General features: G+C 69.5%; 811 protein-coding genes, 4 tRNA genes and 1 riboswitch (2 of these 816 only partly in view). Of the genes, 463 read left to right on the forward strand and 352 right to left on the reverse strand.

From position 1 onward, the window contains the following. Positions 1-1,990, forward strand: partial view of a PEP/pyruvate-binding domain-containing protein gene (locus tag ACFVAE_RS10260; protein ID WP_378891363.1) — the 3' portion only. Its footprint begins 653 nt before the window's first position; only the last 1,990 of its 2,643 coding nucleotides appear in the window; the start codon falls outside the window, past its left edge; the stop codon is at positions 1,988-1,990. A 99-nt stretch (positions 1,991-2,089) separates the two neighbouring features. Here ACFVAE_RS10260 and ACFVAE_RS10265 read toward each other — a convergent pair whose 3' ends face one another. Beyond that, positions 2,090-5,119, reverse strand: coding sequence for a family 20 glycosylhydrolase (locus tag ACFVAE_RS10265; protein WP_378891365.1), 3,030 nt, complete (start codon positions 5,117-5,119; stop codon positions 2,090-2,092). Between the two features lie 142 nt (positions 5,120-5,261). Between ACFVAE_RS10265 and ACFVAE_RS10270 the strand changes: the two genes are divergently transcribed. Then, positions 5,262-6,284 carry a LacI family DNA-binding transcriptional regulator gene (locus tag ACFVAE_RS10270; RefSeq protein WP_378891367.1) on the forward strand — a complete coding sequence of 341 codons (1,023 nt, stop codon included), beginning with the start codon at positions 5,262-5,264 and terminating at the stop codon, positions 6,282-6,284. Positions 6,285-6,288: 4 nt separating this feature from the next. On the opposite strand, the gene ACFVAE_RS10275 is transcribed toward ACFVAE_RS10270, so the two are convergent. Together ACFVAE_RS10275 and ACFVAE_RS10280 are read right to left on the reverse strand one after the other, a co-directional pair. Continuing rightward, on the reverse strand, positions 6,289-6,993 hold the full coding sequence (locus ACFVAE_RS10275; RefSeq protein WP_378891370.1) for a ZIP family metal transporter: 705 nt from the start codon (positions 6,991-6,993) through the stop codon (positions 6,289-6,291). A 48-nt stretch (positions 6,994-7,041) separates the two neighbouring features. Next, positions 7,042-7,578 (reverse strand): hypothetical protein, encoded by a 537-nt coding sequence (locus tag ACFVAE_RS10280; RefSeq protein WP_378891372.1) that lies wholly within the window; start codon positions 7,576-7,578, stop codon positions 7,042-7,044. A 108-nt stretch (positions 7,579-7,686) separates the two neighbouring features. Here ACFVAE_RS10280 and argG point away from each other — a divergent pair, with 108 nt between their 5' ends. The 6 genes from argG (at position 7,687) to ACFVAE_RS10310 (ending at position 18,411) form a co-directional block, all read left to right on the forward strand. After that, positions 7,687-9,132 carry an argininosuccinate synthase gene (gene argG / locus ACFVAE_RS10285; protein ID WP_378891375.1) on the forward strand — a complete coding sequence of 482 codons (1,446 nt, stop codon included), beginning with the start codon at positions 7,687-7,689 and terminating at the stop codon, positions 9,130-9,132. Positions 9,133-9,248: 116 nt separating this feature from the next. Then, positions 9,249-9,866: a TetR/AcrR family transcriptional regulator gene (locus ACFVAE_RS10290; RefSeq protein WP_378891378.1), complete on the forward strand. Its 618-nt coding sequence runs from the start codon at positions 9,249-9,251 to the stop codon at positions 9,864-9,866. Further along, positions 9,863-12,694, forward strand: coding sequence for a YhgE/Pip family protein (locus tag ACFVAE_RS10295; protein ID WP_378891380.1), 2,832 nt, complete (start codon positions 9,863-9,865; stop codon positions 12,692-12,694). Before ACFVAE_RS10290 ends, ACFVAE_RS10295 begins: the two co-directional genes overlap by 4 nt. After that, positions 12,691-14,874, forward strand: a complete 2,184-nt coding sequence (locus ACFVAE_RS10300; RefSeq protein WP_378891382.1) for a YhgE/Pip family protein — start codon at positions 12,691-12,693, stop codon at positions 14,872-14,874. Before ACFVAE_RS10295 ends, ACFVAE_RS10300 begins: the two co-directional genes overlap by 4 nt. A 105-nt stretch (positions 14,875-14,979) precedes the next feature. Further along, on the forward strand, positions 14,980-17,637 hold the full coding sequence (locus ACFVAE_RS10305; RefSeq protein WP_378891385.1) for a penicillin acylase family protein: 2,658 nt from the start codon (positions 14,980-14,982) through the stop codon (positions 17,635-17,637). A gap of 9 nt (positions 17,638-17,646) precedes the next feature. Then, positions 17,647-18,411 (forward strand): alpha/beta fold hydrolase, encoded by a 765-nt coding sequence (locus ACFVAE_RS10310; protein WP_378891387.1) that lies wholly within the window; start codon positions 17,647-17,649, stop codon positions 18,409-18,411. Positions 18,412-18,426: 15 nt separating this feature from the next. Here the strand turns inward: ACFVAE_RS10310 and ACFVAE_RS10315 are convergent, their stop codons facing one another. The 9 genes from ACFVAE_RS10315 to ACFVAE_RS10355 form a co-directional block, all read right to left on the reverse strand. Further along, positions 18,427-19,254, reverse strand: coding sequence for a DUF2510 domain-containing protein (locus tag ACFVAE_RS10315; RefSeq protein ID WP_378891389.1), 828 nt, complete (start codon positions 19,252-19,254; stop codon positions 18,427-18,429). Between the two features lie 107 nt (positions 19,255-19,361). Next, positions 19,362-20,873 (reverse strand): carbohydrate-binding protein, encoded by a 1,512-nt coding sequence (locus ACFVAE_RS10320; protein WP_378891392.1) that lies wholly within the window; start codon positions 20,871-20,873, stop codon positions 19,362-19,364. A 77-nt stretch (positions 20,874-20,950) separates the two neighbouring features. Then, positions 20,951-22,279 (reverse strand): MFS transporter, encoded by a 1,329-nt coding sequence (locus tag ACFVAE_RS10325; RefSeq protein WP_378891395.1) that lies wholly within the window; start codon positions 22,277-22,279, stop codon positions 20,951-20,953. 31 nt (positions 22,280-22,310) lie between these two features. Beyond that, positions 22,311-22,700, reverse strand: coding sequence for a monovalent cation/H(+) antiporter subunit G (gene mnhG / locus ACFVAE_RS10330; protein WP_378891397.1), 390 nt, complete (start codon positions 22,698-22,700; stop codon positions 22,311-22,313). Beyond that, positions 22,697-22,966, reverse strand: a complete 270-nt coding sequence (locus ACFVAE_RS10335; protein ID WP_378891400.1) for a monovalent cation/H+ antiporter complex subunit F — start codon at positions 22,964-22,966, stop codon at positions 22,697-22,699. Before ACFVAE_RS10335 ends, mnhG begins: the two co-directional genes overlap by 4 nt. Further along, the gene (locus ACFVAE_RS10340; protein ID WP_378891403.1) at positions 22,963-23,562 is read right to left on the reverse strand and encodes a Na+/H+ antiporter subunit E; all 600 of its coding nucleotides are present in this window, start codon (positions 23,560-23,562) and stop codon (positions 22,963-22,965) included. The genes ACFVAE_RS10335 and ACFVAE_RS10340 overlap by 4 nt, the downstream gene beginning before the upstream one ends. After that, on the reverse strand, positions 23,559-25,118 hold the full coding sequence (locus tag ACFVAE_RS10345; protein ID WP_378891405.1) for a Na+/H+ antiporter subunit D: 1,560 nt from the start codon (positions 25,116-25,118) through the stop codon (positions 23,559-23,561). The genes ACFVAE_RS10340 and ACFVAE_RS10345 overlap by 4 nt, the downstream gene beginning before the upstream one ends. After that, complete coding sequence (locus ACFVAE_RS10350; protein ID WP_378891407.1) at positions 25,115-25,663, reverse strand: Na(+)/H(+) antiporter subunit C; 549 nt, start codon at positions 25,661-25,663, stop codon at positions 25,115-25,117. Before ACFVAE_RS10350 ends, ACFVAE_RS10345 begins: the two co-directional genes overlap by 4 nt. Then, positions 25,663-28,590 (reverse strand): Na+/H+ antiporter subunit A, encoded by a 2,928-nt coding sequence (locus ACFVAE_RS10355; RefSeq protein WP_378891409.1) that lies wholly within the window; start codon positions 28,588-28,590, stop codon positions 25,663-25,665. Before ACFVAE_RS10355 ends, ACFVAE_RS10350 begins: the two co-directional genes overlap by 1 nt. A gap of 91 nt (positions 28,591-28,681) precedes the next feature. Between ACFVAE_RS10355 and ACFVAE_RS10360 the strand changes: the two genes are divergently transcribed. Then, entirely contained in the window at positions 28,682-30,169 is a 1,488-nt protein-coding gene (locus ACFVAE_RS10360) for a hypothetical protein (protein ID WP_378891411.1), read from the forward strand. A 10-nt stretch (positions 30,170-30,179) separates the two neighbouring features. On the opposite strand, the gene ACFVAE_RS10365 is transcribed toward ACFVAE_RS10360, so the two are convergent. Further along, a complete protein-coding gene (locus ACFVAE_RS10365; protein WP_378891413.1) occupies positions 30,180-31,244 on the reverse strand; it encodes a LacI family DNA-binding transcriptional regulator in 1,065 nt (354 codons plus the stop codon). A gap of 59 nt (positions 31,245-31,303) precedes the next feature. Between ACFVAE_RS10365 and ACFVAE_RS10370 the strand changes: the two genes are divergently transcribed. The 3 genes from ACFVAE_RS10370 (at position 31,304) to ACFVAE_RS10380 (ending at position 34,251) form a co-directional block, all read left to right on the forward strand. Next, entirely contained in the window at positions 31,304-32,530 is a 1,227-nt protein-coding gene (locus tag ACFVAE_RS10370; RefSeq protein ID WP_378891415.1) for an MFS transporter, read from the forward strand. Positions 32,531-32,539: 9 nt separating this feature from the next. Beyond that, on the forward strand, positions 32,540-33,235 hold the full coding sequence (gene nucS, locus ACFVAE_RS10375) for an endonuclease NucS (protein ID WP_378891417.1): 696 nt from the start codon (positions 32,540-32,542) through the stop codon (positions 33,233-33,235). Positions 33,236-33,429: 194 nt separating this feature from the next. Then, entirely contained in the window at positions 33,430-34,251 is an 822-nt protein-coding gene (locus ACFVAE_RS10380; protein ID WP_378891420.1) for a type IV toxin-antitoxin system AbiEi family antitoxin domain-containing protein, read from the forward strand. A gap of 107 nt (positions 34,252-34,358) precedes the next feature. Here the strand turns inward: ACFVAE_RS10380 and ACFVAE_RS10385 are convergent, their stop codons facing one another. Beyond that, positions 34,359-35,516, reverse strand: coding sequence for an AI-2E family transporter (locus ACFVAE_RS10385; RefSeq protein WP_378891422.1), 1,158 nt, complete (start codon positions 35,514-35,516; stop codon positions 34,359-34,361). Between the two features lie 142 nt (positions 35,517-35,658). Here ACFVAE_RS10385 and ACFVAE_RS10390 point away from each other — a divergent pair, with 142 nt between their 5' ends. From ACFVAE_RS10390 to ACFVAE_RS10405, 4 genes are all read left to right on the forward strand, one after another. Then, on the forward strand, positions 35,659-36,639 hold the full coding sequence (locus ACFVAE_RS10390; RefSeq protein WP_378891425.1) for a DUF389 domain-containing protein: 981 nt from the start codon (positions 35,659-35,661) through the stop codon (positions 36,637-36,639). 19 nt (positions 36,640-36,658) lie between these two features. Next, positions 36,659-37,321 carry an HAD hydrolase-like protein gene (locus tag ACFVAE_RS10395; RefSeq protein ID WP_378891427.1) on the forward strand — a complete coding sequence of 221 codons (663 nt, stop codon included), beginning with the start codon at positions 36,659-36,661 and terminating at the stop codon, positions 37,319-37,321. An 82-nt stretch (positions 37,322-37,403) separates the two neighbouring features. After that, positions 37,404-37,829 carry a hypothetical protein gene (locus ACFVAE_RS10400; protein WP_378891429.1) on the forward strand — a complete coding sequence of 142 codons (426 nt, stop codon included), beginning with the start codon at positions 37,404-37,406 and terminating at the stop codon, positions 37,827-37,829. 48 nt (positions 37,830-37,877) lie between these two features. Continuing rightward, entirely contained in the window at positions 37,878-39,203 is a 1,326-nt protein-coding gene (locus ACFVAE_RS10405; RefSeq protein WP_378891432.1) for a hypothetical protein, read from the forward strand. A gap of 83 nt (positions 39,204-39,286) precedes the next feature. Here the strand turns inward: ACFVAE_RS10405 and ACFVAE_RS10410 are convergent, their stop codons facing one another. Together ACFVAE_RS10410 and ACFVAE_RS10415 are read right to left on the reverse strand one after the other, a co-directional pair. Continuing rightward, positions 39,287-39,493: a cold-shock protein gene (locus ACFVAE_RS10410; protein ID WP_236126218.1), complete on the reverse strand. Its 207-nt coding sequence runs from the start codon at positions 39,491-39,493 to the stop codon at positions 39,287-39,289. A gap of 483 nt (positions 39,494-39,976) precedes the next feature. Further along, on the reverse strand, positions 39,977-43,753 hold the full coding sequence (locus ACFVAE_RS10415) for a S8 family serine peptidase (protein ID WP_378891435.1): 3,777 nt from the start codon (positions 43,751-43,753) through the stop codon (positions 39,977-39,979). 141 nt (positions 43,754-43,894) lie between these two features. Here ACFVAE_RS10415 and ACFVAE_RS10420 point away from each other — a divergent pair, with 141 nt between their 5' ends. Genes ACFVAE_RS10420 through ACFVAE_RS10435 form a run of 4 tightly spaced genes read left to right on the forward strand, consistent with a single transcriptional unit; the run spans position 43,895 to position 48,800 of the window. Beyond that, positions 43,895-44,860, forward strand: coding sequence for a helix-turn-helix domain-containing protein (locus ACFVAE_RS10420; RefSeq protein ID WP_378891437.1), 966 nt, complete (start codon positions 43,895-43,897; stop codon positions 44,858-44,860). Positions 44,861-44,914: 54 nt separating this feature from the next. Continuing rightward, positions 44,915-46,234: an amidohydrolase family protein gene (locus ACFVAE_RS10425; RefSeq protein ID WP_378891440.1), complete on the forward strand. Its 1,320-nt coding sequence runs from the start codon at positions 44,915-44,917 to the stop codon at positions 46,232-46,234. A 32-nt stretch (positions 46,235-46,266) separates the two neighbouring features. Beyond that, complete coding sequence (locus ACFVAE_RS10430; protein ID WP_378891442.1) at positions 46,267-47,256, forward strand: FUSC family protein; 990 nt, start codon at positions 46,267-46,269, stop codon at positions 47,254-47,256. Continuing rightward, positions 47,244-48,800, forward strand: coding sequence for an SLC13 family permease (locus ACFVAE_RS10435; RefSeq protein ID WP_378891444.1), 1,557 nt, complete (start codon positions 47,244-47,246; stop codon positions 48,798-48,800). The genes ACFVAE_RS10430 and ACFVAE_RS10435 overlap by 13 nt, the downstream gene beginning before the upstream one ends. A 22-nt stretch (positions 48,801-48,822) precedes the next feature. Here the strand turns inward: ACFVAE_RS10435 and ACFVAE_RS10440 are convergent, their stop codons facing one another. The 4 genes from ACFVAE_RS10440 to ACFVAE_RS10455 all read right to left on the reverse strand — a co-directional run bounded on the left by ACFVAE_RS10440 (position 48,823) and on the right by ACFVAE_RS10455 (position 51,198). Next, positions 48,823-49,641, reverse strand: coding sequence for a hypothetical protein (locus tag ACFVAE_RS10440; RefSeq protein WP_378891447.1), 819 nt, complete (start codon positions 49,639-49,641; stop codon positions 48,823-48,825). After that, a complete protein-coding gene (locus ACFVAE_RS10445; protein WP_378891449.1) occupies positions 49,638-50,333 on the reverse strand; it encodes an ABC transporter ATP-binding protein in 696 nt (231 codons plus the stop codon). The genes ACFVAE_RS10440 and ACFVAE_RS10445 overlap by 4 nt, the downstream gene beginning before the upstream one ends. Then, complete coding sequence (locus ACFVAE_RS10450; protein ID WP_378891451.1) at positions 50,330-50,725, reverse strand: GntR family transcriptional regulator; 396 nt, start codon at positions 50,723-50,725, stop codon at positions 50,330-50,332. Before ACFVAE_RS10450 ends, ACFVAE_RS10445 begins: the two co-directional genes overlap by 4 nt. 98 nt (positions 50,726-50,823) lie before the next feature. Then, entirely contained in the window at positions 50,824-51,198 is a 375-nt protein-coding gene (locus ACFVAE_RS10455; RefSeq protein ID WP_378891454.1) for an SHOCT domain-containing protein, read from the reverse strand. 122 nt (positions 51,199-51,320) lie between these two features. On the opposite strand from ACFVAE_RS10455, the gene ACFVAE_RS10460 reads away from it, so the two are divergent. Next, positions 51,321-52,463 (forward strand): S1C family serine protease, encoded by a 1,143-nt coding sequence (locus ACFVAE_RS10460; RefSeq protein ID WP_378891457.1) that lies wholly within the window; start codon positions 51,321-51,323, stop codon positions 52,461-52,463. 9 nt (positions 52,464-52,472) lie between these two features. Here the strand turns inward: ACFVAE_RS10460 and ACFVAE_RS10465 are convergent, their stop codons facing one another. Both ACFVAE_RS10465 and ACFVAE_RS10470 read right to left on the reverse strand, forming a co-directional pair. After that, the gene (locus ACFVAE_RS10465; protein ID WP_378891459.1) at positions 52,473-52,934 is read right to left on the reverse strand and encodes an ASCH domain-containing protein; all 462 of its coding nucleotides are present in this window, start codon (positions 52,932-52,934) and stop codon (positions 52,473-52,475) included. A gap of 9 nt (positions 52,935-52,943) precedes the next feature. Continuing rightward, entirely contained in the window at positions 52,944-53,375 is a 432-nt protein-coding gene (locus ACFVAE_RS10470) for a VanZ family protein (protein WP_378891461.1), read from the reverse strand. 124 nt (positions 53,376-53,499) lie between these two features. Here ACFVAE_RS10470 and ACFVAE_RS10475 point away from each other — a divergent pair, with 124 nt between their 5' ends. After that, positions 53,500-54,441 carry a capsular polysaccharide synthesis protein gene (locus tag ACFVAE_RS10475; RefSeq protein WP_378891463.1) on the forward strand — a complete coding sequence of 314 codons (942 nt, stop codon included), beginning with the start codon at positions 53,500-53,502 and terminating at the stop codon, positions 54,439-54,441. A gap of 95 nt (positions 54,442-54,536) precedes the next feature. On the opposite strand, the gene ACFVAE_RS10480 is transcribed toward ACFVAE_RS10475, so the two are convergent. Continuing rightward, positions 54,537-54,620: transfer RNA gene (locus ACFVAE_RS10480), tRNA-Leu, on the reverse strand. Between the two features lie 254 nt (positions 54,621-54,874). Between ACFVAE_RS10480 and ACFVAE_RS10485 the strand changes: the two genes are divergently transcribed. The 7 genes from ACFVAE_RS10485 (at position 54,875) to pknB (ending at position 63,768) form a co-directional block, all read left to right on the forward strand. After that, the gene (locus tag ACFVAE_RS10485) at positions 54,875-55,579 is read left to right on the forward strand and encodes an FhaA domain-containing protein (RefSeq protein WP_378891466.1); all 705 of its coding nucleotides are present in this window, start codon (positions 54,875-54,877) and stop codon (positions 55,577-55,579) included. Beyond that, positions 55,576-56,064, forward strand: a complete 489-nt coding sequence (locus ACFVAE_RS10490) for an FHA domain-containing protein (protein ID WP_378891469.1) — start codon at positions 55,576-55,578, stop codon at positions 56,062-56,064. The genes ACFVAE_RS10485 and ACFVAE_RS10490 overlap by 4 nt, the downstream gene beginning before the upstream one ends. An 8-nt stretch (positions 56,065-56,072) precedes the next feature. Next, positions 56,073-57,365 carry a PP2C family protein-serine/threonine phosphatase gene (locus ACFVAE_RS10495; protein WP_378891471.1) on the forward strand — a complete coding sequence of 431 codons (1,293 nt, stop codon included), beginning with the start codon at positions 56,073-56,075 and terminating at the stop codon, positions 57,363-57,365. Then, positions 57,362-58,744 (forward strand): FtsW/RodA/SpoVE family cell cycle protein, encoded by a 1,383-nt coding sequence (locus tag ACFVAE_RS10500; RefSeq protein WP_378891474.1) that lies wholly within the window; start codon positions 57,362-57,364, stop codon positions 58,742-58,744. The genes ACFVAE_RS10495 and ACFVAE_RS10500 overlap by 4 nt, the downstream gene beginning before the upstream one ends. A 69-nt stretch (positions 58,745-58,813) precedes the next feature. Further along, complete coding sequence (locus tag ACFVAE_RS10505; protein WP_378891477.1) at positions 58,814-60,271, forward strand: penicillin-binding transpeptidase domain-containing protein; 1,458 nt, start codon at positions 58,814-58,816, stop codon at positions 60,269-60,271. Next, positions 60,268-62,007 (forward strand): serine/threonine protein kinase, encoded by a 1,740-nt coding sequence (locus ACFVAE_RS10510; RefSeq protein WP_378891479.1) that lies wholly within the window; start codon positions 60,268-60,270, stop codon positions 62,005-62,007. The genes ACFVAE_RS10505 and ACFVAE_RS10510 overlap by 4 nt, the downstream gene beginning before the upstream one ends. A gap of 66 nt (positions 62,008-62,073) precedes the next feature. Next, complete coding sequence (gene pknB / locus ACFVAE_RS10515; RefSeq protein WP_378891482.1) at positions 62,074-63,768, forward strand: Stk1 family PASTA domain-containing Ser/Thr kinase; 1,695 nt, start codon at positions 62,074-62,076, stop codon at positions 63,766-63,768. A 32-nt stretch (positions 63,769-63,800) separates the two neighbouring features. On the opposite strand, the gene ACFVAE_RS10520 is transcribed toward pknB, so the two are convergent. Genes ACFVAE_RS10520 through ACFVAE_RS10530 form a run of 3 tightly spaced genes read right to left on the reverse strand, consistent with a single transcriptional unit; the run spans position 63,801 to position 65,322 of the window. Further along, the gene (locus ACFVAE_RS10520) at positions 63,801-64,394 is read right to left on the reverse strand and encodes an anthranilate synthase component II (RefSeq protein ID WP_378891484.1); all 594 of its coding nucleotides are present in this window, start codon (positions 64,392-64,394) and stop codon (positions 63,801-63,803) included. Then, positions 64,391-64,546 (reverse strand): hypothetical protein, encoded by a 156-nt coding sequence (locus tag ACFVAE_RS10525; protein WP_378891487.1) that lies wholly within the window; start codon positions 64,544-64,546, stop codon positions 64,391-64,393. The genes ACFVAE_RS10520 and ACFVAE_RS10525 overlap by 4 nt, the downstream gene beginning before the upstream one ends. Next, entirely contained in the window at positions 64,546-65,322 is a 777-nt protein-coding gene (locus tag ACFVAE_RS10530; protein WP_378891490.1) for a class E sortase, read from the reverse strand. Before ACFVAE_RS10530 ends, ACFVAE_RS10525 begins: the two co-directional genes overlap by 1 nt. A gap of 58 nt (positions 65,323-65,380) precedes the next feature. Here ACFVAE_RS10530 and ACFVAE_RS10535 point away from each other — a divergent pair, with 58 nt between their 5' ends. Further along, positions 65,381-65,620 (forward strand): cell division protein CrgA, encoded by a 240-nt coding sequence (locus tag ACFVAE_RS10535; protein WP_378858665.1) that lies wholly within the window; start codon positions 65,381-65,383, stop codon positions 65,618-65,620. Positions 65,621-65,744: 124 nt separating this feature from the next. Here ACFVAE_RS10535 and ACFVAE_RS10540 read toward each other — a convergent pair whose 3' ends face one another. Together ACFVAE_RS10540 and ACFVAE_RS10545 are read right to left on the reverse strand one after the other, a co-directional pair. Further along, the gene (locus ACFVAE_RS10540; protein ID WP_378891492.1) at positions 65,745-66,632 is read right to left on the reverse strand and encodes a rhomboid family intramembrane serine protease; all 888 of its coding nucleotides are present in this window, start codon (positions 66,630-66,632) and stop codon (positions 65,745-65,747) included. 18 nt (positions 66,633-66,650) lie between these two features. Continuing rightward, positions 66,651-67,208 carry a peptidylprolyl isomerase gene (locus ACFVAE_RS10545; RefSeq protein WP_378891495.1) on the reverse strand — a complete coding sequence of 186 codons (558 nt, stop codon included), beginning with the start codon at positions 67,206-67,208 and terminating at the stop codon, positions 66,651-66,653. Between the two features lie 106 nt (positions 67,209-67,314). Between ACFVAE_RS10545 and ACFVAE_RS10550 the strand changes: the two genes are divergently transcribed. Then, positions 67,315-67,809 (forward strand): DNA helicase, encoded by a 495-nt coding sequence (locus ACFVAE_RS10550; RefSeq protein ID WP_378891497.1) that lies wholly within the window; start codon positions 67,315-67,317, stop codon positions 67,807-67,809. Between the two features lie 41 nt (positions 67,810-67,850). After that, the gene (locus ACFVAE_RS10555) at positions 67,851-68,312 is read left to right on the forward strand and encodes an aminoacyl-tRNA deacylase (RefSeq protein WP_378891499.1); all 462 of its coding nucleotides are present in this window, start codon (positions 67,851-67,853) and stop codon (positions 68,310-68,312) included. Positions 68,313-68,452: 140 nt separating this feature from the next. Here ACFVAE_RS10555 and ACFVAE_RS10560 read toward each other — a convergent pair whose 3' ends face one another. Together ACFVAE_RS10560 and ACFVAE_RS10565 are read right to left on the reverse strand one after the other, a co-directional pair. Beyond that, the gene (locus tag ACFVAE_RS10560) at positions 68,453-69,640 is read right to left on the reverse strand and encodes an amidohydrolase family protein (RefSeq protein WP_378891502.1); all 1,188 of its coding nucleotides are present in this window, start codon (positions 69,638-69,640) and stop codon (positions 68,453-68,455) included. Positions 69,641-69,660: 20 nt separating this feature from the next. Further along, positions 69,661-70,083: an NUDIX hydrolase gene (locus tag ACFVAE_RS10565; protein WP_378858659.1), complete on the reverse strand. Its 423-nt coding sequence runs from the start codon at positions 70,081-70,083 to the stop codon at positions 69,661-69,663. A gap of 86 nt (positions 70,084-70,169) precedes the next feature. On the opposite strand from ACFVAE_RS10565, the gene ACFVAE_RS10570 reads away from it, so the two are divergent. Beyond that, complete coding sequence (locus ACFVAE_RS10570) at positions 70,170-70,628, forward strand: hypothetical protein (protein ID WP_378891505.1); 459 nt, start codon at positions 70,170-70,172, stop codon at positions 70,626-70,628. A 6-nt stretch (positions 70,629-70,634) separates the two neighbouring features. Here the strand turns inward: ACFVAE_RS10570 and ACFVAE_RS10575 are convergent, their stop codons facing one another. From ACFVAE_RS10575 to ACFVAE_RS10585, 3 genes are read right to left on the reverse strand one after another with little or no spacing between them, the layout of a single operon-like run. Further along, positions 70,635-71,774, reverse strand: coding sequence for an aminotransferase class V-fold PLP-dependent enzyme (locus ACFVAE_RS10575; RefSeq protein WP_378891507.1), 1,140 nt, complete (start codon positions 71,772-71,774; stop codon positions 70,635-70,637). Between the two features lie 33 nt (positions 71,775-71,807). Next, positions 71,808-72,083, reverse strand: coding sequence for a hypothetical protein (locus ACFVAE_RS10580; protein ID WP_378891510.1), 276 nt, complete (start codon positions 72,081-72,083; stop codon positions 71,808-71,810). A 9-nt stretch (positions 72,084-72,092) separates the two neighbouring features. Then, complete coding sequence (locus ACFVAE_RS10585; protein ID WP_378891513.1) at positions 72,093-72,851, reverse strand: IclR family transcriptional regulator; 759 nt, start codon at positions 72,849-72,851, stop codon at positions 72,093-72,095. Positions 72,852-72,943: 92 nt separating this feature from the next. On the opposite strand from ACFVAE_RS10585, the gene ACFVAE_RS10590 reads away from it, so the two are divergent. From ACFVAE_RS10590 to ACFVAE_RS10625, 8 genes are all read left to right on the forward strand, one after another. After that, positions 72,944-74,398 carry a GntP family permease gene (locus ACFVAE_RS10590; RefSeq protein WP_378891516.1) on the forward strand — a complete coding sequence of 485 codons (1,455 nt, stop codon included), beginning with the start codon at positions 72,944-72,946 and terminating at the stop codon, positions 74,396-74,398. Positions 74,399-74,412: 14 nt separating this feature from the next. Further along, positions 74,413-75,633 carry a CaiB/BaiF CoA transferase family protein gene (locus ACFVAE_RS10595; protein ID WP_378891519.1) on the forward strand — a complete coding sequence of 407 codons (1,221 nt, stop codon included), beginning with the start codon at positions 74,413-74,415 and terminating at the stop codon, positions 75,631-75,633. Further along, complete coding sequence (locus tag ACFVAE_RS10600) at positions 75,630-76,544, forward strand: hydroxymethylglutaryl-CoA lyase (protein ID WP_378891521.1); 915 nt, start codon at positions 75,630-75,632, stop codon at positions 76,542-76,544. Before ACFVAE_RS10595 ends, ACFVAE_RS10600 begins: the two co-directional genes overlap by 4 nt. A 47-nt stretch (positions 76,545-76,591) precedes the next feature. Then, positions 76,592-76,924: an ArsR/SmtB family transcription factor gene (locus ACFVAE_RS10605; protein ID WP_378858655.1), complete on the forward strand. Its 333-nt coding sequence runs from the start codon at positions 76,592-76,594 to the stop codon at positions 76,922-76,924. Further along, the gene (locus ACFVAE_RS10610) at positions 76,921-77,400 is read left to right on the forward strand and encodes an SRPBCC domain-containing protein (RefSeq protein WP_378891524.1); all 480 of its coding nucleotides are present in this window, start codon (positions 76,921-76,923) and stop codon (positions 77,398-77,400) included. Before ACFVAE_RS10605 ends, ACFVAE_RS10610 begins: the two co-directional genes overlap by 4 nt. 86 nt (positions 77,401-77,486) lie before the next feature. Further along, positions 77,487-78,086 carry a hypothetical protein gene (locus tag ACFVAE_RS10615; RefSeq protein WP_378891527.1) on the forward strand — a complete coding sequence of 200 codons (600 nt, stop codon included), beginning with the start codon at positions 77,487-77,489 and terminating at the stop codon, positions 78,084-78,086. Next, positions 78,086-78,283: a DUF6186 family protein gene (locus ACFVAE_RS10620; RefSeq protein ID WP_378891529.1), complete on the forward strand. Its 198-nt coding sequence runs from the start codon at positions 78,086-78,088 to the stop codon at positions 78,281-78,283. The genes ACFVAE_RS10615 and ACFVAE_RS10620 overlap by 1 nt, the downstream gene beginning before the upstream one ends. A 17-nt stretch (positions 78,284-78,300) precedes the next feature. Further along, positions 78,301-78,786, forward strand: coding sequence for a GNAT family N-acetyltransferase (locus ACFVAE_RS10625; RefSeq protein ID WP_378891532.1), 486 nt, complete (start codon positions 78,301-78,303; stop codon positions 78,784-78,786). A 6-nt stretch (positions 78,787-78,792) separates the two neighbouring features. Here ACFVAE_RS10625 and ACFVAE_RS10630 read toward each other — a convergent pair whose 3' ends face one another. Beyond that, a complete protein-coding gene (locus ACFVAE_RS10630) occupies positions 78,793-79,257 on the reverse strand; it encodes a winged helix-turn-helix transcriptional regulator (RefSeq protein WP_378891534.1) in 465 nt (154 codons plus the stop codon). Between the two features lie 74 nt (positions 79,258-79,331). On the opposite strand from ACFVAE_RS10630, the gene ACFVAE_RS10635 reads away from it, so the two are divergent. After that, the gene (locus ACFVAE_RS10635; RefSeq protein WP_378891537.1) at positions 79,332-80,741 is read left to right on the forward strand and encodes an MFS transporter; all 1,410 of its coding nucleotides are present in this window, start codon (positions 79,332-79,334) and stop codon (positions 80,739-80,741) included. Here the strand turns inward: ACFVAE_RS10635 and ACFVAE_RS10640 are convergent. The 6 genes from ACFVAE_RS10640 to ACFVAE_RS10665 all read right to left on the reverse strand — a co-directional run bounded on the left by ACFVAE_RS10640 (position 80,713) and on the right by ACFVAE_RS10665 (position 86,923). Next, on the reverse strand, positions 80,713-81,582 hold the full coding sequence (locus ACFVAE_RS10640; protein WP_378891540.1) for an NAD(P)-dependent oxidoreductase: 870 nt from the start codon (positions 81,580-81,582) through the stop codon (positions 80,713-80,715). The genes ACFVAE_RS10635 and ACFVAE_RS10640 overlap by 29 nt on opposite strands. 39 nt (positions 81,583-81,621) lie before the next feature. Then, entirely contained in the window at positions 81,622-82,485 is an 864-nt protein-coding gene (locus tag ACFVAE_RS10645; protein ID WP_378891543.1) for an ABC transporter ATP-binding protein, read from the reverse strand. Next, positions 82,482-83,303: an ABC transporter ATP-binding protein gene (locus ACFVAE_RS10650; RefSeq protein ID WP_378891545.1), complete on the reverse strand. Its 822-nt coding sequence runs from the start codon at positions 83,301-83,303 to the stop codon at positions 82,482-82,484. The genes ACFVAE_RS10645 and ACFVAE_RS10650 overlap by 4 nt, the downstream gene beginning before the upstream one ends. Then, complete coding sequence (locus tag ACFVAE_RS10655) at positions 83,300-84,208, reverse strand: ABC transporter permease (protein ID WP_378891548.1); 909 nt, start codon at positions 84,206-84,208, stop codon at positions 83,300-83,302. The genes ACFVAE_RS10650 and ACFVAE_RS10655 overlap by 4 nt, the downstream gene beginning before the upstream one ends. Beyond that, on the reverse strand, positions 84,205-85,272 hold the full coding sequence (locus ACFVAE_RS10660) for an ABC transporter permease (RefSeq protein WP_378891550.1): 1,068 nt from the start codon (positions 85,270-85,272) through the stop codon (positions 84,205-84,207). The genes ACFVAE_RS10655 and ACFVAE_RS10660 overlap by 4 nt, the downstream gene beginning before the upstream one ends. Positions 85,273-85,339: 67 nt before the next feature. Beyond that, the gene (locus ACFVAE_RS10665) at positions 85,340-86,923 is read right to left on the reverse strand and encodes an ABC transporter substrate-binding protein (RefSeq protein ID WP_378891552.1); all 1,584 of its coding nucleotides are present in this window, start codon (positions 86,921-86,923) and stop codon (positions 85,340-85,342) included. Between the two features lie 130 nt (positions 86,924-87,053). Here ACFVAE_RS10665 and ACFVAE_RS10670 point away from each other — a divergent pair, with 130 nt between their 5' ends. Then, entirely contained in the window at positions 87,054-87,629 is a 576-nt protein-coding gene (locus tag ACFVAE_RS10670) for an Lrp/AsnC family transcriptional regulator (RefSeq protein ID WP_378891555.1), read from the forward strand. 6 nt (positions 87,630-87,635) lie between these two features. On the opposite strand, the gene ACFVAE_RS10675 is transcribed toward ACFVAE_RS10670, so the two are convergent. Further along, positions 87,636-87,977 (reverse strand): hypothetical protein, encoded by a 342-nt coding sequence (locus tag ACFVAE_RS10675; RefSeq protein WP_378891557.1) that lies wholly within the window; start codon positions 87,975-87,977, stop codon positions 87,636-87,638. 194 nt (positions 87,978-88,171) lie between these two features. On the opposite strand from ACFVAE_RS10675, the gene ACFVAE_RS10680 reads away from it, so the two are divergent. Beyond that, positions 88,172-89,293, forward strand: a complete 1,122-nt coding sequence (locus tag ACFVAE_RS10680) for a M24 family metallopeptidase (protein ID WP_378891560.1) — start codon at positions 88,172-88,174, stop codon at positions 89,291-89,293. A gap of 3 nt (positions 89,294-89,296) precedes the next feature. On the opposite strand, the gene ACFVAE_RS10685 is transcribed toward ACFVAE_RS10680, so the two are convergent. The 6 genes from ACFVAE_RS10685 to ACFVAE_RS10710 all read right to left on the reverse strand — a co-directional run bounded on the left by ACFVAE_RS10685 (position 89,297) and on the right by ACFVAE_RS10710 (position 93,002). Continuing rightward, a complete protein-coding gene (locus ACFVAE_RS10685; protein WP_378891562.1) occupies positions 89,297-89,833 on the reverse strand; it encodes an RBBP9/YdeN family alpha/beta hydrolase in 537 nt (178 codons plus the stop codon). Positions 89,834-89,894: 61 nt separating this feature from the next. Next, positions 89,895-89,967, reverse strand: a tRNA-Ala gene (locus ACFVAE_RS10690). 39 nt (positions 89,968-90,006) lie between these two features. Continuing rightward, positions 90,007-90,080, reverse strand: a tRNA-Ile gene (locus ACFVAE_RS10695). Between the two features lie 62 nt (positions 90,081-90,142). Then, complete coding sequence (locus ACFVAE_RS10700) at positions 90,143-90,940, reverse strand: hypothetical protein (RefSeq protein WP_378891563.1); 798 nt, start codon at positions 90,938-90,940, stop codon at positions 90,143-90,145. After that, positions 90,937-91,614 (reverse strand): LuxR C-terminal-related transcriptional regulator, encoded by a 678-nt coding sequence (locus ACFVAE_RS10705; RefSeq protein ID WP_378891566.1) that lies wholly within the window; start codon positions 91,612-91,614, stop codon positions 90,937-90,939. The genes ACFVAE_RS10700 and ACFVAE_RS10705 overlap by 4 nt, the downstream gene beginning before the upstream one ends. Then, positions 91,602-93,002, reverse strand: coding sequence for a histidine kinase (locus ACFVAE_RS10710; protein ID WP_378891569.1), 1,401 nt, complete (start codon positions 93,000-93,002; stop codon positions 91,602-91,604). The genes ACFVAE_RS10705 and ACFVAE_RS10710 overlap by 13 nt, the downstream gene beginning before the upstream one ends. 119 nt (positions 93,003-93,121) lie before the next feature. On the opposite strand from ACFVAE_RS10710, the gene ACFVAE_RS10715 reads away from it, so the two are divergent. Then, a complete protein-coding gene (locus ACFVAE_RS10715; RefSeq protein WP_378891571.1) occupies positions 93,122-93,844 on the forward strand; it encodes a VIT family protein in 723 nt (240 codons plus the stop codon). On the opposite strand, the gene ACFVAE_RS10720 is transcribed toward ACFVAE_RS10715, so the two are convergent. The 10 genes from ACFVAE_RS10720 to dnaA form a co-directional block, all read right to left on the reverse strand. Beyond that, complete coding sequence (locus ACFVAE_RS10720) at positions 93,841-94,410, reverse strand: TetR/AcrR family transcriptional regulator (protein WP_378891573.1); 570 nt, start codon at positions 94,408-94,410, stop codon at positions 93,841-93,843. The two genes, ACFVAE_RS10715 and ACFVAE_RS10720, sit on opposite strands and share 4 nt — an antisense overlap. Continuing rightward, positions 94,403-96,850 (reverse strand): PEP/pyruvate-binding domain-containing protein, encoded by a 2,448-nt coding sequence (locus tag ACFVAE_RS10725; protein WP_378891575.1) that lies wholly within the window; start codon positions 96,848-96,850, stop codon positions 94,403-94,405. Before ACFVAE_RS10725 ends, ACFVAE_RS10720 begins: the two co-directional genes overlap by 8 nt. 316 nt (positions 96,851-97,166) lie before the next feature. After that, positions 97,167-97,571: a DUF3566 domain-containing protein gene (locus ACFVAE_RS10730; protein ID WP_378859665.1), complete on the reverse strand. Its 405-nt coding sequence runs from the start codon at positions 97,569-97,571 to the stop codon at positions 97,167-97,169. After that, on the reverse strand, positions 97,568-100,120 hold the full coding sequence (gyrA, locus tag ACFVAE_RS10735; protein ID WP_378891578.1) for a DNA gyrase subunit A: 2,553 nt from the start codon (positions 100,118-100,120) through the stop codon (positions 97,568-97,570). Before gyrA ends, ACFVAE_RS10730 begins: the two co-directional genes overlap by 4 nt. Before the next feature lie 47 nt (positions 100,121-100,167). Next, complete coding sequence (gene gyrB / locus ACFVAE_RS10740) at positions 100,168-102,234, reverse strand: DNA topoisomerase (ATP-hydrolyzing) subunit B (protein WP_378891581.1); 2,067 nt, start codon at positions 102,232-102,234, stop codon at positions 100,168-100,170. A 118-nt stretch (positions 102,235-102,352) separates the two neighbouring features. Then, positions 102,353-102,847, reverse strand: a complete 495-nt coding sequence (locus ACFVAE_RS10745; RefSeq protein ID WP_378891585.1) for a DUF721 domain-containing protein — start codon at positions 102,845-102,847, stop codon at positions 102,353-102,355. After that, positions 102,840-104,051 carry a DNA replication/repair protein RecF gene (gene recF, locus ACFVAE_RS10750; protein ID WP_378891588.1) on the reverse strand — a complete coding sequence of 404 codons (1,212 nt, stop codon included), beginning with the start codon at positions 104,049-104,051 and terminating at the stop codon, positions 102,840-102,842. Before recF ends, ACFVAE_RS10745 begins: the two co-directional genes overlap by 8 nt. A gap of 325 nt (positions 104,052-104,376) precedes the next feature. Beyond that, complete coding sequence (locus tag ACFVAE_RS10755; protein ID WP_378891590.1) at positions 104,377-104,829, reverse strand: GNAT family N-acetyltransferase; 453 nt, start codon at positions 104,827-104,829, stop codon at positions 104,377-104,379. Further along, complete coding sequence (gene dnaN, locus ACFVAE_RS10760; protein WP_378891592.1) at positions 104,826-105,968, reverse strand: DNA polymerase III subunit beta; 1,143 nt, start codon at positions 105,966-105,968, stop codon at positions 104,826-104,828. The genes ACFVAE_RS10755 and dnaN overlap by 4 nt, the downstream gene beginning before the upstream one ends. A 469-nt stretch (positions 105,969-106,437) precedes the next feature. Then, a complete protein-coding gene (gene dnaA, locus ACFVAE_RS10765) occupies positions 106,438-107,829 on the reverse strand; it encodes a chromosomal replication initiator protein DnaA (protein WP_378891595.1) in 1,392 nt (463 codons plus the stop codon). Between the two features lie 334 nt (positions 107,830-108,163). On the opposite strand from dnaA, the gene rpmH reads away from it, so the two are divergent. From rpmH to ACFVAE_RS10820, 11 genes are all read left to right on the forward strand, one after another. Continuing rightward, positions 108,164-108,301 (forward strand): 50S ribosomal protein L34, encoded by a 138-nt coding sequence (gene rpmH, locus ACFVAE_RS10770; RefSeq protein ID WP_116241601.1) that lies wholly within the window; start codon positions 108,164-108,166, stop codon positions 108,299-108,301. A gap of 22 nt (positions 108,302-108,323) precedes the next feature. Then, on the forward strand, positions 108,324-108,668 hold the full coding sequence (gene rnpA, locus ACFVAE_RS10775; RefSeq protein ID WP_378891598.1) for a ribonuclease P protein component: 345 nt from the start codon (positions 108,324-108,326) through the stop codon (positions 108,666-108,668). Continuing rightward, entirely contained in the window at positions 108,665-109,030 is a 366-nt protein-coding gene (yidD, locus tag ACFVAE_RS10780; RefSeq protein WP_378891600.1) for a membrane protein insertion efficiency factor YidD, read from the forward strand. Before rnpA ends, yidD begins: the two co-directional genes overlap by 4 nt. After that, positions 109,020-110,105, forward strand: coding sequence for a membrane protein insertase YidC (gene yidC / locus ACFVAE_RS10785; RefSeq protein WP_378891603.1), 1,086 nt, complete (start codon positions 109,020-109,022; stop codon positions 110,103-110,105). The genes yidD and yidC overlap by 11 nt, the downstream gene beginning before the upstream one ends. Beyond that, on the forward strand, positions 110,102-110,593 hold the full coding sequence (locus ACFVAE_RS10790; RefSeq protein ID WP_378891605.1) for a protein jag: 492 nt from the start codon (positions 110,102-110,104) through the stop codon (positions 110,591-110,593). Before yidC ends, ACFVAE_RS10790 begins: the two co-directional genes overlap by 4 nt. An 84-nt stretch (positions 110,594-110,677) precedes the next feature. After that, a complete protein-coding gene (rsmG, locus tag ACFVAE_RS10795; protein ID WP_378891608.1) occupies positions 110,678-111,313 on the forward strand; it encodes a 16S rRNA (guanine(527)-N(7))-methyltransferase RsmG in 636 nt (211 codons plus the stop codon). 5,320 nt (positions 111,314-116,633) lie between these two features. Further along, positions 116,634-117,503 carry a ParA family protein gene (locus tag ACFVAE_RS10800; protein WP_378891611.1) on the forward strand — a complete coding sequence of 290 codons (870 nt, stop codon included), beginning with the start codon at positions 116,634-116,636 and terminating at the stop codon, positions 117,501-117,503. Next, entirely contained in the window at positions 117,503-118,522 is a 1,020-nt protein-coding gene (locus ACFVAE_RS10805) for a ParB/RepB/Spo0J family partition protein (RefSeq protein ID WP_378891614.1), read from the forward strand. Before ACFVAE_RS10800 ends, ACFVAE_RS10805 begins: the two co-directional genes overlap by 1 nt. 51 nt (positions 118,523-118,573) lie before the next feature. Next, entirely contained in the window at positions 118,574-119,641 is a 1,068-nt protein-coding gene (locus ACFVAE_RS10810; protein WP_378891617.1) for a ParB-like protein, read from the forward strand. A gap of 271 nt (positions 119,642-119,912) precedes the next feature. Then, positions 119,913-120,233, forward strand: coding sequence for a tryptophan synthase subunit alpha (locus ACFVAE_RS10815; RefSeq protein WP_378891620.1), 321 nt, complete (start codon positions 119,913-119,915; stop codon positions 120,231-120,233). Beyond that, the gene (locus tag ACFVAE_RS10820) at positions 120,230-120,742 is read left to right on the forward strand and encodes a GrpB family protein (RefSeq protein ID WP_378891623.1); all 513 of its coding nucleotides are present in this window, start codon (positions 120,230-120,232) and stop codon (positions 120,740-120,742) included. Before ACFVAE_RS10815 ends, ACFVAE_RS10820 begins: the two co-directional genes overlap by 4 nt. A gap of 93 nt (positions 120,743-120,835) precedes the next feature. Here the strand turns inward: ACFVAE_RS10820 and trxA are convergent, their stop codons facing one another. The 5 genes from trxA to ACFVAE_RS10845 all read right to left on the reverse strand — a co-directional run bounded on the left by trxA (position 120,836) and on the right by ACFVAE_RS10845 (position 126,647). Further along, positions 120,836-121,159, reverse strand: a complete 324-nt coding sequence (trxA, locus tag ACFVAE_RS10825; protein WP_116241612.1) for a thioredoxin — start codon at positions 121,157-121,159, stop codon at positions 120,836-120,838. An 82-nt stretch (positions 121,160-121,241) separates the two neighbouring features. Continuing rightward, entirely contained in the window at positions 121,242-122,198 is a 957-nt protein-coding gene (gene trxB / locus ACFVAE_RS10830; RefSeq protein ID WP_378891626.1) for a thioredoxin-disulfide reductase, read from the reverse strand. An 82-nt stretch (positions 122,199-122,280) separates the two neighbouring features. Next, positions 122,281-123,900: a murein biosynthesis integral membrane protein MurJ gene (gene murJ, locus ACFVAE_RS10835; RefSeq protein ID WP_378891629.1), complete on the reverse strand. Its 1,620-nt coding sequence runs from the start codon at positions 123,898-123,900 to the stop codon at positions 122,281-122,283. Then, entirely contained in the window at positions 123,897-126,011 is a 2,115-nt protein-coding gene (locus ACFVAE_RS10840; protein ID WP_378891633.1) for a DUF6049 family protein, read from the reverse strand. The genes murJ and ACFVAE_RS10840 overlap by 4 nt, the downstream gene beginning before the upstream one ends. Before the next feature lie 147 nt (positions 126,012-126,158). Next, positions 126,159-126,647 carry an aromatic ring-opening dioxygenase LigA gene (locus ACFVAE_RS10845; RefSeq protein WP_378891636.1) on the reverse strand — a complete coding sequence of 163 codons (489 nt, stop codon included), beginning with the start codon at positions 126,645-126,647 and terminating at the stop codon, positions 126,159-126,161. Between the two features lie 110 nt (positions 126,648-126,757). On the opposite strand from ACFVAE_RS10845, the gene ACFVAE_RS10850 reads away from it, so the two are divergent. From ACFVAE_RS10850 to ACFVAE_RS10865, 4 genes are all read left to right on the forward strand, one after another. Beyond that, complete coding sequence (locus ACFVAE_RS10850; RefSeq protein WP_378891639.1) at positions 126,758-128,350, forward strand: class I SAM-dependent methyltransferase; 1,593 nt, start codon at positions 126,758-126,760, stop codon at positions 128,348-128,350. Between the two features lie 29 nt (positions 128,351-128,379). Further along, a complete protein-coding gene (locus ACFVAE_RS10855; RefSeq protein WP_378859599.1) occupies positions 128,380-129,438 on the forward strand; it encodes an LLM class flavin-dependent oxidoreductase in 1,059 nt (352 codons plus the stop codon). Positions 129,439-129,539: 101 nt separating this feature from the next. Continuing rightward, entirely contained in the window at positions 129,540-129,836 is a 297-nt protein-coding gene (locus ACFVAE_RS10860) for a hypothetical protein (RefSeq protein ID WP_378891642.1), read from the forward strand. Positions 129,837-129,973: 137 nt separating this feature from the next. Then, the gene (locus tag ACFVAE_RS10865) at positions 129,974-134,842 is read left to right on the forward strand and encodes a lamin tail domain-containing protein (protein ID WP_378891645.1); all 4,869 of its coding nucleotides are present in this window, start codon (positions 129,974-129,976) and stop codon (positions 134,840-134,842) included. A gap of 72 nt (positions 134,843-134,914) precedes the next feature. Here the strand turns inward: ACFVAE_RS10865 and ACFVAE_RS10870 are convergent, their stop codons facing one another. Beyond that, the gene (locus tag ACFVAE_RS10870) at positions 134,915-136,681 is read right to left on the reverse strand and encodes an alkaline phosphatase family protein (protein WP_378891648.1); all 1,767 of its coding nucleotides are present in this window, start codon (positions 136,679-136,681) and stop codon (positions 134,915-134,917) included. A gap of 69 nt (positions 136,682-136,750) precedes the next feature. Between ACFVAE_RS10870 and ACFVAE_RS10875 the strand changes: the two genes are divergently transcribed. Together ACFVAE_RS10875 and ACFVAE_RS10880 are read left to right on the forward strand one after the other, a co-directional pair. Then, complete coding sequence (locus ACFVAE_RS10875; protein ID WP_378891651.1) at positions 136,751-138,178, forward strand: CCA tRNA nucleotidyltransferase; 1,428 nt, start codon at positions 136,751-136,753, stop codon at positions 138,176-138,178. A gap of 133 nt (positions 138,179-138,311) precedes the next feature. Next, a complete protein-coding gene (locus ACFVAE_RS10880) occupies positions 138,312-138,974 on the forward strand; it encodes a GntR family transcriptional regulator (RefSeq protein WP_378891654.1) in 663 nt (220 codons plus the stop codon). Here the strand turns inward: ACFVAE_RS10880 and ACFVAE_RS10885 are convergent. Further along, positions 138,932-139,900: a LysR substrate-binding domain-containing protein gene (locus tag ACFVAE_RS10885; protein ID WP_378891656.1), complete on the reverse strand. Its 969-nt coding sequence runs from the start codon at positions 139,898-139,900 to the stop codon at positions 138,932-138,934. The two genes, ACFVAE_RS10880 and ACFVAE_RS10885, sit on opposite strands and share 43 nt — an antisense overlap. A 206-nt stretch (positions 139,901-140,106) precedes the next feature. On the opposite strand from ACFVAE_RS10885, the gene ACFVAE_RS10890 reads away from it, so the two are divergent. Then, positions 140,107-140,673 carry a hypothetical protein gene (locus tag ACFVAE_RS10890; RefSeq protein WP_378891659.1) on the forward strand — a complete coding sequence of 189 codons (567 nt, stop codon included), beginning with the start codon at positions 140,107-140,109 and terminating at the stop codon, positions 140,671-140,673. On the opposite strand, the gene ACFVAE_RS10895 is transcribed toward ACFVAE_RS10890, so the two are convergent. The 3 genes from ACFVAE_RS10895 to ACFVAE_RS10905 all read right to left on the reverse strand — a co-directional run bounded on the left by ACFVAE_RS10895 (position 140,660) and on the right by ACFVAE_RS10905 (position 143,955). After that, complete coding sequence (locus tag ACFVAE_RS10895) at positions 140,660-141,229, reverse strand: TlpA family protein disulfide reductase (RefSeq protein ID WP_378891661.1); 570 nt, start codon at positions 141,227-141,229, stop codon at positions 140,660-140,662. The two genes, ACFVAE_RS10890 and ACFVAE_RS10895, sit on opposite strands and share 14 nt — an antisense overlap. Beyond that, the gene (locus ACFVAE_RS10900) at positions 141,229-141,735 is read right to left on the reverse strand and encodes a hypothetical protein (protein WP_378891663.1); all 507 of its coding nucleotides are present in this window, start codon (positions 141,733-141,735) and stop codon (positions 141,229-141,231) included. Before ACFVAE_RS10900 ends, ACFVAE_RS10895 begins: the two co-directional genes overlap by 1 nt. A gap of 81 nt (positions 141,736-141,816) precedes the next feature. After that, positions 141,817-143,955 (reverse strand): peptidase M6, encoded by a 2,139-nt coding sequence (locus ACFVAE_RS10905; RefSeq protein WP_378891665.1) that lies wholly within the window; start codon positions 143,953-143,955, stop codon positions 141,817-141,819. A gap of 411 nt (positions 143,956-144,366) precedes the next feature. On the opposite strand from ACFVAE_RS10905, the gene ACFVAE_RS10910 reads away from it, so the two are divergent. The 4 genes from ACFVAE_RS10910 (at position 144,367) to ACFVAE_RS10925 (ending at position 149,967) form a co-directional block, all read left to right on the forward strand. Further along, positions 144,367-146,001: an ABC transporter substrate-binding protein gene (locus ACFVAE_RS10910; RefSeq protein ID WP_378893541.1), complete on the forward strand. Its 1,635-nt coding sequence runs from the start codon at positions 144,367-144,369 to the stop codon at positions 145,999-146,001. Positions 146,002-146,080: 79 nt separating this feature from the next. Next, entirely contained in the window at positions 146,081-147,160 is a 1,080-nt protein-coding gene (locus ACFVAE_RS10915) for an ABC transporter permease (RefSeq protein WP_378891667.1), read from the forward strand. 1 nt (position 147,161) lies between these two features. Beyond that, positions 147,162-148,163 (forward strand): ABC transporter permease, encoded by a 1,002-nt coding sequence (locus ACFVAE_RS10920; protein WP_378891670.1) that lies wholly within the window; start codon positions 147,162-147,164, stop codon positions 148,161-148,163. A gap of 31 nt (positions 148,164-148,194) precedes the next feature. Next, positions 148,195-149,967, forward strand: coding sequence for a dipeptide ABC transporter ATP-binding protein (locus tag ACFVAE_RS10925; protein ID WP_378891673.1), 1,773 nt, complete (start codon positions 148,195-148,197; stop codon positions 149,965-149,967). Positions 149,968-150,068: 101 nt separating this feature from the next. Here ACFVAE_RS10925 and ACFVAE_RS10930 read toward each other — a convergent pair whose 3' ends face one another. Then, positions 150,069-150,662 (reverse strand): hypothetical protein, encoded by a 594-nt coding sequence (locus ACFVAE_RS10930; RefSeq protein ID WP_378891676.1) that lies wholly within the window; start codon positions 150,660-150,662, stop codon positions 150,069-150,071. Positions 150,663-150,838: 176 nt separating this feature from the next. On the opposite strand from ACFVAE_RS10930, the gene ACFVAE_RS10935 reads away from it, so the two are divergent. Then, positions 150,839-152,875 carry an ATP-dependent helicase gene (locus ACFVAE_RS10935; protein ID WP_378891679.1) on the forward strand — a complete coding sequence of 679 codons (2,037 nt, stop codon included), beginning with the start codon at positions 150,839-150,841 and terminating at the stop codon, positions 152,873-152,875. A gap of 145 nt (positions 152,876-153,020) precedes the next feature. Here the strand turns inward: ACFVAE_RS10935 and ACFVAE_RS10940 are convergent, their stop codons facing one another. Together ACFVAE_RS10940 and ACFVAE_RS10945 are read right to left on the reverse strand one after the other, a co-directional pair. Further along, complete coding sequence (locus ACFVAE_RS10940; RefSeq protein ID WP_378891681.1) at positions 153,021-154,055, reverse strand: hypothetical protein; 1,035 nt, start codon at positions 154,053-154,055, stop codon at positions 153,021-153,023. Further along, the gene (locus tag ACFVAE_RS10945) at positions 154,052-154,429 is read right to left on the reverse strand and encodes a PadR family transcriptional regulator (protein ID WP_378891684.1); all 378 of its coding nucleotides are present in this window, start codon (positions 154,427-154,429) and stop codon (positions 154,052-154,054) included. The genes ACFVAE_RS10940 and ACFVAE_RS10945 overlap by 4 nt, the downstream gene beginning before the upstream one ends. Positions 154,430-154,772: 343 nt before the next feature. Here ACFVAE_RS10945 and ACFVAE_RS10950 point away from each other — a divergent pair, with 343 nt between their 5' ends. Continuing rightward, positions 154,773-155,912 (forward strand): GAF domain-containing protein, encoded by a 1,140-nt coding sequence (locus tag ACFVAE_RS10950; RefSeq protein WP_378891687.1) that lies wholly within the window; start codon positions 154,773-154,775, stop codon positions 155,910-155,912. A gap of 183 nt (positions 155,913-156,095) precedes the next feature. On the opposite strand, the gene ACFVAE_RS10955 is transcribed toward ACFVAE_RS10950, so the two are convergent. From ACFVAE_RS10955 to ACFVAE_RS10965, 3 genes are read right to left on the reverse strand one after another with little or no spacing between them, the layout of a single operon-like run. After that, positions 156,096-157,223: a hypothetical protein gene (locus tag ACFVAE_RS10955; RefSeq protein ID WP_378891690.1), complete on the reverse strand. Its 1,128-nt coding sequence runs from the start codon at positions 157,221-157,223 to the stop codon at positions 156,096-156,098. After that, on the reverse strand, positions 157,220-158,152 hold the full coding sequence (locus tag ACFVAE_RS10960; protein ID WP_378891693.1) for a hypothetical protein: 933 nt from the start codon (positions 158,150-158,152) through the stop codon (positions 157,220-157,222). The genes ACFVAE_RS10955 and ACFVAE_RS10960 overlap by 4 nt, the downstream gene beginning before the upstream one ends. A gap of 21 nt (positions 158,153-158,173) precedes the next feature. After that, positions 158,174-159,103 (reverse strand): LLM class F420-dependent oxidoreductase, encoded by a 930-nt coding sequence (locus tag ACFVAE_RS10965; protein WP_378891696.1) that lies wholly within the window; start codon positions 159,101-159,103, stop codon positions 158,174-158,176. Positions 159,104-159,180: 77 nt separating this feature from the next. On the opposite strand from ACFVAE_RS10965, the gene ACFVAE_RS10970 reads away from it, so the two are divergent. From ACFVAE_RS10970 to ACFVAE_RS11015, 10 genes are all read left to right on the forward strand, one after another. Then, the gene (locus tag ACFVAE_RS10970) at positions 159,181-160,329 is read left to right on the forward strand and encodes a glycosyltransferase family 2 protein (protein ID WP_378891699.1); all 1,149 of its coding nucleotides are present in this window, start codon (positions 159,181-159,183) and stop codon (positions 160,327-160,329) included. A 217-nt stretch (positions 160,330-160,546) separates the two neighbouring features. After that, positions 160,547-161,899, forward strand: coding sequence for a polysialyltransferase family glycosyltransferase (locus ACFVAE_RS10975; RefSeq protein ID WP_378891702.1), 1,353 nt, complete (start codon positions 160,547-160,549; stop codon positions 161,897-161,899). 100 nt (positions 161,900-161,999) lie between these two features. Next, positions 162,000-163,154 carry a cytidylyltransferase domain-containing protein gene (locus ACFVAE_RS10980; protein WP_378891704.1) on the forward strand — a complete coding sequence of 385 codons (1,155 nt, stop codon included), beginning with the start codon at positions 162,000-162,002 and terminating at the stop codon, positions 163,152-163,154. Between the two features lie 202 nt (positions 163,155-163,356). Continuing rightward, on the forward strand, positions 163,357-164,229 hold the full coding sequence (locus ACFVAE_RS10985) for an N-acetylneuraminate synthase family protein (protein WP_378891707.1): 873 nt from the start codon (positions 163,357-163,359) through the stop codon (positions 164,227-164,229). After that, complete coding sequence (locus ACFVAE_RS10990; protein WP_378891710.1) at positions 164,226-165,608, forward strand: DUF6716 putative glycosyltransferase; 1,383 nt, start codon at positions 164,226-164,228, stop codon at positions 165,606-165,608. Before ACFVAE_RS10985 ends, ACFVAE_RS10990 begins: the two co-directional genes overlap by 4 nt. A gap of 115 nt (positions 165,609-165,723) precedes the next feature. Then, the gene (rpsF, locus tag ACFVAE_RS10995) at positions 165,724-166,089 is read left to right on the forward strand and encodes a 30S ribosomal protein S6 (RefSeq protein ID WP_378855382.1); all 366 of its coding nucleotides are present in this window, start codon (positions 165,724-165,726) and stop codon (positions 166,087-166,089) included. Between the two features lie 5 nt (positions 166,090-166,094). Beyond that, the gene (locus ACFVAE_RS11000; RefSeq protein ID WP_378891713.1) at positions 166,095-166,607 is read left to right on the forward strand and encodes a single-stranded DNA-binding protein; all 513 of its coding nucleotides are present in this window, start codon (positions 166,095-166,097) and stop codon (positions 166,605-166,607) included. A gap of 49 nt (positions 166,608-166,656) precedes the next feature. Then, the gene (gene rpsR, locus ACFVAE_RS11005; protein ID WP_040168021.1) at positions 166,657-166,911 is read left to right on the forward strand and encodes a 30S ribosomal protein S18; all 255 of its coding nucleotides are present in this window, start codon (positions 166,657-166,659) and stop codon (positions 166,909-166,911) included. An 11-nt stretch (positions 166,912-166,922) separates the two neighbouring features. After that, the gene (gene rplI / locus ACFVAE_RS11010; RefSeq protein ID WP_378855378.1) at positions 166,923-167,375 is read left to right on the forward strand and encodes a 50S ribosomal protein L9; all 453 of its coding nucleotides are present in this window, start codon (positions 166,923-166,925) and stop codon (positions 167,373-167,375) included. A 162-nt stretch (positions 167,376-167,537) separates the two neighbouring features. Next, positions 167,538-168,245 (forward strand): GntR family transcriptional regulator, encoded by a 708-nt coding sequence (locus ACFVAE_RS11015; RefSeq protein ID WP_378891716.1) that lies wholly within the window; start codon positions 167,538-167,540, stop codon positions 168,243-168,245. A gap of 23 nt (positions 168,246-168,268) precedes the next feature. Here the strand turns inward: ACFVAE_RS11015 and kynU are convergent, their stop codons facing one another. Genes kynU through ACFVAE_RS11060 form a run of 9 tightly spaced genes read right to left on the reverse strand, consistent with a single transcriptional unit; the run spans position 168,269 to position 176,547 of the window. Beyond that, entirely contained in the window at positions 168,269-169,543 is a 1,275-nt protein-coding gene (gene kynU / locus ACFVAE_RS11020; protein WP_378891718.1) for a kynureninase, read from the reverse strand. Then, positions 169,543-170,565 (reverse strand): amidohydrolase family protein, encoded by a 1,023-nt coding sequence (locus tag ACFVAE_RS11025; RefSeq protein WP_378891721.1) that lies wholly within the window; start codon positions 170,563-170,565, stop codon positions 169,543-169,545. The genes kynU and ACFVAE_RS11025 overlap by 1 nt, the downstream gene beginning before the upstream one ends. Positions 170,566-170,571: 6 nt before the next feature. Next, a complete protein-coding gene (locus ACFVAE_RS11030; RefSeq protein ID WP_378891724.1) occupies positions 170,572-171,096 on the reverse strand; it encodes a 3-hydroxyanthranilate 3,4-dioxygenase in 525 nt (174 codons plus the stop codon). Then, complete coding sequence (locus ACFVAE_RS11035) at positions 171,093-171,533, reverse strand: RidA family protein (RefSeq protein WP_378891727.1); 441 nt, start codon at positions 171,531-171,533, stop codon at positions 171,093-171,095. The genes ACFVAE_RS11030 and ACFVAE_RS11035 overlap by 4 nt, the downstream gene beginning before the upstream one ends. Next, complete coding sequence (locus ACFVAE_RS11040; RefSeq protein ID WP_378891730.1) at positions 171,530-172,288, reverse strand: 2-keto-4-pentenoate hydratase; 759 nt, start codon at positions 172,286-172,288, stop codon at positions 171,530-171,532. The genes ACFVAE_RS11035 and ACFVAE_RS11040 overlap by 4 nt, the downstream gene beginning before the upstream one ends. Further along, complete coding sequence (gene dmpG, locus ACFVAE_RS11045; protein WP_378891732.1) at positions 172,285-173,316, reverse strand: 4-hydroxy-2-oxovalerate aldolase; 1,032 nt, start codon at positions 173,314-173,316, stop codon at positions 172,285-172,287. Before dmpG ends, ACFVAE_RS11040 begins: the two co-directional genes overlap by 4 nt. After that, positions 173,313-174,242 carry an acetaldehyde dehydrogenase (acetylating) gene (locus ACFVAE_RS11050; RefSeq protein WP_378891735.1) on the reverse strand — a complete coding sequence of 310 codons (930 nt, stop codon included), beginning with the start codon at positions 174,240-174,242 and terminating at the stop codon, positions 173,313-173,315. Before ACFVAE_RS11050 ends, dmpG begins: the two co-directional genes overlap by 4 nt. Next, positions 174,239-175,042, reverse strand: a complete 804-nt coding sequence (locus ACFVAE_RS11055; RefSeq protein ID WP_378891738.1) for a 2-keto-4-pentenoate hydratase — start codon at positions 175,040-175,042, stop codon at positions 174,239-174,241. Before ACFVAE_RS11055 ends, ACFVAE_RS11050 begins: the two co-directional genes overlap by 4 nt. After that, positions 175,039-176,547: a 2-hydroxymuconic semialdehyde dehydrogenase gene (locus ACFVAE_RS11060; RefSeq protein WP_378891741.1), complete on the reverse strand. Its 1,509-nt coding sequence runs from the start codon at positions 176,545-176,547 to the stop codon at positions 175,039-175,041. Before ACFVAE_RS11060 ends, ACFVAE_RS11055 begins: the two co-directional genes overlap by 4 nt. 83 nt (positions 176,548-176,630) lie before the next feature. Between ACFVAE_RS11060 and ACFVAE_RS11065 the strand changes: the two genes are divergently transcribed. The 11 genes from ACFVAE_RS11065 to ACFVAE_RS11115 all read left to right on the forward strand — a co-directional run bounded on the left by ACFVAE_RS11065 (position 176,631) and on the right by ACFVAE_RS11115 (position 188,868). Next, on the forward strand, positions 176,631-177,587 hold the full coding sequence (locus ACFVAE_RS11065; RefSeq protein ID WP_378891744.1) for a LysR substrate-binding domain-containing protein: 957 nt from the start codon (positions 176,631-176,633) through the stop codon (positions 177,585-177,587). A 129-nt stretch (positions 177,588-177,716) separates the two neighbouring features. Then, positions 177,717-179,327, forward strand: coding sequence for an LVIVD repeat-containing protein (locus tag ACFVAE_RS11070; RefSeq protein WP_378891746.1), 1,611 nt, complete (start codon positions 177,717-177,719; stop codon positions 179,325-179,327). A gap of 1 nt (position 179,328) precedes the next feature. Next, the gene (locus tag ACFVAE_RS11075) at positions 179,329-180,498 is read left to right on the forward strand and encodes an ABC transporter ATP-binding protein (protein WP_378891749.1); all 1,170 of its coding nucleotides are present in this window, start codon (positions 179,329-179,331) and stop codon (positions 180,496-180,498) included. A 62-nt stretch (positions 180,499-180,560) separates the two neighbouring features. Further along, positions 180,561-181,736, forward strand: a complete 1,176-nt coding sequence (locus tag ACFVAE_RS11080; RefSeq protein WP_378891752.1) for an ABC transporter substrate-binding protein — start codon at positions 180,561-180,563, stop codon at positions 181,734-181,736. A 2-nt stretch (positions 181,737-181,738) separates the two neighbouring features. Further along, positions 181,739-183,628, forward strand: a complete 1,890-nt coding sequence (locus tag ACFVAE_RS11085; RefSeq protein WP_378891755.1) for an ABC transporter permease — start codon at positions 181,739-181,741, stop codon at positions 183,626-183,628. A gap of 118 nt (positions 183,629-183,746) precedes the next feature. Beyond that, a complete protein-coding gene (locus ACFVAE_RS11090) occupies positions 183,747-184,739 on the forward strand; it encodes a TIGR03557 family F420-dependent LLM class oxidoreductase (protein WP_378891758.1) in 993 nt (330 codons plus the stop codon). Beyond that, a complete protein-coding gene (cofE, locus tag ACFVAE_RS11095) occupies positions 184,736-185,566 on the forward strand; it encodes a coenzyme F420-0:L-glutamate ligase (RefSeq protein ID WP_378891760.1) in 831 nt (276 codons plus the stop codon). The genes ACFVAE_RS11090 and cofE overlap by 4 nt, the downstream gene beginning before the upstream one ends. 14 nt (positions 185,567-185,580) lie before the next feature. Then, entirely contained in the window at positions 185,581-186,594 is a 1,014-nt protein-coding gene (gene fgd, locus ACFVAE_RS11100; protein WP_378891762.1) for a glucose-6-phosphate dehydrogenase (coenzyme-F420), read from the forward strand. 126 nt (positions 186,595-186,720) lie between these two features. Continuing rightward, positions 186,721-187,326 carry a 2-phospho-L-lactate guanylyltransferase gene (cofC, locus tag ACFVAE_RS11105; RefSeq protein WP_378891764.1) on the forward strand — a complete coding sequence of 202 codons (606 nt, stop codon included), beginning with the start codon at positions 186,721-186,723 and terminating at the stop codon, positions 187,324-187,326. Between the two features lie 100 nt (positions 187,327-187,426). Further along, positions 187,427-188,428 (forward strand): 2-phospho-L-lactate transferase, encoded by a 1,002-nt coding sequence (gene cofD / locus ACFVAE_RS11110; RefSeq protein WP_378891767.1) that lies wholly within the window; start codon positions 187,427-187,429, stop codon positions 188,426-188,428. A 152-nt stretch (positions 188,429-188,580) separates the two neighbouring features. After that, positions 188,581-188,868 carry a hypothetical protein gene (locus ACFVAE_RS11115; RefSeq protein WP_378891770.1) on the forward strand — a complete coding sequence of 96 codons (288 nt, stop codon included), beginning with the start codon at positions 188,581-188,583 and terminating at the stop codon, positions 188,866-188,868. Between the two features lie 52 nt (positions 188,869-188,920). Here ACFVAE_RS11115 and ACFVAE_RS11120 read toward each other — a convergent pair whose 3' ends face one another. From ACFVAE_RS11120 to ACFVAE_RS11130, 3 genes are read right to left on the reverse strand one after another with little or no spacing between them, the layout of a single operon-like run. Further along, positions 188,921-189,712: an ABC transporter ATP-binding protein gene (locus ACFVAE_RS11120; protein WP_378891772.1), complete on the reverse strand. Its 792-nt coding sequence runs from the start codon at positions 189,710-189,712 to the stop codon at positions 188,921-188,923. Then, the gene (locus ACFVAE_RS11125; protein WP_378893544.1) at positions 189,709-190,731 is read right to left on the reverse strand and encodes an iron chelate uptake ABC transporter family permease subunit; all 1,023 of its coding nucleotides are present in this window, start codon (positions 190,729-190,731) and stop codon (positions 189,709-189,711) included. The genes ACFVAE_RS11120 and ACFVAE_RS11125 overlap by 4 nt, the downstream gene beginning before the upstream one ends. Before the next feature lie 59 nt (positions 190,732-190,790). Beyond that, the gene (locus ACFVAE_RS11130) at positions 190,791-191,771 is read right to left on the reverse strand and encodes a putative F420-0 ABC transporter substrate-binding protein (protein WP_378891775.1); all 981 of its coding nucleotides are present in this window, start codon (positions 191,769-191,771) and stop codon (positions 190,791-190,793) included. Positions 191,772-191,925: 154 nt separating this feature from the next. Here ACFVAE_RS11130 and ACFVAE_RS11135 point away from each other — a divergent pair, with 154 nt between their 5' ends. From ACFVAE_RS11135 to ACFVAE_RS11190, 12 genes are all read left to right on the forward strand, one after another. Further along, positions 191,926-192,876: an alpha/beta hydrolase gene (locus tag ACFVAE_RS11135; protein WP_378891778.1), complete on the forward strand. Its 951-nt coding sequence runs from the start codon at positions 191,926-191,928 to the stop codon at positions 192,874-192,876. Then, positions 192,873-194,285: a dihydroorotase family protein gene (locus ACFVAE_RS11140; RefSeq protein WP_378891781.1), complete on the forward strand. Its 1,413-nt coding sequence runs from the start codon at positions 192,873-192,875 to the stop codon at positions 194,283-194,285. The genes ACFVAE_RS11135 and ACFVAE_RS11140 overlap by 4 nt, the downstream gene beginning before the upstream one ends. Before the next feature lies 1 nt (position 194,286). Beyond that, a complete protein-coding gene (locus ACFVAE_RS11145) occupies positions 194,287-195,279 on the forward strand; it encodes an LLM class flavin-dependent oxidoreductase (protein ID WP_378891783.1) in 993 nt (330 codons plus the stop codon). A 156-nt stretch (positions 195,280-195,435) separates the two neighbouring features. Beyond that, positions 195,436-196,257, forward strand: a complete 822-nt coding sequence (locus tag ACFVAE_RS11150) for an ABC transporter ATP-binding protein (RefSeq protein ID WP_378891785.1) — start codon at positions 195,436-195,438, stop codon at positions 196,255-196,257. Continuing rightward, a complete protein-coding gene (locus tag ACFVAE_RS11155; RefSeq protein WP_378891788.1) occupies positions 196,254-197,087 on the forward strand; it encodes an ABC transporter permease in 834 nt (277 codons plus the stop codon). Before ACFVAE_RS11150 ends, ACFVAE_RS11155 begins: the two co-directional genes overlap by 4 nt. Next, complete coding sequence (locus ACFVAE_RS11160) at positions 197,084-197,911, forward strand: ABC transporter permease (protein ID WP_378891790.1); 828 nt, start codon at positions 197,084-197,086, stop codon at positions 197,909-197,911. Before ACFVAE_RS11155 ends, ACFVAE_RS11160 begins: the two co-directional genes overlap by 4 nt. A gap of 43 nt (positions 197,912-197,954) precedes the next feature. Beyond that, the gene (locus tag ACFVAE_RS11165; RefSeq protein WP_378891793.1) at positions 197,955-198,971 is read left to right on the forward strand and encodes an ABC transporter substrate-binding protein; all 1,017 of its coding nucleotides are present in this window, start codon (positions 197,955-197,957) and stop codon (positions 198,969-198,971) included. Between the two features lie 60 nt (positions 198,972-199,031). Beyond that, the gene (locus ACFVAE_RS11170) at positions 199,032-200,039 is read left to right on the forward strand and encodes an alcohol dehydrogenase catalytic domain-containing protein (protein ID WP_378891796.1); all 1,008 of its coding nucleotides are present in this window, start codon (positions 199,032-199,034) and stop codon (positions 200,037-200,039) included. Between the two features lie 21 nt (positions 200,040-200,060). Further along, entirely contained in the window at positions 200,061-201,215 is a 1,155-nt protein-coding gene (locus tag ACFVAE_RS11175; RefSeq protein WP_378891799.1) for a CaiB/BaiF CoA transferase family protein, read from the forward strand. Next, on the forward strand, positions 201,212-202,075 hold the full coding sequence (locus ACFVAE_RS11180) for an amidohydrolase family protein (RefSeq protein ID WP_378891802.1): 864 nt from the start codon (positions 201,212-201,214) through the stop codon (positions 202,073-202,075). Before ACFVAE_RS11175 ends, ACFVAE_RS11180 begins: the two co-directional genes overlap by 4 nt. 12 nt (positions 202,076-202,087) lie before the next feature. Further along, positions 202,088-202,933, forward strand: coding sequence for a hypothetical protein (locus ACFVAE_RS11185; protein ID WP_378891805.1), 846 nt, complete (start codon positions 202,088-202,090; stop codon positions 202,931-202,933). Continuing rightward, positions 202,930-203,250: a hypothetical protein gene (locus ACFVAE_RS11190; protein ID WP_378891808.1), complete on the forward strand. Its 321-nt coding sequence runs from the start codon at positions 202,930-202,932 to the stop codon at positions 203,248-203,250. Before ACFVAE_RS11185 ends, ACFVAE_RS11190 begins: the two co-directional genes overlap by 4 nt. 65 nt (positions 203,251-203,315) lie before the next feature. Here the strand turns inward: ACFVAE_RS11190 and ACFVAE_RS11195 are convergent, their stop codons facing one another. Continuing rightward, the gene (locus ACFVAE_RS11195; RefSeq protein WP_378891811.1) at positions 203,316-204,722 is read right to left on the reverse strand and encodes an FAD-binding oxidoreductase; all 1,407 of its coding nucleotides are present in this window, start codon (positions 204,720-204,722) and stop codon (positions 203,316-203,318) included. Positions 204,723-204,951: 229 nt separating this feature from the next. On the opposite strand from ACFVAE_RS11195, the gene ACFVAE_RS11200 reads away from it, so the two are divergent. After that, on the forward strand, positions 204,952-206,151 hold the full coding sequence (locus ACFVAE_RS11200; RefSeq protein WP_378891814.1) for a hypothetical protein: 1,200 nt from the start codon (positions 204,952-204,954) through the stop codon (positions 206,149-206,151). 84 nt (positions 206,152-206,235) lie between these two features. Then, on the forward strand, positions 206,236-212,850 hold the full coding sequence (locus tag ACFVAE_RS11205; RefSeq protein WP_378891816.1) for a beta strand repeat-containing protein: 6,615 nt from the start codon (positions 206,236-206,238) through the stop codon (positions 212,848-212,850). A 956-nt stretch (positions 212,851-213,806) separates the two neighbouring features. Here the strand turns inward: ACFVAE_RS11205 and ACFVAE_RS11210 are convergent. Together ACFVAE_RS11210 and ACFVAE_RS11215 are read right to left on the reverse strand one after the other, a co-directional pair. After that, entirely contained in the window at positions 213,807-214,934 is a 1,128-nt protein-coding gene (locus ACFVAE_RS11210; protein WP_378891819.1) for a hypothetical protein, read from the reverse strand. A gap of 412 nt (positions 214,935-215,346) precedes the next feature. Next, positions 215,347-216,525 (reverse strand): hypothetical protein, encoded by a 1,179-nt coding sequence (locus ACFVAE_RS11215; RefSeq protein WP_378891822.1) that lies wholly within the window; start codon positions 216,523-216,525, stop codon positions 215,347-215,349. A gap of 610 nt (positions 216,526-217,135) precedes the next feature. On the opposite strand from ACFVAE_RS11215, the gene dnaB reads away from it, so the two are divergent. Then, positions 217,136-218,503, forward strand: a complete 1,368-nt coding sequence (gene dnaB, locus ACFVAE_RS11220; RefSeq protein ID WP_378893547.1) for a replicative DNA helicase — start codon at positions 217,136-217,138, stop codon at positions 218,501-218,503. A 246-nt stretch (positions 218,504-218,749) separates the two neighbouring features. Beyond that, a complete protein-coding gene (locus ACFVAE_RS11225) occupies positions 218,750-221,497 on the forward strand; it encodes a beta-N-acetylglucosaminidase domain-containing protein (RefSeq protein WP_378891825.1) in 2,748 nt (915 codons plus the stop codon). A gap of 98 nt (positions 221,498-221,595) precedes the next feature. On the opposite strand, the gene ACFVAE_RS11230 is transcribed toward ACFVAE_RS11225, so the two are convergent. Both ACFVAE_RS11230 and ACFVAE_RS11235 read right to left on the reverse strand, forming a co-directional pair. Continuing rightward, the gene (locus ACFVAE_RS11230) at positions 221,596-222,735 is read right to left on the reverse strand and encodes an RNA polymerase sigma factor (RefSeq protein ID WP_378893550.1); all 1,140 of its coding nucleotides are present in this window, start codon (positions 222,733-222,735) and stop codon (positions 221,596-221,598) included. A gap of 14 nt (positions 222,736-222,749) precedes the next feature. Then, positions 222,750-223,157 (reverse strand): YciI family protein, encoded by a 408-nt coding sequence (locus ACFVAE_RS11235; RefSeq protein ID WP_378891828.1) that lies wholly within the window; start codon positions 223,155-223,157, stop codon positions 222,750-222,752. A gap of 183 nt (positions 223,158-223,340) precedes the next feature. On the opposite strand from ACFVAE_RS11235, the gene ACFVAE_RS11240 reads away from it, so the two are divergent. The 4 genes from ACFVAE_RS11240 (at position 223,341) to ACFVAE_RS11255 (ending at position 226,725) form a co-directional block, all read left to right on the forward strand. Beyond that, a complete protein-coding gene (locus ACFVAE_RS11240; RefSeq protein ID WP_378891831.1) occupies positions 223,341-223,916 on the forward strand; it encodes a dihydrofolate reductase family protein in 576 nt (191 codons plus the stop codon). A 74-nt stretch (positions 223,917-223,990) separates the two neighbouring features. Further along, the gene (locus ACFVAE_RS11245) at positions 223,991-224,509 is read left to right on the forward strand and encodes a hypothetical protein (RefSeq protein ID WP_378891834.1); all 519 of its coding nucleotides are present in this window, start codon (positions 223,991-223,993) and stop codon (positions 224,507-224,509) included. Between the two features lie 93 nt (positions 224,510-224,602). Then, a complete protein-coding gene (locus ACFVAE_RS11250) occupies positions 224,603-225,160 on the forward strand; it encodes a GNAT family N-acetyltransferase (protein WP_378891836.1) in 558 nt (185 codons plus the stop codon). Then, positions 225,157-226,725 carry a Na+/H+ antiporter gene (locus ACFVAE_RS11255; RefSeq protein ID WP_378891839.1) on the forward strand — a complete coding sequence of 523 codons (1,569 nt, stop codon included), beginning with the start codon at positions 225,157-225,159 and terminating at the stop codon, positions 226,723-226,725. The genes ACFVAE_RS11250 and ACFVAE_RS11255 overlap by 4 nt, the downstream gene beginning before the upstream one ends. Before the next feature lie 48 nt (positions 226,726-226,773). Here ACFVAE_RS11255 and ACFVAE_RS11260 read toward each other — a convergent pair whose 3' ends face one another. Then, on the reverse strand, positions 226,774-227,559 hold the full coding sequence (locus tag ACFVAE_RS11260; RefSeq protein WP_378891842.1) for a DNA/RNA non-specific endonuclease: 786 nt from the start codon (positions 227,557-227,559) through the stop codon (positions 226,774-226,776). Between the two features lie 53 nt (positions 227,560-227,612). Between ACFVAE_RS11260 and ACFVAE_RS11265 the strand changes: the two genes are divergently transcribed. From ACFVAE_RS11265 to ACFVAE_RS11305, 9 genes are all read left to right on the forward strand, one after another. Then, the gene (locus ACFVAE_RS11265) at positions 227,613-228,158 is read left to right on the forward strand and encodes an AAA family ATPase (protein WP_378891844.1); all 546 of its coding nucleotides are present in this window, start codon (positions 227,613-227,615) and stop codon (positions 228,156-228,158) included. Positions 228,159-228,267: 109 nt separating this feature from the next. Continuing rightward, entirely contained in the window at positions 228,268-230,736 is a 2,469-nt protein-coding gene (locus ACFVAE_RS11270) for a family 20 glycosylhydrolase (RefSeq protein WP_378891846.1), read from the forward strand. A 132-nt stretch (positions 230,737-230,868) separates the two neighbouring features. Beyond that, the gene (locus ACFVAE_RS11275) at positions 230,869-232,143 is read left to right on the forward strand and encodes an ROK family protein (protein WP_378891848.1); all 1,275 of its coding nucleotides are present in this window, start codon (positions 230,869-230,871) and stop codon (positions 232,141-232,143) included. Then, positions 232,140-232,970, forward strand: a complete 831-nt coding sequence (locus tag ACFVAE_RS11280) for an ABC transporter permease (protein WP_378891851.1) — start codon at positions 232,140-232,142, stop codon at positions 232,968-232,970. The genes ACFVAE_RS11275 and ACFVAE_RS11280 overlap by 4 nt, the downstream gene beginning before the upstream one ends. Continuing rightward, complete coding sequence (locus tag ACFVAE_RS11285) at positions 232,967-233,776, forward strand: ABC transporter ATP-binding protein (protein ID WP_378891854.1); 810 nt, start codon at positions 232,967-232,969, stop codon at positions 233,774-233,776. Before ACFVAE_RS11280 ends, ACFVAE_RS11285 begins: the two co-directional genes overlap by 4 nt. A 23-nt stretch (positions 233,777-233,799) precedes the next feature. Continuing rightward, positions 233,800-234,825, forward strand: a complete 1,026-nt coding sequence (locus ACFVAE_RS11290; RefSeq protein WP_378891857.1) for an aliphatic sulfonate ABC transporter substrate-binding protein — start codon at positions 233,800-233,802, stop codon at positions 234,823-234,825. An 88-nt stretch (positions 234,826-234,913) separates the two neighbouring features. After that, positions 234,914-236,362, forward strand: a complete 1,449-nt coding sequence (locus tag ACFVAE_RS11295) for a sulfatase (RefSeq protein WP_378891860.1) — start codon at positions 234,914-234,916, stop codon at positions 236,360-236,362. 148 nt (positions 236,363-236,510) lie between these two features. Continuing rightward, complete coding sequence (locus tag ACFVAE_RS11300; protein ID WP_378891863.1) at positions 236,511-240,122, forward strand: family 20 glycosylhydrolase; 3,612 nt, start codon at positions 236,511-236,513, stop codon at positions 240,120-240,122. Positions 240,123-240,196: 74 nt separating this feature from the next. Beyond that, a complete protein-coding gene (locus tag ACFVAE_RS11305; RefSeq protein ID WP_378893552.1) occupies positions 240,197-243,976 on the forward strand; it encodes a beta-galactosidase in 3,780 nt (1,259 codons plus the stop codon). A gap of 85 nt (positions 243,977-244,061) precedes the next feature. Here ACFVAE_RS11305 and ACFVAE_RS11310 read toward each other — a convergent pair whose 3' ends face one another. From ACFVAE_RS11310 to ACFVAE_RS11325, 4 genes are all read right to left on the reverse strand, one after another. After that, positions 244,062-244,676, reverse strand: coding sequence for a DUF4328 domain-containing protein (locus ACFVAE_RS11310; RefSeq protein ID WP_378891866.1), 615 nt, complete (start codon positions 244,674-244,676; stop codon positions 244,062-244,064). Between the two features lie 232 nt (positions 244,677-244,908). Then, entirely contained in the window at positions 244,909-245,538 is a 630-nt protein-coding gene (locus ACFVAE_RS11315; protein ID WP_378891868.1) for a response regulator, read from the reverse strand. Beyond that, positions 245,535-246,644 (reverse strand): sensor histidine kinase, encoded by a 1,110-nt coding sequence (locus ACFVAE_RS11320; RefSeq protein ID WP_378891871.1) that lies wholly within the window; start codon positions 246,642-246,644, stop codon positions 245,535-245,537. The genes ACFVAE_RS11315 and ACFVAE_RS11320 overlap by 4 nt, the downstream gene beginning before the upstream one ends. A gap of 10 nt (positions 246,645-246,654) precedes the next feature. Next, positions 246,655-247,086, reverse strand: coding sequence for a hypothetical protein (locus tag ACFVAE_RS11325; RefSeq protein WP_378891873.1), 432 nt, complete (start codon positions 247,084-247,086; stop codon positions 246,655-246,657). Between the two features lie 115 nt (positions 247,087-247,201). Here ACFVAE_RS11325 and ACFVAE_RS11330 point away from each other — a divergent pair, with 115 nt between their 5' ends. After that, positions 247,202-247,873 (forward strand): GAP family protein, encoded by a 672-nt coding sequence (locus ACFVAE_RS11330; RefSeq protein ID WP_378891876.1) that lies wholly within the window; start codon positions 247,202-247,204, stop codon positions 247,871-247,873. A gap of 3 nt (positions 247,874-247,876) precedes the next feature. Here the strand turns inward: ACFVAE_RS11330 and ACFVAE_RS11335 are convergent, their stop codons facing one another. Continuing rightward, positions 247,877-249,160, reverse strand: coding sequence for an ion channel protein (locus ACFVAE_RS11335; protein WP_378891878.1), 1,284 nt, complete (start codon positions 249,158-249,160; stop codon positions 247,877-247,879). Between the two features lie 204 nt (positions 249,161-249,364). Between ACFVAE_RS11335 and ACFVAE_RS11340 the strand changes: the two genes are divergently transcribed. After that, positions 249,365-251,014 carry a SulP family inorganic anion transporter gene (locus ACFVAE_RS11340; RefSeq protein ID WP_378891881.1) on the forward strand — a complete coding sequence of 550 codons (1,650 nt, stop codon included), beginning with the start codon at positions 249,365-249,367 and terminating at the stop codon, positions 251,012-251,014. A 16-nt stretch (positions 251,015-251,030) separates the two neighbouring features. Here ACFVAE_RS11340 and ACFVAE_RS11345 read toward each other — a convergent pair whose 3' ends face one another. Continuing rightward, entirely contained in the window at positions 251,031-251,690 is a 660-nt protein-coding gene (locus ACFVAE_RS11345) for a histidine phosphatase family protein (protein WP_378891884.1), read from the reverse strand. Between the two features lie 25 nt (positions 251,691-251,715). Next, entirely contained in the window at positions 251,716-252,492 is a 777-nt protein-coding gene (locus ACFVAE_RS11350; RefSeq protein WP_378891886.1) for an alpha/beta fold hydrolase, read from the reverse strand. A gap of 94 nt (positions 252,493-252,586) precedes the next feature. Between ACFVAE_RS11350 and ACFVAE_RS11355 the strand changes: the two genes are divergently transcribed. The 4 genes from ACFVAE_RS11355 to ACFVAE_RS11370 all read left to right on the forward strand — a co-directional run bounded on the left by ACFVAE_RS11355 (position 252,587) and on the right by ACFVAE_RS11370 (position 255,655). After that, positions 252,587-252,919 (forward strand): hypothetical protein, encoded by a 333-nt coding sequence (locus tag ACFVAE_RS11355; RefSeq protein WP_378891888.1) that lies wholly within the window; start codon positions 252,587-252,589, stop codon positions 252,917-252,919. Beyond that, positions 252,906-253,487, forward strand: coding sequence for a carboxymuconolactone decarboxylase family protein (locus ACFVAE_RS11360; RefSeq protein ID WP_378891890.1), 582 nt, complete (start codon positions 252,906-252,908; stop codon positions 253,485-253,487). The genes ACFVAE_RS11355 and ACFVAE_RS11360 overlap by 14 nt, the downstream gene beginning before the upstream one ends. Before the next feature lie 74 nt (positions 253,488-253,561). Continuing rightward, complete coding sequence (locus ACFVAE_RS11365) at positions 253,562-254,137, forward strand: dihydrofolate reductase family protein (RefSeq protein ID WP_378891891.1); 576 nt, start codon at positions 253,562-253,564, stop codon at positions 254,135-254,137. Positions 254,138-254,212: 75 nt separating this feature from the next. Further along, the gene (locus tag ACFVAE_RS11370) at positions 254,213-255,655 is read left to right on the forward strand and encodes a DUF1254 domain-containing protein (RefSeq protein WP_378891893.1); all 1,443 of its coding nucleotides are present in this window, start codon (positions 254,213-254,215) and stop codon (positions 255,653-255,655) included. A 6-nt stretch (positions 255,656-255,661) separates the two neighbouring features. On the opposite strand, the gene ACFVAE_RS11375 is transcribed toward ACFVAE_RS11370, so the two are convergent. Beyond that, entirely contained in the window at positions 255,662-256,561 is a 900-nt protein-coding gene (locus ACFVAE_RS11375) for a DnaJ domain-containing protein (RefSeq protein ID WP_378891894.1), read from the reverse strand. Positions 256,562-256,621: 60 nt separating this feature from the next. Between ACFVAE_RS11375 and ACFVAE_RS11380 the strand changes: the two genes are divergently transcribed. Further along, the gene (locus tag ACFVAE_RS11380) at positions 256,622-256,801 is read left to right on the forward strand and encodes a hypothetical protein (protein WP_378855217.1); all 180 of its coding nucleotides are present in this window, start codon (positions 256,622-256,624) and stop codon (positions 256,799-256,801) included. Here the strand turns inward: ACFVAE_RS11380 and ACFVAE_RS11385 are convergent, their stop codons facing one another. Then, complete coding sequence (locus ACFVAE_RS11385; RefSeq protein ID WP_378891896.1) at positions 256,802-257,557, reverse strand: sulfite exporter TauE/SafE family protein; 756 nt, start codon at positions 257,555-257,557, stop codon at positions 256,802-256,804. Between the two features lie 40 nt (positions 257,558-257,597). On the opposite strand from ACFVAE_RS11385, the gene ACFVAE_RS11390 reads away from it, so the two are divergent. The 3 genes from ACFVAE_RS11390 (at position 257,598) to ACFVAE_RS11400 (ending at position 260,780) form a co-directional block, all read left to right on the forward strand. After that, on the forward strand, positions 257,598-258,665 hold the full coding sequence (locus ACFVAE_RS11390; protein WP_378891899.1) for a DUF998 domain-containing protein: 1,068 nt from the start codon (positions 257,598-257,600) through the stop codon (positions 258,663-258,665). 115 nt (positions 258,666-258,780) lie between these two features. Next, the gene (locus ACFVAE_RS11395; RefSeq protein WP_378891901.1) at positions 258,781-260,259 is read left to right on the forward strand and encodes an MATE family efflux transporter; all 1,479 of its coding nucleotides are present in this window, start codon (positions 258,781-258,783) and stop codon (positions 260,257-260,259) included. A gap of 137 nt (positions 260,260-260,396) precedes the next feature. Next, the gene (locus tag ACFVAE_RS11400; protein ID WP_378891904.1) at positions 260,397-260,780 is read left to right on the forward strand and encodes a hypothetical protein; all 384 of its coding nucleotides are present in this window, start codon (positions 260,397-260,399) and stop codon (positions 260,778-260,780) included. A gap of 6 nt (positions 260,781-260,786) precedes the next feature. Here ACFVAE_RS11400 and ACFVAE_RS11405 read toward each other — a convergent pair whose 3' ends face one another. Both ACFVAE_RS11405 and ACFVAE_RS11410 read right to left on the reverse strand, forming a co-directional pair. Beyond that, positions 260,787-261,677, reverse strand: coding sequence for a DMT family transporter (locus ACFVAE_RS11405; protein WP_378891906.1), 891 nt, complete (start codon positions 261,675-261,677; stop codon positions 260,787-260,789). 158 nt (positions 261,678-261,835) lie between these two features. Beyond that, positions 261,836-263,548, reverse strand: a complete 1,713-nt coding sequence (locus ACFVAE_RS11410) for an AMP-binding protein (protein WP_378891909.1) — start codon at positions 263,546-263,548, stop codon at positions 261,836-261,838. A 201-nt stretch (positions 263,549-263,749) separates the two neighbouring features. Here ACFVAE_RS11410 and ACFVAE_RS11415 point away from each other — a divergent pair, with 201 nt between their 5' ends. From ACFVAE_RS11415 to ACFVAE_RS11425, 3 genes are all read left to right on the forward strand, one after another. Further along, entirely contained in the window at positions 263,750-265,810 is a 2,061-nt protein-coding gene (locus ACFVAE_RS11415) for a hypothetical protein (RefSeq protein ID WP_378891912.1), read from the forward strand. An 89-nt stretch (positions 265,811-265,899) separates the two neighbouring features. Continuing rightward, on the forward strand, positions 265,900-266,520 hold the full coding sequence (locus ACFVAE_RS11420; RefSeq protein WP_378891915.1) for a ClpP family protease: 621 nt from the start codon (positions 265,900-265,902) through the stop codon (positions 266,518-266,520). Continuing rightward, positions 266,517-267,104 (forward strand): ClpP family protease, encoded by a 588-nt coding sequence (locus ACFVAE_RS11425; protein ID WP_378891918.1) that lies wholly within the window; start codon positions 266,517-266,519, stop codon positions 267,102-267,104. The genes ACFVAE_RS11420 and ACFVAE_RS11425 overlap by 4 nt, the downstream gene beginning before the upstream one ends. A 91-nt stretch (positions 267,105-267,195) precedes the next feature. Here the strand turns inward: ACFVAE_RS11425 and ACFVAE_RS11430 are convergent, their stop codons facing one another. The 3 genes from ACFVAE_RS11430 to ACFVAE_RS11440 form a co-directional block, all read right to left on the reverse strand. Beyond that, positions 267,196-267,522: a helix-turn-helix domain-containing protein gene (locus tag ACFVAE_RS11430; RefSeq protein WP_378891921.1), complete on the reverse strand. Its 327-nt coding sequence runs from the start codon at positions 267,520-267,522 to the stop codon at positions 267,196-267,198. 83 nt (positions 267,523-267,605) lie between these two features. Beyond that, a complete protein-coding gene (locus ACFVAE_RS11435) occupies positions 267,606-268,517 on the reverse strand; it encodes an HAAS signaling domain-containing protein (protein WP_378891924.1) in 912 nt (303 codons plus the stop codon). Continuing rightward, the gene (locus tag ACFVAE_RS11440) at positions 268,514-268,852 is read right to left on the reverse strand and encodes a PadR family transcriptional regulator (RefSeq protein ID WP_378891926.1); all 339 of its coding nucleotides are present in this window, start codon (positions 268,850-268,852) and stop codon (positions 268,514-268,516) included. Before ACFVAE_RS11440 ends, ACFVAE_RS11435 begins: the two co-directional genes overlap by 4 nt. A 124-nt stretch (positions 268,853-268,976) precedes the next feature. Here ACFVAE_RS11440 and ACFVAE_RS11445 point away from each other — a divergent pair, with 124 nt between their 5' ends. Further along, positions 268,977-269,606: an acyl-CoA synthetase gene (locus ACFVAE_RS11445; RefSeq protein WP_378891929.1), complete on the forward strand. Its 630-nt coding sequence runs from the start codon at positions 268,977-268,979 to the stop codon at positions 269,604-269,606. Beyond that, positions 269,603-270,007 (forward strand): hypothetical protein, encoded by a 405-nt coding sequence (locus ACFVAE_RS11450; RefSeq protein ID WP_378891932.1) that lies wholly within the window; start codon positions 269,603-269,605, stop codon positions 270,005-270,007. Before ACFVAE_RS11445 ends, ACFVAE_RS11450 begins: the two co-directional genes overlap by 4 nt. 23 nt (positions 270,008-270,030) lie before the next feature. Here the strand turns inward: ACFVAE_RS11450 and ACFVAE_RS11455 are convergent, their stop codons facing one another. The 6 genes from ACFVAE_RS11455 to ACFVAE_RS11480 all read right to left on the reverse strand — a co-directional run bounded on the left by ACFVAE_RS11455 (position 270,031) and on the right by ACFVAE_RS11480 (position 277,888). Beyond that, positions 270,031-271,083 carry a PQQ-dependent sugar dehydrogenase gene (locus ACFVAE_RS11455; RefSeq protein WP_378891935.1) on the reverse strand — a complete coding sequence of 351 codons (1,053 nt, stop codon included), beginning with the start codon at positions 271,081-271,083 and terminating at the stop codon, positions 270,031-270,033. Positions 271,084-271,160: 77 nt separating this feature from the next. Continuing rightward, the gene (locus ACFVAE_RS11460; RefSeq protein ID WP_378891938.1) at positions 271,161-273,308 is read right to left on the reverse strand and encodes an alpha-N-acetylglucosaminidase TIM-barrel domain-containing protein; all 2,148 of its coding nucleotides are present in this window, start codon (positions 273,306-273,308) and stop codon (positions 271,161-271,163) included. Then, a complete protein-coding gene (locus tag ACFVAE_RS11465) occupies positions 273,305-274,690 on the reverse strand; it encodes a Gfo/Idh/MocA family protein (protein ID WP_378891941.1) in 1,386 nt (461 codons plus the stop codon). The genes ACFVAE_RS11460 and ACFVAE_RS11465 overlap by 4 nt, the downstream gene beginning before the upstream one ends. Then, entirely contained in the window at positions 274,687-275,556 is an 870-nt protein-coding gene (locus ACFVAE_RS11470) for a carbohydrate ABC transporter permease (RefSeq protein ID WP_378891944.1), read from the reverse strand. Before ACFVAE_RS11470 ends, ACFVAE_RS11465 begins: the two co-directional genes overlap by 4 nt. Beyond that, positions 275,553-276,512: a carbohydrate ABC transporter permease gene (locus ACFVAE_RS11475; protein WP_378891947.1), complete on the reverse strand. Its 960-nt coding sequence runs from the start codon at positions 276,510-276,512 to the stop codon at positions 275,553-275,555. The genes ACFVAE_RS11470 and ACFVAE_RS11475 overlap by 4 nt, the downstream gene beginning before the upstream one ends. Next, positions 276,509-277,888, reverse strand: coding sequence for an ABC transporter substrate-binding protein (locus ACFVAE_RS11480; RefSeq protein ID WP_378891950.1), 1,380 nt, complete (start codon positions 277,886-277,888; stop codon positions 276,509-276,511). Before ACFVAE_RS11480 ends, ACFVAE_RS11475 begins: the two co-directional genes overlap by 4 nt. Positions 277,889-278,062: 174 nt before the next feature. Between ACFVAE_RS11480 and ACFVAE_RS11485 the strand changes: the two genes are divergently transcribed. Beyond that, positions 278,063-279,043 carry an Lrp/AsnC family transcriptional regulator gene (locus tag ACFVAE_RS11485; RefSeq protein ID WP_378891953.1) on the forward strand — a complete coding sequence of 327 codons (981 nt, stop codon included), beginning with the start codon at positions 278,063-278,065 and terminating at the stop codon, positions 279,041-279,043. A 22-nt stretch (positions 279,044-279,065) separates the two neighbouring features. Here the strand turns inward: ACFVAE_RS11485 and ACFVAE_RS11490 are convergent, their stop codons facing one another. Further along, complete coding sequence (locus tag ACFVAE_RS11490; RefSeq protein ID WP_378891955.1) at positions 279,066-281,108, reverse strand: PQQ-binding-like beta-propeller repeat protein; 2,043 nt, start codon at positions 281,106-281,108, stop codon at positions 279,066-279,068. Between the two features lie 457 nt (positions 281,109-281,565). Between ACFVAE_RS11490 and ACFVAE_RS11495 the strand changes: the two genes are divergently transcribed. Together ACFVAE_RS11495 and ACFVAE_RS11500 are read left to right on the forward strand one after the other, a co-directional pair. After that, positions 281,566-282,876: an alkaline phosphatase family protein gene (locus tag ACFVAE_RS11495; RefSeq protein WP_378891958.1), complete on the forward strand. Its 1,311-nt coding sequence runs from the start codon at positions 281,566-281,568 to the stop codon at positions 282,874-282,876. A 62-nt stretch (positions 282,877-282,938) separates the two neighbouring features. Further along, the gene (locus ACFVAE_RS11500; protein WP_378891961.1) at positions 282,939-284,378 is read left to right on the forward strand and encodes an MFS transporter; all 1,440 of its coding nucleotides are present in this window, start codon (positions 282,939-282,941) and stop codon (positions 284,376-284,378) included. 48 nt (positions 284,379-284,426) lie between these two features. On the opposite strand, the gene ACFVAE_RS11505 is transcribed toward ACFVAE_RS11500, so the two are convergent. The 4 genes from ACFVAE_RS11505 to ACFVAE_RS11520 form a co-directional block, all read right to left on the reverse strand. Further along, complete coding sequence (locus ACFVAE_RS11505) at positions 284,427-284,984, reverse strand: DoxX family membrane protein (protein ID WP_378891964.1); 558 nt, start codon at positions 284,982-284,984, stop codon at positions 284,427-284,429. An 87-nt stretch (positions 284,985-285,071) separates the two neighbouring features. Continuing rightward, positions 285,072-285,365 (reverse strand): DivIVA domain-containing protein, encoded by a 294-nt coding sequence (locus ACFVAE_RS11510; protein ID WP_378891967.1) that lies wholly within the window; start codon positions 285,363-285,365, stop codon positions 285,072-285,074. After that, positions 285,362-286,738 carry an adenylosuccinate lyase gene (gene purB / locus ACFVAE_RS11515; RefSeq protein ID WP_378893554.1) on the reverse strand — a complete coding sequence of 459 codons (1,377 nt, stop codon included), beginning with the start codon at positions 286,736-286,738 and terminating at the stop codon, positions 285,362-285,364. Before purB ends, ACFVAE_RS11510 begins: the two co-directional genes overlap by 4 nt. A 17-nt stretch (positions 286,739-286,755) precedes the next feature. Then, entirely contained in the window at positions 286,756-287,265 is a 510-nt protein-coding gene (locus ACFVAE_RS11520) for a low molecular weight protein-tyrosine-phosphatase (RefSeq protein WP_378891969.1), read from the reverse strand. A 104-nt stretch (positions 287,266-287,369) separates the two neighbouring features. Between ACFVAE_RS11520 and ACFVAE_RS11525 the strand changes: the two genes are divergently transcribed. Both ACFVAE_RS11525 and ACFVAE_RS11530 read left to right on the forward strand, forming a co-directional pair. Next, a complete protein-coding gene (locus tag ACFVAE_RS11525) occupies positions 287,370-287,657 on the forward strand; it encodes a hypothetical protein (protein ID WP_378891972.1) in 288 nt (95 codons plus the stop codon). Between the two features lie 59 nt (positions 287,658-287,716). Further along, complete coding sequence (locus tag ACFVAE_RS11530) at positions 287,717-289,087, forward strand: hypothetical protein (protein WP_378891974.1); 1,371 nt, start codon at positions 287,717-287,719, stop codon at positions 289,085-289,087. Position 289,088: 1 nt separating this feature from the next. Here the strand turns inward: ACFVAE_RS11530 and ACFVAE_RS11535 are convergent, their stop codons facing one another. Then, the gene (locus tag ACFVAE_RS11535) at positions 289,089-289,493 is read right to left on the reverse strand and encodes a phage holin family protein (protein WP_378891976.1); all 405 of its coding nucleotides are present in this window, start codon (positions 289,491-289,493) and stop codon (positions 289,089-289,091) included. Between the two features lie 104 nt (positions 289,494-289,597). On the opposite strand from ACFVAE_RS11535, the gene ACFVAE_RS11540 reads away from it, so the two are divergent. From ACFVAE_RS11540 to ACFVAE_RS11560, 5 genes are all read left to right on the forward strand, one after another. After that, a complete protein-coding gene (locus ACFVAE_RS11540; RefSeq protein WP_378891979.1) occupies positions 289,598-290,776 on the forward strand; it encodes a MalY/PatB family protein in 1,179 nt (392 codons plus the stop codon). A 66-nt stretch (positions 290,777-290,842) separates the two neighbouring features. After that, positions 290,843-291,922: a histidinol-phosphate transaminase gene (locus ACFVAE_RS11545; RefSeq protein WP_378891982.1), complete on the forward strand. Its 1,080-nt coding sequence runs from the start codon at positions 290,843-290,845 to the stop codon at positions 291,920-291,922. Between the two features lie 141 nt (positions 291,923-292,063). Next, positions 292,064-293,191, forward strand: a complete 1,128-nt coding sequence (locus ACFVAE_RS11550) for a thiamine pyrophosphate-dependent dehydrogenase E1 component subunit alpha (RefSeq protein WP_378891984.1) — start codon at positions 292,064-292,066, stop codon at positions 293,189-293,191. Positions 293,192-293,202: 11 nt separating this feature from the next. After that, a complete protein-coding gene (locus ACFVAE_RS11555; RefSeq protein WP_378893557.1) occupies positions 293,203-294,168 on the forward strand; it encodes an alpha-ketoacid dehydrogenase subunit beta in 966 nt (321 codons plus the stop codon). An 11-nt stretch (positions 294,169-294,179) separates the two neighbouring features. Further along, positions 294,180-295,553: a dihydrolipoamide acetyltransferase family protein gene (locus ACFVAE_RS11560; protein ID WP_378891987.1), complete on the forward strand. Its 1,374-nt coding sequence runs from the start codon at positions 294,180-294,182 to the stop codon at positions 295,551-295,553. 72 nt (positions 295,554-295,625) lie between these two features. Here ACFVAE_RS11560 and ACFVAE_RS11565 read toward each other — a convergent pair whose 3' ends face one another. Then, positions 295,626-296,828, reverse strand: coding sequence for an ROK family protein (locus tag ACFVAE_RS11565; RefSeq protein WP_378891989.1), 1,203 nt, complete (start codon positions 296,826-296,828; stop codon positions 295,626-295,628). Between the two features lie 118 nt (positions 296,829-296,946). On the opposite strand from ACFVAE_RS11565, the gene ACFVAE_RS11570 reads away from it, so the two are divergent. The 7 genes from ACFVAE_RS11570 (at position 296,947) to ACFVAE_RS11600 (ending at position 304,587) form a co-directional block, all read left to right on the forward strand. Then, a complete protein-coding gene (locus ACFVAE_RS11570) occupies positions 296,947-298,230 on the forward strand; it encodes an ABC transporter substrate-binding protein (RefSeq protein WP_378891992.1) in 1,284 nt (427 codons plus the stop codon). After that, positions 298,227-299,138 carry a carbohydrate ABC transporter permease gene (locus ACFVAE_RS11575; protein ID WP_378891995.1) on the forward strand — a complete coding sequence of 304 codons (912 nt, stop codon included), beginning with the start codon at positions 298,227-298,229 and terminating at the stop codon, positions 299,136-299,138. Before ACFVAE_RS11570 ends, ACFVAE_RS11575 begins: the two co-directional genes overlap by 4 nt. Then, complete coding sequence (locus ACFVAE_RS11580; RefSeq protein ID WP_378891998.1) at positions 299,138-300,046, forward strand: carbohydrate ABC transporter permease; 909 nt, start codon at positions 299,138-299,140, stop codon at positions 300,044-300,046. The genes ACFVAE_RS11575 and ACFVAE_RS11580 overlap by 1 nt, the downstream gene beginning before the upstream one ends. A 42-nt stretch (positions 300,047-300,088) precedes the next feature. Continuing rightward, positions 300,089-301,756 carry a glycoside hydrolase family 13 protein gene (locus tag ACFVAE_RS11585; RefSeq protein WP_378892001.1) on the forward strand — a complete coding sequence of 556 codons (1,668 nt, stop codon included), beginning with the start codon at positions 300,089-300,091 and terminating at the stop codon, positions 301,754-301,756. A 139-nt stretch (positions 301,757-301,895) separates the two neighbouring features. Then, positions 301,896-302,855 (forward strand): metal ABC transporter solute-binding protein, Zn/Mn family, encoded by a 960-nt coding sequence (locus tag ACFVAE_RS11590; protein WP_378892004.1) that lies wholly within the window; start codon positions 301,896-301,898, stop codon positions 302,853-302,855. Continuing rightward, on the forward strand, positions 302,852-303,730 hold the full coding sequence (locus ACFVAE_RS11595; RefSeq protein ID WP_378892007.1) for a metal ABC transporter ATP-binding protein: 879 nt from the start codon (positions 302,852-302,854) through the stop codon (positions 303,728-303,730). The genes ACFVAE_RS11590 and ACFVAE_RS11595 overlap by 4 nt, the downstream gene beginning before the upstream one ends. After that, on the forward strand, positions 303,727-304,587 hold the full coding sequence (locus tag ACFVAE_RS11600) for a metal ABC transporter permease (protein WP_378892010.1): 861 nt from the start codon (positions 303,727-303,729) through the stop codon (positions 304,585-304,587). The genes ACFVAE_RS11595 and ACFVAE_RS11600 overlap by 4 nt, the downstream gene beginning before the upstream one ends. A gap of 3 nt (positions 304,588-304,590) precedes the next feature. Here ACFVAE_RS11600 and ACFVAE_RS11605 read toward each other — a convergent pair whose 3' ends face one another. Next, positions 304,591-305,277: a DUF899 family protein gene (locus ACFVAE_RS11605; protein WP_378892013.1), complete on the reverse strand. Its 687-nt coding sequence runs from the start codon at positions 305,275-305,277 to the stop codon at positions 304,591-304,593. Positions 305,278-305,352: 75 nt separating this feature from the next. Here ACFVAE_RS11605 and ACFVAE_RS11610 point away from each other — a divergent pair, with 75 nt between their 5' ends. The 4 genes from ACFVAE_RS11610 (at position 305,353) to ACFVAE_RS11625 (ending at position 309,640) form a co-directional block, all read left to right on the forward strand. Then, entirely contained in the window at positions 305,353-305,925 is a 573-nt protein-coding gene (locus ACFVAE_RS11610; RefSeq protein WP_378892015.1) for a TetR/AcrR family transcriptional regulator, read from the forward strand. A gap of 343 nt (positions 305,926-306,268) precedes the next feature. After that, the gene (locus ACFVAE_RS11615; RefSeq protein WP_378892018.1) at positions 306,269-306,673 is read left to right on the forward strand and encodes a Fur family transcriptional regulator; all 405 of its coding nucleotides are present in this window, start codon (positions 306,269-306,271) and stop codon (positions 306,671-306,673) included. A 34-nt stretch (positions 306,674-306,707) separates the two neighbouring features. Continuing rightward, positions 306,708-308,972, forward strand: a complete 2,265-nt coding sequence (locus tag ACFVAE_RS11620) for a hypothetical protein (protein WP_378892021.1) — start codon at positions 306,708-306,710, stop codon at positions 308,970-308,972. Positions 308,973-308,974: 2 nt separating this feature from the next. Further along, positions 308,975-309,640: a DNA-3-methyladenine glycosylase gene (locus tag ACFVAE_RS11625; protein WP_378893559.1), complete on the forward strand. Its 666-nt coding sequence runs from the start codon at positions 308,975-308,977 to the stop codon at positions 309,638-309,640. Between the two features lie 121 nt (positions 309,641-309,761). Here the strand turns inward: ACFVAE_RS11625 and ACFVAE_RS11630 are convergent, their stop codons facing one another. Next, a complete protein-coding gene (locus ACFVAE_RS11630) occupies positions 309,762-310,763 on the reverse strand; it encodes a LacI family DNA-binding transcriptional regulator (RefSeq protein WP_378892024.1) in 1,002 nt (333 codons plus the stop codon). Continuing rightward, positions 310,756-311,964, reverse strand: coding sequence for a Gfo/Idh/MocA family protein (locus ACFVAE_RS11635; RefSeq protein ID WP_378892026.1), 1,209 nt, complete (start codon positions 311,962-311,964; stop codon positions 310,756-310,758). Before ACFVAE_RS11635 ends, ACFVAE_RS11630 begins: the two co-directional genes overlap by 8 nt. Positions 311,965-312,108: 144 nt before the next feature. On the opposite strand from ACFVAE_RS11635, the gene ACFVAE_RS11640 reads away from it, so the two are divergent. The 8 genes from ACFVAE_RS11640 (at position 312,109) to ACFVAE_RS11675 (ending at position 318,701) form a co-directional block, all read left to right on the forward strand. Then, on the forward strand, positions 312,109-313,359 hold the full coding sequence (locus ACFVAE_RS11640; RefSeq protein WP_378892029.1) for an ABC transporter substrate-binding protein: 1,251 nt from the start codon (positions 312,109-312,111) through the stop codon (positions 313,357-313,359). Beyond that, complete coding sequence (locus ACFVAE_RS11645) at positions 313,359-314,288, forward strand: carbohydrate ABC transporter permease (protein ID WP_378892032.1); 930 nt, start codon at positions 313,359-313,361, stop codon at positions 314,286-314,288. Before ACFVAE_RS11640 ends, ACFVAE_RS11645 begins: the two co-directional genes overlap by 1 nt. Further along, positions 314,285-315,115: a carbohydrate ABC transporter permease gene (locus ACFVAE_RS11650; RefSeq protein ID WP_378892035.1), complete on the forward strand. Its 831-nt coding sequence runs from the start codon at positions 314,285-314,287 to the stop codon at positions 315,113-315,115. Before ACFVAE_RS11645 ends, ACFVAE_RS11650 begins: the two co-directional genes overlap by 4 nt. A 135-nt stretch (positions 315,116-315,250) precedes the next feature. Continuing rightward, positions 315,251-315,487 carry a 50S ribosomal protein L28 gene (rpmB, locus tag ACFVAE_RS11655; protein WP_116243601.1) on the forward strand — a complete coding sequence of 79 codons (237 nt, stop codon included), beginning with the start codon at positions 315,251-315,253 and terminating at the stop codon, positions 315,485-315,487. Continuing rightward, on the forward strand, positions 315,487-315,657 hold the full coding sequence (rpmG, locus tag ACFVAE_RS11660; protein ID WP_046014935.1) for a 50S ribosomal protein L33: 171 nt from the start codon (positions 315,487-315,489) through the stop codon (positions 315,655-315,657). The genes rpmB and rpmG overlap by 1 nt, the downstream gene beginning before the upstream one ends. A gap of 3 nt (positions 315,658-315,660) precedes the next feature. Further along, positions 315,661-315,966 carry a 30S ribosomal protein S14 gene (rpsN, locus tag ACFVAE_RS11665; protein ID WP_116243600.1) on the forward strand — a complete coding sequence of 102 codons (306 nt, stop codon included), beginning with the start codon at positions 315,661-315,663 and terminating at the stop codon, positions 315,964-315,966. 244 nt (positions 315,967-316,210) lie between these two features. Continuing rightward, positions 316,211-316,498, forward strand: a complete 288-nt coding sequence (locus tag ACFVAE_RS11670) for an HU family DNA-binding protein (RefSeq protein WP_378855119.1) — start codon at positions 316,211-316,213, stop codon at positions 316,496-316,498. A 220-nt stretch (positions 316,499-316,718) separates the two neighbouring features. Continuing rightward, positions 316,719-318,701 (forward strand): cytochrome c oxidase assembly protein, encoded by a 1,983-nt coding sequence (locus ACFVAE_RS11675; RefSeq protein ID WP_378892037.1) that lies wholly within the window; start codon positions 316,719-316,721, stop codon positions 318,699-318,701. A gap of 7 nt (positions 318,702-318,708) precedes the next feature. Here ACFVAE_RS11675 and ACFVAE_RS11680 read toward each other — a convergent pair whose 3' ends face one another. After that, positions 318,709-319,791 carry a hypothetical protein gene (locus ACFVAE_RS11680; RefSeq protein ID WP_378892039.1) on the reverse strand — a complete coding sequence of 361 codons (1,083 nt, stop codon included), beginning with the start codon at positions 319,789-319,791 and terminating at the stop codon, positions 318,709-318,711. Positions 319,792-319,869: 78 nt separating this feature from the next. On the opposite strand from ACFVAE_RS11680, the gene ACFVAE_RS11685 reads away from it, so the two are divergent. Beyond that, positions 319,870-321,255 carry an ATP-dependent RecD-like DNA helicase gene (locus ACFVAE_RS11685; RefSeq protein ID WP_378892042.1) on the forward strand — a complete coding sequence of 462 codons (1,386 nt, stop codon included), beginning with the start codon at positions 319,870-319,872 and terminating at the stop codon, positions 321,253-321,255. A gap of 31 nt (positions 321,256-321,286) precedes the next feature. Then, complete coding sequence (locus ACFVAE_RS11690) at positions 321,287-322,576, forward strand: serine hydrolase domain-containing protein (protein WP_378892044.1); 1,290 nt, start codon at positions 321,287-321,289, stop codon at positions 322,574-322,576. A 57-nt stretch (positions 322,577-322,633) separates the two neighbouring features. Here ACFVAE_RS11690 and ACFVAE_RS11695 read toward each other — a convergent pair whose 3' ends face one another. Next, positions 322,634-323,698 carry a YeiH family protein gene (locus ACFVAE_RS11695; protein WP_378892046.1) on the reverse strand — a complete coding sequence of 355 codons (1,065 nt, stop codon included), beginning with the start codon at positions 323,696-323,698 and terminating at the stop codon, positions 322,634-322,636. Between the two features lie 83 nt (positions 323,699-323,781). Between ACFVAE_RS11695 and ACFVAE_RS11700 the strand changes: the two genes are divergently transcribed. From ACFVAE_RS11700 to ACFVAE_RS11760, 13 genes are all read left to right on the forward strand, one after another. Then, on the forward strand, positions 323,782-324,699 hold the full coding sequence (locus ACFVAE_RS11700) for a LysR family transcriptional regulator (protein ID WP_378892048.1): 918 nt from the start codon (positions 323,782-323,784) through the stop codon (positions 324,697-324,699). 108 nt (positions 324,700-324,807) lie between these two features. Next, positions 324,808-325,482, forward strand: coding sequence for a sirohydrochlorin chelatase (locus ACFVAE_RS11705; protein ID WP_378892051.1), 675 nt, complete (start codon positions 324,808-324,810; stop codon positions 325,480-325,482). Between the two features lie 155 nt (positions 325,483-325,637). Continuing rightward, the gene (locus ACFVAE_RS11710) at positions 325,638-327,359 is read left to right on the forward strand and encodes a nitrite/sulfite reductase (protein WP_378892054.1); all 1,722 of its coding nucleotides are present in this window, start codon (positions 325,638-325,640) and stop codon (positions 327,357-327,359) included. Beyond that, positions 327,356-328,099 carry a phosphoadenylyl-sulfate reductase gene (locus tag ACFVAE_RS11715; protein ID WP_378892056.1) on the forward strand — a complete coding sequence of 248 codons (744 nt, stop codon included), beginning with the start codon at positions 327,356-327,358 and terminating at the stop codon, positions 328,097-328,099. The genes ACFVAE_RS11710 and ACFVAE_RS11715 overlap by 4 nt, the downstream gene beginning before the upstream one ends. Next, positions 328,096-329,031, forward strand: coding sequence for a sulfate adenylyltransferase subunit CysD (cysD, locus tag ACFVAE_RS11720; RefSeq protein WP_378892059.1), 936 nt, complete (start codon positions 328,096-328,098; stop codon positions 329,029-329,031). The genes ACFVAE_RS11715 and cysD overlap by 4 nt, the downstream gene beginning before the upstream one ends. A gap of 14 nt (positions 329,032-329,045) precedes the next feature. Further along, entirely contained in the window at positions 329,046-330,428 is a 1,383-nt protein-coding gene (locus ACFVAE_RS11725) for a sulfate adenylyltransferase subunit 1 (RefSeq protein ID WP_378892062.1), read from the forward strand. A 44-nt stretch (positions 330,429-330,472) separates the two neighbouring features. After that, positions 330,473-331,540 carry an ABC transporter substrate-binding protein gene (locus ACFVAE_RS11730; protein ID WP_378892065.1) on the forward strand — a complete coding sequence of 356 codons (1,068 nt, stop codon included), beginning with the start codon at positions 330,473-330,475 and terminating at the stop codon, positions 331,538-331,540. After that, positions 331,540-332,391 carry an ABC transporter ATP-binding protein gene (locus ACFVAE_RS11735; RefSeq protein ID WP_378892067.1) on the forward strand — a complete coding sequence of 284 codons (852 nt, stop codon included), beginning with the start codon at positions 331,540-331,542 and terminating at the stop codon, positions 332,389-332,391. Before ACFVAE_RS11730 ends, ACFVAE_RS11735 begins: the two co-directional genes overlap by 1 nt. Next, positions 332,381-333,271, forward strand: coding sequence for an ABC transporter permease (locus ACFVAE_RS11740; RefSeq protein ID WP_378892070.1), 891 nt, complete (start codon positions 332,381-332,383; stop codon positions 333,269-333,271). Before ACFVAE_RS11735 ends, ACFVAE_RS11740 begins: the two co-directional genes overlap by 11 nt. Next, positions 333,268-334,041, forward strand: coding sequence for a uroporphyrinogen-III C-methyltransferase (gene cobA / locus ACFVAE_RS11745; RefSeq protein WP_378892073.1), 774 nt, complete (start codon positions 333,268-333,270; stop codon positions 334,039-334,041). Before ACFVAE_RS11740 ends, cobA begins: the two co-directional genes overlap by 4 nt. Before the next feature lie 16 nt (positions 334,042-334,057). Continuing rightward, entirely contained in the window at positions 334,058-335,452 is a 1,395-nt protein-coding gene (locus tag ACFVAE_RS11750; protein ID WP_378892075.1) for an FAD-dependent oxidoreductase, read from the forward strand. After that, positions 335,449-335,796 (forward strand): ferredoxin, encoded by a 348-nt coding sequence (fdxA, locus tag ACFVAE_RS11755; RefSeq protein WP_378892077.1) that lies wholly within the window; start codon positions 335,449-335,451, stop codon positions 335,794-335,796. Before ACFVAE_RS11750 ends, fdxA begins: the two co-directional genes overlap by 4 nt. Further along, the gene (locus tag ACFVAE_RS11760; RefSeq protein ID WP_378892079.1) at positions 335,789-336,715 is read left to right on the forward strand and encodes an NAD(P)/FAD-dependent oxidoreductase; all 927 of its coding nucleotides are present in this window, start codon (positions 335,789-335,791) and stop codon (positions 336,713-336,715) included. The genes fdxA and ACFVAE_RS11760 overlap by 8 nt, the downstream gene beginning before the upstream one ends. A gap of 6 nt (positions 336,716-336,721) precedes the next feature. On the opposite strand, the gene ACFVAE_RS11765 is transcribed toward ACFVAE_RS11760, so the two are convergent. Then, positions 336,722-337,183, reverse strand: coding sequence for a phage tail protein (locus ACFVAE_RS11765; protein ID WP_378892081.1), 462 nt, complete (start codon positions 337,181-337,183; stop codon positions 336,722-336,724). A 56-nt stretch (positions 337,184-337,239) separates the two neighbouring features. Then, entirely contained in the window at positions 337,240-337,863 is a 624-nt protein-coding gene (locus ACFVAE_RS11770) for a TetR/AcrR family transcriptional regulator (protein ID WP_378892083.1), read from the reverse strand. Positions 337,864-337,964: 101 nt separating this feature from the next. Between ACFVAE_RS11770 and ACFVAE_RS11775 the strand changes: the two genes are divergently transcribed. The 5 genes from ACFVAE_RS11775 (at position 337,965) to ACFVAE_RS11795 (ending at position 340,807) form a co-directional block, all read left to right on the forward strand. Next, positions 337,965-338,507, forward strand: coding sequence for a dihydrofolate reductase family protein (locus ACFVAE_RS11775; RefSeq protein WP_378892085.1), 543 nt, complete (start codon positions 337,965-337,967; stop codon positions 338,505-338,507). A 101-nt stretch (positions 338,508-338,608) separates the two neighbouring features. After that, positions 338,609-339,004: a VOC family protein gene (locus ACFVAE_RS11780; RefSeq protein ID WP_378892087.1), complete on the forward strand. Its 396-nt coding sequence runs from the start codon at positions 338,609-338,611 to the stop codon at positions 339,002-339,004. A gap of 45 nt (positions 339,005-339,049) precedes the next feature. Continuing rightward, positions 339,050-339,589, forward strand: coding sequence for an SRPBCC family protein (locus ACFVAE_RS11785; protein ID WP_378892090.1), 540 nt, complete (start codon positions 339,050-339,052; stop codon positions 339,587-339,589). A 31-nt stretch (positions 339,590-339,620) separates the two neighbouring features. After that, a complete protein-coding gene (locus tag ACFVAE_RS11790; protein WP_378892093.1) occupies positions 339,621-340,025 on the forward strand; it encodes an NUDIX hydrolase in 405 nt (134 codons plus the stop codon). Continuing rightward, positions 340,022-340,807: an aspartate dehydrogenase domain-containing protein gene (locus tag ACFVAE_RS11795; RefSeq protein WP_378892095.1), complete on the forward strand. Its 786-nt coding sequence runs from the start codon at positions 340,022-340,024 to the stop codon at positions 340,805-340,807. The genes ACFVAE_RS11790 and ACFVAE_RS11795 overlap by 4 nt, the downstream gene beginning before the upstream one ends. A gap of 12 nt (positions 340,808-340,819) precedes the next feature. Here the strand turns inward: ACFVAE_RS11795 and ACFVAE_RS11800 are convergent, their stop codons facing one another. Further along, complete coding sequence (locus tag ACFVAE_RS11800; RefSeq protein ID WP_378892098.1) at positions 340,820-341,398, reverse strand: NADPH-dependent FMN reductase; 579 nt, start codon at positions 341,396-341,398, stop codon at positions 340,820-340,822. Between the two features lie 235 nt (positions 341,399-341,633). Between ACFVAE_RS11800 and ACFVAE_RS11805 the strand changes: the two genes are divergently transcribed. Next, a complete protein-coding gene (locus ACFVAE_RS11805; RefSeq protein ID WP_378892100.1) occupies positions 341,634-343,277 on the forward strand; it encodes a hypothetical protein in 1,644 nt (547 codons plus the stop codon). Between the two features lie 68 nt (positions 343,278-343,345). Here ACFVAE_RS11805 and ppsA read toward each other — a convergent pair whose 3' ends face one another. Both ppsA and ACFVAE_RS11815 read right to left on the reverse strand, forming a co-directional pair. Next, entirely contained in the window at positions 343,346-345,730 is a 2,385-nt protein-coding gene (ppsA, locus tag ACFVAE_RS11810) for a phosphoenolpyruvate synthase (protein ID WP_378892102.1), read from the reverse strand. 26 nt (positions 345,731-345,756) lie between these two features. Next, positions 345,757-346,599 carry a pyruvate, water dikinase regulatory protein gene (locus ACFVAE_RS11815; RefSeq protein ID WP_378892105.1) on the reverse strand — a complete coding sequence of 281 codons (843 nt, stop codon included), beginning with the start codon at positions 346,597-346,599 and terminating at the stop codon, positions 345,757-345,759. 119 nt (positions 346,600-346,718) lie between these two features. Between ACFVAE_RS11815 and ACFVAE_RS11820 the strand changes: the two genes are divergently transcribed. After that, a complete protein-coding gene (locus tag ACFVAE_RS11820) occupies positions 346,719-347,420 on the forward strand; it encodes a VIT1/CCC1 transporter family protein (protein WP_378892107.1) in 702 nt (233 codons plus the stop codon). Positions 347,421-347,507: 87 nt separating this feature from the next. On the opposite strand, the gene ACFVAE_RS11825 is transcribed toward ACFVAE_RS11820, so the two are convergent. Then, complete coding sequence (locus tag ACFVAE_RS11825; protein ID WP_378892109.1) at positions 347,508-348,497, reverse strand: LacI family DNA-binding transcriptional regulator; 990 nt, start codon at positions 348,495-348,497, stop codon at positions 347,508-347,510. 167 nt (positions 348,498-348,664) lie between these two features. Between ACFVAE_RS11825 and ACFVAE_RS11830 the strand changes: the two genes are divergently transcribed. From ACFVAE_RS11830 to ACFVAE_RS11850, 5 genes are all read left to right on the forward strand, one after another. Then, entirely contained in the window at positions 348,665-349,954 is a 1,290-nt protein-coding gene (locus ACFVAE_RS11830; RefSeq protein WP_378892112.1) for an extracellular solute-binding protein, read from the forward strand. After that, entirely contained in the window at positions 349,951-350,871 is a 921-nt protein-coding gene (locus ACFVAE_RS11835; protein ID WP_378892116.1) for a carbohydrate ABC transporter permease, read from the forward strand. Before ACFVAE_RS11830 ends, ACFVAE_RS11835 begins: the two co-directional genes overlap by 4 nt. A gap of 1 nt (position 350,872) precedes the next feature. Further along, on the forward strand, positions 350,873-351,760 hold the full coding sequence (locus ACFVAE_RS11840) for a carbohydrate ABC transporter permease (RefSeq protein ID WP_378892119.1): 888 nt from the start codon (positions 350,873-350,875) through the stop codon (positions 351,758-351,760). A 68-nt stretch (positions 351,761-351,828) separates the two neighbouring features. Further along, positions 351,829-353,025: a glycoside hydrolase family 1 protein gene (locus ACFVAE_RS11845; RefSeq protein WP_378892121.1), complete on the forward strand. Its 1,197-nt coding sequence runs from the start codon at positions 351,829-351,831 to the stop codon at positions 353,023-353,025. A gap of 96 nt (positions 353,026-353,121) precedes the next feature. Continuing rightward, entirely contained in the window at positions 353,122-353,958 is an 837-nt protein-coding gene (locus tag ACFVAE_RS11850; RefSeq protein ID WP_378892123.1) for an oxidoreductase, read from the forward strand. Positions 353,959-353,971: 13 nt separating this feature from the next. Here the strand turns inward: ACFVAE_RS11850 and ACFVAE_RS11855 are convergent. Further along, a tRNA-Gly gene (locus tag ACFVAE_RS11855) sits at positions 353,972-354,045 on the reverse strand. Between the two features lie 187 nt (positions 354,046-354,232). On the opposite strand from ACFVAE_RS11855, the gene ACFVAE_RS11860 reads away from it, so the two are divergent. From ACFVAE_RS11860 to ACFVAE_RS11880, 5 genes are all read left to right on the forward strand, one after another. Next, entirely contained in the window at positions 354,233-356,686 is a 2,454-nt protein-coding gene (locus ACFVAE_RS11860) for a polysaccharide lyase 8 family protein (protein ID WP_378892126.1), read from the forward strand. A 126-nt stretch (positions 356,687-356,812) separates the two neighbouring features. Further along, on the forward strand, positions 356,813-357,724 hold the full coding sequence (locus ACFVAE_RS11865) for an ABC transporter ATP-binding protein (protein ID WP_378892129.1): 912 nt from the start codon (positions 356,813-356,815) through the stop codon (positions 357,722-357,724). After that, positions 357,721-358,539 (forward strand): ABC transporter permease, encoded by an 819-nt coding sequence (locus ACFVAE_RS11870; RefSeq protein ID WP_378892131.1) that lies wholly within the window; start codon positions 357,721-357,723, stop codon positions 358,537-358,539. The genes ACFVAE_RS11865 and ACFVAE_RS11870 overlap by 4 nt, the downstream gene beginning before the upstream one ends. Positions 358,540-358,564: 25 nt before the next feature. Next, on the forward strand, positions 358,565-359,866 hold the full coding sequence (locus ACFVAE_RS11875) for a sensor histidine kinase (RefSeq protein WP_378892134.1): 1,302 nt from the start codon (positions 358,565-358,567) through the stop codon (positions 359,864-359,866). Continuing rightward, positions 359,863-360,516: a response regulator gene (locus ACFVAE_RS11880; protein ID WP_378892136.1), complete on the forward strand. Its 654-nt coding sequence runs from the start codon at positions 359,863-359,865 to the stop codon at positions 360,514-360,516. Before ACFVAE_RS11875 ends, ACFVAE_RS11880 begins: the two co-directional genes overlap by 4 nt. Before the next feature lie 112 nt (positions 360,517-360,628). Here ACFVAE_RS11880 and ACFVAE_RS11885 read toward each other — a convergent pair whose 3' ends face one another. From ACFVAE_RS11885 to ACFVAE_RS11910, 6 genes are read right to left on the reverse strand one after another with little or no spacing between them, the layout of a single operon-like run. Further along, positions 360,629-361,120: a DUF1269 domain-containing protein gene (locus tag ACFVAE_RS11885; protein ID WP_378892139.1), complete on the reverse strand. Its 492-nt coding sequence runs from the start codon at positions 361,118-361,120 to the stop codon at positions 360,629-360,631. Between the two features lie 49 nt (positions 361,121-361,169). Then, a complete protein-coding gene (locus tag ACFVAE_RS11890; protein WP_378892140.1) occupies positions 361,170-362,399 on the reverse strand; it encodes a sensor histidine kinase in 1,230 nt (409 codons plus the stop codon). Then, positions 362,392-363,093 (reverse strand): response regulator transcription factor, encoded by a 702-nt coding sequence (locus ACFVAE_RS11895; RefSeq protein WP_378892142.1) that lies wholly within the window; start codon positions 363,091-363,093, stop codon positions 362,392-362,394. The genes ACFVAE_RS11890 and ACFVAE_RS11895 overlap by 8 nt, the downstream gene beginning before the upstream one ends. Before the next feature lie 44 nt (positions 363,094-363,137). Continuing rightward, positions 363,138-364,949: an Ig-like domain-containing protein gene (locus ACFVAE_RS11900; protein WP_378892145.1), complete on the reverse strand. Its 1,812-nt coding sequence runs from the start codon at positions 364,947-364,949 to the stop codon at positions 363,138-363,140. A 43-nt stretch (positions 364,950-364,992) separates the two neighbouring features. Then, a complete protein-coding gene (locus tag ACFVAE_RS11905; protein WP_378892148.1) occupies positions 364,993-365,556 on the reverse strand; it encodes a signal peptidase I in 564 nt (187 codons plus the stop codon). A 57-nt stretch (positions 365,557-365,613) separates the two neighbouring features. Further along, a complete protein-coding gene (locus ACFVAE_RS11910; protein ID WP_378892151.1) occupies positions 365,614-366,177 on the reverse strand; it encodes a TasA family protein in 564 nt (187 codons plus the stop codon). Between the two features lie 155 nt (positions 366,178-366,332). On the opposite strand from ACFVAE_RS11910, the gene dcd reads away from it, so the two are divergent. Beyond that, positions 366,333-366,938, forward strand: coding sequence for a dCTP deaminase (gene dcd, locus ACFVAE_RS11915; RefSeq protein WP_378892154.1), 606 nt, complete (start codon positions 366,333-366,335; stop codon positions 366,936-366,938). A 176-nt stretch (positions 366,939-367,114) separates the two neighbouring features. On the opposite strand, the gene ACFVAE_RS11920 is transcribed toward dcd, so the two are convergent. Beyond that, the gene (locus tag ACFVAE_RS11920; protein ID WP_378892156.1) at positions 367,115-367,726 is read right to left on the reverse strand and encodes a MarR family winged helix-turn-helix transcriptional regulator; all 612 of its coding nucleotides are present in this window, start codon (positions 367,724-367,726) and stop codon (positions 367,115-367,117) included. Between the two features lie 87 nt (positions 367,727-367,813). Here ACFVAE_RS11920 and ACFVAE_RS11925 point away from each other — a divergent pair, with 87 nt between their 5' ends. Both ACFVAE_RS11925 and ACFVAE_RS11930 read left to right on the forward strand, forming a co-directional pair. Further along, the gene (locus tag ACFVAE_RS11925) at positions 367,814-368,353 is read left to right on the forward strand and encodes a MarR family winged helix-turn-helix transcriptional regulator (RefSeq protein WP_378892159.1); all 540 of its coding nucleotides are present in this window, start codon (positions 367,814-367,816) and stop codon (positions 368,351-368,353) included. A 73-nt stretch (positions 368,354-368,426) separates the two neighbouring features. Further along, the gene (locus ACFVAE_RS11930) at positions 368,427-369,632 is read left to right on the forward strand and encodes an MFS transporter (RefSeq protein WP_378892162.1); all 1,206 of its coding nucleotides are present in this window, start codon (positions 368,427-368,429) and stop codon (positions 369,630-369,632) included. A gap of 54 nt (positions 369,633-369,686) precedes the next feature. On the opposite strand, the gene ACFVAE_RS11935 is transcribed toward ACFVAE_RS11930, so the two are convergent. Beyond that, entirely contained in the window at positions 369,687-371,594 is a 1,908-nt protein-coding gene (locus ACFVAE_RS11935; protein WP_378892165.1) for a CocE/NonD family hydrolase, read from the reverse strand. Positions 371,595-371,716: 122 nt separating this feature from the next. Next, positions 371,717-372,598, reverse strand: coding sequence for a helix-turn-helix transcriptional regulator (locus ACFVAE_RS11940; protein WP_378892168.1), 882 nt, complete (start codon positions 372,596-372,598; stop codon positions 371,717-371,719). 127 nt (positions 372,599-372,725) lie between these two features. Here ACFVAE_RS11940 and ACFVAE_RS11945 point away from each other — a divergent pair, with 127 nt between their 5' ends. Further along, positions 372,726-374,846 carry an acyltransferase family protein gene (locus ACFVAE_RS11945; RefSeq protein WP_378892171.1) on the forward strand — a complete coding sequence of 707 codons (2,121 nt, stop codon included), beginning with the start codon at positions 372,726-372,728 and terminating at the stop codon, positions 374,844-374,846. A 108-nt stretch (positions 374,847-374,954) separates the two neighbouring features. Beyond that, the gene (locus tag ACFVAE_RS11950) at positions 374,955-377,669 is read left to right on the forward strand and encodes a glycosyltransferase (RefSeq protein WP_378892174.1); all 2,715 of its coding nucleotides are present in this window, start codon (positions 374,955-374,957) and stop codon (positions 377,667-377,669) included. Here the strand turns inward: ACFVAE_RS11950 and ACFVAE_RS11955 are convergent. The 8 genes from ACFVAE_RS11955 to ACFVAE_RS11990 all read right to left on the reverse strand — a co-directional run bounded on the left by ACFVAE_RS11955 (position 377,666) and on the right by ACFVAE_RS11990 (position 390,286). After that, the gene (locus ACFVAE_RS11955) at positions 377,666-380,242 is read right to left on the reverse strand and encodes a CDP-glycerol glycerophosphotransferase family protein (protein ID WP_378892176.1); all 2,577 of its coding nucleotides are present in this window, start codon (positions 380,240-380,242) and stop codon (positions 377,666-377,668) included. The two genes, ACFVAE_RS11950 and ACFVAE_RS11955, sit on opposite strands and share 4 nt — an antisense overlap. Then, the gene (locus ACFVAE_RS11960; RefSeq protein WP_378892178.1) at positions 380,235-382,160 is read right to left on the reverse strand and encodes a glycosyltransferase family 2 protein; all 1,926 of its coding nucleotides are present in this window, start codon (positions 382,158-382,160) and stop codon (positions 380,235-380,237) included. The genes ACFVAE_RS11955 and ACFVAE_RS11960 overlap by 8 nt, the downstream gene beginning before the upstream one ends. Positions 382,161-382,164: 4 nt before the next feature. Beyond that, positions 382,165-383,556, reverse strand: coding sequence for an SDR family NAD(P)-dependent oxidoreductase (locus ACFVAE_RS11965; protein ID WP_378892180.1), 1,392 nt, complete (start codon positions 383,554-383,556; stop codon positions 382,165-382,167). Beyond that, positions 383,553-384,731: a CDP-glycerol glycerophosphotransferase family protein gene (locus tag ACFVAE_RS11970; RefSeq protein ID WP_378893561.1), complete on the reverse strand. Its 1,179-nt coding sequence runs from the start codon at positions 384,729-384,731 to the stop codon at positions 383,553-383,555. Before ACFVAE_RS11970 ends, ACFVAE_RS11965 begins: the two co-directional genes overlap by 4 nt. Positions 384,732-384,736: 5 nt before the next feature. Beyond that, a complete protein-coding gene (locus ACFVAE_RS11975) occupies positions 384,737-385,876 on the reverse strand; it encodes a CDP-glycerol glycerophosphotransferase family protein (RefSeq protein ID WP_378892183.1) in 1,140 nt (379 codons plus the stop codon). 72 nt (positions 385,877-385,948) lie between these two features. Further along, positions 385,949-387,349, reverse strand: a complete 1,401-nt coding sequence (locus ACFVAE_RS11980) for an MFS transporter (protein ID WP_378892185.1) — start codon at positions 387,347-387,349, stop codon at positions 385,949-385,951. 67 nt (positions 387,350-387,416) lie between these two features. Next, the gene (locus ACFVAE_RS11985; RefSeq protein WP_378892188.1) at positions 387,417-389,585 is read right to left on the reverse strand and encodes a VWA domain-containing protein; all 2,169 of its coding nucleotides are present in this window, start codon (positions 389,583-389,585) and stop codon (positions 387,417-387,419) included. A gap of 143 nt (positions 389,586-389,728) precedes the next feature. Then, positions 389,729-390,286 carry a hypothetical protein gene (locus tag ACFVAE_RS11990; protein WP_378892190.1) on the reverse strand — a complete coding sequence of 186 codons (558 nt, stop codon included), beginning with the start codon at positions 390,284-390,286 and terminating at the stop codon, positions 389,729-389,731. 143 nt (positions 390,287-390,429) lie between these two features. Between ACFVAE_RS11990 and ACFVAE_RS11995 the strand changes: the two genes are divergently transcribed. From ACFVAE_RS11995 to ACFVAE_RS12005, 3 genes are all read left to right on the forward strand, one after another. Next, positions 390,430-390,897, forward strand: a complete 468-nt coding sequence (locus ACFVAE_RS11995) for a DUF3817 domain-containing protein (protein WP_378892193.1) — start codon at positions 390,430-390,432, stop codon at positions 390,895-390,897. A 25-nt stretch (positions 390,898-390,922) separates the two neighbouring features. Next, positions 390,923-391,543 (forward strand): ATP-dependent endonuclease, encoded by a 621-nt coding sequence (locus ACFVAE_RS12000; RefSeq protein WP_378892196.1) that lies wholly within the window; start codon positions 390,923-390,925, stop codon positions 391,541-391,543. A 125-nt stretch (positions 391,544-391,668) separates the two neighbouring features. After that, positions 391,669-393,897 carry a cell wall-binding repeat-containing protein gene (locus tag ACFVAE_RS12005; protein ID WP_378892198.1) on the forward strand — a complete coding sequence of 743 codons (2,229 nt, stop codon included), beginning with the start codon at positions 391,669-391,671 and terminating at the stop codon, positions 393,895-393,897. Positions 393,898-393,933: 36 nt separating this feature from the next. Here ACFVAE_RS12005 and ACFVAE_RS12010 read toward each other — a convergent pair whose 3' ends face one another. Beyond that, a complete protein-coding gene (locus ACFVAE_RS12010) occupies positions 393,934-394,872 on the reverse strand; it encodes a DUF1214 domain-containing protein (protein ID WP_378892201.1) in 939 nt (312 codons plus the stop codon). A 180-nt stretch (positions 394,873-395,052) separates the two neighbouring features. Here ACFVAE_RS12010 and dnaK point away from each other — a divergent pair, with 180 nt between their 5' ends. Genes dnaK through ACFVAE_RS12030 form a run of 4 tightly spaced genes read left to right on the forward strand, consistent with a single transcriptional unit; the run spans position 395,053 to position 398,948 of the window. Beyond that, complete coding sequence (dnaK, locus tag ACFVAE_RS12015; protein ID WP_378892203.1) at positions 395,053-396,915, forward strand: molecular chaperone DnaK; 1,863 nt, start codon at positions 395,053-395,055, stop codon at positions 396,913-396,915. Between the two features lie 2 nt (positions 396,916-396,917). Further along, positions 396,918-397,505 carry a nucleotide exchange factor GrpE gene (locus ACFVAE_RS12020; RefSeq protein WP_378892205.1) on the forward strand — a complete coding sequence of 196 codons (588 nt, stop codon included), beginning with the start codon at positions 396,918-396,920 and terminating at the stop codon, positions 397,503-397,505. Between the two features lie 7 nt (positions 397,506-397,512). Continuing rightward, positions 397,513-398,499, forward strand: coding sequence for a DnaJ C-terminal domain-containing protein (locus tag ACFVAE_RS12025; protein WP_378892208.1), 987 nt, complete (start codon positions 397,513-397,515; stop codon positions 398,497-398,499). Then, positions 398,496-398,948, forward strand: coding sequence for a heat shock protein transcriptional repressor HspR (locus ACFVAE_RS12030; protein WP_378892210.1), 453 nt, complete (start codon positions 398,496-398,498; stop codon positions 398,946-398,948). Before ACFVAE_RS12025 ends, ACFVAE_RS12030 begins: the two co-directional genes overlap by 4 nt. A gap of 3 nt (positions 398,949-398,951) precedes the next feature. Here ACFVAE_RS12030 and mgtE read toward each other — a convergent pair whose 3' ends face one another. Next, entirely contained in the window at positions 398,952-400,313 is a 1,362-nt protein-coding gene (mgtE, locus tag ACFVAE_RS12035; RefSeq protein WP_378892214.1) for a magnesium transporter, read from the reverse strand. Positions 400,314-400,480: 167 nt separating this feature from the next. Next, the gene (locus tag ACFVAE_RS12040) at positions 400,481-401,401 is read right to left on the reverse strand and encodes a hypothetical protein (protein ID WP_378892216.1); all 921 of its coding nucleotides are present in this window, start codon (positions 401,399-401,401) and stop codon (positions 400,481-400,483) included. 275 nt (positions 401,402-401,676) lie between these two features. On the opposite strand from ACFVAE_RS12040, the gene ACFVAE_RS12045 reads away from it, so the two are divergent. The 4 genes from ACFVAE_RS12045 (at position 401,677) to ACFVAE_RS12060 (ending at position 405,576) form a co-directional block, all read left to right on the forward strand. Beyond that, positions 401,677-403,047, forward strand: a complete 1,371-nt coding sequence (locus tag ACFVAE_RS12045) for an ABC transporter substrate-binding protein (protein ID WP_378892218.1) — start codon at positions 401,677-401,679, stop codon at positions 403,045-403,047. 73 nt (positions 403,048-403,120) lie between these two features. Then, positions 403,121-404,047 carry a carbohydrate ABC transporter permease gene (locus ACFVAE_RS12050; protein WP_378892220.1) on the forward strand — a complete coding sequence of 309 codons (927 nt, stop codon included), beginning with the start codon at positions 403,121-403,123 and terminating at the stop codon, positions 404,045-404,047. After that, on the forward strand, positions 404,047-404,943 hold the full coding sequence (locus ACFVAE_RS12055; RefSeq protein WP_378892222.1) for a carbohydrate ABC transporter permease: 897 nt from the start codon (positions 404,047-404,049) through the stop codon (positions 404,941-404,943). Before ACFVAE_RS12050 ends, ACFVAE_RS12055 begins: the two co-directional genes overlap by 1 nt. Before the next feature lie 9 nt (positions 404,944-404,952). Next, the gene (locus ACFVAE_RS12060; RefSeq protein ID WP_378892224.1) at positions 404,953-405,576 is read left to right on the forward strand and encodes an AAA family ATPase; all 624 of its coding nucleotides are present in this window, start codon (positions 404,953-404,955) and stop codon (positions 405,574-405,576) included. Here ACFVAE_RS12060 and ACFVAE_RS12065 read toward each other — a convergent pair. After that, positions 405,573-407,621 (reverse strand): HelD family protein, encoded by a 2,049-nt coding sequence (locus ACFVAE_RS12065; RefSeq protein ID WP_378892226.1) that lies wholly within the window; start codon positions 407,619-407,621, stop codon positions 405,573-405,575. The two genes, ACFVAE_RS12060 and ACFVAE_RS12065, sit on opposite strands and share 4 nt — an antisense overlap. Before the next feature lie 258 nt (positions 407,622-407,879). Between ACFVAE_RS12065 and ACFVAE_RS12070 the strand changes: the two genes are divergently transcribed. Then, positions 407,880-409,328, forward strand: coding sequence for a DUF222 domain-containing protein (locus tag ACFVAE_RS12070; protein ID WP_378892228.1), 1,449 nt, complete (start codon positions 407,880-407,882; stop codon positions 409,326-409,328). A gap of 78 nt (positions 409,329-409,406) precedes the next feature. On the opposite strand, the gene ACFVAE_RS12075 is transcribed toward ACFVAE_RS12070, so the two are convergent. The 6 genes from ACFVAE_RS12075 to ACFVAE_RS12100 form a co-directional block, all read right to left on the reverse strand. Beyond that, entirely contained in the window at positions 409,407-409,952 is a 546-nt protein-coding gene (locus tag ACFVAE_RS12075) for a hypothetical protein (RefSeq protein ID WP_378892230.1), read from the reverse strand. Beyond that, positions 409,945-410,550, reverse strand: a complete 606-nt coding sequence (locus tag ACFVAE_RS12080; protein WP_378892232.1) for a DUF2441 domain-containing protein — start codon at positions 410,548-410,550, stop codon at positions 409,945-409,947. Before ACFVAE_RS12080 ends, ACFVAE_RS12075 begins: the two co-directional genes overlap by 8 nt. Positions 410,551-410,614: 64 nt before the next feature. Next, positions 410,615-412,150 carry a DUF4185 domain-containing protein gene (locus ACFVAE_RS12085; protein ID WP_378892234.1) on the reverse strand — a complete coding sequence of 512 codons (1,536 nt, stop codon included), beginning with the start codon at positions 412,148-412,150 and terminating at the stop codon, positions 410,615-410,617. Between the two features lie 51 nt (positions 412,151-412,201). Continuing rightward, the gene (locus ACFVAE_RS12090) at positions 412,202-413,314 is read right to left on the reverse strand and encodes a DUF4185 domain-containing protein (RefSeq protein WP_378892237.1); all 1,113 of its coding nucleotides are present in this window, start codon (positions 413,312-413,314) and stop codon (positions 412,202-412,204) included. A 1-nt stretch (position 413,315) separates the two neighbouring features. After that, complete coding sequence (locus ACFVAE_RS12095) at positions 413,316-414,059, reverse strand: SDR family oxidoreductase (protein WP_378892239.1); 744 nt, start codon at positions 414,057-414,059, stop codon at positions 413,316-413,318. Then, positions 414,056-415,177, reverse strand: a complete 1,122-nt coding sequence (locus tag ACFVAE_RS12100) for a glycoside hydrolase family 172 protein (RefSeq protein WP_378892242.1) — start codon at positions 415,175-415,177, stop codon at positions 414,056-414,058. Before ACFVAE_RS12100 ends, ACFVAE_RS12095 begins: the two co-directional genes overlap by 4 nt. Positions 415,178-415,295: 118 nt before the next feature. On the opposite strand from ACFVAE_RS12100, the gene ACFVAE_RS12105 reads away from it, so the two are divergent. The 4 genes from ACFVAE_RS12105 to ACFVAE_RS12120 all read left to right on the forward strand — a co-directional run bounded on the left by ACFVAE_RS12105 (position 415,296) and on the right by ACFVAE_RS12120 (position 422,032). After that, on the forward strand, positions 415,296-416,267 hold the full coding sequence (locus ACFVAE_RS12105) for a LacI family DNA-binding transcriptional regulator (protein ID WP_378854954.1): 972 nt from the start codon (positions 415,296-415,298) through the stop codon (positions 416,265-416,267). An 85-nt stretch (positions 416,268-416,352) separates the two neighbouring features. Further along, complete coding sequence (locus ACFVAE_RS12110; protein WP_378892245.1) at positions 416,353-417,840, forward strand: FGGY-family carbohydrate kinase; 1,488 nt, start codon at positions 416,353-416,355, stop codon at positions 417,838-417,840. Next, complete coding sequence (locus tag ACFVAE_RS12115) at positions 417,837-420,377, forward strand: GH116 family glycosyl-hydrolase (RefSeq protein WP_378892248.1); 2,541 nt, start codon at positions 417,837-417,839, stop codon at positions 420,375-420,377. The genes ACFVAE_RS12110 and ACFVAE_RS12115 overlap by 4 nt, the downstream gene beginning before the upstream one ends. Before the next feature lie 23 nt (positions 420,378-420,400). Beyond that, positions 420,401-422,032, forward strand: a complete 1,632-nt coding sequence (locus ACFVAE_RS12120) for a fucose isomerase (protein WP_378892250.1) — start codon at positions 420,401-420,403, stop codon at positions 422,030-422,032. Here the strand turns inward: ACFVAE_RS12120 and ACFVAE_RS12125 are convergent. Continuing rightward, positions 422,022-423,368: a DUF2252 domain-containing protein gene (locus ACFVAE_RS12125; protein WP_378892253.1), complete on the reverse strand. Its 1,347-nt coding sequence runs from the start codon at positions 423,366-423,368 to the stop codon at positions 422,022-422,024. The two genes, ACFVAE_RS12120 and ACFVAE_RS12125, sit on opposite strands and share 11 nt — an antisense overlap. Positions 423,369-423,465: 97 nt before the next feature. On the opposite strand from ACFVAE_RS12125, the gene ACFVAE_RS12130 reads away from it, so the two are divergent. Together ACFVAE_RS12130 and ACFVAE_RS12135 are read left to right on the forward strand one after the other, a co-directional pair. Further along, entirely contained in the window at positions 423,466-424,554 is a 1,089-nt protein-coding gene (locus tag ACFVAE_RS12130; RefSeq protein ID WP_378892256.1) for a DUF998 domain-containing protein, read from the forward strand. Continuing rightward, the gene (locus ACFVAE_RS12135; RefSeq protein ID WP_378892259.1) at positions 424,551-425,606 is read left to right on the forward strand and encodes an AI-2E family transporter; all 1,056 of its coding nucleotides are present in this window, start codon (positions 424,551-424,553) and stop codon (positions 425,604-425,606) included. Before ACFVAE_RS12130 ends, ACFVAE_RS12135 begins: the two co-directional genes overlap by 4 nt. Here the strand turns inward: ACFVAE_RS12135 and ACFVAE_RS12140 are convergent. Next, positions 425,603-426,169, reverse strand: coding sequence for a TetR/AcrR family transcriptional regulator (locus tag ACFVAE_RS12140; RefSeq protein ID WP_378892262.1), 567 nt, complete (start codon positions 426,167-426,169; stop codon positions 425,603-425,605). The two genes, ACFVAE_RS12135 and ACFVAE_RS12140, sit on opposite strands and share 4 nt — an antisense overlap. Positions 426,170-426,241: 72 nt before the next feature. Between ACFVAE_RS12140 and ACFVAE_RS12145 the strand changes: the two genes are divergently transcribed. Then, entirely contained in the window at positions 426,242-426,811 is a 570-nt protein-coding gene (locus ACFVAE_RS12145) for a dihydrofolate reductase family protein (protein ID WP_378892264.1), read from the forward strand. Positions 426,812-426,911: 100 nt separating this feature from the next. Here the strand turns inward: ACFVAE_RS12145 and ACFVAE_RS12150 are convergent, their stop codons facing one another. Then, positions 426,912-427,496 (reverse strand): hypothetical protein, encoded by a 585-nt coding sequence (locus ACFVAE_RS12150; protein ID WP_378892267.1) that lies wholly within the window; start codon positions 427,494-427,496, stop codon positions 426,912-426,914. 114 nt (positions 427,497-427,610) lie between these two features. On the opposite strand from ACFVAE_RS12150, the gene ACFVAE_RS12155 reads away from it, so the two are divergent. Then, a complete protein-coding gene (locus ACFVAE_RS12155; protein WP_378892270.1) occupies positions 427,611-428,792 on the forward strand; it encodes a glycosyltransferase in 1,182 nt (393 codons plus the stop codon). A 140-nt stretch (positions 428,793-428,932) separates the two neighbouring features. Here the strand turns inward: ACFVAE_RS12155 and ACFVAE_RS12160 are convergent, their stop codons facing one another. From ACFVAE_RS12160 to ACFVAE_RS12190, 7 genes are all read right to left on the reverse strand, one after another. After that, on the reverse strand, positions 428,933-431,257 hold the full coding sequence (locus ACFVAE_RS12160) for an arylsulfatase (RefSeq protein WP_378892273.1): 2,325 nt from the start codon (positions 431,255-431,257) through the stop codon (positions 428,933-428,935). A 165-nt stretch (positions 431,258-431,422) separates the two neighbouring features. After that, entirely contained in the window at positions 431,423-433,747 is a 2,325-nt protein-coding gene (locus tag ACFVAE_RS12165) for a sulfatase-like hydrolase/transferase (protein ID WP_378892276.1), read from the reverse strand. A gap of 73 nt (positions 433,748-433,820) precedes the next feature. After that, positions 433,821-436,157: an arylsulfatase gene (locus ACFVAE_RS12170; RefSeq protein ID WP_378892278.1), complete on the reverse strand. Its 2,337-nt coding sequence runs from the start codon at positions 436,155-436,157 to the stop codon at positions 433,821-433,823. A gap of 104 nt (positions 436,158-436,261) precedes the next feature. Next, complete coding sequence (locus ACFVAE_RS12175; protein WP_378892280.1) at positions 436,262-436,627, reverse strand: GNAT family N-acetyltransferase; 366 nt, start codon at positions 436,625-436,627, stop codon at positions 436,262-436,264. 13 nt (positions 436,628-436,640) lie between these two features. After that, positions 436,641-437,636: a pirin family protein gene (locus ACFVAE_RS12180; RefSeq protein ID WP_378892283.1), complete on the reverse strand. Its 996-nt coding sequence runs from the start codon at positions 437,634-437,636 to the stop codon at positions 436,641-436,643. Further along, positions 437,633-438,106: a carboxymuconolactone decarboxylase family protein gene (locus ACFVAE_RS12185; protein WP_378892286.1), complete on the reverse strand. Its 474-nt coding sequence runs from the start codon at positions 438,104-438,106 to the stop codon at positions 437,633-437,635. The genes ACFVAE_RS12180 and ACFVAE_RS12185 overlap by 4 nt, the downstream gene beginning before the upstream one ends. 40 nt (positions 438,107-438,146) lie before the next feature. Beyond that, a complete protein-coding gene (locus tag ACFVAE_RS12190) occupies positions 438,147-439,058 on the reverse strand; it encodes a formylglycine-generating enzyme family protein (RefSeq protein WP_378892288.1) in 912 nt (303 codons plus the stop codon). A 41-nt stretch (positions 439,059-439,099) separates the two neighbouring features. On the opposite strand from ACFVAE_RS12190, the gene ACFVAE_RS12195 reads away from it, so the two are divergent. Genes ACFVAE_RS12195 through ACFVAE_RS12205 form a run of 3 tightly spaced genes read left to right on the forward strand, consistent with a single transcriptional unit; the run spans position 439,100 to position 442,434 of the window. After that, complete coding sequence (locus tag ACFVAE_RS12195; protein WP_378892290.1) at positions 439,100-439,849, forward strand: potassium channel family protein; 750 nt, start codon at positions 439,100-439,102, stop codon at positions 439,847-439,849. Positions 439,850-439,879: 30 nt separating this feature from the next. Next, complete coding sequence (locus ACFVAE_RS12200; RefSeq protein ID WP_378892293.1) at positions 439,880-440,809, forward strand: HAD family hydrolase; 930 nt, start codon at positions 439,880-439,882, stop codon at positions 440,807-440,809. Then, on the forward strand, positions 440,806-442,434 hold the full coding sequence (locus ACFVAE_RS12205) for a SulP family inorganic anion transporter (RefSeq protein ID WP_378892295.1): 1,629 nt from the start codon (positions 440,806-440,808) through the stop codon (positions 442,432-442,434). Before ACFVAE_RS12200 ends, ACFVAE_RS12205 begins: the two co-directional genes overlap by 4 nt. Before the next feature lie 188 nt (positions 442,435-442,622). Here the strand turns inward: ACFVAE_RS12205 and ACFVAE_RS12210 are convergent, their stop codons facing one another. Both ACFVAE_RS12210 and ACFVAE_RS12215 read right to left on the reverse strand, forming a co-directional pair. Then, entirely contained in the window at positions 442,623-443,294 is a 672-nt protein-coding gene (locus ACFVAE_RS12210) for an NRDE family protein (RefSeq protein ID WP_378892298.1), read from the reverse strand. Between the two features lie 131 nt (positions 443,295-443,425). Then, on the reverse strand, positions 443,426-443,554 hold the full coding sequence (locus ACFVAE_RS12215) for a hypothetical protein (protein WP_378892302.1): 129 nt from the start codon (positions 443,552-443,554) through the stop codon (positions 443,426-443,428). Between the two features lie 89 nt (positions 443,555-443,643). Between ACFVAE_RS12215 and ACFVAE_RS12220 the strand changes: the two genes are divergently transcribed. The 8 genes from ACFVAE_RS12220 to ACFVAE_RS12255 all read left to right on the forward strand — a co-directional run bounded on the left by ACFVAE_RS12220 (position 443,644) and on the right by ACFVAE_RS12255 (position 450,883). Beyond that, on the forward strand, positions 443,644-444,609 hold the full coding sequence (locus tag ACFVAE_RS12220; protein ID WP_378893563.1) for a GlxA family transcriptional regulator: 966 nt from the start codon (positions 443,644-443,646) through the stop codon (positions 444,607-444,609). Between the two features lie 42 nt (positions 444,610-444,651). Continuing rightward, complete coding sequence (coaBC, locus tag ACFVAE_RS12225) at positions 444,652-445,857, forward strand: bifunctional phosphopantothenoylcysteine decarboxylase/phosphopantothenate--cysteine ligase CoaBC (RefSeq protein WP_378892305.1); 1,206 nt, start codon at positions 444,652-444,654, stop codon at positions 445,855-445,857. Positions 445,858-445,946: 89 nt separating this feature from the next. Then, positions 445,947-446,807, forward strand: coding sequence for an HpcH/HpaI aldolase/citrate lyase family protein (locus tag ACFVAE_RS12230; RefSeq protein ID WP_378892308.1), 861 nt, complete (start codon positions 445,947-445,949; stop codon positions 446,805-446,807). A gap of 30 nt (positions 446,808-446,837) precedes the next feature. Further along, entirely contained in the window at positions 446,838-447,305 is a 468-nt protein-coding gene (bcp, locus tag ACFVAE_RS12235; RefSeq protein WP_378892311.1) for a thioredoxin-dependent thiol peroxidase, read from the forward strand. A 170-nt stretch (positions 447,306-447,475) separates the two neighbouring features. After that, on the forward strand, positions 447,476-447,979 hold the full coding sequence (uraD, locus tag ACFVAE_RS12240; RefSeq protein ID WP_378892314.1) for a 2-oxo-4-hydroxy-4-carboxy-5-ureidoimidazoline decarboxylase: 504 nt from the start codon (positions 447,476-447,478) through the stop codon (positions 447,977-447,979). After that, positions 447,976-448,317, forward strand: coding sequence for a hydroxyisourate hydrolase (gene uraH / locus ACFVAE_RS12245; protein WP_378858553.1), 342 nt, complete (start codon positions 447,976-447,978; stop codon positions 448,315-448,317). Before uraD ends, uraH begins: the two co-directional genes overlap by 4 nt. A gap of 8 nt (positions 448,318-448,325) precedes the next feature. After that, complete coding sequence (pucL, locus tag ACFVAE_RS12250; protein WP_378892317.1) at positions 448,326-449,219, forward strand: factor-independent urate hydroxylase; 894 nt, start codon at positions 448,326-448,328, stop codon at positions 449,217-449,219. 134 nt (positions 449,220-449,353) lie between these two features. After that, positions 449,354-450,883 carry a nucleobase:cation symporter-2 family protein gene (locus tag ACFVAE_RS12255; protein WP_378892320.1) on the forward strand — a complete coding sequence of 510 codons (1,530 nt, stop codon included), beginning with the start codon at positions 449,354-449,356 and terminating at the stop codon, positions 450,881-450,883. A gap of 188 nt (positions 450,884-451,071) precedes the next feature. On the opposite strand, the gene ACFVAE_RS12260 is transcribed toward ACFVAE_RS12255, so the two are convergent. Then, entirely contained in the window at positions 451,072-451,818 is a 747-nt protein-coding gene (locus tag ACFVAE_RS12260; protein WP_378892323.1) for an SDR family oxidoreductase, read from the reverse strand. A 77-nt stretch (positions 451,819-451,895) separates the two neighbouring features. Here ACFVAE_RS12260 and aceE point away from each other — a divergent pair, with 77 nt between their 5' ends. After that, the gene (gene aceE, locus ACFVAE_RS12265; protein WP_378892326.1) at positions 451,896-454,601 is read left to right on the forward strand and encodes a pyruvate dehydrogenase (acetyl-transferring), homodimeric type; all 2,706 of its coding nucleotides are present in this window, start codon (positions 451,896-451,898) and stop codon (positions 454,599-454,601) included. A gap of 205 nt (positions 454,602-454,806) precedes the next feature. Here aceE and ACFVAE_RS12270 read toward each other — a convergent pair whose 3' ends face one another. Further along, on the reverse strand, positions 454,807-455,577 hold the full coding sequence (locus tag ACFVAE_RS12270) for an IclR family transcriptional regulator (RefSeq protein WP_378892329.1): 771 nt from the start codon (positions 455,575-455,577) through the stop codon (positions 454,807-454,809). Positions 455,578-455,734: 157 nt separating this feature from the next. Here ACFVAE_RS12270 and ACFVAE_RS12275 point away from each other — a divergent pair, with 157 nt between their 5' ends. The 4 genes from ACFVAE_RS12275 to ACFVAE_RS12290 all read left to right on the forward strand — a co-directional run bounded on the left by ACFVAE_RS12275 (position 455,735) and on the right by ACFVAE_RS12290 (position 460,450). Beyond that, positions 455,735-457,126 (forward strand): NAD-dependent malic enzyme, encoded by a 1,392-nt coding sequence (locus ACFVAE_RS12275; protein ID WP_378892332.1) that lies wholly within the window; start codon positions 455,735-455,737, stop codon positions 457,124-457,126. Positions 457,127-457,131: 5 nt separating this feature from the next. After that, entirely contained in the window at positions 457,132-458,400 is a 1,269-nt protein-coding gene (locus ACFVAE_RS12280; protein ID WP_378892335.1) for a DUF6986 family protein, read from the forward strand. Beyond that, positions 458,397-459,206 carry a bifunctional allantoicase/(S)-ureidoglycine aminohydrolase gene (locus ACFVAE_RS12285; protein WP_378892337.1) on the forward strand — a complete coding sequence of 270 codons (810 nt, stop codon included), beginning with the start codon at positions 458,397-458,399 and terminating at the stop codon, positions 459,204-459,206. Before ACFVAE_RS12280 ends, ACFVAE_RS12285 begins: the two co-directional genes overlap by 4 nt. Before the next feature lie 278 nt (positions 459,207-459,484). Then, complete coding sequence (locus ACFVAE_RS12290; RefSeq protein ID WP_378892340.1) at positions 459,485-460,450, forward strand: hypothetical protein; 966 nt, start codon at positions 459,485-459,487, stop codon at positions 460,448-460,450. 21 nt (positions 460,451-460,471) lie between these two features. On the opposite strand, the gene ACFVAE_RS12295 is transcribed toward ACFVAE_RS12290, so the two are convergent. From ACFVAE_RS12295 to ACFVAE_RS12305, 3 genes are all read right to left on the reverse strand, one after another. Then, positions 460,472-461,524: an alcohol dehydrogenase catalytic domain-containing protein gene (locus tag ACFVAE_RS12295; protein WP_378892343.1), complete on the reverse strand. Its 1,053-nt coding sequence runs from the start codon at positions 461,522-461,524 to the stop codon at positions 460,472-460,474. A gap of 38 nt (positions 461,525-461,562) precedes the next feature. After that, on the reverse strand, positions 461,563-462,528 hold the full coding sequence (locus tag ACFVAE_RS12300; RefSeq protein ID WP_378892345.1) for an alpha/beta hydrolase: 966 nt from the start codon (positions 462,526-462,528) through the stop codon (positions 461,563-461,565). Between the two features lie 184 nt (positions 462,529-462,712). Next, positions 462,713-464,116 carry an MFS transporter gene (locus ACFVAE_RS12305; RefSeq protein WP_378892348.1) on the reverse strand — a complete coding sequence of 468 codons (1,404 nt, stop codon included), beginning with the start codon at positions 464,114-464,116 and terminating at the stop codon, positions 462,713-462,715. A 207-nt stretch (positions 464,117-464,323) separates the two neighbouring features. Here ACFVAE_RS12305 and ACFVAE_RS12310 point away from each other — a divergent pair, with 207 nt between their 5' ends. The 4 genes from ACFVAE_RS12310 (at position 464,324) to ACFVAE_RS12325 (ending at position 469,086) form a co-directional block, all read left to right on the forward strand. Then, the gene (locus ACFVAE_RS12310; RefSeq protein WP_378892351.1) at positions 464,324-465,121 is read left to right on the forward strand and encodes a hydroxypyruvate isomerase family protein; all 798 of its coding nucleotides are present in this window, start codon (positions 464,324-464,326) and stop codon (positions 465,119-465,121) included. A gap of 31 nt (positions 465,122-465,152) precedes the next feature. Continuing rightward, positions 465,153-466,031: a 2-hydroxy-3-oxopropionate reductase gene (locus tag ACFVAE_RS12315; RefSeq protein ID WP_378892353.1), complete on the forward strand. Its 879-nt coding sequence runs from the start codon at positions 465,153-465,155 to the stop codon at positions 466,029-466,031. Between the two features lie 130 nt (positions 466,032-466,161). Continuing rightward, positions 466,162-467,949 (forward strand): glyoxylate carboligase, encoded by a 1,788-nt coding sequence (gcl, locus tag ACFVAE_RS12320; RefSeq protein WP_378892356.1) that lies wholly within the window; start codon positions 466,162-466,164, stop codon positions 467,947-467,949. An 18-nt stretch (positions 467,950-467,967) separates the two neighbouring features. Next, the gene (locus ACFVAE_RS12325; RefSeq protein ID WP_378892358.1) at positions 467,968-469,086 is read left to right on the forward strand and encodes a glycerate kinase; all 1,119 of its coding nucleotides are present in this window, start codon (positions 467,968-467,970) and stop codon (positions 469,084-469,086) included. 73 nt (positions 469,087-469,159) lie between these two features. Here the strand turns inward: ACFVAE_RS12325 and moaC are convergent, their stop codons facing one another. Genes moaC through ACFVAE_RS12340 form a run of 3 tightly spaced genes read right to left on the reverse strand, consistent with a single transcriptional unit; the run spans position 469,160 to position 471,154 of the window. Continuing rightward, on the reverse strand, positions 469,160-469,642 hold the full coding sequence (moaC, locus tag ACFVAE_RS12330) for a cyclic pyranopterin monophosphate synthase MoaC (RefSeq protein WP_378892361.1): 483 nt from the start codon (positions 469,640-469,642) through the stop codon (positions 469,160-469,162). After that, the gene (gene glp / locus ACFVAE_RS12335; RefSeq protein WP_378892363.1) at positions 469,635-470,903 is read right to left on the reverse strand and encodes a gephyrin-like molybdotransferase Glp; all 1,269 of its coding nucleotides are present in this window, start codon (positions 470,901-470,903) and stop codon (positions 469,635-469,637) included. The genes moaC and glp overlap by 8 nt, the downstream gene beginning before the upstream one ends. 2 nt (positions 470,904-470,905) lie before the next feature. Next, on the reverse strand, positions 470,906-471,154 hold the full coding sequence (locus ACFVAE_RS12340) for a MoaD/ThiS family protein (protein ID WP_378892366.1): 249 nt from the start codon (positions 471,152-471,154) through the stop codon (positions 470,906-470,908). Positions 471,155-471,245: 91 nt separating this feature from the next. Here ACFVAE_RS12340 and ACFVAE_RS12345 point away from each other — a divergent pair, with 91 nt between their 5' ends. From ACFVAE_RS12345 to ACFVAE_RS12355, 3 genes are read left to right on the forward strand one after another with little or no spacing between them, the layout of a single operon-like run. Beyond that, positions 471,246-472,391, forward strand: a complete 1,146-nt coding sequence (locus tag ACFVAE_RS12345; RefSeq protein ID WP_378892368.1) for a ThiF family adenylyltransferase — start codon at positions 471,246-471,248, stop codon at positions 472,389-472,391. After that, positions 472,388-472,795 carry a molybdenum cofactor biosynthesis protein MoaE gene (locus ACFVAE_RS12350; protein ID WP_378892370.1) on the forward strand — a complete coding sequence of 136 codons (408 nt, stop codon included), beginning with the start codon at positions 472,388-472,390 and terminating at the stop codon, positions 472,793-472,795. Before ACFVAE_RS12345 ends, ACFVAE_RS12350 begins: the two co-directional genes overlap by 4 nt. A 33-nt stretch (positions 472,796-472,828) precedes the next feature. Continuing rightward, positions 472,829-473,503, forward strand: coding sequence for a GAP family protein (locus tag ACFVAE_RS12355; protein ID WP_378892372.1), 675 nt, complete (start codon positions 472,829-472,831; stop codon positions 473,501-473,503). An 11-nt stretch (positions 473,504-473,514) separates the two neighbouring features. Here the strand turns inward: ACFVAE_RS12355 and moaA are convergent, their stop codons facing one another. The 5 genes from moaA to ACFVAE_RS12380 form a co-directional block, all read right to left on the reverse strand. Then, entirely contained in the window at positions 473,515-474,552 is a 1,038-nt protein-coding gene (gene moaA, locus ACFVAE_RS12360) for a GTP 3',8-cyclase MoaA (RefSeq protein WP_378893567.1), read from the reverse strand. 246 nt (positions 474,553-474,798) lie between these two features. Next, positions 474,799-475,878: a sulfate/molybdate ABC transporter ATP-binding protein gene (locus ACFVAE_RS12365; RefSeq protein ID WP_378892374.1), complete on the reverse strand. Its 1,080-nt coding sequence runs from the start codon at positions 475,876-475,878 to the stop codon at positions 474,799-474,801. Continuing rightward, positions 475,875-476,678, reverse strand: a complete 804-nt coding sequence (locus tag ACFVAE_RS12370; protein WP_378858528.1) for an ABC transporter permease — start codon at positions 476,676-476,678, stop codon at positions 475,875-475,877. Before ACFVAE_RS12370 ends, ACFVAE_RS12365 begins: the two co-directional genes overlap by 4 nt. Then, positions 476,675-477,466: a molybdate ABC transporter substrate-binding protein gene (gene modA / locus ACFVAE_RS12375; protein ID WP_378892377.1), complete on the reverse strand. Its 792-nt coding sequence runs from the start codon at positions 477,464-477,466 to the stop codon at positions 476,675-476,677. Before modA ends, ACFVAE_RS12370 begins: the two co-directional genes overlap by 4 nt. Continuing rightward, a complete protein-coding gene (locus ACFVAE_RS12380) occupies positions 477,463-477,873 on the reverse strand; it encodes a molybdopterin-binding protein (protein ID WP_378892379.1) in 411 nt (136 codons plus the stop codon). The genes modA and ACFVAE_RS12380 overlap by 4 nt, the downstream gene beginning before the upstream one ends. Positions 477,874-478,115: 242 nt before the next feature. Between ACFVAE_RS12380 and ACFVAE_RS12385 the strand changes: the two genes are divergently transcribed. Both ACFVAE_RS12385 and ACFVAE_RS12390 read left to right on the forward strand, forming a co-directional pair. After that, positions 478,116-478,628: a nucleoside deaminase gene (locus tag ACFVAE_RS12385; RefSeq protein WP_378892382.1), complete on the forward strand. Its 513-nt coding sequence runs from the start codon at positions 478,116-478,118 to the stop codon at positions 478,626-478,628. A 68-nt stretch (positions 478,629-478,696) separates the two neighbouring features. Continuing rightward, the gene (locus ACFVAE_RS12390) at positions 478,697-480,259 is read left to right on the forward strand and encodes an NCS2 family permease (protein WP_378892385.1); all 1,563 of its coding nucleotides are present in this window, start codon (positions 478,697-478,699) and stop codon (positions 480,257-480,259) included. 127 nt (positions 480,260-480,386) lie between these two features. Here the strand turns inward: ACFVAE_RS12390 and xdhC are convergent, their stop codons facing one another. From xdhC to ACFVAE_RS12415, 5 genes are all read right to left on the reverse strand, one after another. Continuing rightward, positions 480,387-481,205: a xanthine dehydrogenase accessory protein XdhC gene (xdhC, locus tag ACFVAE_RS12395; protein WP_378892388.1), complete on the reverse strand. Its 819-nt coding sequence runs from the start codon at positions 481,203-481,205 to the stop codon at positions 480,387-480,389. A 35-nt stretch (positions 481,206-481,240) separates the two neighbouring features. Continuing rightward, entirely contained in the window at positions 481,241-483,628 is a 2,388-nt protein-coding gene (gene xdhB / locus ACFVAE_RS12400) for a xanthine dehydrogenase molybdopterin binding subunit (protein ID WP_378892391.1), read from the reverse strand. After that, positions 483,625-485,160 (reverse strand): xanthine dehydrogenase small subunit, encoded by a 1,536-nt coding sequence (locus ACFVAE_RS12405; RefSeq protein WP_378892393.1) that lies wholly within the window; start codon positions 485,158-485,160, stop codon positions 483,625-483,627. The genes xdhB and ACFVAE_RS12405 overlap by 4 nt, the downstream gene beginning before the upstream one ends. A 354-nt stretch (positions 485,161-485,514) precedes the next feature. Then, complete coding sequence (locus ACFVAE_RS12410) at positions 485,515-486,081, reverse strand: TetR/AcrR family transcriptional regulator (RefSeq protein WP_378892395.1); 567 nt, start codon at positions 486,079-486,081, stop codon at positions 485,515-485,517. 9 nt (positions 486,082-486,090) lie between these two features. Further along, entirely contained in the window at positions 486,091-486,666 is a 576-nt protein-coding gene (locus tag ACFVAE_RS12415; RefSeq protein ID WP_378892397.1) for a hypothetical protein, read from the reverse strand. A 138-nt stretch (positions 486,667-486,804) separates the two neighbouring features. Here ACFVAE_RS12415 and ACFVAE_RS12420 point away from each other — a divergent pair, with 138 nt between their 5' ends. After that, on the forward strand, positions 486,805-488,958 hold the full coding sequence (locus tag ACFVAE_RS12420) for an ATP-dependent Clp protease ATP-binding subunit (RefSeq protein ID WP_378892399.1): 2,154 nt from the start codon (positions 486,805-486,807) through the stop codon (positions 488,956-488,958). Positions 488,959-488,964: 6 nt separating this feature from the next. Here the strand turns inward: ACFVAE_RS12420 and ACFVAE_RS12425 are convergent, their stop codons facing one another. After that, positions 488,965-489,747 carry an alpha/beta fold hydrolase gene (locus ACFVAE_RS12425; RefSeq protein WP_378892401.1) on the reverse strand — a complete coding sequence of 261 codons (783 nt, stop codon included), beginning with the start codon at positions 489,745-489,747 and terminating at the stop codon, positions 488,965-488,967. Positions 489,748-489,802: 55 nt separating this feature from the next. Between ACFVAE_RS12425 and ACFVAE_RS12430 the strand changes: the two genes are divergently transcribed. From ACFVAE_RS12430 to ACFVAE_RS12440, 3 genes are all read left to right on the forward strand, one after another. Further along, positions 489,803-490,459, forward strand: a complete 657-nt coding sequence (locus tag ACFVAE_RS12430; protein ID WP_378892404.1) for a TetR/AcrR family transcriptional regulator — start codon at positions 489,803-489,805, stop codon at positions 490,457-490,459. Positions 490,460-490,626: 167 nt separating this feature from the next. Further along, a complete protein-coding gene (locus ACFVAE_RS12435; RefSeq protein ID WP_378892406.1) occupies positions 490,627-491,994 on the forward strand; it encodes an 8-oxoguanine deaminase in 1,368 nt (455 codons plus the stop codon). A gap of 41 nt (positions 491,995-492,035) precedes the next feature. Next, a complete protein-coding gene (locus ACFVAE_RS12440) occupies positions 492,036-493,496 on the forward strand; it encodes a nucleobase:cation symporter-2 family protein (RefSeq protein WP_378892408.1) in 1,461 nt (486 codons plus the stop codon). A gap of 102 nt (positions 493,497-493,598) precedes the next feature. On the opposite strand, the gene ACFVAE_RS12445 is transcribed toward ACFVAE_RS12440, so the two are convergent. Then, the gene (locus ACFVAE_RS12445; RefSeq protein ID WP_378892411.1) at positions 493,599-494,072 is read right to left on the reverse strand and encodes a DUF1772 domain-containing protein; all 474 of its coding nucleotides are present in this window, start codon (positions 494,070-494,072) and stop codon (positions 493,599-493,601) included. A 55-nt stretch (positions 494,073-494,127) separates the two neighbouring features. On the opposite strand from ACFVAE_RS12445, the gene ACFVAE_RS12450 reads away from it, so the two are divergent. Then, positions 494,128-494,694, forward strand: a complete 567-nt coding sequence (locus ACFVAE_RS12450) for a TetR/AcrR family transcriptional regulator (RefSeq protein ID WP_378892413.1) — start codon at positions 494,128-494,130, stop codon at positions 494,692-494,694. A 197-nt stretch (positions 494,695-494,891) separates the two neighbouring features. Here ACFVAE_RS12450 and ACFVAE_RS12455 read toward each other — a convergent pair whose 3' ends face one another. Beyond that, positions 494,892-496,274 carry a glucose-6-phosphate dehydrogenase gene (locus tag ACFVAE_RS12455; protein WP_378892415.1) on the reverse strand — a complete coding sequence of 461 codons (1,383 nt, stop codon included), beginning with the start codon at positions 496,272-496,274 and terminating at the stop codon, positions 494,892-494,894. Positions 496,275-496,312: 38 nt separating this feature from the next. Here ACFVAE_RS12455 and ACFVAE_RS12460 point away from each other — a divergent pair, with 38 nt between their 5' ends. Beyond that, entirely contained in the window at positions 496,313-498,100 is a 1,788-nt protein-coding gene (locus tag ACFVAE_RS12460; protein ID WP_378892417.1) for a glycoside hydrolase family 15 protein, read from the forward strand. 1 nt (position 498,101) lies between these two features. Here the strand turns inward: ACFVAE_RS12460 and ACFVAE_RS12465 are convergent, their stop codons facing one another. The 4 genes from ACFVAE_RS12465 to ACFVAE_RS12480 all read right to left on the reverse strand — a co-directional run bounded on the left by ACFVAE_RS12465 (position 498,102) and on the right by ACFVAE_RS12480 (position 502,416). Next, on the reverse strand, positions 498,102-499,619 hold the full coding sequence (locus ACFVAE_RS12465) for an APC family permease (RefSeq protein WP_378892419.1): 1,518 nt from the start codon (positions 499,617-499,619) through the stop codon (positions 498,102-498,104). A 127-nt stretch (positions 499,620-499,746) separates the two neighbouring features. Further along, positions 499,747-500,334, reverse strand: a complete 588-nt coding sequence (locus ACFVAE_RS12470; protein ID WP_378892421.1) for a nitroreductase family protein — start codon at positions 500,332-500,334, stop codon at positions 499,747-499,749. 97 nt (positions 500,335-500,431) lie between these two features. Further along, positions 500,432-501,526, reverse strand: coding sequence for an ABC transporter permease (locus tag ACFVAE_RS12475; RefSeq protein WP_378892423.1), 1,095 nt, complete (start codon positions 501,524-501,526; stop codon positions 500,432-500,434). Next, on the reverse strand, positions 501,523-502,416 hold the full coding sequence (locus ACFVAE_RS12480) for an ABC transporter ATP-binding protein (protein WP_378892426.1): 894 nt from the start codon (positions 502,414-502,416) through the stop codon (positions 501,523-501,525). Before ACFVAE_RS12480 ends, ACFVAE_RS12475 begins: the two co-directional genes overlap by 4 nt. 159 nt (positions 502,417-502,575) lie before the next feature. On the opposite strand from ACFVAE_RS12480, the gene ACFVAE_RS12485 reads away from it, so the two are divergent. Continuing rightward, positions 502,576-503,151 carry an NADPH-dependent FMN reductase gene (locus ACFVAE_RS12485; protein WP_378892429.1) on the forward strand — a complete coding sequence of 192 codons (576 nt, stop codon included), beginning with the start codon at positions 502,576-502,578 and terminating at the stop codon, positions 503,149-503,151. 64 nt (positions 503,152-503,215) lie between these two features. Here ACFVAE_RS12485 and ACFVAE_RS12490 read toward each other — a convergent pair whose 3' ends face one another. From ACFVAE_RS12490 to ACFVAE_RS12500, 3 genes are read right to left on the reverse strand one after another with little or no spacing between them, the layout of a single operon-like run. Further along, positions 503,216-505,087: an endonuclease/exonuclease/phosphatase family protein gene (locus tag ACFVAE_RS12490; RefSeq protein ID WP_378892431.1), complete on the reverse strand. Its 1,872-nt coding sequence runs from the start codon at positions 505,085-505,087 to the stop codon at positions 503,216-503,218. 50 nt (positions 505,088-505,137) lie between these two features. Next, the gene (locus ACFVAE_RS12495) at positions 505,138-505,824 is read right to left on the reverse strand and encodes a response regulator (RefSeq protein WP_378892434.1); all 687 of its coding nucleotides are present in this window, start codon (positions 505,822-505,824) and stop codon (positions 505,138-505,140) included. Further along, positions 505,821-507,134 carry a sensor histidine kinase gene (locus ACFVAE_RS12500; RefSeq protein ID WP_378892437.1) on the reverse strand — a complete coding sequence of 438 codons (1,314 nt, stop codon included), beginning with the start codon at positions 507,132-507,134 and terminating at the stop codon, positions 505,821-505,823. The genes ACFVAE_RS12495 and ACFVAE_RS12500 overlap by 4 nt, the downstream gene beginning before the upstream one ends. A 72-nt stretch (positions 507,135-507,206) precedes the next feature. Here ACFVAE_RS12500 and ACFVAE_RS12505 point away from each other — a divergent pair, with 72 nt between their 5' ends. The 4 genes from ACFVAE_RS12505 to ACFVAE_RS12520 all read left to right on the forward strand — a co-directional run bounded on the left by ACFVAE_RS12505 (position 507,207) and on the right by ACFVAE_RS12520 (position 510,242). After that, complete coding sequence (locus ACFVAE_RS12505; RefSeq protein WP_378892439.1) at positions 507,207-508,379, forward strand: MFS transporter; 1,173 nt, start codon at positions 507,207-507,209, stop codon at positions 508,377-508,379. 108 nt (positions 508,380-508,487) lie between these two features. After that, on the forward strand, positions 508,488-508,931 hold the full coding sequence (locus ACFVAE_RS12510) for a VOC family protein (RefSeq protein ID WP_378892441.1): 444 nt from the start codon (positions 508,488-508,490) through the stop codon (positions 508,929-508,931). Between the two features lies 1 nt (position 508,932). Next, the gene (locus tag ACFVAE_RS12515; protein WP_378892442.1) at positions 508,933-509,622 is read left to right on the forward strand and encodes a winged helix-turn-helix transcriptional regulator; all 690 of its coding nucleotides are present in this window, start codon (positions 508,933-508,935) and stop codon (positions 509,620-509,622) included. Beyond that, positions 509,619-510,242 carry a dihydrofolate reductase family protein gene (locus tag ACFVAE_RS12520; RefSeq protein WP_378892444.1) on the forward strand — a complete coding sequence of 208 codons (624 nt, stop codon included), beginning with the start codon at positions 509,619-509,621 and terminating at the stop codon, positions 510,240-510,242. Before ACFVAE_RS12515 ends, ACFVAE_RS12520 begins: the two co-directional genes overlap by 4 nt. 15 nt (positions 510,243-510,257) lie before the next feature. Here ACFVAE_RS12520 and ACFVAE_RS12525 read toward each other — a convergent pair whose 3' ends face one another. The 11 genes from ACFVAE_RS12525 to ACFVAE_RS12575 form a co-directional block, all read right to left on the reverse strand. Beyond that, positions 510,258-511,226, reverse strand: coding sequence for an acetylxylan esterase (locus tag ACFVAE_RS12525; protein ID WP_378892446.1), 969 nt, complete (start codon positions 511,224-511,226; stop codon positions 510,258-510,260). Positions 511,227-511,250: 24 nt separating this feature from the next. Beyond that, positions 511,251-512,180 carry a carbohydrate ABC transporter permease gene (locus ACFVAE_RS12530; protein ID WP_378892448.1) on the reverse strand — a complete coding sequence of 310 codons (930 nt, stop codon included), beginning with the start codon at positions 512,178-512,180 and terminating at the stop codon, positions 511,251-511,253. Then, complete coding sequence (locus ACFVAE_RS12535; RefSeq protein ID WP_378892450.1) at positions 512,170-513,111, reverse strand: carbohydrate ABC transporter permease; 942 nt, start codon at positions 513,109-513,111, stop codon at positions 512,170-512,172. Before ACFVAE_RS12535 ends, ACFVAE_RS12530 begins: the two co-directional genes overlap by 11 nt. A 4-nt stretch (positions 513,112-513,115) precedes the next feature. Beyond that, on the reverse strand, positions 513,116-514,423 hold the full coding sequence (locus ACFVAE_RS12540) for an ABC transporter substrate-binding protein (RefSeq protein WP_378892453.1): 1,308 nt from the start codon (positions 514,421-514,423) through the stop codon (positions 513,116-513,118). A 62-nt stretch (positions 514,424-514,485) separates the two neighbouring features. Next, positions 514,486-516,111, reverse strand: coding sequence for an FAD-dependent oxidoreductase (locus ACFVAE_RS12545; protein ID WP_378892456.1), 1,626 nt, complete (start codon positions 516,109-516,111; stop codon positions 514,486-514,488). Beyond that, positions 516,108-517,190 carry a LacI family DNA-binding transcriptional regulator gene (locus tag ACFVAE_RS12550; RefSeq protein ID WP_378892459.1) on the reverse strand — a complete coding sequence of 361 codons (1,083 nt, stop codon included), beginning with the start codon at positions 517,188-517,190 and terminating at the stop codon, positions 516,108-516,110. Before ACFVAE_RS12550 ends, ACFVAE_RS12545 begins: the two co-directional genes overlap by 4 nt. Before the next feature lie 216 nt (positions 517,191-517,406). Beyond that, entirely contained in the window at positions 517,407-518,216 is an 810-nt protein-coding gene (locus ACFVAE_RS12555; protein WP_378892462.1) for a Cof-type HAD-IIB family hydrolase, read from the reverse strand. A gap of 24 nt (positions 518,217-518,240) precedes the next feature. Next, positions 518,241-519,086, reverse strand: a complete 846-nt coding sequence (locus tag ACFVAE_RS12560; RefSeq protein ID WP_378892465.1) for an exodeoxyribonuclease III — start codon at positions 519,084-519,086, stop codon at positions 518,241-518,243. A gap of 113 nt (positions 519,087-519,199) precedes the next feature. Further along, positions 519,200-521,371, reverse strand: a complete 2,172-nt coding sequence (locus ACFVAE_RS12565) for a malate synthase G (protein ID WP_378892468.1) — start codon at positions 521,369-521,371, stop codon at positions 519,200-519,202. Further along, positions 521,368-521,799 (reverse strand): heme-binding protein, encoded by a 432-nt coding sequence (locus ACFVAE_RS12570; protein WP_378892471.1) that lies wholly within the window; start codon positions 521,797-521,799, stop codon positions 521,368-521,370. Before ACFVAE_RS12570 ends, ACFVAE_RS12565 begins: the two co-directional genes overlap by 4 nt. A 151-nt stretch (positions 521,800-521,950) precedes the next feature. Next, on the reverse strand, positions 521,951-522,487 hold the full coding sequence (locus ACFVAE_RS12575; RefSeq protein WP_378892474.1) for a YbhB/YbcL family Raf kinase inhibitor-like protein: 537 nt from the start codon (positions 522,485-522,487) through the stop codon (positions 521,951-521,953). Positions 522,488-522,547: 60 nt separating this feature from the next. Between ACFVAE_RS12575 and pyrE the strand changes: the two genes are divergently transcribed. Both pyrE and ACFVAE_RS12585 read left to right on the forward strand, forming a co-directional pair. Further along, positions 522,548-523,111: an orotate phosphoribosyltransferase gene (pyrE, locus tag ACFVAE_RS12580; protein ID WP_378892477.1), complete on the forward strand. Its 564-nt coding sequence runs from the start codon at positions 522,548-522,550 to the stop codon at positions 523,109-523,111. Continuing rightward, complete coding sequence (locus ACFVAE_RS12585; protein WP_378892480.1) at positions 523,108-524,013, forward strand: ROK family protein; 906 nt, start codon at positions 523,108-523,110, stop codon at positions 524,011-524,013. The genes pyrE and ACFVAE_RS12585 overlap by 4 nt, the downstream gene beginning before the upstream one ends. Positions 524,014-524,112: 99 nt before the next feature. Here ACFVAE_RS12585 and ACFVAE_RS12590 read toward each other — a convergent pair whose 3' ends face one another. The 4 genes from ACFVAE_RS12590 to ACFVAE_RS12605 are packed head-to-tail and all read right to left on the reverse strand — an operon-like array spanning position 524,113 to position 528,309. Continuing rightward, positions 524,113-525,294, reverse strand: coding sequence for a sugar ABC transporter permease (locus tag ACFVAE_RS12590; RefSeq protein WP_378892483.1), 1,182 nt, complete (start codon positions 525,292-525,294; stop codon positions 524,113-524,115). Then, positions 525,291-526,055 (reverse strand): ATP-binding cassette domain-containing protein, encoded by a 765-nt coding sequence (locus ACFVAE_RS12595; protein ID WP_378892486.1) that lies wholly within the window; start codon positions 526,053-526,055, stop codon positions 525,291-525,293. Before ACFVAE_RS12595 ends, ACFVAE_RS12590 begins: the two co-directional genes overlap by 4 nt. After that, complete coding sequence (locus tag ACFVAE_RS12600; protein ID WP_378892489.1) at positions 526,052-527,134, reverse strand: substrate-binding domain-containing protein; 1,083 nt, start codon at positions 527,132-527,134, stop codon at positions 526,052-526,054. Before ACFVAE_RS12600 ends, ACFVAE_RS12595 begins: the two co-directional genes overlap by 4 nt. Next, complete coding sequence (locus tag ACFVAE_RS12605; RefSeq protein WP_378892492.1) at positions 527,131-528,309, reverse strand: ROK family transcriptional regulator; 1,179 nt, start codon at positions 528,307-528,309, stop codon at positions 527,131-527,133. The genes ACFVAE_RS12600 and ACFVAE_RS12605 overlap by 4 nt, the downstream gene beginning before the upstream one ends. Before the next feature lie 180 nt (positions 528,310-528,489). Here ACFVAE_RS12605 and ACFVAE_RS12610 point away from each other — a divergent pair, with 180 nt between their 5' ends. From ACFVAE_RS12610 to ACFVAE_RS12620, 3 genes are read left to right on the forward strand one after another with little or no spacing between them, the layout of a single operon-like run. Then, positions 528,490-529,773: an ABC transporter substrate-binding protein gene (locus tag ACFVAE_RS12610; protein ID WP_378892495.1), complete on the forward strand. Its 1,284-nt coding sequence runs from the start codon at positions 528,490-528,492 to the stop codon at positions 529,771-529,773. Between the two features lie 53 nt (positions 529,774-529,826). After that, positions 529,827-530,729, forward strand: a complete 903-nt coding sequence (locus tag ACFVAE_RS12615; protein ID WP_378892498.1) for a carbohydrate ABC transporter permease — start codon at positions 529,827-529,829, stop codon at positions 530,727-530,729. Next, positions 530,726-531,616, forward strand: coding sequence for a carbohydrate ABC transporter permease (locus ACFVAE_RS12620; RefSeq protein ID WP_378892501.1), 891 nt, complete (start codon positions 530,726-530,728; stop codon positions 531,614-531,616). Before ACFVAE_RS12615 ends, ACFVAE_RS12620 begins: the two co-directional genes overlap by 4 nt. A 24-nt stretch (positions 531,617-531,640) precedes the next feature. Here the strand turns inward: ACFVAE_RS12620 and ACFVAE_RS12625 are convergent, their stop codons facing one another. The 7 genes from ACFVAE_RS12625 to ACFVAE_RS12655 all read right to left on the reverse strand — a co-directional run bounded on the left by ACFVAE_RS12625 (position 531,641) and on the right by ACFVAE_RS12655 (position 535,693). Beyond that, the gene (locus ACFVAE_RS12625) at positions 531,641-531,805 is read right to left on the reverse strand and encodes a hypothetical protein (RefSeq protein ID WP_378892503.1); all 165 of its coding nucleotides are present in this window, start codon (positions 531,803-531,805) and stop codon (positions 531,641-531,643) included. Further along, the gene (locus tag ACFVAE_RS12630) at positions 531,802-532,374 is read right to left on the reverse strand and encodes a YdeI family protein (RefSeq protein WP_378892505.1); all 573 of its coding nucleotides are present in this window, start codon (positions 532,372-532,374) and stop codon (positions 531,802-531,804) included. Before ACFVAE_RS12630 ends, ACFVAE_RS12625 begins: the two co-directional genes overlap by 4 nt. Beyond that, positions 532,374-533,156 carry an HAD-IIA family hydrolase gene (locus tag ACFVAE_RS12635; RefSeq protein ID WP_378892508.1) on the reverse strand — a complete coding sequence of 261 codons (783 nt, stop codon included), beginning with the start codon at positions 533,154-533,156 and terminating at the stop codon, positions 532,374-532,376. The genes ACFVAE_RS12630 and ACFVAE_RS12635 overlap by 1 nt, the downstream gene beginning before the upstream one ends. A gap of 27 nt (positions 533,157-533,183) precedes the next feature. Beyond that, the gene (locus tag ACFVAE_RS12640; protein WP_378892511.1) at positions 533,184-533,975 is read right to left on the reverse strand and encodes an alpha/beta fold hydrolase; all 792 of its coding nucleotides are present in this window, start codon (positions 533,973-533,975) and stop codon (positions 533,184-533,186) included. Between the two features lie 90 nt (positions 533,976-534,065). Next, positions 534,066-534,698, reverse strand: a complete 633-nt coding sequence (locus ACFVAE_RS12645; RefSeq protein ID WP_378892514.1) for a metal-dependent transcriptional regulator — start codon at positions 534,696-534,698, stop codon at positions 534,066-534,068. Next, positions 534,698-535,021, reverse strand: a complete 324-nt coding sequence (locus ACFVAE_RS12650; protein ID WP_378892516.1) for a hypothetical protein — start codon at positions 535,019-535,021, stop codon at positions 534,698-534,700. The genes ACFVAE_RS12645 and ACFVAE_RS12650 overlap by 1 nt, the downstream gene beginning before the upstream one ends. A gap of 87 nt (positions 535,022-535,108) precedes the next feature. Next, entirely contained in the window at positions 535,109-535,693 is a 585-nt protein-coding gene (locus tag ACFVAE_RS12655; protein WP_378892519.1) for a hypothetical protein, read from the reverse strand. A 51-nt stretch (positions 535,694-535,744) separates the two neighbouring features. Between ACFVAE_RS12655 and ACFVAE_RS12660 the strand changes: the two genes are divergently transcribed. After that, positions 535,745-537,151, forward strand: a complete 1,407-nt coding sequence (locus ACFVAE_RS12660) for a glycoside hydrolase family 5 protein (RefSeq protein WP_378892521.1) — start codon at positions 535,745-535,747, stop codon at positions 537,149-537,151. Positions 537,152-537,282: 131 nt separating this feature from the next. Here ACFVAE_RS12660 and ACFVAE_RS12665 read toward each other — a convergent pair whose 3' ends face one another. Continuing rightward, positions 537,283-538,515 (reverse strand): Nramp family divalent metal transporter, encoded by a 1,233-nt coding sequence (locus ACFVAE_RS12665; RefSeq protein WP_378892524.1) that lies wholly within the window; start codon positions 538,513-538,515, stop codon positions 537,283-537,285. 42 nt (positions 538,516-538,557) lie between these two features. Here ACFVAE_RS12665 and ACFVAE_RS12670 point away from each other — a divergent pair, with 42 nt between their 5' ends. From ACFVAE_RS12670 to ACFVAE_RS12685, 4 genes are all read left to right on the forward strand, one after another. Then, a complete protein-coding gene (locus tag ACFVAE_RS12670; protein WP_378892526.1) occupies positions 538,558-539,184 on the forward strand; it encodes a TrmH family RNA methyltransferase in 627 nt (208 codons plus the stop codon). A gap of 86 nt (positions 539,185-539,270) precedes the next feature. Next, the gene (locus ACFVAE_RS12675) at positions 539,271-540,404 is read left to right on the forward strand and encodes a sensor histidine kinase (RefSeq protein ID WP_378892528.1); all 1,134 of its coding nucleotides are present in this window, start codon (positions 539,271-539,273) and stop codon (positions 540,402-540,404) included. Next, positions 540,401-541,069 (forward strand): response regulator, encoded by a 669-nt coding sequence (locus tag ACFVAE_RS12680; RefSeq protein ID WP_378892531.1) that lies wholly within the window; start codon positions 540,401-540,403, stop codon positions 541,067-541,069. Before ACFVAE_RS12675 ends, ACFVAE_RS12680 begins: the two co-directional genes overlap by 4 nt. A gap of 57 nt (positions 541,070-541,126) precedes the next feature. Further along, positions 541,127-542,308 (forward strand): hypothetical protein, encoded by a 1,182-nt coding sequence (locus ACFVAE_RS12685; RefSeq protein WP_378892534.1) that lies wholly within the window; start codon positions 541,127-541,129, stop codon positions 542,306-542,308. Between the two features lie 9 nt (positions 542,309-542,317). Here the strand turns inward: ACFVAE_RS12685 and ACFVAE_RS12690 are convergent, their stop codons facing one another. Further along, positions 542,318-543,649 carry an MATE family efflux transporter gene (locus ACFVAE_RS12690; RefSeq protein ID WP_378892537.1) on the reverse strand — a complete coding sequence of 444 codons (1,332 nt, stop codon included), beginning with the start codon at positions 543,647-543,649 and terminating at the stop codon, positions 542,318-542,320. A gap of 91 nt (positions 543,650-543,740) precedes the next feature. Here ACFVAE_RS12690 and ACFVAE_RS12695 point away from each other — a divergent pair, with 91 nt between their 5' ends. Continuing rightward, on the forward strand, positions 543,741-544,613 hold the full coding sequence (locus tag ACFVAE_RS12695; protein WP_378892540.1) for a VOC family protein: 873 nt from the start codon (positions 543,741-543,743) through the stop codon (positions 544,611-544,613). Positions 544,614-544,764: 151 nt separating this feature from the next. After that, positions 544,765-545,211 (forward strand): DUF1992 domain-containing protein, encoded by a 447-nt coding sequence (locus ACFVAE_RS12700; protein WP_378892543.1) that lies wholly within the window; start codon positions 544,765-544,767, stop codon positions 545,209-545,211. On the opposite strand, the gene ACFVAE_RS12705 is transcribed toward ACFVAE_RS12700, so the two are convergent. Both ACFVAE_RS12705 and ACFVAE_RS12710 read right to left on the reverse strand, forming a co-directional pair. Then, positions 545,129-545,641, reverse strand: coding sequence for a DoxX family protein (locus ACFVAE_RS12705; protein ID WP_378892546.1), 513 nt, complete (start codon positions 545,639-545,641; stop codon positions 545,129-545,131). The genes ACFVAE_RS12700 and ACFVAE_RS12705 overlap by 83 nt on opposite strands. Then, positions 545,638-546,090, reverse strand: a complete 453-nt coding sequence (locus ACFVAE_RS12710) for a DM13 domain-containing protein (protein ID WP_378892548.1) — start codon at positions 546,088-546,090, stop codon at positions 545,638-545,640. The genes ACFVAE_RS12705 and ACFVAE_RS12710 overlap by 4 nt, the downstream gene beginning before the upstream one ends. Positions 546,091-546,233: 143 nt before the next feature. Between ACFVAE_RS12710 and ACFVAE_RS12715 the strand changes: the two genes are divergently transcribed. Next, the gene (locus ACFVAE_RS12715) at positions 546,234-546,929 is read left to right on the forward strand and encodes a response regulator transcription factor (RefSeq protein ID WP_378892550.1); all 696 of its coding nucleotides are present in this window, start codon (positions 546,234-546,236) and stop codon (positions 546,927-546,929) included. Further along, complete coding sequence (locus tag ACFVAE_RS12720; RefSeq protein WP_378892552.1) at positions 546,929-548,089, forward strand: sensor histidine kinase; 1,161 nt, start codon at positions 546,929-546,931, stop codon at positions 548,087-548,089. The genes ACFVAE_RS12715 and ACFVAE_RS12720 overlap by 1 nt, the downstream gene beginning before the upstream one ends. Positions 548,090-548,101: 12 nt before the next feature. Here ACFVAE_RS12720 and ACFVAE_RS12725 read toward each other — a convergent pair whose 3' ends face one another. Further along, positions 548,102-548,836 carry an SDR family NAD(P)-dependent oxidoreductase gene (locus ACFVAE_RS12725; protein ID WP_378892553.1) on the reverse strand — a complete coding sequence of 245 codons (735 nt, stop codon included), beginning with the start codon at positions 548,834-548,836 and terminating at the stop codon, positions 548,102-548,104. Between the two features lie 134 nt (positions 548,837-548,970). Between ACFVAE_RS12725 and ACFVAE_RS12730 the strand changes: the two genes are divergently transcribed. The 8 genes from ACFVAE_RS12730 to ACFVAE_RS12765 all read left to right on the forward strand — a co-directional run bounded on the left by ACFVAE_RS12730 (position 548,971) and on the right by ACFVAE_RS12765 (position 558,988). Continuing rightward, the gene (locus ACFVAE_RS12730; RefSeq protein ID WP_378892555.1) at positions 548,971-550,824 is read left to right on the forward strand and encodes a lipase family protein; all 1,854 of its coding nucleotides are present in this window, start codon (positions 548,971-548,973) and stop codon (positions 550,822-550,824) included. A 30-nt stretch (positions 550,825-550,854) separates the two neighbouring features. Then, positions 550,855-552,810: a M13 family metallopeptidase gene (locus ACFVAE_RS12735; RefSeq protein WP_378892558.1), complete on the forward strand. Its 1,956-nt coding sequence runs from the start codon at positions 550,855-550,857 to the stop codon at positions 552,808-552,810. Positions 552,811-552,960: 150 nt separating this feature from the next. Beyond that, positions 552,961-553,899, forward strand: coding sequence for a serine hydrolase (locus ACFVAE_RS12740; protein ID WP_378892561.1), 939 nt, complete (start codon positions 552,961-552,963; stop codon positions 553,897-553,899). 9 nt (positions 553,900-553,908) lie between these two features. Then, positions 553,909-554,310, forward strand: a complete 402-nt coding sequence (locus tag ACFVAE_RS12745; RefSeq protein WP_378892564.1) for a hypothetical protein — start codon at positions 553,909-553,911, stop codon at positions 554,308-554,310. 199 nt (positions 554,311-554,509) lie between these two features. Beyond that, positions 554,510-556,084, forward strand: a complete 1,575-nt coding sequence (locus tag ACFVAE_RS12750; protein ID WP_378892567.1) for an MFS transporter — start codon at positions 554,510-554,512, stop codon at positions 556,082-556,084. A 49-nt stretch (positions 556,085-556,133) separates the two neighbouring features. Continuing rightward, positions 556,134-557,453, forward strand: a complete 1,320-nt coding sequence (locus tag ACFVAE_RS12755; protein ID WP_378892570.1) for an alpha-hydroxy-acid oxidizing protein — start codon at positions 556,134-556,136, stop codon at positions 557,451-557,453. Positions 557,454-557,491: 38 nt separating this feature from the next. Beyond that, entirely contained in the window at positions 557,492-558,325 is an 834-nt protein-coding gene (locus ACFVAE_RS12760) for an LLM class flavin-dependent oxidoreductase (RefSeq protein WP_378892573.1), read from the forward strand. Positions 558,326-558,367: 42 nt separating this feature from the next. After that, complete coding sequence (locus ACFVAE_RS12765; protein ID WP_378892576.1) at positions 558,368-558,988, forward strand: hypothetical protein; 621 nt, start codon at positions 558,368-558,370, stop codon at positions 558,986-558,988. 14 nt (positions 558,989-559,002) lie between these two features. On the opposite strand, the gene ACFVAE_RS12770 is transcribed toward ACFVAE_RS12765, so the two are convergent. Both ACFVAE_RS12770 and ACFVAE_RS12775 read right to left on the reverse strand, forming a co-directional pair. Further along, on the reverse strand, positions 559,003-559,413 hold the full coding sequence (locus ACFVAE_RS12770) for a VOC family protein (RefSeq protein WP_378892579.1): 411 nt from the start codon (positions 559,411-559,413) through the stop codon (positions 559,003-559,005). Between the two features lies 1 nt (position 559,414). Next, complete coding sequence (locus tag ACFVAE_RS12775; protein WP_378892582.1) at positions 559,415-560,884, reverse strand: peptide MFS transporter; 1,470 nt, start codon at positions 560,882-560,884, stop codon at positions 559,415-559,417. 108 nt (positions 560,885-560,992) lie between these two features. Between ACFVAE_RS12775 and ACFVAE_RS12780 the strand changes: the two genes are divergently transcribed. Both ACFVAE_RS12780 and ACFVAE_RS12785 read left to right on the forward strand, forming a co-directional pair. After that, positions 560,993-562,378 carry a glycine--tRNA ligase gene (locus tag ACFVAE_RS12780; RefSeq protein ID WP_378892585.1) on the forward strand — a complete coding sequence of 462 codons (1,386 nt, stop codon included), beginning with the start codon at positions 560,993-560,995 and terminating at the stop codon, positions 562,376-562,378. A gap of 179 nt (positions 562,379-562,557) precedes the next feature. Beyond that, positions 562,558-563,292 carry a hypothetical protein gene (locus ACFVAE_RS12785; protein ID WP_378892588.1) on the forward strand — a complete coding sequence of 245 codons (735 nt, stop codon included), beginning with the start codon at positions 562,558-562,560 and terminating at the stop codon, positions 563,290-563,292. A gap of 6 nt (positions 563,293-563,298) precedes the next feature. On the opposite strand, the gene ACFVAE_RS12790 is transcribed toward ACFVAE_RS12785, so the two are convergent. Together ACFVAE_RS12790 and ACFVAE_RS12795 are read right to left on the reverse strand one after the other, a co-directional pair. Then, positions 563,299-564,186, reverse strand: a complete 888-nt coding sequence (locus ACFVAE_RS12790) for an RNA polymerase sigma-70 factor (RefSeq protein WP_378892591.1) — start codon at positions 564,184-564,186, stop codon at positions 563,299-563,301. Beyond that, complete coding sequence (locus ACFVAE_RS12795) at positions 564,183-564,779, reverse strand: carboxymuconolactone decarboxylase family protein (protein ID WP_378892594.1); 597 nt, start codon at positions 564,777-564,779, stop codon at positions 564,183-564,185. Before ACFVAE_RS12795 ends, ACFVAE_RS12790 begins: the two co-directional genes overlap by 4 nt. Positions 564,780-564,869: 90 nt before the next feature. Between ACFVAE_RS12795 and ACFVAE_RS12800 the strand changes: the two genes are divergently transcribed. Continuing rightward, entirely contained in the window at positions 564,870-565,697 is an 828-nt protein-coding gene (locus ACFVAE_RS12800; RefSeq protein WP_378892596.1) for a serine hydrolase domain-containing protein, read from the forward strand. Here the strand turns inward: ACFVAE_RS12800 and ACFVAE_RS12805 are convergent, their stop codons facing one another. Further along, positions 565,698-566,654, reverse strand: a complete 957-nt coding sequence (locus ACFVAE_RS12805; RefSeq protein ID WP_378892598.1) for a helix-turn-helix transcriptional regulator — start codon at positions 566,652-566,654, stop codon at positions 565,698-565,700. It abuts the gene before it with no gap. Positions 566,655-566,722: 68 nt separating this feature from the next. Between ACFVAE_RS12805 and ACFVAE_RS12810 the strand changes: the two genes are divergently transcribed. Continuing rightward, positions 566,723-567,862, forward strand: coding sequence for an epoxide hydrolase family protein (locus ACFVAE_RS12810; protein ID WP_378892600.1), 1,140 nt, complete (start codon positions 566,723-566,725; stop codon positions 567,860-567,862). A 129-nt stretch (positions 567,863-567,991) separates the two neighbouring features. Further along, a complete protein-coding gene (locus ACFVAE_RS12815) occupies positions 567,992-568,630 on the forward strand; it encodes a hypothetical protein (RefSeq protein WP_378892603.1) in 639 nt (212 codons plus the stop codon). A gap of 301 nt (positions 568,631-568,931) precedes the next feature. Here ACFVAE_RS12815 and ACFVAE_RS12820 read toward each other — a convergent pair whose 3' ends face one another. Beyond that, positions 568,932-571,931, reverse strand: coding sequence for an alpha-mannosidase (locus ACFVAE_RS12820; protein ID WP_378892605.1), 3,000 nt, complete (start codon positions 571,929-571,931; stop codon positions 568,932-568,934). A gap of 83 nt (positions 571,932-572,014) precedes the next feature. On the opposite strand from ACFVAE_RS12820, the gene ACFVAE_RS12825 reads away from it, so the two are divergent. Next, on the forward strand, positions 572,015-573,046 hold the full coding sequence (locus tag ACFVAE_RS12825; protein ID WP_378892608.1) for a LacI family DNA-binding transcriptional regulator: 1,032 nt from the start codon (positions 572,015-572,017) through the stop codon (positions 573,044-573,046). A 6-nt stretch (positions 573,047-573,052) separates the two neighbouring features. Here the strand turns inward: ACFVAE_RS12825 and ACFVAE_RS12830 are convergent, their stop codons facing one another. Genes ACFVAE_RS12830 through ACFVAE_RS12840 form a run of 3 tightly spaced genes read right to left on the reverse strand, consistent with a single transcriptional unit; the run spans position 573,053 to position 577,073 of the window. Next, positions 573,053-574,357, reverse strand: a complete 1,305-nt coding sequence (locus ACFVAE_RS12830; RefSeq protein WP_378892611.1) for a sulfatase-like hydrolase/transferase — start codon at positions 574,355-574,357, stop codon at positions 573,053-573,055. Beyond that, the gene (locus tag ACFVAE_RS12835) at positions 574,357-575,649 is read right to left on the reverse strand and encodes a glycosyl hydrolase (protein ID WP_378892614.1); all 1,293 of its coding nucleotides are present in this window, start codon (positions 575,647-575,649) and stop codon (positions 574,357-574,359) included. Before ACFVAE_RS12835 ends, ACFVAE_RS12830 begins: the two co-directional genes overlap by 1 nt. Beyond that, on the reverse strand, positions 575,646-577,073 hold the full coding sequence (locus tag ACFVAE_RS12840; RefSeq protein WP_378892617.1) for a sulfatase: 1,428 nt from the start codon (positions 577,071-577,073) through the stop codon (positions 575,646-575,648). Before ACFVAE_RS12840 ends, ACFVAE_RS12835 begins: the two co-directional genes overlap by 4 nt. Before the next feature lie 110 nt (positions 577,074-577,183). Between ACFVAE_RS12840 and ACFVAE_RS12845 the strand changes: the two genes are divergently transcribed. The 6 genes from ACFVAE_RS12845 (at position 577,184) to ACFVAE_RS12870 (ending at position 583,779) form a co-directional block, all read left to right on the forward strand. After that, positions 577,184-578,473: an ABC transporter substrate-binding protein gene (locus ACFVAE_RS12845; protein ID WP_378892620.1), complete on the forward strand. Its 1,290-nt coding sequence runs from the start codon at positions 577,184-577,186 to the stop codon at positions 578,471-578,473. A 29-nt stretch (positions 578,474-578,502) separates the two neighbouring features. Then, entirely contained in the window at positions 578,503-579,450 is a 948-nt protein-coding gene (locus tag ACFVAE_RS12850; RefSeq protein ID WP_378892623.1) for a carbohydrate ABC transporter permease, read from the forward strand. Continuing rightward, positions 579,447-580,406: a carbohydrate ABC transporter permease gene (locus tag ACFVAE_RS12855; protein WP_378892626.1), complete on the forward strand. Its 960-nt coding sequence runs from the start codon at positions 579,447-579,449 to the stop codon at positions 580,404-580,406. The genes ACFVAE_RS12850 and ACFVAE_RS12855 overlap by 4 nt, the downstream gene beginning before the upstream one ends. Further along, positions 580,403-581,899 carry a family 20 glycosylhydrolase gene (locus tag ACFVAE_RS12860; protein WP_378892629.1) on the forward strand — a complete coding sequence of 499 codons (1,497 nt, stop codon included), beginning with the start codon at positions 580,403-580,405 and terminating at the stop codon, positions 581,897-581,899. The genes ACFVAE_RS12855 and ACFVAE_RS12860 overlap by 4 nt, the downstream gene beginning before the upstream one ends. Positions 581,900-581,942: 43 nt before the next feature. Beyond that, positions 581,943-583,205 (forward strand): hypothetical protein, encoded by a 1,263-nt coding sequence (locus tag ACFVAE_RS12865; protein ID WP_378892632.1) that lies wholly within the window; start codon positions 581,943-581,945, stop codon positions 583,203-583,205. A gap of 97 nt (positions 583,206-583,302) precedes the next feature. Then, positions 583,303-583,779 carry an adenylyltransferase/cytidyltransferase family protein gene (locus tag ACFVAE_RS12870; RefSeq protein WP_378892634.1) on the forward strand — a complete coding sequence of 159 codons (477 nt, stop codon included), beginning with the start codon at positions 583,303-583,305 and terminating at the stop codon, positions 583,777-583,779. A gap of 35 nt (positions 583,780-583,814) precedes the next feature. On the opposite strand, the gene ACFVAE_RS12875 is transcribed toward ACFVAE_RS12870, so the two are convergent. Then, positions 583,815-584,756, reverse strand: coding sequence for an Lrp/AsnC family transcriptional regulator (locus ACFVAE_RS12875; protein WP_378892637.1), 942 nt, complete (start codon positions 584,754-584,756; stop codon positions 583,815-583,817). Between the two features lie 243 nt (positions 584,757-584,999). Here ACFVAE_RS12875 and ACFVAE_RS12880 point away from each other — a divergent pair, with 243 nt between their 5' ends. Genes ACFVAE_RS12880 through ACFVAE_RS12900 form a run of 5 tightly spaced genes read left to right on the forward strand, consistent with a single transcriptional unit; the run spans position 585,000 to position 591,643 of the window. Beyond that, positions 585,000-586,352 (forward strand): MFS transporter, encoded by a 1,353-nt coding sequence (locus ACFVAE_RS12880; RefSeq protein ID WP_378892640.1) that lies wholly within the window; start codon positions 585,000-585,002, stop codon positions 586,350-586,352. 3 nt (positions 586,353-586,355) lie between these two features. Next, positions 586,356-588,029, forward strand: coding sequence for an amidohydrolase (locus tag ACFVAE_RS12885; RefSeq protein ID WP_378892643.1), 1,674 nt, complete (start codon positions 586,356-586,358; stop codon positions 588,027-588,029). Beyond that, complete coding sequence (locus tag ACFVAE_RS12890) at positions 588,026-589,645, forward strand: thiamine pyrophosphate-binding protein (protein WP_378892646.1); 1,620 nt, start codon at positions 588,026-588,028, stop codon at positions 589,643-589,645. The genes ACFVAE_RS12885 and ACFVAE_RS12890 overlap by 4 nt, the downstream gene beginning before the upstream one ends. Positions 589,646-589,658: 13 nt before the next feature. After that, the gene (speB, locus tag ACFVAE_RS12895; RefSeq protein WP_378892649.1) at positions 589,659-590,621 is read left to right on the forward strand and encodes an agmatinase; all 963 of its coding nucleotides are present in this window, start codon (positions 589,659-589,661) and stop codon (positions 590,619-590,621) included. A 17-nt stretch (positions 590,622-590,638) separates the two neighbouring features. Continuing rightward, a complete protein-coding gene (locus ACFVAE_RS12900; protein ID WP_378892651.1) occupies positions 590,639-591,643 on the forward strand; it encodes a C-terminal binding protein in 1,005 nt (334 codons plus the stop codon). Here the strand turns inward: ACFVAE_RS12900 and ACFVAE_RS12905 are convergent. Further along, positions 591,633-592,055, reverse strand: a complete 423-nt coding sequence (locus ACFVAE_RS12905) for a DUF1801 domain-containing protein (protein ID WP_378892654.1) — start codon at positions 592,053-592,055, stop codon at positions 591,633-591,635. The genes ACFVAE_RS12900 and ACFVAE_RS12905 overlap by 11 nt on opposite strands. Further along, the gene (locus ACFVAE_RS12910; protein WP_378892656.1) at positions 592,052-592,624 is read right to left on the reverse strand and encodes an HhH-GPD-type base excision DNA repair protein; all 573 of its coding nucleotides are present in this window, start codon (positions 592,622-592,624) and stop codon (positions 592,052-592,054) included. The genes ACFVAE_RS12905 and ACFVAE_RS12910 overlap by 4 nt, the downstream gene beginning before the upstream one ends. A gap of 77 nt (positions 592,625-592,701) precedes the next feature. Between ACFVAE_RS12910 and ACFVAE_RS12915 the strand changes: the two genes are divergently transcribed. Continuing rightward, positions 592,702-593,265: a dihydrofolate reductase family protein gene (locus ACFVAE_RS12915; protein WP_378892659.1), complete on the forward strand. Its 564-nt coding sequence runs from the start codon at positions 592,702-592,704 to the stop codon at positions 593,263-593,265. Positions 593,266-593,345: 80 nt separating this feature from the next. Here the strand turns inward: ACFVAE_RS12915 and ACFVAE_RS12920 are convergent, their stop codons facing one another. Next, a complete protein-coding gene (locus ACFVAE_RS12920; RefSeq protein ID WP_378892662.1) occupies positions 593,346-594,806 on the reverse strand; it encodes an MDR family MFS transporter in 1,461 nt (486 codons plus the stop codon). Next, positions 594,803-595,168 carry a DoxX family protein gene (locus ACFVAE_RS12925; RefSeq protein WP_378892665.1) on the reverse strand — a complete coding sequence of 122 codons (366 nt, stop codon included), beginning with the start codon at positions 595,166-595,168 and terminating at the stop codon, positions 594,803-594,805. The genes ACFVAE_RS12920 and ACFVAE_RS12925 overlap by 4 nt, the downstream gene beginning before the upstream one ends. A gap of 131 nt (positions 595,169-595,299) precedes the next feature. Here ACFVAE_RS12925 and ACFVAE_RS12930 point away from each other — a divergent pair, with 131 nt between their 5' ends. Further along, on the forward strand, positions 595,300-595,710 hold the full coding sequence (locus ACFVAE_RS12930; protein ID WP_378892668.1) for a winged helix-turn-helix transcriptional regulator: 411 nt from the start codon (positions 595,300-595,302) through the stop codon (positions 595,708-595,710). Here ACFVAE_RS12930 and arr read toward each other — a convergent pair. The 4 genes from arr to ACFVAE_RS12950 form a co-directional block, all read right to left on the reverse strand. After that, positions 595,707-596,117, reverse strand: a complete 411-nt coding sequence (gene arr, locus ACFVAE_RS12935; protein WP_378892671.1) for an NAD(+)--rifampin ADP-ribosyltransferase — start codon at positions 596,115-596,117, stop codon at positions 595,707-595,709. The genes ACFVAE_RS12930 and arr overlap by 4 nt on opposite strands. Positions 596,118-596,275: 158 nt before the next feature. After that, positions 596,276-597,565, reverse strand: coding sequence for a glutamyl-tRNA reductase (locus tag ACFVAE_RS12940; RefSeq protein ID WP_378892674.1), 1,290 nt, complete (start codon positions 597,563-597,565; stop codon positions 596,276-596,278). A 65-nt stretch (positions 597,566-597,630) separates the two neighbouring features. After that, entirely contained in the window at positions 597,631-598,461 is an 831-nt protein-coding gene (locus ACFVAE_RS12945) for a serine protein kinase RIO (RefSeq protein WP_378892676.1), read from the reverse strand. Between the two features lie 196 nt (positions 598,462-598,657). After that, positions 598,658-599,188: a VOC family protein gene (locus ACFVAE_RS12950; protein WP_378892679.1), complete on the reverse strand. Its 531-nt coding sequence runs from the start codon at positions 599,186-599,188 to the stop codon at positions 598,658-598,660. An 84-nt stretch (positions 599,189-599,272) separates the two neighbouring features. On the opposite strand from ACFVAE_RS12950, the gene ACFVAE_RS12955 reads away from it, so the two are divergent. The 15 genes from ACFVAE_RS12955 (at position 599,273) to ACFVAE_RS13025 (ending at position 612,387) form a co-directional block, all read left to right on the forward strand. Continuing rightward, positions 599,273-600,214: a helix-turn-helix transcriptional regulator gene (locus tag ACFVAE_RS12955; RefSeq protein ID WP_378892681.1), complete on the forward strand. Its 942-nt coding sequence runs from the start codon at positions 599,273-599,275 to the stop codon at positions 600,212-600,214. Positions 600,215-600,274: 60 nt separating this feature from the next. Then, entirely contained in the window at positions 600,275-601,288 is a 1,014-nt protein-coding gene (gene hemE / locus ACFVAE_RS12960; protein WP_378892684.1) for a uroporphyrinogen decarboxylase, read from the forward strand. A 92-nt stretch (positions 601,289-601,380) separates the two neighbouring features. Further along, positions 601,381-601,662, forward strand: a complete 282-nt coding sequence (locus ACFVAE_RS12965) for a hypothetical protein (protein WP_378892687.1) — start codon at positions 601,381-601,383, stop codon at positions 601,660-601,662. Position 601,663: 1 nt separating this feature from the next. Then, positions 601,664-602,980 carry a C2 family cysteine protease gene (locus ACFVAE_RS12970; protein ID WP_378892689.1) on the forward strand — a complete coding sequence of 439 codons (1,317 nt, stop codon included), beginning with the start codon at positions 601,664-601,666 and terminating at the stop codon, positions 602,978-602,980. An 86-nt stretch (positions 602,981-603,066) separates the two neighbouring features. Continuing rightward, a complete protein-coding gene (locus ACFVAE_RS12975) occupies positions 603,067-603,828 on the forward strand; it encodes a hypothetical protein (RefSeq protein ID WP_378892691.1) in 762 nt (253 codons plus the stop codon). A gap of 61 nt (positions 603,829-603,889) precedes the next feature. Beyond that, positions 603,890-605,350 (forward strand): protoporphyrinogen/coproporphyrinogen oxidase, encoded by a 1,461-nt coding sequence (locus ACFVAE_RS12980; protein WP_378892693.1) that lies wholly within the window; start codon positions 603,890-603,892, stop codon positions 605,348-605,350. A 108-nt stretch (positions 605,351-605,458) separates the two neighbouring features. Further along, entirely contained in the window at positions 605,459-605,866 is a 408-nt protein-coding gene (locus tag ACFVAE_RS12985) for a hypothetical protein (protein WP_378892696.1), read from the forward strand. Between the two features lies 1 nt (position 605,867). Then, entirely contained in the window at positions 605,868-606,299 is a 432-nt protein-coding gene (locus ACFVAE_RS12990; RefSeq protein WP_378892698.1) for a phage holin family protein, read from the forward strand. After that, positions 606,286-606,564, forward strand: coding sequence for a hypothetical protein (locus tag ACFVAE_RS12995; RefSeq protein WP_378892701.1), 279 nt, complete (start codon positions 606,286-606,288; stop codon positions 606,562-606,564). The genes ACFVAE_RS12990 and ACFVAE_RS12995 overlap by 14 nt, the downstream gene beginning before the upstream one ends. Positions 606,565-606,676: 112 nt before the next feature. Next, on the forward strand, positions 606,677-607,354 hold the full coding sequence (gene hemQ, locus ACFVAE_RS13000) for a hydrogen peroxide-dependent heme synthase (RefSeq protein ID WP_378892703.1): 678 nt from the start codon (positions 606,677-606,679) through the stop codon (positions 607,352-607,354). Positions 607,355-607,358: 4 nt separating this feature from the next. After that, positions 607,359-608,345, forward strand: coding sequence for a hydroxymethylbilane synthase (gene hemC / locus ACFVAE_RS13005; RefSeq protein WP_378892706.1), 987 nt, complete (start codon positions 607,359-607,361; stop codon positions 608,343-608,345). A gap of 6 nt (positions 608,346-608,351) precedes the next feature. Next, complete coding sequence (locus ACFVAE_RS13010; protein ID WP_378892709.1) at positions 608,352-609,158, forward strand: uroporphyrinogen-III synthase; 807 nt, start codon at positions 608,352-608,354, stop codon at positions 609,156-609,158. 112 nt (positions 609,159-609,270) lie between these two features. Beyond that, a complete protein-coding gene (hemB, locus tag ACFVAE_RS13015; protein WP_378892711.1) occupies positions 609,271-610,245 on the forward strand; it encodes a porphobilinogen synthase in 975 nt (324 codons plus the stop codon). A 129-nt stretch (positions 610,246-610,374) separates the two neighbouring features. Further along, complete coding sequence (locus tag ACFVAE_RS13020; protein WP_378892714.1) at positions 610,375-611,721, forward strand: glutamate-1-semialdehyde 2,1-aminomutase; 1,347 nt, start codon at positions 610,375-610,377, stop codon at positions 611,719-611,721. A 213-nt stretch (positions 611,722-611,934) separates the two neighbouring features. Next, positions 611,935-612,387 (forward strand): hypothetical protein, encoded by a 453-nt coding sequence (locus ACFVAE_RS13025; RefSeq protein WP_378892717.1) that lies wholly within the window; start codon positions 611,935-611,937, stop codon positions 612,385-612,387. A gap of 52 nt (positions 612,388-612,439) precedes the next feature. Here ACFVAE_RS13025 and ACFVAE_RS13030 read toward each other — a convergent pair whose 3' ends face one another. Further along, complete coding sequence (locus ACFVAE_RS13030; RefSeq protein ID WP_378892719.1) at positions 612,440-615,037, reverse strand: ATP-binding cassette domain-containing protein; 2,598 nt, start codon at positions 615,035-615,037, stop codon at positions 612,440-612,442. Positions 615,038-615,155: 118 nt separating this feature from the next. On the opposite strand from ACFVAE_RS13030, the gene ACFVAE_RS13035 reads away from it, so the two are divergent. Next, positions 615,156-616,220 carry an enoyl-CoA hydratase/isomerase family protein gene (locus tag ACFVAE_RS13035; protein ID WP_378892722.1) on the forward strand — a complete coding sequence of 355 codons (1,065 nt, stop codon included), beginning with the start codon at positions 615,156-615,158 and terminating at the stop codon, positions 616,218-616,220. A gap of 54 nt (positions 616,221-616,274) precedes the next feature. Next, a complete protein-coding gene (locus ACFVAE_RS13040) occupies positions 616,275-617,225 on the forward strand; it encodes an alpha/beta fold hydrolase (protein ID WP_378892725.1) in 951 nt (316 codons plus the stop codon). 171 nt (positions 617,226-617,396) lie between these two features. On the opposite strand, the gene ACFVAE_RS13045 is transcribed toward ACFVAE_RS13040, so the two are convergent. Continuing rightward, positions 617,397-618,182 carry a glycosyltransferase family 2 protein gene (locus ACFVAE_RS13045; RefSeq protein WP_378892728.1) on the reverse strand — a complete coding sequence of 262 codons (786 nt, stop codon included), beginning with the start codon at positions 618,180-618,182 and terminating at the stop codon, positions 617,397-617,399. A 75-nt stretch (positions 618,183-618,257) separates the two neighbouring features. Beyond that, the gene (locus ACFVAE_RS13050; RefSeq protein ID WP_378892731.1) at positions 618,258-619,409 is read right to left on the reverse strand and encodes a glycosyltransferase family 4 protein; all 1,152 of its coding nucleotides are present in this window, start codon (positions 619,407-619,409) and stop codon (positions 618,258-618,260) included. 125 nt (positions 619,410-619,534) lie between these two features. On the opposite strand from ACFVAE_RS13050, the gene ACFVAE_RS13055 reads away from it, so the two are divergent. Both ACFVAE_RS13055 and ACFVAE_RS13060 read left to right on the forward strand, forming a co-directional pair. After that, positions 619,535-621,262: an ABC transporter ATP-binding protein gene (locus ACFVAE_RS13055; protein WP_378892734.1), complete on the forward strand. Its 1,728-nt coding sequence runs from the start codon at positions 619,535-619,537 to the stop codon at positions 621,260-621,262. Beyond that, the gene (locus ACFVAE_RS13060; protein WP_378892737.1) at positions 621,259-623,511 is read left to right on the forward strand and encodes an ABC transporter ATP-binding protein; all 2,253 of its coding nucleotides are present in this window, start codon (positions 621,259-621,261) and stop codon (positions 623,509-623,511) included. Before ACFVAE_RS13055 ends, ACFVAE_RS13060 begins: the two co-directional genes overlap by 4 nt. Positions 623,512-623,577: 66 nt before the next feature. Here the strand turns inward: ACFVAE_RS13060 and ACFVAE_RS13065 are convergent, their stop codons facing one another. Next, positions 623,578-626,040 carry a D-alanyl-D-alanine carboxypeptidase family protein gene (locus ACFVAE_RS13065; RefSeq protein WP_378892739.1) on the reverse strand — a complete coding sequence of 821 codons (2,463 nt, stop codon included), beginning with the start codon at positions 626,038-626,040 and terminating at the stop codon, positions 623,578-623,580. Between the two features lie 62 nt (positions 626,041-626,102). Further along, positions 626,103-626,212: riboswitch (TPP riboswitch) on the forward strand. Here ACFVAE_RS13065 and ACFVAE_RS13070 point away from each other — a divergent pair. The 8 genes from ACFVAE_RS13070 (at position 626,206) to ACFVAE_RS13105 (ending at position 632,831) form a co-directional block, all read left to right on the forward strand. Next, positions 626,206-626,853 carry an ECF transporter S component gene (locus ACFVAE_RS13070; RefSeq protein WP_378892742.1) on the forward strand — a complete coding sequence of 216 codons (648 nt, stop codon included), beginning with the start codon at positions 626,206-626,208 and terminating at the stop codon, positions 626,851-626,853. It overlaps the preceding riboswitch by 7 nt. 2 nt (positions 626,854-626,855) lie before the next feature. Next, positions 626,856-628,310 (forward strand): ABC transporter ATP-binding protein, encoded by a 1,455-nt coding sequence (locus tag ACFVAE_RS13075; RefSeq protein ID WP_378892745.1) that lies wholly within the window; start codon positions 626,856-626,858, stop codon positions 628,308-628,310. Next, complete coding sequence (locus ACFVAE_RS13080) at positions 628,307-629,095, forward strand: energy-coupling factor transporter transmembrane component T family protein (protein WP_378892748.1); 789 nt, start codon at positions 628,307-628,309, stop codon at positions 629,093-629,095. Before ACFVAE_RS13075 ends, ACFVAE_RS13080 begins: the two co-directional genes overlap by 4 nt. A 34-nt stretch (positions 629,096-629,129) precedes the next feature. Next, the gene (locus tag ACFVAE_RS13085) at positions 629,130-629,720 is read left to right on the forward strand and encodes a hypothetical protein (protein ID WP_378892751.1); all 591 of its coding nucleotides are present in this window, start codon (positions 629,130-629,132) and stop codon (positions 629,718-629,720) included. Between the two features lie 35 nt (positions 629,721-629,755). Next, positions 629,756-630,361 carry a hypothetical protein gene (locus tag ACFVAE_RS13090; protein WP_378892753.1) on the forward strand — a complete coding sequence of 202 codons (606 nt, stop codon included), beginning with the start codon at positions 629,756-629,758 and terminating at the stop codon, positions 630,359-630,361. A gap of 123 nt (positions 630,362-630,484) precedes the next feature. Then, positions 630,485-631,108: a copper resistance protein CopC gene (locus tag ACFVAE_RS13095; RefSeq protein WP_378892756.1), complete on the forward strand. Its 624-nt coding sequence runs from the start codon at positions 630,485-630,487 to the stop codon at positions 631,106-631,108. Further along, on the forward strand, positions 631,105-631,614 hold the full coding sequence (locus ACFVAE_RS13100) for a copper chaperone PCu(A)C (RefSeq protein ID WP_378892759.1): 510 nt from the start codon (positions 631,105-631,107) through the stop codon (positions 631,612-631,614). The genes ACFVAE_RS13095 and ACFVAE_RS13100 overlap by 4 nt, the downstream gene beginning before the upstream one ends. After that, positions 631,614-632,831: a Dyp-type peroxidase gene (locus ACFVAE_RS13105; RefSeq protein WP_378892761.1), complete on the forward strand. Its 1,218-nt coding sequence runs from the start codon at positions 631,614-631,616 to the stop codon at positions 632,829-632,831. The genes ACFVAE_RS13100 and ACFVAE_RS13105 overlap by 1 nt, the downstream gene beginning before the upstream one ends. A 93-nt stretch (positions 632,832-632,924) precedes the next feature. On the opposite strand, the gene ACFVAE_RS13110 is transcribed toward ACFVAE_RS13105, so the two are convergent. Together ACFVAE_RS13110 and ACFVAE_RS13115 are read right to left on the reverse strand one after the other, a co-directional pair. Then, on the reverse strand, positions 632,925-634,682 hold the full coding sequence (locus ACFVAE_RS13110) for a glycoside hydrolase family 3 protein (RefSeq protein ID WP_378892764.1): 1,758 nt from the start codon (positions 634,680-634,682) through the stop codon (positions 632,925-632,927). Next, a complete protein-coding gene (locus tag ACFVAE_RS13115) occupies positions 634,679-635,983 on the reverse strand; it encodes an MFS transporter (RefSeq protein WP_378892767.1) in 1,305 nt (434 codons plus the stop codon). Before ACFVAE_RS13115 ends, ACFVAE_RS13110 begins: the two co-directional genes overlap by 4 nt. A gap of 165 nt (positions 635,984-636,148) precedes the next feature. Between ACFVAE_RS13115 and ACFVAE_RS13120 the strand changes: the two genes are divergently transcribed. The 4 genes from ACFVAE_RS13120 (at position 636,149) to ACFVAE_RS13135 (ending at position 639,831) form a co-directional block, all read left to right on the forward strand. After that, positions 636,149-637,381, forward strand: coding sequence for a TetR/AcrR family transcriptional regulator (locus tag ACFVAE_RS13120; RefSeq protein WP_378892769.1), 1,233 nt, complete (start codon positions 636,149-636,151; stop codon positions 637,379-637,381). A gap of 2 nt (positions 637,382-637,383) precedes the next feature. Beyond that, the gene (locus ACFVAE_RS13125; protein ID WP_378892772.1) at positions 637,384-638,121 is read left to right on the forward strand and encodes a phosphotransferase; all 738 of its coding nucleotides are present in this window, start codon (positions 637,384-637,386) and stop codon (positions 638,119-638,121) included. A 103-nt stretch (positions 638,122-638,224) separates the two neighbouring features. Next, complete coding sequence (locus ACFVAE_RS13130) at positions 638,225-638,980, forward strand: SDR family NAD(P)-dependent oxidoreductase (protein WP_378892776.1); 756 nt, start codon at positions 638,225-638,227, stop codon at positions 638,978-638,980. Positions 638,981-639,000: 20 nt separating this feature from the next. Beyond that, positions 639,001-639,831 (forward strand): SDR family oxidoreductase, encoded by an 831-nt coding sequence (locus tag ACFVAE_RS13135; RefSeq protein WP_378892778.1) that lies wholly within the window; start codon positions 639,001-639,003, stop codon positions 639,829-639,831. A gap of 45 nt (positions 639,832-639,876) precedes the next feature. Here the strand turns inward: ACFVAE_RS13135 and ACFVAE_RS13140 are convergent, their stop codons facing one another. Continuing rightward, the gene (locus ACFVAE_RS13140) at positions 639,877-640,638 is read right to left on the reverse strand and encodes a GntR family transcriptional regulator (RefSeq protein WP_378892781.1); all 762 of its coding nucleotides are present in this window, start codon (positions 640,636-640,638) and stop codon (positions 639,877-639,879) included. A gap of 229 nt (positions 640,639-640,867) precedes the next feature. Here ACFVAE_RS13140 and ACFVAE_RS13145 point away from each other — a divergent pair, with 229 nt between their 5' ends. The 19 genes from ACFVAE_RS13145 (at position 640,868) to iolD (ending at position 663,930) form a co-directional block, all read left to right on the forward strand. After that, positions 640,868-642,019, forward strand: coding sequence for an extracellular solute-binding protein (locus ACFVAE_RS13145; RefSeq protein ID WP_378892784.1), 1,152 nt, complete (start codon positions 640,868-640,870; stop codon positions 642,017-642,019). Positions 642,020-642,027: 8 nt separating this feature from the next. Beyond that, the gene (locus ACFVAE_RS13150; protein WP_378892786.1) at positions 642,028-642,975 is read left to right on the forward strand and encodes an ABC transporter permease; all 948 of its coding nucleotides are present in this window, start codon (positions 642,028-642,030) and stop codon (positions 642,973-642,975) included. Beyond that, positions 642,975-643,889, forward strand: a complete 915-nt coding sequence (locus tag ACFVAE_RS13155) for an ABC transporter permease (protein ID WP_378892788.1) — start codon at positions 642,975-642,977, stop codon at positions 643,887-643,889. The genes ACFVAE_RS13150 and ACFVAE_RS13155 overlap by 1 nt, the downstream gene beginning before the upstream one ends. A gap of 31 nt (positions 643,890-643,920) precedes the next feature. Further along, the gene (locus tag ACFVAE_RS13160) at positions 643,921-644,964 is read left to right on the forward strand and encodes an ABC transporter ATP-binding protein (RefSeq protein ID WP_378892790.1); all 1,044 of its coding nucleotides are present in this window, start codon (positions 643,921-643,923) and stop codon (positions 644,962-644,964) included. Positions 644,965-644,966: 2 nt separating this feature from the next. Continuing rightward, on the forward strand, positions 644,967-646,493 hold the full coding sequence (locus tag ACFVAE_RS13165) for an inositol monophosphatase family protein (RefSeq protein WP_378892793.1): 1,527 nt from the start codon (positions 644,967-644,969) through the stop codon (positions 646,491-646,493). Next, positions 646,494-647,201, forward strand: a complete 708-nt coding sequence (locus ACFVAE_RS13170; RefSeq protein WP_378892797.1) for an MgtC/SapB family protein — start codon at positions 646,494-646,496, stop codon at positions 647,199-647,201. It abuts the gene before it with no gap. 91 nt (positions 647,202-647,292) lie between these two features. Then, on the forward strand, positions 647,293-648,201 hold the full coding sequence (locus tag ACFVAE_RS13175) for a TIM barrel protein (protein ID WP_378892800.1): 909 nt from the start codon (positions 647,293-647,295) through the stop codon (positions 648,199-648,201). Further along, positions 648,198-649,361 (forward strand): Gfo/Idh/MocA family protein, encoded by a 1,164-nt coding sequence (locus ACFVAE_RS13180; protein WP_378892802.1) that lies wholly within the window; start codon positions 648,198-648,200, stop codon positions 649,359-649,361. The genes ACFVAE_RS13175 and ACFVAE_RS13180 overlap by 4 nt, the downstream gene beginning before the upstream one ends. Positions 649,362-649,421: 60 nt before the next feature. Further along, a complete protein-coding gene (locus ACFVAE_RS13185) occupies positions 649,422-650,831 on the forward strand; it encodes an extracellular solute-binding protein (RefSeq protein WP_378892805.1) in 1,410 nt (469 codons plus the stop codon). Between the two features lie 4 nt (positions 650,832-650,835). Then, positions 650,836-651,774, forward strand: a complete 939-nt coding sequence (locus ACFVAE_RS13190) for a carbohydrate ABC transporter permease (RefSeq protein WP_378892808.1) — start codon at positions 650,836-650,838, stop codon at positions 651,772-651,774. Further along, positions 651,771-652,625 (forward strand): carbohydrate ABC transporter permease, encoded by an 855-nt coding sequence (locus ACFVAE_RS13195; protein ID WP_378892811.1) that lies wholly within the window; start codon positions 651,771-651,773, stop codon positions 652,623-652,625. Before ACFVAE_RS13190 ends, ACFVAE_RS13195 begins: the two co-directional genes overlap by 4 nt. Beyond that, a complete protein-coding gene (locus ACFVAE_RS13200) occupies positions 652,625-653,698 on the forward strand; it encodes an ABC transporter ATP-binding protein (RefSeq protein WP_378892814.1) in 1,074 nt (357 codons plus the stop codon). The genes ACFVAE_RS13195 and ACFVAE_RS13200 overlap by 1 nt, the downstream gene beginning before the upstream one ends. After that, positions 653,698-654,954 carry a CehA/McbA family metallohydrolase gene (locus tag ACFVAE_RS13205; RefSeq protein ID WP_378892817.1) on the forward strand — a complete coding sequence of 419 codons (1,257 nt, stop codon included), beginning with the start codon at positions 653,698-653,700 and terminating at the stop codon, positions 654,952-654,954. The genes ACFVAE_RS13200 and ACFVAE_RS13205 overlap by 1 nt, the downstream gene beginning before the upstream one ends. A gap of 35 nt (positions 654,955-654,989) precedes the next feature. Further along, a complete protein-coding gene (locus ACFVAE_RS13210) occupies positions 654,990-657,692 on the forward strand; it encodes a hypothetical protein (RefSeq protein WP_378892820.1) in 2,703 nt (900 codons plus the stop codon). After that, entirely contained in the window at positions 657,689-658,645 is a 957-nt protein-coding gene (iolC, locus tag ACFVAE_RS13215) for a 5-dehydro-2-deoxygluconokinase (RefSeq protein ID WP_378893569.1), read from the forward strand. The genes ACFVAE_RS13210 and iolC overlap by 4 nt, the downstream gene beginning before the upstream one ends. Position 658,646: 1 nt before the next feature. Then, positions 658,647-659,558, forward strand: a complete 912-nt coding sequence (locus ACFVAE_RS13220; protein WP_378892823.1) for a deoxyribose-phosphate aldolase — start codon at positions 658,647-658,649, stop codon at positions 659,556-659,558. Positions 659,559-659,567: 9 nt separating this feature from the next. Next, entirely contained in the window at positions 659,568-661,091 is a 1,524-nt protein-coding gene (locus tag ACFVAE_RS13225) for a CoA-acylating methylmalonate-semialdehyde dehydrogenase (RefSeq protein WP_378892826.1), read from the forward strand. A 15-nt stretch (positions 661,092-661,106) separates the two neighbouring features. Continuing rightward, positions 661,107-662,021, forward strand: a complete 915-nt coding sequence (gene iolB / locus ACFVAE_RS13230; protein ID WP_378892829.1) for a 5-deoxy-glucuronate isomerase — start codon at positions 661,107-661,109, stop codon at positions 662,019-662,021. A gap of 1 nt (position 662,022) precedes the next feature. Continuing rightward, positions 662,023-663,930: a 3D-(3,5/4)-trihydroxycyclohexane-1,2-dione acylhydrolase (decyclizing) gene (iolD, locus tag ACFVAE_RS13235; RefSeq protein ID WP_378892832.1), complete on the forward strand. Its 1,908-nt coding sequence runs from the start codon at positions 662,023-662,025 to the stop codon at positions 663,928-663,930. Between the two features lie 10 nt (positions 663,931-663,940). On the opposite strand, the gene ACFVAE_RS13240 is transcribed toward iolD, so the two are convergent. The 4 genes from ACFVAE_RS13240 to ACFVAE_RS13255 form a co-directional block, all read right to left on the reverse strand. Beyond that, positions 663,941-664,672 carry a sulfite exporter TauE/SafE family protein gene (locus tag ACFVAE_RS13240; RefSeq protein WP_378892835.1) on the reverse strand — a complete coding sequence of 244 codons (732 nt, stop codon included), beginning with the start codon at positions 664,670-664,672 and terminating at the stop codon, positions 663,941-663,943. Next, a complete protein-coding gene (locus ACFVAE_RS13245) occupies positions 664,669-665,262 on the reverse strand; it encodes an ankyrin repeat domain-containing protein (RefSeq protein WP_378892838.1) in 594 nt (197 codons plus the stop codon). The genes ACFVAE_RS13240 and ACFVAE_RS13245 overlap by 4 nt, the downstream gene beginning before the upstream one ends. A gap of 73 nt (positions 665,263-665,335) precedes the next feature. After that, positions 665,336-665,773 carry a hypothetical protein gene (locus tag ACFVAE_RS13250; RefSeq protein ID WP_378892840.1) on the reverse strand — a complete coding sequence of 146 codons (438 nt, stop codon included), beginning with the start codon at positions 665,771-665,773 and terminating at the stop codon, positions 665,336-665,338. 8 nt (positions 665,774-665,781) lie between these two features. Continuing rightward, positions 665,782-666,420: a bifunctional 4-hydroxy-2-oxoglutarate aldolase/2-dehydro-3-deoxy-phosphogluconate aldolase gene (locus tag ACFVAE_RS13255; protein WP_378892843.1), complete on the reverse strand. Its 639-nt coding sequence runs from the start codon at positions 666,418-666,420 to the stop codon at positions 665,782-665,784. A gap of 142 nt (positions 666,421-666,562) precedes the next feature. Between ACFVAE_RS13255 and rlmN the strand changes: the two genes are divergently transcribed. After that, complete coding sequence (gene rlmN, locus ACFVAE_RS13260; RefSeq protein ID WP_378892846.1) at positions 666,563-667,843, forward strand: 23S rRNA (adenine(2503)-C(2))-methyltransferase RlmN; 1,281 nt, start codon at positions 666,563-666,565, stop codon at positions 667,841-667,843. 35 nt (positions 667,844-667,878) lie between these two features. On the opposite strand, the gene ACFVAE_RS13265 is transcribed toward rlmN, so the two are convergent. After that, positions 667,879-668,232 carry a hypothetical protein gene (locus tag ACFVAE_RS13265; RefSeq protein ID WP_378892849.1) on the reverse strand — a complete coding sequence of 118 codons (354 nt, stop codon included), beginning with the start codon at positions 668,230-668,232 and terminating at the stop codon, positions 667,879-667,881. A gap of 19 nt (positions 668,233-668,251) precedes the next feature. On the opposite strand from ACFVAE_RS13265, the gene ACFVAE_RS13270 reads away from it, so the two are divergent. Beyond that, entirely contained in the window at positions 668,252-669,700 is a 1,449-nt protein-coding gene (locus ACFVAE_RS13270; RefSeq protein WP_378892851.1) for a PLP-dependent aminotransferase family protein, read from the forward strand. Between the two features lie 5 nt (positions 669,701-669,705). Here the strand turns inward: ACFVAE_RS13270 and ACFVAE_RS13275 are convergent, their stop codons facing one another. Beyond that, the gene (locus ACFVAE_RS13275; RefSeq protein WP_378892854.1) at positions 669,706-670,314 is read right to left on the reverse strand and encodes an NAD(P)H-dependent oxidoreductase; all 609 of its coding nucleotides are present in this window, start codon (positions 670,312-670,314) and stop codon (positions 669,706-669,708) included. Between the two features lie 65 nt (positions 670,315-670,379). Here ACFVAE_RS13275 and ACFVAE_RS13280 point away from each other — a divergent pair, with 65 nt between their 5' ends. Beyond that, entirely contained in the window at positions 670,380-670,946 is a 567-nt protein-coding gene (locus ACFVAE_RS13280) for a TetR/AcrR family transcriptional regulator (protein WP_378892857.1), read from the forward strand. A 3-nt stretch (positions 670,947-670,949) separates the two neighbouring features. Here the strand turns inward: ACFVAE_RS13280 and ACFVAE_RS13285 are convergent, their stop codons facing one another. Further along, a complete protein-coding gene (locus ACFVAE_RS13285; protein ID WP_378892860.1) occupies positions 670,950-671,426 on the reverse strand; it encodes a SixA phosphatase family protein in 477 nt (158 codons plus the stop codon). Between the two features lie 103 nt (positions 671,427-671,529). Between ACFVAE_RS13285 and ACFVAE_RS13290 the strand changes: the two genes are divergently transcribed. From ACFVAE_RS13290 to ACFVAE_RS13305, 4 genes are all read left to right on the forward strand, one after another. After that, a complete protein-coding gene (locus ACFVAE_RS13290; RefSeq protein ID WP_378892863.1) occupies positions 671,530-673,248 on the forward strand; it encodes a DUF4407 domain-containing protein in 1,719 nt (572 codons plus the stop codon). 12 nt (positions 673,249-673,260) lie between these two features. Beyond that, on the forward strand, positions 673,261-673,752 hold the full coding sequence (locus ACFVAE_RS13295; protein WP_378892866.1) for a hypothetical protein: 492 nt from the start codon (positions 673,261-673,263) through the stop codon (positions 673,750-673,752). Positions 673,753-673,882: 130 nt separating this feature from the next. Then, on the forward strand, positions 673,883-674,443 hold the full coding sequence (locus ACFVAE_RS13300; RefSeq protein ID WP_378892869.1) for a HEAT repeat domain-containing protein: 561 nt from the start codon (positions 673,883-673,885) through the stop codon (positions 674,441-674,443). 44 nt (positions 674,444-674,487) lie between these two features. Continuing rightward, positions 674,488-675,501, forward strand: coding sequence for an aldo/keto reductase family protein (locus tag ACFVAE_RS13305; RefSeq protein WP_378892872.1), 1,014 nt, complete (start codon positions 674,488-674,490; stop codon positions 675,499-675,501). 75 nt (positions 675,502-675,576) lie between these two features. Here ACFVAE_RS13305 and ACFVAE_RS13310 read toward each other — a convergent pair whose 3' ends face one another. The 3 genes from ACFVAE_RS13310 to ACFVAE_RS13320 all read right to left on the reverse strand — a co-directional run bounded on the left by ACFVAE_RS13310 (position 675,577) and on the right by ACFVAE_RS13320 (position 678,859). Next, entirely contained in the window at positions 675,577-676,965 is a 1,389-nt protein-coding gene (locus ACFVAE_RS13310) for an FAD-binding oxidoreductase (protein ID WP_378892875.1), read from the reverse strand. Positions 676,966-677,118: 153 nt separating this feature from the next. Beyond that, positions 677,119-677,628: a glycine cleavage system protein R gene (locus tag ACFVAE_RS13315; protein ID WP_378892878.1), complete on the reverse strand. Its 510-nt coding sequence runs from the start codon at positions 677,626-677,628 to the stop codon at positions 677,119-677,121. A 181-nt stretch (positions 677,629-677,809) separates the two neighbouring features. Continuing rightward, positions 677,810-678,859 carry a PLP-dependent cysteine synthase family protein gene (locus ACFVAE_RS13320; RefSeq protein ID WP_378892881.1) on the reverse strand — a complete coding sequence of 350 codons (1,050 nt, stop codon included), beginning with the start codon at positions 678,857-678,859 and terminating at the stop codon, positions 677,810-677,812. A gap of 78 nt (positions 678,860-678,937) precedes the next feature. Here ACFVAE_RS13320 and ACFVAE_RS13325 point away from each other — a divergent pair, with 78 nt between their 5' ends. Further along, positions 678,938-679,300, forward strand: a complete 363-nt coding sequence (locus ACFVAE_RS13325; RefSeq protein ID WP_378892884.1) for a VOC family protein — start codon at positions 678,938-678,940, stop codon at positions 679,298-679,300. A 1-nt stretch (position 679,301) separates the two neighbouring features. Here the strand turns inward: ACFVAE_RS13325 and ACFVAE_RS13330 are convergent, their stop codons facing one another. From ACFVAE_RS13330 to ACFVAE_RS13340, 3 genes are read right to left on the reverse strand one after another with little or no spacing between them, the layout of a single operon-like run. Next, entirely contained in the window at positions 679,302-680,084 is a 783-nt protein-coding gene (locus ACFVAE_RS13330) for a GntR family transcriptional regulator (RefSeq protein ID WP_378892887.1), read from the reverse strand. A 2-nt stretch (positions 680,085-680,086) separates the two neighbouring features. Then, on the reverse strand, positions 680,087-680,485 hold the full coding sequence (rbsD, locus tag ACFVAE_RS13335; RefSeq protein ID WP_378892890.1) for a D-ribose pyranase: 399 nt from the start codon (positions 680,483-680,485) through the stop codon (positions 680,087-680,089). A gap of 23 nt (positions 680,486-680,508) precedes the next feature. Further along, entirely contained in the window at positions 680,509-681,453 is a 945-nt protein-coding gene (locus ACFVAE_RS13340; RefSeq protein ID WP_378892893.1) for a ribokinase, read from the reverse strand. A 110-nt stretch (positions 681,454-681,563) separates the two neighbouring features. Between ACFVAE_RS13340 and ACFVAE_RS13345 the strand changes: the two genes are divergently transcribed. After that, positions 681,564-682,220, forward strand: coding sequence for a transaldolase family protein (locus tag ACFVAE_RS13345; protein ID WP_378892896.1), 657 nt, complete (start codon positions 681,564-681,566; stop codon positions 682,218-682,220). A 7-nt stretch (positions 682,221-682,227) separates the two neighbouring features. Here the strand turns inward: ACFVAE_RS13345 and ACFVAE_RS13350 are convergent, their stop codons facing one another. After that, on the reverse strand, positions 682,228-682,908 hold the full coding sequence (locus ACFVAE_RS13350; RefSeq protein ID WP_378892898.1) for a FadR/GntR family transcriptional regulator: 681 nt from the start codon (positions 682,906-682,908) through the stop codon (positions 682,228-682,230). 48 nt (positions 682,909-682,956) lie between these two features. Here ACFVAE_RS13350 and ACFVAE_RS13355 point away from each other — a divergent pair, with 48 nt between their 5' ends. Next, positions 682,957-683,838: an amidohydrolase family protein gene (locus ACFVAE_RS13355; RefSeq protein WP_378892901.1), complete on the forward strand. Its 882-nt coding sequence runs from the start codon at positions 682,957-682,959 to the stop codon at positions 683,836-683,838. A 26-nt stretch (positions 683,839-683,864) separates the two neighbouring features. Next, complete coding sequence (locus tag ACFVAE_RS13360) at positions 683,865-685,382, forward strand: arylsulfatase (protein WP_378892904.1); 1,518 nt, start codon at positions 683,865-683,867, stop codon at positions 685,380-685,382. 59 nt (positions 685,383-685,441) lie between these two features. Here the strand turns inward: ACFVAE_RS13360 and ACFVAE_RS13365 are convergent, their stop codons facing one another. Both ACFVAE_RS13365 and ACFVAE_RS13370 read right to left on the reverse strand, forming a co-directional pair. Beyond that, the gene (locus tag ACFVAE_RS13365) at positions 685,442-686,209 is read right to left on the reverse strand and encodes an SDR family NAD(P)-dependent oxidoreductase (protein ID WP_378892907.1); all 768 of its coding nucleotides are present in this window, start codon (positions 686,207-686,209) and stop codon (positions 685,442-685,444) included. Next, entirely contained in the window at positions 686,191-687,051 is an 861-nt protein-coding gene (locus tag ACFVAE_RS13370; protein ID WP_378892910.1) for a fumarylacetoacetate hydrolase family protein, read from the reverse strand. The genes ACFVAE_RS13365 and ACFVAE_RS13370 overlap by 19 nt, the downstream gene beginning before the upstream one ends. Before the next feature lie 89 nt (positions 687,052-687,140). Here ACFVAE_RS13370 and ACFVAE_RS13375 point away from each other — a divergent pair, with 89 nt between their 5' ends. From ACFVAE_RS13375 to ACFVAE_RS13385, 3 genes are read left to right on the forward strand one after another with little or no spacing between them, the layout of a single operon-like run. Beyond that, positions 687,141-688,427, forward strand: a complete 1,287-nt coding sequence (locus tag ACFVAE_RS13375) for an L-fuconate dehydratase (RefSeq protein WP_378892913.1) — start codon at positions 687,141-687,143, stop codon at positions 688,425-688,427. Further along, positions 688,417-689,367: an aldo/keto reductase gene (locus ACFVAE_RS13380; RefSeq protein ID WP_378892915.1), complete on the forward strand. Its 951-nt coding sequence runs from the start codon at positions 688,417-688,419 to the stop codon at positions 689,365-689,367. Before ACFVAE_RS13375 ends, ACFVAE_RS13380 begins: the two co-directional genes overlap by 11 nt. Then, on the forward strand, positions 689,360-689,779 hold the full coding sequence (locus tag ACFVAE_RS13385) for an RbsD/FucU family protein (RefSeq protein WP_378892918.1): 420 nt from the start codon (positions 689,360-689,362) through the stop codon (positions 689,777-689,779). The genes ACFVAE_RS13380 and ACFVAE_RS13385 overlap by 8 nt, the downstream gene beginning before the upstream one ends. 26 nt (positions 689,780-689,805) lie before the next feature. Here ACFVAE_RS13385 and ACFVAE_RS13390 read toward each other — a convergent pair whose 3' ends face one another. Further along, positions 689,806-690,801 (reverse strand): LacI family DNA-binding transcriptional regulator, encoded by a 996-nt coding sequence (locus tag ACFVAE_RS13390; RefSeq protein WP_378892920.1) that lies wholly within the window; start codon positions 690,799-690,801, stop codon positions 689,806-689,808. A 115-nt stretch (positions 690,802-690,916) separates the two neighbouring features. On the opposite strand from ACFVAE_RS13390, the gene ACFVAE_RS13395 reads away from it, so the two are divergent. The 4 genes from ACFVAE_RS13395 (at position 690,917) to ACFVAE_RS13410 (ending at position 695,542) form a co-directional block, all read left to right on the forward strand. Next, positions 690,917-691,786 carry a sugar phosphate isomerase/epimerase family protein gene (locus ACFVAE_RS13395; protein WP_378892923.1) on the forward strand — a complete coding sequence of 290 codons (870 nt, stop codon included), beginning with the start codon at positions 690,917-690,919 and terminating at the stop codon, positions 691,784-691,786. A 168-nt stretch (positions 691,787-691,954) separates the two neighbouring features. Further along, positions 691,955-693,457, forward strand: coding sequence for a sugar ABC transporter ATP-binding protein (locus ACFVAE_RS13400; protein ID WP_378892926.1), 1,503 nt, complete (start codon positions 691,955-691,957; stop codon positions 693,455-693,457). Continuing rightward, a complete protein-coding gene (locus tag ACFVAE_RS13405) occupies positions 693,457-694,500 on the forward strand; it encodes an ABC transporter permease (RefSeq protein ID WP_378892929.1) in 1,044 nt (347 codons plus the stop codon). Before ACFVAE_RS13400 ends, ACFVAE_RS13405 begins: the two co-directional genes overlap by 1 nt. 46 nt (positions 694,501-694,546) lie before the next feature. Then, the gene (locus ACFVAE_RS13410; protein WP_378892931.1) at positions 694,547-695,542 is read left to right on the forward strand and encodes an ABC transporter substrate-binding protein; all 996 of its coding nucleotides are present in this window, start codon (positions 694,547-694,549) and stop codon (positions 695,540-695,542) included. Positions 695,543-695,709: 167 nt separating this feature from the next. On the opposite strand, the gene ACFVAE_RS13415 is transcribed toward ACFVAE_RS13410, so the two are convergent. Then, on the reverse strand, positions 695,710-696,006 hold the full coding sequence (locus ACFVAE_RS13415) for a putative quinol monooxygenase (protein WP_378892933.1): 297 nt from the start codon (positions 696,004-696,006) through the stop codon (positions 695,710-695,712). Next, the gene (locus ACFVAE_RS13420) at positions 696,006-696,611 is read right to left on the reverse strand and encodes a glucose-6-phosphate isomerase family protein (protein WP_378892935.1); all 606 of its coding nucleotides are present in this window, start codon (positions 696,609-696,611) and stop codon (positions 696,006-696,008) included. Before ACFVAE_RS13420 ends, ACFVAE_RS13415 begins: the two co-directional genes overlap by 1 nt. An 80-nt stretch (positions 696,612-696,691) precedes the next feature. Here ACFVAE_RS13420 and xylB (ACFVAE_RS13425) point away from each other — a divergent pair, with 80 nt between their 5' ends. Genes xylB (ACFVAE_RS13425) through ACFVAE_RS13440 form a run of 4 tightly spaced genes read left to right on the forward strand, consistent with a single transcriptional unit; the run spans position 696,692 to position 701,014 of the window. Next, complete coding sequence (gene xylB, locus ACFVAE_RS13425) at positions 696,692-698,182, forward strand: xylulokinase (RefSeq protein ID WP_378892938.1); 1,491 nt, start codon at positions 696,692-696,694, stop codon at positions 698,180-698,182. Further along, positions 698,182-699,138, forward strand: coding sequence for an NAD(P)-dependent oxidoreductase (locus tag ACFVAE_RS13430; protein WP_378892940.1), 957 nt, complete (start codon positions 698,182-698,184; stop codon positions 699,136-699,138). The genes xylB (ACFVAE_RS13425) and ACFVAE_RS13430 overlap by 1 nt, the downstream gene beginning before the upstream one ends. Beyond that, the gene (locus ACFVAE_RS13435) at positions 699,135-700,058 is read left to right on the forward strand and encodes a shikimate dehydrogenase family protein (RefSeq protein WP_378892943.1); all 924 of its coding nucleotides are present in this window, start codon (positions 699,135-699,137) and stop codon (positions 700,056-700,058) included. The genes ACFVAE_RS13430 and ACFVAE_RS13435 overlap by 4 nt, the downstream gene beginning before the upstream one ends. Then, entirely contained in the window at positions 700,058-701,014 is a 957-nt protein-coding gene (locus ACFVAE_RS13440; protein WP_378892945.1) for a phosphotriesterase, read from the forward strand. Before ACFVAE_RS13435 ends, ACFVAE_RS13440 begins: the two co-directional genes overlap by 1 nt. Here ACFVAE_RS13440 and ACFVAE_RS13445 read toward each other — a convergent pair. Further along, positions 701,011-701,988: an acetylesterase gene (locus ACFVAE_RS13445; protein WP_378892949.1), complete on the reverse strand. Its 978-nt coding sequence runs from the start codon at positions 701,986-701,988 to the stop codon at positions 701,011-701,013. The two genes, ACFVAE_RS13440 and ACFVAE_RS13445, sit on opposite strands and share 4 nt — an antisense overlap. Before the next feature lie 98 nt (positions 701,989-702,086). On the opposite strand from ACFVAE_RS13445, the gene ACFVAE_RS13450 reads away from it, so the two are divergent. Further along, on the forward strand, positions 702,087-702,875 hold the full coding sequence (locus ACFVAE_RS13450; RefSeq protein WP_378892952.1) for a DeoR/GlpR family DNA-binding transcription regulator: 789 nt from the start codon (positions 702,087-702,089) through the stop codon (positions 702,873-702,875). 26 nt (positions 702,876-702,901) lie between these two features. Here the strand turns inward: ACFVAE_RS13450 and ACFVAE_RS13455 are convergent, their stop codons facing one another. The 6 genes from ACFVAE_RS13455 to ACFVAE_RS13480 all read right to left on the reverse strand — a co-directional run bounded on the left by ACFVAE_RS13455 (position 702,902) and on the right by ACFVAE_RS13480 (position 710,737). Next, positions 702,902-703,807 (reverse strand): LacI family DNA-binding transcriptional regulator, encoded by a 906-nt coding sequence (locus tag ACFVAE_RS13455; RefSeq protein WP_378892955.1) that lies wholly within the window; start codon positions 703,805-703,807, stop codon positions 702,902-702,904. A 68-nt stretch (positions 703,808-703,875) separates the two neighbouring features. After that, entirely contained in the window at positions 703,876-706,125 is a 2,250-nt protein-coding gene (locus ACFVAE_RS13460) for an FAD-dependent oxidoreductase (protein ID WP_378892958.1), read from the reverse strand. A gap of 69 nt (positions 706,126-706,194) precedes the next feature. Further along, the gene (locus tag ACFVAE_RS13465) at positions 706,195-707,595 is read right to left on the reverse strand and encodes a BNR-4 repeat-containing protein (RefSeq protein ID WP_378892961.1); all 1,401 of its coding nucleotides are present in this window, start codon (positions 707,593-707,595) and stop codon (positions 706,195-706,197) included. Beyond that, positions 707,595-708,920 (reverse strand): ABC transporter substrate-binding protein, encoded by a 1,326-nt coding sequence (locus ACFVAE_RS13470; protein WP_378892964.1) that lies wholly within the window; start codon positions 708,918-708,920, stop codon positions 707,595-707,597. Before ACFVAE_RS13470 ends, ACFVAE_RS13465 begins: the two co-directional genes overlap by 1 nt. A gap of 51 nt (positions 708,921-708,971) precedes the next feature. After that, positions 708,972-709,886 (reverse strand): carbohydrate ABC transporter permease, encoded by a 915-nt coding sequence (locus tag ACFVAE_RS13475; RefSeq protein WP_378892966.1) that lies wholly within the window; start codon positions 709,884-709,886, stop codon positions 708,972-708,974. Continuing rightward, positions 709,883-710,737, reverse strand: a complete 855-nt coding sequence (locus ACFVAE_RS13480) for a carbohydrate ABC transporter permease (RefSeq protein WP_378892968.1) — start codon at positions 710,735-710,737, stop codon at positions 709,883-709,885. Before ACFVAE_RS13480 ends, ACFVAE_RS13475 begins: the two co-directional genes overlap by 4 nt. Before the next feature lie 348 nt (positions 710,738-711,085). Here ACFVAE_RS13480 and ACFVAE_RS13485 point away from each other — a divergent pair, with 348 nt between their 5' ends. From ACFVAE_RS13485 to ACFVAE_RS13495, 3 genes are read left to right on the forward strand one after another with little or no spacing between them, the layout of a single operon-like run. Continuing rightward, complete coding sequence (locus tag ACFVAE_RS13485; protein WP_378892970.1) at positions 711,086-715,123, forward strand: Ig-like domain-containing protein; 4,038 nt, start codon at positions 711,086-711,088, stop codon at positions 715,121-715,123. 8 nt (positions 715,124-715,131) lie between these two features. Continuing rightward, positions 715,132-715,749, forward strand: a complete 618-nt coding sequence (locus ACFVAE_RS13490; RefSeq protein WP_378892973.1) for an SGNH/GDSL hydrolase family protein — start codon at positions 715,132-715,134, stop codon at positions 715,747-715,749. 18 nt (positions 715,750-715,767) lie between these two features. Beyond that, positions 715,768-716,418 carry a GntR family transcriptional regulator gene (locus ACFVAE_RS13495; protein WP_378892975.1) on the forward strand — a complete coding sequence of 217 codons (651 nt, stop codon included), beginning with the start codon at positions 715,768-715,770 and terminating at the stop codon, positions 716,416-716,418. 255 nt (positions 716,419-716,673) lie between these two features. Here the strand turns inward: ACFVAE_RS13495 and ACFVAE_RS13500 are convergent, their stop codons facing one another. The 8 genes from ACFVAE_RS13500 to ACFVAE_RS13535 form a co-directional block, all read right to left on the reverse strand. After that, positions 716,674-717,090 (reverse strand): GIY-YIG nuclease family protein, encoded by a 417-nt coding sequence (locus tag ACFVAE_RS13500; protein ID WP_378892977.1) that lies wholly within the window; start codon positions 717,088-717,090, stop codon positions 716,674-716,676. Between the two features lie 128 nt (positions 717,091-717,218). Further along, positions 717,219-718,016: an amidohydrolase family protein gene (locus tag ACFVAE_RS13505; protein WP_378892979.1), complete on the reverse strand. Its 798-nt coding sequence runs from the start codon at positions 718,014-718,016 to the stop codon at positions 717,219-717,221. After that, positions 718,016-718,963, reverse strand: coding sequence for an aldo/keto reductase (locus tag ACFVAE_RS13510; protein ID WP_378892981.1), 948 nt, complete (start codon positions 718,961-718,963; stop codon positions 718,016-718,018). The genes ACFVAE_RS13505 and ACFVAE_RS13510 overlap by 1 nt, the downstream gene beginning before the upstream one ends. Then, positions 718,933-719,733 carry a ribonuclease activity regulator RraA gene (locus ACFVAE_RS13515; protein ID WP_378892983.1) on the reverse strand — a complete coding sequence of 267 codons (801 nt, stop codon included), beginning with the start codon at positions 719,731-719,733 and terminating at the stop codon, positions 718,933-718,935. Before ACFVAE_RS13515 ends, ACFVAE_RS13510 begins: the two co-directional genes overlap by 31 nt. After that, on the reverse strand, positions 719,730-721,652 hold the full coding sequence (locus ACFVAE_RS13520; protein ID WP_378892986.1) for a hypothetical protein: 1,923 nt from the start codon (positions 721,650-721,652) through the stop codon (positions 719,730-719,732). The genes ACFVAE_RS13515 and ACFVAE_RS13520 overlap by 4 nt, the downstream gene beginning before the upstream one ends. Positions 721,653-721,656: 4 nt before the next feature. Continuing rightward, positions 721,657-722,511: a carbohydrate ABC transporter permease gene (locus ACFVAE_RS13525; RefSeq protein ID WP_378892989.1), complete on the reverse strand. Its 855-nt coding sequence runs from the start codon at positions 722,509-722,511 to the stop codon at positions 721,657-721,659. Beyond that, positions 722,511-723,425 carry a carbohydrate ABC transporter permease gene (locus ACFVAE_RS13530; RefSeq protein ID WP_378892992.1) on the reverse strand — a complete coding sequence of 305 codons (915 nt, stop codon included), beginning with the start codon at positions 723,423-723,425 and terminating at the stop codon, positions 722,511-722,513. Before ACFVAE_RS13530 ends, ACFVAE_RS13525 begins: the two co-directional genes overlap by 1 nt. Before the next feature lie 106 nt (positions 723,426-723,531). Next, positions 723,532-724,803, reverse strand: coding sequence for an ABC transporter substrate-binding protein (locus ACFVAE_RS13535; RefSeq protein WP_378892996.1), 1,272 nt, complete (start codon positions 724,801-724,803; stop codon positions 723,532-723,534). Between the two features lie 113 nt (positions 724,804-724,916). On the opposite strand from ACFVAE_RS13535, the gene ACFVAE_RS13540 reads away from it, so the two are divergent. Next, complete coding sequence (locus ACFVAE_RS13540; protein WP_378892999.1) at positions 724,917-725,888, forward strand: DMT family transporter; 972 nt, start codon at positions 724,917-724,919, stop codon at positions 725,886-725,888. A gap of 3 nt (positions 725,889-725,891) precedes the next feature. Here ACFVAE_RS13540 and ACFVAE_RS13545 read toward each other — a convergent pair whose 3' ends face one another. Next, on the reverse strand, positions 725,892-727,040 hold the full coding sequence (locus tag ACFVAE_RS13545; protein ID WP_378893003.1) for an epoxide hydrolase family protein: 1,149 nt from the start codon (positions 727,038-727,040) through the stop codon (positions 725,892-725,894). Positions 727,041-727,101: 61 nt separating this feature from the next. Here ACFVAE_RS13545 and ACFVAE_RS13550 point away from each other — a divergent pair, with 61 nt between their 5' ends. The 4 genes from ACFVAE_RS13550 to prpB all read left to right on the forward strand — a co-directional run bounded on the left by ACFVAE_RS13550 (position 727,102) and on the right by prpB (position 731,341). After that, positions 727,102-728,058, forward strand: coding sequence for a helix-turn-helix transcriptional regulator (locus ACFVAE_RS13550; RefSeq protein WP_378893006.1), 957 nt, complete (start codon positions 727,102-727,104; stop codon positions 728,056-728,058). A gap of 70 nt (positions 728,059-728,128) precedes the next feature. Continuing rightward, the gene (locus tag ACFVAE_RS13555; protein WP_378893008.1) at positions 728,129-728,767 is read left to right on the forward strand and encodes a GntR family transcriptional regulator; all 639 of its coding nucleotides are present in this window, start codon (positions 728,129-728,131) and stop codon (positions 728,765-728,767) included. Beyond that, a complete protein-coding gene (locus ACFVAE_RS13560; RefSeq protein WP_378893011.1) occupies positions 728,764-730,290 on the forward strand; it encodes an MmgE/PrpD family protein in 1,527 nt (508 codons plus the stop codon). The genes ACFVAE_RS13555 and ACFVAE_RS13560 overlap by 4 nt, the downstream gene beginning before the upstream one ends. A 151-nt stretch (positions 730,291-730,441) precedes the next feature. Further along, the gene (prpB, locus tag ACFVAE_RS13565; protein WP_378893014.1) at positions 730,442-731,341 is read left to right on the forward strand and encodes a methylisocitrate lyase; all 900 of its coding nucleotides are present in this window, start codon (positions 730,442-730,444) and stop codon (positions 731,339-731,341) included. A gap of 8 nt (positions 731,342-731,349) precedes the next feature. Here prpB and xylB (ACFVAE_RS13570) read toward each other — a convergent pair whose 3' ends face one another. The 3 genes from xylB (ACFVAE_RS13570) to ACFVAE_RS13580 all read right to left on the reverse strand — a co-directional run bounded on the left by xylB (ACFVAE_RS13570) (position 731,350) and on the right by ACFVAE_RS13580 (position 735,116). Further along, complete coding sequence (gene xylB, locus ACFVAE_RS13570) at positions 731,350-732,732, reverse strand: xylulokinase (protein WP_378893017.1); 1,383 nt, start codon at positions 732,730-732,732, stop codon at positions 731,350-731,352. Between the two features lie 119 nt (positions 732,733-732,851). Continuing rightward, complete coding sequence (xylA, locus tag ACFVAE_RS13575; protein ID WP_378893020.1) at positions 732,852-734,042, reverse strand: xylose isomerase; 1,191 nt, start codon at positions 734,040-734,042, stop codon at positions 732,852-732,854. 75 nt (positions 734,043-734,117) lie between these two features. Beyond that, positions 734,118-735,116, reverse strand: a complete 999-nt coding sequence (locus ACFVAE_RS13580) for a LacI family DNA-binding transcriptional regulator (protein WP_378893023.1) — start codon at positions 735,114-735,116, stop codon at positions 734,118-734,120. A gap of 153 nt (positions 735,117-735,269) precedes the next feature. Between ACFVAE_RS13580 and ACFVAE_RS13585 the strand changes: the two genes are divergently transcribed. From ACFVAE_RS13585 to ACFVAE_RS13615, 7 genes are read left to right on the forward strand one after another with little or no spacing between them, the layout of a single operon-like run. Next, positions 735,270-736,562, forward strand: a complete 1,293-nt coding sequence (locus tag ACFVAE_RS13585) for an extracellular solute-binding protein (RefSeq protein ID WP_378893026.1) — start codon at positions 735,270-735,272, stop codon at positions 736,560-736,562. A gap of 8 nt (positions 736,563-736,570) precedes the next feature. Beyond that, positions 736,571-737,596 carry a carbohydrate ABC transporter permease gene (locus tag ACFVAE_RS13590; RefSeq protein ID WP_378893029.1) on the forward strand — a complete coding sequence of 342 codons (1,026 nt, stop codon included), beginning with the start codon at positions 736,571-736,573 and terminating at the stop codon, positions 737,594-737,596. Continuing rightward, positions 737,593-738,483 (forward strand): carbohydrate ABC transporter permease, encoded by an 891-nt coding sequence (locus ACFVAE_RS13595; RefSeq protein ID WP_378893032.1) that lies wholly within the window; start codon positions 737,593-737,595, stop codon positions 738,481-738,483. The genes ACFVAE_RS13590 and ACFVAE_RS13595 overlap by 4 nt, the downstream gene beginning before the upstream one ends. A gap of 35 nt (positions 738,484-738,518) precedes the next feature. Continuing rightward, positions 738,519-740,906, forward strand: coding sequence for a glycoside hydrolase family 3 N-terminal domain-containing protein (locus ACFVAE_RS13600; RefSeq protein ID WP_378893035.1), 2,388 nt, complete (start codon positions 738,519-738,521; stop codon positions 740,904-740,906). Further along, the gene (locus ACFVAE_RS13605) at positions 740,903-742,486 is read left to right on the forward strand and encodes a glycoside hydrolase family 43 protein (RefSeq protein ID WP_378893037.1); all 1,584 of its coding nucleotides are present in this window, start codon (positions 740,903-740,905) and stop codon (positions 742,484-742,486) included. The genes ACFVAE_RS13600 and ACFVAE_RS13605 overlap by 4 nt, the downstream gene beginning before the upstream one ends. Continuing rightward, complete coding sequence (locus tag ACFVAE_RS13610; RefSeq protein ID WP_378893039.1) at positions 742,483-743,637, forward strand: ROK family protein; 1,155 nt, start codon at positions 742,483-742,485, stop codon at positions 743,635-743,637. The genes ACFVAE_RS13605 and ACFVAE_RS13610 overlap by 4 nt, the downstream gene beginning before the upstream one ends. Positions 743,638-743,660: 23 nt before the next feature. After that, the gene (locus ACFVAE_RS13615; RefSeq protein WP_378893041.1) at positions 743,661-744,908 is read left to right on the forward strand and encodes an FAD-binding protein; all 1,248 of its coding nucleotides are present in this window, start codon (positions 743,661-743,663) and stop codon (positions 744,906-744,908) included. 17 nt (positions 744,909-744,925) lie between these two features. Here ACFVAE_RS13615 and ACFVAE_RS13620 read toward each other — a convergent pair whose 3' ends face one another. Genes ACFVAE_RS13620 through ACFVAE_RS13640 form a run of 5 tightly spaced genes read right to left on the reverse strand, consistent with a single transcriptional unit; the run spans position 744,926 to position 750,944 of the window. After that, positions 744,926-745,738 (reverse strand): HpcH/HpaI aldolase/citrate lyase family protein, encoded by an 813-nt coding sequence (locus ACFVAE_RS13620; RefSeq protein WP_378893044.1) that lies wholly within the window; start codon positions 745,736-745,738, stop codon positions 744,926-744,928. Next, complete coding sequence (locus ACFVAE_RS13625; RefSeq protein ID WP_378893047.1) at positions 745,735-746,202, reverse strand: MaoC family dehydratase; 468 nt, start codon at positions 746,200-746,202, stop codon at positions 745,735-745,737. Before ACFVAE_RS13625 ends, ACFVAE_RS13620 begins: the two co-directional genes overlap by 4 nt. Positions 746,203-746,207: 5 nt before the next feature. Continuing rightward, complete coding sequence (locus ACFVAE_RS13630; protein ID WP_378893050.1) at positions 746,208-747,356, reverse strand: acyl-CoA dehydrogenase family protein; 1,149 nt, start codon at positions 747,354-747,356, stop codon at positions 746,208-746,210. A 19-nt stretch (positions 747,357-747,375) separates the two neighbouring features. After that, positions 747,376-749,376 (reverse strand): acetyl/propionyl/methylcrotonyl-CoA carboxylase subunit alpha, encoded by a 2,001-nt coding sequence (locus ACFVAE_RS13635; RefSeq protein ID WP_378893053.1) that lies wholly within the window; start codon positions 749,374-749,376, stop codon positions 747,376-747,378. Positions 749,377-749,381: 5 nt separating this feature from the next. After that, a complete protein-coding gene (locus tag ACFVAE_RS13640) occupies positions 749,382-750,944 on the reverse strand; it encodes a carboxyl transferase domain-containing protein (RefSeq protein WP_378893055.1) in 1,563 nt (520 codons plus the stop codon). Between the two features lie 181 nt (positions 750,945-751,125). Between ACFVAE_RS13640 and ACFVAE_RS13645 the strand changes: the two genes are divergently transcribed. Next, positions 751,126-751,914: a thioesterase family protein gene (locus ACFVAE_RS13645; protein WP_378893058.1), complete on the forward strand. Its 789-nt coding sequence runs from the start codon at positions 751,126-751,128 to the stop codon at positions 751,912-751,914. Positions 751,915-752,107: 193 nt separating this feature from the next. Beyond that, complete coding sequence (locus ACFVAE_RS13650; protein WP_378893060.1) at positions 752,108-753,235, forward strand: bifunctional 2-methylcitrate synthase/citrate synthase; 1,128 nt, start codon at positions 752,108-752,110, stop codon at positions 753,233-753,235. On the opposite strand, the gene ACFVAE_RS13655 is transcribed toward ACFVAE_RS13650, so the two are convergent. From ACFVAE_RS13655 to ACFVAE_RS13665, 3 genes are read right to left on the reverse strand one after another with little or no spacing between them, the layout of a single operon-like run. Then, complete coding sequence (locus tag ACFVAE_RS13655; RefSeq protein WP_378893063.1) at positions 753,236-754,162, reverse strand: TAXI family TRAP transporter solute-binding subunit; 927 nt, start codon at positions 754,160-754,162, stop codon at positions 753,236-753,238. It lies immediately after the preceding gene. Next, complete coding sequence (locus tag ACFVAE_RS13660) at positions 754,159-755,538, reverse strand: sensor histidine kinase (protein ID WP_378893066.1); 1,380 nt, start codon at positions 755,536-755,538, stop codon at positions 754,159-754,161. Before ACFVAE_RS13660 ends, ACFVAE_RS13655 begins: the two co-directional genes overlap by 4 nt. 8 nt (positions 755,539-755,546) lie before the next feature. Beyond that, positions 755,547-756,203, reverse strand: coding sequence for a response regulator transcription factor (locus ACFVAE_RS13665; protein WP_378893068.1), 657 nt, complete (start codon positions 756,201-756,203; stop codon positions 755,547-755,549). 158 nt (positions 756,204-756,361) lie between these two features. Between ACFVAE_RS13665 and ACFVAE_RS13670 the strand changes: the two genes are divergently transcribed. Further along, the gene (locus ACFVAE_RS13670; protein ID WP_378893071.1) at positions 756,362-757,708 is read left to right on the forward strand and encodes an MFS transporter; all 1,347 of its coding nucleotides are present in this window, start codon (positions 756,362-756,364) and stop codon (positions 757,706-757,708) included. Between the two features lie 79 nt (positions 757,709-757,787). Then, the gene (locus ACFVAE_RS13675) at positions 757,788-758,780 is read left to right on the forward strand and encodes an LLM class F420-dependent oxidoreductase (RefSeq protein WP_378893074.1); all 993 of its coding nucleotides are present in this window, start codon (positions 757,788-757,790) and stop codon (positions 758,778-758,780) included. A 99-nt stretch (positions 758,781-758,879) separates the two neighbouring features. Here ACFVAE_RS13675 and ACFVAE_RS13680 read toward each other — a convergent pair whose 3' ends face one another. The 7 genes from ACFVAE_RS13680 to ACFVAE_RS13710 form a co-directional block, all read right to left on the reverse strand. Beyond that, positions 758,880-760,415: an alpha-N-arabinofuranosidase gene (locus ACFVAE_RS13680; RefSeq protein WP_378893076.1), complete on the reverse strand. Its 1,536-nt coding sequence runs from the start codon at positions 760,413-760,415 to the stop codon at positions 758,880-758,882. Between the two features lie 44 nt (positions 760,416-760,459). Then, entirely contained in the window at positions 760,460-761,356 is an 897-nt protein-coding gene (locus ACFVAE_RS13685; RefSeq protein WP_378893079.1) for a carbohydrate ABC transporter permease, read from the reverse strand. Beyond that, positions 761,353-762,309, reverse strand: a complete 957-nt coding sequence (locus ACFVAE_RS13690; protein WP_378893081.1) for a carbohydrate ABC transporter permease — start codon at positions 762,307-762,309, stop codon at positions 761,353-761,355. Before ACFVAE_RS13690 ends, ACFVAE_RS13685 begins: the two co-directional genes overlap by 4 nt. Then, positions 762,306-763,637, reverse strand: a complete 1,332-nt coding sequence (locus ACFVAE_RS13695; protein ID WP_378893084.1) for a substrate-binding domain-containing protein — start codon at positions 763,635-763,637, stop codon at positions 762,306-762,308. Before ACFVAE_RS13695 ends, ACFVAE_RS13690 begins: the two co-directional genes overlap by 4 nt. Positions 763,638-763,731: 94 nt before the next feature. Continuing rightward, on the reverse strand, positions 763,732-764,775 hold the full coding sequence (locus ACFVAE_RS13700; protein ID WP_378893087.1) for a LacI family DNA-binding transcriptional regulator: 1,044 nt from the start codon (positions 764,773-764,775) through the stop codon (positions 763,732-763,734). Positions 764,776-764,833: 58 nt separating this feature from the next. Then, on the reverse strand, positions 764,834-765,679 hold the full coding sequence (locus tag ACFVAE_RS13705; RefSeq protein ID WP_378893089.1) for an NAD-dependent epimerase/dehydratase family protein: 846 nt from the start codon (positions 765,677-765,679) through the stop codon (positions 764,834-764,836). Positions 765,680-765,734: 55 nt separating this feature from the next. After that, positions 765,735-766,346, reverse strand: coding sequence for a cyanamide hydratase (locus tag ACFVAE_RS13710; protein WP_378893092.1), 612 nt, complete (start codon positions 766,344-766,346; stop codon positions 765,735-765,737). A gap of 135 nt (positions 766,347-766,481) precedes the next feature. Here ACFVAE_RS13710 and ACFVAE_RS13715 point away from each other — a divergent pair, with 135 nt between their 5' ends. From ACFVAE_RS13715 to ACFVAE_RS13735, 5 genes are all read left to right on the forward strand, one after another. Continuing rightward, positions 766,482-767,513, forward strand: coding sequence for a LacI family DNA-binding transcriptional regulator (locus ACFVAE_RS13715; protein WP_378893095.1), 1,032 nt, complete (start codon positions 766,482-766,484; stop codon positions 767,511-767,513). A gap of 87 nt (positions 767,514-767,600) precedes the next feature. After that, positions 767,601-768,308, forward strand: coding sequence for an L-ribulose-5-phosphate 4-epimerase (locus ACFVAE_RS13720; RefSeq protein WP_378893098.1), 708 nt, complete (start codon positions 767,601-767,603; stop codon positions 768,306-768,308). Then, on the forward strand, positions 768,305-769,885 hold the full coding sequence (locus ACFVAE_RS13725; protein ID WP_378893100.1) for a xylulokinase: 1,581 nt from the start codon (positions 768,305-768,307) through the stop codon (positions 769,883-769,885). The genes ACFVAE_RS13720 and ACFVAE_RS13725 overlap by 4 nt, the downstream gene beginning before the upstream one ends. A gap of 14 nt (positions 769,886-769,899) precedes the next feature. Next, a complete protein-coding gene (gene araA, locus ACFVAE_RS13730; protein ID WP_378893103.1) occupies positions 769,900-771,423 on the forward strand; it encodes an L-arabinose isomerase in 1,524 nt (507 codons plus the stop codon). Further along, entirely contained in the window at positions 771,423-772,370 is a 948-nt protein-coding gene (locus tag ACFVAE_RS13735; RefSeq protein ID WP_378893105.1) for an aldose 1-epimerase family protein, read from the forward strand. The genes araA and ACFVAE_RS13735 overlap by 1 nt, the downstream gene beginning before the upstream one ends. A gap of 20 nt (positions 772,371-772,390) precedes the next feature. Here the strand turns inward: ACFVAE_RS13735 and ACFVAE_RS13740 are convergent, their stop codons facing one another. Next, entirely contained in the window at positions 772,391-773,206 is an 816-nt protein-coding gene (locus ACFVAE_RS13740) for an aldo/keto reductase (RefSeq protein WP_378893107.1), read from the reverse strand. Between the two features lie 30 nt (positions 773,207-773,236). After that, positions 773,237-773,410, reverse strand: a complete 174-nt coding sequence (locus ACFVAE_RS13745) for a hypothetical protein (protein ID WP_378893110.1) — start codon at positions 773,408-773,410, stop codon at positions 773,237-773,239. A 101-nt stretch (positions 773,411-773,511) separates the two neighbouring features. Between ACFVAE_RS13745 and ACFVAE_RS13750 the strand changes: the two genes are divergently transcribed. The 5 genes from ACFVAE_RS13750 (at position 773,512) to mmsB (ending at position 779,872) form a co-directional block, all read left to right on the forward strand. After that, positions 773,512-774,690 carry a thiolase family protein gene (locus ACFVAE_RS13750; protein ID WP_378893112.1) on the forward strand — a complete coding sequence of 393 codons (1,179 nt, stop codon included), beginning with the start codon at positions 773,512-773,514 and terminating at the stop codon, positions 774,688-774,690. Positions 774,691-774,909: 219 nt separating this feature from the next. Continuing rightward, complete coding sequence (locus tag ACFVAE_RS13755) at positions 774,910-776,007, forward strand: ScyD/ScyE family protein (RefSeq protein WP_378893115.1); 1,098 nt, start codon at positions 774,910-774,912, stop codon at positions 776,005-776,007. 306 nt (positions 776,008-776,313) lie between these two features. Further along, positions 776,314-777,819, forward strand: coding sequence for a CoA-acylating methylmalonate-semialdehyde dehydrogenase (locus ACFVAE_RS13760; RefSeq protein WP_378893118.1), 1,506 nt, complete (start codon positions 776,314-776,316; stop codon positions 777,817-777,819). A 2-nt stretch (positions 777,820-777,821) separates the two neighbouring features. Next, a complete protein-coding gene (locus ACFVAE_RS13765; protein ID WP_378893572.1) occupies positions 777,822-778,991 on the forward strand; it encodes an acyl-CoA dehydrogenase family protein in 1,170 nt (389 codons plus the stop codon). Continuing rightward, on the forward strand, positions 778,988-779,872 hold the full coding sequence (gene mmsB, locus ACFVAE_RS13770) for a 3-hydroxyisobutyrate dehydrogenase (protein WP_378893120.1): 885 nt from the start codon (positions 778,988-778,990) through the stop codon (positions 779,870-779,872). The genes ACFVAE_RS13765 and mmsB overlap by 4 nt, the downstream gene beginning before the upstream one ends. Positions 779,873-779,881: 9 nt before the next feature. On the opposite strand, the gene ACFVAE_RS13775 is transcribed toward mmsB, so the two are convergent. Then, the gene (locus ACFVAE_RS13775; RefSeq protein ID WP_378893123.1) at positions 779,882-781,165 is read right to left on the reverse strand and encodes a threonine/serine exporter ThrE family protein; all 1,284 of its coding nucleotides are present in this window, start codon (positions 781,163-781,165) and stop codon (positions 779,882-779,884) included. 97 nt (positions 781,166-781,262) lie between these two features. On the opposite strand from ACFVAE_RS13775, the gene ACFVAE_RS13780 reads away from it, so the two are divergent. Both ACFVAE_RS13780 and ACFVAE_RS13785 read left to right on the forward strand, forming a co-directional pair. Next, complete coding sequence (locus ACFVAE_RS13780) at positions 781,263-782,039, forward strand: enoyl-CoA hydratase-related protein (RefSeq protein WP_378893126.1); 777 nt, start codon at positions 781,263-781,265, stop codon at positions 782,037-782,039. Next, the gene (locus ACFVAE_RS13785) at positions 782,036-782,485 is read left to right on the forward strand and encodes a putative immunity protein (RefSeq protein ID WP_378893129.1); all 450 of its coding nucleotides are present in this window, start codon (positions 782,036-782,038) and stop codon (positions 782,483-782,485) included. The genes ACFVAE_RS13780 and ACFVAE_RS13785 overlap by 4 nt, the downstream gene beginning before the upstream one ends. A gap of 81 nt (positions 782,486-782,566) precedes the next feature. On the opposite strand, the gene ACFVAE_RS13790 is transcribed toward ACFVAE_RS13785, so the two are convergent. Genes ACFVAE_RS13790 through ACFVAE_RS13800 form a run of 3 tightly spaced genes read right to left on the reverse strand, consistent with a single transcriptional unit; the run spans position 782,567 to position 784,019 of the window. After that, on the reverse strand, positions 782,567-783,013 hold the full coding sequence (locus tag ACFVAE_RS13790) for a YdeI family protein (protein WP_378893131.1): 447 nt from the start codon (positions 783,011-783,013) through the stop codon (positions 782,567-782,569). Between the two features lie 26 nt (positions 783,014-783,039). Then, a complete protein-coding gene (locus ACFVAE_RS13795) occupies positions 783,040-783,474 on the reverse strand; it encodes an SRPBCC family protein (protein ID WP_378893133.1) in 435 nt (144 codons plus the stop codon). An 11-nt stretch (positions 783,475-783,485) separates the two neighbouring features. Next, positions 783,486-784,019 carry a MarR family winged helix-turn-helix transcriptional regulator gene (locus ACFVAE_RS13800; protein ID WP_378893135.1) on the reverse strand — a complete coding sequence of 178 codons (534 nt, stop codon included), beginning with the start codon at positions 784,017-784,019 and terminating at the stop codon, positions 783,486-783,488. Positions 784,020-784,125: 106 nt separating this feature from the next. On the opposite strand from ACFVAE_RS13800, the gene ACFVAE_RS13805 reads away from it, so the two are divergent. From ACFVAE_RS13805 to ACFVAE_RS13815, 3 genes are read left to right on the forward strand one after another with little or no spacing between them, the layout of a single operon-like run. Continuing rightward, positions 784,126-784,899 carry an electron transfer flavoprotein subunit beta/FixA family protein gene (locus ACFVAE_RS13805; RefSeq protein ID WP_378893138.1) on the forward strand — a complete coding sequence of 258 codons (774 nt, stop codon included), beginning with the start codon at positions 784,126-784,128 and terminating at the stop codon, positions 784,897-784,899. A 2-nt stretch (positions 784,900-784,901) separates the two neighbouring features. Next, a complete protein-coding gene (locus ACFVAE_RS13810; protein WP_378893142.1) occupies positions 784,902-785,870 on the forward strand; it encodes an electron transfer flavoprotein subunit alpha/FixB family protein in 969 nt (322 codons plus the stop codon). 5 nt (positions 785,871-785,875) lie between these two features. Then, a complete protein-coding gene (locus ACFVAE_RS13815) occupies positions 785,876-787,459 on the forward strand; it encodes a cytochrome b/b6 domain-containing protein (RefSeq protein WP_378893144.1) in 1,584 nt (527 codons plus the stop codon). A gap of 361 nt (positions 787,460-787,820) precedes the next feature. Here ACFVAE_RS13815 and ACFVAE_RS13820 read toward each other — a convergent pair whose 3' ends face one another. Continuing rightward, positions 787,821-788,327 carry a GNAT family N-acetyltransferase gene (locus tag ACFVAE_RS13820; RefSeq protein WP_378893147.1) on the reverse strand — a complete coding sequence of 169 codons (507 nt, stop codon included), beginning with the start codon at positions 788,325-788,327 and terminating at the stop codon, positions 787,821-787,823. 120 nt (positions 788,328-788,447) lie between these two features. Here ACFVAE_RS13820 and ACFVAE_RS13825 point away from each other — a divergent pair, with 120 nt between their 5' ends. From ACFVAE_RS13825 to pntB, 3 genes are all read left to right on the forward strand, one after another. Continuing rightward, the gene (locus ACFVAE_RS13825; RefSeq protein ID WP_378893150.1) at positions 788,448-789,008 is read left to right on the forward strand and encodes an acyl-CoA thioesterase; all 561 of its coding nucleotides are present in this window, start codon (positions 788,448-788,450) and stop codon (positions 789,006-789,008) included. Between the two features lie 216 nt (positions 789,009-789,224). Beyond that, positions 789,225-790,766, forward strand: a complete 1,542-nt coding sequence (locus tag ACFVAE_RS13830) for a Re/Si-specific NAD(P)(+) transhydrogenase subunit alpha (RefSeq protein ID WP_378893575.1) — start codon at positions 789,225-789,227, stop codon at positions 790,764-790,766. After that, positions 790,763-792,163 carry a Re/Si-specific NAD(P)(+) transhydrogenase subunit beta gene (gene pntB / locus ACFVAE_RS13835; RefSeq protein WP_378893153.1) on the forward strand — a complete coding sequence of 467 codons (1,401 nt, stop codon included), beginning with the start codon at positions 790,763-790,765 and terminating at the stop codon, positions 792,161-792,163. The genes ACFVAE_RS13830 and pntB overlap by 4 nt, the downstream gene beginning before the upstream one ends. 113 nt (positions 792,164-792,276) lie before the next feature. On the opposite strand, the gene ACFVAE_RS13840 is transcribed toward pntB, so the two are convergent. Both ACFVAE_RS13840 and ACFVAE_RS13845 read right to left on the reverse strand, forming a co-directional pair. Further along, positions 792,277-792,933 carry a response regulator gene (locus tag ACFVAE_RS13840; protein ID WP_378893156.1) on the reverse strand — a complete coding sequence of 219 codons (657 nt, stop codon included), beginning with the start codon at positions 792,931-792,933 and terminating at the stop codon, positions 792,277-792,279. Continuing rightward, a complete protein-coding gene (locus tag ACFVAE_RS13845) occupies positions 792,930-794,546 on the reverse strand; it encodes an ATP-binding protein (RefSeq protein WP_378893159.1) in 1,617 nt (538 codons plus the stop codon). Before ACFVAE_RS13845 ends, ACFVAE_RS13840 begins: the two co-directional genes overlap by 4 nt. A 153-nt stretch (positions 794,547-794,699) precedes the next feature. On the opposite strand from ACFVAE_RS13845, the gene ACFVAE_RS13850 reads away from it, so the two are divergent. From ACFVAE_RS13850 to ACFVAE_RS13860, 3 genes are all read left to right on the forward strand, one after another. After that, entirely contained in the window at positions 794,700-796,229 is a 1,530-nt protein-coding gene (locus ACFVAE_RS13850; protein ID WP_378893578.1) for a CitMHS family transporter, read from the forward strand. Positions 796,230-796,502: 273 nt separating this feature from the next. Continuing rightward, complete coding sequence (locus tag ACFVAE_RS13855; protein WP_378893162.1) at positions 796,503-796,985, forward strand: hypothetical protein; 483 nt, start codon at positions 796,503-796,505, stop codon at positions 796,983-796,985. A gap of 277 nt (positions 796,986-797,262) precedes the next feature. After that, on the forward strand, positions 797,263-798,606 hold the full coding sequence (locus ACFVAE_RS13860) for a hypothetical protein (RefSeq protein WP_378893165.1): 1,344 nt from the start codon (positions 797,263-797,265) through the stop codon (positions 798,604-798,606). Here ACFVAE_RS13860 and ACFVAE_RS13865 read toward each other — a convergent pair. The 3 genes from ACFVAE_RS13865 to ACFVAE_RS13875 are packed head-to-tail and all read right to left on the reverse strand — an operon-like array spanning position 798,537 to position 800,346. Next, positions 798,537-799,127, reverse strand: coding sequence for a hypothetical protein (locus ACFVAE_RS13865; protein WP_378893168.1), 591 nt, complete (start codon positions 799,125-799,127; stop codon positions 798,537-798,539). The genes ACFVAE_RS13860 and ACFVAE_RS13865 overlap by 70 nt on opposite strands. Continuing rightward, complete coding sequence (locus ACFVAE_RS13870) at positions 799,127-799,684, reverse strand: hypothetical protein (protein WP_378893170.1); 558 nt, start codon at positions 799,682-799,684, stop codon at positions 799,127-799,129. Before ACFVAE_RS13870 ends, ACFVAE_RS13865 begins: the two co-directional genes overlap by 1 nt. Next, positions 799,678-800,346: a hypothetical protein gene (locus tag ACFVAE_RS13875; RefSeq protein WP_378893172.1), complete on the reverse strand. Its 669-nt coding sequence runs from the start codon at positions 800,344-800,346 to the stop codon at positions 799,678-799,680. The genes ACFVAE_RS13870 and ACFVAE_RS13875 overlap by 7 nt, the downstream gene beginning before the upstream one ends. Before the next feature lie 70 nt (positions 800,347-800,416). Between ACFVAE_RS13875 and ACFVAE_RS13880 the strand changes: the two genes are divergently transcribed. The 6 genes from ACFVAE_RS13880 to rocD all read left to right on the forward strand — a co-directional run bounded on the left by ACFVAE_RS13880 (position 800,417) and on the right by rocD (position 808,218). Then, positions 800,417-804,205, forward strand: a complete 3,789-nt coding sequence (locus tag ACFVAE_RS13880; RefSeq protein WP_378893174.1) for a proline dehydrogenase family protein — start codon at positions 800,417-800,419, stop codon at positions 804,203-804,205. An 86-nt stretch (positions 804,206-804,291) separates the two neighbouring features. Next, positions 804,292-804,741 (forward strand): hypothetical protein, encoded by a 450-nt coding sequence (locus ACFVAE_RS13885; RefSeq protein WP_378893177.1) that lies wholly within the window; start codon positions 804,292-804,294, stop codon positions 804,739-804,741. Beyond that, positions 804,741-804,956, forward strand: a complete 216-nt coding sequence (locus ACFVAE_RS13890; protein ID WP_378893179.1) for a helix-turn-helix transcriptional regulator — start codon at positions 804,741-804,743, stop codon at positions 804,954-804,956. The genes ACFVAE_RS13885 and ACFVAE_RS13890 overlap by 1 nt, the downstream gene beginning before the upstream one ends. Before the next feature lies 1 nt (position 804,957). Beyond that, positions 804,958-805,941, forward strand: a complete 984-nt coding sequence (locus ACFVAE_RS13895) for an NAD(P)-dependent alcohol dehydrogenase (protein ID WP_378893181.1) — start codon at positions 804,958-804,960, stop codon at positions 805,939-805,941. A gap of 158 nt (positions 805,942-806,099) precedes the next feature. Continuing rightward, positions 806,100-806,996 carry a dimethylargininase gene (gene ddaH / locus ACFVAE_RS13900; protein WP_378893183.1) on the forward strand — a complete coding sequence of 299 codons (897 nt, stop codon included), beginning with the start codon at positions 806,100-806,102 and terminating at the stop codon, positions 806,994-806,996. 13 nt (positions 806,997-807,009) lie between these two features. Beyond that, positions 807,010-808,218, forward strand: a complete 1,209-nt coding sequence (rocD, locus tag ACFVAE_RS13905) for an ornithine--oxo-acid transaminase (RefSeq protein ID WP_378893184.1) — start codon at positions 807,010-807,012, stop codon at positions 808,216-808,218. A gap of 87 nt (positions 808,219-808,305) precedes the next feature. Here the strand turns inward: rocD and ACFVAE_RS13910 are convergent, their stop codons facing one another. From ACFVAE_RS13910 to ACFVAE_RS13950, 9 genes are all read right to left on the reverse strand, one after another. Next, positions 808,306-808,581, reverse strand: a complete 276-nt coding sequence (locus tag ACFVAE_RS13910) for a hypothetical protein (RefSeq protein WP_378893186.1) — start codon at positions 808,579-808,581, stop codon at positions 808,306-808,308. A 98-nt stretch (positions 808,582-808,679) separates the two neighbouring features. Further along, a complete protein-coding gene (locus ACFVAE_RS13915; protein ID WP_378893187.1) occupies positions 808,680-810,557 on the reverse strand; it encodes a BCCT family transporter in 1,878 nt (625 codons plus the stop codon). 70 nt (positions 810,558-810,627) lie between these two features. Continuing rightward, positions 810,628-811,131 carry a GbsR/MarR family transcriptional regulator gene (locus ACFVAE_RS13920; protein ID WP_378893189.1) on the reverse strand — a complete coding sequence of 168 codons (504 nt, stop codon included), beginning with the start codon at positions 811,129-811,131 and terminating at the stop codon, positions 810,628-810,630. Positions 811,132-811,224: 93 nt separating this feature from the next. Continuing rightward, positions 811,225-812,835, reverse strand: a complete 1,611-nt coding sequence (locus tag ACFVAE_RS13925) for an ABC transporter permease (protein ID WP_378893192.1) — start codon at positions 812,833-812,835, stop codon at positions 811,225-811,227. Beyond that, positions 812,835-813,824: an ATP-binding cassette domain-containing protein gene (locus tag ACFVAE_RS13930; protein ID WP_378893195.1), complete on the reverse strand. Its 990-nt coding sequence runs from the start codon at positions 813,822-813,824 to the stop codon at positions 812,835-812,837. Before ACFVAE_RS13930 ends, ACFVAE_RS13925 begins: the two co-directional genes overlap by 1 nt. Positions 813,825-813,878: 54 nt before the next feature. After that, entirely contained in the window at positions 813,879-815,621 is a 1,743-nt protein-coding gene (locus ACFVAE_RS13935; RefSeq protein WP_378893197.1) for a molybdopterin-dependent oxidoreductase, read from the reverse strand. A 90-nt stretch (positions 815,622-815,711) separates the two neighbouring features. Further along, positions 815,712-816,902: a multidrug effflux MFS transporter gene (locus ACFVAE_RS13940; RefSeq protein WP_378893199.1), complete on the reverse strand. Its 1,191-nt coding sequence runs from the start codon at positions 816,900-816,902 to the stop codon at positions 815,712-815,714. Between the two features lie 3 nt (positions 816,903-816,905). Then, a complete protein-coding gene (locus ACFVAE_RS13945) occupies positions 816,906-818,276 on the reverse strand; it encodes an MFS transporter (RefSeq protein ID WP_378893581.1) in 1,371 nt (456 codons plus the stop codon). Between the two features lie 17 nt (positions 818,277-818,293). Beyond that, positions 818,294-818,734 (reverse strand): MarR family winged helix-turn-helix transcriptional regulator, encoded by a 441-nt coding sequence (locus tag ACFVAE_RS13950; RefSeq protein WP_378893202.1) that lies wholly within the window; start codon positions 818,732-818,734, stop codon positions 818,294-818,296. A 74-nt stretch (positions 818,735-818,808) separates the two neighbouring features. Here ACFVAE_RS13950 and ACFVAE_RS13955 point away from each other — a divergent pair, with 74 nt between their 5' ends. The 4 genes from ACFVAE_RS13955 to ACFVAE_RS13970 all read left to right on the forward strand — a co-directional run bounded on the left by ACFVAE_RS13955 (position 818,809) and on the right by ACFVAE_RS13970 (position 822,434). Then, entirely contained in the window at positions 818,809-819,531 is a 723-nt protein-coding gene (locus ACFVAE_RS13955; RefSeq protein WP_378893205.1) for a copper homeostasis protein CutC, read from the forward strand. 21 nt (positions 819,532-819,552) lie between these two features. After that, a complete protein-coding gene (locus ACFVAE_RS13960; RefSeq protein ID WP_378893207.1) occupies positions 819,553-820,431 on the forward strand; it encodes an alpha/beta fold hydrolase in 879 nt (292 codons plus the stop codon). 69 nt (positions 820,432-820,500) lie between these two features. Continuing rightward, positions 820,501-821,550 (forward strand): lipoate--protein ligase family protein, encoded by a 1,050-nt coding sequence (locus ACFVAE_RS13965; RefSeq protein ID WP_378893210.1) that lies wholly within the window; start codon positions 820,501-820,503, stop codon positions 821,548-821,550. Further along, positions 821,529-822,434, forward strand: coding sequence for a DNA-methyltransferase (locus tag ACFVAE_RS13970; protein WP_378893212.1), 906 nt, complete (start codon positions 821,529-821,531; stop codon positions 822,432-822,434). The genes ACFVAE_RS13965 and ACFVAE_RS13970 overlap by 22 nt, the downstream gene beginning before the upstream one ends. Before the next feature lie 58 nt (positions 822,435-822,492). On the opposite strand, the gene ACFVAE_RS13975 is transcribed toward ACFVAE_RS13970, so the two are convergent. Next, the gene (locus ACFVAE_RS13975) at positions 822,493-823,062 is read right to left on the reverse strand and encodes a TetR/AcrR family transcriptional regulator (protein ID WP_378893214.1); all 570 of its coding nucleotides are present in this window, start codon (positions 823,060-823,062) and stop codon (positions 822,493-822,495) included. A 142-nt stretch (positions 823,063-823,204) separates the two neighbouring features. Here ACFVAE_RS13975 and ACFVAE_RS13980 point away from each other — a divergent pair, with 142 nt between their 5' ends. Together ACFVAE_RS13980 and ACFVAE_RS13985 are read left to right on the forward strand one after the other, a co-directional pair. Beyond that, positions 823,205-824,506, forward strand: a complete 1,302-nt coding sequence (locus tag ACFVAE_RS13980) for an MFS transporter (RefSeq protein ID WP_378893216.1) — start codon at positions 823,205-823,207, stop codon at positions 824,504-824,506. A gap of 30 nt (positions 824,507-824,536) precedes the next feature. Further along, the gene (locus ACFVAE_RS13985; RefSeq protein ID WP_378893221.1) at positions 824,537-826,012 is read left to right on the forward strand and encodes a carboxylesterase/lipase family protein; all 1,476 of its coding nucleotides are present in this window, start codon (positions 824,537-824,539) and stop codon (positions 826,010-826,012) included. 115 nt (positions 826,013-826,127) lie between these two features. Here the strand turns inward: ACFVAE_RS13985 and ACFVAE_RS13990 are convergent, their stop codons facing one another. Both ACFVAE_RS13990 and ACFVAE_RS13995 read right to left on the reverse strand, forming a co-directional pair. Further along, positions 826,128-827,873 carry a PHP domain-containing protein gene (locus ACFVAE_RS13990; protein WP_378893227.1) on the reverse strand — a complete coding sequence of 582 codons (1,746 nt, stop codon included), beginning with the start codon at positions 827,871-827,873 and terminating at the stop codon, positions 826,128-826,130. A gap of 111 nt (positions 827,874-827,984) precedes the next feature. Continuing rightward, positions 827,985-828,866, reverse strand: coding sequence for a LysR substrate-binding domain-containing protein (locus ACFVAE_RS13995; RefSeq protein ID WP_378893230.1), 882 nt, complete (start codon positions 828,864-828,866; stop codon positions 827,985-827,987). 90 nt (positions 828,867-828,956) lie between these two features. Here ACFVAE_RS13995 and ACFVAE_RS14000 point away from each other — a divergent pair, with 90 nt between their 5' ends. Beyond that, on the forward strand, positions 828,957-832,397 hold the full coding sequence (locus ACFVAE_RS14000) for a bifunctional proline dehydrogenase/L-glutamate gamma-semialdehyde dehydrogenase (RefSeq protein ID WP_378893233.1): 3,441 nt from the start codon (positions 828,957-828,959) through the stop codon (positions 832,395-832,397). A gap of 146 nt (positions 832,398-832,543) precedes the next feature. On the opposite strand, the gene ACFVAE_RS14005 is transcribed toward ACFVAE_RS14000, so the two are convergent. Beyond that, positions 832,544-834,952, reverse strand: coding sequence for a polysaccharide lyase 8 family protein (locus tag ACFVAE_RS14005; RefSeq protein ID WP_378893235.1), 2,409 nt, complete (start codon positions 834,950-834,952; stop codon positions 832,544-832,546). A 110-nt stretch (positions 834,953-835,062) separates the two neighbouring features. Here ACFVAE_RS14005 and ACFVAE_RS14010 point away from each other — a divergent pair, with 110 nt between their 5' ends. Continuing rightward, positions 835,063-836,421: a sulfatase gene (locus tag ACFVAE_RS14010; RefSeq protein WP_378893238.1), complete on the forward strand. Its 1,359-nt coding sequence runs from the start codon at positions 835,063-835,065 to the stop codon at positions 836,419-836,421. Here ACFVAE_RS14010 and ACFVAE_RS14015 read toward each other — a convergent pair whose 3' ends face one another. Genes ACFVAE_RS14015 through ACFVAE_RS14030 form a run of 4 tightly spaced genes read right to left on the reverse strand, consistent with a single transcriptional unit; the run spans position 836,422 to position 841,370 of the window. Continuing rightward, positions 836,422-837,780: a sulfatase gene (locus ACFVAE_RS14015; RefSeq protein ID WP_378893240.1), complete on the reverse strand. Its 1,359-nt coding sequence runs from the start codon at positions 837,778-837,780 to the stop codon at positions 836,422-836,424. It abuts the gene before it with no gap. Between the two features lie 28 nt (positions 837,781-837,808). After that, positions 837,809-839,239, reverse strand: a complete 1,431-nt coding sequence (locus ACFVAE_RS14020; RefSeq protein ID WP_378893242.1) for a sulfatase-like hydrolase/transferase — start codon at positions 839,237-839,239, stop codon at positions 837,809-837,811. Further along, positions 839,236-840,225 carry a Gfo/Idh/MocA family protein gene (locus tag ACFVAE_RS14025; protein ID WP_378893244.1) on the reverse strand — a complete coding sequence of 330 codons (990 nt, stop codon included), beginning with the start codon at positions 840,223-840,225 and terminating at the stop codon, positions 839,236-839,238. Before ACFVAE_RS14025 ends, ACFVAE_RS14020 begins: the two co-directional genes overlap by 4 nt. A gap of 26 nt (positions 840,226-840,251) precedes the next feature. Continuing rightward, positions 840,252-841,370 carry a substrate-binding domain-containing protein gene (locus ACFVAE_RS14030; RefSeq protein WP_378893246.1) on the reverse strand — a complete coding sequence of 373 codons (1,119 nt, stop codon included), beginning with the start codon at positions 841,368-841,370 and terminating at the stop codon, positions 840,252-840,254. Positions 841,371-841,599: 229 nt separating this feature from the next. On the opposite strand from ACFVAE_RS14030, the gene ACFVAE_RS14035 reads away from it, so the two are divergent. From ACFVAE_RS14035 to ACFVAE_RS14050, 4 genes are read left to right on the forward strand one after another with little or no spacing between them, the layout of a single operon-like run. Continuing rightward, entirely contained in the window at positions 841,600-842,901 is a 1,302-nt protein-coding gene (locus ACFVAE_RS14035; RefSeq protein WP_378893249.1) for an ABC transporter substrate-binding protein, read from the forward strand. Beyond that, entirely contained in the window at positions 842,898-843,860 is a 963-nt protein-coding gene (locus ACFVAE_RS14040) for a carbohydrate ABC transporter permease (RefSeq protein ID WP_378893252.1), read from the forward strand. Before ACFVAE_RS14035 ends, ACFVAE_RS14040 begins: the two co-directional genes overlap by 4 nt. Before the next feature lie 8 nt (positions 843,861-843,868). After that, positions 843,869-844,804 carry a carbohydrate ABC transporter permease gene (locus ACFVAE_RS14045; RefSeq protein ID WP_378893254.1) on the forward strand — a complete coding sequence of 312 codons (936 nt, stop codon included), beginning with the start codon at positions 843,869-843,871 and terminating at the stop codon, positions 844,802-844,804. Continuing rightward, a complete protein-coding gene (locus ACFVAE_RS14050; RefSeq protein WP_378893257.1) occupies positions 844,801-846,147 on the forward strand; it encodes a sulfatase in 1,347 nt (448 codons plus the stop codon). The genes ACFVAE_RS14045 and ACFVAE_RS14050 overlap by 4 nt, the downstream gene beginning before the upstream one ends. A 6-nt stretch (positions 846,148-846,153) precedes the next feature. Here ACFVAE_RS14050 and ACFVAE_RS14055 read toward each other — a convergent pair whose 3' ends face one another. Then, a complete protein-coding gene (locus ACFVAE_RS14055; protein WP_378893261.1) occupies positions 846,154-847,599 on the reverse strand; it encodes a carboxylesterase/lipase family protein in 1,446 nt (481 codons plus the stop codon). Positions 847,600-847,713: 114 nt separating this feature from the next. Here ACFVAE_RS14055 and ACFVAE_RS14060 point away from each other — a divergent pair, with 114 nt between their 5' ends. From ACFVAE_RS14060 to ACFVAE_RS14070, 3 genes are read left to right on the forward strand one after another with little or no spacing between them, the layout of a single operon-like run. Continuing rightward, positions 847,714-848,850 (forward strand): ROK family protein, encoded by a 1,137-nt coding sequence (locus tag ACFVAE_RS14060; protein WP_378893264.1) that lies wholly within the window; start codon positions 847,714-847,716, stop codon positions 848,848-848,850. A gap of 7 nt (positions 848,851-848,857) precedes the next feature. Beyond that, positions 848,858-849,772: a ChbG/HpnK family deacetylase gene (locus ACFVAE_RS14065; protein WP_378893266.1), complete on the forward strand. Its 915-nt coding sequence runs from the start codon at positions 848,858-848,860 to the stop codon at positions 849,770-849,772. Then, entirely contained in the window at positions 849,769-851,097 is a 1,329-nt protein-coding gene (locus tag ACFVAE_RS14070) for an MFS transporter (RefSeq protein ID WP_378893269.1), read from the forward strand. Before ACFVAE_RS14065 ends, ACFVAE_RS14070 begins: the two co-directional genes overlap by 4 nt. 6 nt (positions 851,098-851,103) lie before the next feature. Here ACFVAE_RS14070 and ACFVAE_RS14075 read toward each other — a convergent pair whose 3' ends face one another. Both ACFVAE_RS14075 and ACFVAE_RS14080 read right to left on the reverse strand, forming a co-directional pair. Continuing rightward, complete coding sequence (locus tag ACFVAE_RS14075) at positions 851,104-851,625, reverse strand: GNAT family N-acetyltransferase (RefSeq protein WP_378893272.1); 522 nt, start codon at positions 851,623-851,625, stop codon at positions 851,104-851,106. Between the two features lie 30 nt (positions 851,626-851,655). After that, positions 851,656-852,630 carry a LacI family DNA-binding transcriptional regulator gene (locus ACFVAE_RS14080; protein ID WP_378893274.1) on the reverse strand — a complete coding sequence of 325 codons (975 nt, stop codon included), beginning with the start codon at positions 852,628-852,630 and terminating at the stop codon, positions 851,656-851,658. 159 nt (positions 852,631-852,789) lie between these two features. On the opposite strand from ACFVAE_RS14080, the gene ACFVAE_RS14085 reads away from it, so the two are divergent. The 5 genes from ACFVAE_RS14085 to ACFVAE_RS14105 are packed head-to-tail and all read left to right on the forward strand — an operon-like array spanning position 852,790 to position 857,624. Further along, complete coding sequence (locus ACFVAE_RS14085; protein ID WP_378893277.1) at positions 852,790-853,614, forward strand: ABC transporter permease; 825 nt, start codon at positions 852,790-852,792, stop codon at positions 853,612-853,614. Further along, positions 853,611-854,408, forward strand: a complete 798-nt coding sequence (locus ACFVAE_RS14090; protein ID WP_378893280.1) for an ABC transporter permease — start codon at positions 853,611-853,613, stop codon at positions 854,406-854,408. The genes ACFVAE_RS14085 and ACFVAE_RS14090 overlap by 4 nt, the downstream gene beginning before the upstream one ends. Next, on the forward strand, positions 854,405-855,403 hold the full coding sequence (locus ACFVAE_RS14095) for an ABC transporter ATP-binding protein (RefSeq protein ID WP_378893282.1): 999 nt from the start codon (positions 854,405-854,407) through the stop codon (positions 855,401-855,403). The genes ACFVAE_RS14090 and ACFVAE_RS14095 overlap by 4 nt, the downstream gene beginning before the upstream one ends. 35 nt (positions 855,404-855,438) lie before the next feature. Then, complete coding sequence (locus ACFVAE_RS14100) at positions 855,439-856,521, forward strand: extracellular solute-binding protein (RefSeq protein WP_378893284.1); 1,083 nt, start codon at positions 855,439-855,441, stop codon at positions 856,519-856,521. Beyond that, positions 856,518-857,624: an adenosine deaminase gene (locus ACFVAE_RS14105; RefSeq protein WP_378893287.1), complete on the forward strand. Its 1,107-nt coding sequence runs from the start codon at positions 856,518-856,520 to the stop codon at positions 857,622-857,624. Before ACFVAE_RS14100 ends, ACFVAE_RS14105 begins: the two co-directional genes overlap by 4 nt. Before the next feature lie 85 nt (positions 857,625-857,709). On the opposite strand, the gene galK is transcribed toward ACFVAE_RS14105, so the two are convergent. After that, a complete protein-coding gene (gene galK, locus ACFVAE_RS14110; protein ID WP_378893290.1) occupies positions 857,710-858,888 on the reverse strand; it encodes a galactokinase in 1,179 nt (392 codons plus the stop codon). A gap of 17 nt (positions 858,889-858,905) precedes the next feature. After that, positions 858,906-860,051, reverse strand: coding sequence for a galactose-1-phosphate uridylyltransferase (gene galT, locus ACFVAE_RS14115; protein WP_378893292.1), 1,146 nt, complete (start codon positions 860,049-860,051; stop codon positions 858,906-858,908). A 59-nt stretch (positions 860,052-860,110) separates the two neighbouring features. Here galT and ACFVAE_RS14120 point away from each other — a divergent pair, with 59 nt between their 5' ends. Next, complete coding sequence (locus ACFVAE_RS14120) at positions 860,111-861,076, forward strand: LacI family DNA-binding transcriptional regulator (RefSeq protein WP_378893294.1); 966 nt, start codon at positions 860,111-860,113, stop codon at positions 861,074-861,076. A 20-nt stretch (positions 861,077-861,096) separates the two neighbouring features. Here the strand turns inward: ACFVAE_RS14120 and ACFVAE_RS14125 are convergent, their stop codons facing one another. From ACFVAE_RS14125 to ACFVAE_RS14140, 4 genes are read right to left on the reverse strand one after another with little or no spacing between them, the layout of a single operon-like run. After that, positions 861,097-861,477 carry a nitroreductase family deazaflavin-dependent oxidoreductase gene (locus ACFVAE_RS14125; RefSeq protein ID WP_378893297.1) on the reverse strand — a complete coding sequence of 127 codons (381 nt, stop codon included), beginning with the start codon at positions 861,475-861,477 and terminating at the stop codon, positions 861,097-861,099. A gap of 2 nt (positions 861,478-861,479) precedes the next feature. Continuing rightward, on the reverse strand, positions 861,480-862,502 hold the full coding sequence (locus tag ACFVAE_RS14130) for a zinc-dependent alcohol dehydrogenase family protein (RefSeq protein ID WP_378893299.1): 1,023 nt from the start codon (positions 862,500-862,502) through the stop codon (positions 861,480-861,482). 22 nt (positions 862,503-862,524) lie between these two features. Beyond that, positions 862,525-864,417, reverse strand: a complete 1,893-nt coding sequence (locus tag ACFVAE_RS14135) for a DUF2264 domain-containing protein (RefSeq protein ID WP_378893302.1) — start codon at positions 864,415-864,417, stop codon at positions 862,525-862,527. Next, entirely contained in the window at positions 864,414-865,418 is a 1,005-nt protein-coding gene (locus ACFVAE_RS14140) for a hydroxyacid dehydrogenase (protein ID WP_378893304.1), read from the reverse strand. The genes ACFVAE_RS14135 and ACFVAE_RS14140 overlap by 4 nt, the downstream gene beginning before the upstream one ends. Positions 865,419-865,511: 93 nt before the next feature. Here ACFVAE_RS14140 and ACFVAE_RS14145 point away from each other — a divergent pair, with 93 nt between their 5' ends. The 3 genes from ACFVAE_RS14145 to ACFVAE_RS14155 all read left to right on the forward strand — a co-directional run bounded on the left by ACFVAE_RS14145 (position 865,512) and on the right by ACFVAE_RS14155 (position 868,234). Next, positions 865,512-867,239 (forward strand): MDR family MFS transporter, encoded by a 1,728-nt coding sequence (locus tag ACFVAE_RS14145; protein WP_378893307.1) that lies wholly within the window; start codon positions 865,512-865,514, stop codon positions 867,237-867,239. Between the two features lies 1 nt (position 867,240). Further along, a complete protein-coding gene (locus ACFVAE_RS14150; protein WP_378893309.1) occupies positions 867,241-867,699 on the forward strand; it encodes a MarR family winged helix-turn-helix transcriptional regulator in 459 nt (152 codons plus the stop codon). Between the two features lie 76 nt (positions 867,700-867,775). Next, positions 867,776-868,234, forward strand: a complete 459-nt coding sequence (locus ACFVAE_RS14155) for a MarR family winged helix-turn-helix transcriptional regulator (RefSeq protein WP_378893312.1) — start codon at positions 867,776-867,778, stop codon at positions 868,232-868,234. 16 nt (positions 868,235-868,250) lie between these two features. On the opposite strand, the gene ACFVAE_RS14160 is transcribed toward ACFVAE_RS14155, so the two are convergent. Further along, positions 868,251-868,841 carry a TetR/AcrR family transcriptional regulator gene (locus tag ACFVAE_RS14160; protein WP_378893315.1) on the reverse strand — a complete coding sequence of 197 codons (591 nt, stop codon included), beginning with the start codon at positions 868,839-868,841 and terminating at the stop codon, positions 868,251-868,253. A 73-nt stretch (positions 868,842-868,914) separates the two neighbouring features. Here ACFVAE_RS14160 and ACFVAE_RS14165 point away from each other — a divergent pair, with 73 nt between their 5' ends. The 10 genes from ACFVAE_RS14165 to ACFVAE_RS14210 all read left to right on the forward strand — a co-directional run bounded on the left by ACFVAE_RS14165 (position 868,915) and on the right by ACFVAE_RS14210 (position 879,388). Further along, a complete protein-coding gene (locus ACFVAE_RS14165) occupies positions 868,915-870,057 on the forward strand; it encodes a hypothetical protein (protein ID WP_378893318.1) in 1,143 nt (380 codons plus the stop codon). 76 nt (positions 870,058-870,133) lie between these two features. After that, positions 870,134-871,309: a Gfo/Idh/MocA family protein gene (locus tag ACFVAE_RS14170; protein ID WP_378893321.1), complete on the forward strand. Its 1,176-nt coding sequence runs from the start codon at positions 870,134-870,136 to the stop codon at positions 871,307-871,309. Beyond that, positions 871,306-872,496 carry a dihydrodipicolinate synthase family protein gene (locus ACFVAE_RS14175; protein WP_378893324.1) on the forward strand — a complete coding sequence of 397 codons (1,191 nt, stop codon included), beginning with the start codon at positions 871,306-871,308 and terminating at the stop codon, positions 872,494-872,496. The genes ACFVAE_RS14170 and ACFVAE_RS14175 overlap by 4 nt, the downstream gene beginning before the upstream one ends. Positions 872,497-872,614: 118 nt before the next feature. Then, a complete protein-coding gene (locus ACFVAE_RS14180) occupies positions 872,615-873,478 on the forward strand; it encodes a sugar phosphate isomerase/epimerase family protein (RefSeq protein ID WP_378893326.1) in 864 nt (287 codons plus the stop codon). 113 nt (positions 873,479-873,591) lie between these two features. Next, positions 873,592-874,347 (forward strand): sugar phosphate isomerase/epimerase family protein, encoded by a 756-nt coding sequence (locus ACFVAE_RS14185; RefSeq protein ID WP_378893329.1) that lies wholly within the window; start codon positions 873,592-873,594, stop codon positions 874,345-874,347. Between the two features lie 69 nt (positions 874,348-874,416). Beyond that, positions 874,417-875,445 (forward strand): LacI family DNA-binding transcriptional regulator, encoded by a 1,029-nt coding sequence (locus ACFVAE_RS14190; protein WP_378893332.1) that lies wholly within the window; start codon positions 874,417-874,419, stop codon positions 875,443-875,445. Further along, positions 875,442-876,542, forward strand: a complete 1,101-nt coding sequence (locus ACFVAE_RS14195; RefSeq protein ID WP_378893335.1) for a glycerate kinase — start codon at positions 875,442-875,444, stop codon at positions 876,540-876,542. The genes ACFVAE_RS14190 and ACFVAE_RS14195 overlap by 4 nt, the downstream gene beginning before the upstream one ends. An 81-nt stretch (positions 876,543-876,623) precedes the next feature. Beyond that, positions 876,624-877,493, forward strand: a complete 870-nt coding sequence (locus ACFVAE_RS14200; RefSeq protein ID WP_378893337.1) for an ABC transporter permease — start codon at positions 876,624-876,626, stop codon at positions 877,491-877,493. 43 nt (positions 877,494-877,536) lie between these two features. Beyond that, positions 877,537-878,574, forward strand: coding sequence for an ABC transporter substrate-binding protein (locus tag ACFVAE_RS14205; RefSeq protein ID WP_378893340.1), 1,038 nt, complete (start codon positions 877,537-877,539; stop codon positions 878,572-878,574). 28 nt (positions 878,575-878,602) lie between these two features. Beyond that, a complete protein-coding gene (locus ACFVAE_RS14210; RefSeq protein ID WP_378893344.1) occupies positions 878,603-879,388 on the forward strand; it encodes an ABC transporter ATP-binding protein in 786 nt (261 codons plus the stop codon). A gap of 192 nt (positions 879,389-879,580) precedes the next feature. Here the strand turns inward: ACFVAE_RS14210 and pgm are convergent, their stop codons facing one another. Next, a complete protein-coding gene (pgm, locus tag ACFVAE_RS14215) occupies positions 879,581-881,239 on the reverse strand; it encodes a phosphoglucomutase (alpha-D-glucose-1,6-bisphosphate-dependent) (protein ID WP_378893347.1) in 1,659 nt (552 codons plus the stop codon). A gap of 84 nt (positions 881,240-881,323) precedes the next feature. On the opposite strand from pgm, the gene pheA reads away from it, so the two are divergent. Further along, positions 881,324-882,265 carry a prephenate dehydratase gene (gene pheA, locus ACFVAE_RS14220; protein WP_378893350.1) on the forward strand — a complete coding sequence of 314 codons (942 nt, stop codon included), beginning with the start codon at positions 881,324-881,326 and terminating at the stop codon, positions 882,263-882,265. Between the two features lie 312 nt (positions 882,266-882,577). On the opposite strand, the gene ACFVAE_RS14225 is transcribed toward pheA, so the two are convergent. After that, positions 882,578-883,504, reverse strand: a complete 927-nt coding sequence (locus ACFVAE_RS14225; protein ID WP_378893353.1) for a hypothetical protein — start codon at positions 883,502-883,504, stop codon at positions 882,578-882,580. 245 nt (positions 883,505-883,749) lie between these two features. Continuing rightward, positions 883,750-884,793: an LLM class flavin-dependent oxidoreductase gene (locus ACFVAE_RS14230; protein ID WP_378893356.1), complete on the reverse strand. Its 1,044-nt coding sequence runs from the start codon at positions 884,791-884,793 to the stop codon at positions 883,750-883,752. Positions 884,794-885,128: 335 nt separating this feature from the next. Here ACFVAE_RS14230 and ACFVAE_RS14235 point away from each other — a divergent pair, with 335 nt between their 5' ends. Together ACFVAE_RS14235 and ACFVAE_RS14240 are read left to right on the forward strand one after the other, a co-directional pair. Beyond that, entirely contained in the window at positions 885,129-885,755 is a 627-nt protein-coding gene (locus tag ACFVAE_RS14235; RefSeq protein ID WP_378893359.1) for a phosphoribosyltransferase, read from the forward strand. A 38-nt stretch (positions 885,756-885,793) separates the two neighbouring features. Beyond that, on the forward strand, positions 885,794-887,551 hold the full coding sequence (locus ACFVAE_RS14240) for a cation:proton antiporter (RefSeq protein ID WP_378893362.1): 1,758 nt from the start codon (positions 885,794-885,796) through the stop codon (positions 887,549-887,551). A gap of 212 nt (positions 887,552-887,763) precedes the next feature. Here the strand turns inward: ACFVAE_RS14240 and ACFVAE_RS14245 are convergent, their stop codons facing one another. The 3 genes from ACFVAE_RS14245 to ACFVAE_RS14255 form a co-directional block, all read right to left on the reverse strand. Beyond that, positions 887,764-889,269, reverse strand: a complete 1,506-nt coding sequence (locus ACFVAE_RS14245) for a dicarboxylate/amino acid:cation symporter (RefSeq protein WP_378893365.1) — start codon at positions 889,267-889,269, stop codon at positions 887,764-887,766. Between the two features lie 130 nt (positions 889,270-889,399). Then, positions 889,400-889,741 carry a hypothetical protein gene (locus tag ACFVAE_RS14250; RefSeq protein WP_378893368.1) on the reverse strand — a complete coding sequence of 114 codons (342 nt, stop codon included), beginning with the start codon at positions 889,739-889,741 and terminating at the stop codon, positions 889,400-889,402. Between the two features lie 77 nt (positions 889,742-889,818). After that, complete coding sequence (locus ACFVAE_RS14255; protein WP_378893371.1) at positions 889,819-890,139, reverse strand: hypothetical protein; 321 nt, start codon at positions 890,137-890,139, stop codon at positions 889,819-889,821. Positions 890,140-890,273: 134 nt separating this feature from the next. On the opposite strand from ACFVAE_RS14255, the gene ACFVAE_RS14260 reads away from it, so the two are divergent. Then, a complete protein-coding gene (locus ACFVAE_RS14260) occupies positions 890,274-891,476 on the forward strand; it encodes a M20 family metallopeptidase (RefSeq protein ID WP_378893373.1) in 1,203 nt (400 codons plus the stop codon). 3 nt (positions 891,477-891,479) lie between these two features. Here the strand turns inward: ACFVAE_RS14260 and ACFVAE_RS14265 are convergent, their stop codons facing one another. From ACFVAE_RS14265 to ACFVAE_RS14275, 3 genes are read right to left on the reverse strand one after another with little or no spacing between them, the layout of a single operon-like run. Further along, positions 891,480-891,719 carry a helix-turn-helix domain-containing protein gene (locus ACFVAE_RS14265; protein ID WP_378893376.1) on the reverse strand — a complete coding sequence of 80 codons (240 nt, stop codon included), beginning with the start codon at positions 891,717-891,719 and terminating at the stop codon, positions 891,480-891,482. Further along, complete coding sequence (locus ACFVAE_RS14270) at positions 891,716-892,309, reverse strand: hypothetical protein (RefSeq protein ID WP_378893379.1); 594 nt, start codon at positions 892,307-892,309, stop codon at positions 891,716-891,718. Before ACFVAE_RS14270 ends, ACFVAE_RS14265 begins: the two co-directional genes overlap by 4 nt. Beyond that, entirely contained in the window at positions 892,306-892,920 is a 615-nt protein-coding gene (locus ACFVAE_RS14275; protein WP_378893382.1) for a hypothetical protein, read from the reverse strand. Before ACFVAE_RS14275 ends, ACFVAE_RS14270 begins: the two co-directional genes overlap by 4 nt. 219 nt (positions 892,921-893,139) lie before the next feature. Between ACFVAE_RS14275 and ACFVAE_RS14280 the strand changes: the two genes are divergently transcribed. The 7 genes from ACFVAE_RS14280 to ACFVAE_RS14310 all read left to right on the forward strand — a co-directional run bounded on the left by ACFVAE_RS14280 (position 893,140) and on the right by ACFVAE_RS14310 (position 899,249). Further along, entirely contained in the window at positions 893,140-895,656 is a 2,517-nt protein-coding gene (locus ACFVAE_RS14280) for an ATP-dependent Clp protease ATP-binding subunit (RefSeq protein WP_378893385.1), read from the forward strand. Between the two features lie 106 nt (positions 895,657-895,762). Beyond that, positions 895,763-896,266, forward strand: a complete 504-nt coding sequence (locus tag ACFVAE_RS14285; RefSeq protein WP_378893388.1) for a MarR family winged helix-turn-helix transcriptional regulator — start codon at positions 895,763-895,765, stop codon at positions 896,264-896,266. 2 nt (positions 896,267-896,268) lie between these two features. Further along, a complete protein-coding gene (locus ACFVAE_RS14290; RefSeq protein ID WP_378893391.1) occupies positions 896,269-897,069 on the forward strand; it encodes an SDR family NAD(P)-dependent oxidoreductase in 801 nt (266 codons plus the stop codon). A gap of 113 nt (positions 897,070-897,182) precedes the next feature. Beyond that, positions 897,183-897,686: an amino-acid N-acetyltransferase gene (locus ACFVAE_RS14295; protein WP_378893393.1), complete on the forward strand. Its 504-nt coding sequence runs from the start codon at positions 897,183-897,185 to the stop codon at positions 897,684-897,686. A 9-nt stretch (positions 897,687-897,695) separates the two neighbouring features. Further along, positions 897,696-898,352: a hypothetical protein gene (locus tag ACFVAE_RS14300; protein ID WP_378893397.1), complete on the forward strand. Its 657-nt coding sequence runs from the start codon at positions 897,696-897,698 to the stop codon at positions 898,350-898,352. 256 nt (positions 898,353-898,608) lie between these two features. Next, a complete protein-coding gene (locus ACFVAE_RS14305) occupies positions 898,609-899,013 on the forward strand; it encodes a dehydrogenase (RefSeq protein WP_378893399.1) in 405 nt (134 codons plus the stop codon). Then, positions 899,010-899,249, forward strand: a complete 240-nt coding sequence (locus tag ACFVAE_RS14310) for a hypothetical protein (RefSeq protein WP_378893401.1) — start codon at positions 899,010-899,012, stop codon at positions 899,247-899,249. Before ACFVAE_RS14305 ends, ACFVAE_RS14310 begins: the two co-directional genes overlap by 4 nt. 5 nt (positions 899,250-899,254) lie before the next feature. On the opposite strand, the gene radA is transcribed toward ACFVAE_RS14310, so the two are convergent. Both radA and ACFVAE_RS14320 read right to left on the reverse strand, forming a co-directional pair. Next, on the reverse strand, positions 899,255-900,622 hold the full coding sequence (radA, locus tag ACFVAE_RS14315) for a DNA repair protein RadA (protein WP_378893404.1): 1,368 nt from the start codon (positions 900,620-900,622) through the stop codon (positions 899,255-899,257). Between the two features lie 52 nt (positions 900,623-900,674). After that, the gene (locus ACFVAE_RS14320) at positions 900,675-901,898 is read right to left on the reverse strand and encodes an MFS transporter (RefSeq protein WP_378893407.1); all 1,224 of its coding nucleotides are present in this window, start codon (positions 901,896-901,898) and stop codon (positions 900,675-900,677) included. Between the two features lie 188 nt (positions 901,899-902,086). On the opposite strand from ACFVAE_RS14320, the gene ACFVAE_RS14325 reads away from it, so the two are divergent. After that, positions 902,087-905,809 carry a nitrate reductase subunit alpha gene (locus ACFVAE_RS14325; RefSeq protein WP_378893409.1) on the forward strand — a complete coding sequence of 1,241 codons (3,723 nt, stop codon included), beginning with the start codon at positions 902,087-902,089 and terminating at the stop codon, positions 905,807-905,809. After that, positions 905,806-906,488: the start of a nitrate reductase subunit beta gene (gene narH, locus ACFVAE_RS14330; RefSeq protein WP_378893411.1), read on the forward strand. It continues 964 nt past the right edge of the window; only the first 683 of its 1,647 coding nucleotides appear in the window; its start codon is at positions 905,806-905,808; the stop codon falls past the right edge of the window. Before ACFVAE_RS14325 ends, narH begins: the two co-directional genes overlap by 4 nt.

A 906,488-nucleotide genomic window follows, 5' to 3' on the forward strand; every position in this document is an offset into this window, starting at 1 on the left:
GCCTGACGAGTACACCGTGCACGGCGATGCCGTCGACCGCCGCATCGCGACGAAGAAGGTCATGACCGTGCGCGTCGACGGCGGCTCGGAGCAGTCCGAGGTCCCGTCGTCGCAGGCGGATGCCGCCACCCTCACAGACGCTCAGGCACGCGAGCTCGCGGAGATCGGCGCCGGTGTCCAGGACCATTTCGGCGCCCCGCAGGACATCGAGTGGACGCTCTCCGACGGCGCGTTCCAGATCGTGCAGGCACGGCCGATCACCGCTCTTCCCGAACCCGTCGGGGACGTGCCCGCAGACTGGCCGCTGCCGCGCAAGGGCAGCCTGTACTTCCGCGCCAGCATCGTCGAGCAGATGCCCGATCCGCTCACTCCGCTGTTCGCCGATCTCGTGAGCGACGCGGTGCCGTTCGGCCTGCGCTCGATGCTCAGCGATGTCGCGCCGGACCTGTCGACGCTGGACATGGCCTTCCCGACGATCAACGGCTACGCCTACTACGACTATCCGCAGTCGACCTTCTTGGCCATGCTCAAGGCCACGCCGCCGTTGATGCGGTTCATCCTGCGCAAGGGCTATGTGATGGACAAGTGGCACGACCAGGCGCTGCCCGCCTATCGCGCCGTCGTGAATCGCTACGCGGACATGGATGCCTCGCAGCTGTCCGCCGCCGAGCTGATCGCCGGCGTTCGGGAACTGCTCGACGCGGCCTGCGCGTACTACAGCATCGTGCAGATGGTGATGCCACTGGCCGGCATGAGCGAAGTGCTGTGGACGAAGCTGTACGACTCCACGATGCGCCGTGAGGGCGACCCGCAGGCGTCCGACTTCCTGCTCGGATTCGATTCGGCACCGATGCGATCGGAGCGCGCACTGCACGAGCTGGCCGTGTGGTGCAGGACCCAGCCGGGGCTGGCGGAGCAGCTGGATGCCGGTGACGATCTTCCGGCGTCGTTCCAGGAGCGGCTCGATGTGTATCTCGCCGAGTACGGCCACACCGTCTACAACCTCGACTTCATCAATCCGGTGCCCGCCGACGATCCGGCACCCGTCATCGAGACGCTCAAGCACACGATCGCGGGGAACGCCGCCGACCCGGCCGAGCGGCAGAAGGCATCCGCGACGCGGCGCGAGCGCATCACGCGCGAGCTCATCGCACGGCTGGATCCGATGCGCCGCGGTCTCGTCGAGCGCCGTCTTCGATCCGCCCAGCTGTGGGCACCCGTGCGCGAGGATGCGCTCGCGGCGATGGGATTCGCCTGGCCCGTCCAGCGCAGGCTGCTGCGCGAGTTCGGCGCCCGGCTCGCGGCATCCGGCGCGCTGGACTCCGCCGAGGACGTCTTCTGGATCACCGCGGCGGAGGCGGACGCCGACGCCGCGGCGCTGGACAGGGGCGCTGCGCTGCCCGATCACCGCGCCGACGTCGACGAGCGCCGCCGCACCTGGCGCGGCCGACGGCTCGCCACCCCGCCCCAGTACCTGCCGAAGGGCGGGTGGATGACGTCGATGGAGCGCTTCATGCCCGCGAGGGAGAGCGACGAGACCGGGCCCGTGCTGCACGGCACCGGCGGGTCGGGCGGCCAGGTGACCGCACCCGCACGCGTGCTCGGCGGCACGGCGGATTTCGCGAGCTTCCAGCCCGGCGAAGTGCTCGTGGCGTCCATCACCACTCCGGCGTACACCCCGCTCTTCGCCCTGGCCTCGGGTGTCGTCACCGACATCGGGGGCGTGCTCAGCCATGGCTCGATCGTGGCGCGGGAGTACGGCATTCCCGCGGTGCTCGGCACCGGCAGCGCAACCAAGCGGATCTCCACCGGAGACGTGCTGACCGTGAACGGAGCGACCGGCACGGTGCGACTGGACGGAGCACCGGCCGGCGACGCGGACGCCTCAGTCGCGCCGTCGAAGCGCCGCAGGCTGGTGGGCATCGCGCTCGGCATCGCGGCCGCCGCCGGGGTCGTGCTGCTCATCGCACGCCGGCGCCGGCGGCGCTGACCAGGGGCTTCCCCACCGCTCCGAGACGAGTCGACGACCCGCAGGAAGGGCGCCGGCCCGGATGCCCGGAGCCGACGCCCTCCTCGCCTGCTGTTCGCGCTACTTGATCTCGCGCACCTTGATCGCAGCGCTGTCGGTCGCCTTCGAGAGCGTTCCCGTCGCGATCAGCTGATGCGGGCCGCCGGCTGATGTCGCCGGGATCGTCACCTCGCCGGAGAGCCGGCCCTCGGCATCCGCAGTCAGCGTGCCGACCGCGATGACGGTGCCGGGGCCCTCCTTGCGCAGCGTGACCGCGACCGGCTCACCCGGTGCGAAGCCGGTCCCCGTGACCTTCACCGCGGTGCCGGCACGGACGTTCGCGGCGCCTGCTTTGACGGATGCCGTGTAGGTCGGCGGCGCGATCACCGGTCCCGCGGCGGCCAGCTCGCCCGCCGTCGCCCATGGGTTGCCGTTCACCTCGGACAGGGCGACCAGCTTCAGGTAGCGCACGGGCTGCGGCGCGAACGACGCCAGCTGCGCGGCGGCGGAGTTCTGGAAGGTTCCGGCCGTGACCGCCTCGCCCCAGTCACCGTCGATCGCACTCACCGTCTGCGAGGCGTACACCTCGTAATCGCCGATGCGTCCGTTCGCGCCACCCGTGCCGGTGCTGCTGCGGCCGGTGTACCAGAGGCCGCAGATCGACTGGGCCTCGCCCAGATCGAGCACGATCGAGTGCGGGTACGTCGCGGTGGTCGGCGACCACTGCGAGTGCCAGTACGTGGCCGGGTTGCCGTCGATAGCCGCGGCTGCGGGACCGTTCGGCGCCGGCTCGCCCGACATCTGCTGACTGGACACCGCGGCGATCGCCTTCGGCTGCAGGGTGCCGGCGGCGCAGGTCGCGTTCGCCGGAGTCTCGGCGTGGGCGATGGCCTTGCCGTCGCCGTCGACGAGGTCGAAGCCGAACACCCCGGCGCCGATCTCGGCCGCGATGTTGAACACCTTCACCTCGGCGTCGATGCTGTCGTGCGAGGCGACGTCACCGATGGCGACCTCGGCGGGAACCGCGGTCCACCCCTCGGCGGCCTTCACGCGCAGGCTCGCCTCGGCCACGGCGCGATCGGTCATGTTGCTGACCGTCACGGTGAAGGTGCCCGACCCGCCGGGGGCCGCCGAGACCGCACCCGGCGAGACCGTCAGCGACACGTCGCCGTTCAGCTTCCACACCGTGCGGCCCCAGTCCGCCGGGGTCTGCACGACACGGCCGTCGGCCACGTCCTTGAACCCCTTGTATGCGACGGGCACGTGCGTCAGCCCCTTGGAGATCGAAAGGAACTGCTGGCTCGCCGCATTCGCGACCGTGTATCCACCGTCGACCTCGCGTACCTGCCACTTCTGCAGCGTCGTGGTCGCACAGTTCGCGAGCGTCACGTCCGCGCCGATCTCGACGGGCACGTTCAGGCGCATCGTCCCGGAGCGCGACAGGTCGAGGCAGCGTCCGTCCGCGGCGCGGATCGTGTAGTAGCCGTCGTCGGTGCGGGTGAACGTGAACGTGTCACCGGCATCCGCCAGCACCGTGCCGGAGCCGGAGCCTGCGGCGAGCGCGCCGCCGTCGGTCTGCAGCGTGTACGCACCGGCCGGCAGCGGCTGCCGGTCGGCGTTCTCCCACAGCGGGGCCCGGCCCACGACGTCCATGGCCTTCTTGAAGTCGGCGTAGGTCGCCCAGGGGCGATCGTTCGTCCAGGTGGTCTGCGCGACCAGGCGCAGCGGTTCGAACATCCGCTTCTCGGTGGTGTTCTCGGCCTCGGCCGGCGTTCCGCCGTCGGGCCAGATGCTCATGCGGGCACCGAGGATCTTGTCCGTGCCGCTGGTGACCTTCTGTCCGTAGAACTGCGCGGGCGTCCAGCCGCCCTCGTACAGGCCCTTGCTGTCGACGCCGTAACCGCCGCGCACCATGTAGAGCGAGTTGGAGATGTTGTTCACCTCGTGGCCCCAGTCGATGAACTGCTGCGGCCTGATGGTGGACCCCGCCTGGTTCCAGTGCTCGATGATGATGTCGGTGTCGAAGCGCACGAACTTGTTGTCGGTCATGACGCCGTCGTTCCAGATGCGCATCGTCTTGCCCTTGGACTTCACGTAGGCGTTGACCTTGTTCGTGTACCAGGCGACGACGTCGTTCTCGGTGGCTCCGGCGCCGAACTTCTCCTCGGCGAAGCGCTTGATCTGCGGGTAGTTCTTGTAGCCGCTGCCGAGCATGTACTCGTCAGCCCCCATGTGCCAGTACTTCGTGGTGAACACGTCGGCGTACTCGTCGATGAGGTCGGTGTAGAAGTCGAAGGACGCGTCCTTGGTGATGTCCATGCGCACCTCGTCCTTGGCGCCGGTGCTCTCGTTGGTGAGCTGCAGCTCCGGCATGTTCTCGAGCCAGATCTCCATGTGTCCGGGCGAGTTGATCTCGGGGATCACGTCGATGCCGTGCTTGTTCGCCTTCTTCACGAGCGCGCGGATGTCGTCCTTCGTGTAGTACGACCAGGTGTTGGTCTGCGGGTAGCCGTCGACCTTCACCTTGAGCTCGAGCATGAGCGTGTTCATCTTCAGGTACGCCATGTCCTCGATGAGGCGGTCGATGAAGTCGGTGGAGATGTTGATGACGCAGGCGCACACGGTCACGCCGCGCTCGGCGTACTCCGGCACGTCCACCACCGAACCCCGCGGCAGCGTGTCCTGTTGCGTGAGCATCTGCAGCACGGTGCGGGTGCCGTTGAACACGCCGGCCCGGTCGGCGCCGGTGACGACGATGCTGTCGCCGACGGTGAGCTCGTAGCCCTGGTCGCCCAGATCATCGCGGCCGGCGTCGACCCGCAGCTCGATGTCGCCCGCACCCGCGTCGTCGGCGACGACCTTCGTGGACGGATGCCCGGCGGCGAGCTCGCTGCGCAGGAGGTCCGCCGCAGAGGTCAGGCCCGCGTCATCCGGATCGGCGACGATCGCGAGATCGTCGGCCGCCGTGAACACGCCGTCGGCCGCCTGCCACCCCTCGATCGAGGGGATCACGTCGGGAAGCGGTGCAGATGCGGCGGATGCCGGCGCAGCGAGCAGGAGCGAGCTCACGGCGAGCACGGTCGCGGTGACCGTTGCGGACAGGGCGCGCATCCTGCGCGCTCTCGGGCTTGTGGGTCTCACGGGACTGCCTCTCTGGACGACGATGTCCGGCGCCGGGCGGCGTCGAGCGGTTATGGCATCGATAACATATCGAGCGCGACTAAGCTGTGTCAACGGATTCGAAGGAGGGCCCGTGACCGGAAGCGAGACCTCGCAGCGACCGCCGGGGATGCTCGACGTCGCTCGCGTCGCCGGCGTGTCAGCGCAGACCGTCTCGCGCGTGCTGCGCGATCACCCCTATGTCTCCGATGAGAAGAGGCAGCGCGTGCTCGCCGCCGTCGAGCAGCTCGGCTACCGCATGAACACCGCAGCCCGCGCCCTCTCGTCCGGCCGCACCAGAACGATCGGCCTGGTCAGCATCGCGACCGAGTCGTACGCCGGCGCCATCACGCAGTCCAGCGTCGAGTACGCCGCGGATGCCGAGCACTACAGCGTCGTCGGGGCTCAGATCTCCACGCCCGACGCCGAGTCGATCAGCGGTGCCCTGCGGCGCCTGGAGCGACTCGGCGCCGAGGCCATCATCCTGGCTGTGCCGCTGCGCACCCCCGACCACCGCATCGAGCAGGTCGCCGAGCACCTCCCCACCGTGACGATCGGCGGATCGCCGGTGGGGAAGGCGCGCGCGCTCGACGTCGATCAGCGCGCCGTCGCCCGTCTCGCCACCGAGCACCTGCTCTCGCTGGGGCACCGCACCGTGCAGCACGTCTCGGGTCCCGGCGACTGGATCGACGCGGTCGAGCGCACACACGCCTGGCACGACGTGCTGACCACGGCCGGCCGCGAGGCACCCCCCGTGATCCACGGCGACTGGAGCCCGGAATCCGGCTATCAGGCCGGCCTGCGCCTGGGCGCGGATCCAGCCGTCACCGCCGTGTTCGTCGCCAGCGACGAGATGGCCTTCGGTGTCGTCCGCGGGCTGCATGAGGCCGGCCGGCGCGTCCCGGAGGACGTCTCCGTGGTCGGCGTCGACGACATCCGCCTCGCGGCCTACTGCACTCCGGCTCTCACCACGGTGGCGCAGCCGTTCTCCGAGCTGGGGCGCGGGGCCGTGGCATCCGTCACCGCGCGGCTGGAGGGACGCGACGACCCGACCAGCGACGTGCGCCTCTCCCCCCGGCTCGTGGTGCGCGGGTCGACCGCGGCTCCCCCGGCCTGAGGTCTCAGCCGGCGAAGGACAGGCCGGCCGCGACGGTGAAGCCGAGCACCGTGAACAGCCCGGTCGACTCCTGCGCCTTGGACTGCGCCTCGGGCACCATCGAGTCGACCAGCATCACCAGCAGCGCGCCGGCGGCGAAGCCGTCGACGGCTGCCTGGAACGCCGGGCCGACGGCATCCGTGATCGCGTAGCCGGCGACGGTCGAGAGCATGCAGATCACGGTGACGCCTGCCCACAGCGCCAGCATCCGTCCCCGCTTCATGCCGGATGCGAGCAGATCGGACGCCGAGCCGATCGACTCCGGCAGGTTCGAGACCAGGATCGCGATCACGAGCGCCAGACTGACGCCGTCGCCCGAGGCGAGCCCGATGCCGAGCACGAGCTGCTCGGGGATGCCGTCCAGCAGCGCGCCCACGGCGAGCGGCATGCCCGACGGGCCCTTCGCCGCCGCGGCCCTGGCATCGACGATCCGGTCGGCGACGTAGTACGTGAGCGCGCCGACGGCGAGGCCGCCGACGAGGGGCATCGGACCACCGATGCCCAGGCCCTCCTGCACCAGCTCGAACGAGATCGACGAGATCAGTGCGCCGGCGCCGAAGCCCAGCACGATGCCGAGTAGTTTCGGCGGCCAGGTGCGCACCATCGACAACAGCGCACCGAGGAACAGCGGCGCCGCAGCGACCGCACCCCACAGCCAGGCCTGACCCATGCGCTCACCGTAGCCCGAGCGCGCACCTCTATGGGATCAGCGCCCCGGTCAGCGCAATACGCAGGAGGCGGTGCCGGCGACCTGGTTGCCTGTGCCGTCCGCGCGCACGCCGTCGCAGTTCAGGTCGCCGCCGACGGTGTTCTTCACGAGCGTCGCGTGCTGAGCATCCGAGATGTCCAGCGTGCCGCCCACCGTCGTCAGCTTCACGACAACGCCCTGGATGCGCGTGATCGACAGGTCGCCGCCGATCTGCGAACCGGTCACGACGAGGTCGCGCAGACCGCCCGCGGCGACGGCGCCGTCGACGGTGCTGTCGATGAGCTTCACGACGTCGTAGCCCTCGAAGGACAGGTCGCCGGTCACCTTCTGGCCGGTCACGACACAGGCCTGGTCGCCTGCAGCGGGACCCGCCTGGCAGAGCGCGTCGGCACGCTCGGTGGGAGTGGCGCCGGCCTCGGGAGCATCCGTCGTGTGCGTCGCCGACGGGACCGGCGGCTTCGCGGCGTCCTCCGGCTGCGGTGCGCAGGCCGACAGGCCCAGCGCGAGAAGCGCGGTGACGAACAGGATGCCGGTGGTGCGGCGCATTGCGATCTCTCCAGAGTTCCGCGGCAGAGGATCCAGGGTAGCCCGGCGCCGATCCCCGCTGCACAGGCGGGCCGTTCTGCGCGACGCGCCGCCGATAGACTTGATCGCATGTCCAAGGTCCTGCAGTCCCTCCCCGTCGGCGAGCGCGTCGGCATCGCGTTCTCCGGAGGTCTCGACACCTCCGTCGCCGTCGCCTGGATGCGCGACAAGGGTGCGATCCCCTGCACCTACACCGGCGACCTCGGTCAGCCCGACGAGGACGACATCGAGTCGATCCCCGGCCGTGCGCTGGAGTACGGCGCCGAGGTCTCGCGCCTCGTCGACGCGAAGACCGCTCTGGTCGAGGAGGGCTTCGTCGCCCTGCAGTGCGGTGCCTTCCACATCCGCTCCGGCGGCAAGACCTACTTCAACACGACGCCGATCGGCCGTGCCGTGACCGGCACCATGCTGGTGCGCGCGATGAAGGAGGACGGCGTCGACATCTGGGGCGACGGCTCTACCTACAAGGGCAACGACATCGAGCGGTTCTACCGTTACGGCCTGCTGGCCAACCCGCGCCTGCGGATCTACAAGCCCTGGCTCGACGCCGACTTCGTCACCGAGCTCGGCGGCCGCCAGGAGATGAGCGAGTGGCTCGTCGAGCACGGCTTCCCGTACCGCGACTCCGCCGAGAAGGCGTATTCGACGGATGCCAACATCTGGGGCGCAACGCACGAGGCGAAGACCCTCGAGCACCTCAACGTGTCGCTCGAGAGCGTCGACCCGATCATGGGCGTGAAGTACTGGGACGACTCGGTCGCGATCGCCACCGAAGACGTCACGGTCACCTTCGAGGCCGGCCGCCCCGTCGCCCTGAACGGCCAGGAGTTCACCGACCCGGTGGCGCTGGTGTTCGAGGCCAACCGCATCGGCGGTCGCCACGGTCTGGGCATGAGCGACCAGATCGAGAACCGCATCATCGAGGCGAAGTCGCGCGGCATCTACGAGGCGCCGGGCATGGCGCTGCTGTTCATCGCCTACGAGCGTCTCGTCAACGGCATCCTGAACGAGGACACCCTCGCGACGTACCACGAGCAGGGCCGGCGCCTGGGCCGCCTGATGTACGAGGGCCGCTGGCTCGAGCCGCAGTCGCTCATGCTGCGCGAGTCGATCCAGCGCTGGGTCGGCCTCACCATCTCGGGCACCGTCACGCTGCGCCTGCGCCGCGGTGACGACTGGACCATCCTCGACACCGTCTCGCCGAACCTGTCCTACGGGCCGGAGAAGCTCTCGATGGAGCGCGTCGGCGACGCGGCCTTCGGCCCGGTTGATCGCATCGGCCAGCTGACCATGCGCAACCTCGACATCGCCGACTCGCGCTCGCGCCTGGAGCAGTACGCGGGCCTCGGCCTGGTCGGCGGCGCCACCGGCGAGCTGGTCGGACGCGTCACCGCCGGCGAGGCCGCCGAGATCACCGAGCAGGTCGAGGGCTCGGTCTCCGAGGCGGACGAGAAGCTGACGGATGCCGTGGACGTGGCGTCCGAGGGCGCTGCGTTCGACTCGGGCACCGACTGACACGAGGTTCACGAACGAAGGGCGGATGCTGCGGACTGCGGCATCCGCCCTTCGTCGTCCCCGAGCGGAGCAGAAGTTAACTTGCACAACAGTGTGCAGGTTAGTATTCTTGACCCATGACCACCACCCGCGTGCCCCGCAGCGACGCCCGTGCGAACCGTGCCGGCATCCTCGACGCGGCTCGCACGGCGCTCGCGGCCGACCCGCACGCCTCCGTCGACGTCATCGCCCGCGCCGCGGGTCTCTCCCGCCGCACGCTGTACGGCCACTTCGACGATCGAGACGCCCTCATCCGTGAGCTGATCGTGATCGGCGCGCAGCGCTTCAACGCGATCGCCGAGTCGGTCGCCGACACCGATTCCCGGCTGGCGCTCGCGCGCCTGGCCGCCCGCCTCTGGCAGGAGGCCGCGCACGTGCAGTTCGCCGCTGTGCTCGCTCTCGACGAGGCGCACGTCGAGCACACGGCCGAGGCGCTCGCGCCGCTGCGCCGCACGGTCGCCGGCCTCGTGAGCCGCGGCCAGGAGGACGGCAGCTTCCGCACCGACCTCGCCGCCCCGACCGTGGCGCGGCTGATCGAGGAGATGGCCCGCACGGTCGTCGCCAGGACGGATGCCACGAGCGAGGGCGCCGCGGATGTGGCTGTCCGCACGGTGCTGAGCATCGCCGGCCTGTCCTGGCGCGAGGCGGATAGTCTGCTGGCAGCACATCCCGACATCGCGGAGGTCGCTGCATGAGCCCGGTCGGCACTCCGAACGCCTGGACCGTCTTCCGGCGCGACCTCGGTCGTCTCGCACGCGTGAGCAAGGCGTGGATCATCATCGTCGGCGTCATCGTCACGCCCTCGCTGTACGCCTGGTTCAACATCATCGCGTTCTGGGATCCGTACTCCAACACGCAGAACGTCAGCGTCGCGATCGTCAATCAGGACGAGGGCGCGACCTCCGACCTGACCGGCCCGATCGACGTGGGCGGCGAGCTCGTCACCGAGCTGAAGAAGGACCACCAGCTGGGGTGGACCTTCCTCGACGAGGACGACGCGATGGACGCCGTGCTCAGCGGCGACAGCTACGCCGCCATCGTCATCCCGCCGGACTTCAGTCGCGACTTCCTCAGCGTCACGACCGGCGACATCACCCGTCCGCAGCTGAAGTACTACGTCAACGAGAAGGCGAATGCGATCGCCCCGAAGATCACCGACGTGGGGGCGTCGACGCTCGACAAGCAGATCAACAGCACCTTCGTCTCGACGGTCTCGCGCGTGATCACCGAGCAGCTGAAGGCCGCCGGCATCGACGTCGAAGGCAGGCTGACCGAAGCCCGCGACGGCTCGATCACCGCCCTGGACGAGGCGACCGCGAAGCTCGCTGCCGCTCGGACGAACCTCGCCGACCTGCAGTCCGCGCTGACCGACGCACAGGGCCGACTCGACAGTGCGGGCGGCACACTGAGCAAGGTAGACAGGACGCTCGCCGACGTGCAGCGCTCGATCGCCCAGGCGCAGACTCTCGCCAAGGAGGCGCAGCAGGAGCTGCTGACCGTCACCGACAAGGTCACCTCGGCATACGTCGAGGGGGCGGGCCTGCTCGCCGATGCCTCCGGCAAGATGAGCGCGTCGATCGCGACGCTGTCGGCCGGCCTGCAGCAGGCGAACGTCGCGGTGGGCACGGCGATCGACGACATGACCGCGGTGATCAAGGCCAACAGCACGGCTCTCGACGAGCTGCAGGCGGCGCTCGATCAGCTCGACCCGGCCTCGGATGCCGCGCAGAAGCTGCGCGCCGCGATCGACGCGCTGCAGCAGCGAAATGCCGACGATCAACAGGTGCTCGCGCAGCTGAAGACACTGAACGGCGACGTCTCGAACACCCTGAAGTCCCTCGACGCGGCATCCGGCAAGGTCGATGCCGCAGTCCAGCAGGCGGCGACCTCGGCGGGCGACATCCGCAAGGCGCTGATGAACAACGTCCCCGAGCTGAACCGCGCCATGTCGGCGCTGTCGGCCAGCGCCGAGGGCTTCTCGGCGGCCGTGGGCGCGCAGCGCTCGCAGGTGGCGCAGGCCCAGAACCTGCTGGCCGGGCTGAAGACACAGCTCGCCTCGACATCCACGGCGCTCACCGCCCTCGACGGCAACCTGGCCACGGCCGAGGAGGGCCTCGGCACTGTGCGCACCGACGTGCTCGCGCTCGGCTCGGCCGACCTGTGGAACAGGCTCAGCGAGATCAGCGGACTCGATCCCGAGCAGATCGCCGCCTTCATGGCCTCGCCGGTCGAGGTGCACGAGAACGTGATGTTCCCCACCCAGGCCTACGGCTCGGCGATGGCCGCGCTGTTCACGAACCTGTCGCTGTGGATCGGCGCCTTCGTACTGATGGTCATCTTCCGCCTCGAGGTCGACACCGAGGGCGTCGAGGGCGTCTCGGTGCGACAGGCCTACATGGGTCGCTGGATGCTGTTCGCCGCCATCGTCTTCTTCCAGTCGCTGCTGGTCTCGATCGGCAACCTCGTGATCGGCGTGCAGACCGCGAACGCCTTCGCGTTCGTGGGCAGCAGTGTGCTCATCGGCCTGGCCTACCTCAGCATCATCTACGCCCTCTCGGTGGTGTTCGGCTACGTCGGCAAGGGCCTGTGCATCCTGCTGGTGATCTTCCAGATCCCCGGGGCATCCGGCCTGTATCCGATCGAGATGATGCCGGACTTCTTCCGGGGTCTGTATCCGTTCCTGCCGTTCACCTACGGCATCGAAGCGCTCCGCGAGACCATCAGCGGCTTCTACGACGGCACCTGGTGGCGCGCGATGGGAACGATCGCGATCTTCGTGATCCTCGCCTTCGTGCTCGGCCTGGTCCTGCGCCGCTGGCTGGGTAACTTCGCGCTGCTGTTCAACCGCAAGCTGGCCGAGAGCCGTCTGCTGGTCAGCGAGGACGTGCAGATCATCGGCCGCCGCCGCACCCCGCAGATCATCCGCGCACTGACCGACGGCGACGGCTTCCGTGCCGAGAACGCGGCGCGGGCGCGCCGGTTCACCGAGCACTACCCGACCCGGCTGCGCCTCACCGTGATCATCGGAGTCGCGGTGATGGCGGTGATCGGCGTCGCGGCCTGGCTGCTGCCCGACGCGAAGGCGACCATGCTCGGCCTGTGGGCGCTGTGGTGCCTGATCCTCATCGCCGCGCTGGTGACGCTGGAGTACATCAAGCAGAGCATCGCACAGGCATCCGAGCTGGGCGCGATGCCCGAGGCCGATCTGCGCCAGGCGCTGATCGACGAGACGACGGAGGCCGGCATCCTGCACGCATCCGCGCCGGCGGGCGTACCGCAGGAGGCGGATGCCGCGGCGAGCGCCGCACCGGCCACGGCGGCGGCCGCGACGGCGGTGCTCGAGCGGCCGGAGCCCGAGGTCGAAGCCGAGCCGGACGACGACACGGTCTCGCTCGAGGAGCTCTTCGAGACGGATGCCGGTGACGAGCCGAGCCACGAAGAAGCGCCCGACACCGACGAAGCACCCGACACCGACGAAGCACCCGACTCCGACGAAGAGGACGAAGAGGAGGAGCAGAAGTGAAGAACATCCTCGCCGTGCTCCGCTTCGACCTGCGTCGGGCGACCAGCAGCGTCATGGCCGTCATCGTGCTGTTCGGGCTGGTCGTGATCCCCTCGCTGTTCACCTGGTTCAACGTGATCGCGAGCTGGAACCCGTTCGAGAACACCAAGAACCTCAAGGTCGCCGTCGCGAGCGTCGACGAGGGCTACCAGAGCGACCTGGTTCCGATCCGTCTGAACGTCGGCGATCAGGTGCTCTCGGCGCTGCGCGCCAACGACGACCTGGACTGGGTGTTCACGTCGAAGGAGGACGCGATCGACGGCACCCGCTCCGGTGCGTACTACGCCGCGATCGTGCTGCCCCCCACGTTCAGCGAAGACATGATGACGTTCTACTCGAACGGCGCCGAGCCGACCCGCATCGAGTACTACACGAACGAGAAGAAGAACGCCCTCGCCCCGAAGATCACCGAGCAGGGCGCCGGCGAGGTGTCCACGAGCATCAACGAGGTCTTCACCGAGAAGCTCAGCGAGGCCGGGCTGAACATCATCACCTCGCTGTCGTCGTACCTCGACGACGCCGACACCCAGGCGGCGCTCTCCCGCCTGCAGGCGCACGTCGCGTCGGTCTCGGCGCAGCTGCGCGCCGGGGCGTCGACGGCCGACATGTTCACCGCGCTGCTCGAGTCCAGCCGTCCGCTGCTGGACAGCGCATCCGGCCTGGCATCCTCGTCGGCCGACACCCTGCGCAGCGCGAAGGGTGCCATGGGCGACGGCAAGCAGGCCGCGAAGTCGCTGAAGCAGACTCTGTCCACCACCACCGCGGCGCTGGGCAAGGCGCTGTCGGCCACGGCCGACAGCTATCAGGCCGTCGCCGACAGCGTCGACGACGTGTTCGCCTCGATGGATGCGCAGTCGGCGAGCTCGGCGGATGCGCTGCGCGCCATCGGCGCACGCGTGCAGACCCAGGTCGACCAGCAGCAGAAGGTGCGCGACGACCTCGTGAACAACGTGCGGCCTCTGCTGCCGGACAGCGCACTGGACGCCTTCGACGCGACCATCGCGCGGATCGACTCCGCGATCGCTCGCGAGCAGGCTCTGCAGGTGCGCCTCGATGACGCCGCCTCGCAGATCGTCGCCGGCAACGCCGACCGCCAGGCCACCCACGCAGAGATCTCGAAGCTGATCGCCCAGGCGAAGGCGGCCGTGAAGGACGCCGGCAGCGCGTTCGAGAAGAGCCTGCAGCCGAAGCTCGACGCCCTGGCCTCCACGCTGGCCGACATCGGCCGCGACGTGGACTCGATCGGTGACGACCTCTCGGCGGCGGCCAGGTCGTTGTCGGGCTCGGATTCGCTGAGCAGTGTCCTGACGAAGGGCGAGACGCTCACCTCGGGGATCTCGGCGTCGCTCATCGAGACCGCCGACCGCTTCGACGAGCTCGACGCCGCACTGACGAAGGCCGTCGACACGGGCGACCTGAGCGATCTGCGGAAGATCATCGGCTCCGATCCGCAGGCTCTCGCCACCTTCGTCGCCGAGCCCGTCGAGCTGGACCGGGTGCCGGTGTACTCGGTGGTCAGCTTCGGCGCGGCGATGACCCCGATGTACACCGTGCTGGCCCTGTGGGTCGGTGCACTGCTGACCGCGGTGGCCATCCGCGTGGACCCGCCCCAGGACGAGGAGTCCGGTCTTCCGCAGCTCTCCCCCACACAGACGTACCTCGGCCGGTTCGGCATCTTCGCGATCGTGGGCTTCCTGCAGAGCTCGCTGGTCTGCCTGGGCAGCATCCTGTTCACCCAGGTGCAGCCGCAGCATCCGTTCCTGCTGATCCTGGCGGGCTGGGTGAGCTCGCTGGTGTTCATGCTGATCATCTACACGTTCGTGGTCACGTTCGGGAACGCCGGCAAGGCGCTGTCGGTGCTGCTGCTCGTGATCCAGATCTCCAGCTCGGGCGGCGCCTACCCGCTGCAGGTGCTGCCGCAGTGGTTCCAGAACATCAGCCCGTGGCTGCCCGCCACGCACGCGGTCAGTGCGATGCGTGCGGCGATCGCCGGCATCTACCGGAACGACTACTGGGTGCAGCTGGGCTGGCTGGCGCTGTTCGCCGTTCCGGCGCTGCTGCTCGGCCTGGTGCTGCGCCTGCCGCTCATCCACGGCAACCAGAAGATGCTGCGCGCGCTGGAGTCCACGAAGCTCATGTGAGCGGGGTTAGGATGCCAAGGCGTGCGTCTTCCCCCCGGACGCCGGCCCTTGATCGCGTGAGCCCCCGACTCACCGCCCCGACCTGTATCGAGAGTGTTCCCTCTGATGTCCACAGAGACCCCGGCATCCGCCGTACGCCCCTCCGCCGGAGTCCGCTTCGGCCGCGCACTGTTCGTCGTCGTCGCGATCATCCTGGTGATCGCCACCGCCGCCGCGTTCTTCCTGGCGTGGACCGCGCAGCGGTCGTTCCCGCAGACCGACGGGCGGACCTCGCTCAAGGGCCTGCAGTCTGACGTGGTGGTGCAGCGCGACGACCGCGGCATCCCGACGATCACGGCGAACTCGACCGACGACCTGTTCTTCGCCGAGGGGTACACGCACGCGCAGGACCGGTTCTTCGAGATGGACTTCCGCCGGCACACCACCGCCGGTCGGCTGTCCGAGATGTTCGGCGAGTCGCAGGCCGGCACCGACGCGTTCCTGCGCACGCTCGGCTGGCGAAAGGTCGCCGAGCAGGAGGTCGAGAACCTCGACGAGACCACCCGCGGCTACTACGAGGCGTACGCGAAGGGTGTGAACGCCTACCTCGCCTCGCGCAGCGGCGCCGAGCTCTCGCTCGAGTACGCTGTCCTCGGCATCCAGAACCCCGGCTACAAGCCCGAGCCGTGGGAGCCCGCGGACTCCGTGGCCTGGCTGAAGGCGATGGCCTGGGACCTCCGCACCAACATCGAGGACGAGACCACGCGCGCCCAGCTGGCCGCGACACTCGACCCGGCCGAGGCGAAGCAGACCCTCCAGCAGCTGTATCCGTCGTACCCGTTCGACCGGAACCCGGTGATCGTGCCGACGATCTCCGCCGCGCCGCCGGTCACGGGCCCGTCGGCCACGACCACCGCCGACACCGCCGCTTTCACCGGCAGCGAGGGTGAAGATGCCGCGCAGGCGCTGAACTCGGTGGAGTGGAAGCAGGCCGACACCGTGATCGATGCCGCGAGCATGCTGCTGGGCAACGTCGGCGAGGGCATCGGCTCGAACTCGTGGGTGGTGTCGGGCGCACTCACCGAGAGTGGCAAGCCGCTGCTCGCGAACGACCCGCATCTCGGCGCCGCACTGCCCTCGGTCTGGTACCAGGTGCAGCTGAAGTGCGCGAAGGTCAGCGAGAAGTGCCCGTTCGACGTCGGCGGATACTCCTTCTCGGGCCTGCCGGGCATCGTGATCGGCCACAACGCGAAGATCGCGTGGGGCTTCACCAACCTGACCACCGACGTGACCGACATGTACATCGAGAAGGTCGAGGGCGACAAGTACTGGCGCGACGGCAAGCTCGTGCCGATGGACGTGCGCGAGGAGACGATCAAGGTCGCCGGCGGGAAGGACATCCCGCTCACGATCCGCTCGACCGTGCACGGGCCGATCATCTCCGGGCTGACGCCCGACTTCACCGGCATCGCGAAGAAGCCCGAGCTGGAGCAGGGCAAGGCGACGGATGGCGGGACGGTGGTGCCCGGCGACGCCGCCGGTGCCCCCGCGACCGGCGACTACGCGGTCAGCCTGCGCTGGACGGCACTGGATGCCGGCACCACGGCGAGCGCGATCTTCGCTCTGTCCGAGGCGCAGGACTTCGGCGAGTTCCGCTATGCGGCATCCCTCTTCGACGTGCCGGCGCAGAACCTGATCTACGCCGACAGGAAGGGCAACATCGGCTACCAGGCGCCGGGTCGCCTGCCGATCCGTGGCGCCGGCGACGGCTGGCTGCCGCAGCCCGGCTGGGACAGCAGCTACGACTGGACCGGGTACATCCCGTTCGAGAAGCTGCCGGTGTCGTACAACCCGACATCCGGATACATCGTGACCGCGAACAACGCGATCGTGACCGACGACTACGCCTACTTCCTCTCCAAGGACTGGGACTACGGCTACCGCGCGGGACGCATCGCGCACCTGATCGAGCGGAAGTCCGCCGCAGGCCCTCTGACGGCGCAGGATCTGCGCGACATCCATATGGATGACGAGATGTGGATCGGCAAGCAGCTGACCATCGCGATGCAGGACGTCACCGTCGAGGGCAAGGGTCCCAAGGCGGCCGTGAAGCTGCTGCGCTCCTGGGACGCGCAGAACACCGCCGACTCGTCCGCCGCGGCCTTTGCCAACGTGCTGTGGTCGAACCTGGTGCAGAACATCTTCTCCCGGCGTGACAACCCGATGCCGATCACCGGCCAGGGCCGCCTGTTCACCGTGGTCGGCGGGATGCTGGAGAACCCGGACGACCCGCTCTGGACCAACAAGAAGCTGCGGGTGAACAGCATGGACGAGATGCTCGCCTTCTCGGCGGAGCAGGCGTACACCGAGCTGGCGCGCCTGCAGGGCGAGAACATCGCGCAGTGGAACTGGGGCGGGCTGCACGCCCTCACGCTGCGCAGCGCCACGCTGGGCAAGTCCGGCATCGCCCCGATCGAGATGCTCTTCAACCGGGGGCCGTATCGCGTCAGCGGCGGAGCATCCGTGGTGAACGCGACCGGCTGGAACCTCGGCGAGTCCTATGAGACGACCACCGTGCCGTCGATGCGCATGGTCGTCGACCTGTCGGACTTCGACCGGTCGAGCTGGATCCACCTCACCGGTGCCAGCGGGCACGCATTCAACGAGCACTACACCGACCAGACCGAGGACTGGGCGGCGGGCCGTCAGGACCGCTGGGTGTTCTCGAAGAAGGCCGTCACGAAGGCGACCGTCGACACGCTGGTGCTCACCCCGAAGGGGTAGATTCGCGGCATGCCGGAACGTCTGCTCGCCCCTGACGGCGTCCCCGCGCGGGTCGCGGAGTTCGCGTACGGCGGGGCGGTCCTGGTCGCGGAGGACCTCGGCGAAGGATCCCTGCCGTTCGTGCTGCTGCACGGCATCGGGATGGGTCGCAGCGTCTATGTCGACCTGGTCGCGCGACTGCGCGGCCGGGTGATCGGCATCGACCTGCCGGGGTTCGGCGAGGCGCCCGAACCGCAGCGCACGCTCACGATGGAGCGTCACGCCGACCTCGTGGCCGCGTTCCTGCGCGATCGCGGCATCTCGGATGCTGTGCTGATCGGCCACTCCATGGGCAGCCAGATCGCCGCCGAGGTCGCCGCGAGGCATCCGCAGGTCGTGGCCGGGCTGGTGCTCGCCGGCCCCACGGTCGACAGCGCCTCGCGCAGCATCCGGGTGCAGGCGCGGTACCTGTTCATCGATCTGCTGGGCGAGAAGCCCCTCGTGCTGTGGCGCGGAGCGAGGGAGTACCTGCGCGGCGGACCGAACCTCGTGCGCAAGATGCGTGCGACCATCGTGCACCAGCCTGAGAAGGCCTATGCCGGGGTGACGTGCCCGACGCTCGTCATGCGCGGCGAGCGCGACCCCCTCGCACCGGTGTCGTGGTGCCGGCAGATCCTCGAGGCCATCCCCGGTGCCCGGCTCGTCGAGATCCCGGATCACGGTCACGGCACGCTGATCAGCGACTCCGAGCTGGCCGCGGCCGCGATCACGGCCTTCGCCGACGAGGGATCCTGAGTCGCGCGGTCGGTCTCACTTCTGCGCCGGAGCCGCCTTCGGCAGGATGAGGGCGTAGCGGCGCAGCCACACGCTGACGACGATGACGCCGGCGAGGAACAGCAGGAGCACGCCGAGCGCGGTCAGGATCGGGGCGCCGACGTCGTCGCCACCGGCGGTCAGCACGATGCCGATCGTCATGACGACCAGCGCGAGGACGCCGACGACGGCGCCGACGATCATCGCCGACAGGTAGGCGCGCGGTCCTGCCTGCGTGGGGCGCACCCGTCCCCGGTCCGAGATGTAGGCGGCCCAGCGCGTTCCGGTCCACCAGCGATGGAGCGTCCTTCCCGACACCGGATACCAGCCGGCGCCGTCCCCCTCAGCCTCACCGGGCAGGGGGCGCAGGACATCGTCGAGCAGCGGGACGGTCGTCGGGGCGGGGATCTTCTGCCGTGCGGCAGCACGACCGGCGCCGACCATCCACAGCGCTCCGAGCAGCAGGAAGAGCGCCGCCAGCAGGAGGTTGCCGGGCTCGAACAGACCGATGAACAGATACAGCAGCCCCGCGACCGCGAACAGTCCGCCGATCGCCCAGCCGAGACCGGCGGGCTCCATGGCGTACGCATCGGCGCCCGGCTTCCCGTTCCTCACCCGGTAGGGGGTCCAGTTCAGGCCGTCCCACCAGCGCGCCTCGCCCGATGCGGAGAAGGAGTACCAGCCCATCGGGATCTGCTGCGGCAGCGTCGCCACGGGAGCGGCGGATGCCACGGCGTCCCGCTCGTACGACGTCCACTGCAGACCGTCCCACCAGCGCTCCCTGCCGGGAACGCCCGCGGGGTACCATCCCGGTGCTGCTGCCATGTCGCCCCTTTCCGTTCTCACCCTATTGGCTCGCGCGGGCTCCGCTCGGCCCGCGCAGGCGGATGCCCGAGGGCGCGAGCCCCCGGGCATCCGCGTGTCATCAGTGTTCAGCTGCAGGCGCCGAGCGCCTCCCAGGCACCCCACGCCTGCGAGCCGGGTGCCTCGCCCTGGGTCCACCACTTGGCCCTGTACTGCGCGCCCTGGTAGGTGACCGTCGCGCCGCTCGCGTACGCCGCACTCGCGCTCCACGCCGCCGCGCAGGTGCCGGGGTCGGTGCCGGGGCCCGTTCCGGGATCGGTGCCTGGGCCCGTTCCGGGATCGGTTCCCGGCGCGCAGTCCGAGACCCTGCTCCACACCGCGTTGCTGTCCGGAGTGTCGCCCTGGGTCCACCATTTGGCGGTGTATTCGACGCCCTTGTACGAGACCTTCGCGCCCCCGTTGTAGACGGCCGAGCTCGACCACGCCGGTGCCCCGCAGGTGCCCGGGTCGGGGGTCGGGTCGGGGGTGGGCGTAGGCGTAGGCATCGGTGTCGGGTCGGGAGTCGGCGTCGGGTCGGGATCCGGCGTGGGCGTGCCCGAGCCGCTGCCCAGCCGAGCGCCGACGGTGTTCGCGACCGCCCAGCCGCCGGTCTTGTCCCAGTTGATCGACCAGGTCATCACGCCGCCGATCGGCCCGTAGGGCGTGGCGGGCGTGAACGTGCCGCAGTTCGCACCGGTCTCGAGGCAGTCGACCGCCTTCACGACGTTCGCCATCGGCTGGTAGCCGCCGCCGGCGGCCTTCTGCACCGCGGGAACGCCGATGCCGACCTGGTCGGGCCGCAGGCCCATGTCGAGCTGGATCGCCGCCAGCGCGGTGAGGAAGTCGACCGTGCCCTGCGAGTACACCTTCTGGTCGGCGCCCATCATCGTGCCCGAGTTGTAGTACTGGGTGTTGACGATGGTGAGGATGTCCTTCACCTTCAGCGTCAGCTGGTAGTACGGCATCGTCGTCGCCTGGTAGTCGATGGTCTGCGGCGCCATCGTCAGCACGAACCCGGCACCCGCCTTCGCGCGCAGCTGGTGCAGTGCGTCGCTCATGTACTGCGCGTTGATGCCGTGCTCGAGGTCGACGTCGATGCCGTCGAAGCCCCACTCCTGCATCAGCGCGTAGGCCGTGTCGGCGAAGTTCTTCGCCTCGGTCGCGTTCGACACGATCACGTTGCCGCGCTCACCGCCGACCGACAGCACGACCTTGCGGCCCTCGGCGCGGATCGCCGCGACATCCGCCTTGAACTGCGCGGCGGTGTAGCCGCCGAGCTCGGCGCTCGCGACGTCGAACGTGATGCCGCCCGGCGTCGTGGCCAGGTTGTCGGCGAACGCGATCGCGACCAGGTTGTACGCCTTCGGGATCTCGCTGACCTTCATCGTCACCGAGCCGTTGTCGAAGTTGTGCCAATAGCCGGTCAGCCACTGGTGGGCGGTGCTCGTCGCCGCTGCGGATGCAGGGGCGGCCACCGGGGCGGTGGCCGCGTTCGCGATGGGGATGGTCAGCAGCGCACCGGCGATCACGGTCGTCGCGGCGGCGATGCCGGCGGCGAACCTCTCTCGCCGGGTGCGCAGCGGGTCGTGCGCTCTGATCACGGGATCTCCTCGGAGTCGGGGGAAACCGTCACGCTACGCGGGCGCTCCGCTCCCCCGCATCCGTGATGTCCACATTCTCACGCGACGACAGGAACGGATGCCGCGCTCGCGCGCCGCGCGATCGCCCAGATGCCGACCGCTGCGGCGAGGAAGATCAGTCCGAGCATCACCCAGCCGGCGAAGCCGAAGGTGATCGCCGTCGCGTTCACCACGATCGGCGCTCCGAGTGCTCCCAGCGAGAACCCCATGCCGAACACGCCCTGGTACGCGCCGGCACGCACGGGATCGGCCAGCTCGAAGCTCAGTCCCCACGCGCCGGCCTGCGAGAGGATCTCGGCGAAGGTGTGCGTGATGGTGGCGACCAGCAGCACCACGATCGCCGTCCAGGCCGGCAGCCCTGCGGCGAGCGCGTAGATCACGCAGGATGCCGCCATCAGCCAGCCCGCGATCATCGTCACCCTGCCCGCCACGCGCACGTCGTGCGTGCCTCGGGATGCTCGCACCTGGAACAGCACGACGAGGGTGGTGTTCACCACCACGAGCACCGCGACCAGCACGGTCGGAGCGTTCGTGTCGCGGGTGATCCACAGCGGCACGCCCAGCTCGGCGACACCGAACTGCATGCCGAAGACCGCCGACAGCGCGCTCAGCAGCAGATAGCGCGGGTCGCGCCACGGTGAGCGCCGATGCCAGTTCCTGCGCTCGGCTGCCGCTGCCGCGGTGGCATCGGTGTTGATCGACCCCGTCGCCGTGCGGATGGTGTCGGTCGTGGGCCGCGGCGGAGCATCCACCGCGGATGACAGGCGCAGCAGCGGCAGCGAACCCGCCGCGCAGAGCAGACCGGCGACGGCGATCACGATGCGGTACGCCTCGGGCGTGCCGAGCGCCAGGGCGATCGCGCCGACGCCTGCGCCGAGCGCGATCGACAGGTTGGTCACGGTGCGCAGCACCGCACGGGCGTGCACGCGCCGCTCGGGCACGAAGCCGCGGGCGATGATCGCCGACCGCGAGGCGTGGCTCATCGAGTCGAAGAAGCCCGAGAGCGAGGCCAGCACCAGGGCGGTGACGAAGTCGCCGGCGAACGCGTAGCCGGCCAGCAGCAGACCGCCGAGCGCCTCGAAGGCGAACGTCATCCGACGGGCGCTCCAGCGGTCGGCGAGCCAGCCGCCGAGGAAGGATGCGACGACGCCGCATCCGCTCGACACGGCCAGCACGATCGCCGCCTCACCGGCGCCGAGGCCGAGGATCTGTGTGAAGAACAGGACCGTGACGGCGAAGAACACGCCGCGTCCGATGCGGGACACCACGGTCGACAGCACCAGCGCGCGCAGCACCGGGTCGTCGAGGCTCGCGATGATCCGCGAGCGGAGGGAGGGCTTCTGCGCGGTGTCGGGAGCGGAGGTCACCCTCAATCCTCGCACGCGCGCTGTCGGCGGATCAGCCCGCGCCGGGCGGCGTGCTCTTCGATTCGGCGTACTCGTCTACCACCAGCTCGCGCTCGTCGACCGAGCCGTTGCGATACGCCTGTCGGCCGACGATGTGGGCGGACAGCGGCGCGGTCGCGAACTGCATGAGCACGATGGGCGCGACGATCACCAGCCCGATCAGGATGCCGCCGACGCTGCGCTGCCCGAGCGCGATCGCGATGCAGATCAGCAGCAGGCCGAGCACCTGCGGCTTGGTCGCGGCGTGCAGGCGGGATGGTACGCCGCGGAAGTGCAGCAGCCCGACCGCGGCCGACAGGCACAGGATCGCGCCGATCAGGATCAGCACCAGCACGACGACATCGAGGACGGCGTCGGGGATCTCGAGTCCGAACACGTTCATGAGGGGGTGTTGTCCCTTCGTGCCACGAACCGCGCCACCGCGATCGATCCGAACACGCCGATCATCGCGATCACCAGCAGCACCGGGATGTTGCGGGTGTGCCCGTTGATCGCCATCTCGGCGCCCAGCACGCACATCACCTCGGTCAGCAGCACGTCGCTCGCGACGGCCCGGTCGAGGATCGACGGCCCCCGCACGATGCGGATGAGCGTGAGGATGGCGGCGATCCCGAAGATCACCAGGATGATGCCCAGCAGGATGTTCATCGGACCTCCCTCCGCGGTTCCTGAGCGAGCGAAGCGAGACGAAGGGCGTCCGCGCGCAGCGCGCGGTACTGCGCGGGCGTGCCCAGCGCACGCACGATGCGGCGCTCCCAGGTGAGCACCTCGGCCCGGAACTTCTCGACATCGGCCTTGGTGTGCACGCCGATCACGTGCAGATAGAGGATGCCGCGGTCGCGATCGGCCTCGATCACCAGCGATCCCGGGATGAGGGAAGAGGTGACCGCGACGTGCGTCATGATCAGGTCGTCGGCGTACTGCAGCGGTACGGCGATGATCGCCGCCCCGGGCTGACGCCGGAAGTCGAACACCTGGATGGTCACGCTGAGCGCGCCCATCACCACGGCCCAGAGGAACTGCACCACGAACAGGAACGCGTACCAGAGGTTGATCCGGCCGGACAGCTCCACGGTCGGCAACCGGAACACGCGGGTGACGAAGATCGCGACGGCCACGCCGGTGACGAAGGCGAGGGGCGTGAACTGGTGCCAGAGCAGCATCCAGAGCACGACGAGCCAGGCGAGGAAGGGCAGCTGCACCCAGATGTCGTGGGCGAGGCCGCGACGCGTCTCAGGACTCATCCGCCCGCCTCCTCATCGAGCTGCACGAGGGTCACCGGCTGCAGCAGGCCGCTGCCGATGCGGTCGCACAGAGCGTACAGCGGGCCGGCGAAGATCGTCAGGACCAGTGTCACCCCGACCATGCCCCCGGTGGCGATCGTCATGATCGCGGGGATGCGGCGGCGCTCCTGCTGCTCGTCCGCGGCCGGCGCACCGGCCAGGTAGCCGTGCCGGGTCTCGCCCTCCTCCGCCGTGTCGTCGTCCTCGCGCCAGAACGCGAGGTTCCAGGCGCGCATCAGCGCGTACAGCGTGAGCAGAGAAGTGAGGATGCCGCCGCCGATCAGCACGTACAGCAGCGGCGTGCCGACATCCGCCGCGGCCTGGAACAGGCCGATCTTGCCGATGAACCCCGAGAACGGCGGCAGGCCGCCGAGGTTGATCGCCGGCACGAAGTACAGCACCGCGAGCAGCGGCGCCGCCTTCATCAGGCCCTTCACCCGCAGGATGCTGGTGCTGCCGGCTCTGCGCTCGATGAGGCCGACGGCCAGGAACAGGGTCGTCTGCACGACGATGTGGTGCACGATGTAGTACACCGTGGCGCCCACGCCGGCCTCGGTCGCGATCGCGAGACCGAAGATCATGTAGCCGACATGGCTGACCAGGGTGAACGACAGGATCCTCTTCAGCTCGGCCTGCGCGACCGCGCCGAGGATGCCGATGATCATCGTCGCCAGGCCCACGACCATCAGCAGGGTGTCGATGCTGTTCTGCGCGAACAGCTGCGTCTCGGTGCGGATCAGCGCGTACACGCCGACCTTTGTCAGCAGGCCGGCGAACACGGCGGTGACCGGCGCCGGAGCGGTCGGATACGAGTCGGGCAGCCAGAACGACACCGGGAAGATCGCCGCCTTGATGCCGAACGCGATCACCAGCAGCAGGTGCAGCACCAGCTGGGTCTCCTGCGGCAGCTGCGCCACCCGCTCGGCCACCTGCGCCATGTTCACGGTGCCGACCGCGCCGTAGATCGCCGCGATCGCCGCGAGGAACAGGATCGACGACACCAGCGAGACGACGATGTAGACCGATCCGGTGCGGATGCGGGACTCCGTGCTGCCCAGCGTGATCAGCACATAGGACGCGACCAGCAGGATCTCGAAGCCCACGTAGAGGTTGAACAGGTCGCCCGCGATGAACGCGTTGAAGATTCCGGCCGCGAGGATCAGGTACGACGGGTTGAAGATCGACGTCGGGGTGTCCTCGGCGCCGTCGGCCGCGCCCTGGCCGATCGAAAACAGCAGCACCGCGAGCAGCACGATCGCCGAGGTGAGCACCAGCAGCGCCGCGAGCCGGTCGACGTAGAGCACGATTCCGAACGGCACCGGCCAGCCACCCACGGACACGGCGATCGGCGTGCCGCTGCGGTCGACGACCACCAGCAGGATCGCCGCGATCACCGAGACGGATGCCAGAGTGATGGCCGAGACCAGCACCTGCAGACGCGGGCTGCGGCCGAACACGAGCGTGATGGCCGCTCCCAGCAGCGGCAGGGCGACGAGCAGCGGGACGAGCGCGGTCATGTGCGGTCCCCCTCGTCGTCTCGGCGCTGCTGGTGCGGCGCGGCATCCGGGACATCCACCGGCGCGTCATCCCGGATGCCGGGCACGTCGCGCATGTGCAGCACGGTGATCGGCGCGGTCTGCTCGCCGACGAAGTCGGTGGTCGCGTCGTCGTCGCCGATGTCGGACTCGTCGTCGAAGACCTCCTCCTCCGAGATCGTGCGCTCGCGGATGGCGATGTCCTCCTCGTCGTCCTCGACAGTGTCGGCCTGGCCCAGCTGCCAGGAGCGGTAGATCAGCGCGAGCAGGAACGCGCTCACGGCGAAGGTGATGACGATCGCAGTGAGGGTCAGCGCCTGCGGCAGCGGATCGCTGAGGTCACCCTCCTCGCCGAAGAACGGCGCCTTGCCCGGCACGCCCATCACGATCAGCAGCAGCAGGTTCACGGCGTTTCCGAGCAGCAGGAACCCGATCAGCACCCGGGTCAGCGAGCGCTCCATCATGGCGTAGACGCCGCAGGCGAACAGCACGGCCATCACGATGATGAGGGTGAGCGAGACGTCCATCAGATGCGCACCCCCCGCTCACGCAGTGCGGCGGTCTGCCGGTCGACCTCGGCGCCGAGGCTGCGCAGCACGTCGAGCACCAGACCGATGACCACCAGGTAGACGCCGATGTCGAAGATCGTCGACGAGACGAACTCCAGGTGACCCAGCACCGGGACATCCGCCTCCCACACCACGCTCTGCAGCGGCGCGAGGCCGAAGAACAGCGGGACCACGGCGTCGCCGACGGCGAGGATGAGGCCGGCGCCGAGCAGACGACCGGCATCCGTCGGCGCGGCGGCGCCCAGCTCCCAGCGTCCGCCGGCGATGTACCGCATGACCAGCGCCATGCCGGCGACCAGGCCGCCCGCGAAGCCGCCGCCGGGGCCGTTGTGCCCGGCGAAGAGCAGATAGATCGACACGACGATGATCGTGTGGAACAGGATGCGCACGATCACCTCGAGCAGGATCGAGCGGTTCTCGGGCTTCTGCTGCTGGCTGCCGATCAGCCATGCGCGGTTGCCGGAGCGGTTCTCCGGAGTCTGGAAGCGGGGTCCGTCGACGGTCTCGATGAGCGGGCGGCGGTCGCCGCGGCGACGTGTCGCCGCTGGCAGCGCACGGGTGCTGGAGAGCAGGTCGGCGCGGTGCGAGACGAACACCAGGGATGCCACGCCGGTCGCCGCGAGCACGAGCACGCTGAGCTCGCCCATGGTGTCCCAGCCGCGTAGGTCGACCAGGGCCACATTGACGACGTTCTTGCCGTGACCGAGCTCGTAGGCCAGCTGCGGGAAGGCTGCGGAGATCGGGTCGGTGATGCGCGCCTGGGTGGCGACGATCGCGACCAGCGCCATGGTCGCCCCGGCGCCGATCGCGAGCAGGGCGCGGGGCAGCCGGCCGACCGAGGCGTTGTGCTCCCCCATTCGCGACGGCAGCCGGCGCAGCACCAGCGCGAACGTGACCATCGTGACCGTCTCGACGAGGATCTGCGTCAGCGCGAGGTCGGGGGCGCCGCTGGTCGCGAAGAGCACGACCATGCCCAGGCCGGTGACCGAGACCAGCACGACTCCGGTGTATCGCTTGCGCGCACGGACCGCGACGATGCCCGCGGCCGCCATGATCGGGGCGACCACGATCTGCGCGGGCGTGTGCCACGCAGAGAGCTGCATCGCCTGCGGGGTGCCGGTCATCACCAGGGCGGTCGCCTCGGCCGCGATGAAGACCACGAAGATCGTGCCGACGTAGATCGGCAGCGAACCGCGCTGGGTGAGCGTGGTCGTCAGCACCGAGAGCCGGTCGACGCCGCGCATGACCAGGTAGTAGACATCGGCGGCGGTGAACGGCAGCAGTCGCGGCTTCGCGTCCCAGCCGGTGCGGCGGGACAGCAGGAAGATGCCGATGCCGATCAGGATCGACAGGATCGAGATCGCGAGCGCCGGTTCGAAGCCGTGCCAGAGCGCGAGGTGGCCGGGACCGACGCCGTCATCGGGCGCGGTGACGGCGTAGGCGTGCACCATGATGTCCAGCGCCGGGGCGGCGATGCCGACGCCGATCGTCGCGCCCGCCAGCAGGATCGGCGCGGAGAGGAAGCCCACCGGCGGGTCGGGCCACGCGGTGTCCGGCATCCGATCTCCGCTGCGGTCGCGCTTGGTCCAGAATGCGCCCCAGAGGAAACGCGTGCCATACGCCGCGGTCAGCATGGAGCCGAGGATGACGCCGATCAGGGCGACCAGACCCCAGGGCTCCCCCGCCTGCGCGGCATCCAGCAGGGCCGTCAGCGACGACTCCTTCGCGACGAAGCCGATCGTCGGGGCGATGCCCATCATCGAGGCGACCGAGATGAACGCGGTCGTCGCCATCACCGGCGCCTGCCGGCCGACACCGGACAGCTCGCGGATGTCACGGGTGGAGAGCTGGCGGTCGATCACGCCGACGATCAGGAACAGCGCCGACTTGAACAGGGCGTGCCCGATCACCAGGGCGAGGCCGCCGAGGGCGGCGGCCTGCGTGCCGAAGCCGATCACGACCGCGAAGAAGCCCAGCTGGCTGACCGTTCCGAACGCCAGGATGCGCTTCAGGTCGGTCTCGCGCAGTGCCTGGATGCCGCCGAGCAGCATCGTGAACACGCCGAGCGAGACGACGATCGGGCGCCAGGGGCCCGCGTTCCCGAACACCGGAGCGAACAGGGCGATCAGGTAGATGCCGGCCTTGACCATCGCCGCCGCGTGCAGATACGCGCTGACCGGAGTGGGCGCTGCCATCGCACCGGGCAGCCAGAAGTGGAACGGGAAGATCGCCGACTTGCTGACCGCGCCGACCAGCAGCATGACGATCGCGGCGTTGACCAGGGCACCCGACGGCGGGTCGGCGAGCAGCGCGGTGATGCTCGAGGTGCCCGCGACCACCGTCAGGATGATCGCACCGACGAACAGCACCAGTCCGCCGAGGGTCGTCACCAGCAGGGCCTGGAGGGCGGCACGACGGCTGGCCGCGCGGCGCCGGTAATGGCCGATCAGCAGGTACGACAGGATGCTGGTGATCTCCCAGAACATCACGAGCATGATCAGGTCGTCGGTGAGCACGAGGCCGTACATGGCGCCGGCGAAACCGAGCAGCACGCCGGCGAACTGGCCGACCTCGCGGCCCTCGTCGAAGAAGTACCAGCGGCAGTAGAACAGGACGAGCGCGCCCACTCCGGTGACGATCAGCGTCATCACCCAGCTCAGCGGTGTCATCCGCATCGACAGGTTCAGCCCCAGCTGCGGGATCCAGGGGAAGGACTCGTAGGGGATGCTCGCGGGGTCGAGCACCTGAGGCGTCAGCAGGAGCGCGTGGACGAAAGCGATCGCGGGAATGAGGGCTCCGACGGCGAACGCCCGGGCTCCCAGCCAGCGGATCAATGCGGGAAGCAGAAGCGAGCCCGCAAGGAACACGGCGAGGAGCAACGTCATAAGCGGCTCCTCACGCTCGTCGGGCCTTCCGGCCTAGGCGGGCTGTACTTTCCCAGTGTACCGACCGCGCGCGTCGTGCAAGAGTGGTCACGTGCGCGGGGGATGGCGTGAAGCGGCGGGATGGGCCGCCGCACTGGGGGTGGCGGTGTTCGTCGCTGCCCAGTCGGCCGCGTCCGCGCGCTCCGAACTGCTGTTCCGCGACGGCGACTCTCTGGTCGTCGCCATGTACGTGCGCTCGGTGCTGGAAGGGCAGCCCCAGGACTGGGCGTTCTCCAGCGTGCTCTTCATGCCCGAAGCGGTATGTTTCGCGCTGCTCCGGCTGGCACTCCCCTGGCTCGGCATCGGTGCACTGTTCGCGGTGAACGCCGTCGTGAACCTGCTGGCCTTCTATGGCGCGCTGCGTCTGGTCGCGGGCCGGCGCGGCGACGGTCGGTCCCCCGTCACGTGGACGCTCCTCGCGTTCGCGGCGTTCTGCCTGCTCGTCGTTCTCGAGACCTCGCCCTCTCGTGACGCGCTGGAGCCGGCATCCCTGCTGCTGACCACCACGTACTACTCCGCGACCGTCATCGCCGTGGTCGCCGTCGTCGGGCTGATCCGCCGGCACGTCGACGGCGGATGGGCCGGCATCCCGTACGTCCTCGGCGTGATCGCCGGGGTGTCGACGCTGTCGAATCCGCTCTTCGCGGCGTGGGCGACCGTGCCGCTCGGGCTGCTGCTCGGACTCGGCGCCCTGCGCCGCCGCCCGCACGCCCTGGCCCCCTTCCTGGCACTCGTCGTGGGGACGTGCACCGGGTTCCTCGCACGCATTCCGTTCGCGGAATGGATCGCGAACACCGGGGCCGGGTATGCTCAGCCCTCGCAGTGGACGCAGTCGCTGCAGTACTACGCCGGCCTCGCCGGCGAGCGTCTGACGGCGCCCGGAGGCGTCGCAGGCGCGCTTCTGATCGTCGCGCTGCTGGCGTTCTGCGTCCGCCGCACGGTGCGCTGCACCGGCGGAGCGCGCATCGTGGGAACGGCCGGATGGCTGATCCCCCTGCTCGTCGTCATCGGAGCGATCGCGCTCGGCACCCATGCCGCGCGCTACCTGCAGCCGATCGCCTTCGCGCCGGTGCTCTCGCTGGTCGCCCTCCCCCGCACCGTGGGAATGCCACGGGTCGCGGTGCGCATCGCGATCGCCGCGTCGACGGCCATCGTGCTGGTGTTCACGGTCGTCTCGGCGCCCCGCCTGGCGGCATCCGCGAACGCCGACGACCGTGACCTCGGCTGCGTGACCGACTGGGTGGACCAGTCCGGGCGCACCGGTGCCGGGCAGTTCTGGACGGTGCGACTGCCGAAGCTGCATCTGAAGGATCCCGCGCGACTGGTGCAGGTCGACCACGCCCTCCGCGGGTACGCGTGGCTGGTGAACCGCACCGACTTCGACGTGGGCGAGGTCACGTTCCTGGTAGAGGATGCGCAGACCCAGACGTGGGAGCTGCCCCCGCCCGGCGCCGTGCCCGACGCCGTGATCCCGTGCGGCCGCTACACGATCCTGGACTTCGCCCGGCACCCGCTGCCGCTCGGGTCGCAGCGGTCCTGAGGAACGGGGCTCAGGACGGCGGAGCCGCCGTCGTGGACCCGGCGCGGAAGCGACAGGTCAGATGCACCGACTCCCCCGGTTCACCGTCGAGCATCCGCACGACCTGCTCGCCGGCGGCCCGCCCCTTTCGCACAGCGGGCTGCACGGTGGTGGTCAGGCGGTAGTCGCCGAGGCCGTCCACGGCGATGCCGTCGAAGCCGGCGACGCTCACATCCTCAGGAACGCGCAGTCCGAGCTCCTCCGCGGCACGGATGACGCCGACGGCCAGCAGGTCGCTCTGCGCGAGCACCGCGGTCGGCCGGGTGGCGGGGTCGGACAGCAGTGCCCGGCCGGCGATCATGCCCTCGTCGATCAGGCTGCCGGCGGCACTGATGGCCGGCGCATCGGGGTAGACCTGGCGCGCTCCGTCCAGGCGGTCGAGCGTCACATCGACGGTCGCCGCGGCGATGTGCTCCGCGGTCACAGGACCGCGCCGTCGCTCGGTGTCCAGCGACAGCGTCACCAGCGCGACATTCTCATGCCCCAACTGGAATACATGCCGTGCGACCTCGGCCTCCGCCTCGCGATTGTCCAGCGTGACCTGGGGAATCCCCTCCCCCGCATCGCCCTCGATGACCACGACCGGCAGGCCGCGCCCTCGGACGATCTCCAGCGCCTCGCGCGTGCGGGCCGAGCATCCGATGAGTACGACCGCGTCGACCGGCGCCTCGGTGACGGGGTGCGGCCCCTCGGCCTCGGGGTCGTCGCGCAGCAGCAGCAGACCGGCTCCGGCTCCAGCACCGGCTCCGGCGAGCGCGTCGGTCAGACCGTCCATCATCGCGGTCGTCACCGGGTCGAGGAACGCGTGCCGCAGGTGGCCGCCGAGCACGACGGCGACGATCCCGCTGCGTCCCAGCCGCAGCGAGGCAGCGCGCGGGTCCGGCCCCGTGTAGCCGAGCTCGGATGCGGCGGCGAGCACTTTCTCGCGAGTCGCCTCGGCGACGTTGACCTTGCCGCTGAACACCACGGATGCCGTGGATGTCGACACCCCGGCGGCGTGCGCCACGTCGGCGAGGGTCGCTCGGCGGTCGTTCATGCCTTTGAGCATAACCCGGTGGTTCTCAACCTTCGAATCGATTCGATACGATGTGGGACATGGACTCCGCCCTCACCCGCTCACAGTTCGTGCGCTGGCGCGCCGCGATCTTCGCCATCTTCCTGGCCAGCGGCCTGTCGATCGCGACCTGGGCGTCCCGCGTGCCCGACATCAAGGTCGCGCTCGACATCGACAAGGCGCAGGTCGGTCTGCTGCTGCTCGCCGCCGGCATCGCCTCGATCATCGGCATCTCGACCAGCCCCGCGATGATGGCGCGCACCGGCGCACGCCGGGGGATGCTGCTGATGATGCTGATCTTCGGCGTCGGCGTCGCCCTGATCGGCCTCGGCACCAACGTCTTCGGCTCGGTGCCCATGGTGATCGCCGGCCTGGCCATGTTCGGGTACGGCAACGGCAACCTCGACGTGATGATGAACGTCGAGGCGACGGCCATCGAGCAGCAGATGGGCCGGACGGTGCTGCCGGTGTTCCATGCCTTCTTCAGCCTCGGCACGGTGCTCGGCGCCGGCGCCGGCGCACTGGCCGTCAGCATCGGCGCCGACGTCGCCTCGCACGGAATCACGATGGCCGCAGTCATCGTCGTCGCCGCGGTCGTCTGCTACCTCAACGTCCCTGTGCGCGAGGCCGCGCTCGACCCCGAGCCGCAGGAGAAGCCGCACTGGCGCGAGCGGATGCACGTCGCGCTGTCGGCCTGGCGCGAGCCGCGCACCTACGCGCTCGGCGTCGTCATGCTGGGCATGTCCTTCGCCGAGGGCGGCGCGAACGACTGGCTGGCCCTCGGCACCGCAGAGGACCACGGTGCTGGAGCAGCGGCGGGCGCGGCGGCTCTCGCTGTGTTCTCGATCGCGATGACCGTGGTGCGCGTGTTCGGCGGCCCGCTCGTCGACCGCTTCGGCCGCGTGGTCGTGCTGCGCGTGCTCGCGGTCACCGCCGCCGGCGGCATCCTGCTCTTCATCCTCGCCCCGAACACTCCGCTGGTGTTCGTGGCGGCCGCGCTGTGGGGGATCGGCGCCTCGCTCGGCTTCCCGCTCGGGATGTCGGCGGCGGCCGATGACCCGGCGAAGGCCGCGGCCAGGGTGAGCGCAGCGGCGACCATCGGGTACATCGCGTTCCTCGGCGGCCCTCCGGTGCTCGGCTTCATCGCCAACCACATCGGCCTGCTGAACACCCTCTACGTGCTCGTCGTGCTCGCCGTGCTCTCCGGCCTGTTCTCCGGTGCTGCCCGCCCGCTCCGTCAGGACGAGATGAGCACGACGACGAAGTAGGCTCTTCGGGTGCGTCTCGTCATCGCCCGCTGTGCCGTCGACTACTCCGGCCGCCTCAACGCCCATCTGCCCCCGGCCACCCGTGTGCTGATGCACAAGGGCGACGGGAGCCTGCTCGTGCACTCCGACGGCGGCAGCTACAAGCCGCTGAACTGGATGAGCCCGCCGTGCTCGCTCACCACCGAGGAGCCCGGCGAGGAAGAGGCGTCCGCCGGCGTCGTCGAGGTCTGGCGCGTCACGCACAAGAAGACCGGCGACGCGCTGCGCGTGCAGATCTACGAGATCCTGAGCGACTCGAACCACGACCTGGGCATCGACCCCGGCCTGCAGAAGGACGGCGTCGAGGCCGACCTGCAGCGGCTGCTCGCCGAGCAGGTCGAGCTGATCAGCGAGGGCGCGACACTGGTGCGCCGCGAGTTCCCGACGGCGATCGGCCCGGTCGATCTCTTGGTGCGGGATGCCGGGGGAGCGGCCATCGCCGTCGAGGTGAAGCGCCGCGGCGACATCGACGGCGTCGAGCAGCTCACCCGCTACCTCGAACTGCTCGGCCGCGACCCGCACCTGGCTCCCGTGCAGGGCGTGTTCGCCGCGCAGGAGATCAAGCCGCAGGCCCGCGTGCTGGCCGAGGACCGCGGCATCCGCTGTCTCGTCCTCGACTACGAGGACATGAAGGGCATCGAGTCGGGCGCTCCGCGCCTGTTCTGACCGCCCGTCCGTCCACCCGCAGGGTCGAACCCCGCTCGCAGGCCGCAACCGTGGCGTGTCACCCTGCATCCGGAACTAGACCCTGCAGACGGAACCGGACCACTCCTCCTCCATAATCGAGGATCTCCGGAATCCATCCACAAGGGTCCGTTCTCCGGTGCGGCGCCCGCCGGCTTCGGGACAAGCTCGACGGCATGATCGAGCACATCATCGACCGGCTCGGCGGCGTCGTCCGCGGAACCCAGCTGCGGCCGTTCGGCATCACGCGACACCGGATCGCGCGCGCCGTGAGAACCGGCTCGGTGCAGCGTCTCCGGTCGGGCGTCTTCGCGGTGCCTCGTGCCTGTGAAGATGTCGTGACGGCGGCGCGGCATGGCGGAGCCCTCACCTGCGCGCGAGCGCTGCAGCAGCATGGTGTGTGGACGCTGTCGGATGACGACGAGGTGCACGTCTGGCATGGACCCACCGGCCGCGTGCACGCGCATGAGCCGTGCGGCTGCGTCAGCCACTACCATCCGGGGCGGATGGTGCTGGGCATCGCGCCGCTCCCGCGCGCACTGGTGCACGCCTTCCACTGCCACGGAGAGGAACTCTTCTTCGCAGCGTTCGAATCCGCGTGGAACAAGCGGCTTCTCTCCGCGGCGGATCGTAGGGCCGTGCGCGCAGCACTCCCGGCATCCGCTCGATGGCTCGTCGACTTCGCACGCGAAGACGCCGAAAGCGGACTGGAGTCGCTCGTCCGGCTGCGCCTGCACCTCATCGGCATCTCGGTGCAGACGCAGGTCGAGATCGACGGCGTCGGACGGGTCGACTTCGTGATCGCCGGTCGGACCATCCTCGAGGCCGATGGCAAGGAGAACCACGCGGGCTCCCGGCGCCACAACGACCTGCTCCGGGACGCCGCCGCCTCACGCCTCGGCTACGAGACTCTTCGCTTCGACTACGCCATGATCATCTACAACTGGCCCATCGTCGAAGCCGCGATCCGGGCCGCCCTCCTGCGCGCTGCGGCCTGATCCGGTGCCGCTGCATCCCACCTGCAGGGCCGAATCGCGCTCGCAGGCCAGATCCGCGGTTGTCACCCTGCATCCGGAACTAGACCCTGCAACCGGGACCAGCCCGCCTAGCCGGCTTCTGGCGCGATCGTCTTCGCGTCCTGCGCGGGGATCGTCACCTGACGGATGATGATCAGCACCGACGCGGTGATCGGGATGGCGACCAGAGCGCCGAGCAGTCCCATCAGGGCCGCGCCGGTCATCGCGCCGATGATCACGAGGATGCCGGGCACCGCGACGGCCTTGCCCATCACGCGCGGGGTCACGTAGTACGCCTCGATCTGGATGTACACCAGGTAGCCGACCAGGAAGATCAGGGCCTGCCACGGTCCGACGAAGAGGGCGGCGACGGTGCCCACGACGAGGAAGATCATCGAGCCGATCATCGGCACCAGCGTGATGAAGAACGCGCCGATGGCCAGCAGCAGCGCGATGTTCGAGCCGATCACCAGCTGCAGGACGAGCACAACGGCGGCGTTGATCGCCGAGAGCGTGACGCCGCCCGCCACGAATCCGCCGACGGATGCGGTGATCTGGTCGGTCAGATCGGAGAAGGTCCTGCGCCGGTACTGCGGCACCAGAGTCGCCAGCGCCCTCTTCATCGTCTCGAGCGAGGCGATGAAGTACAGCGTCAGCACGACGACGAGCACGGTGCTCGAGATACCGGAGACGATGCCGCCGGCCGCCTTGAGGACGCCTCCCGAGATCGCCAGGAACGACGAGAGGCTCGTCACCGAGGCCACACCTTGCGCGATCACCGCGTCGAGGTCGACACCCAGCGCGGCTTCGATGTCCTGGAACCAGTCCGTGGTCTGTGCATGGGCGTACCACTCGGGCGCGGTCTCGATGATGTGCACGAACTGCTTCACCATGTTCGGGACGAGCACCAGAACGATCACCACCGCGAGCGCGAGCACCACGACGGCGACGGTCGTGATCGCCCAGGGCCGTTTCATACCGGTGCGCTGCAGCTGCCGCACGGCCGGATCGAGGCCCAGTGCGATGAACAGCGCGAGGAAAAGCGACATCAGCACGGACGACAGCGAGACGAACACCAGAGCGAGCGCGATCGCGAGCAGCACGCCGATCGCGACGAGGAAGCCGGAACGGAGGGGAGCGGCGGGAAGGACGCGACGGGGGCGGGACGAGGTCGACGAGCGCTGCGCGTCGCTCTCGGCGACCGCTGCGGCGGCCGGATCCTGCTCGCGCTCTTCGCTGTTGCTCACTCAGGCACAGTATCCCGGCGCGGTGACCGGCGTCACCGGACTCGCCCGGCGGGGATGACCTGCTTGCGCGCTCGGCACTCCGGGTGTCAGGATTCCGCCACCCGGAGGCGGACGGCGCCTCCTGTCACCCGCAGGAGGGGCAGTGAACACTCTCGCCGCCATGCGCGATTCCGTGTTCTTCGAAGGGCCGGATGCCAGGCACCGCGACTCCCGGTTCTGGATGCTGCTCGTGCTCGCGAGCATCATCGCGAGCGCCGGCGTGGTCGGCGACTCGACGGCCACGGTGATCGGCGCGATGATCGTCGCGCCGCTGATGACACCCATTCTCGGGATCGTCCTGGCGACGGTGCTCGGCAGCCGTCGCAATCTCGTCCGCTGCTGGGCCCTGGTGATCACCGGCGCGCTGTGCGCGATCGCGATCGGCTATCTCGTCGGCCTGTTCGTGCAGTCGCCGATCACCGCGCAGACCGATTCCCAGGTCGCCGGGCGCATCTCGCCGCATCTCATCGATCTGCTCGCCGCGCTGGCCACCGGCGTCGTCGGTGCGGTCGCCCTGGTCCGCAAGGACATCTCCGACACGCTGCCCGGCGTCGCGATCGCGATCTCGCTGGTACCGCCGCTGTGCGTGGTCGGTCTGACGATGGAGTCGGGGGCCTGGAACGAGGCCGGGGGAGCGCTGCTGCTGTTCGCCACGAACGTCGCCGCGATCCTCGGCTCGGGCATCGTCATTCTGGCGCCGCTGCGCGGGAAGTGGGAGGGTATCGCCGCAGAGGACGCCGCGACACCGGCGCGCCCGTACCGTGCGCTGATCTCGATCATCGTGTCCCTGGTGATCATCGCCATCCCCCTGGCCAGCACCTCGGTGCGGTTCACCACGGATTCCGTACTCGAGTCGAAGGTGCGGGCCGCGGCGGAGCCCTGGGCTGATCACAGCGGCTTGCAGATCGATGCGCTCACCACCAGTGGCGGCCGCGCCGAACTGACGCTCACCGGAGCTCCGCCCCTGCCGAGCACGGATCAGCTCGCGCAGGACCTGCGCGACGCCGGCGTGGACCCCGCCGATGTCGACATCGAGTTCGTGCCGGCCTACCGGGTGAACCTCGGCGACGAGCCCGCGGACTGACCGCCCATAGGGTGGACGCATGCCCGAATTCTCCTGCGTCCTCTGGGATGTCGACGGCGTGATCGCCGACGCGTCCGCCGGCATCCTGCCCCGCCTGCGCGAGGTCTTCACCTCGTACGGCATGCAGCCGCCGGCGCCTGAGGAGCTGGCGCGCTGGATCGGACCGCCGATGTACGAGTCGTTCCAGCGCTCGGGCATGACCGTGGACCAGTCGCTGGAGGCGGTCGCCCGCTATCGCGAGCTCGCGGCGCGCGACGGATACGCGGCATCCGTCGCCATCTATCCGGGTGTGCCCGAGGTGCTGCGCGCGGTGCGGGATGCCGGCATCCCGCAGTCCACGGCCAGCTCGAAGCCCGAGAACCAGGTGATCGCGATCCTGGATCACTACGAGCTGAAGGATCTGTTCACCGTCGTGGCGGGCTCGCTGCCCGATCCGCGCACCGGCGGCAACGAGGACAAGGCAACGGTGATCGGGCGCGCGCTGACGCTGCTCCAGGCCGCGGGGGCCGATGTCTCGCGGCCGGTGCTGATCGGCGATCGGGTGCACGATCTCGAGGGCGCAGCGCACTACGGCATCCCGGTGATCTTCGCAGAGTGGGGCTTCGGCGAGCCGGATGAGGCCGAGGGCGCGATCCTGCGGGTCTCGAGTGCCGCGGATCTGAGCCGCGAACTGCTCTCCTGACAGCGGGGTACTGTACCGTGATCTAGGGCGTGTCGACGTTTGTCGAGCGATGCGGAGCGCGATCAGAGACGAAGGAGCAGCAGTGGCTGAAGTGCCATCCACTCGCAAGGTGCAGATCACCGTCCCTGTCGCCGACACCAGCGTGATCGAGTGGCTCGACCTGCAGTACTCCGCATCCGACTCGTTCCGCCGGCTGATTCGCGAGGCCATCGCGCGCGAGGGCTACGTCGACGTCGCGAACCGCCCCGTGCGGCCGCCGGCCGAGCCGGTGCACGTCGCGGAGGAGTTCGCCGCCGACGTCGAGGCCCCTGCCGCGGTGCCGAAGGCCGTCACGACGGCTCCGACGACCGAGACGAAGGCCGCCGAGGCCAAGGCCCCGAAGCCCGAGGCGAAAACCGCGAGCGTCAAGGCCGAGAGCCCCGGTGCCCCGCCGGCGAAGGTCGCCAAGACCTCCGCTCCCAAGGCCGAGGCCGCCTCGGCCACGATCGACGATCTCCTCGGTCTGTAACCCGCTTCCCCCATCTCTCCCCGACACTCGGAACGAAAGGTCTCCCCCATGAGTTCGGACATCATCAACCTCACCGGCGGCATCGACGTCGGCAACGGCTACGTCAAGGGCATGATCCTGAACACCGACACCGGTGTGCGCGATCGCATCGACCTGCCCAGCGCCATCGTGGCCACCCCGCGGCAGTCGCCGAAGGTGCCGCTCGAGGACGCCGAGGCCGCTCAGACCATGAACGACGCCGAGGAGGACTTCTACAACCGTCTCGACGCATCCTTCTCGTCGCCGCTGGTCTCCGACAGCGACCGCCGCATCTTCGGCCGCTCCGCGCTCAGCGTGCGCGGCTCGGTGTTCAGCGAGTTCGAGGTGCACGACGGTCACGCCAGCAAGGCCGACCAGCAGCTCAGCAAGATTCTGGTGCTGGGCGTGTACGCCGCCAAGGCGCTGCGCGACTACGTGCGCGAGCACGACGCGCTGCCCGACCACGAGCTGCGCGTGAAGGTGCGCACCGGCCTCGCCCTGCCGATCAGCGAGTTCGTCGCGCGTCGCTACGGCTACGCCGGTGAGTTCATCGGCTCGAAGGGCTCGGCCGTGCACCTGGTCACGATCAAGAACTTCAACACCCCGGTCAGCATCCGCCTCGAGTTCGTCGACGTGCAGGTCGTCGCCGAGGGCGCCTCGGCGCAGTACGCGATCTCCGACAAGGGCGAGCCCCTCGCCGATGCGCTGCTCACCGACCTGCGCTCCCGCGAGGTCGACGTGCTGCCCGGCGTGACCGGCGCCGACCTGGTCGCCGCGCAGAACACCATCGGCATCGATGTGGGCGAGGGCACCGTGAACTTCCCGGTGTTCACCAACGGCCGCTTCAACGCCGAGGCCGCGTCGACGCTCGACATGGGCTACGGCACGATCCTCGAGAACGCCCTCGACCGTCAGGACGAGGCGGAGTTGCGCTTCACCAGCCGCAAGCAGCTCGCCGACTTCCTGCAGTCGACCCCGTCGGTGCTGCAGCGCAACCGCCACCAGCGCGCGGTGGTCCTGGTCGAGCCCGACGTGAAGCACCTCGTCGAACAGATCCGCCGCTCGTTCAGCGAGACGCTCAGCCAGTCCGGTGAGTCCACCGAGGTCGTGTACGTCTACGGCGGTGGCTCCGGCCCCATCAAGGACGAGCTCTACCCTGAGCTGATCCGTGCCGCCGGCGACGTGCCCGTGCTCTACCTCGACGCCCGCTACTCGCGTCACCTCAACCGTGAGGGCCTGTTCCTCGCGGCGCGCGCCGCCGAGGAGGCGGCCGAGGCTGCCGCCGCGGCCGTCGAGCAGGTGGCCGCCGAGAACAGCCGTCGTGCCGCCAGGAAGAGCGAGAAGGCCTCTGCCTGACCGGCATCCGGACAGACAAGAACCCCGCCGCGCTGCGCGAGCAGCCCGGCGGGGTTCTTCGTTCCGTCTGGGAGGATTCCTCCTCAGAGGGGACGGATGTTCTCCGCCTGCAGGCCCTTGGGACCCTGCGCGATGTCGAACTCGACGCGCTGGTTCTCCTCAAGAGTGCGGTAGCCGGAAGACTCGATTGCGGAGTAGTGCGCGAACACGTCGGCGCCACCCTCATCAGGGGAGATGAAGCCGAAGCCCTTCTCCGAGTTGAACCACTTGACCGTGCCCTGGGTGCTCATGTACTGCCGTTCTGCTTGTTGCGAAGCCGACGCGGGCTGCACCGACTGTAGAGCCAACGCTAGCCGAGACAGGGGAGCGGTGGACATCCCCATTTCGAAGGTGACGAAAACGTTGCATCCGGAGAAAGTGATGGCCCTCATCGCGGGGGGAGCGATGAGGGCCGAAGACGACCGGAGGGTGCGTCAGGTACAGCGTACAGCCTCTGTCCCCCTTTTGGGGGACATTTGTCCCCCAAAAGGGGGACAAAATCCGAAAAAAAGTGGCATCATGGATGCACGACCTTCCGAGCGGTCCAGTGGGGACTGGGGCGCGGAGCAGGACGTCAGGGATTCCCGCACTCGTTTCTGGGGAGCGAGATTCATCTTCTGGGGAGATGAGGGGATCCGGGAGGCGGGGAGAAGCCGGGGGGAGGGCCCGACGCAACCGCAGACACAACGAAGGCCGGGAGAGACGCCTCCCGGCCTTCGATGTATCTCAGGGGATCACTTGGCTCCGCGCGCCGCGGAGACCTCGACCGCCTTCTCGATCTGCTGCGAGACCGTGTTCCCCGCTTCGTCGACACCGGTCACACGCAGGTCGATGAACCCGCCCGCATCCGGCACCGGAAGCCGGGCCGAGAAGGATGCCACGAACACGTGCCCGTTCGCGAAGATGCCGGTCATCTTGCCCGGCCCGTCCTTGCTGATGGACTCGGTCTTCAGGTCGACCTTCTTCCACTCGCCGCCCGGCAGGCGCATCTCGAGCGTCGCGGACTTGACCGGCGCGCTGCCGATCGCCCCGTCGAGGTGCGAGAGCTGCAGGGTGAACGGCACGGACTGGCCCTTCTTCCTGTTCGCGCCCGTGGTGCCGTCGGCAGCGAGGTCGAGGCCGTAGTAGGCCTGCAGCATCGGCAGGAAGCCATCGCCCAGGTCGCCGCCCGACTCGAACTCCCATGCGGTGTCGACCTTCGTGCTGGTGCTCAGCCAGGTGCCGTCGTGGCCGGTGCTGATCTCGTACCGCAGCCGGTGCTGGCCTGCGGGCACATCGGTCCACGGCGGGGCCTGACCCGTGACGTCGCGCACCTTCTGACCGTCGGCGTACAGCGCACCCGTGTAGGTGGTGCCGTCGCCGTCGAGCGCCCCGGTGCGGTCGGGGTTCGCCCCGTCGGCCTGGGCGGGGATGTTGATCGACAGCGAGTCGTCCTGGCGCCGCGGCGCCCAGTACCCGTTGCCGATGTACGGCCGGACGACCGGTCCGAAGTAGGAGGTGCTGACCTTCTGGCCCGGCTTGTACGAGCGCACGATGTCACGCACGTTCCACTGGCCCTCCGCGGCGTACGCGTCCTGGTACCACCGGATGTTCTCGGTGCTCACCCAGTCCACGCGATCGGTTCCGCGCTCCACGGCGTTGGCCGGTCCGGTGCCGTGAGTGGTGCCGGGCACCATGTCGACGCGCACCTCAGCGGCATCCTGCCCCTTCTTGCCGTAGTAACGGGTGTCGATCCGAGCGAGCTTCGGCTTCCATCCGGTGAGATCCTGCGGGATCTCGCCGTCGGCGTAGCGCGCGATATCCCAGATCTCATCGGCCAGCGGCGTCCCTGACGCCACAATCTGCTGGTTGCGAGCGATCTTCTTGATCAGGTCGCGACCCTGGATGCCGCTGATGCCGGCCACCGGGATCGCCGTCTCACCGACCCAGGTGAAGTACTCCTGGTCGGCGCTGTTGATCAGCACCAGCATCCGTGCCCCGGCTTTCGCGGCGCGCGCAGCGACCTCTTCCGGCGTCGTCTCGGACGAAAGCGTCGCGACCGCGACCGAGCCCTTGACCGACTTGCCGGCGAACCCGGCATCCGTGCCCGTGCCGACGTCGACGCCTTTGGCCTTGAGCCGGCCGTCGAAAGGCACGGCACCGGCCTGCGGGATCACGTCGAGCCTGGTGCCGCCCACCGACAGCGTGAGCGCCGGGTGCTGCATGCGCCAGCGCGCAGTGAAGCCGAAGCTCTCGGCGTCGGCGACCTTCTGCGGCTGGGCGTAGATGTCGTCGGCCCAGATCGGCACGACGGCGGTTCCGCCGATGCCGTCGGCGGTGTAGTCCATCCGCCGGTAGGTCGGCTCGGCATCGGCATCGCCCACGTCGGCGGTGACCTTGACGGCTGTGCGGGCATCGAGCGAGACGGACTTCGTGCCGTCCAGCACCACGTCCGGGTCGCCGACGAGCGCAACGCCCTGGGCGTCCGGCTGCGGGAAGATGTCCATCATCGACATGATCCCGTAGCGGCCGGCCGGCATCCGCAGCGTCGTCTCGCCGTCGACGGCGATCACGCCGGCGATCTCCTCGGGGAAGCTGCTCGTGATCCACGCGTAGGTGCTGGTCGGCGTGCCGTCCAGGCCGGTGGCCGAGACCTTCAGGTCGTAGCGCTCGGCCTCGACCGAGACGCCGAGCGCACTGCGGGTGACCGCCTCGCCGTCGATCGACCCGATCAGGTAGCCGGTGAACCGTGCCCCCGCGGGCACCTCGGCGGGGTCGACGTCGATCGTGACCGAGCGGGTCTCGCCCGCGGGCACGACCAGCGAGTCGGCGCTGAGCTTCAGAACTCCGCCGGTGTCACGGCCGCCGCCATCGCCGGTCGCGTCGACCAGCTTCGCGTCCAGCGCGACCGTCACCTCGGCGTCGCCGCGGTTGGTGTACTCGAAGGAGCGCCGGACCGGCTTCGCGTCGCCGCCCCACGGCACCATGCCGAAGTCGCCGGAGCCGGACGCCACGACATCCGTCTTGATCGCACGGGCGACATCCAGCACGCCGGCGCCGATCTGGTACGAGCTCAGCGCGCCGTCCTCACGGGTGCTGCTGGTGAGCAGCGTGCGCAGCTGCGCACCGGTGAAGTCCGGGTGCTGCTGCTTGAGGATCGCCGCGGCGCCCGCGACGTGCGGGGTCGCCATCGACGTGCCGCTCATCGTCACGTAGTCGCCACTGCCGGAGCTCATCGACGAGCGGGCCGCGGTGACATTGTTGCCGGGACCGGCGATGTCGGGCTTCAGCGCGCCCGAGCGGAACACCGGGCCCTGGCTGGAGAACCACGACAGGTCGCCGGAGGGGTCGTCGACCGAGCCGACGGTCAGTGCGCCGGTTGCGGCGCCGGGAGAGCCGACACTCTCGGGTGACGAGGCGTTGCCCGCGGCGACGATGAACAGCGTGCCGTTCTTCTCGGTGAGGCTGTTCAGCGCCTCCGACATGACGTCGGTGCCGTCGGAGGGCTCCTGGGTGCCGAGACTCATCGACACGATCGGGGCGTTCTGCGACGCCCATTCCATGCCGGAGATGATCCAGGACTCCTGGCCGTACCCGTCGTTGCCGAGCACCTTGCCGAACAGCACGTCGGCACCGTCGGCGACGCCGCGGTTCTTCCCGTCGGATGCCGCACCCGTGCCGACGACGGTCGACACGACGTGCGTGCCGTGCCCCTGCACGTCGTCGGTGTAGGCCTCACCGGGCACGAAGCTCTTCGAGTCCGCCGAGACCTTGTCCTTGAGGTCGGGGTGGGCGGTGTCGACACCGGTGTCGAGCACGGCGACGGTGACGCCGTCGCCGTCGAAGCCAGCCGCCCAGGCCTCGGGCGCGCCAATCCACGGCACGCTCGAGTCGAGGGTCGCGGCGACCTTGCCGTCGAGGTGGACCTTGGTGATGCCGCCGGCGAGCTGACCGGGCTTCGCCGCCCTGGCCTTCGAGGTGGTCAGCGCCTGCCAGGTCTGCTCCGCCGCATCCTTCTCGGTGCTGGCGGCGGAGCCCTTGACGCTGGGCAGGGCCTTGCCGAGCTCCAGTCCGGGAACAGGAGCGGAGCGCTGCTTCGGATTCTGCTCGACGATGAGCGGGATCGCGTCGACGGAGGCGTCGTCGTAGCCGTCGGCGATCAGCTTGGTGACGTTGAAGAGGTCCTGGTCGATGGAGTCGGCCGCCAGGAACGGCATGGCGGCATCGGGCACGACAAGCAGGTCGTCGCCGGCCTGGATCTTCTGCCAGCCGGCGCCCGGGATCACGGTGTCGACGTCGACCGTGGTGATCCCGCCCGCCTCGGCGATGTGCACGACGTCACCGGTGAGGAGCGTGATGTCATGCTCCTCACCGTCTGCCGCATCGATGTTCGGCTGGGTGGCGGGCGGCTGCGCCGGCGGCTGGGCGAAAGCCGGGGCGACGCCGAGACCGGCGACGCCGATGGCGATCGTTCCGACGCCGGCGACGAGGGCTCTGCGCCCGCGCCGTGGCTGTCTGGGGGAGGTGGACATGCCTGGGTCCTTCCTTGCTGGGGAATCTGCACTGGGGATGCACTCAAGAACCTGTCACAGCGGCATCATTGGTTGGGTGGCGTTCTGACGCCATGACGACGATCCGCCAGCTTCCGGCGGCTGCACGCTCGAGGAGGCGCTGTGCTCGATCCGATCGGTCTCGATGAGCTTCAGGTCGCGGCGTACCGCGCACTGCTGAGGGTCCCTTCCGCGACCGTCGACGAGGTGGCTGTGGCCGCGCGTCTCACGCGCGAGCGCGCGCTGCAGGTGCTGGGCGCGCTCGAGGAGCAGGGGCTGGTCGCGCGCCGAGCCGCCGATGCGGGCCGCTACGTGGCATCCCCTCCCGGCCTGTCGCTCGGGCCGAGGCTGGATGAGCAGAAGCACCGCCTCGCGCAGGCGCAGGAGACGCTGGAGTCGCTCGCCGAGCTGTACCGCGAGGGCGCGGCGCACCGCGTGGCGCCGGATGTCGTGGACGTGGTCGTGGGCGCCGATGCGCTGCGTCAGCGCGTGTTCCAGGTGCAGAGCTCGGCGGATGCCCGGATCGACGTATTCATCCTCAGCGACGTGGCCGTCGTCTCGGCCGAGGAGAACGAGGCCGAGGCCGAGGCTCTCGCCCGCGGGGTGCGGTATCGCGTGCTGGTCGAGCCGGATGTCGTGGCTCGGCCGGGCTTCATCGAGGCCGCGCGCTCCGTCGTCTCACACGGCGAGGAGATCCGCGTGCTGTCCGGGCTTCCGACACGGCTGATCATCGCCGACGGCCGGCTCGCGCTGCTGCCGATGTTCTCGCAGGCGGATGAGGGCGTGATCGGCGGCCTGCTCGTGCGACCGAGCGGTCTGCTCGACCTGGTGAACGGCATGTTCGAGCGGTGCTGGGAGGCGGCGACCCACCTGATCGATGACGACACCAACACCCTCGCCCGCGAGCACGGCATCGACCGTGAGCTGCTGTCGATGCTGCTGCTGGGCATGACCGACCCGGCCATCGCCGATCAGCTCGGCGTCTCGGCACGCACGGTGCAGCGGCGCATCGCCGAGCTCATGGAATCGGCGGGCGTGAGCACCCGCATCCAGCTCGGCGCCGCCGCGGTGCGCCTGGGCTGGGCCTGAGTAGAGTCGGAGCACGCATCGTCCCGCCGGTTCGTCCCTGAAGGAGCATCCGTCATGAGCACACCGTTCGCCATCGTCGGCACGACCATCGTCACCGGGGATCGCGAGGGCACGCTCCTGACGGATCACACCGTCGTCGTCGACGGCGCGGGCACCATCACCGCCGTCGGGCCGAGTGCCGAGGTCGCCGCGCCGGCGGGACATCGGTCGATCGATGCGGCAGGCCTCTTCCTCACCCCCGGACTGATCAACGCGCACGCGCATCTCTTCGCCGACGGCAAGCCGCTGCCGGCGTTCATGACCAGCGAGGCGATGGAACAGGCCGTCGCGTGGTTCATGCACGGCCCGCTCGGACGGCCGCTGCTGGACTCGCGCACGAAGAAGAACGTCGTCACGCAGCTGAACAGCGGCGTGACCACCATCCGCAGCCTGGGTGACGCCCGCTACGAGGTGGTCCGCGCCCGCAACGCGATCGAGGCCGGGAAGTACCTCGGCCCGCGGCTGTACCCCTCGGGTCCGCTGCTCGCGGTCAGCGGCGGTCACGGCGCCCCGCAGATCGCCCTGATCAGCGACGACCCGTGGACGGCGCGCAAGAACGTGCGCATCAATCTGCGCAAGGGCGTCACGGCGATCAAGATCGCCGCGACCGGCGGAGTGACGGATGCCAGGGCGATCGGCGAGGCCGGGCGGCCGCAGATGACCGAGGAGGAGATGCTCGCGATCTGCGAGGAGGCGCACAATGCCGGCATCCTGGTCGCCGCGCACGCGCAGAGCGCGGAGGGCATCGCCGCCTGCCTGCGGGCCGGCGTCGACACGATCGAGCACGGCGCGGGCATGAACGACGAGATCATCGCGCTGTTCAACGACAACCCGCGATCGCTGCACGGCCGCTCCGCGCTGATCCCCACGCTGCAGGCCTGCCTGCCGCTGGTGAAGCTCGACCGCAGCGTCACCGGTGTCAACGAGATCGTCAAGGCCAACGCCGAGATGATTCTCGACGAGATGCTGCAAGGCATCGCCGACGCGCTCGCCAACGATGTCACGATCGGGATGGGCACCGACTCGGCGCTCACCTACGTCACGCACTACAACACGTGGCGCGAGATCGACTTCCTCACCCGGCACGGCGGCCTGACCCCCGCGCACGCGCTGAACGCGGCGACGCAGACCAACGCGGGGCTGCTCGGGATCGACGGCATCACCGGGTCGATCGAGACGGGCAAGGCGGCCGATCTGGTGCTGCTCGAGAGCAACCCGCTGGACGGCTTCCGCGCCTTCGACGAGCCGATCATGGTCGCCGCGCGTGGCGAGCTGATCGAGACGCCGACCGTGACCCGGTTCCCCGAGATCGACCGGCTGCTCGACGGGCTCTGAGCCCCGCCTCAGAATTCACCGATGAGTGCACGATGAGCGGTTCAGAGGGGGCACCCGCCGACGGGCGCCGCCTTCTGCTGCTGTCGGCCGTGGCCGTCGTGGTCGCGATCATCCCCGTCGGCGCCGCCTGGCTGCTCGCCGGCGCCCTCGCGGCACAGGCGCTCTACCTCGGCATCGTGCTCACCTCGGCGGTCGTGCGCTCGCTTCCGCTCGGGATGCAGGCGGCGAGCGCCGTCTGGTTCGCCGCGGTCTCTGCGGCCGGTGTGCTGATCGGCCCACGCCCGGTGCCGCTGCTGATCGCAGTGGTGCTGTGCTGTCTGGCTCAGGCGCCGATCACCCGGATGGATGCCAGAGCCGTGGCCGTCGCCCCGGCGATCCTGGTGTTCTACGCCTTGATCCCGCCGGCGGGGAGCTCGGCGTGGACGGTGGCAGTCGCCACGCTGATCGGTGCCGCGTTCATGATCGGCGTGGCCAGGCTCGCGAAGATCGTGCCGGTGGCGCAGCCGCTGGACACGACCCGCGCCATGGTGCACTCGGTGCTGCTCGCGATCGGATGCGCTGTGCTTCTCCTGCTCGGGCCGGCGCTGGGCATGGGGCGGATCAACTGGGGACTGCTCGCGTTCTGCCTGGTGTTCGTGCCGGGTCGCGGCTCGACCGCCGAGGCGCTGCGGTACGCCGCGGCGACCGCGGCGGGCGCCGTCGCCGCGGTGCTCATCGGGCTGCTCACCCCGCCGTGGCTGGTGCTGATCGCCGTGTTCGCCGGCGCCGTGCTCACCGTCGCCTACTCGCTGCAGCGCCGCGCCACCTTCGCGATCGCGTTCATCGCCGGCACCGTCATCCTGCTCGGCACGCTCGTGCCGGGTGCGGATGCGACGCTTCTGGGCGCCCAGCGCCTGACATCCGCTCTTCTCGCCGTCGCGATCGCGATCGTCCTGATGGCCGTCGCCGACCCCGCCGAGCGGATGCTCGCGCACCTGTTCTCCCGAAACCGGCCGGAAGGATCCGCATCGTGGACCCGCTGATCACCACCTTCGTCGTCCTTGGGGCGTCGATCGTCGTCTTCATCTCGAACCGCCTGCCCGCGCCCCTCGTCGCGCTGCTGGTGGCTCTCGCCCTGTACGCCTTCGGCGCGGTGACCTTCGAGCAGGCCATCGCCGGGTTCGGCGATCCGATCGTGGTCTATCTGGCGGGGCTGTTCGTGGTGAGCGAGTCCCTCGAGGCCACCGGCGTCACGGCCTGGGCGGGTCAACAGCTGACCAGGCGCGTCGGCGATCGGAAGTCGGCGGTGCTGATCGCGCTGATGCTGCTGTCTGCACTGCTGACCGCGCTGATCAGCGTGAACGGCGCGGTGGCCGCGCTGGTGCCCGTGGCCGTCGCGCTGGCAGCGCGGATCAAGCAGCCTCCCTCGCAGATGCTGATGACGGTGGCCTTCGCCGCGCACGCGGGTTCGCTGCTGACCATGCTGGGCACGCCGATCAACGTGCTGGTCTCGGAGCTGTCCGTGAACGCCGGCGACCGGGCGTTCGGCTTCTTCGAGTTCGCGATCGTGGGCGTTCCGCTGCTGGTCGGCGTGATCATCATCTGCGTGCTGCTCGGCCCGAAGCTGCTGCCGCACCGCACGCCGGCGAACGCCCCCTCCGACCTCAGCGATTATGCGGCGACGATCGCGGCGCAGTACGGGCTGGACCCGAAGGTGGCGGTTGCGGGTGCGGACTACGGCCTCGCCGAGATCGTGATCCCGCCGCGGTCGCCCTACATCGGCGACCACGTGTTCCCCGGCATGCAGATGGAATCGGCGAACCTCATGATCGAGGCGGTGCAGCGCGGCGGATCGCAGGTGGAGGCGACCGACCTGCGCGCCGGCGACGTGCTCGTCGTGCGCGGGGCCTGGGACGAGCTCGGCCGCGGCGCGACGCAGCGCGGTGTCGTCAGCGTGGAGGACCCCGACCGGCTGCGCCGCAGCACCGTCGCCTGGAACACGCGCGCCACGGTGGCCGTGTCGATCCTCGGCGCGATGTGCGTGCTGCTGGCCACCGGTCTGGTGCCGCCCGCGATCGTGGTGATGGGTGCCGGCGCGCTGCTCGTGGGCCTACGGGTGATCACCGTCGGCCAGGCGCAGCGCTCGATCTCACTGACCACGCTCGTGGTGGTGGCCGGCATGATCCCTCTGTCCACCGCGATCCAGACCAGCGGCGCCGCCGACTTGATCTCCGACACCCTGCTGTCGTGGTTCGGGCAGGGCTCCCCGACGATGCTGCTCGCCGGCATCGTCGTGGTCGTGATGGTGCTGGGCCAGTTCATCAGCAACCTCGCCACGGTGCTGATCGTCGCGCCGATCGCGATCGCCGTCGCCGAGTCGGCGCAGGTCTCCCCGCTTCCCATGATGATGGCGATCACGGTCGCGGGCGCGGCATCCTTCCTGACCCCGGTCGCAACGCCCGGCAACCTGATGGTGCAGGAGCCGGGCGGCTACCGGTTCGGCGACTACTGGAGGCTCGGCCTGCCGTGCCTGCTGCTGTTCGCCGCGGTCGCGATCTTCGTCGTGCCGCTGATCTGGCCGTTCTGAGGCGGCCGGGTGGTCAGCGTGCTCAGCGCAGCGAGGTGTGCCGCTCGACCGAGCGCGCGCCCCACCAGGCCAGCACCACCATCACGACGAGGGTCGTGATCACGAAGCCGAGACCCAGCACCTCGGGCTGGTAGCCCGGGTTGTCGATCGCCTTCATCACGTCGTCGAGCATGCTCTGCGGCACCAGCTGCCCGGCATCCGGTCCGCTCAGGCGGATGCCGAACGGGATGAACAGGATGCCGATGAACGTGACGATCTGCATGACGAGGTACAGCACGATCGCGCCGATGACCGGAGAGCCGAACCCGAGGTGGTTGAAGCGGCCCTCGGCACCGATCGTCATCATGGCGGAGCCTGCGACGACCAGATAGGCGAGCTGCAGGACGATCGAGAGCGCGCCGAGCCAGACCATCCACGGTTCGACAGCGGAGAGGCCGTCGACGACGAGCCCCCAGGGGTCGTCGCTCTGCGGCATCGCGAAGACGACGGCGCCCACCAGCAGCCCGGCCGCAGTCACGACGAGCGCGATCAAGGAGCCGACCAGCCCGTAGAGCAGCTTCGCGGTGAAGAGCGTACGACCGCGCACCGGGATGGCCATCGTGAAGTAGCCCTCGCGGCCGTACATCGTGCGCCAGTAGTTCTCGGCGAGCACCACCAGCACGATGGGCACCAGCAGGATGAAGGCCACGATGCCGAGGTACAGGCCGATGCCGCCCAGGATCGGCACGTTCAGCGCGGCGAACACGAGCGAGACGGCGGCGACCAGCACCACGGTCCCGATCACGGCGAGCAGATTCTTCCTGGTGGAGCGGAACTCCTGCCCGAACAGGGTGGCGATCATGATGCGTACACCTTTCGGAAGAGGGCGTCGAGGCTGACGCCGTGCTCGCCGCGCAGCTCGTCGGCGCCGCCCTGCAGCAGCACTGCGCCCTCGCGGAGGAACAGGACGGAGTCGACGATCTGCTCGACGTCCTGGATGAGATGGGTGGAGATGAGCATGAGCGCGTCCTCGTCGAAGTTCGACAGGATGCCGCGCAGGATCACGTCGCGCGAGGCCGGGTCGACGCCCGAGATGGGCTCATCGAGCAGGTAGACCTTCGCGCGGCGTGACATGGCCAGCGAGATCTGCAGCTTCTCGCGCATGCCCTTGGACATCTCCTTGAGCGTGCGGTCCCAGGGCAGGCCGAAGAAGTCGACCATCTGCCGGGCCTTGGCCTCGTCGAAGTCGGCGAAGAACCGGGCGAACTGGGCGATGGAGTCGGCCGGCCTGTGCGAGTCCGGCAGGAACGAGGCATCCGGCAGGAACGACACCAGCGCCTTGGATTCCGGTCCGGGAATATATCCGCTCACCCGCACCTCGCCGTCCCACTCGGCGAGCACGCCGGCGAGGATCTTCAGCAGGGTGGTCTTGCCCGAGCCGTTGTCACCCATGAGGCCGACGATCTGGCCCGGCGCGAGCGAGATGTCCAGGCCCGCCAGCGCGGGCCGGCCCCGGTAGGACTTGGTGAGGCCCGTGATCTCGATGGCGTTCATCGGGCATCCTTTCTGTCGATGTCGTGGGGTGCGTCGCCCTGCGTCCAGCGCAGGGCGAGCAGGTCGGATGCCTCGGCGAGGGTCATCCCGATGCCGCGTGCCGCCGCGACGAAGCCGTCGGCGGTGGCTGCGGCGAGCGCGGCGCGTCCGTCGGCGACGGCATGCTCGTCGCGGGTGACGAAGCGGCCGGCGGTGCGCTCGGTGGTGGTCAGGCCCAGTCGGTCGACCTCGCCGAGCGCCTTCTGCACGGTGTTGGGGTTGACGCCCAGCTCGAGGGCGAGTTCGCGCACGGAGGGCACCTTGGTCCCGGGCGCCCATTCGCCCGCGGCGATGCGCCGACGGAACTCGTCGACCAGCTGCGCCCAGATGGGCCGGGACTCGTCGATCTGCATGTGTCTTACTGTATTACGACACTAATACAGATGCAAGCAGCCGGACATGAAAAGACCTGCCGCCGCCGGATGCCCGGTCGGCGGCAGGTCGCAGGTCGTCAGGCGAGAGCCTTGGCCTTCAGCTTCTCGTACTCCTCGGTGGTGATGGTGCCCGCGGCAAGCAGCTTCGCCGCATCCGCGATCTCGTCCGCGGCGCTCTTGCCCGCCGCCTGACGGATGTACGCGTCGGTGGCCTGCTGCGCCTGTCGTGCCTGCGCAGCACTGCGCTCGGCCATGCCCTTGCCGCGGGCGATCAGATAGACCAGCGCGGTGAGCCACGGCACGAAGATCAGGAAGATGATCCACACCGCCTTCCACCAGCCGTTGAGTTCACGGTCGCGGAACAGGTCGCTGAAGATGGTGAACAGAACCATCAGCAGCGCGATGAAGATGAACATCTCGAAGAAGATCCAGAGCCAGTCCCAGAAGTTCATGTCGATCCCTTTCGTCGGTGGAACCCGTTGTCTCGAACGTTAGCGGTTTCGGTGTTCGATGTGGGGTGCGAAACGAGCGATCCGGGCCATAATCGAGCCAGAAGAGGCGGGACGGAGCCATCATGAGCGACGTTGAGTCGGGTTCGACAGGAGCGGATGCCGCGGAGCCGGATGCCGCGTCCGTCCGGGCACCGTGGTGGCGACGCCCGTGGGCACTGGCAACCGGGGCCGGCGTCGCCGTTGTCGCGCTCGGCATCGGCGGCGGGCTCATCGGCTCCGGCATCCTGAACGGGTCGGCAGGTGCGGGCGCCTGTGACGCGATCTCGGTCTCGGAGCGCGCGCTGCCGTCTGTGGTCACGGTGTGGGCGACCGGGCAGCGGGGGAGCGGTAACGGCAGTGGTGCCGTGATCGACTCCGGCGGGCTGATCGTCACCAACGACCACGTGATCGCACCCGCCGTCACCGGCACGCGGGTCACCGGCACGCTGGCGGTGACCCTGGCGGACGGCGAGCGGCTGGACGCGGAGCTGGTAGGCCGCGATCCGCAGACCGACCTCGCGGTGCTGCAGGTCTCGCGAGACGGCGGGCTGCCGCAGATCCGCTTCGGCGACTCCGCGCAGGTGCGCACCGGTCAGCCGGTGGTGGCGCTGGGCGCGCCGCTGGGGCAGTCGAACACCGTGACGGCCGGCATCATCAGCGCGCTGAACCGCTCCCTGACCCTGCCCACCGGCGACGGCGGCGTCACGGTCATCACGGGCGCGCTGCAGACGGATGCCGCGATCAACCCGGGCAACTCGGGTGGCGCGCTGGTCGACTGCGACGGGCGCCTGATCGGCGTGAACACGGCGATCTCGACCGTTCCCGACAGTGAGGGCAACGGCTCGGGCGGCAGCATCGGCATCGGGTTCGCGGTGCCCTCGGACACGGTTCAGGCGATCACCGACGAGCTGGTCGCGAGCGGTCGGGTGGATCATCCGTCGTTCGGGATCGAGGTCAGCACGCTGACGCCGCACGCCGCCGCGCAGTTCGGCGTGCCGCCGGGGCTGGTCATCACCTCGGTCGTCGACGGCGGCTCCGCCGACCGTGGCGGGCTGCGGGTCGGCGACCTGATCACCCGGATCGGCGGTCAGTCCGCGCCCACCGCCGCGCACCTCGCGGCGGTCACCGTGCGCGCGGCACCGGGCGACGAGGTCGAGGTGACGTTCCTGCGCGAGTCGAAGACCCGCTCCGTGAAGGTCACGCTGCAGCCGAACCCGGCGTCCTGACCCCGGGCGTCAGCTCGGGTGCACCACTCGGAAGATCTCGCAGACGACGGGCATGTCGGGCTCGTAGCCGCGCGGGTTCTCGGAGTTCTCGCGCCAGTACTGTTCGTGGATGTGGCGCCAGGCCCGCAGCGTGCGGTCGCCCTCGCCCTCGGCGAAGGCGTGCTCGGCGCCGACCTGGTCGAAGGGGACGGTGCGCACCGAGATGGTCTGGATGACCGCGCGAGGGGAGCCCGCCCCGTCGAGGATGATGCTGTAGTCGCCCTCCGCGGGCAACGGCTCATCCGTCGCCTCGTAGTCCCAGAGGGAGGACGCGGTGCCGGTCTTCACGCCGGCGAGGACGAGCTCGAGCAGGCTGTCGGCATGCTCGGGTGTCGCGCCGAAGCCCCACGCCTCGGGTACGGCATCCGGCAGTTCGGGGTGCGCGGCGCGCGCCGCGCGCCAGTACGCGTCGATCTCGGGGTTCTCTTCCACAGGACGACTCTACGGATGCCGCGGATGCTGCATCGCATCGCCGACCAGGCGGATGAGGCCGGCCAGCGCCGCGCCGACGACCGCGCCGACGGTGTTCCAGATCACGTCGCCGATGTCGGGCACGCGGCCGGGGATGCGGTTCTGCATCATCTCCACCCCGAACGAGATCGCGAACGCGATGATCGGCGCGAGGATCCACCATCGGCGGCTCAGCAGCAGTGCGAGCGCGGCGCCGAGCGGCACGAACAGGAGCGCGTTGAGCGTGCTCTCGACCTGCAGGAAGGTCATCGGCTCGACGACCGGCCCCGCCCAGCCACGCGCCACTCGCATGAAGAGCCCTCTCGCCGGCGCCACGATCCACCGGGGTGAGAACGTGAGTGCGAGGACCGCGCCAAGGGTCATGAACGTGGCGACGATGCGGGGGCCGAAGGAAGTGCTCATGCTTTCAGTTCACGCGAGCGGATGTTGCGGGAGCGTATGCGTTTGAGAGGGCAGACGGCACTAGGCTCGGATCGAACGATGGGGTCATCGTGCCCGTCGAGCAGGCCGATCGAGAGGCCGGGGTATGTCCGGGCACGCGAGCAAAGTCACACCGGAGAGCGTCCTCACCGGCGTGCAGGCGCAGCTGCAGCGCGCCGGACGGTTCGTCGACACGATCGATCCTGCCGCCGCGTTGAAGACGTACGGCCGGCTCATCGACCTGCTCAAGCCTCGACTCGCAACCCTGCGCGTCGCCGCCGGCCTGCCGCCGGAGCCTCCCGTCTGGGCGAGCTGGCGTGCGAGGGAGGATCACCGCTACCGCAACCTTCCTGCGCCCTCCGATCGCGTCTTCACCTACTGGGACAGACCGATCCACACTGCGCCGCCCCTCGTGCAGGCCTGCGTCGCGCAGTTGCGCAGCGTCTACCCCGCACTGCGGGTTCTCGACGGGGCGTCGGTTCGGGAGCTGATCACCGTGCCGAAACGGATCGAGCAGCTGCTGGAGAAGGAGCGCCCCGCGCACTTCTCCGACTACCTCCGTACCAGACTGCTGGAGGTGCACGGCGGAATCTGGGTCGATGCGACCGCCTGGGTGGGTCGCAGCCTCGACGGGGAACTGCAGGGAAAGTACCTTCGGAGCGGCACGGTCTTCCCGCGCTGGACGCGACGGGCCATTGCGAACTGGTTCATCGCGTCGCATCCTGGTTCGCCGCTGATCGCGATGCAGCGCATGGCGCTGGAGACCTGGTGGGACGAGAACGACGATCTGCCGGAATACTTCCTCTATCACCGCGTGTTCGAGGTGCTCCAGGCCCTGGTCCCCGAATTGCGCGGACAGTGGAGCGCGACACCGTTCTTGTCCGCCGCCGACGCTCACCTGCTGCAGCTGGAGATGATGCAGCCGTGGCGGCCGCAGACACTGGACACGATCGTGAACATTGCCCCGCTGCAGAAGCTGAGCTACAAGTACGACACGGTTCCGGAGGGATCCGTCCTGGAGCACCTCACACGGGACTATCTGGGGTGATCCGTCGGCCGCGTGGCGCCCTGTTGTCGAGGTGCCATCCACGGCACGCAAAAGAGGAGGACCCCGGGTCATCGACCCGGGGTCCTCCTCGTCTGTGCGCGAGGGGGGACTTGAACCCCCACGCCCTTGCAGGCACTGGCACCTGAAGCCAGCGCGTCTACCTATTCCGCCACTCGCGCATGTCGGTCCGTGACGAACCAACCGCACAAGCCTAACACGCGTTTTCGGCGTCGCTGAACACGCCCGAGCACTGGCCCGCGCCGCACGAGAACAGGAGGAACGCCCGGAACAGGGTGAGATCTCGACAAACATCCTGGTCCCGCGGAATGTCCTGTTCTCGCGGGCACATCCGCGCCACGACCAGGGGCAGAGGCGTTCACTCAGCCGGGCTGGCTACGATGTGCGTACCGGTCAGCCATGCCTTAGGAGCCCAGTGGGACTACTTGACAGCTTCGAGAAGGGTCTCGAGCGCGCCGTGAACGGCGCGTTCGCGAAGACCTTCCGCAGCGGCGTCCAGCCGGTCGAGATCGCCTCGGCCCTGCGTCGCGAGGCCGACACGACGGCCGCGGTCGTCAGCCGCGACCGCATCATCGCGCCCAACGAGTACCTGGTGCGCCTCGCCTCCGACGACGCCCAGCGGATGCAGGCACTCGGCAGCGCCCTCACCGACGAACTGCTCGCGCTGATGACCTCGCACGCCACCGCGCAGGGCTACAGCTTCGCCGGCCCGCTCACCATCCGGCTCGAGGCCGACGACAAGCTCAGCACCGGCACGGTCCGCGTCGACTCCGGCTCCGTGCAGGGCAAGGTCTCCTGGCAGGGCGTGGTCGAGGTCGGCGGTCGCCGTGTTCCGCTCACCAAGGCGCGCACCGTCATCGGCCGCGGCAGCGACGCCGACATCACGATCTCGGATGCCGGTTCCAGCCGGCGTCACGCCGAGATCCTCTGGGACGGCGAGCGTGCGCTGCTGCGCGACCTCGGCTCCACCAACGGCACGAAGATCGACGGGCAGAAGATCCGCGAGGCGGCGCTGCCCACCGAGACGACCTTCATGATCGGCCGCACAGATCTCACCTTCCGCGTGATCGCCGTCGCGGGCCGCGACGACGCCACCCGCGCGATGGGCACGATCTCGTGAGCGAACTCGTCCTCCTTCTTCTGCGCATCGCGTTCCTCGTGCTGCTGTGGTTCTTCGTGTTCGGCGTCATCTACTCCCTGCGGGCCGACCTGTTCGGCGTGCGCGTGCGCAAGATGCCCGCCGGCGAAGCCGCAGCATCCGCTCCCGCCGCGCCTGCCAAGGCGCGCTCGACGGGACCGGCGACCACGGCGACCGCCACCAAGCTCGTCATCACGTCCGGCCCGAAGGCCGGGCTCGAGGTGCCGCTCGGCACCGAGCCGCTGAGCATCGGCCGCTCCAGCGAATCCGGCCTCGTCATCCGCGACGACTACACGTCCAGCCACCACGCGCGCCTCGTGCCGCGCGGCGGCACCTGGACCATCCAGGACCTCGAGTCCACCAACGGCACCTACCTCAACGGCCAGCGCCTCACCGGTCCGCCCGTCCCGATCTCGATCGGCATGCCCATCAAGGTGGGCGCCACGACCTTCGAGCTGCGAGCCTGACCGCGGACATGGTCTTCGAGGGCTCGAGCGCAGCGATCTCCCACACCGGGAAGGTCCGCTCCAACAACCAGGACTCCGGATACTCCGGGGCCAACCTGTTCGTCGTCGCCGACGGCATGGGCGGCCACGCCGGCGGAGACGTCGCGTCGAGCATCGCCATCCACCGCATCGAGGGCCTCGACCACGCCTACGAGTCCACCGACGACGCGCAGGCGGAGCTTCAGGCGGCGGCCACGACCGCCGCGGCCGATCTGGTGCGCGCCTCGAAGGACCGCCCCGAGCTGGCGGGCCTCGGCACCACGCTCAGCGCGATCATCATGGTCGACGACTACGCCGTCATCGGCCACATCGGCGACTCGCGCATCTACCTGTTCCGCGACGACGAGCTCACCCAGATCTCGGCCGACCACACCTTCGTGCAGCGCCTGGTCGACTCCGGCCGCATCACTCCCGAAGAGGCCCGCTACCACCCGCGTCGCTCCGTGCTCATGCGCGTGCTCAGCGACATGGACATCGACCCCGAGCTGGACATGTTCGTCATGCCCACGCATCCGGGCGACCGCTGGCTGATCTGCTCGGATGGCCTCTCCGGCGTCGTCGACGAGCTGCACATCGCCAAGGCGATGCGGCTGGGCCTCGCACCCGGTCGCACCTCCGACATCCTGCTCAAGCAGGCGCTCGACGGCGGCGCCCCCGACAACGTCACCATGGTGCTCGTCGACGTCGGCGGGGCGCACCCGCTGTCGTCCGGCACGCCCACGGTCGTCGGCTCGGCCGCCAACCCGCAGGGCGTCATCGTGCCGGCCGCCCGGTCGACGCTCACCGGATGGCTGCACCCGGTGCGTCAGGCCGCCAACGAGCCCACCCACTTCGAGCCGGCCGCCGACTACCTCGAGGAGCTCATCGAGGAGGACCGCCGCCGCTCGCGCCGCCGCCGGATCGGCTGGATCACCGCGCTGGTGGCCGCACTCGCGCTGCTCGTGGGCGCCGGATTCATCGCCTACAACTGGACGCAGACCCGCTACTTCGTCGGCGCCGACGACGACAGCGTCGTGATCTTCCGCGGCGTGCAGCAGAGCATCGGGCCGTTCACGCTCTCCACCGAGATCGAGGACACCCAGATCCTGCTCGCCGACCTGCCGCCCTACCAGCGCTCGGCCGTGGAGCGCACGATCAACGCCCGTTCCCTCTCGGATGCCGAGGCGATCGTGAACCGTCTGCGCGCCAATGCCGACGAGGTCACCGGCGAGACCCCGACCCCCACGCCGACTCCGACTCCGAGCGGGGTGCCGACACCATGACCTCCGTGACCGCCGACACCACCGTCGTCAAAGCGCTGAAGAAGATCCGTCAGCCGCAGAAGCAGCGCAACCGCGAGTTCTGGCTGCTGCTGTTCGCGTGCGCGATCTCCGGCTTCGCCCTCACCCTCGTGCAGCTGGGCGCGCTGGACCGCATCGACCCGATGATCCTCGTGATCGGCGGCGGTCTCGCCGTGCTGGTGTTCGCCCTGCACATCGTGCTGCGGGTCGTGGCATCCGACGCCGACCCGTTCGTGCTGCCCATCGCGACCCTGCTCACCGGGCTGGGCATCGCGATGATCTACCGCCTCGACATCGCCGAGAAGTTCATCGGCTGGGCCGCGTACTCGAACAAGCAGCTGGTCTGGACGGCGATCTCGATCGCCCTCGCGATCGCGCTGGTGATCGCGCTGCGCAACTACCGTGTGCTCTACCGGTACACCTACATCTTCGGCCTCGCCGGACTCGTACTGCTGATCCTGCCGTTCATCCCGGGTCTGCGCATCGCCGACGCGAACGCGCAGGTGTGGGTGTCGGTCGGCGGACTGTTCTCGTTCCAGCCCGGCGAGCTGGCGAAGATCTGCCTGGCGATCTTCTTCGCCGGATATCTGGTGCGCACCCGCGAGAGCCTGGCGACCGTGGGCAAGAAGTTCCTCGGCATCACCTGGCCGCGCATGCGCGATCTCGGCCCGGTCATCGTGGTCTGGGCGCTCTCGCTCGGCATCATCGTCATCCAGCGCGACCTCGGCACCGGAATGCTGATCTTCGGCATGTTCATCGCCATGCTCTACGTCGCCACCGGCAAGACCAGCTGGGTGCTGATCGGCCTGGCCGGCGTCGCGATCGGCGTCTTCCTCGCCGCGCAGGTGCTGTCGTACGTGCAGGGCCGCTTCTCGGCCTGGCTGCACGCCTTCGATCCGGCGCTGATCGAGAGCCTCGGTGGCAGCTACCAGCTGGTGCAGGGCATCTTCGGCCTCGCGCACGGCGGGCTGATCGGCACCGGATGGGGCCAGGGTCGCCCCGACATCACCCCACTCGCGCACAGCGACTTCATCATCCCCAGCCTCGGCGAGGAGCTCGGCATCGTCGGCCTGTTCGCCATCCTCTGCCTGTACATGGTGTTCGTCAGCCGCGGCATCCGCATCGGCCTCGCAGGTCAGGACGACTTCGGCAAGCTGCTCGCGATCGGCCTGTCGTTCACCATCGCCCTGCAGGTGTTCATCATGGTCGGCGGCGTGACCCGCGTGATCCCGCTGACCGGCCTGACCACGCCGTTCCTCGCGGCCGGCGGTTCGTCGCTGGTCGCCAACTGGCTCATCGTCGCGCTGCTGCTGCGCATCAGCGATGGCGTGCGCCGCCAGCCCAGGGTGGTGATCGGATGACCACCCTTCGTCTCGTCGCTCCGCTCCTCGCTCAGGGACCGGCTTGCACTCCACCCCAGGGGGTGTCGCATGACTAAAGAACTGCGCCGCCTCACCGTCGTGATCCTCGCGATGTTCCTCGCTCTGTTCGTCGCGACCAGCTGGATCCAGGTGGTCGCCGCCGATTCGCTCGCGCAGAACGCCGAGAACACCCGCACCCGGCTGGACAGCTACCAGATCCAGCGCGGCGCGATCATCGCCGGCGGCACGGCGATCGCCTCGTCGACGCCGGCAGACGACAAGTACCAGTACCAGCGGGTCTACAAGGACGCCCCGATGTGGGCGCCGGTCACCGGCTACTTCAACCCCGCGCTCGGCTCTGCGACGGGCATCGAGAAGGCCCTCAACGCCGAGCTCTCCGGCACCGGCTCGAGCGCCTTCTTCGCCGAGATCGAGCGCATATTCTCGGGCCAGCCGCAGCAGGGCCTCAGCGTCGAGCTCAGCCTCGACCCGAAGGTGCAGAAGGCCGCCTGGGACGCGATGGGCGATCTGCAGGGCGCTGTCGTCGCGATCGAACCGAAGACCGGTCGCGTGCTCGCGATGGTCTCGAAGCCCAGCTTCGACACGAACACGCTCGCCGTGCACGACGCGGATGCCGCGAATGCGGCCTACAACGCGCTCGACGAGAACCCCAAGAACCCGCTCTACAACCGCGGGATCGGCGGCGACCTGAACCCTCCCGGTTCCACGTTCAAGGTCGTGGTCGCGGCCGCCGCCGTCAACGGCGGCGACTACACGATGGAGTCCACGCTGCCTAACCCGGCCCGCTACACGCTGCCGGGCACAAAGACGCAGATCTCGAACGCCTGGGGCGGCACCTGCGGCTCGGGTCCCACCGTGACGATCGCCCAGGCGATCAAGCTCAGCTGCAACATCCCGATGGCGGAGCTGGCGGTCGAGCTCGGTGACGAGCGCATCCGCAAGACCGCCGAGGCGTTCGGCTTCAACAGCTCCTTCGAGACGCCGCTCAAGTCGACGCCGTCGTCGTACCCGAAGGACCTCAACAAGCCGGAGACCGCGCTCACCGGCTTCGGCCAGGGGCAGGTCACCGCGACGCCGCTGCAGATGGCGATGGTGTCGGCCGGTCTCGGCAACGGCGGCGTCGTCATGAACCCGCGGATGGTGGACTCCGTGATCGGCGATGACTTCGCCGTGCACAAGGAGTACGAGAACACCGAATACGGCCGCGCCGTGGACGCGGACACCGCTGCTGCGGTGACGGCGGCGATGGTCGCGAGCGTCAAGGATGGCGCCGCGCAGAATGCAAGAATAGACGGAGTCGATGTGGCCGGTAAGACGGGCACGGCAGAGAACGGCAAGTCCAAACCGTACACACTGTGGTTCACGGGATTCGCTCCGGCGGTGAACCCCGAGGTGGCGGTTGCAGTCGTCGTGGAAGACGGCGGTGGTAAGGGTCAGTCCGGATCCGGCGATGCGATCGCCGCTCCGATTGCGAAGAAGGTCATAGAGGCGGTGCTGGGCAGATGAGGCCGACGCAGGGTGTGTCGTTCGGTGGTCGCTACGAGCTGCAGTCGCGGATCGCGATCGGCGGCATGGGCGAGGTGTGGGAGGCGACGGATCACGTCATCGGACGCATCGTCGCCATCAAGATCCTCAAAGACGAGTACATGGGCGACCCGGGCTTCCTCGAGCGCTTCCGCGCCGAGGCCCGCCATGCCGCGCTCGTCAACCACGAGGGCATCGCGAGCGTGTTCGACTACGGCGAGGAGAACGGCTCCGCCTACCTCGTCATGGAGCTCGTGCCCGGCGAGGCGCTCTCGACGCTGCTCGAGCGCGACGGCGAGCTGAGCGCCGACAAGACGCTCGACATCGTCGCGCAGACCGCCTCCGCGCTGCAGGCCGCGCACGCCGCCGGCCTGGTGCACCGCGACATCAAGCCCGGCAACCTTCTGATCACGCCCGACGGGCGCGTGAAGATCACCGACTTCGGCATCGCCCGCATCGCCGACCAGGTGCCGCTGACGGCCACCGGCCAGGTGATGGGCACCGTGCAGTACCTGTCGCCCGAGCAGGCATCCGGCCACCCGGCGTCCCCGGCGACCGACATCTACTCGCTCGGCATCGTCGCCTACGAATGCCTGGCAGGCAAGCGCCCGTTCACGGGCGAGTCGCAGGTCGCCATCGCGATGGCGCAGATCAACGAGCAGCCGCCGCCGCTGCCGGCGACCGTGCCGCAGCCGGTGCAGAACCTCGTCATGGCGATGATCGCCAAGAAGCCGGCGGACCGGCCGTCCTCGGCCGCGACGGTGGCCCGCGCCGCGCAGGCGCTGCGCCGCGGCGACCTGAACTCCGCTGCGATCGCCGTGCCTGCCATCGCGGCCGGTGCTGCGGCGGCAGGCGCCGATGACGCCACCCGCATCCTCGGCGTGGACGACTCGACCAGCATCATGCCGACCACGGCCCCGCTGCCCGCAGAAGAGGCTGCCGAGGCGGCTGAGGCCGAGAAGAAGAAGCGCAGCCCGTGGACGTGGCCGCTGATCGCTCTGATCGTCCTGCTGCTGCTGGTGCTCGGCGGCACGCTGTTCGCGCTGTTCAACAACCAGGGCACGCCGGAGCCGAAGAAGACCACGCCGACGGCGACGCAGACCACTGCGGAGCCGCCGACCACGCCGACGCCGACCACCCCGCCGGCGCCCACGCGCGCGGATGTCCCCGCCGGCCTGGTCGGACTCAGCTGCGACGCGGCCACCGCCAAGGTGAAGGCCGCGGGCCTGGAGGCCAACTGCACCACCGGCAACACTCCGGCCGACTCGCAGGAGAAGGTCGGCACCGTGCAGAGCGTCAACCCGACCGGCACCGTGAAGCTCGACACGATCATCACGCTGACGCTCTTCGCCGACATGGTCTCCGTGGGCGCACCCACGACGGCGCCGACCTTCAGCACCGACCCGGTGGTCGAGGGCCAGCCGGCGACCCTGAACTGGGCCGCCTTCAGCTGCCCGTCCGGCGCCGGCGACGTCACCTCCTACGAGGTCACGCTCACCAACGCGGTCTTCGAGGGCGGCACCGAGACCGTGAAGAGCTTCGGTCCCGGCGAACTCACCGCACAGGTGACCGCCGGCGCGGCTGGACAGCCGATCACCGCGACCTACAAGGCGTTCTGCAACAACCGTCCCTCGGGCGCCTCGCCCGCCGGCCAGTCCGGCCCGGTGCAGGCCGCGCTGATCGGCGATGGTTCAGGCGACCAGCCGCCCGCAGGCTAATCTGGATCAGTCGTCACCGAGGTCAACATCACGCAGTCAGAGATCGTCACAGAGGGGAAGCAGCCCGTGTCAGCAGAGCCGCAGATCCTCGCCGGTCGCTACCGTGTCGATGAGATCATCGGCCACGGCGGCATGGCGAAGGTGTATCGGGGATACGACCTGACGCTGGGCCGCCAGGTCGCCATCAAGATCCTCGATCCCGAGCTGGCGAGGGATGCCGCGTTCCGCACCCGTTTCCGCCTCGAGGCGCAGGCCGCGTCGCGGATGTCGCACCCGTCGATCGTCCGCGTCTTCGATGCGGGTGATCCTTCCGACGGCAGCACGGCCGGCGAGCCGCCGTACATCGTGATGGAGCTGGTGCACGGCACCCTGCTGAAGGACATCATCGCGGCGGGCCCCGTGCCGCCCGAGGTCGCGGTGCGCTACACCGACGGCATCCTCGAGGCGCTGGACTACTCGCACCGGGCCGGCGTCGTGCACCGCGACATCAAGCCCGGCAACGTGATGATCACCGAGACCGGTGCCGTCAAGGTGATGGACTTCGGCATCGCACGCGCGGTGTCGGACTCGTCGTCGACGGTCGCCGAGACCACGCAGATCATCGGCACCGCCGCGTACTTCTCGCCCGAGCAGGCGAAGGGCGAGCCGGTCGACGCCCGCACCGACGTGTACTCCACCGGCGTGGTGCTCTACGAGCTGCTCACCGGCCGCCAGCCGTTCCGCGGCGATTCGCCGGTCGCCGTGGCCTACCAGCACGTCAGCGAGACCCCGGTGCCGCCCACCGAGGTCAACGAGGCCCTTCCTGCAGGCCTCGACGCGATCGTGCTGCGCGCGATGGCGAAGGATCCCTACCAGCGCTTCCCTGATGCCGCGAGCTTCCGCAAGGCACTCGACGGTGCGGTCTCCGGCCGCGCGCCGAGCAAGAAGGAGATCGGCGCGCTCACCAGTGAGCTCTACGGCCCGAACCCGCGCCAGGCGCAGGAGACGGCCCGATCGCTGCGTCAGCTGAGCACAGACACGACGATGACCCGCACGCAGTCCGGCCCGCCGGTGGCCTGGATCTGGGCCGGCGTCGCGCTGCTCGCCGTGCTGCTGGTCTCGGTGCTGTTCTGGGTGATCAGCATGAGCATGCGTCCGCCCGAAGTGCCGAGCACCTCGCGCACCGTGCCGAACCTGATCGACCAGACGTCCGAGTCCGCGCAGAAGCAGCTCGAGAACCTCGATCTGTTCTCGAAGGTCGTCACCGAGTCGAACTCCGAGTACGACGAGGATCACGTGTTCCGCACCGATCCGGTCGCGGGACAGACCATGAACAAGGGCGAGACCGTCACGATCTACGTCTCCACGGGTGCCGAGCTCGTCACCGTTCCGGTGCTGGAGGGCCTGTCGCAGGATGCCGCGAAGCAGGCGATCGAGGGCGCGGGCCTGGTCTTCGGCGAGGTGCGCACCCAGAACAACCCGACGGCCAAGGCCGGAACGGTGCTGCAGGCGAGCCAGGACGCCGAAGCGGAGGTGCCGCCGGAGACCGTGGTCGACCTCGTGGTGGCGAGCGGCGTGATGACCGTCGACAACATGACGGGCTGGACTCTCGACGCGGCCACCGCGCGGCTGAAGGAGCTCGGCATGACGGGCAACCCGGTGAAGGACGACAGCTGCCCGGCGTCGAACCCGCCGACGGTGAAGTCCATGTCGGTCGCCCCCGGCGACGTGCCGATCGGCACCACGGTCGACCTGAAGTACTGCAGCGGCGGCGGCGAATAGCCCGTTACGTCTCGGTCGCTGCGCTCCCTCGCTCAACGACCGGCGAGCGTGTCCAGCCAGTTGTCCAGCAGCCGGTGACCGCTCTCGGTGAGGATGCTCTCGGGGTGGAACTGCACGCCGACGATCGGCAGGCTCTCGTGCGCGAGCGCCATCACCGTGCCGTTCGCGGTGCGTGCGGTCACGCGGATCTCGGGCGGCAGGTCCGCCTCGTCGAGCGCCAGTGAGTGGTAGCGCCCGGCGTCGAAAGGCGAGCGGATGCCGCTGAACAGCCCGGTTCCGTCGTGCTGCACCTTCGACACCATGCCGTGCATGAGCTCGGGCGCCGCGACGATGGGAGCGCCGTAGGCAGCGCCGATCGCCTGATGCCCGAGGCACACGCCGAGCAGCGGCATCCGCCTCTCGGCCGCGAGACGGACGATGTCGACGGATGCCCCGGCATCCGCGGGTTCTCCCGGGCCGGGGGAGATGAGCACGCCGTCGTACTCGTCGATCAGGCCGGCGAAGAACGCCACGTCACCGGCATCCGCCTCGATCATCGTGACCTCGGCGCCGAGCTCGCGCAGATAGCCGATCAGCGTGTGCACGAAGCTGTCGTGGTTGTCCACGACGAGGACGCGCGCGGTCACTGGACGTCGACCTCGCCGGGCGTGATGAACGGGCTCACCCACGGGAAGACGTAGAAGAACAGGCCGTAGAGCACGGCCGCCAGAACGACCAGAAGGATGACTGTGCGCACCCACCAGGGTCCGGGCAGCAGGCGCCAGAGGGCGGCGTACATCAGCGGGCTCCTTCGGCAGATGGGGTGGCGACGTCGACCGGCGCCAGCGATGCCGGCGGGCCGTCCGCGCGGGGCTGGAAGCCCTCGAAGACGCCGTAGGCGACGATGCGCTCGGCCAGCGAGTAGAGCGGCGAGCAGGCGGTCATCGTGATGTACCGCTCGCCTGTGGACAGATCCGGCATCTGCGGCACGTCCAGCAGCACGTCGGTCTGGGTGGGCTTGACGTACTCGAGCGTGCGGAACCGGTAGGTGTACCAGCCGTCGCGGGTCTCGACCACGATGGCGTCGTTCAGCTTCAGCTTGTCGAGTTTGTTGAACGGCTTTCCCCAAGTGGTGCGGTGGCCGGCGAGGGCGAAGTTCCCCACCTCGCCGGGCATCTTCGACTCCGTGTACAGGCCGATGCCGATCTTGTCGAGGGTGCGTGCGCGGCTGGTGCCGCCCGCCATGTTCACGTCGTAGTCGTCGCCGAACCGGGGGATGTGCATGTTGGCGAAGATCTCGGCATCGGCCGGATGCGGAGGAGTGGCCGGCAGCGCGACGGCGGTCGTGCCGTCGGGCGCCTTGGTCGGGGCGGGCGGTTCGGGCGGCGGCATCGCCTCCCACTGCTGCGACAGCGCCGCGCCCTTGGCGTTGTTCTGCGCTCCGATGATGATGTCGCCCACCCACAGCTGCCAGACGACGAACAGCAGCACCAGCGCGCCGGCGGTCAGCAGCAGCTCGCCCAGCACGCTCGCGAACGTCGCGCGCGAGCGACGTCGGGGAGGTGCGTCGGCCATGATCGGAAGTCTAATCCGGCGCGTGAAAGCGCCAGGTGCGCGCAGGTAGACTGTCCGCATGGCACGTTCCCGCAAACCCGAAGAGCCCGCCGTCGAGCGCGCCGAGGGCGATGACGCCCCCAACGCCGTCTGGTTCAAGCCCGTCATGGTCGGCTTCATGCTGCTCGGCCTGATCTGGATCCTGGTCTACTACATCTCCGGGCAGGGCTTCCCCATCCCCGGGATCGGCGCCTGGAACCTGGCCATCGGCCTGGGCATCGCGCTGATCGGCTTCCTCATGACCACACGCTGGCGCTGACCGGCATCCGCATCTCGATACGAAGAAACCCCCTCAGCGAGGGGGTTTCTTCGTATATGCGGGCTGTGGAATCACATGTGTGTAATTCTCCCCATGCTGTGCACAACCCTGTGGATAACTCTGTTCAACCGTAGACGCCGGCGAGCAGCAGAGCGGGCGGCACGAAGGCGACGATCACCAGCAGAGCGACGACCACGGCCGACAGGAGAGCGATCTGCAGACCTCGCTGCTTCGGCCGCTTCGTGCGCGTGTAGATGAACGCGATCAGAGCGCCGACCAGCATCCCGCCCAGGTGCGCCTGCCAGGCGATGCCGGTGACGAAGAATCCGTAGGCGAAGTTGATCACCAGGATCACCAGGATGCCGGTGACGTTCGCCCCGAGGTGCCGGCCGACGATGAGCAGGGCCGCCATCAGGCCGAAGATCGCACCGGATGCTCCGACCGTCGCCTGGGTCGGATCCAGGCACGCCACCGCGACCGAGCCACCGAGGCCGCTGATCAGATACAGCGTGAGATAGCGCCAGCGCCCCAGCATCGGCTCCAGGCTGCGCCCGATCATCCACAGCGCCAGCATGTTCAGCGCAAGGTGGATGAAGCCGCCGTGCACGAGCGTGGCCGTAAGCAGGCGCCAGGGCTCGAACGGATACGGCGAGATACTCGGGTAGAGGTAGACGCCCGAGAAGAGCAGCGCGTTCGTGATCTGCCGGCCGATCCCGGGGATCATCGCGATCAGGCTGACCAGGCTGGTCACGGCCATGATCGCGTAGGTGACGATCGGCTTGCCGTCGGCGGCCGACGACATGCCCCACTGCCGGCGCGCGCGGCGCTGGGCGGGGGTCTCGGCCTTGCGCTGGGCCTTCAGGCACTCAGGGCAGATGACGCCGACCGGCCCCTGCGTCTGGCACTCCGGGCAGATGGTGCGGAGGCAGCGCTGGCAGAGCACGAAGCTCTGCCGATCCGGATGCCGGTAGCAGAAGTTCTCACGGTTGGCCGTGAACTCGGGCGTGGTCATCCGGATCGGCGGGCGCGATCAGGCCGCGACGATGTCGACTGACTGCAGCACGACCGGCTCGATCGGACGGTCGCCCGCGGCGGTCGGCACGGCGGCGATGGCGTCGACGACGGCCTTCGAGGCGTCATCGGCGACCTCGCCGAAGATCGTGTGCTTGCCCTGCAGCCAGGGCGTCGGGTCGGTGGTGATGAAGAACTGCGAGCCGTTGGTGCCCTCGGCCTGGCCGGTGATGGCGTTGCGGCGCAGGCCCGCGTTCGCCATGGCGAGGATGTACGGAGCATTGAAGTTCAGCTCCATGTTGATCTCGTCGTTGAAGGTGTAGCCGGGTCCGCCGACGCCCTGACCGAGCGGGTCGCCGCCCTGGATCATGAAGTTCGGGATGATGCGGTGGAAGATGACGTCCTTGTACAGCGGACCCTCGCCGGGCTTGCCGGTGGCGGGGTCGGTCCAGGAGCCGGTGCCGTCGGCGAGGCCGACGAAGTTCTTGACCGTGTTCGGGGCGTGGTCGCCGAACAGGTTGATGACGATGTCACCGTGGTTGGTGTGCAGGGTTGCGACGTGCGAAGCGTGAGCCATGCCCTCCATTCTCGCAGAGGATGCTTTGAATGCGGCCGGTTCTGTGCCGCGCAGGGAATGCATCTGGCAGGATGGGGACAACGAACTCCGATCGACGGGAGAGAACGTGAACGTCAGCCGCAAGCGCAAGAAGGAACTGCGCAAGCTTCAGGAAGACGCAGGCCGGCTCTGGGAGTCGCAGCAGGTGCTCGTCGGTCAGGCCGCCGACGTCGCGCGCGAGGCCAGCCGCCAGCTCGGCAACTTCAACCGTGAACAGGTCGTGCCGGTCGTGCAGGACACGTACAACCGCAAGGTCGCTCCTGTGGTCGATCAGAGCGTGCGCTACGGCCGCCACGTCGTCGACGACAAGGTCGTCCCGATCGTCGGTGGTGTCGTCGGCACCGCACTGTCGGCCTGGGATGTCGCCAACGCCAAGCGTCAGGGCGTCGCACGCCAGGCCGCGCCGGTGCCGGCGAGCAGCGGACTCGGCCTCGGTCGTGTCATCGCTATCATCCTCGGCGTCGCGGCGGCGGTCGGCGTGATCGCCGCCGCCTGGCAGGCGCTGCGTGCCGACGACGAGCTCTGGGTCGCCGACGACCCGCTGTCGCCGCCGAACGCGTGACATCTTCTTCGGTCCCTGAACCGGCCGAAGGGCACTCCCGGGTGCGTGACGCCGCGGCCGCCCGTGGACTCGAGATCGAGATCCGCGAGCGTCCCGCGGCGAACAGCCTGCAGGAAGCTGCCGACATCCTCGGCATCCCGGCATCCGGCATCGTGAAGACGCTGGTCGTGAAGCGGTCGGACGACACCTACCTGTTCGCCCTCGTGCCCGGCGGCCGGTCGATCTCCTGGCCGAAGCTGCGCGCGATCGTGGGCGTGAACAAGCTGCGCCTGCCCGAGGCAGAGCTGGCGCTGGCCGCCACCGGCTACGAGCGGGGGACGATCACCCCGGTCGGCAGCACCACGGACTGGCCGGTGTTCGCCGACGAGAGCATCGTCGGGCAGCGCGTCGCGATGGGCGCCGGCGCGCACGGCTACAGCCTGTTCGTCGACGCCGACGCCCTCATCGCCGCCTACGGCGCGACCGTCGCCGACATCTCCGAGCCGGAGAAGCCCCGCGACTAGGGCGAACGTCCTTCGTCTCGCTTCGCTCGCTCAGGACCCGGGCAGATCCGGACCCTGAGCGAGCGAGGGACGAGCGACTCCGCCCCGGGTCCTGAGCGAGCGAGGGACGAGCGAGACGAAGGGCGTCCCGCATCACGCTCTCAGCGCGCGAACAGCAGCTTCCCGCCGCCGATGACGCGCTCGCGGGGGAGCGTGCGCACCAGCGCATCCATCGGGTTCTCCGCGTCGATGAGCACGATGTCGGCGCGCGAACCGGCGGCGAGATCGTTCTGCGCGACGCCGGCGAACGGCGCGGCGGCCGAGGTGGCCAGCTGCACGACGCGGAGCAGGTCCTCGTCGCGCACGATGCCGGAGCCGCGGGCGTACTGCCAGGCGATTCCCATCAGGTCGCCGGTGCCGTACGGGCTCCACAGGTCGCGGATGCCGTCCGTGCCGAAGCCGAAGCGCACGCCGGCGTCGTCGAACTCGTGCAGGCCGAACTGCGTCATCCGCACCGGCGCGACCGTGGTCATGGTGATGTCGAGCTCGGCCATCTGTGCGAGCAGCTCCGCGCGCCGCTGCGGAGTCTGGTCGACGATCGCGAAGCCGTGCGCGATGTTGACCTTGCCCTGCAGGCCCAGCGTGCGGGTGCGGTCGATGATGAGGTCGAACTGGAACGCGCCCAGCGAACCGCCGTCGTGCAGGTGGATGTCGACGCCGGTGCCGTACTCGGCGGCGAGGCCGAGGATGGCATCGATCTGGCCGACCGGGTCGCGGTCGATGCCGGCCGGGTCCAGGCCGCCGATGTGCTCGACGCCCGCCTTCGCGGCATCCTCGAGCAGGGCGAGCACGCCGGGGCGACGCAGCACGCCGTCCTGCGGGAAGGCGATGATCTCGCAGGCGAGCGCGCCGTCGTAGGCGGCGACGGCCTCGCGCACGGCCTCGATGCCGCGCAGGCCGAGGCCGAGGTCGACGTCGACGTGGGTGCGGATCTCGGTGGTGCCGGTCTTCACCGACTCGGCGAGCACGGCACCGGTGATCTCGACGCTGGGGATGCCGAGCTCGTCGCGACGGGCGCGCTCGTGACGGATGCGGCCGTCGGTGCCGCCCTCGCCGCCGTAGGACTGCCACGGGTGCCCCCACCACGACTTGTCGACGTGGGCGTGCGTGTTCACCAGGCCGGGAATGGCGAGCAGGCCGCGCCCGTCGACCTCGGTGTCTGCGATGGGAGCATCCGTCGCGGGGACGACCCGCGTGATCTCGGAGCCGTCGATGAGGATGTCGCTTGCCTCCCCTCCCCAGGGGCGGACGTTGCGGACTGCGGTGACTGCGGGGAAGGAGGTGCTCATCGCTCCATCCTCGCCGAAGTTCAGCGGATGCCCGCCATCCGCAGGGCGATGTCGACGAGCTTCACGCGGTGCAGCGATTCGACGCGCGCCGGCGTGAACCATCCGGCGCGGTCCGTGGAGCCGTTCTCCTCGAAGCGCAGCTTTCCGCCGGTGACCTCTGCGCGGTACACGATCCGCAGTGTGTGCAGCGGTTCCTCCGAATGGGTGATCCGGCGCGTCGCGGGGATCACCCGGGAGTGGATGCCGAGCAGCTCTCGCACCGCGATCGAGTAGCCGGTCTCCTCGCGGACCTCGCGGCGCACGGCATCCTCGGGATCCTCGCCGTCCTCGAGACCGCCGCCCGGCATGGTCCAGGCGATGCGTCGCCCCTCCGTCCAGCGTGCGAGCAGGATCCGATCGCTGTCGTCGGTGACGACGGCGTAGGCGGCCACGCGCAGATCCATGAATTCACAGTAGCCGTCAGGAATCGAGAAGCGCCTCCCTGTGACCCGGCCGTAGCGTGAGAGCACACCCCAGGAGAGGACCCATCATGGACACCACGACCGAGAGCACCGTGAACTTCACCGACACCGAGCGCGCCGCCATGAAGGAGCGCACCAAGGAGGCGCGCACCGCGCGCAGCCGGGCGAAGAAGTCGCCCGAGGAGGTCTACGCCGAGGGCCTCGCCGAGGTGCAGGAGAAGATCGCCGGGCTCCCCGACGAGGATCGGATGCTGGGCGAGCAGGTGCAGGCCCTCGTCGCCGAGAACGCGCCGCACCTGGTGCCGCGCACCTACTACGGCATGCCCGCGTGGGCGAACGCCGCCGGCAAGGTGGTGTGCTTCTTCAAGCCGAAGTCGAAGTTCAAGGTGCGCTACGCCACCTTCGAGTTCGAGTCACCCGCGGCGCTCGACGACGGCAACGTGTGGCCTGTGTCGTTCGCGCTCACCCGCCTCGAGGACGCCGACCGCGAGTTCCTCGCAGCGCTCGTCCGCCGCGCGGCATCCTGAACAGGCTCAGACCGGCGTGACGCCGATCCGGTCGAGGGCGTCGGCGAGGCGGGCGACCGTCCCGTCGATGTCGCCGAGCTTGTCGAGACCGAACAGACCGATGCGAAAGGTCGAGAAGTCCTCGGGCTCGCCGCAGTGCAGCGGCACGCCGGCGGCGACCTGCAGCCCGGCCTCGCGCAGGCGCGCGCCGGTGCGCAGGCCCGGGTCGTCGGCGTGCACGACGACGACGCTGGGCGCCGCCCAGTCGGATGCCGCGACAGAGGGCAGCCCGCGAGCGGCGAGCACCTCGCGCACCTTGGCGCCGAGCTCGACCTGCGCGTCGCGGACGGTCGTGAAGCCCCGGTCCCGGGTCTCGATCATCTGGGTCAGGTTGTGCGCGATCGAATCGGTCGGCATGGTCGCGTGGTACGCGGCGCGGCCGTCGACGTAGGCGTCCGCCATCGCCAACCAGGTGCGCAGATCGAGGGCGAAACTGCTGGACTCCCGGGCCTCGACGACCTCGCGGGCGGCGGCACTGAGCATGACGTACCCGGTGCCCGGCGTGCCGCTCCAGCCCTTCTGCGGTGCGCTGATCAGCACGTCGACGCCGAGCTCCTGCATGTCGACCCACATCGCGCCCGAGGCGACGCAGTCCAGCACGAACAGGCCACCGACCTCGTGCACGGCGGCGGCGAGCGAACGCACGTAGTCGTCGGTGAGCATGATGCCGGCGGCCGTCTCCACGTGCGGCGCGAAGACCACCTCGGGCTCGCGGGCGCGGATGACCTCGACGACCTCGTCGATGGGCGCCGGGCTCCAGGCCGCCTGGTGCTCGTCGGAGTCGGGCCTGGCCAGGCAGACGGTGACATCGGAAGCGAACTCGCCGGCATCCAGGATCTGCGACCAGCGGTACGAGAACAGGCCGTTGCGCACGACCAGCGCGCGGCGGCCGGCGGCCAGGTGCCGGGCCACCGACTCCATCGCATAGCTGCCGCCGCCGTTCACGATGGCGACGCTGTGCGCGTTGTACGCCTCGCGCAGGATGCCGAGGGTCTGCTTCATCACGCCGATGAAGCGCTGCGACATGTGGTTCAGGGAGCGGTCGGTGAAGACCACCGAGTACTCCAGCAGGCCGTCAGGGTCGATGTCAGCGTGGGGAAGACTCATGCTCCCCAGCTTGCCACGGCGGTGCGTGCGGCGTCAGACCTCGCGGACGCTGAGCAGCTGGTAGCCCTCGGGGACCTTCGCCTGCAGGGCCTCGAGGTCGTCGGCCTCGATCTCCTGCAGGCCGTCGCGGCGCTCGATGCGGGCCTCGGCGGTGAGGACGGTGTCCTTCTTCGCCATCGCCACGGGGGCGTGCACGAGCAGCCACCCCGGAGGGGTCTCGGCGGCGATCAGGTCGTTGATCTCGTCGAACTCGTGCCCCTGCACGGTGACGTTCTTGAATTCGACAGGACGGACGACACCGATGAGCACGCTTCGATCCTATGCGGGATGCCGGCCGCCCAGTGCCGCGGTGAGCAACTCGCCGGCCTCGACCACGGCATCCACCAGCTCTTCGCAGCGTGCCCACGGCATCCGCAGCGTGGGCCCCATCAGCGTGACAGCGCCGACCAGCGCGGAGTGCGAGTCGAAGACCGGCGCCGCGAGGCCCGAGGTCGCCTCGAGCCGTTCGCCGACGGTGATCGCGTAGCCGGCGGCGCGCGTCTCGGCGACGGCACGCCGCAGCTCCTGCGGATCGGTGATCGTCGCCTCGGTGAGCGCGGGCAGCGCCTGCGCCGTGATCTCGTCGAGCAGATCGTCGCGCCAGGCGAGGATGACCCGGCCCGAGCTGCCCACGTGCAGGGGCTGGATGCGCCCGACGTACATCTCGCTGCGCAGGGCGTGGTGCGTCTCGGCCAGGCCGATGCACACCCGCGACCCCTGCTCGGCGCGGAAGAAGCAGGCGGTCTCGCCGGTCTCGTCACGCAGCGCGTTCAGACGCGGTGTGAGCAGCTCGGTGAAGTCGCGGCTGCGCGCGGCGGGCCCTGCCCAGAAGGCCATCCGGGCGCCGATCCGGAAGTCGTCGCCGGTGCGGTCGAGGAATCCGTGCTGCACGAGGTTCCCCAGCAGCCGATGCGTCGTCGAGGTCGGCAGCCCGGTGATCGAGCGGATCTCGGCCGCCGTTCGCGTCGGTGCGGTGAGGGTGAAGGCGTCCAGGATCGCGGCGATCTTGCCCAGAACCAGGAGCGGCTGTTCTGCCATGCACTGATCCTACGGCTCGCGCGACCGCTCTTCTCAAATAGTGAGAATCAACTTAGTATGTGAGAACTGATTCCTCGAAGGGGAGGCTTCTCATGCCCGACTGGTACACCATGGGTGTCGTCGCGCTCGTCATCATCGCCGTCGTGCTCGCCATCGTCAGATTCCGCATCAACCCCGTGATCGCCCTCGCCGTCGGCGCTGCCGGCATCGGGCTGCTCACCGGCCTCGGCCCCGTGGACACCGTCAAGACCATGACCACCGGCTTCGGCGAGGTCATGATGGATGCCGGTCTCCTGATCGCCTGGGGAGTGCTGATCGGCGCGATGCTGAACGAGATGGGCGCGATCACCCGGCTGGTGGACGCACTGCTGCGCACATTCGGTCCCAAGGGCATCCCATACGCACTCGGCCTGTCCTTCGCGACCTACCTGCAGACGATCTTCATCGACGTCATGATCGTGATGGCCGCGCCACTGGCCCGGCGCATCGCGCCGCGTCTGGGCAAGGCCGGCACCGGCATCATCGCCGCCACCTTCGCGATCAGCCTCGAGACCGGCATCGTGCTGATGGTCCCGGGCTTCGCCGCCGTCGCGCTGGCCGGCCTTCTGAATGTTCCCCTCGGCATCATGATGCTCGGCGGCTTCGCCGTGGTCGTCCCCACCGTCATCCTCGCGATCATCGTGATGACCGTGCTGTTCCGCGCCGGATTCTGGAACCCGCTCCGTGACGAGGAGGAGACGATCCAGGACGAGGATGTCGAGCGTGAGCCGTCCCTGGTGCGCGCCTCCGCGGCGGAGGACGGCGTCGAGCTGGACTCCACGCGCACCGGCACCCTGCGCACGGCGATCGGCGGCACTCCGAACCGGCACGCCTCGGGCGGAGCGGTCGCCGAGACCCGCGAGCCCCCGCTGCTGCTCCTGTTCGGACCGATGCTCGCCGCCCTCGCGCTCATCGCCGCCCAGGCCGTCCTCACCGTGATGGGCGTCGAGAACCCGGTGATGCAGTTCCTCGGCGACCCGGTGATCGCCCTGCTGCTCGCCGTCATCGCGACCGGACTGGTCGGCCGCGCGGCCGTGGGGATCAAGCGCATCGAGAAGTCGCTGGTGAAGGGCTTCCAGGACGGCGGGCAGATCTTCGTTCTCACCGGCATCGGCGGATCGCTCGCCGCGGTGATCGCCAAGGGCGACCTCGGCGAGGTGCTCAAGGGCTACTTCCAGGCGACCACATGGGCGCCGATCCTCGTCGTCTGGGTCATGGCCGCGCTGCTGCACATCGCCGTCGGGTCGGTCACGCTCTCGGCCATCACCGCCGCAGGCATCATCGCACCGGCCGCCGCGAGCCTCGGCCTGAACCCGCTGATCATCGCACTGGCCGCCGGCGCCGGCGCGCTGTTCTGCATCCACGTCACGTCGAACACGTTCTGGCTGCTCAAGTTGTTCCTCGGCCAATCCGTGCGCGGCGCGCTGAAGACCGTGACGGTCGGCGTCTCCGTGGCATCCGTCATCGCCCTCGGCATGACGCTGATCCTGTCCGTCTTCGTGCACTGAGAGAACCGCACATCATGACCGCATCGCCCCTGCACGGCGTCCGTGTGATCGAACTCGGCAACTACATCGCCGCGCCGACCACCGGGCGCCTGCTCGCCGACTTCGGCGCCGACGTCATCAAGATCGAGCGGCCCCGCACCGGTGACGAGCTGCGCCGCTGGCGGCTCTACGCCGGCGACACATCGATGCTGTACCGCACCACGAACCGCGGCAAGCGCTCGCTGGTGGTCGATCTGCGCAGCGGTGAGGGACGCGCGATCGTGCTGGACCTGATCCGTGGCGCCGACGTGCTGCTGGAGAACTTCCGGCCGGGCACGCTCGACCGATGGGGCCTCGACGCCGACACGCTGCAGGAGGCGAACCCGCGACTCGTCGTCGCGCGGATCTCGGCCTTCGGGCAGACCGGGCCGCTCTCCGCCCGGCCCGGGTTCGCCGCGGTGGCCGAGGCGTACGGCGGCTTCCGCGAACTGGTCGGCGAACCGGGTCGCCCGCCGAGCCGCACCGGCGTCTCGATCGGCGACACCATCGCCGGCATCTACGCCGCCTTCGGCGTGATGATGTCGCTGTTCGAGCGGGAGCGGGGCGAAGAGGACGTCACGCTGCCCCTGGACCGCCGCACCATCGACGTCGCCCTCAATGAGACGATGCTCTCGGTCACCGAGTCGCTGATCCCGGAGTGGGAGGCGTACGGCATCCGCCGCGAGCGCACCGGCGGACGGATGCAGGGCATCGCGCCGTCGAACGCGTATCTCTGCGGCGACGGGAAGAGCATCGTGGTCGCCGGCAACGGCGACGCGATCTTCCAGCGGTACATGACCCTGATCGGGCGGCCCGACCTCGGATCCGACCCCGACCTGCAGTCGAACGAGGGTCGCTGGGAGGCCCGCGACACACTCGACGACGCGATCGGCGCATGGGCGGCGCAGCGCACCAGCGCCGAGGCGCTGCAGACGCTAGACGATGCGGGCGTTCCCGCCGGTCCGATCTACACGGCGGAGGACGTCACCACCGACGAGCAGTATGCCGCTCGCGGCATGATCCAGAGATTCGACGTGCACGACGGTGATCAGCTGCGCCGAGACGTCGGTTTCCCGGGCATCGTCCCGGTGATCGGCGGGGTCTCGCGCCCCATCACGGCGCTCGGCCCCGACCTCGGCCAGCACACCGCGGAGATCCTCGCTGAGCTGGGCTGGGCGCAGGAGCGGATCGACGACTACGAGACGAGGATGCGATGAGCGTGCAGTACCGGGATGTCACCCTACGGGACGGCCTGCAGCTGGCGGGGAAGAATCTGCCGACCGATCGCAAGATCGCCCTCGTGCGGGAGCTCTTCGCGCTCGGCGTCGAGCACCTCGAGGTCGGGTCGATGGCCAGGCCGGATCTCGTTCCGACGATGGCGGACACCCTCGACGTCGTCGCGGGACTCGATGCCGCCGATCGCGAGCGGGTCTGGATCTGGACCGCGACGCCCCGGCACGTCGAGCGCGCGGCGGCCGCAGGCGTCCGGGGCTTCCAGTACTGCTTCTCGGCGTCCGACAGCCACAACCGGGCGAACATCGGCCGCGACACCGAGGCGTCGCTCGCCGCGATGCCCGATGCGATCGCCGCGGCATCCGAAGTGGGCGGACGCGTGCAGCTGTGCATCGCGACCTCGTTCACCTGCCCGTTCGAGGGCGTCGTGCCGATCGACCGGTTCCAGGCGATCCTCGACGATCCCCGCACGGAGGGCGCCGTCGACGTCGTGGTGTGCGACACCCTCGGCCAGGCCGATCCCGGTGAGGTGCGCCGGCGGGTCGCGCTTGCCAAGGAGCGCCGCCCAGAGCTCGGCATCGTCTACCACGGGCACGACACCTGGGGTCTGGGCGTGGCCAACGCCGCGGCCGCAGTGGAGGCCGGCGCCGATGTCGTGGACGGCGCGCTCGGCGGGCTGGGCGGATGCCCGTTCGCCCCCGGCGCCTCGGGGAACACCGCGCTGGAGGACCTCGTCTTCGCCTTCCGCCCCGAGTGGCTGGACGTGGGGACGTTCGAGACCCTCGTGCATCTCGGCGAGGAGATCACCGGGGCGGTGCAGGAGCCGAACCGCTCACGCGCACGGGCCGGCGCACGGAGCGAGGCGCACGCCTTCCCCTGGGTGCTGCCGGCTTGACGCGCTGAGGGTTGCGTTCGGGCATCCGCCGAGCAATACTTAGCCACATGGCAAAGTATGACGGGCTCGACGAAGTCTTCGTCGCCCTCGCCGACCCCACCCGTCGCGCGGTGATCCGCCGGCTCGGCGGAGGCCCGGCGAGCGTGAGCGAACTGGCTGCGCCGTTTCCGATCACCCTTCCGTCGTTCATGAAACACGTGCGGATGCTGGAGTCCAGCGGATTGATCCGCACCGCGAAGACCGGACGGGTGCGCCACTGCACCCTCGACCGGGAGCGGCTCGCGCTCGTGGACGACTGGCTCGCGGAGCAGCGCGACCTGTGGGCTCGGCGCACCGACCGCCTGGAACGATTCGTCACAGACCTGGAGGAGACCCCATGACCACCTTCGACCCCGCGCTCGACCTGTCGCTGGAGCGCACCATCCGCGCTCCACGCGAGACGATCTGGAACGCCTGGACCGACCCCGCGCAGCTCGCGCAGTGGTGGGTGCCCGCTCCCACCGTCGCCCGCGTCGAGCGGCTCGATGTGCGACCAGGCGGGGCATTCGTCACGAGCATGAGCGATGACGGCACGGCGTTCGTGCCGCACACCGACGGCATCTTCCTCGTCGTCGAGCCGGGGGAGCGCCTGGTCTTCACGAACGCGATCGACAGTGCCTGGCGGCCCGCGACCCCGCAGCCGGTCGCGATGACCGCCGAGATCACGCTGTCGCCGGATGCCGCCGGCACCGCCTATCGGGTGGTCGTCCGGCACCGCGATCCTGCGACACGCGACCGCCACGAGGAGCTCGGGTTCTTCGAAGGATGGGGCACCGTGACCGCTGCCCTCGCCGCCCTCGCTGAAGCGTCCGCCTGAGTCGACGCAGCCTCGCCGACCGCTGATCCCGTCGCAGTCCGGCGCGGTGTTCGGCCCCGGGTCTACCATGCGTAGCGGAGCAGCTCATGGACCCGCACGCCGAGCAGGATGCCGCGGGCCGCGACGGGGATCGCCGCGGCCGTGCCCTGCGCTGGCCGATGCTGTGCTGGGTCACGATCCTGCTGCTGATCGGCGTCGTGCAGATCGTGCGTGCGCAATGGTTCGACACCGCGGTGTTCCTGACCGCGGCGGTGTCCGTCGCCGCGAGCGCCGCGCTGCCGCGCCACGTGCCCGCCGCCGCGCCGCTGCGTCCGCTCCTCGCCACGGCGGTCCTGCTCGGCGCGTTCCTCTGCCTGATGCCGCGACACAGCCCGGGGATGGCGGCGGTCGTACTCCTGACCGGTGCCGGCGCGGTCGTGGTCGCCTGGTCCGGAGCATTCGCGGGCCCTCACCGATGGACGCCTGGCCTGCGGCGCCTGGGCACCGTGTGGGCGGCGGCGCTGATCGCCGGATGCGTGTGGGAGCTGGTGCAGTTCATCCTCGGCGAGATCGCACCCGATCGTCCGACGTACGCGCTCAGCGACCTCATCGATCCGCTGCTCGACAGCGCCGCAGGGCGCTCGGCGTTCATCGCGGCCTGGCTGGCGTGCGGGGTCTTCCTGCTTCGCCGGGGAAGGCGCCGATGATGCTGCTCAGCACAGCGTTCTTCGCACTCTGCGCGATCACGCTCTGGCTCGCGTCCTGGGGCATCCGCATGCGGCATCCCGAGGCGACGGTGACCGAGCTCTTCGACCTTCTGCTCGACGATCGATCGGTCCGGCTCGCGGTGATCGTGATCTGGTGGTGGCTCGGCTGGCACTTCCTCGCCGGCGCGACCCTGTGAAGCGGAAGGAGCATGAGATGACCGCATCCGATGTGACCGTCGACCTCGCCGAGTCGGCGGATGCCGAAGCGCTGACGCGGCTGCAGATCGCGTTCGGTGACGAGTTCGACTCGGCGGAGCCCGACTTCGACGTGCTGCTTCCCCGCTTCCGCAGATTCCTCGCGCACCCAGCGGCGTTCGCCCTGCTCGCGCGGCATGCCGGAGAGCTCGTCGGCTACGCCGTCGTCGCTCTGCGACCGGCGATCTACAACGAGGGCGGCCAGGTCGCCACGCTCGATGAGCTCTACGTGCGGCCGGAGCATCGCGCGCAGGGGATCGGCGCCCTGCTGCTGGACCGTGCAGTGCAGGAGTCTCGCGCACGGGATGCAGGCGAGATGCACATCAACGTCGACTCGGTCGACGTCGATGCCCGCCGCTTCTACGAGCGGCACGGCTTCCGCAACTCGCTGCCCGGCACCGACGATCCGGTGCTCTGGTACTTCGCCGAGTGGGACGAGGACTGAATCGCCTCAGGCCGAGGCGACGATCTCGGCGGTCTGGGCGCGGTCGAACGACTCGCGCGCGTACGCGATCTGGTCCTGGTGCTCCTCGGTCCAGTCCACCAGGGTCTGCACGGTGCGGTGCAGCGTGCTCCCCATCGTGGTGAGGCGGTACTCCACGCGCGGAGGCACCTCGGCGTAGATGGTGCGGTGCACGAGACCGTCCCGCTCGAGATTGCGCAGTGTGACCGTCAGCATCCGCTTGCTCACGCCGTGGATCTCGCGACCGAGTTCACCGAAGCGCATCGACCTGGTGTCGAGCAGGGCGATCACCAGCAACGACCACTTGTCGGCGATGCGGTCCAGAATCTGGCGCACCTCGCAGTCCTCGCGCACGTCCCACTGGAACGGGTCGCCGGCCTCGACGCAGTCCCGCTCGGCGGGGGTGGGTACTTCGAGGGAACCCGGGAACGTTGAAGTGCCTTCTTGTGCCATGCCCCAATGGTGACTGAACATGATCGAGGTTACAAGAGGTAACCGTGAATCGATTCATGATCGAGGAGACGAAAGTGACTGATCTGAAGAACCCGCCGCTGCCGTCGGCGGTCGCCTCGAAGGGGCCATGGGGTGTGCTCGCGGTCGTGACCGGCGCCCTCTTCCTGGAGGGCATCGACGTCGCCATGCTGAACGTCGCAGTGCCCAGCATCGCCGCGGACATCGGACTGGCGACGGGCTCGGCGCACTGGATCATCAGCGCCTACGTGCTGGCCTACGGCGGCTTCATGATCCTCGGCGGCCGGGTCGCCGACCTGCTCGGCCGCCGCCGCGTGTTCCTCACGGCTCTCGCCGTGTTCGCCGTCTTCTCCGCGTTCGGGGGCTTCGCGCAGGAGTCCTGGATGCTGATCGCCGTGCGTCTGGTGACCGGTGCTGCGGCCGGGTTCATGACCCCGGCCGGGTTCAGCCTGCTGACGACGAGCTTCCCGGAGGGGGAGCGGCGGGGCAGGGCGCTGGCGATCTACGGCGCGATCGGCGCCGCGGGCTTCTACCTCGGCGTCGTCGCGGGCGGGGTGATCACGTCGTTCGGCTGGCGCTGGGTGTTCTTCGTGCCCGCGGGGATCGCCCTCGTCTTCCTCGCGCTCGGCGCGCGCAGCATCCCTCGGTCGGATGCCGGAGCGCGGCCGCTTCGCGGCAGCTTCGACGTCGGCGGTGCGGTGACGCTGACCGCCGCGATGATGTCGTTCATCTACGGCGTGGTCAGCGTGGGCGAGCATCCCTCGGATCTGGTGGGCTACGGCGCACTCGCGCTCTCGGTCGCGCTCTTCCTCGCGTTCCTGGTGATCGAGCGCCGCGTCACCGACCCGCTCGTGCCCGCCGGCGTCATGACGCAGGGGCGACTGCCGTGGATGAGCGTCGTCGGCATGCTGTTCATCGGCGGCTTCTTCGCCTGGCAGTTCCTTCTGACGCTCTTCCTGCAGCAGCACCTGGGCTGGGGGCCGCTGGAGACCGGACTCACCTTCACGGCGATGGCCCTGGAGCTGCTGATCGCGCCGACCCTCACTCCGAAGATCGCCGCACGCTTCGGCAATCTGACCACTCTCATCGCCGGCATGGTGTCGATCTCGGCGGCGTTCCTGCTGACGCTGCGGCTGGACGGCTCGGCCGGATTCCTCGACCTGCTGCCCTCGCTGATCCTGGTCGGGGTCGCGTTCGCCCTCATCTACGGCCCGCTGACCGCTGCGGCGGTAGAGGGCGTCGACGAGGAACAGCACGGCGTCGCCGGAGGCATCGTCTACACCGGGTTCCAGTTCGGTGCCGCGCTCGGGGTGTCGATCGTGACGATCGTGCTCCTCGCTGGCGGGGAGGATCCGAGCGGAGCCGACTACACGCGAGCGCTGTGGGTGCCCTTCGCCGCAGTGATCGCCGGACTGGCGGTGGCGATGCTCGCGCGGATCAGTTCCCGCGGGGCTGGAGCTCGCTGATCGATGCCCAGTCGTCGTGGGCGAGGCCGTCACGGATGGCCTGCTCGAAGACCGAGCGGAGCAGCTCGCCGACCGGCAGCGGCACCTCGTGCTCCGCTGCCGTGTCGAGCGCGAGATGGAGGTCCTTCTGACCGAGCTCGGTCGTGAACCCCGCCGGCCGGTATCGACGCTCGGCGATCAGCATGCCGTAGGAGGAATACACCGGTCCGGGGAACAGCGTCGAGGTGAGCAGCTCCACCAGCTGGTGCGCGTCCACACCGCTGGCCTCAGCCAGGCTCACCGCTTCGCCGAGGGACTGGATCGCGGCGGCGATCAGATAGTTGCCGAGGATCTTCACGAGGTTCGCCTGCTCCGGGGCCTCGCCGAGTCGCCAGGTGCGGGTGCCGATCACGTCGAAGAACGGCTGCACACGGTCGATCAGATCTGCGGGTCCTGCGGCGAGCACGTTGAGGGCTCCCGCTTCGGCGACCGGCACCCTGCCGAAGACGGGAGCGGCGACATAGCCTATGCCGTTCTCGGCATGCACTTCGGTCGCGCGGCGTGCCAGCGCCGTGCTGACGGTGGCGAGGTTCACATGCACGGTGCCGGACGGCAGGTCTGTGAGCACGTCCGAATCGAGGAACGTCGCCGCGACAGCGGCATCGTTCGACAGCAGCGACAACACGGTGCCCGCCTGCATCGCCTCGGCGACGGTGTCCGCGGGGCGGGCGCCCTCAGCGACGAGCTCGGCGACCGGCTCGGGTGAGCGGTTCCAGACCGTGACCTCGTGTCCGGCGGCGAGAAGGTTGCGGGCGATCGGTCGCCCCATGGCTCCGAGACCGACGACGGCGATGCTGCTCATGTCGGCCACACTACCGGCGAGCCCGGCGGGCGGCACGGGTCAGGCGACCCGATCCAGTGCCTCGGGGATCCGCATCGACCACTCGGCCGGCGCGTCCGTCGCCGGTGCCTCCGGCAGCGTTCCCTCGCCGTCCGGCTTCGGAATGGCCGAGAGCAGCGACTCGGTGTACGGATGCGCCGGCTGCGACCACACCAGGGGCGTCGGCCCCGACTCCACGATCCGTCCGCGGTACATCACCGCGACGCGATCGGCCATCAGTCGCACAACCGACAGGTCGTGCGAGATGAACAGCATCGCCGCGCCCGACGCCACGCACAGCTCGCGCATCATGCCCGCGACGGATGCCTGGGCCGAGGCATCCAGCGCCGAGATCGGCTCGTCCGCGACGATCAGGTCGGGTCGTGCGGCCAGCGCGCGAGCGATCGCGACGCGCTGTCGCTGCCCGCCCGACAGCTGATACGGATAGCGGTTCTCCAGCGCGGGGGACAGGCCGACGGCCTTCAACCAGTGCGACGGTGCCTCGATGTCGAGCCCGCGTGCACGGGCTGCACGGGAGCCTGCGCTGATCTGCTGGGCGACGCGGACACGAGGGTTCAGCGAGGAGTTCGGGTCCTGGAACACCATCTGGATCGCGGTGAGCTCCTTCGGACGGGTGCGCATGCCGAGCGGCCGCACCGCACCACCGCGGTACTGCACCGTGCCCTCGCGCGGCGTCTCCATGCCGATCACGGCGCGAGCCGTCGACGACTTGCCGCATCCGCTCTCGCCGACCAGCGCGAGCACCTCGCCGCGCGCGATGTCGAACGAGACCCCGTCGACCGCGCGGAACGCGGCCCGCCCGCCGTACTCGACGACGAGACCGTCGACGTGCAGCACGGGTCCGCTGTCGTTCGTTTCGGTCATGAGAAGTCCCCCTCGTCGAGGTCGAGCATCGATTCCTGCGCGTCCGGCATCGCGTCGAGCAGTTCGCGCGAGTACGGATGCTGCGGATCCGTGAACACCTGCCGGCGGGTACCGGCCTCGACGATCAGGCCGCCGCGCATCACGGCGACGTCATCGGCCACCGCGCTCATCACGCCGAGGTCGTGGGTGACCAGCAGGATGGCGAGGTCGCGCTGCTCGGCGAGATCACGCAGCAGATGCAGGATGCCGGCCTGCACGGTGCCGTCGAGGGCGGTGGTCGGCTCGTCCGCGAGGATCACCTCCGGGTCGCACGCGAGCGCGATCGCGATCGCGATGCGCTGCCGCTGCCCGCCGGAGAACTGGTGCGGATACTTGTGCAGCGCCTCCTCAGGCGATGGCACGCGCACCAGCGCGAGCAGTTCGGCGGCGCGGGTCCTGGCGGCGGCCTTCGACAGTCCGAGGTGCGCTCGCATGCCGTCGGCCAGCTGCGCGCCGACGGTGATCTGCGGATGCAGGCTGGCGGACGGATCCTGGAAGATCATGCCGATCCGCGCACCGCGCACCCTCCGGTACTCCTTGGTGCTCATCCCGACGAGTTCCGTGTCGCCGAGCCGGATCGATCCGGATGCGGTGCCGCCTGCGGGCAGCAGGCCCAGGATCGCCATGGCGGTCATGCTCTTGCCGGAGCCCGACTCTCCGGCGAGGCCCTGGATGCGCCCGGGGGTCAGCTCCAGGTCGATGCCCTTGACGACCTCGGTGCGGGAGGCCTTGCTCTGCCCGAGTACCACGTGCAGATCGCGGATGGTCAGAGCGCTCACAGCGTGGCCTCCACGTCGGTCGGGGTCTCCGCCTCGCGTTCGCGGGCGGCCAGCGGGTCGAGTGCGTCGCGCAGCGAGTCGCCGATGAAGTTGAACGCCATCACGACGCTGAGGATGGCGAGACCGGGGAACAGGCCGAGCCACCAGGCCGACGTGTTCTGCATCGCCGAGGAGATCATCGTGCCCCACTCCGGGGTGGGCGGCTGCGCGCCGAGGCCGAGGAACGACAGGCCGGAGAGCAGCAGGATCGCGGTGCCGATGTCGAGGGCCGCGAGCACGAGCACCGGGCCGGCGAAGTTCGGCAGCACATCCCGCAGCAGAGAGCGGATCGGCGACGAGCCGAGCAGGCGCCCGGCGACGACGTAGTTCTGGCTGCGCAGCGAGAGCACCAGGGAACGCGTGATGCGCGCGTACGGCGGCCAGGCGACGATGATGCCGGCGATCACGGCGTTCATGATCGAGGGGCCGAGGGATGCGGCGATCACCATGGCGAGGATCACGGTCGGGAACGCCATCACCATGTCGGTGATGCGCATCAGCACCTCGTCGAACCATCCGCCGAGGTACCCGGCGACGGCACCGACCACGGTGCCGATGAGCATCGCGAACACGACGAGCATGAGCGCGAGCGGAAGCGTCGTCTGCGCGCCGACGATGAGCCGGGAGAACACGTCCCGACCGTTCGCGTCGGTGCCCATGATGGCCTCCGCGCTGGGCGGCGCGAGGCGCGGCAGGTCCTGGGCGAGGGGGTCGTGCGGCGCGATCCAGGGAGCGAAGATCGCGACCAGGATCCAGCCGACGGCGATCACGGTGCCGACCACCGCGAGCGGGGTGCGCCAGGCGCGCGGCACGAGGGGGCGGCGACGACCCGGTGCCGTCTTCTTCTCGGGGACGAAGAGCTTCACGACAGCCTCACTCGCGGGTCCAGGAAGCCGTAGAGCACGTCCACGACGAGGTTGATGACGAGATAGATCACGCCGACGACGAGGCCGACGCCGGTGACGGCGAGCAGGTCGAGGTTCTTCGAGGCGTTGTAGGCGTAGGTGCCGAGGCCGGGCCACGCGAACACCGCCTCGACGAGGACGGTGCCGGAGAGCAGGCTGCCGAACGCGATTCCCACCAGGGTGAGGATCGGCAGCGCCGCACCGCGCAGCACATAGCCCATCACCACACGCCGCCCGCTGAGGCCCTTGGCGCGCGCGGCCCTGGCGTAGTCCATGTCGAGGACCTCGAGCACCGAGGTGCGCACGAAGCGGGTCAGGGTGGCGATCGTGAACAGGCTGAGCACGAGAACGGGCAGCGCGAGATGGCTCACGGCATCGAAGAAGCCGACGGAGTCGCCGTTCAGCAGATAGTCGATCGTGTAGAAGCCCGTGATCTTCGGCGGCGGGGTGATCGTGGGGGAGATGCGACCGGATCCGCTCACCCAGTGCAGGTTCATGAAGAACAGCTGGTAGCAGAGGATCGCCATCCAGAAGGTCGGGATGCTGAGACCGATCAGCGTGACCACCCGGACCACCTGGTCCGTGGCCTTGCCGCGGCGGTACGCGGCGAGCGTGCCGAGCACGACCGCGACGGAGAGGCTGATGATGATCGCGTAGAACGCGATCTCGCCGGTGGCGGGGACGGCCTTGGCCAGGTCCTCCGAGACCGGGCGTCCGGTGGTCAGCGACGTGCCGAGATCACCGTGGAGCAGGTTGCCGATGTAGACGAAGAAGCGCTGCCAGACGGGCAGGTCAAGCCCGTACTGCTCCCGGTACGCCGCGACCGTCGCCGGATTGGATGCCGCGCCCTCGCCGAGGGCCGCGGTGATCGGATCGCCCGGCACGAGCACGGTGAGCGAGAACGTCACGAACACGATCCCGAACAGCAGGATCACGCTGGTCACCGCGCGTCTGGCGAGGAAGCGCAGCAGGGTGTGCTGCGACTGCCGCACCTTGCGCGCGGCGATCGTCTGGGTCTGCGTCATGGTCGGCGCTTTCGGGTTCGAGGCCGTGGACGGCGGGATCGGACCGAACCGATCCCGCCGTCAGTGGTCACTTCGCGGGGTGCGCGGTCCGCAGGTCGAGCGTCCAGGTGACGTCGTACTGCAGACCGGCGACCGAGTCGTCGCTCGCCAGGTTGATGCCGGGGACGATCAGCGGCACGAACGGGCCACTCTCCTGCATCGCCTTGGCATAGTCGCCGAACAGGCCGTTGCGCTCATCGACGGTCGTGGCGTTCTGCGCCTTGGTGACGAGGTCGGCGATCGCGGAATCGGCGGTGGCCGGCCATCCGGCGCGCAGGCCGACCTTCTGGCCGGGGCCGAAGGGGAGGAACGACGTCGTGTCGGCGTAGTCCGGACCCCAGTACCAGAGCGAGAACGCCTCCTTGCCGCCGACGTACGGCTCCACCTCGGTCGCGAACGGCGCGGGGGCCAGCGAGGCGTTGATCCCGGCGGCCTTCAGCTGCTCCTGCACACGCTCGGCGACCGGCGTGAACTCGACGCCGCCGACGGGGTTGTCGTTCGGGAACTGCAGCTTGATCTCCTCGCCCTTGTAGCCCGAGTCTGCGAGTGCGGTCTTGGCCCGATCGAGGTCCTGCTTCACGCCCTCCTTGTTCGCGCCGGCGAACATCGGCGGGATGACGCCGGTGGCCTGCACGGAGCCGGCGCCGGCGAGCTCGAGCAGCTTGTCGTAGTCGAGGGCGTAGCGCACGGCCTCGGCGAACTTCGGAGACGCGGTGACCCCGCCGACCGCCTTGTCCTGGTTGATGAGGAGGAACAGCGTCTGCGCGGAGGGCGCGGAGTCCACGGTGAAGCCGTCGCCGAGATCCTTGACCTGGTCACCGGAGAGGTCGACCGCGATGTTCGAGTCGCCGCCCTTGAGGTTGGTCAGCTGGGTCGAGGACTGCGAGATGTTGCGGACGACGATCTTGTCGTAGGCGGCCTTGTCCTCGCCGTCGTAGTCCTTGTTCTTGACCAGCACGACCTGCGAGGTGAGGTCGAGGGAATCCAGCGTGTACGGCCCGGATCCCGCCGAGTTGGCGTCCAGCCAGCTCTTGGCACCGTCGGACATGTCCGCTGTGCCGCCGTTCTCCTTCACGAGCTTGGAGTTGAGGATCGACAGCGACGGGTTCGTCACGATCGCCGGCAGCTGCAGCGACGGGGTCTTGGTCGACAGCTTCACGGTCTTGTCGTCGACCTTCGTGACGGTGATCCCCGTCATGAGGAAGTTCGCCTTGGAGTCGGTGATGCCGGCCACGCGATTCAGCGAGAACACGACGTCGTCCGCGGTGACCGGGGTGCCGTCCGAGAACGTGCGGCCGTCCTGGAGCGTGAACGTGAACTCGGTGGCATCCGCGTTCTGCTCCATGGTCGCGAGGTCGGGCTCGGGAGTGGTCGAGTCGCCGTGGAAGGTGAGCAGCGTGTCGTAGACCGCGTGCAGCACCATGTTGCCGGTCGGGACGTAGTTGCGACCGGGGTCACCGGTCTCGAGCGAGAACGCGGTGTCGACGACCAGGGTGCCGCCCACGGAACCGGCGTCGTCGTTCTTCGCGGAGTTGCCTCCCGAGCAGCCGGCGAGCGCGAGGGCGGCCACGGCGACGATGGCGGCCGCGACGTGGCGAAGGGAACGTGCCACAGGAGTACCTCCTCAGTGAGATGGACAGGTCAGAAGACCTGAACGGGTTTGGACGCACTATATCCGAGGTATCGTCGGCAATTCGAGCAATCCATTGTCTCGATTCGGCCAATACGGCAATATGTCCAGCATGAATGAGATTCCCCCGCCCGCGTCTGGACGATCCGCTCCCGTCATCGACGAAATCGCGTACGACATCCTGCGGGTGCTGCGACGGAACGGACGGATCTCGATCGCCGCACTGGCGACCGAGGTGGGCATCTCCCGCGCGAGTGCGTACTCGCGGGTCGAGGCGATGACGCGCGCCGGGATCATCACCGGGTTCACGGCGCAGGTCGACACGAGCCGCCTCGGCCTCGGCGTGAGCGCCCTGGTCTTCTGCACCATCCAGCCGCAGAGCTGGTCGCCCTTCCTGCAGGCGATCAGCGAACTGCCCGATGTGGAGTCGGCGCGGGTGATGACCGGCGAGCACGACATCATGCTGGTCGTGCACAGCACCGACGTGGAGGCGATGCAGTCGCTGGTGATCGGCACGATCGCCGCCCTGCCCGAGGTGACCAAGATCGAGACCGTGATCGTGCTGAGCGAGGTCTTCCGCCGCCCCTATGTGCTGCCGGACGACATCCCTCAGCGTGCGTCGATGTCGGTCGACAGCGGCCTCATGCGGTTCACCCGCACGGATCAGGGGCGACCGCACCGGGTGTGAGGGGCCTCAGACCTGCACACACACGCTCACGTGCGGTTCGTCGCCGACGAGGAAGTCCTCGATCAGGCGGATGCGGCCGTCGTCGTCGCTCTCGGCACGGCTGACCGCCTCCCCGCGCACGACGGAACCGTCGCTGACGAGGGCGTGGGCGAAGGAGATCCGCACCTCGGGGCCGGCGACCTCGCCCACGAAGCGTCCCTCGGTGACGGTGTCGCCGAGGTACTCGCCCCAGACGAGCCGACCGTCCTGGTGGTACTCGAAGGTCGTCGGGTGATGGGGATCGACCGCACTCGCCGTGGACGAGACCATGGCGAAGCGCAGCCCGTCGAGAGACAGATCTGCAGGCATGAGCACGAGTATCACCCGATCACCCGGGTGTCGCGCAAGCTGAGCGCAGAACGTCCAACCCGAGCGCCGTCGCAGGAGGTTCGGGAAGACGAATTCCGCTCAGTTCGACACCCGCGGCGCAGTTCATCCCGATCTCGGAATATGCGTGGCGGCGACGCTGGCGTCCGGCCCGAGGAGCGACGTACCGTGGACGCGTGAGCACCCCCTTCCCCGCATCCGTGTACGCCGCCCGCCTCGACCGCGCTCGCGCGCTGACGGCCGAAGCCGGCCTCGATGCGATCGTCGTCGGACCGGGACCCGACCTGACCTACCTCGTCGGCGTCGAGGGCGACACGATCGAGCGGCTCACGGCGCTGGTCATCCCTGCGGCCGGGGATCCGACCGTCGTCGTGCCGCGCATGGAGCTCGCCAAGGTGCGCGACACCGCTGTCGGCTCGCTGGGCCTGGCCATCGCGGACTGGGTGGACGGCGAGGATCCGTACTCCCTCGTCACGGCCGCGATGAGTGGAACGGTGGCCCGCTTCGGTGTCGCCGATGCTTTACCCGCTCTGCACACCATCCCGCTGACGGACCGTCTGGGCGTCCGTCCTGAGCTGGCCACTCCTGTGCTGCGCGAGATCCGCATGATCAAGGATGCGGCCGAGGTCGCCGAGCTGCGCCGGGCCGGCGATGCGATCGACGCCGTGCATCGCCGCGTGCCCGGCCTGCTGCGCGCGGGCCGCACCGAGCGCGAGGTCGCTGCGGACATCGCCGCGGCGATCGTGGAGGAGGGGCATCGCACCGTCGAGTTCGTCATCGTCGGATCGGGCCCGAACGGCGCCGATCCGCACCACGAGGTGTCGGATCGGGTGATCCAGGACGGCGACGTCGTCGTCGTCGACATCGGCGGTGCCGTGCCCGCGGGCTACAACTCCGACAGCACGCGCACCTACACCGTCGGTGCTCCGGATGCCGAGGTGGCGCGACGGATCGGCGTGCTCGTGCGCGCCCAGCAGGCCGCCGTCGACGCGGTGCGCCCCGGTGTCACCGCCGAGCAGGTGGATGCCGCCGCCCGCGACGTGCTCGCCGCAGAGGGCCTGGCCGACGCCTTCCTGCACCGGACCGGGCACGGCATTGGTGTCACGACGCACGAGGAGCCGTACATCGCACCCGGCAATGCGCTGCCGCTGCGAGAGGGCATGGCGTTCAGCATCGAGCCGGGGATCTACTTCCCCGGTGAATGGGGCGCCCGCATCGAGGACATCGTCGTCGTCACCGCCGACGGCTGCGTGAACCTCAACAACACCCCGCACGACCTCACGCGAGCCGGCGACTGACGGCTACGGGATGAGCCGGTCGACCAGCTCGAAGGTGTCGTAGCGCTGGTCGTAGTCGCCGAAGTGGCCCTCGTCGCGGACGATCTGCGTGCCGCCGAGGTGGTCGAACATCAGCCGGCCCTGACTCGCGTCGCATCCGTACGGATCGGTCACGGAGTTGATGAAGTACAGATCTCCGGCGTTCGCACGAATCCGGTCCCAGTCGTAGAACTCCTGCAGCACGGGCTCCTCGGAGTCGTTCACCCTGGTGGCGTATCCGGCGACCAGGATCGACTGGGCGACCGGCGTCTCGAGGTGCTCGATCAGCGCGAGCAGCAGAGCAGCTCCGCCCGAGTGCCCGACCAGCACCGTGTCGGCATCGAAGTCGTGCACCGCCAGCACGCCGGGCAGGAACTCCGCGATCGGATCGACGTTGATGCGGGGAAAGGAGGGCCGCTCCACGCGGTACCCGCGGGCGGTCAGCCGGCCGTCGAGCCAGGGGTACCACGCGACATCCGGGCTTCCGCCGGTGCCATGGAAGATGATCGCGCTCCTGGTCATCGGTCGATGATAGCGAGAGATGAGAGAAGCCCCCGGCTTTCGCCGGGGGCTTCTCATTCTGTGGAGCCTAGGAGATTCGAACTCCTGACATCCTGCTTGCAAAGCAGGCGCTCTACCAACTGAGCTAAGGCCCCGAGCGGGATGATTCCCGCGGGTGATCCGCGAGCGGAGTGTGGGGCTACCAGGACTTGAACCTGGGACCTCTTCATTATCAGTGAAGCGCTCTAACCGCCTGAGCTATAGCCCCGTCAACCTCAAAGACTTTACCGGACTACGCCGGAAAATCCGAATCGAGGCCGACCCTCCCGATCAGCGGCTCGTCCGCAGGTTCGCGGTGCCCGCCGAAACCGACACCTCGACCTGGTTCGGCGAGGACGAGGACTCCCGCAGATCGCTGTTCAGCGAGCCTGCGGAGACGTCCTTCCGCACGCTGTACTCGTCGTCGGGAAGCGTCAGCGTCAGCTGCCCGGCAGACACATCCGCGGTCACGTTCTGCGGCACCGTGGACAGGTCCGCTGTCAGCCGTCCAGCCTGCACGGTGAACTCGGCGTCCTGCACATCGGTCAGGACGATGTCCGCCCGGCCGGCGTTCACCTCGGCGTCGAGGCTGCGCGCCGAACCGTCCAGGTTCAGCGCACCCGCGTTCACTGTGGCATCCAATGAGCCGAACTCGCCGTCCACGCGCAGCGCGCCCGCGTCCACGTCGAAGTCGGCGTCCAGTCCGCTCAGCGACTCGGGCAGCAGCAGAGTGACGGTCTCGCCGTCGTTCAGCCAGTCGGGCAGGAACCAGTTCCATCCGCGATCGGGGCTGCGCAGCTTCAGCTCGTCGCCGTCGCGGTACAGCCGCCAGCCGTCCAGGTCGCCGTTGTCACTCTCCAGGCGGGCCTGCGTGCCCTCGTAGAACTCGACCCGCACGTCGGCGGCGTCGACCGTGACGTTCAGGTCGGTCACCCCCGTGACGCCGGCCGACGTGGACGTCGGTCCTGTCGTCAGCTCGTTCGCTCCCGTGAATGCGGCGGATGCTGCGGTGCCGGCGATCGCCACACCGCCGACCACTGCGGTCACGATCGTGATCGCGCCGATCCCTGCCTTCGTCGTGGTGTTCATCGGATGCCTCCTGTTTGCGGCTTCTCGGTCTGGTTCTCGATGTGGGCGAGAGCCGCGAGCACGCGGCGGTTGCCGGACTCGTCGGGCTCGAACCCGAGCTTCTGGAAGATCGAGGTGATGTGCTTCTCGACGCTCGCCTCGCTGAGGAACAGCGCACCGGCGATCGCCTGGTTCGACTTGCCCTCGGCGATCAGGGCGAGCACCGTCCGCTCGCGGTCGGTGAGCCGCAGCATCCGCTCGTCGCGGTTGCGCCGCGTGAGCAGCTGCGCGACCACCTCGGGGTCGAGCACGGTGGCGCCGTCGGCGATCCGCTGCACGGTCTCGACGAAGTCGGCGACATCCGCCACCCGATCCTTGAGCAGGTAGCCGAGCGGCCCGCCCTGCGCGGCGATCAGGTCCGATGCGTAGCGCTCCTCCACGTACTGCGAGAGCACGAGCAGGGGGAGCTGCGGATGCGTGGCCCGCAGGCCGAGCGCCGCGCGGATGCCCTCGTCGGTGAACGTCGGCGGCAGCCGCACGTCCAGGATGCAGAGCTGCGGATCCTTCTCGGCGACGGCGTCCGTGAGGTCGTGGGTGTCGGGCAGGGCCGCGACCACCTCGTGGCCCGCGTCCTCGAGCAGCCGCACCAGGCCCTCGCGCAGCAGGACGGAGTCCTCGCAGATCAGGACGCGCATGGCACCGTCACCTCCAGTGCAGTGGGACCGCCCGCAGGGCTGTCCAGCCGGAACGTGCCACCGGCGGCGAGCACGCGATTCGAGATGCCGTCCAGACCGCCTCCTGGCTGCACCTGTGCGCCGCCCATGCCGTTGTCCTCGACCCGTGCCCAGAGAACGCCACCCTCCCGGGTGCGCACCACCACACGGCATTCGCTTGCTCTGGAGTGCTTGGCGGCGTTGGTCAGCGACTCGGCGATGGCGAAGTAGACGGCGGCCTCGGCATCCCGGCATCCGCTGTTCGCTCCGGTCGAGCCGGGCTCGAGACGCACGTCGAGCTGCACAGGGATGTGCGAGCGGCTCGCCAGCGCCGACAGCGCGGCGTCGAGGCCGCGGTCGTCGAGCACGGAGGCGTGGATGCCGCGGGCCAGTTGACGCAGCTCGGTGATGGCGGCCTTGGTCGAGGTGTGCGCCTCAGCGATGAGCGCCTTCGCCGCTGCCGGATCGGAGTCGATCTTCTGCTGGGCGAGGCCCAGCGTCATGCCGACCGAGACCAGGCGGGGCTGGACGCCGTCGTGCAGATCGCGCTCGATGCGGGTGCGCTCGACGTCAGCGGCGCGCACGGCGCCCTCGCGCTGCGCGCCGACGGTGCGCACCTGCTCGGTGAGCTCCGCCTCGCGGCTGGGGACGATGAGCGCACGGGTCAGCACGCGGTGCAGCAGCGCCAGTCCGACGATCGCCGCGGCGCACACGACCGCGCCGAGGATGCCCGCGAGCGGAGCCCAGGATGCCAGGAACCTGCCGCCCCACGGCCCTTGGACGGTCTCGGAACCGGTCAGCGGAGCGAAGGCCGTGATCGCCCAGAGGATGCCGCTCCACAGCAGCCGCAGCACGATCGCACCGGCGATGCAGGCGAGGGTGAAGTTCACGAGCGCGCGCCACATGCGGCCGTCGATCGACTGCCGGCCGATGGCGCGCAGCCATCCGCCGAAGCCCGGACGGGTCTGCGGGCGCAGCCGCAGGCGCTCCACCCCGAGGTCGTACAGGCCGTCGGCGCGGGCCACCTCGAACCAGCCGACGCCGAACAGGGCGTACACGAGGCCGACGAGGATGACGAGGCCGATCCCGAAGACAAGGGCGGTCGCGAGTCCTGCGGCGAGCAGGCTGCTGAGAGCGGTGAGCACTCCGGCGCCGATGACGCCGAGGCCCGCGAGCTGCAGGACGGTCAGCAGGATGCGCAGTCGCGGCGTGGGACGCTCGGGTGCGGATGCCGCGGGGACGGTGTCCGCGACGGTCGGCGCCGCGGACGCCGGCGCACCGGGTGCCCTCACTCCGGATGCCGAAGGTGCCGGGGTTCCCGGCGTCACGCCCGCCGGCGGCGGCGTGAGGGGTGTCGGATTCGTGGTCATGGCCTCCACGCTACGCAGGCGCGTGTTTCCGCGATACGGAGGAACCCCCACACCTCGTTTCGGGTTTTCCCTACTGTGCCCCTGCCGCTGCGTGCGACGTTCGTGGTTCACTGGGCGTCATGGCCGATCAGCAGGGGGTGCATGCGGACGAGCCGCATGCCGGCGGTGTCAATCAGCGACTGAACTGGCTCCGCGCCGGTGTGCTCGGCGCGAACGACGGCATCGTCTCGGTCGCATCGCTCGTGGTCGGCGTCGCGGGCGCGACCACCGACAACGCGGCGCTTCTGGTGGCCGGCATGGCGGGCCTGATCGGTGGGGCCATCTCGATGGCGCTCGGGGAGTACGTGTCGGTGAGCAGCCAGCGCGACAGTGAGCGGGCGCTGATCGCGAAGGAGACGCACGAGCTGCGCACGATGCCCGACGAGGAGCTCGAGGAGCTCACCGAGCTGTACCGGCAGCGCGGTCTGAGCACCGAGACGGCCCGACAGGTGGCGGTCGAGCTGACCGCGCATGACGCCCTCGCCGCACACCTCGAGGTCGAGCTCGGCATCGATCAGGATGACCTCGTCAACCCGTGGCACGCCGCGTTCTCCTCCGCCATCGCGTTCACCGTCGGTGCACTGCTGCCGCTGCTCGCGATCCTGCTCCCGCCTCCTGGCTACCGTGTTCCCGTCACGTTCGTCGTCGTGATGATCGCCCTCGCCGCGACCGGCTTCATCTCAGCCAAGCTCGGCAGTGCCCCTCCCGGCCGCGCGATGGTCCGCCTGCTCATCGGAGGCGCCCTCGCCCTCGTCGCCACCTGGCTGATCGGCACCCTCCTCGGCACCACCGGCATCGCCTAGGGCTGCGGGACCGAGCGAAACACCGGCATCAGCACCGAATCGACGATCTCCTCGACATCGACCCCGTCGAGTCCACGGAACAGCAGCCGATCCCGCAGCACCGCCTGCCCGACATCCAGCCGCAGGTCTGTCACGGCCTCGGCGGAGATCTCCCCCCGCTCGACCGCACGCATCACGACCTGCCGCGTCATCCTGCGCCCCATGCCCCGAGACAGTTCCTCCATCCCGCCCCGGTCGCTCAGCGCCTCCGACAGCACTGCCCGCATCGCCTCACCCAGCGGCCCCGACAGCAGCTCCGCTGTCCGGCCCAGCAGTGCGCACAGATCATCGCGCAGGCTCCCCGTGTCCGGCACGCTCTCGGCATCGTGCATCTGCGCATAGGCCGTGTCGCGCACCAGTTCGGCCCGTGAGTTCCATCGCCGATACAGCGAAGCCTTGCCGGCGCCGGCCCGCTCCGCCACGCCCTCCATGGTCAGCCCTCCGTAGCCGACGTCGGCGAGCTCGGCCAGCACCGCCGCATGGATCGCCTCGACCAGCGCGTCGCCGCGCCGCCGCCTCTCAGCCACGGGTGACCCGCCCGGTCGTCCCGTCGACCGTCACGGTCTCGCCGTCGACGAGCACCGCTGTTCCGTCACCCGTTCCCATCACTGCGGGCAGCCCGTATTCGCGGGCGACGATGGCGGCATGCGAGGCGATCGATCCGGTGTCGACGACGACGGCGGCCGCTCGAAGGAACAGCGGCGTCCAGGCCGGATTCGTGTACGGACAGACCAGCACGTCCCCGTGCTGCAGTCGGTGGAAGTCGGTAACGTCACGGATCACGCGCACGGGCCCGGTCGCGCTCCCGCCGCCGGCGGGAGCGCCGGTCACGACGGCATCCGCTTCATTCCCGCGACGGAACACGTCTCGCACATCCACGACCGGGATGCCGGCGAGCTCAGCGCGCCGGGCGGCGCGAGCGATGACCAGGCCGCGGAGCCGCTCCACCGTCGCGGGTGTCATGGTCGCGACGTCAGGGATGCCGGCGACCTCTTCCCAGCGCAGGTGGAACACATCGAAGGGTTCGTCGAGCACCCCGGCGTCCTGCATCCGCCGGCCGATCTCGAGCAGCGCGCGGCGCAGCGCGGGCAATGAGGCGGTGAAGAAGAAGTGGCTGTCCTCGCGGTAGGCGACGCCGGCCTGGGCGGCGCGCACCCAGTGCCTCGCCGCCTTCTGCAGCCGCTTCGGCCGGAGGAGCGGATGCCGCAGCAGCAGAGCCAGCGCGTCGTCGGAGCGCGAGCGCCGGTCATCCTGCGGGGGGTTGTCTATGAGTCCGGCGACCATCCCGATGATGACGTCGGGGGACTCCGCCAGCGTCGGCGGGCTGACCAGCAGCGGAGACGCGGTCTCCTTGCGCCCGAAGTCGTGCCGGAAACGGTCCAGGGCGGTCCTGAACGCGGGGAACAGGTCCAGTTCGGACACGACCTCGGCCGGCGTCCTCGTCGTGAAGAGCTCGCGCAGCGCGGCATCCGCCCGCGCCGTCCCCGCCATCTCGGCCAGCGCGCGCTCCGACGCGGCGGTGCGGGTGGGCGCGCCGCCGGTGAGCTCGGCGAGCAACTCGCGTCGGCCGAGCAGGACGGTCACGACACCCAGACGGGCGACCGCGATGGCCGTTCCGGGCAGGTAGTCGATGCGCATGTCGCGGCTGAGGTCCATCAATGCGAGAGCGCGGTCCGGAACCTGCAGCAGCTCGGGCCACTCGAGGTCGCGCAGGGGGAGGGCGTCCAGTTCGTCGGCGCTCCCGAGCAGCCGGGCCAGGCGCGGATCGTCCGGAGCATCCTCCGGATGAAAGCGCAGCGCCTTGCGGGCGACCTTGAACGGGGTGAGCAGCACCGCGGGCCCCGGGCGCATGTGCGGCGGGACGAAGCCCGTGACGACGCCGTCCTCTTCGATCAGGTAGTCGGTGAACGCGCCGCGGATGCCGAAGTACACGGTGATCTGCCGCATCATGTCGGCAGGTCCCCGGCCGAGCCAGGTGGTCACGTCCATCGGGTACGGCCGCACCGGCAGGTATTCGCTGAAGATCATGCTCTGCACGCGCTCGCGCCGGTTCAGCCTGCGCGGTTCCGGGGGCAGCGCGGTCATCGGTCGCGCCTGCAGGATGTGTACGGCGCCGTCGGCGATGGCCCACTCCATGTCCTGCGGGCGACCGAAGTGCTCGGCCGCCGCACGGGCGTAGCGAGCGAGCGTCACGAGGCGGCTCGCGCTGAGCAGGCGTCCTCCGGTCTGTGCCGGCGCGTCATGGCGGATGCCGCCACCGGCATCCGTCCGGATCGCCATGTCGGCGCGCCCCGGCGTCCATTTCTGCAGGACGCCGTCCCGATCGAGTTCGTAGTGCTCGGGCGTCACCATGCCCGAGACGACCGCTTCGCCGAGCCCCGCCGCGGCGTCGACGATGATGCGATCGCGCCGGCCGCTGACCGGATCGGCCGAGAACATCACCCCGGCGACGTCGGCGTCGACCAGCTTCTGCACGACGACGGCGATGCGCACGGTGTCGGGGTCCACTCGCCGCTCGCGCCGGTACGACACCGCGCGGTCGGTCCACAGCGACGCCCAGCATCGGCGGACCGCCTCGAGCACGTCGTCTACTCCGACGACGTTCAGGTAGGTGTCCTGCTGCCCCGCGAAGGCGGCGCCCGGCAGGTCCTCCGCGGTCGCGCTCGATCGCACCGCGACCGCGACGTCGTCCCCGAGGTTCGCATAGGCGTCCGCCACGGCAGCTCGCAGGTCGTCCGGAATCGGTGCCGCCTCCAGCATCGCCCGCAGTTCTGCAGGCTCGGCCTCGCCGACGCGCGCCGCCAGCCCGACGGCCTCCGCCGCCCGCGCGTAGGCGTCGGTCGTGACCACGAACCCGTCCGGCACCGGCAGTCCCGCGCGCCGCATCTCCCCGAGGTTCGCGCCCTTCCCCCCGACCCCCGCGAGCTCCCGGGCCTCGTCCAGCCCCACCACCTTAAGAAACGTCACGTTCCTTACGGTACGCCCCCTGTTTCCGTCCCACCACCCCTCCGGCGGGCACCTCACCACGTTTGGTCTCGCTCCTCCGTCACTCGCTCAACGACCGTGAAGAGACGCACCTTTCCAGAAGCACGAGCGGGCGGGGAGGTTCCTGAAGCGAGCATTGGGAGGGTCCCACTCTGCGAGCGCAGGGAACCTCCCCGCCCGCGACCCACCCCACTCTGCGAGTGCAGGGAACACCTCGCCCCGCGCCCCGGAGTTCAAAAGCCCCAGACACACAGGAAGGGCGGATGCCGAAGCATCCGCCCTTCCAGGAGACAAGTCCTCAGTTCGACATGAACCCGACGAGCAGCCCGCCCGTCACCTTCACCGCCACGTTATAGATCCCCGCCACCACCGCGCCCAGCACCGTGAACACGATGAGGTTCAGGATCGAGACGACGGCCGCGAACGCCATGACCTGCGGCAGGCCGATCAGCTCGGACAGGTTGACCTGTCCGTCGGTGAAGCCGTCCAGGAAACTGCCGACCTGCGTGATGACGCCGGTTGACTGCAGCACTAGGAAGATCAGGAAGAACGACACCATCGTGACGACCGCGAGCGCCACGGCGCCGAGGAACGACAGCTTCACAGCCGACCAGAAGTCGATGTAGACCAGCCGCAACCGGACCTGCTTGCCGCCGGTCTTGCGGGTGGACTTCTTCGCGAGCTTGTCGGCTACGGTGCTCATGCGTCTTGGCTCTCTTCGGGGGTCGGGGTCTCAGGGGCCTCGGGGTCGGTGTCCGCCTCATCCTCTTCTGCCAGTCCGCGCTCTGTGTTGCGGGCGATGGCGAGGATCCGATCATCGTCGGTGGTGCGGGCGAACAGGACACCCATGGTGTCGCGGCCCTTGGCGGGCACCTCGGCCACGGCAGAGCGTACCACCTTGCCGCTGGACAGAACCACCAAGACCTCGTCGTCCTCTGAGACGATCAGACCGCCCGCCAGAACGCCTCGATCGTCGTTCAGCTTGGCCACCTTGATGCCGGTTCCGCCGCGTCCCTGGACCCGGTATTCCTCGATCTTGGTGCGCTTGGCGTAGCCGCCGTCGGTGACGGTGAACACGTAGGAGTCCTCGTCGACGACGGATGCCGAGAGCAGGCCGTCGTCTTCCTTGAACTTCATGCCGCGGACACCCTCGGTGGCTCGTCCCATCGGGCGCAGCGCGTCGTCGGTCGCATTGAACCGCACCGACATGCCCTTCTTGCTGATCAGCAGGATGTCGTCGGTGCTGTCGACCAGCATGGCGCTGACGAGCTCGTCGCCCTCACGCAGGCGGATGGCGATGACGCCGCCCTGACGGTTGGTGTCGTAGTCGCTGAGGCGGGTCTTCTTCACCGTGCCGCCCGCGGTCGCGAGCGCCAGGTACTCCTTGGCCTCGTAGTCGCGGATGTCGAGGATCTGCGCGATGTTCTCGTCGGGCTGCAGCGCGAGCAGGTTGGCGACGTGCTGTCCCTTCGCGTCGCGGCCGGCCTCGGGGATCTCGTACGTCTTGGTGCGATAGACCCGGCCCTTGTCGGTGAAGAACAGCAGCCAGTGGTGGGTCGTGGTGACGAAGAAGTGCTCGACCACGTCATCCGCGCGCAGCTGCGCGCCCTTCACGCCCTTGCCGCCGCGGTGCTGCGAGCGGTAGTTGTCGCTGCGGGTGCGCTTGACGTAGCCCTCACGCGTGACGGTGACCACCATCTCCTCTTCGGGGATGAGGTCCTCCATCGACATGTCGCCGTCGAAGCCGTGCAGGATGTGGGTGCGACGCTCGTCGCCGAACCGTTCGACGATCTCGGTGAGCTCGTCGTGGATGATGCCGCGCTGACGGGCCGGGGTGGCGAGGATGTCCTTGAAGTCGGCGATCTTCAGCTCGAGGGCGGCCGCCTCGTCGATGACCTTCTGGCGCTCCATCGCCGCGAGGCGACGCAGCTGCATCGTGAGGATGGCGTCGGCCTGATCCCAGTCGATGTCGAGCAGCTTCTGCAGGCCGGTGTTCGCCTCTTCCGCGGTGGGGGAGCGGCGGATCAGGGCGATGACCTCGTCCAGGGCATCCAGCGCCTTGAGGTAACCCTCGAGGATGTGCATGCGCGCCTCGGCCTTGGCCAGGCGGAACCTGGTGCGCCGCACGATGACGTCGATCTGGTGATCCAGCCAGTGCATGATGAAGCCGTCGAGCGCCAGCGTGCGGGGCACGCCGTCGACGATCGCCAGCATGTTGGCGCCGAAGTTCTCCTGCAGCTGGGTGTGCTTGTACAGGTTGTTCAGCACGACCTTCGCGACGGCGTCGCGCTTGAGCACGACGACCAGGCGCTGACCGGTGCGGTCCGAGGACTCGTCACGGATGTCGGCGATGCCGGAGATCTTTCCGTCGCGGGCCAGGTCGCCGATCTTCACCGCGAGGTTGTCGGGGTTGACCTGGTACGGCAGCTCGGTGATGACCAGGCAGTTGCGGCCCTGGATCTCTTCGACCTCGACCACGGCGCGCATCGTGATGGAGCCGCGGCCGGTGCGGTACGCCTCCTGGATGCCCTTGGTGCCGAGGATCTGCGCGCCGGTCGGGAAGTCCGGGCCCGGGACGCGGCGGATGAGGCCCTCGAGCAGCTCCTCACGGGGCAGCTCGGTGTTCTCCAGCGCCCAGAGGGCGGCCTCCGACACCTCGCGCAGGTTGTGCGGAGGGATGTTCGTGGCCATGCCGACCGCGATGCCGACCGAGCCGTTGACGAGCAGGTTCGGGAACCGCGCCGGCAGGACGTCGGGCTCCTGGGTCTGGCCGTCGTAGTTCGGCGAGAAGTCGACGGTCTCCTCTTCGATGTCGCGCACCATCTCGAGCGCGAGCGGAGCCATCTTGGTCTCGGTGTATCGAGGGGCTGCGGCGCCCATGTTGCCGGGCGAGCCGAAGTTGCCCTGGCCGAGTGCGAGCGGGTAGCGCAGCGCCCACGGCTGCACGAGGCGCACGAGGGTGTCGTAGATCGCGGTGTCACCGTGCGGGTGGTACTGACCCATCACCTCGCCGACGACGCGGGCGCACTTCGAGAACGACTTGTCGGGACGGTAGCCGCCGTCGTACATGCCGTAGATCACACGGCGGTGCACGGGCTTGAGCCCGTCGCGCACGTCGGGCAGCGCGCGCCCCACGATGACCGCCATGGCGTAGTCGAGGTACGACTTCTGCATCTCGGTCTGCAGGTCGACCTGCTCGATCCGGCCGTGGTTGTGCTGGTCGGCCGGGTCGGGACGTTCTTCGTCAGTCATGTTTTTCTTTCAGATTCCGGTCGTCGTGCGAAACGAAGAGGGATGCGTCAGATGTCGAGGAAGCGGACGTCCTTGGCGTTTCGCTGGATGAAGGTGCGTCGGGACTCGACGTCCTCACCCATCAGCACGCTGAAGATCTCGTCGGCCGCGGCCGCGTCGTCGATGGTGACCTGCTTCAGGGTGCGAGTGGTGTGATCCATCGTGGTCTCCCACAGCTCCTTCGGGTTCATCTCACCGAGACCCTTGTAGCGCTGGATTCCCGCATCCTTCGGGAGACGCTTGCCGTTCTCGCTGCCGTACTTCAGCAGCGCGTCGCGCTCGTCGTCGGTGTACACGTACTCGTGCGGGGAGTTGGTCCACTTCAGGCGGTACAGCGGCGGCATCGCCAGGTAGACGAACCCGGCCTCGATGAGCCCGCGCATGTAGCGGAACAGCAGGGTCAGCAGCAGCGTGGCGATGTGCTGGCCGTCGACGTCGGCATCCGCCATCAGCACGATCTTGTGGTACCGGGCCTTCTCGATGTCGAAGTCCTCGCCGATGCCGGTGCCGAAGGCCTGGATCATCGCCTGGACCTCTTTGTTGCCCAGCGCCTTGTCGAGTCGTGCGCGCTCGACGTTGAGGATCTTGCCTCGGAGCGCCAGGATCGCCTGGGTGTGCGGGTCTCGGCCCTGCACGGCGGAGCCGCCGGCCGAGTCGCCCTCCACCAGGAAGATCTCACTGATCGACGGGTCCTTGCTGGTGCAGTCCTTGAGCTTGTCGGGCATCGCGGCCGACTCGAACACGCTCTTGCGACGCGCGGTCTCGCGCGCCTTGCGCGCCGCCATGCGCGCGGTCGCGGCGTCGATCGCCTTGCGCACCACGTTCTTCGCCTGCGCGGGGTTGCGCTCGAACCAGTCGCCCAGCTGATCGTTCACGATCTTCTGCACGAACGCCTTGACCTCGGTGTTGCCGAGCTTGGTCTTGGTCTGGCCCTCGAACTGCGGCTCGGAGAGCTTGACCGAGATCACCGCGGTCAGCCCCTCGCGCACGTCGTCGCCGGAGAGGTTGTCGTCCTTCTCCTTGAGCAGGTTGTTCGCCCTGGCGTACTTGTTGACCAGGGTGGTCAGCGCAGCGCGGAACCCCTCCTCGTGCGTGCCGCCCTCGTGCGTGTTGATCACGTTCGCGTAGGTGAACACGTTCTCGGTGTACGAGGTGGTCCACTGCATCGCGATCTCGACCGACATCTTGCGCACGGTGTCCTCGGACGAGAAGTCGATGACCTCATCGTTGACGACGTCGGCGTGACGCACCTTGTTCAGGTACTCGACGTAGTCGACCAGACCGCGCTCGTAGTGGAAGTCGTCGCTGCGCTGCTTGGTGACGGTCACGCCGTCGACCTCGACCTCGTCGGCCGCGGAGGGGCGCTCGTCGAACAGCCGGATGCGCAGTCCCTTGTTCAGGAACGCCATCTGCTGGAAGCGGGTGCGCAGGGTGTCGTAGTCGAACTCGACCGTCTCCTGGAAGATCGAGGCGTCCGGCCAGAACGTGATCGCCGTTCCGGTCTCGGTGGTCTCCTCGCCCCTCTCGAGGCCCTGCTGGGGGAAACCGCCGTCGGCGAAGAGGTGCCGCCACACGTACCCCTTCTGCTTGACCTCGACCTCGAACCGCGTGGACAGCGCGTTCACGACCGACGAGCCGACGCCGTGCAGACCGCCGGAGACGGCATAGGCGCCGCCGCCGAACTTTCCGCCGGCGTGCAGGATCGTCAGCACCACCTCGACGGTGGACTTGGTCGGGTCGGAGGAGTGCGGGTCGACCGGGATGCCGCGGCCGTTGTCGACCACGCGCACACCGCCGTCGGCCAGCAGCGTCACGGTGATGGTGTCGGCATAGCCGGCCATCGCCTCGTCGACGGAGTTGTCGACGATCTCCTGCACCAGGTGGTGCAGACCGCGCGGGCCGGTCGAGCCGATGTACATGCCGGGACGCTTGCGCACGGCCTCGAGGCCCTCGAGGATCTGGATCGAGTCCGCACCGTACTCGCCGGGCACCTGTCCGGCCGCAGCGGATCCACCGTCTGGCGTCCCTGAGGTGGTCGAAGGGTCGTTCGCGTCTTCAGGGAGTTCAGGCGTCATCAGAGGGCAATCTCCAGATCGATATCTCGAACTCCCATTCTAGCGGTTTTCCACGGTCGAATGGCGCTCAGAGGCCGTGTGTGGCGTTCTGAGCGCGTTGAGGTCGTCTCACGGTGACCTACCCGTAGGTGTCCCGTGGACCCCGCCCAGGGACAGTGCGCGGTCCCCACTTCCAGCTCGGAACGTCCGGACCGATGAACCGCACGTCGATCACTCCGGCATCCGGATAGCGGTTGCCGATCTCGGTCATGATCACGGCCCGCATGTACTGCAGGTTCTTCGCCCAGGCCGTGGAATCGCACTTCACGGTGAGCATTCCGTGCTGCAGCGACACCGGCTCGGAGTGCCTCGCGGTCTCGCCGCCGACCAGTTCGGCCCATTGCCGCACGAGGTCCTCCGCGGCAAGGGTCTTCTCCCAGCCGGACTCGCGGCTGAGCTTGTCGAGGACGGCACCGAGCGATCCGGGATCGCGACCCGGCGTGAACGGCGCGTTGTCGTCGTCGTCTCGGATGCGCTTCTTGCGCTTCCAGTTCTTCGAGCTCGGCTTCAGGCCGCGCAGCCGCAGGTAGGTGGCGACGGTCTCCGGGGTCTCGGGGGTCTCCGGATCAGTCATCGCTCTCAGCCCCTGAGGTCGACGCAGGATCCCTGTCATCGGTGATCGTGCCGGCTTCGATGCGCACGACGTGCCTGTGCAGCACCTCGGGGATGTCGGACTCCACTGCCGCCGTGACGACGACCTGCTCGTAGCCCGCGGTGATCTCGGCCAGACGCCGGCGCCGATCGGCATCCAGCTCGGCGAACACGTCGTCCAGGATCAGCACCGGGTCGCCCGCCGGCGACTCGGCGCGCAGCAGCTCGGCCGACGCGAGCCGCAGCGCGAGCGCGACCGACCACGACTCCCCGTGAGACGCGTAGCCCTTCACGGGGAGGTCGTTGATGCGCAGGATCAGGTCGTCGCGATGCGGCCCGACCAGCGTGATCCCGCGCTCCAGTTCGCTGGCGCGCTTCGCCTGCAGTGCGATGCGGAACTGCTCGGCGATCTCGCCGCGACGATCGAGGACGTCCTTCGTGTCGCTCCGCTCGCTCAGGTCCCGGGTGGGATCCTCCTCTGGATCGCCACCCTGAACGGACAGCGCCCACTCCAGCTCAGGCCTGTGGTCGGCGCCGGCGATGGTCGCGTATGCCTGGGCCAGCGGATGCTGCAGATCCGCGGCCAGCCGGATGCGGGCGTCGATGATCTCCGAGCCCAGCGCGACGAGCTTGTCATCCCAGACGTCGAGCGTGCTCAGCCCCTCGCCGCGGACACCCCGGGCCCGGGCAGACTTCAGCAGCGCCGTGCGCTGACGGAGCACCCGGTCGTAGTCCGCCAGCACCCCCGCCATCCGCGGGGTGCGCTGGATCAGCAGCTGATCCGCGAACCGCCTGCGGGCCGAGGGATCGCCGCGGACGATCTGCAGGTCCTCCGGAGCGAACAGCACGACGTGCGCGTACCGCGGGAGCTCGTTCGTCTTCGACGGCGACCCGTTGATGCGAGCCTTGTTCGACCCCTGCCGGTTCAGCTGCACCTCGACGAGCACCTTGCGCTGCGCATGCCCCAGGCGGGCACGGATGACCGCGAACTCCTGCCCGTCACGCACCATCGGAGCGTCGGAGGACACTCGGTGCGAGCCGAGAGTCGCGAGGAAGACGATGGCCTCCGCGAGATTCGTCTTGCCCTGGCCGTTGCGGCCGACGAGGACGTTAGGGCCGCTGTGCAGGGTGAGATCCGCGGTCGCGTAATTGCGGAAGTCGACCAGGTTCAGGTGCTCCACAATCACTGGGACAGCCTATCTGGGGGTGGGGACAACCGGGTCCTGAGCTTCCGGGTCCTGAGCGAGCGAAGCGAGACGAAGGGCGGGGTTTTGGTCCGGGGTGCGGGACGGGACGTTCCCTGCGCTCGCAGAGCGGGTTCCTTCCCGCTTCGCGGGCCCCTCCCGATGCTCGCTCCGGGAACGTCCCGTCCCGCTCAGGCTTCCGGAGAAGCGCAATTGCTCTGGGTGGCGGAGAGGTATGGGGGTGGAGTCTCTGGGTACTGCGACCTCATCCGGATCCTGAGCGAGGAGCGCAGCGACGAGCCGGTCTCAGATCCGTGGATGCTTCGCGTCAGAGGTGCTGCGCGAAGAAGACCTTGTCGGCGGAGCGGTGGGTCTCGATCAGTCCGGACTTCTCGAGGACGCGGATCGACGCGTGGTTGTCGAGGTCGGTGTCGGCGATCGCACGGGTCGCACCGTGGGATGCGGCGATGCGAAGGCCCTCGGCCACGGCATCCGTCGCGAGGCCCTTGCCTCGGGCGGCGGCGATCAGGCCGTATCCGAACTCCACGGTGCCGGAGTCGTCCGGCGGGCCGAAGAACCCGAAGCCGCCGACGGCGAGACCGGAGTCGTCGCGGATCGCGTAGAGCGTGAACACCGGATCAGCGTCGTCCTGAGCCGCGAGCATACGTAGCGGAACCAGCTCGTCCTCGAACGGGTAGTCCGGGTGCCAGTCGTCGCCGGCCTGCTCGTCGCGCGCGACGATCCGGGCGGCGAGCTCGGGAGTCAGCGGCTCCAGCGTCAACGGAGGAGCAGGTTCGGCTGCAGCAGGTACTTGAACGAGTCCAGACCGGCCTGGTCGACCGAGGTCTGGCTGGTCACCAGCACCGGGCTGAGCTTGTTGGCGTTGTCGGACGAGGTGAACGTCACGCGCACGAACTCGCTCTTCACGGCGCCGAGCGCCTCGAGCAGGTACTGCGGGTTCAGGCCGAGCGTGACCTCTTCGCCGCCGTTGAGGTGCGCGTCGACCGACTCGGATGCGCGGGCCTGCTCGCTGCCCGAGGCATCCATCGTCACCGACGAGGCCGAGAAGGTGAAGCGCAGCGGGGCAGAGCGGTCGAGCACCAGAGCGACACGACGAACGGCCTCGATGAGATCGGCGGTGTTGATCACCGCGTAGTGGTCGGTCTGCTCGGGGAAGAGCCTGCGAACGGGCGGGAAATTCCCCTTGATCAGGAGAGATGTCACGGTCTTGTTGCCGGCGGTGAATGCGATGATCTCGCGATCGCCCGCACCGGAGAACGCGATCTCGATGGTGCCGGCGTGGCCGAAGGTCTTTCCGACCTCGGTCAGGGTGCGTGCGGGGACCAGCGCGGTCTGCTCGGCGCCCTCGCCGTCCCACGGCACGTCGCGGAGCGAGACGCGGTAGCGGTCGGTGGCGACCAGGCTGAGGTTCGTGCCCGAGACCTCGAGCTGCACACCGGTGAGCACGGGAGTCACGTCGTCGCGCGAGGCGGCGAAGCCCACCTGCGAGATCGCGGTGCCGAAGTCCTCGGCGGGGACCACGCCGGTGGAGCCGGAGACCTCGGGGATCGAGGGATATTCCTCGACCGGCATGGCGGCGAGGGTGAAGCGCGCGGAACCGCAGGTGACGGCGATGCCGCCGTCCTCCTCGACGGCGATCTCGATCGGCGCGTTCGGCAGCCGGCTGGCGATGTCGCTGAGCAGTCGTCCGTGCACGAGGATCGTGCCCGGCTCGTCGACGGTCGCCTCGATCGTCGTGCGCGCGGATGCCTCGTAGTCGAATGCCGACAGGGTCAGGCCCTGTTCGCCCGCCTCGATGAGCACACCGGCCAGGATCGGCTGCGGGTTGCGCTGCGGCAGCAGTTTGACGACGAAGGACACTGCTTCGCTGAACACATCGCGGTTGACCTGAAACTTCACGGCCGCTCCTTGTCGTTGCCGAACCCGACAGTTGCGTCAGGCGATCCCATGCTAGTCGCAAGCGGCAAGGGGACCGCCACTCCCGTCCCGCCCGAGTTTCCACACCTTCGTGGTCATCGGAGTCCCCGAATCATCTAGAGATCTCTTAACGATGTTAACAACTGTGGATTCTGTGGATAAGTCGGTGGAAAGCTGGCGAGAGTAGGAAACTACAGCGATGTCACTTGTGGAAACCCTGGGGAATCCGCGGGAATCGAGGGGCCGACTCACACGGATGTAGTTCGAAGTTATCCACAGCATGCCGTCTCCGGCATCCGATCATCCCGATCTGAGCAGACTTTCTCCACAAGTTATCCACATGTGGGAAGTTGCATAGTCAACAGCACGACGAAGGCCGCCGTCAACCCGGCCTTTCGGGGGACAGCGGCCTTCTGGAAGCGGCGCGAACGCCTGCGTGGAGCCCGGCGCGTCAGCGCCGGCCGAGCTGAGTGGTGATCTCCGTCACCTGGTTGTAGATCGAGCGACGCTCCTTCATGAGCTCACTGATCTTCTTGCATGCGTACATGACGGTGGTGTGGTCGCGGTTGCCGAACAACTGGCCGATCTTCGGCAGCGACAGGTTCGTGCGCTCACGGCACAGGTACATGGCGATCTGTCGAGCCGTGGCGATCTGCTGAGAGCGGCTCGAACCGTAGAGGTCGTCGACGGTGAGCTTGAAGTACTGCGCGGTCGCCGTGATGATGTCGGTCGGCGAGATGATGTTGTCCTCGGCCTGATCGACGATGTCGCGCAGCACGGTCTGCGCGAGGGCGATGTCGAGCGTCGAGCGGTTCAGGCTCGCGAACGCCGAGACGCGGATGAGTGCGCCCTCGAGCTCACGGATGTTCGAGGACACCACGGTGGCGATGTACTCGAGCACCTCATCGGGGATGTGCAGCGCATCGCTCTGCGCCTTCTTGCGCAGGATCGCGATGCGGGTCTCGAGGTCGGGTGCCTGCACATCGGTGATCAGACCCCACTCGAAGCGGCTGCGCATCCGGTCCTCGAAGCCGGTGAGGTGCTTCGGCGCCACATCGCTGGTGATCACGACCTGCTTGTTGTGATCATGCAGCGTGTTGAAGGTGTGGAAGAACGCCTCCTGCGTCTCGGCGCGTCCCTGCAGGAACTGGATGTCGTCGATGAGAAGGATGTCGACCTCGCGGTAGCGCGCCTGGAACGCGGCGCCGCGGTTGTTGGCGATCGAGTTGATGAAGTCGTTCGTGAACTCCTCGCTCGACACGTACCGCACCTTGACCCCCGCATAGAGGGACTGCGCGTAGTCGCCGATCGCATGCAGGAGGTGCGTCTTGCCGAGTCCGGAGTCGCCGTAGATGAACAGCGGGTTGTAGGCCTTCGCGGGAGCCTCGGCCACGGCGACGGCCGCCGCGTGCGCGAAGCGGTTGGACTGGCCGATGACGAAGTTGTCGAAGGTGTACTTCGGATTCAGTCGCGACTCGTGCCGCGTGGGGATGGGCTGCTCGCGAGGAGAATCCGGACGGTTCGCCTCGGCGTGCCCGAAATCGGGGATCTCGACCGGCGCGGTCGGCTGGTCGGCGAGCTCGTGGTTGACGACGACGCGGTACGAGGTGACCTCGTCGCCGATGACGCCGAGCGCCTCCATGATCGGGATGCGCAGACGCTTGTTGATCTGAGCGGCCGTGAGATCGTTCGGGACATCCAGATAGAGAGTGCCGCTCATCACGCCCGCAGGCACCGCGAGGCTGAGGAATCCGTGCAGCTGAGGAGTGACGCGATCGTCCTCCAGAAGGCGGTCCAGCAGCTCCGACCAGATCGGGACGTCGGATGTTGCTGCAGTGGACATGGGGCTCCGGCCGTTCGCTGAGGGTCGCCGAACTCGGATTCCCCCTGTGGATAACTTCGGATGCCACGGTAGTCACCCATGCTGTGAACGGCAAGCTGTGCACGGAAACACGCGGGTGTGTCGGAGATCGACGAGGTGGGAAAGGTTGTGGATAATGGCTGTGCGCTACGAAGAGGAAGAGCTGCTCGCGACCGGATGCCGGCGGGAGCGGTGTTCTGTCGTGATTTGCCCTGCGCGGCGGCAGGTCGTACCCTTAATCGGTTGACTTATGCCCTAGAGGCAGTACCCCCGTCTCCGGTCTTTTCTCCGGTGACACCGATCCCGGAGTGATTCCATGAGCAAGCGCACTTTCCAGCCCAACAACCGTCGTCGCGCCAAGAAGCACGGCTTCCGCGCCCGTATGCGCACCCGCGCCGGCCGCGCCATCCTTTCGGCACGCCGCTCGAAGGGCCGCGTCGAGCTCTCGGCGTAACCGCTTCTTTCCCGACGGCCTAGTGCTCGCTCGCCCCAATCGCCTGACCGACGGCGCCGACTACCGACAGGTGGTCCGACGCGGACAGCGATGCGGCGGACCGCGACTGATCGTCTCGCTGCTTCCCCGCAGCGATGAGCGGGCACCCCGTTTCGGGTTCATCGTCAGCAAGCAGGTAGGGACCGCAGTGGTTCGCAATACCGTCCGTCGTCGCCTCAAGGCGATCTGTGCGGACCTGCTGAGCGCGATTCCTGAGGGCACGGATGTCGTCATCCGTGCCCTCCCTGCATCCGCCACCGCCGACTTCGGCGATCTTCGCGCCGACGTGGACCGCTGCTTCCGGCGGCTCAGTCCGGTGACGCGATGAGCGCCCTGCCCCAGTACGCCTACGGGAACGCGACGCTGCACCCGAAGGATCTGCTGCGCAGCATCCCCGCGATTCCGCGCAACCTGGTACTCGCCTTCCTCACCGCCTATCGCGCGGTGGTCTCCCCGCTCTATGGGGATGTGTGCAGGTACTACCCCTCCTGTTCCGCATACGCTGTAGGAGCCGTGCAGCAGCACGGTGCCGTGAAGGGGAGCCTGCTCTCCGGATGGCGCATCCTGCGGTGCAACCCCTGGAGCGAAGGCGGCGTCGACGACGTCAAGCCCCACGCTCACTTCCGATACGACCTGACTCCGCACGGATTCGTCGTACCCGCTCGAAAGGACATGAACAGTGGGTCTTGACCTTCTGCTCGCAGCCAGCACGCCGACGCCCACGCCGCCGGCCTCCAGCGGCGGCTTCGACCTGCTCGGCACGATCATGTGGCCGTTCAAGTGGCTCGTCGAGGCGATCCTGGTCGGGTGGCACTGGCTGTTCACCGCATTCGGCATGGAGGCGGCGTCCGGTCTGACCTGGGTTCTGTCCATCGTCGGCCTGGTGATCGTGATCCGACTGGCGGTCTTCCCGCTGTTCGTGAAGCAGATCAAGAGCCAGCGCAAGATGATGGAAATCGCTCCTGAGATGAAGAAGATCCAGGAGAAGTACAAGGGCAAGCGCGATCAGCTCTCCCGCGAGGCGATGAGCCGCGAGACCATGGCGCTGTACAAGAAGCACGGCACGACGCCGATGTCGTCGTGCCTGCCGCTGCTGGTGCAGATGCCGTTCCTGCTCGGCATGTTCTACACGCTGAGCGACGTGGCGAAGCACGCGGTCGCGGGCGTCGGCGGTGTGGGTCTGCTCAACGCTCAGCTGACGCAGCAGTTCTACGATGCGACGCTGTTCGGGGTCGCGCCGCTGCACGTCAGCCTGAAGGATGCCGTGACGACCAAGCCCGATGGTTGGGAGGTCACCGTCACCATCCTGGTGGTCCTGGTGATCCTGATGATCGGCTCGCAGTTCTTCACCCAGCTTCAGCTGATCTCGAAGAACCTGTCGCCTGAGGCCAAGACCGGCCAGGCGTACCAGATGCAAAAGATCATGCTCTACATCCTGCCGTTGGGCTTCATCTTCTCGGGTGTGTTCTTCCCGCTCGGCGTGGTCATCTACTGGTTCATCTCGAACCTCTGGACCATGGGCCAGCAGTTCCTCGTCATCCGTGAGATGCCGACGCCGGGGTCGGAGGCTGCCAAGGAGCGTGAGGAGCGTCTGGCGCGCAAGGGCAAGGCCATCAACTCGCAGGGCAAGATCGTGCCGATCGCGGCGTACGAGGCCGAGCAGCAGAAGATGCTCGAGGATGCGGAGCGCCTGAAGGCCTCGCAGCCCAAGCGTGAGCAGCCGATGAGCAAGAAGCGTGCCAAGAAGAAGGGCGGCAACTCGTGAGCGAAGATCTGAAGAACCACACCGAGACGACGGTGGAGCAGCTCGAGCACGAGGGCGACATCGCCGCGGACTTCATCGAGGAGCTGCTGGACATCGCCGACATCGACGGCGACCTGACGCTCGATGTGCGTCAGGGCCGTGCCTACGTGTCGGTCGAGGCGGACGGTGACGGCCTGTCCGTGATCTCCGCCCCCGACACGGTGCAGGCGCTGCAGGAGCTCACGCGCCTGGCGGTGCAGAGCAAGACCGGCGCGTTCTCCCGGATGATCCTCGACATCGGTGGGTCGCGCGACACGCGCCGCCGGCAGCTCGAATCGCTGGTGGATGCTGCAGTCGCGAAGCTCGACGAGGGTGCCTCGCAGGCGTCGCTGCCGTCGATGTCGAGCTACGAGCGCAAGCTGGTGCATGACATCGTCGCCGATCGCGGGCTCATCTCCGAGTCCTACGGTGAGGGCAACGACCGTCACACGGTGATCCGCCGCGGCTGAGTCTTCGGAAGCCGGACTGCCGGTCGTTGCGGTCGTCGCGAGCGAACCCGGCATCCGGTCATTGAGCGAGTGAAGCGAGACGAAATGCCTTCCACTGATGCAGAGCTCGAGGCCGAGCCGGCTGTCGCCGCCGACCTGTTCGGCGACCGTCTCGAGCTGGCTCGACAGTTCACAGAAAACCTCGCTGATCAGGGAGAACTTCGCGGCCTGATCGGTCCTCTGGAGCTTCCGCGGCTGTGGACCCGGCACGTGCTGAACAGCGCGATCGCGGCGCCGCTGTTCTCGGGATCGGTGGCGGATGTCGGTTCGGGAGCGGGTCTGCCCGGCATCGTCCTGGCCATCGCACGCCCGGATGTGCAGTGGACGCTGATCGAGCCGATGGAGCGCAGGACCGACTGGCTCAGCGAGCAGGTCGACGTACTGGGGCTCGACAACGTGACTGTCATGCGCGCGCGTGGCGAGGACGTCGGCCTCGAGTTCGACATGGTCACGGCTCGAGCCGTCAGCGCGCTGCGCACGCTGGTGCCCGTTGTCGCGCCGCTGGTTCGTGACGGGGGAGAGGTGGCGCTCCTCAAGGGGCAGGGCGCACCGGCCGAGATCGAGGCCGCGCAGAAGGCGCTGCGCAAGTACAAGGTGACCGACGTGCGTGTCGAGGTGCTCGGTGAGGGCGTACTGACGGAGACGACGCGCGTCGTGCGTGGAGTGGTCCGCGCTTCTTAGCAGGGGCCATAGGGGACTGCGGTTGCCTGACCTTCAGTCTTTCCGCGCCCATCACGTGCGGGATCTGCTGCCGTTCTAGCGGGAGAAGAGCGCTCACTTTGCGGCGTCGGTGCCGGATCGAGGTGATGAGTCCTTCGCCGATTTCGACGCGGGCCTCGGACGGCAGGTGGTTGGGACGGACCGCGTCCACGTGGGCTTCGATGGAGCCGGTGCGATTGTGGGACGGATGAATCCGGTCGATGTCACGGCGGGGTCCGCGGGTTTCGGTTGTCGGATCGCCGAGGATTGCGCCGGACAGGAGTCCGTCGGACAGGGGTGGGCATGGCTGCGGTGGTCGAGGGACGCGGCCTCGGGTCCGGCACGATGGATTGTGCGGAGTGACCGTCATGTCGAGCGCCGATACTCCCGCATCCCAGCGCGCTCGGGCGCACGGGCTTCATCGTTTCTCGTGAGCTGGTCCGCATGGGTGGGCCGGCAACATCGTGCTTTTGCGAGGGGCGCTGAGAGGGTCGCCCTTGGTCGGCGGCTTGCAGGACTTGAGGTTGTGTACAGGCGATGGCGGGTCCGCGGGAGGTCCGTCGATGCAGGGCATGTAGCGATAAGCGAGAGGGAAGTGGTGGCTAGGGGCACTTCTTGCGCACACACGAGGATGGGTGGCAGCGTTGCGGCGTGCGTGGGAGTCGGAGATTCACGTGCGCGACGGCTATTGACGAGGCCGTTCACGTGAAACCTGGCGACCGGATGGGGCTGAAGTGGGGTGGTCGGTGGCGTCGAAGTGCCACCAGCGCTGAAGCCAGGATCCCGCGCGGTGCCGCTCGCAGGAGCGTGAAGCGTGTGTTCGCGTGGTGCTGCGGTCTCTCGGAACGAGGAGTGGTGATGTTTCACGTGAAACGGCGGCCGGGGGCGGATGTTCGACATGGGTGTGTTTCGCTCTGCCGCGGCGCACTTCTGCGCCCGTGAACCTTCGGGCGAGCTCGAGCCTGGAGCCGTGATCCTGCAGGGGCGGGATACGAGCACGGCTGCACTTCTCGGCGTTGTCGATTGCAGGAATCTGCGGGACTGGTGGGGCAGCTCATGACGCGGCTGGCATCTGGGTTGCTGCCCGTATGTCTCTTGTACGGACGGTGCCGTGCGGTGGTCAAGGCTGTTTGGCTACCGTGTTCTCCCGGGCTTTGCGCCGATTCCACCCCGTGGTTCTCGCTGGCGGATAGGGATACGCCCACGTCGGTGGCTTCGGAGCTGAGTGCGGCTGAGAACGCACGATGCCGGCGCTGACGGCGCGGGAGCAGATGACACTCTTCGTGCGGAAGGTGTTCAGTTGAGATCTGAGTGCGGCGCTGGCCGACGTGGAACGGGTCGCGGTTCTCCGAGTACGTCATGGTTCCACGTGAAACGCGGTCGCTCGGTCAAGGGCTCTCTACGGGTGCCGCCGCCGACATTCGTGACGGTCGACTGCTCACACGGGGTGATGCCGGTGCACTATCGGCCGTCGTTTCCAGCACGAAGGGGGGGTACTGCATGAAGGGCCTTAGCGTGGTGATCTGCGGGGGGCATTCCGAGCAGCCATCGTCCAGGGGTGCAGTGAGAGATGGTGCACGTGAGGGCGGACACCACGAGGCAGGAGGATTCGCTGGCGCGCGCAAACCCGGGAACGTCGGGCTATGGGGGAGTGCGCAAGGTGTCGACTTGCTGTGGCGCGACCCATGATTGTGCAGGCGTTCGGCGGCCGAGGCGATAGGCCACGCGTGGACCGGAAGAAGGTCTGGTGGGCGCTGACACGCGAGTAGCCATGGGGCCGAGCAATGGCAAGTGCTCTGCTTCACTCGGTGAGAAGTCATGGAGTGACAGATCGTATTGCGGGATGAAGTGCGCGGTTGGGTGTTTGTCGTCGGCGTTTCACGTGAAACATGGTCGACGGGCTGTCGTTCTCACCTCGACTGAGTCGGCGGCCGAGGCGATAGGCCACGCGTGGACCGGAAGAAGGTCTGGTGGGCGCTGACAGTCGAGTAGCCATGATGCCGAGTAATGGCAAGTGCTTTGCTTCACTCGGTGAGAGGTGATGGTGGTGCGCGTCGCTGCAGAAGTCAGTGGGCAAATGCACTGTTGGGCGGTTTTTGGTGGGCGTTTCACGTGAAACATGGTCGACGCGCTGTCGTCCTCACCCCGACGGAGCCGGCGGCCGGGGCGAAAGGCCACGCGTGGAGGAGCGGAAGATCTGTGGGCGCAGATCATCGCTTACCCATGGATCCAAACAATGGCAAATGTTCTGCTCCACTCGGCGAGAGTGATGGTGGTGCGCGTCTCTGCAGAGATCAGGCATGGAGTGACAGACCGTGTTGCGGGTGAAATGCACGTCTGGGCGCTTATGGTCGGCGCTTCACGTGAAACGATGCCGACGCGCTGTCGATCGATCCTGACGGAGTCACGCTGTGGGTAGTTGGTATGTGAGGGAGTGCGGTTGTGGTGCGACGAGCTTGCCGTAAGGGCTCGATGTCTCGGAAGCCGGCAGCGTAGCGGGAACCCTCGAGGGCGTTCAGCTGATGGTTGGGCGACCGGAGCCGGCACTGGCTCTCTCGTCGACGCCGCGGACAGGTGGAGCCTGTCAGTAACTCCTTCGCCAGCGGAGTGGCGTCGCTGACTCGTAGGAGCTGTGTGTCCCACGCGCATCTCACGTCAAGCGAGGGGAGCGCGAGAATCGCTCTCCTCAGTTGTCTCATCCGGGAGAGTGTTACGGGCCCCGCGAGGGGTGTCGGGTATCAGCGATGCGGCAGACCGCTCAGCCGTCCTTGCCCCGGCCGAACTGCCGCCGGTCGTATGTGGCGATCGGTATCCATTGTTCCCTTCGTGTTTCACGTGAAACACGAAGGGAACCCATCGGTCACGACTGGAGGTGGTGGGTGACCGGGTCAGCGTGTGCCATGTGAGGAAGCAGCCTCGCATCCTGTCGTTTAGGTGCGACAGTCCCAGGGACTGCGTTGCGTGTTCTCCGCGGGATGTCCTCATGGACAAGCGGTGACGCCTTGCAACCGTCCTCAGCGGCGTGCCGATGCCCGTGGACCAGCACCGGAGACTCCGATGTTTCACGTGAAACAACATGCAGTGGCAGCGCCGCGATGGCTACGAGCTTGGGTTCGCGCGGCCCACCGGTGATGCGACGTGGCGACACGCACGTCGCCGAGCGGGAAGGGCCGAAGGTCGCGCAGCGGGAGACAGGGGCATGCAGGAGTGCAGGCAACTGTGCTGAGGTGAGGCTCCGGTCTCGTTCGCGTACGAACCGCTGTGTGATTCTGCGCTCGGATGAACGCAATGGCTCGGGTCGGGTCTTTGTCTGTTCCGCGGTGGGGAGGGGGACTTACGACCTTTCGCCTCACTCAAGCTTCTCGACATTGTGCCGCGGGTTCTGGGTGGCGAGGCTTGCTCAGGCCTCGGCGTTGACTGACAAACGCTCGGGCCCCGGTCCGGGTGGAACCAGTGACCTTCCCTACCGGAAACGGCTTCCTCGTCGCTGTTGCCAGTGGCGGAAAGCGAACTCACTCAACCCAGACCGGTCAAGCTCGGCGTCCCACCGTTTCACGTGAAACGGTCGTCCGGGGTGTGTGTCCGGGAGCGAGCCGGAATGAGTGGCTCACCCGTGGCGGACGGGCGAACGTATGAAGTGACGGAGGTATCGCGTCCAGGGAGGTCCGTGAGGGCAACACTCACCAGGCAGGCGAGGAAGGGGTTCGAGATCTGGCTTCCGGAAGGACGCCTTGCGTGCAGAGTAGCTGCCACAGAGCAGTCTGCGTGGTGCGAACTCATGTGCGCGGTGATGGCGCCCTTAGTGCTCAGCGGTTCACGTGAACCTCGGACGTATGCGCTGTGGAGGATTTCACAGAGCCCGGGGTGGTGCGCTGGTACGGTGCCCCTGAGCAACCGCGACAGGCATGCAGCGCCCCACGCGAGCGAAAAGGTCGACCATCCGGCAGGGGCCTGATGTTTCACGTGAAACGTGAGCCTGTGCGCTGCTGAGATCGAGAAGACACCGGGCTCGCTCATGCGGTGGCGTGTTGGGCTGCACTGACCCAATCGGAGGGTAGAACCCAGCGACAGGATGCATGTTTCACGTGAAACTCAGCCTCGGCCCGGGCAGCGATGAAGAGTTCGGTTGCGTCACGCCACAGTCAGCGGCGGCCGCTACTGCCGATCCTTGAGGACGGACCGATACGATGCTCGCGATCCACCAGGAGGGCTCAGCAACCTGGGGCGTAGCGCCCACAGAGAGCGATCCCCGGCCTGATTGACCTCCACCTCTTCGACGCCCACGGCGCTCCGGGCATCCGGGCCCGCAGTTCACGCGAAGCTCGGCTGTGCGAAAGTGTGCTCTCGTGCGACTTCCACGGGCTCGGGAGGATAGGTCCCAGCATGACGGGCGGAGCCGGGGCGTTCGAGCTGAGAGCGAGGTTCCGTCAACAGAGAACCACTGCCGACGGGGCGGACAGTCGACGCAGCGCCATCCACCGCTGTTTCACGTGAAACGCTGGTGACCGACTTGTCCCTGGCGACTCATTTCGATCACCCGTGCTGACGGAAGCGGGAAGGCTTGCACCGCGCTGCGGAGCTCACGAAGGGACGTGGTGATGCTCAACGGCGGCGGAATCCGCCTCCTCACAGGGAGCAGTACCCCGCGAACGACGCCACCCCCGACTGACCCGCGGGTCGACACCTGGAGAAGGCGAGGCGTAGAAACATCGGCTGCGGTTCGACGGACGCGGGACGCGCTTGATGCCGCGAGATACGCAGGAGCGGGCAAAGGTGCCTTCCGTCGTTCCGACGCAGACAGCCGATGTCGACGCGATCCCCGTGTGCATCGCGGAGGAGGAGGGTCCGAGGCGATGACGAATGTCGGCATCGATCAGGAACGGGCGGCCGCGCTCCCATTCGTCCGAGTGTGATTCTGGCGCAACACGTCGCGCCCCGTTCACCGCGCTGAAGTGGCGTCCTCGCGGACATCCATTTCGACATCCGCCCTGTGGAGACCTACCTGTACGCGTCGGGAAGCCCAGGCGGCAGGCGGCCGAGCATCCAATGCCTAGCGCTGGGGGAGCGTGTGAGCGCGGCATGACCGTGCCGCATCAACCTCGCTGCACAGTCCTGCGGATCGGCGCTGCGGTTGCCTGCTGAACCTGCCGGATTCCGCAGAATGACGCGGAACCCTCGCCCTTCCGGTGTGCCCGTCCTTCATCAGCCCAGGCCAGTCGATTAGAGTGGAACACGGTCCCGGAAGGAGTCGATGTTTCACGTGAAACAGTCCGAAAAGGCATCGCCGAACGACGATTTCGGGATGGATACCCCCCTTGCTCGAGAACTTGCAGACCTGTCCTCCCGTAGGCGCGCCCTGGAGGGCGTCACGGTCGAGTTCACCGGTCCCACCCGCGTCTTCACGGTGTCGAACCAGAAGGGCGGCGTCGGCAAGACCACGACGACGGTGAACATCGCGTCGGCTCTCGCATCTCTCGGCGCGCAGGTTCTCGTGATCGACCTCGACCCGCAGGGCAACGCCTCCACGGCCCTCAGCGTTCCGCACTCCGCCGACGTGCTCAGCGTCTACGACGTGCTCATCAACGGCACGCCCCTCGCTGACGTGGTGCAGGTGAGCCCCGAGCATCCGAACCTCCGTTGCGCGCCGAGCACAATCCACCTCGCCGGCGCGGAGATCGAGCTCGTCGCGCAGGTCGCCCGCGAGTTCCGCCTGCGGCGCGCTCTCGAGCTCTACCTCAAGTCGCATCCGACCGACGTCGTCATCATCGACTGCCCGCCGTCGCTGGGACTGCTGACGATCAACGCCTTCACCGCCGCATCCGAGGTGTTCATCCCGATCCAGGCCGAGTATTACGCGCTCGAGGGGCTGAGCCAGCTGCTCGGCAGCATCCAGATGATCCAGCAGCACCTCAACCCCGAGCTTCACCTCTCCACGATCCTGCTGACGATGTTCGACGGTCGTACCCGTCTCGCCCAGCAGGTCGCCGACGAGGTGCGCAATCACTTCCCGGATCAGGTGCTCGAAACCGTGATCCCGCGTTCGGTCCGCGTATCCGAGGCCCCGAGCTTCGGACAGTCCGTCATCGCTTACGATGGGACGTCGGCCGGGGCGATCGCCTATCAGGAGGCAGCTGTCGAGATCGCGTCACGGACGCAGGGTAAGGAGAACTGATGGCGAAGCGCACGGGTCTGGGTCGGGGTATCGGGGCTCTCATCCCCACGACTGATCAGGCCGCCGAGCGGCCGGTGGATGTGTTCTTCCCCGGCGGGTCCAAGACGACCGACGTCGTCGTCGAGATCCCGAAGCCGTCGGCGGGAACCGCGCCGGCGGAGCCGGTCGTCGAGACGCCGGCAGAGGCGGATGCCGCCGACCTGGCCGCCGTCCCCGGTGTGCGCCTCATCCAGGTGAACCCGCTCGACATCGTGCCGAACCCGCGCCAGCCGCGCACCCACTTCAACGAGGACGACCTCGCCGAGCTGGTGCACAGCGTCAAGGAGTTCGGCGTGCTGCAGCCCGTCGTCGTCCGGCGAAACGCCGACGGCGAGTACGAGCTGATCATGGGGGAACGGCGCACCCGCGCCGCGCGTGAGGCCGGCCTCGAGGCGATCCCCGCCATCCTGCGCGAGACCGCTGATGAAGACCTGCTGCGCGATGCGCTGCTCGAGAACCTGCACCGCTCGCAGCTGAACCCGCTCGAAGAGGCCTCCGCCTACCAGCAGCTGCTGGAGGACTTCGGCATCACCCAGGACGAACTGGCCACCCGCATCGGGCGCTCCCGTCCGCAGGTGAGCAACACCATCCGACTGCTGAAGCTGCCCGTCCCGGTGCAGCAGCGCGTCGCCGCCGGAGTGCTCTCCGCCGGCCACGCCCGCGCGATCCTCTCGCTCGAGGATCCGGAGCGAATGCAGCGTCTCGCCGACAAGGTCGTCAATGAGGACCTCTCGGTGCGCGCCACCGAGCAGGCCGCCAAGACGATGCCAGAGAGCACGGAGAAGTCGGTCAAGCCCCAGCCCGGTGCACGGCGCGCCTACCTCGATGAGGTCGGAAGCAAGCTCGGTGACCGCCTGAACACCCGCGTCCACGTCACGCTCGGTGCCCGGAAGGGCCAGGTCAAGATCGATTTCGCCTCGATCCAGGACCTGAACCGCATCCTCGGTGAGCTCGGCGAGGAGGAGTACGGCACGCGCTGACGTCAACCTGACGTTCACGGCCGGTTCACCGGCATCCGCCACGCTGGGCGCATGTCGATCACCACACGTCCCGCGGTTCGTCGTGCCACGACCGCTGCCCTCGCCCTCGCCGTCGCGGGTGCCTCGTTCTTCCTGACACCGGCGGCGCAGGCAGCGCCGAAGTGCCCCACGCCGGCAGGCGGCACGCGTGCGGTGAACATGTGCGCGCAGCCGGGTGATCTGCTCGACGTGCGTATCGGCGATGTGCTGCCCACGCAGCCCTCGCTCGGATACGACGAGGTCTACTACAAGCTCGGTCGCTACACGCTGGGCAAGGACAAGATCAACAAGAAGTTCGACGACTGGTGCGAGGCGAACGGCCAGGGCGAAGCGGCCACGGCCGAGAAGGACGCCAGTCTGCGGGACCCGAGCAGCTTCACCTGTGCGATCCCGCTCGGGCAGGAGACCGCCGAGAGCATTGCCCCCATGAAGACCGTGGTGATCGGCCCCGGCGGGAAGCTCTACCTCACCGATGGGCACCACACGCTGACGTCGTTCTTCGAGCTCGCCGACGGCGGTGCAGACCTGCACGTCCGCCTGCGCGTGCTGGGCAACCTGAGCGGTATGGGCCAGCCTCAGTTCTGGGCCGCGATGCAGCAGAACGGGTGGACATACCTGAAGGATGCCGAGGGCGACGCGATCACGCCGAAGCAGCTGCCCACGTCCGTCGGCCTGGACAACTTCGAGGACGACAGACTCCGCAGCCTGCTCTACTTCGGCCGCGACATCGGATACACCGCCGGCTCCGTGCCCTTCCAGGAGTTCTACTGGGCGGACTGGGTGCGCGAGTCGGGCGTCGTCGACCTGAACGGCTGGGACCGCGACGACAGCGCGAGCTATCTGGACGCGATCGAGCAGCTGACCCGGGCACAGGTGGCGCTGGACAAGGACCTGGTGATCGCGGGTGGTCACACGGCTGGCGAACTGGGGGCACTGGACGAGTGGAACGACGGCAAGGCGGCGACGGGCGGTGAGTTCGCGAAGCTGTCGAAGCCTTATGAGGATGCGAAGCCGGGGAAGCTGGCTTATGCGCTGGAGTTCAAGCAGCTGAACGGGTTGGTGGGAGAGCGCGTCGGCTAGTTCTCTTCGGGGAAGCGGGCGGGGAGATCCCTGCGCTCGCAGAGTGGCGTGGTACGCGGGCGGAGGTGTTCCCTGCGCTCGCAGAGAGGGACCCTCCGCTGGCTGACGCGGGCAAGCCCGCGTCAGCCAGCGGCCCCTCCCTATGCTCGCTCCGGGAACACCTCCGCCCGCTCATGCTTCTGGAGGGCGTGACCTTCCTGTGGAGGAGGTATGGGGTGGTGTCGGTCGGTGCCGGGAGCCGCGCGTCGGTGGGGGCGTTTAGGCTTGAGGGGTGGAACTTCCTTTCCCGCGGCGGGCCAGCCTCGAAGTGCTGAGAGCAGAGGCTGCTGACGAGCGCTCGGTGCTCGTGCATGAGCGCCTACGGTTCGGGGAGGACCCCTGGGAGTTCATGAGCGAGCTGCCCACGACCGACGAGCTCGTCGTGCTGCTGCTGCGCACCGACTGGATCGAGGCCCACGGCGGAAACATCCGCGATCGGGACTGGAACAACGGCGTGCTGCGCCGGATCGCCCTCGAGTACCCGCAGCTGTCGACGACCGTGTGGCAGATGATGCGGCCGGCGTCCACCGGGTCGGCGACACGTCGGCCATGATTCTCGTCGCCCACGATCCCGACTGGCATCGCCGGTTCGAGGAGATCGCGGACGAGCTCCGGCGAGTGGGCGACCGGGACTGGAAGATCGAGCACATCGGGTCGACGGCGGTCCCGGGCATCCGCGCGAAGCCGATCATCGACCTCGCGGTGCGTCTGCACGGCGAGGACGATCTCGAGCATCATCGGCTCGCGCTCGAGGGCCTCGGCTGGCGAATCGGCAGCCGCGTGCGCTCCCACCGCGTGATGGTGTTCGAGACGGACGGCGTGCGCACTCGGATCGCGCATTTCTTCGCCCCGGAGCAGTGGGAGCACGCTCACCAGCGCGTGTTCCGCGACTGGCTGCGGCAGCATCCCGACGACGCCGAGCGCTATGAACGGGGCAAGATCGAGGCATCCGCCGACCCGTCCAGCTACAACTCGGCGAAGACCGAGGTCGTCCAGGAGATCATGGATCGCGCTCGCGCGGCCCGGGGACTGCCCTCGGTCGACGTCTACGACAAGCGCTGACGCACCACATTCCGCAACCGGCATATGACGCTGAAGGCCCGCCCCGCGAACGGGACGGGCCTTCTTTCGTCAGGGCTCAGGAACCCGGGCAGGTCAACCGATGAAGGCGGCCAGATCCTGCTCGAGAGCGAACTTCGGCTTGGCGCCGATGATCGTCGTCTTCACCTCGCCGCCCTGGAAGACCTTCATCGCCGGGATCGACGTGATCTGGTACTTCATGGCCAGCTCGGGGTTCTCGTCGACGTTCAGCTTGAGAATGGTGATCTTCTCGGGGTTCTCGGACTGGATCTCGTCGAGGACCGGCGCGACCATCCGACACGGACCGCACCACGCGGCCCAGAAGTCGACGAGCACGGGGCCATCGGCCTGAAGCACGTCCTGCTCCCAGGTCGCCTGGCTGGTTGCCTTGGCAGTCATGGATTCTCCTTGTTTGAAAAGTTCGTGGAGCGGAATCCGCTCATCGGTCACAACAGCAGGACCCCGCGGAATGTTCCCTGGCTCAGACCGCGACGGGCTCCGCCACCGGCGCACCGTCGGCGAGGTCGGCGAGGAAGTGCTCGGCATCCAGTGCGGCGATGGTGCCGGTGCCGGCCGCGGTGATCGCCTGACGGTAGGTCGGGTCGATCACGTCGCCGGCGGCGAACACACCGCGCTGCGAGGTGCGGGACGACCGGCCGTCGACCCAGATCGTGCCCTCGGACGTCAGGTCGAGCTTGCCGTGCACCAGGTGCGTGCGGGGGTCGTTGCCGATCGCGATGAACAGGCCGTCGAGCGCCAGATCGCTGACCGAGCCGTCGACGGTGGAACGCAGACGCACGCCCGTGGTCTCGGCGTCGCCGAGGATCTCCTCGACCTCGCTGTTCCACACGAACTCGATCTTCTCGTTCGCGAACGCACGCTCCTGCATGATCTTGGACGCGCGCAGCGAGTCCTTGCGGTGGATCACGTAGACCTTCGACGCGAAGCGCGTCAGGAACGTCGCCTCCTCCATCGCCGAGTCGCCGCCGCCGACGACGGCGATCGTGCGCTCACGGAAGAAGAAGCCGTCACAGGTGGCGCACCACGAGACGCCGTGACCGGAGAGGCGCTCCTCGCCCTCGACGCCCAGCTTGCGGTAGGCGGAGCCGGTGGCGTAGATCACCGAGGATGCCTCGTGCTCGGCGCCGCTGCCCAGGACGACCTTCTTGACCGGGCCGTCGAGCTCGAGCGAGACCACGTCGTCGTAGAGCACCTCGGTGCCGAACTTCTCGGCCTGCTCCTGCAGCTTGGCCATCAGCTCGGGACCCTGGATGCCCTCCGGGAAGCCGGGGAAGTTCTCGACCTCAGTGGTGTTCATCAGCTCTCCGCCGACCTCGACCGAGCTGGCGACCAGCAGCGGCTCGAGGTTCGCGCGCGCCGCGTAGATGGCGGCGGTGAACCCGGCGGGGCCGGAGCCGATGATGATGACCTGACGCATGTGCTCTCCCTTGTGACCGCGAACAGCGCAGTCATTCGACTGAACCAATGGTAACCGCGAGACATTCCCCGGGCCCGAGCGATCACCGGGAGGGCAGGAACCTCTTCATGAGGCCCTTGGCGACCTGCATCTCAGGTGCGCGAAGCAGAGCCAGCGCCGCCACGTAGACGATCACGACCACCACGGCGATGATGCCCGAGCCGATCACACCGAGGATCTTGTCGGCGGTCGTCCATCCCGAGACACCGCCGAGCAGCAGGAACACTCCCCAGCCGGCCGCGGCGGCAGGCACGGCGGCGACGAGGAAGCGGACCAGGGCGCCCATCCAGCGCCGCGCGTCCAGCAGGCCGAGCCGGCGGCGCAGCAGCAGCGTCGCGACGATCGTCTGCACGATGCCGGCGAAGGACTGGCCGAGGGCCACCGCGGCGGCGAGCAGCGTGATCGGCAGCACCTCGGTCGCCGACATCCACCAGGCGACGGTCGCGGTCAGAGCGACGAGCACGCACTGCAGCAGCGTGAAGAAGAACGGCGTCCTGGTGTCGCCGTAGGCGTAGAAGGTGCGCTGCACGATGAACAGCACCGCCAGCGGCAGCAGTCCCACGAGGTAGCAGATCAGCACGACGGCCGCGTCCACAGCATCCGACGACGAGTTCGTGAAGACGCGCGACGCCGGCACGGCGGCCGCGACCACTGCCGCCAGCGCGCCGACCAGGAAGAACCCGAGCGTCCGGATGCTGCGCGAGATGTCGGCGCGCACGTCGGCGTCGCGCCCCGCGTGCGCATGCTCGGACAGCTGCGTGAAGTAGGGGGTGCCGATCGAGTGCACGATGATCGAGTACGGCAGCATGAAGATCAGCCAGGCGTTGTTCATGACCGTCAGGGCCGCGCCCTCGCCGGACGCCGCGTTGGCCACCCAGTTCTGGTAGAAGCCGGCCGCCATGCTGGAGAGCGCCATGAGCAGTGTCCAGCTCGCGATGCGTCCGACGTTGCCGAGACCCACGCCGCGCCAGCGGAAGTCGACCTTGAGCGCGAGCCCTGTCTTGCGCCAGAACACCAGCAGGATGCCGGCCTGCACCGCGATACCCGCCGTCGCCGTCCCACCGAGCCAGGCCACCATGTCCGGCGTCCAGTCCGACACGTTCACCAGGTTCTCTCCGAAGACGGCGCCGATGACGAGGAACCCGACGATCGAGATGATGTTGTTCGCGACCGGCGCCCACGTGAACGGGCCGAAGATCCGGCGGGCGTTGAGAGTCTCGCCAACCAGGGCGTAGAGGCCGTAGAACAGGATCTGCGGCAGGCACCAGTACGCGAACGCGGTCGCGAGCGCGAGCTGTGCGACGTTGTCGGCCCTCAGCTGCAGTGAGACCAGCCATGGTGCGGCGATCATCGCGATGCCCGTGGCGGCCACGAGCACCACCGTGCCCAGCGTGAACAGCTTCGAGATGAACGCGTTACCACCGTCGGACTGCGTGCTCGCGCGCACGATCTGCGGCACGATCACCGCCGTCAGAACACCGACCGAGATCAGATTGAAGACGCTGTTGGGCAGCTGGTTCGCGACGGCGAACGCGTCGGCGGCGGCCGACGCATTCGAGCCGATGACACCGACGAGCACGATCGTGCGCACCAGTCCGGTGATGCGCGAGACGAGCGTCCCGGCCCCGAGGATGGCACTGGCGCGTCCGAGACTGCTGCTCACTCCGACTCCTTCTCGGATGCCGGTCCTGAGGCATCCGTGTCTGCGGCATCCGGTCCCGGGGAATCCGCACCTGCGCGCCTGCGGCGGCGCACGGTGCGCCAGATTCCGACACCGAGCAGCACGACGATCACGCCGCCGAGGATGCCGAGGCCGATGCCCTCCCAGTCGGCGCGGACGGTGACGGTGGCCGATGAGGGCGCGCCGATCGGCACGCCGGTCGGACTGGTCAGCCGGAACAGCACCTCGAGCTCGCCGCTGCCCACCCGCGCCTCGACAGGGACGGTGACGCGGGTGTTGCTCGCCGCACCCGCCACGACCGTGGTCTGCTCCTGCACGCTCAGACGCGGGTCCGAGGGCTCGGTGAAGAGCGTCAGGTTCACCGGCCAGGGCAGATCATTGCGGATCCACACCGGCAGGGGAGCGGCCGAGGTGAACAGCTGCACGGGGCCAGGGTCCTGGATTCCGACCGCGCCCAGCGTCTCGACCGTCGCGGAGCGATGCGCGATCACCTGCTTGGGGAACGCCTTCTCGCTGACACCGACGCCGATGACGCGCAGCACCTGGGTGCGCTCCGGCGCGAGCAGTACAAGGGGCTGCTCGAGGATCGTCGAGAACGCGCGCAGCCGGCTCTCATCGTCGAGCATCCCCTGCAGCGATGCCGCGCGGCCCTGCTCGGGGGTGGCGGTGCTCTGCACCTTGACGGGAGTCGCGTCGCGCAGCCCCGCGATGCCGGTGGGTGAGGTCGAGACGGCCGCCAGCGCGGCGTGCAGGTTCTCGGCCGTGCGCTTCTCCGACCGGTCGAGCCCGATCAGCAGGGGACGGTTCGGCGTCGCGGCTGCGGCGAGGAAGAGCTGTCCCTGGGCGGCGGCGATACCGGCGTCGCGGGCGGTCGCGTCGTCGGCTATGACGGCGTCGGAGAGACGCCGGGAGATCGCGTCGTCGACGACCAGCACGTCGCGACCGTCCGCCGTCGCCCGGGCACCGGCGGAACCGGTGAGAACGGTGTCGGGCAGCACGGTGAGCGCGTCATCCCCGAGATACCTGCCGAACATCGCCAGGTCGTCGTCGGTCACGTCGCTGCGCGGCCAGAGGATGCCGGGGGTCGCACGGTGCACCTCGGTGAGCACGGCGTTGTCGGGCAGAGCGGGCTCGGTCTGATCCGGTGTCGGCGTGGGCGTCGGCGTCGGCGTGGCGGCCGCGAAGTCCGAGGGTTTGATCAGCCCGGTCAGGTCGGCGGGGCCGAGCAGGTCGTCCAGCTTCGCGTGGGCCTGCGTCGCCGCATCCGCATCGCCGAACTGCAGTGCGAACCTGTCGTTCGGCAGAGTGTCGAGGCGGGTGAGCCAGTCGATTGCGCTGACGGGCGCCGAGGTCCCGAGCACGCGGATGGCGGCGGGGATCGACGGGTCGATCGCGAGGATCGCGCCGGTGCCGGCCACGCCGTCGAGCTGAGCGGTGAGGGCGCCGGCGGGTGCGGTGAGGTCGGCGAGCTCATCGGCGGTGAGCAGGCTGCCGTTCTTCGGTGTGGCCGTGATCGGCACGAGGACGCTGACCGCCGCGGGCTTCGCCGCCTGGATCACGACCACGCTGCCGGCGCTCGGGCTCCAGGTGCTCAGGTTGTCGCCGACGCCCGTGGTCGCACCGTTGAGCGTCGCACGAAGCGGATACACCCCGGGCGCCAGGCCGGTGAGCGCGGTCGCGGGCACTTCGATGCCGGTCGTGCCGGTCTCTCCCGCGCGCACGGCCTCGGTGGGCTGAGTGGCGAGAGTCTCGAACACGCCGGGGGCGGTGCCGTCGTCGAGCCACGAGTCCAGCGCATCCGCGTCGGTCAGGGCCGTGCGATCGATCGCCAGCGTCAGCACGCCCTCGGTGAGGCGATCCGGGGTGTCGTTGTGCAGCGAGAGGCCCGCGCTGAGCGGAGCATCCGGCAGGATCGCGCCCGCGGGGGCGACCTCCACGGTGACGGTCGGATCCGGTTCGTCGTCAGCTGCCGAGGCCGGGGCGACGGCCGCGGGGAAGGTGAGGAGTGACGCCACGACCGCGACGGCGCCGAGTCGCCCGACGAGCCGCCGTGCGCGCGCGCGGAGGCCGGGAATGGGGGAGGTCGCGGTCATAGGATCTTCCTCGAACGCCGACGGCGCCCGTGAGTGTGCTGCCCCTGATTCTAGGGCGACCGGTTTCGGGAACACTGAAGGCGCGGGGATCACGGAACGCCTTCCATGATCCCCGCGCCTTCATCCAGCGATCTCGGGCGAGCGAGGTCAGGCTGCCGGTACGCGCCCGATCGCCCCGCGCACCGTGGCGACTCGGCGCAGCGCCCAGCCGAAGAGGATCGAGAGCACGCCGATCCCCATCGCGAACGCGGCCACGCCGAAGGAGACGACCGAGGTGAACAGCGACGCTCGCAGGAACGAGGCGTTCATCAGCGTGGCGCGCAGCGGGTCATCCATGTCGAGCTCCGCATAGGTCTTGCCGTCCGACATCTCGAGGGCGTGGTGCTGGATGATGTCGGCCTGCACGTAGGCCGTGAAGGGCCCGGCGACCTGCTGGCCCTGGAAGGCCATCGCGTCGTCGGGAACCGTGATGTTCTCGGCACGCAGCTGTGACGATACGACGACCCAGACGACGATTCCGGCCACGATGAGCAGGATGCCGGCGAGGATGCCCAGCACGCCGATGACCTTGACGGAGCCGAGCCGGCTGGCGGGTGCGGGGGAGCGGTCGGAAGAATCGGCGACCTGATCGGACATTTCGTGCCTCCAGAGGGGGAAGGAATGCTGTCGCGGTCAGCGTACTCAGCAAGCCGCAGATATCTCGGGCGATCGACGGAGAAAATCCGAAGGCGCGTAGAGTGTCGGCCGTGCATCTCGCCCCTCGCCCCGAACCGCAGCTCGCACGCGCTCTCGCCGCCGACCTGGATGCGGCGGACTTCCGCTCCGACCCACTGCGGCGGCTGTGGGGTGAGGAGGCCGACGACGCGCTGGCGCGCGGACTCCGTGAGCCGATCCTTCGCGCGCTCGGCGACGCCGACAGCCCGCTCGCGACGCTGGGCCGGTTCTTCGTGCTCGGGATGCCGCAGCCAGCGCCTGCTCTCGAGCGGGCGCTGCCGCGCCTCGGACTCTCGGGACTGGCATCCCTCGGCCTCGGCGTCGCCGACGGCGACGACGTGCGACCCGAGGTGCTGGTGCGGCCGCAGTCCTTCGTCGACCTCGACGGCGTGGGTGAGTGGTGGATCGCGAGCGACCTCGACGAGGTCGCTCTCGGCGCCGCTCTGCCCGCCGACCACGTGCTCGGCGTGGGCGGAGCATCCCGCACACTCGCCGAGCTGGTCATCCCCGCCCCTGTCGAGCGTGCACTCGACCTCGGCACCGGATGCGGCATCCAGGCCCTGCTCGTCGCCCGGCACGCCGGCCGGGTGGTCGCGACCGACATCTCGGAGCGGGCCCTCGCCTTCGGTGAGCTGAATGCGCTGCTGAACGGCGTCGCGAACATCGAGTTCCGGCTGGGCAGCATGTTCGAGCCGGTCGCGGGCGAGGCGTTCGACCTGATCGTGTCGAACCCGCCGTTCGTGATCACGCCGCGCGCCCAGGGCGTGCCCGAGTACGAGTACCGCGACGGTGGGCTGATCGGCGACGCGCTCGTGGAGCGCTTCCTACGCGCCGCGCCCGCGCATCTCACGCCCGGCGGAGTGGCTCAGCTGCTCGGCAACTGGGAGTCGCGCGGGCGCTCCGGCCTGGAACGGGTGGAGTCCTGGATCCCTGAGGAGCTGGATGCCTGGGTGATCCAGCGCGAGACGCTCACGCCGCTCGGCTACGCCGAGTTGTGGATCCGCGACGGCGGCACGCTGCCGCGGGATGCCGGGTTCACGCCGCTGCTCTCGGCCTGGCTTGACGACTTCGCCGAGCGCGGGGTGACCGCGATCGGCTTCGGGTACGTGCTGCTGCGGCGGCCTGCCTTCCCGGCTCCTGAGCGCCCTTCGGAACCTGAGCGCCCTTCGGACCCTGAGCGCCCTTCGGACCCTGAGCGAGCGGAGCGAGACGAAGGGCGCCCACGAGACGAAGGGCGCCTCCGCCGCTTCGAGCACCTCGCCCAGCCGCTGGCCAACACCGGTCGGGCGCTCGAGGCGGGCCTCGCCGCCCACGACCTGCTGCTGGACGGCCTGCCGGACCGGCTCGTGGTCGCAACGGATGTCACGGAGGCCAGGCATCTCATGCCGGGCGACGACGATCCGACCGTGATCGAGCTGCGTCAGGGTGGCGGCTTCGGGCGGGTCGTGTCCGTCGACTCCGGCCTGGCCGGATTCGTCGGCGCCTGCGACGGCGAGCTCACCGTCGGGCAGATCGTCGGCGCCCTCGCCGACCTGTTCGACGTGCCGCTCACCGACCTGTGGGCCGATCTGGAGCCGCGCATCCGTCGTCTCGTGCGCGACGGCTTCCTGCTGCCCGCGGAATAGCCCGCGGCATCCATGCGTTCGCATACATCGTGAAGGCTTTCGGATTCCTCTCTTTCGGGCACTACGGCGATGTGCCCGGTTCGGCGACCCGCACGGCGGGCGACATGCTCAAGCAGACCATCGAACTCGCCGAGGGCGCCGACGAGATCGGGGTGAACGGCGCGTACGTGCGCGTGCACCACTGGGCGCGGCAGGCGGCGTCGCCGATGCCGCTGCTGACGGCGATGGCTGCCCGCACCAAGCGCATCGAGGTCGGCACCGGCGTGATCGACATGCGCTACGAGAACCCGTTCCAGTTCGCGGAGGAGGCGGCCGCGCTCGACTTCATCGCCGACGGGCGGATCGCGCTCGGCGTGAGCCGTGGCTCACCCGAGACCGCGCTGCGCGGCTACGAGACCTTCGGCTATCACGACGGCGAGGACGAGGAGCGCGGCAGCGTGATGGCGCGCGAGAAGTTCGACCTGTTCCTGCGCGCGATCGAGGGGGAGCGGCTCGCTCCGGCCGACCCGCGGATGGCCGGCGCCGGCCGGTACCTGCACGTCGAGCCCTACTCGCCGACCCTGCGCGACCACGTCTGGTGGGGCTCCGGTTCCCGCGCTACCGCCGAGAGCACCGGGCGGATGGGCCTGAACATGATGAGCTCGACGCTCGTCACCGAGGCCACCGGCCAGCCGTTCCACGAGCTGCAGCGCGAGCAGATCGACCTGTTCCGCGCCGCGTACAAGGAGGCGGGGCACACCGGCCGCCCGCGCGTATCGGTGAGCCGCAGCGTGTTCCCGCTGATCAACGACATGGACCGCGCGTATTTCGGGCTGCGCTCCGAGGAGAGTGACGACCAGATCGGCATCATCGACGGGCTGCGGTCGACCTTCGGCAAGACCTACGCCGCCGAGCCCGATGCGCTGATCGAGCAGCTGAAGCGCGACGAGGCCGTCATGGCCGCGGACACGCTCATGCTGACCATCCCGAACCAGCTGGGTCCGGAGTACAACCTGCACGTGATGCAGGCGTTCGCCGAGCACGTCGCCCCCGCGCTCGGCTGGAAGCCGAACACCGAGGGCCCGGTGCAGGGCGACGCCGTCGCGTAGCATCCGCTGAGAAACCAGATCCCGCACGAGAAACCGGCTGACGCAGGGTTTCTCGTGCGGGAAGTGGTGTCTCGCGGTGGAGCACACGTAGATTGAGCGCCATGGATGCCGAGAACGACACCTCGATCGAAGGGCGCATCGCCCGTGCGAACCGCGATGCCATGCAGCGGCAGCAGAAGCTGTTCGTGCGCTTCGCCATCGTCGAGGGGCTGGTGCTCGCGCTCGCGGTCGTGGCGATCTACGTGCTGAAGCTCGTCGATCCCGACGCCGGGATCTTCGTGATCCTCGGCGTCGCCGTGGTGGGCGCGCTCGTCCTGTCGCTGCTGCTCATCCGCGAGGTGAAGCGCCGCCAGCGCGAACTCGCCGAGGCCAAAGGTGAGACCCCCGGCGTCTGGTGATCTCGGAGCGACGTTCGCCGAGAGTTCACTTTCGGGATGCGGGCGTCGCCTGACGGACACCTGCGGGTCACCTGAGATCCCTAGACAGAGAGCGGCACGTCTGCCGCAACTCCTCGTCGAAACAGGTCTCTTCCGTCATGCTCCCCACAGCTCTCCGCCGCGCCGGCGCGGGTGCGCTCGCCGCGGTGGTCGCCGCGACGCTGTGCGCCGCCGCGCTTCCGACATCCGCCGTTCCGGCCTACGCCCAGGACGACCCGAGCGTGAGCGAGGGGGCGACCCCCGCGCCGGAGCCGAGCCCCACAGAGCCGGCGCCGGCTCCGACGGCCGACCCGACCGAGACCCCCGCGCCGGAGCCGACTCAGGCCCCCGCTCCCGAGCAGACCGCCCCGGCTCCCGCCGAGACGACCGCGCCCGCGCCGGAGCAGACGCCGGATGCACCGGCCCCGGCCCCGACCGAGAGGGCCGCGGCACCGGTCGCGGGCACCGACGGCAACGCCGGCGCGCACTGGCCGCTGGTGATCACCGAGATCCAGGGTGACAACCCGGGCGCCGACGAGTACGAGTACCTCGAGGTCACGAACACCACCGACAAGCCGATCGACCTCGACGCCGCCGGCATCCAGGTCAGGTACCACACGTCGAAGTGGAACGCCGGCACCGTGCAGCCGCTGATCCACCTCGACGGCGAGGAGGATGCCCCGGCAGTGATCCCGGCCGGCGGCGTCGCCGTGTTCTGGATGAACTACGCCGACGGCGACCCCCGCCGGGCGCTCACGAAGGATCAGTTCCGCGCGTTCTACGGCCTGACGGATGCCGCCGCGCCGGTCTTCCGCTTCGGCCCGCAGGGCGGGTTCGCGAACAGCGGCAACCGCGGGTTCAGCCTGACGGATGCCGCGGGCAAGACCCTCAGCCGGGCGTGGGTGCCCGCCGACGACGGCAACGGCTCGACGCCGTGGAACGCGCAGTTCGGTGTGCCCGATCTGATCGGCAGCCCGGATGCCCGCCTCCTGGACTACGACGTGACCGGCGCGGCCGCCGCGCCGACGCCCGGCACGATCACCGTGGCGCAGGTGACCAGTGCGCTCACCAAGCCGACCGACCCCGACTCGGACGGTCCGCTGCTGCAGATCACCGAGGTGGCGCCCGACACCGCGAACGTCGCCGGCTCCGACGCCTACGAGTACATCGAGGTCTACAACGCCTCGGACAAGCCGGTGGACTTCGGCGACTACGTGCTCGCCTACCTCACCACCGACAACGACCTGACCAGCCCGAAGGCGCTCTCGTCGACCCTGTGGCCCGCAGGTCCCGGCGAGCCGACGATCGCCGCCGGAGGGACGCTGGTGCTGTGGATCCAGAACCCGGCCGTCGTGGCCGCCGGACTCACCGTCGCCGACTTCAACACGGCGATGGGCAGCGACCTGAAGCTCGGCGAGAGCATTCTGACCATCGCATCCGGCGGTATGGCCAACGGCGGATCCCGCGGCCTGCAGCTGCAGACGAAGTCGGGCCACGTGGTCTCGCGCGCCTTCTACTTCGATGACGCGCAGACCACGCCGACGACCGCCATCCAGTACGTGTGGAACCCGGCCGACCCGGCGACGATGTGGACTCCGGCCGATCCGGCCGGCAGCACGCAGGCGATCCTGGGTCTTGCGGCCCCGACGCCCGGGAAGGTGACCGACGCGCAGGTCGCGCCGTCGTTCGTGCCCTACCCGGATGCCGGGACGGCGCCGAAGATCGTCGATCTCACGGGCGGGTCCGAGGTGCCCGATTCGGGCGGCATCGAGCTCGGCTTCGACATCACCGACGACGTGCTGGTGCGCCGGGTGACGCTCACGCTGAAGGACAGCCTGGGCGGCACCGAGCAGCGCAACCTCACCTTCAGCGCGGCGGGACGCTATCTCTACTCGATCCCGGCCGTCGACGTGTACGGCAAGCGCTGGGTGGAGTACTCGGTCACCGCCGGCGACGGCATGCTCGAGACCACGCTCGGCCCGGTGCGGATCGTGCTGGACGACTCGCCCATCGAGCCCGTGCGGCTGAACGTGGCCGACGGGCAGTACGTCAACGCCCAGACGCCGATCGTCGGCACCACCGACGGCGACCCCGGCAAACTCACGACCGGGGTCGATGGCACGCCGTTCGGCGACGCCCGCCCGTCGCTCGAAAGGGCGCCGAGGTTCGCGATCGAGGCGACCAGCACCGATTCGTTCTTCCGCAACGGTCTCAAGCTCGGCGACGACGTGCTGAAGATCTTCGACGAGGGCTACTACGACCGCATCGTCACGGTCGACGCCGAGGTGCCCGTGGACCAGGTCGTCCGCGGCGAGAAGCTCACCCTCGGCGTGTACGCCGGTACCAAGGCCTGGCCCGAGCCGAACCTCGACGAGAACAACGACGACTTCGTCATGATGAACCCGCGCCTCGTGCTGCCGGACGGCCGGGTGCTGCATCCGACGCTCTGCACCGGAGCGGGCGAGGGCAAAGAGCCCGTCGAGCGGGCGTGCCCGGCGGATGCCGCGGAGCGTATCGCGCTCAGCGACGCGAACCTCGTCTACATCCTCTTCACCTTCGACATCCCCGAGGACGCCTTCGACTCGGTCTCGACGCTGTGGGACACCACGACCGTCGCGGACGGCGAGCACGTCGTCACGGCATCCGAGGGGGAGCGCACCGCGACGCGCACCGTGCGTGTCGACAACACCGCGCCCCGCATCGACAGCACGATCACCGACGGCCGCCAGTACCGCGGCGACTTCACGATCGACGCGGCCGTGACCGACGAGGGCTCCGGTTTCGACAGCGTCAGCGCGACGCTCGACGAGAAGGAGATCACGCTGCCGCTGAAGACCTCTTCGCTGACTCTCGAGCCCGGCGACCACGTCGCCGTGATCACCGCGAAGGACAGGGTCGGCAACAGCTCCACGAGCACGATCGCGTTCTCGACGGCGGACGAGAAGCCGCACACCACGCTGATCAGCCCGGCCGACGGCGCGAAGATCGACGCCGACAAGGTCGACCTGGTCGCCAGCCCCGGCTCCAACGTCGACGACCGCCTCGAGCTGTGCTTCGCGGAGGGCTACCGGTACGTCCCCACGGATGCTGCCGTGCAGGTCGCCACGGGCACCACGACAGACAGCCGCTCGAGCGACCGCGGCGACGCGAAGCCGCTCAGCGCCGACGACCTGGCGAAGCTGACCCGGATGGACGGCATCGAGGTCGCGGAGACCTCGAAGACCGCCATGCCGTATCAGCTGTTCACGATCGACGTCCCCGCAGGCGCGAAGGACGGATCGGATGCCAGGGTCGCCTGGGAGGGTTCCGCGAACGCCGACGCCAAGGTGCTGCTCTACGTGCAGGACGTGAAGGGCGGCTGGCAGGAGGTGGATCGCCACGTCACCACCGGCGGCGCACCCACCTCGTTCACCCTCGAGGCGCAGGTGCCCGTCGCCGGCCATGCGAAGGACGGCAGGATCACGTTCCTGGTGCAGCACTCCGAGGGGTGGGCCGCGACCGACCTCAGCGGCCGCGACTCGCAGGTCACGCCGTACAACGAGGGCGCGACGCCGCGCGACCAGTACGACTTCACGCTGGCCTGGGAGTCGGACACACAGTACTACAACAGCAACGAGGGCAAGCGCGCCGGCACCGGGGGAACGGATGCCTGGTACCAGCACCAGCTGAAGATCAACAGGTTCCTCGTCGACCAGCGCGACGACCTCAACCTGCAGTACGTCACGCACACCGGCGACATCGTCGACAACCAGAACGAGGAGCACCAGTGGCAGAACGCGGATGACGCGTACAAGATTCTCGACGACGCGGGAATGCCGTACGGCGTACTGGCCGGCAACCACGACGTCGGCCACTTCGAGGGGAACTACGGCCCGTACAGCTCGTACTTCGGCGAGAAGCGGTTCGCGAAGAACCCCTGGTACGGCGGCTCCTACAAAGACAACCGCGGGCACTACGACCTGGTGAGCGCCGACGGCGTCGACCTGCTCATGCTCTACATGGGCTGGCCCGATCCGAACGACACCGCCTCGAACTCCGAGGACATCGCCTGGATGAACCAGGTCATCCGGCAGTACCCGGAGCGCAAGGTGATGATCAACCTGCACGAGTACATGCTCACCACCGGCGGCCTCGGCCCGTTCCCGCAGCGGATCTACGACGAGGTCGTGGCGCCGAACGCGAATGTGATCGCGGTGGGCTCCGGGCACTACCACGACGCCTACACGCGCCTGGACGAGTTCGACGACGACGGCGACGGCGTCGCCGACCGCACCGTCACCTCGATGCTGTTCGACTACCAGGCGCTGCCGGAGGGCGGCCAGGGCTACCTGCGCCTGCTGCACTTCGACAACGAGAAGGGCCGCATCATCGTGCGCACCTACTCGCCCTCGCTGGACGACTTCGACTCGGATGAGGCGTCGCTGAACAGCCCGGCCGGGATGCAGGAGTTCGAGATCCCCTACGCCGCGGGCGGCATCCGCTCGGTGGCGAAGACCCTGTCGACCGACTCGTTCCGCGCCGACATCCTCACCACGAACCAGATCGACTGCGTGAAGGACGTCGTCAGCGGTGAGAAGACCTCCGTGACCTGGAAGGGCATCGGCCCGGCCAAGGGCAAGGCGGTGGCCCGCGCCGCCGCTGCTCCGGCCGAGCACGGCTGGTACGTGCGCACCACCGGCCCCTACGGCGGAGTCGAGTACAGCGAGGTCCGCACCTTCACCGCGACCGGCAAGCACGGCGGGAACAACGGCGGTGGCAACAACGGCGGTGGCAACAACGGCGGTGGGAACGGCGGCGGGAACAACGGCAACGGGTCGGGCGGCAAGGGCGGCGACGCCCAGGGCTCGGGCTCCTCGTCGTCCGGCGCCCTGGCGACCACCGGCGGTTCGACGGCCTGGCCGATCGCACTCGGCGCTGGCGCTCTCCTCGCGCTCGCCGCAGGCGGCATCCTGGTCGTCCGAGGACGACGCGACCGCCGGGTCGGCTGACCAGCGGCACCCGCCCTGCGCCGACGCCCCTCCTGAATCGCGAGATTCGGGAGGGGCGTCGTGCGCGCGACCTCAGCGCCCGAACAGTCCCTTGCCCTCTTCGTCGAGCAGTTCGTAGGCCTGGGCGAAGGTCTTCGGCATGCGGGAGGGCGGCAGGCCGGACTTCGCGAGCAGAAGACCCAGCACGCCCTGCGCCGGTGGTGTGAGCGGCTTGTCTCTGTTCGCGTGCGCCGGATGCGCCGGGGTCGCCTCCGGGTTCGGGGGAGTGAACGCCGCGGTGGTCTCGGGCCAGTCGGCGGGATGACGCGGTTTGGGCAGGTTCACCACCGAGAGCAGAGTGTTCGCGCCGGCATCCCGCGCGTTCAGCGGCTCCAAGCCGTGCAGCCGGTTCAGCGTGGCGATCACCGACCCGTGATGCATCTCGTCATGGATGATCGTGTTCCGTGCGGTGTAGGCGGACACCGCGATCGCCGGAACGCGGCATCCGAGTCGGTCGAAGCCGAAGCCCATCTCGCCGGCGCCGGCGTCGTCCGGCGGCGTCGCGGCAGGCGGGGGCACATGGTCGTAGCATCCGCCGTGCTCGTCGAAGGTGATCAGCAGCAGGGTGTTCACCGCGTTCGAGCCCTTCGCCGACGCACTGCGGCGGACCGCCGAGTAGACGTCGTGCACCAGTGCATCACCGGCCCGCACATCCGATTCGGCACTGTCGACGAACGTCGTGCCGTCGACCGCGCTCTCGCGCAGGGTGCCGAACGGCGGGTGGAAGTCGTTGTGGTCGTAGATCATCCGCGGTTCGATGAACGCGTACGCCGGGAGGGTGCCGTTCTTCGCGTCGGCGTAGAAGTCCTCCATGGTGCCGAAGCGGTCGGTCTTCCAGAACTTCTCCAGTACGGGCGCATGGATGAACCCGGTGAACGACACGATCTGCAGCTTGTCGAAGTAGATGCGCCATGACTTGCCGGCGCCTTCGAGGCGGTTGAAGATCGTCGGCGCGGGATCGGCCGTGAGCCACTTCTCATAGCCGCCCTCGAAGTGGTTCGTCACGAAGCCGTGCGAGGTGGAGGCGTGGAAGAAGGAGCGGTTGCAGAACGTCTGCGACGGCACCCCCGCGTACCAGTGGTCGAATACGGCGAACTCGCGCGCGAGGGTCGACAGCACCGGCAGCATGTCGGGCGAGAACGAGCCCATGATGTGCGAGACCTTCTCTGTGGACGGCGCCTCCCCGCGGCCGAGCTGGGTCAGGTGATGCGCGTAGTCGGTGACGAAACCGTCCATCGTCGGCTTCTTCGCCTGCTTCGGCGCGTTGTACGGCGCCTTCATCCTTTCCGCCGACACCGTCGCGTTCCCCGGCGGGTCGACCGTGCCGAAGAGCTGGGTGTTCACGTGCGGATACTCCTCGCCCGGATCGGGGTCGGGGAAGCTCATGATTCGATCGGTGGGACCCGAGTACACGTGCGCCGGCACGCGGGTGCCGTCTGGCGCGGTGTTCGCATGCTCGCCGAACGCCAGACCCGCGAACGTCTCGCCGGCGGGCAGGTCGTCCTTCGAGTACAGATAGCCGAGCAGGTTGTCGAAGGAGCGGTTCTCGCCCATCAGCACCACGATGTGGTCGAAGCCCGGCTGATGCCGCGGCGCGAGCGGCACGAAGTCGGGGTCGGCCTCGAACCGCTCGTCGCGCTGCGCGATCGAGGTCGCGATCGCCGCGCCTCCGACTCCGCCGACCGCGGCCCCGGCCACCGCCGCGCCGCCCAGCTTCAGGAACCCGCGACGGGAGGTGCGCCGCTGCGCGGCATCCGGCTCGGCGTTCTCGGCCTCCGGGACCGCGTCTTCCGCATCCATGCGCCGATCCTAGGGGCGCCGATGCGCGCGGTGGGGGATCCCGCCCCGTGCCCCGGTACCCTGGAACCCATGCTCAACATGGCCGAGGGCCTGTCCCGACTCGGCGCGCTCGCCGCGCATCCGGTCGTCCGCACCCTGGCCGACGCGTTCGCCGAGGCGGGCTTCGAGCTCGCCGTCGTCGGCGGCCCGGTGCGCGACGCGCTGCTCGGCCGGCCCACGCACGACCTCGACTTCACCACGAACGCGCGCCCCGACGACATCCTGCGCATCGTCACGCCGATCTCGACTGCCCAGTGGGACATCGGCCGTGCCTTCGGCACGATCGGCGCCCGCGTGCAGGGCGAGCAGGTGGAGATCACCACCTACCGCGACGACAGCTACGACGGCACCACCCGCAAGCCGGTCGTCGAGTTCGGCGAAGACATCTCGGGCGACCTGCTGCGCCGCGACTTCACCGTCAACGCGATGGCCCTGCAGGTGCCGGAGGTCAAGCTCGTCGACCCGACCTCCGGCGTCGAGGATCTCGTCGCCGGCGTCCTGCGCACCCCGATCGACCCGGCGGTCAGCTTCGGCGACGACCCGCTGCGGATGCTGCGCGCCGCGCGGTTCAGCGCCCAGCTGGAGTTCTCCATCGAGCAGGGCACCCGTCGTGCGATGGAGGAGCTGCGCGACACCCTGCGGATCGTGAGCCCCGAGCGCATCCAGGGAGAGCTGATCCGGCTGATGCAGACGGACGATCCGGTGCGCGGCATCCGGGTGCTGGTCGACACCGGTCTGATCGACCTTTTCCTGCCCGAGGTGCCGGCGCTGCGCCTCGAGGTGGACGAGCACCACCACCACAAGGACGTCTACGAGCACTCGCTGACCGTGCTCCGCCAGGCCATCGCACTGGAGAAGTCGCGCAACCCGGGGGCGGAGCCCGACGTGGCGCTGCGCATCGCGGCTCTGCTGCACGACATCGGCAAGCCCCGCACCCGCAGGCTCGAGCCCGGGGGAGGGGTGACGTTCCACCACCACGACGCCGTCGGCTCGCGGATGGCGCGCAAGCGCCTGCAGGCGCTGCGCTTCGACGGCGACACCATCGACGCCGTCGCGAAGCTGATCGAACTGCACCTGCGCTTCTTCGGCTACGCCGAGGGCGCCTGGACCGACAGCGCGGTGCGCCGCTACGTGCGGGATGCCGGTGATCTGCTGGAGCGGCTGCACATCCTCACCCGCGCCGATGTGACGACGCGCAACAAGCGCAAGGCCGCCCGCCTCGCGGGCGCGTACGACGACATCGAGCGCCGGATCGTCGAACTGCGCGAGCAGGAGGAGCTCGACAGCATCCGTCCGGAGCTCGACGGCAACCAGATCCAGCAGATCCTCGGCATCGCGCCGGGGCGCGAGGTCGGCGAGGCGTACCGCTTCCTGCTCGACCTGCGGCTGGACGAGGGCGTCGTCGGCCCGGATGCCGCGGAGCAGCGCCTGCGCGACTGGTGGGCCGCGCGCGCCTGAAGCTGTGGATGAAGAGCCCCGGCGCGGAGCCCTCATCTATGCTGAAGTGCCGAGAGTGCGGCGACGGTGCCGCACGCACGCGCACGCGCGCAGGAAAAGGCGGCAGATCGCGTCGTGAAGAAGGGGGTGCGCCGTGGAGAGCAGACGCACGACCCGAGGTGACGGGCACGGCAACCTCCGCAACGAGGTCGAGAGCATGCTGAGCACGGCCATCGTGACCGGTGAGCTCGCACCGGGGACGCTCGTCTCCGTCCCGTCGCTGGCGGCGCAGTTCGCCGTGTCGGCCACGCCGGTGCGCGAGGCCATGGTGAACCTGCAGAACCGCGGCTTCGTCGAGCCTGTGCGCAACAAGGGCTTCCGCATCACCCGGATGAGTGAGCGCGAGACGCGGGAGATCACGACCCTGCGTGCCTGGATCGAGTCAGATGCCGTGGCCGCGATCGCCCAGGACTTCCCGCGGGAGCGGATCGCGGAGTTCCGCGCGCTCGCCGACCTCGGAGTGCAGGCGGTAGACCAGGGCGACCTCGCCGGCTACCTCGACGCCGACCGGAACTTCCACCTCGAGGTGCTGGCGCTGCTCGACAACCGGCGACTGCTGCAGCTGGCCACGACGCTGCGGCAGGAGACACGACTGGGCTGCCTGGCTTCCCGCATCGGAACGCCCGAGCTGCGGCAGTCCGCCACGGAGCACCACCTGATCCTGGATCGGCTGATGGACGGTGACTCCGCCGGCCTGTCCGCCCTGATGCGCGATCACGTGCTGCGCGACGCGCCCGCCGTGCCCGCCGCGGACTGACCCTCCGCGCCCGCGGGTTCCGCGCGGGTGCCCGCCATCGCGACGGCGAACGCGCGCGCGAGCGCCTCCCGCACCACGGTGATCATCGGGGTGTCGGCGGTCGTCTCGCGTGCGGCGCTGAAGATCTCGCGCCCCGACGTCATCTGCAGCCGCTGCCGCGCGGCATCCGCGTGCACCGATGACAGGATCAGCTGCGGCAGGATGCTGACCGCCTGACCCGCCTCGATCATCCGCAGGTGGGTGACCAGGTCGTTCGTCTCGTATCGGACGTCGGGCTCGAAACCCGAGGCGCGGCACAACTGGGTGAGCCAGATGCGAGACGCGGTGCCGCGGGGTTCGGCGATCCAGGGATGCTCCGCCGCCGCTGCGAGACCGGTGACGTGCAGCGGGCCGCTGCGCGGGGTCACCAGGTACGGGGCATCCGCCCCGAGGGTGACGTGATCGAGCCCTGCGCGACGGGGCCGGAGCACGCCGGGGTACTGCTCCGCGATGACGAGGTCGAACTCACGGGCGGCGGTCTCGAACAGGCCCTGCTCGGGTTCGCGCTCGACCAGCTCGACCCGCAGCTGCGGGTGGTGCTGCGCCAGATCGGCGATCGCGCGCGGCAGCACGGTGTGCGAGACGGACTGGAAGACGGCGATCCGGCAGGTGCCGGTCACGGTGTCGGCGTGTGCGCTGAGTTCGGCGGATGCCCGTTCGATCCGGTCCAGGATGTCCGCGGCCCTGTTCGCCAGAAGCTCTCCCTGCGGGGTCAGCTGCGCGCGCCGCCCCGTCCTGCGCAGCAGTGCGGTGCCGGCCTCGCGCTCGAGCATGGCGATCTGCTGCGAGATGAACGACGGGGAGTATGAGAACGCTCGAGCGACCGCCGACAGGGTGCCGCGCTGCTGGAACTCGTAGAGGAATCGCATCCGGCGCAGATCGAGCATGGATCGTATCCTCCGTTGTGAAGTATGAGTTCACTGCATTGGTGAGATTCTGCCACTTTCGCTTAAGGCTGGGGCCCGGGCACACTGGGGCACAAGACACCGGCCCCGGCTTCCTCCTGGGCGCCGGACCCCGGGGTGAAAGAGGACTGATCATGAGCGTGGCCCTCACATCGACCGCTCTTCGACGTACGTCAGCGGCAGGATCGGTGAGCATCGAGCCCACCGGCGTCGATCGCGTGCTGTACGACATCGTCGACGCGGCCCACGAGTCGCTGAGTCATGCGGTCGCGGACGACCTGCGCGGTGCCATCCTCACCGACCGTCGGGCATGGCAGGCGCTGTCCGTCCGTCCGCCGCTCAGGGAGCCGCTCGCGATCCGCGCCGCGGAGGGAACCCAGCTGCGCGAACTGCTGCGGGTGCTGCTGGCCGTGGTGCGCACCGGCTCTCCCGCTGACGTCAGCTTGAGCTGGCCTCTGTCGGACCGCCTTCACCGCACCCTGCAGCGCGCCGGCGCCGAGGTGCGCGTGGAGACCCTGCAGACCTGGGGATGCCGTGTCGCGCACGGCGGACACCGCCTGCGCGTCGTCGGGCCGCGGCTGTCGCGCTCGACCGTGCTGCGGCGCGCCAGGCTGGACGCCGAGGCCTGGACGGCGGGAGCGGACACCGCCGACGTCGACATCGCGGGGCCGGGTGAGATCGAGCGGCTGGCGCTGTCCGCCGCCTCGCTGCGGTCGTCGTCCGACCGGATCGGAGCGGTGCTCAGCCGGCGGTGATCGTCGCCAGCGCCTCGCGCAGCTGGTCGCCCGAGGCGCCGCCAGGCCACATGCGCACGATGCCGCCGGAGGTGTCGACGAGTGCCGTCATCGGCGGCTCCTTGACCGCGTAGTCCCGCCAGATGGCGCCGGTGCGGTCGACCAGCACCGGGCCGGTCACGTCGCTGTCCTTCAGATACGTCTGGATCGTGTCGCTCGGCTCGTCGAGGGCGATGTGGACCACCAGCACGTCGTCGCCCAGTTCGCTGGAGAGCGCGCTCAGGTCGGACTCGAGGTCCGTGCACTGGGTACACCACGTCGACGTGAACTGCAGCACCAGCGGGCGCGCCGTCCACAGCGACGCGAGGTCGACCTCCGTGCCGTCGACCAGCTCGCCCGTCGCCTTCGGTGCGGGCACGGCATCCGCCGCGGCCACGAAGCGGTCGGCAGAGGGTGTCTGCGACGGCAGTGCGTCGGCGCCGCCGCGAGGGCTCTGAGAGCAGCCCGCCAGCATCAGGGAGCCGATCAGCAGAGCTGCCGCCGCGAAGCGGGCAGCGGCGCGGGTGCGTGCGGTCATCATTCGCCTTCCTGCACGGACGAGGGATCGCCCAGTGCCGGGTATCCGAGCCGGAAGGGCCCGGAGTCGTCTCGCTGGTACTCGGCCTCGCCGAGGGATCGGTCCCCGATCCGGAACGTGTAGGTCGTGCCGGCCGTCAACTCGGCAGCAGAGAAGGAGAACTCGCAGAAGGTGGGGACGCGTGCGACGGTGCCGTAGTCCTTGTCATCGGCGCGCTGCGCCGTGCCCGGCTGCAGGGTGAGCTCGGTCACCACGTCCTCGCCCTCGGAGATCGTCAGCACCGCACCGGAGTGCACGAAGAGGTATCGGGCAGAGCCCGAGCAGTCGGAGTCGGGCGCGCGCAGAGCGCCGTCCCGGACGATCAGGACCGCGTCGCCGTCGCCACCCGCGGCGTCGGCGGGTCCGGCGCATCCGGTCAGGCCGCCGATGAGCGCACCGACGGCGGCGATGGTCGCGAGCGAGCCGGCGCCGGCGCGTGCGGGTCGCCGCTGCGTCGGAGTGGTCATCCTGACATCCTTCCCGATGCACGTGGTGCCCCGCCCTGCGGCGGGACACCACGTGCTCATCGATCGCGAAGTGCGCTCGGGTCAGTTCCCGTTCGCCGCGTTCATCTTGTAGGTGACGGTCTGGGTGGCCGTCGGGTCGTTCTCGCTCGTGATCGTGACGGTGACCGTCCCGCTCGCGTTCGAGGAGTTCCCCGTGCGCTTCACGTACACCGGCACCTTGATCGTCTCGCCCGCCTGGGCGGTGACGATGGAGCTCGGAGTCTGCACCTCCCAGGCGCCCTTCGCCCCGCTGAACGAGGTGGTCACCCGGTAGATGTCGCCGTTCGCACGGGCGTCGGACACGGCCGCGCCGGTGTTGGTCACCGGAACAGTCAGCGCGCGCAGGCCGTCCTGCATCTTGCCCGACCACGCGCCCTTGCCGATCTGCACGCCGCGGGCCTGCGGGCCCGCGCCGTCCAGCGAGCGCACGGCGACCTTGTAGTGCAGGATGCCGCGGTCGTCGACCTTGCGGTCCACGATGTAGAAGTGCAGGCGGTTGACCTCGTCGACGTACTCGAACTCCGAGCCCGAGTCGTTGCCGGCGTGGAACAGCGCGTCGTTCAGCTGACGCTGGTCACCGCGGGTGATCGGCACCGGCACGCCGTCGGCGCGCACGTAGTCGAGCGTGTCGATGTCCTGCGGGTTGGCGTCGATCGTCCAGATGAACGGGTTGCGGTCGGCGTTCTTCGTCTTGGCGATCATCACGCCGCTGTCGGGCTGGAACGAGTCCGTGCCCATGCGGTCGATCACCTCGAGCGTGTAGTTGTCGTACCCGCCGCCGTCGCAGTCCCAGAAGCCCTTCGCACGGCGGTCGCAGACGTTCTTGTCTCCGCCGTCGAGCTTCAGGTTGACGCCGAGCGTGACGCCGTCCTCCTGCAGCTCGCGGGACTGCAGATCGGTGGTGATCGAGCCCAGCGCCGACAGCTCGCTGCGCGTCAGGTCGATGTAGCTGGACGTGTCGATCATGCCGAGCTTGATGCGGTTGCGCAGCGCGACGCCGGCCGGCTGCGAGCCACCCGCGACCGAGGGGACGTTCCAGCGCGTGTGAGTGCCGCCGGGGCCGTTGAACGATCCGCGGGCGAGCACGTCGAACGGGCCGGAGGTGTCGCGCAGCGGTCCGCCGTCGGCGTTGTCGGTGCCGTACGGGTTGCCGTAGTTGTCCGCGATCCCGAGGATGTGCGAGAACTCGTGCGCGAACGTGCCCATGCCGCTGGACTCGGCCTGCGTCGAGTTGCCGGCGCGGATGACGTTGCCGCTGCCGTCGGTGACGGGGAAGTTGGCGTTCGGCCAGTGGCTGACGGCTGCGGCCCAGCTCGTCCACGGGACGTACCGGGTCTTGACCCAGTTGGCCATCTCGTTGCCGTTCTGGTCGTAGGCCTTGCCGTCGGCATCGCGCGGCGGACCGAACTCGTCGGTCACGTCCTCCTTCGTCGGGAAGAGCATCTGACCGAACTCCTCCCACGTGCTGGACTCGTCGTGTCCGGCCGTGACGTAGAACACCTCGTCGAACTCGCCGAGCGGGTTGGAGTTGCCGATGTCGGCACCCCAGAGCTTCAGCGCGTCGGTGCGGATGTCCTTGTTGCAGGTGTCGCCCTTGGGACAGAACGCGGCGTTCGGCTTGTTGAACGAGTCGTTCAGGCCGTACTCCTCGATGTTGCCCGGCATCCGGTAGGGACCGAACGCCTTCAGGTCGACGCTGAGGCGTCCGCCCGTCTGCTCCATCCAGTACTCGTTGATGGTGCGCCCGTGGTTGAGCTCGTTGGGGGTGTTCAGCAGGTTGCGGTAGAACTCCGGGACGTCTTCACGGGGGACGGAGTTCGCCAGTCCCGAGGGCGTGCCGAAGACGTCGGCGTTCTCCTTCTGGCTGATCACGAAGTCCTGGTTCTGGAAATCGAGCAGGACGATCGCGCCGTTGAAGTGCCGCTTCGAGCCGGTGGTCTTGTCGGCCCAGTCGGTGCCAGGGATCGGGGTGTAGTCGTCCCAGGTCATGTCGTCCATGTTGACCCAGTTCTGCGGGTCCACCGGATTCAGGACGTCGGGATCGATGCCGCGGTCATTCGCCGCTTGGGCGCCACCGCCGCCGAGCAGCATCATGCTGGCCGCTGTGGCGGCGACGACCAGCGCGGCAGCCGCTCGGCGTCTGCCTGACCGCGGAAGGCGGTCGGTCGATGAGGATGCCAAGGCTTTCTCCATTCGCTTCGGTTCGGTGTTGCGCGCGACTCGCCTCGTCGTCGGTTGACGAGCGGATCGAGAGATCCTCGGTGACCTCGGGCAACGTCAGTAGCATTGCACTGATCTGCGAGTTCATGAAGAGAAATCTAGGAATCAGATGTGAGGCCTGCGGGAATGAGGCGTCAAAACGACGATAAAAACCAGCTCAAGTCATATAAATACAGAAAGCGCCCGAGATCAGTGTCAAAGCAGACACCCGACCTCTAGGCGCAAGTAGAATATTAGTATAAGCTGAACCCACGTCGGCTCCACCGGCGCACACAGCAACGAACGACCGCCGCTGGGTGGTGCTGCAGGGTGAAGCCGCTCTGCGGGCACTGGCGGTGATCGGACCCGACACCAAGGGATACATCTATGTCAATGCAGACATCCAGGCGTGGGCGCCTTCTCACCACGGTCGGAGCGCTCGGAATCACCGCACTGGTGCTCTCCGGCTGCGCCACCAGCACCGGTGACACCGGTGACAAGGTCGGGGACTCCGGAGGCGGCGGCGACGTCGTCGTCGGCACCACCGACAAGATCGTCTCGCTCGACCCGGCCGGTTCGTACGACAACGGCTCCTTCGCCGTGATGAACCAGATCTACCCGTTCCTGCTGAACAGCAAGTACGGCACCGCCGAGGTCAGCCCCGACATCGCCGAGTCGGCCGAGTTCACCGCGCCGACCGAGTACACGGTCAAGCTCAAGTCGGGCCTCAAGTTCGCCAACGGCAACGACCTCACCTCGAGCGACGTGAAGTTCACGTTCGACCGCATGCTGAAGATCGCCGACCCGAACGGCCCGTCCTCGCTGCTGAACAACCTCGCTTCGGTCGCGACCCCCGACGAGACCACCGTCGTCTTCACGCTGAAGAACGGCAACGACCAGATCTGGCCGCTGATCCTCTCCAGCCCGGCCGGCCCCATCGTCGACGAGGACGTCTTCTCGCCCGACAAGGTCACCAGCGACGACGACATCGTCAAGGGCAAGGCGTTCGCCGGTCAGTACACGATCGACTCCTACAAGGTGAACGAGCTCGTCTCGTACAAGCCGAACCCCGACTACAAGGGCAGCCTCGGCGCAGCGGAGAACACCAGCGTGCAGGCGAAGTACTACGCGGACGCCTCGAACCTGAAGCTCGCGATCGGCAACGGCGACATCGATGTGGCGTTCCGCAGCCTGTCGGCCACCGACGTCGAGGACCTCGGCAAGAACGACAAGGTCAAGGTCGTCGACGGACCCGGCGGCGAGATCCGCTACATCACGTTCAACATCGACACGATGCCGTTCGGCGTGAAGACCTCCGACGCCGACGCGGCCAAGTCGCTCGCCGTGCGCCAGGCGATGGCCGACCTGATCGACCGCGCCGCGGTCGCGAAGGACGTCTACAAGGACACCTACAGCCCGCTGTACTCCTACGTGCCTGAGGGCATGCCGGGTGCGACCACGCCGCTGAAGGACCTCTACGGCGACGGCAACGGCGCACCCGATGCCGACAAGGCGGCCAAGACGCTGGCGGATGCCGGCGTGCAGACCCCGGTCACGCTGAACCTGCAGTACAACGGCGACCACTACGGCCCGTCCTCGGGTGACGAGTACGCCGCGTACAAGACGCAGCTCGAGAAGGGCGGCCTGTTCAAGGTCAACCTGCAGCAGACCGAGTGGGTGCAGTACTCCAAGGACCGCACCGCCGACGTGTACCCGATGTACCAGCTGGGCTGGTTCCCGGACTACTCGGACGCCGACAACTACCTGTCGCCGTTCTTCATGACCGAGAACTTCCTCGCGAACCACTACGACAACAAGGCCGTCAACGACGCCATCGTCAAGGAGCAGACCGAGACCGACCAGGCCGCGCGCCTCGACCAGATCGGTCAGATCCAGGAGATGGTGGCGAAGGACCTGTCCACGCTGCCGATCCTGCAGGGCAAGCAGGTCGCGATCGTGGGCAAGGACGTGAAGGGCACCACCCTCGACGCCTCGTTCAAGTTCCGGTACGCGCCGCTGACGAAGTAACGCGTTCCGCTCCCGGGGATGCCGCAGCGATGCGGCATCCCCGGGATGCGCTCGCCCGAAGAACGCAAGAAGGTACCCCATGACCGTCGATTCCGTCGACGCCCTCACACCGGTTCTGCCCCGCAGCCGCTCCGCCGGCGGCGGACTGTGGCGCTACATCGTGATCCGGCTGCTGCTCATCATCCCCACTGTCCTGATCCTCGTGACGACGGTCTTCTTCCTGATGCGGATCACCGGCGATCCCATCACCGCCGCACTCGGCGGCCGTCTTCCCGCCGATCAGCTCGCCCAGCGCATCCACGATGCCGGGTACGACCGTCCGCTGTTCGTGCAGTACTTCGAGTACCTCGGCAACCTGCTGCGCGGCGACTTCGGCACGACTCTCACGGACCGGCGTCCTGTGACCGAGATCCTGCTCCAGTACGGCTCGGCCACGTTGGAGCTCGCGATCTACGCCCTCATCGTGGCGCTGCTGATCAGCATCCCGCTCGGCCTGATCGCTGCCTACCGTCGCGACCGCTGGCAGGATGCCACGCTGCGCGTGATGGCGATCCTCGCCTACGCCACCCCCATCTTCTTCGCGGGTCTGCTGCTCAAGCTGATCTTCGCGGTGTGGCTGGACTGGCTGCCCGTCTCAGGCCGAGGGAGCACCCGCACCGAACTGCTCATGGCAGGGATCGACACCCCCACGGGCATCTATCTGCTCGACGCGATCCGGCTCGGCAACGGCGCCGCGATCGGCGACGTGCTGCAGCACGCCATCCTGCCGGCGATCGCGCTGGGCCTGCTGACAGCCGGCGTGTTCCTGCGCCTGATCCGCACCAATGTCATCGGCACGCTCGGGCAGCAGTACGTGACGTCCGGCCGTTCCCGCGGTGTCAGCGAGTACCGTCTGCTCACCAAGCACGCCTACCGGCCCGCGCTGATCCCGATCATCACGGTGATGGGCATGCAGATCGCGATGCTGCTCGCCGGCGCCGTGCTCACCGAGAGCACCTTCGAGTGGAAGGGCATCGGGTTCATGCTCGCCGAGTACCTGAAGGCGCGTGACTTCGTCGCCGTGCAGGGCATCGTCGTGATGATCGCCGTGGTCGTCGCGGTGACGAACTTCATCGTCGATCTCGTCGCCGCGGCCATCGATCCGAGGGTGAGGTACTGACATGGGTGTCATCCCCGAATCCACCGACCTGCCCACCCCGAAGACGGAGGCGCTCGCCTCGGTTCCGCCGCAGAAGAAGCGCTGGACCGAGCGGCTGCCCGTGGTCTCGCACCTGCGGCAGAGCGTCGGCCTGCAGCGCGGGATGCTGGTCACCGGCCTGGTCATCTGCACCGTGTTCGTGCTCGTCGCCGTGTTCGCCGGCGTGCTCGCCCCGTACACCTGGGCGCAGCAGCAGACCGCCGACGGAGTCTCGTTCGGCACGCAGCAGCCGCCGAACGCGATGAACCTGCTCGGCACGACCGTCTCGGGCTTCGACGTGCTCTCGCGCGTGATCTGGGGTGCGCAGACCGCGCTCCTGGTCATCATCGCCGCCATCGTGTGCTCGATCTTCCTGGGCATCGCGCTGGGCCTGATCTCGGGCTACTTCGGCGGATGGCTCGATCGCATCCTCGTCGTGATCGCTGACGCGATCTACGCGTTCCCGTCGCTGCTGCTCGCGATCGTCATGTCGATCGTGATCAGCCAGGGCAAGTCGACCCTCTGGGGCGGCATCATGGCGACCGCGATCGCGATCACGGTGGTGTTCGTTCCACAGTACTTCCGTGTGGTCCGCGCCGAAGTGGTGCGCGTGCGCGCCGAACCGTTCGTCGACTCCGCGAAGGTGATCGGCGTCCCGACCCACCGCATCCTGCTGCGCCACGTGCTGCGCAACTCGGTGCGCACCCTGCCCGTGCTGATCACGCTGAACGCCTCGGAGGCGCTGCTGACCCTCGCCGGTCTCGGCTTCCTGGGCTTCGGCATCGAGGCGACGGCCGCGGCCGAGTGGGGCTACGACCTGAACCGTGCCATGGGCGACGTCACCAGCGGCATCTGGTGGACGGCTGTCTTCCCCGGTGTCGCGATCGTGCTGGTGGTGCTGGGCATCACCCTCGTGGGCGAGAGCCTGAACGACCTGAGTGATCCGCGATTGCGCACCCGTCGTCGCGCAGGAGGCAAGAAGTGATGCGCGTACTGAGCGACCGGAGGGAGCCGAAGTGACCGATGTCGCAGAGATCCGCGACCTGCGGGTCGTGTTCGCCACCGACGGCGAGCCCGTCGAGGCGGTGAAGGGCATCTCGCTGAGTGCGAGCGCCGGTGAGGTGCTCGCGATCGTCGGCGAGTCCGGGTCGGGCAAGACCGTCACCGCGAACACCCTGCTGGGCCTGCTGCCCGAGACCGCCACCACCTCGGGCGCCGTGATCGTGCGGGGCCGTGAGGGCGGGGAGACCGACATCGTGCACGCCTCCCACGCGAAGCTGCGCGCGATGCGCGGGCGCGATGCCGCGATGGTGTTCCAGGAGCCGTCGACCGCGCTGAACCCGGTGTACACCGTGGGCTGGCAGATCGCCGAGGGCATCCGCGCGCACACGAAGCTGTCGAAGAAGGATGCCCGGGAGCGGGCCATCGACATCATGCGGCGCGTCGGCATCCCCTCGCCCGAGCAGCGCGTGGACGACTACCCGCACCAGTTCTCGGGCGGCCAGAAGCAGCGCATCGTGATCGCGATGGCGCTGGTGCTGAACGCCGGGCTGATCATCGCCGACGAGCCGACCACCGCGCTGGACGTCACCGTGCAGGCCGAGATCCTCGACCTGCTGCGCACCTGCCGCGACGAGTTCGGCGCGACGATCGTGCTGATCACGCACAACATGGGTGTGGTCGCCGACCTCGCCGACCGCGTGATCGTGATGTACCAGGGCGACATCGTCGAAGAGGCCCCCGTGCGGGAACTGTTCGCGAACCCCCGCGAGGAGTACACCAGGAAGCTGCTGGCCGCCGTCCCGCACGTCGGGCAGGGCAAGTCCGCGTCGGTCGCTTCCTCTCCGGTCGTTGAGCGAGCGCAGTCCACCACCTCGGATCCTGAGCGAGCGCAGTCCACCACCTCGGATCCTGAGCGAGCGCAGCGAGACGAAGGACCGCACGTGGCGCCGCCCGTCCCCGCGGGCAGTCTGATCGTGGCATCCGCCGCCGAGATCGGGTACCCGGGCCGCTTCGGCCGGGGTGCGGTCGTGGCCGTGAAGGGTGTGGACTTCCACGTCGCGCCCGGCGAGGTCGTCGGTCTGGTGGGGGAGTCCGGATCGGGCAAGACCACGATCGGGCGCGCGGTCGTGGGCCTGACCACGGTGCTCGGCGGATCGCTGACCGTGCTCGGGCACGAGATGAAGGGCGCGAAGCCGCGCACTCTCACGCCGCTGCGCCCGCAGATCGGATTCGTGTTCCAGGACCCGGCGACCAGCTTCAACCCGCTGCTGACGATCGCGGAGTGCGTCGCCGAGCCGCTCGTGGTGCACGGGCGGGCATCCAGCCTGTCGGCCGCCCGTCCGCGGGTGAACGAGCTGCTCGACGCGGTGCGACTGCCCACGAACTTCGGTGACCGGTACCCGCACGAGCTGTCCGGCGGTCAGCGTCAGCGCGCGTCGCTGGCCCGTGCCCTCGCGCTCGACCCGAAGCTGCTGATCGCCGACGAGCCGACCAGTGCGCTGGACGTGTCGGTGCAGGCGACGGTGCTCGAGCTGTTCACGCAGCTGCAGGCCGAGCTGGGCTTCGCGTCGCTGTTCATCAGCCACGACCTGGCCGTGATCGATGCCGTGTCGGATCGCATCATCGTGCTGCAGCAGGGCGAGATCAAGGAGCAGGGCACTGCGGCCCAGGTGCTCGGTGATCCGCGCGACCCGTACACCCGCGAGCTGCTCGCGGCACTGCCCGTGCCCGACCCCGTGACTCAGGCCGAGCGTCGCGCGCAGTGGGAGTCGGTCCGCCGGCGGTAGCCCGCGCGCATCCCTCGAGAAACCAGTTCCCGCACGAGAAACCGCTCCGCAGCGTGTTTCTCGTGCGGGAACTGGTTTCTCAGCATCCGTGCCCTGGGGCCTCAATAGGCGGGAGGGCGCCACCGAACTGCGGGATCGGGGCGAAGGATGAGGACGTCTCCGGGTTGGAGGCCGCGGTACGCGGGGCGACTGCGCAGCGGCTCCAGGCCGTTGTTGTAGCTGATGACGCTGTAATAGTCGGTGAAGCAGAAGCGCTCGTAGATCAGGTCGTACACGTCGCCTGGCGCGACCGTGTAGCTGACGATCTCACCTGCCGCGTTGCGCTTCACGGTGCCCTTTGCGAACTCCCGCGGCCCGAGGTCGGTCAGCTCGCCGTCGAGCACCCCGGTGACGGTGCCGCCACCCTCGTTGTAGTAGCCGGTCCTCCTGCCGTCCTGCACCAGCGAGATCGACGGGCGCGGCGATGGGCACGGGTCTTCGGGGGCGGCGACCGGCGTCGGCGTGGGCGTGGGACTGACGCGCACCTCTGCGGGCGTCGTCGTGACCGGAGTGGGCTTCTCCGAGGAGCCCGAGGCCCGGGTCGGGGAAGGCGAGGAGGCGAGCATCCCGCCGATCGCGGGCGAGGCGATGGCGACCAGTCCCGCCACGATGGCAGCCGACGCCACCCAGGTGGCGATCCTGGCCGTGCGGTTCATGCGTTGACGCTATCGAGTGCTCACCGACATCGCCAGTGTCGGGTCGCACGCGCTCCGGCGGAACTCGCGGGCGCGGGAGGAGGACCGCGGTAGAGTCCTCCTCCCGAAGGCGAGGCCTCCTCCCGTGGGCGAGCGGGGCGCCCTCGATGTCCGAGCCCTCGCGTACCGTCGCTCGCGTGACCGACACCACCCTGACGAACGACAGCGACGCGCTCGCCGGACTCGACGCCGCCCAGCTGCAGGCCGTCGAGCACGGGGACGGGCCGCTGGTGATCGCCGCCGGCGCGGGCACCGGCAAGACGCGGGTGCTCACCTCACGGGTCGCGCGGCTGCTGCAGGCGGGGGTGGCGCCGGAGCGCATCCTACTGCTGACGTTCACCCGACGCGCAGCGGCATCGATGATCGGCCGTGCGGCCGCGCTGTGCGATGACCCGCAGGCGGCCCAGCGCATCGCGGGCGGCACGTTCCACGCGGTGGCGCACCGCATCATCGCCGAGCACGCGCAGCACCTCGGGTTGGCGGATGTCACGGTGCTCGACCCCGACGACGTCATCGACCTGCTCGACCTGCTCAGGTCGGAGTTCGGCCTCGATGGCACCGAGAAGCGGCTGCCGACCACCCGCACCATCGCCGACATCGGCTCACGCGCGATCAACACCGGGATCCCGGCGCGGAAGGTCATCGAGGAGCAGTTCCCCTGGGGGCTCGAGCACGCCGACGACATCCTCGCGCTGCTGCGGCACTACAGCGCCCGCAAGCGTGAGCGCGGCCTGCTCGACCTCGACGACCTGCTCATCGCGTGGCGGGCGCTGGTGCGCGATCCCGACGTCGGTTCGCGACTGCGCGCGCGGTGGGACTGGGTGCTCGTCGACGAGTACCAGGACGTCAACAGCCTGCAGGTCGACATCGTGCGCGGACTCGCCCCCGACGGGCGCGGTCTCACAGTCGTCGGCGATGACGCACAGGCGATCTACGGCTTCCGCGGCGCCAGCGCCGGGCACCTGCTCGACCTGGCATCCGCCTTTCCCGACACCACTCTCGTGCGGCTGGAGCGTAACTTCCGCTCCACCCAGCCGATCCTCGACCTCGCGAACGAGGTGCGCCCCGGCGAGCTCGGGCTGCGGCTGCGCGCAGATCGGCCGGATGCCGGCATGCGGCCCTCCCTCGTCGTGTGCCGCAACGCCGACGACGAGGCGCGCACCGTCGCCGACCGCATCCTCGAGGCGCACGCCGACGGCCTGCCGCTGCGCGAGCAGGCGGTGCTGATGCGCACCGGCTCGCACAGCGCGCTCCTCGAGGTCGAGCTGAAGGTGCGGAACATCCCGTTCCACAAGTTCGGCGGCATCGGCTATCTCGAGACGGCGCACGTGCGCGACCTGCTGGCCGGATTCCGGGTGGTGCTCAACCCCTCCGACGAGGTGTCCTGGTACCGGCTGCTGACCCGGCACCGCGCGATCGGCAAGTCCTCCGCGCGCGGCCTCGCGGCGATCCTCGCCGACGGCGGCATGGAGCGGGCATCGGATGCCGTCGCCGCAGCGCCTGCGAAGGCGCGCACCGGCCTTGCGTCGACGCTTTCCCTACTGGGCGCCGTGGATGCCACGACGACCGTGCCAGAGCTGGTCGAGGCGTGCCGGGCGGCGGTCGACCCGCTGCTGCGCGCGCACTACCCGGACTGGCAGCGCCGGGTGACCGACGTCGACGGCATCGCCGAGGCAGCGGCCCGGCAGCCGGACCTGCGCACCTTCGTCAGCGAGCAGGCCATCGACCCGGTCGATGTCTCAGGCGACTGGGCCAAGAAGCCGCACCTCGACGAGGACTGGGTGACGCTCTCGACGATCCACTCGGCGAAAGGGCTGGAGTTCAGCGCCGTGCACGTGATCCGCGCGACCGACGGCGCGATGCCCTCGGACATGGCGCTGTCGTCACCGGCCGGACTCGTCGAGGAGCAGCGGCTGTTCTACGTGGGCCTCACCCGTGCCCGCGACACCCTCGACGTGTACGCGCCGGCGCGGCTGCCCACGCATCCGACCTCGTTCCTGGCCAAGCACGTCATCGCCAAGCCGAGCCGCTTCCTCACCGCCGAGGCCCGGGCACTGATGGACGCCGTCGACACCGCGACCGGCGAGGTGCAGGGCAGCGAGCCGGTGCCGGCCGGTGCGTCGGTGCCGGCCGCCCGCGTGCGACTGGACGAGTTCGACGACCTGTTCGCGTGACCGCGAGGGCCACCGGCCCCCAGCCCGTGCCGCGGTCAGAGCTCCTCGGAGAGCTCCTCGGTGTCGGGAAACGTGGAGGCGGCGGCATCCCCCCGCAGCGCCGCCTCCACGAGATAGGAGATGTCGATCGACACGATGCGCTCGGTCATGGCGCCGGCGTCTCCGGTGCGGTGGTCGGCAGCAGCGTGGGTTCCGGTGAGGCCGTGGGGGTCGGTTCCGGGGACTCCTGCCGTTGCGGCGCTCGTACGAACGGGGGCGTGGGCGCCTGCGCCTGCGACCCGTCGGCCTCGCCGGTGGTGTCGTCGAGGGGCGCGACCTGAAGCGGGTAGATGTTCCACAGCGGCTTGCCCGCGAGATCGCGCTCCGGCACCGTGTAGGTGCCGTCACCCTGGTCGTCCCACCCGTTCTGGAGGTCGCGGCTCTGCTTGCCGTACAGATTCAGAGGCGTGCCCTTGCCGGTGTAGATCTGCGCGCCGTCGATGAGCATGCCCTCGCGGTCGTACACGAACAGGTTCCCCACCTGCGCGCCGTCCAGGAGCAGGCCGTCCGGCGGCGTGTACTCGTAGCCGTCGTAGGCGTTGTACGTCGTCGCGCGGTTGCTGATCTCGGAGATCGCCCACGGGATCAGCAGCACGGCGGCGATCGTCGCGACCGTCGCGATGTGCCGGAAGACGTTGTTCGGCAGCCACCGGCCCCGGCCCCACTGCACGCTCACCAGCACGGCGACGATCACCGCGATCCACGCCACCAGATCGCGGGGCCAGATGTCGAAGCCCACCGCGAGTCCCAGGAACCCGTACAGGATCCAGCCTCGCGCCACCCACCACACGGGGCGCAGCGCGGCGAGAAGATCGAGCAGCCACGCGCCGAAGGCGGACGAGCGGATGCGGGCCGGCAGGCGCCCGATCCATCCGCTGAGGCGCGCATGCCAGGGGAGGTCCTGCACCGGAGCATCCGCTCGCTCCGGCAACCCGGCGGCCGCCCGCAGCTCCCGGGCGTACTCGACAGGATCACCCAGTTCGATGTCGCCGCCGCTGTCGGCGGCCTGATCGGTGAGGTCGCCGACCAGCCCGCCGGCCAGATCCTCGATGTCGTCCTCGGGGAGATCGGCGAGCTCGTCGCGGACGGCCGCGGCGAAGGCGCGGATGCGCTCGGCCGGCGAGGTGGTGAGGTCGTTCATCGCTGCGCTCCTGCTTCGGGTCGGGGCCGGAAGATGGCCGTGTCCTGCGTCTTGGCGTGCGGATGCAGCAGCCCCGACATCGCCACCGCGAACTGCACCCAGGTGTCGGTCTGCTCCTCGAGCATCCGCCTGCCCTGCGGGTTGATCGCGTAGTACTTGCGGTGCGGGCCGCCCTCCGAGGGGACGACGTAGCTCGACAGCGCTCCGCCCGAGTACAGCCGCCGCAGCGTGCCGTACACGGAGGCATCGCCCACGTCGCCGATGCCGGCATCCCGCAGGCGGCGCACGATGTCGTAGCCGTATCCGTCCTCGTCGCGCACCACGGCGAGGACGGCGAGATCGAGCACGCCCTTCAACAGCTGCGTCGTATCCATCGAGCCTCCTTCGGCACCGATCGGTGCGTTGCTTGGCACACTACCACGCGATGCACAGTAGTGCGGGAAAGACAAACGCGGAGGGTGTGTCACAGAGCCGACTGCGTCCCTATGATCAGTCTCAACGGCAGTGTGGGGGGATCGGAGGTCTGGCGTGCCCTCGTCGTGGTCGTCTTCCCGCGATGCATCCAGCGCGGCGTCGCGGATGCTGGTGGCGCGCGCACACGAAGAACTTGCCGCAGGCGAGCCGAGCGCCGCACATCTGCAGCAGGTGCGTCCGCTCGTACGCGAGTCGTGGGAGCGTTCGCTGGCGATGCGGGTGGGCATGGAAGATGAGCCCGTCTTGGAACTGCCCCACGGTGATCTGGAGGAGTTCCGCGCCGAGCATCCGTTGGCCGGGGTGATCGAGATGGTCCGCCGCCTGCTCTTGCCCGGCTCCCGAGAGGACTCCGGTGTGGTGATCGCCGTCGGTGATCGGGCCGGACGGATGCTGTGGATCGACGGAGACCTGGGCATGCGGGTCGGCTCCGGCGAGGTCGGCATCGTCGAAGGGGCGAACTGGGCGGAGGAGAGGATGGGGACGACGGCTCCTGGCACCGCACTGGTGCTGGGGCGTTCTGTGCAGATCCACGAGTACGAGCACTTCAACCGATCTATCCAGCCATGGTCCTGCTCGGCCGCGCCGGTGTTCGACCCGGAGACCCGGGAGATCCTCGGCGTCATCGACGTCACCGGCCGCGCGGAGGCGGCTTCGCCGCAGGCCGGCATGCTGATCGATGCCACCGCGCGCGCTGTCGAGGCGGAGCTGCTTGTGGCTCGTCTGCGAGCACGGGCACTCGCACCGGCGCGACCTGCGCCGGCGCACGCCGCGCGGCGCAGCACCTCCATCGCGCCGCCGACGCTGCAGGTGCTGGGCCGTTCGCGCGCGCGTCTGGAGAGTTCCTGTGGCGGGAGTGCCGTAGACCTGTCGCTGCGGCACGCCGAGATCCTGCTGATGCTCGCCGTGCACCCTCAGGGGCTGTCCGCCGAGCGGCTGGGAGAGGTCATCTACGGTGATCGCTCCTGGAGCGACACGCTGCGGCCCGAGATGGTGCGGTTGCGCAAGGTGTTGGCCGGGCTGGCCCTCGACCTGCACATCGAATCTCGGCCGTATCGCCTCACCGGGCCGATCGAAACCGATGCTCAGAACGTGCTCTCGCTGCTCGGACGCGGAGCGCACCGGGTCGCTCTTTCGGCATACAGGGGAGCGGTGCTCCCCGACTCGAGAGCGCCCGGCGTGGAGGAGTTCCGCGAAACGGTGCGCGCTTCTCTGCGCGAGGTGATGGTCGGCGAGGCCGCTCTGGATGTTCTTCTCAGCTATGCCGACACGGACGACGGGGCGGATGATCCGGAAGTGCTGCGCCTCTGTCTGAGGATGCTGCCGGCGCGATCGCCGAAGCGCGCCGCTCTGGTGGCGAGGGCTGAGCGTCTCGAGCGCGACTGATCCGAGATCGTTCGCAACCTCTTGCAACGTGTGCGGGCCTACCCTGTGTCCTGACGCACAGTCCCCAGCTGTTCACGTCACAGGCGAGGTGTTCTCATCCTCGCGACCGGGGGGACGGGGTGGGAGTCGTCCCCAGCGGCACCCACCCCCGAATCCTCCCGGTTCTGCGCTCCGATCGCAGGATCAGCGGAAGAAGAGCGCCATGCCGCCGAACAGTTGCGGCAGGATCCACAGCCCGGCGATCAGCGCGAAAGCGATGATCGTGATCCAGGGGATGCCTCGGCGCAGCCGGCGCCCCTGCGGGGCGACGCCCGGCGGGGGCGCCAGCATCCCGACCGGGGGAGCGAACGGCAGAGCGGATGCCGGAGCAACCGGGCCGACCGCGGCCGGCGCCGCCGCGGGCGGTAGATGGTCGTCCCGCCAGCGGGCCCACTGATCGAACTTCGTCAGCAGCGCACCGACCGTGCCGAACAGCCATGCCCAGGTCGCCGGGTCGAGCGTCGACACGGGACGCTGCATGTACAGGAACATCCAGTCGTCGACGATCTCCACATCGAGCTGCGCGGCGTGGTCGATGAAGCGCGCCATGATGTCGGGCGTGAACAGGTAGAGCGCGTCGCGCTCGTACCCCGCCGGACAGTACAGCGTGAAGTACCGGTCGAAGTCGCCCTCGAGGGACAGCCGCTGGTCCTTCGAGAACGACGCCGGCAGGTTGCTGCCCAGGGCGTTGTTGCCGAGCGCGTCCAGCACGATGTTCGGCAGCGGCACGTCGAGCTTGACGGCGATGTAGCCCCAGCTGTGCGTCGTGGAGTTCTTGCCCGAACCGGTCGTGTACTGGTAGTTGCCGAACTCCACGAATCGGGGCTGACGTCCGCGCAGTGCGAGGTCCGCATGCCGGGAGTGACCGTTCTGGAAGATCATCCCCGGCAGCGGCGGGTCATCGATGCGCCCGACGAACTCCATGCCGTTCGCGGCCGCGAACCGCGACAGGCGATACGCCTGGATGCGGCCGTTGCGGAGATTCACGATCAGGATCACGACGACGACGATGAAGACCGCACCGATCAGCAGGAAGGGAAGCAGGCCGACGATCCCGAAGCCGAGATCGCCCGAGATCACGCCGAGCACCATCGGTATGAAGACCAGCGGGATGACGGTGACCGCGAGCAGGGCGAACACGACGATCACGATGACCGTCGAGGCAGTCGCGCCCGTACTGCGGTTCGCGCGCTGCTCCCTGCCGAAGGCGCGCACGGCCTGCATGTCGACCGGATCGGTGAGCGGGCGCGCGTCGAACGTGGCGCCGGTCACCTGTTGACCTCGTCGCCGTCCCAGGTGAGGTCGGCGTCCTCTGCGATCGCGAACGCTTCGAGTGCCGGGTCGGCGATGATCGTGGCGATCAGGTCCGCCGAACCTGCGACGACGGTGGAGTCGAAGTCGATCTCGCTCACCATCACCCAGGACCGGTCCTCGGGCCACAGCAGATTCGGATGCTGCGCGTCGCCGCCGTCTCCCCAGGGAGCGCTCGCGCCCCAGCCCGGGTCGGCGAAGGCCGAGGCGCCCGCGGCGAAGGTCACGTACTCGCGGCCCGGCAGCTCCAGCCGCGGAGACTTCGAGATCTCGTCGGAGAGGATGCCCGGCTGCCAGGTCGGTTTGCGGAACGGGTTGTTGAACGCGTCATGGATGCTCTGCTGCAGCATCCGCTCGTTCGCCGGATCCGCGCCGAACTGGAAGTAGGCGCTCGATGCGGCCTCGCCGAAGAAGCCGACCAGGCCGCCCCAGCCGTCCCAGATCGCCGCGACCCCGGCCTCCGGCGTCGTGGTGTGCGCGGCGAGGTGCCGCGCGATCCCGGCGAACAGGTCCGGGTCGATGACGCCCTCTTCGGGCGAGGTGAACTCGCGCCCGTCTGGCGCGATCCGCACGTGCCAGTCGCCCTCGGGCGGGGTGCGCACGATGCGCTGCCACTGCGCAAGCGAGTGCAGGGTCGTGCCGAAGGCGGCAGCGGTCTCGGCCCAGGTCGCGGGCCCGTCGACGAAGCGGCCGATCAGGTCCACCTGCTCGGCATCCGACATCCGATCCCACTCGTCGAAGGAGGGAACCGCGCGATCGGGCAGTGAGCGCACCTGCGCCGGATGCAGGATGCGCGCGTATGCGGGGAAGCCGTGCGGCACGACGCCGAGGTCGTCATCGAGCAGAGGGCGCAGCCAGTCGCCGATCGCGGGGTCGCCGATCCAGTCCATGGGCTCCACGGTACCGGGGTGCTACGACCGCACGAGCGGCAGCACCTCGTCGCCCAGATACGCGACGTGCTCGGTGTCGCACAGATCCATCAGCTGGAAGTGGATGCGGTCGACGCCGAGCGCGCGAAGGCCATCGATGCGCTCGGCGATCTCGTCCGCGTCGCCGGTGAGCGTGGCACTGCCGCGCACGTCGTCGAGGGTGCGGCCGGCAGCCTCCGCCCGTCGTCGGATCTCGGATTCGGTCGCGCCGGCGAACGTCGGCAGCGCGACGGACATCTTCAGCGTCCTCGGATCGCGCCCGATCGCCTCGCAGGCAGCACGAACGCCGGCGAGCTTCTCGGCGACGACATCGTTCGGCTGGAAGCCGATGTTGAACTCGGTGGCGAAGCGCGCGGCGATCGCCGGCGTGCGGCGTGGTCCGCCTCCTCCGACGATCACGGGCATCCGGCTCTGCACCGGCTTCGGCAGCGCGGGAGCGTCATGCAGCGAGTAGTGCTCGCCGGAGAACGAGAACGTCTCGCCGACGGGCGTCCGCCACAGGCCGGTGATGACGGCCAGCTGCTCCTCCAGCATCCCGAAGCGGCGTGCCGGGAACGGGATGCCGTAGGCGCGATGCTCGTCCTCGAACCACCCGGTGCCGAGCCCGAACTCCACCCGCCCGCCGGACATCGCGTCGACCTGCGCGACCTGGATCGCGAGGATCGCGGGCGCGCGGTGCGTGGCCGACGAGACCAGCGTGCCGAGCCGGATGCTCGTGGTCTCACGGGCCAGACCGGCGAGAGTGATCCAGGCGTCGGTGGGACCGGGCAGGGGAGAACCGGCGCCCATGCGCATGTAGTGGTCCGAGCGGAAGAAGGCATCGAATCCGTGCCGCTCCGCGGCGAGGGCGCAGGCCAGCTGGTCGTCGTAGCTGAAGCCCTGCTGCGGCTCGGTGAAGATCGTGAACTCCATGGGATCACGCTAGCGGCGTCACCTCGCGTTCATCTCGTCGTCGCCCTCGCGTCAGGTCGGTGACGCACGATCGGCTGATGGCCGCACCGCTCGTGACCGTGATCCTGCCCGCGAAGGATGCCGCGGAGTACATCGGCACGACGCTGGAGACCCTCACGCGGCAGTTCGATGACCCCGGCTCGCTGAAGCTGGTCGCGATCGATGACGGCTCGACGGATGCCACGGGCGATCTCATGCGCAAGTACGCCGCGCGCTTCGACCGGGCGGAGGTCGTGGTCAATCCGCAACCGCGAGGGCTGGCGACCGCTCGCAACCAGGGTCTCGCGCACGTCGAGGGCGATGCGCTCTGCTTCCTCGACGGCGACGACTGGATGCAGCCGCGCCGGCTCGAGGTGCTGGTGCGCAGGCTGCACGAGTTGCGCTGCGACTTCCTGCGCACCGACCACATCACGGTGAAGAAGGGGGAGCGCCGGCTGGTGCGTGCGCCGTTCACGCACCGCGGCGTGCCGGCGGACCCGCGGGCCGGGATCCTGCCCGCGGACGATCGCACGATGGTCGACTACCCGTACGCCTGGGCGGGCATACTGCACCGTCGCGTGCTCGACGAGGGCGTGGCGGGCTTCAGCGACGGGCTCTTCACCGCCGAGGACCGTCCCTGGATCTGGCGGCTGCACCTGCAGGCGTCGTCCTTCGGGGTGGTCGACGCTCCGCACCTGCTGTACCGGCGAGGGGTGACCGACTCGCTGTCGAGGACGCTCGATCGCCGCCAGCTGGACTTCAGCCGCGCGCTCGGCGAGGTGCTCGACCTGGTTTCGCGCGACCAGGAAGCCGCACGGCTGATGCCGAAGGCGGTGTCGACCGTGCTCGCGCTGAGCGCGCACCACCTCGTGCGCGCCCGCCGGATGCAGCCCGCTGTGCGCAGGGAACTGCGCGCCGGCATCCGGGACCTGCTCGCCCGGCTGCCCGCCGACGCGACGGCCGAGGCGATCGCGCAGCTCGACGGCCCTCGCCGCCGCGTGCTCGCGCGCACCCTGCGGGAGGCCGCGCGCGACGGCGCAGCGGCGGATGCCGCCCCGCATGCTGCGTCCTCGCCGGTGGCCTCTTCGCCGGCGGCCCCCGCACCGTCCCGATCTCACTCGTCGCGGGTGTCGGGGCACCCGGACCCGCAACGAGTGCGACCGGAACCGCCGGAACGCTCGCTTCGGTCGCAGGGAGCCGCACGATGATCCGGGTCTCGGTGCTCGGCGCGCCGGTCCGCCGGATCCTCCGCGTGCCCCTCGCGGGCTCGACGTCGGACGGACTCCGGGTGACGGTCAGCGCCGCGATCCCGACTGCTGTGACGGCGAGGCGCGCCCCTTCGGTCCTCTCGCATCGTCTGCGGGTACGCAGCCAGGTGGACCCGCAGCGAGTGCGACCGGAACCCGTTCAGCAGGAGGCGCGGCGATGATCCAGATCTTCGCGCTGCACAGCGGGTACGGGCTGATGACTGCCGCCGCGGCCATCGACGCCGGCCTGCTCGGCGACGCCGAGCGGATCCTCGTGCCGATGAACACGGCGAAGGTGCCCGAGACGGCGATCGACCTCGCGACCACGCCGCGGATGCGCACCCTGCGGACGCGGTTCGATCGGATCGAGCCGCTGAACCCGCTCGTCGATCCGCGGCATCCGACCGCCTGGCAGCCCGAGGAGCAGGACCTGCCGATGCTGGAGAGGCTCTTCCGCCGTGCGTGGGAGATCGGCGAGGAGCGCGTCGAGCTGTACGTGCAGTCCCCGCAGGTCGCGCCCGCACTCACGCTGATGAGGCTGTTCCGCGATGCACGACTCGGCGTGATCGGCGACGGCCTGATGACCTACTCGCCGATCCGCAGCCGGCTGCCGCGGCAGGTCACCGAACGGGTCGCGCGGGTCGTGTACCCCGACGTCGTGCCCGGCATCGCGCCGCTCGTCTTCACCGAGACGGGAGCCGAGCGGATGCCGGTCCCGCCCGCCGCCTTCGGCGCCGCCCTGCACGAGATGGGTGACGCCACCCCGGACGCGGCGCTCGACGCGCTCGCCGCAGACGGAAGCCGGACGGCACTCGTGCTCGGGCAGTACCTCTCCGCACTGCGCCTCGTGTCGGCGGAGGAGGAGACGGCCATGCAGGTCGCGATGGTCGATCGCGCGGCATCCGCCGGTGCCGAGCGCATCGTCTTCAAGCCGCATCCCTCCGCGCCGCCCGCTCTGCGCGACGCGCTCGCGACCCGGGCGGCGGAGCGGGGCGTCGCGTTCGCGGCCTATGAGGGCGACCAGCCGGCCGAGTACGTCGCGCAGCAGCTCGGCGCGACCGATGTCGTCGCCGGGTTCTCGACCGCGCTGCCGACTCTGCGCGCCCTCTCCGGCATCCGCACGCACGCCGTCGGCACCCGCACGGTGCTCACCAGGCTCGCGCCTTTCGAGAACAGCAATCGGATGCCGGTCACGATCGTCGATGCCCTGGAGCGCGATGCGTTCGCCGCGCCGGGCGCGCTGCAGCGACTCGTCGACGCCGTCGGCTACGCGATGCAGCCCGAGATCATGGCTCACCTGCGGGAGGACGCGGTGTCGTGGCTGGCCTCCGTGCCGGCATCCGTGCGGGAACGGTACGTGCCCGCGGAGCGCCTGCGCGCGCTCGACCTGCCCGGCGCCCCCGCGCCCACGACGACGCAGCGGATGCTCGAGTCGACCGGTGGCGTCGGACGCGTCGAGGAGCTGCGTCTCCACGCGGCCGGCGCGAAGCGCCGTGCCCGCCGCGCCTGGAAGGCGGTGACCGGTCGGTGAACACGGCACTCGCACTGTTCCGGCCTCAACCGTTGCGCGTGCGGCAGCGGCGGGACCCGCAACGAGTGAGACCGGAGCTGAAAGGGCAGAGGAGCCGAGGATGAACGACAGCGGACTGACGGTCGCGATCATCCCGGCGCGCGGCGGATCGAAGGGCGTGCCGGGCAAGAACCTGCGCCGGGTCGGCGGGATGCCGCTCGTCGAGCGGGCGGTGCGGGCCGCGGCACCGGCCGTCGACCTCGTCGTCGTGAGCACCGACGACGCGGCGATCGCCGCCGTGGCCGCGGATGCCGGGGCGCGGGTCGTCGACCGACCCGCCGAGCTGTCCGGCGACGAGGCGACGTCGGAGAGCGCGCTGCTGCACGCTCTCGACGTGCTCGAGGCCGAGGGGCTACGGGTCGGCACCGTCGTGTTCGTGCAGGCGACCTCGCCGTTCATCCCGACGGAGGGCGTCGCCGAGGCGGTCGCCCTGATCGAGGGCGGCACCTACGACAGCGTGTTCTCGGCGTACGAGACCTACGGATTCCTCTGGCGGAGGGATGCCGGGGGGAGGGCCTCCGCGGTCAACCATGACGCCGCGCACCGTCCGCGCCGCCAGGACCGCGAGCCTCACCATCTGGAGACGGGGGCCTTCTACGCCTTCGACGCGATCGGCTTCCGGCGCTTCCGGCACCGCTTCTTCGGGCTGGTGGGCATCGTGACCGTGCCCGAGAGCACCGCGATCGAGATCGACGACGAGCAGCAGCTCGCCCTGGCCGAGGCGCTCGCCTCCGCACCGGCGCCCGCGCCGATCCCGGCCGTCGCTCTCGTCACCGACTTCGACGGCGTCCACACCGACGACACCGCGACCGTCGACGAGCACGGGAACGAGTCCGTCCGCGTCAGCAGGGAGGACGGCATGGGCGTCGCGCGGCTGCGCCGGGCAGGGGTTCCGATGCTCATCCTCTCCACCGAGCAGAACACCGTCGTGGCCAGACGAGCCGAGAAGCTCCAGGTGCCCGTGCTGCACGGCATCGACGACAAGGCGGCCGCGCTGGCCGCCTGGGCTGCGGAGCGCGGCATCCGTCTCGAGGACATCGCGTACGTGGGCAACGACGTGAACGACCTCGGCCCGCTCGGACTCGTGGGCTGGCCGATCGCCGTCGCGAACGCGCATCCGCAGGTGAAGGCCGCGGCTCGCGTCATCCTGACCCGCCGCGGCGGCGAGGGCGCGGTCCGCGAGGTCGCCGAGCGGATGCTGGCCGCGCGGGTCTGATCACGGGCCGTCACGCCTGCAGGCATGACGCACGCCCGTGGGCAGAGACAGGCCCGTTTCTGCCTGCATCCGTGCATCCTGCCTGCATCCGTGACGACCTCCGACTGACATGACCCCGTCACCGCCCCGCCGCCTGGGGTTCACCTGCCGCCCGTAGACCGGAGGGGTGGGGGACCGGAGACCCCAGGAACGGAGCGTCATCATGACCGTCAGCATCGGAGATCGTGTGGTCGGCGGGGGCCGCCCCACGTACGTCATCGCCGAGATCGGCCTGAACCACAACGGCGACGTCGAGATCGCCAAGAAGCTCATCGACGTGGCCCGCGAGGCCGGCGCCGACGCGGTGAAGTTCCAGAAGCGCACCCCCGAGATCGCCACGCCGGAGCACATGCGCGACGTGCCGCGGGAGACGCCGTGGGGCACCATGACCTACCTCGACTACCGCCGCCGCGTGGAGTTCGGCCGCGACGAGTACGTCGAGATCGGCGACTACGCCACGATGGCCGGGCTGCACTGGTTCGCCTCGCCCTGGGATGTGCCGAGCGTCGAGTTCCTCGAGGACCTGGGCGTCGTCGCGCACAAGGTCGCCTCGGCGAGCCTCACCGACACCGAGCTGCTGCTCGCCCTGCGCGAGACCGGCAAGCCCGTCATCCTCTCCACGGGCATGTCGACGACGGAGCAGATCGACAGGGCGCTGGACACCCTCGGCACCGACCGCACGATTCTCATGCACGCCACGTCGACGTATCCGATGGAGCCCGGCGAGGCGAACCTGAAGATGATCAGCACGCTCCGCGACCGCTACGCCGGTGTGCCGGTCGGGTACTCCGGGCACGAGCGCGGCCTGCAGATCTCCCTCGCCGCCGTCGCCCTGGGCGCCGTGGCCGTCGAGCGGCACATCACCCTGGACCGCGCGATGTGGGGATCCGACCACGCCGCCTCGCTCGAGCCGGGCGGGTTCGAGCGCCTGGTCCGCGACATCCGCGTGATCGAGGAGGCGCTCGGCGACGGCGTCAAGCGCGTCTACCCCGGCGAGCTCGCCCCGATGGCCAAGCTGAGGCGCGTGGGAGCATGACCTACCCCGGCAGCCGGGCCCCGCGACTGCGGGTGGTGGCGATCGCAGACGCGGACTCGTTCGTGAAGTGGTCGGCCGCGCTGCTGGACCGGGTGCCCGACATCAGCCAGCACATGCTGCTGGTGCGCACCCCGCTGGTCGTCAGCGACGCGCAGAAGCGCTCCGCGCTGGCCGGCACCCGCTTCGCCGAGGATGCTCGATCCGTCACCCGCATCGCGCACGCCGAGGTCGCGTCGTGGCTGGCCCGCGACCGCGCGGACGTGGTCGTGCTGGCCGGCCGTGCGCCGTTCGTGCGGCTGATGGGCCGCGAGATCGACCGCCTCGCCGAGCGCCCGATCGTCGTGAGCGGCCTGCCCGGCATGTCGATCCCCGCGCTGCGCGGCGCGCTCGAGTACCGCCGGCACAGCGACCTGGTCGTCGTGCACTCGCGCCGCGAGGTGGCCGCGTACTCCCGGCTCGGGCGACGGATCGGCGTCACCGTGCCGATCGCCCTGGCGACCCTGCCGTACGTGCCGGATGCGGATGCCGCGGCCGAGGGCGCTCCGCGCTCGCCGCTGCGCGGCACCGAGGCCGAGCTGCTGAACGGTCCTGGCACCGACCTCGTCTTCGCGGCGCAGGCCCTCGTGCCCGCCGCGCACGAGGAGCGCCGCCGGATGGCCGAGATCCTGCGTCTCGCTGCAGTCGCCGACCCGAGCAGACGCGTGGTCGTGAAGCTGCGCTCGCGCCCGGGCGAGGTCGAGACGCACGAGGAGCGCGACCCCTACACCGATCTGCTCGAGGACGCACCGGAGAACCTCGTGCTCTCCTACGCGCCGATGGCCGAGGCGCTCGTCACCGCACAGGGGCTGGTCACCGTCAGCTCGACGGCGGCGATCGAGGCACTCGGCCACGGTGTGCCGGTGATCGTCCTGGACGAGTTCGGGGTGCGTCCAGAACTGCTCAACAAGGTCTTCGAGGGCAGTGAGCTGACGGGCTCGGCCGAGGACGTGATCGCGCGTCGGTTCCGGCATCCCGATGCGCTCTGGGCCGCAGCCAACTACTTCCACCGGCCCGACGAGTCGATCTGGTGGGACGAGGTGCGCGATCTCGTGGCGCTGCGCCGGCGAGGGCTGCTGCCCGCGCGCACCGTGCCGCGCCCGCGCGGCGGAGCGCTGCACACCGCCTGGCACCGCAAGAGCGTGCTCGGCGCCGAGGACCGCACGATCACCGGCGCGATCGCCGGGTTCGTCGGGGCGCCGATCGCCAGTGCACTGCTCGCCAGGAAGCGCCGCCGCGCGGCATCCGATGGCAGGGAATGGCGCGATGACGCGAGCGATTTCACGCTCGCTCCGTCGCCGCTGTCCGAACCTGTGCAGAGGCACGGCCTCGTCATCCGCTAGACTGTTGTGGTTGTCTGCCCGGCGGCACTCTGCTGAAGGCGCGGATGACGTGCAACACACCCTCCTGCTTCCGGGAAAGTCCCGGGAGCCGTTCTAGTCCGAAGGAGGTGGGTAAGTGACGCACCAGTACGAGCTCATGGTCATTCTGACCCCTGAGCTGGACGAGCGACAGGTTGCCCCCAACCTCGACAAGTTCCTGAAGGTCATCACTAACGATGGTGGCTCGATCGACAAGGTCGACATCTGGGGCAAGCGCCGTTTCGCCTACGAGATCAACAAGAAGACCGAGGGCATCTACGCCGTCGTCAACTTCACCGCGACCAGCGAGGCCACGCAGGAGATGGACCGCCAGCTCAAGCTGAGCGAGCTCGTCTTCCGCACCAAGGTCCTGCGTGCCGAAGAGGCACAGGCCATGGTCGCCGCAGAGGCCAAGCGCGCCGCTGAGAAGGCTGCTCGCAAGCCCAAGGCTGCGAAGGCGTAAGCGCCATGGCCGGCGAAACCGTCATCACCGTGGTGGGGAACCTCACCGCCGACCCCGAGCTGCGCTACACGCAGAACGGGCTGCCGGTGGCGAACTTCACCATCGCCTCGACCCCGCGCACCTTCGACCGTCAGGCGAACGAGTGGAAGGACGGCGAAGCGCTGTTCCTCCGCGCCTCGGTCTGGCGCGAGTTCGCCGAGCACGTGGCGGGCTCGCTGACCAAGGGCATGCGCGTCATCGCTCAGGGTCGTCTGCGTCAGCGTTCGTACCAGGACCGGGACGGCAACAACCGCGTCTCGATCGAGCTCGAGGTCGATGAGATCGGCCCCTCGCTCCGGTACGCGACCGCTCAGGTCACGCGCGCAGCATCCAACAACAGCGGTGGCGGCAGCTTCGGCGGCGGCGGGCAGTCCCGCCCGCAGCAGCAGGTCTCGGAAGAGCCGTGGTCGACCCCCGGCTCGTCGAGCGCCGACGCCTGGAGCACTCCGGGCAGCTTCGGCGACGACACCCCGTTCTAAAGAACTGCGGATGCCGCAGGCATCCGAACTCATCTCGTAAGGAAAACTCATGGCTGGAAAGTCGAGCGGCGACCGCCGCAAGCCGCGGAAGGGCGCGAAGAACGCCGCTCCCGCGAAGTCCATCCGCGTGGGCGTCATTGACTACAAGGACGTCGCCACGCTTCGCAAGTTCATCTCGGAGCGTGGAAAGATCCGCGCCCGTCGTATCACCGGTGTCTCGGTGCAGGAGCAGCGTCTGATCGCCAAGGCGATCAAGAACGCGCGCGAAATGGCGCTCCTGCCCTACGCTGGCGCTGGCCGCTGAGGGGTACCGACATGGCAAAGCTGATTCTCACGAACGAGGTCGCCGGGCTCGGTAGCGCAGGCGACGTCATCGAGGTCAAGAACGGGTACGCCCGTAACTACCTCATCCCGCAGGGCTACGCCGTGGCGTGGACCCGTGGCGGTGCCAAGCAGGTCGAGTCGATCCAGGCGGCCCGCAAGGCCCGCGCGATCCACGACCTCGACGAGGCCAAGGACCTCAAGGCGAAGCTCGAGGCCGGACGGGTTCGCCTGTCGGTCAAGGCCGGCGCCGAGGGTCGTCTGTTCGGTTCGGTGAAGCCGGCCGACGTGGCCGACGCCGTCTCCGCCGCAGGCATCGGCTCGATCGACAAGCGCAAGGTGCACATCACCGCTCCGATCAAGTCGGTCGGCGACCACGAGGCCACGATTCGTCTGCACGACGACGTGACCGCCGTGATCACCCTCCAGGTGATCGCCGCGAAGTGATCCCCTTCCCTCGCCTCGGCTGCTGAGCGAGCGAAGCGAGACGAAGTACGGATGCCCCGTTCTCCTCGGAGAGCGGGGCATCCGGCGTATCCGGGGTCCTGCGCACGGATGCCGCGGGATTGGCTCTTGGATCCAGAATGCAGTTTCCACTACGCTCTGAGCATGGCCACATCCGCAGATTCCGGTTCGTCCCCTCAGGAGCGCGCCGACGCGCTGCAGCAGATCGCCCGCCGTCACGGTGCGGGCTACCGCTCGGTCGGCGAGATGGCCTACGACATCATCCGGGAGGGCATCCTCGACGGCACCCTGCCTCCCGGCACCAAGCTGCGCCAGGAGACGCTGGCCGACACCATCGGCATCTCGCGGCTGCCGATCCGCTCGGCGCTGATCCAGCTCGAGGCCGACGGCCTGGTCGAGTTCCACGCCCGCCGCGGCGCGATGGTCCGCGCGCTGACGGTGCAGGAGGCCACAGAGGTCTACCACCTGCGCTCGGTGCTCGAGCGCGAGGCGCTGCGCCTGGCGATGGCCGAGATGACTCCCGAGCGCATCGCGCGACTGCGTGAGCTGGCCGCAGAGGCCGACGCGACGTCGGAGGGCGGTGCGTTCGTCGAGGCGCGCTCCGAGTTCTACGCGACGCTGTACGACTCGGCGGCGCGACCGCTGCAGTGGGAGCTGATCGAGCAGCTGCGCCTGAAGCTCGGCCGCTACGTGCTGGGCTGGCGGATGGTCTCGACCGAGGGGCACCGGCACTCGCACGAGGAGCTCGTCGAGGTGGTCGCGACCGGTGACGCCGAGAAGGCGGATGCTGTGCTGGCGCACCACCTCGACCACGTCCGCGACGGCGTGCTCGCCCTCCTCGGCGTGGAGTGAGCAGGGCGAGCACGCCCGGGTGATCAGGTCACCGCACCCCGCTGTGAGAACCGCGGCTCGCGCCACACCTCGGTGCGCAGGATGTCTTCGAGCGCTGCGATCGCGTCCCACACGTCGGCGTGCGACGTGTACAGCGGCGTGAATCCGAACCGGATCAGATCAGGGGCGCGGAAGTCGCCGATCACGCCGCGTTCGATCAGCGCCTGCATGATCGGATAGCCGTCGGAGACTCGCAGCGACACCTGGCTGCCGCGCCGTGCGGACTCCCGGGGCGTCACCACCTCGACGTCCCAGTGCGGGCTGAGTCGGGCGTCCACGAGCGCGATGAACAGCTCGGTGAGCCGCAGGCTCTTCTCGCGCACCTCCGCCATGTCGACCTCGGCCCACATGCGCAGCGACGCCTCGAGACCGGCGACCGAGAGCAGCTGGGGTGTGCCGACGCGGAACCGCGTGATGCCCGCGGCGGGCGCGTAGCCGACGGTGAAGTCGAACGGCCTGGCGTGTCCGTGCCATCCGGTCAGCGCTGGCCGGGCATCCGCCTGATGCTGCCGCGCCGCCCAGATGAACGACGGCGAACCCGGCCCGCCGTTGAGGTACTTGTAGGTGCATCCGACGGCGAAGTCCGCGTCGGCGCCGCGCAGGTCCACAGGCACCGCGCCGGCGCTGTGACAGAGGTCCCACACGACCAGCGCGCCGGCGGCGTGCACCCTGCGGGTGACCTCGGCCATGTCGTGCATCCGCCCCGTGCGGTAGTCGACGTGCGTGAGCACGACCACCGCCACGTCGTCGTCGAGCACCTCGTCGAGGGTCGGACCGTCGTCGGCGATCAGCCGGCGCTGCCGCGGCTCCGCGCCGCCGAGCAGCTCCTGAACGCTCTCGAGCATGTACAGGTCGGTGGGGAAGTTGCCGCGCTCGGCCGCGATCGTGCGCCGGCCGGGCCGAAGCCTGGCGGCCGCGACGACGGCTTGGAAAAGGCTGGCTGAGGTCGAGTCGCCCAGCACCACCTCACCGGCGCCCGCACCGACGATCGGGGCCACCAGATCTCCGACCGCCTGCGGCTTGTCGAACCAGCCGGCATCGTTCCAGCTGCGGATGAGGCCGGTGCCCCACTCCTCGCGGATCACGTGCTGCACGAACTCCGGGGTGTCGCGCGGCAGCGCCCCCAGCGAGTTGCCGTCCAGATAGACGACGCCCTCGGGAAGGTCGAACCGCTCGCGGAACTGCGCCAGCGGGTCGGCGGCGTCCAGCGCCTCGCAGGTGCCCCGGTCGATCGCTGGGCGGGTGTCGGTCGTGGTCATCACGGGGTCCTCTCACTCAGGACGTCGGCGTGCAGATTCAGGAATCGCAGGGCGTTGCCGCGGCGGATGGCGTGCCGCTGCATGTCGTCGAGGAACTCGGCGCGCTCCACCACGCCGCCCACCGGACGCTCGCCGAGCGGGTAGGGGTAGTCGCTGCCGACCATCACCTGGCTCGCGCCGAGGGTGTCCACCAGCATCCGCAGCGCATTCGGGTCGAAGACGACGGAGTCGACGCTGAACCGGTCGAGGTACTCCGCCGGCGGGCGCTCACTGACGCCGATGACATCCGGGCGCTGCTGCCAGGCGTTCTCGAAACGGCCGAGCCAGAACGCGAACGACCCGCCGCCGTGCGCGAACGCGAGCCGCAGCGTCGGCGGAACACGGTCGAACACCCCGCCGAGGATCATCGCGATGATCGACAGGTGCGTCTCGGCCGGCATGCCGGTCAGCCAGCGGGCCATCCAGCGGTCCAGTCGCGGCGAGCCAGGCATGTCCCAGGGGTGCACGAACACCGGGATGCCGGAGTCCGCGCAGTGCTGCAGGAACGTCACCGTGCCCTCGTCGTCGAGGTCGCGGTCGCCGACGTGGTTCCCGATCTCGACGCCGGCGTGGCCGGAGGCCATGGCCCGGTCGGCCTCGGCGCACGCGGCATCCGGATTCTGCAGCGGAACCTGCGCGAACGGGATGAGCCGGTCACGGGCGGGTGCGCAGATCTCCAGTGCGAGGTCGTTGAAGATGCGGGCGACCTTCACGGCCTCGTCGCCGGTCTTGTCGTAGGAGAAGAACAGCGGTGTCGGAGAGACGACCTGCATGTCCACGCCGTCGGCATCCATGTCGGCGAGCCGGGTCTGCGCATCCCAGCACTCGATGCCGATGCGGCGGAATTCGGTCTCGCCGAGCATGATCATCGCCTCGCGCTCGGAGTCCACACGGAGCGTCGGCCAGAGGCCCGGCCCGACCTGCGCGGACAGGTCGGGCCAGGAATCCGGCACGAAGTGCGTGTGGACGTCGATCGTGCCCAACTCGGTTCAGCCCTTGCCGGGGTGGATGGCGCCGCAGCTCGGGCAGGTGCGGCCCTCTTCGCTCTCGTAGAACGCTGTGAACACCGGCGGCAGGTCCTCGACGATGTCGCGCACCTGCAGCTCGACCTCGTGCACCTTGGTGTTGCACTCCGGGCAGAACCAGGCGAACTTCTCCAGCGTGCCTTCCTCGCGGATGCGCTCGATGACGATGCCGATCGAGCCGGCCTCGGGGCGCTGCGGGGAGTGGAACACGTTGCCGGGCAGCAGCCACATCTCGCCCTCGCGGATGTCGATGCGCTTCAGGCCCTCATCCGTCTGGATGTTGACGTGCATGTTGCCCTTGTACTGGTAGAACCACTCCTCGTAGGGGTCGAAGTGGAAGTCGGTGCGCTGGTTCGGGCCGCCGACGACCTGAACGATGAAGTCGTTCATCGGGATGAACGCCTGCTTGTTGTTCACCGGAGGCTGGAGCAGGTGCTCGTTCTCCTTGATCCACGCCGGGAAATCGATGACGGGTGGGATGGTGGTCATTTCTCCTCCTTGAGTACAACGGGGTTCTGCGGACGCATCGCGATCGCCTGGATCTCGATGCGCAGGTGCGGGTGCGGCAGCTGGTGCACGGCTACCGTCGTGCGTGCCGGGCCCTGCTCGTCGAAGTACTCCGCCCAGACGGCGTTGTACTCGGCGAAGTCGTTCATGTCGACCAGGAACGCGGTCGTCTGCACGAGATCCTCCAGGCCGCAGCCGGTGGCGGCGAGGATCTCGCGGATGTTCTCGATCACCGCGCGGGTCTGCACGGCGATGTCCAGTCTGGTGGCTCCGAACTCGTCGGCGTCCGCGCCGGCGATCGTGTTGTCCGGACGGCGGCTCGAGGTGCCCGAGACGAAAACCATCGCCCCCGCGACCTTGGCGTGCGGGAACCGCCCGCGCGGGGTCGCCTTGCCGGTGACCATGACGCCCTCGCTCATCGGATGCTCCTCTCGATCCGTACCGACACCCGGCCGAGCCCGGTGATCGTCGCCTCGACGACGCCCTGTGCGGGCACCTCGACCGCGGCGGTCGCGGCACCGGCGAGCAGGATGCCGCCGGCGTGCGCCGGGAAACCCTGAGCGGATGCCAGCCGCAGCGCGGCCTGAGGAGCGCGCGCCGGGTCGCCGAGGATCGCTGCGGTGGATCCGGTCTGCACCAGGCGTCCGTCGATCTCGAGCAGCACCGCGCGATTGCCGAGAGGCCCGACCTCGGCCGGATCGCGCCACTCGCCGATCACGAACGCGCAGGCGGAGGTGTTGTCGGCGACCACGTCGGACAGGTCGAAGCGGAAGTCGCGGTAGCGCGAGTCGATGATCTCGAGCGCCGGCGCGACCGCCGTCACGCGCGTGGGATCCTCGGGGTCGAGCAGGTACGCGACCTCGGGCTCGATCCGGGGATGGATGGCGGATGCCGGGTCGAAGGCACCGCCGTCGGAGATGCGCATCCCGTCCGTCAGACTGCCGAGGATGATGTCGTCGACGCCCATCTGCACGGCCTTGGCGCGGCTGGTGAAGCCCAGCTTCAGGCCGACGGCCCGCTCGCCACGCGAGATCCGGCGGGTCAGCAGCGCGTGCTGCACGGCGTAGGCGTCGGAGAGGTCGAGAGCGCCGCCGGCGGAGAGCTGCTCGATCGCCGCGGCATCCTGCTGGGCGCCGTCGAGACGTGCGGCGAGAGCCGCGAGCTCCGTGCTCATGCCGCACCGTTCTCTGCGGCACCGTCACGTGCCGCGACCAGATCCAGCGCGACGTCGACGATGAGGTCCTCCTGGCCGCCGACCATCCGGCGCCGGCCGAGCTCGACCAGGATGTCGCGGGTGTCGAGGCCGTACCGCTGCGCGGCGCGCTCGGAGTGCAGCAGGAAGCTGGAGTACACCCCGGCGAAGCCGAGGGTGAGGGTCTCGCGGTCGACCCGCACCGGGCGGGTCTGCAGCGGACGGATGAGCTCCTCCGCGGCATCCTGCAGGGCGAACAGATCGCAGCCGTGCTCCCAGCCGAGCAGGTTCGCCACGGCGATGAACGGCTCGATCGGGCAGTTGCCCGCCCCTGCGCCCTGCCCGGCGAGGGAGGCGTCGACGCGGTACACGCCGTGCTCGACGGCGGTGACCGAGTTCGCCACCGACAGCGACAGGTTCTCGTGCGCGTGGATGCCGATCTGCGTCTCCGGACGCAGCACCTCGCGGTAGGCGTCCACGCGGTCGGCGACATCCCTCATGGTCAGCCGGCCGCCGGAGTCGGTGACGTACACGCAGTGCGCGCCGTAGGACTCCATCAGCCCGGCCTGCGCGGCGAGCGGCCGGGGGTCGTTCATGTGGCTCATCATCAGGAAGCCCGACACGTCCATGCCGTGCTCGCGCGCCCAGGTGATGTGCTGAGCCGAGACGTCCGCCTCGGTGCAGTGCGTGGCGACGCGCACGCTCTGCACGCCGAGGTCACGGGCCCGCTCGAGGTCGTCGATGGTGCCGATGCCGGGCAGGATCAGCGTCGTCAGCTTCGCGTTCTTCACGACGGATGCCGCGGCCTCGATCCACTGCAGGTCGGTGGCGGCGCCGTGACCGTAGGTGACGCTCGAGCCGCCCAGGCCGTCGCCATGGGCCACCTCGATCGCGTCGACCCCCGCAGCATCCAGTGCGCCGGCGATCGCGCGCACGTCGTTCAGCGAGTAGCTGTGCCCGACGGCGTGCATCCCGTCGCGCAGGGTCACATCCTGTACGTAGACCTTCATGCCGCCGCCTCCGTCCGGGTCGCGACCAGGTGCTCCGCGGTGCGCAGCGCCGCACTGGTCATGATGTCGAGGTTGCCGGCGTACTCCGGCAGGTAGTGTCCGGCGCCCTCGACCTCGAGCAGCACGGTGACCTTCGTCCCGCGGAACGGGCGGTCCAGCGCGGGCACGTAAGCGTGGTCGACGGCATCGAACTGCACCTGCTGCTTCAGGCGGTACCCGCCGACGTAGTCGCCGACATCCGTGACCATCCGCTCGATCGAGTCGCGCACCGCGTCTTCGTCCACGTCGCCCTCCACCAGGCAGAGCACCGTGTCACGCATCATCAGCGGGGGCTCGGCCGGGTTCAGCACGATGATCGCCTTGCCGCGGCCTGCACCGCCGACCTGCTCGATCGCGCGGGCGGTGGTCTCGGTGAACTCGTCGATGTTGGCCCGGGTGCCGGGTCCCGCCGACTTCGAGGCGATGGACGCCACGATCTCGGCGTAGGCCACAGCGGCGACGCGGGACACGGCGGCGACGATCGGCACGGTCGCCTGCCCGCCGCAGGTGACCATGTTCACGTTCGAGGCGTCGCGATGCTCGTCGATGTTCACCACCGGCACGACGTAGGGGCCGATCGCGGCGGGCGTCAGGTCGACCATCAGAAGGCCGTGCTCGCGCATCAGGGCGTCGTTGCGGGCATGCGCGCCTGCCGAAGTGGCGTCGAAGACCAGGGCGACGTCGTCGAACTCCGGCATCCGCAGCAGCCCCTCGACGCCCTCGTGGGTCGTCGCGACGCCGAGCCGGCGTGCGCGGGCGAGGCCGTCGGAGGCCTCGTCGATGCCGACCATCGCCACCACGCGGAGCGTGTCGGACAGCCTCTTGATCTTGATCAGCAGGTCGGTTCCGATGTTGCCGGAACCGATGATCGCCACGCCGACGCTCATGCCGCCGTCCTTTCCGAGGGGATGAAGTCCGCGCGCACCTCGCCGAGGCCGTCGAGGCGGGCGCGGTACACACCGGCGGCTGCCGCGACCATGGGACCCAGCGCCCCGGACAGGATGATCTCGCCCGCGCGCAGCGGCCGGCCGTGCCTGGCGACCGCGCGTGCGAGCCAGGCGACCGCGATCACCGGGCTGCCCAGGCAGGCGGCGCCGGACCCGGTCGACACCGGTTCGCCGTCGTGGTCCAGGCTCATCCCGAGCGCGGTCAGGTCGAAGCCGTCCAGCGATCGGGGCGTGGTGCCGAGCACCACGGCTCCGCTGGAGGCGTTGTCGGCGATCGTGTCGGTGATGCGGATGTCCCATCCGGCGATGCGCGAGTCGACGACCTCGATCGCCGGCAGCACGAACTCGGTCGCGCGCAGCACGTCCGCGACGTTCGCAGTGGGGGAGTCAAGGTCGCGGCCCAGCACGAAGGCGACCTCGGCCTCGACCCGCGGCTGCAGGAAGCGGCCGAGGTCGAGAGGCTCGCGATCGGCGGCGATCATGTCGTCGAAGAGCACCCCGTAGTCCGGCGAGTACACGTCGAACTGCGCCTGCACCGACGGCGAGGTGAGGCCGATCTTGCGGCCCGCGACGCGCGCACCGGCCGCGATGCGGCGATCGGTCTCCACGGACTGCGCCGCGTAGGCGGCATCCTGATCCGTCTCGCCGAGCAGGTCGCGCACCGGGGCGCACGGCGTGCCGGAGCCGGAGGCCGCGCGCAGCCGTGCGGCCGCCTGGTCGATCGCGGATGCGCCGCTCACAGCTGCACGCACACGTTCGTCGGCTCGGTGTAGAAGTCCAGCGAGTGGGTGCCGCCCTCTCGGCCGATGCCGGAGAGACCGACGCCGCCGAACGGGCTGCGCAGATCGCGCAGGTACCAGGTGTTCACCCAGGACATGCCGACGTTCATGCGCTGCGCGACGCGGTGGCCGCGGCTGAGGTCGGTGGTCCAGGTCACCGCGGCGAGGCCGTAGTCGGTGTCGTTCGCGAGCGCGACGGCCTCGTCCTCGGTGTCGAACGGGATGAGGGCGGCGACGGGGCCGAACACCTCCTCGCGCACCACGCGGTGCGAGTTGTCGAGCCCCGCCCACAGGGTCGGCTCGATCCAGGAGCCGCCGTCGAGACCGTCGCCCAGGGTGGGGACGCCACCGCCGGCGAGCACGGTCGCGCCCTCCTCGACGGCCAGCCTCAGGTACGACTGCACCTTCTCGCGGTGGGCCTGCGAGATCAGCGGACCGGTGGTGGTCGCCGGGTTCTCCGGGCGGCCGAGGCGGAGGCGGGAGGCCTGCTCGGCGAGGCCGGCCGCCACGTCGTCGAAGATCGCGCGCTGCACGTAGATGCGCTCGGTGCACAGGCACACCTGCCCGGTGTTCAGGTAGGTGGAGCGGGCGAGGCCGGCGATCGCGGCGTCGAGGTCGGCATCGGCGAAGACGACGGCCGCGTTCTTGCCGCCCAGCTCGAACGACACAGGGCGCACCCGCGGCGCCACGGCGCGCATGATCGCCGAACCGGTCGAAGACTCACCGGTGAAGGTCACGCCGTCGATGCCCGGATGCCGGGTGAGCATCTCGCCCGCGGAGTCGGTGCCGAATCCGTGCACGACGTTGACCACGCCGGCGGGCACGCCGGCCTCGGCGAGGATCTCGGCGAGCAGCGTCGCCGACGACGGCGTCTCCTCCGAGGGCTTGATCACCACGGTGTTGCCCGTGGCCAGCGCCGGTGCGAGCTTCCAGGTGAGCAGGAGCAGCGGCAGGTTCCACGGCACGATCACGGCGACGACGCCGAGCGGCTTGCGCACGGCGTAGTTCAGCGCATGCCGTCCGTCGGGCAGATCGGTGAGGTACGAGTCGAGTCCGGCGGTGGAGACCGTGTCGGCGAACGAGCGGAAGTTCGCGGCGGCGCGGGCGACGTCGAGGTCGCGGGCCAGCGTCTCCGGCTTGCCGGTGTCGCCGACCTCCGCGGCGACCAGCTCATCTGCGCGACGGTCGATCGCGTCGGCGACACGGCGCAGCAGCCGGGCGCGCTCGGCTACCGGCATCCGTCCCCAGGGGCCGTCGAAGGCGGCGCGCGCGGCGGCGACCGCGCGGTCGACCTGCTCGGCGCCGGCCTCGTGCACCTCGCCGATGACGCTTCCGTCGACCGGGTTCACCTTGAGGAACGTGCGGATGCCGTCGACCGGCTCGCCGGCGATCATGTTGCGGATCGCTCGCGGGTTCCCGCTGCGCTCGGCGGCGGGGAGGGGAGGCGTCATCGTCTCGGGGGCCATGTGCTCAGGCTAGGAACCGGCGAGGGATGCCGACAAATACTCTCTTGATGAGTTGCCATGCCCATACGGCTATAGTCACCGTCATGGCCGCCGATCACATCCTGGACGGCCGGGTGAAGATCCGGCACCTCGTCCTCGTCACCGCCGTCGCCGACGCCGGCACCCTCGTCCGCGCCGCCGAGGCGCTGCACATCACCCAGCCCGTCGTGACCCGCGGACTGCGCGAGCTGGAGGAGGTGCTCGGCGTTCCTCTCTTCGAGCGGATGCCCCGCGGCGTGGTGCCCACGGAGTACGGTGTGGCCTTCATCGAACGCGCCCGCTCGGTGCTCGCCGAGCTGCGCGCGGCGGGGGAGGAGGTGCGGCTGCTGCAGTCCGGGCAACTCGGCACCGTGACCGTCGGCACCCACCTGGCCGGCTCCAACCTGCTGCTGCCGCGGGCCATCGCCGGGCTGAAGCGCGAGCATCCGCGTCTGACGGTGGTGGTGCGCGAGGGCACACCCGACCACCTGCAGCAGCTGCTGCTGAGCGGTGACCTCGACCTCACGGTGGGGAGGCTCTCGCCGACGGTGCCGGGCAGGCTGGAGCAGGAGCGGCTGCATCACGAGCCGATCCGCCTGGTGGCCAGGGCCGGGCATCCGGTGGTCGGCACGGTCAAGGCCGCGTCGCTGGCCGAGCTGCTCGCGTACCCGTGGATCTTCCCGGTCGCGCAGACCGCACTGCGCGCCGAGCTCGAGGCCGTGTTCTTCCACGAGGGTCTGCCACTGCCGCCCGACCGCGTGGAGTGCACCTCGATGCTCACGCTGCGCAACCTGCTCGTGAACACCGACGTGATCGCGGCGCTGCCGATGTTCATCGCCACGGATGACCGCGAGCTGAGCCTGCTCCCCACCCCCCTCAGCTCGATCCGCCGGGCCGTCGGCGTCACCATGCCGAAGGACCGCGCACCGTCATCCGCTGCTGCCGCGCTGCTCGCCCACCTGCGGGAGGAGGGCGCTCGCATCGCCGAGCTGGAGCGGGAGTACTCGCAGCCCATGCGCTGAGCCGGTATGCCCATTCGGTCATGGCTGTGACCGATATGGATATTGGACAGCATCGCTACCTCCGGACGACGCTGAGGGGACGACACGACGTCGTGACGAACCCCACCCGAATCAGCCAATGGAGGCGACATGGCCGGCTCACCCTACGTGCCGAACGCGAAGAAGTACCGTCCCGAGGACTTCCAGCGAGTCGAAGGAGAACCGTCCGACCCGGACCCCTCCTCGTGGGGCATGCAGCCCGACGGCACCTTCCTGCCGCCCGCGCACACGCCGTCCGTCCCCCGTGACGTCTTCGTCGACTGGCCCGGCCAGCTCGAGCACTACGACCAGGAGACCTACACCCTGAACGCGAAGGCCGAGGCCTTCTATCCGATCGTGGTCAACACCAGTCACTCCTGGCAGTGCATCTACGACTTCGACGGCAAGCGCTACATGCTGCACTACGGCGGCGGCAACCACTGGAAGCTCTACGACATCACCGATCCTCGTGCGCTGACGATCGTCGACGAGGAGCAGTGGGGATGGGGGGACCCGCGGCCCGAGTTCGGTGCGGTCACGGTGCAGTACAACGAGCGACTCGGCACGCACATCGCTGTGCAGGCCAGTGAGACGCCGCGCTACTTCCTCAAGGGGCGCGTCGCCAACAAGTGGATCGATGACACCGTCGAGGGTCAGCTCAAGGAGTGGGAGGGCCTGCGCGGGTTCCGCACCTATGAGATGAACGGACCGAGCCCGCGTGACTGGACCGTGCTGACCGAGGTCTCCACCGACCCGAACCACGGGCCGGACGAGATCCAGGAGGGCAACGGCGTGCTCGACCTGCCGGTGTACTACGGCGACAAGTACCTGTTCGTCGCCACCGCGCCCGACAACACCTTCACGAACCAGCCCTACAAGACCACGCTGTGGACCGCCGGCCACGCCGCCTACGACGTCTCCGACCCCGCCAAGCCCGAGCTGCTCTCGACCTGGTGGGTGCCGGGCTCGCGCGCCGGTGAGGAGACCGACTCCGAGTACCTCGCCACCAACGAGCGCTGGAACAACAAGACCTCCTGGTTCGGCTCGCGCATGGGCGTGTTCATGCCCCGCTCGGTGGAGTCCGGCTACAGGCACGCCTACGCCGCCCAGGGCGGACAGGGCTTCTTCGTGCTCGACGTCAGCGACCCGGCGAACATCCACCACGTCGGCTGGTGCCACCTGCCGGTGAGCGTCGCGGGCACCGAGGGCGACAACGTCGACACGACCCAGGTCGAGGAGACCGGCTACGTCTACGTCTCGGGCTACCCGATGAACACCGACTGCTACGAGCCCGCCAAGGAGATCTACCAGATCGATGTCAGCGACCCGACGAACCCGCGCGTGGTGCGCACGCTGCCCCGCCCGGTCCCGCCGGCGGGTGCGAAGTTCACCGACTACGCGCAGCGCCGCGGCTCGTTCGGGCCGAAGCGCTCCGGCTACTTCACCAACACCGGCACGCCGCACGGGAACGTCATCCCCTACGCCTTCTACGCCGGCGGGCTGCAGATCTTCGACGTCCGTGACCCCGAGAACCCGAAGGTCGGCGCGTACTTCGTGCCGCCGATGGGCCTGAAGGAGGACGACGACATGGCCGCGCCCGTGCACGGCATCTTCGTCGAGTGGGACCGCAACATCATCTGGCTGTTCGCGAACCACGGCATCTACGCGGTGTCGACCTCTCTGCTGGGCGAGCCCGTCGTCGGGCTGCCCGCCGGAGCGTGACATGACCGTCATGCTCGAGACCGCCGTGAAGGGAGAGTCCGTGAAGACGTCTGATGCCACCGCCGGAGGCCGGCTCGTGGTCGACGCCCTGAAGAAGGACTACGAGCTCGACGGTGCACCCGTGCCGGTCGTGAAGGACGTCACCTTCACGATCGAGCCCGGCACGTTCTACTCGCTGCTCGGACCGTCGGGATGCGGCAAGACGACCACCCTGCGCTGCGTGGCGGGTCTGGAGAAGAGCAACGGCGGGGTGATCTCGCTGGACGGGATGACCATCTCGACCGGCACCGTGCACGTCAGCCCCGACAAGCGGGACATCGGCATGGTGTTCCAGAACTACGCGATCTGGCCGCACATGACCGTGTTCGCCAACGCCGTGTTCCCGCTGCAGGTGTCGAGCACCCGCATCCCGAAGCAGGAGGCCCGCAAGCGCGCCATGGAGGCGCTCGAGCTCGTGCAGCTGGATCACCTCGCGCAGCGTCCGGCCACGGCGCTGTCCGGTGGGCAGCAGCAGCGGCTGGCGCTGGCGCGTGCGCTGGCGCACCGGCCGCGCCTGCTGCTGCTCGACGAGCCGCTGTCGAACCTCGACGCCAAGCTGCGCGACACGATGCGCAACGAGCTGCGCAGCCTGCAGCGCTCACTCGGCATCAGCGCCCTGTACGTCACGCACGACCAGTCCGAGGCGCTGTCGATGTCGGATCGGGTCGCCGTCATGAACGGCGGCCGGATCGTGCAGGAGGCGGCGCCCCGCGAGCTGTACGACCAGCCCGCCGATCGCTTCGTCGCCGACTTCGTCGGGCGGGTGAACATGATCCCCGCCGTCGTGCGCGAGGTCGACGGCGCCGCGGATGCCTCGGTCGAGGCCCTGGGCACCCGGCTGACCACCCCCGTGCCCGACGGCGTCGGCGCCGGCGACGAAGTCACGCTCACGTTCCGCCCGGAGAGCCTGCGCTGGCACGCCTCCGAGGTCGAGCGGCCGAACGTCGTCGCCGCGCAGGTCGTACGCGTCGAGTTCCTCGGCGAGATGGTCGAGTACGAGACCGAGGTGCGCTCGGGCGACGACGTCGTCGGCCGCATCGTCGGCCGCGGCGCGCCGCTGAACAGCCCGCGCGAGGGGGACCGGGTCTTCCTCGAACTCGCGCCGCACGCCTGTCGTGTGCTGACCGACTGACCCTGCACAGAGCACCATCCCGCAACACACACCCGAACGATGTCAGAGAGGACATCAGAACCATGAAGAGAACTGCAACGAAGACGGCCCTGGGGGCCGCCGCGCTGGTCACGGCGTTCGCGGTCACCCTCACCGGCTGCGGGTCGTCGAACGACGCCGGCAAGGGAAGCGATCTGAAGGGCGACGTCGAGGCATCCGCCACGTGCGACGCCGTCGAGGTCGGCGCGTTCACGCGCTGCGAGAACTTCTACGAGGACTACTGGCCGGGCATCGACAAGCAGCTGGACAAGCTCTACGAGGAGGCGAAGAAGACCGACGGCGGAAAGCTCGTCATCTGGGACTGGTACGAGCTCGCCCCCGAGGTGATCGCCGAGTTCAACAAGCGCTTCCCTGACATCAAGGTCGAGACCCGCGGCATGACCTACAACCTGTCGTCCGGCATCATCTCGGCCAAGGCGACCGGTGCCCGCAACACCGACGTGGTGTCGGGTTCGATCACCTCGATGACCGCCATGTACGACGAGGGCTTCTGGGAGAAGATCGACTGGCAGAGCTACGGCGTGCCGAAGGAGTTCTTCACCGTCGGCGCCCCCGAGCTCATGCCGGACAGCATCAACGGCACCCTGATGCAGTACAACACCGACAAGGTGGAGTCCGTGCCGGACAGCCTGGACGGCCTGCTCGACCCGAAGTACAAGGGCCAGGTCTCGGTCGCCGGGTACAACGCCATCGTGTTCGCCGGCTACGGCATGGCCGAGGGCCAGGGCAAGATGGAGAAGCTCATCGGCGACCTGAAGTCGTCGGGCAACCTGAAGCTGCTCGAGGACCAGGGCGCGCCGCTGTCGAGCGGCGACGTGCCGATCGCGCTGAACCAGACGCTGTTCAACCCGAACCCATCGCTGAAGGTGGCGCCGTTCGAGCACTCCGGCGTCTTCGCCCAGTTCTCGGGTGTCAACACCGAGGCGAAGAACAAGTCGGCGGCCGCCCTCTGGGTGCTGTGGAACGCGTTCGACCCCGACTGGATCAAGCTGCGCATGACCGATGAGCGGTTCGCCAGCACGCAGGTGCCGTTCGCGGGCCTGCCGACCAAGACGTTCGACGAGGCGACCGGTCTGATGAAGACCAACGCCGACGCCCTGCTGCTCGGCCTGAAGAACGGCGCCGAGACCGAGACGCAGGACACCCGTGACAAGTGGAACGACATGATCAACGCCGCCGACAAGGCGCTGAACGGATAACGATGTTCAAGGCAGGACGGACCGCGGCGCCGAGGACGCGCCCCACCTCGATGAAGATCGCGATGATCATCGCGGGCACGGTGATCTTCCTTCTGCTCGGGCTGCCGCTGATCGTGCAGATCATCACGGCGTTCCGCGGCCCGTTCCTGCCGTTCGGCGTCTCCTCCGCGCAGTGGGGCGTCACGAACTTCATCACCCTCTGGGAGCTCCGCGAGGACTTCTGGGGCGTGCTCGGCGCGACCGGCGCCTTCGTCGGCGGGTCGACTGTGCTGAGTCTGCTGATGGCCTTCGGCCTGGCCTGGATCACGGTCAGGACGGATGCCCCGGTGCGGCGCCTCATCTCGGTGCTGGTGATCGTGCCGTACATCATCCCGCCGATCGTCAAGGCCCAGGCCTACCTGCTGATGCTCTCGCCGGAGTCGGGCGTGCTCAATCAGCTGCTCCGGCTGCTGCCGTTCACCGGCGACGTGCCGATCGATCCGTACTCGTTCGGGTCGCTGATCTTCATCCAGTCGCTGACCAACGTGACCTTCCCGTTCCTGATGATGGTGCCGATCCTCACCAACATGGACGGCTCGCTCGAGGAGTCCGCGCGAGTGTCGGGGGCGTCCTGGCCGAAGACGCTGCGCCGGGTGACGCTGCCGATGCTGTGGCCCGGGCTGCTGGGCGTCACGGTGCTCACCTTCATCCTCGGGCTGGGCAGCCTGGAGGTGCCGCTGCTGTTCGGGCAGGAGTCCGGCAAGAACATCTTCTCCCTCAAGCTGTGGACCCTGATCAGCTCCAGCTCGGGGCAGTTGCCGCAGTACGGTCTCGCTGCCGCCTGGGGTCTGGTGTTCCTCGTGATCACCACGATCGCCTTCGCGGTCTACCTGCGCGCGACCAGGAACGCCGAGCGGCGGGCATCCGTCTCGGGCAAGGGCTTCCGCCCCTCGACCATGAGGATGGGCGGCTGGAAGATCCCGTCGATGATCCTGGTGACGATCTTCATCCTGCTCACCGCGATCCTGCCCCTGCTGGCGCTGCTGTGGGGCGCCATCACTCCCTATCCGGTGGCGTTCTCGTTCGACGCGATGCTGAACCGCACCAGCTTCGCGGCCTTCGGCACCGTGCTGGCCGACCCGGACTTCTGGGTCGCTCTGGGCCGCACCGTGGTGATCGCCGGCGGCAGTGCGACCCTGGCCGTGGTCGTGGCGACGGTGTTCGCCTACGGCATCGCCCGCAGCCGGAAGACGCCCTGGGTGAAGGCGGCCGACCTGTTCGCGTCGTCGTCGGTGGCGATCCCCGCGACGATCGCCGGTTTCGCGATGTTCCTCACCTTCATGGTCCTGAACCCCTACATCCCGCTGGCGGGCACGCTGATCGCGCTGATCATCGCGTACTCGTACCGGGTGTCGATCGCCTACCGCTCGTCGTACAGCGCGACGCTGCAGATCCGGCCGGAGCTGGAGGAGGCGGCGCTGGTCAGCGGCGCCAGCCAGCTCACCGGATTCCGCCGGGTGGTCGGGCCGCTGCTGATGCCGACCGTGATGGCGGTGTGGATCCAGATGTTCATCCTGGGCACCAATGAGTTCACGCTGCCGGCCTTCCTCGCGGTGCCCGAGACCCGGCCGCTGTCCATGTACATCTACGCGATGATCAACCCCCGCTCGGCGCAGCTGTACGCGCCCGATCAGGGCGCCGCGATGGCGCTGATCTTCACGCTGATGGTGTTCGCGATCGGCTACGGGCTGCAGTGGTTGCTGGCGCGGAGGGCGATCGGACGGGCGCGCAAGGCGGTCGCCGCGCCCGACCTGACGCCGCTGTCCGCGGCTCCGGGCGGTGGCGGGGAGGACCCTTCCGCCACCGTGACGATCGCGGTCGCGAAGCGTCGTGCCCGGGCTCGGGTTCGCTGAGACGCATCCTGGGAGCTCGGCGTCTCTGCTCCTGTCTTGACTTTTGGATCCAGTATCCATTTGACTGGAACGGTGCCCGACGTCCGCGCACAGGGAAGAATTCGGTGAGGAGGTGGCGATGAAGATCGGATATGCCGCGATGCTGGAACAGGTGGCCCCGGCCGCCGTGATCGAGAACTGCGTCGCCGCCGAGGCCAACGGCTTCACCGGGGTGATGGCGACCGACCATTTCCAGCCCTGGCTGCCGAGACATCGCACCGCAGCGCACGTGTGGACGATGCTCGGCGCGATCGGCGCGCACACCAGGGGTCCGCTCGGCCCCGGCGTCACCACTCCCGGTGCGCGGGCGCACCCCGCGGTGGTCGCGCAGGCGGCCGCTACCCTCGCGACGCTGTACCCGGACCGCGCCTGGCTGGGCGTGGGCTCGGGGGAGGCGCTCAACGAGCACATCACCGGGCAGTACTGGCCGGAGCCCGCCGAGCGCATCGACCGCATGTTCGAGGCCATCGACATCATCCGCCGCCTGTTCGCGGCATCCATCTCCGGACGCGACATCCGGCACCACGGTGAGCACTTCCGGCTGGAGAGCAGCCGGCTGTGGACCATGCCGCCCACCGCGCCGCCGGTGTATGTCGCCACCGCCGGGCCGATCACGGCGCGCCGGGCCGGGCGCAATGCGGACGGGCTGATCACGGTCGCCGCCGACGAGGAGCGCCTGGTCCCGCTGCTGCGCCGGTTCGCCGAGGGTGCCCGCGACGGAGGACGCGATCCGGAGGGGATGCCGCGGGTGCTGCAGGTGCCGCTGTCGTGGGCGCCGACCGAGGAGGAGGCGCTGCGCAACGCCCTGGACGGCTGGCCGATCGCCGGAGTGCGGATGCGTCGTGGCGATGTGCGCTCTCCCTACGACTTCGAGCAGCTCGTGCGCGGGGTCACCGCGGAGGACATTCGCGCGGGCATGCTGATCTCCGCAGACCCCGACGTGCACCGTGCCGCACTGCAGCGCTATGCGGATCTCGGTTTCACCCACATCTACCTGCACAACGTCGGGCCGAACCAGAGCGAGTGGCTCGAGGTCTTCGGCCGCGACGTGCTCCCCAAGGTGCACGCATGAACGGGCTGAGTGTCTTCGCCCTGTCCGGCATCGGCGAGGTGCGCCCCGGCGACGACCTCGCCGAGCTGATCCTCGGCACCGGGGTCGAGCTGGAGGACGGTGACATCCTGGTCGTGACCTCGAAGATCGTCTCGAAGGCCGAGAACCGCTATGTGCGGGCCGCCGACCGGGAGGACGCGATCACCGCCGAGACGGTGCGCGTTGTGGCATCCCGCACCCGTGACGGGCACACCATGCGGATCGTGCAGAACCGGCTCGGCATGGTGTCGGCCGCCGCGGGCGTCGACGCCAGCAACACGCCGGACGGCTGGATCCTGCTGCTGCCCGTCGATCCGGATGCCTCGTGCCGTGCTCTCGCAGCGCGGCTGCGCGAGGCCACAGGACGCCGGGTCGGGGTGCTGCTCAGCGACACCCTGGGCCGCCCGTGGCGGGTGGGGCAGACCGACGTCGCGATCGGCGCCGGGGGAGTGCACGTCATCGCCGACCTGCGCGGCACCGTCGACAACGGGGGCAAGGCGCTCAGCGTCACCATGCCGTGCGTCGCCGACGAGCTCGCCGCCGCGGCCGACCTGGTCAAGGGCAAGGCGAGCGGGATGCCGGTCGCAGTCGTCCGCGGCCGCGGCGACCTGGTGGGCGATCTCGATCTGCCCGGCGCGGCCTCGATCGTGCGCATCGGCCCGGACGACATGTTCCGGCTCGGCACCGACGAGGCTCTGGCCGAGGGGCGCCGAGCCGGCATGGCGCAGGGCCGCCGCGAGGGATATCGAGAGGGCTTCGCCGCTGGTGCGGCGCAACGACCGGATGCCGGCGCCGCCGGCGTCCGATGATCCGAAGGAGAACCATGGCACTGAAACTGGGGTACAAGGCGAGCGCCGAGCAGTTCGACCCGCGCGAACTCGTCGAGCTGTCGGTCGAGGCCGAGCGGCACGGCATGGAGTCCGTGTTCGTCAGCGACCACTTCCAGCCGTGGCGGCACACCGGAGGGCACGCGCCGTTCTCGCTCGCCTGGATGGCGGCGGTGGGCGAGCGCACGTCGTCGATCCAGATCGGCACCTCGGTGCTGACGCCCACGTTCCGGTACAACCCGGCCGTGCTGGCGCAGGCGTTCGCCAGCCTCGGATGCCTGTATCCCGAGCGCATCATCCTCGGAGTGGGCACCGGCGAGGCGCTGAACGAGATCGCCACAGGCTTCCGCGGGGCGGGCGAACAGGACTGGCCGGAGTTCCGCGAGCGGTACGCACGGCTGCGCGAGTCGATCCGCCTCATGCGCGCACTGTGGTCCGGCGACCGGGTCAGCTTCGACGGCGAGTACTACTCCACACACGACGCGTCGATCTACGACCGCCCCGACGGCGGCATCCCGATCTACATCGCCGCGGGCGGTCCCCAGATGGCGAAGTACGCGGGCCGCGCCGGCGACGGGTTCATCTGCACCTCAGGCAAGGGCGCCGAGCTCTACGTCGACCAGCTCATCCCCGCCGTCAAGGAGGGCGTCGAGCTGTCCGGGCGGTCCTACGACGCCTACGACCGGATGATCGAGATCAAGCTCTCCTACGAGGAGACGACCGAGCAGGCGATGGAGAACACCCGGTTCTGGTCGCCGCTGTCGCTCTCGAAGGAGCAGAAGCACGACATCACCGACCCCGTCGAGATGGAGCAGGCGGCCGACGCGCTGCCACTGGAGACCATCGCGAAGCGCTGGATCGTGGGCAGCGACCCCGATGAGGTGGTCGCGCAGATCAACCAGTACGTGGACTGGGGCTTCAACCACCTCGTGTTCCACGCGCCGGGCGGTGACCAGCGCCGTTTCCTCGACCTGTTCGAGCGCGACCTCGCGCCGCGACTGCGCGCCTGAGAGCTCCCGGCCGTGAGCGAGCGGAACGGGACGGAAAGCCTCGGCGGGGCGACGTCCGACGGGGGTGCCGTCGGGGGTCGGGTCGCTGAGCCTGTCGAAGCGTCCCCGGCGCAGGCCTGGACCGTCGTGATCCCGGTCAAGCCGGCGGCGGTCGGCAAGTCGCGGCTGGACCTGCCCGGTGTGCGGCGCGAGGACATGGCGCGGGCGATCGCGCTGGACACGATCGAGGCGGTCACGGGCTGTGATCGCGTCGCGCAGGTGATCGTGGTCACTCGGGACGACGAGACCGAGCGGATGCTCCGCGGGCTGGACCGTGTGCGCGTCGCGCCGGATCCCGGTGACGGGTTGGATGCCGCGATCGCGCTCGGGCTCGCGAGTGCGCGAGGCGATCGCGCGGTGCTGCTCGGCGACCTGCCGGCGCTGCACCCGCATCAGCTGTCATACGCGCTGGATGCCGCCGGGGCGTTCGCGCGCGGTTTCGTGCCCGATGCCGACGAGGTGGGTACCTGCCTCGCGACGGCGCGCGCCGGCGCGGCGTTCGAGCCGGCGTTCGGTCCGGACTCGGCTGCGCTGCACAGGGCGCGCGGTTTCGTCGAGTTGCGGCTGCCGGTGTCGTGGGGCCTGCGGCGGGATGTCGACACGGCCGAGCACGTCGCCGTCGCCCGGCGCTGGGGCCTGGGCCCGCGGACTGCGGCGCTCGTCGGGGCGGCGCTGGTCGGGAGTGCGGCGTGAAGCTGTCGTCGGGAACAGGAGCGTTGCCGAGAACAGGACGGATGCCCGACATGGGTCCTGTTCTGGCGTGTTCTCCTGTTCCGGCTGATGGAGTCGACCGATGAGCGCCGCCCCGCGCGTGGTCGTACTGGCTGGGGGCGTCGGCGGATCGAAGTTCACCGTCGGCGTGCGCGAGGCGCTGCGGCGCCGGTGGCCCGACGGGCAGGGCGGCAGCGCCGCCGAGCTCACCGTGATCGTGAACACCGGCGACGACATCTGGATGAGCGGCCTGCGGCTGCAGCCCGACGTGGACTCGCAGATCTACGCGCTCGCCGGAGTCAACGACACCGAGCGCGGCTGGGGGCGTGCGGGGGAGAGCGAGCGGGTCTCCGCCGAGATGAAGGCACTGGGCGCGGGATGGCCATGGTTCACCCTCGGCGACCTCGACCTGGGCGCGCACATCGCCCGCACCGGCTGGCTGCGCGACGGTGTGCCGCTCTCGGAGGTCGTCGCCCGGCTCGCCGCCCGCTGGCCGCTGGGCGCGCGACTGCTGCCGATGACCGAGGCAGAGGTCGACACTCAGGTGCTCACCGACGACGGGCGCATGCACTTCCAGGAGTGGTGGACGCGGCACCGCGCGAGCATCCCCGCGCGAGGGTTCGTCTCACCGGGCATCGAGGATGCCGTGCCGGCGCCCGGCGTGCTCGAGGCGCTCGCCGCAGCCGATGCGATCCTGTTCGCCCCCTCGAACCCTGTGGTGTCGATCCACCCGATCCTCGCCGTGCCAGGAATCGCGGATGCGGTGCGCGCGGCGCGGGGTGGGGTCGCCGGCGTCTCGCCGATCATCGCCGGGTCTCCGGTGCGCGGCATGGCGGATGCCTGCCTCGACGCGGTCGGCATCCGCACCGCCGCCGACGCGGTCGGCCGGCACTACGGCTCCCGCCGTGACGGCGGACTGCTGGATGCCTGGCTGATCGCCGAAGAGGATGCCGTGCTCGCACCGGGTCTGGTGGCGAGCGGGGTGCCCGCGTCGGTGCATCCGCTCTGGATGCGCGACCTCGACACCGGTGCCGCGCTGGCGTCCGCCGCGCTGGACGCGGCGCTGGCGACGGACGGACGTTAGGCGAGGCGCCTCGACGGACCGGCCAGAGGGCTGTCGGGATGTGAAGATGTACGGTGGCGCGACACGACGGAGGATCCGGACGGCCCGACCACGTCGTCAGCGTGCGGGCACGAATCGCGTTCGTGGGAACTCAGCGCACCGAGGAGGACGACATGGCACGTCGCCGTCTGCACGTCATGGCGGAGTGGGGAGACACATTCCCCGTGTGGGAGCGGACACCCGGCATGAATGTCGGGGGTATCGATCCCGCCGAGTCTGGACTCTCTGAGCAGCTCGTTCAGGACCTGATCGCGTGGAACGCGCAGTGGGAGATCCTTTTCGCCGCGGAGCCGCCCGGTACCGAGGAAGAGCAGCGTGTCTGGATGCGGGCCGGGCGAGGTCTTGCCAAACGGGTAGGACTCGAAATCGGAGGCGATGTCATGGTCACTTACCAGCCCTGACGACGAGCCGAGCTTCATCCCGCGGCCAAGGCCTCGCGGGAGCCCCGCCGGGTCAGATCACCGCGGGCAGATCCACCGGCTCCCCGAAGACGATCAGCGGATGACCGTCGTGCTCGACGATGTCGGCGGAGACCCGCCACACGGCCTGCACGCACTCCGGCGTGAGCACCTCCGCCGGCGAGCCGGCGACGCGGACGACGCCGTCGGCGATCACCACGACGTGGTCCGCGAATCGCGCCGCGTGGTTCAGGTCGTGCAGCGCCGCGATCACGGTCAGGCCATCGTCGGCGAGCTCGCGCAACAGGCGCAGCGAGGTCAGCTGCGCGTGCACGTCGAGGTGGTTGGTGGGCTCGTCGCAGAGCAGCAGCCGGGGCTGCTGGGCGAGTGCCCTGGCCAGGTTCGCGCGCTGGCGCTCGCCGCCGGACAGCGTCGACGCGTCGCGCTCGGCGAACGCGTCCGCCCCGGTGCGGCGCAGGCTCCGCGCCACGATGTCCTCGTCGTCGGCGCTCGCCGCGGACAGCCAGCCCTGGTGCGGTGTGCGGCCCAGTTCGACGATCTCGCGCACGGTCAGTCCGTCGGCTTCGGCCCACTCCTGCTCGACCAGGGCGATGCGGCGGGCGCGTGCGCGCCTGCTCAGGCTCCGCAGCTCGTCGCCGTCGTGCTCGATCGTGCCCTCCTGCGCCGCCAGCACCCCGGCGATGAGCCGCAGCAGCGTGCTCTTGCCCGCACCGTTCGGACCGAGCACGGCGGTCACGGCACCTGCGGGAGCCGTGATGTCGATGCCGTCCGCGATCAGGCGTCCGCCGCGGCTGTACCGCAGCCGGTCCGTACGCAGCCCGCTCATCGGCGTGCCATCCGTCGGCGACCCATGCGGGTCAGCAGCAGCATGAACACCGGCCCGCCGATCAGCGCGGTGACGATGCCGACGGGCAGCTCGCGCGGATCGAACGCCGTGCGCGCGATCGTGTCGGCCCAGAGCAGGAACACCGCGCCGACCAGGAAGGATGCCGGCAGCAGCACCCGGTGCCGCACGCCGACGACGGCGCGGGTGGCGTGCGGCAGGATCAACCCGACGAAGCCGATGGATCCGCTCACGGCCACGAGCGCACCGGTCAGCAGCGCGCAGCATCCGAACAGGGCTATGCGCAGCCGGTCCACCGGCACGCCCAGCGCAGCCGCGGCCGAGTCACCCAGCGCGAGGCTGTCCAGCACACGGGCCGAGGCGAGCAGCGGCAGCGCGCACACGGCGGCGACGATCGCCGCGAGGGCGACGTCGGCCCAGCCCGCGCCGGACAGCGACCCGAGCAGCCAGCCCAGGATCTCGCGGTAGGTGTCGTTGTTCGAGCTCCAGAAGATCACCAGGCTGGTCAGCGCCGACAGCACGGCGGACACGGCGAGTCCCGCGAGGATCGTTGACGTCGGAGACCCGCCGCCCGCAGCCCGCGTGATGCCGAGAGTCAGCAGCAGCGCCAGCATCGCGCCGGCGAACGCCGCCGCCGGCAGCGCGATCGCCGCGCCGAGCACCAGCACCAGCACGGCGCCTGTGGATGCCCCGGATGAGAGCCCCAACAGGTACGGATCCGCGAGCGGGTTGCGGGTGAGCGCCTGCATCACCGCGCCGCAGAGGGCGAGTCCGCCGCCGACGACCGCGGCGGTGAGCACGCGCGGAGCGCGCAGGCGCCAGACGATGGCGTCCTGAGTGAGGGGGAGGACGGGGTTCGCCCCGGTGAGGTGCGCCCACAGCGTGCCGGCGACGTCGCCCGGCGCGATCCGCGCCGGGCCGATGCCGATGGCGACGACGACCGACACGACCAGCACCGCGACCAGAGCCAGCAGGATCGCGGCCGTCCGCACCCGCGGCATCCGCTTCGGTGCATCCGTGCGAGAGGGCGTCGCGGGGGCGACCCGCACCGGGGCGGAAGTCACAGCGTCCCCAGTTGGTCGATCAGCGAGGCGACGGCGTCGACGTTGCGCACGCCCGATTCGGTGGCGGGGAAGTCGACCGTCAGGAAGCTGTCGTTCTTGACGGCCTTCAGCGTGGCGGTCGCCGGGTTCTTCTTCAGCAGGTCGATCTTGTGCTGAGCGGTGTTCCAGGTCGAGTCGACCAGCACGATCACGTCGGGGTCGAGGTCGGCGACCTTCTCCCACGAGGTGGAGAACCAGCTCTCCTTGACGTCGGCGAACGCGTTGGTGAGTCCCGCAGTGTCCATGATGAGCTGCGGGGCCCCGATGCCGGCGCCGACGAACGGCTGGTCGCTGCCGGAGGAGTACCAGATGGCGGTCAGGCCCCGGGTGTCCGGCTTCAGTTCTGCGAGCTGCGCCTTCTGCTCCGTGACGAGCTTCTTCGCGGCAGTCTTCTCACCGAGCAGATCGCCGGCCTGCAGGAACGTGTCGAACACCGCGTCGAAGGTGAGCGGGTCGGGCTGGTACTTCTTCTCCTGGCAGGCCGCCGGCGCGACGTAAGTGGTGACTCCGAGATCGGCCAGGGAGGACCGCTCGCCGGCGCCGTCCGCGGAGAAGTTCGACTCCCAGCCGGCGAAAACGAAGTCGGGGTTCAGTGCCAGCACGGCCTCCTGCGAGGGGACCTTGTCGGAGATCACCGGGATGCCCTTGCCCGCCGAGGCGAGGTCGGCGGGAAGCGGCCCGTCCGAGTAGGCGCTTCCGACGATCCGGTCGCCGGCGCCGAGCGCCAGGGCGAGCTCGAGGGTGGACGACTTCACAGTGACGATGCGCTGCGGCGGACTGTCGACGGTGATCTCGGTGCCGCAGTTGTCCACGGTCACGGCGGATGTCCTGGCCGAGGGCTCCGGCGCGGCGGACGCTCCGGAGGAGCAGGACGCCAGGGCCGGCACGGCGAGCACGGCGAGGGACAGGGTGGCGAGGGTGCGCAGGGTGCGCGACATGGTTCCTCCGAGGGGTCGACGAAAGCTGTGACGCAGTCCAGTTCGGACCACCGGAAGGCCGGCCAATCGGGTCGGCGGAACCATCATCCCATCTGGATGACGTCCTTGAACAGTAACACTGGATTTTGGATCCAGGATACGACATGATGATCCCATGCAGACCACACCCGTCGAGTTCTTCAGTGAAGGACACCGCATCTCCGCCCTCTGGCGCACCCCCGAGGCCCCCGGTCCGTATCGCGCGATCGTGCAGGGTCCGGGCTGGCTCGGCCTCAAGGACGCCAAGCTCTACGTGCGCTACCACGAGGCCCTCGTCGCCGCCGGCTTCGCCGTGCTGGTGATCGACTACCGCGGGTTCGGGGACTCCGAGGGCGACCGCGGCTACCTCTCGCCGGCCTGGCAGCTGCAGGACCTCATCAATGCGGTCACTTATCTGGGCACCCGCGAGGACGTGATCGCGGACGCGATCGGCGTCTTCGGCACCGGCGGGACCGGCGGCGGCAACGCCGTGCTGCTCGCCGACGCCGACCCGCGCATCAAGGCCGCCGTCAGCCAGGTTCCCGTGGCCGACGGCGAGGACTGGTTGCACCGGATGCGCTCCGAGTACGAGTGGCTCGACTACCTGAAGGCACTCGACGAGGACCGCCGGCAGCGCGTCGTCGCCGGCAGCGGACGCATCGTGCACCCGCGCGAGGAGATCATGATCCCCACGGCGGAGCGCCGCGCCACCAAGGTCAAGGCCGACGTCGACGACCGCATCCCCACCGCCGTGCCGCTCGCCTGCGCCGAGGGCATCATCGCCTACCGGCCGATCGACGCGGCATCCCGTCTGACGACGCCGCTGCTGGTCATCGGCGTCGACGGCGACGCGACAACACCCACCGACCACGCCGAGGCGCTCTACCAGGCCGCGCGCGGGCCCAAGCAGCTGATCATGCAGCGGCACACCACGCACTACGCCGCCTACGACACGTACTGGGAGCAGACCACGCCGGTCATCGTCGACTGGTTCGACCGGCACGTCCGCGCGGCGCACATCATCACCCGTTCCGTCTCGTCCCCGGCATCCGGGGACTCCATCACCCCTCAGGAGGTACAGCGATGACCGTCGCACTCAGGATCACCGGTGGCACCGTCGTCACCCCGGCCGGACCCGTCCGCGCCGACCTGCTCGTCACCGACGGCAAGGTCTCGGGTCTGGTCGCGCCGGACACGGCGGTGGCCGCAGACCGCGTGATCGACGCGAGCGGAAAGCTCGTGCTGCCCGGCATGGTCGACGTGCACGTCCACACCCGGGAACCCGGGTACGAGCACAAGGACGATATCTACACGACCAGCCTGCAGGCCGCGGCCGGTGGCGTGACGACGATGTTCGGGATGCCGAACCTCAAGCCCCCGACGACGGATGTCGCGACGCTGACCGACGTGTTCGAGCGCTATCGCGACTCCTCGATCGTGGACTGGAACCACAACCCCGCGCCGACGAAGTTCGACGAGATCGCCGGGATGAGCGAGATGGGCATCCGCGCCTACAAGATCTACATGGTGGTCGACACCGGACGCGACTACCCGCACCCCTCCGGCACCGGCATCCACGACCACGGGCACCTGCTCGAGATCATGGATCACATCGTCAAGACCGGCAAGCGCTTCATCGTGCATCCGCACGACCAGGCGCTGATGGACTACATCGAGGGGGCCTACCTCGCCCGCGGCGAGAACACTCCGCAGGGCTACGCCTCCGCGTACGCCGCCCGTGAGGGCGTCATCTGGGACACCGCGATCGACGTCGTGCTGCGCCTCGCAGAGGCATCCGGATGCCCGGTGCACATCGCGCACATCCAGACCCGCCGCTCGATCGAGGCCGTGCGCCGCGCCAAGGAGCGCGGCATCGACGTGACCTGTGAGGTCAACCACTGGGCGCCGTTCCTCTCGACCTGGAACGACGTCGAGACCCTCGGCCCGTACGCCTTGAGCTACTGGGTGCCCGACGACAACCGCGCCGCGGTGTGGGAGGGCATGCGCGACGGCACCATCGACATCGCCGCAAGCGACCACGCACCGCACACGCGCGAGGAGAAGGAGGTCGGCTGGACGCAGATGTGGAGCTCGCACACCGGCACACCCGGCATCCAGTACTACTACGAGCTCATGCTCGACGCGGTCAACAGAGGCGAGCTCGACCTGCAGCGCGTGGTCGACATGGTCGCCCACGTCCCGGCGGCGAAGTTCGGCCTCGAGGGCGTCAAGGGCGCGCTGACAATCGGCGCCGATGCCGACATCGTCATCGCCGACATGAACGAGGAATGGACCATCACCAACGACGACGTGCTCTCGAAGATCGGGTGGACGCCGTATGACGGACGCACGATCAGTGCCCGCATCGAGCGCACGCTCGTGCGCGGGGTCGACGTGTACGTGGGGCGCGAGGTCGTCGGCGACCGCGCGTTCGGACAGCTCGCCGCATCGGCGGAGGACAGGGCGGCGGCACTCGTCGCCGCAGAAGGGAACTGAGATGAAATTCGGACTGCTGCTGCCGCACTTCGGCGAAGAGGCGAGCAAGGAGAAGCTGCTCGAGGGCTCGAAGCTCGCCGAGAGCTACGGCTTCGACTCGGTGTGGGTGCGCGATCACCTGGTGTTCGAACCGCACGGCGAGATGGAGAAGCCGAACCGCACCTTCTACGACGCGCTCACCACGCTGACCGCGATCGGCGCCGTCACCGACAAGCTCGAGCTCGGCACCGGATCGCTGATCCCGTTCCGGCATCCGCTGGTCACCGCCCTGATGGCGGGCACGATGACCCAGCTGCTCGGCCCGCGTCTGATCCTGGGCTTCGGCGCCGGCACGTTCGACCACGAGTTCGAGGCGATCGGCTGGGGCGACCTGGATCGCGTCGAGCTGGTGCGCTCGAACGCCGAGATCCTGAAGCGCGTGTTCACCGAGAACGACGTCAGCTACGACGACGGCGTCTTCACATTCGACAACGTCACGATCGAGCCGAAGCCGGTCGGCGGCCGGGTGCCCTTCTGGTACTGCGGCGCGACTCCGCGCTCGGCCCGCCTCGCGGCCGAGTTCGCCGACGGATGGATGCCGGGACGCACCGGCCTGCTCACGATGGAGAAACGCATCCAGACCATGCGCGACATCACCGCCGAGAACGGCCGGCCGATGCCGACCGTGGCCGTCATCCCGCCGACCTCGATCGAGGACACCCGCGAGGAGGCGCTGAAGCACGTGAACATCCCCGGTCTGCTGGCCTGGGCGAACAAGGCGAAGTTCGCGGTGAAGCCGCCGTCCGGCTCGTTCGAGACCGTCGAGGACCTCGAGGGACAGCTGATCGTCGGAGACCCCGACCAGGCCGTCGAGCAGATCAAGCGGTTCGAGGAGGTCGGCACCGAGCACCTCGTGTTCGACTTCCGGTTCAAGTTCGACCGCTTCTTCGAGCAGATCGAACTGCTCGGCGCCGAGGTGCTGCCCAAGCTGCGCGATCAGCAGAAGGCGGCGTAACTCGCCTCGGTCCGGTCGTCGCCCGCGTCGCCGCAGCCGGCGTGGGCGACGACCGGACCCCGCACCCGTCATGTCTGGACTCTGGATCCAGAATCCAAAGACTGCTATCCTCCTGAGAACCCGATCGACGAAGACCGCGGCAAGGAAGTGCACCCCATGACCGATTCCCCTCTCACACCGACCCCCGGGCGCCCCCTGATCGAGGTGTCGCACCTGACCGTCCGCTACCAGATCGCGCGCACCGGGCAGACGCTGACCGCCGTCCAGGACGTGAACCTCGCCGTGAACGCGGGGGAGTTCGTCACGGTGCTCGGCCCGAGCGGATGCGGCAAGACCACCGTCATGAACGTCATCGCGGGCCTGGTCGACGCCACCGAGGGCACCGTGCTCGTCGACGGGAAGCCCGTCACGGGTCCCGGCCCCGACCGGGCCGTCGTCTTCCAGGACTACGCGCTGCTGCCGTGGCGCACCGTCGCCGACAACGTGCGCTTCGGCGTCGAGATGCAGCCGCGGTTCCGCGGCGTCGACACCGCCGACAAGGTGCAGGAGGCGATCGAGCTGGTCGGCCTCGGCGGATTCGAGAAGTCGTATCCCAGAGAGCTCTCCGGCGGCATGCAGCAGCGGGTCGGCCTGGCCCGCGCGCTCGTCGCCGACCCGCAGGTGCTGCTCATGGATGAGCCGCTCGGCGCCGTCGACGCGCTCACTCGCGAGGTCATGCGCGCCGAACTCGAGAAGATCATCCAGCAGACCGGCAAGACCGTGGTGTTCATCACGCACTCGATCGAAGAGGCGATCCTGCTCGGCGACCGCGTCGTGGTGTTCAAGAGCCACCCCGGCTCGGTCCTCGAGGAGCACACGGTCGACCTGCCGCGTCCGCGTTCCGAGCGCGGCGCGCAGAACGATGCCGAGTACCTCGGGCTGCGGGACCACCTGTGGGACGCGCTGGAGCGCGAGGCGACCGACGCGGTGCGAGCATGACCAGCGCCACTCTCACGGTCGCCACGCAGCGCGCACCGAAACCGCGGCGACGCGTCCCCGGTTTCCTGCGCAGCAGGAGGGTCTGGTTCTCGATCATCGACTTCGTCGTCGTGATCACCGTGTGGCACCTCGCCGTCGTCACGTTCGGTGTCGTCAACAAGGTGTTCCTGCCGGCGCCGATGGACGTGCTGCTGGGCTTCGGCCAGCTGGCGCAGGCCGGACTGCTCTGGTCGAACATGGGCTTCAGCGCGGTGACGTGGGTGATCGGCTTCGTGCTCGGCGCAGTCGCCGGCATCGTCACCGGTCTGGTCGTGGGCAGCACCCATATCGCGTACAAACTGGTGATGCCGCTGATGTGGGCGGCGTGGGCGACCCCGCTGGTCGCCATCCAGCCGATCATCGGCGTCTGGTTCGGCTTCGGGATGACCCCGAACATCGTGCTGGTCTTCCTCAGCACCGCCATCCCGATCTCGCTGAACACCGTCGCCGGAGTCAGCGGCGTGAACCCCTCGCTGCTGCGTGCGGCCAGCGTGTACGGCGCGTCAGGGCTGCAGGCGTATCTGAAGGTGCGCCTGCCCTGGACCTTCCCCTACATCGTCGGCGGCATCCGCCTCGCGATCCCGACAAGCCTGATCGGACTGCTCATCGGCGAGATGGTCTCCAGCCCGATGGGCATGGGGTCGCTGATCGTGACCTCGCTCGCGCGATTCCGCACCAACCAGGCGTTCTCCGCGATCCTCTTCTTCATCATCGTCTCGGTGGTGCTGGTGTCTGTCGCCGACCTGCTGGAGCGCAAGGCCGGAGCCTGGCGGGAGGTGAGTGCCCGATGACCGCTCCCGTGCTCACCGCCGCCCCGGGCGGGTTCCGGCTGCGCGCCGCGTGGGATGCCACGCGGTGGCAGCTCGCGGTACTGGCCGAGCTCGTCGTCATCCTGCTGGTCTGGCAGTACCTGCAGGCCGTCGTCGGCTTCTGGAACCCGGTGTTCCTGCCGCCGCCCACCCAGGTGTGGGAGGCGCTCGTCGGCATGTCAGAGTCGGGTGTGCTGTGGGCCAGCCTGCTGTACAGCTCCGGTAACGCCGTCGTGGGGTTCGTGATCGCCGCGGTGTTCGGTGTCTTCACCGGACTGCTGCTCGGCTCGTCGAAGCTGTTCTACGACATCGCCGGCGGCCCGTTCTGGACGCTCTACGCCACGCCGCGCATCGCGTTCCAGCCGCTGCTCGTGCTCTGGATGGGGTTCGGCAACGGACCCAAGATCCTGATCATCTTCCTGATGGCGTACTTCCCGATCGCGATCAGCACGATGGACGGCATCCGCGGTGTCGACGCGTCGGTGGTGAAGGCGGCTCGGGTGTACGGCGCGTCCCGGGCGCAGGTGTTCTTCAAGGTGCAGCTGTGGGCTGCGCTGCCGATGATCCTGACCGGTCTGCGCATGGGCGTCGCCCGCGCGATGATCGGCATCGTCGTCGGCGAGTTCATCGGCGGCTCCGAGGGCCTCGGCTACCTGATCCGCAAGAAGGCGGGCGAGCTGCAGCTGGACGCCGCGATCGGGATCACCATCATGCTCGTGGTCATCGCCGTGATCGGCATGGCCGTGCTCAACCTCGTCAAGAAGACCGTCGCCCCCTGGTACATCGAGGGCGTGGTCCGCAGATGAGTGTCCCGCTGCCCGCGGGACCCGACTCGAGAAGGCAGGAATCATGAGAAGGAGCATCATCGTCGCTGCTCTCGTCGGCGCGCTGATCCTGAGCGGCTGCTCGGCTTCGCCGGGCGCCGGGGGAGGCGACTCCGACGTCAGCGAGGACACGCCGATCGGCGCACCCGAGAAGACGGAACTGACGATCGCGCTGTCCGCCCCGAACCTGGACAGCCAGGCTCCGGTGTACATCGCGATGGACAAGGGCTACTACGAGGATGAGGGGCTGAAGATCAAGGTCATCGACGCGGACAACATCCGCGAGGGACTGATCGGCGGCAGCCTCGACGTCGCAGTGGAGGACGCGATGGCGGTGGTCGACGCTGCGAACGCGGGCACCGGCCTGAAGGTCGTCGCCGGCTATCGCGCGCGGCAGCCGTACATCATCGCTGCGAGCGAGGACATCGAGAAGCCGTCCGACCTGAAGGACAAGCAGATCATCCTCGGGGACGCCCCCGGCGTGCCGATCAACGACGTCCGCATGAACATCATGGCGGAGGAGGGCGACTTCGACATCCGGGACGTCTCCTGGAAGGACGTCTACCCGCCCGGATTCTCGAACGCCTGGGTGGAGAACTTCGTCGCCGGGCAGGTCGAGCTGACGCCGGTGTTCCCGCGGCACATCCCGATCATCGAGGAGGCCGGCGGCCACTTCGTCGTCAACACGATGAAGGAGTGGCCGAACGACGTGCTCACGGCGTCCGAGGGGTGGATCGCGGCGAACCCGAACACGCTCGCCCGGTTCATCCGTGCGACCACGAAGGGCATGGCGCTGTACAAGGACGTGTCCCAGCAGGAGTACGTGCAGTCGATGATGGAGAAGCACGACTTCACGGTCACCGACGCGGAGCGCGACCCGGAGATCTACGCCTACGGGCCCGAGCTGTACAACGAGGACATGACGCTGGACAAGGACCACTTCGCCGACGCGCTGAAGGCCTTCGGCATGGAGATGCCCGAGTGGGACTCGTTCGTCGACACGACGAACCTCGAGCGGGCGAACGCCCAGCTGAACGACTGAACACGGTGAGGGGTGGCGCGCAGCTGCCACCTCTCACCTCCTGGAGAAGAGAAGGTGCACATGCGCGCAGCGGTGCTGAGCGGACACGATCTGCGAGAGCTGATCGTGCGGGACATCCCCGATCCGCAGCCGGGCCCTGGCGAGGTGGCCGTCCGCGTCGAGACCGTCGGCGTCAACCAGCTCGACCTCAACGTGATCGCCGGGGTGGGCCCTGGCGCGCGCGCCAGGCTGCCGCGGGTGCTGGGCATCGATCCGGCGGGCACGATCACGGCGGTCGGCGAAGGGGTGGATGCCGGCCGCGTGGGCGAGTCCGTGGTCGTCAAGCCCAACATCCCGTGCGGGAACTGCTCCGCCTGCATCGCGGACCATGAGGAGGACTGCCCGCGGCAGATCGTCGTCGGCGTGCATCGCGACGGCGGCGCCGCCGAGATCGTCATCGTCCCCGCACGCAGCGCCTTCGACCGGCGAGGCCTGGATGCCGCGCAGGCCAGCGCCGTGGTGCACAGCGCAGCGATCGTGCTGAACGCCGCCGAGGCCGTCGGCCTCGGCTCCTCCGACCGCGTGCTCGTGATGGGTGCCGGCGGCACACTCGGCAGGGCGGCGACCGCGATCGCGCTGCACCGTGGCGCCGACGTGGTCGCGGCATCCCGCCGCCCGCTCCGGCGGGTCGGCGACGAACGCACCGTGACCGCCCCTGACACCGTGGCCCTCGAGGCCGCACTGGGCCGCCTCGGCACGGAGTTCGACGTGCTGCTCGACGTCACCGGCAACGCCCCGACGCTCGGCATCGGCATCGCCGCGCTCGGCTGGGGCGGACGGGCCGTGTTCTGCTCGGCATCGGTGAGCTCCGACCTGCGCATCGACGCCCGCGACTTCTATCTGCGGCGCAAGGTGCTCCGCGGCGCCGCCAGCGCCGGGTACCGTCATGTGGCAGAGGCTCTCGACCTGGCGGCATCCGGCGTGATTCCCGATCTCGTCGGCCAGCGGCACCCGCTCGCCGACATCGCCCAGGCGTACACGGCGTTCCCGACGAAGAAGGACGGCAAGGTGATCATCGATGTGCAGTGAGTCGACCGGGAGGATGCCGGCATGAGCGGTGCGAAGAACGGCGGTGCCCTCGCCGGCGTCGTGGTGATCGAACTCGGTCAGTACATCTCCGGGCCGTACGCCGCCAAGCTCCTCGCGGACCTCGGCGCAGAGGTCATCAAGATCGAGTCGCCGGAGGGCGACCCGATGCGGCGCTGGGAGGGGCGGGCCAGGATGAGCCCGCAGTTCGCGGCCTACAACCGCGGCAAGCGCAGCGTCGTGCTCGACCTCAAGGACGAGGGCGACCTCGCACACCTGCTGCGCCTGGTCGACGACGCCGACGTGGTCATCGACAACTTCCGGCCGGGGGTCACCGACCGGCTCGGCATCGGCGCCGCTGCGCTCGCCGCGCGCAACCCGCGGGTGATCACCTGCTCGATCACGGGGTTCGGACCCGACGGCCCGTACGCGAAGCGGCCCGCCTACGACACGGTGATCTCGGCGGTCGGAGGTATGTACAGCCAGGTGGTGCCCGCCGACACCGTGCGGCCGATGGGCCCGGCGTTCTCGGATCTGCTGTCCGGCATCCAGGCGACGCAGTCGGTGCTCGCCGCGCTGCACGCCCGCAACGCGACCGGCGTCGGCGAGCACATCGAGGTGTCGATGGTGGGCGCCCTGGTCGACTTCCTCACCGAGTCCGCATCGTCGTTCCTCGAGACCGGACAGGTCTCGGGGCCCGACTCGCGTCCCCGCCGTGCACAGGCCTATGCCTGCAACGGCTCCGACGGAAGGGCGTTCGTCATCCACATGTCGGTGCCAGAGAAGTTCTGGACCGGCCTCCTCGATGTCCTGGAGCGGCCCGACCTCGGCGACGACCCGCGGTTCGCGACCCGCGAGCAGCGCGTGCGCAACTACGACCAGCTCGACGCGGTGCTGAAGGAGATCGCCCTCACCCGGCCGCGCGCCGAGTGGCTGGAGCGCCTCGCCGCACACGACATCCCGCACGGCCCGCTGAACACCGTCGCAGACCTGTTCGACGACCCGCAGATCCGCAGCATGGCGCTCGTCGAGCCGGTCGACGGGCCGGACGGGCCGGTGAACGTGCCGATGCCGAGCACCCGTTTCCACCGCAGCGGCCGCCCCGAGCTGACCTACGCCCCCGATCTGGGCGAGCACACCGCGCAGCTCACCACGCAGGAAGAAGGAGTCCAGGCATGACCTCGCTCGACGACCTCGTCGCCATCGACGTGCACACCCACCCGCAGACCGAGGAGTTCATCGCGGCGATGGGCAGCAGGCACACGCAGATGGCGAAGCACTTCGGCCGCGAGCGGCCGATCGTCTCCTTCGCCGAGCAGGCCGATCAGTACCGCGACCGGAAGATGATGGCGGTGATCGTGAACTCCGACTCGGAGACCACCTCCGGCATCAAGGGCGCGCCGAACGACCTGCTCGGCAAGGCGCAGCAGGACCACCCCGACGTGTTCCTCGCCTTCGCCGGCATCGATCCATGGAAGGGTCAGGCGGCGGTCGCGGAGATCCGCCGCATGCACGACGAGTACGGCATCAAGGGCGTGGGGGAGCTGAACCCGGCCAGGCAGAAGTTCCTGCCCAACGACCGCCGGTTCTACCCGATCTGGGAGACCTGCGCCGAGCTCGGCCTGGTGGTCATGTTCCACTCCGGGTTCCCCGGTGCGGGTGCCGGCACCCCCGGCGGCGGTGGGTACCGGCTCGAGAACGCTCGGCCCATCCCGTACATCGACGACATGGCGGCGGACTTCCCGGAGCTGAACATCATCAGCGCGCATCCGGCCTGGCCCTGGCATCTGGACAACCTCGCCATGGTCTGGCACAAGTCGAACGTCTACCTCGACCTGTCCGGCTGGGCGCCCAAGCACCTTCCCGCCGACGTGCGCCAGTACGCGAACTCGGTGATCACCGACCGGGTGCTGTTCGGCTCGGACTGGCCGGTGATGACGGTGGAGCGCTGGATGAGCGAGTTCGACGAGCTCGGGTTCAAGCCGGAGTCCCGGCAGAAGATCCTGCTCGACAACGCGCGCAAGCTGTTCCGGCTCTGAGAGGGATGCACCGTGGCTGACCTGGTCATGGCGGCGATGACGCCGCACAACCCGTTGCTCTGGCGCGCGATGCGCGAGCCGATGCCCGACGACCTCGCACCCGTCGCGCAGAACTTCGCCCGCATCCGGGCATCCGTCGCTGCGCACCGGCTGGACGCGCTGATCGTGATCGGCACCGACCATCTGCGGCAGTTCTACTACGACAACTCGCCGGCGTTCGTCGTCGGCACCGCGGAGTCGTACCACGGCACCTGGCAGAACGAGGTGCGCACGTTCGGGATGGAGTACCGCGAGATCGCCGGGCACACCGCCCTCGCCGCGCAGATCGCCGGCGGTTCGCTGCTGCCCGAGGCGATCGACTTCTCGATCAGCAGGGAGTGGCGCCTCGACCACAGCTACGTGATCCCGCTGCAGTACACCAGGCCGGAGTTCGACATCCCGGTGGTGCCGATCCACACCAACGCGTCGCTGCCGCCGGTGCCGTCCGCGCGCCGGTTCGCCGCGCTCGGCGCGCACCTGCGCGATGCCGTCGCGCGGTGGGAATCGGATGCCCGTGTCGGCATCCTCGCCTCGGGGCACATGGCCAACGACGTGGGCGGGCCGCGGACGTTCGCCGGCGCCCCCGACCCGGACTTCGACCGCAGCGCGTGGGAGTGGATGCGCGACGGTGACCTGGACGCCGCGATCGCTGGATGCCTGGACGTGAACCGTCTCACCGAGGCCGGGTCGATGACCTATCAGTACCTGAACGCCATCGTCGCGCTCGCCGCCATGGGCGGGCGGCCCGCGGACCACGCGGATGCCACACCGTCGCGCTTCGCGAGCAGTCCCTTCTTCCTCTGGGAGGAGCAGTCATGACCGACTACATGATCGGCAAGTTCATCCGCAGCGTCGAGATGGACGACGCGGTCCTGGCCCGGTACGTGGCCGACCCCGCCGCGTACGTGCAGGAGTGGATGGCAGGCGCGGCCGGCCCCGAGGCGCCGACGGACGATCGCATCCTCACCGCCGACGAGCAGGCGGCCTTCGCCGCCCGCGACTACGGCGCGCTGTTCCGGCTGGGCGCGCACCCCTACCTGCTCTGGCACTTCACCGAGGCGATCTACGAGCACGAGTACACCGAGGGCTTCGGATGGCGCGAGCTGGTCGAGAGGTATCGCGCGGCGATCGCCTGATCGATCGCACGAAAGAGTGGATGCGGCATGCTGATCGGCATGCCGCATCCGCTCTTCCGCCGGGGTCAGAGCACCGGCACGGGCTTGCTGGAGCGGAACACACCCTCCGGGTCGTATCGGGTGACGATCTCATTCAGCCGCTCGAGCGACCCGGAGGGGAACAGTTCCTCCGGGTCGCCGATCGCCTCGATGAATCCGGCGAATCTGCCCACCAGGAACGGCGCGACGATCTCGTCGAGCGCCGCCTGATCCGCGAGCACCGCGGGACGGGCATCCGGATTCGCGAGGATCCCGACCGAGTACATCGTGAGGTCGCCCGGCACGGTCTCGCGCACGCCGCCGCCGGGAGCCGGGCGGTGCAGCGCACCGCCGACGTGGCGGAACTGCACGAGCATGAGCGCCTTGCGCGCCATGAGTTCGACCACCTGTGCGATGGTCTCCGGCGTCAGCTGCGACATCTGGGCCGTCGTGCCGCGCGAGGAGACCGGGCCGGGAGGGTCGGTCGTGATGCTCGGGATGTCGACGGGCGACATCGGGGCGAACGTGTCGCGGAACGGGCCGAGAGACAGGAACGGCTCCAGCAGACGGCGGGCCTCGGCCTCGAGGGATGCGTCGTCGGCGTCGGCTCCGGCGCCCAGGTAGACGCCCATGATCGAGACGAAGGAACGGCCGCGGATGGCATCGGGCAGGTGCGGCGCATCCGGGAAGTTGTACAGCGTCGCCCAGGTGGTGAGCTCCTCCGGCGCATCGGCGAGCGAGTCCGTCCAGGTCTGCAGCACCTCGGCCGCCTTGTCGATCGAGAACGAGAGCCCTCCGCCGTAGACGCGCGGCTGGCGCACGGTGTCGAACTCGATCGCGGTGACGACGGCGGCATTGCCGCCCGCTCCGCGCAGCGCCCAGAACAGGTCGCTGTGGTTCTCGGCATCCGCCCTGACCCGGGTGCCGTCGGCGAGAACGCAGTCGATCGCCGTCACCGCGTCGGGCTGCAGCCCGTGCTTGCGGGACAGCCAGCCGATGCCACTGCCGAGCGAGTAGCCGACGATGCCGACGGTCGGCGACGAGCCGTGCCTGGCGGCGAAGCCGGCCTCCGCGAGCTGCGGCACGACCGCGCTCCAGCGCACGCCGGCACCGACGCGCACATGACCGGTCGCCGGGTCGACGTCGACCTCGTCGAGCTCGAGGGTGCGCACCAGCAGGGTGTCAGCGAGGTCGCCCAGCGTGGTCGCGCCATGCCCCGTGGCCTGCGCGGCGACGCGCAGGCCGTGAGCGCGCGCGTAGCGCACGGCGGCGGCGACCTCGTCGGCATCGTGCGGGACGGCGATCGCGGCAGGCTGCTGGTCGAGCAGCAGGCTGTAGGTCGCGCGCAGTTCATCCCACTCCGGGTCGGAGGCGTGCACGATGCGCACGCCGTCCGGATGGGGGTCGGAGCCGGGCAGGTCTGCTGTCGCGGGCAGGAATGAGGTATCGGTCATCACGCCTCCGGGTTCAGTGGACACGTTTCTGTATCCAGAATCCAATCATGCCACGGCGGAGCGAAGAAGGGGTGGGCGTGTCCGTGAGAACGGTGACGGGCGCCGTGAGCAGAGCCAAGAGCCGCGGGATACCGCGGAAAAACGGGACCTTCACTTCCGCACAAGTCCTGGTGTAGTCTCCGAGTGGGACAGCCGGGGGGCGTCCAAGGATTGGCCGGGGGGTGATCCGATGTCGGCAGATGAGTACTCGCCTCGTCGAGTCGCGCTTCATCCTGCGGCACGCATCGGGCTTCTCGGCGTCGCCATCGGTACTGCCTGGCTCGCCATCAGCCTGTTCACCGGGGGGATGGGTGCCTCTGCGGCGACCGGCGATGATGAGGGTCGCCAGAGCGTCGCCCAGACAGTGAGTGCCCCCGAGACGCGAGTTCCCGCGCCGGTCGAGAAGATCCTGGCTCCCGTTCAGAAGGTTCTGTCTCCCGTCGTGCACGAGGTCGCCGCTCCGGTGAAGAAGGTCGTGGCTCCGGTCGCGCGTGAGATCGCGGCTCCGGTGAAGAAGGTCGTGGCTCCGGTGGCGAAGTCGGTGGCTCCGGTCGCGCGGGAGATCGCGGCTCCCGTGAAGGCGGCCGCGAGGCCGGCCGTTGCCGTGGTCGAGCAGCCTCCGCACGCCGTGACCGCTCCGGCGCCGGGCGTCGTGAAGAGCGATTCGTCACCGCTGGTCAGCACCCTGCGTGCTACGACGGGCGCCGTGAAGAGTGTGCCCGGGGCTGCTGTCACGGTCGTCGAGTCCGCACCGGCGATCCTCGCCGCCGTTCCCGCCGCGCTGGACGCGCTGGAGGTGGCGGACGTGACCGGATCGGTGACCGGCCTCCTCGACCATGTCGTCGGCGGAGTTCCGATCGCCGGGGACGTCGTGACCGGGCTGCTCGGCACCGAACCGACGGGGGATCTGATCACTCCGGTGGCACGCGGGGTCGACGGCCTCGTCCACGGCGTCGTCCACAGCGACCCCGTGGCCGTGCCCACCGCGCCCGACTCCGTGCTGCCGGCGACTGCGGATCTGGCGGCACCGGCCGCTGCTCCGGCACCCGCCCCGGCTGTCGACCGTACGGGGGCGGCATCCGCACCGATCGTCCAGACGACTCTTGCGCGCTCCGCGGACGACTTCTTCTCCGCGCAGACGAGCGGCTCCACCGGTCCCGCCGATTCTCCGCTGGGCGGCTCCGTCCCTCCTGCAGCCCCTGCCGCGCCGTCCCCGGCCGGCAGCGCGGGCTCCACGGCAGGCGGCGGGGGATCGGCCGGAGCCTCCATGATCTCGGACGCGGCGTCTGCTGCGGTCCTCCACGAGGCCACGGCCTCCTTGGCGTTGAGCACTGTCTGCGACGAGCTGCCTTCGTCGCCGGTGTTCGACACCGACTCCACCCCCGACTGAGCGAGGGAGGCGTCGCGCTGTATGCGCGACGTGCGCGATTCATTGCATGGATCCACTCTTCTTCGTACTCAGAAAGGGTTAGGCATGAACAGGTATGTATCGCGAAGCCTGCTTTTCGTGGGCTTCGTCGGCGGCCTCTGGGTCGCTGGTACCGGTGTCGCCGCCGCCTCAGAACCTCCGGGGGACGACTCCCCGGCGGTCGTCAATGTCCAGCTGCCTCTCACGCTCGAGGGCCAGGCCGTCTCCGCCACGGGTAAGTCCGCACAGGACCCGCCCGCGGCGAAGCCCAAGCCTGCTCCGATCGTGTCCATCGATCCGAAGGCCGTGAAAGGCGTTCTGACCGGTGACAAGGCGGTCGCGAAGGTCTCGACTCCGGTGACGGTGTCGGGCAACGCGGTGAGCGTGACGGGTAATGCCTCGTCGACGAAATCGTCGGTGAAGCAGGCTCCTGCCAAGGCGAAGGACGCCCCGAGCTCGAACGACCCTGTGGGAGTGCTCTCGGGCGCCCAGGGGCTCGTCGACGTTTCCGCTCCGGTGACGGTGTCGGGCAACGCGGTGAGCGTGTTCGGCGATGCGAAATCGCAGGGCTCGACGGTGACGACGACAGGTGCAGGCGGCGATGCGGGCGGCAGCGCTCTCGCTAACGAGGGTGTCGGGGTGGGCACGGGCTGGCAGGCTGCCGGCGACGTGACCGCACCGGTGACCGCGTCGGGGAACGCCGCGAGCGTGTTCGGGGATGCATCCTCGAACGGCTCGCACGTCGATGTGAAAGACGCTGAAGGCACAGCGCCAGGTGCGGGGGTGATCTCGAATTCGGGGATCGGCCTCAACACCGGGTGGCAGGTGCCCGCAGATGTGACGACGCCGCTCACGGCGGCCGGCAACGCCGGCTCCGTGTTCGACGATGCCGCATCGAACGGTTCGCAGGTCGCGATCGAGGATCGTTCCGGGGTCACCGACTCCGGCGGTCGGGTATCGAACTCGGGGATCGGCAAGGACACGGGTTGGCAGATCCCCGCGGACGTCGCCGCTCCGGTGACGTTCTCGGGCAACGCGATCTCGGGCACGGGTGAGGCAGTCACCTCGGGCTCGGATGTCGCGGTCTCCGATCGCGCCGGTGTCTCCAACGGCGGCGGTGAGGTGTCGAACACCGGTATCGGCTGGCTCGTCGGCTGGCAGATCCCGGCAGACGTGACCGCTCCGCTGACGGCATCCGGCAACGCCTTCTCGGCGACCGGCGACGTCGCGAGTCGTGACTCGGACGTGACGGTGGTCGATTCGGCCGGCGTCGCGAACAGTGGCGGCAAGGTCGGCAACGCCGGCTACGGCGTCGGATCCGGCTGGCAGATCCCTGCTGACGTGATCGCTCCCGTGACTGTGGCCGGCAATGCCGGTTCGGTGCTCGGCGATGCGGGAACGGCGGGCTCGGATGTCGCGATCGTGGATCGCTCCGGTGTCTCGGACGGCGATGGTGAGGTGACGAATGCGGGGTACGGTGTCGGCGCCGGCTGGCAGATCCCTGCGGATGTCACGGCTCCGCTGACGTTCTCCGGCAATGCGGTGTCCGGTTCCTGTGACGCGGTCACGACGGGATCGGGCGTCTCGGTGCTCGACAACGCCGGTGCCGCTGACGGCGGTGCGATCTCCAACGCCGGTTACGGTGTCGGGGCCGGCTGGCAGATCCCCGCGGATGTGACGATGCCGGTGACGGCCTCGGGCAACGCAGGGTCGCTGCTGGACAACGCCACATCGACCGGGTCAGAGGTTGCGATCGTCGACAACGGCGGCGTGGCCGAAGGCGGCAGCGAGATCGGCAATGCCGGCTTCGGACTCAACTCGGGTTGGCAGATCCCGGCCGACGTCACCGCTCCGGTGACGTTCTCGGGCAATGCCGTCTCGGGCGCGAACGAAGCCGTCACTTCCGGTGCGGCCGTGGGCGTTCTCGACGACTCCAGCGTCGCGGACGGCTCCGGTGAGATCTCGAACGTCGGCGTCGGAAAGGACAGCGGCTGGCAGATCGTCACCGACTGGACGACTCCGGTGACCGCTTCGGGCAACGCCGTCTCGGGCGCCGGTGACGCAGTCACCGCCGGTTCGGGCGTCGGCATCGTCGACCGCGGTGACGCGGTGAGCGGTTCGGGCGAGGCGTCGAACACCGGCATCGGCTGGCTTGTCGGCTGGCAGGTGCTCGGCGACGTGACCGCTCCGGCCACGGCGTCCGGCAACTCGGGCTCCGTGCTCGGGGATGCCGGCACCACCGGCTCCATGGTCGCTGTCGCCGACAACGCCGGTGTCGTGAACGGTGATGGTGACGTCTCGAACGCGGGGTACGGTGTCGGCGCAGGCTGGCAGGTGCTCGGCGACGTGACGGCGCCGGTGTCGGCGTCGGGCAACGCGCTCTCGGGCAGTGGTGACTCGTTCACCGCAGGCTCGGGCGTCGCGGTGGTCGACGACGCCGGAGTCATCGACGGTGACGGCGACGTGTCTAACACCGGGATCGGCCTCAACTCCGGTTGGCAGGTCGTGACCGACTGGACGACACCGGGAACGGCATCCGGCAACGCGATCTCGGGCGTCGGCGATGCCCGGACCGCGGGTTCGGATGTTGCCGTGGTCGACCGCGCGGGCGTCCTCGAGGGCGACGGGCAGATCTCGAACATCGGCATCGGCAAGGACTCGGGCTGGCAGATCGCCGGCGACGTGACCGCGCCGCTGACGGCTTCGGGCAACGCCGGCTCCGCCTTCGGAGATGCGGATGCCGTGCAGTCGGGCGTCGGCGTCGTCGACGAGACAGCCACGGTCGGCCCTGCCGGCCAGGCGACGGACAGCGGTGTCGGTTTCGGCACCGGCTGGCAGGTCGTCGGCGATGTCGTCGTGCCGGTCACCGGATCGGGAAACGCGGCGTCGGGATTCGGCGATGTGGTGACGGACGGCTCCGACGTCTCCGTCGTGACCGAGGACGGCTCGATCGTCTCCGGTGACGCGGACGACTCCGGTGTCGGAGTCGCTTCGGGCTGGCAGGTCGTGGGCGGCGTCGTCGCTCCGATCACCGGCTCTGGCGACGTCGTCACGGTCGCCGGAGACACCGCATCGCGCGACTCGTCGGTCACGGTGCACGGCTCGAACCCCAACGGCGATCTCGGCAACGAGGGCGTCGGTATCGGTTCGGGCTGGCAGCCCGTCGTGGAGGTCACGACTCCGGTCACGGCCTCCGGCGACGCGGTCGCTCCGATCAGCGCGGAGTCCGATGGCTCCGCCGTCGTCATCGAGCCCGGTGCCACCGGTTCGCTGAACCCGGGTCTTCCCGGTGTTCCGTCGCTCCCGGTGCCAGACCTCGGTAACGCTGCGGGGCACATCATCGGCAACGTCCACGGACTGCCGGCACTGCCCGGCAGCGAGCTGGTGGGCAAGACGATCGGCGATCTCATCGGCGTCGGTGAGCCTGGAGACCCGGCGATCCCGGGTGCCGGACACCTCGTCGACGGCGTGATCGGCGCTGTCCCCGGACTTTCCTCGACCCCCGGCGTGCCGGAGCTCGGAGGATTGCTCGGTGACGCCGTCGACTCGATCGGCACCGTCATCGGCGGCGGTCTGCCCGAGGTTCCCACGGCGCCCACGGCGCCGGGTGCCCCGAGCATCCCGTCGCTGCCCGTCATCGACGACCTGCCCGGCGTCGGTGAAGTCGTCGGCACCCTGCCGGGTGTCGGCGGCGTGATCGGCGGCCTTCCCAGCATCCCGGCTCTGCCGGTCCTGCCGGGCGAGCCCCACGGTCCGGTTCTCGACTTGGGCGACCTGGTCGGGGACATCACCGATTGCCCGTGCGACACGATCGACACGGTCGTGGATGTCGTCGGGGATCTGGGCGGCACCGTCGGTGACGTCGCCGGTTCCATCGGCGACATCACCGGTGCGCTGCCGGGTCTTCCGGGTGGTGAGCCTGGTGGTCCCGGTCTTCCGGGCCTTCCGGGGCTGCCGGATCTGGGTGGTGTTGTCGGTGGTGTCGTTGACACGATCGGTGGCCTGCCGGTGATCGGTGGTCTGGTTCCGTCGCTGCCTGATCTGGGCGGTGTCGTCGGTCAGTTGCCGGTGATTGGTGATCTGGTTCCGTCGCTGCCGGGTCTTCCCGGTGGTGAGCCTGGTGGTCCCGGTCTTCCGGGGCTGCCTGGTCTTCCCGATCTCGGTGGCGTTGTTGGTCAGCTGCCGGTGATCGGTGATCTGGTTCCGTCGCTCCCGGGTCTCCCGGGTGGTGAGCCCGGCCTGCCGGGCCTGCCGGACCTGGGTGGCGTTGTCGGTGGTGTCGTTGACACGATCGGCAGCCTGCCGGTGATCGGTGGTCTGGTTCCGTCGCTGCCGGGTCTTCCCGGTGGCGAGCCGGGGCTGCCGGAGCTGCCGGGCCTGCCCGATCTGGGTGGTGTCGTCGGTGGTGTCGTTGACACCATCGGGGGCCTGCCTTTGATCGGTGGCCTGATCCCCGGGACTCCCGGCGGTGGTCCTGGTCTTCCGGGTCTGCCTGGTCTGCCTGATCTCGGTGGCGTTGTTGGTCAGCTGCCGGTGATCGGTGATCTGGTTCCGTCGCTGCCGGGTCTTCCCGGTGGTGAGCCTGGTGGTCCCGGTCTTCCGGGGCTGCCGGGCCTGCCTGATCTGGGTGGTGTTGTCGGTGGTGTCGTTGACACTGTCGGCGGCCTGCCGGTGATTGGTGATCTGGTTCCGTCGCTGCCGGGTCTTCCCGGTGGCGAGCCTGGTGGTCCCGGTCTTCCGGGCCTGCCTGATCTGGGTGGTGTTGTCGGTGGTGTCGTTGACACCGTCGGCAGCCTGCCCGTGATCGGTGGCCTGGTTCCGTCGCTCCCGGGTCTCCCGGGTGGTGAGCCCGGCCTTCCGGGCCTGCCCGATCTGGGTGGTGTTGTTGGTGGTGTCGTTGACACTGTCGGCGGCCTGCCCGTGATCGGTGGCATGGTTCCGTCGCTGCCGGGTCTTCCCGGTGGTGAGCCTGGTGGTCCCGGTCTTCCTGGTCTGCCTGGTCTGCCTGATCTGGGTGGTGTTGTTGGTGGTGTCGTTGACACGATCGGCGGCCTGCCCGTGATCGGTGGTCTGGTTCCGTCGCTGCCGGGTCTTCCCGGTGGTGAGCCTGGTGGTCCCGGTCTTCCGGGCCTGCCGGGCCTGCCGGGCCTGCCTGATCTGGGTGGCGTTGTCGGTGGTGTCGTTGACACCGTCGGCAGCCTGCCCGTGATTGGTGATCTGGTTCCGTCGCTGCCGGGTCTTCCCGGTGGTGAGCCTGGTGGTCCCGGTCTTCCGGGTCTGCCTGGTCTGCCGGATCTGGGTGGTGTTGCTGGTGGTGTCGTTGACACCGTCGGCAGCCTGCCCGTGATTGGTGATCTGGTTCCGTCGCTGCCGGGTCTTCCCGGTGGCGAGCCTGGTGGTCCCGGTCTTCCGGGGCTGCCTGGTCTGCCGGATCTGGGTGGCGTTGTCGGTGGTGTCGTTGACACTGTCGGCAGCCTGCCGGTGATTGGTGGTCTGGTTCCGTCGCTGCCGGGTCTTCCCGGTGGTGAGCCTGGTGGTCCCGGTCTTCCGGGTCTGCCTGGTCTGCCGGATCTGGGTGGCGTTGCTGGTGGTGTCGTTGGCACTGTCGGCAGCCTGCCGGTGATTGGTGGTCTGGTTCCGTCGCTGCCGGGTCTTCCCGGTGGCGAGCCTGGTGGTCCTGGTCTTCCGGGGCTGCCTGGTCTTCCCGATCTCGGTGGCGTTGTTGGTCAGCTGCCGGTGATTGGTGATCTGGTTCCGTCGCTGCCGGGTCTCCCGGGTGGTGAGCCTGGTCAGCCGGGTCTGCCGGATCCGAGCGGTGTTGTGGGTGGTGTCGTTGACACGATCGGCGGCCTGCCGGTGATTGGTGATCTGGTTCCGTCGCTGCCGGGTGTTCCCGGTGGCGAGCCTGGTGGTCCCGGTCTTCCGGGTCTGCCTGGTCTGCCTGATCTCGGTGGCGTTGTTGGTCAGCTGCCGGTGATCGGTGATCTGGTTCCGTCGCTCCCGGGTCTCCCGGGTGGTGAGCCTGGTCAGCCGAGTCTGCCGGACCCGAGCGGTGTCATCGACACCGTCGGGAACGTTGCGGATGCTCTGCCTGTCATCGGTGGTCCCGTGGGCGAAGTCGTCGACACTGTCGGCGACCTCGTCCCGGGGGCTCCCGGCGGTCAGCCCGGAGAACCCGGCACCCCCGGCACGGGCGTGATCGGTGAGGTCGTCGACGGCGTCAGCGGCGCAGTGGCGACACTCCCCGTCGTCGGCGAGACCCTGGCGGGTGTCGTCGACGCTGTCGGAGATGCCGTAGCGGCTCTGCCCGTCGGCTCACCGGGCACCCCCGGTGAGCCGGGCACTCCGGGCACTCCGGGCACTCCGGGTATGCCGGGCACTCCCGGTACGCCGGGCACTCCCGGTACGCCTGGCACGCCTGGCACGCCTGGCACGCCTGGCACGCCTGGCACGCCCGGCACGCCGGACGCCCCCGGGAGTTCCGGAGTCGGGGAAGGAACGGGGAACGACGGCGGTCACGCGCTGGCAGCGATGCATGGCGCGGCACCCCTCGGTTCCGGCTCGTCGAGCGGCGCTACCGCTCTGGCGACCACAGGCGGCAGCCCGTCGATGCTCTGGCTGGCTGCCCTGCTCCTGGTGCTCGGCTCGCTCTTGATCGCGAGGCCGCGGCACCGGGTGTGACTGGAGGGTCACACGGCCGTGGGGCGTCTGCAAAGGCGCACCACGGCCGTCAGCCATGCCCGCAGAGCGTCGTCGCGCGGGTGTCTCCTCCTCCCGAGGAGCTCCGGGCTGAGCCGTCGCGCCGGTGATCCTGCGCGCTCCCGGGACACGGCCGGCGCCGCGATACCGATACAGACGACAGGCCGAGTCTGAGCACGACGCTTCGCGTCACGCTGCATCGACCGGATCGCGCGATGCCGGCTCCGCACGTGGCCTGCGTGGGCTCAGGGCCGATTGCGGGATGGTCCGGGCGAGCCGGCCGTGCATTGCAGCCGGCGAGGATGCCGGTCTCGCACCGCCGCATCCGTGCGTCTCGAGCCGGTCCTGGACGAGCGCCGAGGACGCAGCCGCGTGAGATGACGACATCCCGATCGACGGTGCGAGCGCCGCAAGGCGACGGTCTCCCACCCAGGCGTAGGCAGTGGCGTCCCCGTGCGGCATACGCCTGCCGCTTCGAGCCGGCAGGCGGCCGGTGCGACACGAGGCGCAGCGATAGCTGCAGGCACTGTGCTCGCCCTCGCGCACGAAGAGGCGGGCGCCTCGCCTGGGATCGCGAGGCGCCCGCCAGAGGGCGGTTGCCGGATTAGGGGATCCGGCAACCGCCCCGGGTGCGGTGCCGTGGAGAGGGAGCTCCACGGCGCCGCATGGACGCTGAGAAGGCGCAGGACGCTGGGAGGAACGTCACGGGGCGCAGAGTCTCGGCGTCCGATCCGCCGGCGACGCAGACTTCCCCCGAAGGCTGCGCGATGCCGACGGAAGTCATCGTTCCGTGTTGAGACGGTGGTCGTCGCGATGGACGAGGTGTGCGAAGGACGTGCTCATCAGAAGTTCTCCCTGAAGGATCGACGGGGTCGCTGACAGCGCGCGTGAAGGCGCGACCGCAGGGCGGACGACGCACTCGTCCACCGGAACCCTGATCAGTCGGGAGAGACTTCGGTGCTGGCCGTGACGCCCCCGGGGAGCGGGTCGTGACCGGCGCGCGGGATCGTGCCCGTCAGGCCGGTGGCGCTCGTCATGTCAGCGGCGCCGGGAAGAGCCCCTGCACTCGAGGAACCGCCGGACGCGCTGCCGGATGCCCCGGGCGGAGTGCTGGACGTCGTCGGGCGATCGTCGACGCCGGGCACCGGCTTCGGCGCGGAAGGAATCGGCGCCGTGACGAAGGCCCGGTCGGCACCCCGTTCCGGGCTCGGAGCGCCGGTGACCACGGATACAGCTGCTATCGCGAACGCAGGAGTCGCGGGGAGGGCGGCCGCGCCTGCGGATGCACTCGATGGGGCGACCGGCGGCGTGATGGTCGTTGTTCCCAGCTGTCTCGTCGAGGTCTCTGTACGGCGGTCGCCGAGCGCGGACATCCTGTCGACTGTCTGGAGCAGAGGATCGACCAGGGTGGAGAGCAGAGACACGGGCGGGAGCCCCGTCACCGGCATCGTCACGGCCTTGACCGTGCTCACCGCAGCGCGCGCCACGGGCGCGATGACCTCGCCCACGAGAGGAGCGCCGGACACCGTCGCCACGGTCGAGTCGAGGAGAGTGAAAATCGCGCCTGGAACCGGCGCCGCGACGGGCGCTGTGGTTTTCGCAAGGGGAGTGGTAGCGGCCTGCGCGACGGGCGCTGCGGCCGGTACGACGGCCTGCTCGGCGTGCACGACGGGTGCCGCTGCACGCGCGACGGGTGCCGTGGCTTTCGCAGCAGGAGTGACTGCGGCCTGTGCGACGGGCGTCGTGGCCTTCGCAACAGGAGCCGCTGCCGTGCGCACGACGGGGGCGACGACGTCGGCGACCACGGGTCTCACTGCTGCAGTCACCGCTGTCACCGCGGGAGCGACCTTCTGTGTGACCGGGGCGACGGCCTGTCCCACCGGAGCGGTCGCGGAGCTCACCGTGCTGGAGATCGTGGAGATGAGCGGGTCGAGCGGCTTCGCGGAGTCGTCGGCGTGCGCGGCGGAGCCTCCGACGAGAAGCGTGATCGCGGCCCAGGCCAGCACTCCGAACGCGCCCCAGAGAGCGACCGCGGCGACGCGGCGCGGGCGTACCACGACGTTCACGCGTTCATCCCCTCCGCAGAACCGACGATGGCGGCGATGCACAGCACCTCCGCGGGGAGACTACCCGGGACTTCGGGTCCGTGTCCACACACCGAACCCGGGCCTTTGCATGTCTCCGGAGAAAGAAGGGGGCGGATGTCTCTCGGGAGGTGAGAGACATCCGCCCTGAGGACGCCGGCGGCGGGGAGGCCGGCCGGCATCCTTGGGGCGATCGCGAGGGAGGGGGGAGGGGGTTCGCGATGCCCCGAACTGCGGACGGGGACGGGCGTCGGGACGGGGGAGGGGGAGGTGTCCCGACGGGTCCGCGCATCCGCACCGGTGGTCCGGACCGGAGGTCGACGGAGGCACCGGATGCCGCGATGCGGGAGGCACCGCAGCATGTCGGACGAGCCGCACGGATGCGGCTCGACGATCAGTCGGGTGAGACGTCGGTGGTGAACACCGGCGCTGCAGGCACGACGGACTGCGTGGCCTCGGCAGCGCGCACGGGAGTGCCCTCGTGGACCGGCATGTCGTCGCCGACCGCGGATGCCAGCGCGAGCGGACCGCTCGCGTTGCTCAGCGTCGTCGTCGACGGCGCGGCCGGAGTGTATGGCCCGGGGAGCTCGATGTCCGCGGACGTGTCATCGGACGGAGCCGAGCCGTGCGCCTCGGGCGGTGTCGTGCTCTGCGCGGCCGTGGCCGTGGCCGTGGCCGTCGCATCGGAGTGGTGCGCGGCGGTCGCTCGAGTCCAGGACGAGGCGACAGCGCTGGGCGCTGCGGGAGCCATGCGGAGAGGGGAAGCGGGCGCGCGGTGCTTGCCGGGACGGGCGGCGTCGGCGTTGCCGTGATCGTGGCCGTGGTGCCGGCCGCGGTCGCTCCCGGTGCGGGAGTCATCGCCGCTCCAGTGGTGGCGTGCGTGATGCGTGGCGGCCTTGTACGCGTTCCCGATGCTGTTCGTCGTCCACTCGGTGACGGTCGTGACCGCGTCCTTGGCGGCGTACGCGTGGACGGGGTGGTCGCCGGCGTCGTACTGCGCGGCGTACGTCGCGAGGCCCGTGAACATGGCGAGCTTCCCCGACGTGGTCCGGGCTGCGGTGTCCGTCGCGTCGTCGGAGCTGTGGACCATGGACGCGGCGACCGCAAGGGGCTGCGGGACGGTGGACCCCGTGCGCTGCGCGCTCTTCTTCGGGGCGGCAGTCGTGGCGGAGGCTCCGGCCCTGGGCGCGTGGGTCGCCGGCGCGAAGCCGCGGGCCTGCTCGGGGGCCGCAGGTGCCTTCTTCGCAGGGGCCAGCGCCCGCTCGGGCGCGTGCGAGGGGACCGGTGCCTTCGCACGCGCCCGGTGATCGCCATGGCGCTCGCGCTCCTGCTGCTTGCCCGTCTGCCGGTCGTGCGAGGCGGTCGGCCTCTCCGTCCGCGCGGTCGCCGGGTGAGCGGCGCGGTCCGCGCTCTGGCCGGAGTTCGCGGCCGGACGATCGTGCGGGGTACCGCGATCCGAGGCGTGCGCCGCGCCGCCGCCGAAGAGGGCGACCAGCAGGACCCAGGCGAGTACGCCGAGTGCACCCCAGAGGGCGACCGTGGGCACACGGCGCCGGGAGGTGACGGCAGTCATTCGACTGTCTCCGTTCGGGTTGAGACTCGGGTCTCGGATCGTCGTTCAGGGTGTTGCGCATCGCGGGCCGCTGCACACGCAGATTCCGTAAAGGGTACGACACGAAGCTGAGTCCCGTCGAGGGGGACTTTCCCGTCGGAATGCGGATTCCGGGCGTGTCGCGTGCGTCGTGGTGCGGCATGTCGCGCGGTAGGGCGCGGATCGACGGTTCTCCCCAGGTTGTGCACACCGGCACGCGCGGGGAACAACCTTCAAGCATCGCTTTAGATCGATTTCCATCCACAGGGTGAGGAAAATGAAACTTCCTGTTCATGCCGAATAAATGGGTCTCGTACCTGGACTCTCCACTGGGTTGTCCACAGGGGTTCTTCACAGACACTCCGACGTTGTCCGCACCCTGTCCACAGAGTTATCCACAGGCTGTGTTGCAGTGTGGAAAGCGGACTTCTAGCGTTGTCGAGCGACCGGATGTCGGGGGTGCGTGATTCGCTGTTCACAGCGGCCCGCAACGAGCATCCGATCGTCATCGCGCGACCCTCGAGTCGTGCGATTCGGAGTGGCCGGAGCCGGAGGGAGCACAGTGTCGATCGCCGACATCACCGAGGACCGGATGGGCGCACCCCGCGGACCGGAGCGCGTGCCCCCCCACGATCTGCTCGCAGAGCAGAGCACCCTCGGCGGCATGATGCTCTCGCCCGATGCCGTGGCCGACGTTCTCGAGACACTCAAGGGCGCCGACTTCTACGTGCCCAAACACGAGCTCATCTTCGAGGCGGTGCTGTCGCTGTACTCCCACGGCGAGCCGACCGACGTCGTCGCCGTCACCGACGAGCTCATCAAGACCGGCGAGCTGGGCCGAGCCGGCGGAGCGGACTACCTGCACACGCTCACGTCGATCGTGCCGACCGCGGCGAACGCCGGCTACTACGCCGAGATCGTCGCGGAGCGCGCCATCCTGCGCCGCCTGGTGGATGCCGGCACCCGCATCGTCCAGCTCGGGTACGACGGCCAGGGCGACGCGACCGAGATCGTGAACAGTGCCCAGGCCGAGATCTATTCGGTCACCGGATCGGAGACGGCTGAGGACTACGTCCCGCTGACCATCGCCGTCGACGCCGCGCTCGAGGAGATCGAGGCGGCGAGCGGCCGCGACGGCACCATGACCGGCGTGCCGACCGGATTCAAGGAGCTCGACGACCTGACCAACGGCCTGCACGGCGGCCAGATGATCGTCGTCGCCGCGCGCCCCGCAATGGGCAAGTCGACGCTCGCGCTGGACTTCGCCCGCGCGGCATCCATCGCCCACGGCGAGCCGTCGATCTTCTTCTCGCTCGAGATGGGCAAGGCCGAGATCGCCATGCGTCTGCTCAGCGCCGAGGGCGCGGTGCCGCTGCAGAACCTGCGCAAGGGAACGATGGACCAGCGCGACTGGACCACCGTCGCGGCCACGCGCGGTCGCATCAACGATGCGCCGCTGTACATCGACGACAGCCCCAACATGACGCTGGTCGAGATCCGTGCCAAGTGCCGCCGCCTCAAGCAGCGAGCCGGGCTGAAGATGGTGATCATCGACTACCTGCAGCTGATGACCAGCGGCAAGCGCGTCGAGTCGCGCCAGCAGGAGGTCTCGGAGTTCTCGCGTGCGCTGAAGCTGCTTGCGAAGGAGCTGCAGGTTCCGGTCATCGCGCTCTCGCAGCTGAACCGTGGACCGGAGCAGCGGCAGGACAAGAAGCCCGCGATCAGCGACCTGCGCGAGTCGGGCTCGATCGAGCAGGATGCCGACATGGTGATCCTGCTGCACCGCGACTCCGTCTACGACAAGGACGTGCGTCCTGGCGAGGCCGACCTGATCGTCGCCAAGCACCGAAACGGCCCGACCGCGACGATCAATGTCGCCTTCCAGGGTCACTACTCCCGCTTCGCCGACATGGCCCCCGGCGACTTCGGCGGCGGTGGCGGAGGCGGCGACTTCAACTGAGACAGGACGACGGCGGTCCGTCTGAGCTGCCCCGTTCCGCTCTCTCCGATCGCACCGGATGTCCGCGCGGTCGTAGCCGGTGATCGCCCTTGCGCCGACGGCTGCGGGCAACCTAGGGTTTTGTCGACGTTATGTAATGGCTAATTACAAAACGATAAGTAATGACTAATTACTAATTAATGGCGCGCCCGGAAGGGATATTCGCCGTCGATTCGTCACCAGCGTCGGTGGCGCGAAAGGACCGTCATGAAACGTCCGATCCTGTCAACTCTCGCCGGTGGGCTCGCCATCGCCCTGGGCGCATGCGCGTTCGCCGCCGCACCGGCATTCTCGGCGGACGTGGCCGCGCCCGCCGCGCCACCGCCGCAGATCCTGCCGACGCCGCAGAAGGTCAGCGTCGAGGGAGTGTCGTTCGGACTTCACGGGAAGGTCCGCGTCGTCGTGGGGCCGAACACCGATGCCCCCGCGAAACAGGCGCTTGCGGACATCATCGAGGATTCTCACGGCCACGTCGACTTCGTCACGTCGATGCCGAAGAACGGTGACGTGATCGTGCTGGGCGGGAGCGCCGACAACTCGGCGATCGACGATGTCGCGTCGGGTCTCGGCGTCGAGAGCGCCGCAGGGCTCGTCTCCGGCGGATACGTCATCGCCAGCGGGGCGATCGGCAACCGCAAGGTGCTTCTCCTCAACGGTGTCGACGGCGCCGGCGCCTACTACGCCGTGCAGAGTCTTCGTCAGGTGGTCAGCAAGAACACCGTGCCGGCGCTGAGGGTGCGGGACTGGCCGCAGATGTCCATCCGCGGTGCGATCGAAGGGTTCTACGGCATCCCCTGGTCGCAGCAGGCGCGACTCGACCAGCTCGCCTTCGACGGCGCCCACAAGCTGAACACGTACATCTACACCCCCAAGGACGATCAGTATCTGAGGTCGAAGTGGCGGGAGCAGTATCCGGCGGACGGGCTCGCAGACCTCAAGGCACTTGTCGATCAGGCCAACGCCCACCACGTCAACTTCACGTACGCGCTCTCTCCCGGAAATGACGTCTGCTACTCCTCGGATGCGGACTTCGCGGCGACCACGGCGAAGTTCGACCAGCTGCGCGCGCTCGGCGTGACATCGTTCTACGTCGCGCTCGACGACATCCCTCTGCAGCTCAACTGCGCGGAGGACAAGGCCAAGTTCACCAAGGGCAACTGGGGATGGCTCGCCGACGCCCAGACGTACTATCTCAACCGACTGGTGAAGGAGTACATCGAGCCGAACCGGCTCGCACCGCTCCAGACCGTGCCCACCAACTACAACGGAAGCGGCAAGGACCCGTACAAGGACGAGTTCGGCCTCACCCTCGATCCTTCGGTGCGCGTCCAGTGGACGGGAGAGGGCGTGTTCAGCGACCAGATCACGTTGAAGTCCGTGACGGCTGCGTCGGCCAACTACCACACGGATCACCTGTACATCTGGGACAACTTCCCGGTCAACGACGGCCAGCGCGGGCGCCTGTTCCTGAACCCCCTGACCGGTCGCGATCCTCAGCTCCACACGAAGATCGACGGCATCACCTCCAACCCGATGATCGAGCCCTACGCCTCGATGATCGCCCTGGCGGGCTATGCCGACTACACGTGGAATGCCGCGGGGTACGACCCGGATGTGACGCAGGCCGCCATCATCCGGGAGCTCGCCGGCGATGACCCCGCGGTCATCCGGGCTCTCGAAGTGTTCGTCGATCTCAACCAGAACTGGAAGCCCTACCGGCCGAGTTCGCAGGATGCACCGAAGCTGAGCGCCGACATCGACGAGTACTGGAGTGCCTTCGCCGCCGGCGACAGCGCGGGGATGCGGCCGCTGCAGGACCGCCTCGCCACGATCGCCGCACTGCCGCAGACCCTGAAGCCGATGGCACAGGCGGGCTTCTACCGCGACGCTCAGCCGTGGATCGAGGCGGCATCGCTCTGGGCGCAGGGGCTGCAGCAGGAGCTCATCGCACTGTCCGCGATCGGTTCTCGAGACGGCGCCGCGGCGACGGACGCCATCGAGAAGGCCGTTGAGCTGCGCGCCAAGGCGCTGGCACCGACGGTCTCCGATCTCGCGGGCGACGGGACGGTGTCGCCCGACGTCATCGTGCCCTCGGTCGGCGACGGTGTCTTCGCCGCGTTCTTCACGAAGGCGCTCGGCGCGTACAGCGATTGGCTGGAACTGACGCCTCAGGAGCCTCTTGCGGCGTATCCCGCCAGCGCGACCACGACCATGGGCACCTACAGCGGGTATGCGATCAGCCGAGCCGTCGATGGCGATCCGTCGAGCCTCTACTGGTCCAACGCCGCCCCGAAGGCCGGCGATGCCGTGTCGATCGATCTGGGGTCTGTGCGCGAGGTCGGCTCGATCGCCGTGCACCAGTCGGACTCGGACACGGCCACGGGGGACATGCTCTACCACGCCACCCTGCAGTACTCGCAGGACGGCGCCACCTGGCAGGACGTGCCGGGCACCTTCGACTCCACCCCGCTCATCCAGTACTCGTTCGCCACTCCTGTGGAGGCGCGTTACGTGCGGGTCGCGGCGACCGCACCGAACCCGGGCGGCCAGTGGGTGAAGATCCGAGAGTTCCAGGCGCTCCCGGCCGACACCGGCATCGCCTCGAACCTGACCCCTGCAGCCGGTTCGTCACCGGCGGCCGCGGTCGACGGAGACGTGACGACCGCATTCACGGCCTCGGCGCCTGCGGCAGCCGACGCCTACGTGACCAGGACCTTCTCCGCCCCGCAGCATCTGGGATCGGTCGCGGTGCTCGGGTCCGTCGCCGGGACGCTGCAGGTGCAGGACCAGTCCGGCTGGCACGATCTGGCGACTCTGCGGGAGGGGCTCGCATTCCAGGAGGTCCCGGCGGATGTGGACGGCGCGACCGCGGTGCGCATCCTCGTCGCGGAAGGCACGACTCCGGTGATCAACGAGCTCGCCACTCGAACGATCGGACCCGTGGCAGGATCCTGAGTCCCCTCGAACAGCAGAGGGCCCGCAGGCGCACCGACGCCTGCGGGCCCTCTTCTCGAGCGCACAGTCCCGGCGAATCGAGCCCGCGCGACTCGCGTTCAACCGAGCCCGGCCCGCAGCCGCTCCGCCTGACGCAGCAGATGCTGCTGCTCGAGCACACTGGTCGCGCGGCGCGCGGCCTCCGCGTACTCCGCGGCAGCGGCATCCGCCTCTCCCGCGCGCTCGTGCAGATAGGCGAGCGCCGCGTGGTACCGCGGCACGTCCTCGTCCACCGCGGCCAGGGCGGCGAGGCCCGCCTGCGCGCCGTCGGCCTCGCCCACGGCGACGGCGCGGCCGAGCCGGATCACGGGTGAGTCCCCGAAGGCCAGGAGCTCGTCGTACCACTCGACGATCTGCACCCAGTCGGTCTCGGCGGCGGTCTGCGCGTCGGCGTGCAGCGCCGCGATCGCCGCCTGCGCCTGGTACTGCCCCAGAAGATCCCGTGCGAGGGCGGACTGCAGGACGTCGACGCCCTCGGCGATCGCGTCCTCGTCCCAGAGTGAGCGGTCCTGTTCGGCCAGCGGGATGAGCTGCCCGTCGATCACCCGTGCGGGGCGCCGCGCGTGGTGCAGCAGCATGAGAGCCAGCAGTCCGTGCACCTCGGGCTCATCTGTCAGCGCGGCGAGCTGCCGGGTGACGCGGATCGCCTCGGCGGCGATGTCGATCTCGCCCGAGTAGCCCTCGTTGAACATCAGATAGAGCACGCGCATCACCCGGGAGAGGTCGCCGGACTCGTCGAGCGGGATGCCGGCCAGTCGCTGCTTCGCGCGACTGATGCGCTGCGCCATCGTCGCCTCTGACACCAGATACGCGTCGGCGATCTGCCGTGTGGTCAGCCCGGCGACCGCCCGCAGAGTCAGGGCGATCGCCGCCGCCGACGTCAGCACGGGATGCGTGCAGAGGAAGTAGAGCGCGAGCGTGTCGTCGTGCTGCGGCACCGGTCCCGGCTCGGGCTCGTACGAGATCCGCTCCTCGCGGGCCGCACGCGCCGTGTCGCTGCGCACCTGATCGAGGAACGCGCGCCACGCGACGGTGACGAGCCAGGCCCTGACGTCGCGGACCTCCTCCTGCCCTGGCCGCTCGAGCGCGCGCAGCAGCGCCGTCTGGGCGGCATCCTCGGCCGACGCGAAATCCGCTCCGCGTCGGACGAGGATGCCCACGACATCCGGGATCGCGCGGCGCAGCGCCGCAGCATCCATCGGAGTCATCCAGCTCACGCGGCGTCGGCGGGCGGCGCGCTCATCACCTCGCGCAGCTCCAGCCACTCGCCGAGCGGCTCGCCGCCGGCCCACGGGGCGGCGGACAGCTCGGAGGCGATCTCGAGCGCCCGCTCGTACGAATCGACCTCGACGAGCATCCATCCGGCGATGAGATCCTTCGTCTCGGCGAAAGGTCCGTCGACGACCGGCGGGCGCCCCTCGCCGTCGTACCGGACCCAGGAGCCCGCCATCGAGAGGCCCTCGGCGGAGACCAGCTCGCCGGACTCGGTGAGCCGTCGTTCCATGTCATGCATGTGCTGGATGTGCGCGTTCCACTCGACGGGAGTGAGCTGGTCCATCGGGACATTGTTCGTCGCCGGACGTCCGCCGCGGTAGTGCTTGAGCATCAGATACTTGGCCATGATGACCTCCTGTTCGGTGCGGCCCCATTCTGGCCGCTTCACAGGGGAGACGGAACAGGCTGGGCGTTCTCGACATCGCTCCGGCATGTTTCTTGATCTTTTTTGAAGCCGTGTCGATCCGCTACGGTCCTGTTCGACGTCTGAGTGAGGCCCCATCACGGCCGTCACCATCAAGGGAGCATCATGACCAGCAAGCTCGTCTACACCGGATTCATCACCGTCGACGGCATCGTCGACTCACCCGGGTCCGTCCGCGAGGGACACCCCGGTGGCGGCTGGGTGTTCGACACGCCGTTCCTGCCCGAGGTGTTCTCGCTGAAGGGCGAGGAACTGGCGGACACGACCGCGCTGCTGTTCGGGCGCCGCAGCTATGACGCGTTCTCGGCGGTGTGGCCCGGCTCAGAGGACCACGCCGACTACCGCGACCTGCCGAAGTACGTCGTCTCGACGTCGATCCGCGAAGAGGATCTCGTCAGCGGCTGGGGTCCGCAGCACATCCTGCGCAGCACAGAGGATGTCGCGCGTCTCAAGGAGACCACCAAAGGCGGCATCTTCATCCACGGCAGCGCCGAACTCGCCACCCGCCTCGGCGACGCCGATCTCATCGACCAGTACAACCTGCTGATGTTCCCGTTCCTGCTCGGCGGAGGCAAGAGCGTCTTCCGTTCGGACGAGCTCGGGCGGCGGAACCTGAAGCTGCGCGAGTCGGACGCCTACGAGAACGGCGTCGTCAAGCTCGTCTACGACGTGCAGCGCTGAGGCGGCGAGGGGACGTGGCTCGTCCTGGGAACCGAGGGGTTCCGGCATCCGCCCCGCTGTGATTCGATGAACGGATGATCGCGAGGGTGCGGGAGCGCGCGACGAGCGCGCTGCTCGCGTGCGCGGTCGCGGTGCTGCTCGGCGGATGCGCCGGTGCTGCGGCGCCCCGGACTGCGGAACCGACCCCGACAGCGACCGACGCCTGCCCGCAGCAGGAAGGTGTGGACCTTCCGCCCGGGTGCGCACCCTACGATCCCGACGACGCGATGGCGCAGAACGAGCGCTTCCGCGACCGGACGGAGATGCCGGCCGAGAGCCGCGCGGCCGCCGAGGAGGCGATCGTCGCGCTCCGTCCCGCGCTCGAGAAGCTGCGCAGTGCCGGCGACGTGTCGCCCGAGGCGGTGCAGACTGCGCTGCGGGATGCGGGACTCGACGGCATCCAGCTGATCGGCGACGAGCGCGGCACCGAGTTCAGCGCGAACGGCCCCGAGGGCGGCTGCATCTTCGGAGTGGTGTCGGGGGAGCCGCTCACCGTCGAGGCGGGCGGGTACGTCCTGGACGGCGGCTGCTTCACGCCCCGCGGCGGGCACTGATCCGCTCGGACAACTCGAATCGACCCCGAACCGTTCCACCGCCGAAACGCCCTCGCAACAATCGGAGGCTTCACTGGGCGTGAGGAGGCCGGGATGACGACATGGCGGGTGGCTGAGGAACCGGAGCTGGACGTCCCGGCCGTGGTCGGAGGCGTCCTGCTCCGCAGCGCCACCGCGGCGGATGCCCGCGGCCTGGCCAGGGTGCTCGCCGACAGCGACACCACGGGCATGCAGACCGCGCGCCGAGTGGTGCCGGCCGGCGGGGCCGGACTGTCCCGCTACCTGGTCGGCTGGAAACGCGCAGGCGACTACGGCGTCATGGCGATGGACCCCTCCGGCGCGGTGGCCGGAGCCGCCTGGGCGCGGGTGTTCACTCCCTATGAACCGGGCGACGCCTTCATCGCCGCCGGGGTGCCCGAGATGAAGTTCGGCACAAGGTCGGCGTGGCGAGGCCGGGGAATCGGCCGTGCCCTCACCCGATCGATGATCGACAGGACCCGCGCGGCCGGGCACACGCGCCTCAGCCTCGCCGTGGACAGCCAGAGCACGGCGCACGTCCTGCTGCTGCGAGAGGGATTCCGGGTCGTCAGGGAGCAGGAGGGGCGATCGATCCTGCTCCGCGTGATCGACGAGCGCGGGAGCGGTGGATGATCGAGCCGCTCGCTGTCGTCGCCATCGTGGGGCTGCTCCTCGTGACCGCCTCCTGGCTCGCGCCGAAGGTGCGGATCCCGCCGCCGTTGATGCAGCTCCTGTTCGGCCTGCTCGCGGGCTTCGTCCCGGCGGTGAGAGAGATCCACCTTCCGCCCGACGTCGTGCTGGTGCTCTTCCTGCCGGCGCTCCTGTTCTGGGAGGCGCTCACGACCTCCCTCCGGGAGGTGCGGCGGGACATGCGAGTGATCCTCCTGCTCAGCATCCCCCTCGTCATCGTCACCGCCGCGGGCGTCGCTGCGACCAGCGTGCTGCTCGGCTGGGGGATCCTCGCGGCCGTGATTCTCGGGGCGTCGCTCGCGCCGACGGATGCCACCGCTGTCGGCGCCCTCGCGCGCTCCCTGCCGCACCGGAACATGACCGTGCTGCGGGCGGAGAGCCTGGTCAACGATGGAACTGCGCTCGTGCTGTTCAGCCTCGCCACAGCCGTCGCCGTCGGCACGAACGTCGTGTCCGGATGGCAGGTCACGGAGATGTTCGTCGTCGCCTATCTCGGCGGTGTGGCGATCGGGCTGGCATGCGGCTGCATCGCATCCTGGGCGGTGCGCCACGTGCACGACGCGACCCACCACACCATCGCGCTCTTCCTCGTTCCGTTCATCGCATTCCTCATCGCCGAACAGGTGCACTCCTCCGGGGTGATCGCGGTGGTCGTCGCGGGACTCCTGCTCAGCCGGAGCGGCCCTCGCACCGGGAGTCCGTTGTCGCGCAGGCAACTGCACTTGGTCGGTGCGCTCGTCACGAGCGTGCTGAACGGGGCACTGTTCGTGCTGATCGGCATCGAGGCGCAGTCTGCGATGCGCAGCGTCCCGGCGGGCTCGATCCCCGGGCTGCTGCTGCTCTGCCTGCTGGTGTGGCTGGCGATCCTCGCCATACGGTTCGTCTTCCAGGTGCTCATGGCCTGGTGTCTGCGCCTTCTCGATCGACGGCCGTCGCAGCGCGAGCGTCGCATGACTCATCGAGCACGCGCGGTGTCGACGATCGCGGGGTTCCGCGGGGCGGTGTCGCTCGCGGTCGCCCTCGCCGTCCCGGTGGGCGTGGAACAGCGCGACGAGATCATCTTCGTCGCGACCGGCGTCGTGATCCTCACGCTCGTGGTGCAGGGGGCATTGCTGCCAGGGGTGATCCGGTGGGCCGGATTCGAGCACGACACCTCCGTGGCCGATGAGATCACCGCAGCGCAGCGCGAGACCACAGCGTCCGCTCTGGAGGTGCTGCCCGGGCTCGCCGAGCAGGTCGGAGCGCCGCCGGGCGTCCGAGACCGGATCGCGCGCGAGCATCAGGAGCGACTGGCGCGTCTCGGGGCGGCGACCGACCTCGACGGCCTGGATCTCTGGGCGGCCGACCAGGACTACGCGGCGCTCGAACTGGCAGTGCTGGAGCACAAGCGCCGCGTCCTCGTGCGGCTGCGCGACGAGCGCAGGATCAGCGACACGGCGCTGCGCATCGTGCAGGTGAGGCTCGACCGCGACGTCCTTCGGCTCGCACCGCCGCATGTGACCGAGTGAGCGGCATGGACGGGCGAACGCCCCGGCGTTCGACGGAGCGCCTGCCGCTCACAGCAGGATGTCGCCGGCCTCGGTCAGCTCGGGCCACGCCTCTCCGCGCAGCGCCCTGCCGCGGAGCACGTCGGCGTCGACGAGCGCGCCGAGATCGACTCCGGTCATGTCCGCGATCGCCGACACCGGCACCTGGAAGGTGTGGAACGCACCGAGCGGCGGTGCGGCGAGTCTGCCCTCGGACACGTCGATGAGGGCGGACTGGTCGAGCACGAACCCCGCGCAGGCGAGCCCGGCATCGCCGCTCCAGGCGGCGATCTTCCAGAACCGCAGCGGGATGCGGATGCCGCGGTACACCGGATCGTCGTCGGAGAGGACGGGGCCGGTGAAGACGGACAGGCGCTGATCGGTCGACTCGGCATAGGCGAGCACGTGGTCCTCCAGCCCGAGCCAGAGCTCCTTCGACTGGTTGAAGCCCGCCGCCTGCGGTGCCGCGTTCGGATAGACGAAGGTCGCAGACATGGCCGCTCGCGCGGCATCCGGCTCGCCCCAGCCCGGGTCGCGCCTGCGCACGAGATGTCCGCGGTCCAGGTCGTTGCCGGCGTAGACCTCCGGGCCGGTCTGCTCGCCCTCGGGGACCCGGGAGTCGAGATGCCAGTCGCCCTCGCGGGGCAGATCGCGCATGGTCCGCCCGTCGATGTTGACCGCGGTGGCGGCCGCGAGACGCCGCTCCGGATCGAGCAGCACCGCGAACCGCGGATACGTCAGCGTGCGCACCGCCTGCCGCGGCGCCGGCAGCGGCAGCGTCGTCACGAGGAATCCCGGGTCGTATCCGTCGGCCATAGCCCCATCGTGCCCCATCCCGCCGACAACCGGGCATGCTCTAGATTCCTCGCATGCGCATCGTCGTCTCGGGAACCCACGCGAGCGGGAAGAGCACACTGATCGAAGCCTTCGCAGCCCGGCATCCCGAGTACCGCGTCCTGCCCGACCCGTTCGAGGAACTCCTGGACGTCGCGCTCGGCGAGCGCGACGCGACGCTGTTCGAAGAGCAGCTCGAGATCGCCGCACGGCGTCTCGTCGCACTGCCGGCCGGCGCCGCCGTCATCGCCGAGCGCGGCCCGATCGACTTCCTCGCCTACCTCGACGCACTCGATCGTCTCGGCCGTCCGGGGCGACCGCATGGCTCGTGGGATGCCGGGATGCAGTGGGCGGCGGCCGCCGCCGCGCACATCGATCTGCTCGTCGTGCTGCCGCTCGGCGCCGATCCGGCGATCCGGGCAGGCGACGACGAGGACCTGGAGCTGCGCGAGGAGACCGACCAGGCGCTCCTCGAACTCGCCGAGGACCCCGATCTGACCGGCGCGCAGGTCATCGAGCTCGGCGGCTCGCCGGATGCCCGACTCGCAGAGCTGGAGCGCGTGCTCCGCGACGCGCGCTGACGACCGGGGCCGGTCGTGCGTGAGCATCATTTCGTCGGTGGGTTGACGGAAAAAATTGGTCCGGTCGATGCTGGCCTCTCGCACGTTCGTGTCTCGAGGAGGAGAAGCAATGATCCGTTACCGCTCCGCGCCGGCGGCGATCGCAGTCGCGGCCGCCCTGGCGCTCGCAATGACTCCAGGAGGTGCTGCATCGGCGGCATCGTCGGGCTCGACGCAGCAGCCGGCGGCGACCTCGACGGTCGCCGCCGGTGTCGACGTCGCCCGAGACGCCGTCGCCACTGCATCGTCCGTCGAGCTGGACCAGGACCGCTTCGCGGCGGCGCTCGTGAACGACGGTGATCCGTCGACGCGGTGGTCGTCGAAGTACATCGACGGCAGCTGGCTGCAGCTCGCGCTGGCGAAGCCGTCGCCCGTGCACTCGGTCGAGATCGACTGGCCGAACGCCTGCGCCCGCGCCTTCTCGCTGCAGACCTCGGTCGACGGCGTGACCTGGAAGACCGTCGCCGTGCGCACCGGTCAGACCACCTGCCCCCGCACGGACGAGATCGTCGTCGATACCGATGGGCCGGTCTCCTTCGTCCGGATGCAGGGCGCTCAGCGCTGGTCGCAGTACGGCTACTCGATCTCGGAGATTCGGGTGTGGAACGGGCCGAAGCCCGAGCCGGTGCGCGAGCTCCCGCTGGTGCCGCAGCCGGTCGATGTGCAGCGCGAGGACGGGACGTTCACACTGCCCTCCGACGCGCGGATCGAAGCGAGCGGTGCCGCCCGCGGGGCCGCCAAGGTGCTCCGCGAGGTGCTGCATCCGTCTACCGGGTACAGGCTGCCCGTGGTGGCATCCGATCCCGCAGTCGAGTCCGCGATCGAGATCGAGGTCGCCGACGGGCTCGCGCCGGCCGGTCACGCGGAGGAGGGATACGTGCTCGACGTCGACGCCGACGGTGTCCGCATCGGCGCCGACACCGCGGCGGGCGCGCTCAACGGAGTGCAGACGCTTCGTCAGCTGCTTCCCGCCTGGTCGGAGTCTGGCACCAGGACGGACATCGCCTGGACCGTGCCGTACGTCGCCATCGAGGACTACCCGCGCTTCGCACACCGCGGCCTCATGGTCGACACCGCCCGCAGCTTCTACACGGTCGACGAGATCAAGCGGCTCATCGACTCGGCGGCTCCGCTCAAGCTGAACCGCCTGCACCTGCACCTCACCGACGACCAGGGCTGGAGGATCGCGATGGACACCCCCGCCGAGAATCCCTCCGGAATCGACTACGGCCTGCTCACCGAGGTGAGCGGGGCCACGGCGATGACCTACAACGCCGCGGGCCAGCTGATGGGCACGGAGCTCGGACACACGGGCTTCTACACGAAGGACGACTACCGCAGCATCGTCGACTACGCAGCACGCAACGGGATGACGGTGATCCCGGAGGTCGACCTGCCCGGGCACACCAACGCCGCACTGCACGCCATTCCGCAGCTGAACTCGGCGGGCTCGTTCCCGAAGCCGGCACCGGGCAGCGGCACCGCGCCGCACCAGGGCACGGGGGATGTGGGACGCTCGACCTTCGACTCCGAGAACGACGCGACGTACGAGTTCATCGCCACCGTGCTGCGCCAGCTCGCCGAGCTGACCCCCGGGCAGTACCTGCACATCGGCGGTGACGAGGCGCACACCACCGGTCATGACGACTACGTGAAGATGGTCGACTTCGCCAACGCCCAGGTCGCCGCGCTCGGGAAGACCGTCGTGGGGTGGAACGAGTACGCCGGGACCGACCTGCCGCAGGACGACGCCGTCGTGCAGTTCTGGAACGGTGGTGGCGCCGCCGTCGCCTCCGCGGTGAAGGATCACGGTGCCAAGGTCATCATGTCGCCGGCGAGCAGGACCTACTACCCCCAGAAGCAGGATGCCAGGCAGACTGCCGGCGGAACCTGGGCCTGCGGCGGGCCGTGCACGCTGGAGAACGCGTACAACTGGAACCCCGCGACCCAGATCGCCGGAGTCGGCGAGAACGACGTTCTCGGCGTCGAGGGCGCTTTCTGGGGCGAGTTCATCCGCGGTGTGGACCAGGCGCAGTTCTTCACCTTCCCGCGCCTGCTCGCGACGGCCGAGACCGGCTGGACCCCGCAGGGTGAGAAGAACACCGCAGAGTTCCTGCAGCGGGTGGCGGACAGTGGGCCACGCCTGGCGGCGCAGGGCGTGAACTTCTTCCCGACCGCCACAGTCGACTGGGCGGTGTCCGCCGCGCCGCGCGTGACCGTGTCGAACGCGCTGAACTCCGCACCGGGATCGAACGCACGGGCCACGGTCACGCTGAAGTGGCGGATCGCAGCGCCGGGGACCAAGAGCGGTGACGTCACCGCCCGGATCGTCTGGGCGGACGGCACCACCGCGGATGTGCCGCTCACCGCGGACGGCACCACCGACATCGCCGCGATGACGCTGAACCCGCTGTACAGCGGAGAGACGCAGCGCAAGGTGTCGACGGCGGGCGACTACGCCGCCCAGCTCGAGGTGTCCGTGGCGGGGCAGAAGGTCTCGACCACGGCGATCTCGGTCGCGGTGCCCGGAGCCCGCTGAGGTGAGAACAAGGGGGTGCGGAGCCGGCTCGGCTCCGCACCTCTTCGTCTTTTTGGACCGTTACGCGACCTTTATCTCCCCTATTTATGTCGGTGGGTTGTCGGAATAAATCGGCGCCCATAGCGTGGCCTCATGCCACAGCCCACCGGAGTGCAAGCGCTCGTCCGCCGGACCCACGAGGACAGAGTCCTCCAAGTGCTGCGCGAGCATGGCGGCCTCACCCGCGGCGAGCTCGCCGCGCACATCGGACTGTCGCGCACGACACTCTCCGAGATCACCGCGAGCCTCCTCGCACGCGGGGTCATCTCGGTCAGCTCGCCCAGCGAGCCCCTGCCCGGCCGGGGGCGCCCCGCCGAGACTCTGCAGCTCGATCCGTCGGCCGGTCAGTACATCGGCGTCGACTTCCGGCACAGTGTCGTACGGGTCGCCGTCGCGAACGCCGCCCGGGAGCTGATCGCGTCGGATGTCGCAGGCTACGAGAGCACCCAGGGGTGGGACGGTCGCCTTACCGTCGCCCTGCAGCTGATCGAGGAGATGCCCCGCCGCCACGGAGTGCACCTGAGCAGCGTGCTCGGCGTGGCGGTCGGGCTGCCGGGGCCCTTCTCCCCGCGGGTTCCGCGGGACGAGTCCGAACCCATCGCGGAGGCCCGCCGTGCCGGCGCCGAGCGCGTCCGCGCGGCGTTCCGCCACAGGTTCGGCACCGAGGTGATCCTCGACAACAACACCCGGCTCGCCGCGCTCGCCGAAGCAGCATGGCGGCCGACGGAGGGCGTCGGCGATCTGCTGTACATCCGGCTCTCCTACGGCATCGGCGGGGGCCTGGTGATCGACGGCCGCCTCGTCGCCGGCTCGACGGGTCTCGCCGGCGAGTTCGGCCATCTGCCCGTCGGCGACGCCTCCGCCCCCTGCCGGTGCGGCAAGCGCGGATGCCTGGAGACGATCGCCTCGATCGACGCCATCCTCGACGCATGCCGTGAGGCCGGCGTCCAGGTCGGGACCCTCGCAGACGTCGAGCAGGCCGCGGCGAAGGGCGACCCGCTGGTCCTCGGCGTGCTGCGCGCCGCGGGCAGTGCCGTCGGCAAGGTGCTCGGCTCCCTCGCCGTGGCGCTGAACCCCGCCGAGATCGTGATCGGCGGAGAGGTCGCCATGGCCTCCGACGTCATCGTCGCGCAGATCGCCGAGACCGTGACCTACGAGCTCCTCCCCGTCGGACAGTACGGCCCCCTGATCAGGCGCACCGATCTGGGCGACGAGGGCGGCGCGATCGGCGGGATCATCGCCCTGCTGCGTCGCACCCCATTGCTGACCGACTACCCGAACACCGCGCCATCCGACGCCCCGCCCGAGGGCACGACACGAAGGACCCCGATCATGACGACCCCCGCATACCGAGGAGGGCGACGATGAGCACCATCTCGCGCACAGCACCGCCCGAGACGGCGACGTCGACGATGGCGGCGCCGGCGACCCGGCGCCGGAGGAAGGCGGCGTTCGGACGCCCTCCCGTCCTGCTGACGACGATCAGCATCATCGTCGGCATCGGCATCTGGTGGCTGCTCTCGCTCGCCGGCTTCCGCCTGCCGACTCCGCCGGAGGTCGTCACCCGGTTCGGCGAACTCCTCGCCGACGGCACCCTGGTCACCGACCTGCTCGCCAGCCTCACGCGCGTGCTGATCGGCTTCCTGCTCGGCTCGATCGCCGCGATCCCGGTGGGCTTCCTGATGGGCTGGTACGCCTGGGCGCGCGGCCTCATCGACCCGTGGATCCAGTTCTTCCGCATGATCCCGCCGCTCGCGCTCATCCCGCTCGCGATCGTGCTGCTCGGCATCGGTGAGGAGCCGAAGATCCTGGTGATCTTCCTGGCCGCGTTCTTCTCCTGTGTGGTCTCCACCTTCCAGGGCGTCGTGAACGTCGACCGCACGCTCATCAACGCGGCGCGCGTGCTCGGCGCGAAGGACGGCGCCATCTTCATCCGGGTCGTGGTGCCGGCATCCGTGCCCTTCATCCTTGTCGGCATGCGCGTCGGCCTCGGCGCCTCCTGGGCGACCCTGGTCGCCGCCGAGCTGATCGCCGCGCAGGCCGGTCTCGGCTACCGGATGCAGCAGGCGCAGATCTACTACGACCTGCCGACGATCTTCGTCGGCCTCATCGTCATCGGCGTCTTCGGTCTCGTGATGGACCGCCTGCTGCTGCTGGCCGAACGCAAGCTCACAGGATGGCAGGAGCGCCGATGAACACCTCGACAGCGACCGACGCGCGCATCAGCGTGCAGAACGTGACCAAGACCTTCGACCTCAAGGGCGAGAGCTTCGTCGCCCTCGACGGGGTGTCGCTGGATGTCGCCGACAACGAGTTCGTCACGGTCGTCGGCCCATCGGGCTGCGGCAAGTCGACGCTCATGAACATCCTCGCCGGTCTCGACGAGCCGACGTCCGGCGAGGCGCTGGTCGACGGCGTGCGGGTGGACGGCCCCGGTCCCGACCGCGGCGTGATCTTCCAGCAGTACGCACTCTTCCCGTGGCTCACCGTGCGCAAGAACGTCGAGTTCGGCCTGAAGACCGCCGGCCTCCCCGCGGCGGAGCGCCGGGAGCGCGCGCAGCACTTCATCGATCTCGTCGGCCTCACCGAGTTCGCCGATGCTCTGCCGAAGATGCTCTCCGGCGGCATGAAGCAGCGCTGCGCGATCGCCCGCGCGTACGCGGTGAACCCCAGCATCCTGCTGATGGACGAGCCGTTCGGTGCCCTCGACGCACTCACCCGCGTCACTCTGCAGGAGCAGCTGCTCGAGACCTGGAGCGCCGACAAGCGCACCGTGATGTTCATCACGCACGACGTCGACGAGGCGGTCTTCCTCGCGAACCGCGTCATCGTGATGGCCGCCCGGCCGGGACGCATCTACGAGATCGTCGACGTCGATCTGCCCTACCCGCGCACCGAGGAGATGCGGCTCAGCCCCGAGTTCGCCGCCCTCCGCAACCGCGTCTGGAACGCGGTCTACCACCAGACCCCCGGCCACCGTGCCACCACCGCCGTCGCCTGACGGCTCTGATGATGAGGAACACCATGACCCGATCGATCCGCGCGCGCGGCACCGCTGCCGCCGCCGCTCTCATCGTGGCCGCGCTGGCTCTGGCCGGCTGTTCGGCCTCCGCCTCCGGAGACAAGGGGGATGCCGGCTCCGGCGAGGACTCGCCCAAGGTCCGCTTCGGCTACATCGCCGACTTCAACGGCGCCAGCCTGCTCGCCATCGCCGACGACCAGGACCTGTGGAAGAAGCACGGCCTGGAGGTCGAGACCCCGGTCTTCACCAACGGCCCGCTGCAGATCCAGGCGCTCGGCACGAACGACCTCGACTTCGGCTACATCGGCCCCGGTGCGATGTGGCTGCCGGCGTCCGGCCAGGCACAGGTCGCGTCGATCAACAGCCTCGGCAACGCGGACCGTGTGATCGCCCAGCCCGGAATCGACTCGATCGAGGAGCTGAAGGGCAAGAAGGTCGCCGTGCCGGAGGGCACCTCAGGCGACATGATCCTCACGATGGCGCTGAAGTCGGCCGGCATGACGATCGACGATGTGCAGAAGGTCGCGATGGATCCGTCGACCGTCGTCGCGGCGTTCTCGTCGGGCCAGGTGGATGCCGCGGGCATCTGGTACCCGCTCATCGACACCATCGAGAAGCAGGTGCCCGACCTGGAGATCCTCGCCGAGAACGAGGACTTCTCCGACGAGGTGGCCTTCCCCAGCGCCTTCGTGGCCAACCCGGCCTTCACGAAGGAGCACCCGGAGACCACCGAGAAGGTGCTGGCCGTGCTGCGCGACGCGATGGACTACCGCGCGGAGAACCTCGACGACACCGTGAAGATCACCGCGACCATGCTCAAGGGCGACCCCGCGGCGTTCGCCTCGGACGCGAAGAACGCCAAGTACCTGACCTCGTCCGAGCTGGACTCGCTCACCGAGGACGGCACCGTGGCGACCTGGCTGACGGGCCTGAACGAGTACTTCGTGTCGGCCGGAAAGCTCAAGGAGGCGACCGACGCCTCGACCTACTACCTCGGTGACGCGTTCGTCGCAGCCGGGAAGAAGTAGGACCACGATCGGCCACCGGCCGCGGGACACCGCGGCCGGTGGCGCCAGCCCGCCCTGCGCACGAGCGCACCTCCGACGAATGAGAAGCATGACCTCCCAGCAGAAACGTCCGAACATCGTCGTGATCCTCACGGATGATCACGCCTCGCATGCGATCAGCGCGTACGGGTCGGTGGTCAACCGCACCCCGCGCATCGATGAGATCGCCGGTGCGGGGGTGCGGTTGGAGAACTGCTTCTGCACGAATGCGCTGTGCACGCCGTCGCGGGCATCGATCCTGACCGGTACGTACAGTCACGTGAACGGGGTGACGACGCTGGAGACCCCGATCGATGCGTCGCAGCCGACGTTCGTGTCGGCGCTCCGGGAGGCGGGGTATCGCACCGGGATCGTGGGCAAGTGGCACATGGGCGAGGGGCCCGGGCATGACCCGGAGGGGTTCGACTACTGGGCGGTGCTGCGCGACCAGGGCGAGTACTTCGACCCGCAGATCCTCACCGAGGACGGCGTGGAGATCGTCCCCGGGTACGCCACCGACGTGATCACGGATCTGTCGCTGGGCTGGCTGGAGTCGCTGGCGGGTGAGGAGCCGTGGTGTCTGCTGATCCACCACAAGGCGCCGCATCGGCCGTGGGAGCCGGATGAGAAGCACCGTGGCATGTATGCGCAGGGTCAGATCCCGCTGCCGGCGACGTTCGACGACGACTACGCGACGCGCGGGTCTGCGGCGCATCGCGCGGCGATGCGGATCGCCGATCACCTCACCCTGACGGATCTGAAGGTGGCGCCGCCCGAGGGGCTTACATACGAGCAGGCGGCGGTGTGGAAGTACCAGCGGTACATGGAGGACTACCTGGCGTGCGTGGCGTCGGTGGACGACAACGTCGGCCGGGTGATCGACTGGCTGCGCGAGCGGGACGTGTTCGATGACACCCTGTTGATGTACACGTCGGATCAGGGGTTCTTCCTGGGCGACCACGGCTGGTTCGACAAGCGGTTCATGTACGACGAGTCGCTGCGGATGCCGCTGGTGATCAGCTGTCCGTCCCGCATCCCCGCCCGGCAGGAGCCGATGGGTCAGATCGTGACGAACGTGGACTTCGCGCAGACGATCCTGGACGCGGCGGGAGTGGATCCGCACCCTCGGATGCAGGGGGTGAGCGTCTGGCCGCAGCTGACCGACGATCCCGACGCCCCGACGCGGGACGCGATGTACTACCGGTACTTCGAGAACGACGACATCAACCATCACGCCTTCGCGCACTACGGCATCCGCACGGAGCGGTACAAGCTGATCTACTTCTACAACGACGGGATGGGCCTGCCCGGGTCCTCGGGCCACACCTACCCGCCGGAGTGGGAGCTGTACGACCTGGAGGCCGACCCCGAGGAGCTGCACAACATCTACCTCGACCCGGCGTACCTCGAACTGCGCGAAGAGCTCAAGGCGAGGCTGTGGCGTCTGCAGGCCGAACTGCTGGACACCCCGCATCCGTCCCAGCCCGCGCCCGAGCGTCTCGCGATCAGCGCCGGGTGAGAAAGGGCGCGGTCTGGGCGGGACGCTCCGGAGCCTTTTCGCCGGAGCGTCCCGGAAGAATTAGCGCAACCATTGACGAATTTGTTAACCGTCCGTATCGTACGATGCACCGCGTGTTTGCGAAAACATTCCAGCGAAGGTGACCTCGATGATGAGAACTCCGAAGTACGTCCGCCGACTTTCAGCCGGTGGGGCGGTGGTCGTGACCGGCCTCGCGCTCTTCCTCGCCGCACCCGGGTCTCCGGCCGTCGGCGCATCCGCCGGCGCGGCAGCTGATGGGGTGAACGTCGCTCTGGCGTCCGCCGGCGGCAAGGTGACCGCGACGGGGCAGGAGGTCGCAGGGCAGTGGGGTCCGGCGCTCGTCATCGACGGTGTCAAGAACCCCGGTGCGGCGTCGCGCGACCAGTCCCGCTGGTCATCGAACACGGCCGACGACGCCGCGGTCACGGTCGAGCTCGCGCAGCCGACGGTGATCGACCACATCGCCATCGAGTGGGAGGCGGCCTGCGCGGCGAAGTACAAGCTGCAGGTCTCCACCGACGGCACGACCTTCGTGGATGCGACCGGCGTGATCGCCCCGGTGTGCGGCACGCGCGACGTGCAGAAGGTCACCGCCGCGGATGCCGGCACCGCCTACCGCTTCGTGCGCATGCAGAGCATCGAGCGCACCCCGATCGGCGGCCAGAAGTACGGCGTCTCGCTGTGGGAGTTCGAGGTGTGGAACGGCGCCGAACCCGTCGTCGCGACATCGCGCGCGGACTCGCTGGTGCCCCTTCCCGTCAACGTCGCGGTCGAGGACGATGCCGCTCCGTTCGTGCTCGGACGCGATTCGCGCATCGTCGCACCGGCATCCCTCGCGCCCAGCGCGAAGTTCCTCGCGAAGCTGCTGCGCGGCTCCACCGGCTTCGACGTGCCGGTCGTCGACGGCGGTGCGCGCGACGGAGACATCGTCTTCGCCGAGGGCGATGTCGACGGTTTCGCCGGCAAGGACGAGGCCTACGCGCTGAACACGAGCGCGACTGCCGTCACCCTGACCGCGCCGACCGATCAGGGCGCCTTCAACGGCGTGCAGACGCTCCGGCAGCTGTTCCCGGCTTTCGTCGAGTCCGACACCGTCGTACAGGCGGACTGGACCGCGCCGGCCGTGAGGATCACCGACGCCCCGCGCTTCTCGCACCGCGGATCGATGCTCGACGTCGCCCGCTCCTTCCTCACAGTCGATGAGGTCAAGGCGTACCTCGACTCGATGGCGGCGTTCAAGCTCGACACGCTGCACTTCCACCTGGCGGACGACCAGGGCTGGCGACTCGAGATCACCAACGAGGGCCGGGCCGCCGGTGACACCATCGACTACTCCCAGCTGACCGCCCGCTCCGGCGCGACCGCGATGACCCAGCAGGGGTTCAAGAACGAACTGGGCCGCACCGGCTACTACACGCAGGAGCAGTACAAGGACATCGTCGACTACGCCGCCGCGCTGCACATCACGGTCATCCCCGAGATCGACACCCCGTCGCACACCAACGCGGCGCTGCATGCCATCCCCGAACTGAACACCGCAGGGAGTCGTCCCGGTGTGGACGAGAGCGGGCGGGTGCCCGCCAACGGCACCGGCAACGTCGGCTACTCGACGATGGATGCGAACTCGGATGCCACGTGGGTGTTCCTCGAGCACGTGCTGAAGCAGGTCGTCGCACTCACCCCGGGGGAGTACGTCCACGTCGGCGGCGACGAGTCGCACGTCACCCCGCACGACGACTACGTCACCTTCATCACCAAGTCGGTGCAGCTCGTGCACAGCCTGGGCAAGAAGATGATGGGCTGGAACGAGGCATCCGTCGGCGGCGTGCAGGCCGATGATGCGATCCAGTACTGGGTCGGCGGCACCGCCGACACCCTCGACGCCGTGAAGAACAAGGGCGCGAAGCTGGTGCTCTCGCGCAGCAACAGCGCGTACCTCGACATGAAGTACAACAGCAAGACGCCGATCGGGCTGACCTGGGCGGGCATCGGCGACTTCCCGGCGTACTACAACTGGGATCCGGCAGGCGTCGTCACCGACGGCGGCCAGAAGCTGCCCGACGAGTACATCCTCGGCGTCGAGGGGCCGATGTGGGCCGAGACGATCCGCGGTGGCCAGCAGGCGGAGTTCCTCGGTTTCCCGCGCGTGATCTCGCACGCGGAGATCGGCTGGACCCCGCAGGCACAGCGCGACGTCACGGACTTCACCACGCGGATGGCCTCGGTCGGCGAGCGACTGCTCGCGATGAACACCAACTTCTACGACGGCGCCGCCACGAAGTGGGAGTGGTCCGCGGCCGGGCTGCCGGTCGCCGTCTCGCCTGGTCACGACGTGTCGCTCACCGTGGCGAAGGTCGCCGCCCCTGGTACGAAGGCCGATCAGGGCGGCACCGGGATCGCAGTGGACGCCGTCGACGACGCCGACGGCGTCAGCGCCTCCGCACTGCAGGGCACGGTCACCGCAACCGTCGACTGGGGCGACGGCAGCGAGCCGACCGCCGCGACGTTCCGCACGTCGGAGGAGCGGAACTCGCTGCGCGCAGCCGGGCTCTACGAGGTGCGCGGCACGCACGCCTACGCGGCGGCCGGCACCTATCGGGGCACGGTGACGTTCTCGGATGGCACGTCGACGTCGTTCACGTCGACGGTCGCGGCCGGCACTCCCGACCCCTCCGATCCCGCGCCGTGGGACTCCTCCGTGACACCGAAGATCGACGTCGCCGCCAAAGTGGATGCCGGTGATCGTCTGCCCGGAACGCTGAGCGGCTTCGAGCCCGGGTCGTACGTGGAGATCTCGATCGGAGATCGCCTGCTCGGAACGGTCCGGCCCGACGTGAAGGGTGAGTTCGCCCTCTCTCTTCCGGTGGTGCCCGAGACCTACAGCGGAACCTATCCGGTGACCGCGAAGGTCGGTGAGCGCACGGCATCCGACGAGGTCGTCGTCTCGTCGCACCTGGTGCCGCTGCAGAACCGCATCGACACCACCGAGCTGTCCCTGGCCGGCGTCGACTCCGAGGAGACCGTCGGCGAACAGGCCGGCGGCGCCAAGGCGATCGACGGCGACCCCGCCACCTTCTGGCACACCCAGTGGCAGGGTGCGAGCCCTGCCTACCCGCACTGGATCACGATCGACCTCGGCGCCGAGTACGACGTCACCGGGTTCGGGTACACCCAGCGCGGCGGCCAGTCGAACGGCCGGATGAAGGACTACGAGGTCTACGTGAGCGACTCGCCCGACGAGTTCGGCGAGCCCGTGCAGACCGGCTCGTTCCTCGACCTCAATCGCGAGCAGGTGTTCGAGTTCGCCGCGCCCGCGCGCGGGCGCTACCTGAAGCTGGTCGGCACCTCGTCGATCAACGGCAACGCGTTCGGCGGCGCCGCCGAGATCAGCGTCGGGGGCGTCGAACCGGGCACGGAAGAGCCCACGCTCGCACTCGGGGCGACCGAGATCGCCTCCGGTGCATCGCTGCCACTGGTGGCATCCGGTCTTGCAGCTGATACGGCGACCACCGTGCAGCTGATCCAGGTCGCGGCGCCTCGGGGTGCGAAGCCGGCGAAGCCCGTGACGCTGGCCGACGGGGTCAGGACCGACGCCGACGGGCAGCTCGACATCGAGGTGACCGTTCCGCGCAAGGTCAAGGGCGGTGACTACCTCGTGGTCGTCACCCAGATCGTGGACGGAGTGACCACCGAGCTCCGCGCGGATCTGACCGTGAAGCCGAAGAACGCGAAGGGCTGATGGTGCGAGCACGCGGGCAGGGATGGATGAGTCGTGCAGGACGCACGGTCTTGATAGGGTCGCTCGCTGTGGCGATGGTCGGCAGCGCGGTGGCACTGACGGCCTCCACGGCACCCTCGGCCACCGCCGCATCGAAGCCGGCAGTCGTGCCGTTCCCCGGCAATGACGGCGCGCCCCATCGGGTGACCTGGGACGAGCACTCCTTCAAGGTCGACGGAGAGCGGCTGAACATCTGGTCGGGTGAGTTCCACTACTGGCGGCTGCCGGCACCGGAGCAGTGGCGCGATCTCCTGCAGAAGCTGAAGGGCGCGGGGTTCAACGCGGTCTCGCTGTACTTCTTCTGGGGTCTGCACCAGTCCGAGCGCGGCGGAGAGTTCGACTTCTCCGGCATCCGGGACGTCGACAGGCTGCTCACCATGGCCGAGGAGGAAGGGCTGTACGTCATCGCCCGGCCCGGTCCGTACATCAACGCCGAGATCTCGATGGGCGGTCTGCCCGCCTACATGACGAATGTGAACACGCCGCTGCGCGGGTCGGAGGACCCGCAGGTGCTCGCGGACTCGAAGGCCTGGCTGAGCGCGGTCGATGCGATCATCTCGAAGCACCAGGTCACCGACGGGGGCGGCTCGGTGCTGATGTACCAGGTCGAGAACGAGCTGCTCAGCGACAGCCCCGCGCGCAAGAGGTTCCTCACAGACCTGACCGCGAGCGTCAAGGCGGACGGCATCACCGTGCCGGTCTTCCACAACGACTGGGGCATGGGCGGCCGATTCCGCGACGTCGACACCTACGGACTCGACTTCTACGCGTACGACAACTACCCGTTGGGCTTCAACTGCGGCGCCCAGCGCAACCGGATCGGCGAGTCGGAGACCGCGTTCCGCGCGATCGCCCCCGACACCCCGCAGTTCATCACCGAGTCGCAGGGCGGCGCCTTCACTCCCTGGGGCGCGGCCTTCGACACCGAGAAGTGCTACGAGTACACCGACGAGGGGTTCACCCGGCAGTGGGGAGCGCGCAACGTCGGCAACGGGGTGACCGCGTACAACTCGTACATGGCCTTCGGCGGCACGAACTGGGGCTGGACCGGCTCACCGTCATCCGGGTTCACCAGTTATGACTACGGTGCGGCGCTGAACGAGGACCGCACGATCACTCCGAAGTTCTCCGCGCAGAAGGAGATCGGGTACTACCTGCAGGCGGTGCCCGACCTCGCCTCCATGCGCCCTCTGACCGCACCGACCGCGGACGTCGCATCCGGCAGCGCCGTGCAGTCGTATCAGCGCATCGCAACGGATGACGATGCCGCATCCGCCACCGAGGACGGCAGCACGCGCTTCCTCGGGTTCCGGCTTGCCGACTCGAACGACACGACGAAGACCGACTTCGCCTTCCCGCTGATCCTCGGCGCGGCGGATGACGGGAACGACTCCGGAATCATCACCACCGACGACCGCGACTCCGTCGTGACGTACACCGGCGCCTGGAAGCAGGTCGCCGACGGCGGGGCGAGCGGCGGCACGCTCAGCACCTCGGCGGACGCCGGTGCCAGGGCCTCGTTCACGTTCACCGGCACGTCCGTGAAGGTGGTGACGTCCACCGGAACCGACCACGGCACCGCACGCGTCACCATCGACGGCGTGGACAGGGGCACGTTCGACTCGCACGTCGACACCGACCAGAACAAGCCGGTGCAGCAGGTGTCCTTCGAGGCGAACGACCTCGCTCCCGGGACGCACACCATCGTGATCGAGAACCTCGGCACCCCCGTCGCCGGCGGCGACGGGACCGTCATCGCGATCGATGCATTCCAGGTGCCCGACGACGCCAGGACCCAGTGGAACGACGACAGCGACCGGATCCGGTTCACCGGCTCGTGGGAGCACGCCAGCGGCAAGAACTGGACGGCAGGCGACATCGGCGGCGACGAGACCTTCTCGGCGAAGGCCGGCGACTCGTACGAGTTCACCTTCACGGGCGCGGGCTTCGAGTTGATCGGGCCGCACTCCGAGAACCACGGGCCGGCCGAGGTGTACATCGACGGCGAGAAGGCGGGACGGACCGTCGAGCAGACCACGTCCTCGGCGCAGCCGCAGAAGGTGCTGTTCGCGAAGCGCGACCTCGCCTACGGCGAGCACACCGTGAAGGTCGTCGTCACCGGCGAGAGCTTCGAGGGCTCGACGGGAGCGTTCCACTCGATCGACGCCGTGAACCTCTACCGTGACGCCGACACCGGCAGCGCGATCCCCGAGGGGAAGGTCGGCTGGGAGCGGGTGCCGCAGAAGGAGGGCACCTCGCTCACGCTGCACGGGCGCGACGCCCTCATGCTGACCGCCGACACCCGCATCGGGGGTCACGCGCTCTACTACACGACCAGTCAGCTCTTCGGAGCTCCGCTCGAGCGGCGCGGGGGTGTCGTGCAGTACGCGATCGGCTACGCCGGCGACGACGGCGAGACGGTGCTGCACTACGACGCCGCACCGAAGGTGACGCTGCCCGATGGGGTCGAGAAGACCTGGGACGCCGCGCGCGGCGAGCTGCGCCTGAACTACGTGCACGGCGCTCCGGCGGACATCATCGTCGACGACGGCGCCTCGGTTCTCACGCTGCGCGTGATGGATCGCGAGCACGCCGCGACCGTGTGGTTCATCGACGGCGGCGACCGGGGCACGGTCGCGGTCGAGGGCGCCTACCTGCCGCGCGGGGTGCAGTTCCGCGGAGCCGTCGCGATGCTGACGGGATCGATGGAGGATGCCGGCTCGCTGCGCATCGACGTGCCGGACGGCATCAGGCAGGTGCGCTGGAACACCACGACGGCCTCGGCCTCCCGGGGTATCGCCACGGTGGCCGCCCCGGGCCCGAAGGCCGTCGCGGCTCCGAAGCTGACTTGGGTCACGGCATCCGACGATGCCGAAGCGGAGCCGTCCTTCGACGACTCGGGGTGGACGTCAGCCGACGACACCGCGGGGTCCACGCGCTGGCAGGGGCCGGGCGGCAACCAGAAGGTCGTGCTCGACTCCAACCACTACGGCTTCTACGAGGGGTCGGTCTGGTACCGCGCGCACTACACCGCGGCGCAGGACGGCGGCACGCTGAGGCTCCAGGGCAACGGCGGCAGCGGCCAACCGGGGCACGGCAAGGCGCCCGCATTCATGCAGGTCTGGGTGAACGGCGTGTACGCCGGTTCGCCGCGGGCAGCAGGCGGGTGGCAGGACGTCGCAGTGCCCGCAGGGGCGGTGAAGGCCGGTGAGGATGTCGTCGTCTCCGTGCTCGTGAACAACCTCGGGCAGAACCTGGACTGGTCCGACGACGGACTCTCGCGCCAGAACCGCGGCCTGTACGACGCCGTGCTCACCAACGGGTCGAACGCGGTCGACTGGAGGATCGAGGGCGCCACGGCGGCCGAGGCCGACCCGGTGCGCACGATCTACAACAACGGCGGGCTCTCCGGCGAGCGCAAGGGCTGGCACCTGGCCGGCTTCGACGACAAGGGCTGGAAGGCCGCATCGTCGCTGGTGGCCGACGCACCCGGTGTGGACTGGTACCGCTCGTCGTTCACGCTCGACGTCCCCAAGGGACAGGACACGACGTTCCGGCTGACCCTGAACTCGCCGAAGTTCGATGCCGGGCGCACCGACGGGTCGCAGGCGACGATCTTCGTGAACGGCTGGAACACCGGCGTCTACATCGGCGACATCGGACCGCAGAAGCAGTTCACGATCCCGAGCGCGTTTCTGAACATGCGCGGCGACAACGAGATCTCCATCGCCGTGTCCGCGAAGGCCGAGGGCATGGGACCGGAGTCGGTCACCCTCGAGGCCGTGCACTCCACCACCGGGGGAATCGGAGGCTGACCCGATGCGAACGGGTCGGCAGGATCTCACATCCGACCGCCCCGGTCGCGTGCGCGCGATCCGTGACGTGCGCTGACGCGGGGGGTCAGCGCGCCACCGGGTCGAGCGCGTCGGTGATCCGCTTGACGATGATCCAGGCGAACGCGGCCGTCACGATCAGCAGCGCATCGCCCAGGATCGAGAACGACAGCGCTGCTGAGAAGGACTCCGGCGTCTCCGCTGCCAGGAGCTGCCGACTGGCGAACACCGACACCAGGTTCGCGGCGAGCCACAGCGCCCACCACACGCCCAGCACCGCGGGTTTCACGGCTGCGCGCGATCCCCAGACCAGGTCCTTCACGTTCTGGAAGGGCCACCACCAGTTCATGAGGGGGACGAACCACGAACCGACGTGCCATCCCTTAGAGCGCTGCAGATAGATGGGATCGACGGATGCGGCTGCACGGTACTGCCAGACGAGCCAGCAGACCGCGGCCGCGATGTACACAGCGCTCCAGGCGAGCGCCGCAGGCTGGGATGCCCGATCGTAGGCGTCCAGTGCTTCGACGCCGGCCGTCCCCGCGACGAAGGCGTCGATCGCCGCCAGGCCAGAGGCGTCCACCGCGATCGTCACCACAGACATGAGTGCGGTCGCCGCGACCAGCCAGCGGGTGGCTGCGCCGATGCTGCGCAGCGGACGCAGGACGGCCGGCTCGGGCATTGCCGGCGGCCCGCCGTATGCCGGAGGGGCGAAGGCCGGCGAGAGGTAGGCAGGACCCGCTGTCGGGGAAGGAGGAACAGGGGCCGGAGTCGGAGCAGGCGGCACCGGGGGCAGCCCGGAGGACGGCTGTCCGGGCGGCGGAGGGGGCGGGGGAACGGCGTCGCTCATGGTGATCCTCTGTGATCGTCAGGCGAGTGAAGGAAGCGAATTGCAGAACAGTATCAGGCCGGATTCACACGTCGAGCAGCCCCCGGCGGAACCCCTCCGCCACGGCCGCCGCTCGGTCGCCGACACCGAGCTTCGCGTAGATGCTCAGCAGGTGCGTCTTCACGGTCGCCTCGCTGAGGTGCAGCCGCTCCCCGGCGGCGCGGTTGGTCGCGCCGTCGGCGACGAGGCCGAGGATCTCCAGCTCCCGAGGGGTGAGCAGAGTGGCCTCCGGCGCGCGCACCCGCCCGACGAGGCGCGACGCCACCGCCGATGCCAGCACGGTCTTCCCCGCGGCGGCTCCGCGGATCGCGTCCAGCAGCTCGGCGGGCTGCGCATCCTTCAGCAGGTAACCCGCCGCCCCGGCGGCGATTGCCGGCAGCACGTCGGCGTCGGCGTCGAAGGTGGTCAGCACGACGACGCGGCTGCGGATGCCGAGCCGCGAGAACTCGCGCAGTGCGGCGACGCCGTCCATCCGCGGCATCCGAAGGTCCATCAGCACCACGTCGGGGTCGAGCACCTGAGCGAGTGAGACGGCCTCAGCGCCGTCGGATGCCTCGCCGACGACTTCGATGTCCTCCGCGGCGGAGACCATTCCGACGATCCCGTCACGCACGATCGGATGGTCGTCGACGACGAGCAGCGTGAGCGCGCTCATGCGGGCACCTCCGCGCGTACGGTCGTGCCGTGCCCGGATCGCGACTCGACCACCAGATCGCCGGACGCCGCGGCCAGCCGCTCGCGCATGGCGATGAGACCGTACCCGCCGGAGTCGGAGGTCCTGCCGACCCTCTCCACCGGGTCGAATCCGCGGCCGTCGTCGCGCACCTCGAGACGCACGGTCGCGGCCTCCATCCGCAGCTCGATCGCGACCCGCTTCGCAGCGGCGTGCCTTTCGACGTTCGCGAGCGCCTCCTGCGCGGCGCGCAGCAGCGCCACCTCGGTCTCGGTCGGCAGCGGCCGGGCCGTGCCGGTCGATGTCACTGGCGCCGGGATGCCGGTGCGTGCCGTCCACGCATCCGCGACTCCTCTCAGAGCATCCGAGAGCGAGGTCTGCTCCAGAGCGGTCGGGCGCAGCGCCTGCACCGAGCGGCGGGCCTCGGCGAGTCCGTCGCGGGCCAGCGCGAGCGCGGCATCCGTATGCCGGCGGCGCACGTCCTCGTCGCCGGTCTGCTCCGCCGCCTGCAGTTGGGTGATGATGCCGGTGAACCCCTGGGCGAGGGTGTCGTGGATCTCGCGGGCCAGGCGGGTGCGCTCGTCCTGCACGGCCGCATGGCGCAGGTTCCGCTCGGCGATGTGCAGTCCGTACGACACCCCGCACATCACAACGACGTTCAGCAGGATGACGGCGATCGTGCCGGCGACGCCGGCGGGATCGTGCCCGAAGCTCGAGCTCTGCGCGAGACCCGCCACCACGGCCGTGCCGCCGACAGCGAGCAGCTCCCAGGGCCACTCGGCGATCGAGTAGGCGAACGAGAAGGTCGCGATGGCGAGGAAGCCGAAGGTGCTGTCGCGCAGCACGAGTGCGAGGTTCAGGGCGATCGCCCCGGCCAGGAAGACGGCGATCGCCGCCGGCCGGTCCCGCCAGGCGAAGGGCAGCGTGCGCATGACCAGCACCCACAGGCCGTACCCACCGCACAGGATCAGCTCGGACACCAGCTGCGTCGGGTCGTCTCGCTGAGTGAGCAGCACATAGACGACCAGCATCCCCAGCACGATGTACGGAGCGACCGCGAGCACGGTCCGCCAGCGGGTGTCGATCACGGGCCCGACCCTACGCCTTCGCGGGGTACAGCGCCCGGGTTCGACGCAGGTTCACGATGATCGCGACCGGAAGCAGCAGCAGGCCGCACACAGCCTGCTCGAGCCGCACCCAGTCCGGCAGGAAACGGGGAATCGAGACGATCACGATCACCGCGGCGACGATGATCGGGCTGACGATGCGCAGCCGCACCCAGGCGCCGCGCGAACCGCGCGCCGCCGAGACGGCGAACAGGAGCACGACGATCGCGCTGGCCAGCACCAGTGAGCAGCGCACCCAGATGGCCGGTTCGAACCGGATGCCGGTCGCGCTCGTGACCGCGAGGTAGGCGATCATCGCCGCGCTGAGCACGGTGAACGCCGAGGTGAGGATGAGGACGGGGCGGAACGTCGCATGACGCGAGGCCGTGACGCGATCCGCGGGGAGGTCGACTGTGGTTTCCATGTCCTCCAGCGTCGTCACACCCCGGATGCTGCGGATCGACCGATCGGTCACACTCGGTCACCGATCGGTGGATCCGCCTCGCTCGCCCCGCTCTCCGACCACTAGTGTCAGTGGCATGGGAGATGTCATCGGTCAGATCCTGCCGCAGGCGGTGGGAGTCGCGATCAGCCCGATTCCGATCATCGCGGCGATCCTGATGCTGCTCTCGCCGAAAGCCCGGGTCACCAGCGTCGGCTTCCTGCTGGGCTGGGTCCTCGGCATCGTCATCGCGACGACGGTGTTCACTCTCCTGTCCTCGGTGCTCCCTCAGGGTGACGATGGCGGATCCAAGCCGATCCAGGGCATCATCCAGCTCCTCCTCGGCGCCGGACTGCTGCTGCTCGCGATCGGGCAGTGGCGCAAGCGCCCGAAGGACGGCGAAGAGCCGGCGATGCCGAAGTGGATGCAGGCGATCGACAAGATCACCTTCCCCGTGGCGCTCGGGCTGGGTTTCCTGCTCTCCGCGGTCAACCCCAAGAACCTGCTGATGACCGCGGGCGCCGGCGTCACGATCGGATCGGCGTCGCTGAGCGGCGGTGACATCACCCTCGTCATCGCGATCTTCACGATCATCGCCGCCTCGACCGTGCTGATCCCCGTGATCGGCTACCTGTTCGCCGCCGAGAAGCTGCGCGGAACCCTCGACGCGATGCGTGTCTGGCTGACCAAGGAGAACGCGGTGATCATGGCGGTGCTGCTGCTGGTGATCGGCGTGCAGATGATCGGAAAGGGCATCGGCAGCTTCTGAGGTTCAGGCCTTCGCTGCGGCCGACTCCGGCTGGGCGTGCACGACCAGTTCCGGCGCCTTCGTGACCATCAGCCAGACCGGCAGCACGATGATGCAGAGCATCGGCAGCACCACCGGGTCACCGACCAGCGCGGCCCCGAGGAAGATGGCGATCCAGCCGTCACGGGTGGCGGCGAGCACGATGCCCAGGCAGCCGCACGCGATGGCGAGCGACAGCGGGATGCCGGGGAACAGCACGTGTGCGAGCACGCCGAGCGCCACACCGATGAACACCGCCGGGAAGATCCGGCCGCCGCGGAAGCCCGCGGCCGCCGCGACGAGCAGTGCGAGGACCTTCACCCCGGCGAACAGGGCGAGCTGCCCGGCGCTGTAGTCGCCCGGGTGCCTCAGCAGCTCCGTGGTCTCGTCGAGACCCTTGAACAGCGTCATCGGCCCGCCCCACATGCCGAGCAGACCCAGCACCACACCGCCGGCGAGACTGATCAGCAGCGGGTTGCGCAGCGCGTGGAATCCGCGGTGCACGTACGGCAGAGCCCACGCCAGCAGGATGCCGATCAGCGCGGATGCGGCGGCGACGAGCAGTCCCCACAGCAGCATCCAGCCGTCGGTCTGATCGATCGGCGTCACCTGGAAGGAGAGCGCCTTGCCGCCGAGGAGGTGCATGGTGACGGCGCCCGCGCCGGCGGCGGCGACGGGAAGGAACAGCTTGTCCCACAGCGCCCCGCCGCCCTTCGCGGCCGCGACGGCGCCGGTGAACAGCAGCGCGGCGGCGATCGGTGTGCCGAACAGTGCGCCGATCGTGGCGGAGGACGCCAGCATCATGGCCAGCGGCAGCGGGATCGCCTTCACGAAGCGGGCGAGCAGTGCCACGGCCAGTGCGGAGTTGACCGCGATGATCGGGTTCTCCGGGCCAAGGCTGACGCCGCCGGCCAGGCCGATCACCGTGGCCAGGAGCAGGCCTGGCAGCACTCCGGGCCTCAACGGCGCCTCGACCAGTTCGGTGGTCGCCGAGTCGGGGCCGGCATGGCCGGGCACCGACCAGATGACGAGGCCGACCGCGGCACCGGTGACGGTCAGCACGGTGAAGATCCACCACGGCGTCGCCTCGGTCGCGCCGAAGGACTGCGGCAGGGTCGTCCACAGGATGTGCTGGAGCCCCTCCGACATGAGGTCCAGCAGCCACAGCACGAGCGCCGAACCGACACCGACGAGGATGGCCGGCACTGCCATGATCAGCAGCGATCTCACACTGGGCGAAGGCGCCTCCGCGGCCGCAGTATCCGACATCTCGACTCCCTCCGCCCGACGAGACATCGTCGGCACGCACCCTGCGCGGATGAACCAATAGTGCCCGAGCGGCGCGCCCAGTGACAGCTGCGGCACGGCGCTGGGCGAATGAGGCCCGCGGGGACGCCGCCGACGCGCGGAAATCGCCCGGAACGGGTGACCCCTGCGGCGATAGGGTGAAGCATCCGATCACTGGGAGGTCCCGTGCAACCGCCGCTCGCCGGTCTGACCCGCAAGAACCTCGGTCGCGAACTGCTCGCCGGGGTGACGCTGATCGCCATCGCCATCCCGCTGAACATCGGCTACGCGCAGATCGCGGGTCTGCCGGCCACGGCGGGCCTCTACGCGCTGATCGTGCCGACCCTCATCTGGGCGCTGATGACGTCGTCGCGCCAGTTGGTTGCGTCGCCGGATGCCGCGGCCGCGGCGCTGGTGGCTTCCTCGCTCGGCGGCCTCGCGACGGCCGGTTCCGCCGGCTACGCGACGATGGCGCTCGCCCAGGCGGTGATCGGCGGTGTGCTGTTCCTCCTGATGGGGGTGTTCAAGCTCGGGTTCCTGGCGAACTTCCTCTCGAAGCCGATCCTCGTCGGCTTCGTCGGCGGTCTTGCGCTCGACATCCTGGTGTCGCAGATCGCGAAGATGCTCGGCGTGCACATCGACTCGGGCGGCGAGTTCGTCGAGAAGCTCACCGGGCTGATCACCGGGCTCGGCACGATCAACCTCTGGTCGGCGATCATCGCCGTCGGCTCGCTCGTCGTGCTGATCTTCGGCCGCATGCTCGCGCGCGCCGTGCCGTGGGCGCTGATCGTGCTGATCGTCGCGACGGTCATCGTGGTGCTCACGCATGCCGACAAGGTCGGCGTCGACGTGCTCGGCGAGGTCCCGGCCGGCCCGCCCGCGCTGACCTGGCCGATGCTCTCGTGGCAGGAGTGGTTCGCGCTGATCCCGTCGGCGATCGCCCTGACGATGGTCACCACGGCCGAGGGCCTGCTGGTCAGCCGGTCGTACGGCGAGAAGCGGCACTACCCGACCAACGCCAACCGTGACCTGTTCGCCTTCGGATTCGCGAACCTCGCTGCCGGCGCGAGCGGCACCTTCACTGTCGGCTCGTCCACCTCCCGCACGGCGGCGATGGACGCGGCGGGTTCGCGCACGCAGCTGCCTTCGGTCGTGCTGGCGGTCGGCACGTTCCTGCTGCTCATGTTCGGCACCGCGCTGCTGACCGACATCCCCTCACCCGCGATCGGCGCGATCGTCGCCTTCGCGGTTGTGCCGCTGCTGGGCATCGCCGACTTCCGCAGCATGTGGAAGCTGGACCGGTTCGAATTCGTCATCGGCATCGCGTGCTTCGCCGTGACGCTGTTCGTCGGCGCGATCCCCGGCATTCTGGTGGCGTTCGTGCTCGCGCTGATCAACATGGCCAAGCGGGCCGCTGCGCCGGCGATCGACGTGCTCGTCAGCGAGCCCGAGACCGGCGAGCTGGCCGCGGAGACAGAGCCCGGCGGAGTCACCGCCCCCGGCGTCATCGTGGTGCGGATGGCTGCACCGCTGTTCTTCGCCAACGGTGAGGTCTTCGCGGGGGCGATCCGGTCGGCGGTGGCCGATGCGGGCGGATCGGACGCCGTGCACGATGTGGTGATCGACATGGAGGCGGTCACCGACGTGGACGTCACCGGCAGCGAGTCGTTCGAGAGCGTGCGCGAGTGGCTGGAGCAGCAGTCGATCGGATTGTCGTTCAGCCGCGTGCGCAGTGGAGCGAAGGCGCGCCTGGCCAGGTTCGGCGTCGTCGAAGACGGCGACACCGTCTACCGGACCAACCGCGCTGCGGTGTCGGCGCTCGTGAAGAGCGAGTGACCCCCGCGGGTCGGGCTCAGGACTCGGACGGACGCAGCGGCAGTTGAGGGCCGTGGTTCCAGGCCAGGATCGCCGGCTGCTCGCGATAGAACCCGAGCACCGACACGGAGCCGGCATCCAGCGTGATCCGCGCGCCGAACCGGGGCGCCTCGCGCAGGAACACGGCGGTGAGGATGCGCAGGAAGTGGCCGTGCGCCACGAGCGCGACGTCGCCCTCGACCATCGCCGGCAGCACTCGGGTGAGCACGCGTGAGGCACGGGCGGCCACCTCCTCGACAGTCTCGCCGGGAGTCCTGCCACGGATGACGCCGTGGGTGAAAGCAGTCCAGTTGTAGCCGAGCTCGGCCCGGATGTCAGAGCTCGTGCGCCCCTCGTAGCCGCCGTAGTCCCATTCGATCAGCAGCGGATCGACCTGGGCGTCGAGTCCGGCGAGCTCGGCGGTGCGCCGTGATCGCTGCAGCGGCGAGGTCAGCACCAGGCCGAAGTCGTAGCCTCGCACCAGCTCGCCGGCCTGCCGCGCGAGGTCCTCGCCGTGCGCGGTGAGCGGGATGTCGCTCAGGCCGGTGTGCCGTCCTTCCCGCGACCATTCGGTCTCACCGTGCCGCAGCAGCACGAGCTTGCCCTGCGGGTTGTCGGGTGCAGGGCGATCGGGCAGCGGGTCGGAGGTGGCGTCCACAGCGCCAGAGTAACGGCCGACGGCTTCAGAGACGCGCGGCGATGACCCGCGCCGTCGCGACCGGGTCGGCGCGGTGCATGACCGACTCGGGCACGACCACCAGCTCGGCACCCGGGATGTGCTCGGCTGCCCAGTCCGACGCGGCGATCAGGAACGGGAACGTCTGCTGGCCGCGCAGCACGGTGACCGGACGGTCGACCGCGAGCAGGTCTGCGCTGGGCTGCCGCATCCGCCAGACGAGACGCGTGTCGTAGACCGTCGACTGCGCGAGCGGTGTCAGCGCGGCGAGCATGCCGTTGCTGCGCCCAGCCTCGACCATCTCGCGCGGCAGGCCCACCGCCTCGAGCTGGAAGGTCTCGACGGCCTCGCCCTGCTGCCCGGCGTCGACGAGTGCCTGCAGCCGATCCGAGAGGTCGGCCGACTGCACACCCGATCCGTCGAAGTCGAGCGGCGGTTCGGAGAGGAACAGCGCCCCGGTCGGCACACCCTGGGAAGCCGCGAAGAGCGAGAGCACCGCACCCGAGGAGTGTCCCAGAGTCGCATCCGCGCCGCCTACGGCGGCGATGACCGCCGCCAGGTCGGCCGCCTCGTCTTCCGGCGCCGATCCGCGGCGATCACCGCTGCCCGCGCGGGCGCGGCGATCCCAGGTGACGGCGCGGTACCCCGCATCCACCAGGGCCTGCGCCAGCGGCGCGGCATCCGCCGCGGTCGAGAGCGCGCCGTTCACGATCACGACCGTGCGGCCATCACCGGTCGCGGAGTATTCGATGGAGGTGCCGTCTGCCGACGTCGCGATGCTCATTCGGCCATACAACCACCGGGGTCCGACATCGGGAAGACGATATCGGGAAACCCGTCGCTGTCGTGCGTCGCCGGGTCGGCGTAGGGTTCCGCACATGGCCGCAGAGACCGATCATGCCGTGCTCGCCGAGCAGCTGCGCCGTCGCGTGGCGGAGTCGGGCGTCGTCGCGCAGTCGGTGCGGATGTCCGCTCTGCGCGCGGGTGCGGGGGAGGAGGGCGCCGGCGACGAGCCGCATGTCGCGCTCGCGCGGACGATCGGCGAGGCCTCCTACCGGGTGACGGATGAGATGGTCGCCGACGTGCAGACCGGGACCGGATCGGACAGAGCTTCGTTCGAAGTGGTCATGTCTGCGAGCATCGGGGCGGGTCTGCGGCGCTGGGATGCCGCCCTCGCCGTGATCGAGGAGGCGACGGATGCGGCTCGCTGAGGTCGAGCGCGGTGACACCCCCGCGCATCGGCTGTTGATCCGCATGATCTCGAGGATGGCCGGGTACCGGCTGCCGGATGCCGCTCGCGTCGCGTTCTACGACAAGGCTTTCGCCGGACCGGCCCTGGGTCGCTGGACCCAGCGCGCGATGCGCGGGCCGAGCCCGTGGACGGTGTCCGAGCGGGAGCTGATGGCCGCGATGGTCGCGTCCTGGAACAGCTGTCCGTTCTGCGTCGGTGCGCACCGCGCGATCGCGGTGCGCGGCATGGATCCCGCGGTGGCGGATGCCGCACTCGCCGACTTCCGCGCCGCGCCGATCGGCGACCGGCTGCGTTCGGCGCTGGTGTTCCTCGAGCGGATGACCACCGACCCCGACGGTCTCGGTGCAGGCGATGCCCGGGCGGCCCTCGCCGCGGGCCTCACGGCCGCGGAGCTCGAGGACGTCGCCGCCGTCGGCGCGGTGTTCGCGATCATCACCCGCAACGCGAACGCTCTCGACTTCGAGATCCCGTCCGCCGCCGACTTCGACAGCGCGGCGGCGATGCTGCTGCGCCGCGGCTACGCCTGAGCGCCGGCATCGGATCGGGGTACCGTCACGCGCGCCGCTCGCCTACGCTCGGGCACGACGGCAAGGAGACGGCGATGCAGAGACTCACGATCGACTTCATCATCTCGCTGGATGGCTACGGGTCCGCGCGAGGATGGCCGGGGTGGTGGGGTCTGGAGGGTCCCGAATACCTCGGCTGGCTCGAGGAGCTGCCCGAGCAGGACCACCCGGTGCTCATGGGAGCGAACACGTATCGCGTCATGTCGTCTCTCACGGCCGGTGGCGAACCGGGCACCGACGTGCTGAACGACGTGCAGAAGTACGTGTTCTCGTCGACGCTCGAAGACCCGCTCGGCTGGCAGAACTCCACGCTGGTGCAGACGGATGCTGTGGAGTACGTGCGCCGGCTCAAGGAGGAGTCCGACCGTCCACTGCGCACGCTCGGCAGCGTCTCGCTGTGCCGGTCGCTGCTGAAGGCCGGACTCGCCGATCGCTTCCGGGTCGTCGTGTTCCCGGTGATCACCGGCGCCACCGGGAGCGAGCGCATCTTCGACGGCTACCCCGACGTGCGCCTCGAGCTGGTCGAGGCGCGCACCTTCGACAACCGCAGTCAGCTGCTCGAGTACGTGCCGACGGTGATCGACGCCCCGCCGGGGCACGCCATGCAGTAGGAATAGCAGTGGTGCGGCGCGCGGATGCCCGGGGAGTCCGGGACGCTCCCAGCCGCGTACGGGAGAGGGAGCATCATGACCGACGACGCGCAGGAGACCCGCGGTCTCACGCCGGAGCAGCTGCAGGCCGAGATCACCAGGATCGCCGTGCCCGACACGATCGAGTCGCCGTTCGGCACGTTCGAGTTCTTCGATGGTGTCCCGCGGCCCGAATCGGTGTCGAAGATGTACGACGCCCTGGATCTGATGCGCGGCATCGACGTGTTCCTGAACGCCGTGCCGGGCGCCTCGCTCGTCGCTCTTCGTCGCGGGCTGCGATCGGTGGGGATCACTTCGCCGCGGGTCATCGGGTACACCGATCCCTGTGCGAACTCGAAGGGGCTCGGCCTCACGCCGAACACCGAGACGACCTACGGGACCACCTTCCTCGACCTCAAAGCCTGGGGGCCGACCGTCATCGAAGCGCCGGCCGACTCGCTGTGCGTCGTCGACGACTTCTGGTTCCGCTATGTCGCCGACATGGGCATCGCCGGGCCAGACCGCGGCAAGGGCGGCAAGTACCTCTTCCTGCCGCCGGGCTACGAGGGGGAGGTGCCGGACGGCTACTTCGTGCACCGCACGCCGACCTTCACCAACTGGGTCGTGCTGCGCGCCCTCGGCGGCGTCCCCGCCATGAAGACCACGAAGATCTATCCGCTCTCCGAGGCGGAGGACCCCACACCGAACGAATGGGTCGACTGGGCGGAATGCGTCTTCAACAGCATCCACGCGAATGACTTCAGTTTCTACGAAGAGGTGGACGACGTCGTGCAGGAGGAGCCCGTCGAGGCGCTCGATCCCGAGCGCGCCGGGCAGCTGGCCGCGATCGGCATCGTCAAGGGCCGGCCGTTCGCTCCTGACGAGCGGATGCGGAAGATCCTGTCCGAGGCTGCCCGCATCGGTGCGGGGATGTCGCGAGCCATCTCCTACGCCCCGCGCGACCCCGATGCGGTCCTCTACGGCTCCTGGCGGAACGTCTTCGTCGGCGGCAGCTACGAGTTCCTGCGTGATGGGGCGCGGTTGCTGGACGCCCGCACGCAGTTCCACTACATCGCCACGGTGATCACGCCGGCGATGGCACACGCCCAGGTCGGCGCCGGGTCCGCCTACGCGTACACGGTGCACGACGCAGACGGAGAGGTGCTCGACGGCGGACGCACCTACCGGCTGCACGTCGACCCGAACCCGCCGGCGAAGAACTTCTGGGCCGTCGACCTCTACGACACCCAGACCCGGTCGCTGATCCAGGTGCCTTCGACGATCTGGCCAGCGCTGGCCAGCAATTCCGGCACCGTTCAGCAGAACGAGGACGGCTCGCACGACCTGTACTTCGGCCCGAAGGCGCCCGAGGGCAAGGAGTCGAACTGGGTCGAGACGATCCCAGGCAAGTCCTGGTTCCCACTGTTCCGGCTGTACGGTCCGCTCGAGCCGTGGTTCGACCAGACCTGGAAGCTCAACGAATTCGAGCTGGTGGGCTGAGGCCGTTCACGACGTGCGCACCGTCTGCTGCAGCCGGGTGCGCACGTCGAACAGCTCGTTGCCGCCGATCACGCGCGTGCCGGCGATGCCCGTGCGCAGCACCGTGCGCAGCACGCCGCGCCGCACCACGACGACCGGGATGCCGCGCACCGTGCCGAGCGGCACCGCGGCCTCAGCGAGATCGTCGTCCGGGAACACGAAGAGCGCCGCGCTGAACTTCACGCGCGCAGCGCGCGAGACCAGCCGGATGCGGGAGAGCAGATCGCTCACCGGGGCATCCGGTCCCGCGATCTCGCCGCTGCGGAACCGCACGTCGGTGCCGAGGTCTGCCGACATCACGCCGTACAGGCCCGATGGCCCGAGCACGACGTGGTCGATCTTGCCGCCGTCGCCCGGCCCGGCCGGGGCCGCGACGTCGTGCCACACGGTGAACCCCATGCCGAGATCGGCGAGGATGCGCGAGGTCGCCTCCTCGGCGAGGGCATTGGCCAGCAGCATCCGCAGTTCGACGGGGACGGTGCGCACGAACGCGGGGTCGTAGGGATCAGGCACCGCGGCACCCGCCCAGCTCTGCACCCGCGCGACGTACTGCGTGCGGAGCCACCCTCCTGCCGTGCCGTGGAACCGCGCGCGGGGCCGGGTGTCGGTGCGCGCGGGTGCGCGCCATCCGCTCCACTCCGACTCGCCCGCGAAGCCGTGCCCGCGGTCGTAGGCGGCGCGATCCTCCGGTGTGCCGACCAGCTCCCAGGCGCGCTGCACCCGGATGAACACGGCGGCGTCGCCGCCGGTGTCGGGGTGCGTGCGGCGCAGCTGCAGCCGGAACGCTCGCCGCAGGTCGTTGTCGGTGGCGTCGGGCGCGACGCCGAGCACCTCGTACGCCGATGCGGAGAGCGGGCTGTCGAACATGCGGCTCCTCGGATCGGCGGACACATCAGGCTAACCGGCGGCGCCGTCTAGATTGGAACGGTGAACAAGACCAGCATCTGGACCGTCCTCGGCGTGATCGCCGCCGTGGTGATCGCATGGTGGATCGTGAGTGCACTGTTCTCGGTCGTCTGGTTCATCGTCAAGCTGGCGATGGTCGCGGTCGTCGCGGTGCTCGTCTACGCCGTCATCCGCATGCTCACGCGGTCACGCGAGGACTGATCAGCCCAGCCCGCCCGTCAGCAGTACGACGAAGAGCACCAGCCCGAACGCGACGATCGACCACCGAAGGGGAGTGGGCGGGATCCTCCGTCCCACCCGAGCGCCGATCCAGCCGCCGACAAGGCCGCTGACCGCCATGATGATCGCCGCGGGCCATGCCACCGTCGCGAAGGCGACGAAGAAGATCAGCGAGACCACGCTGGCGACCGCCGACATCACGCTCTTCAGGGCGTTCAGCCGCTGGATGCCGTCGTTCAGCGTCATCCCCATCACGCCGAGCATCATGATGCCGAGCCCGGCGTTGAAGTAGCCGCCGTAGACGCCGACGCCGAGCTGTCCGAGGCTGGCCCAGGTCAGTCGCTCGGGTCCGTCCGATCGCGCGGTCAGCCGCGCGATCGCGGGCTGCACGGCCAGCAGGAGGGTGGATGCCAGGATCAGCCACGGCACGACGGCGGTGAAGGTGCCCTCGGAGCCGAGCAGCAGGAGCGCCGAACCGGCCACCGCGCCGAGCGCGGTGGCGACGGCCAGCGGCAGGATGCGCCGGCGCTGACCGCGCAGTTCGGCGCGGTATCCCCACGCGCCGCCGACGTAGCCGGGGAAGGCCGCGACGGTGTTGGTCACGTTGGCCAGCACCGGGGGGTAGCCCAGGGCGAGCAGGGTGGGGAAGGTCACGAGCGAGCCGCCGCCGGCGAGGGCGTTGATCGCGCCGGCCGCGGTTCCGGCTCCCGCGATCAGCACGCCTTCGAACAGCTCCATCTGTCTCCACTATTCCATCTCGTGCGGTACACCTGAGTACATGCACACCACGTTCCGCGACAGAGTGCGGATGGAGTCGGTCGCCACCCGCTGGGCGGTCGCCGCGTTCGCGATCGGGGCACTGCTGACGATCGTGGTCATGTGGGGCGATCGCTGGCCGCTCGCCGTCGAGACGCGCTCCGTAGGCAACCTCGCCGCGTGGACGGCATCCGGGTTCGCCGGAGCCGCCTTCGCGGCATCCTTCATCATCGAGTCCCGGCGCGGCTACGACTCGTGGCGACGGGGGATGCCGCTGATCAAGCGCATCATCGACGTCGGAGCCATGACCACCGCGATGGCGATGCTGTCGTACCTGGCCGTGCTGGCAGTGGCGAACCTCTTCCAGCAGGGCTTCCGCGGCATGAACATCGATCCGGTGGGCGGCGGCGCCCTCGTCGGGGCGGCCACCGCGGCCTTCACGTACGCCGCCTATCTCTCCGGATCGCGAGTCACCGCGGATGGGCTCGCGATGCTCGCGACCCTTGTGCTGTTCACCGGCACGATGGCCAGCATGCTGAGCACACCGGACGCCTCCTGGTGGCAGCTGCACTTCTCGCAGCTCGGCAACATCAGCCAGAGCTCCGGCTACAAGTTCAACTTGGCGCTCATCTTCACCGGGCTCGTCGTCACCGTGCTCGCCAACTACGTGGGCCGTGACGTCGAGCTCGGACTGATCGCCCGCGGCGCTGAACCGAAGACGCTGACCAGGCAGTTGTCCTGGCTGTTCGCCGGCATCGGCATCTGCCTCATGATCGCCGGTCTGGTTCCCGACGCGGTGAGCTTCCCGATCCATGTCGGCGCGGCATCCGGCATGGTCGTGCTGTTCGCCGTCTTCGTGTTCTGCGCCCTGCGCTTCCTGCCAGGGCTGCCGAAGGAGGTCTCCGGGTTCTCGCTGCTGGTGATCATCGGCATCGTGGTGGCCATCGCGCTGTGGATTCCGATCGGCTATTACAACCTCACCGGCATGGAGTTCATCGCGGCGGGGCTGCTGTTCGCCTGGCTGCTCTACTTCGTGCGCGCGATCGGCGTGTACGCGAAGTCGGATGCTCCAGTGTCAGCTTCCGTCTAGTAATCGTCCGAATCGATTCGATACAATCGAACCACCGGCGTCGTGACCTTTCACGGTGCCGGTGTCGTGTTCCGGCATCCGCCCTCTGTCGCCCTCCTCCTTCCCTGGATCCCGCATGTCCACCACCCTCACCACGGGACGCCCCTGGCGCGTCATCCTGGCCTTCTCCGTGCCCCTGCTCATCGGCAACGTCGTGCAGCAGCTGTACCAGTTCACCGACGCCGTCGTCGTCGGACGCCACCTCGGTGTGAACTCGCTCGCGGCGGTGGGCGCGACCGGCAGTCTGATCTTCCTGCTGATGGGCTTCGCCTGGGGCATGTCGAGCGGCTTCGCGATCCCGACCGCGCAGGCCTTCGGCGCCAAGGACGCCGACGGCGTGCGCCGATCCGTGGCGACGGGCACCCTGCTCACCGGCGCGGCGAGCATCCTGCTGACGATCGCGGGTCCGCTGGTCGCCGAGCCGCTGCTCGTGGTGATGCAGACTCCGCCCGAGCTGCTCGCCGAGGCGACCGTGTTCACTCAGGTCACGCTGGTGACCGGCAGCGCGGTGATGTTCTTCAACTACCTCGCAGCCATCATCCGCGCCATCGGCGACTCCCGGACGCCGCTCATCTTCCTCATCGTGTCGTGCGCGCTGAACGTGGGGCTGGTCATCCTCCTGGTCGGCACGCTCGACTGGGGCGTCGCGGGCGCCGCCTGGGCGACCGCGATCGCGCAGGCGATCTCGGTGCTGGCCTGTCTCGAGTACGCGCGGCGCAGGCTGCCGGCGCTGCACGTGCGGCGTGCGGACTGGCGGATCAGCCGGGCCGACGCCAAGGAGCACCTCCGTCTCGGTCTGCCGATGGGCTTCCAGGCGTCGATCATCGCGATCGGGCTGCTCATCGTGCAGGTCGCGCTGAACACCATCGGCCCTGACGCCGTCGCCGCCTACACGGTGTTCGCCCGCATCGGCAGCCTGGCCAGTGCACTGCTCGCCTCGCTGGGTCTCGCGACGTCGATGTACGTGGCGCAGAACCTCGGTGCACGCCGGCCCGACCGCATCCGTCGCGGTGTGACCCAGGCGATCTGGATGTCGATCGGCGCCTCGGTGCTGCTGGGCGCGCTCATGATCGCGCTCGGCGAGCCCGTAGTGCGCATGTTCGTCGGCGACGGATCCGAGACGGTGGTCGAGATGGCGCACCTCATGCTTGTCGTGAACGGCCTCACCTACGCGCTGCTCGGCGTGCTGTTCGTGCTGCGCGGTGCGCTGCAGGGGCTCGGGCAGGCGCTCATCCCCACCGTCACCGGGGTGATCGAGCTGGCCATGCGCGTGGCCGCGGCGATCGTGCTCGGTCAGCTCTGGGGCTTCATCGGCGTCGCGCTCAGCGATCCGCTGGCCTGGCTCGGCGCGGTCGTGATCCTGGTGCCTGCGTACATCAGCGCCCACCGCCGGCTCAAGGCGCTGCCGGTCAACCCCGAGTTCGCGACCGAGACCTCGGCGATGGCCGTCGTCGGCCCGCACGAGGCGGCGAACGCGGTCGACCTCGTGGTCACCGGATCCATCCCCGTGGTCGCGTCGAAGCGGAAGCGACGGAGGGCACGCACCGGCAACTGACTCGTCACGCATCGTTCTCTGGACTGATATCGAATCGTTCTGAAGGAGGATGCCGGACGCGAGGCGAAGTGCGTACGCTTATACCAGAGGCGCACGGGGGTGCGTCCGAGGACACGGGGGGTCGTGTTATGTCGTCGTTGGCCGTTTCGAACACTCTGGCATCGTTCTTCATGCCGATCGGGATCATCGGAGCCGTTCTGGCCGTGATCTGCGCCGTGGTCGCAGGCATCGCGCTCGCCGCAGGCGCGGCAGGGTTCTTCGGTGGCGCCGTCGGCGTCTGGATCGTCGCGGCAATGCTCAGCACGGCAGCATCCTTCAGCAGCGTGTGGACGCCGCTGATCGTGTCGCTCGCGGCAATGGCCGTCGCGCTGGTGCTCGGCGGGATCATCCACGCCGTGCTGCTGTCCACCCCGACGCGGATGCCGGCCGTCGAGACGGTCGAGGCAGAGGCGGCGACTCCGGTCGCGAAGACCCGTCCCGTCGGCGTGCAGACGTCGTCCGTTCCGGCCGTCGCGTCCTGAATCCGGTCAGGATCGGTCTCGTCGCCGGACGAGCCTGATCTCGCTGGCGAGCGTGCCCAGCACGACCAGTGCGCCGCCGATCAGCGCGGTCACGGGCAGTCGCTCGCCGGCGATCCGCCCGATCACGGCCGCCCACACCGGTTCGCCGGCGTAGATGATCGTGGCGCGGGTGGGGGAGACCTTCTTCTGCGCCCAGTTCATCGTCAGCTGGATGATGCAGCTCGCCGCGCCGAGCCCGAGCGCCGCGCCCAGCCAGACCCATGAGAACGAGGGCAGCGCCTCGCCCACCAGCGGCATGGTCGCGAGCCCCAGCAGTCCGGCGGTGAGCAGCTGGACGACGGTGATCCGGCCCAGGTCGATGCGGTTGGCGAACAGGCTGATCAGGATGATCTCGCCGGCGATCGGCAGGGTGCTGATCATCGTGGCGATCTCGCCTGCGCCCAGCGTCAGCGCGAACGCGTCAGGTCCGGCGATGAGCAGCAGCCCGACGAAGGCGAGCCCCGCTCCGACGAATGCCATCGCCGGCGGCCGGTTGCGGAACACGGCCCACTGCAGCAGCGGCACGAGCGGCACGTACAGGGCGGTGATGAAGGCGGACGTGCTCGACTCGATCGTCTGCAGGCCGAAGGTCTGCAGACCGTAGCCGGCGTAGATCATCACGCCGATCGCGACGCCCGCACCGAGGTCGACCCACCGGATGCCGCGCAGCGAGCGCCGGAAGATCGCGACGCTGATCGCGCCCGCCACCAGGAACCGGATGCCGACGAAGAACCACGGCCCCGTGTGCTCGACAGCCCAGTGCACGAGCAGGAACGTGCCGCCCCACACCGCGGTGATGGCGAGCAGAGCGATCTCCTGCGGGCGCAGTCGCAGGAAGCGCAGGCGGGTCGGGGTCATGGGTCTCTTCGGGTCGGAGTTCGTACCGGCATCCGATCGTATCCGCGGTTCAGATCGCAGTATGCGTCGGTGTCCGCTCGCTGTTCCGGCGCATTCTCCGACCCGGATGCCGCGGGTCGGCGGCGTCCGGGTCGAAGTGCGACTGGAACGGCGTCGCGTCAGCGGTGGTCGCGGTCGTGGTGCTGGCCGGCGGGGTCGCCGGCGGCGACCCGGTCCGCCTCGCGGGCGCGAAGCTCGACGCGGCGGATCTTGCCTGAGATCGTCTTCGGCAGCTCCGGCACGAACTCGATGATGCGCACCCACAGGTGCGACGACAGTCGTTCGCGCGCGTACGCGAAGATGGCGGATGCCGCGGCCGTCTCGTCCTGCGCCGCCGCGGCCGTCAGACACACATACGCCTTCGGCACGGCCAGGCGGGTCGGATCGGGGCTCGGTACCACGGCCGCCTCGACGACGTCCTCGTGCTCGAGCAGCACCGACTCCAGCTCGAACGGCGAGACCTTGTAGTCGGACGCCTTGAAGACGTCGTCGGCACGGCCGATGTAGGTGAGGTAGCCGTCGTCGTCGCGCACGGCGATGTCGCCGGTGTGGTGATAGCCGCCCTCGCGCGACTCGGCCGTCTTCTCGGGATCCTCGTAGTAGCCGGTCATCAGCCCGAGCGGCGCCTGCGACAGGTCGAGGCAGATCTCGCCCTCGCGCTCGGCGAGCTCGCCGGTGGCCGGGTCGACGAGCACCACGGGGTAGCCGGGCGTCGGGCGTCCCATTGAGCCGTCCTTCACGGTCTGGCCGGGGGAGTTGCCCACGCAGCAGGTCATCTCGGTCTGGCCGTACCCGTCGCGGATCGTGCCACCCCACGCCTCGCGCACCCGGCTGATCACCTCGGGGTTCAGCGGCTCGCCCGCGCCGACCAGCTCGCGCGGCGGGTGGGTCAGGCGCGAGAGGTCGGCCTGGATCAGCATCCGCCAGACGGTCGGCGGGGCGCAGAACGAGCTGACCTGGTGCGTGTCCATCACCTGCATCAGGGTGTCGGCGTCGAACCGGTCGTAATTGAACACGAACACGGTCGCCTCGGCGAGGAACGGCGAGTAGAAGTTCGACCAGGCGTGCTTCGCCCAGCCGGGGGAGGAGATGTTCAGGTGCACGTCGTCGGGTCGCACACCCAGCCACCACATCGTCGACAGATGACCGATCGGGTACGAGGCATGCGTGTGCTGCACCAGCTTCGGGCGGTTCGTGGTCCCCGACGTGAAGTACAGCAGGCAGGTGTCGGAAGCCGGCGTCGCGGCATCCGGCTCGTAGTCCTGCGGGGCGTCGTAGGAGTCCGAGAACGCGCGCCATCCGTCCGGCACGGCGTCGCCGACGCCGATCCGGAGGACGTCGTCGGGGATGCCGGAGAGCCGGGCCTCGAGGTCGCCGGTGGTGACCACCGCGCGGGCGCGCCCGTGGTCGGCGCGGTAGGCGAGGTCGTCGGCGCTGAGCAGTGTCGAGGTGGGGATGGCGACCGCGCCGACCTTGGTGATGGCGAGCATCGTCTCCCAGAGCTCGATCGTGTTGCCCAGCATCACGATGACGTGGTCGCCGCGGTGGATGCCGGTGCTGCGCAGCCAGTTCGCGACCTGATCCGAGCGGCGGGAGAGCTCGCCGTAGGTCCAGCTGGCGCTGCTGAGGTCGGCCGAGACGATCTGCACGGCCGGGCGGTCGGGATTCTCCGCGGCGACGACGTCGAACCATTCCAGGGCGAAGTTGAACTCCGCAGGATCCGGCCAGCGGAACCCGGCGCGCGCCCCGTCGTAGTCGGTTCCGTGTGCGAACAGGAAGTCGCGCATCTCGCGGACGGCGGCGGTTGCTGAGGTGGCGGGGCGTGTGCTCATTCGGGACTCCTTCGTCGGGTTCCATCTTGCTCCCCAAATCCTTGTTGACTGACGGTCAACAGCATTTGTGGCCTGTCTACAAGGAACTGAAGATCGCGTCCGCTGGAACTTGGTTCCAGGGCGCAAAGTCCGGAGGAGGCGGGGGCGCCGCCCATACGATCGCCCGAGGCAATGATGCCCCTACCCTTCCAGGAGTTCTCAATGACGAGTGCACAGCCCCATGCCCATGCCCACGGACTGGGCATGCGCATCGCCGTGATCGTGCTCAGCATCCTGCTGGCCGCGATGGTGATCCTGTTCTTCCTCACGACCGCCAAGATCGCGGCAGGTGCCGCCGAACTCGCCGGCGGAACCACCACCGCCAAGGACGGCTCGACGGAGCTCGCCGCAGGCGCGACCACGCTCGCGGGCGGCACCGGCGATCTGGCATCCGGAGCCGGTGACCTCGCGGCCGGTGCAGACTCGGCGGAGGCAGGAGCGTCGAAGCTCGCCGCCGGCGCGACGAAGGCCGCGGCCGGCGCGACCACGCTGTCCGAAGGCACCGGCACGCTTGCCGCGGGCACCTCGAGTGCCGTCGCCGGCGCGAGCAAAGTCGACGCCGGTGCGCAGCAGCTCCTCAGCGGAGCGCAGGATCTGAAGGCAGGCACAGCGCGGGCGGATGCCGGTGCGGGGTTGGCCCGCAACGGCGCCGCGACGCTCTCCGAGAAGATGCGCCTGGCGGATGCCGGTGCGCAGAAGGCCCGCTCGGGTGCGATCACGCTCGCCGAGAAGATGGCACTGGCCGATGCCGGTGCACAGACGGCTCTCGCCGGCGCCCAGCAGGTGTCCCAGGGTGCGCAGGACGCGGCGGTCGGCGCGACCGCCCTGAACGAGGGCGTGCAGCAGGTCGCCGCCGGCGCGAAGTCGGTCGATCTCGGGGCGCAGCAGGCGATCGTCGGGGCGGACTCCGTCGCGGCGGGTGCAGCGGTGCTTGACGCGGGTGCGTCGCAGCTCGCCGCCGGCGCGAAGTCGCTTGCCACCGGAGTCGACGGGGCGCACCAGGTCGCGAGCAAGGTGAAGGCGGGCGCCGACTCGCTCAATTCCGCTATCGGCGCGGCTGTCACCCCGCAGCTGCGGGCCCTTGCCGACAACCAGGCAGCGATTACAGGCGCCGCGCAAGCTGCTCCGGGCAACTCGCAGAAGCTCGCCGACGCCCTCGCGCAGTTGGCTGCGGTCGACCCGTCGAACGCGCAGCTGCAGAACCTCGCGGCGCTGGCAGCCGGGCTCGACCAGCAGGTGGACGGAATCGCCGGCGCCGCGGCCGCCGCCCCGCAACTGGCCAAAGGCACTCTGGACGCTGCGGCCGGCGCCCAGTCCGTCGCCGCAGGCGCGAACGCACTTGTGAACGGCGACGACTCGCAGGGATGGCCGGGCACTGTCGTCCTCGCAGACGCCAGGACCGGAGCATCCGCGTTCGCCGCCGGAGTGCAGACGCTCAAGGACGGCACGGCCAAGGTGGCCGGTGGCGCGGCGCAAGTCACGGCTGGGCTGAAGAAACTGCGCACCGACGGCACTGTGAAGGTGTCCGGTGGAGCGGAGCAGCTTGCCGAGAAAGCTCCGTTGCTCGCCGGTGGCGTGACGAAGATCGCCGCGGGGGCGGAGAAGCTGTCCGCCGGACTCGTTCCGCTCGCCGCCGGCACCACGCAGCTAGCCGAGGGCGCGACCCGCCTTGACGGTGGTCTCGCTGAGCTGAGTGCCGGTACGACGCTGCTCTCCGAAGGATCGGCGACCCTCGCCGGCAAGCTGGGCGAGCTCCAGGCCGGCACGGCGAAGTTGAACGCCGGGTCGACGAAGCTCGCCGGCGGCCTCGGGACGCTGGCGGAAGGCGCATCCGATCTGCACGCCGGCACGATCCGTCTCGATAGCGGTGCCACGCGACTCGACGAGGGCGCGACCTCACTGGCCGAGGGAACGGCGACGCTGCAGTCCGGAGCATCCGACCTGTCCACCGGGCTGGGCGCCCTGTCGGATGGCGCCACGGCCCTCTCGGACGGCACCCAGCAGCTGGCCACCGGCGGCGACAAGCTGAAGACCGGTGCTGCCGCCCTGGCCGAGGGCAACGGCAAGATCGCCGTCGGCTCGGGCACGCTCGCCTCGGCGACGGCGGGTGCCGCGCCGTCGATGCTGCCCTGGATGCTGGTGATCGCCCTGCTCGGGCTCATCGCGATCGGATTCTGGATCGGCCATCGCGTCAGCCACAGGCGGGCGCTCGCCGCGGCCTGACCGCACGTGAAACAGGGATCCGCTGTGGGCAGAACAGCCCACAGCGGATCCTCGTGCGTGCGGGGTCTGATGCGACGCATCCTGATCCCATGACCGATGAGAAAGCAGTACCGCAGTTCGGGCCGGATGCCCGTCGGGCGCTGTACCACGAGCGCGTCCTGGTGCTCGACGGCGTGCTCGACGACGACAACGGCGCCCTGCTGATGACCCAGTTCCTCGCGCTCGCCGCAGAGGATCCCGTGACCGACATCGCCCTGTGGATCCACTCGCCCGGCGGCTCGGTGCCGTCGATGCTGGCAATCCGCGACATCATGCGCACCATCCCCAACGACGTCTCGACCGTCGCCCTCGGGCTGGCCTGCAGCGCCGGGCAGTTCCTGCTCTCGGCCGGCACGAAGGGCAAGCGCAAGGCGCTGCCGCACGCCCGCATCCTGCTGCACCAGGGGTCGGCAGGCATCGGCGGGTCCGCCGTCGAGATCGAGGTGCAGGCCGGCGACCTGCGGCACATGCGCGACACCGTGCTCGGCATCATCGCCGACGACACGGGGCAGCCGGTGGCGAAGGTCTTCGAGGACTCGCTGCACGACCACTGGTACACCGTCGACGAGGCGCTGGACTACGGGTTCATCGACAGCGTCGTGGCATCCCTCGGCGACGTGTATCCGCGCAAACGATCGCGGATCGGACTCGGAGCGGAGGTGGGGGCATGAGCGGCTACACGATCCCCAACGTGATCTCGCAGAACCCGCGCGGTGACCGGATCATGGACGTCTACTCGAACCTGCTCGCCGAGCGGATCGTCTACCTCGGGACCGAGATCGACGCCAGCGTCGCGAACACGATCATCGCGCAGCTGCTGCACCTGGACTCGGCCTCGCCCGACGCCGACGTGCAGTTCACCATCAACTGCGCCGGCGGCGACCCCAGTGCGGCGCTGGCGATCTACGACACCATGCAGCACATCCGCCCGAGAGTCTCGACGACCTGCGTCGGGCAGGCGATCGGCCCCGGTGCGATCCTGCTCGCCGCGGGAGCACCAGGCATGCGGTCGGCGCTGCCGCACGCGCGGATGGTGCTGCACCAGCCCGCCGGGCAGAGCCGGGGCGCCGTGCCCGACCTGATCCTCGCCGCCGACGAGGTCGTGCGGGTGCGCAGCGAGATGGAGACGGTGCTCGCGCAGCACACCGGCCGAACCATCGCCGAGCTGCGATCGGACACGGATCGCGACCGCGTGCTCACCGCCGATGCCGCCGTCGAGTACGGCCTGATCGATCAGGTGCTCGGCCCGCGGTGACCATCACGTCCGTCACGCCTGCAGGCAGAAACCACGGATGCCGGCAGCTCTGCGGCATCCGTGCCTGCAGGCGTGACGGGTGCCGGCGGCCTCAGGCCGCGAGCGCGAAGGCGCTCGGCGCCTGACGGACCGGCGCTGCGGCGGGGGTGAGGCCCTCGGCCACCGCGCTGGTCAGGTCGAGCAGACTGAGATCGAGTGCCCCGGCGACAGCCGCCATCATCTCGCTGGACGGATCCTTCATCCCCCGCTCGATCTCGGAGAGGTACTGCGGGGAGATGCCCGCGGCATCCGCCGTCTCGGTGAGGGTGTCGCCGCGCTCGTGCCGTCGTCGGCGCAGCTCCGCGCCGACGAGCTGCCGCCAGAGCGGCTCCGGTTCACGCGGTGCGCGGGGCTGGGGGAACGGGACGATCTCGGCCATGCCTCACGGTACGACGCGGGTCTCGCCCGTCTCCACGTATTCCGCTCAGAGCAGAAGTCCTTCGATTCGAGAGTGGATCTTGATCACCCGCGGCCGCGAGCGGGCGTTGCGACGGCGTGAGCGAGGCCGATCGTCAGCCACCATGCGCCCATCAGGTTGAACGCGCCGAGCGGGGCGGCGAGGACGAGGCCCTCGGGTAGGACGACGAGGCCGAGCGCTGCAAGCGCCCAGCCGGCGGCACCGACGCCCCGGGCGATCAGCAGCGCGAGCACGACCGCAATCGCGAGACCGCCCCACAGCAACGGGCCGAGCCGGTACAGCAGCGACCCGAGCATCACGAAGGCGACGAGCACGGCAACCGGAACCAGAGCGAGCACCATTCCCGCGATGCGCCAACCGCGTCCGAACCCGGGGCCCCGCAGCCGCGTCCAGACCACGGCCGCAGCCCAGGCGAGCATGCACGTCGGGACGAAGAACATGCCGATGGTGAACCCTGCGATCAGTGCGGCCAGCGTCAGGACGACGCCGGTCGTCACCGCGGCCGTGGTTCGCGCTCGTCGGGGAACCAGCAAGGGGATCAGCGTCAGCACCCCTGGCACGAACGCGGCCAGGGGTGCCCACGGATCGCCCATGCCGGCCAAGGTCCTGGTTCCAGTGACCGTCGCCCCGTTCGAGTCGGCCTGCGCGACGGAGTAGAGGGGCAATATGTAGGCCACCAGCACGCCGAGTACGAGAGCCGAGAGCGCCGTAGCGCCCTGCAGCACCCACCATGCCCGCTCGGCCGCGCTGTCATCCGCGCCGAACTCCTCGCGGGCCCGCTCCGCGATCTCGGCCGGAGCGCCCAGCCCGACGACGACCTCGTCGACCGGCCTGCCCAGGTCCGCGGCATCCGCGAAGTGCCCGCGCAGGTCGTCGAGGACGGTCTGCCGGTGGTCGGGGTCGATGCCGCGCAGCATTCGCTCCACGTCCCGCAGATACTTCTCCTCGGTGGTCATGATGCTCCCTCCAGGACGGCGTCGACCTCGGCGCCGATGCTGCGCCAGACGTCGGTGAAGACCCGCAGCTGAGCGGATCCGGCGGCGGTGATCGTGTAGTAGCGGCGCGGCCGGCCGCCGCCGACGGCTTCGGTGCGGGTGTCGACCAGACCGTTCTCGCGCATCCGCGTGAGCAGCGGATAGAGGCTTCCCTCGCTCGCGATCAGCCGGCGGGCCTGCAGATCGGTGGCGAGCTCGAGCCCGTACCGCTCAGAGGTCGCGAGCAGCGCGAGCACGCAGTATTCCAGCACTCCCTTGCGGAGGTTGGTGGCGATGCGCTCGGCGTTCTCGGACATGTCGAGAACACTAACCTTGCGACGCAAGTATTGCAATACAAGGATGCATCTGATGCGCCCTTCCGCCCGGGGCTATCCCATAGGGTCCGCGGCGTAGACTGGTGAGGATTCTCGGAGGACTGTCATGCCTGCCCCTACGCGCACGTTCGGAGTGCGTCACCTGCAGCTGTTCCGTGCCGCGCTCGCGGCCATCGCAGCGCTCATGGTGACCTTCTCGAACGACCACTCCGCACAGGTCGGGCTCTCGATCTTCTCGGGCTTCGCGATCGTCTCCGCGCTGGTGCTGGCGCTGTCCGCGTGGCTGGTCTACCCGGAGGGCAAGCGCTGGTGGGTCCTCACCGTCGGCGCCTTCGACTTCATCGCCGGCATGGCCGCCGGCATCCCGTCGATGCGCACCGACGACATGTTCTTCGCCCTCGTCATCTCCTGGGCGCTGGTCACCGGCGCCTTCGAGCTCGGAGCCGGCTTCCGGCTCAAGAGGTACGACGGCGCCCGCGACCAGATCATCACCGGCGGACTGGGCATCCTGCTCGGCATCCTGCTGCTGCTGATCCCCGCCGGGTTCCTGCAGAACTACACCATCGCCGAAGCCGGAACCTTCCAGCTCACCGGCATCATCATCGGCGTCGGACTGTTCGGCGGCTACGCCGCCATCGTGGCGGTGCTGCTCGGCATCGCCGGGCTCACGCCGCGCCCCGCCGACGCCGAGACCCCGGCCTCCGTCACCGAGGCCGATCGTGGAGGAGTGTCATGACCGACCACAAGCCGACCCGTCGCGAGATCATGAAGCCGATGCAGCTGGTGGGCATCGCGCTCACCGCGGGCATCTTCGCCGGGATCGTCACGATGGTCTCCACCGGAGCCTTCACCGACCGGGTGAACCGCGCGATCGCGAAGGGCACCTACCAGGGGATGCCGCCGGTCGAGCTCGGTCTGGTCGTCGCAGGAGGCGCGTTCATCGTGACGCTGCTCGGCATCGCGCTGCTGATGCTCGCGGTCGACCCGGCCGACGTCGTCAAGCGCCACGACACTCCTGTGCTGTACGACCCCGAGACGCCGGACCAGCCGGCATCCGGTCCGCTGCTCAACGCCGACGGCACCGAGGCCGACCCGGCGAAGCCGGATGCGGCGAAGCCGGACGCCCCCACGGCCTGACGCCGGTCGCGCCGCTCGCGGGCTCATCCCTCCGGGAAGGTCATCTGCAGCAGCTTGTCGTCGCCGTCGCGCGGTGTGCCTCGGCCGTCGGTGTTGTTCGTGAGCACCCACATCGTTCCGTTCGGGCCGGGGACGACGTCGCGCAGCCGACCGTACTCGCCGGTGTACATGGACCACGCCTCCTCCGGAGAGCCCGTGCTCACGACCCACAGCCGCTCTCCGCGCAGCCCGGCCACGATCACGGTGCCGCCGATCACAGCGATGCCGCTCGGGCTGGCCTCCTCGGGCTTCCACTGCACCACCGGGTCGACGAACCCGTCCGCATGGGCGATGCCCTCGTGCAGCGGCCAGCCGTAGTTCTTCCCGGGCTCGATGCGGTTCAGCTCGTCCCAGGTGTCCTGACCGAACTCGCTCGCCCACATCGTGCCGTCGGCGTCCCAGGCCAGTCCCTGCACGTTGCGGTGCCCGAGCGAATATACGACGGTGCCGAACGGGTTGCCAGGCGCCGGATCTCCCTCGGCCGTGAGACGCAGGATCTTGCCGCCGAGGTAGTCCCGGTCCTGGGCCCGGTCGCGCGCACCGGCATCGCCGGTCGCGACGTACAGCAGGCCGTCCGGCCCGAAGGCGATCCGCCCGCCGTTGTGGTTCGCGGCGACCGGGATGCCGGCGAAGATCGTCTCCGGGGCGCCGAGCTCGAGGCTCCCGGGAGTACCGGTGACCGGCAACCGCACCACCCGGTTGTCCTCGGCGGTGGCGTGGTAGGCGTACAGCCAGTCGTCGAGCAGTGCGATGCCGTTCAGCCCCGCCTCGCCGCCGGACACGACGTCGGGAACCGTGCCGGCGACGCGTGTCGAACCCGACGGCGTCAGCTCGATGATCTTCCCGTCGTCGCGCTGCGAGATGAGCGCACCGCCGTCGCCGGTCGGGGCGATCGACCACGGCGCCTGCAGGCCTGAGGCCACAGTGGTCGTGATCGTGACCGTCGACGTGCTCGTCTCGACAGGCGCAGGCTGTGGAGAGCACGCGGTCAGCGCCAGCAGTGCCGCCGACGCGACCGCGATCCGGATGCTTCGCATGATGCCAGCATCCCCCGCGAGCGCCCCGCGCGGGCGAATGGGTACCCAGTCGTGACCTGCGCAGCGCGGATTCTCGGTCACATCCCGATGTTCTCCAAGATCTTCGCGGCGGCCTCGAGCGGATCATCCTCCGAGGCGTCATCGCTGCCGTTCGCATCGCGCCAGGTCTCCTCGATCTCCACGATGACGCGGCGCAGGGCCTCCTCGTCCGGCTCCTCGCCGTGCTCTACAGCCTCGGCGAGCCATTCGGTCCACGCCGACCAGCGTGGCAGGTAGAGGTCTCGGATCAGGCCGGACCAGTGTCGTCCGGAGTAGTCGTGCAGTCCGCTGGTCTGATGGCCCCACACGGAGAGCAGGCTGCGCGCGTCGCGCTCCATGACGTCGCGTTCCGCTGTCGTGTCACCCCACGAGCGTGCCGACTCGATCCAGGTCGACATCCGGGTCTCCCGGCGCGTCGCGGCCAGGTCATCGAGCGTCAGTAGGTCTGCGCGCAGCGCGGCACCGTGCTCGCGCAGCGCAGGGGCATCCGCTGCGGCGAACGCGCCAAGCACGCCACGGATGCGGCGACGGATATTCTGCGCGAGCACATGGCCAGCGAGCTCCGTGACATCGCGTTCCAGCGACGTCCGCTGCTTCGCGTCGCGCAGACCGATCAGCAGCCGCGCCGCTCTCGCGATCGAAGGCAGGTCTTCGAACACGGTCGGGTCGTTCTCGGCATCGATGTTGGCAGACATGCGCGTCGGCTCCGGCAGCGCTTCGCCGGCCAGCCGCTGACCGGCGAACGGGGCCGCCGCGCTCCACGGCCGGGCGATCACCGGTGACGGGATCGACCGGGTGCGGCCCGGTCCGTACAATGTGTCGCCCAACAGACGCCAGGCCTCGACTGCAGCAGCGTCGTCGGTGCCGTACCGCTGGCGCGCGAACTGCGGCAGCCACGCGTCCACGTCGATCGGACCCCAGGTGAGATCGGTGGCGGCCTCGTAGAACACGGTGTTGTTCTCGATCGCTTCCGGGGCGACGCCGACTCCCTCCAGGCCCTCCGGATGCAGCGCGGCGAGCTCATCGACGTCGTGCGCGAGCCCGCGGAGATCACCGAACAGGGCGAACCTGCCACCGAAGTTGTGCACGGCGGTCCAGATCCACCGCCGGCCGTGCATGCCCTCACGCCACATAGGTGCGTGCTCGCCCCAGAGATCGATCAGGAGCAGCCGGTCGCGCGGAATCCCGGACAGATAAGCGGTGACCCGCTCGTGCGTCCAGAACCGTCGGTGGTAGTGGAACGGCCAGCCCTGCAGAAGCCAGGTGGCCCGCGGATGCACCGCCGCGATCGCGCGGTGCACGCCGGCGCCCGCCGCTGCGAGATCTGCCGGCTCTTCCGACGGCGGGAGCGACTCGATGTACGGGTCGACGGCGAACACCGGCTCGGCCCCGGGATCGCCGAGCAATTCGCGCTGCACCTCGAGGAACAGGCCGAGGAATCGTGCGTAATCATCGGATGCCGGATCGAGCATCGGCGTCCGCCAACCCTGCCATTCGATCTCCTCCGCGTCCTCGCCTGCGAGCGACCGCGGCACGTGGCCGCCGGGCAGCGGCAGAACGGGCGTCATGCCGAATGCGCGTGCCCTGGCGAGGATGAGGCGCGCCAGCTCGAGCCGCCGCTGTTCCCAGCGTGCCGGAAGCGGGCCGCCGAAATCGTGCATCCCGCCCATCGACATCCACGGCACGTGCGCGGCGCTCCCGATCCAGGCACGGGCGACGTCGTCGTCGACGCCGGCCCGGCGCAGGGTCTCCGCGAGGACAGCCTCGTACCCCGTGAGCACGAGCGGATGCGTCACGCCGTGCAGCGCCATCCAGTCGAGTTCACGCTCCCACCGCTCCCAGTCCCAGAACGGCGTCGAGTAGCCGTGGGTCACGACGTTGAGGTGATAGCGGATCGTGAACGGTGTGCGCATCCGCGTCAGCGGGGCATCGGCCCAGGCGCCGGGATCGATGGCCGGCGACTCCCAGGTGATCCGCCGGCCCTGCTCGTGCAGGTATCGGGACAGGGCGCTCGCCGCGGCGACGGGATCCGAGCCGCACAACGTCAGTACCCCGCCGCCTGCTTCGTACGCCGCAGACGCGCCGGGCCCACCGGCATCCTCGATCCGCACGTGCAGCCGGTCGGCGTCGCCGCCGATTCTGCGCACGAGTCCGTGCAGTGCGGGCTCCGTATAGGGATCGGTCACGAGCTCGGCTCCGCGACCGGGACGGCGATCCCCGCCGACCAGTCGGCGAAGTCGATCGGACGCCCCGACAACCGGGACTCCTCGGCGCTGAACGCCATTAGGTGGCTGTCCAGGGCGGTCTCGAAGGACAGTTCGCCGGTGCCGACGGTACCTTGCCGTACCGCCTCCACGAACTCCGACATCAGCCCGGCGTCGCCGCCGCCGTGGCCGGCATGGTCGCCGAGGTCGGCGTTCGGGATCGCCACCCGGAGCGTGTGCCTGTCATGCCCCATCGGCGCCTTGCTGCTCACATCGTGCAAGACCAGCGGCAGCCCTTCGGGCAGCACGGCCTCGGGGGAGAACAGGTCGACGATCAGTTCGCCGCTCTCCATGTGCCCTGACAGCTGGCCAGCCGAACCCGTGATCGTGACGTTACGGGTGTTCTCCGCGGTGAACGCCGATGCGGTCAGAGTGGCGGTCACACCGCCAGGGAACAGCATGGTGGTCTGCTGATGATCGGCCACGTCATTGTCGCCGCGGTACACGCACCGACCGTAGTCTCCGGTGCTCAGAGCCGCCATCCGCCCGGCGGGCGAGGTGTCGGTGCCGAGCAGGTGCACTGGATGCCCCGAGACATCGGCGAGCGCGTCGACGTAATAGCGCGGGGCGAAGAACGGGCAGCTGTCCGCCACTGGGCAGCCCTGCACGCAGAACTCCGGGGCGCCGGCGGGGGCATTCTCCGATCGGAACCAGGTCAGATCGCCGATGCTGTACACGGACTCCGGCGCATGCCCGGCCAGCCAGCGGATCAGGTCGAGGTCATGCGAGGTCTTGGTCAGCACCATCGCCCCCGATGTCTCGCTGCGGCGCCAGTTGCCGCGCACGTACGAGTGCGCGAAGTGCCAGAAGCCGATGTTCTCGCGGATCTCGATCGTGATGGTGCGGCCGATCACACCGGAGTCCACGATCCGCTTCACCGTGCGCCAGAACGGAGTGAAGCGCAGCACATGGCCGATCGCGAGCGCCGATGACCTCTCCCTGGCGTGGCGGGCGAGCCGCTGCAGCTCGGCGATGGTCGGCGCCGCCGGCTTCTCCAGCAGGAAGGGGAGTCCCGCATCGGCGACGGCGATCGCCACGTCGACGTGCAGCGCATCCGGAACGGCGATGATCACTGCATCCGCCTTCAGCGGTCCGAGATCGGCGACCGCACCCTGCCAGTCGTCGTACTCGGCCGCTCCTCCCGCCGCGGTCGCCAACGCGGTGCGGCGGGCGGCGTCAGGGTCGGCCACGGCGACGACGCGCGCGCGGTCGGGGTGCTCGATCGCCCACCGTCCGTAGGCGTCGCGGCCCCGGCCGCCTGCGCCGATCACGACGATTCGCTGCGGATGGTCGGATGTGCTCATTTCTCGGCTCCTGCCGTCAGTCCCTCGACGAGATAGCGCTGCGCGAGGAAGAAGAGGATGACGATCGGGACCGTCACGGCGATCGCGCCGGACAGCAGCACCGTCACCGGCACGTTGAAGTCGGACAGCTGCGAGATGCCGAGCGGCGCCGTCCACAGTGCGCGGTCCTGCACGAGGAACAGCAGCGCGTAGAAGTACTCGTTCCACGCGATCATGAAGACGTAGATGGCGGTCGCGACGACGCCGGGCAGCGCGATCGGCAGCACGACGCTGCGCAGCATCTGCGGCAGGGAGGCGCCGTCGACGATTGCGGCCTCCTCGACACTCTCGGGCAGGGCCTGGAAGTAGTTCCGCAGCATGTAGATCGACACCGGCACGGTGGCCGCCACGTAGACCAGGAACAGGCCGACCAGCGATCCGGTCAGCCCCGCCTTCGCGAGCAGCACGAACAGTGGCACCGAGAGCACGATCCCGGGGAACAGGTACACGCCGAGGATGATCGCGTTCACGCCGCCGCGGCCGCGATAGCGCAGCCGCGCGGCGGCGTACGCACCGAGGATCGACACGAGGATCGACAGCGCCACGGTGCCGAGCCCGACCAGCAGCGAGTTGATCACGAAGCGGCCGAGGCCGAAACCTCCCTGGGACGGATCGAGCATCGCCGTGGTGTAGCCCGAGAAGTCCAGTTCGCCCAGTGAGGGTATGAGGTTCAGCGGCTCGCGCACGATAGCCGAGTAGGGCCGCACTGACAGCACGAAGCCGTACAGCACAGGCCCGATCGCGAAGAACAGTGCGAGCGCGATGAAGACGACCCTGCCGGCCGTGGCGGCCCGGCGGGGACGGAGGGGCGAGCGGCGGCGGGTCATTCGGTCTCCACCTTCCTGCGCGAGAGCACGACGTAGACGGCCAGGAGGGCGATGAGCACGATCGACATGAGCAGGCCGTAGGCGGCTGCACTGCCGATGTCGGCGCGAGTGACGAGCTCGGTGTACACCTTCAGCGCCATCAACTGGGTACCGCCGGCGCCCTCGGTGAGCAGGTACACCTCGCTGAAGCTCTGGAAGGTCCAGATGAACCTCAGCAGGCACAGCAGCAGGATGACACCTTTGAGCTGCGGCATCACGATGCGCCACAGAATCTGCCTGCCGTTCGCGCCGTCGAGGGCGGCGGCCTCCTCGATGCTCGGCGACACTCCCTGCAGCCGGGCTGTGATGAACAGGAACGACAGCGGCGCGGACGTCCAGATCTCGAACGCGACGACGACGAGCAACGACACTGGGATGCTGACACCGAACACCTCGGCCGAGGCCGTGTTCAGGAACCCGATCGAGCGCTCCCAGCCGAGCACCTCGCGGCCGAACGCGTTCACGACGCCGTACTGGGGGTTGAGCATCGTCTGCCAGATGGTGACGGCGGCGATCAGCGGGAGCACGTAGGGCACCAGCAACAGTGCGCGCACTACGCCGCGGCCGGGGAACGGGCGCCGCAGCGCCAGGGCGAGTGCGAGACCGAGCCCGACCGATCCCACCATGGTCAGCACCGAGTAGAGAAGTGTGGTCCCGAGTGCCCGCCAGAACGCCGGGTTGTTCAGCGCCCGCTGGAAGTTGTCCAGCGACCACTCGATCGGCTCGGTGCCGAGCCGCGGGATGTCGACCAGCCGGATCTCGCTGAAGGCGAAGACGATCACCATGATCAGCGGGATGATCGAGGCCAGCAGGATGACGAGGAAGGTCGGCGCCGTCAGAAGCAGGCCGTTGCGGTTGTCCCGCCGGGAGCGGCTGCTGAGCCGCCCCCGGCGCAGACGTGGTGTTGCGGTGGTCACAGGCTTGCCTGGACCTCCTCGACCGCCTTCTTCATGGCGTCGGTGACCTCCTCCGGCGACGCGCCGCTGTAGAGCTGCTCGATCTGGTTCGACAGCACGCCCTGCGTGAAAACGAGCCCGGCGAGTGTGGCATCGTCGGTTCCCATGCCCCACAGGTAGATGGCGTTGATTCCGTCGGCCATGCCCTTGACGAAGTCGTCGCCGTAGATCTCGGCCGACGTCTTCTCCTGAGCGGGGCCGATGCCGAGGCCGCCCCAGGCGTCGAGGAACTTCGTCGGCTCGTCGGCGGTGCCGTTGCGCAGCGGGATGCGGCCCTCGGTCGCGACTGCGAGCGTGTCCTCATACCCCTCACCCATCACGTACTCGATGTACTGCTGGGCGGCCTCGGTGTGCGCACCGGTGGGGATGCCGTAGCCGAGGATCGCGCCGTACTGGTGGGGCTCGTCCTCGTCGAGCACGGTGATGAACTTCGTGTTGTCCGAGAGGAACGTCGGTGTCGCCTTGCACTCGGGGCATGTCGCCGGGGTGGCGGGGTCGAGGCCGGCCAGCTCGTCGAGGATGTGCGTGGAGAACAGCAGCATCGCCGCATCGCCGTTCATGTACGCGGCGCGGGCGCTGGTGACGTCGAAGTCGCCGGCAGCCGACGAGTTCCGCAACCGCAGGAACTGCTCGGCCGCGTCGTCGCAGGCATCCGAATCGATCGTGACCTCGCCGTCCGTGACCAGCTCGCAGCCGGCGCTCTGGAACAGTGACTGGATGCCCTCGGTGGCGGACGCGGTGCCGGCCTGAGTGCCGAACGCGAGGCCGGTGATGCCGAGCTTGTCCTTGACAGCGGTGGCGGCGTCGGCGAGCTCGGTGATGTCGGTCGGCACGTCGACGCCGGCTTTCTCGAGCAGGTCGGTGCGGTAGGCGACCACGTGCGTCCAGCCGTCACTGGGCACGGCGGAGATCTTGTCATCGATCGTCACGGCCTTCACCGCGTTCTTGTTGAATGTGTCCTCGCCGAGAGACTTCACCGTCGTGGCCGCGGCGTCGGTGTCGAGCAGGCCCTGCGACGTCCAGGCGCCCGTCTGCGTCGATGCGTGCAGGATGACGTCCGGTACGTCGCCGCTGGCGGCGCCGGTGACGAGCGCCTGGTCCTGGTCGGCTCCGGCCATCGGCACGACATCCACCTTGATGCCGGTCTTCTCGGTGAAGCCCTCGGCGACCTTCTCCTGTGCGGCGAGCCGCTCCGGGGTGGTCTGCGGGGTCCAGAACACGATCTTGTCCGGCTTCTCGGCCGTCCCGTCGCCGCCGCCGGTGCAGCCGGCGAGGATGGTCAGCGCGGCGAGCGCCGCGATCGGGGCCGCGATGCGCTGCGCGGATGGTCGGGTCATGGTGCGTCACTCCTCTTGTCATGGCGCTGGGCGCCGGGGTGGGAGAACCGATGCGGCGTCGATGTCCATCGGTCGTGCGATCTTCCCGCGAAGCGAGCGATGATAATGAGATCGCGTGTGTGATTGCAAGAAATCACCCTTGTTGAGGCTATCGATGAGGGTATGGTGCATGCTGTGGATGATCTCGACCGCCGCATCACCGGTGCTCTGCTGGCCAGCCCTCGGGCGACCAACGCGCAGATCGCCGAAGCGGTGTTCACCTCGGAGGCAACGGCGTCCCGTCGGGTGGCCCGTCTGATCGGCGAGGGCGCTGTGCGCGTGATCGGAGTGCTCGACCGTGAGGCCACCGGCAGGGAGCGGTCGCTGTTCGTGCGGCTGCGCTGCCGGCCGGGCGATGCGAATCGGTCCGCGCAGCGTCTGGCGAGCTGGCCCGAGTGCGGTTCGGTCAAGCTCGTCACCGGCAGTGTGGACTGCATCGCCGAGATCAGCTACACCTCGAACGATCATCTGCTGGCGATCACGCTCGAGCAGTTGCCGGCGCTCGACGGAGTGCTCGCGGTGTGGAGCAATCAGGTGATGCGTCGGTTCGCGACACCTCACAGCTGGCTGCCAGAGCTGCTTCCCGACGTCGTCGTCGAGAAGCTGCGGGCGCAGCGCCTGGATCCGTGGAACGATCCGCTGCCCGACGAGCGGGTGCGGATCGATCCGCTGGACGAGAGGATCGCCGCGGCGATGGCCGACGACGGGCGGCTGGGGTGGCAGCAGCTCGCCGAGATCTGCGGGGTCAGCCCGGTCACGGTCCGCCGCCGCGCCGAGGCGATGATGTCGGCTGGTGCGCTGCGGATGCGAACGGTGGTCGAGCCGGAGCGCATCGGCCTACCGGTGAACGCGTTCGTGTCGCTGAGTGTGAACCCCACCCAGCTCGGGAAGGCGGGGGAGATGCTCGCGGAGCATCCGTCCATGCTCATGATCGCGGCGACGACGGGGGACAGGAACCTCTGCGGCGAGGTCGCGCTCGCCTCCGATCGCGAACTGTACGAGTTCATCTCCGCGACGATCGGCGGGCTGCCGGGGCTGCAGCACGCGGACGTCGCGGTGGCGCTGCACTCCGTGAAGCGTGCAGGCCGGACCAGCGACCTCGTGCCGGCGGTCTGAGTACCGGCACGAGGCCGGGCGGTCAGATCGTCAGCCCGCGGAGGATACCGTCCTGAGCGGCGACGATCAGCTGCCCGCCCACGACGACGGGTGTCGAGAAGGTGTTCGCGGCGAACAACTGCCGGTCGACGGTGACGGCGCCGAGAGACGTGTCGATCGCGGCGAGCAGCCCGCCCACCGAGACCAGCCACGCCGTTCCGGTGCGCGGGTCGAGCACAGGGCCGGCGTTCACCACCCGGGGCACGGCCTGCGAGCTCCAGCGGGGAGCTCCCGTCGCCGGGTCGAGCACGGTGGCCACGCCCCACTCCGTCACCATCAGCACCCCGGCGTCGTCGAGCACGACGCTCGGCGCGAAGATGTAGCTCCCGGCGGCGCGCCACACCTCATGCCCGGTGGTCGGATCGACGGCGATGCCGTCGGTGACGGTGCTGAACAGCACCGCACCACCGGGCAGCACCTCGATCCAGTCGTCCCACGGACCGTAGATCAGTTGCCGGTACTTGTCGGGCCTGTCGGTGGTGAGCAGCGACCACAGAGTCTTCCCGGTGCGCAGATCGTAGGCGTATCCGCGCCCGTCTCCGGCGCCGACGTACACGCGCTCACCGTCGGATGCCGCGCGACCGGCCGTTCGCACCGGCACTGATGCCTCCCAGAGCGTGGCGCCGGCGGCGTCGAGGCAGCGCAGCCGATCCTCGGCGGTCACGAGGATGCGGTCACCGGCGTCGGTCGGGGTGACCAGGGGCGTGGTGAGTACCGGCTTGTCGAAGCGGCTCGTCCACCGGGTGCGCCCGGTTCGCGCATCCAGGGCGTACAGCCGGTGATCGGCGCTGGGCACGATCACCAGGTTGCCGTCCGAGGTGAACGCCGCACCGCGATGGACCGGCCCGAGCCGCGCACTCCAGAGCGTCTTCGGCCGCCGCCCTCGGGATGCCGCGTCGACGGCGATCACGCGGCCGGAGGTCGATCCGGACACCACGACGGATCCGTGCGCGGCGAGCGCGCCCTGCAGGCGTCCGCCCACTTCGATCTCCCAGGCTGGCCGCGCGCGGCTTGGCCCCTTCTTCTCGACGGCGACGGTCTCGTAGCGGTGACCGCCGGCGGCATCCTTCGCGCGCACCTGCACGCGGTGGTGGCCGGGCGCGAGTGCGCTCGCGTCCACCGTTCCCTGCCAGGAGCCTCCTCGCTTCGCGAGCGGCGTCCAGGCCCCGGTGTCGGCGAGGCCGAACACGCTCTGCGGATACACGCGCGCCTCGACCGTTTCGGCCGCCTCGCCGCGGGGCACAGCGGTCAGCGAGACGGCGGAGGACGACGGTCGCGCTGCCACGTTCATCCGCTCCGTGCCCGAGGACGCGGTGTCCAACGGGATCGCCGCCAGCCGCTGCACGGCCGGCTGCTCGTCATCCGTCGTCCCCAATGTCACCTGCTCGACGACGAGTGCCCTGCCCTGCGCCGTGCTGCTCTCAGTGACGCGCAGATAGTACGGGCCGAGCCTGGAGGCGATCGCCGCAACCTGCGTGAGTCCGTTGAAGGCGGTCACCTCATTGCGGTGGATGTGGCCGGCGAAGATGCCGCGCACCGGGTACGGGTCGATGGTGCGCAGGAAATCCTCGGTGTCGTTCGCGTAGTAGTTGCTCCCGCCGAGGGGGTAGTGCAGGAACAGCACCGACGGGGTGTCCCCTGCGCCGTCGAGGTCGTCGCGGATCGTCTTCAGGTCGTCGGCGAAGAGTGCCGGCTCCTGCAGCAGCTGGGTGGGATCGAGTGCCATGAAGTGCACGCCCCCGGCGTCGAAGCTGTAGCTCGTCGGACCGAACCAACGCTGGAAGCGCTCGCGAGCACTGGTGTCCCAGCGGATCTCGTGGTTGCCGGGTGCATGCCGGATGCGATCCCACAGAGCATCGGGGATCAGGCCCCGGTAGGCCTCGAGACCGGCGTCGCTGCCGTAGTCGGTGATGTCGCCGCAGTGCAGCACGAACTGCGGGTCCTCCGCCTCGATCGCCGCGAAGATGCGGCGCAGATTGGCCAGCCTCGCGGCCTCCTCCTCATTCGCGTGGGTATCGGTGAGCACGACGAACCGCAGGCTGCCTTCGGTCGCGCGCGCCGTCTCCACCGCTGCCCCGGGCCAGGGCCCCACGCCGCGCCGGAGAGCCCGAACCCCAGCCCGACCGCCGAAAGCCCGAGGAAGCCTCGTCTGCTCAGCGGGGTGCGTTCCGGCATCCGCGCGTGTGTTCCATCCGTCATGACCGCTCCTTTGCTCGTGGGGGAACTCTGTCTCGCACCCAACCGGGGAAGCGGGGCGCGCGCCAAGCGCGTCAGCGGTGAATGCGAGGGAACGACATGCGCATCGCCGGGCGCGCAAGAAAGCGACCACCTGAGGATGCTTGAATCTCTCAGTGCACTCCGCGGCAGAGGCGATTCCTTGCACGGATGGCGGCGAGTGTTGTCCCGCTCGTCGTCAGGCGGCCAGCGTCGTTCGAGACCGGCCGATGACGGCCGGCTCTCGCGCAGACATCCTGGAGGGACCCATGAGCATTCATCCGTCGAACCGCTTCCGCCGCGCGTCCGTGATCGCGGGCGGCGCCGTGGCGGCACTGGTAGTCGCCGTCTCCGTGGCGACCCCGGCAACCGGGGCCCCGCCGGCGGCTCATCCCGCGCCTGCCGAGCACGTCGTGCTGATCGCGCTCGACGGTCTCGACGTCGACTACCTCGACGGAGGGGCGATGCCGAACCTCCGGTCACTCGCTGGACACGGCAGCCTGAGCACGTCCACCGGGGTGATGACCTCGATCACCAACCCGTCGTGGTCGTCGATCGCCACAGGCGCCTGGCCCGAGACCCACGGCAACACCGCGTACTGGTACGACCCCGCCGCCGGCACGGCGGTCGGACAGCAGCGCGACCTCGCCGTGCCCACGATCGCGGAGGCGATCCGCGACCAGGGCGGCACAGTGCTGTCGTCGCAGTGGTTCATCGTGCAGAATCACGGCACGGCGTTCGGCGACCCGCAGGGCCTGTACACGCAGCCGGGCGGCGACTGCGCCCGGCGAGCTGACGATGCGGTGGCTGTGATCAACGGCGAGCCGGTGATGAGCGCGGGGAAGTCCGTGCAGATGGACGGCATCCCTGACCTGATCGCGGTGTACTGCGACCGACTCGACGCGCTCGGGCATGCCGACGGCGATCGCGCGCCAAACATGCCTGCGGCGATCGCCGAGGTCGACGCGCAGATAGGAAGGCTCGTACAGGCTACGAAAGACGCCGGGATCTACGGGCGCACGGCGTTCGTGGTGACCGGCGATCACGGCATGGAGACGTTCACGAAGGGCATGCGCGACGACTTCCTCGCCGCGATCTCGGGCGCCGGATATCAAGCCGAGATGCTCAATGCAGGTCAGTTTCCTCAGCCGGGCACCGACGTGGTGGTCGTCGTCGGCGGCGTGGGTTCGCTGCACTTGGTCGGCGATGCGGCCGACGACCCGGAGGCGGCCGCGCGGATCGACGCCGCGGTCTCGGCATTGCCCCACATCTCGGCGGTCTACGACAAAGCCGAGCAGAAGGCCATGCACATGTCGCCGAAGTACGGCGAGCTGATCGTGGAGCCGGAGGAGGGCTGGAGCCTGGGCGACGACCCGTCCGACGGCGTCTCCGGGCTGCACGGTACGTCGCGCGAGGCGCTCACGGCCCTCGTGATCGCGGGGTCGGGGGTGCGCTCGCACGTGGCCCCGAAGAATCCGCGGCACATCGACCTCGCGCCGACGATCGCCGCGCTGCTCGGCATGGGCGGGCCGTCGGCTGCCGACGGCCGCGTGCTCAGCGAGGTCGTGCGCCCGCGCTGAGCCGCGATGGCGGCACGCTCGTGACCAGAGCCCATGTCCGCGCCCGGGCATAGGCTTCTGAGGTGACAGCCTCTCCAGATCGCGCTTCGGTCGGCCTCCGTTCCGAGCGCGGGCCGGTCCTCGGCGCTCTGATGCTGGCCACCGGACTCATCGCGATCGACGCGACGATCCTCGCCACCGCGGTGCCCACGATCGTGGGCGACCTGGGCAGCTACCAGCAGTTCCCGTGGCTGTTCTCGGTGTACCTGCTCGCGCAGGCGGTCAGCGTGCCGATCTACTCGCGGTTCGCCGACACGATCGGCCGCAAGCCGATCATCATGATCGGGATCGCCCTGTTCCTGCTCGGGTCGGTGCTGTGCGGCGTCGCCTGGAGCATGGGCTGGCTGATCGTGTTCCGCATCGTGCAGGGGCTGGGCGCGGGTGCCGTCGCACCGATGGCGATGACGATCGTCGGTGACATCTACACCGTCGCCGAGCGCGCGAAGGTGCAGGGCTACATGGCCAGCGTGTGGGCGATCTCGTCGGTGATCGGGCCGTCGCTGGGCGGCATCTTCTCGCAGCTGGACGCCTGGCGATGGATCTTCTTCGTGAACGTCCCGCTGTGCCTGCTGGCCGCGTGGATGCTGCTGACGCACTACCACGAGGACGTCGAGCACCGTCGGCACCGGATCGACTACGCCGGGGCCGTCCTGCTGACCGTCGGCCTCACCGGCGTCATCCTCGGACTGCTCGAGGGCGGCACGGCCTGGGAGTGGTTCTCAGTGCCGAGCGCGGTGTGCTTCATCGGAGGTGCGCTCGCCCTGGTCGTGTTCGCCTTTGTGGAGCGCCGCGCGGCCGAGCCGATCATCGACCTCGCGCTGGTCTCCCAGCGGCTGATTCTCACGACGACGCTGGTGTCGTTCGGGATCGGCGCCCTCATGATCGGCGTGACCAGCTTCGGCCCGGCGTTCCTGGAGGGATCGATCGGCGTCGCCCCACTGCTTTCCGGACTTGCCGTCGCCGCGATGAGCCTCGGCTGGCCACTCGCCGCGGCGAACGTCGGGCAGCTCTATCTGCGGATCGGATTCCGCCGCACCGCGCTGATCGGCCTGTCGATCGCGAGCGTCGCCGCCGTCGTGCTCGCCGTGACCGCCCAGTGGCCGAGCCCGTGGATCTTCGCCGCGGTGGCCTTCTGCCTCGGCTTCGGCCTCGGCTGGTCCGCCGCGCCCACGCTGATCGCCGCGCAGTCATCCGTCGGCTGGGGCGAGCGGGGCGTCGTCACCGGCATGAACGCGTTCGCCCGCTCGGCGGGCAGCGCCGTCGGCGTCGCCGTGCTCGGTGCGATCTCGAACGCGGTGATCGCCGGTGGTGGCGGGGCGGACGATCCGGACACGATCGTCTCCGCATCGACGGGCGTCTTCATCGCGGCGGCCGTCGTCGCGGTGCTGACCCTCGTCGCGGCATCGGTCATGCCGCGCGACGGCGCGATGTCCGGCGACGAGATCTCGACCGCCGGGCGCTGAGCGATCGCATCGCCGGACGCCGCCCCCCGCGGCATCCGGCGACGCGGCTCAGGCGAGCCAGCCGAAGCGCTTCACCAGCGGCGTGGAGCGCCACCAGCGCCCGAGGCCCAGGTGGTCACCGGCCGGCGAGAACGCGAGCAGCAGCGCGGCGGCCACGGCGAAGAGATGCTCGTCCAGGAACGGGTTGTTGGCCAGCGGGAACGCCGAGACCCAGAGCAGCAGCATGAATGCCGCCGCGCCCAGCCCCGCGATGCGCACGCCGACCCCCAGCAGCAGGGCGAGCCCTGCGCCGACGGTGCCGAGCAGGAAGAGCACGTCGACCACCGGGTGACCGGCGATCGGGTGGAGCGCGCCGAAGGCGAAGCCGGCGGGATCGAGGCCGAACTCCAGGTATCCGCGCGTGGGCGAGAACCCGTTGATCACGGCCTTGCCCGGCTCGGTGGCGAGACCGAGGCCGAACACCTTGTCCAGCCCCGACCAGAGCAGCTGCCAGCTGAGGGCGATGCGGAGCACGCCCAGCAGGACACCGGGCACCTGGGCTTTGGCGCGTTCTCTTCGGGGCGTGGCGTGCGCCGTATCCGTGGGGGCGATGGTCACGTCCGTCATATGTTCCTCCGGTTGGTTAGGGTTACCTAACCAACGTAGAGTGCGACGGGATCCTCCCCGGAATGTGACGAAAAGCGACGGCGATCGTCAGAAGTTGCGCTCGTACTCCGCCAGCTGCGCCGCGACGCGATCGAGGAAATCGTCCACGGCGTTCGCGTCGTAGCCCGACGTGAACGCTCTCGTGCGGGGGATCTCCCGCTCCACGACATCCTTCGCGCGCAGCGACGCCTCGTCACCGCGCTCCCACGACTCCAGCGCCGCCTGGCAGTCGTCGAGCAGCTCATCGACGCCCTCCACCGCGTAGACGGGCGTGCGCGCGGTGGCGAACAGGGTGTGCGGAAGCTGGGCCGCGGCGACGTCGGTGCTGTGCACCGCCTTCATCGGGCGAGCTGCTCGGCGATGCCCGTGTAGGTCGCCGGGGTCAGCGCGAGCAGGCGCTGCTTCGCGGCGTCCCCGATCTCGAGCCCCTCGACGAAAGCCGCCAGGTCCGACGGGCCGACGCGGTGGCCGCGGGTGAGCTCCTTGAGCAGCGCGTACGGGTCGGCGATCGTGGATCGCCCTGCGACGACCTCGGCGCGGATCACGGTCTGGATCGCCTCGGCCAGCACCTCCCAGTTGGCGTCGAGATCGGCCAGCAGCACCTCGCGCGAGAGCGAGACCTCGTTCAGGCCGCGGCGCAGGTTGTCGAGAGCGAGCAGCGAGTGCCCGAGCGCGACGCCGATGTTGCGCTGCGTGGTCGAATCGGTCAGGTCGCGCTGCATCCGGCTGGTGACCAGCGTCTGCGAGAGCGAGCCGAGCAGCGCGGCAGAGAGCTCGAGGTTCGCCTCGGCGTTCTCGAACCGGATCGGGTTGATCTTGTGCGGCATGGTCGACGAGCCGGTCGCGCCCGCGACCGGGATCTGCGCGAAATAGCCCATCGAGATGTAGGTCCACATGTCGGTGGCGAGGTTGTGCAGGATGCCGCCGGCGTGACGGATGCGGTCGTACAGCTCGACCTGCCAGTCGTGCGACTCGATCTGGGTGGTCAGCACGTTGAAGCCGATGCCCATGCCCTCGATGTACTCGCGGGCGACGGTCGGCCAGTCCACGTCGGGCTCGGCAGAGAGGTGCGCCGACCAGGTGCCGGTCGCGCCCGAGAACTTGGCCAGGTAGTCGGATGCCGCGATCTGGCTGCGCACGCGCTCCAGGCGCCACGCGAAGACGGCGAGCTCCTTGCCCATGGTCGACGGCGTGGCCGGCTGACCGTGCGTGTGCGACAGCATCGGAGCATCCGCGTGCTCCACGGCCAGTTCGCGCAGCTTGGCGATCACGGAGTCGAGGGCCGGCAGCCAGACCTCTTCGACGGCGCGCTTGACGGTGAGCGCGTACGAGGCGGAGTTGACGTCCTCGCTGGTGCAGGCGAAGTGCGTGAGCTCGGCGATCGCGTCGAGGCCCAGCGTCGACAGGCGGTCGCGCACCAGGTACTCGACCGCCTTGACGTCGTGGCGGGTGACGGCTTCCTTGGCGGCGAGCCAGTCGATCTCCTCCTGACCGAAGTCCAGGTAGAGCGCACGCAGCTGCTCCTTCTGCGCGTCGGTCAGCGGCGAGGTGCCGAAGATCGAGCGGTCGGTGAGGGCGATGATCCACTCCACCTCCACCTCGACACGGGCGCGGTTCAGGCCCGCCTCGGACAGGTAGTCGGCGAGGCCGGTCGTGGCGGCGCGATAGCGTCCGTCGAGCGGGCTGAGCGGCTGGGCGGGAAGCTGCGTGGACAGGGGAGTACCTCCGGTTTTCAGGCCCGCGCGCGCGGAAGTCGCAGCGCCGGTTCGAGCTGTCGGAACAGGCCGCGGGTCGCGATGTCAATCATATCCAGCACCGAATCGAACATCTCGGGGCCGGCATAGTACGGATCGGGCACATCCATGCTGGACGCGTGCGGGTCGAAGGAGCGCAGCAGCGTGACCTTGCCTTCGTCGTCGTCGGTGCTCGCCCATTCGCGCAGGATGCGCTCATGCGTGCGGTCGAGCGCGATCACCAGGTCGTTCTCGCGCCAGGATGCCGCGGAGAACTGCTTCGCGCGGTGCAGCGATCCGTCGTAGCCGTAGCGCTCCAGTGCGTCGAGCGTGCGCTGGTCGGCGCGCTCGCCCAGGTGCCAGTCGCCGGTGCCCGCGCTGCGGGACACCAGACGGGAGCCCAGACCGTGCTCTTCGGCGAGGGCGCGCAGGACGACCTCGGCCATCGGCGAGCGGCAGATGTTGCCCGTGCACACGAAGATGACGCGGAAGGGCTCCGGGTCGGTCATCGTCCCATTCTGCTCTCCGCACGCGGCGACCCGCATCCCACAGGCGCAGTTCATCCCGAGTTCTGCACAGGTTCGCACAGCTCGCGGGACGGGCGGAGGAGCGGATGCCGTCCCCGAGCATCCTGGTGGACATGATCGACATCACCGCAGCCGACGTGTCGGCACAGCAGGACGCCTGGGCATGGGTCGTGGCGTCCGCGGCACTGGAGGAGGCCGTGAACGGGCTGTATTCGGCCGGTGTGCTCCTGGACGCGCTCGCGGATGCGGTCGGCTGGCAGGTGGCGGCGGGGCACTACCTGCGGGTGCAGATCCTGTCCGTCCGTCAGGACGTGCAGCAGAGCATCGTCACGACACGTGACCTGCACAGCCGACTCGAAGGGGTGATGGGCTGATGGCGGGGGTGGCAGAGCCGGAGTCGTACGGGGCGGCCGCAGGATTCGAAGGGGCGCCGATGCCCGATGGCAGCAGCATGCAGGAGATGCTCGGGGAATCGAACGAGCTGCAGATCTTCTCGGGCGGAGCGATCGCCGTGAACACGGAGGACATGCGGGCGGTGGCGGTGCAGCTGGACGCGGTCGGAAGCACTCTCGGCGACGCGGTCGCCTCTCTTCACCGAGCATGGGAGGCGGTCGATGCGGCGCCGACGCTGCGCACCAGAGTGGATGCGGGATCGTTCTGGGACTGCACGACGAGACTGGATCGGACGCGCGACGCCGGGCAGGACTACGCGAGCCGGGTGCGGCTCATGGCCGACGCCTTCGAGTACGCGGACCTGCGCGCGCGAAGGGAGACGCTCGGTGTCGGGTTCCCCGCCGACCTGCAGAAGCGGCTCGACCTCCTGGCCTCCGATTCGCAGGTGACCGAGGAGGCCGACAGATGGCTGGGCATCTGGGACGGCAACCGGTATAGCGGGGGAGAGGTCGCGGGGGATGCGGCGCCCTGGGCTTCGGCCGTTCTTCCGGCCCTTCTCGGCTCGGGGCCGGGCGGGTTCCTGGCGGGCTTCCTGCCGGTCGCGATCGGTGCGGGCGTCGAGCTGGTGCGGGCGCTCGGCATGGGCGCGGTCGGTCCTGGGGAGCGGTTGATCGAAACCGGGGTGCAGGTGTCGCTGGAGCGGACCGTGAATCTCGACAGGAGCGCAGGGCCGGTCCGACCGCCCTCGGGCACGAGAGCGGCGTTCGAGCGCACTCGGGAGAACGGTGGCGATCAGCAGATCCGGATCGACAAGTACACGATGCCGGACGGCACCACGCAGTATCAGGTGTTCATCGACGGGACAGAGGACAAGCTCAACGGTGACGACAACCCCTGGGACATGCGCTCGAACATCGACATGTACTCGTACCGCCACGTGAGTGCGTCGTATGAGGCGGTGCGCCAGGCGATGGCGGATGCCGGCATCGAACAGGGCGACACCATCGACATCGTCGGCTATTCGCAGGGCGGGATGATCGGGTCGTTCCTGGCCGCCGGGGGAGACTTCGACGTCCGCTCGCTGACGACGTTCGGAAACCCGACGCCACCGGCGCTGGGGGAGCGGACGCTGGTCGCAGAGCTGCGCAACACGAACGACCTGGTCGGGGGCGCGCTCTCCGCCAACGGGTCTGCCGGCATGACGGGGTCCAAGGACAGCTTCGTCGCGATGCGTGACACGGGGTCGCACACGGTGATCGGCGCACACCTCGATGAGGCCTATCTGAGGACGGCCGAACTGGTCGACGACTCGGGCGACCCCCGTTCCGAAGCACTGCAGGCCAGGTGGGGTGAGCTGAACGCGGCGACCAAGGTCGAATCCTTCTCATACCGCGCGCATGAGAAGGCCTGAGTCAGCGGCTGTCGGCAGCCTTGCGCTGCGGGCGCAGGATGATCGAGAAGATCCAGTTGATGAGCGAGATCACGATCGCCGCCACGACGCCCCACCAGAACGAGTTCACCTCGAGGCCCCAGCCGAAGAAGTGCGTGATCCAGGCGGTCAGCCACAGCAGGAAGCCGTTGATGATCAGGCCGATCAGCCCGAGCGTGAGGATGTACAGCGGGAACGCGATGATCTTGATCACCGTGCCGATGATCGTGTTCACCAGCGCGAAGATCAGGGCGATGCCCAGCAGGGTGATGATCATCTGCAGGTCGCGACCAGGTGGGAAGGGGCGCACGCTCACCTGGAGTACCGGCATGAGGGTGACGACCCAGATGGCGAAGGCGTTGACGACGACGCGGACGATGAATCGCATGCCCCGAGTCTGACATCCGAACCGTCTCGGCGCATCAGCCACGCGTGTTGCTCCCGGTGTCCGGCGGCATCCGGCGCTCGCGCCGGACATGGAAGACTCGACCCATGGCCTACGACTTCGAGACGATTGTCGACCGCACCGGCACCGGTGCCGCCAAGTGGGAGGAGATGCGCGAGGCGAACCCCGACGTTCCTGCGGGCATCTCGCCGTTCTCGGTCGCCGATCTCGACCTGCCCATGGCCCCCGAGATCACCGAGGGCCTGCTCGAGCACCTCCGCACAGCCGTGCTCGGGTACACGATCGCCACCGACGACTACTGGGATGCGGTGACCGGATGGTTCCAGCGTCGTCACGGGTGGACCGTCGATCGTGAGCACATCTCGCTCGCGCCGGGTATCGTGCCCGCCTTCTTCACCGCTATCCGCGCGTTCACCGAGCAGGGTGACGGCGTGATCGTGCAGACCCCGGCGTACTACCCCTTCTACCGCGGCATCCGTTCGAACGGGCGCACCGTCGTCGGCAACCCGCTGGTGCTGCGCGACGGACGCTGGCGCCTCGACCTCGAGGACCTCGAGGCCAAGGCGAAGGACCCGCGCAACAAGGTGCTGCTGTTCTGCAGCCCGCACAACCCCACGGGGCGTGTCTGGGAGCGCGACGAGCTCGAGGCCGTCGCGCGCATCGCGCTCGAGAACGACCTCGTCGTGATCAGCGACGAGATCCACTTCGACCTTGTGCTGCCCGGCAGCACGCACACCGTGTTCTCCGAGCTGAGCCCCGAGATCGCCGCCCGCACGATCGTGTGCACCGCGCCGAGCAAGACGTTCAACCTGGCCGGCATGCAGACCAGCAACATCGTCATCAGCGACCCCGCGCTGCGCGAGGCGTACAACGACGAGCGCACCCGCACCGGCTTCTTCACGCTGAACGCGCTCGGCTTCGAGGCCTGCCGTCTCGCCTACACGCAGGCCGAGCCGTGGCTCGACCAGCTCATCGAGCTGGTCGCCTCGAACCACGCCCTGGTGCGCGCATTCATGGCCGAGCGGATGCCGGAGGTCGTGGTGTTCGATCTCGAGGGCACCTACCTGCAGTGGATGGACTTCCGCGCCTACGGTCACGACGCCGACGAGCTCAAGCGCATCAACGAGCAGGAGGCGCTGGTGTTCTTCGACGAAGGTGCCGTGTTCGGCCCCGAGGGCGAGGGCTTCGAGCGGATGAACCTCGCAGCCCCCGCCCACGCGATCAGTGCCGCACTGGAGCGCCTCGCCACCGCCTACGGTCATTGATCCCGGCGGTCGCATGGGGCGATGCCGGCGATATGCGCTCGTCGCCCCGACTCTTAGACTCGTACCGTGACTGAGCCGATCCTGCCCCGCATCCGTCCCGAGATCGCGGCGCTGCCGCCGTATCGCCAGGGCAAGCAGGCGGGCGCCGACGCATTCAAGCTGTCCAGCAACGAGAACCCGTTCGAGCCGCTGCCGTCGGTCGTCGCCGCCCTGCAGCACACGACCCCGGTGAACCGCTACCCGGATGCCTCGGCCGGCGCGCTGCGCGCGCGACTGGGCGAGAAGTGGGGCGTGGCCCCGGACTCTGTGCACGTGGCCGCCGGCTCGGTGTCGATCCTGCACCAGCTCGTGCTCGGCACTTCGAGCGTGGGCGACGAGGTGCTCTACGCCTGGCGCTCCTTCGAGGCCTACCCGAGCCTGCCGCTGGTCGCCGGCGCCACCGGCGTCGAGGTGCCGCTCGCGCCCGGCGCGAAGCACGACCTCGACGCGATGGCCGATGCGATCACCGACCGCACCCGCGTCGTGATCGTGTGCACCCCGAACAACCCGACCGGCCCGATCATCACCAGCGCCGAGTTCGCCGCCTTCCTCGAGCGGGTCCCGCAGGACGTGCTGGTGATCCTGGACGAGGCCTACGCCGAGTTCGTCACCGATCCCGAGGCCGTCGACGGGCTGAAGGAGCGTGTCTTCGAGACGCATCCGAACGTCGTCGTGCTGCGCACGTTCTCCAAGGCCTACGGGCTGGCCGGCCTTCGCGTGGGCTACGCCATCGGTCATCCGCGCGTGCTCGACGCGGCCCGCACCACCGGCATCCCGCTGTCGGTGACCAGCGCCGCCGAGAACGCGGCGATCGCCAGCCTCGACGCAGAGGAAGAACTGATGGAGCGTGTCGCCGTGATCGTCGAGCGGCGCGAGCGCCTGGTCGCGGGGCTCCGCGAGCTGGGCTGGAAGGTGCCCGACTCGCAGTCCAACTTCGTGTGGCTGCGCACCAAGGAGCGCACCGATGAGATCGCGGCGGCCTTCGTCGAGGCCGGTCTGATCGTGCGCCCGTTCTCGGGCGACGGCATCCGCATCTCGGTCGGCGAGGAGCAGTCGCTCCCGCGCGTGCTCGAGGTCGCCGCCGCCGTGCGCGCCTCCGGCCGTTGAGCGCCCTTCGTCTCGTCGCTGCGCTCCTCGCTCAGGATCCGCGAAGCCGGAAGAAACGCCGGATTCTCCGGGTTCCGAGCAGATACTAGGGCCCCCGAACTATGCGTGACCGGGCATGCGGGCGCGGGTACCGTGGAGCGGGTGACCTCTCCTGAGACCCCCCTCGTACGCGTCCTCGACGCCGACGGACGGTTCGCCCCGACGGATGCCGCGCAGCAGTACCTGCCCCTGATCGAGGCGCTCACCGACGCCGAGCTCGAGCAGTTCTACCGCGACATGGTCGTCATCCGGGCGATCGACACCCAGGCCACCAACCTGCAGCGTCAGGGCCAGCTGGCTCTGTGGCCGCCGAGCCGCGGGCAGGAGGCCGCGCAGGTCGGCTCGGCCTACGCCGCCCGCACGCAGGACACGATCTTCCCGTCGTACCGCGAGCACGTCGTCGCCCGCATCCGCGGCGTCGACCCGGTCGACATCATCAAGTTGATGCGCGGCGTCTCGCACGGCGGCTGGGACCCGACCGACCCGAAGAACGGAAACACCCGGCTGTACACACTGGTGCTCGGCTCGCAGACCCTGCACGCCGCCGGCTTCGGCATGGGTCTCGCCTTCGACGGCAGGTGCGGCACCGGCGACCCGGAGCGCGACGAGGCGGTCGTGGTCTACTACGGCGACGGCGCCTCCAGCCAGGGCGACGTGCACGAGGCGATGGTCTTCGCCGCCAGCTACGACGCACCCGTGCTGTTCTTCCTGCAGAACAACCACTGGGCCATCTCGGTGCCGGTCGCGACGCAGTCGAAGGTCCCGCTGGCCGGGCGCAGCGCCGGCTACGGCATCCCGTCGGTGCGTGTGGACGGCAACGACGTGCTCGCCAGCTACGCCGCCTCGCGGATGCAGCTGGACGAGGCCCGTGCCGGCGGCGGCCCCCGGGCGATCGAGGCCGTGACCTACCGCATGGGCGCGCACACCACGAGCGACGACCCCACGAAGTACCGCGGCAGCGCTGAGGAGCAGGAGTGGGCGCTGCGCGACCCGGTCGCGCGCATGCGGACCTACCTTCTCGGCAGGGGAGCGTCGGAAGCCCTGTTCGCCGACGTGGACGCCGAGGCGGCGGATGCCGCGGAGGACCTGCGCTCGCGCAGCGTGGCGCTGCCCGAGCCCGGACCCGACGCGATCTTCCGGCACGTCTACAGCGAGCCGCATCCGCTGATGGTCGAGCAGGAGAAGTGGCTGGCCGACTACGAGGCATCCTTCGAAGGGGGCGCACTGTGACCATCGAGACGATGCCGCTCGCGAAGGCGCTCAACGCCGGTCTGCGCAAGGCCATGCAGGACGACCCTCGCGTGCTGCTGATGGGCGAGGACATCGGCCCGCTCGGCGGCGTGTTCCGCGTCACCGAGCACCTGCAGGCCGAGTTCGGCGACCGCCGCGTGCTGGACACCCCGCTCGCCGAGTCCGGCATCGTCGGCTCCGCGATCGGCCTCGCCATGGCCGGGTTCCGACCCGTCTGCGAGATCCAGTTCGACGGGTTCGTGTTCCCGGCGTTCGACCAGATCACCACGCAGCTGGCGAAGCTGACCAACCGGCACGAGGGCGCGCTGTCTCTGCCGGTCGTGATCCGCATCCCCTACGGCGGCCACATCGGCGCGATCGAGCACCACCAGGAGAGCCCGGAGGCGTACTTCACGCACACCCCGGGCCTGCGCGTGGTCAGCCCGTCGACGCCGAACGACGCGTACTGGATGATCCAGGAGGCCATCGCCTCGAACGATCCCGTGATCTTCTTCGAGCCGAAGAGCAAGTACTGGCAGAAGGGCGAGGTCGAGCTGGATGCCTCGGCCGCACCGCTGCACGCGACCCGGATCGTGCGCCGCGGCACCGACGTCACCCTCGTCGGCCATGGCGCCATGGTCACCACGCTGCTGCAGGCCGCGGCGCTCGCCGAGGCGGAGGGCACCAGCTGCGAGGTCATCGACGTGCGCTCGCTCTCGCCGGTGGACTACGGCCCGATCCTCGACTCGGTGCGCTCCACCGGGCGCATGGTCTACGCGCAGGAGGCCCCGCAGCACACCAGCCTGGGCAGCGAGATCGCCGCGACCGTGATGGAGCGGGCGTTCTACGCGCTGGAGGCGCCGGTGCTGCGCGTCTCGGGCTTCGACACCCCGTTCCCGCCGGCCAAGCTCGAGGGCGCCTATCTGCCCGACGCAGATCGCGTCCTCGAAGCCGTCGACCGTTCCCTCGCCTACTGACAGGACAAGTCATGAGCACTCAGACCTTCACCCTCCCCGACGTCGGCGAGGGCCTCACCGAGGCCGAGATCGTCAGCTGGAAGGTCGCCCCCGGCGACACCGTCGCTGTCAACGACGTCATCTGCGAGATCGAGACCGCGAAGTCGCTCGTCGAGCTGCCTTCGCCGCACGCGGGCGTGGTCGGCGAGGTGCTCGTCGAGGAGGGGAAGACGATCGACGTCGGCACCCCGATCATCACGTTCGTCACCGAGTCCGCTTCATCGGATGCTGCGCCCGCGAGTGCCTCGGATCCTGAGCGAGCGAAGCGAGACGAAGGGCTGGCCGCCGAGCGCGGCGGTGCGGTGCTGGTCGGCTACGGCACCGGCGGCGGGGCGACCTCGCGGCGCCGCAAGCCGGCCGAGCGCCCGGTGCGCTCCTCGGTCGGCGTGATCGCCAAGCCTCCGATCCGCAAGCTCGCGCGCGATCTCGGCGTGGACCTGGCATCCGTCTCCGCGACCGGCGCCGACGGCGAGGTGACCCGCGACGACGTCATGAAGCACGCCTCGCAGGCCAGCGTGTTCCGCAACATCGAGACACCGGAGTGGGGCGACGTGCGCGAGGAGGTGCTTCCGGCGCCGGCTGCCGCACCGGTCGGTCTCGCGCGTGGGCTGAATCCGGTTCCTGAGCGAGCGCAGCGAGACGAAGGACGCACCGAGGCGATCCCGGTGAAGGGCGTGCGCAAGGCGAGCGCCAACGCCATGGTGCAGAGCGCTTACTCCGCTCCGCACGTGACGGTGTGGAAGGAGATCGACGCCACTCGCACGATGGACCTCGTCAAGCGGCTCAAGGCGTCGCCCGACTTCGCCGACATCAAGGTGTCGCCGCTGCTGATCATGGCGCGCGCCGTGATCTGGGCGCTGCGTCGCACGCCGATGGTCAACGCCGCCTGGGTCGACACGGCCGACGGCGCCGAGATCGCCGTGCGGCACTACGTGAACCTCGGCATCGCCGCGGCGACGCCGCGCGGACTGATCGTGCCGAACATCAAGGACGCCCAGACGCTCGGCATGAAGGACCTCGCCCGCGCGCTGAACCGCCTCACGCTCACCGCCCGCGAGGGCAAGACGGCACCTGCGGATCAGCAGGGCGGCACGTTCACGATCACGAACATCGGCGTCTTCGGAATGGATGCCGGCACCCCGATCATCAACCCGGGTGAGGCGGGCATCGTCGCCATGGGCACGATCGCGCAGAAGCCCTGGGTGGTCGACGGCGAGGTGCGCCCTCGGTGGGTCACCACCGTCGCAGGTTCGTTCGACCACCGTGTGATCGACGGCGACGGCATGAGCCGCTTCATCGCCGACGTCGCCGCGATCCTCGAGGAGCCCGCGCTGCTCGTCGACTGATCCCGGCCGCAGCCGGGGTCCGTCGTCCGTCGGTCGGTGTCCGCCATCTGCAGGCGGAGATCTCGAGAGCGGTCAGGCCTGCAGCCGCTCTTGCACCAACGCGGGCACGGCGCGGGTGCGCGCAGCATCCCGGGCCGTGGCGACGGCGCCGAGCGAGACGACATCGGCGCCGAGTGTCGAGGCGAACAGCTCCGGCGCCGGCAGATGAAGCTGTGACGGCAGGCTGCGTCGGGCCGCCGCCAGCACCGGCTCGATGCTGTCGGCGATCGCGCCGCAGACGATGACGCGCGACGGGTCGAACGTGCTGCCGAGCACGCCGATGATGATGGCGACGGTCTCGCCGACCCGGTCGGCGATCAGCGCGGCATCCGCATCTCCGGATGCCGCGAACTCGAGCACGGTGCGCGGATCGATGTCCTTGCCGTCGGCGAGCGCTCCGACGGCGCCGGACCGATCGAGATCACCGGCGGCGACCGCGCCGCGCACTTCCCGCTCGATCGCGTAGCGCAGTCCGTACGCGGTGCCGACGCCGACCACATGGTCGAACACCACGCCCTCGCCGACACCGCCGTGCGCGCCGTGCAGCAGGTGGCCGTCGACGACAACGCCGGCGCCGAAGCGCTCACCGGCGAGCAGGGCGACGTAGTCCTGGCATCCGGTCGCGGCGCCGCTCGCCCCCTCCGCGGCGGCGGCGAGGGACGCGTCGTTCTTGACCTCGACGACGGGCGCCCAGTCGCTGAGCAGGTCGGCGAGCTCGGGGTTCGTGCGTGCCCAGAATCCCTCCGGATGCGGGGGAGAGATGCCGTCGCGGTTGACCGGAGCTGCGACGCCGGCGCAGACTGCGAGCACGCTCGCGCGCTCCGCCCCGGCATCGTGCAGCGCCTCATCGAGCAGCCCGCCCAAAGTCCTCCGCCGCGCGCCCGCCGATGCGGTGCGGGGCACCTCGATACGCCGATGCGCGAGCACGGCGTCGAAGGGATCGGCCACCGTCACCGCCAGGTGCGAGAGTCCGGAGTCGATGCCGATCACCACGCCCAGGTCGTCGGCGATCTCGAACCGTCGCGCCGGACGCCCGCCGCGGTACTCACCCGCGGAGCGGGCGTTCGGGAGTTCACGGAGGAGGCCGATGCCGGCCAGCGTGTCGATCGCCTCGATCACGGTCGACCGGGTCAGCGCGGTCTCGTTCATCGCGTCAGTGGCGGTGAACACGCCGGCCCTCCAGGCGAAGTCGAGCACAGAGCCGACACTCGCGCGGCCGGCGGCGGAAATCGTCATGGGTCTTGACCCTCCTCCCTCTGTGAGGGTACCGTCTTGACCAGTTGATTCGATGACTAGATTTAATCAAGGAATCTAGCGCGACGGAAGGACGACGGTGTCTCGACGATTGACACGGATGCGGCGGATGGTCGCTGCCGGGGCGGTGATGGTCCTCGGCGGGGCCCTCCTGGCCGGCTGCTCGGCCGACGGGCGCGAGACGATCCGGTTCACGTTCAGCAAACGCGAGGCGATCGCGTTCATGACCGATCTGGTCGCGAAGTACAACTCCTCACAGGACAAGGTCCGCGTCGTCATCGACACCTCGGGGGTCGACGTGGTGTCGGCCAGTTTCGTCAGAGGCAACCCGCCCGACATCATGCTGGCGAACTACAACATGGAGGTATCGCGCTTCGTCGAGCGATGCGCACTGAGCGACCTGGGTGACACGGAAGCGGCATCCGAGGTCAAGGACGACTATCAGCCGCTGCTGGACCAGTACGGGGTCTGTGCAGGCCGCACCAGCGCCCTGCCGTACTCGGTGATGGCGGCATCCGTCATCTACAACAAGCAGATCTTCGCCGACAACGACGTCGAGGTGCCGAAGACCTGGGACGAGCTGCTCGCCGCCTGCGAGAAGCTGAAGGAGGCCGGAGTCACGCCGTTCGAGGCGACGCTGAAGGACGACTGGACCGTCGGCCAGGGCTGGTTCGACTACACGGTCGGCGGCTCGCTGGACGTGATCGACTTCTTCGACGCGATGAAGGCCGAGGGCACGGAGGTCGGGCCCGACTCGGAGACGTCGTTCTCGAAGGACTTCGCCGAGCCGATGGACCGGATGCAGCAGCTGCTGAAGAACTACGTCAACAAGGATGCGCCGAGCCGCGGATACAACGACGGCAACCTCGCATTCGCCCAGGGCAAGGCCGCGATGTACCTGCAGGGCCCGTGGGCGTTCAGCGAGATCGCCAAGACCGCGCCCGACCTCGAGCTCGGCACCTTCCCACTGCCGATGACCGACAGCGAGGACGACCTCGCAGTCCGCGTGAACCTCGACCTCGCCGCGATGATCCCCGAGGGTTCCCGCCACAAGGACGCCGCACGGGACTTCCTCGAGTACCTGTATCAGCCCGAGAACATCGAGGAGTACAACGCCTCGCAGCTCGGGTTCACCCCGACCGAGAGCGCTCCGGCCCCCGATGACCCCCGCATCGAGGGGATGATCGACTACGTCGACGCCGGTCGCATCTACCAGGGCCCCTCCGTGCTGGTTCCGAAGACGATCCCGGTCTTCAACTACGCACAGGCCATGGCGCTCGGCGCCGATCCGGCATCCGTGCTGGCCACGATGGACGCCGACTGGGCTCGCGTGGCGCTCCGCGCACCGGTGCTGAAGAGCGAGACGAAGGAGTCCGCGAAATGACCACCACGACGAACATCGTCACGGCGGGTGACCGGAGGGTCCGCCGCAGCAGCCGCAGAGTCGAGCCGATCTACTACCTGTTCCTGCTGCCGAGTCTGCTGCTGTTCACCCTCGCGATCACGCTGCCGGGAGTCATCGGCATCTTCTTCAGCTTCACCGACTCGATCGGCATCGGCGAATGGAGCTTCAACGGCCTCACCAACTACGTGGCGCTGTTCAGCGATCCGGCCATCCTGCAGAGCTACCTGTTCACCTTCGGCTTCTCGATCGCGACGGTCATCGTCGTCAACGTGATCGCATTCCTGCTCGCTGTGGGGCTGACCTCCCGCATCCGGTTCAAGACCGGCCTGCGCACCGTGTTCGTGATCCCGATGGTGATCTCGGGCATCATCATCGCCTACGTCTTCAACTTCCTGTTCTCGAACTCGATCCCCGCCGCCGGCACGGCGCTGGGCATCCCGTGGCTGTCGACCAGCCTGCTCGCCAACCCCGACCTCGCCTGGACCGCGATCGTCGCGGTGACCGCCTGGCAGGCGATCCCGGGCACGCTGCTCATCTACATCGCCGGGCTGCTGTCCGTCCCGGGCGACGTGTACGAAGCCGCAGCCATCGACGGGGCATCCAAGACGCAGCAGCTCACCCGCATCACTGTGCCCCTCGTCGCCGGCTATGTCGTCATCAACGTGATCCTCGGGTTCAAGGGCTTCCTGAACGCCTACGACATCATCGTCGGCCTCACCAACGGCGGCCCCGGCACCTCCACCCGCAGCATCGCGATGACGATCATCGCGGGCTTCAACGGCGGCGACTACGCCTACCAGATGGCCAACGCGACGATCTTCTTCGTCGTCGCCGTCCTCATCTCCCTCCTTCAGCTCTCGCTGACCCGCGGAAGGAACGCACTCTGATGTCAACGCAGACACTCATCGCCGTCGAGGTCGAGGCCGCCCGCGAGGGCCGGGCCGGTCGAAGGGCGCGCGCCCCCCGCATCCGGATGGAGCGGGTGAACTGGTCGGGCACCGTCATCCTGATCCTGTGCGCGGTCACGGTCCTGCTGCCGCTGTACGTCACCATCTCGATGGCGTTCAAGACGACGAATCAGGCCGTCGACGGCAACGCCTTCTCGCTGCCGGCGCCGTTCTCGATCGATGGCTTCGTGCAGGCCTGGAACCTTACGAAGTTCCCTGTCGGCGCGAGCATCTCGCTGCTGGTCACCGCGGGGACGGTGGTCGCCACGATCGTCCTCGCCGCCTTCGCGTCCTACGCGATCGTGCGCAACTGGGACCGCCGGCTGTTCCGGTACTCGTTCTTCTACCTGCTCGCGGCGATGTTCATCCCGTTCCCCGTCGTCGCTCTGCCGCAGATCCAGCTCACCGGCCGGGTCGGACTGGACAATCCGTTCGGCGTGATCATCCTCGCGACGATGTTCCAGCTCAGCTTCAGCGTGCTGCTGTTCACCGCGTTCCTGCGGTCGATCCCGCTCGAGCTCGAGGAGAGCGCGCGCATCGACGGCGCGAGCACCTGGCAGACGTTCTGGCGGATCATCTTCCCGCTGCTCGGCCCGATGAGCGCCACCGTGGGCATCTTCGCGTTCCTGTACGCGTGGAACGACTTCATGATGCCGTCGCTGATCATCTCCGATCCTGCGCTGCAGACGCTGCCGGTGCGGCAGAACCTGTTCCAGACCCAATTCAGCAACAACTACAACGTGTCGTTCGCCTCGTATCTGATGGCCATGGCCCCCGCGATCGTCGCCTACCTGTTCACGCAGCGCTGGGTGATGGAGGGTGTCACGCAGGGTGCCGTCAAGGGCTGAGACGACCCCCACCCACCCCGAAAGAAGGAGGACACCCCTCTCATGACCGATGCGATCCTCACCGAGAGCCGCACGACGGATGCCGCCGCCTGGTGGCGTCAGGCCGCCGTCTACCAGATCTACCCGCGCAGCTTCGCCGACGCGAACGGCGACGGGATCGGCGACATCCCCGGCATCCTGTCACGGGTCGACTACCTCGCCGATCTCGGGATCGACGCGGTGTGGCTGAGCCCGTTCTACCCGTCGGCGCTCGCCGACGGGGGATACGACGTCGCCGACTACCGCGACGTCGATCCGCGACTGGGCACGCTCACGGACTTCGACGCCATGGTCGCCGCGCTGCATTCGCGGGGGATCAAGGTCGTGGTGGACATCGTGCCGAACCACACCTCGGATCTGCACGCATGGTTCCAGGAGGCGCTCGCCGCGGGACGCGGATCGGCGGCCAGGGAGCGGTACATCTTCCGAGACGGCACCGGACCCGACGGTGCGGAGCCGCCGACGGACTGGCAGTCGACGTTCGGTGGCGGGGCATGGGAGCGGGTCGAGGACGGCCAGTGGTACTTCCACCACTTCGCCGTCGAGCAGCCCGATCTGAACTGGGCGAACCCCGAGGTGCGTGCCGACTTCCTGACGACGCTGCGGTTCTGGTCGGACCGCGGCGTGGACGGCTTCCGCATCGATGTCGCGCACATGCTGACGAAGGACCTCACCGAACCGCTGCCGCAGACGGCCGAGCTCGAGGCGATCCCGCGTGACGGGAACCATCCGCTGTTCGACCGGGATGACGTGCACGAGGTGTACGCCGAGTGGCGGCGGGTGTTCGACTCCTACGATCCGCCGCGGACCGCCGTTGCGGAGGCCTGGGTGGAGACTCCCGAGCGCCGCGCCAGGTACGCGTCGGCGGAGGGGCTGGGGCAGGCGTTCAACTTCGACCTGCTCGTGGCCGACTTCGACGCCACGCAGTTCCGCACGATCATCGCGGACAACCTCGCGCAGGCCGAGGCGACAGGATCGTCGACGACCTGGGTCCTGTCGAACCACGATGTGACCCGGCATGCGACCCGGTACGGCCTGCCCGCGCTGAACGGCCGACGGGTGAAGCAGGGCACCGAATGGGTGCAGGCCGGTGGGCCGGCGGAGCAGCTGGATCGTGACGGCGGGCTGCGCCGCGCGAGGGCTGCGACCCTGCTCCTGCTGGGCCTGCCCGGCAGCACCTACCTGTACCAGGGCGAGGAGCTCGGGCTGCACGAGGTCGCGGCGATCGGGCCGGACCAGCGCCAGGATCCGGCGTTCTTCCGCGGCTCGGAGTTCGACCGGCTCGGCCGGGACGGATGCCGGGTGCCGCTGCCGTGGACGGCAGCCGGCTCTTCCTTCGGGTTCGGCGCCGACGGCGCGCACCTGCCGCAGCCGGACTGGTTCGCGGAGTACGCGGTGGATGCCGAGGCGGCTGATCCCGAGTCGACGTTGAACCTGTACCGCCAGGCACTGCGGCTGCGACACGAGCTGCAGACCGGCGAACAGATGGAGTGGATCGAGACCGGCCGCGATGACGTGCTGCGCTTCGCCCGCCCGAACGGCTGGCAGGTGCTGACGAACTTCGGCACCGCACCGTACCCGTTCGAGGGTGAGGCTGTGCTGTCCAGCGTGCCGACCTCGCCGGGCATCCTGCCGGCCGAGAGCACGGTCTGGCTCGCGCCTCAGAGCTGAACCACTTCGGGGGCCGACACGCCACCCGTCGGACGCTTTCCCTGATCGCGTCCGACATCTGGCGTGTCGGCCCCCGTTCTGTGACATGTGACCCGCGTCTCTTTTGAGAATGATTCTCACTTCCAGTAGTGTTGTCGTCATGAGGAAGACGGCATGGGCGATTCTGACGGCGACGACCATCGGCGCACTCGCGCTGAGCGGATGCTCGGCGCCTGCGGCATCCGACGACGGACGGGTGCAGGTCGTCGCGTCGACCAACGTCTACGGTGACATCGCGGCGACCGTGGGCGGCGATCGCGTCGCCGTCACGAGCATCATCGATGACGCCGCGAAGGATCCGCACTCCTACGAGGCGTCCGCCCGTGACCGGCTCTCCGTGAGCAAGGCTCAGCTCGTGATCGAGAACGGCGGCGGCTACGACGCCTTCATGGAGTCGCTCCGCGAGGGATCGGATGCTCCGGTGATCACCGCCGTCGAGTTCTCGCACGACTACCCCGGAGCCGAGGAGGAGCACGGTGACCACGCCGCCGACCACGACGGTGAAGAGGGTCACGAGGGGCACGACCACATCGAGGGCTTCAACGAGCACGTCTGGTTCGACGTGCACACGATGATCCATGTCGTGGAGCACGTGTCCGAAGACCTCACCGAGCTCGACCCGAAGGGGAAGGCCGAGTACGCGAAGAACGCCGAGAAGCTCGTCGCCGAGCTCGAGGCCTTCGAGAAGGAGCTCGGCACGCTGCACGAGGCGAACGAGGGGCGCCCGATCTTCATGACCGAGCCGCTGCCCGGTTACCTCGCGGCCGCGATCGGACTCGACGACGTCACTCCTGATGGCTTCTCCGAGGCGGTCGAGGAGGGCAACGACGTCGCCCCGGCGACCCTGCTCGCCGCGCGCAAGCTGATCGACTCCCGTCAGGTGGACGCGGTGCTCACCACCGTGCAGACCTCGGGGGGCGAGACCGGTGCAGTCACCGGAGCCGCCGAGAAGGTCGGCATCCCCGTGGTGCCGTTCAGCGAGCTGCTCGCCGCGGATCAGTCGTACGCTGAGTGGATGCACGACGCGATCCAGAGCCTCGCCGACGCGCTCGACCGGTGAGCGGCGCTGCACGCCGGCGGGTTCCGGGGTCCGCCATCGACCGTCCGCCCATCCTCGAGATCCGCGGTGCCGCGCTGCGGCGCGAGGACCGAGAGCTCTGGTCGGGCCTCGATCTCGACGTGCACCCCGGCGAGCTGATCGCGGTGCTCGGCCCGTCCGGCTCGGGAAAGACCACTCTGCTGCGCGCCGTCCTCGGCCTGCAGGCCCTCTCGGCCGGCGACATCCGCTTCGAGGGCGAGTCGATCCATACCGGGAACAAGCGCGTCGGCTACATCCCTCAGCAGCATCCGTTCCCCGTCGACACGTCGATGCGTGCGCGCGACCTCGTCGCGCTGGGCGTGCACGGCACGCGCTTCGGGCTGCCGATCCCGCGCCGCGGCGAACGCGAGCGCGTCGACGAGCTGCTCGCGGCCGTCGGCGCGACCGACTTCGCCGACCGGCCGGTCGGCCTGTTGTCCGGCGGTGAGCAGCAGCGGCTGCGCGTCGGCCAGGCCCTGGCGGACGACCCCGCGCTGCTGCTCTGCGACGAGCCGCTGTCGAACCTCGACCTGGCCAACCAGCGCGCGGTGATCGACATCATCGATCGTCAGCGTCACGAGAAGGATGCCGCGGTGCTGCTGGTCACGCACGACATCAACCCGCTGCTGGGCAAGGTCGACCGCATCCTCTACATCGCCTCGGGCCGGTTCGTGCTCGGGCGCCCGCAGGAGGTGCTGCGCAGCGACGTGCTCACCGACCTGTACGGCACCGCCGTCTTCGTGCTGCGCGCCGGCGACCGCCTCGTCGTGGTCGGGGCGCCGGATGCCGAGACGCGGCATGAGCACGAGCACGATCATGAGCACGAGATCGGCGACGTGCCGGGAGGTTACGCATGATCCCCCTCGCGCTCGACTGGAGCGACATCTTCTCGTTCCAGGACTACGGCGAGCTGGTCGCCCTGCTGTCGAACTCGATCATCGCCGGAGCGGTGCTCGGGCTCGTCGGCGGCCTCATCGGTGTGTTCGTGATGCAGCGCGACCTCGCGTTCGCGGTGCACGGCATCAGCGAGCTCTCCTTCGCGGGCGCCGCCGCCGCGTTGCTGTTCGGCGGCAGCGTCGTGGCCGGATCGATCGGAGGGGCGCTGGTCGCCGCGATCGTGATCGGCCTGCTCGGCACGAGGGCGCGGGAGCGCAACTCCCTGGTCGGCGTGCTGATGCCGTTCGGCCTCGGCCTCGGCATCCTGTTCCTGTCGCTCTACGACGGCCGCAGCGCCAACCGGTTCACCCTGCTGACCGGGCAGATCGTCGCGGTCTCGAGTCCCGACCTCGGCTGGTTGATCGGCATCGGCGTCGTGGTGCTCGCCGGACTCCTGCTGATGTGGCGGCCGTTGCGCTTCGACTCGCTCGACCCCGTGTCGGCGGCGGCGCGCGGCGTTCCCACCCGCGTCGTGGGCCTGCTGTTCATGGTGCTGCTCGGCCTGATCGTCGCGGTCGCGGTGCACATCATCGGTGCGTTGCTGGTGATGGCGCTGCTGGTGACTCCGGCCGCAGCCGCGATGCGCGTGAGCGCCGGCCCGGTCGCGGTGCCGCTGCTGGCAGCGCTGTTCGGGTTCGTCGCCGCCGTCGGCGGCATCCTGCTGGCGCTCGCCGGCACGCTGCCGGTGAGCCCCTACATCACGACGATCTCGTTCCTCATCTATCTCGGATGCTGGGCCGTGCAGCGCATCCGCGGGCGGGTGCGGCGCACGGCCTGACCCTCACGCGTTCGGATCGCCGTAGCGCTCGGCGATGTCCTTCGACGACGGCCAGCCCTCATAGGTCGCGTGCTGCGGCCACCCCTCGGGCACGTCCTGCCACTCCTCCTGGCGGCCGTAGGGCAGCACGTCGGCGATGGCGAAGCTGAGCATGAACTGCTCGGCACCGCGGCCCGTGGTGTGCCAGGTGCGGTAGACATCGTCGCCGTCGCGCAGGAACACGTTGTACGCGAAGCCCTCGCCGGGGCCCGCATCCACATCGGCGCCGAACGGGCTGCCCGCCGACGAGTACCAGGTCATCTGATTGCCGACCCGCTTCTTGTAGGCGAGGATCTCGTCCATCGGCCCGTTCGTGACCGCGACGAAGCGGACGTCGAGCGGCTCGACGATGTCGGGGCGGGCGAACTGCGCGGTTCCGCCGGTGCAGCCGGAGCACTGCCAGGTCGCGCCGTCCGTCCACATGTGGTTGTAGACGACGAGCTGGCTGTGTCCGTCGAAGATGTCGGCGAGTGTGACGGTCGATCCGTCCTCGGCGGTCAGGCGATACTCCGGCATCTTCACGGCGGGCATCCGCCGGCGTGCGGCGGCGATCGCATCGAGCTCGCGGGTGGCGGCCTTCTCGCGCACGCGCAGCTCGGCGAGCGCATCGCGCCAGGTCTGCTCATCGACGACGGGGGGAAGCGCGGTCATGATCACTCCTATGTTCACGGCGTCCACATCTGATATGTTCACACCGTACACATCGGGCGGCGGGAGGGCAAGAGCGTGGCCTACCATCACGGCGATCTCGCAGCGGCGCTGGTCGAGGCCGGCCTCGACGCCACCCGGGAGGGCGGCGTCGACGCGCTCTCGATCCGCGAGGTCACCCGTCGCGTGGGGGTCTCGCCGAACGCCGCCTACCGGCACTACCCCAACCTCGCTGCGCTGCGCGAAGCCGTCGCGACGGCGATCCTCGAGCAGGTGGCGGCGTCGATGGCCGCCGGTGCGGCACCCGACCCCGCTGCACGCCTGCGCACGATCGGCCTCGCCTACATCGACTTCGCCCTGCAGGAGCCGGGCTGGTTCTCGGTCGCGTTCTTCGGCGGCCGAGCCCTCGGGCCGGAGGACATCGCGACCACGCCCGCATTTCGCGCGCTCGCCGCTGCGCTCGGCGACCTCGTCGCGCAGGGGGAACTGCCGGCGGATGCCGCACCCGCTGCGGCCTGGTCGTGCTGGGCGACCGTGCACGGCTTCGCCGAGCTCTGCCTGCACGGACCGCTCGCCGCCATGCCGCCGGCCGAGCAGCGCCGCCTCGCGGCATCCGCCGTCGACGCGATCGTCGCGGGTATCCGCGCCTGACTCGCGGGCGATCGCCTCGCGGCACGCGACCCCCGGATGCTGCGGACTGAACCGCTTGCTGTCGAGTGAACCAGGTGTCGGTGTCGACATGCAGTGCCCTCGTAGGCAAGAGGTTCACTCGGGTGGAGCCGTTCGTGTGTGACGTCAGGAGCGCTGCGTGAAGCGGGTGCCTGCGACTGAACCACTTGTCGCCGACCGACCCACTTGCCGTCGAGCGAACCAGGTATCGACGTCGATAGGGGGTGCACTCGTCGTCGAGGGGTTCATTCGGGCGCGACCCGTGCCGTTCCGCGGCCGACCCGCAGCCCAGGCATCGCACACCCACGCGGCCTAGACTCGGAGCATGGCTCAGCGGAACACCTGGCAGCGGGAACGCGTGCGCGATGCGCTCGGCGACACGCAGGGCTTCGTGAGCGCGCAGAGCCTGCACGCGGCGCTCCGTGACGCCAACACCGGCATCGGACTCGCCACGGTCTACCGTGCGCTCGCCGGTCTCGCGGCATCCGGTGAGGCCGACTCGCTGCAGAGCCCCGAAGGTGAGGCGCTGTACCGTGCCTGCACCACCCAGGGCCACCACCACCATCTGATCTGCCGCTCCTGCGGCCTCACCGTCGAGATCGAGGCCAAGGACGTCGAGCAGTGGGCGCAGCGCACCGCTGCGCAGAACGGCTTCCGCGACGCCGAACACGTCGTCGACATCTTCGGTCTCTGCGCCGACTGCGCCGCCCGTCAGGACGCGAGCGCGTGACGGCCCGGATGCTGCAGTGCACGGAGCCCGTCGCGTGAGCGGCAACGGTGACGCCCCTCTGACGCGCGCGCAGCTTCGCGCGCAGCGCGAGGCCGCGGAGGCTGCGGCGAAGGCCGCCGCCACCGGGCAGCCGATGAATGCGGCGGATGCTGGAACGCCGCAGGCCCCTTCCGATGAGCGGCCGGTGTCGCCGGCACCCGCGACGGCGACCGGAACACACGAGACAGGTGTCCCCGCGGGCGGCACGCCCGTGACGGGTGCTCCTGCGGCTGGAGTACCTGTGACCGGTGCCCCTGCGACCGGCACGCAGGCCCCCGCGACTCCTGCTGGTGGTGCGCCCGCGCCCGGTGCGTCCGTCACCGACAGTCCTGCGGCGAGTACCCCTGTAACCGGCGGCCCTGCAACCGGCGTGACGCCGCCTGCATCTGGTGCCCCTGGCGGCGTCTCCGATCCCGGCGCCGCGGCGCCTGCCTCGGGCCTCTCGGCCCTGAGCGCATCCGAGCGGGCGAGCCGGGAGCCGATCCGCCCCGAGATCATGGGGCCGGAGCCCGAAGACGGTGAACCCGTCTCCCCGGCACCCGCCCCGGTCGAGCCCGAGCGAGAGCCCCGCATCCCGGCGATCATGCGCCGACGTGGTGCGGGCGGCGAGCCCATCCGTCCAGAGCTGATGGATCAGGAGACCGACGCCGCGTCGGAGACCGACCCGCAGCGGGCCGCCGTCTTCGCTGCTGCCGCTGCTGCCGCCGCCGCGGCTGAGGAGGCCGCTGCCGAGACCGCTTCCGGCCCGCGCCGATCCACCTCGCCCGGCCCGCGCCGGTCGTCGGCGTCCGAGCCGCACGACGTTCCACCCATTCCCACGCCCACGTCCCCGGTCTCCCGTCTCGATCCGGTGCCGTGGGAGCCGTCCGCCGAACCGGAGTCCGACGGGTCGGCGTACAAGCGCCGCCGCACGCTCTACATCGTGCTGGCCGCGATCGCCGCCGTGCTGCTGATCGCCGGCGGGGTGTTCGCGTTCGTGTTCTCGCAGTCGCTGCGCGTGCTCGGCGTCGACTTCGATCCGTCCCGCGCCATCCAGTCGCCTGGCACGACGCTGACCTTCGACACGAACCACGACCTCGACACGGTCGACGCCTCGCAGGTGACGGTCGAACCGGCCGTGCCGTTCACCGTGAAGGCGGACGGCGGCAGTCTCGGCATCCGGTTCACCGACGCACTCGACGACAAGACGAGCTTCACCGTCACGGTCAAGGACGCCGCGGCGAAGGACGGCGGCCCGACAGCTGACCTGATCACGACCTTCACGACGCCGAAGTCGCAGATCTTCATCCTGCAGCGGAGCGCGAAGAAGGACGACAAGATCTTCACCTCCGACCTGTCCGGCGAGAACGGCGTGCCGGTCTTCGCCAGCCCGAAGATCGTCGACTTCCGGGCCACCCCGGACAACCTCGTGGTCGTGGTCGAGGAGAAGGGCGGATCCCGCCTGATCGTGATGGACCGCAAGGGCGACAAGCAGCGCGACCTCAAGATCCCCGGCAAGGGCTACATCTCCAGCCTGCAGGTTTCCGATCGCGGCGGTCTGGTCGGCTACACGTACTCCGACGCCGACCTCACCGAGACCAGCGGGCGGGCCAGCGTGCTGGTGACCCAGCCTCTCGACGGCTCCAGCGGACCCTCGATCGTGCAGGTCGACGGGAAGGACGTCGGCGTCTCGGACTGGGAGTTCGTGCCGGACTCCTCGAAGGCGCTGTTCGTGGACTTCTCGAACGCCCTGACCCTCGAGGACCGTGCAGGTGACTCCCCGACGCAGGACCTCGGCCTCGTGGCCGAGCTGCTCGGCACCACTCATGACACGGCGATCATCGAGCGCACCGAGGGCGCGTTCGTCGAGCTCTCGCTGAAGGACGGCGCCGAGCAGCCGCTGCCGGCCACCGACCCCGATTACGGCACGCCCTCCGAGATCGTGCTGTTCCCCGGGGGCACCCTGCAGCACGTCGTGCAGGCCGACGATGCCGGGGTGTCGACCGGGCAGGCCGTCATCCGGGTCGATCCAGACGGCAAGGCGCAGCCGATCTTCGAGGTGGGCGCCGACGCCTCGATCATGCAGATGTGCGCATCGCCGAGCGGGCAGTACGCCGCCGTCACCGTCGCGCCCGACATCGCGAACAACCTCTACGACGAGATGCTGCTGTCCCTGCCGAAGACGCTTCACACGACCCTGCTCGATCTGCGCACCGGCAAGCAGCTGGTGACGCTCTCCGGCTTCGACGTGTCCTGGTGCAGGAGCGCGCCCCAGCCGTGAGCATGCTGCGCCCGGCGACTCGCGGCGACCTCGCCGGTCTGCCGGCCGATGTCGCGCCCGGACTGCTCGGCGCCGAGCTGATCACCGTCGTCGACGGCGAGCAGGTGCGCCTGCGCATCACCGAGGTCGAGGCGTATCACGGCAAGGGCACCGGCCCGGTTCCCGATCCCGGCTCGCACGCCCGGATGGGGCCGACCGCCCGCAACGCCACGATGTGGGGCGAGCCGGGTCACCTCTACGTGTATCTCAGCCACGGCATCCACTCCTGCGTCAACGTTGTGTGCGGCCCGGATGGCGAGGCCGGCGGAGTGCTGCTGCGCGCCGGCGAGATCGTCGAAGGTGTGGATGTCGCAGCTGCGCGCTCCGGTCGCACCGGCCGCGACCTGGCCCGCGGTCCCGGTCGGCTGGGGCAGGCGATCGGCCTGCGGCACGGGCTGCACGACGGGATCGATGCGATCACCGGCATCCCGCAGCACGGCGCGACCGCCGCACTGCTGCTCGGCGAGCCGCTCGCCGAGATCGCGGCGGGGCCGCGCGTCGGCGTCGCCGGGCTCGCCGGCACGGATGCCTACCCGTGGCGCTTCTGGATCCCCGGCGACCGCACGGTCTCGCCGTTCCGCTGGGGCCGCGGCGCAGCCGAGGCCGCCACAGCGCGCACCGGTCGTTGACCGTGTGCGCCGAGTGAACCACTTCGCGACGAGTGAACCGGCTATCGACGTCAATATGTGGTTCAGTCGTCGGCAAGAGGTTCAGTCGACGGCAGGGGGTGTGCTCAGCGACGCTGCGAGCTCACTCGCAGCCGCAGGAACGGCGCACGACCAGCGTGGTCGTGAAAGCCCGGTAGCCCGGCTCCGCGTCTCCCGCGTGCAGCAGCCGGATCGCCTCCTGAGCCATCTCGGCCATCGGCTGCGCCGCCGTGGTCAGCGGCGGCCAGGTGTACTCGGCCTCGGCGGTTCCGTCGAAACTGGCGACCGCGACATCCTCCGGCACACGCAGTCCCCGTGAGTGCAGTGCGGCGATGAGGCCGACTGCGACCTGGTCGGATGCCGCGAAAGCGGCACGTGGCCGTTCCGCGGCATCCGCCAGCGCGATCCCCGCCTGATATCCGCCCTCATAGGAGAACGGCGCGTGGATCCGGGCCCCCAGCGGAAGACCGGCCGCCGTGAGCGCGTCTCCCCAGCCGCGCTCACGGTCGTCGAAGATGCTCGCGCTGCCGATGAACGCGATGCTGCGGTAGTCGTGCCCGATGAGGTGCTCGACTGCCTTTCGTGCCCCGTCGCGGAAGTCCGCGCCGAGGGCGGGCACGCCGACCGCGCCCTGGTACTGGTTGATCAGCACCACCGGGATGCCGAGGTTCTCGACAAGGGCCTGCTCGGCGGCGGTGAGCAGATCGGCGATGATCAGACCGCCGATCTGGCGTGCGGTGAGGTCGTGGATCTGGTCGGCGGCAGAGGTGTGCTCACGGTCGGTGTTCACGATCAGCAGCGACCTGCCCTGCTTCGCGGCGGCCTGCCCGAGCGAGTGGCACAACTGGGCGAAGAACGGGTTGCGGCTGTCGACCACGAGCATGCCGAACATGTCGGACGAGCCCTTCGACAGCGCGCGGGCGGCGGCGTTCGGCCGGTAGCCGAGCACCCTCACCGCGTCCAGCACGCGCTCCTTGGTGAGCGGCGCGACCGGCTTCGGACCGTCGTTGAGCACGTAGCTGACCACGGCCGTGCTGACGCCGGCGTAGCGGGCCACGTCCGCGCGCGTCACCGTGCGCGCACGGATGGTGTGCTCATCAGACATGGGAAGCTCCGGGTGCATCACCCAGGTCGGGGATGATCAGCCTCTCGCCGCCGCGCCGGGCGGACTCGTGCGCGATCACGCCGGGCAGCGTGAACCGCGCGGCCTGCCAGGCGTTCACCGGCGGCAGCGTCTGGTCGACGACGGCGCGGACGAAGTCGTCCACCAGGAAGTGGTGGCTGCCCTCGTGCCCGTTGTGCAGCGAGCGGATCTCGGCGGGGATACGGTCCCGGTCGTGGATCTCGGCATAGCCGGACACGAAGGCGTCGCGCAGCGCCGGCGCGACGTGCGCCAGCGACGGGTCGTCGGGGGAGAGGGATGCGTGGGTGTCGATCTGCGCGGAGATGTCCTGCACGCCCTCCCTGTTCTGCCACACCGTGGTCAGCGCGAGCTGCTCGAACGAGCCCTCGGTGCCGAACCAGCGGAACCGCGACTCGCGCAGGTGCGACGGGTACCCCACCCGGCGGAACTCGTTGATGCGCATCGACCCGCCCGCGGCGAGCTCGAACAGGGCGGTGGCATTGGAGAAGTCGTTGTCGAACTGACTGACGGCCTTGTCGAACACCCCGTCGCCGCGGTCGTCAACGACGCCGACCGCCGTGACCGCCGTGGCGTGCGTGGGCCATGCCCCGAGCACACCGCCGATGGAGTGCGTGGGATACAGCAGCGGAGGATAGCTGGCGGTGGCCTTCCAGTTCTCGCCCCCGGAGTACTGGTACGCCTCGTAGAAGCCGAGGTCCATGTCGTGCACGTAGTCACCCTCGCCGTAGAACAGGCGGCCGAACTCCCCGGCGGCGAGCTTCTTGCGGGCGAACACCGTCGCGGGGTTGTAGAAGCTGGTCTCGCCCATCATGTAGGTGAGACCGGTCTCGCGCACGGTGTCGATGATCTCGGCGATCTCCTCCGCCGAGATGGCCATCGGCACGGCGGAGTACACGTGCTTGCCGGCGCGCAGCGCCTTGATGACGAGCGGACCGTGCGTCCAGCGCTGGGTGAAGATGGCGACCGCGTCGACGGGCGAGGCGAGCATCTCGTCGAAGTCGGCGAAGGTTCCGGCGAAGCCGGCGGTGCGCACGAGCTCGTCGGCGCGCTCGGCGATCAGGTCGGTGACGTATACGGCTGAGACATCGGGGTGGTGATGGAAGAGCGTGGCGAACTGGCCCGAGAACTGGCCGGCACCGACGATGCCCAGAGAGAACGACATGCACCGAGTGTGACACCACCGTTCTACGCGTGTCAACTGATACAGATGCCCAGGTTTCTGCGGAATAACGACGATGAACTGCCTCTTGCGCTTTCCAGGTCTACGCGGGTAACCTGACCGGCATCCGATCAGTGAGGAAGAACGATGAAGTCCACCCTTGCGGGCGTCGCGGCTCTCGCCGCCATCGCCCTCGCGCTCACCGGATGCTCGGGATCGGGCGATTCCGGTGATTCCGGCGGTACCGCGAAGCTCGAGATGCAGACCAACTTCGGTGCGACCGATCCGTCGCTCAAGGTCCTGACCGAGATCACGAAGAAGTTCGAGTCCGAGCATCCGAACGTGAAGATCGAGCTGGTCCCCTCCACCGACACCTACGAGGCAGACATGAAGGTGCGCCTCGCCTCCGGCGACGTGCCCGACATCTGGGCCACGCACGGCTGGTCGTTGCTGCGCTACAGCAAGTTCCTCGAGCCCCTCGACAAGCAGCCGTGGGCGAAGAACTTCAACGAGGCGCTCGCGCCGGCGATGAAGAACGACAAGGGTCAGTTCTTCGCCATGCCGATCGACACAGACGTCGCGGGCGTCATGTACAACCGCGACGTCCTGAAGGCCAACAGCATCGACCCGGCATCGCTGAAGAGCTGGGGCGACTTCGACGCCGCGCTGAAGACCCTGAAGGATGCCGGGGTCACGCCGATCTCGTCATCGGGCAAGGACAGCTGGTTCGCCGGCAACATCACCGACTTCATCGGCTCGGGGGACTTCACCGAGGCGCAGTTCGACGGTTTCAAGGACGGCACCTTCGACGAGGCCGGGTACACCGACATCCTCGACAACGTGGCCACCTGGCAGAAGGCGGGCTACTTCAACCCCGACTACTCGGCGGCCACGACCGACGACCTCGGGCGCGCACTCGCCGAGGGCAAGACCGGCTTCGTCTTCGTGCAGAACTACCTCGCGGCCACCGCCCTCGGCTTCAACCCGAAGGCGAACATCGGCTACATGCCCATCCCGTCCAAGGAGGGCAAGCCGTTCCTGGTCGGCGGTGAGGGCCGCGCCTACGGTGTGGCCAAGGACGGTGCGCACAAGCAGGACGCGCTGGACTACATCGCCTTCCTGGCCGAGCCCGAGAACGAGTCGAAACTCGCGAGCTCGATCGGCGGCATCCCTGGCCTGACGAACGCCACCAGCGACCTCGGCGTCCTGACCGAGAGCTACGAGACGTTCGTGAAGCCCGGTGACTACCCGCTGATGCCCTACTTCGACCGGGTGTACCTGCCGAACGGCATCTGGGACACCATGGTCACCACGACGGACGGTGTGATCACCGGCCAGATGTCACCGGAGGATGCCACCAAGCAGATGAAGTCGAGTTACGACTCGCTGCAGAAGTGATGACTGCCACCGCCTCTGTGACGGTGCGTAGACGCAAGCGGGGAGCCGGGGGGACTCCCCGCTTCGCGGGGCGCGGGCTCAACCTGCTGTACCTGCCTGCCGTCGCGCTGCTCGGCGTCTTCATGCTCTGGCCCCTGGTCAACGGCGTCATCCTGTCGCTGACCGACTGGGACGGCTACACCCCCGACCGCTCCTTCGTGGGCGCGGCGAACTACCTGCGGCTGTTCCAGGACGAGAACTTCCGCACCGCGCTGTGGAACACCGTGATCTACGGCGTCGGGTCGACGCTGCTGCAGCAGATCATCGGTCTCGGCCTGGCGCTCGCTCTGGATCGGGCCATCCGGGGTCGCAACGTCGCGCGGGCCATCATCTACCTGCCGGTGCTGGTGTCGCCCGTGGTCATGGGAACGATGTACTACCTGTTCCTCTCCTACAACTCCGGCGGGCTGAACGACCTCGTGATCGCGCTGGGCGGGGAGCGCACGGCCTGGCTGGCCGACCCCGGTCGCGCCGTCATGCTCATCGTCATCGTCAACTCGCTGCAGTTCGTCGGAATCTCGATGGTGATCTACCTGGCGGGGCTGCAATCCATCCCGACGATGTACTTCGAGGCGGCCACGCTCGACGGGGCGTCCGCCTGGCAGTCCTTCCGGCACGTCACGGTGCCGATGCTGCAGCCGGCGTTCGCGACCAGCATCGTGCTGAACCTGATCGGCGGGCTGAAGCTCTTCGACGTGATCCAGGTGCTCACCGGCGGCGGTCCGGGCTACTCGACCAACTCGGTGTCGACGCTGATCGCCAAGATGTACTTCGACAACCAGAGCGCCGGCTACGCGTCGGCCATGGGCGTCGCCCTGTTCGTGCTGATCGCCCTGTTCACCCTGGTGCTGAACACGGTGCTGAACCGCCGTCGCCTGGAGCAGCTGTGAACCGGCGGCTGTCCTGGGGCGCGAAGCTCGCGATCGGCGCCGGCCTGCTGCTGGCCGTGCTGCTGCAGCTGCTGCCGTTCTACATCACCGTCACCACGTCGCTGAAGGCGAAGAGCGACCTGTCGTCGCAGTGGGCGTTCCCCTTCGGCGACTGGTACCTGCAGAACTTCGCCACCGCCGTGGACCAGGGCCACATCCTGCGCGCGATCGGCAACAGCGCCCTGGTCACGGTGGTCTCGACCGTTCTGGTGTGCGTGATCGGCGCGCTCGCCGCATATCCGCTCGCGCGCCGCGCGACGGTCGGCAATCGGCTGGTGCTGGCCGGCATCGTCGGGCTGATCATGGTGCCGCCGCTGTCGATCCTGGTGCCGCTGTACTCGATGCTCGTGCAGATGAAGGGCGTCAACACCTACTGGGGGACCATCCTCGTGATGACCGCCATGCAGCTGCCGCTGGCGATCTTCCTCTACACGGCGTTCATGCGCGGGCTGCCGATCTCGATCGAGGAGGCCGCGTCGGTGGACGGCGCGAATGCCGTGCAAGTGCTGTTCCGCATCGTGTTCCCGATGCTGAAGCCGGTGACGGCGACGGTCGTCATCCTCACCGGCGTCGCGGTGTGGAACGAGTACGCGCTGAGCGTCTTCCTGATGCGCAGTCCGGAGATGCGCACGATCGCACCGGCGATCGGCTCGTTCTTCGCGACATCCTCCAGCGACCTGGGCGCCGCGGCCGCGGCATCCCTCATCTCGGTGCTGCCGGTGCTCGTCGTCTACCTGGTGCTGCAGCGCTACTTCATCAAGGGCATGGTGGCCGGTTCCGAGAAGTGATCCGCGTCGTGCTAGGATTGCTCTTTGTCTGCGCGCTCTCCTGGCGTGCAGTTCGTGTGCTGGTCGCCGACCGGCACGCAGACAAGGGATCTTGGGTGAGGCCGTCCGGTCTCACGGTATAGAAGGAGTCACAACATGGCAGCAGTGTGCCAGGTGACCGGTGCTGTTCCCGGCTTCGGTCACAACGTCTCGCACTCGCACCGCCGGACGAAGCGTCGCTTCGACCCGAACGTGCAGAAGAAGACCTACTTTGTTCCGTCGCTCGGCCGTAAGGTCACGCTGAACGTGTCCGCCAAGGGCATCAAGGTGATCGACGCCCGCGGCATCGACAAGGTCGTCGCGGACCTCCAGGCGAAGGGTGTGAAGCTCTAATGGCCAAGAAGGCACAGGACGTCCGTCCGATCATCAAGCTCCGCTCGACGGCGGGCACCGGTTACACCTACGTGACCAAGAAGAACCGTCGCAACACCCCCGACCGCCTCGTGCTGAAGAAGTACGACCCGGTGGTCCGCAAGCACGTCGAATTCCGAGAGGAGCGTTGATCCATGGCTAAGAAGAGCAAGATCGCCAAGAACGAGCAGCGCAAGGTGATCGTCGATCGGTACGCCGAGCGTCGCGCCGAGCTGAAGAAGGCGCTCGTCTCGCCGAACTCCACCGACGAGCAGCGTGAGGCCGCCCGCGTCGGCCTGCAGAAGCTGCCGCGCAACGCCTCGCCGGTGCGCGTGCGCTCGCGCGACGTCATCGACGGCCGCCCCCGCGGTGTCCTCACGAAGTTCGGCATCTCGCGTGTCCGCTTCCGTGACATGGCACACCGTGGCGAGCTGCCCGGCGTGACCAAGTCGAGCTGGTAAGCATCCGCTTCAGAAGGGGCGAGGATCTTCGGATCCTCGCCCCTTCTGGCGTCTGCGGCGCCGGATCGTGTGACGGATGTGACGAATGAGGCGCGACACACCACGAAAATCGCCCGAAACCCGCGAAATGACGCGGGAAACACTGGTCCGGTTGGTACTGTCGTCACGGTCGTACCGACCAACCGGGGGGCAGCCGCCTTCCGCACACCAACGAATGCGACGGATCTCGTCGCTGGAGGATGACATGGCTGACAAGTCCATCACCAAGACCGAGCTCGTCGCGAGCATCGCTTCCGCAACCGGCCAGAGCCAGGCCACCGTCTCCGGTGTCCTCGACGCGCTGTTCGCTTCGGTCTCCGACGCCGTCGCCAAGGGCAGCAAGGTCTCGATCCCGGGCTGGATCGCGTTCGAGCAGGTGGCGACCGCTGCCCGCACCGGCCGCAACCCGCAGACCGGCGCCGAGATCAAGATCCCGGCCGGCAAGCGCGTCAAGGTGACCGCCGGCTCCAAGCTGAAGGCCGCCGTCAAGTAAGACCGCTGCGTCGCAAGGCCGCCGTCCTCCGGGACGGCGGCCTTCGTGCATCCCTGCCCGGTCTGCCCAGACGGGCGTCATGCCTGCAGGCAGAGACGACGTCGGTGGGCCGAATCGGGCCATCCCCGCCTGCATCCGGTCGTCCTGCCCGCAGGCGTGACAGGGTGCAGCCGCTGTACCGGCGGCATCCGGGGATGCGGGGACAACTTAGGCTGGAGGGGTGAACTCCTACCGCCTCGCGGGCATCGCGACCCTGGTTCTCGCCGCCTCCGCGGCGCTGGTGGTCGCCCTCGTCCTCGGCGGCGGTGCAGCCGAGCTGGTCTTCGCCGATCCCGGCGCGCTCGTGCGCTGGGCGCTGCCCGCCAGCAAGATGATCGCGAACCTCGCCGCCGCGGCGATGCTGGGGCCCCTGGTGCTCGCTCTGTTCGCGCTGAAGTCGGGTACCAAGAACTTCGAGCTCGCCGTCGACACGGCATCCGTGGGCGCGGCGATCTTCACGATCGCGTCGGCCTTCGGAGCGTTCTTCACCTTCCTCGCCGCCTTCAACGCCAAGCTCAGCCTCGGCCCGCAGTTCGGTGAGCAGCTCGGCCGCTTCCTCATCGAGCTGCCGCTCGGGCAGGCCTGGCTCGTCACGGTGCTGATGGGCGCGGCCGTGACCGTGATCGCCTTCGCGGCGCGCGGGTGGACGGCCGTGTTCTTCACGGCGATCCTGGCTGCGGCATCATTCCTGCCCAACGCCACGCAGGGCCACTCCGGCGACGTCGCCGGCCACAACATCGCCGTCAACGCGATCCTGCTGCACACCGTCGGCGCGGCCGCCTGGATCGGCGGACTGCTGCTGCTGATCGTGCTGCGCGGGCGGGTGTCGGGCCTGGCCACCTTGGTGCGCCGCTATTCGTCCATCGCCCTCGCCGCCTACATCGTGGTCGCGGTCTCGGGCATCGCCCGCTCCGTGGTCGCGATCGGCACCTGGGACGAGCTGCTCAGCCCGTACGGCCTGATCGTGATCACCAAGGCCGTGCTGCTCGGCACGCTCGGCCTGCTCGGCGCGGGGTACCGCACGCGGCTGATCCCGCATCTCGAAGGGGAGAAGCCGCGGCGCACGTTCTGGATGCTGCTGCTCGGCGAGCTCGCCCTGATCGGCCTGGCCTCCGGCGCCGCGGCAGCACTGGCCCGCACACCCCCGCCCGTGGGCGAGGAGGCGGCGATCAATCGCACTCCGGCGGAGCGGCTGACCGATTCGCCGCTGCCGCCCGAGCTGACGCCGATCCGCTGGATCACGGCGTGGGACATCGACATCCTGTGGCTGGTCGTGGCCGGCTTCGGGCTGGTGTTCTACCTGGTCGGCGTGCACCGGCTGCGCAAGCGCGGCGATCGCTGGCCGATCCACCGCACGATCTTCTGGGTGCTCGGCATGCTCATGCTGGTCTGGGTCACCAGCGGTGCGGTGAACGCCTACCAGGAGTACCTGTTCAGCGTGCACATGCTCGGTCACATGCTGCTGAGCATGGCGATACCGCTGCTGCTGGTCTCGGGTGCGCCCATCACGCTCGCGCTGCGCACGATCCGCAAGCGCGACGACGGCACCCGCGGTGGACGCGAGTGGATCATGTGGGCGGTGCACTCGCCGTTCGCACGCGTCATCACGCATCCGTTCGTGGCCGCGGGCCTGTTCGTGCTGTCGCTGTGGGCGTTCTACTTCACCGATCTGGTGCGCTGGTCGATGTACGACCATCTCGGTCATGAGTGGATGGTGATCCACTTCCTGCTCACCGGCTACCTGTTCGTGATGTCGCTGATCGGCATCGACCCCGTGCCGTACCGGCTGCCGTACGCCGGCCGGCTGATCACGCTGATCGCCGTGATGGCGATGCACGCGTTCTTCGGCATCGCGATCATGATGCAGACCGGTCTGATCGTGGCCGAGTGGTTCGGCTCGATGGGCCGCACCTGGGGCGCCCCGCCGCTGGAGGACCAGTACGTCGGCGGCGGCATCGCCTGGTCGATCGGTGAGATCCCGACGCTGATCGTCGCGATCACGGTCGCGATCCAGTGGTCGCGGTCGGACGAGCGGATGCAGCGGCGCCAGGACCGTCAGGCGGATCGCAGCGGTGACGCCGAGCTGGAGGAGTACAACGCGAAGCTCGCGGCGCTCGCCGAGCGCGACCGGCGCGACGCCGAGCGGGAGCGCGCCGGTCGCTGAGTCGCGGTCAGTTCGGGTCGGTGCCGCCGGGGGTGCCCGGGGAGCCGACCCGGATCGACGCGGAGCCGTCGGGGAGGATCGTGATCGTCCCGTCGACGGAGAACGGCACATCCTCGGAGACGTGCTCGATCGAGCCGTCGAACAGCGACTGGATGTCGACGTCGATGTGCGCGACCGCATCGGAGGGCTCGATCCGCCAGTAGGCGCCGTCGGGCGTGACGGACACCTTCGGCTGTGTGGTGATCGACCAGTTCGGCAGCGAGTCAGGGGCGAGCCGGTTGCGCACCTCGAGCCCGAAGGGGCAGGCGGTCGGCTGAAGCACCTTCTGCGTCGTGCACTTCGTCAGGAACTGCTCGACGCGCTGCTGCACGACGTCGCGGAACTCCTTCGTCGGCTGCGTCTGCACGTCGACGGGCGTGTGGGTGAGCGGGGCGTCGGCGAGCACGCTGACGCCGGGTGACGAGGCGATCGGGGTGTCGACTGTCACCGAGTACACCCCTGGCGTGAACACCAGCAGGTGCACCGGTTCGAGCGGCGCGGACTCCGCACCGGCGATGGCCACCTGGCGCCGGTCCAGTTCGAAGCCGTTCACGGCGAACGTGTCGGCGCCGCGCACGACCAGCTCCACCTCGGCGAGCGGGCTCTTTGCGAACCGCCAGTTCGGGGTCACGCCGGCCCAGCCGTCCTGGACGATGTCGAACACCGTCGTGCCCTCGTGGCCGGCGGCCTTGTAGTCGGCCGTGACGTGGTAGACGTCGCCGTCCTGCTCGGTCTCGAGGTGGACGTCGGTGAGCGGGGCGAGCGCGGCCCGTCGCAGCAGCGCCTCCGATGCGTTGCCGTCGATGCCCGCGTCTTCGAGTGCGGTGCGATCGACGGCGACGCCGGGTACGCGCAGCGCGTCGGCCGCGCGGCCGGAGGACAGCATGTCCAGGTAGCGCGAGACGAACGCCGAGGGGCTGTAGAACTGCTGGTACAGCGTGACGCCACCTGCTCCGATCGCGGCGATGAGCAGCACTCCCACGAGGGCCAGGATCGTCAGATCGGCGCCGAGGCGCGAGCGCCGCGGCGCTGTCCCCTCCGGCTGCACCATGGCGTCAGTCTAGGAGCGGGCCGCTGGGACGAAGCCGAGCGTGAGCGTCGCCCCCGGCATCCGTCTTAACATGGTGGCGTGTCTCTCCCGCCGCTCTCCGAGGAACAGTCCGAGCTGTTCCGGCTGATCGAGGACTCGTCAGACCACGTGTTCATCACCGGTCGTGCCGGTACCGGGAAGTCGACGCTGCTGCAGTATTTCGCGTGGAACACGAAGAAGCAGATCGCCATCTGCGCACCGACGGGCGTGGCCGCACTCAACGTCGAGGGGCAGACGATCCACTCGCTGTTCCGGCTGCCGATCGGGCTGATCGCCGACAGCGACATCGAGCAGAACGACGGCACCCGCCGCATCCTGAACGCGATCGAGACTCTCGTTATCGACGAGGTGTCCATGGTGAACGCCGACCTGATGGACGCGATCGATCGCTCCCTGCGGCAGGCCAGGGGCCGCCGCAGCGAGCCGTTCGGCGGGGTGCAGGTGGTGATGTTCGGCGACCCCTATCAGCTGGCGCCGGTGCCGCCGCGGGGTGACGAGCTGCGCTACATCCAGGATCACTACCGCTCGTTCTGGTTCTTCGACGCGAAGGTGTGGACCGGCGGGCAGGCCGACGCGGGCGGGATGCTGGACATCGGCGCGCACGGCGCGCAGCTGCACGTGCGCGAGCTCGTGCACATCCACCGGCAGTCCGATGACGGGTTCAAGCAGATGCTGAACGCCGTGCGGTACGGACGGGTGACGGCGGAGATCGCCGGTGTGCTCAACACGCAGGGCGCGCGGCCGGCACCCGAGCCGGAGCCCGGCGAGGTGCCCATCATCACTCTCGCCACCCGCAACGACATCGTCACAAGGATCAACACCCGCCACCTGCAGGCGCTCGGAGGGCGTGAGCAGACCGCCGCAGCCGAGGTCAACGGCGACTTCGGCCGCGGTGAGGGGAACTATCCGGCCGAGCTCGAGCTGAAGCTCAAGGTCGGCGCGCAGGTGATGTTCCTGCGCAACGACACCGCGATGCAGGGCGAGCCGCCGCGCTGGGTGAACGGGTCGATCGGCACCGTCACCCGCATCCTGGGCGGATCTGTGCGGGTCGAGCTGGACGGCGAGGAGGTCGACGTCGAGCCCGCCGTCTGGGAGAGGTTCCGCTACGCCTACAACCCGGGCACCAAGACCCTCAGCCGTGAGGTGGTGGCGGAGTTCACTCAGTTCCCGCTGCGGCTGGCCTGGGCGGTCACGATCCACAAGTCCCAGGGCAAGACCTACGACCGTGCGGTGATCGACCTCGGGTCAGGGGCGTTCGCGCCGGGACAGACCTATGTCGCGCTCAGTCGCCTGACCTCACTCGACGGGCTGTACCTGAGCAGGCCCCTGCGGCCCAGCGACATCCGAGTCGATCCGGACGTCACGCGGTTCATGCGCGAGGCGTGGGAGGCGCGGCAGGGCTCGCTCCCAGCATCGTCATCCTAGAATCAGGGGCATAGTCACGGGAGAGGCATCCATGCAGCATCGTTCGTCGCGCCGTCTGCGCGCTGTCATCGGCGCGTCCGCGGCACTCGCTCTGCTCCTCACCGGATGCTCCGGCGGTGATGCCACCTTCAGCTACACCCCGCCCGAGCAGGTCGACGCGCACCTGCCGAAGGCCACCACCGACCAGATGCAGAACGCCGTGCAGGACGCGATGAAGGCAGCCGGGGCCTCCGGTGCGATCGTCGGCGTCTGGGCGCCGTGGAGCGGCACCTGGGTGGAGGCGTTCGGCACGCAGGGCGCCGGCAGCGACGCCAAGGTGACGACCGACATGTCGTTCCGCGTCGCGGACGTCACCCGGCTGATGACCTGTGATGTGCTGTACGGCATGGCCGATGCCGGTGACATCGAGCTCGACGCCAAGGTGCCGAAGTACGTCTCGGGGGTCGCCGACCTGAAGGACGTCACGCTGCTCGACCTGTGCAACGGCACCTCGGGCATCGGATCCTCCGAGGCAGCTGCCAAGGCTGCGTGGCTGAACACCCCCGATCGCCAGTGGCAGCCGCTGCAGCTCGCGAGCTACGGGCTCGGCCAGGCACGCACCGAGCCGCACACCACGTTCCGCGACTCGGACACCGCGTACCTGCTGCTCGGCCTCGCGCTCGAGCGCGCCTCCGGTCTGGACGCCCGCTCCCTGATCGCGCAGTACGTGACGGAGCCGCTGGCCCTGGAGAACACCCAGCTGCCGTCGAGCAGCTCGTCCGAGCCGAAGCCGTCGCCCGCGCTGACCGGAAGCTACCTGCCTGCCGTGCAGGGCGGCTACAACTGCACCGCGCCGGTCAACATCACCAAGATGTCGTCGAGCGCCGGCTTCACCGACTCCGGTGTCACCTCCACGATCGAGGACCTGGGCCGGTACGCGCAGGCGGAGGCCCAGCAGGGGCTCCGCGGCGAGAAGGCCGAGAAGAAGCGTTTCGACGCCCCGCTCAAGGTGAGCGCTGACGGAGCCTCGTGGTTCCAGGCCACCGGCGGCGCCTACGTCGTCGGCTCGATGATCGGCCAGCACGGCTGGACGCCGGGCTACGCGACGGCGGCCTACTCCGACCCGAAGACCGGCTTCACGGTCGCCGTGACGCTGAACAACTCGACGTCGGGCAGCGTGATCGCCCGTGACCTCGCCTGGCAGCTCGCGGCCCTCGGTTCCAAGGCGCCTGCGGCGAAGGGGCAGAAGGCCCCCGAGTTCGCCCTGCCGTTCACCGCCGAGCAGTACAAGAACGAGGTCGCCAAGTCGGCGGTCGTCTGCGTGGCGCCGCCCAAGAAGTGACGGTCCAGCCCTTCGTCGCGAAGGGTGCTCAGGACCCGCGGGCCGGACGAAGGGCGCTCAGGAGCCGGACAGCGCGCCGGTCACCGCGATCGTCGCGAGCGACGTCAGCGTCACGAGAGCCCAGAGGATCGCGCCGAGGGCGAGCGGGCGCCAGCCTGCGCGGCGCAGGGCCGGGATGTCGGTGGACAGGCCGATGCCGGCCAGCGCCATCGCGATCAGGAAGATGCTCGCCTGCACCAGGAAGTCGCGCGGCCCCTGCGGGATGACGCCGAGTGAATTGATCACCGCGATGATCACGAAACCGATCAGGAACCACGGCACGAGCTTCGCGATGCGGCGTCCGGTGAGGCGCCGGCCCGCGGCATCCTTCCTCGCCTCGATCACGGACAGGCCGATGCTGATCGGGATGATCATCAGCGTGCGCACCAGCTTGACGACGACGGCGAAGCCGAGTGCTGCGGTGCTGAACACGCTGGCCGCGGCGACGACCGAGCTGGTGTCGTTGATCGCGGTTCCGGCGAGCAGGCCGAAGGTGTGCGGATCCATGTTCAGCGCATGCCCGAGCAGCGGGAACAGGATCACGGCGAGGATGTTGAACAGGAAGATCGTCGAGACGGCGTAGGCGATCTCGGCGCTGGCAGCGCCGATCACCGGCGAGACGGCGGCGATGGCGGATGCGCCGCAGATGCCGGTGCCCACGCCGATCAGCGTGCGCAATCTGCCCTCGACTCGCATCGCCTTGCCGATCCACCACGCGCCGAGCAGGCACACGGTCAGGGTGGTGAGCATGATGGGCAGCGACTCGAGGCCGACCTGCAGGATGCTGCCGATCGACAGCTGCACGCCCAGCAGCACCACGGCCAGCTGCAGCAGGAACTTGCTGGAGTACTCGATGCCCGGTCGGATGCGGGCGTTCGCGCGCTCCGGCAGCATCCGTGTGCGCAGCAGCGACAGCAGCACGCCGATCACGATCGCCGGCACGGCCGAGCCGAGCACCGGCACGAGGGTGCCGATGCCTGTGGAGACCACCGCGATCCCGGCGGTGACGAGTACGCCGGGGAGAACCTCGGCGCCGCGTCGGGTGAGCCGCTGGGGAAGGGTCTGCGGAGGCGAGAACAGCATGATTCCAGCGTTCCTGCAGCGGGTCACGGCCGGTAGACGGCGCCTTCCGATAGGGGTACAGGCTGGAGTTGTAACATGGGGGGATGCGAGACGTCCCCGACCTCGACGCGCTCGAGCTGCTCGCCGCCGCCGCTCGACTCGGCTCGATCTCCGCCGCCGCGCGCGAGTGCGGCATCTCGCAGCAGTCGGCATCGGCCCGGCTGCGCAGCGTCGAGCGGATGCTGGGCATGGAGCTGTTCCTGCGTACGCCGCAGGGCGTCGTGCCCACCCCGGAGGGCGAGACCGTCGCATCCTGGGCGGGGGAGGTGCTCGCCGCTGCCGAGAGGTTCCGCGCGGGTGCCGAGACGATGCGTGACGAGCGCCGCCGCGAACTCGTCGTCGCCGCCAGCCAGACCGTCGCCGCACACATGATCCCGCGGTGGCTGGTCGCGCTGCGCGAGCGGCAGGTGCGCGCGGGACGAGTGCCGACCGCCGTGCGCCTGCTCACCGCCAACAGCGCCGAGGTCGAGCAGCTGGTGCGCGAGGGACGGGCCGAGCTCGGCCTGATCGAGTCGCCGGTGATCCCTCCCGGTCTGTCGCACGCCACCGTCGGACGCGACGAGATGGTGCTGGTCGTCGCCCCGGAGCACCCGTGGGCGCGACGGCGCGTTGTGCTCGACGAGCTCGCCGGCACGCCCCTGGTGGCGCGCGAACCCGGCAGCGGCACCCGGCAGGCCTGGGAGGACGAGGTGCGCACCCGCCTGTACCGCGAGCCCGCCGGTCCCCTCGCGGTGATGTCGACCACCGCGGCGGTGCGCTCGGCTGTGGCGGAGGGGCTCGCTCCCGCGGTGCTGTCGCGGCTGGCCGTCGCCGACGACATCCGGCTCGGTCGCCTGGTCGAGGTACCGCTGGCGGATGCTCCGCTGCTGCGCCCGATCACGGCCCTCTGGCGCGGCGGTGACGGGGACCTGGGCCTCACCAGCCGCGAGCTGATCGAGGTCGCAGTCGCCAGAACCGCCTGACGTGCGTCACGCCTGCAGGCACGGATCACGGATGCAGGCACGGATCGCGCGTGTCGCGCCGGCCATCGGGCATGCTGCCTGCAGGCGTGACGCGTCTAGACTCCGAGCATGCCCGCCCTCCTCGCCGTCTCGCATGGAACCTCCGACGCGCAGGGCGCCGCGGACGTGCGGGCCCTTGTCGCCGCCGTGCGGAGCGCCGTGCCGCACCTCGCCGTGCATGAGGCGTTCGTCGACGTGCAGGATCCGGAGGCCGCCGCGGCTCTCGCCGCGATCGAGGGCCCTGTCGTCGTCGTGCCGCTGCTGCTGTCGAGCGGCTTCCACGTCTTCCACGACCTGCACGGGATCGTCGCCGGACGAGCGGATGCCGTTGTCGCCGACCCTCTCGGACCGGATCCGCGCCTCGCCGAGGTGCTGGCCCGTCGCCTGCCGGCAGGCGACGACGTCGTGATCGCGGTCGCAGGCTCGCGCGACGACCGGTCCGCGGTCGACGCGGAGGGCATGGCGGATCAGCTCTCCGCGCGCCTCGGGCACCCGGTGCACATCGGCTATCTCGCGGCCCGGGAACCCGAACTGGGGGCGCTGCTCGCGCAGCATCCGGATGCCGCGGTGTCGACCTATCTGCTCGCGCACGGGTACTTCAACGACCTCACCCGGAAGCGTGCCGAGGGGCATCCGATCTCGAAACCCCTGCTGGACGGCTCCGAACCGCCTGCCGAGCTCGTGGAGCTCGTGCTTGAGCGCTTCAGTGCCGCTGCCGCACAGCTTGATCGCGCGCACGCATAACACGTCGCGGCCTCTGAACCGCTTTTCTTTCGAAGCATGACGGGGCGTGACAGACGCCTACGCCATAAGTCATTCGGCAGTTCCCCTGCGCGATCCTGCGATCTAGTGTCCTCTCGTGGCGATGCCTCCCGACGCATCGTGTAGGAGAGCGAACCATGACCGTTGAGCAGCAGGCACCCGTCCGCGGGGCGAGGACGCGCACCTCGCGGGCACCTTCCAAGCCGCACGGACAGTGGGCGGTCGACGGCAACGAACCGCTGAACGCCAACGAGGAGTTCAAGCTGGCCGACGGCGGACTGAACGTCCGCGAGCGCATCGAGCAGGTCTACGCCAAGGGCGGTTTCGCCTCGATCGATCCCACCGACCTGCACGGCCGGTTCCGCTGGTGGGGTCTGTACACGCAGCGCAAGCCGGGCATCGACGGCGGGCGCACCGCTCAGCTCGAGCCGCACGAGCTCGAGGACGAGTACTTCATGCTGCGGGTCCGCATCGACGGCGGACAGCTCACCACCGAGCAGCTCCGCGTGATCGGCGAGATCTCCACCGAGTTCGCGCGCGACAGCGCCGACCTCACAGACCGGCAGAACGTGCAGCTGCACTGGGTGCAGGTCGAGGACGTCCCCGAGATCTGGCGCCGGTTGGAGGCTGTCGGGCTGAGCACCACTGAGGCGTGCGGCGACGTTCCACGAGTGATCCTCGGCTCGCCGGTGGCCGGCATCGCCGCCGATGAGATCATCGACCCCACCCCGCAGATCCGTGAGATCGCGGACCGATTCATCGGCGACCCGACCCTCGCGAACCTGCCCCGCAAGTACAAGACCGCGATCACGGGGCATCCCAGCCAGGACGTCGTGCACGAGATCAACGACTGCGCGTTCGTCGCCGTCGAGCACCCCGAACTCGGCATCGGATACGACATCTGGGTCGGCGGCGCGCTCGCTGCGGTGCCCCGGCTGGGCGAGCGTCTCGGCGCTTTCGTCGCCCCGGAACGGGTCGGCGAGGTGTGGCACGGCGTCACGCAGATCTTCCGCGACTACGGCTACCGCCGGCTGCGCAACAAAGCCCGGCTGAAGTTCCTCCTCGCCGACTGGGGCGTGGAGCGGTTCCGCGAGGTGCTGGAGAACGAGTACCTCGACGCTCCGCTGCCGGACGGCCCCGCCGCTCCGACGCCCACCACGATCGGCGACCACGTCGGCATCCACCGGCAGAAGGACGGCCGCTTCTACGTCGGCGCGGCTCCTCTGGTGGGCCGGGTCTCCGGCACGACGCTGACCGCGCTGGCCGATCTGGCGGAGGTGCACGGATCCCGGCGCGTCCGCACCACCCCTCACCAGAAGCTGCTCGTGCTGGACGTGCCGGAGGACGAGGTCGACTCCCTCGTCGCGGGGCTCGACACGATCGGGCTCTCGGCGCGGCCCAGCCTGTTCCGCCGCGGGACGATCGCCTGCACCGGCATCGAGTACTGCAAGCTCGCCATCGTCGAGACCAAGGTCAACGCCGCTCAGGCGATCGCGCAGCTCGAGGAGCGCCTCGGCGCACTCGAGCCCGAGATCGGCCGACCGATCACGCTGCACGTGAACGGATGCCCGAACTCCTGCGCCCGCATCCAGGTGGCCGACATCGGGTTGAAGGGCCAGCTGGTGACCATCGACGGCGAGCAGGTACCCGGCTATCAGGTGCACCTCGGCGGCGGTCTCGCCGGGGTCGGTCGCGGGGAGGCCGGGCTCGGCCGCACCGTCCGAGGCCTGAAGGTGCCGGCCGACGGAATCGCCGACTACGCCGAGCGCGTCATCCGCCGCTACCTCGCCGATCGTGACGGTGCGGACGAGACATTCGCGAGCTGGGCGCACCGCGCCGACGAGGAGGCGCTGCAATGAGCGTCAGCCTCGCCCCACGCGTGCAGGTCAGACGAAGCAGGGAGGATCTCGCCGCGCTCGCCGAGCAGGGCAATGCCGAGCTCGGCAGTCTGACCGACCACGAGGCATCCGCCGCGGAGGTCGTCGCCTGGGTGGCACGGAACTTCGGAGCAGAGGCTGCGGCCGTGGCGTGCTCGATGGCGGATGCCGCCCTGCCGCACCTCGTCGCCGAGCAGCTGCCCGGCGTGGACGTGCTGTTCCTCGACACCGGATACCACTTCACCGAGACGTACGCCACGCGTGACGAGGTGGCCCGCGCCCTGGACGTGCGCATCGTGGATGTCACACCCGAGCAGACCGTCGCCGAGCAGGACAGCGAGTTCGGCGCGAAGCTGTTCGAGCGCGACGCGGCCCTGTGCTGCGCGCGACGTAAGGTCGCCCCGCTGCAGGAGGCCCTCGGCGGCTACGAGCTGTGGTTCACCGGCGTGCGCCGGGACGAGGCGCCCACCCGCACGAACACCCCGCTGGTGACCTTCGACGAGCGCAACGGGCTGGTCAAGGTGAATCCCGTCGCCGCGTGGAGCTTCGACGACGTGCTCGCATACGCCGCGGAGCACAAGGCGCCGGTCAACCTCCTGGTCGGCTTCGGCTACCCGTCGATCGGATGCCAGCCGTGCACCAAGCCGGTCGCCGCCGGCGAAGACCCCCGCTCCGGCCGCTGGGCCGGGCAGGCGAAGACAGAATGCGGGCTTCACGTATGAGCACCATCACCACCCACCCGGCGGATCCCGAGCGTCTGTCCGGACTCAGCGCCCTCGACCTGCTCGAGGCCGAGGCGATCCACATCATCCGCGAGGTCGTCGCCGAGTTCGAACGCCCTGTGCTGCTGTTCTCCGGCGGTAAGGACTCCGTGCTCGTGCTGCATCTGGCCGCGAAGGCGTTCGCTCCTGGCCGGGTGCCGTTCCCCGTGCTGCACGTCGACACCGGGCACAACTTCCCCGAGGTGATCGCGTTCCGCGACGAGACGGTCCGCCGGCTCGGTCTCACGCTCGAGGTCGCCAGGGTGCAGGACTACATCGACGACGGCCGCCTGGCCGAGCGCCCCGACGGCACCCGCAACCCGCTGCAGACCCAGCCGCTGTTGGACGCGATCTCGCTCGGACGGCACGACGCCGTCTTCGGCGGCGCTCGCCGCGACGAGGACAAGGCCCGCGCCAAGGAGCGCATCATCTCGCTGCGCGACGAGTTCGGGCAGTGGGATCCGCGCAACCAGCGCCCCGAGCTGTGGACCCTGTACAACGGCCGGCATCTGCCAGGTCAGCACGTGCGCGCGTTCCCGATCTCGAACTGGACGGAACTCGACGTGTGGCGCTACCTCGAGCGCGAGAGCATCGCGCTGCCGCCGCTGTACTTCGCGCACGAGCGGGACGTGTTCCGCCGCGACGGCATGTGGCGCGCGGTGGGCGAGGTCTCGCAGCCCCGCCCCGACGAGCAGGTCGAGCGTCGCGTGGTGCGGTACCGCACGGTCGGGGACATGAGCTGCACGGGCGCCGTGGAATCGGATGCTGCGGATGCCGCATCCGTCGTCGCCGAGGTCGCCCGCTCCACGATCACCGAGCGCGGAGCGACCAGGGCGGACGACCGCATCAGCGAGGCCGCCATGGAGGATCGCAAGAAGGACGGGTACTTCTGATGAGCATCGACAACGTGACCGAACGTCCTTCGTCTCGCTCCGCTCGCTCAGGAGCCGCGGAGGGGGGACTTCTTCCGGGTCCTGAGCGAGGAGCGCAGCGACGAGACGAAGGGCGTGCCACCCTGTTCCGGTTCGCGACCGCGGGATCGGTCGACGACGGCAAGTCGACGCTGGTCGGCCGGCTGCTCCACGACGCGAAGGCGATCCTCGCCGACCAGCTCGAGCAGGTGCAGGCCACCAGCCGCCAGCGCGGTTTCGCGCACGGCGACTTCGACTTCGCACTTCTCACCGACGGCCTGCGCGCCGAGCGCGAGCAGGGCATCACGATCGACGTCGCGTACCGGTACTTCGCGACCGACCGGCGCAGCTTCATCCTGGCCGACTGCCCCGGGCACGTGCAGTACACCCGCAACATGGTCACCGGCGCCGCGACAGCCGATGCAGTGGTCGTGCTCGTCGACGCGCGCAAGGGCATCGTGGAGCAGACCCGCCGGCACCTCGCGGTCGTCTCGCTGCTGCGCGTTCCGCACGTGATCATCGCGGTGAACAAGATCGACCTGATCGACTTCGACGAGGACCGCTTCCTCGAGATCGAGCTCGAGGCGGAGCGCGTGGCCGAGCAGCTCGGGCTGCGCGGGATCCATGTGCTGCCGGTCTCCGCGCTCGAGGGCGACAACGTCGTGGAGCGCTCCGAGCGCACCCCGTGGTTCAACGGCGACACTCTCATCCAACTGCTCGAGACGCTGCCCAGCGCCGATGAGGCCGATGCCGTGGCATCCGATCTCCGCCTGCCGGTGCAGCTCGTGCTGCGGCCGCAGGGCGGGCTGTCGCCCGAGATCCCGAACCCCGAGCGCTACCGCGACTTCCGCGGTTTCGCGGGGCGCATCTCGTCGGGGCAGGTGGCGGTCGGTGACCGCGTCGAGGTGTTCCCCGGCGGGCACCGCACGACCGTCACCGGCGTCTTCGTCGCCGGTGAGAGAGCGGATGCCGCGGCTGCGCCGCAGTCGGTCACCCTGACGCTGGCACACGAGCTGGATGCCGCGCGCGGCTCGGTCATCACGGCCGCCGGCACCGCCCCGGACGGGCAGCGCGAGGCCGTCGTCGAACTGTTCCAGCTGGACCAGCGCGAGGTCATCGCCGGCGCGAAGGTGCTCGCCAAGCACGGCACCGCGACCGTGCAGGCGCTGATCGCCGAGGTGCTCGACCGCCGCGACCTGGAGACGCTGGCACACGAGCCGGCATCCGTGCTGGCCGTGAACGAGATCGGGCGGGTGCGGCTGCGGTTCGCGGCCGAGCTGCCGCTCGAGCCGTACACGACCGATCGCGCGGGCGGCTCGCTCGTGCTCATCCACCCGGGCGACGGGGCGACGCTGGCCGCCGCGACCGTCGTCGTCTGAACCCGACATCACCCCGCAACACCTATGCCGAGGAGGCGAAAACCGTGAAGAATGCTCGCAAGACCACCGCTCTGACCGCCCTGGGACTGGCCGTCATGATGCTCGCGGGCTGCGCCGCGGCATCCGCCGATCAGAGCTCGACCAAGAAGGATGACCTCGCCGAGCTGCGTCTGGGCTACTTCGCCAACGTGACCCATGCACCCGCGCTGGTCGGCGTCTCGGAGGGCATCCTCCAGGACGAGCTGGGCGACACGAAGCTGAAGACCGAGGTGTTCAACGCCGGGCCCGCCGCGGTCGAGGCACTCTCGGCGGGCGCGATCGACGCCGCCTACATCGGCCCGAACCCGGCGATCAACACGTTCATCCAGTCCGGCGGGGAGTCGGCGAACGTCATCGCCGGTGCGACATCCGGGGGCGCCGCGCTGGTGGTGAGCGACAAGATCTCGGATGTCTCGGACCTGAAGGGCAAGACCCTCGCGACCCCGCAACTGGGCAATACGCAGGATGTCGCTCTGCGCAGCTGGCTGGCCGATGAGGGGCTGAAGACCTCGGTCTCGGGCGGCGGCGACGTGAACATCACACCCACGGAGAACGCGCAGACGCTCACGCTGTTCCAGGACGGCAAGGTCGACGGAGCCTGGCTGCCCGAGCCCTGGGTCTCGCGGCTCGTGGTCGACGCCGGCGCGAAGGTGCTGGTCGACGAGAAGGATCTCTGGAAGGACGGGAACTTCCCCACCACGGTGCTGCTGGTGCGCAAGGACTTCGCGAAGGAGCATCCGGAAGCGGTCGACGAGCTGCTCGCCGGGCACATCGCCTCGGTGCAGTGGCTCGACGACAACCCCGACAAGGCGCCGGCCGTGATCAACGGCGCGCTGGAGGATGCCACCGGCAAGGGCCTTTCGGACGAGGTGCTCGCTCGCGCGCTGCAGAACGTGACCTTCACGGTCGACCCGCATGCGGAGACCTTCGAGAAGCTCGTCAGCAACGGGCTGGCCGCCGGCACGCAGAAGAAGGGGTCGATCGACGGACTGTTCGACCTGCGAGCGCTGAACGCGCAGCTGAAGAAGGACGGCCAGGAGCCGGTCTCGGCAGCGGGACTCGGAGAGGACTGATGAGCGCGCTCACCGAGGAGGCCGCACGGGAACAGGCGCGGTCCGCCGCGCCGGCGGGCCGGCTGACGCCGAGCTTCGACTTCGCCGCGCCGGCGCCGTCGCCCGCTCCCGTCGTCGCCCCCTCGGTGCGCGTCTCGCACGTCACCAAGCGGTACGGCGCGGGTCCGGTGGTGCTCGACGACATCTCGCTGGACATCGCGCCCGGCGAGTTCGTCTGCCTGCTCGGAGCATCCGGCTGCGGCAAGTCGACGCTGCTGAACCTGATCGCCGGGCTCGAGCCGGCGACTGCGGGCAAGATCTCCACGCCCGAGTCGGGCGCTGCGGTCATGTTCCAGGACTCCGCGCTGATGCCCTGGCTCACCGCCCGCAAGAACGTCGAGCTGGCACTGCGGCTGCGCGGCCTGCCGCGCGGCGAGCGGCGTGAAGAGGCCGAGCGGCTGCTCGGCACCGTGAACCTCACCGAGGCGGCCGACAAGCGCCCGCACGAGCTCTCCGGCGGGATGCGGCAGCGCGTGGCGCTCGCCCGCGCCCTGGCCCAGGACCGCTCTGTGCTGCTGATGGACGAGCCCTTCGCTGCGCTGGACGCCATCACACGCGACCTCCTGCACGAGGAGCTGGAGCGGGTCTGGCGCGCCACCGGACGGACGATCGTGTTCGTGACGCACAACGTGCGCGAGGCGGCGCGACTGGGCCAGCGGGTCATCCTGCTCTCCAGCCGCCCCGGCCGCATCGCGGGGGAGTGGCGCATCCGCAACACCAGCGGACGCCGCATCGAGTCGCCCGAGGTGGCCGCGCTGGCCACCGAGATCACCGCCGAGCTGCGGAAGGAGATCGCCCGCAATGCCTCCTGAAGTTTCTGCTGAGACCAAGGACGAGCTGTCGGCGCTCTCCGCCGGTCTCGACCGCCTGCAGTCCGACGAGGTGCAGCGCCCGTCCGTCGTGCGCGAGGTCCTCTCGAAGGCGCTGCCCCCGGTCATCCTGCTGCTGGTGCTGCTCGCGGCCTGGCAGCTGTACGTCACGCTCGCGAACCCGCGGCCCGACAAGGCGCCGAGCCCGGCGCAGGTCGTGGCGGCGCTCGGCGACGCGTGGGCGTCCGGCCGTCTGCAGGAAGCGCTGGTGACCAGTCTCGAGCGGGGTGTCATCGGCTTCCTCATCGCGATCCTCGTCGGCACGCCGCTCGGCCTGCTGCTGGCAGAGGTCAGGCCGCTTCGCCGCGCCGCCGGTCCGCTGATCTCAGGTCTGCAGGTGCTGCCCTCGGTCGCCTGGGTTCCCGCGGCGATCATCTGGTTCGGGCTCTCCGACGCGACGGTCTACTTCGTCATCCTGATGGGAGCCATCCCCTCGATCGTGAACGGCCTGCTCTCCGGAGTCGACCAGGTGCCGCCGCAGCTGCGCAGGGTGGGAACCGTCCTCGGCGCGAGCCGCTGGCAGCTCGCCACCGAGGTGGTGCTGCCGGCGTCCCTGCCCGGGTACGTCGCGGGCCTCAAGCAGGGCTGGGCGTTCTCGTGGCGGTCGCTGATGGCCGCCGAGATCATCGCGACCGGTGGATCGATCGGCTTCGGCCTCGGTGCCATGCTGCAGCAGTCCCGTGAGCTCGTCGATCTGGCTGCGGTGCTCGGCACGATCCTGCTGATCCTCGCGATCGGAATCCTCATCGAACTCGTGATCTTCGGCCCCCTGGAGCGGCGGATGCTGCGCAGCCGGGGCCTCATCCTGGGAGGTGCCAAGTGACCGGACGCGTCACCCTCGTCGGAGCGGGCCCAGGCGATGCCGGGCTGCTCACCCTGCGCGGTCTGCGGGCCCTGCAGCGGGCCGACGTCATCGTCGCCGACCGCCTCGGTGCCCGCGCCGTGCTGGAGCAGCTCGCGGCCGAAGGCTTCGAACTCACCGCCGACGTGGTCGACGTCGGAAAGCTGCCGGGGCACCACAAGGTGCCGCAGGACGGCATCAACGCGCTGCTCGTGCAGGAGGCGAAGGCTGGACGGAACGTCGTGCGCCTGAAGGGCGGCGACCCGTTCGTGCTCGGCCGCGGCCGGGAGGAGCAACTGCACTGCGAGGCCGCCGGAGTGCCTGTCGAGGTCGTCGCCGGAGTCACCAGTGCGATCTCCGTGCCGGCCGCCGCCGGCATCCCTGTGACGCATCGCGGTGTCGCGGCATCCTTCACCGTCGTCAGCGCGCACGACCAGATCCAGCACCTGCCCGGCGGAGCCGACCACACCGTGATCTTGCTGATGGGCGTGAACACGCTCGGCCACTCCGCGCACGTGCTCGCCGCAGGCGAGCGTGGCGCGGACTGCCCGGTCGCGATCGTCGAGGACGGCTACGGCGAGGGCCAGCGCGTGACGATCGGCACGCTCGGCACGATCGCGCACCTCGCCGCCGCGCGGCAGGTGCGCTCACCCGCGGTCGTCGTCGTCGGCGACGTCGTGCGGCTGAGCCCGGATGCCGCAGCCGCGGCCCCGCACTGGACCGACGCGCTGCTCACCCTCTCCTCACTCTGAGTACGAAAGAACCACCATGACCTCTCCTCTGCACCTCCGTGTCGCGATCGTGGGATCGGGCCCGGCCGGCATCTACGCCGGGAACCTGCTGGCGAAGGCCGTCTCCGAGCGCGGCGGCAGCGTCGAGATCGACCTGTTCGAGTCGCTGCCCGCGCCCTACGGCCTGATCCGCTACGGCGTGGCCCCCGATCACCCGCGCATCAAGGGGATCGTCACCTCGCTGCACGACATGCTGGACGCCACGGCAGACACTTCGTCAGGCTCAGTGTCCGGAGAGCGCCGCACCATCCGCTTCATCGGCAACGTCGAGGTGGGCAAGGACCTCGGTCTCGACGAGCTGCGCGAGCGCTACCACGCCGTCATCCTCGCGACCGGTGCGATCCGCGACGCCGAGCTGGACGTGCCCGGCGTGGACCTGCCCGGCTCTTTCGGCGCCGCCGACTTCGTCGCCTGGTTCGACGGGCATCCGGATGTCGCGCGCACCTGGCCGCTGGATGCGACATCGGCGGCCGTCATCGGCAACGGCAACGTCGCGCTCGATGTGGCGCGCGTGCTCGCCAAGCACGGCGAGGACCAGCGCAGCACCGACGTGCCGGACAACGTGCTGGAGGGCCTGGAGTCGTCCGCGATCACCGACGTGCACGTGTTCGGGCGTCGGGGCCCGGCCGACATCAAGTTCACGCCCATCGAGCTGCGCGAGCTCGGCGAGGTGCGCGACGTCGACATCGTGCTGCACGACGAGGACTTCGAGGGCGTCGACCCGGCATCCGCGTCGAACAACCAGCTGAAGGTCATGCTGCGCACGCTGAACGGCTGGCGAGACCGCGAGGTCGGCGCGGCGAGCCGCCGGCTGCACCTGCACTTCTGGCAGCGTCCGGTGCAGATCACCGGCGACGACCGGGTGGAGGGCATCCGGTTCGAGCGCACCCGCATCGAGGACGGGCAGCTGGTGGGCACCGGCGAGTTCCGCGACTACGACGTGCAGGCGGTCTACCGCGCGGTCGGCTACTACGGCACGCGCGTCGAGGGGGCGCCCTTCGACGAGCGTCGGGGCGTGGTGCCGAACGACGCCGGCCGCGTCGACGGCGAGCCCGGACTCTACGCCACCGGCTGGATCAAGCGCGGCCCGGTCGGCCTGATCGGCGCGACCAAGTCGGACGCGCTGGAGACCATCACGAACGTCGTGGCCGACGCCGAGGCGGGGGCGCTCACGGCGATCGAGGTCGACACCGACATCCTCGATCTGCTCGACGAGCGCGACACCGAGTACACCACCTGGGACGGCTGGGTGGCGCTGGACGCGCACGAGCGGCACCTCGGCGAGACGCACCGGCATGCCCGCGAGCGGGTCAAGGTCGTGCCGCGCGAGGAGCAGGTCGCCGTCTCGCGCGACGGGGCTCTCGTCCGATGACCTATGTGATCGCCCTGCCCTGTGTCGATGTGAAGGACCGTGCCTGCGTCGACGAGTGCCCGGTGGACTGCATCTACGAGGGCGAGCGCTCGCTGTACATCCACCCGGACGAGTGCGTGGATTGCGGCGCCTGCGAGCCGGTGTGCCCGGTCGAGGCGATCTACTACGAGGACGACCTGCCCGACGAGTGGCAGGACTATTACAAGGCCAACGTCGAGTTCTTCGACGAGATCGGCTCGCCCGGCGGCGCGGCCGGCGCGGGGGTGTACCACTTCGACCACCCGGTCATCGCCGCCCTCCCGGTCCCTGAGCCTGACGAAGGGCAGGGAGAAGGCCATGACTGACGAACCCTACGACGTGCTGATCGTCGGCGGGGGACCGGCCGGTCTCTCCGCCGCGCTCAACCTCGGCCGCGCGCTGATGCGGGTGCTGCTGGTCGACGCCGACCGTCCGCGCAACGCCGCCACGCTCGTCTCGCACGGCTTCCTCACCCGCGACGGCGTTCCGCCGCATGAGCTGCGCCGCATCGCCCGCGAGGAGCTCGCCGGGTACTCGAATGTCGAGGTGCGCACCCGGCAGCGGGTGTTCGGCATCGACGAGACGGATGCCGGGTTCTCGGCATCTCTGGGCCGCCGCTCCCCGGAGGAGACGGTGACCGCGCGGGCCGTGCTGCTGGCATCCGGTCTGCGCGAGACCCTGCCCGACGTGCCGAACCTGCGCGGCTTCTACGGTGTCAGCCTGTTCAGCTGCGTCGCGTGCGACGCGTGGGACCTGCGCGGCCGCCGGCTCGCGCTGATCGGCGAGAGCGCCGATCTGGCGGCCCGTGCCCGCCTGATCTCGCGGTGGACCGACGCGCTGACCGTGTTCACGCACGGATCCGACGCGATCGCGCCCGACGAGGAGGCCGAGCTGCTCGCGCAGGGGATCGCCGTCGAGCGCGCCCCGATCACGGAGCTGCGCGGGGAGAAGGGCGTGATCACCGGCATCCGTCTCGAAGGCGGCGCCGAGCACGCGATCGACGGCGGCTTCGTGCAGCCGTGCTGGGATGCCGAGCTCGGCTACCTGCAGGGGCTCGCGCCGGATGCCGACGAGGCGGGGCACCTGGTCGTCGATCGCTCAGGCCGCACCTCGCGCGCCGGCGTCTACGCTGCGGGCGACATCGCCTCTCCCGGTCCGCAGCAGCTCATGGTCGCGGCCGGTGCGGGTGCCAGGGTCGCGGCGGTCATCGTGCACGACGCGGTCGGCATCACGACGACGCACTGAGTCTGGTCAGTACTCGCCCTTGACCACGAAGTACGAGCCTCGGATGGTGCCCGCCAGCTTGGACTTCTGACGGGCGAACTTGAACTCGCCCAGCTCGTCGGGAACGTCCATCCCGTCGGAGAGCTTGAAGCCGACGGCGCGCTTGCCGCCCTCGGCGAGCTCGTAGAGCAGGTTGATCGCGAGTCCCGATTCGTAGAACACGTACGACCAGCGGATGCTGGGCACATCGGGCTCGGCGACCTCGAGTGCGGGGGAGGCGATGACGATGCCGCGCTCCTCGGCGAGCACGCGGGTGACGAGGTCGAGGATCTCGGCTCCCTCGGATGCGGGGACGGTGGTGAAGTCCACGTCGTACTTGTTGTGGAAGTAGCGCGCCTCGTTGGCGCGCAGACCGGCGAGGGCCTCGGCGACGGGCGAGGACTCCAGGCCCACGGTGGACACGTTCACGAAATCGACGACGTAGGACATGGGCTCAGTCTGGCACCGCGGAGGACCATTTCGCCCGGCGACTTCCGATCTGCTGGTCAGGAAGCGGCGTAACGGGCCTCGATGGTCCGAGCGGCCTCCTCGATGGCCTGCTCGCGCTCATCGTCCGTCATCGACCAGGTGCCGTGGACGAGGCGAGGCCAGAAGATCGATGACGCGATCATTCCGAGGAACTGGGCGGATGCGGTGTCGGGGTCGTCGATCTCCGCGACTCCCGTCGCGTGCGCGTCGCGGAGGTAGCGCGCCAGCGCCTTGAGCACCGGCAGCGTCCCGAAGTCGAAGGTGCGGGTCCGCAGCTCGGGGAACCTGGGTGACTCGGCGATCACCGTCCGCATCAGCGCGGTCATCTCGGGTCGCATCAGGAGGTCGCCGTATGCCCGGCCGAGCATCACGAGTCCGGCGCGGAAGTCGTCCGTGGGGACGTCGAGGGGAACCAGGTCGGGCGTCGAGCCCGCTGCGAGCACGGTCGCTTCGAACAGTTCCGCCTTGGTGGGGAACTGCTTGAACAGCGTGGCCTTCGAGACGCCCGCCTCCTGAGCGATGCGCGCGAGCGAGGTGCGGTCGTAGCCGTTCTCCAGGAACAGGGCGGCACCGGCGGCGAGTACCGACTGGCGGTTCGCCTCGGCCATCGCGCGATGGTAAGCGGAGTCGCCGCGGGTCATGCGACCAGTATCCCATAGAGGTGGGTGCATTGACTTACCTCTTGGTCGACCGTACGGTGTAGAGGTGAGTCAACAGACTCACCTCTGACGAAGGAGCAGCAATGGCCACCGTGATCGTCCACGCCACCGTCACCCTCGACGGATACCTCGCAGACCCGGACGGCCGGGTCGACTGGATGTTCGGCAGGCCATCTGCACCCGAGGACGACGCGGTCGTGGAACGGGTCATGAGCCGTATCGGAGCAGTCGTCGGGGGTGCGAACAAGACCCGGACCATCGAGGACGGCGAACTCCCGTACGGCGGCATGCTGAAGGTGCCGGTCTATCTGATGACCCACAGCGAGCATGAGCCGATCCACCACGAGGGAACCACGTACACCTTCGTCGTCGATGACATCGGGGAGGCGGTGGCGCAGGCCTCACGGGCCGCGGGCGACGACTGGGTCAGCCTGCTCGGCGGCAGCATCTCGCGCCAGTGCCTGCGACTCGGGCTCGTCGATGAGCTGCATCTGGACATCGCTCCGGTACTGCTCGGCAGCGGCATCTCCCTGTTCGAGGGTCTGGGTCAGCGGATCGAACTCGAGCGCCTCGAGACCTCCGCATACGCGAGCGAGACGCACCTTCGTTACCGAGTGCTCCGGTAGGGCCTCGTCGCGGTCGGACCTGGCGTGGCGAGGCGCGCGGCCGGTAACGTCGGCGGGTGTCTCCGCGCCGTCCGGCCGGAGGACGAGGACAGAGGAGTTCCATGGTCTCGCGCATCGACGCCATCAACATCACCGCCCGCGATCACGAGTCGCTGGGGGCCTTCTGGCAGCAGCTGCTCGCGCTGCAGGAGGACCCGCACAACCCGAACAATCCCGGTGACCCGGTGACGGTGCTCCTCACCGGACCGATCGAGGTGCGGTTCGAGTTCCAGCCGGTCGACGAGGGCAAGGAGTTCGCGCCGCGCATCCACTTCGACCTGAATCCGGTCGGCAGCACCCGCGACGAGGAGGTCGAGCGGCTGCAGGAGCTGGGGGCCACCGTGGTCGCCGACCGCCGTCGAGACAACGGCAGCGGCTACGTCACGATGAGCGACGTCGACGGCAACCAGTTCTGCATCCAGCGCAGCCCCGAAGAGGTCGCTGCCACCGGACACTGACCGAGGCCTCGCGCGACGGTCCGGGGCGGAGTACGGTCTGACCGCATGGGCGCGACCTACCACTTCGTGACCACGTTCCGCGTGGCCGGCGACCCGGTGCGGGTGTGGGAGGTGCTCAGCGATGTCACCGGATGGGCGCGCTGGTGGCCCGAGCTCGAGCGCGTCGAGGTCATCGCCGGTCCGGATGGTGCTGCGGAGGTCGGGTCGGCGCATCGGCACACGATCCGCACGCCCCTCGGCTACCGGCTGAGGTACGAGATCGAGATCACGGCACTCGACCGGATGCGATCCGTGGATGCCGCGGTGCGCGGCGAGCTCGCCGGGCGCGGCCGGGCGGCCGTCGGCGCGGCATCCGACGAGGAGGCGACCATCTGGTTCGCGTGGCTCGTCGAGACGACCAAACCGTGGATGCGTCGGCTGTCGCCGGTCGCCCGTCCGGCGTTCACCTGGGCGCATCACCGGCTGATGGCGGACTTCGGGTCCGGGTTCGCGGCGGCGGCCGGCGCACGGCTCCTCTCGATAGCGCACCTCGAGGTCCGGCCGGGGGAGCCGGGGTTCCTGGTCATGCCGGAGGTTCCGGCATGACGCGAAAGGCAGACCGGGATAGTCTCCGGCCATGATGTCCAGAACGGTGATCGCGACGGCGGCGCTGGTGCGCGACGGGCGGATGCTGCTGGTGCACCGGCATCCGCGACGTGACACGCACCCCGATCGCTGGGCGCTTCCCGGCGGGCACGTCGAACCGGGCGAGCGGCCCGACGAGGCCGTTGTGCGGGAGTGCCTCGAGGAGCTCGGCGTGCGCATCCGCGACCCGAGACCGATCCCGATGACCGTCGACCATCCTGGCGTCGACACGTACGCCTTCCTCACCACGGCGTGGGACGGCGAGCCTGCGAACACGGAACCGGACGAGCACGACGACCTGCGATGGTTCCGCCCCGACGAACTCGCGGGGCTGCGCCTGGCGCATCCGGAATCGCTCGCCGACCTCGTCGCCGCGGTCGCGACGGCGGAGGGATGACCATGCTGCGAGTCGGGTTCCTCGGCGACGGACACATCAGCGGTGTGCTCCGCCGCACGGTCGAGGAGACGCGCCCCTACCGGGTGGCCGGCACCTTCGGCCGCGATGGCGTGCTGCCGGGGCCTGCCGAGATCGACGTGATCGTGGAGGCCGCGACGCAGCAGGCGGTCCGCGAGCGCGTGCCAGGGCTGCTCGCAGCCGGGACCGACGTGATCCTGCTGTCGGTCGGGGCGCTCGCCGAACCCGCGCTGCGCGCGGAGCTGCTCCATCGTCCGTCCCCCGGGCGAGGCAGGCTCATCGTCTGCACTGGCGCGATCGGCGGTCTCGATCAGGTCAGGGCGCTGCGCGCCGCCGGCCCGCTGCGGACCGTCTCGATAGAGAGCCGCAAACTGCCGGCGACACTCCTCCAGCCTTGGATGCCCGAGGAGCTGCAGGCCGCGCTGCGCGACGGCGGCACCGAGATCGTGCTCGCGGACGGGCCCGCCGGCGAGGTGGCGCAGCGGTTCCCGGCATCCGCCAACGTCGCCGCCGCACTCGCGCTCGCCGCGGATGCCTGGGGCTTCGCCACGGCACGGATCGTCGCCGACCCCGCCGCCGACCCGACCCGGCATGAGGTCCACGCCGCCGGCGACCTCGGCGAGGTGCGGGCGGTCGTCGAGAATGCGCCCTCGTCCGAACGCCCGCGGTCCAGCGCCGTGGTCGCCTGGGCGGCGCTGCGCGCGCTGGACGACTATGCCCGGCTGCGTGGATTCCCCACCGTCTCGGGTGCGGCTTTCCTCTGAGAGCCGCCTTGCTCAGGCCGCCTCGAGTGCTCCGATGCGGGACTCGAGGGCGGCGCCGACGGCCGTGAGCTCGTCGGCGTAGCGTGCGATGACTGCGTCGGGGGCGCCGAGGTGCCAGTCGGTGGTGTAATCCTCGCGTTGGATCACGAGCTGCGGCTGCTCGTCGGTGAGGTCCATGCGGATGAACTCGAGCACCTCGCGCAGTTGCTTGGCCGCCTTCGGGCCACCGTGCCCGCCGTAGCTGATGATCGCGGCGGGGCGATCCTGCCACTCGGCGAAGATGTAGTCGATGGCGTTCTTCAGTGCGGCCGGGTAGCCGGCGTTGTACTGCGGTGTGAGGAACACGATCGCGTCGGATGCCCGGATCTCCTCAGCCCAGGCCAGCGTGTGCGGGTTGGCGTACTGGTTCATGCCGGCCATGAGCGGCTCGTCGAGCATCGGCAGGTCGATCTCGCGCAGGTCGAGGATGCGGACGTCGGCGGATGTCGATCCCCTGAGCACCTCTGCGATCGAGTCTGCGAGCTGACGACCGATCCGGACCGGGCGGGCGCTGCCCACGATGATGCTGATCCTCGGCTGGGTTTCCGACATGGCGTGACCTTTCTGGCTAGTGATTGATATGTCAACTCGAAGAGCGGTCGCGGTATTCCGTGGGATGCGGGGTCGGGAATCGTTGACGCGCAGAGATGTGAGCGCTAACATCGCAGAACGACGGAATCTGATTGTTGCAATGATAAAACGTCAAATGCATGCACAAAGGCGTGAATCGGCTCGGACTGGGGACCTGGCGGGAACGCTCTCGGAACAGTTCAAGGAGCCGGAACACATGAAGCACACCGTGAGAGCCGGGGGTCTGCTCGTCGGAGCGGCTGTCGTCGTCGGACTCGTCGTCGCCCCGGGCGTCGCCCAGGCGCAATGGGCCGACGTGCACTACGTCGACGCCGCGGCGGGAGACGACAGCAACAGCGGCACGTCGCCCGGAGAGGCCTGGGCGTCACTCGATCGGGTCAACCAGGAGGCCTTCACGCCGGGTGATGAGATCCTGTTCCGCTCCGGGGAGACATGGACCGGAGCACTGTCGCCCAAGGGATCCGGCGCGCCAGGATCCCCGATCGTCGTCGGCAGCTACGGCACCGGCGAGAAGCCGCTCCTCCAGGGCGAAGGACGAGTCGAGAGTGTTGTGCACCTGTACAACCAGGAGTACTGGGACATCGGCGGTCTCGAGATCACCAATCACGGGGCCGCACCGGCCACGGCGCCGCGCCGTGGCATCCACGTCCAGGGTGAGGACGTCGGCGTCGGGGCGCAGACGGACCTGTCAAAGGTCTCGACGCTGACCGGCATCCGTCTTCACGACCTCTACATCCACGACGTGAACGGCGAGGACAAGAAGGACGGCGGCGGCAGCGCCGGCATCCAGGTCAGCGTGAAGATCGCCGGGCTCGACGACCAGAACCACCCGGCACCGGATGCCGCGCACCAGCGCACCCGCTTCGACAAGGTCACGATCGAGGACAACGTCATCGAGAACGTATCCCGTTCGGGCATCATCACCTGGAGCGACTGGAAGAACCGCCCGGAGCTCGGCGACGGCATCGGGTACGGCGAGAGCGCGCTCACGCCGTTCACCCCGTTCACGAATGTGGTGATCCGCGGCAACGACCTCGCGCACATCGGCGGCGACGGCATCGTGCCGCACATGACGAAGGACGCGCTCGTCGAGCGCAACACCCTCGCCGGGTTCAACGAGACCTCGACCGGCTACAACGTCGGCATGTGGACCTGGGACGGCGACGGCACGCTCTACCAGCGCAACGAGGTCTCCGGCGGCCACTCCACCAGGGACGGCAACGCCTTCGACTTCGACCACGCCTCGCGGGGCATCGTCTACCAGTACAACTTCAGCCACGACAACGACGGCGGCGCGCTGCTGCTCTGCGCTGACGGCAGGGCGGGCGGCGTCTACGACGGGACCTTCCGGTACAACGTCAGCCAGAACGACCGGTACAAGCTGTTCACGATCTGCGGCGGGGCGAACCTCTACAACATGAAGATCCACAACAACGTCTTCTCCGTCGCGCCCGGGATGAGCACAGGCATCCTCGACGCGCAGGGCGGTCGCAACGACGTGACGCTGAGCAACAACATCTTCTACAACCTCGGAACCGGCGGCTACACCGCGAAGCCCGGGTGGACCTACGACAGCAACGTCTACTACGGCCCCGACGCGCCCTCGTCGTCGGTGATCCCGGATGCCCGCGCCCTGACATCCGACCCGATGCTCGTCGCGCCGGGAACGGCGACCGGCGTCGACGAGCTCGACGGCTACCGGCTGCTGAAGCAGTCTCCCGCCCTGCGCAGCGGAGCGAAGATCAACGGCGGCGAGCGCGACCCGTGGGGCGTCGTGATGCCCGGCGGCAAGCCCAACCGCGGCGTGTACGCCGGACCGGGAGAGCCCGCCCGCGGCTGAGCCGCGGGACGACGACTTCCTCCTGCCGGGTGATGCCACAAGGCTCCCCGGCAGGAGGATGCCAGCCCTCAGGCTCCTGCGGGCTCCAGCTTCGCCAACCGCAGCCAGGTCTCCACGACCGTGTCCGGGTTCAGCGACACCGACTCGATGCCCTGGCCGACCAGCCACTCCGCGAGCTCGGGGTGGTCGCTCGGGCCCTGACCGCAGATGCCGACGTACTTGCCGTGGCGGCGGCACGCCTCGATGGCCATCGACAGCAGCTTGAGCACGGCGGGGTCGCGCTCGTCGAAGGTGTCGGCGACGAGTGCGCTGTCCCGGTCGAGGCCGAGCGTCAGCTGGGTCATGTCGTTCGAGCCGATCGAGAAGCCGTCGAAGTGCTCGAGGTACTCGTCGGCGAGCAGCGCGTTGGTGGGCACCTCGCACATCATCACGACCCTCAGGCCGTTCTCCCCGCGGCGCAGCCCGTTCTGGGCGAGCAGCTCGACGACCGCCTGCCCTTCGGCGACGGTGCGCACGAACGGCACCATCACCTGCACGTTGGTGAGACCCATCTCGTCGCGCACGAACTTCAGCGCCTCGCACTCCATCTCGAAGCACTCGCGGAAGTCGGGGGACACGTAGCGCGAGGCGCCGCGGTACCCGATCATCGGGTTCTCCTCGTGCGGCTCGTAGCGCTCGCCGCCGAGCAGGTTGGCGTACTCGTTCGACTTGAAGTCGCTCATCCGCACGATCACCGGCTCCGGGGCGAACGCGGCGGCGAGCATCGAGACGCCCTCGACCACGCGCTGCACGAAGTAGTCCCGCGGCGACGGGTAGGCGGCGATCCGGGCATCCACCTGGCGGCGCAGGTCGTCGGGCAGGGTGTCGCGCTCGAGCAGCGCGCGCGGGTGGATGCCGATCTGACGGTTGATGATGAACTCCAGCCGTGCGAGGCCCACGCCGCGGTTGGGCAGACGTGAGAACGAGAAGGCCTGGTCGGGGGTGCCGACGTTCATCATGATCTTGACCGGCGATTCCGGCATCCGATCGAGCTCGGTCTCCTCCTCGCCGAAGGCGAGGATTCCGTCGTAGACGAAGCCGGTGTCGCCCTCGGCGCACGAGACCGTGACGGGCTGGCCGTCGCGAAGCGCCCGGGTCGCGTCGCCGGTGCCGACGACGGCCGGGATGCCGAGCTCGCGGGCGATGATCGCGGCGTGGCAGGTGCGGCCACCGCGGTTCGTGACGATGGCGGATGCCCGCTTCATGATCGGCTCCCAGTCGGGGTCGGTCATGTCGGCGACGAGCACGTCGCCGGTCTGGAATTCGCTCATCTGCGTGGCATCCCGCAGGATGCGCACCGGGCCGGCGCCGATGCGCTGTCCGATCGCGCGGCCCTCGGCCGCGACCGCGCCCTTCTCCTGCAGGCGGAACCGGTGGATGACGTTGGCGGATGCCCGGGACACGACGGTCTCGGGACGGGCCTGCAGGATGTACAGCTTCCCGTCGACGCCGTCCTTGCCCCACTCGATGTCCATCGGGCGGCCGTAGTGCTCCTCGATGATCAGCGCGTGCTGCGCGAGCTCGGTGAGCTCGGCATCCGTGATCGAGAACAGTACGCGCTGGTCGGCCGGCACGTCGACGAAGGCGGTGCTGGCGCCTGCCTGCTGGGAGTCGGTGTACCGCATGGCGACGGCCTTCTCGCCGACCGCGCGCTTGAGGATGGCGGGGCGTCCGGCGCGCAGCGCCGGCTTCGAGACGTAGAACTCGTCGGGGTTCACGGCGCCCTGCACGACTGCCTCGCCGAGGCCGTAGGAACTGGTCACGAACACGGCCTGGTCGAAGCCCGACTCGGTGTCGATGGTGAACATCACGCCGGATGCCCCGACGTCGGAGCGCACCATCCGCTGGACGCCCGCGGAGAGGGCGACCTCGTCGTGCTCGAAGTCCTGGTGCACGCGGTAGGCGATCGCGCGGTCGTTGTAGAGCGAGGCGTACACGCTGCGGATCGCGGCGATGATGTTGTCGATGCCGCCGACGTTGAGGAACGTCTCCTGCTGACCCGCGAACGAGGCGTCCGGCAGGTCCTCCGCGGTGGCGGAGGAGCGCACCGCCCAGGTGACGGTCTCGGGCTCGGCATCCGCCTGTACGAGGCGGTCGTAGGCCGTGCGGATGTCGGACTCGAGATCCTCCGGCAGCGGGTGCTCGGCGATCCAGGTGCGGATCTCGGTGCCGACCAGCGCGAGGCGGGTGACGTCCTCGACGTCGAGTCCGGCGATCGCGTCGCGGATGCGGCCGCGCAGGTCGCCGTGCTCGAGGAACCGCCGGTAGGCGTCGGCGGTGGTGGCGAAGCCGCCCGGTACGCGCACGCCGAGCTCGGAGAGATGGGAGATCATCTCGCCGAGGGAGGCGTTCTTGCCGCCGACCTGGGGGAGATCGGTCATGCCGATCTCGTCGAACCAGAGGATGTTGGTCATGAGGTGCTCTTTCGTCTGAAGGGTGATCAGCGGCGGAGGCCGAGGGTCTGCAGGATGACGGCGGACATCTCCTCGACGCTCTTCGTCGAGGAGTTCAGGAACGGGATGCTGTTGCGGGCGTAGAGCTTCTCGGCACGGCGGAGCTCGGTGGTGCACTGCGCGAGGCTGGAGTAGCGCGAGTCGGGGCGGCGCTCGTGCCGCACCTGGCTGAGACGCAGGGGAGTGGTCGTCAGACCGAAGCAGCGCGCGGCGTACTTCGCGATCAGCGGCGGCAGCCCCTCGGTGGGGAAGTCGTCGTCGGTGAGCGGGTAGTTGGCGACGAGCAGGCCGTACTGCAGGGCGAGGTACATGGTGGTCGGAGTCTTGCCGCAGCGGCTCGGCGCGACGATGATCACATCGGCCAGGTCGAGGGCGCGGGCGCTCTGGCCGTCGTCGTGCTCGATGGCGTACTCGACGGCGCGCATGCGGGCGAAGTACTCGGTGGTGTCGCCGAGCATGTGGAACTGGCCGAGCTGCTCGGAGGCGGTGGTGCCGAGCGCCTGCTCGAGCTCGCCGAGGTGCCCGCTGAGCAGGTCGATGTGCGTGGCGGGGACGGCGGTCACGACCGCACGGACGGCGGCGTTCTTCGCCGTGGTGAAGACGATCGGCTCGAGTCCGGAGGCGTCGTCGGCCGTGATCTGCCTGGCGACGCCTGCCGCAGCATCCACCGTGTCGACGAACGGGATCGTGTGCTTGCGGAACACGAACCCGGGGAAGTTCGCCAGCAGGGCGTTGCCGAGGGTCTCGGCGGTGATGCCGGTGCTGTCGGAGACGAAGTACGCCGAGCGCACCGGGTGGGTGGGCACGGCGGCGGCGGGGGTGGCGGCCATGCCACGACTCTAAGTGTGAGTCGAGGTGATCTTTCGTCAGATTCGGGGGTCAAGAAGTGGAGAATTTAACCGAACCGCAAAGGCTGTCGAAGACGCCGCCGCAGTTGGCAGGATGTCGGATGAGAGGGGGCGACGGCATGGCGGCATCCTGGTGGCGGAGGGCGCTGAGATCGATGCGCGAGACCTCGTGGGCGATCGACGCGAACGACGGCATCATCTCCACGGCCGGTCTGCTGCAGGGCTTCGCCGGCGCCGGCGCCGGCGACCGCCTGCTGCTCTTCACCGCAGTGGCCACCCTGATCGCCGGTGGTTTGAGCGCCGGCGGGGCGAAGTGGGCCGAGGTCGCCGCCGAGCGCGAGGAGGAGCAGCGCCTCGCTGCGCAGGAGCGCGATCAGCTGGCTGCCGATCCGAGGCACGAGCGCGAACTGCTCGCCGCGCACTGGGAGGAGCAGGGGCTGACTCGCGACCTCGCCGAGCAGGTCGCGGAGCAGCTCAGTGCGCACAACGCGCTGGCGGCCCAGCTCGACGCCGAGCACGGCATCGAGGAGCTGATGCCGCGGTCCGCGCCCGTGCTCCTGGGGCTGAGGACCATGCTCGCCTTCATGCTCGGGTCTGCGATCCCGCTGACCATCACCTTCGTCGCGCCGGTGGCGATCGAGGAGGCCGCGATCATCACCGCGGTCATCATCTCGCTGGTGCTGACGTCGCTGGTCGCTGCGGTCGTCGGACGGCTCTCGGCGAGAAGGATGCTGGTGCGCACGCTGGTCGTCGGGCTGGGGACGATGGGCGTCAGCTACGTCGCGGGGCTCGTGTTCTTCTAGGCGTGCAGTGCCGCCGGATCAGTGCCCGCGCGCCCAGGGTGAAGAACGCATTCCGATCGGCACGGCCGGGCTGCGCGACCGGTGACGCTATGCCGGGGGTGCGGTCGAGGAGCGCACGACGAGGCTGGTCGACAGCTCGGTGTGCGGTGCCACCGCGAGGCCGGCCCTGAGGCGGAGCAGCAGCTCGACCGCGACGTCGCCCATCTGCGCCAGCGGCTGACGGATCGTGGTGAGCGGGGGATCGGTCCACTGGGAGTGCGGCAGGTCGTCGAACCCGATCACCGAGATGTCTTCGGGGACGTGCAGGCCGTGCTCGCGGATCGCCCGGATCGCGCCGAGTGCGCTGTCGTCGCTGGCCGCGAAGATGGCGGTGGGCCGGGTCCCGCCGTCGAGCATCGCGCGCGTCGCGTCGTATCCGTTGGTGATCCCGTATCCGGATCGATCGACGAGGGCGGGATCCACCTGCTGACCCGCCTGCAGCATGGCCGCCTGGAAGCCGGCGAAACGGGCGATGGCGTTGTCCTGATGCAGTGGGCCGGTGATCGCGGCGACACGTCGGTGCCCGAGGCTGAGAAGGTGACTGGTCGCGTCGAACGCGCCCTGGAAGTTGGTCGCCGAGATCGAGGTCGTGCCGTCCGGAGCCCGGTGCAGGGGGTCGACGACGACCAGAGGGACTCCGCTGTCGGCCAGGTCGTTCCGCGCGTCCTCGCTCGGCACGGCGACGAAGCTCACGAGCCCGTCCGTGCCGCGTGCCATCGCCCTGCGGGCCCATCCGTCGCAGTCGTCGGGATCAGGGTCGACGGTGAGCACGAGGTCCTTGCCGTGACGTTGCGCGGAGGCCGCAGCGCCGCGGACGACGGTCTCCGCCCACGCGCCGTCCAGATTGACGATGCGCACGTCGAGGAGCCCGGTGCTGGAGCGCGCGCGAGGGCGGATCGTGAGGCCGTGCTTCAGCAGGGCGGCGGTGACGCGCTTCCGCGTCGCCGCCGAGACGTCCGGCCTCGCGTTCAGCACCTTGGAGACGGTGGGAACGGACACTCCGACCTCCGCGGCGATCTCCGCCAGTTGCGCGGCCATCTGGACACTCCCTCGGATTTTCCGAAAATTCTAGCGAACCGAGTGGCGAAAGTGTGACCTGAAGGTGGTCAACTTTCGCTGGACACTCGATGATCCTGACCCTATTCTCTTTCGTACACGGTCATCGAAATTTCGAAGGCATCTGTCGAAAACACAAAGGAGTGAGCATGCGCAGGTCGAGAGTTGCGACGGCCGCGGCGGTAGCCGTCGCCGCAGCCCTGGTACTCAGCGGTTGCGGACGCGCTGAGGACACCGGCACATCGGGAGCCGGCGGGGGCCCCGCCGCCGAGGGGAAAGCATCCGGTGAGATCCAGGTGTGGACCGCCGGCGGACACGCGGACAACCTCAAGAAGCTCGCGGCGACGTGGCTTAAGGAGAATCCGAAGGCGTCGCTGACCGTCACGGACGTGCCGTGGGACCAGGTCATCACGAAGCTCCAGACGGCCACTGCCGCGGGGAAGGGGCCGGACATCATCATGACCGGCGCTGATCAGACCGCCACCGCCATCGGTATGGGCGCGTTCGACCCGCTGCCCGACGGCGTCTACAAGGACAGCGACTTCTATCCCGCCGCGGTGGACTCCGTCACGGGCGACAAGAAGAAGCTGTACGCGATGCCGTGGTACGTGGAGACGCGGTTCCTCTTCTACCGCAAGGACATCGCGAACCAGCTCGGCCTCTCGGCGCCGACCACGTGGGATGAGATGCAGAAGATGTCGGCCGCCTTCAAGGCGCGTCAGGGCGGCACCTACGGGATCAGCCTTCCGAGGCCCACCGAGCAGCCCGCACAGGTGATCGTGCCCTTCGATGCCCAAGCCGGCGGTGAGATGACCGACGGCAAGGAATGGACGATCGACACCGAGGAGTTCGTCAGCGCACTGGACTACTACGCCGGGTTCTTCCAAAGGGGCGAGGCGCCGATCGAGGCGTCGACCGACGCCACCTTCGAGAACGGCGGCACTCCGATGTTCATCTCAGGACCGTGGATGCTCGGCATCTACAAGGACGAGATCGACAAGGGCACTGCGCCGGCCGGGTTCACGATGGACTCCGTCGGCTACGCGGTCGCGCCCACCGGCCCGGGCGGGAACAACAACCAGTACATCGGCGGCGGCAACCTTGGCGTCTTCTCGGCGGCCAAGAACAAGGAGGCCGCCTGGTCTCTGGTGTCGTGGATGGGGCAGGTCGACCAGCAGGAGAAGTGGTACGACCTGCAGGGCGAGCTTCCGGCCAACAAGGGCGCGGCCGAATACGCGCCGATCCAGGACAACCCGGTGACGAGCACGCTGATGGATCAGATGAAGGACACGGTGGCGACACCCAACTACCCGACGTGGTCGCAGGTGTCCGATCTGATCAGCAAATACTCCGAGATGGTCGCCCGAGGCAAGATGTCGGCTGAGGATGCGGCCAAGGAGATCCAGGCCAAGGCGACGTCGATCGGCTTCGGGTGGTGACGATCGCCCAGGGGCGGTCGGGGAACGTGGGTTCCCTGGCCGCCCAGCGGCGCCGCTCGAGTCTGATCGCCTGGATCTTCGTCTCGCCCTTCGTCCTCACCTTCGGCGTCTTCGGGCTCATCCCGCTCGTGAGCTCGCTGGTGATGTCCTTCACCGACCTCAGGGCGCGGGACATCCGCAACCCGTTCAACGTGAACTTCGTCGGGGTGGACAACTTCATCGCCGTGCTCACGGACGAGACGTTCCAGCGCGCGCTGCTGAACACGCTGGTCTTCGTCGCGATCGGTGTGCCGACGACCCTGCTCATCGCGCTGGTGCTCGCCGTCATGCTCAACTCGGTGAGTCGCCGGGTGGCCACGTTCTTCCGGGTCGGGTACTACACGCCGGTGATCACGACCATCGTCGCCGTCGCGATCGTGTGGCGCATCATGTACCAGAACACCGGTGTGTTCAACACGATCCTCGGCTGGTTCGGGATCACCGGGCCGAACTGGCTGTCCGATCCGAACACGGCGCTGCTGGCCATCACGATCATGGCGATCTGGCGCAACATCGGCGGATCCATGGTGATCTTCCTCGCGGGGCTCCAGGGAATTCCGAGCGATGTCCACGAGGCGGCCGCCCTGGACGGAGTGAACCCCGTCCAGAAGTTCTTCCGCATCACGATCCCGATGATGATGCCGACCATCCTGCTGAACGCGATCCTCGTGACCACCGGCTACATGCAGTTCTTCGACGAGCCCTTCGTGATGACCGAGGGCGGACCGCTCGACTCCACGACGTCGGTCGCGCTGCAGGTCTACAACCAGTTCAAGTACGGCAACTACTCCGTCGGCGCCGCCGGCGCCTACGTGCTGTTCGTGCTGATCGGCATCCTCGCGATCGTGCAATTCCGCTTCTTCCGGCAGAGGACCTGACGTGACAACAGTTGAACAACGCGCAGAGGCCACCACGGTCGTCGCCGGCGGTCGCCGGCGGAAGCCGGTCCGGTGGGGCAACCTCCTCATCCTGCTGATCCTCTCGGTCGGACTCGCCGCCACGATCCTCCCGTTCGTGTGGATGGTGCTCGGGTCGTTCAAGTCGAACGCCGAGCTGATGTCGCGGCCGATCACCTGGTGGCCGGTGGCGCCCACACTGGACAACTTCCGGGCCTGGCTCTTCGAGTTCGACATCCTGCGTCCGTTCCTGAACTCCGTGTTCGTCGCGCTGATCACGGTGTGCACGACGCTGCTGTTCTCGTCGATGGTGGGCTGGGCGCTCGCGAAGATGACCTTCCCGGGCAAGAAGGTGATCACCGTCGTCGTGCTGTCCACGCTGTTCGTGCCGGGAATCGTGCTGCTCATCCCGCAGTTCGTCCTGGTCGCGAACCTCGGCATGGTCAACACCTATTGGGGGCTGATCCTGCCCGGCATGGTCGGTGCGTTCGGGGTCTTCCTGATGCGCCAGTTCATGCTCGAGATCCCGGACACTCTGCTGGACGCCGCGCGCATCGACGGTGCGGGCGACTTCCGGATCTTCTTCCAGATCGTGCTGCCCCTGTGCAAGGCGCCGCTGGCGACTCTCGCGATCTTCACCTTCATGGGTTCGTGGAACGGCTTCGTCTGGCCGCTGATCATCGCCCAGGACGACTCGATGTACACCCTCCCGGTTTCGCTCGCGCTCTTCTCGGCGGAGTCGGGCGGGCACGGAACCGACTTCGGACTGCAGATGGCCGGGTCGTTCCTGATCGTCATCCCTGTGCTCGTGCTGTTCGTCGCCATGCAGCGGCACTTCATCCAGGGCATCTCGATGACCGGGATCAAGTAGCCCGCGCTGTCGCACCCCCACCCATCCGGAGCCGTACGGCTCGCAGAACGCAGAAACTGAGGAAACCGATGACCGGAACCGTCACTGTCCCCGCTGGCTTCCTGTGGGGCGCCGCAACCGCCGCCCACCAGGTCGAGGGCGGCAACGTCAACACGACGAACTGGGCGGATGAGTACCATCCGCGGGCGACGGTCTCAGAACCCTCCGGCGATGCCTGCGATTCGTACCACCGCTACCCGGAGGACATCGCGCTGCTCGCCGGCGCCGGCCTCACCGCCTACCGGTTCTCGATCGAGTGGGCGCGGATCGAGCCCGAGGAGGGGGTCGTCTCTCACGCCCAGCTGGCGCACTACCGGAACATGATCGAGACGTGCCGGCAGCTCGGCGTCGAGCCTGTCGTGACCCTGCATCACTTCAGCTTCCCGCGCTGGTGGCGGGCACGCGGAGGGTGGGGGGCGCCGGACAGCGCAGCGGTGTTCGCGAACTACGCACGGATCGCCAGCAGCATCCTGACGGACGTCACCTGGGTCATCACGATCAACGAGCCGAACATGATGGTGGTCAACAGCGAGTCGACCGTCGACACCGGCACCGGGGTCAACGCGCCTGACGAGCCGGACCCCTCGCTGGCCCGCGCGATCGCGGCGGCCCACCACGCCGCGACAGAGGTCCTGCACGAGCAGCTGCCGGGGGTGAAGGTGGGATGGACCATCGCCAACCAGGTCTACCAGGCGGTGCCGGGCTGGGAGGCGCAGCGCGATGCCTGGCAGTACTGGCGGGAGGACTTCTATCTGGAGCAGGCCAGGGAGGACGACTTCATCGGCGTGCAGTCGTACCTGCGCACGGTGATCGGCCCGACGGAGGATGCCCGCGGTTACGGACCGCAGGAGTGGCCGGAGGGCACGGACCGCACGCTGACGGGGTGGGAGTACTACCCGGAGGCCCTCGGACATGCGCTCCGGCACACCTGGGACGTCACCGGGGGCGTCCCGATGATGGTGACGGAGAACGGCATCGCGGCATCCGATGACGAACGTCGGATCGCCTACACGACCGGAGCGCTCGCGGCCATGGGTGATGCCATGGCCGACGGGTGCGATGTGCGCGGATACCTGCACTGGTCGCTGCTGGACAACTACGAATGGGGATCGTTCGCGCCGACGTTCGGGCTCATCGCGGTGGACCGCCGCACCTTCGAGCGCACGCCGAAGCCGAGCCTGGTCTGGCTGGGCGGGATCGCGCGCGGGGGCGCGCTGCCGGGGTGATCGGTTCGTGGCCCGGTCCGTGACGATCCCGGGTTCACTACGTTGGGACCAGCGGTCCGGCGCATGGTCGATCCGGCCCGGGAACGGAGCACGCACATGACCTCGAACGTCGCACTCGTCACCGGCGCCTCGGCGGGCATCGGCGAGGCAGTCGCCCGCCGGCTGCAGGACGCCGGATTCACCGTGTATGCGGCGGCGCGGCGCGTCGATCGGATGGCCGGTTTGCGGGATCGCGGAGTACGCACGATCGCTCTCGACGTGACGGACGATGCCTCCGCGCGCATCGCGATCGAGCAGATCATCGCCGAGCAGGGGCGGATCGACATGCTCGTGAACAACGCCGGCTACGGATCGTACGGCGCCCTCGAGGACGTCCCGCTCGCCGAGGCGCAGGCGCAGCTCGACGTCAACGTGCTGGGACTGGCGCGGATGGCGCAGCTGGTCCTGCCGCACATGCGCGAGCAGCGCAGCGGACGGATCGTGAACGTCAGTTCGATGGGCGGCAACTTCACGACTCCGCTCGGCGCCTGGTACCACGCGAGCAAGTACGCCGTCGAGGCGATCAGCGACGCGATGCGGATGGAGCTGGCGCCGTTCGGCATCGACGTGGTCGTGATCCAGCCGGGATCGATCCGCACCGAGTGGGGTGCGATCGCCGCCGACAAGTTCCTCGAGACCTCGGGGAGGGGCGTCTACCGGAGCCTGGCCGAGGCGGTCGCCAAGACGCTCGGGAACAGCTCGTTGCCGGGAGCGCGAATGACGTCGTCACCAGACGTCGTCGCCCGCGCGATCACGAGGGCCGCGACCGCACGCCGCCCGCGAACCCGATATCGGATCGGCTTCGGAGCGAAGCCACTGGTGTTCGCGAAGCAGATCCTGCCAGACCGCGCCTTCGACAGGCTGATCAAGTGGGGCACGGGGGCGACGGGCTGACCTTCGGGATTCGTGGAGGGGCTGACGGGAATCGAACCCGCGCTGTCTGCTTGGGAAGCAGAAGTTCTGCCATTGAACTACAGCCCCGAGGCCCTGACGTGCCAAGGCTTGGACCAAGCCTAACGCACGCGCTCGAGTCCCACGGTGCAGATGATTCCTACTATCCCTTCGGTAGTTCGGATTATCCGATTGACAGTGCTCAGGCCCGTCACGAGCATCGGTGGGTGAACGGATGCCGGATGCACAGTGGCATCCGCACACCCTGGAGGTTCGAATGACACCGGAGGCTCTGCCCTTCACCCTCTCGCGCCGGACGCTGATGGCCGGCGCGGTCGCTACCGCGACGCTGGTGGCGGCCGACATGTTCGCCGGGCCCTGGACGGCACCGGCGCGCGCCGCCACGGACGACGACTTCGACAGGTTCCGCCTGCAGTGGCGCGCCACGCTGGTCTCCGACTACGACGCCGCGGATGCCGTGCTGGTGAAGTACGTGCAGGACACGGCAGCCGTCGCCAGCGAGTTCTGGCGCGGGTCGACCCCTCTGAACACCTCTGCCACGCGCACGTACCTGTGGGCCGATCTCGACATCGAGGTCAGCCGCACGTCTGCACTGATGACGAGCATGATCGTCCGGCTGCGCCAGCTCGCCCTCGGGCTGAAGACGCCGGGATCGTCGCTGACCAAGCATCCGCAGCTGCAGGCCGACATCCTCTCGGCGCTCGACTGGTTCCTCGCCAACGTCTACAACACGGTGAACCGCACCGGGAACTGGTGGGACTGGCAGATCGGCACCGCCCAGGCGCTCAACGACGTCTGCGTGCTGATGTACGAGGACCTCTCGAGCGAGCAGCTCGCGACCGCCATGGCGGCGATCAAGCACTATGCACCGGACCCGGCGATCACCGGAGGCGCCACCTCCACCGGTGCGAACCGCAATTGGGCCTGTTCCATCGCGATGCTGCGTGGCGCGCTCAGCCGTGATCAGGCGACGATCGACGATGCGCGGAAGAAGCTCGAGACGATCTTCCCCTACTCCACCTCGGGTGACGGCATGTACCCGGACGGCGGATTCGTCCAGCATGTGAACTACGCCTACACGGCCGGCTACGGGGTGTCTCTGCTCCAGGTGCTCAGCTACATGATGGTGTCCGCCGTCGGCACGCCGTGGGCGTTCTCGACGGCGCAGACGGCAGAGGTGTTCGACTGGACGCAGAACAACTTCGCCCCGTGGATCTACGGCGGCGGATTCATGGACATGCTGCACGGCCGCGGTATCTCGCGCTTCTACGAGACCGATCGCCGCATCGGCAGGCTGGCGCTCGGCGTGCTGCTGCTGCTCGCCGGTGCCTTCCCCGCCGAGAACGCGCGCCTGCTGCGCTCGCAGCTCAAGGGGTGGCTCACCGCCTACGACTCGTACACCTTCGCGGGCAAGACTCCGGGTGAGAAGCAGCCGGGCTTCTTCGAGTACGACTCGGTTCCGATCCAGCAGGTGGCGCTGCCCTCGGTCGTGCTCGGCCGGCAGCTGATCGGCGACGCCGGCGTCCCCGCCGCGCCGGAGTCCACCCGCACGGTGGTCGCGACCTCCATGGCCCGGGTCGTGCACCGCCGCCCGCGTTTCGCCATGGGGTTCGCGATGGAGACCACGGCGATCCGTCCCTACGAGTCCGCCAACGGCGAGAACCTCATGGGGTGGTACCAGGGCGAGGGTGCCGTCTACATGTACCTGCCGAATCAGCTCGGTCACTGGGCGAACGAATGGTGGCCGACCGCGAACAAGTGCCGGATCCCGGGGACCACGGTGGTGCAGAAGCAGCCGGTGCTCGGCAAGCCGCAGCGCTCGACCGTGACCAACACGTGGGCCGGTGGCGCCCTGCTGGACGGCAACGCGGCGGTCGGAATGGGCCTCCTCTTCAAGACCCAGCCGCTGAGGGCCCGAAAGTCCTGGTTCTGCCTCGAGGACGCCGTCGTGTGCCTCGGGGCCGGCGTCACGAGCACCGACGGCAACACCATCGAGACCATCATCGAGCAGCGGAACATCGGGCCGAACGGCAGGACGATCCCGGTGATCGACGGCGCCCCGTTCACGAAGGTCGGCAGCGCGCCGACGTCGTTCACACCGCGCTGGGCGCACATTCCGAACACCGGCGGGTACCTGTTCCCCGTCCCTGGCACGAGCATCCGGGCGATTCGCGAGGATCGCACCGGGCGCTGGACCGATATGGACAACCGCGGTACCTACGAGGACGAGACGGCCTACAGTCGCCGCTTCATCACCTTCTGGTTCGATCACGGCGTCGACCCTCACGACGACACCTATGCGTACATCCAGCTTCCCGGTGCCGGGCGGCAGGAGGTCGAGGCGTCGGCCGAGACGATGGCGGGCGTCACCGTCCACTCGAACACCGGACTGGTGCACGCGGCGAGCCGCGACGGGCTCACGATGGCCAACTTCTGGGACGCGAGCGCGCCCATCACGAACGGCATCTCGGTCGATGCACCCGTCTCCGTCGTCGTCGACCGCAGGGGTGGCCGGCTGGCGATCGCGGTCAGCGACCCGACGCAGCGGCTGACAGACGATGTGACCGTCACCGTCCAGGGGTCCGCGGCTCGCGTCGTCTCCGTCGACGACGGTGTCAGCGTGCTCCAGATGAAGTCCCGCGTCAGCATCCGCGTCGCCGTCAAGGGCGCCGCGGGGAAGACCTTCGTCGCGCGCTTCAGCAGGTCCTGAGCGCGTGGCCGTGGGGCGCGGCATCGGTGACGCCGCGTCCCATGGCACCCAGGTACCACTCATCTCCCGGAGGATCATCCGGCAGGCGGACGCGCCAGGTCCCTCGCCGCGAATAGCGTCGAAGACATGATCACAGCAGAAGGCCTCGGCAAGAGGTTCGGAGACAAGAAGGCCGTCGACGACGTGTCGTTCACCGTGCGGCCCGGTATGGTCACCGGGTTCCTCGGGCCGAACGGCGCCGGCAAGTCGACCACGATGCGCATGATCGTCGGACTCGACAAGCCGACCTCGGGCCGCGTCACCGTCAGCGGTCAGGAGTACCGCCGGCTGCCCGCGCCGCTCACCGAGGTGGGCGTGCTCCTCGACGCCAAGGCCGTGCACACCGGCCGCACCGCTCGCAACCACCTGCGCGCGATGGCGGCGACGCACGGCATCCCGTCGTCCCGCGTCGACGAGGTCATCGACCTCGCCGGCATCGGCTCGGTCGCGAACAAGCGCGCCGGCAAGTTCTCGCTCGGCATGGGCCAGCGGCTCGGCATCGCCGCGGCGCTGCTCGGCGACCCGCACACGCTCATCCTCGACGAGCCGGTCAACGGCCTCGACCCCGAGGGCGTGCGCTGGGTGCGCCAGTTCGTCCGCCACGCGGCATCCGAGGGGCGCACCGTGCTGCTCTCCAGCCACCTGATGAGCGAGATGGCCCAGACCGCCGACCACGTCATCGTGCTCGGCCGCGGCAAGGTGCTGGCGGATGCTCCGCTGGACGAGCTCGTCCGCGCCTGGACCAGCACCACCGTGCGCGTGCGCACCCCGCGCGCCGCCGACCTCGCGGCCGTCGTCGCGGGCCCCGCCACCGAGATCGTCAGCACCGGGCCCGAGACTTTCGACGTCGTCGGCGTACCGGCATCCCGCATCGGCGACCTCGCCGCCGAGCACCGTATCCCGCTGCACGAACTCACACCGACCAGCGGCTCGCTCGAAGAGGCCTACATGGCCCTCACCGGCGACTCCGTCGAGTACAAGAGCAAGGACATCGCATGAGCGTCCAGACCGCGCCGGCCCGGCGCACGCACACCGAGACGTCGGCCTACCGGCTCTCCTTCGGCCGCGAACTGCGCAGCGAGTGGATCAAGCTCGCCACAGTTCGCTCCACCTGGTGGTCGATCGCGATCACCGCCGCTCTGACGGCGGGCATCGCGGTGCTGATCGCCGCGTCCGTCCCCGCTGACAGCGGCTTCCCCGGCATCCAGGCCGTCGTCTCGCCCATCCAGTTCACGATGCTGCTGGCCGGCATCCTCGGCGCGATCGCGGTGACGGGCGAGTACTCCACCGGCATGATCCGCTCCACCCTCACAGCGAACCCGGTGCGGGGCGGTGTGCTCGCCGCCAAGGCGACCGTACTCGCCGCATTCATGTTCGTGGCCTCGCTGGTCATGTTCGCGGTCTCGGCGGCCATCGTGACGCCGATTCTGGCCGGCAAGGATCTCGGCATCGACTGGGCCGACTTCGAGGGCGCGATCCTCCCCGTGCTGGTCGCCTCGGTGACGATGGCCGTCTTCGCCCTCATCGGCGTCGCCTTCGGGTTCATCATCCGCAACGGTGCCGGCGCGATCGCTGCGACGGTCGGCCTGCTGTTCGTGCTGCCGGTCGTGACGAGCATGTTCGGCATGGCGGGCGAAGCGTGGAAGTGGATCCAGGACGCCGCCAACTATCTGCCGGCCGCCGCTGCGCAGAACGTGATCCTGCCGCAGGACGACTGGGGTCTGACCTGGCAGGTCGCCTCTCTGACGCTCGCCGGCTGGGTCGTCGCGGGCATGCTCGGCGCCTGGGCCGTGCTGCGCAACCGCGACGCCTGATCCCCCTGCGAGCAGAATAGTCAGCGTGACCTCCGACAGCCGCAGCTCTTCCGTCCCTCAGGATGAGGAGCTGCGGCTGCCGCGTACCCCCGGCGTGATCCGGCGGTTCTGGGCGCGGCATCCGCTCTTCGCCGACATCCTGATCGCGATCCTCTGCCTGATCCTCTCGATCTCGCCGGCCGCGACGTTCAGCGGCCCCGGCAGAGGGACCATCGTCGGCGTGGCGATCGCGCAGGGTGTCGCGCTCACCGCGTGCGTGCTGGTGGTCTGGCGGCGGAAGTGGCCGTACGCCCTGTTCGTCGTCTCGATGCTGGTCGCATCGATCTACCTGTTCGCGCAGTACCCGGTCGGCGGTCCGCTGCTGCTGGTGTCGACGTACGCGCTCGCCGTGTACCGCTCCGCACGCGCCTGCTGGACGGCGCTGGGCATCGGGTTCGGCATCCTCATCGTGCTGACGATGCCGCTCGCGATCACCGACGTCGTGCCGTGGAGCACGGCGATCAACGCGATCCTCAGCGAGGCGGTGCTCGGCCTGATCGGCGCCCTCATCGGCGTCAACGTCGGCAACCGCAAGCGCTACATCGAGGCCGTGCTCGCCCGGTCGCGGCAGCTCTACATCGAGCGCGACCAGCACGCCCAGCTCGCCGCGGCGGCCGAGCGCGAGCGCATCGCCCGCGAGATGCACGACATCGTCTCGCACTCCCTCACCGTCGTCGTCGCACTGTCGGAGGGTGCCGCCGCGACCGGTGACCCGGATCGCGCGAGGGAGGCCTCGCTCGCAGCCGCAGACACGGCCCGCAGCGCACTCACGGAGATGCGCTCGATGCTCGGCGTGCTCCGCGCCGGCGACGCGCCCCTCGAGCCCGCCGTGCCGATCGATCCGGCCGAACCCGTCGCCGCCGCGCGCAGCGCCGGATTCGTCGTGTCGCTCGTCACCAAGGGCACCCCGGAGGTGCCGCCGGCCGTCGCCTTCGCCGTCGGCCGGATCGTGCAGGAGGGGCTGACCAACGCCATGCGGCACGCGCCGCGCGCGACGGCGATCGACGTACGCCTGGACTACACCGCCGATCCGGTCGTGATCGAGATCGCCAACGACGGCGCGACGACGAGCACGGATGCCCCGGGCTTCGGTCTGCGCGGCCTCGCCGAGCGCGCCGCGCACCTGGGCGGGTCGTTCCACTCCGGCGCCGTCGGGGGAGGACGATGGATGCTGCGCGCGGAACTGCCGCACCCCTCGTCGAGCTCGGGGGCCGAGCCCGACACCGGGACGCTCAGCCTGGAGCGCCTCTTCGAGGACCCTCCGTCACACTCAGGGAGCGATGCATGACCGAGCCGATCCGCGTGCTCCTCGTCGACGACCAGTCGCTCATCCGCATCGGGTTCCGCATGATGCTCGAGGCCGAGGGCGACATCGAGGTCGTCGGAGAGGCCGGCGACGGCGCCGTCGCCGTTCGACAGGCAGCCGCGCTCTCGCCCGACGTCGTCCTGATGGATGTGCGGATGCCGGGCATGGACGGCATCGCGGCCACCGAGACCATCGTGCGCGAGCATCCCGGCATCCGGGTGCTGGTGCTGACGACGTTCGATCTTGACGAGTACGCGTTCGGCGCGATCCGTGCCGGCGCGAGCGGGTTCCTGCTCAAGGACGCCCAGCGTGCGGAGCTCGTCGCCGCCGTGCGCGCGGTGCACCGTGGCGATGCGGTGCTGGCGCCGCGGGCCACGCGCGCGTTCCTGGACCAGCTGTCCGCGCAGCCCGCGCCGGCGTCATCCGGCCCCGATCCGACGACCGCGCTGACCGAGCGCGAGCGCGAGGTGTTCCTCGCGATCGCGCAGGGGCTCACCAACGCCGAGATCGCCGATCAGCTCTTCCTCAGCGAGTCGACCGTGAAGACGCATGTCGGCCGCGTGCTCGCGAAGCTCGACGCCCGCGACCGCATCGAGGCCGTGATCATCGCGCATCGGTGCGGGCTGGTCTGAGACCCGGGGCGTCCTTCGTCTCGCTCGGGTCGCGGGTCCTGAGCGAGCGAAGCGAGACGAAGGGCGCTCAGGATGCGGAGGCGGGACGACGGGCGCCGAGATGCGGGACAGGTCAGTCCTGGAACGACTGGCGCACGGTGTCCTCGTCGACCGAGACGAGGTTGCTCGCGATGAGCGTGCCGTTCAGGCCGTGGAAGCGCTCGGCGAGACGATCGCGGTCGGTCTCGGCCTCGGCGTTCACCACGAACAGGGCGGAGGTGCCGGGCACGACCTCCTTGCCGATGCGCTCGAGCTGCTCCTTGGAGATGCCGGCGTCATCCATCCTCTTCACCAGCAGCCCGATCGCGGCACCGGCCGCGGCGCCGATCAGAGGCAGGAAGAACAGGATGCCGACGAGTGCGCCGAGCAGGGCGCCCCAGCCCGTCGCGCGCCAGTCGTCGCGGTGCTCGTACTTGACCTTGGGCCGGTCCTCACCGGTCGTCCACTCGATGACCGCGTAGTCCTCGATCTTGATCAGTCCCTCGCTCGCGGCCTCACGGAGGATGCCGGACGCCGTCTCTGCGCCGTCGACTGTCTCGAACTTCCAGGCGGTGAATGTCGTCATTGATCTCTCCTCAGGAAAGCGACTGCTGTCAGGACCATCCTGGCAGCGCCTACTGCTTGGCGGGCAGCATCAGCGAGAAGGTCGTGGTGGGCGCGCTGTCCAGCAGCAGGTGCCCGCCGAGCGACTCCGCGAGCTCGGCGGACAGGGCGAGCCCGATCCCTTCACCCGAGGTGGCGGTGCGCTGCTCCGGCCGACGCTGGAAGACGGCGTTGCCGCTGGGGCGCGGCCCCTCGTCGGCCACCTGCACGGTGACGTACTCGGCCCGCCGGGTGCCGCTCACGGTGATGGCCCCGCGGCCGTGCGCGATCGCGTTGTGCAGCAGGACGTCGAGGATCTGCGATGCCGCCGAGGGCGCATCGCCGAGCGAGGCCTCGATTCCCGAGAGGCGGATGCTGCGCCCCGTATCCTCGGCCGCGGGACTCCAGCGCTCGACCGCCGCGCGGATGACCGCGTCGAGCGGTTCGCTCGTCGCCGCGCCCGGTGCATCGCCGCGGGCCATCTCGAGCAGCTGCGTGATCGCGTCGGCGAGCCGGTCGATCTCCTTCACCGCATGACCGAGCTGCTCACGCACGGCGGGCGGAGTCTGCGGCCACAGCGAGAGGTCCTCGAGCTCGAGCCGCACCGCGGTGATCGGGGTGCGCAGCTGATGCGAGGCGTTCGCCGCGAACTCGTGCTCGCGCCGGATGCGCGTCTGGAGGGTCGCGGCGCTCTCGCGAAGGGCGGCGTCGATGGCGCGAGCCTCGGGGATGCTGAAATCCTGCGGCTCGCTGCTGAGCGGGCCCTTCCCGACGGCCTTCGCCGTCTCGGCGAGCTGCACGAAGGGGCGGGACATCCGTCGCGCGAGGAGCACGGCGGCCACGGCGGCCACGGCGATGGTGAGCAGTCCGAACCAGATCACCGGCTGCAGGGCGGTCTGCACGCGGGAGTCGATCAGCTGGTCCGAGCGCGCGAAGGTGACCGTGCCGCCGTCCGGCACCGCCACGGTCGCGGCGATGTCGTCGGCGCGCGCCGGGATGCCGGCATCCACGACCGAGCCGTCCGCGGCGGTGTACGCGACCCGCTCCTGGTCCTGCAGGAGCGGATCGAGGAAGTCCTCGGTGATGGGGGATGTGCGCTCGTGCTCGGCGATCAGCGCCGAGAACAGTTCGGCGGCGCGCTGCACCCGCTGCGTCTCGGTGGTGTGCACGAGGTCGGGGATCATCAGGGCGCGCGGAACGCCGTACAGCGCGACGATGCCCACGGCGAGGGCGATGAAGACGATGACCAGCCGGTCACGCATCGGCCGTTCCCTCGTCGAGCCGGAACCCGACTCCGCGCAGCGTGGTGATGCGCACCTGCGCTCCGGCCTCGTCGAGCTTCTGCCGCAGCCGGGCCATCGTCACGTCGAGCGTCTTCGTCGAGCCGAACCAGTTCTCGTCCCACACCTCGTCCATGAGGTGCTCGCGGGTGACCACGGCACCTCGATGCGCGTCCAACTGGGCGAGCAGGTCGAACTCCTTGGTGCTGAGCGGCAGCTCGCGCCCGCCGGCCAGGGCGCGGCGGGCCGCGGTGTCGACGGTCAGCGGCGACCGGGCATCCGCCGGTTCGCGGGGCGCGGATGCCGGTGCAGAGCCCGCGCGGCGCAGCAGTGCCCGCAGCCGGGCGAGCAGCTCGGCCAGGGCGAACGGCTTGGCGATGTAGTCGTCGGCACCCACGTCGAGGCCGACCACGCGGTCGAGTTCGCCGTCGCGTGCGGTGAGGATGACGATGCCGCCGGTGAAGTCCTGCTCGCGCAGGCGGCGGCACACGTCGAGACCGTCCATGTCGGGAAGGCCAAGATCGAGGACGATCAGATCGACATCCGCACCGGCTCGCTCCAGCGCCGCACCGCCCTCTGCAACCCGCTCGACCTCGTATCCCTCCCGGTCGAGCGTACGCAGCAGGGGAAGCGCGATGCCGTCGTCGTCCTCCACGACCAGGATGCGTCGTCCCACGAGGTCGAGGCTATCGTCATCCTCGGGAAATGGGATACCAGGCATCAGAACTCCCTGTCCGAAGGGCCGGTCTCGGTGACCGGGGCGGTCGAGCAGGCGGTGCCGGCGAGGTCGGTGGCCGTCGCGGACGGCGACCAGACCATGTTCGCCGCGGTCGTCGCGGTGCGCAGCGTGCCGCTGCCGCCGGTCACCGTGCCCAGCACGATGCGGACGACGGTGACGGGCGTCCCGCCGACGGTCTCGGTGGTGGCGGTCATCGTGGCGGGGAACGTCGCCGTCTTGTTCGCCTTGATGTAGTCGCCCCGCAGATTGACCGTCCCGACGCGGACGGATGCACTCCCGACCAGCACGTCGATCTGGTCGGCGGTTCCGCTGCTGCCGAGGAGGGCGCCGTCGCGAAGCCGCACGGTCACCGCCAGGCTTCCGCCGTTCCAGCCGGCGGCGATGCTGCCGGTGGACATCTGCTTGCTGTACGTGAGGGTGATCGTGTCACCGGCATCCGCTCGTCCTGCGACGGCCCCGCCGTTCGCCGTCTGCACGTCGAGTCCGCGCACCGGGGTGTTGTCGACGCGGCGGCCGGTCACGGTCGACACTGTCTGCTTGCCCGAGCCGTCGACGAGGATCACGCGCAGGTCGTACAGTCCGTCGGGCACCGCGGTCGTGTCCCACGAGCAGGCGTACGGCGCCGTGGTCGTGGTGCAGGCGGTGACCCACGCGGTGGTGCCGGTGGGCGCGTACTGCATGGTCACCGAGGTGACGCCGGCTGTTGAGTCGGCGGATGCCGTGAGCCGGCTGGTTCCGGACAGGTAGGCCCCGGGGTCCTCGAGCGACACCGAGGAGATCGTGTTGTCGATCGTGCGAGTGATGGTCGCCGAGGTGCTGGTGTTGCCCGCGGCATCCGTCGCGATCGCGCGGAAGCCGTAGCTGCCGCCGGTGAGACCGGTGGTCTTGAAGCGGCACGAGTACGGGGCGTCCACCACGGTGCAGATCGTGGTCCAGACTCCGCCGAGCCCGTACTGCAGCGCGACGGATGCCACACCGGAGTCCGCATCCGACGCGGATGCCGCGATCGTGACGGTCCCGCTCAGCGGAGAACCGGGGTCGACCATGCCCACCGTGGGCGCGGTGTTGTCGACCAGCACGTCGGTGAGGACGGGCGAGACGGCGGTGGTGAGGGTCTGCGTGGCGACCGCGCGGAGGTCGTAGAAGCCGTTCGCGAGGCTCGTGGTGTTCCAGCTGCAGCCGTACGGCGGCGTCAGCAGGTTCAGGCAGAGCGAGCGCCAGTTGCCGCTGCCCGCGACGGCGTACTCGATGCGCACGGTGTAGACCCCGAGGCCGGCGTTCTGCAGCGTGGCGCTCAGCGCGACGGTGCCGCGCACGATGTCGCCGGGGTCTGAGAGGGTGACGCCGAAGTTGTTGCTCACGGTGACCCGCACCGATGCCGAGGTCGTGGAATATCCGGCGTTGTCGGTGGCGATCGCGCGCACGTCGTAGGCACCGTCCGGCACCGCGGAGGTGCTCCAGCTGCAGCTGTACGGTGCGGCGTTGGCGGTGCAGAGCGGAGTCCAGGTGCCCGTTCCGGCGGCCTGCACCGAGAGTGCGACGCTCTTCACGCCGGTCTCGCCGTCGGCAGCGGTCGCGGTGAGGGTGACGGTGCCCTTGAGGGCGGTGCCGGGGGCCTGCATACTGACCGTCGGCGGAGTCCAGTCCGCGGCGGCCGTCGCGGTGCTCGGAGCATTCGTGCTCGACGAGATGTATGCGGCGGTGGAGAACTGCGGGCCGTTCATTGCGGAGAACGCGATGAGCGCGATCGCGAGAACGGCGAGCGCCGTCGTCCTCAGGGTCGTGCCGATCATCGTGGTCCTTCCGGGTTCTCCTCCGACGCTACGGAGGCGAGGGTTACAGCTGGGCAACAGCGGGTGCTCGACGCGGCCACAGTCTCAATCCGCGCAGCAGATCGCGCAGGTACAGCAGGGCGATCAGCGCGGCCGGCACGCCGATCGCCAGCATCCGGATGCCGGGCAGCGAGAGTGCGATGAACACCCAGCCGACCGTCGGGACCCAGCCCTCGACGCGCGGCTGCTGAGCCGCGGCGAGGGTGAAGGTCCACGGGTCGGCGCTCGCGTTGGCGTCGCCCTTGGTGCGGAGGACGCGGCCGCCTGCGGCATCCGTCTTCTCGCTGATGTCGACGATCCGGTGCGTCACCAGTTCGGTGACGCCGGAATCCGTCGGCGGCAGGTACGTGATCACGTCTCCCACCCGCAGATCATCGACCGGCACCTGACGCTCGAGGACGAGCGTTCCCCTCTCGAAGGTGCCGGACATCGATCCGCCCGTGATCACGTACCGGTCCATGCCGAGCATTCCCGGAACGAGCATGAGCGCCACGAACCCCATGGCGACGACGGCCCCAATCGCGACCAGACCCCTGCCGATCGCGCGGGTCGTCCTCGTGGTGCTCATGCTCGTTCCTTCCCCGGCCTTCGGGTGGCCGGTTTGTTCAGTGAATCGGAGGGAGACTCACTGCTCGGTGGTGGTCGCGGCGGTCTGCGTCGCGTTCCACGAGTAGGTGGCGGTCGCGCTCTTGCCCTGCTCGGCGTTGGTGGCCGACTGGGCGAGCGTGATGCTGAAGGTGTAGTCGTGGCTCTCGCCGGCGGCGTAGGTGCCGAGGTCGAGCGGGCCGGCGGTGGTCAGGTCGCCGAAGGTGCCCGACCAGACCGGCGTGGAGGTTCCGGCCTTGGTGATGACCAGGCCGAGGTTCGACTTGGTGGCGAAGCCGTTGACGGCGTCCTCGGTGAGGGCGAACTTCGCGGGCAGGCTGCCCGAGTTGGTGATGGTGACCTTGCCGTTCAGCGTGTCGCCGGGCTTCAGGTTCGCGGCGTTGAAGATCGCGCTGCCCGCCTTGGAGTTCGTCTGGGTGAGCGTGCCGGTGCTGTACGCGTTGGCGGTGTTCACCGAGTTCGAGATGAAGTCCGCACCCGATCCGACGGCGACGGCGGCGGCGACCAGCAGGCCGGCCAGCGGCACGATCAGCCGCTTGCGCGACGGGGTGGTGGTGGGCGTCTCAGTGATGTTGTCGTTCATGTGCGGCATCCGTTCTGGAAGTGGGAAAGCTCTTGAGAACGAAGCTATTGAGGCGGGGTCAACGGGCGATCCACAGCAGGGCAACGGGCGGGCCAGCGTTCGGCCACACGTGCACGCCCGGGTAACAGCGCGGTGACGCCGGGTACGCTGAACTCGTGCTTCTCAGCGATCGCGACATCAGGGCAGAACTGGCATCCGAGCGCGTCGGGCTCGATCCGCTCGATCTCGGGATGGTGCAGCCGTCGAGCATCGATGTGCGTCTCGACCGCTACTTCCGGCTGTTCGACAACCACAAGTACCCGTTCATCGATCCCGCCGAGGACCAGCCCGAGCTGACGCGCCTGATCGAGGTCGACCCGGACGAGCCGTTCGTGCTGCATCCGGGGGAGTTCGCGCTCGGCGCGACCTTCGAGCAGGTCACGCTGCCCGACGACATCGCCGCACGGCTGGAGGGAAAGTCGTCGCTGGGACGCCTCGGGCTCATCACGCACTCGACCGCGGGATTCATCGACCCGGGGTTCACCGGGCACGTGACCCTCGAGCTGGCGAACGTCGCGACGCTGCCGATCAAGCTGTGGCCGGGCATGAAGATCGGCCAGCTGTGCTTCTTCCGGCTCTCGTCGCCCGCGGAGAACCCGTACGGCTCCGGCGCCTACGGCAACCACTACCAGGGGCAGCGCGGACCGACGGCATCGCGGTCGTTCCAGAACTTCCACCGCACCGACGTCGGCGTGACCGACGCGGGGGCCACGGGGAACTGACCCGCTTTCCCGCACTGCAGGCCGAGTGAACCGGTTGCCGACGAGTGAACCGGGTATCGACGTCGACAACCGGTGCAGTCGTCGGCAGGTGGTTCGGTCGTGTGCGGCTCTGATGACGAGAAGAGGGCCTCGATCACGGAAGTGATCGAGGCCCTCTCGTCTGAGCGGGTCACGGCTCAGTGCGTGTGGACGTGGATGTGCTGCACCTGCGGGGCGTGGCCCCAGTGCGCGCGGCCGGGGCCCCAGTGGCCGTGTCCGCGGTGTCCGCCCTCGAACGGCGCGTCCTCCGGCATCCGGCGCTCGTAGTGGCCGTGTCCGCGGCCGTGCGGGCCGAAGCGGTGTCCGCGGTGTCCGCCGTGGCGGTGATCGCCGCGGTGGCCGTGACCGCGGTGGCGACGGGGGAGCGGGGTGCCCTCCTCGTAGCCGAAGGCGCGGGCGATGTTCTCAAGCGACGCCGTCATCACGGCGAAGTCCTCGGGGGTGACGACCTCGGCGACCTGCGCGCGGATGCCGTCGACGACGGCGCCCAGGCGCTCCTTGGCGGCGCGACCGGAGTCGGTGAGCTGCCAGGTGCCTTCGGTGCGGGTGACCCAGCCGCGCTCGGCGAGCCGGCGGATCTTCGGAGTCTGGGGATCGCCGCCGTCGGCGACGAGGTTCAGCAGCCGCCAGTCGCGGCGGGTGAGCCCTTCGCTCTCGAAGGCGGTGGCGAATCGGTCGGCCATCAGGCGGTCGATCGCCGTGATCCAGAAGCCGAACGGGTGGGTGGTGTTGTTCTCAGAGCTGTTCATGGGAAGTCCTTTACTTGTCATGTTGCATGTATATGCAGTGTGACATGCAATGCGGGTGTATGTCAAGTCACATGTAAAATCGGATGCATGACCAGCCCGACCCCCGACCCCGCCGACCTCATCGCCGACGCCCTCTCCCGTCTGCGCGGAAGGGGCCCGTCCCGCGCGCATGAGGGGCGCGGCCACGAGGGGCACGGCGGTCCGCACGGACGCGGCGGGATGCACGGGCATCCCGGCCCGCACGGGGCGGGGCCGTGGGGCCGCCACGGCGGCTGGGGCGGCCCCGGCGTGCGCGACTTCCCGGCGAGGCTGCGGATGCTGGAGGCGCTCGCCGCGGCATCCGATCCGCTCGGCGTGAGCGACCTGGCGGAGGCGATCGGCGTCGACCAGCCGCGCGCATCGCGGCTGGTGCAGCAGGGCGTCGAGAACGGCTGGGTGCGGCGCGAGGCCGACCCCGACGATGCGCGCCGCACGCGGATCGTGCTGACCGACGACGGCCGCCGGATGCTGGGCGGCGTGCGAGGGCAGCGACGCGACCGGCTCGACAAGGCGCTCGCCGCGCTGGACGAGGGCGAGCGCGCCGAACTCGCGCGGCTGCTGGGCAAGCTCGCGGACAACTGGGAGTGAGCGCCGGACGATCGGTCGGATGCCCCGGACGCACGGTCGGGCGGCCGCACCCCGCAGACGGGATGCTTAATACATGACCACGACCGCGCCCGTCCCTGTGACGACCCCCGCTCTGCCCAGGCTGCGCTACGGCGCCCTCATCACGATGATGGCGATGAGCTTCCTGCTGGTGACGGCGGAGTTCCTGCCCGGCGGAGTGCTCACCGAGATCGCCGCCGACATCGGGGTGACCCCCGGTCAGGCCGGGCAGATGGTGGCGGTGACGGCGCTGGCAGGCCTCATCGTGGCGCCGACGATCGGCCTGATGCTGCCGCGGCTGAACCGGCGGGCGCTGCTGGTGTGGATGGCCGTCGGAGCCACCGTGTCGAACGCGATCGTCGCGATCGCGCCGAGCCTGCCGCTCCTCCTGGCCGGTCGCGTGCTGCTGGGCGCGGCGCTCTCGGGGTTCTGGGCGATGTCGATCACTGTGGCCGCGAAGATCGCAGGACCCGAGCGGCTCGGCAAGGCAGTGATGTTCACGTCGGCGGGCACGTCGCTCGCGACCGTCGCGGGTGTCCCGATCGGCGTGATGCTCAGCGAGGTGCTGGACTGGCGCGCGGTGTTCGGCTTCGCCGCCGTCGCCACCGCGCTGCTCGCCCTCGCCCTGCGGATGCTGCTGCCGAGCGTGCCTGCGGAGAGCTCGGCCTCGCTGTCGACGCTGCTCGGCACGCTGCGTCTGCCCGGCATCGGGCTCGGCGTCGCCGGCCACGTGCTGGTCGTGCTCGGCCACTTCCTCGCGTTCACCTACATCCGGCTCGCGCTGGAGAGGGTGACGGATGCGGGGCATCCGATCGATGCGTCGGCGATCATCGTGCTGCTCGCCCTTTTCGGCGCGGGCGGGCTGGTCGGCAACCTCGTGATCGGCATGATCATCGACCGCACCTATCGCGTGTTCGCAGTCGTCTCGCCGCTGGTGATCGCGTTCGGCACGCTGGCGGTGATCGCGGCATCCGGTTCGCCGGTCCTCGTCGGCGTCGCGGCGTTCGTGTGGGGCTTCTTCTTCGCGTCCTGGCTGCTGATCGTGAACACCTGGGTGGGGCACCGGATGCCGGACCGGCTGGAGGCCGGCGGAAGCATCGTGGTGGTCGGGTTCCAGGCCGCGATCATGATCGCCGCGGGGTTGGGCGGGGTTCTGGTCGACGGGCTCGGCATCGTGCCCGTCTACGTCCTCGGTGCGGTGCTGCTGGCGATCGGTGCGCTGCTGTTCGGCCTGTCGAACCGGGCGGGCGCGCGCGCCTGAACCACGAGCGATGCCCCTCCCCGGGAGTCCCGAGGAGGGGCATCGCTGCGCTGGTCAGTCCTCCAGACCCCGCAGCAGATCCCGGACGGTCGGCAGGGTGCCGTCCACGAGGTTCTCGGTGTCCTGGACCTTCAGCTTCCCGGGGCCGAATCCGCTCATCGGGCCGGAGACCGGCAGGTTGAGCTTCGTCTGCGCGAGATCGAAGGTGTAGGGGTTGCGAGCGGTGTCGGGCATGATCACGCCGTTGTTGCTGCCCGTGATGACCAGGCCGAGCTGGTGCCCGGCCGGGACCACCACGTCGTTGGCGGCCAGCTCGACGGTGCCCTTGTGGTCACCGGCGCCGTCCAGTCGCATCCAGCCTCGGGCCAGCACCTGCAGGTTGCTGGTCTGCACACGCTTGGCGACGTCGATGTAGCAGGCGTCGTCGGTCGCGGTCTCCGCACCCCAGCACGACTCGGTGCCGAGGTTCATCGCCCCGTCGCCGCTGGCCGAGACGCGATCCATCGTGCCGTAGTCCACCAGCATGACCGACACCTGGCCGACCGGTGCAGAGTGGTTGACGGCGATGTCGACGGTCGGAGTGCCCGAGATCCGGAGCTCGTGCTTCGTGGTGCCCGTGGTCCACAGCAGCCGGTTGGGGTTGTCCGCCAGCGAGACCGCGGACGACTCCGACACGCGCCCGGTGTTGATGTAGCTCGCGGTTCCGCTGTCGGCCTTGCCGAGCGCCATCGTGCCGTCTCCCTGCAGGCGCAGCTGCATCGTGCGGGCCGAGGCGATCGGCCAGACCTTGGACTGCTCCCACCGGTCGGGGCCGACCTCGACGCTGACGGCCGGTTCACGGTCGATGCCGTTGTCGATGCCCATCAGCTCGGAGTCGAACCAGCGGTTCAGTGTCTTGACCCAGAGCGCCCGTTCGGAGTCGAAGGGGTCGACGTGGCCGAGACGCGTCAGCCACATCTTGCGCTTGACGCCGGTCTGCTCCAGGTCCTCCCACCACTTCGAGGCGTTCATGGTCTTGACGTTGTTGTCCTGCAGGCCGTGCACGAGGAACACGCTCGCCTTCACGTTGCCGACGTCGTAGTGCGATCCGCTGCGGTAATCGCGCTCGGCCCAGAAGTCGGTGTAGGCACCGGACTCGTCGCCGTCGTTCGCGTTCATCCAATTCAGCTTCGCGCTGCAGTCGGTGGGGACGGTGCGGTTCGCGGCGACGGCGCTGGACAGGTAGCCGGCGTAGTTGTTGGACTTCACCGCGCCCTGCCACCGGTTGTAGTCGTACCAGGAGCTGATCGCGCTGATCGGGACGATGGTCTTCAGACCCTCGACTCCGGTCGCGGCGACGCCGTTGGCCAGCGTGCCGTCGTAGGACTTGCCGATCATGCCGGTCTTGCCGTTGCTCCAGTCGGCGCTCACCGGATCGCCGTCGGCGTCGTAGCCGGTGGCGTTCCCGTTCAGCCATTCGATGACGGCCTTGACCGACTCGACGTCGGAGACCCCGCCCTCGTCGACGCATCCGGTCGAGCGGGCGGTTCCGGCCATGTCGACCGCGACGAACGCATAGCCGCGCGGCACGAAGTAGTTGTCGTAGTAGAGCGGCATCTTCTCGACGACGCCGTTCGCGTCGTACTCCTTATGTTCGCCCTCGTTGCCGCGCCCGCTGCTGAGGTAGTAGGGACTCGCGTCCATGACCACCGGCACCTTGGCGCTCCCGTCGAGTTCCTTCGGCCGGACGATGTCGGCCGCCACGCGTTCGCGCTGCCCGTCACCGTCGAGGTCGGGCGCATCCACCCAGACCGTCTCGCGTATCGCGCCGGCGTAGTCGTACACCGGCTGGGTGGTCCCGTCCTTCACGACGACGGGTGGATTCTCATCGGTGGCAGCATTCGCCGGGCTGCCTGCGGCGCCCAGGGCCAGGGGCGCGACAACTGCCGCCGACCCGAGCAGGGCAAGGAAATTCGTCTTCATTGATGAAACCTTCCGTAGGAGACTGCTGTGTTTCCTCTCGGTGTCAACTGTGACGTTTCACACACTACCGGGCGGCGCGGGCGCGCCAGGGGCCGTCTTGCCGCGGTCGGTCGGGTGCGGGTTCAGGCGGTCGCGAGACGCCGCTGCGCGCGCCAGGCGGAAGGGGTGGCGCCGACGTGGCGGCGGAACGCGCGGCTGAAGCCCTCATCCGATGCGTAGCCGAGCTCGCGCGAGACCGCGCTCACACCCAGGCCGCGGGAGAGCAGTTCCTGTGCGGAGCGCATCCGCACCGAGGTGACGTAGCCGGCGGGTGAGAGTCCGTACGCGTCGCGGAATCGCTCGGCGAAGACCGAGCGCGACATCGCCCCGAGTGCGGCGAGGGTCTCGACCGTCCAGTCCCTGCCCGGCTCGGCGTTGATCGCGTCGACGACGCGGTCGAGGAAGGGATCAGATGCCGCGGTCGGCCATCCCGCCGGCGCGCAGCCGATCGCGACCCAGGCGCGGATCACCGACGCGAGCACCGTCTTCGCCATCATCCGGCAGATGACCCGGTCGCCGCGCCGGCTCGCGCAGGTCTCGGCGGAGTCGATGCCCATCACCTGGGCGAGCGCGGCCGCCGCAGGCTCGCGGGTCGCGAAGTCGGCGATCCAGGCGAGCTCGGGCAGCAGCGCCGCGATGTGCGCGGCTTCGTCGGCGAAGTCGAGTTCGGACACCAGGACGGATGCTGCGCCTTCGGCGACGATCGCGGTGTCGTGGCGCCTGCTCGCCAGCAGCACGTCACCGGCGGTGAGATGCTGCACAGGTCGGCCGGGGGAGCGGACCTGCACGTCGCCGGCGAGCACGTACGCGAAGGCGAGCGCGGTCGGGTCGAGCATGAGCATGTCGTCGTCGAGCCGATAGCGGACTTGTTCGCGGATGCGCACCTCGACGGCGTCGAGCAGCACCTCGAGCGCAGCCCCGGGGTCGTCGGCCGGGGCAGGGTCGCTCACGCGCGCGGGCGTCATCGCGATCAGGCTCATGAAGGTGCGAACCGCGGGGGAGGGGGTGGTATTCCTGGGGCTTTCAGGCGACATGACGGCGCCTGTCTAGGATGGTCAGGTCTCTCCCCGCACGTCGACGATCGGTTCCCCCTTGGCATTAGTCACTGGCAAGGATGCGTCCGCGCGCACGGAATCGGGCCGTACTCCGCGTGAACCGCGCGCGGTCCGTGCCGACATCCAGGCGCTGCGTGCGCTCGCTGTGGGCCTTGTCGTGCTCTATCACTTCTGGCCGAAGCGCCTCACAGGAGGATACGTCGGCGTCGATGTGTTCTTCGTGATCTCGGGCTTCCTGATCACCAGTCACCTGATCTCTAAGCCACCCCGGAACCTGCTGGACCTGGGCAACTTCTGGGGTCGGCGAGTGCGTCGTCTGCTCCCGGCGTCGTTCCTCGTGCTGCTCGTGACGCTCGGCGCGAGCCTGATCTGGGCGCCCGCGACGATGTGGTCGAACATCGCCAAACAGGTGGCCGCTTCCGCGATGTACGTGGAGAACTGGTTCCTGGCCGCGGAGTCGGTGGACTACCTCGCGGCGGACAATGCCGCAACGCCGGTGCAGCACTTCTGGTCGTTGTCGGTGGAGGAGCAGTTCTACATCGTCTGGCCGCTGCTCATCGCGCTGGCGCTGCTGATGGCGGCCCGGGCGGGGTGGAAGGGTGAACGACGGGTGATGACGCTCGCGGTCGGTACCGTCGTGGTGCTCTCGTTGGGCGTATCCATCGTGCTGACGGCGACGGATCCGGCCGCGGCCTACTTCGTGTCGTGGACGCGGTTCTGGGAGTTGGGCGTCGGAGGTGTGATCGCCGGAGTCTTCCCGCTGATCCAGCGGTGGCTGGACCGCGCACCCGTTGCGCGTCCTGTGCTGGCTCTCGCCGGTCTCATCGCCGTGGTGATCTCGGCCGTGGCCTATGTGCCAGCGACACCGTTCCCCGGTGTCGCGGCGATGCTGCCGGTGCTGGGCACGGCCGCCGTGATCGCCGCTGCCGTCGACGAGCGACGCTGGGCGGTGACCAGGCCGATCGGGTGGCGGCCGGTGCAGACCCTGGGAGATGTCTCGTACAGCCTGTACCTCTGGCATTGGCCTGCTGTGATCCTGCTGCCGTTGGCGCTGGGGCATTCGCTGCGCTGGTGGCAGAAGCTCCTCGCGATCGCGGTGCTGATCGGACTGTCCTATGCGACGAAGGTTTTCGTCGAGGACCGCTTCCGTGGCGCGAGGTCGATGGGCAAGGGGCTCAAGGGCACGTTCGCGTTCATGCTGATCGGCATCGTCGTCGTCGCTGGTGCCTCGTTCGTGACCGTGCGCGGCGTCGCGTGGAGTGAGCAGTCGGCTGCCGCAGCCGCTCAACGAACGTTCACCACCGATGAGTGCTTCGGCGCTCGCGCGATGGCCAACCTCAACGCCTGCACGCCGCACGGCGAGAAGCTCATCACCGATCCCGCCTTTATCTCGCAGGACAGGGCCGCGGCGTATGAGGACAAGTGCTGGACCACAGGCGATTTCTCGGTACAGAAGGTATGCCATTACGGATCTGATGATCCGAAGGCTCTAAAGGTCGCTCTGGTCGGCAACTCGCATGCGGGGCATCTGCTCCCGGCCCTCCAGCAGATCGACAAGGGCACCCCGTGGAGCATCACAACCTATTTGGCTCCGGAGTGCTATACCGTCGACGCTGAGATCCAGTTTGAGACGCCGCAGAAAACAAGGAACTGCCTCGACTGGAACCGGCGGCTGATCGCGGAGGTCGCCGACAAGGGTTTCGACCTCGTGGTGATCTCGAACCGTACCGTTCGCCGCATTGACGACCTCTCGTGGGACGGCACGGTCCGGGCGGCGAAGACGGCGTCGCTCGAGGTGCTTCGCAAGTGGTCAGCATCCGGTATCCATGTGCTCATCATCCGAGACACGCCCTATCCGACAGACCTGCAGAACGTCCCCGATTGCGTCGCCGCCCACCTCGAGGACCTGTCCGCGTGTGACGGGTCGCTCCGACGGAAAGCCCCAGACCCGATGGCGGACATTGCACTTGAGAATCCGGATCCAAGGGTCGCGGTTCTGGATCTCACGGACCGCTTCTGTCGCGCGGACACCTGCTATTCAGTCATCGGCGGAGTCATCGTCTACTTTGATCGAGGGCATCTGTCGGCTACCTTTGCCCGGACGCTCGCAACTGACATCCTGCATGCGTCCCTGGAGCTACTCGCGCGCAGCGACTAGATCCGGACTCGGTGAGAGGGGCGCGACACGCCGTCAGTTAGACTCGTTTCTTGTTGTTCGGCGCCCCCTGCCACGGGTTTGCGCCGGTGCTTTGTGTGAAGGGCTAACATGCCGACCTCGACTGGCTACGACGTGTCGCTGATCGTACCGATCTATAACGTCGAGGAATTCTTGGCTGAATGCCTGGCCTCGATCGAGGCCCAGACCATCTTCGAGCGTGTCGAAGTGCTTCTCGTCGACGACGGATCGACGGACAGCAGCGGCGCTATCGCTGCTGACTTCGCGGACCGTCACCCGAACGCGCGACTCATCACTCGTGCAAATGGCGGCCTTGGAGCCGCGCGAAACACCGGTGTCGCATCGGCATCGGCACCGATGCTCGCCTTCCTTGATTCGGATGACGTGTTGCCTCCGCGCAGCATCGAGATCCGATTGGCGGCCATGACAGAGGACGTCGAGCTGGTCGTGGGGAACATGGAGACGTTCCCTTCGCCCACTCGATGGCCCTGGTCGGCCCGGGTAGCCGAGGGTGACGCAGTCCTGGCTGGAGTCGAGACGTTCCCCGAGCTCATCCACAACACGAGCGCTTGCAACAAACTGTTCAGAGCTGAGTCTTTCCCCGAGTCTGGGTTCCCAGAACGTATCCACTTTGAAGACGCGTTCCTCGTGATCCCAGAGGTGCTCCGCGCCAAGCGAATCTCTATTCTTACCGAGACGGTCTACCTCTATCGGCGGAGAGTTCAAGGGGGGTCGATCATGGATTCCCTGTTTACTAGGGCGGGGAATTACTGGGACCACCTCGCGCTTGCGGAGCATCTGACGCGTGAGATGAAGGGGCATCTGGAAGAGCGTCAGAGTGCCGTGCGCCGCTTCCTTGTCAGGTCCACGCAGGGATTCCTGACGCGTGCTCCTGGTGTGCTCTCCGCTGAACGTCTCCCCACGTTCTATGCCCGCATGCAGGCGATCTTCCGCCATTTTCCTGTGGAGGAGATCGTCGAGTCCACTCAGGGGCTGAACGGTCGGATCGCGTTCGCTGCGTTTGCGCTTGACGATTACGAACTGTTTTCGGATCGCTGGACCCACACGGAAGGTCTTGAAGCGGTCGGCGGTCTCCCGTACCTGAAGGTGCACGCTGACGTCGACGAAGCGATCCTGCCGATGCTCGCAGCTAAGGGAACGGAGGTGTACATCGAGCGCGTCGCGGGAAGCGCCGCTGAGAAGTTCCTCACGGTGTCCGGCCGCGTGGATCTTCCAGGCGTCCCGGCAGCGGGAGTCGCCGGGCGCGTCAAGGTGCGTATCGCAAGCAAAGGCGAGGCCTTGTGCGCACCTACGACCACCCAGGTACGTCGTGTTGCGGACGTTGTCAGGGCCGTGACAACGCTCGAATGGACGGCAGAAGTACCGGCAAGCAAGCTCAAGACCGGGCGTTGGACGCTTGACGCTCACGTTCTCGTGCCAGGATCCCAATTCACAGTCCGAGCGCGTCCTTCGCTCGGTCTTCGTAGGCGGAGCGCCATGGTGCGGACGAGATCTACCCGATCGCTCTTCGTCCCCGGCTCCCAGGCGCGACTGACTATCCTGACTCGGAGGAACTCCCGGCGAGCGAATCGACTGCGGTGGAAGCTCATGCTCATCCGCGAAGATCTACGGGGACTGTGGGAGCGTCGCCCGTTCGCCTGGACGCGGATCGGGCGACTGCTGACTTCTCCGTTCGCGGGCAGCTCGCCGCTATGGCTCGTCGGTGAACGTGGCGACACCGCTCAGGACAACGGATATCGCTTCTTCGAGTGGGCTCGAAAGAACACCGATGGCATCCGGGTGCGCTACGTCCTCGACCGGAAGAGCGATGCGTGGAAGAGTCTCGCTGATCGGAAGGGCGTGGTGCGTCGAGGTAGCCTTCGTCACAAGCTCCTGTTCCTCCACTCAGATGCTCTAATCTCGAGCCAGGATTTCGATGCTTATATGATTCCGCCGAAGTGGAATCGGGAGCACTACCGCACGCATCTTGCTCATCGTCTTGATCAGAAGCGCATTTTCCTGCAGCACGGGATCATCTTCAACGATGTCGCCGCTCCCCTCGCACGCGAGCACACGGGTCTGGACATGTTTGTGACGAGCGTGGAGCCCGAATACGAGTACCTCCGCCAGCACACGCGGTTCACCCATGAGCTCAAACTGACGGGGATGCCTCGATACGACACGCTCGTGCGCACGCCATCGAAGCAGATCCTGCTCATGCCGACTTGGCGCAAGTACCTCGTACTCCCGTCATACGCGAGTGGCGGGAACGACCCGGGGACTTTCCACGGGTCAGCTTATGAGCGCTTCTTCACAGACTTGCTCCAGAGCCCGCGTTTGGCAACTGTGTTGGAGAAGCATGACCACTCGCTGGCGTTCGCACCTCACTACGAAGTTGTCGACCACTTCGCGGATATCGAAGTCGCGTCTACTCGGATAACCGTAACGGGCGCCACCGGAGTCCGTACTCAGGAAATGATCCGCTCGGCCGCGGTATTCATGACCGACTACACCTCGGTGATGTTCGATGCCGCCTACCTCGGGGTTCCTGTCCTTCAGATGCCGTTCGATCTGGAGGAGTTCCATGAACGGCACTATGGCCAAGGCTGGCTCGACAACGGGGGCGGAGAATACTGGCCGGTCGCTCGTACCGTAGAGGAAGCTGTCGATGCTCTCGATGCGATCCTTTCTGCCGGAGCAGTCGTCGCCTCTGAACACCAGGCAAGGATCGACCGGCTGTTCCCTCGGCGGGATCGTGAGAACAGCCGCCGCGTGTACGAAGCGATCCGCGCTCTTCCCGACTAGATCTGCCAGCCGTCACGACTGGCTCCGGTTGTCCGCTCGGCCAGCGGCCGCATCGTCCGAGCCTCGAGCATCGCCTCGTAGACGCGCTCGCGATTGTGTCCGTCGCGAACAGGGAAGGCACGCTGCATCCGCTCTGCGAACTCCGGATCAAGTCGGTCGGTGAGGATCGATTCGGCAGCACGAGCGGCCTCGGCGACGTCCTCGGCCACCGGCCCGAACCCGTCGCGCCGGTAGTCGAAGTACCCGGGTCGTTCGGTATGCCCGGCCAGATACTGCTCGCGATCGAACTGGTAATACATCACGGGTGTGCGAATGTACGCGGCGTTGAAGGCGATCGACGAGTAATCGGTGATCAGAAGCCGAGCGCGCACGATCATCTCGCGCACGTCGGTGTCCGCGTACGACCGCACTTCTACAGCCTCCGGAAGGTCGAACGATGACAGATACGGCTGCATGTTCGGGTGCGGCATGAAGACGATTCTCGCGCCGGTTCGCTCCGCGGCGTCGAGCAGGGTCGGGTCGTTCAGCAGTCCTGATATGCGGACCGCGTAGTCAGTCCCGGCGAAATCGTCGATCGGCTCCCGGTCTGCGGAGTCCTTACCCATCCGCCCGACCAGGTAGTCCCGCCAGGTGGGCATGACGACGATGAGATCGCGTTCCTCGTCGGGCAGAGCGCGTGCGCGCTCCAGGAGCACATCGAATCGAGGGAGACCGGTCAGTCGCACTTCCTTGCGGGACGCGCGATATGCCGGCGACTCAGTGAGATAGCGATATTCGTCGGGCGTCGAAGCCACGAACACCTGGATGTCCTTCGGATTCAGCCAATGCGAGATATCCCCCTTGATCACGCCGTGCTGCAAGAACGTGAAGGCGTACTCGGGCGGGCGCATCTTCAGCGGCAGCGCATGCGTGATGAACCTGTCCGCATGGCTGGATGCGAGATGATCTGCGTGCTTCAGCAGGGCGTAGAACTCGGGAGTGCCATATCCGACCAGACGGGCGCCGGCAGCCGACATCCGCTTCCAGTCTTCTGTGCCTTCACGCACCACGAACCACGAATTGTGTTCCGGATGGTGTTCAGCCATCCACCAGTACATGTCCTCGGCGCTGTCGCCAGCGTCCACGTCGCGGTCGATGAACACCCACGCATGGGCGAAGCGCTGTGCGAGTCGCTTCGACCTCACAGCCTGGTCACGCCGCAGGTAGTGGAGCCCTCCACGCCGGAGGCGACGCACAACAGCCTTCTGTGTCTTCCGCAGTAGTCGTGCTGCCCTGTTCGGCGGTGTCTTCTCCGCCTTGAATGCGGCCGGAACCGCCGGGGGGCGTTCGTGGACTTCCTGTCGAACACCGTCGAGCAGCACTTGCACGTTCGCTTCATCGGGGATCCAGAGGACCTCCTGCATGACTATGGGGCGCGCGGCGTACTCCAGCCCGAATGCCTTGGCGGCGAAGGGCGTCGCTTCTGCACCGTTGACCAGCAGAGTGATTGAGGGTGCCGCTCCGCGGTACCGGTAGACGACAGAGCGCAGCCCCCTTGCTCGGTCGCGTCGGCCTCCCTGGTACACGGGCCCGTGCCCGCTCCCGTGTTTCGTCAGGGTCAGAGCCTCGCGCATCCACGGTGCGACATACATGAGGTTGAATTCAGCGATCGCGTCGTCGTCGACGTGCTGCAGGAAGGCGGGAAGCAGGTCGTTCAGGTCGGCATACATGCTCTCCGGGAATCGCGCATTGCGCACGGCGGGAGACTGCGAGGCCCTCAAGATCCAGAACTGGTCGTACAGGAACAGATTCTGAAGCCAGCGCGGGATCTCCCCTCGCTGTGCCAGCGCGTAGTCGATGACCGGGAGGAATCCGTACCGGATGGTGTCGGTGTATTTCCGCGGGTCAGCGCTGCTGGACTGGATTGTCGACGAGTTGTCCGAGCGCTGCCGGTACAGGTAATCCGCTTCGGGCAGGAAGGTGACCGTTGGGCTTGCGAACCCGAGCAGATAGCGCGACACGAACGCGCCATCCTCGAAACGCAGTCGGAGGTCCTCGGGAAATGTGAGCCCGGCGTCCACGACCAAGCGACGCTGCACGAAACCGGAAGTGATGTGCGGCTGAACCCAAGAGGGCGAGACACTGAGATCCTTCGTCACTCGGCCCTCTCGGAACCGACCAGACAGCGCGTGGGTGTCGCGAATGTCGTCGTCTTCGTCGAACCAGAGCAGCAGCCGCGTGGAGAGCATCGAAGGCAGAGCGCCGGGCGTGATTGCCGACGCGACCTCGGCAAAGTAGTTATCCGAGAGCACGTCATCGGGGTCGGGGAACGTGAGCCACGTGCCGGTGGCGAGCGGAAGCGCCGCGTTGCGTGCCGATGCCTGCCCGCCGTTGTCCTTGCGAAGGACACGCACATTCGGATGCCGCGCGGCGAACGCCTCGGCCACCTCGGCAGTGTCGTCGGTTGAGCCGTCGTCGACGAGGATCACCTCGATGCGATCGAAACCGTACGTCTGGCGCTCCAGCGATGCGAAGTACTCCGGGAGGTACCGGGAGACGTTGTACATCGGCGAGATGACGGTGAACTCAGTCAAGCCTCGTGTCCTTCCTCGAAGCGATCCGTTCATCGACGCGGACCCGTGCGATCAGTGCGGCGGTGATGGTGCCGGGAGAGTCGTCAGTGACGACCAGCACATCGTGGCCCGGGATGCCGGCCGCTCTCAGCCGAGCCAAATCGGTCTCCTCAGGCGTGATCACCAGATCAGGTGCGAATCGGCCGACAGCCAGAGCATCCGACCTGCTCAGTCCGCCGTCGATCACGAGTACCCGCAGCCCGCGAAGTCGGGCACGCAGCGAGGGGCGTCCCTTCGGTTGCACCGTCACAAGAACGCGAGCTTGCGCTCGGGCGACACGGTGCGCGACCGAGCCGAAGAGCAACCCACCGTCGACGGCGGCGCCGCCCTTCGGACTCACCTGCCTCACAGGCGAGAACGAGCTCAGGCTCGCGAAGAGAGCGGCAGAGCGCTCGACCCCCTCGGCGTGATGCTCGACGAGCACCTCGCGCCCGGGGCGGAACAGCCGACCGATCATGGCGTCCTTCGACCACAGCCCACGACGCCGCATCTCCGCGCGGAGGGCACGTCGATCGGCGACCGAATCGGCCCAAGGCCTGGTCCGCCGCACGTAGACCTCGCCCTGCTCGCCCGGGATCGACAGAGCACGTTCCCCGGCCATCCGCCGCCGATGCCGGTCCTGTGTCTGCACCAGCGACTCACCCGGGAGGGGCCACACGATCTTGCGGCCGGACACCCGGCGGACGCGACGATCCGCGCGCAGCCGCGTCGCGACCAGCGCCTGCTGCCCGAAGACATCGGGGCGCCAGACCAGAAGCCGCCGCACCGGAGCATCCGCCGTGAACACCGTCGCAGGACCGGCGGAGTAGGCGATCACGTCGGCGGTGCGACGCCACGCTCGCGGCATCGTGCCGTAGGCGAGCGCCCAGTCCCAGAGCGGTCGCCCTGTGAGCGCGAGGATGATCAGCCGCGACTCGAGCGGCAGCGCGCTCGCGTCGTAGCGCAGCAGCCGATCCTCGCTCACGTGCCGCAGGCACACCTTCAACCCCGCCAGCGTTTCGGCGCGCTGCGCCTCGTCGAGGTTCTCCGCATAGCGCTGCGGGTCGAGCTGCACCGGCAGCAGCCACTGCATCTCGTACAGCAGCACGGACTGCAGCCAGCTCGGCACGCCGCCGCTCGTCGCGGCCTTCTCGAGCAGCGGGGCGTAGCCCTCTTGGAACCGCACCATGTAGGTGCTGGGATCCGAGCGATACCGGTCGACCGCCGATGTGCGCGCGGCGCGCTTCCGATAGCCGTAGCGCGCGTCCGCGACGAAGCCGGCCATCGGCGCATGTCCCAGGCTCAACAGGTACTCCGCGACGAACAGCGCGTCCTCCGAGGCGTGCAGACCTGTGCGGAAGCGTGCCCCGGACGCCCGCACCGCGGCAGTGGGGAAGGCCACTGAAGCGGCATTCATCACGAACACGTCGTCGGCCAGCTCGGCGACCCGGTTGCCGCCCGCGAAGCGGAAGCGCAGGGGGTGGTTGTCTCGAAGCCGGTGATCGGGCTCCTGCATGCGCAGCAGGTTCGTTGCGGCGACATCGATGTCGGGATGTTCGCCGATGAAGGCCAGCAGCGCTTCGAAGTAGCCGGGGGCCACCACATCGTCGGGATCGAGGAACAGAATCCACTCGCGGGACGCCTCGTCGAGCCCGCTGTTCCGAGCCGCGCTCACGCCCCGGTTCTCGGTGCGGATGAGGCGGGCACCCGGATGCACGTCCGATATCCACGCCGCGATGAGTTCGGCGCTCGAGTCCTCCGAGCCGTCATCGATGAAGATGAGGTCCGTCGGCAGCGCCGTCCGCTGCGAATCGAGCGAGCTGAGGAACTCAGGCAGGTACTCAGCGACATCATGCACGGGCACGACGACACTGATTGCGTCCGGGGAGAGCGTGCTCACGGAATCAGGACGCCCCTTGTGCGGCTTCCTCGACGCGCACGGCGACGATCTGACCCGTGAGACCGCTGTCGAGAACCTGCAGACTGACGGCGGCGACCTTCTCGGGCGCGAGCAGCGAGCCCTCCGGCTCGTCGCCGAAGGCCTGGATCCGCATCGGTGTGCGCGTGCGCTGCGGGTTGATGCAGTTGATCTGCACGCCGTCCTCGGCCCACTCCTCGGCGAGCGCCTGGGTGAGGTTCACGACCGCTGCCTTACTGGCGGAGTAGATGCCGTAGTTGGCGCGGCCGCGCGTGTGCGAGCTCGAGGTGAACAGCAGCACCTGGCCGCCGGTCTCCTTGAGGTACTTGTGCGCAGCACGGGCGACGATCACCGGTGCGGTGAAGTTCGTCTCGATGCTCGACTCGATGTGCTTGACCTTGGTCTGCGTCAGCGGACCCATGCGCAGCACGCCGGCAGACATCACGACGGCATCGATGCGCCCGGATGCCTCGTGCGCCTGCTTCAGAGCCTCCTTCACCTGCTTGCGCGAGCGCACGTCGGTGCCGGTCGTGGAACGGCTGAACTCGTGCACGGTGGCGCCGGCGTGTTCGGCCAGGTCGACGATGCTCTCGCCGATGCCGTAGCTGCCGCCGAAGACGACGACGACCTTGCCCTCGAAGTCGGGGAGCGGGGCATCCGCCGTCAGGCTCGCGGACTGCAGTTGGAAGAGCTTGTCGGCGATGTGCACGTCGATCGGCTCGGTGACCTTCATATTCTGCGCGGTGCCGTCGACCACGAAGATCGGCGTCTCGGGCAGATACGTGAACACGACACCGCAGTCGTCGGTCGCATGGAACGTCTTGTCCAGTCCGGCGAGCTCGTAGGCCCTGCGGATCGTTCCGAGGCGGAAGCCCTGCGGCGTCTGACCGCGGCGCAGCGTCGAGCGATTCGGGATGCCGGTGATGTGTGACGCCGAGTCGACCTGGACGATCGTGTCGGCCGAGGGGATGGCCGTGTCGACCGCTTCGTAGTGGTCGAGGGCTTCGACGCACTCCGCCAGGATGCGGTCGTCCACGAAGGGCCGCACGGCGTCGTGGAAGAGCACCTTGGTGTCAGGGTCGTCGCCGAGCGCGGCCAGCGCCGCCTGCGTCGAGTCGTTGCGGGTGTCGCCGCCGGGGATGATGCGGGTGAGTTTCGGGAACCGCTCCTGGTCCTTCAGCGGTTCCAGCTGCTCGATCGCCCCCGCGTTCATGACGATGATGATCTCGTCGATCACGGGACTGGCGTTGACGACCTCGAGCGTGTGCTCGACGATCGCCTTGCCGGCGATCTTGATCAGCTGCTTGGGGATGCCGAGACCGACGCGGACACCGATGCCTCCGGCGAGGATGACTGCGACTGTGCGGGGCGTGCTCATGTGTGGACTTCCTCGCTCTTTGCCGGAGTCGCGGTCGCCAGCGCGACCTGTGCCAGCCGATCAGCCGCCGCTGTCACGCCGTCTCCGTCGACATCAGCCACGAACTCCTCCCGCAGCCGCTCCATCGTCGCCGCATCCGCTTCTCCGCCCTTCACCTGTGCGACCAGTTCGTCGAGCGTCTCCGCGAGCGGCAGGCCCAGGTCGTCGGGGAAGGCGATGTAGAAGTCGCGGCGCTGCGCGTACTCGTTCAGGTCGGGGGCGATCAGGTACGAGGGAACACCGGCGACGGCGGCCTCGAAGACGGCCGACGAGTAGTCGGTGATGAAGACGTCGGCCACCATCAGCAGCTCCTGGGTCGACATCCCGGGTGCGGTGCGCAGACCGGCGCCCGTCGGGGCCGGCACGAGCGGATGCAGCTTCGTGATCGTCGAGTAACCGGCATCCGACATCGCGTGCGTCAGCTCCAGCGGATCCACGGTCGGCTCGAGGCCCTCGGTGCGGAAGGTCGGGGCGTACAGCGCGACCTTCGTGCCCACCAGATCCGGATACAGGTAGTCGAACTTCTTCCGGGCGCGCGCCCGCACCGCCGGGTCGCGCAGGCGATCCACCCGTGGCAGCGGGGCGACGACCACCTTCGACACGTCGACGCCGAACGCCTCGGCGAACGGCGCGCGGCAGCGCTCGGCGCTGGCGATCACGATGTCGTAGCCGTCGTGCATGCGCATCGCCCTGGCGAGCTTCGGGTCGCGCCCGCCGCGCCGCCCGAGGATGCTCACTCCGAACTTCTTCAGCGACCCGAGCGCGTGCCACAGCTGCACCACGGTCAGGCCCTCGGAACGGGGCGTCGCCGACGCGATGATCGAGTAGCCGTCCACGACCAGCACCCGCGACGTCGACACGTGGTAGATCTCCACCAGCAGATGCAGCGCGTAGCCGAACTTGCGGATCACGCCGGGCGGCACCATCTTCGCGATCACCTGCACCTCGACGCCGGGGTCGGCCCGCAGCAGCGCCTGGCTCAGCAGCACGAAGTCCGATGGCGGCCGGTTGCTCTGCCGTGTGAGCATCGTCACCTTGTTGCGTCGAGGCAGGACCCGCATCACCAGGCTGACGAGCGTGAGTGCAAGGCGCGCGACATACGCGGCCAGGATATCCAGTCGCAGCACACGGATCATCCGGTTCACGAAGCGACCCCCAGCAGTTCCCGTGCGATCCGCTCGCTGGAGCGACCGTCCAGTGCGCTGCAGAACTCCTCGCGGAACGTCGACAGCCGGGCCTCGTCGACCGCGGCATCCCTGATCGCGTCGGCCAGCTCCGCGTCGTCGGCCACGACCGGTCCCACCGAGTAGTGGTCGAAGGGCCGGTAGAACGATCGCGCGGCGGTGTAGTCGGCGAGATCGGGCACGAAGAACAGGATCGGGCGCTCCAGCAGCGCGAACTCGAAGATCGCCGACGAATAGTCGGTGATCAGCACGTCGGTCGCCATGAGCAGGTCGTTCATGTCTGGCACGACGGATGCATCGATCGTGCCGTCGGGCACGCCCTTCGCGGCGACGAACGGATGCTGCCGCACCCCGATGCGCCAGCCCTCGCCGAGCTCTGCCGCGATGCCGGTCCAGTCGGCTGACGGGGCGGCCTCCGCGCTGCGCTGCCCGTTGCCGCGGAAGGTCGGTGCGTACACGATGAAGCGCTCGTCGTCGCGGACACCCAGTTCGCGTCGCACGCGCGCCCGCGTCGTGGCCACGGTATCCGGGGCGAAGAACACGTCGGTGCGCGGCATCCCCCACGCGTGCACGCGGTCGAGAGAGATGCCGAACGCCTCGGCGTAGTCGGGACGGATGTCCTGCGAGCTGACGATCGCGTCGGTGTAGTTGCGGTGGATCTCACTGCCCGGCGTCGGTCCGCCCGGCAGCCCGGCGCGGCTGTGCCCGACGCGCTTGAACGCTCCGGCCGCGTGCCAGAGCTGCACCAGTCGCGCACCTCGTCGGATGCGGAAGCGGTAGATCAGCGGGTAGAAGTCGTCGAGCACGATCACCCGGCTGGTCGCGATCAGATACGGCAGCCTCAGCACGTCGCGCAGCGAGCGCCGGGCGGCGAGGTTCGGCTTGAAGACGCCGATGATGTCCGCACGCGAATCGATCTTCAAAAGCGCATCGCGCAGGTGCGCCATGTTGCCCGCGAAGTCGCGGTGCGAGTCCGAGAGGAACAGGATGCGGTCGGCCTTGACCGGTACGAGGAGTCGCCAGAACCCATAGGGGATGCTGTACGGCAGGAATCGGACCGCACGAAGCAGTCGACTCCTCCGGAGCCACTGTCGCATGGAGTCGTTTACCAGTCGTTCATCTCTCGGGGGTTGATCCGAGTATACGAAACCCGCCTGGCAGTTCCCGAGTCAGAGCCGTTCGTGCTTGGGCAGCCGGACCAGAAGCAGCAGCACCAGACCGACTCCCAGCACGATCGCCAGGCCGAGCACGCCCCAGTACGTCGCTCCGAACGCCGCGATGAACAGGGCCCACATGCCCGGCGCCATGAAGCTCGCCACGCGGCCGGTGGTTGCGTACAGGCCGAAGATCTCGCCCTGCAGCCCCGGGGGCGTCACGCGGGCGAGCAGGGAGCGGGATGCCGCCTGAGCGGGCCCCACCGCCGCGGAGAGCACCAGGCCGGCGATCCAGAACGGCAGCTTGCCGCTGTCGTGCAGCAGGAACACGACCACTGCCATGGCCAGCAGCGTCGATAGCGCGACGACGATCACCGCCTTCGCGCCGTACCGGTCGTCGAACCGGCCCGCGATCACCGTCGAGATGCCGGCGACCACGTTCGCCGCGATCGCGAAGATGATCACCTCGTTCGAGGAGAAGTGGAACACCGCCGCAGCGAGGATCCCGCCGAACGCGAACACGCCGGCCAGGCCGTCGCGGTAGACCGCGCTGGCCACCAGGAACCAGAACGTGGGCCGATGCGTGCGGAACAGTCGAGCGATGTCGCGGATCAGCTCGACGTAACTGGCGAAGAAGCCGACCCGCTTCAGTCCCGGCGCCGCGGGCGGCTCGGGCACGTTGCGGAACAGCGGGATCGAGAACACGATCGTCCACACACCGCAGCCGACCGCGATCAGCCGGTATGCCAAGCCGTTGGAGGTGTCCATGCCGAACCAGTCGAAGGTCGTGAACACCACGATGATCGTCAGTGCCACGATGCCGCCGATGTACCCCAGCCCCCAGCCGAGTCCGCTCACTCGGCCGACTGTCTTCGGGGTGGAGACGCTCACCAGCATCGCGTTGTAGTTGACGCCCGCGATCTCGGAGATCACGGCGCCGATCGAGATCACGATCGCGCCGTACCAGAAGAACTTCGGGTCGGCGAAGGTGAAGAACAGAGCGAACTGGGCCAGCGCCAGCAGCATCGTCGACGCGAACAGCCACTTCTTCTTCGACCCGGTGCGATCGGCTGCCTGGCCCAGCACCGGCGCCAGCAGCAGGATCAGGATGCCCGCGAGCATCGACACGAACCCGTAGCCGCTGGTCAGGTCGGCGACAGCGCGCTCACGCACCGGATCGGTCTCGGGCAGTGCCGCGATCTCCGGCGGCAGGAAGCTGCTGCCGGTCAGATACAGCGAGACGAAGACGAACGTCAGAAGTACCGAGTTGAACGGCTGTGTCGCCCAGTCCCAGATCGCCCAGGAGAGCACCCGCTTCCGCGGGATCGGCGTCTCGTCACCGCTCTCGGCGAACGTCGCGCCGAACGCCGCGAGGGCGCCGGTGTTGGCGGTGGGCGGCGGAACGTCGGCGGTCATGGGCGTCACGCTACCGGATGGCGGTGACCGGCGTGCGAACGGGAAGATCCGTGGATTCAGGCACGGTTCAGAAGCTGGTGACGAGGTCGCCGAGGACCTCCTTCAACTGCGTCGGATCGGTCGCGTCGTAGTAGTGCGCACCGGTCGCACCGGAGATGTCCTTCAGCGCCTTCACGTCCGCCTGCTCGCCGTAAGCGAGCGTGAAGATGAGCACCGGGGTGTTGTCGTGGTGCAGCCCCTCAAGGGTCTTCAGCATCTGCGCCGCGGTGGTGGTGTCGTGGTTGGTGTCGTTCTCGCCGTCGCTGAGCAGCACGATCGCGTTGATGTGGTCGCTCGCCCACGACGAGGCCTGCTTCTTCGCGAAGGTGTCGACCGCCTCGTACAGCGGGGTGTCGCCCATCGACGTGATGCCGTTCAGCTCGCTGACGAATTTCTTCTTCGTCTGGCGGATGTCGGCGACCGGCGTCAGCTGGCCGGGCACGAGCTTGCCGTCCTGGTTCTGTGCGAAGGCGGCCAGGCCCACGTCGTCGCCCTCGGTGAAGTGGTCGAGCGCAGCGCTCACCGCCTTCTTCGCCAGGGTCAGCCGGGTCTCCTTCCCCGTGACCGGCTCGTCCATCGAACCCGAGACGTCGAGCAGGAACAGCACGTTCGCGCGCTTGCGCACGTCGGGGAACGCCTTCTGCGCGGCCTCCATCACGACGGCCGTGGTGGACAGCTGGGCGGAGGCGCCTTCGGCGCTGAGATGAGCGGTCTCGGCGACCTGCTCGTCGACGTCGCGGTTGAGGTCGCGATAGCCCGCCTGACGCACGACACTCTGTCCCTCGGCGGACTGCGTGAAGCGGATGAAGTCCGCCGAGGCGGCCATCTCGTCGCCGTCGAGCCAGTCCCCGGTCACTCGCACGGCGGGGTTGTCGGCGGCGTAGGCACCGTCGGTCGGGTAGATCGGCACGAGCGGATCCGCCGGCGGCCGGCCGACGGCACGCGTGACGCCGTCGCGGCTGGTGATGCCGCGGTTGTAGTCCCAGATCGACTTCTCGTCGACGATGACGGCGGACAGGTAGTCGGCGGAAGACCCCTTCTCCTCCGCCTGGCGAGCGTGCCAGAGGAAGTGCTCGGGAGTGGCCATGTAGTGGCTGGTCGCGAGCTCCTGGTCGTGCACTCTGCGGCGCACATCCGGGTCGGCGATGTCGTCGGTGGTGACTGCGCCGACGTCGCCTGCGGCCACTCCGTATGACGCGAGCATCGCCGCGGCACCGGAGGTCGCGACGAGGGGACTCGTCTTGCCCAGCTTGAACGTGCCCCACTCCGGATGGCCGGCGTCGGTCCACACGTCGGGGTCGCCGGCGGCCCGGAAGATCTCGGCCCAGCTCGGCGCCTTCTTCGACCAGCCGATCGCGTCGACCAGCGACTGCGGCATCGCGGGGACGAGGTCGGAGTACGCGGTCAGGGTGCGCTTACCCAGCGGGGCCGTCTTGCCGGCGGACGCGATCCACATCGACGAGTCGGGCAGCCACACGGTGGGCCGGACGTCGGCCGCGAGACGGGCGAAGCCCTCGGCGGCGTCATCGGCGGCGACACCGGACTTGGACTTCGACGTCGTGACGCTCACGCACCTGCCGCCCACATCGCGCGGCTTCCCGTTGTAGGCCTTCGCGAGGTTCTCCACCATCTCGGCGTTCTCGAAAGACGACAGCACGCGCACCGCGGTGCACGGGCCCGCCCCCGCGGCAGCCGCCGGGGCATCCTTCGCGAACTCGATCGGCGCCGGGTCCTTCGCGACCGGTGCAGGCGGGGCCGCTGCTTCGGCTGCCCGGTCGTTCATCGACGACGCGATGCCGGCGGTCACCGCGGCCAGTGAGCCGAGCAGCACCGCGATGACTGCCACCATCGCGATCAGCACCGTGCGGCGGCGCTTCGCGGGCGGCGCGTCCGCCGTGCCGTCTGGCGGGGTCGCGCCGTGTCCCTCGATCTCGGCCAGTGCGAGGGGAAGAGTGGGAACACCCGAGGCCGGCCTGGTGCGCAGGCCGGATGCCGGAGCATCCGCTTCGGTGGCGCGGGCAGCGGATCCGACCGCGGCCGAGCGGGGCAGCGGACCGGATGCGGGCAGGTGCGGGCGCGGGCGAGCGCGCACCTGTGGCTCGTGCGTGATCGGCTTCGCGGGCAGCGCGACGTCACCTGTCGTCGGGTCGAACTCGATGTGCGTCGAGCGGCGCGGCGGAAGGGGGGTTTCGGGCATGGCGAGAGAATTCCGGTCGGGGGATCGGGCTCACGACCCACTGCAGCCTTCGGGTGACGGCGGGGGCGGTCGGCTTGATTATAGGGCGGCGCGCGGGCGGGAAAACAGGGGCGACGGCCGCGGATCTGGTATACCTCTGCGGTTCAGGCGCCGGAGGTGTTCAGCATGCCGATGATCACCGCCGTCCACCAGGCGACCTGCGAGGTGGACGCGCTGGACAGGCACCACAGCTTCAGGCGGGTCGGCGTCGCCGCGAAGCGGGTGTCCGGCGGCATCCTGTGCAGTTCGTCGGTGAGCCTGCCCAGCGCGACGCCGTTCATGGCGGCGACGAAGACCGCGGCCATCTTCAGGACGGTCAGCGGCGAATCCAGGGTCGGTTGCAGGAACGCGCCGGTGAACAGCAGCCCGACGATGCCGGCCCACGCCAGCGGCGTGACTGACTTCTCGAACACCCACAGCTCGCTGAGCTGCTGGGTGCCCATCACCCAGCGCAGGGCCTTCACGTCGAGCATCACGGTCGCGCCGAGTCCGGCGATGACGGATGCCAGGTGAGCGAACAGCATCGGCAGATGCATCCAGGGGGCGGGCTGGATCTGCGTGCTGATCCACAGCGACGCGAACATGCCCAGTGACACCATGAGATAGCCGACGGCACGGCGATGGCGGGCGAGCGATCGTTGCTCGTCGAGTGCGATGCTCACGAGCGACGCGTCTCCTCGGGTACGGAGTGGTGCATGAGCACCGCGCTGATTCTATTGCCGCATCGATCGAAAGATCGATGCCTAGGAGAGGTTTTTGGTAACGATCCTGCCTAACCTGGAGGGGACCCGACCCGAGGAGACCCGTGTTCACTGCTCCCGCGCGCCTGTTCCGCGTGCTCGCGATCGCCGAGGCGATCACCTGGACCCTGCTCATCAGTGCCCTGATCGCCCGCGCCGTCGGGGCTCCGCCGGTGCTGGTCACCGTGGCCGGCGGCATCCACGGCTTCGTGTTCCTCTCTTATGGCGCGACCGCCGTGCTGCTCGCCTTCCACCAGCGCTGGCACGTCGGCGTCGCGATCACCGCGATCGCCAGCGCGATCGTGCCCTATGCGACGATCCCCGCCGAGATCTGGCTGCACCGCACCGGCCGGCTGAAGGGCGAGTGGCGTCTGGAGGAGACCGACGACCCGCGCGACCGCACCTGGTACGACCGCACCATGCGCTGGTTCCTGCACCGGCCGTGGGTGCTGGCCGTGTTGATCCTCGTGGTCGTCGCGGCGATCTTCGCCGTGCTGCTGATGGTGGGGCCCCCGCAGCTTCCGGGGAAGTGAGGGCAGGCGCGCGTAGGGTCGAGCCATGTCTGTCGCCGCTGAGGAGCCGCGGACGGTCGTGCTGTTCGAGGGCAGGAGCGACCGGCTCGCGTTCGAGGCCGTCGCGCGCCGGCTCGGTGTGGACGTGGCGGGGGAGACGCTCGTCGAGCTGGGCGGCATCACCAACCTGCGCAGCTTCCTGACTCCGAGGCAGGGTACGGATGCTCAGGCGCTCGGACTGTACGACGGCGCGGAGCGCCAGTACGTCGCCCGGGTGCTGCGCGACATCGGAATGCTGCGCGGCGACGACCTCACTGTCGCCGGCTTCTTCGCCTGTGAGCGAGACCTCGAGGAGGAGGTCATCCGGGCCGCCGGACCTGAGCTCGTGCTCGAGACGCTCGCCGCCCGTGGCGAGCTCACGCGGTTCCGGGTGTTCCAGCGGCAGCCCGCGCAGCGCGTGCGCAGCCTCGAGGAACAGCTGCACCGGTTCGCCGGCACGGCATCCGGCCGTAAGTCGCGGTTCGCCGCCGACGTGATCGAAGCGGTGCCGATCGAGCGGATGCCGGGGCCGCTTGTCCGGTTGCTGGATTCGGTGCTGTCGGGAGTCGAATCCGCAGCTTCGCGTACCGCGTCACAAGCCGAATCGCACCGACCTGGGCCGTCTTGAGGCCGTCGTTCTTTCCCGCATAATGAACTCGGCGCCGATCTGTGATGTGTCGCCCGAATTCCGCGTTCACGATCGTCAGAAGGCCTGCAATGATGCTGCGTTTCTCAGCCCACCCACTTGTCGCAGTGGCCACCGCCCTCGCCCTGCTCCTCTCAGGAGTTGCGCCTGCTGCCGCCGCCGAGACGACGGGCAGCATCCAAGGCAGGATTCTGGATGCGTCGGGCGGGCTGCTCGTGCGCGGCGAGCGGAACATCACGATCGATCTCTACGGCGGAGACGAGGTGAAGACGCCGACGCTGAGCAAGGATGTCGTACTCACATCCGATGGCAGGTTCGAGGTGACAGGCGTTCCGGCGGGACGCTATGCGATCGCCTTTCGACCTGAGGATCCCCACCTGGCCGGGGAGTGGTGGGGCGACACACGCCATGCAAGAGATCGAGCGTTCGTCGACATCGCGTCCGGAGGTGCGGCACATGTCGAGGCGCGCCTGTCGGGCACCGTCGTGCTGGGCGGGGACATCACGCTTCGCGACATCCCGCACGACAGCCCATCCATCACGATCGCGGCCACGAGTGGAGACGCTGAGGTGGACGGCTGGCTAAGGTGGCGAATCACCAAAGGGCAAGCTGATCGGAGTTATCAGTTGTTCGTGATTCCCGGCGTCTACGATCTCTCGTTCGCGGACGAGTCCGGCGCATACAGGCCGCTCACGGTGCGCGGCGTGCAAGTGGGAGACCAAACGGTGGACAGAGACGTGACGCTGGCCGCCGCACGGGCATCGATCTCGGGGACGCTCAGCCTGAGGACGGCGACAGGTATGGTGCCGCTGCACGGCGGCTACCTCAAGACCTTTCAGTGGTCCGTCAGCCAGAACCGCTGGGTGCCGATCGACGCCTGCGGGGGGCGCGCATACCGTTCGGGCGACGTTGCCTGGTACGTCGAGGATTGCCTTGGACCGGGGCGCTACAAGCTGGCCATGGATTACAAGGGCCTGCTGACCTTCAGAGGGGGCGGAGATCTGCAGAGTGCGCCCGAGATTGTGCTGGCGGATTCACAGACACTGGTCGGTGTCGACTTCGTCGTGGACGATCCGGCGACGGTGTCAGGGATCGTCGCCACGAGATCCACTGACGGCACCGTCTCGACGATCTACGGCGGGCACGTCACCATCTGGCGGAAGACCGCGAACGGCGGACACGTTCGGGTGACGGGCGCGCTGCGCACCTACGGCCCGAACGACGAGACAACCGCGCAGGACGGTGAGTTCGAGGCGGCACTGGCACCCGGCACGTATGTGTTCAAGGTCTGGAGTGAAGGCTGGACCGAAGGTGCCACCTACCTGAACGGGTCGCGATTCTTCGAGGATGCCGCGGAGATCACGCTCGGGCTGGGGGAGAACCGCAGTCTGGGAACGGTCCTTCTGCCGAGACCGTCCTTCACCGTCGGCCGCGTCGCCGGCGCCGACAGGTTCGCCACGGCAGTCGCTGCCTCTAAGAAGGTCGTACCAACCGGGTCGCACGCGCGCGTCGTCTACCTCACCAACGCCTTCGACTTTCCGGACGCGCTGGCGGCGGGCCCCGCCGCGATGCGTACCGGCGGGGTAGTGCTCCCCGTCGCGAAGGCCACCGTGCCGAAGAACGTCGCTGATGAGCTGCGTCGGCTGAAGCCGACGAGGATCGTGCTCGCCGGCGGTGTAGGAGTGATCTCCGAGTCCGTGCGCGCGACTGTGACCGGCCTGCTCCCGTCGGCGACGATCGTGCGCCTGGGCGGAGCCGATCGGTACAGCACGGGCGACAAGATCGTGCGCGATGCGTTCGGCGGAGGCAGCAGATACGCGATCGTCGCGACGGGGGCGACCTATCCGGACGCGCTGGCGGCTGGACCGGCTGCCGGGCATCTCAAAGCGCCGGTGCTTCTGGTGGACGGCGCCAAGGGGCTGACCGCTGCGACCAAGGCCACACTCGCGAAGCTCGGGGTGAAGGATGTCTACATTGCGGGTGGTGTGGGCGTGGTGAGCAAGAGTATCGAGTCGGGGCTGCGAACGATGCTCGGCTCCGCGCACGTGAAGCGACTCTCCGGCAGCGACCGGGTGTTCACGGCTATCGCCATCAACGACGGGATCTTCGCCGACACGGATTACGGCTTCATGGCGAGTTCGGCGGGCTTCGCCGACGCGCTTGCCGGCGGAGTGCTGGCTGCGGCCAAGGGCGGCCCGCTGTATTTGGCGAACAAGGAATGCGTCAATGTCTACACACTCCAAAGTCTTCATGAGCGCAAGGTCGCGGGCCTGACGCTCCTCGGCGGCTCAGGCGTGCTCGGACGAGGTGTGGAGAAGTCCACTCAATGCCGGTAGAAGTCATCGCGGCGCACCACGAACGCTTCTACGTGCTCAGGCGCTCAGCGTAGGGAAGCTCCAGCTGCCGTCGGCGATCTCCGGGCGCGGGCGGTACAGCCGGACGAGGTAGTTCCAGCCCTCGGTGATCGGCAGCGCGTTCGGGGTGCCCTCCGGGTAGTCGCCGAACCGCACGGTGATCGTGCCGTCGTCGTTGCGGACGCCCGTGATGTTGTTGATCGTGTACGCGTCGCGGTCGTTCTTCTCGAAGAAGCCGCCGGCGTTGTAGACCGAGAGCGACCAGAATCCGTCGACCGGGACCTCCCCGACCGTGAGCTCGTACTGCCCTACCGGCAGGCGAGGGTCGACGCCGATGTAGGTCGCTTCGGAGGAGGGCAGGCCGCCCCAGCCCGCGGCGGTGCCGATCAGGTGGCGCACCGGGTCGACCTCGTCGCGCGTGCCGAACGTGCGATCGAAGGCGGCGAGGTTGCGGGCGAGCGCCAGCAGCGCGTTGCGCGTCTCGTCAAGGCTCGTGGCGTCGTAGTCGGGGGATTCGAAGGGTACGGCCGAGGCGCTGCTGAGCCCGATCTGGTCCTGCATCGAGGCGACGGCCGCCAGGTCGGCAGCATCGGCGGGGTCGACCAGGGTGCGCACCGCGACGACGACGTACGGGGTGTCGAACTGCTGCACGGTGAGCTCGTACTCGCCGGCATCATGGAAGATCTCGTTGATGTAGTGGTGCTCGTTCACGATCATCGCCGACAGATAGCGGTCGCCGTGCTCGGGGATCGTCAGTGTGGCGCCGGCGCTGATGTCGACGACCGCGAAGCTGTACAGGGTGTCGCGGTTCAGCCGGATCACGGTCTGCTTGTCGATGTCGGCCGGACGCCGGTTGTGCAGGAACCTGTTCACCCCGCCCGCGTCGCGCTGCAGGTCATGCATCATCCGGTGGGTCTCTGCAAGGGCGAAGTTATCGACGTTCACATGCACGCTCATGTGTTGATCGTGGCACAGACGGGGCGAGTTCAGGGCACTCCGGCGGGACATTCGAACTTGAGTGAACATCTATCAACTTTGAATTGACACCATCCGAGCCCCGGCGTACACTTGAGTCATCGCGACTCAGGTTTCTGGGTCGCAGCAGACTTCCCAGACAACAACCACAAGGAGAATCACATGGCACGTGCTGTCGGTATCGACCTCGGAACCACCAACTCCGTCGTCAGCGTCCTCGAGGGCGGCGAGCCCAAGGTCATCGCCAACGCCGAGGGTTTCCGCACCACCCCCTCGGTGGTCGCGTTCACCAAGGACGGGGAGGTGCTCGTCGGCGAGACCGCGAAGCGCCAGGCCGTCACCAACGTCGACCGCACGATCTCTTCGGTCAAGCGCCACATGGGCACCGACTGGACCACCGAGATCGACGGCAAGAAGTGGACCCCGCAGGAGATCTCCTCCCGCATCCTGCAGAAGCTGAAGCGCGACGCCGAGTCGTACCTGGGCGACACCGTGACCGACGCGGTCATCACCGTCCCGGCGTACTTCAACGACGCCGAGCGTCAGGCCACCAAGGAGGCCGGTGAGATCTCGGGCCTCAACGTCCTGCGCATCATCAACGAGCCCACCGCGGCCGCCCTGGCCTACGGCCTCGACAAGGGCAAGGAGGACGAGCTCATCCTCGTCTTCGACCTCGGTGGCGGCACCTTCGACGTCTCGCTGCTCGAGGTGGGCAAGGACGACGACTTCTCCACCATCCAGGTCCGCGCGACCGCCGGTGACAACCGCCTCGGCGGCGACGACTGGGACCAGCGCCTGGTCGACTACCTGATCAAGCAGTTCAAGGAGACCACCGGCGTCGACGTCTCGGGCGACAAGATCGCTCTGCAGCGTCTGAAGGAGGCCGCTGAGCAGGCCAAGAAGGAGCTCTCCTCCTCGACCAGCACCAGCGTCAACCTGCCGTACCTGTCGCTGACCGACAGCGGCCCCGTCTCGCTGAGCGAGACCGTCACCCGCGCCAAGTTCGAGGACCTCACCAAGGACCTCCTCGACCGCACCAAGAAGCCCTTCGAGGACGTCATCCGCGAGGCCAACATCAAGGTGTCCGACATCGACCACATCGTGCTCGTCGGCGGCTCGACCCGCATGCCGGCCGTGGCCGACCTGGTCAAGGCCGAGACCGGAAAGGACGCCAACAAGGGTGTCAACCCGGACGAGGTCGTCGCCGTGGGCGCCGCGCTGCAGGCCGGTGTGCTGAAGGGCGAGCGCAAGGACGTCCTGCTGATCGACGTCACCCCGCTGAGCCTCGGCATCGAGACCAAGGGCGGCATGATGACCAAGCTCATCGACCGCAACACCGCGATCCCGACCAAGCGCAGCGAGACCTTCACCACCGCCGACGACAACCAGCCGTCAGTGGCGATCCAGGTCTTCCAGGGCGAGCGCGAGTTCACCCGCGACAACAAGCCGCTGGGCACCTTCGAGCTGACCGGCATCGCGCCGGCTCCGCGCGGCATCCCGCAGATCGAGGTCACCTTCGACATCGACGCCAACGGCATCGTGCACGTGTCCGCCAAGGACAAGGGCACCGGCACCGAGAAGTCGATCGTCATCTCGGGCGGCTCGTCGCTGTCGAAGGACGACATCGAGCGCATGGTGCGCGAGGCCGAGGAGCACGCCGCCGAGGACAAGAAGCGTCGTGAGTCCGCCGAGACCCGCAACCAGGCCGAGACCCTGTCGTACTCGATCGAGAAGCTGATCAAGGACAACGAGGACAAGCTGCCCGAAGACGTGAAGACCGAGGTCCAGGCCGACGTCGACGCACTGAAGGCCGCGCTGGCCGGCGAGGACGACGACGCTGTGAAGACCGCGTTCGACAAGCTGAACCAGTCGCAGTCCAAGCTCGGCGAGGCGATCTACGCGCAGGGCCAGGCGGATGCCGCGGCCGGCGCCGCGCCCGAGGGCGACGCGCCCGCCGGTGACGCCTCCTCCGACGAGGACGTCATCGACGCCGAGGTCGTGGACGACGAGGACGAGAAGAAGTAACGATGACCGATAAGAACTTCGACGAAGTTCCTGAGGACGAGGGGTCGGATGCTGCGGCATCCGGCCCCGCGCCGCAGGACGACGCATCCGAGGCCGAAGAGCTGACGATCGACGACATCCTGAACGCCGAGCAGACCGCCGAGGCGGCTGCGGAGGACCACGCTCTGGAGGACGCCGAGAACGCCCTGCTCGTGGACCTGAAGCGCCTGCAGGCGGAGTACGCGAACTACCGTCGCCGCACCGAGGAGCAGCGCCACATCGAGATCCAGCGCGCGAAGGGCGAGGCCGCCAAGGGCCTGCTGCCCGTGCTGGACGACCTGGCGCGCGCCGAGCAGCACGGTGACCTCGGCGAGGGCTCGCCGTTCTACGCGATCGCGGAGAAGCTCCGCACCGTCGTCGAGCGCCTCGGCGTGGTCGCCTACGGCGCCGCCGGCGAGGAGTTCGACCCGCAGCAGCACGAGGCGATCTTCCAGCAGCCCACCCCCGGTGCCACCACGTCGACGATCCTCGAGGTCGTCGAGGTCGGCTACCGGCTGGGCGAAGTCGAACTGCGCCCGGCGAAGGTCGTGGTCGCCGTACCCGTGGAGTAGGTGATCGATGGCTAGTCAGGACTGGTTCGACAAGGACTTCTACAAGACGCTCGGCGTCAAGAAGGATGTCACCGACGCCGACCTCAAGAAGACGTACCGCAAGCTGGCGCGCAAGTACCACCCGGACTCCAACCCCGGTGACGCGAAGGCCGAGGCGACGTTCAAGGAGATCAGCGAGGCGTACTCGGTGCTCAGTGACCCTGAGCAGCGCAAGGAGTACGACGAGATCCGTGCCATGGGCTCGGGTGCGCGCTTCACCGCGCCCGGTGCCGGTGGGGCCGGCGGCTTCGAGGACGTGTTCAGCCGGTTCGGACAGAGCCGTGGGCAGCAGGCCGACTTCGACGACATCTTCGCGATGTTCAATCAGGGCGGTGGTGGCGGCTCGTTCGGCTCCGGCCGGTTCGGGCAGACGTCCGGTGGATTCCGCGGCTTCGGAGGCCCGCAGCGCGGCGCCGACGTGACCGCGCGCACCACGCTCGACTTCGTCACCGCGGCCAAGGGCGAGACGATCTCGCTGCAGTCCGAGGACGGCAAGCCGTTCAAGGTGAAGATCCCCGCCGGCGTCGCCGACGGACAGAAGATCCGGCTGCGCGGCCGCGGCCGTCCGTCACCGGACGGCGGAGAGAACGGCGACATCGTGGTGCAGATCACGGTGCGCCCGCATCCGGTGTTCACCCGTGACGGGCAGAACCTGCGTCTGACCGTCCCGGTGACGTTCACCGAGGCCGCACTCGGCGCGACCATCGAGGTGCCGACGCTGGACGGCGAGAACGTCAAGCTGCGGGTCGCCCCCGGCACGCCCTCGGGGCGGGTGCTGCGCGTCAAGGGCCGCGGCATCACCACGAAGAAGGGCACCGGCGACCTGCTCGCCGAACTGCAGGTGGCGGTTCCGTCGCACCTCGACGAGGCCGCCAAGGCTGCTCTGGAGGCCTTCCAGGCCGCCGAGCCGAAGGAGAACCCGCGCGCCGAGATGATGGCGAAGGCGCGGGCATGAAGGTGATGGGGATGGATGCCGACGAGGATGCTCCGGTCTACGCGATTGCGGTCGCGGCCGAGCTCTCCGGCATGCATCCCCAGACCCTGCGGCAGTACGACCGCATCGGCCTGGTCGTGCCCGGCCGCACACGCGGCGGCTCGCGCCGCTACTCGCCGCGCGACATCGTGCAGTTGCGCGAGGTCGCCCGGCTCTCCGCCGACGGCATGAGTCTGCCGGCGATCGCGCGCCTGCTCGATCTGGAGGACGAGGTGCGCGCGCTGCGCCACCGCGTGCGCGAGCTGGAGCAGACGCTGGATGCCGAGCGGCGCAGCCGCCCCGGCGTCCGGGTGTTCGCCGCGGCGACGAGCGGTCAGGTCGTGACCGTGCCGTCCGGCCGCCGCATCCGCCGCTCCACCGAGGTCATGCTGTGGAGCCCGCACCTGCCGTCCGAGGGCCCCGAGGACTGAGCCTCAGAGCCCCAGCACGGCCTTCGCGATCAGGAAGTAGATCACCAGGCCGGTGGCGTCGACGAACGTCGTGATGAACGGGTTCGAGAACACGGCAGGATCGACCCTGATCGCCCGCGCGGCGAGCGGCATCATGCCGCCGACGGATGCCGCGACGGTGCAGACCGCCACCAGCGTCAGCCCGATCACCAGGCCGACGTGCCACTCGTAGACGAGGCCCGCGATCGCGAAGCCGAGCAGTCCGAGCAGCAGCCCGAGGCAGAATCCCGTGCGCACCTCCCGGGAGAGCACCTTCAGCACGTCGCGCGGAGCGACCTCGCCGAGAGCGAGCGAGCGCGTCACGGTGGTCGCGGCCTGGTTTCCGGTGTTGCCGCCGGTGCCGATCAGCAGCGGCACGAACAGCGCGAGCACGGTCATCTGGGCGAGCGTCGCCTCGAAGGTGTCGAGCACCTGCACGGTCAGCGTCGCGCCGACCGCGAGCACCAGCAGCCACACCACGCGTGAGCGCACCAGCCTGGTGATCGGCGTGGACAGGTACGAGCGGCGCAGCGGCTCCACGCCGCCCTGCCGTGCGGCATCCTCGCTCTCCTCCTGCTTGAGGATGCGTGCCGCGTCGTCGATCGTGAGGATGCCGACCAGCCGGTCCTCGCCGTCGACGACGGGCAGCGCGAGCAGACCGTAGTCGGTGGTGCGGCGAGCCGCTGTCTCGGCGTCCTCCGAGACGACGGCGATGTGCGGATCGTCGTTCATGAGGTCGCCGATCAGCGCGTCATCCGAGGCGCCCATCAGGTCGCGCAGGCTGACCACGCCGACCACCCGGCGGCCATGGTCGGTCACCGGCAGCGTGTAGATCGTCTCGGCGTCCTCGAGCGCGGCGCGCACGCGCGCCATCGTCTCGGCGACGGTGAGCTGCGGGTGCGTCGTCACGAACTCCGGGCTCATCCGGCGCCCGATCGAGTCCTGCGGGTAGCCGAGCATGCCCGAGGTGAGGTCGCGCTCCTGCCTGGTCAGGCCGCGCAGCAGGCGCGGGGCGACGGATGCCGGCAGCTCGTCGAGCAGCCAGACCCGGTCATCCGGGTCCATCTCGGCGAACAGGGTGGTCACCTCGGCATTGCGCAGCGCCTGCACCAGGTCGCCCTGCGTGCCGGGCGAGAGCGCCTCGAACACCTCGAGCGCCCTGCCCTTCGCGAGCAGACGGTAGACGATCGCGGCATCCTCGATGCTGAGCCGGTCGACGAGTTCGACGACCTCGGGGACCGCGAGCGGGGTGAGCACGGCGGATGCGCCGGCGAGATCGTTCTGGGAGAGGAGCTGGCCGATCGTGTCGGCGGCCTCGGCCACGTTCTGAAGCTGCGTGGGGGTCATGAGTGTGCCTTCGCAGAGAAAGCCGCCCCACCGCGGCGATCAGTTCGGGCTGATCAGCGGTGCGGAGCGGAAGCGGATGGGTGAGACGCGTCTGCGACTGTGACTGTCACTGGACATGGGGCACCACCTCGCTTCCTGGTTCTTCGGAGGAACAGACCGCCTACAGCTTAGTCCAGAGGCTCGACCGCGAACCTGAATGTGGCGCCCTGCCGGAAGGGCTCGACGATCTCGAAGTTCTCGTAGGCGGGACCGCCGGGGATCTCGGATGCGCTCGCCCAGTACGACCAGCGTGCGTTGACCTGGGCCCGCAGGTCGGGATGCGGGTGATCGACGCGCCAGATCTGCCGTGCGCGCCGACCGACGAAGCGCCAGTGGTCGGCGGTGTCGCCGGCGTACGTCACGGACCACGGGTCGCTCTCGTCGCCGGTGGCGCTCACCTCCGCGGTGGCGCCGTCACGGTGCAGTTCGGCGAGCCGGAACCCGGCATGCTCGGTGAATCCGGTGCCGGAGAACTCCGGCCACAGCGTCCGCGGCTCGACGACTCGGTCTGCGAGTTCCAGTCGGCGCAGCCTCGCCCAGTTGCCCATCGTCGCCGAGAGGATCAGCCGGTCGAGCGGGGCCGAGCCCTCGTTGGCGAACCCCGCGACCTCGACCTCGTGCGGACGGTCGGCGCGGAAGCGCACTCGCACATGCACGTCGGCGCCGTCATCGAAGCGCTCCACCCCGATCCAGACCGTCAGATGCTCGATGCCGTCGACCTGCTCGACCGTGCCGCGGGCAGGTGCAGCGGGATCGCCTGGCATCTCGGTGTCGGGACTGTCAGAGGACCAGAACCGCTTGCCCCGTTCTCCGGGGTCGAGAGTGCTCGGCTCGAGCTCCGAGTAGCCCCTGGTGTCCGAGCCCTCGACAACGGGTTCGACGGCGATGAAGTTCACCAGCCGTTCGCGCGGATGGTCCAGGTAGGGCGTGAACACGCGCAGCAGACCACGCGGCCCTGGGATCGGGTGCAGGCCGATCTGCAGGCCCTCAGGATGCCCCCATCGCGGCTCGGCCGGGCGCTCAGCGGTGGGTCGCAGCCATACGGTCACGGGTGTCGCCTTCGTTCGAGAGCGGGTGATCAGAGCCACGGTAACGGATTGAAATCGATTTCTCAACGGGTTGCTGCTGCGTCAGTAAGCGCGGTGTATCGGCGGGGAGCATCCGCTCGTGCGCCCGTTGGTTCCGCATGCGGCACTCTCTTGTGCCTGAAATCGATTTCGTCTAACGTGGCGTCTACCCGGTCGACGGCGCCCGTCGGCCGAGCCTCGGCACCTGCCGATCACAGCAACGATTCGAGGACGAGTCGAGTTCCTGAGGAGGAACCATGGCAATCAACACTTCCCGGACGCGGAGGGCGGCCCTCTCGGCCCTCGGCGTCATCACGGCCGTCGGTCTGCTCGCCGGCTGCGGCTCTGGCACTCCTGGCGAAGCGGCCGGCGGCGGCGGTGGCAGTGAGGGCGTCACGACCATCCAGTTCTGGCACCGCACCTTCACCCCCGTCGAGAACGACTGGTACAAGGACATCGTCAAGAAGTTCAACGCGTCCCAGAAGGAGATCAAGGTCGTCGACACCGAGGTGCCGGCCGACGCCTGGGACCAGAAGATGAAGGCCGCCCAGGCCGCAGGCAAGGCACCCGACATCTACACGCACTCCGGCAGCATCCAGGATGCCGTGAACGCCGGCCAGCTCTATGAGCTGAACAAGGTGGTCGACCAGTCGAAGCTCGATGAGATCATCGACCCCGCGCAGCCGGTCTCCCAGATCGGCGGCAAGTACTACGCCTACCCGCTGCTGCTCGAGCCGCAGACCGTGCTGTTCTGGAACAAGGCGATGCTCGACAAGGCCGGCGTCGACTCCACGAAGGGTCCGGAGACCTGGGACGACCTGCTCGCGGCCTGCGCCAAGATCCAGCCCACGCTCGCGAAGGGCACGTACTGCATCTCACCGGCATCCGATGCTGCGACCTTCGCGTGGTCGACCGTCGGTCAGCAGTACAACTTCGCCGGGCACACCGCTCTGACCGATGACTGGACCAAGCCGGACATCAACAACGACGGCTACAAGGACCTGATGTCGAAGTACAAGACGCTCTGGGACAAGGGCTACATGCCGAAGCAGGCGCTCGCCGCCTACGTCGAGGGCAAGGACTTCGGTCAGCAGAAGGTCGCCTTCAAGGTGTCCGGCTCCTGGATGATGTCCGAGATCGGTTCGGACTACAAGGACATGCTCTCCAACACCGGCGTCGGTGCCTTCCCGAACGCCGCGAACGCCGATGGCCGCACCGCGACCACGCTGGGCAACTTCAAGTGGGTCATCGACGCGAAGAGCAAGAACGCCGAGGCGGCAGGCAAGTTCCTGGAGTGGTCGCTGGCCGGTGACCCGCAGAACCTCGTGCCCTTCTTCGTGGGCACGCAGTTCACGAAGGTGCCGGTGCGCGCATCGGTGCAGGAGGCCGTCGCAGCGGATGAGAAGGCTGCGGATGCTCCGTGGTCGAAGGTCGTCATCGATGACATCGCTCCCACGGCGATCCCTGAGCCGACCTACCCCTGGGATGTCTCGCTCGCCGTCGGCACCGCGATGGAGACCGTGATGAAGGGCGCCGCATCGCCGGACAAGGCGATCGCCACCGCCGAGGCCGCCATCCAGAAGGTCATCGACCGCGACAAGCTGCCCGAGAAGGCACCGAAGAACTGATCAAGGACGGTGCCGGGGGGCGGGACCCGACCCACCCCCGGCACCGGCATGCACGGACGAGACGGGATCGACGATGACGACCGCTGTGAGAGAAGACCGCCGGCAGCAGCGCCTGCGACACGACCGCTACCAGTACCGGGACACGAAGCTCGCCTTCCTGATGCTGGCCCCGCTGCTGATCCTGCTGGGGATCTTCGTGATCTGGCCGGCGATCTACGCCGGATACCTGTCGTTCCAGGACTGGAGCTTCTACAAGGATCCGGTGTTCGTCGGATGGAAGAACTTCGCCGACGTGCTCAGCGATCCGCTGTTCCTCGCGACGATCGGCCGCGGATTCGTCTTCGTCCTGATGACCGTGCCGCCGATGCTCATCCTGGCCTACCTCTTCGCCAGCCTGGTTGTGAGCGTGTCGAAGAAGTTCGCCAGCATCCTCAAGGTCAGCATCTACATCCCGACGATCATCTCCTCGGTGATCGCCTCGATCATCTTCGTGCTGATCTACGACTACTCCGGCGGTCTGCTGAACGCCTTCCTCGGCCTCTTCGGCATCGAGCCGATCGCCTGGCTGGGCGATCCTTCCTGGGCGCTGTTCGCGATCGCGATCCCGGCCATCTGGCTGGGCATGGGGCTCACCTCGCTGATCATGGTCGCGGCGATGGTCGACATCCCCACCGAGTACTACGAGGCGGCCGCCATGGAGGGCGCCGGGTGGTGGCAGAAGACGCGGTACATCACCATCCCGCAGATGAAGAACGTGTTCCTCTACCTGCTGGTGACGGGATTCGTCGCGGCCATCCAGCAGTTCGAGCTGCCGCTGGTGATGACGCAGGGAGGGCCGCTGGACTCGACCACGCTGCCGAACCTGTTCATCTTCAACCACTTCCGCAACGACATCAACGTCGGCTACTCGATCGCCGCGGCGCTGCTGCTGTTCGTCGTGCTCGGCTCGGTGTCGGCACTCGTGTTCAAGTTCGTCAACTCCGAGAGGCTGGTCGACTGATGGCCGTCATGCAGGGTGAGACCACCCGGATCGTCCTCGCAGGCAAAGAGCCGCGCAAGACCCGGATGCCGAGGACCTCGGGCGGCTGGGTGACGCTGGTCTTCAAGGTGCTGGCCGGCGCCGCCTTCGTACTCGCCGCACTGTTCCCACTGGCCTGGATGGTCATCGCCGGCTTCAAGTCCAAGACCGAGGTCATCCAGACGCCGTTCCAGTTCTTCCCCGAGGTGTGGAAGTGGCAGAACTACGCGCAGATCCTCGCCGACCCGACCTTCGCCACGACGATGGGATGGACCTTCCTGGGCGCCGTGCTGTTCACGGTGCTGAGCCTGACGGTGAACTCCTTCGCGGCGTACGTCTTCGCCAGGCTGGACTTCCGGTTCAAGCGCACCATGTGGGTGATCGTCATCACCACGATGTTCATCCCCGGCATGACCATCCTGCTGACGAGCTTCATCGTGGTGACGAGGCTGTCGATGCTGGACACCCTTGCGGTGCTGGTGATCCCGGGCGCCGCGTCCGCCGCATCCGTGTTCTTCATCCGGCAGTTCTATCTGAACATCCCGGCCAGCCTCGAAGAGGCGGCGATGCTCGACGGCTGCGGGCGTTTCGGCATCTTCTGGCGCATCTTCCTGCCGCTGTCGAAGCCGCCGTTCGTCGTGATGGGCATCACCGCGTTCCTCGCCTACTGGAACTCGTATGTCTGGCCGATCATGACGATCACCACGCCGGAGCGGTTCGTGGTGCAGCAGTACCTCGCGACGTTCCGCTCCGAGCGCAGCACCGAACTGGGCCTGCTGATGGCGGGCTCGGTGCTCGCCGCTGCGCCGGTCGTGATCCTGTTCCTCATCTTCCAGCGCCAGATCATCGGAAACATCAAGATGGCCGGGCTCAAGTAGTCTCACCGGATGCTCCTCTCCGTCACCGGCGCCAGCGGCACAGGCAAGTCGACCGCTCTGGACGCACTGAGCCGAGTCGACCTCGGCCGGCAGGTGACGTGTGTCGAGTTCGATTCGATCGGTGTGCCCGAGGGAGCGGATGCCTCCTGGCGGCACGGAGCGGTCGAGCACTGGGTGCGGTTCGCGATCGATGCTCAGGGGCGCGGTGAACACGTCCTCCTGTTCGGGCAGGTGCCGCCGGGGGAGCTGCTCGCCGCCCCTTCCTCCGATCGCCTCGACGGCATCGTGATCTGCGTGCTGCACTGCTCGCCGGACGTCCAGGAGCAGCGTCTGGCCGATCGCGGCGAGCCGTCCGACTCGATCGTCCACCACGTGCGATTCGGGGAGTGGTTCCGCCGTCATGCGGCGGATCCGTCCTACGCGCCGGAGGTCATTCGCGTCGAAAGCGCGGTGCCGATGCAGTGGTCGCGCTGGGAGCGGCTGACAGGGGACGATCCGCGATGGCCGGTGAGTATCCTCGATGTGGATTCGCTCTCCCGCGCGGAGCTGGCCGCGCAGGTCGAGAAGTGGGCGCGAACTGCGCTCGCCGGCTCCGTCGTCGGCGCACCCGGAGCCGGCGGGCGGAAGTCCTAGCCGGTCACGAAAGTGAAGAGCCGCTTCGTCGCCCTGGTCTGCGCGACGTAGAGATCGCGGATGCCGGCTTCGCCGGCCGATTCGATCTCATCCGGTTCGATCAGGATCACGGTGTCGAACTCCAGTCCCCGCGCGTCGGATGCCGGCACGATCGACGCGTCGTGGATGCCGGCATCCAGCTCGGCCGCACGGTGCGCGGCGGCGATCACGCCGATCAGTTCTGCCGGGTGGGCGTCGCGGAGCTCGCCGATGAGGTCGTCGAGTGCCGCGGCGAGGCCGCCGGCATCGACGGCGATCCGGGTCGGACGGTCGCCGTGCCGGATCGAGCGGGAGAGCCGCTGAGCGGGGGCGATGCGGGCGAGCGCGGGCTCGCTCGCCTGCAGGATCTCGGCGGTGGTCCGGTAGTTCACGGTGAGCGTGTGGTGCGCGAACCGGTCCGCGCCGAACGGGTGCAGCGCTTCATCCCAGCTGCGGACGGTCGTGGCGGGGCCGGCCTGCGCGAGGTCGCCCACCACAGTCATCGATCGGCTCGGGCAGCGGCGCAGCAGCATCCGCCACTGCATCTCGGAGAGCAGCTGGGCCTCGTCGACGACGACGTGCCCCCACACCGTGTCAGGCGGTCCGTCGACGAGCGCGCGCGCCTCATCGAGCAGCACCAGGTCGGCGTCCGACCATCCGGCTGACCCGGGCGGGGTCAGGGCGGCGATGTTCTTTGCTCCTGGCAGCATCCGCTCCAGGGCGGCCCGGTCGGAGAGCAGGCCGCGGACGACCTGCTCCGGACGGAGACGCGGCCAGACGCCCTCGACGATCCGGTCGACGCCGGGATCGACGAGCAGTTCGTCGCGGATGCGGTCCCAGTCGATCTCCAGCTCGCCCGCGGACTCGCCGTCGCCGTCCTCGGCGAACATGCCGTCCAGGTCGATGCCGAGCACCTCCCTGATCTCATCCTCGAACTCCGTGACCTCCCGTGCGGTCTGCTGCTCCAGCTCGTCGACGAGGTCTTCGACCACGTACTCGAGGAACAGCTCTCTGGCACGGTTGTGCGCGGAATGCCCCTGCAGCGCACTGCGCCGCGCGGCGTCGATCCGAGCGGCGTCGAGCACGACGGCGCCATGCGCGGTGTGCAGCGTCAGCGACCGGCCGTGCGGCTGCCGCTCCTGCACCCAGCGCGCGAGCGCGTCGGCGAACGATGCGCCGCCCTTCACCCGGGCGACCCGCTCCTGGTCCTGTGCAGTCGCCTCGGCCCCGATCAGATCGGATGCCGTCGCCAGCTGCACGTCGTTCTCGCCCAGCGACGGCAGCACCTCCGAGATGTACGTCAGGAAGCGCCGGTTGGGGCCGAACACCAGCACGCCGCGCTCGGCGATCGCAGGAAAGGCGTAGAGCACGTACGCCGCGCGATGCAGAGCCACGATCGTCTTGCCGGTGCCAGGGCCGCCGTCGACCACCATGATCCCGCGATGCGGCGACCTGACGATCTCGTCCTGCTCGGTCTGCAACGTCGAAGCGGCCTCGCGCATCCGGCCCGTCCGTGCACCGCTCAGGGCGGACAGCAGCGGGCCGTCGCCGACGAGATCATCGCCGGTCGGCGCCGTGCCGTCGAGGATCTCGTCCGTGACATCGCTCACCCGGCGGCCGTCGAGGCGCAGATGCCGGCGCCGCCGCAGGCCCAGCGGTGACGCCATCGTCGCGGCGTAGAACGGGCGCGCGGCTTCGGCCCGCCAGTCCACGAGCAGCGCCTCGCCCGCTGCCGAACTCAGCCCGATCCGCCCGATGTGCAACGATCCGCCCTGCGCGTCGTCGATGCGCCCGAAGCAGAGCGCGTGCTCTGCGCTGCGCAGCCGCCGCACGCCGTCACGCAGCCGGGCGAGCTCGGCATCGCGTGCGAACAGATCCTCCGGGCCCTCGACCGGGGCCGCCATCACCCTCGCCTGCGCGGCGAGCCCGCTGCAGACCCCGTCGTCGAGCAGCCGGTACATCTCATCGATCGTGTTCTGCTCATGCTCCACCTGTCGCGCCGTGACGACGCCCGCATCCACCCGCATCCCGCTCCCTCGTCCGGAGTCCACCTTGAGGGGTCGGGCCGCGGAACACAACGTTGACTTCGTAGGAGAGACGTGGCCTTGCGGAGCGCGCTGGCGGCCCGGTTCGGGGTCGGCGATGTGTTCTGCCGCGGGCATCCGACCGGAGATCCTTGGTCCGACTCTTTCTCCACAGCGGGTTGTTCTCCGGACTTGTCCACAGTTCATATTGAGCGTCTGACCGGGGATTCCAATGTCGGTGGCCCTCTGTTGAATGGAAGCATGACCTCGACGGTGAACGCCTCTCTCGAGCAGCTGCACACGCTGCTCGAAGAGGTGTGTTCGTCGGCCGAGGTCGAGCGCCAGTTCGACGTGGCGTCGGCGTCCGAGCTGATCGACACCCTGGTGCTCGCCGGGCGCGTGCAGCGCCGGCTCGACGCGGTGATCGTCGAGGCGACGGCGCAGGTGCTCGACCGCGACCTGCGCGAGCGGGATGCGCGGGTGTCGACCCGTGCCGGATGCCGTGATGCGGAAGAGCTGCTGCGTCGCACGCTGCGTGTGGACGGGCAGGCCGCGCGCAAGCATGTGTCGGCGGCCGGCGGGGTGCATCGCGAGGTGGAGCTGACCACGGGCGCCCAACTGCCGGCGAAGTACGAGCAGCTGCACGCAGCACTGCTCGACGGCGAGCTGTCGCTGAGCGGTTTCGTCGCCTGCACGGCACCGATCGATGCCGCGCATCCACGGCTGAGCCGCGACGAGATCGCCCGGGCCGATGCCGTGCTCGCAGACGCCGCTCGCGGGCACGATCTCGAGACGGGTGAGGCGGGAGGTCCGCCACCCACGACCGACGAACTCGCTGCCTTCGCGCATCGCATCGTCGCGCATCTGGACCCCGACGGTGAAGACTCAGACGGCACGCAGGCAGACAGGCGCCGCGGCATCACTCTGGGCCGACTCCGTGACGGGTGCGTGCCGGTGCGCGGCTCATTGCTGCCCGAGGTCGCCGGTCAGCTGCAGCGCATCTGGGACAGCATCCTGAATCCGAAGGCCGACGCGGCCGCGACCACTGGAGTCTCGTTCCGCCCCGCCGGCGAGCCCGACGCCGACGAACCGGTCGATGAGCGCACGCCTGCTCAGAAGAGGCACGACGCTCTGGCCACCGCGCTGAACGTCGCGGCCGCATCTGGCCGGCTCCCCACTCTGGGTGGCGCGGCACCGACCCTGGTGGTCTCGGTGTCGGCCTCCGACTACGCCGCGGGCGCGGGGCGGGCGACCATCGAGGGCACCGGCTGGGACGTTCCGATCGCCGTGGCGAGACACACCGGCTGCGCCGGCGGCATCCAGCGCGTGCTGTTCGACGGACGGGGCGCGATCGTCGGCATCGGCACCTCGGCGCGCATCTTCAACGCCTTGCAGCGCCGCGCGATCGTGCTGCGCGACCGCGAGTGCCTCATTCCCGGCTGCCACGTCCCCGCCACCTGGTGCGAGGTGCACCACGTGCGCGAGCATGCCGACGGCGGCCCGACGCACACCGACAACGGCGTCGCCCTGTGCTGGCACCACCATCGCACCCTCGATGTCAGCGGGTGGCGGATCCGGATGCGCGCCGGTGTGCCGGAGATCCGCGGCCCAGGGTGGTGGGACCCGAGCGGCCGATGGCGACGCCCCCGTGCACGAGCGGGGTCCGACGACGGGCTCGCCGCGGCGCTCGCCAGGGAACGAGTTCCGTAGACGCAGGCTGACAGGGTCGTCGCCAGTTCCGGCGTCAGCGAGCGTCGCGGAGACCGCCACGGCCGCCGGCCGCCGCGATCACCAACCCGCGGCGTCGGCGACGCGCTCGGCGACCTCGCGTGGTGTCAGGGCGTCCACGTCGATCACGTGGTCGTCGAGCGCTGCTTCGTCGAGCGCGCGCGAGAGATCTTCGTGCCCGGCGAGGAATCCTTCGAGTTCCCACGGTGCCTCCGTGGCGTGCCGCGTCCGGAGCCTCTGCTCGACGACGGCTCGCGAAGCGCGCAGCCGGATGAGCGGAGCCTGTGACGCGGATGCCGCGCCGAGCGCCGCCCGGCAGTCGGCGAGGTTCGCCCTGTCGGTGAACACGTGCGCGACCGCGAAGCGGGCGATCCCGCTCCTCCGGTAGTTCTCCGTGACCGAGGCCAGGTTCTCGTAGGCGATCCGGCTGCCCCACCGGTCGTCCTGCGGTCGCGGCCACGACAGCGTGAGGAAATCGAGGTCGACCAATGCATGGGACTGGCCCCTCTCGGCAAGCAATGCGCCGAGCTCCTGCAGCGTTCGCGATTTTCCGACCCCCGACGAGCCGTTCAGGATCACAGCCGTCGCCGGTGCCGAATCAGTCATCGCAGTCGCTCCTCCCGATGCCCGGTTCCTCGGCCGCCGGCACAGGATCTGGGAGGTTCGCGTTGACAGTGCGAACGATCTCCACGACGTCGATCTCGCCGTCGACCAGCGTCTCGACGATCGGCTCACCGGCCTGTTCGCTGTCATGACCGGCCCAATACTGCTCGGCGAGCCGCAGGTTCTCCGTCCGATCGGCCGTGCCCGTAAAGCAGTTGCGCGCGTCCCCGCTGAACCGCCGGCCGGTGATCTCCAGCCGGACGATCTGATACGTCGGGCGACCCCACGAGATGAACAGGGCACACCAGGACTCGGCGTCCGCGAGCGTCTCGGAGACGTACAGACTGCTCAGCCTCGACGGGTGCTGCGGGAACCGGACGAGCCGTACCTCCTCCATGGCCAGCTCGCGGAATGCGACTGCCAGAAGGTGGTCGAGCGCGGGCGGCGCCTGCTCCGCATCGGCGTAGATGCGCGCGACCTCATCCGCCTGCTCCTGAACACGCCGCCAGACCCCGCTGCGGTTCGTCTCGTCGAAGGCGATCCGCTGACCGACACTCATCGGTCGCTCGGTCACGACATGGAAGGCGATCATGGACGTCATCCGACTCCTCTCTCCGTGGGGGAGGCCCCGTCCTCATGCGAGACCTCCCCCGACGGCTGCATCCTCAGCGCACCTTCGTCAGCGACACGTCGTCCAGCTGCATCCAGATGTCGCCGCTGTTCGTCCACACGCCGCCGAACACCTGCACGGCATCGTTGTCGCCGCTGTCGAACTCCACTGTGAAGCGCGTCCACGCGCCCACCGAGTGGAAGTTCACCTCGCCGATCGGCACACCCGCCAAGGTGCGGGCGCCGAAGAACCCGTTGTCGCTGTTCACCGAGGTGCGCAGGAAGCCGGTCACCCGGTACTTCGTGTGCCGCTCGACGGCGACGTCCTGCCAGATGTCCCGCCATCCGCTGTTGTACCTCACGAACGCTCGCCTGTCACCGGTGAAGCCGGCCGCCGGAGACGTGTCGACGCCGGAGTTGGGCTTCGCGCCCCAGGTGCCGCCGGTCCCGTCGCCGAGCGCAGCAGAGCGCTCGAAGCTCGCATCGGTGACGAGGTTCGGATCGATGATGTTGCCCTGGCGGTCGATGCGCAGGTGCATCAGGTACGCGTTGTACGGGTTCCACTGCGACATCGTGAAGTAGATCTCGCCGTCCTTGTTCCACGGGTGGAAGTAGCCGCCGTACAGCGCGGGATAGTCGGTCGAGCTCGCCACCGTCTGGGTCGGAGTCCACGGTCCTTCAGGCGCGAGGGCGGTGCGCATGACGATGTCCTCGCCGACGAGCGACATCATCAGGAAACGCCCGCTGTACTCGTCCCACTGCACCGACATCTCGCTCATCGGGGCGTCCATCACCGGCTCGGCATCCGCTTCGTCCTTGCTCCACGATGAGCCGGCCCAGTACCGGTACGCCGTCTTGTCGAGCAGCTTCTTCGCCGGGACCTTGGCCACGGATGCCGGGCCGTTACGACCGTTCTGCGTGCCGAACACGTAGATCGTCCCGCCCTTCTGCACCCAGGCCTGCATCTGGAACGGGTCGTTCCCGGACGGGTTATCCCACTGGGTGTCCGAGACCTTCCACGTGCTGCCGCCGTCGTCGGAGTAGGCGATGCCGGCGTGGTTGGTGTCCCAGACCCCGGGCGGACCCCACTGCCGCACCGACATGAACCCGAGGTACTGCCGCTTGCCGACCGAGATCCCGGTGGTGGGGATGGTGGTGATCTCGTCGCCGTTGATCTTCTTCGACGGGATGATCTGCCGCGCATAACCGTCCGGTCCCTGCGCGGCCCAGTCGAACAGCATCCCGTCCGCGAGATCGGCGTCGGACGACCGCACCAGCACGTTGCTGCGCCAGTTGCCGTTCGGCGGGGCGCCGCCGCCGGGGCCCGTCCAGGAGTTGCCGAACGTGTCGCCGAATGCGGTCAGCACGTGACCGCTGCCGTCGTCCCACATGATGCCGAGGTCGGTGGACTTGATGTCCCACCGTCCCCAGGTGTTGTTCGGCGCATCCGGGCCGGTGAGCTTCTCGACCACAGTGGCCGGCGTGCGCGCCGTGGTCGCTTCGGCGGGCGGGGGAGCGGCGGTCGTCGTCAGCGCGACGACGGCCAGGGATGCCGCTGCGGCACCCGCCAGAACCTTGTTCAGGGGCGTCATTGCCTTTTCCTTTCTCGAGTCGCCGATCGGCGACGCAGGGTCTCGGCGACATCAGTCGCTGAGCGTCATCTCCCTCAGCCCGAACCAGTACGAGCTCACGCCCGCCGGAGCACACGGGCAGACGTTCGACTGCACCCACACGGTCTTCTCGTCCTCCGCGACGAACTTCGAGGGGACGGTGGTGCTGTAGCCGCCTATCCGTTCCTCCTGCCAGGGGTATTCGCCGAAGTCCTCGGAGAGGAACGTCTTCCACGGGCCCCACGGCTGCGGAGCCTCGTAGAACTCGAAGGAGTACTCGGTCCAGGACGTGTAGACGTAGCGGTCGTGCTTCGGCAGGTACGTCACCCCGCCCTGCGACAGCACGCTGAGGTCGTGCACACGGCGGTCGTCGACGAGCACCGGTCGCTTCTTCGCGATGTCATCGGTCCAGGTCGGCTGCTCCTCGATCCCTGAGGTTGACGAAGGGCCGGCGTAGAACTGCCAGGTCGCGGCATCCTGCACGGACTTCACCGGAACCCGCGCGAGGAACAGCTCGGTCGGGTCGGGCACGATGTCGGTGAACGAGTCGCGCCAATTGCCGTCCAGGCCGTAGGCGTACACGTACTCGTCATCGGGTCGCCGTTCAGCCTCTTCTCCGTAGTCGGCGAACCAGATCGTGGTGAACGTCCCGTCGGCGAACATCGGCGCATCGGTGTCCCACGACCAGGTCTTCCCGTGATCGTCGCTGCGGGCGATCGTCGCGTTCGGGGCCGCGTTGAAGTCGGGCGCGAGATCCTGCACCGCCAGGTACAGCGAGCCGCCGACGCACAGCATGCCGGTCGGCTTGCGGGTGTACCCCTCTTCGGTGGTCCACACCTGCCCGAGCTCGTCGCCGGTCGCGAGCCCCACGCCGGTCAGGTCGGATGCCGGTGACCCGTCGATCCGGTTCATCACGATGTCGCTCGTGACGCTGCCGAACCCCGCGCCGTCGCCGTTCGCGGCGTACAGCGCGCCGTCGCCCGACCAGCAGTTCGGCCACAGGTCGCCGTCCGAGACGCCGATCGCGGTCGGGGCATCCGCCACCGAAGCGGAGGCGATCGGCGTCGACGACGCGGCGCACCCGGCGAGCGCGAGCACGAGCAGTCCGGCGGCCGTGGCCGCGGAGACCGCTCGTCTCGCGCTCATGTCACCAGACCGTGTATCCGCCGTCGGCGATGAGGTCCGACCCGGTCATGAAGCTCGACTCGTCGGAGGCCAGGAAGAGGATCACCGACGCGACCTCGTCCGGCGTACCGAGCCGGCCCATCGGGGTGCGCTCGCGCCAGGTCTCGCCCAGCGCGGGATCGTCGGCCAGCACTTGTGCGGTGAGGTCGGTCGCGATGTATCCGGGCGACACGGAGTTCACCCGCACGCCACGGTCGGCCCACTCGCCGGCCAGTGTCCTGGTGAGGTGCACGACCCCGGCCTTCGCCGCGTTGTAGCTGGACTGCTTCTGCGGGAAGTTGCTGATCGAGCCGCTCATCGATGCGATGTTCACGATCGAGCCGCGGCCGGCCTCGAGCATCAGCCGCCCGAACGCCTGGCAGACGTAGAAGGTGCCGTTCAGGTCGATGTCGACCACTCGCCGCCAGTCGTCCGCCGACATGTCCTCGGCGGCGGAGGAACGCACGATCCCGGCCGCGTTCAACACCACATCAGGGGCGCCGAGACGGGCGGCGATGTCGGATGCGACGGATGCCACGGCCGCGGCATCCGTCACGTCGACCTCCACGAATTCGGCATCCACGTCCGCGGTCATCGCGAGGTCGAGCACCACCACGCGGCATCCCTGCGCGAGGAACCGGCGTACGGTCTCGAGCCCGATGCCGCGCCCGCCGCCGGTGACGACGACGAGCCGGCCGGCGAGCGAGGGATGGGTCGCGTGCGTCATGACTGCGGCTCCCGCGGCGGCGTCGCACCGATGTCGGGAACCGGAGCGGTTCCTAGGTGCACCTCCATGTCGTCGGCGCTGGGGATTTTCGGGCGTCGCGCCGTCGGGCGGTCCAGGTAGAACATCGCGGTCGAGGCGATGTCGTCGCGCAGCGGCAGGTATCGCCAGCCGCTGCGCCAGCCGAGCGCCTGGATGTCCACCTTCGGGATGCCCGTGGCGAAGTGGATCGGGTCCTGTAGATGCCAGCGGTACATGCCGAAGCGCTGCTGGCTGACGTACAGCCCGTCGGGGCGGATCACCTGCGGCATCCCGAGGTAGGGAGTCGAGAACGCCGTGTACCCCTGCCCCGGGATGTCGAAGTTCCACGCGCCGCCGAAGTAGTCCTCGGTGCCGGTGCCGCAGATCGTCGGGTACTCGTCATCGTCGTCGAGGTAGAACTTGATCTCGCCCTCGCCCCACCAGCCGTTGGAGTTCACGCCCCAGGCGATGTAGGTGCCGACGTACTGCCCCTGGCCCTCGATGCCCTCGAGGATGACGTGCGGGGTCAGCTCCTCCAGCGGGTTCGAGCGGCGCCACTGCGCGTGGAAGTAGCCATCGTTCGAGTAGTCGCCGCCGGTCTCGTAGGTGACCTGGTAGTAGACGCGCACGTCGACGACCGAGGTGTTCTCGACGGTCAGTCGCGCGCCGTCGCGGAACGGCATCGGCCAGTACGAGTTGAAGCCGCCGTGCGGGTTGGCCGCGATCGCCTGCGAGTTCACCTGCGCGAACACGCCCCAGCCGTTGCAGAAGAAGTCGCCGTAGGGCACTTCGACGGCCGGCTCGTCAGCGCCGTCCCAGAACGCACGCAGGATGAGGGTCCGCCAGTTGTCGGTGTGCGTGGTGATCCAGATGTGCGTGATCTTGCCGGCGCCGGCGATGGATGCCAGCTCGAAGGTCTCGCCGGCCTTGATGTCGACGCTGGGGGAGATCTTCCATCCCGGCCCGAGGTCGCGCGCGCAGTCTGCGCCGGTTCCCTCGGTGGCCCGCCCGCCGCCTCCGACGGCGCCGTCGAAGTTCTCCGGAGAGATCGAACGGGTCTGCACCTGGCGGAGCGTGGAGATCGAGTTCAGGTCGGGCATGCGTGCACATCCTCGTGTCGACGGGTTGGGATGCTCGCCACAGTACCGATTCGGCCGCCCTGTTGCAATCGATTTCAACACGATAAAGTTTCCTGACGATACAAGTCATGGGGGAGCCGTGTCCACGATCTACGACGTCGCGCAGCTCGCCGGGGTGTCCCCGGCGACGGTGTCGCGCGTGTTCAACGGCGCGGGGGTGTCCGATGCGAAGGTCACCGCGGTGCGCAGCGCCGCCAAGCAGCTGAACTTCACCCCGAACCGGGCCGCCCGCACGCTGCGCAGGCAGAGCTCCGAGGTCATCGCGCTCGTCATCCCCGACATCGAGAACCCCTACTTCACCGAGATGGCACGCGGCGTCGAGGACGTCGCGAGCGAGGCCGGCTACTCGGTCGTGCTGTGCAACTCGGATGCGCAGATCGAGAAGGAGTCGACCTATCTCCGCATCGCGATGGCGGAGAACATGTCGGGCGTGATCCTGGCCGCGGCCTCCGACCACACCAGCCTCGACGCGATCCTCGCCACGGGGCGCCCGGTGGTCGCTGTCGATCGCAGCACCGGCTACGACATCGACGGCGTGGTCATGGCGAACCGTGACGCCGGACGCCAGGCCACCGCGCACCTGCTCGAGACGCACCGCCGGGTCGCGTACATCGGCGGACCGGAGAACATCGAGACCTCCGCGGATCGCGCGGAGGGGTGGCGACTCGCGCATCGGAACGCCGGCGTCGCCGTCCCGGAGGATCTGCTGCGCTTCTCGTCGTTCCGGGTCGACGGCGGCCGCGCCGTGATGGAGGAGCTGCTCGCGCTGCCCGAGCCGCCCGATGCCGTGGTGGCCGGCAACAACCTCATCGGCGTCGGCGCCATCCAGGTGCTCACAGAGCACGACCTCACGCCGCCGCGCATCGGCGTCGCCGTGGTCGGCTCGCTGCCGTTCACCACGCTCTCGCCGAGCGCCGTCACCGTCGTGCGGCTGCCCGCAAGGCACATGGGCGTGACGGCCGCGCGGATGCTGCTCGAGCGCATCCGCGGCGACGAGCAGCCGGCCCGCACGGTGGTGCTCCGCAACGACCTGCAGGCCGCGACGCGCTGAGACGCGTCGCCCGGGTCGGTTCTTCGGTTGCATCATGAAATCGATTTCGCGTACTGTGAGCGTGAGATCTCGTCGAGGAGGACACATGCGCTGCACCCTGGGTGTGGACGTCGGCACATCGAGCACCAAGGGGGTGCTGACGGACGCCGACGGCGTCATCCTCGCGACCGCGACGCGGGCGCACGATGTCGATCGTCCGCGGTCCGGATGGGTCGAGATGGACGGGCGCATCTGGTGGGACGAGTTCATCGCGATCGCGCGTGAGCTGCTCTCCGCGCACCCGGATGCCGAGATCGCGGGCGTCGGGGTCAGCGGCATGGGGCCGTGCGTGCTGCTCGCCGACGAGAACGACGAGCCCGTGCGGCCGGCCATCCTGTACGGCGTCGACACCCGCGCGGCAGCGCAGATCACGCGGATGACCGAGGAAATCGGCGAGGACGAGATCGCCCGTGTCGGCGGTTCGATCCTCACCTCGCAGGCCGCCGGAGCGAAGATCGCGTGGATCGCCGACGAGGAGCCCGAGGCGTTCGCCCGCGCGAAGCGGCTCTTCATGCCCGCGTCCTGGCTGGCCAGAAGGCTCACCGGCGCGTACGTGCTCGACCACCAGTCGGCCAGCCAGACCTCGCCCCTCTACGACATCGAGGGCGAGCGCTGGCACGAGCCGTGGTGGCAGCGCTATGCCGAGGGCATCGAGCAGCCGCCGCTGCTGTGGGCCGGCGACATCGCGGGCGGGGTCTCCGACGAGGCATCCGTCCTCACCGGCATCCCGGCCGGAACCCCGGTGATCGCCGGAACCATCGACGCCTGGACCGAGGCGGTCAGCGTCGGCGCGCACGAGGTCGGTGACCTCATGCTCATGTACGGCACGACGATGTTCCTCATCGCGACGGGCGAGCAGACGCTGCGCACCCCGTCGATGTGGACCACGGCGGGCGCCTTCGTCGGCACCCGCAACCTCGCCGGCGGACTGTCCACCTCGGGCGCCCTCACCGCCTGGCTGAAAGACCTCAGCGGAGCCGACTACGCGCAGCTGCTCGCCGAAGCCGAGGCATCCGGCCCCGGTGCGCGCGGCCTGCTGATGCTGCCGTACTTCGCGGGGGAGCGCACCCCGATCCAGGACCCGGATGCCCGTGGCGTGATCGCCGGGCTCACCCTGGAGCACAGCCGCGGCGATCTGTACCGTGCGGCGCTGGAGGCCACCGCGCTCGGCGTGCGGCACAACGTCGAGACCATGCGCGCGGCCGGCGCCGAGATCCGCCGCATCGTCGCCGTGGGCGGTGGCACTCAGGGCCGCCTCTGGCTGCAGGTCGTCTCCGATGTCACGGGCCTGGTGCAGGAGGTGCCGAGGACCACGATCGGCGCGAGCTACGGCGCCGCCTTCCTCGCCGCCGTGGCCACTGCCGACGGCGATGCCCCGCTGATCACGGGTTGGAACCCGGTGACCGACCGCATCGAGCCCGACCCGGCGCTTCGCGAGACCTATGACGCGCTCTTCGACCGCTACCTGCGCCTCTACGCCGGCACGAAGGACGTCGCGCACGAGCTCGCCGCCGAGCAGCGGAGGCCGTCGTGACCCGCCGCGCCCGTCCCATCCCGCACACGGCCGAGCGAGCGGCATTCCTGCTGGGCGGCATCGGGACCGGCAACGTCTCGCTCGGCGCCCGCGGGGAGCTGCGCGACTGGGAGTTCGAGAACCTGCCCGACAAAGGCCGCAGCAACCCCCGGTCGCTCTTCGCGATCCACGCCGCTCCGGAGGGTGCCGATCCGGTCACGCGCGTGCTCGAGGCGCGTGACACCGGTCGACGGGACTACGACGCCGGCTACTCCTTCGACGACCTCGCCGGACTCCCGCGGCTCGCCGGCGCCACCATGCACGGCGAGTACCCGGTGGTCGACATCGACTTCACCGACGACGTCCTCCCGGTCGAGGTCTCGCTGCACGCCTTCACCCCGCTGGTGCCCCTTGACGCCGACGAGTCCGGCATCCCCGCCGCCGTGCTCCGCTACCGCGTCACCAACCCCGGCACCGTTCCGGTCGCCGTCACGGTCGCGGGCAGCGTCACGCACACGGCCGGCCGCGGGACCCCGGGCCCGGACGCGCCCTGGGGCATCCGCGGGATGCAGACCGTGCGTCGGCGCGACGAGGACGGCATGCACGGGCTGGACTTCGGCATCGACCTGCCCGCCGACGACCCCGGCTACGGCACGCTGAGCCTCACGACCACGGATGATTCGGTGACGATCAAGCCGCAGTGGGTGACCAGCTACTGGCCCGACGGCGCACGGATGTTCTGGAGCGACTTCACCGACGACGGCCTGCTCGAACCCGAGCCGCGGCTCACGCTCGAGGACAAGCCAAGGGGCCTGTTCGCAGAGATGGACGCGGACCCGGATGCTCCGCCCTTGACCGAGGAGGAGATGCTCGCCAAGCTGCCGCGGCTGCGCACCGGCTCCCTCGGCATCGTGCACACGCTCGCCCCGGGCGAGTCCCGCGACTTCGAGTTCGTGCTGTCCTGGAGCTTCCCGAACCGCATGCGCGGTTGGCGGGGGCACATCGTCATGGACGACCCGCACGTCGACGACGTGGTGCTCAACCACTACGCGACCCTCTGGCCGGATGCCTGGTCGGCCGCCGCGCACCTGCACGCCGAACTTCCCGCCCTCGAGGCCGCCACCGACGCGTTCGTCGAGGCGCTGTACGGAGGCACCCTCGATCCGGTGCTCGCCGACGCAGCCGGAGCCAACATCGCCGCCCTGCGCTCCACGACCTGCTTCGTGGTGGAGTCGCCCACCCCCGAACTGGGGGAGGGGCCGGTATTCGCCGCCTGGGAGGGGTCCTTCGACCACGGCGGATCCTGCGAGGGCACCTGCACGCACGTGTGGTCGTACGCGCAGACCGCGGCCTGGCTGTTCCCGTCGCTGGAGCGCAGCGCCCGGCGCGCCGAGTTCCTGCTCGAGACCGACGCCGAGGGCGCCCAGAAGTTCCGCGGCAACCGCATCTTCGGTTCGCCGCCCTGGTTCATGGGCCCCGCGGTCGACGGTCAGCTCGGCACGTTCCTGCGCCTGCACCGCGAATGGCGGTTCTCGGGCGATGACGACTTCCTGCGCGAACTGTGGCCCGCGGCGGTGCGGTCGCTCGAGTACGCCGCCCGGGAGTGGGATCGCGACGGCGACGGCCTGCTCGACGGTGAACTGCACAACACCTACGACATCGAGTTCCACGGGATCGACCCGCTGGCGAACGGGATGCACCTGGCGGCGCTCCGCGCCGGCGTGCGCATGGCCGCACACCTCGGAGAGAAGGAGCGCGCCGCCGAATGGAGCGCGAGGGCCGACCACGTCGCCGCCGCGATCGACAGCACGCTCTGGAACGGCGAGTACTACCGGCAGGTGATCGACGACCTCGATGCGCACCGCTACCAGTACGGCGACGGCGTGCTGTCGGACCAGCTGCTCGGCCAGTTCCATGCGTACCTGAACGGGCTCGGGCCCCTGCTCGACACGGAACACATCGAGTCCGCGCTCGCCGCGATCGTGCGGCACAACCACCGCGCCGACCTCACCGCGCACGAAAGCACCCAGCGCGTCTATGCGCTGAACGACGAGGGCGGTCTGCTGCTGGCGTCCTGGCCGAACGGCGGCCGCCCGGCCATCCCGTTCGTGTACTCCGACGAGGTCTGGACCGGCATCGAGCATCAGGTCGCGGCATCCCTGCTCTTCGCGGGGCGCGTCGATGACGCGCTGCGCATCGAGCGCGCGCTGCGCGCGCGATACGACGGCGTGCACCGCAACCCCTGGAACGAGATCGAGTGCGGAAACCACTACGCCCGCTCGCTGGCCTCGTGGGCGCTGCTGATCGCCGCGAGCGGCGCACAGTGGGATGCCCCGACCCGCACCCTCTCGTTCGATCCCGCCGACGGCGGGGCGCAGTCCTTCCTGTTCACCACCGGCGCCGGCTGGGGGCGGGTCGAGATCGACGGCGACTCGATCACCCTGCACCTGCTCGGCGGCGCACTTGCGATCGATGACCTGCGGTTGCACGGGCGCAGCGCCGGTGCCGGCATCCGACTCGAAGCGGGCGAGAGCCACACCGCCCGCGCACGCCACTGACCACTCACCAACGGAGAACCCTCATGAGCTACACCCTCCCCGCCCCGGCATCCCGCCCGGCATCCGCGCCGAAGACGGCGTACATCATCACCTCGGGCGACCTGCGCGAGTCGGCGAACGTCGCCGGCTGGCCGGTGCAGGCGGCCACCGAGGCGGCGGTCACGAAGGCCTTCGAGAGCCTCGGCTGGAGCGTCATCCGGCCGTTCGGCATCGATCCCGAGACCGGGCACGGCTACATCTCCAGCCAGCGCATGGGCATGGAGGTGTTCAAGAACATCCCCGTGGATGCTCCGCTGATCGTCGCGATCGCCAACTGGCACTACTCGCACCACGTGCTCGCCGGACTCCGCACGCACCAGGGGCCGATCCTCACCACCGCGAACTTCGCGCCGGACTGGCCCGGCCTGGTCGGTCTGCTCGGACTGAACGCCGGCCTCACCAAGATGGGCAAGGACTACGCCACGATCTGGTCGGTCGACTTCACCGACGACTGGTTCCTCGCCGGCATCCGGGAGTGGACCGAGACCGGCCGCATCACCCACGACGCCTCGCACGTGCGCGACCTGCCCGCCCTGCCGGACAGCCCCGAGAAGGAGCTCGGCGAGGCGCTCGCCGCGCAGCTGCGCGACGAGAAGGCGATCATCGGCGTCTTCGACGAGGGCTGCATGGGCATGTACAACGCGATCTTCGATGACGAGCTGCTCAACGGCACCGGCATCTACAAGGAGCGCCTGTCGCAGTCGGCCCTGTACGCCGAGATGCTGCGCGTCACCGAGGACGAGGCGGATGCCGCCTACGACTGGCTCATCGAGCACGGCATGACCTTCACCTACGGCGAGGACGCCGCCACCGAGCTCACCCGCGAGCAGGTGCAGTGGCAGATGAAGATGTACATCGCCGCCCTCCGCATCGCCGACGACTTCGGGCTCGACGCCGTCGGCATCCAGTATCAGCAGGGCCTGAAGGATCTCGTCCCGGCGTCCGACCTCGCCGAGGGCATCCTGAACTCCACCGAGCGTCCTCCGGTGACCAGCCGCGACGGCTCCCGCATCCTGCACGAGGGGCGCGCGTTCCCGCACTTCAACGAGGCCGACGAGGGCGTCGCGGTCGACGCGCTCGTCACCGACCGAGTGTGGCGGGCGATGGGCCTGGTGCCCGACAACACCCTGCACGACGTGCGCTGGGGCGAGGAGTACGACGGCGAATTCGTGTGGGTCTACGAGATCTCCGGCTCAGTGCCGGCCTCGCACCTGGGCGGATGGCAGAACGCCGAGGGCTGGCGGCAGGGGCACGTGTTCTTCCCGGCCGGGGGTGCCACGATCAACGGCGTCTCCAAGCCCGGCGAGGTCGTGATCTCGCGCGTCTACATCGCCGACGGCGTGCTCAACGCCGACGTGTTCCGCGGCACGGTCGTAGAGCTGCCCGCCGAGGAGACGCAGCGCCGCAAGGACGCCACCAACCCGGAGTGGCCGATCGCGAACGTGGTGCTGCACGGCCAGAGCCGCGACCAGTTCATGGCGCGCCACAAGGCCAACCACGCCCAGGTCGTCTATGCACCCGACGCCGAGACCGCCGACAAGGCGCTCATCGCGAAGGCGGCGATGTTCGCCGGCATGGGCATGCGGGTGCACCTGGTCGGCGACGTCACGGTGTGAACGCGCGGAACGCCTCGTAGTCGGCGAGGGACGCATCGGCGTAGGCGTACGACCAGGCCAGCAGCGCCTCGGTGATCCGTTCGCCGTCGCCGATGTATCCCACCGCCATTGTGGATGCCACCGACTGACTGTGCGCGCGGGCGAGCGTGGCCGCGCACGCCTGCGCGTACGTCGCATAGGGCGCATCGTCGAGCTGCTCGACCTCGACGCCGCCCTTCATGTCGTGGAACTGCCGCACGTAGTAGTCGGACCCACGGCTGCGCAGGTGCCCGAGGAACGGATCCGACAGACCCTGCAGGACCTTCTGCATCGTGACCACTCGGGCGCCCTCGCCGAACGACGCGACCCGCTCCCGCAATCCCTCAGGCTGCGAGATACGACCGTACTCCTCGAGTACGCTCCGGCCCGCCTCCTTGGGCTGCATGAGCAGCGAATTGCCGTCGCCGTCCTGCAGCAGCACCAGGTAGCAGCGGGTGCCGACACTGCCCACGCCCACAACGCGCCGGGCGATGTCCGCCACCCGGTAGTGCTCGAACAGCTGCGCGACGTCCGGGCTGGTGGTGCGCCGGAACTCGGTCACAAGACCGTCCACGAGATCGCGGGTCTCCTCGCCCACCGGTCCCATCGCCGGCGGCTCGTGCGCGAAGCGCAGGCGCCCATCGGCATCCGGCGAGGTGAGGCGGCGCACGGCGCGCTCGCCCGTGCGCCGCTCGGCCTGCTTCACCGCCCGGCGGATGGCCTGGCGCGACGCGTCGTCGAGCACGGCCATCGATGCGGCCACGGTGAAGTGTGAGAAGTACCTCTCGGTCGGGCTGAGCTTCGTACCGCGGCGCAGGCCGCGCACATAGGAGGTGATCGCCGCCCGTGCCGCCTCCTCGGTTGCGGCCTCCGAACGCCCGGCCGCGCGCCCGCCGATCACGACGCTGGTCACCAGGCGCTTCACGTCCCACTCCCACGGAGCCGCCGCCGCCTCGTCGAAGTCGTTCAGGTCGAACACCAGCGAGCGCTCAGGCGAGGCGTAGAAGCCGAAGTTCGACACGTGCGCGTCCCCACAGGAGGCGACCAGGATGCCGCTGTGCGGAGCATCCGCGAGATCGGCGGCCATCAGAGCGGCCGTGCCGCGGAAGAACGCGAAGGGGCTGGCCGCCATGCGCTCGCGGCGCAGCGGCACGAGGTCGGGCACGCGCGTCGCGTTCTGCGTCGCGAGGATGCCGAGCGGATCGCGTTCGCCGGTCGCCCGGCCGGCCAGCCCCGACCGGGGCCGCTCGCGGCGCACCCGCCGGCCACGCTCGAGCAGTTCGGCACGCGACGGCGGGGCCGCCCAGGTGTCTGTCATGTGCTCATCTTGCCGCTCTGCGCGGCCGGTGCACCAGCACGCCCGCCGCGGGCGAGGCGCCCGTCGTTCCGCGTCATCGTGACGATATCCTCAGCGCATGACATCATCCCCCGCAGCGCTGCACGTCGAACGTCCCGGCCGCAGCGCCACCGCTCTGGAGTCGCTGTCTCTCGGTGTCGGAGCGGTCGCGTTCGTCCTCACCGCGCTCGTCGCGCTCCCGGTTTTCGGGTTCCAGGACGCCCCGATCTCGGGTCCGGGGTCGATCGGTCAGTACGCGGCGATCGCCTCGGCGGTCGTCGCGGTGCTCGCCTTCATCGCGGGGCGCTACGTCATCCGCGAGCGCGGTGAGAAGGTCACGTTCCTCGAGGTCACGGATGTCGCGGCGCTGGCGTTCGCGCACGCGGTGATCGCGCTGCTGGGCTGGACGCTGCTCGCCGACATCCTGGAGCGCGGGTTCATCGGCGCGACGGTCTTCGCCTTCCCGCTGCTGATCCTCTCGGGGGCGGCGGCCGCGGTGACCGCCTACGTCGTGTTCTTCTCGGCGACCCACATGGATCTCTCGCTGCTGGCCACCGTTCTGGCGGTGTTCCTCATCTTCGGCGTGATGGCGAGCATGCTCACCTCGAGCGACCCGAAGTGGTGGGAGGAGAACCTCAGCGCCCTCGGCATGACCGACGACCTCTCGGCGATGGCGTTCAACCTCACCCTGATCGTCGCCGGTTTTATGGTCACGATCCTGGTGCGCTACGCCACCAAGACCCCGTCGATACGCAACGCCCCCGGCATCGTCTGGGTGCGGACCCTGCTCGTGATCGTCGGTGTCTTCCTCGGCTGCGTCGGGGTGTTCCCCGTCGACGAGTTCTTCCTGGTGCACAACAGCGTCGCCACCGGCATGGCCGTGGCGTTCACGGCGATCGTCATCGGCCTGCGCTGGTGGGTGCCCCGGATGCCGCGCGGCTTCCTTCTTCTCGGCTACCTCTTCGTCGCGGTCGTGGTGCTCGTGGGAATCTTCTTCGCCACCGGGTACTACACGCTCACGGCGGTCGAGCTGGTCGCCGGCATCCTGGTGTTCTCCTGGATCGTCCTGTTCATCCGCGCCGCCGCGGCGGTCGAGTCGGATGCCGGGGCCGATGACGCGGCGCAGGCCGCCGCGCTCGATCGGGCTGCAGCGGCGGCCGGCGCATGAGCACCCCGCAGCCGGCATCCGCCGGCCTCTCGCCCACCCTGCGGGTGCTGATCGGTCTCGCCGCCGGCGTGATCGCGCTGGCCGGCATGCACGCCGCGCGCGAGCTGATCGGGCCACTCGCACTCGGCGCGGTGCTCGTGATCATCTGCCACCCGCTGCGTCATCCGCTCGAGCGCGCCGGCTGGCCGCGGTGGCTGGCGACGACTGCGGTGATCGCGCTCGGCTGGGTGGTGCTGATCGTGATGGCGCTGCTGCTCGGGTACGCCGGCGCGCAGTTCGTGCGGATGGTCGCCGACTATTCCGGCGAGCTGATGGACACCTGGACCTCGCTGTCCGCGCAGCTCACGTCGCTCGGACTCGACCCGTCCACGGGCGCGGAGCTCATCAAGCCGGAGGCGATCCTCGGCTTCGTCACCTCGCTCGCCGGCAGCACCGTGAACGTGCTCACCGCGCTGTTCTTCGTGTTCGCCTACATCCTGTTCATGGCCTTCGACGCCTCGCGGTACGGCCGGGCCGAGGCGCTGTTCGGGCCCGAGGCGGGACCCGCGATGCGGCGCTTCACCGACTACAGCAGCAACGTGCGGCGCTACTACGTCATCAACGCGTCCTTCGGCCTGGTCGTCGCGATCATCGACGGGCTGGCTCTCTGGGCGGTCGGCGTTCCCGCACCCATCGTGTGGGCCATCCTCGCGTTCGTGACCAACTTCATCCCGAACATCGGCTTCGTGATCGGCCTGATCCCGCCCGCGATCCTGGCACTGGTGGTGGGCGGCTGGCCCCTCATGCTCGCCGTCATCGCGATCTACATCGTGGTGAACGTGACGCTGCAGGTGCTGATCCAGCCCAAGTTCGTCAGCGATGCGGTCAGCCTCAGCCTCACGCTGAGCTTCGTGTCGGTGGCGTTCTGGACGTTCATCATCGGCCCGCTCGGCGCGATCCTCTGCATCCCGCTGACTCTGCTGCTGCGCGCGCTGGTGCTCGAGGGCGACCCGCAGCAGCGCTGGCTGCGCTGGCTCTCCGGCGACACCACGGTCGGACGTGTGGGGACCTAGGGAAGCAGACCCTCGACCAGGGCATCGACCACGTCGTCGGTGGGCGTGTCCGGATCGATCGGCGAGGTGAGGCGATCGAGCAGCAGCCCGTCGAGGGCGTAGTGGAACAGTGCGATCTCCCGGCGACCGCCGGGCAGGCCCGCGGCCTGGTTGAAGGCGATGTCTCCCTCGAAGGCGGCCCGCTGCCAGGCGGCCATCGTCTCGGCGAGCTCCGGGCGACGGGCCGATTCGAGCCGCAGCTCGAACAGGGCGAGGGTCACTTCGCGCTCGGTGGACAGGCGGCGCACGATGTCGCGCATGTAGTCCGCGAACAGGGCGCGGCTCGGCTTCTCGGACGCCCGGGCGGCCAGGTCCTCGGATGTCGGACCGAGGCGGGCGCCGATGCGCTCGAAGAGCCCGGCGATCAGGGCGTCGCGGCTGCGGAAGTAGTTGGACGTCGTGCCGACGGGCACGCCAGCCCGTTCGTCGATCGCCCGGTGCGTGAGCCCGCGTGACCCTTCAGCCGCCAGCACCGCGATGCCGGCATCGGCGAGTGCGTTTCGTCGTGCCTCGTTCTTCGCCATGAATTGACCCTAGCGTAACCACTGCATCTGTCGTAGTCTCTAACCACTGCACCTGTTGTGAATGGAGAACGTATGCGAGAACTCACCTACTTCGTCGCCGTCAGCATCGACGGATTCATCGCCGGTCCCGAAGGGGAGTTCGACTTCTTCGACGGAGCGGGCGACCACATGGCCGTCGTCGGCGAGCGGTTCCGTGGAACCGTGCCGACGGCCCTTGCCGAGATGGCCGGTGTCCCTGCCGAGGGCGGTCCGTTCGACACCGTCGTCATGGGCTGGAACACCTACGCGGTCGGGCTGCCCATGCTGCCCAGCCCCTACAACCACCTGCGCCAGGTCGTCTTCACCAGCCGCACACCCGAACCCGTCGAGGGCGTGGAGTTCACCGACCGCGACCCGGTCGAGGTGGTCCGCGAGCTGAAGACCGAGCAGGGCAAGGGCATCTGGCTGTGCGGCGGCGGCGCGCTCGCCGCAGCTCTCGCCGACGAGGTCGACCGCCTCGTGCTCAAGGTCAACCCGGTCGTCCTCGGCAGAGGCATCCCGCTGTTCGGAGACCGCGGCTTCGCACCCACCGCACTCACCCGCACCTCGACGACGGCCTTCAATTCGGGCGTGGTGCTCGCCGAGTACGCCCGCGCCGCCTGATGTCAGCGTCAAGGATGGGTTTCGGTGCTTCCCAGGAGTGGGAAGCACCGAAACCCATCCCTGCGCATGGCCGCCTTCTCGGCGAGGGATGCCCGGCGCGTCAGGCCGGCGGCAGTCGCAGCACCTGCGACTCGCCGCCGGTCACGTCATCCGCGATGCGCAGGCTGCGCGCGAGGTCGTCGAGAGCGCCCTCGAGCGTGCCGAACCGCTCGCGGTCGCCGCACACCGCGTTCAGCGTGATCAGGTGCGTGCCGGTGTCCCACGTGTAGGTGGCGAACGGGGGAGTGCCCGGAGTCGACGGCAGCGCCATCATCAGCTTCTCGCCCACACCCAGAGGGGTGGCGAAGCTCTCGGTGTCGTCGTACTCCATCGGCATCATCGCCCGCGCCGTGCGCAGCTGCGGCGTCAGCTCCTGCGTCGTCGCGATTGCGACCACCAGATCCGGATCGGCCTTCCACGTCCACGCCAGCACGCGGCCGTCGGCCTTGCGCATCGCGAACGGCGCAGCCTGGCTCGCCAGCCAGGAGCCGAAAGCCGAGCCCTTCCTGGCCTCGCCGCCCATCGCCGAACCGGCCTGCCCCAGCAGCATCCGGATGGCGGCCTTGCGATGCCGACGTCCCTTCCAGCCCAGCGAGCCGGTGACGGGGATCCAGAGGTCGGGATCGGCGGAGGAGACGAGGCGCATGACAAGAGGGTAGAGGATGCCGCTCGGTGCGGGCTCCGAGGGCATCACAGTGCGCTCGGGTAGAGTTACCTGCGCCCGACCGGGCATTCTCCGGCCACTGGGAGCGACTACTCCGTGACATCCGAAGCCCGCCCGCTGACCATCCTCATCGGCTGCGACACTTTCTACCCCGACATCAACGGGGCCGCCCGCTTCGCCGAGCGCCTCGCCGCAGGCCTCGTCGAACGAGGGCACGACGTGCACGTCGTCGCGCCGAACACGAAGTACCGCCGCTCCGAGACCCACACCGAGGTCATCGAGGGGCAGCCCCTGACCATGCACCGGCTGCCGTCGGTGCGCTGGCTGCCGCACGACTGGCTGCGGTTCGTCTGGCCGTGGCGCTCGAAGCACTACGCCCGCAAGGTGCTCACCGAGGTGCAGCCCGACGTAGTGCACATCCAGTCGCACATCGTGATCGGCCGTGGCCTCGCCCGCATCGCGCGGCAGCGCGGCATCCCGATCGTCGCGACCAACCACGTCATGGCCGAGAACATCCTCGACCACACCACGATGCCCGACTTCGTCAACGCCCCGATCCTCAAGCTGGCCTGGGCCGACGCCGACCGCACGCTGCACATGGCGCGTGCCGTCACGACGCCCACCCGCAAGGCGGCGGACTTTCTCGAGAAGACGATCGACATCACCGGCGTCGTGCCGGTGTCGTGCGGCATCGACCGGCGCAACTACACGCCGGTGATCGCTCCGCGCGAGAAGAACCGGATGCTGTTCGTCGGCCGCCTCACCGGTGAGAAGCAGGTCGACGTCGTGCTGCACGCCATGACGAAGCTCGACCCGGCGCTGGACGTGCACTTCGACATCGCCGGCGGCGGCGATCAGCGCAAGAACCTCGAGCACCTCGCCGAGAAGCTGGGGCTGTCCGACCGGGTCACCTTCCACGGACGCGTGAGCGACGAGGAGCTGCGCGACCTCTACTCCCGGGCATCCGTCTTCGTCATCGCGTCGATCGCCGAGCTGCAGTCCATCGTCACGATGGAGGCGATGGCCTCGGCGCTGCCGGTGGTCGGAGCGGATGCGGTGGCGCTGCCGCACCTGGTGCACGACGGTGAGAACGGCTACCTGTTCGAGCCGGGGAACGTCGACGATCTCGCCGAGAAGGTCACCCGCGTGCTCACCGCCTCTCCAGCGGAGTACGAGCGGATGCAGCGGGCGTCGCTCGACGGCGTCGCCGTGCACGACATCAACCGCACCCTCGACACCTTCGAGGCGCTCTACCGCGACGAGCCGCTTCCGGACTGAGCCCCGCTGGTCGCCGGAGGGCGTCCTTCGTCTTGTCGCTGGCGCTCCTCGCTCAGGAGCCGTGGGAATGGGGGCGGGCACGCGACGCGAACGGGGCGGGAGGACCGAAGTCCTCCCGCCCCGATCGCGTCTCCAGCCGGTTACTCGCGCGCGAGTGCGGCGAGTGCCTCGAGCTCGAGGTCGAGGTACTGCTCCTCACTGACGTCGACACCCACGCCGAGCAGCTTGCCGCCCGTGAACGGGAAGCCGTCGCTGTACTGTCCGCTGACCGCGTCGCCGCTGTCGTAGCCGATGCACAGGCCATCGCCGGCCAGCGTGAACTTGCCGACCTGGGCGCGCATCGGGCCAGAGGCGACGGCCTGGTCGTCGACGTACAGCGTCGCGGTGCCGATCGACTCGCCGTGCTCGCCGGCACTCTCGCGGATGAACTCCACGCCCAGCGCGTGCTTGCCGGGCGTCAGCTCGCCCGACGTGAACGTCTGCTCCGGCGGGATGCCGAGGAAGTTGTACACGTAGTTGAGCTTGTTGTCCTTGATGAACAGCGAATGACCGCCGAATCGGGAGCCGTGAGCGAACAGCACGCCCTCGGCGCCCTCCTCCAGCACGACATCGGCGATGATCTTGTAGGACCGGCCTCGGACGTTCACCGCGACACTCTCGGCCACGGCCGTGGTGTCGGGGTAGTAGATGTACCGGGTGCGCGCCGGCTCGGCCTGCGGACGCTCGACCGTGAGTTGGTCACGTGCGGAGCGGTCGTCCAGAGGCAGGGCGTTGTTGCGCTCGGCCTCGGAGAACCACAGGTCGATGAGCTCCTGCAGCTTCTCGGGATGCTCGGCGGCGAGGTCCTTCGACTCCGACCGGTCGCTCTCCACGTGATAGAGCTCCCAGCGGTCCTCGTCGAACTTTCCGTGCCCGGTGAGCGGTGCGTGGATGGCGGCGGCCTTCCAGCCGTCCTTCCAGATGCCGCGGGTGCCGAGCATCGTGTAGTACTGCACCTTCTTCTCGGTCTGACCATCGGGCGCCGCGTCGAAGGAGTACCTCATCGAGACGCCGTCCAGCGGACGCTGCTCGATGCCGCGGAACGTCGACGGCATCTCGATGCCGGCGACATCCAGCACCGTCGCGACGATGTCGGTGGAGTGGTGGTACTGGTGCCGGACCTCTCCCTTGGCCTTGATGCCGGCCGGCCAGTGGATGATCATCGGGTCGCAGGTGCCGCCCGAGAACTGCGAGTAGCGCTTGAACATCTGGAACGGGGTGGAGAACGCCGTCGCCCACCCGGTGGGGTAGTGGTTGTACGTCTCAGGGCCGCCCAGCACGCCGATCTTGTCGAGGTTCTCCTTCAGGTCGTCGGGGAACCCGTTGAAGAACTTGTTCTCGTTGACCGAGCCGTCGGGTGACCCCTCGCCGGAGGCGCCGTTGTCGGCGCAGTAGAAGATGAGCGTGTTGTCGAGCTGCCCGGAGTCCTCCAGGTAGTCGATGATGCGGCCGATCTGCGTGTCGGTGTACTCGCTGAAGCCGGCGAAAACCTCGGCCATGCGGGCGAAGAGGCGCTTCTCGTCGTCGGACAGCGTGTCCCACGGCTTGACGTAGTCGGCCTCGTTGGCCTGGTCCTCCGGCATCGGATTGATCGGCGTCAGCGCCGTGTCTGCGGGCAGGATGCCCCGCTCGATCATGCGGCCGAGCACCCACTCGCGATAGGCGTCGTAGCCGTCGTCGAACTTGCCCTTGTACTTGTCGATGTAGTCCTTGGGCGCATGGTGCGGGGCGTGGTTCGCGCCGGGGCAGAACCAGGTGTACCAGGGCTTCGACGGGTTCGACGCGTTCTGGTCGCGGATCAGGCGGATGGTCTGGTCGGCGAGGTCCTTGGAGAGGTGGTAGCCCTCCTCCGGCGAGTACGGGGGCTCGATGAAGTGGTTGTCCTCGACGAGGTCGGGGTACCAGTTGTTCGTCTCGCCGCCGAGGAAGCCGTAGAAGCGGTCGAAGCCCTGCGCGAGCGGCCACTGCTCCTTGCTGCCGCCGGTGGAGATGTCCTCCTCGGGCACGTTGTGGTTCTTGCCGACCCAGAACGTGGAGTAGCCGTTCTTCTGCAGGATCTGGCCGACCGTGGCGCAGTCCTCGGGGATGTGGCCCGAGTAGCCGGGGAAGCCGTTGGTGGCCTCCATGATCGAGCCCATGCCGACCACGTTGTGGTTGCGCCCGGTGAGGAACGTGGAGCGGGTCGGTGAGCACAGCGCGGTGGTGTGCCACTGTGTGTAGGTCAGGCCGTTCGCAGCGAGGCGGTCGAGCGTGGGCATGTTGATGCGGCCGCCGTAGGGCGACCACGAGGCCATGCCGGTGTCGTCGTAGAGGATCACGAGGATGTTCGGTGCGCTCTCCGCAGCCCGCGTGGGCTCGTACGGCCCCCAGTCGGCCACCGAGTCGCGCACGTCGAGCGCGATCTTCCCCTGGAATTCCTTGGTCATGGTGCTCCCTTCCCATGCCGGATGCAGCCCCGGTGGGCATCCGATGGTCTCACGCTATCCGCCGCCAAGCCTCGGGCGGAAGGACTCATCCGCGCCGGGCGAGTCGCGCACGCCGAACGGGCTGGAGGGCCGAAGCCCTCCAGCCCGTTCGGCGTCGGCTGCCCATCATTCGCGGGCGAATGCCGCCTGCGCCTCGAGCTCGAGGTCGAGGTACTGCTCCTCGCTGACGTCCACGGCCACACCGAGGATCGTGCCACCGGTGAAACGGTAGGGCGACTGATACGAGCGGCTCACCGAATCAGCGCTGTCGTAGCCGATGCAGAGACCGTCGCCGCAGAGCGTGAACTTGCCGACCTGGGCGCGCATCGGGCCGGATGCGACAGCCTGGTCGTCCACGTAGAGCGTGGCGGTTCCGACGGACTCCTTGTGCTCTCCGGCGCCCTCGCGGACGAACTCCACGCCCAGCGCGTGCTTGCCCGGCGTGAGCTTCCCCGAGACGAAGGTCTGCTCCGGCGGGATGCCGAGGAAGTTGTACACGTAGTGCAGCTTCCCGTCCTGGATGAACAGGGAGTGGCCGCCGAAGCGCGAGCCGTGCGCGAAGATCACCCCTTCCGCGCCCTCCTCGATCTCGACGTCCGCGATGATCTTGTACGAACGACCGCGCACACTCACTGCGACGCCCTCCGGCACCGAACCGCTGTCCGGGTAGTAGACGTAGCGACTGCGCGGCGGCTCGGACGAAGGGCGCTCGATCACGAACTGCTCCATCGCGGTGCGGTCGTCGATCGGCATGCCGTAGTTGACCTCGGCCTCCTCGAACCACGCGTCGACGAGCTCTTTGACCTTGTCCGGGTGCTCGGCGGCGAGGTTCTTCGATTCGGAGCGGTCCTCGTCGACGTGGTAGAGCTCCCAGGCGTCCTGGTCGAAGTGGCCCTTCCCGGTGATCGGGGCGTGGGTGGCGGCGACCTTCCAGCCGTCCTGCCACAGTCCGCGGGTGCCGATCATGTTGTAGTACTGGCGCTTCTTCTGCGTCGGCCCATCGGCCTCGGCGTCGAAGGAGTACCGCATCGACACGCCCGGCAGAGGCTCCTGCTTCACCCCGCGGTACACCTCCGGCATCTCCAGCCCCGCGACATCGAGGATGGTCGGCACGATGTCGGTGACGTGGTGGTACTGGTGCCGCAGCTCGCCCTTGGCGTTGATGCCGGCGGGCCAGTGGATGATCATCGGGTCGCAGGTGCCGCCAGAGTACTGGCTGTAGCGCTTGAACATCTGGAACGGGGTCGAGAACGCCGCCGCCCACCCGGTGGGGTAGTGGTTGTAGGCCTCGGGGCCGCCGAGATCATCAAGGCGCGTGAGGTTCTCGGCGAGGTCATCGGGGTAGTTGTTGAAGAACTTGTTCTCGTTCACCGAGCCGTCCGGCGACCCCTCACCGGATGCCCCGTTGTCGGCGCAGTAGAAGATGATCGTGTTCTCGAGCTGCCCTGTGGCCTCGAGGTAGTCCACGATCCGGCCGATCTGCGCGTCGGTGTACTCGCTGAAGCCCGCGAACACCTCGGCCATCCGACAGAACAGCGTCTTCTCGTCGTCGGACAGCGAATCCCACGGCTTGACGTAGTCCGCGGCGTTCGACTGGCCCTCCGGCATCGGGTTGAACGGTGTCAGGTCGGTGCCTTCGGGCAGGATGCCGCGCTCGAGCATGCGCCCCAGCACCCACTCGCGGTACGCGTCGTAGCCGTCATCGAAGGCGCCCTTGTATTTGGCGATGTACTCTTCCGGTGCCTGGTGCGGAGCGTGATTCGCGCCGGGGCAGAACCACATGTACCAGGGCTTCGACGGGTTCGTCGCCTGCTGCGCGCGCAGCATCTGCAGTGCCTGATCGGCGAGGTCCTTGGAGAGGTGGTAGCCCTCCTCCGGTGTGTAGGGCTGCTCGATGAAGTGGTTGTCCTCCGCCAGATCGGGGTACCACTGGTTCGTCTCGCCACCGAGGAAACCGTAGAAGCGGTCGTAGCCCATCTGCAGCGGCCACTGCTTCCGACTGCCGCCGGCGGCGTTGTCCTGCTCCGGCACGTTGTGGTCCTTGCCCAGCCAGAACGTGGAGTAGCCGTTGTCCTGCAGGATGTGCGCCATCGGCGCGCAGTCGTCCGGAATGCGGCCGGAGTTGCCGGGGAAGCCGTTGGTCGACTCCATCAGCGAGGCGATGCCATTGCGGGTATGGTTGCGGCCGGTGAGGAACACCGAACGCGTCGGCGAGCACAGCGCAGTGGTGTGCCACTGCGTGTAGGTCAGCCCGTTCTGCGCCAGGCGGTCGAGCGTGGGCATGTTGATCCGGCCGCCGTAGGGCGACCAGGAAGCCATGCCGGTGTCGTCGTAGAGGATGACCAGCACGTTCGGCGCACCCTCCGGCGGGGTGGGGAGAACATATGGCCCCCAATCCGGCACCGAATCACGCACATCGAGCGCGATCTTCCCCTGGAATTCCTTGGTCATGATGCTCCCTTCCTACCCTCAAAATAGGGGCGAGGAGACTCCCGTGGGATTTTCCTCGCCCCTTTGGGATGAATCAGTCGCGTGCCATTGCGGCGGCGAGGTGCGTCTCGAGGTCGATGTAGGTGTCGTCCGCGATGTCGAACACCACCCGCTCGATCGTGCCGCCAGTGAAGTCGAACCCGTGACCGTACAGCGACGACACCGGGTCGGCGCTGTCGCGGCCGATGGTCAGGCCCTCGCCGCAGAGCGAGAAGTGGCCGAGCACGGTGCGGATCTGCTTCTCGCCGACCTGCTGATCGTCGATGTACAGCTTCACCGGGCCCTTGGGTTCGCGGTAGTCGCCGACACCCTCCTTGGTGAACTCGACACCGATGATGTGCTTGCCCGACGCCGGCACCGGTGCGGACACGTGGTCCTCCGGCGGGATGCCGAGGAAGTTGTACACGTAGTGGACCTGCCCGTCCTTGACGACCAGCGCGTGCCCGCCGAACCGTGAGCCGTGCGCGAAGATCACGCCCTCGGTGTCGGCGGTGAACTCCACTTCCGCGGCGATCTTGTACGAGCCGCCGTGCACGTTCGCCGCCGACCGCTCGGGGATCTCACTGGTGCCGGGGTAGTAGATGAACTGTCCCGACGGGGGTGCCGGCTGATGGAACTCCATGGACACGAAGGTCTCGAAGTCCTTCGGGTTGCCGATGATCTGCAGGTCGTTCAGCGGCAGGACGTCGTTGCGCTTCGCCTCCGACATCCACAGTTCCTTCAGCTCCTCGAGCTTCTCCGGGTTCTCCGCGGCCAGATCGTGCGCCTCGGAGCGGTCGACATCGGTGTGGAACAGCTGCCACTGGTCCTTGTCGAACCCGCTCATGCCGCTCACCGGCCCGTGCACGGTGACGGCCTTCCAGCCGTCCTGCCAGATGCCGCGGTTGCCGAACATCTCGTAGTACTGGTTCGGCTTGCGGGTGGGGCCGTCGGCCTCGAAGCTGTACTTCATCGAGACGCCGTCGAGTGGGCGCTGCTTCACGCCGTTGTACTCGTCGGGCATCTCCACACCGCAGACGTCGAGGATGGTCGCGACGATGTCCGTGGAGTGGTGGTACTGGCTGCGTACCTCGCCCCTGGCCGTGATGCCCTTGGGCCACGAGATCACCAGCGGGTCGCACACACCGCCCTGGTACACGTAGCGCTTGAACATCTTGTACGGGGTCGAGAACGCCGCCGCCCAGCCGGTCGGATAGTGGTTGTACGTGTCCGGCGAGCCGAGCTTGTCGACCAGACGCAGGTTCTCCTCGAGGGAATCCGGGTAGCCGCCGAAGATCTTGCCCTCGTTGACCGAGCCGTTCGGCGAGCCCTCGCCGGACGCCCCGTTGTCGGCCGCGTAGATGACGAGGGTGTTCTCGAGCTGTCCCGACTCCTCGAGGTAGTCGATGATGCGGCCGACCTGCGCGTCGGTGTACTCGCTGAATCCGGCGTACACCTCGGCCATGCGGCTGAACATCCCCTTCTGCTCATCGCTCAGCGAGTCCCAGGGGAGCACCTCGTCGGTCTGGGAGAAGGTTCCGTCGGGCATCGGGTTCAGCTCGGTGAGCACGGTGTCGGCGGGCAGGATGCCCTTCTCGATCATCCGCGGCAGCACCCACTCGCGGTAGGCCTCGTAACCGTCGTCGAACTTGCCCTTGTACTTGTCGATGTACTCCTGCGGAGCGTGGTGCGGGGCGTGGTTGGCACCGGGGCAGAACCACAGGTACCAGGGGCGGTCCGGCTCGGTCTGCTTGACGTCGCGGATCATCTTCAGCGCCTGGTCGGCGAGGTCCTTCGACAGGTGGTACCCGTCCTCCGGCAGGTACGGCTGGTCGATGTAGTGGTTGTCCTCGGCGAGCGAGGGGTACCAGTTGTTGGTCTCGCCGCCGATGAAGCCGTAGAAGCGGTCATAGCCCTGTGCGAGCGGCCAGTTCTTCTTGTTCGCACCGGCGGTCCACTCGTCGATCGGCACGTTGTGGTTCTTGCCCACCCAGAAGGTCGACCACCCTGCATCCCGCAGGATGTTCGCCATCGTGGCGTTCGTCGGCGGGATGTGCGAGTTGTACCCAGGGAAGCCCGTGGACGATTCCGAGATCGATGCGAACCCGTTCGCATGGTGGTTGCGCCCGGTGAGGAACGTCGACCTGGTCGGCGAGCACAGCGCCGTGGTGTGCCACTGCGAGTACGTCAGGCCGTTGGCTGCGAGCTTGTCCATCGTCGGCATGTTGATCCGGCCGCCGTACGGGGACCAGGCGGCCGTGCCGGTGTCGTCGTAGAGCACGACGAGTACGTTCGGCGATCCCTTCGGCGCCTGATCGGACAGGAAGGCGGGCCAATCACCCACCGAGTCCCGCACGTCGAGTTCGATCTTCCCCTGGAATTCCCGCGCCATGATGCTCCCTTTCTCCGGCGTTGCTCCCTTGCCCACGAACCTAGCGATCGGCCCGGTGGCGCGGAAGAGGCGGGAACGAGATCACCCGGGTGGGATCGAGCCGGTCAGCCCTTCAGCTGGTCGCGGATCGCCTGCTTGTGCACCGGCGTGGGCTGCACGACGTGCTCGGCGTACTCCGGGTGCTTCGGCAGCCAGGCGACGACGTAGGGGCAGACAGGTACGATCGCGGCGCCCGAGGCGACCACGTCGTCGACCGCCGCGCGCACCAGTACCGAGGCCAGGCCCTTGCCGCCGTACTCCTCCGAGACGCCGGTGTGGAACAGCACACGCTGGTTCCCGCCCTCGGCCGCGACGTCGACGTAGGACTCCTCGCCGATCTCCTTGTCGCCGGTGCCGTCCTCGCCGGTGTCCAGCAGCACGTAGCGCGACTCCTCCGGGCGGTCCCGCACGATGTAGCGGTCGTTCGTCATGTTCGTCTCCTGATCACTCGCGCGGCCGCAGCCGGATGGTGGGCATGGGTGGGGCGGGGAGCGGAGCCCGCTGCCCGGGTGGGAACTCGCCGAAGAGCGCCGGCTTGCCGGCATCCGCGGCATCCGCCGGCTCGAAGCCGAGCTCGGCCTGGTACCGGCGCCGGAACTCGACGATCTCGTCGTGACTGCGGCCGACGAAGTTCCACCACATCACGATCTGCTCGCCCAGCGGCACTCCGCCGAGCAGGATGATGCGGGCGCCATCGGCGCCGGCCGTGACGTGCATGGTGTCGGACCCTGTCGGCATATACCCGAGCTCGCGATGCGCGATAGGAGTGCCGTTCACCTCGAACCCGCCGGTCTCGGCGAGCAGGGCGTGCTCGAAATCGGTGCGCACGGCCAGCGTCACGGACGTGCCCGGTTCGAGGATCAGCTCGGCGCCGAGCAGATCGGGCGTACGGGTGTCGACCGGCGAGATCGAGCCCAGCAGCGATCCGATGAACACCCGTGCCGTCATCCCCGGCACCGTCACCGGCGCCGGTGCGTAGTGGTCGAAGTGGTTCTGCGAGAACCGGGTGTGCTCCGGCAGCGCATACCAGAGCTGCACGCCGTGCAGCGTGCGGGTTTCGGGTGTGCTGATCTCGGAGTGCGTGATGCCGCTGCCCGCGATCATCAGGTTCAGTTCGCCGGGCCTCACAGCGGCCGCGTTGCCGCCGGAGTCCAGATGGTCGATCTCGCCGGTGAACAGCCAGCTCACGGTCGCCAGCCCGGTGTGCGGATGCCGCGGCACCTCCATGCCCCCGGACACCGCGACGTCATCCGGCCCGTAATGATCGAGGAAGCACCAGGCGCCGACGAGCGACCGCTGCTTCTGCGGCAGCGTGCGGTACACGGTCATCGCCCGCGGGCCGCCGAGCGGAACCTCGCGCGGCTCCAGCACCTCGACGCCGGTGCAGGGCTGCCCCGGCTCGAGCACCTCGACCTGCGGATCCTTCTCGAGGTCGCTCACTTGAGCACCTTGCCCTCCGCATCGCGCGGCCGCACCGGGTGCTCGCTGAGGATGGAGACGCGGTTGAACAGGTTGATGGCGACTGCGACCCACTCCGCGGCCGCGAAGGCCTCGTCGCCGAGCAGGTTCCGCGCGCCCTCGAGGTCGGCGACCGCATCCTCCGTGAGCGGCATGCGGGTCGCGGCCTCGGCGATCGCCAGCATGGCGGCCTCGCGCTCGGTGAACAGCGTCGACTCGCGCCAGGCGGGGATCAGATCGAGCTTCTGCTGAGTGATCCCCGCGGCCCGCGCCTCCCGTGAGTGCAGATCGAGGCAGAACGCGCATCCGTTCAGCTGCGAGGCGCGCACCTTGATGAACTCCGTCTCGGCCACGGAGACGCCCGCGGCGGCGGCTGTCGCGGCGATGACAGGCGACATCGCGGTGACCGCCTTCCAGGTGTCGGCGGCGGCCTTGTCGAGATAGGGGCGCATGTTCTCTCCTCGTCGTGAGTCGGATTCCGTGGTGATCGGGTCAGGCGTCGGATGCCAGTCGGAAGCCGACGTGCGACATCCCGGTGTCCTCGGCCTGCGGCGAGCGCGCCGCCGGCCGGAAGCGCAGGCAGTAGTCCGGAGAGCACAGGAACGACCCGCCCTTGAGCACCCGGCGCGGGATCTGCTCACCCTCGCGGGCGCTCGCCGTGGCCAGCAGGTTGGCCCGCTTGCCGGCATCCACCGGCTTGTCGGTCGGCACGATGTGCCGCGGGGCGTAGAAGTCGGTGGTCCACTCCCAGGTGTTGCCGATCATGTCGAACAGTCCGTAGCCGTTCTCGGGGTACGAGCCGACCGGGGCGGTGCCGCCGACGCCGCGGTTGTCGTACGGGAACCGGCCCAGCCACGAGTTCGCCAGCGCGCGTCCGCCCGGATACGGGTCCTCTCCCCAGGCGAAGCGGGAGCCGTCGACGCCGCCGCGGGCGGCGTACTCGTGCTCGGCCTCGGTGGGCAGACGCCGGCCTGCCCACTCGGCGTAGGCCGTGGCATCCTCGAACGCGACGTGCACGACAGGGTGGTCCATCCGATCGTCGATGCTCGAGTCGGGGCCGAACGGCGCGCGCCAGTGCGCGCCCGGCTCCCAGCGCCACCAGTTGCGCCAGTCGCGCAGATCGGTCGGGCCCTTGGTCGGGGTGAACACCATCGCTCCGGGTGCGAGATCCTCCTCGGCGACGCCGGGGTACAGAGCCGGGTCCATCGGCCGCTCGGCGACCGTCACGTAGCCGGTGTCCTCGACGAATCGTGCGTAGTCGGCGTTCGTGACGGCGTACCTGTCGATGCGGAACGCCTCCACCCGGCGCTCGTGCACGGGCTGCTCGTCCGGATAGAACTCGGTGGAGCCCATCCGGAAGGTGCCGCCGGGGATCAGTACCGTCTCGCGCGAATCGTCCGCCATGGCTCCACCGTAATGCTCGCAGCGGATGCCAGGACGCTGGCATGATTCAGGATGTGGACGAGCAGACCTGGCGGAAGCGCACCGGACCGACGCTGCTGGTCGCGTCCATCGCGTTCCTGCTCGCCTACTCATGGCGGGTGATCACCGAGGCGGACGGCACTCTGGCGCTGCTCGCGAACATCGTGGTGCTGGTCACCTGGGTCATGTTCGTCGTCGACTACCTGGTGCGGCTGTCGATCGCCGCCGACCATTGGCTGTGGTTCCGCACCCATCTCGCGGATCTGGCGATCACGCTCATCCCGGTGCTGCGGCTGGTGCGCATCGCCCGCGTCTTCACGCATCTGCCGGGTCTGCGGCGCACCAAGGCGGCGGCGCTGCGCACCAGGATCATGGTCTACGGGCTGTTCTCCACGCTGATCCTCATATACATCGCCTCGCTGCAGGTGCTCGACGCCGAGCGCCGCGTGCCGGATGCCACGATCACGAGCTTCGGCGACGCGCTGTGGTGGGCGTGCGTGACCGCGACGACCACCGGATTCGGCGATCTCACACCGGTCACGATCCGCGGACGGATCGTCGGTGTCATCCTCATGTTCGGCGGGGTCGCCCTGGCCGGCGTGATCACCGCGACGCTCGCCTCGTGGGTGTTCGAACGCGGCGCGCACGGTGACGACAGCGCGGATGCCGCGACGAAGGCCGAGGTGCGTGCGCTGCGCGACGACATCGCGGCACTGCGGGCTGCGCTCATCCCCCCGGGTGAGGAGCCCCCGTCGGATGACCGTGTCCCGTAATCTGACCTCATCGACACCGGAGGAGTCATCATGACCGACCTGCCCTCGTGGCGCGACACCGCCACCCGCAAGACGATCGTCGACTTCGTGGAGTCGGTCACGACGGGAGCGGCCGCCGTGCCCGTGGTGGAGCGCATCGCGGTCTTCGACAACGACGGCACGCTGTGGTCCGAGAAGCCGGTCATCATCCAGCTCGACTACATCATCGGCCAGTGGGCGGCCGAGCTGAAGGCCGACCCCTCGCTCGCCGAGAAGCAGCCGTACAAGGCGGTCGCCACCGGCGACCTGGGCTGGATCGGCGGCGCGGTCGAGAAGCACTACGGCGGCGACGACAGCGACCTGAAGGTGCTGCTCGGCGCCCTGGTCGGGCTCACCGACGGCCTGACGGTCGACGAGTACGCGGCATCCGTCGCGGAGTTCTTCCGCACCGCGAAGCACCCCACGCTCGGCACGCTGTTCTCGGGCGCGGTCTACGAGCCGATGCGCGAACTGCTCCGCTACCTCGAGGCGAACGGCTTCACCTGCTACATCGCCTCGGCCGGCGAGCGCGACTTCATGCGCAGCGTCACCGAGGAGTACTACGGCATTCCGCCGGAGCGCGTGATCGGCTCGGCCTACGGCCTCACCTACGACGCGGATGCCCGTGCCGTGAAGTACTCCGCGAACCTGGACTTCCTCGACGACGGGGCGATCAAACCGGTGCGCATCTGGAGCAGGACCGGTCGTCGTCCGCTGCTGGCGGCCGGCAACGCGAACGGCGACCTGCCCATGCTGCAGTTCGCCGTCGGAGACGGCACGGGCCGTCGCGGGCTCGCGCTGCTCGTGCATCACGACGACGACGGCCGCGGCGACACTCCTTACGACAAGGGTGCCGAGCTGGCGCTCGCCGCAGATGACATCACGGTGATCAGCGTCGCCGACGACTGGTCGCAGATCTTCCCCTCGACGGATCCGGAATGAGCGCCACCGCATCCGCGCCCACGCGCGGCTGGCTCGCCCCCACGCTGCACGGGTACAAGCCGGCCTGGCTCGGCGCCGACATCGTGGCCGGGCTGTCGGCCGGCGCGGTCGTCGTCCCGCAGGCGATGGCCTACGCGACGATCGCGAACATGCCGGTACAGGTCGGCCTGTACACGTGCATGGTGCCGATGCTCGTCTACGCCCTGCTCGGCGGATCGCGCGCGATGAGCGTGTCGACGACGTCGACCATCGCGACGCTGACGGCCACCACGCTGGTCTCGGCCGGCGTCGCCGCGAACTCCGACAACCCGGTTCCCGACCTGATGGCGCTGACCCTCATCGTCGGCGTGATCCTGGTGCTGGCCAGGCTGCTGCGTCTGGGCAGCACGGTGGACTACATCTCCAAGCCCACCATCCTGGGCGTGCAGGTCGGGGTCGGCGCGACCGTCGCAGTGGGTCAGCTGCCGAAGCTGCTCGGCGTCGACAGCGAGTACTCCGGGCACGGTTTCATCCGGTCGATCCTGGGCGTGATCGAAGCGGTCCCGGGCATGAACGTGCCCACTCTGCTGCTGTCGGTCGGATCGATCGTCGGACTCGTCCTGCTCAAGCGCTTCCTGCCCAGGGTTCCCGGACCGCTGCTGGTGGTGGCCGCCGGCATCCTGCTCATGGCGTTCACCGGCCTGAAGGACGCAGGGGTCGCCCTGATCGCGCCGGTGCCGACCGGGTTCCCCCCGTTCCAGTTCCCGTCGTTCGCGCACATCCAGGGGATGCTGCCGGGGGCGTTCGCCATCGCCGTGATGGCCTTCCTGGAGTCGAGTGCGGTCGCGCGCGGCATCCGGGAGGCGGGCGAGACCCAGATCGACAGCAACCGCGAGCTGTTCGCGACCGGTGCCGCGAACACGATCGGCTCGTTCTTCCAGGTGCTGCCCGCCGCGGGCGGCTTCTCGCAGAGCGCCGTGAACAAGAACGCCGGTGCGAAGTCGCAGGTCGCCGGGATGGTGACCGTCGGGCTCGCGGTGCTGGTCGCGCTGTTCCTCGGTCCGGTGCTCAGTCTCATGCCGCAGGCGACTCTCGCCGCGCTGGTGTTCGTCGCCGTCGTCGGCCTGATCGACGTGGTCGGCCTGGCCCGGCTGTGGCGGCTGAACCGCCCCGACTTCTGGGTCGCCGCGGTGACCGCGTTCATCGGCCTCACGGCCGGCCTGCTGCTGGCCGTCGCCGTGGGGGTGATGGGCACCTTCGTGGTCGTCTTCCGCGAGCTGAACCGCGTGCGTCTGAACGTGGGCGAGGTGCGCGACGGCGTGCTGCCGGTGCACCTGATCGGCGCGGTCTACACGGCGAACGCTCTGAACTACGAGTCGGCGATCCTGGATGCCGCTGATGCGGCGCCCGGGCTGAAGGCGCTGGTGCTGGAGACGGCGCAGATGCGGGTGGTCTCGGTGACCGTGCTCGACACCCTCACCGATCTGGACCATGAACTGAAGGCGCGCGGCATCGAGCTGCGGCTCGCGGCGGTGCCGCACTCGGCCGCCGTCGTCGCGAGGCGCGGAGGCTGGTTCGAGGGGCTCGAGAACGAGGGGCGCGTGTACGGGTCCCTCGACGAGGCGATGCGCGGGCCCGTGCACTGAGGTCAGCCCCCGAGCATGTGAGGCGGGGCGGGCGACTACCGGCGGCTCACGCGTTCGCGCGCCTCACGCATTGAGTCGCTGGGCGGGTCAAAGCGTGAGCAGCGCGAGAGGGTGCGGAGCGGGCCGGGTTCGCCGTCGGGGGACCGGTCGTGCGAGGGCGCATCGCCCGGGGCGCGGGTGATGCCCGCTCAGTCCCAGTGGCCGGGGCGCTGCAGCACGTGCGACGACACGGTCGCGCCGTCGAGGCCGACCTCGGCGGTCGCGTACAGCAGCGACAGCGTCGGGTAGCCGTGCGTCGTGTTGTCGCGGATGATCGCGCGATCGTCGTCGGGATCGAGCGCCGCGGTCTCCTGGAGCAGCGCGAGCCAGGCATCCGGATCCGATGCCGCGAAGCGCGGCAGCCAGGCGGCGATCCGCGCCGTGCCCGGGTCATCGAGATCGTCGTGCGCGATCATGTGCACGCCGGGATCGACGGGCGTCTCGCGCAGCGAGGCGCCGTCCCAGCTGAGCACGCGAGAGCCCTCGGGTGAGACCTCGAGCAGGTTGAAGCCGTGCATGCTCGGCGAGCCCTGAGGTGACCGACCGGCGACCGACTCCAGCGCCAGGGAGCCGCGCGAGAGCGCCTGATCGGCCGGCAGAGCGAGTACATCGGCCCGGTTGAGCAGCACGGCCAGGCGACGGGATGCCGGGTCGACGGCGAGCCACGCGCCGCCGGCGCGGCGGTCGCGGATGCCGATCACACCGGGGTAGCGCTCGGGCCACCAGGGGCCGAGATCGTCCCAGTCGCGCTGCGGGTCCTCGTCACGGACGGCCAGCAATCGGGCCGAGCCCGGTTCGGTCTCGATGACGACGGTGCACACCCGGCCAGTCTATTTCCCGGAAGCGCCCGGGTCCTGACGTCCTTCGTCTCGCTGCGCTCGCTCAGGATCCGTGACGGGTGTCGTGCTTCCGGGTCCTGAGCGAGGAGCGCCAGCGACGAGACGAAGGATGTTCAGTGCCGGTCGGGCGAGACCCGGGACCAGTCCGTCGGGGCGGCCCTGTAGCCGTCGCGGCGGAGCTCTACGACGGTGGAGATGAGACCCCACAGGGCCACTGCACTGAGAAGGATCACGATGAACATGGCAGTAACGCTACGTCTGGCGGAAAAGTGACACGAGTGGCATGATGGACAGCAATCGCAGGAAAACTGCCAACCTGAATCGAGTGTCGATGAAGACCGTCGCGTGCATCATCCAGCCGGGGTTCGCCCCCTTCGAATTCGGCATCGCCTGCGAGGTGTTCGGCCTCGACCGCTCCGATGACGGTGTGCCGAACTTCGACTTCCGCGTGGTCGCAGCCGACGCCGGCGAGGTGCCCTCGAAGCTGGGCTTCACGGTCGGGGGAGTGGGCGACCTCTCCTTCGCACGGGAGGCCGACGTGCTCGTGATCTGCCCGTTCCCGAAGGAGCAGTGGGATTCCGTCGATCCCCGCATCCTCGATGTGGTCCGTGAAGCGGACGCGCGCGGCGCGTGGATCCTGAGCGAGTGCAGCGGCGTCTTCGCGCTCGCCGAGGCCGGCGTGCTCGACGGGCGCCGCGCGACCACGCACTGGATGTACGCCGATGTGCTGGCGGATCGGTACCCCGCCGTCACCGTCGACCCCGACGTGCTCTTCGTGCACGACGGTCGCATCATCACCAGCGCGGGCACCGCGGCCGGCATCGACGCCTGCCTGTCGCTGCTGCGCATCGAGCTCGGCGCCGAGCTGACCAACCGGGTCGCCCGCCGCATGGTGGTGCCGCCGCAGCGCGACGGCGGGCAGGCGCAGTTCATCGACCGGCCGATCCCCGTCGTCGCCGAGGCGTCGCTCTCGAGCCTGGCGAACTGGGCGGTCGAGCATCTCCACGAGGACCTCTCGGTCGAGCGGCTCTCCGCGCACGCGCACATGTCGCCGCGCACGTTCGCCCGGCGCTTCAAGGCCGAGCACGGCGTCACGCCGGCGGTGTGGCTCACCCGGCAGAGGGTCATCCAGGCGCAGCGGATGCTGGAGCGGACCGACGAGGGCATCGACCAGATCGCGGCGGAGTGCGGATTCGGCTCGGCGGCCGTGCTGCGGCAGAACTTCGCCCGCATCGTCGGCACCAGCCCCACCGCCTACCGCGCGACGTTCAGTTGCGTCGAGGAGTCCGCCGCCTGAGCTCCGGAGCGCGAGAACGGCAACTGAGGCAGACTTGAGGGCGTGAACATCGTCGTCGGGGTCACGGGCGGGATCGCCGCCTACAAGGCCGTGCACCTGGTCCGGCTGCTGACCAAGGGGGGCCACGACGTCACCGTCGTCCCCACCGAGGACGCGCTGCGCTTCGTCGGGCTGCCCACCTGGGAGTCCCTCAGCCGCAACCCCGTGACCACGAGCGTGCACGAGGACGTCGCCCGCGTGCGGCACGTCGCCCTCGGGCAGAACGCCGACCTCGTCGTGATCGCGCCGGCCACAGCGAACACGATCGCGAAGATGACCGCCGGCATCGCCGACGACCTGCTCGGCACGACGCTGCTCGCCACCGAGGCGCCGGTCGTGATCGCCCCGGCGATGCACGCCGAGATGTGGCGGCATCCGGCGACCCAGGCGAACATCCGGACGCTGCGCGAGCGCGGCGTGATCATCGTCGGCCCCGCCGAGGGCGAGCTCGCGGGCGGCGACTCCGGCCCCGGCCGGATGTCGGAGCCGGAGCAGATCGTGGATGCCGCGCACGCGGCGCTCGCGCCGCAGGACCTGACCGGGCTGACCGTCGCGGTGTCCGCAGGCGGCACCCGTGAGCCGATCGACCCGGTGCGCTTCCTCGGCAACCGCTCCAGCGGCCGGCAGGGGGTCGCGCTCGCGGCGTCCGCCGCCGCGCGCGGTGCCGACGTCGTGCTGGTCGCGGCGAACGTCGAGCAGGATGTGCTGGCGGATGCCCGGCATCCGGGCATCCGCGTCGAGGCCGTGGAGACAGCCGCCCAGCTCGCCGACGCGATGCGCGCCGTCGCGCCGGACGCCGATGTGATCGTGATGGCCGCTGCCGTCGCGGACTACCGGCCGGCAGAGGCGGCGACGCAGAAGCTGACCAAGGAGGACGGCGTGCTCACGCGCATCGACCTCGTCGAGAACGAGGACGTGGTCGCGGGCCTGGCCGCGAACCGTCCCGGTGAGCAGACGATCGTGGCCTTCGCGGCCGAGACGCTCACCGATCCGGAGCAGCGCCGCGAGCGCGCCCGCCGCAAGAGGGAGCGCAAGGGCGTCGACCTGCTCGCGGTGAACCGCGCGGATGCCGCGCACGGCTTCGAGCGCGCCGACAACGCGGTCGAGATCATCGGTGACGGCGGTGAGGTCGTCGCCGAGCGCTCCGGCTCCAAGCGCGAGGTCGCCGACGCCATCTGGGACGCGGTGCTCGTCCAGCGCGCAGAGTGAGCGGGTACAGTTGCCCGCTGGCGCGCCCCGAAGCGCCGCGCTAAACTTTTCGTACTGTAGAAATCTACTTCCATGAAATGGAATCACTAATGAATGCTCCGCTGCCCGCCTCGACCACGCGCGAGATCGCGCCCGAGCTGGCCCGTTCCTGGCTGCTCGTCGCGGCGACGCGCCCCGAGACCTTCGACGATGCCGCGGCGTCCCACGCCGACGCCGTCGTGCTCGACATCGAGGACGCCGTCGACGCCAGTCACAAGGACGAGGCCCGCGAGGACGTCATCCGCTGGCTGAACACCGAGGGCAACCGCGCCTGGGTGCGCATCAACGACGCCACCAGCGACCACTGGAGCGCCGACCTCGAAGGGCTGCGCTCGGCTGCCGGCCTGAAGGGCGTGATGCTCGCCAAGACCGAGTTCGGCAGTCAGGTGGAGGACACCTTCAACCGCCTCGGCGCCCGGGTCCCCGTCGTCGCGCTCGTGGAGTCCGCGATCGGCATCGAGAACGCCACCGAGATCGCGCGCGCCAAGGGCGCCTTCCGCCTGGCCTTCGGCAGCGGTGACTTCCGTCGCGACACCGGCATGTCCGCCGACCGTGAGGCGATGGCCTACCCGCGCGCCCGCCTGGTGATCTCCAGCCGCGCCGGCGGCCTGCCGGGCCCGATCGACGGCCCGACCGTCGGCTCCAGTCACCCGATCCTGCGCGAGCAGTCGGCCATCACCGTGTCGATGGGCATGACCGGCAAGCTCTGCCTGCAGACCGACCAGACGCCCGTCGTCAACGAGGTCATCAGCCCGACCCGCACCGACGTCGAGTGGGCGTACGAGTTCCTCGAGGACTTCGACGCCCGCGGCCGCATCGTCCGCGACGGCAGCGACCTGCCGCGCCTGGGCCGTGCCCGCAAGATCATGCAGCTCGCGGAGGCATTCGGCGTCACGCCGAACGGCCGCTGAGCGAACCCTGTCGAGGAAGAAGGAGACACCATGACCGAACGACTCTCCCCGGGCGACGTCGCCCCCGCATTCACCCTGTCCGATGCCGAGGGCGTCACGACCTCGCTCGCGGACTACCGCGGGAAGAACGTCGTCGTGTACTTCTACCCGAAGGCCGCGACCCCGGGCTGCACCACCGAGGCCTGCGACTTCCGCGACAACGTGTCGTCGCTCGCCGCCGCCGGCTATGCCGTCGTGGGCATTTCGCCCGACGAGGTCGCCGACATCAAGTCGTTCTCGGATGCCGAGGGGCTGACGTTCCCGCTGCTGGCCGACACCGACGCATCCGTGGCACGCGCCTGGGGCGTCTGGGGCGAGAAGACCGTGGGCGACCGCACCTTCGACGGCGTCATCCGCTCGACCTTCGTGCTGGACGGCGAGGGCGTCGTGCAGCGTGCCGAGTACGGCGTCGAGGCGACCGGCCACGTGGCGCGACTGCGCGAGGAGCTCGGCGTCTGAATTCTCGCGTCGCGGAATATCGTTGGCGGGAGGGGTTGACAAACCCCTCCCGCCTTCTGCATACTAATTACACATGCTGAAAGAACAGTTCCGGGATACGGAATCAGATCTTCTCGAAGGTCTCCGTATAGCCTTACACCCCGGATGCCAGCATGGCTTGAGGTACGAAGATGTCGCTCGAGGAGTTCAACGCGCTTCCGCGTGAGGACGCCATCACCATCGTGAAGCCGGCGCTCGATGTCGCCCGCTGGATCGATGCGATCGTCGATTCCCGCCCCTACGGGTCGGTCGACGAGATCACCGCAGCCGCCGCCGTCGTGGCCGCCCCGCTCTCGGAGGCGGAGATCGACGGCGCGCTGGCGCACCACCCCCGAATCGGGGAGCAGCCGAAGGGCGCCACCGCCGAGGCCGCGCACTCGCGCAGCGAACAGGCCGGCGTGGACGCATCCGCCGCCGCGGCGCTCGCCGAGGGCAACCGCGCCTACGAGGCGAAGTTCGACCGGGTCTACCTGGTGCGCGCCGCCGGCCGCTCGGCCGACGACATCCTCGCCCTGCTGCAGACGCGGCTCGGCAACACCCCCGAGCAGGAGCTCGCCGTCATCGACCAGCAGCTGCGCGAGATCGCCGCGCTGCGCCTGACGGCGGCCATCGAGACTGAAGGAGCACGCGCATGAGCGTCTCTCACGTGACCACCCACATCCTGGACACATCGATCGGGCGCCCGGCGTCCGGCGTCGCCGTCGTACTCGAGGCCCGAGTCGGCGACGGATGGTCCGAGATCGGTACGGGCCTCACCGATGCTGACGGGCGGGTGAAAGCGCTCGGCCCGGAGCGGCTGGAGAGCGGTGCCTACCGCCTCCGGTTCGACACCGCGGCCTACTTCGCCGGCATCGAAACGGACACCTTCTTCCCGGAGGTGGCGCTGACCTTCTCGGTCGACGCCGCACAGGAGCACTACCACGTGCCGCTCCTGCTGAGCCCGTTCGCCTATTCCACTTACCGAGGAAGCTGAGTACGAAAATGACCAACATCATTCTGGGCAAGAACCAGTACGGCAAGGCCGAGGTCCGCGTCGTCCGCATCACGCGCGACACCGACCGTCACGAGATCGAGGACCTCAACGTCACCTCGCAGCTGCGCGGCGATCTCGACAGCGCGCACTTCGACGGCAACAACGAGCACGTCGTCCCCACCGACACGCAGAAGAACACGGTCTACGCCTTCGCCAAGGACGGCGTCGGCAGCCCGGAGGAGTTCCTTCTGCGCCTCGGCCGTCACTTCACCGGTGAGTTCGACTGGATCACCGGCGGTCGCTGGGAGGCCGAGCAGTACACCTGGCTGCGCATCGAGGGCGACAACGGCGAGCACGACCACTCGTTCGTGCGCGGCGGCACCGAGACCCGCACCTCCGTGGTGCAGATCGACGGCGACGACACGGTCGTCATCGCCGGCCTGCAGGACCTCAAGGTCCTGAAGTCCACGCAGAGCGGCTTCGTCGGCTACCCGAAAGACAAGTACACGACCCTTCCCGAGACCGAGGACCGCATCCTCGCGACCTCGGTGACGGCCAAGTGGCGCTACAACCGCATCGACATCGACTTCAACGAGGTCTTCGCCGACGTTCGTCGCCTGCTGCTCGCGGGCTTCTCGCGCAACTACTCGTACGCCCTGCAGCACACGCTGAAGGAGATGGCCGAGGCCGTGCTCGAGGCGCACCCCGAGATCGACGAGATCCGCTTCTCGACCCCGAACAGCCACCACTTCGTCGTGGACCTGTCGCCGTTCGGGTTGGAGAACCCCAACGAGGTGTTCTTCGCCGCCGACCGTCCTTACGGTCTGATCGAGGCGTCGTTCCTCCGCGAGGGTGCGGACACCGACCACTGGTCGTGGGACGGCATCGCCGGCTTCTGCTGAGCCGGCGCAGCTGACCCGGCGCACGCCGGACAGCACAGGGTGAGCCCGCGGGGGCGGGCTCACCCTCTACTTCCCATGCCCCCGACACGCATGCCCACCCCGAATAGCGGGTCACCGGACGAGGAGGTCCACCAATGACTGCTGCACGCAGCTCAGCCAAGAGCACGACCACGACAGAATCCGCCCGTCCGGAGGACGAGAAGCTGAGCATCGGCTCGGCGTTCACCTACGGGCTCCAGCACGTGCTGACCATGTACGGCGGCATCATCGCCCCGCCGCTCATCATCGGCAGCGCCGCGGGTGTCGACCCGCAGATGATCGGCGTGCTGATCGCCGCCTGCCTCTTCGTCGGCGGTCTCGCCACGCTGCTGCAGACCCTCGGCCTGAAGTTCGGCAAGAACGTGCCACCGCTCTTCGGATCGCAGCTGCCGCTGGTGCAGGGCGTCTCGTTCGCCGGCGTCGCGACCATGCTCGCGATCGTGAACGGCAACAAGGAGACCGGCCTCACCGACATCTTCGGCGCGGTGATCATCGCCGGTCTGATCGGTCTCGTGATCGCCCCGTTCTTCGCGCAGATCGTGCGGTTCTTCCCCGCCGTCGTCACCGGCGTCGTGATCACCACGATCGGTCTGTCGCTGATGCCGGTGGCCGGCAAGTGGATCACGGGCCAGAACCCGGAGGCCCCGGGATGGGCCGACCCGGTCAACATCGGCATCGCCGCCTTCACGCTCGCCGTCATCATGCTGCTGAGCAAGGTCGGCAACGCGTTCATCTCGCGGCTCTCGATCCTCATCGCGATGATCGTCGGCACGATCTTCGCCGTCGTGATCGGTCGCGCCGACTTCTCGAAGGTGCTCGACGGTCCGGTGTTCGCCTTCCCGACGCCGCTGGCGTTCGGTGTTCCGACGTTCAACATCGCGGCGATCCTCTCGATGACGATCGTGGTGCTCGTGATCCTCACCGAGACCACCGCCGACATCCTCGCCGTGGCCGAGATCACGGGCTCCAAGGTCGACCGCAAGCGCATCGCAGCCGGTCTGCGGGCCGACATGGTCTCGACCGCCGTCGCGCCGATCTTCAACTCGTTCACCCAGAGCGCGTTCGCCCAGAACGTCGGCCTGGTCGCCGTCACCAAGATCAAGAGCCGCTACGCCGTGGCGGCCGGCGGCGGCGTGCTGATCGTCCTCGGCCTGTTCCCGGTGCTCGGCCGCATCGTCGCCGCGATGCCCACCGCCGTTCTCGGCGGCGCCGGCATCGTGCTGTTCGGAACGGTCACGGCCTCCGGCATCCGCACGCTGGCGAAGGTCAAGTACGACGGCAACATGAACCTGATCATCGTGGCCACCTCGATCTCGGTCGGCGTGCTGCCCGAGGTCGTTCCGGGCATCTACTCGCACTTCCCGAGCTGGTTCCAGGTCATCTTCAACTCGGGCATCAGCTCGGCCGCGGTGATGGCGATCCTGCTGAACCTGATCTTCAACGTGTGGACCAAGGGCAACTCGGAGAACCCGTCGGTCTTCGGCGCCGCCCCGGTGCGCTCGGTCAAGACCGATGTCATCCGGGTGCTGAAGGAGGGCGACCGCGTGCAGAACGGCAAGCTGGTCGACGCCGAGGGCAAGCACGTGCCCGTGCTGGACGACGACCAGGTCGACTCCTCGCACTGACCAGGGACGCACACGGATGCGGGGTTCGCGGGCGTCGCAAGGCGCCGGCGGGCCCCGCATCCGTCTTGACAACGGCGGCACCCAGGGCGCACACTGGTTTACGTATGATGAAAGCTTTCTTTCACATTATGAAAGAGGCCGAAGAAGTGGGCGAGGAGGTCCGCATGATCGGCTCCCCGCTCCGCGGATCAGCCGCGACCGCCGAACGGCATCCCCGCCGCGGTCACCACCAGCTCGCCGATGTTCGCCTCGGGCGGCAGCTGCGCCATGAACACCACGGCCCTGGCCGCATCGGCCACGTCGAAGGTCGGCTCCACCAGGCGCGAGCCGTCGGGCTGCAGAGCGCCGGACCCCACGCCGATCTCGGTCATGATGCTCGTGGCCGCGTTGCCGATGTCGATCTGGCCGCACGAGATGCCGTCGGCACGGCCGTCCAGATCGATCGACTTCGTCAGGCCGCTGATGGCGTGCTTGCTCACCGAATAGGCCACCGACTGCGGGCGCGGCACGTGCGCCGAGATCGAGCCGTTGTTGATGATGCGGCCGCCGCGCGGCTGCTGCGCGCGCATCGTCCGCATCGCGGCACGCGCGCAGAGCAGGGTGCCGGTCACGTTCACCTCGAGCGTCGCGCGCCAGGCATCCGCCTCCACGTCGGCAGCGGATGCCGCGGGGCCGAACGTCCCGGCGTTGTTGAACAGCACGTCCACGCGGCCCCACTCGGCCACGACGGCCGCGAAGGCGGCATCCACGTCGGCCTCCGACGTCACGTCGGCCGGCAGCACCAGCATCCGCTCCCGGCCCTGTGTGGTCTCGCGCAGCGCCGCCTCGCGGCGCCCGATCAGGGCCACCCGGAATCCGGCGTCGTGCAGTGCGTGCGCGGTCGCCCGACCGATCCCCGAACCCGCGCCCGTCACAACGGCGATGCGCTCTTCCACTTCTGACCTCCACGTTTCGACTTGCTCGCTCGCGAAGCGACCGGGCTGATTCCTACATCTAACAAGAAAGGCCGACCATGTATGCAGATCGCAGCAACGGCGCACTCGGCTCCGACACCGCGGACCACGACCCCGAAGAGACCGCCGAATGGCTCGAGTCGCTCGATGCGCTGATCGCGCAGCGCGGCTCGGACCGGGGCGAGTACATCGTCCGCGAGCTGGTCGACCGCGCCGGCATCACCGCTGAGCCCAGTGCGACCACGGACTACGTCAACACCATCCCGGCATCCGCAGAGCCGGAGTACCCCGGCGACGAGGAGCTGGAGCGGCGCTACCGCGCCTGGATGCGGTGGAACGCCGCCGTCCTGGTGCACCGCGCGCAGCGCCCCGGCGTCGGCGTCGGCGGGCACATCTCCACCTACGCCGGAGCGGCGACCCTGTACGAGGTCGGCTTCAACCACTTCTTCCGCGCCAAGGACCACCCGGGCGGCGGCGACCAGGTGTTCTTCCAGGGCCACGCCTCGCCGGGCATGTACGCCCGCGCCTTCATGGAGGGGCGACTGACCGAGGAGGACCTCGACGGCTTCCGCCAGGAGAAGTCCCGCGAGGGCCACGCGCTGAGCTCGTACCCGCATCCGCGCCTCATGCCGGAGTTCTGGGAGTTCCCGACCGTGTCGATGGGCATCGGCCCGATGAACGCGATCTACCAGGCACAGAACAACCGCTACCTGCACAACCGCGGACTGAAGGACACCTCCGACCAGCACGTCTGGGCGTTCCTCGGCGACGGCGAGATGGACGAGCCGGAGAGCCGCGGCCTGCTGCAGCTCGCCGCCAACGACGGCCTCGACAACCTCACCTTCGTCGTGAACTGCAACCTGCAGCGCCTGGACGGCCCTGTGCGCGGCAACGGCAAGATCATCCAGGAGCTCGAGGGCTTCTTCCGCGGTGCCGGCTGGAACGTCATCAAGGTGGTCTGGGGCCGGCAGTGGGACGACCTGCTCGAACGCGACACCGAGGGCGCCCTGCTCGACATCATGAACACCACCCGAGACGGGGACTACCAGACCTACAAGGCCGAGTCGGGCGGATTCATCCGGGAGAACTTCTTCGGCCGCGACCCGCGCGCGAAGGCGCTCGTCGAGAACCTCACCGACGACGAGATCTGGGGTCTCAAGCGCGGCGGCCACGACTACCACAAGGTCTTCGCGGCCTACCAGCAGTCGATGCAGCGCAACGGCAAGCCCACCGTCATCCTGGTGAAGACGGTGAAGGGCTACGGCCTCGGCCCGCACTTCGAGGCGCGCAACGCGACGCATCAGATGAAGAAGCTCACCCTGCAGGACCTGAAGGACTTCCGCGACCACCTGCGCGTGCCGATCACCGACGCGCAGCTCGAGGAGAACCCGTATCTGCCGCCGTACTACCACCCGGGTCAGGACGCCCCGGAGATCCGGTACATGCAGGAGCGGCGTCGCGCCCTCGGCGGTTACCTGCCCGAGCGCCGGCCGGGCGCCTCTGGCGAGATCGCCCTGCCCGAGGCCAAGGCGTACGAAGTCGCCGCGCGCGGCTCCGGCAAGCAGCAGGCGGCCACCACGATGGCCTTCGTGCGCGTGCTGAAGGACCTCATGCGCGACAAGGAGTTCGGCAAGCGCATCGTGCCGATCATCCCCGACGAGGCGCGCACGTTCGGCATGGACGCGTTCTTCCCGACCGCGAAGATCTACAACCCGAACGGCCAGAACTACCTCGCCGTCGACCGCGACATCGTGCTCTCGTACAAGGAGTCCGAGGCCGGGCAGATCCTGCACGTCGGCATCAACGAGGCGGGTTCGATCGCGGCGTTCACCGCAGCCGGCACCAGCTACGCCACGCACGGCGTGCCGCTCATCCCGGTGTACGTGTTCTACTCGATGTTCGGCTTCCAGCGCACCGGCGACTCGCTCTGGGCGGCCGCCGACCAGATGGCGCGCGGCTTCCTGATCTCGGCCACTGCCGGCCGGACCACGCTCACCGGCGAGGGCCTGCAGCACGCCGACGGGCACTCGCCGCTGCTGGCGGCGACGAACGCCGCCGTGGTCACCTACGATCCGGCATTCGGCTATGAGATCGGGCACATCGTGCGTGCGGGCATCGAGCGGATGTACGGGCCGGATTCCACCGACCGCAACCACATCTACAACATCATGGTCTACAACGAGCCGATCGTTCAGCCCGCCGAGCCCGAGGGCGTCGACGTGGCCGGCATCCTCGGTGGCATCCACCGGATCGCGCCCGCGGCCGCGCCGAAGGCGCACCTGCTGGCATCCGGGATCGGTGTGACCTGGGCGCAGGAGGCTCAGCAGCTGCTGCGCGACGACTGGGGCGTGGACGCCGACATCTGGTCGGTCACCTCGTGGACCGAGTTGCGCCGCGACGCGGTCGCCGCCGAGGAGGACGAGTTCCTCGGGAAGGGCTCTCGAGTGCCGTTCATCCAGCAGCAGCTGGCGGACGCGCACGGTCCGATCGTCGCGGTCAGCGACTACGCGAAGGACTGGGCCGACTCGGTGCGGCATTTCGTGCCGAACGACTGGGCGACGCTCGGCGCCGACGGCTTCGGCTTCTCGGACACCCGCGCCGCCGCCCGCCGGTTCTTCAAGATCGATGGACCGTCGGTCGTCGTGCGCACCCTGCAGCTGCTCGCCAAGCGCGGCGAGGTGGATGCCGCGGTGCCGGCGCAGGCCGCGGAGAAGTACCGCCTGCTCGACGTGAACGCCGGCAGCAGCGGCTCCGACGCGGAGTGACGCATACCGGTCGTTGAGCGAGCGTCCTTCGTCGCGACGCGTCGCGTCGCGTCGCGTCGCTGCGCTCCTCGCTCAGGATCCGAACCGCATCCGGCTCCTGAGCGAGCAGAGCGAGACGAAGGGCGCTCAACGACCGGCGGGGGAAAACCCCGGACACGCAGAAGGCCCCCGGAATGCTCCGGGGGCCTTCGTTGTGGACGGGTCGTCAGGCCGCGAGGTCGGCCGAGATCGCCTCGGCGGCCGAACGCAGCAGCGGGATGGCCCGCGAGGCGAACTCCTCGGTGACGCGCGAGATCGGACCCGACACCGATACGGCGGTCAGCGTCGGAGCATCCGGCACAGCCATCGCGTAGCACCGGACGCCGATCTCCTGCTCCTGCTCGTCGATCGAGTATCCGCGCTCACGGATGCGGTCGAGCTCGGCGATCAGGTCGTCGACCGTGCCGATGCTGTACTCGGTGGGCGTCGCCATGCCGGTGCGTCCGACGATGCCGCGCACCGTGTCGTTCGGCAGCTGCGCGAGGATCGCCTTGCCCACGCCGGTGTCGTGCACGTTGGCGCGGCGGCCCACCTCGGTGAACATGCGCATCGAGTGCTGGGACTGCACCTGTGCGACGTAGACGACCATGTCGCCGTCGAGGACGGCCATGTTGGCGCTCTCGCCGAGCTGGTCGACGAGGTTCTTCAGCTGCGGGCGCGCGAGCGCGCCGAACTGGCGGGCGGCGCCCTCGCCGATGCGGATCAGCCGCGGGCCGAGCGCGTAGCGCCGGTTGGGCAGCTGGCGCGCGTAGCCGAGTGCGACGAGCGTGCGCAGCAGGCGGTGGATGGTGGGGAGGGGCAGGTCGGTCGAGGCGGAGAGCTCGCTCAGCGTGACGTCGCCACCGGCATCCGTTATCAGCTCGAGCAACTCGAACACGCGCTCAACGGACTGCACTCCAGATCCGGAGCTCTTGGCGGGCTTCGTCGCATCGACCATGGTCTCTCCCTCAACATTCGTCACTGTAATTCCATCATGCGAAAGGCGGATGCCGGAAACCGGAGTGTCCCAGAACTCGCAGGTTGCCAAAAACTTTCGCTAAGTAGATAATAGTGTCCACGATACGAAAAACAACAGCCCTCGAAGGGGAGGCATCATGGCGAACCCGGGTCCTGGCAACTCGATCACCCTGCGCATCGACGCTCCGTCCAACTTCAGCGTGACCAGCGAGCTCGCGGCGACCGCCGCCGCTGCCGGCGCTGTCATCACCGCACTCGACGTCGTCGAGTCGCACCCGACGACCATCGTCGTCGACCTGACCTGCAACACCACCGACGAGGCACACGCCGAGAGCATCCGCGACGCGGTTCAGGCGCTCGACGGCGTGCACGTGCGCCAGGTCAGCGACCGCACCTTCCTCATGCACCTCGGCGGCAAGCTCGAGGTCGTCCCCAGCGTGCCGCTGCGCAACCGCGACGACCTGTCCCGTGCGTACACCCCCGGTGTCGCCCGCGTCTGCATGGCGATCGCCGAGGACAAGAGCAAGGCCCGCAAGCTCACCGTCAAGCGCAACACCATCGCCGTGGTCACCGACGGCTCGGCCGTGCTCGGCCTGGGCAACATCGGCCCCGAGGCCGCACTGCCCGTCATGGAGGGCAAGGCCGCCCTGTTCAAGCAGTTCGCCAACGTCGACGCCTGGCCGGTCTGCCTCGACACCCAGGACACCGAGGAGATCATCAAGATCGTCAAGGCGATCGCCCCGGTCTACGGCGGCGTGAACCTCGAGGACATCGCCGCGCCCCGCTGCTTCGAGATCGAGGCCCGCCTGCGCGACGAGCTCGACATCCCCGTCTTCCACGACGACCAGCACGGCACCGCGATCGTCACCCTTGCCGCGCTGCACAACGCGCTGAAGGTGGTCGACAAGAAGATCGAGGACGTCCGCATCGTCCTCTCCGGAGTCGGCGCCGCCGGCAACGCCATCGCGCAGCTGCTGCTCGAGCAGGGCGCCGTCGACATCGTCGCCTGCGGCCGCAACGGCGCCATCAACCGCGACGACGAGTACACCGACGCGCACCGCATCGAGCTCGCCGCCACCACCAACCCGCGCAACTTCAGCGGCTCGCTGAAGGAGGCGATCGTCGGCGCCGACGTGTTCATCGGCGTCAGCGCCCCGAACGTGCTCGACGAGGCCGACATCGCCGCGATGGCGGACGACGCGATCGTGTTCGCCATGGCCAACCCGACCCCCGAGGTCGACCCGGTCGTCGCGTCCAAGCACGCCGCCGTGGTGGCCACCGGCCGCAGCGACTTCCCGAACCAGATCAACAACGTGCTGGCGTTCCCCGGCTTCTTCCGCGGTCTGCTGGACGCGGGCGTGTCCGACATCACGCCGCCTATGCTGGTCGCAGCCGCCGAGGCGATCGCCAGTCGCGTCGACGATGAGGAGCGCAACGCGAGCTTCATCATCCCCAGCGTGTTCGACCCCGAGGTGGCGGGCGCCGTCGCCGAGGCGATCGTGCGCGTCGTCAAGGCCGGCAAGGAGTGAATGATTTGACCGTCAACGGAACCCTGGGCGAGCAGGACCTCGCAGACGTCGACACCGCGCTCAGCGGCACCGACACGCTGCTCGCGACCGAGTACCCCGGTGATGACGGCTCGCGTCAGCCCGTGCACACGCTGTACGTGCCGGCCGACCGCTTCACCCCGGAGCTCACCGCACAGCTCGGAACGGATGCCGCGGCTGCGGCATCCGCGTTCGGAGGGGTCGCCGCATTGGCCGAGGCGGTCGGTCTCGGCCACCTCGCCGGCGAGCTCGCCCCGCTGGTCGAGGCCAAGCTGGCGAACGAGCCGGTCGAGGACCTGCGCCTCGACTTCGAGGACGGTTACGGCGCACGCCCCGACGGCGAGGAGGACGCCGACGCGGTCCTCGCCGCCGAACGGGTCTCCCAGGCGGTCGCCACCGGTGTCGCACCGCCCTTCATCGGCATCCGCTTCAAGTGCTTCGAGGCGCCGACGCGGCGCCGCGGCATCCGCACTCTCGATCTGTTCCTGACCACGCTCGTCCGCAACGGCGGGCTGCCGGACGGTCTTGTGCTGACGCTGCCGAAGGTGACGACCGTCGAGCAGGTCGAGGCGATGGTCTCGCTCTGCGAGATCTTCGAGGAGCGGCTCGGCCTTCCCGCCGGGCGTCTGCGGTTCGAGGTGCAGATGGAGACACCGCAGCTGATCGTCGCCGCAGACGGCTCCGTGCCGGTCGCGACCCTGCTGCACCGGTCGAGCGGCCGCGTCACCGCCCTGCACTACGGCACCTACGACTACAGTGCCTCGCTGCAGATCGCCGCGGCCTACCAGTCCATGGAGCACCCGGCCGCCGACTACGCCAAGCAGGTCATGCAGGTCGCGGTCGCCGAGACGGGCGTGCGTCTCTCGGACGGATCGACCAACGTCATCCCCGTCGGCGAGAACGCGGAGGATGCCTGGAAGCTGCACGCCCGCCTGGTGCGGCGCTCGCTCGAGCGCGGCTACTACCAGGGCTGGGACCTGCACGCCGCACAGCTGCCCACGCGGTATCTCGCGACCTACGCGTTCTACCGCGAGGGCTTCGCCGCCGCCGCCAAGCGCCTGGACAACTACCTGCACGGCAGCGACGCGACGATCATGGATGAACCTGCCACCGCCCGCGCTCTGGCGCGGTTCGTGGTGCGCGGCGCCGAATGCGGCGCGATCACCGAAGACGAGGTGCGGTCCGCGACGGGTGCTGAGCCCGCCGAGCTCGTCCGCCTCGCTCACCCGAAGCTCGCAGCCAAGGAGAACGCATGAGCTATTACACCCCCGCCGGAGGCCTGCCCCCGCAGACCGACCTGCTCACCGACCGCGCGATCGTCAAGCTCGCCTACACGGTCATCCCGAAGGGCGTGCTGCGTGACATCGTCACCAGCAGCCTGCCCGGGTTCACGAACACCCGTGCATGGATCATCGCCAAGCCGACCCCGAGCTCCGCGATGACGTTCTCGCAGCTGATCGTCGAGATCTCCCCTGGCGGCGGGGCGGCGAAGCCCGAGGTCGAGGCCGGCGTCGAGGGCGTGGTGTTCGTCACCACCGGTGCGCTCACGCTGACGCTCGAGGGCGAGACCCACGTGCTCGAGGAGGGCGGCTACGCCTTCCTCGCGCCGGGCGCGAACTGGTCGCTGAAGAACGAGGGCGACGAGATCACCAGCTTCCACTGGATCCGCAAGGCCTACGAGTGGATCGACGGGGTCGACGCCCCGGCATCCTTCGTCACCCGCGACCAGGACATCGAGCCGACCCCCATGGTCGGCACCGATGCCTGGCTGACCACCCGGTTCGCCGACTCGAACGACATGGCGCACGACATGCAGGTGAACATCGTCACCTTCAAGCCGGGCGGATCGATCCCGTTCGCCGAGACGCACGTCATGGAGCACGGTCTGTTCGTGCTCGAGGGCAAGGCCGTCTACCGCCTCAACGACGACTGGGTCGAGGTCGAGGCCGGCGACTACATGCTGCTCCGCGCGTTCTGCCCGCAGGCCTGCTACGCCGGCGGCCCTGGAGACTTCCGCTACCTGCTGTACAAGGACATGAACCGGCAGATCAAGCTGACCTGACGTTCGGTCCCGTGAACGCCGTCCGCCGAACGGGTGGGCGGCGTTCGTGCATCAGGGGTCGCTCGGCAGCTCGGCCGGTCCGCGAGAACAGGACGTCTCGCGAGAACAGGACAGATCCCCGGCATCCATCCTGTTCTCGCACGTTGTCCTGTCTTCGAGGTGGGGATGCCGGGATCTATAACCCCGGCATCCCGTGGCTGCGTCATCAGATCGCCGAGACCGCGTAGGGACGTCGTCCGGTCGGCTTAGGGTGGTCGTACACCCGCACAGGAGCGCGCATGCAAGAACTCGTGGGCAAGCTCTCCGCACTCGACCCGGAGGCGAGCGATGCCCTGAAGGTCGTCGCCTACTTCGACGCCCTGATCTCGAACCGGGTCGGGCCCGCAGGGCTGCTGCGCGGCGCGGCAGTGCTGTCCGGGGCCGTGATCGGGCTGGACCGGCACGGCTCCATCATGCGCTGCGATCCCCAGGGAGTGCGGATGCCCGAGCAGCCGCAGCCCGACGGCGTCATGAACGCAGCCACGAGCGGCGGGGTCGTCTGGCTGGAGCGCAGCGGTTCGCCGCACGCCAATGACCGGATCATCCTGGAACGGCTCGCGCTCGGGCTGCAGCTGCTGGACAGCTCCGGCGCCGAATCCAACTCTCTCGCGGTCGCGATCGACTCCGGACGTCCGCTGGAAGAGCGCGTCGCGGCGCTCGGGCGTCTGAAGCTCGAGCCGCACGACAGCATCCGACTGGTCGCAACCGCCGTCGAGAGCAGCCCCGGTCCCGGTCCCACGGTCGTGATGCCCACCCGCTACGGCATGATGCGAGCGACGATCGAGACCGGGACGACGGCAGGCGGGCGTGCCGGACTGGGGTTGCGCGCACGCGCAGACCACGCACCGGACTCCTGGCTGGGCGCTGTCATCGCCCTCCGTCTCGCGACCGATCTGACTCCGGTCGTGGACGCCGCCGATCTCGGTGCGATGCTGCTGCTTGCGACGGCCTACGACCCGGATGCTCCGCATGAAGACGTTCGGGCGCTCGCCTCCCTCGATCCGCGGAACGCGGAGATCCTGCGGGTGATCGTCGAATCCGACAGCATCCGCAGCGCCGCGACGGAGCTCGGGATGCACCACTCGACCGTGCAGGCGAAGCACGATTCCCTCACTCGCGCGCTCGGGTACGACGTACGGACGACGTCGGGGCGGATGCGCTACATCGCGGCCGAGATGCTGCGTCGCGTCACCGAGGGAGTCTGACGCAGCATCCCGGCATGCGGATCAGAGCCGCATCAGGATCTTGCTCGCCCCGGTCCCGGCGCGCAGAGCGTGCAGGGCATCGACCACTTCGTCGAGCGAGCGCTCCTCGACCCAGCCGGAAGTGTCGTAGAAGCCACCGGCCATGCCGGCGATCACCGCATCGAACTCCTCCGGGCGGTAGCCGACCGCGCCGGCGATCTCCGTCTCGCCCATCATCAGCCCGGTGAGGGCCAGCTCCGCCGGATGCTCGTGCAGCGCGACGACCACGACCCGGCCGCCGGGCGTGAGCGATGCCAGAGCGGACGAGACGGCGGGGCCCGCTCCCGCGGCGTCCACCGCCGCATCGACGCCGTTGCCGTCGGTGAGGGCCGCGACCGCAGTACCGAGGTCCTCGTGCAGGGGGTCGATGACCTGAGCGCCGAGGGCGGCGATCGCTGCACGACGGTCGGCGCTGGGCTCGGAGACCAGCACCTTCTCGACCCCGAGCGACTTCAGGGCGAACCAGGCGCCGAGACCGATCGGGCCGGCGCCGGCGATCAGCGCGGTTCCGCCGGCTTGGACCCCCGTGCGCGCGACGGCGTGCCAGCCGACGCTCATGGGCTCGACCAGCGCGGCCATCCGCAGGTCGACGCTGTCGGGCACCACGTGCAGCAGTGAGGCGTCGAAGACCGAGTACTCGGCCAGGCCGCCGCTCGGCGAGCTCGCACCGAGCGATCCCATCTTCAGGCACGAGAAGGGCAGCCCGCGCCTGCACGCCAGGCATTCGCCACAGGAGACCTCGAGCGGGAACACCGCCCCGCGCTCGCCCACCTTCACGCCGGTCACACCCTCGCCGACTTCGACGACGGTGCCGGAGAACTCGTGGCCGAGGATCTGGGGCAGCGAAGCTCCTGTCAGCGGGTGCGGCCTGCTCGGGTCGAACGGCAGCGATTCCGGGTAGAAGTAGAAGTGCAGATCCGACCCGCAGATGCCCGCGTACGCGTTGCGCAGCTTCACCTGCCCAGGTCCCGGGCTCGGCTCCGGGACCTCCTCGACCCGCAGATCCTCCTTGCCGTAGAAACGGGCAGCTCTCATGTCCTTCTCCTGCCTTTCGATTGTCGTGTCCGTCGGCGTCAGCCGAGGATCCTCGCGACCCAGTCGTTCCGCGCGGCGACGGCCGCCTGCGAGACGGCGGCGTGGGGCGCGATCATGTCGAATCCGTGGAAGCCGCCCGCCCACACGTGGAGCTCCGCCTGCACCCCGGATGCCCAGAGCGTCGATGCGTATGCGACGTCCTCGTCCCGGAAGACCTCGGCCGATCCGACATCGATGAAGGCGGGAGGGAGACCGGACAGGTCGGTCGCGCGCGCCGGCGCCGCGTAGATCGAGACATCGTCCGTGCCGCGGCGCTCGCCGAGCAGCGCGGTCCAGCCCATCACGTTGCTCTCGCGCACCCACGAACCGGCGTCGTCGTACTGCTGAGTGGAGACGGTCTGGTCGCGGTCGTCGAGCATCGGGCAGATGAGCACCTGCCCGATCAGCTTCGGCCCCAGGCGATCACGCGCGAGCAGGGCTGTGCCCGCGGAGAGACCGCCGCCGGCACTCGCGCCGGTGATCAGGATGCGGTCGGGGTCGATGCCGAGCTCGTCCGCGTGTTCGGCCATCCACACCAGCCCGGCGTAGCAGTCCTCTACGGGAAACGGGTCGGGGAACTCCGGTGCCAGGCGGTACTCCACCGTCACGGCGACGGCATCGTGCTCGACGACCCACGGCAGGACCCCGGGCATCCCGATCATCCGCTCGCCGGCGACCATGCCGCCGCCGTGGATGTTGTAGATACCGGCACCGAAACCCTGGTGGTCGGTGCGGTGGAAGATCGAGGCGACCAGCTCGGCGCCCTCGTATCCGGGCACTGTCACATCGCGCCTGGTCACGCCCATGGTGGCGAGCGCCTCCTCCGAGACGTCGAAGAATGCTCCGGGCTCGCGGGCGGCCGGGACCGCATCGAGGGTCATCACGAGCGGGACCTGTGCCGAGAAGACCTCGTAGACCGCGTCGAGCTCGGGATCGAACGGCGGCCTGGTGGTGGTGATGGTCATGTGCTTCCTCCTGCTCTCCGGCCGCCTCGTTGCGGCCTCTCTCTCGATGCTCGCAATGCGCGGAGGCCCGGGAGTACCGCCGAACGTGGCGGATCGGCGGCATCCTGACCGCCGGATGCGCGTTGTCCTCGCACGCACAGCGAAGCGGGGCCCGCCGGACGGCGGACCCCGCTTCGGGTGCGGGTCAGGCCGCGGCTGCGGCGGCGGCCTTCTCCTCGGCGGTGGGGATCTGCTCGATCCGGCCGAGCACCACGGTGTAGAAGATGATGCCGACCACGAGCATGACCGCGGCGATGACGAACGCCATCGCGAAGCTGCCGGTGAACTGGACGACGAAGCCGGTGACGATCGGCGCGGTCGTGCCGATGAGGTTGTTCACGGTGTTCATGACCGCACCGGTCGCACCCACGGCACCTTCCGGGGCGATCAGGGCGGGGAGGGAGTTCGTCACGCTGAATGCGATCGTGATGCCCGTGATCCCGAGCGTGATCCAGACGAGCGACCAGAAGAGGCTGTGCGTGAACGCCGTGCCGACGATCGTGGTCGCGAGCAGCATGCCGCCGATGATGAACACGCGCCGCACGAGAGTGCTGGACTTGCCGTTCTTGATCAGGCGGTCCAGGAAGAAGCCGGGCAGCAGGTACTGGACGACCACGGCGACCAGCCAGGGGACGGCCGTGTAGAGGCCGGATGAGGCGACATCCATGTCCATCTCGGCCTGCAGGAAGCCGGGCAGCCAGGTGAGCAGCATCCACTGCACGTAGCCGGCGCAGCCCAGACCCAGGGACATGCCCCACACCTTGCGCTGGCGCAGGATGTAGCCGAGGCTCGCGAGCGGGTTCGGGGTGGGGGCGTCCTCGTGCTGCGCGCCACCGTCGAGGATGTGCTTCAGCTCGGCGTCGCTCAGCTTGCCCGCACGGTTCATCTCCTTCGGGTCGCGATAGCGGATGAAGAAGAGGATGGTGCAGATGAGGCTGAGCACACCGATGGCGACGAACGCGCCACGCCATCCGAACAGGGCGACCGCGGCCCCGACGATCGGGAAGCCGACCACGTTCGACAGACGCTGGCCGCTGTCGAAGATGACGGTCGCCATGCCTCGTTCTGTTCGCGGGAACCAGTAGCTGGTGACCTTCATCGCGCCGGGGAAGATCGGCGCCTCGGCGAAACCGAGGATGAGGCGGGCGATGAGCAGCAGCCCCATTCCGCTGATCATGGCGGTGAGGAAGCAGGAGACCGCCCACAGCACGGTCGCGGTTCGCATGACCCACTTGATGCCGATCTTGTCGAGCAGCATGCCCATCGGGATCTGCATCAGTGCGTAGGACCAGCCGAAGCAGCCGAGGATGATGCCCATCTGGCCGGCCGTCATGCCGAACTCGAGTCGCATCTCATGCTCGGCGACCGACATCGAACTGCGATCGATGTAGTTGACCAGAACGGCGAAGAAGAGGATGAAGGCGATCCCCCAGCGCACCCGGCCGATCTTCTTCGGGCTCGGGATGATCAGCCCGGTCTTGGGGATCTTGGCGGGGTCAGGGGAACTGATGGAAGACATGGTGATGCAGAGACCTCTCTTGCTCGTCATCGAGTTGAGTCTGGACGCTCCTGTTCAGGGCGCGTCAGCACTGTAACCCCGCATCGCAGGTTTTCACAATAGAGAATTTAATATTCGGATTGTGGAAGTACCGAGAGCAGGCTTCAGGCCACCCGCTCTTGACACCCCTTCGCTCCCGCGCGTAGAATTTCACGCACAGGAAGAAAACTTCCACGATTTGAAATCAAGGGTGATCACATGAGCTACACCGTCAACGCCTCGATCCTGCTGACAGACCTGCCGGTGAACGAGCGTCCGGCTGCCGTCAAGGCCGCCGGCTTCGACGCCGTCGAGTTCTGGTGGCCCTTCTCGACCGCCGTCCCCGCGGCATCCGAGGTCGACGCCTTCGTCACCGCGATCCAGGATGCCGGCGTGCAGTTGACCGGCCTGAACTTCTTCGCGGGCGACATGCCCGCCGGCGACCGCGGGCTGGTCTCGTGGGTCGGCCGCGAGGACGAGTTCCGCGCCAACGTCGACGTCGTCGTCGCGATCGGCGAGCGTACCGGTACCAAGGCCTTCAACGCCCTGTACGGCCTGCGCCAGGAGGGCGTGTCCGAGCAGGAGCAGGACGACCTCGCCGTCGAGAACCTCGCGATCGCGGGCCGCGCCGTCGCCGAGCTGGGCGGCATCGTGCTGCTCGAGCCGGTCTCGGGTGCCGATGCCTACCCGCTGAAGACCGCTGCCGACGCGCTCGCGATCATCGAGCGTGTGAAGAACGAGCAGGGCGTGCACAACGTCAAGCTGCTCGCGGACTTCTACCACCTGGCTGTCAACGGCGACGACGTCGCCGCCGTGATCGCCGGTCACGCCGCCGAGTTCGGCCACATCCAGATCGCGGATGCCCCGGGCCGCGGCGAGCCCGGCACCGGTGACCTGCCGATCGCGCAGTGGATCGCCGATGCGCAGGCCGGCGGCTACCAGGGCGTCATCGGCCTGGAGTACAAGGCCACGCAGGCCGACCCGTTCGCCTGGACCGCGGCCACCGCGCAGGCCTGACCCCACCACCTTTCCGCGAAGGAGCGAAGACATGACCAGCATCGCATTCATCGGACTCGGCATCATGGGCCTGCCGATGGCCAAGAACCTCGTCACCGCCGGCTACGACGTGACCGGCTTCAACCGCAGCCAGGAGGCGATCGACAAGCTCGTCGCCGCCGGCGGCAAGGGCGCCACCAGCATCGCCGACGCCGTGAAGGACGCCGACGTCGTCATCACGATGGTCCCGGACTCCCCGGATGTCGCGGGCGTCGTGCAGGGGCCGGACGGCGTGTTCGCCAACGCCAAGGCCGGTGCGCTGTGGATCGACAACTCGTCGATCCGCCCCGACGTCGCCAAGGAGCTCGCCGAGGAGGCCGTGGCCGCCGGCTTCGGCGCCGTCGACGCCCCCGTCTCGGGTGGCGAGCAGGGCGCCATCGACGGTGTGCTCTCGATCATGACCGGCGGTTCGCCGGAGGACTTCGCCAAGGCGGAGCCCGTGCTGAACGCGGTCGGCAAGACCATCGTGCACGTCGGCCCCGCCGGTGCCGGTCAGACCGTGAAGGCCGCCAACCAGCTCATCGTCGCCGTCAACATCCAGGCACTCAGTGAGGCGATCCTCTTCCTCGAGGCCTACGGCGTCGACACGGACGCCGCACTCAAGGTGCTCGGCGGGGGGCTGGCCGGCTCGAAGGTGCTCGACCAGAAGGGGCAGAAGATCCTCGACCGCGACTTCACCCCCGGCTTCCGCCTGGCCCTGCACAACAAGGACCTGGGCATCGTCACCGCCGCTGCACGACAGGCAGGCATCTCCGTTCCCCTCGGCTCCGCTGTCGCGCAGCTGGTCACCTCGCTCGTGGCCCGCGGCGACGGCGGCCTCGACCACTCCGGTCTGTTCAAGCTCACCGCCGAGCTCTCCGGTCGCGACTGAATCAACCAGCATCCATCACCGGTCGTTGAGCGAGCGAAGCGAGACGAAACGCGGTGACGCAGACGTGACGCGTTTCGTCTCGTCGCTCCGCTCCTCGCTCAACGACCGAATCTGAACCTAAGGACTTCTCATGACTCGCATGCGCGCAGTGGACGCCATCGTCCAGATCCTGATCAAGGAGGGTGCCGACGAGGCCTTCGGCCTCCCCGGCGCCGCCATCAACCCGCTGTACTCCGCGATGCGCGACAACGGCGGCATCCGGCACACCCTGGCCCGTCACGTCGAGGGCGCCTCGCACATGGCCGACGGCTACAGCCGCACCGGCGACGGCCGTATCGGCGTCTGCCTCGGCACGTCCGGCCCCGCCGGCACCGACATGATCACCGGCCTCTACGCCGCGATCGCCGACTCCATCCCGATGCTGTGCATCACCGGCCAGGCGCCGGTCGCGAAGCTCGACAAGGAGGACTTCCAGGCCGTCGACATCGCGTCGATCGCGAAGCCGGTGACGAAGTTCGCCAAGACCGTTCTCGAGGGCGCGCAGGTTCCCGGTGTCTTCCAGACCGCCTTCCAGATCATGCGCTCCGGCCGCCCCGGCCCGGTGCTGATCGACCTGCCCTTCGATGTGCAGATGACCGAGATCGAGTTCGACATCGACACCTACGAGCCGCTCCCGGTGGCCAAGCCGGTCGCGACCCGCGCGCAGGCCGAGAAGGTGCTCGACATGCTGACCTCGTCGAAGCACCCGGTGATCATCGCCGGCGGCGGCATCGTCAACTCCGGAGCATCCGACAAGCTCGTCGAGCTGGCCGAGACCCTCGGCGTGCCCGTCGTCCCCACGCTGATGGGCTGGGGCGCCATCGCCGACGACCACCCGCTGGCCGCAGGCCTCGTCGGCATCCAGACCTCGCAGCGCTACGGCAACGCGAGCTTCCTGGAGAGCGACTTCGTGCTCGGCATCGGCAACCGCTGGGCCAACCGCCACACCGGCGGCCTTGACACGTATCGCAAGGGCCGCACCTTCGTGCACGTCGACATCGAGCCCACCCAGATCGGCCGCGTCTTCGCACCCGACTACGGTGTGGTCTCCGACGCCGGCGCGTTCATCGACGCCCTGCTCGAGGCTGCCCGCGACCGCGTCGCCGAGCTGCCCGACTACAACGGCTGGGCGCAGGAGTGCCGCGACCGCAAGGCGCGCCTGCAGCGCAAGACCAACTTCGACAACGTGCCCATGAAGCCGCACCGCGTCTACCAGGAGATGCTGTCGGCGTTCGATCGCGACACCACCTTCGTGACCACGATCGGCCTGTCGCAGATCGCCGGCGCGCAGCTGCTGCACGTCTACGGACCGCGCAAGTGGATCAACGCCGGACAGGCCGGTCCGCTGGGCTGGACCGGCCCCGCGGCCCTCGGCGTCGTCCGCGGCAAGCCGGGCGAGCAGGTCGTCGCGCTCTCGGGCGACTACGACTTCCAGTTCATGATCGAGGAGCTCGCCGTGGGCGCGCAGCACAAGCTGCCCTACATCCACGTCGTGGTGAACAACAGCTACCTGGGCCTGATCCGCCAGTCGCAGCGCGGCTTCGAGATGGACTACGAGGTGTCGCTGGCGTTCGACAACGTCAACACCCCGCAGGACTCGTCCTCGATCGCCACCGGCTACGGCGTCGACCACGTCAAGGTCGCCGAGGGCCTGGGCTGCAAGGCACTGCGCGTCGAGCGCCCCGAGGACCTCGCCGCCGGCTTCGCCGAGGCGACGCGCCTGCGCGACGAGTTCCAGGTTCCCGTGGTCGTCGAGGTCATCCTCGAGCGCGTCACGAACATTGCGATGGGTGCCGACCTCGACACCATGAACGAGTTCGAGGACCTCGCCACGACGCCCGCAGACGCCCCTGAGGCGATCTACGCGCTGCTCGACTGAGTTCCGCCGACGCTGATCATGCGCATTCTCATCGCCTCCGACAAGTTCAAGGGCTCCGCGACCGGCGCCGAGGTCGCCGCCAGTCTCGGAGAGGGGATCCTGTCGGTCCGTGCGGATGCGGTGATCGAGTCGGTACCGGTCGCCGACGGGGGCGAGGGCACGGTCGACGCCGCCCTCGCCGCCGGATTCACGGCGGATGCCGCAGAGGTGACGGGCCCGGTGGGGGATCCCGTCACCGCGCGGTTCGCTGTCCGAGGCTCGCAGGCCATCATCGAGATGGCCGCCGCGAGCGGGCTGGACGCCCTTCCGGGCGGCGTGCGCGCCGCCCGGGAGGCCACCAGCCGCGGCACCGGAGATCTGATCCGCGCCGCGCTGGACCGCGGCTGCACACAGGTCGTGCTCGGCATCGGCGGCAGCGCCAACACCGACGGCGGGGCCGGGATGCTGCAGGCGCTCGGCGTCTCTCTGAAGGATGCCTCGGGGGAGGAGCTTCCCGGTGGGGGAGCGGCGCTCGCGTCGCTCGCGACCGTCGATGTGTCCGGCCTCGACCCGCGTCTTGCCGGCACCGAGTTCGTGCTGGCCAGCGACGTGGACAATCCGCTGCTCGGCGAGCGCGGCGCAGCAGCCGTGTTCGGACCGCAGAAGGGGGCATCCGCCGCGGATGTCGCGGAGCTGGATGCCGCGCTCGCGCACTTCGCCGCGCTGCTGGAACAGCGGCCGGGCGTGCGCCCGTCGATCGCCGCTGCGGGGGCCGGTGCCGCCGGCGGCGTGGGCTACGCAGCCCTCGCGGTGCTCGGTGCGCGCCGCGAGCCCGGCGTCGAGGTCGTGCAGCGCCTGACCGGGCTGGCCGACCGCGTGGTCGGCGCCGACCTCGTCATCACCGGCGAGGGCAGCCTCGACGACCAGAGCCTCGGCGGCAAGACGCCGCTCGGCGTCGCCGCCGTCGCCCGCGCAGCGGGTGTGCCCGTCATCGCCGTGTGCGGCCGCTCGACGCTGGATGCCGCAGCCGTGGCATCCGCCGGATTCCAGCGTGTGTACGCGCTGTCCGAGGTCGAGCCCGACGTCGAGAAGAGCATCGCGAACGCCAAGACCCTCCTGGTGGACGTCGGGCGCACCGTCGCCCGTGACATCCTCTGACCCCAGACTCGGCGGGGCGAGGACAACGGCGTCGTCCTCCCGTCGTGCCCCCACGGTCCAGATCGCGATACGCCTACTCGCGGGACCAATCGCCGGACTTGCCGCCGGACTTGGCGAGCACCTGGATGTCGGTGATCACGGCGCGGTTGTCGACCGCCTTGATCATGTCGTAGAGGGTGAGCGCGGCGACGCTCGCAGCCGTCAGCGCCTCCATCTCCACACCGGTCACGCCGTGCGTGACGGCGGTGGCGACGATGCGCACACGGTCGTCGCCCGGCTCCAGATCGACAGCGAGCTTCGTCAGCGGCAGCGGGTGGCACAGCGGGATGAGATTCGAGGTCTGCTTCGCGCCCATGATGCCGGCCAGCCGGGCGGTGCCGAGGGCCTCGCCCTTGGGCAGTGTGCCGTCGGCGATCGCCGCGACGACCTCGGGCGTGGTGATGAGCACGGCCTGCGCCTTCGCCTCGCGGCGGGTGACGGCCTTCTCGGTCACGTCGACCATGTGCGCCGAGCCGTCGGCACGCAGGTGGGTGAGCTTGGGCTGCGTCTCAGTCATCGATCCTCCAGATTTCGACCTCGGCGCCGGCGGGCAGGGAGTCCACTCCGACCGGAAGCTGCACGAGCGCGTTCGCGGTGGCGTACGCGTGCAGCAGGTGGGAACTCGGGGCGCCGACCTCGACGCTACCGTCCGCGCGCACGGTGCCGCGTCGCACCTGGTGCCGCGCGGACGGTGACGTGACCGCGTGGGCGAGCACACCGCGCTCCGTGCGACGCCGCGCAGGCAGCCCGGCGAAGCCGCGCAGCAGCGGACGCAGGAACAGCTCGAAGGAGATCAGAGCAGACACCGGATTGCCCGGGAACGCCAGCACCGGCATCCGCCGCCCGCTCGGCAGCAGCGCGGTGCCGAGGCCCTGCGGACCGCCCGGCTGCATCGCGACGGGCCCGAACTCGACGCCGAGCGGCTCCAGCGCGTCGCGCACGACCTCGAAGGCGCCGGCGCTGACGCCGCCGGTCGTCACGACCAGGTCGACATCCGGATGCTGCTCGACGGCGTCCACGACCGCGTCGGCGTCGTCCGGCGCAGAGGCGGTCACGGCGATCGCACCGGCGGCCGTGACGGCGGCGGCCATCATCGTCGAGTTGGAGTCGTAGATCGCGCCGCTGTCGGCGACCGGGTCGAGCCGGGCGCCGGGAGAGCGCAGCTCATGCCCGGTGGAGAGGACGAGCACCCGGGGTACCGGTCGGACCGGCGCCCCGATGATGCCGGCGGCCGCGAGCGAGCCGAGCTGTGCCGGTCCCAGCCGGGTGCCGGCGGGCAGCAGCAGCGCACCCTCCCGGATGTCGGTGCCGACGGCCCGGACGAAGGTGCCCGGCGCCACCGGTGCGGAGAATCTGACGGTGGTGCCGGTGGGTGCGTCGTGGGCGTCGCCGCCGATGCCCACGAAGTGCGCTGGATCGCACTGCTCGATCGGCACCACGGCATCCGCGCCGTCCGGCACGGCCGCACCGGTCATCACCGGGGAGGCCGTTCCTGGCGCCAGCGTTCCGACCGGATCTCCCGCGGCGCTGGTCGGGCCGACCGGCAGGCGCACGGGGGCTCCGGTGGATGCCGCGGCGAGGTCGGCCGCCCGTACGGCGTAGCCGTCCATCTGCGAGTTCGCGAAGCGGGGGAGTGAGATCGGAGAGGTCACGTCCACCGCGAGCACGCGGCCGACGGCATCCGAGAGTGGCACCGTCTCGCTGAGCAGCTCCAGTTGCGTCGCGAGCGGCGCGAGCAGCTCCGCCGCAGCGGCGGCGTGCTCGATGTGCGTGCGCATCGTCATCCGCCCGCGAACGGCGGCAGCACGTCGACGTTCGCCGAGATCGGCGAGGTCGGGTCGCGGCGCACGATGCCGTCGACCAGGAACGACCCGGAGCGCAGCACCTTCTCCATCGCAGCGCCGTAGCGTGCCTGCAGGGTGTCGCGCAGCAGACCGACGGTCGCGCCGGCGTCGAGATCGAGCTGCTCCTGCTCGCAGCCCGCGGCATCCGCCGCCGCCGCGAAGTACCGCACTGTCACCATCGCCATACCTCCATCGTACCCGCGATGCGGAATCCAGCCTCCGCGAAGTGGAAGTGAATATCCGCCAGGTGGACAGCGAACGCGTAGACTCGGGACCATGTCTCCGCTCGTCGAGCCGGGTCCGCCGCTGGACTCCGACCGGGTCTCCCGGTACAGCCGTCAGCTCATGCTGCCCGGGTTCGGCGAGGTCGCGCAGCGGCGGCTGCGGAACGCCCGGGTGCTGGTGATCGGAGCCGGCGGCCTCGGCAGCGCCGTCGTCCCGTCGCTGGCCGCGGCGGGCATCGGCACGATCGGCATCGTCGACGACGACGACGTCGAGCTCTCCAACCTGCACCGTCAGCTCAGCCACGGGGTCGCCGACATCGGCAGGCCGAAGGTCGACTCGCTCGCAGAGTCCGTCGCCGCCATCGACCCGGAATGCCGGGTGAACCGGCATCCGGTGCGCGTGACCAGCGCGAACCTGCCCGAGATCCTCGCCGGCTACGACCTGCTGATCGATGGCAGTGACAACTTCCCGACCAGGTACCTCGCGAACGACGCCGCCGTGCTGGCCGGCATCCCGCTGGTCTGGGGCGCGATCCTGCGCTTCCACGGCCAGGTCGGCATCTCGTGGCACGGCCACGGCCCCACCTGGCGCGACCTGTTCCCCGCGCCGCCGCCCGCCGACGAGGCTCTCTCCTGCGAGCTCGGCGGCGTGCTGCCGACGCTCTGCCCGGCGATCGGCTCGTTCCTCGCCACCGAGGCGATCAAGCTCATCACCGGCATTGGAGAGCCGCTGATCGGCCGCGTGCTCGTGTACGACGCGCTCACCGCGCGCACGCGCGAGATCCGCTACGGCGTCTCCGATGAGACTCCCGAGGTCACCGAGCTGATCGACTACGACCTGTTCTGCGGAGTCGGCGCCGACGACGACCTCGTCCCGGTCGCCGCCGCCGATCTGCTGCGGCGGATGCGCGCCGGCGAGCGGCTGCGCCTGCTCGACGTGCGCGAGCAGCACGAGGCCGACGCGCGCCGCATCGACGGCAGCACACTGCTGCCGATCGGCGACCTGCGCGGCGGCACGCTGCCGGATGCCGGTGACGAGACGCTCGTCGTCTACTGCGAGAAGGATCCGCGGTCGCGCAGCGCCGCCCGCATCCTCATCGAGAGCGGCTTCGACGACGTCGTCTATCTCGCCGGCGGCATCCAGGCCTTCGCCGGCGTGGGCGGCGAGACCGTGACCAGCGTGCAGGAGGCACTGTGACTTTCGACCTGATCTCCGAGACGCCCCTCGACGAGGCGGCGATCCGGCGGGCCGTCGAGGCCGACGCGAGCGGTGCTGTGGTGATGTTCTGCGGGGTCGTGCGCGACCACGACGGCGGCAAGCCGGTGCGCTCGCTGGACTATCGTGCGCACCCGGATGCCGCGCGCTTCCTCGAGGCGTGCGTCACGCGGATCCACGAGGAGACGGGCTTCGCGGTGGCCGCGTCGCATCGCGTGGGCGACCTGCGCATCGGCGACGTGGCGCTGTTCGCCGCGGCATCCGCCCCGCACCGCGCCGAGGCTTTCGACGCCTGCGAGCGCCTTGTCGAGATCATCAAGCACGAGGTGCCGATCTGGAAGCGCCAGCACTACGACGACGGCGTCTCGGAGTGGGTCGGGCTCTGAACAGCCAGCACAGCGTCGTGGGAGGATGGCGGCGTGATCGACGCGCTTGCCGAACTCCTGCCCATGGCCTTCGTGCTCGCGCTCAGCCCGCTTCCGATCATGGCGGTGATCCTGGCGCTCATGGCGCCGGCGGGACTGCGCGGCGGAATGATGTTGGCGCTTGGTCGGCTGATCAGCCTGCTCGTCGCGGTTGCGCTGGCGGGTGTCGCGGCCGAGTACCTCGCTGAACTCTCCGGGGGCGGCGCCTGGGGTGCTGTGCTGCAGCTGCTCCTGGGGGCGGGGCTCGTCATCGCGGCCTTCGTGAGCTGGTCTCGTCGCCCGCGCGACGGCTCGGCCCGCTTGCCCGCCTGGCTGGCGTCGATGACGCGGGCCACACCGGCTCGGGCCTTCGGGCTGGGCCTGCTCGTGACGGTGACGAATCCGAAGGATGTCGCGATCGCAATCGGTGCCGGACTGACGATCGGGGCCACCGTCGATGACATCCCGGGCGCGTTCGGTGCGGCGGCCGTGTTCGCGCTGCTCGCGACGCTCACGGCGATTGCGCCTCTCGTCGCCTTCGTGATGCTGGGCGATCGCGCGGGCGATGTGCTCTCCGCGGTCCGCGACTGGTTGACGGCGAACCTGAGGCTCGTGGTGTCCGTGATCCTGTTGCTGATCGGTGTGCTGCTGATCAGCGATGGCCTTGCCTTCTTCGGCGACGACGTCTGAGCCGCGGGGGATCAGCCCCCGATGTAGCTCATCTCGATGCGCTTGCGCTGCTCGCGCAGCTCGGGAGTGAGGCTGGAGCGGATCTCGGAGTAGCGGTCCTCGCGACCGCCCCAGATGGACGCCATAGCGGCGGAGAGCTCCTCATCGGATGCTCCGCCGCGCAGCAGCGCGCGCAGATCGTGCCCCTCCGAGGCGAACAGGCAGGTGAACAGCCTGCCCTCGGTGGAGATGCGCGCGCGGTTGCAGGTGCCGCAGAAGGCGTTGGTCACACTGGAGATCAGACCGATCTCGCCGGAGCCGTCGGCGTACCGCCAGCGCTTCGCGGTCTCGCCGTGCACGGCTTCGCCGAGCGGCTCGAGCCGGAACACCTCATTGATGCGCGCCACGACCTCGGACGACGGGACGACCTCGTCGAGCGACCAGCCGTTGGTGTTGCCGACATCCATGTACTCGATGAACCGCAGCGTGTACGGGGTGCCCTTGAACCGCCGCGCCATGTCGATGATCTCGCCGTCGTTGAGTCCTCGCTTGACGACCATGTTCAGCCTGATCGGTCCGAGGCCGGCCCCATGCGCGGCGTCGATGCCGTCCAACACACGGCTGACGGGGAAGCGCACATCGTTCATCTTCTGGAACAGCTCGTCGTCGAGGGAGTCCACCGAGACGGTCACGCGGGTGAGCCCCGCGGCCTTCAGCGCGTCGGCCTTCACCGCCAGTGCCGAGCCGTTCGTGGTCAGCGCGATGTCGAGCTTCTCGCCCTCGGGGGTGCGCAGCTCGGCGAGCTGCGCGATGAGCTCCTCGATGCCGCGGCGCAGCAGCGGCTCACCTCCGGTGAGGCGGATCTTGTGCACGCCGTGGGCCGCTGCGACCCGCGCGATCCGCGTGATCTCCTCGAAGGAGAGCAGTTCATTCCGATCAAGGAATGTGTAGTCGCGACCGAATACCTCTTTGGGCATGCAGTACACGCAGCGGAAGTTGCAGCGGTCGGTGACCGAGATCCGCAGATCGCGGAGCGGCCGGCGGAACCTGTCGGTCAGCGCGATGGGCATGCCAGTGGACGGCAGTCGCTGGGCCCTGCTCGGCGTTTCATCGTGCGTGATCGACATCGGTCACCCCCTTACGGATCGCAACGGTAGCACCGGTTCCCGGGTGCCGGATGCCACGGGTGCCGGATCATCTCCGCACCCATCGCACCGGATGCCGCCGAGTGAACCGGTTGTCGACGAGCGAACCGGCTATCGACGTCGACAGGTGGTTCGGTGGTCGGGAAGTGGTTCACTCAGGGGGCGCAAGGGTCAGACCCGGCGCACGGACACTTCGTCGGGATGCACGGAGAAGCGCAGCCGCACCCCCGGGACGATGCCGGCGGCGACGGCCACGGTCGACGGGCAGTCCACGGCAATGCCTGGCTGTTCAGCGGTACGCAGACGCATGCCGCCCGGCATCGGCTCGAGCGTCGAGACGGTGCCCTCCCACGCGTTCGAACCGACGGATGCTGCAGACGCCGGGGCATCCGCCCGCTGCATCCGAACAGAGCCCGGTGCGAACGCGATCGTCGCGACCGCTCCCGCCGGCACGGCGTCGCCGACGCCTCGCCAGAGCATGTCGTCGCCACGGACCGAGCCGTCCGCGGCACCGGTTCCCGATACGAGGTTCACTCCGGCCAGCGCCGCGACGAACGCCGATCTCGGATGCCCGAGCACCTCGGAGGTCGGCCCCTGCTGCACGATCCGGCCGTCGTGCACGATCGCGGTCCGTGCCGCGAGCACGACGGCATCGAGCGGATCGTGCGTGACGAGCACGAGCGGGATGCCGGCGCTGTCGCGCTGCTCGGCGACCAGACGGCGAGCCTGCGCGGCGGTCTCCACGTCCAGCGCGGCGAACGGCTCGTCCAGCAGCAGCGCTGCGGGCCGCGCCGCCAGCGCCCTCGCCAGCGCGACGCGCTGCTGCTGCCCGCCGGACAGCAGCGCGGGGCGATGCCCGGCCAAGTCGCCGAGCCCGACCCGATCGAGCCAGCTTCCCGCATCCGCCCGCGCCTCCGCGCGCGGCTCCCCCTGCGCGCGCCGGCCGAACGCGACGTTCTCGAGCGCGGACAGATGTGGGAAGAGCAGGGGTCGCTGGCCGAGCAGGCCGACGCGGCGCTGCGCGGGCGGCACGCGCACAGCGCGGTCGCCGATGGTCGCGTCGAGCGTCCGTCCGTCGAGGGCGATGTGCCCCTGGTCGATCGGCAGGTGCCCGGCGAGACCGGCGAGCAGCGTGGACTTGCCGGAGCCGTTGGGCCCGAGCACGGCGAGCACCTCGCCGGGGGCGGCATCCAGTGCCATGTCCACCTGGAACCCGCCGATGTGCGCGCGGAAGTCAGCCGAGAGCGTCATCGCACGGCATCCGCTCGCCAGCCGCGCATCAGCACGAGCACTGCGATCGCCACCAGGATCAGCATCAGCGAGAGGGCGATCGCGGTGTCCTCGCCGACGCCGGCGCCGTTGAACGCGGTGTAGATCGCGAGCGGCATCGTGCGCGTGACCCCCGCGGCGTTGCCGGCGAACAGCGCCGTCGCGCCGAACTCGCCGAGCGCCCGCGCGAAGCAGAGCACGGTCCCCGCGATGAGGCCGGGGGCGACCAGCGGCAGCGTCACCCGGCGGAACACCGTGAACGGCCGGGCGCCGAGGGTCGCCGCGACCAGTTCGTGCGCGGTGCCGCCGGTGCGCAGCGAGCCCTCCACCGAGATCACCAGGAACGGCATCGCGACGAACGTCTGCGCGATCACCACGGCCGCGGTCGTGAACGGAACGCGGATGCCGACCTCGGCGAGCAGGTCGCCGAGCACGCTCTGCCGCCCGAGTAGGGCCAGCAGCGCGATGCCGCCGACCAGCGGCGGAAGCACCAGCGGCAGCGTGGTCAGGGTGCGCAGCACCGCGGCCAGCCAGCCCGGCGCGCGGGCGATGAGCATCGCCAGCGGTACGCCGAGCAGCAGGCAGAGCGCGGTCGCGATCGCCGCCGTGCCGAGTGACAGGCCGAGCGCCTGCAGCGCGGCATCCGAGGTGATCGCGGCCGGTACTCCGGCCCAGTCCAGTCGCGCCAGCAGGGCGACGAACGGCAGCACCAGCAGCGCCGTGCCCAGCGCCGCCGGAGCGATCAGCCAGGCCGGCAAGCGGGTGCCGGACGCCTGACTCACGGCGCCTGGAACCCGAACTCCGCAAGCACCGCGCGGCCCTTGTCGCCGGTGACGAACGCCACGAACGCGGCGGCCGCATCGGCGTTCGGCGCGTCCTTCAGGGCGACGATCGGATACACGTTCGTCGCGGCATCCGCGCCTTCGATGTCGACGCCGGTGACGGCGTCGCCCGCGGCCTTGACGTCGGTCACGTACACGAGGCCGGCATCCGCCTCGCCGCTCTTGACCTTGGTGAGCACGGCGGTGACGTTCTGCTCCTCGCTGGCCGGCGTGAGCGTCACGCCGGCGTTCTTCAGCAGCGTCTGGGAGGCCGTGCCGCAGGGCACCTCGGGTGCGCACAGCACGACCGTGAGGTCCTTCGCCGTCAGCGACGCCAGATCGGTGATCCCCTTCGGGTTGCCCGGCGCTGTCACGATCTGCATGACGTTCGCGGCGAAGTCCACCGGGTCAGCCGCGAGCCCGGCATCCGTGACCTTCGCCATGTTCTTCTCGTCGGCCGAGGCGAACACATCGGCGGGCGCGCCGCCGATCAGCTGGGTGGCGAGCACGGACGATCCGTCGTAGTTGATCGGCTTGACCGTCACGCCTGGATGCGCGGCGGTGAACTCCTTCGCGAGCTCGTCGAAGGCGCCCGACAGGGATGCCGCGGCGTAGACCGTCAGGTCGCCGGAGAGCGAGTCCTCCGTCTGTGTGGCCGTGGGCTCGGCGGCGGGCGAGCCGGAGCATCCTGCCAGCAGCAGGACGGCGGTCACGGCGGCGGCGAGGATGCCGGTGCGGCGGATGTTCACGGGTGGGTCTCCTTGGCGGTGGCTTCGATGATGACGGTGGTGGCCTTGACGATCGCGACTCCGCGATCTCCGACCTCCAGACGCAAGTCGCGCGCGGCCTCGGCCGACATCAGCGACACGACGCGGAACGGCCCGCACTGCAGCTCGACCTGGGCCATCAGGCCCTCGATCTCGACCCGGGTGACGAGCCCGACGAACCGGTTGCGCGCGCTGAGCCGCCGGTCGCCCGCCTCGTCGGCCGCGTTGGCCAGCCACTGCGCGTGCGCGGCCAGCTCGTCACCGGGCACGACCTGCCGCCCTGCCTCGTCGTGCGACACGGTGAGCAGCCCGTCGCGCACCCAGCGCCGTACGGTGTCGTCGCTCACGCCGAGCAGGGTCGCCGCCTCAGCGATCCGATAATGCGTCATGAGAGCGACTGTAGCTCCGCAGATGCGGAAGCGCAAAAGGAAATACCGCGATGCGGTAATGGACTTTCAAAATCGCTGGACGGAATGCGAATCAATTGTTATGCTCTTCACGCCACCGCGCTCACGAAAAGCGCCCGGCGAAGAAGCACAACCTAGCGGTTCGACGTATATCTCGTGGAACGACCCGATCCGGGTCCGACCCGATAAGCCGTATCACTGCGACGACAGCAAGGGAGCTTTCCGTGCACAGCACCGCTATATCCGATTCCGCCACGCAGCAGACGCCCGCGGAGTACCTCGCCCAGGCGGTCCGCATAGCCGTCGACAACGTCCGCAACGAGGGCGGCCCGTTCGGGGCCATCGTCGTCACGGCAGACGGGCGGGTCTTCGAGGGCGTGAACCGCGTCACCGCCAACCTCGATCCGTCCGCGCACGCCGAGGTCACCGCGATACGGAACGCCTGCCAGGGACTCGGCACCTTCGACCTCTCCGGCGCCACGCTCTACACGAGCTGCGAGCCCTGCCCGATGTGCCTCGCGACGTCGCTGTGGGCTCGCCTGGACCGGGTGTACTTCGCGGCCAGCCGGGACGACGCCGCCGACGGCGGCTTCGACGACGCCGTGTTCTACCGCTACTTCGAGGGCGATGCGTCCGATCGCGAGATCCTGCCCGTCGCTCAGGAGTCGTTGCCGCCGGCAGAGCGCGTGGCGCCCTTCACCGAGTGGAACCTCACCACCACCCGCGTCGAGTACTGACGCGCGACCCCACCACCGCGTCGAGTACTGACGCGTAACCGAAACGTACTGACAACCCGGAGCCGATGATGTCTTCAGAACGCCCTGTTTCCGCACGCCCATCCGCCCCCGACACGTCGTCGAATGCCGTCCCCGGCAACGACGCGACGGGGCTCTTCACCCGCAGCGAGGAAGAGCTGCCGCCCCTGTCCACCGGTGCGACCGCCACGGTCGACGCCGAGCCGAAGGGTGCCATCGACCGCTTCTTCGAGATCACCCGCCGCGGGTCCACGCTCGCCCGTGAGATCCGTGGCGGCATCGTCACCTTCGTGACGATGGCGTACATCGTCATCCTCAACCCGCTGATCCTCGGCGGCGTCGACGACGTCGCCGGGAACGCGCTCGACGCGGCGCAGATCGGGGCGGCCACCGGCCTCACCGCCGGTGTGATGACGATCCTGTTCGGCGTGATCGCGCGGCTGCCGTTTGCACTCGCCGCCGGCCTCGGCATCAACTCGTTCCTGGCCGTGTCCGTCGTCGGGCAGGTGACCTGGCAGGAGGCCATGGGCCTGGTCGTGATCAACGGCATCCTGATCGTGATCTTCGGTGCCACCGGCATCCGGACCGCGATCTTCAAGGCCGTGCCGCAGCCGCTGAAGGCGGCGATCACGGTCGGCATCGGCCTGTTCATCGCCTTCATCGGCTTCGTCGACTCCGGGTTCGTGACGCGCACCCCGGGTGGGCCGCCGGTGCAGCTGGGCACCGACGGATCGATCACGTCCGTCCCGACGCTCATCTTCCTGTTCGGTCTGGTGCTCATCGGCATCCTGGTCGCGCGCAAGGTGCCCGGCGGCATCCTGATCGGCATCGTGGTGAGCACGATCGTCGCCCTGATCGCGCAGGCCGTGCTGCACCTCGGCCCCTCGGTGAAGGACCCGAACGGCTGGCACATGACGATCCCCGAGCTGCCCAGCTCGTGGGTGACGATCCCCGACTTCGGGCTGATCGGCCAGTTCGACCTGTTCGGCGCCTTCGGTCGTGTGGGCGCACTGTCGGCCACGATGCTCGTGTTCACCCTGGTGTTCTCGAACTTCTTCGACGCGATGGGCACGATGACCGGCCTGGCCAAGAACGCCGGCCTGGCGTACAAGGACGGCACGTTCCCGCGTCTGCGCTCCGCGTTCGTCGTCGAGGGCTTCGGTGCCGTCGCCGGCGGCATGACCTCGACGTCGTCGAACACGGTCTACGTCGACAGCGCCTCCGGCATCGGTGAGGGAGCGCGCTCCGGCGTCGCGTCGCTCGTCGTGGGCGTGCTGTTCCTGCTGTCGATGTTCCTCACGCCGCTGACGCTGGTGGTGCCGATCGAGGTCGGCTCGGCGGCACTGGTCGTGGTCGGCGCGATGATGATGGCGCAGATCCGCGAGATCAAGTTCGACAAGTTCGCGGTGGCGCTGCCGGCGTTCCTCACGATCGTCACGATGCCGCTCACGTACTCGATCGCCAACGGCATCGGCATCGGCTTCATCTCGTGGGCGCTGGTCAACGCGCTGTCCGGCCGTGCCCGCAAGGTGCACTGGCTGATGTGGGTGGTCGCGGCGGGCTTCGCGCTCTACTTCGTCCGCGGTCCCATCGAGGCGATGCTGGGAGGCTGATCCCGGATATCGAAAAGAAGACCCGGTCCCGAAAGGGCCGGGTCTTCTTCTGCGTGCGCTTTTCTTGCGAAAAGTGAAACGCGAATATCCCGCAGCGGAATTCGCTGCGGGGAATGCCGAAAAGAATTCAGGCGGATGCCGCGGGCGCGGCCTCCTCGATCAATTGCAGAATTCGCGCCGCGACGCTCACGGCGATGACGGCGGGCTGCTTTCCGGAGACCTCGGGAATGCCGATCGGCGTGGTGACCCGTTCCAGGTCCGCGGGGGAGTGCCCGGCCTCGCCGAGTTTCTTGCGGAACCTGGCCCACTTCGAGGTCGAGCCGATCAGGCCGATCGAGGCCGGAGCATCCGATCGCAGGGCCTGATCGACGATCGCGAGATCCTCGACGTGGTCGTGCGTCATGACCAGCACGTGCGCGCCGGCCGGGATCTCGGCCAGCGCCGCCTCCGGGACGGGGGAGTGGTGCACCTGCACCCGGGCGACGGCGCCGGCGCGCACGGGGTCGAGTCGCGCGGCATCCAGCATCTCGGCGCGGGAGTCGACCAGATGCAGGTCGAGCTCGTGCCGGGACAGGATGCGGGCGAGTTCGACGCCGACGTGCCCGAGGCCGAAGACGGCCACCGTCGGCACGACGCGGACGGGTTCCAGCATGATGGTGACCTCTCCTCCGCAGCACTGCACGCCGTACTCGGTCGTCGCTCTGTCGCTCAGCGTCAGCGTGAGCAGCTCGGGCTCGGCGGTGCCCGCGGCCAGCATGGCTCGGGCACGGTCGACGGCGGTCGCCTCGAGGTTCCCGCCGCCGATCGTGCCGAACATCCGGTCCGGCGAGACGACCATCTTCGCGCCGCCGTTGCGGGGCGCGTGCCCGCGCACCATGGCGAGCGTGACGATCACCGCAGGGGTGCGCGCGTCACGCAGGTCGCGCAGCGCGTCCAGCCAGTCCATGATCGTGTTTCCCGTCCAGGTCGCCGACTTCGTCGCTACGCGCGAGTCAGAACGACATCCTCTGCGACCTGGACGTCGTCGGATGCCCGGGAATCGGTCGCGGCACGTGCTGCTTCGACAGCCCAGAACACCGCCTCGGGCGTGGCCGGCGATCCCAGTTCGACCGAGTGACCGACGGGGCCGAAGGCCGCGACAGCGTCACGGATCGCCTCACGGGCGCTGAACGCGAGCATGAACGGCGGCTCGCCGACGGCCTTCGAGCCGTACACGGCGCCCTCCTCCCTGGCGTTCTGGAACAGGCGCACGTGGAACTCCTCGGGCATCTCCGAGAAACTGGGCAGCTTGTACGTCGACGCGGACTGGGTCTGCAGGCGACCGCGGTGCGGGCCTGAGCTCTCGTCCCAGCGCAGCTCCTCGAGCGTGAGCCAGCCCACGCCCTGCACATAGGCGCCCTCGATCTGTCCGATGTCGAGCATCGGCGAGAGCGAGTCGCCCACGTCGTGCACGATGTCGACCCTGCGCACCCGGTAGGCGCCGGTGAACTCGTCGACCTCGACCTCGGTGGCCGCCGCGCCGTACGCGAAGTACTTGAACGGAGAGCCCTGCATGATCTCGGGGTTCCAGTGCAGGCCCTCGGTGCGGTAGTACCCGGCGGCGAACAGCTGCACGCGCTGGAAGTACGCCGCCTTGACGACCTCTTCCCAGGAGACGCGGTTCACCGGTGCGCCGAGCGCCGTCACGAAGCCGCCGCCGAAGCGCACGTCGCGCTCGTCGACGCCGAGCATGCGCCCGGCGACCTTCGCGAGCCGATCGCGGATCTGCTCGCAGGCGTTCTTCACGGCGCCGCCGTTGAGGTCGGCACCGGAGGATGCCGCTGTGGCGGACGTGTTCGGCACCTTGTCGGTGCGGGTCGGGGCGAGTCGCACCTGGTGCAGCTCGACCCCGAGCGCGGTCGCCGCGACCTGCAGCATCTTCGTGTGCAGACCCTGGCCCATCTCGGTGCCGCCGTGGTTGACGAGGATCGAGCCGTCCTTGTAGACGTGCACGAGGGCGCCTGCCTGGTTGAAGGCCGCGAAGTTGAACGAGATCCCGAACTTGATCGGCGTCATCGACAGGGCGCGCTTCACATGCGGGCTCGAGGTGTTGAACGCGCGGATCTCGTCGCGGCGTGCTGCCACATCCGCCTCGTCCGAGAGCTGGCCCCAGATGGTCTCCAGGCGGTCGGCGTCCTTGATGAGCTGGCCGTAGGGGGTGCTCTGGCCGGGCTTGTAGAAGTTGCGCCGGCGCAGCTCGAGCGGATCGATGCCGAGGGTCGGCGCGACGCGGCCCAGGATGTCCTCGATGAGGAAGACGCCCTGCGGGCCGCCGAAGCCGCGATACGCGGTGTTGGACGTCTTGTTCGTCTTCACGATCTGCCCGTAGGCGTGCACGTTCGGGATCCAGTAGGAGTTGTCCAGGTGGCAGAGCGCTCGGCCCAGCACCGGCTCCGACAGGTCGATCGACCAGCCGCCGTCGCAGGTCAGGGTGGCGTCGAGGGCCTGCAGCAGGCCGTCCTCGTCGAAGCCGACCTTCCACGCGATGTGGAAGGGGTGCCGCTTACCGGTCATCGTGATGTCCTGCGTGCGGTTCAGGCGGAGCCGCACCGGGCGCCCGGTGAGCTTCGCGCCCAGTGCCGCGATCGCGGCGAACCCGTGCGGCTGCATCTCCTTGCCTCCGAAGCCGCCGCCCATGCGCAGGCACTGCACGGTGATCTCGTTCGCGGGGATCCCGAGCACGTGCGACACCAGATCCTGCGTCTCGGTGGGGTGCTGGGTCGAGCACTGGATGAAGTACTGCCCCTCGGAGTCGCGGACGGCGAACGAGGCGTGCGTCTCGAGATAGAAGTGCTCCTGGCCGCCGAACTCGGTCACGCCCTCGAAGACATGCGCGGATGCGGCGAGGCCGGCCGCCGCATCGCCGCGCTGCACGGTGCGCGGAGTGCCCTGGAAGGACTGCGCCTGCAGAGCATCCTGCACGGTGATCAGCGAGGGTAGCGGCTCGTACTCGACGGTGACGGCGGCCGCGCCGAGGCGCGCGGCCTCCTGCGTCTCTCCCAGCACCCAGACCAGCGCGTGGCCGTAGAACATGGCCTCGCTGGGGAACAGCGGCTCATCGTTGCGGATGCCGGCATCGTTCAGCCCCGGCACATCGTCGGCGGTCAGCACGCGGACGACCCCCGGCACGTCGTAGGCGCCGGAGACGTCGACCGTGACCCGCGCATGCGCGTTCGTCGACTGCACGGGCCAGGCGGTGAGCACGCCGGCGGTCAGCTCGGCGACGTCGTCGGTGTACATCGCCGCTCCCGTGACGTGCAGGGCGGCGCTCTCGTGCGCGGCCCTCCGGCCGACGACGGGGTTCTCGGGGCGGTCGGCGAGAGCGCTCATGCCGACACCTCCTTCGATGCGATGACGGTCTGGCTGTAGAACTTCAGAAGTGCGGTGCCCAGCATGTGGGACCGGTATTCGGAGCTGGCGCGGTGGTCGGACATCGGCGTTCCCTCTCCCCGCAGCGCGGCGGATGCCGCCTTGACCGTGGTGAGATCCCACGGGCGACCGATCAGGGCCTGTTCGGCGGCGTAGGCGCGGATCGGCGTGGCGGCGACGCCGCCCAGACCGATGCGTGCGGCGGTCACGACGCCGCCGTCGATGTCGAGGGCGAAGCCGATCGCGACCGACGAGATGTCGTCGAAGCGGCGCTTCGCGATCTTGTGGAACGCGGTGGTCTTCGCGAGCGGGAGCGGGATGCGCACCGCGGTGATCAGCTCGTCCTTCGCGCGCACGGACTGGCGGTAGCCGGTGAAGTACTCCGCGAGGTCGACCTCGCGCTCGCCGTCTGCGGATGCCAGCACGAGGCGCGCGCCCAGGGCCAGCAGCGCCGGCGGGGTGTCGCCGATCGGCGATCCGGTGCCGAGGTTGCCGCCGAACGTGCCGCGGTTGCGGATCAGACGCGAGGCGAACTGCGGGAACAGCTGGGCCAGCAGCGGGATACGGCCCTCCAGCCGGCGCTCCACCTCGGACAGCGGCAGGGCCGCACCGATCTCGACGTACTCGTCGGTCTCGGTCAGGCCGCGCAGCTCGTCGAGCTGGTCGATCGCGACGACGAACGGGGCGCGGGTGCCGCGGATGTTCACCTCGACACCCCAGTCGGTCGATCCGGCGACGACGAGAGCGGTGGGCTCATCACGCAGCACCTGCAGGGCCTCGGCGAGGGTCGCGGGGCGCAGGAAGCGGGCGCCGTCCACGACGGCATCGGTCGCGATCGCGACCGGAGCCGGCTCGGCGAGGCGCTGCTGCAGCGGGTCATCCGCCTCGGGGAAGCCCAGCGTGTATGCGGCATCCCGGATCGGGCGGTAGCCGGTGCAGCGGCACAGGTTGCCGCTCAGGGCGTGCAGGTCGAAGCCGTTCGGGCCGTGCTCCGCGTCATCGTGCACCGGGCATGCCTCGGCGCTCGGTTCCTGAGCGTGACGAAGGGCCGACTCCGCGGCATCCGCTCTCGGCACCGCGCGATCGACGCCGTTCCGGTCGGCGCGGTAGTACTCACCCGCCATCGAGCAGGCGAATCCGGGGGTGCAGTACCCGCACTGCGAGCCGCCCGCCTCGGCGAGCTTCTCCTGCACGGGGTGCAGGTCGTCCACCGTGCCGAGTCCCTCGGCGGTGACGATCTCCTGGCCGTCCAGCGCGTACACCGGCACCAGGCAGGCGTTCACCGGAGTCCAGGCGGTGCCGCCCGCGGTATCCGGCGTCGCGAGCAGCATCGCGCAGGCGCCGCACTCGCCCTCGGCGCAGCCCTCCTTGCTTCCGGACAGGCCTGTCTCGCGCAGCCAGTCCAGCGCCGTCGCATGCGTCGCGACGCCGTCGAGCGGGCGGGGGCGCCCGTTCACGGTCACGGCGGGAACGGTGACAGCGATGTCAGTCATTCTGTGTCTCCTCAGGTCCTGCGCCGAAGCGCTCTGGCGGCACGTCCACACGTGCCATCTGGAGATCCCGAGGTCCCGCTCCGGCGGGCTGATCAGACGGCGCGCGCGGATGCGGTGAGTCTACGCCGCTTCGGCGCAGGGGTGGAGGCCTCGGAATCGCGGGGATTCCGGGCCTGTTCAGGCGCCGTGTGCGTACCAGTTGCCCCACGCGAAGGGGCGCTCGGAAGAGGGGGCGGCGGCATCGATGTGCGGCATGACACTCCCTCTCTTCATCGAGTTCCAGGATATGGAAGGCCAGTTCTGACCAATGGACATCGTAAGCGGTCGGGCTACGCCCGGTCAACCGTTCAGGGCTCAGCGTCGCAGCGCCGCGATGATCTCGTCGGTGCGGCGCAGCACCATCGCGCGCGCCCGCTCCGCCGGCATCCGCGCGGGTTCGTCGAGGACGGCGACGGCGAGGCCGTCGCTCAGCGCGAGCAGCTCGGATGCCGCGTCGTCGATGGCCGCGGCCGTGGCCTGCGGCGCCGCCTCGGCGAGCCGGCGGACAAGACCGTGCTGGATGCCGGCCCAGAGCTGCTCGTACCGCGCGCGCACCTCGTCATCGGCGACCGCCTGCGCGGCGAAGGCGAGCCAGACTCTGCTGACCTTGCTCTCGCGGCCGGTCGGCACCAGCAGGGCGACGGTCTCGCGCAGGCGCTCGGCCGGATCATCCGCCACGACGGCCTGCCGGTAAGCGCTGTCGGCGATGACGCCGATGCGGTCCATCGCGGCGAGCAGCATCGCGCTCTTGGTGGGGAACCAGTGCTGCACGGTGCCGATCGCGACGCCGGCCCTGGTGGCGACGGTGCGGACGCTGAGGCCGCCCATACCGTCGTCGGCGATCACGTCGACGACGTGATCGAGCAGGCTCTCGCGGGACATCCTCCGATGCTACCGACGGTCCTCGCGTGTGCTCTGCACGCGGCGGGCGATGGCGCCGGCATAACGGACGGCGTCGTCGAGCGGCTCCGGGCCGTCGTCGCGGCCGCTGATCACGGCAATGCCGAGCAGCAGCACGCCGAGGCCGAGCAGCCCGAACTGCACCAGGTCGACGGTCGTGGTGACGACGAACTTCGCGAAGCCGCCGTCGCCGGCGTCGAGGTGCACGAACCGCATCGCGCCGCCCAGCACGGCGGCGGCGATGCCTCCGATCGCGAGCGGAATGCGGGGGACAGGGCGGCCCTCGCCGACGAGTGCGGCGATCGCGAGCAGCACGATGCCGCCGGTGATCAGTGCGAAGCGCACCAGGCTCGCACTCTCGAGCCGTTCGATGCCCTCCGCCATGTCGGAGACGCCGAGCCAGCTCACCCGCGATCCGATCAGCTCGGCGACCGAACCGCACCCGGCGAGGGCTGCGCCGGCCATGCCGAGCCACGCCGGGCCCGGTGCACGCCGCCGATGCAGGAACAGCAGCACCAGGGCGGCGAACGGCGCCAGCATTCCGACCAGTTCGATGAGCTTCGACATCCACGCCTCCATACGAGTGTATAAGGTCAAGCATACGATCGTATGAAGAACTGTCAACGGTTGATCTGCGCGGGGCCACGCGGTAAACTTGAGTCATCTTAACTCAACTTTGATAAGGAGTCTCCTCAGGAGGAACGAATGACCAACCCCAGCCAGCAGCAGGAAGAGCAGCAGAGCGCGCTCGAGCAGTTCGGAATCAACCTCACCGATCGCGCCCGTCAGGGCAAGCTCGATCCGGTGATCGGCCGCGACGGTGAGATCCGTCGCGTGAGCCAGGTGCTCACCCGCCGCACCAAGAACAACCCCGTGCTCATCGGTGAGCCCGGCGTCGGCAAGACCGCCGTCGTCGAGGGGCTCGCCCAGCGCATCGTCGCCGGAGACGTCGCGGAGTCGCTCAAGGACAAGGAGCTGATCAGCCTCGACATCTCCGCCCTGGTCGCCGGTGCCATGTACCGCGGCCAGTTCGAGGAGCGCCTGAAGAGCGTGCTCAAGGAGATCACCGAGTCCGACGGCAAGGTCATCACCTTCATCGACGAGCTGCACGTGCTGATGGGCGCGGGCGGCGGCGAGGGATCGGTCGCGGCATCCAACATGCTCAAGCCGATGCTCGCCCGCGGCGAGCTGCGCATGATCGGCGCCACCACGCTCAACGAGTACCGCGAGTTCATCGAGAAGGACGCCGCTCTGGAGCGGCGCTTCCAGCAGGTCTACGTCGGCGAGCCGTCCGTTGAGGACACGATCGCGATCCTGCGCGGGCTGAAGGGCCGGTACGAGGCGCACCACGGAGTGACGATCGCCGACAGCGCCCTCGTCGCCGCCGCGGCGCTGTCGAACCGCTACCTGCCCAGCCGGCAGCTGCCCGACAAGGCCATCGACCTCATCGACGAGGCCATGTCGAGGCTGAAGATGGAGATCGACTCCTCGCCGGTCGAGATCGACGAGCTCAAGCGCCAGGTCGACCGGATGAAGCTCGAGGAGCTGGCCCTCAAGAAGGAGAAGGACGACGCCTCGAAGGAGCGTCTGGCCACCCTGCGCGAGCAGCTCCGCGATCTCGAGAAGGAGCTCGCCGTGCTGCAGGAGCGCTGGTCGCGGGAGCGCCAGGGCCTGAACCGCGTGGGCGAGTTGAAGAAGCAGCTCGACGACGCGGTCACCCAGCGCGACCTCGCCATGCGCAACGCCGACTACACGAAGGCGTCCAAGCTCGAGTACGAGACCATCAAGCGCCTGGAGCGCGACATCGCCGAGGCTGAGGCGGCCGAGCAGGCCGTGTCGAGCGAGGGCCGCATGGTCAACGAGCAGGTCACCGACGAGGACATCGCCGGCGTGATCGCCGCGTGGACCGGCATCCCGGTCGGCCGTCTCATGCAGGGCGAGAGCGAGAAGCTGCTGCACCTCGAGAACGAGCTGGGCAGGCGGCTGATCGGGCAGAAGGATGCCGTTCGTGCGGTCTCCGACGCCGTGCGGCGCTCGCGCGCCGGCATCAGCGACCCCGGTCGACCCACCGGATCGTTCCTGTTCCTCGGCCCCACCGGCGTCGGCAAGACCGAGCTGGCGAAGGCTCTCGCCGAGTTCCTCTTCGACGACGAGCACGCCATGGTGCGCATCGACATGTCGGAGTACGGCGAGAAGCACTCGGTCTCGCGACTGGTCGGCGCCCCTCCCGGGTACGTCGGCTACGAGCAGGGCGGCCAGCTCACCGAGGCCGTGCGACGGCGTCCGTACAGCGTGGTGCTGCTCGACGAGGTCGAGAAGGCGCACCCCGAGGTGTTCGACGTGCTGCTGCAGGTGCTCGACGACGGGCGACTCACCGACGGCCAGGGCCGCACGGTGGACTTCTCGAACGTCATCCTGATCCTGACCAGCAACATCGGCTCCCCGATCCTCATCGACCCGACGATGTCGACGGAGGTCAAGCGCGAGCAGGTGATGGCGCTGGTGCGCCAGTCGTTCCGCCCCGAGTTCCTGAACCGTCTCGACGACATCGTGATGTTCCAGGCGCTCAGCGAGGACGACCTCGCGCAGATCGTCTCGCTGTCGGTCGACCAGCTGCAGAAGCGGCTGCACGAGCGCCGGCTCTCGCTCGCCGTCACGCCGGATGCCCGGTCGTGGCTGGCCGAGCGCGGCTACGACCCGGTGTTCGGGGCGCGTCCGCTGCGTCGCCTCATCCAGACCGAGGTGCAGAACCGCCTCGCGACGGCGCTGCTGTCGGGCAACGTGCACGACGGTGACACCGTGCGAGTGGATGTCGCGGCCGACGGATCGGGCCTGGTGCTCACCAGCGCCGCGGTCTGACCCCGCTCAGAGCGCCTCGTGCACCAGTTGCGCGAGGCGCTCTGCCATAGCGTCCGGGTCCCAGGAGTGCTCGGAGCCACGCAGCTGCTCGGCGCTGCCGAGTGCGGCCGTGGCGGCGATCCCGTCCGCCGTCTCCTGCATCCCGGGGTAGGTCTCGGTGCCCGTCAGCGCGAGCACCGGGGCCGTCACTCCGGCGAGGACGTCCGTGTTCCCGCGCTGCTCGACCAGGGCGAGCGCCTCGCCGTCGGGCACCCAGCCGAGCACGAGCTGCGGGTACGCGGGTGAGGACTTGAGCTCCTCCAGCCACTCCGGCGGCATGCCGACCATGTAGCCGGCCACGGCCTCCTCGAGGTCGCCGTCGTCGATCGACGATCGCACCGCGCTCCACCAGGCCGGGGCGCCCTCGGGGAACAGGCCGAGTGGTGCCTCCCAGAGCACGATGCCGGCGATCGTCGGCACACGCGGCGCCGCGAGCATCCCGATGGCGCAGCCCGAGGAGTGCCCGACGAGGATGACCGGTGCCTGGGCGACTGCAGCGAGCTCGGCGATCGCCGACAGCTGCGCGTCCAGTGAGATGTCTCCGGCGGACGTGCTCTCGCCGCGTCCGAGGCGGTCGGCGAAGAACGAGCGGATGCCGCGTGCGGCCAGCGCCTCGGCGGTGGCGAGTGTGATCGGATCGTCTGCCCGCGTCGGGCCGGCGCCGGTGATGAACAGTACGGTGGGCGCGCCCTCCGGGCCGAGGTCGTCGTAGACGATGCGGTCGCCGCGACGGGTGGTCATGGTGCTCATGATTCCTCACTTTCAAGACTGGTCAGTATGATTTCTCTAAACTAGACTCACGAGTATGAAGACGTCAAGAGGCGAGAGGACGCTGCGCCCGAGCTCGATTGCCAAACGCGAGGCGATCCTCGATGCGGCACAGGCGGCGTTCCTCGCGCACGGGTACGACGCGGTGACGATGGACTCGATCTCCCGCGACTCCGGCGTCGCGAAGCAGACGCTCTACGGTCACTTCGGCAGCAAGGAGGCGCTGTTCCTCGAGCTCGTCCGGTCGCAGACGCGCGGGGCCAGCGAACGCGTGCTCAGCGAGCCGCCCGTCGTGGCGCCGGGTGACGACGCCCGTGCCGTGCTGGCCCCGGTGCTGCGCGAGCAGCTGGCGACCGTGCTCGCTCCGAATCTGCTGGCACTGCGCCGGCTGGTGATCGGACTGCTGCCGCAGTTTCCCGACCTGGCGCGCGAGCTGTACGAGCACGGTGCGCAGCGCGCGATGCGGTCGCTGGCGGCGCTGATCGCCGACCTCGAGAGCATCGGCGCGCTCGCCGCTGATGATCCCGACCGTGCCGCGGTCCAGCTGAACTGGCTGGTGATGGGCGATCCGGTGAACCGGGCGATGCTGCTCGGCGACGAGGCCGCTACGGGCGGGCTGGACATCGCGGCCCATGTCGACGCCGCCCTCGACGTCTTCCTCGCCGCGTATGCCACGCCCTCCGCATCCGCATAGTGAGAATCTGCATCCGACATCCGGAAAAGTCTTGACCTGAGGGTGGACATCGGTCATCATCGGTAATGCCTTCGACGCCGAAGGCCCTGGATCAGCAGACAGGCGAACTGAGCTGGCTCATACGGAGCCGCGCAGCGGCCCCGCCGATCCGACGATGGAGCCACCGCATGCCCGCCCCACTGCACACCACCTGGCTGAAGAACCCGCTCGGGATCCACACCGGCGACGCCGCCGACGCCCGCGGAGGCGTCGTCATCGCGGGCGACCGCGTGCTCGAGAGCGTTCCGCTCGGGGGAGAGCCGTCGCAGCCCGTCGACGAGGTCTTCGACGCCTCGAGGCACGTGATCATCCCCGGCCTGATCAACACGCACCACCACTTCTACCAGACCCTCACCAGGGCCTGGCGGCCTGTCGTCAGTGCCGAGCTGTTCCCCTGGCTGAAGGGCCTGTACGGCGTCTGGGCGGGGCTGACCCCGCGCGATCTCGAGCTCGCGACCACTGCCGCGCTCGCCGAGCTGCTGCTCTCCGGATGCACCACCGCGGCCGATCATCACTACCTCTTCCCGAACGGGCTGGAGGAGGGCATCGATGTGCAGGTCGAGGTCGTGCGCAGCCTCGGCATGCGGGCCACGCTGACCCGAGGATCGATGTCGCTCGGCGAGAAGGACGGCGGTCTGCCGCCGCAGAGCACCGTGCAGGACGCCGACACGATCCTCGCCGACAGCGAGCGGCTCATCGGCGCGTACCACGAGCGCGGCGAAGGTGCGCAGGTGCAGATCGCCCTGGCGCCCTGCTCACCGTTCTCGGTGACCACCGGCGTCATGCGCGACACCGCGGACCTCGCCGCCCGGCACGACGTGCGCCTGCACACCCACCTCGCCGAGACCCTCGACGAGGAGGACTTCTGCCGCGAGATGTTCGGCCTGCGCACCGTCGACTACCTGGAGAGCGTGGGCTGGCTGGGTGACCGCACCTGGCTGGCGCACGGCATCCACTTCGACGACGCCGAGATCGCGCGACTGAGCGCAGCGGGCACGGCCGTGTCGCACTGCGCGACGTCGAACATGCGACTCGCATCCGGCATCGCCCGCGCCGTGGAACTCGAGGAGGCCGGCGTGCCGGTCGGCCTCGGCGTCGACGGCTCCGCGTCGAACGACGGATCGAACATGATCCAGGAGGTGCGCCAGGCGCTCTACCTGCAGCGGCTGCGCTACGGCGCGGCATCCGTCACGCCGGAGCGCGCGCTGGACTGGGCCACGGCGGGATCGGCGCGCGCCCTCGGGCGCAGCGACATCGGCGTGCTCGCCCCGGGCAGGCAGGCCGATCTGGCCATGTTCACGCTCGACGAGCTGCGCTTCTCGGGCAGCCACGACCCGGTGGCCGCCCTGCTGCTGTGCGGCGCAGAGCGCGCCGACCGCGTCATGGTCGGCGGCACCTGGCGCGTGCTCGACGGACAGATCGTCGGGCTGGACGTGCCGCAGCTGATCGCCCACCACAGCGAAGCGGCGAACGCGCTGCTCGCCCGCCATTCCTGAACCACCCGAAACCCCACCCACAACGACGAAGAGGTCGAACAATGTCACAGAGAGAGAAGAAGGTCGCGGCGCGGCCGGAGGACGAGCGCCTGCCGATCAGTGCCACCATCGGCTACGGCATACAGCACGTGCTCACGATGTACGGCGGCATCATCGCGCCGCCGCTGATCATCGGGCAGATCGCCGGCCTCAGTCAGGGCGAGATCGGCGTGCTGATCGCCGCCTGCCTGTTCATGGGCGGTCTGGCCACGATCCTGCAGACCGTCGGCGTGCCGTTCTTCGGATCGCAGCTGCCGCTCGTGCAGGGCGTCTCGTTCGCCGGCGTCGCGACGATGGGTGCGATCGTCACCAGCGGCGGCGGGCTTCCCGCGGTGTTCGGATCGGTGATCGCGGCATCCGTGATCGGCCTGCTCATCGCACCGGTCTTCGCGACCGTCATCCGGTTCTTCCCGCCAGTGGTGACCGGCACCGTGATCACCACCATCGGTCTCACCCTGCTGCCCGTCGCGGCGGGCTGGATCATCGGCTCGGGCGAGGATGCCTCGAAGGGTGCGACTCCCGACAACCTGCTGCTCGCCGGCATCACCCTCGTCATCGTGCTGGTGCTCAGCAAGGTCCCCGTCGGGGCGATCTCGCGGCTCGCGATCCTGCTCTCGATCGTGCTCGGCACGATCGTCGCCGTGGTCCTCGGCAAGGCCGACTTCAGCTCCGTCGGCGATGGGCCGATCTTCGCGTTCCCGCAGGTGTTCGGCTTCGGTCTGCCCACTTTCGAGCTCGCGGCGATCATCTCGATGTTCATCGTGATCCTGGTGACCCTCACCGAGACCACCGCCGACATCCTCGCGGTGAGCGAGATCGTGGGCACCAAGGTCGACTCCAAGCGCATCGCCGCCGGTCTGCGCGCCGACATGCTCTCCAGCGCGGTCTCTCCGATCTTCGGCACCTTCACCCAGTCCGCGTTCGCGCAGAACGTCGGCCTGGTCGCGATCACGGGCGTGAAGAGCCGCTTCGTGGTCACCGCCGGCGGTGGCGTGCTCGTCATCCTCGGCCTGCTGCCGGTGCTCGGCCGCGTCGTCGGAGCGATCCCCTCGCCGGTGCTCGGCGGCGCCGGACTGGTGCTGTTCGGATCGGTCGCGGCATCCGGCATCCGCACCCTCGCCAAGGTCGACTACAAGGGCAACATGAACCTCGTGATCGTCGCCACGTCGCTCGCGGTGGGCATGCTCCCGATCGCCGTCCCGACGATCTACGAGCAGATGCCGGCCTGGTTCGTGACGATCTTCCATTCCGGGATCAGCTCGGCCGCCGTCACCGCCATCCTGCTGAATCTGCTGTTCAACCACCTCGGCAGCACGCAGCAGAAGAACGCCTTCGTCGCGGCTCCGACACGCAGCATCCCTGTGGCGTATCTCGAGGCGTTCGAGGACGGCGACTCGATCGTCGACGGCAAGATCGTCGACCGCGACGGCAACGAGGTCGAGCTGGCCAGACCCGAGCACTGAGCGCCGCGCCCCGCGCTGAGGCCCCGGATTCTGCACGAGGCCGATGTTCCTGACATCGGTCTCGTGCGCAGCCCGGGGTCTCGTCGCGTCGCGCCCGGATGCTCAGATCAGCGCGAGGGTCGCCGCCAGCAGCGCGATCGTGACGCCGATCAGCGTGACGCGCAGCGGGAGGAGCGCCTCCCAGCGGGCCTGCAGGGCGCGGGCGTCGGCGGGCACCTCGTCCGCGAGGGCGGCGGCGGTCAGCGCGGTGTTGATCGGCTTCGCGAAGCGGGCGTAGACGAGCAGCCAGGTGACGAGCAGCACCAGGCCGACGGACGAGAGGATGCCGGTCAGCAGCGACCCCCAGAGAAAGGCGGCCGCGGCCGTGAGCGCGGTGAGGATCGTCGCGGGGATGCCGATGGCAGGCATCCGGCGGTCGGCGTAGTAGTGGCCGCGCCCGACCACCTGCACCAGGGTGCGGTCGTCGAGGTCGGCGTAGACCGAGCGCTGGACCAGGACGCCGACGACGTCCGCGCCGAAGATGACGGCGAGGCCCAGGATGGCGAGCGCTCCGGTGATGGCGATGATGACGGTCATGATTCCTCCGGGTGGTGTTAGCAGTGCTAAGTGTTAGCGGTGCTAATATAACGACATGCCTCGATCTGCGCAAGACATCGAACGGATCCGCGAGCGCGAGCTGCGGATCGTCCGCGCCGCCCGTGATATCGCGGAGCAGGAGGGCTGGCAGGCGGTCACCGTGCGCCGCCTCGCCGATGCGATCGGGTTCAGCCAGCCGATCCTGTACCGGCATTTCCCGCGCGGGCGGGACGAGATCGTCGAGCACGTCGTCATCGACGGCTACACCGAGCTTCTCGCGGCGATCAGCGCCGGCGGTGAGGGGCTGCCGGCCCTCGTCACCGCATACCTCGCGTTCGCCCGGGAGAATCCCGCCGTCTACTACGCGATGACCACGGCACGCACCGGCATCGTGTTCGCCGCCGACGAGACGCCGGAGCTCCTGCGGCAGGGGTTCGCGATGTTCGAGCGGGCCGTCGGCGGTGAGACGCCCCAGGAGCGCGCGGTGCGTGCCGAGCTGCTCTGGAGCACGCTGCACGGCGTCAGCCGGTTCGCCGCGGACGGCCGACTGGATGCCGCGCTCGACGACGTGCGCGATGGGGAGATCGTCAGGCTGTTCAGCGCGCCCGCGTCCGGCTCCTGACGCCCTTCGTCCCTTCGTCCCTTCGGCCCTTCGTCCCTTCGTCTCGCTGCGCTCGCTCAGGACAGCGCTCGCTGCGCTCGCTCAGGACAGCGCTCGCTGCGCTCGCTCAGGGTGCGGGGCGCGTCCCGGCTCCTGAGCGAGGAGCGCAAGCGACGAGACGAAGGACGCCCTTCCGTTCGCTCCCGGCCCGGACAGGACTACTTCGACGTCGCCCAGTCCTTCGGCCCCGTCGAACCCGCCGGGTAGTCATCGATCGGGACATCCCCGCGGTTCCAGGCATCGCGCACCGGCTGGATGATGCGCCAGCACTGCTCCGCGGCATCCGCCCGCACCGACAGCGCGACGTCGCCGTCGAGGATGTCGCTGATGACCTCGGTGTAGGCCAGCAGCGTGCCCTTGCCCAGCTTGGTGGACAGCACGTCGCGGCGCAGCGCGAAGGGGTCGTCGCCGCCGTTGACGTTGAGCTCGAGGTCGATCCGGTCAGGGCCGAGCACGAAGCGCAGCACTCCGCCGTCGTCCGGCTTGCCGGTGAGCCCTTCGGGGATGTGCCGCACCGGGCGGAACGTCACGACGATCTCGGCCCGGCGGTCGGTGAGCGCCTTGCCGCTGCGCAGGGTGAACGGCACGCCGGCCCAGCGGGCGGTGCGCACCTCGCAGGTGATCTCGGCGAGCGTCTCTGTGTCGAGGGCGGGGTCGACGCCGTCCTCGTCGACGTAGGACGGCACCTCGCGGCGATGCTCCTTGTCACCGATCGTCCCGGCGGTGTACCGGCCGCGGCGGGAGGAGCGCACCGGGTTGTCGTCCCAGATGACCGTGGCGCGCAGCGCGGCCGCCATCGCGTCGCGCAGGTCGATCTCGTCGAGGTCGGCCGGCTGCTCCATCGCCAGGATCGCGAGCACCTGCAGCAGGTGGCTCTGGATCATGTCGATCATCGCGCCCGCCTTGTCGTAGTACCGCGCGCGGTTCTCCAGCGCCAGCGACTCGTCGTAGCGGATCAGGACCTCCTGCACGTGATCGGCCGACCACACCGGCTCGACCAGCCGGTTCGCGAACCGCACGCCGATCACGTTCAGCAGCGTCGACCTGCCCAGGAAGTGGTCCACGCGGAAGATCCGCTTCTCGGGCACCAGCTGCTGCAGCAGCTCGTTCAGCTCTCGAGCGCTCTCCTGATCGCTGCCGAACGGCTTCTCGAGCGCGAGCACCGTGTTCTCGGGCAGCTTCACGTCGCGCAGCACCTCGCAGGCGGCCACGGCGACGGCCGGCGGCAGCGCGAAGTAGATCACCAGAGGTCCCTCGACCCCCTCGACCAGCCCGGCGAGGGCGTCACGGTCGGTGACATCCGCCTTGGTGTAGGTCGTGCCGGCGACCCGCGGCACCTGGTCCGCGGCATCCGATGACGCGAACGCCGTCTGCACGGCCTCCTGCCAGCGATCCGCGCTCCAGTCATCGGATCCGGCTCCGCGCAGCGTGAGCTTTCTGCTCGGCTCCCGGCGCAGCAGCTGGCCTATCGCAGGCAGCAGCAGCCGAGAGGTGAGATCGCCGGAGGCGCCGAGGATGAGCAGCGTGGTGTCGCGTGACATGCCTTCACGATAGGCCGCGAGGATGCCAGACTGCGAGGATGAGCGTGCCGATCGAGGACTACGCGCTGCTGAGCGACTGCCGCACGGCGGCGCTCGTCTCGCGAGAGGGCAGCATCGACTGGTTCTGCCCGCCGCGGCTGGACGCGCCGTCGGTCTTCGGCGCGCTGCTCGGCGACGCCGAGCACGGATGCTGGTCGCTGCGGCCCGCCGACCCGGATGCCGCGGCGACGCGGCGCTACGACGGCGACACGTTCACGCTCGTCACCCGATGGGAGACCGACGACGGCGTCGCCGAGGTGCGGGACTGGATGCCGGTGGCCGGCGACCGTCCGGATCGCACCGACATCGTGCGTGAGATCATCGGAGTCTCCGGTCGTGTGGAGTTCGCGCAGGAGCTGCGGCTGCGTTTCGACTACGCCCGCGCGCTGCCGTGGGTGCATCAGAGTGGCACGGCGGATGCCCCGGAGCTGACCGCCGTCGCCGGGCCGGACGCCGTGGTGGTGCGCGGCGCACCGCTGCGCCCGCACGGGCACCTGCACACCGGCGCGATCGCCGTCGCGTCGGGGGAGCGCGTGGCGCTGACCCTCACCTGGCACCCGTCCTTCCTGCCCGTGCCCGACGGGCTCGACCTGTCCGTCGCCGACCTGCGCACCAGGGACTGGTGGCAGGAATGGGCGGCGGGCATCGCGCCGGACGGCCCGGACGACGCCGCGGTGCGGCGGTCGCTGCTGATCCTGCGCGCCCTGACCAACCGCGACACCGGGGGCATCGCCGCCGCGGCGACCACCTCGCTGCCGGAGGACTTCGGCGGGGAGCGCAACTGGGACTACCGCTACGTCTGGCTGCGCGACGCGGCCCTCACCCTCGAGGCGCTGCTGGATCACGGGATGATCGACGCGGCCTGGCACTGGCGCGACTGGCTGGTGCGGGCCGTCGCCGGCGACCCCGCCGACGCGCAGATCATGTACGGGCTGGCGGGGGAGCGCGAGCTCGCCGAGCACACCCTGCCGTCGCTTCCCGGGTATGCGGCGTCCGCCCCGGTGCGCGTCGGCAACGGGGCATCCGGGCAGTACCAGGCCGATGTCGTCGGCGAGGTGATGGTGACGCTCAGCGCCGCCCGGCGGGCGGGACTCGCCGAGTCGCACCGCTCCTGGGCGGTCGAGCGCGCGCTGCTCAAGCACGCCGAGACCCAGCTGGACCGACCGGACAACGGCCTCTGGGAGATCCGCGGCGAACCGCGCATGTTCACGCACTCCCGCGTGATGATGTGGGCGGCGTTCGACCGCGGCGTCCGCGCGGTGGAGGACTTCGGCCTGCGGGGACACGAGGACCGCTGGCGCGCGGCGCGCGACCGGCTGCGCGCCGAGATCGACGCGCACGGCGTGCGGGGCGGCGCCTTCGTGCAGCACGCCGACACGGACGAGGTGGATGCCTCGCTGCTGCTCATCCCGCAGGTCGGCTACTGCGCGGCCGACGACCCGCGGATGCTGGCCACGGTCGACCGCATCGAGAAGACCCTCATGCGCGACGGGCTGCTGCTGCGGTATCGGACTTCATCCGGCGTCGACGGGCTCGCAGGTGCGGAGCATCCGTTCCTGGCCTGCTCGTTCTGGCTCGTCGAGCAGTACGCCGCGACCGGTCGGCTGGCCGAGGCGCGGGAGCTGATGGACCGGCTGTGCGCGTTCCGCAACGACGTCGGGATGCTCTCCGAGGAGTACGACCCGGTGGGCATGCGGCAGGTCGGCAACACCCCGCAGGCGTTCTCGCACCTCGCGCTCGTGCGCGCGGCCGACGCCCTCGCCGCGGCCGCCCAGCGCGGGCGGTGATTCAGAGCCGCGTGTCGCGGATCGCGCGGGCGCCGGCCGCGGCATCCTTCTCGAGCTGCTGGCCGAGCAGAGAATGCCGGCGCGAGTAGCCGAAGTAGATCACGAAGCCGATCAACAGCCAGATCACGAATCGCAGCCAGGTCTCGGTGGACAGGTTCAGCATCAGCCAGAAGCAGGCGATCGCCGAGATCCAGGGCAGCCACGGCGACAGCGGCACCGTGAACGGACGCTGCAGGTCGGGGCGGGTCCTGCGCAGGATCGGCACGCCGACGCTGACCAGCACGAACGCCGACAGGGTGCCGATGTTGATCATGTCGCCGAGCACCTGCACGTCGGTGAAGCCGGCGATGAGCGCGATGATCACGCCGACGATGATCTGGATGCGGATCGGCGTGCCGCGCTTGGCGTCGGTGACGCTCAGCGACCGGGGCAGCAGGCCGTCGCGGCTCATCGCGAACACGATGCGGGCCAGGCCCAGCAGCAGCACCATGACGACGGTGGTCAGGCCGACCAGGCTTCCGATCGAGATGATCTTCGCCGCCCACGTCGCGCCGACGATCTCGAAGGCGCTCGCCAGTGACGGCTCTTCGAGTTTCGCCAGCTCGGTGTACGACACCATTCCCGTGATGGTGATCGCGACCAGCACGTAGAGGACGGTCACGATGCCGAGGCCGAGCAGGATGCCGCGGGGCACGGTGCGCTTGGGGTCCTTGGCCTCCTCGGCGCTGGTGGCGACGACGTCGAAGCCGATGAAGGCGAAGAAGACCAGTGCGGCACCGGAGAGGATGCCGAAGACGCCGTACACCTGCGGAGAGGCGCCGGTGAGCAGCGAGAAGAACGACTGGGTCCAGGCGCTGTCGGCCGCGGGACCGGGCTGCGCCGGCGGCACGAACGGTGTGAAGTTGGTCGGGTTGATGAAGAAGAGTCCGACCACGATCACGAACAGCACGATCGCGACCTTGATCGTGGTGAACACCGCGTTCACCCGGCTGGACAGGCGGGTGCCGAGGGCGAGCAGCAGCGTGAAGATCGCGACGATCACCACCGGACCCCACTCGAACTGGAGCGGTCCGACCGGGACGGTCATCGGGATGTCCAGGTTGAACAGCGACACCGTGTCGCCCAGATAGACACCCCAGTACTTCGCGATCACCGCGGCGGCCATGAGCATCTCGAGGATGAGGTCCCAGCCGATGATCCAGGCCAGGAACTCACCGAGCGTCGAGTACGTGAAGGTGTACGCGGAGCCTGCGACGGGGATGGATGACGCGAACTCGGCGTAGCAGAGGATCGCGAGGCCGCACACGACCGCGGCGATGACGAACGAGACGATCACGGCGGGCCCGGCGTGGTGGGCGGACGCCTCGGCGCCGACCGAGAAGATGCCCGCTCCGACCGCGACGGCGACGCCCATGACCGCGAGGTCCCAGGTGTTCAGGGCCCGTTTCAGCGAGCGCTTCTCGTCATGCGTCTCGGCGATGGACTGCTCGACGGTCTTGATCCTCCGCGTGCTGCTCATCCCGGTAGCGTACGCGGGGGTGCGCCGGGGAAGCGGACGGCGGGGCCCGCCTCCCGGAAATGCCGAGACCCCTCCACGGACGTCGACGCGGAGGGGCGCCGCCCGGGAGGGGCCTCGGAGCCGGGGATCAGGCGCTGAGCAGTACCGTCTCGTCGAGCGGGCGACGCACGCGCGGTGCGACCTCGCGCTGCTGCAGCGGCTCGGGCAGGATGCCGGCGTCGCCGAGCTCGCCGAGGGCGAGGACGGTGGTCGGAGCGAAGCGCTCGTCGAGGTCGGCGATCTCGCGGATCTGCTCGGCGACGAAGCCGCTCATCTGGTGCACGACGAGGCCGTCGTGGTGGGCCTGCACCGAGAGGTGCGCGACCGCCTGGCCGAGGTCGTACACGGCGTGCGTGATCGGGGTGCCCTGCTCATCGGTGGTCTCGGCGACCGCGACGATCAGCACCGCGGCGTTGCCGGCCCAGACCTGGTTGAAGCCCATCAGCGCCGCGTGGATCTGCTCGTGCAGCGCGGTGCCACGGCGCGCGACGATGAAGCGCCACGGCTGGGTGTTGTTGGCCGACGGCGTCCAGCGGGCGGCCTCCAGTGCGGATGCCAGCTTGGCCTCGTCGATCGCGGTCTCGGCGTCGAAGGCGCGCGGGCTCCAGCGGTCGGCGAGCACGTCCAGGACGGGGTGCTCGGTGTCGGCGGTGCGGGTGGCGGTGGCGGTGCTCATCGGGTCCTTCGAGGGGTACGGGGTGTCTCGCAGTACCCCGTTGTCCGCGCTCAGCACACTGTAACTCATGCGGCTGAATGCATATTCCGAGGAGTTCTCAGCCGCGCAGCGCCTCGCCGAGCTTGACCCGCGCACCCATCCGCAGCAGCGAGTTCTCGTAGATCTTCGCGCCCACCAGAATCGCCGCGATGCAGGTCGCGACCAGGATGACCAGGCTGAGCAGCGGCTCCCACCACTGCGCCTCGCCGACGAACAGCCGCACCGGCATCGCGACCGGTGCCGAGAACGGCACGTACGACATGATCGTCATCACCACGGGGTTGTCGTTGAAGAAGATCACCAGGAAGTACGGCGCCATGATCAGCATCATCAACGGCATGGTCGTGGAGCCGATGTCCTCCTGGCGCGACACCATCGAGGCCGCCGCCGCGTAGAGCGACGCGAGCAGGATGAAGCCGAACAGGAAGAACACGGCGAACCAGAGGATGGGCGCGCCGATGCCGCTGAGCACCTCGTTCTGCCCGGTGACGATCAGGCCGACCACGGCGATCGCGGCGAGCAGGATGATCTGCACCATGGCGAGGACCGTGTTGCCGATCACCTTGCCCGCCAGCAGCGCACGGGTCGGGATGGCGGAGATCAGCAGCTCGACGACGCGGGTGGACTTCTCCTCGACGACGCTCTGCGCGATGGTGGTGCCGAACGTCGACGCCGCCATCAGGAAGATCACGCCGAATCCGATGGCGACCAGGTAGCGCACCAGAGGGTTGGTGCCGGCGGGCTCGAGGATGACGACCTGCGGCGCCTTCGACAGCGCGCCGACCAGTCCCTGCGGGGCGTCCTGCTTCGCGAGCACGACGAAGCCGAAGCCGTCGTCGCCCTCACCGGGCACGACCGCGGCGGTGACCTTCTCGCTCTTGACCAGCTTCTCGGCCTCGGCGCGGTCCTGGACCTCGACGACCTTCACGTTCGGCAGTGCCGAGACGATCTGGGAGGTCTGGGAGGTCGCGGCGATCTCGTCGGGAGCCGCCGTCTTGCTGGCGAAGCCGCCGATCAGCACACCCGCGAGGGCGATCAGCAGCAGGATGCCGGTGGAGATCAGGAACGCCTTGCTGCGCAGCTTCGACGCGATCTCCCGCTCGGCGACGAGCCAGACCGCGGACGACGTGGATGCGGGGGAGGGGGTGCTCATGAGATGACCTCCTTGAAGATCTGGGCGAGAGACGGATGCTGCGGGGTGAAGCCCGTGACGGGGCCGCGCTCGACGGCGCTGCGCAGCACGCGCTGAGCGGTCTCAGGGCTGTCGACGTCGAACACGGCCTCGCCGCCCTCGAAGTCGACGACGGTCACGCCCGGCTCGGCACGCAGCCATCCGGCATCCGCCGACGAGACCAGCTCGTAGCGCGGGGCGGAGTGCGCCGCTCGCAGCTGCTCGCGGGAGCCGGCGGCGCGGATCGTGCCGCCGGCGATGATGACCAGGTCGTCGCACAGCCGCTCGACCACGTCGAGCTGGTGCGAGGAGAACAGGATGGCGGCGCCCTGCGCCGCGCGGCTCTGCAGCACGCCGGCGACCACATCGACGGCGATCGGATCCAGACCCGAGAACGGCTCGTCGAGGATGAGCACCTCGGGGTCGTGCACCAGGGCCGCGGCGATCTGCGCGCGCTGCTGGTTGCCGAGCGAGAGCGACTCGATCAGGTCGTGCAGGCGCTCGCCGAGGCCGAGCTCGGTCAGCAGCGCGGTGGCTCGGGCCGTGGCATCCGCCTTCTCGAAACCGTGCAGGCGGGCGAGGTAGACCACCTGCTCGAGCACCTTCATCTTGGGGTACAGCCCGCGCTCCTCCGGCATGTAGCCGAATCGGCGGCGGTCGGCGGTGCCGACCGGTGCGCCGCCCAGCAAGACGGATCCGCCATCGGCGGCGAGCACACCGAGGATGATGCGCATCGTCGTGGTCTTGCCGGCGCCGTTGCCGCCGACGAAGCCCGTGAGCCGCCCGGGGGCGACATCGAAGCCGATGTCGTCGAGCACGCGCCGCGAGCCGTAGCTCTTGGTGATGCCTTCGAGGTGGAGCTGTCCTGTCATGCCTCAAAGCTATTGACGGGGGACACCGAGCCGCATCCCCCCGGAGGGGGATCGTGCGGCATCCGCCGCGCGGAGGAGCTCAGGAAAGTTCCATTCACGGGAATGCACCGCGCGGATGTCGCGTTGCAGACCCTCGTCAGACCAGAAAGGGACACCCTCGTGACTCACAAGATCGGCTACATCGTCGGCAGCATCTCGTCCACCTCGATCAACCGCCAGCTGGCCACGGCACTGGCGAAGCTCGCCCCGGAGGGTGTCGAGTTCGTGGAGATCCCGATCAAGGACCTGCCCTTCTACTCGCCCGACCACGACGCCGACTTCCCCCAGGTCGCCCGCGACTTCAAGCAGGCGATCGCCGACGTCGACGGCGTGATCATCGTCACCCCGGAGTACAGCCGCTCGATTCCCGGCGTGCTCAAGAACGCCCTGGACTGGTCGGCCCGCCCGTACGGTCAGGCCTCCTTCGACGGCAAGCCGGTCGCCGTCATCGGCGGCTCCGGCGGCGGCATCGCCACCGCCGCAGCGCAGCAGCACCTGCGCGCGATCCTCGGCCACTACAACGCCGTCACGATGGGACAGCCCGAGGGCTTCATCCAGATCACGCCCGGCCTGATCGCCGAGGACGGCACCGTCACCGTGGACAGCACCCGCGAGTTCCTGAGCGCGTTCGTCGCCGCCTTCGACCTGCTGATCCTCCGCGCCGAGGCTGCACGCGCGCACGTCGTCGTCGCCTGACCACCGCGTCACACCCGGATGCCCGGAGCCGCACGGCTCCGGGCATCCTTCGTTCGGAGGAGCGTCAGCGCAGGGTCGTGACGATCATCAGATGGTCGGACAGCTGCGACGGCACCACCTTCGCGTCGACCACGGTGAGCCCGGCGACCAGTAGGTGATCGATCTCCTCCTTCGGCGCATCCGCGGGAGAGGTCGGCGCCGGCCGGATGCCGGCCAGCGCGTCCTCCGCACCGGTGGAGAGCAGGGCGTTCCAGGCATCCGAACCCGGGGTGGTGTTCAGATCGCCGCCGCCGACCACCGGGCCGTCGCCCGCGCCGAGCTGATCGGCGAACACCTGCGCGGCGCGCTCGGTGGCGTTCGTCTCGTTGCCGTCGGGCTGCAGATGCGTCGCGAGCACGCGCACGGGAGTGCCGTTCCAGTCCACTGTCGCCATCGTGACGCCCGCACCGGTCAGCGCATCGAACATCGGGTACTTGACCGAACTCGCATCGCCCACGGGCAGGCCGGTCAGGATCGCGTCGCCCCAGACCGGATCGGCCGCGGGGCCGAACACCGCCCGCATGCCCAGCATCCTGGCGAGGATCGCGAGCTCGTCCTGGCCGCCGTTGAGCAGCCAGCCGCGGTCGACCTCGCTGAGCAGCACCACCTGCGCGCCCGTGCCGCGGATCTCCGCCGCGACGGCCACCGGGTCGAACCGCCCGTCGATGCCGTAGCCCATCCGCAGGTTGTACGCCGCGACGGTGAGATCGTCGCCCTGCGCCGTCGACGAGGATGCCGGGACCGTGGCGAACGGACCCACCAGCGCGAGCACGGCCGCGGCGACCGCACCGATCGCGACACCGGCGACCGCAGGCCCGCCGGAGTCGTCCATCCGGCGCTCACTCGCCCGCACCTGGGCGGCCGAGACCGGACCGCCGGGCCGGTACGCGAGCATCCACCCCGCGACGAGGACGGATGCCGCGACCAGTGCGACATCCGCGCGATAGCCCAGGTCGTACCCGGCGTAGTAGGCGAAGAAGAGCACGGCCCAGAGCACGGAGCCGAGTCCGGCCGCGAGCGCGGTGCCGCGCGGCGAGCGACCGGGGCCGGAGTGCAGCAGCAGCCGCGCTGCCGCCGCGGGACCGACGAGGAAGGCGAGCAGGGTCCACGGGGGAAGCGAGCCCGCGAAGCCGTTCCAGGTGATCTCGCCCAGCAGCGACAGGGCGATCGATGAGACGAACAGCACGGCGGAGATCCACGGTCGCCGGCGCGGAGCGGGCAGCAGGGCCACCACGGCCGCGGCGCCGCAGCCCAGCACCGCGACGACAGGGCCCCAGACGGTCTCGACCGTCGAGGAGCGGCCGATGTCGCCGAGGGCCAGCAGCACCAGCAGCAGAGTCGGCGGCAGCAGCAGGGCGGTCCGTGGCGAGACCGGTTCGCGGGGCGCCAGATCGGCGGTGCGGACGGCGAACACCAGCAGGACGGCCTGGAGCGCAAGGAGCGTCACGTCCCAGGCATCCGAACGCCAGACCGCACCGTAGCCGCCCAGCATGGCGTGCGTCGCGGCGCTGAGCAGTACTCCGAGGAACACACTCGGCACCAGCGTGCGGCCCAGCGACCCCGCCGCCAGGCACAGCGCGGACGCGGTGAGCACGACTCCGAGCGAGCTGCCGTACAGCTGCACGTCGCCGCCGTCGGGATTCATGCGCAGCAGCAGGCGCACCGCGAACGCGGCGACCAGAAGCCAGGCCGCGAACACCGGCGCCGCCCGGCGCACGAACACGACGACCGCGAGCGGCAGCGCCATGACCAGCAGCGCGTACGCTCCCATGATCTCGGGCGGCGTCTCGGCCGCACGGCCGAACAGCGTGATGAGGGAGGGCGTCCAGAGGCGCCACAGATCGATCAGCAGCCACGCGGCGACGATGCCGGTCAGGCTGAGCGAGAGCCTTCTCATGGCCAGAGTCTGGCCGAACGCGGTGGCCGGCGGGTGGTGGGCGCGCCGGTCTACGCCAGCCCGTGCCGGTGTGCCAGCACCACGGCCTGCACGCGGTCGCGGGCGCCGAGCTTCTGCAGGACGCGTGACACATGCGTCTTCACGGTCGCCTCGCCGATGTACAGCTCCGTCGCGATCTCGCCGTTGCTGCGGGCATCCGCCATCAGCGCCAGCACCTCGGCCTCGCGCTCGGTGAGGGGTTCGGCGAGGATGCTCGTGTCTCGCGCAGTACGGCGCTCGTCGCCGCGTTCCTCGCTCAGGGGCCGGTGGGAGAGCGGGGACGAGAACCGCGTCAGCACCCGCCGGGTGACCTCGGGTGCCAGCATCCCGTCGCCGGCGGCGAGCGCACGCACGGCGGCGAGCAGCTCCTCCGGGCCGGCGTTCTTCAGCAGGAAGCCGCTCGCGCCGGCATCCAGAGCGTCGAAGAGGTAGTCGTCGCGGTCGAAGGTCGTCACGATGACGACGGCGGATGCCACGGACGGGTCGGCCACGATCCGCCGCGTCGCCTCGAGCCCGTCCATGTCGGGCATCTGCACGTCCATGGTGATCACGTCGGGCCGCAGCGCGGATGCCGCGGCCACCGCCTCCGCGCCGCTGGAGGCCTCACCGATCACCTCGATGTCGGGCTGCGTGCCGAGGATCGTGCGGAACCCCGCACGCAGCATCGCGTGGTCGTCGACCAGCAGCACCCGGATCATCGAGCCGCCTCCATCCGCTTCGAATCGCTTGCCTTGCTGTGTTTCGGCGCCGAATGCAGCAATTTGCGCGATTCGAAGGCGGGGGAGTGGAGCGGCACGGTGGCCCGCACCCGGAAGCCGCCCTGCGGACGAGGGGCGAGCTCGATCGTGCCGCCCGAGGCGTGCGCGCGCTCGCGCATGCCGAGCTGGCCGAGTCCGGGCCGCAGTGCGGTGATGGTGCGCCCGGTGTTGACGACCTCCAGCTCCACGGCATCCGGCTCGTACCGCACGCGCACGTCGGCGGTCGCGCCGATGCCGGCGTGCCGACGGGCGTTGGTGAGCGCCTCCTGCGCGATCCGGTACAGGTTCACCGAGACGACGCCGGGCACCGGGACGGGGTCACCGACGACCGTGTACGCGGTCGGCAGTCCGGCATCCGTCGACGACGAGACGAGCTGCGCGATGTCATCCAGCGAATGGGTCGAGGCGGGCTCGTCGGTCTCGCCGCCGGGCGCGCGCAGCGTCTCGAGCAGCTGCCGGAAGTCGCCGATGGCCGCACGGGACGCCTCTTCGATGCTCCCGAGCAGACGCTTCGCCTGCTCCGGATCCTGGTCGACGACCAGGCGCGCGGCGCCGGCCTGCACACCCATCACCGACACGTGGTGCGCGACGACGTCGTGCAGCTCGCGGGCGATCCGCACGCGGTCCAGCGCGACGGCCTGCGCGGCCGACACCTCGCGCTCGGCCTCGAGCTCGGCCGTGCGGCGGGCGAGCGTGTCGCGCTCCTGCGCGGCGTGCCAGGAGCGCTCGCCGAAGTAGTACGCCCCGCCGAAGTACAGCACGTTCACAAGCAGGTTCAGCATCATCATCGCCACGTAGGGCGAGAACAGCCCGGCCGCGACATCCACCTTGTCGGCCTGCTCGATCGCATCGCGGTACATCACGATGATCAGCCAGACGAACATGCCGACGATGATCGCGACGCGCACGTACATCGCGCGGCGCCGGTCGTTCATCCAGGCGCCGACCGTGTACAGGGCGATGAACATCGCGATGTTGCCGACGTACATCTCGGGGATGCGCAGCGTGACGGCGATGAAGTATGCGAGCGAGACGACGATCGCGACCGTCGCCGGGTACCGGCGCCGCAGCGCGAGCGGACCGGTGACGACCAGCACGTAGGGCAGCGCGGTCCACGGCTCGGCCTGCGCGTCGCCGTAGATGCCGGCGATCGAGCTGAGCGCCGCGCTGAGGATGCCGCCGACGAAGAGCACGCCGGCCAGCAGCAGGTCGCCGCGCCGATCGTGCTCGGACGGGGTTCGGGTGAACATGCCTTCCACGCTAGGGCCAGGTGGGCGCCCCGGCATCCCCCGCGAGGCGGATGCCGGGTGCGAGAATCGAGCGTGACCAGACCGCGGCTCGCGCCCCTGTATCTCGCCGGGTTCACCACCGCCTTCGGCGCGCACGGCATCGCCGCGGCGCTCGGCGCCGAGAGCGAGGACATCGGCTGGACCCTGCTGGCCTTCGGGTTCACGCTCGCGCTCTACGACCTCGCCGAAGTGCTGCTCAAGCCGGTGTTCGGCGCGCTCAGCGATCGGATCGGGGTTCGCCCGGTGATCGTCGCCGGGCTGCTCGCCTTCGCCGCGTTCTCGGTCGTCGGCGCGCTGATGCCCGGAACCATCGGACTCGTCGTCGCGAGGTTCGGGCAGGGCGCCGCGGCATCCGCCTTCTCACCGGCGTCCTCGGCCGCGGTCGCGCGGCTCTCCGACGATTCGTCGCGGGGGAAGTACTTCGGCCGGTACGGCTCGTGGAAGAGCCTGGGCTATGCGCTCGGTCCGCTGATCGGCGCGGTGCTGGTCATCTGGTCGGGACTGCCCGCCCTGTTCTGGGCGCTCGCGGTTCTGGGCATCGCGGCCGCCGGCTGGGTGCTGTTCGCCGTGCCGAAGGTTCCGGTGCTGCCGCGCAAGCGCGTCACGCTGGCCGATCTCGGCCGCGAGCTCACCGCCCCCGGATTCCTGCTGCCGACCGTCGTGCTCGCCGCGACCACCGGCGCGCTCGCCGTCGCGGTCGGCTTCCTGCCGCTGCTCGGCCGGCAGATCGGCATCGGGACGATCGGCAGCATGGCGCTGGTGACCGTGCTCGCCGTGGTCTCGAGTGTCGCGCAGCCGTGGGCCGGCGCCAGGCACGACAGGGGACGGATGCCGGTGCGTGCAGGCGCCGTCGGAGGACTGGGACTGATCGTGGCGGGCATCGCGCTCGCCGCCGGCGCTGCGTTCGCGGCATCCGGATCCTGGGTCGTGATCGCCGCGCTCGTGGCGTCCGCCCTCCTCGTGGGAGCAGGCGTCGGGACGGCGACGCCCGTCGCCTTCTCGCATTTGGCGGCATCCACTCCGGCCGACCGGATGGGCCGCACGATGGGCAGTGCCGAGCTGGGGCGCGAGCTCGGCGATGCCGGCGGACCGCTCGTCGCGGGCGCGGTGGGCGCGGCATCCGTCCCGGGGTTCGGCCTGGCAGTGGTCGCGGCGCTGACCGCCGGTGCCGGGGTGCTCGCGGCAGTCGGACTGAGACGCCGCTGACCGATTTCTCACTTGCTATTGACAAGCGAGATTGTTTTTAACAAGTATGGTTTTCGACAGGCTCACCAACCGCTCAGAGCCGCGACCGTCATCGACAGAGGAGTCATCATGACCAAGGTCTTCGTCAACCTGCCCACCACCGACCTGGAGCGCGCCAAGGCGTTCTACACGGCGCTGGGCTGCACCATCAGCCCCGAGTTCACCGACGAGAACGCCGCCTGCATCGTGTGGAGCGACGACATCTACTTCATGCTCATCACACGCGCGTACTTCGAGACGTTCACCGACAAGCCGATCGCCGACCCGAACCAGATCCTTCAGGTCTCCACCGCGTTCAGCCAGGACTCCCGCGACGAGGTCGACGCGATCATCGCCAAGGGCCTCGCGGCCGGCGGCGTGGAGCCCAAGCCCGCGCAGGACTACGGCTTCATGTACTCCCGCGACCTGGACGACCCGGACGGCAACTCGCTCGGCTTCATCTTCATGGAGCCGGCGGCGGCAGAGCAGGGCCCCGAGGCGTACATGGCCGCGCAGGCGGACGCGTCGGCCTGAGATGGCGGCGCGCAGCTACGGCCAGTACTGCGGAGTCACGACGGCCGTCGAGCTGGTCGGGGAGCGGTGGGCGATGCTCATCATCCGCGACCTGCTCGTCGGCCCTCGGCGCTACACCGATCTGAAGCAGGGACTGCCGCGCATCCCCACCAACATCCTGTCCACCCGGCTGAAGGAGCTGCAGGAGGGCGGGGTGGTGCGGCGTGTGCCGCTGCTGAACTGCGGACTGGTCTACGAGCTGACCTCGTACGGCAGGGCGCTCGAGCCGATCATGCTCGCGCTCGGGCGGTGGGGATTCCAGGCCATGGGAGACCCCGACGAGGGCGGCGTGGTCACTCCCGATTCGCTCACCATGGCTCTGCGCACGTCTTTCGCGGACGGCGCCGATGACCTCGACATCGAGCTGCACGTCGGCGATGTGTCGCTGCGCGTGCAGGTCACGGCCGGTGAGCTGCGGGTCGCGCAGCTCGCCCCGCCGGCTCCGCCCGTGGGCGGCCGGCTTCCCGACGGCGAGGCGGATGCGGTGATCGTCGCCGGTCCCGGCATCCGCCGCCTGATCGCCGGAGAGGTGACCGCCACCGAGGCGATCGCTCAGGACCTCGTCGCCGTGGTGCGCGGCGACGAGCGGATGCTGGATAGCTTCGCATCCGCCTTCCACATCGCACCGATACCGATGGGAGTTCTCTCATGACCGGACGCATCATCATCGACCTGTTCACCACCCTCGACGGCGTCGCCCAAGCACCGGGCGGGCCGGAGGAGGACGAATCGGGAGCCTTCCCGTACGGCGGCTGGCAGGCCGGCTACCCGAGCGAGGCCGTCGGCGCACGCGTGGCGAAGGGCATGGAGACGCTCGACGCACTGCTGCTCGGCCGGCGCACGTACGACATCTTCGCCGGCTACTGGCCGCACCACACGACCGGGCCGGAGGGGTTCATCGGTCAGCTGTTCGACCGGGTGCCGAAGTACGTCGCCTCGCGGGATGCCGCGATCGAACTCGACTGGCAGGGCTCGACGCGGGTCGGCGGCGATCTGGCCTCCGATATCGCAGGCATGCGCGAGAGGCACCAGGAGGTGCACGTGATCGGCAGCATCGACTTCGTGCAGACTCTGCTCGCCGACAAGCTGTACGACGAGCTGAACCTCTGGGTCTACCCGGTGGTGCTCGGACAGGGCAAGAAGGTGTTCCCCGACGGCGCGGCGCCCGCGAACATGCAGCTGCTGAGCGCCGAGGAGGGCGACGGCGGAGCCGTGCTGCTGCGCTACGCGCCGCTGCCGGGGGACGTGCGCACGGGCGTCATGGGGGTGTAGCGCTCAGTCGCCGTTTCAGCCCTGAGCCTTCGCGAGGAAGGCGGCCTGCCGCTGCCACTGGACGCCGAGCCCGCCCTCGTGGCCGTTGAAGGCGTACTCGACGATCTCGGCGTCCGCTCCCCAGCGGTTGCGGGCGGCGTACACCGTCGACGGCGGGCAGGTCTGATCGAGCAGCGCGACCGAGAACAGCGCCGGGGCCATCGCCCTCGCCGCGAAGTTCACGCCGTCGAAGTACGAGAGAGTGCGGAACGCGGTGTCCGCGGCGTCTCTGTGCACCGCGAGATACCGCACGATCTCCTGGTACGGGTCGCGATCGGTCATCCCGACCGCACGCTCGAAATGGCACAGGAAGGGCACATCGGGCATCGCGGCCACGAGGCCGTCGCTCAGGCCCGCGACCGCGATGGTGATGCCGCCGCCCTGGCTGCCGCCGGTCACGGCCACTCGGCTCGCGTCGATGCCCTCGATGCTGCGGATGGCATCCACGGCGAGCACGCCGTCGGTGAACACCCTGCGGTAGTAGTACTCCTCCGGATCGAGGATGCCACGGGTCATGAACCCCGGCCCGGCTGGTCCGGAGCCGTGCGGATCCGGCGTCGCCCCTCCTGTGCCCCAGCCCGAGCCCTGTCCGCGCGTGTCCATCAGCAGATGCGCGTAGCCCGCCGATGCCCAGGCGAGCTGCTCGTGGGGAAGCCCGCGCCCGCCGCCGTAGCCGATGAACTCGACGACGGCGGGCAGCGGCCCGTCGATGCCCACGGGCAGCGTCAGCCATGCGCCGATCGGATCCCCTCCGAAACCGGAGAAGGTCACGTCGTAGACCTCCACCGTGCGCAGCGGCGAGTCCACCCGCGTCATCTGCACCGGCTGTGAGCTCCGGCGCGCCTCGGCCAGCGTGCGGGTCCAGAACTCGTCGAAGTCCGACGGCTCGGACACCTCCGGACGGTAGGCGCGCAGTTCTTCAGGACTCAGGTCGAAACGGGGCATGCGATCATCCTTCCAGGTGCGCGGTCAGCCCTTGAGCCCGGTGTTCGCCAGACCCTGCACGAACTGCTTCTGCGCGACGAGGAACACGAGCAGGACCGGGACGACGGTGAGGGTCGTGGCGGCGAGCTGCACGTTCCACATCGGCCCGCCGTACGCGTCGACGTACTGGGTGAGCGCCTGCGGGAGCGTGAACCTGTCCTTGCTGGACAGGTACACGATCGGCTCCAGATACAGGTTCCACGACTTGAGGAACGTGAAGATCGCGACGGCGGCCAGCGCCGAGCGGGACAGCGGGAACGCGATGCGCCAGAAGATGCCCCAGCGCCCGAGCCCGTCCATGCGGCCGGCCTCTTCGAGCTCCGCGGGAAGGCCGAGGAAGAACTGGCGCATGATGAACACGGCGAGCACGGCGGGGGCGCCGAAGATCGGCACGATGATCAGCGGCCAGTGCGTGTCGATGAGACCGAGGGCGTTCACGAAGCGGAACAGCGGCACGATCGTCACCTCGCTCGGCACGAGAAGCCCCACGAGCACCACGAGGAACAGCGCGTTCGCGCCGGGGAACCGGATGCGCGCGAACGCGTACCCCGCCATCGCGGCCACCAGCATCGTGCCGATCGTGACGAGGGCGGCGATGTAGAGGCTGTTCCAGTACTGCTGCGCGAACGGCTGCAGGCGGAAGACCTCGCCGTATGCGGCGGCGGTCGGGTCCTGCGGCCACAGCGTCGGGACCTTCTGCAGGATCTCCCGCATCGGCTTGAAGCTGCTGGTGATCATCCACAGTGTCGGGAAGACGAACGGGATGCTGAGCACCGCCATCAGCACGATCAGGCCGGCGGCGATCCAGCGCCGCTTCCGCTTGGCGCCGCTCCGCGGACGACGGTCGTCGCCGCGGCCGGTGACGACGGCGTGAGTGGTCACGGCGTCGGTCTGCTCGAGCACGTCAGTTCTCATGGAACACCCACCTCTTCCTGGTCTGCCATTGGATGAGCGTCAGCACCAGGACGATGAAGAACAGCAGCACAGCGATCGCACTCGCGTAGCCGAAGTCGTTGAAACGGAATGCCTGCTGGTACAGGTAGTAGACGAGGACGGTGGTCGAGTCGCCGGGTCCGCCGCCGGTGAGCACGGCGATCTGCGCGAACACCTCGAGCGAGCCGACGATCGTCAGGATCATCACGAGCAGGATGGTCGGGCTGATCATCGGCAGGGTGATCGAGCGGAACCGGCGCCATGCGCCTGCGCCGTCGATGCGCGCGGCCTCGGCGATCTCCTCCGGCACTCCCTGGAGTGCGGCGAGGAACAGGATCATGTTGAGGCCGACGTTCTTGAACACCTGCACGACGATCACCGAGATCATCGCGGTGACGTCACCGCGCAGCCAGTTCGGTCCCTCGATGCCGAAGAGCGACAGGAACCCGTTGATGCCGCCGTCGGCCTGCAGCAGGAAGCTCCAGACGATGGTCCACGCGACGAGCGAGACGACCACGGGGGAGAAGAAGAAGGTGCGGAAGGTCGTCGTCCCGGGGAGCTTCTGGTTGAGCAGCACCGCCAGGAACAGCGCGAGCGTCACATTCAGCACCACCAGGCCGATCGAGAACCACAGGCTCACCAGCAGCGAGTTGTGCAGCCCGGGATCGGTGAGCATCCGCTCGTAGTTGTCCGTTCCGGAGAACACGAAGGTGTTCGCGAGCACGTTCCAGTCGTGCAGTGAGAACCAGAACACCGCGATGAGCGGCGCGATGACGAAGGCGAGGGACCCGAGCACGACCGGAGCGACCATCGTGTAGCCGACGATCCAGTCCCGCCGCGCCACCGTGGAGCGGCGGGGACGAGGTCCCCTCCGCTCCACGGCGTCCACCGCCTGAAGGGCGGATGCAGTCATCCGATCAGTCCTTCAGCAGCGGTTCGATCGCCTTGCACGTCGAATCGAGCACCGACTCGACGTCGGCATCGGCGACCCAGAGCGCGTCGAGCTGCGACCGCACGGCGTCCTGGAGCTTGGCGAAGTTCTTGTGGGTCGGCTTCGTGACCGCGTCCTGGATGCCGTCCACGACGACGGCCTGAAGCTGGTCCTCGCTCAGGCGCGGGTTCGCGGCAGCCAGCGTCTCGGAGTTCAGCAGCGACTCACGGGGCGGCGGGAAGTAGGTCGCGAGCTTCTCGGCGTTCTCCGGGTTGGTGAAGTACGCGAGGAAGTCTGCCGCGATCTTCGGATGCTTCGCATTCGCGAACACTCCGATGCCGGCCTGGCCGATCACGTTCTGCTCGCCCTTCGGGCCGGCGGGCAGCGGCACGACGTCCCATTTGAACGAGTCGTCCAGCGCCGAGGCGCGGCTGATCTGCGTGATCGTCATCGCGGCGTCGCCGGCGAAGAAGTCCGCGGTGACGCCGGGGCCGGGCATCGCCTTGTCGTCGAACGTCGCGTCATGGATCCAGGTCAGCGCGTCGACCATCGCGGGGTCGGTGAAGGTGCAGGTGGTGCCGTCGGCGCTCCAGGGCTCGGCCTTCCATCCGCCCCACACGCTGGCGAGCACCTCCCAGGCCTTGTAGTCGAAGTCGCGGACGACGAGACCCTGCTTGCCCGACTTCTCGGCGGCCGCGGCGGCCTCGTCGCGGGCCGCGTCGAAGGTCCAGTCGCCCGAGGCGACCAGGTCGGCGGGGTTCTTCTGGCCGGCTGCCGCGAGCTGATCGGTGTTGACGAAGACCGCGAACGGGCTGTTCGAGAACGGGTACGCGTAGAGTTTGTCGTCCTTCTGCCACAGCTTCAGCGACGAGTCGAGCAGGTCGTCGTACTCGTAGCCCTCCGTGTTCTTCAGCGTGTCCGTGATGTCGGCCAGTGCGCCGGAGTCGACGAACTCGGGGGCGTAGCTCTCCAGGATCCAGCCGAGGTCGGGGGCGTTGCCTCCGGCGAGCTGCGTGGTCAGGCTGGTCGTGTAGTCCTCGAAGGGCACGGGCTCGAAGGTCACCTTCGAGACCAGCTCCGGGTGCTCCTCGACGTAGGCGTCCGCGATGTCCTGGAACATCGACAGCTGCGTCTCGTCGGCGGTCCAGACGGTCATCCGCAGGGCGACCGGCTTGTCGGGCGTCTCGGTGCCGCTGGGGCTGCCGCTGCATCCGGCGAGGACCAGGGCGGTGGCGGCGATGCCGCCGCCCAGCGCCAGTGCGGTGCGCCTGCGGCGCATGGATGTGGGGGTCATGCTCACTCCTTCTGGTGATCGGGTTTCATTCAGTGGTGCAGGGTTCGGGCGTCGGGGAGGTATCAGTACGCATATGCGCGTCCTTCCGGCCAGTGCCGCTCGACGCCCGTCTCGTCGAGCTCGCTCTGGTAGTCGGAGAGCAGGTCCTCGTCGCCGTGCACGGCGTGCGGGGTCGTGTCCTTGTCGAGGCAGAACGCCGCGAGGTGACCTGCTGCCTCGCCGATGTTCCACTCCACCGGATGCAGCCGGTAGCAGCCGTTCGTGATGTGCGTCGTGCCGATGTTCTTACCGGCGGCGAGCAGGTTGGTCATCCGCTGGGGGATCAGTGCGCCCAGCGGGATCTCGAAGGGCGTGGATGCGACGTCGATGTACGTGTCGCCGCCGGTCGAGGGATGCAGGTCGATGCGGTACATGCCTACGCCGACCGAGTCGGCGTAGCGGGTGGCGCCCGCCTCGCCGCGGATCTCGTAGGACACGTCGTTCTCGGTGATCGTGGTGAGGGCGCGGATGCGTCGCGACTCGCGGTGGTACGGGGCCTGGGCGAGCCCGTCCGCCGAGCCCATCACGTCCGGACGCAGCCGCAGCCCGCGGAATCCGACGCCGCCGTCGGGGCGCGGAGCCTCGGTCTGCATCCAGTAGAACATCGACAGGCTCAGCTGGCGCGCTCGCTCGTAGTGCGCCAGTTCCGTCTCGCGGTCGACGTCGAGCACCGGGGCGAGGAAGTAGTCGATGCTCGGCCAGTTCACCAGGCAGATGTCGCTGTCGTAGAAGCCCTCGGCGAAGAGGTCGCGTGCGGCGATCCGGCGGAAGGTCCACAGGTTGGCGTCGCCGGCGTTGCGGGACTGGTCGGCATCGACGTCGAGCACGTCGTCGCCCGGGTTGGGATCGAACCCGCGGGTGCCCATCTCGAGGGTGCGCGGGTTCGGGGCCCGCCACGACAGCATCCGCTCGCCCTGCCAGGCGGCGGGCGCGTACTCGCGCCAGAAGTCGTACTCGGCCGGGCGCTCGATCGTGTGATCGCCCTCGGTGTGCTCGATCGCGAAGCAGACGCTGAACGCCTGCACGTTCTCGGGCTGCGCGGTCTCGGGGGCGCTGGGCTCGCCCGTCTCGGCGCGCGACTCGAACCCGGTGACGTGCTCGACTCCCGCGAGCGGCAGCAGTTCGCCGGTCTCGGTGGCGTCGAGCACGTATCTGGCACGCACCACGGTCTCGGTGCCGTCGACGACGGATGACAGAGTGACCGAGCGCACGGCATCGCCCTCGACTTCCGCCGCGACCGGGCGGGTGCGCTCGAGCAGGCGGATGCGTCCTGAGGAGCGGTGCGGGAGGAGCATCTCCTCGAGCACGCCGACAGCGATGCGCGGCTCGTGGCAGAGCTTCGACACCCAGCCCGCGCCCGGGTTGAGCTCCGCGCGATCGCGTGCGGCGTCGACCAGCGGGTACCGACGGCGGTAGACGTCGCGGATGCCGTCGCGCAGCGCGCGATAGCGTGCCGTCACGCCGAATTCCTCGACCCAGGGATGCTCGTCGGGCGGGACGGCCTGCGACGTCAACTGACCGCCGATCCACGGGAACTCCTCGGTGAGCACGACGCGGGCACCCCGATCTGCGGCGGCGAGGGCGGCGGCGACGCCGCCGAGCCCTCCTCCGACGATGAGGATGTCGGTCTGGATGTCGTGCGTGGTCACTGAGCGGTCCTTTCGGAGGTGGCAGGGGCGGCGATGGAGGCGCCGTCGACGTCGGGGCAGGGGAGCAGCTGGTGGTAGTCGTCATCGTCGAGCGGGGCCGGGCCGCGGGTGGCCGAGGCGGACTTCGCCTCCTGCTCGACGATGCGGGACAGCAGCACGAGCGCGCGGGCCCCCATCTCCTCGCGCGGCACGACGAACCCCGACCAGTGCCGGCCGTCGTGCCGCGGGTGCAGCGGCTGACCGAGCAGCAGCATCGACACGTCGTCCGGCACCCGCAGCCCTCGTTCCTCGAGCGCGTCTGCGAGCTCGTCGGGGTAGTGCTCCGGCGCGACGAGGATGGCGCTGAGCCGGCGCTCGACGATCTCCTGCGCCGCCTCCTGGACGTCGTGCACGTCGACGAGGCGCAGCGGGAGACCGGCCTCGCGCATCGCGCGGCGGTAGCCGTCGATGCGGTCGAGCGTGGGCTGGTCGGCCGCCTGCGGACCGGCGTAGCCGATGCGTCGATGGCCGAGGTCGAGAAGCCGCCGCACCTGCTGCGCGGTGGCGGTGACGTAGTCGCCGCCGACGTAGGGCAGCAGGCGTCCCTCGCTCCGGCGCTTGCCGATGAAGACGAACGGGTAGTTGGTGTCGAGCAGATGCTGGAGCTCGCTCTGATCCTCCTGCTGCCCCAGCAGCAGGCATCCGTCGGCGATGCCGAGTCTCTGCCAGCCATCGCGGGTGAGCCGCCGTCGGCCGTCGACGACACGGGCCGAGGTGAACAGCAGCATGTCGACGCCGAGCTGTTCCGCGGCATGCTCGATGCCGTTCAGGAAGGCGCCGTAGAAGTCGCGGCCGCCGCGCGGAAAGGTCTTCTCGTAGGTGAACACGCCGAGGATCTGGTTGCGCCCGCCGGCGAGCCGCTGTGCGACCGGGTTGGCGGAGTACCCGGTGATCCGGATGGCTTCGAGCACCCGGGTGCGGGTCTCCTCCGAGATGCGCACTCCGGCGGGGGCGTTGCCGTTGAGGACGAAGCTCACCGTCGACTGGCTGACGCCCGCCATGGCGGCGACATCCGCCTGGGTGAAGCGATGGCGCGGCATCGATCCTCCTTGATCGGGTGGGGAGCGGGCGAGTGCGCCCGAATGACACCTGAGTCTGCGATGGGTCACCGCGACGGTCAAGGTGCTAATGCGTATTATTTGTCGGCCGGATGCTTCACGAGTGGAGCAGGACGCGATGCCGGTGCTCGCCGCGATCGCGGCATCATGCGCATTATCGAGGCGACGGCTCCTGCGCGGGCCGGGCCAGGGTGCGCGTCAGTCCGCCAGCATCCGCTCGATCACGACGGCGACGCCGTCGTCGATGTTGGAGGGGGCGTGCTCGTCGGCGGCGTCCTGCACGGCCGACTCGGCGTTCGCCATCGCGACGCCGCGGCCGGCCCAGCGCAGCAGCTCGAGGTCGTTGAGCGCGTCGCCGAAGGCGAGCACCTCGGAGCGGTCGATGCCCAGGTGCGTGCACAGCTGCGCGACGCCGGTGGCCTTCGTCACGCCCTCGGCCATCACCTCGACGAACGGTGCGCCCGAGAGAGTCGCCTCGAAGCCGGTCAGGCCGAGGCTCTGCAGGGCGGCGAAGATCTCCGGGATCGGCACCGACGGATGCCGGATCACCAGCTTCAGGCTGGGCTCATCGAGCACGGACTCGAGTGGCACACCGCCCATCGTCGCCGGGTCTCGCTTGTGATCGCTGAGGCTGGCGAGAGCGGCATAGCCGTGCTGGGCGACGAAGCTCTCACCGGCGTCGCGCACGCTCGCGTAGACGAGATCGGGGATCACCGCGCCGAGCGCCACGGCCAGCTGCTGCTGCACGGCCGGCGGGATCTCCTCGGCGAACAGGTGCTCGCCGGTGGTCAGATGCACGCCGTAGGCGCCGTTTCCGCAGAGCGCCCAGTCGTCGAAGCCCGCGCCGGCGGCGATCATCCGCAGCCCGATCGGCTGCCGCGCGGTCACCGGCACGGTGCGGATGCCGGCCGCGCGGGCGGCGTCCAGAGCGGCGCGCGTGCGTGCCGAGACGACGCTCTGCTCGTTCAGCAGGGTGCCGTCGAGGTCGGTCGCGATCAGGCGGATCATCTGGTTCCTGAGCAGGAGGAAGGCTCAGGCGAAGATCATCGGCATGTCGTCGTCGTCCTCGGCACCGCCGAGGTCGAGATCGACGACCACCGGCACGTGGTCGCTGGGCTGCTCGCCCTTGCGCTCGTTGCGGTGGATCTCGGCGCCGGTCACGGCGTCGGCGAACGGCTTCGAGCCGAGGACGAAGTCGATGCGCACGCCCTCGTTGCGGGGGAATTTCAGGCGCTGGTAGTCCCAGTACGTGAACCCCTCCGGGATGAGCGGGCGCACCACGTCGCTGACGCCGGCGGACTCGAGCGCGAAGAAGGCCGCCCGCTCCTCGGGCGAGACGTGGGTGGAGCGGCCGATCACGATGTCGGGGTCGCCGTTGTCCTTGTCGAACGGGATGATGTTGAAGTCGCCGACCAGCGCGAGCGGGAGCGACGGGTTCGCCGCCGTCTCGGCCGCCGTCGCGTCGCGCAGCGCCTTCAGCCAGTGCAGCTTGTAGTCGAGGTGCGGATCGCCGAGGGCGCGACCGTTGGGCACGTACAGGCTCCACACCCGCACACCGCCGACGGTCGCCCCGAGCGCGCGCGCCTCGAGCGGAGCATCCGGCCCCTCATGGCCCTTCGCGAAGCCGGGCATGCCGGCGAAGTGCGTCTCGACGTCGGTGATCGGCTCACGGCTGACGATCGCGACGCCGTTCCACTGGTTCAGTCCGTGCGCCTCGACGTGGTAACCCGCGTCTTCGAACGGCCCGTAGGGGAACTGCTCGGGCTTGCACTTGATCTCCTGCAGGGCGAGCACGTCGATGTCCTCGCGCACGGCGAAGTCGACGGCGCGGCCCACGCGCGTGCGGATCGAGTTGATGTTCCAGGTGGCCAGACGCATGGTTCCAGCCTATTGGTGGGGTCGGACGTCGTCTGCCGCCCGGGGCGTCGGATCAAGACGAGGAGGGGCGGATGCCACACAGCATCCGCCCCTCCCCGTGAGTCGTTCGCAGGTCAGCCCTGCTCCGCCTTCTTCTCGCGGCGCAGTCCGTGCAGCAGCGGCTCGGTGTAGCCGCTGGGCTGCGCGGCGCCCTCGACGATCAGGCGGCGGGCCGCCGTGTACGCGATGCCCGGCTGCTCGCCGTCGGCGAAGGCCAGCTTCTCGTAGTTCGGGTCGCCGGCGTTCTGCTCGTCGACCACGACCGCGAGTCGGCGCAGGCTGTCGTCGATCTGCTCCTCGGTGATGACGCCGTGGGTCAGCCAGTTGGCCAGCAGCTGGCTGGAGATGCGCAGCGTGGCGCGGTCCTCCATCAGGCCGACATCGTGGATGTCCGGCACCTTCGAGACGCCGATGCCCTGGTCGACCCAGCGCACGACGTAGCCGAGGATCGACTGCACGTTGTTGTCGATCTCGGTGGCGACGACCTCATCGGTCAGGTCGCCCTCGCCCGCGAGCGGCGGAACCAGCAGAGCATCCAGCGCCTCCTCGCCGACCGGCGGCAGAGTCGCGCGAACGGCGAACGGGTCGACCTGGTGGTAGTGCAGCGCGTGCAGCGTGCCGGCCGTGGGCGACGGCACCCAGGCCGTGGATGCGCCGGACTGCGGGTGCGCGATCTTCTTCTCGAGCATGTCGTGCATGAGGTCGGGCTCGGCCCACATGCCCTTGCCGATCTGGGCGCGGCCGTCGAGGCCGGATGCCAGGCCGATGGCCACGTTGCGGTCCTCGTAGGCCTTCATGAACGGCTGCTGCTTGATCGCGGCCTTCGGCAGGAACGGGCCGGCGTGCAGCGAGGTGTGGATCTCGTCGCCGGTGCGGTCCAGGAAGCCGGTGTTGATGAACACGACGCGGTCGGATGCGGCGGCGATCGAGGCGGCGAGGTTCGCCGAGGTGCGGCGCTCCTCGTCCATGATGCCGACCTTCATGGTGCGAGCCGGCAGGCCCAGCAGCTCCTCGACACGACCGAACAGCTCGGCCGCGAACGCGACCTCCTCCGGTCCGTGCATCTTCGGCTTCACGATGTACATCGAGCCGGTGCGGGAGTTGGCGCCCCTGTTCGGGCCCTCGAGCTCGGGCAGCGAGCCGAGCCCGGTCATGATCGCGTCGACGATGCCCTCGAAGACCTCGTCGCCGTTGCGGTCCAGCACGGCGGGGGTGCGCATCAGGTGGCCGACGTTGCGGATGAACAGCACGGCACGGCCGGGCAGGGTGATCTCGCCGCCGTCGGCGGTGCGGTAGACGCGGTCGGGGTTCGGCACGCGGGTGAAGGTGCGCCCGTTCTTGGTCACCGACTCGGCGATGCTGCCGTCCATGAATCCGCGCCAGTTGCGGTAGCCGAGGGCCTTGTCCTCGCCGTCGACGGCGGCGACCGAGTCCTCGAGGTCGAGGATGGTGGTGATCGCGGACTCGAGGATGATGTCCTGCACGCCGGCGGCATCCGTGGCGCCGATCCGGCCCGCGCGATCGATCACGATCTCGGCGTGCAGACCGTTGTGCACCAGAAGGATGCCGGTGGGCGCATCCGCCTCGCCGGTGTAGCCGACGAACGCGGCGGGCGTCGCGAGGCGGCGGTCGCCGTCGGCGGTCTGCACGAGCAGGCCGTCCGCGTCGACGCGGTAGCCCGTGGCATCCGTGTGCGACCCCTCGGTCAGGGGAGCGATCTCGTCGAGGAACCGGCGGCCGCGGGCGACGACAGCGGCGGCGCGGGTGAAGTTGAACTCCTTGCCGGGGGCCAGCTCGCCGGTCTGGTCGATCGCGTCGGTGCCGTACAGTGCGTCGTAGAGCGAACCCCAGCGGGCGTTCGCGGCGTTGATCGCGAACCGGGCGTTCAGCAGCGGCACGACCAGCTGGGGGCCGGCCATCGTGGCGATCTCGGGGTCGACGTTCTCCGTCGTGATCGCCACGTTCTCGGGGACCGGCACCAGATAGCCGATCTCGTTCAGCAGCGCGCGGTAGGCGTCCTTGTCGGGCAAGCCCGGGTTCGCCTTGTGGAACGCGTCGATGCGCTCCTGCAGCTCGGCGCGCTTGGCGAGCAGTTCGGCGTTGCGGGGGACGAGGTCGTGCACGATCGCACTCGCTCCGGCCCAGAACGCGTCGACGTCGCGACCGGAGTCGACGAGCGACGCCTCAGCGAACTCGACGATCGGCGCGGCGACCGAGAGGTCTGCGCGGCTGAGGTGCGAGGTCATATTTCCATTCCTTCTGTACGAGCGCCGAGGCGCGTGAGGGTCTCGATGGCGATCGCGGCGTCCACGGCCGGCGGGCCGCCGGCGATGCCGAGGCCGCCGACGTGCTGGTCGCCGAAGAAGATCGGCACACCGCCGTCGATCGTGGTGAGTGCGCCGCCCGTTCCGAGCGGCAGGGTCGTGGCGAGGGCTTCCGGGATCTGCGCCGTGCGGCGCCGGGTCGATGCCGCGGTCGCGGCCTTCCGACGGCTGGTCTCGGCGCTGTGCGGGGTGGCGTCGTCGGCCATGCCGTAGGCGATCAGGGTCATGGATGGGTCGGCGACGGCGGCGACGACGCGCACGTCGTGCTCCGCACCGACCTCCATGGCGATGGCGACCGCGCGGGCGGCCGTCTCGTAGGTGATCGTGGCGATCTGACGGTGGGTGGACATCGATGTCTCCTCGCTTCTCGACCGTTACTAATTCACATAGCGAAACCGGAGTCTCGCATGATGGAAGTATATGTCTTGATATCGAGAAATGTCCAGTGTCGTCCAGGGCACGCAGAACAGCGCCCCATGCAGGGCGTGCACGACGTGCGCGTCAGCGCTCTGCGGGGTCGGCGGTGCCGATGAGCACGCCGCGCGCGAGGCAGTGGAAGTGCCGGTTGAAGCCCAGGTACGCGGGTGTCTCGTCGCCGTCCAGGTCGATCTCCTCGACGTCCAGCGCATCGACCACGAAGAAGTAGCGATGCAGGCCGGTTCCGGGCGGGGGAGCGGCGCCGATGTAGCGCTGCAGACGCGCCTCGTTCGGCAGTACGACGGCTCCGGCCGGCAACGACGAGGCATCCCCGTCTCCAGCGGCCAGCGACCGCAGGTCGGCGGGGAGGTTGCCGACGGCCCAATGCCAGAAGCCCGACCCGGTGGGAGCGTCCGGATCGAAGCACGAGATCGCGATGCTCTTCGTGCCGGCCGGTGGCTGCGACCACTCCAGAGTCGGATGCCGGTCCGCACCGCCCCTGCTCGACGACCAGGCCGACACGGGCACCGGCCCGCCCGCCTCGAAGTCGGGGCTGGTCAGCGCGAGCGGCGCCACGGGGCGCAGCTCGGCGAGAGCGGCGTACGGGTCGTAAGAGAACATGGCGGACCTCCTCGGATGCCACGATATGCCGCGGCGCCCGCCCTGAATAGACTGGGTGTCGTGACCGACCTCGCCGCAGACCGCCAGACCCTGCTCGATCTGATCAAGGGAGAGGCGGTGTTCCACGGTGACTTCACGCTCTCCAGCGGCAAGAAGGCCACCTACTACGTCGACATGCGCAAGCTGACCCTCGACCACCGGGCGGCTCCGGCCATCGGGCGCATCATGCTCGACCTCATCAAGGACACCGAGGTCGTGGCGGTCGGCGGGCTGACGCTCGGCGCAGACCCGATCGCGAACGCGGTCATGCATGCGTCGGTCGCATCCGAGGATCGTCCGCTGGACGCTTTCGTCGTGCGCAAGGAGCCCAAGGACCACGGCCGCGGCCGCCAGATCGAGGGCGCTGACGTCAAGGGCAAGCGCGTCGTCGTGCTCGAGGACACCTCGACCACCGGTCAGTCCGCGCTGAAGGCCGTCGAGGTGCTGCGTCGTGAGGGCGCCGAGGTCGTCGCCGTCGCCGTGATCGTCGACCGCAAGACCGGCGCGCAGGCCGCGATCGAGGCCGAGGGACTGCAGTGGCTGGCCGCGTTCGATCTCGACGACCTGGGCCTGGACCCGCAGTGACCCGCGCGGCCCTCGCCGTCGACGTCGGCGGCACCAAGCTCGAGGCCGCGCTCGTCCGTGAGGACGGCTCGCTCATCGCCGCGAGCCGCGTGCGCCGGCCCACCGGTCGCGATGCGGATGCTGCGTCGCTGGGCACGGCGGTCCGCGAGGCGGTCACGGCGGCACTCGCTGCGCTGCCGACCGACGACGAGCTCGTGGGAGCGGGGATCGGCAGTGCCGGTCCGGTCGATCGCTCCGCGGGCCGGATCTCTCCCGTGAACATGCCGCTCGCCCGTGGCTTCGACGTCGTCTCCGCGGTTCGCGGCGCGGCATCCGCGGCGCTCGGCCGCGACCTGCATCCGGTGCTGGGCCACGACGGTGGCGCGCTCGCTCTCGCGGAGTCGTGGCTCGGAGCGACGCAGGGTGCGAAGGCCTCACTGTCGATCGTCGTGTCGACGGGTGTCGGCGGCGGCTTCGTGCTGAACGGTCAGTACGAGCCCGGCGCGACAGGCAACGCAGGGCACCTGGGCCAGGTGCGCCGCGAGGACGGACTCACGCTCGAGGAGATCGCCTCGGGACCGGCATCCGCCGCCTGGGCGCGGACGCAGGGCTGGACCGGCGAGACCGGTGAGGACCTCGCCCGCGACGCCGCGGCCGGCGACGCCACCGCGCGCGCCGCGATCGAGCGTTCGGCGAAGGCCGTCGGAGAGGCACTGGCGGACGCCGCGACCCTCATCGACCTCGACGTCGTCGCGATCGGCGGCGGCTTCTCGCACGTCTCGCACGACTACGTCGACCTCGTCCAGCACGCGCTCTCGGCGTATGCCTTCCACGCGTACTCCCGCCGCACCCGCGTGCTGCGTTCCGCGCTCGCCGGCGAGGGGCCGCTCATCGGCGCCGCAGCGTTCGTCCTGCGCGGCTGACCGTCCGGCCGGTGCCGTCGCGCCGATCCGGTGCCTTGCCCGCGTTCGCTTCCGCGTGTCTCGACGCGACCGCACCGGGTCGCCGCAGGCGGCGCCGTGTCAGAGGTTCTGCGGTGCGGCGGAGCGGGCGCGGCGCCGGCTGAGCACCGTGTCGATCGTGACGGCGAGCACCAGTACGGCGCCGGTGACGATGTTGCGGGTCGCGGCATCCAGATCGAGCAGCGTCAGTCCGTTCGCGATGGACTGGATGACGAGGATGCCGAAGAACGCCGACCACGCGCTGCCGCGGCCTCCGTACAGGCTCGCGCCGCCGACGATCGCGGCGGCGATCGCCATCAGGAACAGCTCCCCGCCGCCGGTGCTCTGGTTCGCGGCGGCCAGGCGGCCCGCGGCGAGCACGCCGCCGAGCGCGGCGAACGTCGAGCACGACACGAATGCGCTGATGAGGATGCGCTGCACCGGGACGCCCGCCAGACGCGCGGCCTCGCTGTTGCCGCCTATGGCTCGGATGCCCCGGCCCCAGCGCGTGCGCCGCAGCAGCACGTCGACGCCCCAGATCAGCGCGACGAAGAGCACGACGCTCCAGCCCACGCCGCGGTCCTGCGAGAGGGCGGCCACCGGGATCGCGAGCGCCGCAGCGACGACCAGGGTCCACACCGCGATCGCGAGCAGCGACTCTGCGTGCAGCCCGGCGGTCAGGCGCCTGCGGCGGATCAGCAGCCGGGTGCCGGCGACGACGGCCGTGACGATCGCGGCCAGCGTCCAGGCCAGCCAGGTGGGCACGAACGCGGTCTGACTGAACTCGACCAGCCAGGAGTCGTACCGCAGGTTCACCGAGCCGGCTGAGCCGAGGATCTTCCACTGCACACCGGCGACGACGAGCAGGCCGGCCAGCGTCAGCACGAAACCGGGCAGTCCGGCCCGGGCGATCAGCACGCCGTAGACGATGCCGATCACCGCTCCGGCGGCCAGCGCGACCAGCACCGAGACGACCAGCGGCCAGCCCAGGTTCATCGAGGTCACGGCGACGATGGCCGCGGCCAGGCCGCTCACCGATCCGACCGACAGGTCGATCTGCCCGACGAGCAGCACGATCACGACCCCGAGCGCGATGATGCCGGTCGACACCGACTGAAGAGACAGGTTGACGAGGTTCTCGGAGGTCCAGAACGTCGGTGACGCGGCGCCGAGGATGACCCAGATCGCCAGCAGCGCGATGATGATCGGCACCAGCGGGCGCTCGCCGTTCTTGACGCGCCGCCACGAATCCACGACGCTCACAGGCCGGTCTCCCTTCCCGCGCCGCTCGGCCGCACGGCGGTGGCGCCGGTGATCGCGCCGAGCAGCTCCTCCGCGGTGACCTCGGCGGTGTCGTACTCGGCGACCAGGTGTCCGAGGCGCAGCACGACGACGCGGTCGGCGACCGCGAGCACGTCCGTGATGGAGTGGCTGGCGAGCACGACCGCGTGACCACGCGCGCGCAGGCGGCCGATCAGAGTGAGGATCTGCGCGGTCTGCCGCACGCCGAGCCCGTTGGTCGGCTCGTCCAGCAGGATGACGCGGGGCTCGCCGAGCAGTGTGCGCGCGATCGCGACGCTGCGCCGCTGACCGCCGGAGAGAGCCTGCACGGGGACCCGGACGTCGGGGATGCGCGCGGCGAGGCTGTCCAGCACGACGCGGGCGTCGTGCTCCATCCGCACCTCGTCCAGCACCCCGCCGAGCACCTCCTCGTGTCCGAGGTAGAGGTTCTCGACCACGTCGAGGTTGCCGCACAGCGCGAGCGTCTGCGGCGAGGCGACGATGCCGAGCCGGCGGGCGTCCGCGGGGGAGCGGAACCGGGCCGCCTCCCCGTCGACGCGGACCGTGCCCGAGTCGGGCGTGACGGCACCGGAGGCGACGGCCATGAGGGTCGACTTGCCGGCGCCGTTGTCGCCGACCACGGCGAGCACCTCTCCGGCGCGCACCCCGAGGTCGACGTCGACCAGGGCGTGCGCGGCGCCGAAGCTCTTCGACACGCGGTCGAGAGACAGGACGGCTGTCATGGGGTCTCCTTGTCGATGAGGCCGTTCTCGATGCAGGCGTCCCGGTAGGCGGGAGCGCACACGTCGTCGAGCGCATGGATGCGCCCGCGGATGATGACCCGCTCCACGTCGCCTCGGAACACGCTGGTCGGCGCGAGCAGGAAGCTCGGCACGCCGCGGATCTTCGCTACGGCGACGGGATGCTCGCCGCGCAGCAGCCGCACCGCGACCTCGGCCGCGATGCGCGCCTGGCTCTCGGTCGACTTCGCGACGGTCATCAGCTGGTCGCCGTCGAGGATGCGCTGCACCGCCGAGAGCTCGGCGTCCTGCCCGGACACCGGCGGAACGGGGTCGATGCCGGCCGCCTTGACCGATGCGATCGACCCGCCGGCCAGCCCGTCGTTGGCGGCGATGATGCCGTCGACGTCGCCCGGGTGCTGGGTGAGTTGCCCCGTCACCCAGTCCTGGGCACGGGTCGCGCTCCACGCCGGCGACTCGAACTCGCCGAGTACGCGCGCATCGCTCCGGTCCAGCACGCTGTGGATGCCGGCGCGCAGGTCGGCTGCGTTCGGGTCGGTCGCGGAGCCGTTCACGACGAGGATGCCGGGGTCGTCGATGCCCTGGTCGGCGAGCTGCTTCAGTACGGCCAGAGCCTGCATCCGGCCGATCAGCTTCGAGTCGAACGACACGTAGGCCGTGACGTCCGGGCTCGCGATGAACCGGTCGTAGGCCACCACGAGTGCGCCCTCGCGGGCCGCGGCGGCGGCGATCGCCTCGGCTGCGACGGCGTCGACGGCGTCGATCACCAGCACCCCCGCCCCGCGCGCGAGCATGGCCTCGGCCTGCTCCTGCTGCCGCGCAGCGCTGCCTCCGGCGTTCGCGTACAGCAGCGTGCAGGTCGGGCATCGCTCGCCGGCCACGTCCTCGAAGGTGGGGCGGTCGGAGGTCTCGTAGCGGGTCACTTCGGCGTCGGGCAGAAGCAGCGCGATCGTCCCCTCCGACTCCGCGGACGGGACCTGCTCGGAACGGCACGCGCTCATCGTGAGCGCCGAGACAACGACGGTGAGGGCAGCGACCCCGCGCAGCAGCATCCGCCTCATGACGGGACCCCCAGCACACCGAGTTCGCGGGCGCGGTCGAGTGCGGCGGCGATCGCGCCGCGCAGCTCGGCCTCGGCGCCGAAGGCGGAGGCGACGACCTCGGGTGCTCCGAGCGTGGAGCTCAGCGTGTGCCGCTCGACGGCGTCGCGCAGCGGGTCGAGCAGGATGTCCCCGGCGTCGGCGAGGCGGCCGCCCACCACGACGACCTCGGGATCGAGCAGGTTGCACAGCGTGGCGATGGCCGTGCCCAGCGCCTGCCCGGTGTCGGCGATGGCGCGCCGGCAGCCGGCGTCGCCGTCGAGGGCGCGGACCACGACGTCGTCGAGGGTGAGGTGCCCGTGGCTGTCGCGCAGCAGGTTCAGCATCGGTGCGGAGCCGGCGACCGTCTCCAGGCATCCGCGGTTGCCGCAACGGCACACGGGGCCCTGCTCGTCGACGACGACGTGACCGATCTCGCCGGCGGCGCCCCGCCGACCCGCCAGCACCCGTCCGCCGACCACCAGGCCGGCACCGATGGCGTGGGAGGCATGGACGTAGGCGACCGGATCCTTGCCCGCCCCGGCGCCGAACCTCGCCTCGGCGAGCGCTCCGAGGTTCGCGTCGTTGTCGACGACCACGGGCACGCGAAGTGCGGCCGAGAGCGGCTCGGAGACGGCGGCGCCGTCCCAGCCTCGGAGCAGCGTCTGCGACGAGACCGCGCCGTCGCGCACCGGCGCGGGAACGCCGATCGCCACAGCCAGCAGTTCGTCGTCGGAGGCGCCGACCGATTCGATCAGTTCCTCGATGAGCATCGCCGCGCGCTGCAGCGTCATGTCGGCACGGTGGTCGGCGGCGAGCGGTAGCGTCTCGGTCGCGAGGGGCTGCATCGCCGCGTCGGCGATCGTGACCTGCATGGTGCGGGCGCCGACGTCGATGCCGGCGACCAGGCCGATCGACCTGGCCAGAGTGACCAGGCGGGCGCGACGTCCGGAGCGGATCGACGGGCTGGTGTCGAGCACGCCGCTCTCGCTGAGCTCGGTGACGATGTTCGAGACGCTCGCCGCGGAGAGCCCCGTGATCGAGGCGAGTTCGACCTGCGTCAGGGCCCCGTGCTGCTGCACGGCGCTGACGACGCGGGCGCGGTTCGCCTCGCGGAGCGAGGTCTGCGACCCCGGCGTCGACTGCGTCTGCTGCACTGTCCCAGAGTAGCCGCGAAAGGGGTTGAGTTCAGGAGATAACGCAAGGGTCACAGATGGCCGGATCTTGAGTTCACGTCTTGACATCAAGAAATGAACTCTGCTGAGATGGGCAGCGCAGCGCACCCCGGGCGCTCCTCACGAACGGTCGTGAGACATTCGGCAATGAAGGCGGAAATCATGCGCAAGAAGACTCTGTTGGCGCTCGGAGCAGGGGCGGCTGTCCTCGCACTCGGGCTCACCTCGTGCAGCAGCGGCGGAGGCGGCGACACGGGCGACAAGGGCGGCGACGCGAGCGGCGAGGTGGAGGTCTTCACCTGGTGGGCAGCCGGCTCCGAGAAGGCCGGCCTGGACGCGCTCGTCGACGTGTTCAACGAGCAGCACCCCGATGTGAAGTTCGTCAACGGCGCGGTCGCCGGCGGCGCGGGCTCCGCCGCGAAGGACCTGCTGCAGTCCCGGCTGCAGGCGGGCGACCCGCCGGACACGTTCCAGGCGCACGCCGGAGCCGAGCTGCAGGACTACATCGACGCCGGCCAGGTCGAGGACGTCTCCGACCTGTACGACGAGTTCGGCCTGCGCGACGCGTTCCCGAAGGACCTGGTCGACCGCCTGACGGTCGACGGCGCGATCTACTCGATCCCGTCGAACATCCACCGCGCCAACGTGGTGTGGGCGAACCCGACCGTGCTGAAGGACGCCGGCCTCGACCCCGCCGCGAAGTACGAGACCCTCGACGACTGGTTCACCGCGCTCGATGCGGTGAAGGCCAAGGGCAAGACCGCACTGTCGATCGCGACCACCTGGACTCAGGTGCAGCTGCTCGAGACGGTGCTGCTCTCCGACCTCGGCACGGACGGCTACAACGGGCTGTGGGACGGCAAGACCGATTGGAAGGGCTCGGAGGTGACCGACGCTCTGAAGGACTTCGAGAAGCTCATGAGCTACACGAACACCGACCGTGACGGTCTGGACTGGCCCGACGCCACCCAGCAGGTCATCGACGGCGACGCCGGATTCAACGTGATGGGCGACTGGGCCGAGGCCGCGTTCGCCGAGGCCGACAAGAAGTCCCCGGCCGACTACATCTACTTCCCGGTGCCCGGCACCGACGGCGTCTTCGACTTCCTGGCCGACTCGTTCACGCTGACCGTGGGTGCTCCCAACCCCGACGGCGCGAAGGCCTGGCTGGAGACCGTCGGCTCTGCCGAGGGGCAGGAGGCGTTCAACAAGGCGAAGGGGTCGATCCCGGCGCGCACCGATGCCGACACGAGCGACTTCAGCGAGTACCAGAAGACCGCGATCGAGTCGTTCGGCAAGGACACCATCGTGTCCTCGCTCGCGCACGGTGCGGCCGTCCCGGTTGCGACGCTGAACAAGATCTCCGACGCGACCAGCAAGTTCACGACGGGGGCGTCCGACCTGGCCGCCTTCCAGTCCGAGCTCGCGGCGGCCGTCGAAGGCTGAGCAGTCCGACCGCCCGGGGCGTGAGCCCCGGGCGGTTCCTGCAGAGGAGCACCATGCGCAAACGATTCAGAGCGGCGGGACCCCCGCTGCTGCTGCTCGCCCCGTCGCTGATCCTGATGGCGATCTTCGTCTACGGCCTGCTGGCGGCGAACTTCCAGACCTCCATCACCGACAACCACACCGCCGCACAGGCCACCGGCCGCAAGCCGACGACGGTCGTGTGGTTCGAGAACTACGGCGATCTGCTCACCAGTGAGAGCTTCCAGCACTCGCTGATGAACCTGCTGCTCTTCACCGTCGTCTTCCTCGCCGGAACGATGATCATCGGCTTCGGCTGGGCGTGGCTGATGGACCGGCCCTCCAAGGGCGAGGGCTTTTTCCGGGCGATCTACCTGTTCCCGATGGCCGTCTCGTTCATCGCATCCGGTGTCGTCTGGCGCTGGCTGCTGAACTCGAACGAGGGCGAGAAGGCCAGCGGCCTGAACCGGCTGTTCCAGATGATCGGCCTCGACTTCCTGCAGAACCCGTGGTGGAACAACATCACGTTCGGCATCGTGGCGATCGCCCTGCCGGCGATCTGGCAGCTGTCCGGCTACGTGATGGCGCTGTTCCTCGCCGGATTCCGCGGCATCCCCGACGAGCTCCGTGAAGCGGCCCGCATGGACGGCGCGAGCGAGTGGCAGCTGTATCGCATGGTGCTGTTCCCGCAGCTGTCACCGGTGGCGCTGTCGGCGCTGATCATCATCGGCCACATGTCGCTGAAGTCGTTCGACCTGATCATGTCGATCTCCAAGCCCGCGAACTATCAGACCAAGGTGCCCGCGGTCGACATGTACGTGTTCAAGTCGAGCTTCGACTACGCGAACTCGGCGGCTGTCGGCGCCATCCTGCTGGTGCTCGTCGCAGTGATCGTCATCCCGTACCTCATCTGGACCAGCCGTCAGGAGAAGCGATGACCGCCGCGACGACGACCATCCTGGACTCCGGCCTGGACAAGACCCCGGTGGTCCGCCCCGCGAAGTCGCGGTTCAGCGTGGGCCGCACCGTGAAGTACGCGGTGATGATCCTGTTCGTGCTGATCGTGCTGACGCCGGTGTACGTGCTGCTCGTGACCAGCTTCAAGGGCCCGGGCGACGCCTCGCCGACCCGCGCCTGGAACCTGCCCGAGATGTGGGTGCTGGACAACTGGATCGGCGCGTGGACAGCCCTGGCCCCGTCGATCGGGCGATCCTTCCTCATCGTGATCCCCGCCGCGCTCATCTCGGCCTTCCTCGGCTCCATGAACGGCTACGTGCTCTCCCTGTGGCGGTTCCGCGGCGCGAACCTCGTGTTCACGCTGATCCTGTTCGGCATGTTCATCCCGTACCAGGCGGTGATGATCCCGCTGCTGCAGATCACGATCAAGCTGGGCATCCCGAGCGGCGTGCCGTCCCTGATCATGATGCACGTCATCTACGGCATCCCGATCACGACGCTGATCTTCCGCAACTACTACCTGACCGTGCCGAACGAGCTGGTCGAGGCCGGGCGGGTGGACGGCGCCGGGATGCTGCGGACGTACTGGTCGATCATCCTGCCGATCTCGATCCCCAGCTTCGTGGTGGTGCTGATCTGGCAGTTCACGAACGCGTGGAACGACTACCTGTTCGCCGTGTTCTTCTCCTCGAGCCAGAACGGGCCGGTGACGCTGGCGCTGAACAACCTGGCCAACGGAGCGCTGCTGCAGGACTACGGCATCTCGATGGCCGGGGCGCTGCTGGCGTCGCTGCCGCCGCTGATCGTCTACATCCTGCTCGGGAAGTACTTCGTGGGCGGCCTGATGTCGGGCTCGGTCAAGGGGTAGCGCGGAACGGCCCCGCGGATCCCGTCACTGACGCGGTCCGCGGGGCTTGTCGTCGTCGTCCCACGGGCCCTCGTACCAGGCGCCCTTGTCGTCGTGCTTCGGCTTGCGCAGCAGCTGCACGGCGAAGACCGTGACTGCGGAGAGTCCGATGCCGATCATCACCAGGAACAGCAGGTCCTGCTGGCTCATGGTCGCTTCCCTTCCGCGGCATCCGCCACGATCTTCGCGATCCGGTTCGCGCGGGTCTCGGCGCGCTTGGCCATCGCGATCTGTGTGAGACCCATCTTGCGCGCGGATGCCGGGAACGAGTCCCAGCCGGCGCGCGCTGCGGGTGCGGCGTCGAGCGCGGCCGTCAGGTCGTCGGGCTCGATGCCCGCACCAGGACCGTCCAGCACCTCCCATGCGCCGTTCGCCTTGGCGATCTCGATCGCTCGGATGCCGGCCGGCGCCAGCATCCCCTCGGATTCGAGCTTCGCGACCCGGGCCTTGTTGGTGGCAGCCCAGCCGCTGGACGCGCGGCGGGGCGCGAACCACAGTCCGCCGATGCGCTCGTCGAAGCTGCGCACCGGACCGTCGATCCACCCGAAGCAGAGCGCCTGCAGGATGGACTCCTCGTAGCCGATGTGCACGTCGTCGTTGCCCGGCCGCGGGCGCACCAGCCAGGCGCCCTTGGAAGTGGCGTGGTTCTCGGTCAGCCAGGCGCGCCAGGTGGCGGCGTCCGCCGCCACCACGCGCTCGCCCTCGTCGAGCGCGCCCATCAGCGCACCTCCGGCAGCAGGTCGGCGACCGAGGCGACGACCTCGTCGGGGCGGAACGGGTACTTCTCGATCTCGGCTTGGTCGCTGATGCCGGTGAGCACCAGCACGGTGTGCAGCCCCGCCTCGATGCCTGCGACGATGTCGGTGTCCATCCGGTCGCCGATCATCCCGGTGCGCTTGGAGTGCGCACCGATCTGATTGAGCGCCGACCGGAACATCATCGGGTTCGGCTTGCCGACCACATACGGCTCACGGCCGGTTGCCTTGGTGATCAGGGCGGCGATCGCGCCGGTCGCAGGCAGCGGCCCCTCGGCGCTCGGGCCCGTGGCATCCGGGTTCGTGACGATGAATCGCGCACCGGCGTCGATCAGCCGGATCGCCTTGGTGATCGCCTCGAAGGAGTAGTTGCGGGTCTCGCCGACGACCACGAAGTCGGGGTTCGTCTCGGTCATGATGAACCCGGCGTCGTGCAGCGCGGTGAGGATGCCGGCCTCGCCGATCACGAACGCCGAGCCGCCCGGCACCTGTGAGGCGAGGAAGTCGGCGGTGGCGAGGGCGGATGTCCAGATCCGGTGCTCCGGCACATGCAGACCACTGGCGCGCAACCGCGCGGAGAGGTCGCGTGCGGTGAAGATCGAGTTGTTCGTCAGCACCAGGTACGGGATGTCTGCTTCCTCCCATCCCGCGAGCAGATCGGATGCGCCGGGAATGGCGTCGTTCTCATGCACGAGCACGCCGTCCATGTCGGTCAGCCAGCATTCGATCTCGGAGCGTTCAGCCATGACGCCCAGCCTAGAGCGGCACGTGAGTCACGGGTGCGCGGCGAAGAACTCCGCGACGCGGTCGGGCCAGCGCTTGATCGTCGCGATGTCCTCGGCGACCTCGAGGTCGGCGTGCGGCATCAGTTCGGCGAGCCGCTCGGCCGTCGAGAGCGGATGCCCAGGGTCGGTCGCCCAGGGCAGGATCAGGGCCGGCGTCTCGATGCGCGCGACATCCTCCTGCGAGGGCAGGTCGCACAGCCCCGCGCCTCGGAACACCGAGGGCAGCACGTCCATGTCGATGCTCGGAGGGCCGGGGTTCCACGTCTCGGCGAAGATCGCCGGCGCGGGAGCAGCAGCGGATGCCTCGACGAACTCGTCCAGCGTCATGGTCTCGGCGGCCGCGGCGCTCATCTCGTAGACGCGCTTCTGCACGGCACGGGTCTCCCACGCGGTCGGCGGCGCGGTGAGTGCGACCGAGCGGAGCCGCTCCGGTCGCTGCGTCAGCGCGTGCAGGATCGTCGCGGTGCCCATCGACGACCCGATCGCGTGCACCGGCTCGTCCGGCGAGATCGCCTCGGCGAGCGCGAGCAGGTCGGTCGCCAGGTTCTCCCACCGGTAGTCGTCCGGATCCTTACGACCTGCCGTCTCGCCGTGGCCGCGGGCGTCGTATGCGACGACCCGGAAACCCTTCTTCACGAGCCGGTCCCAGTCCGTGAGCCGCTGCTCGCGGTCAGCGGCGCGGCTCATCGTCAACCCGTGCGCGATGATGACGACCGGCCCCTCGCCGTGCGCGTCGAAGGCGAGCTGTGCGGTGCCGACGTCGAAGAAACGCGTTCCCATTCGCACAGTGTATTCAGGCGCGCGCACGGTGGTGCGTCTCGATCGCGCGGCGGATTTCGCGAGTGACCGCGTCGCCCAGGCGCGGCTGTGTCAGGCCGTGAGCCAGATCACGCCCGTGGAGCCCTCGGGCAGCACGACGGCTCGCCCGTCCCGCTCGACGCCGTCGGGGGTCACGACGAGTTCGGAGGCGACGTCGATGCCGAGCGCCTCGAGCGCGCGGAGCAGTTCCGGGTCGCGATCGTCGACGCGCAGCACGCGGCCGGAATGCCCGGGCGCGGCATCCGCCAGCAGGACGAACGGCTCGCGGGTGACGTGCCCCGCGGCATCCGGGATCGCGTCACCGTGCGGGTCGAACCGCGGGCGGCCGAGCCGCTCGTCGATGCCCTCCAGCAGGCGGTCGCTGATCGTGTGCTCGAGCACCTCGGCCTCGTCGTGCACCTCATCCCAGGTGTAGCCGAACTCGCGCACCAGCCAGGTCTCGATCAGCCGGTGACGGCGCAGCATCTCCAGGGCGCGGCGCCGGCCGGCATCCGTCAGCTTCACGGCCCCGTACGGGACGTGCGAGACGAGGCCGGCGGATGACAGCTTCTTGACCATCTCGGTGACGCTGGACGGCGCGATGCCGAGCTTCGCGGCGAGCTGCGACGGCGTGATCGGCACGTCCTGCCACTCGGTGTGCGAGTAGACGGTCTTCAGATAGTCGTCCGCGGCGGGGGAGGCCATCAGCCCTGCCCGGCCAGCCGCACGATCTCGCCGAACGCCACCTGCCCGGCGAAGAAGCAGATCGCGAAGCCCGCCATCGCGCCCAGCAGCGACAGGCGTCCGTCGTAGTCGTTCACGCCCTGCGTGCCGATGCGGCGGGCGCGGAACGCCATGATCAGCGTGATGACGCCGAGCGCCAGCTGCACCCAGGGGCCGCCGGCCGGCAGCAGCTGCGGGAGGAAGAGCAGCAGCACGCCCAGCGCGCCCGTGCCGAGCGAGATCCAGGTGCAGATGCGCATAGCGCGACGCGCGTCGGAGTCGTCTCGGTTCTGGGTGGCGGACACTCCTCAAGCCTACCGGCGGTCCCGGCCGGGGCCATGCGCGGCGGATGCTGCGGTGCCTCTGACGTCGGATGCCGCGCCGGGAACCGTTCAGGCCCGGAACAGGGCTGCCGTGTCGGCATCCTCGGCGGGCGCGAGGGTCTCGACCGGTTTCGGGCCTGCAAGCAGCATCGCGACCAGCCCCACCACGATGCCGGCGAGCAGGCCGGCCAGCGCCGAGACCAGCACGTTCGCGATCAGCTGCCCCGCGTACGTGCCGAGGTCGGAGTGCAGCAGGAAGCTCTGCGCGACGCCGCGCACGATGTTGCCGGCGACGAAGGCGAGGATCGTGGTCCACAGGCCGCGGCCGAAGGCGCGCCAGCGCCCCGGGTGCGGATGCCTCCGCGCTGCCGCGCGCAGCTGCACCCACGCGGTGAGCAGCATGACGGCGACGCCCGCCAGGTCGATCAGCCAGACCGCGACCGTGGTCTCGCCGAGCGGCCACAGCCGCAGCGGCGGCCACAGCGCGGGCAGACCCGCGGCCGGCGGGAACAGCAGCGCCGAGACCCAGGTGGCCGCCCAGCCGGACACGTGCCAGATACCGGCGAGCACTGCCAGCACGAGCAGCGAGACCAGCACGACCCACGAGACCCGGTCGATTCGGGGGTGGGACTGAGTGTCGGGCTCCGCTGCCATGGTGCACACGCTACCGTGCGAGGAGGCGATGAGGCCGGAAGGAGACACGGGATGCGGAATCCGAGTCGGTGGGCACTGGCCGGGGCCCTCGTGCTCCTGATCGCGGGCGGTGCCGTCGCGGCGTCGCTCCGGGTCGCGCCGGAGGCGTCGACGCGGTTCATCGCGGACTCCGACGGCCGCAGCATCGTGCAGCACGGGTTCAACACGGCATCCAGTGCGAAGAGCACGCCCGACGGACTCCCGCTGTTCACCGAGGACGACCTGGCCCGCGAGCAGGCCGACATGGGCACGAACTTCGTGCGCTTCCTCATCTCCTGGCGCGCGGTCGAGCCCGAGAAGGGCGTCATCGACCAGGGGTACCTCGACGAGGTCGAGGAGCGCGTGCAGTGGTACGCGGATCGCGGTTACGACGTCATGCTCGACATGCATCAGGACCTGTGGGGGGCGGCGATCACCCCGAGTGGCGACTGGGGCAACGGTGCTCCCGAGTGGGCCACGTTCACCGACGGCCTGCCGGTGAACACGGGTGACATGTGGGAGCTCGTGTACCTCGAGCCGGGCACGATCCGCGCCTTCGACCAGTTCTGGAACACCACGGGCGAGCATCCGGAGCTCGCCGAGCACTACGCGGATGCGTGGGGCGCGGTCGCCGAGCGCTTCGCCGGCAACGACGCGGTGGTCGCCTACGACCTGATGAACGAGCCCTATGGCGGCACGCTGCAGGGCGTGGCGTTCGAGTCCGGGCCGCTGACGCAGCTGTACCAGCGCACCACGGATGCCATCCGCGAGGCCGATCCTGACACCTGGGTGTGCGTCGAGCCGCAGGCGTTCGGGTTCAACTGGGGCCTGCCCAGCGCGCTCGGCGCGATCGACGACCCGCGCGAGGGCGACCCGCGCGTGGCGTTCTGCCCCCACCTCTATCCGCTGCCGATGGACCTCGGCGACGGCTTCGCCGGCGACTCGAAGGGGCTCGTGCAGGGGACGGTCGCGCAGTGGCGGTCCAACGTGCTGCGCACCGCCGAGGTGCTCGGCCAGGGCCGCGGAGCCGTGCCGGTGATCCTCGGCGAGTTCGGCCTGGACACCACCCGCGACGGCGCGGGGGAGTACGTGAAGCTCGTGTATGAGACGGCGGATGCCGCGGGCATGGGCGTCGTGTACTGGTCCCGCGACGATGGCAGCTGGGGCCCGTACGAGTCCGACGGCACGCCTCGCAATCTGGTCGGCTGGCTGGACCGCCCCTACCCGCGGGAGGTCGACGGCCTGGTGTCGTGGACCTCGTCGGCGGACGGGATGAGATTCGAGGTGCGCGACGGCGGAGCGGCGGTCGTGTACCTGCCGCCGACGTCATTCACCTCGCAGCCGAAGGTGTCCGGCGCCGAGGTGCGCTCGTGGGATCCGGCATCCGGTCTGCTCACGCTCGACGTCACAGGCGACGCCGAGGTGACCGTCGCGCGCTGAGCCGGTCGCGAGGGGGCGGCGAGCGAACCACTTGCCGACGAGTGCACCGGTTGTCGACGTCGCCAAGGGGTTCAGTCGTCGCCAACCGGTTCAGTCGTCGGGAACCGGTGCACTCACGAAGGATCGAGCGCTCACGCGCCGGTCGCGAGCAGCACCAGCAGCGTCGCGTTGAGCGCGATCAGCAGAACCGCGCACACGATGCCGAGCACGGTGGTCCTGCGGCGGTTCACGTACTCGCCGAGGATGCTGCGCTTCGCGGTGAGCGCGACCAGCGGGATGAGTGCGAACGGGATGCCGAACGAGAGCGCGACCTGGCTGAGCACCAGGGCGAGGGTCGGGTCGACGCCCAGTCCGAGGATCAGCAGGGCGGGGATCAGCGTGATCAGGCGGCGGGCCAGCAGCGGCAGGCGCACCCGCAGCAGGCCGTGCATGATCTCGGCGCCGGCGTAGGCGCCGACCGATGTCGACGCGAGACCGGAGGCGAGCAGCCCGACCGCGAACAGTGTCGCGATGACCGGGCCGAGGCTCTCGGCGAGCGCCGCGTACGCACCCTCGAGCGAGTCGGTTCCGGCGACGCCGGCGAGGGTGGCAGCGGCGAGCAGCAGGATCGCGAGGTTGACGGTGCCGGCGATCACCATCGCGATGCTCACATCCCAGCGTGTCGCGGTGAGCAGGCGGGGGATGCCGGGGGCATCCGAGTCCGCACGCCCGAACCTGTCCCGTGCCAGTGCGGAGTGCGCGTAGATCGCGTGCGGCATGATCGTCGCGCCGAGGATGGATGCCGCGAGCAGCACCGATCCGGCATCCGTGAATCGCGGGACGAGACCCGACAGGATGCCGGTGGGTGAGGGCGGCGCGAGGAACAGGCCGGCCATGAATCCGATGGTGATCACGGCCATCAGACCGATGATGACGAACTCGAAGTGTCGGGGCCCGCGGCGGGCCTGCACGGCGAGGAGCACCATCGAGACGGCGCCGGTGATGATGCCGCCGAGCAGCAGCGGGACGTCGAACAGCAGCTGCAGGGCGACGGCGCCGCCGATGACCTCGGCGATGTCGGTGGCCATCGCCACCAGTTCCGCCTGCAGCCAGTACGCGCGGCGGGCCCAGGGCCGCTTCATCCGATGCCCCAGGATTTCGGGCAGGCTGCGCCCGGTGACGACGCCGAGCTTGGCGGAGAGGTACTGGATGAGCCAGGCCATCACGTTCGCGACGACGACGACCCAGACCAGCAGATACCCGTACCGCGCGCCGGCGGTCATGTTGCTGGCGACGTTGCCGGGGTCCAGATACGCCACGCCGGCGACGAGGGCGGGACCGAGCAGCCACGCCCCACTCGTTCGGGTCGCAAGATTTTTAGGCACGCCTAAATATTAGCCACAGACCGGCGGCGGTAGCGTGGGAACGTGAGCGACGAGTCGACCGGATCAGTGACCCAGCCCGGCTACGGCGTCGGTCCCTGGCAGGGAGAGTGGCCGGAGGGCGAGCAGTACGATCCCGAGCTGCTCGAGCTGGGCGACACCCGCAACGTGATCGACCGCTACCGGTACTGGACGATGGAGGCGATCGTCGCCGATCTCGACACGCAGCGGCATCCGTTCCATGTCGCCATCGAGAACTGGCAGCACGACATGAACATCGGGTCGATCGTGCGCAGCGCCAACGCGTTCCTCGCCGACACCGTGCACATCATCGGGCGCCGCCGGTGGAACCGGCGCGGCGCGATGGTCACTGACAGGTACCAGCACGTCGTGCATCACGCGGACGTCGCGGCCTTTGCGGAATGGGCGGCGGATGCCGGCATCCCGATCATCGCCGTCGACAATGTCGGCGAGGCCGTGCCGGTGGACCGTGCCGATCTGCCGGAGCGGTGCGTGCTGCTGTTCGGTCAGGAGGGGCCAGGGCTGTCGGAGGAGGCGCTCGCCGCGGCGTCCGGTCACATCGAGATCACCCAGTACGGCTCGACGCGCTCGATCAACGCCAGCGCGGCCGCGGCCGTCGTCATGTACGAGTGGTGCCGGCGCCACGCGTGAGCCGGGCTGTCAGCCCATTCGCGCGGTGACGCGCATCACCCGCCGGGGTGATGCGCCCTCTCGCGAGCGCATGCCAGCATGGGGGCATGCCGCGCGCGTCCCTCCGGCTCGACCTGCTCGTCCCCGGGCTGCTCACGCTGATCCTGCTGCCGGCGTCGCTGGTGGCGCTGGCCCAGCAGCCGACCGCGCTCGACCTGCCGTTTGCGCTCGCCGCGGGTGCCCTGTTCATCGCCCTGCATGTCGTGTCGTTCTTCGCATCGCGGCATCCGATCGGGGCGTTCGTCGCGGCCAGCCTGATCATGCTGCTGCTCGCGATCTTCCCCGTCGCGGTCGGGGTGACGACGGCGCTGTACCCATCGGCGCTCGCGTACCTGGTCTGCGTGCATCAGGTGGCCGTCCGCAGCGAGCGGCGGTACGCGCTGCTCGCGATCGCCGTCGCCGTCGTCGGCTCGGCGTTCGTGGCGGTGACGGCCCCCGAGCTGATCGATCCGATCTGGAAGCTCGGTGCCTTTCTCGGGCTCGTCGCCGCGAACGCGGCGGCCTGGGCGTTCGGACTGCTGCAGCGGCTGCGCCGAGCGCAGGCCGCGGCGCAGGAGGAGGCACGGGTGCGCGAAGCGCTCGCCGACGAGCGGACTCGGATCAGCGTCGAGCTGCACGACGTCGTCGCGCACTCGCTGACGGTCATGATCGCGCAGGCCGAGGTCGCCAGAGGCTTCCTGCGCGAGCAGCCCGAGGTGAGCGAGAGCGCCCTCGACGTGGTGCTCGAGAGCGGTCGCGACGCGCTGCGCGGCATGCGCGGGATCGTGAGGGATGACGCGCCGCTGCAGCCCGCCGAGGGGCTCGACGCGCTCGACGACATCATCGCGGGCGCTCGCAGCCCCGAGACCCGGATCGACTTCGGCGAGCACGGCGCGCGCCGTGCTCTCTCCGCCCCGGTCCAGCTGGCGCTGCTGCCGGTCGTGCGCGAAGGACTGACCAACGCGATCCGGCACACGGCTCCGCCGCGTGCCGTGCGGGTGCAGCTCGACTGGGGATCGGAGCTGAGGGTCGCGATCGACGACGACGGCGGGTCCGGAGCATCAGGAGCGGGGCTCGGGACAGGAACAGGGCTCGCCGGTCTCGCCGAGCGCGTGCGCCTGGTCGGCGGCACGCTCGAGTCGGGACGGACCGAGGGCGGCTGGCGGCTGCGCGCCGTGCTGCCCGTGGAGGAGGACGGATGACGGTGCGGGTGCTGCTCGCCGACGACCAGGAGCTGCTGCGCGAGGCGCTCGCGCTGATGCTCGCCCGCGACGACCGGATCGAGATCGCCGGGTCGGTCGGCTCCGGCGACGAGGCGATCTCGTTCGTGCGCGCACGCGCCGTCGACGTCGTGCTGATGGATGTGCGGATGCCGGGGACCGACGGCATCGCCGCGACGGCCGAGGTCCGCCGCATCCGGCCCGACACCCGTGTGCTGGTGCTGACGACGTTCGATCTGGACGAGTACGTGTTCGGCGCGATCCGCGCCGGTGCGAGCGGCTTCCTCACAAAGGACGCCACCCCGCAGGCCGTCGCCGATGCGGTGGTCGCCGTCGCCGAGGGCGAGGCGGCGATGGGGGATGCCGCGATCGCGGCCATGGTGGGGTTCGTGCGCGAGGGCGTGGCCACCGGAGGCGCGGAGGAGGCGCTTGCCGCGCTGAGCCCGCGTGAGCAGGATGTGCTGCGGCTGCTGGCGTCGGGCGCAGGCAACGATGTGATCGCGCAGCGGCTCTTCGTGTCGCCGAACACGGTGAAGACGCATGTGAAGGCGGTGCTCGCCAAGCTCGGTCTGCCCGATCGGCTGCACGTCGTGATCTGGGCCTACGAGAACGGCATCCTGCGGCCGGGAAGTCACCCGCGCGGGTGACGATGATCGCTCCGGCGGGCGACGCGGGCGGATGCCCCGGGTTTCTACCGTCGGGGTATGGATATTCGGACGAGAACGACACTGCCCCTGCTGGCAGCCTTCTGCGCCGCCGTGATCGCGGCCATCTCGATGCTCCGGCTGACCGTTCCGGTGTTCGCCGGCTGGTACGGCGAACTGCCGCAGAGTCTGCTCGACCGGGTCGTGGACCCGTTCGCAGCGGGGCTGGTCGGTCTGCTGACGGGCGTGGTCGGCGTCGTGGTGTCGCTGGCGCTGTTCGCCCGGACGCGCGGACGCGAGACATCCGGGCCGACCGGCGTCATCGCCGTGGCCGTGACGGTCGTCGCGCTGCTGCTCGCGCCCGGCAACGCCATCCCGGTCGCCGGCTACTCCTTCGCCATGACGGCGATGTGCCTGGTCATCGCGGGCTCGGTGCTTCTGGCGATCAGGCGACCGCTCGTCGGCCTTCCCGTGGCGGCAGCGATCGCCGGGATCTTCGTGTTCGCGACGATCCGCCTGGGTGGGGAGCCGCTGCTGCCGGACGTGCTCGCGAGCCTGGTGGAGCAGGTGCCGCAGATCGCGGTCACCGCCGCCTACCTGGTGCTCGCCGCCTGCATCGTGCTGAGCGCGATCGGCGACGGGAGCGCCGGTCCCGCCGGCCGTGGAGCGGTCGCCAGGTGGGTGCTGGCCCATCGCGTGGCGATCACGGTGGTCGCCGCATCCTGCGCCGTGCCGTACGCGTTCGTGCGGGCGACGTGGCTCACTCCGTGGCCGCTGTTCGGCCCCGGTGCAGATGTGCTCCGGGCCACGCCGGACGTGATGGTCATCGGACTCTCGCTCGGGTTCGGGATGCTGATGGCCGGGGTGCTCACCCTCGGTCTGGTGCTTCCGTTCGGTGAGCGGTTCCCGCGCTGGTTCGCGTGGATCGGCGGTCGGGTCGTGCCGGTCGGCCTGCCGGTGATCGCGGCGATGATCGTGGCCGTGCTGTTCATCGCGGGCGGAGCCGAGTTCCTGACCTCGGTGCTGGAAGGGCGCTATGCGCCCGTCGGCGCCGGCGCGCAGATCGAGTTCTTCGTGGTGTTCCCGTTCTGGCTGTGGGGTCCGGCGCTGGGCCTGGCGGCCTGGGGGTACGCGATGCACCGCGCGGATGCGCGGATCGTGGCCGCCGAGAAGGCCTCGGATGATGCGCTCCCGTCGCGTGCGCTCCACGAGCTCGAGCTGCGGGAGAGCCGCGACGCGTGAGCGGTCGCGTCAGACGGGCATCCGCATCCAGGCATCCGTCCTGACGCGCCAGCCGAGCGTTCCGAGGCGCGCGAGCAGGTAGACGCCGAAGAAGGCGATGGCGAGCCAGACCAGGCCGGCGGTGCCGGAGACGCCGGTCGCGGCGATGATCCAGAGCGTGGGCAGGAAGGGCACCAGGTTGAGGGCGCCGACGATCGCGAGGTACTTCGCATCGTCGGCGCCCATCAGCACGCCGTCGAGCACGAACACCACGCCTGCGATCGGCTGGGCGATCGCGAGCACGATGAGGGCGGGCTGGATGAGGGCGGCGACGGTGGGGTCGCCGGTGAACAGCAGGCCGAGCACACCGGAGAGAGCGGCGACGATCGCGCCGACGATCACGCCGAACCAGGCGCCCCACGCGACGGTGCGGCGCAGCACGTGGTGCACCTCGGCCTCGTCCCCGGCGCCGAGGGACTTGCCGATCAGCGCTTGCGCGGCGATCGCCAGTGCGTCGAGGGCGAAGGCGGCGGTGGAGAACATGGTGAACACGATCTGCCAGCCGGCGAGCTCATCCGTGCCGATGCCGGTGGCGACGCCCACGGTCGCGAGCAGCGCGACGCGAAGGCTGACCGTGCGCAGGAACAGCCAGCCTCCGGAGCGGGCCGTGCCGCGGATGCCGTCGCGCTGCGCGCGCAGCGAGGCGCCGTGCCGGCGGGCGAGGCGCTGAACGACGAAGGCGTAGGCGCCGACCATGCCCCACTGGGCGAGCACGGTGCCGAAGGCGGAGCCGGCGATGCCCCAGTGCAGGCCGTAGATGAACAGCCAGTTCAGCAGGGCGTTCGCGGCGAAGCCGAGTCCGGCGATCCAGAGCGGGGTGACCGTGTTCTGCATGCCGCGCAGCAGGCCGGTGGCGGCGAAGACGATGAGCATGGCCGGCAGGCCCCACATCGAGATCGAGAGGTAGATGCGCGCCTCGGATGCCACGGCCTCGGATGCTCCGAACAGGGACACCAGCCAGGGCGACGCGAGCGCGCCGACGACGGCGAGGACCGCGCCGAGCCCGAGCGCGAGCCACATGCCGTCGATGCCGGCCGAGACCGCATCGCCCGGCTTGCCTGCACCGAAGCGGCGGGCGACGGCGGGGGTGGTGGAGTAGGCGAGGAACACCATCAGGCCCACGATGGTCTGCAGCACGGCACTGGCGATGCCGAGCCCTGCGAGGGGGACGGTGCCGAGGTGCCCGACCAGCGCCGCGTCGACGATGAGGAACAGCGGTTCGGCGACGAGGGCCCCGAGCGCGGGGACGGCGAGCCGCAGGATCTCGCGGTTCAGGGGCGGGTTCGGCACGCGTTCGATCATCCCACGCCCCTTCGTGGAGGTCTGCTCGTGCAGGCATCGGGAAGCCCGACGATGCCGGAATGCGCCCTGCCCGTGGCACGTTGCATCAGACATGGAGATCGCCGCATCCGACCGCCTCGCCGCCGCCACCCACATGGGCGCGGTCACCCTTCTTGTCGGCGACCTCGAGGGGATGACGCGGTACTACCGGGACGTCGTCACGCTGCACGTGCTCTCGGCCGAGGGCGACACCGTGACGCTCGGGCGGGCAGGGGTGCCGATCGTCGTGCTGCGGCATGAGCCGGGGCTGCGGCACGCGGCATCCGGTTCCGCAGGGCTGTACCACACGGCCATCCTGTTCGAATCGCAGGCGGCGCTCGCCGCCGCGCTGTACTCCGTGGCCCGGCACGCGCCCGGCACATTCACCGGCAGCGCGGATCACCTGGTAAGCCAGGCCTTCTACTTCACCGATCCGGAGGGCAACGGCGTCGAGCTGTACTGGGATCGCGCACGCTCCGAGTGGTCGTGGACGCACGGGCAGGTCGAGATGGCGACGCTGTACCTCGACCCGAACGCCTACCTCGGCGAGCACCTCACCGAGGCCGTCATCGACGGGTCGACGGCTCAGGATGCGGCATCCGTCGGTCACGTGCACCTGTCGGTGGGGGACGTCGCGACCGCACGCAGCTTCTACGTCGACGCACTGGGCTTCGACGCCACCGCGTCGCTCGGCACGAGCGCGCTGTTCGTCAGCGCAGGCGGGTACCACCACCACATGGCGATGAACGTGTGGGAGTCGCGCGGCGCCGGACCACGGATGCCGGCACTCGGACTGGGCCGGGTCGACCTGACGCTGCCCGACGCCGACGCGCTGGAGGCGCTGACCGAGCGACTGCGCGACCACGGCTTCGCTGTGCGTGACGACGGCCGCACGGTGAGCTTCGACGATCCGTGGAGCAACCTGCTGCAGGCATCCGTCGGCTGACCGCGCGGGGGAGGGCGACGCGGGAATGCATCGATTGCCGTCGACTGAGCCAGTTGCCGTCGACTGCACCCCTTATCGACGTCGATAAGGGGTGCAGTCGAGGCGAACCGGTTCGCTCGCCGACGTAGGCTGGCGGTATCGGAGGTGCACGATGACGGAGCCGAAGGATGAAGCGGATGCTGCGGCATCCGGCGCCCGTGGATCTGCGCTGAACGCGCAGAACATGGCCGAGCAGGTCGAGACGGCCATCCAGGTCGCGATGCGGCAGGGTGCGTTCGACAACCTGCCCGGAGCCGGCAAGCCCATCGAAGGACTCGGTACGCACCACGACCCGGACTGGTGGATCCGCCGCAAGATCGAGACCGAGAACCTCACCGGGCTCGGCCCGCCCGCGATCCTGCTGCGCTCCGAGGACCGCGAGATGCAGGCGACCCTCGACGGTTTCCGCCGCGAGGAGGACGTGCGCGCGCACCTCGAGGACTTCAACAGGCGCGTGATCGAGGCGCGGCGGCAGCTCATGGGAGGGCCGCCGGTGGTGACGAAGACGCGGGACGTGGATGCAGAGGTCGTGCGCTGGCGGGAGCGGCGGGCTCGCTGAGTCGCGTGAACATCCCCACCCCGTACCTGCCGGCCCCCGGCGCCGCCAGTACGAGCGCGCTCAGCAGCACCATCACCGGGTACTGGTCGACGAGCTGGTCCGAGCCCCAGTAGAGCATCAGCGTCGCGATCGATGCGAGCGCGGCGAGCCGGGTGAACAGCCCGGCGATCAGCGCGATGCCCAGCAGCACCTCCAGCGCGGGGATGACGAAGCCGAACAGCACCGGGATCGTCTGCATCCCGGCATCGAGCGGGGCGAACCACCACGGCGTGCGCGGATTCCGCGCGGCGCCGTCGGCGACGAGCAGGATGTCGGATGCCCCGAATCCGGCACGGTACTTCTCGATGCCCTCGAGCAGCCACAGCACGCCCACCGCGACCCTGGCCGCACCGCCGAGCACCGGCCCGGCCAGGGCCGCGACGCGGATCATGACAGCTTCGCCGCCCCGAACACGGCCTTCGCCTTGTCGCAGTGGATCACGACGTACGAGTACTTCGACACGTCCACGCCGTCGACCATGAAGGTCTGAGACGCCTTGTCGAAGGCCACTGCGTCGACCAGCTTCCCCTCGCCGACGGCCGCCTCATCGGTGCCGTTCGTCAGATAGACGTGCAGGTCGGGTCCCTCGTCCGACGAGAAGCCGGAGAGCACGACCTTGCCGTCCTCCACGGCGACCATGCCCTGCACGGTCTTGCCGTTCAGTCCCTCGAACTCTCCCGAGACCTTCGCCATCATCATGTCGTCGGGCGAAGACGAGGGTGCCATGCTCTCCTCGCTCATCGGCTTGCTGTCCTTCTCGGCCGTCCCCGTCGAGCTGCAGCCGGCCAGGGTGAGTCCGAGAGCGAGCAGAGCGGTCGCGATCACAGGGGTCCTGCGCATGGTGTTCTCCTTCCGCCGAGCGGCGGGATGCCGCATCCGAAGCGTGGGAACGACGTTAGGAACCGAGCGGAGGCCGCAGGGCGGAGCTTTCAGAACCGTAAGGACCCTCGGCCCGCGCCGACCACGCGATTAGCGTTGTCGGCATGGAGAACCCGAACCGCGTCGTGGTCGTCGAGGACGACCCGACGGTCAGGGGTGCCGTGCACGACTACCTGGGCCGGCACGGCTACGACGTCGACGCCTACGGCGACGGAGTCTCCGCACGTGACGCGCTGCGAGAGCGCACCCCCGACCTGGTCATCGTCGATCGGATGCTCCCCGGGATCAGCGGCGACGAGCTGTGCCGCGACATCCGGTCGCGCAGCGACGTGCCGATCATGATTCTCACCGCGCTCGGCGACGTCGAGCAGCGCATCGAGGGTCTCGAATCGGGGGCGGACGACTACGTGTCCAAGCCGTTCGCGCTGCGCGAGCTGGTGCTGCGGGCCGACGCTCTGGTGCGGCGCACGAAGGCTGCGCCGGCGCAGGCGGCCTTCGCCGCCGGTGACTTCGAGATCGACGCGGCCCGGCGCCGCGCCCGGGTGCGCGGCACGGAGATCGCGCTGACCGGACGCGAGTACGAGCTGCTGGTCTTCCTGGTCGGCAACCCCGACCGCACGCTGCCGCGGGAGGAGATTCTGCGCGAGGTGTGGGGGTGGACAGTGGGCGACGCCTCCACGGTCACCGTGCACGTGCGGCGTCTGCGCGAGAAGATCGAGCACGATCCGCGTGAGCCCCGCTACCTGCGCACCGAATGGGGCGCCGGGTACCGCTTCTCCGTCAGCGGGAGCGCGGACTGATGGCGGGGATGATGCCGCTCGGCGCCACCGATGTGCTGCTCATCGCGGGCACGAGTCTGGTGTGCACCGCGGTCGTCTCGTCGCTCGGTCTGCTCGCCCTGCGGGCGACGCGACGCGCCACTGTATTGGTGCAATTGCTGGTGCTGGCGTCCGTCGCGGCCCTGTCGATGACGCTGTCGGTGCTGGCGATCTCGCTCGAGATGTACATCTCACCGCACGACCTCAGCGTGCTGGTGTGGGTGATCGGCATCTCGCTGCTGTTCAGCCTCGTCGCGGCCTGGGTGGTGGCGCGGCTCATGCGCAGGAGGCTGTCCAGACTCGCCGCGGCGGTCCGGAGCGTGGGGGAGGGGGATGTCGTCGCCGCCGATCAGCAGGGGATGCGGGAGTTCACCGAGCTCTCCGCAGAGCTTGCGGATGTCTCGGCACGACTGCACGACGCGCGCTCGGAGCTCGAACAGCTCGACTCCGCGCGTCGTCGCTTCTTCGCGTGGATCTCGCACGACCTGCGGACGCCGCTGACCGCGGTGCGCGCGCTGTCCGAGGCCATCGAGGACGGCGCCTCGTCGCATCCCGAGCGCTACGCCGGCGAGGTGCGTGCGCAGGTCGAGACGATGAGTCGGATGGTGGACGACCTGTTCGAGCTCTCCAAGCTGACCTCGGGAGCGGTGCAGCTGCGCACCGAGCAGGTCGAACTGCTCGACATCGTCTCGGATGCCGTCGCCGACGTGCGCGCGGCCACAGAGGCGCACGATGTGCGCATCGTGCAGCGCGGAGTCGAGGGGCACGTGCTCTGGGCCGATCCGCACCAGCTCGGGCGGATCATCGTCAACCTGCTCACCAACGCGATCCGGCATGCGCCCGCCGGCAGCGAGGTGCTCATCACCGCCACCGAGATCGATGGGGAGCGCCTCGTGCTCGGCATCCTCGACCATGGCTCGGGCGTCGCCGTGGAGGACCTGGACCGCATGTTCGAGGTCGGCTGGCGCGAGGACCCTGCGCGGGCCGCGGGCCCCGCCGACCCCGTGGCATCCGGAGCCGGTCTCGGGCTCGCGATCGCGCGCGGTCTCGCCCGCGCACACGGCGGCGACGTCTACGCCGAGCGCACGGGCGACGGCTTCCGCATGAACGTCCTCATGCCCGTGGACGGCGCTGCGGACTGAGCCGGCGGCGGTCTACCAGGCCACAGCCCCGTCCACGTCGATGAACGTGCCGGACGGTGCGGCATCGTCGAGAGTCGCCGCGCGGGCGATCACCTCCGCGGCGTCCTCCGGCGTGGTGGGAGCCTGCTCCCTGTTCCCCGGCGCGAGATCGGTCTGCACCCAGCCCGGGCACACCGACGTGACCTTGATCGGTGTGCCGGCGAGAGCCTTGGCCAGCACGATGGTGATCGCGTTCAGCGCGGCCTTCGAAGACTGATACGCCGGTACGACCATCCCGTGCCACGGCGATTCCGGGTCGGTCTGATGCGCGAGTGAGCCCACCGTGCTCGAGACGTTGACGATCCGCCCGGCGGGGCTCCTGCGGATCAGCGGAAGGAACGCCTCGACGACGGCGACGGGCCCCAGCACGTTCGTCGCGTAGGTCTGCCGGAACATCGCCAGGTCGATCACCTCCGCCTGCTCACCGCTTGCGGCCTCCGGCAGGATGCCGGCGTTGTTGACGAGGACGTCCAGGTGCCCGAAACGATCCTCGATCTCGGATGCCGCGGCACGCACCGTGGCCGCGTCGGTGACATCGATCACGACGCCGCTTGCGGAGAGTCCCTCGGCGGACAGTCGCCCGGCCGCGTCTGCGGCAGCGTCGGGTCGGCGGGCGGCGATGATCACGTGCGCTCCGTCCTGCGCGAGTCGTCGGGCCGCGGCGAGGCCGAGGCCCCTGTTGGCGCCGGTCACCAGTGCGATCTTCATGGTCGTGCTTCCTCTCACCGCGTTCGCGTCCGCACGGGTGTGCGGCTGCCGAGGACAAGCACACCAACGGCGCGCGACGGACGCTGGCGGGAAACGGACCGGGCAGCCGTGCGGCGTCCGATTAGGCTGACGCCGTGACTCCTGAAGCCGCTGACCGCGCCGGCATCGTGACCCGCGCCCGCCGCGCAGCCACCGGCTGGCTCGCGCACGTGCCCTGGCCGGTGTCCGTCGTCGTGAGCGTCGCGGCGATCGCGCTCGGAGTCGTGCTGGTCATCCGCCCGACGACCTCGCTCGGCGTGCTGGCGATCCTCATCGGCGCCGGTCTCGTCGTCGCCGGTGTGCTCGAATTCGTGCTCCCCGGCATCCGCCGGCCCTCGCTGCGGATGCTGCTGGCGATCGCCCTGGCCATCGCGGGTGTCGTCGTGCTGATCCTGCCTGGTCTGACGGTGCGTGGCCTCGCGCTGGTCGTCGGCATCGCGATGATCGCACGCGGCGCGATCGGGATCGTGCAGGCGCTCGTCGAGCGCGACCTCACCATCGACCGCCGCGTCTCCGAGGTGCTGCTCGGCGCCGCGGCCGTCGCCCTCGGCGTACTGGCGCTGGTCTGGCCGGACATCACACTGCTCGTGGTCGCCGTCGTGTTCGGCGCGACGCTGGTGCTGATCGGCGCGGGCACGCTCATCGCGCTGTGGCGGAAGCACCGCGCCGCGGCATTCGGGGAAACGGCACGCGGCGAGCCGGCATCCGACGATTCGGCATCCGACGAACCGCGCGGCGACACGGTCGCGCGCCGCTGGATGCGCACGATCGGCGCGGTGTGCGCGGTCGCGCTCGCCGCCGGCGCCCTCGTCGCCAGCGTCACGCTGCGCGAGGGCAGCCCGGTCGTCGACGAGTTCTACGCCGCGCCGCGCACGGTGCCGTCCGAGCCGGGGAAGCTGATCCGCGCGGAGGCGTTCACGCGCGGCATCCCCGACGGCGCCGTGGCCTGGCGCATCCTCTACACGACCACCCACGGCGACGGGTCGGCCGCGGTCGCGAGCGGCATCGTCGTCGCGCCCGACGACAGCGAGGCGCATCCGGTCATCGCCTGGCACCACGGCACCACCGGCTTCGACGAGTCCTGCGCGCCGTCGCTGGCCACCGACCCGTTCGGCTCCGGCGCGATGTTCGTGCTGCCCGATGTGATCGCGCGCGGCTGGACGATGGTCGCCACCGACTACATCGGTCTCGGAACCCAGGGTCCGCACCCCTATCTGATCGGCAAGGACAGCGCCCGCGCCGAACTCGACGCGGTACGCGCGGCGCGCGACCTGGACGGGACGAGGCTGACGAAGCAGACCGTCGCGTGGGGGCACTCGCAGGGCGGCGGCGCCGCTCTGTGGACCGGCGCGGTCGACGCGGACTACGCGCCGGACGTGCCGCTCGACGGCGTGGTGGCGCTCGCCCCCGCGAGCGACCTCAGCGCCCTCGTGGCGCACCTCCCCGACGTCGCCGGCGGCAGCGTGTTCGCCTCGTTCGTGATGAGCGGGTACAGCGGCGTCTACCCTGATGTCACGTTCGGCGAGTACATCCGCCCCGGGGCAGAGGTCACCGTGCGGGAGATGTCGCGGCGCTGCCTCGCCGCACCCGACATGCTCGTCTCGGTGCTGTCGCTGCTCGCCCTCAGCGACGACCCCGAGATCTTCCGCAAGGACCCGGCGACGGGCCCGCTCGGCACGCGCCTGAAGCAGAACCTGCCGCCGTCGCAGTCCGCCGTGCCGGTGCTGCTGGGGCAGGGGATCGACGACGACCTCGTCGACTACGACATGCAGTCCCGCTATGCGGCCGGACTCTGCAGGGCGGGGACGTACATCGACTTCCGCGGCTATGCCGGACGCGACCACATCTCGCTCGTCGCGGCCGGCTCACCGGCGATGGACGACGTGTTCGCGTGGACCACCGATCGGTTCGACGGCAAGGAGACGACGGCCGCCTGCGCAGCGGGGTGATTGTCGCCCACCCGGCATAGGCTGGACCGCATGACTGACGCTCTGCCCTCCGGCCTCGCCCTGTCCGAGTTCAGCTCCGGCATCCGCCCCCAGGACGACCTCTACCGCCACGTCAACGGCGCGTGGCTCGACCGCACCGAGATCCCCGCCGACAAGGCGCGCTGGGGATCGTTCCACCAGCTCGCCGAGCAGGCCGAGAAGGATGTGCGCGCGATCATCGAGGAGTCGCAGGATGCCGCGCCCGGCACCCTCGCCCGCAAGGTCGGCGACCTCTACAGCAGCTTCATGGACGAGGCGCGCATCGCCGAGGTGGGGCTCGCCCCGCTCGAGGCCGTGCTGGCCGACGTCGACCGGGTCGACGGCATCCCCTCGTTCCTCGCGACCGTCGGCCGGCTCGACCGCGACGGCGTGGCCGCACTGATCGGCGCCTTCGTCGAGCCCGACCCCGGCAACCCCGAGCGCTACGTGCCGTTCCTGCTGCAGGGCGGCCTGTCGCTGCCCGACGAGAGCTACTACCGCCTGGACAGCTTCGAGGGCACGCGCGCCGCGTACCGCGCGCACCTCGAGCGCCTGCTCACCCTGGCGGGTGTCGCGGATGCCGCATCCGTCGCCGACCGCGCCTTCGCCCTCGAGCACGAGATCGCCGCCCACCACTGGGACAACGTCGAGTCCCGTGACGCGGTGAAGACCTACAACCTCAAGACGTGGGACGAACTGCAGCAGCTCGTCGGCGTCGACCTCGCGCCGTGGCGCGATGCCGTCGCTGTCGCGCACCCCACCGCGTTCGCCGAGGTCGTCGCCTACCAGCCGAGCTTCTTCGAGGGCCTCGGTTCGCTGCTCGTCGAGGACCGCATCGACGACTGGAAGGCGTGGCTGACCGCCAAGGTCGTGCACGGCCTGGCCTCGTACCTCACCGACGACCTCGTGCAGGAGAACTTCTCGTTCTACGGCACCGAGCTCTCCGGCGTGCCCACCATCCGTGAGCGCTGGAAGCGCGGTGTCTCGCTCGTCGAGGGCTCGCTCGGCGACGCCGTCGGCAAGATCTACGTCGAGCGGCACTTCCCGCCGGCGGCGAAGGCCGCGATGGACACGCTGGTCGCCAACCTCATCGAGGCCTACCGGCAGAGCATCACCGAGCTCGAGTGGATGAGCCCCGAGACCCGGCAGCGCGCCCTGCAGAAGCTCGACACGTTCCGCCCGAAGATCGGCCACCCTGTCACCTGGCGCGACTACGACGGCGTCGAGATCGACGCGGCCGACCTGATCGGCAACGTGCGCAACGCGACCCACTTCGAGCACGACCGGCAGATCGGCAAGGTCGGCCAGCCGATCGATCGCGACGAGTGGTTCATGTCGCCGCAGACGGTGAACGCCTACTACAACCCGCTCATGAACGAGATCGTGTTCCCCGCGGCCATCCTGCAGTATCCGTTCTTCGACGCCGAGCGCGACGCGGCCGCCAACTACGGCGGCATCGGCGCCGTGATCGGGCACGAGATCGGGCACGGCTTCGACGACCAGGGCAGCCGCTACGACCACGAGGGTCGCCTGTCGGACTGGTGGACCGACGAGGACCGCGCCGCCTTCGAGGAGCGCACCAAAGCGCTGATCGCGCAGTACGACGCCCTCGTTCCGGTCGGTCTGAGCGAAGAGAACAAGGTCAACGGGGCGCTCACCATCGGTGAGAACATCGGCGACCTGGGCGGCCTCGGGATCGCGCTCAAGGCGTACGAGATCGCCGGGGACTCCGGTGAGATCGACGGCTACACGGGCGTGCAGCGCCTGCTGCTGAGCTGGGCTCAGGTCTGGCAGCAGAAGAGCCGCGACGCCGAGACCATCCGCCTGCTGACCATCGACCCGCACTCGCCGAACGAGTTCCGATGCAACCAGATCGTCAGCAACATCGGGGCGTTCTACGACGCGTTCGATGTGACCGAGGGCGACCGTCTGTTCCTGCCGGAGGGCCAGCGCGTCACGATCTGGTGACCGTCTCGTGACCCCGTCCGCCAGCGCGGCGGGCGGGGGCTACGATAGCCGAGGAGCCTGGGGACGAACTCCTGCGCGTCGTCGCGCGGAAGCCCGGCCCTCGGCACCTGAACTCTCCTCCGCAACCCCCCTAACGTGGAAGGAATCAGCGTGGGTTCCTCCTCCGCCCCGGTCCCTGAGCCCGTCGAAGGCTCCTCCGCGACGATCCGCCGCTCATCGCGCGGCGGTGGCCGTCGAGTGCCCCGGCGCGCGGCCGCGGGTCGCCGCTCGTTCACGTCCACCCTGCGCGCTCTGGAGGAGCTCGCGGATGCCGGGGCGCAGGTCTCCGTGCACGTCGCAGACCTCGACACCTCCAAGCCCGTGCTGCGCGGCGACGACCACGTCACGATGCCGATCGCCGGTCTGGGGATCGTCCCCCTGCTGATCGAGGTCGCCGCAGGCATCGAGTCCGGCACGATCGACCCACTCGAGATCATCGACCGCGCTGACCTGGAGCTGGTGTCGTCGTCGGGTCTGTGGCGGCACCTGCGCGCACCCGCCCTTCCGATCGTCGATCTCGCGGTGCTCGCCGCGACCGTGGGCGACCCGAATGCCGTGAATGCGCTTCTGCAGCGCGTCGGTCACGAGAGGGTCCGCGCGCGGATCGCCTCGCTGAGGATGCCGCGCACCGCGCTGCTCGACCGCTACCGGGACCAGCGCGGACCGGATGATGCGCCGCAGGTCGCCGTCGGCACCACGGCCGAGCTCGCGCTGCTGTTCTCGTCGCTGGTGAACTCCGAGGTGATCGACGCGACCGTCAGCGCGCAGGTCGCGGAGTGGCTGAACCTCAACTACGACCTCAGCCTGGTCGCGGCGTCCACGGGGCTCGACCCGTTCGCGCATGACCAGGACGCACACGGCCTGCTGTTCATCAACAAGACCGGCCGCGACCGCGGCGTTCGCGTCGAGGCAGGCGTGCTCGGCGGCCCGCGCGCCGGCGTGGTCTACGCGCTCATCGTGTGCTTCGACGACCTCTCGATCAGCCACCGACTGCGCGCGCACGACGCGTTCCGCACCCTCGGCGTCGAGCTCATGGAGTACACGCACTAGGGTCGAGGGATGCTTCCCGAAGACTGGATTCCGCATCGCCGTGAGGACGGCGAGCTGATCGGATGGATCCGCGCCGAGGGCGAGGACTGGGTCGCGATCGACGTGCTCGGCCGCACCGCGGGCGAGGGCCTGGACTGGCTCGCCGCCGAGGAGGCGCTGGAGCAGGTGGGCCTGCGCTGGCTCGCCGACGCCTGGATGCTGGAGGGCGAGGGCCCGGGACCGCTGCGCGTGAAGTTCGTCGAGGTGACGCCGTCTGATGGTGTCGAGGCGGGCCGGATCGTTGTGAAGGTCGACGATTTCGGCGACATGCAGCGCCCGCCGACCGAGCGCTTCACTCTGCCCTGGCCGCTGCCCGACCGGCTGCGTCCTATGCGTCCCGGTGACCCCGACGGCCGTACGATCACGCCGTGAACCGGCCGGTTCCGAGCGGAATCGGCGGTCGGACCTGCGGGCGTGGACGGCGTCGCACCGGGTGACCAGTGCCCTCGCCCTCGCCTGCGCGTGATAGCAGGCGGAACGCCGAGTCTCCTGCGAGCTCTTCAAGAAGACCTCGTTAGCGTGGATCGAATTCAATCGGCCATCCGTCAATCGTCACGGGAGAGTGAATTCAATGTCCAGCCGAAAGAAGGCAATAACGAAGCGCCGAAAGCTCGAGGTCGATGACGTCCTCGTGGTCAAGAAGTCCAGACTGCGCACCGCGATCTCCGGAACGGTCGTCGGCAACTTCATGGAGTGGTTCGACTTCGGCATCTACGGCTATCTGGCCGTGACGCTGACGACGGTCTTCACCGCCGATGCCCCAGGCGGGCTCGGCTTGCTGCTGACCCTGTTCGGGTTCGCGATCTCCTTCCTCGTGCGTCCGCTCGGCGGTTTCGTCCTCGGCCCGCTCGGCGACAGGATCGGCCGCCAGCGCGTGCTGTTCCTGACGATGACGATGATGGCGGTCGCGACCGCGCTCATCGGTCTGCTGCCCACCTCGGCGGCCATCGGCCTGTGGGCGATCGTCCCGCTGTACGTGCTGAAGATGGTGCAGGGCTTCTCGACCGGAGGCGAGTACGCCGGTGCGACGACCTACGTCTCGGAGTTCTCGCCCGACCGCTCCCGCGGGTACTGGTCGTCCTTCCTGGATGTCGGGTCGTACGTCGGCTTCGCCGCCGGCGCGTCGACGGTCGCGATCACGACCTGGATCGTCGAGGGCATCTCCGGTCAGGGCGCGATGGTCGAGTACGGCTGGCGCATTCCGTTCCTCGTCGCGATCCCTCTGGGCGCCGTGGCGATCTGGTTCCGCCTGCGCATCCCGGAGACCCCGGCGTTCGAAGCCGAGGAGCACGACGGCCGCGCGGATGACGGCAGCGACCCGCTCGGCCGCCTGGGAATCTTCGGGATCTTCCGTCACCACTGGCGCGTGATCCTCATCGGCATCGCGCTGGTCGCCGCGACGAACACCGCCGGCTATGCGCTCACGAGCTACATGCCGACGTATCTCGAGACCGAGGTCGGCGTGTCCAACCTGATGGCCGCGGTGGCCACGGTCCCCGTGCTCATCGTGATGAGTGCCTGTCTGCCGCTGATCGGCCGACTCTCCGACCGGATCGGCCGCAAGCCGGTGTACGGCATCGCGGTCGGCTCGACCATCGTGCTGATGGTTCCCGCCTTCGCGATCATGCAGATCGGTCAGGAGTGGGCGGTCATGCTCGCGCTCGCGATGGTCGCCATCCCCGTCGCGTTCTACGTCGCGATCTCCGCATCCGCCCTGCCCGCCCTGTTCCCGACCGCATCGCGGTTCGGTGCCATGGCGATCGCCTACAACCTCGCGGTCTCGCTGTTCGGCGGCACGACGCCGCTGTTCAGCCAGGCACTCATCGACCTCACCGGCAACACGTACATGCCCGCGTTCTACATCATGTTCTTCGCGGCGCTGGGCGGCGTGGCGATGCTGTCGATGAAGGAGACCGCGAAGCGCCCGCTGCTGGGGTCGTTCCCGACCGTGGAGACGAAGGCCGAGGCCAAGGAGCTCGTCGCGGAGCAGGACACGAACGAGCTGCTCGACACCAGCACGATGCCGCTCGACATCATCGTGCCGGACACGATCGCCGGACTGACCGGCGCCGACGCGCCGACCACGATCTCGGGCGATGCGCTGTCCGAGGGAGACGCGACCGGAAAGGCGTCCGAACCGGTGTGACGCAGGCGGTGGGTGCCGGGCGGGCTGCGGCCTCGGTAGGGTCAGGGGCATGGTCAGCGTCGCCCCGAACGATCCGGCCGCAGCCCGCGGCATCTCCCGCCGGACCCAGTCCGACATCTATCGCGCCGGCATCAGCGGCATCCGTCCTTCCGTGCCCACCGGTGTCAGGGCGCTGGAGACGGCCGCCCGAGAATCGCTGAGCGCGGAGGCGTTCGCCTACATCGAGGGCGGCGCCGGTTCGGGGCGCACCGTCGCCGCGAACCGCGCCGAGTTCGACCGCTGGCAGATCTGGCCGCGTCCGCTGCGCGACGTGTCGGCGCGCGACCTGTCCGTCGAGTTCCTCGGCAGGGCGCGGCCGACGCCGCTCGTGCTCGCACCGCTCGGAGTCATGGAGATGGCGCATCCGGAGGCCGATCTCGCGGTCGCTCGTGCGGCGGCATCCGCAGGCGTGCCGTACACGCTGAGCAACCAGGCGTCGTTCCCGATGGAGCGCGTCGCGCAGGCCGCGCCGGGTGCGCCACGGATGTTCCAGTTGTACTGGTCCGCGTCGGACGCGCTGAATGCGTCGCTGATCGGCCGGGCCGAGGCATCCGGCTGCGAGGCGATCGTCGTGACGCTCGACACGCACCTGCTGGGCTGGCGCACCCGCGATCTCGACCTCGGGTACCTGCCGTTCACACGCGGGCTCGGCATCGCGCAGTACACATCCGACCCGGTGTTCCGCGAGCTGGTGAAGCAGCGGGCGGATGCCGCATCTACTGATGCCACTGGGGTCAAGATGACGGCGAAGGCCGTCGCCGCCGGTCTCACGATCGCGCGCAAGGGCGCCTCGCTGACCGGCTCGCAGAGTCTGCGCGACAACCTGCGGTCCCCGCTGCCGCGCACGGCGATCGAGACCTTCCTCGACGTCTTCTCGACGCCGGCGCTCACCTGGGACGACCTCGCCAAGCCGCGCGGATGGACCAGCCTGCCGATCATCCTCAAGGGCATCGTGCATCCCGACGATGCGGCAAGGGCGCTGGATGCCGGAGTCGACGGTGTCTGGGTCTCGAATCACGGGGGACGTCAGATCGACCACTCCGTGCCCACCCTCGCGGTGCTGCCGGAGATCGCCGAACGGGTCGGCGGCCAGGTGCCCGTGGTGTTCGACTCGGGTGTGCGCGGCGGGGCGGATGTCGCGATCGCGCTTGCACTCGGGGCATCCGTCGTCGCCCTCGGCCGGCCGTACGCCTACGGGCTGGGCATCGCGGGGGAGCAGGGCGTGCGCGAGGTGATCCGCAACGTGCTCGCCGAGCTCGACATCACGCTCGGCCTCGCCGGACTCACCTCTATCGACCAGCTCGACCGCGACGCACTGCGCGCGGTGTGACGGTGGGAGGCCGCGACTCCGGCTCGTAGGCTGGCGGCATGATCGGCACGCATCCCTCCGGTTCGCAAGTCACCGTCGGCGTCACCTTCCGCCCGCAGTCGCCGCCTGAGGAACTGCGATCGATCGTGCAGGCGGTGGATGCGGCGAGAGTCCCAGAGCTGTGGCTGTGGGAGGACTGCTTCCTCGAGGGCGGGATCGCCTCGGCGGCCGCCGCGCTGACCTGGTCGGAGCGCACGCGGGTGGGCATCGGCCTCCTCCCGGTGCCGCTGCGCAACCCGGCCCTCGCGGCGATGGAGGTCGCGACTCTGGAGCGGCTCGCGCCCGGCAGGCTCGTCGCAGGATTCGGGCACGGGGTGCAGTCCTGGATGGGGCAGGTCGGTGCGCGGAAGAGCTCGCCTCTCACGCTGATGCGCGAGTACCTGACCGCGGTGCGTGCGCTGCTCGACGGCGAGACCGTCGACGTCGAGGGGCGGTACGTGCAGCTCCGCGGTGTCGCCCTCGACTGGCCTCCCGCCTCGCCCCCTGAGATCGTGATCGGGGCGACCGGCGAGAAGTCCCTGCGCCTGGCCGGAGAGCTGGGCGACGGCGTCGTGCTCTCGGCGTCCGACGAACGGGACGAAGCCGCCGTCGTCCGCGCGGCCAAGGAGGTCGTCGACGAGGGCACAGCGCACAGCGGCCGCGCCGGCCGCCCGCGCATCATCGTCTACACCGAGCTCGACCCAGGTCTGGATGCGCTGGAAGCACGCATCACCGACCGCGTCGGTGCTCTCGCGGAGGCCGGTGCCGACAGTGTGGTGCTGCACGGCACGGCGGATGCTCCGGATCCTCGGCCCTACCTCGACGCGCTGCCCGCCTGGGCGATGCTGGACTGAGCATGAGTGTGAGGGCGCTCGGCGGCGTGCGATCCTGAGGGCATGACAGAGCCCTTCGCGCAGCATCCGGCCGACACCGAGTGGCATCGGTGGGCGCCGATCGGCGAGACCCTCGACACCAGCAGCACGCCGGGCAGCGGTCCGGCGCCCAGCATCGCCGCATTCGAGCTGCTGCCGCTGGCTGAGATGCTCGTGCCCGAGAAGCCGCGCGGAGGTGAGCTGGACCCGTCCGAATGCGGGCACTGCAAGCCGTCCGAGTACACGATCTGGCAGGACGACGACTGGCGTGTGGTCTCGGGCTTCCCCGGAGGAGTCGGGTTGCCGTTCGTCGGAGCCTTGTCACCGCGCCGGCACGCGCTTCTCGAGGATGCTCCTGTCGAACTGCTGGCCGGCCTCGGTCCGGTGATGCAGCGGCTGTCCAACGCCGTGAAGGAGATCCCCGCGGTCGCGCGCTGCCATTTCATGCGCTGGAACGACGGGTCCGCGCACCTGCACATGTGGGCCTACGCGCGCCCGCTCGGCATGATGCAGGGCCGTGGCGCGATCCTTCCGTACTGGGAGCAGTCCATGCCGGCGATGCCCGAGCAGATGCAGCAGGACCACATCCGCATCGTCGCGGAAGCACTCGCCGCCGGTGGTGGTGAGGCGTTCCCGAACCGCTGACCGTCGCCCGACGATCAGTTCGGCAGCACGAACTTCCCGGTGTCGCCCGGATTGACGGCGATCTCCCAGCGGAAGCCGTCGGGATCGGCGAAGTACCCCGAGTACCCGCCCCATTCCCGGCGCTGCGCGGGCTGCACCCGCGCGCCGAGCGCCGCGGCCTCGGCGAGCACTGCGTCCACCTCGGCCTCCGTCGCGAGGTTGTGCGCGAGCGTGATCGGCGCGACACCGGATGCCGGGGCCTCGCCGATCTCCTCGATGAAGCCGTCGACGCTCCACAGAGACAGGATCAGCCTGTCGGCGACCGGCAGCATCAGCACGTCGTCGGCCTCGAAGATCGGCGTCCAGCCCAACCCGTCGACGTAGAACGCGCGAGATGCCGCGACATCGGCGACCACGAGCGTGATGAAGCTCACTCGCTGGTCCATGTCAGCGCACCCCCTTCATGAGCGCCAGCACCGGCTTCGTGGCGGCCAGCAGCGCAAGGCCCATCACGATCGCGATCGCGCCGAGGATCGTGAAGTACGGCACCTCGTTCGAAGGGTCGTAGAACTGCGCGAGCCACCCGGCGATCGCCGTGCCGAGCGCGACCGACAGGAAGTACAGCGACACCATCTGGGTGTGGAACTTCTCGGGTGCCAGCTTGGTCGTCACCGACAGTCCAGGGGGAGAGATGAACAGCTCGGCCACGGTGAACACGAACAGGATCAGCACGATCGCGAGCAGCGGTGTGGAGTTCGGCGCACCGTTCGCCCAGGGCAGGAACAGCAGGAACGCGAGGCCCATGATCATCGCGCCCAGCGAGAACTTCACCGGTGCCGACGGCGCCTTCGCGCCCAGCTTCGTCCAGATGGCGGCGAAGGTGCCCGAGAGCAGGATCACGAAGATCGGGGCGATCGAGTTGATCCACGAGATCGGCATCGTGAAGCCGAAGACGTCACGGTTGAGTCGCTCGTCGGAGTAGATGGTCAGCACCGTGAACTGCTGCTGGTACAGCGACCAGAAGCCCACGTTCACGATGAACAGCGGGATGAAGCTGACCACCCGCGAGCGCGACTCACTGCTGATCTGCCGGGACGAGATGATGACGAAGAAGAACGCCACCGCCGACACCGCGGTGACCAGGATGACGACGCCGGCGAGGTTGTCGGCACGGATCACGCCGGTCAGCACCAGTACGACGATCAGCACGACGCCGGCGGCGGCGATGCCGATCCACATCGCGTACCGGTTCCTCGGCAGCGGGTTCGCGACGACCTTCGCCGATTCGGGAAGCTGCTTGCGCCCGAAGGAGTACTGGATGAGGCCCAGCGCCATGCCGATCGCGGCCGCGCCGAACGCCCAGTGGAAGCCGACCTTGTCCTGCAGGATGCCGGTGATCAGCGGCCCCAGGAACGCGCCGAGGTTGATGCCGAGGTAGAACAGCGAGAACCCGGCATCCCGCCGCACGTCCTGCGGTCCGTAGAGGGTGCCGACGACGGCGGTGGCGTTCGCCTTGAGCCCGCCGGAGCCGATCGCGACGAGGATCAGACCGACGCCGAGACCCCACACGTTCGGCAGCACGGCCAGCGCGATGTGACCTGCCATGATCACCCAGGCACTGAGGTACAGCACGCGCTCCGAGCCGAGCAGGCGGTCGGCCAGCCAGGCGCCGAGGATCGTCGCCAGGTAGACGGTGCCGCCGTAGGCGCCGACGATGCCGGTGGCGATGCCCTTGTCGATGCCGAGGCCGCCGTCGGCGACCGAGAAGTACATGTAGATGAGCAGGATGCCCTGCATGCCGTAGAAGCTGAACCGCTCCCACATCTCGACACCGAAGATGTGCGCGAGCTCCCAGGGCTGCCCGAAGAACCGGGTGTCCTTGTCTCCGCGCGCTCGTTCCCCCCGAACAGTGGTCATGCACTTGACGGTAGCGCTGTACGGGGAACGTGCGGTAGAGGACCGCGGATAAGATTGAGGGAGCCCGTGATCACGGGCGCTTTCCCGCATCCGACCATTGGAGCCACCGTGGCCGAACAGTCCCGTCTTGACAAGGTCATCGCCCTCGCCCGCCACCGCGGGTTCGTGTTCCAAGCGGGTGAGATCTACGGCGGTTCCCGTTCGGCATGGGACTACGGCCCCCTCGGAACCGAGCTCAAGGAGAACATCCGCCGTCAGTGGTGGCAGACGTTCGTGCGCGGCCGGGGCGACATGGTCGGCCTTGATTCGTCGATCATCCTGCCCAAGCGCGTGTGGGAGGCCTCCGGTCACGTCGCGACCTTCACCGATCCGCTGGTCGAGTGCCTGAGCTGCCACAAGCGCTTCCGCGCCGACAACCTCATCGAGGACTTCGAGGCGCGCAAGGGCCGCAAGGCCGAGAACGGCCTCGCCGACGTGCCCTGCCCGAACTGCGGCAACAAGGGTCAGTACACCGAGCCGAAGTCGTTCTCCGGTCTGGTCAAGACCTACCTCGGTGTCGTCGACGACGAGTCGGGCCTGCACTTCCTGCGCCCCGAGACCGCGCAGGGCATCTTCGTGAACTTCTCGAATGTGCTGACCGCCTCGCGCAAGAAGCCGCCGTTCGGCATCGGACAGGTCGGCAAGGCGTTCCGCAATGAGATCACGCCGGGTAACTTCATCTTCCGCACCCGCGAGTTCGAGCAGATGGAGATCGAGTACTTCGTGCCGCCGGCAGAGGCGCAGGAGTGGTTCGAGCACTGGGTCGAAGCCTGCTGGAACTGGTTCATCGATCTGGGCATCAACCCCGAGAACATCCGTCAGTTCGACGTTCCGGCCGACGACCGCGCGCACTACTCCGCCGGCACGATCGACGTCGAGTACCGCTTCGGCTTCGCGGGCAAGGAGTGGGGCGAGCTCATGGGCGTCGCCAACCGCACCGACTACGACCTGTCGTCGCACACCGAGGCATCCGGCACGTCGCTGACGTACTTCGACCAGGCATCCGGCGAGCGGTACACGCCGTACGTGATCGAGCCGTCGTTCGGCCTGACCCGCGCGATGATGGCGTTCCTCGTCGACGCGTACGTCGAGGAGGAGGTGCCGAACGCGAAGGGCGGCACCGACACCCGCACGGTGCTGAAGCTCGACCCGCGCCTCGCGCCGGTCAAGGTCGCCGTGCTGCCGCTGTCGCGCAACGAGCGCCTGTCGCCGCTGGCCCGCTCGGTCGCCGACGGCCTGCGCGGCCAGTGGACCGTCGACTTCGACGACGCCGGCGCGATCGGCCGCCGCTACCGCCGCCAGGACGAGGTCGGCACCCCGTTCTGCGTCACCGTCGACTTCGACTCGCTCGACGACGACGCCGTGACCGTGCGCGACCGCGACACCATGAGCCAGGAGCGCGTCCCGCTCGCGAACCTGCACGCGTACCTCGCGGAGCGCCTGCGCGGCGCCTGAGTCTGCGGCATCCGCCTGACGACGCCTCGGTCCGCGCGCGGGCCGGGGCGTCGTCGCGTCCCGACGTGTGTTCGAGAACAGGAGATCTCGCGGTGGCAGGACGGATGCTGTGGATGGAGCCTGTTCTGGGGCGTCGTCCTGTTCTCGGCGACGGGGCCTCGTCGCACTAGGGTTATCGGGTGACGCGAACGATCGACGAGGCGCACTCCGGGCAACCGAGGATGCTGCGCCCCGCCGTACTCACCTCGGTGCTGTCGGTGGTCGCGGCCTGGCTGCTGGTCCTCGTCGAACCGAGCGATGCCGACGGAGCATCCGTCATCCTGATGATGTTCGGCGTGCCGTCGCTGTGCGTGGCGGTGCTGTGCCTCGTCCTGATGACCGGTGCGAGAGCGAAGTCGGCGTTCAGCGGCGACCGCCGGTGGCTGTGGTGGCCGCTGTGCGTCATGCCGGTGGGTGTGCTCGGAGCTCTTCTCGTGAATGTGCTCCGCCACCCGGACTACTTCATCGGCGCTGAGTCGCCGTGGATGCTGCTGTGGCTGCCGGTCTTCGTCGGGGCGGCCATGCTGTCCGGCATCCTGGTAGCAGCCTTCTGGCTGGGGCCGATCGTCGCGCTGGTGGTCACTGTGAAGTCGATCATTCTGCGGCAGGCGGGACCGAGCGCGCTGATCGGGCCGCTGGCTTGGCTCGCCGTGGGGGCACTGGTGTTAATCGGCGGGAGGTCGGTGGCTGCCGAGGGTGTCGGCCGTTTCGCCTACGGCAACATCATCGCCGCGTTCTTCGGGCTGCCCGGAGCGTACGTGATCACCTGGATGCCCGGGCTCTGGATCGTGCGCGGGATCGTCCTCGCGCTGCTGCTGACCTTCGGCATACCGATGTGGCGCGAGCGTCGGGCCGAGCGGGCGCAGCGCGTCTGACTCCGCTCAGCGCGCGAGCCGGGTCTCCGCATCCAGCGCGGCCAGCTTCTGCGGGTTCGCGACCGAGAAGACCTGGGCGATGCGGCCGTCCTCGACGGCGAAGCTCACCGCCGCCTGCAGCTGCCCGCCCACCCGGATGCCGGCGGCGAGCGTCCCGTTGATCTGGATCGGGATGACGTCGTAGGCCTCATCGAGCTTCGCGATCGAACCCGCGAGGAACGCGACCACCCGGTCCGCGCCGTGCAGCGGCCGCCGTGCCGCCCCCCGCACGAGCCCGCCGCTGTCGGTCACCGACACGACATCCGGTGCCAGCACGTCCATCAGCGCCTGCACGTCGCCGGTGTTCATCACCTCGATGAAGCGCCGCACGGCGAGATCGTGCTCCGAAGCGGCGACGTCGATCCGAGGCCGCCGTGCGGCGACGTGCTCGTGCGCGCGGTGCGAGATCTGGCGCACCGCGGCGGGCGTCTTCCCGACCGCATCCGCGATCTCGTCGAAGGGCACGTCGAACACCTCGCGCAGCACGAACACCGCGCGCTCGGTCGGGCCGAGGGTCTCGAGCACGGTCAGCATCGCGACGGACACGTTCTCGGCGAGCACCACGTCGTCCGCGACATCCGGCGTCGTCAGCAGCGGCTCCGGAAGCCAGGGACCGACATACTCCTCGCGGCGACGCGACACCGTGCGCAGCTGGTTCAGCGACTGACGGGTAACGATGCGCACCAGGTACGCGCGCGGATCGCGCACATCGGTGCGGTCGGCCGCGGCCCAGCGCAGCCACGACTCCTGCAACACGTCCTCGGCATCCGCCGCCGAGCCGAGGATCTCGTACGCGACGGTGAACAGCAGACCGCGGTGCGTCGTGAACGGATCCTCGGGTGCGGCGCTGCTCATGGTCGCGACGCTACGCCGGTCGAGTCCGCCGTCGCCAGAGGCGCCAGCCCACAGGCATCCGCGAAGCCGTCGGCGTGGATGCCGAGCGCGATGTTCGAGCGCGCAGTCGCGTTCAGGTACCCGACCTTCGCGGCGAGCTCGATGAGCGCGGGCGTGCCGATCTCGGCGCGCAGCGCGTCGGAGAGCTCGTCGGTGACCGCCGGCGGAGTCTGGCTCATCGCCTCGGAGTACTCCATCACGAGGCGCTCGAGCGGCGTGAACCGTGTCGACTCGCGCCAGATCGGCACCTCGCGCGCCTTCTCCTCGTCGAGGCCCTTGTCGTGCGCCATGAAGTAGTGCAGGTCGAGGCAGAAGCTGCAGCCCACGGTCGCAGCGGCGGCCATGGTCGCCAGGACCGAGAGGCTGTCGTCGAGCTCGTCCCACTTCTCGGTACGACCGCCGAACTTCATCATGTCCATCATCACTGGCCGGTGCTGCCACAGCACCCCGAGCGAGTCGGGCACGAGGCCGAGCTTGCGGCGGGCGATGGTCTTCACCAGGCCGCCGTACAGTCCGGTGACCTCGACGGCGGGGACGCGGGTCTGGTTCGTCATGATCCTGCTCCTTCGCGGCACGGTTCTCGTGCCTTCGACATGGAGACACCGGCCGGGGCCGGAAAGTGACATCCCGCGCCGCATGGGACGATGGAGCACGTGGAGACGACGACTTTCGCCGCGACCGACGGCTTCCCGCATCCGGCTCTGATCGGGGTCACGAACGCGACCGAGACCCTGGCCGTGCAGGGCGATCCGCATCGGGTCATGCCGCTGGCATCCGTGTCGAAACTGCTCAGTGCCTGGGGCGCGTTCGTCGCGATCGAGCGCGGACTGATCGATCTCGACGAGCACGCCGGTCCCGAAGGCGCGACCGTGCTGAACCTGCTCGACCACACCAGCGGCCTGCCGATGGAGGGCGATGTGCCGCAGCGCGCGCCCGGTGAGCGGCGCATCTACTCGAACGCCGGCATCGACGCGCTCGGCGCACACGTCGCGGATGCCGCGGGCATTCCGTTCTCGGACTGGATGCTGCGCGAGGTGATCCTGCCGCTCGGCATGGACGAGACGGATGTCACGGGCCGGCCGTCGGCCGGCGCACGCTCCTCGATCCACGATCTGCTGATCTTCGGGCGCGAGGTGCTGCGGCCGACGCTGATCCCCGCAGAGCTGCGCGACCTGGCGCTCATGGTGTCGCATCCGGGGCTGCGCGGCGTCGTACCCGGGTACGGCGGCTTCGCCGACTGCCAGTGGGGGCTCGGGTTCGAGCTCAAGGGTGTCAAGACCCCGCACTGGCTGGCTGACTCGTTCCCACCCGAGACGGCAGGGCACTTCGGGGCGCTGGGCAGCTTCCTGTTCATCGACAGGACGCGCGATCTGGCAGCCGCGTTCCTGTCCGGCGTGCCGTTCAGCGACGAGCACAAGCGGATCTGGCCGCCGCTCACCGAGGAGATCGTCGCGCGGTACGGGCGGGCCTGATCAGGACCCTGCCACCGCGCGGGCGTACCTCTCCGACAGCAGCTGCAGGCGGGGGATCAGCTCGGGCGGGCTCTCGACGGTGAAGTCCATCATCAGCATCCCGATGTAGGCGGCGACCGTGTCGAGGCTGTCGGCGCCGGTGACCAGCACGCAGTGCTCCGCGTCGATCGGCTCGACGACGCCGACGGTCGGATTGATCCGGTCGAGCACGCTCTGCGCCGAGGCGTCGATGCGCAGGCGGGCGTGCACCTTCCAGCCGCTCGCGGCGATCGTGCGCATCGCGAATGCGGTGTAGTCCCCGCCCTCGAGAGGCTGCGGGGTGAACGGGCGGCGGGTCGGCATTCGCAGCGACATCCAGTCCACCCGGTACGTGCTCCACGAACCCTGCTGCGGGTCGCGGGCGACGAGGTACCAACGGCGCTGCCAGCTCAGCAGTCGGTACGGCTCGACGAGCAGGGGGGAGTCCTCGTAGTCGAAGCGCAACCACTCCGCCTCGCGGATGGCGGCGGCCACGGCGCGCAGCACCGCGGGGTCGACCTCAGGATCCGGGGCATCCGTGCCGACGTTCTCCTGGCCTCGGTCGATCGTCGATCCCAGCGCGTCCACGATCGGGCGCAGATGCGCGGGAAGCACCTGCTCGATCTTGGCCAGCGCCCGCGCCCGCACGTCCTCGATCCCGGTGATCCCCGCGGCGGCCTGCAGCCCGACGGTGACGGCGACGGCCTCCTCGTCGTCGAGCAGGAGCGGCGGCAGCGACCCGCCCGCGCCGAGGCGGTAGCCGCCGATCGCGCCGCGCGCGGCATCCACCGGGTAGCCGAGGTCACGGAGCCGGTCGATGTCGGCGCGCACCGTGCGGCCGCTCACGCCCAGCCGTTCGGCGAGCTCCGCTCCGGTGCGCGCGGAGCCGGTCTGCAGCAGCGAGAGCAGGGCGAGCAGACGGGCGGAGGGACTGGTCATGGGGGCATCCGAAAGAAGTTCAACCATTAGGAACGTAATCAGCCTAATGGGCTCATATCGTCGAAGACATGAACAACGCAGCCGCTCTCGACATCCGCCCCTTCACCGTCTCCGTCACCGACGACGAGGTCGCCGACCTGCAGGACCGCCTGGCCCGCACCCGTCTGCCGCAGCCGGCTCCCGCCGATGACTGGACCACTGGCACCCCGAACGACTACCTGCGCGAGGCGCTCGCCGCCTGGCGGGCATTCGACTGGCGTGCCGCCGAGGAGCGCATCAACGCCCACTCGCACTTCACCGCCGAGGTCGACGGGCAGAGCATCCACTTCATCCACGTCCGCTCGCGCCACGAAGGCGCCACCCCGCTGCTGCTCGCGCACACGTATCCCGGATCGTCGGTCGACTACCTCGACCTGATCGACCTGCTGGTCGACCCGGTCGCCCACGGCGGTCGCGCCGAGGACGCGTTCGACGTCGTCGTCCCGGATGCTCCGGGCTACGGCTTCTCGCAGCCGGTGACGGAAGCCGGCTGGACCACCGCCCGTGTGGCTCGTGCCTATGACGCCCTGATGCGCGGTCTCGGGTACGACAGCTACGGCGTGCACGGCTCGGACAACGGCGCGATGGTCGCCCGCGAACTCGGCCTGCTGAACCCCGAGGGCTTCCTCGGTCTGCACGTGCTACAGCTGTTCTCGTTCCCCTCCGGCGACCCCGCCGAGTTCGAGAAGCTCGAGCCCGCCGACTACGCAGGACTCGAGCACATGCAGTGGTTCCAGTCGGTGGGCGGCTACAACACGATGAACGCCTCCCGTCCGCAGACCGTCGCGGTGGGTCTGAGCGACTCGCCGATCGGACTGCTCGCCTACAGCGAGCTGTTCGAGTCCTTCGGCAACGGCACGGCGCTCGTTCCGATGGAGAAGCTGCTGCTCGAGGCCAGCGTGAACTGGTTCGCGAACGCCGCGGCGGGCATGAGCCGCAGCTACTACGACAACGCGCAGGCCCAGGCCGAGCCGCAGGTGAACCACGCGCGTACCGGCGTCGCCGTGTTCAAGGACGACTTCCAGACCATCCGCGTCTTCGCGGAGCGCGACAACGACAACATCGTGCACTGGAGCCGCTTCGACGAGGGCGGGCACTTCGCGGCTCTGGAGCGCCCGGAGCTTCTCGCCGGCGACATCCGCGCGTTCTTCGCCGGGCAGCACGACTGAGCACGCGGTCCGCACGGACGAACCCACGGATGGCGGGAGACGCGCGGCGCGTCTCCCGCCATCCGCCTGTTCTCCCTGCATCCGTGACGATGGATGCCGCAAGGCGGCGCGCGCGGCTAGGGTGTGGACATGGTCGACGTGGACTCTAGCGGGGCGGCTGCCGTGCAGCGCCGACGCACGTGGATGATCGGTGGGATTCTGCTGCTGGCACCCGTGCTGCTCGACATGATCGCCGGCATGCCGGGAGCTTGGCCGGGGGTCCTGTCCGGGCCGCTGTTCGCGGCCGCACTGGTGATCTTCGCGATCGGCCTCGGACGGGGCGGCAGCGTGACCGCACGGCGCCCGCTGGGCACCGGCACGCTGATCGGGTTCGCGATCTGGAACCTGGCGTGGCCGTGGGTGATGCACCTGATCGCCGACCCTGGGATCGTCGACGGCGTCGTGGCCGACGACTATTACGCCACAATGCAGATGCTGGCAACATCCGGCCAGGTGGTCAGCCTGATCTTGGCGATCATCGTCGTGACTCAGATCGGTCGCGTTCGCGTCGTTCCGCGCCCGTGGAACTGGGCACCGTTGTGGGCGCTCGTCGCCGTGGTGGTTGGCCAAGTGCTGCAGAGGCTCCTCGTGGCGGCGGATCTCACGGCGCTCCTGATGATGATCGGCCCGTTCTATTCGTTGATCGCAGTCCTCCCGACGGCCTTCCTCGGCGTGCTCGCGATCGTGCTCTCGACGCGGCGCGACCCGGCATCCGTCATCGTCTACTGACGCTGGAACGCCGGCGCCCCTCGTGACCTTCGTCGGTCAGGAGGGGCGCGGATGCTGCGAGAGGGCGCCGATCAGAAGTCTTCGCCCTCGGCCTGCGAGGGGTGCTTGTCGAACCAGTACGGACGGCCGAAGTGCTGGTGGGCGTCGATGTCGAAGAGTTCGGTGCTGTCGTCGCGGTCCATGAGGATCTCCCTGGGCTTGGATGGGTGGCTTGATTCCAGTCTCAGGGCGTATCGTGTGCTCTTTCATGCGAAGAGGGGCGAAAGAACCGAAGTTCCTTCGCCCCTCTTAAGAGCCTGGCTCAGGCGCGCGTGACCCGCAGGGTGCGCACCTCGAACGGGCGCAGCGACAGCGCACCGCCGGTGCGTGCGTCGTCCAGGTCGTCCTCGATCAGCGACACCTCACGGATGCCGGAGTGCGGGAAGTCCACCGTCAGCTCGCCGGATGCCCGGCGGCCGAGCGCCTCGTACACGCGCACGATCACGTCACCGGAGCGGTCGTCGGCGAGCTTCACGCTCGACACGATGATCCCCTCACCGGTGACGCCGACCAGCGGCGCGACCTCATCGGCACCGCGGACGAGCGTCGACGGCGCGTTCAGCGCGATGCCCTCGGTGGTCGCGGCCGCAGCATCCGCTCCGATCACGAATCCGACCTCGATCTCGTGGTGGCCGTGATCGGTGTCGGGGTCGGGGAAGCGCGGCGCGCGCAGCAGCGACAGACGGACCGTCGTGGTGACGTCGTCACCGTCGACCTCGCGCGAGGTGTCGTAGCCGTAGATCGAGTCGTTCACCAGAGCGGCGCCGAAGCCGTCGTCCTCCTGTGCGAGCACGAAACGGTGCATCGAGGTCTCGAACTTCGCGGCCTCCCAGCTCGTGTTCACGTGGGTGACGCGGCGCTGGAAGCCGAACTGGGTCTCGGCCAGCGTCTCGCGGGCGAAGATGTCCAGCGGGAAGGCCAGCTTGAGCAGCTTCTCGGTCTCGTGCCAGTCGACGTCGTTCTGCAGCATCACGGTGCGCGAACCGGGGCGCAGGACGATGGTCTGCGTGATCCGCGACTCGGAGAACTCGCGCTTCACGAGCACGGTGGCGGCACCGTCGATGACGGACGCCGAGATGTCGGTGACCTGAGTCAGGTCGTCGACGCGGTTCTTGTAGTAGCGGTCGATGTCCCACGCATCCCACATGTTGGGGAAGTCCTGGTGCAGCTGGAACAGGTTCGCGGGCTTGCCGGCGGGGATCGTCTCGCGACCGGTCGCCTTGTCGATCGCGGAGGTGATCAGACCCTCGGCCGAGACGGTGACGGCGACCAGGTCGTTCTCGAGCAAGAATCCGTCGGGACGCTCGGTGAGCGTCGCCGTCTCGCCCTCGGCGGCGGCCTCGGCGGCGCCGAGAGCACGCCCCTCGCCGACCGAGGTCGGCGTGAACCGCAGTATCCGGTCGCCCTCGCCGGCGAGCGCCGTGCGCGCAGCGGTGGACAGCTCCTCGGCATCCGCCACGACCTTCGTGAGCACCTCGACGGCCTCGCGGTGCACCCAGGCGATCGATGTCCCGGGCAGGATGTCGTGGAACTCGTGCAGCAGCACGATCTGCCAGAGCCGGTCGAACTCCTCGTGCGGGTACTCGGCGCCCTTGCGGACGCTGGCCGTCGCGGCCCACAGCTCGGCCTCGATCAGCGCCTGCTCGGCCCAGCGGTGCAGCGCCTTGGTGGCGTGCTGACTGGTGAGCGTGCCGCGGTGCAGCTCGAGGTACAGCTCTCCGACCCAGACGGCGGGGTCGGTCAGCTCGGCCTTCGCCTCGTCGAAGAACTCGTCGGGATGCTTCCACTCCACCTTCGCGGAACCCTCGAGATCGGCCAGGCGCGACGCCTTGCCGGTCATCTCACGGGTGGTGCCGCCGCCGCCGTCGCCCCAGCCGACAGGGGCGATCGACCGGGTCGCGACGCGGTTCTCCTTGAACTGACGCGACGCCTTGGCGACCTCCACACCGCTCAGCTGCGAGTTGTAGGTGTCCATCGGCGGGAAGTGCGTGAACATGCGCGAGCCGTCGATGCCCTCCCACAGGAAGCTGTGGTGCGGGAAGACGTTGCGCTGGTTCCAGGAGATCTTCTGCGTGAAGAACCACTCGAAGCCGGCACGGCGCATCAGCTGCGGCAGTGCGGGGGAGTAGCCGAAGCTGTCCGGCAGCCAGACGCCCTTCGAGCGGATGCCGAACTCGCGCTCGAAGAATCGCTGCCCGTGCGAGAACTGGCGCACCAGCGACTCACCGGTGGGCATGACGGTGTCGGACTCGACCCACATGCCGCCCAGCGGCAGGAAGCTGCCCTCGGCGACGGCGGCCTTGATGCGCGCGTAGACCTCGGGGCGGTGCTCCTTCATCCAGGCGTACTGCTGCGCGCTGGACATGCCGTACTTGAACTGCGGCTGCTCCTCGATGAGGGTCGTCATCGACGAGGTGGTGCGGGCGACCTTGCGCACGGTCTCGCGCACCGGCCACAGCCAGGCGGAGTCGATGTGCGCGTGGCCGATGGCCGCGATCCGGTGGGCGCTGGCCTCGGCGGGTGCCGCGAGCACCTCGGCGAGCTGCGCACGGGCATCCGGCGCGGTCTCGATGATGCGCTGCAGGTCGAGCACGTCGAGCGCGTCGTCGAGGGCCTGCAGGATGCGCATGCGGCGGGGGCTGGTCTCGGGCAGCTCGGCCTGCAGCTCGAGGAGCACATCGAGGTCGAGGGACAGCTCGAACACCTCGGACTCGAACACGGCGAGGTCCATGTGCCGCACGCGGTAGAGCGGCTCGGGCGACGAGGTCTGGATGTCGCCCTCCTGCGTCGGCAGGAAGGGGTGGTAGTCGAGCAGCACAGGGTTGGACGCGCCCTCGAGGTAGAACTCGACGGCCTGGCCGGCCTCGGCGTCGATCGGCAGCCACTGGTTGCGCGGGTTCAGGCTCTTGATCGGCACGGGGCCGGAATCGGACGCCCGGTAGGCGAGTGCCTCGCACTGGAAGCCGGTCATGTTCACGTCGAAGCCGAGGTCGACGAGCGCCTCGACCTTCTTGCCGGCCCACTCCGCAGGCACCTCGCCGCGGACGCGGAACCAGGTGGTGCCCCAGGCCGGGCCCCACATGCTTCCGGCGCTGAAGGGCTCGAAGTCGAGGGCGAGGCCGTCCGCCGGGGCGATCGGCTCACCCGGCAGCTGGTGCGCGGCGATCTCGAGCGGCACGCGCTTCGAGTGGATGGCGGGGACGACGCGCTCTGTCAGGACGCGCTTGACCCGGCCGACGGTGAGGGAGGTGTCTTCATGCATCGGTGTCTGTCCTTCGGATGCCAGAATGTGGGTGTGCTCGCCGCTGGGGACGAGTAACTAAAACGATCTAGTACGGTGAGTCTATGTCACGGTCCAAGCGTGTCACCATCTCGGACATCGCGCGCGAGGCAGGAGTCTCGCCGGGCGCGGTGTCTTTCGCGCTGAACGGGCGCCCCGGTGTCAGTGAGCAGACCCGGCAGCGCATCCTCGCCATCGCCGAACAGCACAGCTGGCAGCCGAGCTCCACCGCTCGTGCCCTGGTCGGCGCGAAGGCCGGCGTCATCGGCCTCGCCGTGAACCGCCCCGCTCGCACACTGGGAACCGAGGCGTTCTTCACCGAGCTGATCGCGGGCGTGCAGTCGTCCCTCGCGACCCGGAGGATCGGCCTGCAGATCGTCGTCGTGCCGACCATGGACGAGGAGATCGCCACCTACCGTCGCTGGAGCAGCGCGAACCAGGTCGACGGCGTGATCGTGCTCGACCCCCGCGACGACGACCCCCGTCTCGACGCGCTCCGCGAGCTGCGGCTGCCGGCGGTCGTCATCGGCAGCGGCAGACCCGCCGAGGACGAGGATGACACCGCGGTGATCTGGCTCGACGACGACGACGCCGCGCACACCGTGTTCGACTACATCGCCGGCCTCGGGCATCAGCGGGTCGTCTACGTGTCCGGCCCGGCGGAGTTCCAGCACACCCGCATCCGTGCCGCCGTACTGGCGGGACTGGAGTCCCGAGGAGTGAGCGGCGAGACGATCGCCACCGACTTCTCGCCTGCACAGGCGTCCACAGCCGCTCGCCGACTGCTCAGCCGGGCGGAGCGGCCCACCGCGATCGTGTTCGACAACGACGTGATGTGCATCGCCGGCCTTCGGGTCGCGCAGGAGATGGGCGTCGCGGTTCCCTGCGATCTCTCGCTGGCATCCTTCGACGACTCGGTGGTCACGGGCCTGGTGCATCCGTCGATCACGTCGCTCACCCGTGACACGTTCGAGTTGGGCGTGCGGTCGGCCGATCTGCTGCTGGAGCGCCTCGACTCGGTGGATGCCCCGGGCGACCGCCCGGGCCCCCGCCCGACGCTGACCGTGCGCGAGAGCACGTCCCGCCCGCGCGGCTGACGCGCGTCAGGCGGCGGGCAGCCAGGGCGTCGGGTCCCAATCGAAGCTCTCGGCCCAGGCCATCAGCTCGGCGCGCAGACCCGCCGCGACCTCCGGATGCTGCGCCGAGACGTCGGTCGTCTCGGCCGGGTCGGCGTCGAGGTCCGCGAGGAACACGGATGCCGGGTCGAACGGTCCGCCGAGGTGCTCGCGCGCGGCGAGCGTCAGCTTGAATCTGCCGCGCCGGGCGGCCAGCTGCGGCCCGTACTCCCAGAACAGGGTGCGCTCTGCGGCATCCGCTCCGCGCAGCGCCTCGAGAACGCTCTGGCCGTCGATGCCGGACGCCGAGGGAAGCCCCGCGGCCTCGAGCACGGTCGGCAGCAGGTCCATCATCGCCGCGGGCGTCTGCCAGGACGTTCCGGCGGGCAGCCCCGCCGGCCAGGAGATGATCGCGGGCACCCGGATGCCGCCCTCGAAGAGCGAGCCCTTGTTGCCGCGCAGACCGCCGGTGGAGCCGCCCTGGTAGTCGATCTCCTCGCCGTTCAACCAGTTGCGGCTCTCGGTGGACGGGCCGTTGTCCGACGAGAAGAACACGATCGTGTTCTCGGCCATGCCCGCGGCGTCGAGTGCGTCGAGGATGCGTCCCACGCCGTCGTCCATGGCCGAGATCATCGCGGCCATGATGCGGCGGTCGTCCGGCAGCTCCGGGAAGCGATCGACGTACTCCGCGGGAGCGTGCATCGGGTAGTGCGGCGCGTTGAACGGCACGTAGCAGAAGAACGGCTCGTCGCCCGAGGACGCGATGAAGTCGACGGCCTTCTCGGCGATGACCTCGGTGAGGTAGCGGCCGTTGTCGTAGACCTCGCGCTCGTCGTCCCAGAGGTCGTGCACCGGGTTCAGGCCCTGACCCCAGTAGAAGATGTGCGAGTAATAGTCCACGCAGCCGGCGAGGAACCCGAAGTGCCGCGAGAAGCCGCGATCCATCGGGCGGTAGCCCTCGCCCACGCCCAGGTGCCACTTGCCGAAGATTCCGGTGCGGTAGCCCTCGTCGCGCAGTCGCGACGCGAGCGTCGGCTGCTCGGGCAGGCCGGGGGTGCCGCGCTTGCCGCCGAGGATCTCCTGCACACCGGCGTGCACGGGGTGCCGGCCGGTCAGCAGGGCCGCGCGCGACGGCGAGCACACCGGTGAGTTCGAGTACCAGTCCGTCATCCGGATGCCGCGGGCGGCGAGCCGGTCGAGGTGCGGGGTGCGGATGTCGTCGGAGCCGAAGCATCCGATGTCGCCGTACCCCAGGTCATCGGCGTAGATGACGACGACGTTCGGACGCGACATCAGCTGACGACCGTGTTGTTCGACGAGTAGGTGCCGACGCCCTGCGAGAGGTCGGGGCGGACGAGCTCGGTGATCCCGCGGGAGGCCAGCACGCCGGCATCGGCGGCGTCCTTCGACGTGACGAAGGCGGGGTCGAGGCCGTCGCTGCACGCGTCGACCCAGGCCTGGAAGATGGCGCCGCCCGGGCTCATCGCCGCGCGGCTGACGGGGGTCTCGTCATCGTCCACGTCGATCACGATGCCGAGTGGGCGCGCGGGTGCAGTCTGCCGCTCGCGCAGCTCGGGGATGATCGAGGCGAAGCGCTCGCCTATCGGCTTGACCGCACCGTCGTTGGAGATCAGGCCGAGGGAGTACTCCAGCTCGGGGTAGTCGGCCAGGCTGCGGCTGACGTCGTGCGAGCACCACCAGGTGACGCCCCACAGGTTCTCGGTCCGTGCGGCGGACCGCACGGTCGCTTCGAGGAACCCGGGTGTCTCCTCGGGCGTCAGGCAGTTCGACGGCGCCCCGACCTCCTGCAGCCAGACGGGCCGGCTCGGATCGGTCGCGAAGGCGCGCGACAGCTCGATCATGTACTCCGCGTGCCGGTCGGATGCCACGGAGCGGCCGCCGTACCGCTGCGCGGTGCCATTGAAGATCCAGGAGTGCACGGTGGTCATGGCGCCCAGGCGCGAGGCGTGCGCCGGCGTGAAGCCGTGCCCGTCCATGTACCAGGCGGCGTCGTACTCGCTGTGCACGTGCTGCTGCCCGGGGGCCGAGCGATCGGCGGCGTCGAGCAGCCGGGTGATCCAGTTCGCCGCCTCGGCAGGAGTGACCGGCCACTGGTGCGGATGCGTCTCGGCCGAGAACTGATTCGTCTCATTGCCGAGCGTGAAGCCGAGGAAGTTGTCCGCATCGCCCAGGGCGGCGCCGAGACGCTCAACCAGCGCCACCTGACCGCTGAGCGCATCGGGATGCGTGAACATGTTCTTGTCGTGCCAGGTGAACAGCCAGGACGGCACGAAGTCGAAGCTCGACAGGTGCCCCTGGATCACGTCGACGCTGGCGTCCAGACCGAACTCCGCAGCCACGTCGACGACCGCTCGCACATCGGCGACGGCCTGCTCCCGGATCAGGGTGCGGTTCGGCTGCAGCACCGTCCAGAGCGGGAAGATGCGCACGTGGTCGAGGCCCAGCGACGCGAGGCCGGCGAAGTCGCGGCGCACGTCGTCGAGGTTCAGCGACATCCAGGAGTGCATCCACTCGGTGGCGGGCGTGTAGTTGGCGCCGAAACGGAGCGGGGTGTCGAGCGTCATCGGGTGCGTCCTTCCGGAACGGGCTGGCGTGGGTGCGGAGTGTCGCCGAGCTCGAGCTGCAGATCCCACAGTCTCAGAGTCAGCTCGCGGCGGATGTCCGCGTAGGCGGGGTCGAGGTGGACGCTGTTCAGCTCGTGGGGATCGTTCTCGAGGTCGAACAGCTCCCACTCGGGCGGGAAGGTCAGGTTGCCCGTGTTCGGCAGGTCCATCCCGTCGGCGTAGAAGTAGATGAGCTTGTAGCGATCGGTGCGGATTCCGTAGTGCGCCCAGACGTGATGCATGTGGTCGTCGTGCTCGTAGAACCGATAGTAGTGAGCGTCCCGCACCGGCTCGGGGTCGTCCCCGGTGAGCATCGGCGCGAGGCTCGCGCCCTGCATTCCGCTCGGCGCCTCGACACCGGCGAAGTCGAGGATCGTCTGCGCGATGTCGACGTTCGACACGAGATTCTCGGATGCCCGGCCCGCGGCCACGCGGGCCGGATAGCTCAGCACCAGCGGCATCCGCAGCGACTCCTCGTACATGAAGCGCTTGTCGAACCAGCCGTGCTCGCCGAGGTAGAACCCCTGGTCGGAGGCGTAGATCGTCACGGTGTCGTCGGCGTGGCCGCTCTCGGCCACGAACGAGGTCAGCGCCTGCACGCTCTCATCGACCGCCGCGACGCAGCGCAGGTAGTCCTGCATGTAGCGCTGGTACTTCCACACCGCGCGCTCCTCGTAGGCGAGCTCGGCGGGCGGATCCTGCTTGAGGTCGACATCGTAGAGGTGGTCGGCGATGCGCATCGTGGCGCTGTGCGCGGGCGTGCCGCGCCCGGCGTAGTCGTCACGGAAGGTCTGCGGCAGCGGGATCGGGTCGGTGAAGAGGTCCGCGTGCCGAGGGTGGTGCTGCCACGACCGGTGCGGCGCCTTGTGCCAGACCAGCACGCAGTACGGCTCGTCGCCCTGCTCGGCCATCCACGCCAGGGCGTGCTCGGTGAGGATGTCGGTGACGTAGCCCTCGTGCCGAACGCGGCCCTCGGGGGTGATCAGCTCGGGGTCGAAGTACTCGCCCTGGTCGGGCAGCACCTCCCAGTGGTCGAAGCCCGCGGGGTCGTAGCCCTCGCCGTGGCCGAGGTGCCACTTGCCGAACATCGCGGTGCGGTAGCCGGCTGCCTGCAGCGCGGTGGCGAAGGTCTCGTGGTCGTTCGTCAGGTGCGTGGCGAGGGTGGTCACCCCGCTGGTGTGGCTGTAGCTGCCGGTGAGGATGGCGGCGCGGCTGGGCGTGCACAGCGAGTTCTCGACCAGCGCGCGATCGAACCGCATGCCGGCGTCGGCGATGGCGTCGATGCCGGGAGTGGTGTTCACGACCGACCCGTAGGCCCCGATCGCGTTCGACGCGTGGTCGTCGGTGAGCACGAACACGAAGTTCGGACGGCGTCGTGCGGTCATCGTTGTCCCCTCGGTAGACGGTATGCGATACTTACCGTACTATATCGTTTTAGTTAAAGGATGCCGGAGCTCTGGCTGCGGCTCCTCGGCCACTTCGAAGGAGAATGCCCATGAAGATCCGATCGATTCTCGCCGCGGGTGTCGCGGCGTCGGTCGCTGTCGTCCTCGCCGGTTGCACCGGTGGCGGCGCCCCGCAGAGCGGCGGCTCGTCGGACGGCGAGATCACGGGGAACATCACGTTCCAGACGTGGTCGCTGAAGAACGACAAGTTCACTCCGTACTTCAACGACGTCATCGCGGCGTTCGAGAAGGAGCACAAGGGCGTGAAGGTCAACTGGATCGACCAGCCCGCCGACGGCTACGAGGACAAGATCCTGCAGCAGGCCGAGTCCGGCGAGCTGCCCGACGTCGTCAACCTGCCGCCCGAGTACGCGGCGGAGCTCGCCAAGGCCGGCCAGCTGGTCGACCTGAAGAAGGAGTCCAAGGTCATCGGCGACTACGTCGACGGCGGCCTCGCGGGCTACACCTACGACGGTCTCGACGGCACCTTCGGCTTCCCGTGGTACCTCGGCACCAACCTGAACTACTGGAACACGGAGCTGCTCGGCAAGGCCGGCATCACTGCTCCGCCCGCGGACTTCGAGGCGACCCTCGACGATGCCGACAAGCTCGCCGCCAAGGGCGTGCAGATGATGTCGGACATCCCCGACGTCAAGGCGCTGCAGTGGATGGTCTCCGACATGGGCGGGGACTACCCGTTCCAGAAGGACGGCAAGTTCGTCTTCGACACCCCCGAGGCCGAGAAGATCATCGACCGCTACGCCGAGCTCTATAAGGCGGGCGGCGTGAGCCCTGAAGCGCTTCAGGGCGCCGGCACGGCCAACGCGAACATCAACAACTTCAACAAGGGCACCGTGGCGTGGACCACCGCCGGCCCGAACTACATCGACAAGGACGTGGCGGTCAACGCCCCGACCCTGCTGCCCAAGGTGAAGGTGAGCGGCGGCTTCGGCGACGCTCCGCTGTTCCTGCAGGGCATCAGCGTGGCATCCGGCTCGAAGAACTCCGCGACCGCGCTGGCGTTCGCCGAGTTCGTGACCAACACGCCGAACCAGATCGAGTTCGTGAAGCTGGCCGCCGGCTTCTTCCCGGGCACCAAGGAGGCGAACGCCGACCCGTCGAAGTTCGCCGAGACCGCGCAGAACCCCGAGCAGGAGCAGGCGACGAAGTTCGCTGCCGAGCAGATGGACAGCGCACGCACCCCCGGTGCTCCCGGCTTCACGGAGGACATGAACACCTACGCGAAGCAGCAGATCGCGCTGGCGGTCCGCGGTGACATCTCGGCGAAGGAGGCCCTGACCAAGGGCCAGGACTACGCCAACCAGAACGTCACCAAGTAACACGGTGTGACGCGGAGAGGGTGAGCGGAATGAGAAGACAACGCTGGTACACGCCGTACCTGCTGGTACTGCCCGGCGTGATCTGGGTCCTGGTGTTCGCACTGTGGCCGTTCCTGAACACGGTGTTCCTCGCGTTCACCGACGCTCGCCCTCTCCGCCCCGTCAAGTTCGTCGGCCTGGAGAACTTCGCCAAGATCGGCACCGACGAGCGCTTCGGCTACGCGCTGACGACCTCGCTCGTCTACGTGGTCGTGTGCGTGCCGCTGCTGACCTTCATCCCGCTGCTGCTGGCGCTGCTGGTGCACCGGAAGATCCCGGCGATCGGGTTCTTCCGCACCACGTTCTACTTCCCCGTGATCGCCTCCGCGGTGGTCGTCGCGATCGTGTGGGAGTTCCTCTTCTCCAGCACCGGCACGATCAACTCCGCGCTGAAGTTCTTCGGCCTGGCGGACAGACCGATCGAGTTCCTCTCCGACCGCTGGCTGCTCATCTTCTGCGCCATCGGCCTGACCGTGTGGAAGGGCCTCGGCTACTACATGGTCGTGTACCTCGCCGCGCTCGGAAACGTCGGGCGCGAGCTGCACGAGGCCGCCGCGATGGACGGCGCCGGCGCCTGGCGCCGCTTCTGGTCGGTCACCGTCCCCGGCGTCCGTGGCCCGATGATGCTCGTCTCGGTGCTGATCTGCGTGGCCGCCGTGCGGGTGTTCACCGAGCTCTACGTGCTCTCGCACGGGTCCGGTGGACCCGGCGGCCAGTCGATGAGCATGGTGATGCTCATCCAATCGATGGGCAAGGGCCTGAACGGGCAGATCGGCTACGCCTCGGCGATCTCGATCGTGCTCTTCCTGCTCACCCTGGTGCCGCTGCTCGTGGTCGGCATCGCGAACAACGGCGACGTGCTCAAGGAGATGGCGGTGAACCGGCGCATGCGCCGCGCCGCCCGTGCCGCGAAGCGCGCCCAGGAGGTGTCGGCATGAGTCTGATGGGTTCCCGCGAGACGGCGGCACTGGCCTCGCAGACCGAGGCGACCATCGAGAAGCGCCGCAGGCCGCGCGAGCCGCGCGTCAAGGAGAAGGCCTACCGCACCAAGGGGTCTGCCGACATCCTGAAGCCGTCGCTCGGCGGTCTGATCGGCAAGTACGTCCTGCTGCTCGCCATCCTCGTCATCATGGTGTACCCCTTCGTGTGGCAGCTGTCGACGTCGTTCAAGGGCAACGCCGAGGACATCTACTCGTTCCCGCCCTCGCTCATCCCGAGCGAGTTCACCTGGAACCACTACTCCGAGGTGTTCCGCACGATCCCCGTGCTCGACTACGCCCGCAACTCGCTGCTGGTCGGCGTCGGCACCGTGATCACCAACGTCGTCTTCGCCACTCTGGGCGGATACGCGCTCGGCTGCCTGAAGTTCCGCGGCAAGGGCATCGTGATGGCGATCTTCTTCTCCACCCTGCTGCTGCCCGGTGAGGTCACTCTGACCAGCCAGTACCTGACCGTGAAGTCGCTCGGCCTGGCGAACACCCTGTGGGGTGTGTTCCTGCCCGGCGCGATCGCGGCGATCAACGTGCTGCTGATGGCCGCCGCCTGCCGCATGATCCCCGCCGACACGCTCGACGCCGCCACGATCGATGGTGCCAACACCATCCAGCGACTGCGGCACATCGTGTGGCCGAACATCCGAGGCATGGTCTCGGTGGTCGCGCTGTTCGCGTTCATCGGCTCGTGGGACGAGTTCCTCTGGCCGCTCGTGGTGCTGTCCGATCCGGCGAACTACACGCTGACGGTCGGTATGGACTACCTGAACTCGAACTTCGGTGCCAACCCGCGCGTCATCGCCGCGGGCACGATGATCGCGCTGGTGCCGATCATCATCCTGTTCGCCGTGCTGCAGAAGCAGTTCTTCAAGGGCGTCGAAGAGGGCAGCGTCAAGGGATGATCTGGTCCGCGTTGCCGCAGCCCGCGCGGATCGATCTGACGGGCGGCACCTGGCGTCCCGCGTCGGTGCAGGTCGTCGCGCAGAGCCCGGAGTTCGCCCGCGAGGCGGAGCGGCTCCAGGTCGAGCTCGCCGCCCTCGGCATCCCGGAGGGTGCGGATGCCCGCGTGCTGCTCCACGCGGCCGAAGACTCCTCGCCGGGCGCGGCGGGCGCTCCGGGGGGAGTGCCCGCCCCCGGTGAGGCCTACGAGATCTCCGTCGGCGACGACGTCGATATCCGCACCGCGACGCCGGCGGGCGCGTTCCGCGCGACCCGCCAGCTGCTGCACAACCTGCGCGCGCAGGACGCCGTCCCGCGCGGCGAGGTCGCCGGTGCGCCGGCGGTCGCCGAGCGCGGCATCCATCTCGATGCCGCGCGCAAGTTCTATCCGGCGGAGTGGATCACCCGGATGCTGCGGGATGCGGCAGACGTCGGCGTGAACGTCTTCCAGTGGCACTTCTCCGAGAACGAGGGGTTCCGGCTGGAATCGGCCGCGTTCCCCGAGGTCGTCTCCGCCGAGCACATCACCCGGGCCGATGCCGCCCAGATCGTCGAGATCGCCCGCGACCTGCACATCGACGTCGTGCCGTCGCTGGACATGCCCGGTCACCTGAGGCAGGTGCTCGCGCAGCATCCTGATCTGCGGCTCCCGCCGGGAACGGATCCCGAGGATCCGGCCGAGGCCGGGATCATCGGCACCGACCATGCGCTCGACATCACGCGTCCCGAGGCGGTGGACTTCGCGCGCCGGCTGATCGACGACATGGTGCCGGTGTTCCCGCACTCCACGAAGTGGAACCTCGGCGGCGACGAGTTCGTCGCCTTCGAGCGCATCGAGGACTATCCCGCTCTGACGGATGCCGCACACGCGCGCTTCGGCGCCGACGGCACCGGCTTCGACCTGCTCACCGCCTTCGTGAACGAGATCGCCGCGCACCTGCGCGGGCACGGCCTGCAGCCACGGGTCTGGAACGACGGGATGCTGCGCAGCGCGCAGGTGCCCCTCGACCCAGACGTGGTGCTGACCTGGTGGACCAACTGGCACGCCGGGATGCGCCCGGTGTCGGAGGCCGTCGCCGCCGGGCACCGACTCGTCAACGTGAACGACAACCTCTTCTACTACGTGCTCGGAGAGAACGCCGGGTACCGGTACCCGACCGCCGAGAAGATCTGGGCGGCGGACTGGCACCCCGGTCTGTTCCCGAGCCTGTGGGGCTCCGAGGGGCAGGCCACGGTGCGCCAGGAGATGACCCAGCCGTACTCGGATCTGCTGCTCGGATGCTCGTTCGCGATCTGGTCCGACAAGGGCGGTCCGCAGACGGTGGAAGAGGTCGCCGCCGGCATCCGTGCGCCCCTGCGCGCCATGGCCGAGCGCGCATGGAACGGCGGCAGTGCGCTGTCGCTGTCAGAGTTCACGGCGCTGGACGCCGCCATTGACGAAGCGCGGGGCTCATAGGGGCGGGCGTGGGAACCCCCTCCACTCGAAGGAGAGATGAAGGATGAGACGAACGACAGCCGCACTGAGCATCGGAGTGCTTCTCAGTGGACTCGCCGCCTTCGGCGGCAGCGCCGCCGTGGCCGACGAGGCACCGGTTCAGGCCGGGAACACCTCTCAGTGCACTGCCGATCCGCTGGTCATGGCGTACTACCGCACCTGGCGCGATGTCACGGTGCCGCACGACGCCAACTCGAACCTGCCCGACCCGAACGTCACGAAGATGACCGACCTCCCGGCGGAGGTCGACGTCGCGATGGTCTTCGACGCGGGCAAGACCGCCGACACCGACTACTGGAAGACGCTGCGCGACGAGTACGTGCCGACGCTGCACGCACGCGGCACCCGCGTGGTCTACACGCTGTGGATCGACAAGCTCGCCAAGGCCGACATCCCGCTGACGGACGAGGCCTACCGCGAGTACGCGCAGCAGCTGGTCGACACGTACGTCACGCCGTACGGGCTCGACGGCATCGACATCGACGTGGAGTCGTACCCCACCGGTGACAACCTGACCAGGGCGATCGGCGTGTTCAAGGCGCTCGGCGAGATCATCGGGCCGAAGTCGGGCAGCGACAAGCTGTTCATCTTCGACACCAACCAGACCGGCAGCACACCGCTGTTCGAGGCTGTCTCCGACAACGTGTCGTACGTGCTGCTGCAGGCGTACGGCCGTGACGCGAGCAGGATGCAGAGCACCTGGGAGACGTTCGCGGACGACATCGCGCCGTGCCAGTTCCTGCCCGGGTTCTCGTTCCCCGAGGAGCAGGACCGCACCCACTGGGGTGATGCCGAGGGCATCTACGACTCCGCGACTGCGTCGTCGTACCTCGCGCACAAGTACGCGACCTGGCAGCCCGCGGAGGGCGGACAGAAGGGCGGGTTCTTCGCCTACGCCGTCGACCGCGACGGCAAGGTCTGGGGCGACGACACCATCACCCCGACGAAGTTCACCTGGATGAAGAACCTCGCCGCCGTGCAGGATGACGCCGCCGGTGTCGCTCCGAAGCCGACCACCGCATCGCTCGGCGACGACCGCGTCACCGTGAGCGGCGTGGGCGCGCCGGGTGCTGAGGTCTCCGTGACCGTCGCCGGCCCTGGCCTGCGCCCGTCGGATGCCACGACCACCGCCGCCGTGGACGGCAGCTGGTCGATCACGCTGTACCGCAAGCTGACCGTGCCGCAGAGCGCCACCGTGACGCAGAAGCTCGCGCACACCGGGTCGTCTGAGCCGGTGACCGTCCGCTTCCGTCCGATGGCGGGCTGATCGCGAGGGCGCTGTTCTCGGGGCGGACCACCCGCTCCGAGAACAGCGCCCTGAACGCCCGCCGGTAGAATCGGTCACTGCCGACCAAGGAGGCGCGATGGGGCAGGAAGCCGTGAAGAAGCATCAGGACTACAACCCGGGACCGCGGGTGGGGATCACGTTCTCGACGTTCGATCTGCTGCACGCCGGGCACATCATGATGCTCGCCGAGGCCAAGCGCCAGTGCGACTACCTGATCTGCGGCCTGCAGATGGACCCGACGCTGGACCGTCCCGAGAAGAACGCGCCCACCCAGACCGTCGTCGAGCGCTACATCCAGCTGCGCGGCTGCGAGTACGTCGACGAGATCGTGCCCTACTCGACCGAACAGGACCTCGAGGACATCCTCCGCTCCTTCAAGCTCGACGTGCGCATCGTCGGCGACGAGTACGAGAACCGCGACTTCACCGGCCGCGAGTACTGCGAAGAGGCCGGCATCGAGCTGTACTTCAACAGCCGCAACCACCGCTTCTCCAGCTCCGGACTGCGCAAGATCGTCGCCGCCAAGGAGGCCGAGCGCCTCTCCCGCGCCTGAGCGCGAACTGATGCGACCGAGGGGGCAGCCCGCGGTCAGGCGATCATGACCCGCCCCAGGGACCGGGTGTAGTCCTCCTTGATGACGTCGAGGTGGGTCCAGCTCTCCAGCCCGCCGACCTGGGGGAGTGCACGGATCTCCTCCAGGACGGTGAGCACGCCCGCGGTCGACGAGCCGCCGATGGTGGCGATGAAGTCGTAGCTGCCATGCGACCCCGCAGCGAAGTCGATCACCGGTGAGTCGAGGATGTACTGCCGCACCGGGGCGGCGTCATCGCTCACGGTGATGCCGACGCCCACCGCGACGCGGTTGCGGGATAGGCCGCCTGAGGGGATCGCCGAGATGCGGATCACGCCCGCGTCGATGAGCCTCCGCACGCGCGAGCGTGCGGAGGAGGGCGAGAGGTGCACGGCGTCGGCGAGTGCCCGGTAACTCTCCCTTCCGTCGTGCTGCAGTGCGGCGATCAGGCGATGATCGAGCTCGTCGAGGTCGATGTCGGTGCGGGAGTCGGCGACGAAGAAGCCCCTGAGCACCTCCGCGTACGTGGTGACCCTGACCTGCCGCACGGCGGGGATGCGACGCACCCGGTCGAGCATCTCGTGCAGACGGGCGTCGTCGCCGTGCCGTGACTCGAACACCAGGGGGTACGCACCGCTCACCATCGACACGAAGACCGCGTCATCGATCCGGGCGATCTCCTCGGCCACGGGCCGGGCGGGACCCGTCACGCTCACCATCCCGTGGACCAGCACGTGGTGACCGGCGAAGCCGGGATCGAGTGCCGCCACCACGCGCAGCCCGTCGCGCTCGGTCAGCCGGCGCAGACGCTGGGACACGTAGTCGCGGGAGGTGCCGAGCAGGTCGGCGAGTTCCTGGATGCTGGCGCGTCCATCCTTCTGGAGGGCGTGGATGAGTCGTCCGTCCAGGTCGTCCGGGTCGCGATCGGCTCGTCGTGGTGAGGTCGCTTCCTCGGTCATGTGCACCCCCTGTGTCGGTGTCCACCGCGATGGGCGAATTAGCCGGATCTGCGAAGCGGTGGCCGCAGATGATCGGTCATTGACGCGATTCTATTTGCGTATGGCGTTCGACCGCGGCATAAGGCCTGCAGATCGATGGTGAAGATCACTGTTCTAGCGAGCATCTGTGAGAGAACCGGCCTATAGTCGGCACAGCCCGAAGGACTTTTACCCTCACCCCCCCACAGAGCAAGGGAGCCCTGTATGTCCGCCTCAACCGCCGCTCCGCAGGCACCGTCGCATCGTCGCGCGCTCCGCGCCGGCTTCGCCGCGATGGTCGGCACCTCGATCGAGTGGTACGACTTCTACGTCTACGCGACCGCTGCCGCGCTCGTCTTCCCGCAGGTGTTCTTCCCCGAGGTCGACCGGGTGCTGGGCACCCTGGCCTCGTTCGGCACCTATGCGGTCGCCTTCTTCATGCGCCCGCTGGGCGGCATCATCTTCGGCCACATCGGAGACAAGTTCGGCCGCAAGCCGGCGCTCACCGTCACCCTGCTGATGATGGGCATCGCGACGGTACTGGTCGGATGCCTGCCCGGGTACGCCTCCATCGGCATCGCCGCGCCGATCCTGCTCGTGCTCCTCCGCATGGTGCAGGGCCTCGCGGTCGGCGGCGAATGGGGCGGTGCCAGCCTGATGGCCGTCGAGAGCGCACCGCCGAAGTACAAGGTCTTCTACGGCGGCTTCACCCAGGTCGGCAACCCTTTCGGCGCCATGCTGGCGACCGGCGCGTTCTGGTGGCTCTCCACCCTGGGCGACGAGGCGCTCACATCGTGGGGCTGGCGCGTGCCGTTCCTCGCCAGCATCATCCTGATCGGCGTCGGTTTCTGGGTGCGCTACCGCGTCGAGGAGACCCCCGTGTTCGAGGCGAAGATCGAGGGGCATCAGCAGTCCACGCCCGTGCTGTTCGCGTTCCGCAACAACTGGTGGCCGATGCTGCTCGGCTTCTGCATCATCGCCATGTCGTCGGGCGGCTACGTGATCGCCACCACGTTCGTGGAGAACTTCTCGATCTCGCCCGACGTGGGCCTGGACAGCCGGACGATCCTCGCGGCGATGACCGTCGCCTCGTTGGTCGAACTGCTGATCACGCTGCCGCTCGCCTGGCTCGGTGACAAGTGGGGCAGCAAGACCCTCATCTACCTGGGTGCCATCGGCTCGATCGCGGTGTTCGTGCCGCTCGTGCTCGTCATCCAGGGGCACCAGATCGCGTGGCTGTTCGTGCTGGCCTCCGCCCTGCGCATCACGCTCAGCGGCGCCTGGGCCCCGCTGTCCACGCTGATGGCGCAGATGTTCCGGCCGCAGGCCAGGTACACGTCCATGTCGCTCTCCTACGGCATCGGCGCAGCGGTGTGGGGTGGTCTTTCACCGGCCATCGCAACGGCGCTGATCGCGGCCACGGGCAGCTTCTGGTCGGCCGTGGTGTTCTTCGGCGTGCTGTGCCTGCTCGCCGTGTTCGGCGCGTACTTCGCTCCGCAGCACTCCGACAACGCCCCGGTCACCGAGTCCCTGATCGCACGCGGCACCACCGCGATCCCCACCACTCCGAAGGACTGAACGATGCGCCGACTGGCCACCTACGACTCCCGCGACGCGGCCGCGACGATCGTCACCGCGAAGACCATCCGCACCGTCGACGAGCAGCGTCCGCAGGCCGAGGCGATGCTGACCGCCGGCGGCAGGATCCTCGCGGTGGGCTCGCTCGCCGAGGTCGAGTCCGCCGCCGAGGCGGCCGGTCTGGATCCGGTGCGAGTCGACCGTCCCGATGCGACGATCGTGCCCGGCTTCGTCGACGCGCACGCGCATCCGCTGATGTACGGGCAGATGCTCACCTGGGTCGACATCGGCCCTGACCGGGCGGCGTCGATCCCCGAGATCGTCGAGCTCATGCAGGAGCGGGCGAAGACTCTTCCTGCGGGGGCGCCGCTGCGCGGCTACGGCTACGAGCAGCGCAACCTGGCCGAGCGCCGTCATCCGACCCGGCACGAGCTCGACGCGATCGCCACGGACCGCGAGGTGTACATCATGAACGCCTCCGGCCACGGCGGCGTGGTGAACAGCTTCACGCTGGAGAAGTACGGCGTGACCCGCGACACCCCCAACCCCGAGGGCGGTGAGTTCTTCCGCGATGCGGAGGGCGAGCTGACCGGCGAGTTGTCGGATGCCGCGTGCAACGTGCTCACTGGGCTGCACGGGGTGAAGGTGGGCCACCACGGCCCGAACTTCCACCTCGGCGACGAGCCTGCCGAGCACCAGCATCAGCTCGACGCCGTGCAGCGCGAGTTCCTCGCCGGCGGTGTCACCACGATCGGCGACGCCCAGGTGTCGCAGCGCGAGTTCGCCGCGTACCTGGCATTGGCCGACCGCGGCGCCCTCGACCTGCGGGTCTCGATGTACTTCCTCTCGCACCTGCTCGATCAGGTGATCGACCTCGGCCTGACCGGGCCGTTCGGCAACGCGTTCCTCTCCGCGGCGGGTGTGAAGCTCTACGCCGACGGCACGCTGGGCGGGTGGACCGCGTACTTCCCCGAGGGGTACGTCGGCGACCCGTGCCGCACCGGACAGCTCTACCATCAGCCGGAGGAGTACACCGGGCTGGTGAAGAAGGCGCACCTGGCCGGGCTGCAGACCGCCACCCACGCCCAGTCGCCCACCGCCATCAAGATGGTCGTCGACGCGGTGCAGGCAGCGCTCGACGAGCGCCCCGACGCGGACGCCCGGCACCGCATCGAGCACTGCGGCCTGCCCGACCCCGCCGAGATCCGGAGGATGGCCGAGCTCGGCATCCGCCCGGTGAACCAGACCCAGCACTACTACAACTGGGGCGAGGGCGTGGAGCAGGCGATCGGCACCCCCGGTGAGCGGTTCAACCCGCTCGGCGAGTTCCTCGAGGCCGGCGTGCCCGTCACGATCTCGTCGGACGCCCCGGTCGCCGAGCCCCGGCCGCTCGAGGCGATCCAGGCGGCGGTGACGCGCGTCACGCGCCGCGGGCACAAGCTGGGGCCGGACTCGCTCCGCATCAGCGCCGAGGAGGCCCTGCGCGGGCACACGCTCGAGGGCGCGGCCTCGCTCGGCCGCGACGACGAGCTGGGCTCACTGACGCCCGGCAAGCGCGCCGATTTCGTCGTGCTCGGCGGCGATCCGCTCGGTACGGAAGGCGCCGAGATCGCCGGCATCCTCGTCCTCGAGACCTGGGTCGACGGCGTCGTGAAGCATCAGGCTCAGGAAGGATGAGCGGCATGGAGACCGTCGCGAAGCGCACCACCGGCTGGGTGATCATGGAGGCCCTCCGGGGCTACGGCATCGACACGGTGTTCGGCATCCCCGGCACCCACAACCTGGAGTTCTACCGGCCGCTGCCCGCTCTCGGCATCCGTCCGGTGACCACGCGCCACGAGCAGGGGGCCGGTTACGGCGCCGACGGCTGGTCGCTGCAGACCGGGATGCCCGGGGTCGTCGTGACGACGAGCGGTCCGGGCCTGCTGAATGCACTGTCCGCCGCGGGCACCGCCTACTGCGAGTCGCGACCGATGATCATCCTGTCGCCCGGCCCCGCCCGCGGCAGCGAGTTCGCCGACGTCGGCACGCTGCACGAGACCAAGGACCAACTGGCCGCGGCATCCGCCGTCGTGGAGTGGGGCCGTCGCGTCACCTCCGCCGCCGAGGCCGTCGCGGCCGTGCACGACGCCTTCGCGCTGTTCGCCACGGGACGCCCGCGCCCGGTGTACATCGAGGTGCCGCTCGACCTGCTCGAGGAGGAGGCCGAGGGGATCACCGACGACGAGCTCTCGTCGCGGGTGTTCCCGCCCGCTCCGGCGCCCTCCGACGACCTGGTCACCGAGGCCGCGCGTCTGCTGAACGCGGCGTCCGATCCCGTCATCCTCGCCGGCGGCGGATCCCGTCGTGCCGGTGCCGCGCTGCGGGCCGTCGCCGAGCGCCTCGGCGCTCCGGTCGTCACGACCGCGAACGCGAAGGGCGTGCTCGACGAGCACCACCCGCTCTCGCTCGGCGCCAACCTGCGGCTGGCCGCCGCGCGCAACCGCGCCCGCGACGCCGACGTGCTGCTCGTCGTCGGCTCCAAGCTCGGCGAGGCCGAGCTCTGGGTCGACCGGCTGGACGCCCGCGGCACCGTCATCCGCATCGATCTCCTCGCCTCGCAGCTCGAGAAGAACCAGAAGGCCGACGTGGGCATCGTCGGCGATGCCGCGGCATCCCTCTCCGCCCTTCTGACCGAGCTCGGCGACGGCCGCCCGCGCACCGACGGCCGCGTCGCCGAGACCCTCGAGGCCGTGCGCGCCGAGGTGCACGAGCTGTCGCCGGTGAACGCGGCGCTCGGCGAGGCCATCGCCGCCGCCCTGCCCGCCGACTCGATCGTCGCCACCGACTCGTCGCAGATCGCCTACTGGGGTCTGATGAACGTGCTGCGGGTGCCGAAGCCGAACTCGATGCCGTACATGGCGACGTACGCGACCCTCGGGTACGCCCTGCCCGCTGCGCTCGGCTCCCGGCTCGGGGACCCGGGCCGGCCGGCGTTCGCCGTGACCGGCGACGGCGCCCTGATGTTCTCGCTGCAGGAGATGATCACCGTCGTCGAGCAGCGTCTCGACGTCACAGTGATCGTCGTCGACAACGGCGGTTACGCCGAGATCCGCCAGAACGAGGCGGATGCCGGGATCGCGCCGATCGGCGTCGATCTGGTGCAGCCGGACTGGGCCGCACTCGGCACCGCGTTCGGCGGCACGGGGCGCCGCGTCGCCTCCGCCGCGGAGCTCGCCGAGGCCGTGCGGCAGGCGCAGACCGACGGCGGCCTGCACGTCATCCACCTCGACCAGTCCACCTTCGCCCTCTGAGACAGGAACACCCATGAGCAGTACACCGATCGGGCCGGCGGACGCCTCGAAGACCCCGCGCTATGCCGGGCTGTCCACCTTCGCCCGCCTGCCCCGCATCGAGGACGTCGGCGACACCGACATCGCCGTGGTCGGGATCCCGTTCGACAGCGGCGTCAGCTTCCGCCCCGGCGCTCGGTTCGGACCGGAGCACGTGCGCGCGTCCAGTCGTCTGCTGCGGCCGTACAACCCCGCGCAGGACTTCTCCGGCTGGGAGGCCGTGCAGATGGCGGATGCCGGCGACATCGCCGCCAACCCGTTCAACATCCACACCGCCGTCGAGCAGATCGCCGAGGCCGCGACCGAGCTCGGCGAGCGCGTCGACCGGATCCTCACGATCGGCGGCGACCACACGATCGCCTACCCGCTGCTCAAGGCGATCAGCGCCAAGCACGGTCCGGTCGCCGTGGTGCACTTCGACGCGCACCTGGACACCTGGGACACCTACTTCGACGAGCCGATCACGCACGGCACACCGTTCCGACGGGCCTCGGAGGACGGCTTCATCGATCGCACGGCGTCGATGCACGTCGGCACCCGCGGTCCGCTGTACGGCAAGGGCGACCTCGAGGACGACGAGCGACTCGGCTTCTCGATCATCACCAGCGAGTACGTGGAGGAGCACGGCGTCCCCGCGGCGATGGAGCGTCTGCGGCAGCGCATCGGCGACAAGCCGCTGTATCTGTCCGTCGACATCGATGTGCTCGACCCTGCGCACGCGCCGGGCACCGGCACCCCGGAGGCAGGCGGGCTCACCAGCAGGGAGCTGCTGCGCATCATCCGCGGCCTGGCCGATCTGAACATCGTCGGCGCCGACGTCGTCGAGGTCGCTCCCGCCTACGACCACGCGCAGATCACCGGCATCGCCGCCAGCCACGTGTCCTACGAGATCCTCACAGCCATGGCGCGCGCCATCGTGCGAGGACGCGGCGAGTGACGGACACGGAGAACGAGATGACCATCGCACGACCGCTCGCCGTCTACACCGATGTCGAGGACACCGATCCGGCGCCCGGGATCGCCCTGCTCGAGGCACAGGGCTTCGAGGTGCGCGTGCTCGGCACGCGCGACGCGCAGGAGATCGTCGAGGGTGCGCGCGACGCCGTCGCGCTGCTGCCGGGCTACGCCTCCGTCACCCGCGAGATGATCGAACAGCTGCCGAACCTCGAGATCATCGCCCTCATGTCGATGGGCTTCGACTACGTCGACGTCGACGCCGCCACCGAGCACGGGGTGTGGGTGACGAACGTGCCGGGCGCCGCGACCGAGGAGGTCGCCACCCATGCGCTGGCGATCATGCTGCACAGCCTGCGCCAGCTGCGCTTCTATCTCGCCAGCGCGAACCCCGTGGACTGGAACGAGAGGGCGCCGAAGGCGCCGCCACGGCTGAGCGAGAGGACGCTCGGCGTGATCGGGCTCGGCAGGATCGGCCGCGAGCTGGTCCGTCAGGCGGGACCGCTGTTCGGCCGGGTGCTGGGCTACGACCCGCTGATGCCGGACACCGCGGAAGTGCGCGCCGACCTCGACGCCCTCGGGGTGCAGCGCACGAGCCTCGACGAGGTGCGCGGGGCCTCCGACGTGCTGTCCCTGCACCTTCCGCTCACGCCCGAGACCGAGCACATGGTCGACGCGGAATTCCTCGCCGGGATGCCCGAGGGCGCGCTCCTGGTGAACGTGTCCCGCGGCGCGCTCATCGACGACGAGGCGCTCGCCGCGTCTCTCGACGCCGGGCACCTCGGCGGCGCGGCACTGGACGTGCTCGCCGCCGAGCCGCCGCAGCCGGGGCATCCGCTCGTCGGCCGGGACGACGTCGTGCTCACGCCGCACATCGCCTACTTCTCGGAGCGCACCGAGATCGAGTACGTGCGTATCCAGGCCCAGAACGCGGCGACGCTGCGCGAGACGGGCGCGCCGGACTCGCCGGTCAACCGCCCGGCGGGCGCCCGCGTCAGCCGGTGACGGTGAGGACGGCGTGCTCGCTGCCGCCGTCCTCCGCCCAGCGCAACGAGGCGGTGAGGATGCCGCTGAGCGCCTCGAGATCGATCTCCTCGAGGTCCTTGATGTACAGGCATCCGACGCCGGTGGTATGCGGTCCAAGCGCCGCCAGGTCGTCGGCGTGCGCCGCGGTGGACTCCAGGTAGATCGTCGATGCCGCCTTGCGCGGCGCGAAGGCCAGCAGCGGCATGTCGCCCTCGGTACCGGTGGGATAGCGGTAGTGGCAGCTGCCGAAGCCGACGATCGTGCCCCAGAGCTCCGGCTCGCGGCCCGAGATCTCCTGCATCAGAGCCGTCAGCGTCTCGGCGTCCCGCCGCCGCTTCGCCGGCGTGACGCCCGCGACGAACGCCGCGACGCTGCCGCCGGTAGGCCTCACTTCGCCGCCTTGGCGGCGGCCTTCATCGCGCGCTTGTGCTCGCGCACCTTGGTCAGCGACTCGGGCGAGACGATGTCGGCGACGCTGCGGAACGAGCCGTCCTCGCCATAGGGAGCGGATGCCTCGCGCCAGCCCTCACCGGTGAACCCGTACTGCTTGCCGAGCAGCGCCAGGAAGATCTTGGCCTTCTGCTCGCCGAAGCCGGGCAGCGCCTTCAGGCGCTTCAGCACGGTGGGGCCGTCGGGCGCGCCCTGCGTCCACAGCGCCGCGGCATCTCCGCCCCAGTCGTCGACCAGTGTCTGGCAGAGCGACTGCACGCGCGTCGCCATCGAACCGGGGAAGCGGTGCACCGAGGGCGACTGCTTGAACGCGGCCAGGAACTCCTCGGGATCCATCGACGCGATCGTCGCGGCATCAGCGGCTCCGGTGCGCTGCTCGATCTTGAGGGGACCGGCGAACGCGGTCTCCATCGCGACCTGCTGATCCAGCAGCATCCCCACCAGCAGGGCCAGCGGGTTGTCGGTCAGCAGCTCGTCTGCGGCGGTGTCTCCGGTGATGTGAAGGGCCATGCCTCCAGTCTCGCACCGGTGGGGGTTACGCGGGGAGGGCATGCAGGAGAGGATCGTCGGGACGAGAGGGGAACGACATGGGCCGGCTCATCTACTCGATGATCACCTCGCTGGACGGGTACGCGGAGGCGGAGGAGGGCGGGCTCGGCAGGTCGGCTGAGGACCCCGAGGTGCACACCTTCGTGAACGACCTGTTCCGCCCGGTGGGGACGTACTTGTACGGGCGGCGGATGTACGAGACGATGGTGTTCTGGGAGACCGTCGAGCAGGGTCCTGACGTGCCGGCCCACATCCTGCAGTACGCCGAGGACTGGCGGGCCGCGCAGAAGGTGGTCTACTCCACGACGCTGCCCGCGCCGTCGAGTGAGCGCACCCGCATCGAGCGGTCCTTCGACCCTGACGCGGTGCGGCGGCTCAAGGAGGAATCCGACCACGACCTGACGGTGGACGGCCCGAACCTCGCCGCCCAGGCGATCCGCGCCGGACTGGTCGACGACTACCACCTCTTCATCACGACCAGCGTCGTCGGCGGCGGAAAGAGGTTCTTCCCGGACGGAGTGCGGCTCGACCTCGACCTCGTCGAGGAGCGGTCGTTCTCGGACAGCGGCGTGCTCTACGCGCGGTACCGGGCGCGGGCGTAATCCCGGCATCCGATCAGGTCGCCGTTCGTCCCGCTCCCAGCGCGGGAGAGCGGGACGAACAGCGGCGTGAGGTCATCTGCTCACGTGGCGAGCACCGGCTTGTCAGAAGGGGATGCCGTGGGTGCCGACCCGCGGACGAAGAAGCTGCCCACGACGGCGACCAGCGAGAGCGCCGCGCCGATCATGAACGCGAACGCGATGCCGTCGGCTCCGGCCGCGGCATCCGTCGCGCCCGTGCCGGCGGCCTGCGCGGTGCCGATCGCGAGCATGCTGACGAACAGGGCGGTGCCGATGGCGCCGGCGACCTGCTGCACGGTGCCGACGATCGCCGAGCCGTGCGAGTACAGCCGCGGCCCGAGCGAGCCGAGCGCCGAGGTCATCAACGGGGTCATCATGAACGAGACGCCGAGCGAGATCCCGGCCAGCGCCAGCGCGGCCACCACGGGCGGAGTGTTCTCGGTGACCAGCGTCATCGACCACAGCACGCCGGAGGCGAGGATCGCGCCCGGGATCACGAGCGGCCGCGGGCCGTACCTGTCGAACAGACGGCCGACCAGCGGCGCGACCAGACCCATCACGAGGCCGCCGGGCAGCAGCAGCAGTCCGGTGGTCGCCGAGTCCACGCCGAGCACGTTCTGCAGGTAGATCGGTAGCAGGATGATCGCCCCGAACATCGCCGCCATCATCACCACGATGAGGCCCGCCGCCAGTGCGAACGAACGCGATGCGAAGGTGCGCAGGTCGAGCAGTGCCCGGTCGGTGCGCTGCAGCCGGACCTGCCGCAGGACGAACAGGGTCAGGCCGACCACGCCGACGACCAGGGCGATGAGGCCTGCTGTGACGGGAGCGTCCGGGCCGCCGCCGATGGTGCTGATGCCGTACACCAGTCCGCCGAAGCCGACTGCGGCCAGCGGCAGCGAGGGCAGATCGAGCGGGGTGCTGCTGCGCTCGCCGACGTTCTTCAGCAGCATCGCGCCGACCACCGTCATGATGATCGCGATGGGCAGGATCGTCCAGAACAGGAAGTGCCACGACAGCGCGTTCAGGATGAAACCGGAGAGGGCGGGACCGAGGGCCGGGGCGACCGCCATGACGATCGTGATCCGCCCCATGAACCGTCCGCGCTCCTGGGCGGGGACGACGTTCATGATCGTGGTCATGAGCAGAGGCATCATCATCGCCGTGCCGACGGCCTGGATCACACGCGCGAACAGCAGCACCGAGAAGTCCGGCGCGAGCGCGCCGATCACGGTGCCGACGGTGAACGCCGCCATCGCGAACAGGAACACCTGTCGTGTGCTGAACCTCTGCAGCACCCACCCGGTGGTGGGGATCACGACGGCCATGGTCAGCATGAACGCGGTCGTGGTCCACTGCGCGGTGGCGAGCGTGATGCCGAGGTCGTCGACGAGGTGGGGGAGCGCGACGCTCATCACGGTCTCGTTGAGCATCGTGACGAACGCGGCGCCGAGCAGCAGCCAGATCACACCGGTGCCGGTGGTCCTGCCTTCCGTGCTGCGCGCTCCTTCGACGACGGTCATGCTCCCACCAGCCGCAGCACGATGATCACCAGGGCGATCAGCATCATCACGATGTTCGGGACGAACGGCTCGCTGTGCCGACGGTGCGCGAAGATCGCGAGGAACTGGATGATCGCGATGCCGAGCGCCGCGAGCGGGGTGAGCCACGGCAGGACGCCGGTGAGCGCCGGCACGATCAGGCCGATCGCACCGAGCACCTCGGCGATGCCGATCAACCGCACCTGCGTGTCGGAGAAGTCGGCGAGGGTCGGCATGGGCTTGTCGCCGCCGTGCGGCTTCAGGACCTTCATGCCGCCGGCCATGAGGTTGACGAGCGCGAGGAGTCCGGAGAGGACCCAGGTGACGATGGTGAGGACGATCATGGGTTACTGAACCTTTCGAAGTTACCGTTAGTAACTGATGTACTATGGGTAAGTATTCCGGAAGGGGTGCCGGTGAAAGCAACGTCACCAGGTCACACGGATGTGACCATCGGGCAGGAGAGAGGCAGGAGATGACGGTCGAGAACAGGATGGCGTCGATCCATGAGCCGCGGATGCATCAGATGTGCGGGCACGACCCCGCGGAAGCCGAGGCGTTCCGCTCGATCCTGTCGCGCATCGGCGACAAATGGAGCCTGATGCTCGTCGGCATGCTGCATGAGGGGCCGCTCCGGTTCACCGAGCTCAAGCAGATGACCCCCGGCATCTCGGGGCGGATGCTGACGCACACGCTCCGCCAGCTCGAGCGCGACGGGCTGGTCGAGCGGGAGGTCTTCGCCGAGATCCCGCCGCGTGTGGAGTACCGGTCTACGCCGCTCGGCAAGAGCCTGGCCGTCCCCGCGCTGGCGATCGCGGAGTGGGCGTCGGCCCACCAGGGCGAGATCAGTGCGAACCGCGAGCGGTACGACGAGGCCGCCGACTAGTTGATGATCTCGCCGCCGCCCTCGGCGCGCATGCGGGCGAGATTGTCGCGCCAGGTCTGCAGGGCCTCGGGAGTCAGGCGGGTCCAGTCCTCGACGACGGCCAGTACGCGCAGCGGGTCGGTGCTGCGATAGGAGCGGGTCGGGTTGCCGGGGAACTTCTTGTCTGTGACGTTCGGGTCGTTCTCGAAGTCGCCGGTCGGCTCGACGCGGTAGACCCGCGGTTCGCCTTCGCCTGAGGCCAGCTCGGCCGCGAGGCCGGCCCCGTCGCGCAGCGCGGTGAAGTAGATGTGGTTCATCACGACCTCTGGCCGGTAGTTCGACCGGAACCCGGCCGTCAGCAGCTCGCCGGGCTGCAGATCCGCCTTGGTGCCATGGAAGAAAGGTCCCTCGTCCAGCGTCTCGGTCATGCGCCCAGGCTACCTATCAGGCGCGGGCATCGCGCGAGTGCACCACCTGCCGACGAGTGAACCCCTTGTCGACGTCGATACGTGGTGCGCTCGCAGTCAACCCGTTCAGTCGTCGCGATCCGGTTCGTTCGTGGCGCCGGCTGGCGCGATGCAGTGCGTCAGGCGGTGGCGGAGTCGGATGCCTCGGATGCCGGAGCATCCGGAGTGAGGCCGTAGAGGGTCTCGAGCGCGGAGAGGAACTCGTGTCCGCGGCCGGAGTCGGCCAGATCGTGCGCGCGGGTCGTCGGGGTGTGCAGCAGTACGCCCGCGAGGTGGCGCATGGCCTGCTCGACGCGACCGTCCTCGTCGCCGCGACGACGGGCGCGCTCGATCTCGTCCTCGAGCAGGCCGAAGATGTGCGAACGCAGGGCGACGACCGCGGGCGTGACGCTCTGCCTGGCACCGACCACGTGGAAGTCCGCCGCGGCGGCGCGCACGATGGAGCGCGCGGCATCCGTCGCCTGCAGCTCCTCCAGGGGCGCGTGCAGGCGGATGGTCTCGAGGTCGAGCAGGGCGACGCCCTCGAGCTGTGCGACGGCGGGATCGACGTTGCGCGGCATCCCGAGGTCGATCACGAGCTGACCTGCGGCCTGGTGCGCGACGGGGCAGCCGACGGCCGCGGCGGACGCCGGGCGCTGCAGCTGCTCCGGACCGAGCACGGGCTCGGCGGCGGCGGTACAGGTGATCAGCAGTGTCGACCTGCGCGCGACGTCGGCGTACTCCTCGGCGGTGATCGCGCGGATCTCGTGCTTCTTCGCGAAGAGCGCGGCGCGACCAGAGGGGGAGTGCACGGCGATGTCGGTGGCGCCGCGCTCGCGCAGCGTCGCGAGGGTCACGGCGGCATACGCGCCGGTGCCGACCAGCAGCACCCGCTCCGCGCCCCAGTCCGCGATGCGGCTGTCGGCGAGCTCGAGCGCGAGGCGCACCAGCGAACGGCCGGCGCGCGAGAGCGCGGTGTCGTTCTTGACCTTGCGCTGCGCCTGGCTGGCGCGCTGGAAGAGGCGCTCCAGCTCGGGGGAGGTGGTGCCGCCCTTGCGGGCGGTGGTCAGCGCGCGGCGCACCTGACCGGCGATCTCGCCCTCGCCCGACACGACCGATTCCAGACCGGATGCCACGGCGAACAGGTGCTCGGGCACACGACGGTCGCTGAGCACTTGGTACGAGCCGTCCAGATCCTCGGCCGGGATGCCGGTGGCCGCCACGACCGCGTCGCGCACCGCGCCGGCGGCGTCCGCGGGCTCGGCGTCGATCTCCACGTACGCCTCGAAGCGGTTGCACGTCGCCAGGACGACCGCACCCTGCGCGCCGCCGGCCATCAGAATGGGGGCCACGGTGTCAGGAGTGCGGCTGAGGCGTTCGAGCAACTCGAAGGAGGCGGTTCGATGACTCGCCGAGACGCAGACCAGCACGGAAGGGGATTCTACGCCCGCCTCCTATGTGACCCCTGACGCCCGTCACGATCCGACGCATCCGATCACCCGAACGACTCCGCGACCAGCTCGGCGATCAGCTCGTCGGCATCGGCCGCCACGCCCCTGCGCGCGAACCACTCGCACACGTTGACGCAGTCGCGGTGCAGCAGATCCCATGCCTGCGGGTTGGCAGCAAGGTCCACGATCTGCGGCAGGTCGATCACGACCACGCGACCGTCGTGCACGAGCAGGTTGTACGCCGAGAGGTCGCCGTGCACGAGCCCTGCGCGCGCGAAGATCCGCAGGATCTCGGCGACCTGCGCGAAGCAGTCGTCGAGACCGTCACGCACCTGGGCGAGCCGAGGGGCGGCGGTGCCGTCGTGTCCGATGAACTCCATCAGCACCTCGGTGCCGTCCACCTGCACGGGGTAGGGGACAGGGGCGCCGAGCTCGTGCATGCGGCAGAGCGCCTCGAACTCGGCGAACGACCACTGCGCGGCGGCGACCGCGCGGCCGTGCGCCGACTTCTTCGCGAGCGCCCTGGTGTCGCGGGTGTTGCGGGTGCTCCGGCCCTCGGTGTACATCGCGGAGCGGTGGAAGCTGCGGTGTTCGGTGGACCGGTACCGCTTCGCAGCGAGCAGCGAACGCTGCGACGGGTCGAAGGGCACGGCGCGCTCGATGAGGAACACGTCGGCCTCCTTGCCCGTCTTGAGGATGCCGAGCTCGGTGTCGACCGCGTCGGCCGAGGTGACGACCCAGTCGGGGCGCGGCTCGGGACCGCGCTCGGAGGGGGTGACCGCCTGCCACGTGCTCCAGCGCTGGTTCTCGACCAGGCTCGTGTCGGCGAAGGAGAGGGTGATGTCGAAAGGGGATGCGTCGAAAGACGAGTTCACGATGGTGTGCTCCAGGAGAGGAGGCCACCGCGGGATGTCAGTGGCGGGAGGCCTCAGAGATGTGGATGTCGAGGGAAGGCACGACGACAGAGACGTTCATCAGGCTCTCCTTCCCTCAGGCATCCGGGTCGCTCCCGGTGCGCATCCGAGCATAGGGGGACGGATGCCGGAGTGTCCAGCATCCGCCCCCGGACGATCAGCTCTGACGGACCGGCGCACTGCTCCAGGACGACGCCGATCCGCTCAGCTCGGCGTCCAAGGATTCCTGCGCGTACCTCATGTTCTCGGCGTAGGTCGGCTGCTGCAGGCGCTGCCACATGACCTCCTCCGGCACCGTCTCGACCTGCTGGGTGATCCACCAGATGTTGCCGAGCGGGTCCTTCACGCGGCCGCCGCGCTGCCCGAAGGCGTTGTCGCCCAGCGCGGTCACGACGCTCGCGCCGCGCTCGACCGCGCGAGCGAACGCTGCATCGGCGTCGGGAACCCAGATGCGCAGCAGGCTCGGCATCGCGGGCCAATCCCGTCGTCGGTCGAAGGCGAGCACGACCGTGTCGCCGATGCGGATCTCGCCGTGCCCGATCGAGCCGTCCTCGGTCACGACGCGGGCGAGCTCCTCGCCGTCGAACGCGTAGCCGATGAAGTCGAGGAGGGCGCCGGTGTCATCGGTGACCACCCAGGGCGCGACGGTGCTGTAGCCGGCGGGGGTGGCGGAGTCGGTGCGGGTCATGGCGGGTCCTTTCGTCAGTGTGGGATCCACGCTAGAAGTCATCTAGGTCTGTTTCAGTCCTAGATGTGAAGGATCATTGAGGACATGACTCAGACCGCCCGCCTCCTCGACCTGCTCGGGCTGCTGCAGACCGGACGGCCCTGGCCGGGATCGCAGCTCGCGACACGGCTTGAGGTGACGCCGCGCACGGTGCGCAGGGACGTCGAACGGCTGCGCGACATGGGCTACCCGATCGAGGGGGCGATGGGCGCGCAGGGCGGCTACCGCCTCGTCGCCGGCACCGCGATGCCGCCCTTGCTGCTCGATGACGACGAGGCGGTGGCCGTCGCCATCGCGTTGCGCACCGTCGCATCCGCCGGCGTCCCCGGCGTCGAGGACGCCGGCCTCAGCGCGCTGGGAAAGCTCCGTCAGTCGCTGCCGTCACGGCTCGCGGCCCGGGTCGGCGCGCTGTCGTCGCTGTCGATCGGGTGGGACCCGGATCGCCCGGCGGCGGATGCCGAGGTGCTGGGAGTGCTCGCGAGCGCGGCCACCCGTCGCGAGCGGCTCCGGATGGACTACGAGCGCCGCGACGGCGAGACGTCCCGGAGGCACGTCGAGCCGCTCCGCCTCGTGCTGCAGCACCGGCGCTGGTATCTGCTCGCGATCGATCTCGACCGCGGCGCCGGACGCGTGTTCCGGGTGGACAGGATCAGCGCACCGCATCCGACCGGTGTTCCGGCCGTGCATGCTCTGCCAGAGGAGGAGGTCGCCGACCTCATGCGACGCCGTGCGCTCGCCGCGGAGCCGGTGCTGCGCGCAGACGTCACCCTGCGTCTGCCGCTCGCGGTTGCGGCCGAGAGGCTGCGCGACGAGCTCGGGCGGGGCAGTCTGGACGCGGAGGGCGACGAGACCCGCTGGCGCAGCGACGAGGACACCGTGCACTGGCTCGCGATGCGGCTGCTGCGTCTGGACTGCGACTTCGTGGTGCACGGCCCGCCCGCGCTGGTCGAGCGGCTGCAGGCGATCCACCGGCGCACCGCGCGATGACGAGCGCCGGCGGGCACCCGGGCAGGGCACACTCATAGGCGCCGGTGTCAGGATGGGCTCATGAGTGACCTGCTGCGCGCGCTGGCCGGAGAGACCGTAGATCGCACCCCCGTCTGGTTCATGCGGCAGGCGGGACGCTCGCTGCCCGAGTATCGTGAGCTGCGCGTCGGCACGCGGATGCTGGACGCCTGCCTGACCCCGGACCTCGCGGCCGAGATCACGCTGCAGCCGGTGCGCAGGCACGGCGTCGACGCAGCCGTCTTCTTCAGCGACATCGTCATCCCGCTGCGCCTCGCCGGCGTCGAGGTCGAGATCGTGCCCGGCCGTGGCCCGGTGTTCGCGAACCCGGTGCGCACGGCGGACGACGTCGAGCGGCTCATCGCGATCGACCCCGCCTCGCTCGACGGCGACGCGATCTCCGCGGCGGTGCGCATCGTCACCGCCGAGCTGGGCGAGACGCCGCTGATCGGCTTCGCCGGGGCCCCGTTCACCCTGGCCGCCTACCTCGTCGAGGGCGGGCCGTCGAAGGAGCACCTGCGCGCCCGCGCCATGATGCACGCCGACCCGGTCTCGTGGCACCGTCTGGCCGGCTGGCTCGCCGCCGTGTCGCGGCGCTTCCTGGAGACGCAGCGCGACGCCGGAGCATCCGTCGTGCAGCTCTTCGACTCCTGGGCGGGCTCACTGTCCACCGAGGACTACCGCACCTACGTCGCCCCGCACTCGCGCGAGGTGATCGACGGCATCGGCGTGCCCGCGATCCACTTCGGCGTCGGCACCGGTCCGTTCCTCTCGGACATGCGCCTCGACGGCGCGGCGGACGCGGTGGGCGTCGACTGGCGGATGCCGCTGGACGAGGCCATCGGCATCCTCGGCCCCGACGTCGCCGTGCAGGGCAACATCGATCCGGCGCTGCTGCAGGCCCCGTGGACGGTGCTCGAGGCGCACGTGCGCGACGTGATCGAGCGCGGTCGCGGTGCGAAGGGCCACATCCTCAACCTCGGTCACGGCGTTCCGCCGGAGACCGACCCCGACCAGCTGACGCGCATCGTCGCGCTCGCGCACGGCGAGAGCTGAGGTCGACTGAGCCCAGCTCTATGGGGAGTTCTCCCCATGGGGTGCCGTCTGGACGTTCGGCTAGGGTCGCATCAGGAAACCGGGGGGTGCTGATGGGCGGCAAGGACGTCACGATCGACTACGACCTGCTCGAGGGGGTGCGCTCCTCGCTGAAGGAGCTGATCGCCGAGCTCGAGGACGCTCCGGAGCGCAACAGCGACATCGCCGGCGCGATCGACAGCCCCTTCGAGAAGGGCGAGCTGCAGGGCGCGGCAGCCGACTTCCGTGGCGCGTGGGAGCCGAAGCGCACAGAACTCATCGATGAGCTGCAGGACATCTCGACCTACATCAGCGACGTCATCGACTCGTACTACGGCCTGGACAGGTGGTTCTGAGATGACCGACAGAGTCGATGCCGGAACCGCCGGAGAGGCGTGGGCCGTCGGAGAGCAGATCCGCACGATGGTCGGCGAACCCGACGTCGTGCACCGCAACGGGCAGACCATGGCCGACTACGGGCATCGCATGAGCGAGATCGGCGCGCAGCTGGAGCTGATCCGCGACTCCGACATCTCGCAGTGGAGGATCAAGGGCAAGGCGACCGACAAGCTGCGCGCCTCGATCGGCGATGCCGCCGACCGGATGGCGGTGGCCGCGGCGCTCTACCTGCCGATCGGGCAGGCGTTCGGCAGCTACGGATCCAAGACCTCGTACCACCAGGACGAGCTCAACCAGCTCGCGGTGACATGCCGGGATCTGTGGGAGAAGTACCAGAGCGCGGTGGACGCGTACAAGAACGCCGAGGCCCCCGTCGAGGGCGCGGACGACTACGACGAGCAGAAGAAGGATCATCAGAAGCTCGAGGATGCCGCGTGGGAGGCCCGGGACGAATGGGACACCGCCTCCTCGAAGTGGGGCGGCTCCTTCTCGGTGTGGCAGGAGCTGTACCAGCGCACGCTGGAGACGGTCTCCGACCCCGACCTCGACAAGATCCGCAAGGGGGAGAAGCTGCCGGGCGAACCGGGACTCGACCTCTACCCGCACGGCGATCCCGACATCAGGGACATCGAGCAGCGGGGCGCCGGCGACTGCTACCTGCTCTCCGCGCTCGCCGGAATCGCGAACGGGGATCCGCAGAAGATCAAGGACATGATCACTGAGAATCCCGACGGCACGTACACCGTGCACTTCGCCGACGGCGACATCACCGTGGGCGGCGATCAGATCCCCGACGACGACCGTGCCGCCTGGGTGCGCGTCATCGAAGGGGCGTACGAGATCCACGAGGGCGGCTTCGAGGAGTTCACCAACGGCGGCTGGGCGCGTGACGTCATGGAGGACGTCTACGGTGACGAGGCCGACGTCAAGGATCACGATCCCGGCCGCTGGGACTGGCTCACCGGCGGGAACGACGTCGGCGACAGCTTCGACGACATGCACGATGCCCTGGCCGACGGCCGCCCCGTGGTCGCCAGCGCCCAGAACGGGCAGCTCGGATTCGAGGGCGGCGGCCATGCGATGACGGTTCTCCGCGCCTACGAGGAGAACGGCCAGCAGATGGTGGTGATCCGGAACCCGTGGGGCAGCAACACGAACCATGAGGACGCGATCCGTGCCGCGGGCGGCGAACTGACCACGCCGCCGGACGGTACGTTCGTCATGAGCATGGACGAGTTCACGAAGTCGTTCAACGTCGTCGAGGTCGCCAACTGATGACCGTCCGGAGGGCGAGCGCTGCCATCGCCGCCTTCCTGGCGATGACCTTGACCGCATGCAGCGCAGGCTCAGAGGAGGAACCGATGCCCACCCCCCGTTCGTCGACCGCGGCGGCGCAGGACCCGAATCCGTCCGAGCCGCTCAGCGAGCTCGTTCCGGCCGCGGATCTGATCGTCTACGGCACAGTCGAATCCGTCGACCCCGCGATCACGGACATCGACCAGGATGTCTTCCCTGTGCAGACCGCGACCGTGCACGTCGGCGAGGTCATGAAGGGCGACGCGTCCGAGACGATCTCCGTCACCAAGCCGGCCGACACCCACTATGCGCTCGTCGGTGAGGCGAACGGATCCTATGACGCCAAGCACGAGGGGATCTTCGTGCTCAAGAGGAGCGGCGACGCGTACGAGCTCTTCGGGCACGTGGGGGTGCACGACGACGCCGGTGCGCAGCGCGCGTTCGCCAGGGTGCTGGCCGGACAGCGCGAGCAGATCTCGACCGCGACGCCCGCTCAGATCGCCGAGTGGGCGAAGGAGGCCGAGATCATCGTCTTCGGCCGTGCCGAGGGCGATGCCGACGACGTGATCTGGCACACCCCGAGGGTGGACTTCTCCTCGTCGGCGACCATCACCCCGATCGAGGTGTACAAGGGCGAGATGTCCGAGCCGCTGGATGTCGTGCTGGGGCCTCAGCCGGATGTGCCCGGTGGCACCTGGGCGTTCCCGGTCGCCACCGAGGGGAACATCGCGACGTACTTCATCGACACATCGAGCGGTGCCCCGACCGTCATCAACACCGCTCAGCCGAGCATGCTCGAGCGCCGTCAGATCCCTCTCGGGGACTGAGCGCCCGGCATCCGCCCTTTCTCCCGGCTTCCGCATCGGATGCGGGTGTCAGGATGGATGCATGACCGAGCAGACTCCCGAACTCGCGGCCCGCGCGGCCGAGCAGCACGTCGTCGTGATCGGCGGCGGCATCGGCGGCCTGGTGGCCGCACGCGAGTGCGCGAAGGTCGGGATGCCGGTGACGCTGCTCGAGGCGTCCGAAGAGCTCGGCGGTTCGATCCGCCGCGCCGAGGTCGACGGGATCGTCGTCGATGCCGGCGCCGAGAGCTATGCCACCCGCGGCGGGCATGTCCGCGCACTGGTCACCGAGCTCGGCCTCGGAGACCGCATCGTCACCCCCGAGGGCGGCGGGGCCTGGCTGGACGGGATCCCGGAGGTGGGGGCCGCGCCGATCCCGAAGGGCGGCCTGCTCGGCATCCCGGAGAACCCGTTCCAGGATGACGTGCGGCGCGTGCTGGGCACCCGCGGCGTGTGGCGGGCCTACCTCGACCGGCTCCGCCCGCCGCTCACGATCGGCCACGAGAAGAGCCTCGGCAGGCTCGTCGCCACGCGGATGGGGGAGAAGGTGCGCGACCGGCTCGTCGCGCCCGTGACCGCCGGCGTGTACTCCGCGCACCCCGACGACGTGGACGTCGAGGCCGTCGCACCCGGGCTCAGCGCCGCGCTCACGCGCGTCGGCTCGCTCTCCGGCGCGGTGGCCGTGCTGCGCGGGGAGCGGGAGCAGAAGGGCGCGGCCCCCGGCTCGGCCGTGGAGGGACTCGTCGGCGGCATGAGCACACTGGTCGACGCGCTGCGTGCCGACCTCGAGGAGCTCGGAGTCGACATTCGCACCGGCGCCCGCGTCGCGCGACTCGTGCGCGACGGCGGAGCGTGGACCGTGCAGATCGAGACGATCACCGAGGAGGGCGACGCCGAGTCCGAGGACGTGCGCGCGGATGCCGTGGTCGTCGCGACCTCCGAGCCCGCTGCGCGGGCGCTGCTCACCGGCCACGCGGATCTCGGAGAGCCGGCCGTCGCCCCCGAGATCGAGATCGTCACCCTCGTGCTGAACGCGCCGGAGCTCGACGCCGCGCCGCGCGGCACGGGCGTGCTCACGGTGCCGGGCAGCCGCATCGCGAAGGCGCTCACGCACTCGACCGCCAAGTGGGGATGGCTGCGGGAGGCGGCCGCCGGCCGCCACGTCGTGCGCGTGTCGTTCGGCAGCCAGGGCGAGGTCCCCGCGACCGCCGCACTCGATGATGCGGATGCCGCGCAGCTGGCCCTCGCGCAGGCGTCCGCGATGCTCGGCGTGACGCTGCGACCGGAGCAGGTGGTCGGCGCGCATCGGGCCCGCCATGTGCAGGCCCAGCCGGCATCCGTCATCGGCTCCGCCGAGCGCCGCACCGCCGCTCGGGCGGCCGTGCGCGCGGTGCCGGGGGTCGCCGCGGTCGGCGCGTGGCTGGCGGGGACCGGCCTCGCGCAGGTCGTGCCCGACGCCGTCGCCGAGACCGACCGGCTGCGCCGCGCCCTCCTGTTCGGGTGATGTGACGGCAACAGCGCACCGGTAGATGCCGAAAACGGAATACAGGGTTACGCTGGGAGTCCTGGTCGGCCGCCGCCGCCAGTCGCAACAACAGTCAGGAGGCCCCCGATGAAGGGGAAGATCGGACTCGTCGTCGGACTCGGCGTGGGTTATGTGCTCGGCACCCGTGCGGGCCGCGAGCGTTATGAGCAGATCAAGACGCAGTGGCTGAAGGTCTGGAACCTCGACCCCGTGCAGGAGCAGGTCACCCGCGTGCAGGACTATGCCAAGGCGAAGGCCGCGGCGGTGCCGCAGGCGCTGTGGGACGGCGCGGTGCGCGTGGTGCGTTCGGCGTCGGCCGCCGGTACGCCGGGCCAGAAGCTCGACTCCGTGATCGACACCGCGAAGGATGCCGCCGACGACGTCGCGGATGCGGCGGAGGACGCGGTGAAGGCGAAGGCCAAGACCGCGAAGCGCCGTGCTGAGCGAGCGGAGCGAGACGAAGCGCCGGCCGCGAAGAAGAGCAAGGACGACTGACATGGCCCGGGGGTATCGGGATCGCGCCGACGACAGTCTGCTGACGCTGCTCGGCGACATGCCGGACCTGGTCTCGAACCTGGTCAAGGCTGAGATCGACCACGCCAAGGCGTGGGTGCAGAAGACTTCCAAGGACGCCGGGATGGGGAGCCTCTGGTTCGTCGTCGCGCTGTTCTTCCTGTTCTGGGCGATCCCGGTCATCCTGACGTTCGCGGTCGCCGGCTTCGCGTCCTGGATGCCCGTGTGGGCCTCCGCGCTGGTCGTCTTCGGCATCCTGATCCTGGCCGTCCTCGTGTTCGGCCTGCTCGGCCTGCTGCGGTTCCGCAAGCTGGTGAGGCGCGAGAATCCCGCGCAGGCCGTTTCCACCGACATCCGCCTCGTCCGCGAGGCCGGCGATGAGCGCCCCCGGGAGGCCGCTGATGACGAATTCTGAGCAGACCCCGCTGCCGCGCACCGCCGTGGCGGACGGCATCACCGACCCGGTGGCGTCGGCGCGCGCCGAGCTCAAGGCGGCCCTCGCCGCGATCGAGGTCAAGGCCAACGTGCCCCGCCGCGTCGAGCAGGCCTCTCAGCGTGGAATCGCGAAGGCCCGCGTGTTCGCGAAGAAGAACCCGGTGGGCGCCGTCGCGGCTGTGATCGGGGTCGCCGTCACGGTCGGCGGCCTCGTCTGGGTCATCGCCCGCGCCGCATCGCGCTGACGCCCCGGTTCCTGAGCGCCCTTCGTCTCGTCGCTCCGCTCCTCGCTCAGGATCCGCGAGCGTGAGGAAGGGCGGGTTCGCCGTCTCCGCCCCGAAGGGGCAGACTGGAGACATGTCCGATGAGACCGAATCCTCCCCTTCCGGCTTCACCCTCTGGGCGGTGTGGGGTCGCAACCCCGACGCGCCGCACGCAGATCCCGACTCCACGGAGCTCGAGACGATCGTCGGCCACATCGAGGACTCCGGCGTCACCGTCCGCGGCTTCTACGACGTCAGCGGTCTGAAGGCCGAGGCCGACCTCATGGTGTGGCTGCACGGCCCCACCGCCGAAGACCTGCAGCGCGCGCTGCGCCGGCTGCGCCGCACCGAGCTGCTCAGCCCGCTGCTGCCGGTGTGGAACGTCATGGGCGTGCATCGCGACGCCGAGTTCAACCGTCAGCACGTGCCCGGCTTCCTGCGTGGCATCGAGCCGAAGCAGTGGCTGTGCCTGTACCCGTTCGTGCGCACACCCGAGTGGTACCTGGCCGACGAGGCAGAGCGTCGCAAGATGCTCGCCGACCACGGTCGCAAGGGCGCCGCATTCACCGGTGTCATCGCGAACACGGTCGCCGCCTTCGCCCTCGGCGACTACGAGTGGCTGCTGCCGCTCGAGGCGGACGACGTCACCGAGCTGGTCGACCTGATGCGTGACCTCCGCTACACCGACGCCCGTCGGTACGTGAAGGAGGAGGTGCCGTTCTACACCGGACGCCGCCTGCGCCTCGACGAGATCGCCGACGTCCTGCAGTGAACCGATGAGCAGCGTCATCCGTCTCGGAACCCGTCGCAGCGCACTCGCGCAGGCGCAGTCCGGCCACGTCGCTGTCGCGCTGCAGGAGGTCTCGGGGCGTCAGGTCGAACTGGTCCCCATCACCTCCGAGGGCGACACGAACCGGGCATCTCTCTCCGAGATCGGCGGCCAGGGCGTTTTCGCCACCCGGCTGCGCGAAGCGCTGCTGCGTGGCGAGTGCGATCTGCTGGTGCACTCGCTGAAGGACCTGCCGACCGCCCAGCCGGATGGACTCGTCATCGCGGCCATGCCCCCGCGCGTCGACGCGCGCGACGTCGTGATCACGCGCGACGGCACCCCGCTGGCCGAGCTGCCGGCCGGCAGCCGCGTCGGCACGGGGGCGCCGCGCCGCATCGCGCAGGTGCGCCGTCGCAATCCGGGCGTGGAGGTCGTGGACATCCGCGGCAACGTCGACTCGAGGCTCGAGCGCGTGGCATCCGGTGAACTGGACGCCGTGATCCTCGCCGCCGCAGGTCTCTCGCGACTCGGGGCCGACAGCCCGCTGCGCCGCGAGGAGCTCGCGCTCGCTGAATGGCCGACGGCGCCGGGGCAGGGCTCGCTCGCCGTCGAGACCACCGCGGATGCACCGGCCGAGCTGCGGGCCTGGCTCGCAGAGCTCGACGCCGCGGCCACCCGTATCGCGGTCACCGCGGAGCGCGCGGTGCTCGCCGGACTCGACGCCGGATGCCAGGCGCCGATGGCCGCGCACGCGGTGCAGACGGATGCCGGGCTGCACCTGCAGGCGGCCGTGTTCGCCCCCGACGGCGGCCGCCGGATCGACTTCGAGGTCACAGAGGCCCTGGACGAGGGGTATATTCGTCGGAACGGCAGCGGCAACGGCGCGGATGCTGCCGGTGGTGCAGACCCGATGCACGCGGCGCGCGCATTCGGCATGTCTGTGGCTCATCGGCTGCTCGAACAGGGGGCGGCCGACCTCCTCCCGCGAGAGTGATGCTGAATGACTTCTACCGATTCGATCCCGGCCCCGCCGGACAAGCCTTTGAGCGGCTGGCGCGTTCTCGTGCCCCGCGGCGGTCCGTGGGGTGACGGGGTCGCGGCGAGTCTGCGTGCGCAGGGCGCCGTTCCTGTGGTCGCACCGCTGATCAACTTCGCCCCGACCACCGACCAGCAGACTCTCGACGAGGCGCTCGCCCGCCTCGAGGCCGGCGACTACGACTGGCTGACCATCACGAGCGCGACCACTGTCGACGTGCTCTTCGCGCACCGGATCAGCATCCCGCGCAACACCAAGGTGGCCGCTGTGGGCGAGACCACGGCGGCCGCTCTGCAGGCTGTCGGCTATGAAGTGGAGATGATCCCGGAGTCGGACAACTCCGCGGCAGGCATGGCCGAGCAGATCATCGCGCTCGAGGACGAGCCCCGGCGCATCCTGACACTGCGCAGCGAGATCGCGAAGCCGGTGCTCACCGACATGCTCTCCGGCGCCGGACATCTGGTCGACAGCATCGTCGCCTATCGCACCGTGGGGGTTCCGGTCACCGACCGCATCCATCGCGACGTGCTCAATGGCCGCATCAACGCGATCCTGATCACCAGCGGATCGGTGGCGCGGCAGGTGCGCGAGCAGTTCCCCGAGATCCCCGACACCACGCTTCTCGCGGCGATCGGGCCCCGCACCGCGACCGATGCCCGCAAGGTCGGTCTGCCCATCTGGGCGGTCGCCGACAAGCAGACGGTCGACGCGCTGATCGATGTCGTCTCGCATTTCACCCTCCCGCACGCGGCCGACGAGTTCGCGCCGTGAGCCTCCCGACCGTTCACGGTGGGAGCGTTTCGCGCATCAGAGGTGTCCCCGAGCCGAGTTCGGCTCCCACGCCGGGCCGCGCAGCGCGGTTCGGCTCCCATGAGGTGATGTGATGAGCTTTCCCGAGACCCGCCTGAGGCGACTGAGGCAGTCCGCGCCCGTGCGCGCACTCGTGCGAGAGACCTCGCTCGAGGCGCGGCAGCTGGTGCTGCCGATGTTCGTGCGCGAGGGGATCGACGAACCCGCGCCGATCGGCTCGATGCCCGGCGTCGCCCAGCACTCGCTCGGCTCGCTGCGCGCAGCGGCGGCGGACGCGGCGGATGCCGGAGTCGGCGGCGTCATGCTGTTCGGCGTTCCCGCTGTGCGCGACGCCGCCGGATCAGGGGCCGATGACCCCCGCGGCATCCTCAACATCGCGACCGAGGCGGTCGTCGCCGAGGTGGGCGACGCACTGGTCGTGCAGACCGACCTCTGCCTGGACGAGTTCACCGACCACGGGCACTGCGGCGTGCTGGCATCCGACGGTTCGGTCGACAACGACGCGACGCTGGAGCGGTACGCGGCGATGGCGCTCGCGCAGGCGCGCGCCGGATCGCACCTGCTCGGACTCAGCGGCATGATGGACGGTCAGGTCGCGCACCTGCGCGCCGCGCTCGACGCGGAGGGCTTCCAGGACGTGCTGCTGCTCGCTTACGCGGCCAAGTACGCGAGCGCCTTCTACGGACCGTTCCGCGAGGCCGTCGACTCGCAGCTGCAGGGCGACCGCCGCACCTACCAGCTCGACCCCGGCAACCGGCGCGAGGGCGTCCGCGAGGCCGTCGTCGACCAGCAGGAGGGCGCCGACATCGTCATGGTCAAGCCGGCGATGGCCTTCCTCGACGTGCTGCGCGAGGTGCGGGACGCGGTCGACATTCCTGTGTGGGCATACCAGGTGTCCGGGGAGTACGCCATGATCGAGGCGGCCGCGGCGAACGGCTGGATCGATCGGCGGGCCGCCGTGCTGGAGTCGCTGCTGTCGATCAGACGTGCGGGAGCGGATGCCGTGCTGACGTACTGGGCGGTGGAGGCGGCGCGCTGGCTGCGGTGACCACCTCCGGGTCCTGAGCTTCGGCGGGTCCTGAGCGAGCGAGATACGAGCGAGCGCCGTGCTGAGCGAGTCGAAGTGACGAAACGCCTTCGGAGCGGCTCATAGGTGGGCGGCGTAGCCTTGTGGGGTATGTCTGCCGAGCGAGGAGTATCCGTGACCGACCGCAACGACGACCTGTTCGACGCCGCACGCGCGGTGATCCCCGGAGGGGTGAACTCGCCGGTGCGGGCGTACGGATCGGTCGGGGGAACGCCGCGCTTCCTGGCATCCGCTCGCGGGGCGCGCGTGACCGACGCCGCCGGCACCGAGTACGTCGACCTCGTCGCGTCGTGGGGACCGGCGCTGCTCGGGCACACGCATCCGATCGTCGTCGAGGCGGTGCAGGAGGCCGCGACCCGCGGGCTGTCCTTCGGCGCCCCGACTGAGGGCGAGGTCGAGCTGGCCGAACTGATCGCCGACCGCGTGCGCTTCGGCGAGACCCGTCCGGTGGAGCGGGTGCGCCTGGTGTCGACCGGCACCGAGGCGACCATGACCGCCATCCGCCTGGCCCGCGGCGCCACCGGCCGCGACCTGCTGGTGAAGTTCGCCGGGCACTATCACGGCCACTCCGACGGCCTGCTCGCCGCAGCCGGCTCCGGCGTCGCGACCCTGGCACTGCCCGGCTCCGCCGGCGTGCCCGCCCCGATCGCCGCGCAGACCCTGGTGATCGACTACAACGACCCCGACGCCCTCGCCGCGGTGTTCGCCGAGCACGGGCCTCGGATCGCCGCGGTGATCGTGGAGGCGGCGTCGGCGAACATGGGCGTCGTGCCGCCGCTTCCCGGCTTCAACGCTCTGATCGCCGAGACCGCGCACGCCCACGGCGCGCTGATGATCCTCGACGAGGTGCTCACCGGATTCCGTGTGCACCCCGCCGGATTCTGGGGTCTGCAGCAGGGCACGGGCGAGGAGTACCAGCCTGACATCTTCACGTTCGGGAAGGTCGTCGGCGGCGGGATGCCGCTGGCGGCGCTCGGCGGTCGCGCCGACATCATGGACCTGCTGGCACCGCTCGGCCCGGTCTACCAGGCGGGCACGCTGTCCGGGAACCCGCTCTCGGTCGCGGCGGGCCTCGCGACGCTGAAGCTGGCGACGCCGGAGGCATACGCCCTGGTGGACGCGGCCGCCGATCGCGTCGCGACGGCGCTCGATCGCGCGCTGACGGATGCCGGTGTCGTGCACACCGTGCCGCGCGCCGGCAACCTGTTCGGCGTCGCCTTCGCGCCCGAGGTGCCGCGCGACTACGCGCAGGCGCAGGCGCAGGAGTCGTTCCGGTATGCGCCGTTCTTCCACGCGATGCGCGAGCAGGGCGTTGCACTGCCGCCGAGCGTGTTCGAGGCGTGGTTCCTCACCGCCGCGCACACCGACGACGACCTCGCCGTGATCGAGCAGGCCCTGCCGGCGGCGGCCGCCGCGGCAGCATCCGCCACGGCCTGAGCGGCGCCCGGCGTCACCGCGCGCGTTCTCGACAGCAGGAGATCCGCCCAGAACAGGACGATTCCGTGGACCTTCTTCCTGTTCTCGCCGGATCTCCTGCGCTGGGCGACTCCCGGCGTCGGAGTCCGCGGGGACGGCGTGTCGGCTGACGAAACTCCGGGAACGCGGCGACACGCCGCCTGCTCTCAGCGAAGCGCTGGCAGACTGTAGCTCATGGTGACGTTGCTCCTCGATCAGTCTCAGCTCGAGATCGTGCTGTCACCGATCGAGCGCGCCGTCACGTTCCACCGCGAGAACCTGCGCGTCGAGCGCTCGACGATCACCCGAGTGCAGCTGACCGAAGACGTCTGGACCTGGCTGCGTGGAGTGCCGGGACCCGGCACTCACATCCCCGGCGTTCTCGCTGCCGGTACGTGGAAGGGTGCCGCGACCACCGACTTCGTGATGATCCGGCGACACCGCCCCGGCGTCGTCATCGATCTCGAGGGCGACGAGCAGTTCCAGCGACTGATCCTGACGACCAAGCACGGCCCTGCGCTCACGCAGGCCCTGCGCCTGGAGGTCAGTGAGAAGCAGGCCGACGTCGTCGAGATCGCCTCGACCGCGCCCGTGGCCGTTACCCCGAAGGGCAGCAAGCGCCCCGTCATCCGGCCGCGCCCCGCCTGAGTCCGGCCGTCGCAGAAGTCGACCCCCCAGCTGAGCTGAGGGGTCGTGGAGGTCAGTCCTTCAGGCCGGAGTCCTCGTCTGACTCGTCCGCGGCCTCCGACTCGGATGCCTCGGGCTCGGAATCCGGGGCCTTGCCGTACGGCCAGGCCGGAGCCGGGTCCTCGAAGTACGCCTTGCGCGCCGCAGCCAGAGAGTTCCGCATCGAGGCGAGACGCGGGTCGTCGGACTCCTCGGCGTTCGGCGTCCCGGCTTCCGCGGGCTCACCGTCACCGGCGTCGTCGATGTTGCGGCTCAGCAGCGGGGCGAACACCTCGTGCGCTTCGATCGGCACGTCGTCGACGGCGTCATCCACCGCGTCGTCGATCTCCTCGGCAGCACCGAGGTCGATCGCGCCGGTCGCAGGCAGCCCGGTGATCAGCTCGGTGAACGTCGGCTCGACGGTCTCGCCGGGGAGGGAGATCGCCGAGGTCGCGAAGGGGAGCGGCACGTGCGAGATCGGCGAACGGCCGGAATCCTCGGGCTCGGCCTCCACGACCATGTCGGTGTCGTCATCCGGCGCGACGGCTGCCGCAGCGCCGTCGCCCTCGTCGGCCACGGTCGCGTCATCCTGAGCCGGAGCCTCGGACGACGGCTCCTCGGCCGGGGCGTCGGATGCAGCATCCGTGGCTTCTGTCGCGGGCTCGGCGTCGGCGTCGGCCGTCATGTCGGCGGCGTCCGCAGCGCCGTCGTCCAGCGAGCCCTCGTCGGCAGCGGTGGCCTCCTCGGGCTCGTCGCCCTCCGGGTCCGCTGCATCGGATGCGGTGCCCTCGTCTGCGCCGCTGGAGGACTCCGCGAGACCCGCGTCGTCCTCATCCGCCTCGTCGTCGGTCTCCGCGGTGGACATCGTGTCGATGTCCCCGGTGCCGGCGGCGTCTTCCGCCGGTTCGTGTCCGTCGGCACTCGCGGCCTCCACGTCTGCGGAACCCTCGGCGTCCTGAGCGACCTCGGCGCTCGAGGCGGCCTCGTCTGTCGCCGTGTCGGTCTCCGCGACGTCGTCGCCCTCTGCACCGGAACCGCCGTCGACCGCTCCTGCGGCGACGGCCCCTGCGGTCAGCGAGGCAGCGATGTCATCTGCGTCTGCACCGTCGAGCTCCGCGTCATCCGCGACCGCGGTGTCGGCCGCGCTCGCGGCGTCGTCGGACTCCTGAGCGGACTCCGCGTCGGCCGTTTCCGCCTCGACGCCGCCCTCAGCATCGCCGGGGTTCGTGTCGGCCGAGGCCGTGGCCGCTTCGCCGTCGAATCCTCCGGCAGCTGCTGCCTCGTCTGCGACGGCATCCGTCGGCGCGACTGCATCGGCGACGTCGGCGTCATCCGCAGCTGCGGTGTCGTCGGCCTGCGGGGCGGCTCCGGTGCCGAACAGCCCGGCTGCGACGGTGCCGGTGGACACATCCTCATCGGCGGAGCTCGTGTCGTCCGCGTCCGCTGCCTCGTCGGCCTCGGCGACATCGGCCACCGAGGCGGCTCCGACGCCGAACGCACCGGCGATGGCGCCGCCTGCGGCGACCGCGCCTGCGGCGGTGAAGCCCGCGTCATCGGCGTCCGCGTCGGCGGCTTCCGAGGCGACCTCGGCGTCGACGGCTCCGGTTGCGGCAGCTTCTGCGGCGCCATCGGCGCCTGCATCGCCGGCGTCACCCGCCTCGCTCTCGATCGAGCCGGCGTCGCCACTCTCTGCCGCTGCATCCGTCTGCACGGCATCCGAGGGCAGCACGGGCTCGCTGCGGCGACCGTAGACCAGGTCGAGGAAGACCTCCTCCAGGCTCGGACCGCGCTGCTGCAGTACGGTCAGCGCGACCCCGGCCGAGGCGGCGATGGCGCCGATCGCGGCTGCATCCGATCCGCGCACCGTGACGCCGGAGCGCAGCACGTCGAACTCGAGACCGGCGGCGGCCAGCGCTGCGGTGAGCGGGGAGCGATCCTCGGCATCGACGATCACCGCACCCGTCGTCGGGTCGGAGAGCACGTCGATGCCGCCGGTGTACACGGCCTGGCCCTTCGAGAGCACCACCACGTCGTCGGCGACCTGCTCGACCTCGCTGAGCACGTGCGACGACACCAGCACGGTGCGTCCCTCGTCGGCCAGCCGGCGCATGAGCAGGCGCATCCAGCGGATGCCCTCGGGGTCGAGCCCGTTCGCGGGCTCGTCCAGCACGAGCACGCCGGGGTCGCCGAGCAGTGCGGTGGCGAGGCTCAGGCGCTGGCGCATGCCGAGCGAGAACGTTCCGATGCGGGTGTTCGCGTCGCCGTGCAGGCCGACGAGGTCGAGCACCTCGGTCACCCGGGTGAGGGGGATGCCGTTGGCCTTGGCCGCGATCTGCAACTGGCGAGCGGCCGTGCGACGCGGCCGGTACGCCGTCTCCTCGAGCACGCTGCCGACCGTGCGCAGCGGCTGACGCATGTCGAAGTAGGGGACGCCGCCGATCGTGGCGGTACCCGACGTGGCGCGCACCTGGCCGAGCAGGATGCGCAGCGACGTGGTCTTGCCGGCGCCGTTGGGCCCGAGCAGACCCGTGACGGCTCCGGGCTCGATGCGGGCCGAGAAGTCGGAGAGCGCCGTGACGTCACCGAATCGTTTCGTCACGTGCGTGAACTCGAGCACCTGTCCTTCGGGCATAGCAAGGCCCCTCTCCTGCGGCTACCCCTCCATTCTGTCTGAAAAGCCGGTTCCGCCCCACATTTCGGCGCTCTCGGCGGGGATCGGAGGCGGTCAGTGGCGGAGTACGCTGACTTTCGTGTCAGTGTCGCCCGAAGCCTCTCGTGTCCTCGTCCGCACCGAATATTCCCTCGGGCGGATCACCCTGAACCGGCCGGAGGCGATCAACGCCCTTGATCTCGGCATGGTCCGGGACGTGCTCGCCGCGCTGAACGCCTGGCGCGACGACAGCGACATCCAGACGGTGCTGATCGACGGTGCCGGCGAACGTGGTCTGTGCGCGGGAGGCGACGTGCGCTCGCTGTACGACGCGATCGTCGCCGGCGACACCGAGCACGCCGGTGAGTTCTTCCGTGCCGAGTACGAGATGAACGCCGCGATCGCCGAGTACCCGAAGCCGATCGTCGCCTTCGCCGACGGCATCACGATGGGCGGTGGCATCGGGCTGGCAGGGCATGCCGCGATCCGCGTGGTCACCGAGCGCTCGAAGCTCGCGATGCCCGAGACGCGCATCGGCTTCACCCCGGATGTCGGTGGCACCCTGCTCCTGGCGCGTGCGCCCGGCCGGCTGGGGGAGTACCTCGGCCTGACCGGCACGCAGATGAACGCGTCGGACGCGATCCACAGCGGCTTCGCCGACTACTACGTGCCCTCCGATCGGCTCGACGCGCTGCGCGACGCCCTCGCGTACCGCGCCGATCCGGGCAGCCCGAGCGAGCTCGTGATGCTGTTCGACGAGACGCCGGAGCCGTCTGCGCTGCCCGGCATCCGTGCGTGGGTGGACGACGCGTTCTCCGCGCCGACCGTCGGCGAGATCGTGCAGCGCCTGCAGGACGCCGGCGATCCGGATGCCGCTGCCGCGGCATCCCTCCTCGCCGAACTGGCGCCGACGGGACTGGCGGTGACGCTCGACGCCGTGCGCGAGGCCCGCGGGATGGACACGGTGCGGGAGGCGCTGGAGGGCGAGTACCGCCGCGTGCTGTGGTTCGTGCACCACCACCCCGATCTGGTCGAGGGCATCCGCGCTCAGCTGGTCGACAAGGACCGCGACCCGAAGTGGCGCCCCGCCACAGTCGCAGAGCTGCCGTCGGATGCCGGGCTCCCGGCCCGCGCGTACGTGCCGGACGTGCCGCTGTTCGCGTGACCCGGCGGCCGCGCGGTTCGGCCGCGACGCGGACGGCGCGAGTAGCCTGAGCGCATGACCGGGATGCCGGGTTCACCCGCGTCGGCGGAGGAGCCGTCGGCGCCCGACGAGGACCTCGCGCGGCGGATGGCCGAGGCGCAGCAGCGCGATGCGGCGATCGCCCCACGGGACTGGGCCGCCTGGCCCGCGTCCGCCGAACAGCGAACTGTCGATGCACCGAGCGGTCCGCTCGCGCACGTCGCGATGGGGCCGCCGGACGGTGAGCGGGTGATGCTCGTGCCGGGGATGACGGGGTCGAAGGAGGACTTCGCGCTGATGATGCCGCTGCTCGCGGCATCCGGGTACCGGGTCGAGGCCTACGACCTGGCCGGACAGTACGAGTCCTTCCGCGCCGGCCCGGAACGGCTCGGGCCGCCGCAACGGCATTACACGCTCGAACTGTTCGTCGCCGATCTGATCTCCCTGCTCGAGTCCGGCGCGTCGGCGCATGTGCTCGGGTACTCGTTCGCCGGCACGGTGGCGTCTGCCGCCCTCGCCCGGCGACCCGAGCTGTTCGCGAGTCTCACGCTGCTTTCCGCTCCGCCGCTGGCAGGGCAGGCTCTGCGCGGTTTCAAGGTGCTGGGGCCGGTGAGCTGGTTCATTCCGGGGCGTGCGCTCGGTCCGGTGTTCATCGTCGCCCTCCGGTACAACGTGCACCGCGCTCCGCGCGATCGCGCCGACTTCGTCACCGCGCGCTTCGCGCTGACGCGGCGCAGCAGCGTGGGCGACATCCTGGCTCTGATGAAGCGGACGCCTGATCTGGACGAACGGCTGCGCGCATCGGGCATCCCGATGCTGGTGGCGGCAGGTGCACGGGACGTCTGGCCGGATGCCGCGCATCGCGCTTTCGCGGAACGGATCGGCGCGAAGGTGCTGATCCTGCCCACAGGGCACAGTCCGTGCGAGACGGCGCCGCATCAGCTCACGGTGGCGATGCAGGAGCTGTTCGCCACCGCCGGGCGCTGAGCACGCGCCCTTCGTCTCGTCGCTTCGCTCCTCGCTCAGGGGCCGGGTGGGGTGGGGACGCTGCTCGCCCGGGAGCCGGGTGGGGTGGGGACGCTGCTCGCCCGGGAGCCGGGTGGGGCGGGGATGCTGCTCGCCCGGGAGCCGGGTGGGGTGGGGATGCTGCTCACCCGCTCAACGACCGGCACGGAGGGGCGCTCGCCGCTGCATCCGCCGCATGCGCCGGCCACGCGCGCACGCGACCACGCGCCGTCCCCAGCTCACCTCGCGCAGGTTGACCGCGAGCATGTGGAACGCCCATGACGCGCGGCGGCGGAAGCCGGCGAAGTCGTCGAACGGGCGGGCCGAGACCTGCACCCGCAGCCCGCGGTCGAAGTCGACACCGGTCGCGGGGGAGAGCACGGCTGTGATGTCGAGGTCGTCGTGGGCGCGCGGATCGTCCAGGTGCAGGCGTGGTCGCAGCTCGTGCCACACCTCGCGGCGCAGTGCGAAGCTCGAGCCGAACAGCGGCAGCCGGCCCAGCACGAGCCGCATCGTGAGGAAGTACCCGCCCAGGTAGACGTAGCGGCCGATGAAGCGCCACACCGGTCCGCGACCGTAGAACTCGCCGGTGCCGGTCAGTCCGCCGAGCGTCGGGTCGGCCTCGAAGCGCCGCACGACGCGCGCCGCCCAGTCCGGCTGAGGCCGCGAGTCCGCATCCAACCGGCCCAGGAGGGAGCCGGATGCCGCATCGAAGCCGGCTGCGGTCGCGTGCAGCACCCCGCGCTGCGGCTCTGTGACGACGGCCGCCCCGAACTCCCGCGCGACGGCGGCCGTGTCGTCGTGCGAGCCGTTGTCCACCACGATGATCTCGTCAGGCATGCGGGTCTGCACGGCGAGCGCCTGCAGGCATCCCCGCAGCAGGACCGCGTCGTCGTAGGACGGGACGACGACGCTCAGCACGATCGGGGCGGCGCTCATGGCGCGCCCAGCCTATGACCCGGGCAGCGGCGCGGCGGGGAGGGCGCGCTCCCGGGGCATCCGGGCCGCGCCGTGTCAGCGCACCGAGGCGATGATCTCCTGCAGCTTCGCGACGTGCGCGGCCGGCTGGCGGTCGCGCGCATAGGTGAGCGCCGCTTCGCGGTGCGGGGCGAGGATGCCGCGGTCCGCGGCGAGCTCGCGCACCAGAGCGGCCAGTCCTGCGGCGTCCGGCGTCGGGGTGAGCAGGGCGGCCTCGCCGAACTCGCCGGCGAGCGCCGGATCGCTGACGATCACCGGACGGCCGTGCGAGAACGCCTCGAGCGCCACCATCGGCTGGTTGTCGAAGCCGAGCGAGGTGATCAGCACGGCGTCGGCGGCGTCCATCAGCTCGCCGACGCGCTCGCCGGGCACGGAGCCGTGGAAGGTCACGCCCGGCACCGGCCGTGCGGTGCCGCCGGCGATGTCGAGGTGCACGCCGTCGCCGAGGGATGCCGCGACCTCGCGCATCGCGTCGAGGGCCACGTCCACGCGCTTCTCCGGCGCGAAGCGCGCGACCCAGAGCAGTCGCAGCGGTCCCTCTGCGACAGCAGGGGCCTCAGCCAGCGGCTGAGCGACGTTCGAGAACGCCTCGACCCGTCCCGCACCGGCGGCGCGCAGCGCCTCGGCCTGGTGCCGCGACGGCGAGAGCACGACGTCGGCGCGCTCCGCGACCCGAAGGGTCATGGTGCGCAGCGCGTTGTTCAGCGCGTGGCTCCCGGTCGCACGGCCGCCGTCGCGGATGCCGGTCAGCGAGCGGTGCACTCCCCGGACGACCGGCGCGAACGGCGCGAGCGCGGCCGGCGCCGTCCAGAAGAAGGTGTGCACCGTGTGCAGCACGGGGATGCCGAGACGCCGGCCGACGGCGAGAGACGCCGCGGCGAGGGCGAACTCGGAGTGCACGACGATGGCGCCGACACCGTGCCGGCGGACGGTCGCGGCGACCAGCGGCTCGAGATCGGCCGCCCTGCCCAGCAGCGGCAGGTCGAGCACCGGGATCGTTCCGCGGCGCGGCGGCGCGACGAGTGTGATGCCGGGCACGGAGGACACCTGGTCGGCATCCGGCGCCAGCACGATCACACGGACCCCCTGCGAGGCGAGTGCCTCGGCCTGGCGGAGGAAGGCGGTCTGAGCCCCGCCGAGGTAGCGGAGCGAGTAGTCGCAGACCAGCAGCACGGCGTCATCCTTCACCCTGGCAGTCTACGTTTTCGCTCTCCGCGAGATTCTGGGCAACCGTCTACCGAATGTCGGAGGGTCGTGGCACGCTTTCAGGTGGTCGATCATCGATCGACCCCAACACCTTAAGGATTCCGCCTGTGCTGGGAAAGCTCCTCTTCCGATATCTCACCAAGTACAAGTGGCTTCTGCTGGGCGTCCTGGTCTTCCAGTTCGCCAGTGCGATGGCCACTCTCTACCTGCCGACACTGAACGCCGACATCATCAACTACGGCGTCGCGAAGGCAGACACCGGCTACATCTGGACGCACGGTGCGTTCATGCTGCTCGTCTCGCTCGGGCAGATCCTGTGCGCGATCATCGCCACCTATTTCGCGGCCCGCGCCGCCATGGCGCTGGGTCGTGACATCCGCGCCGACGTGTTCGCGCGCGTGAGCGGCTTCTCCGAGCGCGAAGTGTCGCAGTTCGGCGCCGGGTCGCTCATCACCCGCAACACCAACGACGTGCAGCAGGTGCAGATGCTGGCGATGATGGGCGCCACCATGTTCGTCACCGCCCCACTGCTGGCGATCGGCGGAATCATCATGGCCGTCCGGCAGGATGTCGGGCTCAGCTGGCTGATCGCCGTCGCCGTGCCCGTGCTGCTGCTGCTCGCCGTGCTGGTCATCGGCCGCATGGTTCCGCTGTTCCGCACCTACCAGGGCCGCCTCGACACGATCAACCGCGTCATGCGCGAGCAGCTCACCGGCGTGCGCGTCGTGCGCGCGTTCGTGCGCGAGCCCATCGAGGCCGAGCGCTTCCGGGCCGCGAACACCGACATCATGACGGTCGGCCGCAACGTCGGCTCGCTGTTCGTGCTGCTGTTCCCGCTGTTCATGCTCATCCTGAACGTGACCGTGGTCGGCGTGATCTGGTTCGGCGGCGTCGAGGTCAACGCCGGGAACGTCGAGATCGGCACCCTGTTCGCCTTCATGCAGTACGTCGGCCAGATCATGGGTGGCGTCATCATGTCCAGCTTCATGGCGATGATGATCCCGCGCGCCGCGGTCTCGGCCGACCGCGTCGGCGAGGTGCTCGACGCCGAGTCGAGCATGGTCCGTCCCGAGAACGGCGTGAAGGAGTTCTCGGCTCCCGGGCAGATCGTCTTCGAGAACGTCGAGTTCACCTACCCCGGAGCGGATGCCCCGGTGCTGAGCGGCATCGACTTCCACGCCGAGCCGGGTGAGACCGTCGCGATCGTCGGATCGACCGGCGCCGGCAAGACAACACTGGTCTCGCTCATCCCTCGTCTGTTCGACGTCACCGGCGGCTCGGTGCAGGTCGGCGGCGTGGACGTGCGCGAGGCCGACGTCGACGAGCTGTGGAAGGGCATCGGCCTGGTGCCGCAGCGTCCCTTCCTGTTCACCGGCACGGTCGCGTCCAACCTGCGCTACGGCCGGGAGGACGCCACGGACGAAGACCTCTGGAAGGCGCTCGAGATCGCCCAGGGCAAGGACTTCGTGTCCGAGATGCCCGAGGGCCTCGAGTCGCACATCGCCCAGGGCGGCACCAACGTGTCGGGTGGTCAGAGGCAGCGCCTGGCGATCGCTCGCGCGATCGTGCACCAGCCGCGCATCCTCGTCTTCGACGACTCGTTCTCGGCGCTCGACCTCACGACGGATGCGAGGTTGAGGCAGGCCCTCTGGAGAGAGCTGCCCGATGTGACCAAGGTCGTGGTCGCGCAGCGCGTGTCCACGATCACGGACGCGGACCGCATCGTGGTGCTCGACGGCGGCACGATGGTCGGCGTCGGCACCCACGAGGAGCTGCTGGCGTCCAACGACACCTACCGCGAGATCGTCGAGTCGCAGCTGGGGGTGGACGCATGAGCGAGCAGAACGCACCCCAGAGCGACCAGCCCCAGACGCGGCGCGAACGCGCCCTCGCCGCCCGTGCGGCCAAGAACGGAACAGCAGTGGCCGAGCCCGAACTGACCGCGGCCGAGAAGGCCGAGGAGGAGCAGGCCGAGAAGGCCCGCCAGGCCGGCGGCGGCATGTTCGACGGCCCTGCCCCGGGCAAGGCCGATCACTTCGGTCCGAGCTTCAAGCGCATGATCGGACTGCTCAAGCCGTCCGCGCTGTGGTTCGTGCTGGTCTCGTTCTTCGGCGCGGTCGGCGTCGTCCTCGCCGTGATCGCACCGAAGGTGCTCGGCGAGGCGACCAACGTCGTCTACGAGGGGTTCATCTCGAACCTGCTCGGACAGAACGGCTTCCCGAAGGGCATGAGCCAGGATCAGGTCGTGGAGGCGCTGCGCTCCGCCGACCAGGGCACCTTCGCCGACATGGTCGCCGCGATGGACAGCTTCTCCGTCGGCGACGGCGTCGACTTCGACCGGCTGCGGTACATCATCGTCGCCGTGCTGGCGATCTACGTGGCATCCGCGTTCCTGAGCTGGATCCAGGGTTATGTGATCAACGTCATCATGGTGCGCACGATGTGGCGCCTTCGTGAGGACGTCGAGGCGAAGATCAACCGCCTGCCGCTGTCGTACTTCGACAAGGTGCAGCGCGGCGAACTGATCTCGCGCGTCACCAACGACATCGACAACATCACCCAGACCATGCAGCAGTCGCTGTCGGGCGCGCTCACCTCGGTGCTCACCGTGGTCGGCGTGCTGGTGATGATGTTCTCGATCTCGTGGCAGCTGGCGCTGGTCGCGCTGGTGGCCCTGCCGCTGATGGGAGTCATCTTCGGCGTGATCGGTCCGCGCTCGCAGAAGGCCTTCGGCATCCAGTGGCGCAAGGTCGGCCGGCTCAACGCCCGCGTCGAGGAGGCCTTCTCGGGCCACGCTCTGGTGAAGGTGTTCGGCCGCGAGAAGGATGCGCTGGACAGCTTCCAGGAGGAGAACGAGGAGCTCTACCAGGCCAGCTTCAAGGCGCAGTTCCTCTCGGGCGTGATCATGCCGGCGATGCAGTTCATCGGCAGCCTCACGTACGTCGGCATCGCGGTGCTGGGTGGCCTGATGGTCGCCAACGGCAGCCTGCGACTGGGTGACGTGCAGGCGTTCATCCAGTACTCGCAGCAGTTCACTCAGCCGCTGAGCGAGCTGGGCGGCATGGCCGCCGTCGTCCAGTCCGGCACGGCTTCGGCCGAGCGGGTGTTCGAGTTCCTCGACGCCGACGAGCAGGAGCCCGATGCCGAGGACGCGCCGACCGTCACCGACGGCAAGGGCGTCATCGAGTTCGAGCACGTCGCGTTCTCGTACACACCGGACCGTCCGCTGATCACCGACCTCTCGTTCCGCGTCGAGCCGGGGCAGACCGTCGCGATCGTCGGACCGACCGGTGCGGGCAAGACCACGCTGGTGAACCTCATCATGCGGTTCTACGAGCTCAGCGGCGGCAGAATCCTGCTCGACGGCCAGGACATCGCGGAGATGACCCGCGAAGACCTGCGCGGCCGTACCGGCATGGTGCTGCAGGACCCGTGGCTGTTCGCCGGGAGCATCCTGGAGAACATCCGCTACGGTCAGGCGTCCGCCACCGACGAGGAGGTGCTCGCCGCCGCCAAGGCGACCTACGTCGACCGGTTCGTGCACGCACTCCCCGAGGGCTACGAGACGGTGCTCGACGAAGACGCGTCGAACGTGTCGGCAGGTGAGCGGCAGCTGATCACGATCGCTCGCGCGTTCGTGTCCCAGCCGTCGATCCTCATCCTCGACGAGGCGACGTCGGCGGTCGACACCCGCACCGAGCTGCTGCTCCAGCACGCGATGGCGGCGCTGCGCGAAGGACGCACGTCCTTCGTGATCGCGCACCGCCTGTCCACGATCCGCGACGCCGACCTCATCCTGGTGATGGAGCACGGCGACATCGTCGAGAAGGGCAACCACGAGGAGCTGATCGCGGCGCAGGGCGCCTACTGGCGCCTGTACCAGTCGCAGTTCGAGCAGGCCGCGTCCGACATCGACGCCGAGGACGCACTCACCGGTGCGACCCCGGTGATCGTCACCGGCGAGGCGGAGGAGGTCCCGGTTCCCGGGACCGGCGCGGCACCGGTGCTGCCCGTGACGGAGTTCGTGCACGAGGTCGGCGAGGGCGAGGACCAGCCCGCATCCGAGTCCGACGACAGGGCCTGACCCCGCACGCGAGAGCGCCCGTCCCCGAAAGGGGGCGGGCGCTCTCGCGTTGCGGCGTGCCGCAGGTCAGCCGTTCAGACCGAACAGATCCAGGGGATGAGTGAGCCGCCACCAGACCGACGGAGCATCGACCGAGCTCTTCAGCGAGACGTCCGTCTTGGCGGTGTCGATCGCGCCGGTCACGGTGAGCGAGCCGACCTTGGTGCCGGCCTTCTGCGCATCGCCCAGCTTCAGAGCCGCCTTGGCCTCGGCGGGCGATCCGTTCCACATGACGACCTTGGCGTCGGAGTCGGTGATCACATCGCTGCGCTCGCCCCAGACCGTGTCGATCGTGCCCACCACCGTGCCCTTCGGCACGGTCACGGGCTGATCCGCCAGCGTCTTCTCGACCTGGGCGTACAGCGCCCGGTTCGCTGCGACGCGCTCCTTGTTGCTGCCCTGCCCGAGCGTGACGGCGTACAGGCGCACGGTGGAGTCGCCGACCTTCACGTCCTTCGCGGTGACGAGGTTCCAGTTCTTGCCGAGGGTGCCGGTCTTGAGTCCGACGACGCCGGGGTCCTCGGCCAGCATCTTGTTGGTGTTCTTCACCACGCCGGCGCCCGGGAGGTCCACCGACTTCGTGGCGACGATCTCGGCGAACACGGGGTTGCGCATCGCGATCTGGCTCAGGTCGACCAGGTCGGCCGGGGTCGACCGGTTGCGATCGTCGCGTCCGGACGGCGAGATGATCGTGGTGTCGTCCAGCCCCTGGTCAGCCAGCCACGTGCGTGCGGCCGAGGCGAAGGCGTCCTTCGAGCCCCAGATCTCGTCCGCCAGCCGATCGATATAGTTGTTGGCAGAGCCGAGCAGGATGCCCTGGAGCATCTGGTACTCGGTGAGCGAGCCGCCCACCGGCACGTCCAGTGCCGACTGGTTCGACCGCAGGTACTGCCAGTACTCGCGCCCGTCGCTGCGGGTGAAGTCGAAGGACGGGCCCTGCTCACCGGGCTTGAGCGGCATCTTCTCGAGCACCATCATCACCGACGCGATCTTCGAGACGCTCGCGATCGGGGTCTTGTCGCGGCTGGAGACGGCGGTCGTGAAGCCCAGCACGTCGATCCCCGAGTCGCCGCCCTTGGGCCAGGTGATCGCCGCGGCCGGGGCCGGGTCGATCTTCACTGCCACCGGATCGATCGTCGGAGCGATGTTGTCGAGCGGCGCCAGCAGCGTGGCCGCACAATAGCCGCCGACGAGAGCGACCACCACTCCGACCGGGATGAGCACGCGCGGGCGCAGCCAGCCCGACTTCGTGTGCATGTCGCTGAGCAGATCGGGCTCGTCGGCCGCTGCGGTCCGCACCGCGAGCGTCGCCGGCCTGGTCCGCGCCTGCACGGCGGCGGTGTCGATCCAGGTCAGCGCGGTTGCGGGACGCGCTTCATCGGCCCACGCGACGACCGTCTCGGGCGCGGGTTCGTCATCGAGGTCGGGGTCGACGTCGAGGTCGGGCTCGTCATCGGGATCGAGCCCGAGGCCCGTCAGGTCGAAGGGAGTCGTGGGCGCGGGCTCCTCGGCGGACTCGAAGGCGCCCGCGAAGTCGGCAGGAGCCGCGTCGGCGACATCGGCGGATGCTGCGCTCGCGAGGCCCGCGAGGCCCGCGGGGGCGGCGGCCCCTGCGAAGGCCGCGGATGCGGCGGCTGCACCGGCGAGGCCCGCGGGCGCCGCACCGGCGGCATCGTTGAGGCCGGCGGCGGTCGCTGCGCCCGCGACGCCGGAGGCGGCATCCGTGGCAGGGGACACCGTGCCGGCCATGCCGGCGGATGCCGCGGCCGCGGCATCCGCGGCGGCGAAGTACGCCAGGCTCGCGGACAGCCGGTCGGCGTCGTCATCGGCGGTCGGCTGAGCAGGAGAGTCGGTGGCGATGCTGCCGAGGGCCGGTGCCGGGGTCTCGTCGTGCCACCCAGGAATCCCTGTGATGACCGGCGCGACGCGGGTCGCGTCGTCCGCGGGATCGAACGGCTCATCGGCATACGGTGCGGTGTCGGCCGGAGCGGTGTCGGCCGGTGCGGCGACAGGTGCAGCGGCAGCGGGCGCGGCAGCGCCGAGCAGGTCGTCCAGCCCGGCGGACGTACGCGCGTCGGCAGCGGACACCGGCTCCGCCGGCTGGACCGGCTGAGCGGGCGGCGCGGCTTCCGGCGTCGACGGCGTCCCGAACATGGCGCGGCTGAAGGCGTCGTCCCCGACGGGGCCGGTCTCCTCGGGCTCGTCGCCCAGCTCCGGCTCACCGAACAGCGTGCGCAGCATGTCGGTGCTCGTCGGCGGCTCTTCCTGGCCGTCCTGGCCCTGGCCCTGGCCCGGAAGGACCGGCTCGCCGCCGCCGGGCAGGTCAGCGGCCTCCCGGGTCGCCGAGCCGCGGTCGGCACCGTGCGGAGCGCCGCCGGAGCCCTGGAAGAACGCGTTCATGCCGGACGGATCGACGCCTCGGTGGGAGCCGGTCTGCGCCCGTGCCTCGCGACGCGTGCGCGGCGGCGTAGAGGGATCGTCGATGGTCACCCGCCTACGCTACCCAATGAGTCTGAGACTCACCCCTCCGCGTCCGGAGGTGACTATGATCGAGGCACAACCACGGGAGTCCGGCGTGCCGGGCTGAGAGGAAGCGACCCGCGCTTCGACCGTCGAACCTGATCCGGATCATGCCGGCGCAGGGAGGAGTTCCATATGAGTGCGTCCACATCCGTCCCGAACGAGAAGATCGTCGAGAAGGCCGCTCCGCCGCGCAACCTGCGCTGGCGCGTCGTCGACATCGTCGTCGCCGCCGTTCTCGGCGTCGCCGTCGGTCTGCTGTTCTGGGCCTGGAACATCGTCGGAGGCGCCTGGTTCGGCGCCGCGGACGCGTTGACCCCGGGTCTCGGCGGCATCGCCGTCGGCATCTGGCTGATCGGCGGCGTCATCGGCGGGCTCGTCATCCGCAAGCCCGGCGCCGCTCTGGTCGTCGAGGTGGTCGCCGCGATCATCTCGATGCTGATCGGCAACGTCTGGGGCGTCTCCACGGTGTTCTCGGGCATCGTGCAGGGTCTCGGGGCCGAGCTGATCTTCGCGCTGTTCGCCTACCGCCGGTTCGGCGTCGGCGTCGCCGCACTCGCCGGCGTCGGCGCGGCTGCGGCGGCATGGGTGTTCGAGCTGTTCTACGGCAGCTCGCCCAACATCCTGAAGTCGTTCGAGTTCAACGCCATCTACCTCGGCACCCTGGTCGTCTCGGGCGCGCTGCTGGCCGGCGTGGTGGGCTGGCTGCTCGTGCGGGCGCTGGCGTCCACCGGTGCGCTCAGCCGTTTCGCGGCCGGTCGAGAAGCGCGCCGCGAGGTCTGACCATGGCCTCGGGTCCCGCCCGGGTCGTCGCGTGCGACTGGGGCTGGCGGTACGCAGGGCGGCGCCTGCCCGCGGTCAGCGAGACGTCGTTCACGATCGAGCCGGGCGAGCGCGTGCTGCTGCTCGGCGCATCCGGCGCGGGCAAGTCCACTCTGCTCGCCGGCCTCGCCGGCCTGCTCGGCGACGCCGATGAGGGGGAGCGTACGGGCACGCTGCTCGTCGACGATGCGCTTCCGGAGGAGAGCCGCGGCCGTATCGGCCTCGTGCTGCAGGACCCGGATGCCGGTGTCGTGCTGTCCAAGGTCGGCGACGACGTCGCCTTCGGATGCGAGAACCTCGGCGTTCCCGCTTCCGAGATCCCCGGTCGTGTGTCGGAGGCGCTGGACGCGGTCGGCCTGGACGTGCCGCTGCAGCGGCCGACCAAGGCGCTGTCCGGCGGGCAGAAGCAGCGTCTGGCGCTCGCAGGCGCATTGGCGATGCGCCCCGGACTGCTGCTGCTCGATGAGCCGACCGCGAACCTCGATCCGGCCGGGGTCGCCGAGGTGCGCGAGAGCGTCGCCCGCGTCGTCGCCGAGACCGGGGCGACGCTGGTCGTCGTCGAACATCGCACCGAGGTCTGGTCCGATCTGATCACCCGTGTCATCGTGCTGGCGGCGGACGGCGGCCTGCTGGCGGACGGCCCGCCGGCCGATGTCTTCGGCAGGCACGCGCAGACGCTGGCGGATGCCGGGGTGTGGGTGCCGAACCTTCCCATCGATCTGCCCGTGCTGCCGCGCTCGGGCGGTGATCCGGTTCTGGAGGCGCACGGGCTCGCGATCGGGCGGGAGCGTCGCGCGGTCGTGCAGGCCGGTCTCGACCTTGCTTTGTCGCAGGCTTCCGCGACGGTGATCACCGGACCGAACGGTGCGGGCAAGTCCACGCTCGCGCTCACGCTGGCGGGTCTGCTGCCTGAACTCGCGGGCTCGGTCACGGTGGCCGAACGGCTGCGCGGCAGAAGCGGGCTGCGTCCGTTCCGCTGGTCCTCGCGCGAACTGCTGACCCGCATCGGCACCGTCTTCCAGGAGCCGGAGCACCAGTTCCTCGCGCAGACGCTCCGCGAGGAGCTCGCCGTCGGGCCCCGGGCCCTCGGCTGGTCGGCGGAGCGCACGACGGCCGTCGTCGACGGGCTGCTCGAGCGCCTGCACCTGGATCACCTCGCGGAGGCCAACCCGTTCACGCTCTCCGGCGGCCAGAAGCGCCGGCTGTCGGTCGCCACCGTGCTCGCCGCGACGCCCGAGGTGATCGTGCTCGACGAGCCGACGTTCGGTCAGGACCGGCGCGGGTGGATCGAGCTCGTCCTGCTCCTGCAGGAGGAGGTCGCGCGGGGCACGTCGATCGTCGCGGTCACGCACGACGACGCCGTGGCCAGACATCTGGGTGACCGGCGCATCGCGCTGGATCAGGTGGTGCCGGTATGACCGCAGTCATCGCCCCGACCGAGACCCGCGCCGCCTGGCTCGACGGCGTGAATCCCGTCACCCGCATCCTGCTCGCCCTGCTGCTGTCGATCCCGCTGTTCGCCTCGATCGACGTGGTCAGCGGACTGGTCGCGATCGCGCTGCAGCTGATCTGCATCCCGCTGACCGGTCTGCCGCTGCGCACCGTGCTGAGCAGGATGGTGCTGCTCGCAGCGATCTCTCCGATCGCCGGTCTGAGCATGCTGCTCTATGCGGAACCCGAGGGGCAGATCTACTGGAGCTTCGGCGTCGCGACGATCAGCGAGGAGTCGATCCGCCTTGCCCTGGCGGTGAGCCTGCGCGTGATCGCGCTGGGGCTGCCGACGATCCTGCTGTTCGGCCGGGCTGATCCGACCGAGGTCGCCGACGCGCTGGCCCAGGTCGCGCGCCTGCCCAGCAGGTTCGTGCTCGGGGTGCTCGCCGGCACCCGCATGCTCGGGCTCTTCCTCGACGACTGGCGCACGATGGGTCTCGCGCGCCGTGCGCGCGGCGTCGGCGACCACGGCGCGATCCGGCGCTTCTTCTCGATGGCGTTCGTGCTGCTGGTGTTCGCGGTGCGCCGCGGATCGAAGCTCGCGATGGCGATGGAGGCGCGCGGGTTCGGCTCCGACATCCCGCGCACCTGGTCGCGTCCGTCCCGGCTGCACGCGCGCGACGCGGTCGCCGTGCTCGGCGGCGTCCTGATCATGGCGGCGGCGCTCGCCGCAGCCGTCGCCGCCGGAACGTTCCGCTTCATCTGGTCGTGACGACGGTCGAGGCGTGCCAGCTAGGGTGAGCGGCATGACACGACGGGGGAGGACGCGGATGCCACGCGCGGCGGCGCTGCTCGCGGCGGCGCTGCTCGTGCTGTCCGTGACCGCGTGCAGCGGCGGCACCAGCGAGAGGTACGGCCCCGGGGACGAGTTCCCGCCCGGCGGTGTTCCCTCGGCGATCGCGTGGCCGTCGGACTGGCTCGAAGGCACCGCGGGGGAGGAGATCCCCGGCATCGGCGGCGAAGTCGTCGCGATCCGCCTGGAGTACCGCGACGGCCATTGGATGTGGCGGGTCACGAGCGCCGATCCGGCGTACGACGGACTGGACGACGGGCTCTCCGACCCGAAGCGGGGCCGCGAGGCGCTGCTCGAAGGCGACACCAGAGAGCTGATCCAGGAGCACTACGTGACCCTCACCGAACTCGAGCTGAACGGTGCCGCGCCGGGCATCCTCATGGCGGCGAGGAACTCGGGCGAGACGTGGCCGAACCCGCGGGTCATCGAGCTGCGCGTCGTCGAGGCCGGCGGCTCCCCGGTGTGGGAGGCGACGATGTACGACGCGAACACCCGCGAGATCTCGGTCATCCAGATCGATCCCGCGGCTCCCGATCGGCTGTGACCGGCCCGTCTGCCGAGCTCTGGCAGGATGGGGGTGTGCGCCCATCCAGGAGACCCGCGGTCATCCGCGGGTTCGCCGCCGCCTCGACGGCGACATTCGTCGCCCTCGCCGCGCACGTCACCGCGGGCGGCGCGATGCCCGGGCCGCTGGGTGTGCTCGCTCCCTGGCTGCTCTCGCTCATGGTCTGCGTGCTGCTCGCCGGACGGAAGCTGTCGGCACTGCGGCTGTCGATCTCGGTGATCGTCAGCCAGCTGCTGTTCCACGGCCTGTTCGTGCTCGGCATGATCACGCCGACAGGCACGCTCGGCGGGCACGTGCACGGCACCGCCCTGCAGCTGCCCGAGACGACGGGCGTCGCCGCCCAACTGGTCGCCGACGGCAGCATGTGGTTCGGGCACGTGATCGCCGCGCTGCTCACGATCCTCGCGCTGCACCGGGGCGAGCGGATGCTGCTGGGGCTTCGCGATCTGGCCGTCCAGGCCGTGCGCTGGCTGCGCAGTCGCCTGGACGACGCGACTCCCGCTGCTCGGCCCACGGTTTCGGTGCCGCGCTGCGCATCTTCGGCGGAGGAGACTCTCCCCGCCGCTCCGTTCCTCTCTCTGCTCCGCGGCCGCGCGCCGCCGCTGCATCCGGCGATCTGATCCGCGCCGGCGGCCGCCCTCGGTCAGCCGGTGATCTCCGCGCGGATGCCGCTCCGGCATCCGGCGCTCTCCGTTTGCACGTTCGGTGCCGTACGACGGCGCCCGACGAGAGGTTCCATCTTCATGTCTCCCATCCGCACCATCACGGCGGGGATCGCGGCGGCTGCGCTCGCGATCCTCGCGACCGCCGTCCCCGCATCCGCGCACGACGAACTGCTCTCCAGCGATCCGGCCTCAGGGGCCGTTCTGGCCTCCGCGCCGAAGGAGGTGACCATGACCTTCTCCGGCGAGCTGCTGGTGCTGGAGGGCTCCGACGCGGGGGCGCGCGCCGCGGTCGTCGACCAGTCCGGCAAGGACTGGATCGACGGCGACATCGTCGTCCGCGGCGAGACCGTCACGATCCCGCTCGCCGACGGGATGCCCGATGCGGGCTACCAGGTGCGCTGGCAGGTCGTCTCCGAGGACGGGCACCCGATCGCCGGCGTCATCCCGTTCACGATCGGCGACGCGAAGCCGATGACGACCGAGACCCAGGCATCAGAGTCCCCGGCATCCGCAAGCCCGTCGCCCGCGGCGGCCGACGTCCAGAAGAAGGAGGATGCCGCGGGCGGACCGCCGCGTGCGCTCCTCTTCGGCATCGGCGGTGCGGTGATCGCCGCCGCCGGATACCTGCTGTATCTCGTCCTGCGCCGTCGCAGGCCGGCCGCGGCTGAAGCCGGCTCGGCGAGCGAGGAGGCGGACAAGTGAGCGTCACGATGACCGCACGCGTCGCGGCGCTGCTCGCCGCATCCGTCCTGCTGCTGACCGGCTGCGCGGCGCCCGGGACCGAGGAGCCTGCGGCGCGCACGGCGGGAGAGACGGTGACGATCGAGGACGCCTGGGCGAAGGCCGCCGACGAGGGCATGACCGCTGTGTTCGGCACGCTCGTGAACAAGGGCGGAGACGACGTCACCGTCGTCTCCGCGAAGACCGAGGCCGCTGAGATGACCGAGCTGCACGAGACCGTGCAGGGCGACGCGGGCGAGATGACCATGCGCCCCATTGAGGGCGGGCTGGCGCTGTCGCACGACGCGCGGGTGGCGCTCGAGCCCGGCGGCGACCACATCATGCTGATGGGGCTGACCGCACCGCTGAAGGCCGGCGATGAGGTGACCGTCACGCTCACCTTCTCGGACAAGTCCACGTACGAGTTCACGGCGCCCGTGAAGGACTACTCCGGCGCGAACGAGAACTACGACGAGGGCGGTGAGTGATGACGCGCTCCGGCGCGGGTGATCGCTCCGGCGCCACCCGGCGGCAGCTCCTGATCGGAGGGGCTGTCGCCGGGGTCGGCGCCGCTGCCGCGGTCGGCGCGGATCTGCTGATGAACCGAGCGGATGCCGCGGACGAGGCCGCGTCCGCGACGATGAGCGGCGAGCAGACGGTGCCTTTCCACGGCGTGCACCAGGCGGGGGTGGACACGGCCGCGCAGGCGCACGGTGTGTTCCTGGGGCTCGACCTGCATGACGGCGTGGACCGGGCGGCGCTGGGCCGGCTGATGCGCATCCTCACCGATGACGCGGCACGGCTCACCCAGGGGGCTGCCGCCCTGGCCGATTCCGAGCCCGAGCTGGCTACGTCGCCGGCCCGGCTCACGGTGACGTTCGGCTTCGGACCCCGCTTCGTCGCCGTGGCCGGAGGGGCGGGGCCGACGTGGCTCGCGCCTCTCCCGGCCTTCGGCATCGACCGGCTGCAGCCGGAGCTGTCCGGCGGGGACCTGTTCGTCCAGGTCGCCGGCGACGACCCGCTGACGGTCGCGCACGCCGTGCGGATGCTGCTCAAGGATGCCCGCGGCTTCGCCGCGCTGCGCTGGATGCAGCGCGGGTTCCGTCGTGCCTACGGGACCGAGCGCCCTGGCACGACGATGCGCAACCTGTTCGGGCAGGTCGACGGCACAGTGAACCCCGAGCCGGGGACGAAGGACTTCGACCGCGTCGTCTGGTCGGACGACGGGTGGCTGGCCGGCGGCACAGGCGTCGTGATCCGCCGCATCCGGATGGACCTGGACAAGTGGGACCGGCTGGACCGCGGCGGGAGGGAGACGTCCGTCGGGCGCACGCTCTCGAACGGCGCACCGCTGACTGGCGAGCGCGAGCACGACGAGCCCGACTTCGGGGCGACCACGTCGATCGGCTTCCCGGTCATTCCGTCGTACGCGCACATCCGCCGTGCCCGCGGTGAGGACGGGCAGCGCATCTTCCGGCGCGCGTACAACTACGACGAGCATCCGGACGGCGCCGGCGTCTCGGAGTCGGGGCTGATCTTCGTGGCCTTCCAGGCCGACGTCGAGAAGCAGTTCACGCCGATGCAGCGCCGGCTGGACGAGCTCGACCTGCTCAACGAGTGGACTGTGCCCATCGGCTCGGCCGTGTTCGCGGTGCCGCCCGGATGCCGCGAGGGCGGGTTCATCGGGGAGACGCTTCTGGCCTGAGCAGCCCTCGCACACGAGAAACCACCTCCCGCGTGAGAGACCACGTGGCGGGTGGTTTCTCGTGCGGAAGGTGGTTTCTCGGTGAGATGCGGCTTACAGGCTCAGCCCGTGGCCGAACCGGAACAGCGGATCCTCGGTGTCGAACGGCACGTCGGGGCGGGACGCCTCCACGGCCGACATCGACCGGGGCACGTCGAAGGGCAGGCGGCCCTGTGCCGGGTGAGCGCCGGTGAGCACGTCGAGCAGCGCCTCCGCGCTGGACCCCCAGTTCGCGACGACCGCGTCGGCGGAGTCCACGATCGGCGCGAGGATGGCTGGGCGATCAAGGAACACGTCCACCACTGTCGGCACGGCGGCGCACACCTCGGCGACGTGCGCGAGCACGTCCTCGGGGAAGTCCAGCGAACCGGCGTGGAAGAAGTTCTCGAACATCGATGCGCGCTGCTCGTACGGCGCCTGGAGCCGCAGGATCGCGACATCCGCCTCGGCCGGCGTGGCGACGACCGTGCCGTAGCGCGCGGCGACCTCGTCGGCGATGCCCTCGACGTACAGCTTCGCGCCGCCCGCGATCGGCAGCGCACCGCCGTTGGAGAGCACCGTGACCGACTTTCGCTGCGCGGCATCGCCGGCGGCGCGGAACTCCGCAGAGCCCACGACGATGTCCGCTGCCGAGACATCCACATACGGGTTCTCGAACAGCCCGAGCTCGAACTTCTCGCGCAGCAGACGGGCCGCCGAGACGTCGAGGCGCTCCTCGGAGACGGCGCCCGATCGCACCAGCTCGATGAGCATCCCGGGCTCCTGCTCACCGCCGAACTGGTCGGCACCGGCATCGAGGATCTTCGTCATCCGTTCGGCGGGGGTGAGGTGCTCGACGCCCCAGGCCCGAGCAGAGAAGTCGGTGCCCATGATCGGCTGATCGGTGATGAGGCCCCAGTCGGTGCAGACGATGCCGTCGAAGCCGAACCGCTCGCGCAGAAGGCCGGTGAGCACGCCCTTGTTGAAGCCGAAGCCGACTTCCTCGTACTCGGTGCCGACCGGCATCCCGTAGTAGGGCATGATCTGGCGGCCTCCGGCGGCGAAGACCGCCTCGAAGGGCTTCAGGTGGTGCTCGAAGTTGTCGCCGGGGTAGACCTGCTCGCGGCCGTAGTCGAAGTGCGGATCCTCGCCGTCCTTCTGGGGGCCTCCGCCGGGGAAGTGCTTCGTCATCGTGGACACCGAACCGGGACCGAACGAGGCGCCCTGGAAGCCGCGCACGTAGGCGGCGCCCAGCTCGCCCGACAGGTCCGCATCCTCTCCGAAGGTCTGCAGCTGGCGGGCCCAGCGCGACTCGGTCGCGAGGTCGACCTGCGGATGCAGCGCGACGCGGATGCCCACGGCGGTGTACTCCTGGCGGGCGATCTCGCCGAAGCGCTCGACGAGATCGGCGTCCTGTGTGGCGGCCAGCCCGAGCGGTTCCGGCCACTGCGAGAACGGGCCGGAGAGGATCGATGCTCCGGGGTTCTCGCTGAACGAGTGCCGCGGGTCGGTCGAGATCGTCACGGGGATGCCGAGCCGGGTGGATGCCGCGAGCTTCTGCAGCCGGTTGTACCAGGCCGCCATCTCGGACGCCTTCGGGGCGGCGCCCAGCAGGTTGAAGTGGGTCATGTGCAGGTCGTGCACATGGTGCCGGTTCGACGGGATGCCGAACTCCTCGCTGCCCTCGGAGAGCGCCCCGCCTTCGCCCATCATGATCATCGTGTGGAAGAAGAGACCGGCCTTCTCCTCGAGGGTCATGGCGTCCAGCAGCAACCGGACGCGCTCCTCGGTGGGCAGGTCGGCGTCGAGCCAGGGCTTGTCGATATGCGTCATTTCACTCCCTTGATGCGGTAGACGAGGACGGCGCCGAGGAACGCGACGAGCGCGCCGAACAGGTAGTACACCGTGTAGCCGCCCAGTGGCGTGAGCGCGCCGAGCGCGATGATGCCGGGTGCGATCGCCGGGGCGATGGACTGCGGGAGGGCGTTGGCGATGTTCAGCACGCCGAGGTCCTTCGCCGTGTCGTCGGGGTTCGGCAGCACCTGGGTGGCCAGGGCCAGGTCGACGGCGAAGAACGAGCCGGCGCCGAAGCCGATGATGCCCTGCGCGACGATCAGAGTGGTCACGTCGGGGGCGAACGCGAGCAGCACGAGCCCTGCGACCATGATGATCCCGGCGAGGGCGACGAACGGGCGGCGCTTGCCGAACCTGTCGGACAGCCAGCCGCCGAGCGGGCTGGAGACCATCATCGCGGCCATCGACGCGACGTTGGCGATGAGGATGGTGGTGATCGCCTCCTGCTCGCCGAGCTGGAACTTCTCGGTCAGGTAGAACGGCAGGAAGGTGGCGATGCCGGCGTAGCCGAACATCACGAAGAACTTCGTCAGCCAGGTCCAGCCGAAGTCGGGGTGCTTCACCGGGTTGAACACGAACGATCCGAAGAACATCTTCAGAGTGAACCGCTCGGTGGGCTTCTCGGTGCGCACGCGATCGCGCAGCATCAGCGAGAACAGCACGGCGAGGGCGACGGCGATCACGGCCGGGACGATGAAGCGCAGGAAGTCCGCGCTGATGAAGTTGATCAGGAAGCTGCCGGCCAGGATGCCGAGCGGCGTGGTGATGCCGACGATGCCGGAGACCTTCCCGCGCTCCTCGGGCGGCACCTGGTCGGGGAGCGTCGCGTTGGCCGCAGCGAGCGTGGCGTTCATCGCGGTCTGTGCGATGCACCAGCCGAGCAGCACGACCCACACCGAGGTGGCGACGCCGATCAGCACGAATCCGCCGAGGCCGACGAGCGCGCCGCCGAGGACCCAGGGGCGGCGCATGCCCCAGCGCGACGTGGTGCGGTCGGACAGTCGGCCGGCCAGCGGATTCGCGATGAGGGCGAACAGGGCGCCGACGCCCAGCACGAGTCCGAGGTTGCCGGTGGCCTCTTCCGGAGAGGCGCTGATGTGCTGGATCTTGAACGCCATCGAGACGAGCACGGGTGTGAGCAGGGCGAGGAACACGCCGAAGTTGGCTCCGGCGAGGCCGAAGGCGTAGCCGCGCGGCGCCTTCCGAGGGGTGGTTCCTGGGGCCTTGAAGCCGGTTGTGCCGGCGGCCGCGGAAGTCGCGGCCGGCGTGATGTCGGTCATTCGGGTCTCTCCTTCTCGGCGTCGTCGTCGGCACCGGTGAGATGCATGCTATCGAATAAACCCGACCAAGTGGTAACAATAATTGACCGCATGGTCACGACACTGACATCGGTATCGTGGAGCTGAGCTCCGGACCTGCGGCGGATGCCGGGAGCGGAGGAGATCATGGCGACCAGGAGTGCGGCGGTGGCGGCCGCGCCGACGGCGCGCGGTCGACTGCGGCGTGCGCAGATCCTCGAGGCCGCGCTGGGGCTGTTCGCCGAGCGCGGGTACAACGCCGTCTCGCTGCGCGACATCGCCGCGGCCAGTGGGATCACGCACCCGGGACTTCTCCGGCACTTCCAGACGAAGCCCGACATCCTCGAGGCCGTGATCGAGGATGTCGAGGCGCGGACCGGCGCGCTGTGGAGCGGGGTGCCCGCCGGGGAGCGTCGGTCGGCGATCATCCAGCGCTGGAACGAGGAGGACCCCGCGCGCGCCGGGCTGATCGCCATGCTGGCCGGCGAGGCCGGACCGGACGGGCATCCCGCACACGATCGCATCGCGGCCCGGTACCGACGGGTGCGTGCGCTCACCGTCGACGAGTTCCGTGCGCGTGAGGCGAGAGGCGACCTGCTTCCCGGGGTCGACGTCACGGGCGCCGCCGTCGAGCTGCTCGCGGGATGGGACGGCCTCGGCCTGATCGCGCACTACCTGCCGATCGACATCGGCGCGGCCCTGGAGCTTCGCGAGGCGCAGCTGTCCGAAGCGCCGACGGGGGAGCCGCATCCGGCATCCGCCGCGGAGCTGCCCGACCTCATCGCCGCCGTCGATCCTGACGACCTCGGCAGCATCCGCCGCGACCAGATCGTCGCCGACGCCATGGCCCTGTTCGCCGAGCGCGGCTACCTCGCCACCAGCATGCAGGACATCGCCGACCGGGTCGGTGTGTCGAAGGCGGCACTGTTCCACCACTATCCGTCCAAGACCGATCTGCTCACGGCGGTGCTCGCCGCGCGCGACGCCGAGATCGGTCAGCTCGGCACCGCGCGCCCGCTCGCCACGGCGGCCGGGGCGCTGCGCGACGCCGTCGCCGGTGCCCGCCGCAACGCGGCCGAGCGTCCTGGTCTCATCGAGATCTACGCCGTGCTGTCGTGCGAGGCAGCGGCGCCGTCGCATCCTGCGCATGCGTACTTCTCCGCGCGCTTCGCTCGCGTGCTCGACTACTTCGCCGCGCTGTTCCGTGCGGCGGCGGAGGAGGGATCGCTGCGGCCGGGGCTCGATCCCGATGCCGAGGCGCGCTGGTTCGTCGCGCTCTGGGACGGACTGCAGTTCCAGTGGATGTACGACCCCGACGAGGTCTCGATCGACGAGCATCTGTCGGCACATCTCGATCGCGTGCTGGTCGAAGGGCACTGACGATGAGCATCCCCGCCGATCCGGTGCCGGTTCCCGAGCTCGTGCGCGACCTCGCCCGTGGCGCCGCGCTGGAGTGCGTGTGGATCAACGGCGCGGGCGGGAAGACCTTCCGCGCGACTCCCGCCGACGGCGACGTCTTCTATATCAAGTGGGGGCCGCGGGGCGACGAGACCACGATGCGCGCCGAGGCCGAGCGGATGACGTGGGCGGCGCGCTGGATCCGCACGCCCGCGGTGCTCGACCAGGGCGAGGATGACACGCACGAGTGGCTGGTCACCGCCGCCATCGACGGCGAGAGCGCGGTCGCGCCGCGCTGGATCGCCGAGCCCGCCACCGCGGTGCGCGCGGTGGGCGAGGGCCTCCGGATGCTGCATGACGCCCTTCCGGTCGAAGAATGCCCGTGGGACTGGGGCGTGCCGTCGCGGATCACCAACGCGGCGGTGCGCGGCATCCGGGTGCCCGAGCATCTGCAGGACGCGCCGTCGGTGGACAGGCTGGTCGTCTGCCACGCCGACGCGTGCTGCCCGAACACGCTGCTCGCCGACGACGGGAGCGCGCTGGCGTTCGTCGACCTCGGCGCGCTCGGGACAGCCGACCGCTGGGCCGACATCGCGGTCGCGTCGATGAGCACCGAGTGGAACTACGGCCCCGGCTGGGAGGACGCGCTGATCGAGGCGTACGGCGTCGAGCCCGACCGCGAGCGCCTGGCGTACTACCGCGATCTGTGGAACGCGACCTGAGGATCGGCCTGCCGTAGGCTCGCATCGACAGGTTCCTCGCGATAGTACTCAGAACCACATAAGCTGGGACTCAGTCGCACGCCGCCGTTCGAAGGAGAACAAGATGCAGATCAGCGGAGCCGGCGCCCTCGTCACGGGCGGCGCCAGCGGACTCGGGCTCGCCACAGCCCGTCGACTCGCCGCCGCGGGCGCCCAGGTCACGATCGTCGACCTGCCGAACTCGGCCGGTGCCGAGATCGCCGCCGAGCTGGGCGGATTCTTCGCGCCCGCCGACGTCACCGACGTCGACCAGGTGCGCGCTGCGGTCGCAGAATCGCTCGACCCGCTGCGCATCGTGGTCAACTGCGCGGGCATCGCCCCGCCCGCGAAGGTGCTCGACCGCGACGGCAACCCCGCCGACCTCGCGGCCTTCGAGCGGATCATCCGGATCAACCTCGTCGGCACCTTCAATGTCATCTCGCAGGCCGCCGCCGTGATCTCGAGGACCGATCCCACCGAGAGCGGCGACCGCGGTGTGATCATCAACACCGCCAGCGTCGCGGCGTTCGATGGTCAGATCGGGCAGCCCGCCTACTCGGCGTCGAAGGGCGGCGTGCACGCGATGACGCTGCCGATCGCCCGCGAGCTCGCGCGCTACGGCATCCGGGTCTGCACGATCGCCCCGGGCATCATGGAGACCCCCATGCTCGCAGGTCTCCCGGAGGCCGCGCAGGAGTCGCTCGGCCAGCAGGTGCCGTACCCGGCCCGCCTGGGCAGGCCCGACGAGTACGCAGCCCTCGCGCAGAGCATCGTCGAGAACGGCTATCTGAACGGCGAGACCATCCGACTCGACGGCGCCATCCGCATGGCGCCGAAATGACCCACGACCAAGGAGCATCCATGAGCCTCGCAGGCAAGACCATCCTGATGTCCGGCGGCAGCCGAGGCATCGGCCTCGCGATCGCCCTGCGGGCGGCGGCCGACGGCGCGAACATCGCGCTGATGGCCAAGACCGACACCCCGCATCCGAAGCTCGAGGGCACGGTGCACTCCGCCGCCGAGCAGATCCGTGCGGCGGGCGGCCAGGCGCTGCCGATCGTCGGCGACGTGCGCAACGACGACGACATCACCGAGGCGGTCATGAAGACCGCGGGTGAGTTCGGCGGCATCGACATCGTGATCAACAACGCCAGCGTGATCGATCTGTCGGGCTCCCTCGACCTCGCCGCGAAGAAGTACGACCTCATGCAGGACGTCAACGTGCGCGGCACGTTCATGCTCTCGCGCACTGCCGTGCCGGTGCTGCGCGAGTCGGCCAACCCGCACATCCTGTCGCTCTCGCCGCCGCTGAACCTGTCGCCGCGCTGGCTCGGCGCGCACACCGGCTACACGATGGCGAAGTACGGCATGACGATGGCGACGCTCGGGCTGGCGGCCGAATTCGCGGATGCCGGCATCGCGGCCAACACGCTCTGGCCGCGAACCACCATCGCGACCGCCGCCGTGCAGTTCGCCCTCGGCGGCGACCGCATGATGAAGGTCAGCCGCACGCCCGAGATCTACGCGGATGCCGCCTACCAGGTCATCTCCGCGCCCGCGGCGCAGCGCACCGGCCAGACGCTCATCGTCGAGGACGTGCTCGAAGAGGCGGGCGTCACCGACTTCTCCGGCTACGCCGCCGTGCCCGGCACCCCCGACGAGGCGCTGTTCCCGGACATCTTCCTGGACTGACGCGGCGTTCATCCGGGCGCGGGCATCAGATGCCCGCGCCCGGAGCTACTTCGCGACGAGTGTCGTCGCGAACGAATACATGTCGGGGCGGTAGCAGTGGTGCCCGTACTCGACCGCTGCCCCTGACTGGTCGAAGGACACGCGCTCCATCGTCAGCACGGGGCCGCCTTCGTCGATCTCGAGCAGTTCGTGTTCGTCATCCTGCGCGCGGCGCGCGCCGATCTTCTGCTTGGCGACGCTGATCGCCACACCGCGCGCGCGGAGGATCTGATAGAGCCCGCGGCTCTCCAGCTGCTCGACGGAGATCCCCGCGAGGGACGCCGGCAGGTGGTTCTCCATCACGGCGACAGGCACGCCGTCCGTGCTGCGGCGGCGTCGCAGCCTGAGCACCTCGTCGCCGGTGGCGATGCCGAGCGCCTCGGCCACAGCTGCCGAGGCGGGGATGACCTCGTGCACCAGGACCTGGGTTCCGGGCTCGTGATGCGCACTCTGAAGGTCGTCGAACAGGCTGGTCAACTCGACCTGGCGGGTGACGGACCCCTGCACGACCTGCGTTCCGACGCCTCGCCGTCGTACGAGCATCCCCTTGTCCACGAGCTCCTGGATCGCGCGACGGACGGTCGGGCGCGAGACGCCGAGCTGCTCCGCGATCGAGATCTCGTTCTCCAGGCGTGCCCCGGACGGGATCTCGCCGGAGCGGATCGCCGACTGCAGCCTGGTCGACACCTGGAAGTAAAGCGGTACCGGCCCGGTCCGATCGATGTCGGCGAACAGCTCATTCGGCCAGTAGGCGGTGTCCTCAGCCATCAGACCTCCCCTCAGCAGGTCACATTGTAGAGACAACATTATGTGCCACGTCGTTCGGCGGCACAACGCAGGTTTTCATGTCTCGTTCACTGCTTCGCCACCGTGATGAAACTCTCTTGTGCTCTGATGAGAATGTCAGTAGGTTCGGACAAACCGGGATACGACGACGTGCCCTGCGTCGCCTTGTTCACCCGGACCGATCACCGGTCCCTGCATCGAGGAGTGTGCAATGAAGCGATCAACTGGATTGGCCGCCGTCGCGCTTATCGCGACGGCGACACTGGCCCTCGCGGGCTGTGTCCAGAAATCCGGCGGAGGCGACAGCGGAGGTGAAGGCGACAAGTCCGTCACGGTCTTCGTCAGTGGTGACACCAACGTGCAGGATCTCTGGCAGAAGGGCCTCGTCCCCGCCTTCGAGAAGGCCAACCCCGGGTACAAGGTGAAGGTCGACTTCGACCTTCACGGTCAGCACGATCAGCAGACCGTCGCCAAAGTCACCGCCGCCACCGTTCAGAAGCGCGACCCGGGCATCGACCTGATCGACGGCGGGTTCGTCGCGCAGCTGGCTGAAGGCGACCTCCTGCAGTCCGTCGGCGAGAAAGAGGTGCCCAACCTCAAGACGGTGCCGGACGGGATCATGAAGGCCGCGGTGAAGGACACGGTCCCGTACCGTGCATCCTCGGTCCTGCTGGCCTACAACGCGAAGGAGGTTCCGACGCCCCCGAAGACGCTCGACGACCTGCTCAGTTGGATCAAGCAGCACCCGGGCAAGTTCACCTACAACTCGGGCGGCACCGGCGGCAGCGGCGACGCCTTCGTCACGACGGTCCTCGACAAGGGCGTCCCCGAGGACGACAGGGCGAAGATGGCCGTCGAGTACGTCCCCGAGCTCGAGACCGAGTGGGATGCCGGATTCGAGACGCTGCGTGGCCTCAACCCCTACGTCTACCAGAAGGGCGTGTATCCGAACGGCAACAACGGAACCCTGGAGCTGCTCTCCAGCGGTCAGATCTGGATGACGCCGGTGTGGTCCGACCAGTTCGTGTCGGGCGTCGAGAGCGGACAGATCCCCGAGGACACAGCCACGACGCAGATCTCCGACCCCTCGTTCACCGGTGGGGCATCACTGCTCGGCATCCCGAAGGCGAGCAAGCACGTCGAGGCCGCGCAGAAACTCGCCGACTGGGTGCTCACGCCCGAGGCGCAGGAGATCGTCTCGACGCAGGTTTCCGGATACCCGGTCATCGAGCTCTCGCTGCTGCCGGAGGACACCCAGAAGAAGTTCGCCGACGCCGACATCGCAAACCTGCGGCCGCCCTACTACGAGCAGATGGGGGCCGACATGGCGAAGCTCTGGGCGCAGAAGGTGCCGGGGAAGTAACCCGACAGATGTCCGAGAACTCACGCGACTCGAAGCGCGGCCGTCGCGGCCGTGGGGCGGCAGACGCCCCACGGCTGTCGAAGGCCGGCTTCTTCATGGCCCTTCCGCCCATCCTGATCGTCCTGCTCTTCGTGGGTGTACCGGTGGTCGTGGCTCTGGCATTCACTCTCGGGTTCACCGGCGGCCTGAACGAGATCGTCTCCCTCGTCGGCCAGAACGTGCACTCCGCCGACAACTGGTGGGGCACTCTCGCGGCCTGGGCCGATGTCTTCGGCGACGACCAGTTCCGGTCCAACCTGATCGTCACAGTGCTCGTCACCATCGTCAGCACGGCCGTGGTGCTGTTCATGGCGATCGGTATCGGGCTGTACCTCAGGCTGCGCGGCGGCTGGTTGGCGAACCTTCTCTCCGCGCTAGCCGTCGTGCCGCTGTTCATCCCGGTGGTCATCGCGTCGTGGGCGATCCTCACGTTCTACTCGGCGGACGGTTTCATCCGCAGCGTGCTCGCCACGATCGGCGTGGAAGGGCCGGTCTGGGGATACACCGTCGTCGCGATCGTCATCGGCTCGGTGTGGACCTCGCTGCCATTCGCAGTGCTCATGGTCGCCTCCGGTCTGCAGAGCATCCCCGACGCGATCATCGAGGCGGCGCGCGATGCGGGCGCCGGGTTCCTGAGGATCGTGTTCTCCATCCTCATCCCGATGGCGTTCGTGCCCATCGTCATCGCAGCGACGTTCACGGCCATCGGCGTCATCGGCTCGTTCACCGTGCCGTACTTCACAGGGCCGAACGCGCCGACGATGCTCGGCGTGATGCTCACCAGTTACTTCACCTCGTACAACGAGCCGCAGCAGTCCATCGTCATGGCGTTCACGATCTTCATCGCGGCATCCGCGATCGGCGCGTTCTACGTCTGGGCGAACTTCCGCAGTGCCAAAGATCAAGGGAGGGTGTGATGGCCACCCAGGAGGTCGCGACCGCGAACGTCGCTCCGCTGGCGACCACAGAAGTGCTGCGCACGCACACGCCGCAGGAGAGCTTCGGCGGGGCGAGAGAGAGGGCCGCGCGCATCGGCGGGCGAGCACTCGTCGTGCTCTTCGCCGTGTTCATGATCCTGTTCATCCTGGGGCCGCTGCTCTGGCTCGCGGTGCGCGCGTTCGCGACGAACTGGACCTACCCCAATCTCTTCCCCGACGGATGGACGCTGAAGTGGTGGGGGACCGTGTTCAGTGACGAGGCCCTCGGCGCCGCCGTGCAGAACTCGCTGGTCATCACGCCGATCGTGGTGCTGTGCTCCGCGGTGATCTGTCTGCCCGCCGCGTATGCGTTCGCTCGGCATGACTTCTTCGCACGGCGGACGTTCCTCATCGGGCTGTTCGCCACGAACGCGTTCCCGAAGATGGGGCTCTTCGCCACGCTCGCATCCATGTTCTTCGCCCTGAACCTGATGAACACGGTGCTCGGCATCGTCATCGTGCAGGTCCTCGGAACGATCGTGTTCATGACATGGATTCCTGCGGCGGCCTTCAGCGCCGTTCCGCGGAGCCTCGAGGAAGCCGCACGGGATGCGGGTGCGGGGCGGATCCGGGTGTTCTTCTCGGTGACTCTCCGAATGGCGCTTCCCGGCATCCTCGTCGCGGTGATCATGTCGTTCCTCGCCGCATTCGACGAGGCGCAGGGCACCTATCTCGTCGGGGCGCCGGACTACTTCACGATGCCCACTCAGATGTACTCCCTGGTGCTGAACTACCCCAAGCAGGTCGCGGCGGTGTTCTCCATCCTCCTGTCCATTCCCTCGGTCGTCCTCCTGCTTGCCGCTCGCAAGCACATCATGGGGGGCCAGCTGGCCGAGGGCTTCCAGATCCGATGACGAAGTGGTTTCGAACGTGATTGCAGAAGAAATGAAGGAAGCCGCACCGGGAGCCGAGGCTCCCGTCGGCGTCGCCGGCGTGGAGATCCGCGGACTGAACAAGATCCTCGGCGGGCGAACGATCATCGACGACCTCGACCTGCGCGTCGAGAAGGGCGAGCTGGTGTCCCTGCTCGGTCCCTCGGGGTGCGGCAAGACCACGACCCTGCGGATGGTCGCCGGATTCCTCGTGCCGGACACCGGAACGATCACCGTCGACGGCCGGGATGTGACCAGGCTCGGTGCCGAGAAACGGCCGAGCGCGATGGTGTTCCAGAACTACGCGCTCTGGCCGCACATGACGGTGTTCAAGAATGTCGCGTTCCCGCTGAAGATCCGGCGCACCTCGCCGGCGGAGCTCAAGGAGCGCACCGAGGCCGCACTGGAGCTGGTGAACCTCCTGCACCACCGCGATTCCCGGCCAGGGCAGATCTCGGGTGGTGAGCAGCAGCGGGTGGCTCTGGCGCGGGCTCTCGTCCAGGAGCCGAAACTGCTGCTGCTGGACGAGCCGCTCAGCAATCTCGACGCCAAGCTGCGCGTCAAGGTCCGGGAGGACATCCGCGAGATCCAGCAGCGTCTGGGCATCACCACGCTGATCGTCACCCACGATCAGGACGAGGCGATGAGCGTCTCGGACCGGATCGCCGTGATGAACGCCGGACGGATCGAGCAGTACAGCACCCCCGAGCAGCTGTACAGCAGACCCCAGACGATGTTCGTCGCATCGTTCATCGGTTCGATGAACAAGCTCGAGGGAACGGTGGTCGACGGTCGGCTGCGGGAGTCGGGCGACATCAGCGGTGTGCGCCCGGAGCACGTCGTGTTCACCGCGACGCCCGCGGATGGCGCGTTGCCGGCCGTCGTCGAGCGTGTCATCCCGCGCGGGCATTTCTTCGAACTGGTGCTCGCCCGCGAGGACGCGACGCTGCACGGCTATTTCACCGGTCGCCCGCCGGCCGTGGGAGATCGCGGGTTCGCCCGGATCACCGAGGCATTGACCTTCCGTGACGGCGTGCTCGTCGAGGAGGAGCAGTGACGGTGGCGCTGCGAACCCGGTGCACGGCCCACCGCGGAGACTCGTCCTCATACCGGGAGAACACCCTGCCGGCCATCCGATCGGCGATCGCCAAGGGCGCCGACCTCGTGGAGTTCGATCTGCGGGTGACCTCGGACGGCGAGGTGATCGTGCTTCACGATCCCACCCTGGAACGGCTGTGGGGGCTTCCGCGCCGGGTCTCGGAGGTGACGCTGGCCGAGATCGTCGCGCTCGGGGCAGCCGACGACCGGCCCCCGCGTCTGCAGGAGGTGCTCGCCGAGTTCGACGGAACCGCGAGCATTCCCGTGATCGACGTGACGGATGCGTGCATGATCGCGCCCGCGATGACGATCGTTCGCGCATCCGGGATCTCCGTGACCTGGTGCGGCGATCTCGAGGCCATGCGGACGGTTCGGTGTCTCGACGGGGCGGCGAGCATCTGGATGCCGTGGGACCGGCCCGTCGCTCCGGCCGCGGAGGACCTGTCCGAGCTGAGGCCCGACACGATCAATGTGCCGGCCTACGTGGTCACGCAGGTCCTGGTGGACGGCGTGCACGCACGGGGCCTGCGGCTCTCGGCGTGGACCGTGGACGAGGCCGTGGACATGCGCGCGATGTGCGACGCGGGCGTCGATCAGGTGACGACCAACCGGCTCGAACTGCTGCAGCGCGTCGTAGAAGGAAGAGGAGAAGGAGAAGAGATGTCGGAGCAGTCGGAGTACGCGCGGGAGCGGAGGATCGCGGCCGCGCTCGGCGAATGGGCGATCGAGTTCACCCGGACCGCCGACCCGGGAGACATCCGCACGAAGCGCGACGAGGCCGACATCGTCACAGATGTCGACGTGGCGGTCGAGCGGTACGTGCGCGAGGTCATCGCCGTGCAGTTCCCCGAGCACGACTTCGTCGGTGAGGAGATGGGTGGCACGGCGCATCCCGGAACTCCATGCTGGTACCTGGATCCCGTCGACGGAACCGCCAACTTCGCCAACGGGATGCCGTGGACCGCGTTCTCGCTGGCTCTCGTCATCGACGGGCGTCCGGTCGTCGGCGTCGTCGCCGATCCGTGGCGCGAAGACCTCTTCGTGGCGGAGGCCGGGGTGGGGGCGCGCCTGAACGGACGCGAGCTGCGGCTCGAGGCGACCGCAGCGGACGGTGATCCGCTCCGCGGTCGGGTCGTCAGCACCGAACTCGCCAACCAGTACGCCTGGCCGGGGATGCTCCCGATGCTCGAGGCGCTCGGTCAGCGCTACTGCACGATGAGGATCATGGGGTCGGGCACCATGACCCTGACGGGCGTCGCGGCGGGCCGGGGGATCGGCGCCGTCGTCGGCAGCTTCGGGCCGGTGGACCACCTCGCTGCCGTCCTCATCGCGTCCGAGGCCGGCGCAGTCGTGCGGGATGAAGAGGGTGAGGACACACTGTTCCCGCAGAGCGGCGGGGTCATGGTCGCCGCCCCCGCCGCCGCTGATGCACTGCATGCGCTCTGGCACGAGGCCCGTCGGACGGCGCGAGGGGATCGAGCGGCCTAGATGCTCCCCGATCTGTTCCCTGCGACCCTCCTCGAGCAGCTGCTGTTCCTGGCCGGGGCGTTCGTGCTGTCGACGCTGATCGGCATCGAACGGCAGCGGAGCATGAAGAGCGCCGGCGTGCGCACTCACGCGCTCGTCGGCGTCGGTTCCGCTCTGTTCACGCTGGTGTCGGCCTACGGCTTCGCTGCTGTCGTCGGGACGGACGTCCAGCTGGATCCCTCGCGTATCGCGGCGCAGATCGTGTCGGGGATCGGCTTCCTCGGCGCCGGCGTGATCTTCGTGCGACGCAACGCCGTCAGCGGGCTCACCACGGCGGCCTCGATCTGGATGACGGCGGCGGTGGGCATGGCCTGCGGCGCCGGGATGCTGCTGCAGGCGTCGGCGGCAACAGTGATGTACCTGCTCATCGTGGGTCCGCTCAGCCGGGTGACGAAGCGGATCCCGACCGTCGCGCGGGACCGCAGTCTCTCCGTGCAGTACAAGGACGGCCGAGGCACGCTGCGCAACATCCTCGCGATGTCGACCGCCATGGGATACCAGGTGGCGCTCGCGGGCACGCAGCGGATCGAACGGCCGGGCAAGTCGCCTCGTGTCGAGGCCAATCTCATCTTCCACGCGGTGACACCGCCGCCTTCGGAAGATCTGGTCGAGGCGATCGGAGAGATCACGGGCGTGGTGTCCGTCCAGGCGCGCGTCGAAGCCGACTGACCAGTCGGAAGACTGCTAATTCATGTTGTTGTTAATATGTCCGAACATGCAATAATGGCTTTGTCGTGACTTTGATGAGGAAGGAACACGTGTGATCCAGATCGCGAACGCACCGGTCAGCTACGGTGTCTTCGAGCTCGCTCGCCCCGATCTCGTGAGGCTCCCCGAGGGAGAGGACCTCGCGCAGTGGATCGAGGACGCCGGATATCAGGGCATCGATCTCGGCCCGGTCGGGCTGCTGGGCACGGGAGTCGACCTCGTCGACAGGCTCCGGCGGCATCGGCTCGAGCTCGCCGGCGGATGGGTGGATCTGCCCTTCTCGGCTGAGCAGGGCGCCTTCGAGCGGGCGCTGGCCGATCTCGACGGCATCCTGGATGTGTTCGTCACCGCTGCGGATGCCGGTCAGGCCCTCGCACCCCTGCCGACGCTCGCCGACTCCGGGGATGCAGCGCGACGAGCGCGACCGGGCGGCGCACCCGAGCTGATGCTCCGGGGAGACCGGTGGCAGATGTTCGTCGAGCGCGTCGGCCAGGCGGTGGAGCGCGTTCGTGCGCGCGGTCTGGAACCCACCTTTCACCATCACGCGTGCACGTATGTCGAGACTCCCGCCGAGGTCGACGCACTGCTCGAGGCGACGGATGTCGGGCTCACCTTCGACTCGGGGCACCTGCTCATCGGCGGCGGGGACCCGCTCGCCGACTACCGGCGCTGGAAGGATCGCATCAACCACCTGCACCTCAAGGACGCCCGCACGAGCGTGCTCCGCGAGGCGATGGGCGACGACGACCCGATGCGCAGCGTGTGGGAGAAGCGCGTCTTCGTGCCGCTCGGCGACGGCGACCTCGCCATGGACGACCTCGTCCAGGAGATCGTCGACTCCGGCTACCAGGGGTGGCTGATCGTCGAGCAGGACGTCGTGCCCCGCTCCACCGCCGACGTGGAGCAGGCCCGTCGGGAGCAGGCGGCGAACCGCGAGCAGCTGCGGAGGTGGTTCGCATGACCCGCGTCCGTGTCGCCGTGGTCGGCCTCGGCGCGATCAGTCAGAGCGTTCACCTTCCGCTGCTGCAGCGCAATGCGCACCGGTTCGAGACCGTGGCGCTCGTCGACCTGTCCCGGGAGCGCACGGCCGACATGGCCGCGCGCTACGGTGTCGCCTCCGACGGATGCTTCCCCTCGGTCGACGCCCTCGTCGCGGCCATCGCCGACGGTCGGATCGATGTCGACGTCGCGATCCTCGCCACCACAGGTTCGCACGCGGGCGACACGCAGCGTCTCGTCGGCGCCGGCCTGCGGGTGCTGGCCGAGAAGCCCCTCGCGTACTCACTCGCCGAGCTTCAGGCGCTCGAGGACTACGCCGCCGAGGCGGGCATCGACCTGCGCGATCGCGTGCGCGTCGGATACATGAAGGAGTACGACCTCGCCTCGGTCCGTGCGCGCGAGCTGCTCGCCGACGTGCGGCTGCGCGCGGTGAGCGTCGAGGTCATGCACCCGCTCGACGGCGCCCAGCTCGAGTTCACGCGACTGGCACCGCCGGTCTCCGATGTCACGGGCGACATGCTCGCGCCGCTGCTCGAGGGCACTGACAGGGCCGTCGACGGAGCCGTCGGAGCATCCCTGCCGAAGGACCTGCGCACGCTGTACACCAACGTCGTGCTCGGCTCGATCGTGCACGACATCGGCCTGCTGCGCATGCTGGTCGGCGGTCTCGGCGAGGTGCAGCACGCAGAGCACTGGGGCGAGAAGATGCCCGGATCCGTGCACCTGCGCGGCACGCTCGCCACCGAGCGGACGCCGTGGACCATCGACTGGCACTACATCGACGGCTACCCCGACTACCGCGAGACCGTCACCTTCCATCACGAGACAGGCTCCATCCAGCTCGTCTTCGGGGTGCCCTATGTCACCAACCTGCCGACCGTCCTCCGAGTGCAGGAGGCACGCGAGGGTCTGGGGTCTGCGGTCACCGAGACGCGCTGGATGCAGCAGGAGGCGTTCGAGAACGAGCTCTTCGCGCTGGAGGCGATGGTCCGCGGGGAACGGCCGCAGGGCGCGAGCGTCGCGGAGTCGATCGAGGACGTGCGCGCAGGGCAGCGGATGATCCGCGCGATCGCGTCTTCGACGGGCGTCGAGCTCGAGTCCGGGGCAGAAGCCTCGCAGTAACCCACCCGCACCACCCATCAGGCCGGGCGATGAAGAGCCCGGCCACGAGAAAGGTCAATCATGCAGAAGAATGTGCAGCGTCGCCTTCTTGCGACGTTCGCGGTCGCCACGGCCGGTGCCGTGGTCCTGGCCGGATGCTCGGCGGACTCGGACGCGGACTCCGGAGACGACTCCGGCCCGGTCACCCTCACCATCACGGCCAATGCCATCACGGGAGGCAAGAACGCCGCGGAGGCGGACTGGTTCGCCGACTACGTGATCCCCGGCTTCGAAAAGGCGATGAAGGCCGACGGCAAGGATGTCACGGTCGAGTTCCAGCCGCAGGGTGTCGACGACGAGGACTACAAGACGAAGATCGCCCTCGACCTGCAGTCAGGCAAGGGCGCCGACATCCTCGGTATGGACGGCATCTGGGTCGGCGAGTTCGCCGAGGCCGGGTACATCAAGCCCCTCTCCGAGGTGGGCGGCAGCGCGGTCGACAAGTGGGACGGCTGGGACCAGATCCCGGACGCCGTGCAGAACGCGCTCTCCTTCGAGGGCGACCGCTACGGCGTGCCGCAGGGCGCGGACGGGCGCGTCCTCTACTACAACAAGGACCTGTTCGAGAAGGCGGGCCTCCCCGCCGACTGGCAGCCGACCAGCTGGGACGAGATCCTCGACGCGGGTCGCGACCTGAAGAAGGTCAAGGGCGTCACGCCGATCCAGCTGAACGCAGGGACGGCGATGGGCGAGGCCACCACGATGCAGGGGCTTCTGCCGATGCTCGTCGGCACCGGATCGCAGGTCTACGACGACGGCAAGTGGATCGGCGACGACTCGGGACTGAAGAAGTCGCTCGAGCTCTATCGCACGATCTACGTGGACGACAAGCTCGGCGACCCCGTGCTGCAGCAGGAGGCCTCGGGGCGCGACACCTCGTTCCAGCTGTTCGCCGAGGGCAAGATCGGCATCCTCCTGGAGGGCGACTATTTCTGGCGCTCCGTCATCAACCCCGAGGAAGGCGTCGGAACCGCCCCGATGAAGAACCGCGACGACGTGGTCGGATACGCCAAGATCCCGGCCATCGAGCCGGGCGCGGGGATCAACGGGCAGGACTTCGTCTCGATGTCGGGCGGCACCGGACGCGTGCTGAACCCCAACTCGAAGCACGCGGAACTGGCGTGGGAGCTGCTGGCGTTCATGAACTCGCCCGAGGCATTCGAGGCGCGCAACGCCGGGACCCTCTCGATCACGCCGCGCAAGGACGTCAACGAGAAGGTGCTGTCCTCAGACAAGATGCTCACCTTCGTGAACGACGAGGTGCTGCCGATCACCGCCTACCGTCCGGGCCTCGCAGCGTACCCGCAGGTGTCCACGCTGCTGCAGCAGGCGACGCTCGACGTCGCCACCGGCACGTCGGTGAAGGATGCGATGAAGTCGTACGTCTCCGGTCTCGAGGGCGTCGTCGGCGCCGACGCGATCTCGAAGTGACGCGATGACTCAGGCAACGATTCCGGCGGGGGGCGTCACCGCCCCCCGCCGGCGCCGGGCAGAGGACGTCGCCGGACTCGGCAGGGCCAGGGCGACGCTGTTCGCGACGCCCGGGCTGCTGCTGATCGGCCTCTTCCTCCTGTTCCCGGCGATCTGGACGGTCTACCTAGGTATGACCGACTACCGGCTGACGGGCTTCGCCGCGGCGAACCCGCAGTTCGTCGGATTCGAGAACTTCTCGACCGCACTGAACGACCCGCGGTTCTGGAACTCGCTGTGGCTCACCCTGGTCTTCGTGCTGATCTCGGGCATCATCGGGCAGACCGTGCTCGGGTTCGCGCTGGCCTGGATGCTGCGCAGCGTGCGCGGCTGGGTGAAGACGTTCATCGAGACCCTCGTGCTGGCCGCATGGGTCATCCCCGCATCCGTCGCCTCGTTCCTGTGGCTCGCCCTGCTGGACCGGCGCAGCGGAACCCTCAATGCGATCTCGGGAGCGGATGGCTACGCCTGGCTGATCCAGCACCCGATGGAATGCATCATCATCTTCAACATCTGGGTGGGGACCGCGTTCTCCATGCAGCTGTTCTCGTCGGCGATCAGCGCGGTCCCACCGTCGCAGCTCGAGAGCGCACGGATGGTCGGGGCGAACACCTGGCAGCAGCTGCGCGATGTCATCCTGCCGAACATCAAGGGACACCTGCTCACCAACACCCTGCTGATCACGCTGTGGACGTTCAACACGTTCACGCCCTACCTGCTCACCGCCGGCGGGCCGAACGGCGCCACCGACATCCTCTCCGTGTACATCTACCAGACGGCGATCCCCGGCGGTCAGCTCGGACTGGGCGCAGCGATCTCGCTCATCATGCTCGTGATCAACCTGGTGATCGCGCTGATGTACACCAGGGCGTCCGGCGGGCGGAAGAAGAAGGTGCACTCATGATGGCCTCCGTCAAGACCGTGGCACGCGACCGGAGCGTCGTCCACTTCGTCTCCCGAGTGCTGTTCACGATCGTGCTGGTGATCGTGTCGCTGTTCTTCGCGCTGCCGATGGTGTGGCTGGTGCTGGCACCGTTCGATGCGAATCCGACGCTGAACGTCTCCTGGCCCGACTGGACCCTCGACAACTTCGCCAGACTGGCGGAGAACCCCTACGCGCTGCACTCCATCCTCAACTCGCTGATCCTCGGTGTGGGGACGATGGTGCTGGTTCTCGTGCTCGGGGCGCTGGCCTCGTATGCGATGAGCCGGATCAACATCCCCGGCCGCGACGGGATCCTGTACGCGCTGCTGCTGCTGTCGTCCATCGTCACGGGCACCGCGGCGATGGTCCCGACGTTCCAGCTGATCACCCAGCTGCAGCTGATCAACACCCACATCGGGGTGATCCTGGTCCTCGCCGGCGGCATCCTGCCCACCGTGATCTTCATCCTGAAGGACTTCATGGACTCGATCCCGAAGTCCTACGAGGAGTCCGCGCGCCTGTACGGAGCAGGGCCGTTCCGGATCCTGAAAGACGTGGTGGTGCCCATCGCGCGCCCGGGTCTGGCGTTCATCGCGATCTGGACGATCGTGCAGGTCTGGGGCAACTTCCTGGTTCCGTTCCTGCTGCTGCGCACGCCGGACATGCAGCCGGCCGCGGTGCTGATGTACACGTTCTACACCGAGAGCGGGCAGGCCGATCTGCGATTGATCTCCGCGTTCTCGCTCGTGTTCTCGGTACCCGTTCTCCTCATCTACTTCTTTGTGAACCGACGCTTCGGTTTCCGCTTCCACGGAGGGATCAAGTCCTGATGGCCGCCATCATTGCCAAAGAACTCGTCAAGGAGTACCCCGGCGGGGTGCGCGGTGTCGACAGCATGGACGTGGAGATCGCCGACGGCGAGTTCTTCGCCCTGCTCGGGCCCTCCGGATGCGGGAAGACCACGCTGCTGCGGTCGATCGCGGGGCTGGAGAGCATCACGTCGGGGACTCTCGCCATCGGCGAGAAGGATGTCACGAATGCGGAGCCCGGTGACCGTGGCGTCGCCATGGTCTTCCAGGACTATGCGCTGTTCCCGCACATGGATGTGGGCGACAACATCGCCTACCCGCTGCGGATCCGCCGGGTCTCCAAGGGGGAGCGCCGCGCGACCGCTCAGTCGGTGGCGGACGGACTGTCTCTGGACGGGCTCATCGAGCGCCGGCCCGGTCAGCTGTCCGGTGGGCAGCAGCAGCGCGTGGCCCTGGCCCGTGCCGTCGCGACGCGGCCCGAGGTGCTGCTGCTCGACGAGCCGCTGTCGAACCTCGATGCCCGGCTGCGACTGGAGGCCAGGACGTTCCTCAAGGAGCTGCAGCGCGATCTCGGTGTCACCACGGTCTTCGTCACGCACGACCAGGCCGAGGCTCTGGCGCTCGCCGATCGGATCGCCGTGATGAAGGCAGGGAAGCTGCAGCAGATCGGGTCGCCCAAAGAGGTGTTCCACCGGCCGAACAACACCTTCGTCGCCGGGTTCATCGGCGCGGTGCCGATGAATCTGCTGCGCACCACCGTGACCGGCGGGCGTCTGCCGGTCGGCGACGCACAGCTCCCGGTCCCCGCGGAGAGTGCGGCGCACGTCACGGACGGACAGGACGTCATCTGGGGCATCAGGCCGGAGTATCTTCGCTGGTCGACCGAGGAGGTCGCCGGCGGCATCCCGGCCGAGGTGATCGTGACGGAGAATCTCGGGGCGACGGCCCTGATCCTGGTGGGCTGCGGCGATCAGAAGCTGCAGATCGTCGTGCCGGAGGAGGCCGAACCGGAGCGTGGGGCGCGAGGTTGGATCGTTCCTCAGCACAGCCGCGCGCTGCTGTTCGATGCCGAGAGCACGGAACGGATCGGCTGATGGCCTCCGTGCGCACGACCCTGCACCTCACCCATGAGATGCAGAACGAGGACCGCTACGTCCGGGTGCCGTTCGAGGTACCCGCCGGTGTGGATTCGCTGCAGGTCCGGATCTCGTACGACCGTGACGCCGCGGTGATCGACCTGGGCTGCGAAGGCGGCGACGGCTGGCGGGGCTGGTCGGGCGGAGCGAGGACCGAATACGTGATCCGTGCGGACGACGCGACGCCCGGCTACCTGCCGGGGCGTCCGGAGGCCGGCGAGTGGGCGGTCGTGCTGGGGGTGCACCGGCTTCCGGCCGGTGGTGCTCCCGTCCAGGTCGAGGTGCTGATGCCTGCCGAGGCGGGCATCGAGCACGGGCCGGAGACCGTGCCGGTGCAGCGTGCGGTGCGGGGGAGCGATCGCGGGCTGCCCGCTGCCTCCGGCATGCGATGGTACGCCGGAGACTTCCACGCGCACACGTTGCACTCCGACGGGCGGGAGAGCATCTCCGGCCTCGCCTCGCTGGGGGTGCAGGCCGGACTCGACTTCCTCGCCGTGACGGATCACAACACCACGAGCCATCACGCGCATCTCGGTCCGGTCGGCGCGCGGCAGGGGATCACGCTGCTTCCCGGCCAGGAGGTCACCACCCACCGCGGGCATGCGAACGCCTTCGGCGACATCGGCTGGATCGACTTCCGCCGCCCGGCACAGACCTGGGTGGACGAGGTCGAGCGCAGAGGCGGAGTGCTCAGCGTGAACCATCCGATCTCGGGGGACTGCTCGTGGCTGCATCCGCTCGAGCGCCGTCCGCAGGCGATCGAGCTGTGGCACTCCACCTGGTACCGCGAACTCATCGACACCGCTCCGTTCGCCTATCACGCGCTCTGGCCCGCCGGTGCGACGCTGCTCGGCGGCGCGGACTTCCACATGCGCAGTCAGGGCGTCGGACCTGGCACGCCGACGACATGGGTCGCGGCCGAGGACTCCTCGGCCGAGGCGATCCTCGCCGGAGTCGCGGCGGGACGCACCGCGATCATGGGCGGCCTGCGGGGGCGCGACGGCCTCACCGTCCCCGACCTGCTCGGCGCGCCCGTGCTGCTGCGCCTCGACGGCGACGTGGTGGCGATCGACGCGGACGGCCTGGTGCTCGTCGACGGACTCGGCGCCCGTCGCATGGTGCATGGAGATCGCGCCGTGTTCGACGCCGACCCGGCCTCGGGGCCGTACTACCTGCTCCATCCCGATCGCCAGATCGCCGCGCTCTGCGCCTGACCGAACCCCTTCTCACAGAACCGGAGATCCTGCCCGTGACCAGCAGCCAGATCGTCGTCGTCCCGCACACGCACTGGGACCGCGAATGGTACGAACCGCACGACGTGTTCCGCCTGCGCCTCGTGCACATGCTCGACCGGCTGCTGGGGATGCTCGAATCAGAACCCGAGTACCGCTTCACCCTCGACGGACAGGCGGCGGCGATCGAGGACTACCTTGAGATGCGTCCGGAGAACCGCGAGCGAGTGGTCGCCCTCGTGCAGCGCGGACAGCTGAGTCTCGGGCCGTTCCTCATCCTGCTCGACGAGTTCGGATGCGACGGCGAGACCATCATCCGAAACCTCGAGCTCGGCCGGGCTTCGAGCACCCGCCTGGGCGGAACGATGCCGGTCGGATACCTGCCCGACATGTTCGGGCACGCCGCCCAGATGCCGCAGATCCTGAGCGGATTCGGCATCAGGCACAGCGCGCTGTGGCGAGGCGTCCCGGCAGCGATCCAGCACCACGCCTTCGCCTGGGTGGCGCCCAACGGCGACGCGGTGCGCTGCGAGTACATTTTCGACGGCTACGGGAACGGACTCGACATGTTCGCCCTGCCTGGACAGCTGCCCGAGCTGGCCCCCGACTATGCCGCTCGCACGGCGTCCTGGTACGGCGAGGCGCCGGTCATGGCGATGCTCGGGACCGACCACTCCGCGCCGCCGGAGGATCTGGTGCAGGTGATCCGCGACTACGACGCCCGCGGGCAGGAGCCGGAGCTGACGATCGCCACGCTCGACGCCCACCTGTCGCGCTATGCGACGGATGCACAGGCGCTTGCGGCGCTCCCCGAGGTGCGGGGCGAGATGCGGTCGCATGCGCGCGGCAACCTGCTGCCGGGTGTCTTCTCCATCCGGACCAACCTCAAGGCGGAGATGGCCCGTTCCGAGCGCGCTCTGGCCGTCGCAGAGCGCCTCGATCTGCTCTACGGACGCCGCGACCACCGTGCGTTCTTCGACACCGCCTGGTACCGCCTCGTCGAGAGCACGGCGCACGACTCCGTCACCGGATGCGGCGTGGACGCGACGGCCGAGCAGGTCGGCACGCGGATCCACACCGCAGGGCACATCGCGCGCGGTGTGATCGACGACGTGCTGCGCGACCTGTCGGCGGGCACGACCCCCGATCGGCACCTGGTGTTCAACCCGTCGGGCTTCGCCCGCCGCGCGCAGGTCGAGGTCACACTGCACGGCATCGGCGGGGAGGAGCAGCCCGAGGGCGTCCAGCTGCTCGAGCCGCTGCGCACGGTGCTCGGCGACGAGCGTCTGCGCACCGATGAGCTTCCGAAGATCCTGCGTCGCATCCACGGTCGTGAGCTGTTCGGGCAGCAGATCAACGGCTACGAGTGGGGTGAGCACTCGCTGCGCTTCCAGGTCGCCGAGAGCCCTGCCGGCGTGTGGGACCTCGCCGCTTTCACCGCGGAACTGGAGGACCGCGTGCGCGCGGATGCCGACGGCACCGCACTCTGGCACGTCGAGACGATCGCGGATCCACGGCACCGGGCGCTGCTGTCCGTCGACCTGGGCGGGCTCGGCCTGGCCGTGATCTCGGAGAGCACGGCTCCCACTCCGATGGATCCCGTGCGGGTGACGGCCGACGCACTGTCGAACGCCAGGCTGACCGCGACGGTCGCACCCGACGGGGCTGTGCGCATCGAGACAGCGGCCGGTGTCGTGATCGACGGTGCGCTGGCGCTGGTGGACGAGGGCGACTGCGGGGACTCGTACAACTTCGGGCCGGTGGACCAGGCATCCGCCGTCACCGTCCCGACCTCGGTGCGGACCAAGGTGCTCGACGAGGGTCCGCTGCGTGGAAGGCTGCTCATCCGCCGGGTGTACGACCTGCCGGAGGGTGTGGACGAGAACCGACGGCGCACGGCATCGACCGCGCCCCTCGTGACCGAGACGACGGTCGAGCTGCGTGACGGCGAGGACTTCCTGCGCGTGTCGATCGACTACGTCAACACCGTCGCGGACCATCGGCTGCGGGTGCTCGTGCCGACAGGCGCCGCCGGCCTCGAGGAGTCCCGGAGCACAGGTCAGTACGGCACGACGGTGCGCGGCCGCGAGGCCGAAGGTGGCTGGGGCGAGTTCCCGCTGCCGACCTACCCGGCGTATCGCTCGGCCTCCGCGGGCGGGGTCTCGGTGCTGGTGCAGAAGCTGACCGAGTACGAACTCGTCTCCCGCGACGGACAGGAGGACGCCCTCGCGCTGACCCTCTCGCGATCCGTCGGGATGATGAGCGTCAACCTGCATCCGCTGCGGGACGAGCCGGCCGGATCCGAGATCCCCGTGCCAGGGGCGCAGTACCTCGGCGTGGCCGTGCACACCGACCTCGCGATCGTCGTCGGGGGCGATGACGCCGCCGTCGCCAGGACGGCCGACCTGTTCCGCCTCGATCCCCACGTCGTCCGCGGCACCGGCGCCTCCGAGCGGCCGTTGCCCCGGCCGACCGTCGCCGGCGAGAGCGAGGGCGACGTCGTGCTCGAGTCCGCCCGCCGCGTGGCGGACCGTGCAGAGCTGCGCTTCGTGAACTATCTGGCCGAGGAGCGGCCTCTGGCCTGGGCATCCTCCGCCGATGCGGTGCGCACCGATCTCGCCGGCACCGGTGAGACTCCCGTGGACACCCGGACCGAGAACCTGCCCGGCGGGCAGATCCTCACCCTGTGGCAGAGCATGTCGACGGAAGCGCGCCGATGAACGCCGCGTCCGCCGCGCCGGAGGTGCTGGCCGTGGGCCGACTCGGCGTCGATCTGTACCCGCTGCAGGACGGTGTCGGGCTGGCCGAGGTGACCACCTTCGGCAAGTACCTCGGCGGTAGCGCGGCGAACGTCTCGGTCGCCGCCGCCCGATACGGGCACCGCGCGGCGCTGATGTCCAGGGTCGGCGACGACCCGTTCGGGCGCTACCTGCTCGACGAGCTCACCCGCCTCGGCGTCGAGAACCGGTACGTGGCGACAGACGAGGACTTCAAGACGCCGATCACGTTCTGCGAGATCTTCCCGCCCGACGACTTCCCGCTCTACTTCTACCGGGAACCTGCCGCCCCCGACCTGCAGATCCGGGTGGCGGACGTCGAAGCGTCCGCCGTGCGTGACACCTCGCTGCTGTGGCTGACCGTCACCGGCCTCAGCGAGGAGCCGAGCAGGCAGACCCACTTCGACCTGCTGGAGCGGCGATCACGACGCCCGCACACCGTGCTCGACCTCGACTACCGGCCCATGTTCTGGCCGGATGCCGTGGCGGCGAGGCGGCAGATCGACCGCGTGCTCGACGCCGTGACTGTGACGGTCGGCAATCTCGAGGAGTGCGAGGTCGCCGTCGGCGAATCCGACCCGCATCGCGCGGCGGATGCACTGCTGGAGCGCGGCGTCGAACTGGCGATCGTCAAACAGGGACCGCGCGGCGTGCTCGCCAAGACCAGGGACGAGCAGGTCGAGGTCTCCGCTCACCCCGTCGAGGTCGTGAACGGGCTCGGAGCGGGAGACGCCTTCGGAGGCGCGCTCTGTCACGGGCTGCTGGAGGGATGGCCGCTGGCGCGGACCCTCCGCTATGCCAACGCGGCCGGCGGGATCGTCGCCGGCCGCAGGGAATGCTCGACGGCGATGCCGACCCTCGACGAGGTCGCGCGGGTCGTGGACGGAGGGGCCTGAGATGAAGATCCTCACTGACGAAGACTTCCGACGCATCCGTGCAGTGCGCGCGGAGTCGCCGCAGGACATCCGCGAGGCGCTGGCGCGACGACGTCGCCGTGAGGTGATCCGCGGCGACGGACGGCTGTTCATCATCGCCGCAGACCACCCTGCGCGGGGGGCGCTCGCGGTCGGTTCATCGCCGCACGCGATGGCCGACCGATGCGAGCTGCTCGATCGCCTCGCCGTCGCACTGCGGCATCCCGGGGTCGACGGCGTGCTGGGCACGCCGGACATCATCGACGACCTCGCGCTGCTCGGGCTGCTGGACGACAAGATCGTGGTCGGATCGATGAATCGGGGCGGCCTGCGCGGGGCCTCGTTCGAGATGGACGACCGGTACACCGGGTACGACGTGCCGACGATGCTCGACTCCGGCGTCGACTTCGCCAAAGCGCTGCTGCGGGTGAACCTCGACGACGACGGCACGGCGCCCACGCTGGCGGCGACCGCCGAAGTCGTGACGGCGGCGGCACGGGCCGACCTGCCGATCATGCTCGAGCCGTTCATGAGCAGGAGCGTCGACGGCCGGATCGTCAACGACCTCGACCCGGACTCCGTGATGCTCTCGATCGCGATCGCCAGCGGACTGGGCACCAGCAGCCGATCCACCTGGCTCAAGCTGCCGGTCGTCGACGAGATGGAGCGTGTGCTCTCCGCCACGACGATGCCCGTCCTGCTGCTCGGCGGTGATGCCGGCGCCGACCCCGATGACACGTTCTCATCCTGGGAGGATGCGCTCTCGATGCCGGGTGTGCGAGGGCTGACAGTCGGACGCACCCTGCTCTACTCGAACGGCGGCGACGTCGAATCCGCCATCGACACCGCTGCGCGGCTCGTCCACCCCGACCTGGCACGCCCGTCCCATTCCTGAGGAGGACCCATGACCGATGCCGACCTTCCCCCCGTCATCCCGCACTGGATCGACGGTGCCGAGCGGATCCCGGCGGACGCGCGCACCGCGCCGGTGCACAATCCGGCCACCGGTCGCGTCGCCGCGCGGGTCGCCCTCGCCGACGGCGTCGAGATCGACGCCGCCATCGCCTCCGCGCAGCGCGGGTTCGAGGTGTGGAGCGGCTACTCCGTGGCCAGGCGGCAGACGGTGCTGTTCGCGTTCCGCGAGCTGCTGAACGCGCGGCGGGACGAGCTCGCCGCGATCATCACTGCGGAGCACGGCAAAGTGCTCTCCGACGCGATGGGCGAGATCCTGCGTGGGCAGGAGGTCGTCGAACTCGCCTGCGGGTTCCCGCATCTGATCAAGGGCGACTACACCGAGAACGCCTCCACGGGCATCGACGTGTATTCGATCAAGCAGCCGCTCGGCGTGGTCGGCATCATCTCGCCGTTCAACTTCCCCGCCATGGTTCCGATGTGGTTCTTCCCCGTGGCGATCGCCGCCGGCAACGCCGTGGTCCTCAAGCCGAGTGAGAAGGATCCGTCTGCGGCGCTGTGGATCGCGCGGCTGTGGACTGAGGCCGGACTGCCCGACGGCGTGTTCACCGTGCTGCAGGGTGACAAGGCCGCCGTGGACGGGCTTCTGGAGAGCCCGGTCGTCCAGTCGATCTCATTCGTCGGCTCGACCCCGATCGCGCAGTACATCTACGAGACCGCCTCCCGCGCCGGCAAGCGCGTGCAGGCCCTCGGCGGAGCGAAGAACCACATGCTCGTCCTGCCCGACGCCGACCTGGATCTCGCTGCGGACCAGGCGGTCAACGCCGGCTACGGTGCGGCAGGGGAGCGCTGTATGGCGGTGTCCGTCGTGCTCGCCGTCGAGCCGGTGGCCGACGCGCTCATCGAGCGGATCGTCGAGCGGATCGGGCGGCTGCGCATCGGCGACGGCGCGGGCGGGCCGGAAGGCGAGCCCGACCTCGGGCCGCTCATCACCGGAGAGCACAGGGATCGGGTGTCCCGTTACGTCGACATCGCCGAGGCGGACGGCGGCCGGATCGTCGTCGACGGCCGCGGATGCGCGGTCGAGGGCAGGGAGGACGGCTTCTGGTTCGGCCCGACGCTGATCGACGGTCTTCCCACGACCTCTCGCGCTTACCAGGAGGAGATCTTCGGGCCGGTGCTGCAGGTCGTGCGCATAGGTTCCTTCGATGAGGGCGTTTCGCTCATCAACTCGGGTCGCTTCGGCAACGGCACGGCGATCTTCACGAACGACGGCGGTGCGGCGCGGCGCTTCCAGCACGAGGTGCAGGTCGGCATGATCGGCATCAACGTACCGATCCCCGTCCCGGTGGCGTACCACTCCTTCGGAGGTTGGAAGGCTTCGCTGTTCGGCGATGCGAAGGCCTACGGGGTGCACGGGTTCGACTTCTTCACGCGGGAGAAAGCCGTCACCAGCCGCTGGCTGGATCCCGCCACTCACGGCGGCATCGACCTCGGCTTCCCGCAGAACGCCTGACCGCGAGAGGAACCCATGAGCACCGACGACCAGCGCTGGTTCCATCGCAGGGGAGCACTGTCCCGTGAGGGGTGGGAGACCGTCGTGGACGGGCGCGTCCCCGGCTGGCAGCACACCGGCATCCGCATCGGCGAACTGCAGGAGGGACGACGTCTCGATTTGCCGGAGAGCGGCGTGGAGCGGATCGTCGTCCCGCTGGAGGGCTCGTTCACCGTCAGTCACACCGAGGCCGGCGCGACGCAGGAGACCGCGCTGGAGGGGCGGGCCTCGGTGTTCGACGGACCGACGGACGTGCTCTATCTGTCGTCGTCGGCCACCGCGGTGATCAGCGGGGCGGGGCGGGTGGCCGTGGCCGCGTCACCGACGACCGCTGTGCGACCCAGCCACCGCATCCCCGCATCCGACACTCCCGTGGAACTGCGGGGAGCGGGAGCCGCGAGCCGTCAGGTGCACAACTTCGGCACGCCGGAGGCGCTCGACGCCGCTCGGCTGATCGTCTGCGAGGTGATCACGCCTGCGGGCAACTGGTCGTCGTACCCACCGCACAAGCACGACGAGCAGGTGCCGGGTCACGAGTCCCGGCTGGAGGAGATCTACTACTTCGAGTCGGCGCCCTCGCGAGGGGACGGGCCCGAGGACGCCGCGGCAGGAGCGTTCGGACTCTTCTCGACGTACTCGTCGCCGGCGGGCGAGATCGAGATCGATGCGATGGTGCGCACCGGCGACATCGCGCTGGTCCCCTACGGCTACCACGGGCCTGCCGTCGCGGCGCCCGGTTACGACCTGTACTACCTGAACGTGATGGCGGGACCGGACCAGGAGCGTGCGTGGCTCATCTCGGACGACCCCGCGCACGCCTGGGTGCGGGACCGCTGGCAGCACGAGCCGGTCGACCCTCGGCTTCCCTTTATGGCAGAAGGAGCGCACTGACATGCAGACCAAGCGGATGACGGTGGGGCAGGCTCTGATCGAGTTCCTCGCCAATCAGTGGACGGTCGACGCCGACATCAGGGAGCGCACGATCCCCGCCGTGTTCGGCATCTTCGGCCACGGCAATGTCGCCGGGCTCGGCCAGGCGCTGCAGCAGCTCAACGCCGAGAGCCCCGACCTCATGCCCTACCGCCAGGCCAGGAACGAGCAGGCCATGGTGCATCAGTCCGTCGGCTACGCCCGGATGCATCGTCGCCGCGCGACGTTCGCCTCGGCCGCCTCGGTCGGCCCCGGCGCCACGAACATGCTCACCGGTGCGGCCCTCGCGACCACCAACCGCCTTCCCGCCCTGCTGCTGCCGAGCGACACCTTCGCCACCCGGGTCGCCGATCCGGTGCTGCAGCAGCTCGAGATGCCGCACGACATCGGCCTCACCGTGAATGACGCGTTCCGTCCGCTCTCGGTGTTCTTCGACCGGGTGCAGCGGCCGGAGCAGCTGTTCTCGATCGCGCTCTCGGCGATGCGGGTGCTGACCGATCCCGCCGAGACCGGCGCGGTGACCATCGCCCTTCCCGAGGACGTCCAGGTCGAGGCGCTCGACGTGCCCCTGGAGTTCCTGTCGCCGCGTGAGTGGCATCTGCGCCGGCCGCTGCCGGAGCGAGGGCCGCTGGAGCGCGCGATCGCGGCGATCCGCGGCGCGCGGAGACCCCTGATCGTCGCGGGCGGCGGCGTGATCTACTCCGGCGCCGAGGAGGCGCTGCGCGCCTTCGTCGAGGCCACGGGCATCCCGGTCGGCACGACTCAGGCCGGTGGCGGATCGGTGCCCTGGAACCACCCGCAGTACCTCGGCGGGATCGGGGCGACCGGCAGTACCGCGGGGAATCGGATCGCGGCCGAAGCCGACCTGATCATCGGCGTCGGCACCCGGTACAGCGACTTCACGACGGCATCCCGCACCGCATTCCAGAATCCGGACGTCGTGTTCGTGAACATCAACGTCGCCTCCTTCGACGCGTACAAGCACGGTTCCCGGCTCCCCATGGTCGCCGACGCGCGTGAGGCACTCGTCGCGCTCGCCGCGGAGCTCGGCGATCTGCGGGTGTCCCCGGAGTATGCCGCCCGTGTCGCCGTGGAGAAGGCGGGATGGGATGCTGCAGTCGACGCGGCCTTCGAGCCGTCCGGCCTCGCGCGGCCCGGTCAGGCCCAGATCATCGGCGCCGTCCGGGCCGCGGTCGACGATCGCGACGTGATCGTGCAGGCGGCGGGCTCGCTTCCCGGTGATCTGCACAAGCTCTGGCGGGTGTCCGATCCGCTCGGCTACCACGTGGAGTACGCCTACTCCACCATGGGGTACGAGATCGCGGGCGGTCTGGGCGCGAAGCGCGGCCTGCTCGCCGACGGCGATGACCGCGACGTCGTCATCATGGTGGGAGACGGCTCGTACCTGATGCTGAACTCCGAACTCGTGACCGCGGTCGCCGAGGGCATCAAGCTCATCGTCGTCCTCGTGCAGAACCACGGCTTCGCGTCGATCGGGCATCTGTCGGAGACCGTGGGGTCGCAGCGCTTCGGCACTCGGTACCGAAGCTACGACCCGCGGGCGCGCAACTTCCAGGACGGCGAGATCCTTCCCGTCGATCTGGCGATGAACGCGCGCAGCTACGGAGTGGACGTGATCGAGGTTCCCACTGCCCCCGACGCGATCGATCGCCTGAAGGAGGCGATCGCCGTCGCCAAGGCGTCGACGACGACCACACTGATCCATGTCGAGAGCGATCCGACGCTCTACGCACCTGATGGCGAGGGCTGGTGGGACGTGCCCGTCGCGGAGGTCTCGACGACGGCGAGCGCGCGGGCCGCCCGAACCGAGTACGAGCAGCAGCGGAGGGCCCAGCGCCCGCTCCTCTGACGCGGTTCCGTCAGAACAGCAGGTACACCGCGCCCAGAACGGTCAGCACGATCACGATGCGGTCGAAGAGCTGCTGCGGCATCCGCTTCGCGAGCGCGATGCCGGCGAGCGCGCCGACGACGACCAGCGGGGCGAGCACGAGGTCCATCAGCAGCACCTGAGGCGTGAACAGGCCGAGGCCGGCGAGGAACGGCACCTTCATCACGTTCACGATCGCGAAGAACCATGCCGAGGTGCCGAGGAACACCTGTACGGGTGTGCGCGTGGCGAGGAAGTACATCGACATCACCGGGCCGCCGGAGTTCGCGACCATCGTCGTGAATCCGGCGAGCCCGCCGTAGGAGAGCCCGAGCAGCGGGCCCGCGGGCTTCTCGTCGGTGTGCCGGCGCCGCCACAGTGTCACGGCGATCATCAGCAGCAGGATCACGCCGATCGCGCGCCGCACCGTGGCGTCGCCGGTGAGCATCAGGAACAGAAACCCCGCCAGCAGCCCGACGACCACTGCCGGCGCGAGCCGCAGCAGGGTCGGCCAATGCGCGTGCCGCCGGTAGGCGATCAGCGCGAAGATGTCGCCGACCATGAACAGCAGCAGCATCGCCGCCGTCGAGGTGCGCGCCGGCAGCACCGCCGCGAGCAGCACGACCGAGATCGTCGCGGCACCGGGCACGGCGGTCTTGCCCAGTCCCGCGACCAGGGCTGCGATCGCCAGCATCCCCCAGGCGAGCGGGGCGATCTCCATCATCCGGCGGCGTCGATGACGGCGACGATGTTGTCATAGCCGCGCTGCGCCGCCATCTGGCGAGGCAGGTCGCCGTTGCCGTCGCGGATGCTCAGATCGGAGCCGCCCTCGATGAGCACGCGCACGACCTCGGCGTAGTGGTCGGAGCCGTCGCCGAGCTCGATCGCCTCGTGCAGTGCTGTCCAGTGCAGCTTGTTGATGTGGTTCGGGTCGACGCCCGCTTCGAGCAGGATCTCGATCGTCGGGATCAGACCGCGCTCGGATGCCGGGATCAGCGCTGTGCCGCCGAAACGGTTGACGCTCTTCAGATCGGCGTCGTGCTCGAGCGTGAGACGCAGGATCTCGTCGTGACCGCGGGCACCGGCGTAGAGGTAGGCCGAGTCCTGGATGTCGTCCTTCGCGTTCACGTCGGCACCCGCCTCGATCAGCACCCGTGCTGCCTCGACGTGGTTCGCCTTGGTCGCGGTGATGAGCGGAGTCATGCCGCCGCGGCCGCGGGCCTCGATGTCGGCGCCGGCGTCGAGGGCGGCGCGGACGGCGTCGGCGTCACCGGCGGATGCCGCGGCGAGAAGGTCGGCGGATGCTGCAGACATGAGGTCTCCTGGGGGAAGCAGGGGCCCGGCGTTCGCCGGCATCCTTCTGGTATACCAAATCGACCGGCTTCGATCACGGCGAAGGGCGTGGACCCCAGCCGTCGATGGCGCGCTTCGCCTCGGCGAGCCCCACGCCGGTGCGCTCGCGATAGAGCTTGATCGCGCTGATCGGCTGCCCGGCGGCGAGGAGCCGGTCGATCTCGGCCGCGGCCTCCGGGGCCAACTCCGCGGTCGGCGCAGCCGCCGTCGCCGCCGGAGGCGCGACGGTGCCGGTCTCCCAGCTGTCGATGCGATCTTTCGCCTCCTGCAGCGACATCGGCGACAGCTCGCGCAGGCGCTTGATCGCGGCGATCTTGTTCCCGGATGCGAGGAGCGCATCGATCTCCGACAGCGAGCCGGCCGAAACTGGGCCTGGGGGTGGCGTCGGCACCGACGGCCGCATCGACTTCAGCGCCCAGCCGGCCACGACGAAGAGGACGATCAGGCCGACGACCCACATCCACGCTTCCATCGGCAGCCTCAGCCGCGCACGGAGGCCAGTGCCGCGGCGAAGCGCGCGGCACGCGCCTCGAGGTCGGCCCAGTCGCCGGCCTTGATGGATGCTCCGTTCGCGAGGTCTCCGCCGGCGCCGACCGCCACGGCGCCTGCAGCGAACCAATCGGCGACGTTGTCGGGGTTCACGCCGCCGGTCGGCATGAGCGGGGCATCCGGGAACGGGCCGCGCAGCGCGCCGAGGTACGACGGCCCGCCCAGCGAGGCGGGGAAGATCTTCACCACGTCGACGCCGAGGTCGAGCGCCGACATCACCTCGGTCGGCGTGAGCGCGCCGGTCATCACGACGCGTCCGGTGCTGAGCATCGCGCGGGTCAGGTCGGGCAGCGTTCCCGGGCTGACCAGGAACTCGGCTCCGGCCTCGGCGGCGGCGTCCGCCTGTGCTGCCGTGGTCACGGTGCCCGCACCGATCACGGCGGCATCCCCGTGGCGGGCGATCAACTCGCGGATGACGGCAGGGGCATCCGGGGTCGAGTACGTGACCTCGATGCCGGTGACGCCGCCGCGGATGATCGCCTCCGAGGCGTCGATCGCGGCCTCCGGGGACGGTGCGCGGAGCACGGCGAGGACTCCGGCGGAGCGGGTGCGGGCGAGGCGGTCGGTCATTGGTGGCACCTTTCGTCTGCTTCATTCTGGCTGCCGATTCCTGTCATTACAAGTTGTTCTCTTTGATCGTGCGGCGCTCGAGCGACACCGGCAGGACCACGCACCAGGTTCTCCCCATCTGCCACCGCGTACCCTTGGGGGTATGACCGAATCGCCCCGCACGCGCCAGACGCGACCCGTTTCCGCGTCCACCCCGGGGAAGGTCCGGGAGACGAAGGCCCCGCAGGTGCGTCCTGCGACCGAGGGCTGGACGCAGAAGAAGGATGCCGAGGGCCGCCCCCTGCTGCAGTTCGCGAGCCCGCGCCGCGGCAAGCCGCCCGTGCACTTCGCCGACTTCACCCCTGCCGAGCGCATCGAGAAGGTCAAGGAACTGGGCCTGCCCGGCTTCCGCGCCAAGCAGCTCGCGACGCACTACTTCACGCACTACACGTCCGACCCGGCCGAGATGACGGACCTGCCCGCCGCCCAGCGCGACGAGCTCGTGGCAGGCCTCATGCCGCCGCTGCTCACCGAGGTGCGACGCCTCGAGACCGACCGCGGCGACACGATCAAGTTCCTCTGGCGCCTGCACGACGGCGCTCTCGTCGAGTCGGTGCTCATGCGCTACCCGGGCCGCATCACGCTGTGCGTGTCGAGCCAGGCCGGATGCGGCATGAACTGCCCGTTCTGCGCCACCGGTCAGGCCGGGCTGACGCGCAACATGTCCACGGCCGAGATCCTCGACCAGATCGTGCGCGCCAACCGGCTCATCGCCGACGGCGGCCTCGGCGACCCGCGCAAGGTGGGCCACGAGGGCGAGCGCGTCACCAACATCGTCTTCATGGGCATGGGCGAGCCGCTCGCCAACTACAGGCGCGTCATGGACGCCGTGCGCACGATGGTCGCTCCGCAGCCCGAGGGGCTGGGCATGAGCGCTCGCGGCATCACGGTGTCGACGGTCGGCCTGGTGCCGGCCATTCGCAAGCTCTCCGACGAGAACATCCCGGTGACCTTCGCACTCTCGCTGCACGCACCCGACGACCAGCTGCGCGACGAGCTCATTCCGGTGAACTCGCGCTGGAAGGTCGACGAGGCGCTGGATGCCGCGCGCGAGTACTTCGAGAAGACCGGACGCCGCGTCTCGATCGAGTACGCGCTGATCAAGGACATGAACGACCACGCCTGGCGCGCCGACCTCCTCGCCGAGAAGCTGAACGCCCGTGGCCGCGGCTGGGTGCACGTGAATCCGATTCCGCTGAACCCGACGCCCGGCTCGATCTGGACCTCGTCCGACAAGGACGTGCAGGACGAGTTCGTACGCCGTCTCAATGACGCCGGCATCCCGACGACCCTGCGCGACACCCGCGGCAAGGAGATCGACGGCGCCTGCGGCCAGCTGGTCGCCACGACCGAGGACGAGGCCGCTGCGGCCGCGATGGCCTGATCCTCAGACCTCTCGTCGGGTCGCAGCTCGCCCGGTCAGGCGTGCGACTTCTCCGGCCGGAGCGCAGCCCGTCGCGGCACGGCCGATGTGTTCCGGGATGAGGCGCGACCGGAGCGCGCGCCGTCCAGCAGGCGGCTGATCCGGATGCCGCCCTTCGCCGGCTCCTGGTGCACCTGCATGACCAGGGAGCGGATGAGTGCCTCGGCGCGTGCCTGGTGGTGCCACTGCACTCCGGGGGTGAGTCCCTCGTCGATCCGCCGGAGCAGCTCCAGCTCGAGTCCAGCGGGAAGAGCGTCGTGCACGGCGTAGTGGTCGAGCACGTCGGCGATGGTCCAATCCGGCGTGAAGCGCCCGGAAAGCGGTCCGATGGTGGTGTTTTCGTGTCTCATTGGACCAGAATGTGACGGTATGAGCACCGTCGACAGGGCCAATCCCCGGCTGGTGGACCAGAGGACGGCCACCGTCGATTCCGGAGCGCTTGCGGCGCGGCTGGGGCGCTGGTCGCAGGGCGACGGCACCCTGTCGGCACAGCTGTCGTCACGCATCCGCGCCCTGGTCGACACCGGCGAGCTGCGTCCTGGCGACCGGCTTCCTGCGGAGCGAGCGCTCGCCGCGGCGGTCGCGGTGTCGCGCGGCACCGTCGTGGCGGCCTACGCCGATCTCGCGGAGCGCGGGGCGGTCGAGCGCCGGCAGGGCAGCGGCACCCGCATCGCCGGGACGGCGGTGTCGCAGCCCGGGCGCGCAGCCCGCGGCGAGGCGCTGTTCTCGGCGCTCCCGAACTCGATCGACCTGCTGCGCACGGTGCCGCAGATCCCCGAGCTCGGCGTGCGCCTGATCCGCGAGCATCAGCCCGACCTCGCGCTCGCCCTGCTGCCCGAGACCGACCCCGCCGGGCTCCCGATGCTGCGCGACCTGATCGCCGGGCTGTACACGGCGGAGGGCGCGCCGACCACGTCCGAGCAGATCCTCGTGACCCACGGCGCGCAGCAGGCGATCAGCCTGGTCATCCACGCGCTCATCGAGCCAGGAGATGTCGTTCTCGCCGAGGAGGTCACCTGGCCCGGCGTCACCGACACCGTCCGTCTGCGCGGCGGTGTGGTGCACGGCATCCCGATGGGCGAGGACGGGCTCGATGTCGTCGCTCTCGAGGTCGCCATGGCGCGGATGCGCCCGGCGCTGGTCGCGCTGAATCCGCACCACCAGAACCCCACCGGCACCCGGCTGCCGGCGGCCGCCCGCCGCCGTGTGGCCGAGCTCGCCGCGGAGTACGGCGTGCCGGTGATCGAGGATCGTGTGGTCGCGGGGATCGCCTTTGACGGAGTCGTGCCGCCACCGCTGGCCGCCGAGCGACCGGATGCCCCTGTGATCGTCGTGGAGTCGGTGTCGAAGTGGGTCTGGGCGGGGCTGCGCATCGGATGGCTGCGTGCGGATCCCGTGCTCGTGCGGCGATTGCGCGGAGCTCGTCAGTTGGCGGACCAGTCCACGAGCGTGCCGGCCCAGCTGCTCGCGATCGACCTGCTCGCGCATGCGAACGAGCTGCGGCGTGAGGTGGCACGCACCCATCAGGCTCGGCTCGACCTGCTGCTCGAACTGATGGCCGAGCACCTGCCGGACTGGACCTTCACGCCGCCGCGCGGCGGCCTGTCGCTCTGGACGCGGATGCCGGCCGGCTCGGCCGACGCCCTGGCGCGTGTCGCCGCGGCGCACGGCGTCTCGGTCGCCGGCAGTGGCGAGTTCGCGGCATCACCGTCGCCGGACGACCACATCCGGATCCCGTTCACCGCGCCCGACGAGGTGCTGACCGAGGGCATCCGGCGTCTCGGTGAGGCCTGGGCGGAGTGCCGCGCGACGCTCTGAGCCGCTCAGGCACCGACCGTGACGAGCTCCGTCGCGACGGAAGCTCGATCCCGTGCTCCGTCGGAGGCACCCAGACGTGAGGCGCGCTCCAGCCAGCCGTCGATCTTCGCGGCGGACGCGGTCTTGACGCCCAGCATCCGGTGCGTCTTCACGGATCGGATGCCGCAGAGCTTCATCGTGTTCCGCGCGACCTGCGTCTGCGCGGGCAGGCCGGTGATCGGCGCGAAGAACCACGGGGTGTCGGCGAGCAGCAGCAGGCGCCCGCGGCCGGCACGCACCATGCCGACCGGCAGGCCGGCGGGCGTGTAGCGGTACTCCTGCTGGGGGAGCAGGGCGCGGTCGAAGAAGCCCTTCAGCACGGCCGGAACCGAACCCCACCACAGCGGCGTGGCGATGACGACGTTCGTGGCCTCGTGCAGGGCGGCCTTCGCATCCATGAGGTCGGGCTCGAGCTGCATCCGCTCCCGGTATCCGAACCGCAGGTGCGGATCGAAGTCGAGGTCGCGCAGGGCGAGCAGGCGCGCGTCGCCGTGGGCGGCGGCGTAGCGCCGGGCGAGTTCCGCGGTGAGCGACTGGGAGTCGGGGTGGCCGTCGATGACGAGTGCAGTGGGCATCGGACGCTCCTATCTTGACAGTGTCTATTTGGTGGACACTGTCAAGATAGGGAACAATGTTGCTCGTGTCAAGTTCTCGTTCCGGCTATCACCACGGTGATCTCGCGCACGCGCTCGAGACGGCCGCGATGCAGCTGCTCGCCGAGAAGCCCGCGCAGGAGATCAGCCTGCGCGAGGTCGCGCGCGCCGCCGACGTGAGTCACAACGCGCCGTATCACCACTTCGCCGACCGCCGCGGACTGCTGAAGACCCTCGCCGAACGCAGCATGGCCGACCTCGTCGCCGCGGTGCGCGCCGGGCTCGAGGGCGCCCCTGACCCGGTCGCCGCGCTGATCGGCGGGGGACAGGCGTACATCCGCTTCGCCGTCGAGCGTCCGAACGCGTTCGACGTCGTCTACGACCCGGCGGTCTGCATCCCCGGCTCTCCGACCGAGACCATGGCGCCGCTCATCGACGAGCTCGAGTCGCTGCTCGGCGGAGCCGTCATCGCCGTGGGGCTCACCGCAGACGACGTCACCGCGACCTGGGGCCTCGTGCACGGGCTCGGCACGCTCGCCGCCGCCGGGCACTTCGCGCTCGAGAAGGCGCTCGCATCCTGCGACTCCGCGATCCGACGGATGCTGCCCGCCTGACGGTCAGTCACCGGGAGTGCGGACCTGGATCAGGCGCCCCGACCCTTCGACCAGCTCCGCCCACGAGTCTACGTCGACAATGCACTCGACGACCGCGCACGTCGGCAGCTCGACGAACTCGCCGGTGAGCTCGCCCACGGCATCGCTCATCCCGGGGTTGTGGCCCACCAGCATCCCGACCGCGCACTCGTCCGGCAGGCCGGACGCGATCTGCAGGATCGACCGAGCGGATGCGGCGTAGAGGAGCGGCTCCTCATGGACGGTCAGCCCGAATGCTGCCGCGTACTCGGCCGCCGTCGTCCGCGCGCGGGTCGCCGTGCTCGACACGATCCGGTCCAGCGCGATGCCCTCGGCGACGAGCCGGCGAGCCATCGCCGGGGCATCACGGCGTCCGCGCGCGTTGAGCGGACGGTCGTGATCGGAGTAGCCCGGCATCCCCCAATCGGACTTCGCGTGGCGGGCGAGCAGCAGCGTCTTCATGCGTCCAGCGTGGCACCCGACGGGCCGGGGCGCACCCCGAACCTGGGAGCGCTCGCAGGTTTCGTCGGGCCTGTCCACAGGCGGCCTTCCCTACCGTGGAAGGATGTCCTACTCTGCGCACCGCCCTGGACGGATGGATTCCCAGGGCCGTATCGAGTTCGACGTCGACGACCCGAACAGCGACCCGAACGCTGCTGCCGACGTCCCCGAATACTTCACCCGCGAATACCGCCCGGCCGGACCCGACGCCGAGGCGGGTGTCGACGCGACCGCTCTGAACGACGTGGTCGAGACCACCACCCGTCCGAACCCCGTCGTGCACGATGAGCAGGAGACCGAGGCCTACGACCTCGATGACTTCCCGTTCCTCGACGAGCCTGTGCAGGCTCAGGCCCCGACGCAGGAGATCGTCGATGAGCCCCAGGTCGAGGCATCCGCTCCGGAGCCCGAGCCGGTGCCCACCCCCGCACCGCGCGCGACCAAGCCACCGCGCGAGAAGCGCGAGAAGCGTGAGCGGGTCCCCGGGTCGCGCCTGCGCACACTGGCCATCCTCGGCGGCGCCGACGGCGAGATCCTCGACCGCGTGCCCGGCGAGACGCCCCGTTTCGTGCAGATGTTCTTCGTGCTGCTCGGCACGGCCCTCGTGTCGGCTCTGTCGATGATGTTCGCATTGATGACCGGCGTGCAGGTCGCCGTCTGGCTGGCCGTGCCGCTGGCGATCGTCTGGGCCGCGATCATCTTCAATCTCGACCGCTTCCTCACCTCGACGATGACGGCGACCCGCAGCGTCGGGAAGCTGATCGCCATCGCGATCCCGCGTGTGCTGATGGCCGCGCTGATCGGCTTCGTCGTCGCCGAGCCGGTCGTGCTGCAGGTGTTCCACAACGACATCGCCCGCGAGGTCGCGTCGACCAACATCACGCAGTCCCAGTCCGACCAGAACGCGCTGGAGAAGGGCCCGGAGAAGAAGGCGCTGGATGCCGCGACCAAGCGCGTCGCGAACCTGGAGAACCAGGCCGCGACCGGCATCGTCGCCGGGACGTCGAACTCGTCGGCATCCGAGTCCGCCGCACAGGGTACGGTCGACGATCTGACGAAGAAGATGGCCGAGCAGCAGAAGACCATCGACAGCGCCCGCGCGCTGTACCAGTGCGAGCTGACCGGCGAGGGTGCGGGCACCGTGCCCGGCTGCACCGGCGTGCACGGCAAGGGCACCAGTTCGGATGCTGCGAAGGCACAGCTGACCGAGGCTCAGCAGACCTACGACGCACTGGCCGCCCAGCTGCGCACCGCGAACGCCGAGCTCGAGAGCGCAGGCACCGCCGCGAAGGGCGAGCTGTCGGCTTCGGAGTCGGCCAACCGCAAGCAGGCCAAGGCCGAGCTGCCCGCCGCGAAGAAGACCTACGACCAGGCGCTCGCCGCGTACAACGCACGGGCCGACTCGGTCGCGCAGGGCAACGCCGGCGCGATCGGCCTGCTCAGCCAGATCAGCGGCCTGAACCGCCTCGGCGAGAAGGAGCCCACCATCTTCTGGGCGCACTGGCTGATCGCCGCGCTGTTCTTCATGATCGAGCTGCTGCCTGTGCTGGTGAAGGTGCTGACCAGCTACGGCGACCCGTCGCTCTACGAGAAGACCGCCGCGATCCGCAAGCAGGTCGAGGAGGATCGCGTCTCGGCCGAGGGGTTCCGCGACCGCGCGGCCATCATGGCGACGGGATCGCTGCCGCCGGCCGAGCCTCCTGCATCCGCGCCCGCTGACGCCGGCGATGCGCCGACAGTGCCGATCACGCGCGCCGACCTCCGCGAGGGCGCCACGGTCTGACAGGATCGCGGCATGGGCTCGCTGCGGAGACACACGACGACGGTCGCGATCATCGGCGTGTGCGCCGTGGTCGCCTATGCCGCGTGGGCGGCGGTGCAGATCCTTGTGCTGAACCCGCTGGCCGCGGTTCCGGATGCCGGGCTGCGCGAGATCTACGCGCAGATGGCGGCCGCGGGCGAGACGATGCCGATCGCGATGCCGTCAGGCATCCTCGCGATCGGCGTCGGACTGGCAGTGACCGTGGCCGTGGTGAGCATCAGGCGGCGGCTGGAGCCCTCGCTCGTCGCGGTGCTGTTCCTGATCCTGCTGGCGCTCGGGTCACCTGCCTACTTCATGGCCTCGTTCGGACCCGGCATGAACCTCGCCGACGCCTTCGGCATCAGCGGCGGCGACCACTCGCCGGGAGCTGTGCCGCTGTACGTCGTCAGCCTGCTGGCTGCCGGTGCCGCCGTGGGGCTGACGGTGGGCGCCAGCCGCCGGAAGGCCGTCGCGACCGCCGCGTGAGGTCCTGCGTCTCGGCGCTGGGGCTCCGCTCAGGAACGTGGGGCCGGCGCCTGTGCCGTACCGGGCCCTGAGCGAGCGCAGCGATAGGAAGGGCGCGATCCGGTGGCGTTGTCGCGGTAGCGTGTGCTTCATGGGCCTTGGTGAAGCGGTTCATGCGCATCCGCGGGGGCGTGCGCTCGCGGCGGCGGAGTATCTCGGCGAACGTGAGCTCGTCCTGTGGTGCGCCGACCTGATGAGTGGACGTCGCGTCTACGGAGCTCCGGATGCCCCAGATGCCGCCTGGCTCGGCGGCGCGGCCGCCGAGGGCTGGGGTGCGCCGGCGCGGCTGACCACCGAGACGCAGTACTGGCCGCGCGTCTGGGCCGCACGGACCCTGCTCTATGTCTGGGATGACGCGGCGATCCCGGCCGTGCTCGACGGACTACACGACACTTCGTGGCGGGTCCGAGAGATGAGCCTCAAGGTCGCACTGAGACGGGATGTCATCCAGGCGCTCGAGCCGGGCATGCGTCTTCTCGACGATGGCACGCTGCGCGTGCGTCTCGCCGCCATCAGGTTCATCGGCGACCTCGGAGAGTTCGAGCATCTCGAGCCACTCAACTCCGGGACGTTCGACGACACCAGTGAGCGCGACGCCGCCGACCGCGCGGTCCTCCGTGCGGAGCGACGGCTCGACCGCCCCCTGCGATGACGCGATCGGAGACGTGACCGGTCCCACGGCACTAGCGTTGAGACATGGTCAACTATCGCTATCTGGGCAACAGCGGGTTCAAGGTCTCGGAGATCACCCTGGGCAACTGGGTGACGCACGCGTCGCAGGTCGGCGACGACGCCGCGATCGCCACGGTGCACGCCGCGCTGGATGCCGGTATCACCACCTTCGACACCGCCGACACCTACGCCAACACCGCCGCCGAGGTCGTGCTCGGCAAGGCCCTCGAGGGGCAGCGCCGCGAGAGCCTCGAGATCTTCACGAAGGTGTACTTCCCGACCGGCCCGAAGGGCCCGAACGACACCGGCCTGAGCCGCAAGCACATCCGCGACTCGATCGAGGGCTCGCTGCGCCGCCTCGGCGTCGAGTACGTCGACCTGTATCAGGCGCACCGCTACGACTACGAGACGCCGCTTGAGGAGACCATGCAGGCCTTCGCCGACGTGGTGCGGCAGGGCAAGGCGCTGTACATCGGCGTCTCGGAGTGGACCGCGGAGCAGCTGCGCGAGGGTCACGCGCTGGCTCGCGAGCTGGGCGTGCAGCTGGTCTCGAACCAGCCGCAGTACTCGATGCTGCACCGCGTGATCGAGGGCAAGGTGGTTCCGGCTTCCGAGGAGCTCGGCATCTCGCAGGTCGTCTGGTCGCCGATGGCGCAGGGCGTGCTGAGCGGCAAGTACCTGCCCGGTCAGCCGGTGCCGGAGGGGTCGCGTGCGACCGACGAGCACTCCGGGGCGCACTTCATCAAGAGCTTCCTGCGTGACGACATCCTCACCGCCGTGCAGAACCTGAAGCCGATCGCCGAGCAGGCCGGCCTGACGATGCCGCAGCTCGCGATCGCCTGGGTGCTGCAGAACAAGAACATCGCCGCCGCGCTGGTGGGCGCTTCGCGCCCGGAGCAGCTCGCCGACACCGTCAAGGCATCCGGTGTGGTGCTCGACGCGGACACGCTCGCCGCGATCGACACCGCCCTCGCCGGCGTTGTGAACGACGACCCCGAGGACACCTACACGGTCTCGCCGAAGGAGCGCCTCGTCTGAGGCATCGTCGCGAACGCGGAATCGGCCGGTGCTCCCTGCGGAGCACCGGCCGATCTCGTATCCGGCAGTCTCGGCTCAGAGCGCCCCGAACACCGCGCCCGGGTTGAGGATGTTCTGCGGGTCGAGAGCCTTCTTGATGCGCAGGTTCAGGTCGAGCACGTCCTCGCCGAGGTATTCGCCGAGCCAGGGCTGCTTCAGCCGGCCGACGCCGTGCTCGCCGGTGATCGTGCCGCCGAGGGCCATCGCCAGATCCATGACCTCGCCGTAGGCGATGTCGGCGCGCTCCTTCTGACCGGGATCCGACGGGTCCAGCACGAGCAGCGGATGCGTGTTGCCGTCACCTGCGTGCGCGACGATCGAGATCTCGGTGCGGTGCCGCGCGGCGATCTCGGCGACGCCGAGCACCAGGTCGCCGAGGCGGGGGAGCGGCACGCCGACATCCTCCAGCAGCAGGGCGCCGCGCTTCTCGACGGCGGGGATCGCCTGGCGGCGGGCCTCGATGAGCGCCTCGCTCTCGTCGGGGTCGTTCGTCGAATAGCACTCGGTGGCGCCGTTCGCGCCGCAGATCACCTCGACCGCGGCGATCTGCTCCTCGGCCAGGGCCTCCGGCTCGTCGGACTGCACGATCAGCATCGCGGCGGACCCGCGGTCCAGCTCCATGCGCATCATGTCCTCGACCGCGTTGATCGCGACCTGGTCCATGAATTCCAGCATCGACGGGCGCATCGCGCCCTTGATGTCGAGCACCGCCTGGATCGCGCCCGACAGCGTCGGGAACATCGCCACCAGCGTGGTGGGGGTGCGCTGAGCCGGCACCAGTCGCAGCACGATCTCGGTGATGATGCCGAGCGTGCCCTCGCTGCCGACGAACAGCTTGGTCAGCGACAGGCCGGCGACGTCCTTCAGCCGCGGCCCGCCGAGCTTCACGACCTTGCCGTCGGCGAGGACGACCGTGAGGCCGAGCACGTAGTCGGTGGTCACGCCGTACTTCACGCAGCACAGGCCGCCGGCGTTCGTCGCGACATTGCCGCCGATCGAGCAGAACTCCTGCGAGGACGGGTCCGGCGGGTACCAGAGGCCGTGCTCGGATGCCGCGGCCTTGACCTCGACGTTGAAGGCGCCGGGCTGCACGGTGGCCATCTGCACGAGCGGATCGATCGTGATCTGCCGCATCCGATCCAGCGAGACGACGATCGCGTCGTCCTGCGCGGAGCTGCCGCCGGAGAGACCGGAGCCCGCGCCGCGGGGGATCACGGCGACGCCCTCGCGGGCGGCGATCTTCATCGTGGCCTGCACATCCTCCGTCGAGGTCGCGCGCACGACGGCGAGCGGAACCCCGGCATCCGGATCGTTCGCGCGGTCCCAGCGATAGGCATCGAGCGAGTCGCGGTGGGTGACGAGCACGCCCTCGGGCAGATCAGCGGTCAGAGCGGCGAGCACGCGCTCGCGGCGGTCGGGTTCCATCGTCTCAGCGTATCCGGCTCGGCCTTTCAGCACCGTGCCCGACCGCGGATGCCGCAGGCGACGCGCTGACGGAAGCCGCGCCACTCCGGCGCAGCGGACCCGGCCATCCGAAGCCGGGTACGAGGCCCGCAGCCGCGGGATGCGGGGCGCCGCTCAGCCCAGCGAGATGTCGACCTGGATCTCGGTGGCGAGCTGCTCGAGGGCGGCGCGCAGCGCGTCGATGTCGGCCGAGGCGGGCACCGTCGCCGTCACGGTCGACTCGAAGAGGCGCCCACCGGCCATGGCGGCATCCTTCGTGACCGTCGTCATGTCCTCGATGCTCAGTGCGTGCTCGGCGAGCACTCGCGAGACCTCGCGCACAATGCCGGCGCGGTCGTTGCCGAGCACCGTCAGACTGATCCGCTGCATGTCGGCGGCAGCCGCGGCATCCGTTCCGGTGTGCACGGTGACCGCGAGCAGCCCGTCGAGCGCCCGGAGCGCCGACTGAAGCTCGGCGACGCGCTCCGGCGCGACCGACACCTCGATGACTCCGGCGAAAGTGCCGGCGAGCTCTGCGAGGCGGCTGTTCTCCCAGTTGCCGCCGTGCGCGTCGACGGCGTCGGCCACGGCCGAGACGAGTCCGGGGCGATCCGCTCCCGCGACGGTGAGGATGAGCGTAGTCATGCCTGAAGCGTAGCGCTCACCGGTCCGGTCGGACCCGGCCGCGCGTCGCCGGCTTCCGTACGGATGGAAAGTGCATGACCGGGGGCCGCGGAAGGTGCGAATTCCATCCGTTCAGCCGGGGCGTGGATGGAAACCGCACCGCCGGGGCCGCGGAAGGTGCGAAACCCATCCGCGACGACTGTCACCAGGCCCCGGACTCCAGGAAGCGCTCCAGCCGTTCGCGGTGCGGTGCGAGGTCCCAGCCCTGCGCTGCCACCCACTCGTCGTTGTAGTAGGTCTGCGCGTAGCGCACGCCGCCGTCGCAGATCAGGGTCACGACGCTGCCGGTCTCACCGGCGTCCCGCATCCGCGAGATCAGCTGGAACGCGCCGATCAGGTTCGTGCCGGTCGACCCGCCCGCCCAGTGCAGGGTGCGCTCGCGCAGGAGCCGGATGGCGGCCACCGATGCGGCGTCCGGCACCTGGATCATCTCGTCGATCACGCTCGGCACGAACGACGCCTCGACCCGCGGGCGGCCGATGCCCTCGATCCTCGAAGGCTTTCCCGTGGCATCCGCGTCGCCCTTCCAGCCCGCGTAGAACGCGGAGCCCTCCGGGTCGACGACGGCCACCTTCGTCTCGTGCCGCCGGTACCGCACGTACCGGCCGAAGGTCGCGCTGGTGCCGCCGGTGCCGGCGCCGACGACGATCCAGGAGGGGATCGGATGCCGCTCCTGCGACAGCTGGCTGAACACGCTCTCGGCGATGTTGTTGTTGCCGCGCCAGTCCGTCGCGCGCTCGGCGTAGGTGAACTGGTCGAGGTAGTGGCCGCGGCAGTCGGATGCCAGGCGGCGGGCCTCCGGGGAGATGTCCTCGGCGCGGTCGACGAGGTGGCAGCGGCCGCCGTAGAACTCGATCAGGTCGATCTTCTCCTGCGTGGTCGAGCGCGGCACGACGGTCACGAACTCCAGACCCAGCATGCGAGCGAAGTACGCCTCGGAGACCGCGGTCGAGCCACTGGACGACTCGACCAGCGTCGTGCCCTCATCGATGAGGCCGTTCACCAGGCCGTACAGGATCAGCGAGCGCGCCAGACGGTGCTTGAGTGAACCCGTCGGATGCACCGACTCGTCCTTCAGATACAGGTCGATGCCCCACTCCGCAGGCAGCGGGAAGAGATGCAGGTGCGTGTCGGCCGACCGGTTGCCGTCGGCTTCGAGCACGCGGATGGCGGAACTGACCCATTCGCTCATGAATCGAGGGTATCGGCCTTGTCCGACGTCCGTGCCGGGCGCAGACTTGCCCTTGGGGACCAAGGAGAGGAGACGTTCATGGCGCACGGAGACATCACGCACATCGACATCCCGGTCGCGGACCTGGCGAAGGGAGCGGCGTTCTACTCGGGACTGTTCGGCTGGAACATCGCCGAGATGCCCGGCTTCGAGGGGTACCCGACGTGGCAGGCCCCGAACGGCATCAGCGGCGGCGGTCTCGCGCCGCGCGACGACGGCTTCACGCAGCCGCGATCCTACGTCGAGGTCGACTCGATCGACGACACGCTCGCCGCGGCGAAGGCCGCCGGCGGCAGCGTCGCGATGGAGAAGAGCGCGATCACCGACACCAGCTGGTGGGCGGTCATCGTCGACCCGGACGGCAACCACATCGGGCTGTTCGAAGGGGTCGTCGGCGGCTGAATCAGTTTCCGTCTGTGTGCAGCAGGGCCGCGCGGCCCTGCTCGTCGCTGAGCTGGAACTCGAACCGGGAGCGGTCGCCGCGGTGGTGGGCGATGAAGAACTCGATCGGCCGGCCGGTCTCGTCACGGCTGACGCTGCGCAGTCGCAGCAGGGCCGATCCGGCACTCACGCCGAGACGGTTCGCCTGTTCATGGGTCGCGACCGTCGCCTCTGCGGAGCGCACGCCGTGCGTCGCGCGGATGCCGTGCGCCGCGAGCAGCCGGTAGAGCGAGGCCTCGCGCAGGTCGGCGTCGAGCGTGACCGCGCCGACGTCCTCCGGCATCCACGTCGTCGACAGGGACCAGGCGTCCCCGTCGACATGACGCAGGCGCTCCAGCACCACGACCGGCGCTCCGACGGGGATCTCCAGGGCAGCGGCGACGGTATCATCCGCTGTGCCGCGCTCGTGACGCAGCACGTCGCTGTGCACGTGACCGCCGCGCTGCTCGACCTCGTCGAACAGGCCGATGAGGGTGTGCACGAGCGATTCCGCCGTGCGCGGCCTCGCCACGAACGTGCCCTTGCCCTTCACCCGCTCGACCAGCCCCTCGTGCTCGAGCTGGGCGAGAGCCTGCCGCACGACGGTGCGGGAGATGCCGTACTGCGCGCACAGCCGGTGCTCGCCGGGCAGCGGATCGCCGGGCTGCAGGCCGTCGCGCTCGATTCCGTCGATGATCAGCTGCCGCAGCTGGTCGTACATCGGCGCGGCGGAATGGCGGTCGATCGCCTCGAGTGACTCGCTCATGGTCAGTACGCCACCCCCGCCTGCAGGATGACGTTCGCGTAGGGGGTGAACTCGCCGGAGCGCACGAACGCGCGCGCCGCGTGGGTGCGCTCTTTGAACTCGACGTGCGGAACGAGCTCGATCTCGATGCCGGGCAGGCGCTCGCGCAGGGCATCCAGGACGTGCGGGCTCCGCTCGGCGACCTCTGCGGAGACCGTCGCGCCCTCGACGACGAGCTCGGCCAGCACGGTGTCGAGCACGTCGAGGAACTCCGGGGCACCGGGCCGGTAGGCCAGGTCGATCCGCTCGGAACCCGGTGGGATCGGCAGGCCGGCGTCGGTGACGACGATGAGATCGGTGTGGCCGGTCTCGCTGATCACGCGGGACAGCGCCGGGTTGATCGTCGTGGATGTCTTGCGCATGCGGGTGCTCCTTCAGACGTGTTTCACACTCGGGATGCTGCGAGCAGCTCGTCGACCTCGGCGCGGTGCGGCAGGCTCGGCGAGGCGCCCTGCCGGGTGACGGCGATGGCGCCCGCGGCACTGGCGAGCGCGGTGGCCCGGTCCAGAGGCCAGCCGTCGGCGAGGGCGGCGCCCAGGTAACCCGCGTAGGCGTCGCCGGCGGCTGTGGTGTCGACCGGCTCGACGGGGATCGGGTCGATGAACGTCGTGCCCTCCGCGGTGACCACGCAGGAGCCCTTCTCGGCCATCGTGATCACGGCCGCCCTGACGCCCTGCTCGAGGAACCAGCGCCCGGCGCGCTCGGCCGAGGCTGCGTCTGCGACCTCGATGCCGCTGAGCAGCGTCGCCTCGGTCTCGTTCGGGGTGACGATGTCGATGTTCGGCCAGACATCCGGATCGAGCGGCGCCGCGGGCGCCGGATCGAGCACCACGGTCATGCCGAGCTGCTGCCCTCGTGCGGTGATGTGCCGGGTGAGGGATGCCGGGGTCTCGAGCTGCGTGAGGAGCACCGAGGTGGTCGGGGCGAGGGCCTCGAGCGCCGCGTCGATCTGCTCGGTGCTGAGGTGGGCGTTCGCGAGAGGGACCATGACGATGTCGTTCTGCGCCGACGCATCCACGCGGATGTGCGCGATGCCGGTCGGGCCGGGCACGGTGCGCAGGTGGGCGAGGTCGACGCCGGCGGCGCTCAGTCCGTCGACGACGAGGTCGTGGAACAGATCGTCGCCGACGCATCCGACGAAGCTCGTGCGGGCGCCGGCCTGACCGGCCGCGACCGCCTGGTTCGCACCCTTGCCGCCCAGCAGCAGGGTGAACTGGTCGCCGAGGATGGTCTCGCCGCGGGCGGGGAGGCGCTGCGAGAAGGTGGTGACATCCGCGGTGACACTGCCGACGATCACCACGCCGGAACGGTCGGTCTGCTCGGTCGGCATGGAACTCCTCGATCGTCGTCGACGGCGCGACCCTTTTGACAGTGGGGCGACGCTGTCATTACATTAGCGGCATCCGAACCTGTAACGACAGGTTGGGGAAGGAGCTTCGCATGACCGCACCCCGCCTGTACGTGGACAGCGCCGACGGCGACCGCGTGAACGCACTGCTCGCGACCGGCGTCGTGCACGGGGTGACGACCAACCCGACCATCCTCGAACGCGGCGGACGCAGGGCGGCCGAGATCCCCGGGTTGTACGCCGACTGGGTGAGCAGGGGAGCGCACGAGGTCTTCTTCCAGACCTGGGGTGCGGATCGCGCGGCTTATCTGCGCAACGCCGAGCGCATCCTCTCCCTCGGAGACCGTGTGGCGGTGAAGGTCCCCGCGACGACCGAGGGCTTCGCCGCGGCATCCGCCCTGGTGCGCGACGGTGCGACCGTGCTCGTCACCGCGGTGTACTCGGTCGCCCAGGCGCTCGCGTGCGCGAGCATCGGAGCGCACTACGTCGCTCCGTACCTGGGCCGGATGCGGGATGCCGGGATCGACGGCGACACGATGATCGCGCGCATGCAGGCGGTCTGCGAGGGCAGCGGCACGAACGTGCTCGCGGCGAGCCTGCGCTCGCCGGCCGACATCGTCGGCCTGCGAGAGGCGGGCGTGCCCTACTTCACGGCGGCGCCCGACGTGATCGAGGCGATGCTCACCGACCCGACCAGCGATGCGTCGGCGGCCGAGTTCGACGAGACGATGGTGCGACTGGGCGGTTGAACCCGCCTCAGGCCTCCGCCGCCTGGCGCAGCCAGCGCTCGACGCCCGCGATGTGCGCCGTGGCGAGCGAGGTCGCCAGGGCGGAGTCGTGCTGCGCGATCGCGTCGGCGATCGCGCGGTGCTCGGAGAGCGTCCGGTCGACGGCGTTCTGCTCGGTGAGTCCGCGCCAGACGCGAGCCCGCACGGTCTGGCTGCTCAGGCTCTCGATCAGGCTCGCCAGGTAGTCGTTGCCGGTCAGCCGCACGATCTCGCGGTGGAACCGGATGTCGTGCGCGACCAGGTCGTCGAGCGTGACGGTCTCGGGATCCACAGACGCGACCTCGTCCTGCAGCTTCGTCGCCTCGTCGGCCGTGGCGTTGCCGGCGGCAAGGCCGGTGGCCTGCGACTCCAGCATCCGCCGGACGGCGAACAGCTCGAGCAGCGAGTCGTCGTCGTGCAGGTCGACCACGAAGGTGATCGCCTCGAGCAGCAGGTGCGGCTCCAGGCTCGTGACATAGGTGCCGTCGCCGCGGCGCACATCGAGCACGCGGATGACCTCGAGGGCCTTGACCGCTTCGCGCATGGAATTGCGCGACAGCCCCAGCCGCTCGGCGAGCTCCTTCTCCGGCGGCAGCCGGTCGCCCGGGCCCAGTTCGCCGGAGACGATCATCGCCTTGATCTTCTCGATCGCCTCATCAGTCACTGCCATGGCGACATCCTCGCACAGTGATCGGATGTCTGGGGCAGGATGGGAGGCATGCGCGTCGTCGACTCCCACCTGCATCTCTGGGACCCCACGTACCTGACCTACCGCTGGCTCGAAGGCGATCTGAACAGCGCCTTCGCCGCAGAACAGCTTCTCGACGACCAGATCGAGGATGTCGACGAGCAGGTCGCGATCTTCGTGCAGGCCGACCCCGTCGAGAAGCAGGCGATCGACGAGGTGCGCTGGGTGGACTCGATCGCCCTCGAGAGCGGCGTCGTCGCGATCGTCGCCGGTGCCCGGCTGGACCGCGGCCGCAAGACCGTGAAGCATCTCGACGAGCTGGCCGCCTACGATCGCGTCGTCGGCGTGCGGCACCTGCTGCAGGGCGAGAAGGACGGGTTCGCGCGCACCTCGGCGTTCCTCGAGGGTGCCCGCGCCGTGGAATCCCGCGGCTGGACCTTCGACGCCTGCGTGCGCGAGCACCAGATCTCCGACGTGACCGCGCTCGCCGAAGCGGTTCCCGGGCTGCGGATCGTGCTCGACCACATGGGCAAGCCGGCCGTCGGAACCGACGATGCGCCGCTGCGGCCGACCTCGCAGTGGCGCTGGGACATCGCGCAGCTCGCGCGCCACCCGCAGGTGTACGTGAAGCTCTCCGGGCTGCCCGCCGAGGCCGGTGGTCGCTGGGACGAGGACCAGCTGGAGCCGTTCCTCGACGTCGTCGCGAAGGAGTTCGGCGAGGAGCGGATCATGTGGGGCAGCGACTGGCCGGTGTCGGCGATGACGTCGTCGGACGACGGCGGCGAGGACTTCTTCATGGAGGGGATGCGTGACGACTGGTGCCACACCGTCGCGCAGTGGGCGACGGATCGGGGACTGGACGTCGACAAGGTCCTGTGGTCGAACGCGCTCGACTTCTACGGCATCCGCTGAAGGCCGCCCGGAGTAGCGTCATGACCATGCCCTCATCGCCGAACGTCGTCCTCATCTGCGTCGATCAGTGGCGGGGCGATTGCCTCTCCGCCGACGGGCATCCGATCGTGCGCACGCCGTACCTCGACGCGCTCGCCGCGCGTGGAGTGCGGTTCTCGAACGCCTACTCCGCCACGCCGACGTGCGTACCCGCGCGGATGGCGCTGCTGACCGGACTGTCGCAGGAGCACCACCGCCGCGTCGGCTACGCCGACGGCGTCGAATTCGACATCTCCGAGACGCTGCCGCGCTCGCTCGCGGCCGGCGGGTATCAGACGCAGGCGATCGGCAAGATGCACTACTCGCCGGAGCGGGTGCGCATCGGCTTCGACGACGTCATCCTGCACGACGGCTACTTGCACCACTCCCGGCGGCGGGAGCGGGATGCCCGGTTCTACGACGACTACCTCACCTGGCTGCGCGCGCAGGCGGGGTCGTCGGCGGTCGAGGACTACCTGGAGAACGGGATCAACTGCAACTCGGTGGTGGCCCGTCCCTGGGACAAGGCCGAACGCCTGCATCCGACCAACTGGGTCGTGACCGAGGCGGAGAACTGGCTGTACCGCCGCGACCCCACCCGGCCGTTCTTCCTGTACCTGTCGTTCCACCGGCCGCACGCGCCCTACGATCCGCCGGCATGGGCGTTCGAGCAGTATCTGGACGCTCCCTTCGCGGAGCCGCCGGTGGGGGACTGGGCGGGGGAGTTCGACCACCTGCGCAACGACGCCCTGCCCGATGCGAACGTCGCGCAGTACGACGCCCGCACCGCGCATCGGGCGCGTGCCGGGTACTACGGTCACATCAGCCACATCGACGCGCAGATCAACCGGTTCCTCGAGATCCTCGCGGAGTTCGGGGTCGCCGACGACACCTACATCCTGTTCACCTCCGACCACGGCGACATGCTCGGCGACCACCACCTGTGGCGCAAGGGGTACCCGTACGAGGGGTCGGCGCGGGTGCCGATGATCCTCGCCGGGCCCACGATCGATGCGCAGCAGGTCAGCGACGAGATCGTCGAGCTGCGCGATGTGATGCCGACCCTGCTTGCCTGCGCCGGCGTGCCGGTGCCGGGAGATGTCGACGGGCGCGATCTCGGTTCCGCGGTCGCGCGGAGGGAGGCGGCGCCATGGACCGGACAGCCGGCCCCGGCCGTTGCACGGATCTCTGCCTCGCCCTCGGCGGTGCTGACGGACGACGAGCCGCACCTGCACGGCGAGCACATCGCTCTCGGGCACTCGATGCAGTGGATCCGGATGGGCCGCTGGAAGTACGTCTGGCTGTCCGGAAACGGCGTCGAGCAGCTGTTCGACCTGGTCGAGGACCCGCAGGAGCTGCACGATCTGTCGGCGGACGCCGACGCGGCATCCGCACTTCAGTCGTGCCGTGCGCGCCTCATCGCCGACCTGCGCGGCCGCCCGGAGGGGTTCGTCGCGGACGGCACCCTGGTGCCGGGCCGCCCGGTGCAGCCGGTGCTCGCGGAGCCGCACGAGCGCGTCGCCTGACGACGCGGCGGAGACGACGAAGGCCGCCGGTGCGAACGCCGGCGGCCTTCGGGGGACTCCTACTCCGCGCGGAGGCGCAGCTGCGCCATCCCGCCGTCGACCTCGATGAAGGTTCCGGTGGTCGAGCCGGATGCCGGGGACACCAGGTAGAGCACGGCGCCGGCGACCTCATCGGGCGAGACCAGACGGCCGTGCGGCTGACGGGCGTTCAGCGCGGCGCGCTCGGCTGCGGGATCGGTGGCCGAGTCGAGCAGACGTCCGACCCACGGGGTGTCGGCCGTGCCCGGGTTGACCGCGTTGACGCGGATGCCCTCGCGCAGGTGGTCGGCGGCCATCGCGCGGGTCAGCGCCGAGACGGCTCCCTTCGACGCCGAGTACAGCGCGCGCTGCGGCAGACCGGTGGTCGAGGCGATGGATGCCGTGTTGCAGACCGCCGCCGACGGCGACTTCCGCAGCCACGGCAGTGCAGCTGAGGTGACGCGGGCGATGCCGGTGACGTTGATCGAGAGCACGCGAGCCCACTCGTCGTCGTCGTTCGCGGTCACGTCGCCCTGGGCGCCGATGCCGGCGTTGTTGATCACGATGTCGATGCGGCCGAACCGCTCCGCGACGGCCGCGACAGCGGCATCGACGGATGCCCGATCCGAGACATCGGCGGTGAACGCGGCGAAGCGCTCGTCGGCGCCCGACGTGTCGCGATCGAGCACGGCGATCTGCGCGCCCTGCTCGTGCAGCGCCGCGGCGATGGCCGCGCCGATCCCGGATGCTCCGCCGGTGACGATCGCCACCAGCCCTTCGACCTGACCGCTCACTTCTCTGCCTTCCATGCGACGAACTTCTGGCGCTGGTGACCCAGGCCCTCGATCTCGACCTCGACGACGTCTCCGGCCCTCAGATACGGGAACTTCCCGCCGAAGGCGACGCCCTGAGGCGTGCCCGTGAGGATGAGGTCGCCGGGTTCGAGGGTGACGTACTGAGACAGGTGGTGCACGATCGTCGGGATGTCGAAGATCATGTCGTTCGTGTTCGAGTCCTGACGCGGCTCGCCGTTCACCCAGCTGCGCAGACGCAGGTTCTGCGCATCCACCTCGTCGGGGGTGACCAGCCAGGGGCCGGTCGGGTTGAAGCCGTAGGCGATCTTGCCCTTCGACCACTGCCCGCCGGAGACCTCCATCTGGAAGGTGCGCTCCGAGACGTCGTTCGCCACGACGTAGCCGGCGATGTGCGCGGCGGCCTCGGCGGGGGAGTCGAGGTACGCGGCGCGCGCCCCGATGACGATGCCGAGCTCGACCTCCCAGTCGGTCTTCTCGCTGCCGCGGGGGATGGTCACGGTGTCGTCCGGGCCGACGACGGTGTTCGGCGTCTTCAGGAACATGATCGGCACGGTGGGCGGCTCGGCTCCGGACTCGCGGGCGTGCGCGGCGTAGTTCTGCCCGATGCAGATCACGGCGCTCGGCCGCGCGATCGCCGACCCGAGACGCAGGGTCGCGGCATCCGCGATCTCCGGCAGGGAGCCGGCATCCAGCGCCGCCTGCGTGCGCCCGACCGGATCGTCGGCGAGAAAGTCGCCGTTCACATCCGATGTCACGGGGCGCAGGTCGTAGGTGTGATCGCCGTCGATGACGACGGGCACTTCGCTCCCGGGCTCTCCCATTCGCGCGAACTTCATGGTTCTCCTCTTCGTCGACAGCGCAGCGGCGCGCTCGTTGACAGTATAGACATCCGATGTTTACACTCCAAGTGACCTGAAGGAGCCCCGTGAGCCGTATCGTCGCGCTGGACACCAGCGACATCCGCTTCCCCACATCCCTGAGCCTCGACGGTTCGGATGCGATGAACCCCGACCCCGACTACTCGGCGGCGTACGTCATCGTTCGGACGGATGCCGGCGACGCCGGTCATGCGTTCGTGTTCACGATCGGCCGGGGCAACGACGTGCAGGTCGCGGCGATCGACGCGCTCGCCGGGCATTTGGTCGGCCGGGAGATCGAACCGCTGCTGGACGACATGGGCGGCACCTTCCGAGACATCATCGGAGACTCGCAGCTGCGCTGGCTCGGGCCCGAGAAGGGCGTCATGCACATGGCGATCGGCGCCGTGATCAACGCCCTGTGGGACATCAAGGCCAAGCGCGCCGGACTGCCGCTGTGGCAGCTGCTCGCCAGGACGACGCCGGAGGAGCTCGTCGACCTGGTCGACTTCCGCTACCTGACCAACGCGCTCACCCGCGAGGACGCGCTCGAGATCCTGCGTGCCGGCGTGGAGGGCCGCGAGGAGCGCGAGCAGCAGCTGCTCGCCACCGGCTACCCCGGCTACACCACCAGCCCCGGCTGGCTGGGCTACTCGGATGAGAAGCTCGAGCGGCTGGCGCGCGAGGCGCTGGCGGACGGGTTCACCCAGATCAAGCTCAAGGTCGGAGCCGACCTGCAGGACGACATCCGACGGTTCCGCAAGGCGCGCGAGGTGGTCGGACCCGACTTCCCGATCGCGATCGACGCGAACCAGCGCTGGGAGGTCTCCGAGGCGATCGAGTGGGTGAATGCGCTCGCCGAGTTCCACCCCGCCTGGATCGAGGAGCCCACCAGCCCCGACGACGTGCTCGGGCACGCCGAGATCGCCCGCGGCGTCGCGCCGATCCGCGTCGCCACCGGCGAGCACGCGCAGAACCGGATGATCTTCAAGCAGCTGCTGCAGGCGCAGGCCATCGAGGTCATGCAGATCGACGCCGTGCGCGTCGCCGGCGTGAACGAGAACATCGCCAACCTCCTGCTGGCCGCCAAGTTCGGCGTGCCGGTGTGCCCGCACGCCGGCGGCGTCGGCCTGTGCGAGGCCGTGCAGCACCTCTCGATGTTCGACTTCGTCGCCGTCACCGGCACCCGCGAGGGGCGCATGATCGAGTTCGTGGACCACCTGCACGAGCACTTCGTCGTGCCCACCGACATCCAGGGCGGGTCGTACATGGCGCCGACCGCGCCGGGCAACGGCATGGAGATGAAGGCGGACAGCATCGCCGAGTACACCTGGAAGGGGCAGCATGCCGTCTGAGTTCCCGAAGCTCGGCTACGGGGCCGCGAACGTCGGCAACCTGTTCCGCGAGCTCACCGACGACGAGGCGTGGGCGATCCTCGAGGCGGCCTGGGATGCCGGCATCCGCTACTACGACACCGCGCCGCACTACGGCCTCGGCCTCTCGGAGCGACGGCTCGGCGCCTTCCTGCAGACCAAGCCGCGCGACGAGTTCGTGCTGTCGACCAAGGCGGGGCGCCTGCTGCGATCGAATCCGTCGCCGACGGGTCTCGATACGGCGAACGACTTCCATGTGCCCGACGACCTGCAGCGGGTGTGGGACTTCACCGAAGCGGGCATCCGCGCCAGCCTCGACGAGTCCCGCGAGCGACTCGGCATCGAGAAGATCGACCTGCTCTACCTGCACGACCCAGAGCGCAACGACCTGGATCTCGCGATCGAGAGCGCGTTCCCCGCGCTCGAGGCGCTGCGCGCCGAAGGGCAGGTGGATGCCGTCGGCGTCGGCTCCATGGTCTCCGAGGCGCTCGCGCGCTCGGTGCGCGAGGCCGATCTGGACCTGATCATGGTCGCCGGGCGGTACACGCTGCTCGAGCAGCCGGCGGCCGCTGAGGTGCTGCCCGCCTGCGCCGCGCGCGGGACCGGCGTCGTCGCGGCATCCGTCTTCAACTCCGGCCTGCTCGCGCAGAGCGAGCCGCGGCGCGACGGCCGCTACGAATACGGCCAGCTGCCCGATGAGCTCTGGGACAGGCTGGTGCGGATCGCCGCGATCTGCCGCGCCCACGACGTGCCGCTGCCCGCTGCCGCGGTGCAGTTCCCGCTGCAGGCGGGCGTGGTGCGCTCGGTCGTGGTCGGCGGCAGCAGGCCCGCCCAGCTCGTGCAGAACGCCGAATACGCCGCGCTCGACATCCCCGCAGAGCTGTGGGCCGAGCTCGCCGAGGAAGGACTGACGGATGCTTGAGGGAATCAACCCGCTGCTCACCGGTGAGCTGCTGCTGCATCTGGACCGGATGGGGCACTCCGATTCGGTGGTGGTCGCCGATGCGCACTTCCCGGCCTGGGCGCTGGGCGAGCGCGTGATCGACCTGCCCGGCACCTCGACGCCCGAGGTCGTCGCGGCGATCCGCTCGGTGCTCCCGCTCGACGATGCGCCGGGCATCGACCTCATGGAGTCGGCCGACGCCACGGTGCTCGACGTGCAGCGCGAGCTGATGGCGGCCGCGGGCACCGACGCGGCGACCACCCGGTTCGTGGAGCGCTTCGCCTACTACGACGTCGCGAAGGACGCGTACCTGATGGTGCGCACCGGCGAGACGCGCAAGTACGGCAACGCGCTGCTGCGCAAGGGCGTCGTCGGGCATCCCTCGGCCTAGAGCGGGCAGACCGCGGCTCGTGCCGCTCAGCCGGCCGTGGAGGCGCGCACGACGAGCTCTGCTGCGAAGGGCGTGACCGCCGGCGCCGGCGAGGTCGGGTCCTCCAACTGACGCAGCAGGGCGGATGCCGCGGCGCGTCCGATCTCGTAGCCCGGCTGCCGGACGGTCGTGAGCGGCACGACGGTCTGGTGCGCCTGGTCGACGTCGTCGAATCCGACGATCGCGATGTCGCCGGGCACCGAGACTCCGGCGCGCAGCAGGACGGTGAGTGCGCCGATCGCGAGCATGTCGTTCGCGGCGAACAGGGCGTCCGGGCGCTCGGCCGCGGGCAGGGCGAGGAGCTCCTCGGCCGCGGCCATGCCTGCGTCGATGGTCAGGCCGCGCGCGGGGACGGTGCGCACGCGCTCGTCCCCGACCGCGTTGATCAGCCCCGCCCGTCTGTCGGCCGTCTGGCTGACGGTGCTCGGATCGCCCACGAAGGCGATGCGTCGTCGTCCGATCGCGAGCAGGTGCTCGCCGGCGAGACGGCCACCGCCGCGATCGTCGAAGGGCACCGATCCGACGGCGGTGGCGCCGTGCTGCGGGCCGATGACGACGGAGCGGATGCCGCGTTCGGCGAGGCCCTCGAGGCGGGGCACGACGTCTCCGAGCGGATAGATCACGATGCCGCGGGCGCGGTGCGCCTCGAACATGTCGATGTTGCGCAGCTCCTGCGCGGCATCTCGGTTGCTGTTGCTGAAGAACAGCGACCAGCCGCCCTCCCGGGTGACGTCCTCGACGCCGCGGGAGAGTTCGTTGAAGTACGGGAGCCAGGCGTCGAGCAGAATGAGCGCGATCGTCCGGCCCTCGCCCGCACGCAGCTGGCGGGCGGACTCGTTCGGCACATAGCCGAGCTGCTCGACGGCGCGCTGCACGCGATCGCGGGTGCGCTCGCTGAGCACGTGCGGGTGGTTCAGGAAGTTCGACACGGTCGACGCTGAGACGCCGGCGAGTGCTGCGACGTCCTTGACGCTGGCGGGCATCGGCATCCTCCTGGGTTCCTGGGGTCAGCGTAGCGGTTCTTGACACGTTGCAAACCCGAGAGTACCGTCACCTGACAACACAATTGCAACGTGCCAAACACTGCGAGGGAGCAGCATGAACATCGGATGCCACGGCCTGGTCTGGACCGGAACCTTCGACGCGGAGGGCATCCGCCTGGCGGTCGAGAAGACCGCGCAGGCCGGTTTCGACCTGATCGAGTTCCCCCTGATGGACCCGTTCTCGTTCGACGTCGCAGCCGCGAAGGACGCTCTCGCCGAGCACGGGCTCGCGGTGAGCGCCTCGCTCGGACTCTCCGAGTCGACTGACATCACCAGCGCCGACCCCGCGATCGTCGCTGCGGGTGAGGCGCTGCTGATCCGTGCCGTCGACGTGCTCGCGGAACTCGGTGGCGAGCACTTCTGCGGCGTGATCTACTCCGCGATGAAGAAGTACATGGAGCCGGCCACGCCGGAGGGGCTGGCTGCCAGTCGGGCCGTCGTGGGCCGGGTCGCCGACCACGGTGCTTCCCGCGGGGTGAAGGTGGCTCTCGAAGTGGTCAACCGGTACGAGACGAACGTGCTGAACACGGGCCGGCAGGCGCTCGCCTATCTCGCGGAGGTCGATCGCCCGAACCTCGGAGTGCACCTGGACACGTACCACATGAACATCGAGGAGTCCGACATGTTCCAGCCGGTGCTGGACACCGCCCCCGCCCTGCAGTACGTGCACATCGGCGAGAGCCACCGGGGATATCTCGGCACCGGATCTGTCGACTTCGGCACGTTCTTCAAGGCGCTCGGCCGCATCGGCTATGACGGCCCGATCGTGTTCGAGTCCTTCTCATCCGCAGTGGTGGCAGAGGACCTCAGCCGGATGCTCGGCATCTGGCGCAACCTGTGGACCGACAGCGACGAACTCGGTGCGCACGCCAACCGGTTCATCCGGGACCGGCTGATCGCCGTCGACTCGATCCGGCTGCACTGATCTCGAGGTCGTGACCAACTTGTTATTACAGGTCTTCCGTCCCGGCTCATCGTTAGATACATTTAGATACAACTTGCGCAACATGGCCGCGCACAGCACAATTGATCCGATGTTTGAAACGGATTCCGCATCGCGGGTCCAACCAGCCTTCAAGGGAGCAGGTGAGGAATGAGCGATCCCATCCTTCGGGTCGAGGGCATCAGCAAGGGGTTCCCCGGAGTTCAGGCGCTCAAGGACGTGCATCTCGAGGTGCGCGCCGGTGAGGTGCTCGTGCTCGTGGGGGAGAACGGCGCCGGCAAGTCGACCCTCATGAAGATCCTCTCCGGGATCTACACGCGCGACGAGGGGGAGATCTTCTTCGAGGGGCAGCCCGTCGAGCTGACCGGCCCCCTGCAGGCGCAGCAGCTGGGGATCACGATCATCCACCAGGAGCTCAACATGATGCCCGACCTCACGGTCGCGCAGAACATCTACATCGGGCGGGAGCCCCGCCGCGGTCCCTTCGTCTCCGAGCGGGAGCTGAACCGGCAGACGGCCGAGCTGCTGAAGAACCTCGACATCTCGCTCGACCCGCGCGAGAAGGTCGGCGAGCTGACGGTGGCCGAGCAGCAGATGGTCGAGATCGCGAAGGCCCTCTCGTTCAACGCCAAGGTGCTCATCATGGACGAGCCCACGTCCGCGCTGACCGACGCCGAGGTGGAGACGCTCTTCGGCCTGATCGACCAGCTGCGTGCGCGCGGCACGGGCATCGTCTACATCTCGCATCGGATGGACGAGCTGCGCAGGCTCGCCGATCGCGTCAGCGTGCTGCGCGACGGTGCATACATCGGATCGCTGGAGAAGGACGAGATCAGCATCCCCACCGTCATCGAGATGATGGTGGGCCGGGCGATCGATGAGGGTGCGCGCCCCGAGCCGCGTGACTTCGGCGGTGCGCCCGTGGTCCTCGACGTGCAGGGTCTGTCCACCAAGGCGCTGCTGAAGGACGTCTCCTTCCAGCTGCACAAGGGTGAGATCCTCGGCTTCGCGGGGCTCATGGGTGCCGGCCGCACCGAGACGGCGCGCGCGGTGATCGGAGCCGACCCCCGTGACGGCGGCACCATCTCGGTGGCCGGCCGGGAGACCCGCATCCGCCAGCCGGAGGATGCCGTGAAGCGCGGCATCGGGTACCTCTCCGAGGATCGCAAGCTGCTCGGCCTCATGCTCGAGCAGGACGTCACGTTCAACACGGTTCTCGCCTCGCTCTCCTCCTATGCCAACAGCATCGGGTGGATGGGCGATCGCACCGCGAAGGACAAGACGAAGGAGTACGTGCAGCAGCTGCGCGTGAAGACCCCCTCGGTCAACCAGGTGGTCAAACTGCTGTCCGGCGGGAACCAGCAGAAGGTCGTCATCGCCCGCTGGCTGATGCGCGACTGCGACATCCTCATCTTCGACGAGCCCACCCGAGGGATCGACATCGGAGCGAAGGACGAGATCTACCGCCTCATGCAGCAGCTCGCGGACGCGGGCAAGTCCATCATCGTCATCTCGTCGGAGCTGCCGGAGCTGCTCCGGATCGCGAACCGCATCACGGTCTTCGCGAACGGAGAGGTCACCGGAGAGCTCCGCAACGAGGAAGCAACGCAGGAGAAGATCATGCATCTCGCAGCACACGGAGAGGACAACTGATGAGCGACTCGACCACGACCGTCGTGCAGACCGCGGTGAACGAGAACACCCAGAAGGGTCGCATCACGGCTGCCCTGAAGAACTCGGTCCAGCAGGGCCTGGCACTCGGCACGCTCGTCGTGCTGTTCGTGTTCTTCTCGATCTTCGGCTCGAACTTCACATCGAGCTCGAACATCGAGAACATCCTGATGTCGACCGTGCTCGTCGGCGTCCTGGCGCTCGGCACCACGTTCGTGATCGTCACCGGCGGCATCGACCTGTCGCTGGGCTTCGGCATGACGCTGTGCTCGGTGATGATGGGCACGTTCATCACCGCCTGGGGCCTGCCGGTGTGGATCGGCGTCCTCGGCGCCCTGGCCACCGGCGCGCTGATCGGCCTCATCAACGGCCTGAACATCACCTTCCTGCGCCTGCCCCCGTTCATCGCCACCCTGGCGATGATGATGATCGCGCAGGGCCTGGCGCTGGTGATCTCGCAGGTGAAGCCGATCACGTTCGCCCCCGACGTCCGCAAGCAGGTCACCGGGATCGTGCAGTTCGACCCCATCCTGATGTGGTCCGACGGCTACTTCGCCGGTCTGCCCTCGGGCGTGCTGATCTTCATCGTGCTCGCGGTCTTCGCGTACCTGGTGCTGAACAAGACCATCCTCGGCCGCTACACCTTCGCGATCGGCTCGAACGAGGAGGCCACGCGCCTGTCGGGCGTGAACACCCGGCGCTGGACGATCATCGTCTACGTGTTCGCCGGTGTGTTCATCGGCATCGCAGGCGTGCTCCTGACCGCGCGGCTCGGTTCCGCACAGCCCACGGCCGGTGCCGGCTACGAACTGCAGGCGATCGCCGCAGTGATCATCGGCGGCACCTCGCTGCTCGGCGGACGCGGTTCGATCGTCGGCACCGTGATCGGTGCGTTCATCATGAGCATCCTGATCAACGGCCTGCGCAGCATGTCGATCCAGACCGAGTGGCAGTACATCCTGACCGGCCTGGTCATCCTGATCGCGGTGTTCTTCGACTCGCTGCGCAATCGCGGCAAGTCCTGAGACCTTTCACCCGAATACCCACCAAGAGAGAACGATGGAGTTTCACATGAAGCACGGAAAGAAGTTCGCCGCAGCGGCGGTCGCCACGGTGGCACTGCTGGCTCTGGCCGGCTGCTCGACCGGCAAGGGCGACACGCCTGCCGCCGACGGCGACAAGGGCGACACCAAGGAGATGAGCATCGAGCTGGTCTCGAAGGGGTTCCAGCACCAGTTCTGGCAGGCCGTGAAGAAGGGCGCCGAGGAGCAGGGCAAGGAGCTCGGCGTCAAGATCCACTTCGACGGCCCCGGCGCCGAGACCGAGATCGAGAAGCAGCTGCAGATGCTGCAGTCGGCGATCGATGCCAAGCCGGATGCGATCGCCTACGCGGCGCTCGACCCCGAGGCGTGCATCCCGCTGATGGACTCGGCCGACTCGGCCGGCATCCCGGTCGCCTACTTCGACGCACCCTGCAACAGCGAGGTCGGCAAGACCCTCGCCGCGACCGACAGCAAGGTCGCCGGTGCGCTCGCGGCCGAGCACATGGCCGAGCTGATCGGCGGCAAGGGCGACGTCGCGATCGTCGCGCACTCGCAGATCAACTCGACCGGTGTCGAGCGTCGTGATGGCTTCGTCGACAAGATCAAGGCCGACTACCCCGACATCAAGATCGTCGACATCCAGTACGGCGACGGCGACCACCTGAAGTCCGCCGACATCACCAAGTCGATGCTGAACGCGCACCCCGACCTGAAGGGCATCTACGCCACCAACGAGGGATCCGCGGTCGGCGTCGCGAACGCGCTGTCGGAGCTGGGCAAGACCAGCAAGGACATCACGGCGATCGGCTTCGACTCCGGTGCGGCCCAGGTCGACGCGATCAAGTCCGGCGTCCTCGCCGGCGCGATCACGCAGGACCCGATCGGCATCGGCAAGACCGTGGTGCAGGCCGCCTACGACCTGGCCAACGGCAAGTCGGTGGAGAAGTTCTACGACACCGGTTCGTACTGGTACGACTCGACCAACCTCGACGACCCGAAGATCGCCGCGGTGCTCTACGAATGAGCTGACTGACGAGAAGAGGTCCCTCGCCTTCGGGTGGGGGACCTCTTTCGTTGCGGGCGGATTCGCCGCGCGACGCCTGCACGCAGGAATCACGCCTGTGGGCATCATCCGGCGGGATCTGCCTGCAGGCGTCGAACGTGCCTGCAGACGTCGCAGCAGCAGAGACGTCAGATGCGCTTCAGGAAGGTCAGCTGCGATCGCGGCTCGACGATGAGCTCCTGCAGGGCCGTGTTGAACGGGACGCCGGCGGGATTCGCGAGATGGGCCTGGAAGGATGCCTCGTCGCGGTACTCCTCGTAGACGAAGAAGCGCTCCGGGGCATCGACGAGCCGGGTGGCGTCGAAGACGACGGATCCGGGCTCGGCGCGCACGGCCTCGGCGAAGTCGCGCAGCAGATCGGCGACGCGATCGCCCTCGCCGGGGAGCGCGGTGAACGTCGCGTGCAGGATGGTCGGCGCCGACATCACGCCTCCGCCGCGCGATAGCCGGTGTGGTCGGGGTTGGGCGCAAGCTTCCAGCCCGCGCCGTCGGCCACGACGAGGTTCTTCATGCCGCCGGCTTCGGAGATGACTCCGTAGTCCTGCCCGGCGTCCGCGGCGTAGCAGAACAGCGTGACGAACGGCTCGTCGCCGACGTTGACGCTGCGGTGGATCCAGTGGCCGGGCACGTTCACCGCCTTGCCCGGGGTGAGCTCGATGGCGGAGGACTGCCCGTCCAGGGTCTCCAGGAGCATGACGCCGCGGCCGCTCAGGCAGTAGTACAGCTCGGCGCGGTCGGAGACGGCGTGGATGTGGCCGCGGGTGACCGCGAACTCGTCCCCGATCCTCCCGGGAAGCAGGGTGCTGGTACCGACGATGAGCGCGCCGGGACCTTCCTGATAGCGGTGGTCGTCGACCCAGTACACGAGCTCATCGGCGCCGTGCTCGGCGACGGCGGCCTCCCAGGCGGTGTCGTCGCGGTAGACGCCGGCCATGTCGCCCTGGAACTTCTCGTAGCGACGGCTGCGCCCCTCGATCCCGCCTGTGGCGGACACGTCGAGGAGAACGGGGATGTCCGGGTGAATGCTCACGAATGACCCTCCTGGTAACTTGTAATTACAGGATATACTCCGAAGCACTTCTCACCTACTTCTGACGACAGGCACGGACTGTGATCATCGCGCACGACCTGGGGACGACCGGCAACAAGGCGTCCCTGCACCACGACGACGGCCGCCTCGTGGCATCCGTCACCGTGCCCTACCCGGCCCGGTTCGCCGCCGGAGGAATAGCCGAGCAGGATCCGCACGACTGGTGGAACGCCGTCGTCGCCGCCACCCGCGACCTCGTCGCCCGCACGGGCACCGCCGCATCCGACGTGCAGGGCCTCGTCGTGAGCGGGCAGATGATGGGAGCGGTGTTGCTCGACGCCGACGGCGAGCCTGCCCGCCCGGCGATCATCTGGGCGGACACCCGCTCGGGCGCCCAGCAGCGCGAGCTCGAGAAGACACTCGGTGCCGAACACGCCTACGAGGTGCTCGGCCACCGCCTCAATCCCACCTATTCCGTCGAGAAGATCATGTGGGTGCGCGACAACGAGCCCGAGGTCTGGGCGCGCGTCCGCCGAGTCTGCGTCGCCAAGGACTACATCGTGCTGCGCCTCACCGGCCGGCTCGCGACCGACCGCTCCGACGCCTCCGGCACCAACGCCTTCGATCAGCGCACAGGCACCTGGTCGGAGGAGGTGCTCGCTGCCGCGCGCCTCGACCCTGCGCTGTTCCCCGAGATCCTCGAGTCCACCGCGATCGCGGGCATGCTGACGGATGCCGCGGCCGAGGCACTCGGGCTGCACCGCGACGTGCGGGTCGTGATGGGCGGCGGCGACGGCCCGCTCGCCGCGGTCGGGTCGGGCGTTGTCGCCCCCGAGGACGGCGCCTACGTCTGTCTCGGCACGTCCTCCTGGATCTCGTTCGCGGCGGATGCCCCGCTGCACGACCCGGGCATGCGCACCTTCACCTTCGACAACGTCGTGCCAGGCTCGTTCGTTCCGACAGCCACGATGCAGGCCGGCGGGGCATCCGTGCAGTGGATCTCCGAGGCGCTCTCGCCCGATCCGCGGCATCCCGAGACCGCCCGCCTCACAGCCGAGGCCGCCGGGGAGCTCGACACCGAAGACCTCTACTTCCTGCCGTACCTGCTCGGCGAGCGCGCTCCGCTCTGGGATCCGGACGCCCGAGGTGCCTTCGTCGGCATCGGACGCCACCACACCCGCGCGCACCTGACCCGTGCCGTACTCGAGGGCGTTGCGTTCAACCTGCTCACCTGCATCCAGGCGTTCCGCGAGTCCGGCGCGGTGATCGATCGCATCGACGCCGTCGGCGGCGGTGCGCAGAGCGACGCGTGGCTCGGCATCCTCGCCGACGTCTGGGGTGTGCCCGTGCGCCGGCGCACCATCGTCGAGGAGGCGAACAGCCTCGGAGCGGCGGTCACCGCGGCCGTCGGGCTCGGCCTGGCCGACTTCTCCGCGGCCCGGGCACTGAGCGAGGTCACGGCCGAGTTCACACCGGATGCCGCCCGGCATGCCGTCTACGCACAGCGTCATGAGCGGTTCACCGCCGCCTACACCGTCCTCGCCCCCTGGTTCGCAGAAAGGCCCCTCTGATGGGAGTCATCCTCGTCACCAGCCGTTCGTTCTCGGGCGGCGACCTCGACCTCGAGGGCCGCGCCGCGGTCGCCGGGCACAGGATCATGCGCGGACCCGCGCACCACGACCTCGAGCAGCTGCGCCCGCTGCTGCACGGCGCGGACGCGTGGATCGCCGGAACCGGTCCCGTCACCGATGCGCATCTCGCGGTCGCACGGAAGCTGAAGATCGTCGCCCGGTACGGCGTGGGCACCGAGGCCGTCGATCTCGCAGCCGCCGCGGCGCGGCGCATCCTGGTCACCAACACCCCGGGTGCCAACGCCGGCGCGGTCGCCGACCACGCGGTGGGGCTGATGCTCGCGGCGCTGCGGCACATCCCCGACGGTGACCGCCGCGTGCGCGACGGCGACTGGTCTGTGCGCCGCGGACGCGAGCTCGGCGCCGCCACGCTCGGCGTCGTCGGCTTCGGCCGGATCGGACAGGGCGTCGCCAAGCGCGTGAGCGGCTTCGGCACCAGGGTCCTCGCCACCGACCCCTTCCTCCCCGACGACGCCGTCCGCGCCGCCGGTGCGGAGCCGATGGGTCTCGACGAGCTGTTCCGCGCCGCCGACGTGATCACGCTGCATGCCCCCGGCGGGCAGCGCCTGGTCGACGCGGAGCGGATCACCGGCATCCGCCCCGGCGCGGTGCTCGTGAACACCGCCCGCCCCGACCTGGTCGACGAGCTCGAGGTCGCCCGCGCGCTGCGCGACGGCGTGCTCTCCGGCTACGCCGCCGACACCCTCGACGGCGACACCGCAGCGAGCGCGAGCCCGCTGCTCGCCGACGACCTCGCCGACCGGGTGATCGTCACCCCGCACCTCGGCGCCCAGACCACGCAGGCCGTCGACAACATGGGCCGGATGTCGCTCGACGACGTCATCTCCGTGCTGCGCGGCGATGAGCCGGCCCACCCCGTGAGGAGCAACGCATGACCACCGCAGACAACTACATGGGCTTCGTCGGCGTCACGACCGGCTCGTCGTCGATCATGAAGGTGTTCCCGCTCTGGGCCGACATCCTCGGCCTGCCGACGCGGACCCTGATCGGCCACGATCTGCCGATGGACGCCGAGCCCGCGCAGTACCGCGCCATGGTCGAGCAGATCCGCGACGACCCGCATCATCGCGGCGCGCTGGTCACCACGCACAAGATGAACGTCTACACCGCGGCATCCGACCTGTTCGACGAGCTCGACCCGTTCGCGGTCTCGTGCTCGGAGATCTCGTCGATCGCCAAGCAGGGCGACCGCCTCATCGGCCGCGCCAAGGACCCGATCACGGTCGACCTGGCGCTGCACGACTTCCTGCCCGCCGATCACTTCGCGCGCACCGGTGCGCAGGTCGTGATCCTCGGCGCCGGCGGCTCGGGCACGGCGCTCAGTTGGGCTCTCGCCGAGCGCACGGACGCCCCCTCGAGGGTGATCGTCACCGCGCGCAGCCAGGACAAGCTCGACCACCTGCGCGAGGTGCACCGGCAGCACGGCACGCCGGAGGGCCTCATCGAGTACGTGCTCACTCCGTCGCCGGAGAAGGCGGACGCGATCGTCTCCGCGGCACCCGCCGGTTCCGTGATCGCCAACGCGACCGGCCTCGGCAAGGATCGGCCCGGCTCGCCGCTCACCGACGCCGTGGTGTTCCCCGAGGGCGCATACGTCTGGGAGTTCAACTACCGCGGATCGCTCGAGTTCCTGCACCAGGCCCGCGCCCAGGAGCAGGATCGGGCCCTGCACGTGGTCGACGGCTGGCGCTACTTCATCCACGGCTGGTCGCAGGTCGTCGCCGACGTGTTCCAGCTCGAGCTGACCCCCGAGATCGTCGAGCAGCTGGCGGGCGCCGCGGAGAGCGTGCGCTGATGGGCGTCGTTCGCACGGTCCTCGGCGACATCGACCCGGCGTCGCTGGGCCGCGTGAACTACCACGAGCACCTGTTCCAGATCTCGCCGCTGCTGCCGGGTGACGAGCTCGACGACGAGGCCGCCTCGGGTGCAGAGGCCGGTCTGCTGAAGGACAGCGGCTTCGACGCGATGGTGGATGCCACGCCGTTCGGGCTCGGCCGCGACCCGGAGGCGCTCGCGCGGATCAGTGCGGCGACCGGCCTCGCCGTCGTCGCGACCACCGGGCGGCATCGCGAGGCGCACTACGCCGCCGACCACCCGATCCGCACCTGGGGCGCGGAGCGGCTCGCCGAGCTGTTCGTCTCCGAGACCAGGTCGGGAATGCCGGTGAGCGACGACGACCCGCTCGGTGCCAGGGCGCTCACGCCCTCGGGGGAGCGGGTGCGCGCCGGCGTGCTCAAGGGCGGCGCCGATTACTGGCGCATCAGCGACTTCGAGCGCATCACCCTGATCGCGCTCGCCGCGGCGCACAGGATCACCGGCGCGCCCGTGATGGTGCACCTGGAGTTCTGCACCGCCGCGCACGAGGTGCTCGACCTGCTGGATGCCGAGGGCGTGGCATCCGATCGGGTCGTGCTCGCGCACGCCGACCGTGACCCGGATGCCGGGCTGCACGCGTCGCTGACCGAGCGCGGCGCCTACCTGGGCTACGACGGCTTCGCGCGCCCCCGCACGCGTTCCGACGCCGAGCTGCTCGCCCTCACCGTCGACGCCGTGCGTCGCGGCGCCGGCGAGCGCATCGTGCTCGGCGGCGACGTCGCGCGCCGCACGCGCTACATCGCCTACGGCGGGATGCCCGGCCTCGCGTACCTCGGTGACCGCTACCTGCCGCGCCTGCGCGAGGAGGTCGGTGACGACGCTGTCGAGCGGATGCTGGTCGCCAATCCGGCGCGTCTGCTGACTCTCTCCGCCTAGCCGGCGAGCGCCCGGTCCAGGTGCGCCAGTCCGCCGTGCACCGCTGCTGCCGTCGCCTCGGCGAGACCGGGGTACTCGGCGTGCCCGGCGGGCAGCACATGCAGGTCCAGGTCGGGCACGGCGTTCGCGACGGCGAACTGCCCCTGCGGCGGGACGTTCTGGTCCCACAGCGCCGCCTCGACCCGCACCGGCACGGAGAAGAACGCCGCGGTGGACGAGGCGTCGAAGGGGCGCAGCTGGTCGCGCGCCTCGGGATGCCGCAGCACCCAGGTGCGCTGGAACTCGCCGCTGCCCAGGCACGGCACCGCCAGGCGCTCGTCGTACTGTCCGAAGGTCGGCACGACGAGCGTCGCGCCGATGAACCTGTCGTCCCACGGCACCGCCAGCGCACCCAGCCCGCCGCCGAAGCTCTCGCCCACGTAGTAGAGCGGCAGGTCGCCGGCCAGGGCGATCAGCGCGTCCGCGGCGAGCCACAGGTCCCGGGCGCACAGCCCGATCACGTAGGTGTCGGGGCTCTCCAGGCCGCCGAGCACATGCGCCTCGCGGTCCTCGGGCGCACCCACATCGGCGTTCAGCGCGCCGAGGCCGCGGGCCACAGGGAAGATCGCCGCAGCGTCATCCGGCACGCGGCGCAGATCCACCTCGTCGCGTCCGCCGTAGCCATGCCCGTGCACGATGCCGGCCCGTGCCGGCAGCCCTGCGGCCGGTGCGACCGACCAGGCCCGCAGGCGCACCCCGTCGGCCCCGGACAGCTCGATCAGCGACACCTCGCGCCCGCCGACCACGGACGTCGAGAGGATCGCCGGCGCGGCATCGACTCCGCGCGCCGCCTCCCGCCATGCGCGCCACTGCGCGGCGAGCCCGGCCGGCGCAGGCACCGGTCGCACCGCCTTCAGCGTGTCGAGCGTGAAGCCGTAGCTGCCGTCGAAGGCGGCATCCGGGAACCAGGTGTCGAAGGGCGCGGGGTACGTCATGCGCAGAGCGGGATCCTGTCGGTGTCGAAGCGGTCGAGGTCGGGAAGGGGAGCGAAAGCCCGCATGGCAGACTGGTCACGGCACGAGAAGGAGAGCGGATGCTGGTCACCGAGCGACGCGAGCGCATCCTCGCCCTGGCGCGTGAGCGCGGCACCATCGCCCTGCCGGATCTCGCGGCCGAGCTCGGCGTCAGCGAGATGACGGTGCGCCGAGACATCGAGCTGCTCGCCGACGACGGCGTGGTGCAGAAGGTGCGCGGCGGCGTGCGAGCCGCCTCGGCCGGCATCCGTCCGGGGACCGCGCAGGTCTCGACCGCGGAGCGCCGGGCGATCGCCGGAGCCGCGGCCGCACTCGTCGAGCCGGGGATGGCCATCGGCCTGTCCGGCGGCGCGGCGGGAATCGCCCTCGCCCAGGAGCTCGTGCGGGTGCCTGACCTGACGATCGTCACGAACTCGCTGCCGGTCTCCGACCTGTTCTCCCCGCCGGACCGAGCGGATGCTCCGTACACGCAGACCGTCGTGCTGACCGGTGGGGTGCGCACGCCGTCGCAGTCGCTGGTCGGCCCCGTCGCGGTGCGCGCGCTGGAGCGGCTGCACTGCGACCTGGTGCTGCTGGATGCGCACGGGCTCGACGAGCAGGCCGGCCTCACCACCATGAACCTGCTCGAGGCCGAGACGTACCGCGCCTTCATGGCGGCTGCCCGCGAGGTGGTCGTGCTCGCTGACCACACCCGCTGGCAGGTCGTCGGCCTGACGACCGTCGCCGACCTCAGCGACATCGACCGGCTCGTGATCGACGACGGTCTCGACGAGGAGGCCAGGGAGCGGCTCTCCGAGCACATCGGACACATCGAGATCGCGGAGCGCGATCAGCCTGACGGCCGCTGACGCGCAGCGGCGGGTGCGGACGTCCATCAGCGGGCGGTGCTCGCCCGCTTCACCAGGCGGCTGGGGATGGTCACGTGCCGCACCGGCAGGTCCGCGCCCAGCGGGGTGCTGAGCTGCCGCTCGAGCTCGGTGAACGTGGCATCCACCAGTTGATCGTGATCGGGCGCGACCGAGCTGAGCGCAGGCACCGAGAAGCGCGCGGCGCGGATGTCGTCGATGCCGATCACCGCGACGTCCTGCGGGACGCGCCGCCCCCGGGCGGCCAGCGCCGCCAGCGCACCGAGCGCGACCGAGTCGTTCGAGCAGACGATGCCGTCGAGGTCGCCGATCTGCGCCGCGAGCTCTGCGACCACGCGCTCGCCCTCGTCGGCGGTGAACGACGCGACCTGCGTGGTCAGCGCGGGATCGTGGGCGATGCCCGCGGCGTCGAGAGCCTCCAGATATCCGGCGTGGCGGCGATCCGCGGCATCCGAGGGGCGCGCGTCTCGGCGCCCGACGAACGCGATCCGGCTGCAGCCGGCCGCGATCAGATGCGCGGTCGCGGTGCGCGCGGCGGCGCAGTTGTCGATGGTGATGTGTGTGAAGGGACTCACCTGGATGTGCTCGCCCAGCAGTACCAGCGGGCCGGGAGAGGTGCGGCGGGTGAGGTCGGCGACCGTCAGCGACCGCGGGATGTGGATCAGGCCGTCGATGTCGGGCAGTCCGCTGCCGTTGGCGACGTCGACCTCGCGGGCGTGGTCGCCCTCGGTCTGCACGATCAGCACGGCGAGGCCCCTCGCCTCGGCGCCGCGCACGAGGCGCGAGCTGAGCTCGGCGAAGTACGGCTCCTCGAGGTGCGGCACGGCCAGGGCGATCAGGCCGGTGCGCGTCGCGCGGGCACCCGGGATCGAGCGCGCGGACGAGTCCTCGCGCTCGCCGAAGGACGTGCTCACCCGTGGTCTCCTCATCGTGCGGCGGTCACCCGCGGAATTGCGGGTGCGCTTCACGTTAGCGCCATCCGTCACGCCTGCACCCGGAACGCGATCACACGGGCCTCGGCGGCGCCGTTGGTGGCCTCGACGACGAGCCGCGCCGAGCGGAACGCGCCGAGGCCGGCGGGCAGCGGGTGCACGCGGTGCCGGTGCCGGTTGCCCTGCACCTCGACAGCCGTCGTCCACTCGTCCGACCCCTCGGGCAGCACCTCCACGCGGTAGTCGCGCACGAGCTGCGGCATGATCTCATCCGGTGTGCGGTGGTGGTGCAGCGTGATCAGCGAGACGTCCACGTCGTCGTCGAACACCAGCCGCACCTCGCGGGCCTCGACCGGGGTGTCCCAGTCCAGGCGCAGCCAGGCGGCCTCATCGGTCAGCGGTTCGGAGGCCCACATGTTCGGACCGCCGAACGGTCGGTTGTAGCCCGACACCGCGCGCTCCGGCGCGAGGGCCTCGGTCTCCGGAGCGGCGCGGAACACCGGCCCCCGGCCGCGCAGCGGCTTGGTCGGCCACTTCACCAGCAGCCCCTCGTCGCTGATCTCGACGTTCTCGTCGTCGTTGTCGGCCCGGTGCACGAGCGTGAGCACTCCCGCGGGCAGGGGCGAGGTGAGGTGCACGCTGACGCCCGGGTTCGCCCGCAGTACGACGATCGCGTTCTGCGGGCTGGCCGGGGCGAAGGGCGTCGGCGCGGTCACCCAGCCCGACCCCGCCGGCACCTCGATGACCGTGGTGTGCTCGAGGCGCTCGGGCACGACGTTCTGCCGCTTGCTGCTGGACCACACCTCCACCGTGAGCGAGGTCGCCTCGTCCGCGCTGAGCAGCAGATCGGTGCTCTCCAGGGCCGGATGCACCGGGACGACGATCCCGAGGTCGTCGGTGAGCGCGTGCGGGGCCGCGTCAGCAGCATCCGCCGCGATCGTGCGCTGCCGGCTCGAGGCCGTGACGACGGCCCGCCTGGCGAGGTCGTCGGGGTCCTCGTTGGCGACGCCGATCAGCGACGAGTCCGAGCGCAGCAGCGCCTGGCGCAGCTCGCCGCGGTGGTTCGCGTACAGCTCGCGCGGGCTCTCGCCATAGGAGAGGCAGAGGGATGCCGCGGTGCCGGCGGCCTCGCCCATCACGGCGCAGGTGGCCATGACTCTGGCGGCACCGAAGGCGATGTGCGTGGCGGACACGTTCCGGCCGGCCATCAGCAGGTTCGACACGTTGGCCGAGTACAGCGAGCGGAACGGGATCTCGAAGACGCCGTCCGAGAAGCGCTGAACCGCTCCGGCACCGGTGGCGTACATGCCCTCGGCGGGATGCAGGTCGATCGACCAGCCGCCGAAGCCGATGCCGTCGTCGAACTCCACCTGGTCGAGCACGTCCTGCTGACGCAGCGTGTGGTCGCCCACGAAGCGGCGGTACTCGCGCTTGCCGGGAAGGTTGCCGATCCACTCGAGAGTGAGGTTGTCGGCGTCGAAGTCGCCGGAGTTCTTGATGTGGTCCCAGATGCCGAGGATCACAGAGCGCAGCTCGTCGCGGATGCGCTCGTTGTCGTCGACGATGTCGAGCTGACCGCCCCACTCGATCCACCAGTAGTGCGCACCGCTGTCGCCGCTGCGGATGATGCGGGTCGCGGGGATCGGGGTGGTGCTGATGTCCTTCGCCGTCTCCGGGGCGACGAACTTGACGGGGTGGCCGAGATCCTTCGTGTAGAACAGCAGCGTCGAGCCGAGGAACTCGCGGATCGGCTCCTCGGGCGCCCATTCCTCGTCGAACTCGGCACGGCCCTCCTTGCCCAGACGGTGTCGTGCGCCGACCAGGCGTCCGACCAGGCCGTCGCCGGTGCAGTCCAGGAAGATCGGGGCGTGGAAGACCGTACGGATCTCGGAGCCCATGGTCCAGCCGGTGACCGACGTGACCCTGCGGTCGTCGTCGGGGCCGGTCGCACCCGCCTCGATCACTTCGGTGTTCAGGAACAGCTGCAGGTTCGGCTCGCGGCGCACGGTGTCGAGGACGACGTCGTCCCAGTACACCGGGTTGCCCTCGGGGTTGCGGAACTGGTTCTCCAGGAACATCTCGCCCATGATCCCGGTCTCGCGCGCCCAGCGCTGGTTGCCGTGCGCGGTCGCACCGCAGACCCAGACCCGCACCTCGGAGGATGAGTTGCCGCCGAGCACGGGCCGGTTGTTGATGAGGACGGTGCGCCGGCCGAGCCGCGCTGCGGCGACGGCGGCGCTCACACCGGCAAGGCCTCCGCCGACGACGATGACGTCGGCTTCGATGGTCTGCGTGCGCATGAGGGATACTCCTGGGATTTCTTTCAGAGGGGCGGATGCCGCGCGCTGGGCGCGGCATCCGCCGGGGTTTCACTGCGCGTCGCGCAGTGCGGTGACGATGTCGGCGAGCGAACCGCCCGCGCGCTTCTCACCGGAGCGGGGGACCTCCGCGTAACGGAGGGTTCCGCCGCCGGGGGTGGCCGGAGCACTGAGATACAGCACATCCGTGCCCGCCCGCCCGGTCGCCGCCCGCAGCCGCTGCTGCCCGATCATCGGGTCGCCGATCGCCTCGACGGCCCATCCGGTCCGGCCCTTCGCCTGCTCGAACAGCACGACCTGGCTGCGCAGTCCGGTGCCGACCTTGACCGAGATCACGCCGTAGGCGCGGTTCTTCGAGCCGAAGGCGGTGGCATCCATCGCGGCGACGGTGTCGACGCCCGTGCCCAGCGACGCCGAGTCGATGAGCGTCTCGCGGTTCCACGCCGAGCCGTCCCAGGTCGCCCACTTCAGATCGAAGAGGGACGAGCCGCCCGAGGCGTAGCGGTAGGTGACGCCCTGCAGCACGCCGTCCTGCACCGCCATCTTCGCCGTCTGCACCGCCGGGGTCGCCTCGGCCATGGACTCGCCGTCCGTGAACGGCTGGAAGACCACCGGGCCGGGGGTGGTGGGTCGGATCGGCGTGGGAAGCGCATCGCCGGCGACATCGCTGAACGTCTTCGACTCGGGGTTCCACACGGCGTACGAGCCGAGGTGGCGGAAGGCACCCGCCGCCCAGGAGTGCCACTCCCAGAGCAGGTGCACCTGACCGGACTCGTCGACCGTGAGGTCATCGGGGTACACGGAGTAGTTGGTCGCCGAGGCGAAGACCGTCTCCCGCGCCCACGTCCCGGCATCCAGGTCGTAGCGGTACAGCACGCCGTCGCGGCGCGCGAGCGCGTCCGGTCCGGTGCGCACCATCAACCAGACGTCGCCATCCGGGCCGACCGACGTGACCGGGTACGAGATCGTCGAGCCCTGATCCGGCATCTCCTCGCTGACCTCGACCAGCGACGTGACGTCGCCGGGCACCGTGGAGCGGAAGTAGTTCCAGTCCTCGTGGTGCATGGAGGCGAACACGTGGATGTCGCCCGCGCCGTCCACCGCGATCGAGGGCTGGTTGTGACCGTTGTCGTTCAGATAGTCGGCGCAGGCACCGGTGGCCAGCCGCAGGCATCCTGATGTCCACTCGCCGTCGGCGGAGCGGGCGGCCAGGTGCACCTGGTGGCGGTTCGTCCCCGCCGGGACGTTGTACGCGAAGTAGGTCGTGTCGCCGACCACGGCCAGCGGATTCCACCAGCCGGACTGGTTGGAGCCGTCGACCGTCACGGGGACGGTCTCGACCGTGGTGGGGTGCACGGCGGCGCTCGCCGCCGGTGCCAGCGCGGCGACCATCACGGCGGCGACACCCGCCGTCGCGATGCCCAGGGCCTTTCGCCCGATCGAGGCGGCCATCAGCCGATCAGCTTCTGCGCGGCCTCGCCGGCGGCGGCCATGGCGTCCTTCGGGCTCTGGCTGCCCACCAGCACCGCCTGCACGCGCTCGGCGACGACGGTCTCGACCTGGGCGTACTCGGGGTACTGCCAGAACGGGTTCACCGTCGCGGTCGCGGTGATCTTCTCGGCGAAGCGCGAGCCGAAGGCGTCGGACGTGACGGCGTCGGAGGCCTGCGCCTCCTCGGTGACAGGCGGCAGACCGCGCACCGCGTAGTCGCCGAGGACGGCATCGAGGTCGCTGGTGGCCCACTGGCCGAAGTCGGCGGCCGTGCCCGTGGAGTCGTCGCCGGCGCCGCCGACCACGACGATCGCGCCGCCCCAGACCAGGGCGCGCGGGGTGTCGCCCTTCTTCAGCACCGGGCGCGACTCGGACAGGATCTTGTCGCCGAGCTTCTTGTCGGGGGAGTCCTTCACGACCGTGTTGCGGCCGACCGGCGCGTCGTCGTAGATCGCGGCGCGGCCCTGCGAGAACAGCGAGCGGGCGTCGAAGCGGTCGACGTCGGCGGCGATGAGGCCCTGGTCGTAGAGCGACTTGTACCAGGTGACGGCGTCGACGCTGGCGTCGTCACCGATGGTGACCTTGCCGTCCTTGACCAGCGGACTGCCGAAGGTCTCCATCCAGATCAGGATGTCCTTCAGCTGCGCCGCCTTGGTCGAGGCGGCGTAGGGGATGACCCCGTTGCCGAGGCCCTTCAGCTTCTTCAGCGCGCCCTCGTACTCGTCGACGGTCACGGGGAACTCGTCGATCCCGGCCTTCTGGACGAGCTCGGAGTTGGTGACCAGGCCGATCGCGCCGATCGTCCACGGGAATCCGTACTGCTTGCCGTCGTACTGCGCGGCCTCGAGCGATGCGGCCGTGTAGCCGCGGTCCTTCGTGAAGGCGGAGACGTCCTGCAGCTTGCCGAGCGCGGCGAGCGAGGCGAGCCAGGCGACGTCGACGTGCGCGGCGCCGGAGAACTGGCCGCCGCGGACCTGCAGCATCAGCTGCTTGAAGTACTCGTTGTAGGGGAACGAGACCTCGGTGATGCCGACCGATGCCTTCTTCTTGTAGCCGTCCAGCAGCGCCTTGATCGCGGGGGCCGCTGCCTCCTCGGTCAGCGACCAGCTGGAGAACGAGAAGTCCGCGGGCGTGAACTTGCCGGGCGCGAGCGCGGTGCCCGAGGTCGGCGCGGCTGCACCGGAGCCGCCGGTGGGCATGCAGCCCGCGAGCGCGAGGCCGGCCGCACCGAGACCGGCGAACTGCAGCAGCTGCCGGCGCGAGACGGAGGGGGAGGTCTGGGACATGGTTCTCTCTCTTCTTCGAGGGGTTCTGAGTGGGTTTCGGATGGTGGCGGGTCAGCCCTTGACCGCACCGGCGGTCATGCCGCCGACGAGGTAGCGCTGCAGGGCGATGAAGGCGATGGCGACCGGCAGCGACACCACGAGGGATGCCGCCATCAGCTCGGGCCACGCGGTGGAGGCCTCGCCGATGAACGTGTTCACCAGACCCGGAGGCAGCGTCTGCTTGTCGGGGCCGGCGAGGGTGAGGGCGAAGATGAAGTCGTTCCAGCCGCGCACGAAGGCGAACAGACCGGCGGCCACGAGGCCCGGTGCGGCCAGCGGCAGCACGACGGAGTGGATGATGCGCAGGCGCGAGGCGCCGTCGACGAGGGCGGCCTCGATGAGGTCGTCGGGGATCGTGTCGAAGAATCCCTTCAGCATCCACACGCACAGCGGGAGGGTGAAGGTGGTGAACGACAGCACCAGGGCCGCGTAGGTGTTGAGCAGTCCGTACGCCGAGAACACGGTGTACAGCGTGATCAGCAGCAGCGCCTGCGGGAACATCTGCGAGGCCAGCACGAAGTACATCAGGCTGCGGCGGCCGCGGTACCGGAACTTCGAGAACGCGTAGCCCATGTACGCCGAGACGATCACGGAGAGCACGGCGGTGATGACCGAGACGATGATGCTGTTGCGCAGGTAGCCGAACAGGGCGGGGTTGTTCGCCAGCGCGGCGTAGGCGTCGAAGCTGATCTCCGAGGGGAACAGCCGCGGGGGATAGGCGAACACCTCGGTGCGCGGGGTGAGCGAGGTCGCCAGCAGCCAGTACACCGGCAGCAGGGCGAAGCCGCCGAACACGGCGACCACGATCCACGCGCTGATGGTGACGGCGCGTCGGTCGGCGCGCACGCGCGGCTTGCGCATCACCTGCGCTGCAGGCTCGGATGCTGCCGTCGAGACGGCGGGGGAATCGGTGAGCAGCGCGGTCATCGCTTCTCTCCCTTCTCGGAGAACCGGACGTACACGACGACGAGGCCCATCAGCAGCACCATCCAGAGCAGGCCGAGCGCGCCGGCCTTGCCGAGGTCGAACCCGGTGAACGCGGTCTCGTACACCGCGGTGGCGAAGGTCTGGGTGGAGCCGGCGGGGCCGCCGCCGGTGAGCACGTAGATGATGTCGAAGTGCTGGAAGTTCCAGATGAACTCGAGCAGCAGCACCAGCCCGATGATGCCGCTCAGCTGCGGAACGGTGATCGAGAAGAAGCGGCGGACGGTGCCGGCGCCGTCGATCTCGGCCGCCTCGTGCAGCTCGGGCGGCACGGTCTGCAGGCCGGCGAGCAGCATGACCATCATCCAGGGGAAGGACTGCCAGGTCTTGGCGACGATGACCGCGATCATCGCGGTGGTCGGGTTGGCGAGCCAAGCCTGCGGCTCGTCGATCAGGCCGATCGACTGCAGCACGGCATTCATCACGCCGTAGTTGGCGTTGAAGATCCACATCCACAGGAACGAGACCACGACGCCGGGGATCAGCCAGGGGATCAGCATGACGCCGCGCAGCACCTTGGCACCGCGGATGCGGGTGTTCAGCGCGAGTGCGAGGCCGAAGCCGATGACGAACGGCGCGAGGGTGGTGCCGAGCGTGAAGACGATGGTCTGCCAGAGCAGGCGGAAGAAGTCGCCGGTGAGCACGTCGACGATGTTGTCGAAGCCCACGAACTCGCGGCCCGGTTCGACCAGGCTCTGCTTGAAGAAGGCGGTGACGAGCGCGGTGATCAGCGGGTAGACGACGACGGCGGCGAGCAGGGCGAGGCCCGGCGCGGTCAGCAGCAGAGCGAACATCCCGTTCGAGAGTCGTCGGGGGCGACGAGCTGACAGTTTATGTGAACTATCGAGAACTTCTGTCATGACTTGGGCATCCTTGACCTTCGGGCTGACCGGGGAGCGAGGTGCGCTGCCGCGGAGATTCCCATGTTTCCTGGTCATCCCGCTCTTCGTCAACCTGGAGTCGTCACGATCAAGTAACGGGAAGAACTGTGAAAAAGTGAGAAAAGCTGGAAGATTGAGGCAACGATCGCGCGGCAGATCGATGCTTGATTAGCGATTATCGATTAGTTAGGCTTTCGACTGGTCGCCCCAGCGGCCGTGCGGGTCCACACCCGTGCCCCTCGATGAGCAATCGGAGACGCGATGAAGCGTGCACTGGCAACTCTGGCCCTGGCGGCGATGATCGGTTCGGCGTTCGCCGCCACCGCCCCGGCATCCGCCGCGGACGGGCCCGCCCTCTACGTGGCACCAGGTGGTGACGACGCCGCATCCGGCACGATCGATGCGCCACTGGCCACCCTGGAGGGTGCGCGCGACCGCATCCGTGAGCTCAAGGCGGGTGCGGGGCTCCCCGACGGCATGACCGTGTTCCTGCGTGAGGGGGAGTACCGACGCAGCGCGTCGTTCACCCTCGGCGCGCAGGACTCCGGCACGGCGGCGCATCCGATCGAATACCGCTCCTACCCGGGCGAGAAGGCGACGCTCACCGGCGGCAGCACGCTGCCGCGCGACGATTTCGCCAAGGTCGCGGATGCCGCGGTGACGGACCGCATCGTCGAGGCGTCCGCCAGGGACAAGGTGCTCGAGATCGACCTGAAGGCGCACGGCCTCACCGACTTCGGAGAGCTCAGCCGGCACGGCTACTGGAAGGCCAACGACGTCAGCAAGACTCCGCCGATGGAGCTCTACATCGCGGGGCAGGGCATGACCCTCGCGCGCTGGCCCAACGCCGATGCGGCCACGCCGACCGTGCAGATGAGTGACATCGTCGATCCCGGCCCCACCCGCAAGGACGCCGACCTGCAGGACCGCGGCGGCACATTCGCCTACGGCTACGACCGCCCGAAGTTCTGGACGCAGGCGAAGGACGTCTGGCTCGACGGCATCTTCGGCTACAGCTGGGAGTGGTCGTACAACAAGATCGAGAAGATCGACACGGCGGCCAAGACCATCACGCTGCGCTACGGCGAGATGTCCGGGATCATGAAGAGCTGGTTCCCCGACTTCCACTTCGCGCAGAACCTGCTGGAGGAGCTCGACGCACCCGGCGAGTACTACATCGACCGGGATGCCGGGAAGCTGTACCTGATCCCGAACGCCGCATTCACCTCGGGCGAGGGCGACGTCACGGTCACCACGCTGGACGAGCCGATGCTGCGCACCGACGACACCTCGTACGTCACCTTCGACGACATCGTCATGGAGTATGGGCGCGCCACCGCCGCCGTCATCCTCGGCGGCTCGAACGTGAAGATCTCGCACTCCGACATCCGCAACTTCACCGACGGCGGTGTGCTGATCAACTCGCCCGGCCGCTACACCTACGACGGCATCCCGGTGAACCGCGGCGGCCGCGACCACGCGGTCACCGACTCGAAGATCACGCACGTCGGCGGCATCGGCGTGGTGCTGCAGGGCGGCGACAAGAAGTCCCTCGAACCGGGGCGCAACCGGGTCGAGAACTCCGAGATCGCCGACTTCGCGTACTACCACAAGGCCTACAACCCGGGCGTGATGTTCGACGGCGTCGGCAACGTCGCCAGGAACAACAAGATCCACGACGCCCCGCACCCGGGCATCATCGTCTACGGCAACGACCACCTGTTCGAGCGCAACGAGGTCTACGACGTCTGCAAGCAGTTCAACGACCTCGGCGCCATCTACATGAACTCCGGCAAGACGCCGCAGCAGCGCGGGCACGTGTTCCGCGAGAACTACTTCCACGACATCGGCGTGGGCATCGCCGGCGTCGAGGGCATCTACGCGGACAACTTCACGTGGGACCTCACGATCGAGAAGAACGTGTTCGTGAACATGGGCAACTCGGCGATCAAGAGCGGCTCGGCGGACTACATCACCGCCAGCAACAACGTCTTCGTCGACGCCTACGTGCCCTACGACAACTACGAGCAGTGGATGGGCGACCAGGAGGGCAACGTCGTCGACCGCGACTACATGCCGGCCTGGAAGCAGGTCTTCGCAGATAACAACGACTTCGTCGGCACGCCGTACCTCGAGAAATACCCGGAGCTGGCGCACTTCTTCGAGGACGACCACTACTTCCCGAACCACAGCACGTATGCGAAGAACGTGGTCTGGAACCCGAACCGCAAGCCGATCGCCGGCCTGAACGACCAGGGTGCGAAGGACGGCAAGAACCTGCTGAACTACGGCGCGAACATGGTCGCCGCTGCGGACCCCGGCTTCGTGGATGCCGCGAAGGGCGACTACACGCTGAAGGCCGACTCCGAGGTGTTCTCGAAGATCCCCGGGTTCGAGCCGATCGCGTTCGACCAGATCGGTGTGCAGGGGCACATCGGGCAGTCCCAGTCGCCCGAGAAGGTGGCGCTGAAAGGCATCGCGTTCGACAGCGAGCGACTGACCATCGACGCCGGCGACCAGGCCAGAGTGCGCGCCGTGCCCCTGCCGTGGAACGCCGCGGATGCCGCGGTCACCTACGCCTCCGCCGACGCCGCGGTCGCCACGGTCGACGCCAAGGGCGTCGTGCTCGGCATGGGTCCGGGCACCACCACCGTCACCGCGACGGCGAAGTCCGATCCGACCAAGAAGGCGACCATCGAGGTCCTCGTGGCCGAGGGCGATGGAGTGCTGCACTTCACGGACTTCGAGTCTGGTGCGAACGGCTGGCCGACCGATCCGAACCGCAGCATCCAGATCGATGCGACGGGCAACAAGGTCTACCGCATCGTGACCGGTGCGAACTCGCTGCTGCCGCGCGACTTCACCAAGTTCGTGCTGGACTTCGACGTCACGCCGCCGGCCGGTGACATCGCCACCTCCGGTCTGGTCATCTACAACCGCAACCAGAACGGCGGCGGGTACGTCCGCTATCGCAATGCCGCCGCCGGCCCGACCTGGGACATCTTCGACAGCAACTGGCAGGTCATCGCCGAGAAGGTGCTCCCGGCAGACCAGGCGCTGCCGAACGGCAAGACCTCTCACGTGCGGATCGCCGTGCAGGACGGCAAGGTCAGGATCGTCGTGAACGGCTCCGTGGCGCTGGAGGGCAAGGATCCGGCACCGGGCGCGGCCGGCAAGGTCGGTTTCTACGTCGAGGGCTACAAGTCGCTCGACCTCGACAACATCGGGTTCTCGCTCTCCGGAGTCCCGATGACCGGCATCAGCCTGGATGCCGAGAAGCTCGCGCTGAACGTGGGCGAGCGCCACAGCGCCAAGGTCACGGCAGCCCCGGAAGATGCCAGCGACACCCGCGTGAGCTGGGCGAGCGCCGACCCGAAGGTCGCGACGGTCGTCGACGGACGCATCGCGGCGGTCGGCGCCGGCAGCACGACGATCACCGCCACATCCGTCGCCGACCCGTCGCTCACCGACTCCGTGACCGTGACGGTGGCCGACGCCGAGTACCCCGCGCTGCGTCTGGACGCCCAGCTGAAGGATGCCGCGAACTGGAGCGTCGCCGACGGCATCGCCGTCGACAAGGACGGCGTGCGCCTGAACGCCCAGGGCGTCTACGGGTACAAGGCGGAGCGCTACGGTGACCGGCTGCTGCAGTTCGACGCGGACTTCGGGGCGTTCGACGGCGGCTGGTACGGCTTCCAGGTGCGTTCCGACCAGACCGGGCTGCCGGCGTGGCAGAACTCGAACACCGGCTACCTGGTCGTGGTGAAGGAGGACACCCTCGAGTTCCAGAGCTGGTCGCCCGGCCAGACGATGCTCGATGTCATCCCCAACACCGTCATCGACCCGAACAGCACGCACCGCATCGAGGTCGGCGCGATCGCTGAGAACGGCGGAACGCGCGTGGTGCTGCGGGTGGACGGCAAGACCGTGTGGAACGTGCTCGACGCGCGGCAGAACCTGCGCATCGGAGCGGACGGGTACCTGAACCTGTATCACTACGCGAAGGAGAACACCCTCACGGTGCGGCCCACTCCGCCGCCGGCGACCGTCACCGGCATCAGCTGGTCGGACGACGCGAAGCCGAAGACCGCGTACCTGGTCGGTGAAGAGCTCGACACCACCGGGATGCTGCTCGATGTGCAGTGGAGCGACGGCACCGTGACGCAGCGGCAGGCGACCGCCGACATGGTGACCGGCTTCGACAGCCGCAAGGTGCGTCCGAACCAGACCCTGACCGTCACACTGGACACGGCGACCGTCACGCTCAAGACATCCGTGCGCAACAAGCTGAAGAACTAGGAGAGAAGATGTCCGAACCCCGCAGGATCGTGTTCATCGGCGATTCGATCACCGACGCCGGTCGCGATCGCGACGACGCGACCTCGCTCGGCGACGGCTACGTGTCGCTGCTGGCCGACGAGCTGGTCGCCGGCGGTGCCACCGTGCGCAACCTCGGCATCGCCGGGAACCGGGTCGCAGACCTCGAGGCCCGCTGGGACGCCGAACTCATGCCGACTGCGCCCGAGCTGCTCACGGTCTACGTGGGTGTGAACGAGATGCTCCGCCGCCACGACAGCGACGACCCGACCGACACGGCGGACTACGAGGCGGCGTACCGCCGCATCCTCGACGCCGTGGTCGCGGCGCACGCGCCGCGCCTGATCCTCATGGAGCCGTTCTTCCTGCCGCTGGACGACGAGCAGCAGGGCTGGCTCGTCGACCTGGAGGAGAAGAGGCGGGTCGTGGGTCGCCTCGCGGGGGAGTACGGTGCCGCTCTCGTGCCGCTGACCACGCTGTTCGACGCGGCGGCGGAGGGGCGTGACGTCGCCGAACTCGCACCGGACGGCGTGCATCCGACCACTGAGGGATCCCGCCTGATCGCCCAGGCGTGGCGGGACGCCGCAGGCATTAGCGATAGTCGATAACGAAAGTAGACTGTGAACATGACGGATGCGCTCGGGGCGATGGGGCTGCAGCGGGGGCTGCTCTCCGATCAGATCTACTCGATGATCAAGGAGATGATCAAGGACTCGACCCTGGCACCCGGCGAGCAGCTCGTGGAGTCGCAGCTGGCCCGCCAGCTGCAGGTCAGCCAGGCGCCGGTGCGCGATGCGCTGAAGCTGCTGGCGCACGAAGGGCTCGTGTCGCACGTGCGGCACCAGGGCAACTTCGTCGCCAGCTACTCGCAGGAGGAGGCGAGCCAGGCCAAGGTCGCCCGCGTCGAGCTCGAGGGCCTGGCCGGGCGCCTCGCCTGCGGCACGCTCGACGACGAGCGCCGCGCCGCTCTCGTCGCACTCATCGACGAGATGCACCAGGCGGCGGATGCCGGCGATCTGGCGCGGTTCCGCGAGCTCGACTTCACCTTCCACCGTGCGGTGATCGAGGCGAGCGGCAACGTCTACCTGCCGAAGATGTGGGATCTGCTCGAGCCCAGCCTGCGCGTGATGCACGTGCTCGGCGACCCGAAGTTCACCGGTGACTGGCACGAGGTGGCCGACTGGCACCGCGGACTGCTCGACGTGCTCGACGCCGGCGACGCGGATGCTGCCGCCGACCTGTTCCGCAGCCACGCCGCCGGCACCCTCCTCGAGTAGGCCGACTCCGGCTCCTGAGCGAGCGAAGCGAGACGAAGGACGTCACGCCCCGGAGGTCAAACCTTTCAGGCGCCTGGGGCTCAACCTTCCCGGCTCCTGAGCGAGCGAAGCGAGACGAAGGACGTCACGCCCCGGTGGTCCAACCTTCCGGACGACTGGGGCTCAACCTTCCCGGCTCCTGAGCGAGCGAAGCGAGACGAAGGACGTCAGTCCCAGCTGAGAGGACGCCCTTCGTCTCGCTCGTTCCTCGCTCGCTCAGGGCCCGGGGCGTGCGGCAGTCTGATCCCCGGTTCCGGAGGTCCAACCCTCCGGGCTCCTGGGGTCCAACCTTCCCGGCTCCTGAGCGAGCGAAGCGAGACGAAGGACGTCAGTCACTCTCCGCGGTCCGCTTCGCCTCACGCTGCCTTCTGCTCCATCCGGGGAGCGCCTCGTACTTCCCGTCGATGAGGAGCTGCTTCTTGGCGCGCGACCAACCGTGGATTCGCGTTCCCATCCGTACGCCTCGTCGACGCGCGCGAATTCCGCGGACCACACGAGTTCGACCGGGCGACGTCGTCTCGTGTAGTCGCCGCCCTCACCGAACTCGTGCTGGGCGAGGCGGTGCTCGAGGTTCCAGGTGCTTCCGGTGTAGAGGCTGCCATCCGAGCACTTCAGGATGTAGACGTGAGGCATGCGGTGAAGCTACGCCGTTCCGGAGCCGGGTGTTCGGAGTTCTCCACAGGTACGCCCTTCGTCTCGCTTCGCTCGCTCAGGGTGCGGGTCGGGGGAGTGGGGTGCGCCCTTCGTCTCGCTTCGCTCGCTCAGGGTGCGGGTACGAGGGGATACAGGCGGGTCGCAGTGCCGGACCAGAAGGCCGGGGTGTCGGGCATCGCGCGGGAGACGGCGTCGACGACCTGGGCGTAGGAGTGCGTGCGGGCCGACATCGGCCAGTCGCTGCCGAACATCAGGCGGTCGGCGCCGAACAGGGTCGCAGCCGTGCGGGCGAGCGCCGCGAGTTCGGCATCCGTCCGGCTCGGCGAGAGCAGCCCGGAGAACTTCGCGTGCGCGTTGGGCCCGGCAGCGAACGCCGCCAGCCCCGACCGCCACGTCTCCGTGGCGGCGTCGTGGCCGAGCCCGAGGTGGCACAGCACGATCGACGTCGCCGGATGCCGGCGGGCGAGCGCCGCCGCGCCCTCCAGCTGCTCCGGGCGCACGAGCAGTTCCAGCACCCGCCCGGCCGCCCCCAGTGCGTCGGCCAGTTCATCCAGCCCCGGCACGTCCGAGAGGTCGGCAGCGAACTGCGGGATCGCCGCGCGGATGCCGCTGAACGCGGCGCCCTCGAAGGCCGTGGCCCCGAGCATCGCGCCCGGCGCGGGCTCGTACTGCAGCACGGCGCGGGAGAGCACTCCGTCGGACGCGGTCGTCGCCGTCAGCCAGCGCGCCTCCTCGACGGAGTTCGCGACCTGCACGGCGACGGCGGCCGAGACCCCGCGGGGCACGGCCGCGTCGCGAAAGGCGTCTGGAGCGGAGGCGCGGGGCAGACCGAGATCGTCGCGGAACCAGGGGATCGGGAACGCGTCGGCGTCCCAGACGTGCACGTGCGCGTCGACGATGCCCATCAGACGGTGGCCACCTCGTCGAGCGCGCCCCACAGCTCGTCGGGGATCGCGGCATCCCGTCCTCGCACGAACGCGAGAACCTCGTCCGGAGTGCGCGCGCCGACCACGACGCCGTCGGCGCCGTGCCGCAGCGGGAACCGCACGGCCGCGTCGGCCAGCGCGACGCCGTGCGCCGCGCACAGGTCCCGCATGCGCAGTGCGCGCTCGATGAGGGCGTCGTCCGCGCGGCGGTAGTCGAAGAACGGCGACCCCTCCGGGTCGACGAGGATCCCGGAGTTGAACACTCCGGCCGCGACGATCGACACGCCCCGCTCGGCCGCGAGCGGCATCAGCCGCTCCTGGGCGCCGCGGTCGATCAGCGTGAGCCGACCGGCCTCCATGAGCACGTCGACCGGCGCCTCCGCCGCGTAGCGCTCCAGCACGGGGAGCACGCCGTTGCCGACACCGATCGTGCGCACGACGCCCTGTTCCCGCAGTTCCGTCATCGCCGTCAGCGCACCGGCCATCGCGGCGTCCACGTCGAGCGGATCGTGCAGGTAGAGCACGTCCACGCGGTCGGTGCCCAGCAGCGCGAGGCTGCTCTCCAGGCTGCGCCAGACCGCGTCGCGGCTGAGGTCGGCGACCGAGCTGTCGCCGACCTGGCCCGGGGCGACGGGTGCCCCTGCGGCATCCACCAGCAGGCGTCCGACCTTCGTGCCGAGCGTGTAGGTGTCGCGCGGAACCCCTTGCAGGGCGAGGCCGAGGCGGCGCTCGCTCTCGCCGGAGCCGTACAGCGGCGCGGTGTCGAAGAACCGCACACCGGCATCCAGCGCAGCGTGCACGGTGGCGACGGCGTCGTCGTCCGCGACCGGAGTGAACAGGTTGCCGATCGGCGCACAGCCGAGGCCGAGGTCGTCGCGCAGCGACGGGTCGGATGTCAGCGGGCGGAAGGCTGCAGGGAGCGCCATGCCTCGTACTCCTCGCGGGTGTCGGGGGTGAGCGGGTAGTAGTCGCTCAGCCGGGCGCCCTCGTCGAGGCGGCTGCGGCTGAACACCTCCCATTCCTCGTGGTCGCGTGCGGACTCGACCACCTGCGGGGCCATCGCCTGCGGCACGATCACGGGTCCGTCGTCGTCGGCGATCACCAGGTCTCCTGGCATGCACAGCGCGCCGCCGACGGCCACGGGCACGTCGTACGCCCACGGCGCCAGCTCGGACTGCGAGGCGTAGTGCGGGGTCGTCCCCGTGCACCACACCGGGATGCCCATGGCGCGGATGCGGCCGGCGTCGCGGATGCGGCCGTCGACGACGATGCCGGCCCCGCCCTTGCGGATGAAGTAGCGCACCAGGATGTCGCCGAGGCATCCGGAGAACCTGCTGCCGTAGGCCTGCACCACCAGCACGTCGCCGGGCTGCACGGCCTCGAGCACGTGCCACAGGGCGGTGTGCCGCTCGGCGTACTCCTGCTCGACCCCGGCGGCTGCGTCCTGCGGCAGTGCCATGTCCTCGCGCTGCGGCATGAACTGCAGGGTGAGTGCCGAACCGACGACGCGGCTGCCGGTGGTCAGCGGCGTCGGGCCGTCGACGAAGGTGCGGCGGATGCCGAACTGGTGCAGCTTCGCGCAGGCCGTGGCCGACGACAGCGTCGAGAAGTCCTCGACGACGGCGGCGTCGGGGCGGGCGTACGCCGGACCCCGCACCGGGAGTGCGAAGTCGGGTCGGATCAGTTCGGCGGTCATGCGTGTCCTTCGGTGGTGAGATGCCGTGGCGAGCCGGTCGCCCTGGCGAGGGTGAGGTCGAGGTCGGCCCCGTGCGCGGGCGGGAGCGTGACGACGAGGTCGTCGTCACAGTCGGCCGTCCGCGTCACGAACGCGCCGACGGGGGATGCGTAGGAGCCGGATGCCCCGGGATATCCGCCCTGCTCCTCGACGTGCGCGGTGACGGCGACGATGCGGTCCAGCCCGAATCGGCCGCCGCGGATGCGGAGGGTGCGCGTGTGCACGACCGAGGTGTTCACCAGCCGCAGGCCGACGCCGTCCTCGTCGAGGCGGTGCACCAGCGCGGCGACGTCCTCCGGGAGGCCGGGTCGGCCGTGGTCGACGTCCTCGTAGCGCAGCGCCGTGAACCCGAGACCGCCGTTGTAGAGCACCTGGGGTGCGCCGCCGACGAGCTGGGTGAGCACCTCGGTCGCGACGGGGTTCACGCGCTGCCAGAAGTGCAGGTGCGCGGCATCCGGGTCGCTGCCGTCGGCGAGCATCATCGCGGTGCGCCGGGCGACCTGGCCGAGCGCCATCTCGAGCGCGCGCTCGGGGTAGTCCGGCAGGTCGCCGGACAGATAGGCGAACCAGCCGGCCTCGTGGCCGGCCTCCTCCTTGTCGCGGAACGGAGCGACGAGATCGACGGATGCCGGGATGCCGTCGGCGACGCGCTGCAGGCGCGCGCGGTCGGACTCGTCGCGGCTCCACCACCAGAGCCAGACCGGGAGGTCGAGCTGCAGCGGGCCGAAGTCGAACCAGCCGTCGATGCCGTGCCGGTAGGGAACCAGCATCCCCGGTTCGTGCGCGGCGGCGCCGTAGCGCGCCATCCATCCGCCGCGCAGGCTGTACGTGCTGTCCGCCACGACGCCGGTGCGTGCCTGATCGAGAATCGTGTCGAGCATGGTGCGCACGAGGTCGAGTGCGTCGTCGTCGCCGGTCATCAGGGCATGGTTGAGCGCGCCGATGAGGGCGCTCATGCCGACGGAGTGCACGCCGTGCGGCCAGGCCCAGCCGTAGTGCCCGCCCCACCAGCGTCCGTCCTGCAGCGAGCCGACCTCGCCGTCGGGGCCGACGTTGTCGGGCATCAGACCGCCGCCGGCCCGCTCCCGCCAGCCGTCGACGTAGCGGCGCACCCAGGCCGCCGCGCCCTCGTCGCCGTCGTAGAGCCAGAGGTTCGCAGCGAGCGAGGTCGCGGCGAGGTTCACGGCGACGTCGCCCGCGGCGCGACGCTGCATCTCGGCGGTCATCCTGGCGGCGTTGCGCGGATCGGCGAGATCCTCCCACTCGCGGATGCCGTCGAGCCCCTGCACGGGGAGCCCGTAGGGGCGCATCTCGGCGCGATCCGCCGAGTAGGGCGCCAGGCGGCCGTCCTCATCCGGGTCATCGAGGCCGACGCGTGCGCCGAGGGCGCCGTTGTGCGGGGCGCGGATGATGTTGCGCTCGGCGTCGTAGTTGCCGTGCGCGGGGTCGAGGAACAGCTCGGCGAAACGGCGGGCCCGCTCGGCGTAGGCGGGGTCGGACGGATCGGCCGCGCAGATGCCGGCGAAGAGCAGCAGCGACTCGCCCTGGTGGAACCAGTCGTAGCCGTTCTCGTACTCGTCGGTGAGCATGCCGGCCTCGGCGAGCTGGCGGGTCACGCCCTCCCAGTGCCGCTTGGCGTCGGCGAGCACCTCGTCCGGCCCGCCGAGCAGGTAGAACGCGGGCCAGTTGAAGAACGGCTCGTAGAGGTCGTCGACGCCGTCGCGGTCCTCGAACTCGGCGACGCCGCGCAGACGGCCGTCCGGCAGGGTGTACCGCTCGGAGAACACGCGCCGCGCGCTCTCGATCTCGTCGAACAGCCGGCGCTGCAGCACGGCCCACGCGGGGATCGTGCGCAGCGGGGAGGCGAACCGGTTGGTCACGTGCTCAGCCCTTCGTCGCGCCGGCGGCCAGGCCGCCGATGATGTGCCGCTGCATGATCACGAAGAACACCACGGCGGGCAGCACCGCCAGCAGCAGAGTCGGGAAGACCTGCGTGTAGTCCGTGGAGAACTGGCCGACCGCGGCGTACACGCCGGTGGTCACCGTGTAGATGCCGGAGCTCGGGCCCAGGATGATCTGCGGGCTGACGAAGTCGTTCCACACGCCGATCGAGTTCAGCACGACGATGGTCGCGACCACGGGCTTCATGATCGGGAAGATGCACGCCCAGAACGCCCGGATCTTCCCGGCACCGTCGAGCGACGCGGCCTCGTCGATCTCGCGGGGGACCGAGCGCAGGTAGGCGGTGAACAGGAAGATCGTCACCGGCAGCGTCGCGGCCGTCTCGAACAGGATGAACCCGGGGATCGTGTTGATCAGGCCGAGGATGCGCAGCACGAACACGACGGGGATCAGCGTGACCTGGCCCGGGATGAACAGACCGGAGACGAACAGCAGCAGCAGTCCGAGATGCCATTTCGACGCTCCGCGCGCGATCACGTAGGCCACTGGGGCGGACAGGATGATGCAGAAGATGTTCACCAGCACGACGAACAGCAGCGTCACGCCGTACGCGGCGATGACGTTGAACTTGCTGCTGGTGATCGCGGCCCAGAGGTACTCGAAGGTGAAGCTCTGCGGAGTGATCAGCAGCGGGTTCTCGATGATGTCGGCCTGCGGCTTGAACGCGTTGATCACCATCGTGTACATCGGGATCAGCATGCCGATCGCGATGATGCCGAGGACGAGCCAGCGGATGCCCGAGACGACGGCGGCCGGGCGGTTTCGTGTCTGCTTCATCAGTCGATGACCTTCTGCTCTGCGCGACGGCGCACCAGGGTGACGGCCAGGCCGATGACCGCGGTGACGATGAGGAGGACCATCGACTGCGCGGCGCCGAAGCCGAGCTCGGAGTTCGCGAAGGAGTTCTTCAGGATCTGGTAGACGATCGTCTGGGTCGAGCCGGCCGGCCCGCCGTCCGTGAGCGAGAGCACGACGTCGTAGACCTTGAGCAGCCCGACCAGGGTGAGCACGATGTTCACGGTGAACACCGGCGCGATCAGGGGCAGCGTGATCGAGCGGAACTGCTGCCAGCGCGAGGCCCCGTCGACGGTGGCCGCCTCGTAGTACTCGGAGGGCACCGACTTGATGCCCGCGAGGAACAGGATCATGTTGAACCCGAAGTGCGCCCACGCGATCGTGAAGATGACGCTGGCCTTGGCGAAGGTCGGGTCGGTGAGGAACGGCAGCGACGGCAGCCCGATCGTGTTCAGCACGCCGTTGACGGCACCCTGCGGCGAGAGCATGGCCGACCAGATGAAGCCGATGATCAGCGAGCTGATCACGTAGGGGTAGAAGAAGATCGTGCGCAGCAGCGTGTTCGACTCGCCGGGGCCCGAGATCAGTGCGGCGACGGCGAGGCCGATGCCGTTGCACAGCACGGTGCCGACGACAGCGACGATGCCGGTGAAGATCGCCGCATCGACCGAGCGCGGGTTGCGGAAGGCCTTGGCGTAGTTGTCCCAGCCGATGAAGTCGAAGTTCAGGCTGTAGCCGTTCCAGTTCGTGAAGCTCAGCACGGCGGCGAGGATCATCGGGATCACGAACATCGCGATGAAGACGGCCACGGCGGGCGCGGCCATGAGGAAGCCGGGCAGCCGCAGCTGCCAGGTCTGCAGCGCCGTGCGGCGCCGAGGGGTGAGGGTCGTGCTCATGGGGATGAGCTCCGATTCGGGTCGGGTGCGGAACATGTCGTCGCTGTTCTGAGCGGATGCTGCAGATGCTGTGGCCGGGGCGGAGGACCGCCCCGGCCACAGGTCATCAGCCGGCGTTCGCCGCGAACCAGTCGTCCATGGACTTCAGCACGTCGGCGGCCTTCGCGCCGCCGATCAGCGCCTGCGTCTGGGTGTTCAGCTCTTCGGAGTATCCGGTCGGCATGGTGCGCTCGCCATAGCCGCCGCCGGTGGGCGTGTACGCCTCCGCGGGGGTCTCGGCGCTGATCTTCTGCAGCTCCTCGCCGAGCGGGGTCATCTCGTACTCGTAGCCGTCGCGGAAGTTGCCGTCGACCGCGAGCTGCGCGGTGACCGCCTTCTTGTCGGTCACCAGGAACTCGATCAACTGCGCCGCGGCATCCTGGCTCTTCGTCGCCTTCAGGATCGAGTACGGGCTGGCGATGTTCGCGCCCATGGCGGGCTGGTCGACGCCGTCGAAGGCCGGGGCGCGGAAGACGCCGATGTCGGCGGAGTCGGCGGCCTTGGCCTGCGTGCCGGCGAACCAGCTGCCCATCGGGTAGACCGCGCTCTTGCCGGAGAGGAAGGCCTGCTCGGCGTCCGGGTACTTGATGCCGAGGGCGTCCTTGGGGATGTAGCCCTTCGCGACCCAGTCGGCGTATGTGTCCACGGCGTCGCCGTAGGTGTCGCCGAAGGTGACCTTGCCGGAGGAGACCTGCTGGAACCACTTCGGGTTCTCGGCGACGATCGTGGGCAGCCCGAGGGCCTGCAGGGCGTGGCTGGACATCCAGTCGCCACCGGTCTGCACGGGGACCTTCCAGCCGGCCTGCTGCAGCTTGCCGAGGTCTTCGGTGAGCTCGTCGACGGTGGTGGGCACCTCGGTGATGCCGGCCTGCTCGAACGCGGTCTTGTTGTAGAAGAACAGGCTCTGCAGCTGGTAGCCGATGCCTGCCATGTAGTTCTTGCCGTCGATCGAGTACTGCTCTGCCAGCGGGCCCTTCTTGGCCCACTCGTACTTCGACAGGTCGACCATCTCAGGGGCGAGCTTCGGGGTCGGCGCGATCGACTGCACGATGTCGGGCGCGTCGCCGGCGGCGAGCAGACGCGGGACCGCCGCCGCGACGCCTTCGGCGCCGGGGTTCTGGATGACGACGTCGATGTCCTTGTGCTCCTTCTCGAAGGGCGCGACCAGGTCGTTCCAGAACTCCTCGGTGAGGTTGGGGGTGACGTTCACGAGCACGCGCAGCGTGGTCTTGCCGTCGGCGGAGGCGGAGTCGCCGCCGTTCGAGCCACTGCAGCCGCCGAGGGCGAGTGCGGCGATGGCGGTGATGCCGACAAGGGGGAGAAGACGGCGCTTGATCATCATTGATCCTTTCCAGGTGGGTGGGACACTGGGGACATTACACTAATCGATAATCGTTTGTGAAGTGCTTTCCCTCGATCTGCCGGGGTTCCCTGAGCCGGTAGCGTCGAGCTGTGGCATCCGCTTCCTCCTCCGCCGGCGCCGGCCGGCACACGGCCCTCGGCCTGCTCATCGCCGTCGGCGCCGCGTTCTCGTTCGGCATGTCCGGCGCCTGGGCGCGCGGCCTCATCGACGCCGGCTGGACGCCGGGCGCCGCGGTGACCGTGCGCGTGTGGGTCGGCGCGCTCGCGCTGCTGATCCCCACGCTGCTCGCGCTGCGCGGACGCTGGGGAGCAGTGCGCCGCAACATCGGCATGATCCTCGCCTACGGCCTGCTCGCCGTCACGGCCACGCAGCTGTTCTACTTCCAGGCGGTGGCGGTGATGGATGTCGGGATCGCTCTGCTGATCGAGTACACGGCGCCCGTCGCCGTCGTGCTCTGGCTGTGGATGCGGCGCGGCGAGCGGCCATCCGCGCGCAGCATCGTCGGTGCGGTGGTCGCGTTCGTCGGGCTGGTGCTCATGCTGGACATCGTCACCGGCGCGCGGCTCGACGTCGGCGGCATCCTCTGGGCGCTCGGCGCGATGGTGGGCGCTGCTGTGTACTTCCTGCTCTCGGCGCGCAGCGACACGGGCGTGCCGCCGATCGCGCTGGCCGGGCTCGGCCTGCTGATCGGCGCCGTCGGGCTCACGCTCGCAGGGCTGGTCGGCGTACTGCCGATGGCCTGGACCACCGGCGACATCGCCTACCGGTTCGGCACGGTTCCCTGGTTCGTCCCGGTGCTCGCGATCGGTCTCGTCGCCGCAGCCCTCGCGTACGTGCTCGGCATCGTCTCGACCCGGATGCTGGGCTCACGACTGGCCTCGTTCGTCGCGCTCGCCGAGGTGGTGGCGGCGATGCTGTTCGGCTGGCTGCTGCTGGGCCAGCTGCCCGACCTGCTGCAGGCGATCGGCGCCGCGCTGGTGCTCGGCGGCGTCGTCCTGGTCAAGCTCGGGGAGCCTCAGGCGCCGGAGTTCGTGGAGCCGCTGCCGGAACAGGCGGACTGACCCTCAGTCGCGCAGCGGTCCGAAGAACGCGCGCATGTCGTCGAGCAGCGTCTCGGGCTCCTCGAGCGCGGCGAAGTGGCCCCCGCGGTCCTCGACGTCGGTCCACCGCACGATGCGGTGATGCGGTTCCTCGGCGAAACGCAGGCCCACGTCGTGCGCGAACACGATCACGGCCGTCGGCACCCCTGAGCTGGGCTTCGGGGCATCCCATGCCGTCGTGAGCCCGTAGGTGACCAGCGCGGCTGATCCGGCGCTCGCCGTGAACCAGTACAGCGAGGCGTTGTCGAACACGAAGCGCTCGCCGAGCACGTCGACCGCGTCCGCCTCGGCCGGGTGCGTCCAGGCCTGCAGCTTGTCGTGGATCCAGGCGAACTGGGCCACAGGGCTGTCCGCAGCCATGGCCCCGATCAGGCCGGGGCGCGTGGACTGGATGGAGATGTAGCCGAACTCGCGCTGCATGAACTCGCCGACCCGGCGCAGCCGGTCGCGCTCCACAGGCGTGAGTGCGGCGGCCGCCACTTCGTCGAGGTCGCCGACGAAGCTGCCCAGGGAGCCGTTCACGTGCACGCCGATCACCCGCTCGGGGGCCAGCCGGCCGAGCTCGGGGGCGACCGCTGCGCCGTGGTCGCCGCCCTGGACGGCGAAGCGGTCGTATCCGAGGCGCGTCATGAGTTCGAGATAGGCGGCGGCGGTGCGCTCCGCTGTCCAGCTGTCATCTGCGAGCGGGGTCGAGAATCCGAATCCCGGATGCGAGGGGATGATCACGTCGAAGGGCATCTCGGCGTCCTCGGTGAGCGGTCCGATGAGGCCCTCGAACTCGAGGAACGAGCCGGGCCAGCCGTGCAGCAGCAGGACCGGCACGGCGCCCGGGTGCGGCGACCGCACGTGCACGGCATGGATGGCCTGGCCGTCGACGCTCGTCACGATCTGGGGCAGTGCGGCGAGGCGACGCTCGGTGGCCCGCCAGTCGTGCTCCGCCCAGCGGGCCACGAGCTCGGCGAGCACCGCCACCGGCACGCCGCGGTCCCAGCCGTCACCGGGCAGAGGCTGGGGGAGGCGTGCCGCGCGCAGCCGCGCGCGCAGATCGTCGAGCGCCTCGTCGGAGACCTCGATGCGGAAGGGGAGGACGGCGTCCGTCTGCTGTGCGTTCATGTCTCCATGCTCCGGCGCTATCCGGTCGCAATATGACCGGAGAAGCGAGAATCATGGAGTCATGACGCGCACGACCGGCCGCACTCTCGCCCTCCTCTCCCTGTTGCAGGTCCGCCGCGACTGGACCGGCGCCGAGCTCCGCGAGCGACTGGAGGTGAGCGACCGGACCCTGCGCCGCGACATCGATGACCTGCGCGAGCTCGGCTACGGGATCGAGGCCACCCGCGGTCGTCACGGCGGCTACCGGCTGGGCCCCGGCGCGAGCGTTCCGCCGCTGACCCTGCTCGACGACGAGTCCGTCGCCATCGCGGTCGGGCTCCGCGCCGCGGCGGCGAGTGTGGTGACGGGGATGGAGGAGGCCGCCGGACGCGCCCTCGCCAAGCTCGAGCAGTCGCTCTCGGCCGCGGCGCGCGCCCGGATCATCGAGGTGGAGCGGGCGATGGTGCGTCTCGATCCGGCCGAGGGCGGCGGCGTCGACCTCGACGTGGTCACCGCGCTCGCCGCGGCGATCTCCGCCCGCCGCAGGCTGCGCATCGACTACACCCGGCACGACGGCGCCGAGGTGCGCCGCATCGTCGAGCCGCACCGGATCGTGCACACGGACGAGCGCTGGTATCTCGTCGCGCGCGACGTGGAGCGCGAGGAGTGGCGCACGCTTCGCGTCGATCGCATCCGCCGTCCGTTCACCCTGCCGGAGGAGTTCGCCGAGCGGGCGGTCCCCGATGACGCCGTGCGTCAGTTCACCGCGCGCAGCATCACGACCGCGCCCTATCCGTTCCGTGCGCGGGTGCGGATGCAGGCGCCGGCGGCGGAGGTGCGGCGGCGGTTCGACGCGACGATCGCGACGGTGACCGCGGAGGGCGATGAGAGCTGCATCCTCGAGGCGGGGTCACGCGATCCGCAGGAGTTCGCGCTCTATCTCGGGATGTCGCGGTTCCGGTTCGAGGTCCTGGAGGGTGCCGAGGTGCGGCAGGCGGTCGCAGCGATGGGGGAGCGGCTGCGGAACGCGGCTTCCTGAACTGTATACGCTGAATGTGCGTATCGGCCCTGATCGCCCGCTGGATGACCTTTATGTATACACTGAGGTCATGCGTGCAAGCGACCGGGCCTACGCCGAGCTGCTGGAGGACATCCAGTCCGGCACGCTGCCGTCCGGCACCGTCCTCGGTGAGGTCGAGCAGGCCGAGCGCCTCGGTGTGAGTCGCACCCCGCTGCGCGAGGCGCTGCGCCGACTCGTCGCCGACGGCCTCGTCGTGCAGCAGTCCCCGCGGGTCACCGTGGTGGCCGACCTCGACGCCGACGACATCAGGGCGCTGTTCGAGATGCGCCGTGCGCTCGAGGAGACCACCGCCCGTCTCGCCGCGGAGCGCGGCGACGCCGAGGCCTTCGGCCTGCTGGCATCCGAGTTCGCCGACGTCGACCTCTCCCGAGCGGCCGGCCGCGACGCGTACTACGCGTTGATCGCCCGGCTCGACGCCGCGCTCGACGCGGCCGTCGCGAACGACTACCTCAGCTCCGCGCTGCGCACGGTGCGCACCCATCTCGTCCGCGTCCGCCGGATGGCACGCGACAAGCCGGAGCGGCTCGCGGCATCCGCTGCCGAGCACCTCACGATCGCCCGCGCGCTGGCCGCGCGCGACGGCGATCTCGCCGCCCACGCCACGCACGTGCACCTGCACAACGCGCTCACCAGCATCCTCGAGTCACTGTCGGAAGGAACCCCATGACCGTCACCCACCACGTCCGCGTGTACCGCTCCGAGGAGGAGCTGCCCCGCGAAGAGCAGCTGGCCTGGAAGATCGCCCAGGTCGCCACCGACCCCGTCGAGGTCGACGCCGACGTCGTCGACATGATCATCAACCGCATCATCGACAACGCGTCGGTGGCGGCGGCATCCCTCACCCGCGGGCCGATCAACGCCGCCCGCGCGCAGGCGTTCAGTCACCCGGTGTCCACCGGTGGCGCCGGCTCGACCGTCTTCGGCGCCGCGCTCGACCACCGCACCAGCCCGGAGTGGGCCGCCTGGGCGAACGGTGTCGCCGTGCGCGAGCTCGACTACCACGACACCTTCCTCGCCGCCGAGTACTCTCACCCCGGCGACAACATCCCGCCGATCCTCGCCGTCGCCCAGCACTGCGGCAAGGACGGCCGCGCACTGGTGCGCGGCATCGCCACCGGCTACGAGATCCAGGTCGACCTGGTGAAGGCTATCTCGCTGCACGCGCACAAGATCGACCACGTCGCGCACCTCGGCCCGTCGGCCGCGGCCGGCATCGGCACCCTGCTCGGCCTCGACGCCGAGACCATCTACCAGGCCGTCGGGCAGGCACTGCACACCACCACCGCCACCCGGCAGAGCCGCAAGGGCGAGATCTCCACCTGGAAGGCGCACGCCCCGGCGTTCGCCGGAAAGATGGCCGTTGAGGCCGTCGACCGCGCCATGCGCGGGCAGACCTCGCCGTCGCCGATCTACGAGGGCGAGGACGGCGTGATCGCCTGGATGCTGGACGGCAAGGACGCCGCCTACGACGTTCCGCTCCCGGCACCCGGCGAGGCGAAGCGCGCGATCCTCGACACCTACACGAAGGAGCACTCCGCCGAATACCAGGCGCAGGCGCTCATCGACCTGGCCCGCAAGCTGCACGGCGAGCACCCCGAGCTGACCGACCCCGCGAACGTCGCGTCGATCGTGATCCACACCAGTCACCACACGCACAACGTGATCGGCTCCGGCGCGAACGACCCGCAGAAGTACGATCCGACGGCGTCGCGCGAGACGCTCGACCACTCCGTGCCGTACATCTTCACCGTGGCGCTGCAGGACGGCGCCTGGCACCACGTCGACTCGTACACCCCGGAGCGCGCCGGCCGTGCCGACACGGTCGCCCTGTGGCACAAGATCACCACCGCGGAGGACGCCGAGTGGACGCGCCGCTACCACTCGATCGACCCGGCCGAGAAGGCGTTCGGCGGCCGCGTGGAGATCACGCTGGCCGACGGCACCACGCTGACCGACGAGATCGCGGTCGCCGACGCGCACCCGTTGGGCGCACGCCCGTTCGCCCGCGCGAACTACATCGCCAAGTTCCGGATGCTGGCGGAGCCGGTGCTCGAGGCATCCGAGATCGAGCGGTTCCTGGAGCTCGTCCAGCGCCTGCCCGAGCTCACCGCGGCGGAGGTCGCCGAGCTGAGCATCATCGCGAAGCCCGGCCTGCTCGAGGCCGCCCCGGCTCCGGCCGGACTGTTCTGATTCACATCGGTCGTTGAGCGAGCGGAGCGAGCGCCGTACTGAGCGAGCGGAGCGAGACGAAGTGACGAAACGTCTCAGGTTCGCGTGTCGCGTTTCGTCTCGCTCCTTCGTCGCTCGCACAACAACCGGGACCTGACCCAAGGAGGATCTCATGCTGTACTCCACCACCACTCCCGCTGAGAAGCGCCGGCTGTTCCGGGAGCGGCTCGCGTCGGGCGAGCTGCTGCGCTTCCCCGGTGCCTTCAACCCGCTGTCGGCCCGGCTCATCGAGCGCAAGGGCTTCGAGGGCGTCTACATCTCGGGCGCCGTGCTGTCGGCCGACCTCGGCCTGCCCGACATCGGCCTGACCACGCTCACCGAGGTCGCCGGCCGTGCGAAGCAGATCGCCCGGATGACGGACCTCCCCGCCATCGTCGACGCCGACACCGGCTTCGGTGAGCCGATGAACGTGGCCCGCACGATCCAGGAGCTCGAGGACGCGGGCCTGGCCGGCACGCACATCGAGGACCAGGTCAACCCGAAGCGCTGCGGTCACCTCGACGGCAAGGCCGTGGTCGACCAGGACACCGCGATCAAGCGCATCCGCGCGGCGGCCGACGCCCGGCGCGACCCGAACTTCCTGATCATGGCGCGCACCGACATCCGTGCCGTTGAGGGGGTGGACGCCGCGATCGATCGCGCGAAGGCGCTGGTGGATGCCGGTGCCGACGCGATCTTCCCGGAGGCGATGCGCGACCTGAGCGAGTTCGAGGCGATGGCGAGGGCCCTGGATGTGCCGATCCTCGCGAACATGACCGAGTTCGGGAAGAGCGACCTGTTCTCGGTCGACCAGCTCCGCGATGCGGGCGTCAACCTGGTGATCTGGCCGGTGTCGCTGCTGCGCATCGCGATGGGGGCGGCCGACCGTGCGCTGGACACACTGCTCGACGAGGGGCACCTCACGTCGAAGCTCGGCGAGATGCAGCACCGCGCCGACCTGTACGACCTGATCGACTACGAGCAGTACAACCACTTCGACCAGGGCGTGTTCAACTTCCAGATCGAGCGCTGAAGGCCCGGCTAGGGCAGGCGGGCGGCGTACTGGGACCGGATGCCGGGGACGGGGCTGCCCGCCGCGGCATCCGAGCCGTCCCCGTCCCAGGCGGGACGGGAGCCGGTGAGCGCCCAGGCCGCCTGCGCGGACGCGCCGAGCGCGACGTACTCCGCTGGCGCCGGCACGACGACGGGCAGGTCGAAGACCTGCGCGGCGATCGTCCGCACCGCGGGGCTCTGGGCCGCGCCGCCGACGAGCAGGATGCGGGTGGGCGAGACACCGTGCGCGCGGATCGCGTCGAGCCCCTCAGCCAGACCGCACAGCACGCCCTCGATCGCCGCGCGGGCGAGGTTCTCGCGCGTGGTGCTCGCCAGAGTCATGCCGAAGAGGGTCGCCGTGGCATCGGGCAGATTCGGGGTGCGCTCGCCCTCGAACCAGGGCTGCAGCACCAGTCCGGCTGAGCCGGGCTCGGCGCCCAGCGCCAGTTCGCTCAGGCCGTCGTGGGCGACGCCGAGCAGTGTGGACGTGGCGTCGAGCACCCGTGCGGCGTTGAGCGTCGCGATCAGCGGGAGCCAGCCGCCCGCGGCATCCGCGAACCCGGCGACCGTGCCGCTGACGTCGTGCACCGGGGCATCCGTGACGGCGAACACCGTGCCCGAGGTGCCGATCGACACCACCGCGTCGCCGCTGCGCGCGCCCAGGCCGAGCGCCGCGCCGGCGTTGTCGCCGGCGCCGGGGGCGAAGCGGATGCCGGCCGCCGAGCCGACGTGTTCCGCGGGGCCGAGTACGCGCGGCAGCACGATGTCGGTCGCGTCCCTGCGCAGCGCCAGCGAGAGGATGCTGCGGTCGTACCCGTCCGCTCCCCAGTAGCCGGTGCCGCTGGCATCCGAGCGATCGGTGACCAGTTCATCGAGCTGCGGGTCCTGCGGCCCGAAGCCGCGCAGCCGCCAGGTGAGCCAGTCGTGCGGCAGAGCGACGGCGGCGATGCGCGCCGCGTTCTCGGGCTCACTGTCGGCCAGCCAGCGCAGCTTCGTCACGGTGAACGACGCCACCGGCACGACACCGGTTCGCCCGCTGAACTCCTCGGCGCCGAGCTCGGCGATCAGGTCGGCGGCGGCGGCGGCCGAACGGGTGTCGTTCCAGAGCAGGGCGGGGCGGATCACCCGGCCTTCGGCATCGAGGGCGACCATTCCGTGCTGCTGGCCGGCGATCGAGACGGCGACGACGTCATCGAGCCCGCCGGCCTGCGCGAGCGCCTCCTGAAGCGCGTCCCACCAAGCCCCGGGATCGACCTCGGTGCCGTCGGGGTGGGGCGCCCGTCCCGAGCGCACGACCGTACCCGTCGCGGCGTCCCGCACGACGACCTTGCACGACTGCGTCGACGAGTCGACTCCGATCACCAGTGCCATGCGCGGCATCCTCTCATCTGTGTCATCCGATGGCGGCCCGTCGCCGAGACCCCGTCGTGCCGAGGTCCGCAGGACGGGGTCTCGATGCGAATGCGGGCTCTCGGCGAACGGATGCCGGGTCAGCGGGCGCCGAGCAGGTGCTCGGTGGCGAGCTGTTGCAGGCGCACGAAGCCGAAGCCCTTGCCGCCCAGGTAGGCGTCGGCGTCGAAGTCCTCGTAGGCGCTGCGGTCGGCGAGGAAGTCCTCGTAGGACTCGCCGGGATTCAGGGTGGGCTGCGACAGCTCGGCGACCTTCGCCGCCTGGAGCGCCTCCTGCACCTCCGGGTCGGCGCGGAACGCCGCGGCGCGCTCCTTCAGCAGCAGGTAGGTGCGCATGTTCGCCGCGGCGGAGTCCCACACGCCGTTCTCGTCCTCGGTGCGGCTGGGCTTGTAGTCGAAGTGCCGCGGGCCGTCGTAAGCGGGGACGCCGCCGGGGCCGCCGTTCTCGAGAAGATCGACCAGCGCGAACGCGTTGTGCAGGTCGCCGTGGCCGAACACCAGGTCCTGGTCGTACTTGATGCCGCGCTGGCCGTTCAGATCGATGTGGAACAGCTTGCCGTGGTACAGCGCCTGGGCGATGCCGGCGGCGAAGTTCAGGCCGGCCATCTGCTCGTGCCCGACCTCCGGGTTCAGGCCCACGAGCTCGGGTCGCTCCAGCGAGTCGATGAAGGCGATCGCGTGGCCCAGCGTGGGCAGCAGGATGTCGCCGCGCGGCTCGTTCGGCTTCGGCTCGATGGCGAAGCGGATGTCGTAGCCCTTGTCGGTGATGTAGTCGCCGAGCAGGTTCACGGCCTCGCGGTAGCGCTCCAGCGCCGCGCGGATGTCCTTGGCGGAGTCGTACTCGGCGCCCTCGCGGCCGCCCCACATCACGAAGGTCTTCGCACCCAGCTCGGCGCCGAGGTCGAGCTGGCGGAAAACCTTGCGCAGCGCGAAGCGGCGCACCTGGCGGTCGTTGGACGTGAAGCCGCCGTCCTTGAAGACCGGGGCGCTGAACAGGTTGGTGGTCACCATCGGCACGATCAGGCCGGTGTCGGCCAGGGCGCCCTTCAGCCGGTCGATCTGGGTCTGCCGCTCGGCATCCGTCGAGCCGAACGCGAACAGATCGTCGTCGTGGAAGGTCAGGCCGTAGGCGCCGAGCTCGGCCAGCTTCTCGACGGCGTGCACGACGTCGAGTGCGGGGCGGGTCGGGCCGCCGAAGGGGTCGGTGCCGTTGTAGCCGATGGTCCAGAGGCCGAACGAGAACCTGTCCGCCTTGGTGGGGGTGAGTGCCATGATGATCCGCCTGAAGCTCGTCGTTGAAATGTTGTAGGGCAGAACATATCAGGGTGATCGAACGGATGCAACGCCTCAGTCGCGTGGGGGAGCGGTCGACTCGCGGGGCACCAGCACCGCCGGCATGCGGATGTGCTCGCGCTCGCCGCCGTCCAGCAGGCGCAGCAGCAGCTGCACGGCGGCAGCGCCCATCTCGGAGAGGGGTTGGCGCACCGTCGTCAGCTGCGGCACGTGCGCCGCAGCCTCGGGGATGTCGTCGAAGCCGATCACCGAGAGGTCGTCGGGCACCCGCAGCCCGCGCTCGCGCGCCACGCGGATCAGTTCGATCGCGGAGAGGTCGTTGGCTGCGAACACCGCCGTCGGGCGGCTCTCGCCATCGAGCAGCTGATGCGCGCCGTCGGTCGAGTCCGCCGCGCGGTACCCGCCGTCGGCGACGAGCGCGGGATCGTACGGGATGCCGGCGGCCTCGAGGGCCTCGCGATAGCCCTGCTCGCGCTGCTGGGCCGAGACGAGGTCGGTGCGGCCGCGCAGGTGGCCGATGCGGCGATGCCCGAGTGAGATCAGGTGCTCGGTCGCGGCGCGCGCCCCGTCTACGTTGATCACGCTCACGGTCGCCGGGCCGTCGTCGCCGGCGTGCGGGTCGATCGCGACGATCGGCACGGGGCCGTCGGTGGGGGTGGTGGTCGGCGTCACGATGATGGCGCCGTCGATGAGAGTGCCGCCCAGGCGCGACAGCGATCGGCGCTCCCATCCCTGGTGCTCGCCCGCCGAGACGCTTCCGGCGTAGGCGAGCACGTCGAACCGGGTGTCCTGCAGTGCGGACGAGACGCCGCGCAGCAGCTGCAGGGCGAAGGGTTCGAACTCGGCGACGAGCACGCCGATGACGTTGGTCTGCCGTCGGCGCATCGAGGTGGCCACCAGGGAGCTCTCGTAGCCGAGGTCGTCGACCACGCTCAGCACGTGACTGAGCGTCGCGGCGGCGACGCCGTCGCGGCCGTTGATGGCCTTCGAGACCGTGGCGACTGAGACGCCGGCTGCCTCTGCCACGTCGGTGATGGTGATCCGCGCGTTCATGACGCCCATCCTAGGTTTCGAAAACGTTATCGATAACGATTGACATGCCCGCGTCGAGATGGCAGAGTTGCCGTCGTTGCCATTCGGTGCAGTCGACAACAAATAGATACCCTCTGCTGCACTGCACCACTCGATGATGAGGAGAGACACAGCATGAAGGTACGCAAGGCCTGGGCTGCCGCCGCAGCCGTCGCCGCGCTCGGAACACTCGGCCTGACCGCCTGCTCCGGCGGTTCCGGCGATGCGGATGCCGGGGGCAAGGTCACGATGACGATGTGGCACAACTCCACGACCGGCGACGGCAAGCAGTACTGGGACGACGCCGCAGCGGCATTCCACAAGGAGAACCCGGACGTCACGATCAAGGTCACGTCCATCCAGAACGAGGACATGGACGGCAAGCTGCAGACCGCCGTCAACTCCGGTGACATGCCCGACATCTTCATGGCGCGCGGCGGGGCCAAGCTCGCCGACATCGTCAGCGCCGACAAGGTGAAGGACCTGACGGAGCTCATCGACCCCGACGTCAAGAAGTCGTTCGGCGATGCGCCGTTCAGCGCGTTCAGCGTCGACGGCAAGGTGTACGGAATGCCCAGCGCCGTGCTGCCTGGTGGCATGTTCTACAGCCAGGACCTCTTCGAGAAGGCCGGGATCACCTCCGAGCCCACCACGATCGACGCGTTGGGTGAAGCCGTCGCGAAGCTCAAGGCCGAGGGGATCTCCCCGATCGCGCTCGGCGCGAAGGACGCCTGGCCCGCCGCGCACTGGTACTACTTCTTCGCGGTGCGCTCCTGCGGGCAGGACGTGATCGAGAACCTCGCCACCAAGGCCGACTTCAGTGACAAGTGCTGGCTCACCGCCGCGGAGAACCTCCAGGACTTCGCCGAGATCGAGCCGTTCAACAAGGGCTTCCTGACCACCTCGGCGCAGCAGGGAGCGAACTCGTCCGCCGGCCTCGTCGCCAACCACAAGGCCGCCATGGAGCTGATGGGCGCCTGGGACGTGGGCGTGATCGCGAGCCTGACGCCCGACAAGAAGCCGCTGCCCGACCTGGGCTGGTTCCCCTTCCCCGAGGTCGCCGGTGGTGACGGCGAAGCCGGCGCGATGATGGGCGGCGTCGACGGGTACTCCTGCTCGAAGGACTCGCCGAAGGCATGCGAGGAGTTCCTGAACTTCGTCTCGTCGAAGGAGTGGCAGGAGAAGTACGCGGTCGCGTTCCAGACCATCCCGGCCAACCAGGACGCGATCGGCGCCGTGACCGACCCGTCGCTGAAGCCGCTGATGGCGGCCTACCAGAAGGCTCCGTACGTGTCGCTGTGGCTCGACACCGCGCTCGGTCAGAACGTCGGCAACGCGCTGAACACCAGCGTCGTCGAGATGCTCGCCGGCCAGGGCTCGCCGAAGAAGCTGATCGAGACGGTCAGCGCCGCCGCAGCGAGGGGCTGACCCGCAGCATGTCGCACGCACAGTCCCTCGCGGCGCCCACCGTGCCCGAGGGGAACGACCGCACCGGAGCCGGCAGCGCGCCGGCCCCGGTGCGCCGGGCGCCGCGGGCGGACTGGCGCAAACGCGGCGAGATCGCCCTGCTGTCAGGTCCCGCCCTGCTGCTGTTCGTCGGTTTCGTCATCTTCCCCGTGCTCATGGCCGGGTTCTACGGATTCTTCAAGTGGAACGGCTACGGCTGGCCGACCGAGTTCGTCGGCCTGGACAACTACGTGCTGATGTGGCAGGACGAGACGTTCCGCGCCGCCGTGTCGCACAACTTCATCATCGTCGTGCTGTCGCTGGTGATGCAGGGGCCGATCGCGATCCTGTTCGCCCTGCTGCTGAACCAGAAGATCCGCGGCCAGTCGCTGATCCGCGTGCTGATCTTCACCCCGTACGTCATCGCCGAGGTCGTCGTCGGCATCGGCTGGAGCCTGATGCTGCAGGATGCCGGGGCGCTGAACTCCCTGCTCGAGAAGATGGGCCTCGGGGCCTGGCAGCAGTCCTGGATCGCGGACCCCAAGATCGCGATCTGGTCGCTGATGATCATCCTCACCTGGAAGTACCTCGGGTTCGCGGTGATCCTCATGCTCGCGGGCATGCAGTCCATTCCGGAGGAGCTCTACGAGGCCGCCGCGATCGACGGTGCAGGGTTCTGGAAGATGCAGTGGAGCATCACGCTGCCGCTGCTCGGCCCGACCATCCGGATCTGGGCGTTCCTGTCGATCATCGGGGCGCTGCAGCTGTTCGACCTGGTCAACATCATCTGGGGCCAGTACATCGCGGCGACCGCCGGCACCTCGACCATGGCCACCTACATGTACCAGAACGGCCATCTGGCCGGGAACTACGGCTTCGGCAACGCCGTCGCGGTGATGCTGTTCCTCATCTCGCTCGTCGTCGCCCTGGTCTACCAGCGGTTCGTGCTGCGTCGTGACACCGAGGGCGCGCTGACCGGACCCGCACGCGGGAAGCGCAGGAAGGGCCGCAAATGAGCACCGACACCATGAAGACGTCCGTCGCGATCCGCGCCGTGAGCGGCCGCGGCCGCCGCGAGAGGCCGCGTCTGCGCTGGGGCAGCCCCGGCGTCTACCTGCTCGCGGTCGTGCTGATCGCCATCTGCATCACTCCGGTGCTCTACGTGATCATCGGCGGCTTCCGCAGCAACTCGCAGATCACGATCGACCCGTCCGGATGGCCGGCTCCCTGGGAGCTGGCGAACTACGGCACCGTGCTCTCCAGCAGCGAGTTCTGGACGGCGATGGTGAACTCCACCATCTCGGCGGTCGGCACCACTCTCGGCGCGGTGATCCTCGGCGTGATGGCGAGCTACGTCATCGCCCGCTACGACTTCGGCGGCAAGGGGCTGATGTACTCGCTGTTCGCGGCGGGCCTGATGTTCCCGATCACCGTGGCGATCACCCCGCTGTACCTGCTGATCCGCAACCTCGGACTGGTGAACAGCCTGGCCGGCATCATCCTGCCGCAGATCGCGTTCGCGCTGCCGACGACCATCATCATCCTGGTGCCGTTCCTGAAGGCGATCCCCGACGAGCTCGAGGAGGCGGCATCGATCGACGGCGCCTCGCGGCTGGGATTCTTCTGGCGCATGGTCATCCCGCTCAGCCTGCCCGGCGTGATCACGGTCGGCATCCTCGCGTTCATCGGTGCGTGGAACGGATACATGCTGCCGCTGTTCATCCTCAGCGATCAGAACCTGTTCACCCTGCCGCTGGGCGTGCAGAACTTCGCCTCGCAGTACTCCGTCGACACCGCGAAGGTGCTCGCCTACACCTCGCTCTCGATGCTTCCCGCCCTGGTGTTCTTCAGCCTGTTCGAGCGCCGCATCGTCGGCGGCCTCACCGGCGCGGTGAAGGGATGACGATCTTGCCGGACACGACCACGGAGACCTCTTCCATGACTTCCCCGCTCCCCGCCCTCCCGGTGGCGACGCCGCGCGTGAGCGCGCTGCTCGCCGAGATGACGCTGGAGGAGAAGGCCGCTCAGCTGGTCGGCTACTGGCTCGACCAGGGCGGCGAGGTCGTCGCCCCGATGCAGAACGAGATGGCGCGCTCCGACGGGGCGCTCGCCGAGATCACCCGGCACGGCATCGGCCACTACACCCGGGTGTACGGCACCCGGCCGGTCGATCCCGCCGAGCGTGCGGCATGGCTGTGGCAGGAGCAGCGCCGGCTGCGCACCGAGACCCGCCTGGGCATTCCCGCTCTCGTGCACGAGGAGTGCCTGACCGGACTCGCGGCGTGGAAGGCGGCGACGTTCCCGACGCCGCTGGCATGGGGCGCGTCCTTCGACCCCGAACTGGTGGCCGAGATGGGCGCCCTGATCGGCGAGTCGATGTGCGTCCTCGGCATCCATCAGGGGCTGGCGCCCGTGCTCGACGTCGTGCGCGACCCGCGCTGGGGTCGCGTCGACGAGTGCATCGGCGAAGATCCGTACCTCGTCGGCACCGTGGGCACCGCCTACGTGCGCGGTCTGCAGTCCGAGGGCGTGCACGCCACGCTGAAGCACTTCCTCGGCTACTCGGGATCGCGCGCCGGCCGCAACCATGCGCCGGTCTCGGCCGGTCCTCGTGAGGTCGCGGACGTCTTCCTGCCCCCGTTCGAGATGGCGATCCGCGACGGCGGAGTGCGCAGCGTGATGAACAGCTACGCCGAGATCGACGGCGTGCCCGTGGCATCGGACCCGGCACTGCTGACCGGCCTGCTGCGCGAGAGGCTCGGCTTCGACGGCGTCGTGGTGGCCGACTACTTCGCGGTCGCGTTCCTCGAGGTGATGCATGCCGTGGCCGCCGACCGCGGCGAGGCCGCGGCGCTGGCGCTGACCGCGGGAATCGACGTGGAGCTGCCCTCCGGCGACGCCTACCTCGCGCCTCTGGTCGAGCGCGTGCGCGCCGGTCTGTTCGACGAGGCCTACCTCGATCGGGCCGTGACCCGGGTGCTGCTGCAGAAGGAACAGCTGGGGCTGCTGGAGCCCGACGCCTTCGCCGACGAGCCGCCCGTCGCCATCGACCTGGACACGCCGCGGCACCGCGCCGTGGCGCGGAGGCTGGCGGCCGAGTCGCTGGTGCTGCTGTCGAACGAGGGCGCGCTGCCGCTCGCGGCGGGCGCACGGCGCATCGCCCTGATCGGCCCGAATGCGGACCGCGCAGCGGCCCTGCAGGGCTGCTACTCGTTCGCGAACCACGTGCTGGCGCACCACCCCGGCCATGAGCTCGGGTTTCGCATCCCCACCGTCGGCGAGGCGCTGGCGGCCGCGCTTCCGGATGCCGCGATCGTGCATGCCCCGGGCTGCGAGGTCGAGGGCGACGACCGCTCCGGCTTCGCGCAGGCGGTCTCCGCGGCGGCGGATGCCGAGATCGCCGTGGTCGTCGTCGGCGATCAGGCCGGCCTGTTCGGCCGCGGCACGGTCGGCGAGGGCAACGACGTGGAGTCGCTCGAGCTCCCGGGCGTGCAGCGCGAGCTGGTCCAGGCGCTGGTCGCCACCGGCACGCCCGTCGTGATGGTGCTGATCACCGGTCGTCCCTACGCGATCGACTGGGCGTTGGACGACGACGGCCCGCGTCCGGCAGCCGTGCTGCAGGCGTTCTTCCCCGGAGAGGGCGGTGGAGAGGCGATCGCCGACGTGCTGACAGGCGCTGTGGTGCCGAGCGGACGGATGCCGGTGAGCCTGCCCCGTTCGTCGGGCTCGCAGCCCTACAGCTACTTGCATCCGCCGCTCGGCGGGCCGTCCGACGTGACCTCCACCGATCCGACGCCGCTGCGGCCGTTCGGCTTCGGCCTGAGCTACACGACCTTCGCCTACGAAGACCTCGAGGCGTCGCCGGAGGCGTCGACGGACGGCTGGTTCACAGCATCCGTCACGGTGCGCAACACCGGCGGTGTCGCCGCCGCAGATGTCGTGCAGCTCTACGGGCACGATCCGGTCGCGAGCGTCACCCGTCCGATCGCGCAGCTGCTCGGCTATGTCCGTGTGCAGCTGGAGCCGGGGGAGAGCCGCCGTGTGCGCTTCGACGTGCCGGCTGCGCGCTTCGCCTTCACCGACCGCGGTCTCACCCGCGTCGTGGAGCCCGGCGCCGTGCGGGTGTGGGTCGGGTCGCATGCCGAGGCCGCGCCGCCGGCATCCGCTCTGCCCGACGCCACGGGCGGCGCGATCTCGAACGAGCGGCCGCGCGCGAATCGCGTGCTGCCCGGCTCGGCGACCTCGCCGGCGACGGTGCGGCTCACCGGCGCCGTGCACGAGGTGACGGGTGCGGATGCCCGGCTCGTGATGGTGTCGGCCGAGTGACGAAGATCGAGGTCCCGAACCCGGTGCTGCCGGGGTGCCACCCCGACCCGTCGATCTGCCGGGTCGGGGAGTGGTACTACCTGGTCACGTCCACGTTCGAGTACCTGCCGGGGCTGCCGGTGATGCGGTCACGCGACCTGCTGGGCTGGGAGACGATCGGGCACGTCGTCGACCGCCCGGGCATGCTGGACTTCGCGGGCATCGGGTCGTCGGGCGGACTGTATGCGCCGACCATCCGGCACGGGCGAGGGCTGTTCTGGGTGGTCTGCACACTGGTCGATCGTGACGATCCCGCTCGCGGCGGGAACTTCCTGGTCACCGCGGACGCCCCTTCGGGTCCTTGGAGCGACCCGACCCCGCTCGACGTGGTCGGCATCGATCCGTCGCTCGCATTCGACGACGACGGCAGGGTGTGGATGCACGGCACGCGCCTCGTCGCCGACCCGGAGTGGCCGCAGCAGACCGAGGTCTGGGTGCGCGAGTACTCGCCGGAACAGCGCGCGCTGGTCGGCGAGGAGCACGTGATCTGGCGCGGCGCCGTGCGCGGCGCGGTGTGGGCCGAAGGGCCGCACCTGTACCGGATCGACGGCCGCTGGCACCTCATCGCCGCGGAGGGCGGCACGGAGTTCCATCACGCCGTGAGCTCGGCGCGCTCCGAGCACATCACGGGACCCTACACGCCGAACCCGGTCAACCCGGTGCTCACGCACAGGAACCTGGGCCGCGGTCCTGGCGTGATCGGCGTCGGGCACGCCGACCTCGTGCAGGCGCCGGACGACTCCTGGCATGCCGTGCTGCTGGGCATGCGCGCCGCCGACGGCGTGCACTATCCGCTCGGGCGAGAGACGTTCCTGTGCCCGGTCGAGTGGCAGGACGGCTGGCCGGTGTTCGCCCCCGGCGCGGGCCGGGTGCCCGAACGAGTCTCCGCGTCGTGGGCCGCCGCGGCCCCCGCATCCGGCAGCTGGCAGCCCGACGACCGCGTGCCGGGGGAGGTCCCTCCCGGAGACCCGCGCTGGACCGCGCTGCGGGCGCTGCCCGCCGAGATCGCCCGGCCCGACGAAGAGGCCTGGCGGATGACGGTGCGCGCCACGACGCTGCAGGATGCCGCCGCGCCCGCCTTCCTCGGCATCAGGCAGCAGCATCCGGACGTCGATGTGCGGTGCGCGCTGGACCTCTCCGGCCTGAAGACGGGCGAGCGCGCGGGCCTCGTGGTGCGCCAGTCCGAGCACGATCACGCCGTGCTGGAGGTGGACAGGCGGGCGGACGGCGATGTGCTCCGCCTCGTGCGCCGTCGCGCCGGCATCGCGCTGGACGGCCCTGAGCTGCCGCTCGACGAGGGCCGGAGCGTCGAACTCGGGCTGCGGGTCCGCGGGTACGAGTACCTGTTCGAGCACGAGGGGCGCACCGTCGGTGCGGTCGACGGACGTGAGCTCGACGCCGCGGCGACAGGGGGCTTCCTCGGCATCTGGCTCGGCGTGCACGCGAGCGGCGATGGCGACGGACCCGGCGGGGAGGTGCGCGTGACTCGCTTCTCGTACGAGCCGGCGGAGCAGGCAGGGCTCGGTACCCTGGGACGATGAGCGTGCGGGCGACGACCGTCGAGGGGGTGCGCCGCACCAACCTCGCCGAGGTGCTGCGACTGGTCCACCATGGCGGGCCGCGCTCGCGTGCGGTCATCACCGCCGAGACTGGACTGAACAGGTCCACGGTGTCGGATCTGGTCGCGCGCCTCGCCGCGGCCGGTCTGGTGCACGAGCACGAGCCCGATCCCACCCGCCGCGTCGGCCGTCCTTCGCCGATCGTGGTGCCGAGTCCTGACGTGGTCGCCATCGGCGTGAACCCCGAGATCGACGCAGTGGAGATCGGGGCGGTGTCGTTGGGCGGCGCGGTCCGTCTGCGCGAGCGCATCGCGGTCCAGGATCCGGATGTCGCCGACGTGGTCGGGATCGTCGTGCGCACCGTCGAGGCATGGCGGACAGGGCCCCTTCAGGACTGCCGCCTCGTGAGCACGGGTGTCGCAGTGCCCGGCCTGGTGCGCGCAGAGGACGGCCTTGTGCGCTTCGCACCGCACCTGCAGTGGCACGACGCCGACATCGCCGGCCCGCTCGGTGAGGCCCTCGAGATGCCGGTCGTCGTCGGCAACGACGCGAGCCTCGGCACGCGGGCGGAACGGCTGTTCGGCGCCGCTCGCGAGCACGGCGACGTGGTCTACCTCAACGGCGGCGCCAGCGGCATCGGCGGCGGGCTCGTCCTGCACGGGCAGCTCATCGGCGGTGCCGGCGGCTACGCCGGCGAATGGGGTCAGACCGCCCCCAGCCTGTCGGATGCCGCGGATCGCCGCGCCCCTGGCGGCGTGCTCGAGGACGAGGTCAACCGGGCGCGGCTGGTCCGCGCCACGGGACTCAGCGCCCCCGACGACGCCGAACTGGAGCAGGCGCTGACCGCGTCGGACGAGGCACGGACCGAGGCCGAGCGGCAGCGCCGGATCCTCGCCGCGACGCTGAGCAACTCCGTGAACGTGCTCAACCCGTCGATGATCGTGCTCGGCGGTTTCCTCGGCAGCCTGCGCGAACTCGACAGCGCGGGCTTCGACGAAGACGTGCGGTCGAGGGCCCTGGCGGCATCCGCCGAGCGTCTGGAACTGGCATCCGCGGCGCTCGGCGCCGACCGTCTGCTGATCGGAGCGGCCGACGCCGCCCTCGAGCAGCTGCTGTCCGACCCGCTCGGCTGAGCGCACATTCACGAGGAGGTCCGATGGGCGAGGAACGCAACTGGGCCGGGAACATCCGCTATCGCGGAGCGGTCGCCCATCCGGCGTCCCTCGACGAGGCGCGTGCGATCATCACGTCCGGCGGACCGGTGCGGATGCTGGGCACGCGGCACTGCTTCAACGACATCGCCGACACCGACGGCACCCTGATCGCCCTCGACGGCATGCCCGCGGTGTGCGAGATCAGCCCCGAGCGCGATGCCGTGCGCGTCTCGGGCGGACTGCGCTACGGCGACATCGCGCCCCGTCTCGAGGCCGAGGGACTGGCGCTCGCGAACCTGGCGTCGCTGCCGCACATCTCGGTGGCCGGTGCGGTCGCGACCGGAACGCATGGATCGGGCGATGCGATCGGCTCACTCGCGACCGCGGTACGCGAGCTGACCCTGCTCACGCCATCCGGGGAACTGCTTCGGCTGCGCCGTGGCGAGCCGCGGTTCGCCGGCGCCGTCGTCGGGCTCGGCGCGCTGGGAGCCGTCCTCGAACTCGTCCTCGACGTCGAGCCGACCTATGCCGTCGCGCAGCGCGTGTACGAGCACCCGCGCTGGGACGCGATCCTCGACGACCTCGATGCCGTCACCGGTGCGGGCACCAGCGTCAGTATCTTCACGACCTGGCAGCGCACCGACTGCGCCGACCAGCTCTGGATCAAGCAGCGCGGCTCCGACGACCTCGCCGGCGACCTGCCCACGCGGCTGAGCGCAGTCCCGGCGCAGGTGAAGCGACATCCGATCCTCGGCGTCGACGCCGAGGCGTGCACGGATCAGGGCGGCGTGCCGGGGCCCTGGTTCCAGCGCCTGCCGCACTTCCGGCTGGAGTTCACGCCCTCGGCCGGTGCCGAGCTGCAGAGCGAGTACCTCGTGCCGCGGACCGACGCCGTGGCGGCGCTCGATGCCGTCCGCGGGCTCGCCTACCGGATCGCCCCGCTGCTGCTGGTCAACGAGATCCGCACGATCGCGGCCGACGAGCTGTGGCTGAGCGGCGCCCAGGGCACCGACATGGTGGGCCTGCACTTCACGTGGCGCCCCGACGAGCCGGCCGTACGCGCCCTGCTGCCCGACCTCGAGGCCGCGCTTCCGACGACGGCCAGACCGCACTGGGGCAAGGTCTTCACACTGGACGGCGCCGAGGTGCGCCGCCGCTTCGCCCGCTGGGACGACTTCGCGGCGCTGCGCGCCGAGCTCGACCCCGGCCGCCGCTTCGTGAACCCCTACCTGGAGCGCTTCGGGCTCTGACGCCTCAGGAGGAAGCGTCAGGCGCGGGCCAGCACCGCCCGTGCGTGCCGCAGCACGGGCTCGTCGACCATGCGGCCATCGAACGCGAAGACGCCGCGCTCGCCGCGGGCCGCTTCGATGACGCGGTGCGCCCAGGCGATCTCCTCGTCGGCGGGCCGGTACGCCGCGCGCACGATCTCGACCTGCGATGGATGGATGCATGCGGTCGCCGCGAACCCGGACGCCACGGCGTCGGATGCCTCGGCGCGCAGCCCGTCGACGTCGGCGATGTCGAGGTGAACGGCGTCGATCGCGGACTTGCCGTGGGCACCGCACGCCAGCAGCACCCGGGAGCGTGCGGCGCGGGCGACATCACGGTACCGCCCGTCGGGGAACCGCGAGGAGGAGCCGCCGAGGCTGGCGACCAGGTCCTCCGCCCCCCACATCAGCGCGACGACGCGGTCGACCGCGGCGATGCGCTCGGCCTCGACGACTCCGCGCGCCGTCTCGCAGAGCGCGACGATGTTGTACCCGGGGCGCAGATCGGCGATCGCATCGGCGCTCTCGGACTTGGCGATCATCAGCGTGCGGAAGTGCGTCTGCGCGAGTGCATCCAGGTCGGCGGCGTGGTCGGCCGTCCCGATCGGGTTCACGCGCACGATCACGCGTGCCGGGTCGAGATCGTCGGCACCGGCGATCAGCGCCGCGCGCGCGGCATCCTTCGCATCGGGCGCGACCGCGTCCTCGAGGTCGACGATCACGGCATCCGATCGCTCGGCCGCCTTGGCGTACCGCTCTGGGCGGTCCGCCGGGCAGAACAGCAGCGCGGGCCCGAATCCGAAGGCGCTCATGCCGGACTCATCTTCATCAGTGCGGTGCGCGTCGCACGCGCGACGACGGTGCCGTCCTGATTCACGCCGGTGTGCGCGAGCACCACGATGCCTTGACCCGGCCGGGACTTCGACTCTCGCTTCGAGACGACCACCGTCGACACCGACAGGGTGTCGCCGGCGAACAGCGGATGCGGGAACTCGATGTCCGAGAGCCCCAGCTGCGCGATGAGCGTGCCCTGTGTGAGGTGCCCGACCGACAGGCCGACCATGGTCGACAGCGTCCACATCGAGTTCACCAGCGGGCGACCGAACTCGGTGGTGGCGGCGTACGCGGCATCCACGTGCAGCGCCTGCGGGTTCATCGTCAGCGCGCTGAACAGGGTGTTGTCGGCTTCCGACACGGTGCGTCCCGGCGTATGCCGGTAGGTGACGCCCTCCTCGAGTTCGTCGAAGTACAGGCCGCGCTGGGTGACGGTGCTCATGTCCGTCACGCTAGCCCGAGCGACCGGGCGATCACCAGCAGCTGCACCTCGGTGGTGCCCTCGCCGATCTCGAGGATCTTCGAGTCGCGGTAGTGCCGCGCGACTGGGTACTCGTTCATGAACCCGTTGCCGCCGAAGATCTGGGTCGCGTCGCGGGCGTTGTCCATCGCGGCGTCGCTCGCGGTCAGCTTGGCGATCGCCGCCTCGACCTTGAACGGCTTGCCCGCGGCGCACAGTCGCGCAGCGTGCTGCCAGGCGAGGCGGGCGTTGTGCACGCGGGCCTGCATTCGGGCGATCGTGAACTGCGCGTTCTGGCGGGTCGAGAGCGCCTCGCCGAACACGGTGCGCTTCTGCGCGTAGTCGATGGCTGCCTCCAAGCATCCCTGCGCGGCACCGGTCGACAGCGCGGCGATCGCGATGCGGCCCTCATCGAGGATCTTCAGGAAGCCGGCGAAGCCGCGTCCCCGCTCGCCGAGCAGGTTGCCCTCGGGCACGCGCGCATCGGTGAAGGTGAGCGGATGCGTGTCGGAGGCGTGCCAGCCGACCTTGTCGTAGGCCGGTTCCACGGTGAAGCCGGGGGTGCCGTTCGGCACGATGATCGTGGAGATCTCCTTGCGGCCGTCCTTCTCGCCGGTGACCGCGGTGACCGTGACGAACTTCGTGATGTCGGTGCCGGAGTTCGTGATGAACTGCTTGCTGCCGTTGATCACCCACTCGCCGCCCTCGAGGCGCGCGGTGGTGCGGGTGGCACCGGCATCGGACCCTGCCTCGGGCTCGGTGAGGCCGAAGCCGGCGAGCGCCTGTCCGGCGAGCAGGTCGGGCAGCAGCTCGGCCTTCTGCTGCGCGGTGCCGAAATGGAACACCGGCATGGCGCCCAGGCTCACACCGGCCTCGAGGGTGATCGCGATGGACTGGTCGACGCGGCCGAGCTCCTCCAACGCGATGCCGAGGGCGAAGTAGTCGCCGCCCTGACCGCCGACCTCCTCGGGGAAGGGCAGGCCGAACAGGCCCATGTCGCCCATCTGGCGCACGACGTCGAGGTTCAGGGTGTGGGTGCGGTCGGCCTCGTAGGCCTGCGGCGCGACGACCTCGTCGGCGAAGTCGCGCACCATCGCACGGAGCTCGCGCTCCTCTTCGGTCAGCTCAAGGGACATGGGTTCTCTCCTCGCGGGATCAGGATTCGGGTGTGACGACGGCGAGCAGCTGATCGCGGCTCACCTGGTCGCCGACGGAGGCGTGCAGGGCGAGCACGCCGTCGTGCGGGGCGAGGAGCGGGTGCTCCATTTTCATCGCCTCGATGGTGACGATGCGCTGCCCCGCGGTGACGGCGTCGCCGTCGGAGGCGTGCACGACGGTGACGGCTCCGGGCATGGGCGCGCGCAGCTCGGGGCTGGTCGCGCCCTCCGCGCGCTCGCGGTTGGCGAGCCGGTGGGCTGCCGCCTCACGGCGGCTGAGCGGGTGCAGAGCGGATGCCGCGCCGTCGTCGTGCACCCAGATCGTGCCGTCGGGCGCGACCGCCACCTGCACGCCTCCCTCGCTCGGCCCGAGCAGCGGGAGCTCGGTGCTGACGAGGGTTCCATCGGATGCCTCGAACCACTGCACCCGGGGCACGGTGGCGTCACCGAGGCGCCAGCCGTCGCCGGAGCGCCACAGCGGGGAGGCGTGCGGACGCGCCCCGTCCGCGGCGGCAGACTCGGCAACGGACGCCGCGGCGCTGAGAGCAGCAGCAGAAGGCGCGGGATCCTCGAAGGGCGGCATCCGGTCGATGAGCCCGGTGTCCATGTCGCCCGCGACGACCGCCGGGTCGGCGAGCAGCGTGCGCAGGAACGCGATGTTGCTCTCGAGGCCCAGCAGCACGGTGTCGGCGAGAGCGGCATCCAGGCGCGCGAGTGCCGCGGCGCGGTCGGTGCCGTGCGCGATGACCTTGGCGATCATCGGGTCGTAGTCGGCGGTGACGACGCTGCCGGTCTCGACCGCGGCATCTGAACGTGCGTCTGGCGACGGCGTCCACTGCAGCACGTCGCCGGTCGCGGGCAGGAAGCCGCGCGCCGGCGACTCGGCGTAGACGCGCGCCTCGATCGCGTGGCCGGACAGCGTCACGTCGTCCTGCGCGATCGCCAGCGGTAGGCCGGAGGCGACTCGCAGCTGCTGCTCGACGAGGTCGATCCCGGTGACCAGCTCGGTGACCGGGTGCTCCACCTGCAGGCGCGTGTTCATCTCGATGAAGAAGAACTCACTGGTGTCGGCCCCTGCGACGAGGAACTCGACGGTGCCCGCACCCTGATAGCCGATGGACGCGGCGGCCGCGCAGGCCGCTGCGCCGATCCGTGCGCGAGTCGGCTCATCGATGACGGGGGAGGGGGACTCCTCGATCACCTTCTGGTGCCGGCGCTGCAGGGTGCACTCTCGCTCGCCGAGGTGGATCACGGTGCCGGCCGCATCGCCCAGCACCTGCACCTCGATGTGCCGGGGCCGCTCGATCAGCCGCTCCAGCAGCAGGGTGTCGTCGCCGAACGACGACCGCGCCACCCGGCGGGCCGTGGCCAGCGCGTCGTCCAGCTCGTCCGCCGCGCGCACGATCTGCATGCCCTTGCCGCCGCCGCCCGCGGAGGGCTTGATCAGCAGGGGGAAGCCGGCGGCGACCGCGGCATCCGCGATCTCGGCATCCGACATGCCCGCCGCGCTGAAGCCGGGCACTGTCGGCACGTCATGCGCGGCGACGTGCTGCTTCGCGCGGATCTTGTCGCCCATCACGTCGAGCGCGTGCTCGTCGGGGCCGATGAACACGATGCCGGCCTCGGCGCAGGCGCGACCGAAGGCGGCGTTCTCGGAGAGGAAGCCGTAGCCGGGGTGGATCGCCTGCGCGCCGGTGGCCTTCGCCGCGTCGATGACGGCGTCGATGGACAGATACGACTCGGATGCCGCGGCCGGACCGATCCGCACCGCCTCATCCGCCTCCGCGACATGCGGGGCCGTGACGTCGGCGTCGCTGTACACGGCGACGGAGCGGATGCCGAGGCGCCGCAGCGTGCGGATCACGCGTCGCGCGATCTCGCCGCGATTCGCGACGAGGACGGTGTCGAATCCTTCAAGGCCCGCGGTTCCTGAGCGAGGAGCGGAGCGACGAGACGAAGGGCGCTCAGGAACCGAAGGTGTCGCAGCGGAGTCAGTCATGGTCATCACATCCGGAAGACGCCGAAGCGCGGTTCGGGCAGGGGGGTGCGGGAGACGACGTCGAGCGCGAGGCCCAGCACGTCGCGGGTCTGCAGGGGGTCGATGACGCCGTCGTCCCAGAGCCTGGCGGTGGCGTAATAGGGGCTGCCCTGTTCGTCGTACTTCGCGCGGATCGGGGCCTCGAAGTCGGCGCGCTCCTCGGCGGTCCATGCGCCGCCGAGCTGCTCGTCCTTGACGGTCGACAGCACTGAGGCGGCCTGCGGCCCGCCCATCACCGAGATGCGGCTGCCGGGCCAGGTCCACATGAAGCGCGGCGAGTAGGCCCGCCCGCACATCGCGTAGTTGCCGGCGCCGAACGATCCACCGATCACGACAGTCAGCTTCGGCACACGGGTGGTCGCGACGGCGGTGACCATCTTCGCGCCGTCGCGGGCGATGCCGCCCGCCTCGGCGTCCTTGCCGACCATGAAGCCGGAGATGTTCTGCAGGAACAGCAGCGGGATGCCGCGCTGGTCGCACAGCTCGATGAAGTGCGCGCCCTTCTGCGCCGACTCGCTGAACAGCACGCCGTTGTTTGCCAGGATGCCGACCGGATGCCCGTGGATGCGGGCGAATCCGGTGATCAGCGTCTCGCCGTAGAGCTTCTTGAACTCGTGCAGCTCGCTGCCGTCGACGAGCCGGGAGATGACTTCCCGGGCGTCGTAGGGCTGGTTCACGTCGACGGGCACGACACCGTACAGCTCGGCGGGGTCGGCCACCGGCGGCACAGCAGGCAGCACCTCCCACGCCGGCTCGTCGGGCATCGGCAGCGTGGCGACGATGTCGCGCACGATCTCGAGCGCATGCTCGTCGTCCTCGGCGAGGTGGTCGGCGACGCCCGAGCGACGGGCGTGCAGGTCGCCGCCGCCCAGCTCCTCGGCGGTGACGACCTCACCGATCGCGGCCTTCACCAGCGGCGGGCCGCCGAGGAAGATCGTGCCCTGGTCGCGCACGATCACGGTCTCGTCGCTCATCGCCGGCACGTACGCACCGCCTGCGGTGCACGAGCCGAGCACGGCCGCGATCTGCGGGATGCCCTGCGCCGACAGGTTCGCCTGGTTGTGGAAGATGCGCCCGAAGTGGTCGCGGTCGGGGAACACCTCGTCCTGCATCGGCAGGAAGGCGCCGCCCGAGTCGACCAGGTAGATGCAGGGCAGCCGGTTCTCCAGCGCGATCTCCTGCGCCCGCAGGTGCTTCTTCACCGTCATCGGGAAGTAGGTGCCGCCCTTGACGGTCGCGTCGTTGCAGACGACCATCACGTGCCTGCCGTGCACCAGACCGATGCCGGCGATCACGCCCGCCGCGGGAGCCTGGTCGTCGTAGAGACCGGACGCCGCCAGGGGAGCGACCTCGAGGAACGGGCTGCCCTCGTCGAGCAGCCGGTTCACCCGGTCGCGGGGGAGCAGCTTGCCGCGGGCGACGTGCCGTTCGCGGGACCGCTCAGGGCCGCCGAGAGCGGCCGTGGCGAGGCGCTCGCGCAGGTCGTCGGCGAGGGCCTGCTGCGCGTCGTGGTTCGTGAGCTGCGTCATCGCATCCTCTGAAGTTCAGTTATTGATCATTCACTGAGTCAGTCCAGGGTACCTCATTTTCCGGACGCTGAGCGAGCGCCCTTCGTCTCGCTTCGCGGATCCTGAGCGAGGAGCGCAGCGACGAGACGAAGGGCGCTCAGGAACCGCGCCCCATTGAGATTCGGCGTCGTAGGCTTCCCGCATGACCGCCTACTTCGAACGCCTCGGCGAGACGACCTTCAGAGCGACCGGCGCCACCGAGGGTGCCTGGAACGTGGAGGAGCAGCACATCGCCCCGACGTTCGGTCTGCTCGCGCACCTGATGCAGCTCGAGCACGCGTCGCGTCACGAGCATCCGCTCACCCTCGCCAAGGTGACCTACGACATCCTCGGGGTCATCCCGATCGACGTCGTGGAGGTGACGGTGCGGGTGCTGCGGCCGGGGCGCACGATCGAGCTGATGGAGGCGATGCTGAGTCACGATGGCCGCCCGGCCGCCGTCGGGCGGGCCTGGTTCCTGAACGCGCACGACACCGCGGATGTCGCGGGCGCCGCGTTCCCGGCGATGCCGGCGCGGGACGGCATGCCGAAGTGGGACGCCCCGGACTGGCCAGGAGCGTTCGTGCGCACGCCCGACATCCGCCGCGTCGAGGACTTCCCCGGCCGCGCGCACGCCTGGGTGCGCCCGCTGCTGCCGCTGATCGAGGGCGAGCAGGTCGGCCCGACCGCGCGCATGCTGGGATATGTCGATCTCGCGAACGGCCTGACGCCTCGGGTGGTGCCGGGGGACGCCGCCTTCCCGAATCTCGACCTCAGCGCGCACCTGCTGCGCGAGCCGGTCGGCGAGTGGATCGGATTCGACACCACGATGAGCATCGGCCCCGGCGGGCTCGGCATCACGCACACCGTGCTGCACGACGACGAGGGCCCGGTCGGCACCTCGGTGCAGGAGCTGACGGTGCGGCCGCTGCCCGGCCGCTCCGGTTCCTGAGCGCCCTTCGTCTCGCTTCGCTCGCTCGGGCCCCGGCTGTCCGATCTCCGGGTCCTGAGCGAGCGAGGAACGAGTGAGACGAAGGGACGCTCACGTTCCGGTGACCACGGGCCCCGGATTTCTCCCAGACGCCCTCCCTGTGCGAGCATCCTGCGTGGGCGCATACCTGCGCCACGATGCGAAGGAGCACGGGATGGCTGACGCAGACATCAAGAAGGGCCTCGCCGGTGTGGTCGTCGACACGACCGCGATCTCGAAGGTGAACCCCGAGACCAACAGCCTGCTGTACCGCGGATACCCGGTGCAGGAACTCGCCGCGACCCAGCCGTTCGAGGCCGTCGCCTACCTGCTCTGGAGCGGCGAGCTGCCGGATGCCGCGCAGCTGGCCGAGTTCCAGCGGCGCGAGCGCGCCCTGCGCCCCCTCGACGAGCGCACGGTCGCCCTGCTCGACCTGATCCCGCTCGAGGCGCACCCGATGGATGTCGTGCGCACCGTCGTCAGCCAGCTGGGCACCTTCGACGACACCCTGAACCGACCAGGGGGCTGGACCGACCCCGACCTCGACCTCGGCCGCGCGCTGTACCTGTTCGCACAGCTGCCCACGATCGTCGCCGCCGTGCAGCGACGCCGCCGCGGACTCACGCCGATCGCCCCGCGCGACGACCTGGACTACTCCGCGAACTTCCTCTGGATGACCTTCGGCGAGCTGCCCTCGGACGCGGCCGTCGACGTGTTCCGCATCTCGATGGTGCTGTACGCCGAGCACTCCTTCAACGCCTCGACGTTCACCGCACGCGTGATCGCCTCGACGACTTCCGACCTGTACTCGGCGGTGGTCGGTGCGATCGGCGCGCTGAAGGGGCCGCTGCACGGCGGCGCCAACGAAGCCGTCATGCACATCTTCGACGAGATCGGATCGGCCGAGAACGTCGTGCCCTGGCTCGACGACGCCCTGGCCAAGAAGAAGAAGATCATGGGCTTCGGACACCGGGTCTACAAGAACGGCGACTCGCGCGTGCCGACCATGAAGGCCGCTCTCGACCGGCTCATCGCCGAATCGGGCCGCACCGACCTCGGCGAGCTCTACGACGCGCTCGAGAAGGAGTTCGTGGCGCGCAAGGGCATCTACCCGAACCTCGACTACCCGTCGGGCCCGGCCTACAACATCCTGGGCTTCGAGACCGAGGTGTTCACGCCGCTGTTCATCGCCGCGCGCGTGACCGGCTGGACCGCGCACATCATGGAGCAGGCCGCCTCGAACGCCCTGATCCGCCCGCTGTCGGCGTACAACGGCGTCGACGAGCGTCACGTCGCTTCCTGATCAGCCGTACCGCTCTCGATAGCGCTGCGACGCCGCGGGATGCAACGGCACGCCGCCGGTGTCGATGAGGTTCGCCGCGGTCAGATACTGGATGCCCGCCGATCCGGGCGGGATCAGGTCACTGGCACGATCGACCAGCGTGTCGACGAGGATTCCGACGACGTCATCCGGCAGCTCCGGCCGCGCGACGAGGATGTTCGGCAGCCCTACGGTTCCAGTCGGGGCGCCCGAGCCGTAGACGCCGGTCGGCACCGAGCTGGCGATGTAGACCCCGGGCAGGTCTGCGCGCAGCGCGGGAAGGGTCGGGGTGAGATCCAGCAGTCGTACCGGCACGCGCGCGGAGAGCCGGTCGATCTGCGGCGTGGGGATGCCGCCGGACCAGAAGAAGGCCGCGAGCCCCCCGTCGCCGAGCGCGTCGATCGCGTCGCCGAGCGTGCGCTCGGTGACCACGGGGGCGTCCGGCCCTGGGCCCAGACCGGAGGCGGAAAGGACACGGCGGGTCGTCGCCGCGGCGCCTGACCGGGGCGCACCGGCCGAAATCATCTGACCGGCGAGATCCCCGAGCGTGTGGAACGGCGAATCGGCGCGCGTCACGCACTGCAGATAGTTCTGGTAGACCCGTCCGATCGCGACGAACCCGGACGGATCCGCAGCGACGGAGTCGCCCTGAGTGATCGCCAGTTCGACGTCGCCGTTCGCGAGGAGCTCCAGGTTCTCCACGCTGCCGTTGGTCTGGCGAAGCTCGAGATGCGCGTTCCTCTGCAGCAGGGCGTCGCGCAGCAGCGTGCCGAACAGCAGGTAGTTGCCGCCGGACTCGCCGCAGGCCATCGTCACGCGTGGCGCACCGGGGGCGGCGCAACCGGCGAGGGAGACTCCGAGCGCGGCGCCGACGCCGAGCAGCAGACCGCGCCGGGTCAGCGCCGTCACGATGAGCCCCAGGTCAGCCGGGCGCGCAGTCCGCCCTCCGGCGCGCGGTCGAAGGCGGCGTTCGCGCCGCACTCCCTCGCGATCTCCAGCAGGATGGCGATGCCGAGCCCGGTGCCGGGCTCCGCGCTGTGCTCGGGCGAGCGCCAGAAGCGGGTGCCGACGCGGGCCAGATCGTCGTCGGACAGGCCGGGCCCGGAGTCGGCGACCTCCAGCACGACCTGCCCGTCGCGCCGGGCGAGCTCGATCCGCACGGTCGCGTCACGGCCGGCGTACTTGCGCGCGTTGTCCACCAGGATCTCTACGGTCTCGTCGAGATCGCGGCGCCGGCACGGAACCGTGACGCTGCCACCCTCTGCGGCGACGAGTCGGATGCCGGTGCCGTCCAGGGCCGCGCGGTGCGACTCGGCGAGCTCTGCGGCCGACACCACGCATTCCGGAGGATCGAGCGGATCGGGCTGGTGGTCGTCGCGGCTTGTTCTGGCAGTCGCCCGGTGCTCGGCGTTGGCGAGCACGAGCATCCGATCGACGATCCGCTCCAGCCGGTCCAGGTCGTCCTCGACCGCCTGCAGCTCCGCCGCGTCGGCCGCGCGGGGCAGGGAGTCGATCCGCAGCCGGATGGCCGCGAGCGGGTTGCGCAGCTGGTGCGATGCATCGGCGACGAAGCCGCGCTGCTGCTCGAGCGAATCGGAGACGGCATCCGCCATCCTGGCGAATGTGGCGCTCAGTCGGCGCAGCTCGGGTGGGCCGGTCAGGACGGCGGGGCCGGGGTCCGCGCGATCGGCGAGCGCGTTCGCGGCGACGTCGAGCGCCAGCACGGGACGCAGCACCCAGCGCGTCCAGTACTGCGATGCCGCGAGCAGCGCGGCCAGCAGCACCGCGCCGATGGCCGCGATCGCCAGCCACCACCTCAGGATGTCGGCCTTCGCCGCGGTGAGATCCATCGCGAGCACGACGACGCCCGACGCGGCGCTGCCATCGACGACGAAGGGCTCCGCGACGATCGCGGTGTCGGCACTCCACGGCCGGATGGTGGGAACCGACCACTGCGGCACGTTGCGGGCGGCGGCCAGGGCGACAGCGGAGGCGTGCGCGTCCATCGGCAGATCGCCCACCTCCGCCAGCAGCTCGTCCTCACCTCCTCCGCCGAGGACGACCACTGCTTCGCGGTACGTGTCGTGGAACCGGCGCAGGTAGGCGTCGAGAGAGGCCGTGTCGCCCTGAGCGACCGCGTTGCGGGCCTGCCGCACGATCATGTCCGCCGAGCTGCCGCGCTGGATCGTCAGCTGCTGCGTTCGGGAGGTCGCGATCGCGTCGCCCACTGGCACGAGAACGGCGCAGACCGTGAGCAGGCCGAACAGCAGGAGGGGCAGCAGCACCCGGATCCTCACGTGGAGCCCTCGAGCCGATAGCCGAATCCGCGGATCGTCGTGATCGTGAGCGCGGGCAGCTTCTGCCGGAGCTGTCCCATGTGCACGTCGAACGAGCGGGAGGTCGCCGCGTAGGCGTCGCCCCACACCTCGTCGAGGATCTGCTTCCGGCTGACGGCACTGCCCGCGCGCGGCGCCAGTGCGGCGAGAAGAGCGAACTCGGTCGGCGTCAGTGACACCTCCTCACCCGACTGGATGACGCGACGGGACGACAGGTCCACCTGTACGTCGCCGATCCGCAGATTCTGCACGGTCTCCGGTGCGGCGTACCTCCGCGTCACCGCACCCAGCCGGGCCAGCAGTTCGCGCAGCCGGACGGGCTTGACGAGGTAGTCGTCGGCGCCCAGACCGAGCGCTCTGACGGTGGAGCGCTCGTCGCCGCGAGCAGTCACGACGATCACGGGAACCTCGCTCACCGCGCGGAGCCGCCGCAGCGCTTCGAGGCCGTCCATGTCCTCCAGGCCGAGGTCGAGGAGCACGATCTCGGCGTCCTGATGACGCAGCAGAACGTCGCTGCCGCGCGCCACGGCCGTGCACGTATGGCCCGCGCGCCCCAGTGCCGAGGAGAGAGCGGCGGCCACCGAGCGATCGTCTTCGGCGATGAGTACGCGCATCCCTCTCATGATAGGCAGGCCGGATTCCGGCATCCGCGGCAGCCACGTAAAGGGAGGGTAAGGATTCCGCCACCGATTCTGTGAGGCCGCCATCATGTCGAGGAGCACGACACGATTGGATGGCCATGTCGACGACGACGACCACAACAACGACAACGATGACGCCCACGAGCCTGAGGCGCTCGATCTCGAACACGCTGAAGGGCTCGGCCGGAAACCTGGTGGAGTGGTACGACGTCTACGTCTACTCCGTCTTCGCGACCTACTTCGAGTCCCAGTTCTTCGCCGAGGGCGACCAGAACTCGACGATCTACATCTGGGCGATCTTCGCGGTCACGTTCCTGATGCGCCCGATCGGATCGTGGTTCTTCGGCCGCTTCGCCGACCGGCACGGCCGCCGGCTCGCACTGACGATCTCGGTGACTCTGATGGCTGCCTGCTCGCTGCTCGTCGCGTTCGCGCCGACGGCCGATGTCATCGGCGGCTGGGCCGTCGTGATCCTCGTGTTCGCGCGCCTGCTGCAGGGGTTCGCGACCGGCGGCGAGTACGGCACCAGCGCGACCTACATGTCCGAGGCGGCGATGCCCGGGCGCCGAGGGTTCCTCTCCTCCTTCCACTACGTGACGCTGGTCGGCGGCCACGTGCTCGCACAGTTGACGCTGCTGGTCATGGTCCTCACGCTGTCCCAGGACGAGATCGCGTCGTGGGGCTGGCGCGTCGCGTTCGCGATCGGCGGCATCGCGGCCGTCGTCGTGTTCTGGCTGCGCCGCACGATGGACGAGTCCCTGAAGACCTCGGTGATCGAGGCCGTGAAGTCGGGGAGATCGCAGCGCTCCGGGTCGATGCGCGAACTTCTCGTGCACCAGTGGCGCCCGCTGCTGCTGTGCTTCGCCGTCACGATGGGCGGCACGGTCGCGTTCTACACGTACTCGGTGAACGGCCCGAGCATCATCAAGAGCGCGTTCGCCGGGGACGATCTGGTCACGGGCACGGTCATCAACCTGGTCGCGCTGATCACACTGGTGCTGCTGCAGCCGCTCGGCGGCTGGCTCTCCGACATCGTCGGCCGCAAGACGCTGCTGGTGTTCTTCGGCGTCGGCGGCGTGCTCTACACCTGGTTCCTGCTGACCGCGCTGCCGAAGCAGACCAACCCGATCGCGGCGTTCGCGATCCTGGTCGTCGGGTTCGTGATCCTCACCGGATACACCTCGATCAACGCCGTCGTGAAGGCGCAGCTGTTCCCGACGCACATCCGCGCCCTGGGACTCGGCTTCGGCTACGCGCTCGCGAACTCGGTGTTCGGCGGCACGGCACCGCTGCTGTACGCCGGTGCGCTGAAGAGTGATCAGGTCGGGCTGTTCATCGCCTACGTCACCGCGGTCATCGCCGTGTCGCTGGTCGTCTACATCTTCTTCCTGAAGAACAGCGGTCCGAACTGGATCGACGACGAGGCGGGGATGCGGGCGAAGATCGCCGAGCGCGCGGCGCGCAGGACAGCTCCCTGATCGCGCCGGATCAGTTCACCCGCAGCCCATTCCACGGAGTTCCTCCGACTCTGATCGCCCCCGGGCATAGGCTCGCACCATGCGCTTCGGTATCTTCATCCCCCAGGGCTGGCGGTTCGATCTCGTGGGCATCGAGCCCGCCGAGCAATGGGCGGCGATGCGCTCCCTCGCGCAGGCGGCGGATGCCGGGCCGTGGGAGTCGCTCTGGGTCTACGACCATTTCCACACGACTCCGGTCGCCAGTGAGGAGGCGACGCATGAGGCGTGGACGCTGATGTCGGCGTTCGCGGCATCGACCAGCCGCATCCGGCTCGGGCAGATGTGCACCTGCATGTCGTACCGCAACCCCGCGTACCTCGCGAAGGTGGCCGCGACCGTGGACGTGATCTCCGGTGGTCGCGCCGAGATGGGCATCGGCGGCGGCTGGTACGAGCACGAGTGGCGGGCCTACGGCTACGGCTTCCCCTCGGCCGGCGACCGACTGCGCCGGCTCGACGAGGGGGTGCAGATCATGCGTCAGGCGTGGACCACCGGCAGCGCGACCCTGGACGGCAGGCACTACCAGGTGGACGGCGCCATCGTCCGCCCGCTGCCCCTGCAGGAGGGCGGCATCCCGCTCTGGATCGCCGGCGGCGGTGAGAAGGTGACGCTGAAGATCGCCGCCAGGTACGCCTCCTACACGAACTTCGGCGGGACGCCGGAGGAGTTCACCCGTAAGAGCGAGATCCTGCGCGCGCACACGGTGGATGTCGGCACCGACTTCGACGCGATCGTCCGGTCGACGGACTACAACACGGTCGTCGGCGCGACCGAGGCCGAGGTCGAGGACCGGCTCGCCGCGATCGAGGCGCGTCTGGCGCCGCACCTGGGCAGCGCGCGCACCGCAGAGGCGATGAACGCCTACCGCGGCGACGCGGCGCTGTGCGTCGGCACGCCCGGGCAGATCGTGGAATGGCTGCGCGACATGTCGGCGCGCGGCCTGGAGTACGCGATCCACTACTTCCCCGAGGCGGCCTACGACCGCTCCGGCATCGAGCTCTTCGAGCGCGAGGTCATCCCCGCGCTGCGCTGAGCCGCGCTGCACCGGGCCGAGAAACCATCACCCGCTCGAGAAACCACGTGACACCTGGTTTCTCGAGCGGATAGTGGTTTCTCGGCGGATGCCGGTGTGTCAGCCCCGCGCCACCTCGAACTCGATCGCGCTCCACGACAGCGCGGGCAGCGTCAGACGGGCAGTACCCGCGTCGAGCTTCACGCCGTCCAGCCGCCGCAGCCCCACGGCGTCCTGCGACTCGAGCGTGTTCGCGGTGTGCCGGTCGCCGCCGTCGGGGATCGTCAGCACCTCGGCCGACCGCACACCGGTCGCCCGCAGCCCGTGCAGGTCCAGGTCGACCGTGGCATCCGAGGTCAGCGAGCGGTTCGCGACGAACAGCGCGAGCCTGCCGCCCGCCTCGTCCCAGGTGGCGACGGCGTCGACCTCGTCGACGTCGCCGTACTGCTTCGTCGCGCCCTGCGTCGACGACACGGCGAGCCGCATGATCTGTCCGCGGGCCATCCGGGACATCCGCGCGAAGGGCCAGAACGACGCCTGCCGCCAGGCCGGGCCGTCCTCCTCGGAGCGGATCGGCGCGATCACGTTCACCAGCTGCGCCTGGTTGGCGATCTTCACGCGGTCGCCGTGCCGCAGCAGGCTGTGCAGGAAGGTGCCCACGACCACAGCGTCCGTCACCGTGTAGGTGTCCTCGATCAGGCGGGGGTGCTCGCGCCATCCCGCGGCCGCGACTGCGGCCTCCTCCTCGTTGTTGAACCGGTCGAAGTCCCAGACGTTCCACTCGTCGAACGAGATGTCGACCTGCTTCGTGTGCTTGCCCGCGGCCTTGACGGCGTCGATCGTGGCGATGACGCCGTCGATGAAGGCGTCCATCTCCACACCTTCGGCGAGGAACGACGCCGCATCGCCGTCCGACTCGCGGTAGTAGGCGTGCATCGAGATGTAATCGACCTCGTCGTAGGCGTGCGTGAGCACGGTGTGCTCCCAGGTGCCGAAGGTCGGCATGCCGCGGTTGGACGAGCCGACCGCGACCAGTTCGATCGACGGGTCGACGAGCTTCATCGCCTTCGCCGTCTCCTGCGCAAGCCGCCCGTACTCGTGCGCGGTCTTGTGCCCGATCTGCCAGGGGCCGTCCAGTTCGTTGCCCAGGCACCAGAGCTTGATGCCGAACGGATCCTCGGCGCCGTTGCGACGACGCAGATCGGACCAGTACGTACCGTTGGGGTGGTTGGCGTATTCGACGAGCGAGCGCGCCTCCTCGACGCCACGCGTTCCGAGGTTGATGGCCTCCATCACCTCGACGTCGGCCTCGCGTGCCCAGTCGATGAACTCGTGCAGCCCGAACGCGTTGGTCTCGATCGTGTGCCAGGCGCCGTCCATCCGCACCGGGCGGTCCGCTACCGGCCCGACTCCGTCCTCCCAGCGGTACCCGGAGACGAAGTTGCCCCCCGGGTACCGCACCACCGTCGGCCCCATCTCGCGCACCAGTTCCAGCACGTCGGTTCGGAACCCGCGCGCATCGGATGCCGGATGCCCTGGTTCGTAGATCCCGGTGTACACGCAGCGCCCCATGTGCTCGACGAACGAGCCGAAGAGCCGTCGCGGCACCTCGCCGATCGTGAAGTCGCGGTCGATCGTGATGCGGGCGTTGGTCATGAGAGAGGGCCTTTCTGTTGGGGAGGAGGGATGCCGGAGCGCGGTCACTGACCGCCGAAGCCGCTGGTGGCGACGCCCTTGACGATCTGCTTCTGGAACACGAGGAACACGGCGATCAGTGGCAGCGCGGCGAGCACGGCCTGCGCCATCACCTGCGCGTACTGCACGCCGTACGCGCTGATCACGGTCTGCAGTCCGACCGGCAGGGTCATCAGCGTGGTGTCGTTGATGACCAGGAACGGCCACAGGAAGTTGTTCCACGCGCCGATGAAGACGAAGATCGCGACGGAGGCCAGGATGGGCCGTGACAGCGGCAGCACGACCGACCAGAACACCCGGAACCGGCTGGCGCCGTCCACCCGAGCGGCGTCCTCGAGCTCGATCGGCACGGCGTCGAAGAACTTCTTCAGGATGAAGACCATCGCGGGCACCACCACCTGCGGCAGGATCAGGCCCCAGGGCGTGTCGACCAGGCCCAGGGCCAGCATCTCGTAGAACAGCGGGATGATCAGCACCTGCGGCGGCACCACGATCGACGCGATGATCACGACGAACAGCCAGCGACGCCCCGTGAAATCCAGGCGGGAGAAGGCATAGGCGGCACCGGCGGAGATCGCCACCGTGATCAGCGTGATCACGGCCGAGGTCCACAGGCTGTTCCAGGCCCACACGTACACGTTCCCCTGGGACAGGATCGCGGCGAAGGCGTCGAACGTCGGCCCGCTCGGGCCGATCCATCCGGGGTCGCCGGATGCGGCATCCGTCTCGGTCTTGAAGGCGGTCGCGACCGCCCACAGGAACGGCAGCAGCCAGCCGATCGCCATCAGTGCGAGGACGACGAAGGCGATGATCCGGGAGGCGCCGAAGCGGCGCGAGCCGGGACGGCGGACGCGGTCGCCTGCCGCGCCCGGGGCGATCAGAGTGCTGGTCGCGGTGGTCATCGCGACTCCTTCCGACGGCGCGTGATCAGCGCCTGCACGACGCCGAGGATGATGATGAGCGCGAAGAACACGTACGAGATGGCGGCGGAGTAGCCGAACCGGTAGCCGACGAAGCCGGTCTCGTAGATGTACTGCACGATCGATCGGGTGGTGTCGCTGGAGAGACCGCCGAGCATCTGGTAGGCCTGATCGAACAGCTTCAGCGACGCGAGGATCTGCAGCAGCACGATCAGAGCCGTCGCCGGTCCGAGCTGCGGCAGCGTGATGGACCAGAACTGCCGCCACGGGCCGGCGCCGTCGAGCGCGGCCGCCTCGTACTGCTGCGCCGGGATGTTCTGCATCGCGGCCAGGTAGAGCAGGAAGTTGAAGCCGATCGTCCACCAGACCGTGGCGATCACGATCGCCATCAGGTTGGTGTCGGGGTTCTGCAGCCAGGCGATCGGCTGCAGGCCGAGCGCCTTGAGGATGTTGTTCGCCGCGCCGATCTGCGGGTTGAAGATCCACACCCAGATCTGCGAGATCACGGTGGAGGCCAGCAGGTACGGCATGAAGAACGACAGCCGCCACAGCCACTGGCCGGGCAGTCCGCGGTCCACGAGCACGGCCATCACCAGCGCGATCAGCACCAGCGGGATGGTGGAGAGCACGGTGAACCAGGCGGTGTTGCCCAGCGCGCCCCACATCACCGGGTCGGCGAGCGCCTCGGCGTAGTTGTCCCCGCCGATGAAGTCACCGCCGGCGCCGGTCAGGGACTGATTCGTGAAGCTGAGGTAGAAGCCGTGCAGGATGGGCCAGGCCATGAAGAGCACGAAGGCGATCAGGAACGGGGCCAGGAACGCCCAGCTGACCAGCTGCTCGTTGCGGCCGCCGGCATGGCGCCGGCGCGGGGATGCCGGGCTGCCGGTGACGATGGTCGTGGTGGTCAGTGCGGTGCCGGGTGCGGTGACGGTCATGACCGGCTCCCTTCGGGATCCGCCGGGTTGGGTTGGCTGAGGAAGCGGTTCACGCGCGACTCGAATCGCGACACGGCGGCGGCGGGGTCGGAGCCGCTGAGCAGGGCGGGCTGGGCGGCGGCGCCGAACTCGCCCTGGAAGTTCGAACCGGACCCGGTGAACCAGGCAGGCGGGTCGTAGACGACGTAGGTCGCGGCCTCCGCGTAGTGCGCCTGCGGCAGCAGGTCCTGGTACTCGGGCGATTCGGTGATCGGCAGGTAGGCCGGGATATGTCCTGCCTTGGCCCAGTCGAACGAGCCCTTCAGCATGTCCGCGACGAACTTGTAGGTCAGTGCACGATGCTGCTCGTCCGGTCTGGACTGGTGCGGCAGCACGAACGAGTGCGAGTCGGCGTAGGCGGCCCTGGTTCCGAAGATCGGCGGGATGGGTGCCACATCGAATGGGATGCCCGCGTCCTGCATCGTGCGCAACTCCCACACGCCGGTGAGGAACAGTCCGCTCTTGCCGGTGGAGAACTCCGCGACCGCGGTGCCGTAGTCGCTCTGCTTCGCGGCGAGCTTCCCGTCGAGGAGGGTCTGCATGTAGGTGAGCGACTCGACCGCGACGTCGGTGTCGATCTCGGCGGTGCCGCCCTCCGGCAGCTGCATCTCGGTGCCGTGCTGCGCGTAGAGCGTGTAGAACAGACGCCACATCTGCGCGCCGTCGCCGAGGTAGCCGTAGGAGAGTCCGTGACCCTCGGAGGCTTCGGCGACGGCGGTCACCAGGTCGAGGAACTCCTCGGGGGTGCCCGCCTGCACGAGCCGGCCGTCGGAGTCGAGCACGCCCGCCTTCCGGCAGATGTCGGTGTTGTACATCAGCACGAACGGGTGCGCGTCCAGGGCGAGACTGAGGTGCTTGTCGCCCACCTCGCCCTTCTGCCAGATCGGCTTCGGGAAAGTCGACTCGTCGACGCCGAGCTCGGCCAGGCGGTCGAGGTCCCAGGCATCCAGCAGCCCGCCCGGCGCCCAGCCGAGCACGCGGGTGGCGTGCATGATCGCGACGTCGGGGGCACGACCGCCGGCTGCCGCCATGGCCAGCTTCGTGTAGTAGGGCGTGCCCCAGGCGAGCACGGTGGGGCGGATGCGGTAGGCGCTTTGCGCCTTGTTCACGCCGTCGAGCAGCGACGACATGATGACGCCGTCACCGCCGGAGAGCAGATGCCAGAACTGCAGCGTCTGGGTTCCGGCGGCGGTGGCGGCGGGGGAGCAGCCGGCGAGCAGGGCCGCGCCGGCCGTGACGGCGGACGCGGTGAGGAATTGCCGTCGTGAGAGATCCAACGGTGGGGTCATCGTCACTCCTTCGTGGACGATCGGGGGTTGCCGACATCATTACATCGATGTAATCGGAGGCGCAAGAGGCGCGATCATTCCAGAGGTAGGACGTTCAGACTCGCGGGTCGTGGCCGCGTGGCGCGGCATCCGTGCTCTCGCGCAGCACCAGGCGGTGCGGGACGGTGACCGACTGCGCGGGGCACGAGCGGTCCTCGATGCGCGCGACCAGCCGCCCGACGGCGGCGTCGGCGAACGCCGGCACATCGATGGCGACCGTGGTCAGCGGCGGGGCCGTGAAGCGCGACAGCTCCACGTCGTCGAAGCCGGTCACCAGCACCTGTCCAGGCACGTCGACACTGTGCTCGCGCAGCACATGCAGGGCGCCCGCGGCGAGCGAATCGGTGAACGCGATGATCGCGTCGAACGGGATGCCGCGGGCGAGCAGCTCCTCGGCGGCTGCCACGCCGCCGGTGATCGTCCAGTCCGGATCGTTCACCTCGAGGCGCGGGTCGAGCGGGATGCCCGCCTCGCCGAGGGCCCGCCGCACGCCGCTCAGCCGGAGCCGGCTGGTGGCGGTCGCGAAAGTGTTCTCCTCATCGGCGCCGAGCACCGCGATGCGCCGTGCGCCGCGCGAGATCACGTGCCGGGTCAGCTCGGCGGCTCCTGCCGCGCTGTCGATCCCGACGTGGTCGGTACCGCGATCCTCGACCTCGCCGATCAGCACGACCGGCGGCAGATCGTCGCCGCCGACCGAGCTGTCCTCGAGACGGATCGGGTTCAGGATCAGACCGTCGACCAGGTGGGCGCGGGCGCGGGAGAGCAGCTCGCGCTCGCGCCCGGGGTCGGCGCCGGTCTCCTCGATGTGCACAGCGAGCCCGCGCCGGTGGGCGGCCTCGACGATGCGGTGCAGCAGCTCGGAGGAGAACGAGGTGGCCAGGAAGGGCAGGGCGACGGCGATCACGCCGGAGCGCCCGTTGCGCAGGCCCCGGGCGCTGAGGTTGGGCACGAAGTCGAGCTTGCGCATCGCCGCCTCGACCCGCTCGCGGGTGTCCTCGCGCACGGGGACGGCTCCGGTCACGACGTTGGAGACGGTCTTGGCGGACACGCCCGCCAGCGATGCGACGTCCTGCATCGTGGCTCGTGCGCCCCCTGCCATGCGTCCAGACTATGCCGGTGCGGGCCGCACAGATGTTACATCGATGAAGCCACGGCGCTCAGCTTCGGTCGCGCCAGCTGTGCCGGGGCTCGTAGCCCAGCACCCTGCGCGCCTTCGCGATTGAGAGCAGGGTCTCGTGATCGCTGACCGGACGGGCCAGTGGCACGTCCGGGAACACCTCCGCGAGCAGTTCCGTGTTCGGGCGCGACATCACCGTGTCGGCCGCGGCGATGATGAAGCTCTCGAAGCCGGGGGCCGCCGCCTCGAGAGCGCGCTCGACGGCCTGCGCACCGTCGCGTGCGTCGATGTAGCCCCACAGGTTCCACTTGCGCGCCGTCGCGTCGGCGTCGAAGGAAGGGAACTCCGCGTAGTCCTCGGGGTTCATCACGTTCGAGAACCGCAGCGCCGTGATCGACATGTCGGGGTTCCACCGCACCAGCTCGACCGCCATCCGCTCCTCGAGGGTCTTCACGAGCGAGTACACCGATTCCGGTCGCGGCGGGTACTCCTCGTCGACCGGAACGTAGGGCGGAGGCACGTCGAAGGGCAGGCCGAGGACGGTCTCGCTGGACGCGTACACGATGCGGCCGATGCCCAGCCTCGACGCGGCCCAGAAGACGTTGAACGTAGCCGGCATGTTGTTGTGGAACGTCGCGACGTCGCTGCGGATGCCGGGCGCGGGGATCGCGCCGAGATGCACGACCGCGTCGACCCCGTCGTGCCGGTCGCCGACCGCGGTGAGCGCGTCGACGACCTGGCCGTAGTCGGTCAGGTCGACCTGAACGAAATCGGGCCCGCGCTCACCGGCGACATCCATGCCGATGACGCGGTGGCCGCTCGCGCGGAGTTCGCGGGCGACGACGGTTCCGAGCTTTCCGGATGCTCCGGTGAGGGCGATGCGCATGGGAACACCCTGGCACGCGGTTGCCGCCGGTGCATCCCGAGGCCGGTTCCGAGGGTCACCGGACTCGGTCACCCTCGAGCGGGTTCGAGGCGAGCCTGTCGATGAGGCCGCCGTCGATCAGACGGCGGGCGTGGCTGTGCGGCTTGCGATCGGACTGCGCACGGACGCTCGAGCCGAACTCCGCGGCGAGAGAGAGCCGGGGGTGTGCGGCGAGCACCTCACGGCGGAAGTCGAGAGGGAGCTCCGCGTGGCGGCGGCCGGAGATGTCGAGACCGGTGGCCGTCTCGAGCAGGTAGCCCTCGAGATCGAACTCCGGATCGACCTCGGGCCAGTTGTGCCGCACGATGACCTCGTTGATGCGCCGTCTGCGCTCGGCCGGCCATCCGGCGCCCGCGGTCATCGCCTCGCCGACGTACCCTCCGGCCTCCTCGTAACCGAGGGTGTGATTGTCGAAGGCCGGCACGAGGGCGATGTCGTGCAGCAGCGCCGCGGTGTGGAGCAGGTCGTGGTCGACCCCGGTTCGGCCCTCGATCACCGCGAACGCCTCGGCCCACAGCCAGGAGCGCTGCACGTGGTTGCGCAGCGCGGGGGAGTGATGCTCGTCCACCAGCTCTCGGGCCGCGCGGGCTGCCGGTGTGTCGGGGACGGCGAAGTCGGAGATGCGCATGGGGCGAGCGTAATGAGGACGAGCCGCCGCGATCGTGCGGGAAGTGCCAAGAACCGTCGGAATGACGCCATTCCCGGGCGTGCAGGCTGCCGCTGCCACCGGTCGGAGGGCGTGCGCGGCCATAGACTCATCGCGATGAGCGAGACGAACGGCACCCGGACGCGCGCCGTCGGCGTGCGCGACGTCGCCGCGCTCGCCGGAGTGTCCCGGCAGACGGTCTCGCGTGTGCTCAACGAGCATCCGGATGTCGCATCGGCGACGCATGATCGCGTCGTCGCGGCGATGGAAGAGCTCGGGTACCGGATGAACAACGCGGCGAGGGCGCTGGGCACGCGCCGCACCCGCACGATCGGCGTGCTCGCGTCGGACGCGCTGCAGTACGGACCCTCGCGCAGCATCGCCGCGATCGAGGCCTCTGCGCGCGAGGCCGGTTACTGGGTGTCGACGGCCTACGCCGACTCCGGTGACGCCGACTCCGTCCGTGCCGCGATCGAGCACCTGCGGGCGCAGGCCGTCGACGGTCTCGTCGTGTTCGCGCCGCACGCGCGCACGCTCGACGTGCTGAAGGACCTCGACACCGGCATCCCGACCGTCGCGCTGCACACCGCGGACCGTTCAGCGCACTCGGTCGACCAGATCGCGGGCGCGCGGCTCGCGGCCGCCGCACTGGCGGATGCCGGGCACCGGCGCATCGCGCACCTCGCGGGCCCGGCCGACTGGCTCGAGGCCGAGGCCCGAGCATCCGGGTACGAGGCGGAGCTGGCCGCGCGTGATCTGGATTTCCGGCTGACGGTGCGCGGCGACTGGACGGCCCGATCCGGGTACGAGGCGGCGCGGGCGGTGCGGGATGCCGGCGCGACCGCCGTGTTCGCCGGCAACGACCAGATGGCGCTCGGCCTGATCACCGGACTGCGCGAGCTGGGGGTCGACGTGCCTGTCGACGTCAGCGTGGTCGGCTTCGACGACACGCCGGATGCGGCGTACTTCTGGCCCCCGCTCACGACGGTGCGGCAGGACTTCGACGAGCTCGCTCGCCGCGCCGTGGCCGCGTTGGTCGGGGAGGGCTCGGATGCCGCATCCGAGGCATCCGAGGCATCCGCGTCGGCCGCGCCCGCGCCGGTCGCACCGGTGCTGATCTCCCGCGCCTCCGTGGCCATGCCGCGCTGACCGGAGCTGCGGGCCGCCGATTGACCGGGGGAGGCCGACATGTCACAATCAACTGTGACCGGTCACAGTCGTCCAGGAGGATCAACGATGACCACGTATCCCGCAGAGATCGAGCAGGCGATCGCCGACGTCCGCGCTGACGTCGCGCGCCTGCACGGCGAGCTCGTGCGCTACGGCCTGGTGGTCTGGACCGGCGGCAACGTGTCGGGCCGGGTGCCCGGTGCGGACCTCTTCGTCATCAAGCCCTCCGGGGTCGGCTACGACGACCTGGCTCCGGAGAACATGATCCTCTGCGACCTCGACGGCACCGTCGTGCCGGGCAGCGTGGGCGACGACCGCTCGCCGTCCAGCGACACCGCCGCGCACGCCTACGTCTACCGGAACATGCCGGAGGTCGGCGGCGTCGTCCACACCCACTCCACCTACGCGGTCGCCTGGGCCGCACGCGGTGAGGAGATCCCGTGCGTGATCACGGCGATGGCCGACGAGTTCGGCGGGCCGATCCCCGTGGGGCCGTTCGCGATCATCGGTGACGACTCGATCGGCCGGGGCATCGTCGACACCCTGCGCGGCCACCGCAGCCGTGCCGTGCTGATGCAGAACCACGGTCCGTTCACGATCGGGGTGAACGCGAAGGATGCGGTGAAGGCGGCCGTCATGGTCGAGGACGTCGCCCGCACCGTGCACCACGCCCGCGAGGCCGGACCGCTCGTCCCGATCCCTCAGGAGGCCATCGACCGGCTCTACGACCGGTACCAGAACGTGTACGGCCAGAACGCGGACGCGCGGCGATGACCTTTCGTCAGGGCGCAGGAGCCGACGCGATCCGCTCCGGGCGCACCGCGCTGGGCATCGAGCTCGGCTCGACCCGCATCAAGGCGTGCCTGATCGACGCGGACAGCCACCAGGTGCTCGCGACCGGATTCCACGACTGGGAGAACCGGTTCGAGGACCGGCTGTGGACCTACTCGATCGACGCCGTGTGGGCGGGGCTGCGGGAGGCCTACTCCGGTCTGGTCTCGGACGTCTACGACCGGCACGGCATCCGCCCCGGCTCGTTCGGCGCGATCGGCGTCTCGGCGATGATGCACGGGTACCTCGCCTTCGACGCGCACGACGAGCTGCTCGCGCCGTTCCGCACCTGGCGCAACACGAACACCGGCCCCGCCGCGGCGGAGCTCACCGAATTGCTGGGCGTGAACATACCGCTGCGCTGGTCGGTCGCGCACCTGCGCCAGGCACAGCTCGACGCCGAGCCGCACGTCGGCTCGGTGCGGTTCCTCACCACCCTCGCCGGCTACGTGCACTGGCGGCTCACCGGCCGGCGCGTGCTGGGTGTCGGCGACGCCTCGGGCATGTTCCCGATCGACTCGGCGACCCGCGACTACGACCAGGCGCTGCTCGATCGCTTCGATGCGCGCACCGGCGGCGACCTGCGCGCTCTGCTGCCCGAGGTGCTCGTCGCCGGGCAGGACGCCGGGTCTCTCAGTCCCGCCGGTGCGCTGCTCCTCGATCCGAGCGGTGCTCTGCAGCCGGGCATCCCGCTGTGTCCGCCGGAGGGGGATGCCGGAACCGGCATGGTCGCCACGAACGCGGTCGCCCCGCGCACGGGCAACGTGTCCGCCGGCACCAGCATCTTCGCGATGGTCGTGCTGGAGCGGCCGCTGACTGCCGTGCACCACGAGCTCGACCTCGTCGCGACACCCGCTGGCGACGCCGTCGCGATGGTGCACTGCAACAACGGCGCCAGCGAGCTGGCGGCCTGGGCCGGCATGTTCGGGCGTTTCGCCACGGCATCCGGCACCCCGCTCTCCGGCGACGCCGTCTTCGAGACGCTCTTCCGCGAGGCGCTCGACGGCGAAGCGGATGCCGGCGGGCTGATGGCCTACAACCACCTCGCGGGGGAGCCGATCGCCGGGCTCGACGAGGGGCGCCCGCTGTTCGTGCGCACGCCCGACAGCCGCTTCACCCTGGCCAACGTCATGCGCGCTCAGCTGTACGGCGTGTTCGGCACGCTCGCCCTCGGCATGCGCGTGCTCGCCGACGAGGGAGTGACCCTAGATCGCATGTATGCCCACGGCGGCATGTTCCGCACAACCGGGGTGGCGCAGCGTTTCCTGGCCGGCGCGCTGAACGCCCCCGTGGCGGTCGGGGACACGGCGGCCGAGGGCGGCGCATGGGGCGTCGCCGTGCTCGCCGCCCACCTCGGCTCCCCTCAGCCGCTCACCGAGTACCTCGACGAGCGGGTCTTCGCCGGCGCCGGCATCCGCGTCGCAGAACCCGAGCCGGCGGATGTCGCCGGCTATGCCGCCTACCTCGACCGCTACCGCACGGGCCTCGCCATCGAGTCCGCCGCCGTCGACGCTCTCTGATCCGAAGGAAAGACATGACCCGCACCCCGCTCACCACCTCGCTCGACGGTTACGAGGTCTGGTTCCTCACCGGCAGCCAGCACCTGTACGGGCCTGAGACGCTCGCGCAGGTCGCCGAGCAGTCCCAGGCGATCGCCGGTGCCCTCGACGCGGCGTCCGATGTGCCGGTGCGCATCGTCTGGAAGCCGGTGCTGACCGACTCCGCAGCCATCAAGCGCATCGCGCTCGAGGCGAACGCCGATGACCGGGTGATCGGCTTGGTGGCCTGGATGCACACCTTCAGCCCCGCGAAGATGTGGATCGCCGGACTCGACGCGCTGCGCAAGCCGCTCGCGCACCTGCACACGCAGGCCAACGTCGAGCTGCCCTGGGCCGACATCGACTTCGACTTCATGAACCTCAACCAGGCTGCGCACGGCGACCGCGAGTTCGGCTACATCCAGACCCGCCTCGGCGTGCCGCGCAAGACCATCGTGGGGCACCACAGCGACCCGCGCGTGCGGGCGGATCTCGCGAGCTGGCAGCGCGCCGCCGCGGGCCTCGCCGCCGCGCACGACCTGAAGCTCGCCCGCTTCGGCGACAACATGCGCTTCGTCGCCGTCACCGAGGGCGACAAGACCGAGGCCGAACTGCGGCTCGGCGTCCAGGTCAACACCTGGGGCGTGAACGAGCTGGCGGATGCCGTGCACGCGGCGTCCTCGGGCGACATCGACGCCCTCGTCGCCGAGTACGAGGAGCTCTACGACGTCGTCCCCGAACTGCGCCGTGGCGGAGAGCGCCACGAGTCGCTGCGACACGGTGCCGCGATCGAGCTCGGTCTGCGGTCGTTCCTCGAGGAGGGCGGCTTCGGCGCCTTCACCACCTCGTTCGAGGATCTCGGAGCGCTGCGGCAGCTGCCGGGGCTCGCCGTGCAGCGGCTGATGGCCGAGGGCTACGGCTTCGGGGCCGAGGGCGACTGGAAGACCGCGATCCTCGTGCGCGTCGCGAACGTGATGGGCGCCGGCCTCCCCGGCGGCGCGAGCCTGATGGAGGACTACACCTACGACCTCACGCCCGGCGATGAACTGATCCTCGGCGCGCACATGCTCGAGGTCTCGCCCTCGCTGTCCTCGGCGAAGCCGACCCTCGAGGTGCATCCGCTGGGGATCGGCGGCAAGGAGGACCCGGTGCGCCTCGTCTTCACGGCAGACCCCGGGCCTGCCGTCGTCGTCGCGATGAGCGACCTGCGTGATCGCTTCCGCCTCACCGCGAACGTCGTCGAGAACGTCGAGCCCCGCGCCGCGCTGCCCAAGCTGCCGGTGGGGCGCGCGGTCTGGAGGCCGGCGCCGGACTTCCGCACCAGCGCCGCCGCCTGGCTCGCGGCGGGCGCCGCGCACCACACCGTGATGTCGAACGCGGTCGGCATCGAGGTCTTCCGCGACTTCGCCGAGATGGCCGAGGTCGAGCTGCTCGTGATCGACGACGACACCACTCTGCCCGGCTTCCAGCAGCAGGTGCGCTCCAACCAGGCCTACTACCGTCTGGCGCAGGGCCTGTGATGGCCTCGGTTCCTGAGCGAGGAGCGCAGCGACGAGACGAAGGACGCTCCGGACGGCAGTACCGCATCGCGGCATCCGGCTACGTGGCGGAGATCGCCAGTGTCGGCGCCTCGCTGCGCACCCTTCAGCACGACGGACGCGACCTGGTCGTGCCGTTCGACGCCGACGAGGTGCGCCCGGCGTATCGTGGCGCGACACTCGCGCCCTGGCCGAACCGTATCGTCGATGGCGCGTACGCGTTCGAGGGCATCGTGCACCAGTTGCCGCTGACCGAGCCGGAGCGTGGACAGGCGCTGCACGGCCTGGTGGTCTGGTCGGACTTCGCCGAGCGCGCTGTCGCGCCCGACCGCGTCATCCTCGCGACGACGATCGTGCCGCAGGCCGGCTACCCGTTCGCCGTCGAGGTCGAAGTCGAGTACCGCGTCGATGACCAGGGGCTCATGCAGCACGTGACCGGCCGGAACGTCGGATCGGATGCGGCACCCTGGGGCGCCGGCCCGCATCCGTATCTCGTCGCGGGCCAGGGCCACGTCGACGACTGGACGCTGCGCCTGCCGGCATCCGAAGTGCTCACCGTCACTGACGACCGGCTCAGCCCGATCGCGGTCGAGCCCGTCGACGCGCACCCGCAGTGGGACTTCCGCGCGCCCCGGCCCATCGGCGACACCTTCATCGACCACGCCTTCACCGCTCTCGAGGGAGCGGACGGCCTCGTCTCGGTCGAGCTGCACGCCGCCGGCGGCGGCGTCGCGATCACCTGGGGCGACGGATGCCCGTGGGTGCAGGTGCACACCGCCGACACTCCGGCCGCGCCGGCGACCCATCGGGGCGGGCTGGCCGTCGAGCCGATGACCTGCCCGCCCGACGCGTTCAATTCGGGCACCGATCTCATCGTGCTGCAGCCCGGCGCCGCGCACACGGTCTCCTGGCTGATCCACGCGCTGTGACCGTCGTGCCGCACCGGCCGCTAGAGCATCTCGAGCGGCACCGGATGCTGTGGAGCCGGGAAGCGCCGGTCCATCTCGGCGAGCACGTCCTCAGGCAGCACGCGGCCGAGCACCGCGGCGTTCTCCTGGGCATGGGCCACGGAGCCGGCCTTCGGGATCGCGAGCACATCGCCCGAGCGCACCACCCAGGCGAGCACGAGCTGCGCCGGCGTGAGGCCGGCGGAAGCCGCGAGATCGGCCAGCCCGGGGTCGTCGAGCAGTCGCGCCTGTTCCAGCGGTGAGTAAGCCATCGCCGGCATGCCGAGCTCGCGCAGCAGCGGGAGCAGATCGGCCTCGGGGCCGCGGCGGATCGGGTTGTACAGGACCTGGTCGGTCGCCGCGCCCTCGGGCAGCTCCGCCATGTCGTCAGGGTCGAGGTTGCTGACGCCCCACGACAGGATGTCGCCGTCGGCGACCAGCCTCTCGAACGCGGCGACCGTCTCGTCGAGCGGGACGCCGCCGCGCCAGTGCAGCAGGTAGAGGTCGAGACGGTCGGTGCCGAGACGTTCGAGGCTGCCGTGCACGGCCCGGCGGACGCCGGCGGTAGCCGCGTTGTGGGGGAGCACCTTGCTGACGAGGAACACCTGGTCCCGGCGTCCTCGGATGGCCTCGCCGACGAGCTCCTCCGAGCGACCGTCGCCGTACATCTCCGCGGTGTCCACGACGGTGAGCCCGGCATCGAGGCCGGCCCGGATCGCTGCGATCTCGTCGCCGCGCCGTGCAGGGGCGTCGCCGACGAACCAGGTGCCGATGCCGATCTCGGGCACGACCGGCCCGTGGGGGAAGCGGATGCTCATGGTTCCACGGTACGGCGCCGCCGCCGTGGCTCAGACGAACGCGCGGCTCAGGTTCTCGGTCGTCTGGTCATCGACGACTCGCCGTGCCGCATCGGTAGCGACGGTGCGGCTGCCCGTCCGATCGCCGGCCGGGCTGTACGGCATCGCCGAGACGGTGAGATGCCTGTCGTCGTGCTTCTCCACCCACTTCACCGGAACGCACATGATGTCCCCCTCTGACGGTTATGAAGGAGAGGAGGCGCAAAGAGTCGTGGTGATACCTGAGACTGCGCGCCCACCAAAGCGGCGCGGGTGAGAATGGAACCATGAGCAGTGAAGCCGTCCTCGTCGATGTCGTCCGCACGCCGGTGGGCCGGGGTAAACCGGGTGGGGCCCTGTCGGAGGTGCATCCGGTCGATCTTGCGGCGGGTGTGCTCACCGCGATCCTTGAGCGCAACGGGCTGGAGTCCGGGCAGCTCGACGACGTGCTGCTCGGCTGCGTCAGCCAGGTCGGAGACCAGGCGATGAACATCGCCCGCCAGGCCGTGCTCGCCGCCGGATTCGATGAGACCATCCCCGCCACGACCATCGACCGGCAGTGCGGATCGAGCCAGCAGGCCGTGCACTTCGCCGCGCAGGGCATCGCCGCGGGCGCCTACGACGTGGTGCTCGTCGGCGGGGTCGAGTCGATGAGCCGCGTGCCGCTCGGCGCCTCCGCGGCCGGCGGATCCCCGATGTCGCCGCGCCTGCGCGCCCGCTATCCGCAGGGCCTGGTGAACCAGGGCGTCAGCGCCGAGCTCATCGCGCAGCGCTGGAACCTCGGCCGCGACGATCTCGACGCCTTCGCCGCCGAGTCGCACGCCCGCGCCGCGGCCGCCTGGCGCGACGGCTTCTTCACCGGCACGACCGTTCCGGTTGCCGAAGCACCGGATGCCACGACCGATGAGACCGTCCGTGCGGGCACCACCGTCGAGAAGCTGGCCGGCCTGCCGGCATCCTTCCGCACCGACGCGATGGCCGAACGGTTCCCCGAGATCGACTGGAGGATCACGCCGGGCAACTCCTCACCGCTCACCGACGGGGCGTCCGCGGCCCTGCTCATGAGCGCAGAGAGGGCGGATGCTCTCGGGCTGCGCCCCCGCGCGCGGTTCCGGGCTTTCGACGTGATCGGCGACGACCCGCTGATGATGCTCACGGGACCCATCCCGGCCACCCGCCGGGTGCTCGAGAAGGCCGGGCTGGGCATCGACGACCTCGACGCCTACGAGGTGAACGAGGCGTTCGCGTCGGTCCCGCTGGCCTGGGCCGCGGAGCTCGGCGCCGACCCCGCGCGGCTCAACCCGCGCGGTGGGGCGATCGCTCTGGGCCATGCGCTCGGCTCGTCCGGCACCCGCCTGCTCGGCACGCTGATCGATCACCTCGAGGCGACCGGAGGCCGGTACGGCCTGCAGACGATGTGCGAGGGCGGCGGCATGGCGAACGCGCTCATCCTCGAGCGCCTCTGACAGTTCCGCTCCCTCTCCTTCGAATCGCGCGGAGCGGCGCCCCCCCCGGAAGATTTGGGGGTTTCTCGAGAACCCGTTGCGCGCGCCGCCGCGGCGGCGCAGAATGACGGCGTGGATCGCCACTGGGGGTGATCCACGGCATCCGGGCATATCGGGGAGATCTGCTCGGCTGAGCACGACGCGGGCAGGGGTGCCCACGCCGGGAACGGGGAGTCGTCCATGCGTGCAATTCGTGTACTCGCGGTGTCGGGAGCCGCCGCGGTTCTGGTCCTGACTGCGCCGACGCTCGCGTCGGCGGCATCCGATCCGCCCCGGCCGCAGGTGTGGTCGACGCAGCTTGCGGCGCCCTTCAGCCTCGAGGTCGACGGACCGCGGGTGCTCGTCGCCGACGGTGGCACCGGCGCGCTCGGTCAGCTGCAGCCCGACGGATCGATCGCGCCGATCGTCACCGGTGTCGACGGCCTGTCCGGGGTGGCCGTGCGCGGCAAGTGGCTGGCGTACACGTCGACCCACACGCAGCTGCCGGAGTTCATCAACACGGCCAGCGGTCTGAACATCCGCACGCCGAAGGGCGTCCGCATCTACGCGGACACGCACGCCTGGGAGGTCGCGCACAACCCCGACCAGATCAACACCTACGGCCCCCGGAGCGAGGACCCCTGTGTGCTGGGCGCGCTCGGGCCGCGGTACGAGGGCATGGTCGACTCGCACGCGTACAGCGTCGCGAGCTGGGACGGCAAATGGGTGGTGGCGGATGCCGGGGCCAACGCCCTGCTCCAGGTCGACGACTCCGGTCACGTCAGCACTCTGGCGGTGCTGCCGCCGCAGTCCGCGAAGATCACCGCGGAGGCCGTCGCGGAGCTCGGCATGCCGGAGTGCCTGGTCGGCACGACCTACGACTTCGAACCGGTTCCGACCGACGTCGAGGTCGGCTCGGACGGGATGCTGTATGTGACGACGCTGCCGGGCGGACCCGAGAGCGCCGCACTCGGCGCGCGCGGAGCGCTCTGGCGCGTCGACCCGGCGAGCGGTGACAGCGAATGGCTCGCCGGAGGGTTCCTCGGCGCGACGAACCTCGCGCTGGGCAAGGACGGACAGATCTACGTCACCGAGTTGTTCGGAGGCAGGATCACCGAGGTGACCGGTGCGCACACCACGCGCACGTACGCGGAGCTGCCCGGTGTCGTCTCTGTCGAGACCGCGCCCACTGGCACGGTCTGGGCCGCAACGATGGGGAACGAGGAGCCGCCGGCGCCCGGCACGATCGTGAGCATCTCGAACGGCAAGGTGAAGGTGCAGGCCCAGGTCAAGCACTGACCCGCGCCACAACAGAGGAGACCCCCGCCGACCCGATTCGGCGGGGGTCTTCGCGGTCGGAACGGACCGCGGTGGGAGCTGAGCTCACCATGACGCGAAGTCGACGCCCTTCCGGTCTGAGTCGTTCGCGTCCCTCTGTTCTACGCGGCGCAGGTTACGCGCCGGTGAACGCACGCCCCCGGTTTCCCGACGGGTGCGGGAAGGGCTGAGCGACAAGGAAGCAGATACTAGGAACCCCTACTATCTGCTCGGAAACCCGAGTATGGTGGTCACTGTGCCAAAGACGGCACAGAGGAGCGTCGCACAATGACTCGTACAATCCCGCATTTCGTGGGCGGATCGCACTTCGAGCCCCAGGAGGGCCGGTTCGCTGACGTGTTCGACCCCAGCACCGGCGCGGTGCAGGCCCGCGTGCCGCTCGCCTCGGCCGCCGAGGTGCAGCAGGTCATCGCGAACGCCGCCGCGGCGCAGCCCGCCTGGGCCGCGACCAACCCGCAGAAGCGCGCCCGCGTGATGATGCGGTTCGTCGACCTGGTGAATCAGAACATGGACGAGCTGGCCCGGCTGCTCTCCAGCGAGCACGGCAAGACCTTCGAAGACGCGAAGGGCGACGTCATCCGCGGTCTCGAGGTGATCGAGTTCTGCATCGGTGCCCCGCACATGCTCAAGGGCGAGTACTCGACCGAGGTCGGCACCGGCATCGACGTCTACTCGATGCGCCAGCCGCTCGGCGTGGTCGCCGGCATCACGCCGTTCAACTTCCCGGCCATGATCCCGCTCTGGAAGGCCGGCCCCGCGATCGCGAGCGGCAACGCCTTCGTGCTGAAGCCCTCTGAGCGCGACCCCTCGGTGCCGGTGCGCCTGGCCGAGCTGTTCATGGAGGCCGGTCTTCCCGCCGGCATCCTCAACGTCGTGCACGGCGACAAGGAGGCGGTGGACACGATCCTCACCGATCCGCGCATCGAGGCCGTCGGCTTCGTCGGTTCCACGCCGATCGCGGAGTACATCTACTCGACGGCGGCCGCGAACGGCAAGCGCGCGCAGTGCTTCGGCGGCGCGAAGAACCACCTCATCGTCATGCCCGACGCCGATCTCGACCAGGCCGCCGACGCTCTCATCGGAGCCGGATACGGCTCGGCCGGTGAGCGCTGCATGGCGATCTCGGTCGCCGTCCCGGTCGGCGAGGAGACCGCTGACGCGCTGGTCGCCAAGCTCAGTGAGCGGCTCGCCGACCTGAAGGTCGGCCCCGGCCTCGAGCCGGGCGTCGACTACGGCCCCCTGGTCTCGTCCGCCGCGAAGGCCCGCGTCGAGGGGCTGATCCAAGAGGGCGTGGATGCCGGGGCGAGGCTGGTCGCCGACGGCCGCGGCCTCGTGATCGAGGGCTACGAGAACGGCTTCTACCTCGGCCCCACCCTGTTCGACCGCGTCACCACCGACATGTCGATCTACCAGCAGGAGATCTTCGGCCCGGTGCTCTCAGTGGTCCGTGCCGCGGACTACGAGGAGGCGCTGGCCCTGGCATCCGACAATCCCTACGGCAACGGCGTGGGCATCTTCACCCGCGACGGCGACGCCGCTCGCGACTTCGCCGCGCGCGTGAACGTGGGCATGGTCGGCGTGAACATCCCGATCCCCGTGCCGATCGCCTACTTCACCTTCGGTGGCTGGAAGGCCTCGGGCTTCGGCGACCTCAACCAGCACGGCGCCGACGGCTTCCGCTTCTACACGAAGACCAAGACCGTGACCAGCCGCTGGCCGTCAGGTATCAAGGACGGCGCCAGCTTCGTGATCCCGACGGGAGACCACCGATGACCATGGTGACGACGACCACGGAGGAGCGCGAGGCCATCCTCGGCGCGGTGCGCGACTTCGCCGAGACCGAACTGGCCCCGCACGCGATCGAGCGCGACGAGAAGCATCTCTTCCCGCGCGACACCCTGCACCGCGCCGGCGAGCTGGGCCTGGGGGGCATCTACGTGCGGGAGGAGTTCGGCGGCACCGAGCTGTCGCGCGTCGACACCGTCGCCATCTTCGAGGAGCTCGCCAAGGGCGACCCGACGATCGCGTCGTACATCTCCATCCACAACATGGTCGCGTGGATGATCGACACCTATGGCGCCGAGGCGCAGCGCTCCGAGTGGCTGCCGCAACTGACCGCGATGGAGACCTTCGGCTCGTACTGCCTCACCGAGCCCGGTGCGGGATCGGATGCCGCGGCGATCGCCACCAGCGCCGTCCGCGACGGCGACGACTTCCTGCTCACCGGCGTCAAGCAGTTCATCTCCGGCGCCGGCGAGGCCGGTGTGTACGTGGTGATGGCGCGCACCGGTGCCGCAGGCGCGAGCGGCATCAGCGCATTCGTCGTGCCCGCCACAGCGGAGGGCATCTCCTTCGGCGCGCCGGAGAAGAAGATGGGCTGGCACGCGCAGCCCACCCGGCAGGTGATCCTGGACGGCGTCCGGGTGCCGGCATCCGCCATGCTCGGCGACGAGGGCCGTGGGTTCGCGATCGCGATGTCGGCGCTGAACGGCGGGCGGCTGAACATCGCCGCCTGCTCGCTCGGCGGCGCGCAGTGGGCGCTGGAGAAGGCCGTGCAGTACGTGCACGAGCGCGAGGCGTTCGGCGAGCCGCTCGCCGAGAAGCAGTCCATCCTGTTCGCGGTCGCCGACATGCGCACCGACCTGCAGGCCGCGCGGCTGATGGTGCGCGACGGCGCGCAGGCCGTCGACGAGAAGGCGCCGGATGCCACGATGCGCTGCGCGATGGCCAAGCGCTTCGCGACGGACGCCGGGTTCGATGTCGCCAACAGGGCCCTTCAGCTGCACGGCGGCTACGGGTACCTTCAGGACTACGGGATCGAGAAGGTCGTCCGTGATCTGCGGGTGCATCAGATCCTGGAAGGGACGAACGAGATCATGAGACTCATCGTCGGACGCGAGATGCTGCGCCCCGCCGGTTCCGCGTCGATGCGGAGCGGATCATGACTCGCATCGCGTTCCTCGGCCTCGGACACATGGGACTGCCGATGGCGGTCAACCTCGTCAAGGCCGGGCACGACGTGCGCGGCTACGATCCGGTCCCCGCCGCAGTGGAGGCGGCATCGGCGGCGGGCGTGCCGATCGCCTCCTTCGGCATCGACGCGGTCGCCGGCGCCGAGGTGGTCATCACGATGTTCCCCGCCGGGAAGCATGTGATCGCCGCCTACGAGGACGGCCTGCTGGCGGCTGCCGACCCCGGCACCCTGTTCATCGAGTCGTCCACGATCGCCGTCGATGAGGCGCAGACCGCGCACGCGCTGGCGATCGAGGCCGGGCACCGCAACATCGACGCCCCGGTCTCCGGCGGCGTGGTCGGCGCCGAGAACGGCACGCTCGCGTTCATGGTGGGCGGGTCCGACGAGGACTTCGCCGCCGCGCTGCCGCTGCTCGAGGTGATGGGCAAGCGCATCGTGCACTGCGGAGGTCCCGGCCTCGGGCAGGCGGCGAAGGTGTGCAACAACATGATCCTCGCGGTGTCGCAGATCGCCGTCGCCGAGGCCTTCGTGCTGGGGGAGCGGCTGGGGCTCGAGCATCAGGCGCTGTTCGACGTCGTGTCGCAGGCATCCGGTCAGTGCTGGTCGATCACGACCAACTGTCCCGTGCCGGGCCCGGTGCCCACCAGCCCCGCGAACCGCGACTACCGGCCCGGCTTCGCCGGCGCGCTGATGGCGAAGGACCTCGGGCTCGCGCTGCAGGCGATCGAGCAGACCACGACGGATGCGCAGATGGGGCGGCTCGCGCAGCGCATCTACGCGGAGTTCGCCGCGGGCGAGGGGGGACACCGGGACTTCTCGGGCATCATCACCGACATCCGCGACGCGTCCTGACGCCGCGGCTCAGAGCTTGGCGAGTCGCATCGCGCGGCGCCGGCCGCGCAGCATCCGCACCAGGTAGTGGCCGAGGATCGATCCGGATGCCAGCGCGGCAGCGGTCGCTGCCGCGAGGAAGGTGTCGAACAGGCCGTTCAGTGACGACGAAGCCAGCTGCATCAGACCGTTGAACAGCAGCAGCCCCGGAAGCATCGGGATCAGTGCCGCGACCAGCAGCGGCAGCGTGGGTGTGCGGGTGATGCGCGCCATCACGGAGGAGAACACCCCCACAGTGACCGCCGCCAGACCGGCGGTCCACAGATCGCCGAGTTCGGCTCCGGTGCACAGCAGGGTCACGCCCTCGCCGATCAGGGCGAGCACGGCGACGCCCCAGAGCGCGCGCCACGGCATCTCGGTGCCGAGGGAGAATCCGAGCGCCATCACGACAGCCGCGGCCATGCTGATCAGCGGCGTCTGGTCCGGCTGCGCCTCTGTGACGCTCACGACGATCGGGGCGCCCCAGCGCTGCAGCAGCAGCGATGAGCTGATCACTCCGGCGGCGATGCCCGTGGTCGCGACCAGCGCTTCCATGAGCCGGGCAAGACCGGTGATGTAGAAGGCCGTGAGGATGTCCTGCACGCCGCCCAGGACGGTCACGCCCGCGAGCATCACGATCACCGTCGACACGACGACGAGCGTCGATGACGAGCCGGGGTCGACCAGGCGGACCAGTACTGCGGCGACGGGGCCGATCGCGCCGCCGAGAAAGGTGCGGAACAGCAGAGGCACGCCCCGTCTGCCGAGCCCGACGAGCACGACGTCGAGAACTACCGCAGCGACCAGCGCGACCACGGCGACCACTGGGCCGCCGCCGAGCAGCAGCGTGGCACCCGCGCCGAGGAGACCCCAGCCGAGCCGGCGCACGGCGACCGGCGTCAGCGGTCGGGCGGTGCGAATGCGGGAGAGCTGCCGCGCGGCGTCGGGCAGTTCGATCCGACCGGCGACGATCCGCTGATGCAGAGCGGCGACTGCGGTGAGCCTGGTGTAGTCGAGCTGCCGGGCGGGCAGATTGTGCCGTCGTGAAATCGACTCGTCGGTGCTGGCGTTGGTCCAGGTGAGGGTGATCGAGCCCGGCGCGATGTCGGCGTCGATGTTGCCCAGACCGTAGGCCCTGGTGACCGCGATCATGGCCTCGGTGGTCTCCTGAGCACCGGCCCCCGCGCGCCAGAACACCATCGCGAGGCGGATCGCGAGGTCGAGAATCGCACGGATGCGGGCGGACGCGTCCAGGCTGTAGCGGGAAGGGGCCATCGGCCCCATTGTCGTCCGATGGTCCACAGGCGCGCGATGCCATCCCGAGCACCTGGGATACTGGGGGGACTGCGATGAAGCGGTGGAGGGAGCATCCATGACCGAGTACGAGACGATCCTCGTGGACCAGCGAGGACGGGTGGGCTGGATCACCCTCAACAGGCCGCAGGCATTGAACGCGCTGAACAGCGCGGTGGCCGAAGAGGTCACGGCGGCGGCGGTGGCCTTCGACGCGGACGCCGGGATCGGCGCAATCGTCGTCACCGGATCCGAGAAGGCCTTCGCGGCCGGCGCCGACATCAAGGAGATGGAGGGCATGACCTCCGCCGACATGCTCGGCACCGATCACTTCGGCGCGTGGCGCGACTTCGCCGCCGTGCGCACCCCCGTCATCGCCGCGGTCTCGGGCTACGCCCTGGGCGGCGGCTGCGAGCTGGCGATGATGTGCGACATCATCCTCGCCGGCGACAACGCGGTGTTCGGGCAGCCCGAGATCAACCTCGGTGTCATCCCCGGCATGGGTGGCACGCAACGTCTGATCCGCGCGGTCGGCTACTACAAGGCCGCCGAGCTGGTGCTTTCCGGCCGTCTGGTGAAGGCTGAGGAGGCCGAGCGCATCGGACTGGTGTCTCGGGTCGTACCGGCGTCGGATCTGCTCGACGAGGCGACGAAGCTCGCGAACACGATCGCGTCGAAGTCGCTGCCGTCGGTGTACGCGGCGAAGGCGACGCTGGACGCCGCGATGGAGACGCCGCTGGCCGAGGGCCTGGACGTCGAGCGGACGCAGTTCGCCGCGCTGTTCGACACCGCCGATCAGAAGGAGGGCATGGCCGCCTTCCGCGAGAAGCGCGAGCCGAACTTCGTGCACCGATGAGCGAGAATGTCGAGACCGCGCCGGACGACGCGGATCTGAAACTCTCCGAGGCGGATCGTCGGGAGCTGGTGGCGTGGACTCTGGCGTGCGCCGAGCGGATGCTGCCGATGTTCCTCGCCGAGCACCCGGACGATGCGCGGCCGCGCGCGGCGCTGGACGCCGCCTACGCGTTCCTGCGCGGCGAGATGGACATCGACGACGTGCGCAACTGGGCGTTCGCCTGTCATGCTGCTGCGCGCGAGGCGACGGATGCCGCAGCCGTGGCGGCCGCCCGCGTATGCGGTCAGGCGGCGGGGGTGGCGCACATGGCCGCACACGCCCGGCAGGTGCCCCGGCACACGGCGAAGGCGTTCCCCGGGGACCGCGCGCGCCGCGACGAGGAACTCGCCTGGCAGCGTGCGCAGATCCCCGCGCGCTTCGAGCACTACGTGTACGACGGGGACTGATCGCCGCGCCGACTCCGCGAGAAACCACCTTCTGCGCGAGAAATCATGCGCCACATGGTTTCTCGTGCGGGGAGTGGTTTCTCACTGCGCGCGGAGCTCGTCGAGGGTCTTCTGCAGGCGACGCGCACGAGTCTCCTCCTGCTTCGCCTCGGCGATCGACCTTGCCATCTCCTTCCGACGGGAGAACGACAGGTTCTCGAACTCTGCGCGGATGGCGGGGTCGGATGCCAGGGCGTCGGCGAGCTCCGGCGGGAGTTCGACCGTGCGCTCGGCGGTGTCGGGGGCGATGACGACGTCGAACTCGTCGCCGAGCTCGACGGCCATCTCCTGGCGCACCGCCTTGCTGAACCCGATGAGGTTCTGCCCGCCCATGCGGGCCAGGCGCAGCCGCGCGGTGCGGCCGGCGATGGTGACGGTGACGGGGAACGCCTTGGCGCTGCTGAGCGTCGCGACCTGTTCCTCGTCGAGCACGATCGCGCCGGCGGGCCCCATCGGCTGAAGTGTGGTGTGCAGTCTCAACTCGCTCATCCCGCCACACTAGGCGCGCGGAGGACTCAGGAGAAGTGCCTGCTGATGCCGTCGTTGCGCTCGGTGATCACGCGGATCAGATGGCGGCGCATGATCAGGGCGTCCACGACGCGACCGAGGACCAGGAACGGGGAGCGGAAGACGAGCTCGTCGCGCATGAGCGTCCCGCCGTCGACCTCCTCGAACTCGTGCGTGTGCTGGAACTCGGCGAACGGTCCTCGGACCTGTCGGTCGCGGAAACGATGCGGTCGGTCGAGGTCGTAGACGAGCGAGGTCATCCGGAACCTCACGCCGAAGTGCCGGGCGCTCCAGGTGATCCGGTCGCCCTCGGCGAGCATCCCGGAGGTCGGGCCGCCGGCGACGCGCTCGCCGTGGGAGCTCTGAGAGTCGACGTGCATCCCGACGTCGAGAGAGATGTCGAAGACCTCCGTCGGGGTCGCCGGAACGACCCGCTCGAGCACGAAGGACGCCATCAGAGGGGGTCGGGAACCGGGCGGGGGTCGGCGAAGTCGCCGGCGTGCTTGCGCAGCCTGGCGACGATCGAGACCAGGTCCGAGGCGTCCTGCGAGGACAGGCCGGGGTGCGAGAAGACCTCGTCGTTCAGGGCATCGGTCGCCCGGGCGACGAGGTCGCGCCCGGCGTCCGTGAGCGAGAGCAGTGCGGCGCGGCCGTCGTGCGGATGCGGCTCGCGCAGCGTCAGTCCGTCGCGGACCAGACGCTCGGCGGTGCTGGACAGGCTGGTCGGATGCACCTGAAGGCGGGCGACGATGCTCGAGAGCGGCATCGACCCCGTGCGCGTGAAGGCCAGCAGGCGCAGCACCTCGTAGCGCGCGAACGTGAGCCGGAACGGCTTCAGCGTGGCATCCACCCGGGCCAGCAGCAGCTGCTGTGCACGCATGACGGAGGTGACGACGGCCATGCCGTCGGCGGCGTCCGTCCAGCCGTGCGCAAGCCACTGTCTCCTCGCCTCGGCGAGGGGATCGATCGGCAGGGGGCGGTTCGCCATGCATCTAAGTTACCGGTCGCCCGAGATTGGTACTCAATTTCACGGTTGCTGGAATTCAATTTCAGGGCGCTGACCGCTAGGATCGTGTCAGGCGTGAGGAGGCTCGATGAAGATCTACGTCCTGGTGAAGGAAGTCCCCGACACCTACGGTGACCGCAAGCTGGACCTCGAGACGGGGCTGGCCGACCGGGCCGGTGACATGGTGCTCGACGAGATCACCGAGCGTGCGCTCGAGGTCGCCCTCGCGTACGCGGACAAGAATGCGGGCACCGAGGTGGTCGCGCTGTCGATGTCGCCCGAGTCCGCCACGGCTTCCGTGCGCCGTGCGCTCGCGATCGGCGCCGCATCCGCCGTCCACGTCGTCGACGAGGAGCTCCGCGGAGCCGACCTGACGCTCACCGCCGAGGCTCTCGCCGCAGCCGTCCGCCGCGGCGAGCCCGACCTCGTGATCACCGGCAACCTGTCCACCGACGGCTCCGGCGGCGTCATCCCGGCGATGCTCGCCGAGCACCTCGGCTTCGCGCAGGCCACCGCGCTCAGCGCCGTCGAGATCGACGCAGGCCAGGTCAGCGGCACCCGCGCCGCGGATGCCGGGAATCAGCAGGTCACGGCATCGCTTCCGGCGGTCATCTCGATCACCGAGGCGCTGCCGGATGCCCGGTTCCCCAACTTCAAGGGCATCATGGCCGCGAAGAAGAAGCCCCTCGAGGTGCTCTCGCTCGCCGACCTCGGCGTCTCCGCCGACCCGGCCGCGGCACCCCGCGCCATCATGACCACGGTGGCCGAGAAACCGCCGCGGGCGGCGGGCGTGAAGATCGTCGATGAGGGCGACGCCGGCACGCAGCTGGCGGAGTTCCTCGTGCAGAACAGGCTGGTGTGATCATGGCGTACCCCGCGAACCCGATCCTCGTGCTCGCCGACCTCGAGCCGTCCGGCGAACTCGCAGGCAGCACCGCCGGCCTCGTCGGCGCCGCCGCGCAGATCGGCGCGCCGGTCGTGCTGGTCGTCGGCGGAACCCCTGCTGCGGCCGAGGCGGCCGCGACCATGGGCGCGCAGGCCGTGCTCACCGCCGAGGGCGATGCCGCCGCGCTGACCGTCCCCGTCGTCGACGCGCTGCAGGCCGCCTACGCGCAGGTGCAGCCCGACGCGGTGCTGATCTCGAACTCGATCGCCGGCCGCGATGTCGCCGGCCGCCTCGCGGTGCGCGAGAAGCTCGCCCTCTCGGTCGACGCCGTCGGCGTCTCCCGTGACGACGAGGGTGTCGTGGCGCACCACTCGGTGTTCGGCGGATCGTTCCTCACCCAGTCGGCGCCGACGTTCGGTGCCCCCGTGGTCACCGTGCGTCTCGGCGCTGTGGATGCCCGTGCCGAGGCCGCCTCCGCGACCCCGGAGGCACTCGCCGTCACCGCCTCCGGCGCCGTCGCCGCATCTGCGGGCCCCATCGACGCCGTCGAGCAGACCTCGTCCCGCCCCGACCTGCGCGGTGCGGCCAAGGTCGTCTCTGGCGGCCGCGGGCTCGGCTCGAAGGAGCAGTTCGTGCTCGTCGAGCAGCTCGCCGACGCGCTGGGCGCCGCGATCGGAGCATCCCGCGCCGCGGTGGACGCCGGGTACATCCCCTACGCGCACCAGGTCGGCCAGACCGGCGTCTCGGTCTCGCCGCAGCTCTACGTGGCCCTCGGCATCTCGGGCGCGATCCAGCACCGTGCCGGCATGCAGACCGCGAAGACGATCGTCGCGATCAACAAGGACGGTGATGCCCCGATCTTCGACATCGCAGACTTCGGCATCGTGGGTGACGTGTTCACGGTCGTCCCGCAGCTGATCGAGGCGCTCGAAGCGCGGAAGAAGTAGTCACGATGGCGGAGAGGATGCTGCGCCGCGGACTGCCGCGGGTGAAGGGCGGCGAGCCCTGGCCCGCCGCCGTCTCGGTCGAGATCGCGGATGCGACGGTCGCGGCCCCCGCGGCCGCCGACGCTGCGGTCGCTCACGGAGCGGCGGCCGGCGCGCCGGATGCCGGACCGATCGCGGCATCCGAGGCTGCGGCCGAGGTGCCGGCCCCCGATGCGGTCGCGCCTGCTGCGTCTGCGGCATCCGTCGCGCCCGCTGCATCCGGTGCCGCCCTGCGCCGGGGCCTTCCGCGCGTCGCCGGTGGCGAGCCGTGGCCGCCGGCCGCGGCCGCAGAACCTGCTGCGTCCGTCGCTGTTCCCGCCGTCGCAGCAGCCGCGCAGACCGTCGAGAGCGCGCGGGTCGAAGCGCCGGCCGCACCGGCATCCGTCGCGGCCGCACCGGCATCCGTCGTTCCCTCGGCATCCGCCGGCGCAGCCCTGCGTCGCGGCCTGCCGCGCGTCGCGGGTGGTGAGCCCTGGCCCCCGGCCGGCACCGCCGTCGCGGCTGCGGCCGTGGCGCCCGCCGTCGAGGTTCAGGTCGTCGATGACACCCCGGTCGCCACGCTCGTACCCGCCGGTCCCGACGTCTCCACTCCGCTGCCCTTCACGCGCACGGTCTGGGCGGGCAGGGCCCCGCGTCACGTGGCAGAGCCCGAGGCATCCCGTCGCCCGACCTGGACTCAGGTCATCGCCGGCCTGTTCGGCGCAGCAGGGCTCGGCCTGGTGGCGATCGCCGGCATCTTCCTGGTGCGCGCGTTCCTCAGCCTGCCGTTCATGCAGGACTTCCTCGCGGCGTTCCCGGGGGAGTACCACACCGAGGCGGCGCCCGGCATCCCCGGTTGGGTGGGCTGGCAGCACTTCTTCAACATGTTCCTGATGCTGCTGATCATCCGCTCCGGTCTGCGGGTTCGTCGCGAGAAGCGCCCCGAGGCCTTCTGGACGCCGCGCAACGACCCGAAGGGCAAGACCAGCCTGACGATCTGGTTCCACCAGTCGCTCGACGTGCTGTGGATGCTGAACGGCGTGATCTTCATCGTGCTGCTGTTCGTCAGCGGCCACTGGATGCGGATCGTGCCGACCAGCTGGGAGGTCATCCCGAATGCGCTGTCGGCGCTGCTGCAGTACGTGTCTTTCGATTGGCCGACCGAGAACGGCTGGGTGAACTACAACAGCCTGCAGGTGCTGGCCTACTTCACCACGGTCTTCATCGCCGCGCCGCTGGCCGCGATCACCGGATTCCGGATGTCGGGCTTCTGGCCCAAGAACGCCGAGGCGCTCTCGAAGGCCTACCGGATCGAGTGGGCCCGCAAGCTGCACTTCCCGATCATGCTGTACTTCGTCGCATTCATCGTCGTGCATGTCGCACTGGTGTTCCTGACCGGGTTCCAGGCGAACCTCAACCACATGTTCGCGTCCAGCGACAGCACCACGTCGTGGGCCGGCTTCTGGTTCTTCGTGTTGGCAGTCATGGCCATGGCCGGCGGCTGGCTCGCCGCCCGCCCGCTGGTGATCGCGCCGATCGCCCGGCTGTTCGGCACTGTCTCCGGGCGCTGACCGTCGCACGACCTCGGATGCTGTGGATCGGCCTGTGGCCCGCGATCGATGCCCAGCCCGGTGGGCCGGTGGACGGATGCCGAGGACGCGCTGCGTGCGATCGCGTCCCTGCTGCTCACGTACTGATGCTCCCCGCGCATCAGTCGGTGAGTGGGCCGGCGAGGTCGCGGAATCACGGAACGCAGGTTCGCCGTGAGGATCAGAGCGCAGAACGTCGGGGTGCGGGGACACGGGGCACAGCGCACCGGTGCCGAGTGCGGATCTGCAGCGCCGCGGAGCGCAGGCCCGCGAGCAGCGCTGTCTGGGCAGACGAGAACGGGGCCCCTCCCGTAGGAAAGGCCCCGTTCGTGAAGACGTCGGGTCAGCGCACGAAGCGCACCTCGGTGAGCGTCTCACCCAGGAACGGCTCGGTGTGGCTGGCGCCGTCGAGCGTGAAGCCGTTGCGCAGGTAGAAGCGGTGCGCGCGGGGGTTGTCCTCCGCGACCCAGAGGTACAGCTCCTCGCCCTCGTCGACGGCGGCATCGAACAGGCGCTGGCCGAGGCCGGTGCTGTGCCACTTGTCGAGCAGGTAGATGAAGTAGAGCTCGCGCAGCGCCGGGGCGTCCTTGTCGCGGGCGGGGCCCGAACCGACGAAGCCGACGATCTCGCCGTCGACGAGTGCGGCGCTCATCCGGAAGTCCTCGCCCTGGCGGGCCCAGTTGACCCAGAGCTCGGCGAGGCGCTTGGGCGACACCTTCTCGAGGGCGGCCTTGCTGATGAGGTGGTCGTAGGTCTCGTGCCAGGTCTGTGCGTGGACGCGGCCGAGTGCTTCCGCATCCGCATCGCGGACCGGACGGACGATGATCTCGGGCTGGGCTTCGGCGCTCATGCCCGTGACTCTACGCGCGGTGGCCGTGGAGGTGAAATCGACCAGGACACACGGGGTCAGCATGTGACTCTCCCACAAGCGTTTTGCGGCATCCGTTGCCGATAACTACTGTCAGACCTCGTGAACGTGATCTGGCGCACCCTCCTCGTCATCCAGCAGGCCCGACGTCGCGCGCGCCGAGGAGCGGCGCTCGAACCCGCCGAGGTCAGTCGCATCCGGCTCACCACGCTCCCCACCGACATCGACATCCTGCGGCACATGAACAACGGCCGATACCTGTCGCTGTTCGACCTGGGGCGCTGGGACCTGCTGATCCGCACCGGACTGTTCGACGAGATGAAGCGTCGTGGCTGGTACGCGGTCGTCTCCAGCGAGACAGTGACCTTCCGCAAGTCGCTCGAGCTGTGGCAGCGTTTCGACGTCGAGTCGCGCATGGTCGGCCACGACGAGAAGGCCATCTTCCTCGAGCACCGCGCCGTCGTCGACGGCGAGATCTACGCCCGCGTGATCGTTCGGGCGCGGATGCTGCGCCGCAGCGGCGGCACCGTGCCGCACGACGAGCTGTTCGCGGCTGTCGGTCATCCCGAGGGCGTGCCCGGCGTTGACGAGTGGATCCACGACTGGGCCGGTGCCTCGGCTCTGCCGCCCACCAAGGCGGAAGCCCCGAGCATCTGGCACTGACCGTTTGCAGATTGCGTAAGTTCCTCGGTTCTTTCCCTGTCATCCAGGGCGGAATGCTCGCTGAACGTCAAGTCCGTCAGTAATCTGAGCACACCCCCGACACCGCCACTGGAGGCGGTTCCCCGATGCTGCGTGCTGCGTGCAGCCGGGGGTGACGGAAGGAACACTGTGGTTCAAGATGACGGCGTGGTCCACGACCACGCGACACCAGAGCGGGTGACACGGCTCGGAATCGTGCGCGAGACAGGCGGTGAGGCGCGCGTCGCCGCGACGCCCGCCACGGTGCGCACCCTGCAGGATCTCGGCTATCGGGTCGTCGTCGAGAAGGATGCCGGTGCTGCCGCGTCCTATCCCGATGACGCGTACACCGGGGCCGGAGCGACGATCGTCGATCGCGCGACAGCCTGGGGGAGCGCGGTGGTGCTCGGCATCAACGCCCCCGGACCCGATGAGATCGCTCTGCTGGCTGACGGGGCGACCGTGGTCGCGCTGCTCTCGCCGGCGCTGCGGCCCGATCTCGTCGAGGCGCTCGCACAGCGCGGCATCACCGCCGTCGCGCTCGACGCGGTGCCCCGCATCTCCCGCGCCCAGTCGATGGACGTGCTGAGCTCGATGGCGAACATCGCCGGCTACCGTGCGGTGGTCGAGGCCGCCAACGAGTTCGGCCGCTTCTTCACCGGGCAGGTCACCGCAGCGGGCAAGGTGCCCCCGGCCAAGGTGCTCGTCGCCGGTGCCGGTGTGGCCGGGCTCGCCGCGATCGGCGCGGCATCCAGTCTCGGCGCGATCGTGCGGGCGACCGACCCGCGGCCCGAGGTGGCCGATCAGGTCACGTCGATCGGCGGCACCTACCTGCCCGTCGACGTCGAGGTCGCGGCATCCACCGACGGCTACGCGAAGGCGACCAGCGCCGACTACGACCGCCGTGCGGCGGAGATCTACACCGAGCAGGCGGCCGACGTCGACATCATCGTCACCACCGCGCTCATCCCGGGGCGCGCGGCGCCCCGGCTGATCACCGCGGCGGATGTCGCGCTGATGAAGCCCGGCAGCGTGATCGTCGACATGGCGGCCGCCCAGGGCGGCAATGTCGAGGGCTCGGTCGCGGGGGAGCGGATCGTCACCGAGAACGGTGTGATCATCCTCGGCTACACGGATCTGGCCTCGCGCCTGGCCGCGCAGGCGTCGCAGCTGTACGGCACGAACGTCGCCAACCTGGTCGCCCTGCTCACACCGGGCAAGGACGGGACCCTCGCTATCGACTTCGACGACGTCGTGCAGCGCTCGGTCACCGTCGTGCGCGACGGTGAGGTCACCTGGCCGCCGCCCGCGGTGCAGGTCGCCGCCGCGCCGAAGCCGGCGCCGGAGACGGATGCCGCACCTGCTGCCGCTCCCGACAAGAAGATGAGCGCCGGGCGCAAGGCCCTGCTGATCGGCGTCGGGATCGTCGCGCTGTTCCTCGTGAACCTCTTCGCCCCGCCGCCGCTGCCGCAGCACTTCACTGTGCTGATGCTCTCCGTCGTGATCGGGTTCGACGTGATCGGCAAGGTGCATCACGCCCTGCACACGCCGCTGATGTCTGTGACCAACGCCATCTCGGGCGTGATCGTCGTCGGCGCCATGCTTCAGGTGACCACTCCGAATCCCGTCGTGCAGGTGCTCGCGGCACTCGCGATCCTGCTCGCCAGCATCAACATCTTCGGAGGCTTCGCGGTCACCCGCCGAATGCTCGCCATGTTCACGAAGGGAGCCGACAAGTGACCGTCGACGCCCTCGCCGGCGCGGCCTACATCGTCGCCGCGCTGCTGTTCATCCTGAGTCTCGCCGGGCTCAGCCGCCACGAGTCCGCCCGTTCCGGTGTGATCTACGGCATCTCCGGCATGGTGATCGCCCTGCTCTCGACCCTCGCCCTGACGATCGCCGATGCCTGGGGCGGATCGGGATCGACGATCGGTCTGGTGATGCTGGTCGTCGCCGTCATCGTCGGCGGCGCGATCGGCCTGTGGCGCGCCCGCGTGGTGCAGATGACCGGGATGCCCGAGCTCATCGCCCTGCTGCACAGCTTCGTCGGTCTCGCCGCGGTGCTGGTCGGCTGGAACGGCTACCTGGCGCACGAGACGATCGCGCCGGAACTGGTCGGCATCCACAACGCCGAGGTGTTCATCGGCATCTTCATCGGTGGCGTGACCTTCACCGGGTCGATCGTCGCCTACCTGAAGCTGTCCGCGAAGATGTCATCGAAGCCCCTCATGCTGCCGGGCAAGAACGCACTGAACATCGGTGCGCTGGTGGCGTTCCTCGCGCTGACCGTGTGGTTCGTCGCCGACCAGCAGCTCTGGCTGCTCATCGCGGTGACCCTCCTGTCGTTCGCACTCGGCTGGCACCTCGTCGCATCCATCGGCGGCGGCGACATGCCCGTGGTCGTCTCGATGCTGAACAGCTACTCCGGCTGGGCGGCGGCCGCAGCGGGCTTCCTGCTGAACAACGACCTGCTGATCGTCACCGGCGCGCTCGTCGGCTCCTCCGGTGCCTACCTGTCGTACATCATGTGCAAGGCCATGAACCGGTCGTTCCTGTCGGTGATCGCTGGAGGCTTCGGCATCGTGGCATCCGGCTCGGCCGACGAGGACTACGGCGAGCACCGCGAGATCACCGCGGATGCGGCGGCGGACATGCTGTCCGGCGCGCAGAGCGTGATCATCACACCCGGCTACGGCATGGCCGTCGCGAAGGCGCAGTATCCTGTGGCCGACCTGGTCGCGAAGCTGCGCGAGCGCGGCGTGGACGTGCGGTTCGGCATCCACCCGGTCGCGGGACGTCTGCCGGGTCACATGAACGTGCTCCTGGCCGAGGCGAAGGTGCCCTACGACATCGTGCTGAGCATGGAGGAGATCAACGACGACTTCGCGAAGACGTCGGTGGTGCTCGTGATCGGTGCGAACGACACCGTCAACCCCGCTGCCGCGGAGGACCCGGGCAGCCCGATCGCCGGCATGCCGGTGCTGCGGGTCTGGGAAGCCGAGAACGTGATCGTGTTCAAGCGCTCGATGGCCGCCGGCTACGCGGGCGTGCAGAACCCGCTGTTCTTCCGTGACAACGCGCAGATGCTCTTCGGCGACGCCAAGGAGCGGGTGGAGGACATCATCCGGGCGCTGTAGGCCCGGGCATCCCGCACATTCCGAGGGCCGACACGCCAGATGAAGGACCGATTCCGTGGAATCGTCCGACATCTGGCGTGTCGGCCCCCGATGTGCGACCGGTGAGACTCGGGTCAGGTGCCGGGACGGATGTACCGGTGCTCGGGGCGGCCGGTGGAGCCGTAGCGCAGGCGCACCTCGATCAGGCCTCGCGTCGCGAGCGCGGCGAGATGCCGCTGCGCGGTCGCACGAGAGACACCGGCGCGTTCGGCGATCTCGGCGGCGGATGCCTCGTCCTCGCCGAGATGCGCGAGGATCAGGGTCTCGGTGGCGGAGCGTCCTGTGGACACGGGCTCGCCGCCGCCGTGCAGGATGGCGAGTGCGCGATCGATCTGCTCCTGGTTCGTGGCGTGATCCTCGGGGAGCAGGTTGCGGAACCGCGCGTAGGCGTCGAGACGGGTCTCGAGCACCTGCGATGCGAAGGGCTTCGTCAGCACCGACAGCGCGCCGGCGCGCAGTGCACGCCGCACCGTGCTGCCGTCGGCCGCAGCCGAGATCAGGATGGCGTCGATCGGATGCGAGGCGATGAACCGCACGCCGTCGCCGTCCGGCAGGTAGGCGTCGACGAGCATCAGGTCGGGGGAGTGCTCCTGCACCGCGCGGAGCGCGGCGGCCAGGGTCGGGGCGGTGCCGACGGCCCGGAAGCCGGGGCGCGCGTCGACGATGTCGCGGTGCAAGCCGGCGACGCGGAAGTCGTCGTCGACGATCAGGACGCGGAGCGGTTCGGTCATGCGTCGTCCTCTCGATGGGATTCCAGAGCATCGGGGATGCGTGCGCCGAAGACCGCGCCGCCGTCCGGCCCGCCTCGGTCGATGACCCACACGTCGCCGCCCCGGCGCCTGGCCAGATCGCGGGACAGCGCGAGGCCGAAGCCGCGCCCGTGCACGGCATCCGGATCGAGACCGGTGCGCTCGCCGCGGAGGAACGGATCGACGCCCTCGCCGACTCCGGCGCCGGAGTCGGCGATCGTCATGACCAGCTCCGCTCCGTCGGCGAAGAGGCCGACCTCGACCCAGGGCTTCGGCGCCGAGCGGGCGGCTTGCACGGCGTTGTCGACGAGGTTGCCCAGCACCGCGGCGACGTCCTCGACGGCCAGCACGCCACCCGTGACGAGGGTGTCCTCCGAGACGCGCAGCTGCACGCCGCGCTCGCGCGCGGCATCAGCCTTGGCGCCGAGAACCGACTGCAGGAACGCATCCGGCACCCGCTCGATGCCCGGCACCGCGGGGTCGACGGCCCCGCGGGCGAGGAGATCGCCGAGGAAGGCCCGCGCGTCCGGCGCGCGCTGAGCGTCGAGCAGGCCGGCGGCGACATGCATCCGGTTGGCGAACTCGTGCCGCTGCACCCGCAGCGCCTCGGTCATCGCCTGCACCGATGCGAGCCGTGCGGCGAGCGCCTCCACGTCGGTGCGGTCGCGCAGCACGATGACCTCGCCGAGATCACGACCGTTGCGTACGACCGGATGCACGTCCAGGAAGGCGACCCTTCCGCCGATCACGGTCTCGACCCCGTCTCGACGTCGCGCCGCATCCAGCAGCTCGGCGTCCAGCCCCAGAGTCGCGAGTGGGCGACCGACGGCGTCGGCGCCCAGCATCCGCTCCGCCGCGCGGTTGCACACTCGGACCGTGCCCTTCGGGTCGACAGCGACCACGCCGTCGCCCACGCCGTCGAGCACCGCCGCCTGGTTCTGCACGAGGGCGACGAGCTCCTCCGGCTGCAGGTCGAGAGTCAGGCGGGTGAATCGGCGCCGCACCAGCGCGGACGCTATCGCTGCCAGCAGCAGTGCCGCCGCAGCGGCGACGGCGATGCCGCCGAGCAGCAGCGGCAGGTTGCTGAACACGCTCGCCCGTTCGAAGCCGACGCTGACCTCTCCGATCGGCTCGCCGCCGCCGACCGGGAAGACCGGGACCTTCGCCCGAGCGGATTCGCCGAGCGTGCCGGTCTCCCAGGCGACCACCTCATGGCCGGCGAGGGCCTGCCGGTAGCCGGTGCTCACCCGCTCGCCGAGCTGCTCGGGGCGGGGATGCGCGAGGCGGATGCCGTGGTCGTCGGTGACCACGACGAAGAGCGCGCCGGTGCGGGCGGTGACGTCCTGTGCGATGCGCTGCAGATCGTCGTCCTTCAGTTCGGCGGCGCTCGGCGTGCCGGGGTCGGCGGAGTAGAACGCGACGCGGCGCTGCACGTCGGGGTCCTCGGCGAGGGTGCGCGCGATGTTGAGGGCGGACTGCTCGGCCGAAGCGCGCAACTGCTGCACCGAGATCCAGCCGAACACCGTCGAGCAGACGGCGACGACGGCGACCACGGTGACGAGCTGCGTGATCAGCATCCGGGTCGCGAAGCGCATCAGCGCACCTCCTGTCGAACATGCTGAGTTTAATGCGCAGAACGCCATTCAATGCGCTGTAGCGCGCGCGGCGGATCAGCGGTTCGTACTCTCGCTCAGATGCACCACGCGGTGCACCCCGACACACACGACAAGGGAGTCGACATGCTCACGATGTCCGGCCTGCTGGCAGCTGCGGACGAGGCGCCGGTCTACAACACGGCGTTCACCCCGCCGGACGGCGTGCTCGTGGTCCTCGGGTTCGCCATGGTGCTGGTGTTCATGACGCTGATCATGACCAGGCGCCTCACCCCGATGGTGGCCCTGATCCTGGTGCCGACCGTCTTCGGCCTGTTCGCGGGCGCGGGGCTCGGCCTCGGCGACATGGTGCTCGACGCCATCGGGACCATGGCGTCCACCGCGGCGCTGCTGATGTTCGCGATCATGTTCTTCGGGCTCATGATCGACGTCGGCCTGTTCGACCCGCTCATCCGGCTCATCACGCGGCTGCTCGGCGACGACCCCGCCAAGATCGTGCTCGGCACGGCGATCCTCGCCGCGGCCGTCTCGCTCGACGGCGACGGATCGACGACGTTCATCATCACGACCTCCGCGATGCTGCCGCTCTACCTGCGCCTGGGGATGAGTCCCGTGGTGCTCACCTGCGTCGCCGGTCTGATGAACGGCACCATGAACATCGTGCCGTGGGGCGGACCGACCGTCCGCGCCGCGACCGCGCTGAAGCTGGATGCCACGGACGTGTTCGTGCCGATGATCCCGTCGATGATCGCGGGAATCATCATCTCGCTCACCTTCGCATGGTTCCTGGGCCTGTCCGAGCGCCGTCGTCTGGCCGGCAGCGTGGACACCTCGCGGATCTCCGGAGAGCCCGGCGTCGTGACCGGCGGCGTGCAGCGCATCCTGCGCAGAGCCGACCCGAAGCCCGGCGCGCGTGCCGAACTGCACACCGGCAACATCGTCACGGTCGCCGGCGGGCACGGCGGCGTCGGAACCGCACAGCTCGTCGACGCGACCGACACCGCGATGGCCGACACGATGCTCGACCCGAACCGCCCGACGCTGCGTCCGAAGCTGATCTGGTTCAACCTCGCCCTCACCGTCGCCGTGATGGTGCTGCTGGTGATGGACATCTTCCCGCTCGCCTACGTGTTCATGGTCGGTGCCGGCCTGGCGCTGGTGATCAACTTCCCGAAGCTGAAGAGCCAGGCCGACGAGATCGTGCAGCACGCGCCGTCGATCGTCGGCGTGGTCTCCATGGTGCTCGCCGCCGGCGTGCTCGTGGGCGTGCTGAACGGTACCGGGATGGTCGATGCCATGGCCTCGTGGATCACCACCGTCATCCCCGCATCGATGGGCCCGTTCCTGGCCGTCATCACGGGAGTGCTGTCGATCCCGTTCACGTTCTTCATGTCGAACGACGCCTTCTACTACGGGATCCTCCCCGTCCTGTCGCAGAGCGCCGCGCACTTCGGCATCGACCCGGTGGAGATGGCCCGCGCCTCGATCACCGGGCAGCCGGTGCACCTGCAGTCCCCGCTGGTGCCCGCGATCCTACTGCTGGTGTCGCTGGCGAGCGTCAACCTCGGCGACCACCACAAGAAGGTGCTGTGGCGCGCCGTGGTCGTCTCGCTGGCGATGCTGGTGGTCGGCGTGCTGGTCGGTGCGATCCCGTTCGCCGGCTGATCACACCGCGGGATGGTCGGCACGGTACCTTGTTCTCGTGCTGACCATCCTCGCCACCACCGGCCGCGTGCTGCTGCGCCACTGGCCGGCGCTGTTGGCGTGGTACCTCGGCGGTCGGCTTGAGCGAGGTCGGCGGACAGACGTCTCAGCGGTGTAGCCGCCGGAGTCGTTGTGCCGGGGTGCGACCGTCTTCTTGCTGACGCTATGGCTCGCTGTTAGGTTAGCGCACAACTCAGGTCCATTTCCTGGACCGAGTCCATCAACGGAGGGAATATGCGTATGAATCTGCGTCGAGGGGGCGTGGTCCGAACGTTGGCGATCAGCGTCATCGCTGTCGGGATCGCTATGGGTGGAGTATCCCCAGCACAAGCAAAGGAGACGGCGGTCGTTCAACAGGCGATGAACATCCACGACATGGCAGTCAAGGCGTCGGGGATTCGGTTCAATCCCGAACCGTATCTGTCCGCGGCCGGAAACCTGAGGCAGCAAGCTTCGGTGCTCCGATCTAGTGCCTCCATCGCGACGAAACAGCGTGCGGTGCAGACTGCTCTGAGAGAGCTCGAGTCGATCAGGCCCTATTTCAGAGGGGCGGCCGCAACCGAATTCCAGCGCCAGGTGGGCTTTATCAGTGCATACGGTTCAGGCAAGCTGTGGTTGACAACGGCGGTCAAGCTTGACCAGATGGCGAGTAAGCTCCAGGAGATCGTGGAGCTCTACCGGAATTCCGAAGCGGGCAGCGTCGGCCGGTGGCCCTAAGTAGGTGACGAGCCTCGGGGTCACACAACGTCGGTTTCGGCAGAGACCCTGTGGCGCTGAGGTTAACGAATAGCGGGAATAGAGCAATGAGGGCGGACGGCCAGCTGTCCGCCCTCATTGATCCATTCATGGTGCCGTGCTTTCGGCCGCGGAATGCTAGCGCCGTCAAATGAGTCGCTAGATTGATCTTGACGCGCGGCGTGGGCGTGCTAGTCGGCGCGATCCCGTTCGCGGGCTGATCACACGGCGGGGATGGTCGGCGCGCTAACGTGTTCTCGTGCTGGCCATTCTCTCCTCCACAGGGCGCGTGCTCTGGCGGCATTGGCCTGCCCTGCTGCTGTGGTTCATCGCCGGCATTACAGCGCGGCACTTCATCATCCAAGTCGCCGGCACAGTAGGCGGGCATTCCGCCACCCTCGGGATGCTGATCCTGCCACTCGGCGTCCTCGCCCGGCTGGTGAGTTTCGTCGGAATGTTCCTGGTGGTGCGCGACGCGCTGCAGAACCTGCAGGTCATCGCGCCGGACGCCGAGACCGGCCGTGAGCGGCGCACCATGTTCATGAGCTCGCTGTTGACGAGCATTCTGCCGTTCTTCGCGGTCTATGCCGCCGCCGGCAATCTCAAGGAGGATGCCGCGGAGTACGCCAGGATCGCGTTGGACGTCGACAGGGGCATCGACCTGCAGCGGGCAGTGGACGGCCTGGCGCTCACCGATGCCGACGTCGGGACGACGGTGTCGCTCGGACCTACGACGGCCCTCATCGCGCTGGTCGCGTTCGCTGGGCGATGGGCGTGGAAGAAGTACTCGGCGAAGCTGCCCAGCCCGTTCGCGGTCGTCGCCGTCTACCTCGAGGTCGTCTGGGTCGCATTCGCCGTCGCGTTGATCGGCGACGCGACCTCGGCTCTCACCTCGTGGATGGACCACCGTGTCGCGGTCGTCTGGCTCACCGACATCCGTGAATGGGTCTCCGGGAGCCTCACCCCCGTGGCCTGGATCTGGGACGGCATTGAATGGCTGCTCGGTGCCGCAGGCGGGATCATCCTGCAGCCGCTGGCCTGGCTGATGATCGCGGGAGTCATCTACGGTCAGACCATCGTCGCCGAGAAGCTCACGATCGAGAACCAGCTCATCGCGCGTGCCAGGGCACGCGCGGAGCGAGTCCCCAGCGCGCTGCGACGTCGTGCCGGCGACCTGCGTGACGAGCTCACTGCGCGGTTCAAGCCGATCGGACGCGCGATCCTGCTGATGTGGCGGGCCGGACCTGTGATGATCGCGAGCTACGTGCTGCTGTACACGATCGTCCTGGCACTGAAACCGTTGCTTGAGTGGAGCATCGTCTCGCTTATCGGTCCGCAGGAGCCGCGGCTCTGGTGGACCGTCGGAACCCTGATCACGATGGCCCCGCTGGTGCTCGCGGAGCCTGTGAGGATAGCCCTGGTCTCGGGTGCCTACGACCGCACGCTCAAGGCGACGCGTCGCGCCGTGGAGAACGCCCCGCAAAGCGCGGCGCTGCTTCCAGGTGACGAGCCCGCACCGGAGGCGGCGGATGCTCAGGACGGGTCGATCACGAACCTGACGAACTCGTCGGATCCTTCAGAACCTGGCCCGCGCGCCTCGTAGGAACCGTCGCTGGTCGAGCCCGCACCAGTGAGTCGGACGTCCACCCAGAACGGCCCGTCGACGTCCTCTGGAACAGCGAACACGTTGATCATCTCGTACGGTCCCGTGGCTTCGAACGCGCACTCACGGTTCTCGGTGGAGCTGTAGTCCAGCCCGAGCTCGTAGCTCATCTCGTTCCACTGCCGCCCCGTGCTCTGCTGCACCAGCTGCGGAGACTCACAGCGCACCGGCAACGACACGTCGGTGTCGACTGGAATCGCCACCGCGATTACCTTCGTGTGCGGCGGCGGGGTCAGACCCTCGGTGTCGACGATGACACCGGACCGGATCGGGCCCCAGGTCGTATCGGCGAGTTCCGTCGTCTTGCCCTTCGTCACGACCACCGGAGTGGAGTCGATGGGGGACTGGTCGCGCACGATCGTCGACTCGCTCCACAAGATCCCCAGCGCGGCCGCCGGTGCGACGACGACCAGCAGGGCGAGCGGGATCGCATTGATGCGCCACCATCCGCGTCGAGCCATCATGGCGTCCAATCCACGGGAGCGATCGCCTTCTCGTTCACAACCGTCAGCTCGGGAAGATCGAGCTCCAGCGAGATGATCGAGTCGTAGGCGGAGAACGAGGAGTCGGTCAGCTCGAGCACGGCAGTCTCGGTGAGCAGATCGGCCGGAATCTGGAAGGCGAGCGATCCGCTCTTCGGGATGCCGGTCACCAGCTGTGTCCGGTCGATCAGCCACGACGTCTTGCCGCGCTCAGTGCTCTTGTACGTCGCGTCGCCGATGCGCAGCTTCGCCGCCAGGGAAGTTCCGTACTGCCGCCGCACGGCCTCGGCGTCCAGATCGATGACTACCCAGGTGCCCTCGGCGCGGAACCCGTCCTCGGATGCGATGGCGTGTGCGATCCGCGCGTCTTGCACGGTCACGGCGATGTTGCGGCCCTCGGCAGGTTCGCCGACTGAGGCGCCCACCATGAATGCACGGGCCTGTGCCTCGTCGCCGGTCGGCGTGGCCTGGGCGACGAACCAAGCACCCACCAGAAGCACGACGGTGATGACCCAGGGCAGGACGCGCGTCACCATGGGTCGCCCTCTCCGATGTCCTCGACGGTCGCAGCGACGATCGCCGAGACTCCCTCATTCGTCCAGTGCAGGTCGTGATCGAGGAACTGTCCTCGATACGACTGCGGGTCGGGAAGCGCGATTCGCACCTCCTTGCCGTCTGGGAAGGCCGTGGGGTCGACCGCCCAAGACAGGATGATCGTGTCCTTGATGCCCGGCTGCAGCGTCACGGAACCGCCGGTCGGCTCACTCGGCCGGCTGACGTCGGGAGCTTTTGCCGGGCCGCCCTTGATCTGCGTCTCGCCAAGACCCTCGAAGGTGCTTCGCATGATCCGGGGGGTCTCGGCCAGGTTCTTGATGTCGATCTGCACTGCGAGTACGCGGTCCTCGCTCTCGGAGTCGATGTTCGCCCCACCCTCGATCCGGTCAGCGAGGTACACCTTCTGCACGATCATCTCGAGGCTGTCAGTGGTGACCAGGTCGCCAGTATGCACCGAGGGCGGCCCCGGGTCCGCGACCGCGTTCAGGCCGCCGAATGCCGCAGTCGCGGCGAGGAAGAGGACGAGCCCGATAGTGCCGACCCACTTCGTCTGCACGCGATCGAGCTGAGTGCGGAACCAGTTCGCTCTCTTCGCCTCGCCCGCGTCCGTCTGCGCAGACGGCGCGGCACTCTTGTCCCCCACGGGCGCCCCTCCTATCGGCATAAGCATAAGGTTCCCTGCCGCTCCGGCACCCACGTCATAGGCTGGATGCATGCCAGAGCCGTCTTCGTCCGCGGGGACTCTCCTCGCCGGTGCCGCTGTCGAACTCGCCCGCCGCTGGGTGGCCGAGGAGGCTGCCGAAGAGGTCGACCCCGCCGCCGCCCGCCTCGCCGGGGTGCTTCAGGACCGCAACGGTCTTCCGTTCACACTCGGCTTCGTCGACGGCGTGATGCGCCCCGAGAGCCTCGGCGCCGCCGCATCCACCCTGCACCGGGTCGCGGGGCTCACCCCCGATTTCCTGCCTTGGTACCTGCGCGGCGCGGTGCGTGCCGGAGGCGCGATCGCGCCGGTGCTGCCCATGCCCACCGTGCCGATCGCCCGCCGTGTGCTGCGCGAGCTGGTCGGCCACCTCATCGTCGACGCCCGGCCCGAGAAGCTCGGTCCCGCCATCGAGAAGCTGCGCGCCGACGGCTCGCGCCTGAACCTCAACCTGCTCGGTGAGGCGGTGCTCGGTGAGGCCGAGGCGAAGCGCCGGCTCGACGGCATCCACGAGCTGATCCGGCGCCCCGATGTCGACTACGTCTCGGTGAAGGTGTCGGCGGTCACCAGCCGCATCTCGATGTGGGCCTTCGACCAGGTCGTCGAGGAGACCGCGAAGCGGCTGCTGCCGCTGTACCTGACCGCCGCCTACGACACCGCCGGCACGACCGGGAGGCAGACCTTCATCAACCTCGACATGGAGGAGTACCGCGACCTCGATCTGACGATCGCGGTGTTCACCCGCATCCTCGAGGACCCGCGACTGCGCGACCTCGAAGCCGGCATCGTGCTGCAGGCCTATCTGCCCGACGCCCTGCCGGCGCTGCGCGAGCTGACCGCGTGGGCGCGCGAGCGCGTCGCGCACGGCGGGGCGCGTATCAAGGTGCGCCTCGTCAAGGGCGCGAACCTCGCCATGGAGCACGTCGACGCGGTCATGCACGGCTGGACGCCCGCTCCGTACGACACCAAGCTCGACACCGACGCGAACTACCTGCGCTGCCTCGACGAGGCGCTCTGGCCGCGGAACACCGAGGCGGTGCGGATCGGCGTCGCCGGGCACAACCTGTTCGACATCGCCTACGCCTGGCTGCTGGCGGGGGAGCGTGGCGTGCGCCCCGACACTTCGACAAGCTCAGCGCGGGCGATGTCGGGCGCCGCTGGTGCGTCGCCCGACATCGAGTTCGAGATGCTGCTCGGCATGGCGCAGGGGCAGGTCAAGGCCGTCTCCCGCGAGGTCGGCAACGTGCTGCTCTACGTTCCGGTGGTCGCCCCCGGTGAGTTCGACGTCGCGATCAGCTACCTGGTCCGCCGTCTCGAGGAGAACGCGTCGTCGCAGAACTTCCTCTCCGCCGCGCTCGAGCTGGGCACCGAGCCGCGCCTCTTCGAGCGCGAGAAGATGCGGTTCCTCGACTCCGTCACCCGTTCCCTCGACCACTCGCTGCGCATCGGGCCGCGCCGCCGGCAGGACAGGACGGCTCCGGCGCACGAGTCCGTGCGCCCGGCATCCATCGCGCCGATCGCCGATGCCGACCTGACCGGCGTCGTGCTCGGCATCGCCGCAGGCACCGAGACGGATGCCGAGGACGAGGACTACCTGCAGACCGCGGTGTACGCCAGGCGCGAGGCCACCAGGCCGCAACCGTCGGACGGCCTGCGCCGCGGTCGCGGCGGCGAGCCGGGGGAGGGCGCACCCGGCTTCGCCAACACGACGGACAGCGACCCGTCGCTTCCGGCGAACCGGGAGTGGGCGCGCGGGGTGTTCGACCGCATCACCACCGCAGGCGTGTCGCAGCTGGGGCTCTCCACCCTCGCCGCGGCGCGCATCGATGACGCCGAGGTGCTCGCGCGCACCGTCGACCGCGTGCGGGACGCCGCAGCGTCCTGGGGGTCGCGCTCGGCAGCGGAGCGCTCCGAGATCCTGATGCGCGCGGCCGCGGCCCTCGAGGCGCGGCGCGCAGATCTGATCGAGGTCGCCGCGATCGAGACGGGCAAGGTGTTCTCTGAGGGGGACATCGAGGTCAGCGAGGCCGTCGACTTCGCCCGCTACTACGCGTCGACGGCCAAGGAGCTCGACGCGATCGCCGGCGCCGCGTTCACCCCGGCGCGCGTGACCGTCGTCACCCCGCCGTGGAACTTCCCGCTGGCGATCCCGTCCGGCGGCGTACTGGCCGCGCTCGCCGCAGGCTCCGGTGTGGTGTTCAAGCCCGCGCACCAGGCCCGCCGCTGCGCCGCCGTCATCGCCGAGTGCCTCTGGCAGGCCGGGGTGCCGCGCGACGTGCTGACCCTCGTCGACATCTCCGAGAGCGGCCTGGGCAAGCAGCTGATCACGCATCCCGACGTCGACAGGGTGATCCTCACCGGGTCGTGGGACACCGCGGCTCTGTTCCGCTCCTGGCGACCGGACCTGCCGCTGCTCGCCGAGACCAGCGGCAAGAACGCCATCATCATCACCCCCACCGCAGACCTCGACCTCGCCGTCGCGGACCTCGTCAAGAGCGCGTTCAGTCACGCCGGGCAGAAGTGCTCGGCGGCATCGCTCGCGATCCTGGTCGGGCCGGTGGGGCACTCCAAGCGCTTCGCGCGCCAGTTGGTCGACGCGGTGCGGTCGCTGCACGTGGCCTGGCCGTCCGACCCCGAGGCCGAGATGGGGCCGGTCATCGAGAAGCCGCAGGGCAAGCTCGAATGGGCGCTGACCACCCTCGAGGGCGACGAGAAATGGCTCATCGAGCCGAAGCGCGTGCCGGGCGATGAGACAGGGCGGCTCTGGACCCCCGGCATCCGCACCGGCGTGCGACCCGGATCACGCACCCACCTGGAGGAGTTCTTCGGACCGGTGCTGGGCATCATGCACGCGCACACGCTCTCGCAGGCGATCACCCTGCAGAATCAGGTGGCCTATGGGCTGACGGCGGGCCTGCACACGCAGGATCCGGACGACCTCGCGGTCTGGCTCGACCGGGTGCAGGCCGGCAACCTCTACGTGAACCGCGGCATCACCGGGGCGATCGTGCAGCGGCAGCCCTTCGGCGGCTGGAAGCGCTCCTCGGTCGGCGCCGGTGCGAAGGCCGGCGGCCCGAACTACCTGATCGGGCTGGGCACCTGGCGGGCGCAGTCCCGCGGCAAGACCTCGAAGACCCTGCATCTGCGCGGGCTGGACAGCCGCATCTCGGCCGTCATCGAGGCAGCGCAGCCGTCGCTGGAGTTCGAGCAGTTCGAGCGTCTGCGCCAGGCGGCGCTGTCCGATGCAGTGGCCTGGGATCGCGAGTTCGGGCAGGTGCGCGACGTGTCGCAGCTGGTGGTGGAGCGCAACCTGTTCCGGTACCGCCCGGTGCCCGTCGCCGTGCGAGCGACTGCGGATGCCGGGCTCGCCGACGTGCTGCGGGTGGTGATCGCCGGCATCCGCGCCGGTGCGCCGTTCCTGCTCTCCGTCCCGGACGGTCTGCCGGCCGCGGTGCGCCGCTTCCTCGGCATCCTCGACGTGCCGATCTCGGTCGAGACGGATGCGGAGTGGATCGACCGCATGCGCGGAGCGGATGCCGCCGAGCAGGAGGGCGTCGAGGCAGTGGTCGAGCACACGCCGATGCCCGGCCGGGTGCGGCTGGTCGGCGGGCGCGACGCGGTTGCGTCGCTGCACGCCGCACTCGCGACGGCGGTCGCGGGCGACCCCGACATCGCGGTCTACGACGGCGAGGTCACCACCTCCGGTCGCATCGAGCTGCTGCCGTTCGTGCACGAGCAGTCGGTGACGATCACCGCGCACCGGTTCGGCAATCCCGACGACTGGAGCGCGGGAATCATCTGATGCTCGTGCGAGGCGGAGCGGCAATGTGAAGAATTCTTGACATTGCTTCTGCGGCGGGTCTACCTTCCATGTAAAGAATCTTTGACATGGAGGTGCTGGTCATGGTGTATCACGAGCGCGTCGCGTGGGCCCAGCTGATCGCTTCGATCATCACGCTCGCGGGCTACGTCGTCATGGTGCTCGTCCAGGCCGAGGGCGGTGATCTCGCGGCGGTCGACTGGCTCCCGCTCATGCTCTGGACGATCGGTGCGGGCATCGCGCTGAGCATTGTCATCTCCGTCGGGTGGGGGATCATCGCCGGGATGCGCGATCGCGAGGCCGCCACGGCGTCCGACATCCGCGACCGCGACATCAGCCGACTGGGTGGCCGGGTGGAGCACGCCTTCCTGGTGATCGCCGGGCTGGGCGTCATCGCGCTCTGCGGGATCGGCGCCGACCTGTTCTGGATCGCCAACACGATGTTCCTCGGTTTCGCTGTGTCCGCTCTCATCGGCGGGATCGCGCGGGTCGTCGCCTACCGCCGTGGGCTCGTCTGATGGTCAAGCCGACGCTCGTCACGAACACCATCCGCGCGCAGCGCGAGCAGGCCGGGATGACCCAGGCCGAGCTCGCCCGCCTGATCGGGGTCACCCGTCAGACCCTCATCGCGATCGAGCAGGGGAAGTACTCGCCCACACTCGAGATCGCCTTCCAGATCGCCAGGGCCTTCGACGTGCGTCTCGAGGACCTCTTCCAGTACCCGGGGGAATGACATGCCCGAGACCATGAGCGCCTGGACGCAGAACGCGTACGGTCCCGCTTCGGCCGTTCGCCGCGCCGAGCAGCCGACACCCGTTCCTGGCAGGGGGGAAGTGCTGTTGAAAGTACGCGCCACGGCGCTCAACGCCGGCGACGTGCGGATCATGCAGGGTGATCCGTTGCTGGTGCGCCCTGTGTTCGGGTTCGGGCGTCCGAGGCAGCCGGTCCGCGGCATGGACGTCGCCGGGGTCGTCGTGGCGCTCGGGCCCGGCGCAGGCGGGGTTCAGCTCGGGGACGAGGTCGTCGTCGAGCTTCCCGGTGGTGGAGGGCTCGCCGAGTACGCCGTGGCGCCCGTCGCGCGCGTGGTGCCGCGCCCTGCGGCGGTGTCGCCGCGGGATGCCGCGTGTCTCCCTATCGCCGCAGGCACGGCTCATCAGGCGCTCGACGCCGCAGGGGTCGCCGGCGGTGACCGCGTGCTTGTCATCGCCGCCTCCGGCGGTGTCGGCACTTTCACCGTGCAACTGGCCGCGGCCGCCGGCGCTGAGGTGCACGCGACCTGCTCCGCCCGCAGCGCGGCGACGATCGGGAGACTCGGCGCGACGACGGTGCTCGATCGTGACCAGCCGCTGCGCGAGCTCTCCGCCGGTGGCTACGACGCCGTGATCGACATCGCAGGCACGTCGCCGCTGCGCGACCTTCAGCGCCTGAGCGCGGACGGCGGCCGCATCGTCCTCGTGTCGGGCCACGGCGGCCGCGTGCTCGGTCCCGTCGTCCGGATGCTGGGCGCGGCGGTGCTCTCTATCGGTTCGCGCCGTCGCATCCGTCCGCTCGCGGCCGCCGCGAAGCCCGAGGTGCTGCACGCGCTGCTGGCGCTCGTCGAGGAGGGCACGATCTCGCCGCTGATCGAGGCCGAGTACCGGTTCGACGAGGCAGGGGAGGCGCTCGTGCGCGTCGAAGCCGGTCATGTGGTCGGCAAGGTCGTCGTCCACGGCAGGTGAACTCCGTCGGCCTCGCGTTGGCGTGCGGAGCAACGGGCGTGCGAAAATGGAGTATGGCGTGCCCTCGCGCATCTTCCCCGGCTCTGAGCCGAGCACGGGTCGAACTTCCGCCGGGCCCCTGGACAGCGTCCGCCGCATCCTGAATTCGAGGAGCACCCATGACGACGCCTGAGACCGCGACCGCTGTCGCACCGGCCCGCGTTGCCCACCACCGCCGCTATCTGATGTGCCGCCCTGAGCACTTCACGGTGAACTACAGCATCAACCCGTGGATGGAGCCGGCCAACCCGACCGACACGGCCAAGGCCGTCGAGCAGTGGCAGAAGCTGTACGACCTGTACCTCGAGCTGGGCCACGAGGTCGAGCTCATCGAGCCCCTCGCGGGCTACCCCGACATGGTCTACACCGCCAACGGCGGCTTCGTCATCGACGGCCGCGCCTACGTGCCGTCCTTCTACTACGAGGAGCGCAAGGGCGAGGCCCCCGCGTTCGCCGACTGGTTCCGCGCCAACGGTTTCGACACCGTCATGCCCAAGGAGATCAACGAGGGCGAGGGCGACTTCCTGCTCGCCGGCGACGTGATCCTCGCGGGCACCGGCTTCCGCTCCGCCGGCGACAGCCACCGCGAGGTGCACGAGGTCTTCGGCCGCGAGGTCATCACTCTGAAGCTCGTCGACGCCCGGTTCTACCACCTCGACACGGCGCTGACCATCCTCGACCCGGTCGTCGAGCCCGGCCAGACCGCCGGCATCGCCTACCTGCCGCACGCCTTCGACGAGGCTTCCCAGAAGATCCTCGCCGAGCGCTTCCCCGACGCGATCCTCGTCGCAGACGAGGACGGCGCGGTGTTCGGCCTGAACTCCGCCAGCGACGGCTACAACGTCATCATCTCGCCGCGTGCCACCGGCTTCGAGAAGCAGCTGCGCGAGCGCGGCTACAACCCCCTCATGGTCGACCTGTCCGAGCTGCTGCTCGGCGGCGGCGGCATCAAGTGCTGCACTCTCGAACTGCGCGCCGCCCTGAGCGAGCGAAGCGAGACGAAGGGAGGTGCCTGACATGGATGCCACGATGAGCACGCCCGCGGTTGCTGAGCGAGCGAAGCGAGACGAAGTGCATGTCGCCACCAACTACGCCCCGCTGCCGGTGGTCATCGCGCGCGCCGAGGGCGCGTGGGTGACGGATGTCGAGGGCAAGCGCTACCTCGACCTGCTGGCCGCCTACTCGGCAGTGAACTTCGGCCACCAGCATCCGGCCGTCGTCGCCGCGCTCACCGAGCAGCTCGGCCGCGTCGCACTGACCAGCCGCGCGTTCATGAACGACCGCCTGGAGCCGTTCGCCGAGGCCCTGGCCCGGCTGTGCGGCAAGGAGCTCGTGCTGCCGATGAACACCGGCGCCGAGGCGGTCGAGACCGGCATCAAGGTCGCGCGTGCCTGGGGCTACCGGGTCAAGGGCGTCGAGGACGGCAAGGCCCGCGTGGTCGTCGCCAAGGGCAACTTCCACGGCCGCACCACCACGATCGTGAGCTTCAGCGACGACGAGGAGGCGCGCGCGCCGTTCGGTCCGTTCACACCCGGTTTCGACCAGGTGCCCTACGGTGACGCGGATGCCATCGCCGCGGCCATCACGGACGACACGGTCGCCGTGCTCGTCGAGCCGATCCAGGGCGAGGCCGGTGTCATCATCCCGCCGGAGGGCTACCTGCGCCGCATCCGCGAGATCTGCGACGAGCGCAACGTGCTGTTCATCGCCGACGAGATCCAGTCCGGGCTCGGCCGGGTCGGCGAGACCTTCGCCTGCGACCGCGAGGGCGTCGTGCCCGACCTGTATCTGCTGGGGAAGGCGCTCGGCGGCGGCATCCTGCCGGTGTCGGCCGTCGTCGGAAACCGCGACGTGCTGGGCGTCATCCGTCCCGGCGAGCACGGCTCGACCTTCGGCGGCAACCCGCTGTCGGCGGCCGTCGGCCTGCGGGTGGTCGAGATGCTCGAGACCGGCGAGTTCCAGGAGCGCGCCCGCGCGCTCGGCGAGCACCTCTCCGCGGCCCTGCAGCCGCTGATCGGCCACGGCGTGACCGCGGTGCGCATCGCGGGCCTGTGGGCCGGCGTCGACATCGACCCAGCGCAGGGCACCGGACGCGAGGTCGCCGAGAAGCTCATGGAGCGCGGCGTGCTCGTCAAGGACACGCACGGTCAGACCATCCGCATCGCACCGCCGCTGGTCGTCCGCGCGACCGAGCTGGACTGGGCCGTCGAGCAGCTCCGTCTGGTCCTGGGCGCCTGACGGCCGGCCCGCAGATCCACGCCGACCCGGTATGCGAGCGTCGCTCGCATACCGGGTCGGCGCGTCCGTATCCGGCGGATGCGGCGGTCAGGCGGGGGTGTCGTCGGGATCGAGGCTCTTCAGCGCGTCGGCCTCGACGGCGTTGTCCGCCTCGAGCTGCTCCTCCGTGGTGTCGTCGCCGCCGAGGGGAGCGTCCTGACCTTCGCCGGACCTCCCGTCCGGGGCGGTGTTGTGCGCCGGGTTGTCCTCGGGCAGACCGGTGTGCGCGGATGTCTCGCGGGGCTCGCCGCTGCCCTTCGGATCCTGGCCCGGAGTGTGCGGGTACTGTCCGGCGCTGGGCGGGGTTCTCTGCGGATCGCTCATACGGGGCACGCTAGCGCGGAGCGCGCACCGGCGGAGAGGGCGTTGACAACGCGGGTCCGGGGCCCTCGGCCCGAAGCGCGCGCCGCCGACCGCGGCGCTCAGTCCTTCAGGAACGGTCCGGTGTCCTGCTGCGGAACGGTCGGATCGTCGAGGCCCGCGAGTTCGTCCTCGCCGACGAGCTCGTCGACGTCGAGGGTCGACGGGCTCGCGTCGCCGTGGCTCTCCGCCGACAGCGCGCCCGCGGTGATCCGGATCGGCTCAGTCGGCGCCACGGGCAGGCCGAAGCGGCGCTGGATCCGCCGCATCCACCGCGGTTGCGCGCCCAGCACGCCGGTCTCGTCGTGCGACTCGACCTCGAGCCCGTAGTACTCGCCGATCCTGTCGATGAACTGCGCCCGCTCGGCCTTCGCGTAAGCGCGGCGCTCGCGGGTGAACGCCACGACGGTCGACCAGCACATCAGGAGCATCACCACGCTGAACGGCAGGGCGATCGTGATCGCCGCGGTCTGCAGCGCGGTCAGCCCTCCCGAGAGCAGCAGCGAGATCGCCAGCAGCGCCGTGATCGCGACGAAGAACGTGCGGATCCAGCGCTTCGGCTCCGGCTTGCCTCCGGTCGCGATCATGCCCATCACGAGGGCGCCGGAGTCGGCGGACGTGATGAAGAAGATCGCGAGCAGCAGGATCGCGCCGACGCTCACGATCGCCGAGCCCGGCACGTGCTGCAGCATCTCGAACAGCGCACCCTGCAGGTCGACCTGTCCGTCGGGGCCGGTCAGGGTGCCCGGGTTCGCGAGCTCCATCGCGAGCGCCGAGCCGCCGAGCACGGAGAACCACAGGATGCCGATGAGCGTCGGCACCAGGATCACGCCGATCACGAACTCGCGCACGGAGCGCCCCTTCGACACCCGGGCGATGAAGATTCCGACGAACGGCGCCCACGAGATCCACCAGCCCCAGTAGAACGAGGTCCAGGATGCCTGCCACTGCTCGCCGGCCTCACCCTGGAAGGCGCTGACGTTGAACGACAGCCCGACGAAGTTCTGGATGTAATAGCCGATCGACTGCACGAAGTCGCGCAGCAGGAACTCCGTGGGACCCACCGCCAGCAGGTAGAGCACGAGCAGGCCGGCGAGCATCAGGTTGATGTTCGAGAGCCACTTCATGCCCTTGGTCACGCCGGACAGCACCGACATCAGCACGAACACCGAGATGATCAGGATCAGCACGACCTGCGTCGTCTCGTCGGGGTCGGCGATGCCGGCGGTGTGCAGGCCGGAGCTCATCTGCAGCACGCCGAGACCGAGCGAGGTGGCGACGCCGAACAGGGTGCCGACCAGAGCGATGACATCGATCGCGTGTCCCCAGCCGCCCTCGACGCGCTTGCCGAGCAGCGGCTCCAGCGTCCACCGGATCGACACCGGACGACGACGGCGGTGGATCGCGTAGGCCAGTGCCAGGCCGATCACCACGTAGATCGACCAGGCGTGCACGCCCCAGTGCAGGTAGGTCTGCCCGAGCGCGGCCTGAGCGAGCTGCTCGGGGGTGCCGGTGACGCCGGGGCGAGGGTTCGCGAAATGACTGAGCGGCTCGCTCACACCGTAGAACACCAGACCGATGCCCATGCCCGCAGCGAACAGCAGTGAGAACCAGCTGACCAACGAGAACTCCGGCTCCTCGTCGTCGCGCCCGAGCTTGATGTCGCCGAACCTGCTGAACCCCAGGAACAGGCAGAACGCGACGAAGAACGCCGCGATCAGCACGTAGTACCAGTTGAAGGCGTTCACGATCGTGGTCTGGATCGTCTGGAAAAGCGCCTCGGCGACCTTCGGCGCGAGCAGGGCGAACAGCACGAACAGCACGACGATCGCCGCGGAGGGCCAGAACACCCACCCCAGGACCTCCGACGTGCGACGCTTCGCGCCCGCTCTCGTCTGCCCTACGTCTGTCGGATCAGCCCCGCCTCTGTCTCCGGTCATGCCTCCAACGTATCCAGGAGGGATGCTCAGCGACAGGGTCTGCTGCGGATGCGAGTCGCCGCCGCGCTGATCAGTCCTGCATCCGGCGCTCGGCGCGCACCGTCTCCCACTCGTCGACGATCTCCGGCATCCGCCGCGCCATGAAGCGGAAGAACTCGGCCATCTCCTCGGCGCGGTCGTGCGCGACGTGGTCCGCGGCGTGCGCGGCGCCGATGGCGTCGATCTGCGTCGCCAGGCTCTCGTAGATGGGGGAGTTGTTCGTCATCAGTCCGTACCAGGTATCGGGGATGATCTCGTAGCGGACGAGGCGCTGGTCGGGGCGTGAGATGCGGCGGATCACCATGACCGTCTGCAGATAGCGCACAGCGCCGGAGACAGCGGCGGCGCTCACCCCGAGCCGCTCGCCGAGCTCGCCCGCGGTGTAGCCGCCGGCCGGCGCGGCGATCAGGGCCATCATCACCCGGGCGGGCATCCGCGGAAATCCGACCGCTGTGATCACTGCGGCAGCACTCTCGGCGGCATCCACTCCGAGGTGCTCGGAGGTGTCGTCTTCGGCCGTCATGTCAGTCCCCACTTCTCGATCCTCCCAGAGAATCCGCTCCGGCCGCGCGGGCGGCCGTTCCCCGGCCTCCCATACGGGCCGCCCGTGCGACCGGAGCGGGGCGGATCACCCCACCGGATGCAGTTCGCGACGGCGCATCAGCGACAGGGATGCCACGGCGCCGACGGCGACCGCGAGCACCAGCCACCACACGCCGCGCACGTCCACGTCGCCGTTCGAGACGATCGGCGCAACGGCGAACGGCGAGAACTTCGTGGTCCACTCCGGCAGCCCGAACAGCGGCCCGAACATGCCGAACACCGTGGCCAGGAGCACGACTGCCCAGGCCAGCGGGATCGTCGCGCGGGGGATCAGCACGAACAGCAGTGCCGCGACGACGGTGAACACGCAGGCGGCGAGCATCTGACCGAACCCGACGACGGTGACCACGCGGAACAGCTCAGCCTTGCCGTCGTTCGCCATCAGCCCGAGATAGGCGGCGCCCATCGCGGCGCCGCAGATGATGATCACCGCGAAGGTCGCGACCAGCACGTAGTCGGCCAGCCAGCGCACGCGTCCGACAGGCTGCGCGAGCACGCTCTCGGCGGTGCCGTGCGCCTCCTCCTGGCGGGCCCGGACCACGATCTGCACGGCCGCGCAGGCCGCGAGCACGCCCAGCATCGTGAAGAACACCGTGATCAGGGTCTCGTCGATCGAGCCGGCCTTGGCGATCTTGTCCAGGATCTCCTGCACGGCCGGATTCGATCCGGAGATCTCGCCGGCGAGGCCGCTCAGGGTCGTCGCCAGGATGCCGACCAGGGCTCCGCCGATGGCCCAGCCGATGATGCCGCCCGAGGTGAGTCGCCACACCAGCGCCTGCGGGCCGGACAGAGCCGGGCGCGCGTACCGGCGTCCGTCGCGGGCGGGCACGAAGCCCTCGCCCATGTCGCGCACGGACTGCAGCGCGATCGCGATGACCGCCAGCACCAGGCCGAACGCGAGGCCGAGCAGTGCCGGTCCCCACGCATTCGTGTCGTATGGCCGGGCCTGTTCGGCCCAGCCGAACGGCGAGAGCCACACCGGCCAGGCGCTGTCGATGCGGGTGAGATCGTCACTGGGGGTGCCCGCGACGTTGCCGATGCCGTTGATCAGGAACGTCGCGACCAGGATCCAGATGGTGAGCGAGTTCGCGCCGCGCGAGGTGCGCATCAGCTGCGCGGCCATCAGTCCGATGCCGAGGAATGCAATGCCGGAAGTCGCCGTGACCGCACCCGTCAGCCAGGAGCCCTCGGCGTCGAGGCCGGAGCCGATCAGGGATGCCGCGACGAGCAGTCCGAGCACGACGTCGGCGAGCAGGCCGAGTAGGAGCGCCGCGGCGGTGGGCCTGGTGCGCCCGGCCGGGGTGGCGGCGACCAGCTCGGAGCGACCGGCCTCCTCGTCGCCGCGGGTGTGCCGCACCGCGAGGAAGGTGCTCATCAGAGCCGCCAGCATGGTCAGCCAGGGCAGGATCTCGAACGACAGGAACGCGCCCTCGGATGCCCCGGAGGGCAGTCCGCGGAACATCATGATGACCGGGTTGGCCATCACCGCGGCCAGCACGTCGACGCGATCGGCGTGCGTGCCGTACGACTGGGTGACACCGGCGAAGCCGGCATACGCCATCATCACGGTGGCGAGGATCCAGAGCAGCAGTTGAAGCCAGTCGCGGCGCAGGCGCTGGCGGAACAGGGCGAACATCAGCGGGACACCTTCTCGCGGGCGTGACGCGAGGCACGCTTGGCGGTCGCCGAGCCTGACGAGGTGTCTTCCTCGGCGGCGCGCAGCGCGGCCAGATCGTCACCGTAGTGCCGCAGGAACAGCTCCTCGAGGGAGGGCGGCTCGATGCGCAGGCCCTCGACGGAGCGCTGCGCGAGCACAGGGAGCACGGCAGGGATCGCGTCGCTGTCGACGGTGAACCGGGCTCGGCCGTCGTCGACGGAGCCGTCGTGCGCCTCGGGGATTCCGGCGAGAGCCTTGGCATCCGTCGCCTCGAACGAGACTTCGGTGCGGGTCAGGTGCCGCAGCTCGGCGAGCGTGCCGGACTCGACTATCTTCCCGGCGCGGATGATGCTGACGCGATCGCAGAGCAGCTCGACCTCGGAGAGGATGTGGCTGGACAGCAGCACGGTCGCCCCGGCCTTGTGCAGCCGCTGCACCTCGTCGCGGAACACGACCTCCATCAGCGGGTCCAGGCCGCTGGTCGGCTCGTCGAGGATGTACAGCTCTGCGGGCACCGCGAAGGCGGCGATCAGCGCGACCTTCTGCCTGTTGCCCTTCGAGTACGCGCGCCCCTTCTTGCGCGGGTCGAACTGAAAGGCGGTCATCAGGCGCTCGCGCTCTGCGCGGTATGCGGCGGACCTCGTGTTCGCGCCGCGCAGCCGCGCGAGGAAATCGATCGCCTCGCCGCCGGACAGATTCGGCCACACGCTGACGTCGCCAGGAACGTAGGCGATGCGCCGATGCAGGCGGGATGCCGCGTGCCACGGCTCCTCGCCGAACACGGATGCCTCGCCGCCGGACTTGCGCGCGAGGCCCAGCAGGATGCGGATGGTGGTGGACTTGCCCGCGCCGTTCGGGCCGAGGAAGCCGTGCACCTGGCCCGCTTCCACCTCGAGGTCGAGTCCGTCGAGGGCGTGCACGCGACCGTAGGTCTTCGTCAGACCGCGCGTGCTGATGATGGTGTTCATGAGAGGCGACGGTACACCCGTTTCACGAATTCGTGAACTAAGTGAAAGCGATCCTCACGAAACGCTCACGGCCACGGTGTGCCAGCCCGTGGCGCCGTCCGGCGCCGGGGGAGCGGATGCCCCGGTCTGGGGATCTCCGTCGGAGCCGATCGCGCGGCAGCGGAGCTCGTGATCACCGGCATCCGCCTGCCAGGGCAGACGCCACTGCACCCACGTGTCGTCCGAGATCGCGGTGGCGAGCTCGGCGCGCTGCCACGGCCCGCCGTCGATCTGCACCTCGACGCCGGAGACGCCGGAGTGCGGCTGCCAGGCGACGCCGGCGATGACGGTGTCGCCTGCAGCGAGCGGGGTGCCGTTGCGCGGCACGTCGATCCGGGACTGCAGCTTGATCGGGCCCTTCGCCGACCATCCGCGGTCGGTCCAATACGCCGTCGCGCGATCGAAGCGGGTGACCTCGAGGTCGGTGACCCACTTCGTCGCCGACACGTAGCCGTACAGGCCCGGCACGACCATCCGCACCGGGAAGCCGTGTTCGAGCGGCAGCGGCTCGCCGTTCATGCCGATCGCGAGCAGTGCATCGCGGTCATCGGTGAGCGTCTCGAGCGGGGTGCCGGCGGTGAAGCCGTCGACAGAGGTGGAGAGCACCATGTCGGCGTCGGCGGCGGGCTGCGCGCGCTTCAGCAGCTCGCGGATCGGGTAGCCGAGCCACACCGCGTTGCCGACCAGGTCGCCGCCGACCGTGTTCGACACGCACGACAGGGTCGCCGCCGTCTCCTGCAGGGGCAGCGCGAGCAGCTCGTCCCAGGTCAGGGTCACCTCGTGCGCGACCATGCCGTGGATGCGCAGCCGCCAGTCCGAGGGATCGACCGCGGGCACGACCAGGGCGGTGTCGATCCGGTAGAAGTCCTGGTTCGGGGTGATCAGCGGAGTGAGGCCGGAGACGTCGAACTCGGCGCCCGCCGGGATCGCCGGGGCGGGGGTCTTGGGCGCGGGCAGCTTGATCGCCGTGCGGACGGCCGTGACGGCGGTCGATCCCGCCCTGGCCAGCGAACCTGCCACGGCCAGCAGGACCCCGGCTGCGGCCGTGCCGGCCGTCCACGCGAGGAAGCGGCGGCGCGAGGGGCCGGATTCGGCGGCCGAGGCGACGGGTGCAGGGTGTTCGGCACGTTCGGAGGGTGACATGCCGGGCATCCGCCCTGCAGGTGGAATTCCGTCCTGCAAGTGGGTTGGTGTCGTGCCCGGGGTGCTTTTGCCGGTTTCGGCGGCCGAGGCGACGGGTGCAGGGTGTTCGGCACGTTCGGAGGGTGACATGCCGGGCATCCGCCCTGCAGATGGCATCCCGCCCTGCATCCGTTCCGGAGCGGATGCAGGCACGATGCGCATCAGGAGCCGCAGCGCGATCGCCGCCACGACGCCGGCGATCACGGACGGGACCCAGGCCGAGAATCCGGCATCCGGTCTGGTGAGGGCGAGGATGCCGACGCCGACCCCGAGAACGGCGAACGCGATGACACCGGAGCGCGGCCGGCGGGCCTCGGCGAGGCCTGCGAGGGCGGATGCCGCGAGCAGCACGATCGCGATGCCGACCAGCAGCGCAGCCTTGTCGTTCGTGCCGAACCACGCGATCGCGGTGTCCTTCGCCCAGGCGGGCGCGGCGTCGATCAGCGCGCCGCCGACCACCGCGAAGGGGCTGGATGCCGGGGCGAACAGCGCGGCGATGAGCTCACCGGCTCCCGCGCCGAGGAGTGCCGCCGCGACTCCTGCCGCCGCCGCGGTCCAGCGCGTGGTTCGGCTCATGATCTCAGCGTACGAGCGTCGCGAACCGGCATCCCCGTTTCTGACGGATCCGTAAGCTCCGATCACAACGGATGCGAGCCCTGAACAGCGTCAGTGAGGCGGCTCGGGCCGCAGCGCCTGGGAGAGCGTCGCCATCAGCAGTGCCGCGGCGAACGCCACGAGCATCGTCGCGCCGAGCAGCGTCGCCGAGACTCCGAACGCCGACACCAGGGGTGGCGCGAGCGCCCCGACCAGCAGCGTCATCGTGCCGAGCACAGCCGATGCCGATCCTGCGCCACGTGTGATCCGTCCGAGTGCGAGCGCCGTCAGCGCCGGGTTGTTCACGCCATGCGTCGACACCGCGATGAACAGCGGCACGAGCAGCCACGGCAGCGCAGAGGAGGTCACCGCCGCGAGCACGACCGCGATCGCGGCGGCGAGGCCGACCGAGATCGCCAGCCGCACCATCCGCGCGCCCGGCACCCGCCCAGCCATCCGCCGGTTCAGCTGGGCCGCGCCGAGGATACCGAGCGAGTTGACCGCGAACACCGCGGCGAAGCCCTGCGGGCTCAGCCCGTACTGCTGCTGCAGCACGAACGGCGAAAGCTGCAGATAGACGAACAGCACGACTCCGGCCAGTGAGAGCGTCAGCGCGGTCAGCATGAACCCGCGATTGCCGAGAGCGGCGCCGATCCCGCGGAAGTCGTTGCGGATGCCGCCGCTGGTGCGTTCGTCGCGGGGCAGCGACTCCGGCACGAACAGCGCCGACACCAGCAGCAGGAGCACGCCGATCACTGCGAGCGTGACGAAGACGCCGCGCCAGTCGCTGAACGTCACGACGGCGCCGCCGATCAGCGGGGCGAGCACCGGCGCCACGCCCATCACCGCGGCGAGCGTCGAGAAGGCGACCATGGCTTCGGTGCCGGAGAACAGGTCGTGCACGACGGCGCGGGCGATCACCATTCCGCCGGCGCCGCACAGGCCCTGCACCAGCCGGATCGCGATCAGCACGCCGATCGTGGGGGCCAGGGTGCAGAGCACCGAGGTGATCACGAATCCGGCGACGGCGATGATCAGGGGCATCCGCCGGCCGTACCGGTCGCTGATCGGTCCCCACAGCAGCTGACCGATCGCGAGACCGATCATGCAGGCGCTCATCGTGAACTGCGTGAGCGACTCGGATGCGCCGAGATCGGCGCCCAGCTGCGGCAGCGACGGCAGGTACACGTCGAGCGAGATCGGGCCGAAGGCTGTCAGCGCGCCGAGCGCGAGCATGAGGGAGCGCGGATGCGGGTTCGGCATCCGTCAGGCCTCGGAGGTCTCCGGGCCGGGCTGGGGTGCGCGCGGTCGCTCGGCGTCGGGCAGCCGCAGCGGCGTGGTCGACGCTGCGGGATCGCTGTACGAGGTCGGCTCCATCGCCCGCACCACCGAGACCGGCCGGGTCTCGTCGAGCGTGAGCAGGAACCGGCTGTCCTCGTCGCGGTGCAGGCGGCCCGACCACATCATCCAGCTCACGCCGATCGCGCAGGCGAGCAGTCCGGCGACGCCGCCGACGTCGATCGCGGCACGCGGACCGAACGTGTCGGCGACCCAGCCGGCGATCGGCGCCCCGATCGGGGTGGAGCCCATCACGACCGCCATGTACAGGGCGAGCACCCGGCCGCGCAGGGCCGGATCGGTCGTGGTCTGCACGTAGCCGTTGGCGGTGGTGAGCATGGTCACGGTCGAGAAGCCGACGAACACCAGCACCACCGCGTACAGCGCGTATGCCGGCATCAGCGCCGAGACGACGGATGCCACGCCGAAGCCACCCGCGGCGAGCACGAGCACCCGCACCCTGGCGCGGTCGCGCCGCGCGGCGAGCAGGGCGCCGGCCAGCGATCCGATCGCGAGCACCGAGCTGAGCAGACCGTAGCCGTCGGCTCCGCGATGGAACTCGAGCGCCATGGTGGAGGCGAAGATCGGGAAGTTCATGCCGAACGCGCCGATCAGGAACACCATCACGAACACGACCTTCAGATCGCTGCGGCCCATCACGTAGCGGAATCCGGCGGCCAGGCCGCCTCCGCCGCGGCGGCCCTTCGCGCGCGGGATCAGCTCGTTCCTCCGCATCAGCATGAGCGCGACGAGCATGGCCAGGAAGGTGACCGCGTTCGCGACGAACACCCATCCCGAGCCGATCGCGACGATCAGCACGCCGCCGACCGCCGGTCCGATCATGCGGGCCATGTTGAAGGACGCCGAGTTCAGCGCGACCGCGTTCGAGGCATCCTCCATGCTGACCATGTCGGAGACGAAGGCCTGCCGTGCCGGGGCGTCGAAGGCGTTCGTGATGCCGAAGCACAGCGCGAACCCGAACATCATCGGCAGGGTCAGCACCCCGGTCAGCAGCGTCACGGCCACGCCGAGCGCGAGCAGCATCAGCACCGACTGCGTGACCAGGAGCACCTTGCGTCGATCGAAGCGGTCGGCGACGTAGCCGGTCAGACCGACCAGCAGCAGCGGGGGACCGAACTGCAGCGCCATCGTGATGCCCATGGCCGAGGCGTCGTTGTCGGTGAGCTCGGTGAGCACCACCCAGTCCTGGGCGGTGGACTGCATCCAGCCGCCGATGTTCGAGATCACGGCTCCGAGGAACCAGGTGCGGTAGTTGAAGTTGGCGAAGGAGCGGAACATCGGCGAGGTCGCGAGGCTCATCGCTCGGCGACCTTTCGCATCAGAGCGCTGGCTCTGCGCAGGATCTCCAGGTCGTCCTCGCTGAAATCCAGGCCGGCCAGGGCGCTGGCGAGCGCGGTGTCGCGCCGGATGATGGTGGCGGAGACGATGTCGTTGCCCGTCGGCGTGATGTCGATCTGCACCCGGCGGCGGTCGTCCTCGTCGGGGACTCGCACGACGTAGCCGGCCTCTTCGAGGCAGTTCACGGTGCGGTTCATCGACGGCGCCGACACGTGCTCGCGCTCGGCGAGCGAGCCGAGCGTGGCCCGCCCGTGCGCGCGCAGCGTGGCGAGCACGGCGAACTGCGCGTCGCTCATCGAATCGACCGCGCGCTCGCGGCGGAGGCGTCTGGCCAGGCGGAAGGTCGCCAGTCTCAGATCGACGGCGGCTGCTTGGAAGGAATCATCAGAGGCACTCATCTATTTAGTTAGTCTAACGAAATTTCGTCGTCACCGTAAGGGGCGGATGCCGGACTGTGGAGCAGAATGGGGGGATGTCGATCGCCCTCGAACTCGCCGTCCAGGACACCGCCGGAGTGCGCATCGCCCGGGAGATCGGCGCGGCGCGCGTCGAACTGACCCAGGCGCTCGCGCTGGGCGGGCTCACCCCGTCACCGGCGACCCTCGACCGGGCCGTCGAGGCAGCCGGGGGAGAGGTCGAGGTGCACGTGCTGGTGCGCCCGCGCGCCGGCGGGTTCCGCTACGAACCCGATGAGGTCGCGCTGATGGCGCACGACATCCGGCACGCCGTCTCGGCCGGCGCCGCAGGCGTCGTGATCGGATGCCAGGGCGCCGACGGCGGTCTCGACCGCGACGCCGTCGCACGACTGGTGGATGCAGCAGGCGCAGCATCCGTCACCCTGCATCGCGTGATCGACGTGACCCCCGACCCGCTGGCGAGCCTGCGCGTCGCGCGCGAGCTCGGTCTGCGCCGTGTGCTCACCTCGGGTGGACGGTCGGCCGCGGTCGACGGCGTCGACCTGCTGGGCGACCTCGTGCGGGAGGCGGCCGGCGGCATCCAGATCATGGCCGGCGGCGGCATCGACGCGTCGAACGTCGCCGAGGTCGCCAGGACCGGCGTGGACGCCGTGCACTTCTCGGCGAAGAAGACGGTGTTCGCGAACGACGACGTGAGGCTGGGTTCGTCCGACGACGGCGGCCACGAGGTCACCGACCCCCAGGCCGCACTCGCGATCGTCCGCGCACTCGGGCTCTGACGCATCCGTAGACTCGAACGCATGGCTGCTGAGGCGAGGACGACGGAGTTCATCGACGGCGACGGCATCGCGATCGTCTACGACGTGTACCAGGCGCAGGGTGCCGCGAGAGGTGTTGTGCAGCTGCTGCACGGGGTCGGCGAGCACGCCGGACGCTACGGCGGGCTGATCGAGGCGCTCACCGGCGCCGGCTTCCACGTCTACGCCGACGACCACCGCGGGCACGGACGCACCGGCATCCGGCAGTGGGACGGCCCGGCGAAGCTGGGCCGCCTCGGCAAGGGCGGGATGCGGGCCGCCATCGACGCGCTCTGGCAGCTCACCGGGATCATCAAGGCGGAGCATCCGGACCTCCCGCTCGTGCTGCTCGGGCACTCCTGGGGGTCGTTCCTCTCGCAGAAGCTGCTGAACGCGCATCCCGAGGCCTATGACGCCGTGATCCTCAGCGGCTCCGCGCACCTCACCCCGCTCGACTTGAACGCCCTGCCGTTGAACGCGAAGTGGAACGGCCCGGATGCCGACGGGCTGGAGTGGCTCTCGCGCGACCCTGAGGTGTGGCGCGACTTCCACGACGACCCGCTCACCACCGAGGTGCCGCTGCTGAAGCTGTTCGGCGTGATCGACGCGGCCCGGCTGTACGGCCGCCCGGGCAAGGACCTCGGTCACGACGTGCCGGTGCTGCTCATGGTGGGTCGCGACGACCCGGTCGGCGGTCCGCACAGCGTGCACAAGCTCGCCGACGGCTTCCGGAAGCGCTCGGGCCTGACCGACGTCACGACGCTGGTCTACCCCGACGGCCGGCATGAGATCTTCAACGACCTCGACCAGGAGCAGGCGCGCAATGACGTGCTCGCCTGGTTGGAGAAGCACTTCCCCGCCGGTGCGGCATCCGGGTCCTGAGCGCCCTTCGTCTCGTTCGTCCTCGCTCGCTCAGGACCCGCGGGCGGTGGCGCTCACTAGGCTGGAACCATGCACGGTGAGTACAAGGTCCCCGGGGGGAAGCTGGTCGTCGTCGACCTCGAGGTGCGCGACGGCGTGATCCGCGACTTCCGTCTCGCAGGCGACTTCTTCCTGGAGCCCGACACCGCCCTCGACGACATCAACGCCGCCGTCGAGGGGCTGCCCGTCGAGGCCGACGCCTCCACGATCGCTGCCGCCGTCCGCGGCGCCCTGCCGGACGGCGCTCAGCTGCTGGGCTTCTCGCCCGAGGCGGTCGGCACCGCGGTGCGCCGCGCTCTGGTCACCGCTCCCGGCTGGCGCGACTTCGACTGGGAGATCGTGCACGAGGAGGCCGTCTCGCCGCGGATGAACCTCGCGCTCGACGAGGTGCTCACCGGTCGCGTCGGCGAGGGCCGCCGCAAGCCCACGCTGCGCATCTGGGAGTGGGACGAGTCGGCCGTCGTGATCGGGTCGTTCCAGTCGTACCGCAACGAGGTCGACCCGGAGGGGGCTGCCAGGCACGGGTTCGACGTCGTGCGCCGCATCTCCGGCGGCGGTGCGATGCTGATGGGCTCGGGCCAGATCATCACCTACTCGCTGTATGTGCCGGCATCGCTCGTGCAGGGCATGACCTTCGCCGACTCCTACGCGTTCCTCGACGACTGGGTGCTGCAGGCCCTCCGATCGCTCGGCATCGACGCGACCTACCAGCCGCTGAACGACATCGCCTCGCCGACCGGCAAGATCGGCGGTGCGGCGCAGAAGCGCCTCGCCAACGGCGGGGTGCTGCATCACGCCACGCTGTCGTACGACATCGACGGTCAGATGATGACCGAGGTGCTGCGCATCGGCAGGGAGAAGCTCAGCGACAAGGGCACCACTTCGGCCGCCAAGCGCGTCGACCCGCTGCGCAGCCAGACCGGCCTGCCCCGCGCCGAGATCATCGAGCGCTTCAAGGCGACGTTCCGCTCGCTCACCGGCGCCGAGGACGGCAGCATCACCCCCGACGAGTACGCCGACGCCGAGGCGCTGGTGGAGTCGAAGTTCGCCACCGACGCGTGGCTGCATCGGGTGCCGTGACCGACGAGGTCGGCCCCGTCGAGATCATCGAGGGCGACAACCTCGAGGTCGCCGAGTCCCTGGCACCCGGCTCGTTCACGCTGATCTACCTCGACCCGCCGTTCAACACCGGCCGCGCGCAGACGCGCGAACGCGTCGTCGCGACGCGGGCGGAGGACGAGGAGGAGCCGGACGCCGCATCCGCTCCGCGCGCCGACGTCAGCCGGGGCTTCCACGGCCATCGCTACGAGAAGGTGCGCAGCATGCTGCACGCCTACGACGACAGCTTCGACGACTACGGCGACTTCCTCATGCCGCGGCTGCAGCAGGCCTGGCGCCTGCTCGCGGATGACGGCACGCTCTACCTGCACCTCGACTACCGCGAGGCGCACTACGCGAAGGTCATGCTGGACGCGGTGTTCGGGCGCGACGCGTTCCTGAACGAGCTGATCTGGGCCTACGACTACGGCGCGAAGTCGCGCCGGCGCTGGCCCACCAAGCACGACACGATCCTCGTCTACGCGAAGACTCCCGGCGGGCACTTCTTCGATTCGGATGCCGTGGATCGCGAGCCCTACATGGCTCCTGGCCTTGTCACGCCGGAGAAGGCGGCGAGGGGCAAGCTGCCCACCGATGTCTGGTGGCACACGATCGTGCCGACCACGGGCCGGGAGAAGACCGGCTACCCGACGCAGAAGCCGGAGGGCGTGCTGCGCCGCATCGTGCAGGCCTCCTCGCGGCCGGGGGACCGCGTGCTCGACCTGTTCGCAGGGTCGGGGACGACCGGCGCGGTGGCATCCGCGCTCGGCCGCTCCGCGGTGCTGGTGGACTCGAACCCCGAGGCGATCCGCGTCATGCGCGAGCGGATGCCGCACGCGGAGATCCGGACCCGTTCCGATCCCTGAGCGGGCGCCCTTCGTCTCGCTCGTCCCTCGTTCGCTCGGGAGTCGGGGCTGTGCCGCGTCAGGGGCGCAGCAGCCCCAGGAACTGCTCGATGTCGGCGACCATGTCGACCGTCGGGTCGAGCATCCACGCGGTCTGCAGGCCGTCGGCCAGCGCGTGCACCGAACGCATGATCCAGTCCGGGTCGAGGTCGGCACGGATGTCGCCGCGCTCCTGAGCGGCGATGAGGTGCCCGCGGAACGCGTCGTGCACCTCGGCGGTGCGCTTGCGGAAGTACGCGTGCGCCGGATGCTCCGGGTCGCCGGCCTCTGCCTGAAGCTGCGAGTACAGCTGCACCAGGCCGGGCACCGATGCGTTGTGCCGCATGACCTCGAGGAACGCCACGATGTCGTCGGGTTCGCTGTCGGCATCCGCGAAGTCCTGCTTGTCGCGCGCCTCGAGGATCGCGACGAACAGCTCCTCCTTGCTGCCGAAGTAGTGCAGCAGTCCGGCGGGGCTCAGCCCCGCGGCATCCGCGATCTCTCGCACGGACGCCGCACGGTAGCCGTGCGACGCGATGACGGCGAGTGCGGCCTGCAGGATCTCCTCGCGTTTGGCGATGCCCTTCGCGTACACACCTCGTCCTGCCATGCATCCAGCGTAGCGCCCGGACACTAAAGCCGAACGATGTTCGGAATTATCTTGCGCGCGGGTGGCCGATCTGACACGATATCCACTGAATCACGAACGATGTTCGGGATTCGGTACCCGATCCGCTCGACGAGGAGCAGCCATGACCCTTCCCGATCCTGCTGCCGAGATGGCCGCCACCGGCACGATCTCCGCCACCCCGCCCGGGGCCGGCGAACCCGCCGCCAGCCCGCCCGCGCAGCGGCGACTGCTGCCGAGCATGCTGGTGGCCTCGCTGACGCTGTTCGCCACCTACGGCGGTCTCATCGCGATCCTGCTGCCCTCCCAGATCGCACTGCTCGACCCGGACGACAAGGTCGCCAACCTGGCGATCGTGACGACGACGTCGTTCATCTTCACGCTGTTCGCGCAGCCGCTCGCCGGCGCCTTCAGCGATCGAACCCGTTCGCGTTTCGGCCGGCGTGCACCCTGGATGGTGATGGGCGCGCTCGTCGGCGGCATCCTGCTCTTCGGCATGGGATCGCTCCAGGACGTCTTCTGGATCACCGTGTTCTGGGTCGTCATCCAGGTCGCGCTGAACTTCCTGCAGGCGCCGCTGACCACGATCACCGCCGACCGCTTCCCGCGGTCCAAGCGGGGTGGCGCGAGCGCCATGATCGGACTGGGCACGCAGCTCGGCATGACCGTCGGCGTGATGATCGCCGCGGCTCTCGGCGCACAGATCGGCATCGGCTACTCGGTGTTCGGCGTGGCGATCATCGTGGTGACGCTGCTGTTCGTGCTGCTGAACCATGACTGGTCGTCGAAGCACGCCGCGGTCGCGCCGTTCAGCTGGAGCGCGTTCTTCACGGGGTTCTGGATCAACCCGCGCAGGCACCCCGACTTCGCCTGGGCGTTCGGGGCTCGGTTCCTGCTGATCCTCGGCTACTTCGTGGTGGCCGCCTATCAGCTCTATCTGCTCACCGACTACATCGGCATGTCGCTGGCGGAGGCGCAGGGCGCGACCCTGACCCTGACGCTGATTCCGCTGATCCCCACCATGGCCGCGATCCTGCTCTCGGGCTGGTGGAGCGACCGGATCGGCAGGCGCAAAGTCTTCATCTACGTCGCCTCGGCGTTCATGGTCGTCGGGCTCCTCATGCCGATCCTGATGCCGAACATGACCGGGATGATCATCATGAGCGTCATCAACGGCATCGGATTCGGCCTGTACATGTCGGTCGACGCGGCGCTGATGACCGAGGTGCTCCCCAGCGAGGGCACGGATGCGGGCAAGGATCTCGGCATCCTCAATGTCGCCACCAACATCCCGCAGGCGATGAGCCCCGGAATCGCGGCGCTGATCATCACGTCGCTCGGCGGCTACTCGATGCTCTTCGTGTTCGCGATCGTGTTCGTGATCCTCGCCGCCGTCGCGACAGCGCCGATCAAGAGCGTGCGCTGACAACCTGAAACTGCTCGAGAGGAGCACCCCATGGCATCGACCGACGTCGAGACCGAGTACGTAGAGGTGCAGACGGCCGCAGGCCGGGTGCGCGGAGCGTGGCGACCGACCACGGGAGGGAAGGGCAACCCGCGATCCGCGGCGTTCCTCGGCATCCCGTTCGCCGAGGCGCCGGTCGGCGAGCTGCGCTTCTCGGCGCCGGTGCCGAAGGCGCCCTGGCGGGGTGTGCGGGACGCTCTGGCGTTCGCGCCCACTGCGCAGCGCGGCGATCCCGGTGTGACGCTGATCCCTGAGCCTTCGATCCCCGGCGAGTCGACACTGAACGTGAACGTGTTCACCCCGGCGCTGAACGGCTCGCGCCCGGTGCTGGTCTGGATCCACGGCGGCGGGTACTTCGCGGGGTCGCCGGCGAGCCCTTGGTACGACGGGCGCAGCTTCAACCGCGACGACGTCGTCACCGTGACGCTGTCGTACCGGCTCGGCTTCGACGGCTTCGGCTGGATCGAGGACGCCCCGTCGAACCGCGGCGTGCGCGACTGGATCCTGGCTCTGGAATGGGTGCAGCAGAACGTCGCGGCGTTCGGCGGCGACCCGTCGCGGGTGACGATCGCCGGTCAGTCCGCCGGCGGCGGCGCGGTCATGACCCTGCTGGGTATGGAGGCCGCGCAGCACCTGTTCCACGGCGTCTATGCGATCTCCGGAGCGCTCGCCGACGTGTCGGCGGAGCGCGCGGAGGCGTTCGGGCGCCGCCTCGCGGCATCCGGGGGCGTGCAGCCGACGCGAGCCGGGTTCTCGTCGCTGAGCGAGGAGAAGGTGCTGGAGCTGCAGAAAGCGGCCACCGCCTTCGACGGCGGCGATATGTCCAAGATCATCGACGAAGGGCTGCCGCTGGGCCCGTCCGTCGACGGCGACCTCATCACGCAGCCGACGGCTGAGTCGCTGCGGGCCGGCGTCGGCGCCGACAAGCCGCTCGTGCTCGGCGCGACCGACGACGAGTTCACGATGGGGATGGCGGATGCCGCGAAGGTGCTGCGCTGGATCCCCAGGGGGATGCTGCTGGGCAGACTGGGCGTGCCCCGCGAACGGCGAGCGGCGTATCTCGCCGCGAACCGGGACGTCGTCGTGCTCGGCAAGGCGCGGCTGGCCGGACGCGTGCTGACCGACCGGATGTTCCGCACCGCGATCCTCGGCATCGCCGCCGCGCGTGGCACTGCGCCGACCTGGGTGTACCGGTTCTCGTGGCCCTCGGGGCACTTCGGCTTCGCCGAGCACTGCCTGGACGTGCCGTTCTTCTTCGACTGCCTCGACGGCCCCGCGATGGAGCCGCTCGCCGGCCCGAACCCGCCGCAGGCGCTCGCCGACGAGGTGCACGCCGCCGCCGTGTCGTTCATCACGACGGGCGAGCCCGGCTGGCCGAAGTGGGATGCCACGGGCACCGCCCGCGTCTGGGACACCCCGTCGTCCGACCGGGCCGGTGCCTACGCCTCGGTGCGTCCGCTGCTCTGAACGGAGCGTCGCGCCGCGCGGCATCCGCTCGGGTCGCCGGTCTTGCCACCGGCTGCGCGGGTCCGCGACGAGGTGCGCCCCGGGGCCCCGCCCATGAGGCGGGACCCCGGGGTCGTCAGCGCACGTCGACGAAGATCGGGTTCGCGTAGAACCAGGTGTCCTTCCACGGATCGGCGTCGGCGTCGCCGTGGCGCAGTGGGCCCGACGGGTCGACCGCCGCGCCGTGGTAGCCGGCGCCGTTGCGGTTGCCGTCGCTGCCGCGGAAGCGCACGTAGAACGGGCGGTCGACCTTCTCGAACACGTGCGTCAGCGTGAACGTGCCGCGGGTGCCGGTCGTGTCGAACTGCCGCACCACGCGCGTTCCGGGGGCTCGCACCGCGTCGCGATCCGCCGTCGGGCCGGTGACCGGACCTGCGATCAGGTCGACGTGAGCGAGTTCGGGGCGGATGCCGGCGGCGTTGACGTAGTCGGTCGTCGTCACGGTGATCGTCACCACGACGTCCTGCCCGCGGCGAGCGATCAGGCGACCGCCGAGAGTGACGGAGTCGCCGGCGGAGTTGCCCCAGCCTCCGCCCGCCCCGTTGCCGCGGCCGTTGCCCTTGCCGGGCATGGTGGCCCGTGCCCGCACGTCGAAGCCGCTGAGCAGGTGTCCGTGGTCTACCCACATGCGCCCGCGGCGCATCGCCTCGAGCACGCCCGCATAGGAGCGCGAGGCGACGCCGGTGTGCAGCCGGGAGAACTGGCCGGGCCAGAAGTCGCTCCCGCCCTGCGGGAGTCCGATGTCCACCGGATCGGGGCGCTGTCCGCGCACGGCCCAGCGATCGAACTCGTTCGGCAGGCTGTCGTAGGGCTCACCGGTCGGGTAGGCACCGGTCTTCCAGGTGTCCCTGACGGTGAGGTGGTTGTCCGAGTTCGAGGTGATCCAGAACGGCTTGCCCTCGGCGAGCATGGAGTCCCAGACCCCGCCCACCGTGGCCGTCACCCAGTCGAAGCCGCCGTAGACGCGGTAGGCGTCGGCCGGATACCCGGCCCAGCTGTCCGGGCGCGGGGCGTTGACGTACTCGCCGCGCTGATCGCCGGGACCGCCGTAGGTGCCGATCGGCGAGCCCTGGGCGCCTGGTGCACCCTCCATGCCGATCATGATCTGCGGGTCCGCGTCGCGCCAGGCGCGCAGCTCATGCGGCGAATCGATGCCCAGGCGCATCGGGTGGTTGGCCAGGACGACGGCGTCGCCGATCGCGCCGGCGCGCTTCTGCGCACCGAGCCAGGCGATCGCCTCTGCGGCGCGCCGCTCGTACTCCGCCTCCTGCGCGGCGTCGGCGGGACGCTCCCAGCCGTTGAGCTTGCCGTCGAAGGCCAGCTCGAACGCGCGCAGGGTCCGGATGTCGCCGGGGCCGGGCGCGACGAGGACCGTGGCGTGCTCGGCCGCGGGGATGTACCACTCCAGCCCTTGGAAGATCAGCAGGTCCCGCGAGTCGCGCTCGCGCTGGAGCTGCTCCCGCTCGGCGGGGAGCCCGCGCTCGGCGTGCGCGAAGTTGCTGTGCTCGGTGATCGCGACCCAGTCCACGCCGTAGTGCTGGGCCGCGTCGAGCTGCTGAGCGATCCGGTACTTCGCATCGTGGCTGAACTGCGTGTGCACGTGGTGGTCGCCGACCAGCCAGGACAGCTCCGGGTCCTTCGAAGGACGGCCGGCGAAGGTGCTCGCGGTCGCCGAGCCCGCCTGCCCGGCGTACACGGACAGTCCGCCGGCGGCGAGGGCGATGCCGGCGGCGCGGAGCATGTCGCGGCGTGAGAAGCCGAGCCGGCGCAGCTCGGCGTCGGCGTCGATCGGATGGGCGCAGGGGGCGTCGTGGTCGCACATGGGGGTTCCTTCGGAGTTCGGGGATCCTCCGGACTGTAGGCACGACGGATGGACGGCAGGGAAACATCGGATGTCCTGACCGTGCCTCTGACGCGCGCGTGCGGGTGGCGGTCAGCGTGCCGCGAACGCCTCCGCGAGCGCGTCGCGGACGACGCGGATGCGGTCGTCGTCGCGCGCGGCGGTCCGGACGGCGGTGAACACCTCGCGCACGGGATGCCCCGGCAGATCGGCCAGCGTGGTCGTCGGCTGCGATGATCCCCAGATCAGGTCGGGGATCATCGCGACGGCGTGACCCGCCTCGACCAGCCGTACGTGCGCGGTGAGATCGTCCGCCTCGAAGCGAACGTCGGGCTCGAAGCCCGCCGCCCGGCACTGCTGCACCGCCCACTGACGCACCGCCGTGCCGGCGGGCTCCATCACCCAGGCGCGATCGCGCAGGGCGCGCAGCGGTGCGGGCTTCTCGGACGGCGGCATCGCGATGCGGATGGGGTCCTCGCCGAGCAGATCGTGATCGACGCCGTCGTGTCGCTCGCGGGTGTGACCCGGATACTGCTCGGCGATCACCAGATCGAAGCGGCGGGCGGTGAGCTCGAACAGGCTCTCCTCCGGCGGGAGCTCTGCGAGCTCGACGCGCAGCTGCGGCATCCGCTCGGCGAGGATCGTGAGCGCCGCGGGGACGATCGCCTCCGCGGCGGTCGGCATGGCGGCGATCCGTACGGGCTCGAAGGCCTGCAGGTCGGTGTTCAGTGCGGCGCGCGCCGCCTCGTCGAGCTCCAGGGCTCGGGCGGCGTGCTCGGCGAGCATCCGTCCCGCCGGTGTCAGGCGCACCCGGCGGCCGTCCGGTTCGAGCAGGGCCACGCCGGCTTCGCGCTCGAGCAGCGACAGCTGCTGCGATACGGTCGACGGCGAGTAGGCGAGGGATGCCGCGACCTCGGCGATCGTCCCTCGGAGCGCCAGTTCGTGCAGCATCCGCAGCCTGCGCAGCTCGAACATGGGGTCCTTTCGAAAGCATCGGGTATATCGAACATTATCCATCGAAAACGGTCGCTTTTCATAGACGGTTGAAGAGCGCACACTGAGATCATGACGACCCCTGTGCCCGCTGCCGAAACCTCCGTGTCCGACCTCTCGGACCTCGCCGACGACGCCGTCGCCCTCGTCCGCCAGTGGCTCATCGAGAGTCGCGAGGTGCCGACGGATGCCGCCGGTGAGCGCCTCGCCGGTGTGCTGCGCGACCCCAACGGCCTCGACTTCACCGTCGGCTTCGTCGACGGCGTCGTGCGCCCCGAGGACACGAAGGTCGCCGCGGCCAAGCTCAAGGAGCTCGTGCCGCTGACCCCGAAGTTCCTGCCCGGCGTGATGCGCGGCGCGATCGGCCTCGGCGGCGCGACCGCGACCATGCTGCCCGGGATCGTGGTGCCCTCCGCCCGCGCCGTGCTGCGCCAGATGGTGCGTCACCTCATCGTCGACGCGCGCGACGAGAAGCTCGGCGCCGCGATCAAGCACATCCGCGAGACGCAGGGCGTGAAGCTCAACGTCAACCTGCTCGGCGAGGCGATCCTCGGCCGTGAGGAGGCCGTGCGCCGTCTGGAGGGCACCCGCCGCCTGCTGCAGCGCGACGACGTCGACTACGTCTCGATCAAGGTCTCCTCGACCGTCGCTCCGCACAGCCCGTGGGCCTTCGACCACGCCGTCGCCGACGCCTCCGAGGCGCTGCTGCCGCTGTACGACATCGCCGTCAAGGGCGACAAGTTCATCAACCTGGACATGGAGGAGTACAAGGACCTCGATCTCACGATCGCGGTGTTCACCGGCATCCTCGACCGTCCGCAGTTCAAGAACCTCGAGGCCGGCATCGTGCTGCAGGCCTACCTGCCCGACGCCCTCGGCGCCATGATGCGCTTGCAGGAGTGGGCCGCGGCCCGCGTCGCCGACGGCGGAGCGCCGATCAAGGTGCGCGTCGTGAAGGGCGCCAACCTGCCGATGGAGACCGTCGACGCCGAGTCGCACGGCTGGGAGCTGGCGACCTGGTCGACCAAGCAGCAGTCGGATGCCTCGTACAAGGCCGTGCTCGAGTACGCGCTGCGTCCCGACCACGTCGGGAACGTCCGCATCGGCGTCGCAGGCCACAACCTCTTCGACATCGCCCTGGCCTGGCTGCTCGCGAAGCGCCGCGGGGTCGAGAACGGCATCGAGTTCGAGATGCTGCTCGGCATGGCCACGGCGCAGGCGCAGGTCATCAAGCGCACCGTCGGCTCGCTGCTGCTCTACACGCCGGTCGTGCACCCCGATGAGTTCGACGTCGCGATCGCCTACCTGATCCGCCGGCTCGAGGAGGGCGCGAGCCAGGAGAACTTCATGTCGGCGGTCTTCGACCTCGACGAGGACCCGAAGCTGTTCGACCGCGAGAAGGAGCGCTTCCTGGCATCCATCCGGGACGTGCCCACCGAGGTCCCCGGTCCGAACCGCGTGCAGAACCGTCAGCTGCCCGCCCCGGCGATGCCGACGGACGGCTTCGTGAACACCCCCGACACCGACCCGTCGCTGTCGGCGAACCGGATCTGGGCCGACGGCATCCGCGCCCGCATGGCCGAGTCGGAACTCGGAAACGAGACCGTGGCCGCGAACACGCTGTCGACCTCCGAGCAGGTCGCCGAGCGCGTCGCGACCGCGGTCGCCGCGGGCGAGGCCTGGCGTGCGCTGGGCGCCGAGGGCCGTGCCGCGATCCTGCACAAGGCGGGCGAGGTCCTCGAGGCTCGTCGCGCCGACCTGCTGGAGGTCATGGGCTCCGAGGCCGGCAAGGTCATCGAGCAGGGTGACCCCGAGGTGTCCGAGGCGATCGACTTCGCGCACTACTACGCCGAGAGCGCTCGCAAGCTCGCGCAGGTCGACGGCGCCGAGATGCACGCGGTCGGGCTGACCGTCGTCACCCCGCCGTGGAACTTCCCGGTCGCGATCCCCGCCGGCTCAACGCTGTCGGCGCTGGCCACCGGATCCCCGGTGATCATCAAGCCCGCCCGCCAGGCCCGTCGCTCCGGCGCGGTCATGATCGAGGCGCTCTGGGAGGCCGGCGTTCCGCGCGACGTGCTGCAGTATGTGCAGCTCGACGGCCGCGACCTCGGCACCCAGCTGGTCAGCGACCCGGCCGTCGGCCGCGTCATCCTCACCGGCGGCTTCGAGACCGCCGAGCTGTTCCGCGGCTTCCGTCAGGACCTGCCGCTGCTCGCCGAGACCAGCGGCAAGAACGCGATCATCGTCACCCCGTCGGCCGACCTCGACCTGGCCGCGAAGGACGTCGCCTACTCGGCGTTCGGCCACGCCGGCCAGAAGTGCTCGGCCGCGTCGCTGGTCGTGCTCGTCGGCTCCGCCGCGAAGTCGGAGCGGTTCCGCCGCCAGCTGGTCGACGCGGTCAGCGCGTATGACGTTGGCTCGCCGGTGGACGGCTCGAACCGCATCGGCCCGCTGATCGGCCCGGCCGAGGGCAAGCTGCTCTCCGCGCTCACCACGCTGCACGCGGGGGAGTCCTGGATGCTCAAGCCCGAGAAGCTCGACGAGGCCGGACAGCTCTGGCGCCCCGGCATCCGTGACGGTGTGAAGCGCGGCAGCGAGTTCCACCGCGTGGAGTACTTCGGCCCGGTGCTCGGCATCATGACCGCCGACACACTCGACGAGGCCATCGACATCGTCAACGACATCGACTACGGCCTCACCAGCGGCATCCACTCGCTCGACGAGGACGAGGTGCAGCAGTGGCTGGCCCGCATCGAGGCCGGCAACGTCTACGTCAACCGCGGCACCACCGGCGCGATCGTGCAGCGCCAGCCGTTCGGCGGCTGGAAGAAGGCCGCCGTCGGCGCCGGTTCCAAGGCCGGCGGCCCGAACTACCTCGTGGGCCTGTCCGAGTGGACGGATGCTCCCGTGCACTCCGCGACCGCGCTCGACGAGCTCGGCTCGTCGGCCGTCGCCCTCGTCGAGGGTGATGACGCGGCATGGCTGCGTGGCGCTCTCGCCACCGACATCGACGCCTGGGCGTCGGAGTTCGGCGTGGTGCGGGACGCCACCGGCCTGACCACCGAGCAGAACCTGCTGCGCTACCAGGCCGTGCCGGTCACGGTGCGCTACGAGGGCGAGCGCGTCGCGGAACTGCTCCGCGTCGCGGCCGCGGGCCGTCGCGCCGGCTCGCGCGTGACCGTGAGCACCGCCTCGGTGCTGCCGGCCGCCGTCGCCACCTGGCTCGGATCGCACGACGTGGTCGTCGCCTACGAGGACGACACCGCCTGGGCCGCGCACGCGCAGCGCCTCGCGGCCACCGACGGCCGGGTGCGTCTGATCGGGGCATCCGCGCTGTCGACCGCCGCCGCCGTCGACGGCTCGCCGAGCCTCGCGCTGTACGCGAACCCGGTCGTCGCGGCCGGCCGCGTCGAGCTGCTCACCTTCCTGCGCGAGCAGGCCGTGTCGATCACGGCGCACCGCTTCGGCACCCCGCATCGCTACGACGTGCCGGTGCTGCAGCCCGTGCGCTGACCGCTCGGCTCCCCTTCTTGAGGGGTCAGAATCTGCGAAGTCCCGCTCCTTGGATGCCGCAGATCCTGGCCCCTCTTGTCATGCGCCCGTGGGAGCCGAGCAGGGGCGAGGTAGTCAGTCCGCCCGAGCGAGGCTCCCACGGGAGTTCAGGAGTGCAGTGAGAACGCGAGCGTCTCACCGGCGGAGCCGGATACGTCGATCGTGAGGCGAACGCCGTCTCCTCGGCGGGCGAGCGAGACGCGTGCGGCATCCGTGCCCTTGACCCGCGTCACCGTCGGGCCTGCGAGGTCGACGGTCAGGACCGATGCCGACTGGGTCGGGTCGCTGACCGACATCCGCACCATCCCGGGGTTCTTCCGGACGATCACGCACGCGGCCCTGTCGACCGACAGGTCGCCGACGGTGCCCGCCCGCCAGAACGCGGCGGCGGTGACGAAGGACGAGTGCCCGATCGCCTGGGCGACCTCGTCGTTGCGCAGCACCTCGACCCTCGGTGCTGCCGACGCAGCCCTGGTCGCCGCGACATCCGCGCCGGGGAGCACGAGATAGGCGTAGCCGCCGGATGCCGCGGAACCGGTGCCGTGCGAGATGTGCAGCGTGCCGTACGCGCGGCGCTGCACGACCTCGGTGCCGGCGGCGGCACCGGTGTTGATGCCCCGCCAGCTGCCCTCTCGGGTGCCGACTCCTGCGACGAGCCGGGCGTCGTCGAGGAAGACGTAGCCGCCGGTGCCGTCCAGGTGCGCCCAGCGCGGGTTCATCAGAGCGGTCTCCGCGGTGACCTGAGCGCCGTCGACGAGGAGTGTGCGTGCATCCTTGCCGAGATTGCGATGCTCGACCACCGTGCGCACCTCGCCGGTGCTGCCCGTCGAGATGTCCGCACCGAGGGCGACGATCCCCTGCGGCAGGGTGAACCACGCCTTGCGCGCGACGAGCCCGGTACCGCCCGGCGCCACCAGGTGCATCGCCGCGAGCGCCGTGTCCTCGAAGGTGGCACCGCCGGTCCATTCGTTCGCCGGCGTCTGCTCGCCCCACTCGCCCTCCGGGTTCCGGGGCAGCGGAGTGAGGTCGACGGTGGTGCCGGGAGGGGCGGTGAGATCGGACGTCGGCCAGAACTCGTCGTCGAAGTGATCGTCGTCGTCGTGCAGGTACAGATACGTCATGCCCTGGCTGGTCTTCACACTCGTGAAGTTCTCGGCCTCGGTTCCCTCATGCCAGGCGATCCGGTTCGAGCACATCGCCACGCACAGCGCCCAGGAGCCGTCGGCCGAACGATGCACCAGGCGGTCCATCGCGGGGAAGAACCTCGGGCCGGTGGGGTCTGCGACCGGCGCCACGTCGGACCCGAGCAGCTCCGTCACGAGCGACAGCCGCACGATGCTCGTGGTCGAGGTGATGGTCGCGGCCGTGTTGCCCTCGATCCACTGCCGGCAGAGTCCGCGCCAGCGCGCTGCCGTGACCGGGTCGGCGGACTGCGCCAGACGCAACGTGTGCTCGATGAGGTCGTTGCCGTCGGTGACGCTGCGCTCCGCGAAGCGCGAGACCGCGCGGCCGCGCACGGCGTCCATCATCTGCCCGCGATACATCAGCGGGGCGAACGAGCGCTCCATGACGCCGGTGATGTTGCTTCGGGTGGGATCGGTGACGTCGAACGAGGTGCCTGCGAGCAGCGAGAAGAGCTTCGCGAGGCCGCCCAGCAGCACCAGTCCGTAGGTGCCGGTGTACCCGATCGTGGAGTGCTGGACGAACGAACCGTCGCGGAAGAACCCGTTGCCCTCCGTGACGTACTGCCAGGTGTCGCTGAGGGCCGTCACCGCGCTGTGCAGCAGTTCGGCGTCGGGCTGGACGATCGAGCGGACGATGATCCCCTGGCAGATGTCGACGCGGTTCGCGCCGTCCGAGAACTGCGGCCCGGTGGGGTGCTGCTGCTTGCGGGGGTCCCGCTCGGGGAGGAAGTGATCGATCGCGTCGCAGTAGGCGTCGATCTCGGCCGAGGACAGGTGCTCGTGCAGGATCGCCATGGCGTTCGCGAGCGGCTGCGGCGCGCCGATGTTCCACGACCACCAGTTGCCCCACCAGATGGTTCCGGTGTTGTAGATCTTCTCGTGCATGTGCGCGAGACCGCGCAGCGCGGTGTCGAGCACCGCCGCCGATCCCTCGTGCTTCGATCCCGGCGTCGCCCAAGAGGTCGCGAGGGAGAGGATTCCGACGTAATTCATCCTCATCGCGTTGGACTTCGCGATGTCGGTGGCGCCGACGGCCCAGTCCTGATCCGAGAAGAACCGGGTGGTGGTCGGGCTCACCTTGGCCAGCAGAGCGTCGGTCGCCCTGTCCTGTCTGGCGATGACGCTGACGAAGGCCGCGGGGTTCGCGGCGATGATGCTGCGACCGGTGAGCGTCTCGACCCAGCGGAGGCGGAGCGCCTCGATCTCGGGCACGTCGACGGCGAGCGGACGGATGGAGGCGGAGGCGGACAACGGGCCGGCCTGCGCGAGCAGGACGGCCGCCGCGGCGAGCCCGCCGAGCTGCAGCACGTTCCTGCGGGAGGGGGTGAACATACGATCTCCTTCGGTCGATGTCAGCGACGCTAGAAGGAGGAGAGACGAGGAATCAATGTTGATTCCTCGTGTTCACGGCCCGTTGACTGGCAGCGATGAATGAACCCGATGTGAGACCGAACATTGTCGTCGTGATGGCCGACCAGTTCCGCGCCGCGGCGATCCAGCCCGGGGGAGACCCGGTCGCGACCCCGCACCTGGACCGTCTGGCTGCCGCGGGCTGCGTGATGGAGCAGGCCGTCAGCTCGTATCCGGTGTGCAGTCCGCATCGGGCGATGTTCCTCACCGGGCTCCGCCCGGAGGCGAACGGCGTCACCCTCAACGTGCACTCCGAGTCGGCGGAGGACGGCGTGGGCCTGCGCGACGGGCTGCCCACCTGGGCGAGCGTGCTGCGGGACGCCGGGTATCGCACCGGCTACATCGGCAAGTGGCACCTCGAGCCGCCGGTGCCCGACGATGAGCGCTTCGGCGAGGGACGCCGGGACGACGGGAAGGTCTGGGACGCGTGGTCGCCCCCGGAACGGCGGTTCGGCTTCGACTTCTGGTACTCCTACGGCGCCGCCGACCGCCATCTCGCGCCGCACTACTGGACGGCGGATGCCGGGCGCGAGGCCCGCGTGGATGTCGACGCCTGGTCGGCGGAGCACGAGGTCGATGTCGCGCTCGAGTTCCTCGCGACGCCGAGTGAGGACCCCTACACGCTGATGGTGTCGTTGAACCCGCCCCATCAGCCGTTCGATCAGGTGCCGGAGCGCTACCGCCGGCTGTACGCGGACCGCTCCGCGGAGGAGCTGCTGGCGCGCCCGAACGTGCCGCACGGGACGACGATCGCCGGTGAGGCGGCGGAGATCGCCCGCGACTACTTCGCCGCGATCACGGGCGTCGACGAGCAGATCGGACGGCTGGCCGACGCAATCGAGGCGACGGGCCGACCGACCGTGCTGCTGTTCACCGCGGATCACGGGATGCAGCTGGGCAGCCACGGCCTGCTCTACAAGAACGTCGCCCACGAGGAGTCGATGCGCCTGCCCGTGATCGTGCACGCGCCGGGCATCGTGCCGCCCGGCGTCTGCGACGCGACGGTGTCGTCGTTGGACTTCGCCCCGACGATCCTCGGTCTGGCCGGTGCGGATGCCGAGAGGTTCCCTGGGCGCGACCGTTCGCCGCAGCTGCGCGGAGAGGCCTCCGGCGGCACGGACCCGGTCGTCTACTACCGGTACCCCTCGCGCAGCGACCCGTCGAGCGCCCGCGGGTTGCGCGAGCCGCAGGGCAAGCTCGTCGCCACGTGGCATCCGGAGCACGGACTCGAGGTCGAGTTCTTCGACCTCGTCGCGGACCCGTACGAGCTGAACAGCCGACCGGATGTTCCGGCGGCCACGGAGCTGGGCAGTGCGCTGCTCGCGGAACTGGCCGCCGACGGCGACGCCTGGCCGGGCCGCGCGGCGCTCGCCGCGACGTACGGGGGCTGATCAGGCCTGCGGAGGCAGTCCCACCTCGGTGCGCCACCTCTCATGCGCCGCAGTCAGTTCGCCGACCAGGTCGGGCCGCGCACCCGCCTGGTTGAGCGTCTCGCCGCGGTCCGCGGTGAGGTCGGTGAGGAACAGGCCGTTCCCGGTCTCGGTGTGCTCGGTTCTGGCCACATACTGCGCGGTGGGGTCGTCTCCCGACACCGAGAGCAGCTTCCAGTCGCCGCGACGCACGGCCCACTGCCATCCGCAGTCCCAGTGCAGTTCGCGGTCGGCGTCGCCCGCGGCATCCGCCAGCGTCTGCCGCAGATCGACGCCGTCGCCGGCATGCTCGGCCTCGCCCGCGGCGGCGAACGTCGCGGCGAGATCGAGCGCGCTGACCGGCTCCGAGATCACGCTGCCGGCCGTGGTGACGCCGGGCCAGCGCACCAGGAACGGCACCCTGATGCCGCCTTCCCAGAGCGTGTACTTCGTGCCGCGCAGGTCGCCGTTGTCCCCGTAGTTGCACTGCGATCCGCCGTTGTCGGTGAGGTAGACGACGATCGTCTCCTGGCCCTCGACGGCGTCGAGCAGCCGGCCGATCGCGCGATCCATCAGCTCGAGCTGGGCGAGGTAGTAGGCCCGCCCGTCCGGAAGATTCGGGCTGATCGCCCCGTCGTACCAGTCGATGTACTCGGAGGCGCCGGGGTGCCAGTCCTCGAAGCCCCGCAGTCCGCGTGCCTCGAGCTCCTCCTCCGGCAGCTGCCAGCAGAAGTTGTGCACCGCGTTGAACGCGACCATCGCGAAGTACGGCTCGTCGCCGGTGCCGCCGATGAAGTCGATCGCGCGATCAGCGATCTCGTCGGTGGTGAAGCCGTCGAACTCGGCGGGCTCCTCGCCCGACCAGAACGGCTGAACGCCCATCGGTCCCGCCGCTTCGCCGTACTCCTCGACCGCGGCGGCGGAGTGGTGCCGGTAGTGCAGGCGCCCCATCGACTGCCCGGCCAGGCCGTAGAACGACTCGTCGAAGCCGTGGTGCGGCGGGGCACCGCGATCGGCGGAGGTCTCGTCGCCGTAGTGGACCTTGCCGAAGTATCCGGTCGCATAGCCCGCCGTGCGCAGCGTCTCGGCGATGGTCGGTGCTGTGCCGATGTGCGCGGAGTCGAACCACAGCCCGCCCCAGCGCTGCTGGTACTGCCCGGTGATCATGCCCGCCCGCGATGGCGAGCAGATCGGTGCGGTGACGTAGGCGTCGGTGCAGGTGACCCCCTCCGCGGCGAGCCGGTCGAGCACCGGGGTCGTCACCCCGGTCGTGCCGTGCGCGGACCGGTCGGCGTAGCCGTGGTCGTCCGAGACGATGAGCAGGATGTTCGGGCGGGTCACTGTGCCTCCTGGGTGCGGGTGCTTCTGTTCAGGGTAGGGCGGCTGCGCCGTCCCATCCCGGTGGGGAGAAGGCGCCCGCGGGGTCGTCGCCCAGCGGGGTCCGCTGTCCGGCGCCCCAGACCGGCAGCGCGGCGCCGTCGGCCTGCCGCGTCGCGTGCTCGGCGAACCAGCCGTGCATGCGCCGCCGCAGCTCGGCCACCTCACGGGCGCTCGCCGGGTCGTCGACGAGGTTCCGGCGCTCACCGGGGTCCTGTTCGAGGTCGTAGAACTCGTGCGGGCCGTACGGGAAGCGATGGACGTACTTGCGTGCGCGCGTGCGGATCATCCGCACCGGACCGTACTCGCTGTGCACGACGACCGCGCGCTCCTCGTCGGACGCCTCGGCCGGATCATCCGCGAGCCGGGCGGCGAAGCTGCGGCCGGGTCCTTCCTCGAACGCGGCGCCGGCGACCCCGGCCAGCTCCAGCAGAGTCGCAGGGAAGTCGTAGGCGCTGAGCAGGTCGTCCAGGACCCGCCCCTGGGCCACGCGTCCCGGGGCGGAGACGATGAACGGCACCATGACCGATTCGTCGTACATGTTCATCGGGAACGTGCCGTTGCCCTTGCCCCAGATGCCGTGCTGGCCGCAGTTGAAGCCGTTGTCGCTGAGGAAGACGACGATGGTGTCCTGCTCAAGTCCGTGCGCGCGCAGCCTGTCGAGCACGCGCCCGATCGCCGCATCCATGGCCGTGACCGCGGCGAAATAGCCGATCAGCGCCTCGCGGGCGTCGGGCTCGCCGCCGATCGGGCCGCCGCCGAGCGTCTGCAGCCAGGGATGCGGCTCCTCCTGAGGGCAGCTCTCGAACGCGCAGTCGCGGTACAGCTCGGTGAACTCGTCGGGATGCTGCCCGGCGAAGGGCTTGTGCGGGGCGGTGAAGTTCACGGCCAGGAAGAACGGGGCGTCCCGCCCTGCCTCCTCGTCGAGGAACGAGATCGCGTCATCGGCGATCGCGTCGGTGAGATAGCCGGTGGCGACCTCCGGAGCATCCCCGCGCAGCATCGGGGCGTCGTGATACGGACTGCCACCGCCCTCCAGCGCGTACCAGTGCACGAATCCCCGCCGGGGCACGTCACTCGCACCGAGGTGCCATTTGCCGGAGAGGCCGAGCCGGTATCCGGCATCCGCCAGGGCGTCGGTGTACGACGGCTGCCCGGCGAGCAGATCGACGCTGTCCGGACCGGTGTTCGGGCCGTCGAGGTAGTCGTGCACGCCGTGCGTGGAGGGGATGCGGCCGGTGAGCAGGCTGGCCCTGGCAGGCGAGCACACCGGCGAGGCGCAGAAGAACCTGTCCAATCGCGTGCCGCGGGCGGCGAGCGCGTCGAGCACGGGCGTGCGGATCTCTTCGTTGCCCGCGGCGCCGAGTGCCCACGGGCCCTGGTCGTCACTGAGGAAGACCAGGATGTTCGGGTGCGCGCTCACGCCGGCACCGCTCCGAGCACGCTCGCGACGCCGGTCTGCGCCGAACGGTAGCTCGCCAGGATCAGCTCGACGACGTGCCGCGCGTGATCCAGCGGCACGGCCGGCGGTCCGCCGTCGACGACCTGCAGGAAGTCCGACAGCTGCGCGGTGAATCCGGTCTGGATGTCGTGATCGGTCGGCTCGTGCAGCACCCGTGTGCGCCCGTCGATCCGCACGGTGGTGCCGGTTCGGGGGTCGGCCTCGACGACACCGCCCTCGCAGACCACGGTCAGGCTGTCGCTGCGCGTCGGAGGGTCGCTCACCACGGCGATCGCGACGCCGACGCCGTTCTCGAGTCGCAGGCGCAGCACGCCGTCGGTCTCCACGGGAGAGCCGAACCGACTCGCGACGGAGGCCGAGATCTCGGCCGCCGGCGCTCCGCCGAACCAGAGGGAGCGGTCGAGACAGTGGGCGCCGATGTTGAACAGGGCTCCACCTCCCGCGACTTCGCGGGAGAAGAACCACGGAGAACGGGTGCCCGGACGGTAGTCGGTGCTGCGGTTGTCGCGGATCAGCTGCACGGCGCCGAGCTCGCCGGACGCGATGAGTCCGTGCGCGGCGGTCTTGTCGGGCAGGAAATGCTGGATGTGACCCACCGTCAGCGACACTCCCGCCCGCTCGCAAGCCTCGGCGATGCGGTCGCAGTCCGCCACCGACGTCGCCATCGGCTTCTCGACCAGCACGTGCTTCCCTGCCTCGGCGGCCTCGACGGAGATCGGCAGGTGCAGTGCATGAGGGGTGTTCACGATCACCGCGTCAACGACATCCGCCTCGAGCATCCGCCGATGATCGGTGAACACTCCCGCCCCGGGGGAGAGGTCGGCGGCGCGCCGTGCCGCCGATTCGTCGATGTCGCAGACTGCGGTGAGCTCCGCCCCGGCGAGGGCAGCCGCCGCACGCACGTGGAACGGCGCGACCGCCCCCGCTCCGATCAGACCGATGCGCATACTTCTCCTTGTTCGACGGCTCGTGCTCAGGACTCGCGCGCGCCGCAGGAACGGCGGACCACGATCCTCGGCCGGAGCCTGATCTGATGCAGGGGACAGTCGTCGCCCTCGATGAGGCGGCGCAGCAGCACATCGGCTGCCATCCGTCCGATCCGGTACTTCGGCGGGGCGACCGCGGTCAGGGGCACCTCCGCCAGGTCGGCCACCTCGTCGTCGTACGAGACGAGCGCGATGTCCTCGGGCACGCGCAGCCCGTCGCGCCGGATCGCCCCTTCGAGCAGGGTCGCCTCGCGGTCGCCGAACACGAGCGCCGCCGTGGCCTCGAAGTCGCGGATGCGCCGGTACGCCGACTGTGCCGAGTCGGCTACCCAGTCCGCCTTGGACTGAGCGAACTCCAGTGAGCCGGCCAGACCCAGATCCGCCACGGCGTGCCGGTAACCGCGGACCACGCCCGCTTCCGTCGGCGTGCGCTCGCGAGTGAGCAGCGCGATCCGGGTGTGGCCGAGGGCCGCGAGATGCCGCACGGCGTCGTACGCTCCGCCGCGATGATCCGAGCAGACGTGCTCGGTGGTGTCGGCGGGCCCGAGATCGGGCAGGCTGCGCTCCACGAGCACCACGGGAACCGGGAGCTCCATGAGCTCGCGCGCGCGGGCGGCGGGGTCGTCGATGCCGGTGAGAGTGGGAGCGATCAGGAGCCCGTCGATGTCGGCGTCCAGCAGCGAGGCGATCGCGGGCGCCTCGCGTTCGGGGTCGTAGCGGTAGGTCGACAGCTGCAGCGTCGCACCGGCTGCGGACAGCGACTCGTCGATGCCCTGAAGCACGCGTGGGTAGTAGAGCTGGGTGTCCGGAAGGAGCACGCCGATGCGCCTGCGAGCCTTCTCGTCGCGGGGCCGGATGTGCGCCACGAAGCTGCCGGCACCCTGACGGCGCACGACGATCCGCTCGGCCACGAGTTCGTCGAACGCCCGGCGGACCGTGGTCAGCGAGAGGCCGGTCTCGGACGCGAGCTGCTGCTCCGTCGGCAGTTTCTCGCCGGCTGTCCAGGTGCCGGCGAGGATGCCGCGCCGCAGCTGGTCGGCGAGCACCTCGAACTTCAGCGCCTTGGCATCGGCATCGCGCACCACGGATCCTCGTCGATCGGTCATGGCGCCTCCTCTCGTGGCAGTTCTCTCATTCTCCTGTCGTAAAAGAGAGGAATAAAGAGGGATTCGTCTCTTTCATCGTGATTCCTCTGCCCATACTCGCGATGGAGCGGGAAGATTCTGGACATTCAAGGGAGGAATCTTCGTAGTACTCCTTGAATGCTCTCTTCTGATCCGGCGATAGTCGTGCACGGAGCGGCGATGTGGCCGCTCCCGAACGAAAGGAAACCCGATGGCGAAGATCCGAAAGCTCTCCGCACTCGTCGTTGTCGGCGCACTGGCGCTGACCGCCGCGGGCTGCGCATCCACTCAGGGCGGCGACTCGAGCGAAGGCGGCTCGCTCACCTACTGGTCGATGTGGAAGGAGGGCGAGGCGCAGCAGAAGGTCCTCGCCTCCGCCATCGACGACTTCGAGAAGGAGACCGGCATCACGGTCGACGTGCAGTGGCAGGGACGCGACAACACGAAGAAGGTCGTCCCCACGCTGAACACCAACAAGGTGCCCGACCTCATCGACGGCTCGTTCGCCAAGCTCGCCCCGGTGCTCGCCGAGAGCGGTCAGGCGAAGGCGCTCGCCGACGCCTACGCCGCCGATGTCGACGGTCGGAAGGCCGGCGACCTCATCCCGAAGGCCTACCTCGCCGGCGACGTGCTCACCCGCAAGGGAGAGGACGCGCCGTGGATGCTGCCCTACTCGCTCACCAGCGATGCGATCTGGTTCAACGCCGCGACCCACCCCGACCTGGTCTCGGCGCCGCCGGCCGACTGGGACGCGTTCATCGCCGAGCTCGACAAGCTCAAGGCGGCGAACGAGGTGCCGATCGCCATCGACGGCGACGTGTCCGGCTACAACGCGTACTGGTACACCGCCGCGATCGTGCACCTGGCCGGCCCCGGCTCGCTGAACAAGATCGCTGCAGACAAGTCCGGCAAGGCGTGGGACGAGCCCGAGGCGCTCAAGGCCGCGGAGATGGTGCAGCAGCTCGTCGACGGCGGCTACTTCATCCCCGGATACAACGCCAGCAAGTGGCCTGCTCAGCAGCAGGCCTGGGCGGGGAACAATGCCGCGCTGCTGTTCAACGGCACCTGGATCCCGACCGAGACCGGGACCTACGCGGCAGACGGCTTCGAGTACGCGTCGTTCCCGTTCCCGACCGTCGACGGCGGCGAGAAGGTTGCACGCGCCGACTTCGTCGGCTTCTCGGTGCCGGCCAGGGCGAAGAACGCCGAGAACGCACAGAAGTTCGCGACGTTCTTCCTGCAGAAGAAGTACCAGGACGCACTGGGCACCGACGCGAAGATCCTGCCCGTCCGTCAGGACGCCGCGACCAGCCCGGAGATGGAGACCGTGAAGGCGGCTCTCGACTCGGCTGACGCGTTCTACCAGCAGAACGACGGCATCAGCTTCCCCGGATACTCCGAGAAGCTGTTCTGGCCGGCGGCCGACCAGCTCATCCTCGGGAAGATCTCCGCGAAGGAGTTCGTGCAGACGATGAAGTCGGGTCAGATCGACTACTGGAAGCAGAACTCATGACCCAGACGGCAGCGATGCCTGGGGTCGTCGCCGGGCGGGGTGCCTCTCGCGCATCCCGCTCCGGCGGCAACGCCATCGACAAGGCGCGCAGGCGGCTGTTCGTCCCGTTCGTGGGGCCGGCGCTGCTGTTCTACAGCGTGCTCTTCGTGGGGCCGGCGGTCTACGCGATCTGGATCAGCTTCAACAAGTGGTCCGGCGCCGGCCCGATGGAGTTCGTCGGCTTCGGCAACTACGTGCGGCTGTTCTCGGACAAGCTGTTCCTCAAGTCGTTCGGCAACACGCTGCTGCTGCTGTTCGTCGTGGGGGCCGCGATCTTCGTCGTCTCGTTCGGCCTGACTCTGGTGCTGCGCGACATGGCGGGACGCAAGATCGCACGATCGGTGATCTTCTTCCCGCACCTGGTGAACGCGATGATCTTCGGCGTCCTCGCCGGCTTCGTGCTCAACCCCGGGGGACTGGTGAACACCCTGCTCGGGTGGCTCGGCGTCACCGATCCGCCCGCCTGGCTGGCGCAGGACAACCTGTTCCCGCTGATCATGGTGATGCTGACCTGGATCACGACCGGCTACTACACGACGATCCTCATGGCCGGTGTCGACCGGATCCCGCCGTACTACTACGAGGACTGCGCGCTGGCGGGCGCGAACGCCTGGCAGCGCCTGCGGTACGTGATCCTGCCGCTCACCTGGGACGTGTTCGGCACCTGTGCGGTGCTGTGGACGATCTCCTCGGTGAAGATCTTCGAGATCATCTGGATCTTCGGCGGTTCCACAGGACAGGGCATTCCGCCGACCCAGACCTGGAGCACAGCGGTGTACACGTACGTCACCGCGTTCTCCGGAGAGTCCATCCCCGCGTACGGCATGGCCAGCGCCTCCGCGATCCTCTCGCTCGCCCTGGTGTCCGTGCTCGTCGTCCTGCTCCGTCGCGTGATGAAGCGCGACGCGATCGAGTTCTAGGAGTGCTCATGACCTCTGCCCCGGTGCTTCCCGAAGAGATCACCACTCAGGCGCTCGTGACGCCGCCGAGCAACCGGCCGCGGCGACCTCGCCGGCGTGGAGCCGCGATCGGCCACGATCGCAGCATCGTCCGCGGCATCGGACTGGTGCTGCTCTGGGCCTTCGTGGTGCTCAACATCGCGTGGATGGTCTGGATGGTGATCCAGGCGTTCCGCGACACCCGCTCGATCCTGAGCGACCCGTGGGGTCTGCCGACCTCGCTCGACCCGACGAACTTCGTGACGGCGTGGACGGTCGGCGACTTCGCCACGGCGACGCTGAACAGCGTCGTGACGACCGGGGTCTCGTCGTTCCTCACGGTCGCGATCGCGGCTCCGGCCGCCTACTACCTCGGTCGCGTCGAGAACCGGTTCACCAGCTCGCTGACCCTCTACTTCGTGCTCGGCCTCGGCATCCCCGCGCAGGTGATCCTCATCCCGCTGTTCGTGATGCTGAACGAGCTGTATCTCACTGACAGCCTGATCGGCCTCAACCTCGTCTACATCGGCGTATCGATGCCGTTCACTGTCTTCCTGCTGATCGCCTTCTTCCGATCTCTGCCTGCTGAGCTCGAAGAGGCCGCGGCGCTGGACGGCACCACGGCGTTCGGCACGTTCTGGCGCATCACCCTGCCGCTCGCGAAGGGCGGCATCCTGACCGCGTTCGTGCTGCAGGTGATCTCGCACTGGAACGAGACGCTGCTCGCTCTGACCCTGCTGCAGTCCACCGACAAGTACACCCTGCCCGTGGCGCTGATCTCGTTCATCCAGCAGCAGACGTACTCCGGTGCGGACTGGGGCGGATTGTTCGCCGGCCTCTGCATCGTCGTGCTGCCGATGCTCGCGATCTACCTCTGGCTGGGCCGCCGCCTCACCGAGGGGCTCACTCTCGGCATGGGCAAGTGACCTCCGGGGTGCGGCCCAACCTACTGGTGGTGATGGCCGACCAGCTCGGCGCGCATGTCATCGACCGCGACGAGGGCTGGGTGCGCACCCCGAACCTGGAACGGTTGCGCGCCGATTGTGCGGAGTTCGAGCGGGCGTACGTCACGTTCCCGCTGTGCGTGCCGTCGCGCGCGTCGTTCCTGACCGGGCGGATGCCTCATGAGCTGGGCATCCGGGGCAACCGCCGCGGAGACCTTCCGGCCGTCGAACCGGGAACCCGGTCCGACAGCCTGGGGCATCTGCTGTCGGGTGGGGGCTACGACTGCGCCTACGCAGGCAAGTGGCACGCCACTGCGCCGAGCGCGCCGGTGGATGCAGGGTTCGACGTCGTGCGTTCGTTCGGCGACCGGGGGCTCGCCGACGCCTGTGCCGACTGGCTGCGGGGACGAGGCGGGCAGGACTCTCCGTTCCTGTTCATCGCGTCGTTCGACGACCCGCACACGATCTGCGAGTACGCCAGGCGCCAGCCGATGCCGTACGGCGATGTGGACGCCGGTGATGTGCGTGATGCGCCTCCGCTGCCGTCGAACTTCCCGCCGGCTCCGTCCGAGCCCGAGGCCGTCCGCTTCGAGAAGCAGGCCGCGCACCAGGTGTACGGGACGGCGGAGTACACCACGGAGGACTGGCGGCGCTATCGCGCGGCCTATCGTCGGCTGGTCGAGCGGGCAGACGCGTACCTCGGGCGGCTGCTCGATGCTCTGGACGAGGCCGGCCTGACCGACTCGACGCTGATCGTGTTCACCAGCGACCACGGCGACGGCGATGCCGCGCACCAGTGGAACCAGAAGACGGCGCTGTTCGAGGAATGCACCAGGGTGCCGCTGATCATTGCCGGGCCAGAAGTGATCCCCGGTGTTCGTAGCGATCCGGTGTCGGCGGGTTTGGATCTACTGCCCACGCTGCTGCGCGCGGCGGGCCTCGCGCTGCCCGGCGGGCTGCACGGTGCGCCCCTGCCCCTGGAAGCGGTCGATGCGCAGCACGACCGGCTGATCGGTGCCGAGACGCGCTTCGAACGGGCGGATCCGCCGCTGACCCGAGGCCGGGCGATCTGGTGGGGCGACCTCAAGTACGCGGTGTACAGCTGGGGCCGTGACCGAGAGCAACTGCACGACCTGCGCGCCGACCCGGGGGAGCGTCGGAATCTCGCCGGGGAGGCCCGGTTCGACGGGATGCGGGACGAGATGCGCGGGCGCCTGCTCCAGTGGTGCCTGCAGACCGGCGACGACGAGTTCCTCAAGTTCGTGCCGCTGCCGGCGGATGCCGCAGCATCCGTCCACGACGAGATCTTCGCCGTTCCGTACTGAGCCGCGTCAGGCCAGCGGCAGCGCGTCGTCGTAGGCCGAGGTCGAGACGGGCGGCACATCGCCGAACACCCGGGTGGTCCCTGGCTCGGTGCGCCAGGAGGGCCAGCCCGGATCTCCGTTCGTGATGAAAGCGACGGCCGCGGCGTGCATGTCGTCGGCGAGGCCCTGCGGGGGAGCGTCTCCGGCCAGCGCGGCCACGCGTTCAGAACCGAGGCAGTCCCACCAGAACGGCACGTCGAGGCAGTGGCTCGACCAGCCGGTGCGCGGTGAGGCCCACGCGAACCGATACGCCCAGGTGGCGGCATCCGCCCTCTCCTCGGCGACACGCACGACCAGCGAGCGGAAGACGCGGTCGGTGACGAAGCGGCCGAAGGTCGCCGCGGTGCCCTTCTTCCGCTGCGGCCGGTTCGCCGCCAGCCAGCTTCGCCGCTCCGCGCGAGCCGGCGCGATCAGGCGCAGGGCGACGGATGCCGGCACGAACCGGAGGCTGCGTGGCGCGGCATCCAGCGCGGGGGTGAACTCGTCGTCGGTGGCGCCCAGCAGCAGCGGCCTGTCTGCGCCGACCCCCGTGGCGAGCGACTCGACGGTCGGGCGGGTGATCAGCTCGCCGTCGATGACGGGCCCCCACGGCAGTCCGTCTTCGAGCACGGCGGTGGTCGCCTTCAGTCCGGTCCTGCCGAGCAGGGACGCCTCGTACTGCTTCTGCGTGAGCGACCTCTCGGTCGCCGACCGGAATCCCTCGAGCGTGGGCTCGACGCCGACCATCTCGGCCAGCAGGGCGCTGCGCCTCTCGACGATCGGACGCGGCAGGTCGCCGAGGGCCCCCGAGATCGAGATCGCGGAGTGGAAGAGGTGCTGCGCGGAGGGCATCCCGAGCAGCGTGAGCACGGCGCCGCCGCCGGCGGACTGCCCGGCGATGGTCACTCGGGCGGGGTCGCCGCCGAAGGCCGCGATGTTGCGCTGCACCCACTCCAGCGCCGCCAGCCAGTCCCGCACTCCGCGGTTGTCGGGCGCACCGTCGATCACGCCGAAGCCGTCGAAGCCGAGCCGGTACGAGACCGTCACGGTGACGACTCCGTCGCGCGAGAACGTGCGGCCGTCGTACCAGGGGCTCGCGGGGGAGCCCGAGGAGTATCCGCCGCCGTGGATCCAGACGAGCACCGGAGCCGAGCCGTCCGTGGCAGGTGTGAACACGTTGACGTTCAGCGTCGACGACCCCTTGACGGAGGGCTCCGGGATGAGCGCGTTCGGCTCCTCGCGCCGCTGCGGCGTCGCGCCGTAGGCGGTCGCTTCGCGCACCTCCGTCCACGGCTCGACGGGCTGCGGCGGCAGGAATCGGCGCTTGCCGGTCGGCGGCGCGGCGAACGGGATGCCGAGGAATGCAGCATCCTGCTGCCGGCGGATGCCGCGGACAGGGCCGCAGTCGGTCATGACGATCGGTGCTTCGCTCATCGTCTCCAGTATCCCGCGCGGGGCGTCGCAGGAGCCGTCCACAGGTATGACACGAAGTGTCGCGGTCGCCGACACGCTGTGCCAGACTGTTCCGGACGAATTGCGAGGATGCACGTGACGAGACCTCTCGCAGGACCCCAGACCCTGCTGCGGACGATGAACACACGAGCGATCCTGGAGGCGCTGGCCGGACGCGGCGCGCTGACCAGAGCCGAGCTGATGCGGGAGACCGGGCTGTCCCGCACGGCGGTCACGCAGGTGCTCCGGATGCTGGAATCACGCGAAGCCGTCGCCGCCGCCGGTGTGGACAAGGCGACCAAGGGGCCGGCCGCGACGCGAGTGGGGCTGAACCCTCGGCTGGGCCTCGCCGCAGCCATCCACATCGACCACCACGACATCCACGTCGTGCTCCTCGACGCCACCGGCGCCGTCCGGGCCGAGGCGCATGGACCGCTGCCGGTCGTGGTCGACCGGGTCGAGGCGATCGCCGCACTTCTGGACGAGTGCCGGGCCGCCACGACCGCACCGGTGCTGGTCGCCGTCGTCGCCGTGCCAGGGATCGTCCGCGCCGACGGCGAGATCCGCGACGACCAGGGGCCGGACGGCGGGGCGTTCCGTGCGGCGCTCTCCGAGCGCCTCGGCTGCCCGGTGCGCATCGAGAACGACGTGAACCTCGCCGCGCTCGCCGAGCTGTCCGGGCCGATCGGAGCCGAGCAGCCGGGCTTCGCGCTGCTGCTCCTCGACGAAGGGCTCGGCGCGGCGTACATCATCGACGGAGCCGTGCACCGCGGCGTCTCGGGAATCGCCGGCGAGGTGAACTACCTGCCGCAGTCGCCGCTGCCCGCGGGGGCTCCCGTGCTCGGGCACGCGGTCACCGCCGATCTGGCGCTGGTCGCGGGCCGCGACCCGTCGCTGCCGCTGCCGGCCCATCTCGAGGCCGCCGCGGCAGGAGACGACAGCGCGCGGGTGATCGCCGCGGAGGTCGCCCGCCGGCTGGTGCTCATCGCCGGGTCGATCACGCTGGTGCTCGACCCGGGGCTGATCGTCCTCGCCGGTGACGCCGCCCATCCCGTGCTGTTCGACGCCGTGCGCGCCGCCGCCGAGGAGTTCGACGCCCAGCTGCCGCTGTCGTTCGCGCCGTCCGCCTTCGGCGCCGAGGCTCCGCTGGTCGGCGCCGTGGCCGAGGCCACCGACGCTCTGCGCGCCACACTCTTCACCCGCATCGTCACACCCGAATCCAGCAGAACGTAGGAAACCCGTGCCCGTACCCCTCACCGATCGCCTCGGCCTGCCGGCCGGGACCCGCGCGATCATCCTCAACGCCGACGACTTCGGCATGTGCCGCGGCGCGAACCGCGCCATCACCGGCCTGCTCGCAGACGGCCGCCTCGATTCGACCACGCTGATGGTGCCCTGTGCCTGGGCCCCTGACGCGGCCGCATTCGCGGCATCCCGCACCGACCTCGACATCGGTGTGCACCTCGTGCTCACCAGCGAGTGGACCGCGTACCGGTGGCGCCCGCTGACCGGCATCCGCTCTTCGCTGGTCGACGCCGACGGGTACTTCCCGCGCACCTCGCTCGAGGTGGAGCAGAACGCGGCCGAGGCGGATGTCGCCGCCGAGATCGCCGCGCAGCTCGAGGCGGCGCTCGCGGCCGGAATCGACGTCACGCACCTCGACAACCACATGGGCTCGGTGTACGGGCTCGAGACGGGGCGCGACTTCCTCGCGCAGGTGCTGCCGCTCGCCGCCGCGCACGGGCTGCCGTTCCGGCTGCCGCGCTACGGCACCGGTCTCGAGGTCGACCCGGCCATGCAGCCGCTGATCGATCAGGCGGCGGCCGCCGCGGATGCCGCGGGCGTGGTCATCCCGGACCGCAGTTGGACGCACCCGTTCGGACTGGACGGCGAGGGAACGGACGCCGAGGAGACCTACGAGCAGGTGCGCGACGGATTCCTCGACCTGCTGCGGGCCGTGCCTGCCGGGGTGACCGAGATCTTCCTGCATCCGATGGTGGACGACGACGAACTGCGCGCGACCGTGGACTACGCCGCGCCCAAGCGCGGGCACGAACTGCGGCTGCTCGCCGATCCGGCGGTCGCCGAGGCGATCGCCGCCGAGGGACTCGTCCGTATCGGGTGGCGCGACCTGCGGGATCTGCAGCGAGCATGAGCCTCGTCACCGGCATCCGCGACCGCCGCCTCGAGGGCGCGCCGACGCGCACGCAGAGCATCGCCTTCGGGGCATCCGGCTTCCCGATCCAGCTGATGTCGCAGACGTTCTCGGCGTTCGTCGTCTACTTCTACGTCGCCCACCTGGGGGTGCCGGCGGGCTGGGTCGCGGTGGCGATGATCGCGCACGGCATCCTGAACGCCGTGCTGAACCCGGTGGTCGGCGCGCTGTCCGACCGGCTGCGCACGCCCTGGGGGCGGCGCGTGCCGTGGATCGGGCTGGGGATCGTGCCGCTCGTGGTCGCCTTCGCGCTGATCTGGATGCCGCCGGCGCTGCCCGCCGGCGGACTGATCGCATGGTTCATCGTGGTCGTCGCCGTGTACGACGTGGCGTTCGTGGTCGTGGTGCTGAACGTGTCGGCACTGTTCCCCGAGATCTTCCGCACCACCGCGGAGCGGGCTTCGGGCAACGTGCCGCGGCAGATCTTCGGCATCCTCGGCATGGTGCTCGGCACCGCGATAGCGCCGACGATCTACGGGTCTCTGGGCTGGCCGGCGATGGCGCTCATCCTCGGCGCGGTGTGTCTGAGCGTGCTGGCATGGTCGTTCGCCGCTGGGATGGTGGAGCGCTCCTCCGGTGCTCCGGAGGATGCCCGCGAGGAGATGTCCTGGCGCGAGCAGCTGACCTACACCTTCGCGAACCGAGCCTTCATGCCCTACGTGCTCGGGTCGCTGATGGTGCAGACCTCGGTCGCGATCATCATCGCGGCGATCCCGTTCTACGTGCGGTACTCCCTGCATGCGGCTGAGGGCGACGCCAGCATTCTGCTCGGAGCGATCTTCGCTGCTGCGATCCCGTCGATCGTGGGGTGGAGCTGGTTCGTCCGGCGCACCTCACCGCGCACCGCGGTGCTCGTCGGCGTCGCGATCTTCGGGGTGGCGGTGCTGTGCTTCCTCTGGCCGGCCTCGGTGCTCGGCGCGGCGCTGGTCGGCCTCGCGGTGGGCGTCGGCGTCGGCGGGCTGCTGCAGCTGCTGGAGATCATGCTCGGGCAGATCATCGACGACGACGCGGCGCGCACCGGGCACCAGCGCGAGGGCGTGTACTTCGGAGTGAACGGCTTCGTGGTGCGCGGGTCGGTGGTGCTGCAGGCGATCGTCGCCGCGTGGGTGCTGACCGCCTCAGGCTTCGACGCGTCGCTGGGTGATGCGCAGCCCGCGACAGTCGACGGCGCCGTCCGCATCATGCTGGCGGTCGTGCCGCTCGGCTTCACGGCCCTGGCCTGGCTGTGCTTCTGGCTGTACCCGATCAGGACGCCGGACGCCTGACGGTCCTCAGTCGAGCTCTTTGACGCGGCGGCGCTCGAAGAGGCGCAGATGAGGTCGCTCCTCGACCTTCGTCGCGCCGTCGGCCAGCCACCCGTGCCGCTCGTAGAACGTGGCTGCGCGCTCGTTGCCGTCCAGCACCCACAGATAGGCGATCGGATGCCCGTCATCGTGCAGCGCCTGCTCGACGGCGGTGATCAGTGCGTGGCCGACGCCGGTTCCGTACGCATCGGGATGCGCGTAGATGCCCCACAGCTCACCGGCATCCGGGATCTCGTCCTCGCGCGGGTCGCCGAACGACGCCCAGCCCAGGACACGGCCGTCGACCTCGGCGACGAGCGTGCGGGAGGCCGGGCCTTCTGCCCGACGGTTCGGCTGCAGCAGGCGCCGCCAGCCCTTGGCGCGCTCGGTGACGGACAGATCGTCCAGCACCGGCTGCGGCAGCAGGCCCCGGTATGCGCTCTGCCATGAGCGCACGTGCACCACGGCGATCCCGTGCGCGTCGTCGGGGGTCGCGGGGCGGATCAGCATCCCGTCATCCTATGCGGGCGGTCAGCGGGGTCAGGCGTCCGAACCGGCGAGGTCCCGGAGGCTCCCGAGCTCCAGTTCGACATCCAGCCTCTGCCGCTCGGGAGGGGCGTCCGGCGTCGAGATCCGGGTCAGGAGCATTTCCGCGGCGACGGACCCCAGCTGATGTCCGTCGGCGTCGATCGCGGGGACGTCGTCGTGACCGAGCGCCTGTACGATCGCGCGCTCGGAGCTCACCAGCGGAGGCCGGTCGCCCGCGGAGAGGTAGGCGAACTGGACCCCGAGTCCGAGGGCAGTGGCGTAGGGCACGACGGCGCTCGGATCCTCCGCGCGAACCGCGTCCGATGCCTCGATGCCCGCCGCGAATGTGGAGGGGTAGGGGCCGACGACCGCGAGCCTGACGCCCGCCGATGCCGCGGCCCCCTGCGCGGCCTGGGTGCGCTGCCTGTCCTGCCAGGACCCGGCCGGCCCGCCGATGTAGACGATGCGTCGATGACCGGCATCGGCCAGCCCTTGGACCAGGCGGCCGAAGGCCGCGGCGGAATCGGCGATGACTGACGGTGTCCCGTCGATCTCCCGGTCGACGAGGACCGTCGGGGTGCTCCCCAGAGCGGACTCGATGAAGTCGTCGGAGCCGCGAGGAGCGATCACGATCAGGCCGTCGACCTGCCGCCGCAGCCGCTCGAAGGGCGGGATCTCGGCGGCGGACTCGAGGGGGTGGACCACGACCGTGAGCTGGTAGCCCGCCGCATCCGCGCGGGACTGCGCGCCGGCGATGATCGGCGCGAAGTAGCTGTTGTCGAGCGTGGGGACCACGAGCGCCAGGATGCCGCTTCTGCCGCCGGCGAGCAGGCGTGCGGCGTTGTTGGCGACGAAGCCGAGCTTCTCGGCGGCGGAATGCACCCGCATGGCCGTGTCGGGGGAGACGATCTCGGGGCGCGAGAACGCCCGCGACGCCGTCGCCTTCGAGACGCCGGCGAGCTTCGCCACATCGGCGATCGTGACCATGTGCCCTCCTCGGTTCGGCCCAGCATATCCCGGTGTCGATGTAACCGGTTGTTTCATGCCCGAATCAGCATTCGTTCGCCTGAACTGAAAGATTACGACCGAGGGTTGCGTCCGAAATGAAACCGGGTACATTGGAGCAGTCGATCAGAGGAGATGATGATGAGGGGCAGACTCACACCGACGTTGCTGCTGCTGCCGGGCCTGGCGTTCCTGCTTGTCGGGTTCCTCGTGCCCTCGGTGGCGATGCTGCTCGCGCCGCCGCGCACCCAGACATCCGACATCTTCGTCCGGCTGGGGCAGATGCTCGTCGATCCCTACGAGCTCGCGATCATCGGCCGCACTCTGCTGCTCGCCGTCATCGTCACGGTCGTCTGCGTCGTCTTCGGATTCCCGATCGCGTTTCTGCTGGCCCGGACGGGTTCGCGCTGGTCGGGCGTCCTCCTCGCCCTCGCGATCTTCCCGCTGCTGCTCAGCAACGTCGTGCGCACCTTCGGCTGGCTCGTCGTGCTCGGATCCAATGGTGCGATCGGCCAGCTGCTCACCGGGCTCGGCCTGATCGACAAGGCCCCGCAGCTGCTGTACACGCCCTTCGCGGTCGTGCTCGGCCTGACGCAGCTGTTCCTGCCGCTGGCGATCATCACCTGCTACTCCGCGGTCTCGCAGGTCGATGCCGGTCTCGACGACGCCGCCCGCGGCCTCGGAGCCTCCAAGACCCGCACCTTCTGGGACGTGGTGCTGCCGCTGTCGCTGCCGGGCATCGTCGTCGCGGCGACGCTCGTGTTCGCAGGGTCCGTCACCGCGTACACCACCCCGTACCTGCTGGGCGGATCGGCCAACCGCGTCCTCTCCACGCAGCTGTTCAACTACGCCAGCGTCACCCTGGACTGGGCCGGCGCGTCAGCGACCGCACTGATCATGACGGTCCTCGTCTTCGCCGCCTCCGCGGTGTCGTCCGCCATCGGCAGGAAGGGAGCGACGTCGTGAAGAACAGCCGTCCAGTCGCCACGGCCTTCGCGGTCGCCGGCTACATCGTGATGATCGTTCCGATCATGTTCGTCGTCGCGGTCGCCTTCACCGGCGGGAAGACTCTGAAGTTCCCGCCGCAGGGCTTCTCGCTGCAGTGGTTCGACGCCGCGCTGACCTACCAGCCCTTCGTCGGCTCGCTGGTCACCAGCATCCAGATCGCCCTCATCTCCACCTTCCTCGCGCTGCTGGTCGGCGTTCCGGCCACGTTGGCGATCCACCGCGGCAAGCTGCCGGGGAAGGGGGTCGTCGAGGGTCTCTTCCTCTCGCCGCTCATCGTCCCCGAGCTCGTCGTCGGCCTCGCGCTCTACCAGCAGCTCATCGTGACGATGCGGATCGACAACTTCTTCGTCCTGCTGATCGGGCACACCGCGCTGCTGCTGCCCTATGCGGTGCGCGTCACCGGGGCGGCCGTCGCGGGTGCAGATCCGTTCATCGAGGAGGCGGCGCGCGGTCTCGGCGCCTCGCCGTGGCGCACCTTCTGGACGATCACGCTGCCGATCCTGCGCCCCGGCATCTTCTCCGCAGCGCTGCTCAGCTTCATCACCTCGTTCAACAACGTGCCGCTCTCGCTCCTGCTGCAGAGCCGCACCACCCAGACGCTGCCGGTCACCATGCTCGACTACGTGCAGCAGAGCTACGACCCCATGGTCGCCGCCGCCTCGACCCTCATCCTCGCCGCCACAGTCGTCATCGCCGTCATCGCCGAGAAGACGGTCGGCTTCGCCAAGATCTTCGGAGGAATCAACCGGTGAACGCTGCAGCACAGTTCAGGTCCGTCACCCAGGTCTTCGGTGACTTCACCGCCGTCGACGCCATCGATCTCGACATCCCGGCCGGCAAGCTGACCACGCTGCTCGGTCCGTCCGGTTGCGGGAAGACCACGTCGCTCCGGATGCTGGCGGGCTACACCCGTCCGACCAGCGGCACCATCCTCATCGACGGCGCGGATGCCACGACCACGCCCCCGGAGAAGCGCGGGCTGGGCATGGTGTTCCAGTCCTACGCGCTGTTCCCGCACATGACCGTCGCCGACAACGTCGCCTACGGTCTCAAGCTGCGCGGAGTGTCGAAGGCGGACCGGAACGCACGAGTGGCCGAGAGCCTCGACCTGGTCGGACTGGGCCACCTGGCAGCACGGAAACCCCGGGCGCTCTCCGGCGGCCAGCAGCAGCGCGTCGCACTGGCCCGTGCGATCGCCATCCGCCCGAAGCTGCTGCTGCTCGACGAGCCGTTGTCCAACCTCGACGCACGGCTGCGCGTGCAGATGCGCGCTGAGATCCGCCGCATCCAGCACGAGACGGGGCTCACCGTCGTCCTGGTCACCCATGATCAGGACGAGGCGCTCGAGATGAGCGACGAGATGGTGCTGATGCGCTCCGGCAGGATCATGCAGCAGGGAGCGCCCGCCGACGTCTTCGGCTCTCCGGCCAATCGCTTCGTCGCCGACTTCCTCGGCTATGAGAACTTCGTGCAGACGAAGGACGGCCTGCTGACGGTGCGTCCAGAGCACGTCGTCGTCAGCCCCGATGCGGATCAGGCATCCGACGGCGGGCTGTCACTGCCCGGCACCGTGCGCGACGTCGCCTACCGCGGCGTCGACCTGCTCATCACGGTCGAGGCGCAGGACCAGACCGGCGCCATCACCCTGCGCTCCGATGTACGGGCCGACGGCGCGCCGCGTCTCGCGCCGGGAGACGCCGTGACGGTCGCCGCCTCCTCCCGCCACCTCGTGTCCCTCACCGACTGACGATCACGCACTCACGACCTCCCGAAAGGATCCCCATGCAGAACCGCAGACTCCGTGCCGTCGCGCTCATCGCCGGCGTCGCCGCCTCCGCACTCGTCCTCGGCGGATGCTCCTCCGCCGACTCCGGGTCGAGCTCCGACGCCGATTCCGACACGCTCATCCTGAGCACCTTCCCGTTCGGCGTCGAGCAGCTGCAGGAGGCAGTCATCGACCCCTTCACCAAGGAGACCGGGATCAAGGTCGAGGTGGACACCGGCTCGAACGCCGACCGCATCTCCAAGCTCCAGCTCGCCGACGGCAGGGACCCCGGCGTCGACGTGATGCTCATCAGCGACTTCTACGCCGCGCTCGGGCAGAAGGACGACCTGTTCCAGAAGGTCGACGCATCCAAGGTTCCGGCGCTGGGCGAGATCGCCGACTTCGCCAAGGAGGACGCCTACGACGGCCCGGCCTACAGCTACCAGCTGAACGGCACGCTCTACCGCACCGACGAGCTCGACCAGAAGCAGGCATCCGACTGGGGCCTCTACGGCGACAAGAAGTTCAAGGGCAAGCTCGCGCTGCCCGACATCGCGGTCACCGCCGGTCAGTTGACGATCAGCGGCGTCGGCGAGACCTATGGCGACGGTCCGTACGACGTCGACACCGCCTTCAAGGTGATGGGCGGCTGGGCGCCGAACATCCTGCAGTTCTACAGTTCGTCCACCGAGGTCACGAACCTGATCACGCAGGGCGAGATCGTCGCGGCCGACTCCCTCAACGGGTTCGCCACCGATCTCGTCGCCTCCGGCGAGCCGATCGCCTGGACCGCGCCGTCCGAGGGCGCCTACATGGCGACGAACCGGGTGATGATCCCCAAGGGCGCCGCCCACACCGAAGCCGCGTACAAGTTCATCCAGTACCTGCTCGGCGTCGAGGCCCAGACCGCGTCCGCCAAGGTCGTCGGTGATCTGCCGGTCAACCCCGGCGCCACGGTCCCCGACGACATCCGTGCCGTCGTGGGCGACATCGCCGACGATCCGATCAAGGCGGGCTACCAGACGCTCGACCCGGCTGAGCTGGTGCCGACGCGCAACGAGTGGGTCGACCGCTTCGCGCGTGAGGTGTCGTCGAAGTGACGCCCGCCGTCTCCGAGGAATGGATCCGCAGGGTCCCCAAAGTCGATCTGCACTGCCACCTGATCGGTACCGTCCGCGCGACGACTTTCGCCGACCTGGCAAGGCGCGCGAAGCTCGATCTGCCCGACGACCCGGAGCGGATCTTCGCCGACATCAACTCGCTGCCGCCGGATCCCGCCCTGTACCGCAACACGGTTATCCCCGTGCCGCAGGGTCGTTCGGCCGGTGAGCCCGAGGTGTCGTACTCGCTGTTCCAGGCATCCGCCTGGGTGATCCAGTCCCTGCGCGATGCGGATGACCTCACCCGGATCGTCTACGAGGCGTTCGAGGACGCGCACCGCCTCAGCGGCACGCGGCACCTGGAGCTGTTCTTCGACGACGTCCCCGAGCACCTCTCGGCGCTCGGATACACGGGCAGCGTCGAGGCGTACGCCGAGGGCATCCGGATGGCGGAGCGCGACTTCGGCATGACGGGGCGCATGATCAAGGGCATCGACCGCTCCAAGAGCGGCGCCGAGGCGCTCGAGCGGGTGCGCGAGGTCGTCGACAACCCGAACGAGTACGTCGTCGGCATCGGGCTCGACAACCTCGAGACCGCCGGTCCGCCCGAGCGGTTCGCCGACGCCTACCGGCTTGCCGGACAGGCGGGGCTGCACCGCACCGCGCACTCCTCAGAGCACGCCCCGAGCGCGCAGAACACGATCACCTGCCTCGACCTGCTCGGCTGCGATCGCATCGATCACGGCTACTACGTGCTCGAGGACCCCGAGGTGGTGGCTCGTGTCCGTGACGAGCGGGTGACGTTCACCGTGGGGTCGACGACCTCGCGGCGTTCCTGGCGCCCCTGGCGACGCGCGTCCATCCGGGCGATGCTCGACGCCGGACTGAACGTCGTGCCGTGCTCGGATGATCCGGGCATGTTCCCCACCACGCTCGCGAACGAGTACACCATCCTCAACGAGCAGATCGGCGCCTCGCGCGAGCAGCTCAGCAGGATGGCCGTGCGCGCCGTGGACGCGTCCTGGCTGCCGGATGCCGAGCGCTCGGCGCTGCGCGGCGAGGTCGAGGCCGTCCTCGCCGAACTGGAGACGGCCGGGGTCTGACACCTGCCGAGTGAGGGCCCGTGCGGGATCGGATGCCGTGCATCCGCACCCGCACGGGCCCTCGCTCTACTCCGGCCCGAAAGCCTCAGGCGTCCCGGCGCGGGCCCTCGGACGGAGCGACAGTGAAGATGTGGGGCGCCAGGTACCCGGCATCCGCGAACGAGCGCTCGACGGCATCGGTCACCGCGATGACGTCCGTGTGCGAGACCAGCGCGATCGCGGCGCCGCCGAAGCCTCCGCCGGTCATCCGGGCACCGAGCGCGCCGGCATTCAGCGCCGCGGCGACCGCGGTGTCGAGCTCCGCAACCGAGATCTCGAAGTCGTCGCGCATCGACGCGTGCGAAGCGGTGAGCAGATCGCCGATCGCGCGCGGGCCGTCCGTCCGCAGCGCGGCGACCGTGTCGAGCACGCGCTGGTTCTCGGTGACGATGTGCCGCACGCGGCGGAAGGTCACGTCATCCATCAGTTCGGCCGCCCGCGACAGGTCGTCGACGGATACGTCCCGCAGTGCGGGCACGCCCATGATCGTGGCGCCGCGCTCGCAGGCATCCCGCCGGTCACGGTACCCGCCGGTGGAGTGCGCGTGCTTCACCCGCGTGTCGATCACGAGCAGTTCGAGTCCGGCATCCGTGAAGCCGGTCGGCACCGACTGCGTCTCGAGCGTGCGGCAGTCGAGGAACGTCGCGGCGTCGGCGACGCCGAGCATCGACGCCATCTGGTCCATGATCCCGGTCGGGGCGCCGACGGCCTCGTTCTCGGCCCGGCGTCCGGCGCGCGCGAGCGCGACCGGATCGAGCCCGAGCTCCCAGAGGTCGTTCAGAGCGGATGCCACGGCTCCCTCGATCGCCGCCGAGGACGACAGGCCGGCGCCGACCGGCACATCCGAAGCGATCGCGATCTCGACGCCACGGATGCCGGGGGCGGAGGGGTTCAGCTCGCGGAGCGCCCACGCGACGCCGAGCACGTAGGCCGACCACTCCGGCACGCGCAGGTCGCCTTCGGAGGGGAAGAGCGCGGACAGCTCGTCGAGGCCCACCTCGACCGGCGCGTCGGCGAACGTCGACGACACCACGATGCGGTCGTCATCGCGCAGCCGCGCGGCCGCGTACGTGCGGTGCGGGATGGCGAAGGGCAGCACGTAGCCCTCGTTGTAGTCGGTGTGCTCTCCGATGAGGTTCACCCGGCCGGGCGCCGACCAGATGCCGTCGGGCTCGGCGCCGGTGAGCGCGCCGAACAGGTCGCGGGCGGCGGAAAGTGCGGTCATGGTGTCTCCGGGGGAGGTCAGAGGGCGGGAACCGAGGCGATCGCGTCGCGCAGGCGCGCAGCGGCGTCCTCGGGGAGGATCTCGGCGGTCCATGCCGCCATCGCGGCCTCGGAGCCGGCGAGGAACTTGAGCTTGTCCTCGCCGCGGCGCGGACTGGTCAGCTCGAGCCGCATCCGGATCGTCTCTCGGCCGACGCGGACCGGTGCCTGATGCCAGGCGGCGATGTACGGGGTCGGAGTCGAGTACAGCGCGTCGACACCACGCAGCAGCCGCAGGTACAGCGGCGCGAGCTCGTCGCGCTCGGCGTCGGTCAGCTCGGCGAAGTCGGCGGCGTGACGGTGCGGCATCAGCTGCACCTCGAGCGGCCAGCGCGCGGCGAAGGGCACGAACGCCGTCCAGTGCTCGCCCTGCAGCACGACGCGCGACGACGCCTGCTCCGACTCGAGGACGCGCGCGAACAGCCCGTCGTCGGCGACGTCGAGCAGGCGCTGTGTGCGCGGGGTCACATACGGGTACGAGTAGATCTGGCCGTGCGGATGCGGCAGCGAGACGCCGATCGCCTCGCCACGGTTCTCGAACGGGAACACCTGCTCGATCCCGGGCAGCGCCGACAGGGCGGCGGTCCGGTCGGCCCACGCCTCGATGACCGTGCGGGCGCGGACAGGGGAGAGCGTGCCGAAGGATCCGGAGTGCTCGGGGCTGAAGCAGACCACCTCGCAGCGGCCGACGCTGCTGCGGGTGCGACCGATGCCGACCGTGGTCAGGTCGTCGAGGCCGAGAGGCGGGTCGATCGCGGCGGGCGCCGTGCCGACGGCGGACGCCAGGGCGGGCCCGAACGCGGGGGAGCGGTTCTCGAACACCGCGACGTCGTACAGCGACGGCACCTCGGAGGGGTTCGTCGGCGTCTGCGGAGCGAGCGGATCGGCGTCGGCACCGGGCATCAGCACCCGGTTCTGCCGCTTGGTCGCGAAGGTGATCCAGTCGCCGGTCAGCACGTCCTGCCGCATGGTCGCGGTCTCAGGTCGCGGATCGAGGTCGCGGGCGTCGATGCTGCGCTCGGTGGGCAGCGTCGTGCCGGGGTCGTCGAAGTAGATCAGCTCACGGCCGTCCGCGAGGCGGGTGTCGCGCGCGACGACGCCGGCGCCCAGAGTGCGAATGTTCACGTCAACACGGTACCGCCCGGCCGTGGTAACGTCAACATCAGAACGGAAGGGGGACCCGGATGTCGCAGCCGCAGCGTGTCTCGATGGCGATGGTCGCCGCCCGCGCCGGTGTCTCAGGCCAGACCGTCTCGCGCGTCGCGAACGACAGCCCGAAGGTCGACCCCGAGACCCGCGCCAGGGTCGAGCAGGCGATGGCCGAGCTCGGCTACCGCCCCAACCGCGCCGCGCGGGCACTGCGCACCGGCCGCACGCACACCCTCGGGCTCGTCGCGCAGACGCTCGCCACCGTCGGCAACTCGCGGATGCTGCAGGCCGTCGCCGAGTCCGCGGCAGCCCGCGGCTACGCACTCACGGTCGTGACGCTCGGGATCGACGGCGACATCGCGCGAGCCTTCGACAGGCTGCATGACCAGGGCGTCGACGGTGCGGTCGTGCTGAACGAGGCCACCGCGCTCGCCCGCGACGCGGCATCCGCCGGACTCCGCCTGGTCGTCGTGGACTCCCCGCCCGACGACCGCTTCACCGTGATCGGCACCGACCACGCCGCCGGTGCGCGCCTCGCCACCGAGCACCTGCTCGCGGAGCACGAGCGAGTGCACCATCTGGCCGGTCCCGCCGGGTCGTACGCGGCGGACGAGCGCGAGCGCGGCTGGCGCGCGGCAGTACCGGACGCACCCGCGCCGCTCCGCGGCGACTGGTCCGCCGCATCCGGCTATGCGCAGGGCCGCGCACTCGCCGCGGATCCGGACGTCACAGCGGTGTTCGTCGCGAACGATCAGATGGCGCTCGGTCTGCTGCGCGCTCTCGCCGAGATGGGGCGGCGCGTTCCCGAGGACGTCGCGGTGATCGGCTTCGACGACATCGCGGATGCCGCGGACTACAGTCCTCCGCTCAGCACGATCCGCCAGGACTTCGACGCGCTCGGCGAGCAGGCCGTGCAGGCTCTCGTCGCAGCGATCGAGGGGACCGAGGCGTCCGCCCCGGACCTCGCGATGCCGGAGCTGGTGCTGCGCGCGAGCGCCTGATCCAAGGCTCGGCCGACGCCTCAGCCGATGCGCAGCACGATCGCCCCCGGCATCCGACGCACGACGGCGCTGAACGGCCGCCTGCACAGCGCCGCCGCCTCGGCGGCATCCACGATGCGCGGATCGACGGTGTGCACGACCCCGCCCTTCCAATCCAGATCCGCGAATCCCGCAGCCACCACGTTGCGGGCCCAGTTGGTGGTCGTGCCCCAGGGCAGCCCGATCACGATCGTCTCGTGGCTGCGCGATGGCACGACTGCGACGGGCGTCGTGAACGCTGTTCCGCTCTTGCGTCCGCGGTGGTGCACCGTGGCGTAGAGCGGGAACCACCTGCGCCCCGACATGGCCAGGGCGGCCGGCTCGAGCGCCTTCTGCAGTCCGTGACTGAACGACCGCGCCATGGTCAGAGCTCCAGCAGCACCTTGGTCGCGCGACGCTCGTCCATCGCGCGGTAGGCCTCGGCGGCGTCGTCGAGCGGGAGCGTCAGGTCGAACACCACGCCGGGATCGATCGCATCCGTCATGATCAGGTCGATCAGCTCGGGCAGGAACCGGCGCACGGGCGCCGGGCCGCCGTGCAGGTGCACGCCGGAGTAGAACAGCTCGCTGCCGTCGATGGTCACGCCGTGCGAGACGCCGACGAATCCGACGTGCCCGCCGGCGCGTGTGGCGCGCATCGCCTGCTGCATCGACTCCTGCGTGCCGACAGCCTCGATCGTGGAGTGCGCGCCGTAGCCGCCGGTCAGCTCCTTGATGCGCGCGACCCCGGCATCCCCGCGCTCCTCGACGACGTCGGTGGCGCCGAACCGCCGCGCGAGCGCCTGCCGATCGGCGTGCCGTGACATCGCGATGATCCGCTCGGCGCCCAGCTCCCGCGCGGCGAGCACGCCGAGCAGACCCACGGCACCGTCGCCGACGACCGCGACCGTCTTGCCGGGTCCGGCCTCCGCGGCGACCGCCGCGAACCATCCGGTGCCGAGGACGTCGGATGCCGCCAGGAGGCTGCGCGTCTGCGCATCCGTCGGGGTCCCGTCGACGCGCACGAGCGTACCGTCGGCCCACGGGATGCGGGCGTACTCGGCTTGCGTTCCGATAGCGCCCATGCCGACCACGTGGATGCAGCGGGACTGATAGCCGGCCAGGCAGATCTCGCAGGTGCCGTCGGATGCCATGAACGAGCCGACCACGAAGTCACCGACCCGGATGTCTCGGACGTCTGCGCCGATCTGCTCGACGACGCCGATGTACTCGTGGCCCATCCGCCGCGGGCCCTTCGGGGTGTCGATGCCGCGGTAGGGCCACAGATCCGACCCGCAGACGCACGTCGCAGTGATGCGGATGACGGCATCCGTGGGCTCGACGATCGAGGGTTCGGGGACGTCCTCGACACGGACGTCACCGGGGCCGTGCATGATCACTGCGCGCATGGGATTCCTTTCGTCGCCGCCGTCAGGCGGATGCTTCATCGAGGTCGATCTCGGTCGAGCGACCGTCGGGCCAGGTGATGCGCGTGCCGGCGAGCGCCGGCACCCCGGCCGAAGAACCGAGCAGCACGCCGAACGCCTGCCATTCTCCCGGTCGCACCGCCGTCTCGATCCAGGGCACCGCGGTGCGCCCCGCGAGCGGTGAGACGTCGTCCTGCCAGAGCACTCCGGCGCCCTCGGCCGGATGCGACAGGGGCACGATCCTGGTCGTCAGATGCGCGCCCGAGGCCCAGGCGCCGTCGTGCTCGACGAGGTCCTCCGCGGTCAGCGCCCAGCCGCCGACGCGCAGCACTCCGCCGCCGTGCATGCGGACGAACCGCACCTCCCACGCATCGTGCACCACGGACACCGTGTCGATCTCGGGGCCGGCGTCGGCGCCGATCGCCGGATGCCAGAGCCCGATGTCCGGCTCCGCGTAGTCCCGCTCGTGCGGCCAGTGCGCGACGCACCGCGACGACGCGATCAGCGTCTCGTCGTCGATCGCGCGCGCGGGGCCGACGACGAACCCGGACCGATGGGTCGGCCGCCCCTCGCGCAGCAGGGCGACGGCCCCGTCGACCGGCTCCTCGACGCCGGGTCCGTGCAGCACAGGCGTCGTCGCCGTCGAGTACCCGAGCTTCGCGTACAGCGGGCCGTCCGCCTCGAGGGTGCCCTCGAGGCGATGGTCGGTGCCGTGATTGGTCACCCGCACCACACCGTCGGATGTTCCGACGGCGAGCCATCCCGGCGCGTGCAGCACACGGGCGAATGGTCCGCGGTCGATCGGCAGCTCCTGCTCGGTCGCGGTCCAGGCCGGATGGTCGGCGGGCAGCGCGAGTCCGAGCATGCCCTTCGCCGCCCAGTACGGCGACCCCTGCCCCGAGTACCACTGGGCGATCGGTCGCCAGGGTCGCAGCCAGCCCAGGGGCAGCACGCCGTCGGCATCCGGCATCCCTCGTTCGACGAAGTGCGCGACCTGGCCGCTCGCCGCGCGGCGCAGCAGCCCGGCGTCGTGGCGGGAGCCGCCGTGGAACGCGGCCGCCCAGGCCGTCCCCGCCGTGCCGAACCGGTAGGTCAGGCTGCGCCCCTGGAACAGCGGGGCGCCGTCGCGGCCGATCAGGTGCAGCGCGTCGTCGAGGTAGTCGTCGAGGCGCTCCTTGTAGCGCGCGATGCGTGCGGTGTGCGCCGGGTTGTCGCCGACCATGTCGGCCCAGATGATGGGGTAGAACGGCATCGCCCAGCCGCAGTAGTGGTCGAAGTTGCGGCCGAAGCCGTCGGCCACCCATCCGCCCGGCAGCTCGAAGCCGTCCAGCAGCGCGAGGTCCTCCTGCTGGTCGGACGCCGAGAACGGGCCGCCGACCGATGCCAGGAACTGCTCCACGATGAGCCGGAACCAGGCCCAGTTGTTCGGCGGATACGGGGCTCCGACGAACGTCGCGAGGTAGTCGATGGCCTGCTGCCTGGTGCGCTCCGACAGCCGCGCCCAGACCGTGTCCCGGGTGAGGTGCAGGCCCAGGGCCAGCGCGGCTGCCTCCACCTTCGCCTGCGGGGTCTCGTCGGGCGTCAGCCAGCGCTCCGGATGCTGCGGGTCGACGCCCGCCGCGAAGCCGCGCGCGTATCGCTCGGCGACCGCCTCGGTGCCGTCCGGGTCGCCCGCGATGCGGAACGCCGCGAGCATGAAGGTGCGGCTGAAGCCCTCCAATGCATCGACCTCTGCGCCCATCCCGCCCGGTTCGCCGGGATAGCGGATCAGCGACTGGGCGGGGCTGGCGTGGCGCGCCGCTCCGTCGAGGATCGTGTCGGCGACGGTGGTCCAGTGCGTCCTCGTCCAGCCGGTGAGCGGCGAGAGCGTGCGATCGGAGGCGGGCAGGTCGATCATGCGGTGGTCGCCATCTCGGCAGCGGTGACCGGATGCCGCGGTGCGGCGCCGCTCGCATATGCCGCGAGCTCGTCGAGGGCGGAGTCCGCCAGCCGGCGCAGCTCGGTGCCGAGGGAGCCCGCGATGTGCGGGGTGATCGCCACGTTCGGCAGTCGCAGCAGTTCCGAGTCCGCGGGCAGCGGTTCGGGATCGGTGACGTCGAGCACGGCGTCCAGTCGACCGGTGCGGCACTCGGCCAGCAGAGCGTCGTGGTCGAGCAGCGCGCCGCGCGCGGTGTTGATCACGGTGGCCCCGTCGCGGAGTGCGGCCAGCTGCGCGGTACCGATCATGTGGTGCGTCTCCGGCAGCGCCGGTGCGTGCAGCGAGAGGACGTCCGCCTGCGGGAGCAGTTCGATGAGCGGCACGAGTTCGGCGCCGGCGGAGGCCACGTCCGCGGAATCCGCAAAGGGGTCGGCCACGAGCACCCGCACGTCCAGCATCCGGAGCATCTCGACCACGCGGCGGCCGATGCGGGAGTACCCGACGATGCCGATCGTGCGGTCGACGTTGCCGATCCCGGCGTAGTCGTGCAGGCCGTTCTCGGGCCGGAAGCCGGGCTCGCGAACGTGCAGGAAGGCGCGCTTGCCGGCGAGCACGATCTCGGCGAAGGCGAACTCGGCGACGGGCACGGCGTTGGCGTCGGCCGCCGACGTGATCAGGATGCCGCGGTCCCAGAACGCGTCGGTCACGATCTGCCGCACGCTGCCGGCGGCGTGGAAGACGGCACGCAGTCTCGGCAGTCGTGCCAGCCGCGCGGCATCCAGTTCCGGCGCGCCCCAGGAGGTGACCAGCACCTCGATTCCGGACAGTTCGTCGTCGGGGAGAGCGTCGATGTCCGTCACGGGAGCGTCGCGGCCGAGGTCGGCGAGCGTGCCGAGGCGGGTGAGCCGCCGGTCGTCGAACACCGTCTGTGCGGCATCCGTCGACATGGCGAGCAGGGCATGCGGGCGATGAGCGGCCATGGGTCAACGATAGGACCCCGCGAGATCGTTGACATCTGGCAATAGTTGAGAAAGGGCAACTAATGATGTATCGTTGACGCAGATCAACTTTCTATGCAGGAGAATCCCCTTTTGAACTCCCACACACACTCCACGGCTGAGAAGCGCTCAGCCCGCGAGATCTTCACCGCGATCTCCGGCCTCATCGTCGGAATGTTCGTCGCCGTGCTCTCGGGCACGGTCGTGTCGACCTCGCTTCCCGTCATCGTCGCCGACCTCGGCGGCACACAGGCCCAGTACACCTGGGTCATCACGGCGAGCCTTCTGGCCACCGCGATCTCCACCCCGATCTGGGGCAAGCTCTCCGACCTGCTCGACCGCAAGGTGCTCGTGCAGCTGTCGCTCGTGCTGTTCACGGTCGGCACCGTGATCGCCGGTTTCTCGACCGACATCAACATGCTCATCGCGATGCGCGTCGTGCAGGGCATCGGCGTCGGCGGTCTCATGTCGCTGGTGATGGTCGCGGTCGCGCTGATCATCTCGCCCCGTGAGCGCGGCAAGTACATGGGCGTCGTCGGAGGCATCATGGCCTTCGCCACCATCGGCGGCCCTCTGCTCGGCGGTTTCCTCACCGACGTGTGGGGCTGGCGCTCCAACTTCTGGGTCGGCGTCCCCTTCGCGATCGTCGCCCTGATCCTGCTGCAGTTCACGCTGCACCTGCCGAAGCCCGAGGCCAAGAAGGTCTCCATCGACTACCTCGGCGTCGTGCTGCTCGCGGTCGGCGTGGCCGCTCTGCTGATCTGGGTCTCCATGGGCGGCCAGCAGTTCGACTGGGACTCGATGACCAGCTACGTCCTCGCGATCGGCTCGGGCGTCGTGCTCGTCGCGTTCGTGCTCGTCGAGTTCTTCGTCAAGGAGCCCATCGTTCCGATGTCGCTGTTCCGCAACCGCACCTTCACGCTGTCGGTCCTCGCGTCGATCGCGATCGGCGTCTCGATGTTCGCCACCTCGGTGTTCCTCGCGCAGTACTTCCAGCTGGCGCGCGGCGCCACACCGACCGAGTCGGGTCTGATGACGATTCCGATGATCGTCGGCCAGATGGGTGCGTCGATCATCATCGGCCAGTTGGTCAGCCGGTTCGGCAAGTGGAAGGGCTGGATGATGCTGGGCTCGGTGCTCGCCCTCGTCGGCGTGTACCTGATGTCCACGCTGAAGTACGACACCCCGTACGCCCTTGTCGCAGTCTTCATGTTCGTGCTCGGCGCGGGCCTCGGCATGGTCATGCAGAACCTCACCCTGATCGTGCAGAACGACACCCCGCCGCAGCAGCTCGGCGCTGCTTCGTCCGGCGTGAACTTCTTCCGCACGATCGCGGGCACCATCGGCGTCACCATCATGGGCTCGGTCCTGGCCACAAACGTCACCCAGTACATCAAGGACGGCTTCGTCGGCTTCAAGCCTTCCACCCCCGCGGAGCTCGAGGCGCTGAAGATGCTCGGCTCGGGCGACGTGCCCAAGATGGCCGATCTGCCGGAGTCGATCCGCAACATAGTCGAGTCGGCCTACGGCAGCGGCATCGCCGACGCCTTCTTCCTGGCCGTCCCGCTGGCCGTGCTCGGCATCATCGCGATCGCGTTCATCAAGAACAAGCCGCTGTCGACCAAGAACGCCGCCGAGGAGTTGCGCGAGCGGGCCGAGGAGTCGGCGCTCGAGGTCGCTGAGGCGGAGGTCGGTTCGTACACCCCCACCGGCAGCATCCGCACGGTCTCGGCCGAGGATGCCGCACCTTCCACCGGTTCGGTGGCCGTCCTCGAACGCGAGGACGAGGACCAGAGCCGCTGACATGGTCACCGCAGGCACCACGCCGGCTTCGCCCGACGTCGACGAGGCACTCGCCGAGTTCCAGGGGCAGCTGAACCTGATGTTCGCGCGAGCGCGCACGCTGTGGCGGGAGTCTGCAGCTCGGGTGGATCCCGAGCTGCAGGCCACCGGCTACAAACTGTTGACGTTCGTCGCCCACTCCGGCGGCACGAACGCCCACCAGCTCGCCGAGAGCTTCGAGATGGACAAGTCGGTCGTCAGCCGTCAGGTGCGGATGCTGGAGGACCTGGGTCTGCTGGAATCGCGGCCCGACGAGCGGGACGGGCGCCTGCGGGTGCTCACCGCCACCCCGAAGGCATGTGCGGCGCTCGCCGAGGTGCGCGCCGACCACGCCCAGCGGATGCGTGCGGCCATGATCGAGCTGAATCCCGGTGAGATCGAGATCGCCTCGAAGGTGTTCCGGGTGCTCGCCGAGGCCTGAGCCTGCCGTATTTCTCGGAACCCCGTCGCCCCGTGCGGCGGGGTTCCGTCGTGTCCGGCGAAATAGACTGGGCGGCATGACCGATCCCTCCGATGCGCGCGCAGAGCGGCCTGAGCTCGACCAGGCCGTCGCCCGCGTCGAGCAGGAGCTGGGGCGTCTCTTCGCTCGCATCCGGATGAGCTGGCGGGACGCGGCGGCGACGGTGCATCCCGACCTGCAGCCGCTCGGCTATCAGGTGCTCGCCGCGATCGAGAGCGGCAAGGCGACGTCGGCCGGCGCGATCATCGAGCGGCTGCAGACGGACAAGTCCGTCGTGAGCCGTCAGGTGCGGCAGCTCGAGGAGCTCGGTCTGGTGGAGAGCGTGCGCGATCCCGAGGACGGTCGGGCGCGGCTGCTCGTCGCGACCGACCTCGCCCGCGAGCGGGTCGCGACGGCTCGCGCGGCGTACGAGGCGCGCATCGGCGAGCGGCTGCGCGCGTGGTCGGCCGAGGACCTCGACCTGTTCGCCGACCTGCTGGACGCGCTCGGGAGCTGACGGCGCAGCTGGCGCGTCAGGGCAGCAGCACGCCGACGCCCGTGAGGTAGCGCTCCTCGTCGAAGTCGTCGAACATCGTGCGCTGCAGAGCGAAGCCGGGGATCAGGGCGAGCACGACGGGGGTCACCTCGCGCGCCCACTCCGCGGGATCGGCGCCGTCCGGCAGCCGCTCCGGATGTGTCCGTCCCCACGGCTCGAGCGCGCCGGCGATCGTCTCGCGCATGCCGCCGATGGTCTCCTGGATGAGGCCGCGCAGCTCGGTGTCGACGGTCGCCTCGGACCATACCTGCACCAGCGCCTGCACTGGCGCGTGCGCGCGCACGCCCTCGATGAGCAGGGTCGCGATCTCGGCGGGTCCGACCGGATGGTCGGATGCCGCGCTCGCGAGCTCGATCTGACGGTCGCCGATCACGAGCGCGGCGACCCCGCGGATGAGTTCGCGCTTGCTGGGGAAGTAGTTGTAGATCGCGCCGGTGGAGAGCCCGGACTCGGCGATGATGTCGGCCATCGAGGTCTGCTGGTACCCGGTGCGGATGAAGCAGCGCAATGCGGCTTCGAGGATGGAACGACGTCGTTCCTCGCGTCTGCTGTCGCTGATCTTCGGCATCCCGACCTCCGTTGACAAGCCTAGGACAGGAGGCGCATCATAAAAAGAACGAACATTCGTTTTAGGAGGAATCATGTCCACGGCATCCGCTCCGTCCCGCACCCCCTGGGTGCGCGCGATCGCCCTCGGGATCGGGCTGTCGCTGATCGTCGGCGGCATCCTGCTCGCCTTCGCGTGGCCGTCGCTCACCGCGTCCGCGAAGGACCTGCCGGTCGGGATCGTCGGGCCGGACGCCTCCGTCACGCAGGTCGAGGCGGCCGTCGATGACAAGTCCGACGGGGCCGTGGACCTGATCCGCTACGACGATCGCGACGCGGCCGCCGCGGCGATCGAGCATCGCGAGGCGTACGGCGCCATCGTGCTCGGCGACGCCCCGACCGATGCGCCCGAGCTGCTCAAGGCCACGGCGGCGAGCTCTCAGGTCGCCGGCGTGCTCGACGGGCTGGCTGCGCAGCTGCAGAAGCAGATCGACGCGCAGATCCGCACACAGGTCGAGCTGGGCGTGCAGCAGCTGCAGACCGCGATGGGGGAGGCGTTGAAGGCGGCGATGGCCGGCCAGAAGCCGCAGCTGCCGCCGAACCAGGGTGCGTTCGAGATCCCGACCGTGACCGTGAAGGTGACCGACCTCGCGCCCTACTCGGACGACGACCCGCAGGGCATCGGCCTGACGGTGTCGCTGTTCCCGATGGTCATCGGCGGCGTGCTCGGCGGCGTGCTGCTGTCGCTCACGGTGACAGGCGCCTGGCGCCGGATCACGGGCATCCTCGTGTACGCGGCGTCTGCAGGACTCGTGCTCACCGGCATCCTGCAGACCTGGATCGGTGCGCTGCAGGGCGACTTCTGGACGAACGCCGGGGCCATCGCGCTCACGATCGCTGCGATCGCGTCGACCGTGACCGGCTTCTCCGCGCTGTTCGGCACGCCGGGGGTCGCGCTCGGCGCGGTGTCGATGATCCTGTTCGCGAACCCGCTTTCGGCGGCGAACGTGCCGGTCGAGTTCCTGCTCGACCCGTGGGGCACGATCGGCCAGTGGATGCCGCCGGGCGCCGGCGCCACGCTGCTGCGCGACCTGTCGTACTTCCCGGACGCAGATGTCTCGTTCCCGTGGCTCCTGCTCGGATGTTGGGTGGCCGCGGGCCTGCTCCTGACCGCGTTCGACCCGGCGGGTCGCCGCACAGCGCGCAAGGTCGAGGTCCCGGCACCGGCTCTGGCCTGAGGGGCGAGGCTTGCGCTCGCGTCGGGAACCTGGTTTCATATGGGAAAGCGCTTACCCAGTCACCCAGACGCTGCGCATGACTTCGACAGAACGGACCACCATGGCGACTCGCGAGATCGGCATCATCATGAACGGCGTCTCCGGACGCATGGGCTACCGGCAGCACCTGGTGCGCTCGATCCTCGCGATCCGCGACCAGGGCGGCATCGAGCTCGCCGACGGCACGAAGGTGACCGTCAAGCCGATCCTCGTCGGACGCAGCGAGGCAAAGCTCGCCGAGCTCGCCGCGAAGCACGGCATCGAGGACTACACCACCGACCTCGACGCAGCGCTCGCCGACCCGAAGTGGGAGATCTACGCCGACTTCCTCGTCACCAAGGCCCGTGCCACCGCGATCCGCAAGGCGATCGCCGCCGGCAAGGCGATCTACACCGAGAAGCCCACCGCCGAGTCGCTCGACGAGGCAGTCGAGCTGGCCCGCCTGGCTGACGAGGCCGGGGTGAAGACCGGCGTCGTGCACGACAAGCTCTACCTGCCCGGCCTGCAGAAGCTGAAGCGCCTGATCGACTCGGGCTTCTTCGGCCGCATCCTCTCGGTGCGCGGCGAGTTCGGCTACTGGGTGTTCGAGGGCGACTGGCAGCCTGCGCAGCGCCCGAGCTGGAACTACCGCACCGAGGACGGCGGCGGCATCATCACCGACATGTTCCCGCACTGGAACTACGTGCTGGAGAACCTGTTCGGCGAGGTCAAGAGCGTCTACGCGCAGGCCGCTGTGCACATCGCGGATCGCTGGGATGAGAAGGGCGAGCACTACACCGCCACCGCCGAGGACGCGGCCTACGGCATCTTCGAGCTCGAGGGCGGGATCGTCGCCGAGATCAACTCCTCCTGGACCGTGCGTGTGAACCGCGACGAGTTGGTCGAGTTCCAGGTCGACGGCACGCACGGGTCGGCCGTGGTGGGCCTGTTCGGTGCGAAGATCCAGCCCCGCAACGCCACTCCGAAGCCGGTCTGGAATCCCGACCTCGAGGACACCCACGACTACGACGCCGACTGGCAGAGCGTGCCCACCAACGACGTGTTCCTGAACGGGTTCCGCCAGCAGTGGGAGGAGTACCTGGAGTCCTACGTGCTCGGCACCGACTACCCGTTCGACCTGATGGCCGGCGCCCGCGGCGTGCAGTTCGCCGAGGCCGGCCTCGCCTCCAGTGCCGAGGGCCGCAAGGTCGCGATCGAGAAGCTGTCGCTGTGACCTCGCTTCGCCTGCTCTCGGCCTCCGGTGAACTGTCGGATGCCGCACTGAACGACTCCGGCGGATACCAGCGTCCGACCGCGCCGCTGCGCAGCCGGGTCGCCTACGCCGCTGCGCACGTCGTGCCGAAGGTACACGCCGACAACACTCCGGGCCAGCCGGCCGACATCGACTGGGATGCCACGCTGGCGTTCCGACGCAACGTGTACTCCTGGGGACTCGGCGTCGCCGACGCCATGGACACCGCGCAGCGGAACATGGGTCTGGATGCCGCGGCCACCCGCGAGCTCATCGCGCGCAGCGCCGAGGTCGCCCGAGAGGAGGGCGGCTCGGTCGTCGTCGGTGTCAACACCGACCACGTCGACGAGACTCACATCTCGCTCGACCAGGTGATCGACGCCTACATCTCGCAGCTGGAGTTCACCGAGGAGCAGGGCGCCGGCCCGGTGCTGATGGCGTCCCGTCATCTGGCACGGGCGGCGGCATCCGCCGACGACTACCGCCGGGTCTATCAGGCGGTGCTGTCGCGCGCGACGACCCCGGTCGTTCTGCACTGGCTCGGCACCGCGTTCGACCCCGAGCTCGCCGGATACTTCGGCGCGGACGACTGGCAGACCGCCTCGGGCGTGCTGCTCGACATCATCGCCGAGAACCCGGGCAAGGTCGCCGGCGTGAAGATGAGTCTGCTGAACGCGGAGTCGGAGATCTCGGTGCGCGAGCGCCTGCCTGAGGACGTGCGCATGTTCACGGGCGACGACTTCAACTACGTCGGGCTGATCGGCTCCCGGACGCTGGGCGAGGAGCGCAGCGACGAGACGAAGCGGGGGTACTCCGATGCCCTGCTCGGCGCGTTCGCCGCAATCACACCCGTCGCCTCGGCCGCGATCCAGGCGCTGGATGCCGGCGACCACGCCGCCTACGAGCGCATCCTCGGGCCGACCGAGGAGCTCAGCCGACAGGTGTTCGCCGCCCCGACCTTCTACTACAAGACCGGCGTCGCGTTCCTGGCGTGGCTGAACGGGCACCAGCCCGCGTTCCAGATGGTCGGCGGCCTGCACTCCGCGCGCAGCCTGCCGCACCTGTCGCGCATCGTCGAGCTGGCCAACGCCTCGCTGGCGCTGGAGAATCCTGAGTTGGCACGCGAGCGCTGGCACGGCATGCTGCGAGTGAACGGGGTCCTCTCATGACGACCCCGGCACGCCTGCAGGGCCGAATTCCGGTTGCAGGGCGACACACCGAGGATCGCCTCGCCAAACGCTCGCTCGCCCTGCATCCGTACCCGAGGTTCACGAAGGAGGCCCGCGCATGAGCGCCGACCCGCGCCTCTCCATCAACCAGGCCACCATCAAGTACGCGGACCTCGCGACCGCGCTGAAGGTCACGACGGATGCCGGAGTGCAGTCCATCGGGCTCTGGCGCGAGCCGGTGAACGAGGTCGGTCTGGACACCGCCGTGAAGATGCTCGCCGACTCGGGACTGCGGTTCTCGACGCATTGCCGCGGCGGTTTCTTCACTCTGCCCGAGGGACCTGAGCGCCGGGCATCCATCGACGACAACCGCCGGGCGATCGACGAGACCGCCGCGCTCGCCGCGGCCGGTGCTGAGGGCTCGACAGCGGTGCTCGTGCTGGTCGCGGGCGGACTGCCGGAGGGGTCGCGCGACCTCGTCGGCGCGCGCTCGCGCGTGCACGACGCGCTCACCGAGCTCGCGCCGTACGCGCAGGATGCCGGAGTGACGCTGGCGATCGAGCCGCTGCATCCGATGTTCGGGTCTGACCGATGCGTCGTCTCGACGCTCCGCCAGGCGCTGGACCTCGCGGCGGACTTCGCGCCCGAGGTCGTCGGTGCCGCCGTGGACACCTTCCACATCTGGTGGGACCCGCAGGTGTACGAGCAGATCGCGCGTGCCGGCCGCGAGGGCCGCATCTCGACCTACCAGGTGTGCGACTGGAAGACTCCGCTGCCCGCCGACGTGCTGCTCTCGCGGCACTACATGGGCGACGGCGTGATCGACTTCGCCTCGCTCACCCGTGCGGTGGTCGAGACCGGCTACGACCGCGACATCGAGGTCGAGATCTTCAACGCCGACATCTGGGCGGATGCCCCGGAGACGGTCGTCGCGCGCACGGCTGAGTCCTTCGCCGCGACGGTCTCGCCGCACCTGCCATGACACGCCCCGCGTCCTGAGCGAGCGCAGCGAGACGAAGGGACGAAGTGCGTGACTTCGCGCCCTTCGTCTCGTTGCTGCGCTCCTCGCTCAGGACCCGAGCAAGGATAGGAACCATGACCATGCGACCAGGGCTGTGCTCCGTGACCTTCCGGCAGCTCACTGCCGAGGAGGTGATCGCGGCATCCGCCGCGGCCGGGCTCGAGGTGATCGAGTGGGGCGGCGACGTGCACGTTCCGCCGGGCGACACAGCTCGCGCCGCACAGGTCGCACGTGCGACGACGGATGCCGGACTCGCGGTCTGCTCGTACGGCTCGTACTTCCGTCCCGGCGTGCAGGACGACCTCGAGCCCGTGCTCGACAGCGCAGCGGCGCTGGGGGCAGACCGCGTGCGCGTCTGGGCGGGCGGGATCGGATCGGCCGACGCGTCCGCCGAGCACTGGGCGTTCATCGTCGGTCGTCTGCAGGATGCCGCGGAGCGGGCATCCGCGCGGGGGATCACCCTCGCTCTGGAGTTCCACTCGCGCACCCTCACCGACACGGCGGTCACGACCCGGAGGCTGCTGACCGAGGTGCCGGATCTCGCCACCTACTGGCAGCCGAACGTCGCCGCCTCCGACGAGTCGGCGCTCGCGGACTACGCGGCCCTGGAGGATCGCGTCAGCGCCGCGCACGTCTTCTCGTGGTGGCCGCAGGCCGAGCGTCTGCGCCTGCACGAGCGCGACTCGCTGTGGCGGGGGTTCTTCTTGGCGGCATCGGCCGCGGCCGTTCCGCCGCGCGACGCGCTGCTGGAGTTCGTCCTCGACGACGACCCGACGATCCTGCCTGCCGAGGCCGCCACGCTGCGCGGCTGGATCGCTGACGCGGCATGATCGGCGCGGGGCGGATTGCGGCACGAGGCGACGAGCGGATGCGGGAAACACCATCGATAGGCTCTGCTCATGATCTCCGATGAGACCCGGCGCGCGGGGCGCGCCTCGACTCCCACGCTGCACGACGTCGCGCGGGCCGCGGGAGTCTCGCTGGCGACGGCTTCGCGTGTGCTGAACGGCTCGGAGCGCAAGGTCGCCGAGTCGTACCGCGAGCGCGTCGAACAGGCCGCGGCCGAGCTCGGGTACACCGCGAACATCTCCGCACAGTCGATCGCGCGCGGCACCTCTCCGGTGATCGCCCTGCTCGTCGCCGACATCGCCGACCCGTACTTCGGACTGATCGCCTCTGGTGTCGCGCGCGGCGCGGACGAGCACGGACTCGTCGTCACCGTCGCGATCACCGAGCGCGACCCCGAGCGCGAGTCCCGCATCCTGCGCGCGCTGCGCGGGCAGCGTCCGCAGGGCGTGATCCTGGCGGCATCCCGCACCGAGGGCGGCGACCAGGACGGGCCGGGCGAACTCGCCGCGTTCCCTGCACTCGGCGCCCGCACGGTCACTTTCGGTCCGGGCGGCGACCGCAGCGTGCAGATCGACAACCGCGGCGGCGCCGAGCGGCTCGGCCGCGAGATGGCGGCGCGCGGCTACCGCCGGGCGATCCTGCTCGGTGCGGCCGAGGGCGTGCGCACCTCGGACGATCGCCTCGACGGCTTCTCGGTGGGTTTCGGAGCCGGCGGGGGTGCCGTGGAGCGCACCTACCGCGGGGGCTTCGAGCGCGAGTCCGGCACCGAGTGCATGGCCGCCGCGCTGGCTGACGGCGTCGAGCCGGGCACGCTGGTCTTCGCGCTCAGCGACGTCGTGGCGGTCGGTGCGATGACCGCGATCCGCGACGCCGGGCGCGCGGTCGGCGCCGACATCGCGATGTGCGGTTTCGACGACGTGCCGGTCAGCCGTGACGTCACGCCGCAGCTCACGACCGTCCGGGTGCCGCTGAGCGAGCTCGGCTACCAGGCGTTCCGTGCGACCGTCGACGCGGAGTGGCAGCAGCCCGAGCTCGAACTCGAGATCGTCGTGCGCGGAAGCACTCCCGGAATCGCATGATGCGGATCGTCCTCGCCCCGGACAGCTTCAAAGGCACGATCACGGCCGCGGATGCGGCATCCGCTCTCGCCGTGGGCTGGGGTGACGGCCCCGACTTCGTGATGCGGCCGATGGCGGATGGGGGAGAGGGCACGGTCGCCGCGTTCGCGGCGGCGGTGCCGGGAGCCGCGCGGATGCCGGTGACGGTGGACGGTCCGGCTGGAGCGCCGGTCGACACGTCGTGGCTGCTGCTGCCTCCGACGGCGGATGCTCCGGACGGCACCGCTGTGATCGACCTGGCCTCGACCTCGGGCATCGAGCTCCTCTCCGAGCTGCGTCCCCTCGACGCGGACTCCACCGGCTTCGGGCAGGCGATCGCCACCGCTCTGGATCATGGCGTCTCGCGCCTGGTGCTCGGCATCGGCTCGAGCGCCTCGACCGACGGTGGTACCGGGATGCTGCGAGCCCTGGGCGCACGGTTCGCCGATGCAGCAGGCAGCGAGGTTCCGGCCGGCGCCCGCGGCCTGCTCGCGATCGCCACCGCCGACCTGACCGGGCTGCGCTCGGCACCCGAGACGCTTGTCCTCACCGACGTGACCAATCCGCTCACCGGCCCCCGCGGGGCCGCCGAGGTGTTCGGCCCGCAGAAGGGCCTCACCGATCCTGCGGATCGGGCGAGGACGGATGCCGGTCTCGCGGCGCTCGCGGTGCTGCTCGGCCTGGATCCGTCGACGCCGGGCGCTGGTGCAGCGGGCGGCGTCGGCGGTGCGCTCGTGGCCTGGGGTGCCAGACTGCTGCCCGGAGCATCCGAGGTCGCCCGCCTGATCGGCCTGGCCGAGGCGATCGCCGATGCCGACCTCGTGGTCACGGGGGAGGGCTCCTACGACGGCCAGTCCGGCGATGGCAAGGTGCCGTCCTTCGTCGCCGGTCTCGCGGCGGATGCCGGCGTGCCGGCCGTCGTGGTCGCCGGGCGCATCACCGCGGATGCGGACGCGTCGATCTTCTCGACGGCCGTGTCTCTGACGGAGCTCGCCGGCTCTTCCGAGGCCGCACTCGGCGACCCGGCGCGGTGGCTGCGCAACGCCGGCGCACAACTGTCATCACGATTCGAACGCTGACCCTCCGACCGGGTTGCCATCCCCCCGTCAGGTGTTAGTATCGAGCAATGGGAATACGCTTTCCCTGATACCCGGACGAAGATGTCGAGGACCCGAATGTCGACGACGACGCAGAACGCCACCATGACCCTCGCGGTGAGCCAGCAGCCGAGCCAGCCGAACGCCCTGGTGCGCTGGTGGCAGCGCAACTGGCATCCCGTCGTGTTCGTGATCGCGGTGCTCATCGTGTGGTGGGCGGTCACCGCGCTCGGCTGGGTGCAGCCGTACATCATCCCTTCGCCGGCCGACACCTGGGCGGCGTTCGCCGACAACCCGGCCTACCTGCTGCAGAACACCTGGGTCACCACCTACGAGACGCTGGTCGGCTTCGCGATCGCCGTGGTCGTCGGACTCTTCGTCGCCGTGGTCATGGTGTACTCGCGGGGCCTCGAGCAGACCCTCTACCCGGTGATCCTTTTTGCGCAGGTGATCCCGAAGATCGCGATCGCTCCGCTGTTCGTGGTCTGGCTCGGCTTCGGCATGGGCCCGAAGATCCTGGTCGCCGTGCTGATGGCGTTCTTCCCCGTCGTCATCTCGGGCCTCGCGGGTCTGCGCACCGTCGACCCCGAGATCCTGCAGCTCACCTCGACGATGGGTGCCGGCCGGTTCAAGACCTTCACCAAGGTGCGACTGCCCGCAGCCCTCCCGGAGCTGCTCTCCGGTCTCAAGGTCGCCGCGACCCTGGCCGTGACCGGTGCGGTCGTCGGCGAGTTCGTCGGCGCGAACGAGGGCCTCGGCTACGTGATCCTGCAGGCGAACGGCATCCTCGACACCGCGATGCTGTTCGCCGCGCTCATCATCATGTCGCTCATGGGCGTCCTGCTGTTCGGCATCATCCAGATCGCCGAGCGATTCCTCATCCCCTGGCACGCGTCCAAGCGCGATGTCGGCGCCGCCACTGTGCGGCTCTGAACCCCCTGCCCTCACCAAGAACACAGAACAGCAAGGAGAACTGATGAAGAAGTCAGCATCCATCCTCGGCGGCCTCGCGCTCGCCACCGCAGCGGTGCTCGCCCTCGCGGGATGCAGCGGGTCGTCCACGCCGAGCAGCACCGACGGATCGGGCGACGGCGGCAAGACCACCGACGTCACGCTCATGCTCAACTGGTACCCGTACGGCGAGCACGCGCCGTTCTACTACGGCGTCGAGAAGGGCATCTTCAAGGACCACGGCATCAACCTCACGATCAAGGCCGGCCAGGGCTCGACCAAGACCGCGCAGGCCATCGGGCAGAAGCAGGTCGACTTCGGCTGGGCCGACACCCCCGCCGTGCTCGCCAACGTCGACAAGGGCGTGCCGATCAAGAGCGTCGGCGTGTTCCTGCAGACCACGCCGTCGGCGGTGCAGGTGTTCGCCGACTCCGGTATCGAGGAGCCCACCGACCTCAAGGGCAAGACGATCGCGGTCTCCGCAGGCGACGCGCCGACGACCACCTTCCCGATGTACCTCGAGGCGGTCGGCCTCAAGGAGTCCGACGTCAAGCAGCAGAACCTCGACCCGGCCGGCAAGATCGCCGCCGTGCTCTCCGGCAAGACCGACGGACTGATCGGCTTCGCGCACGACCAGGGACCGACCATCGCCGCGAAGAGCGGCAAGGAGATGCGGTACCTGCGCTACTCGGATGCCGGTCTGAACTTCTTCAGCAACGGTCTGATCGCCAACAACGAGACGCTGAAGAACGACCCGGATCTCGTCAAGGAGATGGTCGCCGCCACGAGCGAGGCGTTCGCCGCCGCCGAGAAGGACCCCGAGGCGGCCGTCGCGGCGATGGACGGCAAGGACCCGCAGATGCCGGCCGAGGAGGTGCTGCTGGACCAGTGGAACGAGACGATCAAGCTGCTGCACACAGCGAACACCGAGGGCGAGGCACCCGGTGCGAACGCCACCGAGGACTGGCAGGCCACGCTCGACGTGCTCTCCGAGGCAGGGCTGATCTCCGGCGATGGCAAGGTCGACACCTACTTCGACGCGTCCTTCGCCCCCGGCAAGTGACCGTCGGCCCGCAGAAGGAGATGCTCTGATGACGCAGACCCAGACCAGGACCGCCCTCGAGATCGACGACGTCGCGATCACGTTCGCCTCGAAGCGCGGACAGGTGTCGGCGCTGAGCGACGTCGACCTCACCGTGGGCGAGGGCGAGTTCATCACCATCGCCGGGCCCTCGGGCTGCGGGAAGTCGACACTGCTCAAGGCGGTCGCGGGGCTCACGCTGCCCAGCTCGGGCAGCATCCGCCTGAACGGCGAGATGGTCACTGGTCCCCGCCAGGACATCGGCTTCGTGTTCCAGCGTGCCGCTCTGCTGGAGTGGCGCAACGTGCGCGGCAACATCCTGCTGCAGGCGGAGATGCGCGGCATGGACATGAAGAAGGCCAACGCGAGGGCCGACGAGCTCATCGAGATGACGGGACTCACCGGATTCGAGAAGGCCATGCCCTTCGAGCTCTCCGGAGGGATGCAACAGCGCGTGTCACTGTGCCGCGCGCTGCTGCACGAACCGCGAGTGCTGCTCATGGACGAGCCCTTCGGCGCTCTCGACGCGCTCACCCGCGAGAAGATGAACGTCGAGCTCAACCGCATCTGGGCGCGCACCGGCACCACCGTGCTGTTGGTGACGCACTCGGTGGCGGAGGCCGTCTACCTCGCCAGCCGTGTGATCGTCATGAGCCCCAGGCCGGGGCGCATCCTCGAGGAGCACCGCGTCGACCTGCCTGCCGAGCGTGGCTACGCCGAGGTGCTCGAGACCCCGGAGTTCCACCGCATCTCGAGCCGGGTGCGTGAACTGCTCGGCTCGCCGGGAGGCGACTGACGGGTACGGAAGCAGGAACAGGGAACGCCTGCACGACGGATGCTCTGGTCCGGTCGTGCAGGCGTTCCGCCGTCGTGCAGGCGTTCCTCAGGCGCCGGCTCAGGATCCGCGCGGTAGCGAGACGAAGGACGGATCTCGCGCCCTTCGTCTCGTCGCTTCGCTCCTCGCTCAGGAGCCGGGGAGACCGGTGGGTCAGCCTCCGAGCGCCGCGCTGACCACAGCCCGAGCCTCTGCCTGGACCTCTGCGAGGTGCTCGGGGCCGCGCAGGCTCTCGGCGTACAGCTTGTAGACGTCCTCGGTGCCGGAGGGGCGCGCGGCGAACCAGGCGTGCTCCGTCTGCACCTTCAGCCCGCCGATCGCTGCGCCGTTGCCCGGCGCGTGCGACAGCTTCGCGGTGATCGGCTCGCCCGCGAGTGTGCTCGCCGAGATCGCCTCCGGAGCCAGCTTCGCCAGCGCCGCCTTCTGCTCCGGCGTCGCCGGAGCGTCCACGCGCTGATAGGCGGATGCCCCGAACGCGGCCTCCAGCTCGGCGTAGCGCTCCGAGGGGCTCTTGCCCGTCACCGCGATGATCTCGGCGGCCAGCAGGCACAGCAGGATGCCGTCCTTGTCGGTCGACCACACCGTGCCGTCCTTGCGCAGGAACGACGCCCCGGCCGACTCCTCACCGCCGAAGGCGACGGTTCCGTCGAGCAGACCCGGGACGAACCACTTGAAGCCCACCGGAACCTCGAGCAGCCGGCGGCCGAGCGACTCGGCGACACGGTCGATGATCATCGACGACACCAGGGTCTTGCCGATCGCGGCATCCCGCGGCCACTGCTCGCGGTGCGAGAACAGGTAGTCGATCGCGACCGCGAGGTAGTGGTTGGGGTTCATCAGCCCGGCATCCGGGGTGACGATGCCGTGCCGGTCGGCGTCGGCGTCATTCCCGGTGAGCACGTCGTAGTCGGCCTTCTTGGCGACCAGCGAGGCCATGGCGCTCGGCGACGACGGGTCCATGCGGATCTTCTCGTCCCAGTCCAGCGTCATGAAGCGCCAGGTCGGGTCGACCTCGGGGTTGACGACGGTGAGGTCCAGGCCGTGCATCTCGGCGATGAGCGCCCAGTACTCGACGGATGCTCCGCCCAGCGGATCTGCGCCGATGCGGACGCCTGCGCGCCTGATCGCCTCGATGTCGATGATCGAGGGCAGGTCGCGCACGTACGCGTCGCGGAAGTCGTAGGTGCCGATCGTGGAGTCGTCGATGTCGGCGTGCTTGATGCGCTTCACCCCGACGAGTCCGGCGGCGATGAGCTCGTTGGCGCGGTCGGCGATCCAGCTCGTGGCATCCGTGTCGGCCGGTCCGCCGTTCGGCGGGTTGTACTTGAACCCGCCGTCCCGCGGCGGGTTGTGCGAGGGGGTCACGACGATGCCGTCGGCACGGCCGGGGTGCTCTCCCGGGCCCTGAGCCTGACGAAGGGCGCGGTTGTAGGTGAGGATGGCGTGGCTGAGAGCCGGTGTCGGCACCCACGACTCGCGGGAATCGACGCGCACATCGACGCCGTTGCCGATCAGCACCTCGATGGCGGTGCGCTCGGCGGGCAGCGAGAGCGCATGCGTGTCACGGCCGAGGAACAGCGGGCCGGAGATGCCCTGACCGTTGCGGTAGTCGACGATCGCCTGGGTCGTGGCGAGGATGTGATCCTCGTTGAAGCTCGACGTGAACGCGGAGCCGCGATGCCCGCTGGTGCCGAAGACCACCCGCTCGGCCGACGCATTCGGGTCGGGGTGGCGATCGTAGTAGGCGGCGATGAGCTCGTCGACATCGATCAGGTCGCTTTCCTCCGCAGGGAGGCCGGCTCGGCTGCTCATGTGCATAGTCTGCCCCGCACCGGGGAGTTACGCACCTTCGTGACGAACGGTTCAGCGCGACGCGCCCGGGACTAGGCTTGCCGGGTGACCGATCGCCGCACCTACAGTTACCTGGGCCCTGCTGGAACCTTCACCGAGGCGGCGCTCGATCAGGTGCCCGAGGCGAGAGGGCACCAATGGAAGCCGGTGCACAACGTCGGCGAGGCGCTCGGCGACGTGCTGTCGGGGGCGTCGCACGCCGCGATGATCGCGATCGAGAACTCGATCGAGGGCGGTGTCTCGACGACTCTTGATGCCCTTGCCACGAAGCCCGGGCTGCGGATCGTCGGCGAGTACCTGGTGAACGTGAACTTCGTGCTGGTCGCGGCGCCGGGAACGACGCTCGACGAGGTCTCGGTGATCGCCGCCCACCCCGTCGCCTACGCGCAGTGCCACGCCTGGCTGGGCGAGCACCTGCCGAAGCACTCGCATGTGCCTGCGGCCAGCAATGTGGCATCCGCCATCGGCATGCTCGACGGATCCCTGCCCGCGCAGGCCGCGATTGCGGCTCCCGGCATCGTGCAGCATCACGAGCTCGAGGTGCTGGCCGAGGACATCGGCGACAACGCGAACGCGCAGACCCGCTTCGTGCTGGTCACACGCACGACCACCCCGGCGCCGCCGACCGGCGCCGACAAGACGTCTCTCATCGTGGAGCTGCCCGAGGACCACGCGGGTGCCCTGCTCGAACTGCTCGAGCAGTTCTCCACCCGGGGGATCAACCTGTCGCTGCTGCAGTCCCGTCCGATCGGTGACGAGCTCGGCCGGTACCGCTTCGTGCTCGATGCCGACGGCCACGTCTACGACGAGCGGATGGCGGATGCTCTGCTCGGCATCCGTCGATTCAGTCCGCGCGTGGTGTTCCTCGGTTCGTACCCGCGGGCCGACCGGAAGATCGTGCAGTACCCGGAGCGCTACGCCGACGAGGTCTTCGTCGAGGCGCGCGACTGGCTGCGTGGCCTGATCGGCGGCGAGCCGGAGGCCTGACGCCGGCCGGGGGCCCGGGGCGCCGGCCGCGCCCGCGCCCGCCCGGGCCCGCCCGGGCCCGCGCCCGCCCGGGCCCGCGACGCCCGCCCGCGCCCGCGCCCGCCCGGGCCCGCGACGCCCGCCCGGGCCCGCGACGCCGGCCCGCGCCCGCGCCCGCGGATGGTTTTCGCACGCGTGAGGGAGCTTGCGGCTGCGGAATGCATCTGTGCCGCCGTCCTGCGGATGGTTTTCGCAGCTCTCAGCGTGCAGGCAGGCGCCCTTTCCATCCGTGTCGCCGGCCTCCATAGAGCGGCCGGCGCCGTCGGGCGATGCTCAGACGGTGCGTGAGAGGACGGCCCGACGGATACGGGCGATCAGCGCTGGAGCGCCCGGGCCCAGATCGTCCTGAGTGAGGCGGATGACGATCCAGCCTCGGTCTTCGAGGTCGCGCTGGCGCTGGATGTCTCGACGCCACTGGGCCTTGTCGATGCGATGGCCGTCCCCTTCGTACTCGATCGCGATCTTGAGTTCGGGGTACGCCAGATCGACTCGTCCGATCAGTCGGCGCTGGTCGTGGATCTCGTACTGAACGACGGGCTCGGGGAGGCCGGTTCGCGCGATGAGTCGCCGGGTCTCCGTCTCCTTGGGCGACTCTACGCGTTCGCGTGCCAAGTGCAGAGCGGCGTCGATCATCGCGCATCCGCGGAAGAAACCCCATGCGGCCCTGCGGGCGGCGATGTCCTCACGCGTCAGCAGAGGCCTGCCGGAGAGGAGCCCGGGATAGTTGTCGGCGGTGGTGATGATCGCGTCGATCATGATCACAGCCTGGTCCATCGTCAGCTCGTGGGCGCAGGTGAACAGAGCCGCGATGGGGTCGACGACGGTCGACTCCCTGACGCGCCAGGTCGTCGCGCGATGCTCGGCCAGGCGTCGTCCCTGGACGCCGGCGACCTTGGGCGGGGTCGCATCCAGTGGGACGGCGATCTCCAGCGGTTCGGCGGGACTCCAGCTGTGAGGGAAAGGCAGCCCCCAGAGACGCGCCGCGGCACGGCCGACGTATCGCTGACGATGTTTCAGCCGGGGCCGATAGCACGCCACGCGCTCGGCGAAGGTCGCCGGAACGATCGCCGACCGAACTCCGCGGTACGGACGATGAAGATCTCTGGCGTCCCGCCGCCCGCGTCCGACTCCGGCTTCGGCTGCTTCCGTCAGGCTGAAGGCCGGCCCCAGTCGCTCCGGGAGGGCTGTGCGATGGTGCATCGGTCCATCGTGAGCGCGGTCGCCTGGACATCGCTCCGGTCCGCCCGGGTCTGTGGAAGACTCATCCCTCCTCCACGATCGTGCGGGGCGAGTGGCATGCATCGGGGCACGGCCGGGGGCGGATGGATTCCGCATCCCCGCCGGGGCCATGGCTGCGTTTTCCATCCGCGCATCGGCGGGGCGGATGCAGAACGCACCCCTGGCGTCGCCGCAGCCGCGTTTTCCATCTCCGAGCGAAGACCGCCTCAGCCCGCGAGCAGCTCCAGCGTCTGCACGCGGCCCGGCGTGGCATCCGCGGGCTCGGCGGCGAACGAGCCGGCAACGGGGGAGATCATGATCTCGTCCACGCCGTGCTCGGCCGCGAACGCATCCAACGACGCGCGTACGTCGGTACCGGAGCCGATGAACCATCCGGCGCCGACCGCATCCAGCTGCTCCCGGACACCGACCTCGTCGCCATCCCGCACACCCTGCTGAGCCTGCTCCACCGTCTCGAGCGGCGTCAGCTGACGACCGGAACGGATGCGCGCCATCGCGCGCAGCTGCGGCAGCGCACGTGCCTCCGCCTCTTCCGCAGTCGGTGCGGCGACGACGTTCGCGGTGAGGAAGGTCTGCGGCGCGTCCAGCCACTCCGACGCCTTGAATCCGCTGCGGTACAGGTCGAGCGCACGCTGCAGGCCGTGGCCGGAGAAGTGGTTCGCGAACACGTACGGCAGGCCGAGGGATGCCGCGAGCTGCGCCGAGTAGTCGCTCGAGCCGAGCAGCCACACCTGCGCGGCACCGGATGCCGCAGGCGTCGCCCGCACGGCGTACTCGCCCCCGCTGGTGAACCGGACGGTCGCGCCGTCGCTCTGCAGCATGAGGGCGATGTCCTGCACGTGCGACGGGAACCGCTCCACGTCGCCGGCCGTGCCGGACTGCCGCAGCAGCTGCGTGATCACGGGGTCACTGCCCGGAGCGCGGCCGATGCCGAGGTCGATGCGGCCCGGCGCGATCGCCTCCAGCGCGGCGAACTGCTCGGCCACGATGAGCGGTGCGTGGTTGGGCAGCATCACCCCGCCGGATCCGACTCGAATCCGTTGAGTGCGGGACACCGCGGCGGCGATCAGCACCGGGGGAGTGGTGGATGCCACGGCCGGCATGTTGTGGTGCTCGGCGAACCAGTACCGCCGGTAGCCGAGCTCGTCGGCGCGCTGCGCGAGCGCAAGCGAGGTTCCCACCGCCTCGGCGCTGGTCTGCCCGGTGCGCACCGGGACGAGGTCGAGGACGGAAAGCGCGAGAGTACTCATCGCAGGGTGCAACCAGGCATCCGACCCTCGCATTCCGACGCCTCGTCCCCCACCTCCGGCGCATCCCTGTTCCGGTCTCCACGATTGTGGGCGTGCGGCCGGTCGCACCCGCAATGAGTGGGATCGGAACAGGGGAGGCCCGTGGGCGGCAGCGTCGGGGTGCCGGGTCGCCAGGTGTCGGGGCCCGTTCGAGGCCGGGGCCGACTCTTCCCTTCTTCCGGTCCCGACGGTTGCGGGTGGTTCGGGCGGTCGGACCCGTAACCGTTGAGACCGGAACAGGAGGAGGAACAGGAGAAGGGTTGACCGTGCCCGCAGGGCGGCGTAGGCCGGAACCCATGGAGCGGTTCCATGATCGACGCGAGGCCGGGCGGATGCTCGGCGAGCGACTGGCCGCGCGCCCGCGACCTGATGCCGTGGTGCTGGGCCTCCCGCGCGGCGGGGTGCCCGTGGCCGCCGTGGTCGCCGAGATCCTGCGCGCGCCGCTCGATGTGCTCGTGGTGCGCAAGCTCGGTGCGCCGGGCCACGCCGAGTTCGCGATCGGCGCGGTCGGTGAGGGCGGTGCGCACGTGCTGAACGACGACGCTCGCCGCCACATCGGCGAGAAGGCGCTCGCCGGGAAGATCGAGAGCGAGTCCGCTGAGGTCGCCCGCCGGGTCGACCTCTTCCGTGAGGGCGGGCCGGCGACGGACCTTCACGGCCGCACCGCGATCGTCGTCGACGACGGCGTCGCGACGGGCGCCACCGCCAGGGCGGGCTGCGCGATCGCGCGGGCGCGGGGCGCAGCATCCGTCGTCCTCGCCGTCCCCGTAGCCGCACCCGACGCGCTGGCCGGCATCCCCGCCGACGAGATCGTCTGCCTCAGCGCCCCGGCCGGGTTCATGGCGGTGGGGATGCACTACGTCGACTTCCGGCAGACCGCGGACGCCGAAGTCATCGCGCTCCTGCGCGCCGCGCGGAACTGATCCTTCGTCCGTGGGGCCGGCCCACGTAGCCTGAAACGATGGATGCCGAGGTCTTCTACGTACTCGTCGGCGCCGTGCTGGTCGCGGCCGTCGCCAGATGGAAGGGGTGGCCCGCGCCGCTGCTGGTCACCGTCGTCGCGCTCGCCGCATCGCTCATCCCGGCCGTGCCCGATCTCGACATCGACGGCCATGTGCTGCTGATCCTGGTCCTGCCACCGCTGCTGTACTCGGCCGCCCTGGACGTCTCGTTCGTCAGCTTCAAGCGCAGCCTGCCGCAGATCCGGCGGCTCGGCATCGGGCTGGTGCTGGTCACCACTGTCGTCGTCGGGCTCATCGCGTGGTGGATCATGCCCTCGCTCACCCTGCCCGGCGCGCTGCTGCTGGGCGCCATCGTCGCGCCGCCGGATGCTGTGTCGGCAGCATCCATCGGTCGGAAACTGGGGCTGCCGCGCCGCATCATGTCGGTGCTGTCCGGCGAGAGCCTGATCAATGACGCCACCTCGCTGACGCTGTACCGGATCTTCGCGGCCATCCTCGCCGGCGTGACGGTGACGGTCTGGGACGGCATCTGGCAGTTCGCGGTCGCCGTGTTCGTCGGCGTGGCGATCGGCATGGTGTTCGGCGGGCTGCTGCACCTGGTGCGCATGCGCAGCGACGACCCGGTGATCAACGGAACGCTCGGCCTGCTCGCGCCGTTCGGGGCCTACGCGATCGCCGAGCACCTGAACGGCTCTGGCGTTCTCGCGGTCGTCGCCATGGGCCTGTACGTCGGGTTCAACGCGCCGCGCACGAGCTACACGACCCGTCAGCAGGAGAAGCCGCTCTGGCTGTCGGCGGACTTCCTGCTCGAGGCGTTCGTGTTCGCCTACATCGGGCTGCAGCTGCCGCGCGCGATCGCGGAGCTCGGATCCGGCAGCGTGGGCGGCGTGCTGTGGCTGTCGGTCGCCGTGCTCGTCGCGGTACTGCTGGTGCGTCCTGCGTTCGTCTACCCGGCCAGCGCGTGGGGACAGTGGTGGCAGCGGATGCGCATCCGGCGCTGGGAGCACGCGCTCGAGTCCGGACAGTTCGCGGAGATGCAGCGCAGAGCGGACGTCGCGAAGGAACGCGCCGAGGCCGCCGCCGCCGGCAGCGGACGTCCGCCGCGACCGGTGCGCGCGGCGAAGTCGCCGGAGCAGATCCGCGCCGAACTCACCGAACCCGCGCTGTCGTGGCGAGACAACGCGATCGTCTCCTGGGCCGGCATGCGCGGCGTCGTCACGCTCGCGACGGCGCTCGCCGCGGCTGACCTCGCGGGCCTCGAGCCGGATGCCGCGCATGCGATCGTCGTGGTCGCGTTCGTCGTCACGGTGGGCACCCTGCTGCTGCAGGGGCTGACGCTTCCGTGGCTGATCCGCCGGCTCGGCGTCGCCGATGGCACGGAGGCGGATGAGGATGCCGCGGAGATCGCGGCCGTCCGCGCGCGCAGCCGCGAGGCGGGCAAGGCGTATCTGCGCGGGATGCGGAAGACATGGGCGCAGGAGCACGGCGCCGAGCGGATCGACGCGTTCGATGCGTTCGCGCAGCGGCTGGTGCGCGTGGAGCACAGCACCGATCAGGCACAGGCCGAGATGGTGCGCCCCACCTACGACGAGTTCATGACCCTGTCGAAGGGCTGGCTGGACGTGCGCAGGCAGCTGCTGATCGCGGAGCGGGATGCCGGCAACCTGAGCGAAGAGGTCATGCGCGAGCTGATCACAGCCATCGATGCGGAGGAACTGGCACTGGACACCAGGGCGGACACCTCGGGCGGGCGCTGAGGCTCCCTCCCTCGCGGTCGTCGAGCGAGTGAGGGCGTAGGGCCTGGCCCCGACTGAACCGGTTGCCGACGAGTGCACCGGTTGTCGACGTCTGCAGGTGGTGCAGTCGTCGGGAAGTGGTTCGTTCGGCGGATGGGCGCCGGAACCCAGGTGCTGGACGCCGAAAAAGCGGCGCCCCGGATGCTCCGGGGCGCCGCTCTCGTGTTCAGCTGTCAGCGCGTAGACGCCGGCTCGGCGGCATCCGCCTCTTCCGCCGCCTTCTCGGCTTCCGCGGCCGCCTCTGCGGCCTCGTGCTTCGCGTCGGCGAGGGCCGCGTGTGCGGCATCCTCCTTGTCGGCGTCATCCGAGTCGTCCAGGTCCTCGGCGAACGGGAGTCCCTCGCGGGGCGCGTTGTAGAGATCGAGGTCGAGGATGCCCTCGCGCTTGGCGACGATGGTCGGCACAAGCGCCTGGCCCGCGACGTTGACCGCGGTGCGGCCCATGTCGAGGATCGGGTCGATCGCGAGCAGCAGGCCGACGCCCTCGAGCGGCAGACCGAGAGTCGACAGGGTCAGCGTGAGCATGACGACCGCGCCCGTGGTGCCCGCGGTGGCGGCGGAGCCGACGACCGAGACGATCACGATCAGCAGGTACTGGAAGAAGTTCAGGTCGACGCCGAAGAACTGTGCGACGAAGATCGCGGCGATCGCCGGGTAGATCGCGGCGCAGCCGTCCATCTTGGTGGTGGCGCCGAGCGGCACGGCGAACGAGGCGTAGGCGCGGGGCACGCCGAGGTTGCGCTCGGTGACGCGCTCGGTCAGCGGCAGGGTGCCGATCGAGGAGCGGCTGACGAAGCCGAGCTGCACGGCGGGCCACACGCCCGAGAAGTACTGCTTGATCGACAGGCCATGGGTCTTCACGAGGATCGGGTAGACCACGAAGATCACCAGGGCGAGGCCGATGTAGACGGCGCCGGCGAACCAGGCGAGCGATGCGAGCTTGTCCCATCCGTACTGGACGACTGCGGATCCGATGAGGCCGAAGGTGCCGATCGGGGCGATGCGGATGATCCACCACAGCACGCGCTGGATGACCTTCAGCAGCGACTCGGTGAAGGCGAGGAACGGCTCGGCCTTCTTGCCGGCCTTCAGGGCGGCGATGCCGACGACCGCGGCGACCACGATCACCTGCAGGATGTTGAAGCCGACGCCGGAGGTGACGACGCTGGTCTCGGCATCGAACGAGCTCGAGACGGACAGGCCGAGGAAGTTCTGCGGGATCAGGCCGAGCAGGAAGTTCCACCAGGTGCCCACGGCGTAGGGGTCGCCGGTCTCGAGGTCCTGCCCGGCGCGCGCGCCAGGCTGGATGACGAGGCCGAGCACGATGCCGATGACCACGGCGATGAACGCGGTGATCGCGAACCAGAGGATGGTCTGGCCTGCCAGGCGGGCCGCGTTCTGCACGCGGCGCAGGTTGGAGATGCTCGCGACGATCGCGGTGAAGATCAGCGGCACGACCGCGGCCTTCAGGAGCGTGACGTACGAGCTGCCGATCTTGCCGAGAGTGTCGGAGAGGACTGTCGGGTTCGTGGCGCTGGCGCCGAGGTTGACGGCGATCAGACCGGCCACCACGCCCAGGACCAGGGCGGCGATGATCTGGAAGCCGAACGAGGTCAGCAGCTTGCGGACCGGTCCGCGAGTGTCGGGCGCCTTCTCGCGGCGCGTCGTCGTGGTGCTCATGAAGACTCCAAGTGGGTGCGCGCCGGGTGCGCGCCATGGGAGTCAACGTTAGAGGCGGGATTCCATTCCCCGCGGTTCGTGACGAAGGATGACGGAGGCCGCGGCCGCCGTCATCCTTCTCGTCATGCGATCACTCGGCGGAAGCGCACTTCGTGACGGCGTCGCCCAGTTCCTTCTCGATGAGGTCCTGGCCGTCCTTGCTGACGGCGTCCTTGCCCGCAGCGATGTTGTCGAGGTCTCCGTCGGAGATCTTGGAGTCGAGCAGCTCCTTCGCCATGCAGTCGGCGATCGCGTCGGTGAAGACGTCGCCGGTGCCGGCATCGCCGGCGATCTTCTGGATGCCGCTGGAGAGGTCGTCGACGCTCGGTCGTGCGGGGGCGCTGCAAGCGGCCAGCGAGAAGGCGATGACGGCGGCGGGGAGAGCGAGAAGAAGCCGCGAGGTGCGCGTGCGCAGGATCCGATCGGTGTTCATGAGACCAGGGTACGGGCTCCCAGCAGATCGAAAGGTCCGCGTGCATGGGCAGAACTACCCATGATTTCGCGACGTGATCACTTCGCGGTAAGGCAGGTCTTCGCGGCGTCGTTCAGGACCGTGGTGATGATCTTCTGATCGTCGGCGTCGGTGGGCTCCTTGCCCTCGGCGATGATCACGAGCGAGGCGTCGGAGGCCTTCGAGTCGACGAGCTCCTGGGCGACGCAGTCCGCGACCTTGTCGGTGAAGACCTCGCTGCTGCCCGTGGACTTCGCGACCTTCTGGATGCCGGCCGAGACGTCGTCGACGCTCGGACGAGCTGCCGGCGCGCTGCAGGCTGCCAGAGAGAAGGCGACGGCCGCAGCGGGCAGGACGAGAAGGAGTCGCTTGAGGCTCATGGGGTCCAGGGTACGTAAGGACGCTGTGTGACGCGTTCAGATCCGGTCGTCCCGCAGAAACGCCCGCTGGACCGGTCCTGCCTCCCGATAAGCTCGCAAAGGTCGCCATCGGACGATCGCCGACAGGAGGCTCGATGACCGCCAGCGCTGACCTCGGTATGCTCGCCACCCGCTGGCTCCTCGCGCTCGACGACGAGCTCCCCGCCGCGCGCGCCCTGCGCCGCGAGCTGCATGCCGACCCGCATGTGTCCGGCGAGGAGGGGGCCACCCGCGACCGCCTCGTGGCGGCGCTGAGCGACGTCATCCCGTTCGTGCCGATGACGGATGCCGGCGCCGTGGGGCGCATCGGTCCGGCTGGCGGCCCGTCGATCGCGCTGCGCGCCGAACTGGACGCCCTCCCCGTCTCCGAGCAGACCGGAGCATCGTTCGCTTCGCAGAACGGCGCCATGCACGCCTGCGGGCACGACGTGCACCAGGCCGCTCTCGTCGCGTTGATGCGCTCCGCACGGCGCATCGACCTCCCGTTCGGGCTGGTCGGACTGCTCCAGCCGCGCGAGGAGACGTCGCCGCCCGGCGCACAGGAGATGATCGAGGTCGGGGTCATCGAGCAGCACAGCATCGCGCACGTCATCGGTGCGCACGTGCATCCCGGAGTGGCGACGGGCGCGGTCGCCTCCGCAGGCGGGTTCATCAACGCCGCGGCGGACGAGATCGACATCAGGGTCGAGGGGCGAGGCGGCCATGGTGCCTACCCGCACCTGGCCGGTGACACGGTCGCGGCCATCGCGCACATCGCACTCGGCATCCCTGAAGTCGTCCGCCGAACGATCAGTCCGGTGCGACCCGCGCTGATCAGCGTCGGGACGCTGAATGCGGGCCTCGGTGTCGCCAATGTCCTCCCGGCCCATGCGCACATCCGCGCCACGATGCGCACCACCGACGTCGGTGACCGCACCGCCCTCTTCGCCGCCGTCCGCACCATGGCCGAGCGCACGGCCGAGGCATACGGCGCGACCGCGACGGTCGCGCTCATCGAGGGACAGCCGGCGCTCATCAACGACCATGACCTGGCAGTCGGCATCAACGCGTGGCTGACGAGACTCGGCATCCCCGGCGACGAGCCGATGCGGTCGCTGGGCGCGGACGACTTCGCCTACTTCTGCGAGGCCGTCCCCTCGGCCATGCTGTTCGTCGGCGTCGAGACCGCGCGGGAGCAGCCGCAGCCCACTCTGCACCACGCGCGGTTCCTTCCCGACGAGAGCGCCGTCGACGTCACCGCGCGCGCCCTGCTGGCGGGGTACCTCGCGGCGGCAGAAGGGCTTCGGGCAGCCGGCTAGCGCTCACGACTTCGGCGCCAGCATGAGCAGTTCCCCGACCTCGCACTCCAGCGCATCGCAGATCGCACGCAGCGTCGAATAACGGATGGCCCGGGCCCGGTCGTTCTTCAGCACCGACAGGTTCACCACGCTCACGCCCACGCGCGTGCTCAGCTCGGTGAGCGTCATCCCTCGCGCGGCGAGCAGCTCGTCGAGGCGGCAATGGATGCCGGTGTCCTCGTCGTCCATCTCGGCGGGGCTCATACCAGCCCCTCCGTTTCGCGCTGCAGGACCGCGCCGCGGCGGAACGCGTAGGCGATGAGGCTCAGTGCCGCGAAGATCGCGAACCCCATCCAGTAGCTCAGCGGTGTCGAGCCGCCCACCTCGCCGAGGCCGACAGCAGCGCGCACGCCGCGGCCGATCGCCGAGTCGAGCAGATAGCACGACACCGTGCCCACCAGGACGATCGCGGCCATCCAGGTCAGCATCCGGATCGCCCGGCGCGAGAACGTGCGACCGCGCGAGATCTCCGCTGTCAGCACGACGTAACAGGCAATCGCGGCGATGCCTGAAAGCGCCGAGACGAGCACGGTCATGACCATCAGGGAGACGAGACCCGCGCTGGCATCCGTCACCGCCACGATCCCCTGCGTCACCTGCACGGACGCTCCGGACGGTGCCGAGGGGGAGTCGTAGCTCTCCGGAATCGCCACCTGCCATACGACGCCGGCGGGACCGAACGCGATCATCAGTCGCGTCACGGCAACCGACACGACTCCGATGACGGCGAGCGCCGCGATGATCCCGGTCCACACGAGATTGGCGCCGCGGAACGAGCGCTCGACAGTGCTCATACCAACCCCTCCGTCTCCTTCTGCAGCCGGCGCCCGACCTCGAAGGCGCTCACGATCAGCGCGAGGGCGATGCCCCAGCCGATCGGCGCGGGATCCAGTTCATAGAGCAGGGTCCAGAAGTCGCCCGAGACGGATGCCGGGAGTCCGTCGACTACCTGTGCCCTCCCGATCGCCCCGAGGAACGGACCGATCATCCCCGCGACCACCAGTGCGATCGCCGCAGCGCCGAGCACCGGCACCATCGACTTCCGGAACGCGCGCTGCCGGATCAGCGACAGCCCCAGCCACCACAGCGACATGCACACGATCACCGTCGCGAGCGCCGGCAGGGCCTGTTCGCCGAACAGCAGCCATCTCGTCCCGGCATCCAGCGTCTCGAACGACACGACCGACTCCGTATACGAGGCGGATGCCACGCCCGCGACGTCCGTGAGGGAGCCCATCGGCGCATCGTGTACGGGCAGCGAGACCGGCACGGGCGATCCGAAGATCTCGATCGCGGCGCCGATCGCGCCCGTCAGCGCGGCGATGGCGATGCTCACGGCGCCGGTGGCGACGAGTCCCAGCGTGACGCCCTCAGCCATCGAGGGCCTTCCGGTGCGTGTGCTCATGATCTGCTCCATAACGACTATCGTTGTTATCGACTTTCGTTAACATAACGACTCTCGATATGTGCGTCAAGGGGCTCGATGCGGCGCATTTCGTCTCGCTTCGCTCGCTCAATGAGCGGGTGAGTGAACCCACTCGGGTATGCCTACGGCGAACACGGGCTTACAGGCTTCCGCCGGTCGTTACTCTCGGAGTACCGGCATCAGCAGGGGAGTATCAGCATGTTCGAGAGATTCACGGACCGAGCCCGTCGAGTGGTCGTCCTCGCCCAAGAAGAGGCGAAGATGCTCAACCACAACTACATCGGCACCGAGCACATCCTGCTCGGTCTCATCCACGAGGGCGAGGGCGTCGCCGCCAAGGCTCTGGAGAGCCTCGGCATCTCGCTCGAATCCGTGCGCGAGCAGGTGCAGGACATCATCGGTCAGGGTCAGCAGCAGCCCACCGGTCACATCCCCTTCACCCCGCGTGCGAAGAAGGTCCTCGAGCTCAGCCTCCGCGAGGCTCTGCAGCTCGGGCACAACTACATCGGCACCGAGCACATCCTCCTCGGCCTCATCCGTGAGGGCGAGGGCGTCGCCGCTCAGGTGCTCGTCAAGCTCGGCGCCGACCTGAACAAGGTGCGCCAGCAGGTCATCCAGCTGCTCTCCGGCGCCCCGGGCCGCGAGCCCACCGCCGTCGGCGCCCCGGCGCACGAGAGCCAGCAGGCGCAGGGCGGTTCGCAGGTGCTCGACCAGTTCGGTCGCAACCTCACCCAGGCCGCGCGCGACAACAAGCTCGACCCGGTGATCGGGCGCGAGAAGGAGATCGAGCGGGTCATGCAGATCCTCTCCCGCCGCTCCAAGAACAACCCGGTTCTGATCGGTGAGCCCGGCGTCGGCAAGACCGCCGTCGTCGAGGGCCTCGCCCAGGCGATCGTCAAGGGCGATGTGCCCGAGACGCTGAAGGACAAGCAGCTCTACTCGCTCGACCTCGGCTCGCTGATCGCCGGCTCCCGCTACCGCGGTGACTTCGAGGAGCGCCTGAAGAAGGTCACCAAGGAGATCCGCACCCGCGGCGACATCATCGTCTTCATCGACGAGATCCACACCCTGGTCGGCGCGGGCGCCGCCGAGGGCGCGATCGACGCCGCCAGCATCCTCAAGCCGTTGCTCGCCCGCGGCGAGCTGCAGACCATCGGCGCGACCACGCTCGACGAGTACCGCAAGTACTTCGAGAAGGATGCTGCGCTCGAGCGTCGCTTCCAGCCGATCCAGGTGCAGGAGCCGAGCCTGCCTCACGCGATCAACATCCTGAAGGGGCTGCGCGACCGCTACGAGGCGCACCACAAGGTGCAGATCACCGACGGCGCCATCGTCGCCGCGGCGAACCTCGCCGACCGGTACGTCGCCGACCGCTTCCTGCCCGACAAGGCCATCGACCTGATCGACGAGGCCGGTGCCCGCCTGCGCCTGTCGATCCTGTCCAGCCCGCCCGAGCTGCGCGAGTTCGACGACAAGATCGCCGCCGTGCGCGAGGCCAAGGAGCTGGCGTCCGAGGAGCAGGACTTCGAGAAGGCCGCGTCGCTGCGCGACCAGGAGAAGGAGCTGCTCGGTGAGCGGCTGCGCCTCGAGAAGCAGTGGCGCTCGGGCGACGTGGCCACCAAGGCCGTCGTCGACGAGGGCCTTATCGCCGAGGTGCTTGCCCAGGCCACCGGCATCCCGGTGTTCAAGCTCACGGAGGAGGAGTCCTCGCGTCTCGTCTTCATGGAGAAGGCGCTGCACCAGCGCGTCATCGGTCAGGAGGAGGCCATCGCGGCCCTCTCCCGCACGATCCGCCGCCAGCGCGCCGGCCTGAAAGACCCGAAGCGCCCCTCCGGCTCGTTCATCTTCGCCGGCCCCACCGGCGTCGGAAAGACCGAGCTGGCCAAGGCGCTCGCCGAGTTCCTGTTCGATGACGAGGCCGCGCTGATCTCGCTCGACATGTCCGAGTTCGGTGAGAAGCACACCGTCTCGCGGCTGTTCGGTGCCCCTCCCGGGTTCGTCGGCTTCGAGGAGGGCGGCCAGCTCACCGAGAAGGTGCGCCGCAAGCCGTTCAGCGTGGTGCTCTTCGACGAGATCGAGAAGGCGCACCCCGACATCTTCAACTCGCTGCTGCAGATCCTCGAGGAGGGTCGTCTGACCGATGGTCAGGGCCGCGTGGTCGACTTCAAGAACACCGTGATCATCATGACGACGAACCTCGGTTCGTCGGCGATCGCCGGTGGCCCGGTCGGCTTCCAGGTCGAGGGCAACTCGCAGACCACCTACGAGCGGATGAAGGGCAAGGTCGACGAGGAGCTGAAGCGCCACTTCAAGCCCGAGTTCCTGAACCGTGTCGACGACATCATCGTCTTCCCGCAGCTGAACAAGGAAGAGCTGCGTCAGATCGTGGGGCTGTTCACCAAGCAGCTGGGCGACCGTCTGCTCGACCGCGACATGACCGTGGAGCTGTCGGACGCCGCGAAGGACAAGCTCATCGAGATCGGCTTCGATCCGTCGCTCGGTGCTCGTCCGCTGCGTCGCGCCATGCAGCGCGAGATCGAGGACATGCTGTCCGAGAAGATCCTGCACGGTGAGCTGAACCCCGGCGACCACGTGAAGGTCGACGCCGTCGACGGCAAGTTCACCTTCGACGCCGCCCCGCGCGGCGAGAAGGTCTCGGTCGGGGTCAACACCGGCGGCGGCATCACCGCCACACCGGATCTGGCGGCCAGCTGAGCTGACTGACGACGAGAGGACGGATGCTGCGGCATCCGTCCTTTCGCGTATCCGGGGGCTTTCGTAAGTGATTGCCCGAGGCAACTAAACGGCGTAGAATGCCGGTATGAGCAGTCCGGAGCAGATCCTGCTGGCGTCGCTCACCCACCTGATGGCGCGGTGGTCGTCCGCCGGCACGCAGGCGGCCGTCGCCGCGGATGCGGGCGTCCAGGTCGATCCTGTCGACCTGCCGCCGCTGTACATGCTCGGCCTGGAGGGACCGTCGCGGGCGAGTGACCTCGCCGCGGCCCTGCGCATCTCGCGCCCCACGGCGACCAAACAGCTGAACAGGCTCGCCTCCGCCGGATACATCGAGCGCGTCCCCGACCCCGCCGACCGCAGGGCCAGCATCGTGCGGCTGTCACCGCGAGGCATCGAGGTGCACGCGCGGCTGGTCGATCAGGGGGTCGTCATGGTCTCGGCGGCGCTCACCGGCTGGTCGTCGGCGGAGTCCGCCGCCTTCGCCGCACAGCTCGCACGATTCGTCAGCGCCCTGGGCGCTTCCGACCCCGAGCGCGAACCCGCGCCCGGTCCAGCGCGATCCGCAACCGGATCGCAGAACGGAGAATGAACATGACCCGCACCTACGTCGTGACCGGCTCCGCCTCCGGCATCGGCGCAACCACCGCGCAGCTGCTGCGCGACCGCGGAGACCGCGTGATCGGCATCGATCTGCGCGGCGCCGATATCGAAGCCGACCTGTCGACGCGGAAGGGGCGATCGGATGCCGCAGCCGCAGCGATCGAGCTCGCCGGCGGCACGATCGACGCCGTGATCGCCTGCGCCGGCATCTCGGCTCCCATCGCGAAGACCATCTCGGTGAACTACTTCGGCGTCACCGAGCTGCTCGAGGCGCTGCTTCCCGCGCTGGCGAAGTCGGATGCTCCGCGCGCCGCCGTCGTGTCGTCCATGGCCTCTCTGCAGCCGAACTCGCCCGACATGGTCGAGGCGGCTCTCGCCGGAGACGAGGCGAAGGCGGTCGAGATCGCGGAGGGCCTGGCCGCACAGGGGCCCGAGGTCGGGTACGCCGTGTACCCCTCGTCGAAGCGCGCACTTGCACGCTGGGTGCGTCGCGAGTCGATCACCCCGGCCTGGGCCGGTGCGCACATCCCGCTCAACGCCGTCGCACCCGGAACGGTCATCACGCCGATGACGGCTCCGCTGCTCGCCACCGAGGAGGGGCGAGCGATGGTCGACGCGAGTGTGCCGATGCCGCTGAACAGCCACCAGCCGCCGGAGTCGATCGCCAACCTGCTGATCTGGCTGACCAGCGTCGAGAACACGCACATGGCGGGTCAGGTCATCTACGACGACGGCGGAGCCGACGCGACCCTGCGCGGCGACGACATCTGGTCGTGGAACGACCCGCGCTGATCGGGCTCGCGCGCGCGTCTTCGGGGCGCACGGCCTGAACGCCGGGCGGATGCGGCATCCGCCCGGCGTTTCGTCTGCGGCATCCGAAGTTCCGCACGGCGTACCCTGGATCCGTGAGTGATTACGCGGTCCGGTCGGCGCGCAGCGGCGACATCCTCGGCATCCATCGCCTGCTCGAGCCGCTCGTCGACCAGCGCATCCTGCTGGGCAAGGACCTCGCCGTGCTCTACGGCGCTGTGCAGGAGTTCGTCGTCGCCGAGGCCGACGGCGAGCTCATCGGCTGCGGCGCACTGCACGTCATGTGGGAGGACCTCGGAGAGATCCGCACGCTGCTGGTCCGCGATGACTGGCTGCACCACGGTGTCGGCCGCGGCCTGGTCGAGCAGCTCGAGGGAAACGCCCGCGCGCTCGGGTTGTCACGGCTGTTCTGCCTCACCTTCGAGACGGAGTTCTTCACGCGCCGCGGCTTCGAGCCGATCGGCGAACAGGTGGTCGACGCCGACGTGTATTCGCAACTGCTGCGCTCTGGTGACGCCGGCGTCGAGGAGTTCCTCGATCTGGCGCATGTGAAGCCCAACACGCTCGGCAACACGAGAATGCTCAAGCGGCTGAATTAGCCTGTAAGCATGCCTCGCCAATCCGCCGCCGTGTACCGACGACGGCGCCTCGTCGTCATCACGCTGGTGCTCGTGCTGATTCTCGCGATCGGCGGCGGAGTGTGGCTGGCGGTCGCACAGCCGTGGTCGGATCAGGCGGATGCTCCGTCGACGACCACCCCCACGGTCTCGCCGTCGAAGGACGGCGAGTCGCCGTCGGCGTCGCCGTCCGAGGATGCGCCGAAGGTCGAACCCACGCCGAGCGACACGCCGGTGATCAGCGCCTGCACGGCGGCCGACATCACCGTCGACGCCGTCACGGATGCGACCAGCTACGCCGCCGGCAAGAATCCGCAGCTGTCGATCCGCCTGAAGAACACCGGGGCGAAGGACTGCACGATCAACGTCGGCTCCACGACGCAGAAGCTCACGATCTCGAGCGGTAACGACGTCTGGTGGCGGTCGACGGACTGCCAGAAAGACCCCAGTGACATGATCGTCACGCTGAAGGCCGGGCAGACGGTGAACAGCGTGAAGCCGGTGGTCTGGGACCGCACGCGATCGTCGGTGAAGACCTGCGGCGACAAGAATCGCCCGCACGCCCCCGGTGGCGGAGCGTCGTATCACGTGACGGTCTCGATCGGCGGTTTCGACAGCGCGCAGTCCGAGCAGATCCTGCTGTACTGAGCCCCCACAGACTCGGTACAGAAAGTCCCGAGGATGGGGTGACGCGATCCGATGTTTGGGATACCATTAACCGTGGTCTTGAGATTCATTCAAGCCGGACATGCCATCCCCAGTGGCGTCGACATAAGTGTCCCCAGCGCTTCGACATCGGCTTGATCAAGACCGCGAGGGCCCTCTCGAGTACCCCAGTCCCCAATGGAGGATTCGAGAGGGCCCCACTTCTTTCCGCTGCCCCTGTCGCCCATAAGCTGGATGCATGGCGAAGAAGGGTCGGAAGAAGCCGGCGCCCGAGGAGTTCCGCTCCGAGGCGCTCGCGCAGGCGCTCGAGAAGCAGGACATGGCCGCGGTGGCCCTCGCGCTGCGCAACGGCACGACGATCGTGCCGTTGATCAGGCCCGGCGCCAGGGACAACCCGCTCGACGGCGGCGAGGTGTGGACCTACCGCGACCCGAACACCGGAGAGATCGCGCTGCTGCTGTTCAGCGACGCGCGCAACAAGCCCGCGAACCTGCCGCCCGGCGTCGGCATCTACTCGGCGGCCTGGCTGAAGGCGTTCCTCACGACGCATCGCGAGCGCATCACGACCGTGTTTCTCGACATCGCCGGTCCGCATCCCATGCAGGCTCCGCCCGAGGAACTGCTCAAGGCGCTGAACGCGTGACCTCGTACCGCGCGGTCTTCGATGCGGAGGTCACCTTCGCCAACGGCGGCGGTCTGCAGGCGCAGGACTTCCGCGTCGACCTGCCAGGGCCGGACGCCACCCCGGAACTGATCGGCGAGCTGTTCGTCACCTCTCTCGACCTGCTCATGGCCGAGACGGTGACCGTGCACGACGTGCGCATCATCGAGGAGGATCACAAGGGGACGCGGGGCGGCCCGAGCGATCCGCGCGTCTGATCGCGTCAGAATGCGGGGATGTCGTCCTCGTTGCGGCGGGATGCCGCCCGGGAACGGACGTCGGTCAGGGCGGCCCTGAGCGACTTCGACCTGTCGTCGATGACCTGCTCGTATCCCAGGCGCGCGGCCTCGGAGCGCCGCTGCGCGGCCTGCGTGACCGGGCGCACCTCACCTGCGAGCGAGAGCTCGCCGACGGCGGTGACCGTGCGCGGCACGGAGAACTGCTGGATCGAGCCCGCGACGGCGATCGCGATGGCCAGGTCTGCGGCGGGTTCGGTGAAGCGCACCCCGCCGACCGTCGACACGTACACGTCGACCTCGCCGGCCTTGATGCCGGCACGCCGCTCCAGGATTGCGAGCACCATCGCCACGCGCGATGAGTCGAGCCCGTGCACCACCCGACGGGGGTTCGGTCCCTTCGCCGCGATGGTCAGCGCCTGCACCTCGACGGGCAGCGCGCGGCGCCCCTCGAGTGAGATCGCCACGCAGGTGCCCGGCTCGGCCGCGCCCTGCGACAGGAAGAGTCCGCTCGGGTCGGGGACCTCCGCGATGCCGGCTCCGGTCATCTCGAAGCATCCGACCTCATCGGTCGGACCGAAACGGTTCTTCAGCGCGCGGATGAATCGCAGCGACGTCTGCCGGTCGCCCTCGAAGTGGCAGACGACGTCGACGAGGTGCTCCAGCATCCGCGGGCCGGCGACCTGCCCGTCCTTCGTGACGTGCCCGACGATGACGATCGGCAGGTCGCGCTCCTTGGCGACGCGGATCAGGGTGGACGCGACCTCGCGCACCTGGCCCGGCATGCCCGCCGCGCCGTCCGACAGGGACGACGACACGGTCTGCACCGAGTCGACGATCACCAGCTGCGGCTGCACCTCGTCGATGTGACCGAGGATCGTCGCGAGATCGGTCTCACTGGCCAGGTAGAGCTCGTCGTGCAGGGCGCCGGTGCGCTCGGCACGCAGACGCACCTGCGCCGCGGACTCCTCGGCGCTGGCGTACAGCACACGACGACCGCCGCGGGCCGCACGCGCGGCGACCTCGAGCAGCAGCGTCGACTTGCCGACGCCCGGCTCGCCGCTGAGCAGGATCGCGGCTCCGGGGACGATACCGCCCCCCAGCACCCTGTCGAATTCACCGACGCCGCTGGAGCGGCGCGGGGCGTCCGTCGTCGTGATCTGCGTGATGGGGCGGGCGGCGCGCGACGCCGTCGGCGCGACGGCGTCGATCCGGCGCAGGATGCCGGTCTGCGCGGCCTGCTCGACGACCGTGCCCCACTGCTGGCACTCGCCGCACCGGCCCACCCACTTCGCCGTCGTCCACCCGCACTCGGTGCATGCGAAAGCCGGGGGAGCGGAGCGCTTGGATGCCATGCGGCAAGGCTATCCGGGGCTGGGGACATCGCCGTGCAGCGAGGGCGGCGCCCTACTTCTTCCTGCCGACGTCCTTCAGCATGCCGGCGACGACCAGAGCGAACGCTCCGACCAGCACGAGGAACCACAGACCGAGCTGATACGAGTTCGTCTCGGCGTTGTAGGTCGCGCCCATGACCAGCGGCGGGAAGTAGCCGCCGAGCCCGCCTGCTGCAGCGACGACGCCGCTGACCGCACCGACCTTGTCCTTCGGGGTCGACGGTCCGATCCACGCGAACACCGCGCCCATGCCGAGGCCCATCGCGGCCGCCATCATGATGAAAGTGGCGCCGGTGACGATGCCCTCCGGCGGCTGCTGACCCACCACGTACGCCAGGGTCACGATGCCGCCGAGCGAGATCAGCGCGATCACCTTCGGCCCGAACCTGTCGGCCAGCACACCGCCGATCGGCCGGGCGATCACCGCCGCGACCGCGAACAGCGCGGTGCGGGTGCCGGCGCCGACCGCGTCGACCTCGTCGGGATAGATCGTCGTGAGGTACTTCGGCAGGAAGGTCGAGAACGCCACGAATCCGCCGAACACGATGCCGTACAGGAACGACATCTCCCAGGTCACCGGCAGCTTCAGCGCGCCGATCACCTTGGGGATCAGCTTCGCGTCGTTCGCCTGCCACGCCGGTGACTCCCGCAGGAAGAACCAGCTCAGCACCGCCATGAGCAGCAGCAGCGCCGCGATGAGGAGGTGGGTGGGGAAGTATCCGATCGACTCGGCGAGGCGCGGCGTGAAGAACGCCGACACCGCGGTGCCGATCATGCCCATGCCGAACACTCCGTTCGCGAACCCGCGCCGCTCCGGCGGGAACCACGCGCTCGAGAACGGCACGCCGACCGCGAAGATCGTTCCGGCGACACCGAGATAGAAGCCGGCGAGCAGCAGCAGCGGGAAGCTCTTGATCGATCCGGCGAGGGCCACCAGCAGCACCGCGGGGATCGAGAGCAGCAGCACGAACGTGAACATCTTGCGCCCACCGAAGCGGTCGGTCATCGCGCCGACGACGATGCGGCCGAGCGCGCCCACGAGCACCGGGGTGGCGAGCATCAGCGAGATCTGTCCCTCGTCGAGACCCATCTGCGTCGCGTAGGTCTTCTGCAGCGGAGCGATCGCCATCCACGCCCAGAACCCGACTGTGGAGGCCAGCGTGGCGAGGATCACCTGGGTGAACCCTCCCTTGAGCGATGTATCGGTGGACGGCACAGTCGTGGATTGCGCGCTCATCGAGGAGTCCCTTCCCGAGGTCTTGTGCCAGAGAGTAGCGGGGCTGAGAGCCGCGCACCACCACTTCCGCCGGGTCTAACCGAGGTGGGAGTTCGGCGCGGGAATAAACCCGGTGGGCCCTTGCCACGCTCCGGGGCCCCGGGCAGGATGCTGAGTACAGCGTGACCTCCCCGGGAGAAGGAGCAGCGATGACCCCCGCCATGCGAACCGCGAGCGAGCCGGCGACGGATGGGCCACTCGCCGACGCACTTCTGAACATGGGCCGGTTCCTCCGGCCGGGAGAGGTCTCCGAAGATCTCCGGGCGGTGTTCCTCGAGGGCGGCAGGTCGGGCGACGTGTTCTACCGCGATCGCTGGTCGCACGACAAGGTGGTGCGCTCCACGCACGGCGTGAACTGCACCGGATCCTGCTCGTGGAAGGTGTACGTCAAAGACGGCATCATCACGTGGGAGGCTCAGCAGACCGACTACCCGAGCGTCGGCCCCGACTCCCCGGAGTACGAGCCGCGCGGCTGCCCCCGAGGTGCCGCGTTCAGCTGGTACACCTATTCGCCGACGCGCGTCCGCTACCCCTACATCCGCGACACGCTCGCCGAGCTGTACCGGCAGGCCAAGACGCAGCATCCCGATCCTGTCGATGCCTGGGCGTCGATCGTCGAGGACCCGGAGCAGGCGCGCAGGTACAAGCGCGTCCGAGGCAAGGGCGGGCTTGTCCGCACGACGTGGGACGAGGTGATGGAGATCGCCGCCGCCGCGCACGTGCACACGGTGAAGAAGTACGGCCCCGACCGCGTCGCGGGATTCTCGCCGATCCCGGCCATGTCGATGGTCTCGCACGGCGCAGGATCACGGTTCATGAACCTGATCGGCGGCACCATGCTGTCGTTCTACGACTGGTACGCCGACCTTCCGGTGGCGAGCCCGCAGGTGTTCGGCGACCAGACGGATGTCCCGGAATCGGCCGACTGGTGGAATGCCGGCTACCTGATGATGTGGGGCTCGAACGTGCCCGTCACCCGCACGCCGGACGCGCACTTCATGACCGAGGCCCGCTACCGCGGCCAGAAGGTCGTCACGGTCTCGCCGGACTACACCGACAACACGAAGTTCGCCGACGAGTGGATGGCGCCGCACCCGGGAACGGATGCCGCGCTCGCCCTCGCCATGGGCCACGTGATCCTTCGCGAGCACTTCGTCGAGAAGCGCACCGAGCGCTTCCAGGACTACATGCGCCGGTACACCGACGCACCGTTCCTGGTCGAGCTCGAGGAGCGAGACGGCGGCCTGGTGCCCGGCAAGTTCGTCACGGCCTCCGACCTCGGCGGCGAGGCCGCCGCGCAGTCGCGCGCCGACTTCAAGCCGGTGCTGATGGATGCCGCGGGCACGGCGGTGGTGCCGAACGGATCGCTCGGCCACCGCTTCGGCCCCGAGGACGAGGGTCGCTGGAACCTCGACCTCGGCGACGTCGTGCCGCCGCTCTCGGTCACCGATCTGTCCGACTGGGCCGGGGATGCCGCGGAGGTGCGACTGCCCCGGTTCGACCTCGACCCCGAGCCCGGGCAGGAGCATGCCGGAGGTTCCGGCGTCGTCGTCCGCGGCGTGCCCACCCGGCAGATCGCGGGCAAGACGGTCACCACGGTGTTCGACCTGATGCTCGCGCAGTACGGCGTCGGTCGCGAGGGCATCCCCGGCGAGTGGCCCACCGGCTACGACGACGCGACCAGCCCCGGCACGCCCGCCTGGCAGGAGGAGCACACATCGGTGCCCGCCGCCCAGGCGATCCGCGTGGCCCGCGAATTCGCCGACAACGCCGACCGCTCCGGCGGCCGCTCGATGATCCTGATGGGCGCCGGCACGAACCACTGGTTCCACTCCGACACCATCTACCGAACCTTCCTCGCGCTGACCACGATGACCGGATGCCAGGGCGTGAACGGCGGCGGCTGGGCGCACTACGTCGGTCAGGAGAAGGTGCGTCCCATCACGGGCTACCAGCAGTACGCGGCCGCCGCGGACTGGGGCCGCCCGCCGCGGCACACCATCGGCACCGCGTTCTTCTACCTCGCCACCGACCAGTGGCGCTACGACGGGCTGCCCGCCGACCAACTGGCGTCCCCGCTCGGAACCGGCCGGTTCGCCGACAAGACGACCGCCGACTGCCTCGTCGAGTCGGTGCAGCGCGGCTGGATGCCGAGCTATCCGACCTTCGACCGCAACCCGCTGGACCTCGTGGACGAGGCGGAGGCCGCGGGCAAGGAGCCCGCGCAGCACGTCGTGGACAGCCTGAACGAGGGGTCGCTGCGCTTCTCGGTGGAAGACCCGGATGCCCCGGAGAACTTCCCCCGCATCATGAACATCTGGCGGGCGAACGTGCTCGGCTCCTCCGGCAAGGGCAACGAATACTTCCTCAAGCACCTGCTCGGCACGGATGCCGCAGTGCGGGCATCCGAGGCGGCGCCCGGCTCGCGTCCGGTGAACATGACCTGGCGAGAAATGGCGCCCGAGGGCAAGCTCGACCTGCTGATGACGGCGGACTTCCGCATGACCAGCACCACGCTGTTCAGCGACATCGTGCTGCCGGCCGCCACTTGGTACGAGAAGTACGACCTGTCGTCGACCGACATGCATCCGTTCATCCACGCGTTCAACCCGGCCATCGCGCCGCCGTGGCAGACGAAGACCGACTTCGAGTACTTCCGCCTGCTGGCCGAGAAGTTCAGCGAGATGGCCCGCACGCACCTCGGTGTGCGGAAGGACATCGTCGCGGCACCGCTGCAGCACGACACCCCCGACGTGATGGCCACGCCGCACGGCCGGGTGGAGGACCTGCCGCGGATACCGGGGGTGACGATGCCGAAGCTGGTCGTCGTCGAGCGCGACTATCCGAACCTCGCCGAGAAGTGGAAGTCGCTCGGACCCCTGACGGCGAAGCTCGGCATGACGACCAAGGGCATCACCTATCGCCCCGACCCCGAGATCGAGCGGCTGAAAGCGGTCAACGGCACGGTCGAGTCCGGGCCGTACGCCGGGTCGGTGCGCCTGGACAGCGACCAGCGCGCCTGCGAGATGATCCTGGCCTTCTCGGGCACCAGCAACGGCCGCCTCGCCGTGCAGGGTTTCAAGGCCCTGGAGAAGCACACCGGTCAGAAGATGGCGTTCCTCGCCGACGAGCACGAGGGCACGCACCTGACGTTCCAGGACGTGTCGGTGCAGCCGCGCAGCGTCATCACCTCACCGGAGTGGTCGGGCTCCGAGCACGGCGGTCGGCGCTACACGGCCTTCGCGATCAACGTCGAGCACCTCAAGCCCTGGCACACGCTCACCGGCCGGCAGCACTTCTACCTCGACCACGACTGGATGGACGAGCTGGGCGAGGCGCTGCCGATCTACCGCCCTCCGCTGGACATGCACCGCCTGTTCGGCGATGTGGAGCCCGGGAAGAGCACCCACACCGAGGTGCACGTGCGCTACCTGACTCCGCACTCGAAGTGGTCGATCCACTCCGAGTACCAGGACAACCTGTTCATGCTGTCGCTCTCGCGCGGCGGCCCCACGATCTGGATGAGTCCGCAGGACGCCGCGAAGATCGGTGTGCGGGACAACGACTGGATCGAGTCGTACAACCGCAACGGCGTCGTGGTCGCTCGGGCCAACGTGTCGCACCGGATGCCGGAGGGCACCGTGTACATGTACCACGCGAAGGACCGCACCGTGGATGTGCCGATCTCCGAGATGAGCGGCCAGCGCGGCGGCATCCACAACTCGCTGACGAGGATCCTGCTCAAGCCGAGCCACCTCATCGGCGGGTACGCGCAGCTCGCCTGGGCGTTCAACTACCTCGGACCCACCGGGAACCAGCGTGACGAGGTGACGACCATCCGTCGCCGCAACCAGGAGGTGCAGTACCGATGAGAGTCATGGCTCAGATGTCGATGGTGATGAACCTCGACAAGTGCATCGGCTGCCACACCTGCTCCGTCACGTGCAAGCAGGCCTGGACCAACCGCACGGGCGTGGAGTACGTCTGGTTCAACAACGTCGAGACCCGGCCGGGCCTCGGTTACCCGCGCGGGTACGAGGACCAGGAGAAGTGGCAGGGCGGCTGGGTGCGCGACAAGCGCGGCCGGCTGCGGCTGCGCTCCGGAGGGCGCCTCGCGAAGATCGCGCGCATCTTCTCGAACCCGAAGTTGCCGGGCATGGACGACTACTACGAGCCGTGGACGTACGACTACGACATGCTCGTGAACGCCCCCAGCGGTGAGCAGCACACCCCGGTGGCCCGCCCGAAGAGCCTGATCACCGGCAAGGACATGAAGATCGAGTGGTCGGCGAACTGGGATGACGACCTGGGCGGGTCGATCGAGACCATGCAGGACGACCCGATCCTGAAGAAGATGAGCCAGGAGGTCTCGGCGGAGTTCGAGAAGGCCTTCATGTTCTACCTTCCTCGCATCTGCGAGCACTGCCTGAACCCGTCCTGCGTGGCCTCCTGCCCCTCCGGCGCGATGTACAAGCGTGCCGAGGACGGCGTCGTGCTCGTCGACCAGGACGCGTGCCGCGGCTGGCGCATGTGCGTGAGCGGATGCCCGTA

The sequence above is a fragment of the Microbacterium sp. NPDC057659 genome (assembly GCF_042799915.1).
GTDB lineage: Bacteria > Actinomycetota > Actinomycetes > Actinomycetales > Microbacteriaceae > Microbacterium.

What these genes read in the sequence shown, in the direction of transcription:
- ACFVAE_RS10265 (WP_378891365.1), bottom strand. Translation starts at nt 5,119, where the DNA reads ATGCGCGCCCTGTCCGCAACGGTCACCGCGACCGTGCTCGCCGTGAGC.
- ACFVAE_RS10275 (WP_378891370.1), bottom strand. Translation starts at nt 6,993, where the DNA reads ATGGGTCAGGCCTGGCTGTGGGGTGCGGTCGCTGCGGCGCCGCTGTTC.
- ACFVAE_RS10280 (WP_378891372.1), bottom strand. Translation starts at nt 7,578, where the DNA reads ATGCGCCGCACCACCGGCATCCTGTTCGTCACCGCGCTTCTCGCGCTG.
- argG (WP_378891375.1), top strand. Translation starts at nt 7,687, where the DNA reads ATGTCCAAGGTCCTGCAGTCCCTCCCCGTCGGCGAGCGCGTCGGCATC.
- ACFVAE_RS10290 (WP_378891378.1), top strand. Translation starts at nt 9,249, where the DNA reads ATGACCACCACCCGCGTGCCCCGCAGCGACGCCCGTGCGAACCGTGCC.
- ACFVAE_RS10295 (WP_378891380.1), top strand. Translation starts at nt 9,863, where the DNA reads ATGAGCCCGGTCGGCACTCCGAACGCCTGGACCGTCTTCCGGCGCGAC.
- ACFVAE_RS10305 (WP_378891385.1), top strand. Translation starts at nt 14,980, where the DNA reads ATGTCCACAGAGACCCCGGCATCCGCCGTACGCCCCTCCGCCGGAGTC.
- ACFVAE_RS10310 (WP_378891387.1), top strand. Translation starts at nt 17,647, where the DNA reads ATGCCGGAACGTCTGCTCGCCCCTGACGGCGTCCCCGCGCGGGTCGCG.
- ACFVAE_RS10315 (WP_378891389.1), bottom strand. Translation starts at nt 19,254, where the DNA reads ATGGCAGCAGCACCGGGATGGTACCCCGCGGGCGTTCCCGGCAGGGAG.
- mnhG (WP_378891397.1), bottom strand. Translation starts at nt 22,700, where the DNA reads ATGAACGTGTTCGGACTCGAGATCCCCGACGCCGTCCTCGATGTCGTC.
- ACFVAE_RS10335 (WP_378891400.1), bottom strand. Translation starts at nt 22,966, where the DNA reads ATGAACATCCTGCTGGGCATCATCCTGGTGATCTTCGGGATCGCCGCC.
- ACFVAE_RS10340 (WP_378891403.1), bottom strand. Translation starts at nt 23,562, where the DNA reads ATGAGTCCTGAGACGCGTCGCGGCCTCGCCCACGACATCTGGGTGCAG.
- ACFVAE_RS10345 (WP_378891405.1), bottom strand. Translation starts at nt 25,118, where the DNA reads ATGACCGCGCTCGTCCCGCTGCTCGTCGCCCTGCCGCTGCTGGGAGCG.
- ACFVAE_RS10350 (WP_378891407.1), bottom strand. Translation starts at nt 25,663, where the DNA reads ATGGACGTCTCGCTCACCCTCATCATCGTGATGGCCGTGCTGTTCGCC.
- ACFVAE_RS10355 (WP_378891409.1), bottom strand. Translation starts at nt 28,590, where the DNA reads ATGACGTTGCTCCTCGCCGTGTTCCTTGCGGGCTCGCTTCTGCTTCCC.
- ACFVAE_RS10365 (WP_378891413.1), bottom strand. Translation starts at nt 31,244, where the DNA reads ATGAACGACCGCCGAGCGACCCTCGCCGACGTGGCGCACGCCGCCGGG.
- ACFVAE_RS10370 (WP_378891415.1), top strand. Translation starts at nt 31,304, where the DNA reads ATGGACTCCGCCCTCACCCGCTCACAGTTCGTGCGCTGGCGCGCCGCG.
- ACFVAE_RS10380 (WP_378891420.1), top strand. Translation starts at nt 33,430, where the DNA reads ATGATCGAGCACATCATCGACCGGCTCGGCGGCGTCGTCCGCGGAACC.
- ACFVAE_RS10395 (WP_378891427.1), top strand. Translation starts at nt 36,659, where the DNA reads ATGCCCGAATTCTCCTGCGTCCTCTGGGATGTCGACGGCGTGATCGCC.
- ACFVAE_RS10405 (WP_378891432.1), top strand. Translation starts at nt 37,878, where the DNA reads ATGAGTTCGGACATCATCAACCTCACCGGCGGCATCGACGTCGGCAAC.
- ACFVAE_RS10410 (WP_236126218.1), bottom strand. Translation starts at nt 39,493, where the DNA reads ATGAGCACCCAGGGCACGGTCAAGTGGTTCAACTCGGAGAAGGGCTTC.
- ACFVAE_RS10415 (WP_378891435.1), bottom strand. Translation starts at nt 43,753, where the DNA reads ATGTCCACCTCCCCCAGACAGCCACGGCGCGGGCGCAGAGCCCTCGTC.
- ACFVAE_RS10425 (WP_378891440.1), top strand. Translation starts at nt 44,915, where the DNA reads ATGAGCACACCGTTCGCCATCGTCGGCACGACCATCGTCACCGGGGAT.
- ACFVAE_RS10430 (WP_378891442.1), top strand. Translation starts at nt 46,267, where the DNA reads ATGAGCGGTTCAGAGGGGGCACCCGCCGACGGGCGCCGCCTTCTGCTG.
- ACFVAE_RS10440 (WP_378891447.1), bottom strand. Translation starts at nt 49,641, where the DNA reads ATGATCGCCACCCTGTTCGGGCAGGAGTTCCGCTCCACCAGGAAGAAT.
- ACFVAE_RS10445 (WP_378891449.1), bottom strand. Translation starts at nt 50,333, where the DNA reads ATGAACGCCATCGAGATCACGGGCCTCACCAAGTCCTACCGGGGCCGG.
- ACFVAE_RS10450 (WP_378891451.1), bottom strand. Translation starts at nt 50,725, where the DNA reads ATGCAGATCGACGAGTCCCGGCCCATCTGGGCGCAGCTGGTCGACGAG.
- ACFVAE_RS10455 (WP_378891454.1), bottom strand. Translation starts at nt 51,198, where the DNA reads ATGAACTTCTGGGACTGGCTCTGGATCTTCTTCGAGATGTTCATCTTC.
- ACFVAE_RS10460 (WP_378891457.1), top strand. Translation starts at nt 51,321, where the DNA reads ATGAGCGACGTTGAGTCGGGTTCGACAGGAGCGGATGCCGCGGAGCCG.
- ACFVAE_RS10470 (WP_378891461.1), bottom strand. Translation starts at nt 53,375, where the DNA reads ATGAGCACTTCCTTCGGCCCCCGCATCGTCGCCACGTTCATGACCCTT.
- ACFVAE_RS10475 (WP_378891463.1), top strand. Translation starts at nt 53,500, where the DNA reads ATGTCCGGGCACGCGAGCAAAGTCACACCGGAGAGCGTCCTCACCGGC.
- ACFVAE_RS10495 (WP_378891471.1), top strand. Translation starts at nt 56,073, where the DNA reads ATGGTCTTCGAGGGCTCGAGCGCAGCGATCTCCCACACCGGGAAGGTC.
- ACFVAE_RS10500 (WP_378891474.1), top strand. Translation starts at nt 57,362, where the DNA reads ATGACCTCCGTGACCGCCGACACCACCGTCGTCAAAGCGCTGAAGAAG.
- ACFVAE_RS10505 (WP_378891477.1), top strand. Translation starts at nt 58,814, where the DNA reads ATGACTAAAGAACTGCGCCGCCTCACCGTCGTGATCCTCGCGATGTTC.
- ACFVAE_RS10510 (WP_378891479.1), top strand. Translation starts at nt 60,268, where the DNA reads ATGAGGCCGACGCAGGGTGTGTCGTTCGGTGGTCGCTACGAGCTGCAG.
- ACFVAE_RS10525 (WP_378891487.1), bottom strand. Translation starts at nt 64,546, where the DNA reads ATGTACGCCGCCCTCTGGCGCCTGCTGCCCGGACCCTGGTGGGTGCGC.
- ACFVAE_RS10530 (WP_378891490.1), bottom strand. Translation starts at nt 65,322, where the DNA reads ATGGCCGACGCACCTCCCCGACGTCGCTCGCGCGCGACGTTCGCGAGC.
- ACFVAE_RS10535 (WP_378858665.1), top strand. Translation starts at nt 65,381, where the DNA reads ATGGCACGTTCCCGCAAACCCGAAGAGCCCGCCGTCGAGCGCGCCGAG.
- ACFVAE_RS10540 (WP_378891492.1), bottom strand. Translation starts at nt 66,632, where the DNA reads ATGACCACGCCCGAGTTCACGGCCAACCGTGAGAACTTCTGCTACCGG.
- ACFVAE_RS10545 (WP_378891495.1), bottom strand. Translation starts at nt 67,208, where the DNA reads ATGGCTCACGCTTCGCACGTCGCAACCCTGCACACCAACCACGGTGAC.
- ACFVAE_RS10560 (WP_378891502.1), bottom strand. Translation starts at nt 69,640, where the DNA reads ATGAGCACCTCCTTCCCCGCAGTCACCGCAGTCCGCAACGTCCGCCCC.
- ACFVAE_RS10565 (WP_378858659.1), bottom strand. Translation starts at nt 70,083, where the DNA reads ATGGATCTGCGCGTGGCCGCCTACGCCGTCGTCACCGACGACAGCGAT.
- ACFVAE_RS10570 (WP_378891505.1), top strand. Translation starts at nt 70,170, where the DNA reads ATGGACACCACGACCGAGAGCACCGTGAACTTCACCGACACCGAGCGC.
- ACFVAE_RS10575 (WP_378891507.1), bottom strand. Translation starts at nt 71,774, where the DNA reads ATGAGTCTTCCCCACGCTGACATCGACCCTGACGGCCTGCTGGAGTAC.
- ACFVAE_RS10585 (WP_378891513.1), bottom strand. Translation starts at nt 72,851, where the DNA reads ATGGCAGAACAGCCGCTCCTGGTTCTGGGCAAGATCGCCGCGATCCTG.
- ACFVAE_RS10590 (WP_378891516.1), top strand. Translation starts at nt 72,944, where the DNA reads ATGCCCGACTGGTACACCATGGGTGTCGTCGCGCTCGTCATCATCGCC.
- ACFVAE_RS10595 (WP_378891519.1), top strand. Translation starts at nt 74,413, where the DNA reads ATGACCGCATCGCCCCTGCACGGCGTCCGTGTGATCGAACTCGGCAAC.
- ACFVAE_RS10600 (WP_378891521.1), top strand. Translation starts at nt 75,630, where the DNA reads ATGAGCGTGCAGTACCGGGATGTCACCCTACGGGACGGCCTGCAGCTG.
- ACFVAE_RS10605 (WP_378858655.1), top strand. Translation starts at nt 76,592, where the DNA reads ATGGCAAAGTATGACGGGCTCGACGAAGTCTTCGTCGCCCTCGCCGAC.
- ACFVAE_RS10610 (WP_378891524.1), top strand. Translation starts at nt 76,921, where the DNA reads ATGACCACCTTCGACCCCGCGCTCGACCTGTCGCTGGAGCGCACCATC.
- ACFVAE_RS10615 (WP_378891527.1), top strand. Translation starts at nt 77,487, where the DNA reads ATGGACCCGCACGCCGAGCAGGATGCCGCGGGCCGCGACGGGGATCGC.
- ACFVAE_RS10620 (WP_378891529.1), top strand. Translation starts at nt 78,086, where the DNA reads ATGCTGCTCAGCACAGCGTTCTTCGCACTCTGCGCGATCACGCTCTGG.
- ACFVAE_RS10625 (WP_378891532.1), top strand. Translation starts at nt 78,301, where the DNA reads ATGACCGCATCCGATGTGACCGTCGACCTCGCCGAGTCGGCGGATGCC.
- ACFVAE_RS10630 (WP_378891534.1), bottom strand. Translation starts at nt 79,257, where the DNA reads ATGGCACAAGAAGGCACTTCAACGTTCCCGGGTTCCCTCGAAGTACCC.
- ACFVAE_RS10640 (WP_378891540.1), bottom strand. Translation starts at nt 81,582, where the DNA reads ATGAGCAGCATCGCCGTCGTCGGTCTCGGAGCCATGGGGCGACCGATC.
- ACFVAE_RS10645 (WP_378891543.1), bottom strand. Translation starts at nt 82,485, where the DNA reads ATGACCGAAACGAACGACAGCGGACCCGTGCTGCACGTCGACGGTCTC.
- ACFVAE_RS10660 (WP_378891550.1), bottom strand. Translation starts at nt 85,272, where the DNA reads ATGACGCAGACCCAGACGATCGCCGCGCGCAAGGTGCGGCAGTCGCAG.
- ACFVAE_RS10670 (WP_378891555.1), top strand. Translation starts at nt 87,054, where the DNA reads ATGAATGAGATTCCCCCGCCCGCGTCTGGACGATCCGCTCCCGTCATC.
- ACFVAE_RS10675 (WP_378891557.1), bottom strand. Translation starts at nt 87,977, where the DNA reads ATGCCTGCAGATCTGTCTCTCGACGGGCTGCGCTTCGCCATGGTCTCG.
- ACFVAE_RS10685 (WP_378891562.1), bottom strand. Translation starts at nt 89,833, where the DNA reads ATGACCAGGAGCGCGATCATCTTCCATGGCACCGGCGGAAGCCCGGAT.
- ACFVAE_RS10700 (WP_378891563.1), bottom strand. Translation starts at nt 90,940, where the DNA reads ATGAACACCACGACGAAGGCAGGGATCGGCGCGATCACGATCGTGACC.
- ACFVAE_RS10705 (WP_378891566.1), bottom strand. Translation starts at nt 91,614, where the DNA reads ATGCGCGTCCTGATCTGCGAGGACTCCGTCCTGCTGCGCGAGGGCCTG.
- ACFVAE_RS10710 (WP_378891569.1), bottom strand. Translation starts at nt 93,002, where the DNA reads ATGACCACGAATCCGACACCCCTCACGCCGCCGCCGGCGGGCGTGACG.
- ACFVAE_RS10715 (WP_378891571.1), top strand. Translation starts at nt 93,122, where the DNA reads ATGGCCGATCAGCAGGGGGTGCATGCGGACGAGCCGCATGCCGGCGGT.
- ACFVAE_RS10730 (WP_378859665.1), bottom strand. Translation starts at nt 97,571, where the DNA reads ATGAGCACCGTAGCCGACAAGCTCGCGAAGAAGTCCACCCGCAAGACC.
- gyrA (WP_378891578.1), bottom strand. Translation starts at nt 100,120, where the DNA reads ATGACTGACGAAGAACGTCCCGACCCGGCCGACCAGCACAACCACGGC.
- gyrB (WP_378891581.1), bottom strand. Translation starts at nt 102,234, where the DNA reads ATGACGCCTGAACTCCCTGAAGACGCGAACGACCCTTCGACCACCTCA.
- ACFVAE_RS10745 (WP_378891585.1), bottom strand. Translation starts at nt 102,847, where the DNA reads ATGACTGATCCGGAGACCCCCGAGACCCCGGAGACCGTCGCCACCTAC.
- dnaA (WP_378891595.1), bottom strand. Translation starts at nt 107,829, where the DNA reads ATGTCCACTGCAGCAACATCCGACGTCCCGATCTGGTCGGAGCTGCTG.
- rpmH (WP_116241601.1), top strand. Translation starts at nt 108,164, where the DNA reads ATGAGCAAGCGCACTTTCCAGCCCAACAACCGTCGTCGCGCCAAGAAG.
- yidD (WP_378891600.1), top strand. Translation starts at nt 108,665, where the DNA reads ATGAGCGCCCTGCCCCAGTACGCCTACGGGAACGCGACGCTGCACCCG.
- rsmG (WP_378891608.1), top strand. Translation starts at nt 110,678, where the DNA reads ATGCCTTCCACTGATGCAGAGCTCGAGGCCGAGCCGGCTGTCGCCGCC.
- ACFVAE_RS10800 (WP_378891611.1), top strand. Translation starts at nt 116,634, where the DNA reads ATGGATACCCCCCTTGCTCGAGAACTTGCAGACCTGTCCTCCCGTAGG.
- ACFVAE_RS10805 (WP_378891614.1), top strand. Translation starts at nt 117,503, where the DNA reads ATGGCGAAGCGCACGGGTCTGGGTCGGGGTATCGGGGCTCTCATCCCC.
- ACFVAE_RS10810 (WP_378891617.1), top strand. Translation starts at nt 118,574, where the DNA reads ATGTCGATCACCACACGTCCCGCGGTTCGTCGTGCCACGACCGCTGCC.
- ACFVAE_RS10820 (WP_378891623.1), top strand. Translation starts at nt 120,230, where the DNA reads ATGATTCTCGTCGCCCACGATCCCGACTGGCATCGCCGGTTCGAGGAG.
- trxA (WP_116241612.1), bottom strand. Translation starts at nt 121,159, where the DNA reads ATGACTGCCAAGGCAACCAGCCAGGCGACCTGGGAGCAGGACGTGCTT.
- trxB (WP_378891626.1), bottom strand. Translation starts at nt 122,198, where the DNA reads ATGCGTCAGGTCATCATCATCGGCTCCGGCCCCGCCGGGTTCACCGCC.
- ACFVAE_RS10840 (WP_378891633.1), bottom strand. Translation starts at nt 126,011, where the DNA reads ATGACCGCGACCTCCCCCATTCCCGGCCTCCGCGCGCGCGCACGGCGG.
- ACFVAE_RS10845 (WP_378891636.1), bottom strand. Translation starts at nt 126,647, where the DNA reads ATGTCCGATCAGGTCGCCGATTCTTCCGACCGCTCCCCCGCACCCGCC.
- ACFVAE_RS10860 (WP_378891642.1), top strand. Translation starts at nt 129,540, where the DNA reads ATGGATGCCGAGAACGACACCTCGATCGAAGGGCGCATCGCCCGTGCG.
- ACFVAE_RS10865 (WP_378891645.1), top strand. Translation starts at nt 129,974, where the DNA reads ATGCTCCCCACAGCTCTCCGCCGCGCCGGCGCGGGTGCGCTCGCCGCG.
- ACFVAE_RS10870 (WP_378891648.1), bottom strand. Translation starts at nt 136,681, where the DNA reads ATGGATGCGGAAGACGCGGTCCCGGAGGCCGAGAACGCCGAGCCGGAT.
- ACFVAE_RS10875 (WP_378891651.1), top strand. Translation starts at nt 136,751, where the DNA reads ATGCTCAACATGGCCGAGGGCCTGTCCCGACTCGGCGCGCTCGCCGCG.
- ACFVAE_RS10885 (WP_378891656.1), bottom strand. Translation starts at nt 139,900, where the DNA reads ATGCTCGATCTGCGCCGGATGCGATTCCTCTACGAGTTCCAGCAGCGC.
- ACFVAE_RS10895 (WP_378891661.1), bottom strand. Translation starts at nt 141,229, where the DNA reads ATGACCGCACGCACCCGCGCCGCTGCCCGCTTCGCGGCGGCAGCTCTG.
- ACFVAE_RS10900 (WP_378891663.1), bottom strand. Translation starts at nt 141,735, where the DNA reads ATGACCACTCCGACGCAGCGGCGACCCGCACGCGCCGGCGCCGGCTCG.
- ACFVAE_RS10910 (WP_378893541.1), top strand. Translation starts at nt 144,367, where the DNA reads ATGCAGACATCCAGGCGTGGGCGCCTTCTCACCACGGTCGGAGCGCTC.
- ACFVAE_RS10915 (WP_378891667.1), top strand. Translation starts at nt 146,081, where the DNA reads ATGACCGTCGATTCCGTCGACGCCCTCACACCGGTTCTGCCCCGCAGC.
- ACFVAE_RS10920 (WP_378891670.1), top strand. Translation starts at nt 147,162, where the DNA reads ATGGGTGTCATCCCCGAATCCACCGACCTGCCCACCCCGAAGACGGAG.
- ACFVAE_RS10930 (WP_378891676.1), bottom strand. Translation starts at nt 150,662, where the DNA reads ATGAACCGCACGGCCAGGATCGCCACCTGGGTGGCGTCGGCTGCCATC.
- ACFVAE_RS10940 (WP_378891681.1), bottom strand. Translation starts at nt 154,055, where the DNA reads ATGAACGACCTCACCACCTCGCCGGCCGAGCGCATCCGCGCCTTCGCC.
- ACFVAE_RS10945 (WP_378891684.1), bottom strand. Translation starts at nt 154,429, where the DNA reads ATGGATACGACGCAGCTGTTGAAGGGCGTGCTCGATCTCGCCGTCCTC.
- ACFVAE_RS10960 (WP_378891693.1), bottom strand. Translation starts at nt 158,152, where the DNA reads ATGGACTGGATCGGCGACCCCGCGATCGGCGACTGGCTGCGCCCTCTG.
- ACFVAE_RS10965 (WP_378891696.1), bottom strand. Translation starts at nt 159,103, where the DNA reads ATGGAGTTCACGATCTTCACCGAGCCGCAGCAGGGCTTCAGCTACGAC.
- ACFVAE_RS10970 (WP_378891699.1), top strand. Translation starts at nt 159,181, where the DNA reads ATGGCCGCACCGCTCGTGACCGTGATCCTGCCCGCGAAGGATGCCGCG.
- ACFVAE_RS10975 (WP_378891702.1), top strand. Translation starts at nt 160,547, where the DNA reads ATGATCCAGATCTTCGCGCTGCACAGCGGGTACGGGCTGATGACTGCC.
- ACFVAE_RS10980 (WP_378891704.1), top strand. Translation starts at nt 162,000, where the DNA reads ATGAACGACAGCGGACTGACGGTCGCGATCATCCCGGCGCGCGGCGGA.
- ACFVAE_RS10985 (WP_378891707.1), top strand. Translation starts at nt 163,357, where the DNA reads ATGACCGTCAGCATCGGAGATCGTGTGGTCGGCGGGGGCCGCCCCACG.
- ACFVAE_RS10990 (WP_378891710.1), top strand. Translation starts at nt 164,226, where the DNA reads ATGACCTACCCCGGCAGCCGGGCCCCGCGACTGCGGGTGGTGGCGATC.
- ACFVAE_RS11000 (WP_378891713.1), top strand. Translation starts at nt 166,095, where the DNA reads ATGGCCGGCGAAACCGTCATCACCGTGGTGGGGAACCTCACCGCCGAC.
- rpsR (WP_040168021.1), top strand. Translation starts at nt 166,657, where the DNA reads ATGGCTGGAAAGTCGAGCGGCGACCGCCGCAAGCCGCGGAAGGGCGCG.
- rplI (WP_378855378.1), top strand. Translation starts at nt 166,923, where the DNA reads ATGGCAAAGCTGATTCTCACGAACGAGGTCGCCGGGCTCGGTAGCGCA.
- ACFVAE_RS11015 (WP_378891716.1), top strand. Translation starts at nt 167,538, where the DNA reads ATGGCCACATCCGCAGATTCCGGTTCGTCCCCTCAGGAGCGCGCCGAC.
- kynU (WP_378891718.1), bottom strand. Translation starts at nt 169,543, where the DNA reads ATGACCACGACCGACACCCGCCCAGCGATCGACCGGGGCACCTGCGAG.
- ACFVAE_RS11030 (WP_378891724.1), bottom strand. Translation starts at nt 171,096, where the DNA reads ATGACCACCATCCCACCCGTCATCGATTTCCCGGCGTGGATCAAGGAG.
- ACFVAE_RS11035 (WP_378891727.1), bottom strand. Translation starts at nt 171,533, where the DNA reads ATGAGCGAGGGCGTCATGGTCACCGGCAAGGCGACCCCGCGCGGGCGG.
- ACFVAE_RS11040 (WP_378891730.1), bottom strand. Translation starts at nt 172,288, where the DNA reads ATGAGCACGGAGCTCGCGGCTCTCGCCGCACGTCTCGACGGCGCCCAG.
- dmpG (WP_378891732.1), bottom strand. Translation starts at nt 173,316, where the DNA reads ATGAAGGTCTACGTACAGGATGTGACCCTGCGCGACGGGATGCACGCC.
- ACFVAE_RS11050 (WP_378891735.1), bottom strand. Translation starts at nt 174,242, where the DNA reads ATGAGCGTCGGCGTGGCGATCATCGGTTCCGGCAACATCGGAACCGAC.
- ACFVAE_RS11060 (WP_378891741.1), bottom strand. Translation starts at nt 176,547, where the DNA reads ATGGCCCCCGAGACGATGACGCCTCCCCTCCCCGCCGCCGAGCGCAGC.
- ACFVAE_RS11065 (WP_378891744.1), top strand. Translation starts at nt 176,631, where the DNA reads ATGGCCGCCGATCACATCCTGGACGGCCGGGTGAAGATCCGGCACCTC.
- ACFVAE_RS11070 (WP_378891746.1), top strand. Translation starts at nt 177,717, where the DNA reads ATGGCCGGCTCACCCTACGTGCCGAACGCGAAGAAGTACCGTCCCGAG.
- ACFVAE_RS11075 (WP_378891749.1), top strand. Translation starts at nt 179,329, where the DNA reads ATGACCGTCATGCTCGAGACCGCCGTGAAGGGAGAGTCCGTGAAGACG.
- ACFVAE_RS11080 (WP_378891752.1), top strand. Translation starts at nt 180,561, where the DNA reads ATGAAGAGAACTGCAACGAAGACGGCCCTGGGGGCCGCCGCGCTGGTC.
- ACFVAE_RS11085 (WP_378891755.1), top strand. Translation starts at nt 181,739, where the DNA reads ATGTTCAAGGCAGGACGGACCGCGGCGCCGAGGACGCGCCCCACCTCG.
- ACFVAE_RS11090 (WP_378891758.1), top strand. Translation starts at nt 183,747, where the DNA reads ATGAAGATCGGATATGCCGCGATGCTGGAACAGGTGGCCCCGGCCGCC.
- cofE (WP_378891760.1), top strand. Translation starts at nt 184,736, where the DNA reads ATGAACGGGCTGAGTGTCTTCGCCCTGTCCGGCATCGGCGAGGTGCGC.
- fgd (WP_378891762.1), top strand. Translation starts at nt 185,581, where the DNA reads ATGGCACTGAAACTGGGGTACAAGGCGAGCGCCGAGCAGTTCGACCCG.
- cofD (WP_378891767.1), top strand. Translation starts at nt 187,427, where the DNA reads ATGAGCGCCGCCCCGCGCGTGGTCGTACTGGCTGGGGGCGTCGGCGGA.
- ACFVAE_RS11115 (WP_378891770.1), top strand. Translation starts at nt 188,581, where the DNA reads ATGGCACGTCGCCGTCTGCACGTCATGGCGGAGTGGGGAGACACATTC.
- ACFVAE_RS11120 (WP_378891772.1), bottom strand. Translation starts at nt 189,712, where the DNA reads ATGAGCGGGCTGCGTACGGACCGGCTGCGGTACAGCCGCGGCGGACGC.
- ACFVAE_RS11125 (WP_378893544.1), bottom strand. Translation starts at nt 190,731, where the DNA reads ATGCCGCGGGTGCGGACGGCCGCGATCCTGCTGGCTCTGGTCGCGGTG.
- ACFVAE_RS11130 (WP_378891775.1), bottom strand. Translation starts at nt 191,771, where the DNA reads ATGTCGCGCACCCTGCGCACCCTCGCCACCCTGTCCCTCGCCGTGCTC.
- ACFVAE_RS11135 (WP_378891778.1), top strand. Translation starts at nt 191,926, where the DNA reads ATGCAGACCACACCCGTCGAGTTCTTCAGTGAAGGACACCGCATCTCC.
- ACFVAE_RS11140 (WP_378891781.1), top strand. Translation starts at nt 192,873, where the DNA reads ATGACCGTCGCACTCAGGATCACCGGTGGCACCGTCGTCACCCCGGCC.
- ACFVAE_RS11145 (WP_378891783.1), top strand. Translation starts at nt 194,287, where the DNA reads ATGAAATTCGGACTGCTGCTGCCGCACTTCGGCGAAGAGGCGAGCAAG.
- ACFVAE_RS11150 (WP_378891785.1), top strand. Translation starts at nt 195,436, where the DNA reads ATGACCGATTCCCCTCTCACACCGACCCCCGGGCGCCCCCTGATCGAG.
- ACFVAE_RS11155 (WP_378891788.1), top strand. Translation starts at nt 196,254, where the DNA reads ATGACCAGCGCCACTCTCACGGTCGCCACGCAGCGCGCACCGAAACCG.
- ACFVAE_RS11160 (WP_378891790.1), top strand. Translation starts at nt 197,084, where the DNA reads ATGACCGCTCCCGTGCTCACCGCCGCCCCGGGCGGGTTCCGGCTGCGC.
- ACFVAE_RS11165 (WP_378891793.1), top strand. Translation starts at nt 197,955, where the DNA reads ATGAGAAGGAGCATCATCGTCGCTGCTCTCGTCGGCGCGCTGATCCTG.
- ACFVAE_RS11170 (WP_378891796.1), top strand. Translation starts at nt 199,032, where the DNA reads ATGCGCGCAGCGGTGCTGAGCGGACACGATCTGCGAGAGCTGATCGTG.
- ACFVAE_RS11175 (WP_378891799.1), top strand. Translation starts at nt 200,061, where the DNA reads ATGAGCGGTGCGAAGAACGGCGGTGCCCTCGCCGGCGTCGTGGTGATC.
- ACFVAE_RS11180 (WP_378891802.1), top strand. Translation starts at nt 201,212, where the DNA reads ATGACCTCGCTCGACGACCTCGTCGCCATCGACGTGCACACCCACCCG.
- ACFVAE_RS11190 (WP_378891808.1), top strand. Translation starts at nt 202,930, where the DNA reads ATGACCGACTACATGATCGGCAAGTTCATCCGCAGCGTCGAGATGGAC.
- ACFVAE_RS11195 (WP_378891811.1), bottom strand. Translation starts at nt 204,722, where the DNA reads ATGACCGATACCTCATTCCTGCCCGCGACAGCAGACCTGCCCGGCTCC.
- ACFVAE_RS11200 (WP_378891814.1), top strand. Translation starts at nt 204,952, where the DNA reads ATGTCGGCAGATGAGTACTCGCCTCGTCGAGTCGCGCTTCATCCTGCG.
- ACFVAE_RS11205 (WP_378891816.1), top strand. Translation starts at nt 206,236, where the DNA reads ATGAACAGGTATGTATCGCGAAGCCTGCTTTTCGTGGGCTTCGTCGGC.
- ACFVAE_RS11215 (WP_378891822.1), bottom strand. Translation starts at nt 216,525, where the DNA reads ATGACTGCCGTCACCTCCCGGCGCCGTGTGCCCACGGTCGCCCTCTGG.
- dnaB (WP_378893547.1), top strand. Translation starts at nt 217,136, where the DNA reads ATGGGCGCACCCCGCGGACCGGAGCGCGTGCCCCCCCACGATCTGCTC.
- ACFVAE_RS11225 (WP_378891825.1), top strand. Translation starts at nt 218,750, where the DNA reads ATGAAACGTCCGATCCTGTCAACTCTCGCCGGTGGGCTCGCCATCGCC.
- ACFVAE_RS11230 (WP_378893550.1), bottom strand. Translation starts at nt 222,735, where the DNA reads ATGGATGCTGCGGCGCTGCGCCGCGCGATCCCGGATGTCGTGGGCATC.
- ACFVAE_RS11235 (WP_378891828.1), bottom strand. Translation starts at nt 223,157, where the DNA reads ATGGCCAAGTATCTGATGCTCAAGCACTACCGCGGCGGACGTCCGGCG.
- ACFVAE_RS11240 (WP_378891831.1), top strand. Translation starts at nt 223,341, where the DNA reads ATGACCAGCAAGCTCGTCTACACCGGATTCATCACCGTCGACGGCATC.
- ACFVAE_RS11245 (WP_378891834.1), top strand. Translation starts at nt 223,991, where the DNA reads ATGATCGCGAGGGTGCGGGAGCGCGCGACGAGCGCGCTGCTCGCGTGC.
- ACFVAE_RS11250 (WP_378891836.1), top strand. Translation starts at nt 224,603, where the DNA reads ATGACGACATGGCGGGTGGCTGAGGAACCGGAGCTGGACGTCCCGGCC.
- ACFVAE_RS11255 (WP_378891839.1), top strand. Translation starts at nt 225,157, where the DNA reads ATGATCGAGCCGCTCGCTGTCGTCGCCATCGTGGGGCTGCTCCTCGTG.
- ACFVAE_RS11260 (WP_378891842.1), bottom strand. Translation starts at nt 227,559, where the DNA reads ATGGCCGACGGATACGACCCGGGATTCCTCGTGACGACGCTGCCGCTG.
- ACFVAE_RS11265 (WP_378891844.1), top strand. Translation starts at nt 227,613, where the DNA reads ATGCGCATCGTCGTCTCGGGAACCCACGCGAGCGGGAAGAGCACACTG.
- ACFVAE_RS11270 (WP_378891846.1), top strand. Translation starts at nt 228,268, where the DNA reads ATGATCCGTTACCGCTCCGCGCCGGCGGCGATCGCAGTCGCGGCCGCC.
- ACFVAE_RS11275 (WP_378891848.1), top strand. Translation starts at nt 230,869, where the DNA reads ATGCCACAGCCCACCGGAGTGCAAGCGCTCGTCCGCCGGACCCACGAG.
- ACFVAE_RS11280 (WP_378891851.1), top strand. Translation starts at nt 232,140, where the DNA reads ATGAGCACCATCTCGCGCACAGCACCGCCCGAGACGGCGACGTCGACG.
- ACFVAE_RS11285 (WP_378891854.1), top strand. Translation starts at nt 232,967, where the DNA reads ATGAACACCTCGACAGCGACCGACGCGCGCATCAGCGTGCAGAACGTG.
- ACFVAE_RS11290 (WP_378891857.1), top strand. Translation starts at nt 233,800, where the DNA reads ATGACCCGATCGATCCGCGCGCGCGGCACCGCTGCCGCCGCCGCTCTC.
- ACFVAE_RS11295 (WP_378891860.1), top strand. Translation starts at nt 234,914, where the DNA reads ATGACCTCCCAGCAGAAACGTCCGAACATCGTCGTGATCCTCACGGAT.
- ACFVAE_RS11300 (WP_378891863.1), top strand. Translation starts at nt 236,511, where the DNA reads ATGATGAGAACTCCGAAGTACGTCCGCCGACTTTCAGCCGGTGGGGCG.
- ACFVAE_RS11305 (WP_378893552.1), top strand. Translation starts at nt 240,197, where the DNA reads ATGGTCGGCAGCGCGGTGGCACTGACGGCCTCCACGGCACCCTCGGCC.
- ACFVAE_RS11310 (WP_378891866.1), bottom strand. Translation starts at nt 244,676, where the DNA reads ATGCCCGAGCCGGCCGTCCTGCGTCCGCTGCGCAGCATCGGCGCAGCC.
- ACFVAE_RS11315 (WP_378891868.1), bottom strand. Translation starts at nt 245,538, where the DNA reads ATGAGCGCGCTCACGCTGCTCGTCGTCGACGACCATCCGATCGTGCGT.
- ACFVAE_RS11325 (WP_378891873.1), bottom strand. Translation starts at nt 247,086, where the DNA reads ATGGAAACCACAGTCGACCTCCCCGCGGATCGCGTCACGGCCTCGCGT.
- ACFVAE_RS11330 (WP_378891876.1), top strand. Translation starts at nt 247,202, where the DNA reads ATGGGAGATGTCATCGGTCAGATCCTGCCGCAGGCGGTGGGAGTCGCG.
- ACFVAE_RS11335 (WP_378891878.1), bottom strand. Translation starts at nt 249,160, where the DNA reads ATGTCGGATACTGCGGCCGCGGAGGCGCCTTCGCCCAGTGTGAGATCG.
- ACFVAE_RS11350 (WP_378891886.1), bottom strand. Translation starts at nt 252,492, where the DNA reads ATGAGCATCGCGACGTCGGCAGACGGCACCTCCATCGAATACTCCGCG.
- ACFVAE_RS11355 (WP_378891888.1), top strand. Translation starts at nt 252,587, where the DNA reads ATGGCCGCAGAGACCGATCATGCCGTGCTCGCCGAGCAGCTGCGCCGT.
- ACFVAE_RS11360 (WP_378891890.1), top strand. Translation starts at nt 252,906, where the DNA reads ATGCGGCTCGCTGAGGTCGAGCGCGGTGACACCCCCGCGCATCGGCTG.
- ACFVAE_RS11365 (WP_378891891.1), top strand. Translation starts at nt 253,562, where the DNA reads ATGCAGAGACTCACGATCGACTTCATCATCTCGCTGGATGGCTACGGG.
- ACFVAE_RS11370 (WP_378891893.1), top strand. Translation starts at nt 254,213, where the DNA reads ATGACCGACGACGCGCAGGAGACCCGCGGTCTCACGCCGGAGCAGCTG.
- ACFVAE_RS11375 (WP_378891894.1), bottom strand. Translation starts at nt 256,561, where the DNA reads ATGTTCGACAGCCCGCTCTCCGCATCGGCGTACGAGGTGCTCGGCGTC.
- ACFVAE_RS11385 (WP_378891896.1), bottom strand. Translation starts at nt 257,557, where the DNA reads ATGGAGCTGTTCGAAGGCGTGCTGATCGCGGGAGCCGGAACCGCGGCC.
- ACFVAE_RS11390 (WP_378891899.1), top strand. Translation starts at nt 257,598, where the DNA reads ATGCACACCACGTTCCGCGACAGAGTGCGGATGGAGTCGGTCGCCACC.
- ACFVAE_RS11395 (WP_378891901.1), top strand. Translation starts at nt 258,781, where the DNA reads ATGTCCACCACCCTCACCACGGGACGCCCCTGGCGCGTCATCCTGGCC.
- ACFVAE_RS11405 (WP_378891906.1), bottom strand. Translation starts at nt 261,677, where the DNA reads ATGACCCCGACCCGCCTGCGCTTCCTGCGACTGCGCCCGCAGGAGATC.
- ACFVAE_RS11410 (WP_378891909.1), bottom strand. Translation starts at nt 263,548, where the DNA reads ATGAGCACACGCCCCGCCACCTCAGCAACCGCCGCCGTCCGCGAGATG.
- ACFVAE_RS11415 (WP_378891912.1), top strand. Translation starts at nt 263,750, where the DNA reads ATGACGAGTGCACAGCCCCATGCCCATGCCCACGGACTGGGCATGCGC.
- ACFVAE_RS11420 (WP_378891915.1), top strand. Translation starts at nt 265,900, where the DNA reads ATGACCGATGAGAAAGCAGTACCGCAGTTCGGGCCGGATGCCCGTCGG.
- ACFVAE_RS11425 (WP_378891918.1), top strand. Translation starts at nt 266,517, where the DNA reads ATGAGCGGCTACACGATCCCCAACGTGATCTCGCAGAACCCGCGCGGT.
- ACFVAE_RS11430 (WP_378891921.1), bottom strand. Translation starts at nt 267,522, where the DNA reads ATGGCCGAGATCGTCCCGTTCCCCCAGCCCCGCGCACCGCGTGAACCG.
- ACFVAE_RS11435 (WP_378891924.1), bottom strand. Translation starts at nt 268,517, where the DNA reads ATGACCACCGAGGAGAAGTATCTGCGGGACGTGGAGCGAATGCTGCGC.
- ACFVAE_RS11440 (WP_378891926.1), bottom strand. Translation starts at nt 268,852, where the DNA reads ATGTCCGAGAACGCCGAGCGCATCGCCACCAACCTCCGCAAGGGAGTG.
- ACFVAE_RS11445 (WP_378891929.1), top strand. Translation starts at nt 268,977, where the DNA reads ATGCCTGCCCCTACGCGCACGTTCGGAGTGCGTCACCTGCAGCTGTTC.
- ACFVAE_RS11450 (WP_378891932.1), top strand. Translation starts at nt 269,603, where the DNA reads ATGACCGACCACAAGCCGACCCGTCGCGAGATCATGAAGCCGATGCAG.
- ACFVAE_RS11455 (WP_378891935.1), bottom strand. Translation starts at nt 271,083, where the DNA reads ATGCGAAGCATCCGGATCGCGGTCGCGTCGGCGGCACTGCTGGCGCTG.
- ACFVAE_RS11465 (WP_378891941.1), bottom strand. Translation starts at nt 274,690, where the DNA reads ATGAGCACATCCGACCATCCGCAGCGAATCGTCGTGATCGGCGCAGGC.
- ACFVAE_RS11470 (WP_378891944.1), bottom strand. Translation starts at nt 275,556, where the DNA reads ATGACCCGCCGCCGCTCGCCCCTCCGTCCCCGCCGGGCCGCCACGGCC.
- ACFVAE_RS11480 (WP_378891950.1), bottom strand. Translation starts at nt 277,888, where the DNA reads ATGACCCGACCATCCGCGCAGCGCATCGCGGCCCCGATCGCGGCGCTC.
- ACFVAE_RS11495 (WP_378891958.1), top strand. Translation starts at nt 281,566, where the DNA reads ATGAGCATTCATCCGTCGAACCGCTTCCGCCGCGCGTCCGTGATCGCG.
- ACFVAE_RS11505 (WP_378891964.1), bottom strand. Translation starts at nt 284,984, where the DNA reads ATGACGGACGTGACCATCGCCCCCACGGATACGGCGCACGCCACGCCC.
- ACFVAE_RS11510 (WP_378891967.1), bottom strand. Translation starts at nt 285,365, where the DNA reads ATGAAGGCGGTGCACAGCACCGACGTCGCCGCGGCCCAGCTTCCGCAC.
- ACFVAE_RS11520 (WP_378891969.1), bottom strand. Translation starts at nt 287,265, where the DNA reads ATGACCGACCCGGAGCCCTTCCGCGTCATCTTCGTGTGCACGGGCAAC.
- ACFVAE_RS11525 (WP_378891972.1), top strand. Translation starts at nt 287,370, where the DNA reads ATGCCGTCCCCGAGCATCCTGGTGGACATGATCGACATCACCGCAGCC.
- ACFVAE_RS11530 (WP_378891974.1), top strand. Translation starts at nt 287,717, where the DNA reads ATGCCCGATGGCAGCAGCATGCAGGAGATGCTCGGGGAATCGAACGAG.
- ACFVAE_RS11535 (WP_378891976.1), bottom strand. Translation starts at nt 289,493, where the DNA reads ATGCGATTCATCGTCCGCGTCGTCGTCAACGCCTTCGCCATCTGGGTC.
- ACFVAE_RS11540 (WP_378891979.1), top strand. Translation starts at nt 289,598, where the DNA reads ATGGCCTACGACTTCGAGACGATTGTCGACCGCACCGGCACCGGTGCC.
- ACFVAE_RS11555 (WP_378893557.1), top strand. Translation starts at nt 293,203, where the DNA reads ATGCCGCTCGCGAAGGCGCTCAACGCCGGTCTGCGCAAGGCCATGCAG.
- ACFVAE_RS11560 (WP_378891987.1), top strand. Translation starts at nt 294,180, where the DNA reads ATGAGCACTCAGACCTTCACCCTCCCCGACGTCGGCGAGGGCCTCACC.
- ACFVAE_RS11565 (WP_378891989.1), bottom strand. Translation starts at nt 296,828, where the DNA reads ATGACGATTTCCGCCGCCGGCCGCGCGAGTGTCGGCTCTGTGCTCGAC.
- ACFVAE_RS11570 (WP_378891992.1), top strand. Translation starts at nt 296,947, where the DNA reads ATGCGGCGGATGGTCGCTGCCGGGGCGGTGATGGTCCTCGGCGGGGCC.
- ACFVAE_RS11575 (WP_378891995.1), top strand. Translation starts at nt 298,227, where the DNA reads ATGACCACCACGACGAACATCGTCACGGCGGGTGACCGGAGGGTCCGC.
- ACFVAE_RS11580 (WP_378891998.1), top strand. Translation starts at nt 299,138, where the DNA reads ATGTCAACGCAGACACTCATCGCCGTCGAGGTCGAGGCCGCCCGCGAG.
- ACFVAE_RS11585 (WP_378892001.1), top strand. Translation starts at nt 300,089, where the DNA reads ATGACCGATGCGATCCTCACCGAGAGCCGCACGACGGATGCCGCCGCC.
- ACFVAE_RS11590 (WP_378892004.1), top strand. Translation starts at nt 301,896, where the DNA reads ATGAGGAAGACGGCATGGGCGATTCTGACGGCGACGACCATCGGCGCA.
- ACFVAE_RS11600 (WP_378892010.1), top strand. Translation starts at nt 303,727, where the DNA reads ATGATCCCCCTCGCGCTCGACTGGAGCGACATCTTCTCGTTCCAGGAC.
- ACFVAE_RS11605 (WP_378892013.1), bottom strand. Translation starts at nt 305,277, where the DNA reads ATGACCGCGCTTCCCCCCGTCGTCGATGAGCAGACCTGGCGCGATGCG.
- ACFVAE_RS11615 (WP_378892018.1), top strand. Translation starts at nt 306,269, where the DNA reads ATGGCTCAGCGGAACACCTGGCAGCGGGAACGCGTGCGCGATGCGCTC.
- ACFVAE_RS11625 (WP_378893559.1), top strand. Translation starts at nt 308,975, where the DNA reads ATGCTGCGCCCGGCGACTCGCGGCGACCTCGCCGGTCTGCCGGCCGAT.
- ACFVAE_RS11630 (WP_378892024.1), bottom strand. Translation starts at nt 310,763, where the DNA reads ATGTCTGATGAGCACACCATCCGTGCGCGCACGGTGACGCGCGCGGAC.
- ACFVAE_RS11635 (WP_378892026.1), bottom strand. Translation starts at nt 311,964, where the DNA reads ATGTCGTTCTCTCTGGGCATCGTCGGTGCCGGCCAGTTCTCGGGCCAG.
- ACFVAE_RS11640 (WP_378892029.1), top strand. Translation starts at nt 312,109, where the DNA reads ATGAAGTCCACCCTTGCGGGCGTCGCGGCTCTCGCCGCCATCGCCCTC.
- ACFVAE_RS11645 (WP_378892032.1), top strand. Translation starts at nt 313,359, where the DNA reads ATGACTGCCACCGCCTCTGTGACGGTGCGTAGACGCAAGCGGGGAGCC.
- rpmB (WP_116243601.1), top strand. Translation starts at nt 315,251, where the DNA reads ATGGCAGCAGTGTGCCAGGTGACCGGTGCTGTTCCCGGCTTCGGTCAC.
- rpmG (WP_046014935.1), top strand. Translation starts at nt 315,487, where the DNA reads ATGGCCAAGAAGGCACAGGACGTCCGTCCGATCATCAAGCTCCGCTCG.
- rpsN (WP_116243600.1), top strand. Translation starts at nt 315,661, where the DNA reads ATGGCTAAGAAGAGCAAGATCGCCAAGAACGAGCAGCGCAAGGTGATC.
- ACFVAE_RS11670 (WP_378855119.1), top strand. Translation starts at nt 316,211, where the DNA reads ATGGCTGACAAGTCCATCACCAAGACCGAGCTCGTCGCGAGCATCGCT.
- ACFVAE_RS11680 (WP_378892039.1), bottom strand. Translation starts at nt 319,791, where the DNA reads ATGGTGCAGCCGGAGGGGACAGCGCCGCGGCGCTCGCGCCTCGGCGCC.
- ACFVAE_RS11690 (WP_378892044.1), top strand. Translation starts at nt 321,287, where the DNA reads ATGCAGCATCGTTCGTCGCGCCGTCTGCGCGCTGTCATCGGCGCGTCC.
- ACFVAE_RS11695 (WP_378892046.1), bottom strand. Translation starts at nt 323,698, where the DNA reads ATGCTGTTCTCGCCTCCGCAGACCCTTCCCCAGCGGCTCACCCGACGC.
- ACFVAE_RS11700 (WP_378892048.1), top strand. Translation starts at nt 323,782, where the DNA reads ATGCGAGACGTCCCCGACCTCGACGCGCTCGAGCTGCTCGCCGCCGCC.
- ACFVAE_RS11705 (WP_378892051.1), top strand. Translation starts at nt 324,808, where the DNA reads ATGCCCGCCCTCCTCGCCGTCTCGCATGGAACCTCCGACGCGCAGGGC.
- ACFVAE_RS11710 (WP_378892054.1), top strand. Translation starts at nt 325,638, where the DNA reads ATGACCGTTGAGCAGCAGGCACCCGTCCGCGGGGCGAGGACGCGCACC.
- ACFVAE_RS11715 (WP_378892056.1), top strand. Translation starts at nt 327,356, where the DNA reads ATGAGCGTCAGCCTCGCCCCACGCGTGCAGGTCAGACGAAGCAGGGAG.
- cysD (WP_378892059.1), top strand. Translation starts at nt 328,096, where the DNA reads ATGAGCACCATCACCACCCACCCGGCGGATCCCGAGCGTCTGTCCGGA.
- ACFVAE_RS11735 (WP_378892067.1), top strand. Translation starts at nt 331,540, where the DNA reads ATGAGCGCGCTCACCGAGGAGGCCGCACGGGAACAGGCGCGGTCCGCC.
- ACFVAE_RS11740 (WP_378892070.1), top strand. Translation starts at nt 332,381, where the DNA reads ATGCCTCCTGAAGTTTCTGCTGAGACCAAGGACGAGCTGTCGGCGCTC.
- ACFVAE_RS11750 (WP_378892075.1), top strand. Translation starts at nt 334,058, where the DNA reads ATGACCTCTCCTCTGCACCTCCGTGTCGCGATCGTGGGATCGGGCCCG.
- fdxA (WP_378892077.1), top strand. Translation starts at nt 335,449, where the DNA reads ATGACCTATGTGATCGCCCTGCCCTGTGTCGATGTGAAGGACCGTGCC.
- ACFVAE_RS11760 (WP_378892079.1), top strand. Translation starts at nt 335,789, where the DNA reads ATGACTGACGAACCCTACGACGTGCTGATCGTCGGCGGGGGACCGGCC.
- ACFVAE_RS11765 (WP_378892081.1), bottom strand. Translation starts at nt 337,183, where the DNA reads ATGTCCTACGTCGTCGATTTCGTGAACGTGTCCACCGTGGGCCTGGAG.
- ACFVAE_RS11770 (WP_378892083.1), bottom strand. Translation starts at nt 337,863, where the DNA reads ATGACCCGCGGCGACTCCGCTTACCATCGCGCGATGGCCGAGGCGAAC.
- ACFVAE_RS11775 (WP_378892085.1), top strand. Translation starts at nt 337,965, where the DNA reads ATGGCCACCGTGATCGTCCACGCCACCGTCACCCTCGACGGATACCTC.
- ACFVAE_RS11780 (WP_378892087.1), top strand. Translation starts at nt 338,609, where the DNA reads ATGGTCTCGCGCATCGACGCCATCAACATCACCGCCCGCGATCACGAG.
- ACFVAE_RS11785 (WP_378892090.1), top strand. Translation starts at nt 339,050, where the DNA reads ATGGGCGCGACCTACCACTTCGTGACCACGTTCCGCGTGGCCGGCGAC.
- ACFVAE_RS11790 (WP_378892093.1), top strand. Translation starts at nt 339,621, where the DNA reads ATGATGTCCAGAACGGTGATCGCGACGGCGGCGCTGGTGCGCGACGGG.
- ACFVAE_RS11795 (WP_378892095.1), top strand. Translation starts at nt 340,022, where the DNA reads ATGACCATGCTGCGAGTCGGGTTCCTCGGCGACGGACACATCAGCGGT.
- ACFVAE_RS11800 (WP_378892098.1), bottom strand. Translation starts at nt 341,398, where the DNA reads ATGTCGGAAACCCAGCCGAGGATCAGCATCATCGTGGGCAGCGCCCGC.
- ACFVAE_RS11805 (WP_378892100.1), top strand. Translation starts at nt 341,634, where the DNA reads ATGAAGCACACCGTGAGAGCCGGGGGTCTGCTCGTCGGAGCGGCTGTC.
- ppsA (WP_378892102.1), bottom strand. Translation starts at nt 345,730, where the DNA reads ATGACCAACATCCTCTGGTTCGACGAGATCGGCATGACCGATCTCCCC.
- ACFVAE_RS11815 (WP_378892105.1), bottom strand. Translation starts at nt 346,599, where the DNA reads ATGGCCGCCACCCCCGCCGCCGCCGTGCCCACCCACCCGGTGCGCTCG.
- ACFVAE_RS11820 (WP_378892107.1), top strand. Translation starts at nt 346,719, where the DNA reads ATGAGAGGGGGCGACGGCATGGCGGCATCCTGGTGGCGGAGGGCGCTG.
- ACFVAE_RS11825 (WP_378892109.1), bottom strand. Translation starts at nt 348,497, where the DNA reads ATGGCCGCGCAACTGGCGGAGATCGCCGCGGAGGTCGGAGTGTCCGTT.
- ACFVAE_RS11830 (WP_378892112.1), top strand. Translation starts at nt 348,665, where the DNA reads ATGCGCAGGTCGAGAGTTGCGACGGCCGCGGCGGTAGCCGTCGCCGCA.
- ACFVAE_RS11845 (WP_378892121.1), top strand. Translation starts at nt 351,829, where the DNA reads ATGACCGGAACCGTCACTGTCCCCGCTGGCTTCCTGTGGGGCGCCGCA.
- ACFVAE_RS11850 (WP_378892123.1), top strand. Translation starts at nt 353,122, where the DNA reads ATGACCTCGAACGTCGCACTCGTCACCGGCGCCTCGGCGGGCATCGGC.
- ACFVAE_RS11860 (WP_378892126.1), top strand. Translation starts at nt 354,233, where the DNA reads ATGACACCGGAGGCTCTGCCCTTCACCCTCTCGCGCCGGACGCTGATG.
- ACFVAE_RS11865 (WP_378892129.1), top strand. Translation starts at nt 356,813, where the DNA reads ATGATCACAGCAGAAGGCCTCGGCAAGAGGTTCGGAGACAAGAAGGCC.
- ACFVAE_RS11870 (WP_378892131.1), top strand. Translation starts at nt 357,721, where the DNA reads ATGAGCGTCCAGACCGCGCCGGCCCGGCGCACGCACACCGAGACGTCG.
- ACFVAE_RS11880 (WP_378892136.1), top strand. Translation starts at nt 359,863, where the DNA reads ATGACCGAGCCGATCCGCGTGCTCCTCGTCGACGACCAGTCGCTCATC.
- ACFVAE_RS11885 (WP_378892139.1), bottom strand. Translation starts at nt 361,120, where the DNA reads ATGACGACATTCACCGCCTGGAAGTTCGAGACAGTCGACGGCGCAGAG.
- ACFVAE_RS11890 (WP_378892140.1), bottom strand. Translation starts at nt 362,399, where the DNA reads ATGCGTGACCGGCTGGTCATCGTCTTCATCGCCCTCGCCGTGGGCATC.
- ACFVAE_RS11900 (WP_378892145.1), bottom strand. Translation starts at nt 364,949, where the DNA reads ATGATCGGCACGACCCTGAGGACGACGGCGCTCGCCGTTCTCGCGATC.
- ACFVAE_RS11905 (WP_378892148.1), bottom strand. Translation starts at nt 365,556, where the DNA reads ATGAGCACCACGAGGACGACCCGCGCGATCGGCAGGGGTCTGGTCGCG.
- ACFVAE_RS11910 (WP_378892151.1), bottom strand. Translation starts at nt 366,177, where the DNA reads ATGAACGACAACATCACTGAGACGCCCACCACCACCCCGTCGCGCAAG.
- ACFVAE_RS11920 (WP_378892156.1), bottom strand. Translation starts at nt 367,726, where the DNA reads ATGAACAGCTCTGAGAACAACACCACCCACCCGTTCGGCTTCTGGATC.
- ACFVAE_RS11925 (WP_378892159.1), top strand. Translation starts at nt 367,814, where the DNA reads ATGACCAGCCCGACCCCCGACCCCGCCGACCTCATCGCCGACGCCCTC.
- ACFVAE_RS11930 (WP_378892162.1), top strand. Translation starts at nt 368,427, where the DNA reads ATGACCACGACCGCGCCCGTCCCTGTGACGACCCCCGCTCTGCCCAGG.
- ACFVAE_RS11935 (WP_378892165.1), bottom strand. Translation starts at nt 371,594, where the DNA reads ATGAAGACGAATTTCCTTGCCCTGCTCGGGTCGGCGGCAGTTGTCGCG.
- ACFVAE_RS11940 (WP_378892168.1), bottom strand. Translation starts at nt 372,598, where the DNA reads ATGACGCCCGCGCGCGTGAGCGACCCTGCCCCGGCCGACGACCCCGGG.
- ACFVAE_RS11950 (WP_378892174.1), top strand. Translation starts at nt 374,955, where the DNA reads ATGCCGACCTCGACTGGCTACGACGTGTCGCTGATCGTACCGATCTAT.
- ACFVAE_RS11965 (WP_378892180.1), bottom strand. Translation starts at nt 383,556, where the DNA reads ATGAGCACGCCCCGCACAGTCGCAGTCATCCTCGCCGGAGGCATCGGT.
- ACFVAE_RS11970 (WP_378893561.1), bottom strand. Translation starts at nt 384,731, where the DNA reads ATGATCCGTGTGCTGCGACTGGATATCCTGGCCGCGTATGTCGCGCGC.
- ACFVAE_RS11975 (WP_378892183.1), bottom strand. Translation starts at nt 385,876, where the DNA reads ATGCGACAGTGGCTCCGGAGGAGTCGACTGCTTCGTGCGGTCCGATTC.
- ACFVAE_RS11980 (WP_378892185.1), bottom strand. Translation starts at nt 387,349, where the DNA reads ATGACCGCCGACGTTCCGCCGCCCACCGCCAACACCGGCGCCCTCGCG.
- ACFVAE_RS11985 (WP_378892188.1), bottom strand. Translation starts at nt 389,585, where the DNA reads ATGCCCGAAACCCCCCTTCCGCCGCGCCGCTCGACGCACATCGAGTTC.
- ACFVAE_RS12000 (WP_378892196.1), top strand. Translation starts at nt 390,923, where the DNA reads ATGTCTGTCGCCGCTGAGGAGCCGCGGACGGTCGTGCTGTTCGAGGGC.
- ACFVAE_RS12010 (WP_378892201.1), bottom strand. Translation starts at nt 394,872, where the DNA reads ATGAGCGTGCATGTGAACGTCGATAACTTCGCCCTTGCAGAGACCCAC.
- dnaK (WP_378892203.1), top strand. Translation starts at nt 395,053, where the DNA reads ATGGCACGTGCTGTCGGTATCGACCTCGGAACCACCAACTCCGTCGTC.
- ACFVAE_RS12020 (WP_378892205.1), top strand. Translation starts at nt 396,918, where the DNA reads ATGACCGATAAGAACTTCGACGAAGTTCCTGAGGACGAGGGGTCGGAT.
- ACFVAE_RS12025 (WP_378892208.1), top strand. Translation starts at nt 397,513, where the DNA reads ATGGCTAGTCAGGACTGGTTCGACAAGGACTTCTACAAGACGCTCGGC.
- ACFVAE_RS12030 (WP_378892210.1), top strand. Translation starts at nt 398,496, where the DNA reads ATGAAGGTGATGGGGATGGATGCCGACGAGGATGCTCCGGTCTACGCG.
- mgtE (WP_378892214.1), bottom strand. Translation starts at nt 400,313, where the DNA reads ATGACCCCCACGCAGCTTCAGAACGTGGCCGAGGCCGCCGACACGATC.
- ACFVAE_RS12045 (WP_378892218.1), top strand. Translation starts at nt 401,677, where the DNA reads ATGGCAATCAACACTTCCCGGACGCGGAGGGCGGCCCTCTCGGCCCTC.
- ACFVAE_RS12050 (WP_378892220.1), top strand. Translation starts at nt 403,121, where the DNA reads ATGACGACCGCTGTGAGAGAAGACCGCCGGCAGCAGCGCCTGCGACAC.
- ACFVAE_RS12055 (WP_378892222.1), top strand. Translation starts at nt 404,047, where the DNA reads ATGGCCGTCATGCAGGGTGAGACCACCCGGATCGTCCTCGCAGGCAAA.
- ACFVAE_RS12060 (WP_378892224.1), top strand. Translation starts at nt 404,953, where the DNA reads ATGCTCCTCTCCGTCACCGGCGCCAGCGGCACAGGCAAGTCGACCGCT.
- ACFVAE_RS12065 (WP_378892226.1), bottom strand. Translation starts at nt 407,621, where the DNA reads ATGCGGGTGGATGCGGGCGTCGTCACGGCGCGACAGGTGGAGCATGAG.
- ACFVAE_RS12070 (WP_378892228.1), top strand. Translation starts at nt 407,880, where the DNA reads ATGACCTCGACGGTGAACGCCTCTCTCGAGCAGCTGCACACGCTGCTC.
- ACFVAE_RS12075 (WP_378892230.1), bottom strand. Translation starts at nt 409,952, where the DNA reads ATGACTGATTCGGCACCGGCGACGGCTGTGATCCTGAACGGCTCGTCG.
- ACFVAE_RS12080 (WP_378892232.1), bottom strand. Translation starts at nt 410,550, where the DNA reads ATGACGTCCATGATCGCCTTCCATGTCGTGACCGAGCGACCGATGAGT.
- ACFVAE_RS12085 (WP_378892234.1), bottom strand. Translation starts at nt 412,150, where the DNA reads ATGACGCCCCTGAACAAGGTTCTGGCGGGTGCCGCAGCGGCATCCCTG.
- ACFVAE_RS12090 (WP_378892237.1), bottom strand. Translation starts at nt 413,314, where the DNA reads ATGAGCGCGAGACGAGCGGTCTCCGCGGCCACGGCCGCCGGACTGCTC.
- ACFVAE_RS12095 (WP_378892239.1), bottom strand. Translation starts at nt 414,059, where the DNA reads ATGACGCACGCGACCCATCCCTCGCTCGCCGGCCGGCTCGTCGTCGTC.
- ACFVAE_RS12100 (WP_378892242.1), bottom strand. Translation starts at nt 415,177, where the DNA reads ATGCCCGACCTGAACTCGATCTCCACGCTCCGCCAGGTGCAGACCCGT.
- ACFVAE_RS12110 (WP_378892245.1), top strand. Translation starts at nt 416,353, where the DNA reads ATGCGCTGCACCCTGGGTGTGGACGTCGGCACATCGAGCACCAAGGGG.
- ACFVAE_RS12120 (WP_378892250.1), top strand. Translation starts at nt 420,401, where the DNA reads ATGAGCTACACCCTCCCCGCCCCGGCATCCCGCCCGGCATCCGCGCCG.
- ACFVAE_RS12125 (WP_378892253.1), bottom strand. Translation starts at nt 423,368, where the DNA reads ATGACAGACACCTGGGCGGCCCCGCCGTCGCGTGCCGAACTGCTCGAG.
- ACFVAE_RS12130 (WP_378892256.1), top strand. Translation starts at nt 423,466, where the DNA reads ATGACATCATCCCCCGCAGCGCTGCACGTCGAACGTCCCGGCCGCAGC.
- ACFVAE_RS12135 (WP_378892259.1), top strand. Translation starts at nt 424,551, where the DNA reads ATGAGCACCCCGCAGCCGGCATCCGCCGGCCTCTCGCCCACCCTGCGG.
- ACFVAE_RS12140 (WP_378892262.1), bottom strand. Translation starts at nt 426,169, where the DNA reads ATGGCGAAGAACGAGGCACGACGAAACGCACTCGCCGATGCCGGCATC.
- ACFVAE_RS12145 (WP_378892264.1), top strand. Translation starts at nt 426,242, where the DNA reads ATGCGAGAACTCACCTACTTCGTCGCCGTCAGCATCGACGGATTCATC.
- ACFVAE_RS12150 (WP_378892267.1), bottom strand. Translation starts at nt 427,496, where the DNA reads ATGCGCCTCGTCTCCTCCGCCGATCCCGACCTCTGGATCCCCGTCACC.
- ACFVAE_RS12160 (WP_378892273.1), bottom strand. Translation starts at nt 431,257, where the DNA reads ATGACCAAGGAATTCCAGGGGAAGATCGCGCTCGACGTGCGCGACTCG.
- ACFVAE_RS12165 (WP_378892276.1), bottom strand. Translation starts at nt 433,747, where the DNA reads ATGACCAAGGAATTCCAGGGGAAGATCGCGCTCGATGTGCGTGATTCG.
- ACFVAE_RS12170 (WP_378892278.1), bottom strand. Translation starts at nt 436,157, where the DNA reads ATGGCGCGGGAATTCCAGGGGAAGATCGAACTCGACGTGCGGGACTCG.
- ACFVAE_RS12175 (WP_378892280.1), bottom strand. Translation starts at nt 436,627, where the DNA reads ATGACGAACGACCGCTACATCGTGCGGGACCGCCCGGAGGAGTCGCGC.
- ACFVAE_RS12185 (WP_378892286.1), bottom strand. Translation starts at nt 438,106, where the DNA reads ATGCGCCCCTATCTCGACAAGGCCGCCGCCGACACCTGGAAGGCGGTC.
- ACFVAE_RS12190 (WP_378892288.1), bottom strand. Translation starts at nt 439,058, where the DNA reads ATGGCGGACGATTCGCGCGAGACGGTACTGATCCCCGGCGGCACCTTC.
- ACFVAE_RS12195 (WP_378892290.1), top strand. Translation starts at nt 439,100, where the DNA reads ATGATTCAGGATGTGGACGAGCAGACCTGGCGGAAGCGCACCGGACCG.
- ACFVAE_RS12200 (WP_378892293.1), top strand. Translation starts at nt 439,880, where the DNA reads ATGACCGACCTGCCCTCGTGGCGCGACACCGCCACCCGCAAGACGATC.
- ACFVAE_RS12205 (WP_378892295.1), top strand. Translation starts at nt 440,806, where the DNA reads ATGAGCGCCACCGCATCCGCGCCCACGCGCGGCTGGCTCGCCCCCACG.
- ACFVAE_RS12215 (WP_378892302.1), bottom strand. Translation starts at nt 443,554, where the DNA reads ATGTTCATCGTGATCCTTCTCAGTGCAGTGGCCCTGTGGGGTCTCATC.
- ACFVAE_RS12220 (WP_378893563.1), top strand. Translation starts at nt 443,644, where the DNA reads ATGAAGACCGTCGCGTGCATCATCCAGCCGGGGTTCGCCCCCTTCGAA.
- ACFVAE_RS12230 (WP_378892308.1), top strand. Translation starts at nt 445,947, where the DNA reads ATGAATGCTCCGCTGCCCGCCTCGACCACGCGCGAGATCGCGCCCGAG.
- bcp (WP_378892311.1), top strand. Translation starts at nt 446,838, where the DNA reads ATGACCGAACGACTCTCCCCGGGCGACGTCGCCCCCGCATTCACCCTG.
- uraD (WP_378892314.1), top strand. Translation starts at nt 447,476, where the DNA reads ATGTCGCTCGAGGAGTTCAACGCGCTTCCGCGTGAGGACGCCATCACC.
- uraH (WP_378858553.1), top strand. Translation starts at nt 447,976, where the DNA reads ATGAGCGTCTCTCACGTGACCACCCACATCCTGGACACATCGATCGGG.
- pucL (WP_378892317.1), top strand. Translation starts at nt 448,326, where the DNA reads ATGACCAACATCATTCTGGGCAAGAACCAGTACGGCAAGGCCGAGGTC.
- ACFVAE_RS12255 (WP_378892320.1), top strand. Translation starts at nt 449,354, where the DNA reads ATGACTGCTGCACGCAGCTCAGCCAAGAGCACGACCACGACAGAATCC.
- aceE (WP_378892326.1), top strand. Translation starts at nt 451,896, where the DNA reads ATGTATGCAGATCGCAGCAACGGCGCACTCGGCTCCGACACCGCGGAC.
- ACFVAE_RS12270 (WP_378892329.1), bottom strand. Translation starts at nt 455,577, where the DNA reads ATGGTCGATGCGACGAAGCCCGCCAAGAGCTCCGGATCTGGAGTGCAG.
- ACFVAE_RS12275 (WP_378892332.1), top strand. Translation starts at nt 455,735, where the DNA reads ATGGCGAACCCGGGTCCTGGCAACTCGATCACCCTGCGCATCGACGCT.
- ACFVAE_RS12285 (WP_378892337.1), top strand. Translation starts at nt 458,397, where the DNA reads ATGAGCTATTACACCCCCGCCGGAGGCCTGCCCCCGCAGACCGACCTG.
- ACFVAE_RS12290 (WP_378892340.1), top strand. Translation starts at nt 459,485, where the DNA reads ATGCAAGAACTCGTGGGCAAGCTCTCCGCACTCGACCCGGAGGCGAGC.
- ACFVAE_RS12295 (WP_378892343.1), bottom strand. Translation starts at nt 461,524, where the DNA reads ATGAGAGCTGCCCGTTTCTACGGCAAGGAGGATCTGCGGGTCGAGGAG.
- ACFVAE_RS12300 (WP_378892345.1), bottom strand. Translation starts at nt 462,528, where the DNA reads ATGACCATCACCACCACCAGGCCGCCGTTCGATCCCGAGCTCGACGCG.
- ACFVAE_RS12305 (WP_378892348.1), bottom strand. Translation starts at nt 464,116, where the DNA reads ATGACGAGCAAGAGAGGTCTCTGCATCACCATGTCTTCCATCAGTTCC.
- ACFVAE_RS12310 (WP_378892351.1), top strand. Translation starts at nt 464,324, where the DNA reads ATGAGCTACACCGTCAACGCCTCGATCCTGCTGACAGACCTGCCGGTG.
- ACFVAE_RS12315 (WP_378892353.1), top strand. Translation starts at nt 465,153, where the DNA reads ATGACCAGCATCGCATTCATCGGACTCGGCATCATGGGCCTGCCGATG.
- gcl (WP_378892356.1), top strand. Translation starts at nt 466,162, where the DNA reads ATGACTCGCATGCGCGCAGTGGACGCCATCGTCCAGATCCTGATCAAG.
- ACFVAE_RS12325 (WP_378892358.1), top strand. Translation starts at nt 467,968, where the DNA reads ATGCGCATTCTCATCGCCTCCGACAAGTTCAAGGGCTCCGCGACCGGC.
- moaC (WP_378892361.1), bottom strand. Translation starts at nt 469,642, where the DNA reads ATGACTGAGACGCAGCCCAAGCTCACCCACCTGCGTGCCGACGGCTCG.
- glp (WP_378892363.1), bottom strand. Translation starts at nt 470,903, where the DNA reads ATGCGCACGCACATCGAGCACGCCGCCGCTGCGGCGGAGCTGCTCGCG.
- ACFVAE_RS12340 (WP_378892366.1), bottom strand. Translation starts at nt 471,154, where the DNA reads ATGGCGATGGTGACAGTGCGGTACTTCGCGGCGGCGGCGGATGCCGCG.
- ACFVAE_RS12345 (WP_378892368.1), top strand. Translation starts at nt 471,246, where the DNA reads ATGTCTCCGCTCGTCGAGCCGGGTCCGCCGCTGGACTCCGACCGGGTC.
- moaA (WP_378893567.1), bottom strand. Translation starts at nt 474,552, where the DNA reads ATGCCCATCGCGCTGACCGACAGGTTCCGCCGGCCGCTCCGCGATCTG.
- ACFVAE_RS12365 (WP_378892374.1), bottom strand. Translation starts at nt 475,878, where the DNA reads ATGACGCTCTCGGCTGACTTCCGCGCGCACATCGGCGGGTTCCAGGTG.
- ACFVAE_RS12380 (WP_378892379.1), bottom strand. Translation starts at nt 477,873, where the DNA reads ATGACGCATTATCGGATCGCTGAGGCGGCGACCCTGCTCGGCGTGAGC.
- ACFVAE_RS12390 (WP_378892385.1), top strand. Translation starts at nt 478,697, where the DNA reads ATGTCTTCAGAACGCCCTGTTTCCGCACGCCCATCCGCCCCCGACACG.
- xdhC (WP_378892388.1), bottom strand. Translation starts at nt 481,205, where the DNA reads ATGGACTGGCTGGACGCGCTGCGCGACCTGCGTGACGCGCGCACCCCT.
- xdhB (WP_378892391.1), bottom strand. Translation starts at nt 483,628, where the DNA reads ATGAGCGCTCTCGCCGACCGCCCCGAGAACCCCGTCGTCGGCCGGAGG.
- ACFVAE_RS12405 (WP_378892393.1), bottom strand. Translation starts at nt 485,160, where the DNA reads ATGACTGACATCGCTGTCACCGTTCCCGCCGTGACCGTGAACGGGCGC.
- ACFVAE_RS12410 (WP_378892395.1), bottom strand. Translation starts at nt 486,081, where the DNA reads ATGTCCCGCGAGAGCCTGCTCGATCACGTCGTCGACGTGATCGCCGAC.
- ACFVAE_RS12415 (WP_378892397.1), bottom strand. Translation starts at nt 486,666, where the DNA reads ATGTCGAAGCTCATCGAACTGGTCGGAATGCTGGCGCCGTTCGCCGCC.
- ACFVAE_RS12420 (WP_378892399.1), top strand. Translation starts at nt 486,805, where the DNA reads ATGACCAACCCCAGCCAGCAGCAGGAAGAGCAGCAGAGCGCGCTCGAG.
- ACFVAE_RS12425 (WP_378892401.1), bottom strand. Translation starts at nt 489,747, where the DNA reads ATGAGCACCATGACCACCCGTCGCGGCGACCGCATCGTCTACGACGAC.
- ACFVAE_RS12430 (WP_378892404.1), top strand. Translation starts at nt 489,803, where the DNA reads ATGAAGACGTCAAGAGGCGAGAGGACGCTGCGCCCGAGCTCGATTGCC.
- ACFVAE_RS12435 (WP_378892406.1), top strand. Translation starts at nt 490,627, where the DNA reads ATGCCCGCCCCACTGCACACCACCTGGCTGAAGAACCCGCTCGGGATC.
- ACFVAE_RS12440 (WP_378892408.1), top strand. Translation starts at nt 492,036, where the DNA reads ATGTCACAGAGAGAGAAGAAGGTCGCGGCGCGGCCGGAGGACGAGCGC.
- ACFVAE_RS12445 (WP_378892411.1), bottom strand. Translation starts at nt 494,072, where the DNA reads ATGACCGTCATCATCGCCATCACCGGAGCGCTCGCCATCCTGGGCCTC.
- ACFVAE_RS12450 (WP_378892413.1), top strand. Translation starts at nt 494,128, where the DNA reads ATGCCTCGATCTGCGCAAGACATCGAACGGATCCGCGAGCGCGAGCTG.
- ACFVAE_RS12455 (WP_378892415.1), bottom strand. Translation starts at nt 496,274, where the DNA reads ATGTCACGCGACACCACGCTGCTCATCCTCGGCGCCTCCGGCGATCTC.
- ACFVAE_RS12460 (WP_378892417.1), top strand. Translation starts at nt 496,313, where the DNA reads ATGAGCGTGCCGATCGAGGACTACGCGCTGCTGAGCGACTGCCGCACG.
- ACFVAE_RS12465 (WP_378892419.1), bottom strand. Translation starts at nt 499,619, where the DNA reads ATGAGCAGCACGCGGAGGATCAAGACCGTCGAGCAGTCCATCGCCGAG.
- ACFVAE_RS12470 (WP_378892421.1), bottom strand. Translation starts at nt 500,334, where the DNA reads ATGAGCACCGCCACCGCCACCCGCACCGCCGACACCGAGCACCCCGTC.
- ACFVAE_RS12475 (WP_378892423.1), bottom strand. Translation starts at nt 501,526, where the DNA reads ATGAGCACCCCCTCCCCCGCATCCACGTCGTCCGCGGTCTGGCTCGTC.
- ACFVAE_RS12480 (WP_378892426.1), bottom strand. Translation starts at nt 502,416, where the DNA reads ATGACAGGACAGCTCCACCTCGAAGGCATCACCAAGAGCTACGGCTCG.
- ACFVAE_RS12490 (WP_378892431.1), bottom strand. Translation starts at nt 505,087, where the DNA reads ATGAGAAGGCTCTCGCTCAGCCTGACCGGCATCGTCGCCGCGTGGCTG.
- ACFVAE_RS12495 (WP_378892434.1), bottom strand. Translation starts at nt 505,824, where the DNA reads ATGATCCGGGTGCTGCTGGTCGACGACCACGCGATGCTGCGTGCGGGG.
- ACFVAE_RS12500 (WP_378892437.1), bottom strand. Translation starts at nt 507,134, where the DNA reads ATGTTCACCCGAACCCCGTCCGAGCACGATCGGCGCGGCGACCTGCTG.
- ACFVAE_RS12510 (WP_378892441.1), top strand. Translation starts at nt 508,488, where the DNA reads ATGACCAAGGTCTTCGTCAACCTGCCCACCACCGACCTGGAGCGCGCC.
- ACFVAE_RS12515 (WP_378892442.1), top strand. Translation starts at nt 508,933, where the DNA reads ATGGCGGCGCGCAGCTACGGCCAGTACTGCGGAGTCACGACGGCCGTC.
- ACFVAE_RS12520 (WP_378892444.1), top strand. Translation starts at nt 509,619, where the DNA reads ATGACCGGACGCATCATCATCGACCTGTTCACCACCCTCGACGGCGTC.
- ACFVAE_RS12525 (WP_378892446.1), bottom strand. Translation starts at nt 511,226, where the DNA reads ATGCCCCGTTTCGACCTGAGTCCTGAAGAACTGCGCGCCTACCGTCCG.
- ACFVAE_RS12530 (WP_378892448.1), bottom strand. Translation starts at nt 512,180, where the DNA reads ATGAGAACTGACGTGCTCGAGCAGACCGACGCCGTGACCACTCACGCC.
- ACFVAE_RS12535 (WP_378892450.1), bottom strand. Translation starts at nt 513,111, where the DNA reads ATGACTGCATCCGCCCTTCAGGCGGTGGACGCCGTGGAGCGGAGGGGA.
- ACFVAE_RS12540 (WP_378892453.1), bottom strand. Translation starts at nt 514,423, where the DNA reads ATGACCCCCACATCCATGCGCCGCAGGCGCACCGCACTGGCGCTGGGC.
- ACFVAE_RS12550 (WP_378892459.1), bottom strand. Translation starts at nt 517,190, where the DNA reads ATGCCGCGCCATCGCTTCACCCAGGCGGATGTCGCCGCCATGGCGGGC.
- ACFVAE_RS12555 (WP_378892462.1), bottom strand. Translation starts at nt 518,216, where the DNA reads ATGATCCGCCTGATCGCGACCGACCTCGACGGCACCCTGCTGAACGAG.
- ACFVAE_RS12560 (WP_378892465.1), bottom strand. Translation starts at nt 519,086, where the DNA reads ATGCGTCTGGCCACCTGGAACATCAACTCGATCCGCACGCGCGTGGGC.
- ACFVAE_RS12565 (WP_378892468.1), bottom strand. Translation starts at nt 521,371, where the DNA reads ATGACCTCGCACCTCAGCCGCGCAGACCTCTCGGTCGCCGCGCCGATC.
- ACFVAE_RS12570 (WP_378892471.1), bottom strand. Translation starts at nt 521,799, where the DNA reads ATGTCCACCCACCGTCAGATCGCCACGATCACCTACGAGACGGCCGCC.
- ACFVAE_RS12575 (WP_378892474.1), bottom strand. Translation starts at nt 522,487, where the DNA reads ATGTTCTCTTACGACCCGTACGCCGCTCTCGCCGAGCTGCGCCCCGTG.
- ACFVAE_RS12595 (WP_378892486.1), bottom strand. Translation starts at nt 526,055, where the DNA reads ATGACAGCCGTCCTGTCTCTCGACCGCGTGTCGAAGAGCTTCGGCGCC.
- ACFVAE_RS12600 (WP_378892489.1), bottom strand. Translation starts at nt 527,134, where the DNA reads ATGAGGCGGATGCTGCTGCGCGGGGTCGCTGCCCTCACCGTCGTTGTC.
- ACFVAE_RS12610 (WP_378892495.1), top strand. Translation starts at nt 528,490, where the DNA reads ATGCGCAAGAAGACTCTGTTGGCGCTCGGAGCAGGGGCGGCTGTCCTC.
- ACFVAE_RS12615 (WP_378892498.1), top strand. Translation starts at nt 529,827, where the DNA reads ATGCGCAAACGATTCAGAGCGGCGGGACCCCCGCTGCTGCTGCTCGCC.
- ACFVAE_RS12620 (WP_378892501.1), top strand. Translation starts at nt 530,726, where the DNA reads ATGACCGCCGCGACGACGACCATCCTGGACTCCGGCCTGGACAAGACC.
- ACFVAE_RS12625 (WP_378892503.1), bottom strand. Translation starts at nt 531,805, where the DNA reads ATGAGCCAGCAGGACCTGCTGTTCCTGGTGATGATCGGCATCGGACTC.
- ACFVAE_RS12630 (WP_378892505.1), bottom strand. Translation starts at nt 532,374, where the DNA reads ATGGGCGCGCTCGACGAGGGCGAGCGCGTGGTGGCGGCGGACGCCGCC.
- ACFVAE_RS12635 (WP_378892508.1), bottom strand. Translation starts at nt 533,156, where the DNA reads ATGGCTGAACGCTCCGAGATCGAATGCTGGCTGACCGACATGGACGGC.
- ACFVAE_RS12640 (WP_378892511.1), bottom strand. Translation starts at nt 533,975, where the DNA reads ATGGGAACGCGTTTCTTCGACGTCGGCACCGCACAGCTCGCCTTCGAC.
- ACFVAE_RS12645 (WP_378892514.1), bottom strand. Translation starts at nt 534,698, where the DNA reads ATGGCCTCCCCCGCCGCGGACGACTATCTGAAGACCGTCTACTCGCAC.
- ACFVAE_RS12655 (WP_378892519.1), bottom strand. Translation starts at nt 535,693, where the DNA reads ATGGCAGCGGAGCCCGACACTCAGTCCCACCCCCGAATCGACCGGGTC.
- ACFVAE_RS12660 (WP_378892521.1), top strand. Translation starts at nt 535,745, where the DNA reads ATGCGGAATCCGAGTCGGTGGGCACTGGCCGGGGCCCTCGTGCTCCTG.
- ACFVAE_RS12675 (WP_378892528.1), top strand. Translation starts at nt 539,271, where the DNA reads ATGCCGCGCGCGTCCCTCCGGCTCGACCTGCTCGTCCCCGGGCTGCTC.
- ACFVAE_RS12680 (WP_378892531.1), top strand. Translation starts at nt 540,401, where the DNA reads ATGACGGTGCGGGTGCTGCTCGCCGACGACCAGGAGCTGCTGCGCGAG.
- ACFVAE_RS12685 (WP_378892534.1), top strand. Translation starts at nt 541,127, where the DNA reads ATGGATATTCGGACGAGAACGACACTGCCCCTGCTGGCAGCCTTCTGC.
- ACFVAE_RS12690 (WP_378892537.1), bottom strand. Translation starts at nt 543,649, where the DNA reads ATGATCGAACGCGTGCCGAACCCGCCCCTGAACCGCGAGATCCTGCGG.
- ACFVAE_RS12695 (WP_378892540.1), top strand. Translation starts at nt 543,741, where the DNA reads ATGGAGATCGCCGCATCCGACCGCCTCGCCGCCGCCACCCACATGGGC.
- ACFVAE_RS12700 (WP_378892543.1), top strand. Translation starts at nt 544,765, where the DNA reads ATGACGGAGCCGAAGGATGAAGCGGATGCTGCGGCATCCGGCGCCCGT.
- ACFVAE_RS12705 (WP_378892546.1), bottom strand. Translation starts at nt 545,641, where the DNA reads ATGATCCGCGTCGCGGCCCTGGCCGGGCCGGTGCTCGGCGGTGCGGCC.
- ACFVAE_RS12710 (WP_378892548.1), bottom strand. Translation starts at nt 546,090, where the DNA reads ATGCGCAGGACCCCTGTGATCGCGACCGCTCTGCTCGCTCTCGGACTC.
- ACFVAE_RS12715 (WP_378892550.1), top strand. Translation starts at nt 546,234, where the DNA reads ATGGAGAACCCGAACCGCGTCGTGGTCGTCGAGGACGACCCGACGGTC.
- ACFVAE_RS12720 (WP_378892552.1), top strand. Translation starts at nt 546,929, where the DNA reads ATGGCGGGGATGATGCCGCTCGGCGCCACCGATGTGCTGCTCATCGCG.
- ACFVAE_RS12725 (WP_378892553.1), bottom strand. Translation starts at nt 548,836, where the DNA reads ATGAAGATCGCACTGGTGACCGGCGCCAACAGGGGCCTCGGCCTCGCC.
- ACFVAE_RS12735 (WP_378892558.1), top strand. Translation starts at nt 550,855, where the DNA reads ATGACTGACGCTCTGCCCTCCGGCCTCGCCCTGTCCGAGTTCAGCTCC.
- ACFVAE_RS12745 (WP_378892564.1), top strand. Translation starts at nt 553,909, where the DNA reads ATGCTTCCCGAAGACTGGATTCCGCATCGCCGTGAGGACGGCGAGCTG.
- ACFVAE_RS12750 (WP_378892567.1), top strand. Translation starts at nt 554,510, where the DNA reads ATGTCCAGCCGAAAGAAGGCAATAACGAAGCGCCGAAAGCTCGAGGTC.
- ACFVAE_RS12755 (WP_378892570.1), top strand. Translation starts at nt 556,134, where the DNA reads ATGGTCAGCGTCGCCCCGAACGATCCGGCCGCAGCCCGCGGCATCTCC.
- ACFVAE_RS12760 (WP_378892573.1), top strand. Translation starts at nt 557,492, where the DNA reads ATGATCGGCACGCATCCCTCCGGTTCGCAAGTCACCGTCGGCGTCACC.
- ACFVAE_RS12765 (WP_378892576.1), top strand. Translation starts at nt 558,368, where the DNA reads ATGACAGAGCCCTTCGCGCAGCATCCGGCCGACACCGAGTGGCATCGG.
- ACFVAE_RS12770 (WP_378892579.1), bottom strand. Translation starts at nt 559,413, where the DNA reads ATGGACCAGCGAGTGAGCTTCATCACGCTCGTGGTCGCCGATGTCGCG.
- ACFVAE_RS12775 (WP_378892582.1), bottom strand. Translation starts at nt 560,884, where the DNA reads ATGACCACTGTTCGGGGGGAACGAGCGCGCGGAGACAAGGACACCCGG.
- ACFVAE_RS12790 (WP_378892591.1), bottom strand. Translation starts at nt 564,186, where the DNA reads ATGAGCAGCGCCGCACCCGAGGATCCGTTCACGACGCACCGCGGTCTG.
- ACFVAE_RS12795 (WP_378892594.1), bottom strand. Translation starts at nt 564,779, where the DNA reads ATGACGAACCAGACCCGCGTCCCCGCCGTCGAGGTCACCGGACTGTAC.
- ACFVAE_RS12800 (WP_378892596.1), top strand. Translation starts at nt 564,870, where the DNA reads ATGGAGCACGTGGAGACGACGACTTTCGCCGCGACCGACGGCTTCCCG.
- ACFVAE_RS12805 (WP_378892598.1), bottom strand. Translation starts at nt 566,654, where the DNA reads ATGACCAGTCCCTCCGCCCGTCTGCTCGCCCTGCTCTCGCTGCTGCAG.
- ACFVAE_RS12810 (WP_378892600.1), top strand. Translation starts at nt 566,723, where the DNA reads ATGAACAACGCAGCCGCTCTCGACATCCGCCCCTTCACCGTCTCCGTC.
- ACFVAE_RS12815 (WP_378892603.1), top strand. Translation starts at nt 567,992, where the DNA reads ATGGTCGACGTGGACTCTAGCGGGGCGGCTGCCGTGCAGCGCCGACGC.
- ACFVAE_RS12820 (WP_378892605.1), bottom strand. Translation starts at nt 571,931, where the DNA reads ATGCATGAAGACACCTCCCTCACCGTCGGCCGGGTCAAGCGCGTCCTG.
- ACFVAE_RS12825 (WP_378892608.1), top strand. Translation starts at nt 572,015, where the DNA reads ATGTCACGGTCCAAGCGTGTCACCATCTCGGACATCGCGCGCGAGGCA.
- ACFVAE_RS12830 (WP_378892611.1), bottom strand. Translation starts at nt 574,357, where the DNA reads ATGTCGCGTCCGAACGTCGTCGTCATCTACGCCGATGACCTGGGGTAC.
- ACFVAE_RS12835 (WP_378892614.1), bottom strand. Translation starts at nt 575,649, where the DNA reads ATGACGCTCGACACCCCGCTCCGTTTCGGCGCCAACTACACGCCCGCC.
- ACFVAE_RS12840 (WP_378892617.1), bottom strand. Translation starts at nt 577,073, where the DNA reads ATGACCGCACGACGCCGTCCGAACTTCGTGTTCGTGCTCACCGACGAC.
- ACFVAE_RS12845 (WP_378892620.1), top strand. Translation starts at nt 577,184, where the DNA reads ATGAAGATCCGATCGATTCTCGCCGCGGGTGTCGCGGCGTCGGTCGCT.
- ACFVAE_RS12850 (WP_378892623.1), top strand. Translation starts at nt 578,503, where the DNA reads ATGAGAAGACAACGCTGGTACACGCCGTACCTGCTGGTACTGCCCGGC.
- ACFVAE_RS12855 (WP_378892626.1), top strand. Translation starts at nt 579,447, where the DNA reads ATGAGTCTGATGGGTTCCCGCGAGACGGCGGCACTGGCCTCGCAGACC.
- ACFVAE_RS12860 (WP_378892629.1), top strand. Translation starts at nt 580,403, where the DNA reads ATGATCTGGTCCGCGTTGCCGCAGCCCGCGCGGATCGATCTGACGGGC.
- ACFVAE_RS12865 (WP_378892632.1), top strand. Translation starts at nt 581,943, where the DNA reads ATGAGACGAACGACAGCCGCACTGAGCATCGGAGTGCTTCTCAGTGGA.
- ACFVAE_RS12870 (WP_378892634.1), top strand. Translation starts at nt 583,303, where the DNA reads ATGGGGCAGGAAGCCGTGAAGAAGCATCAGGACTACAACCCGGGACCG.
- ACFVAE_RS12875 (WP_378892637.1), bottom strand. Translation starts at nt 584,756, where the DNA reads ATGACCGAGGAAGCGACCTCACCACGACGAGCCGATCGCGACCCGGAC.
- ACFVAE_RS12880 (WP_378892640.1), top strand. Translation starts at nt 585,000, where the DNA reads ATGTCCGCCTCAACCGCCGCTCCGCAGGCACCGTCGCATCGTCGCGCG.
- ACFVAE_RS12885 (WP_378892643.1), top strand. Translation starts at nt 586,356, where the DNA reads ATGCGCCGACTGGCCACCTACGACTCCCGCGACGCGGCCGCGACGATC.
- ACFVAE_RS12890 (WP_378892646.1), top strand. Translation starts at nt 588,026, where the DNA reads ATGAGCGGCATGGAGACCGTCGCGAAGCGCACCACCGGCTGGGTGATC.
- speB (WP_378892649.1), top strand. Translation starts at nt 589,659, where the DNA reads ATGAGCAGTACACCGATCGGGCCGGCGGACGCCTCGAAGACCCCGCGC.
- ACFVAE_RS12900 (WP_378892651.1), top strand. Translation starts at nt 590,639, where the DNA reads ATGACCATCGCACGACCGCTCGCCGTCTACACCGATGTCGAGGACACC.
- ACFVAE_RS12910 (WP_378892656.1), bottom strand. Translation starts at nt 592,624, where the DNA reads ATGGCCCTTCACATCACCGGAGACACCGCCGCAGACGAGCTGCTGACC.
- ACFVAE_RS12915 (WP_378892659.1), top strand. Translation starts at nt 592,702, where the DNA reads ATGGGCCGGCTCATCTACTCGATGATCACCTCGCTGGACGGGTACGCG.
- ACFVAE_RS12920 (WP_378892662.1), bottom strand. Translation starts at nt 594,806, where the DNA reads ATGACCGTCGTCGAAGGAGCGCGCAGCACGGAAGGCAGGACCACCGGC.
- ACFVAE_RS12925 (WP_378892665.1), bottom strand. Translation starts at nt 595,168, where the DNA reads ATGATCGTCCTCACCATCGTCACCTGGGTCCTCTCCGGACTCCTCGCG.
- ACFVAE_RS12930 (WP_378892668.1), top strand. Translation starts at nt 595,300, where the DNA reads ATGACGGTCGAGAACAGGATGGCGTCGATCCATGAGCCGCGGATGCAT.
- arr (WP_378892671.1), bottom strand. Translation starts at nt 596,117, where the DNA reads ATGACCGAGACGCTGGACGAGGGACCTTTCTTCCATGGCACCAAGGCG.
- ACFVAE_RS12950 (WP_378892679.1), bottom strand. Translation starts at nt 599,188, where the DNA reads ATGACCCGCACCGACTCCGCCACCCCCGCCGGCTACAGCACCGTCGCG.
- ACFVAE_RS12955 (WP_378892681.1), top strand. Translation starts at nt 599,273, where the DNA reads ATGACTCAGACCGCCCGCCTCCTCGACCTGCTCGGGCTGCTGCAGACC.
- hemE (WP_378892684.1), top strand. Translation starts at nt 600,275, where the DNA reads ATGAGTGACCTGCTGCGCGCGCTGGCCGGAGAGACCGTAGATCGCACC.
- ACFVAE_RS12965 (WP_378892687.1), top strand. Translation starts at nt 601,381, where the DNA reads ATGGGCGGCAAGGACGTCACGATCGACTACGACCTGCTCGAGGGGGTG.
- ACFVAE_RS12970 (WP_378892689.1), top strand. Translation starts at nt 601,664, where the DNA reads ATGACCGACAGAGTCGATGCCGGAACCGCCGGAGAGGCGTGGGCCGTC.
- ACFVAE_RS12975 (WP_378892691.1), top strand. Translation starts at nt 603,067, where the DNA reads ATGCCCACCCCCCGTTCGTCGACCGCGGCGGCGCAGGACCCGAATCCG.
- ACFVAE_RS12980 (WP_378892693.1), top strand. Translation starts at nt 603,890, where the DNA reads ATGACCGAGCAGACTCCCGAACTCGCGGCCCGCGCGGCCGAGCAGCAC.
- ACFVAE_RS12985 (WP_378892696.1), top strand. Translation starts at nt 605,459, where the DNA reads ATGAAGGGGAAGATCGGACTCGTCGTCGGACTCGGCGTGGGTTATGTG.
- ACFVAE_RS12990 (WP_378892698.1), top strand. Translation starts at nt 605,868, where the DNA reads ATGGCCCGGGGGTATCGGGATCGCGCCGACGACAGTCTGCTGACGCTG.
- ACFVAE_RS12995 (WP_378892701.1), top strand. Translation starts at nt 606,286, where the DNA reads ATGACGAATTCTGAGCAGACCCCGCTGCCGCGCACCGCCGTGGCGGAC.
- hemQ (WP_378892703.1), top strand. Translation starts at nt 606,677, where the DNA reads ATGTCCGATGAGACCGAATCCTCCCCTTCCGGCTTCACCCTCTGGGCG.
- hemC (WP_378892706.1), top strand. Translation starts at nt 607,359, where the DNA reads ATGAGCAGCGTCATCCGTCTCGGAACCCGTCGCAGCGCACTCGCGCAG.
- ACFVAE_RS13010 (WP_378892709.1), top strand. Translation starts at nt 608,352, where the DNA reads ATGACTTCTACCGATTCGATCCCGGCCCCGCCGGACAAGCCTTTGAGC.
- hemB (WP_378892711.1), top strand. Translation starts at nt 609,271, where the DNA reads ATGAGCTTTCCCGAGACCCGCCTGAGGCGACTGAGGCAGTCCGCGCCC.
- ACFVAE_RS13020 (WP_378892714.1), top strand. Translation starts at nt 610,375, where the DNA reads ATGTCTGCCGAGCGAGGAGTATCCGTGACCGACCGCAACGACGACCTG.
- ACFVAE_RS13025 (WP_378892717.1), top strand. Translation starts at nt 611,935, where the DNA reads ATGGTGACGTTGCTCCTCGATCAGTCTCAGCTCGAGATCGTGCTGTCA.
- ACFVAE_RS13030 (WP_378892719.1), bottom strand. Translation starts at nt 615,037, where the DNA reads ATGCCCGAAGGACAGGTGCTCGAGTTCACGCACGTGACGAAACGATTC.
- ACFVAE_RS13040 (WP_378892725.1), top strand. Translation starts at nt 616,275, where the DNA reads ATGACCGGGATGCCGGGTTCACCCGCGTCGGCGGAGGAGCCGTCGGCG.
- ACFVAE_RS13045 (WP_378892728.1), bottom strand. Translation starts at nt 618,182, where the DNA reads ATGAGCGCCGCCCCGATCGTGCTGAGCGTCGTCGTCCCGTCCTACGAC.
- ACFVAE_RS13060 (WP_378892737.1), top strand. Translation starts at nt 621,259, where the DNA reads ATGAGCGAGCAGAACGCACCCCAGAGCGACCAGCCCCAGACGCGGCGC.
- ACFVAE_RS13070 (WP_378892742.1), top strand. Translation starts at nt 626,206, where the DNA reads ATGAGTGCGTCCACATCCGTCCCGAACGAGAAGATCGTCGAGAAGGCC.
- ACFVAE_RS13075 (WP_378892745.1), top strand. Translation starts at nt 626,856, where the DNA reads ATGGCCTCGGGTCCCGCCCGGGTCGTCGCGTGCGACTGGGGCTGGCGG.
- ACFVAE_RS13080 (WP_378892748.1), top strand. Translation starts at nt 628,307, where the DNA reads ATGACCGCAGTCATCGCCCCGACCGAGACCCGCGCCGCCTGGCTCGAC.
- ACFVAE_RS13085 (WP_378892751.1), top strand. Translation starts at nt 629,130, where the DNA reads ATGACACGACGGGGGAGGACGCGGATGCCACGCGCGGCGGCGCTGCTC.
- ACFVAE_RS13095 (WP_378892756.1), top strand. Translation starts at nt 630,485, where the DNA reads ATGTCTCCCATCCGCACCATCACGGCGGGGATCGCGGCGGCTGCGCTC.
- ACFVAE_RS13105 (WP_378892761.1), top strand. Translation starts at nt 631,614, where the DNA reads ATGACGCGCTCCGGCGCGGGTGATCGCTCCGGCGCCACCCGGCGGCAG.
- ACFVAE_RS13110 (WP_378892764.1), bottom strand. Translation starts at nt 634,682, where the DNA reads ATGACGCATATCGACAAGCCCTGGCTCGACGCCGACCTGCCCACCGAG.
- ACFVAE_RS13115 (WP_378892767.1), bottom strand. Translation starts at nt 635,983, where the DNA reads ATGACCGACATCACGCCGGCCGCGACTTCCGCGGCCGCCGGCACAACC.
- ACFVAE_RS13120 (WP_378892769.1), top strand. Translation starts at nt 636,149, where the DNA reads ATGGCGACCAGGAGTGCGGCGGTGGCGGCCGCGCCGACGGCGCGCGGT.
- ACFVAE_RS13125 (WP_378892772.1), top strand. Translation starts at nt 637,384, where the DNA reads ATGAGCATCCCCGCCGATCCGGTGCCGGTTCCCGAGCTCGTGCGCGAC.
- ACFVAE_RS13130 (WP_378892776.1), top strand. Translation starts at nt 638,225, where the DNA reads ATGCAGATCAGCGGAGCCGGCGCCCTCGTCACGGGCGGCGCCAGCGGA.
- ACFVAE_RS13135 (WP_378892778.1), top strand. Translation starts at nt 639,001, where the DNA reads ATGAGCCTCGCAGGCAAGACCATCCTGATGTCCGGCGGCAGCCGAGGC.
- ACFVAE_RS13140 (WP_378892781.1), bottom strand. Translation starts at nt 640,638, where the DNA reads ATGGCTGAGGACACCGCCTACTGGCCGAATGAGCTGTTCGCCGACATC.
- ACFVAE_RS13145 (WP_378892784.1), top strand. Translation starts at nt 640,868, where the DNA reads ATGAAGCGATCAACTGGATTGGCCGCCGTCGCGCTTATCGCGACGGCG.
- ACFVAE_RS13150 (WP_378892786.1), top strand. Translation starts at nt 642,028, where the DNA reads ATGTCCGAGAACTCACGCGACTCGAAGCGCGGCCGTCGCGGCCGTGGG.
- ACFVAE_RS13155 (WP_378892788.1), top strand. Translation starts at nt 642,975, where the DNA reads ATGGCCACCCAGGAGGTCGCGACCGCGAACGTCGCTCCGCTGGCGACC.
- ACFVAE_RS13160 (WP_378892790.1), top strand. Translation starts at nt 643,921, where the DNA reads ATGAAGGAAGCCGCACCGGGAGCCGAGGCTCCCGTCGGCGTCGCCGGC.
- ACFVAE_RS13170 (WP_378892797.1), top strand. Translation starts at nt 646,494, where the DNA reads ATGCTCCCCGATCTGTTCCCTGCGACCCTCCTCGAGCAGCTGCTGTTC.
- ACFVAE_RS13180 (WP_378892802.1), top strand. Translation starts at nt 648,198, where the DNA reads ATGACCCGCGTCCGTGTCGCCGTGGTCGGCCTCGGCGCGATCAGTCAG.
- ACFVAE_RS13185 (WP_378892805.1), top strand. Translation starts at nt 649,422, where the DNA reads ATGCAGAAGAATGTGCAGCGTCGCCTTCTTGCGACGTTCGCGGTCGCC.
- ACFVAE_RS13190 (WP_378892808.1), top strand. Translation starts at nt 650,836, where the DNA reads ATGACTCAGGCAACGATTCCGGCGGGGGGCGTCACCGCCCCCCGCCGG.
- ACFVAE_RS13195 (WP_378892811.1), top strand. Translation starts at nt 651,771, where the DNA reads ATGATGGCCTCCGTCAAGACCGTGGCACGCGACCGGAGCGTCGTCCAC.
- ACFVAE_RS13200 (WP_378892814.1), top strand. Translation starts at nt 652,625, where the DNA reads ATGGCCGCCATCATTGCCAAAGAACTCGTCAAGGAGTACCCCGGCGGG.
- ACFVAE_RS13205 (WP_378892817.1), top strand. Translation starts at nt 653,698, where the DNA reads ATGGCCTCCGTGCGCACGACCCTGCACCTCACCCATGAGATGCAGAAC.
- iolC (WP_378893569.1), top strand. Translation starts at nt 657,689, where the DNA reads ATGAACGCCGCGTCCGCCGCGCCGGAGGTGCTGGCCGTGGGCCGACTC.
- ACFVAE_RS13220 (WP_378892823.1), top strand. Translation starts at nt 658,647, where the DNA reads ATGAAGATCCTCACTGACGAAGACTTCCGACGCATCCGTGCAGTGCGC.
- ACFVAE_RS13225 (WP_378892826.1), top strand. Translation starts at nt 659,568, where the DNA reads ATGACCGATGCCGACCTTCCCCCCGTCATCCCGCACTGGATCGACGGT.
- iolB (WP_378892829.1), top strand. Translation starts at nt 661,107, where the DNA reads ATGAGCACCGACGACCAGCGCTGGTTCCATCGCAGGGGAGCACTGTCC.
- iolD (WP_378892832.1), top strand. Translation starts at nt 662,023, where the DNA reads ATGCAGACCAAGCGGATGACGGTGGGGCAGGCTCTGATCGAGTTCCTC.
- ACFVAE_RS13240 (WP_378892835.1), bottom strand. Translation starts at nt 664,672, where the DNA reads ATGATGGAGATCGCCCCGCTCGCCTGGGGGATGCTGGCGATCGCAGCC.
- ACFVAE_RS13245 (WP_378892838.1), bottom strand. Translation starts at nt 665,262, where the DNA reads ATGTCTGCAGCATCCGCCGACCTTCTCGCCGCGGCATCCGCCGGTGAC.
- ACFVAE_RS13250 (WP_378892840.1), bottom strand. Translation starts at nt 665,773, where the DNA reads ATGGAAGCGTGGATGTGGGTCGTCGGCCTGATCGTCCTCTTCGTCGTG.
- ACFVAE_RS13255 (WP_378892843.1), bottom strand. Translation starts at nt 666,420, where the DNA reads ATGACCGACCGCCTCGCCCGCACCCGCTCCGCCGGAGTCCTCGCCGTG.
- rlmN (WP_378892846.1), top strand. Translation starts at nt 666,563, where the DNA reads ATGACCGAATCGCCCCGCACGCGCCAGACGCGACCCGTTTCCGCGTCC.
- ACFVAE_RS13265 (WP_378892849.1), bottom strand. Translation starts at nt 668,232, where the DNA reads ATGAGACACGAAAACACCACCATCGGACCGCTTTCCGGGCGCTTCACG.
- ACFVAE_RS13270 (WP_378892851.1), top strand. Translation starts at nt 668,252, where the DNA reads ATGAGCACCGTCGACAGGGCCAATCCCCGGCTGGTGGACCAGAGGACG.
- ACFVAE_RS13275 (WP_378892854.1), bottom strand. Translation starts at nt 670,314, where the DNA reads ATGCCCACTGCACTCGTCATCGACGGCCACCCCGACTCCCAGTCGCTC.
- ACFVAE_RS13285 (WP_378892860.1), bottom strand. Translation starts at nt 671,426, where the DNA reads ATGAAGACGCTGCTGCTCGCCCGCCACGCGAAGTCCGATTGGGGGATG.
- ACFVAE_RS13290 (WP_378892863.1), top strand. Translation starts at nt 671,530, where the DNA reads ATGTCCTACTCTGCGCACCGCCCTGGACGGATGGATTCCCAGGGCCGT.
- ACFVAE_RS13295 (WP_378892866.1), top strand. Translation starts at nt 673,261, where the DNA reads ATGGGCTCGCTGCGGAGACACACGACGACGGTCGCGATCATCGGCGTG.
- ACFVAE_RS13300 (WP_378892869.1), top strand. Translation starts at nt 673,883, where the DNA reads ATGGGCCTTGGTGAAGCGGTTCATGCGCATCCGCGGGGGCGTGCGCTC.
- ACFVAE_RS13305 (WP_378892872.1), top strand. Translation starts at nt 674,488, where the DNA reads ATGGTCAACTATCGCTATCTGGGCAACAGCGGGTTCAAGGTCTCGGAG.
- ACFVAE_RS13310 (WP_378892875.1), bottom strand. Translation starts at nt 676,965, where the DNA reads ATGGAACCCGACCGCCGCGAGCGCGTGCTCGCCGCTCTGACCGCTGAT.
- ACFVAE_RS13315 (WP_378892878.1), bottom strand. Translation starts at nt 677,628, where the DNA reads ATGACTACGCTCATCCTCACCGTCGCGGGAGCGGATCGCCCCGGACTC.
- ACFVAE_RS13320 (WP_378892881.1), bottom strand. Translation starts at nt 678,859, where the DNA reads ATGAGCGAATGGGTCAGTTCCGCCATCCGCGTGCTCGAAGCCGACGGC.
- ACFVAE_RS13325 (WP_378892884.1), top strand. Translation starts at nt 678,938, where the DNA reads ATGGCGCACGGAGACATCACGCACATCGACATCCCGGTCGCGGACCTG.
- ACFVAE_RS13330 (WP_378892887.1), bottom strand. Translation starts at nt 680,084, where the DNA reads ATGAGCGAGTCACTCGAGGCGATCGACCGCCATTCCGCCGCGCCGATG.
- rbsD (WP_378892890.1), bottom strand. Translation starts at nt 680,485, where the DNA reads ATGCGCAAGACATCCACGACGATCAACCCGGCGCTGTCCCGCGTGATC.
- ACFVAE_RS13340 (WP_378892893.1), bottom strand. Translation starts at nt 681,453, where the DNA reads ATGCCGACCGAGCAGACCGACCGTTCCGGCGTGGTGATCGTCGGCAGT.
- ACFVAE_RS13345 (WP_378892896.1), top strand. Translation starts at nt 681,564, where the DNA reads ATGACCGCACCCCGCCTGTACGTGGACAGCGCCGACGGCGACCGCGTG.
- ACFVAE_RS13350 (WP_378892898.1), bottom strand. Translation starts at nt 682,908, where the DNA reads ATGGCAGTGACTGATGAGGCGATCGAGAAGATCAAGGCGATGATCGTC.
- ACFVAE_RS13355 (WP_378892901.1), top strand. Translation starts at nt 682,957, where the DNA reads ATGCGCGTCGTCGACTCCCACCTGCATCTCTGGGACCCCACGTACCTG.
- ACFVAE_RS13360 (WP_378892904.1), top strand. Translation starts at nt 683,865, where the DNA reads ATGCCCTCATCGCCGAACGTCGTCCTCATCTGCGTCGATCAGTGGCGG.
- ACFVAE_RS13365 (WP_378892907.1), bottom strand. Translation starts at nt 686,209, where the DNA reads ATGGAAGGCAGAGAAGTGAGCGGTCAGGTCGAAGGGCTGGTGGCGATC.
- ACFVAE_RS13370 (WP_378892910.1), bottom strand. Translation starts at nt 687,051, where the DNA reads ATGAAGTTCGCGCGAATGGGAGAGCCCGGGAGCGAAGTGCCCGTCGTC.
- ACFVAE_RS13380 (WP_378892915.1), top strand. Translation starts at nt 688,417, where the DNA reads ATGCCGTCTGAGTTCCCGAAGCTCGGCTACGGGGCCGCGAACGTCGGC.
- ACFVAE_RS13385 (WP_378892918.1), top strand. Translation starts at nt 689,360, where the DNA reads ATGCTTGAGGGAATCAACCCGCTGCTCACCGGTGAGCTGCTGCTGCAT.
- ACFVAE_RS13390 (WP_378892920.1), bottom strand. Translation starts at nt 690,801, where the DNA reads ATGCCCGCCAGCGTCAAGGACGTCGCAGCACTCGCCGGCGTCTCAGCG.
- ACFVAE_RS13395 (WP_378892923.1), top strand. Translation starts at nt 690,917, where the DNA reads ATGAACATCGGATGCCACGGCCTGGTCTGGACCGGAACCTTCGACGCG.
- ACFVAE_RS13400 (WP_378892926.1), top strand. Translation starts at nt 691,955, where the DNA reads ATGAGCGATCCCATCCTTCGGGTCGAGGGCATCAGCAAGGGGTTCCCC.
- ACFVAE_RS13405 (WP_378892929.1), top strand. Translation starts at nt 693,457, where the DNA reads ATGAGCGACTCGACCACGACCGTCGTGCAGACCGCGGTGAACGAGAAC.
- ACFVAE_RS13410 (WP_378892931.1), top strand. Translation starts at nt 694,547, where the DNA reads ATGAAGCACGGAAAGAAGTTCGCCGCAGCGGCGGTCGCCACGGTGGCA.
- ACFVAE_RS13415 (WP_378892933.1), bottom strand. Translation starts at nt 696,006, where the DNA reads ATGTCGGCGCCGACCATCCTGCACGCGACGTTCACCGCGCTCCCCGGC.
- ACFVAE_RS13430 (WP_378892940.1), top strand. Translation starts at nt 698,182, where the DNA reads ATGGGAGTCATCCTCGTCACCAGCCGTTCGTTCTCGGGCGGCGACCTC.
- ACFVAE_RS13435 (WP_378892943.1), top strand. Translation starts at nt 699,135, where the DNA reads ATGACCACCGCAGACAACTACATGGGCTTCGTCGGCGTCACGACCGGC.
- ACFVAE_RS13440 (WP_378892945.1), top strand. Translation starts at nt 700,058, where the DNA reads ATGGGCGTCGTTCGCACGGTCCTCGGCGACATCGACCCGGCGTCGCTG.
- ACFVAE_RS13445 (WP_378892949.1), bottom strand. Translation starts at nt 701,988, where the DNA reads ATGACGTACCCCGCGCCCTTCGACACCTGGTTCCCGGATGCCGCCTTC.
- ACFVAE_RS13450 (WP_378892952.1), top strand. Translation starts at nt 702,087, where the DNA reads ATGCTGGTCACCGAGCGACGCGAGCGCATCCTCGCCCTGGCGCGTGAG.
- ACFVAE_RS13460 (WP_378892958.1), bottom strand. Translation starts at nt 706,125, where the DNA reads ATGCGCACGCAGACCATCGAAGCCGACGTCATCGTCGTCGGCGGAGGC.
- ACFVAE_RS13465 (WP_378892961.1), bottom strand. Translation starts at nt 707,595, where the DNA reads ATGGCCGCCTCGATCGGGCGAAAGGCCCTGGGCATCGCGACGGCGGGT.
- ACFVAE_RS13470 (WP_378892964.1), bottom strand. Translation starts at nt 708,920, where the DNA reads ATGTCCCAGACCTCCCCCTCCGTCTCGCGCCGGCAGCTGCTGCAGTTC.
- ACFVAE_RS13475 (WP_378892966.1), bottom strand. Translation starts at nt 709,886, where the DNA reads ATGACCGCGCTGCTCACCGATTCCCCCGCCGTCTCGACGGCAGCATCC.
- ACFVAE_RS13480 (WP_378892968.1), bottom strand. Translation starts at nt 710,737, where the DNA reads ATGTTCGCTCTGCTGCTGACCGCGCCGGGCCTCGCCCTGCTCGCCGCC.
- ACFVAE_RS13485 (WP_378892970.1), top strand. Translation starts at nt 711,086, where the DNA reads ATGAAGCGTGCACTGGCAACTCTGGCCCTGGCGGCGATGATCGGTTCG.
- ACFVAE_RS13490 (WP_378892973.1), top strand. Translation starts at nt 715,132, where the DNA reads ATGTCCGAACCCCGCAGGATCGTGTTCATCGGCGATTCGATCACCGAC.
- ACFVAE_RS13495 (WP_378892975.1), top strand. Translation starts at nt 715,768, where the DNA reads ATGACGGATGCGCTCGGGGCGATGGGGCTGCAGCGGGGGCTGCTCTCC.
- ACFVAE_RS13500 (WP_378892977.1), bottom strand. Translation starts at nt 717,090, where the DNA reads ATGCCTCACGTCTACATCCTGAAGTGCTCGGATGGCAGCCTCTACACC.
- ACFVAE_RS13505 (WP_378892979.1), bottom strand. Translation starts at nt 718,016, where the DNA reads ATGGGCATCGTCGACGCGCACGTGCACGTCTGGGACGCCGACGCGTTC.
- ACFVAE_RS13510 (WP_378892981.1), bottom strand. Translation starts at nt 718,963, where the DNA reads ATGGCGCTCCCTGCAGCCTTCCGCCCGCTGACATCCGACCCGTCGCTG.
- ACFVAE_RS13515 (WP_378892983.1), bottom strand. Translation starts at nt 719,733, where the DNA reads ATGACCGCCGAACTGATCCGACCCGACTTCGCACTCCCGGTGCGGGGT.
- ACFVAE_RS13525 (WP_378892989.1), bottom strand. Translation starts at nt 722,511, where the DNA reads ATGAAGCAGACACGAAACCGCCCGGCCGCCGTCGTCTCGGGCATCCGC.
- ACFVAE_RS13530 (WP_378892992.1), bottom strand. Translation starts at nt 723,425, where the DNA reads ATGAGCACGACCCTCACCCCTCGGCGCCGCACGGCGCTGCAGACCTGG.
- ACFVAE_RS13535 (WP_378892996.1), bottom strand. Translation starts at nt 724,803, where the DNA reads ATGATCAAGCGCCGTCTTCTCCCCCTTGTCGGCATCACCGCCATCGCC.
- ACFVAE_RS13545 (WP_378893003.1), bottom strand. Translation starts at nt 727,040, where the DNA reads ATGAACGCACAGCAGACGGACGCCGTCCTCCCCTTCCGCATCGAGGTC.
- ACFVAE_RS13550 (WP_378893006.1), top strand. Translation starts at nt 727,102, where the DNA reads ATGACGCGCACGACCGGCCGCACTCTCGCCCTCCTCTCCCTGTTGCAG.
- ACFVAE_RS13555 (WP_378893008.1), top strand. Translation starts at nt 728,129, where the DNA reads ATGCGTGCAAGCGACCGGGCCTACGCCGAGCTGCTGGAGGACATCCAG.
- ACFVAE_RS13560 (WP_378893011.1), top strand. Translation starts at nt 728,764, where the DNA reads ATGACCGTCACCCACCACGTCCGCGTGTACCGCTCCGAGGAGGAGCTG.
- prpB (WP_378893014.1), top strand. Translation starts at nt 730,442, where the DNA reads ATGCTGTACTCCACCACCACTCCCGCTGAGAAGCGCCGGCTGTTCCGG.
- xylB (WP_378893017.1), bottom strand. Translation starts at nt 732,732, where the DNA reads ATGGCACTGGTGATCGGAGTCGACTCGTCGACGCAGTCGTGCAAGGTC.
- xylA (WP_378893020.1), bottom strand. Translation starts at nt 734,042, where the DNA reads ATGGCACTCACCCCCACCAAGGCGGACAGGTTCTCGTTCGGCCTCTGG.
- ACFVAE_RS13580 (WP_378893023.1), bottom strand. Translation starts at nt 735,116, where the DNA reads ATGAACGCGCGGATCACCATCACCGACGTGGCAGAGGCAGCCGGCGTC.
- ACFVAE_RS13585 (WP_378893026.1), top strand. Translation starts at nt 735,270, where the DNA reads ATGAAGGTACGCAAGGCCTGGGCTGCCGCCGCAGCCGTCGCCGCGCTC.
- ACFVAE_RS13590 (WP_378893029.1), top strand. Translation starts at nt 736,571, where the DNA reads ATGTCGCACGCACAGTCCCTCGCGGCGCCCACCGTGCCCGAGGGGAAC.
- ACFVAE_RS13595 (WP_378893032.1), top strand. Translation starts at nt 737,593, where the DNA reads ATGAGCACCGACACCATGAAGACGTCCGTCGCGATCCGCGCCGTGAGC.
- ACFVAE_RS13600 (WP_378893035.1), top strand. Translation starts at nt 738,519, where the DNA reads ATGACTTCCCCGCTCCCCGCCCTCCCGGTGGCGACGCCGCGCGTGAGC.
- ACFVAE_RS13610 (WP_378893039.1), top strand. Translation starts at nt 742,483, where the DNA reads ATGAGCGTGCGGGCGACGACCGTCGAGGGGGTGCGCCGCACCAACCTC.
- ACFVAE_RS13615 (WP_378893041.1), top strand. Translation starts at nt 743,661, where the DNA reads ATGGGCGAGGAACGCAACTGGGCCGGGAACATCCGCTATCGCGGAGCG.
- ACFVAE_RS13620 (WP_378893044.1), bottom strand. Translation starts at nt 745,738, where the DNA reads ATGAGCGCCTTCGGATTCGGGCCCGCGCTGCTGTTCTGCCCGGCGGAC.
- ACFVAE_RS13625 (WP_378893047.1), bottom strand. Translation starts at nt 746,202, where the DNA reads ATGAGCACCGTCACCCAGCGCGGCCTGTACTTCGACGAACTCGAGGAG.
- ACFVAE_RS13630 (WP_378893050.1), bottom strand. Translation starts at nt 747,356, where the DNA reads ATGTCCCTTGAGCTGACCGAAGAGGAGCGCGAGCTCCGTGCGATGGTG.
- ACFVAE_RS13635 (WP_378893053.1), bottom strand. Translation starts at nt 749,376, where the DNA reads ATGACTGACTCCGCTGCGACACCTTCGGTTCCTGAGCGCCCTTCGTCT.
- ACFVAE_RS13640 (WP_378893055.1), bottom strand. Translation starts at nt 750,944, where the DNA reads ATGACGCAGCTCACGAACCACGACGCGCAGCAGGCCCTCGCCGACGAC.
- ACFVAE_RS13645 (WP_378893058.1), top strand. Translation starts at nt 751,126, where the DNA reads ATGACCGCCTACTTCGAACGCCTCGGCGAGACGACCTTCAGAGCGACC.
- ACFVAE_RS13650 (WP_378893060.1), top strand. Translation starts at nt 752,108, where the DNA reads ATGGCTGACGCAGACATCAAGAAGGGCCTCGCCGGTGTGGTCGTCGAC.
- ACFVAE_RS13665 (WP_378893068.1), bottom strand. Translation starts at nt 756,203, where the DNA reads ATGCGCGTACTCATCGCCGAAGACGATCGCTCGGTGGCCGCCGCTCTC.
- ACFVAE_RS13670 (WP_378893071.1), top strand. Translation starts at nt 756,362, where the DNA reads ATGACGCCCACGAGCCTGAGGCGCTCGATCTCGAACACGCTGAAGGGC.
- ACFVAE_RS13675 (WP_378893074.1), top strand. Translation starts at nt 757,788, where the DNA reads ATGCGCTTCGGTATCTTCATCCCCCAGGGCTGGCGGTTCGATCTCGTG.
- ACFVAE_RS13680 (WP_378893076.1), bottom strand. Translation starts at nt 760,415, where the DNA reads ATGACCAACGCCCGCATCACGATCGACCGCGACTTCACGATCGGCGAG.
- ACFVAE_RS13685 (WP_378893079.1), bottom strand. Translation starts at nt 761,356, where the DNA reads ATGACCACCGCGACCAGCACTCTGATCGCCCCGGGCGCGGCAGGCGAC.
- ACFVAE_RS13690 (WP_378893081.1), bottom strand. Translation starts at nt 762,309, where the DNA reads ATGACCGTCACCGCACCCGGCACCGCACTGACCACCACGACCATCGTC.
- ACFVAE_RS13695 (WP_378893084.1), bottom strand. Translation starts at nt 763,637, where the DNA reads ATGACCCCACCGTTGGATCTCTCACGACGGCAATTCCTCACCGCGTCC.
- ACFVAE_RS13700 (WP_378893087.1), bottom strand. Translation starts at nt 764,775, where the DNA reads ATGGCAGGGGGCGCACGAGCCACGATGCAGGACGTCGCATCGCTGGCG.
- ACFVAE_RS13705 (WP_378893089.1), bottom strand. Translation starts at nt 765,679, where the DNA reads ATGCGCATCGCCCTCACCGGAGCATCCGGAAAGCTCGGAACCGTCGTC.
- ACFVAE_RS13710 (WP_378893092.1), bottom strand. Translation starts at nt 766,346, where the DNA reads ATGCGCATCTCCGACTTCGCCGTCCCCGACACACCGGCAGCCCGCGCG.
- ACFVAE_RS13715 (WP_378893095.1), top strand. Translation starts at nt 766,482, where the DNA reads ATGAGCGAGACGAACGGCACCCGGACGCGCGCCGTCGGCGTGCGCGAC.
- ACFVAE_RS13720 (WP_378893098.1), top strand. Translation starts at nt 767,601, where the DNA reads ATGACCACGTATCCCGCAGAGATCGAGCAGGCGATCGCCGACGTCCGC.
- ACFVAE_RS13725 (WP_378893100.1), top strand. Translation starts at nt 768,305, where the DNA reads ATGACCTTTCGTCAGGGCGCAGGAGCCGACGCGATCCGCTCCGGGCGC.
- araA (WP_378893103.1), top strand. Translation starts at nt 769,900, where the DNA reads ATGACCCGCACCCCGCTCACCACCTCGCTCGACGGTTACGAGGTCTGG.
- ACFVAE_RS13735 (WP_378893105.1), top strand. Translation starts at nt 771,423, where the DNA reads ATGGCCTCGGTTCCTGAGCGAGGAGCGCAGCGACGAGACGAAGGACGC.
- ACFVAE_RS13740 (WP_378893107.1), bottom strand. Translation starts at nt 773,206, where the DNA reads ATGAGCATCCGCTTCCCCCACGGGCCGGTCGTGCCCGAGATCGGCATC.
- ACFVAE_RS13745 (WP_378893110.1), bottom strand. Translation starts at nt 773,410, where the DNA reads ATGTGCGTTCCGGTGAAGTGGGTGGAGAAGCACGACGACAGGCATCTC.
- ACFVAE_RS13750 (WP_378893112.1), top strand. Translation starts at nt 773,512, where the DNA reads ATGAGCAGTGAAGCCGTCCTCGTCGATGTCGTCCGCACGCCGGTGGGC.
- ACFVAE_RS13755 (WP_378893115.1), top strand. Translation starts at nt 774,910, where the DNA reads ATGCGTGCAATTCGTGTACTCGCGGTGTCGGGAGCCGCCGCGGTTCTG.
- ACFVAE_RS13760 (WP_378893118.1), top strand. Translation starts at nt 776,314, where the DNA reads ATGACTCGTACAATCCCGCATTTCGTGGGCGGATCGCACTTCGAGCCC.
- ACFVAE_RS13765 (WP_378893572.1), top strand. Translation starts at nt 777,822, where the DNA reads ATGGTGACGACGACCACGGAGGAGCGCGAGGCCATCCTCGGCGCGGTG.
- mmsB (WP_378893120.1), top strand. Translation starts at nt 778,988, where the DNA reads ATGACTCGCATCGCGTTCCTCGGCCTCGGACACATGGGACTGCCGATG.
- ACFVAE_RS13775 (WP_378893123.1), bottom strand. Translation starts at nt 781,165, where the DNA reads ATGGCCCCTTCCCGCTACAGCCTGGACGCGTCCGCCCGCATCCGTGCG.
- ACFVAE_RS13780 (WP_378893126.1), top strand. Translation starts at nt 781,263, where the DNA reads ATGACCGAGTACGAGACGATCCTCGTGGACCAGCGAGGACGGGTGGGC.
- ACFVAE_RS13785 (WP_378893129.1), top strand. Translation starts at nt 782,036, where the DNA reads ATGAGCGAGAATGTCGAGACCGCGCCGGACGACGCGGATCTGAAACTC.
- ACFVAE_RS13790 (WP_378893131.1), bottom strand. Translation starts at nt 783,013, where the DNA reads ATGAGCGAGTTGAGACTGCACACCACACTTCAGCCGATGGGGCCCGCC.
- ACFVAE_RS13800 (WP_378893135.1), bottom strand. Translation starts at nt 784,019, where the DNA reads ATGGCGAACCGCCCCCTGCCGATCGATCCCCTCGCCGAGGCGAGGAGA.
- ACFVAE_RS13805 (WP_378893138.1), top strand. Translation starts at nt 784,126, where the DNA reads ATGAAGATCTACGTCCTGGTGAAGGAAGTCCCCGACACCTACGGTGAC.
- ACFVAE_RS13810 (WP_378893142.1), top strand. Translation starts at nt 784,902, where the DNA reads ATGGCGTACCCCGCGAACCCGATCCTCGTGCTCGCCGACCTCGAGCCG.
- ACFVAE_RS13815 (WP_378893144.1), top strand. Translation starts at nt 785,876, where the DNA reads ATGGCGGAGAGGATGCTGCGCCGCGGACTGCCGCGGGTGAAGGGCGGC.
- ACFVAE_RS13820 (WP_378893147.1), bottom strand. Translation starts at nt 788,327, where the DNA reads ATGAGCGCCGAAGCCCAGCCCGAGATCATCGTCCGTCCGGTCCGCGAT.
- ACFVAE_RS13840 (WP_378893156.1), bottom strand. Translation starts at nt 792,933, where the DNA reads ATGACCGAACCGCTCCGCGTCCTGATCGTCGACGACGACTTCCGCGTC.
- ACFVAE_RS13845 (WP_378893159.1), bottom strand. Translation starts at nt 794,546, where the DNA reads ATGCGCTTCGCGACCCGGATGCTGATCACGCAGCTCGTCACCGTGGTC.
- ACFVAE_RS13850 (WP_378893578.1), top strand. Translation starts at nt 794,700, where the DNA reads ATGTCCGGCCTGCTGGCAGCTGCGGACGAGGCGCCGGTCTACAACACG.
- ACFVAE_RS13855 (WP_378893162.1), top strand. Translation starts at nt 796,503, where the DNA reads ATGCGTATGAATCTGCGTCGAGGGGGCGTGGTCCGAACGTTGGCGATC.
- ACFVAE_RS13865 (WP_378893168.1), bottom strand. Translation starts at nt 799,127, where the DNA reads ATGGCTCGACGCGGATGGTGGCGCATCAATGCGATCCCGCTCGCCCTG.
- ACFVAE_RS13870 (WP_378893170.1), bottom strand. Translation starts at nt 799,684, where the DNA reads ATGGTGACGCGCGTCCTGCCCTGGGTCATCACCGTCGTGCTTCTGGTG.
- ACFVAE_RS13880 (WP_378893174.1), top strand. Translation starts at nt 800,417, where the DNA reads ATGCCAGAGCCGTCTTCGTCCGCGGGGACTCTCCTCGCCGGTGCCGCT.
- ACFVAE_RS13885 (WP_378893177.1), top strand. Translation starts at nt 804,292, where the DNA reads ATGGAGGTGCTGGTCATGGTGTATCACGAGCGCGTCGCGTGGGCCCAG.
- ACFVAE_RS13890 (WP_378893179.1), top strand. Translation starts at nt 804,741, where the DNA reads ATGGTCAAGCCGACGCTCGTCACGAACACCATCCGCGCGCAGCGCGAG.
- ACFVAE_RS13895 (WP_378893181.1), top strand. Translation starts at nt 804,958, where the DNA reads ATGCCCGAGACCATGAGCGCCTGGACGCAGAACGCGTACGGTCCCGCT.
- ddaH (WP_378893183.1), top strand. Translation starts at nt 806,100, where the DNA reads ATGACGACGCCTGAGACCGCGACCGCTGTCGCACCGGCCCGCGTTGCC.
- rocD (WP_378893184.1), top strand. Translation starts at nt 807,010, where the DNA reads ATGAGCACGCCCGCGGTTGCTGAGCGAGCGAAGCGAGACGAAGTGCAT.
- ACFVAE_RS13910 (WP_378893186.1), bottom strand. Translation starts at nt 808,581, where the DNA reads ATGAGCGATCCGCAGAGAACCCCGCCCAGCGCCGGACAGTACCCGCAC.
- ACFVAE_RS13915 (WP_378893187.1), bottom strand. Translation starts at nt 810,557, where the DNA reads ATGACCGGAGACAGAGGCGGGGCTGATCCGACAGACGTAGGGCAGACG.
- ACFVAE_RS13925 (WP_378893192.1), bottom strand. Translation starts at nt 812,835, where the DNA reads ATGTTCGCCCTGTTCCGCCAGCGCCTGCGCCGCGACTGGCTTCAACTG.
- ACFVAE_RS13930 (WP_378893195.1), bottom strand. Translation starts at nt 813,824, where the DNA reads ATGAACACCATCATCAGCACGCGCGGTCTGACGAAGACCTACGGTCGC.
- ACFVAE_RS13935 (WP_378893197.1), bottom strand. Translation starts at nt 815,621, where the DNA reads ATGAGCCGAACCACGCGCTGGACCGCGGCGGCGGCAGGAGTCGCGGCG.
- ACFVAE_RS13940 (WP_378893199.1), bottom strand. Translation starts at nt 816,902, where the DNA reads ATGCCGAACCCGCATCCGCGCTCCCTCATGCTCGCGCTCGGCGCGCTG.
- ACFVAE_RS13945 (WP_378893581.1), bottom strand. Translation starts at nt 818,276, where the DNA reads ATGTTCCGCTCCTTCGCCAACTTCAACTACCGCACCTGGTTCCTCGGA.
- ACFVAE_RS13950 (WP_378893202.1), bottom strand. Translation starts at nt 818,734, where the DNA reads ATGAGTGCCTCTGATGATTCCTTCCAAGCAGCCGCCGTCGATCTGAGA.
- ACFVAE_RS13955 (WP_378893205.1), top strand. Translation starts at nt 818,809, where the DNA reads ATGTCGATCGCCCTCGAACTCGCCGTCCAGGACACCGCCGGAGTGCGC.
- ACFVAE_RS13960 (WP_378893207.1), top strand. Translation starts at nt 819,553, where the DNA reads ATGGCTGCTGAGGCGAGGACGACGGAGTTCATCGACGGCGACGGCATC.
- ACFVAE_RS13965 (WP_378893210.1), top strand. Translation starts at nt 820,501, where the DNA reads ATGCACGGTGAGTACAAGGTCCCCGGGGGGAAGCTGGTCGTCGTCGAC.
- ACFVAE_RS13975 (WP_378893214.1), bottom strand. Translation starts at nt 823,062, where the DNA reads ATGGCAGGACGAGGTGTGTACGCGAAGGGCATCGCCAAACGCGAGGAG.
- ACFVAE_RS13980 (WP_378893216.1), top strand. Translation starts at nt 823,205, where the DNA reads ATGACCCTTCCCGATCCTGCTGCCGAGATGGCCGCCACCGGCACGATC.
- ACFVAE_RS13985 (WP_378893221.1), top strand. Translation starts at nt 824,537, where the DNA reads ATGGCATCGACCGACGTCGAGACCGAGTACGTAGAGGTGCAGACGGCC.
- ACFVAE_RS13990 (WP_378893227.1), bottom strand. Translation starts at nt 827,873, where the DNA reads ATGTGCGACCACGACGCCCCCTGCGCCCATCCGATCGACGCCGACGCC.
- ACFVAE_RS13995 (WP_378893230.1), bottom strand. Translation starts at nt 828,866, where the DNA reads ATGTTCGAGCTGCGCAGGCTGCGGATGCTGCACGAACTGGCGCTCCGA.
- ACFVAE_RS14000 (WP_378893233.1), top strand. Translation starts at nt 828,957, where the DNA reads ATGACGACCCCTGTGCCCGCTGCCGAAACCTCCGTGTCCGACCTCTCG.
- ACFVAE_RS14005 (WP_378893235.1), bottom strand. Translation starts at nt 834,952, where the DNA reads ATGTTCACCCCCTCCCGCAGGAACGTGCTGCAGCTCGGCGGGCTCGCC.
- ACFVAE_RS14025 (WP_378893244.1), bottom strand. Translation starts at nt 840,225, where the DNA reads ATGCGCATCGGTCTGATCGGAGCGGGGGCGGTCGCGCCGTTCCACGTG.
- ACFVAE_RS14030 (WP_378893246.1), bottom strand. Translation starts at nt 841,370, where the DNA reads ATGACCGATCGACGAGGATCCGTGGTGCGCGATGCCGATGCCAAGGCG.
- ACFVAE_RS14035 (WP_378893249.1), top strand. Translation starts at nt 841,600, where the DNA reads ATGGCGAAGATCCGAAAGCTCTCCGCACTCGTCGTTGTCGGCGCACTG.
- ACFVAE_RS14040 (WP_378893252.1), top strand. Translation starts at nt 842,898, where the DNA reads ATGACCCAGACGGCAGCGATGCCTGGGGTCGTCGCCGGGCGGGGTGCC.
- ACFVAE_RS14045 (WP_378893254.1), top strand. Translation starts at nt 843,869, where the DNA reads ATGACCTCTGCCCCGGTGCTTCCCGAAGAGATCACCACTCAGGCGCTC.
- ACFVAE_RS14055 (WP_378893261.1), bottom strand. Translation starts at nt 847,599, where the DNA reads ATGAGCGAAGCACCGATCGTCATGACCGACTGCGGCCCTGTCCGCGGC.
- ACFVAE_RS14070 (WP_378893269.1), top strand. Translation starts at nt 849,769, where the DNA reads ATGAGCCTCGTCACCGGCATCCGCGACCGCCGCCTCGAGGGCGCGCCG.
- ACFVAE_RS14075 (WP_378893272.1), bottom strand. Translation starts at nt 851,625, where the DNA reads ATGCTGATCCGCCCCGCGACCCCCGACGACGCGCACGGGATCGCCGTG.
- ACFVAE_RS14080 (WP_378893274.1), bottom strand. Translation starts at nt 852,630, where the DNA reads ATGGTCACGATCGCCGATGTGGCGAAGCTCGCCGGCGTCTCGAAGGCG.
- ACFVAE_RS14085 (WP_378893277.1), top strand. Translation starts at nt 852,790, where the DNA reads ATGAGGGGCAGACTCACACCGACGTTGCTGCTGCTGCCGGGCCTGGCG.
- ACFVAE_RS14100 (WP_378893284.1), top strand. Translation starts at nt 855,439, where the DNA reads ATGCAGAACCGCAGACTCCGTGCCGTCGCGCTCATCGCCGGCGTCGCC.
- galK (WP_378893290.1), bottom strand. Translation starts at nt 858,888, where the DNA reads ATGACCGCACTTTCCGCCGCCCGCGACCTGTTCGGCGCGCTCACCGGC.
- ACFVAE_RS14120 (WP_378893294.1), top strand. Translation starts at nt 860,111, where the DNA reads ATGTCGCAGCCGCAGCGTGTCTCGATGGCGATGGTCGCCGCCCGCGCC.
- ACFVAE_RS14125 (WP_378893297.1), bottom strand. Translation starts at nt 861,477, where the DNA reads ATGGCGCGGTCGTTCAGTCACGGACTGCAGAAGGCGCTCGAGCCGGCC.
- ACFVAE_RS14130 (WP_378893299.1), bottom strand. Translation starts at nt 862,502, where the DNA reads ATGCGCGCAGTGATCATGCACGGCCCCGGTGACGTCCGTGTCGAGGAC.
- ACFVAE_RS14135 (WP_378893302.1), bottom strand. Translation starts at nt 864,417, where the DNA reads ATGATCGACCTGCCCGCCTCCGATCGCACGCTCTCGCCGCTCACCGGC.
- ACFVAE_RS14140 (WP_378893304.1), bottom strand. Translation starts at nt 865,418, where the DNA reads ATGGCCGCTCATCGCCCGCATGCCCTGCTCGCCATGTCGACGGATGCC.
- ACFVAE_RS14145 (WP_378893307.1), top strand. Translation starts at nt 865,512, where the DNA reads ATGCAGGAGAATCCCCTTTTGAACTCCCACACACACTCCACGGCTGAG.
- ACFVAE_RS14150 (WP_378893309.1), top strand. Translation starts at nt 867,241, where the DNA reads ATGGTCACCGCAGGCACCACGCCGGCTTCGCCCGACGTCGACGAGGCA.
- ACFVAE_RS14155 (WP_378893312.1), top strand. Translation starts at nt 867,776, where the DNA reads ATGACCGATCCCTCCGATGCGCGCGCAGAGCGGCCTGAGCTCGACCAG.
- ACFVAE_RS14160 (WP_378893315.1), bottom strand. Translation starts at nt 868,841, where the DNA reads ATGCCGAAGATCAGCGACAGCAGACGCGAGGAACGACGTCGTTCCATC.
- ACFVAE_RS14165 (WP_378893318.1), top strand. Translation starts at nt 868,915, where the DNA reads ATGTCCACGGCATCCGCTCCGTCCCGCACCCCCTGGGTGCGCGCGATC.
- ACFVAE_RS14170 (WP_378893321.1), top strand. Translation starts at nt 870,134, where the DNA reads ATGACTTCGACAGAACGGACCACCATGGCGACTCGCGAGATCGGCATC.
- ACFVAE_RS14180 (WP_378893326.1), top strand. Translation starts at nt 872,615, where the DNA reads ATGAGCGCCGACCCGCGCCTCTCCATCAACCAGGCCACCATCAAGTAC.
- ACFVAE_RS14185 (WP_378893329.1), top strand. Translation starts at nt 873,592, where the DNA reads ATGACCATGCGACCAGGGCTGTGCTCCGTGACCTTCCGGCAGCTCACT.
- ACFVAE_RS14190 (WP_378893332.1), top strand. Translation starts at nt 874,417, where the DNA reads ATGATCTCCGATGAGACCCGGCGCGCGGGGCGCGCCTCGACTCCCACG.
- ACFVAE_RS14195 (WP_378893335.1), top strand. Translation starts at nt 875,442, where the DNA reads ATGATGCGGATCGTCCTCGCCCCGGACAGCTTCAAAGGCACGATCACG.
- ACFVAE_RS14200 (WP_378893337.1), top strand. Translation starts at nt 876,624, where the DNA reads ATGTCGAGGACCCGAATGTCGACGACGACGCAGAACGCCACCATGACC.
- ACFVAE_RS14205 (WP_378893340.1), top strand. Translation starts at nt 877,537, where the DNA reads ATGAAGAAGTCAGCATCCATCCTCGGCGGCCTCGCGCTCGCCACCGCA.
- ACFVAE_RS14210 (WP_378893344.1), top strand. Translation starts at nt 878,603, where the DNA reads ATGACGCAGACCCAGACCAGGACCGCCCTCGAGATCGACGACGTCGCG.
- pgm (WP_378893347.1), bottom strand. Translation starts at nt 881,239, where the DNA reads ATGAGCAGCCGAGCCGGCCTCCCTGCGGAGGAAAGCGACCTGATCGAT.
- ACFVAE_RS14225 (WP_378893353.1), bottom strand. Translation starts at nt 883,504, where the DNA reads ATGCACCATCGCACAGCCCTCCCGGAGCGACTGGGGCCGGCCTTCAGC.
- ACFVAE_RS14230 (WP_378893356.1), bottom strand. Translation starts at nt 884,793, where the DNA reads ATGAGTACTCTCGCGCTTTCCGTCCTCGACCTCGTCCCGGTGCGCACC.
- ACFVAE_RS14235 (WP_378893359.1), top strand. Translation starts at nt 885,129, where the DNA reads ATGGAGCGGTTCCATGATCGACGCGAGGCCGGGCGGATGCTCGGCGAG.
- ACFVAE_RS14240 (WP_378893362.1), top strand. Translation starts at nt 885,794, where the DNA reads ATGGATGCCGAGGTCTTCTACGTACTCGTCGGCGCCGTGCTGGTCGCG.
- ACFVAE_RS14245 (WP_378893365.1), bottom strand. Translation starts at nt 889,269, where the DNA reads ATGAGCACCACGACGACGCGCCGCGAGAAGGCGCCCGACACTCGCGGA.
- ACFVAE_RS14250 (WP_378893368.1), bottom strand. Translation starts at nt 889,741, where the DNA reads ATGAACACCGATCGGATCCTGCGCACGCGCACCTCGCGGCTTCTTCTC.
- ACFVAE_RS14255 (WP_378893371.1), bottom strand. Translation starts at nt 890,139, where the DNA reads ATGAGCCTCAAGCGACTCCTTCTCGTCCTGCCCGCTGCGGCCGTCGCC.
- ACFVAE_RS14260 (WP_378893373.1), top strand. Translation starts at nt 890,274, where the DNA reads ATGACCGCCAGCGCTGACCTCGGTATGCTCGCCACCCGCTGGCTCCTC.
- ACFVAE_RS14265 (WP_378893376.1), bottom strand. Translation starts at nt 891,719, where the DNA reads ATGAGCCCCGCCGAGATGGACGACGAGGACACCGGCATCCATTGCCGC.
- ACFVAE_RS14270 (WP_378893379.1), bottom strand. Translation starts at nt 892,309, where the DNA reads ATGAGCACTGTCGAGCGCTCGTTCCGCGGCGCCAATCTCGTGTGGACC.
- ACFVAE_RS14275 (WP_378893382.1), bottom strand. Translation starts at nt 892,920, where the DNA reads ATGAGCACACGCACCGGAAGGCCCTCGATGGCTGAGGGCGTCACGCTG.
- ACFVAE_RS14280 (WP_378893385.1), top strand. Translation starts at nt 893,140, where the DNA reads ATGTTCGAGAGATTCACGGACCGAGCCCGTCGAGTGGTCGTCCTCGCC.
- ACFVAE_RS14285 (WP_378893388.1), top strand. Translation starts at nt 895,763, where the DNA reads ATGAGCAGTCCGGAGCAGATCCTGCTGGCGTCGCTCACCCACCTGATG.
- ACFVAE_RS14290 (WP_378893391.1), top strand. Translation starts at nt 896,269, where the DNA reads ATGACCCGCACCTACGTCGTGACCGGCTCCGCCTCCGGCATCGGCGCA.
- ACFVAE_RS14300 (WP_378893397.1), top strand. Translation starts at nt 897,696, where the DNA reads ATGCCTCGCCAATCCGCCGCCGTGTACCGACGACGGCGCCTCGTCGTC.
- ACFVAE_RS14305 (WP_378893399.1), top strand. Translation starts at nt 898,609, where the DNA reads ATGGCGAAGAAGGGTCGGAAGAAGCCGGCGCCCGAGGAGTTCCGCTCC.
- radA (WP_378893404.1), bottom strand. Translation starts at nt 900,622, where the DNA reads ATGGCATCCAAGCGCTCCGCTCCCCCGGCTTTCGCATGCACCGAGTGC.
- ACFVAE_RS14320 (WP_378893407.1), bottom strand. Translation starts at nt 901,898, where the DNA reads ATGAGCGCGCAATCCACGACTGTGCCGTCCACCGATACATCGCTCAAG.
- ACFVAE_RS14325 (WP_378893409.1), top strand. Translation starts at nt 902,087, where the DNA reads ATGACCCCCGCCATGCGAACCGCGAGCGAGCCGGCGACGGATGGGCCA.